Here is a 919,238-nt window from a genome sequence, read left to right on the forward strand (position 1 = left end):
AGGTCGCGCAGCAGGTGCACCGCGACCTCGACCACGCCGTCGCCGTGCACGCCGCGGAGGAGATGGGCATCGACCCCGACGACCTGCCGTCGCCGGTCGTCGCTGCGGCGTCGTCGTTCCTCGCCTTCACCGCGGGTGCCCTCGTGCCCCTGCTGCCGCTCGTGCTGGGCGCCACGACGTCGGCGCCGACGATCGTGCTGTCGCTGCTGGCGCTGTTCGCGTGCGGTGCCGTCGTCACGCGCGTCACCAGCAGGCCCTGGTGGTACGGCGGTCTGCGTCAGCTCGTGCTCGGCGGTGCGGCGGCCGGCGTCACCTACCTCATCGGCCACGCGGCCGGCACCAGCGTCGGCTGACCCCGCGGCACGCACGCCCGCTGCACAGGGTCGCCTTCCTCGTCGCACGGCGGCCGAGCCTGTACAGTGGGGACGCTGTCCTGGGCCAACGTCGTCCCAGGGTCGGACCACCTCCACGGTGGTCCAGCACCCATCATGATGACGCGAGAAGGGACTCTCGGTGAGCGCATCCACCCCTCCTGAGCTGCAGCGGACCTCCGGCCCGAAGTTCTCGGCCCTCCCGGCCGCGCAGGGCCTCTACGACCCGATGCACGAGCGCGACGCCTGTGGCGTGGCGTTCGTCGCGACCCTGTCGGGCGTGCCGAGCAACGAGATCGTCCAGCACGGTCTCACCGCGCTGCGCAACCTCGACCACCGCGGCGCCGTCGGTGCCGAGGAGAACACCGGCGACGGCGCCGGCATCCTGCTGCAGGTCCCCGACCGGTTCGTCCGCGGCGTGGCGCAGGAGCAGGGCTTCGACCTGCCCGAGACCGGCAGCTACGCGGTCGGCCTGGCGTTCCTGCCGGCCGAGCCCGACGCGGCGGCCGAGGCCAAGCAGCGCGTCGAGGCGATCGCCGCCGAGGAGTCGCTGACCGTCCTCGGCTGGCGCCCGGTGCCCGTCCAGCCCGACATCCTCGGCTCCATGGCGCGCGGTGCGATGCCGTCGTTCGAGCTGCTCTACGTCGAGTCGGCCGGCCAGCCCCGCTCGGGCCTCGAGCTCGACCGGCTCGCGTTCTGCCTGCGCAAGCGCGCGGAGCACGAGACGGGCGTGTACTTCCCGTCGCTGTCGGCGCGGACCCTCGTCTACAAGGGCATGCTCACGACCGAGCAGCTCGACGCGTTCTTCCCCGACCTGCTCGACGAGCGCATGGAGTCGGCCCTGGCCATCGTGCACAGCCGCTTCTCGACCAACACGTTCCCGAGCTGGCCGCTCGCGCACCCCTTCCGGTTCGTCGCGCACAACGGCGAGATCAACACCGCGCGCGGCAACCGCAACTGGATGCGCGCCCGCGAGGCGACCCTCGAGAGCGAGCTGATCCCCGGCGACCTCTCGCGCCTGTACCCCATCTGCGACCCCGAGGGCAGCGACACCGCCTCGCTCGACGAGGTGCTCGAGCTGCTGCACCTCGGCGGTCGCGAGCTGCCGCACGCCGTGATGATGATGATCCCCGAGGCGTGGGAGAACAACGACGTCATGGACCCCGCACGTCGGGCGTTCTACGAGTTCCACTCCTCGATCATGGAGCCCTGGGACGGGCCCGCCTGCGTGTGCTTCACCGACGGCACGCAGATCGGCGCGGTCCTCGACCGCAACGGCCTGCGCCCGGGCCGCTTCTGGATCACCGACGACGGTCTCGTGGTGCTCGCGTCCGAGGCCGGCGTGCTCGACCTCGACCCCGCCACCATCACCCGCAAGGGCCGTCTCGAGCCGGGCCGGATGTTCCTGCTCGACCTCGACGAGCACCGCGTCGTCGAGGACGAGGAGATCAAGTCCCGGCTCGCGAACGAGCACCCCTACGACGAGTGGCTCTACTCCGGTCTCGTCCGCTTCGAGGACCTGCCCGACCTGGAGCACATCATCCACACGCACGCGTCCGTGACGCGTCGCCAGCAGGTCTTCGGCTACAGCGAGGAGGACCTGCGGATCCTGCTCGCCCCGCTGGCCCGCACCGGCGCCGAGGCGATCGGCTCGATGGGCACCGACACGCCCATCGCCGCCATCTCCGAGCGCCCGCGCATGCTGTTCGACTACTTCAGCCAGCTGTTCGCGCAGGTCACCAACCCGCCGCTCGACGCCATCCGCGAGGAGGTCGTCACGTCCCTCGCGGGCACGATGGGTCCCGAGGCGAACCTGCTCGAGCCGAGCCCGGCCTCGTGCCGCATGCTGCAGCTGCCGTTCCCGGTGATCGACAACGACGAGCTCGCGAAGATCCGGCACATGAACAAGGACGGCGACATGCCGGGGTTCAGCGTGCACGTGGTCCGCGGCCTCTACGACGTCAACGGCGGCGGCGCGGCGCTCAAGGCCAAGCTCGACGAGATCTGCGCCGACGTCTCGCGCGCGGTCGCCGACGGCGCCCGCATCATCGTGCTCTCGGACCGGCACTCCGACTCCGAGCGCGCGCCGATCCCGTCGCTGCTGCTCACGGCCGCCGTGCACCACCACATGGTGCGCGAGAAGCTGCGCTCGCAGGCCGGTCTGCTCGTCGAGACCGGCGACGTCCGCGAGGTGCACCACGTCGCGCTGCTCATCGGCTACGGCGCGACGGCCGTCAACCCGTACCTGGCGCTGGAGTCGGCCGAGGACCTCGCCCGCGAGGCGAACTTCGTGCGCGACGTCAAGCCGGAGCAGGCCGTGCGCAACGTTGTCTACGGCCTCGGCAAGGGCGTCCTCAAGGTCATGAGCAAGATCGGCGTCTCGACGGTCGCGTCCTACACGGGTGCGCAGATCTTCGAGTGCGTCGGACTGTCGCACGAGGTCGTCGACGCCTACTTCACGGGCACGTCGAGCAAGCTCGGCGGCATCGGTCTCGACGTCATCGCCGACGAGGTGGCCTCGCGGCACGCCCGCGCGTACCCCACCCAGGGCATCGTCGGTCGTCGGCGCGTCCTCGAGGTGGGCGGTGAGTACCAGTGGCGTCGCGAGGGGCCGGAGCACCTCTTCGACCCCGAGACGGTGTTCCGCCTGCAGCACTCCACCCGCTCGGGCCGCTACGACATCTTCAAGAAGTACACCGAGCGCGTCGACGAGCAGTCCGAGCGGCTGATGACGCTGCGTGGCCTGTTCTCCTTCAAGGAGGGCGTGCGTCCGCCCGTGCCGATCGACGAGGTCGAGCCGGTCAGCGAGATCGTCAAGCGCTTCTCCACCGGCGCGATGAGCTATGGCTCGATCAGCCAGGAGGCGCACGAGACCCTCGCCATCGCGATGAACCGCCTCGGCGGCAAGTCCAACACCGGCGAGGGCGGCGAGGACCCCGAGCGGCTCTACGACCCGGAGCGTCGCTCGTCGATCAAGCAGGTCGCGTCGGGACGCTTCGGCGTCACCAGCGAGTACCTCAGCAACGCCGACGACATCCAGATCAAGATGGCGCAGGGCGCGAAGCCCGGCGAGGGCGGCCAGCTGCCCGGACCGAAGGTGTACCCGTGGGTGGCCAAGACGCGTCACTCGACGCCGGGCGTCGGCCTCATCTCGCCGCCGCCGCACCACGACATCTACTCGATCGAAGACCTCAAGCAGCTCATCCACGACCTGAAGAACGCCAACCCGTCGGCCCGCGTGCACGTCAAGCTGGTCTCCGAGGTCGGCGTCGGCACGGTCGCGGCAGGCGTCTCGAAGGCGAAGGCCGACGTCGTGCTGATCTCCGGCCACGACGGCGGGACGGGTGCGTCGCCGCTGACGTCGCTCAAGCACGCCGGCGGTCCGTGGGAGCTCGGTCTCGCCGAGACCCAGCAGACCCTGCTCGTCAACGGGCTGCGCGACCGCATCGTCGTGCAGTGCGACGGTCAGCTCAAGACCGGCCGCGACGTCGTCGTGGCGGCGCTGCTCGGGGCCGAGGAGTTCGGCTTCGCGACCGCACCCCTCGTCGTCAGCGGCTGTATCATGATGCGCGTCTGCCACCTCGACACCTGCCCGGTCGGCGTCGCGACGCAGAACCGCCAGCTGCGCGAGAAGTTCTCGGGCAAGGCGGAGTACGTCGTGAACTTCTTCGAGTTCCTCGCCCAGGAGGTGCGCGAGTACCTCGCGGAGCTCGGCTTCCGCTCGATCGACGAGGCCGTGGGCCACGCCGAGGTGCTCGACGTCCGCCAGGCCGTCGACCACTGGAAGGCCCAGCACCTCGACCTCTCGCCGATCCTGTACGTGCCCGAGCTGCCGGAGGGTGCGTCGCTGCGCAACACCAGCGGCCAGGAGCACGGGCTCGACGTGGCGCTCGACGCGGAGCTCATCCGCATCAGCGCGGACGCGCTCGAGCGGGGCGAGCCGGTGCGTGCGCAGCTGCCCATCCGCAACGTCAACCGCACGGTCGGCACCATGCTCGGCCACGAGCTGACGAAGCGGTACCGCGGCGAGGGCCTGCCGGAGAACACCATCGACCTGACCTTCCTCGGGTCGGCGGGCCAGTCCTTCGGCGCGTTCGTGCCGCGCGGCATCACGCTGCGGCTCGAGGGTGACGGCAACGACTACGTCGGCAAGGGTCTCTCCGGCGGACGGCTCGTCGTGCGGCCCCCGCGCGACGCGACGTTCGCGGCGGAGGCGCAGATCGTGGCCGGCAACGTCATCGGCTTCGGCGCGACCAGCGGCGAGATCTTCCTGCGCGGCAAGGTCGGCGAGCGGTTCTGCGTGCGCAACTCCGGTGCGTCGGCCGTCGTCGAGGGCGTGGGCGACCACGCGCTCGAGTACATGACCGGAGGCACCGTGGTCATCCTCGGACCGACCGGCCGCAACGTCGCGGCCGGCATGAGCGGCGGTCAGGCCTACGTCCTGGACCTCGACCACTCGCTCGTCAACCCCGAGATGGTCGCGCTGAACACCGTCGAGGCGGGGTCGGAGGCGGCCGAGGCGCTGCACGCCCTCGTGGTCAAGCACCACGAGGAGACCGGCTCCGCCGTGGCCGAGCAGCTGCTCGGCGCGTGGGAGCAGTCGCTCGCACGCTTCACCGAGGTCATGCCCGTCAACTACCGCAAGGTGCTCGACGCCAAGGCCGAGGCCGAGGCCGAGGGCCTGTCCGAGGACGACACGACCGCACGCATGATGGAGGTGGCCGCACGTGGCTGATCCCCGAGGTTTCATCACGACCCCCCGCCAGGTGGCCCCGCGCCGCCCCGTCGAGGAGCGGGTGAACGACTGGAACGAGGTCTACCCCGGTGGACCGGGCAAGGCGCTGCTCCCGATCATCACGGAGCAGGCCGGACGCTGCATGGACTGCGGCATCCCGTTCTGCCACCAGGGCTGCCCGCTGGGCAACCTGATCCCGGAGTGGAACGACCTGGTCTGGCGCGACGACTGGATCGAGGCGATCGACCGGCTGCACGCGACGAACAACTTCCCGGAGTTCACGGGTCGGCTCTGCCCGGCCCCGTGCGAGACGGCGTGCGTCGTCGGCATCAACCGCGAGCCGGTGACCATCAAGAACGTCGAGGTCTCGATCATCGACCGCGCGTGGGAGTGGCGGAACGTGCGCCCCGAGCCGCCGGAGTACCTCACGGGCAAGACCGTGGCCGTCGTCGGCTCGGGTCCGGCCGGTCTCGCCGTCGCGCAGCAGCTGACCCGCGCCGGTCACACCGTCGCGGTGTACGAGCGCGACGACAAGGCCGGCGGTCTGCTGCGGTACGGCATCCCGGAGTTCAAGATGGAGAAGGTGCACGTCGACCGTCGCGTCGAGCAGATGCAGCGCGAGGGCACCGTGTTCCGCACCGGCGTGCAGGTGGGCGACACGCTCACCGGCAGCCAGCTGCGCGACCGCTACGACGCCGTCGTGCTCGCCATCGGCTCGACGGTGCGCCGCGACCTCCCCGCCCCGGGGCGTGAGCTCGCCGGCATCCACCAGGCGATGGAGTTCCTGCCGCAGGCCAACCGCGTCGCGGTCGGCGAGGAGGTGCAGGACCAGATCCTGGCGACCGACAAGGACGTCGTCATCATCGGTGGCGGCGACACCGGTGCCGACTGCCTCGGCACGTCGATCCGCCAGGGCGCGCGCTCGGTGACCAGCCTGGAGATCATGCCGCAGCCCGGCGACGACCGGCCCGAGACGCAGCCGTGGCCGACCTACCCGATGGTCTACCGCGTCGCGTCGGCGCACGAGGAGGGCGGCGAGCGCAAGTACGCCGTCTCCACGAAGGAGTTCGTCGGCGACGACGACGGCAACGTCGCCGGCCTGCGCATCGTCGATGTCGAGATGAAGGACGGCCGGTTCGAGGAGGTGCCCGGCTCGGAGAAGGTGATCCCCGCGCAGCTCGTGCTGTTCGCGATGGGCTTCACCGGTCCCCAGCGCGAGGGCCTCGTCGAGCAGCTCGGCGTCGACCTCGACGAGCGCGGCAACATCGTCCGCGACCGCGACTTCATGTCGTCGGTGCCGGGCGTGTTCGTGGCCGGCGACGCCGGCCGCGGTCAGTCGCTCATCGTCTGGGCGATCGCCGAGGGACGCTCCGCGGCCGCCGGCGTCGACGCCTACCTGACCGGCGGACGCAGCCCGCTGCCGCGCCCGATCAAGCCGAACGACCGGCCGCTGATGGTCTGAGCGACACGGTGCGCAGGCGGCCCAGGTCGCCGTACGAAGGGGTCGGGAGCAGCAGCTCCCGGCCCCTTCGCCGTCCCGTCGGGGGCCTCGTCGACGGGCCCGGTGAACTCTCAGCGTCTTTTGTTGCGCGCGTCCACCAAGTGACTCGCCGGTACACCCCCGCTGTCGATAGGGTCGTGGAGTGCGTAGAGCCAAGATCGTCTGCACGCTCGGACCGGCCGTCGCGACCGCCGAGCGTATCCTCCAGCTGGCCGAGGCGGGCATGGACGTCGCCCGCCTCAACATGAGCCACGGCGACCATGCCGACCACGAGGCCAACCTCGGCCACGTCCGTGCCGCCGCCGAGCGCACCGGCAAGGCGATCGCCGTGCTCGCCGACCTCCAGGGTCCGAAGATCCGGCTCGGCCGCTTCGCCGACGGCCCCGTCGACCTCGCCGTCGGCGACCGGTTCACCATCACCACCGACGACGTGCCCGGCGACGCCGAGCGCGCCTCCACCACCTACTCGGGGCTGCCGGGCGACGTCTCGCCCGGCGACGAGATCCTGATCGACGACGGCCGCGTGCGGCTGCGGGCCCTGGAGGTCACCGGGCACGACGTCGTGACCATCTGCGAGACCGCGGGACGCCTCAGCAACAACAAGGGCATCAACCTGCCCGGTGTCGCCGTGAGCGTCCCCGCCATGAGCGACAAGGACGTCGAGGACCTGCGGTTCGCTCTGCGCCAGGGCGTCGACTTCGTCGCGCTGTCGTTCGTGCGCAACGCCCGCGACGCCGACGACGTCCGCCGCGTCATGCACGAGCTCGACATCCACCGTCCCGTCATCGCGAAGATCGAGAAGCCGCAGGCCGTCGACAACCTCGACGAGATCATGGACTCCTTCGACGGCTTCATGGTCGCGCGCGGCGACCTCGGCGTGGAGCTCCCGCTCGAGGACGTGCCGATCGTGCAGAAGCTGATCGTCGAGAAGGCGCGGCGCAACGCCAAGCCGGTCATCGTCGCCACCCAGATGCTGGAGTCGATGATCTCGGCCCCGCGCCCGACCCGCGCGGAGGCGTCCGACGTCGCCAACGCGGTGCTCGACGGCGCCGACGCGGTGATGCTGTCCGGCGAGACCAGCGTGGGGGAGTACCCGATCCAGACGGTGCGCACGATGGCGCGCATCATCGAGTCCACCGAGGACCACGGCCTGCCGCGCATGGCCGCCTACACCTGGCAGGCGAAGACCCGCACCGGCATCATCTGCCGTGGTGCCTCGCAGGTGGCCGAGGCCATCGACGCGCGCTACGTCGTCGCGTTCACGACGATCGGTGGGTCCGCCCGCCGCATGTCGCGCTACCGCTCGCACATCCCGGTCATCGCGTTCACGCCCGACCCCATGACCCGCAACCAGCTCGCGCTCACCTGGGGCGTCGAGACGTTCCTCGTGCCCGAGGTCAAGCACACCGACGAGATGGTGCTGCAGGTCGACAAGCGGCTGCTCGAGGTCGCGCGGTGCTCGCACGGCGACGAGGTCGTCATCGTCGCCGGCGCCCCGCCCGGCATCCCCGGCTCCACCAACGCGCTGCGCATCCACCGCATGGGCGATGCCATCAACCGCGTCGTGCCCGCGTACGAGCACCCCGCCGAGGAGAACTGAGCCCGGCGTCGACGCTCGACGCGCGGGTGTCGGCGGGGCGACGTACGGCGGGGACATGACTGAATCGAACACGTCGTCGAACACGTCCTCCGAGTCCACGGCGGACGCCGCGCCCGGGTCCGACGTCATCGGTGCGGACGCCGGCGGCACCACCGAGAAGGACCCGCAGGACTGGGTCACCGGCGACGAGCCGATGACCGGCGCGCAGCGCTCGTACCTCGACACGCTCGCCCGCGACGCCGGCGAGACGCTCTCGGCCGACCTCACGAAGGCGGAGGCCTCCGAGCACATCGAGCGGCTCCAGGAGCAGACGGGGCGCGGGTCGGACTGACGGTCCGCGGGCGCGCTGGTGCCGACTGCGGGACTCGAACCCGCACGCCCTCTCGGACAACGGTTTTTGAGACCGTCGCGTCTACCATTCCGCCAAGTCGGCGCGCCGCGCGTGCCCGCTAACCTTCTCACGTGACCAGCCGACCGACCGAGACGCCCCGCACCGACGAGACCCCTGTGACCGGTGAGCCCGTCGACCGTCCCCGTGTCGTCATCGCCGAGGACGAGGCACTCATCCGGCTCGACCTCGCCGAGATGCTCGCCGAGGAAGGCTACGACGTCGTCGGGCAGGCTGCGGACGGTGTCGAGGCCGTCGAGCTCGCCACGGCCCTGCGGCCCGACCTGGTCGTCATGGACGTCAAGATGCCGCGGCTCGACGGCATCGCGGCGGCACGTCGCATCGCGGGGGAGCGGATCGCGCCCGTCGTCATGCTGACTGCGTTCAGCCAGCGCGACCTCGTCGACCGTGCCCGCGAGTCCGGGGCGATGGCCTACCTGGTCAAGCCGTTCACGGCCTCCGACCTCGTCCCCGCCATCGAGATGGCCCGCAGCCGGTTCGCTGAGCTCGCGGCACTGGAGGCGGAGGTCGAGGACCTCACCGACCAGCTCGCCACCCGCAAGGTCGTCGAGCGCGCCAAGGCGCAGCTGCAGGCTGCCCTCGGGCTCAGCGAGCCGGAGGCGTTCGGGTGGATCCAGCGGACGGCCATGGACCTGCGCATGCCCATGCGCACGGTCGCCGAACGGGTCGTGGAGCACGGTGTGCCGGGTGCCGATCCCTCACCCGAGTGAGCGATCCGTATTACAAGTTGACTACGAAACAGGACTTTCACACGAGCCCGACCTGCGCGACCCCCTCGGCGACTAGTTTCGTCCTACGGCTCGACCCGTCGGGGGTCGGACCAGAGTTCCCGGAGGATCAATGAAGCGCAGTACCAGGACCATGCGGCTCGCCGCGGTCGCCGCGGCCGGCGCGCTCGTGCTCGCCGCCTGTGGTGGAGGCAGCGGCAGCGACGACGAGAGCAGCGACAGCGGCGACAAGGCCTCGGCCTCCAAGGCCGACGGCACGCTGACGATCGGTACCCTGCTCCCGCAGACCGGCAGCCTCGCGTTCCTCGGCCCGCCGGAGTTCGCGGGCGTCGACCTCGCGATCAAGGACATCAACGCCGACGGCGGCGTGCTGGGCAAGGACGTCAAGGGCGTCAAGGGCGACTCGGGCGACACCGACTCGGGCATCGCCCCGGCCGAGACCGACAAGCTGCTCGACGCCGGTTCCGACGTCATCGTCGGTGCCGCGTCCTCGGGCGTCTCGATGACGGTCATCGACAAGATCATGTCGGCCGGCACCGTGATGTTCTCGCCCGCCAACACGTCGACCGACTTCGACAAGGGCGACTACGCGAAGCCCGACCTGTACTTCCGCACCGCGCCCTCGGACATCCTCCAGGGTGCCGTGATGTCGAACCTGCTCGTCCAGGACGGTCGCCAGAACGTCGCGATCCTGGCCCGTCAGGACGCCTACGGCGAGACGCTGGCCTCGGAGATCAAGAAGGGCCTCGAGAACGCCGGCTCCAAGGTCGCCGCGACGGTCTTCTACGGCGAGAACGCGCAGTCCTACGACTCGCAGGTCCAGGAGATCGCCGACAGCAAGCCGGACGCGATCGTGCTCGTCGCCTTCGAGGAGACCACGACGATCATCCCGCAGCTGGTGCAGGCCGACGTCGGCCCGCAGAAGGTCCCGACGTACTTCGTCGACGGCAACACGGCCGACTACAGCGGCAAGCTGCCCGAGGGCACGCTCGAGGGCACGAAGGGCACCATCCCCGGCGCCGAGACGTCCGGTGACTTCAAGAAGCGCCTCCTCGAGGTCGACCCGAAGCTGAAGGACTACTCCTACGCAGCCGAGTCCTACGACGCGGTCGTCGTGTCGGCGCTCGCGGCCATCAAGGCCGACAGCGACGCGGGCGACAAGATCGCCAAGGAGATCCCGGGCATCACCGAGGGCGGCGAGAAGTGCACGACGTTCAAGGACTGCGCCGCGCTCCTGAAGGACGGCAAGGACATCGACTACGACGGTGTCTCCGGTCCGATCGAGCTGGGTGAGACGGGCAGCCCGACGGCCGCCTCCATCGGCATCTACGAGTACGGCGCCGACAACACCTACAAGGCGGTCGACTACATCAGCGGCACGATCTGAGCCACTGACGTCGAGCACGTCCCGCACGAGGCCCCCGGGTTCCACCCGGGGGCCTCGTCGCGTCTGGTGGTTTGCTGATTCCCATGACCTGAGGGGGACCAGCAACCCACCACGGTCTTCTTCCACTCACCTGCGGATGACACCGAGGGTGAGTGAGAGATTCCCAGGTCGACCTGGGAATCTCCGCGACGCGCGACGCGCGACGCTCGGACGGCTTCCAGGCGGCGCAGCGTGGGCACCGGGCACGATTTCCTCAGCCACGCACGGAAAGCTCTCCGTGCCTAGCTGAGAGAACCGTGCCTCGCGGGAGGAAACCGGGCAACGGGGAGAGAACCGTGCTCCGCGGGAGATTCCCAGGTCGAGCTGGGAATCTCATCGACGCAGGACAGTCGGCTGCCTCGTAGCGGCGCAGGGCAGTCGCCAGGCACGGTTTCCTCAGCCAGGCACGGAAAGCTCTCCGTGCGTGGCTGAGAGAACCGTGCCTCGTGGGAGAAAACCGGGCAGCCGGGAGGAAACCGTGCCTCCCGGGAGATTCCCAGGTCGACCTGGGAATCTCGCCTCCAGACGCACGAAGGCCCCCGACGCGCGCGTCGGGGGCCTTCGGGGTCGAGCCGGGGGGAGCGGTCAGCTCGCCTTCTTGCCCAGCGTGCCGAGGTAGAGCTCGATGACCTTCGGGTCGTTGCCGAGGGAGCGGCCGGTGCCCGAGTAGGCGGAGCGGCCCTGGTCGAGGACGTAGCCGCGGTCGCAGATCTGCAGGCAGCGCTTGGCGTTCTGCTCGACCATGATGACCGAGACGCCGGCCTTGTTGATGTTGCGCGTCTGCACGAACACCTCGTCCTGCAGGACGGGGGAGAGGCCGGCGGAGGGCTCGTCGAGCAGCAGCACCTGCGGGTCCATCATCAGGGCGCGACCCATGGCGACCATCTGACGCTCACCACCGGACAGCGACCCGGCGCGCTGCTTGCGGCGCTCGCCGAGACGCGGGAACAGGTCGGTGACGAACGCGAAGCGCTCCGTGAACGTCTTCGGCGCCTGGTAGCAGCCCATCTCGAGGTTCTCCTCGATCGTCAGGCTCGGGAACACGTTGTTCGTCTGGGGGACGAAACCGATGCCCTTGGTGACCAGCTGGTCCGCGCGCTGGTTGGTGATCTCCTCACCCTTCAGCGTCACGCTGCCCTCGTGGATCGTCACCAGGCCGAACAGCGACTTCAGGAGCGTCGACTTGCCGGCGCCGTTCGGGCCGATGATGCCGACGAGCTCGCCGGGCTGGCAGTACAGGTCGGCGCTGTTGAGGATGTTCACGCCGGGCAGGTAGCCGGCGATGAGGCCGTCGGCGCGCAGGATGGCCCCGTCGGCTCCCTTCTGGTGCTTCGCGCGCTCCTCGGCGAAGTTCGCGTCGCGTGCGGCCTCGCGTCCGGCGTCCTGGCCGGGCTCGTGGATCTCTGCCATGTCAGGCCTCCTGGTCGAGCTCGGCCTCGGTGGCCTGCTCAAGCTCGGTCTCGTCCAGCTCGGTGATGTCGGTGTCGTGGTGCGCGCCCAGGTAGGCGTCGATGACGGCCTGGTCGGACATCACCTGGTCGGGGGTGCCCTCGGCGACGATCTTGCCCTGCGCCATGACGATGACCCAGTCGGAGATGTCGCGCACCATGTCCATGTCGTGCTCGACGAACAGCACCGTGCGGCCCTCGTCGCGCAGCGACTTCACGTGGCCGAGCAGCGACTGCTTGAGGGCCGGGTTCACGCCGGCCATGGGCTCGTCGAGCATGATCAGCTCGGGGTCGACCATGAGCGAGCGGGCCATCTCCAGCAGCTTGCGCTGGCCACCCGAGAGGGAGCCGGCGAAGTCCTCGCGCTTGGCGTCGAGCTTGAACCGGGCGAGCAGCTCGTCGGCGCGTGTCGTGATCGAGTCCTCCTGGCCGGACCAGAGGGCACGGAAGGGGGCGGACCAGAAGCGCTCGCCGCGCTGGCCGGTGGCCCCGAGCCGCATGTTCTCGATGACGGTGAGGCGCGAGAGCACCTTCGTCAGCTGGAACGTGCGCACCATGCCACGACGGGCGACCTTGTAGGCCGGCACCTTCTGCAGCGACTGGCCGTTGAACGACCACTCGCCGGTGTCCGGTGCGTCGAAGCCGGTGAGCAGGTTGAACAGCGTCGTCTTGCCGGCACCGTTCGGGCCGATCAGCGCCGTGATGACGCCACGCTGGATCTCGACGTGCTCGACGTCGACGGCCTTCAGGCCGCCGAACTGCCGCGTGATGGAGGAGCCGACGAGGATCGCGTCGGGCTTCTTCACACCGGGCGTGTTCGCGACCCCGGCCAGCGGGTCGGTGGTGGGGGTGGTGTCAGCGGGCATCGATCGCCAGCTCCTTCCGGTCGCCGAAGATCCCCTGCGGTCGGTAGATCATCAGGAGCATGAGGCCCAGGCCGACGAGGATGAGTCGGACGAGGCTGGCCTGGATGTCGCTCATCGCCCAGTCGGGGATGAGCGGGTTCGAGCCGGACGTGGCCTGGCTGAAGAACGAGCCGATGCCGCCCATGAGGAGCCAGAAGATCATGGCGCCGATGACGGGACCGAGCACGCGGGCCGCGCCGCCGATGAGCAGGGCGGTGTAGGCGAAGAACGTCACGTTCGTGGAGTAGTCGCTCGGCACGACCGACGCCTGCTTCAGTGCGAGGAAGAGGCCGGCGAGACCACCGAAGACACCACCCAGCACGAGCGCCTGCATCTTGTAGGCGAACACGTTCTTGCCCAGCGAGCGGACGGCGTCCTCGTCCTCGCGGATCGAGCGCAGCACGCGTCCCCACGGGCTGCGCATGAGCAGCCAGACGAAGAGGCAGCCGAGCGCGCGACCAGGATCCAGCCGACCGTCAGCGACCACAGGTCGTCCTGGCGGAACCGGACGACGCCGAAGTCGACGCCGCCGGAGTAGGGGTTGAGGTCCTGGAACGTCTTGGCGAAGCCGGTGAGGCCGTTCGAGCCGCCGAAGACGTCCTTGGTCTCCACGGCACCGAACACCAGACGCAGGATCTCCGCCGTCGCGATGGTGGCGATGGCCAGGTAGTCCGCGCGCAGGCGCAGCGTCGGCACACCGAGGACGAGCGCCAGCACCACGGGGGCGAGGAGCGCGACGACGACGCCGAGCCAGAACGACTGGTCGTAGGTGACGACGGTGACGGCGAGGCCGTAGGCGCCGACCGCCATGAAGCCGGCCTGGCCGAAGTTCAGCAGGCCGGTGTAGCCGAAGTGGATGTTGAGGCCGATGGCCGCGAGGGCGAAGACGATCGCCTGCGGTCCGAGCGCCTGCGACAGAGCGGCGTTGAGGATGGTTCCGAAGTCCATGGGAGTCCCTTTCAGCCGATCCGCTCGGCGCGCCCCAGGATGCCCTGGGGCCTGATCAGCAGGATGAGGATGAGCACCACGAGGGCGCCGACCTCCTTGATGGACGACGGGACGCCGGGCCAGATGCCGATCTGCAGCGTGCCGACCTCCACCATGATGCCGATGATCATCGACCCGACCAGCGCGCCCCAGATGGTGCCGAGGCCGCCGAGGGTCACGGCCGCGAACACGAGCAGCAGCAGCTTGAAGCCCATGAGGAAGTTGACCTGGCTGTTGACCGCCAGCAGGCCGCCGGCCAGACCGGTCAGGGCGCACCCGAGGACCCAGACGGACCGCACGACGCCGTCGACGCGCAGGCCGGACGACGCCGACAACGCGGGGTTGTCGGCGACGGCGCGCATCGACTTGCCGAGGCGGGTCTTCATGAGGACCACGCAGGTGACCGTCAGCACGACGATCGAGACGAGGATGATCGCGATCTCCTTGTCGGCCAGCGCGAACGGGCCGTAGGACTTGCGCGTCTGGTTGACGTACTGCGAGAGCGACTCGCGCGAGCCGCCGAAGGTGTACTGGAAGACGTTGCGCAGCAGCAGACCGAAGCCGATCGAGACGATCATCATCGCGATGATGCCGATGCCCTTGCTGCGCAGCGGCTTCCACAGGAACTTGTCCTGGAGCCAGCCGAACGCCGCCGAGGCGAGGACCGCCACGACGATCGCGAGGATGACCGGCAGCCCGAAGGCGCGGTTGGCGACGTAGGTGGCGATCGCGCCGAACGTGATGATCTCGCCGTGCGCGAAGTTGGTGAGCTTCGTGGTGCCGAAGATCAGCGACAGGCCGAGGGCCGCGAGCGCGATGATGAGGCCGAACTTCACGCCGTTGACCATGGCGCCCGCGAAGCGCTCGCCGAGCGAGGGTCCGGCCTGCTCGACGACGCCGATCTGGAACTGGGCGAAGTTGCCGCCGTCCAGGAGCGCGTCGACCGTGCGCTTGTTGCTGCCGGCGAACTGGATCCCCGACGGCAGCGTGTCGGTGTCGAGGGTGACGACGTAGCTGCCCCGCTCCGGGATGGCGATGAAGGCGCGTCCGTTCGGGTCGGTCACCGCCTCGCCGACCTCGGTGCCGGAGGAGGAGGCGACGCTCAGCGTCGCTCCGGGGATCGGGGCCTTGTCGTCACCGCTGTTCTGCAGCGTGACGCCGATGTAGGCGCCGTCCGGCGGGGTGGCCGGCGCCGTGGGCGCCGTCGGGCTCGCGCTGGGCGTGGGCGTGCTGGTGGCCGAGGCGCCGAGTGGCACCAGGACGACCAGACACGCCAGGAACGCCGACACGAGGACCTTGGATGTCAGTCGCACGCAGGACTCCTGGAGTTCGGGCAGCGCTTGTGGCGCCGTCGTCCCGGGGACTATATCCCCGCCGGGGTCCGAGGTGGCCCCTTCGCGGAAGTCCACAGGTAACAGTTCTGTGAAGTCCGCTCAGGCCAGGGAGACGGCGAGCTGGGTCAGCAGCGGCGCCACGAGGAGCGCCGGCAGGAGGTCGGCGACCGGCAGGGCCTTCAGGTCGAGCAGGCGCAGCGCCACGCCCACGAGGACGAGTCCGCCCGTGGCGCCCAGCGCGTCGAGGTGGGCGGCCGGCAGCGCCTCGCCGAGTGCCAGCCCGACGAGCGTCAGCGACCCCTGCACGACCAGCACGGCCAGCGCGGAGGCCATCACCCCGACGCCCAGCGCGGCGGCGAAGGCGAGTGACGCGAAGCCGTCGAGCGCCGACTTCAGGAGCAGCTGCTCCGCCCCGCGTCCGAGCCCTTCGTTGATCGAGCCGAGGATGGTGAGGGGGCCGACGCAGAAGACGAGCGAGGCGACGACGAAGCCCTGGACGAAGCGGTCGCGGTCGCCGCCGTCGCCCCGTGCGAGGGCGCGCTGCAGGACCCCGCCGAAGGACTCGAGCCGGTCCTCCAGGCGCAGGAGCGAGCCGACGACGCCACCCACGAGCAGCGAGCCGAGGACGATCAGCGTCGGCGCGCCCCGTGGCGTCGCGTCGACGAGGGCGTCGCTGCGGACCGCGAGGGCGGCGTCGGCAGCGATGAGCAGGGTCACGAGACCGAGCGCGGAGGTGACGGTCGTGCGCACCCGTTCGGGCAGCCGATGGCCGACCAGCAGGCCGAGCCCGGACCCGACGAGCACGGTGGCCACGTTGGTGAGCGTGCCGCTACCCACGAACATGTAGGCTCCTCTCGCTCGTTGAAGATCGCACGACCCGACCGGGCCATGGTGACAGCCGTCCACCCGGGGTCGCGCCCGACACCCGCCGAGGACGTCATGGCCACTCGCTCGCCGATCGTGATGCGCGACGCGGTGCCCGAGGACGCGGCCGAGCTCGTGGCCCTCTGGGCCGAGTCGGCCGCGGTGAGCGACGAGGAGGGTGCGGAGGCGTTCTCCTACCAGTCGCTGTTCCGCGAGCCGAGCGCCACGGAGGCGGAGTCGGCGATCGAGCAGACCCTCGCCAAGCCCGGCAAGCGCATCATCGTTGCCCTCGTCGACGACGAGATCGTGGGTGCGACGGTGTGCGACCTGAGCACCCTGACGCCGATCACGCTCACCCCCATCCTCATCGTCACCGACATCCAGGTCTCGCCGCGTCACCGTCGGCGCAACGTCGCCGCGACACTGCTGTCGGCCGCTGCGACGTACGGCGAGGAGAACGCCTGCGAGATCGTCGTCGCGGCGATCCCGCTGATGGCTCGCGAGCCGCACCGCTACCTGACGAAGATCGGGTTCACCCAGGTCGCCGCCGTCCGCGCCATCCAGGCCAGCCGGCTGCGCTCCCGGCTCAGCTCGAAGGCCACCCACTCCCGCGACACCGGCAAGCTCATCGCCGTCCGCCGCACCCTGCGCCGCCGCCAGGACGATCGCCGCTCCGGCCGGGTCTGAGTTTCATTCGTCCTACGCGCGGGCGTGAGCGTGGTCGTGGTCGTGCGCTGCCTGCGGGGGTCGTGACCTTGCTGGTGCGGTGCCTGCGGGGTCGTGGCCCTGCTGGTGCAGTGCCGCAGGGGGTCTGACCTTGCCGCTGCGCTGCCTCGCCGTTCGCCGGGGCTGGTCTCCGAAAGGGCCTCGACCGGCAGCGGGCCTGGGGCTGGTTCCGGGTCTCGGGGCCTGGCCCGAGCTCGCCTTTGGACGCACGATCCTTCTCTTCTGCGTTCTGGGGCCAAGGTTCTGCGTTGGCGCGTCCTATCGGTGGATCTGCAACCGCAGAAACGCTTCTGCGGTTGCAGATCCACCGATGGCGGCCGGGGCGCGGTGGTGATTCTCCCTTCGCGTGGAACGGTTCACGAGAAGGGAGAATCTCGCGTCCCCCCAACGCAAAGGGCACCCACGATTCTTCATTCGCGCGCCTGAGGTCGAACGCTTCTGCGTTGGTGACGGGATCCCGTAGGAAACGCAGAAGCCTTGGAGTCCCACGCATGAACGCAGATCCTGGTGTTCGACGCGGGTCACAGCCCGAGACCCCAGACCAGCGCCGCCGCCAGCCGCCCGGTCGAGGCCCTTGCGGAGACCACCCCAGCGCCGGCCGAGGCAGCGCACCGGCAGGTCGAGACCCCCTGCGGCAGCGCACCACCGAGCACAGGACCCCTGCAGCAGCGCACCAGCAGGTCGAGGCCCCCGCTCCGCAGCGCACCACCACGACGACACCACCCCACGACGACGCTCACGAGGCACACGCCGCAGGCCACTGTCTGCCGGTGCGTCTAGAGTCGACGACGTGGATCGACTGCTGCTGATCGACGGTCACTCCGTCGCCTACCGAGCCTTCTTCGCCCTGCCCGTGGAGAACTTCTCCACGACCACCGGGCAGCACACCAACGCAGTGTTCGGCTTCACCTCGATGCTCATCAACGTGCTGCGCGACGAGCGCCCGACGCACGTCGGCGTGGCGTTCGACGTGTCGCGGCAGACCTTCCGCACGCAGGAGTACGCGGAGTACAAGGGCAACCGCAGCAAGAGCCCCGACGAGTTCAAGGGCCAGGTCGGGCTGATCAAGGATGTCGTCGCCGCGCTCGGCATCACCGCGTTCGAGAAGGACGGCTTCGAGGCCGACGACGTGATCGGCACGCTCACGACGCAGGCTCAGGAAGACGGCATGGAGGTGCTGATCTGCACCGGCGACCGCGACGCGCTCCAGCTGGTCACCGACACCACCACCGTGCTCTACCCGCGCAAGGGCGTCTCCGACCTCGCGCGGATGACACCGGCCGCGGTCGAGGAGAAGTACGGGGTCACCCCCGAGCACTATCCCGAGATCGCCGCGCTCGTCGGCGAGACGAGCGACAACCTCCCCGGCGTCCCCGGGGTCGGGCCGAAGACGGCAGCCAAGTGGATCAACCAGTACGGGTCGCTCGAGGCTCTCGTCGCCGACGTCGACGCCGTGAAGGGCAAGGCGGGGGAGTCGCTGCGGGCCCACCTCGACGACGTGCTCCGCAACCGGCGCATCAACGCGCTCGTGCGCGACCTCGACCTCCCGGCCAAGCCCACCGACCTCGCGTTCAGCACCGAGTGGAACCGCGACGCCATCCACGAGGTGTTCGACGCCCTGGAGTTCGCGGCGCTGCGCACCCGCCTGTTCGAGTACCTGGGCGGTGGCGACGAGTCGAGCAGCGACGAGGCGGCCGTCGAGGTCGTCGTCGACCGACCCGCCGCCGGAACGCTCGCGGCGTGGTTCGAGGAGCACACCGGAGCCGAGCCGGTCGGGGTCGAGGTCACGGGTGTGCTGCGCCCCGTCGGTGCACGGGTCGACATGCTCACCGTCGCCACGGCGGCGGGTCGTGCGGTGAGCCTCGCGCCGGAGTCGCTCGACCAGGCCGACGAGGAGGTGCTCGCCTCGTGGCTGGCCGACGCGGAGCGCCCCAAGGTCATGCACGACGCGAAGGGGCAGCGGCACGCGCTGGCGGCGCAGGGCTGGTCGCTGGGCGGTCTGGCGGCCGACACCGCGCTCGCCGCCTACCTGGTGCGTCCGGACCAGCGTTCCTACGACCTTGCCGACCTCGCGCTGCGCGCGCTGAAGCGCGACCTGAGCCCGGCCGACGACTCCGGCCAGCTCGCCTTCGACGACGACACCGCGGGCGTCGAGGGTGCCGCCCAGCGGGCCCGCGCCGCGCTCGACCTGTGGGGCGTGCTCGCCGAGGAGCTGGAGCAGCAGGAGGCGCTCACGCTGCTGCGCGACGTCGAGCTGCCCCTCGTGCACGTGCTCGCTGCCGCCGAGACCGCCGGCATCGCCGTCGACTCCGAGCACCTCGACGCGTTGCACGAGGAGTTCACCGGTCGCATGACGGCAGCGGCGGAGGAGGCCTACGAGGCGATCGGCCGCGAGGTGAACCTCGGGTCGCCCAAGCAGCTGCAGGAGGTGCTCTTCGACCAGCTGGACATGCCGAAGACCAAGCGCACGAAGACGGGCTACACCACCGACGCCGAGGCGCTGCAGCAGCTGTTCGTCAAGACCGGTCACCCGTTCCTGGAGCACCTGCTCGCGCACCGCGACGTGACGCGTCTGCGGCAGACCGTCGAGGGCCTGCAGAAGACCGTGCAGCCCGACGGCCGGATCCACACGACCTACTACCAGACCATCGCGGCGACCGGTCGGCTCAGCTCGGCCGACCCGAACCTGCAGAACATCCCCATCCGCACCGAGTCGGGTCGGCGGATCCGCGAGGCGTTCGTCGTCGGCGAGGGGTACGAGACCCTGCTGACCGCCGACTACAGCCAGATCGAGATGCGCATCATGGCCGACCTGTCCGAGGACGCCGACCTCATCGAGGCGTTCCGCTCCGGGCACGACTTCCACACCGTGATGGCGGCGAAGGTCTTCGAGCGCGAGCCCACCGACATCGACGGGGGACTGCGGGCCCGGATCAAGGCGATGAACTACGGGCTGGCGTACGGGTTGTCGGCCTACGGGCTGAGCCAGCAGCTGCAGATCTCGACGGGTGAGGCGCAGGGCCTCATGGACGACTACTTCGAGACCTTCGGTGGCGTGCGCACGTACCTGCACGGCGTGGTCGAGGAGGCCCGCCAGACCGGGTTCACCGCGACGATCCTCGGCCGTCGCCGCTACCTGCCGGACCTGCTGAGCGACAACCGTCAGCGACGCGAGATGGCCGAGCGGATGGCGCTCAACGCCCCCATCCAGGGCTCCGCCGCCGACATCATCAAGGTGGCGATGCTGGGCGTCGACGCAGCACTGCGTGACCAGGGACTGCGGTCGCGGCTGCTCCTGCAGGTCCACGACGAGCTCGTCCTCGAGGTCGCCGACGGCGAGCGCGACGTCCTCGAGACCCTCGTGCGCGAGCAGATGGCCTCAGCCGCGCAGCTCTCCGTGCCGCTCGACGTCTCCGTCGGCACCGGCCGCACCTGGCACGAGGCCGCCCACTGACCGGACGCCGCCGACGGTCCTGAGCGCGTCGCCCTTCGCTCGGGGGAGGCTGCGTCGATGCGGTTTCTCTCCTGGATGGGGCTGCGCTGGCGCGGCTTCGCGTCGTCCTGCGCTCCGCAAGGGCCTCGACCGGGCGGCTGGGCGGTGGGTGGTCCGGGATCTCGGGCTGCGGGTCGCGCCGGGGGGTGGACGCAGGATGCTGCGTTCCCGCCCCTGAGCGGTAGTTCTGCCACCGCATCGACGTCGGCGGTGGATCTGCCACCCTTCCCACCGCTTATGAGGTAGTAGGTCAACCGCTGAGGGGGCGGGGGTGGGCAGGGATTCTTCCTTCTCGTGGACCGTGCCACGAGAAGGGAGAAGCGCTGCCCACCCCACCCCCAAGGGCGCCCACGATTCTTCCTTCGTGCGCTGCAGCCCGAACGCTTCTGCGTCGATGACGGGATCCCGTAGCAAACGCAGCATCCTCGGCCCTCCAACGCACGAACGCAGAGTCTTGCGTCCAACCCGAGCCACAGCCCGAGAACCCGAGCCACCTCGCCACCCAGCCGCCCGGTCGAGGCCCTTGCGGAGACCACCCCCAGCGAAGGCCGATGCAGCGCACCAGCAAGCCCAGTCCCCCTGCGCCAGTGCACCACCAAGCCCAGACTTCCGCAGCCACCGCAGCCGCAGGTCCACGAAGGGCCGACCCGAGGACCGACCGTCAGCGCGGCGTGGTGGTGCGGCCCGGGACGAACCAGACGACGAGGGCGAGGGCGGCGGAGACGGTGGCGACGGTGGTGACGAGGCCGGTGAGGTGGACGTCGAAGCCGTAGGCGACGGCGACGACGAGGGCGGCGGCGACCCACACCAGGACGACGACGCCGTGGGCGTGGCGGGCGAGCGCGTCGAAGACGAGCAGGTGGACCACGGCGAGGCAGGAGCCGGCGAGAGCGAACAGCCAGAGGCGACCGGCGATCTCCTCGTACTGCGCGCCGCCGACGAGCACGAGGGCGAGGCGGGGGAGCAGGGCCGTGGCGGCGACGGCGACCGCGCCGAGCCCGGCGACCGCGAGCACCGCCTGCGCGCGGGCGCGGCGGGTCTCGTCGCGGGCGAGGTCGGGGAAGAGCACGACGCTGACGAACTGGGGCGCGAACAACGCGGCCTTCGACAGGATGAGCCCTGCCGCGTACAAGCCCGCCTCGTGCGCCTCGAACCGGTTGCGGGCCACGAGCGCGTCGAGGCTGCTCAGCACGAAGTAGGCGAGCAGGGCGTGGGAGCCGAGCACCGTCTCGCGGACGAGCGGCCGGCGGCTCACCCCCTGCGCCGGTCGCAGGTGTCCGCGCAGCAGGGGCAGGCCGACGAGCACGGGAGCCCACGCGCCCACGGCGATCCCGACCATCGCCGACGTCGCCGACGGGACGACGAGCACCGCGATCGTGCCGCACAGCAGCCGTCCGAAGCCGTTGGCGAGGTAGATGCCGGTGAGGGTGCGCCAGCGCTCCGAGCCCTGCGCGATGCCCGCCTGGGCGCCCATGACGGTCAGGGGGACGAGGGTCGCGCCCGCGAGGACGACGGGCCAGGCCGAGTCGAGGCGCAGCAGCGGTACCAGCGCCACCGACGCCAGGGCCACGACGGCACCCACGGCGAGCGCGGCGGCGGCCGTCACCCGCAGCACCACGCCGATCACGTCGGCGCTGTCCTGCGGCGCCACGGCGATCCGTCGCGCGGTGACCGCCTGGATGCCGAGCGAGACGACGTTGCCCATGAGCAGCACGCCGAGCAGGGCCACGAGAGCACCGAGCTCCGCCGGCACCATGGTCCGCGCGGCCGCCACGGTGAACCCGTAGATGGCGACGTTCATGCCGACCATGCCGAGCGCGACCGTCGAGCCGCTCGAGAGGCGGTGGCTGGTGCTCGTCACCGGGTCACCCTAGCCAGCCCCTGGTCCCGTCGCCCGACGGAAGCATCGGCGCGGGGCACCCTCGACCTCTAGGGTGAGGCTCGAACGAGGAGGACCATGAGCCGGTGGCGCGACGCGATCGTCCTGCAGTGGAGCGCTGTGCTGGCGGTGCTCGTCGGCCTGCCCTGGTTCCGCCCCGGCTACGTCCTCTCCTACGACATGGTCTGGGTGCCGCGCCTCGCGCTCGACCGCGACGACCTGTGGGGCCTCGGCAGCGCGCTGCCGCGCGCCGTCCCGTCCGACGCGGTGGCCGCGCTCCTCGGGGCCGCGGTCGACCCGCGGGTGGTGCAACGGCTCGTGCTGCTCGGCGCGCTCGTGCTGGCAGGCGTCGGCGGGGCGCGACTCGTCCCGACGCTCGGGACCGCTGGTCGGCTCGCCGCCGCGACCCTGGCCGTCTGGAACCCCTACGTGCTGGAGCGCCTCGCGATCGGGCAGTGGCCGATGCTGCTCGGCTACGCGGGGCTGCTGTGGCTCGTCGGCGAGCTGCGCCGCGACGACCCCCGCCCGCGCGTGGTGGTGCTCGCGCTCGCCGGCGCCGCCCTCACGCCGGCCGGGGGAGTGATGGGCCTGGTGGCGGGTCTGCTCGCCGGACGTCGGTTCGGCTACCTGCGGGTCGTCGTGCTGGCTGCGGTGCTCAACGCCCCGTGGGTGGTCACGTCGGTGCTGCGCGGTCCGGTCGACGCCGACCCGCTCGGCGTCACCGCGTTCGCCCTGCGGGCCGAGGGGGCCCTCGGGCACGTCGGGACGGCGCTGTCCCTCGGCGGCATCTGGAACGGCGACGTCGTGCCCGACGGCCGCGGGACAGGTCTCTCACTCGTGCTCACCGTGGTGCTCTGGGTGGTCGCCCTCGGAGGACTGGTCGTCCTCGCGCGGACCGACCGTCTGACGCTCGTCACGCTCGCGCCGGTCGCGGTCGTCGGTCTCGTGGTCGCCCTCCTCGGCTGGGCCGCGCCGGAGCTCGTCGAGGACCTGGTGCGACGCTCGGGCGCCGTGGCCCTGCTCCGCGACGGCTCGCGGTACCTCGCACTCGTCGCCCCGCTGCTCGTGGCGGCCTTCGCGGTCGGTGTCGACGCGCTCGTGCGGGTCGCCGCCCGACGTCGCCTCGCCGCGGTCCCGGCCGTCGTCGGGGTCCTGCTGCCGCTGGCGCTGCTGCCCGCCCTCGCGAACGGGATCGGCGGCCGCCTGGAGCCCGTCCGCTACCCGGCGTCGTGGGAGACGGCCCGGGAGCTCGTCGCCCGGTCGCAGGTACGGGGCGACCTCCTCGTGCTCCCGTTCACCGCCTACCGCGCGCCGGCGTGGAACGACGGACGTCCCGTCCTCGACCCGGCCGGCCGCTACTTCGACCGCACCACCCTCACCGACGACCGGCTCGTCGTCGGCGGGCGGACGGTGGCGGGGGAGGATCGCAAGGCGGCAGAGGTCCGTCAGGCCCTGCGGTCGCGCGACGTCCCGCGTGCGCTCGCGCGCCTGGGCGTCGGGCTCGTGGTGCTCGACACCACGGCGCCCGACGCCGACCGGGCGGCCCGGCAGGTGCGGGGTCTGCAGCGGGTCGGCGGCACCGACCTGCGTGTGCTGTCGGTCCCCGGCGCGCGCGTGCGTCAGGTCGACGACACCGACCGGGTCGCGACCACGGCCGCCTGGGGCATGTGGGGCGTTGCCGTGGTCGTGGCGCTCGCCGCCACGGTCGGCGCGGCCGTCGGTGCGGTGCGCACGCGCAGCCCCCGACCGCGGCGCTGAGCTCCGTGGCGCCGAGCCCGTGACGGCGACCCGACGAGACCTGTGCCACGTGTCCGGCCCCGTGTGGTCTCCCTGCCTGGTATCCTGACGTGGTCTCGAGGGAGGACAAACGTGGGAACTTCAATCGTGGGCGGCGTCGTCGCCTTCTTCGTCGGATGCGGACTTGCCGCGGCCACCGCCGTCGGCGTCGTGCAGTCGCAGCAGAGCGCGGGCACCGAGCCCGTCCAGACCAGCACGGTCAGCTACGGCAACTGACGCATCCAGCACAGCAACGACGAGGGGCCCGGTCTTCGGACCGGGCCCCTCGTCGTGTGTGCTGCGTCGCCGCTCTCAGTCCTCCAGCGCCGCCGCGAAGGCGGCCTGCGAGGCGCCCCACGTGAACGTGGCCGCCTTCGTGCGAGCGCCCTCGCCGAGGAACGCGCGCCACTCGTGGTCGGTCACCAGGTCGCACGTCGCCTGCACGAGCTCGTCACGGTCCTCGACCAGCAGGCCGGAGTCCTTGTGGTCGATGGACTCGGTCGTGCCGCCCGCCGAGGCGTAGGCGACCGTCGGCGTGCCGTGCGCACCGGCCTCGCCGACGACGATGCCCCAGCCCTCCTTCAGCGAGGGCAGCAGCATGACCCAGGCCTGCGCGAGCAGCGCGTGCTTGGTGGTGTCGTCGACGTGGCCGTGGAAGACGACCGCGTCGGACACGCCGGCCTCGCGCGCGTAGTCGTGCAGCTGCTCGTCCCACCAGCCCGACCCGACGACGTCGAGCACGGCGCCCGGGTGGGTGCGTCGCACGGCCACGAGGGCGTCGATCGCGTGCTCGACCTGCTTGTGGGGCACCAGGCGTCCGAGCACCACGAGGCGCGGCACGTCGGAGCGCTCGACGTCGGCGCGCGGCGCCGGGTCGTTGCCGTTGTGGACGATGCGGATGCGGTCGCGGTCGACGCCGAGCTCGACCAGCTCGGCCTTGCTGGCGGCGGAGACGGTCACGTAGCGGCTGCGGCGGTACAGGCGCGGGGCGAGGCGGCTCTCGATCCACCAGCCGACGCGGCCGACCAGGCCCGGGTAGACGACGGGCCACTGCTCACGGTGCACGTGGTGCACCAGCACCACGACACGGGCGCGGGTGGCCCACCGGGTGAAGAACGGCAGACCGTTCTGCACGTCGACGACGAGGTCGACGCGCCCGTAGCGGCGGGTCAGCAGGCGCAGGAACGTGAGGACGTAGATGTCGAGCTTGCTGCCGCGCCGCACGAAGCGGACGCCGTCGACGACCTCGTCGTCAGGTGCGCCGTCGTGGCGTGCGCAGGCGATCGTGACCTGGTGGCCGCGCTCGACGAGGCCGCGCGCCATGGTCTCGACGTAGTGCTCGGAGCCGCCGCCCTCGGGGTTGCGCGTGTCGCGCCAGTTGCAGAAAAGAATGTGCACGTGTGCCCCGGCGTGGTTAGCCGGTCCCTCCTCGTGCCGGCCGCGGCCGACGCTCCCTCGACGCCGGGGCGCCGTCCGTGTCCCTCAACACGGTGATCGCAGTCTACGTCAGGACTGGACCTCCGTGGGGGGTATCGTGCCCTGGTGCCTGCGCCGTTCCGTCCCACGCTGCGCCGCTCCTGGCGGCTCTTCCGGGCGTTCCAGGTGGAGCAGACCGACCCGGACCGCTTCTACGGTGCGCTGGCGGCCGACTCGGTCGCGCACGTCCAGCACTTCGCCGATCTCGACGGCGCGTGGGTGCTCGACGTCGGCGGCGGACCGGGCTACTTCGCGCGTGCCTTCCGTGGGGCGGGCGCCCGGTACACCCCGCTCGACGCCGACCTCGGCGAGCTGTCCGGTCTCGGGTCCCCCGAGCCCGGCACCGTGCTCGGCAGCGGCATGCAGCTCCCGTTCGCCGACGGCAGCTTCGACGTCACGTACTCCTCGAACGTCCTCGAGCACGTCCCGGACCCGTGGCTGATGGCCGACGAGATGCTCCGCGTGACCCGACCCGGCGGCCTGGTCTTCTGCTCCTACACCCTCTGGTGGGGACCGTGGGGCGGTCACGAGACGGCTCCCTGGCACTACCTCGGCGGCCACCGCGCCGCCCGACGCTACGCCCGGCGCGAGGGGCACCCCCCGAAGAACGTGTTCGGCACGTCGTTGTTCGCGGTCACGGCCGCAGCCGGCCTGCGCTGGGCACGGTCGCGTCCCGACGTGGAGGTGCTCGCGCTCGTGCCGCGCTACCTGCCGCGCTGGGCGTGGTGGGTGCTGCGCGTACCCGTCGTGCGTGAGGTGGTGACGTGGAACCTCGCGATCGTGCTGCGCAGACGCTGAGGGGGGACGGTCGCCGACGCACGCGCCTGGTCGCGTGGTCCGCGGTGCTCGTGGCGCTCGCGTTCGCCCAGGCCCCGGGTCGGGTCGTCACCGACACCAAGCTCGACCTCACGGTCGACCCGTGGGGGTTCCTGGGTCGGGCCCTGACGCTCTGGGACCCGTCGGGCGCGTTCGGCCAGGTGCAGAACCAGGCGTACGGGTACCTGTTCCCGATGGGCCCGTTCTTCGGGCTGGGTGACCTCGCGCAGCTGCCCCCGTGGGTCGTCCAGCGTGCGTGGTGGGCCGTGGTGCTGGTCGTCGCGTTCGTCGGGGTGGTGAAGCTGGCCGAGGCCCTCGGCATCGGCTCGGACGCCTCGCGGATCGTCGCGGCGCTCGCCTTCGCGCTGTCGCCGCGCATGCTGTCGGTGCTGGGGCCGTCGTCCATCGAGGTGTGGCCGTCGGCGGTGGCCCCGTGGGTGATCCTCCCGCTCGTCCTCGGCGCCCGGCGTGGCGACCCGCGCCGGTACGCGGCGCTCAGCGCCCTCGCCGTGGGCGCGGTCGGTGGCGTCAACGCGGTCGCCACCTTCGCGGTCGTCCCGCTCGCCGGCTGGTTCCTGCTCGTCGGGGCGAGCGGGCCGCGACGTCGCGCCCTGCTGCTGTGGTGGCCGCCGCTCGTGCTGGCCGTGACCTGCTGGTGGATCCTGCCGCTCCTGCTGCTGGGCCGCTACAGCCCGCCGTTCCTCGACTACATCGAGTCCGCACCGACCACGACGTTCGCGGCGACCGTGCTCGACGCGCTGCGCGGCACGACCAACTGGGTGCCCTACGTCGACCTCTGGTCCGACGCCGGACGCCTCCTCGTGACCGACCGGCTGCTCATCCTCAACGGCGTGCTCGTGCTGGCGCTCGGTCTCGTGGGACTCGCGCGGCGCGACGTGCCGCACCGTCGCTACCTGGTCACCGGGCTGGTGCTGGGGCTCGTCGCGGTCACCGCGGGCCACGTGGGCGCGACGCGGGGCCTCGGGGCGACCGACGTCCAGGCCCTGCTCGACGGCGTGCTGTCGCCCGTGCGCAACACCCACAAGTTCGACGTGCTGGTGCGGCTGCCGCTCGTGCTGGGACTCGCGCACCTGCTGGGCGTCCTCCTGGCGCGCGGGTCGGGCGCGGTGCGACGCACGAACGCCGTAGGTGTGGCCGTGCTGGCCTGCGCGGCGCTCGCCGGCGCGACGGCGCCGGCGTGGACCGGGCACGTCGCCCCGCGCGGCAGCTACGTCGACGTGCCGCAGTACTGGACCCAGACCGCCGACTGGCTCGCCGACAACGCACCCGGACGGGCCCTGCTGCTGCCGGCGACGACGTTCGGCGAGTACGCGTGGGGACGCACGAACGACGAGCCGCTGCAGCCGCTCGCCCGCTCGCCGTGGGCGGTCCGTAACGTCATCCCGCTCACGCCGGGCGGCACGATCGAGTGGATGGACGCGGTCTCTGCGGCGCTCGAGTCCGGACGCGGCGACGCCGGTCTCGCGGCGACCCTGCGACGCGCCGGTGTGCGCACGTTCGTGGTCCGGTTCGACGTCTCCCGCTCCGGCGACGTGCTGTCGCCGGAGACCGTGCGGTCGACGCTGCTCAGCACGCCGGGTGTGCGACGCGCCGCGGGCTTCGGCCCGGTCATCGGCGGCGGACCCCGGCTCGACGGCGCCGACGGGGCGGGACCGTTCGTCGACGCCGGGCTGCAGGCCCCGCGACAGGCCGTCGAGGTCTTCGTGCTCGACGGTGTCGACCCGTCGCGCACCGCCACGCCGACGTCGCGGACGGGCGTGCTGGTCGGCGACGCGCGGTCGCTGCTGCGTCTGGAGCAGCGCGGGGCCGCTCCGCCGACGACGGTGATGGCGCAGGACGTGGCCGGCGACGAGCTCGACGACGCACCGGTCGTGCTGACCGACGGCAACCGGCGCCGCGAGGCCGACTTCGCGGCCGTCCGCGACAACCGGTCGGCCTCGCTGACCCGGCAGGAGCCGTGGCGGGCCGACCGGCCCGTCCACCGGTACTCCCAGGACGCCGTCGAGCCGTGGTCGACGGTGCCGGTGCTGCGCGGTGCCAAGGCGCTCACGGCGTCGTCGTCGCGGTCCGACGCCGGGGCCTCGCCGTGGACCGACCCGTCGGCGAGCCCGTGGGCGGCGTTCGACCGCGACCCGACGACGGCGTGGACCGCAGATCCCGGCCGGTTCGACCGGAAGGCCTGGATCGACCTCGACCTCGGCCGCGAGGTCGACCTCGGCATCGTGCCGATCACCGCGGCCGGCCGCGACGGCGAGGAGCGCCGGGTGCGGGTGACGACGCAGGACGGACCGCGCGACGTCGTGCTCCGCGACGGTCGTGCCGTCCTCGTGGAGGTCGGCCAGGTCTCTCGGCTGCGGATCAGCGGAGCCACGAGCGCCGAGCGCCCCCTCGCCCTCCAGGAGGTGGGGATCCCGGACGCGGTGGGCCTCGCGCGACCCCTCCGTCTCCCGCTCCTGCCCCGAGGATGGGCGGCGCCGGCCACGGTGCTCCTGCAGGCCGACGTGGGCGCGGCCGACGGCTGCTCCGTCGTCGAGGGCGTGCAGAACTGCTCGGACCGTCACGTCCGCGAGGTCGAGGACGCCGGCGCGCTCGATCGGATCGTCCCCCTGCGCACCGCCGCGCGGTACCGGCCGTCGATGACCGTCACCGGCCGTGGCGGCCGGGCGCTCGACGCCCTCGTGCAGCGCGGTCGGCTCGCCACCGTGGAGGTCTCGTCGCAGCAGGGCACGTCGGGGCGGGGCGGGGCGCTCGCGCTCGCCGACGGCGACCGCTCGACCGGGTGGGTCGCCGCTGCCGACGACCCCGACCCGACCGTGACGCTGCGCTGGGCGCGTCCGGTCCGCCTCGACCGCGTCCGTCTGCAGACCTCCGTCGACCTGGCCGCCACGCCCGTCCGGTCGGTGCGGACGGTGCTCGCCGACGGCACCACCCGCACCGTCCAGGTCCGTGACGGAGTGCTGCGGCTGCCGCGCGTGCGCACGACGTCGGTCGAGCTGCACCTGTCGCCGCAGACGCCCCGCACCGACCTGGACTTCACGGGCACGGCACGCGCGCTCCCCGTGGGGCTCACCGAGCTGGCGACGCCCGGCGTCGCCGGACTCCCGGTGCGCCTGGACACGATCGACGTCACGGTGCGCTGCGCCGACGGGCCCACGGTCGTCGTCGACGGCACGGTGCGACGTACCCGTCTGGCCGTCGACGCCCGCACGCTGCTGTCGGGCCAGGCGGTCCCGGTGCAGCTCTGCTCCGACGACGACGTCACCCTCGCGTCGGGCGAGCACCGGGTGGTGGCGGCGGGCACCACCGCACTGCGCCCGGCCGACCTGCTGCTGCAGCGTCAGGTCGCGACGCCCGACTCGGGGACCATGGTGCTCGCCGAGCGATCGAACACCAACGCCGGCTGGGAGGCCACCGGTCCCGACGGGACGGCGCTGCGGCCCACGGTCGTCGACGGCTGGCGGCAGGCCTGGTTCGTGCCGGCGGGGGCCGCGGCCGAGGTGAGCACGAGGTTCGCGCCGCAGTCGCTCTACGCGACCGGCCTCGGGGTCGGTGTGCTCGCGTTCCTGGCCGTGGTGCTGCTCGCAGCGCTCCCGTCGCGCCCTGGCCCGCCCGCGCGGCGCCGCGTCGAGGGGGCGTCCGGCGAGACCGTCGTCCTGGGTGGCTGGGTGCTGGCGGCGGCGTGGCTGGCCGGTGTGCCGGGCGTGCTGACCGCGCTCGTGGCGGTCGGTGCCACGTGGGCGGTCCGGCGACGTGTCCCGGCCGCCGCGCTCGTCGGGCTGCTCGTCGCCGTGGCCGGCGGGATCGCGGTGCTGCGGCCGTGGGGACAGTTCAGCACGTGGTCGGGCGACCTCGCACTGCCTCAGCTCGCGGCGCTCGGCGCCGTGTCGGTCGTGGTGGCTGCCGGGGTGCGCCGGCCGAGGTTCTTGAGCCGCAGGAACGGGCGCTCGACCAGTCGGTAGAGCAGCTCCGAGACGGGCAGCGACACGGCGAGGACCAGCACGATCACGAGCGGGAACGACGCGTTGAAGAGCGTGAGGTCGAGCCGGTCGAACAGCACCCACAGCACGATCACGTGGCAGCAGAAGAGGCTGTAGGACACGTGGCCGAGGTGCCGCAGCCACGGGTGCGCCATCCAGCGGGCGTAGGGGGAGTGCGCGTCGCCGAACACGCTCGGAAGCACCACGAGCGCGGCGACGACCGCGTACGCCACGGCGCGCACGAGCGACTCCGACGACGTGCGCGCGAAGAGTCCCGCCGCCCCGCCGAGCGGGGTCGACGCGACGACGAGCACCGCCGCGGCCAGGAGCCAGCAGGCACCCGGGGCGGAGGCCACCGACTCCAGGCGGCGCGCGACGCGCGACGGGCGCCCGGGCAGGGGATGGCGCCGGTCGACGTCGACGACGGCGAACGCGATGCCGACCGCGAACCAGCCCAGGAACGCCGGGAGCGCCTGCGTCGTCCAAGGCCCCAGCGGCACGAGCGGGCCGCCGATCGAGGCCGCCCAGGTCCAGACGAGCGACAGCACGGCCAGCACGGAGAGCAGCGTCAGCACCCGCCTGCCGCGCAGTCCGTGGGTGCGTCGGCCGAGCAGCACGACGAGGATCAGGGGCAGCGCGGCGTAGAACGCCACCTCGGTCGCGAGGCTCCACATCTGCGAGAGGCCCTCGGGCAGTGCCGGCTCGCGGTAGAGGTCCACGAGCGCGAGGTTCTGCAGCCAGCGGTCCAGGCCGAGCTCGCGGTTCTGCCGCACGACCAGCAGCGCCAGCACGACGGTGACCCAGTAGACGGGCAGGACGCGCAGCGCGCGCTTCCAGGCGTACCGCGCCACCGAGTCGTGGTGCTCGCGGGTCCGGGCCGCGGTGAGCCAGGGATGCGCGAGCAGGAAGCCGGAGAGCACGAAGAAGACGGCGACACCGACCTCGAGGCGCTGCATCGCGGCTCCGAGCAGACCCTCGTCGTAGAACCCGGCCCAGAACGCGCAGTGGGTGAGCACGACCGCGAGGGAGGCGACCGCGCGCAGCGTGTCGAGGCCCGGGTACACGGGTGCGACGGCGCGTCCGCCGGACGTCCGGTCGGCGGGCGCGGCGGGGGACGCGGGGAAGCCGGGGACCGGCGCCGTCATCGCAGGGCCTCCAGCGTGCCCGCCGCGACGCGGTCGACGCAGACCGTCAGGCCGGGCGTCGTCACGTCGACCTCGAGCGTCGAGTAGGCGCCGTCGCCGTTGACGAGGTAGGTGTGCGGGCCGCTGAGGACCTGCATGCGCACGGGCTCGCGGCCGTCGAAGCGCAGCACGGCCTCGCCGTCGACCGACGCGGCGTAGTTGATCGTGGTCCACGGGAAGTCGGGCATCTCCGCCCGGTCGAGCGCGAGGCGCCCCGGCTCGCCCTGCACGACCTTCGTCCCGCAGCCAGCCACGGGTCCGGGAGCGCTCTCCGCGCCGCGCACGAGCGGCTGACGCGCCGTGCCGTCGGTGTCGAGCACCGCGAGGTCGTTGCCCTGCCTGCGTGCGTCCACGAGATCACCGTACGGCGCGAGCACGTGCGACGGCAGGTTCCGCGGGTAGTGCAGCCCGAGCTGCACGAGCTCCGGGACCTCGAGGTCGGCGACGGGGCGCGGGTCGGCGAGCAGCGACGCGCGCGCGTTCTCGACGTAGCGACGCGCGGGGAAGTCCTCGTGCCACGGTCGCGCGTAGACCGCCGCGTTCACCAGCGACGCCACGAGGACGGCGGCGAGTGCGGCCCCCAGGGCGGCGCGCGGCACCGAGGGAAGGCGGGGCAGCAGCGCACGCTCGCGGACGGACGGCGCGTCGGGCACGCGCACCGGCAGCACGGCCGCGGCCAGCGCCAGGGGCAGCACCGCGGCGAGGTCGGGCAGGTAGCGCGTGAACTGACCGGCGACGGCGCCGACCTGCAGCCCACGGCCGAGGGCGATCGCGACGTAGGTGCCGGCCACCTGCACGAGCACCACGATGACCGCACGCCACGTGGTGCTCGGGCGCCGACGCCACGCGACGGCGACGACCGCCAGGACGGCGACGACGGCGACCACGCGCACCGCGACCGTGGGGTCGGGGACCGACAGCGGGTCCGCTGCGACGTCCCAGCGCCAGGGTCCGCCGACCAGCCCGGGCAGCACGGACGACAGGAGCAGCCGGTCGGCCACGTCGATCCAGGGCGTGGCACCGGTGACCTGCACCGGCGGGGGCGTGGTGGCCCGGTAGAGGACGAGGTAGGCGGCGCCGAGCGCGGCGAGCGGTGCGACGAGGGGGCCGTGCCGACGCGCCACCCGGGCGAGCGTGCCGCGTCCGGTCCCGGAGCAGAACAGGACGACGAACGCGCCCACCGGCAGGGCCATGAGCAGCGCGCGAGGTCCGCTCGCCGCCCCGAGCAGGTAGGCCAGCACCACCAGCACGGCCCAGCGGGGACGTCGCTCACGGCTCCAGAGCACGAAGCCCGTGACCACGAGGAAGAACGCCACCTGGGCGGGGAGTGCGTTCAGCGCGACGGCCCACCAGGAGCTCGCGTCGGCGGCGAGGGGGAGGAAGCAGAAGAGCGCGAAGGGCACGAGGACGAACGGCCGCGGACCGAAGACCGTGCGCAGCATGAGCCAGCAGGCGGCCGTCGCGGCGGCCGACAGCACCAGTACCGACGTCGCGGCAGCCCACCACGCGTAGGGACCGGCGGCGGCGACCAGGGCGGCGACGACGCGCCCGAGCGGCATCAGCTGGCTGTCGTTCGGCTCCAGGAGCACCGTGTGCAGCGGCCGCGCCGCGTCCTCCAGGAGCAGCAGGTCGTCGGCGTAGAACCAGCCCGGGACGACGATCCAGGCGCGCCAGGCCAGCTGGGCCAGGAAGAGCACGAGAGCGGCGCCGGAGACGAGCTCCCGGGTGCCCACGCCCTCGTCGCGCAAGGTCCCGAGCAGCCGGCGCGTGACAGGTTCGACCACGACTCATCCTCACACACGTCGGGTGCGGCTCCGATGACCCTACGGGCTGGTAACGTGCGCCTGATCACAACAGCGGAGGGAGCCCGACTGTGGGTAAGAAGCTGGGACTGGTGGCGCTCGTGCTGGGCGCCTTCCTGGTTCTTCTGGCAGGACTGAGCAAGTTCTACATGTACGACCGTCTGGCCGTGGTGCCCGACAACAACGAGACCACGAGCATCTCGCAGACGGCGCCGGGAGAGGACGCTGAGTACCTCAACGTCGGCGCCGAGGGCGGACCCGCGGTCGAGACCGGACCCCTGAAGTCGACGCGCATCGTGCAGGGCAACGTCGAGCTGAGCGAGAAGGCCTCCAAGGAGCTCGACCGCGACGTGGCCGTGTGGGACACCTACACGTGCACCGACACGCCCGACTTCGACTGCGCGAGCGGCCAGACGCCGCTCAGCAGCACGAAGGACCGCGTGGCGTTCGACGCCCACACCGGCGAGACCGTCCCGTGGAGCGGCTCGACCACCGAGACCGGTGGCGAGGAGTCCGAGGGCGCCTTCAAGGGCCTGTACTTCAAGTTCCCGTTCGGGACCGAGAAGAAGACGTACGACTTCTGGGACGGCACCCTCAAGAAGGCCACCCCGGCCGTCTACAAGGGCGAGACCACCATCAAAGGTCTCGACGTCTACGAGTTCGAGCAGGTCATCGAGCCGACGAAGACCGGCACGATCGACGTGCCGGGCTCGCTCGTCGGCGAGGAGGCCTCCCAGGTCACGGCCGACCGGATCTACGCGAACACGCGGACCTTCCTGGTCGAGCCCGTCACCGGCGTCATCATCAAGGGCGGGGAGGCGCAGGACTCCTACCTGGAGGTCGACGGCGAGCGCAAGCTCACCACGACGAAGGCGACGCTCGGCTACACCGACGCCTACATCCAGGACACCGTCGACGAGTACAAGGGGAAGGCGACGCTGCTGAAGGCCGTGGACACCACGTTCCCGATCGTCGGCGGCATCGTCGGGCTCGTCCTGCTGGTCCTCGGCGTCGCGGGCCTGGCCCGTGGCCGCAAGGCCGCAGGTCGTCAGGACGGCGGCACGCACACCGCCTGAGCCGCAGGCACCTCGTCCGGCGCGTCACCCCCCCCGGGTGGCGCGCCGGACGTGCGTCCGCAGGTCGCTACGGTGGGGCCATGGGTGCTGCCGACGACCTCTGCCGCTTCGTGGACGCCTCGCCGTCCCCGTTCCACGCCGTCGCCACCGCGGCCGCCGCGCTGGAGTCGGCGGGGTGGTCGCGGGTCGACGAGCGCGCCCCCTGGCCCGGGCCGGGCGGTCGCGGCTACGTCGTGCGCGGCGGGTCGCTCGTGGCCTGGGACGACAGCGCGTCGTCCGCCGCCTCCGACCCGTTCAGGATCGTCGGTGCCCACACCGACAGCCCGACGCTGCGCCTGAAGCAGCACCACGACCGACGCTTCGAGGGCACCGACGTGCTCGCCCTGGAGCCGTACGGCGGCCCTCTGCTCACGACCTGGCTCGACCGCGACCTCGGCGTCGCCGGCCGCGTCGTGCTGCGTGACGGCCAGGAGCGGCTCGTGCACGTCGACGAGCCGGTGCTGCGGGTGCCGAACCTCGCGATCCACCTCGACCGCGACGCCGCCGGCGCGCCCGACCGCCAGCGTCACCTCGACGCGATCTGGGCGCAGCGCGGTACACCGTTCCTCGCGTGGCTGGGGGAGCGCGAGGGCTTCGGCGCCGACGAGGTGCTCGGGTTCGAGCTCATGACGGCCGACGTCGTGCCCAGCGCGCGCGTGGGCGTCGACGGCTGGCTGGTCGCGGCACCCCGGCTGGACAACCAGGCCACGTGCTTCGCCGGCCTGCAGGCGCTGCTCGACTCCGGCGCCGGCGGCAGGGCCCCGGTGGACGGCCAGCGGCCGGTGCTCGTGCTGTTCGACCACGAGGAGGTGGGCAGCTCCTCCGAGCGCGGCGCCGCCTCGGACCTGTTGCTCACGGTGCTCGAGCGCATCGTCCTGGCCGCCGGAGGCGACCGCGACGACCTGCACCGCGCGGTCGCGGGCTCGGTCTGCGCGTCCGGCGACATGGCGCACGCGACGCACCCCAACCACGCCGAGCGTCACGAGCCCCTGCACCACGTGCGGCTCGGCGCCGGACCGGTCCTCAAGGTCAACCAGAACCTGCGCTACGCCACCGACGCCGTCGGCGCCGCGGTGTTCGCGCGGGCCTGCGAGCACGCCGGGGTGCCGCTGCAGCGCTACGTCCACCGGGCCGACCTGCCGTGCGGCTCGACGATCGGACCGATCAGTGCGGCCCGCACCGGCATCACGACCGTCGACTTCGGTGCCCCGCAGCTGGCGATGCACTCCGCGCGCGAGACGATGGCGGCCGCCGACGTCGACCACTACGTGCGTGCGCTGACCGCGTTCTTCGCCCTGCCCGCCTGAGCGTCGTCCGTCCGTACCTCGCGACGCCCCCGGTGGTCCGGGAACGGCGGAGATCGCGTACCCTGAGAGGTGCGCTGGTGACCTGTGCGTTCCTCGGACCGAGCAGGAGCGCTCCTCGCGCGCCCTCACGGGGTGTCCGAGGCACGTCCGCCGGCCGCTATCCCTACATCATCCATCCATCGGAGTCCATCTACCTATGAGCATCGCACCCTCTGCGGCACCGCAGGTTGCGGTCAACGACATCGGCACCGAGGAAGACTTCCTCGCGGCCATCGACTCGACCATCAAGTACTTCAACGACGGCGACATCGTCGACGGCACCATCGTCAAGGTGGACCGCGACGAGGTCCTCCTCGACATCGGCTACAAGACCGAGGGCGTCATCCCCTCGCGCGAGCTGAGCATCAAGCACGACGTCGACCCGCACGAGGTCGTCGCCGTCGGTGACAGCGTCGAGGCCCTCGTCCTCCAGAAGGAGGACAAGGAAGGCCGTCTGATCCTGTCCAAGAAGCGCGCCCAGTACGAGCGCGCCTGGGGCGACATCGAGAAGATCAAGGCCGAGGACGGCGTCGTCGAGGGCACCGTCATCGAGGTCGTCAAGGGCGGCCTCATCATGGACATCGGACTCCGTGGCTTCCTGCCCGCGTCGCTGGTCGAGATGCGCCGCGTGCGCGACCTCGACCCGTACATCGGCCAGAAGCTCGAGGCGAAGATCATCGAGCTCGACAAGAACCGCAACAACGTGGTCCTGTCGCGCCGTGCGTGGCTCGAGCAGACCCAGTCGGCCGTCCGCCAGAAGTTCCTCGACGAGCTCAAGAAGGGGCAGGTCCGCAAGGGCGTCATCTCCTCGATCGTCAACTTCGGTGCGTTCGTCGACCTCGGTGGCGTCGACGGTCTCGTCCACGTCTCGGAGCTCTCCTGGAAGCACATCGACCACCCGAACGAGGTCGTCCAGGTCGGCGACGAGGTCACGGTCGAGGTGCTCGACGTCGATCTCGAGCGCGAGCGCGTGTCGCTGTCGCTCAAGGCGACGCAGGAGGATCCGTGGCAGCACTTCGCCCGGACCCACCAGATCGGCCAGATCGTGCCCGGCAAGGCCACCAAGCTCGTCCCGTTCGGTGCGTTCGTGCGCGTCGAGGAGGGCATCGAGGGCCTCGTGCACATCTCCGAGCTGGCCGAGCGTCACGTCGAGATCCCCGAGCAGGTCGTCCAGATCGGCGACTCGGTCATGGTCAAGATCATCGACATCGACCTCGAGCGTCGTCGCATCTCGCTGTCGCTCAAGCAGGCCAACGAGACGCAGGCTGCCGCGGCCGACGACTTCGACCCGACGCTCTACGGCATGACGTCCTCCTACGACGAGCAGGGCAACTACATCTACCCCGACGGCTTCGACCCGGAGACCGGCGAGTGGCAGGAGGGCTTCGAGGAGGCCCGCGCTGCCTGGGAGAAGCAGTACGCCGAGGCTCACGAGCGCTGGGAGGCGCACAAGAAGCAGATCGAGGAGGCCGAGAAGGCCAACATCGAGGCCGGCGAGGTCAGCAACTACTCCGCCGGCGGCGACGTCGAGACGGGCGAGGGTTCGCTCGCGTCCGACGAGGCGCTGCAGGCCCTGCGCGAGAAGCTGACGGGCGGCGAGTGATCCTCACCCGCTGAACGACCGCACGACGAGACCCCCGGCCGATGGTCGGGGGTCTCGTCATGTCGGAGCGACGGTCGGCGTCACCGGACGGGCAGGTCGTGGTCGTCGGGTCGCGACGGCTGGAACGGGTCGCGTGGACGGCTGCGGGGCCCGGGACGGCTGCCGTAGCCGTCGAGGGAGACGCAGATCGCGAGGGCGATGACGAGGGCGGACAGGGCCAGGAGGATCAGCAAGAGGAACATGGCAGAAAGTCTCGTCTCCGTCTGTTCCTGCCACCAGTGGCAGAAAAGTCATCCATCCTCGATAAACCGCCACATCTGTGGCAGGCTGGGACCATGAAGAAGGTCGCGGTCGTCGTGCAGGACGGGGTCGAGGCGTTCGGCCTCGGAGCCATCTGCGAGGTCTGGAACGAGCCCTACCACCCCGAGGACGACAACCCGGTCTTCGACTTCACGATCTGCACGCCGGAGCCCGGGCGGGTCCGCGGCTCGAGCGTCGACCTGCACGTGGAGGCCTCGCTCGACGCGACCGCCGACGCCGACCTCGTGTGCGTCGCGCCGAAGCGCGGCTACCGCCACCACCACCCGGCGGCCGTCGAGGCGGTCCGCGCGGCGGGGGAACGCGGTGCCTACGTCTCGGCGCACTGCACCGGTGCGTGGCTGCTGGGCGAGGCGGGGCTGCTCGACGGGCGCGAGTGCACGACGCACTGGCGCTACGGAAGCGAGCTGCAGGAGGCCTTCCCTGAGGCGGTCGTGCGCCCGGAGGTGCTGTACGTCCTCGACGGCAACGTGCTGACCGGGGCCGGCTCCGCGGCCGGCATCGACGCCTCGCTGCACCTCGTGCGGCGGGTGTTCGGGGCGCGGACGGCCGCGACCACCGCGCGACGCATCGTCATGCCACCGCACCGCACGGGCGGGCAGGCGCAGTTCGTGCGCACCCCGGTCGGCCAGGTCGAGGCCGAGACGTTGTCGCCGGTGCTCGAGTGGGCGCTCGAGCACGTCGACGAGCCGCTGCCCGTCGACCGGCTCGCGGCGGTCGCGCACATGTCGCCGCGCACCTTCGCCCGGCGCTTCCGCGACGAGACCGGCACCACGCCCCTGCAGTGGCTCACCAGCCAGCGCATCGCCCTCGCCGAGCAGCTGCTCGAGGGCTCGACGCTCTCGGTCGAGCAGGTGGCGTCCCGCGTCGGGTTCGGCAACGCCGCCACGCTGCGCCACCACTTCACCCAGGCGCTCGGCACCACGCCCCAGGAGTTCCGCCGCACCTTCGCCTGCGCCGACGCCGGCTGAGCAATGCGTCGCTCGTTGCTGATTCCCATCACCTGAGGGGAATCAGCAGCTCACCATCGTTCTCCCGCGCTCACCTGCGGATGCTTCCCGAGGTGAGCGGGGGAGAACCATGGGGAGCGGATCGGTCGCGTCCGCCCCTCGAGACGCGCCCGGGCGTATCGCGCCTGGCGGCACTCACCATCGTTCTTCCTCACCCACCGGCGAGATCAGTCGCAGGTGAGTGAGGATTCCCATCAAGTGATGGGAATCGAGGGACGGGTGGGGCGAGGAGCTCAGAGCTCGGTCCGACGCACCTTGCCGGTGGCCGTGCGGGGGAGGGCGTCGAGGCGCAGGTACTCCTTGGGCCGCTTCGGCGGCGCCAGGCGCTCGAGGGCACGCGCCCGAAGGGACTCCTCGTCCGCGTCGCCGACGTACGCCGCCACGACCCGCTGGCCCCACCGCTCGTCCGGGCGGCCGAACACGGCGACCTCGACCACGCCGGGCAGGTCCTCCAGCGCTGCCTCGACCTCGGCGGGATAGACGTTGACGCCGCCGCTGATGACGAGGTCGCTGCGACGGGCGTCGAGGTAGACCCAGCCGTCCTCCACCCGGCCCAGGTCGCCGACGGTGAAGGCCGGGCCGTCCGGGGTGTCGCGCCAGGCCCGCGCGGTCTTCTCGTCGTCGCGCCAGTAGGTGAAGCGTCCCCACGGCGGGACGACGCACCAGAGCTGGTCCTCGTCGTCGACCGTCACCACACGGCCGGGCCGGGCGCGACCGACGCTGCCGGGACGCTCGTGCCACGCATCACCGCGACAGGCCGTCCACTGTCCCTCCGTCGACCCGTAGAACTCCCACACGGTCCGCACGCCGAACTGCGCGTGCGCGCGGCGGCGGACGGGCTCGGGGCACGGAGCGCCGGCGTGCGCGACGAGCCGGAACGACGAGAGGTCCGGGTCCTCGCCCGTCTCGTCGAGGTGCTGCTGCAGGCGCTGCAGGTGCGCCGGCACGCAGAACATCGTCGTGGGACGTACCTGGGCGACGGCGTCGACGAAGGCGGCCGCGTCGAAGTGCGGCAGCACCGCGATGCTCCCGCCGGCCAGCAGCGTGCCCGTCGCGAAGCGGAGGGGAGCGGAGTGGTAGATCGGCGAGACCACGAGGTCGACGTCGTCGGCGCGGAAGCCCCAGAGCTCGCGCTCCTCGACCACGAGGTCGCGGGCGTCGTCCGGCTCGAGCAGGCCCGACCACACACCCTTGGGCCGACCGGTCGTGCCTGACGTGAAGTGCATCGGCCGGCACAGCGGGTCGGGCGCCAGGTCGACCGGGGGTCCGTCCAGCAGCGTCCGCAGGGCGGCCGGGTCGTCCACGACCAAGGCGGCGTCGAGGTCGTCGAGGACCCGCTCGCGCTCCCAGGTGGTCAGGCGCGGGTCCAGCGGCACCGGCACGACGCCCGAGCGTGCCGCGCCGAGCACGACGCTGGCGTAGGCCGGCTCCCCGGGGCACAGCAGCACGAGCCGGTCGCCCGTGCCGAGGCCCCGCGCCCGCAGCGCACCGGCCACGCGACGCTGGTCCCGCTCGCTGCGCTCCGCCGTCAGGACCTCCAGCCCCTGCGGGCCGTCCCCTGCGCGCGCGTCCACCCGCCCAGTATGCTGCAGGGGTTGGTCGGTCCTGTTCCCCACCACCTGAAGGTGATCGTCTGTGGCTTCCTCGCGCCACAAGCACGCCGTGCCGCGGCGTGCCGGACGCGGGTCGAGCGCACCGCGGACGCCGGGCGGGGCCCGACGCAGCAGCCGTCACGCGGCGCCGTCCTGGCAGCGTCGCGCCGTCACCGTCGTCCTCCCCGCCGTGAGCGTCGTGGCCGTGCTGGGCGCCGCTGTCGCCGTCGTGCAGGCCCAGGGCCCCGACGCTCCCACGACGGCACCTCGCGCAGCCGCCGCGCCCGTGCAGGACGACGTCATCGCCGAGGCCTTCGAGGAGGCTCCGGAGGTGAACCGCAGCGCCGAGCGTCCGGAGCTGCCCGTCGAGGGCACCGTGCAGGTGGTCGTCAAGGGCCAGCAGGTCGCGCTCGACGACGGCGTCGCCGTGCACGCCGACGCCGACTCCGCGTCGCCGGTGCTGAAGCGGCTCGAGCGCGGGCAGAAGATCGACGTCACGGGGCGGACCCGCGACGGCTGGACCGAGGTGGTCCTCGCCGACCTGCCCCGCTGGGTGCCGTCGCGGCAGGTCGCCGACGAGCTCCCGCTCGGGACCCAGCCCTGCCCCAAGATGTCGGAGGCCGGTCTGCAGCCCGACACCGTCAAGGTGTTCCGGGCCGTGTGCGAGCGCTTCCCCCAGGTCGGCGAGTACGGCGGCATCGCGGGACGTGGCGAGCACGCGACCGGGCAGGCGCTCGACATCATGGTGCGCGGCTCCCTCGGCGACGAGATCGCCGCCTTCCTGCAGGAGCACCGCAGCGAGCTCGGCATCGAGTACCTGATCTGGGAGCAGCGCATCTGGCGGCCCGCCACGTCGGCGAGCTGGCGGCCCATGAGCGACCGCGGTGGCGACACCGCCAACCACGTCGACCACGTGCACGTGACCACCTACGGCAACGCGGCGACGGGCTGACATGACCCTGCACGTCGGCCTGACGGGCGGCATCGGCTCCGGCAAGAGCACCGTCAGCGCACGGCTCGCCGAGCTCGGCGCGGTCGTCGTCGACTACGACCTGCTCGCGCGCGAGGCGGTCGAGCCTGGCACCCCTGGCCTCGCAGCGATCCGCGAACGGTTCGGGGACGCCGTGGTCGCCGCCGACGGGTCGCTGGACCGCCCCGCGCTCGGTGCCGTCGTCTTCGCCGACGAGGCCGCCCGCCGCGACCTGGAGGCCATCACCCATCCCGCGATCCGCGACCTCGCGGCCGCGAGGGTCGCTGCGGCACCCGACGACGCCGTCCTCGTGCACGACCACCCGCTGCTCGTGGAGATGGGCATGGCCGCCGCGTGCGACGTCGTCGTGGTGGTCGACCTGCCCCCCGAGCTGCAGGTGCGGCGGCTGGTCGAGCAGCGCGGCATGGCCGAGGACGACGCCCGCGCCCGCCTGGCCGCCCAGACGAGCCGTGAGCAGCGGCTCGCGGCGGCCGACGAGGTGCTCGACAACCAGGGCAGCCGCGAGGACCTGCTCGCGGCGGTCGACGCGCTCTGGGCGCGCCTCACGTCCGACCACTGAGCAGCCGGTCGGCCCAGGCACGACGAAGCCGCCCTGTCGGGGGTGGCAGGGCGGCTTCGGGCTGGCGGTCCGAGGGGGTGTCAGGCCGCCAGGTCGGGGTCGGCGATCTTGCGCAGCGTGACGAGCGCCTGGCGCTCGAGCTGGCGCACGCGCTCGGCGGAGATGCCGTGGCGCTTGCCGATGTCGGCGAGCTTCTGCTGGCGCCCGTCGAGCAGGCCGTAGCGCGCCCGCACGATGTCGGCCTCGCGAGGGCCCAGGTGGTCGATCAGCGAGCTGATCAGGTGCTTGGTCTCGTCGTCCAGGACCGCCAGGTCGGGGCCGGGCTGGGTCTCGCGGGCGATGAGGTCGCCGAGCGAGGTGTCGCCGTCCTCGTCGACCGGGGTGTCCAGGCTGACGTGGTCGCGACCCCAGGACAGCAGGTCGATGACGCGGTCGACGTCCATGCCGAGCTCGTCGGCGATCTCCTGCGGCTCGGGGTCGTAGCCGAGCGTGCGCTCGAGCGTCCGGCGTGCCGCCGTGACCTGGTTCAGCTCCTCCACCACGTGCACCGGCAGCCGCACGACCCGCGCCTGCTGCGCGATGCCGCGGGTGATCGCCTGACGCACCCACCAGGTGGCGTAGGTGGAGAACTTGAAGCCCTTCGCGTAGTCGAACTTCTCGACGGCGCGGATCAGGCCGGTGTTGCCCTCCTGCACCAGGTCGAGCATCGGCATCGCGGAGCGGCCGTACTTGCGCGCGATCGAGACGACCAGGCGCAGGTTGGCGTTGATGAACTCCTGCTGGGCGCGCTCGCCCTCGGCCGCGATGAACTCGAGCTCCTCGCGGGTGGCCCGCTTGGGTGCGCCGCCCTTCGCGCGGCCGATGCGTCCCTCGTCGAGCAGGTGCTGGGCGTAGAGGCCCGCCTCGATGCTGCGGCTGAGCTCGACCTCGCGGGCGGCGTCCAGCAGCGGCGTCCGGGCGATCTCGGCCAGGTACATGCCGACGCTGTCCTTGCCCTCGGCGCTCTCGTGCCTCGTTGACGTCATGTGAATACGCCTCCCATCGTGTCTGTACCAGTGCAACGCACTGGACGCACCGGGGATTCCACTCTCAGCCTCTTCTTGGCAGGTGTTCGCCGGGGTCTCAGGCCCGCCTCCGGGCTGCCCCGGGAGGGGTCCGGAGCACTCGCGGACGGGTGCGCACGGTCTCACACCGCGAGCCTGTTCCCCTCAAGTGGGACGAGGGACTAGGTTGTTCCCGTTCTTCATCCTTTTCTCAGCAACGGAAGGTTCCTCATGGCAGCCGACTTCAAGGCGCTCTCCAAGTTCGACCAGGGTGCCCTGGTCGCGGGCGCTGTCGCGATCCTGTTCTCGTTCTTCGACGCCTTCGTCACGGCCTCGGTCAAGGGCAGCGGCGACTTCGCCGTCAACACCTCGGCCGGCCGCAACGCCTGGTACAGCTTCGCGACGCTGGGCATCCTGCTCGTCATCGTCGCGGTCGTCGTGGTCGCGGTGAAGGCCTTCGCCGCGCAGAACCTCCCCGACGGTGTCCCGTGGCGCCTGGTGGCGCTCGCGACGGCCGCGCTCGGCACGATCCTGCTCGTCCTGCGTCCGCTCACCGAAGGCGGCGACGTCCCGTCCGGCATGGGCGTCGACGTGAGCGTGGGCCCGGGCTGGTCCGGCTACATCGTCTGGATCGCCGCGATCGCGCTGACCGTCTTCACGGCACTGTCGTTCAAGGACTCCGGCGAGAAGCTGCCCGAGGTCAACAAGAAGTCCGACCCGCCCGCCGCCTCCTGAGCGGACCGGTCAGGCGGTGAACGGCGGTCGGTCGTCGAGCGCGACCGACCGCCGTCCCGCCCACCTCCACAGGCGCGCGGTGACGTCGCGGTCCTCGTCGGTGACGAGGTTGCCCATCACCCGCAGCGCCACGGTCATGAGGGTCTGCGAGCGCATGCCGAGCGGTCCGAACGTCGGCAGCAGCCGCGGCACCGTGAGCAGCCCGGCCAGACGACGCGCGATCGAGAACGCCTCGCCGTAGTGGCCCGTCAGCAGCTGGGGCCACGCCTCGGCGACGTCGGTGCGTGAGGCGAGGAGCTCCGCGCCGACGCGCCCCGTCTCCAGGCCGTAGTCGATGCCCTCCCCGTTCAACGGGTTGACGCACCCCGCCGCGTCCCCGACGAGGATCCAGTTGGGTCCGGCGACACCCGACACCGCGCCACCCATCGGCAGCAGCGCCGACGTCGGCAGCCGCAGGTCGGGCCCGAGCTCCCACTCCTCGCGCCGCAGCTCGGCGTAGTACTCCATGAGCGGACGGATCTGCAGCGCCGCCGGTCGCTTGGCCGTGGCCAGCGCACCGACGCCGAGGTTGACCTCTCCGCCCTCGCCGGCCGTGCCGAGCGGGAAGATCCAGCCGTACCCGGGCAGCAACGCGCCCTTGTCGTTCGCCGCCCGTGGCCCGGCGCCCCCGCCGGGCTCCGCCCTCAGCTCCAGGTGGGAGGAGATCCACGGGTCGTCGAAGCGGCCGGACGTGACGTAGGAGCGGCCGGCGACCCCGTAGGCGGTGTCGCGGTGCCACTCCCGACCGAGCACCTTGCCCAGCGGCGACCGCACGCCGTCGGCGACCACGAGGCGTTCGCAGCGCACGACGTGCCGCTGCTTCTCGGGACCGACGACGAACACGACGGCACTCACCCGGCCGGAGCCGTCGCGCTCGACGTCGACGGCCCGCGCGCGGTCCAGCGGCTGCGCGCCGTCGGCGAGCGCGACGTCGCGGATGCGGGCGTCGAGCTGCGTGCGGGGCACCGCCGAGCCGTGGTCGGGCAGGGAGCCGCCGGGCCAGGGGAGCAGGAGCTCCTGGCCGAAGCCTGCGGCGCGCAGACCACGGTTCGTGCCGAACGAGCGGGTCCAGTCGCCGAGGCCCAGCCGGTCGAGCTCGGCGACGGCGCGAGGGGTCAGACCGTCGCCGCACGTCTTGTCGCGGGGGAACGCTGCTGCGTCGGCCAGCAGCACGTCCGCCCCCGCCCGGGCCGACCAGGCTGCCGCGGCAGCACCGGCGGGTCCGGCACCCACCACGAGGACGTCGGTGCGGTCGGGCAGGCTCATGGGGCGATCATCCCATCCCGTGCCAGGATGTCGCTCATGACCTCGTCGTCCTCCGCGCCCTCGCAGGCACCGGGCCAGGAGGTCCGGTTCGCGTCCTCGGGCTCGTCGGCCTACGCCGTCGTGCTCGCGCTGTTCGCCACCATCGTGGTCGTCTCCAACGTCGTGGCCACCAAGCCGATCGAGGTCGGCTCCGGGTCGTTGACGCTCGGACCCGTGCAGCTGTGGCCGCTCATCATCGACGGGGGAGCGGTGCTGTTCCCCCTCGCCTACGTGCTCGGCGACGTGATCTCGGAGGTCTACGGCTTCCGCGCGGCACGCCGGGCCGTGCTCACCGGCTTCGCCTGCGCGCTGCTGGCCGTCCTGACGTTCACCGTGGTCGCCCGCATCCCCGGGGCCTCGTTCTACGGCAACGACGAGGCGTTCTCGGTCGTCCTGGGCCCGGTGGCGCAGATCGTGCTGGCGAGCGTCGTCGGCTACGTGTGCGGGCAGCTGACCAACGCCTGGGTGCTCACCCGGATGAAGGCGCGGACGGCCGAGCGCGCGCTCGTGGCGCGGCTCGCCTCGTCGACCGGGCTCGGTGAGCTGGTCGACACGTTCCTGTTCTGCGCGATCGCCGCGAGCGCCATCGGCATCACGGGGGTGGGCGGGTTCCTCAACTACTTCGTGGTCGGGGTGCTGTTCAAGGTCGCGGTCGAGCTGCTCGTCATGCCGGTGACGGTGCTCGTGATCTCGCGGCTCAAGGCCGCCGAGCCCACCTACTGATCCCCACGTCGTGGTCCGGCGCCGGCGTCAGCGGGACGAGCCGATCCGGCCCATCGTCTCGGCGCGCAGCTCGTCGAACGTGCCGTCCTCGACGGCGGCGCGCATACGGTCGACGAGTCGAACCACGTAGCGCTCGTTGTGGATCGTGGTCAGGGTCGCGGCGAGGTACTCCTTGGCCTTGAACAGGTGGTGGAGGTAGGCGCGGGTGTAGTGCGCGCAGGTGTAGCAGTCGCAGTCGTCCTCGATCGGCTCGAAGCGGCGGCGCGAGCGTGCGACGAGCAGGTTCTCGCGTCCGTCGGCGGTGTAGACGCGCGACGAGCGCGCCACCCGCGACGGGCCGACGCAGTCGAACGTGTCGGCGCCCGCCTCGACCGCCGCGAACAGGTCGTCGGGCTCGCCGATGCCGAGCAGGTGACGCGGCTTGTCGTCGGGGAGCTCGTCGGTGACCCAGCCGACGATGGTCGACAGGTTCTCCTTCTCGATGGCGCCGCCGATGCCGAAGCCGTCGAAGCGGGTGCCGTCGACCTCGAGGTCGGCCAGGTGCCGCGCGGCGCGACGACGGAGGTCCTCGTGCTGGGCGCCCTGCACGACGCCGAAGAGGGCGGGGGTGCCGGGCCGACCGGCGCGTTCCGTCCCGAGCCGGCGGTGCTCGGCGAGGCAGCGGGCGGCCCACGCCTCGGTGCGGGCCAGCGACTCCTCCTGGTAGGCGCGGCTGTCCAGCAGGGTGGTCAGCTCGTCGAAGGCGAAGATGACGTCGGCACCCAGGCGGTGCTGGATGCCCATCGACACCTCGGGGGTGAATCGGTGGGTCGAGCCGTCGAGGTGGCTGCGGAAGGTGACGCCGTCGTCGTCGACGTGGGCGAGACGGTCCTTGTCGGTGGCGATGACGTCGGCGGCCTCGGACGAGGAGTCCATCGACAGCGTCTTGCGGAACCCCGCGCCGAGGCTCATGACCTGGAAGCCGCCGGAGTCGGTGAAGGTCGGGCCGGACCAGCCCATGAACCGGCCGAGCCCGCCGGCCTCCTCCACGACGTCGTCCCCGGGCTGGAGGTACAGGTGGTAGGCGTTGGCGAGCAGGGCCTGCGCACCGAGCTCGGCCATCGCCTCCGGCAGCACCGCCTTGACGGTGGCCTTGGTGCCGACGGGCACGAAGGCGGGCGTGCGGATCGTGCCGTGCGCGGTGGTGAGCGTGCCGGTGCGGCCGGCGCGGTCCCCGAGGCGGGCGCCGACCTCGAAGAACGGCGAGGTCGTGGTGGGGGAGTCGGTCACCGGCTCATCCAAGCAGGCGGCGGGACGTGCGTCAGCGCAGGGCGGTGAGGTCACGCAGCAGCGTCCAGGCGGGGACGAGGGCGCCGAGGGTGAGCAGCACGAAGCCCGCGTTCCACGCGACGGCGGGCAGGGGCGTGAGACGGGCGAGCACGTCGGCGTCGCTCGTGCGCGACCGCGACCTCCGCCGCGACGACCACAGCTCGACCGTGGTGCGCGGCCCGCCGACGAGGAGGAACGTGGAGAGCGCGACGGCGGCGAACCCCTGTGCCGACGGGTCGGTGCGCCACACCAGCAGCGCGACGCCCGCCCCGGCGAGTCCCACCACGACGAGACCGAACATGTTGCGGATGAACACGAGCATCCCGGCGACGACGGCGAGCGCGGTCCACAGGGCCCAGGCGGTGCGGTCGAGCGAGACGAGCGCGAGCAGCCCGAGGCCGAGCGCGCTCGGGGCGAGGTACCCCGCTGCGGCGGTGGCGACCATGCCGGGGCCGGTGGGCCGGCCGACCGAGGTGGTCAGTCCCGACGTGTCGCGGTGCAGGCGGACCCCGTTCAGACGTCGACCGGTCAGCACGGCGACCAGTGCGTGGCCCGCCTCGTGCACGAGGGTGACGACGTGCCGGCCGGCCCCCCATCCCCACGGCAGCAGCGCCAGGGCGGCGCCGACCGCCGCGGGGACGTAGGGGCTCATCGTGCGGCTCCGGCCGGACCGGGGCTCAGACGACCGGTCGGTCGACGAGCTGCACGCGCGACGCGTCGCGGGCCGACTCGCCCATCGCAGCCGCCAGGCGGTGCATGAGCGCACCCTCGCGGTGACGGCTCTGCCGGTCGAGCGTCAGGCCGAGCGCGGTGTGCGCCCAGCCGCTCGTGGGCTCCAGCTCGACGAGCCGACGGAACGCGTCCTCCGCAGGTCGCAGCTGGGCGGCCGCGAAGTGGGCGCGGGCGAGCAGCTCCCACGCCGACGCGTTGTCGGGGGAGTCCTCGACGACCCGACGCAGGACGCGCGCGGCGTCCCGGGGGTAGCGCGACTCCAGCAGCTCCTCGCCGAGGCGGAAGGCGTCGAAGACGTCCATCACCGCGATCTGGTCGTCGGAGATGTTCGGGGTCAGGTAGATGGTCATGGGGCTCCTCCTCCCGGGGCGTGCTGGTCGGGCTCGTCAACGGCGGCGTCGTCCGGTTCATTCCCGCGCTCACGGGGCCGGTGCGGGGTCCTGCTGGTCGCCGGTCGTGGCGCTCGGCGTGGGCGTCGGGGCGGGGTCGGCGCTCGACGTCGGGGTGGGTGTCGGCGTGGGATCGGGGGTGGCCTCGTCGTCGGGCGTGGGCGACGCGGTCGGGTCCGGCGTGGCGGTCTCGGTGGGCGTCGGCTGGTCGTCCCGCTGCCCGGAGCCGCCCCCGCCGGAGAAGTGGCCGATGCGGGGGTTGTCGGGGTTCGACCCGTAGGCCTTGCCGGTCACGAGCTCGTAGCTGCCCATGGCCAGGCCCGCGACGAGCAGGACGACCACGGTCGACAGGGCCACGGCCCTCCAGCGGATGGTGCGGCGGGGCGCGTCGACCACCTCGGCTCCGGTGACCTCCTCGTGCGTGGCACGGCGGACCGCGGCCAGGGCCTCGGCGGTGTGGCCGGGCTCGGCCTCGGTCTCGACGACCTGGCCGCCGTCGGTCTGCACGATGAGCGTGCGGCCCTTGTCGAGCGTGCTGGCGTAGAGCGAGGACGTGATGGTCACGACGAGGCTGCCGAGCGCGGCTCCGACGATGGTGCCGGCCACGCCGAGCGCGGAGGCGATCCACGCCGACGTCATGGCGGCGAGGGCGCCGGCCACCACCTGGAACCACGACAGGCCGCCCAGGACCGAGGATCGTTCTCGGGTGTCGGTGGAGTCAGGCATGGATTCCAGCCTAGGGGGGCCACGCCAGCCGTTCGAGCCGCGTGGAACGCGTTCCACGTCACGCATCGCCAGGGGTCCGGCACGCCTGCACGGTTCTGTCGGTCAGTCTTGCCAGACTCGGACGCATGGCTCCCACCCTCACCCTCCTGCTCGGTCTGCTCGTCGGTGTCGCGCTCGGCGTGGTGGTCGGCCTGCTGGTCGCCCGCCTGCGTCAGGTCGATGGCGCGGCGGACGTCGAGGATCCTGCGGTGGTCCAGGCGCGGCACGCCGCGGAGCTGGCCGAGGTGCGGCACGCAGCCCACGCGGAGCTCGCCGACGCGCGGCACGCGGCGGCGGCGGAGCGGGCGCAGGTCGAGCAGGCGCTGGCGGCGGAGCGCAGCCGCGTCGAGAGCGCGCTCGCCGCGGCCAAGGCCGACGTCGAGGCCCGGCTCGCGGCCACACGGGCCGAGGCCGACGCCCTGCGCGAGCAGGTCGAGGTCGCCCGGCGTCAGACGCGCGAGCTCGTGGCGCAGCACGACCGCGAGGCCAAGGAGCGCCAGGCCAAGGAGCACAGCGAGAGCCGCGTGCTGCAGAAGCTCGCCCCGGTCGCCACCCAGCTGCAGCAGATGCAGCGCAAGGTCGAGGAGATCGAGGAGAAGCGCGCCCGGCAGCACGGCCACCTCGCCGAGCAGATCCGCGCCACGCAGGAGTCGGCGGCGCGATCCCAGCAGGCGGCAGAGACGCTCTCCGGCGCGCTGCGCAACAACACGGTCCGCGGTGCCTACGGCGAGACCCAGCTGACGTCGCTCGTGGAGTCGGCCGGGCTGCTCAACCGCATCGACTTCTCCACCCAGGAGTCGATCACCGCCGACTCCGGCGCCCGACGTCCCGACATGGTCATCAAGCTGCCGGGACGCAAGCAGATGGCGGTCGACGCCAAGGTGCCCTACGCGGTCTTCATCGACGCGAACCGACCCGACCTCGACGACGCCGAGCGCAAGCGGATGTTCGTGCAGCACGCGAAGGCCGTGCGGGCGCACGTCGACGCCCTGGCCCAGAAGGAGTACTGGACCGGCCTGCCGACCAGCCCCGAGTTCACGGTGGCGTTCATCCCGAACGACGCGATCCTCAACGCGGCGCTCGACGCCGACCCGTCGCTCATGGAGCACGCGTTCGGCAAGGGCATCGTGCTCGCGACGCCGGTCAACCTGTGGGCGGTGCTCAAGACCGTGGCGTTCACCTGGCGCCAGGAGGACCTCGCCGAGAACGCGCAGGAGCTCGTCGACCTCGGCCGCGAGCTGTACAAGCGGCTCGGCACCCTGTCCTCGCACGTGTCCAAGCTCGGCCGCTCGCTCGAGCGGTCCGTCAAGGACTACAACACCTTCGTCGGCTCGCTCGAGCGTGGCGTGCTCGTCACGGCACGCAAGCTCGACCGCGTCGACGACACGGCGCTGCTGGGCGACGTGCAGGAGCTCGACGTCGACCCGCGCAGCCTCACCGCGAGCGAGCTGACCCAGCCGCCCGCCTCGCAGGAGTTCGCGCTGTTCGAGGACCTCGAGCGGCCCGAGATCGACCCGCTCCTCGTCGAGGGCGAGACCGTCGACGACGCGGAGGAGCAGGCGGGCTGAGCGGCCCACCTGCCCGTGGGTCCCTCGCGAGGCGAGCCACCCACGGGCGGCGGGTCAGCCGAGCGCCTGCTCCAGGTCGGCGAGCAGGTCGGCCGTGTCCTCGATGCCGACGCTGAGCCGCACGAGGTCGTCCGGGACCTCCAGCACCGAGCCCGCGGTCGACGCGTGCGTCATGGCCCCCGGGTGCTCGATGAGCGACTCGATGCCGCCGAGGCTCTCCGCGAGCGTGAAGATGTGGGTCCGCGCGCAGAGGTCGAGCGCCGCCTGGCGTCCTCCCGCCAGCCGCAGCGAGACCATGCCACCGAAGCGACGCATCTGCCGGGCGGCGACCTCGTGCCCGGGGTGCTCGGGCAGGCCGGGGTAGAGCACCGACGCCACGGCCGGGTGGCCGACGAGGAGGTCGACGATCGCCTCGGCGTTCGTGCAGTGCTGCTCCATCCGGACCGCGAGCGTCTTTGCGCCGCGGAACGTCAGGTAGGCGTCGAACGGACCCGGAACGCCGCCCGCGCCGTTCTGCAGGAACGCGAACCCGGCGTCGAGCTCGGCGTCGTCGGTCACGAGCGCGCCGCCCACCACGTCGGAGTGGCCACCGAGGTACTTGGTCGTGGAGTGCAGGACCACGTCGGCGCCGAGCGCGAGCGGCTGCTGCAGGTAGGGCGAGGCGAAGGTGTTGTCGACGACGAACCGCGCACCCGCGGCGTGCGCGACCTCGGCCACCCGCTCGACGTCGGCGACGTTGAGCAGCGGGTTGGTCGGGGTCTCGACCCACACGACCTTCGTCTCGGGCCGGATCGCGGCGCGGACGGCGTCGAGGTCGTTGACGGCGACGGGCGTGTAGGAGATGCCCCAGTGGGTGAACACCTTGTCGATGAGCCGGAAGGTGCCGCCGTAGGCGTCGTCGGGGATGACGAGGTGGTCCCCGGGCCGCAGGAGGGTGCGGAGGGCGGCGTCGGTGGCCGCCATGCCCGAGGAGAAGGCGCGACCGTGCGCCCCGTTCTCGAGCGCCGCGAGGTTCGCCTCGAGCGCCGCGCGGGTCGGGTTGCCGGTGCGGGCGTACTCGTAGCCGCCGCGCATGCCACCCACGCCGTCCTGGGCGAAGGTCGAGGACGCGTAGATCGGTACGTTCACCGCGCCGGTCTGCGGATCGGGCTCGAAGCCGGCGTGGATCGCGCGGGTCGCGAAGCCGAGCGCCTCGTCCCGGCCGTTGGTCTGGTCGCTCATACGTGCACCCCCAGGAGGTCGTGCCGGGTCAGGACGCCCAGCGGCTTGCCGTCCTCGATCACCATGACGGCGTCGCTGTCCTTGAGCGTCGCCAGGGCGGTGTCGAGGTCCTCGTGCGCGCCGAGCAGCGGCAGCGGCGGCTCCATGTGCTTGGAGACCGGGTCGGTGAGGGATGCCCGGCCCTCGAAGACGGCGCTGATGAGCGTGCGCTCGCTGACACTGCCGGCGACCTCGCCGATGACGACGGGCGGCTCGGCCCCGACGACCGGCATCTGGGAGACGTTGTACTCGCGCAGGATCTCGATCGCGTCGCGGATGGTCTCCGACGGGTGGGTGTGCACGAGCGCGGGCAGGTCGCCGGACTTGCGGCGCAGCACCGCGCCGACGCTCGGCCGGTCGGTGTGACCGTCGAGCGGCTCGCGGAGGAAGCCGTACGACGACATCCAGTCGTCGTTGAAGATCTTGGAGAGGTAGCCGCGTCCGCCGTCGGGCAGCAGCACCACGACGACGGCATCGGGGCCCTCGCGCTCGGCCACCTCGAGCGCCGCGACGACGGCCATGCCGCACGAGCCGCCGACCAGCAGCCCCTCCTCGCGGGCGAGCCGGCGGGTCATCTCGAACGCGTCGGCGTCGGAGACCGCGATGATCTCGTCGGCGATCTCGGGGTCGTAGGCGCTCGGCCAGAAGTCCTCGCCGACACCCTCCACCAGGTAGGGGCGGCCGGTGCCGCCGGAGTAGACCGAGCCCTCGGGATCGGCGCCGATGATCTTGACCCGACCGCCGGAGACCTCCTTGAGGTAGCGACCGGTGCCGGTGATGGTGCCACCGGTGCCGACGCCGGCCACGAAGTGCGTGACGGTGCCGTCGGTGTCGGCCCAGATCTCCGGACCCGTGGTCTCGTAGTGCGACGCCGGCCCGGCGGGGTTGGAGTACTGGTCGGGCTTCCAGGCGTTCGGGGTCTCGCGGACGAGCCGGTCGGAGACGTTGTAGTAGCTGTCGGGGTGCTCCGGTGGCACGGCGGTCGGGCAGACCACGACCTCGGCGCCGTAGGCACGCAGGGTGTTCCGCTTGTCCTCGCTGACCTTGTCGGGGCAGACGAAGATGCAGGAGTAGCCACGCTGCTGGGCCACCAGCGCGAGCCCGACCCCGGTGTTGCCGGAGGTGGGCTCGACGATGACGCCGCCGGGCTTGAGCGCCCCGGACGCCTCGGCCTCGTCGACCATCTTGACGGCGATCCGGTCCTTGGAGCTGCCGCCGGGGTTGAGGTACTCGATCTTGGCCGCCACCAGGGCAGATCCTGCCGGGACGACGCTGGACAACTTCACGAGCGGGGTGCCGCCCACGAGGTCGACCACGTGGTTCGCGATACGCATGACGTTCATCCTGCCACCCGGGTCGAGCGTGGAACCGCCGAGGCGTCGCCGACCCTCCCGTGCCGGGGAGGGGCCGACGACGCCCTCGGAGCCGAACCGTCAGACGACGGCGCCGTCGGTGTTCCGTCCGTCGTCGATCTGGGCGTACTTGTCGACGACCTTGGGCTTCTTGTCCGGGTCGTGCGGCCAGCGCTCCTCGAGCTTCACGGCGAGGGCGGACGCCGTGAAGATCGTCGACAGGATGCCGATCGAGAGCCCGAGCAGGAGGGCGATCGCGAAGTCGGTCAGCGAGTCGCCACCGAGGAACGCGAGCGCCGCGAGGATGAACATGGCGCCGAGACCGGTGTTCACCGTGCGCGGGATCGTCTGCAGGATCGCCTCGTTCACGACGTCGCGCAGCCGTCGCCCGCGGTTCTCGCCCGTGTGCTCGCGGATGCGGTCGAAGACGACGATCGTGTCGTTGACCGCGAGGCCGATGATCGACAGCACCGCGGCGAGGAACACGCCGTCGATCGGCTTGCCCCACCACGCGAAGATGCCGACCACGGTGAGCACGACCGACGCCATCGACAGCTGGGCCGACACCGCGTAGGTCCAGCGGAACCGCCAGGCGAGGTAGGCCATCTGCGCGGCGATGGCGATCGCGAACGCGATGAGCGCCTTGTCGCGCAGCTCCTTGCCGAGGCTCGGACCGATGAGCTCGTCGCGCTCCTTCGTGGCCTGCCCCGCGACCGACTCGACGGCCTCCTCGACCTCGACGGCCTCGTCGTTGGTGATGTCGTCGAGACGGACGCTGACGTTCTCGTTCTGCCCGTCGCCGGACGACTCCTGCACGACGGCGCGCGGGAAGCCGGCGTCGGACACCGCCTCCCGCACCTCCTGCACGTCCACGGCCTGGGCGGTGGAGAACTCGAGGATGCGCCCGCCCGTGAACTCGACGCCGAGGTTCAGGCCACGCAGCAGGATGCCGCTGACCGACACGCCCGCGACGACCAGGGTGAGGCCGATCCAGAGCCCGCTGCGGCGCATCAGGTTCGGGCCGCGCTCGGTGAGCCACTTGCGGACCGGTCCGGTCGAGGCCACGCCGGTGAGGCCGGGTCGCTTCTTCAGGAACGACCGCTTCACCGCGAACTCGGTGAGCACGCGCGCGACGACGAGCGCCGAGAACATCGACGCGATGGTGCCGATCGTCAGGGTGACGCCGAAGCCCTTGACCGGACCGGACGCCAGGAAGAACAGCAGCGCGGCGGCGAGCACGGTGGTGACGTTGGAGTCGAGGATCGCCGACCACGCCTTGTTGAAGCCGGTCGTGAGCGACGTGTGCAGGTTGCCGTTCTTCTCGTACTCCTCGCGGGCTCGCTCGAACACCAGCACGTTGGCGTCGATGGCCAGGCCGATGGCGAGCACGAAGCCCGCCAGGCCCGGCAGCGTCAGGGTCGCGCCGAGCCACACGAGCAGGCCGTAGGAGATCGCGGCGTAGGTGGCCAGCGCGAACGTGGCCATGAGCCCGACCACGCGGTACACGAGCACGATGAACAGGCCGGTCAGGATGATGCCGATGATGCCGGCCTCGATGGACGCGTCGATCGCCGCGTCGCCCAGCGTGGCGCCGACCGTGCGCTGCTCGATGACCTCGACGGGCACCGGGAGCGCGCCGCCCTTGATGAGGACGGCGAGGTCGTCGGCCTGGGTCTGGGTGAAGTTGCCGGTGATGCTGGTGCTGTTGCCGCCGCCGGAGCGGCACAGGTCGGGCTGGACGGCGGGGGAGGAGATGATGTCCTCGTCCAGCAGGATGGCGACCCGGTTGCCGCCCTCGGTGTTCGCGCAGGCGGCGGCGACGAGGTCGCGCCAGCCGGTGCGGCCCTCGCCGGCGAAGTTGACGTTGACGACCCACTGGCCCACGCCCTGCTGGGGCGTGGCGGCCTCGGCGTCGGAGACCCCCTCGCCGTCGACGAGCGTGGGGCCGAGCAGCAGCGGCTGGCCCTGCTCGTCGTTCGCGACGACCTGGCCGTCCTCGGGCTCCTGGCCCTCCTGCGCGGGGCGCAGGACCTCGTGGAAGGAGAGCTGGGCGGTCTGGCCGATGACCTCGGCGGCCTCCCGCGGGTCGGTCACGCCGGGGAGCTCGACGATGATCCGTCGGTCGCCGGACTGGGCGAGGGTCGGCTCGGCGACGCCGAGGGCGTCGACGCGGCCGCGGATGACCTCCAGGGCGCGGGAGGTCGACTCGGCGTCGGCCTTGACGCGGTCGGTGTCCTGCGTCTCGAGGACGATCTGCGTGCCGCCCTCGAGGTCGAGGCCGAGGTTGGCGGGCTTGAAGTAGGCGAAGGCGAGGGAGGCGGCGAGCACGGCGAACGCCGCGATCGCACGCCACAGAGGGGCGCGCTGGTGCATGGATGACTTTCGGGATGGACGACGGGACGGCTGACGAAGGTGCGTCAGGCCGTCGGCGGTCCGCGACCCGCGGCGGCGGGTGCCTCGGACTGCACCACGTCGACCCCCGCGTCGACGACCGTGTCGTCGGCGAAGGCCGGGGCGACCGGTGCGCTCTCGGGCGGGAGCGCCCAGAGGTCGAGGTGGTGCTGGTCGACGTGCTGGCCCGACGCCTTCACGTGCGCCGCCTGGTGGCTCGACGCGGCCGAGGTGTGCGTCGTCGTGGCCCGCTGGTGCGCCCCGGCGTGGGTGACGCCGATCCCGGCCACGAGGAACAGCCCGACGACGGCCGCGCTCAGGGCGGCGGCCAGCGTGCGGCGGGGTCCGGGCATGGGGTGCAGTCTAGGCGACGCGCGCGACGGGACCGTCGGCCTAGGCTCGGGGCATGAGCCACGACCTCCTCCACCGTCCCCTCGGCCACTCCGGCATCCAGGTGCCCGTCGTCGGCATCGGCTGCAACGCCTTCGGCACGCGCATCGACGCCGCGCAGGTGCAGGCCGTCGTCGACGCCGCGCTCGAGCGCGGCGTCACCTTCTTCGACACCGCCGACGTCTACGGCTTCGGCGCGAGCGAGGAGCTGCTCGGCGCGGCGCTCGGGTCACGTCGTGACGAGGTGGTCGTCGCCACGAAGTTCGGCATGGACATGCAGGGCCGCAACGGCGACGACGGGGGTCGACGGGGGAGCGCCGCCTACGTCCGCACCGCCGTCGAGGCCAGCCTGCGACGTCTGGGCACCGACCACCTCGACCTCTACCAGCTGCACACGCCGGACCCCGCCACCCCGCTCGACGAGACGCTCGAGGCGCTCGACGCCCTCGTGCAGGCCGGCACGGTGCGCGCCGTCGGCTGCTCGAACTTCCAGTCCTGGCAGCTGGTCGACGCCGACTGGCGCGCTCGGACCGCCGGACTCACCCGGTTCGCCACGGCGCAGAACGAGTACTCGCTGTACAACCGGACCGCGGAGGTCGAGCTGACGCCGGCCTGCGAGCACCTCGACGTCGGGATCCTGCCGTACTTCCCGCTCGCCTACGGTCTGCTGACCGGCAAGTACCGGTGCGGGGAGGACGCGCCCGAGGGGACCCGGCTCGCGACCCAGTCCGAGCGGCTGGCGACGGCCGACTGGGAGCGCATCGACGCGCTCCAGTCCTTCGCCGACGCGCGGGGCATCTCGCTGCTGGAGCTGGCCATGGGTGGTCTGGCCGCGCAGCCGGCCGTCAGCAGCGTCATCGCGGGCGTCTCGCGCCCGGAGCAGGTGGCGGCGAACGCCGACGCCGCCTCCTGGCAGCCGACCGAGGACGACCTGGCGGAGCTCGCGTCGATCGGCCGGCCCACGCAGTCCTACACGACCTTCGCCCCGGCCTGAGCCCGCGGCGGCCGTGCGGGAGATGGGGCGCCGGGCCGGGAAGCGCCTCACGGCGCGTGGCCGCTCGTAGCGGCTATTTTTGGGACCCGGGGCTTACCGCGGCCCGGCGCGACCACCAGCCTAACGGGCCCCTGGGCGCGCACAAGCGCTGTGGGCGTGAGACCTGCGACGCCGGCTCGAGCGGGCCGGGAGCGACGACCGGACGAGGCGCCGCGGGCGCCTCAGTGCAGCGAGCCGGACCGCTCGAGCGCCGCGGCGCGACGCAGGTGCAGGGCCATGTCGAGCAGGCGCGCGCCGCTGTGCGCGTCGGCGTCGTCGAGCTGCCCACGGCCGACGCCGACGATGTGGGCGAACGCCGCGGCGCGGTCGAGGACGACGTCGAGGTCGGTGACGACGATGCCGCGCACGACCGTGTCGACGAGGTCGACCACCTCGTCGGCCCCGGGCGGCTCGACCACGCCGGCGAGCATCTCGTGCACGGGCGCGAAGCCGCGACCGGCGGCGAACTCGGCGGCCGCCTGGCGGGGCTGGCGGTGGACCCACTCGCGCAGCAGGTAGAGCCGCCACAGGGCACCGGACAGGGTGTCGGGCGGGGCGTGCGACCACAGTTCGGCGATCACGCCGAGGCCCTCGGCGTCGGACAGGTGCAGCACGCGGTCGACGAGGTCGCGGTCGTCGCGGTCGATCGGCCCGCGGACGAGCAGGTGCGCGATCCGGTGGCCGGCGGCGGCCACCTCGGCCGGGTCGGTGTCGTGCGCGAGCGCCTCGAAGAGTCCCTGTCCGGGCAGGGACGGGCGATGGAAGTCGCTCATCCTGCGGACCGTCCGGGCATGGGCCCCACCGTATCCGGGGCCCGGTCGTCCGGCACCCAGATCGCGTGCGTCAGACGTGCGCGTCGGGTCGCGGGGCGGCGGGCGCCGCGGTCGCCTGGGGGCGCAGGTAGAGCCACAGCACGGGCACCACGTAGGCCATCCAGGCGATGGTCTGCAGCCAGGTGGGGTCGGGCTGGAAGTTCACGGTGCCCTTGAGGAGCGTGCCGTACCAGCTGTCGGGCGCGATGACGCCGGAGACGTCGAACGCGAGGTTCGTGATGCCGGGCAGGATGCCGGCCTCCTGCAGGTCGTGGACGCCATACGCGAGCACGCCGGCGGCGACCACGATGAGCAGGGCTCCCGTCACCTGGAAGAAGGTCGAGAGGTTGATGCGCAGCGCACCGCGGTAGATGAGGTAGCCGAGGAGCACCGCGACGAGGATGCCCGTGGTCGCGCCGACGAACGGCGAGGCGGTGTAGCTGCCGGAGATCGTGGCCCAGATGATCGCGGCGGTCTCCAGGCCCTCGCGCCCGACGGTGAGGAACGCGACCGTGGCGATGGCGACCGGGCCGAGCTCGACCGCGGTCGCGAGCTCGCCCTCGAGCTCGCGCTTGAGCCCGCGGGCGGTGCGACGCATCCAGAAGATCATCCACGTGACCAGGCCGGCGGCGAGGATCGAGAGCGTGCCTCCGACGGCCTCCTGCCACACGAAGGGCAGCTGCTCGAAGGCGAGGGTCACGGCCGTGAACACGAGCACGACGAGGGCCAGTGCGCCACCCACGCCGATCCAGATGTAGCGGACGTCGCGGCGGCGGTCCGTGCGCACGAGGTAGGCCAGCAGGATGCTGACGACGAGGCTGGCCTCCAGCCCCTCGCGCAGACCGATCAGGAAGTTGGCGAGCACACCGACATGCTACTCAGGTTCGCCTTGCCTCAGTGGGTGATCCCGCGCACGACCTCGGTCCGGGCGGTCAGGGGGTCAGGGCGGCGACGAGGTCGGCGGCGACGAGCTCGACCTGCCACGGACGGGCCCCGCCCTCCGCGAGCGCGTCGCCGACGTGGACGACGTCGACGACGGCCGGCGGGTCCCAGGCCAGACCGCGGACGAGGCCGGGGGAGATGAGGTTCTCCGGTGGCAGGTCGTGCTGCTCGGCGATGCGCGTGACCGCCTCGCGGGCCGCCGTGAGCCGCGCCGCGGCCTCGGGGTGCTTGTCGGCCCACGCGCGTGGCGGAGGTGGTCCGTCGCGGTGCTGGGTCGAGAGCGGCAGCGCGTCGTCGGGGAGCGCGAGGCCCTCCTCGACCGCGTCGAGCCACTGCTGCAGGAAGCGACGTGGCCCGCGTGAGCGCATGACCGGCAGGTTGCGCAGCGTCGAGGCGTCGCGCGGTGCCTCGCGGGCGATCTCGAGGATGGAGGCGTCGGGCAGGATCCGCCCGGGCGTCGTGTCGCGCTGCTCCGCGATCCGGTCGCGCGCCTCCCAGAGGGCGCGCACCAGCCCGAGCGTGCGTCGGCCACGGGCCCGGTGGATGCCCGAGGTGCGCCGCCAGCGCTCCTCCTTCGGCGGTGCACCTGTGAACGACAGGAGGGCCTCGAAGTCCTGCGCGGCCCACTCGCGCTTGCCGGCGCGCTCGAGGTCGGCCTCGATGAGGTTGCGCAGCTCGATGAGCACCTCGACGTCGAGGGCCGCGTACTCGAGCCAGGGCTCCGGAAGCGGTCGCGTCGACCAGTCGGCGGCCGAGTGCTCCTTCGCCAGGCTCAGCCCGAGGTAGTGCTCCACGAGAGCGAGGCCAGGCCCACGCGCGGCAGGTTGAGCAGCCGGCCGGCGAGCTCGGTGTCGAACAGCGCGGTCGGGTGCAGCCCGACCTCGGCGAGGCACGGCAGGTCCTGCGTGGCCGCGTGCAGGATCCACTCCGCGTCGCCGATGGCCTCGTCGAGGTCGACGAGGTCGTCGAAGGCGATCGGGTCGACCAGGCCGGTGCCGCTGCCGTCGCGGCGCACCTGCACGAGGTAGGCCCGCTGGGAGTAGCGGTAGCCCGACGCCCGCTCGGCGTCGAGGGCCACCGGGCCGTGACCGAGCGCGAGACGCGCGCAGTAGGCCACGTAGTCGTCGACCGTGTCGATGACGGGGGGCAGGGGGTCACGCAGCTGCAGACGTGGAAGAGGAGGAGCCTGCTCCTCCGGGCTCCCCGTCTCCTCGGGCACGGAGGTCAACGGCGACCTCGACGACGCTGCAGCGGGACGACGCCCGGTGCGAGCGGAGGCAGACCGGCCAGCGTGCAGAGCAGCTCGGTCCAGGCCGCGACGTGCGCTCCGGCCTCGGAGGTGGGCGTCCAGGACGCGCGGATCTCGACCTGGGCGGAGCCGGTGTCGCCGGCCATCTCGCCGAAGGTCTCGGTGCTCACGACCGTGACGCTGCCGCTGGCGGCGGTGTGGGTGCCGCCCTGCGCCTCGAGCGCGTCGACCAGCCAGCTCCACCCGACGGTCGCCAGGGCGGGGTCCTCGGCCATCTCGCGCTCGACCTCGGCGCGCGCGAACGTGACGCAGCGGAACGTGCCGTCCCACGCGTCGTTGCCGGCGGGGTCGTGCAGCAGGATGAAGCGACCGGTGGCCACGTCGTCGCCGCCGACCTCCAGGTCGCCGCTCAGGGCGTGCGCGAAGGGCGCGATCCGCTGAGGTGCGGGGATCTCGTCGACGACCACCTCGGGACGCACCGGTGCGGCCAGCAGCTGCTCCAGGGCAGCGGCGAACGCTGGAGGGGTGTGATCGAACTCGCTGCGGGCGCCCACAGGCCGATGGTAGGCACTCCGGGCGCCGACCGGGTCCCGACACGCAGGCGGTGATCCCACCCCTGAGAGAATCCCTCGGTGACCACCTCCCCCTCCGCCCGGCTCGCCGAGAGCGACTTCCTGCGCGCGTGCCGTGGCGAGCCCACGAGCCGTACCCCCGTCTGGTTCATGCGTCAGGCGGGTCGCCACCTGCCGGAGTACCTGAAGGTGCGCGAGGGCGTCGCGATGCTCGACTCGTGCTTCTCGACCGACCTCGTCGTCGAGATCACGATGCAGCCGGTGCGTCGCTACGGCGTCGACGCCGCGATCTTCTTCTCCGACATCGTCGTCCCGCTCAAGGCGATCGGGGTGGACCTCGACATCGTGCCGGGCACGGGACCGGTGATCGCCGACCCGATCCGTCGGCGCGGACAGCTCGACCAGCTGCGCCGGCTCGAGCCCGACGACGTGGAGAGCATCGCCGCGGCGGCGCGGGCGCTGGTGGGGGAGCTGGGCGGCACGCCGCTCATCGGCTTCGCCGGCGCGCCGTTCACGCTCGCGTCCTACCTCGTCGAGGGCGGGCCCTCGCGCGACCACCGGATCACGAAGCAGCTGATGTACTCCCAGACCGGCCTGTGGAACGACCTGCTCGAGCGGCTCTCGCACCTGGCGGCCGACTTCCTGCGGGTGCAGGTCGAGGCCGGCGCCTCCGCGGTGCAGCTGTTCGACTCCTGGGCGGGCGCGCTGTCGCCGTCGGACTACGAGACCTATGTGGCCCCCCACTCCCGACGCGTGCTCGAGTCGGTCGCCGACCTCGGCGTGCCGCGGATCCACTTCGGCGTCGGCACCGGCGAGCTGCTCGACCAGATGGGCGACGTCGGCGCCGACGTGGTCGGCGTCGACTGGCGGGTGCCGCTGGACCGCGCCATCGAGAAGGTCGGACCGCACCGCTCCGTGCAGGGCAACCTCGACCCGACGCTGCTGTTCGCCCCGGCCGACGTGCTGCACACCAAGGCGGCCGCCGCGATCGAGCGCGGTCGCGGTGCCAGGGGGCACGTCTTCAACCTCGGCCACGGCGTGCTGCCGCAGACCGATCCCGACGCGGTGAAGGGTCTCGTCGACTTCGTGCACGGCTACGAGCGCGTCTGATGCGCGTCGCCGTCGTCGGGGCCGGCATCGGCGGGCTGGTCGCCGCCCTCGACCTGCGTGAGGCAGGGTGCGACGTCGTCGTGCTGGAGGGCGCCGACCGGGTGGGCGGCAAGCTGCGCGTCGACGACGTCGGCGACCTGCGCGTCGACGTCGGCGCGGAGTCGATGCTGGCGCGTCGACCCGAGGCCGTCGACCTGGCCGCCCGGGTCGGGGCCGAGCTGACCCACCCGGCGACGACGTCGGCCGCGATCTGGACTCGGGGCGCGCTGCGTCCGCTGCCGCCGACGGTCATGGGTGTCCCTGCTGACCTGGACGCCCTCGAGGCGTCGGGGATCCTTGCCGAGCGTCCGGTGCCGCACGCCGAGCCCGTGCCCGACGACGACGTGTCGGTGGCGGCCTTCCTCGCGCCGCGGGTCGGTCGCGAGGTGGTCGACCGGCTCGTCGAGCCGCTGCTCGGCGGCGTCTACGCCGGTCACGCGGACCGCCTGTCGCTGCGCGCCGCGGCGCCGCAGGTGCTGGCGCTCGGTGCCGATCCCCTCGCGGGGGCTGCTGCGACCCGTGCCACGACGCGCACCCTCGCCACGCCGGTGTTCGCGGGCGTCGTCGGCGGCGTGGGCACGCTCCCCCAGCGCGTCGTCGAGCACGGTGACCTCGACGTGCGGCTCCGGTCGACGGTGCGCGCCGTGCGGGTGGACGACGGCGTCTGGACGGTCTCCGCAGGCCCGGTGTCGGCGATCGAGACGTACGAGGTCGACGCGGTCGTCGTCGCGACACCGGCACCGGCCACCGCGCGCCTGCTCGCCGAGGTGGCGCCGCCGGCGGCCTTCGCGCTGGCCGCCGTCGACTACGCCTCGATGGCCCTGGTGACGTTCGTGCTCGACGGGCCCGTCGACGTGGAGGGCTCGGGATTCCTCGTGCCGCCGGTCGACGGCACGGTCGTCAAGGGCTCGACGATCTCGTCGCAGAAGTGGGCGTGGCTGGGGGAGCGGGCGGGCGACCGTACGGTCGTGCGCGCCTCGATCGGCCGGGCCGGTGACACCGCCGTGCTCCACCGCGACGACGCCGAGGTGGCCGCGCTCGCGCTCGCCGACCTGACGTCCGCGTACGGAGCGCTGCCGTCGGTCGTGGCGACGCACGTGCAGCGCTGGGGCGGTGGCCTGCCCCAGTACGACGTCGGCCACCTCGACCGCGTGGCGACGGTCGAGGCGGCGGTCGCGCTCGTCGACGGTCTCGAGGTGTGCGGTGCCGCCTACCACGGGGTGGGCATCCCGGCGGTCGTCGCGTCGGCCCGGGCTGCCGCGGCCCGCCTCCTCGCACGCTGAGCCGCGGGGGGAGAATGGACCCATGAGCGTGCCGAACCAGGGAAAGCTGGCCAAGGAGATCAACGAGACCATCCGCTACACGATGTGGTCGGTCTTCAAGCTCGAGCGCGTGCTCGGTGACGCCGACCGAGCCGCGGAGGCCGCCGAGGTCGACCACCTGGTGAAGCGCCTGGCCGACGAGGACGTCGTGGTCCGGGGCTTCTACGACGTCAGCGGCATGCGCGCCGACGCCGACCTCATGGTCTGGTGGCACGCGTCGTCGGCCGACGCGCTGCAGGCCGCCTACAACGCGTTCCGGCGGACCGCGCTGGGCTCGCGGATGGCGCCGGTGTGGTCGCAGACCGCCCTGCACCGTCCCGCGGAGTTCAACAAGTCGCACGTGCCCGCGTTCATGGCCGACGAGACCGTGCGCGACTGGGTCTGCGTCTACCCCTTCGTCCGCTCCTACGAGTGGTACCTGCTGCCCGACGAGGAGCGCCGCGAGATGCTGCGCGAGCACGGCATGCAGGCCCGCCCCTACCCCGACGTCCGCGCCAACACGGTCGCGTCGTTCGCGCTCGGCGACTACGAGTGGATCCTGGCCTTCGAGGCCGACGAGCTGCACCGCATCGTCGACCTCATGCGCGACCTGCGCGCCAGCACCGCCCGCCGCCACGTGCGCGAGGAGATCCCGTTCTACACCGGCCGCCGCCACGACCCGAGCGACCTCACCGCGCTCTGGCCCTGATCGGGGATTCCCAGGTCGACCTGGGAATCTTCAGCGAGGCACGAGAATCTCAGCCACGCATGGAAAGCACGTCGTGCGTGGCTGTGAATCCCAGGTCGACTGGGAGAATCTTCAGCGGGGCACGGAAAACTCAGCCACGCACGGAAAGCACGCCGTGCGTGGCTGAGATTCCCAGGTCCACCTGGGAATCTCCCGTCGACCGCGGACGGGTCAGACGGGGACCTGGGTGAGGCTGATGCCGTTGATGCAGAACCGCTGGTCGGTGGGGGTGGGGAAGCCCTCGCCCTCGAACACGTGGCCCAGGTGGGAGCCGCAGGTGGCGCAGCGGACCTCGACGCGACGCATGCCCATCGAGCGGTCCCCGATGTACTCGACGCGGTCCTCCGCGAGCGGGGCGTAGAACGCCGGCCAGCCGCAGTGGGCGTCGAACTTCGTGTCGCTGCGGAACAGCTCGGAGCCGCACGCGCGGCAGGCGTAGACGGCCTCCGTGGGGTCGGTCTCGAACGGGGAGCTGAACGGTCGCTCGGTGCCCGCCTCGCGGAGCACGTGGTACTCGGCGGCGCTCAGCTCGGCGCGCCACTCCTCGTTGGACTTCTCGACGTCGTAGCTGGTCTTCCCCGCCTGGTCGCTCATGTCTCCAGCCTACGTTCAGGTGCAAGAGACCACCTGTTCACGCGGGTGTGGGAGGAACGTCCTCGTGGGAGTGACGAGGACGGTGGCGACGGGTCTGCTGGTGACCGCGACGGCGGGGGCGGCTGCGGCGTGGGGGGCGCGGGCGGTCCTGCAGCACCAGGCCGCGCTCGCTCGCGCGGCGATCGGCAAGCCGCTCGGCGAGGACGCACCCCTCGCCGACCGGGTCTACAAGAAGCGGCACGGCGGGACCATCGACCTGCTCGTCCTGGGCGACTCCATCGCCGCCGGGCTGGGTGCCGACGGACCGCGCGGAACGCTCGGTGCGCGGCTGGCGCGTCAGGTGTCCAAGCGCACCGAGCGTGCCGTGCGCCTCCGTACCGCCGCCGTGGTCGGGTCCGAGAGCAGCCGGCTGGCCGAGCAGCTCGCGTCGCTGCCGCCCGACTACGCGCCCGACGTCGCGGTCGTCGTCGTGGGTGGCAACGACGTGACGCACCGCGTGCCGGTGGTCGAGTCGGTGAGCCACCTGGAGGCGTGCGTCTCGGCGCTGCGCCGTCGTGGCACCGCCGTCGTCGTCGGCACGTGCCCCGACCTCGGCGCGCTCACCCCGGTCCCGCAGCCGCTGCGCGCGCTCGGCTCGCGGGCGTCGCGCCAGCTCGCGGCCGCCCAGCAGGAGGCGGCGCTGCGCCACGGCGCCTACGTCGTCTCGCTCGCCGACGTCGTCGGACCGTTCTTCATCACGAACCCCGACGAGATGTTCAGCCTCGACCGTTTCCACCCCAGCTCCCTCGGCTACAAGCGGACGGCGCAGGCGATGCTGCCGTCGGTGCTCGCGGCGCTGGGGGAGCACGACGAGGTGCCGTTCGGCCACCTCGCCCCCGACCTCACGGTCGTGCCGGACGACCGGGTCAGCGTCCCTGCCGCACCCAGCGCGTGAGCAGCGTGCCGTCGACGTCGACGGCGTGCGCCAGCCGCAGCGGCACCTCCGTCGACTCCCCGCCGGTCGAGATGCGCTGACCGTCGCCGGCCACCAGGACGGGGGAGACGGTCAGGCACAGCTCGTCGACCAGGTCGAGCGCCGTGAGACCGGCGAACAACGACGGGCCGCCCTCGCACAGCACCCGCTGCAGGCCGCGACGGCCGAGCTCGGCGAGGGCCTCCGGCCAGTCGACCTCGTCCTCGCCGGTGAGCAGCACCTCCACACCGGCACCCTCGAGCGCCACCACCTGCTCCTCGTCGGCGGCTCCTGGCGCGACGACGAGCACGCCCGGGACCTTCAGGCGGTCCGGTACGTCGAGGCTGCGGCTGACGAGGGCGAGCACGCCGTCGTCGATCGGTCCGTAGTCCTCCGACCGGGCGGTGCCGGCCGACACGAGCACGACGTCGCACAGCTCGCGCAGGAGCCCGAACACGGCCTGGTCGGCGTCGGTGCCGAGCGACCCCGACCGCCCGTCGGCCCCCTCCGCCGAGCCGTCGACGCTGCTGACGAAGTTGACCCGCACCCAGGCGCGGCCCTCCTCGAGGTCGGGGTACTCGTACAGTGCACGGTCGATCGTCGGCGTGGCCATGACGCCCACCCTAGGTACGGTGGCGCCATGTCGCAGAGCCTGAGCAGCACGCTGTCCGCCGTCAGCAGCCTCGCCGAGGTCGACTCGCGCTCGACCCCCGGCTTCGACGGCGACAAGGCGGCCGGCAAGGCCGCGCTCGCCGAGCTCGGCACCGAGCTGGCCGACCTGCAGGAGCGTCTGCACGCGCACGGCACGACGGGCGACCCGCGCTCCGTCCTGGTCGTGCTGCAGGGCATGGACACCTCGGGCAAGGGCGGCACGATCGAGAAGGTCGTCGGTCTGGTCAGCCCGCTCGGGGTCCGCATCGCCTCCTTCAAGAAGCCGACGCCCGAGGAGCTCGCCCACGACTTCCTGTGGCGGGTCGAGCGACGGTTGCCGTCGGCCGGCGAGCTCGGCGTCTTCGACCGCTCCCACTACGAGGACGTGCTCATCGGGCGCGTGCGCCGGCTGGCCGACGTCGACGAGGTCGAGCGACGCTACGACGCGATCAACGCCTTCGAGCGCCGGTACGTCGAGTCCGGCGGCACGGTCCTCAAGTGCCTGCTGCACATCAGTCCCGACGACCAGGCCGCTCGACTCCTCGCCCGGCTCGACGACCCGACGAAGCACTGGAAGTTCAACCCGGGCGACATCGACGAGCGCGAGCTGTGGGACGACTACCAGGAGGCGTACGACCTGGTGCTCCAGCGGACGTCGACCGATGTCGCCCCGTGGCACGTCGTGCCCAGCGGACGCAAGTGGTACCGCAACTGGGCGGTCGGCCGGCTGCTCCTGGAGCACCTGCGCGCGCTGGACCTGACCTGGCCCGAGGCCGACTACGACGTCGACGAGCAGCGCGCCCGGCTCGCTGCGTCGAGCTGACGTCAGCCCCGGCGCAGCAGCCGGGCGAGGGCCGGAGCCAGCAGCAGCACCAGCAGCAGCCGGAGCAGCTGGACGGCCGTCACGAAGGTGACGTTGCCGCCGGTGGAGGTCGACGTCGCGAGCACGGCGTAGAGGCCGCCGGGCGTCGTGGCCAGGTACGCGTCGAGGCGGCTCGTCCCGGTCGCCGCCGCGAGGGCGAGTCCCAGGCCCGCGCAGGTGACCATGGTGAGCGCGATGGAGACGGCGGCGGTCAGGAGCATCCGCGCGATCGACCGCAGGCTCTCCAGCGTGAACCGCAGCCCGACCTGGACGCCGATCGCGAGGTACCCGAGGCCCTCCACCCAGGTCGGCACGACCGCGTCGGTGAATCCCGGCACGGCGTGCAGCGCCGCCGCGGTGACCACGGGGCCGAGGATGGCCGGCGACGGGAGGTGCGCGACGCGACCCAGCAGCAGCCCCGAGCCGACGGCGAGGACGCAGTAGAGCAGGTCGCGGCCGCTGCCGAGGACGAACCCGCCGGCGGCTGCACCGCCGCGCTCGTGGAAGACCAGCCCGACCACGAGCGGCAGGCTGAACAGCACCACGAGCACGCGCAGGTACTGCAGCACGGTGACGACGCGGTCGTCGGCGCCGAGGTCGCGCGAGAGGGCCGTCATGCCCGACGCGCCGCCGGCGATCGAGGCGAAGGCCGCCGTCACCGGGGTCACCCCGCGGTGCACACGCAGCAGCTGCCCCGCCAGGACGCTCACGACGATCGTCGACGCCGACACCGCCACGACCACGGGCCACGACCAGCCGAGCGACGTGAACGTCCCCCAGTCGACCGAGGCCCCGACGATCGTGCCGACGACGCCCTGGCCCGTCAGCGAGACCCAGCGGGGTGCGTCGAGCGGTCGGGGCGCGAGCCGGCCCGGGGCCAGCAGCGCGTAGACCAGGGCACCGAGCAGCCCGCCGAACAGCAGCGCCGACGGCACCTGGGCGAGCACGAGCGCCGTCGACGCGACGACGACGACGATCCCGAGACGCAACCAGGCCCGCACCCGGGGAACGCTAGTCCTCGGGGTGCGGGCCCGGTGCGCCGGAGGGTCCGGCGGTGGGTCGTGCGGTGTCGTGTCGGTGCCAGGGACGCTCAGGCGAACAGCGCGTCGAGCGAGACGAGCTCGACGGCTCCGACCGCGTAGCGGGCCAGGATGACCTCGGCCACCTCGTCCGACACGCCCAGCGGCTCGGCGACGGCGACGGCGCCGGCCTCGTACGCCAGCTCCTTCACCCGGTCGGGGAGGAACCCCGGGGCGAGCATCAGCTGACCGACCGCGATGTTGCGGCGACCGTCGGCGCGGTGCGCCCGCACGGCCTCGCCCGCCGCGGGCGGCGCGCTCGAGGCGAACGCCGCGATCGTCGGCAGCTTGTGGTGCGCGCCCCAGGCCCGGGCGGCCCGGGCGATGGTGGCGTTCGCGACCGCGTCGGACGAGCCGGCGCCCGCGAGCACCAGGGCGTCGAGCTCGCGGACCCGCTTGTCGCGCAGCACCTCGCGCAGTCGACGGTCGAGCACGTGGAAGAACGCGTTCTCGATGCCGAGGACGTCGGTCACCTCGATCTGCAGACCGTCGTGACGGGAGCGGGCCGCCTTCGCGGCCTCCGGCACGTCGACCTTGGCGTGGTAGGCCTCGGTGAGCAGCAGGGGGACGAGGACGATCTCGCTGTGACCCTCGGCGACCAGACGGTCGACGACGGCGTCGAGGTCGGGCTCGGAGTGGTCGAGGAACGCGGTGGCCACCCGGAGGTCGGGACGCATGCACGCCACGCGCTCCGTCAGGGCAGTGATGGTCTCGGCGGACCGCGGGTCGCGGCTGCCGTGCGCCAGGGCGATCAACGCTGGTGCAGTCATGCTGTCCTCCTTCCAGAGGGGTCGGTGGTGCTGGTGTGGGTGGGGGAGAGGAGTCCGATGAAGCCGAGTCGGAAGGCGCGCAGACAGCTGCGACACTCCCACTCGCCGTGGGTCTCGCCGTGCGGACGCAGGTCCTCGTCGGCGCAGTACGGACAGTGGAACGGTGTCGCCCTCATCGCAGGACCTCCTCGTCGGCGCGGGCGACCCAGTGCGCGAACGACTCGTCGGCGTCGCGCTGCTCCAGGAACGTGCGCGACAGCTTCTCGACGTAGTCGGGCAGCTGCTCGCCGGTCACCTTGTGGGCGCGGAGCTTGCGGCCGAAGCCGGCGTCGAGCCCGAGGGCACCGCCGAGGTGCACCTGGAAGCCCTCCACCTGGTTGCCGTTCTCGTCGAGCACGAGCTGGCCCTTGAGGCCGATGTCGGCCGTCTGGATGCGGGCGCAGGAGTTCGGGCAGCCGTTCACGTTGACCGTGATCGGGGCGTCGAGCTCGGGAACGCGCTTCTCCAGCTCACCGATGAGGTCGGCCGCGCGGGCCTTCGTCTCGACGATGGCGAGCTTGCAGTACTCGATGCCGGTGCAGGCCATCGTGTTGCGACGCCACTGCGAGGGCCGCGCGTGCAGGCCCAGCTCGGCCAGCGCCTCGACGAGCGACTCGACGCGGTCCTCCTCGACGTCGAGCACGACGAGCTTCTGCATGGGCGTGGTGGCGACCCGGTCGGAACCGTGCGCCTCGACGACGTCGGCCACCTGGTTCAGCAGCGTGCCTGAGATGCGACCGACCGTCGCGGCGACGCCCACGTAGTAGCGGCCGTCCTTCTGGCGGTGCACGCCCACGTGGTCGACGGGCGTCGCCGGCACCTCGGGGGCGTCGAGGTCGACGAGGGTGCGCTCGAGGTACTCGTTCTCCAGCACCTCGCGGAACTTCTCGATGCCCCAGTCGGCCACGAGGAACTTCAGGCGGGCGCGGGAGCGGAGCCGGCGGTAGCCGTAGTCGCGGAAGATGCTGACGACGCCCTCCCACACCTCGGGCACCTCGTCGATCGGCACCCAGACCCCGACCCGCTGGGCGAGCATCGGGTTGGTGGACAGCCCGCCGCCGACCCACAGGTCGAAGCCGGGTCCGTGCTCGGGGTGCTCGGCGCCGATGAACGCGATGTCGTTGATCTGCGGGACCACGTCGTGCCCGGGGTGCCCGCTCATCGCCGACTTGAACTTGCGCGGCAGGTTCGAGAAGGCGCGGTCGCCGATGTAGCGGCTCTCGACGGCCTCGATGGCCGGGCGGGCGTCGATGATCTCGTCGGCGCTGATGCCCGCGACGGGGGAGCCGAGGATGACGCGCGGGCAGTCGCCGCACGCCTCCTGCGTCGACAGGCCGACACCCTCGAGCCGCTCCCAGATCGTGGGCATGTCGCGCACGTCGATCCAGTGGTACTGGACGTTCTGGCGGTCGGTGAGGTCGGCGCTGTCACGCGCGAACTCCACGGAGATGTCGGCGATGGTGCGCAGCTGCGCGAGGTCGAGCTGTCCGCCGTCGATCCGCACCCGCAGCATGAAGTAGCGGTCGTCGAGCTCCTCCGGCTCGAGCGTCGCGGTCTTGCCGCCGTCGATCCCGGCCTTGCGCTGGGTGTACAGGCCCCACCAGCGGAAGCGTCCACGCAGGTCGCCGGGGTCGATGCTGTCGAAGCCGCGGTGCGCGTAGATGTTCTCGATGCGGGCGCGCACGTTCAGCGGGTTGTCGTCCTTCTTGGACTGCTCGTTCGCGTTGAGCGGCTCGCGGTAGCCCAACGCCCACTGGCCCTCGCCGCGACGGCGGCGGGCCGGACGGGAGGGGGGCGTAGTGGTGCTCGACGTCATGGGAGTCCTCGGGGAGGACGCGCGACAGCCGGTCGGGGACGGACGGGCGTCGCGCGTCGCGGCAGGTGGGTGCGGGCGCGGTGGGTCAGCGACACGCCATGGTGCGCGCACGACCGAGGTCGACGTGGAGACGTCCCACGAGCCAGAGCGGGTGCGCGATCAGCATGCGGACAGTCTTGCCAGCCCGTGGACGCCTCACAACTGGAGATCTCACCATGTGGTCAGTGCGTCCACATGATGGGACAAGCATGCCGAAACCGGTGAGAGCACGGCGGATCGCGTGACCGGGGTCACTCGGCGTGCGGCGACACCCACGAGACGACGAAGGTGCCCAGCAGGGCACCCAGCAGAGCGCCGACGGCCACCACCAGCGCCAGCGGCCACGCCACGACGCCCGCGGTCGCGAGGCCCAGGACGGCGGCGGGCTGGGCCGCGGCGGCCAGGCCGACCCCGAGCAGACCGCCGGCGGAGACCGGGCCGACGGCCTGCCAGCCGGGACTCGCGGAGTCGCCGGCCAGCGTCGCCCACGCGGTGAGCAGGCCCACGACGGCGGCGAGGACGCCACCGGCGAGCAGCGTCGGATCGTCCCAGACCAGCGTCCCGCCGGGCAGGTCGACGGCGGTGACGGCCGCGCCGGCCGCGACCGCACCCACGACCTGGGCGGCGACCACGGGCAGGGCGCCCGCAGCGGATGCGCGTCCCACCAGGGCGAGTGCCGTCAGCTGTACGGGACCGGTGAGCGCGACCCCCGAATCGGTCGGCCCGTCGTGGAAGCGCGCGAGCCACGCCGTCGCGACTGCCACCGCGGCCACCGCGGCCACCGCCGTCGTCGCGTCGGTGGCCCGCAGCGCCCATGCCGCGACCGCCGTCGTCAGCGCCGAGGCCACCGCGGCGAGCGCGAGCGGCTTCACTCGGCCGCTCCCGTCGCGCGACGCACCGAGGTCGTGAGGCACCTCGTGCCTGCTTCCGCGTCGGGGGCGACGAGCAGGATCGCCCGGGTCGAGGGTGCGCGGCGGAAGGGATGCATGTCGATACCGTAGGGGCATGGCGGCTGAACGGGTAGGACGCCCGGCGGCCGTGGACCGGCTGGCGCGAGTCACGGCACGCACCGTCTCCCGCTGCATCCAGCACCGGGTCACCGGCCTCGCGGCCGAGGCGGCGTTCTTCGCGATCCTGTCGCTGCCGCCGCTCGTGTTCGGGCTCGCCGGCACCATCGGCTTCGTCGCCGAGCGCTACGACGTGGCCCAGGTCGACGTCCTGAAGGACCGGGTGCTCGAGCTCTCGTCCCAGGCGCTCACGCAGGGCACGGTCGACCAGGTCATCGCGCCCACGCTCGACGAGGTGCTGAGGTCCGGACGCATCGACGTCGTCTCCATCGGGTTCGTCCTCGCGCTGTGGTCGGGCTCGCGGGCCCTGAACGTCTTCCTCGACACCATCTCCATCCTCTACGGCCTGGGCGGCGTGCGCGGCATCGTCAAGACGAGGGCGCTGTCGTTCTCGTTGTACGTCGTCGCCCTCGCGATCGCGATCGTCGTCGTGCCGCTCGTGCTCGCCGGCCCGGAGGTGGCGGCGTCGGTCGTGCCCTCGCAGCTGGCCGTGCTGCAGCCGTTGTACTGGCCGGCGGTGCTGCTCGTCTCGGTCGGCTTCCTCGCCTCGCTCTACCACCTGGCCGTCCCGGTCAAGGTGTCCTGGAGGTCCGGTCTGCCCGGCGCGTTCTTCACTATGGGGCTGTGGATCGGCGGCAGCCTGCTCGTGCGGTGGGCGCTCGGCTTCTCCACGGGCGGCACCTCCATCTACGGTCCGCTCGCCGCGCCGATCGCCGTCCTGCTGTGGCTGTACGTCATCTCCATCGCGGTGCTGATCGGGGCTGCGATCAACGCCTCCTTCGACGAGGACCGCCACCCCCGTCCTGACCGCTAGAATCGTCGCCCGTGAAGAAGATGCGGAAGGTCGCGGCCCTCGTCGTGGTGCTGCTCGGGGTCGCAGCGCTGCTCTTCGCGCTGCGTTCGTGCAGCCCCGACGACGACGGCGGATCCGGCTCCAGTGCCGACCCGACGCCGTCGGCGTCGGCCAGCCCGTCGCTCGCGCCGACCAAGATGACGACCACGCGGATCGAGCAGTCGATCAAGACGCGCCTGGACCAGAACGCCGGTCAGCCGACGCGCGTCGAGTGCCCCGACCGGGTGCTGCAGAAGATCGGCACGGCCTTCGACTGCCAGGTGTTCTTCGCCAACCAGCCCAACACGGCGGCAGTCGCGGTCGCGGCGGTCAAGATCGACGGCCCCGACGGCCACTTCGCCTGGAACTCCAAGCCCGTCTCGCAGGGGGAGTGACGTGGGCGCGTCGAAGAAGGTCCTCGCCGCTCTCGTGCTGACCGTCCTCGTGCTCGCCGGCGGCGTGTTCGGGCTGCGCTCGTGGCTCGGGACCGACAGCACCGAGGGGGACGACCAGCGAGCCGCGGGGGAGCGGGTCGTGCCGACGCGTTCGCCGAGCGCCGAGCCGACCGCCTCCGCGTCGCCCTCGCCCTCGGCGAGCCCCTCTCCGTCCGCGAGCCCGTCGCCGACGGCCTCGCCGACCCCCACCGCGTCGCCCACCCCGTCCCGGTCGACGGCTCCCCGACCCGCCCGGCCCGCGCCCGCGGCGCCGCGGACGGTCCGGTCGACGGCCGCCGTGTCGGCGCAGGTGAAGGCCTCGCTCGACGCCCAGGGGCGTCCCACGGTGGTCTCCTGCCCCCGCTCCGTCCCGGCAGCGGTCGGCACGCAGTTCAGCTGCGCCGTCGCCTACGCGGCGCAGCCGTCCGTCGTCGTGGCCGACGCGATCGTGCGGATCACGTCGGCCGACGGCACCTTCACCTGGCGCTCCGTCTCGCGCACCTGACGTCGCTGCGGTTGCGGTCCTGGCAGACGCACCTAGATTGGGAGTACGCCGGGTCCGGCCGTCGGCTTGCGCAGCTCGACGGCCGCCCGGCGGTATCACGTCAGGACGGACCTGGGCCCCGAGCGGGACGCAGCAGCGACGCAGGCACCCAGTTCGCGACCAGCGCGCCCGTCGGCAGCAGCATGACCACGTACGCCCACCAGCCGTCGTCGCGGCGCTGCCAGGTGACGAGCAGACCGGGGTACGGTCGCAGGTCCACCTGACGCGCGGACGGCGCCACCCACACGTGACGCGCGCGCTCGACCGACGAGGGCTCCGGCGACGGCCTGGCGGCCGTGGAGCGCGGTGCGTGGTGGGGGTGGGCGCTCACCCGGACGATGCTAGTCGAACACGTGGTCGAATGCGCTGCGGAACGGCTCGTCCTCGAGATGCGGATGCAGCAGACCTGCGTACCGTCGAGCGCACCGGTTCGGTGAGTTTCCCGGACCGGGCCAGCCTCACACCAGCCCCGCATCTCGCATGTCGGTGTGACGACGAGCGGCCCCGCCAGCGGCGGGGCCGCTGTCGCGCGGGGCGCGGCGCCGAGGTCTCGTGCGTGCTGCCGCGACCGGGGTCGACCTATGCTCCCCGCATGAGGCGTCGTCTGGTCGCGGTCGCGGTGGTCCCCCTGCTCCTCCTGGGCGCGTGCGGCGGGTCCGACAGCGGTTCGGCGCCGACCGCGACCGAGCCGGGACCGGCGGAGTCGGCGTCGGGCGCGCAGGGTGAGGCGCTCGAGCAGGCCGTCGTCCGCGACGTCGACGCCTTCCACGGTGGCCGCGCCGACGACGCGTATGCGTTCCTGTCGGCGCGGTGCCGCCAGGAGCTGCCGTTCACCGAGTTCCGGCGGATGACGAGCCAGGCCACCGCGCTCGACGGCGACGACCCCCTGCGCGACGTGGAGGCGACGGCTGACGGCGCCCGCGGCACGGTGTCGTACGAGCTCGACGTCGAGTCCCTGTCCGAACGGGACCAGCCGTGGGTCCGTGAGGACGGCGGCTGGCGCAACGACGACTGCTGAGGCCTCACGCGGGGTCGGGACGGCCCGGGGCGCGACGGCTCCCCGCGTCACGCCCCGAGTCGGTCAGCGTCGCCCCTGGTCGACGCGCTCCCAGTCGACGTCTGGTGCGTCACAGGCGCACCGATCCACGTCGACGTCGCCTACTGAAGCAGAGGTCCTGCGGGGCCGCATCTCCATCGTCGGGACCCGTCGCGTCGGCGGAGGCCATCTCGCGGCGCGACCTCCCGGATGAACATTGTGCGGTTTCGTCCCGCAACAACCCGGGGACCTCTAGATTGATCGCCGGCCCGGTCCGCAGCGCATGGCGGCCGGACCTGGCGGTGGGCCCGATTCCCGAGGTCGAGCCCCCGTCTGATGCGGCCCGCGCGGCGTCCGGTGGTCCTCGTCGCCGCGCGGGCCCATCTCCTGTCGGCGCGTCATGGGCCTCTGCCCGCGGCACTCGCGTCGGAGCCTGCACGCTGGCGGCACGTCCCGGCTCGCAGTCGACCACTGCATGAACATCCGCCCAGCGGGAAGGTAGAGCGCAGCACCGTCGGGTTCAACCACGAGCCCCGAGTGCGAGCGGCTGGGGCGGCTTCGGCCGAGGCGCCCCGGCCGCGTTCGTCGCATCGCCTCGAGGCGCACGGTCGACGTGCCGGAGCGTAGGACGCGGAGCGCCGGGCACGAGGGTCGCCGGTGGCCCCGACGGGACCGTCTTGGCTGTCTGGTGAAGGAGACTTGTGGAGACGAGACGCTGTCGACGTCCTCGGGGGGATGAGAGTCGTCGACAGCGTCTCGCCGGCCCGGCTCGCGGTGGAGCGGGCGCGATGTCGTGGATCGTTTCCTTGGGAGAGAGGATCAGCGACGCGTCGAGGCTAGCGGGCGGTGCGCCGCCTTGACGGCGGATCGCGCCATGGTGAATCTCACGCTCGGGACGACCCATCCTCGCGGAGGTGCTGCGCCGAATCTCTCCTCGCGCCGACGCGGCAGGCCCGGTCCGTGCGCGCAACGAACGAGTCGCGTGTACCGTCGAGAAGTCGGCCTCCCGCCTCCGCGGGCACCGATGTGAGGGTGGGTCCCTCGACTGCGTCCAGGGGTTGCAGCGTCGGGGGGCCCGGTCGGGGAGCGGCCGCCGATCGTGGTCGACGATGTTCGCGACGTCTCGGGTGCTGAAGAGCGAGCCAGTCCGAGCATGACGACGCCGAATGCACGGCCGTGGCTCGGGCGAGGGGCGGCTCAGGTGCGCGGCGCTACAGTGGCACCACGACCGCGAGTGTCAGCTCATCCACGAACCTGACGCGGGCGGCAATCCCCACAGGTGGTGGCCCCGATGGCCCTCCGTGCCCGTACGTCCTTCGCACCGCTCGTCTCCGCTCGTCCGGCCCCAGAGCCTGACGGCGCCTGGTGGCCTCGAAGCCGCTCGCTCGCCCACGAGCTGGCCAGCTTCTTCGAGGCATGGCCTCCCGAGCGTGGACGGATCCAGCGGATCCTCTACTCCTCGCCCGACTGGGACGACCACCCCCACTCGGTGACGGTCCCGGGCCGACGCGTCAAGACGGGAACCTTTCCTCGCGAGGACACCCACGTGCTCACGGTCAGCATGGCGGACCGTTCCGACCACGTGATCACGGTTGTCGACCCGAGCGCCTCGACGACTGAAGCGCACCGTCTGATGTCCGGTTTCAGCGACACCGACGAGAGCGACATGGCGCTACCTCGCTGGAGCGGCGAGGGCGGCTCGCTCTGAGGGTCGATGCGCCGCTCATCGCATCGGCTTCGACACCGGGCTGAGCGTCGACGCCCCTCACGGTGTCATCGCGAGGGGCCGCCCAGGACTGAGCCTGAGGATGCGGTGGTGCCACGGACCCGCATGCGGAGACTCCCACCGCACGTACACCGCACCAGCCTTCCGAGCGCTCGTAGCCGCAACGAGAAAAGCCCCGAAATCCCTTGGGATTCCGGGGCCTTCCGGTGGTGGGCGATACTGGGTTTGAACCAGTGACCTCTTCCGTGTCAGGGAAGCGCGCTACCGCTGCGCCAATCGCCCGTGGGTGGTGCTGTTCTGTTGGGGGATCGAGGTGGGTACGGGATTTGAACCCGTGTACACGGATTTGCAGTCCGTTGCCTCGCCTCTCGGCCAACCCACCGCTGGATGGGTATGGGGACCCTCTCCGAGCGGACAACGAGATTCGAACTCGCGACCCTCACCTTGGCAAGGTGATGCTCTACCACTGAGCTATGTCCGCATTCGCACCGTTCCCGGCGCGAGATGAAACATTAGTACATGCCCCTGCGGCGGCCAAACAGGGGGGTCCGGGCGGGCGCGTTAGGGTGGAGCCATGCGTGCCTGGCTGAACGGAAAACTGCTGGAATCACCGGACGAACCGGCCCTCAGCGTGCTCGACCACGGGCTCGTCGTGGGCGACGGCGTGTTCGAGACCGTCGCCGTCGACGACGGGCAGCCGTTCGCCCTCACGCGCCACCTCGACCGGCTCGCGCGCTCCGCCGAGGGGCTCGGCATCGGCCGGCCCGACCTCGGCCTCCTGTGCGAGGGGATCGACGCGACCCTGGACGGCCAGGACCTCCCCTTCGGACGGGTGCGGATCACCGTCACGTCGGGTCGGGGTCCGCTCGGCTCGCCCCGTGGCGACCACGGGCTCACCCACGTCGTCGTCACCGAGCCGGCCCAGAAGCCGCCGTCGGTCGCCACGATCATCACGGTGCCGTGGCCCCGCAACGAACGAGGTGCGCTGTCCGGTCTCAAGACCACGTCGTACGCCGAGAACGCCAGGATGATCGAGGCGGCGCGCGCCGCAGGCGCGTCGGAGGCGGTCATGCCGAACACGCAGGGCCACCTGTGCGAGGGCACGGGCTCGAACATCATGTACGTCCTCGACGGCACCCTCGTCACCCCCACGCTCGCGTCGGGCTGCCTGGCCGGCATCACCCGGGCGCTGGCGCTCGAGTGGTTCGCCGACGAGCTCGACGTCGTGGAGCGCGACGCGCCGATCGAGGTGCTCGCCGACGCCGAGGAGGTCGTCCTCGTCGGCACGACGCGCGACATCCAGGCCATCTCGCACGTCGACGGACGGCCCGTCGCCGCGGCTCCCGGGCCCGTCACGCAGCGTGCGCAGGCCATCTGGGCGCGGGAGGCCGCGAAGACGTCGGACCCGTAGCTCGACCTCGGGACGGGGTGGAGTAAGGTTCTGACGTCCCCGGGCGATTGGCGCAGTGGTAGCGCGCTTCGTTCACACCGAAGAGGTCACTGGTTCGAACCCAGTATCGCCCACCGACACGCAGGCCCCCGGCTCTCGAGCCGGGGGCCTCGTCGTTCGCCCGGCGCTCCTACGATGGCCGGCATGTCGATCGAGAGCGCCCGCGCCCACCTCGCCCGCTTCGGACGCGACGTCGACGTCGTCGAGACGTCCGGGTCGAGCGCGACGGTCGAGCTGGCGGCTGCCGAGCTCGGTGTCGAGCCGGCGCGGATCGCGAAGACGCTCGGCTTCTACGGCCGAGAGCCGGGAACCAGCATCCTCGTCGTCGCCGCGGGCGACGCACGGGTCGACAACGCGGCCTTCAAGGCGACGTTCGGCCTGAAGGCGCGCATGCTCAAGCCCGACGACGTCGAGGCGCTCACGGGCCACCCTGCGGGCGGTGTGTGCCCGTTCGCCAACCCCGACGGAGCGGCCGTGCACCTCGACGAGTCGCTGCGACGGTTCCCGTCGGTCTACCCGGCCGTCGGCAACGCGGCGTCGGCCATCGAGCTCACGCCCGACGAGCTCGAGGTCGTCGCGGAGCCGGTCGGCTGGGTGAGCGTGACGAAGCGACCCACCTCGTCGTTTTGACGGGATCGCGACGGTTCTCGGCCCGAGAACAGTCGTGAAGTCCCCACGACGCGGGAAGGCGGGTGGGGGAGGAGATCAGGTGGTCTCTGAGGTGCCGAGCGGGTCGAGCCGCACCCACCCGCGGTCGGTGTGACGCTCGAGGCGCAGCCCGCGGCCCTCACCGGGGGTGGGGGCCTCGAACGGTCGGCTCGAGCGCCAGGCGACGGCGGCCTGGTCGTGCTCCAGCGTCTCCTCGGCGACGACGTCGCCGTCCTCCGTGGTCAGTCGGTACTCAGCCATGGGACCACCGTGCCGTGGAACGCGACGACGTGCGAGCCGACGTCAGCCGCGACCGAAGAGCAGCCGGAACCTCGACGCCCGCACCGACACGACCGGACGCCGCCCCGCGAGCAGCGACAACGGGCCCGAGAACGTCCACGACGTGCGCAGCAGCTGCGCGCGGAGTCGGCCGCGCACGGACGTGACGACAGAGCGCCCGCCCCGACGCTGCACCACGCGGAACGAGAGCGGCCAACGACCCGGCAGGCCCACCGTGCGCGCGACCTCGACGCTCGCGAGGCCGTCGCCGCGGTGCCGACGCCCCGGCTCGACGTCGAACCGGGCGAGGTCCTTCGGGATGGCCCACAGCGCGCGCCCACCGTCGCGCGAGGCCTCGCTGTCGACCCAGATCCACGGGATCCACACGCGCGGTCGCACGCCGCGGCGCACGAGCACGGTGGCCATGACCTCGTCGTAGACGAGCGGGCTCGGCTCCTCGTACCGGAAGAAGGCGGCGGTCACGACCGCCCGCCCCGCCACGGAGACGACACGGGTGCCGGGCGGCGGCGCCGGCAGCGACCGGACGGGCACGAGGAACACCGACGCGACCGCCTGGCCGTGCAGGTCCCACGGTTCCGGGGGATAGGTCACGCCCACGCGAAGTCCTCGACGTCGAGGGAGCGCACCCGGCGGTGGTACGGGTACGTCGAGCCGGGCCAGTTCGACGTGATGCGACCCGACGGGTGGCGGTACCAGCTGTCACAGCTGCCCCAGACGGACTTCTCCAGCCGCTCCTGCACCTGGCGGTCGTACGCCGCCTCGACCTCGGGCCGCACGTCGACCGTGGCGTGGGCTCCCTCACGCATCCGGTCGAGCACCAGGCGCATGTGCCGTGCCTGCGCCTCGAGCATGTAGATGATCGACCCGCCGCCGAGGTTCGTGTTCGGGCCGTAGGAGACGAACAGGTTCGGGAAGCCCGGCACGTACATGCCGAGGTGGGCGTGCGCGCCGTCGACCCAACGCTTGGCGAGGGCCTCGCCGTCCACGCCGCGCACGTCGATCGTGTCGAGGAAGTCCTGGGCGGCGAAGCCCGTCCCGTAGACGATGACGTCGGCAGGGTGCACGGTGCCGTCGGCGGTCTCCAGTCCCTCGGGGACCACCCGCACGATGCGCTCGGCGACGACGTCGACGTGGTCGCGCTCCAGCGTCGGGTAGAACGTGTTGGAGAACAGGATCCGCTTGCAGCCGATCGGGTAGTCGGGCGTGAGGACCTCGCGCAGGCGCGGGTCGCGCACCTGGCGGTGCAGGTGCGCGAGGGCCACGCGCTTCTCGATGGCGCCGACGACCGTCCCCTCGTCGAGACCTCGCGAGAACTGCTCGCCGAGCGTCCACCACAGCGGGCGCTCGAGCCGGATCCCCGGCCGCCACCAGCGGGGGAGCGGACCGTCGGGCTTGGGGAGGATGTAGTTCGGGGAGCGCTGGAACAAGGTGAGCTCGCCGGCGACGTCGGCCAGGTGCGGGACGTACTGGATGGCGCTCGCGCCGACGCCGACCGCGGCGACCCACTTCCCGCGCAGGTCGAGGTCGTGGTCCCAGCGCGCCGAGTGGAACGCGTCGCCCTCGAAGTCGTCGATGCCAGGGATGGCGGGCAGGCGTGGCTCCGACAGCTGTCCCACGGCGCTCACCAGCACCTGCACCCGCTCGAGTGACCCGTCGGCGAACCCGACCTCCCACTGCCGGTCCGTCTCGTGCCAGTGCGCCGAGACGACCTCGCGGCCCAGGTGCACGAGCGGCGTGATGCCGAGGTCGTCGGCGGTGCGCCGCAGGTAGGCGTGGATCTCCGGCTGCAGCGCGTACCGGCGCGACCAGTCGGTGTTCACGGCGAAGGAGAACGAGTACAGCGGCGAGGGGACGTCGCAGCCGGCGCCGGGGTAGGTGTTGTCGCGCCACACGCCCCCGACGTCGTCGCCACGCTCCCACAGCCGTACGTCGGTGTGCCCGTGCTGCAGGAGCTCGGCTGCCACGGCGATGCCGCCGAAGCCCGAGCCGATGATGCCGACGGACGTCATGAGCCCTCCAGGACGTGGACGAGGTGGGTGGTGAGCAGGTCGAGGACGTCGTCGCGCGTGAGCGTGCCCCGCTGGAGCCACTCCCGGCACAGCGCCTTCACGTACGCGGCCGAGGCCCGTAGCCGGGCCCGCAGCACAGGGGAGTCGGGCAGCCCGACGGCGTCGAGCACGAGGCGTGCGGCGCGGTCGTCGGCCTCGTCGACCACGACCTGCAGGTCGGACTCCCCGTGCAGCTCGGCGGCGCCGGACGCGGCGACCCAGGCCTGCCCGTACGTCTGCGCGGCGTCGAGGATCCAGTCCATCGTCACCCGCACCCGCTCCTCCATCGGCAGGTGCAGCAGGTCGGGCAGCTCGGTCTCTGGCATGAACGTCGAGTCGCGCATGACGGCGAGGAAGATCTCGCGCTTGGAGCCGAAGTAGTGGTGCAGCAGCCCCCGCGTGACGCCGGCCGCGCTCGCCAGCTCGGCCAGCGAGACGTCGTCGTAGGCGCGCTCGGCGTACAGCGTGCGGGCGGCCTCGAGGATCTGGCGACGGCGCGCGTCGGGCTCGAGGCGGTGGCGGGGCAGAGCGGTCACGCGACGAGTGAACAACGCTATTGGCAAAGTGTCAACAAGCGGGTACGGTGCGCGACATGAAGCACTACGACGTCCTGGTGGTCGGCTCCGGGTTCGGCGGCAGCGTGACCGCGCTCAGGCTCACCGAGAAGGGCTACGCGGTCGGTGTCATGGAGGCGGGCCGACGCTTCGCCGACGACGAGCTGCCCGAGACGTCGTGGCGTCTGCGCCGCTACCTGTGGGCCCCGTGGGCGCGCTGCTTCGGCATCATGCGCATCACGCCGCTCAAGGACGTCCTCATCGCGAGCGGCGCCGGCGTCGGTGGCGGCTCCCTGGTGTACGCGAACACGCTCTACCAGCCGCTCGACGGCTTCTACGACGACCCGCAGTGGGCCCACGTCACCGACTGGCGCGACGAGCTCGCCCCGCACTACGACCAGGCCCGCCGCATGCTCGGGGTCGCGACCTACCCGCGCACGACCCTGCCCGACCGGTTGATGGCGGAGGTCGCCGAGGGGCTCGGCGTCGGCGACACGGTCCACGCCGCCGACGTCGGCGTGCTGTTCGGCGACCGTCCCGGCGAGGAGGTCGACGACCCCTACTTCGGCGGCGCCGGGCCTGCACGCCGCACGTGCACCGACTGCGGTGCCTGCATGACCGGCTGCCGGCACAACGCGAAGAACACGCTCGTGAAGAACTACCTGCACCTGGCCGAGCGGGGCGGCGCCCAGGTGCACCCGCTGACCACGGTGACCGACGTGCGCCCGCGGCGCGGCGGTGGCTACGTGGTGCACACGCGACGCACCGGCAACCGGCTGCGGCGTCGTCGCTTCAGTGCCGACCAGGTGGTCTTCGCGGGCAACGCGCTCAACACGCAGGACCTGCTGCACCGGCTCCGCCGTCGCTCGCTGCCGGAGATCTCCGAGCGGCTGGGGGAGCTGAGCCGCACGAACTCCGAGGCGGTGCTCTCGGCCCGCGCGAGCGCGAAGGACGCCGACGTCACGCCCGGCGTCGCGATCACGTCGTCGTTCCACCCCGACCCGCAGACGCACGTCGAGCCCGTCCGCTACGGCCGGGGCTCGGGCGCGCTGAGCCTGATGAACATGGCGCTGGCCGACCACCGCGGCGGGGGCTCGCAGCTGCGCAAGGTGCTGCGCGGCTACCGCGGCCTCGGGCTGCGCGGCACGCTGCGCCTGCACGACCCGCGCCGCTGGGCCGAGCAGTCGGTCGTGGTGCTCGTCATGCAGTCGCTCGACAACTCCGTCACGACGTTCCTGAAGCGCGGTCCGTTCGGCCTCAGGATGAGCAGCCGGCAGGGCACGGGCGCGCCGAACCCGTCGCACATCCCCGTGGCCGACCACGTCGCCCGCGAGATCGCCGACAAGCTCGACGGCGTGCCGGGCGGCTCCGTCGGCGAGCTCGTCGGCATCCCGCTCACGGCCCACTTCATCGGGGGCTGCCCGATCGGCACCACGCCGCAGGAGGGCGTCATCGACCCCTACCAGCGGCTGTTCGGGCACGACGGCCTGCACGTCGCGGACGGCTCGGCCATCAGCGCGAACCTCGGGGTCAATCCGTCGCTGACGATCACGGCCCAGGCGGAGCGGGCGATGTCGTTCTGGCCCAACCGCGGCGAGCCCGACCCGCGTCCGCCGCTCGGGTCGGCGTACCGCCGGGTCGACGCCGTCGCCCCCCACCGGCCGGTCGTGCCCGAGGGCGCGCCGGGCGCGCTGCTCCTGCCCACGCCGCGCCTGCGCGTCGGGGCCTCGTGACGCCTCGCCGACGTCAGGTCAGTCGGGGACGCCCCAGGTGTACGTCTGCTTGACCAGCTTCAGGTAGGTGAACGTCTCGGTGCTGACGACGTCGTCCCGGGCGCGGATGTTCTCCGACAGCACCTGCAGCAGGTGCTCGTCGGTCTCGCACACGAGCTCGAGGATGATGTCGAACGAGCCCGCCGTGATGACCACGTAGTCGACCTCGGGGATCTCGGCGAGGCTCTCGGCGAGCGGCTCCAGCGGACCCCTGCCGCGGATGCCGATGAGCGCCTCCCGGGCGAAGCCGAGCTGCATCGGGTCGGTGACCGCGACGATGTTGATGACGCCGGAGTCCGTCAGCTTCTGCACGCGCTGGCGCACCGCGGCCTCCGAGAGCCCGACCTCCTTGCCGATGGCCGCGTACGACATGCGGCCGTCGACCTGCAGCAGCGCGATGATGCGCTTGGCGACCTCGTCGAGCACCGGCGCGCTCATGGCGTCGCCTCGGCGACGAAGGGGGACTGGCGAACGTTCATGCGGAGATCTTGGCCCACGCCTCCGTCAGCACGCCACGCAGCACCTGCTCGATCTCGTCGAACTGGGCCTGCTCGGCCACCAGGGGCGGCGCCAGCTGGACGACCGGGTCGCCCCGGTCGTCGGCGCGGCAGTAGAGGCCGGCGTCGAGCAGTGCGTGCGACATGAACCCGCGCAGGAGCCGGTCGCACTCCTCGGACGTGAAGGTCTCCTTCGTGTCCTTGTCCTTCACCAGCTCGATGCCGTAGAAGAAGCCGTCGCCGCGGACGTCGCCGACGATCGGCAGGTCGCCGAGCCGCTCCAGCGTGCTGCGGAACGCGCCCTCCGTCGACCGCACGTGCTGCAGCAGGCCCTCGCGCTCGAAGAGGTCGAGGTTGGCCAGGGCCACGGCGCAGGAGACCGGGTGCCCGCCGAACGTGTACCCGTGGGCGAACATCTCGCCGGTGCGCTGGAAGGGCTCGGCGACGCGGTCGCTGACGATCGTCGCGCCGAGGGGGGAGTAGCCCGACGTCAGGCCCTTCGCGCAGGTGATCATGTCGGGCACGTAGCCGTAGCGCTCGGCCCCGAACGTGGTGCCGAGACGTCCGAAGGCGCAGATCACCTCGTCGGAGACCAGCAGCACGTCGTGACGGTCGCAGATCTCGCGCACCCGCTGGAAGTAGCCGGGCGGCGGCGGGAAGCACCCGCCCGCGTTCTGCACCGGCTCCAGGAACACGGCGGCGACCGTCTCGGGACCCTCGGCCTCGATGGCCACCTCGATCTGGTCGGCCGCCCAGCGCCCGAACGCCTCGAGGTCGTCGGCGTGCTGCGGGGCGCGGTAGTGGTTGGTGTTGGGCACCCGGAACGTCGAGGGCACGAGCGGCTCGAACTGCTGCTTCAGCGTCGGGAGACCCGTGATCGAGAGCGCCCCGTGCGTGGTGCCGTGGTAGGCCACCGAACGGCTGATCACCTTGTGCTTCATCGGCTTGCCGACGAGCTTGAAGTAGTTCTTCGCCAGCTTCCACGCCGTCTCCACGGCCTCGCCGCCGCCGCTGGAGAAGAACACGCGGTTCAGGTCGCCGGGCGCGAGCGACGCGATCCGCTCCGCGAGGTCGATCGCCGTGGGGTGCGCGTACGACCAGAGTGGGAAGAACGCGAGGTCCTGCGCCTGACGGGCCGCCGCCTCGGCGAGCTCACGCCGACCATGGCCGGCCTGCACGACGAAGAGACCGGCGAGGCCGTCGAGGTAGCGCCGCCCCCGGTCGTCCCAGACGTAGCAGCCCTCGCCCCGGACGATCACGGGCACGTCGGCGGCGTCGGCGTCCTTCAGGGGCGCGAAGTGCATCCACAGGTGGTCGCGCGCGGCCTTCTGACGTCGCGCGAGCTGCTCGTCGATGCCGGGGGCGCGGTGTGGGTCGAGCGTTGGGTGGGTCATGGTTCCTCCGATCACTGCGAGTATTCGCGACGGAATGCGTCGAATGCAAGGGTCAAGGCGACTGAACACGTAACGATCATGTGACGACTCTTGTGGATTCCGTCGAGCGGGTGCAGAGTTCCTGCAACGAGTCGACGGGAGAGGAGCACCCATGGCGCAGGACGTGGGACCGGGAGCCGCCGACGTGGCTCCCACGGGCGGCAAGGGTCTGAAGGCCAACGCGATCGGCTTCTGGGAAGGCCTGTCGATCGGGCTCGACGCGACCGCGCCGGCCTACTCGATCGCCGCCGTGCTCGGCTCGATGGTGGTGGTGGCGGGCATCCACGCCCCGGCGGTGCTGTGGCTGTCGTTCGTGCCGATGTTCCTCATCGCCGGTGCGTTCCTCTACATGAACCGGGCCGACACCGACTGCGGCACCACGTTCTCGTGGGTCACCCGCGCGATGGGCCCCTGGATCGGCTGGATGGGCGGCTGGGCCGTCTTCACCACCGGCGTGCTCGTCATCGGCTCCCTCGCCGACGTCGCCGCGCGCTACCTCTTCGTCATGGTCGGCGCCGACTCGCTGGCCGCCAACCGCCCGGTCGTCGTGACGATCGCCGTGGCCATCGTCGTCGTCATGACGTGGCTGTGCGTCCGCGGCACCGAGGCGTCGGCGAGGTTCCAGGTCTGGCTGGTCTTCGCGCAGGTCGGCGCGCTGCTCCTCTTCGTCGGCGTCGCCGCCGTGCGGCTCGCGACCGGGTCGCTGCCCGCCGGCGCGACGACCCCGAGCTGGAGCTGGCTCAGCCCGGCCGGACTCGACTCCCACGAGCTGGTCAGCGGCCTGCTCATCGGCGTCTTCATCTACTGGGGCTGGGAGAGCGCGGTGAACCTGTCCGAGGAGTCGACCGACGGCGACACCACGCCCGGTCGCGCCGGCATCTGGAGCACGGTCATCCTCGTCGCGACCTACCTCGGCGTCGGGATCGTGACCATCGCCGCCGGAGGCGTCGACTTCGTCACCGGCTACGAGGACGACGACGCGCTGTTCGGTGCCGTCGGCGACCTCGTCATGGGGCCGTTCGCCTTCGTGCTGCTGCTCTCGATCATCACCTCGGGCATCGCCTCGACGCAGACGACCATCCTGCCCGCGTCCCGCGTGTCGCTCTCGATGGCGAGCGCCGGGGCGTTCCCGAAGATGTTCGCCCGCATCCACGAGCGGTACGGGACGCCGTCGTTCAGCACCTGGTTCATCGGCGCCGTGGCCATCGCCTGGTACGTCGGCGCGAGCGCGATCAGCGACAACTTCCTGTTCGACTCGATCTCGGCGTTGTCCCTGATGATCGCCTTCTACTACGGCCTGACCGGCCTGGCGTGCGCCATCTACTGGCGTCGACGGCTCTTCACGTCGGCCAAGGCGTTCCTGTTCATCGGGGTGGGTCCGCTCGTCGGCGCAGGCACCCTCTTCTACCTCCTGTACGAGTCCGTGCTCGACCTCTCCGACCCCGGCGCCTCGTACAGCGGCTCGTCGGTGCTCGGCGTCGGGCTGCCGCTCGCGATCGCCGTCGTCTTCCTGGTGCTCGGCCTGGTGCTCATGCTCGTCTGGCGGTTCACCGTCGGCGCCACGTTCTTCACGCGCAAGGGCTTCGAGACCGTCTCCGACGAGGTGGCGCTCGCGGCGCTCGGCCCGACGCGTCCCGGCGCGGCCCTGGACTGAGTCGTCGTCGCGCCCCGCCACCTGCTCACCACCCCGCCCCACCGTCCCGAGCCCGGGACACCTCCGAGGAGAGACATGAAGATCCTGCTGGTCGGCTCCGGCGGCGTCGGCGCCGCCTTCACGGCCATCGCCGCACGTCGCGACTTCTTCGAGCTCGTGGTCGTCGCCGACTACGACGAGGCGCGCGCCCGCGCCGCCGTCGACGCCCTCGACGACGAGCGCTTCGTGGCAGCCCGCGTCGACGCGTCGTCGGCCGACGACGTCGCGGCCCTGTGCCGCGAGCACGACGTCACCCACGTCATGAACGCCGTCGACCCGCGGTTCGTCATGTCGATCTTCGACGGTGCGTTCGCCGCGGGCGCCGACTACCTCGACATGGCGATGTCGCTGTCGACACGGCACCCCGAGGAGCCGTACGCCAAGGTCGGCAAGAAGCTCGGCGACGACCAGTTCGCCGTCGCCGACCAGTGGGAGTCGGCTGGTCGTCTCGCCCTCGTCGGCATGGGCGTGGAGCCGGGCCTCTCCGACGTGTTCGCCCGGTACGCGGCCGACCACCTGTTCAGCGAGATCCGTGACCTGGGCACCCGCGACGGCGCCAACCTGGCGGTGCACGACGAGCACGGCAACGAGGTGTTCGCGCCGTCGTTCTCGATCTGGACGACCATCGAGGAGTGCCTCAACCCGCCGGTGGTCTGGGAGAGGGCGCGCGCCGACGAGCCCGACGGCGGCTGGTTCGTGACACCCCCGTTCTCCGAACCCGAGGTGTTCGACTTCCCCGAGGGCATCGGGCCCGTCGAGTGCGTCAACGTCGAGCACGAGGAGGTGCTCCTCATGCCCCGCTGGGTCGACGCCGAGCGGGTCACGTTCAAGTACGGGCTGGGGGAGGACTTCATCACCGTGCTCAAGGCCCTGCACGACGTCGGGCTCGACAGCACGACCCCCGTCCGCGTGCCGTCGGCCGGCGGAGCGGTCGAGGTGTCCCCGCGCGACGTCGTCGCCGCCTGCCTGCCCGACCCCTCGACCATCGGCCCGCGCATGACCGGCAAGACCTGCGCCGGGCTCTGGATCACCGGCACCGGCAAGGACGGGCAGGAGCGCGAGACCTACCTGTACCACGTCGTCGACAACGAGTGGGCCATGCAGGAGTACGGGCACCAGTGCGTCGTGTGGCAGACCGCCGTGAACCCGGTGGTCGCGCTCGAGCTGCTCGCCGACGGCACCTGGAGCGGGGCGGGGGTGCTCGGCCCCGAGGCCTTCGACGCGGTGCCGTTCCTGGAGCTGCTCACCGCCTACGGCTCCCCGTGGGGCCAGCGGGACTCCTGATCCTGCGCAGGCCCTAGGGTGAGGGCAAGCAGAACGGCCCAGCCGTAGGGGTCGTCGGGACCAGAATGGAGCACCGCCATGTCCGTCACCGTGCACGTCGCCGCCGAGGCGGGGGCCGAGGCAGCACCCCAGACCGTCGACGAGGGGACGAAGGCGTGGCAGCTCTTCGCCGAGCAGCCCGACGTCGTCGCCGCGCGCATCGACGGCGACCTGCGTGACCTGTCGACGCTGCTCGCCGAGGGCCAGACCGTGGTCCCGGTGACGCTCGACAGCCCCGACGGCCTCGACATCCTGCGCCACTCCACCGCGCACGTCATGGCCCAGGCCGTGCAGGAGCTGTTCCCGGAGGCCAAGCTCGGCATCGGCCCGCCGATCACCGACGGCTTCTACTACGACTTCGACGTCGCCGAGCCGTTCAAGCCCGAGGACCTGCAGGCCATCGAGTCGCGCATGAAGAAGATCGTCAAGGAGGGCCAGCGCTTCGACCGTCGCGAGATCAGCGACGACGCCGCGCGCGAGGAGCTCGCCGACGAGCCGTACAAGCTCGAGCTCATCGGCCTGAAGTCGAGCGCCGGCTCCACGGAGGGCGCGAGCGTCGAGGTCGGCGAGGGCGGCCTCAGCATCTACGACAACGTCAAGCGCGACGGATCGCTGGCCTGGAAGGACCTCTGCCGCGGCCCGCACCTGCCCACGACCAAGCGCATCCCCGCCTTCCGGCTCATGCGCTCGGCCGCCGCGTACTGGCGCGGCGACGAGAAGAACAAGCAGCTGCAGCGCATCTACGGCACCGCCTGGCCCACCAAGGAGGCGCAGGAGGAGTACCTGCACCGCCTCGAGGAGGCGCAGCGTCGCGACCACCGCCGCCTCGGCACCGAGCTCGACCTGTTCTCCTTCCCCGACGAGATCGGCTCCGGCCTGCCCGTCTTCCACCCGCGCGGTGGCGTGATCAAGCGCGAGATGGAGGACTACGTCCGTCGTCGGCACATCGAGGAGGGCTTCGAGTACGTCGGCACCCCGCACATCGCCAAGGAGGGCCTGTTCCACACGTCGGGCCACCTGCCGTACTACGGCGAGGGGATGTTCCCGGCGCTCGACGTCGACGGTCAGGACTACCGCCTCAAGGCGATGAACTGCCCGATGCACAACATCATCTACCGCTCTCGGCAGCGCTCCTACCGCGAGCTGCCGCTGCGGTTCTTCGAGTTCGGGCACGTGTACCGCAACGAGAAGTCCGGCGTCATCCACGGCCTCACGCGCGTGCGCGGCTTCGCGCAGGACGACTCGCACTCCTACGTCACCCCCGAGCAGGCGCCCGACGAGGTGCGTCACCTGCTGAACTTCATGCTCAGCCTGCTGCGCGACTTCGGCCTCGACGACTTCTACCTCGAGCTGTCGACCCGCGACGCGTCGAAGGACAAGTTCATCGGGTCCGACGAGGACTGGGAGCTCGCCACCCAGGTGCTCGCCGACGTGGCCGCCGAGACCGGGATCGAGCTCGTGCCCGACCCGGGCGGCGCGGCCTACTACGGCCCGAAGATCTCGGTGCAGGCGCGCGACGCGATCGGTCGCACCTGGCAGATGGGCACGGTGCAGTACGACTTCAACCAGCCAGCGCCGGAGCGGTTCAACCTGGAGTACGTGGCCGCCGACGGCACGCGCAAGCAGCCGGTGATGATCCACTCCGCGAAGTTCGGCTCGATCGAGCGGTTCCTCGGCGTGCTCGTCGAGCACTACGCCGGCGCCTTCCCTCCGTGGCTCGCGCCCGTCCAGGCGGTCGGGATCCCCGTCGCCGAACGGCACTCGGACTATCTGCACACGCTCGGCCAGCGGCTCCGCGGTGCGGGCATCCGCTTCGAGGTCGACGACTCCGACGAGCGGATGCAGAAGAAGATCCGCACCGCCCAGACGCAGAAGGTGCCCTTCATGCTGCTCGTCGGCGACCGCGACATCGAGGCCGACGCCGTCTCGTTCCGCTACCGCAACGGCGAGCAGGAGAACGGGGTGCCCGTCGACGACGCGGTCCGGCGCATCCTCGAGGCCGTGGCGTCGCGCGAGCAGGTCTGAGCGGCGCCGGCCTGTCCGTACGGCTCTCGCCCTCGTTCCCGGTGATCCGGGGACGGGGGCGACGTCGTTGCCCTAGGGTCGCGCCGTGAGCAGACGCATCCTCGCAGCAGTCAACGGTCGCCCGCTCGTTCTTGGCCTCGCCCTCCTGCTCGCCGTCGGCCTTCTCGGGCCCGCGGCTGCACCTGCCGCCGCTGGGGATGCCTACATCGGCCCGATCGGGCCGCGGACCCGGTGCGTCGAGGGGACGGAGCCGTTGCAGCTACCCGTCGTGCGCTCTGTCGGGGCTGACGGGCCTCGCACCGGCCAGTTGATCCGCTGGGAGTACCGCACCACCTCGAACGGTCCGTACGTCTCCACGGACGCCGTTGCCGTGGGGGAGGACGGCCTCGCCGTCCCGCCGCCCGTGGAGGCATCGTTGGGTGAGACGGGGCGAGGCCACGTCCGGTTCCTCGTCCTGGTCAAAGACACGTGGCACTACCTCGACGCGTCCGTCTTCTACCACCCTTCCCGCGCCGCCCTGCTGCGTGAGGCCTCGGTACAGATCAGCGAACCAACGACCAAGAAGTGGTCTCACGGCGTCGACGTGCTGGGGCTCTCGCCGCTCTACGAGGTGGCCGACGAGTCCGGAGCCTGCGCCGAGGCGCCAGCGCGCGACGTGCAGCTGGAGGTCTGGGCAACTCACGGGATCACGGGTCAGCGCACGCTGCTCGGCCGGGTCGACGTGAATCGTCGCGTCTGGAGCCTCATGACCTATCCGCCGACCACCGGCCCCTTCTCCCTCACCGTCGAGCAGGTCCGAGCCGGGCAACGGCGCCAGGTCGCCGACACCGCGAACGTCACCCTCGTTCCCGACGACACGCGACTGGGCGTCACGGTGCCGGAAGCACGAGCCCACTCGCTGGGTCGTCGCCGCCAGGACGTGTGGTGGATGCCCCGCGGGACGCGCTTCACGCTCGTGGTGACGCAGCATCAGCAGTACTGGCGTCCGGTCGAGCTCGACGGCGCCTCGAGGATCGTCACCGCGCGCTTCAGGGCGTGGGGTGCGCGGGCGGCCACGACCCTGTCCGACATCGTGCTGACTCGTGGCACCGACTTCCGCATCGGGCGACAGGATCACGTCATGCGCGGAGGTGGCCACGTCGAGCTCGCCTCCGCCGTTACCGCGACCGAGTCGGCGGGTCGGGTCGGTGCGGACGTCCGACTGCTGCCCCGCCCGTCGTTTCCCTCACGCACCACGCGAGCGCGGGCCTACCATCCCGTCACCCGCACCGTGACAGTGAAGGACGGAGCGGGACTGAAGGCGTGGCTCGAGCTGAGGACCCGGGACGGCTGGTCGCCCGCCGGGCGGGAGCGCACGATCGGCAAGGACGGTCGGGTCCGCCTCCGCCTCGACAACGACACTCGACGCACGCGACAGTACCGACTCACCATCTGGGCTCCGTCCTATGACGGCGGACTGGAGCAGATCATGGTGGCGCGCGGTCGTTGGACCATCCAGAACCGGTGACATCGCACCACCGCGTCGGTCCCGGCAGGCGCAGCGAACCCCTCGTCTAGGGTGGTCGGGTGAGCCTCGACGACCGCCTGGAGCGTCTCTGGGTGCCGTACCGCATGTCCTACGTGCGCGGCGAGGAGCCCGAGCCCGACGACACCTGCCCCTTCTGCCGCATCGCGGCCGGGGGAGCGCAGTCCGAGCTCGTCGTGCACCGCGGTGCCACCTGCTTCGTCGTGCTCAACCTCTACCCGTACAACCCCGGGCACCTCATGGTCGTGCCGAACCGGCACGTCGCCGACTACACCGAGCTCACGGCCGACGAGACCGCCGAGGTCGCGGCCCTGACGCAGACGGCGCTGCGCACCATCCGCGCCGTGTCGGCACCGCAGGGGTTCAACGTCGGCCTGAACCTGGGCGGCGTGGCCGGCGGGTCGCTGTCGCAGCACCTGCACCAACACGTCGTGCCGCGCTGGTCCGGCGACGCCAACTTCATGACCGTGCTCGGCCGCACCAAGACGCTGCCGCAGCTGCTCGAGGACACCCGCGACCTGCTGGCCGAGGCCTGGCCCGCAGCCCCCACCACCACTTCGACCACCCTTGGGGACGTCTGATGCTCGAACGCTTCCGCCAGTTCTGGACCAACGTGTGGTCCCCGCTGGCCGACCTCCTGCTGCGCCTCGGCGTGAAGCCCGACCACGTGACCATCGTCGGCACGCTCGGCGTCAGCGCCGGCGCCCTGTGGTTCTTCCCGCGCGGGCAGTTCTTCGTCGGCGTCATGGTGGTCACGGCGTTCGTGTTCAGCGACCTCATGGACGGCTACATGGCCCGCAAGTCCGGGCAGTCGTCGAAGTGGGGGGCGTTCCTGGACTCCACGCTCGACCGGGTCGGCGACGCGGCCGTCTTCGGCGGCCTGCTGCTCTACTACACGCGCACCGACGCGGAGTCGACGCTCGGCCCGGCCGAGCTGTACCTCGGCCTCAGCCTCGCCTGCCTCGTGCTCGGCAGCCTCACGTCGTACGCACGCGCCCGCGCCGAGAGCCTCGGCATGCAGGCCAAGGGCGGCATCGCCGAGCGCGCCGACCGGCTCGTCGCCATCCTCGTCATGACCGGCTTCTCCGGCCTCCTCGACCTCCCCGTGCTGCGCGAGGTGACCCTGTGGGCTCTCGCCCTCGCCAGCCTCGTCACCGTCTTCCAGCGCATGGCGATCGTCCACCGCCAGGCCGTGCAGCAGCCGGGTCTGGACGTCTGACGTCGTCGGCGCGGCTTTCTGCTTGACCTGCGGCTGCGTCGGTGTGGGTCGGACTCCAGGTGGGGCTGCGTTGGCGCGGCCTCGACTCGACCTGCGTTCCGAAAGGGCCTCGACCGGGGCGGCTGGGAGCGGCGGCGGCTCGGGTTCTCGGGCTGTGGCTCGCGTTGGACGCAAGAGTCTGCGCTTGCGCTGGCCATCGGTGGATCTGCAACCTTCTGAGCGCTCTACAGGTGGCAGATCCACCGCCGACAGGGCTAGACGTGGTAATGATGCTTCCTTCTCGTGGACCGTGCCACGAGAAGGGAGAAGCGCTGCCCGCTCCACCCCAAAGTGCATCCAACCTTCTTCCTTCGTGCGCTTGAGGCTGGACGCTTCTGCGCTGGTGACGGGATCCCGTAGCAGACGCAGCATCCTTGGTGTTCAGCACACGAACGCAGCATCGTGCGTCCACCCGAGCGCGACCCGCGGCCCGAGAGCCCGACCCAGCGCTGTTTCCAGCCGTCCGGTCGAGGCCCTTTCGGAGACCACCCCCAGCGCCAGCCGAGGCAGCGCACCGGCAAGACGACGCCCCTGCGGCAGCGCACCAGCACGACGAGACCCCCTGCGGCAGCGCAGCAGCACGACGAGACCTCCACGTCAGCGGGACAGCAAGACATCCGATCACCATCACGAAGGTGCGCCGAGAAACCATGACACCATCAATGTGACATTGGTCTTGACACATAGCGACCGCCGTCACATACTCGCGGTATGACCCTCATGGACGAGCAGGATCTCGACCGCACCCAGGAGAGCCTGGCGTCGCTCGCGACGCCCGAGTACGAGGCGACGCTCCGGGCCCTGTCGCAGGCGTCCGTCGACCGGAACTTCGACGCGTTCGTCGACGTCCCGTGGGACGACCCCGACTTCCGCATCGACCCCAGCGACCGGCACTGGGTGCTCACCGAGGCCGACCCGCTCGGACGCCACCCCTGGTACCAGAACCTGCCGGTCGAGCGGCAGATCGAGATCGGGATGTGGCGCTACGCCAACATCTTCAAGGTGGGTCTGCAGTTCGAGAACCTGCTGATCCGCGGCATCATGCAGTACGTCTTCACCCGCCCGAACGGGTCGGCCGAGTTCCGCTACCTCACCCACGAGGCGACGGAGGAGTGCCACCACACGCAGATGTTCCAGGAGTGCGTCAACCGCATCGGCGCCGACGTCCCGGGCATGCCGCGCTGGATGCGGGCGCTGCACGGTGTCATCCCGCTGTTCGCGTCCCGCTACCCGCTCGGCTTCTTCATCGCGGTGCTGGCCGGCGAGGAGCCGATCGACCACACGCAGAAGCGGATGCTGCGCGAGGGCGCGAACCTGCCGCCGGTCATGCGTCGCATCATGCAGATCCACGTCGCGGAGGAGGCGCGCCACATCTCCTTCGCCCACGCCTACGTCATGCGCAGCGGCCCCCACCTCGGGAAGGTCGACCGCTGGATCATGTCGATGCTCTTCCCGATCATCATGCGCGTCGCGGGCGACCTCATCCTCGTCCCGCCGAAGGAGCTGCGCACGCAGATGGGCGTGCCGCAGGAGGTCATCGACGAGCTCTACTGGGACGCCCCCGAGTCCCGCGCGTTCCTCGCCGAGCTGTTCAGCGACGTGCGCATGCTGGCCGAGGAGTCGACGCTCATGACGCGCTCGTCGCGCCGGATGTGGCGGTGGCTGAAGATCGACGGTCGCCCGTCGCGCTACCGCAGCGAGCCGCCGGCGCGGCTGACCGACCCGTCCCCGGTCGGTCCGTCCTGACGTGCCGCACGTCGTCACCCAGGCGTGCTGCGGCGACGCCGCCTGTGCCTTCGCCTGTCCGGTCAACTGCATCCACCCGACGCCCGACGAGCCCGACTTCGCCACGTCGGACATGGTCTACATCGACCCGCAGGCCTGCGTCGACTGCGGCGCGTGCGTCCGGGCGTGCCCCGTGGGCGCGATCAAGCCGGCGTCGCGGCTCACCCCCGACGAGCAGGTCTTCGTCGAGCTGAACGCGCTGTTCCACGCCGGGTCCGACGTCGGCAACGGCCTGGAGTCGCCCACCCGTCCGGCGCAGGCGCCCGTGCCGCCCGTCGTCCGGCTGCCGCCGGAGCGCCGGCTCGACGTCGCTGTAGTCGGCGCGGGCCCGGCCGCGCTGTACGCCGCCGACGAGCTGCTCAAGCAGCGCGGCGTGCAGGTCACGGTCGTCGACCGGCTCCCCACGCCGCACGGCCTCGTGCGCGCCGGCGTCGCGCCCGACCACCAGCACACGAAGGCCATCACCGACCTCTTCGCGCGCATCGAGGCGCAGCCCGGCTTCTCCTACGCCCTCGGCCTCGAGGTGGGCGTCGACGTCACCCACGAGCAGCTCCTGCAGCGCCACGACGCGGTCGTCTACGCCACGGGTGCCTCCGCCGACCGCCGCCTCGGGATCCCGGGGGAGGACCTGCCGGGCAACACCACCGCCACGGCGGTGGTCGCCTGGTACAACGGCCATCCCGACCACGTGGCCACCCCGATCGACCTCGACGCCGAGCGCACCGTGGTCGTCGGCAACGGCAACGTCGCCCTCGACGTCGCGCGCGTGCTGCTCAGCGACCCCGCGGAGCTGGCCCGCACCGACATCGCCGACCACGCCCTCGAGGCCCTGCGGACCAGCCGGCTGCGCTGCGTCGAGCTGGTCGCGCGACGCGGGCCCGCCCAGGCGGCCTTCACCGTGCCCGAGCTCGTCGGGCTGTTGCACCACCCCGACGTCGACGTCGTCGTGCCGCAGCGCGACCTGCTCGACGGCGACGACGTGAAGATCCGCCTGCTGCGTGAGGGCACCACCGCCGAACCGGTCGAGGGACGTCGCCACGTGCTCCTGCGCTTCCTCGCCGCGCCGGTCGAGGTGCTGGGGGAGCGTGCGGTCACGGGGGTGCGCCTCACCCGCACCCGGCTGGAGACCGACGTCGACGGCACCGTCCGGGCCGTGCCCACGGGCGAGCTCGACGACGTCGCCACCACGTCGGTCCTGCGCTCGGTCGGCTACCGCTCGACGCCCGTGCCCGGGGTGCCGTTCGACCCGGTGGCGCACCGCATCCCGAACGTCGGCGGGCGCGTGCTCGAGGCCCCCGGCGGCGCGCTCCTGCCGCGCACGTACGTCGTCGGGTGGGCCAAGCGCGGCCCCACCGGCTTCATCGGCACCAACAAGTCGTGCTCGCTGGAGACCGTCAACCACCTCCTCGCCGACGTCGCGCTCGGCCGGCTCGACCCCGAGCCGAACTCCGGGGCTCCCGGGCGGTCCGGCCGCGTGCAGGACCTCGCGGGGCTCGACCTGGACGCCTGGCGACGCCTCGACGCGCACGAGCGCGCCGCCGGACGCGAGCAGGGCCGTCCGCGTCGCAAGGTCGTCGACCGGGCACGGATGCTGGACGTCGTGAACGGTGTCGCCAGCGCTCGATAGACTGGAGCCGTGAGCACCCCGCAGACCTCCCCGACCCCCGACGGCACCAGCACCCCCAGCGTCGGCACGGCCCGCGTCAAGCGCGGCATGGCCGAGATGCTGAAGGGCGGCGTCATCATGGACGTCGTCGACGCCGACCAGGCGCGCATCGCCGAGGACGCCGGCGCCGTGGCCGTCATGGCGCTCGAGCGCGTCCCGGCCGACATCCGTGCCCAGGGCGGCGTCGCGCGCATGAGCGACCCCGACCTCATCGACGGCATCATCGAGGCCGTCTCGATCCCGGTCATGGCGAAGGCGCGCATCGGCCACTTCGCCGAGGCGCAGGTGCTCCAGAGCCTCGGCGTCGACTACATCGACGAGTCCGAGGTCCTCACGCCGTCGGACTACGCCAACCACATCGACAAGTGGGCCTTCAACGTCCCGTTCGTCTGTGGTGCGACCAACCTCGGCGAGGCGCTGCGCCGGCTCACCGAGGGCGCGGCGTTCATCCGCTCCAAGGGCGAGGCCGGCACCGGTGACGTGTCCAACGCCGTCACGCACATCCGCAAGATCACCGGCGAGATCCGCCGCCTGCAGTCGCTGCGCGAGGACGAGCTGTACGTCGCGGCGAAGGAGCTGCAGGCGCCCTTCGAGCTGGTCAAGGAGGTCGCCGAGCTCGGCAAGCTGCCCGTCACCCTGTTCACCGCCGGCGGCATCGCCACGCCCGCCGACGCCGCGCTCGTCATGCAGCTCGGCTCCGAGGGCGTGTTCGTCGGCTCCGGCATCTTCAAGTCCGGCAACCCGCAGCAGCGCGCCGAGGCCATCGTCAAGGCCACGACGTTCTACGACGACCCCGACGTGGTCGCGAAGGTCTCCCGCGGTCTCGGCGAGGCGATGGTCGGCATCAACGTCGACGACATCCCCGAGCCGCACCGCCTCGCCGAGCGCGGCTGGTGACGACTCCCGCACGACCCTGACCGAGGACCCGGCGCTGGCGCCGGGTCCTCGCTCGTTCCCGGCCCCGGCGCTCGCGTGGCCCGGTCCGCACCGCCCCGGCGGGCGATGACCCGGGGCGCGCTAGGCTGACGTCGTCGCCCCGGGATGGAGTGCTCGGAGCGGCTTCAGGGACTGCGTCACCAGGCCGGTGCGTGCGGTCCCGACCCCAGACCCGATCGGGAGGGATGCCGTGAGGGAGCGGCGGGGGTGTGAGGCGCTCAGCGCCCGCCCCCGCCTGCTGGGTCCTCTCGGACGGCCCGCGACCGCGTCACTAGGCTGTCCCGGTGACCTCCCCGACCATCGGCGTCTTCGCCCTCCAGGGCGACGTCCGCGAGCACGTGCAGGCCCTCCAGGCGTTGGGGGCGGACGTCGTCGCCGTGCGTCGCGAGGAGGAGCTCGACCGGGTCGACGGCCTCGTGATCCCCGGGCGGTGAGTCGACCACGATGATCAAGCTGGCCGACGTGTTCGGCGTGGCCGACGCGTTCCGCCGCCGGATCGCCGAGGGGCTGCCGACGTTCGGCACGTGCGCGGGCATGATCATGCTCGCCGACCGCATCGTCGACGGCGCCGACGGCCAGACCACGTTCGGCGGGCTCGACGTCACCGTGCGCCGCAACGCGTTCGGCCGCCAGGTCGACTCCTTCGAGGCGCAGGTGCCGTTCACGACCTTCCCGGACCCCGTCCACGCCGTGTTCATCCGGGCACCGTGGGTGGAGCAGGTCGGCCCCGACGTCGAGGTGCTCGCCCGTGTCCCGGTCGTGCTGGACGCGGCGACGGGCGACGACGACGAGCGAGCCGATAGGATCGTCGCGGTCCGGCAGGGTGCCCTGCTCGCGACGTCGTTCCACCCGGAGGTGGGGGACGACCTCCGCCTGCACCGCCTGTTCCTGGACCTCGTGGACATGTAGGGATCCGCCACCTGCCGAGGTGGCGCGGAAAGGGGCACGGGATGTCAGGCCACTCCAAGTGGGCGACGACCAAGCACAAGAAGGCCGCCATCGACGCCAAGCGCGGCAAGATGTTCGCCAAGCTGATCAAGACCATCGAGGTGGCGGCGCGGACCGGCGGGCCCGACCCCGACGGCAACCCGACCCTGTACGACGCCATCCAGAAGGCGAAGAAGTCGTCGGTCCCGAACGACAACATCGACCGTGCGGTCAAGCGCGGCGGCGGCATCGGCGGCGACGCGGTCGACTACACCACGATCATGTACGAGGTGTACGGGCCGAGCGGCGTCGCGCTCCTGGTGGAGTGCCTCACCGACAACAAGAACCGGGCCGCGATGGAGGTGCGCACCGCCGTGTCGCGCAACGGCGGGACGCTCGCCGACCCCGGCTCCGTCGCCTACCTGTTCCACCGCAAGGGTGTCGTGCAGGTGCCCGCCCAGGACACCACCGAGGACGACATCCTGCTGGCCGTGCTCGACGCCGGCGCCGAGGAGGTCAAGGACCACGGCGAGAGCTTCGAGGTGATCAGCGAGGCGTCCGACCTCGTCGCCGTCCGCAGCGCCCTCCAGGAGGCCGGGCTCGACTACGACTCCGCCGAGGCCTCCTTCGTCCCCTCGGTCGAGGTGCCCGTCGACGTCGACGGCGCCAAGAAGGTCGTCAAGCTCGTCGACGCCCTCGAGGACCTCGACGACGTGCAAAACGTCTTCTCCAACGTCGACATCAGCGACGACGTGCTCGCGGAGCTCGACGAGGACTGATCTCGGGAGCCTTCTTGCGGGGGGCGTGGCTCGTTGCTGCGCTGCGTGCGCGGGGGTGTGACCTCGCTGGTGCGGTGCCTGCGGGGGTCCTGACCTGCTGCTGCGCTGCCTGCGCGGGCCTCGACCGGCTGGAGCGCTGCCTGCGGTCGTCGTGACCTTGCTGGTGCGCTGCCTCGGCCTTCGCTGGGGGTGGTCTCCGAAAGGGCCTCGACCGGCAGCGGGCCTGGGGGTGGTTTCGGGTCTCGGGGTCTGGCTCAGCCCGTCCTTGACGCACGATTCTTCGTTTCTGCGTCCTCGGCCCACGGTTCTGCGTTTGCGCGTCCTATCGGTGGATCTGCACCCGCAGGAGCGCTTCTGCGGTTGCAGATCCACCGATAGAGGGGGCCGCGTCGGAAAGATTCTGCTTTCGCGTGGACCGTTCCACGCGAAAGCAGAATCTTGCGTCCACCCCAGCACCGGCCCACAGCCCGAGACCCCAGACCAGCGCGGTCGCCGGCCACCCGGTCGAGGCCCTTTCGGAGACCAGACACAGCGAAGGCCCAGGCAGCGCAGCAGCACGCTTAGACCTCCTGCGGCAGCGCCGCAGCAGGTCGGGACCCCCGCCGGCAGCGCACCAGCAGGTCGAGCCCCCCTGCGGCAGCACCCCACCCGACCCCGGCGTGGCGTCCGGCGCGGCGTCGCGGCTGCGGGTTATCGTTCGAACATGCGTTCCCCCACGCGCGTGCTCGCGGTCGATCCCGGGCTGACGCGGCTCGGTCTCGGTGTCGTGCAGGGCTCCGTCGGTCGGCCGTTGGAGATGGTGCACGTCGACGTGCTGCGCACGCCGGCCGACCTCGACACCGCCCGGCGTCTGCACCGGCTGGAGCAGGGGCTCGAGGAGGCGGTGCGGCTGCACCGGCCGCACGTCGTGGCCGTCGAGCGGGTGTTCAGCCAGAGCAACGTCAGCACCGTCATGGGCACCGCGCAGGCGAGCGCGGTCGCGATGCTCGTGGCCGCCCGGCACGGGGTCGACGTCAAGCTGCACACGCCCAGCGAGGTCAAGGCGGCCGTCACGGGCAGCGGGCGCGCCGACAAGGCGCAGGTGGCGGCCATGGTGGTGCGGCTGCTGCGTCTCGCGGAGGCGCCCAAGCCGGTCGACGCCACCGACGCGCTCGCCCTGGCCATCTGCCAGATCTGGCGTGGCGGCGCGCAGAACCGTCTGCAGCAGGCCCACGCCGCTGCCCAGCGCAAGGAGTCCCTCCGGTGATCGCCCACGTCCGCGGCCAGGTGGCCGCCCTCTCGCTCGACTCCGCCGTCATCGACGTGGCCGGCCTCGGCCACCTCGTGCACTGCACGCCCGGCACCATCGCCCGGCTGCGGCTGGGGGAGCAGGCCCAGCTCGCCACCACGCTGGTCGTCCGCGAGGACTCCCTGACCCTCTACGGGTTCGCCGACGCCGACGAGCGCGACATGTTCCTGCTGGTGCAGACCGCCAGCGGCATCGGGCCCAAGGTCGCGCTCGCGATGCTCGCCGTCCTCGCCCCCGACCGGCTGCGTCGCGCCATCGCCGAGTCCGACCACGCGGTGCTCACGTCGGTGCCCGGCATCGGCCGCAAGGGCGCCGAGCGGATCGTCGTCGAGCTGAAGGACCGCGTCGGCCCGGCACCCGTCGCGACGTCCGGCGGCACCGGTGGAGGCGAACCGTGGCGGGCGCAGGTGCTCGAGGCGCTGCAGAGCCTCGGCTGGTCCTCGCGCGACGCCGAGCGCGCCATCGACGCCGTGGCCGACTCCGCGGGCGACGAGCCCGACGTCGGCCAGCTGCTGCGCCTCGCCCTGCGATCCCTGTCGAAGGCGTGAGCGGCGTGCACGACGAGTACCGCGACTCCTTCACCGACCTCGACGCCGTCCTCGCCGAGGCCACGCCCGACGACCGCGCCTTCGACGCCGCCCTGCGCCCGCGCACCCTCGAGGAGCTGGTCGGCCAGGAGCGGGTCCGCGAGCAGCTCTCGCTCGTGCTCGAGGCCGCGCAGCAGCGAGGCCGCACACCCGACCACGTCCTGCTCTCCGGTCCTCCCGGCCTGGGCAAGACCACGATCGCGATGATCATCGCCCACCAGCTCGGCGCGCACCTGCGCCTCACCAGCGGTCCCGCCATCCAGCACGCGGGCGACCTCGCCGCGATCCTGTCCGGTGTCGACGAGGGCGACGTCCTCTTCATCGACGAGATCCACCGCATGTCGCGGCCCGCCGAGGAGCTGCTGTACATGGCGATGGAGGACTTCCGGGTCGACGTCGTCGTCGGCAAGGGCCCGGGCGCGACGGCGATCCCGCTCGAGATCCCGCCGTTCACCGTCGTCGGCGCCACCACCCGCGCAGGGCTCCTGCCCGGGCCGCTGCGCGACCGGTTCGGCTTCACCGCCCAGCTCGACTACTACGAGGCCGCCGAGCTGCAACGCATCGTCGAACGCTCCGCCCGGCTGCTCGACCTCACCATCTCCGACGACGGCGCCCGCGAGATCGCCTCCCGCTCCCGCGGGACCCCGCGCATCGCCAACCGGCTGCTGCGTCGCGTCCGCGACTACGCGCAGGTGCGCGGCGACGGCACCGTCGGCCACCCCGAGGCGCGCAAGGCCCTCGCCCTGTACGAGGTCGACGACCTCGGGCTCGACCGGCTCGACCGTGCCGTGCTGCAGGCGCTCTGCGGCAGCTTCGGCGGGGGACCGGTCGGCATCAGCACGCTCGCCGTCGCCGTCGGTGAGGAGCGCGAGACCGTCGAGGAGCTCGCCGAGCCCTTCCTCGTCCGGCTCGGCTTCCTCGCGCGCACGCCGCGCGGTCGGATCGCGACCCCCGCCGCCTGGCGTCACCTCGGGCTCGCCGCACCGGCCGACCCGGCGCAGCTCCCGCTCGACGACGCCTAGCCGCGGCGCGCCCACGACGGGGCAGACGTCCGTCCCGACACGCCCTCGTGGAAGCATGAGAAGGGCCACGGTGCTTGGTTGCGTGTCTAAACTTCCTCCTGGCCCTGAGCCAGGTCCGCCCTGCGGACGACATCCCACCCTGACGGAGCATCTCCCGTGACCGACCTCTACAGCCTCCTGCCGATCGTCCTGCTGCTCGTGATCTTCTACCTGCTGGTCATGCGACCGGCGCGGGCGCGGCAGAAGGACTACCAGAACACCCAGGCCGCCCTCGAGCCCGGTCGTCGTGTCATGCTCGCCAGCGGCATCTACGGCGAGCTCGTCTCCCTCGGCGACGTCGAGGCCGAGCTGCGCATCGCCCCGGACACCGTGATCACCGTCAACCGCCAGGCCGTCGCGAAGGTCGCCGACCCGAGCCCGACCCCCGAACCCGAGAGCCCGAACGACTGATGGCCAGACCTGCGCCCCGACCCGGGACCCCGCGTCCTCGTCGCACCCTCCTGCTGTTCCTCGCGCTGGTCGTGGCGCTCTACGGCCTGCTCGTCGGCGTCGACCTGAAGCACGACGACGGTGCCGTCTGGAAGCCGCGCCTCGGCCTCGACCTCCAGGGCGGCACCCGCATCACCCTCCAGGCCGAGGCCTCGTCGGGCGACGTGACGCCGGAGAAGCTGCGCGAGGCGCGCGACATCATCGACCAGCGCGTCAACGCCACGGGCGTGTCGGAGGCCGAGGTCACCACCCAGGGCGGCAACCAGGTCATCATCGAGATCCCCGGCGAGCGCCGCGGCAACATCGTCGACCAGGTCGGCAAGACGGCCCAGCTGCGCTTCCGGCTCGTCTGGGCCCAGGCGCAGGGCGCCACGGGCCAGCCGCTCGACGACGCGGCGCGCGCGAAGGCCGAGAAGGCGGTGTCAGCGGTCGACTGGACCAAGCTGTCGCTCGACCAGATGATCGCCGCCGAGACCGACTCGCCGGCCACCCTGCCGAAGCAGTACTCCGACGGCGTCGCCGCGCTGCAGCAGCTGGCCGCCGGGTTCCAGTGCTCCCCGGACGGCAACCAGGTCGAGGACGTGCCCAGCCGGCCGCTCGTCACCTGCGACCCGACCAACGGGCAGGTCTTCGTCCTCAGCCCCTCCGTGATCGAGGGCTCGCAGGTCAAGAAGGCCGAGCAGGTCTACGACAGCCAGCGGTCGCAGTGGGTCGTCTCCATCGCGATGCGCGACGCCGGCTCCAAGGTGTTCGACGCCGTCACCACCGCGCTCACCCCGCAGCAGAAGAGCTTCGCGATCGTCCTCGACGGCGAGGTGCTCAGCGCGCCGACGTCGCAGGCGGTCATCCGCAACGGGCAGTCCCAGATCCAGGGCAGCTTCACGTCGACGTCGTCCAAGGCGCTCGCCAACCAGCTCACCTACGGTGCGCTGCCCCTGACCTTCAAGGTCAACGGCGTCTCCGTGGAGGGTCCGTCGCTCGCGGGCAGCCAGCTGCAGGCCGGTCTGCTCGCCGGCGGCGTGGGTCTCGTGCTCGTCATGGGCTACCTGCTGCTCTACTACCGGGGCCTCGGCCTCGTGGCCATCGGCTCGCTGCTCATGGCCGCCGCCGTCAGCTACGCCATGGTCCTGCTGCTCGGGCAGTCGCTCGGCTTCACGCTGACGCTGCCCGGCATCGCGGGCCTGATCGTCGCGATCGGCATCACCGCCGACTCCTTCATCGTCCTCTTCGAACGCATCCGCGACGAGGTGCGCGACGGCAAGTCGCTGCGCCTGGCGGTCGAGTCGGGGTGGGACCGCGCCCGGCGCACCATCCTGGCGGCCGACGGCGTCTCGCTGCTCGCCGCGGTGATCCTGTTCATCTTCGCGATCGGCGTGGTGCGCGGGTTCGCGTTCGCGCTCGGCCTGACGACGATCATCGACGTCATCGTCGTGTTCCTGTTCACCAAGCCGCTGATGTCGCTGCTCGCCAGCACGAGATTCTTCGGCAAGGGGCACAAGCTCTCCGGCTTCGACGCCGCCCACCTCGGCATCGGTGAACGTGCCGTCGACCAGTCCGGGCCCGCCCGGACCCGCACGGGAGGACGCGCCTGATGGGACGTCTCAGCAGCTTCGGCCAGCACCTCTACACCGGCCGTGTCTCGGTCGACTTCGTCGGCCGCCGCCGGCTCTGGTACACGATCTCCGTCGTGATCCTGCTGGCCTCCACGCTCGGCTTCGTCGTGCAGGGGTTCAACCTCGGCATCGAGTTCAAGGGCGGTGTCGAGCTCACCGCCAAGGTGCAGCAGGCCGACACCGCGACCGCCGACCGGCTCACGCGCGCCATCGACGAGGCCGGCGTCCCGGAGGCGGGCGACCCCATCGTCACCACCTCGGGACAGGACACGATCCGCATCGACGTCCGCGCCCTGACGCAGGACCAGACGGCCACGCTCGAGAAGGCGCTCACCGACGCCGGCGCGACCGAGGTCAGCCAGAACCTCATCGGCCCGTCGTGGGGCAAGCAGGTGGCCAGCAAGGCGCTCACCGGCCTGCTCGTGTTCCTCGTGGTGGTCGTCGTGTTCATCGCCGCCTACTTCCGCGACTGGCGGATGTCGCTCGCGGCCGTCGTCGCGCTCGCGCACGACGTGCTCATCACCGCCGGCGTGTACGCGTGGTCGGGCTTCGAGGTGACGCCCGCGACCGTCACGGGCTTCCTGACCATCCTCGGCTACTCGCTCTACGACACCGTCGTCGTCTACGACAAGGTGCGCGAGAACACCCACGGGGTGCTGGCCTCGAACCGTCGCACGTACGCCGAGCAGGCGAACCTGGCGGTCAACCAGACCCTCGTGCGGTCCATCAACACCTCGGTGACGGCACTGCTGCCGGTGCTCGCGCTGCTCGTCGTCGGTGTGGGCGTCCTCGGGTCGGGCCCGCTCAAGGACCTCGCGCTGGCCCTCTTCATCGGCATGGCGGCCGGCACCTACTCCTCGATCTGCATCGCGACGCCGCTCGCGGTCCAGCTGCGCGAGCGCGACCCCGCCGTCAAGGCGCACACGAAGCGGGTGCTTGCCCGGCGGGCGAAGGACGCCCAGGTCGCGGCCGAGCAGGCCGGTGCCGACGAGGCCCAGCCGGTGGCTGCGGGGGAGCAGGGCTCCGCCGTCCGCGGTCCCGGCGAGCGGCGCCAGCCGTCCCGTCCGCCGCGTTCGGCGCGCAAGGGCGGCAGCGGGTCGGGCGGACGGTGACGGCGTGGGGCCGTGGGCCGTCCGAGGGTCGGCATGACATGCTTGCGGGCATGAAGAAGCTTGCCCTCGCCGGCGCCCTGCTCGCCGCCACCACCACCCTGACCGCCTGCGGATCCGGCAGCAGCGCCTACTGCTCCGACCTGAAGTCCGCCACGAAGCAGTTCGACTCGCTCGAGAGCAACGACCTCGGCAAGATCGACGAGGCGTTCAAGACGTTCCACCAGCTCGCCGACGAGGCCCCCTCCGACATCAAGAGCGACTGGAAGGTGCTCGACGACGGCATCACCTCCGTCGAGAAGGCGCTCGACGACGCCGGCCTCAAGATGTCCGACCTCGCGAAGGTCCAGTCGGGCAACCTGCCCGAAGGCGTCGACATGACGAAGCTGCAGGGTCTGGCCTCGGAGTTCCAGAAGCTCGGCGACGAGAAGTTCACCAAGGCGTCCGACGCGATCGAGAAGCACGCCAAGGACGAGTGCGACGTCGACCTGAAGACGTCCTGACCTCCGTGGACGCCGCCACGGCGATCGACGCCTGCGTCCGGCCGGTCGAGGACTGGCCGGCGCCGGGCGTCACCTTCCGCGACGTCACGCCGCTGCTCGCCGACCCGGACGCGTTCGGCGCAGTGACGGCCGCGCTGGCCGACGCCGTCCGTGGGCTGCGCCCCGACGCCGTCGTCGGTGTCGAGGCGCGCGGGTTCATCTTCGGCGCGCCCCTGGCCCTGGAGCTGGGCGTCGGTTTCGTGCCCGTGCGCAAGGAGGGCAAGCTGCCTGCCGACACGCACCGCGCCACCTACGCGCTCGAGTACGGCGAGGCGACGGTGGAGATCCACACCGATGCGCTGGCGCCCGGCGCCCGCGTCGTCGTGGTCGACGACGTCCTGGCCACCGGCGGCACGCTGCGCGCGGCCGCCGAGCTGGTGCAGACCTGCGGGGCCGAGGTCGTGGGCAACGCCGTGGTCCTGGAGATCGGGGCGCTCGGAGGCCGCGAGCGGCTCGCGGACGTCCCGCTCGTGAGCCTGCGCCGCTACTGAGGACCGGAGACCGTGAACCCTCGACACACCCGCACCATCGCCCTCGTGCTCGTCGCCATCCTGGTGCTGACGGCGGCCGCCACCCTGCTGGACGTGCTCCTCTGACACGCCGCTTCGGTGGTGGCCGCCCCTGGCCTACGATGGAAGGCACGACAGGAGCAGTGAGTGGCTGATCGCATCGAGACACCGCAGGCCGGAGCCCCCGAGGTGGCGCCGGCGACCGAGCCTGCCCGCGTCGACCCCGCCCCGGCGGGCGCTCGGGTGCGCAGCCGGCTGGCCCGCATCGGCGGCCGCTCGACGCCGCAGAACCCGGTGCTCGACCCGCTGCTCGCGGTGTACCGCGAGAACCACCCGAAGGCCGACGTCGACGTCATCCGCAAGGCGTACGAGATCGCCGAGCGCATGCACGAGGGCCAGAAGCGCAAGAGCGGCGACCCCTACATCACCCACCCGCTCGCGGTCGCGACGATCCTCGCCGAGCTGGGCATGACCGGTCCGACGCTGTGCGCCGCGCTCCTGCACGACACCGTCGAGGACACGCCGTACACGCTCGACGCGGTCAGCACCGACTTCGGCGAGGAGGTGGCGCTGCTCGTCGACGGCGTCACCAAGCTCGACAAGGTCAAGTACGGCGACTCCGCGCAGTCGGAGACGATCCGCAAGATGGTCGTCGCGATGAGCCGCGACATCCGCGTGCTCGTCATCAAGCTCGCCGACCGGCTGCACAACATGCGCACGCTGCGCTACCTGCGCCAGGACAAGCAGGAACGCATCGCCCGCGAGACGGTCGAGATCTTCGCGCCGCTGGCGCACCGGCTCGGCATGAACACGATCAAGTGGGAGCTCGAGGACCTCGCGTTCTCCACGCTGCACCCGAAGGTCTACGACGAGATCGTCCGCCTCGTGGCCGACCGTGCGCCGTCGCGCGGCCAGTTCCTGGAGCGGGTCATCGGCGAGGTCGAGTCCGACCTGCGGCACGCGAAGATCAAGGCGACGGTCAGCGGCCGGCCCAAGCACTACTACTCGATCTACCAGAAGATGCTGGTCCGCGAGCGCGAGTTCACGGACATCTTCGACCTCGTCGGTGTGCGGATCCTGGTCGACTCCGTGGCCGACTGCTACGGCGTGCTGGGCGTGCTCCACGCGCGGTGGAACCCGATCCCCGGCCGGTTCAAGGACTACATCTCGGTCCCGAAGTTCAACATGTACCAGTCGCTGCACACGACCGTGATCGGCCCGCAGGGCAAGCCGGTCGAGCTGCAGATCCGTACGCACGCCATGCACCGTCGCGCCGAGTACGGTGTCGCGGCGCACTGGAAGTACAAGGAGAACGGCAGCGCGCGTCCGGCTACCGGCAAGAACGCCTCGCCGGGCAGCGACGACATGGCCTGGTTGCGCGAGCTGGTCCAGTGGCAGTCCGAGACGGAGGACTCCGTCGACTTCCTCGACAACCTGCGCTTCGAGATGAACAGCGCGGGCGTCTACGCCTACACCCCGCGCGGCGACGTCATCCAGCTGCCCGCCCAGGCCACCCCGGTCGACTTCGCCTACGCGGTGCACACCGAGGTGGGCCACGCCTGCATCGGCGCCCGGGTGAACGGACGGCTCGTCTCGCTGGAGTCGGAGCTGAAGACGGGCGACGTCGTCGAGGTCTTCACGTCCAAGTCGCCCGACGCCGGGCCCAGCCGCGACTGGCTGGAGTTCGTCAAGAGCCCCCGCGCCCGCAACAAGATCCGCCAGTGGTTCACCAAGGAGCGGCGCGAGGAGGCGATCGAGCACGGCCGCGACCTCATCGCGAAGCAGATGCGCAAGGAGAACCTGCCGCTGCACCGCATCTTCAAGCACGACACGCTCGATGCGATCGCCAAGGACCTCAACCTCCCCGACGTCTCGGCGCTGTACGCCGCCGTGGGTGAGAACAACGTCGGTGCGCAGAACGTCGTCGAGCGGGTCATCGCCCTGTCGGGCGGCCGCGACGGAGCCGAGGAGGACCTCGCCGAGGCCACCGTCATCCCGGGCAGCGGCTCGCGCCGTCCGCGCGGCGACGGCCAGGCGGGCGTGCTCGTCGTCGGGGTCTCCGGCGACCTCATGGTCAAGCTCGCCCGCTGCTGCACGCCGGTGCCGGGCGACGACATCGAGGGGTTCGTCACCCGAGGCTCGGGCGTCTCGGTGCACCGCAAGGACTGCGTGAACCTGCAGTCGCTGCGCTCGCAGCCCGAGCGCCTGGTGCCGGTGCAGTGGGCCCCCACGGCGCACAGCACCTTCCTCGTCGCCATCCAGGTCGAGGCGCTCGACCGGCCCCGCCTGCTCAGCGACATCACCCGGATCATCTCCGACCAGCACGTGAACATCCTGTCGGCGGCACTGACCACGGGGCGCGACCGCGTCGCGAAGAGCAAGTTCAGCTTCGAGATGGGCGACCCGAAGCACCTCGACCACGTGCTCGCCGCCGTGCGGCACATCGAGGGCGTGTTCGACGTCTACCGCGTCACCCAGTGACGGTGTCCTGACGACGGTGTCCTGACGGTCGGCCGCCATTCGCTGGCCCAGCCGTCAGGACACCGGCGTCCCGTCAGGTCGGGATGACCTTGAACAGGAAGCGCTGGCGCACCATCAGCCAGATCAGCCCCAGCTCGACGGTGTGCACGACGGCGCCCTGCCACGGGCTGCTGCGGTCGAGGCCGGGGATGTTGGCGACGGCCACGACGAAGAAGACGTGCACGATGAACACGTAGAGGCTGGCCGCGCCGATCGGCACGTAGAACCAGCCGAACAGGCGGTTCATCGGCTTCCACGCGGCCGTCAGCAGCGCGTAGGCGACGACCAGCACGAGCAGCAGGTCGAGGAGGCGTCCCGGCTGCAGGTAGATGCGCTGGTAGAGGTTCTCGTACAGCCAGTCGTAGCGCACGATGCCGAGGAACGGAGCCCCCTGCGTCGCCCACAGCGTCGCGAGCACGACCGCGTAGCCCACCACGAGCGTCGTGACCACCGCGACGCCGCGTCGGCTCGTCAGCGCCCGGGTGATCGGGCGGCGGTAGTAGCCGATCACGAGTCCGTGCAGGAAGGGCAGCTGCCAGCTGAGCAGCGGGAACACGGCGTCGAACTGCGAGGGCAGGACGGACGCCTTCGTCACGGCCTCGATGCCGTACAGGGTCCAGGAGATGACCAGGACGAGCCACCACAGCCGTCGACGCAGCAACCACATGAGGGCGGGCACCAGGGCCGAGAGCACGACGAACAGGCCCATGATGTTGAAGACCCAGGGGCCCATCTCCAGGAGCAGCAGCCCTCGCACGGCGTACCACGGGGGCGGGTAGGCGAGCAGCTGCGGGAAGTTCGCGTAGAGGTCGTACACCTGGCCCGCCGCCGCGCCACCGCCCGTGCCCGTGCCGCGGTCGGTGAACGTGGTGACGACCGTCGCGCTGATGCCCGGCACCAACCCGATGAGGTAGACGAGCACGACGACCCCGAGGGCCGTCAGGTACTGCTTGCGCACGCGGGCCCACGCCGCCGCCGACGCAGCCCGCTCGCCGAGCCGCTCGACGGTCCGTGGGTAGACCATGCCCAGCACGAGCCCGGACAGCAGCACGAACATCTCGGCCCCGGTGATGGCGCCGATCGCGTTGCGGCTGAGGAACGAGTAGGGACCTGCGAGCTCGGTGTGGATGACGACCACCGTGACCATCACCCAGCCGCGGAGGAAGTCGACCCGTCCGTCGCGCAGCCCGCCGTCGTCGGGGTAGCGCCACGACGGTGCGACGCGACGCACCAGGCCCGAGCCGACGAAGAGCACGGCGGCGAGCACGACGCACCCCACGATCCAGGCCATCGGGTCGCCGTCGGCCGGGTCGGCCTGGCGGTACTCGGCGGTCAACTCGTTCGCGACCTCCTGGTCGACCACCCGGGTGACGGCGCCGGTCGTCGCACCCGTGCGCAGGACCGCCTCGAACGGGCGGGCGAGCTCGGGACGCGACGTGACCCGCCAGTCGGTCTCGCGACCGTCGGCCTCGTCCTCACGGCGCCGTTGCTCGAGCCAGGTGACGAGGTCGAGGCGAGGGTAGGCGGACCGGACGGTGGGGGAGAAGACCTGGTCCCACCAGGCCGACTTCACGGCGAGCTCGTCGACGTCGCCGCGGTCGTACCAGGCTGCTGCGGTCTCCAGCGACATCGAGCGTCCGTCGCGGGCGAAGCGGTCGTAGAACGGACGACGTCGGGTGTCGTCGTCGTAGCCGTAGCGCTCCTGCAGACGAGCTACGAGCTCGTCGGAGGCCGGGACGGAGTCGGTGCCGAACGGCTGCGCCCGGCCGAACCGGAACATCACCAGCCCGACCCGGTCGACGACGTCGGCACCGGGCCAGTACGGACCGTACGGGTCGTCAGCCTCGGTGACCCGACCGTCGTCGTCGGTGTCGAGCTGGCCGAGGGGCCGGGGCGCGGAGCCCGGGATCGAGCCGTAGGCCCGACCGAAGGGGTAGCCGGCGCCGTACGCCGGGACCCAGGCCATCTCGACGGCGTCGGTCCGCGACGCGATCCCTCGGGCCGCCTCGCGGAACGCCGCCGTGTACGCCTCGGGCTGCTGCCCCCACGCCGTCCAGGTGCCGTTCATCTCCGGGGCGAACCGGACCACGAACTCGGTGTCGAGCTGCTCGTGGAGGGTCTCCAGCTGCTCACCGACGGCGCGGGCGTCGGCCGCCGTCAGGTCGTCCAGCGGGATCCGCGGCTCGAGGGTGAGCTGCGCGATCGCCCCGTGCGCGGCGGTCTGCTGCACGAACTGGCGCAGGAACACCCGGTCGTCGCGGTCGAGCGGGTAGCGCACCTTCTGGGCGTACACCGACGGGGAGACGCCGAGCCGGTCGGCGTAGTCGTCGGCGGAGTCGCGGGTCCAGTCGAGCATGGGCCCCACGTAGGGGCCGTCCGTCGGCGTCGGCACGACGTCGGCGGCCTGGGCGGGCGTTCCGCCCAGGAGGGGGAGGAGCCCGACGAGCGCCGTGAGGAGCAGACGCCGCAGGATCACCCGTTCCTCCGGCAGGTCACCGTCCAGCGGTTGATGTCGCCCTCGCGCTCGTAGGCGAGGGCGTCGACGGCGGCGATGGTCAGGGCGAGCCCGCGACCGTCCTCGGCGTCCGGCGGGGGCATCGTCACGTCGCTGAGGTCGAGCCCCACCGGACGGCCGTCGTCGGCGAACCGCGCCTCGACCAGTCCGGGGGACACGTCGAGCTGGATCGCGACCTGGCGCAACGGCGGGCCGGGGTGGTGGCGCACGCTGTGCTCCACGATGTTGGCGAAGATCTCGACGAGCGCCATCTCGAACCGCACCCGGTCCGTCGTCGAGACCGACGGGACGCTCTCCCAGAGCTGGGCGATCTCGTCCTGGAGCGTGTCGACCTGCTCGGGGACGGCCTCCAGCACCAGATGGACGCTGTGCACGTCGCCCATCAGAACGCCTCCGCGACCGAGGCGCGGGGTCGGAGCACGCGGTCGAGGTTGGTCAGGGACAGGACGGTCGTCACCTGCTCGGTCGGTCGGGCGAGCCGCAGGTCGCCGCCGGCCTGGCGGCACCGCTTCAGACCGGCGATGAGCGCGCCCAGGCCCGAGGAGTCGAGGAACGTGGTCTCGCCCAGGTCGACGACGACCTTCGACGTCCCGCCGTCGACGAGGCCGGTGATGGCCTCGGTCAGCTGGCGGGTGACGACCATGGTGAGCCGGCCGACCGGGGTGACGACCCCGATCCCGCGCTCGGTGTGGGCGACGTGGATGTCGGTCATGCGGGGGTCCTCTCCTCGACCGATGCGCTGCCGCGGTACCGCGCGGCCCGGATGATGATGCTCAGGATGACGAGGTCGAACACGACCCACACCACGTTCAGTGCCGTACCCAGCGGCTGGGCCTGTCCCACGCCGAGGCGGATGCCGCCGATCACGAGGGCCGCGACGAGCAGGCCCATGGCGACGAGCTGCGGCTTGATCAGGTCCCAGCGGGGCCGCCCCTCCGTGGCCGTCACGGTCTTCGGCGTCACGGCGAAGTCGAGGGCTCGGCCGCGGTACACGTTCCCGAAGGCCGACGTGAACGCCTTGATCCAGACCGGGAACAGCGCGAGCGAGTACTGCTGGCCGCGCCAGGTCTTCACCCCGCGCCCCACCACGAAGAACAACAGCTGGTTCACGACGAGGAACGGCACGAGCCGGATGAAGAAGTCGCTGCTGAGCGCCTGCACCGGGAGCACGCCGAGGATCAGGTAGACCACCGGCGCGCCGATGTAGACGATGGCGGCGAAGCCGGACAGGTAGCTCCACATCGTCGCGAAGTACATGAGGCGCTGCGGCCACGACAGCCCAGGCTGCACGAGCGGGTTCTCGCGGAACATCACCTGGACCGTGCCCTGGGCCCAGCGCAGGCGCTGCGTGAGCATCGAGGCCATGTCCTCCGGGGCGAGTCCGTGCGCGAGGACCTCGTGGTGGTAGGCCGTGCGCCAGCCCATGCCGTGCAGGCGCATCGCGGTGGCCATGTCCTCGGTGACCGAGATGGTCGCGAGGGGCATGACGGGCTGGGCCTCGTCGAGGCGCGACACGTCGACCGCGTCGACCAGTCGTCGCACGCTGCTGAGCGCCCCGGCTGCCGACCAGTCACGCTCCAACGTCGCGGCGAGCACCTCGACGTCGACCGCGTCGAGGCCGTCCGTCGACAACCCGTCCTCGAGGGCGGCGATGGCGGCGACGTCGTCGGCGAGCAGCCGGGCGTCGGAGCGGGCCACCTCGCGCTCGGCGTCGCGCAGGCGCAGGCCGAACCGGAACGTCACGTCGGCGACGGCCTCGCCACGGTCGAGCGCGCCCAGGGCGCGTCGGGCGTCGTAGTCGATGCTGTCGAGCAGGGTCCTGAGGGAGGCGTCGGACTCCTCGACGCCCGATCGCGCACGGTCGACGATCTTGCGGGCCGTCCGCAGGGCGGTGCGGACGCTGCGCTCGAGCTCGTCGGCGTAGCGCGAGACGCCGAGCTGCATGAGCGCCTCGCGGCGGATGACGGCGTTGGATCCGCAGAAGAAGGCGGCGTTCCAACCGTCCTTGCCCTGCTGGATGGGGCCGTAGAACAGGGGGGCCTGGCTGCCGAGCACATCGGCGTCGTCGACGTTGACGAAGTACTGCGGCGTCTGCACGAGCGCCATGCGGGGGTCGTCGAAGTAGCCGAGGACGCGGTCGAGGATGTCGGGGGTCGGTACCTGGTCGGCGTCGAGGATGAGGATGAACTCGCCCTCCGTGGCCATGAGCGCGTTGTTGATGTTCCCGGCCTTCGCGTGCCGGGGACGGTCGACCCAGTCGGCGGTGCGGTGCAGGCAGCCGATGCCGTGCTGCTCCGCCCAGGCCGCGAGCTCCGGACGGTTGCCGTCGTCCAGGATCCACGTCTGGTGCGGGTGGCGGATCTCGGCAGCCGCCAGGGCGGTGCGCTGCACGAGGTCGAGCGGCTCGTTGTAGGTGGTGATGAAGACGTCGACCGTGGCGTCGGGCGGCGCGTCAGGTGGGGCGGGACGTCGCTTCGAGCGCCACATGGTCATGCCGAACAGCAGCGAGTCGATGACGCTGTAGGTCTCGGCGATCACCAGCGGCACGGCGATCCACCAGGCCGGCCAGTTCACGGAGAAGAACCAGCGCCAGAGGACGTAGTTGACCCCGAGGACGGCGGTGAGGACCACCAGGAGCCGGACCTGCCAGAGCGGTGAGCTCACTCCGCCGCGTCCTTGCGCACCGCCAGCACGGTCACGTCGTCGCGGACGGGCACGGCGAGGGCGAGGCGCTCGACCTCGCGCACGAGCCGGTGGGGCGACCCCGTGGCGGCGACGAGACGGCTGACGGCGGCGGACGGCACCTCGATGTCGGGGACGACGTCGAGCAGACCGTCGCTGAAGCACACGAACGTGTCACTCGCGGCGAGCGCGACGCGCTGCTCGTGCCAGTCGGACGTGGCGTCGACGCCGAGCGGCAGGTCGTCGGAGCCGAGGGTCGTGGTGCTCCCGTCGTGGTGGACGACCACGGAGAGTCCGTGGCCGGCGTCGACGAACGACAGGACGCCGGTGTGCGGGTCGGCCCAGCCGAGGAAGATGGTGACGAACGCCTCGGCGGCCTCCAGGTCGTCCTGGACGACGTCGCGCGCGCGTTCGAGCACACCACCCAGGTGGCCGCGGGTGGCCGGGTCGGTCGCGGCGAAGCGGCGCATCTCCGCCCGGATGACGGTGCGGACCGCGGACATGAGGATGGCGGCGGCGGTGCCCTTGCCCATGACGTCGGCGACGAGCACGTAGTGCCCGCCCTCGAGCTCGCGGTGGTCGAAGGCGTCGCCTGCGACGAGGCCGGTGGCGACGCACGTGGCGGCGAACGTGTAGCCCGGGACGGGCGCGACACCGCGGGGGAGGAGGGCCTGCTGCACCGACGTGGCGTGCTCGCGGTCGGAGCTGAGGTGCACCTCGTCCTGCACGCAGGTGGCGAGCTGCTCGAGCATCGTGAGGTCGTGGTCGCCGAACTCGCGCGGGCTCGTGTCGTAGAGGCACAGCGTCCCGATGGTCGTGCCGTGCTGGTCGCGGATCGGGTGGCCGGCGTAGAAGCGGACCCCGAAGGCGGTGACGGTGGGCAGGGAGGCGAAGGCCGGGTCCTGCACCGCGTCGTTGATCACGAGGGGCGCGTCGTGCTCGCGCGTGGTCTCGCAGAACGTGTCGCTCGTCCTGATCTCGGTGACCCCGTCGATGCCGGCGGTCGACTTCAGGAAGGACCGCTCGTGGTCGAAGAGGTTGATGCTCGACATCGGCACGCCCCAGATGGTGCGAGCCAGCTGCGTGAACCGGTCGAACCTCTCCTCGCGGGGGGTGTCGAGCAGTCCGGTCGCCTCGACCGCGCGGTCGGGGTCGGTCGTCGTGGCGGGCGGCTCGCGGTGCGCGGTCACTGTCCGCGCCCCGCCCTCCCCGGGGGCTTCGTCCATACGTTTTATCTAACCGGACGATCGGGGACAGTGCCACCGAATCGGCCGCATGGCGGCAGGGCAAAAAAGCGACACCGTGTCCGGAGGGGGACGGACGAGCGGATTGTCGCTCGACCTGCGGGTGCGCGGCTGCGGCTTCTCGTTCGGGTGGGGCTGCGCTGGCGCGGCTTCGACTCGTCCTGCGCTCCGCAAGGGCCTCGACCGGGCGGCTGGCAGCGGCGGCGGCGCCGGTTCTCGGGCTGTGGCCTGCGTTGGACGCAAGAATCTGCGTCTGCGCGTGCCGTCGGTGGATCTGCAACCTTCTGAGCGCTCTACAGGTGGCAGATCCACCGCCGACGGGGCCAGACGTGGCAACGATGCTCCCTTCTCGTGGACCGTGCCACGAGAAGGGAGAAGCGCTGCCCACCCCACCCCCAAGTGCACCCAAGCTTCTTCCTTCGTGCGCTTGAGGCTGGACGCTTCTGCGTTGGTGACGGGATCCCGTAGCAGACGCAGAATCCTTGGCCTTCAGCACACGAACGCAGCATCGTGCGTCCACCCCGAGCGCAACCCGCAGCCCGAGACCCCAACCCAGCGCCCGCCCAGCCGCCCGGTCGAGGCCCTTTCGGAGACCACGCCCAGCGCCGGCCGAGGCAGCGCACCAGCAAGACGAGACCTCCTGCGGCAGCGCACCAGCGAGGGAAGACCCCCTGCGGCAGCGCACCAGCAAGACGAGACCCCCTGCGGCAGCGCACCAGCAAGACGAGACCCCCTGCGGCAGCGCACCAGCAAGACGAGACCCCCCGCGGCAGCGCACCAGCAAGACGTGCCCCCGCCGGCAGCGCACGAAAAAGCACAGCCCCCGCGCCAGCGCACCACCAGGCCACGACCCCCTCCGGCGCCACGTGCAGGTCACCGGGGCGACACCCGGCGGTCAGACGGATGGGGGAGGGTCGTGTCATGAGCTCGGGGGAGATCGATCGTCGAACCGTCGTCCGCGCGGCTGCGCTGGCTGCCGCCACCTCTGGCGGCGTGCTGCTGGGGAGTGGGCCGGCGGCTGCCCGCGGCGTGCCGTCCCTGGTGCGCCGGGGGAGGCCGGAGCTGACGCACGGGGTGCAGGCCGGTGACGTGCACGCTGGACAGGCGACGCTGTGGGGGCGGGCCGACCGGCCGGCGCGTCTCGTCGCGGAGATCTCCCGCGACCCGTCCTTCCGGCGTGCCGTGACCGTCCCCGGTCCGCGCGTCACGCCCGACACCGACCTCACCGGGCAGTGGGCGGTGCACGGGCTCCCGCCCGGCACCGACGTGCACTACCGGCTGCGCGCCGTCGACCTGCACGACCCGCGACGCTCGGGTCGTCCAGTCGCCGGCCGGCTCCGGACGCTCGGCGGACGGCGGCGCGACGTCCGCTTCCTGTGGTCCGGCGATGTCGCTGGGCAGGGCTGGGGCGTCAACCCCGACCTGGGCGGCTTCCGCATCGCCGACGCGATGGCCCGCCGCGACGCCGACTTCTTCCTCTGCAGCGGCGACACCGTCTACGCCGACGGTCCCGTCCAGGCGTCGGTGCCGCTCTCGGACGGCCGGACGTGGACGAACCTCGTCACGGAGGAGAAGTCGAAGGTCGCCGAGACACTCGCCGAGTACCGGGGCCAGTACCGCTACAACCTGGAGGCGGAGAACTGGCGTGCGTTCCTGGCGAGCACCGCGCAGGTGACGCAGTGGGACGACCACGAGGTCACCAACAACTGGTACCCGGGCGAGGTGCTGGACGACGCGCGGTACACCGAGCGCCGTGTCGACGTGCTCGCGGCGCGGGCGCGGCGCGCGTTCCACGACTACGTGCCCGTCGCCGAGATCTCGCCCGACCGGGTCGGACGGGTCTACCGCGTCCTGCACCAGGGACCGCTGCTCGACGTCTTCGTCCTCGACATGCGCACCCACAAGGACTCGAACACGGCCGGCGACGAGACCTCGGGCGACGGCGGGGTGCTCGGCGCGGAGCAGACCAGGTGGCTGCTGCGCGAGCTGCGCGCCTCCCGCGCCACGTGGAAGGTCATCGCGGCGGACCTGCCGATCGGGCTGGTCGTGCCCGACGGCAGCAGCCGGCAGGAGGGTCTGGCCCAGGGCGACGCCGGGGCTCCGCGCGGTCGGGAGATCGACATCGCGCAGGTGCTCACGGCGCTGCAGGACGCCGGCATCCGCAACCACGTGTGGCTCACGGCCGACGTGCACTACACGGCCGCGCACCACTACTCGCCCGACCGGGCCGCCTACCAGCGGTTCGACCCGTTCTGGGAGTTCGTGTCCGGCCCGTTGAACGCCGGTGCGTTCGGACCCAACCGGCTCGACTCGACGTTCGGTCCGCGCGCGGAGTTCGTCGCCGCCCCGCCCACGCCCAACACCGGCCCGGCGGACGGGTTCCAGTTCTTCGGCGAGGTCGAGATCGACGCCGCCACCGAGGCGCTGACCGTCACCCTGCGCGACGTCGACGGGCGGGCGCTCCACACCCGCACGCTCGAACCGCAGGCGCGCTAGTTGTGATGTCCAGGGACGTTGTTTCTCTGGATAGGTGAAGGCCTCCGGGGTGAGAGTGGAGCTGTCTAGGTTCCGTTCTCTTCCCAGGAGGCCTTCGTGGTCCACGCTAACGCTGCTCTGACTCCTCGTGCTCGGCTCCGGCTGGCTCGGTTGATCGTGGAGGACGGTTGGAGGCCCGCTGACGCGGCGAAGATGTTCATGGTCTCGACCGTCACGGCCCGCAAGTGGGCGAACAGGTTCCGCTGCGAGGGGCCGGCTGGGATGCTCGACCGGTCCAGTCGTCCGCGGACGTGTCCGCATCGCACATCCGAGCGGGTGAAGCGCCAGATCGTCTCCCTGCGGTGGCGACAGCGCCTCGGGCCGGTGCAGATCGGTGGCCGGCTCGGCCTCGCGCCCTCGACCGTCCACGCGGTCCTGGTGCGGTGTCGGATGAACCGGCTCAGTCACATCGACCGGGTCACCGGTGAGCCGATCCGCCGCTATGAGCACCCGCACCCGGGATCGCTGATCCATGTCGACGTCACCAAGTTCGGCAACATTCCCGACGGCGGCGGCTGGCGCTACGTCGGCAAGGCCCAGGGTGACCGCAACCGGGCGGCGACCGTGCTGCGCACCGGGGCACCACGCAGCAAAACCCACGAACCGCTCATCGGGACGGCGTTCCTGCACACCGTCATCGACGACCACTCCCGCGTCGCCTATGTCGAGGTCTGCACCGATGAGAAAGCCGTCACCGCGATCGGTGTCCTGCGCCGGGCCGTTGCCTGGTTCGCCGAGCGCGGTGTCACCGTCGAACGAGTGTTGTCCGACAACGGCAGCTGCTACCGCGCTCACGCCTGGACACAGGCCTGCACAGACCTCGGGATCACCCCGAAACGGACACGGCCCTACCGGCCCCAGACCAACGGCAAGATCGAGCGCTTCCACCGCACCCTGGCCGAGGGGTGGGCCTACGCCCGCTTCTACAGCTCAGAGACCGAACGCCGAGCCGCCCTGCCCGGCTGGATCCACTACTACAATCACCACCGGCCCCACTCAGCCATCGGAGCACTGCCACCCATCAGCAGGATCGCCAACAACCTGCCTGGACATCACAGCTAGTCGTCGACACCCCGGGCGCCGGGGCGTCTCGACGACCGTCGGGACTCAGCCGAAGTCGGCGGCGGCCTTCTGGGCCATCGCCAGGAACGACTCGTTCGACTCCAGCTTCGCGCTCAGGTCCTTGACCTTGCGTGCGTCGCCCGCCGCCTCGGCCTTCGCGAGGGCCTCACGGGTCTCGTCGATCGCGCGCTGCAGCTTGCCGATCATGTCGTCGGCGCGGGCGGACTTCTCGGGGTCCGAACGCTTCCACTCCTGCTCACCGGCAGCCCGGACGGCCTGCTCGACCGTGCGCAGACGTCCCTCGAGCTCCTTGACCCGGCCGCGCGGCACCTTGCCCGCGGCCTCCCAGCGGTCGGCGATGTCGTTGAGGGCGCGGCGTGCCTTGTCGAGGTCGGTGACGGGCAGGAGCGCCTCGGCCTCGACCAGGAGCTGCTCCTTCACGACGGCGTTGGCGGCGAACTCCTCGTCGAGCGCGGCGTTCGCGGCGTCACGGGCCTGGAAGAAGACGTCCTGAGCGGCGCGGAAGCGCTTCCAGAGCTTGTCCTCGACGTTGCGGGGCGCGGAGCCGGCAGCCTTCCAGCGGGTCATGAGGTCGCGGTAGGCGCCCGACGTCGGACCCCACTCGGTGGAGGAGGAGAGCGCCTCGGCCTCGGCGATCAGCTTCTCCTTGACCTTCTGCGCGGCCTCGCGCTGCGTGTTCTGCTCGGCGAAGTGGGCCTTGCGCTTGCGCGTGTACGCGGTGCGCGCGGCGCTGAAGCGGTGCCAGAGCTGGTCGTCGGCCGACTTGCTGAGCCGGGGGAGTGCCTTCCACTCCTCGAGCAGCTCGCGCAGCCGGTCGGCGCCGGCGCGCCAGTCCTGGCCGGCCGCGATCTTCTCGGCCTCCTCGACGATGCGCGTCTTCGCGACGGTCGCCTCGGCGACCTTGGCCTCACGCTCGGCGCGACGTTCCTCGCGCTGCTTCTCGATGGCCGGGGCCAGCGCGTCCAGACGCGCCTCCAGGGAGGCGAGGTCGCCGATCGCGGCGGCGTCCGTCACCTCCCCGCGCACCTTCGCGACGGCCTTGGCGGCCTCGTCGGGCGACAGCGCACCCGAGGCGAGACGCTTCTCGAGCAGGTCGACCTCGGTCTCGAGGCCCTCGAAGCGTCGGACGTAGAAGGCGAGCCCCTCGGCGGGGTCCCCGACCTTCCACTCGCCGATCTCTCGTTCGGAGTCACCGGTCTTGACGAAGACCGTCCCCTCGGCGTCGACGCGGCCCCACGGGTGCTCGGCGGTGGTCATGGCGACAGTCTAGGAGGACGCCACCCCGACTCCGCCACCCCGCCGCCCGTCGGGACGCCTCGACGGGGCGCCCGCCGTGGTCCGGGGGCCGCCGCGCCCCGCGTACCCTGTGGGGCGTGCTGCTCACGTCCTTCCCCGCCGGCCCCCTGCAGGCCAACTGCTACGTGCTCGCCCGCGAGGCGGGTGCCGGGTGCGTCGTCGTCGACCCCGGCATGGACGCCCTCGACGGGGTCCGCCAGGTCGTCGCCGAGCACGACCTGCGCGTCGAGGCCGTCCTCGTCACCCACGGCCACTTCGACCACCTCTGGAACGCACAGGACGTCGCACGGGAGTTCGACGCACCGGTGTGGATCCACCCCGCCGACCGGCACCTGCTGAGCGACCCGATGGCGGCGATCTCCGGACCGTCCGCCGCGATGCTGCGCGCGCAGTTCGGCCTGCACGACCTGCCCGAGTTCGTCGAGCCCTCCGACGTGCGCGACGCCGTCGACGGTGCCGTGATCGAGGTCGACGGCCTGAGCCTCAGCGTCGACCACGTCCCGGGCCACACGCCGGGCACCGTCTACTACCGGGTCGACTGGGACGGCAGCGGCGTCACCGAGGGCACGGTGTCGCAGGTGATGTTCTCCGGCGACTTCCTGTTCGCCGGCTCGATCGGTCGCACCGACCTGACCGGCGGCGACCACGACCAGATGCTGCAGAGCCTGCGCGAGAAGGTCCTGCCGCTGCGCGACGACGTCGTGGTCCTGCCCGGTCACGGCCCGCAGACGTCGATCGGGCGCGAGCGCGCCACCAACCCGTTCCTCGCCGAGCTGCAGGAGGGCTGACATGGCGAAGCTGAGTGGATTCCCCGAGCTGCTGCCGGCCGACCGTGCGGTGGAGGTGGCGGTCGTCGACGCCCTGCGCCGCGTGTTCGAGCTGCACGGCTTCGCCAACGTCGAGACCCGCGCCGTCGAGCCGGTCGAGACGCTGCTGCGCAAGGGCGAGATCGACAAGGAGGTCTACGTCGTGCGCCGCATCCACGACGACGCCTCCGGCGACTCCGGCTCCCGCTCCGACGCGCTCGCGCTGCACTTCGACCTCACCGTCCCCTTCGCGCGCTACGTCGTGGAGAACGCCGGCAAGCTCGCCTTCCCGTTCCGTCGCTACCAGGTCCAGAAGGTGTGGCGCGGGGAGCGTCCGCAGCAGGGACGCTTCCGCGAGTTCACGCAGGCCGACATCGACATCGTCGGCGACGGCACGCTGCCGTTCCACGCCGACGTCGAGGTCGCGCGGGTGATGGCCGAGGCGCTGGCCGCGGTGTCCGCCGTCCTTGGCGCCGGACCGGACGACCCGTCCTGGTTCACGTTGCAGGTGAGCAACCGCAAGGTGCTCGAGGGCTTCTACCGTGGCCTCGGCGTCGCGGAGCCCACTGCCGTCATGCAGGTCGTCGACAAGCTCGACAAGCTGCCGGGCGAGCGCATCCTCGAGCTGCTCGCGGAGACCGGTCTCGACGAGACGTCGGCCCGTGCCTGCCTGGCGCTCGCGGAGATCAGCACCGACGACACCTCCTTCGTCGAGCGGGTCCGCGAGCTGGGTGTCGAGCACCCGCTGCTCGACGAGGGCCTCGACGAGCTCGCGACCGTGGTCGCCGCCTGTGCCGACGTCGAGGGGGTCCGCGTCACCGCCGACCTGCGCATCGCGCGCGGCCTCGACTACTACACCGGGACCGTGTTCGAGACGCGCATGACCGGGCAGGAGCAGCTCGGCTCCGTCTGCTCCGGCGGGCGCTACGACCAGCTCGCGTCCGACGGCCGACGCACCTACCCGGGCGTGGGCATCTCGCTCGGCCTCTCGCGGCTGCTCGTCCCGCTCGTCGCGAACGGGCTGACCAGCAGCCGACCCGTGCCGTCGGCCGTGCTCGTCGCCGTGACCGACGAGGAGTCACGTCCGGCGAGCGACGCCCTCGCGCAGCGGCTGAGGCGGCGCGGCATCCCCACCGAGGTGTCGTCGGCGGCGCAGAAGTTCGGCAAGCAGATCCGCACCGCCGAGCGCCGTGGGATCCCGTACGTCCTCTTCCCGGGCGAACCGCCTAGGGTCGGCCCTAGTGTCAAGGACATCCGTACCGGCGACCAGGTCGACGTCGACCCCGACACCTGGACGCCCCCCGCCGCCGACCTGACGCCCACCGTCGCCGGGCTCGGCCCCCACTCGAAGGAGACCACGCCGTGATCCGCACCCACGCCGCCGGAAGCCTGACCGCCGCCCAGGTGGGCGAGCAGGTCACCCTCGCCGGATGGGTGGCGCGCCGGCGCGACCACGGCGGGGTCGCGTTCATCGACCTGCGCGAGGCCAGCGGCGTCGTGCAGGTGGTCGTCCGCGAGGAGGTCGCGCACCAGCTGCGCGCCGAGTACTGCCTGAAGATCGTCGGCACGGTCGAGAAGCGTCCCGAGGGCAACGAGAACCCGGCCATCCCGACCGGAGAGATCGAGGTCATCGCGAGCGACGTCGAGATCCTCAGCGCCTCGGCGCCCTTGCCCTTCCCCATCGACGACGCCGCGTCGTCGAGCGCGGGCACGGTCGGCGAGGAGGTGCGGCTGCGTCACCGCTACCTCGACCTGCGTCGCTCGGGTCCCGCGCACAACCTCCGTCTGCGCAGCAAGGTCAACGCCGTCGCGCGCGAGGTGCTCGGCCGCCACGAGTTCGTCGAGGTCGAGACGCCCACCCTCACCCGCTCGACCCCCGAGGGCGCCCGCGACTTCCTCGTGCCCGCGCGCCTGCGTCCCGGCAGCTGGTACGCGCTGCCGCAGAGCCCCCAGCTGTTCAAGCAGCTGCTCATGGTCGGCGGCCTGGAGCGGTACTACCAGATCGCACGCTGCTACCGCGACGAGGACTTCCGCGCCGACCGGCAGCCCGAGTTCACCCAGCTCGACGTCGAGATGAGCTTCGTCGACCAGGACGACGTGATCGCGCTCGCCGAGGAGATCTACGCCGAGCTGTGGCGGCTCATCGACGTCGAGCTGCCCCGGCCGTTCCCGCGGATCACGTACGCCGACGCGATGCGTCGCTACGGCTCGGACAAGCCCGACCTGCGCTTCGACCTCGAGCTCGTCGAGCTGACCGACTACTTCAAGGACACCCCCTTCCGCGTGTTCCAGGCGCCGTACGTCGGCGCGGTGGTGCACCCGGGCGGCGGCTCGCAGGCGCGTCGCACGCTCGACGGCTGGCAGGAGTGGGCCAAGCAGCGTGGCGCGCGGGGCCTGGCCTACGTGCTCGTCGGCGAGGACGGCACCCTGGGCGGTCCGGTCGCGAAGAACCTGTCCGAGGCCGAGCGCGAGGGACTCGCGGAGGCTGCCGGTGCGAAGCCGGGCGACGCGATCTACTTCGCTGCCGGCCCCACGAAGTCGATGCGTCAGCTCCTCGGTGCCGCGCGCATCGAGATCGCCCGTCGCGAGAACCTCATCGACGAGTCGGCGTGGGCGTTCTGCTTCGTCGTCGACTGGCCGATGTTCGAGGCCGTGAGCGAGCTCGACTCCGGCGACGTCGCGGTGGGTGGCGGCGAGTGGACCGCGGTGCACCACGCGTTCACGGCGCCGCAGGACCCGGCGACGCTCGCCGACCCGGGCAGCTCGATCGCCCAGGCCTACGACATCGTCTGCAACGGCAACGAGGTCGGCGGCGGCTCGATCCGTATCCACCGCCCTGACGTCCAGAAGCGCGTCTTCGAGATCATGGGCATCGGCGAGGAGGAGGCGCAGGAGAAGTTCGGCTTCCTGCTCGACGCGTTCGCGTACGGCGCCCCGCCGCACGGCGGCATCGCCTTCGGCTGGGACCGCACGGTCGGCCTGCTGGCGGGCACCGACTCGATCCGCGACGTCATCGCGTTCCCGAAGTCCGGCGGCGGGTACGACCCGCTGACCGCGGCCCCGGCCCCGATCACGCCGGAGCAGCGCGCCGAGGCCGGTGTCGACGCGGAGCCCGATGAGGAGGGGCCCGAGGACGCGGACGGCGCACCCGCGTCCTGACCTCGCGCGAGCAGGTCAGCCCCGCTCAGCGCGCGGTCGTCGGAGAGGGCCACCCGAGCTGCCGGGCCGCGTGGCAGAGGACGAACCAAGGGCCGACCAGCTCCACGACCTCGTCCGAGGGGAGCGTCAGCCGTGCCCGCCAAGGCGTGTGCGCCAGCCGGGAGCGGCGGACCCCGTAGCGCGGGCGCACCACGACCGCGACGGGGTCTGGCAGCACGACCGGCGTGCGGGAACCGGTCGTGACCGTCTCGAGGACCAGGCCGTCGACCGTGACCTCCAGGACCCACATGAATCCTCGCAGCCCCGGGGCCACGAACCGCTCGCCCTCGGCGACGTCGAGCGTCCCGACGTAGCCGTCGTGGCGGGCGCCCGGGAACAGGCTCCAGACGTGGAGGGTGCCCCCCGCGAAGGCGTCGAACAGATTCGTGACGGTGTTACTCAGCAGCCAGTACGTGACGGCGAACGGTCCCGGTCGCCGGACGTGCCAGGAGCCACGGTCGTCACGAGCAGGACGCAGCTGCACCGTGGCCCTCAGCCGAGGAGGTGGCGGACGCGGGTCCAGCCCGGGTCGCGCTCGTGGGTGGCGGACAGTCCGTGCGTCGACGCCCACCGCGCCACGTCGGCGCCGGCGTTCTGGTCCTCGCCGTCGGTGTAGACGTGCAGGGTCCGGGTGCCGTCGGTCGTCACCCGGGCGACGACCAGCCCGCGCGGCTCGATGGTCGCGGTGAGGGAGTCGTCGAGGGCCTGCAGTCGACCGAGCACCTCCGGTGACGGCATGCCCCGATCGTCGGGGTCGAACGTGGCGACGAGCGCGTGGTGCAGGTCGAGGGTCGGTGCGTCGACCCATCGCAGACCGGTGCGGGCGAGCGCGAACACCGGGCGACCCTCGGCGGTCTGTCCGGAGAGCGCCGACCACACGTCGGTGTCGCGCTCCTCGGCGCACACGGCCACCGCAGCCTGCAGGTCCGCCACGGTGCGTGCCGATGACGGGGCGTCGACCAGCGGCTCGACCCCGCCGACCCAGCGCGCGACGTCGTCCTCGCCCAGCGCCCAGTCGAGCACCATGAAGGTCAACGGGCCGTGCACCCGCTCGGGCAGCTCGGCGAAGGCGGGATGGTGCACGCCGACGTGCACGCGCAGCGCCTCCAGGTCGGTCTCGACGGCGAGCACGACCCGCGCGAGGTCGACGGCGGCCCCGTCGACCTCGAGCACGGCGTCGAACGCGGTGGGGTCGGTCTCGACGGCCGGTGCGTACTCCCACGTCGCGTCCGCCGGCGGAGCGGCGCGGAACCACCGCTCGGCGGCAGGACGGGCGTCGGCGAGGCCGCCGGCCGAGACCGTGAGCCGGTGCTGTGCGGTGCGCCCGGGACCGAGGTGCCAGGTCAGGTCGGGGTCGATCGCCGCCAGCAGCCCGTCGAGCGCGGCGTGGGCGGGCCCTGCCTGCGACGGGTCGAGGTGCCGGCCCTCCTCGGTCCACCAGTCCCAGAAGGCGCCGACCGGCGTGGGGGCGGGCCGTGCGGTCCCGGAGTCGCCGGCGTCGGCGTGCGGGTCGGACTCGGAGGAGGTACGGCGGGAGAACAGGCCCATGAGCCCAGCCTGGCCCATGCGCCGACCGCGGTACAGCGTCCGGGCGTGTCGGGGGCGGTGACTACGCTCGCAGGGTGAGCGACGACGGACTGTTCGACCTGCCGGGGGACGACGTGCGCCCCGTGGCGCGTCCGGACTCCTCGGGCTCGCTCGCCGGCAACGCCCACTCCTCGGCGCCGCTCGCGGTGCGCATGCGTCCGCGCACCCTCGACGAGCTCGTCGGCCAGGAGCACCTGCTCGTGCCGGGGTCGCCGCTGCGGCAGGTGATCGACGGCGACCAGCCCCTCACGATCCTCCTCTGGGGCCCTCCGGGCACGGGCAAGACGACCATCGCCTCGCTGATCAGCAACCACACCCACCGTCGCTTCGTCGAGGTCTCGGCGGTCTCCGCGGGCGTCAAGGAGGTCCGCGACGTCATCGCCGGAGCGCGGCGCGCGCTGCAGAACGGCGTCGAGACGGTGCTGTTCGTCGACGAGGTGCACCGCTTCTCCAAGGCGCAGCAGGACGCGCTGCTGCCGGGCGTGGAGAACCGCTGGGTCTCGCTCATCGCCGCCACCACCGAGAACCCCCACTTCAGCGTCATCTCGCCGCTGCTCAGCCGGTCGCTGCTCCTCACCCTGCAGTCCCTCGACGACGGCGACGTCGCCGTCATGATCGACCGGGCGGTCGAGGACGACCGTGGGCTCGGCGGGCGGGTCAACCTCACCGACGACGCCCGCGACCACCTCGTGCGGCTGGCCGGTGGCGACGGACGTCGTGTGCTCACCTACCTCGAGGCCGCCGCCGGCGCGACGCTCAGCCAGGGTCGCACCGAGGTCACCGTCGACGACGCGGCGCTGGCCGTCGACAAGGCGGCCGTGCGCTACGACCGGCAGGGCGACCAGCACTACGACGTCACGAGCGCCTTCATCAAGAGCATCCGCGGCTCCGACGTCGACGCCGCCCTGCACTACCTCGCGCGCATGGTCGAGGCGGGGGAGGACCCCCGGTTCATCGCGCGGCGCCTGATGATCCACGCGAGCGAGGACATCGGCATGGCCGACCCGACGGCGCTGCCCGTCGCCACAGCCACCGCGCAGGCCGTCGCGCTGATCGGGTTCCCCGAGGCGCGCATCCCGCTCGCCCAGGCCGTGATCCACCTCGCCACCGCGCCCAAGTCGAACGCCGTCGTGCGGGCGATCGACGCCGCGCAGGCCGACGTCCGCGCCGGCCGGGTCGGTGCCGTGCCCCCGGCGCTGCGCGACGCGCACTACTCCGGCGCCAAGAAGCTCGGCCACGGGCACGACTACCGCTACGCCCACGACGACCCCCGCGGGGTGGTCACCCAGCAGTACGCGCCCGACGACGTCGACGGCCGCGACTACTACGAGCCCGGCCGCCACGGTCACGAGGCCGCCGTGGCCGACCGGGTCGCGCGGATCCGCGCCATCCTGCGCGACCGCTGACCCCAGGACCTGCCGGTGCGCTGCACACGGTGGTCCTCGCCCTGCTGCTGCGCTGCCTCGGCTAACGCCGGGGGCGGTCTCCGAGAAGCCTCGACCGGGCGGCCGGGCGTCGGCCGGGCTGGGCTCCGGGGACGCGGGTGGGTCTCGCGGTGGGCCCCACGCTTCTCCCTTGCAGCGTCATCGGCCCACGATGAGCCGTTCCTGCGCGCCGGCGGTGGATCTGCCACCTTCTCAGCCCGTGTGAGGTGGAGAATCCACCGCCGCCCACCTACGCGCGGGCAGCGCTTCTCCCTTCGCGTGGCGCGGTCCACGAGAAGGAAGAACCTCTGACCCTCCTTGCCCGTCCAGCGCCTCCCGCTCCCGGCCGTGGTCGGTGCCCGTCTCCCACGCGGGAGCAGGGCCGCCGTTCCTAGTAACCTCGACACCATGCCCTCCGACGTCGTCGTCCTGGTCGCCACCGCGGTGCTCGCGGTCGTGACCGTGGTCGCTGCCGTCGTGGCGGTCCTCGCCGCCCGTCGGGTCGCCCGCGGTCCCGTGCCCGCCGTGCTCGCCGCGCCGCCGGCCCCGCCGCTCGAGCCCGTGCACGAGGACGTCGCCGGGTCCGTCGTCCCCGGCGAGCTCGTGCGCGTGGAGCGCCCCCGCGCGCCGCGGACGGACCTGCCCGCCTCGGAGCGGTCCGGCGCGCTCGCGCCCCGGGTCGTGGAGGGCCGCGTCGTCGTCCCGCCCACGCAGGACCAGGTCGTGGCCGCCACGCTGAGCCGACCGCAGGTACGGCTCGCCGTCGTCGCCGAAGGGTTTGCGCACGCGCTGCGTCCCGAGAGCCGTGACCGGATCAGCGCCCTCGTGCGGCGCGAGTACCGCGGACGTCGCCGCGAGCGGCTCCGTGCCGGACGTCGTGCCGCCCGTGCCGCGCACGCGTCGGCACTGCCGACCGCGCCTGCCGACCAGTGGCTGGGGGAGCGATGAACCCCCGACTGATCTGGTTCGTCGCCGGCTCCGCCGCCGGCGTCTACGCGAGCGTCAAGGCACGCCGCGCCGCCTACCGCATGTCGATGCCCGGACTCATCGACCAGGCCGCCGCGCTCGGCACGGGCGTGCGGGCCTTCGCCGACGAGGTCCGTGACGGCATGGCCACGGCCGAGCACCGGTTCGCCCGCGAGCTCGCCGCCGACGACCCCCATCCCGAGCCCCTCGGCCACGCCGCGAGCATCGCACCGCTCGACGCCGCACCGCTCGACGACGCAGCCCCCGACCTCCCCGACGAGAGAGACCACCCCTGATGCAGACCGCAGAGATCCGGCGCCGCTTCCTCGCCCACTTCGAGGCCGCCGGACACACCGTCGTGCCGTCGGCGCCGCTGCTGCTCGAGGACCCCAACCTGCTCTTCGTGAACGCGGGCATGGTGCCGTTCAAGCCGTACTTCCTCGGTCAGGAGACGCCGCCCTACGGCACCGCCACCAGCGTGCAGAAGTGTGTCCGCACCCTCGACATCGAGGAAGTCGGCAAGACCACGCGGCACGGCACGTTCTTCCAGATGAACGGCAACTTCAGCTTCGGCCAGTACTTCAAGGAAGGTGCCATCACGCACGCGTGGCGGCTCGTGACCGGTCACGTCGACGACGGCGGGCTCGGGTTCGACGCCGACTCGGTCTGGGTCACCGTCCTGGAGGGCGACCACGAGTCGCGCGAGCTGTGGCGCTCCGTCGCCGGCCTGCCCGACGAGCGGATCCAGGACCGCGACCTCAACGACAACTACTGGCACATGGGCGTCCCCGGCCCCGGCGGACCCTGCAGCGAGATCTACATCGACCGCGGACCGGAGTACGGCCCCGACGGCGGCCCCGTCGTCGACGAGGACCGCTTCCTCGAGATCTGGAACCTCGTGTTCATGCAGGAGGAGATCACCAACGTCCGCGCCAAGGACCAGTTCGACGTCGTCGGCCCGCTGCCCAGCCAGAACATCGACACCGGCATGGGCCTGGAGCGCGTCGCCTACCTGCTGCAGGGCAAGCAGAACCTCTACGAGATCGACGAGGTGTTCCCGGTCATCGAGCGGGCCTCGGAGCTCACCGGTCGTCGGTACGGCGCGAACCACGACGACGACGTGCGCTTCCGCGTGGTCGCCGACCACGTCCGCTCGGGCCTCATGCTCATGGGCGATGGCGTCACGCCCGGCAACGAGGCGCGCGGCTACGTGCTGCGTCGCCTGCTGCGTCGCGCCGTCCGCTCGATGCGGCTGCTGGGCTTCGAGGACCCGGCGCTGCCCGAGCTGCTGCCGGTCAGCAAGGAGCGCATGAAGGCCTCCTACCCCGAGCTCGAGGCCGACTTCGCGCGCATCGAGCAGGTCGCGTACGCCGAGGAGGACGCCTTCCGCTCCACCCTCGGCAAGGGCACGCAGATCTTCGACGTCGCGGCGCAGAAGGTGAAGGCCGACGGCGGCACGGGACTGTCCGGCGAGGCCGCGTTCACCCTGCACGACACCTACGGCTTCCCGATCGACCTCACGCTGGAGATGGCGCAGGAGCAGGGACTCAGCGTCGACGCCGACGGCTTCCGCGCCCTCATGGCCGAGCAGAAGGCGCGCGCCAAGGCCGACGCGAAGGCCAAGAAGGGCGTCCACGCCGACACCCACGCCTACCGGGCCGCGCTCGACGCGAACGGTCCGACGGACTGGCAGGCGTACACGACGCTCTCGACGGAGTCGAGGGTCCTGGCGCTGCTGAGCCAGGGCGAGGCCGTCCCCGCCCTCACGGCGGGCAGCATCGGCGAGGTCGTGCTCGACCGCACGCCGTTCTACGCCGAGTCCGGTGGTCAGAACGCCGACGCCGGCACCCTCACGTGGTCCGGCCACGGTGGCGGCACCGCCGAGGTGCTCGACGTCCAGCGCCCCATCAAGGGCCTGGTCGTGCACCAGGTGCGCGTGCTGGAGGGCGAGCTGGTCGTCGACGAGCAGCTCTCCGCCGATGTCGACCCCGAGTGGCGTCTCGGGGCGCGGCAGGCGCACTCCGGCACGCACGTCGTGCACGCGGCGCTGCGCGAGGTGCTCGGCCCCACGGCGCTCCAGTCGGGCTCGTACAACCGCCCCGGCTACCTGCGCCTCGACTTCGGCTGGAGCGGCGCGCTCTCGCCCGAGCAGCTGCACGACGTCGAGCACGTGTCGAACCGCGCGCTGCGCGAGGACCTGCCCGTCTCGGCGCAGTACATGACGCTGCCCGAGGCGCGGGAGTGGGGCGCGCTCGCACTCTTCGGCGAGACGTACGGCGAGGAGGTGCGCGTCGTCGAGATCGGCGGGCCCTGGTCGCGCGAGCTGTGCGGTGGCACCCACGTCGACCGGTCCAGCCAGATCGGCACCGTCGTCGTCACGTCGGACGGGTCCGTCGGCGCCGGCAACCGGCGCATCGAGGCGCTCACCGGCCTCGAGGGCTTCGCCTACCTCGCGAAGGAGCGCGACCTCGTGCTCCAGCTCACCGACGTGCTCAAGGCACGTCCCGACGAGGTCCCGACCCGGGTCAACGACCTCCTCACCCGGCTCAAGGCCACCGAGAAGGAGCTCGAGAAGCTCAAGGCGGCCCAGCTGCAGGGTGCGGCCGGCGACGTCGCCGGTGCGGCCGTCGACGTCGACGGCGTCGCGGTCGTGACCCACCGCGCCGAGGGCGTCGGCGGCGGCGACGTGCGCAGCCTCGCGCTCGACGTGCGGGGCCGGCTGCAGGACCGCGCTGCCGTCGTCGTCGTGGTCGGCACCGCGAACGACCGTCCCTCCGTGGTCGTGGCGGTCACGCCCGCCGCGCAGGAGCGCGGTCTCGCGGCCAACGCCCTCGTCGGCGTGGTCGGGGAGCGGATCGGCGGCAAGGGCGGCGGCAAGCCCGACGTCGCGCAGGGCGGCGGCACCGACGTCGGCGGCATCGACGCAGCCTTCGCCGCCGTGCACGACGCCGTCCGGGCGGCGGTCGGACGATGACGGCGGCTGCATGAGGACAGGTCGATGAGGCGGGGTCGATGAGGCGGGGTCGATGAGGCGGGGTCGTTGAGGCGGGGCCGCAGGCTCGGGGTCGACGTCGGCGACGTGCGCATCGGCGTCGCCGTGTGCGATCCCGACGGCCTGGTCGCGACGCCGCTCGAGACGGTGGCGGCCGGCCGCGACGCCGTCGCCCGCCTGGCGGCACTGGCGGAGGAGGTCGACGCGCTCGAGCTGGTCGTCGGCCTGCCCGTCTCGCTGAACGGTCGCGAGGGGCCCGCCGCGGTCAAGGTGCGGGGCTTCGCGAAGGGTCTGCGCGAGGCCGTGGATCCGCGGGTTGTCCGGCTGTTCGACGAGCGCATGTCTACGATGACTGCCGACAGCCTGCTCCGCGAGGGCGGGCGACCAGGACGGAAACGACGTCAGGTGATCGACCAGACCGCGGCCGCGGTGATCCTGCAGACCGCCCTGGACACCGAACGGACCCGTGGCAGCGCCCCGGGCGAGACGATCTGAGGTCTACGTGAGCGACAGCGGACTCGACATCCTCGGCAGCGAGGCGGACGACCGTCGCGCGACCCGCCCCGGAGGCCGACGCGCCCCCCGGCGAGGTCCGCGCTGGGGACGCATCATCCTCGTGCTCGCGCTCGTCGGCGGCATCGTCTTCGGCGGCAAGGTCGTCTGGGACAAGGCCGGCACCTACCTGAACGGTCCGCAGGACTACACGGGGCGGGGCAGCGGCGAGGTCGTCGTGGAGATCCCGTCGGGCGCGGACGGGCAGGCCATGGCCCGCATCCTGGCCAAGCAGGACGTCGTCAAGACCGCCGAGGCCTTCTACCAGCTCTCGCTCAACGACGACCGGTTCTCGACGATCCAGCCCGGCTTCTACCAGCTGCGCCGCAAGATGTCGGCCGCGGCTGCCCTCGACGGCCTGACCGACACGTCGAACCGCGTCGAGGGGCGCGTCGTCATCCCCGAGGGCTCCCGGGTCGGGCAGATCGTCAAGGCGATCGCCGCCGGGTCGCAGATCCGCGAGGCCGACGTGACGAAGGTCCTCGACGACCCGAGCGAGCTCGGGCTGCCGCCGGAGGCGAACGGCAACCCCGAGGGCTACCTCTACCCGGCGACCTACACGGTCGAGCCCGGGACCACGGCGCTGGAGCTGTTGCAGCAGATGGTCAAGAAGACCCTCGACGTCGAGAACGACCTCGACATCGACACCCGGGCGCGGGCGCTCGGGCTCTCCAAGGAGGACGTGCTGACGGTCGCGAGCATCCTCGAGTACGAGGCCGCCCGCGACGAGGACTACCCCAAGGTCGCGCGGGTGCTCTACAACCGCATCGCCGACGGCATGCCCTTGCAGCTCGACTCGACCGTGTCGTACGTGAGCAAGCGCGAGGGCGACGTCTGGACGACGCCCGAGGAGCGTGCCAACCCGTCGGAGTACAACACGTACCAGAACACCGGCCTCCCGCCCGGACCGATCGGCTCGCCCGGGGAGAAGACCATCGAGGCGGCGCTGAACCCCGCGCAGGGCGACTGGCTGTACTTCTTCGCCGACAAGCAGGGCGTCACCATCTTCAACACGAGCTTCGCGAAGCACACCGCCGACTGCCAGAAGGTGTACGGCGCCGGCTCCTGCGGTGGCTGACCACGGCTCCGGCCGCCGCTGTGCCGTCGTCGGCCACCCCGTGACGCACTCGTTGTCGCCGACGATGCACCGGGCCGCGTACGCGGTGCTCGGCCTCGACTGGACCTTCGAGGCCGTCGACGTCGCTCCTGGCGAGCTGCCGGCGCACGTCGACGCCCTCGACCCGTCGTGGCGGGCCCTGGCGGTCACCGCACCGCACAAGCGCGACGCGCTCGACCTCGCCGACAGCGTCACCGACGTCGCCCGTGCCGCCGGCGGGGCGAACACGCTGCTCATCGAGCAGGGACCGCGCGGCCGCCACGTGCGCGCCGACAACACCGACGTCCCGGGCGCGCGCGCCGCGCTGTCGGAGGCCGGCGTGGTCGACGTGCCGGTCGTCCGCGTCCTGGGCGCGGGCGCGACGGCCGCGTCGGTCGCGCACGCCGTGGCGGGTCTGGGAGCCGGTCTGGTCGAGCTCGTCGTGCGCGACGTGGGCCGCGCCGAGGAGACGGTGGCGGCGGTCCACGCCGCCGGCCTGGAGGCCCGCGTGCTCGACGCCTCGACGTCGCCGACCGGTCCGGTCGACCTGCTGGTCTCCCACCGTCCCGGAGTCCGTGGCGGGGGAGCGGGCCGACGCCTGGGCGGCCGACGCGGCGGCGGTCTTCGACGTCGTCTACGACCCCTGGCCGACGCGTCTGAGCGTCGCAGCCAGGGCGGCCGGCCGCCCGGTCGTCACCGGTCTGGACCTCCTCGCGCACCAGGCCGTCCTCCAGCTGCGCCTCATGACGGGTGCGTCGGTCGACGTCGACGTCGTGCGCAGGGCCGCGCTGGAGGCCCTGGCGAGCGCATAGTCTGCGGGCGTGGACATCGCGTACGTCGTGGCTGCCGCCCTGGCGGCCGGGATCCTGGGGGCCCTCGGCCCCGTCGCGATCGCCCGCCTGCCCGAGCCCGCCCCGCACCCCGAGGACGACCCGGACGAGCCGCCCAAGGTGCCGTACGTCGAGCTCGCCCGCCGTCCACACCTCGCAGCGGGGCTGGCGCTGACGTCGGTGCTGCTGCTCCTCGTGGTCGCGACCGGGCTGGACGAGCCGTGGCTGCTGCCGGCGTGGGCCGCGTTCGCCGGCGCAGGCAGCTGGTTGGCGTGGGTCGACCTGCGCACGCGCCTGCTGCCCTACCTCCTCACGCTGCCGCTGCACGCCGTGTGCATCCTGCTCGTCGCGTTCGCGGCCCTCCTGGCCGGTGACCTCGGCATCCTGCTGAAGGGACTCCTCGGCAACGTCGTCGTCTTCGCGGTGTTCCGCGCCGTGTACGCCCTGGGTCGCTGGGTCCGCCAGCCCTTCGGCTTCGGCGACGTCCGGCTCGCCGCCCTCGTCGGTCTGCTCCTCGGCGCGGTCGGTCCGAGCGCGACGCTCTACGGCACCTACGCGGGGTTCCTCGTCGGTGCCGTCGCGGGCGTCGTGCTGTACCGGACGGGCCGCATCGGACGCCGCGACCCGTTCGCCTTCGGCCCCTACCTCGTGCTCGGCGCGTTCCTCGGACCCCCGCTCGCGGTGCTGCTGCACGGCTGACCGCTCGCGCCGGGGACCGTCGGAGGTCGCGGTTCAGTGGGTCAGCTTGAGCCCGACGATCCCGCCGACGACCGCCAGCAGGCACAGCACCCGGGCGACGGACAACGGCTCCTCGCCCTGTGCCATCGCCCACGCAGCGGTGAGGGTCGCGCCGATGCCGACCCACACCGCGTAGGCGGTGCCGGTCGGCAGCTCGCGCATGGCCCACGCCAGGCCGACCATGCTGGTCACGAGGGCGACGGCGAACACGACGGTGGGCGCGAGCCGGCTGAGACCCTCCGAGCGGCCGAGGGCCGTGGCCCACACCGCCTCGAGGACGCCGGACCCCACGAGCACGATCCACGACATGACGGGCTCCTGACCTGCCGTCTTTGCGCTGGTCGGGTACGGCAGCCTCGTCCGAGCCCCCAGGGAGGGGGCGCCTCATCATGGCACGGCCCGGCCGGGCGTCCCGTCCGGGCGGGCGGCTCGGTCCCGGCACGACGGTTCCTGACACAATGACCCCCATGCTTCGATGGCTGACTGCCGGTGAGTCCCACGGACCTGCGCTCGTCGCGATCCTCGAGGGACTTCCTGCCGGTGTGCACGTGACCAGCAAGGACGTCCAGGACGCGCTGGCGCGTCGTCGCCTCGGCTACGGCCGCGGCGCCCGCATGAGCTTCGAGGCCGACGAGCTCGAGGTCATCGGCGGCCTGCGGCACGGGGTGTCGATGGGCAGCCCCGTCGCCCTGCGGATCGGCAACAGCGAGTGGCCCAAGTGGGAGCAGGTCATGGCTGCCGACCCGGTCGACCCCGAGGTGCTGGAGGGTCTGAAGCGCGGCGCCCCGCTCACGCGTCCGCGTCCGGGCCACGCCGATCTCGCCGGCATGCAGAAGTACGGCTTCGACGAGGCCCGACCCGTCCTCGAGCGGGCCAGCGCCCGTGAGACCGCCGCCCGCGTCGCGCTCGGCGAGGTGGCGGCCAAGTTCGTCGAGCAGACGACGGGCGCGACGGTCCTGTCGCACGTCGTCGAGCTCGGCACCGTGTCCGCGCCTGCCGGGCTCGTGCCCCGGTACTCCGACGTCGAGGCGCTCGACGCCGACCCGGTGCGCTGCTTCGACGCCGCCACGAGCGCGGCCATGGTGGCCGAGGTCGACGCCGCCCACAAGGACGGCGACACGCTCGGCGGCGTCGTCGAGGTCGTCGTCGAGGGCCTGCCGCCCGGGCTCGGCTCGTACACCCACTGGGACCGGCGTCTCGACGCGCGGCTCGCGGCGGCGCTCATGGGCATCCAGGCCATCAAGGGCGTCGAGGTCGGCGACGGCTTCGAGCTGGCCCGGACCCGCGGCTCGCTCGCGCACGACGAGATCGTCCCGACCGACGAGGGCATCCGCCGCGTCTCCGGCCGCTCCGGCGGCACCGAGGGCGGCATGACGACCGGCGAGCTGCTGCGTGTGCGCGCCGCGATGAAGCCCATCGCGACCGTCCCGCGCGCCCTGCGCACCGTCGACGTCAGCACCGGCGAGGAGACCCGCGCCCACCACCAGCGCTCCGACGTGTGCGCCGTGCCCGCGGCGGGCATCGTCGCCGAGGCGATGGTCGCGCTGGTCGTCGCCGACGCGATCACCGAGAAGTTCGGCGGCGACTCCGTCGAGGAGGTCCGGCGCAACGTCGAGGCGTACCGCGAGCACCTGAGGTACCGGTGACGCCGGTCGTCGTGCTCGTCGGTGCACCGGGCGCCGGCAAGACGACGGTGGCGCACCGCCTGGCCGACCGGCTCGGCACGACGGTGCGCGACACCGACGTCGACGTCGAGCGCACGACGGGCGCCAGCGTGCAGGACCTCTTCGTCGAGCACGGCGAGGCGCACTTCCGTGAGCTCGAGGCCGTCGCGGTCGCGACCGCGCTGCAGGAGCACGGCGGCGTGCTGGCACTGGGCGGCGGCGCGGTCCTCCACCGGGGCACCCAGCAGCTCCTGCGGGAGCAGCGCGTCGTCTTCCTCGACGTCAGCCTGTCCGCCGCGGCGCAGCGCGTCGGACTCGGCACGAACCGGGCCGCTGCTCCTCGGGAACGTCCGCGCGACGATGAAGGCGCTGCTGGACGCGCGCCGCCCGGTCTACGAGGACCTCGCCACGTACACCGTGGTCACCGACGACCTCAGCGCCGACGACGTCGCCGCCCGCATCCACCAGCTGATCCAGGAGAACGCCACCCCATGACCGTCCGCATCCGGGTCGAGACGTCCGCCCCGTACGACGTCCTCGTCGGCTCCGGCGTGAGCGACCAGCTCGCGTCGCTCGTCGGGGACGACGTGCGTCGGGTCGCGATCGTGCACCCGACGGTGCTGCGCGAGCGCGCCGCCCGGCTCCGGTCGACCCTGCTGCGCGAGCAGGCGACGCGCGCGCTCGACGTGCACCTGCTCGAGGTGCCCGACGGCGAGGCGGCGAAGAACGCCGAGGTCCTGCAGTACTGCTGGGACGTCCTCGGGCGCACCGGCTTCACCCGCTCCGACGTCGTGGTCGGGTTCGGCGGCGGGGCGACCACCGACCTGGCCGGCTTCGTGGCCGCGAGCTGGTTGCGTGGCGTCCGGTTCGTCAACGTCTCCACCACGGTGCTGGGCATGGTCGACGCGGCGGTCGGTGGGAAGACGGGCATCAACACCGCCTCCGGCAAGAACCTCGTCGGAGCGTTCCACGAGCCCGTCGGGGTCCTCTGCGACCTCGACCTGCTGGTCGACCTGCCGTCCGCGGAGCTGCGCAGCGGGCTCGCCGAGGTGGTCAAGTGCGGCTTCATCGCCGACCCGTCGATCCTGGAGCTGATCGAGGGTGTCGGCACGGGAGCCGTCCTCGACCCGACGTCGGCGATCCTCGCCGAGCTGGTGGCCAAGGGGATCCGGGTGAAGGCGCAGACCGTCGCCGGCGACCTGCGGGAGACCGGCGGGGGTGCCGGGCCCTGGGCGGCGAAAGGCGCCGGCGGGGGTGCCGGGGACGACGACTCGATCGGCCGCGAGGCGCTGAACTACGGGCACACGCTGGGTCACGCGATCGAGCGCGAGGAGCGGTACACGGTGCGCCACGGCGAGGCGATCAGCGTCGGCATGGTGTACGTGGCGGAGCTGGCGCACCGGCACGGGCTCATCGACGCCGACCTCGTGCAGCGTCACCGCGACGTCCTGTCGTCGCTGTCGCTGCCGACCACGTGGGCGGGCGCGTTCTCCCCGCTGCTCGCTGCGATGCGTCTGGACAAGAAGACGCGCGGCGACCAGCTGCGGTTCGTGGTGCTCGAGGACCTCGGACGCACGACGATCCTCGCCGGCCCCGACGAGGAGACGCTGCGCGACTCGTTCGCGGCCCTCGCCGCGCCCTCGTCGTCGCCGGACGCCGCCCGATGAGCACGACCCTGGCGCCGGACGCGCAGACGCTGCAGCGTCGCCGCGAGCGCGTGGGTGCGTCGCTCGCCGACGCCGGTCGGGCCGGCCTGGTCGTGACGACGCTGGTCAACGTCCGGTACCTCACCGGGTTCACGGGCTCCAACGGCGCCCTCGTGCTGCGCGCCGACGGCAGTGGCGTGTTCCTCACCGACGGCCGCTACCGCGACCAGGCCGTGGCGGAGGTGCCCGGGCTCGAGCACACCATCACGCGTGACCTCCTCGGCGTCGCGGGTCCGCGGCTCGCCGACGTCGGGGGAGCGTGGGCCGTCGAGACGCACACGCTGAGCGTCGACGCCCACGCGACGCTGCGTGACGCCGCGCCCGGGGTCGGGCTCGTCGCCGCCGACCGGGTGGTCGAGCGGGCGCGCGAGACGAAGGACGACGTGGAGGTGGCGGCGCTGCGTGAGGCCTGCCGGATCTCTGCGGCCGCGCTGGAGGCGCTCTGGGCTGGTCCGCTGGTGGGGCGGACCGAGCGCGACGTCGCCCGCGACCTCGAGTGGCGCATGCTCGAGCTCGGCGCCGAGGCCGTCGCCTTCGAGACCATCCTCGCCTCGGGCCCGAACGCCGCCGTGCCGCACCACCACCCGACCGACCGGGTGCTGGAGCCCGGCGACCTGCTCAAGACCGACTTCGGCGCCAGGGTCGCCGGCTACCACGCCGATTGCACGCGCACCGTCGTGCTCGGCGCGGCCGACGCCTGGCAGCGCGAGGTCCACGCCGCGGTGCGTGCGTCCCAGGCCGCCGGTGTCGACGCGTTGCGCGAGGGTCGTCCCGTGGCCGAGGCGGACGCCGTCGCGCGGGGCGTCCTCGACGAGGCCGGGTGGCTCGAGCACTTCACCACCGGCCTGGGCCACGGCGTCGGCCTGCAGATCCACGAGGACCCGTTCATCGCCGCGGCGCACGTCGGTACACTGGAGCGTCGCACCGTCCTCACCATGGAACCGGGCATCTACGTCCCGGGCCGCGGGGGAGTGCGCATCGAAGACACCGTCCTCGTCACGCCGGCCGCCACGGGCACCCCCGAGGTGCTGACCGACCTGACCACCGAGCTCCTGGAGATCGCCTGATGGCCACCACGAACGACCTGAAGAACGGCATGGTGCTGAACATCGACGGCCAGCTCTGGACCGTCATCGAGTTCCAGCACGTCAAGCCGGGCAAGGGTCCCGCCTTCGTGCGCACCAAGATGAAGAACGTCGAGTCGGGCAAGGTCGTCGACAAGACCTTCAACGCCGGAACCAAGGTCGAGACGGCCACCGTCGACAAGCGCGACATGCAGTACCTCTACAACGACGGCACGAACTACGTGTTCATGGACGTGCAGACGTACGACCAGCTCGAGATCGCGCCGGAGGCCATGGGCAGCGCGCCCGACTTCCTCCTGGAGAACCAGGAGGCCACCGTGGCCACCAACGAGGGCCGCGTGCTCTACGTCGAGCTGCCGCTCTCGGTCGAGCTGCTCATCGAGCACACCGACCCGGGCCTGCAGGGCGACCGCTCCAGCGGCGGCACCAAGCCCGCGCGCCTGGAGACCGGTCGCGAGATCCAGGTGCCGCTGTTCGTCACCACCGGCGAGAAGGTCAAGGTCGACACCCGCGACGGCAACTACCTCGGCCGCGTGAAGGCCTGATGGGCGCGCGCACCAAGTACCGCAAGCGCGCCCTCGACATCCTCTTCGAGTCCGAGCTCCAGGGGCTGCCCCTGGGCGGGACCCTCGCGGCGCGGCGCGAGACCAACGACCCGCCGGTCAACCCCTACACGGTGCGGCTGGTCGAGGGTGTCGTGGAGCACCAGCAGCACATCGACGGCCTCATCGCCGAGCACTCGCGCGGCTGGACGCTGGACCGCATGCCGGGTGTCGACCGCAACCTCCTGCGCGTCGCCGTCCTCGAGATCGTCTACGTCGACGACGTGCCCGGACCGGTCGCCGTCAGCGAGGCCGTCGAGCTCGCGGCAGAGCTCTCCACCGACGACAGCCCCAAGTTCGTCGGCGGCCTCCTCAGCCGCATCCTCGAGGTCGCCACCCCCGCCTGACCCGTCACGCGTCGCAGCGACGCCGTCACGCGCAGTTGCACCTTCGGCCAGGTTCGTTACCGTCGAGGCACCCGCGACGGTGGACGACGGCTCCTGCCTGCGTCACCGTCCTGACGAGAGGTGACGTGTGGGCTTCCTCGACTTCGTCCACGAACGATGGTCGGTCCTGTCGTTCCTGGCCTACCAGCACCTGAGCCTGGTCGTGCAGACGCTGGCCGCGGCCACGTTGCTCGCGATCGTGCTCGGCGTGCTGGCCTACCGGTCCCGCTGGGGCACCGCCGCGGCGCAGGCGCTGTCGTCCGTCGGCCTGACGCTCCCGTCGTACGCGCTGCTCGGCCTGCTGGTCGGTGTCGTCGGCATCGGGGTGCTGCCCTCGGTCATCGCCCTCGTCTTCTTCGGGTTCCTGCCGATCCTGCGCAACGTGATCGTCGGTCTCACCGGTGTCGACCAGGCGCTCGTGGAGTCGGCGCGCGGCATGGGCATGGGGCGGATGGCCACGCTCGTACGGCTGGAGCTGCCGCTCGCGTGGCCGGTCATCATGACCGGCGTCCGCGTCTCGGGCCAGATGCTCATGGGCATCGCCGCGATCGCGGCCTATGTGCTGGGGCCCGGCCTCGGCGGCTACATCTTCTCGGGGATCTCGCGCACCGGCGGCGCCAACGCCACGTACTCCATCGTCGCGGGCACGGTCGGGATCATCCTCCTCGCCGTGGTGCTCGACCTCGTCCTCAACCTGCTCACCCGAGCCACGACCTCCAGGGGCATCCGTGTCTGAGACCACCACGACCACCACTGCCTCCGGGCAGCAGTCGCACGGGCAGCGCATCCTGCTCGAGAACGTCACCAAGAAGTACTCGGGCCAGTCCGGCGCGGCGGTCGACGACGTCACGCTGGAGATCCCCGCCGGCGAGATCGTCATGCTCGTCGGCCCGTCGGGCTGCGGCAAGACCACGACGATGAAGATGATCAACCGGCTGATCGAGCCGACCAGCGGTCGCATCTACATCGGCGACGAGGACGTCACCGACCAGGACGCCGACCAGCTGCGCCGCCGCATCGGCTACGTCATCCAGGGTGCCGGGCTGTTCCCGCACTACACGGTCGCCGAGAACATCGCGATCGTGCCGCGGCTGCTCGGCTGGAAGAAGGACCGCGTCGCCGCGCGCGTCGACGAGCTGCTCGACCTCGTGAACCTCGACCCCGAGCAGTACCGCGACCGCTACCCCAGGGAGCTGTCCGGCGGCCAGCAGCAGCGGGTCGGTGTGGCCCGGGCCCTGGCGGCCGACCCGCCGGTCCTGCTGATGGACGAGCCGTTCGGCGCCGTCGACCCCATCACCCGCCAGCGGCTGCAGGACGAGCTGCTCCGCCTGCAGGAGGAGCTGCGCAAGACGATCGTGTTCGTCACGCACGACTTCGACGAGGCGGTGAAGCTCGGCGACCGGATCGCGATCCTCGACGTCGGCTCGCGGATCGTCCAGTACGACACGCCCGAGGCCATCCTGACGTCGCCCGCGAACGAGTTCGTCGAGGGCTTCGTCGGCCACGGCGCCGCCCTCAAGCAGCTGACGCTGACCCGCGTGCGTGACGTCGAGCTGCACGAGGCGGCCGTCGCGCACATCGGCGGCGACCCGGCCGCGGCGGCGCAGGACGCCCGCGCCAAGGGTCGCGACTGGGTGATCGTCCTCGATGCGCAGGAGCGACCGCAGCGGTGGGTCTCCGTCCGCGACCTCGAGCGGGGCGGTGCGCTGGACCGCGTGTCGCGCGACCTGGAGCTCGAGACCGTCAGCTCCGCCTCGACCCTCAACGACGCGCTCGACGAGATGCTCACGTCGTCGCACGGCGTCGTCGTGGTCACGGGTCGGCGCAACGTCTACCAGGGCGTCATCCGCGTCGAGACGATCATGCAGGCGATGCAGCAGCTCAGCAGCAGCGCCGCGGACGCCGACCCGGTGCAGCCGTGAGCGCCACCACCGCAGCCCCGGCGGGCGAGGCGGCGACCCCGACCGTCACCGTCGACCGTCCGGGCATCGGTCGCTGGATCGGCCAGCCGCTCGTCGTCGTGGCCGCGGTCGTCGGCTGCCTGGTCTACGTGAACACGGCGGACGTCACCGACGTCGAGCGCCGCTCGCTGACGGTCGGCAACCTGCTCGACCTCACCGGCCAGCACCTGTTCATCAGCGTCGTGGCGACGATCCTGACCTGCCTGGTCGCGATCCCGCTCGGCATCGCCCTGACGCGTGGTCCGATGCGACGCTTCTCCAAGCCGATCATCACCGTCGCCGGCTTCGGGCAGGCCGCCCCGGCGATCGGCCTCATCGCCCTCGGCGCCGTGTTCTTCGACGTGGGCGCCACGGGAGCGATCGTCGCCCTCGCGGTGTACGGCATCCTGCCGATCGTGGCCAACACGGTCACCGGTCTTGACGGCGTCGACCAGCGTCTGGTCGAGGCGTCGCGCGGGATGGGCGTCTCGGCGGGTGGCACCCTCGTGCGCGTCGAGCTGCCGCTGGCGCTGCGCGTCATCGTCGCCGGCGTCCGCACCGCCCTGGTGCTGATCGTCGGCACCGCGGCCCTGGCGTCGTTCACTGGTGGTGGCGGTCTCGGCGACCTCATCACCACCGGCATCAAGCTGCAGCAGGACGTCGTGCTCGTGGTCGGCGCGATCCTCGTCGCAGCCCTGGCCCTGTTCATCGACTGGCTGGCGCGTCTCGTGGAGATCGCCGCCGCCCCGAAGGGAGTGGGCTGACGTGCGAGGTCACCTGCGCAAGAAGCTCGTCACGTCCGTCGCCGCCCTGGCCTGCCTGGGGCTGGCCGGGTGCGGCCTGCAGTCGGCGTCGGGCGCGGTGCTGGGTGCCGAGCCCGGCACCATCAAGCCGGTGAAGTCGCTCGAGGGCGTCCCGGTCACCGTGGCGGCGAAGGACTTCACCGAGCAGCTCGTGCTCGGCAACATGATGTCGACGGTGCTGAGCGTGGCCGGTGCCGACGTCACGAACCTCAGCAACACGCCCGGCAGCTTCGGCGTCCGCCAGGCGCTGCTGGACGGCCGCGTCGACATCTCCCCGGAGTACACCGGCACCGGCTGGATCAACTACCTCGGCAACCAGAAGCCGGTGAAGGGCGAGGAGCAGCAGTACGAGGCCGTCTACGACGCCGACCTGAAGAACGGGCTGACCTGGCTGCCCTACGCCCCCATGAACAACACGTACGCGTTCGCGATCAACGAGAAGAAGGGCGAGGAGCTCGGCATCACCAAGCTCTCGCAGCTGAAGGACCTGCCGAAGGACCAGCGCACGTTCTGCGTCGAGAGCGAGTTCGCCAAGCGCGACGACGGCTTCGTCCCGATGCTGAAGACGTACGGGCTCACCGAGTCCGACCTCGGGAAGGTGACGAACCTCGACACAGGCGTCATCTACACGGCGACCGCGCGCGGCACCTGCAACTTCGGCGAGGTGTTCACGACCGACGGCCGCATTCCGGGCCTGAAGCTGCGGGTGCTCGAGGACGACAAGGAGTTCTTCCCGCTCTACAACCTCAGCTTCGTCGCCCGCACGGACTTCCTGGAGGAGCACCCGGAGGTGCAGGAGATCTTCGCCCCAGGTGCTCCCGAAGCTGACCAACGACGTCATGCTCGAGCTGAACGCCAAGGTCGACGTCGAGGGCCAGGACCCGGCCATCGTCGCGCGGGACTGGCTGAAGTCCGAGGGTCTGGTGCAGTAGCAGTCAGGTCAGGTCGAGGCGGATGAGCACGCGCGGGTGGCCGGCGAGCCTGGAGGTCGTGGTGGCGGCCTGGGTGAAGCCGGCGGCCTCGAACACTGCCTTGGTGCCGACGTAGGCCATGGTCTGGTCGACCCTGGCGCCTGCGTTGTCGACGGGGTAGCCCTCGACGGCGGGGGCTCCGGCTTCGCGGGCGAGGTCGACGGCTCCGGCGAGCAGCGCGTGGGAGATGCCTTGGCCGCGGTGGCCGGGGCGGACGCGGATGCACCAGATCGACCAGACGTCGAGGTCGTCGACGTGGGGGATGGTGCGGCTGCGGGCGAAGGACGTGTCGCGGCGGGGGTGGACGGCGGCCCAGCCGACGACCTCGTCGGCGTCGTAGGCGAGCACACCGGGTGGACCCTCGGCCATCAGGGCGCGGACGCGTTCGCCGCGGGCGGGGCCGACGAGCTCGCGGTTCTCCGTCGACGACGTGAGCCGGTAGCTCAGGCACCAGCAGACGTTCGCGTCGGGCCGCTTGGGTCCGACCATCGTGCGGACGTCGTCGAAGGAGGTGGCGGGTCGGGTGGTGACCGTCATGGGGACAGTGTGGGGCGGGGGTCCGACGTTCTTCAGGGCCTCAGCCGGCGCGGGTGCGGCGGCTGGCGTGTCGGGTGTGCAGGGTGCGGTGGGTCTGGTGGGTGTGGGGGTCGATGGTGAAGAACCCTTGATGCGCTGCTGCGTGCTCCCCCACCGCTACGCGCCTTGTGTGGGGGGACCCCCAGGCTCGGGCAGAGTCCGATGAGGTTGGCGAGGTCGGTGGCGCCGCCGTCGGACCAGTAGGTGATGTGGTGGACGTGGACCACGGGTCCTCTGCAGCCGGGGCCGGCGCAGGTGCCGCCTTGCCGGGTGACGATCGCCTTGCGCTGAGCCGGGGTGGCGAGGCGGTGGGTGCGGCCGACGTCGAGGACGGTGTGTCTGCCGGCGGTCAGGATGGGGGTGAGGTCGGCGTCGCAGAGCATCTGCTGCAGCTGGCCGGGGCCGATGGTCCCGAACCCGGCGAGCTCGCCGGTGGTTCGGTCGGGGTCCTGGGCGATCTGGGCGAGGTCGGCGGTCAGGTCCACGTGGGGGCGCACGCCTCTGTCCTGCGGCAGGCCCGAGGCGAGGATGCCGGACAGGAGCTGGTCGAGGGCGGTGACGCGGCGTTCGGCGACGGGTCGGTCGTCCTCGGCGCAGGTAGGTGCGGACAGCGACTGCAGGAGCGTCTTGAGCTTGGTGCCGGTGTCGAAGGGCAGGAACCCGGTCACGGCGACGCCGTCGCCGACGACGGAGACCTTGATGTCGTGGCGGTCCATGCCCTTGATCCAGGCCTCGTCGAGGTCGTCGGGGTGGGCGGTCGCACGCAGCTTCTTGACGGCCTTGCGGATCTGGACCGGCTCGGCCCGCTCGGCCAGACGCAGCATCCAGTCCATCGAGCGTTCGACGACCATCGGGTCGATGTGCCTGGCGGCGTAGCCGAACGCGTCCACATGGTCGAGCGAGACGGCGCCCTCGACGGCGAGTGACTCCAGGTCGGGCATGTCCCGCAGCGTCCGGCCGGAGCGGACCAGCTGGCCCGCCTGTCTGCCGTCGAGGTGGAGCTGGTCACGCAGCCAGTTCTTCAGGCTCGAGCAGCCCTCGGCCTCGAAGTCGCGATGCTCGTCCACCTCCGCGACCAGCGCCACCTTCTCCGCATCGATCGCGTTCGAGAGTCCCTGCAGGATCCGCAGCGCGTCGCTAGACGTCGGGTAGGCGCGCAGCTCGGCGGCGACGGCCTCGAGCCGGTCGGCGAGCTGAGTGCTGGACATGACTTCATGATACCGAAGAGATGTTCGAAAACAAAGTCACTGAGGTCACCTTCATCCTCGGATTACAGCAGATTCGACGCCCGGCGAAGGTCCTGAACTCGTGCACGGCCTCCGCGGCCCCCGGGCGTGCGACGCTTCCTCCATGACCGACGCGCAGTGGCTGGAGATCCTCGTCCGCATGGTCGCGGGAGAGGCGGCCGAGGAGCCGACCGAAGGCGTGCTCGCGGTCCGTCTCGACGAGGAGTCCGAGGAGCTCACGCGCTTCCGCGTCCGCAAGCACGCCCATCGGTGGCGTGTCGACGACGAGTCCGGCCGCCCGAGGAGCATCCAGGGTGACGAGGTGGGATATCTCTTCCACCACGACGAGGCCGACGACGGCGTGCCGCAGCAGGTTGGCCGGGGGCTCGGTGAGATGCACGCGCCGTTCGGTGCCGTGCTGGCGCGCCCTCGACCTGTCGACTGGCTCATCGCCGGGGACTGGAGGCACGGCCCCGCGGAGTTCGCGGCTCCGCTCCGACGCACGACGTACCTCGGTCGCGATGCCTGGGACGTCCGTCTCGTCCTCCCGGAAGGTGTCGGCGAGGTGCGGTACGTCGTCAACGGGAGCGACGGTCGCCTCCTGGCCTGTGAGGGTGCGTACGAGCTCAACTTCCGGTGGGAGGAGCTGGCGGTCGTGGACCCGCACCCGCCCGAGCTCTTTGCTTGGGAAGGCTCCTTCAGCACGGGTCCCGGCGGTCTGGGCTACGTGGACGCGACCGAGGACGTCGCGACCGTGGTGGCGCGGAACCGGGAGGCGACGGCGACGCTCGTGGCCGACCTCGGTCTGGATGCCCTCTCCGTGAGGAGCGTGGGCACTGCCGAGGCGTACGTCGTGGGCGACGGGGAGGTCGTCTCGCTGCACTGGAACGCATCGGCCTGGCTCTCGGTGCTGCGCGCCCCGCTGGAGGCGGAGGACGACGAGGATGCAGGGGAGGGCGACGAGGGACCCGCCGCGCGCGGAACCGTGACGACCGGCTGGACGGACGACCGCTGGCGCTGGACCGTGCAGGTCGGTGACGACCTCGAGCAGCCCGAGCGGGAGCGCCTCGTCGCCGACCTCCAGGCCCGCACCCGCGCCCTGTCCACCACCCCCGACCCCTGATCGGCTCGCGGTCCACCGCTGCTAGGCTCGAGCCGTTCCATCCGACGTCCTTTAACCACCGTCCCGTGAGGCGGAGAAGGAGGTCAGACATGGTCGTGCCCGACGGCACTCCCGGTCCTGACACGCGTGACCCGGCACCCGGCGCTTCCGCCGCAGACGAGGCCGGTCGCACGGTCCTCGACGAGACCGACATCTCGCGGGCGCTGACCCGCATCACCCACGAGATCCTCGAGCGCAACCGCGACGCCGACGGGCTCGTCATCCTCGGCATCCCCACCCGGGGCGTGCCGCTCGCGCGCCGGATCGCGGCCCGCATGAGCGAGGTCGAGGGCCGGACGATCACCGCCGGTGCGCTCGACATCACGATGTACCGCGACGACCTGCACAGCGGCCCGGTGCGGTCGCTGGAGCACACCGAGATCCCTGAGGACGTCGACGGACGCACCGTCGTGCTCGTCGACGACGTGCTGATGAGCGGTCGCACCATCCGTGCGGCGCTCGACGCCCTCGCCGACCTCGGCCGGCCGAAGGCCGTGCAGCTGGCGGTCCTCGTCGACCGCGGCCACCGGGAGCTGCCCATCCGCGCCGACTTCGTGGGCAAGAACCTGCCGACGTCGCTCGCGGAGAAGGTGCGCGTCCGGCTCGCCGAGGTCGACGACCAGGCCGACTCCGTGACGATCCGAGGAGGGGTCGCGTGAAGCACCTGCTGAGCGCCGGCGACCTGAGCCGCGACGAGGCCGTCCGCATCCTCGACACCGCCGAGGAGCTGCTCGGCGTGGCGCAGCGGCCCATCAAGAAGCTCCCGACGCTGCGCGGCCGGACGGTCGTCAACCTCTTCTTCGAGGACTCCACGCGCACCCGCATCAGCTTCGAGGCGGCGGCCAAGCGGCTCTCCGCCGACGTCATCAACTTCTCCGCCAAGGGCTCGAGCGCCTCCAAGGGCGAGGGCCTGAAGGACACCGCCCTGACGCTGCAGGCGATGGGCGCCGACGCGGTCGTCGTCCGCCACGGGGCGTCAGGTGCGCCGCACCGCCTGGCGCACGAGGCCTGGACGAAGGGAGCCGTGGTCAACGCCGGCGACGGCACGCACGAGCACCCCACCCAGGCCCTGCTCGACGCCTTCACCATGCGTCGCCACCTGGTTGGCGGGGGTGCCGGGGCGCGGGCGGCGGATGGTGCAGGCGCCGACACCGGTGCCGACCTCGCCGGCAAGCGGATCACCATCGTCGGCGACGTGCTGCACAGCCGTGTCGCCCGCTCCAACGCGCTCCTGCTGCACACGCTGGGCGCGCACGTCACGCTCGTCGCCCCGCCGACGCTGCTGCCGGTCGGCGTCCACACGTGGCCGGTCAGCACGTCCTACGACCTCGACGCCACGCTCGAGGGCACCGACGCGCTCATGATGCTGCGGGGTCCAGGGGGAGCGGATGAACGCCGCCTACTTCCCGAGCGCCCGCGAGTACAGCCGCCGCTACGGCCTCGACCGCGCGCGCATGAACCGGCTGCCCGACCACGCGGTGGTCATGCACCCCGGCCCGATGAACCGCGGCATGGAGATCAGTGCCGACGTCGCCGACTCCGACCGCTCCGTGATCGTCGAGCAGGTCACGAACGGCGTCGCGGTGCGGATGGCCGTGCTCTACCTGCTCCTCGGTGGCGCGCCCGCCGACGGCTCGAACGAAGGAACCGCATGACCGCCTACCTCCTCCGCAACGCGCGTCCGCTCGGCGGCGACCCCACCGACCTGCTGCTGCGCGACGGCGTGATCGTCGAGATCGGTGCAGGTCTCGAGGTCGACCAGGACGTCACGGTCGTCGACGCCGACGGCCTCGTCGCGCTGCCCGGTCTCGTCGACCTGCACACCCACCTGCGCGAGCCGGGCCGCGAGGACGCCGAGACGGTGCTCACCGGCACGCAGTCCGCCGCGCGCGGCGGGTTCACCTGCGTGCACGCGATGGCGAACACCTCGCCGGTCGCCGACACCGCGGGTGTCGTCGAGCAGGTCTGGCGGCTCGGCCGCGAGGGCGGCTTCTGCGACGTCCAGCCCGTCGGCGCCGTCACCGTCGGGCTGAAGGGCGAGCGCCTCGCCGAGCTGGGCGCCATGGCCGACTCCGCCGCGGGCGTGCGCGTCTTCTCCGACGACGGCATCTGCGTGTCCGACGCGGTGCTGATGCGCCGCGCGCTCGAGTACGTCAAGGCCTTCGACGGCGTCGTCGCGCAGCACGCGCAGGAGCCGCGGCTCACCGAGGGCGCCCAGATGAACGAGGGCGCCCTGTCGGGCGAGCTCGGCCTGGTCGGCTGGCCGGCGGTCGCCGAGGAGGCGATCATCGCCCGCGACGTGCTGCTCGCCGAGCACGTCGGCTCCCGCCTGCACGTCTGCCACCTGTCCACGCGCGGCTCCGTCGAGATCGTCCGCTGGGCGAAGAGCCGGGGCATCGACGTGACCGCGGAGGTCACGCCGCACCACCTGCTCCTCACCGACGAGCTGGTCCGCAGCTACGACCCGATCTACAAGGTCAACCCGCCGCTGCGCACCGCCGACGACGTCGCCGCGGTCCGCGAGGGCCTGGCCGACGGCACCATCGACATCGTCGCGACCGACCACGCGCCGCACCCCATGGAGGACAAGGAGTGCGAGTTCGCGGCCGCCGCCTTCGGGATGATCGGCCTCGAGACCGCGCTGTCGATCGTGCAGCAGACGATGGTCGACACCGGCGCCCTTACCTGGGAGCAGGTCGCCGAGGCGATGTCGGCGCGCCCGGCGCGCATCGGCCGGGTCGCCGAGCACGGCCGACCGCTGGCCGTCGGTGAGCCGGCGCACGTCGTCCTCTACGACCCGTCCGCCACGCGCGTCGTCACCCCCGGCGACACCGCGTCGCTGTCGCGCAACACCCCCTACGCCGGGCACGAGCTGCCCGGCCGGGTCGTCGCCACGTTCCTGCGTGGCGTCCCCACCGTCCTGTCCGGCGAGCTGACCGAAGGAGTCCACCCATGAGCCAGACCCACGAAGCCTTCTCCTCCCGCCGCCCGGAGCGCCGCGTCCCCGCCGTGCTCGTGCTCGAGGACGGTCGCGCGTTCCGCGGCGAGTCCTTCGGTGCGCAGGGCACGACGATCGCCGAGATCGTCTTCGCCACGGGCATGACCGGCTACCAGGAGACGCTGACCGACCCCTCCTACCGCGGCCAGATCGTCGTCATGACGGCGCCGCACATCGGCAACACCGGTGTCAACGACGAGGACTTCGAGTCCCGACGCGTGTGGGTCGACGGCTACGTCGTGCGCGACCCCTCGCGGGTGCGCAGCAGCTGGCGCTCGAACCGGTCGCTCGACGACCTGCTGACCGAGCAGGGCGTCGTCGGCATCAGCGCCGTCGACACCCGCGCGCTCACGCGTCACCTGCGCGAGCGTGGCTCGATGCGTGCCGCGATCAGCAGCGACCCGCAGCACGTCGGGGGCTCGCTCGACGCCCTCGTGGCGCTGGTGAACGAGGCACCCCCGATGGAGGGCTCCAGCTTCCTCGACGACGTCACGACGCCCGAGCCCTACGTGGTGCCCGCGGTGGGGGAGAGGCGGTTCACCGTGGCCGCCGTCGACCTCGGCATCAAGGGCATGACCCCGCGCCGGCTGGCCGAGCGCGGCATCGAGGTGCACGTGCTGCCCGCCTCCTCGACCATCGACGACGTGCTGGCGGTCGGTGCCGACCAGGGGGGGCCGAGCGGCGTGTTCATGTCCAACGGCCCCGGCGACCCGGCCACGGCCGACCACGTCGTCGGCGTGCTGCGCGAGGTGCTCGAGCGGCGCATCCCGTACTTCGGGATCTGCCTGGGCAACCAGATGCTCGGCCGCGCCCTGGGTCGAGGCACCTACAAGCTGAAGTACGGGCACCGCGGCATCAACCAGCCGGTGCAGGACCGCACGACGGGCAAGGTCGAGATCACGAGCCAGAACCACGGCTTCGCGGTCGACGCGCCGCTCGACGGCACGTTCGAGACGCCCTACGGCGACGCGCACGTGACCCACGTCGGCCTCAACGACCAGGTCGTCGAGGGCGTCGCGCTCGTCGACGGACCCGCGTTCAGCGTCCAGTACCACCCGGAGGCCGCCGCCGGCCCGCACGACGCGGCGTACCTGTTCGACCGGTTCGTCCAGCTGATGAACGACCACGCCCCCGACCACGCGAAGGTGAGCGACTGATGCCCAAGCGCACCGACATCTCCTCGATCCTCGTCATCGGCTCCGGCCCGATCGTCATCGGGCAGGCCTGCGAGTTCGACTACTCCGGCACCCAGGCGTGCCGCGTCCTCCGCGAGGAGGGCATCCGCGTGATCCTCGTGAACTCCAACCCCGCGACGATCATGACCGACCCCGAGTTCGCCGACGCCACGTACGTCGAGCCGATCACGCCCGAGTTCGTCGAGAAGGTGATCGCGAAGGAGCGTCCCGACGCCCTGCTCGCGACCCTCGGCGGCCAGACCGCGCTGAACGCGGCGATCGCGCTCGACAAGGCCGGGACGCTCGAGAAGTACGGCGTCGAGCTGATCGGCGCGTCGGTCGAGGCGATCGAGAAGGGCGAGAACCGCGAGATCTTCAAGCGGATCGTCGAGGGTCTGCCGAAGGAGTGGGGCGCGGAGGTGGCCCGCTCGGTCATCTGCCACACGATGGACGAGTGCCTCGCCGGCGTCGAGCAGCTCGGCGGCTACCCCGTCGTCGTGCGCCCGTCGTTCACGATGGGCGGGTCCGGCTCGGGCCTGGCCTACGACGAGGACGACCTGCACCGCATCGCCGGGTCCGGCCTGGCGCTGAGCCCCACCACCGAGGTGCTCCTGGAGGAGTCGATCCTCGGCTGGAAGGAGTACGAGCTCGAGGTCATGCGCGACACCGCCGACAACGTGGTGATCGTCTGCTCGATCGAGAACTTCGACCCGGTCGGCGTGCACACGGGCGACTCGATCACCGTGGCCCCGGCCCTGACCCTCACCGACGTCGAGTACCAGCGGCTGCGCGACATCTCCCTCGGCGTCATCCGCGAGGTCGGCGTCGACACCGGCGGCTGCAACATCCAGTTCGCGGTCAACCCGGAGAACGGCCGCATCGTCGTCATCGAGATGAACCCGCGCGTGTCGCGCTCGTCGGCGCTCGCGTCCAAGGCCACCGGCTTCCCGATCGCCAAGATCGCCGCCAAGGTGGCCATCGGCTACACGCTCGACGAGATCCCGAACGACATCACCCGCGAGACGCCCGCGTCGTTCGAGCCGACGCTCGACTACGTGGTGGTGAAGGTGCCGCGGTTCGCGTTCGAGAAGTTCCCGGCCGCCGACTCGACCCTGACGACGCACATGAAGTCCGTCGGCGAGGCGATGGCCATCGGCCGCAGCTTCACCGAGGCGCTGCAGAAGGCGCTGCGCTCGCTGGAGCGCCCGGGCGCGGAGTTCGACTGGAGCAAGGAGTGGGTCGAGCTCGACAAGACGAACCTGCTCGAGGAGATCGAGCGCCCGCACGACGGCCGCCTGAAGAAGGTCATGGACGCGATCCGCGCCGGCGCCACGCCCGACGAGATCTTCGCGGCCACGAGCATCGACCCGTGGTTCGTCGACCAGCTGGCCCTCATCAACGAGGTGGCCACGGAGCTGATCGAGGCGCCCGAGCTGTCGCCGGCGCTGCTGCGCCGGGCGAAGCGGCACGGCTTCTCCGACGCGCAGCTCGGCCGGATCCGCGGCATGTCGGCCGACGTCGTGCGCGGCGTGCGGCACGCGCTCGGCGTGCGCCCGGTCTACAAGACGGTCGACACGTGCGCGGCGGAGTTCGCGGCGCGCACGCCGTACCACTACTCCTCCTACGACGAGGAGACCGAGGTCGAGCCGCGCGAGAAGCCTGCCGTGCTGGTGCTGGGCAGCGGCCCGAACCGGATCGGCCAGGGCATCGAGTTCGACTACTCGTGCGTGCACGCGGTGCAGGCGCTCAGTGCGGTGGGCTACGAGACCGTCATGGTCAACTGCAACCCCGAGACGGTCTCGACCGACTACGACACCGCCGACCGGCTCTACTTCGAGCCGCTGACGCTCGAGGACGTGCTGGAGGTCGTGCACGCCGAGCAGCAGGCGGGCCCGGTGGCCGGCGTCGTCGTGCAGCTGGGCGGCCAGACGCCGCTCGGCCTGGCCGCGGGCCTGGAGGCCGCCGGCGTGCCCATCGTCGGCACGCAGCCGTCGGCGATCGACCTCGCGGAGGAGCGTGGCGCGTTCGGCCAGGTGCTCGACGCCGCCGGCCTCGTCGCGCCCAAGAGCGGCATGGCCACGACGTTCGAGCACGCCCGGCAGATCGCCGACGAGATCGGCTACCCGGTGCTGGTGCGTCCGTCGTACGTGCTCGGCGGGCGTGGCATGGAGATCGTGTACGACGAGCAGACGCTCGAGGAGTACATCTCGCGTGCCACGGAGATCACGCCCGAACGTCCGGTGCTCGTCGACCGGTTCCTCGACGACGCCATCGAGATCGACGTCGACGCGCTGTTCGACGGCGAGGAGCTGTTCCTGGGCGGGGTCATGGAGCACATCGAGGAGGCCGGGGTGCACTCCGGTGACTCGGCGTGCGCGCTCCCGCCGATCACGCTCGGCGGGCTCGAGGTCGACCGCATCCGCGAGGCCACCGAGGCCATCGCGCGGGGCGTCGGGGTGCGCGGGCTCGTGAACATCCAGTTCGCGCTGTCGTCGGACATCCTCTACGTCATCGAGGCCAACCCGCGGGCGAGCCGCACGGTGCCGTTCGTCTCCAAGGCCACGGCGACGCCGCTCGCGAAGGCCGCCGCCCGGATCATGCTGGGGGAGTCGATCGCCGACCTGCGCGCCGAGGGGCTGCTGCCCACGGGCCGCGACGGTGGCCTGCTGCCCGACGACGCGCCGATCGCGGTCAAGGAGGCCGTGATGCCCTTCAACCGGTTCCGCACGTACGAGGGCACCTACGTCGACACGCTGCTCGGCCCGGAGATGCGCTCGACCGGCGAGGTCATGGGCTTCGACACGACCTTCGGCACGGCGTTCGCCAAGAGCCAGGCCGGTGCCCAGAACGGCCTACCCACGTCGGGCAAGGTGTTCGTGTCGGTCGCCAACCGCGACAAGCGGCACATGATCTTCCCGATCAAGCGCCTCGCGGACCTCGGCTTCGAGATCCTCGCGACGAGCGGCACGGCCGTCGTGCTCGCACGCAACGGCGTGCAGGCCACGGTGATCCGCAAGCTGCACGAGACACCGCTGCCGGGGCAGGAGCCGTCGACGATCGTCGACAAGATCCGCGAGCAGGACGTCGACCTCATCATCAACACGCCGCACGGCATCTCCGCCGGCACGAACGCCCGCATGGACGGGTACGAGATCCGCACGGCCGCGGTGGCCGAGGGCATCCCGTGCATCACGACGGTCCAGGGCCTGGCGGCCGCCGTGCAGGGCATCGAGGCGCTGCAGGAGCAGCGTGTCGGGGTCCGCTCGCTGCAGGACTGGGCGGCGCGGGTGACGGCGTCGTGAGCTTCGGCTCGCGGGCCCGTGCCGCGATGGACGCGTACGGGCCGGTCTGCGTCGGCATCGACCCCCACGCCTCGCTGCTCGAGGCGTGGGGGGTCGGCGACACCCTCGACGGGCTCGACCGCTTCGCCGCAGCCTGCGTCGAGGCGTTCGCCGGCCAGGTCGCGTTCGTGAAGCCGCAGTCGGCGTTCTTCGAGCGGTTCGGGTCGCGCGGCGTCGCGATCCTGGAGCGCACGCTGCAGGACCTGCGCCACACCGGCACGCTGACCGTGCTCGACGTCAAGCGCGGCGACATCGGCTCGACCGCCGCCGCCTACGCCGAGGCCTACCTCGACGAGGACAGCCCGATGGCGGCCGACGCGGTGACCGTGAGCCCGTTCCTGGGGTTCGGGTCGCTCGCGCCGTTCCTGGAGGAGGCCGAGAAGAACGACGCCGGCGTCTTCGTCCTCGCGCTCACCTCCAACCCCGAGGGTCCGCAGGTGCAGCACGCGACCGCGGGCTCGGGGCGCACGGTCGCCGGCGACGTGCTCGCGGCGCTGCGCGAGGCGAACGCGGGCGCGACGCCGATGGGCTCCTACGGCGCCGTCGTGGGCGCCACGATCGGCTCGACCGACGAGGATCTCGACGTGAACGGGCCGCTGCTCGTCCCCGGGTTCGGCAGCCAGGGCGGCACCGTCGACGACCTGCGACGCATCTTCGACGGCGTCACCCGGCACGTGCTGCCGTCGACGTCGCGACAGGTGCTCCAGGCCGGACCCGACGTGGCCGCGCTGCGCGGCGCCGCCGTCGCCGTGAACGACTCCCTGCAGTTGTAGGCTCCCCTCGTGGCCGACGTCCGTCGGCCCTGGTCAGAGCATCCCGACCCCTCGAGGAGACCCGCATGACGCGACCCCGTGCGAAGCACGTCGCCACGGCTGCCGCGGCCGCGCTGTCGACCCTGCTGCTCACCGGGTGCGGTGGCCAGAGCCCGTACTGCTCGGCCATAGAGAAGAACGCGGACGCGCTCAACTCCTTCGGCAAGACCCGTACCGACGCCGGCTACGCGGCGTACGCGAAGGCCTTCCGGACCGTCTCGAAGGAGGCGCCGTCCTCCGTCCGCAAGGACTGGGCGGCGCTGGCCGACGTCACCGACGGCGTGCTCGCGGCGCAGAAGAAGGTCGGCCTCCCGCTGGAGGACATGAAGGACAAGGCCGTCGTGGCGAAGCTGGACGAGACCCAGCTCAGCACCCTCAACGACGCCTACGAGAAGTTCAACGACACGTCGGCGCAGCGGACCGCCGTCGTCAAGAACGCGAAGACCGAGTGCGAGATCACCCTCAAGTGACCGCTCCGCATCCCGCCCACGCCGGCCCGACGACGCGCCCGGCACGAGAGAGGACGACATCGTGGCCCTCCCACAGCTGACCCCCGAGCAGCGGCAGGCCGCCCTCGTCAAGGCCGCGCAGGCCCGGCAGGTGCGCGCCGAGGTGAAGAACCGCCTCAAGCACTCCGGCGCCAGCCTGGCCGACGTGATCAACGAGGCGCGGGTCGACGACGTCATCGCCAAGCTCAAGGTGAGCGACCTGCTGCAGTCGATGCCCGGCGTGGGCAAGGTCCGCGCCAAGGAGATCATGGACCGCATCGGCATCGCCGACAGCCGTCGGCTGCGGGGCCTCGGCGTCAACCAGGTGCAGGCGCTGCTGCGCGAGTTCGGCAGCCGTGAGCGCTGACCCGGCCACGTCCGAGTCACCCGTCCGCTCCCGGCTCGTCGTCCTCGCCGGCCCGACCGCGGTCGGCAAGGGGACGGTCGCGGCCTGCGTGCGCGAGGAGCGGCCGGACATCTGGATCTCCGTGTCGGCCACCACCCGCCCGCCCCGTCCCGGTGAGCAGGAGGGCGTGCACTACCACTTCGTCAGCGAGGCCGAGTTCGACCGGCTCGTCGAGACCGACGGGCTGCTCGAGTGGGCCGTCGTGCACGGTCGCCACCGCTACGGCACGCCGCGCGGTCCCGTCGAGGAGCGACTCGACGCGGGGGAGCCCGCCCTGCTCGAGCTCGACCTCCAGGGTGCGCGCCAGGTGCGCCAGGCGATGCCGGACGCCCTCATGTGCTTCCTCGCACCGCCGTCGTTCGAGGAGCTCGAGCGCCGACTCGTGGGGCGCGGCACCGAGGGGCCCGAGGAGCGCGAGCGCCGCCTGCGCACCGCCCGCGAGGAGCTCGCCGCCGAGGCCGAGTTCGATCTCACGATCGTCAACACCGACGTCCGGGCCGCGTGCCGGGAGTTGATAGACTTGTTCGACGGGCCCGCGCGGGCCTGACCCGAACTTTCCGCCATCCATTCTCTGCGAGGCACAGTGACCAGCACGCGTTCCGTGGCCGAGGGCATCACGAACCCGCCCATCGACGACCTGCTCGACAAGGCCGACTCCAAATACAAGCTGGTGCTCTACAGCGCCAAGCGCGCGCGTCAGATCAACGCGTACTACTCCCAGCTCGGCGAGGGCCTGCTGGAGTACGTCGGACCGCTGCTCGAGACCGAGGTCCAGGAGAAGCCGCTCTCCATCGCCCTGCGCGAGATCAACGCGGACCTGCTGACGGTCGAGGAGACCGACGGCAGCGAGGGCTACCAGAGCAACGGGGCTGCTGCGTCGTCCCAGGTCTGACCTGCCCCGCATGAGCGAACCCGTTCCGGGCGACGTCCTACGTCCCCGCGTCGTGCTGGGCGTCGGCGGGGGCATCGCCGCCTACAAGGTGGCGTCCCTGCTGCGTCTGTTCACCGAGTCGGGTCACGACGTCCGCGTCGTGCCCACCCGGTCCGCGCTGCAGTTCGTCGGCGCCCCCACCTGGGAGGCGCTGAGCGGCCAGCCCGTCGCCACCGACGTGTGGTCCGACGTGCACGAGGTGCCCCACGTGCGGCTCGGCCAGGAGGCCGACCTCGTCGTCGTCGCACCGGCGACCGCCGACCTGCTCGCCAAGGCCGCGCACGGCCTCGCCGACGACCTGCTCTCCAACACCCTGCTGACCGCGCGGTGCCCCGTGGTGCTCGCGCCGGCCATGCACACCGAGATGTGGGAGCACGCGGCCACGCAGGCCAACGTCGAGATGTTGCGCTCGCGGGGCGTGCTCGTGGTCGAGCCCGCCGCCGGCCGGCTCACCGGCAGCGACACCGGCAAGGGTCGGCTCCCGGAGCCCGACCAGCTGTTCGCCGTCTGCCAGGACGTGCTCGACGCCCACGACCAGGACCTCGCCGGGCAGCACGTCGTGGTCTCCGCGGGCGGCACGCGCGAGTTCCTCGACCCCGTGCGCTACCTCGGCAACCGCTCGTCGGGGCTGCAGGGCATCGCCATCGCGCAGGCCGCGGTCGCGCGCGGCGCCAGCGTCACGCTCGTCGCCGCCAACGTCGGTCTGCCCGCCCCGGCCGGCGTCGACGTCGTCGAGGTGGTCACCACCGCCGAGCTGCACGCCGCCGTCGTCGACGCCGCGGCCCGCGCCGACGTCGTCGTCATGGCTGCGGCACCTGCCGACTTCCGTCCGGCGGACGTCTCGGGCAGCAAGATCAAGAAGCGCGCCGACGGGCGCACGCCGGTCGTCGAGCTCGTCGAGAACCCCGACATCCTCGCCGGCCTCGTCCGCGACCGCGGCGCGGCGCGACGTCCGTTCATCGTCGGCTTCGCCGCCGAGACCGGCGACGAGAACGCCAGCGTCGCGGGCCACGGTCGCGCCAAGCTCGAGCGCAAGGGCTGCGAGCTGCTCGTCGTCAACGACGTCAGCGAGGGCAAGGTCTTCGGACGGGAGGACACCGAGGCGGTGATCCTGGCCGCCGACGGCAGCGAGGTGCCGGTGCCGCCCGGCTCCAAGTCCAGGCTCGCCCACACGCTGTGGGACGAGATCGTCCGACGCGCGGGACGGCAGAACCCTTCGCGCTGAGCGTCGTTACACTCCGGGGAGTCACCCCGCCCACCGCCCGACGCCGTCGGGCGCCAGCGCACCCAGCCAACAGGAGAGATCGAGTGAGCCGCTTCTTCACGTCCGAGTCGGTGACCGAGGGCCACCCCGACAAGATCGCCGACCAGATCAGCGACAGCGTCCTCGACGCGCTGCTGGCGGAGGACCCCAAGAGCCGTGTCGCGTGCGAGACGTACGTGACCACGGGCCTCGTGCTCGTCGGCGGCGAGGTGACCACCGAGGCGTACGCCGACATCGCGCGCATCGCCCGCGACCGCGTCCTGGAGATCGGCTACGACTCCTCCGTCAAGGGGTTCGACGGTGAGTCCTGCGCCGTGCAGATCACCCTCGACGCGCAGAGCCCCGACATCGCCCAGGGCGTCGACAGCGCGTTCGAGAACCGCGCCGACGGCTCCGTCGACCCGCTCGACCTGCAGGGTGCCGGCGACCAGGGCCTCATGTTCGGCTTCGCGATCGACGAGACCCCCGAGCTGATGCCGCTGCCGATCACCATCGCGCACCGTCTCGCCGAGCAGCTGACCGCGGTCCGCAAGGACGGCACGCTGCCGTACCTGCGCGCCGACGGCAAGACGCAGGTCACCATCGAGTACGGCGACGACGACAAGCCGAAGCGGGTCGAGGCCATCGTCGTGTCGACGCAGCACGAGGAGGGCATCGACCTCGACGCCCAGCTCCGTGGCGACATCAAGAAGCACGTCATCGACGTCGTGCTCGGCCAGTACGACATCGACTCCAGCGACTACAAGCTGCACGTCAACCCCACCGGCCGCTTCGTCATCGGCGGGCCCATGGGCGACGTCGGCCTGACCGGCCGCAAGATCATCGTCGACACCTATGGCGGCTACGCCCGCCACGGCGGCGGCGCGTTCTCGGGCAAGGACCCGAGCAAGGTCGACCGCTCCGCCGCGTACGCGATGCGCTGGGTCGCGAAGAACATCGTCGCCGCCGGCCTCGCCACCAAGGCCGAGGTCCAGGTCGCGTACGCGATCGGCGTCGCCAAGCCGGTCGGCTTCTACGTCGACACCTACGGCACCGAGACCGTCCCGGTCGACACGATCCGCGAGGCCGTCCTCGAGGTCTTCGACCTGCGACCCGGCGCCATCGTCCGCGACCTCGACCTGCTCCGCCCCATCTACGCGCAGACCGCCGCGTACGGCCACTTCGGCCGCCCCGGCCTGCCGTGGGAGGACACCGGCCGCGCCGAGGCCCTCAAGGCTGCCGCGCACGCCTGACCTGCAACGCCACCACCGCCCGCCATCCGCCCGGATGGCGGGCGGTGGTGCGTCAGGGCTTCGTCCTGCGGCTGCGGTGGTGTGGTCGGTCGTGGTCCCGCTCGCTGGTCGCCGGCGGGGCGGTAGGTAGCCCGCGTCATCGAGGCCCGGTAGCGCGTGTCAGCTACCGCCGACCCGCGTTCCGCGTCTCACCTACCGCCCGGGCGGGGGCTGCGGAAGAAATTCGTTTGTCCGCGACACGAAATTGTCTGAAGATGCTGGACGTGACCCCGATCACGCGATAGGTTCACGCAAACAACAATTGCGTCCGGGTGTCGATCAGATGTCGTCTCCGTGTCGCGCGAGATGAATCAAGGAGGCGGTTCGTGTGAAGCGGACGCGCAATCTGGTGCTGGCCGGGCTCATGGGTGCCACGCTCATGCTGAGCGCCTGCGGCAGCAGCGACTCGGGGAACGACGGCGGCGACAACAAGGGTGACGCGGGCAAGATCGGCGTCATCCTCCCCGACACCAAGTCCTCGGTGCGCTGGGAGTCGGCCGACCGTCCGGCGCTCGAGAAGGCCTTCAAGGAGGCCGGCGTCGAGTACGAGATCCAGAACGCCGAGGGCGACGCCGACAAGATGGCCACCATCGCGGACAGCATGATCGCCGACGGCGTCACCGTCCTCGCGATCGTCAACCTCGACTCCGACTCCGGTGCCTCCATCGAGGAGAAGGCCGCGCAGCAGGGCGTCAAGACGATCGACTACGACCGGCTCACGCTGGGCGGCTCGGCCGACTACTACGTCTCGTTCGACAACACCAAGGTCGGCGAGCTGCAGGGCCAGGGTCTCGAGCAGTGCCTCGGTGACAAGGACGCCAACGTCATCTACCTGAACGGCTCGCCCACCGACAACAACGCGACGCTGTTCTCCGAGGGTGCGCACAGCGTCCTCGACAAGAACAGCAAGTACAAGAACGTCGGCGAGCAGGCCGTCCCGGACTGGGACAACGAGCAGGCCGTCACGATCTTCGAGCAGCTGTACACGAAGGTCGACGGCGACGTCCAGGGCGTCTACGCGGCCAACGACGGTCTCGCCGGCTCGGTCATCTCGATCCTGCAGAAGAACGGCCAGGAGGGCAAGGTCCCGGTCACGGGCCAGGACGCCACGGTCGAGGGCCTGCAGAACATCCTCAAGGGCGACCAGTGCATGTCGGTGTACAAGTCGGCCACGCAGGAGGCCGGCGCGCTCGCCAAGGCGGCCATCGCGCTCGCCAAGGGCGACAAGGCCGAGACCAACGGCACCACCGAGGACTCCGAGGGCAAGCGTGAGGTTCCCTCGATCCTCCTCACCCCGCAGTCCATCACGAAGGACAACGTCAAGGACGTCGTCGACGACGGAGGCGTCAGCAAGGACGACCTCTGCGCCAACGACTTCGCGAAGCTCTGCGCGGACGCCGGCATCAGCTGACGTCCACCCCGACGTCCCGCGGGGGACGGTCCTGCCAGACCCTCCCCCGCGGGAGTCACGCTGGGCGCGACCGCGCCCGCACCGTCCGACCGCCCTCCTGCGACTCCCTGGAGACATCCCCATGACCACCAACCCGCTGCTGGAGCTGCGCGGCATCAACAAGAGCTTCGGCGCCGTCCACGTCCTGCACGACGTCGACTTCGCCGTCTACCCCGGCCAGGTCACGGCGCTCGTCGGCGACAACGGCGCCGGCAAGTCGACGCTCGTCAAGACGATCGCCGGCATCTACTCCGCCGACACCGGCCAGCGCTACTTCGAGGGCAAGCCCGTCGACATCCACGGCCCCCGCGACGCGGCCGACCTCGGCATCGAGGTCGTCTACCAGGACCTCGCCCTCTGCGACAACCTCGACATCGTCGAGAACATGTTCCTCGGCCGCGAGCTCATGAAGGGCCCGCAGCTCGACGAGGCCACCATGGAGGCCCGCGCCCGCGAGACCCTCGCGTCGCTGTCCGTGCGCACGGTCAAGTCGGTGCGCCAGAGCGTCGCCAGCCTGTCCGGCGGCCAGCGCCAGACCGTCGCCATCGCGAAGTCGGTCCTCTGGAACTCCAAGGTCGTGCTGCTCGACGAGCCCACGGCCGCCCTCGGCGTCGCCCAGACCCGGCAGGTGCTCGACCTCGTGCGCCGTCTCGCCGACCAGGGACTCGGCGTCGTGCTGATCTCCCACAACATGGTCGACGTCTTCGAGGTCGCCGACCGCATCACCACCCTGTACCTCGGCCGCGTGGCCGCCGACGTCGCGACGAAGGACGTCACCAACACCCAGGTCGTCGAGCTCATCACCGCGGGTCGCTCGGGCGACCTCGGGCTCGCATCCGTCTGAGAGGCACCATGACCACGTCATCCACGGGCACGCAGCCCGCCCAGAACGCCGGCAGCGGCCTCGCCGACTCCGACTTCGCGATCGACTCGCGCCAGACCACGACGCTCGGCGAGGCCTGGCAGGCCTACCTGAACCGCCTGCGCGGCGGCGACATGGGCGCCCTGCCCGCGACGCTCGGCCTCGTCGTCCTCTTCATCGTCTTCGGCTCGCTCAGCGACACCTTCCTCACCGCGCTGAACATCGCCAACCTCATCACCCAGGCCGGTGCGATCTGCGTGCTGGCCATGGCGCTCATCCCGGTGCTGCTGCTCGGCGACATCGACCTGTCCGCGGGTGTCGCGGGCGCGGTCGGGGCGGCGGTCGCGGCGCTGGCGATCGACGACCACGGGCTGCCCTGGTACGTGGCCGTCGTGGGCGCCCTCGTCGTCGGCATGGTGCTCGGTGGGTTCATCGGTGCGCTGGTCGCCAAGCTGGGCATCCCCAGCTTCGTCGTCACGCTGGCCTTCTTCCTGGCCCTGCAGGGCGTGCTGCTGAAGATGATCGGCCAGGGCGGCTCCGTCCGCGTGGCCGACCCGGTGCTGCGCGGCATCACCATCAAGAACGTGCCCGTCACCGTCGGCTGGATCGTCGCGGTCGTCGTCGTGGTCCTGTTCGCGGCCCTGACGCTGCTGCGCCACCGCACGCAGGTGAGCCGCGGTCTCGCGCACCAGCCGCTGAGCCTCATCCTCGTCAAGATCGCCGGCCTCGCGGTCGTCGTCCTGGGCCTCACGGCCCTGCTCAACGTCGACCGCAGCCGGAACCCGAACTTCCCGATCCAGGGCGTGCCGTACGTGCTGCTCGTGGTGGGCGCGCTGCTGGTGCTGTTCACGTTCCTGCTCAGCCGGACCCGCTACGGACGTCACGTGTACGCGGTGGGCGGCAACCGCGAGGCCGCTCGACGCGCCGGCATCAACGTCGACCGCATCCGCATCTCGGTGTTCGTCATCTGCACCTCGACGGCAGCCATCAGCGGCATCATCGCCGCGTCCTACGCCGGCAAGGTCTCGCCCTCCTCCGGAGGCGGCAACACGCTGCTGTACGCCGTCGGCGCGGCGGTCATCGGCGGCACGAGCCTCTTCGGCGGCAAGGGCAAGGCGCGCGACGGCGTCATCGGCGGTGTCGTGATCGCCACGATCGCCAACGGTCTCGGCCTGCTCAACCAGGCCAGCTGGATCAACTACGTCGTCACCGGAGGCGTGCTGCTGCTCGCCGCCAGCGTCGACGCCCTGTCGCGCCGTCGCCGGTCCGCGTCGGGCGTGAGCTGAGCCGACCATGCAGACGCGGGCCCGCGGGGGGGCGGGCACCAACCAGGAGGCCGTGAGGCGGCACAACCTGGGCACGCTGCTCGGCCAGGTGCACCTGAGGGGCCGCGTGTCCCGGGCCGACCTCACCACGCACATGGGCCTGAACCGCAGCACGATCGCGGGGCTGGTGACCGAGCTGGAGTCCATCGGCCTCGCCGAGCAGGTGCGGTCGGCCGCCGTGCGCAACGGCGCCGGCCGACCCTCGCCCGACGTGGTCCCGACGCCGGACGGGGCCCACGTCCTGGCCGTCGACGTGCGGGTCGACGGCCTGGCCGTGGCCCGCGTCGGGCTCGGCGGCACGGTGCTCGCCCGCGCCACCGGGCCCATCCCGGCCTCGCGCGACCCGCACGCGGTCGCCGACGCCATCCACGCGATGCTGCGCCTCGTGGTGCGCGACGCCGCCCCGAGCAGCGCGCTCGTCGGTGTCGGCATGGCCGTCCCCGGCGTGGTGCGCCGGTCCGACGGCATGGTGCGGCTCGCCCCGAACCTCGGCTGGGTCGACGTGCCGTTCAGCGCGATCCTGTCCGAGCGCCTCGGCCGGATCGCCCCGGTCGAGGTGGGCAACGACGCCGACCTCGGCGCGCTCTCGGAGCATCTACGCGGTGCGGGTGTCGACGTGGCTGATCTCGTGTACCTCTCGGGCGAGGTCGGCGTCGGAGCCGGAGTGATCGTGGGCGGGCACCGGCTCGTCGGCGCGGGCGGCTACGCAGGCGAGATCGGTCACCTGTCGCTCGACCCGCAGGGCCGTGAGTGCCACTGCGGCAACCGCGGCTGCTGGGAGACGCAGGTCGGCGCGCACGCCATCGCCGAGGCGATCGGCTGCCCGGCGGACCGGGTCGCGTCGCTCGACGAGGTGCTCGACGCGCTGACGAGCGCCGACGAGGACCTCCGCGAGGTCGGCCGGCTCCTGGGCCGCGGGCTCGCCAACGTCGTCAACCTGCTCAACCCGCAGGTCATCGTCCTCGGCGGGTTCCTCCGCTCGCTCTACCCCCTCGTCCGCGAGGAGGTCGACCGCACCCTGCACGCCGCCGCGCTCGTGGCGCCGCAGGAGCTGGTGCGGATCGCTCTGCCCGGTCTCGGGCCCGACGCGGTGCTGCTCGGTGCGGCCGAGACAGCCTTCGGCCGGCTGCTCGCCGACCCGGTCAGCTGCCTGGGCCAGGCCCAGCTCGACGTCGAGTCGGCGCTCGTCGTCGCCTGAGCGCCGGGCTGCTCAGAGCGCGGCGACGCCGCTGAGCACGTCGGCCAGCGCCTGCTCCGCGGCACCCAACGCGGCGGCCTCGATGCCCAGCTCGCCGACCCGCAACGTCGGTCGGTGCGCGTCCGCCGACGGCAGCCGGTCGGCCAGCGTGGCGTCCGCGTCGTCGAGGATCCAGGGGGCCAAGGGCTGGAAGTAGCCGCCCAGCACCACGGTCTCGGGGTCGAGCACCGTGCACAGGGCGGCCAGGCCGCGGCCGAGGTCGGTCGCCAGGGACCGGAGGACCTCGGCGGCGGTGGGGTCGGTCGACGCACGGTCCGCGACCTGGGCTGCGCGCTCCATGGGCGTGCCCTCGCCGGTCACGTCGACGGCCGCGAGCGTCGGCCGCAGACCGACCGTCGCCTCCCAGCACCCCAGCCGGCCGCAGGCACAGCGGCGGTCGGGCTGGCCGACGGGCATGTGGCCGACCTCGCCGGCGAAGCCGGACCCGCGCACGAGTCGACCGTCCTGCACGATCCCGCCGCCGATGCCGACGGTGCCGGTGATGTACAGCGACGACGCCGTGCCGCGGGCCGCGCCGTGGGTAGCCTCGGCCACGGCGGCGAGGTTGGCGTCGTTGTCGACCTGCACGGGCAGGCCCAGAGACGCCGTGAGCCGGTCGCCGGGCCGGGTGTCCGTCCAGCCCAGGTTCGGTGCGAGCCGGACGGTAGCGTGGTCGCGCTCGACCAGGCCGGGGACGGCGAGGTGGGCCCCGACGATGCGCCCGGGGGCCTCGCGCCGGACCTCCAGCGCGAGGCCCTCCAGCACGTCGAGGGCGTCGCCACCCTGCGGCACCTCGCGCGTCGTGGTGAGCACGCGCGACCCGGCGAGGTCGACGAGCGCCGCCGCCACGTAGTCGACGTTCACCTCGAGCCCGAGACCGAGCACGCTGCCGGCGACCAGCCCGACCGGGGTCGACGGTCGACCCCGGCCCTGCGAGGACGCCTCGCCCTCGACGACGACGGCGTGCTCGGCGAGCTCGCCCACGATCGCCCCCACCGTGGCCTTGGCCAGGCCGGTGCGACGCGCGAGGGTCGAGCGGCTCCCCGGGCCGTGGTCGCGCAAGGTGCGCAGCACCAGGGCCGTGTTGGCGCGTCGCAGCTGGTCCGGGGCGGCCGGGGGCATGCTCAGCGCACCCCGTACAGGTGCTCGAGCGCGAGCTGGTCGAGCCGCTCGAAGGCCATGCCGCGGGAGCCGAGGGTCTCGGGGTCCTCCTCCGGCGCGGCCTGCAGGTCCTGCCAGGTCTCGCCCTCGGCCAGGGTCGGCGTGGCCAGCTCGCCGACGCGCGACGCGGCGAGCGCCTCCTGCACGTCGGGGTCGGCGCGGAAGGCGAGCGCCTTCTCGCGCAGCACCAGGTAGTTGGTCATGCATGCGGCGGCGGCCGTCCACACCCCGTCCTCGTCCTCGGTGCGCGGCGTCTTGAAGTCGAAGTGCACCGGTCCGTCGTAGCCGCCCTGGAGCAGCGTGTCGACGACCCAGAACGCGCCCCGGGCATTGCCCGCGCCGAAGCGGAAGTCCTGGTCGTAGCGCGGGCCGGTCTGGCCGTTGAGGTCGATGTGGAAGAGCTTGTCGTGCCACAGCGCCTGCGCGTACCCGTGCGCGGCGTTCAGCCCGGCCATCTCCTCGTGCCCGATCTCGGGGTTCACGCCCACCAGCTCGGGGCGCTCGAGGCTGTCGATGAAGGCGAGGGCGTGGCCGATCGTCGGGAGCAGGATGTCTCCGCGGGGCTCGTTCGGCTTGGGCTCGATCGCGAAGCGCAGGTCGTAGCCCTGGTCCACGACGTACTGGCCCAGGAGGTCGAAGCCCTCCTTGTAGCGCGACAGCGCGGCCTGCACGTCCTTCGCCGCGCCGCTCTCGGCACCCTCACGCCCGCCCCAGCAGACGTAGACCTGCGCGCCGAGCTCGGCGGCGAGGTCGATGTTGCGCATGACCTTGCGCAGCGCGAAGCGGCGCACGGCACGGTCGTTCGACGTGAACCCGCCGTCCTTGAAGACGGGGTGGCCGAACAGGTTGGTCGTCGCGGTCGTCACGGCCAGGCCGGTGTCGGCGAGGCCCTGGCGGAAGCGGTCGAGGATGGCGTCGCGCTCGGACGTCGAGGAGCCGAAGGGCACGACGTCGTCGTCGTGGAAGTTCACGCCGTAGGCGCCGATCTCGGCGAGCTTCTCGAGCGCGTGGACCGGGTCCATCGGTGCGCGGGTCGGGTCGCCGAACGGGTCGCGGCCGGCGTACTGGACGGTCCAGATGCCGAAGGAGAACTTGTCGGCGGGGGTCGGGGTGGGGACGGACATGGTGCGCCTCTCGGTGGGTGGTGCGGTGGTCGGTGGTGGGTCGTCGGTGCGGGGTCAGGGCGTCAGGGCGGGCGTGCGGTCGCGCAGGCCTGCGTACGCGTGGCGGACGGCGGGCGTCGGCTCCGCCCGGAGCACCCGGGTGCCGGCGAGCGGCCAGGCCGGCGGCTCGGCCGAGCCGGTCAGGGTCCACGCCGCCTGGCGGGCGGCGCCGAGGGCGACGTACTCGGCGGAGGCCGGCAGCACGACGTCGCGTCCGAGCACGGCCGGTGCGAGCGCCTGCACAGCCGGGCTCTTGGCGCCGCCGCCGATGAGCAGCACGCGGTCGACCCCGGTGAGCCCCTGGGCCACGGCGTCGAGCGCGTCGGCCAGGGAGCACAGCAGCGCCTCGACGGCGGCCCGGGCGACGTCGGCGCGGCTGGTCGCCGTGGTGAGCCCGGCCCAGGTGCCGCTGGCGTCGGGCCGGTTCGGGGTGCGCTCGCCGTCGTAGTACGGGCTGACGGTGAGGCCGTGGGCGCCCGGCACGGAGTCGAGGGCGAGAGCGGCGAGCTCGTCGTGGTCGACGCCGAGGAGCCGTGCGTGCAGGTCGAGGATGCGTGCGGCGTTGAGCGTCGTGGCCATGGGCAGGTAGCGACCCGTCGCGTCGGCGAACCCGGTCACGACGCCGGTGCGGTCGACGACGGGGGAGTCGCTGACGGCGGCGGCGACACCGGACGTCCCGATCGACAGCGACACGTCGCCGGGCCCGAGCCCGAGCCCGAGGGCGGCCGCCATGTTGTCGCCCGTGCCGGGAGCCACGACGGCGCCGTGCTCGGTGGTGCCGACCTGCTCGTTCGGGCCGGCAACGCGGGGCAGTCCGGCGGCGTGGCCCAGGGCGCGCTCGAGGAGGTCCTCGCGGTAGGACCCGTCGGCCGCGGAGTAGTAGCCGGTGCCCGAGGCGTCGCCGCGGTCCGTGACGGGTGCGGAGCGACGACCTCCGGCGTGCCACGACAGGTAGTCGTGGGGGAGCAGGACGCGCGTCGTGCGTCGCGCGGCGTCGGGCTCGTGGTCGCGCAGCCAGCGCAGCTTCGTGATGGTGAACGAGGCGACGAGCACGCTGCCCACGGCCTCGGCGCAGGCGGCGGGTCCGCCGAGCTCCTCGACCAGCTCCGCGGCGGCAGCGGCCGAGCGGGTGTCGTTCCACAGGAGCGCGTCGTGGACGGGCTCGTCGTCGGCGTCGAGCGCCACCATGCCGTGCTGCTGCCCTCCGACGGCCACGGCGGCGGCGCGGGGGAGCAGGGGTCCGGCGGCGGCGTCGAACGCGTCGAGCCAGGCCCGCGGGTCGACGCTGGTGCCGTCGGGGTGGGGGGCCATGCGCGACGCGACGACCGTGCCGTCGTCGGCGTCGACGAGGACGGCCTTCGTGGACTGCGTCGAGGAGTCGACGCCGAGGACGAGGGGCATGCCCTCATATTCGTTCAGGGTCCGAACGAAGTCAAGCGTGCAGCGTGACGTGTCTCACGCGCGCGGGCGGCAGGGGCAGGGGCGTTCGGCGTGCGCTCCCGCGCGTGTCGCCGTGCGTTCATCCGCGACCGGTCGGCTGGGTCCATGACTGACACGCCCGCACCCACCACCCCACCCGCACCCGACCGCACGCGACGACGACTCGTCGTGGGCGGGGCCGTCGGCGCGGCCACGGTCGGCTCCGGCGGCGTCCTGGTCCCCGCGGCGGCCTCGGGGGCCGCCGCGGACCGACGCCGGCACGCCGACGCGCTGCGCCGCGACCCCTTCACGCTCGGTGTCGCGTCCGGCGACCCCGTGCCCGACGGCGTCGTGCTCTGGACCCGGCTCGCCCTCGACCCGACCGCGGCCGACGGGCGGGGCGGCATGCCCGACCGACCCGTCGCACTCACGTGGGAGGTGGCCAGCGACCCTCGCTTCCGCCGCGTCGTGCGGAGCGGTCGTGTGACCGCGCTCCCGCAGCACGCCCACAGCGTGCACGTCGAGGTCGAGGGACTGCGGCCGGGCCGGGAGTACTGGTACCGCTTCCGGGCCGGGCGTCACGTGTCGCGGGCCGCCCGCACCAGCACGTCACCGGCGCCGGGCACGCTGCCCGACTCCATGACGATGGCGTTCGCCTCCTGTGCCCAGCTCGAGCACGGCTACTTCAGCGCCTACCGCAACATCGCGGCCGACCGGCCCGACCTCGTCCTCCACCTCGGCGACTACCTCTACGAGTACACGGCGCGCGACTACGTGGCGCCCGGCGGGAACGTGCGCGACCACGAGGGTCCGGAGACCGTCGACCTCGCCTCCTACCGCCAGCGGCACGCCCAGTACAAGGCCGACGCTGACCTCCAGGCGGCCCACGCGGCCGCACCCTGGCTGGTGGTGTGGGACGACCACGAGGTCGACAACAACTGGGCGGGCGACACCCCCGAGAACATCGCGGAGAAGCCCGGGTTCGCCGCGCGCCGGGCGGCTGCGTTCCGTGCCTACTACGAGAACATGCCGCTGCGCCGCTCGTCGATCCCGCGCGGCGACCACCTGCAGCTCTTCCGTCGGCTGCACTGGGGTGCGCTCGCGTCGTTCCACATGCTCGACACGCGTCAGTTCCGCGACGACCAGGGCTGCGGCGACGGCTACAAGGCCGACTGCCCGGCGGCCGTCGACCCGAGCCGCAGCATCGTCGGACCCGCGCAGGAGCGCTGGCTGCTCGACGGGTTCCGCCGCTCGCGGGCCCGCTGGGACGTCATCGGCCAGCAGGTGTTCTTCGCGCAGCGCGACAGCACCGACGGTCCGGTGAAGACGGTGTCGATGGACGCGTGGGACGGCTACCAGGCGTCGCGGGACCGCATCACGCGCGGCTGGGTCGACGCGCAGGTCCGCAACCCCGTCGTGCTCACCGGTGACGTGCACGCCCACTGGGCCTCGGAGCTGAAGCTCGACTACGACGACCCGACGTCGCGCAGCGTCGGCACCGAGCTCGTGTGCTCGTCGGTCACGTCGGGCGGCAACGGCGCCGACAGCGCCGTGACGGCGCACCCGTGGCTGCGGTGGAACCCGCACCTGAAGCTGCAGAACAACCTGCGCGGCTACGTGCGGACCCGCATCACGCCCGACGACCTGACGGCCGAGTTCCGCTGCCTGCCCCAGGTGCGGACCCCGGGCGCGGAGGCGTTCACGCGGGCCACGTTCGTGGTGGAGGACCGCGTGCCGGCGCTGAACCTCGTCCAGGACCGTGGCGTCCCCGGGGCGCGGACGTTCGCAGGACGCTCGGCCGAGGAGGACACCCGCGCGACGATCGAGCACGAGACCGCGCGTCCGCGGTGACGGTCCTCGTGGACGCCCGCCGCGCTGCCGCGAGGTCCGGTGCTGCCTAGGCTGGCGGGGTGACGATCCACGACGAGCACCCGTTCGTGCCGCCCGAGGGGGAGCGCGACGTGCTCCGACGTCTGCGCGGCCGTCTGCCGGCGGCCGTGACGGTCTGGGCGGCCGGCGAGGAGCGGGGGAGGGTCGGGCTGACCGTCTCCTCGTTCCTGCTCGCCGCGGGCGAGCCGGCCCGGGTGCTGGCGCTGGTCGACGAGGAGTCCGACCTCTGGGACGCACGCCCCGAGCGCGTGAGCGTGAACGTGCTCGGGGCGGACCACGCGTACCTCGCCGACGCCTTCGCGGGGACGGCACCGGCGCCCGGCGGGCCGTTCACGCTGGGGTCGTGGAGCGACGGTCCCTGGGGACCGCGTCTCGACGACGCCGTCGCGTGGGTCGGCGTCAGCCTCGACGACGTCGAGCCCGGGCACGAGGGGTGGGGCCTGCTCCTGCGGGGCACCGTCGACGACGTCGACCTGCGCGACGGACCCGCCCTGACGCACCTGCGCGGTCGCTACCGCACCTGACGGTGGTGCCGGGCGTGCGTGAGGCCCGCTGGCTAGACTGACCGAATGGCGTTGCTCGACGAGATCACCGGCCCCGCGGACCTGCGGGCGATGTCCGACGCCGACCTCGAGACCCTCGCCCACGAGATCCGTGAGCGCACGATCGACGCCGTCGCCGCGCACGCGGGGCACCTGGGCCCGAACCTCGGCGTCGTCGAGCTGACGCTCGCGCTGCACCGGGTCTTCGACTCCCCGCGCGACCGCATCGTGTGGGACACCGGCCACCAGGCGTACGTGCACAAGATGGTCACCGGCCGCGCCCGCGACTTCGACACCCTGCGCCAGGAGGGTGGCCTGTCCGGCTACCCGAGCCGCGCGGAGTCCGAGCACGACTGGGTCGAGAACAGCCACGCGTCCACGAGCCTGTCCTACGCCGAGGGCATGGCGCGGGCCAACCAGGTGCTGGGCCGCGACGACCACGTCGTCGCGGTGATCGGCGACGGCGCCATGACGGGCGGCATGGCCTGGGAGGCCATCAACAACATCGCCGCCTCGCAGGACCGTCGCGTCGTCATCGTCGTCAACGACAACGGGCGCTCCTACCAGCCGACGGTCGGCGGACTCGCCAACCGGCTCACCGACATCCGCACCAACCCGCGCTACGAGCCGGCGCTCGGCGCGATCCGCGAGCGGCTGAACCGCGGCGGCTCCGTCGGGCCGGCCGCCTACGACGCCCTCCACGCCATCAAGAAGGGCCTCAAGGACGTCCTCGCGCCGCAGGGCATGTTCGAGGACCTCGGCCTGAAGTACGTCGGGCCGGTCGACGGGCACGACCGCAAGGCCGTCGAGTCCGCCCTCGCGCACGCCAAGCGCTTCGGCGGTCCCGTGCTCGTGCACGTGCTGACCACCAAGGGCCAGGGCTACGACATCGCCGTCGCGAACGAGAACGACCAGATGCACCAGGCCCCGCAGTTCGACCGGACGACGGGCGACGCCGTCTCGGTCGCGCCGGCCGGGTGGACGTCGGTGTTCCGCGACGAGGTCGTCCGGATCGCCGACGAGCGCCCCGACGTCGTCGGCATCACCGCGGCGATGCTCTACCCGGTCGGGCTCGACGCGTTCGCCGACAAGTTCCCCGACCGCGTCTTCGACGTCGGCATCGCCGAGCAGCACGCCGCGACGAGCGCCGCCGGCATGGCGATGGCCGGGCTCCACCCGGTGGTCGCGGTCTACGCCACGTTCCTCAACCGCGCGTTCGACCAGGTGCTGCTCGACGTCGCCCTCCACCGGTGCGGCGTCACGTTCGTGCTCGACCGTGCGGGTGTCACCGGCGACGACGGTGCTAGCCACAACGGCATGTGGGACATGTCGATGCTGCAGCTCGTGCCGCGGCTGCGCCTGGCCGCGCCGCGCGACGGGGCACGTCTGCGCGAGCTGCTGCGCGAGGCCGTCGACGTCGACGACGCGCCCACGGTCGTGCGCTTCGCGAAGGGTGCCGTGCCTGCCGACGTCGAGGCGATCGACACGGTCGGCACGTGCGACGTGCTCGCGCGTGGCGACCGACAGGACGTCCTCGTGCTCGCGGTCGGCTCGATGGTGCCCACCTGCCTCGCCGCGGCGGAGCAGCTGTCGGCGCAGGGCCTGGGGGTCACGGTCGTCGACCCGCGCTGGGTCAAGCCCTTCGACCCCGCCGTCGTCGGGCTCGCCGCCGAGCACCGCCTCGTCGTGACGGTCGAGGACAACGGCCGCGCCGGTGGTGTCGGGGCGGCGTTCACGCAGGCGCTGCGCGACGTCGAGAGCGAGGTGCCGGTCCGCGTGCACGGCGTGGCCCAGGAGTTCCTCGACCACGCGAAGCGTCCGGTCATCCTCGAGCGGCTCGGGCTGACGCCGGACGCCGTGGCCGCCGACACGCACGCCGCGTGGCTGCGGCTGACCGGGAACAACGCGGACGTCTGAGGGCTTGACGATGAAGTGGCCCTCACGACGTGACCGCGACGACGCGACCGACCCGACGCCCTCCGGCGACGGCCCGGTCCTCATCCATGCCCTCGACGGGTTCCTGACCGCGGGCGGTGCGCCGCGCATCGCGGCGCAGCACCTGCTCTCCGGCCGCGGCGAGGTGCTGCGCAGCTTCGACGTCGACGAGCTGTACGACTACCGCGCGCGGCGTCCGTTCATCACGTTCCGCCAGGACCACTACGTCGACTACGACGAGCCGCGGCTCGACGTCGTCCGTGAGCACGACCGGTCGGGCACGCCGTACCTGGTGCTGACCGGTCCGGAGCCGGACTTCCGGTGGGAGTCGTTCGTCGACGGCGTGCAGGAGGTCGTGGAGGACCTCGACGTGAGCCTGACCCTCGGCCTCGGGGCGGTGCCGATGGGGGTGCCGCACACGCGGCCCACGATGATCACGGCGCACGGGTCGCGCCCGGAGCTCGTCGACCGCACGAACCTGTGGCAGGCGGAGGTGCGCGTGCCGTCGTCGGCGCAGTCGCTCCTGGAGTACCGGCTGACCCAGCGTGGCCTCGACAGCGCCGGCTACGTCGCGCACGTGCCGCACTACCTGACCCAGGTCGACTACCCGCCGGCGGCGCTCGCGCTGCTCGAGGCGGTGCTCGACCGTACGGGCCTCGACCTCGACCTCGACCCGCTGCGCGCCGTGCAGGGCGCCACGGTGGCCGACATCGAGCGTCAGATCGAGGACCAGGGCGGTGCCGACGTCCTCGCGGGCCTCGAGCAGCAGTACGACGCCTTCACCCGCGGCGCCGCCGAGTCCCTGCTCGCCGAGGACGGCGACCTGCCGAGCGGCGACGAGCTGGCCGACCAGTTCGAGCAGTTCCTCGCCCGCCAGCGCAAGGACGACCAGGACTGACGCGGTCTCGCCCACCATCGGTGGATCTGCACCCTCAGGACCGCTCCTGCGGTTGAGGATCCACCGATGGCGGGCAGTGCGGCGGAAGGATCCTGCCTACGCGCGCGCCATGTCGAGCAATGTCGAACGATGATGCGTTCGCGCCGGGATCCCGTAGCCAACGCAAAATCCTTGGACCTTCCGCACACGAACGCAGAGTGCTGCGTCCAGCCCCAGCACCACCCGCAGCCCGCGACCCCGAATCAGCGCCGCCGCCAGCCGCTCGGTCGAGGCCTTTCGGAGACCGGACCCCGCGAAGGCCGAGGCAGCGCACCAGCAAGCACCAGCCCCCTGCGGCAGCGCGGCAGCACGACGAGACCCCTGCAGGCAGCGCAGCAGCACGACGAGGCCCCTGCAGGCAGCGCAGCAGCGAGCTCGCCACCCCGGTGTGAGCCCGCTCTCGACCCCCGCACGCCGGCGCGGAGCGGCCTCGCGGATCGGTAGGATCTGCGCGTGCCTGCATCCCTGGACGAGCTCGTGACCCTGCTGGACCTCGAACCGCTCGAGGTGGGCCTCTTCCGTGGCGGTCAGCCGGAGGGGTCCAGCCTGAAGCGGGTCTTCGGTGGCCAGGTGGCGGCGCAGGCGGTGACGGCGGCCCAGCTGACGGTGCCGGAGGACCGGCACATCCACTCGCTGCACGCCTACTTCCTGCTCGGCGGCGACCCGTCGATCCCGATCGTGTACGACGTGGAGAACGTGCGCGACGGTGGCTCGTTCACGACGCGGCGGATCGCGGCGCGTCAGCACGGCGAGAACATCTTCTACATGACCGCGTCGTTCCAGCGCACGGAGGACGGGTTCGACCACCAGGACGTCATGCCGCAGGTGCCGTCGCCGGCGGAGTCGGTGCCGCTGCTCGACGTGATCCGCCAGGTCCGCCCGCAGGAGGTGGAGTCGTGGAAGCGCGAGTGGTCGTCGTTCGACCTGCGCTACATCGGCGACAACCGTCCGGCTGACGACCCGACGCGGGCGACGGTGCCGGCGGTGCAGCGGCTGTGGTTCCGGGCCGACGGCACGCTGCCGGCGTCGCGGATCATCCACACGGCGGCGTTCGTGTACATCAGCGACTTCAGCCTGCTGGGCGTCGCGCTGCTGCCGCACGGCGAGCTGATCAGCTCGCCGCGGGTGCAGCCGGCGTCGCTGGACCACACGATCTGGTTCCACCGTCCGATCAGTGCCGACGAGTGGTTGCTGTACGACCAGACGTCGCCGTCGGCGTCGGGTGCGCGCGGGCTGAGCACGGCCCGGGTGTTCGCCGAGGACGGCACGCTCGTCGCGACCGTCGCGCAGGAGGGGCTGATCCGACGGGTCACGCCCCGCGACTGACCTCGCTGCGCTGCACCCGGCCGGCCTGCCCCCGATCGCCCTGGCCCGACGGCCCACCCGTCACGGCGTCCCGAAGGACAGCGACGACGGGTGCTGCGGTCCGGTGAGCACCGTCATCGGCACGAGCGACGGCAGGAGCGAGCCGAGGGTCGGCAGCAGGTGCGGCGCGTCGAAGCCCTGCACCGAGACGCGCAGCCGGTGTCCCTGGGGGATGCGCGCGCGGGTGGGGAAGACCTCGACGTCGATCGGCGCGACCTGGCCGGGGGCGAGCGGAGCCTGGGCCGCGCGCGTGAACGGGTGGTACGGCTGCACCAGGGTGCCGTCGACGTAGCGCGAGCGTGAGCGGTCGAGCGCGCGGTGCGAGAGCACCTGCCAGCCGCCGGTGAGCCGGGAGACCGTGCCGTCGGGCGCCACGTCGGAGACGGTGACCGCGAGCATGCCGTCGCCGGCGGGGGACGACGTGTAGAGGCGCGCGTTCAGCGGTCCCTGCACGACGACGTCGGCCTTCAGCGGGGCGGTCTCGAACACGGGGCCGAGGCTGTCGTTGAAGGAGTTGTTCGTGAAGCACGGCAGGTCCGGCAGCGCCTGGCGCAGGATGCCCGCGGTCCACTGGTTGGCCGAGCGCGTGCAGAGACCCTGCACGGGGACGGCCGGCACGGTCGTGCTGCCGCTGCGCGGCGTCCCGGCGGTGAGGCCACCCGGCGTGCCGGCCGTCGTGGCCGTGCCGCTGAGCCGGAACGTGCGCGGGGTGAGGCTGGACGGCATCCACGACGTCCCGCGCACCCAGCGGCCGCTGCCCTGCTCGTAGCTGCTCAGACCGGCGATCTCGTCGAGCCGCTGGTTGGGGAGGCCCTTGACGTAGTGGTCGAACCAGCGCAGCTGCAGCTGCTCGATGCTGCCGTACCCGGCGTCGCCGACCTCGGCGCCCGACGATCCCTGCAGGTGGTCCCAGGGGCCGACGATCATGCGGGTCGGGACGCCACGACGCTGCAGGTTCTCGTACAGGAGCGGTGTGCCGCGCTGGAAGAGGTCGTACTGGCCGGCGATGAAGAACGTGGGCACGGTGATCCGCGACGCGACCTGCAGGGGCGAGCGCTGCGTGTAGAAGGCGCCGTCGTAGGCGGGCTCGCCACCGGTGAAGGCGGACAGCAGGAGCTGGCTGCTGAACAGCCCGTTGCCGAGCAGGTGGGTCACGAGGGTGCCCAGGCCCGTGGCGGGGTCCGTCGCGGTGAGGGCCGGCGGGATGATCGACGTGCCGCTCACGAGGCCGAGCCAGAGCGGGATGAACCCGACGTCGAGCGCACCGCCGGAGGCCACCACGTCGCGGTAGACGTCGGCACCGGGCACCTGGGGGAAGATGGCTCGCAGGCCCTTCGGCCGGTCCGCCGCGGCGAAGAGCTGGGCGATGCCCATGTAGGAGGGACCGTTCATGGCCGTCCGTCCGTCGCTCCACGGCTGCTCGGCGGCCCAGGTCATGACCTCGCCGAAGTCGCGGTCCTCGCGCGAGCAGAACGCGCACCAGGTGCCGTCGGAGCTGCCGGTGCCGCGGGCGTCGACCGTGAGGTGCAGGTAGCCGCGCTTGACCAGGTAGCTCGGGTCGGTCCCGAGGAGGCCGCCGGCCTGGGACTGGACGTTCTTGTTGTAGGCCGTGATGGTGACGACGACCGGCAGCCGTCGGGTGACCGTCCGTCCGGAGGCGTCGACGGGGCGCATGAGGTTGCCGCGCAGCACGGTCTCGTCGGACGTGCGGATCGCGAGGTCCTGCTGGGTGACGGTGCTCGGGTACTGCTCGGGCCGCGGCTTCCACGCCGACGCCGCCGAGACGGCGCCCGTGACGGATGTCGCGGAGGCGGGCGGGACCGCCGTGGCCGCGCCCGCCGGGGCCGTCAGCGCGGCGCACGTCGCCGCTGCGGACACGGCGAGCACGAGGGTGCGGGTGAGCAGGTTCGTCATCGGTCCTCCTGGTGGTCCGGGAGGACCAACGACGAGACCTGCATCACGTCACGCCCGTGACGACGTCAGTGGCTGACCCGACCGACGAGGTGCGTCACGTCCTTCTTCTGCGCGCGGACGCCGAAGACGATGCCGTCGTCGGACGCGTCGGACCCGAAGACGACGGTCGTCGGCAGCAGCACCGGCTTCTTGAACTCGACGTCGACGGTGAACGCGTCGGGCAGCCGGTTCTGCAGCGCCGCCAGGCTGCGCGCCTTCGTCCACATCCCGTGCGCGATGTTGGTCGGGAAGCCGAACGCCTTCGCGGTGACGGGGTAGAGGTGGATGGGGTTGCGGTCGCCCGAGACCGCGCCGTAGCGACGTCCCAGGTTGCCCGCGAGCCGCCAGTGCACGACGCCGCGCGGCGCCTCCACGCCGTCCAGGACCGGGGTCGACGTCTCGGCGTCACCGCCGCGCCCCCGCGAGAACAGCGTCATGGTCTCGTCCCAGACGACCTCCTCGCCGACCGTGACGGTGGTGAGCACGTCGACGAGACGACCCTTCGGGTGCGGTCGCAGGTCGGCGGCGTGCACCGACACGTCGAACGCCTCGTCGAGGCCGATCGGGCGGTGCTGGGTGATGCGGTTGCGCAGGTGCACCAGACCCATGGGCGCGAACGGGAACGAGGTGTCGGTCATGAGCGCCATGTGCAGCCCGAAGGCGGCCATGTGCGGGTACGTGACCGGCAGGTGCTCGGCGCGCGGGAACGCGCAGACCTCCAGGTAGCGCTCCAGGTGTGCCGGGTCCGTGCGGACGCCGTGCCGCTCGAGCACCAGGTCGGGCACGGTGCCCGAGGCGTGCTTGACGCCGGGCAGCGAGCCGACGACCGGGAGGGCCGGCAGGGCCGCCTTGAGCATGAGCGGCAGCGTGGCCGGCGCCGCCTCGAACTGCCTGGTGGTCACGACGCCCCCAGCAGCATCTGGCCGTTGACGCCGAGCACGTTGCCGCTCACCGCGCCGGAGCCGGGGTTGGCGAACCAGGCGATGGCCTCGGCGACGTCGACGGGCTGGCCGCCCTGCGACATCGAGTTCATGCGGCGGCCGGCCTCGCGGATGCCGAGCGGGATGGTCTTGACCATCTCGGTCTCCATGAAGCCGGGGGCCACGACGTTGGCCGTGATGCCGTCGCCGGCCACGCGCTCGGCGAGCGCCTGGATCCAGCCGATGACCCCGGCCTTCGCGGAGGCGTAGTTGGTCTGGCCGTTGTTGCCCGCGATGCCGGCGATGGACGCGATGCCGATGACCGTGCCGCCCTCGTTGATGAGGCCCTGGGCGAGCAGCTCGTCGGTGATCCGCTGCGGGGCGCCGACGGAGATGTCGACCACGAGCTGCCAGTTCTCGGGCTTCATGTTGCGCAGGCGCTTGTCGCGCGTGATGCCGGCGTTGTGCACGACCACGTCGACGGAGCCGTAGTTCTCCTTGACGTACGCCGCGATCGTGGCGGGGGCGTCCTCGGCGGTGATGTCGCCGACGATGTAGCCGCCGCCGAGCTCGTCGGCGAGGGCCTTGAGGTCCGCCTCCAGGGGCGGGACGTCGAGGCCGATGACGGTGGCGCCGTCACGGGCGAGGGTGCGCATGTCGGCCTCGCCGAGACCGCGCGACGCGCCGGTGACGAGGGCGACCTTGCCGGCCAGCGGCTTCTCGAGGTCGACCGGGTCCGTGACCGACGTGATGCCCGTCGTGCCGATCCGCACGACCTGGCCGGAGACGTAGGCCGACTTGGGGGAGAGGAAGAAGCCGAGGGTCGACGCGAGCGACGTCTCGGCGCCGGGGGCGAGGTAGACGAGGTTCGCCGTGCTGCCGCCGCCGACCTCCTTGGCCAGCGAGCGGGTGAAGCCCTCGAGGGCGCGCTGCGCGACGCGGGCGCCCTCGCTGCCGGCCTGCTCGGGGACGGTCCCGACCACGACGACGCGGCCGCTGCCCTGGAGCTGGCGCAGCACGGGCGTGAAGAACTCCTGGAGCGCGACGAGGCCGGCCGCGTCCGCGATGCCGGTCGCGTCGAAGACGAGGCCCTTGTAGCGCTTGCCCTGGGCGGGCACGCCGGTCGCCTCGACCTTGAGCGCCTTCAGCGCGGCCGTGACGGCCTTCGCGACGTCGCCCTGCGTGGCGCTGCCCGTCAGCACGGAGCCCTGGACGAGCGGGCCGCCCTCGTAGCGCTCCAGGTACGGAGGGTTGGGCAGTCCGAGGTTCTTGACGAGGAACTTGCCGATCGGGTTGTGGGCCAGGTCCTGGTAACGATCGCTCATCGCCGGGTGTGTCCTATCTCTCGCATACCATTGGTATCTGGATTCGCAGCCAAACTGTAACTTGGAGTGACACCAACGTCCACCGAGGGTGGCGAGGCGCACACGGGCGTGCAGGCGACCGAGGACCGCGTCGCGTGGCACCATCGTCGCACCCACCCCGGTGGCTCGGCACCACCCGACCACCCCGTCCACCCCGAAGCGCAAGGAGCACCGCGCCATGGCGGAGAACACCCCCGCGAAGAAGACGGCCGCGAAGAAGGCCCCGGCCAAGAAGGCCTCGGCCGCGAAGGCCGAGGCCTCGTCCGGCCAGAGCATCCGCAAGGTCGTCGTCGTCGGCGGCAACCGGATCCCGTTCGCCCGGTCCAACACCGTCTACCAGAACGTCTCCAACCAGGAGATGCTCACCGCTGCGCTCGACGGCCTCGTCGCCCGCTACGGCCTCGAGGGCGAGCGCGTCGGCGAGTTCGTCGCCGGTGCCGTCCTCAAGCACAGCCGCGACTTCAACCTCGCCCGCGAGGTCGTGCTCGGCTCCGCGCTGTCGCCCGAGACGCCCGCCGAGGACATCCAGCAGGCCTGTGGCACGGGTCTGCAGGCCGCCTTCCAGGTCGCGGCCAAGATCCAGCTCGGCAAGATCGAGTCCGGCATCGCCGGCGGCACCGACACCACGTCGGACGCCCCGCTGGCCATCGGCGACAAGCTCCGCAAGATCCTCATCGAGGCCAACAACGCCAAGGACACCAAGGGCCGGCTCGCCGCCCTCGCCAAGGTGCGCCCGGCCTACCTCGCACCCGACCAGCCGCGCAACGCCGAGCCGCGCACGGGCCTGTCGATGGGTGACCACCAGGCCCTCACCACCCACGCCTGGGGCATCACGCGGGAGGCGCAGGACGAGCTCGCCGCGCTGTCGCACCAGAACCTCGCAAAGTCCTGGGACGAGGGCTGGCAGGACGACCTCGTCACCCCGTTCCACGGCGTCACGAAGGACAACCACCTGCGTCCCGACTCCACGGTCGAGAAGCTGGCGAAGCTGCGGCCGGTCTTCGGCAAGCAGCTCGGCGACGAGGCGACCATGACGGCCGGCAACTCCACCCCGCTGTCCGACGGCGCCTCGGTGGCGCTGCTCGCCTCGGAGGAGGAGGCGGAGCGCCGCGGCTGGACCAAGCGCGCCTACTTCGTCGACTACGAGACCGCCGCCGTCGACTACGTCAGCGGCGCCGAGGGCCTGCTCATGGCCCCGGCCTACGCCGTCCCGCGCATGCTCGCCCGCAACGGCCTGACGCTGCAGGACTTCGACTACTACGAGATCCACGAGGCGTTCGCCGGCCAGGTGCTGTCGACGCTGGCCGCGTGGGAGGACGCCGACTTCTGCCAGCAGAAGCTCGGCCTCGACGTGCCGCTGGGCTCGATCGACCGCAGCAAGCTCAACGTCAAGGGCTCCTCGCTCGCCGCGGCCCACCCGTTCGCCGCCACCGGAGCCCGCATCGTGGCCAACCTCGCGAAGCTGCTCCACGAGAAGGGCGCGGGCAGCCGCGGGCTCATCTCGATCTGCGCCGCCGGCGGCCAGGGCGTCGTCGCGATCCTCGAGGGCGCCTGACCCTCGGCGACCCGACGCCGACGACCCGCACGAGCGAAGGACCCCCACGGCGGTGCCGTGGGGGTCCTTCGCGTGCCGGGGGTGGGGCTCAGGCGCCGCGTGCCATGGCCAGCGCGCCGCGCAGCAGGTGGGCCAGCAGGTCGTCGGTGCCGACCGGGTCCACGACGGGCAGGCCCGAGATGTGCCGGCGCACCGACAGCTGCAGGTGGGCGAGGTTCAGCGCGCCGAGGCCCTGCGTGTAGAGCACGTTGGCGAGCAGGTGCGGGTCGGCCACGGCGAAGTCGCCCGTCCGCGTGCCGTCCTCCAGCACGCCGACGACGTGGCCGAGGCAGGCGCTCATGCCCGTGCCGAGACGGATCATGACGTCCTCGCTGACCTCCTCCATGAGCTCGGTGCCGCGGCGCCGCAGCAGCGTCTGCGCACAGTCCACGAAGGCCGGGTGCTCGAGGCCGTAGCCGAAGAACGCCCGCACGAGCAGCTCGAGCCGCTCGGCCGCGCCGAGGTCGGGGTCGTCACCGGGGGCGAGGGCGGCGTCGAGCTCGGTCAGGTAGCCGAGCAGCGTCACGGCGAACAGCTCCTCCTTGCTGGAGAAGTGCCGGTAGATGATGGCCCGGTTGATGCCGACGGCCCGTGCGATGTCCTCGATCTGCGCCTCGCGCACGCCCCGCTCGTCGAACAGGGCGCGGGTGGCGGCGACGATCTCGCGCGAGCGCTCGGCTCGCCGCTCGGCCGTCCGCGGACGCACCGCGGGGGGTGCTGGCGAGTCGGCCTCCGGCTCCGATACAGACATGGATCCATCCTAGGCTCGACGACGCGCGGCACGTCACTCCCGGGGCGTCGTGGCGGGTCGTCCGGCCGGACCTCGTCGAGCGCGCCACTGTCGGTGGCGGGTCGTACGGTGGAGCACATGAGGCCCTTGTCCGAGCTGCGCCGCCAGGTCGCCCCCTTCACCGTCGTCTCCGAGTACCAGCCCGCGGGCGACCAGCCCGCCGCCATCCAGGCGCTGCAGGAGAGGATCGAGGGCGGCGAGCAGGACGTCGTGCTCATGGGTGCGACCGGCACGGGCAAGACCGCCACCACGGCCTGGCTCGCCGAGCGGCTCCAGCGACCCATGCTGGTGATGCTGCCGAACAAGACGCTGGCCGCCCAGTTCGCGAACGAGCTGCGGGAGCTGCTCCCGAACAACGCCGTCGAGTACTTCGTGTCCTACTACGACTACTACCAGCCCGAGGCGTACGTCCCGCAGAGCGACACCTACATCGAGAAGGACTCCTCGATCAACGAGGAGGTCGAGCGGCTGCGCCACAGCGCCACGTGGTCGCTGCTCACCCGACGCGACGTGATCGTCGTCGCGACCGTCTCGTGCATCTACGGCCTCGGCTCGGCGCAGGAGTACATGGAGCGGATGATCCGCTTCAAGGTCGGCGACGAGAAGCCGCGCGAGGAGCTGCTGCGCACGCTCGTGCAGGCCCAGTACGTCCGCAACGACGTCGCGCCGACCCGCGGCACCTTCCGGGTGAAGGGCGACACGCTCGAGATCTTCCCCGTCTACCAGGAGATGGCCGTCCGCATCGAGTTCTTCGGCGACGAGATCGAGCGGCTCATGACGCTGCACCCGCTCACCGGCGAGGTGATCAGCGAGGACACCGAGCTCGCGGTCGGCGCGGCGACCCACTACGCCGTCGGGCCCGACATCATGACCCGGGCGATCGAGAGCATCGAGATCGAGCTCAAGGACCGGCTGGCCGAGCTCGAGGCGCAGGGCAGCCTGCTCGAGGCGCAGCGGCTGCGCATGCGCACCACCTACGACATCGAGATGATGCAGCAGGTCGGCACGTGCTCCGGCATCGAGAACTACTCGCGTCACATGGACGGTCGTGCGCCGGGCTCGGCGCCCAACTGCCTGCTCGACTACTTCCCGGAGGACTTCGTGCTCGTCCTCGACGAGTCGCACGTGACGGTGCCGCAGATCGGTGCCATGTACGAGGGCGACATGTCGCGCAAGCGCACGCTCGTCGAGCACGGCTTCCGGCTGCCCAGCGCCATGGACAACCGTCCGCTCACGTGGAGCGAGTTCCTCGAGCGCATCGGCCAGACCGTCTACCTCTCGGCCACGCCGGGCAACTACGAGATGGAGAAGACCGGTGGCGAGGTGGTCGAGCAGATCATCCGGCCCACCGGCCTGGTCGACCCCGAGGTGCTGGTCAAGCCGACGCGGGGCCAGATCGACGACCTCGTGGCGCAGATCCGCGACCGGGTCGAGAAAAACGAGCGCGTGCTCGTCACGACCCTCACCAAGAAGATGTCCGAGGACCTCACCGACTACCTGCTCGAGGCCGGAATCCGCACGCGCTACCTGCACAGCGAGGTCGACACGCTGCGTCGCGTCGAGCTGCTGCGCGAGCTGCGCATGGGCGAGTACGACGTGCTCGTCGGCATCAACCTGCTGCGCGAGGGCCTCGACCTGCCCGAGGTGAGCCTGGTGGCGATCCTCGACGCCGACAAGGAAGGCTTCCTGCGCTCCGGACGCTCGCTCATCCAGACGATCGGTCGCGCCGCCCGCAACGTGTCGGGCCAGGTGATCATGTACGCCGACCGGATCACGGACTCGATGGCGCTGGCCATCGACGAGACGAATCGCCGTCGCGAGCGTCAGGTCGCCTACAACACCGAGCGCGGCATCGACCCGCAGCCGCTGCGCAAGAAGATCGGCGACATCACCGACCTGCTCGCTCGCGAGGACGCCGACACGACCAAGCTGCTCGCCGCCACCGGTGACCACAAACGTCGCGGTGCGCCGGTGCCGCTCGGCCAGCACACGGCCGACCTCGCCGACCTGCCCTCGGCCGACCTCGCCGCGCTCATCGAGCAGCTGAGCGAGCAGATGCACACGGCTGCCGCCGACCTGCAGTTCGAGGTCGCGGCCCGGCTGCGCGACGAGATCGGGGAGCTGAAGAAGGAGCTGCGCGGCATGCTCGAGGCGCACGCGTGAGCGTCCGTGCCGCTGCGGGCGACCTCGCGATCGAGGTCGACCCGGCTCACGGGGCCCGGCTGGTGTCCTTCACCGTCGCGGGGGAGGAGCTGCTCTCGACGCAGGAGGTCCCCGGCGTACCGACGTCGATCTCGCGGGGCTGCTACCCGATGGTCCCCTGGGCGGGGCGGATCGGCGGCGGCACCGTCGAGCACGCCGGACAGCGTCACGCCCTGCCGCTCGACGGCGACGGCAACGCGTTGCACGGGCTCGGCCTCGACGCCGTGTGGCAGCAGGACGACGCGACCCACGACGGTGCGGCCTTCTCCGTCGAGCTGGGCGACCCGTGGCCGGTCCGCGGTCGTGCCACGCTGCGCTACGCGCTGACGCCGCGTCAGCTCGTCTGCACGCTCACCTGGGACGGCGCCGGTCCGGGCGCCTCGCTCGGCCTGCACCCGTGGTTCCGGCGCACGCTCTCCGACGGGACGAGCGCCGACGTCGACGTCGCGCCGCTCGAGATGGTCGAGCGTGACGGTGCTCTGCCCACCGGTCGCCTCGTCGCACCCCGCGAGGGTCCGTGGGACGACTGCTTCCGGCTCGCTCGCGACCCGGTCGTGCGCTGGGGCGACGCGCTCACGCTGCGGCTGTCCAGCGACGCACCCTGGTGGGTGGTCTACAGCGAGCCCGACCACGCGGTCTGCATCGAGCCGCAGACCGCCCCGCCCGACGCCTTCGCGCACCCGGACTGGCACCGCTGGCTGCAGGCGCGCTCGCTCACCTTCACGCTCGACGTCGAGACGCGGTAGGGCGGGCGTCGCCGACGGTAGTGCGATCGGCGACGTCGTCGGCGGAGCTGGGTCGGGCCCCGTAGCGTCGTCCCGAGGCGTCCCGCCAGGGACCAGGACCGAGAGCAGGCCCATGACACGGATCGACGAGGAGCCGACCACTCGCCCGACGTCGTCGTCGGCGACCGTGGGTCGTCGGATGCTGCTCGGCGGGGCCGTGGCCACGACGTTCGCGGTCGGCGGTCTTGCCCTGCTCGACCGGATGCCCTACGTCCGGGACCTGCCGATCCCGGGGCGTCGGCGGGTGCAGCTGACCTGGTTGGCCGACGAGCTCCGCAGCGCGGGGCTGCGCGTGGAGGGCGACGAGGGGTGGCTCGAGCGGGGCCGCCCGTGGGCGTTCGACCCGGTGGGCGTGCTGATGCACCACACGGCCTTCCGCGCCACGGGCGCAGATCCGCAGCCGGCGCTGGCCACGGTGCGCGACGGTCGCCCGGGGCTGCGGGGTCCGCTGTGCCACGTGCTCGTCGCCCGCGACGGCACCTGCCACGTGATCTCCGCCGGACGCGCCAACCACGCCGGCGAGGCGCGACCGAGCGGCCCGGTGGAGGGCGGCGACGGCAACGTCTCCTATGTCGGCATCGAGATCGACTACGCACCCCAGCAGCCGTTCTCCCAGCAGCCGACCACGGCGCAGCTCGACGCGTCCGTCGTGGCCGCTGCGGCCATCGTCGCGCGGCTGGGCAACGGCGCGGACCACGTGCGCTACCACTCCGAGACGAGCCTCGCGGGCAAGTGGGACCCGGGGAGCACGCTCGACGCCGACGCCTTCCGGGCGCGGGTGGCGGCCGAGCTCGACCGTCGGGCCTGAGCGCGCGCGACCTCGGCCCCGGCCGACCCCCGCGCCGTGCGCCAGGCCGGTGCCGGCTGCAACAATGTTCGGCGGAGGGGAGTATTCCTTCGCTGCAGCGTCGTCATCACGGGGGTCCGCCTGACCCTCCGGTGCTGCGGGCCCGCGGTCCGCGGGCGGAAGAGACCTCCGGTACACGTCTGTCGACCGGAGGAACCTGAGTGAACGTCTCGACCCTGGAGTGGTCCATCACCGTCGGGGTGACCATCGCCATCATCCTGTTCGACGTGTTCGTCGTGGCGCGCAAGCCGCACGAGCCGTCGATGAAGGAGTGCGCCACCTACCTCGCCATCTACGTCGGGCTGGCGGTGGCCTTCGGCATCTGGACCTTCAGCTACCACGGCTCGCAGTACGGCGTGGAGTTCTTCGCCGGGTGGCTGACGGAGTACAGCCTGTCGATCGACAACCTGTTCATCTTCATCATCATCATGGCGAGCTTCAAGGTGCCGCGGAAGTACCAGCAGGAGGCCCTGCTGGTCGGCATCATCATCGCGCTGGTGTTCCGCGGGATCTTCATCGCCGTCGGTGCCGTGGCGATCAACAACTTCTCGTGGATCTTCTACCTGTTCGGCGCCTTCCTCATCTACACGGCGATCAACCTGATCCGCGACACCGACCACGACGACGACGGCGAGAACGCGGTCGTCCGGTTCGCCCGGCGTCGCTTCAACCTCACCGAGCAGTGGGACGGCCTCAAGCTCGTCGTGAAGGAGAACGGTCGCCGCGCGCTGACCCCGATGGCGCTCGTCATCATCGCGCTGGGCACCACCGACCTGCTGTTCGCGCTCGACTCGATCCCGGCGATCTACGGCCTCACCAAGGAGCCGTACCTGGTCTTCACGGCCAACGTGTTCGCGCTCATGGGTCTGCGTCAGCTCTACTTCCTGCTCGGCGACCTGCTCAAGCGCCTGGTCTTCCTGTCGCAGGGTCTCGCGGTGCTGCTCGCGTTCATCGGCGTCAAGCTCCTGCTCCACGCGCTGCACGAGAACGAGCTGCCGTTCATCAACGGCGGCGAGCACGTGAAGGTCCCCGAGATCCCGACGCTCGCCAGCCTCGGCGCCATCGTCGTCATCCTCGGCACGACGACCGTCGTGAGCCTCTGGTACTCCCGCAGGCACCCCGAGAAGGTCGACGACGACCACGGCGCGCCCAAGGAGTAGCGGTCCCGCGGGGCGCGTCCCGCGCGCGTCGAGGAGGAGGGTGCGGCTCAGGCCGGGCCCTCCTCCTGCACGTGGTAGCGGCGGACGTCGGCGTCCAGCACGTCGGGAAGCTCGGCCGCCTCGTCGTCCGGCAGGGCACGGAAGGCGAGCAGCGCGACCTCGTCGCGCCAGTGTTCGTGCACCACGACGAGGCCGGGGTCGACGCTGTCGGCCGTCAGGGCGAAGGCGAGACAGCCGTCGGTGCCGCGTGCCAGCTCGACGACGGGACGGCACGCGGCCACGTAGGCGTCGCGGCGGGCGGGCTCCACCCGGAGCCAGCCGGCCACGACGACCGAGTGCGGGGAGTCAGTCACCGAGCTTCTCGACGTCCTCGAACTCGCTGTCCGCGCTGCCGGTGATCAGGTTGATCGCGTAGGTGATGGCCCAGAGCACGACGCCGATCAGCATGAGCACACCCGCGATGACGTACACCTGACCGTCCCGCTCGACCCAGGGACCGGCGAGGAACACGCACAGCACGGCCGCGACCGCAGGCAGGACGCCCGGGGACACGAAGTGGTTCGGCTTCGCGTCGCCCGGGTTGCGGCGCAGGATCAGGCACGCGACGTTCACGACGGCGAAGACGCACAGCAGCAGGAACGCGGTGACGTTCGACAGGTTGGCCACCACGTTGCTCTCGGCGTCGCGCGTGACGTAGAAGATCAGGCCGAGCGCGAGCAGCGTGCTGAACGCGACGGCCACCCACGGAGTGCGGCGTCCGGGCAGCACCGCTCCGAGCTGACGGGGGGAGCACGCCCTGCTTCGCCATCCCGTACAGCAGACGGCTCGCCATCAGCATGTTGATCAACGCGGTGTTGGCCACGGCGAAGACCGCGAGGAAGGGGAAGACGCGGTCGATCGGGAAGTCCGGGGCGCCCTTCGAGACGACCTCCAGCAGCGCTCGGCCCTCGGAGTCGGAGATGTCCTTGAGCTCGGGGGCGGTGAGCACGGTGACGACGGAGACGGCCACCAGCATGTAGAGCAGCACCGCGATGCCGAGGCCGGTCAGCATGGTCCGCGGGAAGATCTTGTTCGGCTCCTTGACCTCCTCCACCATGTTCACGGCGTCCTCGAACCCGACCATCGCGAAGAAGGCGATCGACGTCGCGGCGGTGACGGCCAGGAACAGGCCGCGGTCCTCGTAGTCGCGGAAGGTCACGACCTCCGACAGGTCGGCGCCGTTCCGCGTCATCGCGTAGAAGCCGACGCCGATCACGATGGACAGCGCCGCCAGCTCGACGATGGTCAGCACCACGTTGAACTTCACGCTCTCGCCGACACCGCGCAGGTTGATGATCGCCAGCAGGATCATGAAGGCCATCGCGATGGCGACGATCGTCCCGCTGCTGGCCGGGCCGTCGGTCCAGCCGTTGACGTCGAGGCCACCGGTGAAGTTGTCGGCGAGGGTCTTGGCCGACGTCGACGCGCTCGTGATGCCGGAGCACACCACCGCGAAGGCGATGAGGAACGTGACGAAGTGGATGCCGAAGGCCTTGTGCGCGTACAGCGCCGCACCGGCCGCCTGCGGGTACTTGGTGACGAGCTCGAGGTACGACAGCGCCGTCATCGAGGCCACGACGAACGCCAGGAGGAACGGCAGCCAGACCAGTCCGCCGACCTTGCCCGCCATCTGTCCCGTCACCGCGTAGATGCCGGCACCGAGGATGTCACCGACGATGAACAGGAGGAGGAGCTTCGGCCCCATGACCCTCCGGAGCTCCGTCGGCCCCTGGACTCCTGCGGTCTCGGTGGTCATGCGTCTCCCTCGCTCGTCGACGCACCGGGGCGTCCGCCCCGGCGCAGAGTTTGGGTGACACCTTGCTCCGCCTGCCTGTCAGATGCAACACCAGTAGTACCTTCGTTACGTGATCGACGTACGCGGACGGCTGACGTCCTGGGCCGGTTCGCTCGTCATGCGTCGGGTACGACGCAAGGGGATCGACCTCTCGCGCATCTCCTTCATCCCCGAGGCCACGAAGGTGCCGCTGCAGAGACACGGCACCGACCCGGTGCCGCGGCTGGCCGAGATCCGCGGCCAGGAGCGTCTGCACAAGCTCTCGCTGCCGTTCTCGTTCAACGCCTACCTGGTGTCCGGGTACGACGAGACCCGCACCGTCCTGACCGACCGCGACAGCTACTCCAACGACATCCGCCACCTCTTCCACGGTGACGGTCCGGCCACGTCCGACGACATCGGCGGGCTCGGGTTCACCGACCCTCCGCTGCACACGCGGCTGCGCAAGATCGTCACGCCCGAGTTCACGATGCGGCGGCTCGCGCGGCTCGGCCCGGCCGTCGAGCGGATCGTCGACGACGCCCTCGACGCGTTCGAGGCGTCGGGCTCGCCCACCGACCTGGCCAAGCACCTCGCGTTCCCGGTGCCGTTCCAGACGATCTGCGAGCTGCTCGGCCTCGACTACGACGACCGCGAGGCGTTCGCCGCCCTCGGCAGTGCGCGGTTCGACGCGACGAACGGGGCGGCGGCCGCGTTCGGTGCGGTGTCGGCCCAGCGCGAGTTCCTCTTCGACGCCGTCGCGCGACAGCGTCGCGACCCGGGGCCGGGCCTGATCGGGCAGATCATCCGCGCCGAGGGCGACGCCATCAGCGACGTCGACCTCGCCGGGCTCGCCGACGGCGTGTTCACGGGCGGCTTCGAGACCACCGCCGGCATGATCGCGCTCGGCACGATCGTCCTCATGCGCGAGGAGAAGCACGCCAACCTCGTGCGCAACGGCACGTCGCAGGACGTCGACCTCGTCGTCGAGGAGCTGCTGCGCTACCTCTCCGTCGTGCAGGTGGCGTTCCCGCGCTTCGCCAAGGAGGACATGACGCTGTTCGGCCAGCGCATCCGCAAGGGCGACGTGCTGCTCGCGTCGCTGAGCGGCGCCAATCGCGACGGGGCGGCCGCGGGGGAGAAGCCCGAGGACTTCGACCCCTTCCGGGTGCCGCGCAGCGGGCACCTCGCGTTCGGCCACGGCATCCACCGCTGCATCGGCGCCGAGCTCGCCCGGATGGAGCTGCGCACGGTGTTCCCGCGGCTGCTGCGTCGCTTCCCCGACCTCGCACTCGCGGTGCCGGAGTCGGAGCTGTCGTTCCGTCAGCTGTCGTTCGTCTACGGCGTCGACGAGCTGCCTGTCACCTTCTGACCAGCCCGGTCAGGTCTGCGACTCCTGGTCGGGGGAGTCCTCGGGCTGCGCGTCGCCGCACTGCCCGAGGGTCGTGGCCTGGTGCCGCTTGAAGTCCGGGGACGACTCGAACGCCCGGCGGTACTGGTCGGCGGGCAGTGCCGCGTAGTACTCGACGGCCTCGAGAAGCTCGTCGGCCCGCGGGTCGTCGGTCGCGTCGGCGAGGCGCCGCGCAGGGTCGAGCGCGGCCTGGAACCGCTCGATGGTCTCGGGGAAGTCGTTCTCGTTGAACGCGGCCACGCCCGAGCGCACCAGGCTGCACGTCTGGTCGAACGCTCGCTGCGCGGTCCCGTCATCGCCCCCGCCGCCGGTGCAGCCGGCCGTCAGTGCCAGGACGGCGGCTGCGACGGCGAACGATCTCACGCTCGCAGCGTAGGCAGGGTCGCGCGGTTCCGCAGGTCAGCGGCTGCCGCGAGCGCGGCCGTTCACCAGCCGCGCTCGCGCCACTCCGGCAGGTGGGGGCGCTCCGCGCCGAGCGTCGTGTCGTTGCCGTGGCCGGGGTAGACGTGCGTGTCGTCGGGGAAGCGGTCGAACAGCTTCGTCTCGACCTCGCCGATCAGGGTGGTGAAGTCCTCGGGCGTCCAGGTCTTGCCGACGCCGCCGGGGAAGAGGTCGTCGCCGACGAACAGGTGGACCACGCCGTCGGGGTCGTCGTAGGCGAGCACGATCGAGCCCGGCGTGTGGCCGACGACCTCGATGACCTCGAGCTCGCACGAGCCGACCCGCACGCGTGCGCCGGTCGCGACGGTGCGGTCCGACGCGACGTCGATGCCCTCCGCGTCACGTTCGCCGGCGACCGTCTCGGCGCCGGTGGCGTCCTTGACCGCGGCGAGGGCGCCCCAGTGGTCGTGGTGGCGGTGCGTGGTGACGATCCGCGCCAGGCCGGCGTCGCCGACGAGCTCGAGGAGCCGGTCGGGCTCGGCCGCGGCGTCGACGAGCACCTGCTCGCCCGTGAGCTCGCAGCGCAGCAGGTACGCGTTGTTGCTCATCTCGCCGACCGCCAGCTTCGTGATCCGCAGGTCGCCCGCGGACTGCACGTCGGCGGGACCGCCGACCTCGACCTCACCCGTGTACGTCATGATGCTGATCCTAGGCGGACGGGAGCGGCCCGGTCGGTGAGCAGGGGAGCGGACGATGAACGGTGCAGAGCTCGCAGGACGACTGATCGGTTTCGTCATCTTCCTGGCCGTGCCGATCGTGATGATCGTCGTCGGCCAGCGGCGCAAGCGCGAGTCCGGAGGGCAGCGGGGTGGGGTGCTGTTCGTCAGCGGCATCGTGCTCCTGGTGCTGGTGGTGCTCGGCATCCTCGGCTCCGCGGGCCAGATGAGCACCGCTCCCTGAGCCGGGCTCGCTCGATCGGCGCGTCGGGCCCGTGGGTGAGGTCACCGTCGCCCGACGTGTTTCTGTCGGCGGTCGCGACTAGGGTCGAGCACGTATGCATACTCCTGTCTTCGTAGCCCTGGAGGGACGCTCGTGACGTCGGACCGCATTGTCGTGCGCGGCGCCCGTGAGCACAACCTCAAGGACGTCTCCCTCGACCTCCCGCGCGACGCCCTCATCGTCTTCACCGGCCTGTCCGGCTCCGGCAAGTCGTCGCTCGCCTTCGACACGATCTTCGCCGAAGGACAGCGTCGCTACGTCGAGTCGCTCTCCGCGTACGCCCGCCAGTTCCTCGGGCAGATGGACAAGCCCGACGTCGACTTCATCGAGGGTCTCTCGCCAGCGGTCTCCATCGACCAGAAGTCCACGTCGCGCAACCCGCGCTCCACGGTCGGCACGATCACCGAGGTCTACGACTACCTGCGTCTGCTGTTCGCGCGCGCCGGTCGGGCCCACTGCCCCGAGTGCGGCGAGCCGATCTCGCGCCAGACGCCCCAGCAGATCGTCGACCGCATCCTCGCCATGCCCGAGGGTGCCCGGTTCCAGGTGCTCGCGCCCGTCATCCGCGGCCGCAAGGGCGAGTACCTCGAGCTGTTCAAGCAGCTCCAGCAGCAGGGCTTCAGCCGCACGATCGTCGACGGCCAGGTCCACAACCTCGCCGACGAGCCGCCGAAGCTCGCCAAGCAGAAGAAGCACACCATCGACGTCGTCGTCGACCGGCTCCAGGTCAAGGAGTCCATGCAGCAGCGGCTCACCGAGTCCGTCGAGACGGCGCTCGGCATCGCCGACGGGCTCGTGCTCGCCGACTTCGTCGACCTCGACGACGACGACCCGAACCGCGTGCGCCGCTTCTCCGAGAAGCTGGCCTGCCCGAACGACCACCCGCTGGCCGTCGACGAGCTGGAGCCCCGGTCGTTCTCGTTCAACGCCCCCTTCGGCGCCTGCCCGGAGTGCCACGGCCTCGGCACCCGCATGGAGGTCGACCCCGAGCTCGTCGTGCCCGACCCGACGAAGTCGATCAGCGACGGGGCCATTGCGCCGTGGAGCTACAACCAGGTCTCGGAGTACTTCCTGCGGATCACGCAGGCGCTCGCCGAGGAGATGGGCTTCTCCACCGACACCCCCTACGGGAAGCTGCCGAAGAAGGCTCAGGACGTGCTCATGCACGGCCACCCCGACAAGGTGCACGTCACCTACAAGAACCGCTACGGCCGGCAGCGGTCGTACTACACGGCGTTCGAGGGTGCGATCGCGTTCATCGAGCGTCGCTACGCCGAGACGGAGTCCGAGACCAACCGCGAGCGGCTCGAGGGCTTCATGCGCGAGGTGCCGTGCGGCGAGTGCGGCGGCAGCCGGCTCAAGCCCGTCATCCGCGCCGTCCTCATCAACCACCCCGAGCTCGGCCCCAAGAACATCGCCGAGGTCAGCAACCTCTCCATCGCCGAGGCGGCCGAGTACCTCAAGGGCCTCGAGATGACCGACCGCGAGCGCCAGATCGGCGAGCGCGTGCTCAAGGAGATCCACGAGCGGCTGCGGTTCCTGCTCGACGTCGGCCTCGACTACCTCAGCCTCGACCGCGCGGCGGGGTCGTTGTCCGGCGGCGAGGCGCAGCGCATCCGACTCGCCACCCAGATCGGTGCCGGTCTCGTCGGCGTCCTGTACGTCCTCGACGAGCCGTCGATCGGGCTGCACCAGCGCGACAACCACCGGCTCATCGAGACCCTCGTCCGGCTGCGCGACATGGGCAACACGCTCATCGTCGTCGAGCACGACGAGGACACCATCAAGGCAGCCGACTGGGCCGTCGACATCGGTCCCGGTGCCGGCGAGCACGGCGGACAGGTGATCGTGTCCGGGCCGGTCAAGCAGCTGCTCAAGAGCAAGGACTCCGTCACCGGCCAGTACCTCTCCGGACGGCAGTCGATCCCCGTGCCCGAGGTACGGCGTCCGCGCGAGAAGGGTCGTGAGATCACGATCCACGGTGCGCGCGAGAACAACCTGCGCGACATCGACGTCACGTTCCCGCTCGGCCAGCTCGTGGCGGTCACGGGCGTGTCGGGGTCGGGCAAGTCGACGCTCGTCAACGACATCCTCTACACGTCGCTCGCACGGCAGATCTACGGCGCGCGCACCATCCCCGGACGTCACCGGACCATCAGCGGTGCCGACAACGTCGACAAGATCATCCACGTCGACCAGTCGCCGATCGGTCGGACGCCGCGGTCGAACCCGGCCACCTACACGGGCGTGTTCGACCACGTCCGCAAGCTGTTCGCGCAGACGCCCGAGGCGAAGATGCGCGGCTACCAGCAGGGTCGCTTCTCGTTCAACGTCAAGGGCGGTCGCTGCGAGGCGTGCTCCGGCGACGGGACCATCAAGATCGAGATGAACTTCCTGCCCGACGTGTACGTGCCGTGCGAGGTCTGCCACGGTGCGCGCTACAACCGCGAGACGCTCGAGGTGCGTTACAAGGGTCGCACCATCGCCGAGGTGCTCGACATGCCGATCGAGGAGGCCGTCGAGTTCTTCGAGGCCATCCCCGCGATCGCCCGTCACCTGCGCACGCTGGTCGACGTCGGGCTCGGCTACGTCCGCCTCGGCCAGAGCGCCCCGACGCTCTCCGGCGGCGAGGCGCAGCGCGTGAAGCTCGCCTCGGAGCTGCAGAAGCGCTCGACCGGTCGGACCCTGTACGTGCTCGACGAGCCCACCACCGGCCTGCACTTCGAGGACATCCGCAAGCTGCTGCTCGTCCTCGGCCGCCTCGTCGACTCCGGCAACTCGGTCGTCGTCATCGAGCACAACCTCGACGTCATCAAGACCGCCGACTGGCTCATCGACATGGGCCCCGAGGGCGGATCCGGCGGCGGCACCCTCCTCGCCGAGGGCACCCCCGAGCACGTCGCGACCGTCGAGGCCTCCCACACCGGCCGCTTCCTCGCCCCCCTCCTCACCTGAGCTGCTGGTTCCCATCAGTTGATGGGAACCAGCAGCTCACCTCGGTGCTCCCTCGCTCACCCTTGGAAGCATCCAGAGGTGAGCGAGGGAGAATCGAGGTGAGTCGGATGCCATCACGTGAGGTAGGTGCGGTTCCGGGTGTAGAGCCGACGCGATTGCTCGAGCTCGCGACGGATGCGCTCGGCCGTCCTCGCGGCGTCTGACGGCTGAACCTCCTGCCACACGGCGCGACTGACGCCGTTCCTGAGCCGACGAATCCCGTCCTCGCGCATCTTCTCGCGCACGACGACATCGCTCGGGCTCTCGCCGCCCCGAAGGTCCCGGAGGTACTTCGTGATGCCGTCGAACTCGCCGTAGTGATGCCACAACTCCCATCCGAGGTCGGTCCGCGCGACGAAGCGCCCCTCCTCGTCGACGACGACCACCTGCGTCTCTGGCCTGGGAAGGCGGTGCTCCCAGCAGACGAACCGCATCAGCGTCTCGCCAGGGTTCTCGGCACCGGGGTCAGCAAGACGCGCCATCAGCCGTGCCACTCTGGACCGAGGCCAACGCTCGAACTTCCGACCCTGGCGCGCCAGGTCGTGGGCGGTGAACAGCCCGTGGTGGAGTGCGGAATCCATGACCACCAGCGCACCTCTACGGCTTGAGCTGCACGCTACCTCCCAGACAGCGCGTCCCGGTTCGACGACGAGACGGCCGCCGACTTCGACGATCTCGTCGTCGCTCGGCGTGACGTCATGGTGCACCACTCCCGACTCGATCCGACCGCATCCTCCGTCCAGTCGGACCACGTGCACGATGCGAAGTGCTGCGCCGTAGACGTCCAGGCCGTGCGCGACTGCAGCGCTGTGGTGCGAGAGCGCGACGGTGCCAGGAGCGAACTTGTCGATCACGGCACGCGCCAGCACCGCGTGCTTCTGCGCTGGGGTGAGGAGGTCGTGCTCGTCCGCAAAGACGTACGTGCCCACCCGGATGCGCCGGACCAGGCCTGACGCGACGGCTGTCCTGATCATCGCGTCACTCCCACCGAGGTCGAGGATGTCGTGTCGGTGGAGGTAACCGCCCTGGGCGGTCGCACGATCGCGGAAGAGGTCGTCCATGGCTCCGAGGCTGCCGCGACTGAACCTGGCTTGGTGGCTCGAGCGGGCGGGATGTGGACAGCACGAGGTGAGTGGTCGCGGACGCTGTGGACGGGCGGGCACTGACCCTGGTTTCCTGGCACTCATCTGCGGTTGCTTCCTATGGCGAGCATGTGAAAACCCAGGGGGCCTGCTGATTACCATCATGTGATGGGAATCAGCAGCCGAGGCTGACCGAGGGTGTCGGTGGGGGCTCGTAGGGTGGGGGAGTGGCGGATCCAGCGACCTATCGGCCGGCTCCGGGGGAGATCCCCGTCGAGCCTGGGGTGTACCGGTTCCGGGACGCGCAGGGGAGGGTCATCTACGTCGGGAAGGCGAAGTCCCTCCGCGCCCGGCTGAACTCCTACTTCCAGGACGTCGCGGGACTGCACGAGCGCACCGCGCGGATGGTCACCACGGCCGCGTCCGTCGACTGGACCGTGGTCACCACGGAGGTCGAGGCGCTGCAGCTCGAGTACACGTGGATCAAGGAGTTCGACCCGCGGTTCAACGTCAAGTACCGCGACGACAAGAGCTACCCGTGGCTCGCGGTCACGGTCGGCGAGGAGGTGCCGCGCGTGCAGGTCATGCGCGGCGCGCAGCGCAAGGGCGTGCGCTACTTCGGCCCCTACGGGCACGCCTGGGCCATCCGCGACACCGTCGACACCCTCCTGCGCGTGTTCCCGATGCGCTCCTGCTCGGCGGGCGTCTACCGACGCGCGCAGGGCATCGGTCGTCCCTGCCTGCTCGGCGACATCGGCAAGTGCGCCGCGCCGTGCGTCGGACGGGTCACGCCCGAGGAGCACCGCGACATCGTCGACGACTTCATGGCCTTCATGGGCGGGCAGACCTCCGGCTTCGTCAAGGGCATCGAGCAGAAGATGCGCCACGCCGCGGAGCAGCAGGAGTACGAGCTGGCCGCGAAGTACCGCGACGACCTCGGGGCGCTGCGGCGGGCGCTCGAGAAGCAGACGGTCGTGCTCGGCGACGGCACCGACGCCGACGTGCTCGGCTTCGTCGACGACCCGCTCGAGGTCGCCGTGCAGATCTTCTCCGTCCGGGGCGGACGGATCCGCGGCCAGCGCGGGTGGGTCGCCGACAAGGCCGACGAGGCCGACTTCCCCGAGCTCGTGCAGCGCGCCGTCATGACCCTCTACGAGAACACCGCCACCGAGGCCATCCCGCGCCAGGTGCTCGTGCCCGAGCTGCCCGCCGACGTCGACGCCGTCACCGAGCTGCTCACCGAGCTGCGCGGCGGGCCGGTGCGCATCCGGGTGCCCCAGCGGGGCGACAAGAAGCGTCTGCTCGAGACCGTCGAGCAGAACGCGCAGCAGGTCATGGCCCGGCACAAGCTCAAGCGCGCCGGCGACCTCACCGCCCGCAGCAAGGCGCTGGAGGAGATCCAGGAGTACCTCGACCTGCCCACCGCGCCCCTGCGCATCGAGTGCTACGACGTGTCCAACCTGCAGGGCACCGAGATCGTGGCCTCCATGGTCGTCTTCGAGGACGGCTTGCCGCGCAAGGGCGAGTACCGCCGCTTCACCATCCGCCACGAGGGCCAGAGCGACGTCGCCGCCATGCACGAGGTCATCACCCGACGCTTCCAGCGGCTGCTGAAGGCCCGCAAGGAGGGCGACGAGGTGCCCGGCATCGACCCCGAGACGGGACTGCCGCGCAAGTTCGCCTACGCGCCTGGGCTGGTGGTCGTCGACGGCGGCCCGCCGCAGGTCGCGGCGGCGCAGGCGGCCATGGACGAGCTCGGCATCACCGACGTCGCCCTGTGCGGGCTCGCGAAGCGGCTCGAGGAGGTCTGGGTGCCGCAGGAGGCCGACCCGGTCATCTTCCCGCGCACCAGCGAGGCGCTCTACCTCCTGCAGCGCGTGCGCGACGAGGCCCACCGCTTCGCGATCACCCACCACCGGCAGCGCCGTGCGAAGGCGATGACCGGCAGCGCGCTCGACGACGTCCCCGGACTCGGACCGAGCCGGCGCAAGGCCCTCATGGCCGCGTTCGGGTCGGTCCGCAAGATCCGCGCCGCGAGCGTCGAGGAGGTGGCGGCCGTGCCCGGCTTCGGCCGCGCTACGGCAGAATCCGTCGTGGCGGCACTCGCCGCCGACACGCCCGGGCCCACCGTCGACACCGCGACGGGGGAGATCGTGGAGGACCGATGACCCCGCTGACCACCTTCGTCGTCGTCACCGGCATGACCGGTGCGGGTCGCGGCACCGCCGCGAAGGCGCTCGAGAAGCTCGGCTACTACGTCATCGACAACCTGCCCGCCGCGATGATCGAGGAGGCCGTCGACGCCGTGCAGGGCGCCGACGTCCCGCGACTGGCCGTCGTCGTCGACTCCCGGTCCGGCGCGTTCTTCGGCGGCCTCACCGACGCGCTCGAGTCGCTGCGCGAGCGCGGCATCCGGGCGCGCGTGCTCTACCTCGAGGCTGCCGACGAGGTCCTCGTCCGGCGTCAGGAGGCCGCGCGCCGCCCGCACCCGCTCAGCATGGAGGGCCGGCTGCTCGACGGCTTCAACCGCGAGCGCGAGCTCCTGCGCACCGTCCGTGGGCGCGCCGACATCGTCATCGACACCACGCGGCTCAACATCCACCACCTCGCCCGGCGGGTCCAGGCCGCGTTCGAGGAGCCCGGCGCGCTGGGCCTGCGGGCGTCGGTGATGTCGTTCGGCTTCAAGTACGGCATCCCCATCGACGCCGACATGGTCGCCGACATGCGCTTCCTGCCCAACCCGTACTGGGTCGAGGAGCTGCGACCCATGAGCGGCCTCGACGCCCCGGTCAGCGAGTACGTGCTCAGCCAGCCGAAGGCCGAGGAGTTCCTCGACTCCTACGAGAACCTCGTCGACATGCTCACCGACGGGTTCCTGCACGAGGACAAGCGCTTCCTGACCATCGCGATCGGCTGCACCGGCGGACGTCACCGCAGCGTCGCCATGTCCGAGGCGTTCGCCGAGCGGCTGCGCGGCCACGGCGTGCGCACGCTCGTCGTCCACCGCGACCTGGGGCGCGAGTGACCACCCCGCCGACGGCACCGCCCGGCGGCGTCCGGGTCGTCGCCCTCGGCGGCGGGCACGGGCTCGCCGCCAGCCTGTCCGCGCTGCGCCTGCTCGACACCCAGCTCACCGGCATCGTCACCGTCGCCGACAACGGCGGCTCGTCCGGCCGGCTGCGCGAGGAGCTGGGGGTGCTGCCGCCCGGCGACCTGCGCATGGCGCTCGCCGCCCTGTGCGCCGACGACCAGTGGGGCCGGCAGTGGGCCACCGTCCTGCAGCACCGCTTCAGCAGCGACGGCCCGCTCGACCAGCACGCCGTCGGCAACCTGCTCATCGCGGCGATCTGGGGGATCCTCGACGACCACGTCGCCGGGCTCGACCTCGTCGGCGACCTGCTCGGCGCGCGGGGCCGGGTGCTCCCCATGGCCGCCGTCCCGCTGCACATCGAGGCCGACGTCCACCTGCACGCCGACCCGGACCGGCTCACCGTCGTGCGGGGGCAGGCCCAGGTCGCGTCCGTCGACGGGCAGGTGGTCAGCGTCCGGCTCGACCCGGAGGACCCGCCGGCCTGTCCCGAGGCCGTCGAGGCCGTGGAGGCGGCCGACTGGGTCGTCGTCGGCCCCGGCTCGTGGTTCACCTCGGTCATGCCGAACCTGCTGGTGCCGCAGCTGCGCGACGCGCTCGAGCGCACCTCGGCGCGCCGTGCGCTCGTGCTCAACCTGAGCGAGCAGGAGGGCGAGACCGAGGGGCTGTCGCCGACCGACCACCTCGAGGTGCTCGCCGCGCACGCCCCCGACCTGCGGCTCGACGTCGTCCTCGCCGACCACTCGCTGGTCGACGACGCGGGCGTGCTCGAGCGGGCCGCGCGGTCGCTCGGTGCACGCGTCGTGGCGGCCGACGTCGCGGTCGCCCGGGGCGCCGACCAGCACGACCCCGCCCGGCTGGCCCGGGCCTTCGAAGGGTTCTTGCGCGCGGGCATACAGTGAGGGTCTGACTGCACGCGACGACGTTGGAGGACGCCCGCATGGCCATGACGGCTCAGGTCAAGTCGGAGCTCGCGAGCACCACGGTGACGAAGGCGTGCTGCCGCAAGGCGGAGGTCGCGTCGATGCTGCGCTTCGCCGGCGGTCTGCACATCGTGGCGGGTCGCATCGTGGTGGAGGCCGAGCTCGACACCGGCGCCGTGGCGCGTCGTCTGCGCCGCGACATCCAGGAGGTCTACGGGCACGCGAGCGAGATCCTCGTCGTCCAGGGCACGAACCTGCGCAAGGGAACGCACTACGTGGTGCGGGTGGCGAAGGACGGCGAGGCCCTCGCCCGGCAGACCGGTCTCATCGACGCCAGCGGTCGCCCCGTCCGCGGGCTGCCGCCGCAGATCGTGTCCGGTGCGTCGTGCGACTCCGTCGCCGCCTGGCGCGGCACGTTCCTCGCGCACGGATCGCTCACCGAGCCCGGCCGCTCGTCGGCGCTGGAGGTGAGCTGCCCCGGCCCGGAGGCGGCGCTGGCGCTCGTGGGCGCCGCGCGCCGGCTCGGCATCAGTGCCAAGGCGCGTGAGGTGCGTGGTGGCGACCGCGTCGTCATCCGCGACGGCGAGGCCATCGGTGCGTTGCTGACCCGGCTCGGTGCCCACGAGACCCTGCTCGCCTGGGAGGAGCGCCGCATGCGCCGCGAGGTGCGTGCCACCGCCAACCGGCTCGCCAACTTCGACGACGCCAACCTGCGTCGTTCGGCCCGCGCGGCGGTCGCCGCGGGCGCCCGGGCGCAGCGCGCGCTGGAGATCCTCGGCGAGGACGTCCCCGACCACCTGCGCATGGCCGGCGACCTGCGGGTCGAGCACCGGCAGGCCAGCCTCGAGGAGCTCGGTGCCCTGCACGAGCCGCCGCTCACGAAGGACGCGATCGCGGGTCGCATCCGCCGCCTCCTGGCCATGGCCGACAAGCGCGCGTCCGACCTCGGCATCCCCGACACCGAGGCGAGCGTCAACGAGGATGCGCTCCCCGAGGCCTGACGCCGACGCCGTCGCGGCCCGTCTGCGCGCCGCCGGCTGCGTGTTCGCCGACGACGAGGCGCGGCTGCTGCTCGCCGAGCACGACGCGGGACGTCCGCTCGACGGCATGGTCGCCCGGCGGGTCGCCGGGGAGCCGCTCGAGCAGGTGCTCGGCTGGGCCGAGCTCGACGGCGTGCGCGTGCGGCTGCGGCCGGGCGTCTTCGTGCCGCGGCGTCGCTCCGTCGCCCTCGTCCGCGCGGCCCTCGAGGTCACCGACGGCGAGGCTCGTCCGGTGGTCGTCGACCTCTGCTGCGGGTCGGGGGCCCTGGGGCTCGCGGTCGCCCGGTCGGTGCCCGACCTCGAGCTGCACGCGGCCGACGTCGACCCGGTGGCCTGTGCGTGCGCCCGCGACAACCTCGACGGAGTCGGCGAGGTCCACCAGGGCGACCTCCTCGACGCCCTGCCCACCGCCCTCGTCGGGCGGGTCGACCTCCTGCTCGTGAACGCGCCGTACGTCCCGACGGCGGACCTCGTCACGCTGCCGCGCGAGGCCCGCGACCACGAGCCCACGACCGCGCTCGACGGGGGCGTCGACGGTGTCGCGCTGCACCGCCGCGTCGCAGCCGGTGCGGGGCCCTGGGTCCGCCGCGGAGGACGGGTGCTGGTCGAGACCTCCGGACGACAGGCGCCGCTCACCGTCGCCGGCTTCGCCCCGGCCGACTGGCACGTCGACGTGCTCACCGACGACGACCTCGGCGCGACCGTGGTGCGGGCGACTCGCCGGTAGCCGACGCGACTCGATAGGCTGGCGCCCACCACACCCCGACCCCAGTAGGAGCAGGTTTCACCGTGACCGTTCGCGTGGGCATCAACGGCTTCGGCCGCATCGGCCGCAACTTCTTCCGGGCGGCCCGTGCCGCCGGGACCGACATCGAGATCGTCGCCGTCAACGACCTGACGGACAACAAGACGCTCGCGACGCTCCTCAAGTACGACTCGATCCTCGGCCGCCTCGACGCCGACGTGTCCTACGACGACACGTCGATCACCGTCGGCGACCAGAAGATCGCCGCGTTCGCCGAGCGCGACCCCGCGAAGCTCGACTGGGCCTCGGTCGGCGTCGACATCGTCGTCGAGTCCACCGGCTTCTTCACCGACGCCACCAAGGCGAAGGCGCACGTCGACGGCGGCGCCAAGAAGGTCATCATCTCCGCCCCGGCGAAGAACGAGGACATCACCATCGTCATGGGCGTCAACCACGACCTCTACGACGGTGCGCAGCACACGGTCATCTCGAACGCCTCCTGCACCACCAACTGCCTCGCCCCGATGGCCAAGGCGCTCAACGACGCCCTCGGCATCGAGCAGGGCCTCATGACGACGATCCACGCGTACACGCAGGACCAGAACCTGCAGGACGCGCCGCACAGCGACCTGCGTCGCGCCCGCGCCGCCGCGCTCAACATCGTGCCCACCTCCACGGGTGCCGCGAAGGCCGTCAGCCTCGTGCTCCCCGAGCTCAAGGGCAAGCTCGACGGCTACGCGCTGCGCGTGCCCGTGCCCACCGGCTCGGCCACCGACCTCACCTTCACCGCGTCGCGCGAGACGTCGGTCGAGGAGGTCAACGAGATCCTCAAGACGGCCTCCGAGGGTGCGCTCAAGGGCTTCCTCACGTACACCGAGGACCCGATCGTCTCCTCCGACATCGTCACCGACCCGTCGTCGTGCATCTTCGACTCGGGCCTGACGAAGGTCATCGGCGACCAGGTCAAGGTCGTCGGCTGGTACGACAACGAGTGGGGCTACTCCAACCGCCTCGTCGACCTCGTCAAGCACGTCGGCGCGTCTCTCTGACGTGGCGGCCCAGACGATCGACGACCTGCTCGCGAGCCGCGGGGGAGACCTCAGCGGCACGCGGGTGCTGGTCCGCAGCGACCTGAACGTGCCGCTGGACGGCAGCACGATCACCGACGACGGCCGCGTGCGCGCCAGCGTCCCGACCATCCAGAAGCTCGCCGGTGCCGGTGCGCGCGTGCTCGTCACCGCACACCTCGGCCGGCCGAAGGGTGCGCCGGACCCGGCCTACTCGCTGGAGCCGGTCGCGGAGCGGCTCGCCGAGCTGCTCGGCACGCCCGTGCTCTTCGCCAACGACACGGTCGGCACCGAGGCGCAGCGGATCACCGCGGCGCTGCAGGACGGCCAGGTGGCCGTGCTCGAGAACGTCCGGTTCAACGAGGGCGAGACGAGCAAGGACGACGCCGTCCGCGGCGCGTTCGCCGACGAGCTCGCAGCGCTGGCCGACGTGTTCGTCTCCGACGGGTTCGGGGTCGTGCACCGCAAGCAGGCCAGCGTCTACGACGTCGCCACCCGGCTCCCGGCCGTGGTCGGCGGTCTCGTGCAGACCGAGGTGGAGGTGCTGGAGCGGCTCACCGAGTCGCCCGAGCGCCCCTACGTCGTCGTGCTGGGCGGGTCGAAGGTCTCCGACAAGCTGGGCGTCATCGACAACCTGATCGAGAAGGCCGACAGCCTGCTCATCGGCGGCGGCATGGTCTTCACGTTCCTCAAGGCGCAGGGCCACGACGTCGGCTCCTCGCTGCTCGAGGCCGACCAGCTCGACGTCGCCCGCGAGTACGTCGAGCGCGCTGCCGCGCAGGGCGTCGACCTCGTGCTCCCGACCGACGTCGTCGTCGCGCCGGAGTTCTCGGCCGACGCCCCCGCCACGGTCGTCGCCGCCGACGCGATCCCGGCCGACCAGATGGGCCTCGACATCGGCCCGGAGAGCGCGGAGCGCTTCGCCGAGGTCGTGCGCGGGGCGCGCACCGTGTTCTGGAACGGCCCCATGGGCGTGTTCGAGTTCGAGGCGTTCGCGGCCGGCACGAAGGCCGTCGCGCAGGCGCTCACCGAGGTGGACGGCCTGTCGGTCGTGGGTGGCGGCGACTCCGCCGCGGCGGTGCGTCAGCTCGGCTTCACCGACGACCAGTTCGGTCACATCTCCACCGGGGGCGGCGCGAGCCTCGAGTACCTCGAGGGCAAGACCCTGCCCGGCCTGCAGATCCTCGAGAAGGAGTCCTGATGGCACGCACCCCCCTCATGGCGGGCAACTGGAAGTCCAACCTCAACCACCAGGAGGCCGTCGTCCTGGTGCAGAAGCTGGCCTGGACGCTGCAGGACAAGAAGCACGACGCGGCCCGGTCCGAGGTCGTCGTCATCCCGCCCTTCACCGACATCCGCAGCGTGCAGACGCTCGTCGACGGCGACCGGCTGCCGATCCGCTACGGCGCGCAGGACGTGTCCGAGCACGACGGCGGGGCGTACACCGGCGAGGTCACGGCAGCGATGCTGGCCAAGCTCGGCTGCTCCTACGTCGTCGTCGGCCACTCCGAGCGCCGTGAGTACCACGGGGAGTCCGACGCGGTGGTGAACGCCAAGACCACCCGAGCGCTGGCTGCCGACATCACGCCCATCGTCTGCGTGGGCGAGGGTCTGGAGGTCCGTCAGGCGGGCGACCACGTCGCGTACACGCTCGCCCAGCTCGACGGCTCGCTCGCCGGGCTGACGCCCGAGCAGGTCGCGGGCCTCGTCGTCGCCTACGAGCCCGTCTGGGCCATCGGCACCGGCGAGGTGGCCACCCCCGAGGACGCGCAGGAGGTGTGCGCGGCCATCCGGTCCCGGATCGCCGAGACCTGCTCTTCCGAGGCGGCGCAGGCGGTGCGTATCCTGTACGGCGGATCGGTGAAGGCGGCCAACATCGCCGCGATCATGGCCAAGTCCGACGTGGACGGTGCCTTGGTCGGCGGTGCGAGCCTCCAGGCGGAGGAGTTCGCCGCCATCGCCCGGTTCTACGACATGCCGGCCCTGCCCTCCTGATGGAAGACCTGAACCTGTGATCATCCTGTTGTCGTCCGTGCTGACGATCTCGAGCCTGCTCATGATCGTCCTGATCCTCATGCACAAGGGACGCGGAGGCGGTCTGTCCGACATGTTCGGCGGCGGCATCTCCAGCTCCCTCGGTGGCTCGTCCGTGGCCGAGCGCAACCTCGACCGCATCACCGTCGGCATCGCCGTCGTGTGGACGATCTCGGTCATCCTGCTGGGCCTCCTGCTGAAGGTGAGCAACTGACATGGCGGCGGGAGCGATCCGCGGCAGCCGCATCGGCTCGGGGCCGATGGGCGAGGCCGAGCGTGGCGAGGCCGCACCGCGCAAGGCGGTCACCTACTTCTGCGCGAACGACCACCAGACGGCGCTGAACTTCGCGCTCGAGGCGGAGCCGCCGGAGTCGTGGGACTGCCCGCGCTGCGGCCTGCCGGCCAGCCACGACGCCGAGAACCGTCCGACGGCCCCGAAGACAGAGCCCTACAAGACGCACCTGGCCTACGTGAAGGAGCGCCGCAGCGAGGACGAGGCGCAGGTGATCCTCACCGAGGCGCTCGACTCGCTCCGGTCGCGTCGCAAGTCCGGCGAGATCATCTTCTGACCGTCCCCACGGTCCGGAACGCCATCGCCCTCCACGCCGAGCGTGGAGGGCGATGTGGTTCCCGCACCGGCGTGAGTGCTCGACGTCAGAGGCGGCCGGCGGCATCCTCGTCGAGGAACCAGAGCGTCTCGTCGCGCCCGTGCGCGCCGCGTGCCGGGGTCTCCTCCAGCGAGCCGTCGGCGGCGAGCGCTCGGCCCACCGCGTCGGCCTTGCCCTCGCCGGAGACGAGGAACCAGGTGGCGCGCGTGTGGTTCAACGCCGGGAAGGTCAGGCTCGTGCGCTCCGGCGGGGGCTTCGGGGAGTCGAAGACCTCCACGCAGCGGCGCTCCTGCTCGTGCAGCTGGGCGAAGCCGGGGAACAGCGACGCGACGTGCCCGTCGGGTCCGACGCCGAGCAGCACGACGTCGAAGGGCTCGTCGGGCAGCGAGGCGCCGTAGCCGTCGGCCGCCTCCGCCATCGACGTCGAGCAGCCGTGCGCCGGCATGCTGTGCACCTGCGACGCCGGGACCGAGAGGCGGTCGAGGAAACTGTCGTGCGCCTGCCGGTCGTTGCGGTCCTCGTGGCCCTCCGGCACGAAGCGCTCGTCGCCGAACCAGTAGACGACGTCGGACCAGTCGGCGGCCGCGGCGTCGAGCCGCTCGTAGATCGCGATCGCGATCGTGCCGCCGGTCAGCACCACGTGCGGCGTGCGTCCCTCGGCCTGGACCGCTGCGACGCGCTCGGCGAGCGCGGCGGCCACGGCCGCCGCGAGGGCGTCGGCGTCGGGATGGACGAGGGTGCGGGCCGCGGGGGCCGAGGCGTCGGACATCAGGACTCCAGGAGGTGGGTGAGGGTCTCGTGGTAGACGTCGTCGGCGTCGAGACGGCGCAGGTCCTCGGCGAGCAGCTCCGCCAGGGTGCGCGGGCCGAGGGGCACGTGCCGTGGCGCGGCACCCGGGATCGAGAACAGGCAGGTCTCGGCGTCGATGCGCTCGATGGTCACGTCGCCGGCGTCGGTCTCCAGCACGACGCGGGCGATCTGCTCGCCCTCGCTGCGCCGCTCGGTGACCGGCACCCGCAGCCGCGACTGCAGCCACGCGGTCAGCAGGCGGGCCGCCGGGTTGCCCGACCCCGCCTCGACGCTGCCGCGGTGCACGGTGCCTGTGGCCTGGTCGAGCGCGGCGGCCAGCAGGGCGCGCCACGGCGTCAGGCGTGTCCACGAGAGGTCCGTGTCGCCCGGGCTGTAGTGCCGCGCCGTCGTCTTCAGCGTGCGGACCGGGGAGTCCGACGCCTCGGCGTCGGTGAGCCGGCGCTGCGCGAGCCGGCCGATCGGGTCCTCGGAGGGGTTCGTCGGGGGCTTGCCCGGCCACCACACCACGACGGGGGAGTCGGGCAGGAGCAGGGGGAGCACGACCGACTCCGCGTGCTTGGTGAGTGGTCCGGAGAGCCGCAGCAGGATGGACTCGCCGGCCGCGTTCTCGCCCACCCGCACGGTGGCGTCGACGCGGGGGTGGCCGCGTCCGTCGCCGAGCACGATGCCGATGACGCGCGAAGGGTGCTCGCGCGAGAGCGCCGCAGCCGTGCGCAGCGACTCGCCGACCGTCTCGTCGTCGGTGACCACGAGCGCCGTGAGCACCATGTCCATGGCGGGACTGCCGGAGTCGACGCGGGCGCGGACGAGGGCGCGGGCGATCTGCGGCGACGTCGTGTTCTCGAGGTTGATCTGCATCAGGGACGCCTCCAGGTGCGGCCGTCGCGCTCCATCATGGCGTCGGCGGTGGGCGGACCCCACGTGCCCGACGTGTAGGTGTCGATGGTCTTCTCACGCTGCCAGTGGGCGATGACCGGGTCGAGGATCTTCCAGGAGAGCTCGACCTCCTCCTGCTGCGGGAAGAGTGGCGGGTCGCCCAGGAGCACGTCGAGGATGAGACGCTCGTACGCCTCCGGGCTGCTCTCGACGAAGGCTCCGCCGTAGGCGAAGTCCATGAGCACGTCGCGGATCTCCATCGTCGTGCCGGGGACCTTCGCGCCGAAGCGCAGCGTGACGCCCTCGTCGGGCTGGATCCGCATGACGAGCGCGTTGCGGCCCAGCTCCTCGATGTCGTTCTTGCTGAACGGCTGGTGCGGTGCCGCCTTGAAGACGACGGCCACCTCGGTCACGCGGCGACCCAGCCGCTTGCCGGTGCGCAGGTAGAACGGGACGCCGGCCCAGCGCCGTGTGGCGATGTCGATCTTGATGGCCGCGTACGTCTCCGTGCGCGAGCCCTCCGGGATGCCCTGCTCCTCCAGGTAGCCGACCACGTGCTCGCCGCCGGCCCAGCCGGCGGTGTACTGGGCCTGCGCCGTGTGCTGGGCCATCGGGGTGGCGGGTCGTGCGTTCGCGAGGATCTTCTGCTTCTCCAGCCGCAGGCTCTCGGCGTTGAAGGAGACGGGCTCCTCCATCGCGATGAGCGCCATCAGCTGCAGCAGGTGGTTCTGGATCACGTCGCGCGCCGCGCCGATGCCGTCGTAGTAGCCCGCCCGGGTGCCGATGCCGATGTCCTCGGCCATGGTGATCTGGACGTGGTCGACGTAGTGGCTGTTCCACAGCGGCTCGAACATGCCGTTGGCGAAGCGGAGCGCCAGGATGTTCTGGACCGTCTCCTTGCCGAGGTAGTGGTCGATGCGGAACACGCTCTCGCGCGGGAAGACCTCCGAGACGAGCGTGTTCAGCTCCCGAGCCGACGCGAGGTCGTGCCCGAAGGGCTTCTCGATGACGACGCGGCGCCAGCCACCGGACTGGTCGGCGAGCCCGTGCTCCTTGATCTTGCCGACGACCACGGGGAACAGGCCAGGCGGGATCGACAGGTAGAACGCGTGGTTGCCGCCCGTGCCCTGCTGCTCGTCGAGCTCGGCCATGGTCGCGGCCAGCTGCAGCCACGCGGCGTCGTCGTCGAAGGATCCCGGCACGAAGCGGATGCCCGCCTCGAGCTGGGTCCAGACGGTCTCGCGCCACGGCGTGCGGGCTCCCGCCTGCGCGGCGGCCTTGAGCATCTCCGAGAACGACTGGTCGCCGAAGTCCTGCCGGGCGAAGCCGACGAGGGCGAAGCCCGGCGGGAGCAGGCCGCGATTGGCGAGGTCGTAGATCGCCGGGATCAGCTTCTTGCGCGCCAGGTCGCCCGTGACGCCGAACATGACCACGCTGCACGGACCCGCGATGCGCGGCAGGCGCCGGTCGCGGACGTCGCGCAGCGGGTTGCTCTGCATCGCCACGGCTCAGCCCAGCAGGTCGCGCAGCGGGGCGGCCGCGGCCTGCGGGTCGGACAGGTGCAGGCGCAGGACCGGACGGCCGTGGTCGCGCAGGACCTGCGCGTCGCCGGCTGCCTGGGAGGCGATGAACTCCCCGAACGTGAAGTCGCGACCGGGGACCGCGAGGTCCTCGTGCGGGTCGCTCGTCAGCTGGAGGAACACGCCCGTCGCCGGACCGCCCTTGTGGTACTGGCCCGTGGAGTGCAGGAACCGCGGACCCCACCCGAACGTGACGGGTCGCCCGGTGCGGCGGGCCAGCTGCTCCCGCAGACCGGCGTAGGCGCTGAGGTCCCAGCGGTCCAGGTACGCCTGGACGGCGAGGTACCCGTGCTCGTCGTCGACCTGGGCGAGGAGGTGCTCCACGGCGTCGGCGAGGCTGGAGGCGTCGGTGCCGAACGCGGAGACCGGTCCGTCGACCAGGTCGGCGCCCGGCTCGTCGTCACCGCCGCCGCTGAGCTTGTCGCGGGCGGCCTGCTTGGCGCTCTCGACGTCGGGCTGGTCGAACGGGTTGATGCCGATGAGGGCGCCCGCGACGCTCACGGCCACCTCCCACAGCAGCATCTGCGCGCCGAGACCGCCCGTGACGCCGGCGGCCCAGCCGGACGTGCTCGTCGGCGCGTCCGAGGAGCCGGAGACGGCCAGGAAGGAGTCGGGCGTGCTCGGCTCGACGTTCACCGCGTGGCCGCTCTCGACCACGACGGGCAGGATGCCGTGGCCGATCTTGCCCGTCGACTCGGCGACGAGCTGCTCGATCCAGTCGCCGACGCCCCAGGCCTCGGCGGTGCCGGCGTCGTGGTCGAGGAGCACCAGCTTGTCGACGGAGGAGCGGTTGGCCACGCCGAGCGCGGCGCCGAGGCGCAGCGCCGGGTTGGCGACGTCGTCGGCGAACAGTGTTGCCGTGGCGTCGGCGGCCTCGTCGAGCAGACCGCCGATGTCGGCACCCGCGAGCCCGCTGGGCACCAGGCCGAACGCGGTGAGCGCGGAGTAGCGGCCACCGACCTCGGGGTCGGCGTGGAACACCCGGTACCCGGCCTCCGTCGCCTGCTCGTCGAGCGGCGAGCCGGGGTCGGTGACGACCACGAGGTGGTCGGCGGGGGAGAGCCCCGCCTCGGTGAAGGCGTGCTCGTACGCGCGCCGCTGGCTGTCGGTCTCGACGGTGCCGCCGGACTTGCTCGACACGACGACGACCGTGCGCTCGAGGCGGTCGGCGATCGCCGACCGCACCATGTCGGGCTGGGAGGAGTCGAGCACGGTCAGCTCGACACCGGCAGCGGCGCAGATGACCTCGGGAGCCAGCGACGAGCCGCCCATCCCGCAGAGGACGACGTGGTCGAGACCGCGCTCGTGCAGCTCGGCACGCAGCGCCTCGACCTCGGCGACGAGCGGTCGGGACGACTCCGCGAGCGTCGTCCAGGAGAGCCGCTTGGCCGCCTCGGACTCCGCGTCGGGACCCCACAGGGTGGCGTCGTGGGCGTGCAGCCGCGAGGCGAAGCGGTCGGCGACGAGCTCCGCGAGCGCGGCGTCGAGGGCGGCCTGGTCGGCGACGGTGAGCGTGACGTCCGGTGCCGCCATGGCTCAGGCCTTCTCGAGCTCGGAGCGGACGCTGTCGAGCAGCTCGGCCCAGGAGGCGTCGAACTTCTCGAGGCCCTCCTTCTCGAGCTTGGCCACGACCTCGTCGTAGCCGATGCCCTTCGCCTCGAGGTCGGCGATGACCTGGCGGGCCTCGTCGTAGCGACCGGTGACCCGGTCGCCCTCGACCTCGCCGTGGTCGGCGAACGCCTGCAGCGTCTTCTCGGGCATCGTGTTGACGGTGTCGGCGACCACGAGCTCGGTCACGTAGAGCGTGTCCGGGTAGGCGGGGTCCTTCACGCCGGTGGAGGCCCACAGCGGTCGCTGGGCGTGGGCGCCGCGCTCGCGCAGCGACGCGAAGCGCTCGGAGCCGAAGACCTCCTCGAAGGCCTCGTAGGCGAGCCGCGCGTTCGCGATGGCTGCCTTGCCGCGCAGCGGGTCACCCTCCTCGAGCCGCCCGTCGACCTCGCTGTCGACGCGGCTCACGAAGAACGACGCCACCGAGTGGATGGCCGAGAGGTCGCGACCGGCCTCGGCGGCGCGCTCGAGCCCCTCGACGTACGCGTCCATGACGGCGCGGTAGCGCTCGAGGGAGAAGATCAGCGTCACGTTGACGCTGATGCCCTCCGCGATCGCGTCGGCGATCGCCGGGAGGCCCTCGACCGTCGCGGGGATCTTGATGAGGAGGTTGGGCCGGTCGACCGTCTCCCACAGGCGCTTCGCGATGGTGGTGGTGCGGTCGGTGTCGCGGGCGGCGCCGGGGTCGACCTCGATCGAGACGCGGCCGTCGACGCCGTCGGTGCGGTCGTAGACCGGCCGCAGCACGTCGCACGCCTCGCGCACGTCGGTCGTGGTCAGGGCGAAGACCGTCTCGTCGACGTCGGCGCCGGCGGCCTTCAGTTCGGCCACCTGCGCGGCGTAGCGGTCGCCGTCGGACAGGGCCGAGGCGAAGATCGTGGGGTTGGTGGTGACGCCGACGACACCGCCCTCGGTGACGAGCTCGGCGAGGTTGCCGGACTCGATGCGCTCACGGGACAGGTCGTCCAGCCAGATGGAGACCCCGGCGTCGGCCAGGGCCTGCAGTCGCTCGTTCATGGTGCTCCTCCTGCCGCCGTCCGGCGGCGTGGTGGTCGGGGTGGGACCCGCGCCGGCGGCGCAGGCCCCGTTGCTGTGCGCGCTCAGTGCTGGTCGGGGAGGACCGGACCGCTCGGGCGTGCGTGGAACGGTGCCTCCGCGGCTCCGACCGCGTCGATCGAGGCGCGGGCGGCGTCGGCGACGGCGCCGGGCGTGATGCCGAACTCCTGGTAGAGCCGCTGGAAGTCCGCCGAGGCACCGAAGTGCTCGATCCCGACGACCTGGCCGGCGTCGCCGACCACGTCGCGCCAGCCGAAGGACACACCGGCCTCGACGACGACGCGGGCACGGACGGACGGCGGGATCACGCTGTCGCGGTACCCGCTGTCCTGCTGCTCGAACCACTCGCGCGACGGCATCGACACGACACGGGCGGCGATGCCGTCGGCGGCGAGCGCCTCACGGGCCTGGACCGCGATCTCCACCTCGCTGCCGGTGCCGACGAGGACGACGTCGGGGGAGACGTCCTGGCCGTCGCGACGGGCCTCGAGCAGCACGTAGGCGCCCTTAGCCGTGTCGGCCGCGTCGCCCCACGTCTCGCCGTCGACCTCGCCGCGCGGGTAGGTGCGCAGGTTCTGCCGGCTCAGGGCCAGCGCGACCGGACGGTCGTGGATGCCGAGCAGCGTCTGCCAGGCGGCGACCGTCTCGTTGGCGTCCGCGGGCCGCACGACGTCGAGGCCGGGGATGGCGCGCAGCGCCGCGAGGTGCTCGATCGGCTGGTGCGTCGGGCCGTCCTCGCCGAGGCCGATGGAGTCGTGGGTCCAGACGTAGGTGACCGGCAGCTGCTGCAGCGCGGCGAGGCGCACCGCGGGGCGCATGTAGTCGCTGAACACGAGGAACGTGCCGCCGTACGGCCGGGTCGGGCCGTGCAGCGCGATGCCGTTGAGGATCGCGCCCATGGCGTGCTCGCGGATGCCGAAGTGCAGCACACGGCCGTACCAGTCGCCCTGGAACTTCTTGGTCGACCACTCCGGCGGGATGAACGACGGCTCACCCTTGGGGGTCGTGTTGTTCGACCCGGCGAGGTCGGCGGAGCCGCCCCACAGCTCGGGCAGCACGGGGGCGAGCGCCGACAGCACCTCGCCGGAGGCGGCACGCGTCGCGACACCCTTGTCGCTGGCCTCGAAGGTCGGCAGGGCGTCGGTCCAGCCGTCGGGCAGCTCGTGCGCCTGCAGCCGGTCGAGGAGGGCAGCGCGCTCGGGCTGGGCGGTCCGCCAGGCGTCGTAGGTCTCCTGCCAGGCGGCGTGCGCCTCGGCGCCGCGCGCACGGGCCGCGTGCGTGTGCTCGATGACCTCCTCGGCGACCGCGAACGTCTGCTCGGGGTCGAAGCCGAGCAGCTCCTTGGTGGCGGCGATCTCGTCGGAGCCCAGCGCCGAGCCGTGCGAGGCGCCGGTGTTCTGCGCCGACGGCGCGGGCCAGGCGATGATCGAGCGCAGCACGATGAGGCTCGGCTTGTCGGTGACCTGCTCGGCGGCCTGGTAGGCGTCCCACAGCGCGGGGACGTCCTCGCGGTACTCGCCGCCGCCGTGCGTCCAGTCGACCGTCTGCACGTGCCAGCCGTACGCCTCGTAGCGGGCCGCGACGTCCTCGGTGAACGCGACGTCGGTGTTGTCCTCGATCGAGATCTTGTTGTCGTCGTAGAGGACCGTCAAGTTGCCGAGCTTCTGGTGGCCGGCGAGCGAGGACGCCTCGGCCGACACGCCCTCCTGCACGTCGCCGTCGGAGCAGATGACGTAGACGTGGTGGTCGAACGGGCTCTCGCCGGCGCCGGTCTCGGGGTCGAGGATGCCGCGCTCGCGGCGGGCGGCCATGGCCATGCCGACGCCGTTGGCGATGCCCTGGCCGAGGGGGCCGGTGGTGACCTCGACGCCGGGAGTGTGCCCGTGCTCCGGGTGGCCGGGCGTCTGGCTGCCCCACGTGCGCAGGCTCTTGAGGTCCTCGAGGGTCATCGGGTAGCCGGCGAGGTAGAGCTGCACGTACTGCGTGAGGCTCGAGTGGCCGCACGACAGGACGAACCGGTCGCGCCCGATCCACGACGGGTCGTTCGGGTCGTGACGCATGAGCTTCTGGTAGAGCAGGTAGGCCGCCGGCGCGAGGCTCATGGCGGTGCCGGGGTGGCCGTTGCCGACCTTCTCGACGGCGTCGGCAGCGAGCAGACGCGCGGTGTCGACCGCCTTGGCGTCGAGCTCGGTCCAGTCCAGGGATGCAGAGGTGCTGGTCACGGTGCTGGTCGCTCCTGGGTCGTGGGGGAAATTCTGGGGAGGGACGTGGTGGAGCCCTCGGTTCGACCCTATCGCCGAGCGTCTAGACTCTGCCAGGTGAGTGCACTTCGGTCGAGCAGCCGCAACGACCCCTCGTCGACCCCGGCCGACGGCGCTGGCGCGGACACCCGCGTGGTGACGTCCAGCCAGGTCCGTCGCAGCGGTCCGGTCGACGTGCTCAACGCGTACGTGGCGCTGATGAAGCCGCGCATCATCGAGCTGCTGCTCCTGACGACCGTGCCGGTCATGTTCCTCGCCGCACGCGACGTGCCCTCGTTCTGGCTGATCGTCGCGACCGTCGTCGGCGGGACGCTCTCCGCGGGCAGCGCCAACGCGCTCAACTGCGTGTTCGACGCCGACATCGACCAGAAGATGCGGCGCACGTCGCGCCGTCCGCTGCCGCGCCACGGTGTCTCCACCGCGGGCGCGCTCTGGTTCGGGCTGGCGCTCGCCGTCGTCTCGACCCTGTGGCTCGGCCTGCTGGTCAACTGGCTCTCGGCCGGGCTCGCGCTCGCCGCCAACGTCTTCTACGTCGTCGGCTACACGATGCTGCTGAAGCGCCGCACGCCGCAGAACATCGTGTGGGGCGGGGCTGCCGGCTGCTTCCCGGCGCTCATCGGCTGGACCGCCGTCACGAACGAGCTGGCCTGGCCGCCCGTCGTGCTGTTCCTCGTCGTCTTCTTCTGGACCCCGCCGCACTTCTGGTCCCTCGGCCTGCGCTACCGCGACGACTACTCGGCCGCCGGCGTGCCGATGCTACCGTCGGTGGCCAGCGCCGCCACGGTGTCGCGCCAGATCGTCGTCTACTCGTGGGTCATGGTCGCGACGTCGCTCGCACTCTGGCCGGTCGCCGGCATGGGCTGGTTCTACACGGGTGTCGCGATCCTGCTGGGCATCGTGTTCCTGGTCGAGGCGTACGACCTGCGCTCGCGCGCGAAGGACACCGAGGAGCTGTCGGTGATCAAGCCGATGCGGCTCTTCCACTTCTCCAACGCCTACCTCGCGCTGCTGTTCGTCGCCGCGGCGGTCGACCCGTTCCTGCGCTGAGCGTCGAGCGGCTCGGCCCGGACGACTGGCGGCGGTTCCGCACCGTCCGCCAGGCCGCGCTGCGCAGCGACCCTGACGCGTTCGCCGCGTCGGCGCACCGCTGGCTGAGCGACCTCGACGTCGAGGCGCGGTGGCGTGAGCGCCTCGAGGCGGTCGTCACCTACGTGGCCTGCCTCGACGGGACCGACGTCGGCACCGCGGGCGTGAGCGCGGACCACGAGCTGCTCGGCATGTGGGTGGCGCCCGCCGCACGAGGCACCGGCGTGGCGGACCGCCTCGTCGACGCCGTCGCCCGGCACGCCACTGCTGGCGCCCCGCTGCACCTGCGCGTCATGGCCGGCAACGACGTCGGCGTGCGCTTCTACACGCGCTGCGGCTTCGTCGTGACCCACCCGGAGCCCGACGTCGAGGGCTGCCTCAGCATGACCCGCCCCCGCTGACCGTGACCCCGCTGACCGTGAAGACGTGGCCCCTGATCGCTCCGGATCGGGGCCACGTCGTCACGGTCCGTGCTGCAGCTGGCGCTCGCGCACGCGGGTGCGGGTGAGCACCACGAGCCGGGTACCGACCGACACCAGCACCGCAGCACCGACGAGGTGCACCGCGACCAGCGCGATCGGCAGATCCGTGAAGTACTGCACGAAGCCGATGACGCCCTGCGCCAGCTCGGCGACCAGCAGCAGCGTGGCCGCTCGGACGGCGAGCGGGCTGGTGCCGCTGCGCCGCAGCACGAGGATGGTCACGATCGTCAGGGCGACGAGGACGTAGACGCCCCAGGCGTGCACGTGGCTCCAGAGGCGCGGGTCGAGCCCGTTGCGCGGTGCGTTCACGTCGCCGGCGTGCGGCCCGCTCCCGGTGACGACCGTGCCGAGGTAGACGACGACCCAGAGCGTCGCGTACGTGGCCAGCACGAGACGACGGGCGAGCACCGGCACGTCGTCGGCGACGTCGCCACGCACGCGCAGGAGCAGCCAGGTGGAGCCCGCCACCAGGAACAGCGAGAGCACGAGGTGCAGCGCGACGATCCAGGGGTTGAGGTCGGTCAGCACGGTGATGCCGCCGATGACGCCCTGGAACGGGATGCCGACGGCCAGCACGACCGCGAGACGACGCAGGCCACGACCCTCGGACCAGCGCCACACCGCGACGACCGTGCCGATCGCGATGGCGATGAGCACGTAGGTGAGCAGCCGGTTGCCGAACTCGATCAGGCCGTGCAGACCCAGGGCGCGGTGCGGCACGAACGACTCGTCGGTGCAGCGCGGCCACGTGGGGCACCCGAGTCCGGAGGCGGTGAGGCGGACCAGCCCGCCGGTCAGGATGATGACCGTGTTCGCGACCAGGCTGGCCCAGGCCCAGCGCTCGACGACGTCGCGGGTGGGGGTCCGAAGACCGAGCGTCATTCCCATCGGAACGTCCTTGCGGTCAGGGCGGTGCCGACGGCCGCCCAGGCCGCGAGCACCACGAGGGGGAGCAGGTCGACGGTGCCGGCGTCGAACGCCGTGCGCAGGCCCTCGCCGAGCGCGCCGGACGGCAGCAGCTGCAGCAGTCCTTGCGCGCCGTCGGGGTAGCGCGAGAGCGGCACGATGAGCCCGCCGCCGACCAGGAGGAGCACGTACACGAGGTTCGCGACGGCGAGCGTGGCCTCCGCGCGCAGCGTGCCCGCGATGAGCAGGCCGAGCGAGCCGAACGCGGCGGTGCCGAGGACGGCGAGCACCACGAGCCACAGCCACGGGGCCACCCCGCCGGCGGGCGACCAGCCGAGCGCGAGCGCCACCGACGCGAGCAGCACCAGCTGCACGACCTCGACCACGACCACCGCGGCGACCTTGCCGACGAGCAGGCCCCAGCGCGGCAGCGGCGACGCGCCCAGCCGCTTGAGCACCCCGTAGCGACGCTCGAAGCCGGTCGCGATCGCCAGCGACGTGAACGACGTGGAGAGCACGGCCAGCCCGAGCACGCCGGGCGTGATGATGTCGATCGGACGGCCCGCCCCGAGGTCGACGACCTTGCCCGAGCGGGTGCCGGCCACGAGGAGCAGCAGGGGGACGACGAGCGTGATGAGGAGCTGCTCGCCGTTGCGGGTGAGCAGGCGCAGCTCCATGCGGGCCTGCGCGGCGAGCATGGCGGGGGTGCGGGCCGCGCCAGGACGCGGCGAGAGGTCGAGGCTCATCGCAGGGCCCGTCCGGTGAGGTCGAGGAACCGGTCCTCGAGCGTCTGCTTCTCCACGAGCACCGACTCCGCGAGCACGCCCTGGCCGGCGAACCAGGCGGTCAGGGTGGCGAGGAGGCCGGGGTCGACCGTGCCGATGACGACGTACTGCCCGGCGGCCGTCTCCCGCACCTTGGTGTCGGCAGGCAGCGCGGTCATGAGCGCGTCGACGTCGAGCCCGGGTCGGGCCGCGAACCGGACGGTGTTCTCGGCGCCTGAGCGCACGAGGTGGGCGGGGGAGCCGCTGGCGATGACGCGTCCGGCGTCGACGATGTGCACGATGTCGCTGAGCGTCTCGGCCTCGTCCATGAAGTGCGTCGTGAGGACCACCGTGACGCCGTTCGCGCGCAGCTCGTCGAGCAGGTCCCACGTGGCGCGACGTGCCTGGGGGTCGAGACCGGCGGTCGGCTCGTCGAGGAAGACGAGCTCGGGCCGGCCGACGACGGCCATCGCCAGGCCGAGCCGCTGCTGCTGGCCGCCGGACAGGCGACGGTAGGCGGTGCGGCCGCACGACCCGAGCCCGAGGCGCTCGACGAGGGCGTCGACGTCGAGCGGGTGGGCGTGCAGCGACGCCACGTGGCGCAACATCTCGTGGGCCCGCACGCCCGACCACGCGCCACCGGCCTGCAGCATCACGCCCACGCGAGGCCGCAGCGCTGCCGCGTCGCGGACCGGGTCGAGGCCGAGCACGCGGACCGTGCCCGACGTCGCGCGCCGGAAGCCCTCGCAGGTCTCGACCGTGCTGGTCTTGCCGGCACCGTTCGGCCCGAGGACCGACGTGACCGTGCCGGTGCCGACCGAGAGCGTGAGCCCATCGACCGCGGTGACGTCGCCGTAGCGGACGACGAGGTCGTGGATCTCGACGGCGGCGCCGACGGAGCCGTCGACGGGAGGGTGCTTCACCCCGTCAGTCTAGAGATCGTCGCCCGGCGGGTGGTCCGGGGCACCGTAGCCTGGTGCGATGGACCTGCCCGTCATGCCGCCGCTGCAGCCCATGCTCGCCACGTCGGTCAAGGGGGTGCCCGCCGCCGACGCCGTCGACGGTGGCTACCTGTTCGAGCCGAAGTGGGACGGGTTCCGGGCCGTCGTCTTCCGCGACGGCGACGAGGTGGAGATCGCCAGCCGGTCCACCAAGGCCCTGACCCGCTACTTCCCCGACGTCGTCGCGGCGGTGCTGGCGCAGCTCCCCGAGCGTTGCGTCGTGGACGGCGAGATCGTGACGGTGGTCGGCGACCGGCTCGACTTCGACACGCTGTCGCAGCGCATCCACCCGGCGGCCTCGCGGGTGAGCCTGCTCGCCGAGGAGACGCCGGCGAGCCTCGTCGTCTTCGACCTGCTGGCGCTCGACGGCACCTCCTACCTCGACGCCCCGCTGCACGAGCGCCGGGCGGTGCTCGAGGCGGCCCTCTCCGACGTGGAGGCACCGGTCCACGTCACGCGCACGACGCGGGACAGTGCCGAGGCCGGACGCTGGTTCGAGCAGTTCGAGGGTGCGGGTCTCGACGGGGTCGTGGCGAAGCGGCTCGACGCCCCGTACACCCCGAACGGGCGCACCATGCTCAAGGTCAAGCACGCCCGCACGGCCGACGTCGTGGTCGCCGGGTACCGGCTGCACAAGACGTCGACGCCCGAGCAGCCGCTGCTCGGGTCGATGCTGCTGGGGCTGTACACCGACGACGGCCGCCTGCAGCACGTCGGCGTCTGCGCCTCGTTCACCGCGACGCGCCGGGCCGAGCTGGCAGCCGAGCTCGCGCCCCTCCAGGCGGAGCTGTCGGAGCACCCATGGGGTGCCTGGCAGACCGCGCAGGCGCACGAGGACGGCCGGCTGCCGGGCGGGCAGAGCCGCTGGACCGGCACGAAGGACCTCTCGTTCGTCCCCCTGCGTCCGGAGCGCGTGGTCGAGGTCGGCTACGAGCACATGGAGGGCCGCGGCGAGGAGGGCCGGTTCCGCCACACGGCGCAGTTCAAGCGCTGGCGTCCGGACCGGGAGCCGACGTCGTGCACGTACGCCCAGCTCGAGGAGGTCGTGTCCTACGACCTCGGTGACGTGCTCGCCTAGCGACCCGGTCGCTCGCCGAGTCGGCGCAGCTGCTCCAGCAGCGCCTCGGACGGCAGCAGCTCGTCGCCCGCGATGAGGTCGTCGCGCACCTCGGCGGGCAGCGTCTCGACGCCGTCCTCGCCGAGGTGGCGCACCTCGTCGTGCAGCGCCTCCATGCGGGCATCGAGGGCGTGCGCGGAGTCGGCGGCGTCGCAGAGGCGCTCGGCGAGGTCGTCAGGGACGGCGCCGCGGTACTTGTAGTGGATCTTGTGCTCGAGGCTGGCCCAGAAGTCCATGGCGATCGTGCGCAGCTGCACCTCGACCGTGACCGGGACGGGACCGTCCGACAGGTACACGGGCACCTCGAGCAGCAGGTGCAGGCTGCGGTAGCCGTTGGCCTTGGGCGAGGCGATGTAGTCGCGGACGTCGAGGACGGTCAGGTCGTCCTGCGACGTGAGCAGCTCGTGCACGCGGTAGACGTCGGAGACGAAGCTGCACGTGACGCGCACGCCCGCGATGTCGGTGATGGTCTCGCGGATCGACTCGAACGTCGGCAGCGTGCCCTTGCGGCCCATCTTCTCCGCGAGGCTGTCCGGCGACTTGAGCCGCGACGCGATGTGCTCGATGGGGTTCGTGTCGTGCATGAGCGCGAACTCGTCGCGCAGGATCGTCAGCTTGGTGACGACCTCCTCCATCGCGAACCGGTGCCGGAGCATGAAGCGGGTGAAGTCCTGCCGCAGCGCCTTGGGGTCGTCGAGGTGCAGGACCTCGTCGCCCTGCCCCAGCGCCTCCTTGCTCGTCAGCTCCACGCGGTCAGCCTACGACGGGCGGTCGACGCGTGACGCGTCCCGCGCGAGGCGGCCTGAGGTCGGCGCTGTGTCGGCGCGGGGTCCTACGGTGTCCTCGTGGGCGTGATGGACGAGGCGGAGCAGGTGGCTCCCGGGTCGCTGACGGCGTGGCACGAGTGGCTGCGGGAGCACCACGGCGACGCTCACGGCGTGTGGCTGGAGATGACGGCCCGCGTCGCCGAGGGTGACGACACTTTGTCGTACGAGAACGCGGTCTGCGAGGCCCTCTGCTGGGGATGGATCGACGGTCGGGTCCGCGGCGCCGTCGACGGGCGGGGCGCCGCGATCTGGATGTCGCCACGTCGGCGGGGGAGCGCGTGGGCCGCGTCGAACCGGGCCCGCGTGGCCCGGCTGGTCGAGGAGGGGCGGATGCGTCCGCCCGGCCAGGCCGTGGTCGACACCGCGCGGGCCGACGGCTCCTGGACCGTCCTCGTCGGACCCGAGCAGGGCGAGGAGCCGGACGCGCTGCGTGCCGGCCTCGACGCCGACCCCGCGGCCCGCGCCTTCTGGGACGCCCTGCCGCCGAGCGCCCGGCTCTTCGCACTCACCCAGCTCGCCACGGCCAAGCGGGAGTCGACCCGCCTCGCCCGCATCGAGAAGCTGCTCGCCCAGTGCCGCGCGGGCGAGCGGCCCGACCGCTGACGCTTCGATCGACGGTCGCCCCCGAGCGGTGGATCCTCCACGGAATGCGCGTCCGGACAGTGGAGCATCCACCGCTCAAGGCAGGCGGAGTCGGGCGGCGGATCCTCCACCTCGTCAGTGCCCAGACGGTGGAGAGCTCAACGCTCGAGGGGAGCTGGCGTCGGGCGGTGGATCGTCCACCGTCGCAGCGCGCCCGGACCTCAGCCCTGCTTGTTGCGCGTGTCCTTGCTGGGCTGCACGCGCTTCGGCTCGCCGGGCATCTTGGGGTACTCCGGGGGATAGGGCAGGTCGCCGAGGCCGCGCTCGAGGTCCGCGCGCCAGAGGTCGAGCAGCGGCTCGAGCGACTGGGGCTCGTCGTCGATGTCGGCCCAGGCGTCGCCGCCGCGCTCCGCGAGGAGGCCGGGGATCGTGCGCAGCGTGAAGGCCATCGGGTCGTCGATGTCGGTGAGCTCGTCCCACCGCAGGGGGAACGACGCGGGCGCTCCCTGCTTCGGGCGGAGGCTGTAGGCCGACGCGATGGTGCGGTCGCGGGCGTTCTGGTTGACGTCGACGAAGATCCGGTCGCCACGCTCCTCCTTCCACCAGGCGGTGGTCACGCGGTCGCTGCGTCGTTCGAGCTCACGGCCGAGGCCGATGGCGGCGTGCCGGACGTCGGTGAAGGTCCATCGTGGCTCGACCCGCACGTACACGTGCACGCCGTTCTTGCCGCTGGTCTTCACGTGGCCGCGCAGGCCGAGGTCGCCGAGGAGCTCCCTCACGGTGCCGGCCTCCCGGACGGCGTCGACGAACCCGGTGTCGCCGTGCGGGTCGAGGTCGATCCGCAGCTCGTCGGGCCGGTCCAGGTCCGCTCGCCGAGCCGGGCCGGGGTGGAAGGTGATGGTGCCCATCTGCGCGGCCCACGCCGCGACGGCGACGTGGTCGGGGCAGAGCTCCTCGGCGGTGCGTCCGGTGGGGAAGTGCACACGCACCGACCGCGCCCAGTCGGGCATGCCGCGCATGACCCGCTTCTGGTAGAACGCGTCGCCCTGCGGACCACGTCCGTGGGTGGCCTCACGGGCCGTGAGCGTCATGCCGGGCTGCACGCCCTTGGGCCACCGCTCCAGCGCGGTCGGGCGGTCGCGCAGGGCGCGGACGATGCCGTCGCCGACCGCGACGTAGTACTCGACGACCTCGAGCTTGGTGACCTCCGGTCCGTGCTCGGACGCCGGGTAGATCACCCGGTCGGCGCTGGAGACCCTCACCTCGCGTCCGTCCGCGTCGACGACGACCGCCGGTGACTTCGCTGCCATGACAGCACCCTAGGACCGCGACCCGTCCGGGGCGAGCGTGCCGAACGCGGGTGAGGGTTGCCTTCTTTGAACGGCCGGAATCAATAACGGCACACTGGTGTTGTGAAATACATGCGCGCCGAGGAGATCGAGTCGACCACCGTCGACGACGCCCCCACGCGCGAGCGCGTGGCGACGTCGATCCTGGAGCACGGTCCGTCGACCGCCGCCGACCTCGCCCAGCGGCTGGGCCTCACGCCCGCCGCCGTGCGACGTCACCTCGAGCAGCTGTTGGCCGACGGCGTCCTCGCCCAGCGCCAGCCGCGCTCGACGGCGCGTCGGGGTCGAGGCCGTCCCGCCAAGGTCTTCGTCATCACCGACGCCGGCCGCGACACCTTCGCGCACTCCTACGACGACCTCGCCGCCGACGCACTCCGCTTCCTGTCGGAGACCGCGGGCGACGAGGCGGTCGCCGCGTTCGCGGCCCGACGTCTGCGCGCCCTCACCGAGAAGTACCGCCCGCTCGTCGAGGCCGCGCCCGTCGAGGAGCGTCCTCGGGTGCTCGCCGACGCGCTGAGCGCCGACGGGTTCGCCGCGTCGGCCGGGACGACCCCGGCCGGTGCGCAGATCTGCCAGCACCACTGCCCGGTCGCGCACGTGGCGGCCGAGTTCCCCCAGCTGTGCGAGGCCGAGACGGCGATGTTCGCCGACCTGCTCGGCTCCCACGTCCAGCGCCTCGCGACGATCGCCCACGGCGACGGCGTGTGCACGACCCACCTGCCCCATCCCACGACCCAAGCCACAGGTCCCACCACAGAGAGGGTGTCGTCATGACGACCAACTCGATCGAAGAGCTCAACCCCGGGCTCAAGGACGTCGGCCGCTACGAGTTCGGCTGGTCCGACGCGAACGACGCGGGTGCCAACGCCCAGCGCGGCCTCAACGAGGAGATCGTGCGCGACATCTCCGCGAAGAAGAGCGAGCCGCAGTGGATGCTCGACCTGCGCCTGAAGGGTCTGCGGCTCTTCGACCGCAAGCCGCTGCCCACGTGGGGCGCGGGGCTCGAGGACATCGACTTCGACAACATCAAGTACTTCGTGCGCTCCTCGGAGAAGCAGGCCGCCTCGTGGGAGGACCTGCCCGAGGACATCAAGAACACCTACGACCGCCTCGGCATCCCCGAGGCCGAGAAGCAGCGGCTCGTCGCCGGCGTCGCCGCGCAGTACGAGTCCGAGGTCGTCTACCACTCGATCCGTGAGGACCTCGAGGAGAAGGGCGTCCTCTTCCTCGACACCGACACGGCGCTCAAGGAGCACCCGGAGATCTTCGAGGAGTACTTCGGCACCGTCATCCCCGTCGGTGACAACAAGTTCTCCGCACTGAACACGGCGGTGTGGTCCGGCGGCTCGTTCATCTACGTGCCCAAGGGTGTCCACGTCGACATCCCGCTCCAGGCCTACTTCCGCATCAACACCGAGAACATGGGCCAGTTCGAGCGGACGCTGATCATCGCCGACGAGGACTCCTACGTCCACTACGTCGAGGGCTGCACGGCGCCGATCTACTCCAGCGACTCGCTGCACTCCGCGGTCGTCGAGATCATCGTCAAGAAGAACGCCCGCGTCCGGTACACGACGATCCAGAACTGGTCGAACAACGTGTACAACCTGGTCACCAAGCGCGCGACGTGCGAGGCCGGCGCGACCATGGAGTGGGTCGACGGCAACATCGGCTCGAAGGTCACCATGAAGTACCCGGCCGTCTACCTGATGGGCGAGCACGCCCGCGGCGAGACGCTGTCGATCGCCTTCGCGGGCGAGGGCCAGCACCAGGACGCCGGCGCCAAGATGGTGCACGCGGCTCCCCACACGTCGAGCTCGATCCTGAGCAAGTCGGTGGCCCGCGGTGGCGGTCGCACCTCCTACCGCGGCCTGCTGCAGGTCATGGAGGGCGCGTACGGCTCGGCCAGCACGGTCAAGTGCGACGCGCTGCTCGTCGACCAGGTCAGCCGGTCCGACACGTACCCGTACGTCGACGTCCGCGAGGACGACGTGACCCTCGGCCACGAGGCCACGGTCTCCAAGGTGAGCGACGACCAGCTCTTCTACTTCATGCAGCGCGGCATGGAGGAGGACGAGGCCATGGCGATGATCGTCCGCGGGTTCGTCGAGCCCATCGCGCGCGAGCTCCCGATGGAGTACGCGCTCGAGCTGAACCGCCTCATCGAGCTGCAGATGGAAGGAGCCGTCGGCTGATGACCCTCGTCGACACCGACCGCACGGTCGAGAACATCGGTCAGGCCCTGGAGCTCGACCACGTCGAGTCCCACCTGCACCCCGAGCCGTCCTACGACGTCGCGGCGCACCCGGTGCCCACGGGCCTGGAGGAGATCTGGCGCTTCACGCCGCTGAAGCGGCTGCGTGGCCTGCTCGACGGCACCCCCTCCGACGCGCACCTGACGTGGGAGCAGCAGCTCCCCGAGGGCGTCACGCTCACCGAGATCAGCACGGCCGAGGCGCAGGCCCTGGCCGTCAACGCCCCCTTCGACCGGCTCGGCGCGCTCGCCGTCGCCAACGCCGGGGGAGCGGTGCTGCTCGACGTGCCCGCCGACACCGAGCTCACGGAGCCCGTGCGCCTCACGCTCACGGGTGACTCCGTCGACTCGACCGTCTGGGGCCACGTCGTGGTCCGCGTCGGCACGCACGCGAAGGCCACGGTGGTCGTCGACCACGCGGGCAGCGCGACGTACGACGCGTTCACCCAGGTCGTCGTCGGCGACGGCGCCTCGCTCGACCTCGTCACGGTCAACGACTGGGCCGACGACGCCGTGCACGCCGGCCAGTACAACGTGCGCGTCGGTCGCGACGCGTCGGTCCGCGCGTTCGAGGTCAGCCTCGGCGGCGACCTCGTGCGCACCAACGTGAACGTCGACTACGCGGGGCCCGGCGGCAGTGCCGAGCTCCTCGGCGTCTACTTCGCCGACGCCGGCCAGCACATCGAGCACCGCCAGTTCGTCGACCACACGGCGCCGCGCACCAAGAGCAACGTCGAGTACAAGGGCGCGCTGCAGGGCCAGGACGCGCACACCGTCTGGGTCGGCAACGTGCTCATCCGCAAGGTGGCCGAGGGCATCGAGACGTTCGAGCAGAACGACAACCTCGTGCTCACCGACGGCGCCAAGGCCGACTCCGTGCCGAACCTGGAGATCGAGACCGGCGACATCGCCGGTGCCGGTCACGCCAGCACCACCGGCCGCTTCGACGACAACCACCTGTTCTACCTGCAGAGCCGGGGCATCGAGGAGGCCGAGGCGCGTCGTCTCGTCGTGCACGGCTTCTTCAACGACATCATCCGACGCATCGGCGTGCCCGAGCTGCAGGAGCGGCTCGTGGAGGCGATCGAGTCCGAGCTGGCCGGTGCCGACCTGAGCAAGGTCGGCTGAGCGATGCCCGAGTCCGGACCCCAGTTCGCGGCACCCCTCGACGTCCTCGTCGAGGGGACCGCGACCGCGGTGACCGTCGACGGCGTCGACGTCGCGCTGGTGCGCGAGGGCGACGCGGTCTACGCGATCCGCGACGAGTGCTCGCACGCCGCCATCCCGCTGTCGGAGGGGGAGGTGGAGGGCTGCGAGATCGAGTGCTGGCTGCACGGGTCGCGCTTCGACGCCCGCACCGGCAAGCCCCTCAACCTGCCGGCCACCGAGGCCGTCCCCACCTACCCCACGACCATCACCGACGGACGCGTCCTGGTCGACGTGTCCGCCCCCACCAGGAGCTGAACCACATGAGCACCCTCGAGATCAAGAACCTGCACGTCTCGGTCAACACCGAGGACGGCGCGAAGGAGATCCTGCGCGGCGTCGACCTCACGGTCGACAGCGGCGAGGTCCACGCCATCATGGGCCCGAACGGCTCGGGCAAGTCGACGCTCGCGTACTCGATCGCCGGCCACCCGAAGTACACCGTCACCGACGGCGAGGTCCTGCTGGACGGCGAGAACATCCTCGAGCTCAGCGTCGACGAGCGCGCCCGCGCGGGCCTGTTCCTCGCGATGCAGTACCCCGTCGAGGTCCCCGGCGTGTCCGTCGCGAACTTCCTGCGCACCGCCAAGACCGCCATCGACGGCGAGGCCCCCAAGCTGCGCACCTGGGTCAAGGACGTCAACGCCGCCCTCGAGCGCGTCACCCTCGACCCGACGTTCGCGCAGCGCAGCGTCAACGAGGGCTTCTCCGGCGGTGAGAAGAAGCGTCACGAGATCGCCCAGCTCGAGCTGCTGAACCCCAAGTTCGCCGTGCTCGACGAGACCGACTCCGGCCTCGACATCGACGCCCTGCGCGTGGTGTCCGAGGGCGTCAACCCGCTACACCGACCAGGGTGACCGTGGCGTCCTGCTGATCACGCACTACACGCGGATCCTGCAGTACATCAAGCCCGACTTCGTGCACGTGTTCGTCGCGGGCAGGCTGGCCGAGTCCGGCGGTCGCGAGCTGGCCGACCAGCTCGAGGCGGAGGGCTACGACAAGTACGTGAAGGCCGCGGTCTGATCATGACCTCCTACGACGTCGAGGCGGTCCGCAAGGACTTCCCCATCCTCGAGCGCACGCTGGCGGGCGACCACCCGCTGGTGTACCTCGACAGCGCCAACACGTCCCACAAGCCGCGCCAGGTGGTCGAGGCGATCGAGCAGCACTACCTGCAGCACAACGCGAACGTGGCCCGGGCGATGCACCAGCTCGGTGCCGAGGCGAGCGAGGCGTTCGAGCTGGGTCGCACCAAGGTGGCCGGCTTCATCGGCGCCGGTCGGCGTGAGGAGGTCGTGTTCACCAAGAACGCGTCCGAGGCGCTGAACCTGGTGGCGCGCGTGCTGGGCGACGCGGGCACGGTGGGGGAGGGCGACGAGGTCGTCATCTCCGAGATGGAGCACCACTCCAACATCGTGCCGTGGCAGCTGCTCACGGAGCGCACCGGCGCGACGCTGCGCTGGTTCGGCGTGACCGACGAGGGGCGTCTCGACCTCGACGACCTCGACACGCTCGTCACCGAGCGCACCAAGGTCGTCTCCCTGACGTGGGTCTCGAACATGCTCGGCACGATCAACCCGGTCGAGCGGGTCATCGCCCGGGCCCACGAGGTCGGCGCGCTGGTCGTCATCGACGGGTCGCAGGCCGTGCCGCAGATCCCGGTCGACGTCAGCAGCCTCGGCGCCGACTTCGTCGCCTTCACCGGCCACAAGATGGTCGGCCCGACGGGCATCGGCGTCCTCTGGGGCCGCTACGACCTGCTCGCCTCGCTGCCTCCGTTCCTGGGTGGCGGCGAGATGATCGAGACCGTGACGATGGAGCGTTCGACGTTCGCTGCTCCGCCGCACCGGTTCGAGGCCGGCACCCCGCCGATCGCCCAGTCCGTCGGGCTGGGTGCCGCAGTGGACTACCTGACCGCGCTCGGCATGGAGAACGTGGCCGCGCACGAGCAGGCGATCACGGCCTACGCGCTGGAGCGCATGCAGGAGGTCGACGGCCTGACGGTCGTCGGACCGAGGGAGGCCGTGCAGCGTGGGGGAGCGATCAGCTTCACCCTCGACGACGTGCACCCGCACGACGTCGCCCAGCTGCTCGACTCCCGCGGCGTGGCGGTCCGCGCCGGGCACCACTGCGCCAAGCCGGCGCACCAGCGGTTCGGTGTGCAGTCCACCACGCGCGCGTCGTTCTACCTGTACACGACCGAGGCCGAGATCGACGCGCTCGTCGACGCGATCCGGCACACCCAGCAGTACTTCGGAGGGCGGTGACCATGGCCGACGCATCCCAGGTGGACGCGCTGTACCAGGAGATCATCCTCGACCACTACAAGCAGAAGCACCGGCTCGGGCCTGCGTGACCCGTTCGAGTCCGAGGTGCACCACGTCAACCCGACGTGCGGCGACGAGGTGACCCTGCGGGTCCACCTCGACGCCGGCACCGTCTCCGACGTCTCGTACGACGCCGTCGGCTGCTCGATCAGCCAGGCGTCGGCGTCGGTGCTCAACGACCTCGTGGTCGGCAAGCCCGTCGACGACGCCTTCGCGACGCTCGACGCCTTCCAGGCCCTCATGCAGGGCAAGGGCGAGGTCGAGCCCGACGAGGACGTGCTCGAGGACGGCATCGCGTTCGCCGGTGTCGCCCAGTTCCCGGCGCGCGTGAAGTGCGCGCTGCTCTCGTGGATGGCGTTCAAGGACGCCACCAGCCAGGCTCTCAGCACCCAGGAGGACGCATGAGCGACCCCACCAGCACCCCTGACCACTCCGACCTGCCTGAGGTCGACCTGAACGCCCCGCAGGAGTCCGCCGTGTCGACGGCGACGAAGGACGAGGACGTCTGGGAGGCGATGAAGGACGTCGTCGACCCCGAGCTCGGCATCAACGTCGTCGACCTCGGCCTCGTCTACGGCGTCGACGTCGACGACCACAGCAACACGGTCCTGTCGATGACCCTGACCTCCGCGGCCTGCCCGCTGACCGACGTCATCGAGGACCAGACCCGCGCCGCCCTCGACGGGATCGTCAACGACTTCCGGATCGAGTGGGTCTGGATGCCGCCGTGGGGCCCGGACAAGATCACCGACGACGGCCGCGAGATGCTGCGTGCCCTGGGGTTCAACGTCGGCTGAGTCCTGCCGCGACCTCCGACCCCGGCTCCCGCGCATCGCGGGTGTCGGGGTCGGCTGTGTCGGAGGGTCGAGGAGTCGAAGGCGGTGGCATGACCCACGTCTCCTCGCGAGGATGCGGAGGAGCGGGCGGTCGCCCCGTAGACTGCTCCGGTGAGCTACTACCAGCGGGAGTGACGACCGGACCACGTCCGGCGTTCTCGCACACCCCCTGACCACGAAAGCTCCCCCATGATCACCGTCAACGACGTGACGCTGCGCTTCGGCGCCCGCGTCCTGATGCAGAACGTCTCCTTCCGCGTCGACAAGGGCGACAAGATCGGCCTCGTCGGCCGCAACGGCGCCGGCAAGACCACGCTCACGCGGATGCTGTCCGGCGACGGCCAGCCCGCCGAGGGCAGCATCACGCTCAGCGGGAAGATCGGCTACCTCCCGCAGGACCCGAAGTCCGGCGACCTGTCGATCACCGCCCGCGACCGGATCCTCGGCGCCCGCGGGCTCGACGACGCGCTCGCGACGATGCGCAAGGCCGAGCTCGACATGGGCTCGGCCGACCCCGACGTCGCCGAGCGGGCGATGAAGGCCTACGGCCGCGCCCAGGACGTGTTCTCGGCCGGCGGCGGGTACGCCGCCGAGGCCGAGGCCGCGACCATCTCGAACGCGCTCGGCCTGCCCGACCGCGTGCTCGACCAGCAGCTGCAGACGCTCTCCGGTGGCCAGCGTCGCCGCATCGAGCTGGCCCGCATCCTGTTCAGCGACGCCGACACGATGCTGCTCGACGAGCCGACCAACCACCTCGACGCCGACTCGATCACCTGGCTCCGCGGCTTCCTCAAGACGTTCTCCGGTGGTCTCGTGATCATCAGCCACGACGTCGACCTGGTCGAGGAGACGGTCAACAAGGTCTTCTACCTCGACGCCAACCGCGCCACCATCGACATCTACAACACCGGCTGGAAGCACTACCTGCGCCAGCGCGAGGCCGACGAGGCGCGCCGCAAGCGCGAGCGCGAGATCACGACGAAGACCGCCGAGCGACTCGTCGCGCAGGGCAACAAGATGCGCGCGAAGGCCAGCAAGGCCAGCGCCGCGCAGCAGATGCTGCGGCGCGCCGAGCAGATGATGTCCGGCCTCGACGACGTCCGCCAGGCCGACAAGGTCGCCAAGATCGACTTCCCGAAGCCGGCCCCGTGCGGCAAGACCCCGCTCATGGCCCAGGGACTCTCCAAGTCCTACGGCGCGCTGGAGATCTTCGCGGGCGTCGACCTCGCGATCGACAAGGGCAGCCGCGTGGTCGTGCTCGGTCTGAACGGAGCGGGCAAGACCACCCTGCTGCGGATGCTCGCCGGCACCCTGCAGTCCGACACCGGCGAGATCCAGCCGGGTCACGGGCTGAAGATCGGCTACTTCGCCCAGGAGCACGAGACGCTCGACATGGACCGCACCGTGCTCGAGAACATGCAGCGCTCCGCGCCGGAGCTCACCGACACCCAGGCGCGCAGCGTCCTCGGCGCGTTCCTGTTCTCCGGCGACGACACCGCGAAGCCGGCCAAGGTGCTCTCGGGCGGTGAGCGGACGCGCCTCGCGCTGGCAGGGCTCATCGTCTCGAGCGCGAACGTGCTGCTGCTCGACGAGCCGACCAACAACCTCGACCCGGCCTCGCGCGAGGAGGTGCTCGACGCGATCCGTCGGTACGAGGGCGCGATCGTCCTCGTGTCCCACGACGAGGGCGCCGTGCGCGCACTCGACCCCGACCGCGTGCTGCTGCTGCCCGACGGCGACGAGGACCTGTGGAACGACGGCTACGCCGAGCTGGTCTCCCTGGCCTGATCGTCCTCGGAGGCGGCGCCCGCGCCGCGCCGGCGCTCGAGCCACTCGATGCGCGCGAACCAGACGAACCCGGCCAGCGCGAGCCCGGCGAAGAACCACCACTGCAGCCCGTAGAAGAAGTGTGGGCCGCCGCCGAGGTCGGGCCTCGGCTCGAGCTCGAGCCCGCCGGTGCCGCCGGTCTGCTCGCGCAGGTTGAGGTAGCCGGACCTCACGTCGTAGGGGAGCGAGCCGGCCAGCCCGGTGCTCGAGATCGAGCGGACCTGCCCCTCCACCGGCGTCGTCGCGTCGGCGCCGGCGCCGCTGTCGGGGCGCAGCCAGCCCTGCACGGTGACGGTCCCGCTCGGCGGTGCGGGGACGTCGCTGGGGGCGGCCGCCGTGTTCGACGTGGGCACCCACCCGCGGTCGACCAGCACGGCGCTGCCGTCGTCGAGGAGGAGCGGCGTGACCACCTCGGCGCCGGGGCGACCGTCGCGGGTGCTGAACTTCACCGTCACCTGGGAGGTCGGGTCGTAGCGCCCCTGCGCGACGACCCGAGTCCACTCGAGGTCCTTCGTGACCTTCAGGCCGACCGGTGCGACCTGGTCGAGGGGGACGGGGTCGGCGGCCAGGTGCTGCTCGACCCGCTCGTTCGACTCGTGCCGGACCTCGCGCTTGTGCCACTGCCAGTCGCCCATGAGCACGCACACGACCGCGAGCGCCACGACGGCGAGGAAGAACCCGATCCACCGGGCACTGAGCAGGAACCGCACCCCTCGAATCTAGCCGCCCGACACCAGCGCGCTCCGGCGAGGTTGGGTCCGCGCTCCTAGACTGGGGGGATGCAGCTCGGTGACAGACATGGACGTGTGGCCACCGACCTGCGGGTCTCGTTGACGGACCGGTGCAACCTGCGCTGCCAGTACTGCATGCCGGCCGAGGGGCTCGACTGGATGCCCACGGCCGAGGTGCTCACCGACGACGAGGTCGTCCGGCTGATCCACGTCGCGGTCACCCGCCTCGGCGTCGTCGACGTCCGGTTCACCGGCGGCGAGCCGCTGCTGCGTCGCGGGCTCGCCTCGATCGTCGCGGCCACCAAGGCGATGCCCGGGTCGCCCCGCACCGCCATCACCACGAACGCCCTCGGGCTGAGCCGCACGGCCCACGCGCTCGCCGCCGCCGGCCTCGACCGGGTCAACGTCAGCCTCGACACCACCGACCCGGAGACGTTCCACCGGATCACGTTGCGCGACCGCTTCCACGACGTCGTGGCAGGCCTCGAGGCCGCCGCCGCCGCAGGGCTGACGCCCGTCAAGATCAACGCGGTGCTGCTGCGCGGGCTCAACGAGGACGAGGGCCCCGCGCTGCTGCGCTGGTGCATGGAGCGAGGCTACGAGCTGCGCTTCATCGAGCAGATGCCGCTCGACGCTCAGCACGGCTGGGACCGCAGCCGCATGATCACGGCCGACGAGATCCTCGCGCGACTCTCCGAGCACGTGACCCTCACGCCCCTCGACGGGCGGGGGAGCGCCCCGGCCGAGAAGTTCCAGGTCGACGGGGGCCCGCACACCGTGGGGATCATCGGGTCGGTCACACGGCCGTTCTGCGCCGACTGCAACCGCGTCCGCCTGACCGCCGACGGCCAGGTGCGCACGTGCCTGTTCGCCCGCGAGGAGTCCGACCTGCGCGCTGCGCTGCGCGGCGGGGCCGACGACGACGAGCTGGCCCGCCGGTGGGTCGACGCGATGTGGGGCAAGGCGGCCGGGCACGGCATCGACGACCCCACGTTCCTGCAGCCGTCGCGACCGATGTCCTCGATCGGCGGCTGAGCGGCCCGTCAGCCCTCGAGCGGGAGCGTCTCCTTGTAGAACCCGCGCGCGTCGAGGAAGCGGCGCAGCGACTGCTCGTGCTCGTCGCACGCCAACCAGGTCTTGCGACGGTCCGGCGTGTGGATCTTGGGGTTGTTCCACTCGACGCGGTGCAGGGCCGCCGCCGTGCAGCCCTTGGCCGAGCAGACCAGCTCGTCAGTCACGCTCGGCACGACGCTCCTCGGCGGGACCGTCGCTGATCTGGCCGAACGGCTCGGGCTTCATGATGTCGGTGCCCTCACCCTTGGTGCGGACGCCGGCGTTGGCCAGGATCACCGAGGTGTACGGCAGGAACACGGCGCCCACCAGGAGCACGATCGCGAGCCACATGACGTGGTTCCAGGCGATCACGGCCCCGATGAAGCAGAGCGTGCGCACGCCCATGCTGAGGGCGTAGCGGAGCTCGCGGGACCCCAGCTCGTCGCTGTGCCCCTCGCTGGCCGAGGTGATCGAGTAGACCTGCTCGTCACGGCTGCCAGCGGAGCCGGTCGACGAGCCCTTCGGCGGTGTGTGCTTCACCTCTCCAGCGTACGTCGCGTCGGGCGGACCCGCCGGGCGCCGGGACGTGAGGAGCAGGACACCGGCATGATGCTGTCATGAGCAACCGCACCTACCGCGTCACCGAGATCGTCGGCACCTCTCCCGAGGGTGTCACCCAGGCCATCGAGAACGGCATCAAGCGCGCCGGCCAGACCCTGCGTCACCTCGACTGGTTCGAGGTCGAGGGCATCCGCGGCGCGATCACCGACACCGACGTGTCGCACTACCAGGTGACGATGAAGATCGGCTTCCGCCTCGAGGACGACGAGTAGTCACCCGCTGGTCACTCTCCGGGGCCGCGATGTCGCGGGGGCGGGTCACTCCTCCTCGGCCGCGTCGGCGGCCTCGACCTCCTCGCGCGTGATGCCGAGGAGGTACATGACCGAGTCGAGGTACGGCACGTTGACCGACGTCTGCGCCTGGTCGCGCACCATCGGCTTGGCGTTGAACGCGATGCCCAGCCCCGCAGCGGCCAGCATGTCGAGGTCGTTGGCCCCGTCGCCCACCGCCACCGTGTTCTTGAGCCCGATGCGCGCCTCGGCGGCGAAGCGCCGCAGCGCCTCCGCCTTGCCGGCCCGGTCGACCACGGCACCCACGACCCCGCCCGTGAGCCGGCCGTCGACGACCTCCAGCTCGTTGGCCGCCCAGTAGTCGATGCCCAGGTCGGCGGCGATGCGCTCGATGATCTGGGTGAAGCCACCACTGACGAGCGCGAACCGGTAGCCGAGCCGTTTGAGGCTGCGCACCATCGTCCGAGCACCGGGCGTGTACTCCAGCGCCGCGTAGACGTCGTCGAGCGCCGACGCCGGCACGCCCTCGAGCCGGGCCACGCGCTGGCGCAAGGACTCCTCGAAGTCGATCTCGCCCCGCATCGCCGACTCCGTGACCGCCGCGACCTCGTCCGCGCAGCCGGCGTGCTCCGCGAGCATCTCGATGACCTCGCCCTGGATCAGCGTCGAGTCGACGTCCATCACGACGAGCCGCTGGGCGTGGCGCAGGATGCCGCGCTCCTCGACGGCCACGTCGACGCCGTGCTCGAAGGCGGCCGCCGCGAGCTCGACCTGCAGGACGTCGGGGTCGGCTCCGGAGACCTCCAGCCGCAGCGCCGTCACGGGGTAGCGGGCGAGGCGCAGGATCCGGTCGATGTTGCCGCCCGCGGCCTTGATGCGGCTGGTCAGGGCGGTCATCGCCGCGGGACGCAGCGGGTGGCCGAGCAGCGTGACCTGGCTGCGACCCACCCGGCGGGGGCGGTTGTCGCCGACGCCGTGCTCGACCTCGACCTCCATGCCCAGCTCGGTCGCGGTCGCGCGCACCGCGGCCTCGAGGGCGTCGACGTCGTCCGGCAACGACACGAGCACGCTCAGCACGAGACGGCCGCGGACGACGAGCTGCTCGACGTCGACGACCTCGACCTCGAACGGCTCGAGCGACGCGAACAGCCTCGTCGAGACGCCGCTGCGGTCGGGTCCCGTCAGGGTCAGCAGCAGGGTGGGCGAGGTGAGGTGCACGGCCGGCACGTGGGCGCTCATCGGGACCGAGGCTATCGCCCGACCGCCCGTCGGCGACGCGGGACGCCACGATAGGTTGGACACAGCGCGCCAGCCTCGGTGCGAGCGCGCCGTCGTCCGGTCCGACCAGCAGCAGGAGACCCCGCATGGCCACCGCGTTCCAGCTCGACTCGGTGAGCGTGGTCAGGCCCGGCAAGCGCCTGCTCGACGACGTCTCCTGGACCGTGCACGACGACGAGCGCTGGGTCGTGCTCGGCCCCAACGGCGCCGGCAAGAGCACCCTGCTCCAGGTGGTCGGCGCGCACCTGCACCCGACGTCGGGCAGCGCGGAGATCCTCGGCGAGCGTCTCGGCGCCACCGACGTGTTCGACCTGCGCACCCGGATCGGCCACAGCGCGACCGTCGTCGCCGACCGGATCCCGCCGGTCGAGCGCGTCGAGGACGTCGTGCTCTCCGCCGCGCACGCGGTGACCGGCCGCTGGCGCGAGACCTACGACGAGGACGACGTGCAGCGCGCCCGCCAGATCATGGGCGAGCTCGGCATCACCGCCCTCGCCGACCGCACCTTCGGGACGCTCTCGGAGGGCGAGCGCAAGCGGTCGCTCATCGCCCGCGCGCTGATGACCGACCCCGAGCTGCTGCTGCTCGACGAGCCGGGCGCCGGGCTCGACCTCGGTGCCCGCGAGGACCTCCTGGCCAGCCTCGACGTGCTGTCCTCGACCCCTGGCGCGCCCGTGCTCGTGATGGTCTCCCACCACGTCGAGGAGATCCCGCCGGGCTTCACGCACGTGCTCCTGCTGCGCGACGGCGGCGTCGTCGCGCGGGGCCCGATCGCCGAGGTCCTGACCGCGGAGAATCTTGGCACCACGTTCGGGATGCGGCTCGAGCTCGACCACGTCGACGGTCGCTACGCGGCCCGGCGCGCGCAGTACGGCCGACGAGCGCTGCGCTGACGTCGTGCCTCACGTGGCTGGTAGCGTGACGCGCCCGACGCGTGTGCGCGACTGCGCCGTCACGAGAGGAGACCACCGATGATCGAGTGGATGACGGAGAACGCCTGGGTCACCTGGGTCGGCGTCGCCGTCCTGCTGGCGGTCGCCGAGCTGCTGAGCCTCGACCTCGTGCTGCTCATGTTCGCGATCGGCGCGCTGGCCGGGGCGGTCGCGAGCGCCGTGGGCGCGCCCTTCTGGGTGGCGATGCTCGCGTTCGGCGTCGTCGGCGTCGGGCTGCTGTTCTTCGCCCGACCACCCATGGTCGCCCGCCTGCACGCCGGACCGACGCTCACCACCGGCCACGACGCGCTCGTCGGCCGGACCGGCGTCGTGCTCGAGCCGGTCGGCCCGTTCGGCGGCCGCATCACGCTCGCGAGCGAGGTGTGGTCGGCCCGCACCGAGGGCGACGCCGAGGTGGCGCCCGGAGCCGAGGTCGTCGTGACCCGCATCGACGGCGCCACCGCCGTCATCACCCCGAAGGAGTCCTGAGCATGACCGCCTTGACCATCTTCCTGGTCCTGCTGGCGATCCTCGCCGTCGTCGTCGTGACGATGACGATCAAGATCGTCCCGCAGGCCCGCGCCGGTATCGTGGAGCGGTTCGGCAAGTACCGCACCACCCTCTCGGCCGGCCTGAACATCGTCGTCCCGTTCATCGACAAGGTGCGCTACATGATCGACCTGCGCGAGCAGGTCGTCTCGTTCCCGCCGCAGCCGGTGATCACCGAGGACAACCTCACGGTCTCCATCGACACGGTCATCTACTTCCAGGTGACCGACCCCGTGGCCGCGACGTACGAGATCGCCCACTACATCCAGGCCATCGAGCAGCTCACCATGACGACGCTGCGCAACATCATCGGTGGCATGAGCCTCGAGCACGCGCTCACGAGCCGCGACCAGATCAACTCCGGCCTGCGCGGCGAGCTCGACGGGGCCACCGGCAAGTGGGGCATCCGCGTCAACCGGGTCGAGCTCAAGGGCATCGACCCGCCGCCGTCGATCATCGACGCGATGGAGAAGCAGATGCGCGCCGAGCGCGACAAGCGCGCCGCGATCCTCACCGCCGAGGGCGACCGGCAGAGCGCCATCCTCACCGCCGAGGGCCAGAAGCAGGCCGCCATCCTGACCGCCGAGGGCGAGAAGCAGGCCGCGATCCTGTCGGCCGAGGGCGAGAAGCAGGCGGCCATCCTGACGGCGCAGGGCGAGGGCCGCGCCATCGAGACGGTCTTCCAGGCCATCCACGACGGCAACCCGGACCAGAAGCTGCTGTCCTACCAGTACCTGCAGACGCTGCCGAAGATCGCCAGCGGCGAGAACGCGTCGACCTGGATCATCCCGGCCGAGCTCACCAAGGCCCTCGGCACGCTCGGGAACCAGCTCGGCACGATCCCCGTCGACGGCGGCGGCAGCCGCAACCGGGTCGACCTCGACGAGCCCGTCGAGACGGGGGAGTCCTCGGCCGGCACGCAGGCCGCGGTCGAGGCGGCGCTCGAGGCCGCCAAGGCCGCCGAGAAGCCCGGGGTGGGGACTGGCGGGGGCACCGCAGACCCGGTCGCCCCGCCGACGCCCACCGACGGCGAGGAGCCGCCGGCCCCGCCGGCCTGAGCGATCCCCAGCCCACGGACGAGGGCCCCGGAGCAGCAGCTCCGGGGCCCTCGTGCGTCAGCGCCGTCGTCGCCGACGGCGCGACGCGTCAGTGCTGGTAGGTGCCGTGGACGATCGCGCGACCGAGCGTCTTGAACGCCAGGTTGAAGCCGACGACGGCGGGGCTCACGTCGCCGTCGACCCCGAGCTTCTCCTCGCCCACCGCGTGGACCACGAAGAAGTAGCGGTGCGGCTGGTCGCCCTCCGGCGGCGCGGCCCCCATGAAGTTCTTGCTGCCACCGTCGTTGCGGACGTGGAAGGCGCCCTCGGGCAGCGTGTCGTCGCTCGCGCCGGCGCCGGCGTCCAGCGAGGTGACGTCGGCGGGGATGTCGACGACCGTCCAGTGCCAGAAGCCGGACACGATCGGGGCGTCGGGGTCGTAGCAGGTGACGACGTAGGACCGCGTGCCCTCGGGGGCGCCGCTCCAGGACAGCTGCGGCGAGGTGTCGCCGTGCGCGTTGACCTGGTCGTCCTTGAGCGGGGCGCCGTCGGTGACGTCGTCGCTCGTGACCGAGAACGACGCCGCGGCCGGCAGCAGCGGATAGGGGTCGGGGGTGACGGGACGTTCGAGACTCATGACCCCACGCTAGCGACGCCCTCCTCCTCGCGCAGTCCGGACGCCGGCCGTCCCAGTGTCCTGTCCAGCGTCCTGACGAGCCCCGTCGAGCGCCCCGGCAGGGCCCCGGATGCGCCTCACCCGAGTGCTCGCCGACCATTCATCACCCGTTCACCGCAGACGCTCCGGACGCCGTCGCGCGCTGTCAGAGTTCTCGAGGCCCGTCCACCGACGCGCCGTCCTCCACCCCCAGGAGCACCAGGCGTGACCACCGTCCTGCGCAGCGAGCCTGCGCGCGTCGACGTCGACGAGCCCCGACCGCTCTCGACGGAGCTCAGCGGCTCCGACCGCACCTTCGTCCTCTCCACGCGGAGCATCGCCGTGACGGTGCTCGTCATCACCGGCGGGATCGGCCTGTTCCTCGCGTGGTCGGCGGTGCCGACGATGCAGCGGTACGGGCTCGGGTTCCTCACCGAGACGCAGTGGGAGCCGGAGTCGGACAAGCTCGGCATCGGCTCGGTGCTCATCGGCACCTTCACGGTCGCCTCCGTCGCCCTCGTCGTGGCGTTCCCGCTGTCTCTGCTCGCGGCGCTCTACATCGCCGAGTACGCGCCCCCGGGCCTGCGGGCACCGCTCACCTCGCTGGTCGACCTCATGGCCGCGGTGCCCAGCCTCGTGTACGGGCTGTGGGGCTTCTTCCTGCTGAAGCCGTACGTCGCCGACGTCGCCCACTGGTTGCACCAGCACCTCGGCTTCATCCCGATCTTCCGGGTCGACACCGATCCCGACGCCGCCGTCTGGGACCGCTCGGCCTACACCGCCTCGGCCTTCCTGGCCGGTCTCGCCGTGGCGATGATGGTCATCCCCATGGCGACCGCCGTGATGCGGCAGGTGTTCTCCCAGACCCCTCCCGGCGAGCGGGAGGCCGCCTTCGCCCTCGGCGCGACCCACTGGGGCGTCGTGCGCACCGTGGTGCTGCCCTTCGGCCGCGGCGGCATCATCGGCGGCACCATGCTCGGGCTGGGCCGCGCGCTCGGCGAGACGATCGCGGTCCTGCTGATCATCTCCCCGTCGTTCGACCTGAAGGTGCGCCCGCTGGAGATCGGCACCAACACCATCTCCGCCCTCATCGCCGGTCGCTTCGGCGAGGCCGCCGACACGCAGCTAGCGGCGCTGCTCGCCGCGGGCTTCGTGCTGTTCGTCATCACCCTCGTCATCAACTCGCTCGCCGCGATGGTCGTCGCGCGCAGCCGGTCCGGAGCAGGAGCCGACGCATGAGCGCGCCCACCCTCGACCCCGACCTCACCCGCACGACGGACCTCCCGGCCGTCACGGTGCCGCCCGCGACCCCGCAGGCAGCTCGGCCCGGTGCCACGGCCACCGCGGCGCGGGGGACGACGTCGGTGCGCACCGAGCCGTCCGTCCGCAAGAACGACGTCGACGGACCGCGCCGCCTGCTGCGCTCGACGACGGCCGAGCAGCGCTTCGTCCAGCTGGGCGCCTGGCTGGCCGCGGTCGCGCTGGCCTGGCTCGTGACCGACCGCCTGCTGCCCTGGGACGGCGCGGTCGCGTTCACGCTGACGACGTTCGTGCTGGGCCTGGTGATCGTCGGGCTGCTCACGGCCGTGGTCGGGACGGGCCCGGAGGTCGTCGACCGGGTCATGAGCGCCGTGGTGCACGCCGCGGTGGTCCTGCTGGGCCTGGCGCTGCTGAGCACCGTGCTGTTCATCTTCCTGCGCGGCCGCGAGGCGCTGTTCCACGTCAACTTCTTCACCCACGACATGGAGGGCGTCGGTCCGCGCGACCCGTTCACCCGGGGCGGCATCCTGCACGCGATCGTCGGCTCGCTGATCCAGGTCGGCATCGCCGTGGCCATCACCATCCCGCTCGGCATCGGCACCGCGATCTACATGACCGAGGTCGGCGGCCGGCTCGCACGGGTCGTGCGCACCGTCGTCGAGGCCATGACGGCCCTGCCGTCGATCGTCGCCGGTCTGTTCATCTACACCGTCGCGATCGTGACGCTCGGGCTGCCGAGCTCGGGCCTGGCCGCTGCTCTCGCTCTCGCCGTCATGATGCTGCCGATCATCGCCCGCGCCTCCGACGTCGTGCTCCGGGTCGTGCCCGGCAGCCTGCGGGAGGCGAGCCTGGCGCTCGGCGCCTCCCGCTGGCGCACCGTCTGGCACGTCGTGCTGCCGACGGCGCGGCCCGGCCTGGCGACCGCCGTCATCCTCGGCGTCGCGCGCGGCATCGGTGAGACGTCGCCGGTCCTGCTGACGTCGGGCTCGGCCACGTTCCTCGTGACCAACCCGACCGGTGGCGTCATGAACTCGCTGCCGCTCTACATCTACTCGACGGTCCGCTCCGGCGAGCCGCTCGAGATCGCCCGCGCCTTCGCAGCCGCCTCCGTGCTGCTGGGCCTCGTGCTGACGTTGTTCGTGGTCGCTCGCCTCCTGGCGCGACCGAGGAAGGGAACCCGGTGAACCAGAGTCTTCTCGCCCGCCCCGCTCGCGCGGGCGTCGGCGTCGTGCTGCTCGCGATCGCGGTGCTGATCGCGTCGTCGCGCCCCGCGGAGGCTGCCTACGCCCAGATCGAGGGGTCGGGCTCCACCTGGTCCCAGGTGATCGTCAACCAGTGGATCACCGACGTGTCGGCGAACGGCATCAAGGTGACCTACACCGGACGCGGCTCGTCGGCCGGACGCAAGGCGTTCGCGGCCGGCACCACCGACTTCGGCATCACCGAGGTGCCCTACCAGGGCAGCGGTGCGCAGGGAGGTGACGACCCGCCGCCGAAGAACCGGCCCTTCTCCTACGTGCCGATCGTCGCGGGCGGCACGGCCTTCACGTACCAGGTCCGGGTCGGCGGGAAGATGGTCCGCAACCTGCGCCTGTCGGGCGACACCATCGCGAAGATCTTCACGAACAAGATCACCAACTGGAACGACCCCGCGATCGCCAAGGACAACAACGGTACGAAGCTGCCGTCGCTGAAGATCCGACCAGTCGTGCGCTCGGACGGCTCGGGCACCACCGCCCAGTTCACGGCCTGGCTCGACTCGCAGCACGCGAGCGACTGGCGCCCGTTCTTCGGCCGCGCAGGCCTGACGTCGTACTTCCCGCGCAAGGGCAACGCGACCGGTGCGAACGGCTCGGACCAGGTGATGAACACCATCGCCGACGCGGCCGGCAACGGGACCATCGGCTACGTCGAGTACTCCTACCCGGTCAACAAGAACTTCCCGGTCGTGAAGGTGCTGAACCGGTCGGGCTACTACGTCGAGCCGACGCAGTACAACGTGGCCGTCGCCCTGACGAAGGCGCGGATCCGCAAGGACCTGACGCAGGACCTGCTCGGCGTCTACACGGCGCAGGACAAGCGGGCCTACCCCCTCTCGTCGTACAGCTACCTGCTGCTGCCGACCGGCGCGAAGGACCAGCGCATGACCACGTCCAAGCGGCAGTCGCTGGCGGACTTCATGTTCTACTCGCTCTGCGAGGGGCAGACGAAGGCCGGCAAGTACGGGTACTCGCCGCTGCCGCTCAACCTCGTGCAGGCGGGCTTCACCGAGCTGTCCAAGCTGCGGAAGGCCGACCCGAAGGTCAACCTCAACGACCGCTCGGTCACCAAGTGCAACAACCCCACGTTCGTGCCGGGCAACCTGTCGGCCAACAAGCTCGCGCAGATCGCGCCCATGCCGGCGAGCTGCGACCAGCAGGGCCAGGGCCCGTGCACCACGGGCACGGGCACCGCGCCCACGTCGGTGGAGCAGGCGAAGAAGGGCGGCGGTGCCGGCAGCGGCTCGGGCGGCACCGGCGGCGCTGCCGGAGGTGACGGCTCGGCAGGCGGCACGCCCGACGCGCCCGGCGCCGGTGGGGCGATCGACCCCGAGACCGGTCTCCCGGTCGGCTCCGCGTCCTCGGGCGGCGGCGCGGCGACGGTGGCGGTGCAGACCGAGCTGACCGCAGGCCGAGCCGGCGACGACGGGATCTTCGGCACGCTCGCGGCCGTCGAGCTCCTGGCCATCATCCTGGCGCCGGGGGTCGTCGCCGTGGCGCTACGGCGTCGCACGCGCAGCACGACGGGAGCCCGCTCGTGAGGTGGCGCAAGGTCCTCGCGACCGTCGCCGTGGCCGCCGTCGGCACCGGCCTCCTGACGTCGGCCGGCGTGCAGGCGCAGGGTGACGACGTCGGCGCGTTCCGCCAGACGAAGACGGTCGAGCGGACCTTCACCGAGAACGGCGACGAGGTCCGGGTGGACCGCCGCGACGTGACGGTCCAGGTCGACCACACGCGCAACCTGCGCGGGCGCGAGCGCGTCCACGTGACGTGGGACGGCGCACGCCCGAGCGGCGGTCGCTCCACGAGCCCGTTCGGCGAGAACGGCATGGACCAGGAGTACCCGGTGGTCGTGCTCCAGTGCCGTGGCCGTGACGATGCCAGCCTGCCGGCGGCGCAGCGCGTCCGCCCCGAGACGTGCTGGACCTCGACCGTCCAGCAGCGCTCGCAGCTGCAGGTGCCCGACGCCGCCGCCATCTGGCGCTCGGACCGCTACGCCGACGACGCGGCGCGCAGCGCCCTGTCCGGCGTCCGGAGCCTCCCGGCGAGCTGCGGCGGCGCCGCGGCGGGCACGTCGACGCACGTGACGCCGTTCGTGTCCGCCAAGGGCCAGACCTTCGCCTCCTGCTCCAGCGACACGCTGCCTCCCGAGGCGGCCGTCGACGCGTCGTTCCCGCCCGCCGAGCAGGCCGCGTTCACGACGGTCGACGGCAAGGGCGACATCCAGTTCGAGGTGCGCTCGAGCATCGAGAACGAGTCGCTCGGCTGCAACGACACGACCGCCTGCAGCATCGTCGTCATCCCCGTCATGGGCATCAGCTGCCTGCAGTCGGACTCGCGCCAGCTCAACGCCGCCTGCCGCAAGCAGGGCCGCTTCGAGCCCGGCTCGAGCAACTTCGACGGCCAGGGCGTCGACGAGAGCGTGTCGCCCCGCTACTGGTGGACCGCGTCGAACTGGCGCAACCGGATCAGCGTGCCGATCACCTTCGGCCCCGCGCCGAACGTCTGCTCCGTCCTCGACGACCGGCCGCCGGTCGGCTTCTACGGCTCGGAGCTGATGTCGCAGGCCACCGTGCAGTGGGCGCCTGCCTACTGCCTGCGCAAGGACCGCTTCCGCTTCCAGCACAACGTCCTGCCCGACCTCGCCTCGTTCCAGCTGATGCAGCAGGACGAGATCCCCGGCGCCTTCGTCTCGAGCCGCAAGACCGTCGAGGGCGAGGCGCCGACCGCCTACGCGCCGACGGCCGTGACCGGGTTCGCGATCTCCTACGTCATCGACGAGCCGAAGAACGCCGGTGAGCGCGGCACGCTGAACCTCAACGCCCGGCTCCTCGCCAAGCTGCTCACGCAGAGCTATCCCGGCTCGAGCCTCGGACGCCAGCACCCCGGACTGGAGAACAACCCGGGCTCGCTGAACGCCGACCCCGAGTTCCAGGCCCTGAACCCCGGTCTGTCGACGGGGGAGCAGGAGGCCGCGGCCGTGCTGGTGTCGCTCTCGGAGTCCTCGGACGTGATCAAGGCGATCTCGACCTACATCGACGACGACCCGGAGGCGCACGCCTTCGTCGAGGGTCGTCCCGACCCGTGGGGCATGCGCATCAACCCCGCCTACCAGGGCATCCGGCTCCCGGTCGACGAGTGGCCCCTGCTCGACACGTTCACCCCGACCGTCCAGCAGGAGTGCCTGAAGCAGAACAACGACACGCCCTACCTGACGCGCCTGGCCGCTCCGGTGACCTCCTTCGTGAAGATCGCCGACGCGCTGCTGGACGCCTGGCCCTACTCGCAGACCAAGTGCAGCGGCCTCGGTACCGACCAGTTCCCGTACGTGCTGGGCCGAGCCGACCGCCAGGGCGTCGGCGCACGGTTCCTGGTCGGTGTGACGACGCTCGGCGACGCCGAGCGGTACGGCCTGCACACCGCCGCGCTGCAGACGTCGGCCGTGTCCCCGCGGGCTCCGTTCACCACCCGTGGACGGCAGTTCGTGGCACCCACCGACGCGACGCTCGCGAAGGCGATCTCGACGGCCCGGCCGACGGGGCGGACGCAGCCGTTCGCGCTCGAGGACGGTGCGGTGCGCCAGGCGAACGGCTACCCCGGCACGCTCGTCGTCTACACCGCGGCGAAGACCTCGGGCCTGGACCGCAGCACGGCGCGCACCGTCGCGTCGTTCATCCGGACCGCCACCACGGAGGGCCAGCGTCGCGGGTCGGGCAACGGCTTCCTGCCCGACGGCTACCTGCCGATCACCCGGACGGGCACCACCGCCGCCCTCTTCGCGTCGGCCCAGCAGGCGGCCCAGGACGTGGAGGCGCAGACCGGCACGACGCCCGGCGGCTCGGGAGGCGCGGGCGGCGGCGGAGCCACCGACCCCGCCTCCGGGGCGCCAGGGACCGACGGTGTGCCGTCCGACGCCGCGGCAGCCGGAGACGACCCCGCGGCGGCGGGCGGCAAGCAGCCCGTCGACGCCGAGCTGAAGAGCCTCGGCAGCACGCAGGGCGTCCACTCGGCCCTCGGCGCCTGGTTCCTGCCCGCGCTGATCCTCCTGCTCCTCGGCTGCGCGATCGCCGGCCCGGTGATCAGGCTCCGCGCGGCCGGGAAGGAGGACTCATGACCGTCGCACCCCTCAACGGTCGCCTCACCGGGCAGCGCCGGGGGAGTGGCGCCCTGAAGGGCGGTCTCGCCGCCGCGCGCGACACCTCGCGCGTCCCCGAGCGCGACCTCGTCCTGAGCAGCGGACTCATGGTCGTGGCCCTGCTCGTCGCCTGGGTGCTGCTCCAGACCCTCGTGCTCGGTGGTCTCTCCTACTCCCGCGCGCAGGACCGGCTCTACGACGAGCTGCGCGCCGACCTGGCCGCGGGCACCGCGCCGACGGGCGGGGTCATCGCGCCCGGCCGCCCCGTCGCGCTCTTCTCGCTGCCGTCCCTCGACATCGACCAGGTCGTGGTCGAGGGCACGTCGGCCGGTCTCCTGCTCGACGGTCCCGGACACCGGCGCGACACCGTCCTGCCCGGCCAGGCCGGCGTCTCGCTCGTCTACGGACGGTCACGGACGTTCGGACGACCCTTCCACGTGATGATGCACGAGGCCGTGGGCACCCGGCTCGACGTCGTGACCGGGCAGGGGCGCTCCACCTACCGGATCGAGGGCGTCCGGCGTGCCGGCGACGACGTGCCCGCGCCCCCGGCGCAGGGACAGGGTCGGCTCACGCTCATCACCGCGGCCGGCGACGGCCGCCTCGGCGGGCTCCGACCGGACGAGCTGGTCTACGTCGACGCGTCCCTGCAGTCCAAGCCGTTCCCGGCCGGCGGCCAGCGGGTGAACACCCTCGGTCAGTCCGAGCTGGCGATGGCGAACGACACGTCGGTGCTGCCGCTGCTCGCCCTGACGCTCGGTGGCCTGCTCGTGGCCCTCGTGGGCATGCTGCTGCTGCGTCGACGGCTGCGCCCGGCCCTCGTCTGGACGGTGTTCGCACCGGTGTTCCTGGCCCTCGCGTGGTTCGCCGCGGACCTCTCCGTGCACCTCATCCCGAACCTCGTCTGAGTCGTGCACCGACCATTCACCGAGTCGCACCGAATGGACGTCTGCTGTTCACCGCAGACCGTCCGGACCCCCTCCATCGCCGCCTAGCGTGCTCGTCGGGACGTCGCCCGACGGCCCACCCCCCCTTCACGACAAGGAACTCCACGCGCATGATCTCCACGCGTACCCGGTTCGCCGCGGCCCTCGCCGTCGCTGCGACCTCGATGGCGACCCTCGGCGCCGTCGCACCGGCCCAGGCGGCCGACACCAACCCCGCCGACCCCACCTTCACGCCGAGCAGCACCGACCTGGTGGGCGTCGGGTCCGACACCTCCCAGCTCGCGCTGCACTACCTCGCGGAGGGCAAGGACGGCGTCGCCGCCGGCTACAACGCCTCCCGCACGGTCAAGATCGCCTCGTGGGCGGCCGACGGCTCGCCCTCCACGATCTCCCTGCGCAGCGGCGCCTCGGCGATCACCCGCCCGAACGGCTCGGGCGCCGGCAAGAAGCTGCTGTACGGCTCCAGCAACGACGCCAACGTCGACTTCGCGCGTTCGTCCTCGGCGATCTCCACGACCGAGCGCGACGCCGGCCTGAAGGCCTTCCCGTTCGCCGTCGACGGCCTCAAGCTCGGCACGCGCAAGGCCGGCACCGACGCCCCCGCGTCGCTGACCGAGGCGCAGGTGCTCGCCATCTACAAGGGCGACGTCACCAACTGGTCGCAGGTCGGCGGCAAGGACGCCACGATCCACCCCTACGTCCCGCAGTCGGGCTCGGGCACGCGCTCGTTCTTCGAGGCCCAGCTCGTCCGCATCAACGACGGCAAGCCCGTCTCCCTCGGTTCGAACGTCAAGGAGACGCAGGAGCACTCCGACGAGAAGATCAAGGACGACCCGGACGCGGTCGTGCCCTTCTCGACCGGTCGCGCCAAGTCGACGACCAGCATCGGCCTGCTGAACGGCTTCAGCGTCCGCCGCGCGCTCTACAACGTCGTCCGCGGCAACGACCTCACCGGCTCGAAGGCCGCCGACCTCAACGCCGCCTTCGGCGAGAGCGGGTTCGTCTGCTCCGACGCCGCCCGCCCGCTCATCGAGGCCGCCGGCTTCGACCAGCTGGCGCGCACGGCGCAGGGCGGCGTCTGCGGCCAGACCACCACGTCGGCGACGACCAACTTCCTCACGGCCGGTGGCCAGCAGAGCACCGTGGCCCTCACGGGCAAGGCGACGCCGAGCGGCAAGGTCACGCTGAAGGCCGCGGTCGGCCCGTCGACCGCCACCGGCACCGTCACGTTCACCGAGGGCGACGCCACCGTCGGCACCGCCACGGTCGACACGCTGGGCAACGCGACCCTCGCGCTGCAGGGCGTCGCCAAGGGCGCGCACAGCTACACGGCGACCTTCGCGCCCGACGACCCGCAGGCCTACTCCAAGGCCGCCGGCGCGGTCACCGTCACGGTCCCGGACGCGAAGTACTCCAAGGCCATCGAGGTCACCGCCCCCACGTCGGCCTACGGCGCGGCGCGCACCGTCACGGTGAACGTCGGCACCAGCGACCTGAAGGCCACCGGCAGCGTCACCTTCGTCTACGGCGACGCCGCCGAGCAGACGGCCGACCTGCAGGACGGCGCCGCGACCTTCACCGTCCCGGCCTCGCTCGACGCCGGCACCTACTGGGGCGCCGTCTCCTACTCCGGTGACAGCGACTTCGCCGAGGGCTACAAGCTCGTGAAGTTCGTCGTCACCAAGGCGACGACCCGCACCTCGGTCAAGCTGGCCGCGGCGAAGGTCAAGGTCCGCAAGGCCACGAAGGCGACCGTCACGGTCGGCATCACGGGCTCGACGCTGAAGGCGTCGGGCACGGTCACCCTGAAGATCGGCTCGAGCGTCGTCGGCACCGGCAAGGTCGTCAACGGCCAGGCCGTCGTCACGCTCAAGGCGCAGAGCACCAGGGGTGCCAAGCGCGTCGTCGCGACCTTCGCGCCGTCGAGCAGCAACTACGGCGGATCCACGTCCGCCGCGGCGACCTACACCGTCGTCAAGTGATCGACCGCCGTGGCCGGCTCCTGCGGGAGCCGGCCACGGCGCGTTCCACCCGCCCCCGAGGAGAGACCATGTCCCTGACCGACGAGACCACCACGATCCCGGTGCTCGACGACGCCACGCAGAGCATCCCCGCGGTGCTGCCGGACCGGGCGTCGCTGGCCACGCTGGAGGCGACCGACGTCTCGGCGTGGTTCGGCACCCACAAGGTGCTCGACCGGGTCTCCCTCACCATGCCCGCCGGCCGGATCACCGCGCTCATCGGACCGTCCGGCTGCGGCAAGTCGACCTTCCTGCGCATCCTCAACCGGATGCACGAGCTCGTGCCGGGCGCCTCGCTCGCCGGCCGCGTGGAGATCGACGGTGCCGACGTGTACGACCCCGACCGCAAGCTCACCGACGCGCGCCGCGCGATCGGCATGGTCTTCCAGAAGCCGAACCCGTTCCCGGCGATGTCGATCGAGGAGAACGTGCTCGCGGGCCTCAAGCTGACCGGGACCAAGGTCGCGTCGCGCGACCGTGACGGCCTCGTCGAGGAGTGCCTGACCAAGGGTGGGCTCTGGAAGGAGGTCAAGGACCGTCTCGACGCACCCGGTGGTGGACTCTCCGGCGGCCAGCAGCAGCGCCTCTGCATCGCCCGGTCGCTCGCCGTGAAGCCGCGCGTGCTGCTCATGGACGAGCCCTGCTCCGCGCTGGACCCCACCTCGACGCGGGTGATCGAGGAGACGATGCTCGAGCTCGCGCAGGAGGTGACGATCGTCATCGTCACGCACAACATGCAGCAGGCCGCTCGGGTGTCCGACCAGTGCGCGTTCTTCCTCGCCGCGTACGGCACCCCGGGCGTGATCATCGAGCACGGCGACACCGCGACCATGTTCGAGTCGCCGCAGGACCAGCGCACGTCGGACTACGTGAACGGCCGGTTCGGCTGAGGTGACCCGTCTGCTCTCGGTGCTCGGCGTCGTGGCGGCGGCGGGCGCGCTCGTCGTGACCGCCGTCCTGGCGAGTGCCGCGCCCTCGACCCCGCGCGACGTGCAGGACCTGCTCCCGGCCGCCGCGGCGGTGCAGCTGCCCGACGTCGGTGCCGCGACCGATCCCGCCGCGCCGTCGTCCGCCGCGGCGAGCGCGACGTCGCGCGAGCCCGACCCGGCATGGGTGACGAGCACCGCGACGGCCACCGGCGTCCCGGCACGGGCGCTGCAGGCGTACGCGTCGGCCACCCTGCGGGCCGGGGTCGAGCTGCCCGGCTGCCGGCTCGGGTGGACGACGCTCGCCGGCATCGGGCACGTCGAGTCGAGCCACGGCGGGAGCACGCTCGCGCCGGACGGTCGCACGAGCGTCGAGGGTCCCGCGCTCGACGGCACCTCCGGCTACGCGGCCATCAGCGAGGGCGGCACCTGGGACCGGGCGCGCGGCCCCCTGCAGTTCATCGCCTCGACGTGGCGGCAGTGGGGCTCCGACGGCGACGGCGACGGTGTCGCGGACGTCGACGACGTCGACGACGCCGCCTGGACCGCCGCGCGCTACCTCTGCGCCTCGGGCGCCGACCTCACCACCCCGGCCGGGTGGACGTCCGCCGTGCACTCCTACAACCACTCCGACGTCTACGTGCGCAGCGTCCTCGCCGCCGCCGACGCCTACGCCGCGCGCTCGGGCGGCTGATTCCCCTCAGGTGAGGGGAATCAGCAACTCACCGTGGTCTCTCCCTGCTCACCATGGAAAGCATCCTCGGGTGAGCAGGGGAAGACCATGTCCAGCGGGCCCGTCACGTTCGCGCCTCGAGACGGCTGAGCCGCGTGGTCGTCGACGGCACTGACCCTGGTGCTCCCTCGCTCACCTGCGGAAGCATCCGCCGGTGAGCGAGGGACTCCCCTCACCTGATGGGAAGCAGCGGCCACGGGCGGGTCGGTGCGGACGGGGTGGGGGAGGGCACCGAGGCGCCCGTAGGGTGGGCCGGTGGCCCGCATCGTGCACGTCGACGACCTCGACGACCCCCGTCTCGCCGACTACCTGCACCTGCGCGACGTGCAGATGCGGCTGGCGCACGAGAGCGAGCACGGGATCTACCTGGCCGAGGGGGAGAAGGTCGTGCGGCGGGCCCACGAGGCCGGGCACCAGGCCGCCTCGTTCCTCATGGCACCGCGCTGGCTCGACGGCCTGCGCGACGTCCTCGACGCGAGCGACGCGCCCTGCTTCGTCATGTCGGAGAAGGACGTCGAGCGCGTCACCGGGTTCCACGTGCACCGCGGGGCGCTCTCGGCCGTCCGCCGGCCCGCGCCGGCCGACGTCGACGACGTCCTGGCCGCCGCGCGACGCGTGGTCGTGCTGGAGGACCTGGTGGACCACACGAACGTCGGCGCGATCTTCCGGGTGGCGGCGGCCCTGGGCTTCGACGCCGTCCTGCTGTCGCCGCGCTGCGCCGACCCGTTCTACCGGCGCGCGGTCAAGGTCGCCATGGGCGCGGTGTTCTCGGTCCCGCACGCCCGCGTCGACGACTGGTACGGGACGCCCGCCCTGCTGTCCCGCCACGGGTTCACCACCTACGCGATGACGCTGGCCGACGACGCGGTGTCGCTCGAGGACGTGCGCGACGTGCCGGAGCGGCTCGCGCTCGTCGTCGGCTCCGAGGGGCCCGGGCTCACCGAGCACTGGCAGCGCAGCAGCGACGTGCGCGTGACGATCCCGATGGCGGCGGGCATCGACAGCCTCAACGTCGCCACCTCGGTCGCCGTCGCCTGCTGGCACCTGCGCTGACGCCCCAGGGTCGTCAATCCCTGGCCAGGCGGGCTCAGTCCTCGATCGCGGCCGGGGTGACCGGCCAGTCGCCGGGGTAGGCGTCGGCCAGCTCCTCGTGCTTCTTGTAGAGCTTCTTGCGGGCCTTCGCCGGCACGCGGTCGCCGAAGACGGTGCCGTGCAGGTGGTCGGTCTCGTGCTGCAGGCAGCGCGCGAGCAGGCCGGTGCCGTGGAACTCGACCGGCTGGCCCTTCTCGTCGACGCCGGTCACGCTGGCGACGTCGGGGCGCGAGCACTCGGTGAAGGCGCCGGGCAGCGAGAGGCAGCCCTCGTCGGCGGTGTCGAGGTTGCGCTCTGCCGCCTCGGGCAGCGTGAGCCGCGGGTTCACGACCACGCCGGTCACGCGGACGTCGTCGTCGTCCGGGCAGTCGAAGACGAACACCTTGAGGTCCACGCCCACCTGGTTGGCCGCCAGCCCCACGCCGTTCGCGGCGTACATCGTCGCGACCATGTCGCGGACGAGCGTCTCGAGCTCCTCGTCGAACGAGGTCACCTCGGTGAGCTCGTGGTGCATGACGGGGGTGCCCCACCGGGTGATGGGACGGACCGATCCGCCGTCGGGCAGGGGACGAGAGCTGGGGTGTGACGCCACCGGCCCAACGTATCGCGGGGCGAATCGCCCCGAGTCGTGGACTCCGCCCTGTGACGTCGGATACCATCGGTACGCGGCACTGCAACTCACAGTTACAGTGGAGTCGTGCACCCCAGCGGTGCCGGCGGGAACCCGTCCCGACCCCCATCACACCAACGTCCCTGCCAAGGAGACACCGTGGCGAACCGACCAGACCCCATGGGCATCGGGCTCGCGGTGCTGAACCGCATCGCGAGCTCGCAGGCCATCGACAAGCTCGGCCTGCGCAAGGCCACCGAGCGCGCCGTCTACCAGGGAGCCAAGTCCGGCTTCCAGCTCGCGGCCAACGCTAACCGCACCTTCAAGCGCGTCAAGGGCTCCGGCACGCCGCAGCGCCTCGGCGCGACGCAGGACAGCGGCCTGTTCGACCTCACCCCGACCGAGGACCAGCAGATGATGGTCGACGTCATCGGCGAGTTCGCCGACGAGGTGCTGCGCCCCGGCGCGGAGGCGGCCGAGAAGGCCGACGACACCCCCAAGGAGGTGCTCGACCAGACCAGCGAGTTCGGGCTCACGCTCCTGAACGTCCCCGAGTCGCTCGGTGGCCTCTCGGAGGAGCGCTCCGTGGTCACCGGCGTCCTGGTCAACGAGGCGCTCGCCTACGGCGACATGGGCCAGGCCGTCGCCTGCCTCGCCCCGGCGTCCGTCGCCACCGCCATCTCGCTGTGGGGCACCGACGAGCAGCAGCAGACCTACCTGCCGGCGTTCACCGGTGACGACGTGCCCGCCGCCGCGCTCGCCGTGGCCGAGTCGCGTCCGCTGTTCGACCCGTTCGAGCTGCAGACCACCGCCACCGCGACCGAGGGCGGCTACCGCCTCACCGGCGTCAAGTCCGCCGTCGTGCGCGGCACGGAGGCCGAGCTGTTCGTCGTCGCCGCGGCGCTCGACGGCACCCCGCGCCTCTTCGTCGTCGAGTCGAGCACGCCCGGCCTGACCCTCGCCGCCGACCCGTCCATGGGTCTGCGCGCGGCGGGCCTCACCAAGCTGAGCCTCGACGGCGCCGTGGTCCCGGAGACCGCCCTGCTGGGCACCGCCGACGACTACCGCGAGTGCGTGCGGCTGTCGCGCCTGGCGTGGTCGGCGCTCGCGGTCGGCACCGGTCGCGCCGTGCTCGACTACACCAAGGAGTACGTCAAGACCCGCGAGGCGTTCGGCGAGCCGATCGCGCACCGCCAGGCGGTCGCGTTCATGGTCGCCAACATCGCGATCGAGCTCGAGGGCATGCGCCTGGTCACCCTCAAGGCCGCGTCGCGGCACGAGCAGGGTCGCGACGCGTCCCGTGAGGTCGCCCTCGCCCGCAAGCTCGCGGCCGAGTACGGCATGAAGATCGGCACCGACGGCGTCCAGCTGCTCGGTGGTCACGGCTTCGTCAAGGAGCACCCGGTGGAACGGTGGTACCGCGACCTGCGGGCCGTCGGCGTCCTGGAAGGAGCAGTCCTCGTCTGAGGACGGACACGAACATGACGATCAACCTCGACACCCCCAAGAAGTTCCGCGGGTTCATCCAGCAGGCCCACGAGGTCGCTGACAACTTCCTGCGCGCGAACTCCCGCAAGTACGACCTCGCGGAGCACGCCTACCCCAAGGAGCTCGACCTCCTCGCCTCGCTGATCGACGGCATGGGCGACTCGGGCGCCGGACAGGGTGCCGGTGCTGCCGGCGTCCGCCGCAGCGAGGACGCCTCGGAGAAGGACAAGGGCAAGGTCAAGAACGGCACCAACCTGTCCTCCGTGCTCTCGATCATCGAGATGTGCTGGGGCGACGTCGGCCTGCTGCTCTCGATGCCGCGCCAGGGCCTGGGCAACTCCGCGATCGCGTCGGTGGCCACCGACGAGCAGCTGGAGAAGTTCAAGGGCACGTGGGCGGCCATGGCGATCACCGAGCCCGGCTGCGGCTCCGACTCCGCCGCGATCCGCACGACCGCCATCAAGGACGGCGACGAGTACGTGCTCAACGGCGAGAAGATCTACGTGACGTCCGGCGAGCGCGCCGACTCCGTCGTGGTCTGGGCGACGCTCGACCCGAAGCTCGGCCGTGCGGCCATCAAGAGCTTCGTGGTCCCGAAGTCGCTGCCCGGCATCCGGGTCGAGCGGCTCGAGCACAAGCTCGGCATCCGCGCGTCCGACACGGCCGTCATCGTGCTCGACAACTGCCGCGTGCCGGCGGAGAACATCCTCGGCAACGAGGAGATCGACACCAAGCAGGGCTTCGCCGGCGCCATGGCGACGTTCGACAACACCCGTCCGCTCGTCGCCGGCATGGCGGTGGGCTGCGCCCGCGCGGCGCTCGAGCTCACGCGCGAGCTGCTCGAGGACGCCGGCGTCGTCATCGACTACGACCGTCCCGCGACGTCGCAGTCGTACGCGGCGGCGACCTACCTGCAGATGGAGGCCGACTACGAGGCGGCGCTGCTGCTGACCCTCGAGGCGGCGTGGCTGGCGGACAACCGCAAGCCGAACTCCATGGAGGCGTCGATGTCGAAGGCGAAGGCGGGCCGGGCCGGCAACGACATCACCCTGCGGTGCGTCGAGCTGGCCGGCAGCCTCGGCTACAGCGAGGGCGAGCTGCTCGAGAAGTGGTCGCGCGACTCCAAGATCCTCGACATCTTCGAGGGCACCCAGCAGATCCAGCAGCTGATCGTCGCGCGTCGCCTGCTGAACCTGTCGTCGGCGCAGCTGCGCTGAGGACCGGAGAGCATCCGGCCGCGGCACCGTGCAGGCCCCGTCACCCCCAGGGTGGCGGGGCCTGCGCGCGTCGTCGGTGCGGTGTGGGGCGTACCCCTAGGATGTCGACATGACTGGGCAGCTGCCGCCGGACTTCGACGTCGACTACCAGCTGACGCGGCTCGTCCGCCAGGTCAGGGCTCGGTCGTTGCGCAACCTCGCGACCATCCACGACGAGCTCGACTACAGCACGTTCGTGCTGCTCCTCGCGATCGTCGACGCGACGACGTCGAGCGGTGGCGTGCGCGCGTCGGACCTCGCCGACTCCCTGCACGTCCACAAGTCGACCGTGAGCCGCGCGGTCCGCATGCTGGAGGACGCCGGGCTCGTCGACCGGACCCCGCACCCGGAGGACGGTCGCGCGCACGTGCTGCGGGCCAGCGCCGAGGCCGTGCGTCGCGTCGACGCCTACCGCGAGGACTCCCACGCCGCCCTCGCCCGCGTGATCGAGGACTGGGAGCCCACCGAGCTGCGCACGTTCGCGCAGCTGCTGGCGCGACTCAACGACGCCTTCGGCACTGTGTGAGCCCGGGACGAGCCGCGTACGTCAGGGCCGCAGGAGCACCTTGACCGCGCGCCGCTCGTCCATCGCGCGGTAGGCCTCGGCGACGTCGTCGAGGCCGAGCTGCAGGTCGAACACGTCGCCCGGGGTGATCGCCCCCGAGACGACGTCGGGCAGCAGCTCGTCGAGGTAGTGACGCACCGGCGCGACACCGCCGGCGAGGCCGGAGTTCGTGCCGAACATGACCGGCACGTTGAGCTCCACGCCGTGGGGGACGCCGACGTAGCCGACGGTGCCCCCGGGACGCAGGCTCTGGAACGCCTGCTTCATCGACTCCTTCGTGCCCACGCACTCCAGGACGCTGTCGGCGCCGATCCCGCCGAGGATCTCCTTGACCTCCGCGGCTCCCTCCTTGCCGCGGGTCGCGACGACGTGGTCGGCGCCGAAGCGCCGCGCCAGCTCCTGGCGGGGCTCGTGGCGCGACATCGCCACGACGGTCTCCGCTCCGAGACGCTTGGCGGCGAGCACCGCGCTCAGGCCGACGGCGCCGTCGCCCACGACCGCCACGGTCGAGCCCGGGCCCACGCGGGCGGAGACGGCGGCGTGGTGGCCGGTGGGGAACACGTCGCTGAGCGTCAGGAGGTGGGGGACGAGCGCGTCGTCGACCGGCTGGGGCACGCGCACCAGGGTGCCGTCGGCGAACGGCACGCGGACGAGCTCAGCCTGGGCGCCGTCGTAGCCGCCACCGTTGACGCACGACGTCTGCACACCCTTGCGGCAGACCGCGCACGTGTTGTCGCTGTACAGGAACGGGGCGATGACGAACTCGCCCACGGCCACGTCGGCCACCGCCGAGCCCACCTGCTCGACCACGCCGACGAACTCGTGGCCGATGCGCCGCGGCTCCGCCTGGTCGCCGTTGGCGCCGCGGTAGGGCCAGAGGTCGCTGCCGCACACGCAGGCGGCCACGACGCGCACGACCGCGTCGGTGTCGTCCTGCAGGACCGCGTCGGGCACGGTGTCGAGACGGATGTCGCCGGGGCTGTGGAGGACGGTCGCACGCATACCTCCTTCCTACCAGTGCGGGGGTGGGCGCGCTGCTGGCCGTCGTGCGTCGTGCGTCCTGCGGGTGCGTCGGTTTGGGCGGTCGTGACCTTGCTGGTGCGCTGCCGTAGGGGGCTTGCCCTGCTGGTGCGCTGCCGTAGGGGTCGTGACCTTGCTGGTGCGCTGCCGTAGGGGTCGTGACCTTGCTGGTGCGTTGCCTCGGCCTTCGCTGTGTCCGGTCTTTGAAAGGCCTCGACCGGGCGGCTGGCATCGGCGCCCGTCTGGGGTCTCGGGCTGTGGGTTGGTGCTGAAGGGGGACGCAAGACTCTGCGTTCGTGCGTCGTAGGGCCGAGGATGCTGCGTTTGCCACGGGATCCCGTCATCGACGCAGAAGCGTTCGTGCTCCAGCGCGCGAAGGAAGAATCGTGGGCGCCCTTGGGGGTGGGGTGGGCAGCGCTTCTCCCTTCTCGTGGCACGGTCCACGAGAAGGGAGCATCGTTGCCACGTCTGGCCCGCTCGGCGGTGGATCTTCCACCTGGAGAGCGCTCAGAACGTGGCAGATCCACCGCCCGTCCCGCGCGGGCGCAGGTGCCTGCGTCGGACGCGGGCCGAAGCCCCGACGACCCAGGTGTGGAAGGATCGGGACATGACCTCCAAGCCTGAAGTGGACTTCATCGAGGGCCCCGCGCCCACCGAGCTGCAGATCAAGGACATCATCGTCGGCGACGGCCCCGAGGCGGTGCCCGGTGGCGTCGTCGACGTGCACTACGTGGGCGTCGAGTTCGACACCGGCGAGCAGTTCGACGCCTCCTGGGACCGCGGCCAGTCCGCGCGCTTCCCGCTCCCGCAGCTGATCGGCGCCTGGCAGCAGGGCATCCCCGGCATGAAGGTCGGCGGACGTCGTCAGCTGGTGTGCCCGCCCGAGCTGGCCTACGGGCCCGCCGGCGGCGGACACCGTCTGTCGGGCAAGACCCTCGTCTTCATCATCGACCTGCTGGGCGTCGGCTGACCCGAGCGCCCCGAGCCACGACGCCCCCGGACCTTGAGTCCGGGGGCGTCGTCGTGCCCCTGGTTCACACGCGCAGGTCGTCCAGCAGACGGCGCAGCCGCTTGACCGAGACCGGCCGCGCCGTGCCGAGGTTCTGGGCCACCACGCTCACCCGGAGCTCCTCCAGGGCCCAGCGCACCTCCTGCACGTCGGCCGCGGCGCGACGCAGCGGGCTCAGGCCCCCGGTGCGCTCGTGGAACTCCGCCTCGAGCTCGTGCACGCGCACCAGCTGCTCGGTGAGCGGTGTCGTGAGCCGCCGCCGCGCGGTCTCGAGGTAGACGGGCAGGCGGCGCAGCTGCTCCACGCCCAGGTCGCGGACGAAGCCCGGCGCCACCAGCCAGCTCAGCTGGACGCGGACGTCCTCGGCCGGCTCGCCCGTGCCCTGCGGCTGGGCCTGGCCGAGCTTCTCCAGCGACCGCAGCACGTCGCGCAGCACGCCCGCCGTGACGTCGTGCACGTCGGCCCGCGCCCTCTCGCGCAGCGTCTGGAAGGCAGCCTCGTCCCACACCGGACCGCCGTGACGGACCACCAGGTGGTCGAGGGCAGCGAGCCGCGCGTCGTCGAGCACGGCTGCCGCGTCGCCGTAGGGCGAGGAGGCCAGCAGGAGCTTCTGGCGCAGGTCGAGCGTGCGGCCGAGGGAGGGCGTGGTGGTCGGGGTCGACAGGGCGAGCAGCCGACCTTGGCCGCGCACCATCGCGACCTGCTGCTCCTCGGGGGTGTCGAGCACGCGCAGCGCCACCGACGTCCCCTCGTCGACGAGCGCCGGGTACCCGACGACCTGCCCGGCCGGCACGGTCCGCTCGAGCGTGCCGACGTCCCACGTCGTGATCCCGGTCCGCGCGGCCTCCGCGGCGACCACCTCGAGGTCGCGGCGCACGACGTCCTGCAGCTCCGCACGCAGCGCGTCGAGGTCGCGACCCCGTGCCAGCTCGGTGCCGTCGTCGACCACCCGGAACGTCACCTTCAGGTGGTCGGGGACGGCCGACAGGTCGAAGTCGTCGGGCGAGACCAGGGTGCCGGTGCGCTGCCGGATGCCGCGTACCAGCTGGTCGAGCAGCGGACCGGCCGCGGGGTCGAGCTGCTCGACGAGCGCCGCCGCGTGGTCGGGCACCGGCACCAGCTCGCGACGCAGCCGCTTGGGCAGCGAGCGGACCAGCGCCACCACGAGCTCGTCGCGGTGACCGGGCACGTTCCACAGGAACTCGGCCGGGTCGAGGGAGAGGAGGTCGTCGACCGGCACGTCGACGACGACGCCGTCGCTCTCGGTACCGGGCTCGAACGTGTACGTCACGCGGTACTCGGCCGACTCCGACGTCCAGGTCGTCGGGTAGTCACGCTCGAGGTCGCCGACGTCGGCCAGCAGCATCGCCGGGTCGAGGTCGAGCAGGTCCGGTGTCTCGCGCGAGGCCTTCTTCCACCAGCTGTCGAAGTGGCGCACGGAGACGACGTCGGCGGGCACCCGTGCGTCGTAGAACGCGAACAGCGTCTCGTCGTCGACTCGCAGGCCCCGGCGTCGGACCCGGTCCTCGACGGCCTCCGCCTCGCGGATCCGCTGGGCGTTGCGCTGCACGAACGCGTGGCGTGTGCGCCACTCGCCCTGCACGAGGGCGTGCCGGACGAACAGCTCGCGGGCCAGGGCGGGGTCGTGGCGGCCGAGCGGCACGAGCCGGTCGACCACCAGCGGCACGCCGTACAGCGTCACCCGCTCCTTCGCCATGGCCGCTCCGCGCCGCGCCGACCAGTGCGGCTCCGCGTACTGGCGCTTCACCAGGTGCGCGGCGGCCTGCTCGACCCACTCGGGCTCGACCTTCGCGACGGTGCGTCCCCACAGCCGGCCCGTCTCGACGAGCTCGCCGGCCACGACCCACAGCGGCGGCTTGCGTGCGAGCGCGGACCCCGGGAACACCATGAACCGTGCGCCACGCGCGCCGAGGAACTCCTTGGAGTCGGCCTGCCGGACGCCCACGTGCGACAGCAGCCCGCTGAGCAGCGCCCGGTGCACGTCGGCCGGGTCGGCGCCCACCTTCCCCGGCTTCATGCCGAGGTCGCGCACGGTGCGGCGCAGCTGGGCGTGCACGTCCTGCCACTCGCGGATGCGCAGCCAGTGCAGCATCTCGTCGCGGCAGAGCCGGCGGAAGGCGCTGCTGCTCAGCTCGTCGCGCTTCTCCTGCACGTACTGCCAGAGCACGAGCCAGGACAGGAAGTCCGAGTCGGGACTGCGGAACCGCGCGTGCAGCTGGTCGGCGCGGGCCTGCTGCTCGGCCGGACGCTCGCGCGGGTCCTGGATCGACAGGCCCGCGACGATGACGAGCACGTCGGCCAGGCACCCCTGACGGTCCGCCGCGAGGAGCATGCGGGCCATGCGCGGGTCGACCGGCAGGCGCGACATCGTGCGACCCAGCCGCGTGAGCCGAGGTCGGCGGTCGCGGCCCTCCTGCAGCGCCCCGAGCTCGGTCAGCAGCGCCCGCCCGTCGCCCACGGCACGGCGGTCCGGTGCGTCGAGGAACGGGAAGTCCTCGACGTCGCCGAGGTCGAGCGAGGCCATCTGCAGCAGCACCGACGCGAGGTTCGTGCGCAGGATCTCCGGGTCGGTGAACTCGGGGCGACCGTCGTGGTCCTCCTCGGCGTAGAGCCGGATGCAGATGCCGTCGGCCACGCGACCGCACCGGCCCGCGCGCTGGGCTGCGCTCGCCCGCGAGACGGGCTCGATCGGCAGCCGCTGGACCTTGAGCCGCTGGCTGTAGCGCGAGATGCGGGCGTAGCCCGTGTCGACGACGTACCGGATGCCGGGCACGGTCAGCGACGTCTCGGCGACGTTCGTGGCGAGCACGATGCGCCGACCCGGGTGCGACGCGAAAATCTTGGCCTGGTCCTGCGCGGCGAGCCGCCCGTAGAGCGGCAGCACCTCCGTCTGGCGCCAGCGCAGGCCCTCGAGGTGGGCGGCGGCGTCGCGGATCTCCCGCTCGCCGGACAGGAAGACGAGCACGTCGCCCTCGCGCGGCAGCTCGCGGATCGCGGACTCGATGCCGTCGAGCATCCCGTCGTCCGGGTCGGTCAGCGGCCGGTAGCGCACCTCGACCGGGTAGGTGCGTCCGCTCACCTCGATGACGGGGGCGCCGTCGAACATCTCCGAGAAGCGCTCGACGTCGATGGTGGCCGACGTGACCACGACCTTGAGGTCGGGACGGCGGGGGAGGAGCTGCTTGAGGTACCCCAGCAGGAAGTCGATGGCGAGGCTGCGCTCGTGGGCCTCGTCGACGATCACGGTGTCGTAGCGCGACAGGTCGCGGTCGTGGTGGATCTCGCTGAGCAGCAGTCCGTCGGTGACCAGCCGGATCTGGGTGCTGTCGCTCGTGCGGTCGTCGAAGCGGACGGCGTAGCCGACCTCCCGCCCGAGCTCGACCTCGCACTCCTCGGCGATGCGGGCCGCGACCGACCGGGCGGCGATGCGTCGAGGCTGGGTGTGCACGATGCGCTCGCGGCCGAGCAGGCGTGCGATCTTCGGGAGCTGGGTGGTCTTGCCCGACCCGGTCTCGCCGGCGACCACCACGACCTGGTGGTCGCGCAGCGCCGCGGCGATGTCGTCGGCGCGGTCGGCGATGGGCAGGCCCGGCGCGACCTCCACCTTCATCGTCGACGTCGTCATCGCAGCCCCAGCCGGTCGCCGAGGAGGAGGACACCGACGAACGCGAACACGTCGAGCAGGGTATGGGCCACCACGAGGGGCGCGAGCCGCCGGGTGCGGTGGTACCAGTAGCCGAACACCAGCCCCATGAGCACGTTGCCGAGCGCCTGGCCGAAGCCCTGGTACAGGTGGTAGCTGCCCCGCAGCAGGGCGCTGGAGACGATGATCGTCGGGGTGCTCCACCCGATCTGACGCAGCCGGGTGAAGAGGTAGCCGATCATCACGACCTCCTCGAGCACGCCGTTCTGGAAGGCGGCGAGGACGAGGACGATCGCAGTCCACCAGTAGACCTGCTGGGGCACGGTGACGACGTCGGCGGTGACGCCGAGCGCGCGCCCGGCGAGGTAGACGCCGATGCCAGGGAGCCCGATGAGGGCGGTCAGGCCCACGCCCTCGAGGACGGTGCGCAGCCGTCCCGCGCCGGTGAGGCCCAGCCGGCGGAGGACGCCGGGACCGTCGCCGGCCAGCAGGAACAGGGCCAGGCCGACGGGGACGAGCGCGAAGCCGATGCCCAGCAGCTGGTAGGTGACGTCGAGCCACTCGCGATCGCTCCGCGAGGCGTTGAGGGTCGCGGTCGCGTCGCGCAGCGGTCCGCGGGTGAGCGCGGCGAGCAGGCTGAGCGCGGCGTAGACCGCCGACTGGCCGAGGGACAGGCCGAGGACGAGCCAGACCTCGAGGCGCAGGCGTCGGCCGTCCGGGGCCGCCGCGCCCGTGGCGGGGGTGCTCACAGGTCGTTCGTGGCGAACGTGTCGCACTGGTCGGCGCTGCCGCCGTCGTAGCCGGCGAGGAACCAGCGCTGGCGCTGCTCGCTCGAGCCGTGCGTCCAGGTGTCGGGGTCGACCGTGGCCCCGGCCGAGGCCTGGATGTGGTCGTCGCCGACCGCGGCCGCGGCCGAGAGGGCCGAGCGGACGTCGGACGGGGTCAGGGGCTCGAGCAACGTGGTCCCCTCGGCGTCCTCGGTCGTGGCGGCGTGGTGCGCCCAGACGCCGGCGAGGCAGTCAGCCATCAGCTCCACGCGCACGCCACCGCCGGTCGCGCCGCTGCCGGACTGCGCACGGTCGAGGATCCCGAGGATCTGCTGGACGTGGTGGCCGTACTCGTGCGCGACGACGTACTCCTGCGCGAGCGCGCCGCCGTCGGCCCCGTAGCGGCTCGAGAGCAGGTCGAAGAAACCGGTGTCGATGTAGATCCGCTCGTCCGACGGGCAGTAGAACGGGCCGGTGCTGCTGGAGGCGGTGCCGCAGGCCGACTGCGTCGCTCCGGAGAAGACGACCGTGCGGGCCTGCCGGTACTGGCGGCCGACGTCGGCGGGCAGCGCGTCGGTCCAGTAGTCCTGGACGCTGTTGACGGTGCCGACCACCCGGCAGACGTCGTCGCGGTTGGCGTCGGCGCCGGTGCGGCACTGGCTGAGGTCGACGGTGGAGTCCTCGCCCGCGGTCTGGACCTGGCTGGTGTCGAACGGGTTCTTGCCCCCGGTGAGCTCGCCCGGGTCGATGTCGAGAAAGAGGGCGACGAGCGTGACGATGAGTGCGCCGATGCCGCCGCCGACCACGGCACCGCCGCGCACGCGACCGCCGGTGACCTGGCTCGTGTCGAGGCGGGCGTCCTCGTTGAAGCTCATGCGCGGAGTCTACGCAGCGGACGTCACGTCGGCGCTGCGCAGCCGAGCCGCCCGGACTCACCTACGCTCGGGCCGTGAGCACCTCCGTGACCGAGCGCAGCGCCGCTGCCGGGCCCGCCCTGTCGTCCGACCCGGCCGCCGACGAGGCCCGTCGCCGTGGGCTGCGCCGCATGCGCGTCGTGGCCACGTCGCTGCTCGTCGTCGCGGCGATCGTCTTCCTCCTGACCCGCGAGCACGGTGGCGCGTGGGGCTACGTCAACGCTGCGGCCGAGGCCGCGATGGTCGGCGCGATCGCCGACTGGTTCGCCGTGACGGCGCTGTTCCGCCACCCGCTGGGGCTGCCGATCCCGCACACCGCGATCATCCCGCGCCGCAAGGCCTCGCTCGGCGCCAGCCTGCAGGAGTTCGTGACCGAGAACTTCCTGCGCCCGGAGGTCGTGAAGGAGCGCCTGGACTCCGCCGAGCTCACGCGGCGCGCGGGCGTCTGGCTCGCCGAGGGGGACCACGCCGAGCGGCTCGTGCGCGAGGGCTCGAAGATCACCGCGCACGCCCTCACCCGCGTGAAGCGCGACGACGTCGCCGCCCTCGTGCGCGACGCGATCGTGCCGCGGCTCGTGGAGGAGCCGCTCGCGCCGGTGGCCGGCAAGCTGCTCGGCGACGTGCTCGCCGAGCGGGCGCACGTCGGCATGGTCGACCTGGTGCTCGACGAGCTGCACGCGTGGCTGCTCGAGAACGAGGACGAGGTGATGGCGCTGGTGGGGGAGCGTGCCCCCTGGTGGACGCCGCAGTGGGTCGACGAGCGGGTCGGCTCCCGGCTGCACCTCGAGGCGGTCACCTGGGTGCAGGAGATCCGCGACCAGCCCGAGCACCGCGCCCGGCGGGCGCTCGACGGCTGGCTCGGTCGTCTCGTCGACGACCTGCAGTCCGACGAGGCCACGCAGGAGCGTTTCGAGCGGCTCAAGAGCCGGATGCTGAACCAGCCGCAGGTCACCACGACGGGCGTGGCGATCTGGGACGCCCTGCGCCACGCGCTGGTCGAGACCCTCCAGGACGAGGACGGCATGCTGCGCCGCCGCGCGCTCCAGGAGCTGCACGCGTTGGCCGACCGGCTCCAGCGCGACACGGACCTGCAGGCGCGTGGCGACCGGGTGGTCGCCGACGCCGGCGCCTACCTCGTCGAGCACTACGGCTCGGAGGTCGCCACGATCATCTCGGCGACCGTCGACCGCTGGGACGGCGTGGAGACCGCGCGCAAGGTCGAGCTGCACGTCGGGCGCGACCTGCAGTTCATCCGGATCAACGGCACCGTCGTCGGCGGGCTCGCCGGGCTGGTGATCCACACGCTCAGCCACCTCGTCTGAGCAGGGGGTGGGGTGCGTGGGTCGCGCAGCACCCCTGGTACAGTTCCTGACTGCACCACGGACCTCCACGAGGTCCACGTCCGGGTGGCGGAATAGGTAGACGCGCTAGCTTGAGGTGCTAGTGCCCGGTTACGGGCATGGGGGTTCAAGTCCCCCCTCGGACACGCTGAGGAGACCGGTCGAGAGGCCGGTCTCCTCGTTTTCGTGGGTGGGGTCGATCCTGGCCGATCAGCGGAGCGGCTCGGGGGTCACCCCGCAGTACGCCGCTCCCGCTCCGCCCGGGCGAGCATCGCCGTGGCGACGGACGCCGTGACCGAGCCGACCACGCCGATGCCGACGACCATGAGCACGACGGCGATGACGCGGCCCTGCGTCGTGACGGGGGAGTAGTCGCCGTAGCCGACGGTCGTGACGGTCACGCACGCCCACCAGAGCGCGTCGCCGAACGACGTGATGGTCGCGCCGGGCGCGTCGCGCTCGGCCTGGAGGACGGCGAGGGAGGCGAGGCCGACCGACGCGACGGCGGTCCCCGACACGTACACCAGCGTGCGCCCGGCGAGGCTGCCCGCGGCGGACCGGTCGAGGATGCGCAGCAGCGCGACGAGGCGCAGCAGCCGCAGCGGGCGGAGCATCGGCACCGCGATGAGCGCGACGTCGTACCAGTGGCGCACCGCGTAGTCCCGCCGGTCGTCGGCGAGTCCCAGCCGCACGACGAAGTCCAGGGCGAAGGCGGCCCAGACGGTCCAGGACACGGTCTCGAAGAACTCCCGCCACCCCCGGTCCAGGCGTGGGTCCAGGACCGGCCACGCGTAGGCGACCAGGAAGGCCACCGACAGCAGCAGGAGCGGGACCTCGGCACGACGTTCCCAGCGCTCGACTCGAGTCATGGCCCCCATCATCGGGCCCGCGCCGTCGAGCCTGCGACCGCACTGTCAGCCGGGTGCGCCCTCGGCCTCGGACGGGTCGACCGTCGACCGGCCGTGCGGGCTCCCCGGCGGCGTCTCCGTGACCTGCTCGGCCGCCCGACGCAGACGCTTGTCGCCGTACATGTCGAGGTCGGCGTGCCGCAGGGCCTCCGGCCCGCCCGGCGCGATCCCGATGCTCAACGTCACCTGCTCGCCGGCCGCCCAGCGCCGGCGTACCTCCTCGAGCCGCTGCCGCGCGCTCGACTCCTCCTCGTCGAGCACCACGACGAACTCGTCACCGCCCGTGCGGAACACGTCGCCCACGCCGGCCAGGCTCGTCGACAGCAGTCCGCCGAGCCTGCGCAGCAGGTCGTCGCCGGCCAGGTGGCCGTGGGTGTCGTTGAACCGCTTGAACCCGTCGACGTCGATCACGGACACCGTCGAGCGACCGGAGGACGTGTCCAGGCGACAGACGAGGTCGCGTCGGTTGAGCACGCCGGTGAGCGGGTCGGTGCGCGCGAGGCGTTCCAGCTCGGCCCGTTGCTCGTGGAGGTGCGTGATCAGCCGGGCGGGCAGCTCGGACACGATCACCCACATGACGGCGGTCGCCGCCGTCCGCTGCAGCACCGACCCCTCCAGCCCGCCCCACGCGACGACGAAGGCCGGCACGGCAGGGACCATGAGCCACAACGAGCGCCAGGGCGGCTGCGTGAGCCCTGCGAACACGAACGCCATGCTGATCAGCCCCGGCACGAGGCGCGCCGCGGCCGGCGCGTCGACCCCGACGAGGCCGTACACGACGCACACGGCCGCAGGCCACAGCAGGAGCGTCGAACGACGCCGCCAGCAGCCCGACCGGAGGCAGACCATCAGCACCAGCGCGGCGAGCAGGGGAGCGACGAGCAGGGCCACCGGTGTCGGGCTGCCGGACGGTGTGCTGGTCGCCGTCGTCACGGCCAGCACGACCGACTCGACGAACACCGCGACCGCGCCGCAGACGTGCCAGACCCGCAGATCCCAGGCGCCCGGGCGCCGCCACGGCGGTCGCTCCGCCGGTCCTCGTGCTGTCCCCGATCGTCCGTCGGGCGTCCTCACGGGTTCACGCGGTAGACCTTGACGCTGTCGACGACGTAGTCGAAGGCGTCCTTGGTGTGCTGCTGGTCGGGCATGCCCCAGTAGGACGAGCCCACCTGCATGTTGAGTCGGATGTTGAACGGGCTGTCGAACGCGGTGCGCGCCCACGGCACGTCGTCGACCGGGATCGTCGACAGCACCTGGTCGTCGTAGGTGAACTGCATGCAGTCCGGCGTCCAGTTGAAGCCGTAGGTGTGGAAGCCCTCGTACACGCCGGGCGTCCGCGTCGCCCAGTTCTGGTGCGCCCACGAGTACCACTCGCCGCGCTGCTTGCCCAGGTTCGTGTCCTCCCACAGCGTCGTCGTGTAGGAGCCGGCGGGGTTCCAGCGCTGCGTCGACTCGCCGCCGTACGCCTCCATGACGTCGATCTCGCCGTTGGTGCGGTCACCGCGCAGCCAGAAGGCCGGCCAGACGCCGCGGGTCATGGCGCGCGAGGTCGGTAGCTTGGCCCGCATCTCCCAGCGTCCGTACTTCTGGGAGAACGTCCCGACGGTGTCGAGGTAGCCCGTGTCGTACCACCGCTCCCTGACGCCGCTGGAGACGGACGCCGGGGTCGAGCGGCGCCGTCCCTCGATCGTCAGGGTCCCGTCGGACACGTCGACGGCGTCCTTCGTCACGTACGCCGCGTCGAAGGAGAGGTGCGTCCGGTCACGCACCCGCCACTTGGTGGTGTCGAGGCTCGTCCCGTCGAACTCGTCGGCGAAGCTCAGGGTGCGGCGCTGCGGCGAGTTCAGGTCGTCGCAGGTCCGGGTGGTGCTGCCCGGTGGCGTCGGCTCCGGCGTGGGGGTCGGGCTCGCCGTCGGCGTGGGTGTCGTGGGCTCGGGTGTCGGGCCGGGGTCGGTCGGGGTCGGTGGCGTGGGCGTCGGCTCGGACGGCGTCGGCTCGGGGGTCGGCGTCGACGGCGAGGTCACCGTCACGTCCGCACCGCGGAACCGCAGGGCGGCGCCCCGCGGGAGGTCCTCGCCGCGATAGACGACCCGGACACGGCTGCCCGACCGCTCGGTGCGCAGCTGCGCCCCCAGCCAGGCCCAGTCGGTGACGGCGTCGCGGGAGCCGCTGAACGACTGCACGACGTCGCCGTCGCGCCCCACCTCCTGCAGGGTCAGGCGCACGGGGCGCGCGCCGCCCACCGTCGACACCTGGCTCGCGACGTGCACGAGCGACCCGGCCTCCAGGCGGTCGCCCGAGCGTCGGGAGGTGGCCGTGACCGTCCCGCTCCTGCTGGCGCGCACCTGGCAGACCCGGTCGGGCGCGTCGACCCCGGAGACCTGGGCGTTCGACGACGTCGTCCAGCCCAGTCCGCCGGAGCGGCAGCTGCTGTTCGGCACCCACTCGCCGGCGCGGCCCGGCGGCAGCACGGCGCTCACACGCACCGGCCGCACGAAGAAGCGTGCGTGCCCGCGCGTGCGGGTGTGCACCGGACGGACGGCGATCCGGCTGCCCTCGTGCGCGATGGTCAGGGTGGTGGAGACGGTGCGGTACCTCCAGCTGCCGGGCACGGCGTGCCCCGTGACGATGCGGGTCGCGCCCGACGTGCGTCGTTCGGTGACCCGCAGGGCCAGCCGGCCTCCCCGCAGTCCCGACGCCATCGGTGCCGTGACCGTGACCCGGGTGCCCGCGGGGAAGGCCAGCAGGCTGGAGCTGCTCTGCGCCGCGACGTCACGGGTGCGGCGTGAGTGGTTCTTGACGACGAGCGCACGGCGCGACGAGCGCTGCTGGACCGCGAGACGGGCACGGTCGCCGGGGTGCCAGGACGCGCGGCCCGCGGAGAAGTCGTGGTTGCGCAGGACCTGCGCCGTCGTGGGGGAGGTCGTGGCCGAGGCGGACGTCGTCGTGGCCGGCCCCGGGTCGAGGGAGCGTGCGGCTCCGCCGCCGAGGGCGGCCGAGGCCGGAGCGGCCATCGCGCCGACCACGAGCACCCCCGACAGGAGGTGGATGCCGATACGCGGCACCCACCTCCCGGGGGCGATGGTGCGTTCTCCCATGACGTGCCACCTTGGTGTTCTTCTCCCTGGCGCAGCACGCGGTCTCCCGTCCGCGACGCTGCTCGTGGGACGAACTCAACCACAGGTCGGGACTTTGGTCCTGATTTAAATTGAGAATCTTTGGGACAACGTCCCGAGGCGGGCCGGGACCCGTGCTCGACGGCCTTCGGGACACCCGCTCAGGTCGGCAGCAGACGGCCCACGAACGCCTCGAGCTGGGCGATGGTGCTGCAGGCGTGCATGGGGACCACCTGGGCGTACTCGGGTGCCACGGAGTCACCGAGGCCCCACCGGGTCGGGTGCTCGGGGTTCAGCCAGAACGTGCGACGGGCCCGGTCCGCCACCGCGGCGAGGGCGGGCAGCCCGAGGGGCTGGTTGTTGTTGCGGGCGTCGCCCAGGACCAGCACGCTCGTGCGCGGCCCGACGGCGTCGAGGTGGTGCTCGGCGAAGTCCGCGAACGCCTCGCCGTAGTCGCTCGAGCCGTGCCAGGAGGTCACGCGCGCCTCCGCCGCGATGCGCTCCGCCAGGTCGCCCCCGTCCTTGACGATGTCGGTCACCTCCGCGGTGGCGTTCACGAAGGCGAACACGCGCACCTTGCTGAACTGGTCGCTCAGCGCACGGACGAGCAGCATCGTGAACGCCGAGAACCCTGCCACCGAGCCCGACACGTCGCACAGGAGCACGAGCTCCGGACGCCCCGGGTGCGGCCGGGCGTGGACGGGCACGATCGGGACGCCACCGGTCGACAACGCCTTGCGCATCGTCCGGCGGACGTCGATGCGTCCACGCTGCGACGCGCGTCGCCGGGCGGACAACCGCGTCGCGAGCCGACGTGACAGGGGCCCGACCGCCACCCGCAGCTCCTCGAGCTGCTGACGGTTCGCGCTCAGGAAGTCGACGTGCTCGCTCGTGCTCCGCACCGCGTGCCGCAGGATCGTGTCGCGCCCGCGCGACTCCGCCGTCCGACGCCGAGCCTCGGAGGCCACCATCTGGCGGAACGCCTCCACCAGCCGCCGGACCTCGTCACGCTCCAGACGGTCCGTGAACGGCGCGTCGGCGGCGTCCCCGCCGCCGGACTGCGCGGCAGGACCCTGCGGCCCGCCGGGTCCTCGACCCGACCCCGCCCCTGAGCCCCCCTGGCCCGACGCACCCTCGCCACCGGCGCCGCGCATGGCGAGGGCCCGGGCGATCGCCGTCTGCGGAGCCAGCCTGTCGAGGGTCTGGAACGCCGACCAGCCCGTGCTGCCGGTCCCGGGCGTCCCCACCGTGCCCAGCGCGTCGACGGCCAGCTCGGCGAGCTGCTCGAGCGTGCGCAGGTCACCCTCTGCGAGGGCCATGACCAGCAGGTCCCGCAGGTCCTCGGTGTCGAGCGGCCCGTCGTGCTCGGCGACGCTCGCCGACGCGCCCACGCCCGACGGGAAGAACAGGTCGAAGGTCATGTCGAAGACCTCTCGCTGACCACCGCGCCGCACCAGCGCGGCCGCCAGGCCCTCGCGCAGGAGCGCCCGGTCCTCGAGACCGAGCACGGTCGCCACCTGTCCGGCGTCGACGACCTCGCTGGTGCCCACCCGCATGCCCTTCGACCGCAGGGCGGTCGCGAACGCGACGAGCCGGCCGGCGAGGTCCTCGCCGACCGCAGCCGTCCCGCTGACGTCGTCCACGCGGCCGCTCAGACCTCGAGCGCGGCGCCGACGTCGAGCGTCTCGCGCGCCTTCTCGATGTCCTCGTGGTGCTTCAGCACGACACCGAGCGTCTGCTGCACGGCGTCGTCGTCGAGCCGGCCGCCGAGGGCGAGCAGCGTCTGCGCCCAGTCGATGGTCTCCGAGACGGAGGGCGTCTTGCGCAGCGGCATCGCGCGCAGGGCGTTCACCACCCGGACGAGCGACGCCGACACCGCGTCGTCGAGGCCCGGAGCCTTGAGCTCGACGATGCGCCGCTCCAGCTCGGGGTCGGGGAAGTCGACGTGCAGGAACAGGCAGCGTCGGCGCAGCGCCTCAGAGAGCTCGCGCGTGGCGTTCGAGGTGAGCACGACGAACGGGCGGCGGGTGGCGCGGATCGTGCCGAGCTCGGGCACCGTCACCTGGAAGTCGCCGAGCACCTCCAGCAGCAGCCCCTCGATCTCGACGTCGGCCTTGTCGGTCTCGTCGACGAGCAGCACGGTGGGCTCCGTCCGGCGGATCGCCGTCAGGAGCGGACGAGGGAGCAGGAACTCCTCGCTGAACACGTCGGTGCGGGCCTCGTCCCACGACTCGTCGCGGCCGGCGGTGATGCGCAGCAGCTGCTTCGCGTGGTTCCACTCGTACAGCGCCCGCGCCTCGTCGACACCCTCGTAGCACTGGAGCCGGACCAGCTCGGCGTCCTGCGAGGCCGCGACGGCACGGGCGAGGTCGGTCTTGCCCGTGCCCGCAGGCCCCTCGACGAGCAGCGGCTTGCCGAGCACCGAGGCCAGGTAGACGGTCGTGGCGATCGCGTCGGACGCGAGGTAGCCCTGCTGCGCCAGGCGGTCCTTGACGTCCTGCACCGAGCTGAAGTTGGTCGTGGCCATCGTGCCCCTTCCGGCGATCGTGCCTACCATCGTGCCGTGGGAGCTTTCGAGGTCGTCCGCGAGGTGCCGATGGAGCCCGCCGAGGTCTTCGCGCGGCTCACCGACTGGGAGCGTCACGGGGAGGCCGTGCCACTGACGCGGATCCGTCGGACGGAGTCCGGGTTCGTCGCCCGCACCGGCGTGGGGCCGCTCGGCTTCGACGACGTCATGGACGTCGTCGCCTGGGACCCGCCCCGCTCGTGCCGCATCGAGAAGCGCGGTCGGGTCGTGAAGGGTTGGGCCGAGGTGCACGTGGAGCCCACGCCGCACGGGTCGCGCGTGGTGTGGCGCGAGGTCGCGCACACGGTGGGCGTCCCACGCTTCGCGGCACGCCTGGAGGAGGCCGCAGGTCGCCGGCTGTTCGGCCGCGTGGTCGACCACCTGCTGCGCACCTAGACTGCCCGCATGGGCACCAGCGAGCAGTCGTACACCGCCGAGGCCGAGGCCCTGGAGATCTGCCGTGACCTGATCCGGCTCGACACCTCCAACTACGGCGACGGCAAGGGACCGGGCGAGCGCAAGGCGGCCGAGCACGTCGCGGCCCTGCTGGCCGAGGTCGGCATCGAGTCCGAGATCGTCGAGGCCGCTCCGGGTCGGGCGAGCGTCGTCGCCCGCTGGGGCGACCAGACCTCCAGCCGCGACGGCCTGCTCGTGCACGGCCACCTCGACGTCGTCCCGGCGCAGGCTGCGGACTGGACGGTCGACCCGTTCGCCGGCGAGGTCGCGGACGGGTACCTGTGGGGCCGCGGCGCGGTCGACATGAAGGACTTCGACGCCATGCTGCTGTCGGTCGTGCGCGCCCGTCAGCGGGCCGGCGCCGTGCCGGAGCGTCCCGTCACGCTCGTGTTCACCTCCGACGAGGAGGCCGGTGGGCGCGAGGGCGCCCACTGGCTCGTCGAGCACCGTCCCGACCTGTTCGAGGGCTGCACCGAGGCGATCGGCGAGGTCGGTGGCTTCTCCCTCGAGGTCGGGGGACAGCGGCTGTACCTGATCGAGTCCGGCGAGAAGGGCATCAGCTGGATGCGCCTGCGGGCACGTGGCACGGCCGGGCACGGCTCGATGCGACAGAGCGACAACGCGATCACGCACCTGGCGCAGGCGCTCGCGGCCATCGGCGAGCACACCTGGCCGGCGACGCCGGGACCGTCGATGCAGCTCCTGCTGGCGAAGATCGCCGAGCTCACCGGCGACGACGCGCAGGACCCCGACGCGCTCCTCGAGCACGTCGGCCCGGCGATCCGCATGCTCGGTGCCGGCCTGCGCAACTCGACCAACGCGACCATGCTCGAGGCGGGCTACAAGCACAACGTCGTGCCGGGGGAGGCGGTCGCCTACGTCGACGGCCGCTACCTGCCGGGACACACCGACTCCTTCCTGCCCGCCGTGCAGGAGATCGTCGGCGACCGCGTCGACGTGGAGCCCTACATCGTCGACCGGGCGCTGGAGTACCCGTTCCGCGGCGACCTCGTCGACGCGATGACGGTGGCCCTGCACGCCGAGGACCCGGACGCGCACGTCGCGCCCTACCTGATGTCCGGCGGGACGGACGCCAAGGCGTGGGACAAGCTCGGCATCACGTCCTACGGGTTCACGCCGCTGCGCCTGCCCGGCGACCTCGACTTCACGGCACTGTTCCACGGCGTCGACGAGCGCGTGCCGGTCGACGCCCTGGAGTTCGGGGCACGGGTCTTCGACCGGTTCCTCGACCTCGCCTGAGGCCGCGATCCCAGCGAAAGATCGTCTAGAGCGTCGCGCGGACGCGGATGATCTTTCGTCGCAGTCGGACGGTGCGGTGGCCCGAGCGGTCCTTGCGGAGCCGGTCGATCTCCCAGCCCTGGAACTCCGCCGCGTCGGTCAGGAGCCGGCAGACGGCGTTGCGCGACTGCGTCCGCGGGATCGAGAAGTCCCAGAACTCGTACTCCACGGCACCTCGTCGCATGCTCACCTCTCGTCCTCCCAGGCGTGGGGCGCGGACACGTCGTCCAGCGCCGCGATGATCTCCGTCGGCAGCTCGAGCGCGTCCGACCCCAGGGCGGTGCGCAGCTGCGCGGTGGTGCGCGCGCCGACCAGCGTGGAGGCCACGGTCGGTCGGTCGCGGACCCAGGCGAGCGCCACGTGGGCCGGTGCGGCGTCGAGTCCCTCCGCGGCCCGGACGACGGCGTCGACGACAGGCGCCAGGTCGGGGCCGAGGTACGGGGCGACGAAGCCGCTCCACTGGCTGGAGGCCGCCCGCGAGTCCGCGGGGGTGCCGGTGCGGTACTTCCCGGTCAGCACGCCGCGCGCGAGCGGGGACCACGCGAGGTGGCCGAGCCCCAGGTGCTCGGCCGCGGGGACGAGCTCCTCCTCGACGGTGCGGTTGAGCAGCGAGTACTCGACCTGGTGGGCGACGAGCAGCGGTCCGAGCGTGCGCGCCGCCGTCGCCGCCGCCAGGCCCACCTGCCAGCCGGCGAAGTTGGACAGGCCGACGTAGCGGACACGGCCGGTCGTCACGGCGTGCTCGAGGGCAGACAACGTCTCCTCCCATGGCGTCAGCGGGTCCCAGGCGTGGAGCTGCCAGAGGTCGAGGTGGTCGGTGCGCAGCGCGCGCAGCGACGCGTCGAGCTGGGCGAGCAGGTGGCCGCGGGAGGCGTCGGTGACCGCGTGGCCCCGCCGGAACCCGACGACGCCCTTGCCGGCCAGCACGACCTGGTCGCGGACCCCGCGCTTGGCGACCAGGTCGCCGACCAACGCCTCGGCCCGGCCCTCGCCGTAGACGGGAGCGGTGTCGATGAGCGTGCCGCCGGCGTCGAGGAACGCGTCGAGCTGCTCCTCGGCCTCGACCTCGTCGACCTGGGAGCCGAAGGTCATGGTGCCGAGCCCCAGCCGCGAGACCCGCAGCCCCGAGTGACCGACCTGACGCTCCTGCATGCCAGCACCCTAGACCGCAGGTCCACACCGGAGGTCTAGGCTCGCAGGGTGGATGTCCTGCGATCTGTCGTGCTCGGCCTCGTCCAGGGGCTGACGGAGTTCCTGCCCATCTCCAGCAGCGCGCACCTCGCGATCGTGCCGCGCTTCCTCGGGTGGGACGACCCGGGCGCGGCGTACACGGCCGTCGTCCAGATCGGCACCGAGCTGGCGGTGGTCCTGTACTTCTGGAAGGACATCTGGCGGATCGGCACCGGGTGGCTGCGAGGCCTCGTCTCGTCGGACGCCCGCGCGCTGCCCGAGTGGCGCATGGGCTGGTTCGTCATCGTCGGCTCGATGCCGATCGTGCTGCTCGGGCTCGCGCTGGAGAGCCTGATCGACCGGCAGTTCCGCAACCTATGGGTCATCGCCACGATGCTGATCGTGCTCGGCGTCGTGCTGGGCGTCGCGGAGCGTGTGGGACGGCGGACCCGACCGATCGAGCAGCTCACCTGGACCCACGCGGTGGCCCTGGGCCTCGCGCAGGCGGCCGCGGTGGTCCCGGGGGTCTCCCGGTCGGGCGCGACGATCAGCATGGGTCTGCTGCTGGGCTACGAGCGCGCAGCGGCCACCCGCTTCGCCTTCCTGCTCGCCATCCCCGCGGTGGTGGGAGCCGGTCTCTACAAGCTCAAGGACGTGCCGGGCGGCGAGAACGCCTACGGCTGGGGGCCGACGCTGATCGGCACCGTCGTCTCCTTCGTGGTGGGCCTCGCCGTCATCCACTGGCTCCTGCAGTACGTGAGCAAGCACTCGTACGCGCCGTTCGTCGTCTATCGCATCGCGCTCGGCACGCTGGTGCTCGCGCTCCTGGCGTTCGGGGTCATCGGCGCAGGCGTCTCGGCGTCGGTCTAGCGGCTGCGACCTCCCAGACGTCGTCCTAGGGTCGGGACATGGCCCGTCCCACCGCGCTCGTCACCGGAGCCACGCGAGGCATCGGCCGCGCCGTGGCCGAGGACCTCGCCCGCACGCACGACGTCGTCCTCGTCGGACGCGACGTCCAGGAGCTCGACGCGGTCGCGTCCGGTCTGGAGGGCTCCAGCGTCCTGGCGCTCGACGTCGCCGACGCCGCCGCGGTCGACGCGGCGTCGTTGCCGGAGCGCCTCGACGTGCTCGTGCACGCGGCCGGCGTGGCGGTGAACGGCACGGTCGGCGAGGTGACGCGCGACGACTGGCGCTCGGTGTTCGAGGTCAACGTCTTCGGCGTCGCCGACCTGACGTCTCGGCTGCTGCCCACGTTGCGCGACGGGGGAGCGACGGTCGTGCTCGTGAACTCGGGCGCCGGGTTGTTCTCGACGCCCGGCAACGCGGTGTACTCGGGCAGCAAGTTCGCGCTGCGCACCTTCGCCGACTGCCTGCGCGAGGAGGAGCGTGAGCACGGCGTGCGCGTCGTGTCGGTGCACCCGGGCATCGTCGACACGGCGATGGGCCGTCAGGTGCTGGAGCGCGGCGACGGTGGTCACCCGGAGCGGATGATCCAGCCGGCCACCATCGCCGCAGCGGTGCGCGTCGCCGTCGACGCCCCGCCCGAGGCGCAGTTCGAGACCATCTCCGTCCGCCCGACGCTGGACCCGAAGGGCGACTGAGGACGTGCACCTTCGATAGCGTGCGGCGCATGCGACGGCGACGCGACGAGTGGGCGGTCGAGACCGCCGGGCTCTCCGACGACGCGCGAGCCGATATCGTCAGGGCCGTCCTACGCGTCGTCCGGCCGATGGCCGACCGCTTCCAGACCGACGTCCCCTGGGACGTCGCACGCGGCTGGCCGGTCGCCGTACGGGACGCGGCCCAGGTGCTGTCGCCGGAGTCCCGCGGCTACGCCTGCACGGGGTGGCGGGACGCCAGGGACGCCGCCCAGTGGGAGGCCTACGAGCTCCTCGCGCCCTTCGCGTACTCCTCCGACGTCTGGGACGCGCGGAGCGTGCAGCTGGCCTCGGTGTGCGACGAGGGGACCTCCGTCACCGTCCGGGCGGCCGGCGACCTGCACGAGCAGCTGCTCGCCTCGCTGGGCCCCCTCACGCCTCCCGGGTCTCACGTCCTGCGGCCTCGGTGACGGTCCCTGCTGCGGGAGCCGGCGTCACGTCGTCACGATGCGCGCCCTGTCGGGGCCGCTCTACAGCCAGCCCGACCGCTTGAAGCGCCAGTAGATGTAGAGGCAGAGGCTGCCGATCACGGCCAGGCACAGCGGGTAGCCGAGGTGCCACGAGAGCTCCGGCATGTAGCGGAAGTTCATGCCGTAGATGCCGGCGATCGCGGTGGGGACCGCGAAGATCGTCGCGCCGGCGGTCAGCTTGCGCATGTCCTCGTTCTGCTGGACCGAGAGCTGGGCGAGGTGCGCGTTGAGGGCGTTGTCGAGGAGGTGGTCGATGGCGTCGATCGCCTCGGACGCCCGGGCGAGGTGGTCGGCGATGTCGCGGAAGTAGGGGCGCGCCTCCTCGGGGACCGCGACCGTTGCGAAGCGATGGACCGGCTCGCGCAGCGGCAGCACCGCGCGCCGGAACTCCAACGTCTCGCGCTTGAGCCGGTAGATGCGCGTCGAGTCGCTGGTGCGCTCGGTGGAGAAGACCGACGTCTCGACCTCCTCCACGTCCTGCTCCAGCTCGCGTGCGACGTCCTCGTAGTGGTCGACGATCGTGTCGATCACGGCGTGGAAGGCTGCCGTGGGCCCGTGCGACATCGCGCCGTCGACCGACTCGGCGCGTCGACGGGCCTCGCGCAGCGACTCGCCGCCGTGGCGGACCGTCAGCAGGAACCTCTCGCCCAGGAAGACGTTGACTTCGTGCGTGCGGATGTCGTCGTCGCTGTACGTCACGCTGCGCAGCGAGGCGAACAAGTGGTCGGAGTACCGCTCGACCTTCGGCCGCTGGTGCGCCTCCAGCGCGTCCTCGACCGCCAACGGGTGCAGCGAGAGTGCCGACGCGACCCGGGACAGCTCGTCGACGCGCGGGTTCGCCATGCCGATCCAGATGAACTCGTGGTCCTCCAGGGCGTCGAGCGCCTCGCGGAGCGACTGCTCGTCGTGGGCGGTGTCCTGGCGGACGCCGTCGCGGTAGGTGGCGCAGTCGACGATCACGCACACATTCTGGACCACCGGCGGTCCCCGCACGCGCGACGCGCCCCGCGGTGACCACCGCGGGGCGCATCGCGGTCCCGTCGTCCAGCGCCGTCGTCGGGTCAGCGCTGGTACTGCGGCGGCTCCTGGGGGCGTTGCCGGCCGATCTCGCCGCCCTGGCGCCCGCCGAACGGACGACCGTGGTCGGCGAACTCGTCGCGCACGTAGGTCAGGCGCCACGGTCCGACCTCGATCCGCGCCCCCGTGCGCAACGTCTGCACCGGGAGCTCGCGACCGTTGACGAACGTCGGCGTCGCTCGGCCCCGTGCGCCGATCACGTACTCGTCGTCGTCCGTGCGCGTGACGACGGCCTGCAGCTCGCTCGTGTCGTCGAGCACGAGGTCGCAGCCCTCGCCGGCGCCGATCGACGTCTCCCCGAGGGCCAGGTGGTGCACCCGCACCTCGCGCGCCATGGCGGGGACGCGCGTGTCGGAGAGGTAGAGGCGGGGGTGACCGCCGCCGTACGGGTCGTGGGTGGTCGTCACCCGACGTCGTGCCCACGGCGCGGTGGGCAGGTCCGGCCAGGCGACCGGCGGCGGCACGTCGAGCGCGTCGCCGCCGCTCGTCAGGGCGCGCGTCTTCAGCCGCGCGGCGGCACGCCAGCGCAGCACCTGCACGTAGCGCGAGCCGGTGGCCAGCCGGTGCCAGACGTGCGTCGGCACCGCACCCAGCCGCAGGATCGGCCCGTCGTCGTCGGCGACGTCGAGCGTCCACCCGTCGTCGGCCAGCCGGGCGGCGACCGTGCGCAGGTCACCGCCGCTGCGGCCAGCGACGAGCACGTCGAGGTCGCGGCTGTGCAGGACGACGCGGTGGCCGACGGACGTCACGCGCGCCGACGCCACGGTGCCGCTGTCGCGCAGCAGCTCCACGGTGACGTCCGCGGCGAGCCCGGGCATGTCAGCGGCGCGCCGGGTCGGCGCCCGGCAGGTCGTCGTCGCTCGTGGTCACGCGCACCGTGCCGTTGAAGCGCCACAGCGCGCGGGGGGCGTCGGGTCCGGTGTCCCGCGGCACCTCGACGTCGAGGTCGCGCAGCTCGTAGTTGACGGCGGCGCCACGTCCGGTGAGGTACTCCCACATCTCGCGACCGAGGTCGGTCCAGTCGGTCACCGGCTGCGGTCCGGCAGCCTGTCCGCTCAGGTCGCGGTCGTGCTGGGGGGTGGTGGTCATGTCGGATCCTCCTGTCAGGGGTGCCTCCAGCGTGACCAGCGCCCGAGGGTGCGGCAACTCGAACGGGACGGCCGTCGACTCGCCGCGCGACCCCTCGCGACCGGCGGATACGCTCGGACCCATGCGCGCCTGGACGGGACCCGAGGTCCCCACGATCGAGCTTCCCGGGGTCGACGTCCCGCCGCTGCGGATCCACGACACCCGCACGTCGGGACTCGTCGAGTCAGCCCCCGAGCAGGTGGCGCGGCTCTACGTCTGCGGCATCACGCCCTACGACGCGACGCACCTCGGGCACGCCTCCACCTACCTCACCTTCGACCTGCTGCAGCGTCAGTGGCTCGCGCGCGGACTCGACGTCTCCTACACCCAGAACGTCACCGACGTCGACGACCCGCTGCTCGAGCGCGCCACGGCGACGGGCGTCGACTGGCAGGAGCTCGCCGAGCGCGAGACCGAGCTGTTCCGCACCGACATGTCCGCCCTGCGCGTCCTGGCACCCCAGCACTACGTGGGTGCGGTGGAGTCGATCGACCTCGTCACCGCCCTGGTGGGGCGTCTGGGCGACGCCGTCTACCGGGTCGACGACGACCTCTACTTCGACGTGCACGCCGACGCCGCCTTCGGCTCGGTGTCGGGGCTGGACGACGACACGATGCGCCGCGTGTTCGGCGAGCGCGGCGGCGACCCCGACCGGCCCGGCAAGCGGCACCCGCTCGACTGCCTGGTCTGGCAGGCACCCCGCGAGGGCGAGCCCTCCTGGGAGTCGCCGCTCGGTCCCGGCCGTCCCGGCTGGCACGTGGAGTGCGCGGCGATCGCGCTCGAGCACCTCGGCACCGACTTCGACGTGCAGGGCGGCGGCTCCGACCTCGCGTTCCCGCACCACGAGATGTCCGCGTCGGAGGCGCGCGTCGCCACCGGCGAGGAGTTCGCCCGCGCCTTCGTGCACGCCGGCATGGTCGGCTTCGAGGGCGAGAAGATGTCGAAGAGCAAGGGCAACCTCGTCCTCGTGTCGCGGCTGCGCGACTCCGGGACCGACCCGATGGCCATCCGGCTCGCCCTGCTCGCCCACCACTACCGCAGCGACTGGGAGTGGTTCGACGCCGATCTGTCGGCCGCCGAGGAGCGTCTCGCGCGCTGGCGCACCGCCGTCGGGCGGCCGGCGACGGCGCCGGCCGACGACGTCGTGCGCGACGTGCTGGCGGCCCTCTCCGACGACCTCGACGCGCCGCGCGCCCTCGCGGCCGTCGACGCCTGGGCTGCGGCCGACGGGTCCGACGGGGACGCCCCGGCCAGCGTGCGGGCCGCGCTCGACCTCCTGCTCGGCGTGCTGCTCTGACTCGACCCGCCCTGGATCCCCCCGCGGTGCGTCAGGGCTGCAGCGACGTGCCGCGCCCCAGGTCGGCGCGCTCGCCGCTGGCGTAGCCGTCGGCGAGCCCGCCACCGCTGAGCCGGCGCCGCGGCGCGCGCCGCAGGTCGCCGTACCGGGCGTGCATGGCCGACTCGACCTCCGCGCTGCGGTCGGCCAGGACGAGCTCGACCGACGGCTTGTCCTCCGAGCGCTCCGCCTGGGCCTCGGCGCGGGCCTCGTCCTCGACGCTGCGCAGCCTGACGTAGACCGCCTGCGCGAAGCCCTGCCACCACGAGCGCCGGAACGCCGCCGTGTGCTCGCCGGGCGGCACGACGACCCGCGCGAGCTCGTGCGCGGCCTGCAGCAGCAGGCTCGTCACGAGGATCTCGGTGCCCCGCACGTCGGCCTCGAAGCCGAACACGTGCACCGTGGTCGTGCGCTCGCCACCGACGAGCACCGACTGGCAGCGCAGCGCGTGGGCGACGTGCACCGCGAGCGTCGCCTTGTCGCGCAGGTAGGGCGCGTCGAGCCGCAGGTAGGCGTCGACGACCCCGCTGGTGCGGTGCCCCTCGGCGGCGAGCAGCGCGGCGTCGATGCCGTAGCGCGCCATCAGCGCCTCGGCCTTGTCGCGGCACGCCTGCGCCTCGGCAGGGGTCGCTCCCGGGTCGTCGGCGAGCACGAGCAGCTGCCGGACCCGACGCAGGGTCGCGTCGTCGCTCACGGACCGCCGTCGACGTTGCGCCGGCGGAGGTAGCGCTCGAACTCGCGCGCGATCGCGTCGCCGCTGGCCTCGGGCAGCTCGTCGGTCGTGTGCTCCTCCTCGAGCTCCGACACGTACTCGGCGATCTCCGGGTCCTGCGCCATGAGGTCGTCGGCGCCGTGCTGCCAGGCCTGGGCCATCTCCTCGAGCGCGCCCTGGGGGAGCGGCACGCCGACAGCGTCCTCGAGCGAGCCGAGGAGGGCCAGCGTGGCCTTCGGGCACGGCGGCTCAGCCACGTAGTGCGGGACGGCGGCCCACAACGAGATCGCCGGCAGTCCGTCGGCCGACGCGACCTCGCCGAGCACCGCGTTGATGCCGACGGGTCCGACGTAGCTGGAGGGCCGCAGCGAGAGCCGCTCGGCCAGGGTCGGGTCGCTCGTGGAGCCGCTGACCGGCACGGGGCGGGTGTGCGGGGTGTCCGCGAGGAGCGCGCCGAGCGTGACCACCTCGGTCACCCCGGCGAGCCGCGCGAGCCCCAGCACCGTGGAGCAGAAGTGCTTCCAGCGGAAGTTCGGCTCGGGCGCCTTGAACAGCAGCACGTCGCGCTCGGACGAGCGCGGGCGCGCGTGCCACAGGGTCGGCGTGGGCCAGTGCAGCACCCGCGCACCGTCCTCGTCGGGGTGCACGATGGGTCGGGTCACCTGGAAGTCGTAGTAGTCCTCCGGGTCGAGCTCGGCGAGGACCTGCGCGTCCCACTCCTCGACGAGGTGGTCGACGACCGACGACGCAGCGTCGCCGGCGTCGTTCCAGCCCTCGAACGCGGCCACCATCCAGGGGTCGTTCAACGGGGGGATCGACTGCACGTCCACCAGCCTACGGGGGAGGGTGTGCAGTGCTGCTCCCTACTCGTCGTCAGGGCGGTACCCGAGGTTGGGGGAGAGCCAGCGCTCCGCCTCGGCGACGCTCCAGCCCTTCCGCTCGGCGTAGTCGGCGACCTGGTCGCGGCCGAGGCGGCCGACGACCATGTACTGCGACTTCGGGTGCGAGAAGTACCAACCGCTCACGGACGCGCCGGGCCACATCGCCATGCTCTCGGTGAGCTCGATGCCGGTGTGCTTCTCGACGTCGAGCAGCTCCCACAGCGTCTGCTTCTCGGTGTGCTCCGGGCACGCCGGGTAGCCGGGTGCCGGGCGGATGCCGACGTACTTCTCGGCGATGAGCTGCTCGTTGTCGAGCGACTCCTCCGGCTGGTAGCCCCAGATCTCGCGCCGGACGCGCTCGTGGAGCCGCTCGGCGAACGCCTCCGCGAGCCGGTCGGCGAGTGCCTCGAGCAGGATGGCGCTGTAGTCGTCGAGCTGCTCCTTGAACTCGGCGATGCGGTCGGCGCCGCCGAGGCCCGCGGTGACCGCGAACGCGCCCACGTGGTCGGGCAGCCCGGTCTCGAGCGGCGCGACGAAGTCGGCGAGGCTCTTGTGGGCGACGCCCTTGCGGTGCTCGGTCTGCTGGCGCAGGTGGTGCAGGACGGCCACGGACTCCTCGCGCGCCTCGTCGGCGAAGACGACGGTGTCGTCGCCGCGCCCGTTGGCGGGGAAGATGCCGACCACGCCCCGCGCCGTGAGCCAGCGCTCGGCGACGATGCGGTCGAGCATCTCCTGGGCGTCGGCGTACAGCTTGGAGGCCGCCTCGCCCGTGGCGGGGTTGTGCAGGATGTCGGGGAAGCGTCCCTTCATCTCCCAGGCGTTGAAGAACGGCTGCCAGTCGATGTACTGGCGCAGCTCGTCGAGGGGGTAGTCCTCCAGCACGTGCGGGACGCCCACCTCCCACTGCGGCTGCGGCGGGGCGTAGCCGTCCCAGTCGATCGGGGTCGCGTCGGCACGGGCCTCCTCGATGGGCAGCAGCTTGCGCGTGTCCTGCCGGGCGGCGTGCCGCTCGCGCAGCCCGTCGTAGTCGTCCTTGAGCGCCTCGAGGAACTGCGGCTTCTGCGCGTCGGACAGCAGCGACGCGACGACGGGGACCGAGCGCGACGCGTCCTTCACCCACACCACGGGACCGTGGTAGCGCTCGTCGACCTTCACGGCCGTGTGCGCCCGCGACGTCGTCGCACCACCGATGAGGAGCGGGACGTCGAAGCCCTGGCGCTCCATCTCGCCGGCGACGGTCACCATCTCGTCGAGCGAGGGCGTGATCAGGCCCGACAGGCCGATCACGTCGGCGCCGTGCTCCTTCGCCGCGTCGAGGATCTTCTGCGGCGGGACCATGACACCGAGGTCGATCACGTCGTAGTTGTTGCACTGCAGCACCACGCCGACGATGTTCTTGCCGATGTCGTGCACGTCGCCCTTGACCGTGGCCATGATGACGGTGCCGTTGCTGCGGCCCTTGTCGGACTCGTCCTTCGTGGCCTCGATGTACGGGATGAGGTAGGCGACGGCCTTCTTCATCACGCGTGCCGACTTCACGACCTGGGGGAGGAACATCTTGCCCGCGCCGAAGAGGTCGCCGACGACGTTCATGCCGTCCATCAGCGGCCCCTCGATGACCTCGATGGGCTTGCCGCCGCGCTGCTCGATGAGCGAGCGCAGCTCCTCCGTGTCGTCCTCGACGTGGGCGTCGATGCCCTTGACCAGCGCGTGCGTGATGCGCTCGCCGATCGGGAGGGAGCGCCACTCCTCGCTCGCGGCCTCGGCCTTCTCACCGGTGCCCGCGAACTCGGTCGCGATGTCGAGCAGCCGCTCCGTGGCGTCGGGGCGGCGGTTGAGGACCACGTCCTCGATGCGCTCGCGGAGCCGCTCGTCGACCTGGTCGTAGACCACGAGCGCGCCGGCGTTGACGATGCCCATGTCCATGCCCGCGCGGATGGCGTGGAACAGGAACACGGCGTGGATCGCCTCGCGCACCGGGTTGTTGCCGCGGAAGGAGAACGAGACGTTCGAGACGCCGCCCGAGACGAGCGCGTGCGGCAGGTTCTGCTTGATCCAGCGCGTGCCCTCGATGAAGTCGATGCCGTACTCGGCGTGCTCCTCGATGCCCGTGGCGACCGCGAACACGTTCGGGTCGAAGATGATGTCCTCGGCCGGGAAGCCGACCTCGTCGACGAGGATCCGGTAGGCGCGCTCGCAGATCTCCTTGCGCCGCTCCAAGGTGTCGGCCTGGCCGTCCTCGTCGAAGGCCATGACGACGACGGCGGCGCCGTACTTGCGGCACAGCCGCGCGTGCTCGACGAACGGCTCCTCGCCCTCCTTGAGGGAGATCGAGTTGACGATCGACTTGCCCTGCAGCACGCGCAGACCGGCCTCGATCACCTCCCACTTGGAGGAGTCGACCATGACCGGGACGCGGCAGATGTCGGGCTCGGCCGCGACGAGCTTGAGGAAGCGGTCCATCGCGGCGACGCCGTCGATCATGCCCTCGTCCATGTTGACGTCGATGACCTGCGCGCCGTTCTCGACCTGCTGGAGGGCCACGGCGAGGGCGGTGTCGTAGTCGCCGTCGCGGATGAGGTTGCGGAAGCGGGCCGAGCCGGTGATGTTGGTGCGCTCGCCGACGTTCACGAAGAGCGAGTCGGCGTCGACGACGAGCGGCTCCAGGCCCGAGAGGCGCAACGCCGGCTGGACGGTGGCGGGCACCCGCGGGGGGAGGCCCTCGACGACCTGGGCGATGTGCGCGATGTGGTCCGGGGTCGTGCCGCAGCAGCCGCCGACGAGGTTGTAGAGCCCCGCCTCGGCGAACTCGCGCAGCACCGCCGCCGTCTGGTCGGGCGCCTCGTCGTACTCGCCGAACGCGTTGGGCAGACCGGCGTTCGGGTAGCAGGACACGAAGCAGTCGGCCAGGCGCGACAGCTCCGCGACGTACGGACGCATCTCCTCGGCGCCGAGGGCGCAGTTCAGGCCCACGAGCAGCGGCTTCGCGTGGCGCACGGAGTACCAGAAGGCCTCCGTGGTCTGGCCCGAGAGCGTGCGCCCGGACGCGTCGGTGATGGTGCCGGAGATGACGATCGGCCAGCGCCGCCCGTACTCCTCGAACACCGTCTCGACGGCGAAGATCGCGGCGCGCGCGTTGAGCGTGTCGAAGATGGTCTCGATGAAGACGAGGTCGGCACCGCCGTCGAGGAGCGCCCGCGTGGCCTCGGCGTACGCGTCGACGAGCTCGGTGTAGGAGACGTTGCGCGCGCCCGGGTCGTTGACGTCGGGGGAGATCGAGGCGGTGCGGGTGGTCGGGCCGAGCGCGCCGGCGACGTAGCGCGGCCGGTCGGGGGTCCGGGCGGTCACCGCGTCGGCCTCGCGGCGCGCGAGGGCGGCCGCCTCGTAGTTCAGCTCGTAGGCCAGCTCGACCATGTCGTAGTCGCGCAGGGAGACCGCGTTCGCGTTGAACGTGTTGGTCTCGATGACGTCGGCGCCGGCCTCGAGGTACTCGCGGTGGATGCCCGCGATGATGTCGGGCTGGGTGAGAGTCAGCAGGTCGTTGTTGCCGACCACGTCGCTCGGCCAGTCCTTGAAGCGCTCGCCGCGGTAGCCGGCCTCGTCGGGCCGGTCGCGCTGGATCGCGGTGCCCATGGCGCCGTCGAGCACCATGATGCGCTCCGAGAGTCGGGCCGTCAGGTCCTCGGTGGCGTCGGGACGCCACGCCTGGGGTCGGGTCACACGCTGCTCCACTGTCGCCTCAGTCCTCCACGATCGACACGAACGGACGGCGTCCTCCGGCCTGGTGCACGGAGCGGTGACGTCCTGGTGATGGTGGGAACCCCCAGCCGGCGGCGGGCTCGCGTGGACCTTCGCGGAGATTCGTGCACCATCATCCCACGAGAACGCAAGGTGACGCGGGAGGTCACGCTCACAGGGGGTGCGCGGCCTCGTCGGCCGGCATCCGTGCCCAGACGACGGCGACGACCGCGGCGACCACCGGGACCACCGCGGCGACGAGGAACACCTCGCGGACACCGACCAGCTCGCCTGCCGGGCCGGCGAGGGCGACGGACGCCGGCACGAGCAGCAGCGAGACGAAGAAGTCGAGGCTCGACGCTCGGCCGAGCAGGTCCGGCGGCACCCGGCGCTGCAGCAGCGTGCCCCAGATCACCATCGGCGCGGAGAGCAGGACGCCGACGACGAACAGGGCCGCGGCGATGGCCGGCACCGACGACGTGAAGCCGACGACCACGAACGGCACGCAGCCGAGGCCCCACATGAGCACCATGACGGTGAGGTAGCGCCGCGGCATCCTCAGCATGCTCATGCCGAGCGACGCGAGCGCGCTGCCCGCGCCGTACGCGGCCAGGATCCACGCGTGGCCCGTCGCGTCGCCTCCGCCGTCCTTCACCACGAACGGGATGAGCACGTCCATCGGACCGACGACGAGCAGGAGCATGAGGCAGGCGAACAGCAGCGTCGCGAGGAACCAGGGTGTCCTGACCATGTAGCGCACCCCGCCGCGCAGGTCGGCGACGGCGCCGCGGAGGGGGTGGTCGCCGAGCGCCGCGGCATCGCGCCGCAGCGGCACCGGGTGCAGGAGCAGCAGGGTGAGCAGGCAGCCCAGCTGGCAGACCGCGACGAGCAGCAGCGCCCAGGCCGGGGAGGCCAGCGCCACGACGAGGCTGCCGAGGGCCGGCCCGCCGGCGTGCTGGAGCGTCGGTCGCAGGAAGCCCTCGATGCCGTTGGCGGCGAGGAGGTCGTCGGCCTCGACGACCGACGGCAGCAGTGCGCTGTAGGCCGGGAAGTAGAAGCCGACCGCCATGCCGAGCACGGCGCCACCGACCGTCAGGTGCCAGACCTCCAGCCCGCCGGCGAGTGCCAGCGCCGCGACCACGGCTAGGACGACCATGCGGGTGGTCGCCGTGGCCATGAGGATGCGCCGCTGGGGCACCCGGTCTGCGGCGACGCCCCCGACGAGCACCGTGACGACCATGCCGAGGGCGTAGCCCGTGACGGCCAGCGAGAGCGCTCCGGGACCACCGCCGAGCGCGATGACCTGCCACACGACTGCGATGACCCAGACGCCCTCGCCGAGCAGCTCGAACGCCGCCGCGCCGATCAGCGGACGGTACTGGCGGTGGCGGAACGGGCGCAGCGGTCCGCGGGCCCACCCCCGGACCGGCAGCGCGCCGCCGGAACGGGGCGTGAGCTCGGTCATGTCGGTCCCAACCTAGGCGTCGGCTCCGACAGGCCGTGTCCGAGGGCCGGGGTCGGATCTCCTAGGCTCGTGCGGTGACCACACCCGCCGCCGTCCTCTGGGACCTCGACGGCACCATCGTCGACACCGAGCCCCTCTGGATGGCCGCCGAGACCGCGCTCGCCGCGCAGCACGGCGCGACCTGGACCGAGGAGGACGGGCTCGGTCTCGTCGGCAACGACCTCATGGAGTCCGCGCGCATCATCGAGGCCCGGGTCGGCTCGGGGCTCACGCCGGAGCAGATCGTCGCCCACCTGGTCGACGAGATCGCCGTCGCGATGCGCCGCGACCTGCCGTGGCGCCCGGGCGCACGGGAGCTGGTGCACGCGCTGGCCGACGCCGGCGTGCCCCAGGCGCTGGTCACGATGTCGTACCGCGAGATCGCGCAGCCCGTGGTCGACCTCCTGCCGTTCGACGCCGTGGTCACGGGCGACAGCGTCACCCACGGCAAGCCCCACCCCGAGCCCTACCTCGCCGCCGCGCGCGCACTCGGGGTCGACGCCGCCTCCTGCCTCGCCATCGAGGACTCCGCCACCGGAGCAGCCTCGGCCGACGCCGCCGGCTGCGTCGTGCTGGCCGTGCCGCACATGGTGAGCGTGCCCGACGGACCTCGTCGGAGGCTGCGCACCACCTTGGCCGGCCTCGACCCCGCCGGTGTCGCCGCCCTGTGGTCGGGCGCCTGAGCACGCCGACGCGGCCCGCACCGCTAGGTTGGGAGGCGTGAGCGTCCCGTCGAACCCGCCGCCGCGTGGCACGATCCGCTTCGGCCGGCTGGGCGGCGCCGACCTGGTCGCCCGACCGTCGCTCCTGGTGATGGGCGTCGTCCTCGTGGTGCTGTTCGCGCCGCGCTTCCAGGCGGAGGCCCGGACGAGCGCGTACCTCCTGGCCGCGAGCTTCGTCCTCGCCCTCTACGTGTCGGTGCTCGTGCACGAGCTCGCGCACCTGGGCGTCGCCCGCGCCTTCGGCATGCGCGTCCCGTCGGTCACGTTGCACCTGCTCGGCGGCGAGACGGCCATCGAGGGGGAGAGCCGCACGCCCTGGCAGGAGCTGCTGACGTCGGTCGTGGGTCCCCTGGCCTCGCTCGGGATCGGGCTGCTCGCGCACGCCCTCGCCGACGGCAGCGACGGCGTCGCGCGCGACCTGTGGTGGTCGATCGGATGGGTCAACCTGCTCGTGGCGGCCTTCAACATGCTGCCCGGCCTCCCGCTCGACGGGGGCAGGGTGCTGCGTGCCCTCGTCTGGATGGCCACCCGGTCCGAGCGGCTCGGCGTCGTCGTGACCGCGTGGATCGGACGGGTCGCGGCCGTCGGCATCAGCGCGTTCGTGCTCTGGCGCGCCGCGCAGGGCGAGACCTGGAGCGCCCGCTGGTGGCTCGACGTCGTGCTCGTCGCGTTCGTCGCCTCGTTCCTCTGGGTCGGTGCCACCGGCGCCCTGCGCGGCGCCGACCGCGGCACCCGCATGAACGGCCTGCGCGCCGACGAGCTCGGCCGTCCGCTCACCGACGACGTCTCGCCCCACTGGCCCCGCCTCAGCGTCCGGACGCAGGGCACCGCCCTGCTGCGCGCGATGACCGCACGCCCGGCCGAGGTGTACCTGCTCGTCGACGACGAGGAGCGGCCGGTGGGCGTCCTCCTGGCGTCGGACGTCGACGCCGCCTACCGAAGGGAATCATGACCACCTGGATGCGCAGCGGACCGTTCGTCGAGGGCGAGTGGGTCCGACTCTCCGACGCCAAGGGGTCGCAAGCACAACATCCGGCTCGAGGCCGGGCGGGAGTTCTCGACGAAGAAGGGCCAGCTCCGCCACGACGACATCATCGGCGAGCCCGAGGGCATCATCGTGACCTCCACGCTCGAGGGTCGGTACCAGGTGTTCCGGCCGCTGCTGTCGGAGTACGTGGTCTCGATGCCGCGCGGCGCGGCGATCATCTACCCGAAGGACGCCGCGCACATCGTCACGATGGCCGACATCTACCCCGGCGCGCGCGTCGTGGAGGCCGGTGCGGGCTCGGGCAGCCTGACCGCCTACCTGCTCCGCGCGGTCGGCCCGGACGGCCACCTGGGGTCCTACGAGATCCGCGAGGAGTTCGCCGAGACGGCGCGCAGGAACGTGGAGCAGCTCGTCGGCACGGACCACCCGGAGTGGACGCTCACCGTGGGGGACGTGCGCGAGGTCATGGCGGAGCCGGAGATCGACCGGCTCGTCCTCGACATGGTCGACCCGTGGTCGTGCGTCCCGCTCGCGGCCGAGCGGCTCGTGCCCGGCGGCATCGTCTGCGCCTACGTCGCCACGACGACCCAGCTGTCGCGCTTCGTCGAGACGCTGCGCGCCGACGGCGGCTTCACCGAGCCGCACGCGTGGGAGACCATGCAGCGCTCGTGGCACCTCGAGGGCCTCGCCGTGCGTCCCGACCACAAGATGGTGGGCCACACGGCGTTCCTCGTCACCGCGCGGCGCATGGCACCGGGCCACCCGGCCCTGGAGAAGACCCGACGCCCCGCACCGGGCGCCTACGGCCCCGACTACACCGGGCCGCGGCCGGCCGGCACCGAGCTCTGACCCCGCCCGGCGGGGGTTCCGGGCCGTGGGCGGAGGACGGCCCGGCGGGGGTTCCGGGCCGTGGGTGGAGAGGAGCCCCGCAACACGATCGTCATCCGACGCGCGCTGAGACGACCTTTCGTGCAACCTGATCTCCGTTAGGGTCGAACTCGACGAGCAGGAGGTGGCGATCGTGAACGAGAACCCCCGTGGCGCCGACCACGAGCTGGCATATCTGCGCGCCGAGGTCGAGCACCTCAGGCGACGCCTGGGCTCGGAGGGGTCACTCGACTCCCGGCTCTCCGACCTCGAGGCGCGCCTGGCCTCCACGACGTCGCAGAACGAGCGGCTGAGCTCCACGCTGCGCGACGCGCGCGACCAGATCGTCGCCCTCAAGGAGGAGGTCGACCGTCTGGCGCAGCCGCCGACGGGCTTCGGCACGTTCCTGCAGCGCAACGACGACGACACGGTCGACGTGTTCACCGGCGGCCGCAAGCTGCGGGTCACCGTCAGCCCGGCGGTCGACCGCGACGAGCTGCGCCGCGGCCAGGAGGTCATCCTCAACGAGGCGATGAACGTCGTGGCCGCGCTGGAGTTCGAGACCACCGGCGAGGTGGTGATGCTCAAGGAGGTCCTGGCCGACGGCGAGCGTGCCCTCGTGCTGGGCAACACCGACGACGAGAAGGTCGTGAAGCTGGCCGACTCCCTCGTCGGGCTGAAGCTGCGTGCCGGCGACTCGCTGCTGCTCGACAGCCGCGCCGGCTGGGTCTACGAGCGCATCCCGAAGAGCGAGGTCGAGGAGCTCGTCCTGGAGGAGGTGCCCGACGTCGACTACGAGTCGATCGGTGGCCTGCGCGGACAGATCGACTCCATCAGGGACGCCGTCGAGCTGCCCTACCTGCACCCCGACGTGTTCGTCGAGCACGAGCTCAAGCCGCCGAAGGGCGTGCTGCTCTACGGCCCGCCCGGCTGCGGCAAGACGATGATCGCCAAGGCGGTCGCGGCGAGCCTGGCCAAGAAGGTCTCCGAGCGCACCGGCGAGGAGGGTCGCTCGTACTTCCTCAACATCAAGGGTCCCGAGCTGCTCAACAAGTACGTCGGCGAGACCGAGCGGCACATCCGGCTCGTGTTCCAGCGGGCGCGCGAGAAGGCCAGCGAGGGCACGCCGGTCATCGTGTTCTTCGACGAGATGGACTCACTGTTCCGCACCCGCGGGTCGGGCGTCTCCTCCGACGTGGAGAACACGATCGTGCCGCAGCTCCTGAGCGAGATCGACGGTGTCGAGGGTCTCGAGAACGTCCTCGTCATCGGTGCCTCCAACCGTGAGGACATGATCGACCCGGCCATCCTGCGTCCCGGTCGCCTCGACGTGAAGATCAAGATCGAGCGCCCCGACGCGGAGTCGGCGCGCGACATCTTCAGCAAGTACCTGACGCCGACGCTGCCGCTGCACCCCGACGACCTCGCCGAGTGGGGCGGCGACCGCGTCGCGACGACGCAGGGCATGATCCAGCGCACCGTCGAGGCGATGTACACCGAGTCCGAGGACAACCAGTTCCTCGAGGTCACGTACGCCAACGGCGACAAGGAGGTCCTGTACTTCAAGGACTTCAACTCCGGCGCGATGATCCAGAACATCGTCGACCGCGCCAAGAAGATGGCGATCAAGGACCTCCTGGAGACCGGGCAGAAGGGTCTGCGCGGGTCCAGCACATGCTGCAGGCGTGCCTCGACGAGTTCAAGGAGAACGAGGACCTCCCGAACACGACCAACCCGGACGACTGGGCGCGCATCTCGGGCAAGAAGGGTGAGCGGATCGTCTTCATCCGCACGCTCATCACCGGCAAGGGCGGCAACGAGCCCGGACGGTCGATCGACACGGTCGCGAACACGGGGCAGTACCTCTGAGCGGCGACCTCACCGCGAGCGCGTCGAGTGCGGCCGTCCCCTCGGGGCGGCCGCACCTGCGCGTCGCGCGCTACGACGACCCCGAGGTGGTCGCCATGACCGCGGAGGTGCAGGCCGAGTACGGCCGTCGCTACGGGGGAGAGGGTGACGTCTCGCCGATCGATGCGGAGCAGTTCGTGCCGCCGGCCGGTCTGTTCCTCGTGCTCGAGGTCGACGGCCGGGCTGCGGCGATGGGCGGCTGGCGTCGCGGTGGGCCGCAGGGTGCGTCCGACGCCGAGATCAAGCGGATGTTCGTCCGCGAGACGCACCGTCGGCGCGGTCTCGCGCGGATCGTGCTCGCGGAGCTCGAGCGCACCGCCGCGGAGGCCGGTGTCCGGCGCCTCGTGCTCGAGACGGGCGACCAGCAGCCCGAGGCCATCGCCCTCTACACCTCCAGCGGCTACGCCGACGAGCCTGCGTTCGGGTTCTACGCCGGCTACGACGACAGCGTCCACCTCGCGAAGAGCATCGCCGGGGAGGAGTGAGCGGGAGTCGACTGCCCCTCACCGGTGACCCTGCCGCGGCGACCTCGCCGCTCAGCCCTTGACCATGCGGCGCGTGGTCCAGTGCAGGAGGCCGATGTCCTGGGGGCCGACGCCCGCATGGCGCTCGATGGCCGTGGCGTAGTGGCCGACGAGCTGGGAGCACACGGCCTGCCAGCCGCGTCCGTCGACGGCCCGACGGGCGGCGCGGCCGAACGCCGCGCGCTTGGACTCGTCGCCGGTCAGGTCGCGCACGAAGCCGGCCATCGCGGCCAGGTCGCCCGCGGGGTACAGCCAGCCCGTGCGGCTGTGGTCGACGAGGTCGACGGGCCCGCCCACCCCGGCCGCCACGACGGGCACGCCGCTCGCGAGCCCCTCCTGGACGACCTGGCAGAACGTCTCCGTCTCGCTCGTGCTCACCAGGACGTCGAGGCTCGCCATGGCGGTCGCGAGCTCGGTGCCGTGCAGCATGCCGGTGAAGTGGGCACCGGGCAGCAGCCGCTCGAGCCGCGCCCGCTCCGGTCCGTCGCCCACGACGACGAGGCGGGTGCCCGGCACGCCGCCGAGGGCCGCGAGGTCCTGCACCTGCTTCTCCGGCGCGAGCCGGCCGACGTACCCGACGAGCCGCTCGCCGTCCGGCGCCACGGCGCGACGCCACGCGTCGTCACGGCGGGCGGGGGAGAAGCGCTCCGTGTCGACACCGCGGCGCCACAGGACCAGGCGCTCGACGCCCTGTGCCTGGAGCGTGTCCAGGGTGGCCGTGGAGGGGACGAGGTTGAGGTCGGCGCGGCCGTGCACGTCGCGCACCCGCTTCCACAGCAGGTTCTCGACGCCGCGGATGCCGTAGCGGCCCGCGTACGTGGGCACGTCGGTCTGGTAGACGGCCACCACCGGGATGTCGAGGGCGTTGGCCGCCAGTGCGGCGCGCCAGCCCAGCGCGAACGGCGACGCCAGGTGCACGACGTCGGGGTCGAAGTCGCGCAGGATGGCGGTGACGGGGGAGACCCGACCGGTCGCGACCCTGACGTCGGGGTAGCCGGGGAACGCCCAGGCGGGCAGGGTCACGACGCGTGCGCCGGCGACCTCCTGGGGCACCTCCGTCGCCGCGTCCGGCACGACGACCAGCACTTCGTCGCCTCGCGACGCGAGGTGGTCGAGGACCCTCAGCACCGAGTGCACGACACCGTTGGTCTGGGGGAGGAAGGACTCTGCGACGATCACGATCCTCATGCGTCGAGCGTCGTGGCCGCCGACGTCCGTCGGGCCACGCCCAGGTGACCTCGGGGCGAAGTCGGCGTGACGCTCCGGCACCCGTCCCGTCAGGACGCGGGCGGCCGACGTCGCGAGGACGACACCCCTACGCTGGGCCCATGACGGTGCGTCGGGTCCAGGGCAGCGAGGTCGAGTACGGGATCGCGGTGCAGGGGCAGCCCAGCGCGAACCCCATGGTCGCGTCGACGCACGTGGTGAACAGCTACGCCGCCGCGCACGGCCTGACGCGCCGAGCCCGGTGGGACTTCGAGGAGGAGAGCCCGCTGCGCGACGCACGCGGCTTCGACCTCAGCCGCGACCGCGCCGACCCGACGCAGCTCACCGACGAGGACCTCGGGCTCGCCAACATCATCCTCACGAACGGTGCCCGGCTCTACGTCGACCACGCGCACCCCGAGTACTCCTCCCCGGAGGTCACTTCGCCCCGCGACGTCGTCGTCTGGGAGAAGGCCGGCGAGCACGTCATGCGTCGTGGTGCCGAGCTCGCCGCGCAGGTGCCGGGCGCGGGCTCGATCGTGCTCTACAAGAACAACATCGACAACAAGGGTGCGTCGTACGGGTCGCACGAGAACTACCTCGTCGACCGAGCCGTCCCCTTCGACGCGATCGTCGCGCAGCTGACGCCGTTCTTCGTCTCCCGCCCCGTCGTCTGCGGCGCGGGCCGGGTCGGGCAGGAGCAGGACGGCAGCGTCCACGCCTTCCAGCTCTCGCAGCGCGCCGACTACATGGAGGTCGGCGTCGGGCTCGAGACCACGCTGAAGCGGCCGATCGTCAACACCCGCGACGAGCCGCACGCCGACCCGAAGAAGTACCGACGGCTGCACGTCATCGTCGGCGACGCCAACCTCGCCGAGACGTCCATCTACCTCAAGCACGGCACCACGTCGCTCGTGCTGGCCATGCTCGAGGCCGGGTTCCTGTCGCCCGCGCCGGCCCTCGCGCAGCCTGTCGTCGCCCTGCACGCCATCTCGCACGACCCGACGCTCACCGCGCTCGTCGAGCTGCAGGACGGCAGCACCGTGACGGGGCTGGACCTGCAGTGGCACTACCTCGAGCAGGCGCGCGCCTTCGTCGCACGCGAGGGGTCCGACCAGCAGACCGACGACGTCCTCGCCCGGTGGGAGAGCGTGCTGACCCGCCTCGGCCGCGACCCGATGGAGTGCGTGCGCGAGCTCGACTGGGTCGCGAAGCTGTCGCTGCTCGAGTCCTACCGCGACCGCGACGGGCTCGACTGGGACCACGCGAAGCTGCACCTCGTCGACCTGCAGTACCACGACGTGCGACCCGAGCGCGGGATCTACCACCGCCTCGTCCACTCCGGCCGCATCGAGCGGATCGTCGACGACGCGGAGGTGCTCCGCGCCATCGACGAGCCCCCGCACGACACGCGCGCCTACTTCCGCGGCCGCTGCCTCAGCACGTTCGCCTCCGAGGTCGCCGCCGCCTCCTGGGACTCCGTCATCCTCGACCTGCCCGGCTACGAGTCCCTGCAGCGCATCCCCACGATGGAGCCGCTGCGCGGGACCGCCGAGCACGTCGGCGCCCTGTTCGAGGACAGCGCCGACGCCACTGCCTTCTTCCGTACCATCACGGGGCGCTGACCTCTCTCCTCGTCGGGGCGGTGGTGCGCCGCCTGCGGTCGTCGTGAGCTTTCCGCTGCGCTGCCGCAGGGGATCTGTGCTTGCTGGTGCGCTGCCGTAGAGGGGTCTCGTCGTGCTGCTGCGCTGCGTCGGCGTTCGCTGTGTCTGGTCTCCGAAAGGGCCTCGACCGGGCGACTGGCATCCGCGCTGGTCCGGGGTCTCGGGCTGCGGGTTGCGCTCGGGGTGGACGTTCATTTCTGCGTTCGTGTGCGGGAGGGCCAGGGATTCTGCGTTCGCTACGGGATCCCGTCGCGAACGCAGAGACATCTGCGCCGGCAGCCCGCTATCGGTGGATCTTCAACCGCAGAACGGCTCCTGCGGTTGCAGATTCACCGATAGGACGCGCCGACGCAGAACGGTGGGTCAAGAACGCAGAAGCGAAGAATCGTGCGTCATCCAGAGGCCCAGACCAGACCCGGAGACCCGAAGCCAGCCCCGGGCCCGCTGCCGGTCGAGGCCCTTTCGGAGGCCGCCCCCAGCGCCAGCCGAGGCAGCGCACCAGCAAGGTCACGAGGCCCGCAGGCAGCGCACCAGCAAGGTCACGAGGCCCGCAGGCAGCGCACCGGCACGGTGACGACCACCGCCGCCCGCGCACCGGCAACCACACGACCACCGCAGGCAGCGCACCGACCATGCCCACGCCCCCGCGCACGACGCACCCGCACCACGTCGAAACCCGAGCGGCGCGTGGGCCTCAGGGGGCTAGGGTGAACCCATGGCCGAGCAGCAGCACAGGACGCCCCGCAGGTCCGACGACGAGCAGGCGGAGACCGCCGAGACCACCGCGCCCCAGGACACCGAGCGCAAGGAGAAGCTCGACGACGACGTCGACGCGATCCTCGGCGACATCGACGACGTCCTCGAGGAGAACGCCGAGGAGTTCGTCCGCAGCTTCGTGCAGAAGGGCGGCCAGTGAACGGCCCAGCGATGCTGCCCGACGGATACCGTTCGGTGGGTGGCTCGTCGTTCGCCGACCTGCTCGCCTCGCAGGCACCCGAGATGATGCCCGGTGCGGCCGGAGCCGTTTCCGGTGAGCTCGCGGGCGTCGCGCATGGCACCACCATCGTGGCCGCCACGTTCGCCGACGGCGTCGTCATGGCCGGCGACCGCCGTGCGACGATGGGCAACGTCATCGCGCAGCGCGACATCCAGAAGGTCTTCCCGACCGACGAGTACTCGTGCGTCGGCATCGCCGGCACGGCCGGCATCGCGATCGAGATGACCCGGCTCTTCCAGGTCGAGCTCGAGCACTACGAGAAGATCGAGGGCGCGACGCTGTCGACCGACGGCAAGGCCAATCGGCTCGCCACCCTCATCCGCGGCAACCTCGGCATGGCCATGCAGGGCCTCGCCGTCGTGCCGCTGTTCGCGGCCTACGACCTCGACCAGCAGTGCGGGCGCATCTTCGCCTTCGACGTCACCGGCAACAAGAACGAGGAGCGTACCTTCCACTCCGTCGGCTCCGGCTCGACGTTCGCGCGCGGCTCGCTCAAGAAGCTGTACGCCGAGGGCATGGACGAGCGCTCGGCCGTCACCGCCGTCATCCAGGCGCTCTACGACGCGGCCGACGACGACACCGCCACCGGTGGCCCGGACCTCACGCGGCGGATCTTCCCGCTGGTCAGCGTCATCACCGCCGACGGCTACCGGGCGTGGGACGAGGCGGAGACCGCCGCCGTCGCCGACGCCGTGATCGGCGGCCGCATGACCCGTCCCGACGGGCCCTCGGCCCCCCTCACCTGAGGAGACCCAGCATGACCGCACCGTTCTACGTCTCGCCCGAGCAGCTCATGAAGGACCGGGCCGACTTCGCGCGCAAGGGCATCGCCCGTGGCCGCAGCGTCGTCGTGGTCCAGTACGTCGACGGCATCCTGCTCGTCGCCGAGAACCCCTCGCAGGCGCTGCACAAGATCAGCGAGATCTACGACCGCATCGGCTTCGCGGCGGTCGGTCGCTACAACGAGTTCGAGAACCTGCGCATCGCCGGCGTCCGGCTCGCCGACATGCGTGGCTACGCCTACGACCGGCGCGACGTCACCGGTCGTGGGCTGGCCAACGCCTACGCGCAGACGCTCGGCACGATCTTCTCCTCCGGCGGCGAGAAGCCGTACGAGGTCGAGATCTTCGTGGCCGAGGTGGGCGACGACGCTGCCGCCGACCAGGTGTACCGCCTCACCTACGACGGCTCGGTCGCCGACGTCCGTGGTCACGGCGTGATGGGCGGACAGAGCGAGCAGGTCGACGCGCACCTCACCGAGCACTACACGGAGGGCCTCGGGCTGGAGGAGGCGTTGCGGCTCGCCGCTGCTGCGCTCGGCGAGGACAGCACCCCCGCCCGGGAGATCGTCGCCTCCGACCTCGAGGTCGCCGTGCTCGACCGCACGCGCAGCCAGCCCCGCAAGTTCAAGCGGCTCACCGACGCGGCCGTCGCCGACGCCCTCGCCGGCTGACCTCGCTGCGGGGGCAGGACACGCTGTCCCGCCCCCGGAGGCGGTCACCAGCGCGGGTGCACGGACTCCCGCAGGTGCTCGTCGTAGATCCGCCGCACGCCCTCGAGCACGGACGCGTCGAGGGTGACGTCGGCGGCCGCCGCGTTGCCCCGTGCCTGCTCGGGGTTCCGGGCGCCGGGGATGACGGTGCTCACGCCGTCCTGCGCGACGACCCAGGCCAGCGCGGCCTGCGCCGGCGTCACGCCGTCGGGCAGCAGCGCGGCGAACTCCTGGGCGGCCCGCACGCCGACCTCGAAGTCGACGCCGGAGAAGGTCTCGCCCACGTCGAACGCCTCGCCGTTGCGGTTGTAGGTCCGGTGGTCGTCGGACGCGAACGTCGTGTCACGCGTGTAGCGGCCGCTCAGCAGCCCGCTCGCGAGCGGGACGCGCGCGATGATGCCGACGCCGGCCTCGTGGGCGGCCGGGAGCACCGCGTCGAGCGGCTTGAGCCGGAACGCGTTGAGGATGATCTGGACCGACGCGACGTTCGGGCGGGCGATCGCCGCGAGGGCCTGGTCGCACGTCTCGACGCTGACGCCGTACGCGGCGAGCAGGCCCTCCTCGACCAGCGTGTCGAGCGCGTCGTAGACCTCGTCGTCCTCCACGACGGCGGTCGGCGGGCAGTGCAGCTGCACGAGGTCGAGGGTGTCGACGTCCAGGTTGCGGCGGGAGCGGTCCGTCCAGGCGCGGAAGTTCTCCATCACGTAGTTCTCGGGCACCTGGTCCAGACGGCGCCCCATCTTCGTGGCCACCGTGAGGTCCAGGTCGGGGTGGGCGCGCCGGAACGCGGCGATCGCCTGCTCGCTGCGACCGTCGCCGTACACGTCGGCCGTGTCGAGGAAGGTCACGCCCGACTCGACGGCCGCCTCCAGGACGGCGGCGGCGTCGTCGCTGCTCACCTCGCCCCAGTCCGCTCCGAGCTGCCACGTGCCGAGACCGACGACCGACACGTCGCGGCCGGTCCTTCCGAGAGTCCTGTGCTCCATGGCGACGACCCTACGGCCGCCTCGAGCACGCGGCGCTTCGAACCCCATCGGCTGGGACTCAGGACTACGCTGACGACATGGACCGGCGGATCTTCGGGATCGAGAACGAGTACGGCGTCACCTGCTCGTTCAAGGGACAGCGTCGTCTGTCGCCCGACGAGGTCGCGCGGTACCTCTTCCGTCGCGTCGTGTCATGGGGGCGCAGCAGCAACGTCTTCCTGCGCAACGGCGCCCGGCTCTACCTCGACGTCGGCAGCCACCCCGAGTACGCGACGCCCGAGTGCGACGACCTCGTCGACCTCGTCACCCACGACCGCGCGGGGGAGCGGATCCTCGAGGGCCTCATGCTCGACGCGCAGCAGCGGCTCGCCGATGACGGCGTCGACGGCGACATCTACCTCTTCAAGAACAACACCGACTCCGCCGGCAACTCCTACGGCTGCCACGAGAACTACCTGGTCGGCCGCGGTGGCGAGTTCAACCGGATCGCCGACGTGCTCATCCCGTTCCTCGTGTCGCGGCAGATCATCTGCGGAGCCGGCAAGGTCCAGCAGACGCCGCGCGGCACGATCTTCTCGGTGAGCCAGCGGGCCGAGCACATCTGGGAGGGCGTCTCGAGCGCCACGACCCGCTCGCGTCCCATCATCAACACGCGCGACGAGCCGCACGCCGACGCCGAGCGCTTCCGCCGTCTGCACGTCATCGTCGGCGACTCGAACATGAGCGAGACGACGACGCTGCTCAAGGTCGCCACGACCGACCTCGTGCTGCGGATGATCGAGGCCGGCGTGGTCATGCGCGACATGACCCTCGAGAACCCGATCCGCGCGATCCGCGAGATCTCCCACGACATGACCGGGCGTCGCACGGTCCAGCTGGCCAACGGCCGCGAGCTGTCGGCGCTGGAGATCCAGGCCGAGTACTTCGCGAAGGCGGCGGAGTTCGTCGACCGGCACGGTCTGCACACGCCCACCATCGACCGGACGATGGACCTCTGGGAGCGGACGCTCAAGGCCGTGGAGTCCGAGGACCTCACGCTCGTGGAGCGCGAGATCGACTGGGTCATCAAGTTCCGCATGCTCGACCGCTACCGCACGGCGCACGGTCTCAGCTGGGCCGACCCCCGCATCGCACAGCTCGACCTCGCGTACCACGACATCCGCCGCGACCGCGGCATCTTCTACCTGCTGCAGAACCGCGGCGCCGTCGCCCGGGTGACGAACGACCGCGACGTCTTCGCGGCCAAGTCGGTCCCGCCGCAGACCACCCGCGCGAAGCTGCGTGGCGACTTCATCAAGCGCGCGCAGGAGCGTCGACGCGACTTCACCGTCGACTGGGTGCACCTCAAGCTCAACGACCAGGCGCAGCGGACGGTGCTCTGCAAGGACCCGTTCCGCGCCGCCGACGACCGGGTCCAGAGGCTCATCGACGGCATGTGAGCACGGGACCCGCCCGACGTCCGCAGCGTGTTCTGGGCGGTCGTTCAGGCTGCTCTTGGTCGGTGCCGATAGCGTGACGGAGGCCATCACCTCGACGAAAGTGATTCCGTGCGTCGCCAACTCGCCCTCGCCCTGACCTCTGTCCTCGCGCTCGTGCTCGCCGGCTGCGGCGCCGGGTCCGACGGACTCGACGACGTGAAGGTCAGCTCGGCCAAGAGCCCCTCCGTCACGGTCCCCGACGACTTCACCGCGTCGGCCACCGAGACGCGCGTGGTCAAGGAGGGCAGCGGCGCCGAGGTGAAGGACGGTGACACCGTCAAGCTGAACTACGTCGCGGTCAACGGGCGCACCGGCAAGCAGTTCGACAACTCCTTCAAGGCCGAGCGTCCGCTCACCACGAAGCTGTCGACCGAGAGCGTGCTGGCGGGCTTCGTCAAGGGACTCACCGGCCAGAAGGTCGGCAGCCGCGTGCTCGTGGCGATCCCGCCGAAGGACGGCTTCAAGGACGGCCAGGCCCAGTCGCAGGCCGAGCAGACCCTCGGCGTGAAGAAGGACGACACGATGGTCTTCCTCTTCGACATCGTCGGCAAGGTCGGCACCGAGGCCAAGGGCACGGCCCAGAAGCTGCCCAGCAGCGTGCCGTCCATCGTGCTGAAGGACGGCCAGCCGAGCGGCTTCAAGGACGGCAAGAGCGTCATGAAGGACCCCAAGCGGCCCGCCGCGTACGTCGCGATCAAGGGCGACGGCGAGAAGGTCAAGAAGGGTGCGGAGATCACCGCGCAGTACGTCGGCCAGGTCTACCCCGACGGCAAGGTCTTCGACAGCAGCTGGGGCCGCGGCGCGCCGGCGTCGTTCTCCCTCGACCAGGTCATCGCGTGCTGGAAGGACGAGCTCCCGGGGCAGACCATCGGCAGCCGCGTCGTGCTCGTCTGCCCCGCCGACAGCGCCTACGGCGACAAGCCGCCGGCCGGCAGCGACATCAAGGCGGGCGACACCCTGGCCTTCGCGATCGACATCCTGGACGCGTCCTGACCGTCTGACATGCTGGGGGCGTGGCCGACCGCAAGACCGAGAGGTTGATGAACCTCATCTTCACCCTCCTCGTCACCCGTCAGTACCTGTCGAAGGACCAGATCCGCCAGGCGATCGCCGACTACCGCGAGTCCAACCAGGTCGCGTTCGAGCGCAAGTTCGAGCGGGACAAGGAAGAGCTGCGCGAGCTGGGCATCGCCGTGGAGACCGGCACCAACGACAAGTACTTCGACGACGAGCCCGGCTACCGCATCCGCCGTGACACCGCCGAGCTGCCCGACCTCGACCTGACCCGCGAGGAGGCTGCGGTGCTGGGCCTCGCCGCCCAGGTGTGGGAGCACGCCGGACTCGCCTCGAGCTCCACGTCGGCGCTCGTGAAGCTGAAGGCGGCCGGCGTCGACGTCGACACCGACGTGCTCCGCATGGCCGAGCCGAAGCTGTCGGCCCACGAGCCCGCCTTCGAGGTCGCGCTCGACGCGGCCGCCCGCAGCGTGCCCGTGCGCTTCGCCTACCGGCGCCCTGGGGCCGACGAGCCGACGCAGCGGCACGTGGAGCCGTGGCGGATCCTCTCGTGGCGCGGACGCTGGTACCTGGTGGGCCACGACGTCGACCGCGACGCGCCGCGGATGTTCCGGCTCTCGCGCGTCGTGGGCGACCTCGAGCTGCACGGCGAGCCCGGCGCGTTCCGCCGTCCGCCGGAGGAGGTCGTCTCGGCCGCCGCCACCGCGCTCTTCCCGCGTCCGGCCGACCGCACCGCCCGGCTGAGCGTGGCCGAGCGGCGCGCCAACGCGCTGCGTCGGACCGCCACGCACGTGGAGACCGGCGACGACGGCCGCGACGTGCTCGTCGTCCCGTTCTCGACCGGGTGGGACCTCGCGGCCGAGATCGCGTCGTACGGGCCCGACGTCGTCGTGCTCGACCCGCCCGACCTGCGCGACCAGGTCGTCGCCCGGCTGCGCGCGGTTCTGGCCGACACCGGACCGTCGAGCTCGGCGGTGGGCGCGTGACGCGGCCCGCGAACCGTTCCGCGCAGCAGGTCGTGCGGATGCTGGCGCTCGTGCCGTACCTGCAGGGCAACGACGGCGTGCCCGTGCGCGAGGTGGCCCGCGAGTTCGGGGTGACGCCCAAGCAGATCCGCGACGACCTGCGCCTGCTCATGTTCACGGGCGTGGGGGAGTACGCCGGCGAGCTGATCGACGTCGACCTCGCGGCGCTGGAGATCGACGACGTCATCCACATCCGCGACGCGGAGTTCCTCAGTCGGCCCCTGCGGCTCACGGCCGACGAGGGCGTTGCGCTCGTGGCTGCCCTGCGCACCCTGCGGGCGTCGGCGTCGGGGTCGCAGCTGCCCATCGTCGACGCGGCGCTCGCGAAGCTCGAGACGGCGGTGGCCGCCGAGGGCGCCGTCGAGGCGGTCGACGTGCACGTCGCCGACGTCGACCCGGCCGTGCGCGACACCGTGGCCGCGGCGCTCGCCGACGGGCACCGCCTCGAGATCGACTACGCCACCGACTCCCGCGACGACGTCACCACGCGCGAGGTTGACCCGCAGCGGCTCTTCACGCGACAGGGCCACACCTACCTCGAGGCGTACTGCCTGCGCGCCGACGACGTGCGCTTCTTCCGCCTCGACCGCGTCGTGCGTGCCGCCGACACCGGCCGGCTCGCCCAGCGGCACGACACGACGTCGCGCGACCTGGGCGACGACCTCTTCGAGGTCGGCGAGCAGACCCCCTCCGCCGTCCTCGACCTCGACCCCGCCGCGCACTGGCTCACCGAGTACTACACCGTCGAGGAGCTGGGCGACGTCGACGGCCGACGTCGCGTCCGGTTGTACGGTGGCGACGAGGCGTGGCTGCGTCGACTCGTGCTGCGCAACGGTGGCACCGTCCACGTGGTCGAGCCCGCCACACTCCGCGTACAGGTCCTGGACACCGCCCGTTCAGCCCTCGCGGCGTACGATGGTTGAGACCGCACCCGACGAAAGAGGCACCATGTTCAGGCAGATCGGCCCCACGGAGATCCTCCTCATCCTCGGCGTGGTCCTGCTGCTGTTCGGAGGCCGCAAGCTCCCCGAGCTCGCCCGCGGCTCCGGACGCGCGCTGCGCATCTTCAAGTCCGAGGTCAAGGAGCTCAAGGACGACGACAAGCCGTCCCACGACCTCGACGGCGAGGTCGTCGACGAGGACGGCGCCCGTACCGAGGCGACCGCCCGCTCCGAGCAGCTGCGCCGCGACGGCACGTCCGAGCAGGCGTAGGTCTTGGCGTCGCTGAGCGGCGCGCCGTCCGGGGCCGCGGGCGGCACCATGCCGCTCGTGGAGCACCTGCGGGAGCTCCGCTCCCGACTCACGCGCGCGGTCATCGCGATCGCCGTCTTCACGATCCTCGGGCTCGTCTTCTACGCCCCGATCCTGAACTTCCTCACGCACCCGTACAACGAGATGCGTCCGCTGCTGGAGCGCGAGGGCATCGACACCCAGCTGATCATCACCGGCGTCGGCGGCGCGTTCCAGTACCAGCTGAAGATCTCGCTCGTGTTCGGGCTGCTGGCCTCGAGCCCGTTCTGGCTCTGGCAGATCTGGGCCTTCGTGCTGCCGGCCCTGCACCGGCACGAGAAGCGGTGGGCGCTCCTGCTCGCAGGCACCGGAGCGCCCCTGTTCATCGGCGGCGCGGCGCTCGCCTACGTGGTGCTGCCGAAGGCGATGGAGATCCTCATCGGCTTCGTGCCCGACGGGTTCGGGTCGCTGGTCACGGGCGCCGAGTACTTCGACTTCATCGTCAAGATGATGCTGGTGTTCGGCGTCGCCGCCGAGATCCCTCTGGTCGTCGTGCTGCTCAACCGACTGGGACTGGTCTCGGCCAAGCAGCTCGCGTCGGCCCGGCCGTGGACGATCATCGGCATCTTCGTGTTCGCCGCGATCGCCACGCCCACCACCGACCCGCTGACCATGCTGTTCCTCGCGGTGCCGATGACGATCCTGTACCTCATCTCCGAGGTCATCGCGAAGCTCACCGACCGCAGGCGCGGACGCGAACGGGTCGACGAGACGGCGGACGACGACGCGTCGCCGCTGGACGGGCCGTCCGAGCTCGAGGGTCCGTCGTCGGTCGACGACTGAGCGACGGACGGCGGACCCCCTAGGCTGTCCGCCATGCTCGTGACACTGGTGGTGAACCCGGTCTCCGGCCGCCGCCAGGGCGAGCGGATCGCTGTAGCCGCCACGGCGCGACTCACCGGTGCGGGGCACCGGGTGGCCCGGATCCACAGCAGCGACGGCGCACAGGCACGGGAGGCCGTCGCGCGCGAGGTGGCGGCCGGCGCCGAGCTGGTGCTCGTCGTCGGGGGTGACGGGCTGCTGCACGACGTGCTGCCCGCCGTGGCGGAGCGCGACGTCACGGTCGGTCTGCTGCCCGCGGGGACGGGCAACGACACCGCCCGCGCGCTGGGTCTGCCGGTCGGCGACCCGGACGCGGCGCTCGACGTCGTGCTGCGCGGACGCACCCGTGCCGTCGACCTCGCGAGCACCGACCGCGGACACGTCGTCACCGTGGTGGCGTCCGGGTTCGACTCGAAGGTCAACGAGCGCGCCAACGCCATGAGGTGGCCGCGCGGGAACCAGCGCTACAACCTCGCGATCCTCGCCGAGCTGAGGACGTTCCAGCCGCTGCCGTTCAGCCTCGACCTCGACGGGACGCGGCTCGACACCGAGGCGATGCTGGTGGCCGTCGGCAACGGCCCGTCGTTCGGCGGCGGCCTGCGCATCGCCGAGGGGGCCGTCATGGACGACGGGCTGCTCGACGTGTGCGTCATCCGGCCGGTGAGCAAGGCGAGGCTCGTGCGGGTGTTCCCGCAGCTGTACCGCGGCACGCACGTGGACCTGCCGGAGTTCGAGCGGCACCGAGTGCGGCGTGTGCACCTCGCCTGCCCCGACGTCGTCGCGTACGGCGACGGCGAGCGTCTGGGCCCGCTGCCGCTCACCGTGACGGTCCTCGAGCGCGCGTTGCGCGTGCTCGTGCCCTGAGGGTCCGTAGGCTGGGGGCATGACGAGCCCGGCCGAGAAGTTCGCCCAGGCCTCGGCCACGAGACGTCACCCCCACCTCGCGGAGTTCCGCGGGCTGCACGGGTTCACGCTCGACCCTTTCCAGGTGCAGGCGTGCCAGGAGGTCGAGGCGGGCCGCGGCGTGCTCGTGGCGGCGCCCACGGGGTCGGGCAAGACGATCGTGGGCGAGTTCGCCGTGCACCTCGCGCTCGCGACCGGGCGCAAGTGCTTCTACACGACGCCCATCAAGGCACTCTCCAACCAGAAGTTCCACGACCTCGTCGAGCGCTACGGCGCCGACCGGGTGGGGCTCCTGACGGGAGACAGCACCGTCAACGGCGAGGCGCCGGTCGTCGTCATGACGACCGAGGTGCTGCGCAACATGCTCTACGCGGGCTCGCGGACCCTCGACGGGCTCGGCTACGTGGTCATGGACGAGGTGCACTACCTCGCCGACCGCTTCCGCGGCGCCGTGTGGGAGGAGGTCATCATCGGCCTGCCCGAGTCGGTCAGCGTCGTCTCCCTGTCGGCGACGGTCTCCAACGCCGAGGAGTTCGGCGACTGGCTGAGTGAGGTGCGCGGGTCGACCACGACGATCGTCGAGGAGCGCAGGCCCGTGCCCCTGCACCAGCACGTGCTCGTGGGGCGCAAGATGTTCCCGCTCTTCGAGGACGATGCGGCGGAGTCGGCACCCGGGTCCGGGAACGAGGCCGTGCGCGTGAACCGTCAGCTCGAGAGCATGGCCCGTCAGGACTGGCAGCTCGACCGAGCCCGCAAGGGCGGTGGCCGGGGTCGGCCGCCGAAGGGTCACCGGCGACCGCAGAGCAGGCACCGCACGCCGAGCCGCGTCGAGGTGGTGGAGAAGCTCGAGGCCGAGGGTCTGCTGCCCGCCATCGTGTTCGTGTTCAGCCGCGCGGGCTGCGCAGCCGCCGTCCAGCAGCTGCTCGACGCCCGGGTCATGCTGACCACTCCCGACGAGCGACGCGAGATCGAGGACCGCGTCGACGAGGCGTGCGCGCACCTGCCCGACGAGGACCTGCACGTCCTCGGCTTCCACGAGCTGCGCGAGGGGCTGGGTCGCGGTGTCGCCGCCCACCACGCCGGCATGTTGCCCGCGTTCAAGGAGGTCGTCGAGCAGCTGTTCAGCGACGGCCTCGTCAAGGTCGTGTTCGCCACCGAGACGCTGGCGCTCGGCATCAACATGCCCGCCCGGTCGGTCGTCATCGAGCGGCTCACCAAGTGGAACGGCGAGGCGCACGTGAACGTGACGCCGGGGGAGTACACCCAGCTCACCGGCCGTGCGGGACGTCGCGGCATCGACGTCGAGGGTCACGGCGTGGTGCTGTGGCAGCCGCAGCTCGACCCCAAGCAGGTCGCGGGTCTCGCGTCGACGCGGACGTACCCGCTCAACTCCTCGTTCCGCCCGTCGTACAACATGGCGGTCAACCTCGTCGACCAGATGGGACGCCAGCCCGCGCGCGAGCTGCTGGAGCAGTCGTTCGCGCAGTTCCAGGCCGACCGTGCCGTCGTCGGGATGGTGCGCCAGATCCGCAAGGCCGACGACGCGCTCGAGGGGTACCGTGAGGCGGCGCAGTGCCACCTCGGCGACTTTCTCGAGTACGCGCGCCTGCGCCGCGAGCTGGGCGAGATCGAGTCGTCGGGCGCACGTCAGCGCAAGGCCGACCGACGCCAGGACGCGGTCGCGTCGATGGCGAGGCTGCGCGCGGGTGACGTCATCAACGTGCCCGGCGGCAAGTTCGCGGGGCTCGCCGTCGTCCTCGACCCCGGTGTCGTCGGCGCGGACGAGGCTCCACGGCCGCTCGTGCTCACCGCCAGCCGCCACTCGCGTCGTCTGGGTCCGGTCGACTTCCCGGTGCCGGTCGAGCCGATCACGCGCATGCGGATCCCGAAGTCGTTCAACGCGCGCAACGCGCAGGCCCGGCGCGACCTCGCGTCGTCCCTGCGCAACCGCGCCGAGGGGCTGCGCTGGCAGACCGACACGCCCTACCGTCCCGACCGGCCGACGGAGCGGGTCACGGACGAGCGCACCGATCCGCGCGTGGCCGAGCTGCGTGCCGCGCTCAAGGCGCACCCCTGCCACGCCTGCCCCGACCGCGAGGCGCACGCCCGGTGGGCCGAGCGGTACACGAAGCTCGAGCGCGACACCGAGCAGCAGCGTCGACGCATCGAGCAGCGCACGAACACCGTCGCCCGTCAGTTCGACCGTGTCTGCGACGTGCTCGACGAGCTCGGCTACCTCGACGGCGACACCGTCACGCCGGACGGTCGCCGCCTGCAGCGCCTCTACAGCGAGCTCGACCTGCTGGTCAGCGAGTGCCTGCGGCGCGGGGTCTGGGACGGGCTCGACCCGGCCCAGCTCGCGGCCGTCCTGTCGGGCCTGACGTTCGAGAGCCGCAAGGACGACCCGCCGGCGCCGCGCTTCCCGGATCGCACGACGCTCGACGTCTCCGAGGAGATGGCGCTGCTCTGCACCGACCTGCAGGCGCTCGAGCGCCAGCACCGTGTGAAGTTCCTGAGCACGCCCGACTTCGGGTTCGCGGAGACGGCGGCCGCCTGGGTCGGGGGAGCGTCGCTCGACGACGTGCTGCGGACCACGGGCATGGCGGCCGGTGACTTCGTGCGGGCCATGAAGCAGCTCATCGACCTCGTCGCCCAGGTGGCCGACGCCGCCGGCCCCGGCCCGCTGCGGACCACCGCCCGCCAGAGCCTCGACGGGCTGCGACGCGGCGTCGTGTCGTACTCCTCGCTCAGCGGCTGAGCGCGCTCGTGAGGCGCTCGACGACACCGCCGAGGCCCCACGTGGTGCCGAAGGCCTCGAGCGCGTCGCGCTGCTCGGGCGAGAGGGGCGCGAGCGCACGGACGACGTCGGTGCCGCACACGTCGCCGCGCACCCGCACGACCTGGCGCATGACGCCGACGAGCTCCTCGTTCTCGACGAGCGAGGCCCGCACCCGCGGCTTCACGGCGGAGTCGGGGTCGTGCGCGGCCGCGAGGATGCCGTCGAGGTCGCCGTAGGCGTCGAGCAGCAGGGCGGCGGTCTTCTCGCCGATCCCCGGCACGCCGGGGATGCCGTCGGAGGTGTCGCCGCGCATGGTCGCGAAGTCGGCGTACTGCTGCGGCTCGACGCCGTACTTGGCGCGGATCCAGGCAGCGTCGACCACGTCGGCCGACGACACCCCGCGCGCCGTGTAGAGGACCCTGACGCCGGCGTCGTCGTCGACGAGCTGGAAGAGGTCGCGGTCGCCGGTGACGACGTCGACAGGCCCGTCCCACGCCTGCGCGAGGCTGCCGATGACGTCGTCGGCCTCCGCGCCCTCGCGGCCGACGACCGGGATCCCGAGGATGCCGAGCGCCTCGGCGATGAGCGGCACCTGCGGCGTGAGCAGCTCGGGCGACTCCTCGGCCGCGCCGGTGCCGCCCGCGCCGTCGCTGCTCGCCTCGCCCAGGCCGTCCTCGCTGGCCTGCGCGACGCGGTGCGTCTTGTACGACGGCAGCAGGTCGACCCGCCACTGCGGACGCCAGTCGTCGTCCCAGCACGCGACGACCGCGTCGGGACCGTGCTGGTCGACCAGCGTCGAGACGAAGTCGAGCAGACCACGCAGCGCGTTGACGACCGTCCCGTCCGGCGCCTTGAACGAGTCGGGCACGCCGTAGAAGGCACGGAAGTACAGACTGGCGGAGTCGAGCAGGAGCAGGCGTCCGGTGGTCACGCGCTCAGCCTAGGCCGTCGCCGGGACACCGGATGGACGCAGAGCTCGTCGCCGTCGGTCAGGACGACCCACGGGACCTCGCCCTGCTCCACGTCCAGGGCAGGCGCGCCGAGCTGGAGGAGTCGTCCGCTGGCGGACGCGAGGTCGTCTGCCGAGGCAGCGACGTCGATACGAGGACGGTTGACACGGAATTCTCAGCGGTGCACGGAAAGCAAGCCGTGCACGCCTCAGATTCCCGTGCGCGGTGGAGATTCCCAGGTCGACCTGGGAATCTCCACGACCGGGAACACCATCGCCCGTTCGGGCGAGCCGAACGGGCGATGGTGCTCCGGAACGTGGTGAAGGGCCGTCAGCGCTGGGCGGCGGGGCCCTCCGTGACCTTCGGGGCCTTCTTGACGGTGGCGTTCGTCCGCACCTTCGTGCGGGCGCCGTCGCCGTAGAGGCCCTTCTTCGACAGGCCCAGCGTGGCGACGGCGTGGGCCGCGCCGTCGGTGAGCTGACCGAGCACCGTGGTGTTCACGCGGGTGATGTCGTCCTGCGGCGTGTGGTAGTTCGGGTCGAGGATCTCGCCCGCCGTCCCACCGTAGATGCTCGCCTGACGCTCGGTCTTCACGTCGTCGGCACCGCTGAACAGACCGCCGGCCGGGATGCCGTACTGGATGAACGGACCGTAGTCGGAGCGACCGTCGAACTCGGTCGGGTCGGTCGCGAGCCGGGCCCGGCCGAAGTAGTCGGTGAAGACCTTCTCGATCTGGCCCGAGCCGGCGGGACCGGCGGTGCCGAACGACGAGCCGTCCCCGTCGTAGACCAGGCGCACGTAGTTCGGCGAGCCGAGCATGTCGAAGTTCAGGTTCGCATAGATCTTCGAGCGCGCACCGTCGGACAGCGAGTCGACGTAGTGCTGCGAGCCCAGCAGGCCGAGCTCCTCAGCGCCCCAGAACGCGAACCGCACCGGACGCTGCAGCTTCTTCGTGTAGCCGGTCCTCGCGAGCTGCTTCGCGATCTCCAGCGTGCCGGCCACACCGGTGCCGTTGTCGTTGATCCCGGGGCCCTCGGGCACCGAGTCCAGGTGCGCGCCGACCACGACGACCTGGTCGTCGTGCTTCGTGCGACGCGGCCAGTCGGCGATGAGGTTGTGCGTCTCACGCTCCAGGTCGGTGACGGTGTCGGTGGTGACCGAGGCGGTGGCGCCACCCGCTCTCACGTCGTCGACGAGCGCCACGGCGTCGTCGTACGACAGGCCCACGACCGGGAGGTCGACCGGCGAGCCGAGCGTCCCGGTGGTCAGCTCGGTGCGGTCCGGGTTGCCCTCGTTGAAGATGATGACGGCGTCGTAGCCGGCGGCCTTGGCGTTCGACGCCTTCAGGCCGAAGTCGCAGGTGCCGCGCTGCACGAGCGCGACCGAGGGCTCCGCCGGAGCCGGCTCGAAGTCGGCCGCCTCGCAGCCCGACGTGCTGCTGGGCGTGGGCGAGGCCGGGATGACGACGTCCTTGGTGGGGACGACGGGCCCGGTGACCGTGCCGGAGCCGGAGTAGGTGAAGACGCCGGTCTCGAGCGTCTTCTCCTCCGGCGTGCGCTGCACCAGCGTCGCCGGGCTGTTCTCGGCGAAGAACGGGAAGGTGAAGGTCTGCTCGCGGACCCGGTAGCCGGCCGCACGCAGCGTCTTGGCGACGTAGTCAGACGACGCCTCGTAGCCGGGCAGCCCCGACGCGCGGTTGCCGCCGTTGCGGTTCGCGATGGTCTGCAGCTGACGCAGGTGCTGCAGCACCCCGTTGACCTGGACGGCCTGCGTCAACCTCTTCGTGTCGACCTCCGGCTTCGAGCCACCGGCGACGGCCGGCGACGCGGAGACGAGGCCTGCGGACAGGACGACCGCTGCGGTGGCAGCGACGATCTTGCGCATGGGGATCCCCCGATCCACTCGTGATGTGATCCGTACACCCTAGGGGAGACGCGCCGCCACGGCACCTGTCGACGGCCGTGGCAGTCCCCACGACGTAGGCTCGACGCGTGACCTCCCGTTGGACCCGTGCCCAAGACCTCGCCCGCAGCCGGTCCGTCGGGGCCCTGCTCATCACCCCGGGCGCCGACCTGCGCTACCTGACCGGCTACCACGCCAAGCCGCTCGAGCGTCTGACCTGCCTCGTCGTGCCTGCCGACGGCGACCCGGTGCTCGTCGCGCCCGCCCTCGAGCGCGCTGCGGCGGAGGCGTCGGGCGTGGAGGTCGAGATCGCGACCTTCGGCGAGACCGACGACCCGTACGCCCTCGTCGGGTCCCTGCTGCCCGCGGACTCCGTCGTCGCGGTCGACAACCAGATGTGGGCCGAGCGGGTGCTGGCCTTCCAGCGACGCTTCGCCGACGTCCGCCTGGCCGGCCCGCTGCTCGCCGAGCTGCGGATGCGCAAGGACCCGCAGGAGGTCGCGGCCCTGCGTGACGCTGGTGCCGCGATCGACCGCGTGCACCAGCGCATGGGGGAGTGGCTGCGACCCGGCCGCACCGAGCGCGAGGTCGGCGCCGACATCGGACGCGCCATCCTCGAGGAGGGTCACGAGCAGGTCGACTTCGTCATCGTCGGCTCCGGCCCCAACGGCGCCTCCCCGCACCACGAGGTCTCGGACCGCGTGATCCAGGAGGGCGACCCCGTCGTCGTCGACATCGGCGGCACGAACGCGGCCGGCTACTGCTCGGACTGCACCCGCAACTACCTGGCCGGCGGCACCGCCCCTCGTGAGTACCTCGACGCCTACGCGGTGCTGGAGGAGGCGCAGCAGGTGCAGCGCGAGCACGCCCGCCCGGGCGTCACCGCCGAGTCGGTCGACGCGGTCGGACGTCAGGTGATCGCCGACGCCGGCCTCGGACATCTCTTCATCCACCGCACGGGCCACGGCATCGGCACCGAGACGCACGAGGAGCCGTACATCGTGGAGGGCAACGACCTCGTCCTCGAGCCCGGCATGGCCTTCTCGATCGAGCCCGGCGTGTACCTCGAGGGCCGGTACGGCGCGCGGATCGAGGACATCGCCGTGTGTACCGACGACGGGCTCGAGGTGCTGAACACCACGCCTCGCTCGCTGACGGTCCTGTGACCCGGCCGCGGCCGTGAGGTGGTGGCTGGCGGCACCGTGCGCCGCGGTCGCGGGACTGCTCAGCGCGGCCGCGTTCGACCCGTGGTCGGTGCCCTACGCGATGATCGTCGGCGTCGCGCTGCTCGTGTGGGTGCTGCGTCGTCAACGTGACGCGCGGGTCGCGGCGGTGCTCCTCTCCGGTGCGCTGTACGGCGCGGCCTTCATGGGTCCGCTCATCTGGTGGATGAACGCCGTGAGCAGCGGCGCCTACGTCGCCCTCGTCGCGGCGCAGGTCGTGATGCTCGCCATCATCGCGGTGCCGCTGCGCGCGGCCCTGCGGCTGCCGGGCTGGCCGCTCTGGGGAGCTGCGGCGTGGGTGCTGGGGGAGCAGGTGCGCAGCGGCTTCCCGTTCAGCGGCTTCCCGTGGGGCCGGCTCGCCCACACGGCGATCGACACCCCGCTGGCCCCCTACGCCCGCCTGGTCGGCATGCCGGGCACGTCGGCGCTGCTGTTCCTGCTCGCGGCGATGCTCGTGGTGCTCGCCGGCGCCGGGATCGCCCGGCGCTCGCTCGCCGTCGGCGTCGTCGTCGCGGTGGTCGTCGCGGGTCTGTTCCTGCCGTCCGGGCTCGCCGGTGCGGGACCGGAGCGCCGGATCGCGGCCGTCCAGGGCAACACGCCCGGCGCGTTCCTCACCTGGCCACGCGGCGAGATCGGCGCCCTGCACCTCGCCGAGACGCAGCGCTACGCCGACGCCGTGTCCGCCGGCACCGAGCGTGCTCCGGACCTCGTCGTCTGGCCCGAGAACGCGCTCGACGTCGACCCGTTCGCCGACCCCGTGCTGGCCGGTCGCATCCAGGCCCTCGTGCAGCAGCTCGGCGCACCCATCCTCGTCGGCGCGATCCTCGACGGACTCTCCGACCGCACCGCCTACAACGCGGGCATCGTCTGGGACGGTGACGGCCCCGGCGAGGTCTACGTGAAGCGCAAGCTGGTGCCCTACGGCGAGTACGTCCCGTTCCGACGCGAGCTGGGCGAGCTCGTGCCGCGCATCGACCGCGACATCCCGCGCGACATGCTGCCCGGTCGGCGGGCCGGCGACCTGCGCGCGGGCTCGGTCGTCGTGGGCGACACGATCTGCTGGGACATCGCCTACGACGGCGTCGTGGAGCAGGCCGTGCGTGGCGGCGCCGAGGTGCTCGTGGTCCAGACCAGCAACGCCAGCTTCACCGGGACGTCGCAGCCCGACCAGCAGTTCAAGATCTCCCGGCTGCGCGCCATCGAGACCGGACGCTGGGTGGTCGTGCCGTCCACCAACGGCATCAGCGGCATCATCGACGCCAGCGGGCGCGTCGTGGCCGAGGCGCCGCGCGAGCAGCCGGCGACGCTGGTCGCCGACGTGGGCACCGCGACCGGCCAGACCCCCGCGACGCGCGCCGGCCGCTGGCCGGCCGTCGCGCTGATGACCCTCGGGCTCCTAGGCTGGGTCCTCGGAGCACGCGACCTGCGCCGGTCGCGGCGGAGGGAGCACGCGTGAGGGTCCTGGTCGTCATGCCCACCTACGAGGAGGCGGACAGCCTCCCGGGCGTGCTGCAGCGTCTGCGCACGTCGGAGCCCGACGTCGACGTGCTCGTCGTCGACGACGCGTCGCCCGACGGCACGGGCGAGCTCGCGGAGCAGGTCGCGGCGACGGATCCCGGCGTGCACGTGATGCACCGCAGCGGCAAGGCGGGGCTCGGCGTGGCCTACCGGGCCGGTTTCGCCTGGGGCCTCGAGCGCGGCTACGACGTGCTCGTCGAGATGGACGCCGACGGCTCGCACCTGCCCGAGGAGCTGGGCTCGCTGGTCGAGGCCGCCCGGACGGCCGACCTCGTCATCGGGTCACGCTGGGTCGCCGGCGGCTCGGTCGTGAACTGGCCGTGGTACCGCCGGCTGATCTCGCGCGGGGGCACCCTCTACGCGCGGATCGCGCTCGGGCTGCCCGTCCACGACGCGACGGCCGGCTTCCGCGCGTTCCGCGCCGACACGCTGCGTCGCATCGACGTGGCCGGCGTGGCGTCGCAGGGCTACTGCTTCCAGATCGACATGACCCGTCGGGTGCACGAGGCGGGGCTGCAGGTCGTCGAGGTGCCGGTGACGTTCGTCGAGCGCGAGCTCGGCACGTCGAAGATGAGCTCGTCGATCGTGCGGGAGGCGCTCTGGCGCGTCACGGTGTGGGGACTGGCACGGCTTGTCCCCGGACACCGCCGCCGCGCCCAACGGATCACCCCCGGACACGGCGAGACCCCGGCGCCGGGCCGGGGTCTCGGGTCGTCGTCCGACGCGGGGCGCGAGCCCCGCTGAGTCAGGCGGACTTCTTCTTGCGACGGTGCAGGTGGGGCGGTCCGATCTCGCCGGAGCGCAGCAGCTCCAGGCGCTCGGTGAGGATCTCCTCCAGCTCGGTCTCCGAGCGGCGCTCCAGCAGCATGTCCCAGTGGGTACGTGCCGCCTTCTCCTCCTTCTTCTCCGGCGCGGTGCCGTCGCGAAGTCGGCCGATGCGACCCGTCTTCGGGTCCTCCCACTCGTAGGGGATCTCGGCCTCGTCGGACATCACGACCAGGAAGCTGTGTCCGTCGTCGCAGACGTACTCGATCTCCTGACGAGGGGCCATCTCGACCCCGCGCTCGTCCTCGAAGCTCTGGGCGCCCAGCCGGGCCCCCCGCAGTGCTCGTTCAGCCATGGGTCACTCCTCTCGTAGGTGACAACGTAGGTCACCCCCTTGAGATTCCCCTGAGGAGCGGGTCAGCGCATCTCGAGTGCCTTGTCGCGGACCTGCGCCGGGACGAGCAGCAGGGCGACCAGGCCCAGGCCGAGCACCAGGATGAGCCCGAGGATGCCCCACCGGTCGTCGCCGCCGACGAAGGCGAACAGGCCGAAGAACGTCGGGGCGAGGAACGACGCCGCCCGCCCGGTCATCGCGTAGAGGCCGAAGTTCTGGCCTTCCTTGCCCGGGGCCGTGAGGCGTGCGAGGTACGTTCGCGACGCCGACTGCGCCGGACCGACGAACAGGCACAGCAGCAGGCCGAAGACCCAGAACCCGGCCGTGCCGTGCACGAAGACGAGGACCACGCCGACGACGATGAGGGACACCAGCGAGAAGACGATGACGCGGCGCGGACCGAGGCGGTCGTCGAGCCGTCCCGCGACGATGGCACCGCCGGCGGCGGCGACGTTGGCGGCGATCGCGAAGTAGATGACCGTGTCGCTGGTGAACCCGTAGACCGACACCGCGATCACGCCGCCGAAGGTGAACACGCCCGCGAGGCCGTCGCGGAACAGGGCGCTCGCGAGGAGGAACTGCAGCGTCACGCGGTCGTCGCGCCACATGCCGCGCAGCTCGGCGAACAGCACGCGGTAGGACTCCACGAAGCCGGCCCGGGGGAGCGGGCTGGCCTCCGCCGGCAGCTCGGGCACGGCGAGCAGCACGGGGAGTGCGAAGACGAGGAACCAGGCGGCCGAGACGACCGCGACGACGCGGATGTTGAGCCCCTCGTCGGTCGACACGCCCAGCAGGCCGCCGTCGCCGCTGATGAACCCGAGGAACACGACGAGCAGCAGCACGATGCCACCGAGGTAGCCGAACCCCCAGCCGATGCCGGAGACCCGGCCCACCGTTGCCGGCGTGGACACCTGGCGCAGCATCGCGAAGTAGGGCACCTGGGCGAGCTCGAAGAGCACCGTGCCGACCGCCAGGAGCAGCAGGCCCAGCCACAGGTGGTGGTAGTCGTCCTTGACGAAGAACATCAGCGCCATGCAGGTGACGACCGCGCCCGTGAGGAGGGCGAGGGAGCGCTTGCGCCGGCCGCCGCCGTCGGAGCGCTGGCCGAGGACCGGCGCCAGCACGGCGATGACGAGCGACGCGGCAGCGATGGACCACGCGAGCCACGTGCTCGGCGAGACGGGACCGGGCAGCCCCTTGCCGACGCTGTCGGTGAGGTAGACCGAGAAGACGAACGTGACGATCACGGCGTTGAAGGCCGCGGACCCCCAGTCCCATAGCGACCAGGCGACGACCTGGCCGGTGCGGGTGCGCGCGGCGACGGCGTCGCCCGTCTCAGTGCGGCTCATCGGGCCAGCTCCCTCGTTCGTCCAGGACGTCGCGCAGGACGTCGGGCCGGTCGGTGACGATCCCGTCGACGCCGATCTCGAGCAACGTTCTCATCTCGTCGGGGTCATCGACGGTCCACACGTGCACCTGCAGGCCGGTCTCGTGCGCGCGGCGGACGAAGCGCGGGGTGACGACCGTGACCGGACCTCGCCGCACGGGCACCTGCACGCAGTGCACACCGCGACGTGCCGCGAGCCGGCGCACCCAGCGCGTCGGACCGAGCTTGAGCGCGGCGATCTCCAGCGGTCCGCCGGAGCGGGCCGCTCCGGGGCACAGCGCGCGGAGCCGACCGAGGCGGGCGCCGGAGAACGACGCCAGGCAGACACGGTCCTCGGCGCGCGCCTCCTGCACGACCTTGACGGTCGCCTCGACGGCGCCGTCGGCCTTGACGTCGATGTTGAAGCGGGCGTCGGGCAGGGTCGCGAGGAGGTCGGCGAGGCGGGGGACCGGCTCGCGCCCGGCCACCGGCACGCGGTCGATCTCGGCCGACGTCAGCGCGGCGATCGGCGTCTCGACACCCGTCATCCGGCCGAGGTGCTCGTCGTGGAAGGCGTACACGACACCGTCGACCGAGACGTGGACGTCGGTCTCGAGGAAGACGTAGCCGAGGGCCACGGCGTTGCGGAACGCCGTCAGGGTGTTCTCGATGCCGTCGTTCGCCGGGAGTCCGGCTCCCCCGCGGTGCGCGAGCGCGAGGGGAAGGGGCGCGTCGAGGTACGGGTGCGGGGACACGTCGACCACGCTAGCCCGACTCGGGTCCAGTGGGGGCGCGCCGCGCGCCCCTCACGCCGTACGTCAGATGTCGCGGAAGGTCTCGATCTGCGCGCCCAGGGCGTTGAGGCGCTCGGCGAGGTCCTCGTAGCCGCGGTTGATCACGTAGACGCTGCGCAGGACCGACGTGCCCTTCGCGGCCAGCATGGCGAGCAGGATGACGACGGCGGGCCGCAGCGCCGGCGGGCACACGATCTCGGTGCCGCTCCAGTGCGTGGGACCGTCCACGAGCACGCGGTGCGGGTCGAGCAGCTTGACGCGTGCGCCGAGCTTGTTCAGCTCGGTCAGGTAGATGGCGCGGTTCTCGTAGACCCAGTCGTGCAGGAGGGTCTGGCCCTGCGCGGTCGCCGCGATGACGGCGAAGAACGGCAGGTTGTCGATGTTGAGGCCCGGGAAGGGCATCGGGTGCACCTTGTCGATCGGCGCGCGCAGGTCCGACGGATAGGTGGTGATGTCGACCAGCCGGGTCTGTCCGTTCTCGGCGGCGTACTCGGCGCTGCGGTCGTAGCGGAAGCCCATCTCCTCCAGCAGCGCGAGCTCGATCTCCATGAACTCGATCGGCACGCGGCGCACGGTGATGCTCGACTGCGTGACGATGGCCGCCGCGATGAGGCTCATCGCCTCGATCGGGTCCTCGCTCGGGGCGTAGTCGACGTCGGTGTTGATGCGCGGCTTGCCGGTCACGCGCAGCGTCGTCGTGCCGATGCCCTCGATGCCGACGCCGAGCTTCTCGAGGAAGAAGCAGAGGTCCTGCACCATGTAGTTCGGGCTGGCGTTGCGGATGACCGTGACGCCGTCGTAGCGGGCCGCCGCCAGCAGCGCGTTCTCGGTGACGGTGTCGCCGCGCTCGGTGAGCACGATCGGCCGCTCCGGGCCGACGCCCCGGGCGGCGTCGACGTGGTAGCTGCCCTCGGTCGCGACCACCTTCAGGCCGAAGGGGCGCAGGGCCGTCATGTGCGGCTCGACGGTGCGGGTGCCGAGGTCGCAGCCGCCCGCGTACGGCAGCTCGAACTGGTCGACGCGGTGCATGAGCGGGCCGAGGAACATGATGATGCTGCGGGTGCGTCGGGCTGCGGCCTCGTCCATCGCCGCGAGGTCGAGCTGCGCGGGCACGACGAGCTCGAGGTCGCCCTCGTCGCCGAGCCACCGGGTGCGGACGCCGATCGACGACAGCACCTCGAGCAGACGGTTCACCTCCTCGATCCGCGCGACCTTGCGCAGGATCGTGGTGCCCTCGTTCAGCAGCGAGGCGCAGAGCAGGGCCACACCGGCGTTCTTGCTCGACTTCACGTCGATCGCACCCGACAGCTGGGTGCCGCCCTTGACCCGCAGGTGGCTCGGGCCGGACGTGCCGACGCTCACGATCTCGGAGTCGAGCGCGGTGCCGATCCGGGCGATCATCTCCAGCGTCAGGTTCTGCTGGCCCTTCTCGATCCGGTTCACCGCACTCTGGCTGGTGCGCAGCTCCGTCGCGAGCTCCGACTGCGTCAGCCCACTGTGCTGACGTGCGTCGCGGATGAGGGTGCCGATGCGGGCCAGGTAGTCGTCGCGTGCGCTCACCCGACCAGGCTATCTCACAAGTGAGATAGGACAAGCACTCAGGGGCGGCGCCGTGTCGCGAGCGCGACGACCACGCCGACCACCGCCAGCAGGCCGCCCAGAAGACCCAGCCAGGACACGTCGACCGAGGGGTCCAGCACCTCGATCACCTCGGCGGCGACCACCTGGCCGGCGATCGAGCAGAGCCCGAGGACCAGCACGCCGTGGATCTGCACGGCCACGGCGGAGATGGCGATGAACCCGATGCCGAGCACGCCTCCGACGTAGTACCACCACTGCGAGGGGAACCCGTCGACGTGCCCCGGCGCGAGGAGGCTGACGACCAGCAGGACCAGCAGCGCCGACGTGCCGACCAGGAAGTTGTTCCAGGTGGTGACAAGCGGCCCGCCGACCGCGGAGATCTTCCCGTTGAAGGCTTGTTGCACCGCCTGCAGGCAGCCGGCGACGAGGGCGAGCGAGGCGAGCAGCAGCGACAGGCCGAGGTGGCTGCCGTCGAGGTCGCCGAGGACCTTCACGGTCACGGCGGCCACGGCGAACAGCGCGGCCACGGCCCGCGGACGCGAGACGGGCTCGTGCCCGCCCGGCCCGAGGCCCACGTGGTCGACCACGAGCGAGGCCACCGACTGTCCCGCCGTGAACGCGACGATGAACAGGGCGACGCCGATGACGCCGACGGCGATGCCCTGGGAGGCTACGAAGAACGCTCCGCCCAGCCCGCCGAGCAGGTGCACCGGGCGCAGCCGTGGGCGGTCCCCACCGGCGTCAGGATCGCGCAGCGCGTCGAGGACCCGGCGCAGGCCGGCGCGCCGGCGCGGGTGCGACAGCACGACGGCGCTCAGCAGGAGCAGGCCGCTGCCGAAGCTGACGACCGCGGCCAGGGCACCCGCCCGGAGGCCGTCGCCGAGCTGACCGGCGAGCGACGCGTTGACCCGCGACTGCAGGGTGATGAGAGCGCCGACCAGCAGCATGAGCGGGACCGTCGCGGCCCGCAGGACGGGGTGCTCCACCTCAGACGTCGAGGCTCTGGCCCGGCGTCAGCCGGTGGGCGCGGTCGGCGTCGACGCCACCGAAGGTCACGACGTGGTTCCAGTACACGCCGTAGGCGACCTCGGAGATCGTCGCGTCGTGGATCGGCAGCAGGCTCGACGGCGAGACCGTCTGGAGGAACTCGACCGTGTCGGCGATGCGGGCCCACGGCGCGCTGAGCGGGAGGGCGAGGACGTCGACCCCCTCCGGGATCGACGCGTAGGAGTCACCCGGGTGGAACAGACGCACGCGGTCCCCGTCGGCCGACGGCCCCTCCACGAGCAGACCGACGTTCGCGACGACCGGCAGCGCGGGGAGGATGACGGCGTGCCGCTCGCCCACACCGGTGAGGGTGAGGTCGCCGATCTCGGTCACGTGGCCGGCGCGGTGGCCCTGCCACGGCTCGCCCTGCTGCTCCGCGGTCTCGGGGTCGGCCAGGAAGAGCGCCTGCGGGTTCGTCTCGACCAGCTCGCGCGCCCGGTCCGGGTGCAGGTGGTCGGGGTGCTGGTGCGTGACGACGACGGCGTCGAGGTCGCGTGCGGTGAACGCGTCGTCGAGGCTGAAGGCGCCGGGGTCGACGAGCACACGTGCGTGATCGGTCTCCAGGAGCAGGGCGGCGTGCCCGAGTCGCGTGATCCTCACCCCACCATCATGCCCGCGTCGCTCACGACCCGCCCATCCGTCCACCACCTGGCCACGAACGAGGGTCATGGGCCTCTACGCCGACGCGACCGCGCTCCTGATGAACCTCACCGCACCGCTGACGGTGCGCTACGGCGACGCGCTGCAGCTCGTGCGCGACGAGGTCGACGACCCGAGCACCTGGCGGGTGCCGACGCGGCACGGCCAGGTGCGCTGCTTCGTCTACCGACCGCGCCCGGGCCGCCGCGCGGCGCCGGTGACCCCGGGTGCGTACGTGCACCTGCACGGCGGCGCGTTCCTCATGCGGCACGCGGCGATGGACGACTTCTTCGCCCGCTGGGTGGTCGCCACGACCGGCGCTGTCGTCGTGAACGTCGACTACGACGTGGCCCCGAGGTACCGGTACCCGGTGGCGCAGGAGCAGGCGCACGACGTGCTGCGGTGGGTCCAGGACTACGGCCACGAGCGTGACGTCGACGGCACGCGCGTCGTCGTCGGCGGGTTCAGCGCCGGCGGCAACCTGGCTGCGTCGGCCTGCCTCCAGGCCCGCGACTCCGGGCGGTCGCCCGTGAGGCTGCAGCTGCTCGGCGTCCCGTCGCTCGACGTCTCGACGACGGTCAAGCCCGCGACGATCCCGCGGCCGATGATCGACGAGCGCATCGTCGGGCTGGTCCGTGCCACCTACTTCAAGGATGCAGCGCGACGCACGGAGCCGTACGCGTCGCCGCTCCTCGCCGACGACGTCTCCGGCCTCCCGCCGGCCCTCGTCCTGACCGCGCAGCACGACGCCCTGCGCGCCGAGGGCGACGCGTACGCCCAGCGCCTGTCCGACGCCGGCGTCGCCGTCGAGCACCACGTCGTGCCCGGCCAGGACCACTACTTCCTCGACCCCGGCGACCTCGACCAGGCACGTCACTGGATGCAGGTGATGTCCGAGGCGATCCTGCGCGCGCTGGACTGACCCGGTCGGGTCACGTGGGCGCGCGGTCCTAGGCTGGGCGCGTGAGCGACGCCATCTACGCCCGTGAGGTGGGGGAGAGCGGCGAGCGCGTCGCGTTCCTGCACGGCCTCTTCGGCCAGGGCCGCAACTTCACGCAGGCGGCGAAGGCGTTGCAGCCCGAGCTGCGCTCCCTGCTGGTCGACCTGCCGAACCACGGTCACTCGCGCTGGACCGACACCGTCGACTACGTCGACGTCGCCGACCGGGTGGCGGCGTTCCTGCGGGAGCGCTGGGTCGAGGCCGGCCGGACGCACCTGGTCGGACACTCCATGGGCGGCAAGGTCGCGATGGTGCTCGCGCTGCGTCACCCGGACCTCGTCGACCGGCTCGTCGTGGTCGACATCGCTCCCGACCGGAGCGAGGGTGCCGACGAGTTCGTCCACCTGCTCGACAGCCTCGCGTCGCTCGACTTCGCCACTCTCGTGCGCCGCGGCGACGCCGACGAGCAGCTCCGCGCCCGCATCGACAACGACACGGTCCGCGGGTTCCTCCTGCAGAACCTGCGCAGCGTCCCGGCCGAGGAGGGGGGCGGCTTCCGGTGGCAGGCGAACCTCGACCTCCTGCGCCGCGACCTCGAGGTGATCGGCGGCTTTCCCGAGGTCGACGCGACCTTCGACCGTCCGGTGCTCTGGCTCGCGGGGGAGCGGTCCGCCTACGTGGGTCCGCAGCACGCCGAGCACATGCGGCGGCTGTTCCCCCGGACGCGGCTGGTCACGGTGAGGGGCGCCGGCCACTGGGTGCACTCGGAGCGGCCCGAGGCCTTCGTGTCGGCACTGCGGACGTTCCTGCTCGCCTGACGTCGGCGACCGACCGCACGGTCAGGATCAGTGCCGGTCCTCGAGCCCGACCGCCTCACGCAGCCGCGTGACCGACTCGGCCAGGTGCTCGTCGTCGCGCGCCCGCGACTCCATGAGGTCGGCGATCGCCTCGGCGAGCACGTTGAGCTTCTCCTGCGACGCCTCCTCGGTCCGACGTCCGGCGTTCTCGAGCAGCGCGAGCAGGAACAGCGACTGCACGCTCGCCACGGTGTGGATGGCCACCTGCCACGACTTCAGGTCGGGCCAGAACGGCACGCTCACGAGCCACGCGACCACGATGCCGGCGCACAGCAGGAAGAACGGTCCCCTGGAGACGAAGCCCTGCGTCGCCTCCACGAACCGGTCGAACACGGAACGGTCGTCCTGGCCGCGTGCGGCCTCCTCGGTACCCATGACCGGAGGCTAGGCCCGGCGCGCCTCTCGCGCAGCAGGGACGACGAGGGCCGACGGCACGAGCAGCACCGCTACGACGAGCAGCGCGTCGAGGGTGCCGACGTGGTCGGCCACGAAGCCGATGAGCGGCGGACCGGCGAGGAACGCCGTGTAGCCGATCGTCGACACGACGCTCACGCGAGCGGCGGCGCGGCGCGGGTCGTCGGCGGCGGCGCTCATGCCGACCGGGAAGCCGAGCGAGGCGCCGAGCCCCCAGAGCGCCACGCCGACCATCGCGACGACGACGTTGCCGGCGAGCACCGTGAGCAGCACGCCGACGCCGGCGAGCGTCATCGTCGACCACAGGACGGCGACGCGTCCGTACCGGTCGAGCACCGAGGTGCCGACGACGCGTCCCGCCGTCATGGCCGTGACGAACAGCCCGAAGCCGAGCGCGCCCGCCCAGTCGGGCAGGTCGTAGCCGTCGACGAGCGCCACGGTGAGCCAGTCGTTCGCCGTCCCCTCCGTCAGCGCGAGCGCCAGGACCATGAGGCCCACCAGCAGCGTGCGCGGCTCCAGCCACGCGGAGCCGGCCGCGGGGGCGTCGTCGTCCTCGCCGGTCTCCTCGCCGGGCAGGAAGGCGCGGACCGCCCAGGCGACGACCACGACGGCGGGCACCGCGACGAGACCCAGGTGCACCCAGAGCGCCAGGTCGGCGGCGGCCGCGGCGGCCCCTGCACCCGCACCCAGGACCGTGCCGAGGCTGAAGGCGGCGTGGAAGCGCGGCATGATCGTCCGGCCGAGGTCGTGCTCGACGCGGGCGCCGTGCAGGTTCATCGCGACGTCCCACGTGCCCACGCCGAAGCCGAAGACCACGAGCGCCGGCGCCACGGCGAGCGCGGTGGCGTGCTCGACGGCGAGCGCACCGCACACCTGGGCCGCTGCGACGGCGACGACGCCCGCCGTCACGACGGCGCGCGCGCCGAAGCGCTCGGCGAGCCGTCCCGCCACGGGGAGACCGGTCAGCGAGCCCAGCGAGAGCGCCAGCAGCAGGAGCCCCAGACGCCCGGGGGTGAGCCCGAGCTCGTCGCGCACGAGCGGCAGCCGCGACATCCACGACGCGACCATGAAGCCGTTCACCGCGAAGACGACGGCGACGGCGGTGCGGGCCCGCACGAGGGGTGTCGTCGTCATGCCCGTCCCTCCGCGGCACGCTGCCGAGGCCAGGCCCCGGTGCTCCACAGCGCCCACAGGACGAGCAGGGGCTGGAAGGACAGCCGCGTGAGTCGCGAACCGTCGGAGTCGAGCCCGAACGCGTCGACCCCCTCCACGTACTGCGCGACGTTGCCCGGGAAGACCGCCACGAAGAGCCCGGCGACGAGCCAGCCCATCAACGGACGTCGGGCGCGCGGCGCGAGCAGCACCGCCGCGCCCAGCGCCAGCTCGACGGCACCCGACGCGAGCACCGTCACGTCCGCGTCGACCGGGAACCACGACGGCACCTGGGCATGGAACTCCTCCCTCGCCACCACGTGCGCCACCCCCGCCACCACGAGGAACGCGCCGAGCAGCAGACGACCGACGAGGCGGGGGAGGGAGGCAGGCGCTGTCACCGGACGAGGATGTCAGGTGGGTGGGGCTGGACGTGCGCGGGTGGTCGGGTCCGTGGGCTTGCTGGTGCGCTGGCTGCGGTCGTCGTGACCTTGCTGGTGCGCTGCCTCAGACTTCGCTGGGGGTGGTCTCCGAGAGGGCCTCGACCGGCAGCGGTCCTGGGGTGTCTTCGGGTCTCGGGGTCTGGCTTGGGCTCGTGGGTGACGCACGATTCTTCTTTTCCGCGTTCTTGGGCCACCGATCTGCGTTCGCGCGTTCTACCGGTGGACCTGCAACCGCAGGAGCGCTTCTGCGGTTGAGAATCCACCGATGGTGGGCGTCGCGCCGGAAGGATTCTGCTTTCGCGTGGACCGTTCCACCCGAAAGCAGAATCGTTCGTCACCCCACCGCAAAGTGCACCCACGATTCTTCACTCACGCCTGCGAAGCCGAATGCTTCTGCGTTCGCGACGGGATCCCGTAGGAGACGCAGAAACCTCAGCCTTCAACGCATGAACGCAGCATCGTGCGTCCACCCCAGCACCAACCCACAGCCCGAGACCCCAGACGAGCGACGCCGCCAGCTGCCCGGTCAAGGGCTTTTCGGAGACCACACCCAGCGAAGGCCGAGGCAGCGCAGCAGCAGGACCAGACCCCGCAGGCAACAGCGCACCACCACCCAGACCACCCGTGGCAGCGCACCAGCAACACCCCCCGGCACACCCCGAAGCACGTGACCACCCACCACCGCCGTCGCTAGCCTGAGCGACATGGCTCACACCGCCGACCGCCACGACGTCATCCGGGTGCAGGGTGCCCGGGAGAACAACCTGAGGGACGTGAGCGTCGACCTGCCGAAGCGGCGGCTGACGGTGTTCACCGGGGTCTCGGGGTCGGGGAAGAGCTCGCTGGTGTTCGGGACGGTCGCGGCCGAGTCGCAGCGGCTCGTGAACGAGACGTACAGCGCCTTCCTGCAGGGGTTCATGCCATCGCTGTCGCGTCCCGACGTCGACCACCTGGACGGGCTGACGACGGCGATCATCGTCGACCAGGAGCGGTTGGGGGCGAACCCGCGGTCGACGGTCGGCACCGCGACCGACGCGAGCACCATGCTGCGGATCCTGTTCAGCCGGATCGGCGAGCCGTACGTCGGTCCGCCCACGGCGTTCTCGTTCAACGTGCCCACGCGCACGGCGAGCGGCGTCATGACGACGGAGCGGGGCGGACGCACGGAGAGGCGCGTCGCGCGCAAGGAGGTCTACCTCGGCGGCATGTGCCCGCGCTGCGAGGGGATGGGCGCCGTCAGCGACTTCGACCTCACCGCGATCTACGACGCCGAGAAGTCGCTCGCCGACGGGGCGCTGCTGGTCCCGGGCTACAGCATGGACGGGTGGTACGGACGCATCTTCTCCGGCGCCGGTCTGCCGATGGACGTGCCCGTCGGCCGGTTCACCGACGCCCAGCGCGAGAAGCTGCTGCGCGGGGAGCCGGAGAAGATCCGCGTCGACGGGGTCAACCTCACCTACGAGGGCGTGCTCACGAAGGTGCAGAAGTCGATGCTCAGCAAGGACGTCGAGGCGCTGCAGCCGCACGTCCGGCGCTTCGTCGAACGTGCCGTCACCTTCACCACCTGCCCCGACTGCGACGGCACCCGCCTCACCGCCGGGGCGCTGTCGTCACGCATCCGGGGCAGGAACATCGCCGACCTCTGCGCGATGCAGGTCAGCGACCTCGCCGTCTGGCTGCGTGACCTCGACGAGCCGTCGGTCGCGCCTCTCGTCGCCGGGCTGCAGCACGTCCTCGACGCGTTCACCGAGATCGGTCTCGGCTACCTGTCCCTCGACCGTCCCGCCGGCACGCTGTCGGGGGGAGAGGCGCAACGCACCAAGATGATCCGGCACCTCGGGTCGTCGCTCACCGACGTCACCTACGTCTTCGACGAGCCGACGGTCGGCCTCCACCCGCACGACGTCGAGCGGATGAACCAGCTGCTCCTGCAGCTGCGCGACAAGGGCAACACGGTGCTCGTCGTCGAGCACGAGCCGGAGACGATCCGCGTCGCCGACCACGTCGTCGACCTCGGGCCAGGAGCCGGGTCCGCGGGCGGCACGCTCTGCTACGAGGGCGAGGTGGCCGGACTGCTCGCCAGCGGCACCGTCACCGGGCGCCACCTCGACGACCGCGTGCCCCTGAAGGACGAGGTCCGCACCCCCGTCGGACGACTCGAGGTCCGCGGGGCCTCCAGCCACAACCTGCGCGACGTCGACGTCGACGTGCCGCTCGGCGTGCTGTGCGCGGTCACGGGCGTGGCCGGCTCGGGCAAGAGCTCCCTGGTGCACGGGTCGATCGCGGCGCACGAGGGCGTCGTGGTCGTCGACCAGTCGCCCGTCAAGGGCTCGCGTCGCAGCAACCCGGCCACGTGGACAGGACTGCTCGAACCGGTCCGCAAGGCCTTCGCGAAGGCCAACGGGGTCAAGCCCGCCCTGTTCAGCTCGAACTCCGAGGGAGCGTGCACCACCTGCGGCGGCGTGGGTGTCGTCATCACCGAGCTCGGCGTCATGGCGACCGTCGAGTCGCCCTGCGAGGAGTGCGAGGGACGCCGCTTCCAGCCGTCGGTGCTCGTGCACACCCTCGGCGGCAGGAACATCGCCGAGGTGCTCGAGCTGTCCGCGGCCGAGGCCGCCACGTTCTTCGCCGAGGGTGAGTCGCGCGTTCCGGCGGCGCAGAGGATCGTCGACCGGCTCGTCGACGTCGGGCTCGGCTACCTGACCCTCGGACAGCCGCTGTCGTCGCTGTCGGGCGGCGAGCGTCAGCGGCTCCGGCTGGCGGCCCAGCTCTCGGAGTCGGCGGAGGTGCTCGTCCTCGACGAGCCGACCACCGGGCTGCACCTCGCCGACGTCGAGAACCTGCTGGCCCTGCTCGACCGCATCGTCGACGAGGGACGCTCGGTGGTCGTCGTGGAGCACCACCAGGCGGTGATGGCGCATGCCGACTGGGTGATCGACCTCGGCCCCGGCGCCGGTCACGACGGGGGGCGCATCGTCTTCGAGGGGACGCCCGCGCAGCTCGTCGGCTCCGACACCGGCCCGACCGCCCGGCACCTCGCCGTCTACGTCGGGGCTACAGCGGACGCTTGAAGCCGACGTGGCTCGGCTCGTAGCCGAGCCGCTCGTAGAACCGGTGGGCAGCGTCGCGCGAGGTGTCGCTGGTGAGCTGGGAGAGCCGTGCGCCGCGGGCGCGACCGTGCTCGTGCGCCCACGCCATGAAGGCGCCGCCCAGCCCACGGCTGCGCCAGCGGGGCGCCACGCGGACCCCCTCCACCTGCATGCGGGTCGTGCCGCCGCGCGAGAGGCCGGGCAGGATGGTCAGCTGGGCCGTCGCGACGACCTCGACGCCGTCGCGCACCACCACCACGAGCTGCGACGGGTCGCGCACCAGGGAGTCGAACGCCTCCTGGTAGATCGACGCCGTGCCGTGCTCGCGGGAGGCGCCGATCGGGTCGTCGGCCAGCAGAGCCACGATGGCGGGCACGTCGGTCCGCTCCGCCCGCTCGACGCGCAGCCGCTCGCCGTCGACCTCGAGGGTGGTCCCGGCGTCGCGAGCGGCTCGACGGACCCCGTCGACCACGGCGTCGAGCCACCCGCCGACGGACGCCCGTGCCTCGGCGGTGTCGGGGTAGCGGCAGCGCAGGTGCACGCCGCCCTCGTCGAGGACGAACCACACCATGACCCCGTCGGTGCGCCCTGCGGCGCTCACGTACTGCGCCTCGAGGCCGACGTGGTCGACGTGGACCGGCAGCCGGCGGAGGTCGAGCCAGGAGAACGCGAACATGCCGGGGGACTGGGGCATGCCGCCGTACGGGGCGAACACGTCGGCGAGCGGCCACGACCCCAGCCGGATGGCCTCCTTCACGGCGGCCGCGCAGGCGGTGGGACCAGGGTCGGGAGAGTCGATCACCGCGTTCGTGATGAACCAGCCGACCGCGTCGTGCCAGATCTCCTCGTAGCGGCTGTGGACCGGGAACACGGCGCGGAACGGGGCATCGGCGAGCGACCGTGTCACCCGCGTCATCACCGACGTCACCAGCGCCAGCGTCGAGACGCCCTGGGCGCGCGCCGCGCGCTCGAGCCAGGCCATCGCGTCGACGTCGAGCACGTCGCGCACCTCGACCCGTTCGAGCACCGGGGTCGTGACGTCGCCGAGGGGGAGGGGGAAGCGGGGCATGGTGTCGCCGCAGGCGCCGAGCACCTCGGCCCACCGGTCGCGGACGTCCTGAGGGGGTCGCTCGCGACCGAGCAGCGACTCCGTGTGGCTGGAGAAGGCGCGGGGGAGCACGTCCGAGGCGGTGTGCCCGAGCTCGCGCAGGAGGTCGCGCACGACCACGAGCAGCGACCACATGTCGACGTGCGCGTGGTCGGACCCGATGACGACGGTGGGGCGGTCGTGCGACTGCACGACGCACAGCCGGTGCGACGGCCTCGACAGGGGCCGGCAGTGCTCGTCGAGCACCCCGCGGATCGCGTCGCTCAGACGGGTGCCGGGCGCCATCGGGTGCTCGCGCCAGGACCCCGGCCCGACCTCGACCTCGTGCAGCTCGACGTCGCCGTCGTCGTCGAGGGAGAAGACGGTGTGCAGGGTGCCGTGCCGCCTCACGACGGCGAGCCAGGCCTCGGCGAGCCGGTCGAGGTCGACGGCGGGCAGCCGGACCGTGATCGCCATCCACGAGCCGGGACGGTCGCCCTGGCCGACGTGACGTTCCTGGTCGAAGGAGACCGGGAGGCGCTCGCCCGTGGCGCCGACAGTGAGGTCGTACCCCATCACGCGACCGAACGGCAGTCGCAGGTGGGCCACGTGGGTGAGCCGCATGGTCGTCACTCTAGGGCCGGCCCGGGCCTCACGCGTCCCGTCGCCGCTGCGTGTCTCGTCGCTCACAGCGGGCGCTCGGACGGCTTCCAGGGGCTCCCGCCGTCGTAGTCTGGGAGGTCCCGAGACCGAGGAGTCGCCCGCCATGTCGTCCGTGTCCGTGCCTGGAGCCGTCCTCGACGTCGACGTGCAGGGCGACGACGGTCCGGCGGTGGTCGTGCTCCACGGCCTGACGTCGAGCCGGAGCCGTGACGCGGTGCTCGGTCTCGACGTTGCCGCCCGCGTGCCGGGAGTCCGGCTGCTGCGCTACGACGCGCGGGGCCACGGGCGTTCCACCGGCCGGAAGGTCGTCGAGGACTACACCTGGCACCGGCTCGCCGAGGACCTCGAACAGGTGATCGATAGATTCTTCCCGGGGGAGCAGGTGCACGGGCTCGGCGGGTCCATGGGGACCGCCACGCTGCTGCACGCCGCCCTCGGGGACCCGAGCCGGTTCGCGTCGCTCACGCTGATGATCCCGCCGACGGCGTGGGCGTCCCGCCGCGCCAAGGCTGCCGAGTACGAGGCGTCGGGGCGGCTGGTCGAGACGTCGGGCGTCGACGCGTTCGTCGCGCTGTCTGCCGACGCCGTCCCGCCGCCGGCCACGCGCGGCCGTCCTGACACGGTGCCCGACGTCGACGAGGCGCTGCTGCCCACCGTCCTGCGTGGCGCTGCACGTTCGGACCTGCCGTCGGTGGCGGCGCTGGCGACGCTCGACGTCCCGACGCAGCTGCTGGCCTGGACCGACGACCCTGCGCACCCGCTGAGCACCGCGGAGACGTTGCACGGCCTGTGGCCGTCGAGCTCGCTCGTCGTCGCGACGACGCCCGACGACGTCCGCGCCTGGAGCGCGCTGCTGGAGCAGCACGTGCATCGTCACGACGCCGCCGTGCGCACCGGTTCCTGAGCCCCTTCCGTCCCTGTCGGGATCGATCCGATAATGCACATTATGTCAACTTAGATGTGTCTGGGAGTGGCTCTGCAGGCCGGGACGGTCCCCCGCGAGGGCGAGACCTCCGCAGAACCTCTCCGCTCGACGCTCGTCGGGCCGACCGCGTCCTCCTCTGCGAACCTCGAGGTGCGGGTGCGGAGGAGCCGCCGCGCAGACCGGGTTGCCAGGGCGACGGATGGGGCGTGTGCGATGTCGGTGCTGGAGCTGCTGGGGGTCACCGTGATGCTGGCCGGCATGATCGGGTTCGTGGGGCCGGCGACCCGGCTCGCCCTGACGGGCGGCGTCGCATGGGTGACGTCGCAGAAGGTGCTCGTCGCCGTGTCGTTCGCGCTCATGCTGACCGGAGCGGTCTTCATGGCGCACTCCTGAGCACCTCAGGGACGCGGCACGACGCGGGCCTCCTCGAGGTGGTCGAACAGGTCGAGGAACGCCTGCAGCGTCGACCGGTAGCCCGTGAAGCCGAGGACCCGACTCCGGGTCATGTCGGCCAGGCACTCCACGTCGCGTCCGAGGTCGCCGTCCGTGTGCCACCAGGAGGCCACCCGGTCGACGTCGCTCTCCACGAGCCCCTCACGCTCGGCGATGCGCGACCACGCTGCCGAGGCGTCGACCATCTGGTCCTCCAGCGGGCGCGGCTCGTCCGCGAAGCCCTCCGGCTCGACCCCGAGGCGGGCCGCCAGGCGAGGCCACAGCCAGCGCCAGCGGAAGACGTCGCCGTCGACGACGTTGAACGCCGTGTCCGCGGCCGAGGCCGTCGTCGACGCCCACACGAGGTGCTCGGCCAGGAGGCCGGCGTCGGTCATGTCGGTCAGTCCGTCCCACTGGGTCCGCGACCCAGGGAAGACCATCGGTCTCCCCTGGTCCCGACAGATCGCCGCCTGGACCGCGAGCGTCTGCCCCATGTTCATCGCGTTGCCCACGGCGGCACCGATCACGGTGTGGGCCCGGTGCACCGACCACGTGAAGCCCGCCTGCTCCGCGGCGGCGAACAGCTCGTCCTCCTGCGCGTAGTAGAAGTTCGGGTACGGCAGGCGTTCCTCGTCCTCGTGGAAGGGCGTGTCGGGCAGGTCGCCCTGCCCGTACGCCTCGAAGGGGCCGAGGTAGTGCTTCAGGCCCGTCACGAGCGCGACGTGCTGCACCGTGCCTGCGGGCGAGACGGCGGCCAGGAGGTCGCGCACCATCCGTCCGTTGACGCGGATGTTCGCCTCCTCGTCCTCCTGGCGCATCCACGCCGTCACGAAGACATGGGTCGGCGCGTGGGACGCGAGCGCCTCGCGCAGCGACGTCTCGTCGGTCAGGTCGGCCGCCACGCCCAGCACGCCGTCCATCGGGGCCCGACCGCTGCGTGACAGCCCCAGGACCTCCCAGCCCTGCCCGACCAGCTCCCGGCACAGTGCCGAGCCTGCGATGCCCGTGGCACCTGCCACGAGCGCGGTCCGCGTCGTCTCTCCCATGTCCTCGACCCTAGGCAGGTCTCGCGCAGGCCGCTCGGCGCGCTCCGGTCGCCGTGGCCGGCGCGGGAGGACGACTCTCGTGCTCCTCTCCCCTACGGCACCGGCACGGGCGACGGATCCTTCGTCACGCCGAACGCGAACGTCGTCTCGATCGACGCGAGCGACGGGATGTCGCGGATCCTGTCGCGCAGCAGCTGCTCGTAGCCCGCGAACGACTCGGCGACCACCTTCAGCAGGTAGTCGTGGTCGCCCGCCAGCACGTACGCCTCCACCACCTCGGGCAGGCTCCGCAGCTCCGCCTCGACCGCCTCCACGGTGTGGGTCGCGTGCGACGAGAGCCGCAGCCGGACGAAGGCGGTGATGCTCAGGCCCACCTCCTGCTGGGCGACGACCGCGCGGTACCCGCTGATCACCCCTGCTGACTCCAGGGCCCGCACCCGACGCAGGCAGGGCGACGGCGACAGGCCCACCCGGTCGGCGAGCTCCTGGTTGGTGAGCCGACCGTCCAGCTGCAGCTCGCGCAGGATCGATCGGTCGATGGCGTCGAAGCGGGTCATGTGGCAGATCCTGCCACGAATCAAAGAGGTGCTGGCAGGATTGGCAATCGCGTGCCGGGGTGATCTCCCTACCGTTGCGGCATGACTTGGACCGCTCCGACCGTGCGCGCCGCCACGGGCCCCGCCGCGCTGCTGGCCACCGTCCTGCTGTGGTCGTCCTTCGCGCTCACCACGCGGGCGCTCGGGACGTCGGGACTCACGACCCTCGACCTGGCCCTGCTCCGCTTCGCCACTCCCCTGGTCCTGCTGGCGCCGTGGGTCCCCGGGGCGCTGCGTCGTGCACGGCGGGAACGGACGAGCACGCTCGCCCTGCTGCTGGTCGGCGGAGTCCCCCACTTCATGGTCTTCGCGGTGGGCGCTCACCTCACCAGCGCCGGGCTCACCGGCCTGCTCGTCCCTGGCACCGTGCCGCTGTTCGTCACGCTCCTCCTGCTGCGTCGGCGCAGGGTCCCGCGAGGACGGGTGGTGGCCCTCGCGCTGATAACGGGCGGGGTCGCCGTGAGTGCCAGCACGATGACCTCGACCCACGGCTCGATCGGCGTGGTCGCGCTCCTCGCGGCCGGTCTGCTGTGGGCCGTCTACACGCTCGCCCTGGCTCGGACGACCCTCGGGCTGCTCGACGTGGTCGCCCTGGTGAGCCTCGGCTCGACAATCGGCGTGGTGGTCGCCGTGGCGCTCGGGCTGGGGACGTCGGCGATGCTCGACGGGACGGCTGTCGGTTCGGAGGTGCTGACAACGGTGCTGCTGCTCGGCGTCGGCACCGGGATCGCGTCGACGCTCTGCTATGCCCTGGCGATCCGGCAGCTCGGCAGCGGCGCAGGTGCCGTGGCGGGCGCGTCGAGCCCCGTGCTCACGGCCACCCTCGCCGCTCCCCTGCTGGGCGAGCCGCTCGGCCCCGTCCTCGCCGTCGGCCTCGTCCTCGTGGTGGTGGGCCTCGTGCTCTTCCACACCTCTGGCCGCGCTCCCTCTCCCGCCAGGCTGCCGGTCGACCGACGACCGCTGCTGGTCGAGTAGCGGCTCCGCGTGGGTCAGCTCCCAGCGACGGCTTGGGGTGGTCTCGATACGTCTCCGCCTGCTCCTTCGGCCCCAGCAAGCGGGAGGTGCCCCCAGCGGCGTCGACTACTCGACCAGCGGTAGGTTCCGCTGGTCGAGTAGTCCGAGCGAGCTCGCGAGGCTCGGACGTATCGAGACCACCCGGCAACGGCTCAGCGCGGGCCAGCTCCCAGCGACAGCGTGGAGTGGTCTCGATACGTCGGCTCCAGGCTCGTACCTCGCCAGGCCCGACTACTCGACCAGCGAATCGTTCCGCTGGTCGAGTAGCGGCCGCGCGCTGGGGGCACCTCCCGCTTGCGGGGGCGGAACGAGCGCCGTGGCTGCGTATCGAGACCACCCGGCAACGGCTCAGCGCGGACCGACCCCCAGCGACGGCTTGGAGTGGTCTCGATACGTCGGCCCCAGGCTCGTACCTCGCCAGGCCCGACTACTCGACCAGCGAATCGTTCCGCTGGTCGAGTAGCGGCCGCGCGCGAGGAACGAGCGCCGTGGCTGCGTATCGAGACCACCCGGCAACGGATCAGCGCGGACCGACCCCCAGCGACAGCTTGGAGTGGTCTCGATACGTCGGCCCCAGGCTCGTACCTCGCCAGGCCCGACTACTCGACCAGCGAATCGATCCGCTGGTCGAGTAGTCCGAGCGAGCTTGCGAGGCTCGGACGTATCGAGACCACCCGGCAACGGCTCAGCGCGGGCCAGCTCCCAGCGACAGCTTGGAGTGGTCTCGATACGTCGGCCCCAGGCTCGTACCTCGCCAGGCCCGACTACTCGACCAGCGGTTGTCTCGCTGGTCGAGTAGCGGCCGGGCGCGAGGGACGAGCCTCGCGGCTGCGTATCGAGACCACCCGGCAACGGCCCAGCGCGAACCAGCCGAAACTCCACTGTCCACAGGGGTTTTCCGGGCTGGAGGGGGGTGTCGGTGGGGGTGCCTAGGTTGGAACTATGAGCCCCACCGACACCCTCCTGGCTGACGCGGCGACCGCGTCGGCGCGGGTGTGGGCGGGTGAGGCGGAGCAGGCGCGGGCGGTGCTGCGGTTCGTGGAGACCCGCCGCACCGACGCCCTCACCCAAGGGTTGAGTGCCCGTCAGGTCGAGGACGCCCGGCAGGTCGCGATCCTGGAGGCCGCCCTCGAGCTGCATCTCGCGCAGGGGTTCGTGGCGAACCTGGTCTCGGCCACCCGCACCCTCGTGGTGGACCTCCCCGTCGTGTGGGCTGGCCACCTGCGCGGTGAGGTCGACCGGGCCAAGGCCCGCGAGATCGCCTCCACCGCCTGGAAGCTCCACCACCCCGAGAACATCACCCGGCTGGACGAGACCGTCCTCGCCTACGCCACCACCCACACCCTCGGCCAGCTGAAGGGATGGCTGCGTCGGTTCCTCATCCGGGTCGAGCCCGACCACGCGATCGAGCGCCGCCAGGCGGCACACGCGGACCGCACCGTCACCATCACCACCCTGGATGACGGGATGAGCCTGCTGCAGGCCCTCATCCCCACCACCGACGTCCTCCTCATCGACCGGGACCTCACCCTCGCAGCGAAGGCCTCCCGCCACGCCACCACCGACGATGAGCGGACCCTGGCCCAGGCCCGCGCCGACGCCCTCGTCGACACCCTCCTGCGCAAGGACAACACCGCGACCACGTCAGGGCGTGGCCGGTTCCACGTCGGCGTCACCGTCTCCCTGGCCACCCTGCTCGGCCTCTCCAGCGAGCCGGGCGTCTCTGCGGATGGGCAGCACGTCCTCGACCCCGCCCTGCTCGCCGAGCTCGCCGCCGCCGAAGGCACGTTGTTCTCGCGGTTGTTGACCGATGAGAACGGCGGCATCCTCGACGTGACCGAGCTGGGCCGCTTCCCCACCCAACCCCTACGCAGGGCGTTGAACCTCATCGACGGGACCTGCGACGTGCCCGGCTGCACCCGCCCCGCCACCGGCTGCGACGTCGACCACCAGATCCCCTACGACCCCGACCCACCACCAGGCGGACGACCACCAGGCCAGCAGCGCGGACCCACCGCAGCGGGGAACCTGCACCACCGGTGCCCACCCCACCACGGCCTCAAGACCCGAGGAGCCCTCACCGTCACCCACGACGAGGACGGCAACGCCCGCTGGCACCTACCCACCCGCACCATCGAAGCCGAGACCGCGTTCACCCGCGCCTGGACCCGACGACCCCGCACCATCCAGTTCGTCGAGATCCACCACCTCGATCCGCGCTGCATCGCGGACCACCGGCGTCGGGGCGGACCAGGAAGGCACGCCACAGAGGCGCCGTAGGCTGCTCCCATGATCACGCTCACCGATCCGCCCACCTTGGTGGCGCCGACGGCGGCCGTGCGTGCCACCTATCTGGTCGGCGAGATGGCCGACATGAAGGACCGTGGCGCCAGCACCGAGTGGCTTGCCGTCGCCAGCCGCGACTTCGACGCCTTCGTCGCGGAACGCGTCGGCGTGCGCGAACGATGGGGCGTGCCCTCGGAGGTCTTCTGGTTCGTCTCCGGCGAGTTCTACCTGGGCAGCCTCGTGATCCGGCACCGGCTCATCGCCGACCAGGGTGGCGGCCACATCGGCTACCACGTGGTCAGCCCATGGCAGCGCCAGGGACACGCCACCGAGATGCTTCGCCAGGCACTCGTCAAGGCCGGAGCCCTCGGCATCTCCCCCGCACTCCTCACCGTCTCCCCCGTCAACCACGCCTCCCGACGCGTCGTGGAGAAGAACGGCGGCGTCCCCGACGGCATCAACCACGAGGGCGAGCAACGTTTCTGGGTCCCCACCTCGGCCTCCTCCTCGGTGCCCTCACCCGCCGTCGCCGTGTGACCACCGTCACGCTAGCCTGACGACGGGTCCGACGCTCGGCCTTCCAGGGACGTCCGCACCGGGCGGGCGACGGGCGACGAGCCGGGCCCGGGGGGAAACATGCTGACCGGGATCTTCCTGCCCGAGCTGCTGGGCACGGCCACCCTGCTGCTGCTCGGCTGCGGCGTCGTCGCCAACGTGGTCCTCGCCCGGACCAACGGGCACGGCGGTGGACCACTCATGATCACCATCGGCTGGGGACTCGCCGTGTTCGCCGGCGTGTACGTGGCCTACCAGTCCGGCGCCCACCTCAACCCCGCCGTCACGCTCGGCCTCGTCGCCTCCGGTGACGACCTCGGTGGCGACACCGCCGTCAAGGTGCTGGTCTATCTCGCGGCCCAGCTCGTCGGGGCCATCCTCGGAGCCACGCTCTGCTGGCTCGCCTACCGCGACCAATTCAACGCCGAGGAGAGCGACCCCGACGACAAGCTCGGCGTCTTCTGCACCGCGCCGCAGATTCCGCGCACCAGCTCGAACCTGCTCACCGAGGTGATCGGCACCTTCGTGCTCGTGTTCGTCATCATCGCCTTCGGCAAGACGCCCAGCGGCCTCGGTCCGCTCGCCGTGGCCCTGCTCGTGGTCGCCATCGGTGCGAGCCTCGGCGGCCCCACCGGCTACGCCATCAACCCGGCGCGCGACCTCGGACCCCGCATCGCCCACACGCTGCTGCCCATCCGACGCAAGCGCGACAGCAACTGGTCCTACGCCTGGATCCCTGTCGTCGGACCGGTCGTCGGTGGCATCCTCGCAGGACTGCTCGCCGCCGCCGCGAACTACGCCTGACCTGACCGAACCCCACCCGACCGCACCACAGAAACGAGAACCGAGCATGGCCGACAACACGTACGTCCTCGCGATCGACCAGGGCACGACCTCCACCCGCGCGATGATCTTCGACCGCAGCGGCTCCGTCGTCGCGGTCGACCAGGTCGAGCACGAGCAGATCTTCCCCCGGGCCGGATGGGTCGAGCACGACGCGCTGGAGATCTGGGAGAACACCCGACGGGTCATCGGCGGCGCGCTCGCCAAGGCGAACTTCAACAGCCGCAACATCTCCGCCGTCGGCATCACCAACCAGCGCGAGACCGCCGTCGTCTGGGACCGCAGCACCGGCCAGCCCGTCTACAACGCGATCGTCTGGCAGGACACCCGCACCCAGAAGATCGTCGACCGCCTCGGCGGCGACGCCGGCCCCGACCGCTACAAGGAGACCGTCGGCCTGCCCCTCGCCACCTACTTCGCCGGACCCAAGGTCACGTGGATCCTCGAGAACGTCGACGGCGTCAAGGAGCGTGCCGAGGCCGGCGAGCTGCTGTTCGGGACGATGGACACCTGGGTCCTGTGGAACCTCACCGGTGGTGCGGAGAACGACGGCGTGCACGTCACCGACGTCACCAACGCCTCGCGCACCATGCTGATGAACCTCGAGACCCTCGAGTGGGACGAGCAGATCGCCGCCGACATGGGCATCCCGCTGTCGATGCTGCCCGAGATCCGCTCCAGCTCGGAGGTCTACGGCGAGTGCAAGCCGGGCATCCTGCGCGGCACGCCGGTCGCCGGCATCCTCGGCGACCAGCAGGCCGCGACGTTCGGCCAGGCGTGCCTGGCGAAGGGCGAGGCCAAGAACACCTACGGCACCGGCAACTTCATGCTGCTGAACACCGGGACCGAGGTCGTCCCGTCGGAGAACGGGCTGCTCACCACGGTCTGCTACAAGATCGGCGACCAGCCGACCGTCTACGCGCTCGAGGGCTCCATCGCCGTCACGGGCTCGCTCGTGCAGTGGGTCCGCGACAACCTCGGTCTCATCTCCAGCGCCCCCGAGATCGAGGAGCTGGCGCGGAAGGTCGACGACAACGGCGGCGCCTACTTCGTGCCCGCCTTCTCGGGCCTGTTCGCCCCGCACTGGCGGCCCGACGCACGCGGCGCTCTCGTGGGCCTGACCCGCTACGTGAACAAGAACCACATCGCCCGCGCCGTGCTCGAGTCCACCGCGTACCAGACCCGCGAGGTGCTCGACGCGATGAACGCCGACTCCGGCGTCCCCCTCGCCGAGCTGCGCGTCGACGGCGGCATGGTCGTCAACGAGACCCTCATGCAGTTCCAGGCCGACATCCTCGGCGTCGACGTCGTGCGCCCCAAGGTCGCCGAGACCACCGCGCTCGGCGCCGCGTACGCCGCCGGGCTCGCCGTCGACTACTGGCAGAACGAGGACGACCTGCGCGCCAACTGGGGCGAGGACAAGCGGTGGACGCCGCAGATGTCGGAGGACCAGCGCGAGAAGTACTACCGCAGCTGGAAGAAGGCGGTCACCAAGACCCTCGACTGGGTCGACGACGACGTCGACTGAGGGGGTCGCCCGACCCCGCGCTGGCACGCGGCTGTCGTTCCTCCTGGCTACGGTGGAGCCAGGAGGAACGATGGCCGACGACCCCCGCCGCCGGGCGGCGCACTACCGGCTCGGCGACGACCCCGCGCCCGAGGAGGCGTCGTCGCGCCCCGAGCGCGGACGCCGCCCCGAGGACCAGACCCTCTACGTCGACGGCCAGATCCGGGCCGCGATGGCCCGGGGCGAGTTCGACGACCTGCCGCTGGCGGGCAAGCCGCTCCCGGCGCGGGTCTACCGCCACGACCCCGACTGGTGGCTCAAGCAGCTGATGGAGCGTGAGAACGTCTCCGGTGTCCTGCCGCCGGCGCTCGCGCTGCGACGCGAGGACGCCGAGCTCGACGACCTGCTCGACACCTCAGGCTCGGAGACCCACGTGCGCGACCTCCTGACCGACTTCAACCGCCGGGTCGTCGAGGCCCGACGTCAGCTCCAGGGCGGGCCTCCCGTCATCACGCCCCTGCGCGACGTGGAGGAGGAGGTCGCCGCGTGGCGCGAGCGTCTGCGCGTCCGTGCCGCCGCGCGCCCCTCTCCCCCGCCGACTCGACGACGCTGGTGGCAGCGGCGGACGCCCCGTGCCTGATCCAGGAGTGAAGGGGCCGGACGCCCAGCGCACGCACGACGACGGCGCGCCGCTCGACCTGCGTCGCACGCTGTCGACCCTGCGTCGCGGCCCCGCCGACCCGGCGTACCGCCGCATCGGCGACGACCACTGGCGCGTCGTGCGGACCCCCGACGGTCCCGCGACCACGCTGCTGCGCCAGGTCGGACCTTCGGCCGTCCGCCTGCAGGCGTGGGGCCCGGGTGCCGAGCACCAGGCGGAGACGCTGCCCCGGCTCGTCGGCCTGCCCGTCGACGACCTGCCGCTCGCCCACCCGGTCGTGGCCGACGCGCGACGACGCTTCCCGGGGCTGCGGGTGCCGTCCACCGGCGACGTCGTGGGTGCGCTGGTCCCCGCGATCATCGAGCAGAAGGTCCTCGGCGCCGACGCCTTCCTGTCCTGGCGCCAGCTCTTGCACCGGCACGGGGAGCCCGCCCCGGGGCCGGCGCCCGCAGGCATGCGCGTCCCGCTCACGGGCGCCGCCTGGGCGGCGCTGCCCTCGTGGTCGTGGCACCACTGCGGCGTCGACCCGAAGCGCTACCGCACGGCGCAGGTCGCGACCCGGATGGCCGACGCGCTCGAGCGCCTCGGACCGCACGACCTGCTCGGCGCCTACCGCGGACTGCGCAGCATCCCCGGCATCGGCGTCTGGACGGCCGCCGAGGTCGGCTCGCGCGCGTTCGGCGACACCGACGCCGTCCCCTTCGGCGACTACCACCTGGCCAGCACCGTCGGCACGGCGCTGCTCGGACGCCGGCTCGAGCACGACGACGAGGTCGCCTTCGTGCTCGAGCCGTTCCGTCCGCACCGCTTCGTCGCGCTGCGCCTCATGCAGCTCAGCCCGCACGTGCAGGTCGAGCGGCGAGGGGCGCGCATGTCACGCGTCGACCACCGCGGGCGGTAGGGATCGCCCGCTCCTACAGTGGGCGCGTGCTGCCTCCCGGACCCGTCCAGCGTGCCTCCCGGTCGTGGCCGGCGCCGGCACTCTCCCTCTTCGCCGTCGGCTGGGGCGCCAACCAGTTCGCGGCGCTCCTGCCCGTCTACCGCGTCGAGGACGGCGCGACCGCCGCGGAGGTCACGCTGCTGTTCGGGGCGTACGCCGTCGGTCTCATCCCGACGCTGCTGCTCGTCGCGCCCGTCTCGGACCGGCTCGGCCGACGCCGTGTGATGCGCCCGGTGCTCGTGCTCTCGTTCGTCGCCACCGTGGTGCTGCTGGTCGGCGGCCACAGCCTCCTGCTGCTCCTGCTGGGTCGCCTGCTCGCCGGCGTCGCCTCGGGTGCGGCGTTCGCGCCCGGGACCGCCTGGGTCAAGGAGCTCTCGACCGGGCCGGCCGGCACCGGCGCACGGCGGGCGGCGATCGCCCTGTCGGCCGGGTTCGGCACGGGTCCGCTCGTCACGGGGCTGATGGCGCAGTGGCTTCCGCACCCCCTGGTGCTGCCCTACGTCCCGCACCTCGTCCTCACGGTGCTCGTCGCCGTCTTCGCCTGGAACGCACCCGAGCCGGTGCGCGCGCACCACGACCCGCTCGACGCCGAGAGGGGTCGGGTCGTGCACGCGCTGCGCTCCCCCGCGTTCGTGCGACGGACGCTGCTCACCGCACCCTGGGTGTTCGGGTGCGCGACGCTGGCGTTCGCGACGGTGCCGCAGGTCGCGCCCGTCCCCGGCCCCAACGTCGCCGTGGGCGGCGCGCTCGTGGCGCTGACGCTCTGGACCGGCGTCCTCGTCCAGCCCCTCGGTCGCCGACGCTCCCCGCGCACCACGGTCCTCCTGGGCGTGGGTGCCGGCGTCGTCGGCTTCCTCGTCGCCACGCTCGCGTCGCTGACGGGGTGGGGCGGGCTCACCGTCCTGGCGGCCGTGGGGCTCGGAGCGGCGTACGGCTGGATCCTGGTCGCCGGGCTGGCGACGGTCGAGGAGGTCGCGCAGCCGGCCGACCTGGCCACGGTGACCGCCGTCTTCTACAGCCTGACCTACCTCGGCTTCGCCGCCCCCTACCTCGGGACGCTGCTGCTCACCTGGCTGCCCGGGACCCCAGCCATGCTCCTGCTCGCAGCGCTCCTGGCCTCGACGGCGCCGCTCGTCCTCAGCTCGGCGCGGCGACGCTGAGGCAGTCCACCAGCGCGTCCACGAGCTCCCGCGGACGCGTCAGGGCGTTCAGGTGCCCGCCCGGCACCGATGTCGCCTCGAGGCCGAGTCGCTCGCGCGCCACCTGCCCCTGCAGGGGCGGCGGGAAGAGCCGGTCGTCGTCGGCGACGAGCACGTGGGTCGGCACGTCGGGCCAGTGCTCGCCAGGCCACGGGGATCCGAAGGCGAGGTCGGTCTGCTCACGCTCGTGCGTCGCGGCCTCCGCCAGCACGTCGTCGGGTGCGTCGTGGAAGAACACCTCGAGCACGTCGAACGGGCGCGACGGGTCGCGTCCGGCAGCCGACTCGGCCTCGCGCCGGGCCGCGGCCTGCCCGACGGCACGCCACCACTGCACGCCCGACTCACCCGGCCGCGGGACCATCGCGTTCAGCAGCACGAGCCGGTCGACGGGCTCGACGAGAGCCGCTGCCGACGCACTGAAGCCGCCGAAGGACTGACCGACCAGCACGACCGGACCCTCGTCGCGCGCGGTGCGGACGGCCTCCGCCACCCGGTCGACGTACCCCTGCAGGTCGACGTCGGGGTCGTCCCCCGGGAGGTCCACCGCGACGGCCCGGTGTCCAGCCGCCTCGAGGAGGGGCACCACCCGGCTCCAGAACCAGGGCGATCCCCCGGCTCCGGGGACCAGGACGAACGTGGCCTGCCGGTCGGCGGAGTCGCTCACCGGAAGCGGTCCGGGTCGCCCGCGCCCTCACGCACGACCTCCGGTACGCCGTCGACGAAGTCCACGACGGTGGTCGGCTCGGCCACGACGTCGCCGGACTCGACGACGGCGTCCACGAGATGGTCGAGCTCCTCCTTGACCAGCCAGCCCTCCGTCATCGGCTCGGTCTCCCCCGGCAGGATCAGGGTGCTCGACAGGATCGGCTCGCCGAGCGAGTCGAGCAGCGCCCGGACCACGACGTGGTCGGGGATGCGGACGCCGACGGTCTTCTTCTTGGGGTGCAGCAGCCGACGCGGGACCTCGCGCGTGCCGGGCAGGATGAAGGTGTACGGGCCCGGCGTGGCGTTCTTGACCGCGCGGAAGATGGCGTTGTCGAGGTGCACGAGCTGCCCGAGCTGGGCGAAGTCCTTGCACACGAGGGTGAAGTGGTGCTTGTCGTCGAGCCGGCGGATGCTCCGGATCCGGTCGAGGGCCTCCTGGTTGCCCGGGGCGGCGCCGAGCGCGTAGCCGGAGTCCGTCGGATAGGCGACGAGGCCACCGTCGCGCAGGATCGACGTCGCCTGCTCGACGGCGCGGCTCTGCGGGTTCTGCGGGTGGATCTCGAGGTAGCGGGCCATGTCCCGACCCTACGCCCCCGACGTCGACCACGACATTGCCAAGAGATCTTTGCAAAGAAGCCTTTGCGATCTACGCTGACCGGGTGACCGCCGAGCACGTGACCCCGTCCCCCACCGCCCTCCGTGCGCTGAGCCACCCGCTGCGACTGCGGCTGCTCGGGTTGCTGCGCGTCGACGGTCCGGCCACCGCGACCGACCTCGCCGTCCGGACCGGTACGTCCTCCGGCGCCACGTCGTACCACCTGCGCCAGCTCGCCGTCCACGGGTTCGTGGCCGACGCGGGCGACGACACCGACGCCCGCACCCGACGCTGGCGTGCGGTGCACCGCAGCACCTCCACCGGCAGCCCGGACGACATGGAGGGGCGTGCGGCGGTCGACGCGTTCGCCCAGGCCGTCGCCGTCGTGCACGCGGAGGGGATGCAGCGCGCGGTCGAGGAGCACCCGCTGCTGCCGGAGGCGTGGCGCGCGGCGTCGACGCTCAGCGACTACGTGCGGCGGCTGCGGCCAGAGACCCTGCAGCGACTCGTGGAGCGGCTGGAGGCCGAGCTCGAGGACGTCGACGACGAGGACCATCCCGACGCGCGTCCGGTGGTCGTGCGGCTGCACGCGCACCCCTGGCCCGGGAGCGTGACCGACGCGTGACGCAGACCGCGCGCACCCCCGCCCCCAGCTCCGCGTCCGCGCCCGCCGGCCGGCGCGCGCTGCTCGCCTGGCTGGTCGCCGACGCGATGGCCCTCACCGGCACCCGGCTCGCCGCGGTCGCGCTGCCGTGGCTGGCGCTGACCACCACCGGGTCCCCCACGGCGGCCGGCCTGGTGGCGTTCGCGGAGCTCACCCCTCTGGTGGTGGCCAAGGTGCTGTCGGGCCCGCTCATCGACCGGCTCGGCGCGCGGCGGGTGGCGGTGGCCTGCGACGCGGCGAGCGTCCTCCCGGTGCTCGCCATCCCCGCCCTGCACCACCTCGACGCGCTCGCCCTGCCCACGCTCCTCGCGCTCGTCGCCGTCGTCGGGCTGCTGCGAGGACCTGCCGACGCCGCGCGGGACAGCCTGGTCCCGGCCCTCGCCGAGGCGACCGGACAGCCGCTCGAACGGATCACCGGGCTCTCGTCGACGATCGAGCGGACGTCGAGCCTGGTCGGGGCGGCTGTCGCCGCCGGGCTCGTGGCCCTCGTCGGCGCGGCCGACGCCCTCGTGGTGAACGCCGCCGGGTTCGCGCTCGCCGCGCTCGTCCTGGGCGTCGGCCTGCGCACGGTCGGCCACGGCTCGACCGACACCGACGACGTGTCCTACCTGCTCCGCCTGCGCGCGGGCTGGCGGTTCCTGCGCGGCGAGCCCGTCGTGCTGGCGCTGACGGTCATGATCGCCTGCACCAACCTCCTCGACGTGGCCTTCACCGCCGTGCTGCTGCCCGTCTGGGCGGTCGAGACCGGGGCGGGGGTCGGTGCCGTGGGCCTGCTGCTCGCGGTCATGTCCGGCACGTCGGTCGTCGGATCGCTCGTCGCGGCGGCCTGGGCCGCACGGATGCCGCGCTTCACGGTCTACGTCGTCGCCTTCCTCGTGTGCGGACTCCCCCGGTTCCTGGTGCTCGCGTGGTCGCAGGACCTCACCCTGCCGGTGGTCGTCATGGCCGTGGCCGGCCTGGCCTCGGGCTTCCTGAACCCGGTCGTCGGTGCGGTGTTCTTCGAACGCATCCCGACCCCGCTCGTCGGACGGGTGTCGGCCATGTCGACCGCGGTGGCGTGGGCGCTGATGCCCCTCGGCGGGCTGGTCGGCAGCGGGCTGCTCGCCGTCCTCGACGTCGGGGCCGCGCTGACGTCGGCGGGCGTGCTCTACCTGGTGATCACGCTCGCCCCGCTCGTCGACCGCCGCTTCCGGGCGATGGGCCGCCCAGCCGGCGAGGTGTCCTAGCCCACCCGTCCACGATGCGTCGTGCGTTCTCACGCCTCGGGACGGCGGACTACGCTTCAGACATGTCCGAGTCCACCCCGTCAGCCGGTCCGACGCTCGCGGAGCGTCGTGCGCGCCAGCTCGCCCACGACGCTGCCCGCGAGGAGCACCACCGCACCCGCGACACCGTCCTCGGTCCCCGTCGCGACGCCGACACGCTGCGTGCCGTGGCCGAGGAGGCGGCGGAGCGCTTCGCCGCGCTCGACCCGTCGACGACCGGCACCGACGAGGTCCTCGCCTGGGTCGCCGAGGAGTTCGGCTACCGCACCGCCGTCGCCTGCTCGATGGCCGACGCGGTGCTGCCGCACGTCGTGGCCCGCCACCTCCCGTGGGTCGACACTCTGTTCCTCGAGACCGGCTACCACTTCGCCGAGACCATCGGCACGCGCGACGCCGTCGAGTCGTCGATGGAGCTCACCATCGTCGACGTGCTGCCGCGCAAGACCGTCGCCGAGCAGGACGCGGAGCACGGCAAGGACCTGTTCGCCCGCGACCCGGGCCTGTGCTGCCACCTGCGCAAGGTCGAGCCCCTCACGCGCACGCTCGGTGAGTACGAGGTCTGGATCACCGGCGTGCGCCGCGACGAGGGACCCACCCGCGCGGAGACGCCGCTCGTCACCTGGGACGAGAAGAACGGCCTCGTGAAGGTCAACCCGCTCGCCGCCTGGACCTTCGACGACCTGCTCGCCTACGCCGACGAGCACGACGTGATCGTCAACCCGCTGGTCAACGACGGCTACCCGTCGATCGGCTGCGCCCCGTGCACCCGCCGCGTCGCACCCGGTGAGGACCCGCGCGCCGGCCGCTGGGCCGGCCTCGACAAGACCGAGTGCGGCCTGCACACCTGACCTGCACCACCGCGACCGCCCGAACCCGAAGGAACGCATGACCGTCGTCGACGAGACGCCCGGCACCGCCGGACGTCCGACCTACCGCCTCGACCAGCTCGCCTGGCTCGAGTCCGAGGCGATCCACATCATCCGCGAGGTCGCGGCCGAGTTCGAGCGTCCGGTGCTCCTGTTCTCCGGCGGCAAGGACTCGGTGGTGATGCTGCACCTGGCGACGAAGGCCTTCTGGCCCGCGCCGGTGCCCTTCCCCGTCATGCACGTCGACACCGGGCACAACTTCCCGGAGGTGCTCGCGTTCCGCGACGCGACGGTCGAGCGCCTCGGGCTGCGGCTCGTCGTCGCCTCCGTCCAGGACTACCTCGACGACGGCCGCCTGCGCGAGCGCAGCGACGGCACCCGCAACCAGCTGCAGACGCAGCCGCTGCTCGATGGCATCACCGACCACAAGTTCGACGCCGTCTTCGGCGGCGGTCGCCGTGACGAGGAGAAGGCGCGCGCCAAGGAGCGCGTGTTCAGCCTGCGCGACGAGTTCGGCCAGTGGGACCCCCGCAACCAGCGCCCCGAGCTGTGGAACCTGTACAACGGTCGGCACCGCCCGGGCGAGCACGTGCGGGTCTTCCCGCTGAGCAACTGGACCGAGCTCGACGTCTGGCAGTACATCGCCGCCGAGGGCATCGAGCTCCCCGAGCTGTACTACGCGCACGAGCGCGACGTGTTCGAGCGCGACGGCATGCTCGTCGCCGTCACCGAGGTCTCCCAGCCGCGACCCGGCGAGTCCGTCGAGCGACGTCTGGTCCGCTACCGCACCGTGGGCGACATGTCGTGCACCGGCGCGGTCGAGAGCGACGCCGCGACCGTCGAGGACGTCGTCGTCGAGGTGGCCGCCACGCGGTTGACCGAGCGCGGCGCCACCCGTGCCGACGACCGGGCGTCCGAGGCAGCCATGGAGGACCGGAAGAAGGAGGGCTACTTCTGATGGCCGCCACCACCTCGCCCACCAAGACCGTCCTCCGGCTGGCGACCGCCGGATCGGTCGACGACGGCAAGTCCACCCTCGTCGGTCGGCTGCTCTACGACTCCAAGTCGGTGCTGGCCGACCAGTTCGACGCGGTCGAGCGGGTCAGCCGCGACCGGGGGCTCGCCTCGGCCGACCTCGCGCTGCTGACCGACGGGCTGCGGTCCGAGCGTGAGCAGGGCATCACGATCGACGTCGCCTACCGCTACTTCGCGACCGCCGAGCGGTCGTTCATCCTCGCCGACTGCCCCGGTCACGTGCAGTACACGCGCAACACCGTCACCGGCGCCAGCACGGCCGACGTCATCGTGCTGCTCGTCGACGCCCGCAAGGGCGTGCAGGAGCAGACCCGCCGCCACCTGGCGGTCGCCTCGCTCCTGCGGGTCCCGCACGTCGTCGTCGTGGTCAACAAGATCGACCTCGTCGACTTCGACGAGGCCACGTACGACCGGGTCGCGTCCGAGGTGCTCGACGTCGCCACGTCGCTCGGGCTGACCGACGTGACCACGATCCCCGTGTCCGCCCTCGACGGCGACAACGTCGTCGACAGCTCCGCTCGCACGCCCTGGTACGACGGGCCGAGCGTGCTCACGTTCCTGGAGACGCTCGAGCCGGCCGGCGAGCCGCACTCCGAGCCGCTGCGCTTCCCCGTGCAGCTCGTCATCCGTCCGCAGGCCGCGGGCGGCGACGAGCACCGCGACTACCGCGGCTACGCGGGCCAGGTCGCGTCGGGCCTCGTGCGCCCGGGCGACCCCGTCACGGTCCTGCCGAGCGGGCGCACCAGCACCGTCGCCGGCATCGACACCGCCGACGGCGAGCTCGACGTCGCGTTCGCACCCCAGTCGGTCACGCTGCGCCTGACCGACGACGTGGACGTCTCGCGCGGCGACCTCATCGTCACCTCCCGCAGCGTCCCGGCCGTCACGCAGGACGTCGAGGGCACGGTGGCCTGGCTCGCCGACCACCGGCTGGCCGGCCGCACGAAGGTGCTGCTGAAGCACGGCACCCGCACCGTGCAGGCCATGGTCACCGAGATCAAGGGCCGTCTCGACCTCGACGCGGCGACGCTCGAGCCGGCGGACTCCCTCGAGCTCAACGACATCGGGCACGTGACGCTGCGCCTGGCGTCCCCCATCGCGGCCGAGGAGTACCTGCACGCCCGGGCGGGCGGGTCGTTCCTCCTCGTCGACGCGCAGGACGGCACGACCCTGGCCGCGGGCATGGTCGGCGACGCGCTGCTCGCGACCGCTACGGTCTGAGCGTGCCTCTCCCCCTCACCCTGCGTCCGGAGGGCCGCCGCGTCGTGGTGGTCGGTGGCGGCACGGTGGCCTCGCGCCGCGTCCACGCCCTGCTGGGCGCCGACGCCGACGTCGTGGTCGTCGCGCCCGAGGTCAGCGCCCGCATCCGCGAGCTCGCCGACCTCGGCCGCCTGACCTGGGTCGAGCGCGGGTACCGCACCGGCGACCTCGACGGTGCCTGGCTGGTGCAGACCGCCACCGACAGCCCCGTCGACGACCAGGTGGCGGCCGACGCCGAGCAGGCCAGGGTGTGGTGCCTCAAGGGCGGCGACCCCGACCACGCGACCGCGTGGATGCCGGCGGTGGCCTCCGTCGACGACGTGCACGTCGCCGTGAGCGGTGGTGGTGACGCGCGCCGGGCGTCGGTGCTGCGCGACGCCGTCGCGACGGCGCTGCAGTCCGGGGACCTGCCGTTGCGGCACCGGACCCACCACCCGGAGGGCTCGGTCGCCCTCGTGGGCGGCGGGCCGGGCGACGCCGACCTGCTCACCACGCGTGGTCGACGACTGCTGGCCGAGGCCGACGTGGTCGTCGTCGACCGGCTCGCACCGCTCGACGCGCTCGACGAGCTCGCCCCGGACGTCGAGGTGGTCGACGTCGGCAAGCTGCCCGACCACCACCCGGTCCCGCAGGACGAGATCAACCGGATCCTGGTCGACCGCGCCCTCGCCGGCAAGCTCGTCGTCCGGCTCAAGGGCGGCGACCCGTACGTGCTCGGCCGCGGTGGCGAGGAGCGTCAGGCGTGCGAGGCGGCGGGGGTGCCGGTGGAGGTCGTCCCCGGGGTCACGAGCGCCATCGCGGTCCCGGCGGCGGCCGGCATCCCCGTGACCCACCGGGGCGTCGCGACGGGCTTCAGCGTCGTCACCGCGCACGACGCCGTCGGCGAGCTGCCGACCTCCCCCGGGCACACCATCGTGCTCCTCATGGGCGTGCGACGCCTGGCCACGACCGCCGAGGAGCTGGTCGCGGCCGGCCACCGACCCACGACCCCCGTCGCGGTCGTGGAGCGCGGCTGCTCGCCCGACCAGCGGGTCACCGTGGGCACCCTGGCGACGATCGCCCAGCGCTGCGTCGAGGTCGGGGTGGGCTCGCCCGCCGTCACCGTGGTGGGCGAGGTCGTGCGCCTCTCCCCCGCCTGGCGCTGACGGCTCAGGCCCGGCGGCGGGTGCGGCGCAGCCACCACAGCCCGACGAACGGCAGCACGAGCGGCACGTAGCCGTACCCGGCGCCGAAGTCGGACCACACGGTGGCGTCCGGGAACAGCTCGCCGTCGAGGAGCGTCAGCAGGCCGACGCCCAGCACGCCGACCAGCTCGAACAGGACGGCACCCACGGCGAGCCGGTGGCGGTCCGTCGCGAGGGCGAACGTGGCGAGCACGTACACCACCCCCGCGAGTGCCGACAGGGCGTAGGCGACGGGAGCCTCGTCGGCCTTGACGACCAGCTGGTAGACCGAGCGGGCCGTCGCCGCGATCGCGAAGACGGCGTAGACGGCCACGAGCGCCCGGCCCGGGCCGGTCGAGGTCCGGCCGGCGCGGCTCTCGTCCGAGGTCGCGTGGTCGGGAGAGACGTGCTCAGACATAGGTGCCCTTCCAGATCCCCAGCAGCCGCACCATCAGCGCGGCCACGGTGAGCAGTGCGACGACGACGACGCCGGTGCCCCACCGGCTCTTCTCGGCGATCCCCCACAGCACCGCGGCCGGCGGGAGGACCACCACCGTGAGCCAGTACGACACGTACAGCCCGCCCGACACGTCGCGGTCGGTCTGCGCGAGCGCCACGAAGCCGCCGACCATGGCGACGACCAGCACCAGCTCCAGGACCGACACCGCGTAGAACAACGGGTTGCCGAACGGCGCGTCCCGCACGGTGTGCGTCGCCGCGAACACGGCCACCAGCAGCGCCAGCAGGGCGACGCCGTAGGCGATCGTGTCGGTCACGTCAGGCTGGTCCTCTGGTCGGCTCGTCGGTGTCGCGGGACTCCCGGGCGTCGGCGCCCAGGATCCGCAGGGTCGAGTCTTCCACGAAGCCGTTCCACGTCGACACCTGGCGCAGCATGTAGTGCCCCGCACCCGGGAGCGCCGTCCACGTCGCCTCGGTCGCGATCGGGCGGCATCGCTCGACGAAGGTCCGGCTCAGGGCGGCGGACGTCCACCGGTCCCGGGGCCCGTGCAGCACGTGCAGCGCCCGGCCTGCCAGTACGCGGTGCGGCTCGCCGGCCGGCAGCCACGGCGCGAGGCCGACGACGCCGACGACGGAGCGGTCGTCCGCCGTGCGGCACGCGGTGCGTCCGCCCATCGAGTGGCCCACGAGCACGACCGGCAGGTCGCCGTGCTGCTCACGCAGCCGGTCCAGCGCCCATCGTGCGTCGCGCACGGGAGACGGGTCGCGGTCGTCGTTCCAGCCCCGCACGCGGTGCTGCAGCAGGTGCACCGCCAGGTGCTCGCGGCGTGCCGTCGGGCGCAGCGCCTTGGCGACGAGCAGCATCCGCCACCAGCTCGCGTTGCGGTTGCGTACCGGCTGGGTGCTGCGCTGCTGACCACCGTGCAGCACCAGCACGACGGCCCGGGGCCGTTCCGGCACGTGGATCGCGTCCAGCCGCGGCTCACGCGGTTCCTCGCTCATCGGACCACCGTGGCACAGGGGCCCTGAGGCTGCAGCCGGAGCGTGGGAGGGCCTCCCTAGGATGTGATCGAGAACTCTTCCCCGCTCGACCCATCCACCCCGGAGGCAGCCGCGAATGGCCCGTAGAAGCTTGTTCGGGAAGGAGTCGCGCATGAGCCAGTCAGCAGCCGATCGCCTGGCCGCGGTTCCGGAGACCGCGCAGACGGTCGACCCCGACGACCTGCTCGTCCGTGTCGCCCGGGGCGACGAGGCCGCGTTCGCCGCTCTCTACGACGTCCTCGGTGCGACCGTGTTCGGCATGGCCCGTCGCGTCATCCGCGACCCCGCCCGGGCCGAGGAGGTCGCCCAGGAGGTGTTCCTCCAGGTCTGGCAGACCGCGGCGAGGTTCGACCCGGCGCGCGGCACCGCCAAGAGCTGGGTGCTCACGCTCGCCCACCGTCGCGCGGTCGACGCGGTCCGTCACGACCAGGCCGCCACCAACCGCGAGAACAGCTACGACTGGTCGCCCGGCGTCGACCACGACCAGGTGCTGGAGACCGTGACCGTCCGACTCGAGCACGAGCAGGTACGCCGCTGCCTCGAGGGCCTGACCGAGCTGCAGCGCGAGGCCGTCAACCTCGCCTACTACCAGGGGTACACCTACGCCGAGGTCGCGCAGGTGCTCGGCGCCAACCCCGCCACCGTCAAGACGCGCATGCGCGACGGACTCGTCCGGCTGCGTGACTGCATGGGAGTGGAGGTCTCATGACGCACGATCTGCACACCCTCGCCGCCCCCTACGCGCTCGACGCGCTCGACCCGCACGAGCGGGCCCGGTTCGAGGGCCACCTCGACCAGTGCGCGGAGTGCCGCCAGGAGCTGCGCGGCTTCCACCTCACGGCTCTCCGCCTCGCCGAGGCCGAGGCCGACACGCCTCCGCCTGCGCTCCGCGCGCGTCTGCTGGCCGAGGTCAGCGCGACTGCGCAGGAGCGTCCGGTCGTCACGACGCTCGCGCAGCGCGGCCGCATCCGCCGTGCCGGCCCGCGCCTGCTGGTCGCCGCCTCCGTCCTCGTGGCCGCCGGCGCGGTCGGCGGCTACGTCTCCGAGCACCAGCGCGCCGACAGCCTGCAGGCCGACAGCGCGCGGATCAGCTCGGTGATGGTCGCGGGCGACGCCACCATGCTCGACGGGAAGGTCCGCACGGGCGGCACGATGCGCGTCGTCGCCTCGCCCTCCCACGACGCCGCCGTCGTGATGGGCTCCGACCTCAAGCCGCTCGACGACGGTCACGTCTACCAGGTGTGGGCGATGCACGACGGTGTGCCGCGCTCCCTGGGCGTGCTCGGCAGCGGTGCCGGCATGCTCTACGCGCAGGACATCGCGGGCAGCGACGCCTTCGCGGTCACGGTCGAGCCCGACGGCGGCTCGCCGGCTCCGACGACCGACCCGGTCGCCGCGATGCCGGTCTGACCCCTCCACCACCCGACGACACGGCTGCGGGACCATGGTCGACGTGAACCCGCACGTGCTCGTGTCCCCCGCGATGGCGGTGCCGTCGCGCTTCTACCGTCCGCTCGTCACGGCGTTCGAGGACGTCGGCTGGTCGGCGCAGGCGCTGGGCCGGCGCGGCTTCGAGCCCGGCGCCCCGCCCGCCTCGCGCGCGAGCGACTGGTCGTACGCCGACGAGATCGACGACCTCGCCGACGCCGTCCGGTCCGCGCGCAGCGCCGAGCCGGGGCGTCCGGTGCTCCTGCTCGGCCACAGCCTCGGCGCGCAGCTGGCGGTCGGGCTCCAGCAGCGCGACGACGCCGCGGTGCTTGCCGACGGGCTCGTGATGGTGGGCGCCTCCACCCCGCACCACCGCTTCTACCCCTATGGCGGCCTGCCCATGCTGGCGTTCGCGTCGGCGATCCCGCTGCTGACGCAGGGGCTCGGTCACCTGCCGAAGCCCGCCTTCGGCGCACCCGGTGCGCGGACGCTCATGCGCGAGTGGGCACGCTTCGTCCGTACCGGTCGCCCGCCCTTCGACGTCGGCGGACTGGTCACCACGCCGACGCTCGTGGTGCACCTGCAGGGTGACGCCTACGCCGTCTCCGCCGCCAACAAGCGCTTCGTCGAGCAGTTCCTGGACCCCGCCTCCGTGACCCGCTGGGTCTACACGCGCGACGCCGTCCCCGACGGGGGGACCACGGACCACGTGCGCTGGGTCAAGCACCCGGGCGTGGTCGTGGACCGGGTCGTGTCGTGGTGGCAGACCGCCTCGGTGCCGACGGCGTCCTAGGATCGGGCCCATGAGCCGGAGCCGAGCATGACGCCCGCCATGGACCTCCTCCTGCAGGCCGTCCGGGACGCGGTGGAGGACACGCCGTACGTCGTCGACGTCGTCGACGACGGCTTCGACCTGCGCCTCGACCTCGCCGACCGTCGCTGGCGGACGGTCCTCGGGGCGGCCGGCATCGAGCGGACGGTGATCCACGAGGTGCGCCCCCGGGGCGACGGCGTCGCCGTCACCGACGTCGTGCGCCGCGTCGACTGGGTCGCGGGAGCGCCGGCACTGGCCGGCTCCGCGTCGGTGGAACGGGGACGCACGATCGCGCTCGGCGTCGAGAAGGTCTGGGGGCTCGACGAGCACGGGATGCCCGTCAAGGTCGCCGACCTGCGCTTCGCGCCCCAGGAGGGACGCGAGCTCGTCACCCTCGCGGCACGGCAGGTGGGTCTGCGGGTCGTGCGCGGCGGTGCCGAGCTGGTCGGTCTGGTCTTCGCCGGCATCGCGGTCGGCGGACTCGTCATCGGCGGGCTGGTGGTCCTGGTGCTCTGGCTGACCGGCGTGCTCCCGCCCGGCTGACGCGCCGGCCTCGAGCGCTCAGGCGCCCTCGGGACGCGCCGACGCCACGAACGACTGCAGCTGCGGGCCGAGGGTGCCGAGCTGCTCCGCGAGACAGGTGAGCGTGAAGACGACCACCGCGCGACGGTCGCCGTCCCGCGTGGGAGCCGTCGCCACGACCTGCGCCTGGCGCACCTCGCGCTGGCGACCCTGCAGCGGGGTCCGGCCGGCGAGCACCTGGGAGACCCCGGGCGCGGTCGGCGTCCCCGACGTCACGCGGTCGACGACCTCGGCGTCCGCGACCTGCTCGGCGAACACGGCGAGGGACTCGTCGGCCACCACGGCCACGTCCTCGCCTGCGTCGCGCAGACCGCCCGAGACGGTCAGCAGGGGCGCGAACACGCCGCCCGGCTCGGGCCGGGTCGCCGCGAACGCCGCCCCGGGGAGACCGAGCTCGGCGGGGTCGGCCACGATCCACGCGGGGTCGGGCAGCCTCAGCGTCAGGTCGATGGGCAGCTGGGCCACGGCCGGTCCTCTCCTCGGGCGGTCACGGGGGCGGTCGTGCAGGACGTCATGGGAGCAGGTCCGTCAGGGCGGTGACGCCGCTGTCGAGCGACTCCACCAGCTCGGGCACGTCGACCTCGAGGTCGAGCCCGAGCTTGCCGCCCAGTCCCCAGGCCGCTCCCCCGGAGCCGCTCAGGCGGAAGACGCCGTCATCGTAGCCGAGCACGCCGTCGGCACCGGCGCCCGCGCCGGCCCAGCCCTCGGCCGTGCCGCGGGCGGTGATGCCGAAGAGCCCGCCCTCGAGGTCCCCCGCGATCCGTGCGCCGGCGAACACCTCGCCGCCGACGTGCACACCGGTCGCGCCGACGTCGGCGTGCCCCTCGGCCGACGCCTCGACGGAGCCCTCGGCCGACGCGCCGTAGTGGCCGTGCTCCCAGGCGTGCTCGAACTCGCCGGACGCGCCGAGCAGCGTGAGCGTGCCGTCAGCGTTGAGGCGGAGGCCCTCGGGGGTCAGGCTGCCGCCGGCAGAACCGTCCGCGGTGAGGAAGCGGAACTCGCCGTCGGCGGTGGCACGTCCCCCGGCGATGTAGTCCTCCCAGCCTCCCTGCGCGCGGTAGACCCAGGCGTCGCCGCTGATACTGCCGAAGCTGAGGCCCGCGTCGCTGTGCTCGGCGTCGCGGTAGTCGCCGGTGCGGCGGTCGCCGAACGCCTGGGAGAAGGCGTCCCAGGTGAACGTGGGGCCGGAGACCTCGTGCTCGACGCCGAACCAGCTGGCGTTGCCCTCGGTGCGCGACCCCGGCAGTCCGCCGAGCGCGCGCACGGCGTCGGTGCCCGCCGCGTCGAGGGTGTCGCGCGCGTCGGAGAGGATCTCCTCGGCCTCGTCGCGCAGGTCCTGGCCGGGGTCGACGAACGTGCCCGGGTGCGGCGGGAGGGGGCCACCGCTGCGGATCGCCTCGTTGTAGGCGTCGACGTCGCGGTTGAACGCCTGCGTCGCGGTCTCGGTGGCCTGCTCCCCGCGGTCCCAGGTCTCGATCGCCTCGCGGGCGCGGTCCTGTGCGGTCCGCAGGGCGCCGGCGTAGCCGGTGAACGCGGTCGCCGCGGTCTCGAGCACCTCCACGAGCCGGGTGAAGCGGGTCAGCTCCTCGCCCATCCGGGTCTCCCAGGCGTCGGCCGCGACACCGGTCCACGAGGCGGCACGGACGCGCGACAGCGCGGTGCGGCGGGCGTCGACGTCGCTCGCGGTGTCGGAGAACCGGGTGGCGATGCTCTCGACGGTCTCGACGCTGCCGACGACGAGCGCCGTGGGGTCGTCGGTGCTGCCGAGGGACGCACCGGCGACGAGGGTCACGGCTGTCCTCCCGTGCCCGAGCCCTGCAACGGCACCGCCGGGCCGATCCGCGGCGGCCCGGGGTCGAACCCCTCGGGCAGGCCCAGGGCCGTGATCGGGTCCTGGGCGAAGCACTGCGCGACCTGGTCGTCGGTGCTCTCGTAGCGCGACGCGACGTAGTCGAGGGCGCCCGCGATGCCCACCATGGCCTCGCGCAGCTGCGCGGCGGCGTCGTCGACCTGCCCGGCGATCGTCGTCATCCAGGTGTCGAGCTCGACGTGCCCGAGCGCGGTGTCGGCGTAGCAGACCTGCAGCACGGTGAACCCGGCGAACGGGTCGACCTCGGTGCGCAGCGTCTCGGCCGCCGCGCGCAGCTCGGTCGGAACCACCTCGAAGGACATGAGCCCACCCCCTCTGGACGAACATGTCAGACACTAGTCCAGGTCCTGGGTGCAGGTCACGTCCTCCCGCGTGTGGCGTGGGTATCGTGGGGCCGCACCCGACCCTGGAGGAGCGTCATGCGTCGTCGCGCCACAGCCGTGCTCGTGCTGGTCGGTCTGCTCGTCGCCGCGGCCTGCAGCGTCGAGGTGAGGGCGGGCCGCGTCGGCAGCATGCCGGAGCGGCAGGTCGAGCAGCAGGTGATGGACAGCCTGCGCGAGAAGTACGGCCGTGCGCCCGACCGCATCGACTGTCCCGGCCGGCTCGTGGGCGAGGTCGACCGCACGATGCGCTGCACGCTCGTCGACGGCGACACCCGGTTCGGCCTGACGCTCACGGTCACGTCCGTGAGCGGCAAGCGGGTCAGGTTCGACATCCAGGTCGACGACACGCCGCTGCCCGGCGCCACGGCCTGAGCCGCGCCGCCGGGCCACGGCTCAGGCGAAGGCCTCGACGGGCGGGCAGGAGCAGGTCAGGTTGCGGTCGCCGTAGGCCTGGTCGATGCGGCCCACCGGCGGGAAGTACTTGTCCTGGGTGCTGCCCGTGGGGAACACGCCCGTGGCGACCGGGTAGGCGTGCTGCCAGTCGAGCAGCTCGCGGGCCGCGTGCGGAGCCTGCGCCAGGGGGTTGTCGCCCTCGGGCCACTCCCCCGCCGCGACCTGGTCGATCTCCGCGCGGATGGCGAGCATCGCGTCGCAGAAGCGGTCGAGCTCGGCGAGGTCCTCGGACTCGGTGGGCTCGACCATGAGCGTGCCCGCGACCGGGAAGCTCATGGTGGGCGCGTGGAACCCGTAGTCGACGAGACGCTTCGCGACGTCGTCGACGGTGACACCGGTCTCCTTGGTGATGCCGCGGACGTCGAGGATGCACTCGTGCGCGACCAGACCGGACCGTCCGGTGTAGAGCACCGGGAAGGCGTCCTTCAGCCGGGCGGCGACGTAGTTGGCCGAGAGGACGGCCACCGACGTGGCGTCGGTGAGTCCCTGCGCGCCCATCATCGACACGTAGGCGAACGGGATCGGCAGGATGCCCGCCGAGCCGTACGGTGCCGCGCTGATCGCGCCGATGCCGTCGCGCTTCGCGACGACCGGGTGCAGCGGGTGGCTCGGCAGGAACGGCACCAGGTGCTCGGCCACCGCGACCGGGCCCACGCCGGGACCGCCGCCACCGTGCGGGATGCAGAACGTCTTGTGCAGGTTCAGGTGCGAGACGTCGCCGCCGAAGGTGCCGGGCTCGGCGTGGCCGAGGAGCGCGTTGAGGTTGGCGCCGTCGACGTAGACCTGGCCGCCGGCGGCGTGCACGACGTCGCACAGCTCGGTGATGCCGTCCTCGTAGACGCCGTGCGTCGACGGGTAGGTCACCATGATCGCCGCGAGGTCGTCGGCGTGCTCGGCGCAGACCGCGCGCAGGTCGTCGAGGTCGACCTCCCCGATCTCGGTGGCCTTGACGATCACGACCCGCATGCCGGCCATCACGGCCGAGGCGGCGTTGGTGCCGTGCGCCGAGCTCGGGATCAGGCAGACGTCGCGACGCTCGGCGCCGTTGCTGCGGTGCCACGCGCGGATGGCGAGCAGACCGGCCAGCTCGCCCTGCGAGCCGGCGTTCGGCTGCACGGAGACGGCTGCGTAGCCGGTGACCGCGGCGAGCCAGGACTCGAGCGTCTCGACGAGCTCGATCATGCCCGCGGCGTCCTCGGCCGGCACGAAGGGGTGCAGGTCGGCGAAGCCGGGCCAGCTGATCGGCTCCATCTCGGCGGTCGCGTTCAGCTTCATGGTGCACGAGCCCAGCGGGATCATCCCGCGGTCCAGCGCGTAGTCGCGGTCGCTCAGCGTGCGCAGGTAGCGCAGCAGCTGGGTCTCGCTGCGGTGCTCGGAGAACACCGGGTGGGTGAGGATCGCGTCGTCGCGGACGAGGGCCTCGGGCAGCGCGTCGGCGGCGGGACCCTGGTGGGAGCCGGCCACCCCGAACGCCCGCCACACGGCCTGCAGGTGCGGCACGGTGGTGACCTCCGAGGTCGAGACCGCCACGTGGTCGGCGTCGACCCTGCGCAGGTGGATCCCCTCGGCGCGCGCCCGGCCGACGACCGCGTCGGCCTCGCCGGGCACCCGGGCGACCACGGTGTCGAAGTACGTCTCGTGCAGCACCTCGATGCCTCCGGCCACGAGGCCTGCCGCGAACGACGTCGCGGCGGTGTGGACGTGCTGCGCGATCCGGCGCAGTCCCTCGGCGCCGTGGTACACGGCGTACATCGACGCCGTCACGGCCAGCAGCACCTGCGCCGTGCAGATGTTCGAGGTCGCCTTCTCGCGGCGGATGTGCTGCTCGCGGGTCTGCAGCGCCAGGCGGTACGCCGGACGTCCGTCCTTGTCGACCGAGACGCCGACGAGGCGCCCGGGCAGGTGCCGCTCGAGCCCGTCGCGCACGGCCATGAACCCGGCGTGCGGTCCGCCGTAGAACATGGGGACGCCGAAGCGCTGGGACGAGCCGACGACGACGTCGGCGCCCAGCGAGCCGGGCGAGCGCAGCAGCACCAGGGCGAGCGGGTCGGCGACGACGACGGCCAGGCCACCCGCCGCGTGGACCGCCTCGATGGCACGGGACGGGTCGGTGACGGCTCCGTCGGCCGCGGGGTAGGCGATGATCGCGCCTGCGACGTCCGCGGGCACGTCGTCGGTGCCGAGGTCGACGTCGAGGAGCTCGATGCCCAGCGCCTCGGCCCGGGTGCGCACGACGGCGAGCGTCTGCGGCAGGAGCCGGGTGTCGAGCACGAGGGGGCGCAGGTCCTTGCCACGCGCGGCGCGGCGCACGAGGGTCATCGCCTCGGCGGCCGCGGTGCCCTCGTCGAGCAGGGAGGCGTTCGCGGTGGTCAGGCCGGTCAGGTCGGCGACCATCGTCTGGTAGTTCAGCAGCGCCTCGAGCCGGCCCTGGGAGATCTCGGGCTGGTACGGCGTGTAGGCCGTGTACCAGGCGGGGTCCTCCAGCACGTTGCGGCGGATGACGGCCGGCGTCACGGTGGGGTGGTAGCCGAGGCCGATCATCGAGACGCCCGGGTTGTTGCGGGAGGCCAGCGCCTTCAGCGTGCCGAGCGCGGCCTGCTCGCTGAGCGCCGCAGGGAGCGCCGGCGCCGACGTCGCGCGGATCGACTCCGGGACGGCGGCCTGCATGAGCGAGTCGAGGGACGGGTGGCCGATGCGCTCCAGCATGGCCTGCTGGTCGCTGGCACGCGGGCCGATGTGGCGGTCGACGAAGACGTCGGTGGGCGCCGTCAGCGGGCTGGTCGTCGAGGGGGCGTCAGAGGACATGCAGGGACTCCAGGGATCGAGGTCTGGTTTCCCTCCCCTCCTGTCACGTCCGCACGGTGACGTGCGCTCCAGGGTGGCCTCGTCCGCATGGTCCGTGGTGCCTGAGAGGTTCCGGGGAGGAATTGCCCCTTCGGCGCCGCCTGGGCGATCTCTCCCACGCGTGGTCGACAGCGGTCCTACGGTACCAGCGTGGCGCCCGTCAGCTGGTCAGACGGGCACGACGACGCGCCGACAGCTCGTCGTCGGCGGTCTCGGGGGCGACCGAGCGCTCGCTCGGCAGCTCGTGCAGCGACCCCTCGATCTCCTTCCAGACACCGCCGATGGCGATGCCGAAGACGCCCTGTCCGCCCTGGAGCAGGTCGATGACCTCGTCGGCGGAGCGGCACTCGTAGACGCTGGCGCCGTCGCTCATGAGCGTCACCTGGGTGAGGTCGTCGGTGCCGCGCTCGCGCAGGTGCTCGACGGCGGTGCGGATCTGCTGCAGCGAGACGCCGGCGTCGAGAAGTCGCTTGATGATCTTGAGCAGCAGGATGTCCTTGAAGGAGTACAGGCGCTGCGTGCCCGACCCCGTCGCCGAGCGGACGGTCGGCTCGACCAGCTTCGTCCGGGCCCAGTAGTCGAGCTGGCGGTAGGTGATGCCGGCCGCGCTGCAGGCGGTCGGACCGCGGAAGCCCGTGTCGCGCGGGAGCGGCTCGACGTCGTCGGTGAACAGCAGGCCTTGGTCGCCGGCCTGCGCCGCGGCCTCGGCGGCCTCCAGGGCCGTCGTGTCGTCGTCGCGTCGCTCGATCATCGGGTCTCGCCTTCCAGACAAGGGTGAGGGGGAAGACCACCTCGGCGAAACTACAACGGTGTTCGCGTGCGGCAGTGCTCTCACGGTAGGCCCGGGGCGGACTCCGGTCAATCACTGCGACGGCGTGTCGCAACCCTTGCGTGAGGGTTGAGGGTTCAGGCGCTGACCCCGGGTCAGGCGAAGTCCTCGGGCTCCACGTGGTCGAGGAACGTGCGGAACCGCTCCACCTGCTCGTCCTCCTCGCGCGTCGACGCGATGCCGGCCTCGTCGAGCACGTCCTCCGTGCACAGGATCCGGGCCCCGCAGCGCAGCGCGAGCGCGATGGCGTCGGACGGACGGGCGTCGACCGTCGCGCCCGAGGCGAACACCAGGGTGGCGAAGAACACGCCGTCCTCGACGTCGACGATGTGGATCTCGACGAGCTCGTCGCCGAGCGCCTCCACGACCCGCTGCATGAGGACGTGGGTCAGCGGACGCGGCGTCGCCTCGTCCTGCTGGGCGAAGGCGATGGCCGACGCCTCGACCGCACCGATCCAGATGGGGAGGTAGCGCGCACCCTCGCTCTCACGCAGGAGCACGAGTGGCTGCTTGGTGGGCATCTCCACCCGGACGCCGAGGACGTCGAGCTCGCGCATGGTCAGTCCCGGAGCCGGTGCCGCAGGAGCACCGTGTGCAGACGCATCAGGAGGGCGGCCAGCTCCCCCAGCTGCTCAGCCGCCGCTGCCTTGTCCTCACGACGACGACGCTCCGGGACCGCGCGGCCCAGCAGGTCGGACTCACGCTCCGCCGCCGTGCGCACCGCGCGCAGGTGACGCGGCTCCACGCCGAGCGCGGACAGCCGCACGACCGCGTCGACCACGACGAGGTCGTCGCCGTCGTACGCGTGCTGGCCGGGCCGGCGCTCGAGCAGACCGTGCTCCTCGACCTGGGCGAGCAGCTCCTCGCTCGCGCCCGTGCTCTCCAGCACCTCCTCGCGGCTCAGCCGCATCCGGCTGCGCCCCTCCAGGAAGGCACCCGGCGTCGGGAGTCCGTCGGCGTCGCTCGAGACCTCCGGCACGCGGACGTTGCCGTCGAGGTCGGTCTGCGGCACGAGGCCGCGGTCCATCTCGTCGAGCGCCTGACGGATCGCGCTCAACGGCCAGTAGCGCTTCTGCTGGCGCAGCACGAACCGGAGCCGCTCGACGTCGTCGAAGGAGAACTTGCGGTACCCCGAGGGTGTCCGCTCCGGCTCGAGCAGACCCTCCCGCTCGAGGTAGCGGATCTTGCTGATGGTCAGCGACGGGAACTCCTCGCGGAGCTCCCCCAGGACCTTGCCGATCCCGAGCCGAGCCGTCTCCGGCAGCGGCTGGGTCACGCCTGGCCCCGCTGCGCGCCCGCGAAGTAGATGAGCCGGTACTTGCCGATCTGGACCTCGTCGCCGCCACCGAGCGCGATGTCGCCGTCGATGCGGTCGCGGTTGACGTAGGTGCCGTTCAGGCTGCCCAGGTCGCTGACGACGTAGCCCCGGCCGGACCGGCTGAACACCGCGTGGCGACGCGAGACGCTGATGTCGTCGAGGAAGATGTCGCTGTCGGGGTGGCGCCCGACCGACACCGAGTCGGTGTCGAGCAGGAAGCGCGCCCCCGCGCCAGGACCGCGCTGCACCAGCAGCATCGCGCTGCCCGCCGGCAGGTTCTCCACCGCGTCGACGTCAGCCGACGTCATCTCCTCGGTGTCGGCGTCGATGAGCGGGATGTGCGTGGTCTCGTCCGGGATGTTGCCGTGCTCGGGACCGGGCGAGGTCATCGGATCACTCCTGGCTGTGCTCGAAGGGTGGTGGGCTCGAAGGGTGGTGTGCTCGAAGGGTGGGGCTGGGCCGTGAAGCGGGTCTGCGAGGTCTCACCCCGGGGTCGAGGGTCGACGTGACCAACCTAGCACCCGCGCCAGGTCGGGCCGGGTGGTCCGGCCCGACCTCAGGACGAGACGAGAGCCGTGTACTGCTCGGGGCCGAGCAGCGCGCCGGTGGCGTCGTCCTCGGAGGCCCGCACCTTGAACAGCCAGCCCTCGCCGTAGGGGTCGGAGTTGATGACCTCGGAGGCACCGTCGAGGCTCTCGTTGCGGGCCACGACCTCGCCGCTGACCGGGCTGAAGACGTCGCTGACCGACTTGGTCGACTCCAGCTCCCCCACGACCGAGCCGGCCTGGACCTCGTCGCCGACGTCGGGCAGGTCGACGTAGACGATGTCGCCGAGCTGGTCCTGCGCGAAGTCGGTGATGCCGACGACGAGGACGTCGCCCTCCACGCGCACCCACTCGTGCTCTTCGCTGTAGTACAGGTCCTCAGGGATCACGCGGCGCTCCTGCTCGGTGGGTGGTGGTGCTGGGTCGGTGGTGGTCGGCCGCTCAGGGCGCGCCGACGTCGGGACGAGCGTACTCGGGGGTGCGCACGTCAGCCAGGGCCGTGATGGTGATCGTCGAGCGGCGGGCGACCGCGGCCTGCGCGCCGCGGGCCTGCAGGAGGTCGCGCACGCCGCCGCGGAACGTGATCGACTCCTCCAGCGTGGTGGGGTCGCCGATCACGTCGAACACGTAGGGGCTGCTGACCTGACGTCCGCCGATGCGCAGACCCTGCTCGTCGTCGAGCACGTACGTCTGCGCGACGACCCGTGCGGTGTCGTTGACGACGATCGCCTCCGCTCCCGCCTCCCGGAGCTCCTGCAGGACGTCGAGCACCAGACCGGCGTCGACGAGTCCGTCGGGGTCGGAGACGGTGAGCCGCACGCCGGGCCCCGTCGCGCCGACCGAGCCGGCGAGCACGGCGAGCTCCTCGGCGCGCTGGCGGGCGACGTCCTCGGCCTCGGCGGCGTCGCCGCGGGAGGCGCGCAGCCGGTCGCGGGTCGCGGTGAGCTCGTCGATCTGTCCGGCGAGCCGCTCGTTGGCGACGTCGACGGACTTCAGCAGCTCGACCAGCTCGACGCCGCGCAGCGAGCCGTAGTCGGTCGCGTCGTCCTGGCGGACCTGCACGGTCATGGCGAACGCCAGCCCGCCGACGAGCAGCGCGACGAGCACCTGCGATCCGGCGCGCCGGTGCGGCGCCGCCCGGTGCGGCCGTTCCGTGTCAGGCATGGAAGATCCTGCGGCGGATGGCGGCGGCGTTGGCGAAGATGCGGATGCCGAGGACGACGACCACACCGGTCGACAGCTGCGACCCGACGCCGAGCTGGTCGCCGAGGAAGACCATGAACCCGGCGATGGTCACGTTGGAGATGAACGAGACGACGAACACGCGGTCGTCGAAGCGACGTTCGCCGAGCGCTCGCAACGCCCCGACGACGGCGTCGAGCGCGGCGACGATCGCGATCGGCAGGTACGGCTGCAGCCAGAGCGGGACGTCGGGCTGGAGGAAGAGGCCGAGGCCGACGCCGACGACGAGTCCGATCACCGGGATCACGGTCTGCCCTCCCCTCGTGGACCGTCCGCTGCCGGGAGAGGCTCCGCGCGGCGCAGCGTGGTCCGTTGCTCGGGCGCCGACGGCACCACCTCGTCGTCCGATGGTGCCATGCCCACGGAGATGCCGGCGTCCTCGGCACGCTCCTGGAGGTAGCGACCCGCGAGGTTGGACTGCAGGCGGGACCGCAGCACCGCACCGTCACCGAGGGCCACGATCCGCACCGGCACCTCGATGCGGCGGAAGTTCACCGTGATCGCGCCGTCGAGGGAGGAGATCGCCGAGGTCTCGGCGAGCCGCTGACCACCGACCGACACGGCCTCGGCCCCCGCGTACCAGAGCCCGTTGACCACCGCGACGACGTCCTGGGCGGTGACGCGGCCCGCGCGTGAACCGTCGGGGCTGCCCGCCATCGTGACGACCAGCGCCGTCCCGCGCAGGGACCGGGCTCCGGCCAGGACGGTGTCGGCGGCGACGTCGGTCGAGGTCTCCGCGGTCGAGCCACCCCTCAGCGAGGCGACCTGCTGGCGCAGCGCGCCGACGGCCTCCTGCCGCGCGGCCAGGACGTCGCGACGGTCGGCGACGTCGGCGACGAGCGTGCGTCGCTCCAGCTCCGAGCCCGGTCGATCGGTCTGGGTCTGGACCGCGGTGACCGTGAGCATCGCCGCGAGCACCGCGACCACGACGCCCACGGCCGGGGTCGCGACGGCGCGCTGGCCGTACCGCTCCCCCGCCCTCACGACGTAGTAGTCGTCGTCGAGCGCGTTCTCCGCGACCTGCTCCAGCAGGCTCTCCGCAGGACGGACGACAGCCACGGCCGACCTCAGCGAGCGAGGGGCTCGGTCGTGGCGAGGAGGCGTCGCACCTGGAAGGCGTAGAGGACACCGCCCCACCAGTAGAGACCGACGCCCCAGATCGCGAAGGCCCAGCCGAAGACCTCGGCGAGGTCGGCGACCGTGCCCGACCCGTCACCGAGCAGCAGCAGCGGGAAGGCGTAGAGCAGCCCCGCGGTGGCGGCCTTGCCGAGGAAGTGCACCGGCAGCGAGCTGTACCCACGGGTGCGCAGGAACGGCACGAGGCTGAACAGGAACACGTCGCGCAGCGGGAGCAGGACCGCGAGCCACCACGGGATGATGTCGCGCAACGCCAGGCCGACGACGACGGCGAGGATGTACAGCCGGTCGGCGACGGGGTCGAGGATCGCGCCGATCTTCGACGTCTGGTTCAGCCGGCGGGCCAGCTTGCCGTCGAGGTAGTCGGTGACGCCGGAGACGACGAGCACGAGGAGCGCCAGCACGTCCTCCTCGGGCCCGAGGACGAGCCACAGGAACACCGGCAGCAGCACGATCCGGACCACGCTGAGCAGGTTGGGGATCGTGACGAGCCTGTCCTCACCCACGTCGACCCTCTCGCAGCTCCTTCATCGCGCGCTCAGCCTAGGGCATCGTCGGCGGGGCGGGTGACTGCCGGGGCCGTCCGCATCGCGGGCCGGTCTTGCGTGGGCGTGAGCGACTGACAGACTGAGGGAGCACGATCCGTAACGACATCCGCGGGCACCGCGAGTGCCCCGACCTAGGAGGACGCGTGGCCGACTACACCCTGCCCGACCTGCCCTACGACTACGGTGCGCTGGATCCGCACATCTCCGGCAAGATCATGGAGCTGCACCACAGCAAGCACCACCAGAACTACGTCAACGGCCTGAACACGGCCCTCGAGAAGCTCGAGGCGTCCCGCGCCGACGGTTCGTACGACACGATCAACCTGCTCGAGAAGAACCTCGCGTTCAACCTCGGCGGCCACATCAACCACTCCATCTTCTGGAAGAACCTGTCCCCGGACGGTGGCGACAAGCCGACCGGCGAGCTGGCCGCGGCGATCGAGGACAACTTCGGCTCCTTCGACGCCTACCGCGCGCAGTTCGAGGCGACGGCGCTCGGGATCCAGGGCTCCGGCTGGGCGATCACCGCCTGGGACACGCTGGGTCAGAAGCTGGTCATCGTCCAGCTGTACGACCAGCAGTCCAACATCCCGGCGACGCTGATCCCGATCTCCCAGCTCGACATGTGGGAGCACGCGTTCTACCTCGACTACCTCAACGTCAAGGGCGACTACGTGAAGGCGTTCTGGAACATCGCGAACTGGGCCGACGCCCAGGAGCGGTTCACCGCGGCCACGAGCGGCGGCCAGGTCCTCTTCTGAGACCCGGCAGCCCGCCACGCACGAGGGCCCCGCACCGAGGTCGGTGCGGGGCCCTCGTGCGTCCGGCGTCGGGGCTCAGGCGTCGGGGTCGCGGCGCTTGCCGTGCTCGGCGAGGTCCTTGAGCCGGGCGTTGTAGGCGGCGAGGGCGGCGTCGCCGTCGCGGTCCGCGGCGCGGTCGATCCGGCGCGCCTCACGCTGGTCGGAGCGGAACCACTGGAAGAGCAGCGCGATCATGACGAGCACGAGGGGCACCTCGCCGAGGGCCCAGGAGATGCTGCCCCCGAGGTACTGGTCGGCGAGCAGGTCGGTCCGGTACGGCCGGTCGATCGTGGCCCAGTACGGCTCCGCCAGGACACGCGCCGACGACATGATCGCGATCGAGAAGAACGCGTGGAACGGCAGCGTGACGAGCATGATCCCGAACCGGGCCAGCGGCGGGAGCCGCCGCGGCGACGGGTCGACGCCGATGATGACGTAGTAGAACAGCGACCCGACCAGCAGGAAGTGCAGCTCCATCGCGGTGTGGCCCCAGTGCTCGCGCATCAGGAACCCGAACAGGGGCGTGAAGTACAGCGCGTAGAGGCTGCCGACGAACAGCACCGGCGGCACGACCGGGTGCGTCAGGACGTGCAGGAAGCGGGACGCGAGGAACGACGTCAGCAGGGTCCGCGGCGACACGTCGCCCGGCTGGCGCGGCCCGGGCAGGGTGCGCAGCGCGAGGGTCACGGGTGCGCCGAGCACGAGGAAGATCGGTGCGACCATCGACAGCAGCATGTGCGAGACCATGTGCGCGCTGAACAGCACGTGCGAGTAGACCCCGAGCCCGCCGATCGTGGACCACGCCACCACGAGGAGGCCGACGAACCAGGCGACGGTCCGGCCCACGGGCCAGGCGTCGCCGCGGCGGCGCAGCACGAGGAGCCCGCGGACGTAGAGCGCGGCGCCGAGCACGACGATCGTGAGCCCCAGCCCGTTGGGCGTGAAGCCGAGGGCCATGCGCAGGACGTCGGGCGCGGGCGGTACGGGCCCGCCGAGCAGCTCCTGCGCGGGGGTGGTGAGGATGTCCCCCACCGGGGTGGGCGTGCGCGACAGCGCGACCGCCAGGCCGATCGTCGCGGACATGAGGAGCACCTCCGACGTCGCCACCGGCAGGAAACCGGCGTCGCGGTCGGCGAGCCGGCGGCGCTGGACCCAGCCGAACCAGCCGAGCGCGACGAGCGCGACGACCTTGGCGAGGACGAGCTGTCCGTACCCGGTGCCGACGACGTCGGTGACGCTGCGCAGCCGCACGGCGGCGTTGACGGTGCCCGAGACCCCGACCACCACGAACGCCCAGAGCGCGAGCACCGAGTAGCGGCGCAGGGCGGGGGCGAGCCGCTTGCTGCCGCGCCAGGCCACCCAGGTGAGGGCGACGAGCCCGCCGACCCACAGGCAGACGCCCACGAGGTGCAGCAGCAGGCTCAGCGCGGCGAGGTCGTGCGAGCCCGACGAGGCGGAGTGGCCGGCGAAGGCGACTGGGACGAGGGAGGCGAGCACGACGCCGAGCACGACCGCGAGGCGTCGGACGGCGATGGTCCACCGGAGCACCGCCCACGCCAGCGCACCGACGACGACCTGCAGCAGCACGACCCCGCCCGTGGCGGTGGTCGCGAGCTCGGAGAGCAGCGGGAACGTCAGCGAGCCGATCGGCCGGGCGAACACGTCGGCGACGGTGAGGACGTAGAGCACGATGCTGAGCAGCGACCACGCCGCCGCGACGCGTGCGGCGCCACGGACCGCGTCGACCGACAGGCCCTGCACGTCGTCGGCGGACGTCGGCAGCAGCGCGACGACCGCGAGGAGCAGGCCCACGAGCACCACGAGCAGACCGTCGGAGACGACCGATGCGAGCGGGAGCGACCAGCCCACGAGCGGACCGGGGTCCGGGAGCCCCGCGGGGACCTGCTGGGGTGCTCCCCCGCCCAGGCTGAGCGCAGCCACGCAGGCCGCGGACGCGACCAGGAAGCTGGCGACGGTGGTGCGCAGGACGCTCACGCGTGCTCCTCGGTCCGGCGGCGCAGGAGCGGCCAGACGATCAGGGCGACGGCCACGAGGCCACCGCCGACGGCCCACCACAGGTGCTCTGCGTGGCGGTGGATGAACGACTCCGACGTTTCGTCCTGACGGGGAGCCTGCTCGACGGCGCGACCGGCCGTGGTGCGGAACGTCGACTCCCCCGCGATCGGGTGGCCGTCGGCCGAGACGACGCGGTACGCGATCGTGTAGGTGCCCCGCTGTCCGTCGGCGGTGCCGTCGCGCAGCCGTCCGGTGACCTCGCGGTCCCGGGCCGTCACGGCGAGCGGCACGCGGCTCCCGTCGGGCGCGGTGAGCACGACCTCCGAGCGGGTCACCGGCTCGTTGAACTCGAGCGTGACCGCGGCCGGCACGTCCTCGACGACGGCATCGTCGCCGGGGTCGGTCCCGACGAGGGCGGCGTGCGCCGACGCCGGACCGGCGGTCAGGGCCGGCCCCAGGACGACGGGCAGGAGCAGCAGGAGTACCAGGGCTCTACGCACGGCGTCGATCCTGCCTCAGGACACCCAGGAGCGCCGCCAGCGCGACCACGAGGGCCGCTCCGCCGAGGACGCGGCCCACGACGTCGCTGCCGGAGTCGTCGGTGTCCGCCGAGGCCACGGCAGCGTCGCCCGTCGCGGAGCCGCCGTGCGCGTGGCCGCCCTCGCCGGCGGGCAGCAGGTCGAGCGTCGGGGCGGGCTTGTCGGGCTCGGTGTCCCCCTGCTGGACCTGGTCCCAGTCGACGACCTCGCCGTCGGAGTAGGTCTGCTCGGCCTCGAACCGGATGCTGTCGGCGTCGGGGAAGGGACCGCCCGAGAGCGCGAACTCGTCGAACTCGCCCGGCGGGATGCCGTCACCCTCGGCGGTCCAGGTGACCGTCCGGACGGCGCGGGTGATCTCGGTGCCGTCGACCTCGACGGGCTCCGGCAGACGGCCCTCGCGCGTCGTGACCGTCCAGCCGGGCTTGGTCTGGGCGGTGAGGTGCAGGAAGGGGGCGTCCGCGGGCAGCGTCACGACGAGCTTCGTCGTGTCGGCCGTGTCGGACTCGGTGGGCACGCGGAAGACGATCTTCCCGTAGCCGTCGCGTGCGGCGTCGGGTGAGGAGACGCCGACGTGGGCGACGGCGGGGGCGGCGACGGCGACCGTGGCGAGGGTGAGGGCCGCAGCGGCGGCGAGACGGGTCGGACGGGTGGAGGGCATGACGGGACCTTCGGGTGCGAGGGACTGGTGGACGGGCTCACGCCGTCAGCGGCGGAGCCCGGCCCGAGGGCCGGGAGCCCGCGTCGCTCCCGTCGTGCACCAGCACGCCCAGCACGACGCGTGTCCTGCGACGTGGCGGCACCACGAGGCCGGGCACGCGCACGAGCCCGAGCACGGTGTCGGCGGCGCGCCACCACAGGTCCTCGGCGTGACGCAGCGCGAGCAGGCTCACCAGCGTCGCGAGCGCGTGCGCCCCGAGCATCCTCGTGTCGTGGGACCCCGACGGCGTGGCGAGCAGGTGCGCGGCGACCTGGCCGAGCACCAGCAGTCCCAGCAGCTGCGCCGACGTGAGCCTCCGCGCGCCGACCAGCCGGGTCACCAGCGCCGAGCCGCCGGCCACGAGCACGACGGCCGCGAGGGGCACCTCGCCGCCGGCCAGGACGTGGGCGGACGTCGCGCAGGCCGCCACCGCCACGCCCACGAGGACAGGCCGGACGAGCCGCGGGCCCAGCCCGCGTGCCGCCGTCCCGCTGCGCGTCGTCACCCCACGAGGGTAGTCGGGACGGACCACGGACCTGGCGGCGGCCGTTACGGTGGGAGCCATGTCCGACATGCAGCAGACCGCCGGCATCATCGCGCTCGACGAGCAGTGGGGTGCCCACAACTACCACCCGCTCCCCGTGGTGATCTCCGAGGCGGAGGGGGCGTGGGTCACCGACGTCGACGGTCGGCGCTACCTCGACTTCCTCTCCGGGTACTCCGCGCTCAACTTCGGGCACCGCCACCCCGACCTGGTCCGCGCCGCGCACGAGCAGATCGACCGGCTCACCCTGACCTCGCGCGCCTTCCACAACGACCAGTTCGGCGCCTTCTGCGCGGAGCTGGCCGAGCTCACCGGCACCGAGATGGTGCTGACGATGAACACCGGTGCCGAGGCCGTCGAGTCCGCCATCAAGGTCGCCCGCAAGTGGGCCTACGAGGTCAAGGGCGTCGCGTTCGACGCGGCCGAGATCATCGTGGCCACGCACAACTTCCACGGCCGCACGACCACCATCGTCTCCTTCTCCGACGACCCCGTCGCCCACGACAACTACGGGCCCTTCACGCCGGGCTTCGTCACCGTCCCCTACGGCGACGCGCAGGCCGTGCGCGACGCCATCGGCCCGAACACGGCTGCCGTCCTGATGGAGCCCATCCAGGGCGAGGCCGGCGTGGTCGTGCCGCCCGCCGGCTTCTGGGCCGACGTGCGGGACGCCTGCACCGAGAACGACGTGCTGCTGATCGCCGACGAGATCCAGTCCGGCCTCGCCCGCACCGGCCGCCTGTTCGCCCTCGACCACGAGGGCGTGCGCGCCGACCTGTACACCCTCGGCAAGGCGCTCGGCGGCGGCATCATCCCGGTCTCGGCCGTCGTCGGACGGGCCGACGTCCTCGGGGTCCTCCGGCCGGGGTCCCACGGCTCGACGTTCGGCGGGTACCCGGTCGCGTGCGCGGTCGGGCGCGCGGTCGTCGGCCTGCTGGCCACCGGCGAGTTCCAGGAGCGGTCGGCCGACCTGGGCCGGCACCTGCACGACCGGCTCGAGGCTCTCCTCGGGCAGGGCGTCGCCGCGGTGCGCGGACGGGGCCTGTGGGCCGGCGTCGACCTCGACCCGCTGGGTCGCACGGGGCGCGAGGTGTCGATGGCGCTGCGCGACGAGGGTGTGCTGTGCAAGGAGACCCACGAGCGGACGCTGCGCATCGCCCCGCCGCTCGTCATCACGCGGGACGAGATCGACCAGGCGGTCGACGCGCTCGAGCGTGCGCTGAAGGTCTGAGGCGGTGGGCACGCTGCTCGCCCTGCTCGCCCTCGTCGCGGGGCTGGTGCTGCTGCTCGTCGTGGCGGGTCTCGTCCGGCTCGCGCTGGTGCGACGTGCTCATCGACGTCGGGTGGCCGGCTACGCACCCGAGGTGGTCGAGCAGGCCGGGCTCTTCGCGGTCGCCTCAGACCGGCAGACCCAGGTGCGGGGCATCGGCTCGCTGCTCCTGGGCCGCGAGCACCTCGCGTTCGTCCCTCTGGTCGCCGGTCGCGACGTCGAGGTGCCCCGGGAGGCGATCACGTCGGCGACCCTCTCGCGGACCTTCATGGGCCGGTCGACGGGTGCCGACCTGCTGGTCGTCACGTGGTCGCGGGACGGCCTGGCCGACGCTGCCGCCTTCCAGGTGTCCGACCCGGCCGGCTGGCGCGACCGACTCGCCTGAGGCTCAGCCGAAGAAGGTGGCACCACCGGGCGGGGCGGGTGACGCCTCGGTCCGCGCGTCCGTGAAGGCAGTCCCCCCGGCCAGCCGGTCGCGCACCTGGGCGGCGTCGAGCACGCGGTAGGGGAACATCGACCCCGCGGCGCGTCGGGCCAGTGGGGCGGGGTCGACCGGCGCGCGGGAGGCGACGACGAGCACGTTGCCGTGGCGCCGACCCTTGAGCGTCGCCGGCTCCGCGCTGACGACGACGTGCGGCAGGGCGGTCTCGACGGCTCGCAGCGCGTCCCGGACGAACGGGAACGGTGCCCGGTCGGCGAGGTTCAGGAGGACCAGCCCCTGCGGTCCGGCCACGCGGGCGACGTCGGCGTACCACTCGCACGTCACGAGGTCGGCCGGGACGCGCGCCCCCGCGAACGCGTCGACCACGACGAGGTCGTAGGCGGCGTCCCGCAGGCTCGCGACGCCGGTGCGTCCGTCCTCGGCGCGCACGCGGATGCCGCTCCGCTCGGGCAGCGGCAGCTCCGCCCGGACGAGCGCCGTCAGCTCGGCGTCGGGCTCGAGCACGAGCTGGCGGGAGCGCGGGCGCGTGGCGGCCACGTAGCGCGCCAGCGTCATGCCCGCCCCGCCGACGTGCAGCGTGCGGACCTGGACACCCGGCGCCCAGGCCGTGTCGACGACGTCGGCCATGCGGCGCACGTAGTCGAACTCGAGGTGGGTCGGGTCGTCGAGGTCGACGTGCGACTGCTCGGTGCCGTCGACCCGCACCGTCGCCGCGCGCGGGCGGTCCCGGTCGGGGACCACCTGCACCACCCGGGTCACCAGGGAACGTCGACGTCGTCACCGGTGACGACGCGCAGCACGCGCGCACCGCCGGGCAGGGCCACCGTGACGACGGCACCGTCGCCGAGCTGGCGGCCGCGACGGGTCTCGACCTCGCCGTCGACCTGCACGTCGCCCGAGGTGACGAGCGCACCGGCCTGGGCGCCCGACTCGGCGACGTCCGCGAACTTGAGGAGCTGACCCAGCCGGATCATGTCGCTCGTGATCGTGATGGTCTCCACGTCGTCCGGTCGCGTCATGACGTCCAGCCTAGGCCGGGCGCGCCTAGGGTGGACGGGTGGAACCGAGCAGCGTGCGCGCCGACGTGTGGGTGTGGTCGGTGCGCCTGTTCGCGTCGCGCTCCGCGGCGAGCGCCGCGTGCAAGGGCGGGCAGGTGCACGTGAACGGCCGCCGCGCCAAGCCCTCGCAGCCGGTGCACGTCGGCGACCGTGTCGAGGCGACCACGCCCGGAGGTCCCCGAGTCGTCGAGGTGCGGCGGGTGCTGTCCAAGCGGGTGGGCGCGTCCGTGGCGGTCGAGTGCTACACCGACCACACACCACCGCCCCCGCCGCGGGAGGAACGACTCGCCATGCCCCGTCGTGACCGCGGTGCCGGACGGCCGACCAAGCGCGAGCGTCGCGAGATGGATCGCTTCCGCGGTCGCTGAGCCGTGGTCAGCGGCCGGTGAGCAGCGGCAGCAGGTGCTCGGCCGCGAGCGGTGCCAGGGCGACGTCGGGGGTGTGCGGGTCGACCCAGCGGGCCTCCTCGATCTCCGCCGCCACCCGGTGGGCCGGGTCGTCGAGCCGCAGGGCGAAGCAGTGCGCGACGAGGTCGTGTCCCGCCTCGTTCGCGGCCACCGTGCGGATGGTGCCGAGTGGTTCGAGCCGGGCCGGGTCGACGACCAGACCGAGCTCCTCGGCCAGCTCGCGGACCAAGGCCTCGACGTGGGACTCCCCCGCCTCGGGCTTCCCGCCCGGGTTCATGAAGAGGACGGTCCCGCGCTTGCGCACGAGGAGCGTGCGACCGTCCGCTCGTGTGGCGAGCGCCGCGACGACCTCGATGACCGGACGCGCGGTCACGGTCGGCTCACGGGGTCGGCGACGGCAGCGTGCCGCCCCACTTGTCGGTCCACGTCGGCGCCGACGCGAGCACGTCGAGGAGCGTGTCGAGGTCGGGGTCGATGGTGACGATGTGCTGCTGCTCCTCGCGTACGAACCCGTCCGCGACCATCCGGTCGAGCATGGCCCGCATCGGTGACCAGAAGCCCTCCACGTCGAGGAACCCGGACCGCTTCGCGTGGATGGTGAGCTGCGCCCAGGTCCACTGCTCGGCGACCTCCTCGAGGGTGCCGGCACCGCCCGGGAGGGCGAGGAACGCGTCGGCGAGGTCGGCCATGAGCGCCTTCCGCTCGTGCATGGTGTCGACGACGTGCAGCTCGGTGCAGCCGGTGTGCGCGAGCTCGCGGTCGTGCAGCGACCGCGGGATCACGCCCACCACGGTGCCGCCTGCGGCGAGCGCGGCGTCGGCCACGGTCCCCATGAGCCCGACGCGTCCGCCGCCGTAGACGACGGTGGTGCCCCGCTCGGCGAGCGTCCGTCCGACGTGCTCGGCCGCCGCCGCGTACGCCGGGCTCGTACCGTGGCTGGAGCCGCAGAACACGGCGACCGCGCCGAGGGCGCCGCTCACGCGTCGTCCTCGAGCGCCTCGCGCAGCGCGGCGACGGCCTGCGGACCACCGGCGAGCGACCAGCGCAGCCCGGCGACGTCGACCTGCTCGGCGGCGCCTCCTGCGCCGCGCACGAGCGCCGCGCCGGGCAGCCAGTCCCAGGCCGGGGTGCTGTGCTGGAACCAGGCGCCGAGCCGTCCGGTGACGACGCCCACGAGGTCCATCGAGCCCGACCCGTGCATGCGCAGCGTCGCCGGCAGTGCGGCGGCCCGCAGGAACGGCTCGCGCACGTGCGCGTCGGAGACGTTCCCGGGGTGCAGGTAGGTGGCGGCACCCACGGTGGTCACGTCGACGTCGCGCACGGGCTCCACGGCGACACCGTTCCACGTCGTTGGCAGGTCGGGCCCGCCCACCAGCACGCCGTCGCGGGCGTGGGCCACCGCGCCCAGCACGAGCGCGTCGCCGTCGAGCAGGGCCACGGCGGAGCACCAGTAGTCGGAGCCGCTCGCGAAGTTGTAGGTGCCGTCGACCGGGTCGATCACCCAGCGGCGGCCCGAGGAGCCCGGCTCGTCAGTCCCCTCCTCGCCCAGCAGGCCGTCCTCGGGACGCAGACGTCGCAACGTGTCGACGACGAGCGCCTCCGCGGCATGGTCGGCGGCGGTGACGACGTCGGAGACCGACGTCTTGCTGCGCACGTCGAGGTCGGATCCCTCGCGCATGCGGGCGGCCAGCGCCACGGCCTCGGTGACCAGGCGCACCGCGAGGTCGGCGTCGGACAGGACGGACGGGTCGGCGGCGAGGTCGCTCACGCGTCCATCCTGCCGTGCCGGTCGCGACGGCGGCAGTGCGGGTCGGGGCGGGTGGGGCGGGCGCCGGAGGTCGGGCTCGGTCAGTCGACGGGCGCGGCGGCCAGCCGGTCGCGGACCGTGCCGATGAGGCGGCGCAGGGTGGCCAGGTCGGCCTCGTCCATCTCGAGGACGTCGGCCGCGTGCTCGTAGAGCCGGTCGGCCAGAGGTCGCAGCGCGGCACCGGCCGGCGTCAGGGTGACGAGCGTCGAGCGCTCGTCCTGCGGGTTCCGCGCCCGCGTGACCCGCCCGTGCGCCTCCAGCCGCTTCACCAGCGGCGACAGGGTGCCGTAGTCGAGCCGCAGCCGCGCCGCGAGCTCCTTCACGCTCTGCCCGTCCTGCTCCCACAGCGCCAGCAGCACCAGGTACTGCGGGTACGTCAGGTCGTGCTCGTCCAGCAGCGGCCGGTACGCCGCCGTCATCTGGCGCGACGTCGAGTACAGGTCGAAGCAGAGCAGGTCGGACACCGTGGGAGTGCTCATCCTCCGATGCTACATCGTGCACGATGGATCGGGAGTGCGTTCGGCGTGGTCGCGCGGGGGTCGTGACCGTGCTGGTGCGCTGCCTCGGCTCACGCTGGGTCTGGCCTCCGAGAGGGCCTCGACCGGCAGCGGCTCTGGGGGTGGGTTGGGGTCTGGGGGTCTGGCCTGGATCCGCCCTCGGCGCACGATTCTTCGTTTGCGTGTTCAGGGGGCAAGACTCGGAGTTTTCGCGTGCGGGCGGTGGATCCTCCACCTTCTGAGCCTGTGTTCGGTGGTGGATCCACCGCTGGCGGGGGCGAGCGCGGAAGGATTCTCCCTTCTCGTGGACCGGTCCACGAGAAGGGAGAATCGTGCGACTCCCCGAGGCAAACCGCGGCCACGATTCTTCCTTCGCGTGCACGAGCCCGAACGCTTCTGCGTTCTCGACGGGATCCCGCAGGAGACGCAGAACCGTTGCACCCTCGGCGCACGAACGCAGCATCCTGCGTCCACCCCGAGCACCAACCCGCAGCCCGCGACCCGAGACCAGCACTGATGCAAGCCGCCGGTCGAGGCCCTTTCGGAGACCACCCCCAGCGCAGGCCGAGGCAGCGCACCAGCGCGACGAGACCCCCTACGGCAGCGCACCACCACGACGAGACCCCCTACGGCAGCGCACCAGCAAGCCGCGACCTCCCGAGGCAGCGCACCACCACGACGAGACCCCCTGCGGCAGCGCTCCAGCAAGCCGCGACCTCCCGAGGCAGCGCACCAGCAGCCGAAGACCCCTACCCCCGCGGAGCGCGTGGCGACCGCCGGTAGGCCGAGACGGTGGGGTCGCCGGCGATCCAGAACCGCCAGGGGACGTCGGCGGCCTGGGCGACGCCGACCCGGGGGCCGCTGGCGACGTCGGGCTCGTCGGTCGGTGCGGGCCCGAGGTGGACGCCGGTGGGGTCGAGCAGGTCGGTGCCGAGGTCGGTCACGGTGATGCCGAGGGCCTGCGCGAGGTTGCCCGGACCCCGGGCGAGGCGGGTGTCGGCGACGTCGCCGCGACGCTCGCGGGCGAGCTCGAGCCCGTCGACGACGCGTCCGGCCCGCACCAGCACGGCCGCCGCCTGCTCGGTCGGGCCGGTCACGACGTTGGCGCACCAGTGGATCCCGTAGGAGCGGTACACGTAGAGCCGCCAGGGCGGCCCGTACATGATCTCCGAGCGCGGCGTCCGCGTGGAGGCGTGCGAGGCCGGGTCGAGGATCCCGCCGTACGCCTCGACCTCGGTGATCCGCACGGTCACGCCGTGCCCGCGCAGCTCCCGACCGAGCAGCGCCACGGCCCGTGCCGCGACGTCGTCGTCGGTCGTCACGGCAGGTCCGGCACCGCGGTGGCCCTCACCCACTGGTCGAAGAGGTCGGTCTGCTCCCCCGCGACGTCCGCGACGACGCGCTCCAGGTCGGCCGTGTCCGCGTTGGCGTGACGGAACCGGTCCGTCCAGGTCCGCAGCACCGTGAAGAAGGCGTCGTCGCCGACCCGGCGGCGCAGCGCGTGCAGCGTGAGGGCGCCCCGCTTGTACACCCGGTCGTCGAACATGAGGTCGGGTCCGGGGTCGGCGAGCAGGAGGTCCTGGTCCTTCGCCTGCAGCTTGGCGTGGTGGTGGCGCGCGCGCTCGTCGGCGCTCTCCCGCCCCGACTCCTCCGACCACAGCCACTCGGCGTAGCAGGCGAAGCCCTCGTGCAGCCAGATGTCGTTCCAGTGCCGCAGCGTCACGCTGTTGCCGAACCACTGGTGCGCCAGCTCGTGGGCGATCAACCGCTGGGCGTCCCACCCGTCGTGGAGCAGGTTCGGCCCGAAGATCGAGAGCCCCTGCGCCTCGAGCGGGATCTCGAGGTCGTCGGGCGTCACGACGGCGAGGTACCGCTGGAACGGGTACGGGCCGAAGACGCGGTCGAAGAAGGCGACCATGGCGGGCTGGTCGGCCAGGGCGTCCTGCGCCTGCTCCCGCAGACCACCGGGTGCGACGAAGCCGACCGGCACTGGCGACGTCGCCTGCTGCTCCTCGACGAAGTCGCCCACGTGCACGGTCGCGAGGTACGTGGCCATCGGCTCGGGCTGGTCGAAGACCTGCACGACCCGTCCTGCGGTGCGTCGACGCTCGCCGGGCAGGCCGTTGCCGATCACGGTGAACGCCTGCGGCACCGAGAGCTCGAGCCGGAACGGTGCCTTCGCCGACGGCAGGTCGTTGCAGGGGAACCACGACGGTGCGCCGTGCGGCTGCGAGGCGACGATCGCGCCCTCCTCGAGCTCCTCCCACCCTGCGTCGCCGTCGGGTCCGCGCATCGGGTGCGGCCGGCCGCCGTAGGCGACCATGATCTCGGCCTCCTCGCCCTCGGCCAGCTCCCGGCCCAGCTCGACGCTCACCGACGCCCGCTGCTGCCGGTACTTCGCGCGCGCGCCGTCGACGAGGAGCTTCTGCACGCGCAGGTCGTTCAGGTCCAGCCGGACCTTCCGCAGCGGCTCGAGCGCACGCACGCCGAGCGTCGCGGTGCCCGTGAGCCGGTTGGACTCGGGGACGTAGTCGACGACGAGGTCGTAGCGGGTGACGGCGTACGACGGGTCGCCGTGGTGCGGCACGTAGCGCTCGTCGACGGACGCGGTGCGGCTCACGCGGGCGCCGTCGCGTCGGTCCACGGCCCGATGGGGTTGCCGACCCAGCTGGTCCCGTCGGGCACGTGCTCGCCGCGCATCACGAGCGAGCCGGGGCCGACCCGCGCGTGCCGACCGATGCGTGCGGCGGGCAGCACGACGCCGTGCGGGCCGAGCGTCGCCCCCGCGTCCAGCCTGACCTCGTCCATGCTGAGTATCCGATCATGGAAGAGGTGCGTCTGCACCACGCACCCCCGGTTGACGGTGGCGCCGTCGCCGACCGTCACGAGGTCGGGCTCGGGCCACCAGTAGGTCTCGCACCAGACGCCCCGCCCCACGCGTGCCCCGAGGCTGCGCAGCCACAGCGGCAGGAGCGGCGTGCCCAGCGCCCAGCGGCAGAACCAGGGGGCGGCGACCACCTCGACGAAGGTGTCGGCGAGCTCGTTGCGCCACACGAAGCTGCTCCAGAGCGGGTGCTCCTCGGCCCCGACCCGACCCACGAGGACCCACTTGGCCGCGGTCGCGACGAGCGCCCCCAGGACCCCGGCGGCGAGCAGGACCGGGCCGGCGACGAGCGCCGCCACCCACCACCCCGCACGTTCGGCGACCGTGACGACGCTGCCGGCGACGCCGAGGACGAGGAGGGCGGCGACGCCCACCGCGAGCACGCGGCAGGCCTCGAGCGCGGCGCGCGCGACCCTGAGTCGTCGTCCCGGCTCGTAGGTGCGGGCCTCGTCGACCTCGCCGGCGGCGCGTCGCAGCCTGGTGGGCGGGCTCCCCAGCCACGACGACCCCTTGGTCGCCTTCGCGCGGCGAGGTGCCGCCGACAGCACCGCGACCAGCCCGCGGGCCGGCACCTTGCGGCCGGGCGCTGCCATGCCCGAGTTGCCGACGAATGCCCGACGGCCGACCTTCACGCGCTCGACCCGCAGCCACCCACCGCCGAGCTCGTACATGCCGAGCATCGTGTCGTCGGCGAGGAAGGCGCCGTCGCCGACCGACGTGAGGCTCGGCAGCAGGAGCACGGTCGACGCCTCCACGTCGGCCCCGACGTCGGCGCCGAGCGCGCGGAGCCACGCCGGCGTGAGGCTGCTGGAGTACAGCGGGAACAGCCACTCGCGGGCGCTGTCGAGGACGCGCAGCACCGTCCAGGCCGACCATGCCGCGCGGCCGTGCACGGGGTGCACCCCGGCCGCCACACCGGTGGAGGCTCCGCGGACCACCGCCCACACCAGACCGGCCAGCAGCAGCAGCGACCCGACCACGAGGACGGGCAGGAGCGCGAGCAGCAGCAGCGCGAGGTCGGCGGGTGACTCGGGGTCGACACCCGCCGCGAGTGCCACGCCGACCGACGCTGCGGACACGAGCCCCACCGCGAGCGCCGGGAGCGCCGACAGCACGACGCCCGTCACCGCGTAGACCGTGGGCCAGCCACGACGGCGCGGTGCCGGCTCGAGCTCGGCCGGCCCGCGGGCCTCACCGACGCGAGCCGCGGGGGCGCCGGCGGCGAAGCTGTCGTCGGCCACGTCGCCCAGCAGCGTCGAGCCGGCGCCGACCTCGGCTCGACGGCCGACCACGACTCCCGGGCCGAGGGTGCTGCGGACGCCGACGCGGGCCTCGGCCCGGACCCGGACGGGTCCCACGACCAGACGGTCGCCGTCGACCCACCAGCCCGAGAGGTCCGCCTCGGGCTCGACCGTGGACCCCCGTCCGAGGGTCAGCATGCCGGTGAGCGAGGGCAGCGCGTGGAGGTCGACCCCTGGGCCCACCTTCGCGCCGAGCATCCGCGCGAAGACGGTCAGCACCCCGACGCTGGCGAGCGTGCCCACGCGCAGCTCCTCGACCAGGCGCTCGGCCGTCCACAGCCGCAGGTGGGTCGACCCACCGCGCGGGTAGGTGCCGGGCGTGAGCCGGCGCAGGAGCAGCCGTACGCCACCCGCGGCCGCGGCAGCCCGGACGGGCGGGAGGAGCAGCACCGCCGCCACCGCGGTCGCCGTCCATCCCGGTGCCGGGAGCCACGACCAGTCCGTGACGCCGGCCAGCGCCTGGACCGCGAGCATCGTCCAGGCCACCCAGACCAGGCCGCCGACCGCCCGCAGCGGGACGAGCAGGAGCAGCTGGACGAGGCCCGAGCTGCGGGGCACCGGCCGCACCTCGCGGACGTCGACGACGGCCGGGGTGGTGAGCGTGTCGAGGCGGGCCGCGAGCCCACCGACCGTGGGCGCCTCGTAGACGTCGGCGACCGTCACCTCGGGGTGGGTCTCCCGGAGCCGGGCCACGAGCTGCGCGGCGGTGAGGCTCGAGCCGCCGGCCTCGAAGAAGTCGTCACCCGGGCCGCCGACGGCCGAGCCCAGGATGCGCGCCCACGCGTCGGCGACCAGCGCGGCGGTGCCGTCCAGCGACACCTCCGTGCCGGTCTCGAGCGGCCAGGGCAGCGCGTCGCGGTCGACCTTGCCCGACGTGCGGACCGGGATGGTCTCGACGACGGCGATGCGCGGCACCGCCGCCGCGGGCAGACGCTCGCGCAGCGTCGCGCGGGCGCTCCTCGTGTCGAGCGTCCCGTCGGTCACGACGTAGCCGACCAGGACGCTGTTGCCCGCCTCGGACCGACGCACGGCCGCGGCTGCCGCCTCGACGCCGGGCAGGGCGAGCAGCGCGCTGTCGACCTCGCCGAGCTCGATCCGTCGACCCCCGATCTTCACCTGGTCGTCGGCACGCCCGGCGAACACCAGACCCGCCTCGTCGAGCACGACCCGGTCACCGCTGCGGTAGGCGCGGTCCCAGCCGAGCGACGGCATCGGGGCATAGGTCGCGGCGTCCTTCTCGGCGTCCAGGTAGCGGGCGAGCCCGACCCCGCCGATCACCAGCTGGCCGGTCTCCCCCGGCCCGACGGGGCGCTCGTCGTCGTCGACCACCGCGAGGTCCCAGCCCTCGAGCGGGAGGCCGATGCGGACCGGCTCGCCCGGCCTCAGCTGGGCACCGCAGGCGACGACGGTGGCCTCGGTGGGTCCGTACGTGTTCCACACCTCGCGGTCGGCGGTGGCGAACCGGTCGCCGATCTCCGGCGGACAGGCCTCGCCGCCGAGGATCAGCAGCCGCACCGCGTCGAGCGCCTGCGCGGGCCACAGCGACACCAGCGTCGGCACGGTCGAGACGACCGTGACGTCGTTGGCGACGAGCCACGGCGCGAGGTCCGCGCCGCTGCGCACGAGCGACCGCGGCGCGGGCACGAGGCAGGCGCCGTGCCGCCACGCCAGCCACATCTCCTCGCAGGACGCGTCGAAGGCCACGCTGAGCCCGGCCATCACCCGGTCACCGGGGCCGAGAGGTGCGTCCTGGCAGAAGAGGGCGGCCTCGGCGTCGACGAACGCCGCTGCGGAGCGATGGGTGACGGCCACGCCCTTGGGCGTCCCGGTGGAGCCCGACGTGAAGATGATCCAGGCGTCGTCGTCGAGCGTCGGCGGCTCGACGGTGCCCGAGCCGCGCACGTCGTCGCGCAGGCGTCGCACGACCAGGCCGTCGGTCACGACCGCGTCGGCCTGCGCCTCGCGCAGCACGGTCGCCGCGCGCTCCTGCGGGTCGTCGACGTCGATGGGGACGTAGGCGGCCCCCGCGAGCAGGACGCCGAGGATGGCGACGTGCAGGTCGGTGCTGCCCGAGGAGACCCGGACCCCGACCCGGGCGCCACGACCGACGCCGACGGCCCCGAGCTCGTCGGCCAGCGCGGACGCGGTCTCGAGGAGGGTGTCGTAGGTCAGGACGACGTCGCCGCACGCGAGGGCCGGCTCCTCGGCGTGCTGCCGGGCCGTGGCCTCCAGCACGTCGACGAGGGTGCGCGCGGGTGCGGCGCGGTCCGAACGCAGGAACGTGGCAGGGACGTCGACGTTCTCGAGCACCCGCGCATGATGCCAAGACCGCGTGAACGAGCCGTGAACACGCCGCCGTCCGGTGCCGAGGTGTCCGTCACGCTCCAGGGGTGGGCGGGCCCCCTGCACGCCTCACGAGCTCGTCGAGGTAGGTGTCGACGTCGCCCATGTCGTAGCCCGCCCCGAAGTGCACCGTCGCGAACCGTGCCTGCACGATCCGCTCGGCCAGGGCCGGGTCGGGACGGTCGGTCAGACGCGGCAGCACGTCCGCGAGGAAGTCGTCGACCTCGTCGACCCGGTAGCCGGTGCGCCAGCGGGTCGTGCGGAACACGGGGCCGCTCACGACGCCGCCCGGGCCCGCACCTCGGCGAGCTGCTCGGCCACCCGGACCTGCGCGGTGCCGCCGCGACCGTCGCGCGAGGCGATGGAGCCCTCGACCGACAGCACGCTGCGCACGTCGGGCGTGAGGTGCGGCGAGATGGCCGCGAAGTCGTCGTCGGAGAGGTCCCACAGCTCGATGCCGCGCTGCTCGCAGACCTGCACGCACGCGCCGGAGACCTCGTGCGCCACGCGGAAGGGCACGCCCTGGCGCACGAGCCACTCGGCCACGTCGGTCGCGAGCGCGAAGCCCTGCGGCGCCAGTGCGGCCATCCGCTCGGTGTGGAAGGTGAGGGTGCGCACCATGCCGGTGAACGCCGGCAGCAGGACCTCGAGCGTGTCGACGGAGTCGAAGACCGGCTCCTTGTCCTCCTGCAGGTCGCGGTTGTAGGCCAGCGGGAGCGCCTTCAACGTGGCCAGCAGCCCGGAGAGGTTGCCGATCAGCCGACCGGCCTTGCCGCGGGCCAGCTCGGCGATGTCGGGGTTCTTCTTCTGCGGCATGATGCTCGACCCCGTGGAGTAGCCGTCGTCGAGCGTGACGAAGTCGAACTCCTTGGTGTTCCAGAGGATGATCTCCTCCGCGAGGCGCGACACGTCGACCCCGACCTGGGCGAGCACGAACGCCAGCTCGGCCACGAAGTCGCGCGACGCGGTGCCGTCGATCGAGTTCGGCGTCGAGCCCGTGAAGCCGAGCGACGCGGCGACCTTCTCCGGGTCGAGACCGAGCGAGGAGCCGGCCAGCGCGCCCGAGCCGTACGGCGAGCCTCCGGCGACGCGCGCGTCCCAGTCGGCGAGCCGGTCGAGGTCGCGCACGAGCGGCCAGGCGTGCGCCAGCAGGTGGTGCGACAGGAGCACCGGCTGGGCGTGCTGCAGGTGCGTGCGACCGGGCATGGGCGCGCCGAGGTGACGCTCCGCCTGGTCGGCGAGGGCACCGACGAGCGCGCGCAGCAGCTCGCCGATGCGTGCGGCGTGCTCGCGCAGGTACATCGTGAACAGCGTGGCGACCTGGTCGTTGCGCGACCGGCCCGCGCGCAGGCGACCGCCGAGGTCGGGGCCGAGACGTTCCATCAGGCCTCGCTCGAGCGCCGAGTGCACGTCCTCGTCGCCCGGCTGCGCCGTGAAGGCACCCGAGGCGACGTCGGCGTCGAGCACGTCGATGCCCTGGAGCATCGCGCCGAGGTCGTCGTCGGTGAGCAGACCGGCGGCGTGCAGCACCTGGGCGTGGGCCCGCGAGCCCTGCAGGTCGTAGGACGCGAGGCGCCAGTCGAAGTGGGTCGAGCGCGACAGCTCCGTCAGCTCCGGCGACGGGCCGCCCGCGAACCGACCGCCCCAGAGACGGGAGTCGCCCGGGGCGTCGTTCTGGGCGCCCGACGGGGCGTCGGACGGGCTCTGCTCGGTCATGCGGGTCCCTCGCTGGTGGATCGGGTGTCGGTGGGGAGCTCGGCGAGCTCGGTCAGACGGGCGGCGACGGTCGCGCCGCCCTCGGGGTCACGACAGATCATCATGACGGTGTCGTCGCCCGCGATGGTGCCCAGGACCTCGACGGCGCCCGTGTGGTCGATGGCCGAGGCCAGGAACTGGGCGGCTCCTGGCGGCGTGCGTAGCACGACGAGGTTGGCCGACGACTCGGCCGAGACCAGCAGCTCGCGCAGCAGCCGGGTCAGTCGCTGCTGCGAGGCGGCGCTGTCCTGGGCCGCGCGGGGCGTGCGGTCGCCGCCCTCGCCGGGCACGGCGTAGACCAGCGCACCGTCGGGGTTGCGGACGCGCACGGCGTCGAGCTCCACGAGGTCGCGCGAGACCGTCGAGGCGGTCGCGGTGACGCCCTGCTCCTGCAGCAGCGCCGCCAGCTCGCCCTGCGAGCGGACCGGTGTACGGCCCAGCAGCTCGATGATGAGCCGCTGGCGCGCGCGCTTGGTGTCGGGGATGCTCACGAGCGCTCCAGCAGGAACGCGAGCAGGGCCTTCTGGGCGTGCAGGCGGTTCTCCGCCTCGTCCCAGACGACGCTGCGCGGTCCCTCGAGCACGTCCTCGGCGATCTCCAGCCCACGGTAGGCGGGCAGGCAGTGCAGCACGATCGCGTCCTCCGCGGCGTGCTGCAGCAGGGCACCGGTCACGGCGTACGGGCCGAAGGTGGCGATCCGCTCGGCCTTCTCGGCCTCCTGGCCCATCGAGACCCAGGTGTCGGTGATGACGACGTCGGCGCCGCGCACCGCCTCGACCGGGTCGTCGGTGACGGTCACGGACCCACCGGTGCCCGCGGCGACCTTCTCGGCGTCGGCGACCACGTGGCCGGCCGGGGCGTAGCCCTCCGGCGCTCCGACCCGCACGTGCATCCCCGCGACCGCGCCCCCGAGGACGTAGGAGTGCGCCATGTTGTTGGCGCCGTCGCCCACGAAGGCGACGCTCAGGCCGGCCAGCGTGCCCTTGTGCTCGCGCACCGTCAGCCAGTCGGCCAGCAGCTGGCAGGGGTGGAAGTCGTCGCTCAGCGCGTTCACGACGGGCACGCCGGCGTGCCGCGCCATCTCCTCGAGGTCGGCCTGTGCGTAGGTGCGCCAGACGACGGCGTCGACCATGCGGCCGAGCACCCGGGCCGTGTCGGCCACCGGCTCGCCGCGGCCGGCCTGGGTCGTCGCGGCGTCGAGGATGACGCAGTGCCCGCCGAGCTGGGCGACGCCGACGGAGAACGACACCCGCGTGCGGGTGGAGGACTTGTCGAAGACGACCGCCACGGAGCGCGGGCCCTCGAGCGGGCGGAAGGCGAACGGCTCGGCCTTCATCCGCAGCGCGAGGTCCAGCACCTCGGCCTGCTCGGCGGGGCTGAGGTCGTCGTCGCGCAGCAGGTGCCGCACGGTCCCGGTGGCGCTCATGCGAGCACCTCCCCGATCACGGCGGACAGCGTGGTGGTCGCGTGGGCCGCCTCGGCCTCGGTGAGCACGAGCGGAGGGACGATGCGCAGGCGGTCGGGCGTGGGTGCGTTGAGGACGAGCCCGGCGTCGAGCGCGGCCTTCTGCACGTCGGCCGCGCGGGGCTCCGTGAGCACGACACCGAGCATGAGGCCGCGCCCGGTGACCTCGGCCACCCGCGGGTGCGCGGCGAGCGCGGACGCGAGCTGGTCGCCGCGGGTCGTGGCGTGCGCGAGCAGGTCGTCGGCCTCGATCGTGTCGAGCACCGCGAGCGCCGCCGCGCAGGCGACGGGGTTGCCGCCGAAGGTCGTGCCGTGGTTGCCGGGACCCAGGAGCGTCGCGGCGTCGCCGAGACCGATGCACGCGCCGATGGGGAACCCGCCACCGAGACCCTTGGCCAGCGTCACGAGGTCGGGCACGATCCCCGACTCCTGGAACGCGAACCAGGCGCCGGTGCGACCGACCCCGGTCTGGACCTCGTCGATCCAGAGCAGTGCGCCGTGCTCGTGGGTGATGGCGCGGGCTCGGGCCAGGTACCCGTCCGGCGGCACGACCACGCCCGCCTCGCCCTGGATGGGCTCGAGCAGCACCGCCGCGACGGTGTCGTCGACGGCCGCCGCCAGCGCGTCGGCGTCGCCGTAGGGCACCCAGCGCACGTCGCCGGGCAGCGGCTCGAACGGCTCGCGGTACGCGGCCTTCGACGTCAGGGCGAGCGCGCCCATCGAGCGTCCGTGGAAGCTGCCCTCGGCGACGACGACGGTCGTGCGACCCGTGCGCCGGGTCGCCTTGAACGCCGCCTCGTTGGCCTCGGTGCCGGAGTTCGCGAAGAAGGTGCGCACCGGCACGTCGCCCACGTCGAGCAGGGCGGCGAGCCGCTCGGCCAGCCGGACCTGCGGCTCGGTGGTGAAGAAGTTCGACACGTGCCCGAGGGTCCCGAGCTGCTCGGTGACCGCCCGCACGACGGCCGGGTGCGCGTGACCCAGCGCGTTGACCGCGATCCCGGCCAGGAGGTCGAGGTAGTGGTTGCCGTCGACGTCCCAGACCGTGCTCCCCTCGCCGCGCACCAGCACGCGCTGCGGGTCGCCGAAGGTGTTCATGACCGCGCCGCGGTAGCGCTCGGTCCACTGCTCGCCGCTCTCGGGGCGACCCTGCGCGGCGTAGGGCAGGCTGGCGCGGGTGGGCTGGTCGGACGTGGTCACGACGTCTCCTTCGGTGCACTCGTGGCGTACAGCGCGGTACGGATGCGGGTCTCGACGCCGGGCAGCACCTGCGTGCCGACGCCCTCGTCGGTGAAGATCTCCAGCAGCACGGCGTGCGGCTCGCGACCGTCCACGACGGTCGCGCCACGCACGCCGCCCTCGACCGCCTCCAGGCAGGCCTGCATCTTCGGGATCATCCCCGACGCGAGCGTCGGGAGGATCTCGCGCAGCGCCTCAGGGGCGATCTCGCCGATCACGTCGGTGCTGTCGGGCCAGTCGCGGTAGAGCCCCTCGACGTCGGTCAGCACCAGCAGCTTCTCCGCGCCGAGGGCCACGGCCAGCGCCGACGCCGCCGTGTCGGCGTTCACGTTGTGCACCTGCCCGGACGCGTCGGGCGCGATCGTCGAGACGACCGGGATGCGGCCGGCGTCGATGAGGTCCCGGACGGCCTCGGGGCGTACCTGCGTGACCTCGCCGACGAGGCCGATGTCGGTCTCGACGCCCTCGATGACGGGTCGCGTCGTGGTCGCCGTGAACAGGCCGGCGTCCTCGCCCGACAGTCCGACGGCCAGGGCTCCGTGCCGGTTCAGCAGGCCGACCAGCTCACGGCCCACCTGTCCGGTGAGCACCATGCGAACGACGTCGACGGCCTCGGGCGTCGTGACCCGCAGCCCGCCACGGAACTCCGACTCGATGCCGAGCCGGTCGAGCATCGCGCTGATCTGGGGTCCGCCACCGTGCACCACGACCGGCTTGAAGCCCGCCAGGCGCAGGAAGACGATGTCCTCGGCGAAGGCCTGCTTGAGCGACTCGTCGGTCATGGCGTTGCCGCCGTACTTCACCACCACGATCTTGTCGTGGTAGCGCTTGAGCCACGGGAGGGCGCCGGCCAGCGTCGCTGCCTTCTCGGTGTGCTCGGCCCACTGCTCGCGGGTGTGGCCCGGGTCGGGGGTGCCGAAGGTGTCGTCGTCCGTCATCGGGGGTCCTCAGGAGGAGTAGGCGGAGTTCTCGTGAACGTAGGCGTGGGTCAGGTCGTTCGTCCAGACGGTCGCCGTCTCCGGCCCCGACTTCAGGTCGATGGTCACGGTGACCGCGCGGTCCTCGAGCGAGACGCTCGTCGCGGGCTCCCCAGGACCGCTGTCGCGGCACACCCACACGCCGTTGAGCGCGACGTCGAGGTCGGCGGGGTCGAACGTCGCCGACGTCGTGCCGACCGAGGCGAGCACACGACCCCAGTTCGGGTCCTTGCCGAACACGGCGGCCTTGAACAGGTTGCTCCGTGCCACCGAGCGGGCGACCTCGACCGCGTCGTCCTCGCTCGCCGCGCCGCGGACCTCGATCGAGATCTCGTGGTCGGCGCCCTCGGCGTCGGCGAGCAGCTGCAGCGCGAGGTCGTGGCAGACCGTCGTCAGGTGCTCGGCGAGCTCGTCGACCGACGGCGTGGCGCCGGACGCCCCGCTCGCCATGAGCAGCACCGTGTCGTTGGTCGACTGGCAGCCGTCGGAGTCGAGCCGGTCGAACGTGACGCGGGTCGCCCGACGCAGCGCGGCGTCGAGCGTGGCCGCGTCGACGTCGGCGTCGGTGGTGACGACGACGAGCATCGTGGCCAGGGCCGGCGCCAGCATGCCGGCACCCTTCGCCATGCCGCCGACGGTGAACGCCCGACCGGCGGCGTCGGTGCCCTCGGCGACGGACTGCTTCGGGACGGTGTCGGTCGTCATGATGGCCGCCGCGGCCGCCGCTCCCCCGTCGTCGGAGAGCTCCGCATGCGCGGCCCGCACGCCGGCGAGCAGGTCGTCGCGGTCGTTCAGCAGACCGATCAGACCGGTCGAGCAGACCTGGACGTCGATCGCGCCGACCTGGTTCTTTGCCCGCGGCCCGGAACCCCCGCCGGGCTCATCTTCCGCCCGCGGCCCGGAACCCCCGCCGGGGCCCGAGAGCAGCTCGCCCACGAGCTCGGCGGTGGCATGGGTCAGCTGGAAGCCCTCGGCGCCCGTGTAGCAGTTGGCGCCGCCGGAGTTCAGCACGACCGCCCGCGCCGAGCCGGTCTTGATCGCCTCGGCGCTCCAGAGGACGGGGTTGGCCCGGCACCGGTTGCTGGTGAAGACCGCGGCCGCCGCCGACGACGGACCGTCGTTGACGACGAGCGCGACGTCGGGCGCGCCGGTCGACTTCAGGCCGGCGGCGACACCGGCGGCGCGGAAGCCCTGTGCTGCGGTGACCGTCATGGCGCCACTCCCGTGGTCGTCAGGCCCGTGGTCTCGGGGAGGCCGAGGGCGAGGTTCATGGACTGGATCGCGCCACCGGCGGTGCCCTTGACCAGGTTGTCGATCACCGTGGTGACCACGAGCCGTCCCGCGGCCGAGTCGACGGCGACCTGCAGCTGGGCCGTGTTGGCGCCGAGCGTCGCGGCCGTCGTCGGCCACTGACCCTCGGGCAGCAGGTGGACGAACGGCTCGCCCTGGCCGGGTCCCCCGTACGCCTGCTCGTAGACGGCGCGCACGCGCGCGGCGTCGACGCCCTCGGCGAGGCGTGCGGTGGCGGTCGCCAGAATGCCCCGGGCCATGGGCACGAGCGTGGGCGTGAAGGAGATGGTGACGCCCTCTCCCCCGGCCTTGGTGAGGTTCTGGATGATCTCGGGCACGTGGCGGTGCACGCCGCCGACGCCGTACGGCGAGGCGGCACCGAGGCCCTCGGACGCGAGCAGGTGCGTCTTCGGCGCCTTGCCGGCTCCGGAGAACCCGTTGGCGAGCACGGCGACGAGGTCGTCGGCGGCGACGATGCCGGCCGCGACCGCCGGCTGCAGGCCGAGCGTCACGGCCGTGACGTTGCAGCCCGGGACTGCGATCCGCTTGACCCCGGCGAGGGCGTCGCGCTGACGGGCCTCGCCCACGAACAGCTCGGGGAGCCCGTAGGGCCAGGTGCCGGCGTGCTCGCTGCCGTAGAACGTCGTCCAGTCCTCGGCGCTCTCGAGCCGGTGGTCGGCACCGCAGTCGATGACGAGCACGTCGTCGCCGAGCTCGGCGGCGACGCGTCCGGACTCGCCGTGGGGCAGGCCGAGGAACACGACGTCGTGACCGGCGAGGGTCGAGGCGTCGGTCGGCTGGATCACGCGGTCGGCGAGGTCCACGAGGTGCGGCTGGTGCTCGCCCAGGCGCGAGCCCGCGGAGGACGCCGCGGTGACGGCGCCGATCGTCACGTCGGGGTGCGCGCCGAGCAGCCTCAGCACCTCGCCCCCGGCGTAGCCGCTCGCGCCGGCGACGGCTGCGGTGTAGGTCGTCATCGGTCCACCTTGTCAGGTCGGGGCGGGAAGGGGTGGGAGGTCGGCGCTCAGTCGGTGCCGAGCTCCATCGCGGCGGCGTCGAGCGCCTGCTCCGTCTCGGTCGAGGCGGCGGGGTTGGCCTCGATGCGCAGGGCACCGCCGGCGGGCAGCTCACCGAAGAGCGTGCCGTTCTCGACGAGGACCTGGCCCTGGTCGAGCGGCTGACCGGCGTACATCTCCAGCTTGGCGCGCGAGTCGGCGATGTCGAGGTTGCGCATCGTCAGCTGGCCGATCCGGTCGGTCGGGCCGAACACGGCGTTGTCGGTGCGCTCCATCGACAGCTTGTCGGGGTGGTAGGAGAAGTTCTCGCCCTGCGTGTCGAGGATCGAGTAGTCCTCGCCGCGCCGCAGCCGGAGCGTGACGCTGCCGGTGACGAGCGAGGCGATCCAGCGCTCGACGGACTCGCGCAGCATCATCGCCTGCGGGTCGAGCCAGCGGCCCTCGTACATGAGCCGGCCGAGCCGACGTCCGTGGGCGTGGAAGTTGGCGATCGTGTCCTCGTTGTGGACGGCGTTCACGAGCCGCTCGTAGGCGATGTGCAGCAGGGCCATGCCGGGCGCCTCGTAGATACCGCGGCTCTTGGCCTCGATGATGCGGTTCTCGATCTGGTCGGACATGCCGAGACCGTGGCGTCCGCCGATCGTGTTGGCGGCGTGCACGAGCGCGACGGGGTCGTCGAAGCGCGTGCCGTCGATCGCGACCGGCCGTCCGGCCTCGAACGTGATCGTGACGTCCTCGGTGTCGATGTCGACGGACGGGTCCCAGAACTTCACGCCCATGATCGGCTCGACGGTCTCGAGGGAGACGTCGAGGTGCTCGAGCGTCTTGGCCTCGTGGGTGGCGCCCCAGATGTTGGCGTCGGTGGAGTACGCCTTCTCCTGGCTGTCGCGGTAGGGCAGGTCGCGCTCGGTGAGCCACTGGCTCATCTCGGTCCGCCCGCCGAGCTCGCTGACGAAGTCGGCGTCGAGCCACGGCTTGTAGATCCGCAGCGCCGGGTTGGCGAGCAGCCCGTAGCGGTAGAACCGCTCGATGTCGTTGCCCTTGAACGTGGAGCCGTCGCCCCAGATGTCGACGCCGTCCTCGTGCATCGCCCGCACGAGCAGCGTGCCCGTCACGGCCCGCCCGAGCGGCGTCGTGTTGAAGTAGGTGCGCCCGGCGGACCTGATGTGGAAGGCGCCGCACGCGAGGGCGGCCAGCCCCTCCTCCACCAGCGGGGCCTTGATGTCGATCGCCCGCGCCAGCTCGGCGCCGTACTGCATCGCCCGCCCCGGGATGCCGGAGATGTCCGGCTCGTCGTACTGACCGATGTCGGCCGTGTACGTGCACGGGACCGCGCCCTTGTCGCGCATCCACGCGACGGCCACGGACGTGTCGAGCCCTCCGGAGAAGGCGATGCCGACGCGCTCGCCGACGGGCAGGGAGGTGAGGACCTTGGACATGCTCACAGTCTTGCACACACCTGCAAGGTCTTGCAGAGCGGGGGGCTTGGCCTGCTGCTGCGAGTGGTCTCCGAAAAGGCCTCGACCGGGCGGCTGGCATCCGCGCTGGTCTGGGGTCTCGGGCTGGGGGTTGGTGCTGGGGTGGACGCACGATGCTGCGTTCGTGCGTTGAAGGCTGAGGTTTCTGCGTCTCCTACGGGATCCCGTCGCGAACGCAGAGGCATTCGGCTTCGCACGCGTGAATGAAGAATCGTGGGTGCACTTTGCGGTGGGGTGACGAACGATTCTGCTTTCGGGTGGAACGGTCCACGCGAAAGCAGCATCCTTCCGACGCGACGCCCACCATCGGTGGATTCTCAACCGCAGAAGCGCTCCTGCGGTTGCAGATCCACCGATAGAACGCGCGAACGCAGATCGGTGGCCCAAGAACGCGAAAAAGAAGAATCGTGCGTCACCCACGAGCCCAAGCCAGACCGCGCGACCCGAAACCGGCCCTTGGCTCGCTGCCGGTCGAGGCCCTCTCGGAGACCACCCCCAGCGCCAGCCGAGGCAGCGCACCAGCAAGCCCAGACCCCCTGCGGCAGCGCACCAGCAGGACGACGCCCCCTGCGGCAGCGCACCAGCAGGACGACGCCCCCTGCGGCAGCGCACCAGCAAGGTCAGGACCCCCCGGCTCAGCGCAGCACGCCCCCCAGCGCCTCACCGGCGGCGACGAGGGCGGCGCGCGCCTCGGCGATCTCGGTGTCCTTGAGGGTGCGGTCGGGAGCGCGCAGGCGGACGGCGAAGGCGAGCGACTTCTGGCCGTCCGGCACGGGAGCGCCCGTGTAGACGTCGAAGAGGCGCACCGACTCGACCGCGGTGTGGGCCGACGCGAGTGCCGAGCGCAGCGACTCGGCGGTGACGGAGGTGTCGACGAGGAACGCGAGGTCCTCCTTCGCGACCGGATAGGTCGAGAAGTCGGGCCGGGGGCCGATCGCGGGCGAGGCGGCGAGCAGTGCGTCGAGGTCGATCTCGCCGGCCACCGAGCGCGGCGGGAGGCCATGCTCCTTCAGCACGGTGGGGTGCAGCTCGCCCGCGTGCCCGACGACGGTGCCGTCCAGCACGAGCGCGGCGCACCGACCCTGGTGGAACGGGGCGGTGGCGGCCTGCTCGACGGTCAGCTCGACGTGCAGGACGTCGGCCAGCCGGCGCGCGATCGCGACGGCGTCGGACCAGGCCACCGGGCGACCGGCACCGTCCCAGCCGGACCGCTCGCGCTCCCCCACGAGCACCCAGCCCGCGTGGAAGGGCTGGTGCGGCAGGGCGGCGTCGAGCGCCGCGAGCTCCTCGGGCGTCGGACGGCGGTCGGTGCCGTAGATCGGCGCCTCCGGCGACCCCTCGCGGGCGCGGAAGACCCGCCCGACCTCGCTGACCTGGACCGTTTCGTGGCCGCGGCCGACGTTCAGCGACGCGGCCCGCAGCAGCCCCACGAGCAAGGTCGTCGTGAGGCCCGGCTCCTCGGTCGACAACGGGTTGGCCAGCAGCACCTGCCGACGGCGGACGTCCTCGGCGTCGATGCCGAGCCGGTCGAGGTCGGCCGGTCCCGCGAAGGGCAGCGTCGTGACCTCGACGAGACCGGCACCCGCGAGCACGTGCCCGACCCGACGCCGCAGCTCCTGGTGGCGGGTCAGGCCCCGGCCCCCCGTGGGCGTCGGCAGCACCGACGGCACCTGGTCGTAGCCGGCCGTGCGCAGCGCCTCCTCGACGAAGTCGTAGGGGTCGTTCAGGTCGAAGCGCCAGCTCGGCGGCGTGACGACGAAGACGTCACCGTCGCGCTCCACCGAGCAGCCGTTGCGCTCGAACGTGCGCTGTGCCTCCTCGGGGGCGATCGGCACACCGCTGATCCGCGCGGGCAGGTCGACGGGCACGCGCACCGCGGCGCGGGCCGGCGCCTCGCCCACCACGGTCGCGCCCGGCTCGAGCGTGCCCCCGCCCAGCTCGACCAGCAGCTCGGCCACCCGGGCCGCGCCGACCAGGGCCAGCTCGGGGTCGACACCGCGCTCGTAGCGCTTCGCCGCCTCCGACGGCAGCCGGTGACGCTTGACGGCGCGGAAGATCGTGACCGGGTCCCAGAACGCGGCCTCGACGACGACCGAGGTGCTCGTGTCGCTGATCTCGGTCGACGCGCCACCCATCACGCCGGCCAGGCCGATCGGTCCGGAGTCGTCGGCGATGACGAGGTCGTCGGGCGTGAGGGCCCGGTCGACGTCGTCGAGGGTCGTGAGCCGCTCCCCCGCCCGCGCCCGGCGGACGACGACGTCACCCTGCAGGCGGTCGCGGTCGTAGCAGTGGTTCGGCTGCCCGAGCTCGAGCATGACGTAGTTGGAGACGTCGACGGTGAGCGAGATCGACCGCATGCCCGCGTCGGTGATCCGTCGGGCCATCCAGGCGGGCGTGGGGGCGGTGGGGTCGACGCCCGAGACGACGAGGGCCGTGAACACCGGGCACCCCTCGGGATCCTCGACGCGCACCGGGTAGGCGGGCGTGTCGGCCGACGGGACAGGCCGGTCCGCGGGGTCGGTGAAGGGGACGTCGAACGCGAGGGCGGCGTCGCGCCCGACACCGCGCAGGCTGAGTGCGTAGGCGCGGTCGGGGTTGACCTCGAGGTCGAGCGTCTGGTCGCCCAGGCCCAGGACCGCGACCGCGTCGTCGCCCGGCTCCGCGGACCCCGGCTCGAGCACGAGGATCCCCTCGGCACTGGTCTCGTCGTCGGGAAGGCCGAGCTCGCGGGTGGAGCAGATCATGCCGTCGGACACGTGGCCGTACGTCTTGCGCGAGCCGATCTCGAAGCCCAGCTCGGGCAGGTAGGTGCCGGGCAGCGACACGACCACGAGGTCGCCGACGCCGAAGTTGTGCGCACCGCAGACGATGCCGCGCGAGGGCAGGTCGTCACCCGGTGCGTCGGGCACCGACGGCTCGTTGCGCTCCGGGCCGACGTCGACGCGGCACCAGTTGATGGTCTTGCCGTTCTTCTGCTCCTCCGGCTGCACAGCCAGCACGCGGCCGACCGTGAGCGGGCCGGTGATACCGCCGCCGACGATCTCCTCGAGCTTGAGGTCGTACATCGTCAGCCGGTCGGCGATCTCCTCGGTGGTCGCCTCGGCCGGCAGCTCCACGACGGAGCGCAGCCACTCCACGGGTACGCGCATGTCTACAGACCAACTCCGAACGGCTCGGTGAAGCGGATGTCGCCGTCCCACAGGTCGCGCAGGTCCGCGATGTCGTAGCGGCTGGTGATGGTGCGGTCCAGGCCCATGCCGAAGGCGAAGCCCGAGTACTCCTCGGGGTCGACGCCGCAGGCGACGAGGACGCGCGGGTTCACGACGCCGCAGCCACCCCACTCGATCCAGCCCTCGCCGCGGCACGTGCCGCAATCGGCGACGGCCCCGGGCTCGTTGTGGCAGACGTAGCAGAGCAGGTCGACCTCGGCGCTCGGCTCCGTGAACGGGAAGTACGACGGACGGAAGCGCGTCGTGACCTCGGGCCCGTAGACGGCGGCGGCGAAGTGGTCGAGCGTGCCCTTGAGGTGCGCCATGGAGAGACCACGATCGATGGCGAGCCCCTCGACCTGGTGGAACACCGGCATGTGCGTGGCGTCGGCCTCGTCGGTCCGGTACACGCGGCCGGGGCACACGACGTAGATGGGCGGCGTCCGGGTCAGCATGCTGCGGGCCTGCACCGGCGACGTGTGCGTGCGCAGCACGAGCGCGGCCCGCTCCGGCGAGACCCAGAAGGTGTCCTGCATCGTGCGCGCCGGGTGGTTCGGTCCCAGGTTGAGCGCGTCGAAGTTGAGCCACTCGGCCTCGACCTCGGGGCCCTCGGCGACCTCCCAGCCCATGGCCACGAAGAGGTCGGCCACGTGCTCCTGGATGGTGGTGATGGGGTGCCGGGCACCGACGGGCTCGCGGTCGGTCGGCAGCGTGACGTCGACCGTCTCCTCGACGAGACGACGCTCCTCCTCGAGCGCCTCCAGCGCGGCGCCGCGTGCGGCGAGCGCCTGGTTGACGGCGCCGCGGGCCTGACCGATCCGCTTCCCGGCGTCCTTGCGCGCCTGCGGGGGCAGCGCGCCGATCTCCCGGTTGGCGAGCGCGAGCGGCGAGCGGTCGCCGGTGTGGGCGATGCGCACGGCCTTCAGCGCGTCGAGCGAGTCGGTGGCCTCGATGGCGGCGAGGGCGGCGTCGCGCGCCTGCGCGACCTCGTCCTCGCCCAGCGCGGCGACCTGCTTGGGGTCGTAGTCGGAGTTCGGGGCGGACACCCGTGCAGTCTAGTGAGCGGCGCGGACGCCCCGGCACCGGTCGGTCCCGCGGCGGCGGCGGTGCTCAGTCGGTGAGCGCGTCGGGCTCGTTGACGGGCACCCAGATCCGCAGCAGCGCGCCACCCTCCTCGGCGTCGTCGATGTCGATCCGGCCGCCGTGCTGCTCCACGATCCCCCGGACGATGTACATCCCGAGGCCGCTGCCGGCTCCGGGGCCGGCGCGCCAGAAGCGACTGAACACCCGCTGGCGCATCTCCTCGGGGATGCCGGGTCCCTGGTCGTGGATCTCCAGGACGGCTCCCCCGGCGTCGGGCAGGTGCTCGACGACGACACGGCGCAGACCGTGCCCGTGCCGCAGCGCGTTCTCGACGAGGTTGGTGACCACCTGCGTCATGCGGTCGGCGTCGCCCCAGACGAGGTAGGGCTCGCCGCGCGACTCGAGGGCGAAGGGGTCGCCGCCGGCGGAGACGCTGCGCAGGACGGAGCGCGCGACCTCGTCGAGCTTGACCGGCCCTCGCCGCAGGGTCAGTCGTCCGGCGTCGATGCGAGCCGCGTCGAGCAGCTCGGTGATCAGGCGGCTGAGCCGGTCGGCGTCGGAGTCGACGGTCTCGAGCATGAACTGGCGCTGCTCCTCGGAGAAGCGGTCCCACTTCGACAGCAGGGTCGAGGTGAACCCCTTGATGCCCGTGAGCGGCGAGCGCAGCTCGTGGGCCACGGTGGCGACGAGGTCGGAGCGCTCGCGGTCGCGCTGGTTGCGCACCTTCGCGTTGCGCACGCTCGCGACGACGCGCACGACGGCGCCACCGGGACGGTCCCGCACCAGGCGGGCGGTCACGAGGTACTCGCTCCCCCGCGGCGAGTACCAGGACTGCTCCGACAGGCGGTTGCGGATGTTGAGACCCTCGTACGGGCGGGTCGAGTCGTACCAGCTGTTGCCGTTCAGGTCGTCGAAGGGCATCGCGTCGGACAGGTGCATGCCGAGCATCTCCCCGGGCGCCGCACGCGCCATGCGCTCGATGCGTTCGTTGACGTACTCGACGACGCCGTCGGCCCCGGCGATGACCACGCCGTCGGGGAAGTCGTCGAGGTCCATGGCGAGGAATCTAGTACCAAAGGACTAGACGCGACGAGCACCCCGGCCCACCGCGATCCGCACGAGATCGGCGTTGTCGTCGACGGCTCCTCCGTCGGGTCCCTCGACGACGTCCTCGAGGCCGATGCGCGTCGACACGCCGTGGGCCACCGCCAGCTCGAGCATGGGCCACGTCGAGCGGCCCTCGCCGTGCAGCAGCACGGGGAGACCGGTGGGGCGGACGAGCTCGAGCAGACGTTCTGCCGTCTCCTCCTGGTCGGGTGCGTCGGCGAGCTCGAGCAGGACGAGCGCGGTCCGCTCGGGCCACGACGAGTCGAGCCACGCCTGCGCGGCGTCCTCGGTCCACAGCCCGGCGTTCACGGCCACCCCACGCTCGTGCAGGGCCGTCGCGAGGTCGGTGGCGCCGCGCTCGTGCCAGTTCACCGACGCGTGGTCGGGCAGCGTCGTCCAGGCGCCGACCGCGCGGATCGGCGTGCCGCCACCGGTCCAGGCCCACGCCCCGGTGGTGACGCCGACCGGGACGTCGACGGCCTCGCGGACCGCCTCCACCCAGCGCGCCACGTCGGCCGGTGCGAGGCTGTCGCGCCCGTCGTCGGTGCGCGGGTGCACGTGGAGGTCCTGAGCCCCGGCCTCGACCGCGGCGCGGGCGTCCTCGGCGCACGCGGACGCCGTCACCGGGACGGCGGGGTGCTCGTCGACGTCGCGCGAGCCGTTGAGGCACGCCTGGAGGATCACCTGCTGCACGCTGCTCATCGTGCCCCCTGCGCCCGGGCGCTGGCGTAGAGACACACCGCGGCCGCGGTGGCGAGGTTGAGGCTCTCCGCCTGTCCGAGGATCGGCACCGCCACGGCGAGGTCCGCCGCGTCGCGCACCTGCGGCGACAGCCCCTGTGCCTCGTTGCCCATGACCCACGCGGTCGGTGCGGCGAGGTCGACGGGCGACGTCACGCGCTCGGCGTCGAAGAGGTCGAGGTCGGCCTCGCCGTCGGTCGCGAGCACCTGCAGGCCGCGCTCACGGAGCGCGGCGAGGACCAGGTCGTGGTCGCGCTCGACGACCACCGGCAGGTGGAACAGGCTGCCGGCGCTGGCCCGGACCGCCTTCGGGTTCGTGGGGTCGACGCTGTCGGCCGACAGCACGACGGCGTCGGCGCCCGCGGCGTCGGCGCAGCGCAGCACCGCACCGGCGTTGCCGGGGTCGCGCATGTCGTGGCAGACCACGACGAGCCGGGGCGCGGAGGGCAGCGCGTCGAGACCACGCACGACGGTGTCGCAGACGGCGACGACGCCCTGCGGGGTGGTCGCGTCGGCGATCTCGGCGAGGACGTCGTCGTCGACGACGCTCCACGGCACCTCGCCGTCGAGGGCAGCGTCGTGCAGGGCGGCGTGACGATCGGTCGCTGCAGCGGTGGCGAAGACCTCGTGCGTGACGCCCGCCAGGGCGAGCGCCTCGCGGACGGCCTGCGGCCCCTCGGCGAGGAACTGGCCGGTCTCGGCCCGGAAACGCCGCGTGGCGAGCCGTCGAGCACGTCTGACCCGCCCGGTACGGGTGGTCAGGGTCGGCTCGGGGCTCGCCACGGGCGTGGAGGCGAAGGCGGTCAGGCCGTCGCGTCTTCCTTGGGCGCGTTCACGTCGGCCGGAAGGTTGTCCTTCGCGACCTGGACGAGCGCGCTGAACGCGGCGGGCTCGTTGACGGCCAGCTCGGCCAGCATCTTGCGGTCGACCTCGACACCCGCGGCCTTGAGGCCCTGGATGAAGCGGTTGTACGTGATGCCCTCGGCGCGGACCGCAGCGTTGATGCGCTGGATCCAGAGACGACGGAAGTCGCCCTTCTTGGCCTTGCGGTCACGGTAGTTGTAGACCAGGGAGTGAGTGACCTGCTCCTTGGCCTTGCGGTACAGACGCGAGCGCTGGCCACGGTAGCCGGACGCCCGCTCGAGGGTCTCGCGGCGCTTCTTCTGCGCGTTGACGGAACGCTTGACGCGTGCCATGTCGGTTCTCCTTCGGGTGGGGTGCGGTCAGAGACCGAGCAGCTTCTTGACCTTCTTGGTGTCCGCCTTCGACACGTCGGTCGTGCCGGCGAGGCGACGGGTCCGCGTGCTGGACTTGTACTCCAAGAGGTGACGGCGGTTGGTCTGCTCGCGGCGGAGCTTGCCCTTGCCAGTGATCTTGACGCGCTTCTTCATGCCCGAGTGGGGCTTGAACTTCGGCATCTCATGCCTCCATGTCTGGGTCGAGGTTCTCGGAGCGACGCCGGGCCTTCTTGGGCGTCGCGGTCTTCTGCTGGGCCTCGCGGCGCGCCTTCTCGGCGGCTGCCTCGGCCTCGCGCTCCGCGGTCCGCTCGGCCGTGGTCTTCGCCTTCTCGGCGGCGACCTCGGCCTGGGCCTCGGACTTCTTCTTCAGCGGTGCGAGCACCATCGTCATGTTGCGGCCGTCCTGGCGCGGGTGCGCCTCGACGACTCCCAGGTCCGACACGTCCTCACCCAGCTTCTGGAGCAGCCGGTACCCGAGCTCGGGACGGTGCTGCTCACGACCGCGGAACATGATCGTGATCTTGACCTTGTCCCCCGCCTTCAGGAACCGCACGACGTGACCCTTCTTGGTGTCGTAGTCGTGCTGGTCGATCTTGGGGCGGAGCTTCATCTCCTTGATGATGGTGTTCGTCTGGTTGCGTCGTGACTCGCGTGCCTTCTGGGCGGCCTCGTACTTGAACTTGCCGTAGTCCATGAGGCGGCACACCGGGGGGCGGGCCGTCGGGGCGACCTCGACGAGGTCGAGGTCGGACTCGGCGGCGAGGCGCAGGGCGTCCTCGATGCGCACGATGCCGACCTGCTCGCCTCCGGGTCCGACGAGACGGACCTCGGGTACGCGGATGCGGTCGTTGACGCGCAGCTCTGTGCTGATGGATCCTCCTGTGGTCTGTGTCCAGGAGGCCCACGACAATGGCCCCCGTCCCTCAGGACGGAGGCCACCGATGCACGCCGCCGGCGCGTACCGGACGGCGTCGCTCGACCGGGCGTACCGGCCGAGGTACCCCTCGATCCGCGGACCGAGCAGGTGGGAGGTGGGCCTCCACTTCGTCACCAGGATAGCAGGCGAGGCCCGCGGAACGAAAACGGCGCGCTGAGTCGCGCCACCATCCGGTGTCATCCCCGCGAAACACGGCGGACCCGGACGAGCAACAGCGCACCGCCATCCTGGCACCAGGAGGTGCGGACATGAGGTGGAGGGTGCGGGCGACGTTCCCGGACAGGCCGGGGCTGCTCGGTCGGGTGGCGCAGGCCTGCGGCGACGCGGACGTGAACATCGTCGCGATGCAGGTGTTCTCGACCCGGCCGACGGTGACCGACGAGTTCGTCGTCGAGGGCGACGACGGCTGGACCGAGCTGGCGCTCGCGGGGCTGTTCACCGAGGCGGGTGGCTCCGAGGTGTCGGTGACGCGCGCCGACGGCGACGCGCACCTCGACGCGCCGACGCGCTACCTCGACGCCGTCCACGAGGTGCTGGAGGGAGGCCGCGACGTCGAGGAGGTGCTGGGCGAGCTGCTCGCCATCGCCCCGCCCGACGTCGCCGACTACGCCGGGCACGACGTGCTCGACCTGCGACGGCGCAACGGCACGACGCTCAGGGTCAGCCGCGCGGTGCCCTTCACGGCGGTCGAGCGCGCGCGGGCGCAAGCCCTGCTGTCGCTCGTCAGCGACGCGGGCGTCGACGTCCCGCTCATCGCGCCGTCGCCGCGTCACCCGGTCCCGCTGGTGCGGGTGGCCGGGCTCGCCGACATCGAGGCCGTGTCGGCCCTGCACGAGAGGTGCAGCGTCGACACCCTCTACACGCGCTACCAGGTCCCCCTGCGGATGCCGATGACGACCCGCATGGCGCGCCGCCTCGTGACGCCGGAGCACGGGATCGCCCTGGTCGTGCAGGTCGGCCTCGACCTCGTGGGCCACGGTGTCCTCGAGAGGGGCGTGCTGGAGGGCCGTCCCGACGACCACGTCTTCCAGCTGCTCGTCGAGGACGCGTGGCAGGGTCGCGGCTTCGGCACCCTGCTCGTCAAGCAGGCCGCCCGGCACGCGAAGTCCGACGGCGCCGAGCGACTCACGTTCGTCTCCGCGGGCTCCAACGACACCCTGCTCCGGGCCGTCGGCGCCGCTGGGTTCGTCGCCCGCGTCGAGCGTCACGACGCCGCCGTGCACGTGACCGTCCCCCTCGCCGGGGTGCGGGCGGCCGAGACCGCCTGAGGTCCGGCCCGCCGAGGCAGGCCGCCCGTCAGCTCCCTGTGACCCAGGCGTGGCCGGCGTCGGTGGCGACGAGCCGGTCGCCGGCCGCGACGTGGCGCAGGTCGTCGGTCTCGACCACCTGGAAGTGCGGCGACCCGAGGTCGAGCAGGATGGCTGCGGCGCCCTCGGAGAGGGCGGCCACGGCGGCCGCCTGCCCCCACACGGGCACCGGACGAGCCTGCGGGTTCCACCGCGCCATCGCGTCGAGGCTGGTGAAGGTGAGCAGCGCCTGGCGTCCGTCGCGACCGGTCATGAGCACCGCCGCCATGTCGGCGTCCTTGTCGCCCGACACGAGCGCCTCCGGCCCGGCGGCGCGGCTCGCCTCGCCGAGGGTCGCCACGATCGGGACGAAGACCCGCACCTGGCCGAGCAGCGAGAGGACCGCCGTGGTGTCGCCGAGCACCGCACCGAGGCGAGGGTCGAGCCGGCCGTCGTCGTCGGGGAACGCCGGCTCTGCGAGCGAACGGCCCGTCACGGGACGCGCCGCACGAGGTCGTCGACGGCGTCCCGCACCCGACCGTGACCGCTGGAACCCTGCAGCGCGAACAGCATGAGCCGCTCGTCGTCGACGGTCACCAGCGTCGGCCACGGTGCGCCCTCGCCGAACGCGAAGCCTCGGACCCGCGACCACGGCACGTGGTGGGTGCGGAAGCCGTTGACGACCTCGAGCTCGTCGTCGCCCACCGTCACCCGGCTGCGTCCGATGCCGTGCAGGATCACGAGGAACACGGCGATCGAGCCGTACAGCGTGAGCGCCTGCGACAGCGTCACCTGCGCGCGGATGTCCTGCGGCAGGGCCAGGGTCACGGCCACGCTCATCGCCACGAGCGCCCCGCACGACCCGTACGCGACGTACCGGGTGCCGCCCGGGCGGTAGGTCGTCCTCACACCCGGCACGCGAGGATGTCCGTGACGAGGATGCCGCGGGCGCCGAGGCCGTACAGGCTGTCCATGATCTTCTGGGCGGCGTCGCGCGGCACCATCGAGCGCACGGCGACCCACCCCTCGCGATGAAGTGGCGACACCGTCGGCGACTCGATGCCCGGGGTCAGCTCGACGGCGCGCTCCACGTGCTCGACGCGGATGTCGTAGTCCATCATCACGTACGTGCGCGCGACGAGGACGCTGTCGAGGCGACGCTTGAACACCTCGTAGCCGGCGGGCTCCTCGGCCCCGGCACGGGTGATCAGCACGGCCTCCGACGACAGGATCGGGTCGCCGAACACGGCGAGGTCGGCCTGGCGCAGGGTGCTGCCCGTCTCGACGACGTCGGCGATGGCGTCGGCGACGCCGAGCCGGATCGACGACTCGACCGCACCGTCCAGGCGCACGACCGAGGCGCTCACGCCGCGTCCGCGCAGGTAGTCCTGGACGATCACGGGGTAGGACGTGGCGATGCGCTTGCCCTCGAGCTCGTCGATGGTCCGCATCGTGCCCGTGGGGGCGGCGAAGCGGAAGGTCGACCGGCCGAAGCCGAGCCCGACCTGCTCCGCCGCCGAGGCGGCGGAGTCGAGCAGCAGGTCGCGGCCGGTGATGCCGACGTCGAGCGTCCCCTCCCCCACGTACACGGCGATGTCGCGCGGGCGGAGGTAGAAGAACTCGACGTCGTTCTCGGCGTCGACGAGGACGAGGTCCTTCGCGTTGCGCCGCTGCCGGTACCCGGCCTCGGCGAGGATCTGGCTGGCGGCCTCGGACAGGGCGCCCTTGTTGGGCACGGCCACTCTCAGCATGGTGGGGTCCTTCTGACGATGGGGTGCGGGCCCGGCAGTCGGCTGCCGTCGACGACAGCGGCGCGGCCCAGGAGGTCAGGCTCCGCTGTCGTCACAGATGCGCGTAGACGTCGTCGAGCGTGATGCCGGCGGCGATCATCATCACCTGCGCGTGGTACAGCAGCTGGCTGAGCTCCTCGGCGGTCCGCTCGCGGCCCTCGTGCTCGGCGGCCATCCACGACTCGGCGGCCTCCTCGACGAGCTTCTTGCCGATGGCGTGCACGCCGGCGTCGAGCTCGGCCACGGTGCGCGAGCCCTCGGGCCGGGCCTGCGCCTTGGCGGCGAGCTCGGCGAACAGGTCCTCGAAGGTCTTCATGGTGACCTCAGTCTAGGGACGCGAGACCGCGGAGGGTCGCCCAGGTCGACAGAGCGGCCTCGGCGGCCTCCCGCCCCTTGTCCTCGGCGCTTCCCTCGAGACCGGCACGGTCGAGCGCCTGCTCCTCGGTGTCGCACGTCAGCAGCCCGAACCCCACGGGCACGCCGGTGTCGAGCGCGACCCGCGCGAGGCCGTCGGTAGCCGCGGCCGACACGTACTCGAAGTGCGGCGTCCCGCCACGGATGATGACGCCCAGCGCGACCACGGCGTCGAAGCCGGCTGCCGCGCAGCCCTGCGACACGAGGGGCAGCTCGAAGGACCCGGCCGCACGCAGCAGCGTCACGTCGGTGACGCCGGCGTCGGCGAGGGCGCGCTGGGCGCCCGCGACCAGACCGTCCATGACCTGGTCGTGCCAGCTCGACGCGACGATCGCGACGCGCGCGCCCGCGGCCTCGACCTTCAGGGTGGGTGCTCCGTGTCCGCTCATGACTCGTCCTCCGTGGTGTCGCCGAGGCCGAGGTCGGGCAGGTCGTGGCCCATGCGCTCGGCCTTCGTGCGCAGGTACTGGATGTTCTCGGGCGTCGGCTCGATCTGGATCGGCACCCGCTCGGCGACCTTGACGCCGTAGGCCTCGAGCTGCGTGGCCTTGTCGGGGTTGTTGGTCAGCAGCCGCACCGAGCGCAGGCCGAGGTCGCGCAGCATCTGCGCCCCCGCGGCGTAGTCGCGCTCGTCCTCGCCGAAGCCGAGGGCGAGGTTGGCGTCGACCGTGTCGCTGCCGGCGTCCTGCAGCGCGTACGCCTGCAGCTTGTGCAGCAGGCCGATCCCCCGGCCCTCGTGCCCGCGCAGGTAGACGACGACACCGGCGCCCTCGGCCTTGATCTTGGCCATCGACGCCTGCAGCTGCGGGCCGCAGTCGCAGCGTCGCGAGCCGAAGACGTCACCGGTCAGGCACTCCGAGTGCAGCCGTACCAGCACCCCCTGGCCGTCGGCGGAGGCCGCGTCGACGTCGCCGTGCACGAGCGCGACGTGCTCCGCACCGTCGATGCGGTCGCGGTAGCCGAGCGCCCGGAACGCGCCGAACTCGGTCGGCAGCGAGGTCTCCGCGAGCCGCTCGACCTGCGACTCGTGCAGGCGCAGGTGCACCTGCAGGTCCTCGATCGAGACGAGGGCGAGGTCGTGCTCGTCGGCGAACGCCCGCAGCGCAGGGGCGCGCATCAGCTCGCCGTCGTCGTGCACCACCTCGCCGATGACGCCGACCGGCGTGAGACCCGCCAGGCGGGTGAGGTCGACGGCAGCCTCCGTGTGCCCGGCACGGGCCAGCACGCCGCCGTCCTTCGCGCGCAGCGGCAGCACGTGACCCGGCATGACGAGCTCGAAGGACTCGGTCGCCGAGTCCGCCAGGACCCGGACGGTCCGTGCCCGGTCGGCGGCCGAGATGCCGGTCGTGATGCCGTCGCGCGCGTCGACGGAGATCGTGTAGGCCGTGCGCATGAGCTCGCGGTTGTGCGGCGTCATGAGCGGGATGCCGAGCCGGTCCAGGACCGCGCCCGGCGCCGGCGCGCACACGTAGCCGCTGGAGTGCCGGATGAGGAAGCCCATCAGCTCCGGTGTCGCCTTGCTCGCGGCGAAGATGATGTCGCCCTCGTTCTCGCGGCCCGGGTCGTCGACCACGACGACGGCCTTGCCGTCGCGGATGTCGGCGATCGCGCGCTCGATGCTGTCGAGCCGGACGGTGTCGCCGTCGGCGTCGGCGTAGGTGCTCATGCGGGGTTCTCCTTCGGGAGGCGGGCGGCGAGCAGCCGCTCCACGTACTTGGCGAGGACGTCGACCTCGAGGTTCACCCGGTCGCCGGGGGCGAGGGTGCCGAGGGTCGTGTCCGCGAGGGTGGTGGGGATGAGGGACACCGAGAACCAGGGAGCGGGGTCCTGGGGGTCGGTGACCTCGACGACCGTGAGCGAGACGCCCTGGACCGTGATCGATCCCTTGGGCACGAGGTAGCGCGCGAGGTCGGCGGGCAGCGAGAAGCGCAGCACCTCCCAGTGCTCGCTCGGGGTGCGGTCGATCAGCGCGCCCGTGCCGTCGACGTGCCCCTGCACGACGTGGCCGCCCATGCGACCGCCCGCCGCCATCGCGCGCTCGAGGTTGACCTCGGCCCCGGGCGCGAGGTCGCCGAGCGACGTCTTGTCGAGCGACTCGGCCATGACGTCGGCGCTGAAGACGTCGCCGTCCTGCGCCGCCAGGTCCGTGACGGTCAGGCAGCAGCCGTTGACCGAGATCGACGCTCCATGGGTCGCGTCGCTCGTGACGAGCGGTCCGCGCACGGAGAGCCGTACCGCGTCGTCGAGCGTCTCGACCGCGGTCACGACGCCCTTCTCCTCCACGAGTCCGGTGAACATCAGGGCATCTCCTCCCGCGGGGCACGCCCGGGCGTGCCGATGATGCGGATGTCGGGTCCGATCCGCGCGACGTCGTCGAGGTCGATCGGCCGCAGGTCGGCGAGCGTCGCGGCCTCGCCCTCCAGCGCGGCCCGTCCCGAGCCCAGCATCGCCGGGGCGATGTAGCCGATGACGCGGTCGACCAGCCCGGCGTTCCAGAAGCCGCCGGCCAGCCGGGGGCCGCCCTCCAGCCACACGTGGTGCACGCCGTTCTCGACCATCTTCGCGAGCACCTCCTGCGGCTCGCGGGTCTGCACCAGCAGCGTCGGCGCGACCCGGTCGAAGACGCGGTAGTAGGAGGGGATGCGCGACTCCCCCACCACCACGCGCAGCGGCTGCTGCGCGTACGGCAGGGGCAGGTCGTCGGCGTCGCGCACCGTCAGGCGTGGGTCGTCGGCCAGCACCGCGCCGGTGCCGGCCATGATCGCGTCGGCCTCCGCCCGGAAGCGCTGGACGTCACGACGGGCCTCGGCCGACGTGATCCACTTGCTCGAGCCGTCCGGTGCCGCGCTGAGACCGTCCATCGTGGCCGCGTACTTCCAGGTCACGAACGGACGTCCGTGCGTGACGGCGAAGGTCCACTCGACGTTGAGCGCCGCGGCCTCCTCCTCCAGGACCCCGCCCTCGACGTCGACACCGGCCGCGCGCAGCCGCTCGGCGCCGCCCGCGGCCTCCGGGTTCGGGTCGGACTGGCCGTGCACCACGCGAGCGACCCCTGCCGCCAGCAGCGCGTCGACGCAGGGGCCGGTGCGACCGGTGTGGGCGCAGGGCTCCAGGGTGACGACGGCCGTGGCACCGCGGGCCGCGTCGCCGGCCTGCTGCAGGGCGTCGACCTCGGCGTGGGCGGTCCCGGCACCGCGGTGCGCACCCACGGCGAGGACCTCGCCCGACGGGGCGAGGAGCACACAGCCCACACGGGGGTTCGGGAGCGTCCGCGCGGTGGACCGGGCGGCCTCGAGGGCCGTGCGCATCGCCTGCAGCTCGGTGTCGCTCGCCATCTCGTCCTCCGGTCGGGCTCGCCGCACCGGGGTCGACGGGTCCGACGCCAGGGTCCAGGACGGACCTCGGCCCCAGACCCCGCGTGTTTCCTCTCATCCGGACTTTCACCGTCGGTACCGGAGTTCCACCGGTTCAACCTCACCCCGAGAGGTGCGGGTCGCGGACTGTCACCGCCGGTTCGGACTTGCACCGACCCCGGAACACGCGAGCTGTTGCTCGTTCGGCGACAGTCTAGCCGGGCGTGTCGCACCCGCTGCGACGTCCCACGCTACGGACGCGTCGAGCCGTCCGTCCGGGCCGCGGTCGTACCGCTCAGTGCGCGCAAGCGCTGGTGGCGAGGTCCCGCAGGGTCTCCACCATGGCGCCCGGGTCGTCCGCGCCGAAGACCGCCGAGCCGGCGACGAAGGTGTCGGCGCCGGCCTCGGCGCACCGTTCGATGGTCTCGACGGAGACCCCGCCGTCCACCTGCAGCCACACCTCTCCCCCACTGGCCTCGATGAGCTCGCGGGTGCGCCGGATCTTCGGCAGGCAGAGGTCGAGGAACTTCTGGCCGCCGAACCCGGGCTCCACCGTCATCACGAGGACCATGTCGAGCTCGGGCAGCAGCTCGGCGTAGGGCTCGATCGGCGTCGCCGGCTTGAGCGCCATGGAGGCCCGCGCACCCTGGGCGCGGATCTCGCGGGCCAGCCGCACCGGCGCCGCCGCAGCCTCGACGTGGAAGGTGATGCTCCCGGCTCCGGCCTCGGCGAACGCGGGGGCCCAGCGGTCGGGGTCGGCGATCATCAGGTGGGCGTCGATCGGCTGCTGCGCCGCCTTGCTCAGCGCCTCGATGACGGGGGCACCGAGCGTCAGGTTCGGCACGAAGTGGTTGTCCATGACGTCCATGTGCAGCCAGTCCGCCGTCGGGATGCGAGCGGCCTCCCCCGCGAGGTTCGCGAAGTCGGCGTTCAGCAGGCTCGGCGTGATCTGGATGGCCATGGCCGACAGCGTAGTGGCGGGTCCGACGCCCTCGGCGCGTGGTCGGGGCTCAGGTCAGCGACGGCGCAGGAGGGCGAGGAACATGGCGTCGGTGCCGTCGCGGTGCGGCCACCACCGGTGGACGCCGACGAGCTGGGCGACACCGGGGCCGACCGACTCGACGACCTCGATCGTCTCGTCGACGAGCGGGGAGCAGGTCGCGTAGCCCACGAGCCCGCCCGGACGCGACAGCTCGACCGCGCGGCGCAGCAGCGCGCGCTGCAGCGGCACGAGCGAGGCGAGGTCCTCCGGCGTCCGACGCCAGCGCGACTCCGGCCGCCGGCGCAGCGCACCGAGCCCCGTGCAGGGCGCGTCGACGAGGACACGGTCGAAGGAGCCGGGCTCCCACGGCCCCTCGCGTCCGTCGTGGACGGTGACCTCGACGTCGGGGAGGGCCCGCAGCCCGCGTCGGACGAGCTCCGCGCGGTGCGGCTGCACCTCGTTGGCGACGAGATGGGCGCCGCGCTGCGCGGCCAGTGCACCCAGGAGCGCGGCCTTGCCGCCCGGGCCGGCGCACAGGTCGAGCCAGCGAGCGTCGGACCCCTCGAGCGCAGCCTCGGCCAAGGTGAGGGCCACCATCTGCGATCCCTCGTCCTGCACGCCCGCGCGACCGTCGCGGACGGCGGGGACGTCGCCGGGGTCACCGGCGTCGAGGACGCGCGCGTAGGGCGACACCTGGCCGGGCGTGCCCGGCAGGTCGGACGCGTCGACGAGCCCGGGGCGGGCCACGAGCGTCACCTTCGGCGGACGGTTGTCGGCCTCGAGCAGGGCGTCGAGCTCGTCGGCGGCGTCGACCGCGCGCAGAGCGGACCGCAGCGCCCGGACGACCCAGACCGGGTGCGACCGGCGGACCGCGAGGGCGTCGTCCGGCTCGAGGCCCTCGGTGAGCCGCTCGACCCAGGTGTCGAGGTCGTCGGCCGCGACCTTGCGCAGCACCGCGTTCACGAGTCCGGCCGGCTTGTGGCCGACCACGCGGCGGACGAGGCTCACGCTGGTCGACACTGCCGCGTGCGACGGCACGCGCATGGACAGCGCCTGGTGCGCACCGAGGCGGAGCACGTCGCGCACCTCGGGGTCGAGCGGCCGGCCCACGAGGGAGTCGAGCACCGCGTCGTACGTGCCGCGCAGGCGCAGCGTCCCGTGCACGAGCTCGGTGGCGAACGCGGCGTCGCGTCCGACGATGCCTCGTTCGCGCAGGAGCTGCGGCAGGAGCAGGTTGACGTAGGCGTCCCGCTCGTCGGCCGCGCGCAGCACGTCGTAGGCGACGCCGCGCGACGGGTCGCTCATACGAGCACCGTGCCCGGCTCGATCGTCGTGCCGCGCGCCCAGTCGGCCGCCGCCATCGGCTTCTTGCCCGTCGGCTGCACCGTGCCGAGCACGACGTCGGTCGTGGCGGTGCCCACGCGGACCTCGCGCCGGCCGGCCTGGACCTCGCCCGGGCGCAGCGTGTCGTCGGTCGTCGGGGTGACGGGTCCGAGCTTCACGCGTTGCCCGTCGAGCAGCGTCCAGGCACCGGGTGCGGGCGTGCACCCGCGGACCTGGCGGTCCACTGCGAAGGCCGGACGGCTCCAGTCGACGTGCGCGTCGTCGGTCGTGAGCTTCGGGGCGTACGTGACGCCGTCCTCGGGCTGGGCCACGGCGCCGATGTCGCCGTCCTCGACGTGGTCGAGGGCGTCGACGAGGAGCCGCGCGCCCTCGTGGGCGAGCCGCTCGAGGAGCGTGCCGGCGGTGTCGTCGTCGCGGATCCGCTCGGTGATCGTGCCCAGCACCGGTCCGGCGTCGAGCGCCTCGACCAGGCTGAAGACCGTGGCGCCCGTGACCTCGTCGCCGGCCATGATCGACCGCTGGACCGGCGCGGCGCCGCGCCAGGCGGGCAGGGCCGAGAAGTGCAGGTTGAGCCAGCCGTACTCCGGCACGTCGAGCGCCTCGCGCTTCAGCAGGGCGCCGTACGCGACGATCGGGCAGCAGGCGGGACCGATCTCGCGGAGCCGGTCGAGGAACGCCGGGTCGTCGGCACGCGCGGGCTTGAGCACCTCGATGCCGAGCTCCGCGGCTCGGGCCGCGACCGGGGAGGGGTGCAGGGTGCGACCGCGACCCTGGCGCGCGTCGGGGCGGGTCACGACCGCGGCGACGTCGTGCCGGCTCCCGAGCAGCGCCTCCAGGGACGGCAGGGCGGTCTCGGGGGTACCTGCGAACACGATCCTCACGTCGGCCGAGTCTAGGTGCTCGCCACGACCCGGCCTGCCCCGCGTGGTGGTGCCGTGTGGTGGTGCCGTGTGGTCGTGCCGTGTGATGGTGCGGGGACTCAGAAGGCGTGCGGGTCGACGCGCACGCGCAGCGGCGGCTGCTTGGCCGCCGAGCGGGCCGCCTGCACGTCCTTCAGCGCGGCAGCCAGGGCCGGGCCCTCGCGACGTGGCGCCCGCAGCACCAGACGCTCGTGGACCGGCTCGCCCGGGCGCGTGGACGTGGGCACCGGCCCGAGCACCTCGGTGGAGGGCGTCCACCGTGCGTCGACGAGCGGCGCGACGTCGGCGACCGGACCTTCGAGCACGGCCACCCGGGCGACGGGAGGCAGGTGGGCCTCCGAGCGCTCGGCGAGCTCGCGCTCGGCGAGCCCGGCGGGGTCCGCGCGCACGAGTCCTTGCAGGAGCGCCGGGTCGCCCACCGCCACGGCGTCGGCGCGCTCCCGCGCCAGAGCGAGGGCGTTGAACCAGCGGCGGTGCGCCTCCTCGAGCACCCGGAGGTCGTCGCGGCCCAGGGCGAGCCAGGTGTCCATGAGCACGACGAGCGCGTAGCCCCCGGCCACCCGAGGCTCCGCGCCGGGCGTGGCGAGCACCAGCACGTCGCCCTCGGGCGCGACAGCCAGCACGTCGGCGCCGCCGGAGGTGACCACCTCCCGGCCCGGGAACGCGGCGGCGTACTCCTCGGCGGTCCGCAGCTGGCCGACGACGGGTGCGCGGAGCCGGTGCGACCCGCAGGTGCGGCAGGACCAGTGCGGAGCAGCGGCCCCGCACCAACGGCACGTGGGCTGGGCGTCGCGACCGGACTGGGCGAGCGGTCCCTCGCACGTCGTGCACCGGGCCGGGGTCCGGCAGTCCTGGCAGGCGAGGGAGGTGCGGTAGCCCCGGCGCGGCACCTGCACGAGCACCGGTCCGTCGGCGCGCCGGACCGCGGCGAACACCTCGTGCGGCAGCCGGGCGGGAGCACCACCGGCGACGCTGCCGTCGGTGACGGCGAGCCGTGGCCAGGCGCGACGCCGGGTGACCGCCTCGGCCCGGACCGACCGTGCCCAGCCCGACGCGACCAACGACTGGCCCTCCGCCGTGCGCGCGTAGCCCGCCAGGAGCAGCGCCGTGTCCTCCCGGACGGCGCGGGTGAGCAGCACCTCGCGGGTGTGCAGGTACGGGGCGCGGGGCTCGACGTACAGGTCGTCGCCGTCGTCCCAGAGCGCCACGAGGCCCAGCTGCCGGACGGGCGCGAAGGCGGCGGCGCGGGTGCCCAGCACCACCGACACCTCGCCCCTCGCGACGGCCAGGAACGCCCGGTAGCGCTCGGCGGGCTTCTGCGCGGACGACAGGACCACGTGACGTCCGTCGCCGAGGACGGAGCCGAGCACGGTGTCCCAGTGGTCGAGGTCGCGGGCGTCGGGGACGCAGACCACGCTGCCGCGACCGGAGCGCAGCGTGGCCAGGACCGCCTCCGCGACGGCGACCGCGGGGTCGCGCAGCGGGAGAGCCTCCCACACGACGCGCGGCGCTCCGCCGGACTCCAGCGAGGTGAGGAGGGTGGGGCCGTCCGGCCACAGGTGCCAGGCCTCGTCGTCGACGTCGGGCAGGGGACCCTCGGGCGCGGGGGTCGACGGACGTGCCTCGACCCGTGCCTGACGGGGCGGGACGGCCAGGCGCAGCACGTCGGACAGCGTGCCCGCCCAGCGGTCGGCGACCTCGCGAGCCAGTCCGAGCACCTCCGGGCTCAGCACCGGTTCGGCCGACACGACCTTGGCCAGTGGCGCGAGCCGGCCCTGGTGCGACGACCCGCCGCCGACACCGACCACGAACCCGTCGGTGAGTCGCCCGGCGAAGCGCACCTTGACCCGGCATCCGGGCACGGGCTGCGGATCGAGCTCGGGGGGCACCGCGTAGTCGAAGAGCCGGTCGAGGTGCGGCAGCGGCGTGTCGACCGCCACCCGCGCGACCAGCACGGGCTCGGCGTCAGGACCAGGCTGGTCGGCCGCCTCCGGGCCCGCTGCCGCCTGGGTCGTCGGTGGGGGCTGGGTCGTCGGTGGGGGCGAGGGCGGCAGCGCGAGGAGCTCGAGCTGGTCGCTGGTGGTCACGCGGACTGTCTACCAGTCGGCTCCGACGGCGCGACCGCCCCACCATGGCCCCACCCACGGGCCCGTCACGGTCCCACCCACGACGGACGAGACGCCGCCCCGGGCCGGGGACGGCGTCTCGTGCGGTGCGGCGGCCCGGAGGCCGGGCGCTCAGTCCAGCAGGCTGCGCAGGACGTACGGCATGATGCCGCCGTTGCGGTAGTAGTTCGCCTCGCCGGGGGTGTCGATGCGCACGACCGCGTCGAACTCGACGGTGTCGCCGCCCTCCTTCGTCGCGACGACCTTGACCGTGCGCGGCGTGGTGCCCTCGTTGAGCTCCGTGACGCCGGTGACCGAGAAGGTCTCCTCGCCCGTGAGGCCCAGCGACTCGGCGTTCTCGCCCTGCGGGAACTGCAGCGGGAGGACGCCCATGCCGATGAGGTTCGAGCGGTGGATGCGCTCGTAGGACTCCGCGATGACGACCTTCACGCCCAACAGGGCCGTGCCCTTGGCCGCCCAGTCGCGCGACGAGCCCGAGCCGTACTCCTTGCCCGACAGCACGACCAGCGGGACGCCGGCGGCCTGGTAGTTCTGCGACGCGTCGAAGACGGTCGTGACCTCTCCCCCGGCCGTGAAGTCGCGCGTGAAGCCGCCCTCGGTGCCCGGGGCGATCTGGTTGCGCAGGCGGATGTTCGCGAACGTGCCGCGGATCATGACCTCGTGGTTGCCGCGGCGCGAGCCGAGGGAGTTGAAGTCACGCGGCTCGACGCCCTTCTCCATCAGGTACTTGCCCGCGGGGCTGTCCTTCTTGATGGCACCGGCCGGGCTGATGTGGTCGGTCGTCACCGAGTCGCCGAGCTTGAGGAGCACGCGGGCGCCGTCGATGTCGGTGACCGGCTCCGGCTCCAGGCCCATGCCGTCGAAGTACGGCGCCTTGCGGGCGTACGTGGAGTCCTCGTCCCAGGCGAACGTGTCGCCCTCGGGCGTCGGCAGGTTCTGCCAGCGCTCGTCGCCCGCGAAGACGTCGGCGTACTCCTTGCCGAACGTGTCGCTCGTGATCGAGGAGGCGATGACGTCCTCGACCTCGGCCGGGGACGGCCAGATGTCCTTGAGGTACACCGGGTTGCCGTCGGTGTCCTCGCCGAGCGGCTCCGTCGTGATGTCGACGTCCATCGAGCCGGCGATGGCGTAGGCGACCACCAGCGGCGGGGACGCCAGGTAGTTCATCTTGATGTCCGGGTTGATGCGGCCCTCGAAGTTGCGGTTGCCCGACAGCACCGAGACGACGGCGAGGTCGTTCTCGTTGACGGCGGCGCTCACCTCGGGGATCAGCGGACCGGAGTTGCCGATGCAGGTCGTGCAGCCGTAGCCGACGAGGTTGAAGCCCAGCTTGTCGAGGTAGGGCGTCAGGCCGGAGCGGTCGTAGTAGTCCGAGACGACCTTCGACCCGGGGGCCAGCGTCGTCTTGACCCACGGCTTGCGCGACAGGCCCTTCTCGACGGCCTTCTTCGCCAGGAGCGCCGCGCCGATCATGACCGACGGGTTCGACGTGTTGGTGCACGACGTGATCGCGGCGATGGTGACGGCGCCGTGGTCGAGCGTGAACGTCTGGCCGTCGAGCGTGACCTCGATCGGGTTGCTCGGGCGACCGCCGTCGGCGGGGACGCACGACAGGTAGTCGCGCGAGGGCGTGGTGCCCTCGGAGTCCGACGCCGGCGGGTCGGACGCCGGGAAGGACTCCTCGAGCGCCTCGTCGTACTTGCCGGTCGTCGTGTCGGCCTCCTCCTCCACGTAGGCGGCGAGCGCGCCACGGAAGCCCTGCTTGGCCGACGTCAGCTCGACCCGGTCCTGGGGACGCTTCGGGCCGGCGATCGACGGCACGATCGTCGACAGGTCGAGCTCGAGGTACTCGGAGTAGCGCGGCTCGTGGTCCGGGTCGTGCCACAGGCCCTGGGCCTTGGCGTAGGCCTCGACGAGCGCGACCTGCTCGGCGCTGCGGCCGGTCAGCTCGAGGTACTTCGTGGTCTCCTCGTCGATCGGGAAGACCGCGATGGTGGAGCCGTACTCGGGGCTCATGTTGCCGATCGTGGCGCGGTTGGCCAGCGGGACGGCGCCGACGCCGGAGCCGTAGAACTCGACGAACTTGCCGACGACGCCGTGGTCGCGCAGCATCTCGGTGATCGTGAGCACGAGGTCGGTCGCCGTGGCGCCCTCGGGCAGCTCGCCGTGCAGCTTGAAGCCGACGACGCGCGGGATGAGCATGCTGATCGGCTGGCCGAGCATCGCGGCCTCGGCCTCGATGCCCCCCACGCCCCAGCCGACGACGCCGAGGCCGTTGACCATGGTGGTGTGGGAGTCGGTGCCGACGCAGGAGTCGGGGTAGACCGTGCCGTCCTTGTCGAACACGACGCGCGCGAGGTGCTCGATGTTGACCTGGTGCACGATGCCGGTTCCAGGCGGGACGACCTTGAAGTTGTCGAAGGCGCCCTGGCCCCAGCGCAGGAACTTGTAGCGCTCGCCGTTGCGCTCGTACTCGATCTCGACGTTGCGCTCGAACGCCTCGGGCGTGCCGAAGACGTCGGCGATCACGGAGTGGTCGATGACCATCTCGGCGGGAGCGAGCGGGTTGATCTTCGACGGGTCGCCGCCGAGGTCGACCATGGCCTCGCGCATGGTGGCGAGGTCGACGACGCAGGGGACGCCGGTGAAGTCCTGCATGATCACGCGTGCGGGCGTGAACTGGATCTCCTGGTCGGGCTCGCTCGACGGGTCCCAGGCGGCGATCGCCTTGATGTCGTCGGCCGTGATGTCGGCCCCGTCCTCGGTGCGCAGCAGCGCCTCGAGCAGGACCTTCAGGCTGAACGGGAGCGTGGCGACGTCGAGGCCGTCACCCTGCACCGCGTCGAGCTTGAAGTACGTGTAGCTGGTGCCGTCCACCTCGAGCGTCTGCTCGGCGTTGAAGCTGTCGACCATGGGCTGTCTCCTTCGCGTCGGGTTCCATCCTGCCGACCGGACCGCCGGGCTGCCAGGTCAGGTGCGCCTTACCTGACGCCCTCCTGACTGCCGCGGCACGAGCACCGTGGGGGTGTCCGGCCGAGAAAGTCTCTTGATGTCAAGATACACGATGTCAAGAGGAATGTCCGACGCAGCGGGAGCCGACGCGTCAGAAGAGCCCGGGCCAGCGCCAGAGGAGCGGCCACATGAACGCCAGCTGCGCCGCGCACACCGCCAGGACGCCCACCACCCCGACCGCGTCGAGGACGACGAGCGCGCGACGCCGCGGCACCGAGGTGGCCGCGTCGTCGCCGTGCGCCCGGACGACCTCGGTGCCGGCGACGCGGTCGAGCACGCCGCGGTGCATGCCGAGGAGCAGCGGCACGAGCAGCGCCAGGAGGCCAAGGTAGGCCGCGAACCCCAGGTGCCACGCGTCCGGCGTGGCCGAGCGCAGGACCGTGGGCAGGCCGATGGGCACGGCCGCCACCGCAAGGTCGATGAGCACCGCGGCGGCGAGCCCGCGCAGCAGCCCACGCGCGGCCCCGGTCGGGCCCCCGTCGCCGGCGCGGACGACACGCAGGCTCTCGCGGTGCTTGCCGATGCTGTGCCCGCGCACGCCTTGGCGCAGGCCGTTGTTCCACAGGACGAAGAGCTCACCGGCGACGAGTCCGCCCAGCAGCAGGCCGTCGGAGCGACCCAGGGTCCAGACGTCGCCGGTCGTCGCGCTGCCCAGGATCCGCGCGACGAGCACGACCAGGGCGCCTGCGGTGAAGGCGACGCAGAACAGCAGCACGTCCTGGGCGAGCGCCGAGCGTCGCAGGTCGCCGACGGTGCGCTCCTCCTCCCCGAGGGTGCGTTCCTCCCCGCCGACGTCGGACGCGGGCGTGAGGTCCTGGGCGTCGTTCATCGCATCGCTCCGATCCAGCGGGCGGCCGCGCGGCCGTCGCGCACCCGACTCTCCCACGTCATGCCCACCGCGAGCATCGACACACCGGCGACGGCGATGAGGATCCAGCGCGGGAGCGCGACGGCGACGGGACCGAGCTGGACGAGGAGCAGCAGCCCCACCAGGACGGCCCCTGCCGCGAAGGGCGCGAGCCAGCGCAGCCGGACGCCGAGCGCCAGCACGGCGAGCGACACGAGCCCCAGCGCGAGCCCGCGCGGACTCGTCGGGGCCAGGAGCGCCTGCGGCAGGCTCGGCAGGAGCCCGAGCACGAGCCCCGGCCCGAGCGCGACCACCGTGCTGCGCGGCGGCTCGGTCCGCAGCAGCACCCACGCCCCGGCAGCGAGCAGCACGAGCGCGAACGGGACGGTGTAGGCCTCGACCACCCCGACGTCGCTGGCCACCAGCCGCAGCACGTAGGCGATGCCGAGCGGCACGGGCGCCACCCATCGCAGGGCGGCCCGGTCGGGGACGAGGAGCGAGACGAGCACGAGCGTCGCGCCGAGCAGCGTGAGCAGCAGCGCCAGCCAGCCCAGAGACGTCGTCCCGGCCGCCCAGAGCACGGTGACGATGAGCACGGTCACGGCGGCCAGCTCGACCCCACGACGTCCTCGACGGTCGGCGAGGAGTGCCGACGCGCCCGCCCCGACCACGAGGGCCGTCAGCAGGACGACGAGCGAGGCGACGGTCGCGGGCGCGTCGACCAGCGCCAGGACCGGGACCGTCGAGACGATCGTGGTCCCTGCCGCCGCCGACGTGGCGACGTCGCGCCAGGGCTGCCCGTCGTCCGGCAGCGCGCAGACGCCGAGCAGGACGGCGGCCAGGGGCCAGGCGACCACGGCCGTGCCCCAGTCGCCGATGCACACGACGACGGCGGCTGCCGCGAGCACACCGCCGACCGCCCGCAGGACGGCGCGGTCGGCGACCAGCAGCGAGACCAGGACGGCCGCCGCAGCCGGGAGCAGGAGGGTGGCGGCGAGCCACACGACGTCGAGGTCGACCACGGCCGCGGCGACGAGCACCCCGCCCACCGCCAGCAGACCCGAGCCGCCCTCGACACCGACACGACCGCTGCGGTCGCGCAGCCCGGTGCCGGAGACCAGCAGTGCGAGCGCGGCCGCCCCGGAGAGGACGACTCCCGCCGCGCCCGTCGCCAGGTCGGCCAGCAGGACGGGCGGCACGAGGGCGAGCCCGACGAGCACGGTCCCGACCGCAGCCAGCACCTCCTGCGCCGGCGCAGGTCGTGCGGCCCGCGCGGCGACCACGGCGACGAGCGCGGCCGCACCCCACACCCACCACGCCGTGGACCAGTCCCCCGCGACCAGGAGGTCCGCGACCACCACCGCCGTCGCCGCGAGAGCGGGATGGACGACGCGTCGACCGTGCGGCGCGGCCGCGACGAGCGCCAGGGTCGCCCCGACCGACAGCGCGGCGATCGCTCCCGCTCCCGGGGTGACCTCCGCCGCACTGGTCGCGACCGTCACGAGGAGCGCGGCGGCGACGCCGGTCTCGACCCCGGTGCGCCGCGCGTCGTCGTCGACGAGGAGCACACCGACGACGAACGTGAGCACGACCGCGGCGACCAGCGTGGCCAGTCGGACCTGCGCGTCGCCGTCGAGCGCCACCACCAGCGCGCCTGCCGTGCCGGGACCCCAGGCAGCGGCGAGGCCGAGCGCGACGGCACTCCGCAGGCGTGGCGCCCGCACGAGCGCGACGACGACCAGGCCGAGGGTCGAGGCAGCCCACACGACGACGCACGCCCATGGCGCGTCGAGGGCGAGCGCGGGTGCGACGCCGAGCGTCGCGACCGACACCCACGCCCATGGCGCGGGCCCTTCGGCGGGCGTCCCGAAGGTCGTCACGGCCCAGAGCACGAGGGCACCGGCGACGACGCTGCCGGCCAGCAGCACCGCGGACGGGCCGGCGTCGGCGAGCACCGACCAGGCGGTGACGACGGCGACGCTGGTGGCCCCGCCGAGCGACCAGGGGCGCAGGTGCCTCAGGACGCGCCAGCGTGCAGCCCCGAGGACGACGAGGGTCGCTGCGGCACCGAGGGTCCACGCGAGCCAGGGGCGGTCGGTGCCGGGCACGTCGAAGGTCGTGAGGGGGTGGTCGATGCGCTGGCCGCCGGTGGTGGACAGCGCCTCACCCACCACGGCCAGCAGCTGTGCTCCCCAGGGGAAGAGCGCGAGGGCCACCAGGAGCGACGGCGCGATGCCTGCCGCACGCGCGCCTCGTGCCCACGGTCCTCGTCCGGGGACCCAGACGGCCGGCACCGCGACCGCGGCGAGCACGAGCAGGGCGCCGTACTGCGGAGCGGCCGACCACGCGGGCAGGGCGGCCAGGAGCGTGAGCGTCGAGAGCGCGGCGCCCGCCGAGATCGTGCGGGCCGTGGCGGGCAGCCGGCCGAGCGACGCGGCCCCGGCGGCGACGCCGGCGACGATCGCGAGGGGGACACCGTGGGCGCCCGCCGAGCAGGTCCCTCAGGGCAGGGTGTGCGACGGCGTCCGCGAGGGCCAGGACGACCGCGACCAGCGCGGCGACCCCGCCCGCGGCGAGAGCGAACCACGCCCCGCCCCGTGCGGTCGCCCGGTGGAGCGCGGCCCCGACGAGCACGGCGACGACGAGCGCCGCGGTCGCCGACCAGAAGGGACGCGCTCCGCCGTCGTCGAGCAGGACCGCCACCCGCACCCCGGCCACCGCACCGGCGAGGCCGCCGAGCACCGACACGACGACCAGCTCGCGGGCGTCGTCGAGGGTGCGTCGTCCGAACCTGACGATCCCCGCGGTCGCGAGCACCACCAGGGCGGACCACAGCAGGTCCCACGGCGCGCTGGGCAGCGTGTCGAGCCCGAGCAGCCCCTGGTCGCGCGCGGCGAACCAGTCGAGCGTGAACAGCCCCAGGAAGACGGTCCACAGGGCCTCGGCCGACGCCCGCAGGCGCTGGCGCGTGACGACGGTGGCGACACCACCCGCGACGAGGGTCGCGGCGAGCAGCACGAGGGCGCGGCCGAGGATGCCCATCGGGCCCCAGTAGACCGTGATGAAGATGGCGCCGGCCACGAGCAGGGCGAGGGCACCCAGCGCCAGGAGGACGGTGCCCACCGAGACGGGGGCGCGAGGCGTCGTCGCGGCGACGGAGTCGACCGTGGGGACGGACTCGACCGTGGGACGGCTGGGGGCGGGGCCCGACGGGGTGACGCCGGCGGCTGCCGGCGCGGGTGCCGCTGCTGGGGCCGTGACTGGCGCCGTGGCTGGCGCCTGGACCGGCGCGACGGGCGGCGGCGGCACGGACGGCACCGTCACGGTCGGCGCGGGCACGGGCGCCTGGACCGTCGCCGGCCGACTGGCGTGGCGGGCCCGCTCGAGGTCGCGGTCGACCCGCATGAGCTGGTTCCACAGCCGCCCCGCCTCGGCGGTGCGCAGGTCGAGACCGCAGCGGGCACAGACCCGCGCACCGGCGAGTCGCGCCCGGCAGTCGGGGCACACGGTCGGGTCGGCGTAGGCCATGGCGACACCCTGCCCGTCCAGGTGGTCCTCGGACAACCTCGTCGGCCGCCGTTGAGGTCAGTCCACGCGGTCGAGGACGGCCACGCACTCCACGTGGTGCGTCATCGGGAACAGCGCGAACGCCCGCAGCGGACCGAGGCGGTACCCGTGCTCGGCGAACGTGGCGACGTCGCGGGCGAGCGCCGCCGGGTCGCAGGCCACGTAGACGACGCGGCGGGCACCGAGCGCCGCGACGCCCGGCACGGCCTTGCGCGCGCCGGTGCGGGGCGGGTCGAGGACGACGACGTCGACGCCCTCGGCGAGCGCGGGGTCGCGACGCAACGCCCCCTCGGTCGAGTCGGCCACGAGACGCACCTCGCTGCGACCGTGCAGCGACCTCCGGGCGTCGCGGGCACCCTGGCGGTCCGCCTCGACGCTGACCACGAGGCCGTCCGGTCCGACGGCGTCGGCGAGGAAGGCGGTGAAGAGGCCCACCCCGGCGTACAGGTCGGCGACGCGGTCGCCGGGGCGCGCCTCGGCGGCATCGAGGACCGCGTCGACGAGGGTCCGTGCCGCCTCCGGGTGCACCTGCCAGAAGCCCGAGCCGGTGACGGTGAAGTCGTGCGGTGCGACGTGCTCGGTGAGCCGGGTGCCTCCGGCGCGGCGGTGACCGTCGGTGCCGGCCACGCCGTCGACGTCGAGCTCGGCGGGCACGGCGGCGTCGGTGACGACGAGGCGCTGCCCGGTCGACGACACGATGGCCTCGACCGGGCCGCTGTCCCACCGGTGCGCGGTGACGTCGGGCAGGTCGGGGTGGGCGATCGGGCAGTGGTCGACGGGCACGACCTCGTGCGAGCGGTGCTTGCGCAGCCCGGGCCGCCCGTCGGGGGTGGTCGACCACGTGACGCGGGTGCGCCAGCCGAGGGTGGGTCGGACCTCCTCGACGACGACGTCGCGCTCGATGCCGGCGAGTCGGCTCAGCTGCTCGGCGACGACGTCGGCGAGCAGTCGGCGCTGCGCGGCGGGGTCGACGTGCTGGAAGTCGCAGCCACCGCAGGTGCCCGCGAGGGCGCAGGGCGGCTCGACGCGGTCGGGCGAGGCCTCCAGGACCTCGACGGCGTCGGCTCGCAGGAACCGCTTGCTGGTGTCGGTGACGCGGATGCGGACCCGCTCCCCCGGGAGGCTGTGCCGGACGAACACGACCTGCCCGTCCAACCGCGCCACACAGCTTCCGCCGTGGGCGACGGGCCCCACCTCGACCACCGGCAGACTCGACTCGTTCACACCCGACCACCCCGCACGGGCCCACGAGCCCACCGAGGGCACAGGGCGACGGGCCCCACCTCGACCACGGGCAGATCGGAGTCGCTCACGGGCGCGTGTCCGGACTGTCGTCGTGGGGCTGCTCGGGGCGGGGCTGGTCGCCGAGACCGCGGCGGACGTCGCCGGGCGCGGGCCCGATGACGCTGCGCGGGTTGACCTTGGCGGCGGAGCTGAGCTGGTAGGGCACGCTCGTGACCATGACGCCGGGCATGAACAGCAGGCGCCCCTTGAGACGGAGCGCGGTCTGGTTGTGCAGGAGCTGCTCCCACCAGCGTCCGACGACGTACTCGGGGATGTAGACGCTGACGATGTCGCGGGGGCTCTCGCGGCGCTTCTCCTTGACGTACTTGACGACGGGGCGCACGAGCTCGCGGTACGGCGAGGAGACGACGGTGAGCGGGACGGGGATGGCGAGCTCGTCCCACCGCTCGCGGAGGGCGGTGGTGTCCTGCGGGTCGAGCTCGACGTAGAGCGCCTCGAGCGTGGACGGCCGGGCGACGCGGGCGTAGGCGAGGGCGCGGAGGGCGGGCTTGTGGAGGCGTCCGATGAGCACGACCGCGTGCACCCGGGACGGGAGCGCGACGTCGGTGTCGTCGATGGCGAGCTCGTCGCTGACCCGCTGGTAGTGACGGTTGATGCCGAGCATCAGGAAGAAGACGAACGTCATGGCCAGGATGGCGATCCAGGCGCCGGCGAGGAACTTGGTGATGAGGACGATGACGAGCACGGTCGCGGTCATCGCGAGGCCGAAGCTGTTGACGACGCGCGAGCGCTTCATGCGACGCCGTTCGGCGGGGTCGGTCTCGGTCGCGAGGTGGCGGGTCCAGTGCCGGATCATGCCGAGCTGGCTGAGGTTGAAGGAGACGAACACGCCCACGATGTAGAGCTGGATCAGCTTGGTGACCTCGGCGTCGAACGCGAGGATCAGGACGATGGCGGCGACGGCGAGCAGGACGATGCCGTTGCTGAACGCCAGACGGTCGCCGCGGGTGTCGAGCTGGCGGGGCAGGTGGCCGTCGCGGGCCAGGATCGAGCCGAGGACGGGGAAGCCGTTGAAGGCGGTGTTCGCGGCGAGGACCAGGATCACGCCCGTGCAGGCGATGGTGAAGTAGAACAGCGGCTGGGCGTCGCTGTAGAGGGCCTTCGCGAGCTGGGCGATGACGGTCGGCTGGTCGTAGCCCTCGCCGACGGGCTGGCCGTCGAGCAGCAGCTGGTGGGCGGGGTCCTCGACGTAGCGGACGTGCATGGCGTCGGCGAGCAGGATGATGCTCATCAGCATCGTGATGGAGATGGTGCCGAGGAGCAGGAGCGTCGTGGCGGCGTTCTGGCTCTTCGGCTTGCGGAAGGCGGGCACGCCGTTGCTGATCGCCTCGACGCCGGTGAGGGCGGCGCAGCCGGACGAGAAGGCACGCGCCAGCAGGAACGCCATCGCCAGTCCGGTGAGCGCCGAGTCGTAGGGCGCCTCGGCGGCGATGTCGTACGGCGCGCTCTCCGCCTGCGGCAGGTCGCCGAGGAGGTACCGGACGAGCCCCCAGGCGGCCATGAGGCCGATCGCGAGCATGAACAGGTAGGTCGGGACGGCGAAGGCGGTGCCGGACTCCTTCGTGCCGCGCAGGTTCAGCGCCATGAGCAGCAGGACGAGGACCGACGCGGCGAGCGCCTCGTGGCCGACGAGCCACGGGATGGCCGAGGTGGCGTTCTGCACGCCCGAGGAGATCGACACGGCGACCGTGAGGACGTAGTCGACCAGCAGGGCGCTCGCCACCGTCACGCCGGCCTTCGGCCCGAGGTTCGTCGTGGCGACCTCGTAGTCGCCGCCGCCGCTCGGGTAGGCGTGGACGTTCTGGCGGTAGGAGGCGACGACCGTGAGCATGACCAGGACGACGGCGATGCCGATCTTCCAGTTGAAGGCGTAGGCGGTGATGCCGCCCATGGAGAGCGTCAGGAAGATCTCGTCAGGGGCGTAGGCGACGGACGACAGCGCGTCGCTCGCGAACACGGGCAGGGCGATGCGCTTCGGCAGCAGCGTCTCCCCCAGCTGGGTACTGCGCAGCTTCCGTCCGACGATGGTCCGCTTGACGGACTCGACCATGCCCACGAGCGACGATGGTAGCCGCGGGGTCGTCCGCCCGCCGGGGCGCGGGCGCACGGCGCGGCACCGGTGCGCCGGACCGTCCCACGACGTCCTCGCGTCCGTGTAGCGTCGCCTCCGTGCACATCGTGATCATGGGCTGCGGCCGCGTCGGCTCGACGCTCTCGCGCAGCCTCGAGGAGCGCGGCCACACGACGGCCGTGATCGACTCCAACCCTGACGCGTTCCGTCGCCTGGGCCCCGGCTTCACGGGGACGACGGTCACCGGCATGGGCTTCGACCGCGAGGTGCTGCGCGCGGCCGGGATCGAGCAGGCCGACGGCTTCGCGGCGGTCTCCAGCGGCGACAACTCCAACATCATCTCCGCGCGCGTCGCTCGCGAGCAGTTCGGCGTCGGCAACGTCGTCGCGCGCATCTACGATCCGGGTCGCGCCGAGGTGTACGAGCGGTTGGGCGTGCCCACGGTCGCCACCGTCCCGTGGGCCGCCGACCAGGTGCTGCGACGTCTGCTGCCGGCCGGGTCCGAGCCGGCCTGGCGCGACCCGTCCGGCCAGCTGCGCCTCGACACCGTGTACGCACCGTTCCCCTGGATCGGCCGTCACGTCTCCGACCTCGAGGACGCCGCCGGCGTGCGCGTCGCGTACCTCACCCGGCTCGGCTCCGGGGTCGTCGCGACGGCCCGCACCGTGATGCAGGAGGGCGACGTGCTCGCCGTGTTCATGCGAGACGAGGACGCCGAGCGTGCCCACGCGGTGCTCGAGTCCGGACCTGAGGAGGCCTGATGCGCGTCGCCATCGCCGGTGCCGGTGCGGTCGGCCGTTCCGTCGCCCTCGAGCTGACCGAGAACGGTCACCAGGTGCTGCTCATCGACAAGTCGCCGGGGTCCATCCGCTCCGACGTCGTGCCCGACGCCCAGTGGCTGCTCGCCGACGCGTGCGAGATGTCGTCGCTGGCCGAGGCAGGCCTGCACACGTGCGACGTCGTCATCGCGGCGACCGGTGACGACAAGGTGAACCTCGTCGTCTCGCTGCTCGCGAAGACCGAGTTCTCGGTGCCGCGCACGGTCGGCCGCGTGAACCACCCCAGCAACGAGTGGCTGTTCGGCGAGTCGTGGGGGGTCGACGTGGCCGTCTCCACCCCGCGTCTCATGTCGGCGCTCGTGGAGGAGGCGGTCTCGGTCGGCGACCTCGTCCGCCTGTTCACCTTCCGCCAGAGCAACACGAGCCTGGTCGAGCTGACCATGCCCGCCGACTCCCCCTACACGGGCCGCCTCGTGCGCGACGTGCCCTGGCCGCGTGACGTCGTGCTCGTCGCCATCCTGCGCGACAACGCCATCGAGACCCCCGACCCCGAACGCTCCCTCGAGGCCGGCGACGAGCTGCTGTTCGTCACCGCCGAGGACGCCGAGGTCGAGATCGGCTCGCTGCTCTCCCCCAAGTCCTGACGTCGCGTCGCCCTCTTTCTGGGGTGGCGCTACTCCTCGCTCGGGTGGGGTGCGCTGGCGCGGCTTCTCGCTCGGGTGGGGGTGCGCCGGCGCGGCTCCGACTCGTCCTGCGCTCCGCAAGGGCCTCGACCGGGCGGATGGGAACGGCGGCGGCTCGAGTCTCGGGCCGTGGCTCGCGTGGGACGCAAGAATCTGCGTTTGCGCGTCCCATCGGTGGATCTGCAACCGCAGGAGCGCCTGTGCGGTTGAAAATCCACCGCCGGCGGGCCAGACGCGGCAACGATGCTCCCTTCTCGTGGACCGTGCCACGCGAAGGGAGAAGCACTGCCCACCCCACCCCCAAGGGCACCCAAGATTCTTCATTCGCGCGTCTGAGGCCGGACGCTTCTGCGTTGGTGACGGGATCCCGTAGCAAACGCAGAAGCCTTGACCTTCAACTCACCAACGCAGATCCTTGCGTCCCACGCGAGCCACAACCCGAGACCCCAGACCAGCGCCTCGCCCAGCCGCCCGGTCGAGGCCTTTTCGAAGGCCACCCCCAGCGAAACCCGAGCCTACGCACCAGCAACCCCAGACCCCCGGCGCCAGCGCACCAGCAGGTCCAGTCGCTGCCTCAGCGCGTGCTCGCGCCCGGCTCGAGAGGGGTGGCATTGCGCGACAGGACCCACGCCATGGCGGCGAAGGCGGCGACCTGGAGGGGCCAGCCGAGCACGACCTTGGAGGTGCCGAGGAGGGCGACGTGGTCGCCGGCCCACAGCGGGTACTGGACGAGGACGCGCACGATGCAGGGGGCGGCGAAGAGCCAGGTGAGCAGCGAGCACAGCCGGACGAGCTGGCGGTCCTCGTGCCACTCGGTGGGCTCGCCGGTCAGGCTGCCGATGAGGAAGCCGACGAGCGGCCAGCCGACCAGGATCGACACGACGAACACCGCAGCGTAGGCGCCGTTGTAGAGGATGCCGGGCAGGAACACGTCGCGCGCCTCGCCGCTGCGCGACGCGAACACCGCGGCGATCGCGATGCCGACGAGGGCGTTGAGCACGAACTGGACCGTGGAGCGCTGCACGAGCCGCACGGCGAGCAGCACGACCGCGCTGCCGACGCTCGCGACCAACGACGTGCGGAGGTCCTTCGTGACGATCCAGCAGACGGTGAAGACGATCGTCGGGACGGCGCTCTCGACGATGCCGCGGCCGCCGCCCAGCGCCTCGGCGAGCTTGGAGCGGACGAGCTCCTCGACGGTGGCGTAGCGACGTGCCCCGTCGCCCGGACCGTCGTGTCGTGCGGGCTCGGCGGAGGCGTCAGGCATCGAGCTCGTAGCGCGGGTTGTAGAGCACGCAGCTGTCGCCGCGCCGGCCGATGCGGCCGTGGACCGTCAGTCGACGTCCGGGCTCGATGCCCTTGATCTCGCGCCGACCCAGCCACACGAGCGTCACCTGGCCGGACCCGTCGTACAGCTGCGCCTCGAGCGCGCTGACCCCGTCGGAGACCGGCCGCGTGGTCACCGAGCGCAGCTCGCCGTGCAGCGAGCAGACGGCACGGTCGGACTGCGACGCCAGGAGGCGGCAGCCGGCCTGGTCGGCGCTGCGCTGCAGCTCGTCGTCCTCGATCTGCTCGAGGGTCGGCCGGCGCCAGGCACGGCTCAGTCGCGAAGGCATGCGTCCATCCTAGGTCGGTTCGCCGTCAGGACCGAGGGTCATGGGCTCCGCGTCCGGGGGGAGCTCGATCAGGAGCGGCTCGCGGACGGGACGCGGGTCGTCGCCGCGCACGACCACGACCTCGCGGAACGCCTGCTCGAGGAGACCGTCGTCGTCGGGCTCGAGGGCCGCCGAGCCGAGGAACGTCGCGCGCAGCATCCACCGAGGACCCTCGACGGCGACGATGCGCGACGGCTGGAACCCGTCCTGGCCGTCGGGCAGGGTGACGGGGATCTGCACGCGCAGCTCCGGCCCGTACGGCCCGTCGACCTCCTCGACCTGGCCGTCGAGCCGCTGCACCTCCGCGACCAGCTCCTGGCGCACCTCGTCCCACAGGCCGCCGCTGCGCGGTGCGGCGAAGGCGCGCAGCTCCAGGCCCGCCTCCTCGGTCACCAGCACCACCGAACCGGCGCCGCCGCCGTCGTCCTGCGGCACCTGCAGCTGGAAGCCGACCCGGCCGCGGATGCGCAGCGGGCCGAGGTCGACGTAGCCCGGCTCGTCCGCGGACGCCTCCGTGGAGTCACGCGGTCGGGTCGGCGTGCTTGCCGCCTCGGTCGGCTCGCTGGCGGTCTGCTCGTCGGGTGCGGTCTGCTCGCGCTCGCGGCGACGTCGGATCATCGGTGCTCTCCCACGGATCGGTGGCCGCCGGTCGAGCCGTAGCCCCCGGCGCCTCGGCTGGTGTCCTCGAGTGACTCGACCTCGCGGAAGGTCACGTGCTCGACGCGCTGGACGACGAGCTGCGCGATGCGGTCGCCCCGCGCCACCTCGACGGTCTCCTGCAGGTCGTGGTTGACCAGCAGCACCTTGATCTCGCCGCGGTAGCCCGCGTCGACGGTGCCGGGAGTGTTCACGACCGACAGTCCGTGCCGCAGCGCCAGTCCGGACCGGGGGTGCACGAAGGCGGCGTAGCCGTCGGGCAGGGCGATGGCGATGCCGGTCGGCACGAGCACCCGCTCGCCCGGGGCCAGCGTGGCCGGTGCTGCGGCGTGCAGGTCGACGCCCGCGTCCCCCGGGTGCGCGTACGCGGGGACCGGGAGCTGCGGGTCGAGGCGTCGCACCGCGATCTCGAGCATGCTCGCGACCCTACTCGGGTGGACCTGGCCTGGATGCGGCAGGCTTGCAGGGTGCAGAACCGTCGTGAGCGCCTGGTGGCTCCCGTGTCGTGGTGGGTCGGCGTGCTCGCCTTCGCCCTCGCCTGGGCCTGGCTGCTGCTGGTCGTCGCCGGCACCGGCGCCGCCGTGGTGACGTTCGTCGGCGTGGCTGTGCTGACAGGCGCCGTCGTGTGGGCCTACGGACGCACCGTGGTCGACGCCGGCCCCGACGGCCTGCGCGTCGGACGTGCCTTCCTGACGGCGGAGCACGTGGGTGCCGTCACCCCGCTCGACCGCGTCGCGACCCGCGAGGCCCTCGGACCCCGCGCCGACGCCCGCGCCTGGCTGCACGTGCGCCCCTACGTCGACACCGCCGTGCGCGTCGACGTCGACGACCCGGCCGACCCGGCCCCCTACTGGCTGGTCTCCACCCGCCACCCGGAGGCGGTCGCCGCCGCGCTCGGCGCGCGTCCCGCTCCGTCCGACGCTCCCGACCAGCCCACTCCAGACCCGAGGTGACGACCATGGCCCGCAGGTCCCGCAAGGCCCGCACGACCCCCAGCCTGGAGACGGCGACCCCGCCGCGGAAGGCCTCGCGCTCCAGCCGTACCAGCTGGAAGCTGCTGGACCGCTCGACGACGATCGCCGCCGGTCTGCTCGCCCGCCAGGCCTCGACGTTCACCTGGCGCCTCGCGACGGGTCGCAAGCCCCCGACCGCGGGACGGCACCCGGACGTCGAGACCAAGGAGGCCGTGGCGTGGGCGGTCGTCGGGGGCGCCCTCGTCGAGGTGGTCCGCCTGCTCGTGCGTCGTGGCGCCGCCGGCTACTGGGTGCGGTCCACGGGCGACCTCCCGCCCGGGATGAAGCCGCTCAAGGGTGCCTCGGTCGGGGCACGCGTGGCCGCAGCCGCAGGAACGACAGAGCCGGCTCCCTCGCGGAAGCCGGCTCGGCGTCGTCGGCGCTCGCGCTGAGCGAGCCCGGGCTGGTGGGAGGTCCCACCGGTGCGTGCTGCGTCAGTAGGCGCAGTCCCGGCAGATGAGCCGGTCGCCCTTCTCCTCGGCGAGCTGGGACCGGTGGTGCACCAGGAAGCACGACGAGCACGTGAACTCGTCGGACTTGCGCGGCACCACCTGGACGGCCAGCTCCTCGTGAGAGAGGTCGGCACCAGGCAGCTCGAAGGACTCGGCCGCCTCGACCTCGTCCTCGTCCACCTTGCCCGAGTTCTTCTCGTGGCGACGCGCCTTGAGCTCCTCGATGCTGTCCTCGGACTGCTCTTCCTCAGTCTTGCGAGGCGCGTCGTAGTCGGTAGCCATGTACCCCTCCGTCGTGTGCGTTCAACCGACGGGATTGTTCCACACCGGCACAAGCCGTCGTCGGTCAGAACCCACAAGCCCGCACGACGTCGAAGTATTCCCCTGCGAGGGCAGGGTGGGCGGCCATCACGAGCCGTCCGTCGGGCGCTCCGTCGAGTCCCTCGACGCGCACACCCGCCTCGCGCGCCACGAGTGCGCCGGCAGCCCTGTCCCACGGCTGCAGACCCTGCTCGACGTACGCGTCGAGCGTGCCGTCGGCGAGTGCGCACAGGTCGAGCGCGGCCGCGCCCATGCGACGAACGTCACGTACCTGGGGCAGCAGCTGCGCGACGGCGAGGCCCTGCTCGCGGCGTCGCTCCGGCAGGTAGCCGAAGCCGGTGCCGACGAGTGCCTCGGCCAGCGGCGGGGGCTCGGGGGCGTGCAGCGGCCGCCGCTCGTCATCGCTCCAGCGCCAGGCGCCGGCGCCGAGGACGGCTGCCCACTCCTCGCCGGTCGCGATGTTCACGATGTACCCGGCCACCTCGGTCGCGCCGTCCGGGCCGTCGAGGCGCGCCGCGATGGAGACCGCGTAGGCCGGGATGCCGTAGACGAAGTTGACGGTGCCGTCGATCGGGTCGACCACCCACTCGACACCGCTGGTGCCGCGGACCCCGCCGCCCTCCTCGCCGAGGAACCCGTCGTCGGGCCGGGCGGCGAGCAGACGCTCCCGGATCAGCTCCTCGCTGGCGCGGTCCACCTCCGTGACCACGTCGACGCGGCTCGACTTCGTGTCGGCGACGCCCACCCGACCCTCCGGACGGCGCGCGCGCACGAGCGCCGCGGCCTCGAGCCCGACCTCCCGGGCCAGCTCGACGAGTGCGTGGGGGTCGACGGCGACGCTCATGCGTGTGCCGGGCGGTCGCCGCGCAGGTTCGCGCAGCAGTTCGGCACGCACACCCACGGGTTCGCCCCGCAGGTGCCGATCGTGGCGGGCGTCGGGTCCTCGCCACGATCGGCCGCCGCGCGCTCCTGCAGGAGGTCGGTGATCATCGCGACGAAGGCCGGGTGGGAACCGGGTGTCGGGACGCGGACGAAGCGCAGGCCCAGCTCCTCCGCCGTCGCCTTGGCCTCGGTGTCGAGGTCGTAGACGACCTCCATGTGGTCGGAGACGAAACCGATCGGCACGACCACGACCGACGTGACACCGTCGGCGGCGAGCTTCTCGAGGTGGTCGTTGACGTCGGGCTCCAGCCACGGCGTGCGCGGCGAGCCGGACCGCGAGCAGTAGACGAGCTCCCACGGCAGGCCCTGGTGCTGGGTCTCGAGCCCGGCCATCACGAGGCGCGCGGTCTCGAGGTGCTGGTCGCGGTAGGCGCCGACGCCCGGGCCACCGCTCGCGTCGTTCATCGCGTCGGGGATCGAGTGGGTCACGAACACGAGGTGGGTGTCGTCGGGCGCGTCGGCAAGGGCGGCCCGCGTGTGCTCCACGAACGGCGCCACGAACCCGGGGTGGTTGAAGGGCAGCCGCAGTCGACTGAGCTCGATGTCGAGGCCCTGGGTCGCGTCGGCGAGGTTCTCGCGGTACTGACGGCAGCCCGAGTAGGAGGAGTAGGCGCTCGTGAGGAAGTACGCGGCGTGGCGGACGCCGTCGGCCACCATCTGCTCGAGCGCGTCACGCAGGTACGGGTCCCAGTTCCGGTTGCCCCAGTAGACCGGAAGGTCGACGTCGCGCGACGCGAGCTCACCCTCGAGCGCTGCGATGACCTGTCGGTTGAGGTCGTTGATCGGGCTGCGCCCACCGAACAGGAAGTAGTGCTCCCCCACCTCCTCCAGCCGCTCGCGCGGGATGCCCTTGCCGACGGTCACGTTCTCCAGGAACGGGACCACGTCGTCGGGCTTCTCGGGACCACCGAAGGAGACGTAGAGGAGTGCATCGAAGGGGCGGACGTCCATGCCGTCATCGTCCCACGCACCGCCTCCACGCGCGGCGCGGCAGGGGGAGGTGGGCGGTGCTGGTGCGCTGCAGCGGATGGTCGTGACCTCGCGCTGCTGCGCTGCCTGCGGAGGTCTTGCCCTGCTGCTGCGCTGCCTGCGGGGGTCTCGACCTGCTGCTGCGCTGCCGCGGGCGGTATCGACCTTGCTGGTGCGCTGCCTCGGCTGGCGCTGGGGGTGGTCTCCGAAAGGCCTCGACCGGGCGGCTGGCATCCGCGCTGGTCTGGGGTCTCGGGCTGCGGGTTGGTGCTGGGGTGGACGCAAGATTCTGCGTTGGCGACGGGATCCCGTCGTGAACGCAGAAGCGTTCGGCCTCGCACGCTCGAATGCAGAATCCTGGTTGCCCTTGGGGGTGGGGTGGGCAGCGCTTCTCCCTTCTCGTGGCACGGTCCACGAGAATGGAGAACCTCTGCCACGTCTGCCCCCGCCATCGGTGGATCTGCAACCGCAGAACCGCTCCTGCGGTTGCAGATCCACCGATAGGACGCTCAAACGCAGAACCATGGCCTGACAACGCAGAAACGAAGAATCTTGAGTCAACCGCGGGCCCAGGCCAGACCCCGAGACCCGGAACCACCCCCGGGCTCGCTGCCGGTCGAGGCCCTTTCGGAGCCCACCCCCAGCGAACGCCGAGGCAGCGCACCAGCAAGGTCACGACGACCGCAGGCAGCGCACCAGCAACGTCACGACCCCCGCAGGCAACGCACCCGCAGGACGAGACCCCCGCAGGCAGCGCACCAGCAAGCCCACGACCACACGAAGTCCCCGCCCCTCCACCGACCCCACCACCCACCAGGCCCGCGGGTAGTCTGCGGTCGCGCAGCCGCGCAGCGAGGGAGGGGGCAGGGTGCGATCGACGTACGGGCGGGTCCTGGCGCTGCCGGGTGCCGCGCTGTTCAGCCTGACGGGGCTCGTGTCGCGGCTGCCGCTGTCGATGGCGTCGCTCGGTCTCGTGCTGCTGGTGCGGGAGCACGGCGGCGGGTACGGGGCCGCGGGCCTGGTCGCCGCCGCCTACGTGGCGGCCGCTGCCGTCGTCGCACCGGTGCACGGTCGACTGAGCGACCGGTGGGGGCAGCGCGTGGTGCTGCTGCTCGCCGGGGCGGGGTACGCGATCGGCGTGGCCGCGGTGGTGCTGGCCGTCACGCGCGACGCCGCCGCTCCCCTGCCGCATCTCGCGGCCGCCGTGGCCGGGGTGTTCACGCCACAGACCGGGTCGCTGGTGCGGGCCCGCTGGACCCACCTGCTGCGCGACGACCGGCCGCTCCTGACCACGGCGTTCGCCATCGAGGCGGTCATCGACGAGGCCGTGTTCATCGTCGGGCCGGTGCTCGTCACGTTCCTGACCCTCCAGGTGGCCGACGTCGCGGGCCTCGCGACCGCTGCCGCCGCCGCGACGCTCGGCAGCTGGGCGCTCGCCGCGCAGACCGCCACCGAGCCGCCCGCCGGCGGCCACCGCACCGGCCCGCGCGTCGCGATGGGCTGGCCGGTGCTCGGCCCCGTCCTCGTGGCCGCGGTCGGCATCGGCGTCCTCTTCGGCTCGACCGAGGTGCTGGTCGTCGCCTTCACGGAGGCCGAGGGCGAGCGCGGGGCCGCGGGGCTCGTGCTGGCCGTCTGGGCTGCCGGGAGCCTGCTCGCCGGCGTCGTCGTCGGGGCGCTGCCCGCGCCCGCCGACGCCGTCGTGCGGCTGCGGTGGACGGTCCTCGTCCTGGGCCTGCTGTTCGCGCCGCTGCTCCTCGCGCCCACCACCGCGTGGCTCACGGCCGGGCTCTTCCTGGCGGGCGTGATGATCTCCCCGACGATGATCGCCGCGACGAGCGTCGTCGAGGAGTACGTCCCGCCCGCCCGGCTCACCGAGGCGCTCACCTGGACGAGCACCGGTCTGGCCGTCGGGGTCGCTCCCGGGGCCGCCGTCGCGGGCGCCGTCGTGGACCGGTTCGGTGCCTCCGCGGGGTTCGCCGTGCCCCTCGTCGCGGGGCTCGCGGCGGCGGTCGTCGCCTGGTGGTTCCGACCGCCGCCCCGACCCGACCGCGCCCTCGTGCCCGGTGCCGTCGCGGACTAGGCTGTCCCGGGAGATGAGCACCTCCGCCGCACCACCCCCCGACGCCCTGCTCGACGACGCCCCGCTGGACGAGCGAGCCGTCGCGCTCGTGCGACGGTGGGTCTCCACCGCCGGTCGGCGGCGCAGCGACCCTGCCGCTCGACGCCTGGCGACGCTGCTGAAGGACCCGGCCGGTCTGGACTTCACGATCGGCTTCGTCGACCGCGTCGTCCGCCCGGAGGACGTCGACGTCGCGGCGCGCAACCTGCGCGACCTGGCGCGCTCCCTGCCGACATTCCTGCCCTGGACCCAGCGGTACCTGCTGCGCCTCGGCGCCGTCGTGTCGGTGGTCATGCCGGGCCTGGTGGTCAGGACGGCGCGGGCCACGCTGCGCCGCATGGTCGGCCACCTCGTGGTCGACGCACGTCCCGAGAAGCTCGGACGCACGATCGCCACGCTGCGCCGACGCGACGACCGGCTCAACCTCAACCTGCTCGGCGAGGCCGTGCTGGGCGAGGCGGAGGCGGTACGCCGCCGCGACCGCACCCTCGAGCTGCTGCGCCGCGACGACGTCGACTACGTGTCGGTCAAGGTCTCGGCGGTGGCCAGCCAGCTGTCGATGTGGGCCTTCGACGAGACCGTCGACCGGGTCGTCGAGCGGCTGGAGCCGTTGTACGAGGTGGCCGCCGAGCGTGGCTCGTTCATCAACCTCGACATGGAGGAGTACCGCGACCTCGACCTCACCGTGGCGGTGTTCACCCGGGTGCTGGAGGCGCACCCGCAGCTGGAGGCGGGGATCGTGCTGCAGGCGTACCTGCCCGACGCGCTCTCCGCGATGCAGCGTCTGCAGGGCTGGGCCCGGGCCCGACGCGAGGCCGGTGGCGCCGCCATCAAGGTCCGCGTCGTCAAGGGCGCCAACCTCGCCATGGAGCGCGTCGACGCGGCCGTCCACGGCTGGCCGTTGGCCACCTGGGGCACCAAGCAGGAGACCGACACCCACTACAAGCGGGTGCTGCGCTGGGCGCTGACGCCCGAGCGGGTCGATGCGGTCCGCATCGGCGTCGCCGGCCAGAACCTGTTCGACGTCGCGTACGCCTGGCTGCTGGCCGGCGACCGCGGCGTGCGCGACGCGGTCGACGTCGAGATGCTGCTCGGCATGGACGCCGGCCCGGTCGCCGCGGTCCGCGACGACGTCGGCGCGCTGCTGCTGTACACGCCCGTCGTGCACCCCGACGAGTTCGACGTCGCGATCTCCTACCTGGTGCGCAGGCTCGAGGAGAACGCCAGCCCCGAGAACTTCATGTCGGCCGCCTTCGACCTCGCCGACGACCCCGAGGCCTTCGAGCGGGAGGCGAGCCGGTTCCTCGACTCCGTCAAGGCCCTCGACGACGTCGTGCCCCCGCCGCACCGCGTGCAGGACCGCCGTACCGACGCGACCGACCACCACGTGCACGCGCACACCGACGGCTTCTCCAACACCCCCGACACCGACCCGTCCACCGCGGGCAACCGCGTGTGGGGACGCCAGGCGCTCTCGCGCTCCACCTACACGCAGGTCGGGCTGTCGACCATCGAGACCAACCGGGTGCACGGTCCGGCCTCGCTCGAGACCCTCGTGGTCGGTGCCCGCGAGGCCGGTCGCGACTGGGCTGCTCGGGGCGCCGAGGTGCGCGCCTGGATCCTGCACCAGGCGGCAGCGGCGCTCGAGACCCGACGCGGCGACCTGGTCGCCGTCATGGCCGCGGAGACCGGCAAGACGATCGCCGAGGCCGACGTCGAGGTGAGCGAGGCGATCGACTTCGCCCACTACTACGCCGAGTCGGCGCGTCGGCTCGAGGTGGTCGACGGGGCACGGTTCGAGCCGGTCGCCCTCACCGTCGTCACCCCACCGTGGAACTTCCCGGTCGCCATCCCCTGCGGCTCGGTCGTCTCGGCGCTCGCCGCCGGCAGCGCCGTCGTCATCAAGCCCGCGCCGCAGAGCCCCCGCTGCGCGGCCGTGATGGTCGAGGCGCTCTGGCAGGGAGGCGTGCCGCGCGACGTGCTGCGCTACGTCACGCTGGAGGAGGGCGAGCTCAGCAAGGCGCTGGTGTCCCACCGGTCGGTCGACCGGGTCATCCTCACCGGCTCGTGGGAGACCGCCGCCCTGTTCCGGTCCTGGCGGCCCGACCTGCCGCTCATGGCCGAGACGAGCGGGAAGAACGCGCTCGTCGTGACGCCCAGCGCCGACCTCGACCTCGCGGTCGCCGACCTCGTGAAGAGCGCCTTCGGGCACGCCGGGCAGAAGTGCTCCGCCGCCAGCCTCGGCATCCTGGTGGGCTCCGTCGCCACGTCCGAGCGGTTCCGTCGCCAGCTCGTCGACGCGGTCACGTCGCTGAAGGTGGGCTGGCCGGACGACCCCGACGTCTCGGTCGGACCCGTCGTCGAGGCGCCGTCGGGCAAGCTGCTCGACGCGCTCACCGTGCTCGGCGAGGGCGAGGAGTGGCTCGTCGAGCCGCGTCGCCTCGACGAGACCGGACGGCTCTGGTCGCCCGGCGTCAAGGTCGGCGTCCAGCCGGGCAGCACCTACCACCGCACCGAGTACTTCGGCCCGGTGCTCGGGCTCATGCACGCCGCCGACCTCGACGAGGCGATCTCCTGGCAGAACGCCACCGACTTCGGCCTCACCGCGGGCATCCACTCCCTCGATCCCGACGAGGTCAACCGCTGGCTCGAGACCGTGGAGGCCGGGAACCTGTACGTGAACCGCGGCATCACCGGCGCGATCGTGCAGCGTCAGCCGTTCGGCGGCTGGAAGCGGTCGAAGGTCGGCGCGACGAGCAAGGCCGGCGGGCCCAACTACCTCTGCCACCTCGGCACCTGGCACCGTCGCCCCCTGCGCCACGTGCCCGACGACGTGACGCTCGCGCCCGAGGTCGGTGCGCTCCTCGACGCAGTCGCGCCGCACGTGCTCCAGGACCCGCTGGCCCAGCTGCGTGCCGCGGCCGGCTCCGACGAGGTGGCCTGGCAGCGGGAGTTCGGCCGCGAGAAGGACGTCACCGGTCTGGGTGTCGAGCGCAACGTGTTCCGGTACCGCCCCGGCAGCGTCCACGTGCGGCTGGGCGACGACCTCGTCCTGGCTGCCCGCGTGCTGCTCGCCGCCCGACGCTCGGGCGCGACCGTCACGGTCTCCTCCCCCGTGCCGCTGCCCGACGGCCTCGCCGACGACCACGTCGTCGAGGACGCGCAGGCCTGGCTGCGTCGGATGGCCGGCGAGAGGCCGGGCGTGGTGCGCCTGCTCGACCCGTCCCTCGCCCGACCGCTCGCGGAGTCCGTCGAGGGCGACCCCGACGTCGCCGTGCACGCCGACGAGGTCACGTGGTCCGGGCGGGTGGAGCTGCTGCCGTTCGTGCGCGAGCAGGCCGTCACGATCACGGCGCACCGCTTCGGCAACCACGACCCCGCGTTCGACCGCGTGCTGCCCCGCTCCTGACCTCTCAGCCCTGCTGCAGGCCCGGCGGCAGGGGTGCTCGCCAGCCCCGCCAGAGGGCCAGGAGGCGCCAGCCGACGCACAGCGCCCCGGCGCCGACGTACGCCCACCAGCCGAGTCCGGCTCCGTGCGCGAGGACGGCGAGCAGCGCACCCGCGAACGCCGGGGTCGCGTACAGCTCCTCGCGGAAGATCACCGGCACCCGGCCGGCGAGCACGTCGCGCAAGATGCCGCCGCCGATCGCGGTGACCATGCCCAGCAGGGCCGCGGGCAGGACCCCGAGGCCGTACTCGGCGGCCTTGACCCCGCCGGCGACGCAGAACACCGCCGCTCCCACCGCGTCGAGCACGGTGATCTGCGACTCGCGGCGTCCGAACGTCGGGTGGAAGACGAAGACCACCACCGACGCGACGGCCGGCACGATCAGGTAGCGCCAGTCCAGCAGGGCCGCCGGCGGCACCGCGCCGATGAGCACGTCGCGCAGCACCCCGCCGCCGAGGCCCGTCACGAGTCCCAGCACCGCGGCGCCGAAGACGTCGAGCTCCTTGCGGACGGCCACGATCGCGCCTGTGCACGCGAACACCGCGATCCCGACCAGGTCGAGCGTCACGATCCACACCTCGGGCACACCGAGAGCCTAGGACGTCGCCCTGGCGGCGGGCGAGCGTGTCGCCGCAGCAGGGCCTCGACGGCCGCCTACGATGGCGGTGCAACCAGTGGGAGGACGCTCGATGCGCGAACTCGGCCCCGATCGGCTCAGCGACGACGGACGGTACCTCGTCCTGCGCGAGCCCGGTCGACCGGAGCTGTTCCGCGTCCCCGTCGACCGGCGGCTCGCCGCCCTCGTCGAGGCCTCCCCCCGTGCCCGGGGCCGTGCCCACGGCCAGATGGAGATCACGATGGAGAGCAGCCTCACCCCGCGCGAGATCCAGACCCGGATCCGTCGCGGCGAGTCCCCCGACCAGGTCGCCGAGTCCGCCGGCGTGCCCACCGAGCAGATCGAGGGCTTCGCGACCCCGGTGCTCGCCGAGCGTGCCTACATGGCCGAGCAGGCCCGCACCACGACCATCCGTCGTCGTCACGCCGCCGGACCGGGCGTCCTGCTCGGTACCGCTGTCGACGAGAGCGTCGCGGCCCAGGGCGGCGTGCCCGAGGAGGCCGCGTGGGACGCGTGGCGTCGCGAGGACGGTCGCTGGACCGTGCAGGTCTTCGCGCCCGACGCGCTCGAGCCGGCCCGCTTCTGCTTCGACGCCAAGAGCCGCTACGTCCTGCCCGACGACGAGGCCGCGCGCCTCCTCGTGGGCGACGTCGCCGCACCGGAGGCGACCGACATGGCCATCGCCGACGCGCTGCGTGCCGACGAGGAGCGGGTCGAGGAGCCGACCACCCCCGAGGCGGAGCCGGAGGAGCAGCTGCTCGTGCACCTGCCCGACGAGGCACCCCACGCCCTCGTGCACTCGCTCAAGGAGGCCCGCGACCGTCGGGCCATGGAGCAGCTCTCCCTCACCGACGAGCCGACGCCGGAGCCCGCGCGCCCTGCCCAGCGTCGTGACGAGACCCCGCGACGTGACGAGCCCGCGACCGAGGCGTCCGAGCCGGAGGTCGCGCAGGCCGAGGACGACGTCGAGGAGCACGTCGCCGTCCCCGACACCGTTGCCCCGCGGGGCAAGAAGCGTCCTGAGCGTCGGCGGGTGCCGAGCTGGGACGAGATCATGTTCGGCGGCCGCCCGGAGTAGCCGCCCGTCCCTCAGGGGAACGGCAGGACGTCGGGCGAGAGCGCCGCGGCCTTCGCCGTCGCCGCGGTCATGCGCCGGCGGTGGTGCCGTCGGCACAGCACCTCGTAGCCGACCGACGGGGTCGGCCGGTCCGGGTCGTCGACGTCGCCGACGACGATGACCTCGCCCTCGGTGACCATCACGCCGTCCTCCGTGCGGGCGTTGTGCGTGGCGCGCTCCCCGCACCAGCACAGCGCCTCGACCTGCAGCGGCAGGACCCGGTCGGCGAGCTCGACCAGTCGGGCGGCGCCAGGGAAGAGCCGCGTGCGGAAGTCGGTGAGGATGCCGAAGCAGAACACGTCGATGTCGAGCTCGTCGGCGATCTTGGCGAGCTGCTCGACCTGCTCGGGCGTGTAGAACTGCGCCTCGTCGCACACCAGGTAGTCGATGCGTCCGCCGCGGGTCAGCTCGTCGACGACGTGCTCCCAGAAGTGCAGGTGCTCCTCGACCTCCGTGGCAGGCACCGACAGGCCGAGGCGGCTGGAGAGCGTCGCCTCGCCGGCGCGGTCGTGCGAGGCGAAGACGCGTCCGACCCGACCGCGTGCGCGGTGGTTGTGGTCGAGCTGCAGGGCGAGGGTGCTCTTGCCGCAGTCCATCGTGCCGGAGTAGAAGATCAGGTCGGCCACTGGCTCATCCTCCCAGCCGGGTCAGGTCGCGAGCAGCACGGGGATCCGCAGCTCGGCCTCCGTGACCGACCCGTGGAAGCCCTTCATGCGCATCTCGAGCGGGAAGTCGTCGGTGCTGAAGACGCCGAAGTCGCCGAGCGACGCGACGACGACGTCGCCGACCCGTCCGGCGACCTCCGGAGCCAGGGGGCCGAACCAGTCGTCGAGCTCGTCGCGGGTGCGCACCACCGCCCGGTCGCCGCAGGCCGCCCGCCAGCGCTCGGCGACGGCCTCGCGCTCCTGACGGGCCGTGTACAGGTGCCGGAACCGCGCCTCCCCGGCGAGGAGGTCGACCCCGTCGAGCAGGTCGGGACGGTCGGCGACGTCGAACCGACCCTCGGCCGGGAGGTCGACCATGCCGTGGTCGGCGGTCACGAGCAGCACGGTGTCGTCGGGCAGGAGGTCGCGCAGCTGCGCCGTCTCGCGGTCGACCGTGACCAGCACGTCGCGCCACTCCTGCGACGTCGAGCCGTGCGCGTGGCCTGCGTGGTCGAGTCGCGACTCGTAGGCGTAGACCAACGAGCGGTCAGCGTCCTCGGCGACGTCTGCGACGACGTCGAGGCGCTCCCACACCGAGCCGACCCCGTGGAACGGCGCGCCACGCTGGCTGCAGAGCGTGAGCCCCGAGCCCTCGAAGCGCGACTCGTTGACACTGGCGGCATTCAGTCCCGCCTCGTGGAGACGCTGCAGGACGGTGGGGTGGCGCTGCCACTGGAGGGCGTCGACCGGCTGGTCCCAGGCGAGGGCGTTGAACCGGCGGCCGGTCTCGGGCACCCGCGAGGTGTAGCCGACGACGCCGTGCGCGCCCGCGCGCAACCCGGTGCCGAGCGACGTGAGGCTCGTGACGGTCGTCGACGGCACGCCGCAGACGACGTCGGGGACCGACGGCAGGGACGAGAGGAACGGCGCGAGGTGCGCGTGCTCGCGCAGCAGCTGCTCCCCCATCCCGTCGACGAGGAGCACGACGTAGCGACGTGCGTCGGGAAGGCCGAGCGTGTCGTGGAAGCCGAGGTCGGGTCCGGCGACGACGGCCGCTGCGGACGTCATGACCTCGTGCAGGCCGTGACGGCCCGCGGGTCCGGGTCGACTCATGCGGTGCCGCTCGTGGCGGCCGAGAGCCGCCGCGCGAACTCGAGCAGACGCTCCACCGCGGCGCCACCGTCGGCCGCAGAGCTGAGCCGCAGCGAGAAGTCGTCGCCCGTCAGGTTGCCGGTGTAGCCATGGTCGGCGTCGCAGTCGGGGTCGCTGCACTGCGCGGGCTCGAGGTCGAGGTGCGACACCGCGCCCCACCCGATCGTGACCACGGCCTCCTCGAGCTTGCCCGACGTCGCGACCATGCGGGTGACGACGACCGACCGGATGCGGTGGATCGACACCGCCTCGCTCGTGGTCGACGTGTAGGGCTTCGGGAGCAGGTCGTCCGGCGGGTGCTCGTCGGTGTGCACGAGGACGACACGCGACGGCGTCATCACGAGGACGGTCATGTGACGGCGGATCTCGTCGCGCTCGAACGTCGGCTCGTGGTGCACGACGTGCGCGAGGACGTCCTCGCCGGCGAGGGCGTCACGGAGACCGGCGGTGACGATGTCGGGGTAGTAGCCGCTGCGGGCGATCTCGGTGAAGACGTCCGAGCTCGGGCCGGCGGGGCGCTCGCGTCGCATCAGGCCAGCGTATCCCTGCTCGGGGTGCTGAGTCGCCGCACGTACCGCTCCTCGCGCCGGTCGGTGGCGGGCACGATCTTGGCGCGCGCGCTGAGGGCCGTCAGCCCGCCCTCGTGGACCAGCACGGGCTCGAGGTCGAGCTCGGCCACCTCGGGGAGGTCGTCCTTGAGGGCCGCCAGGCGCAGGATGACGTCCTGGATGGCGGCGGTGTCGACCGGTTCCGACCCGCGGTACCCGTACAGCAGGGGTGCCGACCGCAGGTCCTGGATCATCGACTCCGCGTCGACGTCGGTGAGCGGCGGGATGCCGTAGGCGCGGTCGCCGAGCAGCTCGCTCGACGCGCCGGCCAGGCCGAACGACACGAGCGGGCCGAAGAGGGCGTCCTCGGTGACCGTGAACGACAGCGGGATGCCCGCGGGCGCCGACCGCTGCACGAAGAACCGCGTGTCGGCGCGCATGCCGGGCCAGGAGGTCAGCTGGTCCCACGCCTCGGTCATGTCCTGGCGGTCCTGGATGTTGCGCCAGACGTGCGCGAGGTCGGGGCGCGCCCGCAGGTGCTCGCTGCCGGCCTTGAGGACGACGTCCCAGCCCAGCTGCTCGGCCGCGGCGATGGCCTCCTCCGGGTCGTGCACGTTGATCCACGTCCAGAGGTCGATGCCGTAGCAGGCGAGCAGCGCATGCACCTGCTCCGTCGACAGGATCGCGCCCCGCGGTGCGTGCGAGAGGACGTCGCGCACGAGCGCACGGGCGTCGCCCGTGCGGATGTCGGTGTGCGCCCGGAACTCGCCGTGGTCACGGGCGGCCCACTCGGCGTACGTGACCACGCGGGCCAGGGCGCGGACCGCCGACTCCGGGGCCGGGTACGACGGGACCGAGCCGCGTCCGGCCGAGCCGCCCTGCACGTCGGGGACGCGCAGCAGCTCGGGGATGCCCTCGGTGCCGAGGAACGTCGACACGATCGGCTTGTCGGACTGCTCCCCGATCGACGCCAGCACGTTCGCGACCTCCTCGCCGGAGGTGTTGAGCGGCGGGATGTAGACCACCATGAGTGCGTCGATGTCGTCGGACGCGAGCGCCGTCTCGATGGCGACCTCGAAGTCGTCCGCGCCGGCGTCGGCACCGAGCGGGACGGAGTCGGCGACCTGCAGGCCGGTGGCGGTGGCCGCGTCGGCGACCAGCAGCCCCATGGCGTCGGAGTTGCCGACGACGCAGATCCGGTTGCCACGCGGCAGCGGCTGGTGCGCGACGAGCTGCCCGACGTCGAACATCTCCTCGAGCGTGTCGACCTGCACGACGCCCGCCTGGCGGAACATGGCGTCGACGGCCGCCTGCGGCGCGGTGCTGCGCTTGACGGCGTGGCCGACCGGGACGCCCTGCGTCGAGCGACCCGACTTCACGGCGACGACCGGCTTGGACTCCGAGACGCGGCGCGCGATGCGCGAGAACTTGCGCGGGTTGCCGATGGACTCGAGGTAGAGCAGCACGACCTCGGTGTCGTCGTCCTCCTGCCAGTACTGGAGGAGGTCGTTGCCGGAGACGTCGGCGCGGTTACCGGCGGAGACGAAGGTCGAGAGACCGAGGCCGCGGCGCGACACCGACTCCAGGATCGCCGTGCCCAGCGCACCGGACTGGCAGAAGAAGCCGACGCGACCCTGCGGGGGCATGGCGGTGGAGAGCGAGGCGTTCAGCTGGACCGCCGGCGCGGTGTTGATGACGCCGAGGCAGTTGGGGCCGACGAGGCGCAGGCCGTACGAGCGGGACAGGTCGAGCAGGGTGCGCTGGCGCTGGCGGCCCTCCGGGCCCTCCTCGGCGAAGCCGGCCGAGATGACGACGAGCCCGTGCACGCCCTTGGCGGCGCAGTCGAGCACGACGTCGTTGACCGACTCGGCCGGCACGGCCACGATCGCGAGGTCGACCTCGTGCGGGATGTCCTTGACGCTCTTGAACGCCGGCAGCCCCGACACGGCCTCGGCCTGGCTGTTCACGGCGTACACGCTGCCCTGGTAGTCCCCCAGCACGAGGTTGCGCACGATGGTCTGGCCGATCGAGCGCTGGCGGCGGCTCGCGCCGACCACGGCGATGCTGCGCGCGGCGAAGATGCGCTCGATCGAGGCCGCCTCGGCGCGCTGCTCGCGCGAGCGCATCACGCCCACGGCGGAGTCGGTGGGGTCGATGCGGAACGAGAGCTGCTGCACGCCGTCCTCGACGACGCCCTCGACGGAGTAGCCCATCTCGCGGAAGACCTGCAGCATGCGGTTGTTGCTCGGCAGCACGTCGGCCGTGAACCGCTTGATGCCGCGCTCGCGGCCTGCCTGGGCGAGGTGCTCGAGGAGCAGCTGCCCGACCCCGCGGCCCTGGTGCGCGTCCTCCACCAGGAACGCGACCTCGGCCTCGTCGTCGCTGGTGGCGTCGTAGCGTCCGACCCCGATGATGTCGTCGTGCAGCGTGAGCACGAACGCGACGCGACGGTCGAGGTCGACGTGGGTGAACCGCTCGACGTCGCGCGCGGACAGCGTCGGGTACGGCGCGAAGAAGCGGTAGTACTTGGACTCGTCGGAGACCCGGGAGTAGAACGCGACGAACGCGTCGGTGTCCTCGGGCGTGATCGGCCGCAGCTGCGCGACCCGACCGTCCTTCAGGAGCACGTCCGCCTCCCACACCCGGGCGCGCTCGGCGGGCGGATTCGGGGCCTCGGACGTCACGGCCCCAACCTACCGCCCTCGCGGACGCCCGGTGGCGAGGGAGCGGCGTGGGCGGGGCCACGGGCACCCTGGCGGCGTGGCGCCTGCGCCCGCGACGCGGCGACCGGGAGAATCAGGAGGTCACGCCCAGCCGCCCACCATCGGCGACCCCCGTGAGCCAAGAGAGGATCCATGGCCCGCAGCAGCACCCCGAGCCCCCCTGAGGAGTTCGACGAGCACATCATCGACACCGACATCACGGACGAGATGAATGCCAGCTACATCGAGTACGCGTACTCGGTGATCTACTCGCGGGCCATCCCCGACGCCCGCGACGGCCTCAAGCCCGTGCAGCGCCGCACGCTCTTCACGATGGACGACATGGGCCTGCGCAGCGACCGCGGCCACGTCAAGAGCGCCCGCGTCGTCGGCGAGGTCATGGGTCGGCTCCACCCGCACGGCGACGGCGCGATCTACGACGCCCTCGTGCGGCTCGTGCAGTCGTGGTCGATGCGGTTGCCCCTCGTCGACGGGCACGGCAACTTCGGCTCGCCGGACGACCCGCCGGCCGCGATGCGCTACACCGAGTGCCGCATGGACGCCGCGGCGGAGGCCATGACCGCGTCGATCGACGAGGACACCGTCGACTTCCGCCCCAACTACGACGGCCGCGAGCTCGAGCCGAGCGTCCTGCCGGCGTCACTGCCGAACCTGCTCGTCAACGGAGCGTCCGGGATCGCCGTCGGCATGGCCACCAACATCGCGCCGCACAACCTCGTCGAGGTCGTGCAGGCCCTGCGCCACCTGATCGAGCACCCGGAGGCCGACCTCGACGACCTGATGCGGTTCGTACCCGGGCCCGACCTGCCCACCGGCGGCAAGATCGTCGGCCTCGACGGCATCCGCGACGCCTACGCGACCGGCAACGGCTCGTTCCGCATGCGCGCGACCACCCGGATCGAGAACATCACGCCGCGCCGCAAGGGCATCGTCGTCACCGAGCTGCCCTACAACGTCGGCACGGAGAAGGTCGTCGAGGCGATCAAGAAGCTCGTGCAGGCCAAGAAGCTGCAGGGCATCTCCGACATCAAGAACCTGACCGACCGCCACAAGGGCCTGCACCTCGTCATCGAGGTGAAGAACGGCATCGTGCCCGAGGCCCTGCTCGAGCAGCTCTTCAAGCAGACGCCGATGGAGTCCTCGTTCTCGATCAACGCAGTGGCCCTCGTCGACGGGCAGCCCCGCACCCTGGGCCTCAAGCAGATGCTCGAGGTCTACCTCGGCCACCGGTCCCAGGTCGTGCGCCGGCGCAGCGAGTTCCGCCGGGCGAAGGCGGCCGACCGGCTGCACCTCGTCGAGGGCCTGCTCGTGGCGATCGTCGACATCGACGAGGTCATCCAGCTCGTCCGCAGCAGCGACAACCGCGGTGAGGCCCGTACCCGCCTGATGGGCGTGTTCGACCTCAGCGAGGCGCAGGCCGACTTCATCCTCGACCGGACGCTCGGCAGCCTCACCCGCTTCTCCCGCCTGGAGCTGGAGAAGGAGGCCGACGAGCTGCGCGCCACCATCGAGCAGCTCGAGGAGATCCTCGGCGACGACACCGTCCTGCGCGGCGTCGTCTCCGACGAGCTCGCCGAGGTCGCCCAGAGCTTCGGCACGCCGCGTCGCACCGTCCTCCTGGAGTCCGCGGGCCAGACCGTCACCGCCACGGCGTCGCTCGAGGTCGCCGACGACCCGTGCTTCGTGCTGCTGTCGGCGACCGGGCTGCTGGCCCGCACCACCGACGCGACACCCTTCGGCGACGTCGGGAACCGCGCGAAGCACGACGTGATCGTCTCCGCGGTCGCCACGACGGCGCGCGGGCAGGTCGGCCTCGTGACGCAGGACGGCGTGGTCCACCGGCTCGACGTCCTCGACATCCCCGCGCTGCCGCCGACCGCGTCGGCCCCGCACGTGCAGGGCGGGATCCCGCTCCGCGAGCTGCTGTCCACCCCTGCCGCGCCGGTCACCCTGATGTCGCTGTCCGACGACGGCCCGGGGATCGCCCTGGGCACCCGCGCGGGCGTCGTCAAGCGCGTCAAGCCCGACCACGTGCTCAGCCGCGACGCGTGGGAGGTCGTCAGCCTCGCCGACGGCGACGTCGTGGTCGGGGCCGCGCCGCTCGCGACGGGCGAGGAGCAGCTGGTCTTCGTCACGTCCGACGCGCAGCTCCTGCGCTTCGACGCCGGGCTGGTGCGGCCCCAGGGACGCGGCGGCGGTGGCGTCGCGGGCGTCAAGGTCGCGCCCGGACAACGCGTGGTCGGCTTCGGCGTCGTCAGCGACGTCGACGGCGCGCACGTCCTCACCATCGCCGGCTCCGGCGACGCCCTGCCCGGGACCCAGACGGGCGCGGCCAAGGTCACCCCCCTCTCGGCCTTCCCGGCGAAGGGGCGCGCGACCGGAGGGGTGCGCTGCCAGCGTCTCCTCAAGGGCGAGGACGGGCTGATCCTGGCCTGGGTCGGCGACGGACTCCCGCTCGCATGCGCCACCAGCGGATCGCCCGTCGACCTGCCGGCGGTGGACCCGCGCCGTGACGGGTCCGGCGTGCCCGTGGCCCAGCCCGTGCTGGCCGCCGCGTCGCCCGCGGCACACCTGCCGGGACTCCAGGTCGTGCGAGACTGACGGGGTGCGCCCTCTCACCCGAACCGCGTCCACGTCCCCGCTTCGGGCCGCCCTGCTGCCCGTCGCGCTCGTCCTCGCCGTGCTGCTCGCCGGCTGCACGGGCGGCGGTGACGACGGCGGCTCCACCGACACCGCTGCCGTGCAGAAGCGGCTCGACGCGGCCAAGAAGACCATCGACGACGCCGAGACGGTCGACGTCTCGCTGACCACGTCGTCGGTTCCGGACGGCGTGTCGGGTCTGCTCTCCGCGAAGGGGAAGGGCAACCACTCCCCCGCCTTCGAGGGCGACGTGAAGGTCTCCTCCGGCGGTGCCACACTCACCGCGAAGGTGATCGCGGTGGACGGAACCGTCTACGCCGACACGGGTCTCACCCCGGGCTACCTCACGATCGACCCGGCGTCGCTCAAGGCACCCGACCCGGCGGGCCTCCTCGACCCCGACTCCGGCCTCACGAGCATCCTCGCCTCCACCGAGGACCTCACAACGGGCGACCAGTCGCGCGACGGCCGCGACGTGCTCACCTCCGTCACCGGCACGCTGCCCGGCTCGGTGGTGGCCGACATCATCCCGTCCGCCTCGCGGCAGGGGACGTTCGCGGTGACGTACCGGCTGACCGACGACGACGAGCTGCGTGACGCGAAGATGACCGGCCCGTTCTACGGCGAGGGCTCGAAGGTCACCTACACGGTCAGGCTCGCCACGTCGGACGAGCCGGTCGAGATCACGGCCCCTGCCGCGACCGGCGGCCGCTGACCCGTGGCGGAGCCCGGCGACACCGGCACCGTGCGGCTGGCCTCACGCACCCTGCTCGGCCTCGCCGCGGTGGCCATCGCGTTCGCGGCGGCCGACACCTACGTCGTCGTGCTCGCGCTGCCCGACATGATGTCGGCGAGCGGCCTCGACGTCGACGAGCTCCAGCGCGCGGCCCCGATCGTCTCGGGCTTCCTGCTCGGCTACGTCGGGGTGCTGCCGCTCATCGGACGGATCTCCGACCTGCGCGGTCGGGTGCCGGTGCTGCTGGGGTCGCTGGTCGTCTTCGCCGTCGGGTCGCTGGTGACCGCCGCGGCGTACGACCTCGAGACCATCGTCGCGGGACGTCTGCTGCAGGGTGTCGGGGGCGGCGGGCTGATCCCCCCGACCCTCGCCCTGGTCGCCGACCTGTGGCCCCCGAAGCGGCGCGGTCTTCCTCTGGGGGTCGTGGGTGCCGTGCAGGAGCTGGGCAGCGTCCTCGGCCCGCTGTACGGCGCGGTGGTGCTGGCGTTCGGGTCGTGGCGCGACATCTTCTGGCTGAACGCCGCCGTCGGCCTGCTGCTCGCCGCGGTGATGCTGCGACTGCGCGACGCGGCCCCGGCCTCGGAGGATGGCGCGGCAGCCGACCGTGGCCGGCCCGACCTGCTCGGCGCCGGCCTCCTCGCCCTCTCCCTGCTCGGCCTGTCGCTCGTGATGCTGGAGCCCCAGCGGCTCGTCACCGGCGTCACCTCGGGCCTGGCCTTCCTGCCGGTCACCGGCGACTCGCGCTGGCTGACACCGGTCGCCCTGGTCACCTACGCGCTCGCGGCGCTCCTGCTGCTGCGACAGGCCACGGCCCGACGTCCACTCGTGCAGTGGCGCACCTGGGGCGAGGTCGCGCGCAGCACCGACCTGGTGGGCGCGGGTCTCCTCACGCTGGCACTCGCCGCCGTCATCGTCACCTTCGCCTCGGCCGAGCCCGAGTCCGGCGCGATCTCGCCCGCTGCTCCCTGGCTGCTGCCGGTGGCCGCGGTGGCCGCGGCGGGCTTCGCCTACCGGCAGCGGACCGCCGCCACGCCGCTCGTGCCGCGCGGAGCCCTGGCGGCCCGCCCCGCCTGGGGTGCCCTGGTGGTCTCGTTCGTGATCGGCGCCTCCCTCATCGCGGCGCTCGTCGACATCCCGTTCTTCGCACGCCTCACCGTCTACCGCGACTCCCAGCTCGACGCCGCGCTCGTGCTCGTCCGGTTCCTCGTGGCCCTGCCGGTCGGGGCCGTGCTGGGTGGCTGGCTGCTGCGTCGGGTGCCCGCCGCCTGGATCACCGCCGCGGCGATGCTCATGAGCGCGCTGGCCTTCCTGCACATGGCCACGTGGGACGCGCAGTCGCTCGCGAGCGGGTGGGAGACCCTCTCCCTGGTCGCGGCAGGTCTCGGGTTCGGCCTGGCGATCGCCCCGGTGAACGCGGTGCTGCTCGAGCACACCGGCGACGCGGTGCACGGGGTCGCGAGCGCCCTGCTCATCGTGGCGCGCATGGTGGGCATGCTGATCGGCATCTCCGCACTCACGACGGTCGGCCTGCGCGCCTTCTACGCGGCCTCGGAGAAGATCCCCCCGGCGTCCGAGGTCTGCTCGGGCGCCGTCCAGCTGTGCCGGGCCTACCGCGACGAGGTGCGCGACGCCGGGATCGCCCAGCTGCACGCGGTGTTCGTCGGGGCAGCCGTGTGCGCTGCGGTCGCAGCGATCCTCGCGCTGTGGTTGTTGCGTGAGGCACCTAACAGGCGGGCACGAAACACCGGCGGTAGGATGCCGGTGTGACGGACTTCGACGACCTTCTCGCAGCCAACCGGACCTTCGCCGACTCCTTCTCGCTCACCGGCTTCGACGGCATCGCACGTGCCGGCGTCGCCATGGTGACGTGCATGGACTCGCGCATCGACCCTCTCGGCATGATCGGTCTCCAGCCCGGAGACGCCAAGATCCTGCGCAACCCCGGCGGTCGCGTCAACGACCAGGAACTCGTGGCTCTGGTCCTCGGCTCGCACCTGCTGCAGGTGAAGCGCGTGCTCGTCGTCGAGCACACGCGCTGCGCGATGGCCTCCTCCACCGAGGAGCAGATCCACCAGAGGGTCTCCGACAGCACCGGCACCGACGCCACCTGGATGTCGATCGGGCCCATCTCGGACCAGAAGCGCCAGATCCGCGCCGACGTGCATCGCGTGACGTCGCACCCGCTCATCCCCGAGAGCGTCGAGGTCGGCGGCTTCATCTACGACGTCGACACCGGCCTGCTCGAGCAGGTCGTCTGACGCGACCGCTGCCCTCGCGCCCGACGGCACGGTGTCCGCGGCCGTGGTCAGTCGAGCCGGGTGCCGTCGAGGGTGAAGACGCCGCGCGTGGTCGTGGAGCCGTCGGTGACGTCGACGACCAGTCTCGGGTCGGCACCGCTCGTGACGACGTGCACCTGCACGTCCGGCGACGCGTCGGGTCCCACCTCGAGCAGCGTGGCCTCCACGACGTCCTGGACCACGGTCGGAGCCACGTCGGCCAGGTCGACGGGCGACGTCGCCGGGTCGAGCCTGGTCGGCTCGCCCAGCGGCTCCCACTCGACCCCTCTGAAGACCCACTGACGGGCGGTCGTGCCGTCGACGACCGTGGCGACGCCGCCGCCGTCGCGCACGTCGTACGTCGTGACGGTCGCCGTCCCGGCGTCGTCGTCGAGGTCCGCGACCTGCAGGTCCCACCACGTGGCGGCATCAGGCACCGTCACGCCGTCCTTCACGGTGTAGCCGTCGTCCGCGAGCCCGACGTCGTCGGAGGAGCCGGAGTCGAAGCCGCCGTCGAAGGACCGGGCGACCCCGAGGAACACGACGAGCGCGACGACGAGCGGGACGAGGAAGATCGCGATGACCGCGATGACGCCGCAGCCGATCTTGCGCTCCGTCGTCCACCCGCCGCCGGCCCGCGGGCCGGACGCGCTTCCCGACACCGAGCCGCCGTAGGAGGGCGGCGCCCAGGTCGGCCCACCTCCGGTCGAGGCGGGCGGGGTCGTCTCGGCCGGCGGGGCCGCCCCGGGTGGCGGCGACGACGGTGTCGAGGGAGCCTGCCGGTTGCGCGGTGCGACCGGGTCCAGGTCCGTGACCGGGGGCGGCATCCCGAAGGGCGGCGCGGCCAGGTCCGGTGAGGTCGTCGTCGACGGGCGGCTCTCGAGGTCGCGCAGGACCATCGCGAGGTCGCCCTTGGTGGACGCGGCGTCGATCTGCTCGAGGCGCAGGGTCCGGTCGGCTGCCGTGATCCGACCCTCCGCGTACGCCTCGTCCACCATCCGGCGTGCCCGCCGACGGTCGCCGCGGCCGGCGCCGCTCGGGTCGCTGATGTCGCTCACGGCGGCAGCGTAGCGGGACGGACGTCCGGTTCCGGTCAGGCGTCGATCAGGTCGGAGTCGACGTCGTAGGCGCTCTGGACGATGAACTCCTTGCGCGGCGCGACCTCGTTGCCCATGAGCAGCTCGAAGACCGCGGCGGCCTGCTCGGCGTCGTCGACGGTGAGCCGGCGCAGGGTGCGGTGGCGGGGGTCCATCGTGGTCTCCGCCAGCTGGTCGGCGTCCATCTCGCCGAGACCCTTGTAGCGCTGGATGGGGTCCTTCCAGCGGACGTTGCGCCGCTTCAGGTCCGCCAGGGTGCGCTGGAGCTCCGCGTCGGAGTAGGTGTACTGGTACTTGTCCTGCCCCTTCTTCGGGTTCGTCAGCTCGATGCGGTGCAGCGGCGGCACGGCCGAGAACACCCGGCCCTGCTCGACGAGCGGGCGCATGTAGCGGAAGAAGAGGGTGGCCAACAGGCAACGGATGTGGGCGCCGTCGGAGTCGGCGTCGGCCATGAAGATGATCCGGCCGTAGCGGGCCTGGTCGAGGTCGAACGTGCGTCCGGACCCCGCACCCACGACCTGGATGATCGAGGAGCACTCGACGTTCTTGAGCATGTCGCCGACGCTGGCCTTCTGGACGTTCAGGATCTTGCCGCGGATCGGCAGCAGCGCCTGGAACTCCGAGTCGCGCGCCGACTTCGCCGTGCCGAGCGCCGAGTCGCCCTCGACGATGAACAGCTCGGTGCGCTCGGCGTCGCCCGCGCGGCAGTCGGCCAGCTTGGCCGGCAGGGCGCTGGACTCCAGCGCGTTCTTGCGACGCTGGTTGTCGCGCTGCTGGCGTGCCATGAGACGGGTCCGCGACGCCGCGACCACCTTCTCCATGACCTGCCGTGCCTTGGCCTTCTCGGCCGCCTTGGTCGACGTCAGGAACGCCTTGAGCTCGCGTGAGACGACCTGGTTGACGATGCGCGTGACGGCGGGGGTCCCGAGCACCTCCTTGGTCTGTCCCTCGAACTGCGGCTCGGCGAGCCGCACGGTCACGACGGCGGTGATGCCCTCGAGCACGTCGTCCTTGACGATGTCCGCGTCGCCCGACTTCAGCAGCCGCGTGTTCCGCAGGGTGTCGTTGAACGTCTTGGTGACGCCGCGTTCGAAGCCCTGGACGTGGGTGCCGCCCTTCGGGGTCGCGATGATGTTGACGAACGAGCGCAGCTCGGTCTCGTAGCCGGTGCCCCAGCGCAGGGCGACGTCCACGCCCAGCTCACGCTCGACCTCCTGCGGCGTCATGTGACCCTTGCTGTCGAGCACGGGCACGGTCTCGGTGAACGAGCCCTCGCCCTGCAGGCGGAGCACCTCGCTGACCGGCTCGTCGGACGCCAGGAAGTCGCAGTACTCGGTGATGCCGCCGTCGTGCTTGAACGACTCCTCGACCGGCTCCTCGCCCCGCTCGTCACGCAGCACGATCTGCAGGCCGGGCACCAGGAACGAGGTCTGACGCGCGCGGTTGACGAGCTCGTCGTAGGCGAACGTCGCGCTCTTGATGAAGATCTGCGGGTCGGCCCAGTAGCGGACCCGGGTGCCCGTGACGGTCTTCTTCACCCGGCCGCCCTTGCGCAAGGTGTTGTCGGGCGTGAAGTCCGCGGCGGGGCCGTCGCCGGCGAAGACCCCGGGCTCGCCCCGCCGGAACGACATCGACCACGTGGCTCCGGACTTGTCGACCTCGACGTCCAGGCGCGAGGAGAGCGCGTTGACGACCGAGGCGCCGACACCGTGCAGGCCACCGGTCGCGTTGTAGGAGCCACCGCCGAACTTCCCGCCGGCGTGGAGCTTGGTGTAGACCACCTCGACGCCGGTGAGGCCGGTCTTCGGCTCGATGTCGACCGGCACGCCGCGACCGTTGTCGCGCACCTCGACGGAGCCGTCGGCGTGCAGGACGACGTCGATGCGGTCGCAGTGCCCCGCGAGGGCCTCGTCGACGGAGTTGTCGATGATCTCCCACAGGCAGTGCATGAGACCGCGCGTGTCGGTGGAGCCGATGTACATGCCCGGACGCTTGCGCACGGCCTCGAGCCCCTCGAGGACGAGCAGGTTGCGAGCGTCGTAGGTCGACACGTCCAGGACCTCCAGGAGACGTAGGGGGGGTTCATGAGACGTCCGCGCCACCCGCGTGACGGGCAGGGAACGTCCCGCTGCCAGCCTAGTCAGCGCCTCGTCGGTGACCCGTCTGACACGCGGCACGCCGACGTGCGTCCGGGTGTTTGACCCTGCTGGGCAGTATCTATGTCGTATGTCACCTGGACCTGTGCGGAACAGGCCGCCGTGGTTGGATGTTGTGACAGACGTACCCCCGACGCCGCTGAGGAAGAGAGAACATCATGGCTGCAGTCGCCGAGCTTCCCGGTCTGAACGCGACCGACCGTTGTGACCGGTGTGGAGCACAGGCGTACGTCCGCGTCGAGCTCGCCGGCGGAACCGAGCTGCTCTTCTGCGCGCACCACGCCCGAGAGCACGAGGACAAGCTGCGTGAGATCGCCGTGTCGATCCACGACGAGACGGGCCGCCTCGCCGGCGTCCCCGCCTCGGCCCCCGACACCGAGGTCTGAGACCACGGTCGGACGCCGAGGCCCGAGACAGGCTTCGTCCGAGAGCCCCTCGCCGCACTGCGGCGAGGGGCTCTCGTCGTCTGGACGTGCGGGACGAGTCGACGCGTGCCACGCTCGCCGCACCAGGTCGGCACCGCGTCGACCACTGTCCGAGGAGTCCTCATGCAGATCGGTACCTCGCTCTTCCTGCTGGCGGTCGGCGCGATCCTGTCCTTCGCCGTCCAGGACCGCATCAGCGGCGTCGACCTGACGATGGTCGGCTACATCCTCATCGCGGTCGGCGCGCTCGGTCTTGTGCTGTCGCTGATCCTCGGCACGCGCACGCGTCGCGACGTGCCCCCGCCCCGCTGACTGGCCCGCTGAACGCGACGCTCGTCGCGACGGGGTGGTCAGCAACACGAACACGTTGCTAACGTCATCGACATGAGTGTCGGGGAGGGGCCGGTGGCCCAGGATCCTTTCTGGGGTGTCGTGCGTCGGCGTCATCCCGACGTCGACCTGGTGCTCCTGACCGGCCGCTCCCCGCTCGACCTTCCCGCGGCGGAGCCGGACGACGCGATCAGCCTCGACGAGGCGCGCAAGATCGAGCGGGGCGTCGACGACGCGTACGGGGCGATCCGTCACCTGCTGCCGCCGGACACGCCTGCTCCGACCCGTCTCTGGCGCGCGGCCGACGGGGGTCACGCCTACCTCAACGAGAAGGCGCTGCGTAACCTGGCCGGCCCCCGGGCCGTGGTCACGCTCCGCGCCCTCGCCCGCGCGCTGCAGGATCGCGGGTGGGAGGTCGCGGCGAGCGGTGACGAGGCGCGGCCGCACCTCATGGCCACGAACGGTTGGATCGACCTCGACGTCCGTAGCGGCGCTGCAGCGACGCAGCTCCTCCTGGCCGGCCCCGTCGTGCCGGTGCGCGCCGACGACCTCGCGACCCTCAAGGCCGAGCGATGAGCAGCGTCGAGGCGGACTGGAACGCCATCACCGCCGCGGCCAGGGTCTGGGACGGCGCGGCCGACGGGTTGGACGGTGCGTGGCGACGCCTGCACGGCACGACCGGGTCCCCCATGGCGCCCGACGTCGCAGCCGCCTTCGAGACGTTCCGCGAGGCGTGGGTCGACGAGGTCAAGGACGTCGCGACGACCGCGCAGGCTCATGCGGAGTCCCTCGACGACGCCGCCGCGACCTACTCGTCGGTCGACGACGCCGCGTACCAGCGCATCAGGTCGCTGATGCCGTGGTCCTACCGCGACAGCACGATCGACCCCGACGGTGGTCCGCCGCCGATGCCGACCCCGTCCCCCGGCCCGAGTCCGTCGCCCCCTCCGCCGAGCGACTCGACCCCCGCCACGCCTCAGCCCTCCCCTGGCCCGTCGCCGACGCCGTCGCCGAGCCCCACGGGAGGTGACTGACGTGGCGCTCGTCCGAGTCAGCCAGCCCGACCCCCTGCGCACCACGTCGGCGGCCGCCGCCTCGGCCACCAGCGGGGTCCGCGCCACCGGCGAGAGCGTGAGTGACGCACAGGAGTCGATGGCGTCGCAGGGGACGCCCGCCTCGTGGACCGGCGACGCCTCGCAGGCCGCCGCGAACGAGTTCACGGCGTTGTCCGCTCGCCTGGATGCCGCGTCCGCGGCGTTCGTGCGGGCGGTCACCGTGCTCGACGCGTTCGACGACACCCTGCAGACGCTCAGCTCACGGCGCATCGACCTGGTCGAGAGGGTCTCGGAGCTCAACGGCCGCATCGACACCTACGACGCCGACGTCGCCGCGTCGGACAAGGACGATGCGACCGCTCAGGAGGCGCTCGTCCAGAGGTCGGCCAACCTCGAGCGCGAGGCCACGGCCCTCCAGGCCGACGTCGACGCGTGGAACCGGGACCAGGAGTCGGCCGAGCAGACCGTGATCGCCGGCCTGCAAGGTGTCGACACCGTCGCCGAGGGTCAGTCGGCAGCGTCGGCCCCGAACCGCGCCGATGCCGCCGCGCTGGCGGACCAGCTGCAGCAGAAGGTCGACAGCGGCGACCCCGAGGCTGTCGCCGACTGGTGGAGTGGTCTGAGCCCCGAGCAGGTCGCTGCTCTCGTGATGCACTCGCCCCAGCTCGTCGGGAATGCCGGTGGGGTGCCCAGCGAGGTGCGCGACGAGGCGAACCGCACCTCGATGCTCAGCGACATCGACTACCTCACCCAGCGCCGCGACGACGGCCAGCTGACCGACCTCGAGCGCCAGCAGCTGATGAACGCCGAGGACGCCCGCGACACCCTCGACGACTACCAGGACCGGATCGACCCCGAGACCGGCGAGAACCAGGCGTTCCTGCTCGTCTACCGGCCCGACGCCTTCAACGGCGACGGTGGCGTCGCCATGAGCCTCGGCAACCCCGACACCGCGGACGACGTGACGTCCTTCGTCCCGGGCCTGACCAGCGAGGCGACGTCGCTGAGCGGCAACGTCGAGTCGATGGACCGGCTCATGCAGCTGGCCGACGAGAAGAACGGCGACCGGTCGGTCGCCGCGATCACGTGGATCGACTACGACGCCCCGAGCAGCGGCGAAGGCCTCACCGACGACCCGTGGGACTTCCTGCAGGTCGCCGGACAGGGCAAGGCCACGGACGGCGGGGAGCGCTTCGCCGACTTCGTGGACGGCATGCGAGCGAGCGACCAGGGTCCCGACGCCCATTTCACGGCGATCGGCCACAGCTACGGGTCGACGACCGTCTCGCACGCCGCCACCGACAACGACCTGCAGGTCGACGACATGGTGCTCATCGGCAGCCCCGGCACCGGATCGGCCGACACCGCGACCGACCTGATGCCGGAGGGTCACCTGTTCGTCGGCTCGGCCGACTACGACCCCGTCACGCTGCTGGGCTCCCCCGCGATCGGCGCTCTCGGTCACGACCCGGCCCAGGCCGACTTCGGCGCGCACCGCTTCGAGGTCGATCCGGGCTCCTACCGGGTCCAGGACCTCTTCGAGAACCACTCGTCGTACTTCAACGAGGGCTCGACGTCGTTGGACGCGATGGCCGACGTGGTGGCCGGCCAGACCCCTGATGAGGTCGACGGACGCACGCTCGGCAGCTACCAGACCCTCGACACCCTCGTCGTCGGCAGCTCCGTCGTGTCCGGGGGCGAGCAGATCTGGAACGGCGTCGAGTGGACGGGCGGGCAGGTCGCCGACGCGGCAGGCTGGACCTGGGACCGGGCGAAGGACGCCGGCAGCTGGCTGAACCCCTTCGACTGAGAGGTCAGGATGAGACGTTCGAGGATCGTGGTGGGAGTCGTGATGATGGCCAGCCTGTTCGGGTGCGGAGGCGAGGGGGCCGGCGACGACGCGCCAGACGCCCAGCGCACCGCGGAGAAGACCCGCACCGCCGCGTCCACGACGTTCGAGGCGATCGGGCAGGGTGTGGAGGCTCTGGGGTACACCAGCACGGGCGCGGGTCGGTGGGCGATCTGCGGTCAGGAACCGAGCCCGAACGGAGCCCAGTACGTCGCGGAGATCGCCGTCACCCAGAGCAACGTGCCCCCCTCGAAGTACGGCGCCGTCGTCCGCGAGCAGGCCGAGGCCCAGGGCTGGAGCGTCGAGGAGGCCGGCGCCGACACGCTCGAGGGCCGCAAGGACGGGCTGACGCTGCGCGCCCAGTATGGCGCGGCCGGGATGAACCTGTCGGTGCGCAGCCGGTGCCTCGACGTGCCGAAGGACGAGATCCGCCGACTGACCGACCAGCCGAAGGACGACCTCGGCGTCGCTCCCCCGTCGTGACGAGGTGGGCCAGGACCGTCGCGGGCGTCGCGGCGCTGGCTGTGCTGTCCGGGTGCGGTGGGGCCGACGGCGGGGGCGTCCCGCGCGGGCAGGCCTCGCAGCGCGCCGAGGAGATCCGGACGGAGGCGGCGGCTCTCTTCCCGAAGCTGGCCGCGAGCATGTCGGCGGTCAGCTTCACGGGCAGCGGCACGGCCCGGTGGAAGATCTGCGGGATGCCGCCCCACCCGAACGGCGCCGAGTACGTGGCCGAGGTGACCGTCGACCAGGCGGACACAAGCGTCTCTGGGCGTCTCGCCGCAGTCGAGGAGCTTCTCGACGGACAAAGGTGGACCCTCGTGGAGGACACGTCCGGGACGGTCACCTCCTCGAAGCAGGGCACGACGCTCACCGCTCGTGTCGCGGGCGGCGGTGCCTCCCTGGACCTCTCGAGCGGGTGCCTCGACCTGTCCGGGGACCTGATCGACGAGCTCACCGATCCCGGCCGTCGCGACGACCTCGGCCTGACTCCCCCCTCCTGACTCGCTCCTCGCACAGCAACGACGACGGCCCGCCCCGAGGATGCTCGGGGCGGGCCGTCGTCGTGCGTCGCGCTGGGCGTCAGTCCAGGTAGTCGCGCAGCACCTGCGAGCGGGACGGGTGACGCAGCTTGCTCATCGTCTTGGACTCGATCTGGCGGATGCGCTCACGCGTGACGCCGTAGACCTTGCCGATCTCGTCGAGGGTCTTCGGCTGGCCGTCGGTCAGGCCGAAGCGCATCGAGACGACGCCGGACTCGCGCTCGCTGAGCGTGTCGAGCACCGCGTGCAGCTGCTCCTGCAGGAGCGTGAACGACACGGCGTCGGCCGGGACGATCGCCTCGGAGTCCTCGATGAGGTCGCCGAACTCGCTGTCGCCGTCCTCGCCGAGGGGCGTGTGCAGCGAGATCGGCTCGCGACCGTACTTCTGGACCTCGACGACCTTCTCCGGCGTCATGTCCAGCTCGAGCGCCAGCTCCTCCGGGGTGGGCTCGCGGCCCAGGTCCTGCAGCATCTGGCGCTGCACACGGGCCAGCTTGTTGATGACCTCGACCATGTGCACCGGGATGCGGATGGTGCGGGCCTGGTCGGCCATGGCGCGGGTGATCGCCTGGCGGATCCACCAGGTCGCGTACGTGGAGAACTTGAAGCCCTTGGTGTAGTCGAACTTCTCGACCGCACGGATCAGGCCCAGGTTGCCCTCCTGGATCAGGTCGAGGAAGAGCATGCCGCGGCCGGTGTAGCGCTTCGCGAGCGACACGACCAGACGCAGGTTGGCCTCGAGCAGGTGGTTCTTCGCCCGACGACCGTCGACGACGATCCAGTCGAGCTCCTCGCGCGTCTTCTCGGAGATGCGGCCGCCCTTGCCGAGCTTCTCCTCGGCGAACAGGCCGGCCTCGATCCGCTTGGCGAGCTCGACCTCCTCACCGGCGGTGAGCAGGGAGACCTTGCCGATCTGCTTGAGGTAGTCCTTGACCGGGTCGGCCGTGGCGCCGGCGACGAGCACCTGCTGCACCGGCTCGTCGGACTCGTCGGCCGCGGACAGCGTGAAGCTGGACTCCTCGTCCTCCTTCAGCGTCGGGTCGTTCTTGAGGTCCTTGACGAACTCCTCGTCGGAGATGTCGGGCAGGACCTTCTTGCCCTGGGCGTCGACCTTCGCGGCCTGACCACCCTCCGGCACGTCGAGCGCGTCGGCGATGTCGACGGGGGCGTCGGCAGTCTTCTTCGCCGCGGCCTTCTTGGCCGGCGCCTTCTTGGCGGCCGTCTTCTTGACCGGCGCCTTCTTCGCGGGAGCGGGGGCGGCGGTCTTCTTGGAAGTCTTCGTCACGGGCTCTTCTGATCTCGCGGGTGGGCTGGACGATCGTGCTGCGCGCTACCCCGGACGGCCTCGGCGAGGAGGTCGACGACGGTTCCGGCGTGGCGGGACGGCAGGATCTGACACCTGCGTCCGAGGACGGAACTCACCGAGGACTCACCTCCCTGACCTGTCTGAGGGCGCAACAAAGAGGCCTGCGGTCAACCTCTGCGTGATCCAGTGTGCCACGGGGACACAACCGGCGTGGTCGGACCCCCTGGATGGTCCGCGCGCCCTGCGACCTCAGTCGAGCGGCCAGGTGTGCACCGGCTCGTTGGTGTGCATGAGCTCCGCGTAGCGCCGGGTGACGGCACGCAGCGCCGCAGTGCGGTCACCCGTCCGCCCCAGCTCCTGCTCGACGGCCGAGACCAGCCAGGTCGCGCCGTTGGCGCCGCGGATGCACCGCTGCTCCACGACGTCGAGCAGCCGGTCGGAGACCGCGGTGTCGACGCCCATCTGGCCGAGTCCCTCGTGGGCGAGCGGCAGGAGGTGACGCAGCACCAGCTCGCGGACGGACACGGTGCCGACCGAGGGCCAGTACTGGTCGGCCTCGATGCCCACCCGCGCCGCCTGGTGGAAGTTCTCCTCGGCCGCCCGGAACGAGAGCTGCGACCAGACCGGACGCTCGCTCTGGCGCATCACCTGGACGAGGCCGTAGAACAGCGCCGCGTTGGCGACCGTGTCGACCACCGTCGGCCCGGCGGGGAGCAGCCGGTTCTCCACCCGCAGGTGCGGACGTCCGTCGCTCACGTCGTAGATCGGGCGGTTCCACCGGTAGACGGTCCCGTTGTGCAGCAGCAGCTCGGCGAGCGCGGGGACGCGTCCCGCCTCGAGCTCGGCCACCGGGTCCTCGTCCTCCACGATCGGCAGCAGCGCCGGGAAGTACCGGACGTTCTCCTCGAACAGGTCGAAGACCGAGGTGATCCACCGCTCCCCGAAGAAGACGCGCGGCCGGACGCCCTGCGCCTTCAGCTCCTCGCTGCGCGTGTCGGTCGCCTGCTCGAACAACGGGATCCGCGTCTCGTGCCAGAGCTGTCGGCCGAGGAGGAACGGCGAGTTCGCGCCCACGGCCACCTGCACGCCGGCGATGGCCTGGGCGGCGTTCCACGTGGCCGCGAAGTCGTCGGGCTCGACCTGCAGGTGCAGCTGCGTGCTCGTGCAGGCCGCCTCGGGCACGATCGTGTCGGCCGTCGTCTCCAGCCGGTCGACCCCGTCGATGACGATCGCGATGTCCTCGCCACGCGCCGAGAGGATCTGGTCCGACAACAGGTGGTAGCGCGGGTTCGGCGAGAGCGACTCCTGACGCAGGTGCTCCGAGCGCAGGGTCGGCAGCACCCCCACCATCAGCAGACCGGCCTCGGCGCGCGCGGCCTTCTCCTGCGCCTCGTTGAGGTCGCGGCGGACTGTCTGCTCCAGGACGGCGAAGCCGTCACCGCTCGCCGGCTGCGGCGGGACGTTGATCTCGATGTTGAACAGCCCGAGCTCGGTCTGGAACGCCTCGTCGGCGATGGCCTCCAGCGCCTCGGCGTTCCGCATCGCGGGGTCGCCCAGGTCGTCGACGAGGTTCAGCTCGATCTCGACGCCGATCTGCGGCTCGCCCACGGAGAAGTCGTGCTCGGAGAGCATCCGGGCGAACACGTCGAGGCAGCGTCGTACCTTCTCCCGGTACCGCGTCCGGTCCTCGCGCGTGAAGGTCCTGTCGTCGACGTCCTGACCCATGCGCTCACCCTAGGGGCGACGCCGGCCCAGTGCGCGTCATCGCAGGGTGCCCGCGTCCGCGAACGCCGCGCGCACGATCTCCCGCAGCCTCCGCGGGTGCGTGCCGAACCGGAGGGCGTCACCGAGGGTCGCTGCCATCGTGTAGCCCGGGTCCGCGGCCCTGGCCCGGTCGAAGCCGAGGGCGGCCTGCGCGCCGTCGCCCCGCAGGTACGCGAGGTAGCCGGCCACCGTGTACGGCACGGCGGCGTAGACCCCGGGCGACCGCCGGGCCAGCTCGCGCCACGTGGCGAGCCGCTCGGGACCAGCGTCGTCGAGGGTCGGCCAGAGCCCGTCACGGACCGCTCCCAGCGTCAGCCAGACGCCCAGCCGCAGCAACGACCGGGCGTCCACCGCGTCGACGCCGGAGCGCTCGACGGTCCGCACGACGTCCTGCACCTCCTGGAGCCCCGTGACGGCGAGGTCGGTCGGCGCGCGCCACGACTGCTCCACCAGCTCCCGCTCGACCTGGACCACCTGCGTCAGGAGCCACCTCGAGCCCGGTCCGTCGCACGGGCGCCAGCGGTCCTCCAGGGCCGTGCGGTCGGGCAGCACCTCCTGGCCCGCGAGGACGGCCTCCAGCACCGCCGGGTGGTGCGGGCTCAGGTCGAGGGGCGTCCCGGTCGGGTCGTCGTCCGAGGCGGTCCAGTAGCGGCTGGTGTCGGTCCAGGCGACGACGACCGGTCGGATCGCGCCGAGCGCGCCCTCGACCGCACGCGCTGCCTGCGCGGCTCGCTCGACCCGGGTCGAGACGACGAGCACGATGGCGCCGTCGGCGCCCTGGGCGCGCAGGTGTCCGGCCACGAAGCGGCCCACGTGCTCCACGTGGTCGTCCTGGTCGGGCAGGTCCACGCGCATCGTGAAGCCGAGACGGTGCCGCGGGCCGCTCGTCGCGATCGCGCAGATCGACTCGTGCGGGGCGAAGCCGAGCGCGGTGGGCAGGAGGTTGAAGAGGTCGGCCACGTCGTGGGCCGTGTACACGGGTTGGGAGGTCATGGACCCAACCTGCTGCGCGCGGACGGCGTGCGGCGGTGCGCGTTCCCCGCCTGTGGACGGACGTCAGGCCAGGGCGCGCCCGGCGACCGAGGGTGTGGACGCAGCGACCGTCGGCGGTCCGCAGCAGAATGGGACCATGCGGTCCACGGCGTCGGTGCTCCACCTCGACCTCGACGCCTTCTTCGCCTCGGTGGAGCAGCGCGACAAACCGTCGCTGCGCGGCCGACCGGTGATCGTCGGCGGCATCGGACAGCGTGGCGTGGTCTCCACCTGCTCCTACGAGGCGCGCGTCCACGGCGTCCGCTCGGCGATGCGCATGGCTGAGGCCCGGGCGCGGTGCCCGCACGCGGCGTTCCTCTCGGGCCGCTTCGACGCCTACCGCGAGGCGAGCACCCTCGTCATGCGGCGCCTGCGCGAGGAGTCGCCGCTCGTCGAGCCGCTCTCACTCGACGAGGCCTACGTCGACCTCGCGGCCGGTTCTGACGACGACCTCTCCCCCGATGCCGTGCTCGAGCGCGTCGAGACGCTGCGCCGCGACATCACCGAGATCACCGAGGGCCTCACGGCCTCGGTCGGCGTCGCGTCCTCGAAGCTCATGGCGAAGATCGCCAGCGAGCTGCGCAAGCCCGACGGCATGTTCGTCGTCGCCCCCGGCACCGAGCTCGCGCTCCTGGAGCCCATGCAGGTGCGGGCGATCCCGGGCGTCGGGCCCGCGACGGCCGAGCGGCTGCGCCGGATCGGGGTCGGCACGGTCGGCGAGCTGCGCGAGCGCGACGAGGACGAGCTGGTCCGGCTTCTGGGCTCCGCGTCGGGGCGGTCCCTCGCCCGCCTCGCCCGTGCCGACGACGACCGACCCGTCGTCGCCGAGCGCGAGGCGAAGTCGATCAGCGTCGAGGACACCTTCCCCGACGACGTCACCGACCGGGCCCGGCTCGAGGGCGTCGTCGACACGATGGCGCGGCGCGTCGGTGGACGGCTGCGCAGCGCCGGTCTCTCCGGCCGCACCGTCACCCTGAAGATCCGCTACCACGACTTCGAGACCCACACCCGCTCCACGACCCTCGCGGGCCCCACCGACTCGCCCACGTTGCTCGCCGCGAGCGCGCAGGGCCTGCTGGCCGCCACGGACCTGTCGGGCGGTCTGCGCCTGGTCGGCGTCGGGGTCAGCGGGCTCGCGGACTGGGTGCAGGACGACCTGTTCGCCGAGCCCGAGCCCGACCCCGACGCGGGGACCACGGACGAGCCGCCCACCGGTCCCGAGCCCGTCGCCGAGCCCGCTCCCCGCTCCCCCGACCCCGGCCCGGTCTGGAGCCCCGGCGCCGACGTCCACCACCGCCACCACGGCGACGGCTGGGTGTGGGGCGCCGGCCTCGGCCGGGTGACGGTCCGCTTCGAGACGCGACTCACGGGCCCCGGGCCCGTGCACACCTTCGCGGCCGGCGACGACGCCCTCACGCCCGGTCACACGGGCCCCACACGCCCGCGCCGACCCGACGAGCTGACCGCGCCGAGCGCCGCGGAGCGGTCGAGCGACGAGGGCCTGGGTGCCGGGCGATAGCGTCACCGCATGACGTCGACGCACGAACCGCCCGTCGCCCCTCAGCACCCGGTCGTCCGCCGCCACCACGGCGACGAGGTCGAGGACCCGTACGAGTGGCTCCGCGACAAGGACGACCCTCGCACCCTGGCCCACCTCGAGGCCGAGAACGCGTACGCGGAGGCCCGCACGGCCCACCTCGCCGACCTGCGCGGTCGGCTGTTCGAGGAGATCCGCTCACGGACCCTCGAGACCGACCTCTCCGTGCCCGTGCGGCACGGCGGCTGGTGGTACTACTCGCGCACCGTCGAGGGCAGCCAGTACGCCATCCGCTGCCGCACGGCGGTCTCGTCCCCCGACGACTGGGAGCCGCCGCCCCTCGTGCCGGGCGAGCCCGTGCCCGGCGAGGAGGTCCTGCTCGACTCCAACCTCGAGGCCGAGGGGCACGACTTCTTCTCCCTCGGCGGGTTCTCGCTGAGCGACGACGGCAGCCTGCTCGCGTGGTCGACCGACGTCGTCGGCGACGAGCGCTACACGATCCGCGTGAAGGACCTGCGCACCGGCGAGCTGCTCGCCGACGAGATCGCCGGCACGAGCGGCGGCGTCACCTGGTCCGCCGACGGGAGCCACCTCTTCTACACGACCGTCGACGACGCGTGGCGTCCCCACCGCGTCTGGCGACACCGACTGGGCTCCGACGCCGACGACGTGCTCGTCCACGAGGAGACCGACGAGCGGTTCTTCACCGGTGTCGGGCGCACCCAGTCCGAGCGCTACCTCGTGATCGGCGCGTCGTCGAAGATCACGAGCGAGGTGCTCGTCCTCGAGGCCGACGACCCGACCGGCGACTTCAGGGTCGTGGTGCCGCGCCGCGACGGCGTCGAGTACTCGCTCGAGCACGCAGTGGTCGCCGGACGCGACCTGTTCCTGGTGCTGCACAACGACGGCGCGGAGGACTTCGAGCTCGGCGCCCTGCCCGTCGACGCCGCGCCGGTGGATCGACCCCTGCGCGAGGCGCTCGAGACGGTCGTGCCGCACCGCGCAGGCACGCGCCTGGAGGGCATCGACGTCTTCGCCCGGTCGCTCCTGCTCTCCTACCGTCGCGAGGCGCTCACCCGCGTCGCCATCGCGAGCATCGACGACGGCGGTCTCGGCGAGCCGCGCGAGATCGACTTCGGCGAGGAGCTGTTCACCGCCGGGGTGGGCGCGAACGCCGAGTGGGACCAGCCCGTGATCCGCCTCGGGATGGGATCGCTCGTCACGCCCAGCACCGTGCTCGACCTCGTCGTCGAGACGGGCGAGCTGGTCGTGCGCAAGCAGCAGACGGTGCTCGGCGGGTACGACCCCGCCGACTACGTGCAGCACCGCACGTGGGCGACCGCCGACGACGGCACGCTCGTCCCGGTCTCGCTCGTCGCCCGCGCCGACACCCCGCGCGACGGCTCCGCACCCGCCCTGCTCTACGGGTACGGCTCCTACGAGATCAGCATCGACCCCGGCATGTCCGTCCCACGCCTGTCGCTGCTCGACCGCGGCTTCGTGTTCGCCATCGCCCACGTCCGCGGCGGCGGCGAGCTCGGTCGCGCCTGGTACGACCAGGGCAAGCTGACCCACAAGAAGAACACCTTCTCCGACTTCGTCGCCGCGGCACGCCACCTCGTGGCAGAGGGCTGGACCTCGCCCGAGCGGCTCGTCGCGGAGGGCGGCAGCGCCGGCGGCCTGCTCGTCGGCGCGGCCCTGAACCTGGCGCCCGACGCGTTCGGCGCCGTCGTGGCGGAGGTCCCGTTCGTCGACGCCCTGACGACGATCCTCGACCCGAGCCTGCCGCTGACCGTCATCGAGTGGGACGAGTGGGGCGACCCGCTGCACGACCCCGACGTCTACGCCTACATGAAGTCCTACACGCCCTACGAGAACGTCGCCGAGGTCGCGTACCCGCCGGTGCTCGCGGTGACGAGCCTCAACGACACGCGGGTGCTCTACGTGGAGCCTGCCAAGTGGGTCGCGCGGCTGCGCGAACGGTCGACCGGCCAGGTCCCTGCCCTCCTCAAGACCGAGATGAACGCCGGCCACGGCGGCGTGAGCGGACGCTACGCGGCCTGGCACGAGCGGGCCTGGGAGCTGGCCTGGATCATCGACGTCGTCGGGGCGCCCCACGAGCCCCGACCGGTTGCCGCCGATGTCGGCGCCGGCTCGTAGGCTGCTCGCGTGCTCCGTATCGCCACGGTCAACGTCAACGGCATCCGCGCCGCCCTCCGACGCGGCATGGGTCCCTGGCTCGAGGCCGCCGACGCCGACGTCGTCACCCTGCAGGAGGTCCGAGCGCCCGACGCGCTCGTGCACGAGCTGATGGCCGGGACCGGCTACCACGTCGTGCACACCGAGGCCGCCGCCAAGGGTCGCGCGGGCGTCGCGGTGCTCAGCCGCACCGAGCCCAAGGCGCACCGCGTCGGGCACGGCGATCCGTTCTTCGACGACGCCGGCCGCTGGGTCGAGTCCGACATCGTGCTGCCCGACGGCAGCCTCCTCACGGCGGTGTCGGCCTACGTCCACTCCGGCGGCGTCGGCACGCCCAGCCAGGACGAGAAGTATCGCTTCCTCGACCAGCTGCTGGTGCGCCTCGCTGAGCTGCGCGACCACGCCGACCACGCGGTCGTGACCGGCGACTTCAACGTCGGCCACACCGAGCTCGACATCAAGAACTGGAAGGGCAACCTGAAGAAGGCCGGGTTCCTCCCGGAGGAGCGCGCGTACCTCGACCGCGTGCGCGACGAGCTCGGCTGGGTCGACGTCGCGCGGATGCACGCCGGCGAGGTCGACGGTCCCTACACCTGGTGGTCGTGGCGGGGTCAGGCGTTCGACAACGACACCGGGTGGCGGATCGACTACCAGCTCGCCACGCCCGAGCTGGCCGCCACGGTCAGTGCCGCCCGCGTCGACCGAGCCGCGACCTACGCCGAGCGGTTCTCCGACCACGCACCGCTCGTCGTCGACTACGCCCTCTGACCGTGGCGCTCGCCCGCGTCCTCGGACCCGTCCGAGCGACCGGCCTCGGCGCCGGGTCGATGCTGGGGGCCGGCGTGTTCGTCGCGCTCGGTCCGGCGGTCGGGCGCACCGGCGTCTTCGTCGTGTGGGCGGTGCTGCTCGCTGCGCTCGTGGCCGGGCTCAACGCCCTGGCGTCGGCCCGCCTCGCCAGCCGGTACCCGGCCGCGGGCGGCACCTACGTGTTCGCGCGGGAGCGGCTCGGGCCCGCCTGGGGGCACCTCGCGGGCTGGGTGTTCGTGGTCGGGAAGACCGCGTCCTGCGCGGCGATGGCGCTGGCGGTCGGGGCCCACCTGGCGCCTGGTCACGCGACGACGCTCGCGGTCGTCGCGGTCGCCGTGCTGACGGCCGTCGACCTCGCCGGCGCCCGCCGCTCGGCCGACGCGCTCACCGTGTCGGCGGTGCTGGTCGTGCTCGTCGTCGGGACGTCGTCGCTCCTCGTCCTCGGCGAGGCGCCGCGAGACGACGGGACCGGCTACGCCTTCGACCTGCAGGCCGTCCCGCAGGCCGCGGCGCTGCTGTTCTTCGCGTTCGCCGGCTACGCGCGGCTCGCGACCCTCGGTGAGGAGGTACGCGACCCCGAGCGCACCATCCCGCGCGCCGTCGCGGTGTCGTTCGCGGTCGTCACCGTCCTCTACGTGGTCGCCGCCGCAGCCGTCGCCCACGCGCTGCCGCCCGACGTCGCCGACGCCAGCGGCCGCGCCGTCGCCGACGCGGTCGAGACGCTGGGACACCCCGCGCTCACCACCGCGGTGGCCGTCACGGCCGTGGTCGCGGCGGGCGGCGCGCTGCTGTCCCTGCTCGGCGGGGTCAGCCGCACCACGCTGGCCATGAGCCGCGACCGTCACCTGCCGAGGGCGCTCGCCCACGAGTCGTCGCGCGGCGTGCCCGCGGCCGCCCAGGTCGCGGTGGCGCTCGTCGTCGTGGCCGCCCTCCCGTTCGTCGACGCGGTCGAGGCCGTCGCGGCGTCGAGCGGCTGCGTGCTGGTCTACTACGCCCTCACGAACGCCGCGGCCGTCACCCTCGGCGGCACCGTCCTGCGGGTGCTCGCGTTCGCGGGTCTCGTCGGGTGCGTCCTGCTGGTGCTGTCGCTGCCGCTCGCGGGCGTGCTCTGGACCGGCGCGGTGGTCCTCGTGGGCCTCGTCGCTGGCCGCCTCACCCTGGCCCGTACCGCGGCCTGATCCCTCTCCGCGTTCTGTGGACTTCGTGACGATCTGTCGACCGAGAACCGTCACGAAGTCCACACGACGCGGGAGGGAGGGGCGCGCGGCGCGATACATCAGGTGCTGATATAGTTAGTTGCATGCAGCAACCTGACGTCGCGCGCCTGTCCCAGGCCCTGCGCGAGCTGGTCGCGGTCGTCTCCCGCGACTCGGCCACGCGAGGCCTGAGCCGCACGGCCGCAGGGACGCTGTCCGCGCTCGACCGGCACGGTCCGTGCCGCGTCTCGGACCTGACCCGGCTCGAGGCCGTCGGGCAGCCCGCGATGACCGGACTCGTCCAGCGGCTCGAGGCCACCGGCCTCGTCAGCCGCACGAGCGACCCCAGCGACCGCCGAGCGACCCTCGTCGCGATCACCGACGCCGGACGCTCCGCCCTCGCGGAACGACGCCGGAGCCAGGACGCCCTGATCGCCGCCCGACTCGGCCGCCTCTCACCCGACCGACTCGACGCCCTCGGCCACGCCGTCGACGCGCTCGTCGAGCTGACCCAGGAGGACCATGACCAGCCCCACTGACCAGACACCCGACACCGGCGGCCACGGCTCCGCCCGAGCAAGCCTGCTCGGACAGCCGAAGGCCGTCTACGCGGTCGCCTTCGCCTGCGTGATCTCCTTCATGGGGATCGGTCTCGTCGACCCCATCCTGCCCGCCCTGAAGGAGCAGCTCGACGCCACCGAGAGCGAGGTGACGCTGCTCTTCACCAGCTACCTCGTGGTCACCGCGGTCGCCATGCTCGTGACCAACGCGGTCTCCAGCCGCTTCGGCGCCAAGCGCACGCTCGTGGTCGGTCTGGCCATCATCGTGGTCTTCTCGGCGCTCGCGGGGTCGAGCGGCAGCATCGAGGGCATCGTCGCCTTCCGCGCCGGCTGGGGACTGGGCAACGCCCTGTTCATCGCCACCTCGCTCGCCGCTATCGTCTCGAGCGCGCGGGGCGGGTTCGCCGGGGCGATCATCCTCTACGAGGCGGCGCTCGGCCTCGGCATCGCAGCCGGCCCCCTGGTCGGCGGCACCCTGGGCAACATCAGCTGGCGCGGCCCGTTCTACGGCGTCGCCGTCCTCATGTCGATCGCGCTCGTCGCGACGGTGCTCCTGCTGCCGTCCACGGCGAAGCCCACGCACGCGACGCCGATCAGCGCCCCGCTCAAGGCGCTGCGCCACCGCGGCCTGGCGACGATGAGCGTGGCCGCCCTGCTCTACAACTGGGGCTTCTTCACGATGCTCGGGTACGCCCCGTTCCCGATGGCGCTGTCCATCACCCAGCTCGGCTGGGTCTTCTTCGCCTGGGGCGTCCTGGTCGCGTTCTTCTCGGTGGTCGCCGCCCCGTGGCTGCAGCAGCGCTTCGGCACGTCGGTGTCGCTCTACGCGGCCTTCACCCTCTTCGCGGTCGACCTCGCGCTGATGGCCACCGACCCCACCGACCAGCGACTCATGGTCGGCTGCGTCATCGCGGCGGGCATCTTCATCGGCATCAACAACACGCTGATGACGCAGGCCGTCATGACGATCTCGCCGGTGGAGCGTCCCGTGGCGTCCGCCGCGTACGGCTTCGTCCGCTTCATCGGCGGCGGTCTCGCGCCGTTCGCCGCCGGCCGGATGGTGCAGGCATGGTCGGTGCACGTGCCCTTCGCCATCGCGGCGGTGGCCGTGCTGGGCGCCGCGGTCGTCCTGTCCACCGCCCACCGGGCCCTGCGCGACGCTGATGCCGGGCTCGACGAGGACGGTCACGTCGTCACCGACCAGGACGACGTCGCGGGCGAGGTCGCCGACGAGTTCGGTGGCGCACCCGGTGCCATCGACGAGGCGTTGCACGCCCGCTGAACCGGTCCACGACGACGGGGCGCGCACCTTCTCGGTGCGCGCCCCGTCTGGTCGGGACCCCGTCCGGTCGAGCCGGTCAGCTCAGTTGAACCGGACCTTCAGCGACGTGCCCTTCTCCGACAGCACCCGGACCTTGACCCCGGCACCGGGCAGCTTCACGCCGTGCTGCGGCGCCTCCGCGTAGAAGTACTTCTTCGTGTCGTCGAAGAGCGGGGCGGCGGCCTGTCCACGGACGTACGTGGGCTTGCCGTCGGTGTGCAGCGTCATCGAGTCGGCCTTCCGCGTCGAGAACGGCGCGTCGTAGACCTGGACGCGGGCACGGAACGGCTTGCCCGTCGTCCTGTCGATGATCGGTCGCGGCCGGGCGTCGATCGGCAGGTTCCGACCCTCACCTGGGTGGGTGATGGTGTTGTTGTCGGCCTGCGACGTGTCCCAGTAGGAGATCAGCAGACCCTGCTGGTAGGCGTAGTGCTCGACCCAGTCCGGGCGGGTGCTTGCGAAGCCGAAGTTGTACGGCCCCGTCCGCAGGTACCGGTCGTAGGAGACGTACGAGCGGTGGCCCATGACGTAGAAGTTGTCGTAGGCGTCGGTGGTCGACGAGCCCACGACGCTGAACCCGTCGAGCGTCCAGGCGCCCGCACCGTCCTCCGCGCCGTCGGACGTCAGCGTCGAGCCGCCCGCGGTCACCGCGACGTCGTCGACGAACAGGCCGGGCAGCGCGAGACCACCGTCGGTCTTGTACAGGAACCGGAGCTGGACGCTCTGGCCCGCATAGGCGTCGAGCGGGACCGACAGGTCGGTCCAGGTCTCCTGCTCGCCGTCGATGCCCGGGCGACCCGACGTGTCGTCGCCGATCGGCGTGCCGCCGACGGTGCCGTCGAGCGCGGTCCACGTCGTGCCGCCGTCGGTCGAGGCCTGGACGTACGCGTAGTCGTAGCCCTCCTCGATCTCGTACCGGACCTGCGCCGTCAGCTCGGCGTCGGTCGCGCCCGACGGGATGCTGACCTGTGTCGTCATGGTGGTCGCGAGGTCGTCACCGGAGCCGGAGTGGAACTGCTTCGAGCCCGCCGCCGGCGCTCCGAGGTCGCGGGTGACCTCCTTCTTCGGGAGCACCACGACGGCACCCTGCGCCTTGGCGGTGTTGTACTCCTGGGGCCCGAGCTCGAGGGTCCGCCTCTCCTTGGCCCCGACGACCTCGTAGTCGAGCCAGCCGAGCTGCAGCTTCTCCCACGCACCCAGGTCGCCCGCGCGCTCGCCGAGGGCCTCGCCCTTGGCGTTCAGCCGCGACTGCGCCATGAGCGTCCAGTACTCGTTGCTGTTGTCGCCACCCGCCGTGCTGTAGGCGTCGGGCAGGCCGAGGTCGTGACCGTACTCGTGGACGAAGACGGAGAGACCGCCGTTCTCCGGCTGCACGGTGTAGTCGCCGATCCAGAGCCCGGTGTCGCCGATCTGCGTGCCGCCGAGACGGTTCTGCGACGGCCCCGTGACGCCCTGGTCGGTGAGGAAGGCGTACCAGCGGTGCGACCAGATGGCGTCCTCCCCGTAGGTCGCGTCGCCGTCCTCCTCGCCGTGACCGGCGTGGACGATCTGGAAGTGGTCGATGTAGCCGTCGGGCTCGTTGAAGTCGCCGTCGCCGTCGTAGTCGTAGCGGTCGTAGACGTCGTACTCCGCGAGCTGCTGCTTGATCTGCGCGTCGGTGCGGCCGGCCTTGCGCTGGTCGGCCACCCACTGCGTCGTGGCGTCCTGGATCAGGTTCCACGTCGAGGCGTCGTCGCGGCCGTAGCGCGCGGTGTTGTACTTCACCTTCACCCAGTCCGAGACGGTCCCGTCGACCGTGTAGCGACCGGACGACTGCGTCTCGTAGTACGTCTTGACCGACTCGACGTCGCGGCCCGTCTTGAAGTACAGGTCCTGGTAGTGCTGACGGTCGTAGTCGGGCTGCCAGACGGTCGAGTTGTCCTTCGACCGGTCCGGCTCCTCGATCTGGTTGTGCTGGGGGCCGTCGAACGTCTCCGGTCCCGGCGTGGCGGGATCGGTGTCGGCGTCCGGGTAGTCGGGGTGCCGCTCGTCGCCGAACTCCGCGAGGATGACGAAGATCTTGTCGGCGCGCTCCTGCGACAGCTCGACGTACTGGTCCTTGCGCTTGCCCTTCGCCGCGCGCTCCTTGGCGCCGCGCGACGCCTTCGGGCTCGCGAGCGTCGCGGCGTCGGCCGGAGCCGCGGCCTCGCCGACCTTGACGACGGTGCTGCCGTTGCGGGTGACGGGCTTCGCCTCGCCGCTCACGACGGACGCGACGGCCTGCTCCCGCAGCTCCCGACGCTTGTCCTCGAGCGGGTTCGGCAGGTCGTGGTCCTTCTGGACGCGGTCGACCCCCTGCTGCGGCGGCGCCTCGGCCGCCGTGGTCGGTGCTGCGAACGTGAGTCCGAGCGATGACGCGAGCCCGATCCCGAGCACGCATGACGTGACACGCTTCACGTGGTCCCCCCTAGGAACAACTGATGTCTCGGGGGCCGGTCGGCCCCCTGTCGCGTCGGCGGGCCGGTGGGCTCGTCCGACACGAGGCTCGGGCCAACCTAAACGTTTGCTGAGGACGACGACAGTCTTGACTTCACCGGTGACTAGTACTAAAGAACTAGTTCTCCGGTCGATCTCTGGTCAGGACCTAGTGCCCGGGACCCAAAGGTGTGAGACTGACCAGGTTCGGTCCCCGTCACCAGGAGCAGCATGCGTACCACCATCGCCGTCGTCCTCACCGCGCTCCTCGTGAGCCTCACGGGAGGCTCCGCCCACGCCGTGGTGCGGGTCAGCGTCTACTCCCAGCAGATCCTCGAGCAGACCAACGGGGTCCGGGCGAAGTTCGACCGCCCCAAGCTCGCGCTCAACAGCTGCATGGACCGCTACGCCGACTCCTGGGCCAAGCACCTCGCGACGCAGGAGAAGGCGCTCGTCCACCGTTCGTCTTCGTCGCTGAAGACGATCATGAAGGAGTGCGGCCTGCGCAGCATCGGCGAGAACCTGGCCTTCGGCTACCCGGACGGTCGCAGCGTCGTCGGCCGCTCCACCGACAAGGTGTGCTCGTCCTCGTGCTCCAAGATCAACTGGATGACCTCCGGCGGCCACCGCGCCAACCAGATGAACGCCGCGTTCCGCCGCATCGGCGTGGGCGCGTGGCGCGACAGCAACGACCGCTACTACTCCGTCGCGCTGTACGGCCAGCCCGGCTGACCGGAGCCGCCGGCGCCGGCGACCGACGCGCCGAGACGGCGTTCGGCCCGGGCCGCGACCGTGTCCTAGGCTGGTGTCGTTGCCGTTGGATTTAACCGTGCCGGCAGCTCGGGGACCGCACACCGGGCGCTCTGCTCAGCGGGTGAAACGACGGACGACGCGTCCACGACGGTCGTGGACGCACCCGAAGGAGTAGTAGGAAAGATGGCAACCGGAACGGTCAAGTGGTTCAACGCCGACAAGGGCTTCGGCTTCATCGCGCCCGACGACGGCAGCGAGGACGTCTTCGCCCACTTCAGCGCGATCCAGACGAGCGGCTACCGCTCGCTCAACGAGAACCAGAAGGTCGAGTTCGACGTCGAGCAGGGCCAGAAGGGCCTGCAGGCGGCGAACATCCGTCCGCTGGACTGACCTCAGCACCGACGACACGGCCCCGCGAAGCGCATGCTTCGCGGGGCCGTGTCACGTCACCGGCGCGTGAGGGACACGCGGTGACCGCAGCGGGTCCGGTCTCAGAGGTGACCGGACTCGTCCCAGGCGTGCTGGGCGAAGTCGGTGCCGCGCTCGCGGACCGCCAGGGTCGCGTCGGCAGCGACCGGCCGGTCCAGGACGCCCAGTGGACGCCCCGGGAACCGGGCGGACGCAGCAGCGACGTCGGAGGGGCGGAAGTCGAAGGTCAGATCGTCCATGTTCATGAGGCTAGTCTCATGTTCGACGGTCCGACACCCCTACCGAATGGTAGTCTTGCGCGCCGCGTCAGCGGATGGCACGACGCAGCTCGCCGAGGCGTCGACGCACCTCGCCGGCACGGAGGTGGTCGACGTTCAGGGGCGGCTCGAGCTGCTCGACGACGTGCTGGGCGAGCTCGCGGATCGCCTCGCGGTCGTGCATCGGCCAGGTGACGACCCGCAGGTGCTGCTGCATCCAGTCGGTGACGACCGGGTCGTCCAGGCCGTCCGCTCGCAGCGGCTCCTGCAGGATCGTGGCCAGCGCGGCACGGAACGTCGAGGAGCGGGAGCGTCCGTGCAGCTGGACGGTCTGCACGAGGTGGCGCACCGTCGTGACGACGTCGTCGGTCCGGCCCACGGCTCCCGCGTGCCCCACGTGCAGCACGCCGGCGCCGACGGGCAGCATCAGGCTGCGGTTGAGCACCCGGGCGCCCTCGGCGTCGACGTGCCAGGCGAAGACCCCCGCGACCTCCTGGATGGCGTCGAGGTCCTGCGGCCTCACGGCGTGCTCGGTGCCGGCAAGGTGCTCGATCGCCGCCAGCACCGCGTCGCCGGGACCGTCGTGCACCGGACCTGCCTGCACCGCAGGTGCCGCTGTCACACCGGGGCCGAGGGTCACCGGCTCCTCCCCGGCCTCGCCCTCGACCGCAGCCGTGGACTGCTCCACGGCGACCCGCGGCTCGCTGACGACCGGCACGGGACGCGACTCGTCACCGCCGACCGTGACCTCCGCTCCGGCGTCCTGGAGCACCGCGGCGAGAGGTCCCACGTAGGCCTCGGGCGCGACCAGGTGCACCCGTCGCCCCGCCACCGGACCGTCGAGGGACTCCAGGCGCACCAGCACCCACTGGGCCCAGACGCCGCGGTAGACGGGGTCGAGGTCGGCGAGGTCGCGCGAGTCGGGCGAGACCCACTCCCCCGGCTCGAGGAGCCCGTGCTCGGCCGACAGCACGAACCACGTGGCACCGCGCGCCTGCGCACGGAGCCGGGCGGCCTGGAAGCGGTCCGCGCGGTAGACCTCGCGGGCCGGGGCCGGCACGAGCACGCGCTCGCCCGCACCGGCGAGCAGCAGCACGTCGGCGGACTCGGCGGTCGGGTCGCGGACCTCCAGCCGAGGCCCGGCGAGCCCGGCTCGCTCGACGATGTCCTCGAAGGTCGCCAGCCGCGCCGAGGGTCCCGGACCGTCGTGCCGCGCCTCGACGTCGGGTTCGGGCCGGGCCTGGACGACGGTCGCCTCCGTGAAGGCCGACGTCGCGAAGCTCGCCTCACGTCGGGCCCGGTCGACGGGCGCAGCGGGAGGTGGCGGGTCGTCAGGCGCCTCGGGCAGGTCGGGGTCGAGCTTGCGCTCCTCGGGCGGGATCACCTCGTACAGGCCACGGGCGACGCGCCGGAACAGGGACGACCTGACCGCGAACTGCGGCTGCTTGGGCCGACCGCCCTCGCACAGGCCCACCAGGTGCGCGCGGATGGTGGCCTGGCTCACCTCGGGATAGCGTCGGGCGAACCAGCGGTGGACGTGCTCGTAGCCGAAGGGGTCGGGCATCGCGTCGGCGCACTCGTACATCAGCTGCCAGACTGGCTTGTCGTACTTCACCGCACCTCCCGATCCCGTGTCATGCCGCTCCTCGACAGGTACGCAGAGACCACGACCCGCGATCCATGACGCGACGGGACGTGGATCACAGGGAATGCGCGAGAGCGACGTGTCGTTCACGCTGGGGTACGACCCACGACGTCTCCGGAAGGACTCTCATGTCGACCATCGACCTCACCGCCCAGAGCTTCGAGGAAGCCGTCACCGGCGAGGGCATCACCCTCGTGGACTGGTGGGCGTCCTGGTGCGGTCCGTGCCGGCAGTTCGCGCCCGTCTACGACGCCGCGAGCGAGCAGAACCCCGACGTGACCTTCGGCAAGATCGACACCGAGGCCGAGCAGGAGCTCGCCGGAGCCGCCGGCATCACGTCGATCCCGACGCTCATGGCGTTCCGCGACGGCGTGCTCGTCTTCAGCCAGCCCGGTGCGCTGCCCGCGCCGGCTCTCGACCAGGTGATCCAGGCGGTCCGCGACCTCGACATGGACGACGTCCAGCGTCAGGTGGCCGAGGCGCGCGCCGCCGAGCAGCCGGGCACGCCCGACGCGGACGCCTGAGTCCGAGCCCCCCACTGGCCCACCGCCCCCACCTCGGGCGGCGGCCCGTCGCGCCGAGGGGCGCGACACCACCACCGGAAGGGACCCCCATGATCCTGATCAACGTCAAGTTCTCCGTGCGCCCCGAGGCCGTCGAGCAGTGGCCCGAGGCCGTCCGCCCGTTCACCGAGGCCACGCGCGCCGAGGAGGGCAACCTGTTCTTCGAGTGGTCGCGCAGCCTGGAGGAGGAGAACACGTTCGTCCTCGTCGAGGGCTTCCAGGACGACGCCGCCGAGGCGCACGTCTCGAGCCAGCACTTCGCCGACGGCCTGGAGGCGATGCGTCCGCTGCTCACGTCCACGCCGCAGATCATCAGCCACACGATCCCCGTCGACGGCTGGGGCCGCATGGGCGAGCTCCAGGTCGACTGAGCGCCCAGGCCCCTGCCCCGTCGCCGGACCGCGTGAGGGACACTAGAGGGATGCCCACGACGACCGACCTGCGCGTGCTGCTGCGCCACCCGGTCGACTTCGTGGTCGCCGACGACCCCGCCGCCTCGCGGTTCGTCTTCACCGCGCCCGACGGGGAGCACGAGGTGACGGCGAGCGACGCCATCGGTCCGCTCAGCCAGGGCATCCGGACGATGAACGCGGACCCGTCGGTCCGGGCGTGGGCCACGCCCGCGATCCTCGCGCTGCGACTCATGGCCACCGGACGGCTCGCCGCGCCCGACTCCTCCTCCGCGTCGCAGCTGCAGGACGCGGCGCGCTCGGTCGGTGCCGACGCGGCGTCGGGACAGGCGAAGGTCCGGGGCTTCCTCGCGGCGCTCGCGGTGGACGCACCCGCCGTCGCCACGCAGCCTCAGGACGACGCGGTGCCGGACCCGCAGGGCATGCGTCGCCGGAGCCGCCCTAGCGGCGCAGCGCCACCACCGCTCGTCGAGCAGGCGCCCGTCCGGCCGCGCGCGTTCAGCGGGCAGCTCGTGGTCACCTTCCGACAGTCGGCCGACGCCGAGGGCCACGTGGCCGACGTGCGCCTGAAGGTCAAGCCGCTCGACGCGTCGTGGTCGGCCGTCGACGTCGCCGACCTGTGGCGTCGCGACGACCACCACTTCGGCGCAGGCGCACGACCCGGGGTCCGGACCCTGGTCAGCACGGCTGCCGCCGCCTGGCCGACCCTCACGCGCATGCTCGGGCGGCTCGACCAGGGCTCGGTGCCGCTCACGGCCGAGGAGGTCGGCGAGCTCGGACGCACCCGCGTCGCCAGCCTGCTGCGCTCGTACCGGGTCGAGGTGCTGTGGCCCGACGGCCTGGTCCGCTCCCTCGACTCGCGCCCGACCGTCCGCCGGGTCGGCGACGCGATGCCGCACGACCGGCCGCGCGCGTTCGGCCGCTCGCAGGTGTTCCGCTTCGACTGGAACCTCGCCCTCGGCGACGAGACGCTCACCGCCGAGGAGCTCGACGTGCTGGCCGAGGCCCAGCACGGTCTGGTGCGCCTGCGCGAGCGCTGGGTGCTGGTCGACCCGGCCCGCACGCAGGCCCTGCTGGAGCGGCGCACGCACGAGCTCACCGCGATCGAGGCCCTGCGCGCCGCCGTGTCCGGCGAGATCGAGATCGACGACGTGCGCACCGACGTGTCGACCGAGGGCTGGCTCGACGACGTGCGCCGCCGGCTCGCCGAGCACGGGTCGCGCGACCCCGTCGAGCCGTCGCCGCGGCTGCACGGGACCCTGCGCGAGTACCAGCGCGACGGTCTGCGCTGGATGGCCCAGCTCGTCGACCTCGGGCTGGGCGGCATCCTCGCCGACGACATGGGCCTGGGCAAGACCGTCATGCTCATCGCGCTGCACCTGCACCTGGAGGACCAGGCGCGCGCGGCCGGACAGCCCGTGGCCCCGACGCTCGTCGTCTGTCCCGCGTCCGTCGTAGGCAACTGGGTCCGCGAGATCGAGCGGTTCGCGCCGGGCGTCCCGGTCCGACGCCACCACGGCACCGGGCGCAGCCTGGTCGGTGTGACCGAGGGCTTCGTCGTCACGACCTACGCCACGCTGCGCCGCGACGCGGTCGACCTCGCCGACGTCGAGACCGGGTGGGGCGTCGTCGTCGCCGACGAGGCGCAGTACGTCAAGAACGTCCGGTCCGCAGCCGCCAAGGCCCTGCGATCCATCCCGACGCCGGTCCGCCTCGCCCTGACGGGCACGCCCGTGGAGAACGGCCTGACGGAGCTGTGGTCGATCCTGGACTGGACCACCCCGGGGTTGCTCGGCGGGCTCGAGGAGTTCCGGCGCCGGTGGTCGCGACCCATCGAGCGCGGTCAGGACCGCGACCGCGCCGGCGAGCTGTCGCGCCTCGTCCGCCCGTTCCTGCTCCGGCGCCGCAAGAGCGACCCGGGCATCGCGCCCGAGCTGCCACCGAAGACCGAGACCGACTACCGGGTGCACCTGACGCGGGAGCAGGTCGGCCTCTACGAGGCCGTCGTGCGCGAGACGATGGCAGAGATCGAGTCCAGCGAGGGCATGCAGCGTCGCGGGCTCGTCGTCCGGCTGCTCACGCAGCTGAAGCAGGTCTGCAACCACCCGGCGCAGCTCCTGCGCGAGCCGCGGGCCACGCTGACGGGCCGGTCCGGGAAGCTCGACATGCTGGACGAGCTGCTCGACGAGATCGTCGCCGCCGACGGCGCCGCCCTCGTCTTCACGCAGTACGCGCAGATGGGGCACCTGCTCACCCGGCACCTGACCGAACGACGCATCCCCGTGCAGTTCCTCCACGGCGGCGTCCCCGTGCCGACCCGCGAGCAGATGGTCACGCGCTTCCAGGCGGGCGAGGTCCCGGTGTTCGTGCTGTCGCTGAAGGCCGGAGGCACCGGACTCACGCTGACCCGCGCGGACCACGTGATCCACTACGACCGCTGGTGGAACCCGGCCGTCGAGGACCAGGCCACCGACCGGGCCCACCGCATCGGCCAGACCAAGCCGGTGCAGGTCCACCGCATCATCGCGGAGGGCACGATCGAGGAGTCCGTGGCCGAGCTGATCGCCTCGAAGCGGGCACTGGCCGACGCCGTCGTGAACGCGGGCGAGAGCGCGCTGACGGAGCTGACCGACGCCGAGCTGGTCGAGCTGGTGCGACTGCGCCGCTGACCCGGCCGAGCTGGCCGGCGGACGGCCACCCCGACTTGCCTTGGTACTACCTTTCGTGGCACGCTCACGTGACCTGCCTCACGTCCCGCGTCGCCCGCCGGGTGACCCTCGTCCCCTCACGTCCGGAGTCCCCGTGGATCCCATCGACCCCGTGCACGGGACCGGCGTCCTGCTGGCCATCGCGCTGGCCGCCGTCGTCCTGCTGCTCGTCCTCATCATCCGCGTCAAGCTGCACGCCTTCGTCGCGCTCGTCCTGGTCAGCCTGCTCACGGCCGTCGCCACGGGCATCCCGCTCGTCGACGTGCCCACCGCGCTCACCTCGGGGTTCGGCTCGACGTTGGCGTCGGTGGCCCTGCTGGTCGGCTTCGGCGTGATGATCGGCCGCCTCCTCGAGGCCTCCGGTGGGGCCCAGGTGCTCGCCGACACCCTCGTGTCGCGCTTCGGCGAGCGCCGCGCCCCGCTCGCCCTCGGTGTCGCAGCCTTCCTCTTCGGGCTGCCGATCTTCTTCGACGCGGGCCTCGTGGTCTTCCTGCCCATCGTGCTCACCGTGGCCCGCCGCTTCGGTGGGTCGGTGCTGGTCTACGCGCTGCCCGCCGCCGGCGCCTTCGCCGCGACTCACGCGCTCCTGCCGCCGCACCCCGGACCCGTCGCCGCCGGCACGGTCATGGGCGGCGACCTCGGCGTCGTCCTGCTCGTGAACCTGCCCATCGCGGTCGTCAGCTGGTACGTCGGCGTGTACCTGTTCTCGCGGTGGGTCGGCTCTCGCGTGCACGTCGACGTCCCGACGCTCCTGCTGGGCGAGGAGCAGGACGGCGGAGACGACTCGACCCCTCCGCCGGTCGCCCTCGTGCTGTCCATCCTGCTGGTCCCGCTCGTCCTCATCGGGCTCAACACGGTGCTGACCACCCTCGTGGCCGGAGGCACCCTCGCCGAGGGCCACGCCTGGGTCGACGCCCTCGTGCTCGTCGGGACGACGCCCGTGGCCCTGCTGCTCACGCTGCTGCTGGCCATCGGGACCCTCGGACGACGCGGCCGTTCCCTCGCGGAGACGGGTGCCCTGCTCGACGCGTCGCTCGGGCCGGTCTGCTCGGTCATCCTCATCACGGGAGCGGGCGGCATGCTCGGCGGCGTCCTGCGCACGAGCGGCGTCGGCGCGGCACTCACGGAATCCCTCGGCGGGCTGGGTGTCCCGCTGCTGCTGCAGGCGTTCCTGCTCGCTGCGGCACTGCGCGTGGCGCAGGGCTCGGCGACGGTGGCCCTCACCACCGCGTCCGGCCTCGTCGCCGCGCAGACCGCCGACCTCTCCGACGTGCAGGTCGCGCTGCTCGTCACGGCGGTCGCCGCCGGCGCGACGGTGCTCTCCCACGTCAACGACTCCGGCTTCTGGCTCGTCAGCCGGTTCTTCGGCCTCGACGTCCGCACGACGCTGAGGACCTGGACCGTCATGGAGACCACGCTGGGACTCAGCGCCCTGGCGCTCGCCGCCGTCGCCTACCCTCTGGTCGCATGAGTCAGCACCGCCGTCCGGGACCGTACGCGCACCCGACGGGCGACTCAGTCCGGTCGGAGCTGACCGACGACCTCGACGCAGATCGCGTGCATCGCGGCACGCGCCGCCTCGGCCTCCCCCGCGGCGACCGCGCGAGCGACCTCCGCGTGCAGACGTCGGGCCTCGGGCGCGGGCTCCGACGGCATGAGGTCGTGGTCGGTGCGACCGCGCAGCACCTCCTCCACGACGTCACCGAGAGCCCGGAACATCGGGTTGCCGGTGCCGTCCAGGAGGAGCCGGTGGAAGGTCACGTCGAGCTCCAGGAAGGCCTGCAGGTCGCCGCCGGCCCCGGTGCGCTCGAGCTCGTCGGCGAGGCGCAGGAGTCGACGCCGCGTCTCGGGCGTCGCGTGGACGGCCGACAGCGCCGCGCTCGTCGGCTCGACGGCCGCGCGCAGCTGCGCCAGCTGGTGCAGCAGGCGTCCGCGACCAGGCCCCGCGAGGCGCCAGCGGATGACGGACGGCGCGTAGTGGTCCCACCGCTCCTCGGGCAGGACGGTCACGCCCGTGCGACGACGGCTCTCGACCAGCCCCATGGAGGCGAGCACCTGCACGACCTCGCGCGCGACGGTGCGCGAGACCTCGTAGTCGGCGCGGATCGCGTCGAGCGTCAGCGCGTCGCCCGGGGCGAGCAGACCGTCCACGATGCGTGGACCGAGGTCGGCCAGGACCTCCTCGTGCGCCGTCGGCATGAGGAGGACTCTAGGGCGTGCGGGGGCCGACCATGAGCGGCACGCTCCAGGTCGTCGTGATGGGCGTCTCGGGCACCGGGAAGTCGGCCGTCGGGTCGCGCGTCGCCGAGCGGCTGGGCGTCCCGTACGTCGAGGGCGACGAGCACCACCCGGCGGCGAACATCGCGAAGATGGCCGCGGGGACGCCCCTGACCGACGACGACCGCCGACCCTGGCTCGAGGAGCTCGCCGACCTGCTCGCGAGCAGGCAGCGTGCGGGCACCTCGGCGCTGCTGGGGTGCTCGGCGCTGCGCCGCACCTACCGCGACCTGCTCCGCGGCGGGCTGCCCGCAGGGACCATCGGCTTCCTGCACCTGGTGGCCGAGCCCGACGTGCTGCACCGACGCATGGAGGAGCGCGAGCACTTCATGCCCCCGAGCCTGCTGCGCAGCCAGCTCGCCACGCTCGAGCCGCTCGAGCCCGACGAGCTCGGCACGGCGATCGACGTCGACGCCCCGCTCGACGTGGTCGTCGAGCGGGGCGTCGAGGCCGTGCGCGCCCTCGCGGCGCGCGGCGCCGTGCTGCGCTAGAAGGTGCCGCAGGTGGAGACGAACGGCGCTCCGGCCACCCGGCCCTCTAGGAACGCGAACGCGCTCGGGAACCCGGCGACGAACCCACCGACGTGCGTCGGCGTCACGAGGGTCTGGAAGCGGACCTTGGCACCCTGCGAGCACCAGGACCGCGCCATGTCGCGTCCCTGCTGGTAGTCGACGACGTCGTCGAGCCCGGAGTGACTCACCAGGCTGGGGACGGACGGCGCGGTGGCCCCGAGGCGTCGCTCGGCGAGGGCGGCGGCGATGTCAGGTCGGCTCAGGTAGTCGGCGATCGGTCGGCCCTCGTTCGTCAAGGTGGAGGTGCGGACGAACGCGTTCGGCACGATGCCGTCCACGAGGCAGGTGTCCAGGACACGATCGAGGAACTGCTTGCCCTGGGCGTTGAGCAGGTCCCTGATGCGCAGCTGGGGCTCCGCGTCGTCGAGAGCCGCGACGGCGTACCCGAGGAAGAGCGAGTAGGGCGAGCCGTCGAGCTTCGGAGCGACGCGCGAGAGGTCGGCAGGCACGGCACCTGCGTAGCCGCCCTTGAGCCTCAGCTCCGGGGCGTACGACGCAGCCAGCTCGAGCGCACCGGCGGCGGCGTTGCCGCCCTCGGAGTAGCCCGACACGAGGACGGGTGCGGTGCTCGTGACGATGCCGAGACGCTGCGCGGCGCGCACCGAGTCGAGGACGTTGCGTCCCAGGGCGCGCGCGTCGACGTAGGGGTGCACACCGGGGGTGCCGAGACCCTCGTAGTCGGTGACGGCCACGGTGTAGCCCCGGGCGAGGAGGCCCTTGATGAAGGCGCCCTCGTACTCCGTGCCGGCGGCCAGCTGCCGCGACGGAGCACACCGGTCGGCCATGCCCTGCGTGCCCACGGCGTACGCGACGACCGGACGCTCCCCCGCGCCCACCCAGGCCCCGCGGGGCTTGAGGATCGTGCCCGTCACGACGGTCGGACCCGAGGCGTTGGCACTCGTGTACATGACGCGGGTGACGTCGGCCGGCGCCCTCAGCACCTTCAGCGGGTCGAGGTAGAACACCGACGGCTCGCTGCGCAGGACCGTGCCGGGCGCTCCCGACGTGTCCGCGGGCGGTGTGTAGAAGTCGTCGGCCGACGCCGGCGGCGCGGCGACGAGGCCCGCGCCGAGCGTGGCGGCAAGGGCGAGCAGGAGACGACGCCCTCGGGACGGTCGTCGTCGGGACAGGACGGACTGAGACATGGTGGGACCCCCTCTGCGCGACACCCTCGGCCGCGCCCGCTCAGTGTGTCGGTGAGTTACATCACAGGTCAACGTCGGGGTGGGTGGGACGAGGCGGACGCCCGAACTCGCGAGAGGCGGGGGCCGGGTGCGGGGCTGATTTGCGCACGTCTCCCAGAACCGATTGGGTCGAAGGACCGACCGACCCCAGGAGGATCCGTTGACCACCCTGTTCATCGACGGCCGGTGGCGCGACGCGTCGGACGGCGAGAGCCGCACGATCCGCTGTCCCGCCGACGGCCGCACCGTGACCACCGTCGCCGAGGCGACCTCCGCCGACGCGGCCGACGCCGTCCGCGCCGCCCGACGTGCCTTCGACGACGGCCCCTGGCCTCGGACGCCCGCACCGGAGCGCGCCGCGCTGCTGCACCGCCTCGCCGACCGGCTCGAGGCGGAGAAGGAGGACGTCGCACGGCTGGAGGCCCTCGACACCGGCAAGCGCATGGTGGAGGCACGCATCGACGTGGACGACGTCGTGGGCGTGTTCCGGCACTTCGCCGGACTGGCGCAGGCCGACGCCGGCCGCGTGGTCGACACGGGACAGCCGCACGTGGCGAGCCGGGTCGTGCACGAGCCGGTCGGCGTCTGCACCCTCATCACGCCGTGGAACTTCCCCCTGCTGCAGACGTCGTGGAAGGTCGCGCCCGCCCTTGCGACGGGCTGCACCTTCGTGCTCAAGCCGAGCGAGCTGACCCCGTCGACGGCGATCTGGCTGGTCCGGACCCTCGCCGACCTCGGCCTGCCCGACGGCGTCGCCAACCTCGTCCTCGGCGCCGGGGACCGCGTGGGCCCGACCCTCACCGAGGCCCCCGAGGTCGACCTCGTGTCGTTCACCGGCGGCCTGGTGACCGGCCGACGGATCATGGCCGCGGCCGCCCCGACCGTCAAGAAGGTCGCCCTCGAGCTCGGCGGCAAGAACCCGAACGTCGTCTTCGCGGACGCCGACTGGGAGGCGGCGGTCGACAACGCGCTCACGGCGGTCTTCCTCGACTCCGGCCAGGTCTGCTCGGCCGGCACACGCCTCGTCGTCGAGGACTCGATCCACGACCGGTTCGTCGACGAGCTGGTCGCCCGTGCTGCACGGATCCGGCTCGGCGGACCCGACGACGAGCACGCCGAGACCGGCCCGCTGATCAGCGCCGCCCACCGCGAGAAGGTCGAGGCGTACGTCGCTGCAGGGGTCGCGGAGGGGGCCGTGCTGCGCGTGGGCGGGGCCCGGCCCGACGACCCGGACCTCGCGGACGGCTTCTACTACCTGCCGACCATCCTCGACGAGTGCTCGGCCGACATGTCCTGCGTGCAGGAGGAGAGCTTCGGGCCGGTCCTGACCGTCGAGCGGTTCACGGGCGACGACCCCGACGCCCTGGAGGACGCGGCCGTCTCGATCGCCAACGACACGATCTACGGGCTCGCCGGCGCCGTCTGGACGCAGGACGCCGGTCGCGCCGAGCGCGTCGCGTCGCGGCTGCGTCACGGCACGGTCTGGATCAACGACTACCACCCCTACGTGCCGCAGGCCGAGTGGGGCGGCTTCAAGCAGAGCGGCGTCGGCCGCGAGCTGGGCCTCGCCGGGCTCGAGGAGTACCGCGAGTCCAAGCACGTCTGGCACAACACCCGACCTGCGCCGAGCGGCTGGTTCGGCGCCGACCCCGCCCCGCGGGCCTGACGGAGGTTCCCATGCAGAGCTACGACTACGTGATCGTCGGCGGCGGGTCCGCCGGCTCCGCCCTCGCCAACCGGCTGAGCGCCGACCCGGGCACGAGCGTCCTGGTGCTCGAGGCGGGTCGCCCGGACACCAAGCTCGACCCGTTCATCCACATGCCCGCCGCGCTGCCCTACCCGATCGGCAGCCGCTTCTACGACTGGCGCTACGAGTCCGAGCCCGAGCCGCACATGGGCGGGCGCCGGGTCTTCCACGCCCGCGGCAAGGTGCTCGGCGGCTCCTCGTCCATCAACGGCATGATCTTCCAGCGCGGCAACCCGCTCGACTACGAGCGGTGGGCGCGCGACCCCGGGCTCGAGCAGTGGGACTACGCGCACTGCCTTCCCTACTTCAAGCGCATGGAGACCTGCCTCGCAGGCGCCGACGCCTGGCGTGGCGGCTCGGGACCGCTGGTGCTGGAGCGTGGACCCGCCACGTCGCCGCTGTTCGGCGCCTTCTTCGAGGCCGTCCAGCAGGCCGGCTACCCGCTCACCGACGACGTGAACGGCTACCGCCAGGAGGGCTTCGCGAAGTTCGACCGCAACGTGCACCGGGGTCGACGGCTGAGCGCCAGCCAGGCCTACCTGGCGCCCGTCCGGCACCGTCGGAACCTGACGGTGCACACCCTGTCGCTGGTCACCGGCCTGCGCATGCAGGGCACGCGGGTCGTCGGCGTCGACTACCTGCGTGGTGGCCGCCTCGAGCGCTCGGTGGGCGCGGGCGAGGTGATCCTGTGCGGCGGTGCCTTCAACTCCCCGCAGCTCCTGCAGCTGTCAGGCATCGGCAACGCCGAGGAGCTGCGGGCGCTGGGCATCGACCCGGTCGTGGACCTGCCCGGTGTCGGCGAGAACATGCAGGACCACCTCGAGGTGTACATCCAGCACGCGTCGAAGCAGCCGGTCTCGATCGCTCCCTGGCTCAAGCACCGGCACAAGCCGCGCATCGGCGCCGAGTGGATGTTCCTGCGGCGCGGCGTCGGCGCGTCGAACCACTTCGAGGCCGGTGGCTTCGTCCGCAGCAACGACCAGGTCGACTACCCGAACCTCATGTTCCACTTCCTGCCCATCGCCATCCGCTACGACGGCTCGAAGCCGGCAGGCGGGGAGGAGAACGGTGGTCACGGGTACCAGGTGCACATCGGTCCGATGTACTCCGACGTGCGCGGATCGTTGAAGATCCGCAGCCGGGACCCACGCGAGCACCCGGCGCTGCGCTTCAACTACCTGTCGACCGAGAACGACCGACGCGAGTGGATCGAGATGGTCCGCGCGGCGCGTGACATCCTCGAGCAGCCGGCGTTCAGCGCCTTCAGCGCGGGCGAGATCTCCCCCGGCCCGGGCGTGCAGACCGACCAGGAGATCCTCGACTGGGTGGCGCAGGACGCCGAGACCGCGCTGCACCCGTCGTGCACCGCCAAGATGGGCACGGACGAGGCGAGCGTCGTCGACCCCGCCAGCATGCGCGTCCACGGCACGCAGGGGCTGCGCGTCGTCGACGCGTCGGTGTTCCCGTACGTGACCAACGGCAACATCTACGCGCCGGTGATGATGGTGGCCGAGAAGGCCGCCGACCTGATCGCCGGCAACACGCCGCTCGCCCCGCTCGACGTGCCCTTCTACCGCCACGGCACGGGCATGCCGCTGTGGCCGGAGGGCGACCCCCGCAACGCCGCGCCGGTGCCGGGCACCGTCCGGGCTGACGCGGGAGCGACCTCGTGACCGACGTCGTCGACGACGGGTCCGCCGTCGCGACGTCGCCGGAGCCCGCGTCGCGGGTGAATCTGCCCGTGCTGGTCGGCGCCTCGGTGGTGATCCTCGGGATCACCGCGTGGGGCCTGCTCGCACCCCGCAGCGCCGAGGCGGGCCTCGGCACGCTGGTCGGCTGGGCCACCGACTGGTTCGGCTGGTTCTACGTGCTCCTCGCCACCGTGATCCTCGTGTTCGTCGTCTTCCTCGCCACGTCGCGGTTCGGTCGGACGAAGCTCGGACCGGAGCACGCGCAGCCGGAGTTCAGCACCTTCGCGTGGGCCTCGATGCTGTTCGCGGCCGGGATCGGCACCGACCTGATGTTCTTCGCGGTGGCCGAGCCGGTCACGCAGTACCTGGCACCACCGACGGGCGAGCCCGAGACGGTCGACGCCGCCCGCGAGGCCACCGTCTGGACCCTCTTCCACTACGGCATCAGCGGCTGGGGCATGTACGCGCTCATGGGCGTCGCCCTCGGCTACTTCGCCTACCGGATGAACCTGCCGCTCGCGGTCCGGTCGGCCCTGCACCCGCTCATCGGGCGACGCACCGAGGGCTGGATGGGCGACGGGGTCGACCTCGCCGCCGTGCTCGGCACGATCTTCGGCGTCGCCACCACCCTCGGGATCGCCGTCGTCCAGCTCAACGTCGGGCTGAACATGCTCTTCGACGTGGCCCTGGGCCTCACGGCGCAGGTCACGCTCATCGTCGTCGGCGTCGCCATGGCCACGCTCTCGGCCGTGTCGGGCGTCGACAAGGGCATCAAGTGGCTCTCGCAGGCCAACGTCCTGCTGGCCGTCGTCCTGGCGGTCTGGATCCTCGTCACTGGACGCACGACCTACCTGCTCGACGCGCTCGTGCTCAACGTCGGCGACTTCGTGCGCCTCTTCCCGGAGATGTCGCTGCAGACGTTCGCCCACGAGGACACCGGCTCCTGGATGTCGGACTGGACGCTGTTCTTCTGGGCGTGGTGGATCGCGTGGGCGTCCTTCGTCGGCCTGTTCCTGGCCCGGATCTCCCGGGGCCGCACCATCCGCCAGTTCGTGCTCGGCACGCTGCTGATCCCGTTCCTGTACATCCTCATGTGGATCTCGATCTTCGGGAACGCGTCGATCGACCTCGTCCGCCAGGGCAACCAGTCGTTCGGACAGCTGACGCTCGAGGCACCCGAGCAGGGCTTCTACACGATGCTCGCGCAATACCCGGGCTTCACCTTCCTCGCGTCGATCGCGACGTTCACGGGTCTGCTGTTCTACGTGACGTCCGCCGACTCCGGCGCACTGATCATGGCGAACCTCTCCTCCCGCATGCGCGACGTGCACGCGGACGCGGGAGCGGCCCTGCGCATCTTCTGGGCGGTCGCGACGGGTGCTCTCACGATCGCGCTGCTGTCGGTCGGGGGCATCGCGACGCTGCAGTCGGCCACGATCATCATGGGCATCCCGTTCGCCCTGGTCATGGTCGCGGTGATGGTGGGCCTGCACCGCGCGCTGAGGGCCGAGGCGTGGATCGTCGACTCGCGCGACGGCGCCCTGCACGGCGTCCTGTCGAGCCGGAGCGCGCCCGAGCGCGGCGGCCCGGGCCAGTGGCGCTCGCGCCTGAGGCGGGTCATGTCCTTCCCGAGCCGCGCCAGGGCCGAGGAGTTCCTCGACCGCGTCGTGGCGCCCGCGTTGCAGGAGGTGGCGGGTGAGCTCGCCACGACCTGTGCCGCCGCGGACGCCCGCCGCTGCACCGACGAGGACGGCAGACCCGGGGTCGAGCTCACTGCGGAGGTCGCGGACGGGTCGACCCCGTTCTGCTACCGCGTCGCGCTGCGGGAGGTCCCCATCCCGGTCTACAGCTCCTCGCTGGTGCCCCGGGGCGACGACTACTACGCCCGCCTCGAGGTCCACCTGCGCCACGGCGGACAGGGGTACGACGTCATGGGCTACACCCACGGCCAGCTCATCGACGACGTGCTCGACGCGTACGAGAGCCACCTGGAGTTCCTGCGCCTCGCGGACGGCACGTCGATCTAGCGAGAGGCGGCAGGACCGGCCCAGGGGAAGCGACCCGGCCCCGCCGCCCGTCCCGAGAGAAGGTCATCCTCCCTCGCCCGCGCCGGTGAGGAGGGCGTCGGACGGCTCTTCCATGAGAACCGACCGTCAACGTCAGGTCAAGGGTCTGGGCGTCACCGGTCGGCAGGCCAGCGGTTCTCCGCGACCAGGTCCGCGAGCGGGCGGGGGCTGGTCCAGTGCTCCTCCTCGAGCATCGGGCGCTCGTAGAAGGCCTCGACCGGCCCGAGGCACAGGAGCGCGACCGGCTCCGCACCGTCGGGCATGGCGAGCTCGCGCGCCACGACGACGGGGTCGAACATCGACACCCAGCCCATGCCGTAGCCCTCGGCGCGGGCGGCCAGCCAGAGGTTCTGGATCGCGCAGGACGCGGAGGCGAGGTCCATGTGGGGCATGGTGCGTCGGCCGAACACGTGCTCGCCGCGTCCGTCGGGCAGCGCGACCACCAGCAGCTCGGCGCAGTCGAGGACACCCTCCACCTTCAGGCGCATGAACTCCTCGGCGCGCTCCCCCATCGCCTCCGCGGTCAGCCGACGCTCGGCGTCGACGTGTGCGTGGAGACGGCGCCGGAGCGCGGCGTCGGTGACCCGGACGAAGCGCCACGGCTGCATGAGGCCCACGCTCGGTGCTCGGTGGGCGGCCTCCAGCAGCCGCGCCAGCACGTCGGCCGGGACCTCGCCACCGGCGAAGTGCCGCATGTCGCGACGTTCCGCGATGACCCGGTGGACGACCTCGCGCTCGTGCGCGGCGTACGCGTGCTGGCTCACCCGGCGACGCTAGCAACCGGCGTCGGGGATCGACGCGTCGGCCGGTCGCCGACTGTTCACCTCCAGGACAGGGACCTCTGCCAAGGTGCGTCGTTGAGATGACCGTGACCTTCTTCCGCCACGGGGTGGCCTCCGGCGACCCCCTGCCCACCGCCGTCGTCCTCTGGACGCGGGTGACCCCCACCGCGAGCGCCACGCCCGGCTCCGGGCGCGGGCCGCGTGCCGACGTCTCGTGGGTCGTCGCCCTCGACCGTGCGTTCCGGCGCGTGGTGCGTCGAGGCAGCGTGACGACGAGCGCCGCCCAGGACCACACCGTCAAGGTCGACGTGACCGGCCTCGCCCCCGGCACGACGTACTACTACCGCTTCACGTACCAGCGGACGCGCTCGACGACCGGCCGTACCCGCACGGCGCCGGCGACGGACGCCGCGCCCGCGCGGATGCGCTTCGGGGTCGTGTCCTGCGCCAACTACGAGGCGGGCTACTTCAGCGCCTACCGCCACCTCGCGCAGCAGCAGGTCGACGTCGTCCTGCACCTCGGCGACTACATCTACGAGTACGGCACGGGCGAGTACGCCATGGGCCAGAAGAACGTCGTCGTGCGCCAGGCCGACCCGACGCACGAGATCGTGTCGCTCTCGGACTACCGCCGTCGGCACGCGCTCTACAAGACCGACCCCGACCTGCAGACGCTGCACCGCTCCGTCCCCTTCATCTGCACGTGGGACGACCACGAGTCGGCCAACGACGCCTGGCTCCAGGGCGCGGAGAACCACGACCCCGCCACGGAGGGTTCCTGGGCGGCCCGACGCGCTGCGGCCTACCGCGCCTACGACGAGTGGATGCCGGTCCGGCTGAGCGGCACGGCCCGGCTCGGCGACGGCACGCAGATCTACCGCCGGTTCACGTTCGGCCGGCTCGCCGAGCTCTCGATGCTCGACCTGCGCAGCTACCGCACCGCCCCGGGGGGTGCGTTCACCCAGGTGCCGTCGCGCGACGACGCCGGTCGCAAGATCGCCGGCGACGACCAGATCGCCTGGCTGAAGCGCGGGCTCAGCACGACCGCCTCGCAGTGGAAGCTCGTGGGCAACCCGGTGATGATCTCCCCCGTGCTCGTCCCTCCCCTGCCGAACCGGGTGCGCGACGGCCTGGAGGACTCCGTGGGACTGCTGCCCGCCGAGGGCGTGCAGTACAACACCGACCAGTGGGACGGGTACACGGTCGAGCGTCGGCAGGTGCTCGAGCACCTCGCCGACCAGAACATCACCGACACCGTCTTCCTGACCGGCGACATCCACTCCGCGTGGGCGTGCGACCTGCCGACGAACCCCGGCACCTACCCGCTCAGCACGACCGTCGGCACCGAGCTCGTCTGCACGTCGGTGACCAGCAACAACCTCAAGGACATCCTCGGGGCTCCGCCGCGCACCGCGTCGGTGGGCGTCGAGGAGGCGATCAAGACGGCGAACCGTCACGTCAAGCACCTCGACTTCGACAACCACGGGTTCTCGGTGCTGGACGTGACACCGGCGCGCGTGCAGATGGACTGGTACGTCATCAGCAGCCGCGCCGACCGAGCCGCGACCGCCGCCTGGTCGACGTCCTACGAGGTCCCCGCATCGGCCCAGAAGGTCCGCAAGGTCAACCAGCCCACGACAGGAGCTTCCGCATGAGCGCCCCCCAGCTCGATCGACGGACCGTGCTGCGCGCGGCCGCCGCCACCGGTGGAGCCGTCGTCCTCTCGGGCGCTGCCGGAGCGCCGTGGGCCTCGGCAGCGCCCGTCTCGTCCCAGCGCGTGTACGTGCTCGTGATCGACGGCTGCCGACCCGACGAGATCACGCGCGAGTCGACCCCGAACCTGCATGCGCTGCGCTCCGCCGGGCGGTGGTTCCCGCAGGCCCGCTCGATGCCGATCGCGGAGACCATCCCCAACCACGTGATGATGATGACCGGTGTGCGTCCGGACCGCAGCGGCGTCCCGGCGAACTCCATCTACGACCGTGCGCAGCAGAAGGTGCGCACGTGCGGCGAGCCGACCGACATCGTCTTCCCCACCATGCTCGAGCGCCTGCGCGAGCGCGGGCTGACCACCGGCTCGGTGCTCAGCAAGGACTACCTCTACAGCGTCTTCGGCACGCGAGCCACCTACCGGTGGGAGCCGTTCCCGCTGCTGCCGGTGACCAACCACGCGTTGGACGTGTTCACCATGAGCGCGCTGCGCACGATGATCTCCGAGGCCGACCCGCACCTCGTGTTCGCGAACTTCGGCGACATCGACCGCTTCGGGCACAGCGACCTCACGGGATCCAACCTGCAGGTGCTGCGCCGCACCGCGCTCACCTCCACCGACGCGCAGATCGGCTCGTTCGTCTCCTGGCTGCGCACCCGCAGCACCTGGTCGTCCACGACCGTGGTCGTGCTGGCGGACCACTCCATGGACTGGAGCGACCCCGACCGTCTCATCAGCCTGACGCGCGCCTTCAAGGGCAACGCCCTGCTCGACGGCAAGGTCGCGATCGCCGACAACGGCGGTGCCGACGTGATCAGCTACCTCGGCCGCAGCGCCGACCGGTCCCGTGCGCTGGCCGAGGCCACGCGGGTGGCTCTCGCGACGCCGGGCGTGCTCAGCGTCCGCACCACGGCACAGCTGCGCCTCGGCGCCAAGGCGGGCGACCTCGTCGTCTACTGCAAGTCGGGCTACCGCTTCTCCGACCCCGACCTGTACTCCAACCCGATCCCCGGCAACCACGGGCACCCCGCGACGGAGGCCATCCCGTTCTTCCTCGCAGGCGGCGCCGTCCGCCCGGCGGTGCTCAGCGAGCGCGCCGCGACGATCGACGTCGCTCCGACGATCGCGAAGATCTTCGGCTTGGGCGCTCCGCAAGGCGGTTTCGACGGCGTCGCGCGTGTCTGAGCCGGCCGAACCGGGCAGAAGCCCGGCGCGGGAGCGCCGACGCGCCTAGGATCAGGGACGTGGTCGGGGCCTTTCGTCGTGTCGGGACGCCGGCGTCGATGCTGACGCTGGTGTGCCTCGTGCTGTCCGTGCTCGCTGCCGCCGGCCCGGCCACCGCAGCGAAGGACCCGCGCCTGACCCGCGCGGTCTACGTCGACCCCACGACGGCGTCGGCGCGCGCGGCGGTGAAGGACAAGCGCTACGCACCCATCGGGTCGCGCGCGCAGGCCTTCTGGCTGACCGAGGGGTACCCGGCCTCGAAGGTGGCGTCCGTCGCCGCCGAGTACGCCGACCGCGCCCGTCGCGCGAAGCGCACCCCGCTGCTCGCGGTCTACGCGATCACCGGACGCGACTGTGGCCAGCACTCCGCGGGTGGTCTCAGCCCGACGCAGTACAAGGCCTGGGTCGACCAGGTCGCCAAGGGTCTGCGAGGCCGCTACGCGATGGTCGTGCTGGAGCCTGACGCCCTGGCGCTGCTCGGCGCGTGCTCCGGCCAGGGCGATCGCACCGCACTGCTGCGGTACGCGACGCGCAGCCTGGCACGGGCGGGCGTCTGGGTCTACATCGACGCCGGGCACAGCCGGTGGATCACGCCGCAGGACATGGCCAAGCGCCTGGTGTCCGCGGGCGTCCGGGACGCGCGTGGCCTGGCCACCAACACCTCCAACTTCCGCCCGACCAGCGAGGAGCGCACCTACGGCGCCGCCGTCGTGGCCGAGCTCGCGAAGCTCGGCGTGAAGGGCAAGCGGTACGTCGTGGACACCTCGCGCAACGGCGCGGCCAAGCCGGTGACCCCCGGCGTCTGGTGCAACCCGCCGGCGGCGCGCCTCGGGCACACGCCGATGATCGTCGACCGCAACGGCCTCGACGCCTACCTGTGGGTCAAGCGGCCGGGCGAGTCCGACGGACAGTGCGAGGGCGGCCCGAACGCCGGCACCTGGTGGCCCACCGGCGCCCGGCGCCTGCTGGCGCGCTGACTGTGCATCAGAGGACGTAGGGCCCCGCGAGCAGGAAGAACGCCGCCGCTGCCCCGGCAGCCACGAGGAGCAGGAACGAGAGCGCCAGGGCACCGAGCCGCGGACGCATGCCGAGGATGCCGCGGAGCCCGAGCACGAGCGCGACGAGAGGCGCCAGCACCCAGGCCGTCGTCCAGGCGTCCGCGAACGGGTCGCTCGGCGCGGGTGCCCCGGCGGCCGTGAGCCCGGCGAGCAGACCGAGGACGTACCACGGCACCAGCAGCGGCAGCGTGCCGACGAAAGCCGCCAGGAGCGCCATGCGCACGCCACGACCGACGCTCGGCGCGAGCGGCCCGTCGGGCAGCGGGCTCCCGGCCTCCGGACCCGCCAGGTGGTGGAAGAAGCGACGGCGACGCACGAGCAGGAGCACGAGGGCCAGGCCGACCGAGAGCATCCACCACGCGTCGGCGGACATCTGGTCCATCGTCGCCGGTCGCACCCGGGGCGGCGCGAGCTCGAGGCTCGCCCACGCCAGCATCGGCACGACGGTGAGCACCACGGCACAGATCCCGAGGCCCAGCAGCAACGAGACGAGCCGTGTCCAGCGCGTGACGGCGGGGCCGGTCGCAGCGAGGGCAGGCTCGGGCGTGTGGTCCGGGGTCGCGGCACGGGCGTCGGGACGGTCGCCGAGGTCGGCGGGACGGCTCAACGGTCGGACGAGAGGGGCGCCCACGGGTGCCGGCGGCGCGAGCACGACCGGTGGCGTCGCCGCGGGTCGTGCTGGCCGCTCTGCCGTCGGTGCGACGACGGCAGCGGTCGACGGATCGCCGACGTCGTCCGCGGCCGACCTCAGGGCGCGCGCCATCGCCTCCACACCGCTGTACCGCTCGTCGGGGTCGACGGCCATCGCGGTCTGCACGACGGCCGCCAGGCGCGGACCCACCCACGGCGCCGAGGCTCGCGGGTCCGGACGCGGCTGGGTGCGGTGGGCCATCAGCTGGGCGGCCATCGTCCCCTCGAACGGGGCCCGACCGGTGAGGGTCTCGAAGAGCAGGCACCCGACGGAGTACACGTCGCTGCGCTCGTCGGCGCGCCCGTCGTACTGCTCGGGGGCCATGTAGTGCGGCGTGCCGGCCACCGTCGCGGTGGCGTCGGAGGCCGCCCGGGCGATGCCGAAGTCGACGATCTTGATGCCGCCGGTGTCGGTCACGAGCACGTTGGCCGGCTTGATGTCGAGGTGCAGGATGCCGGCGCGGTGGCACGCCGCGAGCCCGTCGAGCACACCGGCGACGACGAGGACCGAGCGTGGGCTGGGACCGCGCAGCGCGAGCAGGTCGCGCAGCGACGTGCCCTCGACGAGCTCCATCACGAGATGTGGGGTCACCTCGCCGTCACCGTCCGGCATCCGCACGAGGTCGTGCACCGTCACGACGTTGGGGTGCGAGACCCGGGCGAGGGTCTCGACCTCGCGCGTGATGCGCCGCATCGCCCGCGGGTCGTCGGCCAGGAAGTGCGAGAACCGCTTGATGGCGACCTGACGGCCCAGATGACGGTCGAGAGCGCGGAACACCACCCCGTGGTTGCCGGCACCGATCCGACCCTGCAGCTCGAAGCGTGACGCGTCGACCTGCGGCTCGACCGTGTCGCGGCCGTCGGACCCGCCGACCGGCACCGTGCCGGCCGCCGGCACCAGCGGGACGGGTGCGGTCGACGCGCCGTCGGGTCGTGGCGTCGTGGCAGCGCCGGGCGTCGACGTCGTGCGACGCCTCCTCCACCGTCGGGAGCGACGGTCACGCTCATCGGCCATGGGCACCATTGTCACGGCCGACGCGAAACACCCGACACGGCCACCGTGCCGTGCGTGTCGGAGCCGACGGCGACCTTGACCCCCGCGAGCGCCAGGACGGCACCGTCGCGCACCGTCACCCAGGTGTCGCCGATGCGCTCGCCGTCGACCGACGTGCCGTTGGTGCTGCCGGCGTCACGCACCTGCCACGAGCCGGCGAGCAGCCGCAGCTCGGCGTGACGGTAGGAGATCTCCGGCTCCTCCAGCGGCAGCGGGCTCTCGGGCAGCCGTCCGAGGACGGTGACGCCGTCGCGCGGCACGCGGACGCTGTGGGCACCGCGGTGCAGGAACAGGTCGCGTGCGCCGGCGACGGTCGGGGCGGCGTCGGCCGGCACGAGGACGGGGAAGGCCATGGTCTCCTGCGCGGCCGGCACGTCGGTCCGCACGGGCAGCGGCGTCGGCGCAGCCGGCGCCGTCGACGCGGTGGGCGTGAGGTCGGCGACGACGTCCCAGTCGGGGACGACGGGCTGCCGCCCGGGTCGAGCGGACGACTCGAGCGGACGTCGCACGGAGGCGCCCGTGCGACTCCCGCGGGCCGGGGGCACCCAGCCGGGTCGCAGTGCCGGGTCGACCTCGACCTCCACGCGCACCTCCTCCGGCGTGCTCCAACCCTCACGCTCGGCGTGGGTCAGGTAGAGCCTCGCCGCGTCCTCACCCAGCCGGTCGACGTCGCCGTCGGGGTCGAGGCGCTCGAGGTCCTCGGGCGAGACCCGCACGACGAGCTCGCTGAACGCGACGCGGTCCCCGCTCGGCATGACCACGTGCTGGCCGGTGAGCGCCTTGACGAAGCGGCGGCGGAGCACCGCGGCCGAGCCGGTCGGGTAGGCGACGAGGCGCGCCGCGGCCTCGGTGGCGGCTGCCTTCTTCGAGCCGGTGCCGAAGATGCTCTGGGCGACGCGGAGTCCCACGAGGACCACACCGACGAAGGCGACGAGGATCAACAGGTTCGTGGCGAGGGAGGTGAGCGTGGTCATGCTGCCATCGTCGGACGGCAGGCCAGGAACAGGCGAGCCGCGGTGGAACATGTTCCACCGCGGCTCCTCCCAGGGCACGACACGCCCCGGCCAGGACGTGACGTGCAAGTCTCTCAGTCGTCGACGACGACGATCTGCACGTCGATGTTGCCGCGCGTGGCGTTCGAGTACGGGCACACCTCGTGCGCCTTGTCGGCCAGCGCCTGCGCCTCGTCGTGCGGCAGGGTCGGGACGGTGACCTCGAGCGTGACGGCGAGGTCGAAGCCGCCCTGGCCGTTGGAGCCGATGTCGACCTTCGCGCCGACGCTCGAGTCGCTCACGTCGGCCTTGGCCTGACGGGCGACGAGCTGGAAGGCGCCGTGGAAGCAGGCGGCGTAGCCCGACGCGAAGAGCTGCTCGGGGTTCGTGCCCTCGCCGTTGCCGCCCATGCTGGTCGGCAGGGCCGTGTGCAGGTCGAGGCGGCCGTCGCTCGTGACGACGTGCCCGCCGTCGCGGCCGCCGCCCGTCGCGAGTGCCTCGGCGGTGTAGATCGCGTCCATGGTTCCTCCTGGAAGTCGGGGATCGGGGCGGCTCGTGCCGCGCCCGACGGCACTATCATTGCACACGATTACATCGTGTGCAATGCAATGGCTGCACAGGGCCGACCGTTCGGTGCTGGCATGATCGTCGTCGTCGAGACAGGAGGGAAGGAAGCGTGCTGCGCATCGCCTGGTCGGTCGGGCCCGAGTCGTCGGGTCGCACCGTCGTGGACCCCGGCGGAAAGCTGGTGCTCGCCCGACGGATGACGCTGCCCGAGCAGAGGTCCGTGGCCGTCGAGGAGATCGCCGGCTCGACGTACGTGTTCGTCCGTCTCCCCTACCTCAGCGACCCCGCGGTGGTCGTGCAGGCCGGTGCCGGGCATCCCGTGCTCCACCGCGGGCAGCGGGCGAACGGTGTGGTCGTGGAGGTGGTGACGCCGGAGGGCGACGCCTCGACACCCGTCCCGGGGCAGCGGATGTCGCTCACGGCACCGGGCACGCGCGTGAGCCTGCGCTTCCCGGACCTCAGCATCGACCTGGTGGTCGACTTCGACCCGCCGACGCTGGCGCCGGCGGGAACCGGCACCGTCCAGCTCGACGTCGACGCGCTGCAGCACGACGACGCCTGGCTCGTGGCGGCGATCGCGGTCGCCCTGTCGCCGGAGCACGGCGTCGTCGGGCACGCCCAGCTCAAGGAGGCGTTCGCGCGCTGGCGCGAGGAGCCCGAGCGCAGCGACGGCGCGTTCGACCGCAACGTCCTGCGACCGGCTCTCGAGTCACGTGGCGTGGAGCTGCCGGGCCCTCGACTCAACAAGATCCTCTACCTCGTGGAGCGCTGTCGCCGCACCCACGAGTTCCCGCCCCGGGTGCTCGACCAGGTGCGCGCGCGGCTCGGTCGCCCGCCGGCCTGACTCGGCGACGCCACGTGCGAAGGCCCCGCGCGGACCTCGGTCCGTGCGGGGCCTTCTTCGCTGACGATCAGCGCTGGTCGTCAGGACCCGAGGTGTGGACGATCTCGTCCTCCACCTCGGGGATGTGCGCGTCGGGGTCCTCGAGCGCGGCGGGCGTGCCGGTCTCGTCGGCCGCGCCCTGGGCCTTCTGCGCCACGCGCTCGACGGCCTCGGCCGACTCGTCGCGCACGTGCTTGGCTCCCTGCTGCGCCGACCCGACGGCGTCGGCGATCGCGTCCTCGTCGCTGGAGCGCGGCGCGGCCTCGGCCACCTTCTCGTGCACCTCTCCGGCTCTGTCGGCCGCCTCGTCCTTGACGTCCTTCGCGGCGTCCTTGGCCGTGTCGACGGCCTCGGACAGCCCGCCCTCGTCAGCGGCGTCCTTCACGTCCTCGGCCTTGGAGACGGCCTCGTCCTTGAGGTCCTTGGCGGTGTCCTTGACGCTCTCGACCGTGTCGGACAGGTCTCCGTCCGTGGTGTCCTCGACGGTCTCCTTGACCGCGGCGGCCGCGCCGGTGGCCTGGGCGCGGACGGTGCCGACGGTCTCCTTCAACGAGTCGACGACCTCGTGCCGCTTGTCCTCGTCGCGGACGGCCTGGACGGCGTCCTCCGCGAGCTCCTCGGCCTTGTGCACCGCGTCCTGCACGCGCGGATCGGACTGGAAGCGCTCCGCCGCGTCACGCAGCTGCTCGTACCGCTCGCGGCCGGCTCGGGCGCCGAGCACGTAGCCGATGCCGAACGCCAGCGCGTAGACGATCTTCTTCATGGGGTTCCTCCCGACTCGTGGTCCGTGACGACCAGCCTGTCAGGGCTCGCTGCGACCTGCATCCCAGGACGCGGCGTGGCGTGGCGTGTCGGACGTGACCTCACGAACCGCTGGCGGCCTTCGCGCGGAGCTCCGCCCGCCGCTGCTCGTCGAAACCTCGGATCCGTTCGATGAGCTCGCGGGCGAACTGTCGGTCCATCGGCGTGCCGTCGAGGTCCGCGATCCACCGCCCGAGGTCTCGGCCCGGCAGGAAGAGCACACCGTCGACGACTGGATGCCCCAGCACGATCTGCTGCGCCGGTCCCCAGACCACGACGACCGGCACGAGCGGCACATCGTGCCCGGACTCGCGCCGCCGTCCGCGTCCCCTCTCGGTGACCGAGTGGACGAGGCCACGCGTTCGTTGCGCGGAGCGTTGCGCCGAACGCACGAGCGGCGCCGGGTCGTCGATTCCGCTGCGCCACTTCGAGTCCATCACCACGAGCCCGCCGTGTCGCGTCGCGACGACGTGGTCGATGTCGCCGCCGTCCACCGCGACACCGTCGACCCAGGCCCAGACGCGGCGTCGGCGGCGCGCCGACCGCAGCACGTCCGTCGTGTTGTCCTCACCCCACGCGCCGCGGAGCTGATGGATCGCGTCCCTGCGCTGGACGAGGAAGCAGACATGCAGGAACCAGAGCAGTCCGCATCCGATGGCAGCGTGCACGAAGCCGAGGAGGTAGGGGCGGGCACCTGACGGCGCGAGCGTCATGAGGACAGCCGTCTGCACGAGCAAGAGCACGACGCCACCGGTCAGGATCGAGGCCAGGACACGACGATTGGCGCGCGACCACTCGCGCAGTAGCTGCCTGTACTGCTCCCTTGGGTACGACGTCCTGCGGTTCATCGGCTTCTCCCTCGTCCGGACTCCCGATGCTGAGGGTGCCGCAGGATGAGCGGCTGCGGAGCGGAACGTGCAGATCGTCTAGCTCTGTTGGACGATCGCGGCGAGGCGTCGGGCGACGCCGCTGGCGCGAGCGGTGCGGCGTTCGACGGCACGTCGGATGACCTCGGGGGTGGCGACGATCGTCAGGCTGATGCGTGCGCGGGTGATCGCGGTGTACAGCAGCTCGCGAGTGAGGACGAGCGAGTCCTCCTCGGGCAGCAGGAGGGTGACGTGGTCGAACTCGCTGCCCTGGCTGCGGTGGACGGTGCTGGCGTAGGCACTCTGCACCGACGAGAGTCGCGTCGAGGAGACCGTCGTCGTGGAGTCCAGGTGCACGACGAGCCGGTGGCCGTCGTCGAGGGTGACGCCGACGTCGCCATTGTTGACCCGGAGCGAGGCGTCGTTGCGGGTGACGAGGACGGGGCGGCCGACGAACCAGGGACGGGCTGGGTCAGGGAAGGTGCGCACCTCCCGCTCCAGCCGCTCGTTCCAGTGGCTCACGCCGTACGGGCCGTCGCGGTGCGCGCACAGCAGCCGGTGCTCTCCGAGCGCCGCGAGGGCCCCGGGCACGTCACCCTCGACCGCAGCGCGCGCCACGGCACGGGCTTGCTGCGCTGGGCGTCCGGACACGACGTCCTCGACCTCGTCGGGGTGGCGCAAGGTCACCCCGTCGATCCCGTCGGCCAGGAGGTCGAGCACGCGGTCCGCGTCGCCGTCGACCACCGCCGAGGCGAGGGCTCCGATGCCACCGTCGAAGCGGTGGGACTGCTGCAGGTGGGTGACCACGGGGCTGTCGTCGCCCCCGAGACCTTCCACCACGTCGCGCAGCACCGCGCCGGCCTCGACGGAGGCGAGCTGCTCGGCGTCACCGACGAGCACCAGGCGACACCCGGACGGCACGGCCTGCACCAGCCGCTCCATGAGGAGCAGCGAGACCATCGACGTCTCGTCGACGACCACCACGTCGTACGGCAGCTTCTGCCCGGCGTGGTGACGGAAGGCCGTCCGGTGGTCGGGCCGCGACCCCAGCAGCCGGTGCACCGTGCCGGCGGGCAGCGTGCGCAGCCAGTCGCGCTCCGCCGGCGTGAACACCGGATCGGTCGACGCGGCGGCGACGGCCTCACGCATCCGGGCCGCGGCCTTGCCGGTCGGTGCTGCCAGTCCGACGGCCAGGGGTCGACCATGCCCGGTCGCGGCGTGCTGGCGCGCGAGCGCCGCCAGGAGTCGCGCGATGGTGGTGGTCTTGCCCGAACCCGGGCCACCCGTGAGCACCGTCGTCCACGCGTGCGCGGCGCGGGCCGCAGCCGCGCGCTGCTCGGCGAACCCGGGGTCGTCGAACAGACGTCGGAGGTCGGCGTCGAGGGCCGCCCTGTCGACGGGAGGGGGTCGCAGGGCGAGCCGCTCCCCCAGTCGCCGGCACAACGACACCTCCAGAGCGTGGTAACGCACCAGGTGCAGCAGCGGACGCTCGGCGACGAGCACACGGTCGCGTCCGGACGCCAGCGGGCTGGCGTCGACGCGCGCCCACCACCCATCGAGGTCGTCGACGAACGACGGCCACTCGACGTCGGGCGCCTCCAGGCGTAGGTCGTCGAGCACGCTGCCGAGGTCGACGCACGACGATCCGAGCCGGACCCCGCGAACGGCCAGGGCGAGGGCGAGCAGCACCGCCTCGTCGTCCTCGCCGGCGAGCCCCGCGACGGTGCGGGTGACGTGCACGTCGGCGGCTGCCAGGACACCGGTGTGGTTGAGCACGGCCAGGATCGGGTCGCTCTCGACATCGAGACCCTGGACGACCTGACGGTCGAACGGATCCTCCGGCGCTGCCTCGACCGCGCGGGACGCCGACGTGTCGCTCATCGCGGGCCTCCGTCGGTCGGGCTGCCGTCGAGCAGCGCACTGAGGTCGAGCACCAGCGCCGACGGGGGCCGCCACGCGAACACGCCGAACGGGCTGCCGTCGGCACCGCGTGGGCCGTCGGGGCCGGTCATGCCCCGCACGAACAGGTACAGCACTCCGGCCAGGTGCACGTCGGGGTCGTAGCCACGCAGCCGCCACCGCAGGAACCGATGCTGCGCCACGGCGTACAGCAGGGCCTGCAGCGGGTAGGTCGTGTGCAGCATGGCGTCGGCCAGGCGCTCGGGTGCGTACGCCTCCAGGCCGCCGCCGGCCTCGACGAGCGCACCGCTCTCGAGGCGGTTGGTCTTGTGGTCGACGACGAGCGTCCGGTCGCCGTCGAGCCTCAGGAGCAGGTCGATCGAGCCGGTGAGGTAGCCCCGCAGGGTGCGCCCGCGCAGGCTGGCGTCGCGCAGCTCCGCTGCGAAGGGTCGCAGCGCGTCGCCCGACGACAGGTGCGCCTCCATGAGGTCGGCGACGTCGGCGAGCGTCCCCGTGCGACCGGCGGCCCGGACCGTGTCGCCGCCAGCCAGCGGCAGCTCGAAGTCCATCTCGCGGAACGGGCGCCGGCCGAGCGCCTCGGCCAGCGTGAGGTGGTCGGCGAGCGGCCCGAGCGGCGTGCTGAGGGCCCCGACGAGCGCCGGTGCGAGCACGTCGACGTCTACGGCGAGCGGACGCGACGCCAGCTCCTCCTCCACTCGTCGGCGGACCTCCGCGTCGAGGTCGTCGGCGTCGATGTCGATGTGCTCGAGCACACCGTGCACGAGCGTGCCGAGCGCCGCCCCGCCGGCGAGCTCGGCCCACGGCGACGGACCGAGGACCGGGCTGGCGTCGACGTCGGCGACCACCTCGACCTCGTCGTCCGCGGCGGTCGGCTCCGGTTCGCTCGAGACGCTGGGTCCTTCGTCGCGCCGCACGAGCGAGGTGTACGAGGTGCGGGTCCAGACGGTGTCGACGTCGCGACGCAGGTGACGGACCTCGAGTCGTTCCGCCTCCCCGGGCGCGGGGGTCAGCTCGTCGTCGCCCGTGACCATCTGCTCGACGACGGGACCGCCACGCTCCTGCCAGGCACGCAGACGCGCCACGGCGTCGTGGTCCGACGGCACGGCCTGCACGTCCGGCACCTCGGGCTGCGACGGGTCGGGCCGGAACAACAGGCGGTGCAGAGCACCGTGCCGCGCGTTGAAGGTGGGCGACCAGTGCACGACCAGCCGCGACTGGGCGCGGGTGAGCGCGACGTACAGCAGCCGCAACGACTCCCCCGCGCGCTCGACGTCGGAGCGACGGGCGTGCGCGGACCACGAGGGTCCTGCCCCGCCGACGTCGAGACAGCGCCGGCCGTCGTCGTCGTGGAGTCGGACGATGCTGGGCTCCGGGACCCATCGGTCGAACAGGAACGGGACGTAGACGACGGGGTACTGCAGACCCTTGCTGACGAACGTGGTGACGATCTGCACGGCGTCGGCGTCGGTGTCGAGACGGTGGGTGCGGTCGGCTGCCGGAGAGGTCTCGCTGCGCCGGTCGAGCAGCCAGCGTCGCAGCCCGGACAGGCCGAGTCCGTGCTCGCGCGCGGCGATCGCGAGCACCTGGCCGACGTGCTCGAGGTCCGTGAGTCGACGACGACCGCCCTGGTGGCGCAGCAGCCGCTCGACCACGGAGGCGTCGGCGGTGAGGGCCTCGACCATCCCGGCGGTACCGCGCTCGCGCTGCAGGTCGGTGAGGTCGCGCAGCCGTGAGGAGACGCGGTCGGTGAGGGCGTCGCCGTCGTCGGCGGCCAGGTCGGCGGCCGTGCAGCCGAGGAACGGTCCGAGCGCGGCAGCGCGGGTGTAGCCGCTGCGGTGCGGCGACTCCATGGCGGTCAGCAGCGTGACCCAGTCCTGACCCGCCTGGCTCTGCAGCACGTCCGAGCCACCGGTGCGCACGGCGGGCACGCCGCGCCGCTCCAGCTCGGCGTGCAGCAGCTCGGCGTCACCGTGCCGCTCGACGAGCACCGCGATGTCGCCGGCCGTCAGCGGCACCGGTCCGGCGCCGTGGTCGTAGGTGGCACCGCTGCCCAGGAGCGCGGCGACGTCGGCTGCGACGTCGCGGGCGACCCGCGGCCTGACGTCGCCGATGCGCAGGGCGTCGCCGTCGGACCCGGCGTCGCTGCGCAGGTGGGCCCGGAGCCGGAAGGAGGCGTCGCCGCGCGGGTCGTGCAGCCGTGACCCGTCGAGCGCAGCGCTCGCCGGACGGACGACGATCGCAGGGTCGCCGAGCGCGGCACCCCGCAGCACGGCGTCGACGGCGCTCACCAGGGGTGCGTCGCTGCGATGGTTGACGGTGAGGGTGCGTCGCGTGTCGGCCTGCGCGGCGGCGCGCAGGTAGGTGTCGACGTCGCCGCCGCGGAAGCCGTAGATGGCCTGCTTCGGGTCGCCGACCAGCACCATGGTCGCGTGGCCGACGAAGGCGCGCTCCAGGATGCGCCACTGGACGGGGTCGGTGTCCTGAAACTCGTCGACGAGCACGACTCGCCAGCGGTCGCGCATGACCGTGCGGGCGGGCGAGTCGTCTGGCTCGAGCGCCTCGGCGAGACGCTGCAGCAGGTCGTCGTAGGAGAGGGTGCGGGCCGCCAAGCGGCGTCGCGCCGACTCGTCGCGGACGGCCGACGCGAATCGTCGACGCAGGTCGGGCGCGGACCCGGGGTCTGCGTCGGTGGGCAGCAGGTGTGCCGAGGGGTCCTCGACCGCTCGCCGACCGAGCACGGCCGCCTCCTCGTGGTCGAACGGAGGGGTCTGACCTCGACCGACCGCTCGCAGGTAGAGGTCGGAGACCACCTGGTCGACGATGTCGGTGTCGTCCTCCACCAGGACCGACCCGGGCTCGACGTCGCCGGTGGTGCCGAGGCTGCGCAGCACCGCTTGGCAGAAGCCGTGGGTCGTGGTGATGGTGGCCTCGTCGAACCGCGCGACGGCGGCACGCAGGCGCTGACGGCGAGCCGTGCGCTCGGTGTCGTCGACGTCGAGCAGGAGCCGCTGCAGGGGGTCGCGCTCGTCGCCGTGGCCGGCAGCGAGGACGGCGTCAGCCTGTACCAGCCGCTCCGCGCACACGATCCTTCAGCTCGGCACTGGCTGCCCGCCCGAAGGTGACGACGAGCAGCTCGTCGAGCGTGGCGACGCCCTCGGCCACGAGTCGGGTGACGAGTGCCGCGATCGCCCACGTCTTGCCGGTGCCGGCGCTGGCCTCGAGGAGCGTGGTGCCGGTGGGCAGCGGGTCGGCGATGTCGAACTCGGCGACCGGTCCGTCGGCGCTCATGCGTCGACCTCCATCCGGTCGAGGAGCGGGAACCAGAGCGTGGCCGCGTGCTGCTCGAAGCCGCGCTCGACCAGGTCGGCGATCGGCGCGTCGGGGCCGAGGACGAGGCGGTGGTACGGGTCGGCGACCTCGCCGGGCACGTCGCGGCTGCCGATCCACTCGCGCTCGGCCTTCGCGAGGGCGATCTCGGGGCGGGTCCGCCGCGCGAGGTCGGCGTAGGCCTGCGAAGTCTTCACCGGCAACGGCAGGAACGTGGTGCGGCCGAACGCATGGAGGTCGAGCAGGTCGGCGAGGACGGACCGTGCCTCGTCCTGCGACGGCCCGGCCAGGGTGACGACGCCCGGCGCCTTCCGATAGCCGCTCGGCACGCGGCCGACGAGGTGCGCAGGCCGCCCGTGGCCCGCCGCGGCGAGGGCGAGCACGTCGACCCAGGCTTCGAGGAGCTGACGTCCTTGGACGGTCGACGCGGTGACGCGCAGGGCATGGTGCGGGTGGACGCCGGCGACGGTGCCGATCACGCGGCGGCCGTCGCCGAGCTCGACGTCGACGTCGACGCTGCGGGCCGTGTCGGTGCGCAGGGGTGCGGCGAGGGCGAAGAGGGTGCTGACCTCCGGGCGCACCCGCGCGAGCTCGGCGTCGCCGAGCGGACCGGGAGGCAGGAGGCCGCGGCGGCGTTCGTCGGCCTCGGCGTCGTGACCGGGCACGCCGGCCAACACGGCGGCGAGCACGCGGTCCTTGACCTTCCACCGTTCGAGATGGTCGAGCCCGAGCGGGACGCTGTCGTCGATGGGCTCGTCCTCGTAGGGCAGACGCACGTCGAGTCGGCTCGTGACGAAGGAGCGCACGGGGTGGCGGACCAGGTCGCGCAGGGCGTCGAGGGTGGTGATCGGGTCGACGTCGCTGGGGAGCGCGGCTGGGAGGAACGGCGGCCCGGGGACCTGCGGTCGGACGGTGGCACGGGCACCGGCGTAGGCGGCGGCGTCGAAGCTGAAGGCGGAGCCGGGTACCAGGGCGCCGGGGATGAACGAGCGGGCGTCGAACGCCTGCAGCGGGTGCTGCACCAGCACGTGGCTGCGCACGTCGGCGGTCGGGACGGTGCGGGCGAGCTGGTCGAGCAGCTCCCCGACCGGGGTGGCCGGCGGGAGCGGTCGTCCCGTGTGCTCGCTGGCGCCGGTGTAGGTGATGACGAGGTGCTCGGTGGCGGACAGGACGGCGTCGAGGAACAGCTGGCGGTCCTCGCCTGCCGCGTCCCTCTCGCCGACGAGCGGCGTGCGTGCGAGGACGTCGTCGCCGAGCGGGGTGGGCGTGCGGGGGAAGGCGCCGGAGTCGAGACCGAGGAGGCAGACGACCCGGTGCGGCACGGAGCGCATCGGCACCATCGTGCAGACGGTGAGGGAGCCGGTGCGGAAGCTGGTGCGGGTCGGGCGCGGGGCGAACGCGTCGGTGAGGAACGCCGCGACCTCGACGACGGTGAGGGTGCCGCGGGCGGCGGGCGCGGTGTCGGCGCGGGTGAGGTCGGCGAGGACGCGGAGGACCTGCTCGCGCTGCCAGGCGTCGCGGGTGGGCACGTCGGTGAGCGTGTGGACGGCGGTGGTGAGCAGCTGGACCCAGTCGTCGACGGGTTGCGGGCGGGACGCGTCGAGCACCGCGGCGAGTCGTTCGACGGCCTCGGTGAACCGGCCGACGAGGTCGACGCCGGTGCTGCCGAGGTCGTCGAGCGGGAGCACCCCGCCGAGTCGGTTGCCGGTGGGGGTGTCGTCCTGGGCGTCGGGGCCGTCATGACCGTCGGTGACGACGCCGAGGGCGAGGCGCTGCAGTCCGGTGCGCCAGGTGTTCTGGGCGAGCCCGCCGAGCTGCCATGCCGCGCGTGCGTCGGCGTCGACGCCCCAGCGGATGGCGGTCTGCACGGTCCACTCGTCGACCTGCTCGAGGTCGTCGTCGGTGAGCGCGAAGCGTCGTCGGACGGGTGCGAGGCTGAGGAGGTCGCGGACCTCGGTGGCGGTGGTGCGACGTGCGGCCGCGATGGCGACGACCTTCTGCAGGACGTCGGCGACGGGGTTGATGGCGCTGGTCGCACGGTCGGCGAGGCGCACACGGAGTCGGTGGCCGGGGTGGTCGACGTCGGGCACGTCGTCGAGCCCGAACGCGGCCTCGACGAGCGGCGCGAAGGTCTCGACGTCGGGGCACATGACGAGCACGTCGCGCGGCTCGAGCGTGGGGTCGTCGGCGAGGAGGCCCACGACGACCTCGCGCAGCACGTCGACCTGACGGGCGGGACCGTGGCAGGCGTGCACCTGCACGGACCGATCGAGCGGGTCGAGGGTGCGGATGTCGTCGACCGGGCCGTCGCGGTCGGCGGCGAGGTCGTCCTGCAGCTGACCGAGCAGGGTCGGGGGGCGCTCCGGAGCGGGCAGATGGACCGTGGTCGCCTCGCCGGGCAACGCGAGGAGGCTGCGTTCGAGCTCGGTGACGTCTCGTGCGCACGCGGCGAGGAGGGTGTTGCCGGTGTCGGGGGCGTCGACGGTGTCGCGACGGGCCGGCTGTCGCGGGGCGTCGGTGGTGGTGGCGGCCACGTCGTCCCATCGGCTGCGTGAGGGGTGGGGCAGCCAGAGGTGCACGTCGCGGGTGTGGGCGAGCGCGCCGACGACGTCGAGCTCGGCGTGCGGCATGCGGGTGTGCCCGAAGAAGGAGAGTCGTTGGGGCAGGTCGGGGTCGAGGGTGCGCTGACGGAGGGCCGCGGCGGTGTCGGCGAGGCGGAGGTCGGGCGAGGGGTGGCCGTCGAGGAGGGTGTGGACGCGTCGCCAGATCTCGGCCTGCCAGCGGACCTCGTGGACGAGGGGCGAGCCGACTCCGTCGACGTCGTCGCCGGCCGTCCAGGCCCGCACCATCCAGGGTCGCTGGACGGCGTAGCCGTGCAGGAGGGCGGCGATGCGCTTGGCGGTCGGGTAGCGCCGACTGCGCCGCAGGGCCTCCTCCCCCGGCTCGAGGCCGTGCCCGACGTGCCGGGCGACGATCGCGAGCCAGGGCTCGTCGAGGTGCTGCTCGATGACGTCGAGCACGACCCAGGCGAGACGCCGCGGCGCCCAGGGGTCGTCGCGCTCCTTCTCGGTGAGCTCGGTGAGCAGGTGGAGGGGCCGCACGAAGGAGACGCCGGCGCAGATGCCGTCGTCGTGTCCGGGCGCGGTGCCGAGCCGGTGGCTGAGCGTCTGCGCGAGCCACCGCTCCACCCCGGCTGCCGCGACCACGACGAGGTCGCGCTCGAAGGGGTCCTCGGGCGGCTCGGCCAGCAGCCCCGCGAGCCCCTCCGCGAGCACGTCGGCCCGCTCCGCCCGATGGATCGTCAACGCCACATGACGAACCTAGCCGTAGGGGCGGACACGAGTCGCGACCCCGTCCACAGCACCCTGCCGCTCCACCCGATCGGTCGGCGCGAGGGCGGACGGCCCCGCGGCGCTCGTAGGGGTGGGCAAAGCAAGGATCGGACCGGCGGGAGGTAGGCAAGGCGCGCATCGGGTCGGCGGGAGGTAGGTGAGGCGCGCATCGGGTCGGCGGGAGGTAGGTGAGGCGCGCATCGGGTCGGCGGGAGGTAGGTGAGGCGCGTCAAGGACGGCTCTTTTCGCGTGCTGCCTACCTCTCACCTGGGTTGTGCTCGCCAGTTCAGCTCGGAGTCGTCGAGAGCGATCGCTCACGTATGCGCTTTCGGACGGACATCCGAGCGTTGTGGATCGAGACTTCACCGGGCGACGGGTTTTCGCTACTTTCTGACACGTCAGATCGGGGGATCCAGGATGCGGAAGCTAGCGACGGTGATCGCCATAACGGCGCTTGTCCTTGCGGGATGCAAGGACGGGACGGAAATCATCGAGCCCCCGCAACGCTCGAGTACCGAAACGTCGCACAAGAGTACGGCACCTCCATCGGCTCCGACCTTCTCGCCTCAGTCAAAGCAAAAGAGCCCGGAAGGCGCGGTTGCGTTCACTCAGGGGTGGGTCGCCGCGCTGAACCATGCGACGCAAACGGGCGACGTAAAGTTGCTCAGGTCCACCTCCAGCACAGACTGCGGGGGATGTCAGGCATACATCCGGCGAGTATCCGACGTCTATCGCGACGGAGGCCGATACTACGGCGGCCGGTGGCGCATCTCTGAGATTGAAGTGGAGTTCAAAGCGGCGCAAGCATTTGTGTACTTCAAGGCGGCGTGGTCCGGCTCGAAAGTGCGCAAGTCGCGAGCGAGTGAGGCCGAGGACATTCGAGCCGGAAGCGACGATCTTGTTCTTGAAGTGCGGTTCAACGACGGGAAGTGGACCGCACAGTCATTCGCGAGGTTGAAGACGTGACAATCCCTGTTGTTTTGATCGCCGCCCTAGCCAATCCAGGCAGCTTGGTTTCAGATACCTCCGTCGAGCCAAATGGGTCCTTTGCACCCTCGGTGGTCATCGAGCAGAGCGAGAGGACTCGGCCCTCTGAAAGGCGATCGATTCAAGTTCCGAGGCGGGAAACGTCCAAGCTGGCTGCTCCCGTGATCTCGGGTCCACGGGAGTCGAGTGGCTGGGTGGTGGCTAACTGCGTCATCACGCCGACCACGGTGGACTGCCCCGAGACAGCACCGGCCCCGCCCCGTCCTCAGCTCACACGCGGCGAGGTGCGGCGGGCGGTCAGCGAGATCCCCATGCCGGCGCTGCGGGTCACCGTCCAGCCGGGCGGGCGGACTCTCGTGAACGTGCCGACGATCCTGCACACCGACCCGCGGCCGGTGCGCGAGAGCATCACCCTGCTCGGGCACGACATCGACGTCGAGGCGACGCCCACCGGCTACACCTGGCACCACGGGGACGGGACGAGCCGGACCACCACGCGACCCGGTCGGCCCTACCCGGCGAAGGACGTCACGCACACCTACCAGCGCACCGCCGAGCGGGTCAGCATCCGCGTCGACACCACCTACACCGTCCGGTACCGAGTCGACGGCGGAGCGTGGACACCGCTCGGCCAGCCACTCACGGCCACCGGTGCAGCGACCCCGCTCCAGGTCACCGAGGCAGCCCCGGTCCTCGTCTCACCACGACGCTGACCGAGAGACGACGAGGCCCCGGGACCCACCAGGGGTGTCCCAGGACCTCGCCGGTCCGGCTCAGCGCAGGGCCGACACCGCAGCCACCACGTCGACCAGACCGTGACCCTTGTCGAAGGACGAGCCGTCGACGTAGGCGCTGCCGTCGGTGTACTTGTACGCCGTCGACGTCAACGCCGCCTCCACCTCGGCCGGCGTCGCCGTCGGGTCAGCCTGGAACAGCTGCGCGACGATGCCCGCCACGTGCGGTGCGGCCATCGACGTGCCGCTGATCGTGTTGAACGTGCCCACGTCCAGCGGACCGGGCCCGTCCTTCGGGTCCAGACCCGTCGCGCAGATCACCAGGTACGGACGGCACGAGGACGTGATGTCCTCCCCCGGCGCCGACACGTCCGGCCACGTGGACCGGTCCGCCGCCGCACCGCGGCTGGAGAACGACGAGACCCGGCCGTCGCGCGTGCCGGTGTCGAGGTCGTAGTACGACGCGACGGAGATGATGCCGCCCGTCGGGTCCTGACCGGGCGGGTTCGTCAGGCTCTCGCTGCCGTCACCACCGTCGTTGCCGGCCGCCCACACCGTCACGACACCCTCCGCAGCCAGCGCACGCTGAAGCTTCACGGTCGCCGACTCCGGGTCGAAAGCTCCACCACCCGACGGCCCGTAGGAGTTGTTCGTGACCTTGATCGGCGGGCACTCGGCCGCCGACACCCCGTCGCCGCACGGCTTCGCGTGGTTCTCCAGGACCCAGTTCAGCGACGCGTCCGCGCCGAGGATGAGGATCCCCGCGCCCGTCGACAGCGACACCAGGCTCGCGCCCGGCGCCGCGCCCTGCAGCTTCTCCCCGCTCGTCAACGTCGTGGGCCGACCGACCGCGATGCCCGCGACGTGCGTCCCGTGGCCGCCGAGCGACGTCGTGTCCGTGTCGAGCGCGTTGGGCACCCGCAGGACCTGGCAGCCGGTCTCGTCGAGCGGCGAGCACACCGACTTCAGGTTCGCGACCGTCGCGCCCTTCAGGTACGGGTGCGTCGGATCGACGCCGGAGTCGATCACGGCGACGCTGACGCCGCGACCCGTCAGGGCCGTGCCGTCCGCTCCCGTGAGCGTCGCGGCGGCCTCGGCACCACGCGTGGCGATGTTCGAGGTCTCCTGGTGGTACTCGATGGGCTGGTCGCCCTCGAGATAGGTGACGCCCTCGGCCGATCGGGCAGCCCCGATCTCGCTGCGCGTCCCGCTGGCGATCACCACGCCGATCTTGTCGAAGCTGCCGGCGCGCTCCAGACCGGAGTCGCGCACCGCCCGCTCGGCGTCGGCCAAGGTACGGCCGTGGACCAGCACGGTCGTCGCGGCGCCGCCCTTCAAGGTCGACAGCTGGTCGGCCAGGAACGGCTGCAGACGCGCCTGGTCGTCGGCGCCGGCCTGTGCCGGGACGGTGAGAGCAGCCAACGCCAAAGCGGCTGCTCCGATGGATGTGGACATGATGCGTCGACGCATGTCTATCGTTCCCCCGAACGTGCGCTCCGTCGGAACCGGAGCGCGTGTAGCACTGCCAACGACGTGCACGCGGCGTGGTTACTGCTCTCCTAGGAACTGTTGTCGACTTGGCGGTCACACCACCGCGCCCACCGGCACACCGAAGGGGACGAACGGCGTCCACGCGGCCTGGATGGCGGTGCGCTCCGACGCGGTGACGACGTCGTCGAGCGCAGCCACCAGCAGGCACGACTCGATGGCGTCGTGGACCAGCCGCGCAAGGTGCTGCTCGACGCAGCACCCGTACGGCAGGTCCGGTCGTCGACGCGCCACCGCCACGGCCGTCCGGTACCCGCGACGTTGGCTGATCGCGCGCACGACCCGTCCGGTCAGCCGCTCGACCGGCTCGAGCACCTGCACCCGACCGACCGTGCGCGAGCGTTCGCGCAGCTGGGTTCGCAGCTCGGGGTCGCGCTGCGCGACCACGTCGTCGACCAGGCTCGACACGATCGCACCGGCGGGCGCCGACGCCAGGGCCTGCGCGACCGCGTGCACCCAGGGGGCCAGCGGACCGAGCGCGTCATCCCTCGCGGGGAACGCGCTGGGGTCGGGATCTTCGAAGCCGTGCACCCGCGGTGTCCGGGCCACGAGATCTCCCACGCGACGTCGCCAGCCGCCGACCTCCTCGGGCGGCACGCCCGGGTCGGCGCCGACCGGGCACCGCACGAGCGCCCACGGCAGCGGGACGACGGCGTCCGACGACGCTCGCAGTGCCTCCACCCAGCCGGCGGGCACGGGCGCACCGACCTCGAGGTACGCGGTTCTGAGGCCGGCGTCGAGCTGCACGTCGACGTCGTCGCCGAGGCTGAGCGCATCGGCGGCCATCGCTGCCGCGACGTCGCCGAGCACACGCGCCATCGCGCGATGCCCCAGGACGTAGTCGGCGCCGGGATCGCAGCCCAGACTGGGTCGAGACGACACATGCAGGTCGTGCAGGCCGTAGCGCGCCAGCCCGACGGTGTAGCCGAACGACGGCACGCCGGGCGGGTCGCTGATCGTCTGGATGCGCCACGCGGGCTGGTTGTGCTGGTCGTCGAAGATGGTCATGCGTCCTCCCCTGGATCGATGTTTCGACACTATGTTCGACGTCGGACAAGGGGTCTCGGCCCGGCTGCGTCGCGCGGGATCGTCGAGTTGGCCCGAGACTGGAGACATGTCCCCCGAGCCGAAGGTCTGCGCGTCGTGCGGACGTCGGATCGAGTGGCGCAAGAAGTGGGAGCGCGACTGGGAGCAGGTGCGTTACTGCTCGCAGGCCTGCCGCAAGCGCGGCGTGACGCGCACCGACCAGGAGCTGGAGGCGGCCATCGTGGACCTCCTCGACGGCCGGGCCGGCGGCGCCACGATCTGTCCCTCGGAGGCGGCCAGGCGCGTCGACCCCGACGGCTGGCGCGACCTGATGGAGCCCGCGAGACGGGCAGCACGACGGCTCGTGGCCGACGGAACCGTGGAGATCACCCAGAGCGGCCGGGTCGTCGACCCGTCGACGGCGAAGGGACCCATCCGCGTCCGGCGCGCGCTCTGACCAGTCCACCGAGACGACCCCGTGGACCGGTCGTCTAACGTTGTGAGACGTGGCCAAGCTCCTCCCCCAGTTCGCCCGGTGGACCCCCGCAGCACTCGACATCCTCCGCGAGACCGCGAGCCGCTACGGCGCCGTGATCACCGTCAGCGACCTGGCCGACCAGGTCCTCGTCCGCACGCGCGTGGAGAGCCCGACGTCGCGCCGCACCTGGCTGGGCGACTTCATGGAGATCACCGCCCTGGCCGCGGCACGCGCCGGCGATCCGCCACTCACGTCGCTCGCGGTCCAGCGCGACGGCACGGTCGGCGACGTCTACGCGCGGGCTGTCCTGGCGACGACCGGAGACGTCGTGCGCGACGTCGAGACGCGCGCGGCCGAGGACCGCCTGCTCTGCTACCGCGCTCTCGCGACGGACCTGCCCGCCGACGGTGGCACGCCGCGGCCCGCCAAGGTGCGCCGCGCGAGCTCGAGCACGACGTCGACCCGCCCCAGCAGGGCGCGGGCCGCCGTCGAGACGAAGCCGGTGAAGGTCTGCCCGACCTGCTTCACGGCGCTCCCTGCCACGGGTCTCTGCGACTACTGCGACTGACCTCCTCAGCGACCCAGCACCAGGTGCGACCGCTCCCCGAGGTCGATCACCCGCGTGCGCACCCGGTACACGTCGGCGACGGACTGGGCCTCGAGCACGTCCCGCGTCGGTCCGTCGGCGACGACCGACCCTCCGTCCAGCATGACGACCCGGTCGCAGTAGGCAGCAGCGAGATTCAGGTCGTGGAGGACGACGACCGTCGTCGCGCCGCGGGAGACGAGGGTCTCCATCACGTGGTGCTGGTAGCGGACGTCGAGGTGGTTGGTGGGCTCGTCCAGCAGGATCACCGACGTCTGCTGGGCGAGCGCGCGGGCGATGAGGACCCGCTGGCGCTCGCCCCCCGACATCCGGTCGAGCGTCCGACGTGCCAGGTGGGCGAGGTCGAGGTCGGCGAGGAGGTCGTCGACGACCGCACGGTCGTCACCGTCGAATCCCTCCCAGTCGCGGTGCCGGCTCGAGCGGCCGAGGAGCAGCACCTCGCGGGCGGTGAACGGCATCTCGCTGTGCTCGTCCTGACCGACGTACGCCAGGACCCGCGCCCGGGTCCGTGCGTCGACCGACGTGAGCGGTCGACCGTCGAGCAGCACCTCGCCCGACGTCGGTGCGGCGATGCCTCCGAGCGCCCGCAACAGGCTGGTCTTCCCGCTGCCGTTGGGTCCGACGAGACCGACCACCTCACCGTCGTGCACGCGCAGGTCGACATCGGCCAGGGCCGTCACATCTGCGTGACGAACCCCGACCGACGTCGCGCGCAGACGCTCAGCGGCCATCGGCGAGCGCGTCGACGACGGCCCGCAGGCCCTTCACCGACTGCTGCGACGCCTCGGAGGAGGTGCCGGGGACGAGGATGAGGCGCCCCTCCTTCACGGCCGTGAGGTCATTCGCGCCGGGCTCGGCGAGCAGCTGCTTGCGTGCGTCGGCCTCGGACTCCCCGTACAGGCCGTAGCTCAGCACGAGCCACGTCGGGTCGTCCTCGAGCAGCGACTCCATCGAGACCTTCACGTACGACTCCTGCTGCGTGCCGAACACGTTCTCGAGGTCGGCCGCGTCCAGCACCGCGTTGGCCATCGACGTCGCGCCGTACGCCGAGAGCGACTCGCTGGAGGAGAAGTAGTAGAGCCATGCAGCCGAGGCGCCGTCGCCGGTCGACTCCGCCGAGAGCTTCTTCACCGTCGCGTCGAGCGCGTCGGCGTTCTCGTCCGCGACGTCAGAGGTGCCGAACACCCGGCCGAGGCGACGCACGTCGTCACTGACCGTGCTGAAGTCGATGCCGGCGGCCTTGCCGGTGCTGGCGTCGTGGCCGCACTCCCCTGCGACGGTCAGCATCGGGATCCCGGCCTGCTCCAGGGCCTCCGGCTTGGCACTGAACAGCCCGTAGCCGTAGACGACGTCCGGCGCCGCACCGATGATGCTCTCGGCGGTGGGGTCGGACGGATCGACCACCTCGGCGTCCGACGGCGGCGTGTCGAGGTCGTCCGGGAGCGGGGCACCGAACTCGCCCGCCCTCGCCGTGATCTGCCCGCTGGCACCTGCGGCGTCGAGCAGGGAGATCGCGGCCGTGCCGATGGTCATGACGCTCTCGGGCTTCTGCTCGAAGGTCTTCTCCCCCGCGCAGTCGTCGACGGTCACCGGATAACCGGTGTCGGTCGCCGCGTCGGCGGCCGAGGTGTCGGTGGAGGTGCCGCAGGCGCTGAGCAGCAGAGCGGCACCGAGACCGAGCGTGGCGGCCGTGCGTCGTCGACGGAAGGACAGGGTGGTGGTCATCGTTCTCCTTGGGGGTGTGCTCGCGGGATCACGAGCCGGTTTCGGTCCGTGCCAGCTGGCGCCGGACCAGCACCATCAGCAGGGGGGTGCCGATCAGTGCGGTGAGGATGCCCAGCGGGATCTCCCGAGGGGCGAGGGCGGTGCGGGCGAGGGCGTCGGCCCACACCAGCACCGACGCGCCGAGCAGTGCGCTGGTGGCGACCACGAGACGGTGGGTGGCACCCACGAGCCGACGCGCGAGGTGAGGCACGACGAGCCCGACGAAGCCGATGCTGCCGCTCACCGCGACGGCTGATGCCACTCCGAGCGAGGCCATGACGGCCACCTGGGTGCGGAGGCGGACCGGGTCGGTCCCGAGGCTGCGGGCCACGTCGTCGCCGAGTGAGACGGCGTCGAGTCGGCGCGACCAGAGCAGCAGCACGGCGACGGTGACGAGGCTCGTCGCCACCAGCACGGGCACGGTGGACCAGGACGACTGACCGAGGGAGCCGAGCATCCAGAAGGTCACGGCCCGGACGGCGTCACGGCTGTCGGCGAAGACCACGACGAGGTTCGTGACGGCGCCCAGGAAGTAGGAGACCGTGACACCGGCGAGGACGAGCCTCGTGCTCGCCATGCGTCCGCCGGTACGGACGAGGGTCAGGACCAGCACGAGCGCGAGCAGTGCTCCGACGAAGGCTCCGGCGGCGAGCGTCACGGCCCCGACCAACGACCCGAGGCCGAGGGTGATGACGAGGGCCGCGCCCAGCGACGCGCCGGAGGAGACCCCGAGGAGGTAGGGGTCGGCCAGGACGTTGCGGACGACCGCCTGCAGGGCCGCGCCGCAGGCGGCCAGGACAGCCCCGACCATGGCCCCGGTGACGATGCGGGGCACGCGGAGCTGCCAGACGACCGTGTCGGCGGCCCTCGTGACGTCGCTCGGCAGCGCGGCGCCCGTCAGGCGCGACCAGAGCACGTGCGCGACGTCGGACGTGGGCACGGGGAAGGCCCCGAGGCCGAGCGAGACGACGCAGGAGGTCAGGAGCAGGACCGTCAGCCCCAGCACGGTGACCGTGGACCGTCCCGCCCAGGGCTCTCGTCCTGGCACGACGACGGGCGGCGCAGTACGGGGCAGGGCGTCGTTGACGGCCGGACGCCCAGGGGTTAGGGTCACGACCCGAATGATAATCATTCTCATTTAGAAAGGTCCAGCGTGACCCACGTCCGCCTCTCCCGCCTTCTTGGCGCCCAGCGTCGGATGCTCGTCCCCCTGGCCGTCGTCGGCCTCGCGGTCTCCGCCACCTACGTGGCCCAGGCCCTCGTGACGGCCCACGTCTTCGGCACCGTCGTGGCCGACGGTCCGGGGCGCGACCTGCTGGCCGACCTCACCGCGCCGCTCCTGGCGCTCGCCGGTGTGCTGCTCGCCCGCCCGCTCGTGGTGCTGCTGCGCGAGCTGCTGGTCGTGCGGGTGATGACCACCGTGAAGACCCGCCTCCGCGACCAGGTCGGCGTGCAGCTGATGCGTGAGAGCGTGCACGACGCAGGGTCTGGACGGACCGGGCGCGACAACGCCACCGTGGTCGACGGCATCGAGAACCTCGACGCCTACCTCGCCCGGTACCTGCCGTCGCTCCTGCTGTCGGGCGTCGTGACGGCGGTCGTCGCGGTGATCCTCGTCCTGATCGACCCGGTCGTCGGTGCCGTGGTGGTGGTAGCGGCAGCAGCCGTCCCGCTGCTCCCCCGACTCTGGGACAAGGCCCTGGCCCGGCGTGGTTCCGACCACTGGGACGCCTACCAGGAGCTGCACGCCGAGTTCGTCGACTCGATGCAGGGCATGTCCACGCTCGTGCTCTTCGGCGCCGCGGAGCGACGCCAGCGCGAGCTGGCCGCCGCCTCGGACCGCCTGCTCGCCCGGACCCTCGCGCAGCTCAAGCTGTCCTTGATCGAGTCCGGGCTCAACGCCTTCGCCCTGAGCGCGGTGCCGCTGGTCGCCCTGATCATGCTGTTCGTCCGGCAGGACAGCCTCGGTGCCGCCGAGACGTTCGCCGTCGTGCTGCTCTCCGTCGAGCTCGTCCGGCCGCTGCGCGACCTCGCGTCGCAGTGGCACGCCGGGTACCTCGGCACGTTCTCGGGCGAGCAGATCAGTGCGGTCCTCGCCCGCCGACCGGACGACGCCGACACGACGCCGCCGGCCGTCGACCGGGCGGCCGTCGTGCGCCTCGACGACGTCACCTTCGCCTACCCGGGCGCCGACGCAGCGCGTCCGCCCGCGCTCGACGGCGTCAGCCTGCACGCCGGCCCCGGCCTGACCGCGATGGTCGGCGCGAGCGGGTCGGGCAAGTCGACGGTCGCCTCCCTCGTGGCCGGGCTCGCGGAGCCGACCTCGGGGCGCGTGGCCGTCGGGGCCGCGACGTCGGCGCGTGAGCGGCTCGCGCACGTGGCCCTCGTGCCCCAGGACCCGACCCTGTTCCCCGGCGACGTGCGCTCCAACATCACCCTGGGGCTCGACCCCGACGGGCCGGTGCCGTGCACGGTCGAGGCGGCCGCCCGGCTCGCCGGCATCGGCACCGACGACCCGACCCTGATGCTCGAGTCCCCCGTCGGCGAACGCGGCGGCCTGGTGTCCGGCGGACAGCGGCAGCGGATCGCGATCGCGCGCGGTCTCGTCCAGGGTCGGCCGGTGCTCGTGCTCGACGAGGCGACCTCGGCGCTCGACGTCGACAGCGAGACCGCCCTCGTGCGGCGCCTGATGTCGGCCCGCCCCGGGCTGCCGCTGCTCGTCGTCGCCCACCGGCTCGACGCCGTCCGCGACGCGCGGACGATCGTCGTGATGGCCGACGGGCGGGTCGTCGACCACGGCGACCACGACACCCTGATGCGCCGGTGCGACCGCTACGTCGAGCTCGTGCGTGCGGGCGCGACGGCAGGGGCCGGCCGATGAGCGCCGGGAGGACCGACCTCGGCAGGAGCGCCTTCACGCAGACGCTCGCGCCGCTGCGCGCCATGGGCGCCCACCTGTCCCGTCACCGCGCGCTGTTCCGGCGCGTCGTGGTGGTGGCCTACCTGCAGATGCTCGCGGGGGCGGGCGCGATCGTGCTGAGCGTCGCCACCGCGTCGGCCCTGCTCGACGACGGCGACGCCGGCGCGTGGCTCGCCGCGCTCACCGCAGCGGTGCTCGCGGTCGGCGCGCTCGCGTGGAGCGACTCGTGGCTCTCGCACGTGCTCGCGTACCGGGTGATCGACACCATCCGCCTCGCCGTGCACGAGGCGCTTGCCCGGCTCGCGCCGTCGGGGTTGGGACGACGCCGTTCGGGAGAGACCGCCGCCGCCGCCATGTCCGATGCTGAGCAGCTGGAGTGGTTCTTCGCGCACACCGTCGCGCAGGTGCTCGCGGGATTCGCTGCCGCGGCGACGATCGCCGCGGGTGCGGTCGCCTGGCTGGGCCCGCCCGGCCTGCTCGTCGTGGCCGGCCAGCTCGGCGTGCTGCTGGTGCCGCTCGCCGGCCTGGGCACGGCCCGCCGGCAGGGCGCCGACCTCCGCGAGCGGGTGTCCGACCTCTCGGGCACGAGCGTCGAGGTGCGCCAGTCTGCGCGCGACCTGGTGCTGCTCGGCCGGGTCGACGACGCACGCGCGTCGCTGGCGTCCGCCACGTCGGCGGTGCAGGACGTGCGTCGACGCGTCGCGGTGCGCACCGGCATCGAGCAGGCCGCCCTCGACCTCGTCGTCGCCGCCACGTCGTTCACGATGCTGCTGGCCGTCGGCGCCCGGGTCGCCTCCGGCGACATCGGAGCCGCGACGCTGCCCGTCGCCGTGGTGCTCGCCGGCGTCGCGCTCGTGCCCGTGCTCACCGTGGTCGCCTCGCTGCAGCGGGTCGCGGAGATGTCTGCCGCGGCCGCGCGCATCGACGAGGTGATCGCAGCGGGGCACGCCGCCCACCGACCCCCCACCCACGACGGCACCCCGTCGGAACCCGACGGCAGCGGGTCGGTCGACGTCCGGGGACTCTGCGTCACCTACCCCGGGGCCGACCGACCCGTCCTCCACGGCCTCGACCTGCACCTCGACGGTGGGGAGCACGTGGCCGTCGTCGGTGCCAGCGGCGCGGGCAAGACGACGCTGGTGCACGCGCTCGTGCGTCTGGTGGAGCCGACGGCGGGCTCGATCGGCGTCAGCGGCGCCGACGTCGCCGCGGAGCCCGTCGAGCGCACCCGCACGCGGGTGAGCCTGGTCGACCAGCACCCGCACGTGTTCAGGGCGACCGTGCGCGACAACCTCCTCGTCGCCCGACCCGACGCCGACGACGACGCCCTGTGGCGCGCGCTCGAGGACGTCGGTCTCGCGGCCCACGTGCGCAGCCTGCCCGACGGCATCGACACGCTGCTCGCCGAGCACGGACGTACCTGGTCGGGCGGCCAGCGCCAGCTTCTCGGGCTGGCGCGCGGCGTGCTGCGCGACCCGGAGGTGCTCGTGCTCGACGAGCCGACCGCCAACCTCGACCAGGAGGCCGAGGAGGCGTTCATGCGGCGCGCGCTCGCGCTGCGTCGTGGTCGCACGACGATCGTGGTGAGCCACCGTGCGTCGACGATCGCGCACCTGCCTCGTGTGCTGCTGGTGGAGGACGGACGCCTCGCGGCCGACGCCGACCACGCCCGGCTCACCGCCACCCACCCCCGGTACCGCTCGGTGCTCCAGACCGAGCCGCAGACCTCAGCACCGACCGAGGAGAGGAGGTGAACAGCATGAAGAAGCCCGTCATCGACATCGTCGAGGTCGAGGTCGAGCGCGCGGACGAGGCCGTCCTGGCGCCGAACTCGAACCACCACGGCCACGTGGCCACCGCGTTCTCCTGGAGCTGATCCGGACGACGTGGGCGAGCCCCGGTCAGTCACAGTGGCCGGGGCCCGCCACCCCAGTCTGCCGCGCCGTGTCCCGTCGGCGCGCCGAAACGAGGAGCGACCCATGACCACCGGCCTGGCCGACGCCCCGCACCGACCGTCCGACTCTGCCCTGGAGGCCCGCACCGAGGTCCGCGTGCTCGACCCGGTCACCACCGTCGTCACCACGCCCGACGGCGTGCACCGCACGGTCGGGCTCGGCGCGTCCGACGTGCTGCGGCTGCTCGACCACTGGACCCGGCCCGGAGCCGGAACCGTGGACGAGGCGCTCGTCGAGGCGGCCGACCCGCTGCGTCGGATCCTGCTCGACCGCGGCGGTCTGGTGCAGATCGCTCCGACGTCGGCACCGCCGACTGTCGCCCTGCCGGTCGACGAGGGTGCGCGAGGACAGCTGCTCCTGACCGGCGACGACGCCCTCGTGCGTGCGCTGGTACGGCGTGCCGGCGCGGCCGACGTCGGCGTCTCGACGGCACCGTGGGACCCGCGCGCCGTCGTGAACCGTGCCTACCGCACCGGGGAGCTGCTGGTCGTGTGCGTGCACGGAGCACGCGACAGCGACCTGGTCGACCTCGACCGCACCTGCCACGACATGCGGGTGCCGTGGGTGGCGCTGGAGCTGACCCGTGGCGAGGCGTGGGTCGGGCCGTTCGTCACGCCCGGGGTCGGGGCGTCGTTCGAGGACGCGGTGCAGCGTCGGGCGGCGGCCGCGTTCGACCGTCGGGTCCACCGGGTGGTGCGCACCCCGTCGCTGACCGGCGACGCCGGTCCGGCTCCGCACGAGGCCGACGCGGTGCTGTCCGCCGCCCTCGCCGTGCTCGGCGGCGACCGCGCGGGCGACGTGCTGCACCGGTTGCGGCTCGGCGATCCTGCCGAGGACGACGCCGTGGCGTCGACGCACCCGGTGCTGCCGATGCCGGGCTCGCCCACGACGCACCGCCCGCACGACGTCGACGACCTGGTCGACCCGGTGTCGGGGCTGGTGCTGCGCACGCGCGACATCACGCACGACGCGAGCGTCCCCGCGTCGCTCGTGACCAAGCAGTGCGACGTCGCCGACGTCCGCGCGGTGTCGCCGTGGGCGAACAACGTGCTCTGCCAGGGCAGCAGCTTCGGCGACCCTGACGGTGCGGCCAAGGCTGCGCTCGGCGAGTCCGTGGAGCGGTACTGCGGCAACATCCTCGACACGCTGCCCGTCACCTACGGCAGCCACGACGAGCTGCGTCGTCGGGGCGTGCCGGTGCTCGACCCGCGTGAGCTCGTCCTGTACTCCGACGCGCAGTACGCGGCGCCGGGGTTCCCGTTCGTGCCGTTGACCCGCGAGACGCGCGTGCACTGGGTGCCGGGCCGTTCGCTCACGCGCGACGCGGAGGTGCTCGTGCCGGCGTCGCTCGTGTACGTGAACTGGTACGCGGCGGGGTACTCGAGCGCACCGATCACCAACTTCTGCGCGTTCGCGGGCATCGCCGCCGGGCCCGACCTCGACTTCGCGGTGATGAGCGGCCTCGAGGAGGTGGTCGAGCGGCACGCGACCATGGTGTGGTGGCTCAACGGCCACCCGCTCCCCCGGGTGCCGGTGCCTGCGGCGCTGCAGCGGCTGTGGGACGGCACCGACGTCACCCACCAGCGGTCGTCGCTGATCGCTCTCGACGACGAGTTCGCGATCCCGGTGGCCGCCGCGGTGGTGCACGACGACACCGACCGGATCGTCAACGTCGGCTTCTCCGCCCGCCCGACCTTCGAGGCGGCGGCGGCGAAGGCGTGGACGGAGGCACTGACCCTGCAGGAGGGGTCGCGCGACCTGCTGCGGATGGACGGTCTGCACTGGGCGGTCATGGCGAGCGGGGAGCTGAACGGGCGCGCGTTCAAGCTGTGGCGCGAGGACCGTCGCTACCTCGACGACTTCCGCGCCGACATGCGCGACTGCGACGACCTGATGGTGCAGCAGCAGGTGTACCTCGACCCGCGCGCCGCGGAGCGGATGGCGCACCTGCTGGAGCCGGCGGGTGAGCGTCCGCTCGCGTCGCTGCCGACGGTGCCCGAGCGGTCGGCGTCGGCGTACCGGGCGGCGGTGGAGGCGGCCGGTCGCGAGGTGATCGTCGTCGACCTGACCACGCCCGACGTCGCGAGCACCGGCATGGCCGTCGTGCGCGTGCTGGTGCCCGGCACGGTCGGCAACGCCCCAGCGGCGTTCCCGTTCCTCGGTGGCCGACGTGTGCAGGACCTCGCGGTGGAGCTGGGCTGGCGCGAGACGGCGCTGGAGGAGGACGAGCTCAACTACTTCCCGATGCCGCATGCCTGAGGCGGCCGTCGACGTCGGGCTGTTCGACGCACCGCTGCGCGTGGTGCGTCGGCCGGTGCTCGATGGGTTCCCGTCGGGGTTCGTGCACCAGCAGGTGACGATGCCTGCGCGTCCGGGCGTGGACGGGCTCGCGGCGGCGGTGCAGCTGGTCGAGCCCGGGGCGTCGGCGGACGGCGACGTCGCGGTGGCGTCGGCGGTGCGGCACTGGTGCGGGGAGGACCTCGGCCAGCTGGAGGTGCGTTCGGCGTCGGCGGCCGAGCTGCTGGCGGAGGGCGAGCCGGTGCTGCGGCTCACGGACCTGGCGCTGCACGACCCCGCGGTGCTCGACGAGCCGGGCTGCCCGCTCGTGCGGGTCGACGACCGGACCCGCCTGCTGTGGACGCGCGGTGTCCGCCGGCGTCGCGGGTCGGTGTCGGCTGAGGGGCCGTCGGAGGGCTGGGTGCCGTACGGGCAGGCGGTCGTGCGCTGGCTCGAACGCGATTCCTCGCAACCGCTCGCGCACACGATGAACATGGCCGGGCTCGGCGCTGCGACGACGTTCGAGGCGGCGGTGGACCAGGCGCGCGCCGACCTCGTCGCGCAGGACGCGGTGACGCGGTGGTGGTCCTCCGGACCCGCGGACCCCCTGCCGGCGCTTGGCGCACCGTCCTGGTGGGACGGCCCGCTGGAGCTGCGTCTGCGTCGGCTGCCGTCGCGGTTCGACGTCGAGGTGGTGCTGGCCGTCGTGCGCGACCACGAGCACGACCTCGCGACGCTCTGCCCCGCCACCGGGCCGGACGCTGCACGTCGGGCCGCCGCGGGTGCGCTGTGGCAGCTGGGCGTGGCCCGCGACGTGACCTCGCCGACGTCGGGCCTCCTGGCGTCGGGGATGCCCGGCCTCCTCCCCCACGCACCCGATCGTCGTTACCTGGCTCGCGGCGTGCGCGGAGCAGTCGACCCGATGTCGGCGGTGCAGCTGGGCCTCGACCCTGCTGTCGTGGCCGAGGTCGACCGGCGCACGTCGCCCAGCCGTCACGCCGCGACGCTGACGGGTGACGCGCCGCCCGAGGTGTGGGTCGTCGATCTCACGACCCCCGACGTCGCCGCGGCCGGCTGGCACTGCGTCCGGGCGCTCGCACCTGGACTGGCCCGCATCCCGGTGCCGGCGTTCGCCCAGCGCCAGGGTCTGCCCTACCCGGGCTGGTGAGCGTCGGTCAGCGCCGCTGCAGGGTGAGGTGCACGACGCCGGTCGGCGACGCGACGGTCTCGACGTCGTAGTCGTCCTCGATGCCGTCGAGTCCGTTCCAGAGCCGCGCGCCGCGTCCGAGCACGATGGGCACCTGCACGAGGTGCGCGGTGTCGACGAGCCGTGCGGCGAGGAACTGCCGGGCCACGTCGGCGCCTCCGCCGACGCGCACGTCGAGCCCGCCCGCCAGCTCGCGGGCGGCCTCGAGCGCGACGGCGGGTGAGGCGTCGAGGAAGTGGAAGGTCGTGTCGCCCACGACCAGCGGCTCGCGGGGCCGGTGGGTGAGCACGACGACCGGCGTGTGGAACGGCGGCTCCTCGCCCCACCAGCCGCGCCAGTCGGCGTCGTCCTGCCACCCGGGCGGCCCGAACTTCCCAGCACCCATGATCTCGACGCCGATCCCGTCGGCGAAACGCTGGGCGTACGCCTGGTCTATGCCGTGACTGCCGCCCTCGCGGCCCACCATCGCGGCTCCGGAGGCGGTGTCGAACATCCAGCGGTGCAACCGTTGCCCAGCGTGACCCATCGGCGTCTCGAGCGCCTGCGGCTCCCCCGCCGCGAATCCGTCGAGCGAGATCGAGATGTTGTGCATGCGGACGCGACTCATGCGTCCGTTCTACTCCGTCCCTTTGACGGCGTCACCGCTTCTCGCAGGCGATGCCGTCCTTATCGCGGTCGGACTTCGTGTTGGCGTTGTAGACCGCCTTGTTCTTCGTGAAGTTCGTGACCGGCTTCGTCTTGCCGCGCACCTTGTCGCGCGCGCCCGGCAGGCCGACGCCGTGCTTGTAGACCTTATTCAGCTCGGTGCAGTTCTTGTAGGTCGTGGCGGCCTCGGCGGGGGCCGCCACGGCACCCAACGTCCCGACCGAGAGGGCCGCGGCGAGGATCAGGGCGTGTGCGCGTCGCTTCATCGTGTTCTCCTTCGTCGATCCTCGACGCTAGGTCGGATCGCGGCGTGCGTCGGACAATCCTGGGAAGATGACCCGGACGAACTAGGCGACGTCAGACGTCCGTCCCACCGCGCACAGCGATGGCGGCGTCGCACCACGGGAGGCGAGATGGATCAGGTACAGCGCGACCGCGCCTCGGGCGTCCTCCTGGGGCAGGCCTGCGGCGACGCGTTGGGGGTGCCGCACGAGGGCGCGCTCAGGAGGGAGTTCGTCTACGGCACAAACCTCACATCCCGAAGCTGGCACGTTGAAACCATCGAAAGCTGATCTAGGACGACAGGCCCGAATCTGAAGCGACATTCTCGGATCCGACACCCCGTCCGACGAGGACCTTTAGTCTCAGGGCAGCCAAGATCGGGAGAAACTTCATGACCCTGTCCATCACCGTCCAGGCGAACGAGTGGGCCAGCTACGCGCTCGTCTACAACCGGATCCCCTTCGTGCACACCGTCCAGGTGGACGACATCGGGCACGACGCGCCGGCGGTCCTGCACGTCCGGCTCGAGGACCGCGGCGTGGCACTGACGCATCCGTTCGCCACCGAGCTCGAGCCGGACGCCGACGGCAGCGCGACGGTCGACCCCGTGCAGCTGCAGGTCGACGTGGCAGCGATGAGCCAGGTCGCCGAGGACGTCACGGCGCAGCTGGTGGTGGAGGTCCATCAGCAGCACATCGTGACCAGCCACCGGCAGGACGTGCTGCTCGGGTCGGCGCGGACCTGGAGGACCATCTTCTCGCAGGCCGCGGACGGTCGTGCCGTGCTGAACCCTCTCGCGACGGAGACCCTGGCCGCCTTCGTGCAGCCGAACGACCCCAGCGTCGGAGCCTTCCTCGACGCCGTGCGAGCACGACTCGAGGGGACCACCGGCTCGGGCTCCACGCAGGGATACCAGGCCGGGCCCGAACGCGTCGACGCGATCGTGCGCGCGATCTGGGACGAGGCCCGCGAGCGGGGCATCACCTACAGCAACCCTCCGGCCAGCTGGTCCGCAGGCCAGAAGGTCCGCACTCCCGAGGAGGTCCTGGACGGCAGGGTCGGCACCTGCCTCGACACCTCGGTCGTGCTGGCGGCCGCCATCGAGCACGCAGGCCTCCACCCCGTGCTGTTCATCGTCGAGGGTCACGCCTTCCTCGGCTACTGGCGCACGGAGGAGTTGGGCTTCGCGTCCGTCGAGGCGCTCGAGAGCGCGGTGAATGCCGTCGACAGCGGTCGCCTGCGCATCCTCGAGACCACCAGCGTCACCGGCGGCCCCGACTCCTGCGATTTCGATGACGACGTCCACCAGGTGACGCGCGGCCGCTACCTCTCGGGCGACCTCTCCCGCTTCGAGGGGGTCGTGGACGTGCGGGTCGTGCGCGCCCAGAGCCAGGTGCTCCCCCTCCCCGCCCACCGGGTCGAGAGCTCCGGCGCCGCCACTCTGGTCGAGTACGTCCCGACCGAGCACTCGGGGCACCACGTGGTGTCGACGACACCGCAGGTGGACGAGCGCACGGGGGCGGTCGTCGCATCCGTCCCACCTCGGGTCCAGTCGTGGAAGAACGCGCTGCTCGACCTCAGCCTGCGGAACAAGCTGATCAACTTTACCGAGCGGTCGGCGATCCAGCTCGCCGTCGCGCCGGGCAGCATCGGCCACGTCGAGGACCTCCTGAGTGCAGGACAGGCGGTGACCCTGCTCCCCGGCGACGCGGTTCCCGCGACGAGCGAGGCGCAGGGGGTGCGCTTCGGCGCCGACCTTCCCGCGTCGCAGCTCAAGGAGTACCTCGACACGAAGCGTCTCTTCACCGACGTCCGCACGGGCCAGACCCTCGACACGTACCTCCGCAGGATGCGCAACCTGGCCTACAAGGCGCGAACCATCGAGGAGGAGACCGGGGCGAACAACCTGTACCTCGCGCTCGGGTCGCTGCACTGGCAGCTCGACGACCGTCCGCTCAAGTCGCCGCTCATCCTGCTGCCGGTGCTACTCGTGCCCGGGTCCCGCCGCGGTCTGTACCGTCTCCAGCTCGACGAGTCCGGTGCCAGCACGCCCAACTACTGCCTCATCGAGAAGCTGCGCCAGGTGGACGGCATCCGGATCCCGGGACTGGAGAACCCACCGGAGGACGAGCACGGCATCGACCTCGCCGCGACCTTCGAGGCCGTCCGGGAGGTGATCATCGAGAAGGACCTGCCCTACCGTGTCGAGGAGTCGGCGGACGTTGCCATCCTCCAGTTCGCCAAGTTCCGCTTGTGGAAGGACCTCGACGACGACTGGGAAGGGTTGATGGACGCTCCGCTCGTCCGCCACCTCGTCGAGAACCCGACGGGTGAGTTCGAGGACCCGCACGGCGAGGCGTCGATGGCCGACCTCGACGAGCTCGACGCCAGCTGCCCCATCCCCGCCGACGCCTCACAGCTCGAGGCGGTCGCCGCCGCGGTCGCGGGCCACACCTTCGTGCTTGAGGGACCGCCCGGGACCGGCAAGTCCCAGACGATCACCAACCTGCTGGCCCGCGCCATCGCCTCCGGCAAGCGGGTCCTGTTCGTGGCCGAGAAGCGGGCTGCTCTCGACGTCGTGTCCTCGCGCCTCGAGTCCGTGGGCATGGGCCCGTTCTCGCTCGACCTGCACGACAAGTCGAGCAAGCCCGCCGTCGTCCGAGACCAGATCAAGCAGGCACTCGACCTGCACCTCGAGCTCGACCGGCAGGGACTCACGGCCGAGCAGGAGTCGGTGAGCAGCTCCAGGCGTGCCCTCCAGCGGTACGCGACGCGACTGCACGAGAGGAACACGGCCGGCCTCTCCTACTACTCGGCACGCACGCAGCTCCTGGCCTACCCCGATGACCTGCCGGCGCTGCCGATCACCCCCGAGGAGCTCACGAGCCTCGAGGCCGAGTCGTTGTCGCGACTACGCGGCTCGCTCCGGCACCTCGAGGACACCGCGGACCTCGCTCGGCCGCAACAGCACCACCCCTGGGGCTTCGTGCGCCGTGCCGTCGACGATCGCCGCGGCGTCCTGGCCGCTGCCGCCGACCTCGACCGTGCCGTGGCAGAGCTCCCACCCGCCGGACCGCTTCGGGATGCTGTCGACCAGGCGCGGACCCTCCAGGACCTGTCGGGACTCGTCAGCCTCGTGCACGGACCCGCGGTCACTGCGGCCGAGCTCGACGAGGTCCGTACGCGTTCCTGGGTCGAGCGTCGCGACGCCTATGTCAGCACGCTCAGCGCGCTGGCCGGCACCAACCCGCCGGCGCTGGAACGAGTCGCACCCGCGGCACTGGACCTGCCGGTCGACGACGTTCGAGATGCCGTGGTCGCAGCGGCCGCGAGCGGCTTCTTCGGTCGCAAGAAGCGGGTGCTCGCTGCCCTCGCCCCGCTCGACCAGCACCTGAAGTCCCCCGTGAAGCCCAAGGAGGCCCCTGCCCTGCTCGAGCAGCTCGTCGGCATCAGGGCCGGCGCGGACGCCGTCGCCCCCGAGCGGTCCGGAGTCACCGGCACCCGCCCCGTCGTCGGGTGGAACCCCTTCCAGGACGCGTCGCTCGACGCGGTGGAGCACCAGCTGCAGTGGTTGCAGGTGCAGGCGGCCTTCATCGCCCCTGGCCCGGACGGAGCGATCACCCCGTTCGGGGAGACACTGCGTGCACTTCTCGACGCGGACCTCGTGCTGAGCGAGAAGGAGAGCAGCGCCCTGCGTGCTCTCGAGACCGCGGCGCGCGACCTGTGGTCGGCCTCCGGCTCGAGCGACCGCGACGTGCAGGACTGGCTGGACGACGCTGCCTTCGTCCCGGTCTGGACCACGGGCGTCACGACGCGTTCTAACCCGACCCAGGCCGAGAGGTCGCTGGACCGGTGGCTGGCCTTCGTCTCGGCGGCTGCCGTGCTGCGCGAGCTGCACCTCGACCAGGCCTTCGACGCCGTGCTCGAGGGCCGCGTCGGCAGCACGTCCGCCGTGGCGTCCCTGGAGAAGGGTCTGGCGCTGGCCTCGACCCAGGAGCGCATGCTGGCCTCCGGTCTCGACGGCTTCGACGCCGAGGCGCACGGCACGTCGGTGCGCCGCTTCGCGACCTCGATGGTGGACCTGCGAGCCCACCTGCAGCAGTCCGTCGCGGCAGACGTCCTCGCGGCTCGACCGTTCCGGTCCGGTTCGGAGAAGGGCCAGGTCGGTGAGCTGCGTCGCCAGCTGGAGCGACGCCGGGGAGGCATGAAGGTGCGCGAGCTGCTCGCCACGTACGGAGACCTGGTCACCCAGGTGATGCCGTGCGTGCTGGTCAGCCCGGACTCCATCGCGCGCTTCTTCCCCGTCGGGTCGATCACGTTCGACCTCGTGGTGTTCGACGAGGCGTCGCAGATCCGCGTGGCGGACGCGGTGGGCGCCATGGGACGAGCCACCTCTGCCGTCGTGGTCGGCGACAGCAAGCAGATGCCGCCCACCTCCTTCGCGGAGCCCGGCACGGATGACGCGGCCACCGTCGACGACCTCCTGGTGCAGCCCGACGAGGAGAGCATCCTCACCGAGGTCGCCCAGGCGGGGGTCGGTCGCCGCGCCCTCACCTGGCACTACCGGAGCAAGGACGAGTCCCTCATCGCCTTCAGCAACGAGCACTACTACGAGAGCCGGCTCTCCTCGTTTCCTGCGCCCGACCCGGGCCTGGATGACGAGGGCCACCCCGTGGCGGGCGTCAGCCTGGTGAAGCTCGACGGCACCTTCGTGCGCACGCCCGGTCGGGACAAGGGCACGAACCGGGCCGAGGCCGAGGCGATCGTCACGGAGATCCGTCGTCGCTTCGCGGCCTCGCCCGGTCGGATCCCGTCGGTCGGCGTCGTGACCTTCAACATGCCGCAGCGGACCCTCGTGGAGTCGATGCTCCGCGACCTCGACGACGCCCGCATCCTCGAGGCGATGGACGGCACCAACGGCGAAGGCCTCTTCGTGAAGAACCTGGAGAACGTCCAGGGCGACGAGCGGGACGTGATCCTGTTCTCCACGGCCTTCAGCCGCAACGACAAGGGCGTGCTGCCCCTGAACTTCGGTCCTCTGACGAACCGGGGCGGCGAGCGTCGGCTGAACGTCGCCATCACGCGCGCACGCACCCAGGTGGTCATCTTCACCTCGTTCGACCCGAGCGAGCTGCGTGTCGACGCGACGGGCTCGATCGGCATCAAGCACCTCGCCGCGTACATGCACGCTGCCGCTGCCAGGACCTCGGGAGCCGACCAGACGTCCCATCGCGCCGTGGTCGATCGCCACCGCGACGAGATCGCCGAGGCGTGCCGTGAGGCCGGGTTGGTCGTGACGACGGACCTCGGTCTCTCCGACTTCAAGATCGACCTCGCGCTGGCGCACCCGGCAGCGCCCGACTCGCCCCTGGTCGCGGTGCTTCTCGACGGGGAAGGGTGGGCTGCGCGCCGCACCGTCGGTGACCGCGACGGTCTGCCCGTGTCGGTCCTCGAGAACCTCATGGGCTGGCGGTCGGTGCAGCGGGTCTGGATGCCCGAGTGGCTGGAGGACCGGGGGTCGGTGGTGCGCAGGCTCGTCGACGAGGTCGACACGGCGCGCACCGCCCCCCGGCCCGTCCCCGATGTCTCGCAGCCCGTGCCATCGATGTCTGCCGACGTCGAGCGGGACGATCCGCAGCAGGGCGTCCCGGAGCGGCCTCAGCCTGCATCATCGGTAGCCGCGAACGTCGTGACAGATCCGAGTCCGGCGTCGCACACGTTCGCCTCGGTGACTCAGCCGAGCTCCCTGGCCGAACAGCAGCTGACCGGCGCCGAGCCCTTCCGTCCCTGGGCGCCGCGCAAGGCCGGCCCCAGGTCCACGCTCGACGCACTCCCTGGGCACGAGGCCGCGCAGAAGGTCGCACAGGTGCTCCGCGGGATCGCCGAGCAGGAAGGGCCAGTGTCGGACGAGCGAGCGGCTCGCCTGACTGCGGGAGCCTTCGACCTGACACGGCTCAACGCGGCGAGGATCGAGTCCATCGTGCGCTGCATCCCGCGAGCGATGCGCGACGACGAGGGCTTCGCGTGGCCGATGGGCGTCGACCGTGCGACGTGGACCACCTTCCGGACGGCGACGCTCGACGACCCGCGACCCGTCGCCGACATCCACCCCATCGAGATCGGCAACGCCATCGTCGCCCTGTGCAGAGATGCTCACGGCATGACCCAGGACGAGCTCCTCAAGGAGACGCTGCTGCTCTTCGGATGGCGGCGGCGCACCGACGCCCTTACGACGCCCGTGCTCGCAGCGCTCCGCCGTGCGCAGGACGCAGGACGCGTCGTCCTCGGTGCGGACGAGATCGTCCGCGCGGTCGTCTGAGGGGTCGGCCGGCAGCCACCGGCGTCGTGACGTCGGGAATGGCACGACGCCTGCTGGTGCGCTGCGATGGGACCGACCCGGCAGGCGCGTCGAGACTCTTAGACTTCGATGTCGAGGGTCACAGGCTCTCTGCGCCGCAGGCGGTAACCGCCCCCACTCGACGCCCGCGGGCTCGTCGAACTTCGCTGCAATCCTTCTCGTCAGGTGTTTGATCGTGACGTCCCCTGCTGGGGCAACCCTTCGATCTCGGCGCGCATCGCAGCCGACTGCGTCGAAGCGGACGCCCTTGCCTCGGCGAGGGCCAGGGCTACTGCGTTCTCCTTGTCCTGTTCCGCCAGGTCGAGCGGTCGCGGACGGCCTTCCCGGAGGCGTCGTCCCTGACCTGGCTGAGCAGTTCCGCATGGTCTGCCTCATCGACGCTGAACTTCTTCCGCATCCGGACGCGTGATCTCGCGCGCTCCCGAACCATCCTCTTGATCGTCACGGCTACGAAGCCCTCGCGATCGACACGTTGTCACCTTCCGAACGCCGGTAACGGACCGTTCAGCTTCGTACTGCTTCCTTCGTTTTTTCGATGCATACCGTGGTGACTCGACGGATGGTTTCGTAGCACCATTCAGGCGTCGTGTCTGGCTCCGCGCCGGGTGGGTGCCTGCAGGGAGTCAGAGGGCTCGCGCTCACAGTCAGTCGAGAGGTTCCCGTCGGCGTCGCGCACGTGCTCCGTGATGTCTTCGAGCAGCTGCTCGGCCTCGTGTCGCCCCACCGGTAGCCACGCTGGTAGACGGGGACGACGAAGCGTCTCAGGAGGTCTCCGACCAGCACCGCCTGGAGCCGCGCCTCACGCGCTCCGTCGATCGTCTCCACCGTCATGAGTTCTCCTTCGTGAGGTCTTCGTCGGCGTGGATCGTGGGCGCCGCTGCGACGAGGCCAAATCTCCGAGCCGTTGCTGAGTTTCCGCGGTACGTCGTCCCGCCATCGCGTAGAACTGCCGCGACCGAGGACGCGCGTTCAGGACAGTGGATCGCCTCGAGACGCTCCTCCCTCGTCCTGCTCCTTCCTGTGGCGCTTCGAGTCGATCCGCCTTGCCGCCTGACTGCGGACCGACCGGGCAGCCGCTCGTGACACGTCGGCACCGACGCCTCTTGCCTCCTTGGCCCGGGCTCTGACCTCGGCCCTCGCCTCGGGCAGACCCGGTCGTGTGGCTGAGCGCTCGGTCAGCTGCGGGAGGGGCGTGCGGGACCGTTCCGCGAACGTCTCGACGGAGTCGCGCGCCTCGACCATCGCCCGGTCCAGGCGCCTGATGCTCAGACGGTGATGGATCTCAAGCGGTCTGACATCACCAAGCTCGGTGATCCGATCCAGCACGAGTGCGACCAGCTGTTCGTCGAGCTCGCGGTGCTGCTCGAGGACGCCACGCGCCGTCTCCACCGCTTCGAGGAGTTCGTCCGGATCGGTCGTGCGGATCCGTTCGACGTAGATGTAGTACCAGAGGTGGAGCGCGTGCTCGGCCACGGCGATCAGCTGCAGCGAGCCCGCCACCGACTGCGCCGACGCGATCTGCTCGACAGCCTTGACGCGGTCCGACAAGTCATCATCCGGGGAGGTCGCACGGACCGTGCTCGTGACGTAGGTGCGCAGCTTCTCCAAGGCTGCGGCCAGGTCGCGACGTACCGAGTCGACACTGTCCCAGTCAGCACCGAGCAGTCGACCACGCTTTTGGGTCTGTTCGACGATGCGCTCGAGTTCGCGGTACAGCGCGACGACTTCGCCGATCTCCACGGCGCGCGCCCGTCGCTGCAGGTCCTCAATCTTCCCGTCGACCTCTGCCACCGCCTTCTCGACCTCGGCGATGGCCGAGCGCAGGGCGATCGCCACGGCAGCGGTCTGCAGCGCAACGGCCTGATTAGCACCGAGAACCGCCTTATCGAAGGACAGGTGTCCTGCAATCGAGCTCCGATCGTTTCTCACGACCCCGGACAGGCTGCCGGCGGCGTTCTCGGCCCACCCGAACGACTCGATCAGCTCCTTCGCCTGAGGTGTGAGCTCGTACAGCTCACGCGACGTGGCAGCCAGCGTCGCTGCCGTCGCCCCTGCCGCGACGACCGCCCCGGCCTCCGTCTTCCCCACCGCCACTCCCTTGCGGGCTGCGCGGCGATCGAGGGAGAGGTCCTCGAGCACGCGGTCGATGTCGGCGCGGTTCCCGTCGAGAAGGAGGTCCTTGCCGTCAAGGAAGAGCTTGACCCCGCCGACAGGCTCGTCGCTCATGCGTCGTCACCGCCCGGCAGGATCGGGCTCGGCTTGCCGCTCCACACGACGGCAAGCTCGTCGCGTGCGCGAGTCGCGGAGACGTACAGGAGCGAACGCTCTCGCTGCATGAAGTCGGCCTGGTCGGCCTCGGCCAGGTTCTTCATCAGCCAGGAGGCAGGCATGTCGTCCTGGCCGACGCCGGCGATGAGCACGCACTCGAACTCCATGCCCTTCGAGCGCGTCATCGTCATCACCTGCACCTGTCCCTTGGCCGAGCCGCCGTGGCCGGTGACCTGGCGAGCCGGGACACCGCGCTCGTCGAGGGCGCCGGCGATGCGCTTCATCTCCTTGTTGGTGCGCACGAGGATGCCGATCGACTCGGGCGCGCGCTCGTCCTGGATCCACCCGCGGACGATCTCGGCGACGTCGTCCAGCTCTACACCGGCCGACTCGGCCTGGACGACCAGCGGCGCGGGACCCGAGCGGGACGAGCGGTAGTGGTCGGACGTGTCCTGCTCACCCTCGCCGTCGACGTACGTCTCACCCGTCAGCACGCCCAGCGCGTAGCCGAGGTTCTGGGCGGTGGTGCGGTAGTTGAGCGTGAGCGAGCGGGACCGGCCGACGATCTTGATGCCCAGCCGTCCGAGCACCACGCGTTGGCCGAAGATCCGCTGGTGCGAGTCCTCCGCGATGAACAGGTCGTCGGAACCCGGCGCGGCAGCGGCGCGCAGCATCTGCCACTTGCTCGGCGTGAGGTCCTGCCCCTCGTCGACCAGGAGGTGGTCGGCCACGGCTCCGGTGCGCTCGAGCACCTCCGCAGCAACCGCGGCGCGCTCGTTGAAGTCGAGCCACCGGCCGACGGCACCGGCCGCACGGTATGCCTCGACGAGGTCCCAGACCTGTGCCCGCCGACCGCGGTCGAGAGCGACGCCACGCCCGGGTCGCCGCGCCTTGAAGTACTGCTCGCGCGTCGTGATCCGCTGCGGCAGGACGACCATGGCGTACTCGGCCTCGAGGAAGCTCGGCGCCAGCAGCTCGGGTGCGACGTCGGCGGACGCACCGGCGGCGACCTGCTGCCAGGCGTCGTTGGGAGCGATCGTGCCCGGGTCCACCGCGCGGGCCCCCACGGTCGCCTCGATGGCGGCGGCCCGGTCGGCTCCCGACCCCGCCCGCTTCATGGCGGCCACGGACAGCTGGTCGACGCCGACGACGTGGACCCCTGGATCCCCGAGGTTGGGCGCCATGGTCAAGGACGAGTCCAGCAGTCGTAGGTTCTGCACGAGCGACTCGGCGAGTGTCCGCGAGTACGTCGTGAGGACGACACGAGCCTGCGGGTCCTTGAGGTGCAGCTGCCGCGCACGGTGGAGCAGCACGACGGTCTTGCCCGTGCCGGCACCGCCGGAGAGGCGGAACGGACCGTTCGTCGACATCTCGGCGTAGCGCCGCTGCTCCGGGTGCAGGAACGTGCGCCATGCGGCGAAGTCGCCCTCCTCGACGACGCGGCGCAGGTCCTCGTCGTCCTCGATCCACGCGAACTGCAGCTTGGCGGCCGGGTGGTCAAGAGCCTTCACGATCTCCTCGTCCGTCGGCTCCTCCGCGGACCTCGACGGCTCCTGGACGTCGAGCCCGAGGATCTCGCGCACGGAGTCGATCGACTTCCCGGACGCCAGCTCCAGCAGCGCGACGCCCTGCCACTGGACGGCGCCTGCCGCGACCTCGAGGAGGTCGTCCTCGCTGGGCGCCTTCAATGCCCGGCGCGCGACGTCCTCGGCAATGCCGAGACCCTCGGTGAGGTCCTGCAGGACGAAGCCGACACTCTCGAAGTAGCCGAGGGCCGCCTTGTCATCGCCATGCTTCGGAGCGTGAGCGACCGGCACGGCGGACACCGTCGCCTCGCTGACCTCCGCGACGCCGTTGACCGGATTCACGGTCAGCCTGCTCTTCTTCGCCTTCTCGATGGCGTCGTCGTGCGGCCAGATGCCATGGAGCACGTAGGTGGTGTCGCCGTCGTGCACGAGCTTGAACAGCACCGCCCGGAAGTTCTGGTTCACGCGGCCCGTGCGGACGCGTTCGTCCACGACACCGTTGATCGGCTCGATGTGGAGCCCCGGCGAGGCGTCGTTCTCGCTGAGCTTCTCGAAAAAGCTCCAGGCGGCCTGCTTGAGCCCACCGTCGAGCTTCGGCATGCCCTGCGAGTAGATGATGTGCGGCACGTCAGTCCCTCCGGTCCAGTGCGGCCATGATGTCGGCGACCTCCGACGAGATCCGCCATCCCGCCGCGGTCAGCTCCTCCACGTCCTCCGGCGCCATGTCGACCGCGAGAGCCACGCGGTCGTCGGGCCACGCGATGTCGATCGCGATGCCGTCGAGCACCTCAGCGCCCAGCACAGGGCGGGGCGCCCCGGCCTCGGCGAGCGCCCGCCAGCAGCCTCCGCTCGTTCTCCGTGGCCTGGGAGTGCAGCTCGCGCCATGCGGCGGGGAGGTCGGCGACGTCGGCGTCACCGCCGGTGGGTGCCAGGCTGCCCACGAGTGACCGACAGGTGATCGTCGTCGGACGCGACCGCAGGTTCAGCAGATTGGAGAGCCGCAGCCACTCACGCCACTGCTTCCGGTGGGCCGGCCCGAGCACGGTGTCGTCGTCGACGACGAGGGCGAGCGTCACGTCGGTCATCGAGGCGGCGCGCGCCAGCGCGACCGTCGCCCCGTCGCGCCAGGCCCACGCCCCCAGCCCGTCCGCTGGGAGTGCTCCGCCGTCGAGCACCTCGAGAGCGACCGATGCCGGGTCTACGTCGGCCGGAACCTTGCCCTGCGTCGCGCGGCCGAAGAGGAACATCGGCATCCAGTCGGCGAGTCGCTGCCGCTGGTCGGGGTCCGGCGCGTCGATCCACGCGACGAGCTGGTCGATGGCGCTGCCGGACACGAGGCCGACGGTCTTCTTGTCGAGGTCGGCCTGCGGGTTGACCTTGAGCAGATCCGCGACGCCGGGGTCGAACCACGCCGGCGGCGCCACCTCGGCCTCGAGGTCCTCCCAGGTGACGGCCATGACCATGTGGCCGGCATCGCGCAGGTCCCGGCGCTTCTGGGCGTCGTCGGCGATCCGGTTGTGCGCGGGCGACGCGTGGAAGGCCCAGCCGTCGCAGAAGATCGCCACCTTCGGGAGCGGCTGGTCGCACTGCAGGAGGAAGTCGGGCTTGGCGCCGAGCAGGTGCTGCTGAGGCTCGAGGCTCCACGTGCGCTTGTGCCGCTTCACGAGAAGCCGGTTGCCGTTCGGCCCGGGCTTCTCGCTCACGTGGGCGCCGAGAGCGACGAGACGCTCGGTGAGCACCGCGCGGAACTTCTTCTCGATCACGGTCTCGGGGTCGAACGACTCGACGGGCTCCTCGACGAGCGACCAGGCACCGCCGTCCAGGAGCAGCGACCGGAGGTGCTGCTCGGCGGCCGAGCGCGACACCAGGTCGGTCCGCCCGGGTGGCGCGAACGGCAGCAGGCAGCGGTGGCACGCGAGCCGTTCCTCGTCGGTGCACGGACAAGCCTCGAGCACGTCGAGCGCCCGCTGAAGCACGTCGCGGAAGGTCTCGGGGTCGGCGAGGTCGGCCAGGTAGCCCGTGCCGCCGGGGACGACGTCGTGCAGCAGCAGCGCGTCGTGGTTGGTGTCGTCACCGGGCGCGGGGTCGACGGCCGTCTCGACGGCGATGTGGTCGGGCGCGCCGCCGATCAGCTCCCGCAGCCCGAGCAGCAGCGCGGCCGAGAGGCTGGGCACGGCGAACGAGTCGCCGAGGGCGATCATCGAGGGCAGTCGCACCACGAGGCCTTCGGTGCGCAGCTCGCGGTACAGGGCGAGCTCCTTCGTCGACTCCTCGGCCTTGCGCCGGTTGGGGCACCAGGGACGGTGCTCGGACGCGCTGTTCCTCGACGACTGCTTGTCGAGCTGACCGCAGGAGGAGCAGACCCGGAACAGGGTCGCTGCCGTCTCCTGCTCGCTGAGCGTCAGAGGACGTCCCTGCGCGACGGTACGGCCGACGTTGAGCCACCGGATGGTCATGTCGCGCAGGTGCTTGACACCGAACCCGTTCTCGCTGACGTACCACTGCTTCACGAGCTTGGCGGGGTCGACGTCGGCGAGCGGCACGATCGTGAAGCGTTCGCGGTCGCGCTCGTCGCGCGCGTCGTCGATCAGCGACTCCTCGCGTCGCATCGCCGAGGAGACCTTGGTGAGTTCGACGACGTCGACCCGTTGCTTGACGTCGGCGATAGCAGGGGTGCTGCACCGTGGGCACTCGGTGGGCACGGCGTCGTCGGTGACGTCGTGGGTGAAGCCGCAGCCCGGGCAGAGCACCCACGTGCGGACCGACTCGGCCTGGTGCCCGAGGTCGACGGCGTCGACCTCGATGCGGTGGCCGCGGCCGTAGTACTTGGCGCCGGGCGCGAAGTCGCGCAGCGCGAGCGAGGCCGCGCGGCGGAAGGTCTGCGGCTCGGACTGGTAGTCACCGGTCTCGGGGTCGATCCAGCTGAGCGCGACGTCGAGGTCGACGGAGTCGTCGAGCAGCGTGTAGTTCGGCAGCACGCCGTGCTCCTCGAGCACGCCGATCCAGTAGTCGCCGCGCAGCCGGGCGATGGTGGCCTTGTTGATCTTCACCGCCGCCAGTGCGGTGCGGTAGGCGGCCTTGTCGTCCTCGGTGGCCGCCGGGCCCTGAGCCTTCTGCTGCAGCTCGTCGAGCGAGGCCTGCACCTCGTCGATGCGGTGCCCGAGCGTCTCGATCTCCTGCGCCCAGCGGTGGGACGCCGCGAAGAGCCGTGCGGCCAGCGGGCTGGAGTGTTCTCCCGTCGCCGGGGTGGCCCACTCGCGCAGGCCGCGCACGGACTCCTTCGACAGGCTCGGGAAGCCCCTGAGGAACGACTCGAGGTTGGCCTCGGCGTCGGACTCCGCGAGGTCGATGAGGGCGCGGAGGTACCCGCCCGACTCGGCGTTCATGGCCTCGGTGGCGCGGCGGGGGTGGATCGCGTTCACGTCGCGCGCCATGCGGTCGGCCACGGACGCGACGTACTGGCGGCGCAGGATCTCCTCGGCGTCGAGGTAGGTGGCCGGCGGCCGCACCTCCCCGTTGATGACCGAGAGCGGGTCGCCGAGGCGCGGGAGCTGGTCGCCCCGACCGGTGACGAACGCGAGGTCGAGGGCGTTGCCCGTGAGGCGCCCCGCGCGCCCAACTCGTTGCAGGTAGGAGGCGACGCTGCGGGGCAGTGACGCGAGCACGACGGTCGAGAGGTCGCCGATGTCGATGCCCATCTCGAGCGTCGGCGTGGCCACGAGCACGTTCGGCGAGTCGGGTTCGGCGTGGCTCGCCTTGAAGCCCTCCTCGTACTCGAGGCGGGTGGCGTCGTCCAGCTGGCTGGTGTGCTCGCGGGCGACGACGCGGTGGACGTCGCTCGAGGCGTACATGCGCCGGTAGAAGTTGTCGTCCACCCCCTTGGCTTCGAGACGCCCGGCGCAGCGGACGACCATGCAGGGTGCGCCGTCGAGCTGCTCCCGTACCTCCTGGGCGACGGGGACCTGCGTGTGGCAGGTGCTGCACTCCAGGCGGTGGTCGCCGCGCTGCAGCGCGACGGTGTCGATCGGCTCGACGACGATCGTCTCGGGTCGCAGCTGGTAGACCCGGGCGTCGCTGCCGGAGCGGACGACGTCGACCACACCGCGGTCGGCGAGCCGATCGAGCAGCAGCCTGGCGAGCAGCCCTCCCTCCATCGGCGCGAGGCCGAGACACCGGGCGGTCCACTGGGCGTACCAGCTCTGGGCTCCGGTGACCGGGTCGAGGTCGGAGTCCTTGCTCGCGGTTCCGGACCCCACGCGCGGATAGCCGGGTGCAGCGCGGCCTCGGGGGAAGGCGGGCATGCCCTCGTGCCGGGGGCGTCCGCCCCAGATGGAGTACCGCTTGCCGTCGTCGTGCTGGTAGCGGGCGAACCACTCGTGGGCCAGGGCACCACGCTCGCGCATGCGCTCGAGCACGCCCCGCACCCAGGCAATGAGCTCCGCGTCGGTCGGTGGGTCGTCGAGCGTCTGCTGCGCGGCCTCGTCGAGGGTCCACCGGCCGGCGGCGCGCAGCGTCTCGGCCGACTGGTCGACCCGCGCAGCCGCGGTGCCGGTCATCTCGAGCGTGCGGCCGATGCGCGACTGCAGGCCGAGCTCGAGCGACACGTCGAGCAGGAGCCGGCGCCGGACTCGGGCCCGCGCCTTGGGCGAGACCGTGTCGGCATGCCAGAAGTCGACGAAGTCGTCGCGGTCGGCGAGGTCCGGGGGCAGGAGGCGGTACCGCTCGGATGGCGTGCCGGCCCGGTCGAGCACCCGTTCCACGAGGACGTCGAGGGCGACAGGCCCCCCGCTCATCGCGTCCCGCAGCACCGATCGCAGGGTGAGCGCGTGGGAGCGGCTCTGCACGAAGCCGGCCCGGTGGGCGGCGTCCTGCACGCTGTCGGTGAAGACCAGCGCCTTCTTCTCCCTCGGGTCGAGCCCCCGCGTGCCGAAGAGCGTGGAGAGCGACACCGAGAGCATGGTGGCCACGGCGGAGCCGAGGAACCGGATGCCATCGACGCGCTGGCACGAGGGGCACCAGTCGTCGCGGCTGCGCTTGTCCCGGTCATCTTCGCGGTGGGTGAGGACGGGCAGGGTGCGCCCCTCGAGCCAGTCGACGTCGTCCGCCTCGGGTGCGGCGACGGTGAGGGTGCGTGCCGTGGTGGACAGCCAGACCAAACCGTCGACCTGTCCACCGGCCAGCACGGCGTCCCCCTCGGCGGGGGCGTAGACGAGCGGCTGCACCTTCCCGTCGCCGGCGGCCTTGCGGGCACGGATCCGGTCGTCGCTGACGTCGAGGTCCCAACCGGTCGGCGCGAGCGCGGCGGCCCAGCCGGAGCGTCCGCAGTGCCGGCAGTAGATCGCGGGCAGGACGGTGTCGTCGCTCGCGCGGGCGCCGTCGTCGGACCAGCTGAAGGCAGGCGCGGAGGACGCGGCGCGGTCGATGCGGGTCAGCTCGCGCACCCACAGGTGCAGGTCGACCGAAAGCGCCTCGCGTCCGACCGTGGCGCGGACGTGGCTGAGCGCTGCGACGTAGGCCAGGAGGAACGTCTCCGCCTCCTCGGCGTCATCCGTGGGGACGAGCTCGAGGAGGTCGCTCAGGTGCACGGCGTCGGAGCAACGGGAGACGAGCTCGTGCGTGAGGTGCTGGACCTTGAGCACGGTCAGCATCGCTCCCTCGTCCTGCGGGTCCTTCGAGGGGGAAATGCCGTTCAGGACGGCCCGGGCGACGGCCTCACCGTCACCGGGGTCGACGGACCTGAGCAGCTCGAGCACGGCGGTGACGTGCTCCCCCGTGATCCGGTCGGCGGGACCGCCGCCGTGCCACTCCTCCGGGGAGAGCCGCGACTCGGTGATCACGGCGCGCTCGTCGAGCTCGTCGTCGCCGAACACGGTGCGCGCGAACTCGAGCATCGTGGTCGGGTCGCCCTTGTCGCCGAGGGTGGCCGACGTCGCGACCGGAGTGACGTCGCCCAGCGGGCGAGTCCACTCCTCGTCGGACCGGTGGCTGTGCAGGACGAGCCCGAGGCGGCGTAGGAGCATCGAGACGTCGGTGCCCTGGGCGCCGTCGTAGGTGTGGAACTCGTCGAGCACCAGGTACTGCAGGCTGTGGGCGCTCTGCTCCCAGATGCGCGCGTCGGCGTCGCGCAGGAGCATCTGGTCGAGCATCTTGTAGTTGGTGAGGACGATGTCGGGCGCGTCCTTGCGGATGATCGTCCGGTCGGTGATGAGACCGTCTGCCGTCACCTTGGTGCGCTGCTTCTGCTCCTCGCCCGTGTAGAGCGCGGCGGTGACGCCGGACAGCTCGGTGCTTCCGGCGATGAGCCGCGCGAGCCGGCCCGCCTGGTCGTTGGCGAGCGCGTTCATCGGGTAGAGGATGAGTGCCTTGGTGCCGGTGACGCCCTCGCGCCGCGCGCGGAGCACGTGGTCGAGGATCGGGACGAGGAACGCCTCGGTCTTTCCCGACCCGGTGCCCGTGGTGACGAGCGTGGGCAACGGCCGCGGTCGCTCCCCGTTCAGTCGCGCGCTGGAGAGCCGCTCGAACGACGCTGCCTGGTGACCATACGGCGTCGGCCCCTCGTACCAGTCGAGGTGGTCGCGCCACCCCTCGTCAGCGGCCTGGAACGGCAACCGCAGCCGCAGGAAGGGACCCTTGAAGATGCCGTCCTTGCGGTCGGTGAGGAACTCCTGCAGCCGGGCGCCGGCGTCGTCGTCGGCCAAAGCAAAGGTGGTGCGCAGGTACTCCGCCAGTCCCTCGCGGATCGTGGTGAGCTGGTGACTTGGAAGCAACTCGTGGCCGGTCACGACTCGTCCCTCAGACGTTCCTCGAAGTGCGCGTAGGCCCGCCGCATGTCGGCCTCCCGGTCGAGCGTGACGAACGGCAGCTCGTAGGTGTAGGTGGTGCCCGCTGGATGCGTCGCCGTGCGCTCCTCCTCGCTGATCCGGTCACCCTTCTTCCGCCAACTTGTGAGCACACTGTTCGGTACGATTCGTCCAATTGCGTCGTAGTGGTGGACTTTTCGGTCGTAGTCGAAAAGGACTGGAAACTGGGTCCGGTAGATCGCGCAGAGTTCGTCGGCAGTCAGTTCCAAGGCCAGCGCGGATAGCGCGTCGATTTCAAGTTGCGCCTGTCGCCGTTGTCGCGGATTCCGCAATGGCGCCTCGGGCGTCCATCTCTGATCCGTGGCGGCGGCCCACAATTCGCCGTATGCATCGGTAAGACACACGAGCCGTGCTACACGAGACCGAACCTCACTGGCCAGTTCAAATGCAGGATTGAACGGTAGCCTCGCGGCGGTTCCGGACCTGATCGTAGATTTCGGTGCGACCCGAACTGCAAAATCCACTATAAGGGAGGACATATAGCCCTGGATCTCAAGGAGTTGAGATAATTCAAGTCGTTCGCCCCCCATAGAGAAAATTCCATCGACATGTGCAGCCCCGGGTGGGATGACCGCTGAGATCAGGGTGCGCTCTCCGTTGTTTGCCGCCATATTGCGCCAAGCGATGCGGAAGTAGTTTTGAGCGGAATCTCCATCCTTTCCCCATTTGGTATACCCAGCGTAGTACCGGGCGCGGTCACCGACGGGCTTGTATGAGGTGATAGGCAAAGCATCCGAGGGAATACTTTCGAGGTCCACGATCGACCAGTCCTGTTGATGCAACATCGTCCGATTGGGTGACTTGAAGAAGGGTAGTGAGACGAATAGATGGGGTCCTTGCAAAATGACATCGTCCCACGTGGCAGCTCGCCCCCATTGAGCATCAAAGTATCCCTTCGTACGATCGTTCTTCTCGTGCCAGCCTGCCGAGAATTCCAGGCCAAGTTCACTTAAGCGAGGCGCTCGAGCAAGTTTGGCGAGGACATCCGAAGTCGACCTGTTTACCGTGTACACCATCCGAGTGTGTCGGACCGGAACATCTGCGTTCTCAAGAGCCGCTCGCCAGGTTGAAAGTACTTCGTCAGTGACTTCGACTAAACGATCGGCATGCGGGCGAAGGTCCCAATTGCCTGTAGCGTCACGAATCCCTGGTTCATCACCCGATCCATCGTGACCGAGCGACCGCTCCACGGTGTCGGGGTGGTACAGCGAGGTAGCCATCATGAATGCTGGTTCTCCCGCTGCCCCGTACACATGTACGCCATACACCATGAGGTGGTGGACCTCGAAGAGTTGCAACTCGTTGACGAATTGCCAGTGCCGTCGCAAGCGTTCGTAGGTGGCCTGACGCAGCGGACCCGCTTTCTCGTCGGTGAAGTGCGTCTCCGGGTGGATCAACGCGACGGCACCGCGGTCCGACTGGTTCCGCCACGTGCGCTCCATGAAGCAGCGGTAGAGGTCGGGCTGTAGGCCCGCCAGGAACGGGTACGCCACGGGCGACCCGACGTAGGCGGCCAGGGAGGCCACGTCGGTGGTGCCGTCGACGAGCAACTCCGCCATGCCCGGGATCTCGAGCGTCGCCTCCCGGCGCGCTGCGACCGCTTGCTGCGTCGCCTTGGCCTTGAGCTGCCACCAGGGATCACCCTCGGCGAGCAGCGCCTCGACGTCCGACCGCGGTCGCACCCATGGCGGGTTACCGACCTGGAGGTCGAAGCCGCCCCGCCTGAACACGGAGGAGAAGTCGAGCTCCCAGTGGAAGAAGCCGTGCTGCTCGGCCAGCTTCTGCGCGACAACGAGCCACGGGTGCTGAGCCTCGAGCGACTCGACGCGGCGGACACCGGCGAACTCGAGGTCGCGGGCCTCGGCCTCGCCGAGGGCGTCCCAATCGCTTACGTCGGTGAACGCCAGCTGGTTGCCTGGCTGGACGCGGCCGGCACTGCCGACCAGACCCTGGAGTGCGTCGATCCAGTCCTCTAGCGAGGGCGGCGCGACGATCTCGCCAGCCACGGTAGTGAGCGTCTCAGTGAGAGGCCAGAACCAGAGTGCGCACCAGGCGTCCATGACGAGCTTGAGCCGCCGGTAGGCGCTGCCCGCGTCTTCGAGGCTCTGCTCGATCTGCTCACGCGTGACCGTGCCGCCGCCGGGCAGGTCGTCGGCGCTCCACACGTCGATGGAGCGCCGAATCTGCTGCTCGGCGACCTCGAGTCGACGGGCGGCGATGCTCCACAGCACCTCGACGCGCCGCGCGATGTCGAGCAGTGCCTTCTCCTGCGCCTTGGTCGGCGTCTTCAGCACCGATTTGCGCCAGGCCTTGAGACGGGCGACCGCCTCGGGGGCGAGCTCCTTGCCCTCCTTGGCGTCGACGGCCGCACCCCACCCGTCGGCTGGCAGGAGGAAGTGGTGGATCGTCCCCTCGGTCGAGGCCTCCGGGTCGTGCAGGGGCTTGTCGATCGGGACGGTCTTGAGCCACGCCTTCCCCTTGAGGTGGTCGGTCCGGTAGACGGACCGTCGCGCGCCAACCAGGGAGTTGCCGCGCCGCAGGTGAAGGCCGAACCAGGGCGCCTCGAGGCCCTCGACCATGGTGTCGAGCCAGAGCGAGATCTCGGCGAGCTCGACGGCTGTGGCGTTGAGGTCGACTCCGTGCACCTGGTGCAGGGCCAGGTAGGCCTTCACCTTTTGCAGCTCGCGCGGGTAGTCGTCGGGGTCGATCGTCTCGCCGGTCTCCGCCTGTCGGCGGGTCAGGTACTCGGCGGCCAGCTGCCGCACGGCCTCGATGGCGAACGCGCCCGACCCGAGAGCCGGCTCGCAGACGGTGAGGTCGAGGATCTCGCGCGCCGAGGTGGTGCCGTCCTGGTCCAGCAGCTCCTCGAGCGCCTGGGAGACGACGAACTTCGTGAGCACCTCGGGGGTGTAGTAGGAGGCCGACTGCTGCCGCTCGCGGCCCGCGAGGCGGTAGACGAACGACCCACGCTCGTGGACGACGGGCCGCTTCTCCCCCGTGTGCTCGTCGGTCTCCATGACGAAGTCGGACGCTGCGATGCCGTCCGAGCGGTGCGTCGGCACCACCCACGAACCCTTCGACGCGTCACCGCCCTTGGCCACCTCGTGCAGGTCCTCGGTGGCGAAGAAGCCGGTGTAGGACATGAGACCCTCGTACACCGCGCCCAGCTGGTTGATGCCGAGCTCGGCGTAGGAGATGAAGCCGCGGTCGTTGCCCTTCTTCTCCTTGCTGAGCAGCAGGTGCTGCAGCACGCGCTGCAGGGCGGCGTTGCCGAGCCGGACCTCGCTGATGAGGCCGACGGCCTCGGGCAGGAAGAGGTCTGCCTTCAGGCTGCGGAACGTCAGACCCTCCGTGCCCGCGTCGGGTGCCGCCGCCTTCGGAGCGTGCCCCTGGTCGACGAGCCGGAAGAGCACGTCGAGGGAGTCGTGCAGGTGGGTGCCCTGCTCGGCCGCGGGCGTGGCGAGCTGCACGAGGGTGAGGTCGCGGAGGCGGTCGAGGCTGTAGCCGCGCTCGTACTCGGGAGCGCCGACCGGCAGCACGCCGAGCTCGGGCGAGGCCTCGGCATAGAGCAGGAACAGGATCCGGTAGAGGAACCGCAGCGACTGGCGCGCGAGGGGCTGCGCCTGGTCCGCCGGCAGCGGATCGAGGCCCTGCTGCGCGCGCCGGGCCACGACCTCGTTGGCGATGATCTCGATGGAGAGGCGGACGCCCTCGCGCAGGTCGGACGAGACACCGACGGTGTGCCGGACTGACTCCTCGAGCGGCTGCCGCCACCAGACGTTGCCGTCGGCGTCGGGGGCGAGCGACTCGGCGTCGAGGCAGGCGAGTGCGCGGTCGACCTCGCCGTACTTCTTGTCCTCGTTGCGCTCGCAGACCAGCTGCAGGTCGACGAGCAGGTAGCGGCCCTCGGCCCAGCGCTCGCGCTCGGCCACCAGGGCGAATCCGCCGGCCAGCACGAGGACGAAGTCCGGGTGCTCCGCGGCGGTGAAGAGGCGCGAGACCATGCGGGCCGCCGACGTCTCGGCGTCGCCCTCGTCCGGCTCCCATGTGCCGAGCAGCGTCTGTGCGTCCTTGGCGAGGAGGTCCTCGACGGACTCGCACGGTCGGGCGTGGACGATCGCGAGCGGGGCGGCGCCGGTGAGCCCTGCTGCGTGCACGTGCACGACCGGCCCGTGGTGGTCGAGCTTCAGGCCCACCCGGTGGTAGCCGAGCACCTTCTCGACGGTCTCGTAGAGCCCGGGGAGTCGGTCGTCGTCCTCGGCGAGGGTGGCGAGGACGGACAGCAGCTCGGCCCGCGCGGCGGAGAACCGCGACCGGGTGGTCGGCCCCTCCTTGTCGACGTCCCACGCCTTGCGGCGCTCGACGACCTTCGCCTGGAACGACTCCTTGGTGGCGTCGGTCGTGAAGTAGTGCTCGCTGATCCATCCCTCGCCTACGACGAGCGCGTCGCTGACCGGCATCAGTGGTCCTCCCCCACGACGACGAGCAAGGGCCTGACGAGGTGCTGCTCGGGGAGCATCTCCTCGGCGATGCGTCGCTCGTCGTCGACGGCGGCGCGACGGTCGCGCACCTCGTGGCGCTGCACGAGCGCGTCGGCGTCGTGCTCCCAGGCACGCACCCGCTCCTGCCAGGCGGCGACACGCTCCCGCACCGACCGCTCGGCCGCGTCGGTGACGCCGCGCATCGTCCGCCTCGTCGAGGCGACGGAGGCGGCGACGATCCCGCCGAGGCCGGTGCCGTCGACGCCCCCCTTGTTGATCGTCGAGACACCGAGGCGGTCCCACGCCTCGCCGACGTCGCTCACCGGCTCGGCCGGCGCGAAGCTCGGGTTGGCCGGGTTCGGCACCTCCACCAGCACGAACGACGACACCACGACCTGACCCTTTCTGTTGGTGAGCACGGCGTGCGTGAGCACCGTGGGCACGTCGACGGCCCCGCGGACGACGAACACCTCGTTGCGGTTCAGCTCGGCGAGCGCGCGGTCGCCGATCCAGTCGAGCACGGGATGCAGCGGGCCGAGGTAGTGCGCCTCCGGCCAGGTGGAGGTGGACTCCTGGCTGCGCGCGGCCGCCAGCTCGGCATCGCCCTTGGCCGTCGAGGTGGCGAGCACCAGGCGGCGGGTGACGTCGCGCTCCTTGAGGTACGTCTGGGGAAGCACGGCGAGGCGTGCGGCGAGGTCGGGCGGGGGCGCGAGCACGACGAGGGCGTGGTCGGGGCGGCGCTGCCAGCCGATACCGTTCGGCAGGTCCTTCTCCGGCGTGGGGAAGACCTCGTGCACGGCGTCGTCGAGGAACTCCAGGTGGGATCCGTAGATGCCGGTGCGCGCTGGGGTCGGCGCGGCGCTCGCCTTGCCGGCCGCGGCTCCGAGCTGGGCGAGGAGGGCGTCGAGCGAGTCGCCCGCGGTCACGTCGCTGACCTCGGCCACCTCGTCCTCGAGCGCCTTCTGGCCCGCCAGCACCTTGCGGATGGCCTTCTCCTCCGCCTCGACGGAGTACTCCCCCATCAGGGAGGCGACGTCGCCGAGCGCGCGGTGCGCCTCGTGCTCCTTCTCCACCAGCTTGGTGAGCACCCGGACGTCGCCGGCGAACTCCCCCGCCGACGGCTCGAGCAGGAGCGTGGTGATCTGCGGTGAGTGACGCTGCCCGTAGCGGTCGATGCGGCCGTTGCGCTGCTCGATGCGGATCAGGCTCCACGGGATGTCGAAGTGGACGAGGTGGTGGCACTGCAGGTGCAGGTTGACGCCCTCGGAGGCGACGTCGCCGGTGACGAGCACGCGGATGGGTGATGACGCCTGCTTGAAGGACTCGACGATCTGCTGCTGCACCTCGTCGGTCAGCTGGCCGTGCATGACGACGACGGCGTCGTCGCCGAGCCTCAGGTCCTTCATCAGTCGGTCGCGGAGCCAGCCGAGGGTGGCGACCCGCTCGGAGAAGACGACGGCTCGCGTGTCCTGGCCCTTGCCGACGCCGATGGAGCGCAGGTGCTCTACCAGGGCGTCGTACTTGGCCGACGTGCCGGCGAGGACGTCGGCGTTGAGGTCGGCAAGCCGATCGAGCGCGTCGATCTCCTGCTTGCCCGCGACGGTGTCGGGGTCGGCCTTGCGACGGCGCTCCTTGAGGGTGTCGCGGAGCGCGGCGGGGCTGGAGAGGAACGCCTTGGCCAGGGTCCAGGGGAACAGTGAGGCGTTGTCGCCGGAGTACGGGCTCGAGCCACCGGCGGGGTGCAGCCAGGTCTCGTCGAGCTCACGCGCCACGGCGTCCTCGACGTCGGACGCGGGCACCATCACGTTGTTCGGGGGCAGCCGCGTCGCCCACTCGTTGCCGACCTCGGCCTCGACGTCGGGGCTGTGGCGGTGGCGGCGGATGACCAGCCGCTTCAGCTGCTCGGGGTCGAGCTCGCCGTCGGGCGAGACGGCGCTCGGCTCGAGCATGCGGACGAGCTCGGCGAACGACTCCTTCTTGCCGTTGTGAGGCGTGGCCGACGCGAGGATCAGCGCGTCGCACCTGCGCGCCAGCAGTCGGGCGAGGCGGTTGTTCTGGGCGGTGGCGTTGGTGACGTTGTGCGACTCGTCGATGACGACCGCGTCCCAGTACTGCTTCTCCAGGTGCGCCAGGTACCGGTCGCTCTTGAGCGTGTCGATCGAGACGATGACGCGCTTGTAGTAGGCGAACGGGTTGCGGCTGGCGGGCAGCTTCTGGCGGATGCGCTGGATGCCGACGGAGTCCAGCCGGACGAACGGGAGCGCGAACCGCGTCCACATCTCGTGCTGCGCCTGCTCGAGCACGTGCCGCGGCGTGACCACGAGGATGCGCTCGCCCCGGCCGCGTCGGACCAGCTCGGACAGGATCATCCCGATCTCGAGCGTCTTGCCGAGGCCGACGGCGTCGGCCAAGAGGATGCGAGGGCGCAGGTTGTCGGGGTCCAGCGCCTGCCGCACCGCCGCCTGCTGGTAGCCGAGCGTGTCCGCCAGGGCGCCGGTGGCCGCGGGGATCGCAGGGTCGCCCATCGGTGCTGCGGTCTTCCGCAGCGTCGCCTCCAGCCAGAGCCTGGCGCGTCGGTACCCGGGCGAGGTGTCGGCCACCAACGTCGCGGCGGCCGGGTCGAGCGGCTGCACCTCGTCGATCGCTGTGGAGAAGATCGCGTCGGTCTCGCGCACCAGCTCCGACAGCCCCTGAACGTGCACGAAGTGCCCGTCGTTCGCCGGCTCCACGTTCGTGACCAGCCACTCCTCGTCGCGGACGACGACGATCGAGCCGGGTGCGAGGTTCGTCGCGGTCGACGCCTCGTCATTCGTGATGGTCACATGCGCCCCAGGATCTCTTGCTGCTTGGCCGTGTACATCTCCTGCGTGATCAGGCCTTGGTCGAGCATGTCCTTCAGCTGTCGGAGCACCACCACCGGGTCGGCCTGCGCGGGCTGCTCCGGCTGCGTCATGCCACCCATCGCGGCACCCATGGCACCGGTGCCCCAGGCGACACCGACGAGGCCGTCGACGCCGCCGCCGCTCTGCCCCGCCGCGAACGCCGCATCGGCCACGGTCGTCTGGGTGTAGGCGTTCCCGATCGAGCCGCCCAGCATCGCTCCCTTGTTGTACTTGTCCATCAGCTCGCGGGACGCCGTGTCGTAGTCGACGGCGGACACCGCGACCGAGACGATCTCGAGGCCGAACCGCTCGAGCCAGGACCCACCCGGGCCGGCGGCCGACGTCATCGCCGCAGCGAGCTCAGGACCGTGCATCGCCAGTGACGCGATGTCGGTGGTGCGGGAGAGCGTCTGGAGCGCGGCCTGGAAAGCCGTCAGGAACTCCTGCGTCAGCTGTCGCACGGTCTCGCTGTCCGCGAGGTCGTAGCTGCGCTGGTTCGCCGGCAGGAAAGTCTTGAAGAATCTGATCGGGTCGACCACCCGGACGGAGTAGACGCCACGCGCCTTGAGTCTCAGCACAGGCGCTTGAGTGGATCCGGGAGGGACGAGCGAGAAGTCCTTGTAAGGCATCGGACTCGGCGTGCCGAACCCGAGCCCGCGGATCTCGCGCAGGTTGACGAAGGACGCCAACTGCTGTCGGCCCGGCAGGCCGCCGAACCTGAACCGGTTCCACGACTGCTCGATCAGCGACCGGCCGATCCCTCCACCGGCGAAGACGCTCGGCTGCCCGTCGTTGCGGTAGACGAAGTAGCCCGGCTGCACCGAGGCGTCCGTGATCTCGCCGCCGTCGGTGACAACCAATGCCGTGTTCTCGGGAACAGCGATGCGCGACCCGTCGGAGATGATGTTCTCCCCGGAACGCCTGTTGACCCCCCGACCCCAACGCTTCCCCTGGAAGTCGGCGGGAGCGATGACGGTCTTCTCGTCGAACTCGGGCGCGGTGAAGAACTCGACCCACTGGTCGGCCAGCGTCCCGCCGATGGCGTCGCCGGCGGCTCCGATCAGTCCCATGCGTTCCCTGCCTTCGTCTCTTGCATCAAACCCGCCTCTGCCTGGTCGAAGCCGTTCAGGTGTCGTTGGAGAAGCGCAGGGCCACTGGCTCCCCGCACGACTTGCACGACTTCGGGATGCCGATGATCACCTCGTTGCGGGTACCGCAGCCAGGACATTCGACCACAGCTTTCTGAGACCGCTCCGGCACGTAGCTCTTGTTCACAATCGTTCCGGAACCGTTGTCAATGTAGAACTCGTCGACGGTGCCGGAACTGATCAGGGTGCGGAGATCGCGGTATGCGGTGGACACCCGAACACCAGCGATATCAGCAACACGCTGCACCGGCATCGATTCGACGCCCTTGAGAATCGGAGGGTACTTCCGAAGACGGCCCGCCTGTGTCGAGATCCGGAGAGCCCAGTATCCGCACGCCGCGGCGATGCCCAGGAAGATGAGCGCTGCAAGAAACCACCCGAACCGCTCCGATCCGGCGTCGGCGTTCGCCGTGGTCTCCTTCCACCACAGATGACCGGAGGTCTCCGTGCTCTCGACCGTCGTGCTCGCAAGGATGCACATGAGCCCGAGGAATCCGGAGCAGAGTGCGATGTATGTCAGAATGCTGGCGCCGATCCTGCTTCGAGTCAGCTCGATACCGAGAACCGTCACGTCCGAGAACCTCTCTGCCCCACCGTCACGAACACTCGCCCACCCTAGACGTGAACTGGTGCACCCATCTCGAATTCCGGGCGGTCGAGAGGGCTGCGCCGTAGAGCTTCATGAATACTGCGCCTGCACCGTCATCCACCCAGACCGGCCTCGGCGTCGTCGAGATGGCGTCGGAGCAGAGGGAGCCTCAGTCCTTCGAACGGTCGTGAGTACGCCAGGACAACCGGCCGACTTCCGGGCTCGATCGTCGAGCCCGCCGACGGGCGCTGCGCTCGCACGACCCATTTCGAATCGTCCCAAATGCCCCGCGGCCCATCGAACTGGACGGCGTCCATCAGCAGGGGTTCGCCGTGGCCCTCCACCTCGCAGTACTGCTTGGCCGCACGGACGGTCCAGTCGGAGAAGTCGGGCAGTGGATCCGTCGAGCCTTCCGGCGCGGGACCTTCGGCGTTAAGCCCGGCGTACGCGCTGCGAAGCATGCGCAGTTGCCTCTCCGAGAACCTGGTACTCCCGCCGCTCGCGTCCGGACGTGCCTTCGCCCTGATGTCTTGGACAATCGCCCGGTGAATCTCGGGGCGAGTCTCGCTCACGGTCAGGGCCGTCATGCACTGCATCGCGAGCTCAAGGATCCAGGCGTCTGCCTGACGAGCCTGTCCATTCACCCACTCCGATGCCTTCCCCAATAGGCCTGCCCCCGCACCGAAGGTGAACCAGCCGACCGCAGCTCCGGCCAGGACATTCCCTGCCAGGAACAGGCCTTCCTCCGTGCCGCTGAGTTTGCCGTCGGCGATTTCCTGGGCCAGAGCCGCATAGCTGCCTTGGACGTCGACGACCGAAGCCTCAAGCCTTGTGATCTCGAGCATCGTGTCGAGGAGAGTCGCCATCGGCCCTGAGCTCAGATTGATCTCGTCGAACCAAGGATTCCTCAGGCACCAGTGCAGAGAGACGAAGTCCCGCCAGCCCTCGTCGTCGTGAACCAGCTCGCCGAAGAGCGGAATCCATTCGATCGACCGCGATCGGACAGCCTCGAGCAGGTCGAGGATCTTCTGTTGCTCCTGCTCGGTGAAGTGGGGGAACGCGCGGATGGAGCGATCGATGGCGCCACGCTCCATACCGACCGAGTCGAGATCCTCGTCGTCGAGTCGGCCGAGAAGCACGGTCTCGCCGGCGTGGAGACTCAGCAGCGCTTCCCTCGGAGCATCGACGAGGTCGAAAAGGGTCGGCGTCCTGAAGATCGACATCAGATGGTTCCTCCCTGGAATCGAGTCGGAGGCAGCTCATGCAGCCGCTGCCGCAACGCCTTGACTGCGACTACCGCTGCTCGAGCGGACCGGCGGCGCGCGATGGTCCAGCGAGTTCCGAGGGCGGCGACCACGCGGACACCCGTCAGGCGCGGTCATCAACTCGGCGGCAAGGCCCGCTGCATTCGCGGCGCCGGTTGAGGCGATCTCCGACTTCACCCACACGGCCACGTCGGCCGGATCCTGACCAGTCCTGATGCGCATGACGGCTGAAAGCGCGACCGAGGCGAAGGCCAGCTCCGGGAGGAACTCGTCAACGGAGTGCCCGAGCCCGAGGTTGTCGACGGACGAGGCCACCCGTTCGGTGAGTTCCGTCCCACTGATGCCGGTGTCGATCACCGAGGCCCCGAAGCCCGCCTCCCGTGCTCGTGCCGCGGTCTCGCTCGTCACCGCCACCGCAATGCCCTGATCGGTGTACTCGGACAATCGCGGCGCGATGGACTCCCACGATCCGGCCTTGACCTGGATCCGCTCGATCACTTCACCGGCGGAGTTCACGATCTCCACGTCGTGCCCGGATTGGGTCAACGATGTCGAGAGGTGCGCGTCGGACGGGAGGCCCTCGAGGCCCGGGAACTCCCCGGACTGCGCCCTCTCCCGCACCCTGATCTCCATCGCGGTGCCCTTGACCGAGTTCGTCAGTCCGAGCAATTGATCCTCGCTCAGCGGATCGAAGACCCTGGAGAGGCCGTATACACCAGCTTCGGCGCCCGTCCCGTACTTCGCCTCGTGCCCCAGTCTCGCCCACGCCTCGAGGACCTCCGAACTCCAGGTGTCCGAAGCGGAGTCGGTGACGGTGTCCGTCAACAACGCCGCGTCGACCAGGCCCGGCGAGCGGCCACCGAAGCGACGGAGGATCTGCTCCGGTCCACGGCAGCACGCCAGGCCGCACCCCTCGTGTGCGAGTCGAGCGTGCTCCGTTCGATCTCGGCGAGTACGGACCGGTGCTCCGCGCTGATCACGACTCGCCCTCCGGCGGTCGGCCGACGCGACGCACGAGCTCGTCGATCACGGCCTGCTGAGCGACCACGACATCGATGATCTCCTCAAGAGTCCTCGTGACCTCGGCGAAAGCCTCCTCCTGCGTGACCGTGCGCCGGGCCGCGCCGAGGCCGTCCATGGCCTTGTTCGCCCCGACCCGCGTCTGATCCATCACCTTCCTCGCGCGAGGGTCGTCGGAGACGTTGTCGGCGAGCTCCTTCGCCTGTTCGACGAACTTCTTCCACTGCGACACGTCACCCCTCCAGCAGGGAAGCGAAGAACCCGGCACCGGGAGCGTCAGGAGTTCCGACGACGAGACCTCGATCGAGCAAAGTGTTCGCGCGCTCACAACTGGTCTCGGGAAGGAGGAGGCACGCGTGGCACGCCGCCATGTTCAACGCGTCCTTACCGCCCGCCCGCGTCTCGATGCACACGGGGTCGGTCGAGCACCAGGCCGCCCGCTCCACCGCGGACTTGAGCACGCCCCACAGACGTTCACCGTCGGCCTGCGCGGACAGACCCCCGAGACTGCCGGCCGAGTCCGCGGACGCCGTGTAGATCAGAACGCCCGCCTGCTTCTTCTCCACATAGAGCCGTTCGCGGAGCGACGCAGCCGGATACCCGGCATCGAGCGACAATTCGTTGATCAGGAGATGCGCGGTGGAGTGCAACAACACCTCCTTCGCCGTCAGGGTGTCGGCGCCGACGCCTCGCAGCGCGGCGCGCGTGTCGAGCGCATCCTGCATGATCGCGATGCGACCGGTTGCGAAGTCCTCCTCCGCCCACGCGCTGATCGCGGCCTCGTCGAAGTTGATGAAAATGCCCTCGCCGAGAACCTCGATCGCCGGCAACCAGAATTTCTTCTCCCGCGAGAGCGCGGCGGAATGGCCCGCCTGGGCGTCGTCGCTGTCGGGTGACACCACGCGGGTGAAACCGTGAAGTGCGCGGACCTCGCGGAGACGACTCACTTCGCAGAGACGTTCGATGTGGACGGCCGCCTCGTCCGGGACGTCGCGGACGTGGGCGACGAACTGGTCCTGGGGCGACTCCTCCGGATGGCCGGCGTACAGCGCCTTGAACTCGTCCTCACGCAGCTCGAGCTCGCCGATGGCCTCGGTCCCCTCGAGCATTCCCTTGCGTTCGAGCACCGCATTCACGAACTCGTCGATCGAGGCGTTCGGGAGCGCACCCTTGACAAGGTTGCCGACGCTCGCGCGAATGGCGTCCGCGGGAATGGCCTCCAAGAGCAGCCAGTGCTTCGCGACGAGCTTCTGGACCTTGTCGGACCACGGTGGGATGGAGATCGCAGAACGCACCGAGGGGAACCACACGCTCGAGGACCCACGCTGCATGGTACGCGGCACCTGATCGCAATCCTCGTTCTCCGCTCCGCGGAGCCAGGGGCGACGTCCGAAACACTTCGTGACTCCTGCCAGGGAGTTCGCGCCGAAGGAACCCGCAAGGGACTTGGATGGGGTACCGCACGAGCACGAGATGATCAGGTCCTTCAGGGAAGAACTCTGGCCTCTGGTGGTCAAGCGCAGGTCGTGTCGACCTTCCAGCGACTTCGGTCCGTGCAACCACCGGGAGTAAGGGAACTCGTCGATATGGCCATTGGCACAACTGACCACGAACCGAGACGGGACCAGGGTCCGAAGGTCCTGCTCGCACCGATTCTCGCCCCACTGACAGAGTTTCTGGTGGTAATCCAATCGATGACAAACCGGGCAATGATGCAGCTCGGGGAAGCGGATGACCGGGATGTCCTGTCGCTTCTTCGATCCCGACGGAGGGAGTCGGAAGGTCTGAACGCCGAGCGAACGGGCAAGCCGCGGCTCAGGAATCTCGCGGTGCTTCTTGTCTTCCCAATCGTCCAAACCGAGGATCATGAAGCTCTGATCCTGCGCGGGAAACAGGGCTCCGACTCCATACGTAGAAATGAGCTGCGATCGACGGGATTCTGCTACGTGATCAGACACTTCCCACTCCCTTCGGAGATTGGAATCGACTACGAACGACGTAGAGGTGCGACGTGGCGTCCACGTCACGAAGACTCGTCATCGTCGGCCACGGCGGCGAGTCGACCGGGTAGTCGAACTCTTCGTCGTCGACCACATCGCTCGTATCTTGGAGGAGGGCATTCGGCTTGGTCGCGGTGTTCCAGCCCGCGTAGTGGTCGACAGCTCCGACGGCAGACGCAGCCTTCCAGGACGAAACAAGATCACGAAGATGCTGCTCCACCTTTTCGACAGTCTCCGCGTCGCCGTTCGTGACCGTGCTGGCGCGGGCCACGATGGTCCGGATGACTCCCTCGAGCTCGGCTCCCCAGGCATCGATGTCACGCGCCTTCTTCTCGTCGTTCGCGCCAAGAATCGCCTGACGAACGAGCGAGACGAACATGCCGTGCAGTCCCCTGTCCCTGGCGCGGGCAGCGAACGGGGTGGCCCCGGTGGCCTCAACCTGGCGGTACAGAGCCTGGTGATAGGAACGAAACATCTCGTAATGCGAGATGTCTCTCGAGCGAGCGCTGTTGTAGATGACGACGACGAGTCCCGGGTAGCGACGACCCACACGGCTGGTGGCCTGGATGTACTCGGCGGTCGCCTGCGGTTGCCCCATGACCGCCATCAGACCGAGCCGATCGACGTCCACGCCGACCGAGATCATGTTGGTCGCCAGGACGACGTCCGCGGTCTCTGCCTCAGGGAGGCCCTTCGCGAGCCGATCGAGAGCGTCCGGCACCTTCGTCGAGTCGATGCGAGAGGTCAGCTCGAGGGTGTCGTCGTCCAGCTCCCGGGGCTCGTGGCCGAGGCGAGTCGCGATGACCTTGAGGCGATCCGGAACGTCGTCCTGGACCTGCATGAAAGCGCCACCCAGGACTCGCAGACTGTTGAAATAGCCCAGCAGCGTCCAGTAGGCGTCGCGCACCTTCTCGGCGGCGGGAAGGTTCTTGCCCGCGTCGAGCAGCGCACCGTAGACACGGACCATGAGCGTCGTGTGGCTGACACCCGGTGCCATGACACCGACGTACAGGCGGTCACCCTTGAGCGCCGGCGGCGCCTCCACGGCGAAGAAGGAGTCGTTCGCGTCGATGCCCGACGGCGGGAACTGCGCCGAGTCGCGATCGAAGACCGCTCTCACCTGGTCCTTGGCACGACGGATCGTCGCCGTCGAGGCCAACACCTTCGGGCGCGATCCCTGTCTACTGCAGGCCGCATCGACCGCGGTCTCGTAGAGGCCGACCATGGTGCCCAAAGGACCGCTTATGAGGTGCAACTCGTCCTGGACGATGAGGTCCGGAGGCGATCCGGTTAGCCCACCGAAGAGATTCCGCGTCTCCGCCCTCCACGCCATCATGGCGAACTTGTCGACGGTGCCAATGACCAGCGACGGTGTGTACCGGTAGACGTCCTCGTCGATGAGATGAACCGGCAGACCGTCGGCGAAGTCGCAATCCCGGCCGGGGCACCTGACCACGAGTCGATCCGGCCCTGCGACCACCGAGTAGTCGTGGGGCAGGAGATCCGAACCACAGGCTGGGCACCGGACGAGCTGACGAGGATTGCCGACGTCGCTGAACTCCCCCGCGGAGATGAGCTTGAGCGCCTTCTTCGCGTCCTTCGCCTTGTTCGGCGTCGCGCCCTGCCCGACCCAGAGGCCGAGTGAGATCGGTTCGGCCGTCGGCAGCTTCTCGCGCCTGAGCGATTCCATCGCACAGATGAGGCCGGCAGCGCGCTCGAACTGCTGGATCGTGAGCAACCGCAGCGTGTAGCGCATCAGCACCGACACTCCTCCGTCGTGCGGATCACGCAGTCGTCGCAGGAAGATGGAGAAGGCGATCAGACCGAGGTACGCCTCGGTCTTGCCGCCGCCGGTCGGGAACCAGAGGAGGTCTGCCTGGTCCCGGCCCTTCGAGGACGGATCGGACACGTCCTCCAGATTCATGAGGATGAAGGCCATCTGGAAGGGCCTCCACTCCTGCTGAGCCGCTTCCGCGGCGCGCTTGCCGTCCCGGATGAGCACCTGTCGGTACCGCTGCAGAGTCATGGCCGAGTTCATGAGCCGAAAGGCCTCGCCGACGTCGTCGGACTCTCGAACCAGAGTGAGTCCACGACGCATCCGAGCCGCAGCCTTCTCGGCTTCGGCGAGGTGCTTTCTGGCCGTCTCCTGCAGTGCAAGGTCGAGGTCGGGGACGACATCCCGTCGAGATCCGATCCAGCTCTCGTAGTCGTCGACCATCACGTCGAGGCGATCGAGGCCGGACCCGTTCGCCAGATCCGCCATGGACAAGGGCGCGTCTGCGCGTCCGCCGGCCGAATCCGCCAGAGGCAGCGCGAAGTCCGGGATCGACGTGGTCCTCAGCGCGGTGACGTCAGAACCGGCGTCCCACGTGACAGCGCAGCCGTGGCCCGTCGCCAGGTCGCGTGCATCCCGGTACAGAAGGGCGTAGGAAGCGGATTCATCGTCGCCGGAGTGGATCCGTGTCGCGTTGCGATCGACGAAGTGGCCCCCCACCGCGTCGACGTCGATGCCGACCTGAAACCAGCAGTAGGCGTCGCGCCGCCCCTTCTCCGGAGCTTCGACGGTGCTCACCAGAGCAGCGGTGATGGATGAGACGCCGGCTACCGGCGCTCGCACCACGACCTGGAGCTCCAGACCTTCGGCAAGAGGATGCCTGCTTCGACGCACGTCATCGGTCGTGACGCGCACCTCTGCGAGCTCGGGCTGTTCGCGGCGCCAGCCGTCGTCGGTCTCGACGAACCGCGCTGCCCTGGCGCGCACGACAAGTTCTGCGGTCTCCGCGGGCACGACGGCGAAGGACATACCCATCGATGACGGGTACTGACGGTGGCTCTGCGCGACTGCCGGGTCCACCACGGCGTCGCTCGATGCGCCGGCAGCCGACTCGGGAAGGTCGGGAACGTCGTCGAGATCGTCGGAGCTGCGCGGATACAGGATTCCCATGACGAATCGATCGAGCGGCTCCTCCTCGAGGGTCTCCTCGTCGGGACTGCCGATCAGGTCGTCGGAGAGCGCGTCCACCACGAGCTGTCGCAAGTGGTACCAGGGGTCCAGTGAACTCATCGTTTCCTCACCACTCGATCGTCGACATGCCGGAGACCACAGGAGCGCGCCACAGATCGGCCGCCCCGCTGACACTGAATTCGGGAGGGCAACCACGTGACTCGAAACCTCCGACCCGAAGGCCCGAGAGAAACGGCGGGTTGTCCCCGTGGAATCGACGACGCAGGATCTGTCCGAATCTCTCATTCGTCCGGCCGATGAGTTCCCCGTCGTGTTCCAGCCGATACCTCGGCATGTCTTTCGGTGCGAGCGGATCGAGCCGCAGGTCGACCGGATCGCCCGCACGGACCGCGACGACCAGATCCTGGACGGACTTTGATCGGGCCGGGTCGGTGGGTTCCCGAAGATCCGCAGGCTGAATCTCGAGTCCGAATGTCTGCCATTTCTTGTGGCCGGCCCGGATCCATCGGTCCATGGCGCCGTCGCGTCGAAGCCTGCGATCGACGCTCATCGGGACGGACAGCAGCCTCCGGCGCGCACGGGACAGGGCCACGTACGCCACGGAAGCCTGACTGTCATCTGCGTCGGCCGGCAACCAGCCCGAGGAGTTCACCATCACGACCGTGTCGAATTCCAAACCCTTGCTGCGGTGGACCGTCGACACGACCACACCCTCGTGGGCTGCCTCGAGCAGCTCCGCCGCCACGTCACGAAGGGCCACGGCCGCGGCGAGGCGGGAGACGTCGAGCGATGACGGGGTGTTGAAGCCGCGCTCGCTGCGCTTCAGGAGTCGCCACGCGTCGGCCGCGGAGTAGCCTGTCTCGTAGGGATCCCAACCGTCCTCGAAGTCGGAGCGCTTCACTTTGCGACCACCGAAGGGGACCGCAGCGGCTACCCAGGATGCGACTCCCCGTTGTTCGGCCGAAGCCTGCAGCGTCGCTTCCACTTCGAGGTCGCGAAGTGCCGCGTGGGCGAGCATCGCCTGGCCGTTGTCGGCGCAGAGTACGGCGACGTTGCCGTCGAACGTCGGAAGCAGGTCGGCCAGCTCGGTGAGGTCCTCGAGCTTGAGGACGTCGGCGACCACTCGTCGAATCTGCGAAGTCCGCCCCGCGCCCCCAGGTGGCGGAAGCGTCTGTGACATCTCGACCACCCGTCGTGCATCGTCTCCGATCGATCGGTACTCGCCGCGGAGTTGGACAAGTCGGGGGGCGAAGCCCGTGTCGACAGACCTGAGAAACGCGGGCGAGTTCATGTCCCTCGCATCTGCAAGCTGAAAGTCGTAGATCGCCTGCTGGGGGTCGCCCAACAGAGTGAAACCGGCGTGACTCCTGATCGCGTGAAGGATCGCCAGGACGAGCCGGGCACGATCGCCGACCACGTCCTGAATCTCGTCGACGACGACGTGTGCCACCGCCTCCAGTTCGTCGGGGACTTCCCCCTCCCCGAGCAATCGGGTCGCCTGGCGGATCCGACCGTCGAATGACGGCGCCGGCTCCTCGGCCGACTCCGCGGACCCGATGATGCGAGCTGCTATGCCATCCAGCGTCCGCACGCTGACACCTCTGAGGTCACGGTCGGCGAATCTTCGCCGCACCGCAGTCACGGCGGCTCGGGAGAAGCTCAGCACCAGAACGTCGTGAGCGGAATGGAGCTGGGACTCGACCAGCTCGCCGACGAGCGCGGCCACCGTCTCCGTCTTTCCACTGCCGGCCGCGGCGAGAACGACCTGGCAGGCGCTCGCGTCGACACGGGCGACCTGCGCCTGCTCGGCATCCAGCGAGACCAGGGCGCTCACCCGTCCTTCTTCCAGACGTGGTCGAAGCCCGTGAAGGCCAGAGCTTCGCCGTACTGGGTGACGTTGTCCTCGACGTTGACGATCAACACTTCGTCGGAGCCGCCGTTCTTGGGCCCGCGCAGGCCTCGTCCGATCATCTGCTGGTACAGGTTCGCGCTGAAGGTCGGACGGGTCACGTAGACAGCCCTCACCGCCGGGGCATCGAAGCCCTGGGCCAGCACGCCGTAGTTGGTGATGACGCGGATCCTGCTGGCCTTGAACTCCTCGATGTAGTGACGACGAGCCGCAGCGTCGGTATTGGCTTCGATCGACACAGCTGAGATACCCCGGAAGGAGAGCAACGCCGCAAGCACTCGAGCGTTGTCGACCGAGGTCGCGAACACCAGAACTGTCCAGTCGTCGGGGAGTTCGGCGATCGACTGCACGATCGTCTCATTGCGGTTGACATTGGTGCCCAGCCGGGTGAGCGCGGTTCGCGGCAGGTCCTTGAACTTCTCGACGTCCGCGAGCTCGCTGGCCGTCAGCACCACGTCCGCTCCGTCCAGAACCCGCTGGTGAGCACGGGCGAGGATGCGACGTTCTTGCAGGTAGACGTGTGGGTCGCCCATGAAGGCCCCCTCATCGAGTCTGTTGTGGTCGTAGCGCGCCGCCAACTGCCGCGTCTCCGCCTCGTTCGTGTTGCGGAACGGGGTGGCGGTCAGCCCGATCAACGGCTTCATGTTCTTGCGCGACCGACCCAGCCCGAGCCATTCGAGAACTTGGGTGTACATCGTGGAGACCGAGGTGTGGGCTTCGTCGACGACGACGACGGAGCACCCCGTGAGCCATTCGTAGTTCTCCTTGCCCTTGCAGACAAGCAGCTTCTGTGGCGTCGCCACGACCAGTTGGATCTCGGTGCCCTTCTCGTCCGCTTCGTTACCTGACCAGAGTCGGGACACGTGCAGGCCGCGGGCGCTACCCCGCGATCGCCAGATGTACGACCAGGTCTCGACGGCCTGCTCGCAGAGCTCGTCGGACTGGGCGATCCACACGATCGGTCCGCCGAGGTTGCCTTCGGCGATCTCCTCGACCAGAGCTTGTACAGCGACGCGTGTCTTGCCGGCACCCGTCGGCAGTGAGACGAGACCGCGCTTGGCCTCAGTGCTGCCTCGCAGCATCGCCTTGATCTTGCTGGTCACGATCTGCTGGTAGTCGTGGAGATCCGGCAGTGGTGCCGGTCCGTCGATGACGTGCATCGCGGGCTTCGGAGTGGTCACGAATCCTGCGTATTCAGGTGGGAACCCCAGGTCGGACACGAACCGTCGGGTCGCCGAGCCACCGACCCACTGGCTCGGCGGGTTCATACCCTTGTCCTCGAGGACGGAGGAGAACGCGTGGAGGACCCGCACACCATGGACCGCCAAGACCAGTCGAGCGAGCTCCGTAGCCGTGGGCTCCCTGTCCAGATCAGCTCGGACCGCTTCCAACGCCGGAAGCGGGACCTTGCTCGTCATTGCCTCGGTCCCGAGGAGCAGGGCCAGCTTCTTCTCGACATCGGGTACCGATCGGACCTCGGCAATGGCCTTTTCGAGTTCCTGGCTCCTCAGGTGTTCGATCACGCCGTCGATCTGCTCTGTGGACAGCCCCAGCTGCAACGCGTCCGAGGCCTGCCGCAGCATCCGCCGTGGCTCATCGGTCGTCGTGAGGAGAACGTCCTCGTTGAGGTAACTGTCGATGGGGCGGCTGATGGTGCCCTTGTTCGTTTCGGTCACGAGCTCGATCGAGTCGCAGTACTGGATCTTGATTGAACTCGGTACATCGAAGAGCCTCAGTCGCGGGTAGGCGTCGGTGAGGACCTGCGGCTCACCGGTCGGGTCGAAAGCCAGCTCCTGCTCGAGGAGAGCTCGACCGTCCTCGAGACCCCAGTTCTCGATGAGCTGCTTGACGTCCTCGTCGCTCTCCACGAGAAGCGTGGGGGTTCTCTGGTCGGAGAGTGACCGGAAGTCCTCCGCGGACTGGGTCACGGCCACTTCCGCCGGCGGGTACGCCCGTACGTTTCCCGCCACCCGAACAACGAGCGACTCCGGCGCGTCGAGGTAGTAGGACGCCCAGGCGTAGAGGTGGGTGCGCCGACTCTCGTCCCACACGCGAGCACGTTCGAAGAGCAGATCCCAGGTCTTTTCCGGCATGTCCTCGAGGGACGTCGGGAGGCCGAGGATGGATACGACATCCGACGACACGTCCGCGACAGGGAAGACGTCCTCTCGGGCCTCATTGCTCACGTTCGCGACACACCATCGAAGCGGGAACGGTCCGACGCCGGTGCTCGCGACGCCGTGCTGGTGCAGCCACCACAGCGTCGGGTCCTTGTACGGTCTCGTGGGATGCGTGGCGTTGGTCGCGTGCCGAACCGTCCAGGAGCGGGCCGGCATCAGATCGAGGGCGGTGGCCGTCAGGTGCGCCGCTGCCTCACCTTTGAGCTGCGGGAGCATCTGTAACGGCCACGGGGGAGCTTCGCCGTTCACCACAAGTCGGTCGGCCCGCGGCTTGGCGCCGGTCGAGTCAGCGATGTACTTCTCGACGATCGCCTCCTCGTACTGCGCGAGCCATCGTTCCTTCGGCGTGCCAGCTCTCCGTACGGGCTGAGCGACGGCACCGAGGCGATCCAGCAGCTCGACATCGTCCCTGTGCCAATCGGTGTCGATCATCCATCGGCTGTGGCCGCGATCGTGTGGGGACACCACCCCGCCGGGAAGGAAGCACTCGGACATCGGGACGAACCGCCCGTCGCGGTTGCGCACCTTCACCGCGCTCTCGACGGGGGTGCCCACCTCCTCCTTGATCGCATCGTGAACCTGGTCGGGATCGCACTGGCGGGACAAGGACCACGCGGCACGCCAATCGATCCTTTCGTTCGGCAAGGAGAGCGCGGCACGCAGCTCGCCCAGTCGGTCCACGAGCCGGATGCCGAGCCCGGCCAGGATGTCGAGCACGGACTGGTCCGCGGCGAGCGTTGGGTGCAGGAATCGGTCGTTGACCTCCGCGGCGGACGACCGGATGAACACCCGACCGGGCCTCGCCTCCGCCACCGAGCCGTCTTCCAGCAGCACCGAAGGGACCTTGCGCACGGCATCGAAGCTCGAATGATTCCGGAGGGTGGCAATCACCCGGAGCGCCGCAGCGCTTCCCTCGGCGGTGCGCGTTTCGACGAGGGCTGCCACCCAAGTGGCTGCGTCTGGAGGTCCGTCCGCGTTGAGAAGACGCTCGGCCCGAGCTCGACGATCGGTCCCGCCGCTGTCGACGCTGTGGTGAACCCAGCCGGACGGAGACGGCTCGAGCGACCTCCAGGCTTCCAGTGCAGCGCTGGGGAGATCCGAGGGGTGAAGCCGCATCGTCTCAGGCGAACGAAGTGCACCGGTCATGTCGGGAAGGCTGGGTGCACGGCTCAACCGGTCCATGACGGGCCCATTGAGCTTGTCGTCTGCCCAGCTCCTGGATTCCCGCCCTCGACCGGGAAGCAATTCAAGGTAGGAGCATGGATCCGCCGAATCGACCAGGCCGCGAAGCTCCTCCTCGACCAGTGAAGGAAGCACTGTCTCGAGGATCTCGAGGTTGAACGGCCCTTCAAGAAGGTTCCGTCGATCGTCGCCGAGCTTCCAGGGCGCGTTCACGATGCCGGACAAGGTCGTACGGTCCGCGGTCGGGAAGAACGCCCATAGTCTGCCGAGAGCGGAACGATTCTGCAGCGGAGCAGCCCACTGGACGGCGATTGCTTCGCGATGGGCCGCAGCGCCCGCGTCGGCGAGGGCGAGAGAGCTCGGATGATGCTGACGGCGGCCGATACGCCAGCGCGCGATCGCGGCTCCGTCCTTGATGGAGAGGACTCCGTCCTCCCCGGCCGAAACGCTCAGTTCACGCTGAACCTTGTCGGAACGAAGAGTCAAACGCTCCGCATGAGGAGAGAACAGCAAGAACTCGGCGGGGAAGTCGCTAATATCGAGCTTCAGATCCGCGGCACCTCGATCGACAGGCACTCGGATGACGGTGGTGGCCCAGGCCATGAGATCGTCGAGAACATCGTCTGCGCTTCTCCGCTCGTGAGGATCGAGGGCTCGCGCCAGTCGCATCGTTGGCGTGTCGGGCGCGTCGGGAACGACGGCCCTGATCCGCTTTTCGGCGTCGGCGCGATCAAAAGCGAACGATCCCGTGCGGCTGTACACCTCAGGGCGGTCCGACAGTGCGACGACCGACTTGAAGCCGAGACCGAAACGACCGATCTCGTCACCACGCTTCCGCGAGAGGTGGGACGCCATCAGCGCGTGCACCCCGTCGATGGTGATCGGACGCCCTTCGTTCGCTACGTAGAGACACGAATCGGTGAGAACGACCTCGATACGACCAGGCGCCCCGAGCATGGCGTCGGCGCCGTTCTGCACGAGCTCGTAGACCTGCTTGCGCCCGTAGCCACCCTCGGCGATGCTCCGTTCGATGGTCGCGTCCTGCTCCACTCTCTTCGGATCGCCCGCGTAGGTCTGCAGACACGTTTCGGACTGACGGGTGACCTCTACACCGACCTCGCCGCCGGATCCCTGCCATTCACCGTGCGCCACATCCGCCCCCTCAGAACCGAAAGCACTTGTCTATCAGCGAGCGAGGGTCAGACATGAAGGTTTTGTACAACTTCAGAAAAGCTAGTCCTCTCGAGCCATGCCGGCGGACTCCAGCAAAGCGTCGGCGATGGACTCGGCGAGAGGCGGTGGTACGGCGTTGCCGATCTGGCGAGCGATCGAGATCTTGCTCCCGCACCACATGAAGTCCTCGTCGAAGCCTTGAATGGCCGCTGCTTCGGCATGGGTGATAGGTCGATTCTCCGTCGGATGCAGGTACCGACCCTTCTCCGGCTTGAAGAACTCGGTGCGGATCGTGACGGAGGGCTTGTCGAGAGAGAGCCGGCCCATGACGTCGGCCGATCCCCGGGTGTGCCGTCGCCAACACGGGGCCTTGAGCTCGTCCGGAAGGTCACGGCGATCGCCTCCTGGTGGGATCGCTCGGTAACGAGCCATGGAGAGGTCCGTCGGGACACGGGTGAAGTGGAGATCGCGCAGCTTGAACGCTCCCTGCACTGTTCCGCCGTTGACCTCCACGAAGGATTGAGGCAGATCGATCGTGTCGACCTTCGTAGGCAGGTCGACCCACGCTTCCCGCACGGTCGACGGTCGGGACGCCGCCCGGAACAGCACGGGGCCGGTGTCCTTCAATGAACCGATCACGACTGCCCGACGTCGGCGTTGAGACGTTCCGTAGAGCGAGGCATCGAGGATGTAAGGGTCCAGTCGGTACCGAGAGAGCCTCCCCCGCGCACCGAACTGACGGCTGAACTCCTCGAACTGGGGAGACTTCAGGAACTGCGGGACGTTCTCCATGACGAAGTACGTCGGCCGAATCGCTTCGAGCGCGGTCACGTAATGGCCCCACATGCCGCTGCGCACGTCGAGCGGGTCCTGCTTGCCGAGCTGTGAGAAGCCCTGGCACGGAGGTCCTCCGACGACGACGTCCGCCGAGGGCAGCGAACCCGAGACCCAGCCCGCGATGTCACCCACGTGAATGTGCTCGCCGAAGTTCTGCGCGTAGGTCGCCGCGGCCTCGCGGTCCATTTCGACGGCACCGATGGGCCGGAACTGACCGGTCCGCATGAATCCGGACGTGATGCCGCCGCAGCCCGCGAAGAGATCCACCATGGTCAGTGCGGTCGTCGCTGCGATTTTCACACTCACGTCCTGTCCTGCAGGTGTCGCTCGATCTCGGCGACCACCGAGTCGGTGGGCTCATGCTCCCAGAACCGGAGGACAACCCAGTTGTTCTCCTCGAGTACGAGATCCGTGTCGCGATCTCGTACCTCGTTCGCAGCCAGTTTCGTATCCCACCACTCGCCGTTGGCGGCCGGCGACGTCGCGTGCAAGGGGCAGCGGTGCCAGAAACATCCGTCGATGAACACAGCGACCTTCTGTCGCGGAAAAGCGATGTCGATGGTTCGGCGAGCACGTCCGGGCACTCGTATCTGCACCCGGAAGCGGCGCCCCGCCGCGTGCAGAGCCCTTCGGACCACCATCTCGGGCCGTGTGTCACGACGAGCTTGACGCGCCATCCGCCGGCTGACGTCGGCGGACGACGCACCCGGGATGCGGCGCTCAGGAACGGGCGATGGTCCATACGCCACTGCGGTCACCGTCGACCTTCTCGAGTATGCCCGTGTTGCGGAGCTTCTGAGCGGCCCAGCGGAGGTCGTACTGCCAGGTGTAGAAGAGGTCACCCGAGGAACGCAGATCGTCCTCGTGACGAGCCCAGACGACCTTGCTGACGTCGAGGACGGTGCCACGACCTCCCAGGACATCAAGAGCTTCGATGACGTACTGAGGCAGGTCTGCTCGGGTGGCCATGATCAGTTCTTTCGATGAGAGCGTCGTTCGGCCCGGCATCGTGATGCCGGGCCGAACGACGCTGCACGGATCAGCTGCAGCCGCTGGTGCTGCCGCAGCCCTCGCAGACGTGGCAGGAGCCGGCGGGGCGCATCTTGGTGCCGCAGGTCATGCAGAGGGGCGAGTCGACTGCGGAGCCGGTGATGACCTCGAGGAGCTCGGCCGACGTGTGGGCCGTCTGCGGGGCGGGCTTGGCCGTGTCGGCCTGGGCCTGCTCCGCGGTGACGTCCGCGGCGGGGGTGGCGGCGGCCTCGGCCGTCGCAGCCTGCTTCAGGGTCTCCGGCTCGGTCTCGACCAGCTCAGCGGCCGTCGAGCCCTTGCTGATCGGCTGGTGGCTGCCCGTGTCGAGGTAGCGCTGACGCTCCTCGGCCGAGTGGATGCCGAGCGCCGAGCGGGTCTCGTAGTCGAGGTAGTCCAGCGCCAGGCGGCGGAAGACGTAGTCCATGATCGACTTGCTCATCCGGACGTCGGAGTCGTCCGTCAGGCCCGACGGCTCGAACTGCAGGTTCGTGAACTTCGAGACGTACGTCTCGAGGGGCACGCCGTACTGCAGGCCGATCGACACGGCGATCGAGAAGGCGTCCATCACGCCCGACAGGGTCGAGCCCTGCTTGCCGAGCTTCAGGAAGATCTCGCCCAGGTCGCCGTTCTCGTGCGCACCCGAGGTCATGTAGCCCTCGGCGCCACCCACGCTGAACGACGTCGTGATCGACGTGCGCGACTTCGGCAGACGACGACGGATCGGCTTCTCCACGACGACCGTCTTGACCTCCGGCGCAGCCTCGGTGGCCGACGCCGACGTCTTGTCGTCCTGGCTCTTCTGCGAGGACAGCGGCTGGCCGACCTTGCAGTTGTCGCGGTAGACGGCGAGCGCCTTCAGGCCGAGCTTCCAGCCCTGGAAGTAGACGTCGGCGATCTCCTCGACCGTGGACGTCTCCGGCATGTTGACCGTCTTGGAGATCGCGCCGGACAGGAACGGCTGGGCCGCCGCCATCATGCGCACGTGGCCCATGGGCTTGATGGCGCGGTCACCGACGGCGCAGTCGAAGACCTCGTAGTGCTCGGTCTTCAGGCCGGGAGCGTCGACGACATGACCCTTCTCGGCGATGTACTCCATGATCGCCTCGATGGTCTCGCCCGTGTAGCCGAGCTTCTTCAGCGCGACCGGGACGGTCTGGTTGACGACCTGCATCGAGCCGCCGCCGACGAGCTTCTTGAACTTGACCAGCGAGAAGTCGGGCTCGATGCCCGTCGTGTCGCAGTCCATCATGAAGCCGATGGTGCCGGTCGGGGCGAGCACCGACGCCTGGGCGTTGCGCCAGCCGTTCTTCTCGCCGATCTTCAGGTTGTCCGCCCACTGCTTCGTGGCCTCGCGCTGCACGGCGATGTCCATCGAGTGCATCGTGCGGATGTCGTCGTTCGCCGCGAGGTGCTTGCGCATGACGCGCGTGTGCGGCGCCGCGTTCTGCTGGTAGCCGTCGTACGGACCGACGACACCGGCCAGCTCGGCCGAGCGACGGTAGGACACACCGGTCATCAGCGACGTGATCGACGCGGCGAGCGCACGGCCGCCGTCGGAGTCGTAGGCCAGGCCCGAGGCCATGAGCATCGCGCCGAGGTTGGCGTAGCCGATGCCGAGCTGACGGTAGGCCTTCGTGGTCTCGCCGATCGCCTCGGTCGGGAAGTCGGCGAAGCAGATCGAGATGTCCATCGCCGTGATGATCAGCTCGACGCTCTTGACGAACCGCTCGACGTCGAACGTCGTGCCGTCCTCGGAGAGGAACTTGAGCAGGTTCAGGCTGGCGAGGTTGCAGCTGGAGTTGTCGAGGTGCATGTACTCCGAGCACGGGTTCGAGGCGGTGATGCGCCCCGTCTCCGGCGTGGTGTGCCAGTCGTTGATCGTGGAGTCGTACTGGATGCCCGGGTCGGCGCAGGCCCACGCGGCCTTCGCGACCTTGCCCCACAGCTCCTTCGCGTCGATCTCCTCGATGACCTCGCCGCTCGTGCGGGCGCGCAGGCCGTAGGAGGTGCCCTCCTCGACGGCGCGCATGAACGCGTCGTCGACGCGGATCGAGTTGTTGGCGTTCTGGTACTGGACGCTGGTGATGTCCTCGCCACCGAGGTCCATGTCGAAGCCCGCGTCGCGGAGCACGCGGATCTTCTCCTCCTCGCGCTCCTTGGTCTCGACGAACTCGACGATGTCCGGGTGGTCGACGTCGAGGACGACCATCTTGGCCGCACGGCGCGTCGCACCGCCGGACTTGATGGTGCCGGCGGACGCGTCGGCGCCGCGCATGAAGGAGACCGGACCGGACGCGGTGCCGCCGGAGGAGCGGAGCAGCTCCTTCGACGAACGGATGCGCGAGAGGTTGAGGCCGGCGCCCGACCCACCCTTGAAGATCAGACCCTCCTCGCGGTACCAGTTGAGGATCGAGTCCATCGAGTCGTCGACGGCGAGGATGAAGCAGGCGCTGACCTGCTGCGGGCTCGACGTGCCGACGTTGAACCAGACGGGGCTGTTGAAGCTGAACACCTGGTGCAGGAGCATGTGGGTCAGCTCGTGCTCGAAGACCTCGGCGTCGGCGTCGGTGGCGAAGTAGCCGTGCTCCTTGCCCGCCTTCGTGTAGGTGAGCACGACGCGGTCGAGCAGCTGGCGCAGGCTCTGCTCACGCTCGGGCGAGCCCACGGCGCCACGAAAGTACTTCGTGGTGACGATGGTGGACGCGTTGACGCTCCAGAAGTCGGGGAACTCCACGCCGCGCTGCTCGAAGACGGTCTCGCCGGTCTTCCAGTTGGTCTGAACGACGTCGCGACGCTCCCACGTCACCGCGTCGTAGGGGTGCACGCCCTCGGTGGTGTACACGCGCTCGATGCTGAGGGCCTTGCCCTTGCGTGCACGCGCGCGTCCGGACTGTGCCCGGCTCGTCGATCCGTCGACCGTCTCCGTCATGAGATTGCTCCTGTGGTCTCGCTGAGGGTGTGTAAAAGGGTGGGCCCGAGGCTCAGGCCGTGCTGCTGTCGTACGTCCGCTCGTCCCGCGGGACGAGCAGCGGTTCAGGGGTGCTGCGTGGTGCTGTCGTGCTCGCGGGGGTCGTCGCGGTGGGCCGTGTGCTCGGCGAGCTCCCCGTCGGCCGCCCGAGCCATGAGCTCGGCGATCTCGGCGGCGAAGTCGTCGACGGAGTCGAACGCCTTGTACACGCTCGCGAACCGCAGGTACGCGACCTCGTCGAGGCACTTGAGCGGCTCGAGGATGGCCAGCCCCACCTCGTCGGCGGCGATCTCCGCCGCCCCGCTCTCGCGCAGTGCGTCCTCGACCTGCTGGCCGAGACGTGCGAGGTCGTCGTCGGAGACGGGGCGACCCTTGCACGCCTTGCGGACGCCCGCGACGGCCTTCTCGCGGTTGAACGGCTCGGTGGCGCCGGAGCGCTTGAGCACGGTGAGCTGCATCTGCTCGATGGTCGTGAACCGCTTCTGGCAGTGCCCGCAGACGCGACGTCGCCGGATGGCGCCGCCATCGTCGGCCACGCGCGAGTCGAGCACGCGGGTGTCGCCGTCCTTGCAGAAGGGGCAGTTCATCGTGCTCTCCTCTCCGTGGGCTGATGGGGTCGGTCGGGACTGGCCGACCTGGGGACGGAACTGGGGATTCCCGGTGGATTCCCCGCCATTCCTGTGGGTAACTCGGCGTTCTCTGTGGGACTAGATGTGGAGAACTACATCGATGTAATCACTAGATGTAGTGGCTACGGTACGCCTCGGCACAAGGTCGTGCAAGCCAGTCAACACATCTGCCCCGACAAATCCGTGCGGGTCGCGTTTGCGCAGGTCAGGGCGCTGTGACACGACCAGCACGGCCACCGGGAGGGCGTGTCGCGGGGCCGCTCGTCACCGGATCCGGCCGTTCTGTTCCATCTCGGAACAAGAGCGAGCAGGATGGTGCGATGACCATCCGCCTGAACCCGTACCTCAACTTCCGCGACCAGTCGCGCGCGGCGCTGGAGTTCTATCACTCCGTCCTCGGAGGCGAGCTGACGATCGCCACCTTCGGCGACTACGGCATGAGCGACGACCCCTCCCGCGCCGACCTGGTCATGCACGGCCACCTCGTGTCCGACGCCGGGCTGGACATCATGGCCTCCGACACGCCTCCCGGTGGCGACGACCCCGCGATGGGCACCGCCATCAACATCGCGCTCACGGGCGACGACGAGCGCCTGCGCGACTACTTCACCGGGCTCAGCGAGGGCGCCGAGGTCGTGGTGCCGCTGGCTCCCGCGCCGTGGGGTGACGAGTTCGGCCTGCTGAACGACACGTTCGGCGTGGCCTGGCTGTTCAACGTCGCGACCTCCTGACTCGGAGGCCTAGATGGTCCGCACGCGCAGGTAGGCGAGAGCGGCGTCGACGAGGTCGTGCGCGGCCCGGCGACTCCGCACGGCGTTGGCGAGCGCCTGACGCTTCAGCTCGCTCGGGGACGAGCCCTCCGCGCGGACGAGGGCGGCGTCCTCGTCGACCCAGCGGGCGAACGTCGCAGTCGTGACCTCGGGGTGGAACTGCCAGGCGATGACCCGTCCGCCGAAGGCCTCGTCGACGAAGCACTGCGGCCCGAACCAGGAGTGGCCGAGGACCGTCGAGGTCGGCGGTGGCGCCAGCACGTCCTGGTGGAACTGCGCCCAGGGGCCTTCCGGGCAGAGCACCTCGTCGATCGTGTCGATCCGCTTCCAGCCCGCTTCGGCCCCGTCGCCGCGATACGACGTGCCTCCGAGGGCTCGTGCCGCGAGCTGCGCGCCGTAGCAGATCGCCATCACCGGCGTGCCAGTGCCGACGGCGACGCGGACCATGTCGGACTCCCGCTCGACGACCGCCTCCCACCGCGGGTCGTGCGCGGAGCGCTCCGAACCGAGCAAGAGCAGCAGGTCGACGCCGTCGGCGTCCCAGTGCGGCGGGAGGTCGTCGCGGTCGAGCCAGTCGATCTCGGCGCCGAGCTCCTCGAGCCGCTCCAGCACGTGCCCGCCGTCGCGGTCGGTCGCGTCGGCGACGACGTGGACGACCAGGGGGTGCGCGTCAGGTCCGGGAGCCATGCCCCCATGGTGCCCGACGCGCGGTGCCGGACGGCCAGGTCACTGGTAGACCGGGACCGCCAGGTCGGAGCCCAGCTGCAGGTCACCGGCACTGGGCAGGGAGTTCATGCGCATGATGTCGTCGACCGTGTCGCGCACGTCGCCCTCGGGGTTGGCCTCGGCGGCGATCTGCCAGAGGGTCTGCCCCTCCTGCACGGTGACGACGCGCGTGGCGGGCACGGCGCCGGCCTCGTCGGTGGCGACCGTCGAGGAGCCGAGCACGACCGCGCCCACGGCGAGGGCGGCGATCACCGCGAGCACCAGCACCAGGCGACCACGGCGGGTCAGCCGGACGGGAGCGGCAACGGCGGGACGACGCAGGGTGCGACGGTCGTACGTGGTGATCGAGATGGTGCTCATGGGGGCCTCCGGGGAAGGAAGAGGATCGTGCGAGGTCTGGTGTGTCGATCGAACGCCTGCCGATGTCATTCGAACGTCGGTCCTCCGCGGGCGGTTGCTCAGCGAATCCGGCGAACAGATGTTCGATCGAACACGTGTACGACTGTAGGGGAAGGTGCCGACAAAAGCAGCCCCCTGTCGAACACGATGTCGATCTCTGCTCGATCATCACTGCTATTCCAGGCAGAAGTCATGCGAAGAAATGTTCGAACGTGACCGACCGCACCCAGCTCGCACCCCATCCTCCACGGCGCGCGGCCACGTCGAAGACCCCGTAGGACGCCCTGTTCGAACAGCGACACGCTGTCGAACATGTGTTTGTAAACGTCCTCCCAGAGGTCTAGCGTGGTCCCCATGAGCGACGACACCCCAGCCGACGACGCTGTCGACCCGTCCAGCGAGGGCCCGCGCCGCGGTCGCCCGAAGGGTTCACGCAACTCCGTGCGCGAGCTCCCCGACGGCCCGGTCGACGAGATGACCGGTCTCACCGGACGTCAGCAGAAGATTCTTCACTTCATGCGCGACCAGATCGAGCAGCGCGGCTACCCGCCGAGCATGCGCGAGATCGGCGGCGCCGTCGGGCTGGCCAGCACGTCGTCCGTGGCGCACCAGCTACGGGTGCTGGAGCGCCTCGGCTACGTCAAGCGCGACCCCAACCGTCCCCGCGCGATCGAGATCTTCCTGCCCGAGGTCGTCAAGGCCCGACGGACGCTCAGCTCGGCCGACGACTCCGTCGTGGACGAGACGGGCTTCGGCGACCAGCGCCCCGAGGCCACCTACGTTCCCATGGTCGGGCGGATCGCTGCCGGCGGCCCGATCCTCGCCGAGGAGCAGGTCGAGGAGATCTTCCCCCTCCCCCGCACCCTCGTCGGCGACGGCACGCTGTTCCTCCTCGAGGTCCGGGGCGACTCGATGGTCGACGCCGCGATCTGCGACGGCGACTACGTGGTCGTCCGTCAGCAGCCGGTCGCCGAGAACGGCGAGATCGTCGCCGCCATGCTCGACGGCGAGGCCACCGTCAAGACCTTCCAGCGCAAGGACGGCCAGGTCTGGCTGCTCCCGCACAACGACGACTACTCCCCCATTGACGGCACCCACGCCACGATCCTGGGCAAGGTCACGACGGTCCTGCGCCGTCTCTGAGTGCTCCTGGTCGTCCTCTCACGCACACAGGCCCCGTCCCCCACCGAGGGACGGGGCCTGTATGCGTTCCAGGCTCAGTCGTCGAGGCGGCGCAGCGCGCCGAGCACCGCGTCGCGGTCGGTCGTACGCCACAGCGGCGGCAGCGACGCCGCCAGGAAGCTGCCGTACCGCGCCGTGACGATGCGGGGGTCGAGGATCGCAACCACCCCACGGTCGTCGGTGCGCCGGATCAGCCGCCCCGCCCCCTGGGCCAGGAGCAGCGCGGCGTGCGCCGCGGCGACGCTCATGAATCCGTTGCCGCCCCGCTTCTCGACCAGTCGCTGACGGGCGCTCATCAGCGGGTCGTCGGGGCGAGGGAAGGGCACCCGGTCGATGACCACCAGCCGGCAGGTGTCGCCCGGCAGGTCGATGCCCTGCCAGAGCGACAGCGTGCCGAACAGGCTGGTCTCCTCCTCGGCGGCGAACCGGCGCGTGAGCTCCGACAGGTGCGCGTCGCCCTGGCAGAGGATCTCCCGGCCCGGCAGCCGCGTGCGGACGCCCTCGGCCGCGGCCTCCGCAGCGCGACGTGAGGAGAACAGCCCGAGGGTGCGACCGCCGGCGGCCTCGAGCAGGTCGGCGATCTCGTCGAGCTGCGCGTCGGTGATGCCGTCGCGTCCCGGCGGAGGCAGGTGCTTGGCGACGTAGAGGATGCCCTGCCGCCGGTAGTCGAACGGCGAGCCGACGTCGAGGCCGGTCCACCGGTCCGCATCGTCGCGCCACAGGCCCACGGAGGCGGCCACCGGCTCGAAGCCGCCACCGACGGTCAGCGTGGCGCTGGTGAGGACGACGGTCTTCTCCTCGAACAGCTTGTCGCGCAGGCTTCCCGAGACGTCGATCGGTGCGACGTGCAGCACCGGGCCGCGAGCATCCGACATCCACAGCACCTCGGTCTCCCGCAGCGAGGCCATCCGGTCGGCGACCAGCCGGATCTCCTCCAGTCCGGCCTTGGCCTGCTGCCGTGCGGCGTCACCCTCGACCTCCACCTTCTCGCGGGGGAACGCAGAGAGGCAGGCGCGTGCAGCGTCGCGCACGCGCGCCAGCGCCTCGTGCAGCTCGTCGACGACGTGGTCGATCCGTCCCGGCTGGACGCCGGCCAGAGCGGCTGCGAGCGCGTCGCCAGCGTCGCTGAGGTCGTCGGTCTCCCCGTCGGTGTAGGGCCGCCCGCGCCGTGCGGCCCGTTCGACGATGGCCGGGTCGAGGTCGGCGGTCGCCGCCTGGGTGACCCGGGCGGCCAGCTCGTGCGCCTCGTCGACGACGACCGCGTCGTACTCGGGCAGCATGGGCACGCCGTCGATGGCGTCGATGGCCAGGAGTGCATGGTTGGTGACGACGACGTCCGCGGTCGACGCCGCCTCGCGCGCGAGCTCGACGAAGCACTCGGCGGCGTGCGGGCACCGCGTGGCACCGAGGCACTCGCGGTGCGTGACGCTGACCTGCCGCCAGGCACGGTCGGTGTGCGAGGGCGCGGACTCGCGGTCGCCGTGCGACCCGTCGCCGCTCCCCCGCTGGGTGGCGAGCTCCTCGGCCCACTCGCGCAGCTCGAGCACCTCGGCACCGAGCGTCCCCTCCGGGACGTCCACGAGCGCGCCCTGGTCGTCGGGAACCCCCTCCCGCACGCGGTGCAGGCACGCGTAGTTCGAGCGTCCCTTGACGACGGCGTAGCTGGGTGTGGTGCCCAGCACCTCGTGCGCACCCTTCACCAGGGCGGGCAGGTCGCGCTGGACGAGCTGGTGCTGCAGGCCCAACGTGGCCGTGGAGACCACGACACGCTTGCGGTGCAGCAGCGACGGCACGAGGTAGCCCAGCGACTTGCCGGTGCCGGTGCCGGCCTGCACGAGGAGGTGGCGCCCGGACTCCAGCGAGTCCGCGACCGCCTCCGCCATCGCCACCTGGCCGGGTCGTTCGGTGCCGCCGACCGCCCCGACCGCGGCGTGGAGGACGTCGCGGACGCTGGGGCTGTCGGGCATGCCAGCGAGCCTAGACGGACCCCTCCCCACCGTCGGCCGGGTGTCCACAGGACGTCACCCGGCCGACGGTGCGCCAGCGGAGATCCAGCGAGACTCCCGCTGGTCGAGTAGCGGGGACGAGCTTGCGAAGTCCCTGCGTATCGAGACCACCCGGCAACAGATCCGTGCAAGCCGGCCCCCAGCGTCGGCCCAGAATGGTCTCGATACACCTCCCCTCGCTGGCGCTCGTGGAGGCACTCGACCAGCGGTCGATCCCGCTGGTCGAGTAGCGGGGACGAGCTTGCGAAGTCCCTGCGTATCGAGACCACCCGGCAACAGATCCGTGCAAGCCGGCCCCCAGCGTCGGCCCAGAATGGTCTCGATACACCTCCCCTCGCTGGCGCTCGTGGAGGCACTCGACCAGCGGTCGATCCCGCTGGTCGAGTAGCGGGGACGAGCTTGCGAAGTCCCTGCGTATCGAGACCACCCGGCAACAGATCCGTGCAAGCCGGCCCCCAGCGTCGGCCCAGAATGGTCTCGATACACCTCCCCTCGCTGGCGCTCGTGGAGGCACTCGACCAGCGGTCGATCCCGCTGGTCGAGTAGCGGGGACGAGCTTGCGAAGTCCCTGCGTATCGAGACCACCCGGCAACAGATCCGTGCAAGCCGGCCCCCAGCGTCGGCCCAGAATGGTCTCGATACACCTCCCCTCGCTGGAGCTCGTGGAGGCACTCGACCAGCGGTCGATCCCGCTGGTCGAGTAGCGGGGACGAGCTTGCGAAGTCCCTGCGTATCGAGACCACCCGGCAACAGATCCGTGCAAGCCGGCCCCCAGCGTCGGCCCAGAATGGTCTCGATACACCTCCCCTCGCTAACGCTCGTGGAGGTACTCGACCAGCGGTGGATTCCGCTGGTCGAGTAGCGGCAGGCGCGAGGAACGAGCGTCGTGCTGCGTATCGAGACCACCCGGCAACGGATCAGCGCGGACCGACCCCCAGCGGCAACGTGGAGTGGTCTCGATACGCCTCCGCCTGCTCCTTCGGCCCCCGCAAGCGGGAGGTGCCCCCAGCGGCGTCGACTACTCGACCAACGAGATCTCCCGTCGACCAGCGGAGGCACCGCTGGGTGAGGGGTCAGAGGGCGTTGAGCTGGTGGGCGAGGTCGTCGGAGACGCGGGCGACGAGGTGGGTGCCGTCGGACTCGTGCGCCAGCTCCTCGATCTCGCCCGTCTCGTGCACCTGGTTGAGGAGGTCGCCGCGCTCGTAGGGCACCACGACCTCCACGCGTACCGCGGGGCGGGGCAGGTCGGCCTCGATCGCGGCGAGCAGCTCGTCGACGCCCTCGCCGGTACGGGCGCTGACGACGACGGCGTGCGGCTCGCGGGCGAGCAGCTGCTTGACCTCGAGCGGGTCTGCGGCGTCGGCCTTGTTGAGGACGATGATCTCCGGCACGTGCAGCGCCTCGATCTCCGCGAACACCTCGCGCACGGCCGCGATCTGGCCGGCGGGGTCGGGGTGCGACGCGTCGACGACGTGGAGCACGAGGTCGGCCTCGGCCACCTCCTCCAGCGTGGAGCGGAACGCCTCGACCAGCTGGTGCGGCAGGTGGCGCACGAAGCCGACGGTGTCGGACATCGTGAACACGCGTCCGTCGCTCGTCTGGGTCTTGCGCGTCGTGGGGTCGAGGGTCGCGAACAGCGCGTCCTCCACCAGCACGCCCGCGCCGGTCAGCCGGTTGAGCAGGCTCGACTTGCCCGCGTTGGTGTAGCCGGCGATGACGACGGCCGGGACCTCGTTGCGCCGGCGTCGCGCCTTCTTGATGTCGCGGGTGGTGCGCAGCGCCGTGAGCTCCCGACGCAGCTTGGCCATGCGGGACTGGATGCGACGACGGTCGGTCTCGAGCTTCGTCTCACCGGGACCACGACCGCCGATGCCCTCACCGCCGGCAGCGCGTCCACCGGCCTGGCGCGACAGGTTGCCGCCCCATCCGCGCAGGCGCTGGGTCTGGTACTGCAGCTGGGCGAGCTCGACCTGCGCCTTGCCCTCCGCCGACTTCGCGTGCTGCGCGAAGATGTCGAGGATCAGGGCGGTCCGGTCGACGACCTTGACCTTGGTGCGGTCCTCGAGGTTGCGCAGCTGGCTGGGCGCCAGCTCGCCGTCGCAGATGATGGTGTCGGCGCCGGTGGCCTGCACGGCGGCGGTGAGCTCCTCGACCTTGCCGCTGCCGATGAAGGTGGCGGGGTCGGGACGCTGACGACGCTGGAGCAGCGCGTCGAGGACGTCGGAGCCCGCGGTCTCGGCGAGCAGCTTCAGCTCGGCGAGGGAGTTCTCGGCGTCCTCCGCACTGCCCTCGGTCCAGACACCGACCAGCACGACCCGCTCGAGCCGCAGCTGGCGGTACTCGACCTCGGTGATGTCCTCGAGCTCGGTGCGCAGCCCGGCGACGCGCCGCAGAGACTGACGCTCGGCGAGCTCGAGTCCGTCGTGCGCGCCCTCCAGGTCGCGGTCGACCACGGGGTCGATGCCCAGCCTGCTGGCGACGTTCGTGTCGGACTCGCTCACGCGATCCACTCCATCTCTCCGGTGGCGACGATGCGGGCCGGTCCCGCGAGGACGACCCGGGTGGGCTCGACCGTGATGTTCAGGGTGCCGCCGGGGACGTCGACACGGTACGTCGTGGAGCCGGTGGCGTCGAGGGCGTGGTCGGCGAGCGCGGTGGCGATCCCGACGGCGCACGCGCCGGTGCCGCACGAGCGGGTCTCGCCGGAGCCGCGCTCGTGGACGCGCATGGCGACGTGGTGGTCGGCGACGCGCTCGACGAACTCGACGTTGACGCCCTCGGGGTAGGTCGCGGTGTCGTAGGTGGGCGCCTGCAGCAGGGTGCCCGCGTCGGCGAGGGTGTCGACGAAGGTGACGGCGTGGGGGTTGCCCGTGCGCACGTCCTGCGCCTCCCACACACGTCCGTCGACCTCGACCTTCGACGTGCCGCGCACGTCGTAGGCGCCCATGTCGACGCTGAGCTGGTCGCCGTCGACGGTGACGACCTTGTCGCCGTCGCGGGTGCCGACGACCACGGGCGCGTCGGCCGGCACGAGGCCGGCGTCGACGAGGTGGCGGGCGAACACGCGGACGCCGTTGCCGCACATCTCGCTGACGGAGCCGTCGGCGTTGCGGTAGTCCATGAACCACTCGCCGGCGCTGGCAGCCGCCTCAGGCACGTCGAGCGCTGCCGAGCGCACCACGCGGAGCACGCCGTCGGCGCCGAGGCCCGTACGTCGGGCGCAGAGCGCCGCCACGAACGCAGGGTCGAGGTCGCCGTGCACCGTGCCGTCGTGGTCGGGGAGCAGGACGAAGTCGTTCTCGGTGCCGTGCCCCTTGAGCCAGGGGAAAGTCATACGTCCCAGTCTACGTCCGGGGGCCCGACGGAACCGGCTCGTCGCCGCGCACCGCGCGGAGCGCCCGCTCGAGGACGTCGTCAGCGTCGTGCGGCAGCCACACGACCCGGGGGTCCTGGTGGAACATGCGGTCCTGCCGCCGGGCGAACGCGCGGGTGCCGCGGACGGTCTCGGCGCGGGCCTCGGCGTCGCTCAGGTCGCCGTCGAGCATCGCGAGCACCTGCTGGTAGCCGATGGAGCGCGACGCGGTCGGCGAGTCGGCCAGTCCGTGGTCGAGCAGCCCCCGCACCTCCTCGACCAGGCCCGCGTCCCACATGGCGTCGACCCTGGAGACGATCCGTTCGTCGAGCACGGGACGGGGGACGTCGAGGCCGAGCAGCACCACGTCGGGGTAGATCGACCGGTGCGGCGGAAGGGTGGCGACGAACGGCTCCCCCGTGATCTCCGTGACCTCCAGGGCCCTGACGAGGCGCCGGCCGTTGGTGGGCAGCACGTGCTCGGCGGCGTCCGGCGCGACCCGTCGCAGCTCCGCGTGCATGGCCTCCGGCCCCTCCGTCTCGAGCCGACGCTGGTACTTCTCGCGCACCTGGGGCACGGTTCCCGGGAACACGAAGTCGTCGACGACGGCCCGCACGTAGAGCGACGAACCGCCGACGAGGATCGGCGTGACGCCGCGCCGCAGGCAGTCCTCGACGGCGGCGCGGGCGTCGCGCTGGAAGGCGGCCACCGACGTGGCCTGGTCGACGTCGAGCACGTCGAGCAGGTGGTGCGGCACGCCGCGCCGTTCCTCGGGCGTGACCTTCGCGCTGCCGATGTCCATCCCGCGGAACAGCTGCACGGCGTCGGCGTTGACGACCTCCCCGCCCAGCTCGAGGGCGAGGTCGACGGCGAGCGCCGACTTGCCCGACGCGGTCGGGCCGACGACGACCACGAGGCGTTCGACACTGCTCACCTGGGGAGTCTCTCGTACGCTCGAGGCACACACGACCGCTCCCCCGCGACCGAGGAGAGATCCGATGGGCTTCCTGGACAAGCTGAAGAAGAACGCACCCGAGCTCAAGGCGAAGGCCTCCGAGCTGGCGCGCACGCAGAACGCGAAGATCGACCAGGGCATCGACAAGGCTGCAGGGCTGGCCGACAAGGCCACCAAGGGCAAGTACACGCAGAAGATCGACGGTGCCGCCGGCAAGGCGAAGGACGCCGCCGACAAGCTGGCCGAGGACGACCGACGCGGCCCGGGCGGCACCGCGGGTCCTGCGCGCCCCTGACCCGGGTAGCGGTGGGGCTCAGCCCAGCTGCCAGGACGCCACGAACCAGCCGACGCCGAACGGCGCCTCGTCGAGCGACAACCGTGCGGTGACGCGTGCGTCGTCGCGGTGCACCCGCGCGGCGACGGCGTCGCCCGCGACCCGCAGGGTCGTCGCACCCTGGCACCAGAGGTCGGCGGCGAGGTCGAGGTCGATGCCGCCGAGCGCGTCCGGGTCACCGTCGGCGAGGGCCGAGGCGATCGCGGCGTCGAACGCGTCCGCGCGTCCGTCGAGGTGGCCGGGCGCCTTCTCGGTGCGGGTGGCGCTGCCGTCGGCCATGACGAGCACGGCGACGTCGTCGTCGAGCTCTGCCGCGTCGAGAGTCGCCGCGTAGCGTCGCGGTCCGTCCCAGCCGACGCTGTCGAGCAGCCACGCGCCGACGGTGTGGGCGAGCCCCAGCGCGGCGGCTCCGGCTGCACCGGCGGAGAGGGCGATGCCGTGCGGCTCGAGCGAGCCGCCGGCCGTCTCGCCCGCCGGCAGGTCGTCGCCGTCGGGGCCGAGCACGACGACGACGCTGGGAGCACCCGCCACGAGGTCGCGCACCGCGTCGAGCGAGGCGTCGCGCAACGATCCCGCCTCCTCGACGTCGCCGACGAGGGATCCGGCCGGCAGCAGCGGCGGGTGGGGGCAGAAAGCCAGACGCGTCACGGGGCGAGCGTAGGCGGGACCTCGCGGGCCCGCTGGTCGAGCCCTTCGGCGCTCGGCGAGGACTGACGCCACGGCCCTCGCTCGAGCCGCCGCGCCGGTCGTCGCGTGGCACGATGACGAGGTGCCTTCCTACCTCCCCGACGAGGACGTCTGGCGCTACGCACCGGCGCCCGTGGCGCGGGGGTGGCGGCGTCTGGCCGTCGTCGGTCCGCTCGTGGCCGTGCTCGTCGCGGCCGGCGCGGTGGCGGTGGCGCTGCAGGCGCGGTCCCAGGACACGCGCGGCACGTTGGACGACCCGCGCGTGACGCGCATGGTCGCGCAGGCCTGCGGCATCATGACGTCGGCCGTGGCGCAGGTACGGGTCGACGGTCCGGCGCGGCTGCGCGGCGCCCAGCTGGCCGACCAGAACCTCGAGGTGCGGCGGATGATCGACCGCGTGCGCACGCTGTCGCCGGCCGTGCGCCGAGCCGACCGTCCGCTGGAGGCCTGGCTCACCGACTGGGAGACGCTCCTCGCCGCCCGCGAGCAGTACGCCCGTCAGGTCTCGGGCGGCTTCCGCGGCGACTTCCGACCGCCGACCGCGGCCGACGGCAGCGAGCTGGAGCAGCGCATGGACCGCGCGGCCCAGGGCACCTGCCAGGTACCGGCGACGCTCGTCGACCCGTTCGCCTACCAGGACGTCAGCGTCTGACGCGCCCGACGTGCGTCAGGACCGACCGGACTCGGCCTTGGCCTTGGCCTTCGCCGCCTTCTTGAAGTCGCGGACCTTCCTGAGCGAGTCGGCGTCGACGACGTCGGCGACCGACCGGTAGCCCTTCTTGCTGTAGTCGCCGGAGACGGTGGTCCAGCCGCGTGGCTTCACGTCGAGCTGCTTGGCCAGCAGCGCGACGAAGATCTTCGCCTTCTGCTCGCCATACCCGGGCAGTGCGGTGAGCCGCGCGAACAGCGCCTCTCCGGACTTCGCGTCCGTCCAGATGCGGGAGGCGTCGCCGTCGTACTCCTCGACCACGACCTGCGCGAGGGCCTGCACCCGTCCGGCCATGGACCGTCCGTACCGGTGGATCGCCGGCGGGGTCGCGCAGAGGTCGGCGAAGGCGTCGGGCTCGGCGGTCGCGATCGCGGCCGGGTCGAGCGTGCCGAACCGGTCGAGGATCTTCGCCGGGCCACGGAACGCGTGCTCCATCGGGTACTGCTGGTCGAGCAGCATGCCCACGAGGAGGGCGAACGGGTCGGCGCTGAGCACCTGGTCGGCGGCGGGGTCCTGGGCGATCTGGATGGCCATGGAACCATCCTGCCGCACCCGCGTGCGGTGGAGGCGTCGAGCGCGCCAGCGGCCTCAGGCGGGCTCGGTGAAGGAGAGCAGCATCCGCGGCAGGGCGACGCGCATGGCCTCGACGTCGACGGGACGGCCGTCGACGAGGGACCCGAGGACCAGGGCGTCCCACGTCCCCATGAGGATCGTGCACACCTCACGGACGTCGAGGGTGAGCCGCAGGTCGAACGCGGCGAGAGCGGACGTGAGCACCTCGCCGATGCCGTCGAGCACGGCATTCCACCACCCGACGAACACGTCGCCCCCCACGTCGCCGCGCAAGCCCCTCAGCTGCATCTCGAGGTGGAGCTGGAAGTCGTCACGGTCCGGCGGCTGCAGCAGCAGGAACCGTTCGAGGATCACGCCGGCGGCCTCCTCCGCCCCGAGCCCGTCGAGGGTCGTGAGGTCGGCCGCCTCCTTCAGCATGGCCAGGACGCGCTCGCGCTCACGCTCGGTCAGGGCCACCACGAGCTCGTCCTTCGACGTGAAGTTGGAGTAGAACGCGCCACGTGTGTAGCCAGCCTCCTCGCACAGCCGCTCGACCGACACGCCCTGCAGCCCCTCGCGCACCAGCAGGGAGCGGGCCGCGTCGAGCAGGCGCTCGCGGGTGGCGGCTCGGCGGCGCGAGACCGCGTCGACGGATGCGGACTCGTCGGGGCGACCGGCGACGGCGTCAGGCGTGGTGGACACGACACCAGGATACATTGATGTATTCAATACAGAACCGTATCGTGACAGACATGTCGTCCTCCCTGTACGAGCTCGGACGCCGGTGCTTCCTGCGCCCCGGTCGCGTCCTCCTCGCCTGGTTCCTGGTCGCGCTGATCGGTGCCGGCGCCGCACTCGCGCTGGGCGACGGGACGCGCGACGAGTTCGACGTCCCCGGCACCGAGGCCAACGACGCCTTCGTCGACCTCGGCCGCACCTTCCCCGAGCTGTCCGGCCTGACCGCCTATGCCGTGGTGGTCGCCCCCGACGGCACGTCGATCGAGTCGCCCACGTCGAAGGCGCTCGTCGGCCGCACGGTCGCCGCCCTGGAGCGGGTCGACGGCGTCACCTCCGTGACCTCCCCCTACGACGAGCTGGCACGCGCCGCCTCGATCTCGCGCGACGACCGGGCCGCCCAGATCCAGGTCTCCCTCGCCGGCGACCTCGGTGGGGTGACCGACCGTCTGAAGAGCGACCTCCAGCGGACCGGCACCAGCCTCGACGACGCCGGCTACACGGTCGCGTTCGGCGGCGACGCCTTCTCCAACACCGGACCGAAGCTCTCGATCATCGAGGTGATCGGCGTCGTCGTGGCGCTCGTCGTGCTCTACCGGATGTTCCGGTCGTGGCGCGCGGCCTTCCTGCCGATCGTCACCGCGCTCGTCGGCGTGGCGGTGACGATGGAGCTGCTGTGGACCGCCACCGGCTTCCTGACGATCAGCTCGACCGCCCCGCTCCTGGCCCTCATGATCGGGCTGGCCGTGGGGATCGACTACGCCCTGTTCATCGTCTCGAGGCACCGCGAGCTCATGGCCGACGGCATCCCGGCCGACGAGGCCGTCGGGCGTGCCGTCGCGACGGCCGGGTCCGCCGTGGTCTTCGCCGGCGTCACGGTGATGATCGCGCTCGTCGGCCTGTTCGTCGCCGGCATCCCCTTCCTGACGGTCATGGGCATGAGCGGCGCCGTCTCGGTCGCCGTCGCCGTCGCCGTGGCGCTGACCCTGCTGCCCGCCCTGCTCGGCCGCGCTGGCGACCGCCTGCAGCCCACGGCGAAGGAGAAGCCCGCGGGCGGCTTCTCGCGACGCTGGGTGCGCCTGACCACCCGCTTCCCGGCGGTCGCGATGGTCGTCGTGGTCGGCGTGCTCGCCGTCGGGACACTGCCGGTGAAGGACCTGCAGCTCGCCCTCCCCGACAACGGCAGCGCGCCGAGCGGCAGCACCCAGCGCGAGGCCTACGACCTCGTCGACCAGCACCTCGGACCCGGCTACAACGGACCGCTGCTCGTCAAGCTCGACGTGATCACCTCCAACGACCCGCTCGGCGTCGTCGACGACGTCGAGCGCGACCTGCGGGCGACGAAGGGCGTGGAGACCATCGGTCTCGCGACCCCGAACCGCTCCGCCGACACCGCCGTGATCCAGGTGATCCCCACGACCGGTCCCGCGTCGCCCCAGACCGCCGACCTCGTGCAGCGGATCCGTGCCGAGGCGCCCCGTTGGGAGCAGGAGCACGGCGTGGACGTGTCGGTCACGGGGCTGACCGCCGTCGGCATCGACGTGTCGGAGCGGCTCCAGGACGCCCTCCTCCCCTTCGGCCTGCTCGTCGTCGGCCTCTCGGTGCTGCTGCTCATGGTGGTCTTCCGCTCCCTGCTCATCCCCCTCAAGGCGACGCTCGGGTTCCTGCTCTCGACAGGTGCGGCGTTCGGCGCCGTCGTCGCGGTGTTCCAGTGGGGCTGGCTCGCCGACCTCGTGCACCTGCAGGACACCGGACCGCTGATCTCCTTCCTGCCGATCCTGCTCATGGCCGTGCTGTTCGGCCTGTCGATGGACTACGAGGTGTTCCTGGTCTCACGCATGAAGGAGGAGTACGTGCGCACCGGCGACCCCGACGAGGCGATCGTCGAGGGCTTCGTCGGCAGCTCGCGGGTGGTCACCGCGGCAGCGGTGATCATGCTCGCGGTCTTCGCGGCGTTCGTCCCCGAGGGCGACGAGAACATCAAGCCGATCGCCTTCGCGCTCGCCGTCGGTGTGTTCGCCGACGCGTTCCTCGTGCGGATGCTGTTCGTGCCGTCGGTCATGCGGTTCGCCGGCCACCGCTCGTGGTGGCTCCCCCGCTGGCTGGCGACGCGCCTGCCCCACGTCGACGTCGAGGGCGAGGCGCTGCACCGGCGGGTCGAGCTCGAGACCTGGCCGCGCCCGCACTCGACCGCCGCCGTCTCCGCGGCCGGGCTCACGCTCGCGACGCCGGAGGGCATCGTCTACAACGACGTCACCGTGGAGCTCCCGGCCGGCGAGTGGCTCGTGGTCCACGGGCCGAGCGGCAGCGGCAAGACCGCGCTGCTGCTCACGTTCGCCGGACGCATGGCCTTCGACGAGGGACGGCTGCGCGTGGCCGGCCACCTCCTCCCGCAGGAGTCGCGCGACGTGCGCCGCGGGGTCTCGCTCGCGGAGTTCCGCGACGTCAACGACCTCGACCCGAACCTCACCGTCGACCAGCACGTCGCCGAGCGGCTGTCGATCCGCACCCTCGGCCTGTGGGTCTCGCGGTCGAAGGTCTCGCCGGTGCGCGACCTGATGAACCGGGCCCTCGAGGCGGCCCACGTCGAGCACGGCCTGCCGTTCACCGACGTCGACGGTTCGACACTCGTCTCGGACCTCTCACGCCTGGAGCGCAAGACCTTGGGCATCGTCCTCGCCCTGCTGGCCCGGCCGGAGGTGCTCGTCGTCGACGACGCCGACGACCTGCGCGCCACCGAGCACGTCGACCTGCTGTGGTCGACCCTCGCGCACCTGCTGGAGGACCGGCCGACCGCGCTCGTCGCGAGCGTGCAGTCGGCCACCTCCGCCCCCGCCCCGTCCCCGCGACTCCACCTGCTGGAGCTCGACACCCGACGCACCCTCGACGAGCTGATGATCTGATGCTGCCCACCCCCTCCCTCCCCTGGTTCGAGCTCGCGCGGTTCCGTCGCAGCCGGCTCACCCGCCTGGCCGTGCTCGCGGTCGCGATCGTGCCGCTGTTCTACGGCGCGCTGTACATCTGGGCCAACATCGACCCGACGGGCCGGCTCGACCACGTGAAGGCCGCCGTCGTCAACGAGGACCAGATGGTCGAGGTCGCCGGCCGCGGCGGCGAGAAGCAGCCCGTGGCCGTCGGCCGTCAGCTCGCCGCGAACCTCGTCGGCAACGACGACCGCAACAACTACGACTGGGTCCTCACCGACCCGTCCGACGCCCGCAGCGGTCTCGCCGACGGTCGCTACAAGGCGGTCCTCACGATCCCGCGCGACCTGTCGAAGGCGGCGACGTCGACGAGCGGCGACCCCGACGCGGCGGTGCAGGGTCGACTCGACCTGAAGACGAACGACGCCGTCAACTTCGTCAACGGCCAGATCGCCGACCGCATCCTTGAGGCCGCGAAGTCGTCGCTGAACGCCCAGGTCACGCGCACCTACCTCGACAACCTCTACCTCGGCTTCACCGACATCAAGAGCTCCCTGGAGGAGGCGGCCGACGGCGCGGGCACGCTCGCGGACGGCGCGGGCCGACTCGGCACCGGGGCCGACCAGCTGGCCGACGGCACCCGTCAGCTGAGCAGCGGTGCCGCGACGCTCGCCGACGGGAACCGGCAGCTCGCGGGCGGTGCGGAGCGGCTCGACGCCGGCGCCGGACAGCTCGCCAACGGACTGAACCAGCTGCAGGAACGGACCGCTCCCCTCCCCGGACAGACCCGCCAGCTCGCCGACGGAGCGGAGCAGGTCGCGGGAGGCGTGGCGCAGTTCGACGCCGTCGTCCAGCGGGTGGTCGGCGGCATCAACGGCAGCACCGGCCAGGTCCGGGAGCAGCTGGAGACCCTGGAGACGTCGCTGCGCGACGCCGCGCAGCAGTGCCGCGCCGACGGCGTGCCCGCGGCCACGTGCGCGAACCTCGACGCCGGCGCCGACGCCGCGGCGGCAGCCCGCACGCAGGTCGGCACCGTGACCGGACGCGCCGACGAGATCGGGCGGCAGTCGGCGCGCCTGAACGACGACGCACAGCGCGTCGCGGCCGGCAACCGTCGACTCGCCGACAACGTCCCGGCCCTCGTCGGGGCGATCGGCCAGGCCTCCGACGGCGCCGACCAGCTGCAGTCGGGCACGTCGCAGCTGGCCACCGGCGCCCGTGCGGCGGCCGGTGGCGCAGATCGGCTCGCGAGCGGGGCCAGCCGTCTGACCGACGGTGCCGACCAGCTCAGCGACGGTGCAGGCGCGCTGCGTGACGGCGCGCTGCGACTGCAGGACGGTCTGGCCGACGGCAGCGAGCAGGTGCCCGACTACACGAAGGACCAGCGGGAGAAGCTCGCCACGACCGCGGCCACTCCGGTCACCGACGCCGCCGACCGGCTCAACGCCGTCGCGTCCTACGGCGAGGGCCTCGCGCCGTACTTCATGGCGCTCGCCCTGTGGGTGGGTGCCATGTCGATCTACCTCCTGCTGCGGCCGGTCTCCGCGCGCGCGATCGCCTCGACGACGGGCGCGGTGCGTACCGCGCTCGCGGGCTTCGTGCCTGGTGCCGCACTGTCGGTCGTGCAGGCCGTGCTGCTGGTCGGCGTGCTGCTCGGGATCGTCGGCGTCGACGCCTCGCAGCCGGGCCTGCTGCTCGGTCTGGCGCTGCTCACCGGGCTCGTCTTCACGGCCATCAACCAGACCTTCATCGCCTGGTTCGGCGGGGCCGGACGCTTCCTGGCGATCGTGTTCGTCTGCCTGCAGCTGACCGCTTCCGGCGGGACCTACCCGATCGAGACCTCACCGTCCTTCTTCGGCTTCCTCCACGCGCTGCTGCCCATGACGTACGCCGTGCACGGGCTCCGCGCGGCGACGGCGGGTGGCACCACGGGTGTCGCGTTCGACGTCTTCGTGCTGGTCGTGTTCGCCGTGGGTGCCCTCGCCCTCACCGCGCTGGCGGCGAAGCGTCGTGAGCGCGTGACGATGACCGCCCTGCACCCGACGCTCCAGGTCTGACGGGGCGCCGGACCCGATCGCCCCAGCCTCCACGCGACGGGCCGTACTCATGGTCCTCTCACGAGATCCTCACGAAATATTGATGCTCTCCTGTGGCGTACTGAACAGCGTTCACCTCGGTGCGAGCGCACCCTGGAGGAGCAGCCCCATCGGGGGGCCATGACCGTGGAGGAATGCCATGTGGACCACTGCGCAGCGCCGTCGCCTGACCGAGACCCCGTATGCGGACGCCCTCGACCGACATGCCGGGGCCGGCATCGCCTCGTTCCACGCGCTGCCGATCGGCTCGCTCGCCCATGCGCCTGACGGCGACGACTCCCCGCTCGCCGAACGTACGCGCCGGCTCTTCGGCAGCTACCTGGCGACCGAGCTGACCCTCGGCTCACCCGAGCTCGACTCCTTCTTCCGCGCGCACCGTCAGCTGGCACGGTCGCGACGCCTGACCGCCGAGGCCTTCGACGCCGACGACACCCAGTACGTCACCACGGGCACGACGGGCGCCAACCAGGTGGCGCTGGAGGCGCTGCGTGTGGCCGGCGGCCGGGTGCTCGTCGACCGCTCGGTGCACCAGTCCATCCACTTCGCCCTGGACCGTCTCGGCGCCGACGTCCTGTACGCGCCGACGTCGCCGACGGACACCGAGCACGGCGTCATCACCGCGCTGCGCGAGGCGAAGGCCGCCGGTGTGGAGGTCGACGTCGTGGTCGTCGGGGTGTCCGCCTACGACGGGTCCCTGGTGCAGATGCGTCGCTTCCTGGGCGCGCTGCAGGAGCTGACCGCCGAGTCGGGCTGCCGGGTGCTCGTCGACGAGGCCTGGACGGCGATCCATGCCTTCCACCCGTGGTTGCGGCGGCTCACCGCCATCCACGCGATCCGCGAGACGCTCGCGGAGCACCCCGACTGGCCGGCGTCGTTCCTCGTCACGCACTCGACCCACAAGTCGATGCTGGCGCTGAGGCAGGGGTCGTACCTGCACGTCATCGGGCCGGACACGCTCAAGGCCACCGTGCGCGCGGCGCTGTACCGCGTCCACACCACGAGCCCGTCGCTGCCGGTGCTCGCGAGCCTCGACATCGCGCGCGCCCACGCCGTGGCCGAGGGGACCGCCCTCGTCGAGCGGGCGCTCGCGCAGGCCGACCGGCTCCGGGAGGTCGCCCGCCGGGTCCCCTGGCTGGCCGAGCACCGGCCGGTCACCACCACGGGCGCCTACCTCGCGGACCCGATGAAGGTGCACCTCGACCTCGGGACCCCCGAGCGAGCGCAGGAGGTGCGCGCGGCCCTGTTCGACGAGTACGGCATCTTCGTCTCGCGGCAGGACGGCTCGACGCTGCTGTTCACGATGCACGTCGGCGTGACGCCCGAGCAGGTCGACCTGCTGCTCGAGGCGCTGGAGAGCGTGTGCTGCCTCGACGCCCCGGAGTGCTCGTGCGGCGACGAGCGCTACATCATCGCCTACCCGCCGGGGATCCCCTTGCAGGTGCCGGGCGAGCAGCTGTCCGCGCCACCGTCGCGTCGGGCGGGCGAGGAGCTGTACTCGACCTTCTGAGCTGCCGGCCCTGCCGCCCGCGGCCCCGCCGGGCTCAGCGGGCGCAGGCGGGGGCGTCGACGACCGGCAGCGGGGCCGGGACGCCGAGCGACGGCATGCCGAGGGAGACCGCGGGGCGCACCTCGGTACGACCCTGCCGCGCCTCCCACGCGTCGCCGGCCCGTGTGCGGCGGTAGGAGACGACGTCGGCGTCGCTGACGAGGTGGTGCGGTGCGGCGTGCGTGACGGTGACCTCGACGAGGTCGCCGGGGCGCACGTCGTGCCCACCGGGCGTGAAGTGCACGAGCCGGTTGTCGCGCGCGCGACCGGTGAGGCGCTGGGTCTCGTGGTCCTTGCGGCCGCCGGCGGCACTGTGGTCGGAGACGAGCAGCTCGACCGTGCGGCCCTCGAGCCGCTGGTTCTCGGCCCAGGCGGTCTCCTCGACGACGGCCGCGAGGCGCATGTAGCGCTCCTGCACGACCTCCTTGGGCAGCTCGGGCAGGTCGGCGGCAGGCGTGCCCGGCCGGCGCGAGTACTGGAAGGTGAACGCGCTCGCGAAGCGCGCCTGGCGGACGACGTCGAGCGTCTCGGCGAAGTCCTCCTCGGTCTCGCCGGGGAACCCGACGATGATGTCGGTGGTGATCGCGGCGTCGGGCATCGCCTGGCGCACGCGGTCCAGGATGCCGAGGTACTTCTCCTGGCGGTAGGAGCGCCGCATCGCCTTCAGGACGCGGTCGGAGCCGGACTGCAACGGCATGTGCAGCTGTGGCATGACGTTGGGCGTCTCGGCCATCGCGGCGATGACGTCGTCGGTGAAGTCCTTCGGGTGCGGGCTCGTGAAGCGCACCCGCTCCAGGCCCTCGATCTCCCCGCACGCGCGCAGGAGCTTGCCGAACGCGAACCGGTCGCCCAGCTCCACGCCGTAGGCGTTGACGTTCTGGCCGAGCAGGGTCACCTCGACGACGCCGTCGGCGACGAGCGCCTCGACCTCGGCGAGCACGTCGCCCGGTCGGCGGTCCTTCTCCTTGCCGCGCAGGGCAGGGACGATGCAGAAGGTGCACGTGTTGTTGCAGCCGACGCTGATGGAGACCCAGGCGGCGAACACGGAGTCGCGCTTGGTGGGCAGGGTGGACGGGAACACCTCGAGCGACTCGAGGATCTCCACCTGCGACTCCTCCTGCACCCGCGCCCGCTCGAGCAGCACCGGCAGCGAGCCGATGTTGTGCGTGCCGAACACGACGTCGACCCAGGGCGCACGCTGCGTGATGGTGTCGCGGTCCTTCTGCGCGAGGCAGCCTCCGACGGCCACCTGCATCCCGGGGTGCTTCGCCTTGAGGCTCGCGACGTGCCCGAGGTTCCCGTACAGCTTGTTGTCCGCGTTCTCCCGCACCGCGCACGTGTTGAACACGACGAGGTCGGGGATCGCGGCGCCGCCGTCGGCGTCCGACGTGTGCTTGGCGTACCCCGCGGTCTCCAGGAGCCCCGACAGCCGCTCGCTGTCGTGGACGTTCATCTGGCACCCGTAGGTGCGCACCTCGTAGGTCTTCGCCGTCGGCGTCGTTGCAGCAGTCATGACCGCCCCATCGTACGTGCCGTGGACGGCCTGGACGACGACGGCGGACGCCGACGCACGGCGACCCTGGGGTCGCTGCGCGCCGACGCCCGCCGACGGTCGTGGCGTCAGGGACGGATGGCGTCCCGCTGCATCTGCTGGCGCAGCTCGCTCGGCGCCGGGGTGGCGCTCTGCGTGCGGGCGGTCGCCTGCTCGGGCACCGGCTGCGGCAGCGGCTGGCACACGACGTCGGCACGGTTGCCCGAGACGCGTCGCGGCAGCGCGCCGGTGAGCAGGTAGTCGGCGATGCGGTTGTCGGTGCACGCGTTGCCGCCCAGCGAGCCCGAGTGCGTCGTGCCGCGGGAGACCGCCACCAGACGCGCCCCGGGGTAGCGCTTGCGGACCTCGATGCTGCCCGCGTACGGCGTGGCGGCGTCGTACGTCTCGTTGATCATCAGCACGCTCGTCGACTTCGCGCCCTTCACCCGGACGGGCTTGTGCGCCTTGGCCGGCCAGTGGCGGCACGGCTCGTTGAACCAGGCGTTCGCCCACGTCTCGAAGGGGGCGATCGCGTCGAGCGCCCAGTTGTCGCGTGCCCACTTGTCCCAGCTCGTCGGCCAGGCCGCGTCGGTGCACTGGACGCCCAGGTAGACGGCGTACCCGTTGTCGTCGCCGTAGCCGCTCGCGTCGAGGTAGGCGGCGTTCAGCGACGCGACATCGCCCTGGTTGACGAAGTCGGAGAAGACCTGCGCCAGGTCGGTCCAGGTCGACTGGTAGTAGCCGGCGTACAGGAACGAGTCGTTCCACTCGCTGCCACCCAGGCGGTTGCCGTCGGCGTCCGCGACCGGCTCGTCGTAGAGCTTCTCCTGCGTGTCGTAGAAGAGGTTGCGGACGGCCCGGGTGGTCGTGCCGAGGTGGTAGACGTCGTCGTACTTGGCGATCCACGCGAACCAGCGGTTCACGTTCTTGTCGAACGGCTCGTTCTGGTTCAGGTTGCCCTGGTACCAGACGTCGCGCGGGTCGACGGTGCCGTCGAAGATCATGCGACGCACGTGCGACGGGAACAGCGAGGAGTACACCTGGCCGAGGTAGGTGCCGTAGGAGAAGCCGTAGTAGTTGATCCGCTTCTGGCCGAGCGCGATGCGGATCTGGTCGAGGTCCTTCGCCACGTCACGGGTCGTGAGGTGGTCGAGGATCGGTCCGTTCTTCTCCGCGCAGGCCGTCGTGTAGGCGTTCGTGCGCGCGAACCACGCGTCGCGGATCTCGGTCGTGCTCGGCTCGTAGCGAGGACGGTCGTACCCGCCGTAGCTCGGGTCGCACGAGACCGCCGGAGCGCTCTGGCCGACGCCTCGCGGGTCGAAGCCGATCCAGTCGTAGGCCGCGCCGGCGTTCTTCGGGATCGCGCCGCCCAGGCGCGACAGGCCGAGGCCGGAGCCGCCCGGTCCGCCGGGGTTCACGAGCACGACGCCCTGGTACTTGCTGCGGGCCACCGTGTGCTTCACGCGCGAGATCGCGATGGTGATCTTCGTGCCGCGCGGCTTCGCGTAGTCGAGCGGCACCTTGACGCGGGCGCACTGGGCACCGGCGCGCACGAGGCCCGGGCCGCTGTCACCGAACGAGGCGCACGAGCCCCAGCTGACCGTCGGCGCCTTTGCCGCCGCGCTGGGCGGTGCTGCCTGCGCCGTCGCAGGCACCGCGAGCGTGAGCGCGCCGACCGAGACGATCGCGAGCGCACCGGACATCCACTTCTTCATCCGACATCCTCCACCGTGAGAGGTTCCTCCCCGATGGAGGACCGTCGGACACCGTCACACGCGGTGGATGCGAGGCGCAACCATCCGGAGGTCACGATCGTGAAAACTTCACGACCGCCCCCGGCCCGGTCAGGACGTCGGAGCGGCGATCTCCAGCGCGATGCCGTCGGGGTCGCGGAACTCCAGGATCGCCTGCCCGCCGACGTCCTTCACGTCCTCGTGCAGGATGCCGAGGTCGTCCAGCACCGCGACCGCGTGGTCGAGCGCGGCCCGGTCGGCGACGGCGAGGCTGAGGTGGTCCAGACCGATCCGGTCCTCGTCGAAGGAGTCGTCACCGGGAGCGACCGGACGCAGGCCGAGCAGTCCTCCGGGGAACCGGTAGATCACGCCACCGAACAGGAAGGAGAGCTGCTCCCGCGTCTGCTCGTCCGGGTCCTCCGGCAGCTCGAACGCGACGTCGAAGCCGAACACGTCGTCGTAGAAGCGGCGCGAGACGTCGATGTCGCGGACGGTGAGGCGCACGTGGGCGAAGTCGGTGGCGGCGATGGGCACGAAGGCTCCTTGGGGTGGGCGGGACGTGCCTCCACGCTCACACGGGTCGGGCCCGACCGCGACGCGAACCCCGACCTCAGAGCTCGGCGAGCAGCTGACGCATGCGGTCGATCTCGGCCGTCTGGTCCGCCGCGATGCTGGTCGCCAGCTCGTTGACTTGCAGGTCCGCACCCTCGCGCACCACGGTGTCGACCATCTCGATGGCGCCCTGGTGGTGCATGATCATCAGCTCCAGGAACAGCCGGTCGAAGTCCTTCCCACGCGAGGACTCGAGCTCCTCGAGCTGCGCCTCGCTCGCCATGCCGGCCATGTCGTGGACGTCGCCGCCGTGCGAGCCGTGGCCTCCGTGGCGGCCCATGGGAATGTTGCCGCCCTCGATCTGCTCCTTCGTGGGCGCGTCGAGACCCTGGTCGGTGAGCCATCCGGCCATGAAGACGATCTCGGGGCGCTGGGCCCCGTCGATGCGGTCGGCCATGGTGCGCACGGCCTTGCTCCCCCGCGCGTCGGGGGCGAGCTGCGCCATCTGCAACGCCTGCGCGTGGTGCGGGATCATCATCTGCACGAACTCGACGTCTGCGTCGTTCGCCCGCGCCCGCTCGATCTCCGGCGCCTCGTCGAGCACCTCGGCCTTCTCCCCCGGCTTGCCCGGCTGGATCACGGCACCGTCGACCTGCCGTGACCGGTCGTCGCCCGAGCAGCCCGAGAGCAGCACCGCCGACGCGGCCAGTGCCACCATGACGCCTCGCAGAGGTCGTCGCATCCGAGTCCCCTTCCCCCGAAGTGGAGCCGTCATCAGATCGTCATCGACGGACCCGCGCGGGCCCTTGTCGCCGTGACGGCTTTCGGGTGAGGATAGCCGGACATCGGGGGAAGGACACACCACATGCGTCATGCACGCAGACGGGCCACGACGGCCCTGCTCGGAGCCGCCGCCACCGGCGCGCTCACCACCGCACTGCTCTCGCCCTTGGCCGCCGTGGCCGAGGAGAGGACCGAGGAACGGGTCGAGACCCGCCCCTCGAAGGAGTGCAAGGGCGAGCGCACGTTGTCGGAGGCCGACCGCCTCGCCGGCAACTGCCTGCCCGGCAACGACACGGCACGGATGAACGCCAGCGGCGTCGACCTCGCACCCGGCGAGGAGGCCAGCAGCGCGAACGTCACCCGCCTCGCCACCATCGCCAAGCAGGGCGCGTTCGCGTCGGAGGACGCCTTGAACAGCGACCTCGCGTTCCAGGGCAGGTACGCCTTCGCGGGCAACTACAACGGCTTCACGGTGTACGACATCTCCAAGCCGGCGAAGCCGAAGACGGTCGCGCAGGTCGTGTGCGCCGGGGCCCAGAACGACGTCTCCGTGTACGACGACGTGCTCATCCTCAGCACCGACTCCTCGCGCAGCGACTCCTCGTGCGAGAGCACCGCGCAGTCGGCGACGATCAAGGACTCGTGGGAGGGCATCAAGGTCTTCGACATCTCCGACCCGCGCCGTCCTGAGTACGTGGCCGCGGTCGAGACGCCGTGCGGCTCGCACACCCACACGCTCGCGCCCGGCAAGGGCAAGGGCGCGAAGGGCAAGGGCAAGGTCGACGACCTGTACGTCTACGTGTCCTCGTACGCGCCCAACGCGGCGTTCCCGGACTGCCAGCCGCCGCTGGACTCCATCAGCATCGTCAAGGTGCCGCTGAAGAAGCCGTCCACGGCGCGCATGATCTCCCAGCCCGTGCTGTTCCCCGACGGCGGCAACCCGGCCGGCGGCTACTCACGGGAGACGAGCGGCTGCCACGACCTCACGGCGTACCCGAGCAAGGACATCATGGCGGGCGCCTGCATGGGCGACGGCATCCTGCTCGACATCAAGGACCGGGAGAAGCCGAAGGTCACCGAGAACGTCCGCGACACCGAGAACTTCGCGTTCTGGCACTCGGCGACGTTCAATAACGACGGCACGAAGGTCGTGTTCACCGACGAGCTGGGCGGCGGTGGCGCGCCCACCTGCAACCCGACGGTCGGTGACACCAAGGGCGCCAACGGGATCTACGACATCACCCGGTCCGGCGACCTGGAGTTCAAGAGCTACTACAAGATCCCGCGGACCCAGGCCAACACCGAGAACTGCGTCGCCCACAACGGCTCGCTGGTCCCGGTGAAGGGCAAGGACATCATGGTCCAGGCCTGGTACCAGGGTGGCTGGTCGATGTACGACTTCACCGACTCGGCCAACCCGAAGGAGATCGCGTGGCACGACCGCGGCCCGAACGACGCCGAGCGTCTCGTGGTCGGCGGTCCGTGGTCGACGTACTACTACAACGGCCACATCTACTCCAACGAGATCCAGCGAGGCTTCGAGGTGTTCCGCGTCGACGACCGTCGCATCAAGGGAGCCGAGCGGGTGAGGTTCAAGGAGCTCAACCCGCAGAGCCAGCCGCGCTACCGCGAGTAGGTCTCCCACCCTCGCGGTCCTGAGACGTCGGCCGCCGTGCGCAGCTCCCCTGCGGCGGCGGCCGACGTGTCTCAGCGCTTCTTCGGCGTGACCCAGAGGTGGATGGTCCCGGAGACGGTGACCGTGCCGTCCTTCAGGGCGGCCGTGACGCGGACCGGGACGTCGGGGCCGTCGGCCCAGGCCTCGGGGTCGGACTCGGCGGTGCAGACGAGGTCACCGGCCGACTTCGCGAGGTACTGCACGTCCATGCCCTTGGGCAGCCAGCGCGAGTCCGGCGGGCAGGTGGCCTCCGCGAGCAGCCCCATGGCGGCCTCGAGCCCGTTGCAGGCCGCGATCGCGTGCACGGTGCCGATGTGGTTCTGCACGCTGCGCCGCTTGGGGATGGTGATCTGCGCGAAGTGCGGCTTCATCTCCTCCACGCGGAGGTGGATCGAGGCGAAGTAGGGCGCCTTCTGTCCGTAGAAGATCGAGAACAGGCGCTTGCCCTGCGGGAGCGCTGACATCTTCTGGTACACGTCGAGGGTGCTGGGCATGCGCGCGAGTCTAGGACGCTGACAGCGACGCTGTCTGCGTCGCCGGGCCGAGTGTGGCGAACCGCTCAGTAGGGTGAGGCCGTGAACCTGTCGATGACGTCGTACGCGCTGCTCAGTCTGCTCGCGTTCGACGACATGTCGCAGACGACGGGTCTGACGGGCTACGAGCTGAAGCAGCGCGCGGACCGCACGCTCAGGTTCTACTGGACGTCGCCGGCGATGAGCCAGATCTACACCGAGCTCGACAAGCTGCTGGAGCGTGACCTCGTGCACGCGGTGGAGCACGTGGAGGGCCGCCGCACGACCCGCCGGTTCCGGATCAGCGACGAGGGTCGCAGCCAGGTCGAGCGCTGGTTGTCAGCGCCCGTCGACGACCCGTTCCCGGTGCTCAAGCACCCGGTGGCGTTGCGCCTGCTGATGGGCCATCTGACGTCGGCCGAGCACGTGCAGGAGATGCTCGAGGACTACCTGGTGCGGCTCGCGGACCGGCGGCGTGAGCTCGAGGCCGTCCGTGAGCTGCTGGGCGACGTCGAGGAGGTGCGGTACGCCGCGCGCGTCGCCGAGTGGGGGTTGTCGTACTACGACAGCGAGCGCGAGATCGTCGAGCGGATCCGGCGTGACGTCGAGGAGCGCGGCTGATCCGCGCTCCTCGACGGGTCGCTCAGGTGGAGACCAGCGGGTCCCACGTGACGCCGGAGTCGTCGGCGTCGAGCTCCTCGCGGACGACGTCGAAGGCGACCTGCGGCGAGTAGCCCTTGCGGGCGAGCATGCCGGTGAGCCTGCGGATGCGGGTGGTGTCGTCGAGGCCGCGCAGGGAGCGCAGCTTCTTCTGCACCAGCCGGTGGGCCGCCTGACGTTCGGCGTCGGGGTCGACGTCGGCGAGCACGTCGCGGGCGAGGTCGTCGGCGATGCCCTTGCGCCGCAGCTCGAGGGCGAGCACCTTGGTGGCGAGCCCCTTGCTGCGCGAACGTGACTCGACCCAGGCGCGCGCGAACGCGGCGTCGTCGACGAGGCCGACCTCCTCGAACCGGTCGAGCAGGCGGGTGGCGACGTCGTCGGGCACGTGCTTGCGGGCCAGTGCCTCGGCGAGCTCGGCGCGGCTGCGCGGTGAGTCGGTCAGCTTGTTCAGCAGGATGGTCCGGGCGACCGACTCGACGTCGGCGTCCGGGTCCTGCTGGACGTCACGTGGCGCGTCGGTCGGCGCCGGCGGCTCGTGTCCCCCGGCCACGCTCAGAACTCCGTGGCCGGCAGGTCGACGTCGTCGACCTCCTCGTCGAGCTGCGCGCCGACACCGAGGTGCTCCTTGACGCGCTTCTCGAGCTCCTCGGCGAGGTCGGGGTTGTCCTTGAGGAACTGGCGGGCGTTCTCCTTGCCCTGGCCGAGCTGGTCGCCCTCGTACGTGTACCAGGCGCCGGCCTTGCGGACCATGCCCGTCTCGACGCCGACGTCGATCAGGCTGCCCTCGCGGCTGATGCCCTGGCCGTACATGATGTCGAACTCGGCCTGCTTGAACGGCGGCGCGAGCTTGTTCTTGACGACCTTGACGCGGGTGCGGTTGCCGACCATGTCGGTGCCGTCCTTGAGCGTCTCGATGCGGCGGACGTCGAGACGGACCGAGGCGTAGAACTTGAGCGCCTTGCCGCCCGTGGTGGTCTCCGGCGAGCCGAACATGACGCCGATCTTCTCGCGCAGCTGGTTGATGAAGATGGCGGTGGTGCCGGAGCCGTTGATGGCACCGGTCATCTTGCGCAGCGCCTGGCTCATGAGACGGGCCTGCAGACCGACGTGGCTGTCACCCATCTCGCCGTCGATCTCGGCCCGGGGCACGAGGGCGGCGACGGAGTCGATGACGATGATGTCGAGCGCGCCGGAGCGGATGAGCATGTCGGCGATCTCGAGCGCCTGCTCACCGGAGTCGGGCTGGGAGACCAGCAGCGCGTCGGTGTCGACGCCCAGCTTGCGGGCGTAGTCGGGGTCGAGCGCGTGCTCGGCGTCGATGAAGGCCGCGACGCCGCCGGCCTTCTGGGCGTTGGCCACGGCGTGCAGCGCGACCGTCGTCTTGCCGGAGGACTCCGGACCGTAGATCTCGACGATGCGGCCCCGCGGCAGACCGCCGATGCCGAGCGCGATGTCGAGGGCGGTGGCGCCGGTCGGGATGACGCTGACCGGGACACGACCCTTCTCGCCGAGGCGCATGACGGCGCCCTTGCCGTAGTTGCGGTCGATCTGGGCGATCGCGTTGTCGATCGCCTTCTCGCGCTGGTCGCTCGTCACGGCGGTGACGGGCGCGAGGGGGGACTTGGGAGGCATGCGCTGGTCCGTTCTGCTCGGTGGGTGGCCGGTCGTCTACGACGCTAGAGGCCGCCTCAGACATCTGGAGCCTCGTCGACCCCGCCTGTGGACAGCGACACCCTTCACGTCAACCGTGTGCACAACCGTAGTGCGAACACCTGTTCGAGTGGGTGCGACACGCCGGGGAGTCTCCACGCTGCCGGGCGCGTGCACTGCCGCAGGGGGCCTCGTCGTGCTGCTGCGCTGCCTCGGCTGGCGCTGTGCCTGGTCTCCGAAAGGGCCTCGACCGGGTGGCTGGCCGTGGCGCTGGTCTGGGGACTCGGGCCGCGGGCGGGTGCTGGGACGGACGCAAGAATCTGCGTTCGCGCGCTGAGGGTCCGAGGATTCTGCGTTGGCTACGGGATCTCGTCGTGAACGCAGCATCGTCTCGGCTCACGCGCGTGGACGAAGAGTCTCTCCGCTGCGACGCCCGCTATCGGTGGATCCGCAACCTCAGGAGGGCTCTCGAGGGTGCGGATCCACCGATGGGGCCGGCAGACGGCCGTAGCGGGTGCAGAGATCCGAGGTCGGGTGCCGGGCAGCGGAGGATGCGCGACAGGGGATCCTCCTAGACGAAGGACCCGGACGTGGACGCTCCGTCCTGGGTGGTGCTGCCCGTGCTGCCGGAGGGGTCCTGGCCGAGGCCGTCGGTCCCCGTGCCGTCCTGCGACGGAGGTGCGAGCTGACCGTCGGGCGGGGTGGGGAGCTGGCCGTCCTGGCCCGTCGGACCGCCGGCCCCGCCCGGACCGCCCTGTCCCGTCGGACCACCCTGGGAGGTCGTGCCTGGCGAGGTCGTCGCCCCCTGGTCGGCGAGGGCATGGCCGGTGGCGAAGCCGCCGCCGAACAGGGCGGCGGCGAGCACGACCGCGACGGCCGCGACGGCACCGGTCCGGCGCGGACGCGCGGACCTCGGCTCGACCTGCTCGTCGTCGTGCCGCGCGAGCACGACCGTCTGCGGCGCGGTCGGGTGCTCGACGGTGTCGTCGACGTCGTGGGTGCGGATGGTGTCCGTGGTGCTCATCGTGGCTCCTTCGTCGGACCGGTCGGCCCGTCGACCTCCACGATGGCCGGGCAGCTTCGGCGCCCGCCGTGCCCTTCCTGTGCGTCGCCCATGAGGGCGCGGCCCCTCAGCGCTCGCGCGCGGGGAGCTCGAGGCTGGCGTGGACGGCGCGCCACACGACCTTGGGGTCGACGCCGGCCTCGAGGGCCTCGCTGGCCGTCCGGCCGTCGAGCTCGGCCATGACCTGCGTGGCGGCCCAGACCCGCGCGTACCCCGGGCCGAGGTGGAGGGTCATCCGCTCCCAGAACTCGCTGTGCCTCATCGCGGCCAGCATGCCACGCGGCACCCGGCGTCAGCGGGCCGGCCGGCAGCCCGACCCCGCCAACCCCAGCCCCCTCAACCCAGTGCGACGATCTCGACGAGCAGCGGGCGGTCGAGCGGACGGTCGGCGTGGATGATCCGGGCGGGGCCGTCGGCCCACGGCTCGACGTGGACGCGCTCGAGACCGGCCTGCTCGCTCACCCGGCCCGACGCCGGGTTCGTCTCCATCGACCGCGCCACGACGGGCCAGTCGGGCTGCGTGCGGTGCGCGGCCCCGACGGCGACGCTCGCGACCCAGGTGCCGAGGCCGTGGCCCCAGACGCTCGGGCGCGAGCCGGAAGCCCAGGTTCCACCAGCCGCCGCGGGGCGACACCCCACCGGTCCCGACGACGTCGCCACGCACGGTGACGGCCCACTCCCCCAGGCCGCTCTCGCGCCAGTCGCGCTCGGCCCGCTCCGCCAAGGCGACGCTGCGCTCGCGCTCGACGAACACGCCCTCGGGGAAGTGTCGCCAGGTCTCGGGATCGGCGTACACGACGTGCACGGCGTCGACGTCGTCGAGCACGAGTGGGCGCAGACCCCAGTCCGACGGGTTCACCGCGACACCACCGCCGGACCTGTCGTCCCCGTCACCATGGCGCCCCCTGACCGTCGTGGTTTCTGGCGCCAGCATGGCAGGCGTGCTCGGTTCGAGGGATGCCAGGCTTGACCCTCACGCGAGGTGAGGCCGCAAGGTGGTCGACGAACCCATCCCGACGACGAGGGGGAAAACGATGGAGGACGGCCTGTACACGGTCGGCCGACTGGCGGAACTTGCCGGCGTGACGGTGCGCACGCTGCACCACTACGGCGAGATCGGACTGCTCGAGCCGAGCGACCGGAGTCCGGCGGGCTACCGCCTGTACGACGCCGACGCCGTGGACCGCCTCACTCGCATCCTCTACTACCGCGACCTCGGGTTCGGGCTCGACGACGTCGCCGCCCTCCTGGACGGCGACACCGACCCGGTCGACCATCTCCGTCACCAGCACCGGCTGCTCAGCGAGCAGCTCACCCGCATGCAGGGACTCGTGGCGGCCATCGAACGAGAGCTGGAGGCACACATGTCAGGCATCAGGTTGACACCCGAGGAGCAGCTGGAGGTCTTCGGAGAGTCCTGGGACCCCGCATACCAGGAGGAGGCGCACGAGCGCTGGGGCGACACCACGGCCTGGGCGCAGAGCCACGAGCGCACGCGCTCCTGGACGAAGGAGGACTGGCAGGAGGTGAAGCGGAGGACGGATGCGCTGAACGCACGGCTCGCCGACGCCTTCGCCGACGGGGTCCGACCCGGGTCCCCCCGAGCGGACGAGCTCGCCGAGGAGCACCGTGCAGAGCTGAACCGCTTCTACGACGCCGACCACGCGCTGCACCGCGGCGTGGTCGCCTTCACGACCGGCGACGAGCGCTTCCGCGCGCAGCTGGAGGATCTGGCGCCCGGTCTCTCCGACTGGTGGCGGGCCGTCGTGGACTCCAACGCCGACCGGCAGGGCTGACGTCGCGGCCCGGCGGGGTGGTCAGGCCGCGGAGGCCGAGACCTCGCCGGGCGTGATCGTCGAGACGCTCGCGAGGTCGGTGGCCTCCTCGATGGCCAGCAGCGTGCTGACGTCGAGCAGGACCTTGCTGAGCGGGACGTCGAGCGCTGCGGCGAGCGCAGCGAGCAGCTCCGAGCTCGGCTCCTTCTGCCCTCGCTCGACCTCGGAGATGTAGCCGAGCGACACCCGGGCCTTGGCGGACACGTCGCGGAGCGTGAGTCCCTGGGCGACCCGGCGGGCGCGCAGCACCTCACCGACCAGCTGCCTCATGGCGGTCATGGTCCACCTCCTCCGCGTGGGTCACGTCGGGATCAACGTCGCTCGACCGGAGGTGATTCCCCGGCTCCGTGACAGGTCCTACTCACAGAGCGTAGCGACCAGGGACGACAGCGCAGCACCGACCGTCCCCCGACGGACGGCGTCGCGATCGCCGTCGAGGTGCAGCGGCTCGGACCGCAGGCGGTGGCCGGGTCCGTCGAGGCCGAGGAAGACGGTGCCGGCCGGCTTGCCCTCGTTCGGGCCCGGACCGGCCACGCCCGTCGTCGCGATGCCCCAGTCCGCCTCGAGCAGCCGTCGCACGCCGTCGGCCATCTGCGCAGCCGTGCCGGGGTCGACGGCGCCTCGCTGCGCCAGGTGCTCGCCGTCGACGCCGAGCACCGAGTGCTTGACCCGCGTCGCGTACGACACGACGCCGCCCACGACGACGTCGGACGCGCCAGGCACGTCGACGAGCGCCGCGCACAGCAGGCCGCCCGTGAGGGACTCCGCGCACGCGATCGTCTCGCCCCGCTCCCGCAGGAGACGGACGGCCTCGACCGCGGCCGGCAGCGGCGTCACGCCGCGCTCTTCGCGTCCCGTCGCAGGACGATCGCGTCACGGACGTACTGGACGGCCGTGACCACCGTGATGACGAGGGCCGCGGCCATGAGCACGTGGGTGACCCAACGCAGCACGTCGCTCGTGGTGTTGTCCCACAGCTCGAACGGCAGGACGTAGCCGCCGATCGCGAGGGCCTGCAGCGTCGTCTTGATCTTGCCGCCCTGGCTCGCGGGCATGACGCCGTACTTCTTCACGACGAAGCGCATGAGGGTGATGCCCCACTCGCGCACGAGCAGCACGATCGTGACCCACCACCACAGCACGCCGATGATCGACAGCCCGACGAACGCCATGCCGGTGAGCGCCTTGTCGGCGATCGGGTCGGCCAGCTTGCCGAAGTTGGTGACCAGGTTGTGCTTGCGGGCGAGGTCGCCGTCGATCCGGTCGGTGACCATGAGCAGGGCGAACGCGACCCAGGCCCACACGCGGGTCGAGACGTCCTGGCCGTCCTGGGTGAGCAGCAGCCAGCCGAACAGCGGCACGCCGAGGATGCGCACGACCGTGAGGGCGTTGGCGATGTTCAGGTTGCTCGGGACGTGCTGGGGGTCCTGCTGGTGGCTGGCGTGGGCCGGCTCCATGGGTGCCTCTCGCTCGCGGGACGGACGGTTCAGTATGCCCCACCGCGTCGACGGGCGATCTCCTCGCGAGCCTCCTCGACCGACACGGTGGTCCCGAGGCCGAGGGGCGCGGTGTGGATACGGCGTCCGTCCGGGCTGATCACCTTCACCCGCGGGTCGAGCAGGCCGTCGCGCGGCTCGACCCGGATGTCGGCCATCTCGCTCCAGAGCAGACCCACCCACCCGTCGCCGTCGCGCATGCGCACGCCGTGCGCGTCGGCCACGAACAGGGGCGTTCGGGCGTCACGCACGCCCTGCAGGACGGTCAGCGCGAGGAACAGCAGGACGCCGCCCGGCACCCAGAGCGCGGTGTCGTCGCGCTCCCAGGCGAGGAAGCCGAACCCGGCGCCGACGGCCAGCGCGGCGAGCCCGACGACGAGGTAGAGCAGCGCTCGGCGGCGGATCTCGAACGGCTGGTCGTCGACGACGTCGTCCTGCAGCGACTCGAGACGCTCGGTGCTCACGGCCATCACCTCATCCTGCGCTGATCGACGCGAGGACGTCGTCGAGGTCGTCGGGCTTCACGAGCACGTCGCGCGCCTTGGAGCCCTCGCTGGGCCCGACGACGCCGCGGCTCTCCATGATGTCCATGAGGCGTCCGGCCTTCGCGAAGCCGACGCGCAGCTTGCGCTGCAGCATCGACGTCGAGCCGAACTGCGTCGTGACGACGAGCTCGACGGCCTGGAGCACGAGGTCGAGGTCGTCGCCGATGTCGTCGTCGAGGTCGCGCGCGGCCTGGGCCGGGGCGGTGACGTCCTCGCGGTAGCTGGGCTGCAGCTGCTCCTTGCAGTGCTTGACCACCTCCGCGATCTCCGCCTCGGTGATCCAGGCACCCTGCATGCGCATGGCCTTGTTCGCGCCCATCGGCAGGAAGAGCCCGTCACCCTGGCCGACCAGCTTCTCCGCGCCCGGCTGGTCGAGGATGACGCGGCTGTCGGCGAGCGAGCTCGTGGCGAACGCCAGGCGGCTCGGCACGTTGGCCTTGATGAGGCCGGTGACGACGTCGACGCTGGGTCGCTGCGTGGCGAGCACCAGGTGGATGCCCGCCGCACGGGCGAGCTGCGTGATGCGCACGACCGAGTCCTCGACGTCGCGCGGGGCGACCATCATGAGGTCGGCGAGCTCGTCGACGACGACCAACAGGTACGGGTAGGGCGTGAGGACCCGCTCGCTGCCGGGCGGCGCCTGCAGCGAGCCCGCCCGGACCGCCTTGTTGAAGTCGTCGACGTGCCGGAAGCCGAAGTTGGCGAGGTCGTCGTAGCGCATGTCCATCTCGCGCACGACCCACTGCAGCGCCTCGGCCGCCTTCTTGGGGTTCGTGATGATCGGCGTGATGAGGTGCGGGATGCCCTCGTAGGCGGTCAGCTCGACGCGCTTGGGGTCGACCATGATCATCCGCACCTCGTCGGGCGTTGAGCGCATGAGCAGCGACGCGATCATGGAGTTCACGAAGCTCGACTTGCCCGATCCGGTGGCGCCGGCGACCAGCAGGTGGGGCATCTTCGCCAGGTTCGCGACGACGAAGCCACCCTCGACGTCCTTGCCCAGCCCGATGACCATCGGGTGGTGGTCGCCGCGGGCCTTGCCGGAGCGCAGCACGTCGCCGAGGGAGACCATCTCCTTGTCGACGTTCGGGATCTCGACGCCGATCGCCGACTTGCCGGGGATCGGGCTGAGGATGCGCACCTCGTTGGACGCGACGGCGTAGGAGATGTTCTTGCTGAGCGCGGTGACCTTCTCGACCTTGACGGCCGGGCCGAGCTCGACCTCGTAGCGCGTGACCGTCGGGCCGCGGGTGTAGCCCGTGACCTGCGCGTCGATCTGGAACTGCTCGAGCACCTCGGTGAGCCGCTCGACGACCTCGTCGGAGGCGGCCGACCGGGCCTTGTGCGGGCTGCCCTCCCGCAGGACGGTGGAGTCGGGCAGCGCGTACACGACGTCGCCGGACAGCGAGAGCTGCTCGGCGCGGGCCGGGAGCGGCTCCAGCGGCGGGAGGACGACGTCGGCCGGGTCGTCGACCTCGGCGGCCGGCGGCTCGGGCGCCGACGCGGCGGCGGCTGCGGCTGCTTCGGCCTCCGCAGCCTTCTCGGCCTTGCGTCGCTGACGCGCCGAGACCTGACGGTCCTCGTCGGGCCCGTCGACGAGCGGGTTCTCGTAGGGCTCGTCCGGCACCGTGCGCGGGTGGCGCTTGCGAGGGGTGTCGACCGGCTCCTGCGGCTCGGCCGAGCGGCCGAGGGCCTTGTCGCGGGCCTCGCGGAACCGGGTCGGCACCGCGTGCAGCGGGGTGGCCGTCACCACGAGCAGCCCGAAGACGACCAGGAGCACCAGGATGGGCGCGACCGCGAACGGCGAGCGCAGGAGGTCGACGGGGATGGCGGAGAAGAGGAAGCCGACCGCTCCCCCGGCGTCGCGCACGGCGGGCATGTCGTCGGGGCGGGGCACACCGTGCGCCAGGTGCACCAGGCCGAGCACACCGCCGCTCATGGCGGACCAGCCGATGACCTGGCGCCCGACGGGACCGTTGCGGTCGGGGTGGCGCAGCGTGCGCCACGCGATGACGGCGAGCACGATGGGCACCGCCCAGGCGAGCAGGCCGACCGAGCCGGTGGTGGCGGCACGGACGCCGTCGGCGACGGCGCCGGGCACCTGCCACCAGACCGACGCGGCCACGACGATGGCCAGGGCGACGATGCCGAACCCGACGCCGTCACGGCGCTGCTCGGGCTCGAGCTCGGCCGCGGAGTGCCCGATGCTGCGGGCCACCGCACCGACCGCGCCCGCGATACCGAGCCAGATCGCCGTCAGGGCGCGCGCGACGCCCCCGACGACGACCGCGACCGGACCGGGGCCCGTGCGCGGGGCAGGCTTGCGTGCCGCGGGCTTGCGCTTCGCGGTGCTGGAGGCAGGCTTCTTGCGGGCCTGGCTGCCGGACGGCCGCTTGCGCGGCGGGGAAGACGTGCGGGTCGCCATGGCGAGAGCCTAAACCACAGGTCGAGGGTCGGGCGGTTCCCACGCCGTGGGCGCGGGTTTCCGCCTCCGCTGCGCGGTGCGGGGCTCAGAGGGCCGGGACGCCCAGGCCGAGGGCCTGGTGGAACCGCGTGAGGACGAGGTCGACGACGCGACGGTCCGGGATGCCGCCGTCGAGCACGGGGGCCGTCACCAGGTCGGCGCCACTCTGGCGCAGCTGGTCGGCGTCGCGCCCGGGGGTCAGCACGTAGGAGGCCACCACGACCCGGCGTCCGTAGGCGCGGGCGATGTCGACGGCGTCCGAGAGCGGCGTGTCCTTGCCGCCGATCGAGCCGACGTGCACCGGACCGCCCCAGACCGCGCTCACGAGACGCGCCATCCGCGAGTAGCCGCTGATCGCCCCGTCGTTCTCCGAGCCGGAGACGCCCAGCACGATCGTGTCGTCCTTGCGGGCGCCCGCCTCGATGAGTCGCTGCACGGCCAGCTCGGCCAGCGTCCAGTCCGGGCCGAGCGCCGGGGCGACGACCAGGTCCGGGTCGTGACCGCGAGCCACCTCCAGCGCCATGGCCACCTCGCTGTGCGGCACGAGGGTCAGCGGCACGGCGACGCGCACGGGCGGGTAGGTCTCGTCGTGGCTCATGATCTCGACGGGCGTGTCACGCACGTCCACCGACGGGGCGTCGCGACGCACGGCGCTGATGAGCGCCTGCAGCGCCGCTCGCTCGGCGACTCCCGCGTGGCCGGAGGAACAGGCCAGGAGCGCCTCGTCGGAACGTCGGATCACCACGGGCGACTCCCCCTCACTGCCGGAACCGGTGCACGGCCGGCAGCGACGTGCGTAACGTCGCCGCCGGCCGCAACCGGTGTCCCACCACGGTTCGGCCCCGCGCCGAACTCTTGACCACGACGTTAGGCAGCCTGTGTTTCGCGGCCAGCGCCCTCGCGTTTCGGGCGCGTAACAGTCCGAGGGACCTTGGTCACGCCTCGAGGACGATGGGGATGATCATCGGACGACGCCGCAGCTTGCGGCCCGCGAACGAGCCGAGCACGCGTCGCACGACCTGCTGGAGCTGCTTGGTGTCGTGGGTGCCGTCGCGCAACGACTGCTCGATGGCGTCGACGATGCGCGGCGTGACCTCGTCGAAGACCGACGGGTCCTCCGCGAGTCCACGGGCCTGGATCTCCGGTCCGCTGACGATCTTGCCGTTGGTCGAGTCGACCACGACGACGACGGAGATGAAGCCCTCGTCGCGCAGGATCCGCCGGTCCTTCAGCTCGCTGTCGGTGATCTCCCCGACCGAGGAGCCGTCGACGTAGACGTACCCGCACTCGACGGCGCCGACGATCGACGCGTGCCCGTCGACGAGGTCGATCACGTAGCCGTCCTCGGCGAGGAGGACGTTCGGCACGCCGGTCTGCGTGGCCAGGGCGCCGTTGGCGTGCAGGTGACGGATCTCGCCGTGCACCGGCAGCACGTTCGACGGCTTGACGATGTTGTAGCAGTAGAGCAGCTCGCCGGCCGACGCGTGGCCCGAGACGTGCACGAGGGCGTTGCCCTTGTGCACGACGCGCGCACCCAGCTTCGTGAGGCCGTCGATCACGCGGTAGACCGCGTTCTCGTTGCCGGGGATCAGCGACGACGCCAGCAGCACGGTGTCGCCCGGCTCCAGGCTCACCTGCTGGTGGCTGCGGTTGGCGATCCGCGACAGTGCCGCCATCGGCTCGCCCTGCGAGCCGGTGGACATGAGGACCATCTTCTCCGGCGGTGCGGCGTCGATCTTGTCGACGACGACGCCGTCGGGCACGTGCAGGTACCCGAGGTCGCGTGCGATCTGCATGTTGCGCACCATCGAGCGGCCCACGTACGCGACCTTGCGGCCGTGCTTGGCCGCGGCGTCGAGCACCTGCTGCACGCGGTGCACGTGCGAGGCGAACGAGGCGACGATGATCCGCTGGCTGCTCGACGCGAACACCGCGTCGATCGCCGGGGTGATGTTGCGCTCCGCGACCGTGAACCCGGGCACGTCGGCGTTCGTGGAGTCGGTGAGGAACAGGTCGACACCCGCCTCGCCGAGGCGGGCGAAGGCCCGCAGGTCGGTGATGCGGCCGTCGAGCGGCAGCTGGTCCATCTTGAAGTCGCCCGTGTGCAGCGCGACGCCGGCGGGCGTCTTGACCGCCACGGCGAGCGCGTCGGGGATGGAGTGGTTGACCGCGACGAACTCCAGCTCGAACGGGCCCAGGTTCAGGACGTCGTTCTCGGCCACCACGTGCTGCGGGACGTCGCGCAGGCGGTGCTCGCGCAGCTTCGGCTCGACCAGGGCGAGGGTCAGCTTGGAGCCGACGACCGGGATGTTGCCGCGCTCGCGCAGCAGGTACGGCACACCGCCGATGTGGTCCTCGTGCCCGTGCGTCAGCACCACGGCCACGACGTCGTCGAGCCGGTCACGGATGGGACCGAAGTCGGGCAGGATCAGGTCGACGCCCGGGTGGTGCTCCTCGGGGAACAGCACCCCGCAGTCGACGACCAGGAGCTTGCCGCCGAACTCGAAGACGGTCATGTTGCGACCGATCTCTCCGAGGCCGCCCAGAGGGATGACGCGCAGGGTGTTCGTGCCGAGTGCCGGGGGCGTCCCCAGCTCCGTGTGCATGTGGCTCAAGGAGTGTCCGTTCAGTCGAGGAGGCCGACACCTACGAGGGCGTCGCGCACCAGCGCGACCTCGTCCTCGGTGGCGTCGACCAGTGGTGCACGGGTCGTGCGGTTGTCGAGGACGCCGAGCAGCTGCAGGGCAGCCTTCGCGGCGATGACGCCTTGCGTCAGGGTCATGATCGCGCGGACGAGCGGGATCATGCGGTCGTTGATGCGCCTGGCCTCGACGAGGTCGCCCGCGTCGAGCGCCGCGATCATGTCGGCCCAGGGCTCGGCCGTGATGTTGCCGCACGTGCTCACGACGCCGCTGGCTCCGTAGGCCATCCAACCCAGGGTCAGCGCGTCGTCGCCCGAGTAGAGGCGGATACCGGTCTCGCGCATGAGGTAGGCGCCGCGCTCGAGGTCACCGACCGCGTCCTTGACCGCGACCACGAGCGGGTTGCGGCGCAGCTCGAGGTAGGTGGACTCGGCGATCGTCGTGCCGGAACGGCCCGGGTGGTCGTAGAACATCACCGGCACGTCACCGCCCGCGGCGGCGACCTCGTGCACGTGCCTGACGATGCCGGCCTGGGGAGGCTTGCTGTAGTACGGCGTCACGACGAGCAGGCCGTGCGCGCCGGTCTTCGCGGCACTCTGGGCCAGCTCGACGCTGTGCCGCGTGTCGTTCGTGCCGACCCCCGCCACGATCGTGGCGCGGTCGCCGACCGCCTCGAGGACGGCCGCCAGCAGGCGCGCGTCCTCCTCCCCCGTCGTCGTCGGGGACTCACCGGTCGTGCCACTCACCACGATGCCGTCGTTGCCGTGGTCGACCAGGTGCGTCGCGAGCTTCTGCGCCGCGTCGACGTCGAGGGCCCCCTCAGGGGTGAACGGCGTGACCATGGCGGTCAGGACGCGGCCGAACGGTGCGGCCTCGCTGGCGAGCGGGGAGGTCATGGACCGAGGTTACCGCTGACCGCCGTCAGCATCCCCGCCGCACCTGTGCCGTCCTGCCGTCCACGGCCCGGCACCCCCGCTGCGCCCTCTGCCGCCCACGGCCCGGCACCCCCGCCGCGCCCTCTGCCGCCCACGACCCGGCACCCCCGCCGTGCCCTCTGCCGGGGCCGCTACCGTCGGCGCATGACGTCGTACGAGCTCGACCGTGCCGTCGCCTCCACCCCGGGCGACGACGGGCGCCGCCACCTGACCCTCACTGCGGACTGGAACACGCCCAACGGCACGGCCAACGGCGGCTACGTGCTCGCGATCCTGGCCCGTGCGGTGCTCGACGAGGCCCGCACCAGCGCACCGGACCACCCGGACCTGCTCACCGTGTCGGTCAGCTACTTCAAGCCGCCGACCCCCGGACCGGCGTCGGTCGAGGTCACCACCCTGCGCGTCGGTCGGCGCGTCTCGGTGCACCAGGCCGCCCTGCAGCAGGGTGGCCGCACCGTCGCGCACGCCGTGATCTCCCTGCACGACTGGGACACGGCCGGCACCGTCGAGCACCTCCCGCACGCCGCGCCCGCAGTCCCCGGGCCCGACGAGAGCACCGACCTGTCGCCGTTCATCCCGACCGGTGCCGTCCCCATCGTCGAGCGCTACGCGTCGCGATCGCCCGAGGTGCCGGGCTGGCTGCGCGGCGAGCCGTCGGGCTCCCCCGAGGCGACCGTGTGGGTCCGACCCAAGGACGGCCGCCGGGTCGACGCCCTCGCGGCAGCCGCCATCGTCGACGGGTACCCGCCGGTCACGGCCGAGCTCGGCCACCTCGCGTCCGCCACGGTCCAGCTCACGGTCCACCTGCGTCGACGTCCCGACAGCGCCTGGGCGCTGCTCCACGTCACGACCCGGCACGTCCAGCAGGGCTACCACGACGAGGACGTCGAGCTGTGGGACGAGCAGGGTCGCCTCGTGGCCCAGAGCCGTCAGCTGGCCGTGCTGTCCTGAGGGCGCGCGCGGCCGACCGCGACGTCGAGCGCGCGACCGGCGCCCACCACCGCGACGGCGGTGAGCAGCACGAGCGCACCGGCGACGACGGCCGCGACCGGGTCGTCGAGGACCAGCTGCGGGATCGCCCGCTGCGGCACGAGCGACGCCGCGGCGCCCGCGCCCACCAGGCCGATCCAGTTGCCGGTCATCGCGGCGCGGTGCTCGGGGATCCGGCCCTGTCGGGCCCTGACCACCCCCAGCGGCACGGTGACGAGCGTGACGACCGACAGGGCGTGCAGCGCGCTGAAGTGACCCGGCCGGATCTCCTGGATCCAGAACGACGTGACGGCGACGTAGAGGATCGCCACCACCCACGCCCGCCCCGCCAGGCGATGGCCCCGCGTGCCGCGCGGTCCCACGAAGAGCTGCCAGAAGCCGACGACCAGCGCGACGAGAGCCGCGAAGGCGTGCGTCGCGATCAGCGGCGTCATGGCGTCTCCGGTCGCAGCACCTGGAGCAGGGGGTCGGTCACGGCGCGGACCTGGTCGGCCGTGACGTCGCCGGCCTCCAGGAGACGTCCGAACGCGTCCTCGAGCAACGCCCCACCGTCGGCGACGAGCCGCTCCCCCGCCGAGGTCAGCGTCAGCGCGCTGCGGTTGCCCGTGCCCGGCGTGCGTGCGGCGGTCAGCAGCCCGGCCTCGGAGAGCGTGCGGACCATGCGGCTCGCGGCGGGGGCCGAGACGTCCTGCGCGGCGGCCAGCTCGGCCTGGGTCGGCGTGCCCAGCGCCTGCACCGTGACGAGGGTGAGGAAGCGCGCATAGCTCGTGCCATGGGCTGCGCGCAGCATCTCGTCGGCGGCCGCGTCGAGCGCGGCGACGAGCGTGTGCAGGCGGTAGGCCGGCTGCCGGGGGTCGTAGGTCACCCCGCCATCATGCAGCGGTTAACTTAACCGTGTCAAGATACCGGGGTGTAGGTGACGATCTCGAACGGCACCCGCTCGGGATCCGGTCCCACGTGCGGCACGCTGCCGACCTCGTGCCAGGCCTCCCAGTCGACCCGCGGGAAGAAGGCGTCGCCGTCCGGCGCAGCCGCCACGCGGGTCACGACCATGACGTCGACGAGGCCCTGCTCCAGCGCCTGCGCGTACACCTGCGCGCCACCGACGAGGAAGACGTCGTCGTCGAGCTCGCGGGCCGTGGCGAGCGCCTCCTCGAGCGACGCGGCGACGAGCACGCCGTCGCCCCGAGGCCCCGACGACCAGTCCGGGTCGCGGGTCAGGACGATCGTGGTGCGACCCGGGAGCGGCCGACCGATGGAGTCGTAGGTGGCCCGCCCCATGACCAGCGGGTGGCCGAGGGTGAGGCGCTTGAAGTGGGCGAGGTCCTCGGGCAGGCGCCACGGCAGTGCCCCGTCGACCCCGATCACCCGGTTCGCGCCCATCGCGACGACGAGCGTGACGCTCATACGGCGATCGGCGCCTTGATGCCCGGGTGCGGGTCGTAGCCGGTGACCTTGATGGCGTCGAAGTCGAAGCCGTCGATGCTGGTGACCGTCGGGTCGAGCCAGAGCTCCGGCAGCGGACGCGGCTCGCGCTGCAGCTGCAGGCGCGCCTGGTCGAGGTGGTTGAGGTAGAGGTGCGCGTCGCCGAACGTGTGCACGAAGTCGCCCACCCGCAGGCCGGCGACCTGCGCCACCATGTGCGTCAGCAGTGCGTAGGAGGCGATGTTGAACGGCACGCCGAGGAAGACGTCGGCCGAGCGCTGGTACAGCTGGCACGACAGCCGGCCAGGTCCGCCGTCGTCGGCGGGAGCCACGTAGAACTGGAAGAACGCGTGGCAGGGCGCGAGCGCCATGGCCGGCAGGTCGGCGACGTTCCAGGCGCTGACGATGTGGCGCCGGGAGTCGGGGTCGGCCTTCAGCGCCTCGACGACCTGGGCGAGCTGGTCGACCGTCTCGCCGGACGGCGTCGGCCAGCTGCGCCACTGGTGCCCGTAGACCGGGCCGAGCTCGCCGTCGTCGTCGGCCCACTCGTCCCAGATGGTGATGCCGTGCTCACGCAGCCACGTGGTGTTGGTGTCGCCGCGGACGAACCAGAGCAGCTCCCCGACGACCGACCTGAGGTGGATCTTCTTGGTGGTGACGAGCGGGAACCCCTCGGAGAGGTCGAAGCGCATCTGGTGCCCGAACACGCTGAGCGTGCCGGTGCCGGTGCGGTCGCCCTTCTCGACCCCCTCGTCGAGGACGCGGCGGACGAGATCGAGGTAGGCCTGCATGACTCGCAGGATACTCGCCCCCACGACCGTCCCGGTCGTGCGAGACTCTGGGCGTGCCCCTCGCCGAGTACGAGGCCTCGCCCCAGGAGGTCCGCCGTTTCGCCCTCCTGCAGATCGTCCTGACTGCCGCCTTCATGACGCTGATCTTCCTGGCGCTGGGCGGCACCGACGCCGACCTCCCGCCGTGGTGGCTGCTCGGCGTGCTCGGGCTCGGGCTCGTGGCTGCCGCGGTGCTCTCCGAGCGCGTGTGGCTGCAGTCGTCGCCGCTCGACCCGGAGGCCGACCCCGCCGAGAACCAGCGGCGTGCCGTCGGCATCTTCGCCGCCCAGACGGTCCGCAAGCTCGTGTTCTGCGAGGCCGTCGTATTGGTCTCGATCCTGGTCGCCTTCGTCGGCTCCTGGGGCGGGTGGACGATCCTGCTCGTCGGCGTGCCCGGTCTCTTCCTCCTCGGCTGGGAGACCTGGCCGGGGCTGCGGAACCTGTCGATGACGGCGGCGATGCTGGACGCCCAGGGCGCCGACTCCCGACTGGTCGAGAGCTTCCGGTCCTGGTGAAAGGGCTTGGAGCCCGCGCGACGACCGGTCCATACTGGGTGCCGAGCGGGATCAGTGGCCCGGCGGTCGTCACCGCCCCGGTCCCACGTGTCGTACCTCGCTCACGTCCCTCCACAGGACACTCTGGGTGATCCCGCCACGGCGGGTGGGGTTCAACTCCCCTCGTCGGCGCGGGCCGGCAGCCTCGGGACCTCCCGGGGCACCTGGACGCGAGGCCCTGCAGGACTCCGGGTCCTCCGCCTCCCGCACGGGGCCGTCCCGCGCCGATCCACCATCCGACGACCACCCGAGAGGACCATCGTGAAGATCACCGTCCAGCCCCACGAGCGCGTGCTGGTGCACCGCGACGGTGCCCTCGTCGACGTCCTCGGACCGGGCCGTCACCGGCTGCGCCGCCGGCGGACCGTGCGGGCACGTCGTCGACGTGCGTGAACGTCTGCTCGGCCTCGCGACCCAGGAGGTGCCGACCTCCGACGGCCTGCGGGTCAAGGTCGGTGCCACGCTGACCTGGCGGGTCGTCGACCCCGTCGCCTGGCACGCCGTGGCGCTCGACCCGAAGGCCGTGGTCTACGAGGCAGCGCGACGCGCGGTGCGCGACGTGGTGGCCGCGTCCGACCTGGCCGGTCTCGCGTCGGGCGTGCCCGAGGACGACGTCCCCGCCGCCCTCGCCGCTGCCATCGGCACCGTCGGGGCGGAGGCCACGTCGCTGCGCGTCACCGACGTGCTCCCGCCGGCGGAGGTGCGCCGGGCGGTCGAGGCCGCCGAGGTGGCCCGGCACCGTGCGGTCGCGGCACTGGAGGAGGCGCGGGGGCAGAGCGCGGCCGTGCGCCACCTCGCCAACGTCGCCGGCGTGCTCGACGACCACCCCGCCCTCGCCGCGCTGCGGCTGGCGGAGGTGGCTGCGGCCGGCGGCGGCAGTGTCGTCGTCGAACGCCCGAGCGGCGCCGTCCGGTGAGCGGCGCCGACGTGAGCGTCCGGCTGGCCTGGCCGGACGACGCCCCCGCCATCGCCGAGGTGCAGCGCTCCGCGTGGGGCGCTGCCCTCGGCGAGGTCCCCGACGTCGACCTGGCGCCGGCGTGGGCGCGCCTGCTGGGCTCCCCGCCCGACGCGAGGGCCCGCGTGCTCGTGGCACTCGAGCAGGCGACGGTGCGCGGCGTGGCCTTCGTGCACCCGTGCCACGACCCCGACGCCGACCGGGTGGCCGACGGCGAGGTCGGCGAGCTGCTCGTCGATCCCCGGCACCGCGGCACGGGACACGGCTCGCGGCTGCTCCAGGCCGCCGTGGACACGCTGCGCGCCGACCACTTCGTCCGCGCGCGCTGGTGGGTGTCGACCACCGACGACCGGCTGCGTGCCTTCGTCGTCGGCACCGGCTGGACGGCCGACGGGGCCCATCGCGAACTCGCCGACGAGGCCGGCGGCCGGACGGTCAAGCAGGTCCGGCTCGTCACGTCGCTCGTCGAGGCATGAGCGGCGTCGCCGGCCCGGACCGCGCCGCCCGACGTCGCGTGGTCGCGGACTCCCTGGGGGTCGGCGCCGCGACCGGCGCCTACGGCGTCTCCTTCGGTGCCCTCGGCACCACCTCGGGACTCGACGTCCTGCAGACCTGCGTGCTCTCCCTGCTCGCGTTCACGGGTGCGTCGCAGTTCGCGTTCGTCGGCGTGGTCGCGGCCGGAGGGGCGCCCGTCACCGGCGCGGTGACGTCGGTCCTGCTCGGGTCGCGCAACCTGTTCTACGGTCTGAGCATCGCGTCGGTGCTGCGGCTGCACGGGGTGCGCCGTGTGCTCGGCGCGCACCTCGTGATCGACGAGTCGACCGCCGTCGCCCTCGCCCAGCGCCACCCGGCCCTCGGGCGACTGGGGTTCTGGTGGACGGGCGCATCGGTGCTCGTGCTCTGGAACCTGTCGACCCTGCTGGGCGCGCTGGCCGGGACGGCGATCGGCGACCCCCGCACCTACGGCCTCGATGCCGCCGTCGGCGCCGCGTTCCTGGGCCTGCTGTGGCCGCGTCTGGACGGACCGCTCCCCCGCCTCGTCGCCCTCTGCGGCGCCGCCGTGGCGGCCGGCCTCGTGCCGTCCACCCCGGCCGGGCTGCCCATCATCGCCGGCGGAGCCATGGCGGTGGCGCTGGGCCTGGTCCTCGGTCGCGCCCGGCGCGACGCGCGAGGCGGTGCGCCGACGTGAGCGCCCTCTGGGTCGGCATCGTGCTGACGTGCGCCGGCTGCTACGCGCTGAAGCTCGCGGGCCTGTCCGTGCCCGAGCGCGTCCTCGAGCACGCGACGACGCAGCGCGCGGTCGGTCTCATCCCGGTGGCGCTGCTGGGCGCCCTGGTCGCCGTGCAGGTCCTGGCCGACGGGCAGCGGCTCACCGTCGACGCGCGTCTGGCGGGCCTGGGCGTCGCCGCAGTGCTGCTGGCGCTGCGGGTGCCGTTCCTGCCGATGGTCGTCGCGGCCGCCCTCACGGCGGCACTGCTCCGTGCGGTCGGCTAGGTCGTCCGCGTACCGAGCCCCTGCTCGGGCCGCAGCCGCAGGAAGAGGGCGTCGCCCTCGGCACAGACGACGTCGCCGTGCCGGACCTCCCCACGGACCGTGAGCTTGCGACCCTCGACGCGCTCGATCCAGGCCTCGACCTCGAGCTCGACGTCGATCGGGGTGAGCGCGCGGTAGTCGGTGCGCAGGAACGCCGTGCGCGTGATGGCCTGGGCCTGCGCGGCGGCGAGCATGCCGAGCACCTCGTCGAAGACCAGGGAGACGACACCGCCGTGCACGGCCATGCCGCCGCCCATCGACCAGCGTCCGAAGGTCACGTTCCCGGCCACCCGCGAGGCGTCGCGTGTGTGCATCCGGATCTCGGGCAGCATCGCGTGCCCGCGGACGGGCAGCTGCGGGACGCGTCCGTTGACCTGCTCGAGCTCCTCGCCCGCGAGCGGGGCGAGCCGCTCACGCCACGCCCGCAGGTCGTCGGCCAGCCGCGAGGCCACGTCGGCGTCGAACCGCGCGGCCGCCAGGGCGTCCTGGAAGGCACGCAGCTCCGACGCCATCTCTCCCCAGGCCGTCGCCTCGTCGTCGGTGAGCCCCGCGCTGAAGATCGACTCCCAGCTCACGCGTCGAGCCCGAGCACCACGTCGAGCCCCACGGTGACGCCCGGTCGGTCCACCACGTGCCGCACGGCCGTGACCACGCCCGGCATGAAGGACTCACGGGTCGAGGAGTCGTGCCTCAGGGAGAGGATCTCCCCCTCACCGCCGAGGAGCACCTCCTGCGACGCGACGAAGCCGCGCGAGCGCACGGCGTGCACGGTGATGCCGTCGACCTTCGCGCCGCGGGCGCCGTCGGGGTCGGTGGTCGTGGCGTCGGGCACCGGGTCCGAGCCGGCCTCGGCACGGGCCGCGGCCACGAGCTCGGCGGTGCGCACGGCCGTCCCCGACGGGGCGTCGACCTTCGCCGGGTGGTGCATCTCGATGATCTCGACCGACTCGAAGAACGGGGCGGCCGTCGCGGCGAAGCGCATGAGGAGCACGGCGCCGATGGAGAAGTTCGGCACCACGAGCACGCTCACGTCGGTGCGCTGCCCGACCGCGTCGCGGACCGCGCGCAGCCGGTCGCCGTCGAAGCCGGAGGTGCCGACGACGACGTGCACGCCCTGCTCCACGCACCACAGCACCTGATCGAGCGCGACGTCGGGGGTCGTGAAGACCAGCGCGACGTCGGCCCCGTGCTCCGTGACCCGCTCCAGCGGATCGCCGACGTCGACCTGGGCGACCACCTCGAGCCCCTCGGCCGCCTCCAGCGCCGTCACCGACGTCGATCCCATGCGCCCCTGGGCGCCCAGCACGGCTACGCGAGTCGTCATGCGTCCACCCTAGTGAGCGAGCTCCTCGGCCAGCACCGAGAGCCCGGCGTGCAGCTCGGCGAAGGAGGTCGTGAGCGGCGCGAGGCCCAGCCGCAGGAGGTCGGGCTCGCGGAAGTCGGGGACGACGCCACGCTCGGTGAGCCGCGCCGTGAGCGCCCGTGCGTCGGGCACCCGGACGGTGACGTGGCTCCCCCGCCGGTCGGGCTCGCGCGGCGTGACCAGCTGCAGCGCGATCCCGCGCTCGCCCAGCGAGTCGAGGGCGTCGACCGTGAAGGCGGTGAGCAGCTCGGACTTCGTCCGGGCGGCCTCGACCCCGGCCTCGGCGACCATCGCCACGCCCTCGCGGACGGCGACGAGTCCCGCCACGTTGGGGGTCCCGGAGAGCAGCCGGCGCGCGTCGGTGGCCGGGCGGTACTCCTCGGCCATCGCGAACAGGTCGTCGGCGCTCCACCAGCCGGGCAGCGGCTGCTCGAGGTGCGGCAGGTGTCGCGCCGCGGCGTACAGGAACGCCGGCGCCCCGGGGCCACCGTTGAGGTACTTGTAGGTGCAACCGACGGCGAGGTCGACCTCGGCGGCGTCGAGCGACGTCGGGACGACGCCGGCCGAGTGGCAGAGGTCCCACACCACGAGCGCGCCCGCTGCGTGCACCTGCGCCGTGAGCGACGGGAGGTCGAGCAGCACGCCCGTGCGGTAGTCGACGTGGCTCAGCAGCACGACGGCCGTGCGCTCGTCGAGCACGTCGGCCAGCGACGCGGCGACGTCGCCCTCCGCGTCGCGATGCACGACGACGAGCTCGAGCCCGCGCTGGCGGGCGACCTGCTCGGCGAGGTAGCGGTCGGTCGGGAAGTCGCCCGCGTCGACGACGAGCCGGGTGCGTCCGGGAGCCAGCGAGGCTGCGGCGTGCAACGCCTTGGCGATGCCGATCGACGTCGAGTCGCCGACCACCGTCTGGCCCGCAGCGGCGCCGAGCAGCGCGCCGACCTCGTCGCCGACGAGGACCGGGAGCTCGACCCACCCCTCCGACCAGCCGCGGATCAGGCGGGCGCCCCACTCCTCGCGCACGAACGTCGCGAGCCGCTCGCGGGTGCGCAGCGGCAGACGTCCGAGCGAGTTGCCGTCGAGGTAGGCGACGACGTCGGCGTCGAGCTGGAACTGCTGCCGCCAGGCGGCGAGCGGGTCGGCGGCGTCGAGGGCCGCGGCACGTTCACGGAAGTCGCTCACCTTCGGGATCGTCTCACGGGCGCCCGGACCCCGGACGCGACGAGGCCCCCACCCCGAGGGGCGAGGGCCTCGTCGACCGTGCGTGGATCAGGCGTCGGCGCCGGCCTCGGCGGCCTCGGGGGCCTCCTCGGCGGCCGCGTCGGCCACGACCGGGATCAGCGAGATCTTGCCGCGGTCGCCGAGCTCGGCGATCTCGACCTGGACCTTCTGGCCGACCGTCAGCACGTCGTCGACGCTGCTGACCCGCTGGCCGCCGTTGAGGTCGCGCAGCTTGCTGATGTGCAGCAGGCCGTCCTTGCCGGGCGACAGGGCCACGAAGGCGCCGAAGTCGACCGTCTTGACCACGGTGCCGAGGTAGCGCTCGCCGACCTCGGGCATCGTCGGGTTCGCGATCGCGTTGATCGCGTCGCGCGCAGCGTCGGCCGAGCCGCCACCCTCGCCCGCGATGTACACCGTGCCGTCGTCCTCGATCGAGATCTTGGCGCCGGTGTCGGCCTGGATCTGGTTGATCATCTTGCCCTTGGGGCCGATGACCTCGCCGATCTTGTCGACCGGGACCTTCACCGTGATGATCCGCGGCGCGAACTGGCTCATCTCGTCGGGCGTGTCGATGGCCTCGGACATGACGTCGAGGATCGTCAGACGCGCACCCTTGGCCTGCGTGAGGGCACCGGCCAGCACGTCGGCGGGGATGCCGTCGAGCTTGGTGTCCAGCTGCAGGGCCGTGATGAAGTCCGGCGTGCCCGCGACCTTGAAGTCCATGTCGCCGTAGGCGTCCTCCGCACCGAGGATGTCGGTGAGGGTGACGTACTGCGTGGTGCCGTCGACCTCGCCGGAGATGAGGCCCATCGCGATGCCGGCGACCGGGGCGCGCAGCGGCACACCGGCGTTCAGCAGGCCGAGCGTCGAGGCGCAGACCGAGCCCATCGACGTCGAGCCGTTGGAGCTCAGCGCCTCCGAGACCTGGCGGATCGCGTACGGGAACTCCTCGGTGGTCGGGAGCACCGGCAGCAGAGCACGGCCGGCGAGCGCGCCGTGACCGATCTCGCGACGCTTCGGCGAGCCGACGCGGCCCGTCTCGCCCGTCGAGAACGGCGGGAAGTTGTAGTTGTGCATGTAGCGACGCGTGGTCTCGGGGCTCAGCGTGTCGAGCTTCTGGACCAGGTCGAGCATGTTCAGCGTCGTGATGCCCAGGATCTGGGTCTCGCCACGCTGGAACAGGGCCGAGCCGTGCACGCGCGGCACGACGCCGACCTCGGCCGACAGCTCGCGGATGTCGGCGAGGCCACGGCCGTCGATGCGCACCTTGTCGCGCAGCACGCGCTGGCGCACGAGGCTCTTGGTGACGGCGCGCAGCGCGGCGCCGACCTCCTTCTCGCGGCCCGCGAACTGCTCGCCGAGCTGGTCGAGCACGTCGGCCTTGATCGCGCTCTCGCGCTCCTCGCGGTCGGCCTTGGAGACGATCGTGAGGGCCTCGGACAGCGGGCCGGACGCGACCGCGGCGACGGCGTCGTAGACGTCGTCCTGGAAGTCGAGGAAGACCGGGAAGTCCTGGACGGGCTTCGCGGCGGCCTCGGCGAGCTGCTGCTGGGCCTCGCAGAGCTGGCGGATGAAGCTCTTCGACGCCTCGAGGCCGCCGGCGACGACCTCCTCGGTCGGCGCCTGGACACCGGACTGCACGAGGTCCCAGGTGGACTCGGTGGACTCCGCCTCGACCATCATGATCGCGACGTCGGTCGAGCCGTCGGCCTGCGTGGCGATGCGGCCCGCGACGACCATGTCGAACACGGCGTCCTCGAGCTGGCTGTGCGTCGGGAACGCGACCCACTGGCCGTCGATGAGAGCGACGCGCGTGGCACCGATGGGGCCGGAGAACGGCAGGCCGGAGATCTGCGTCGACGCCGAGGCGGCGTTGATGGCCAGGACGTCGTACGGGGTGTCGGGGTTGAGGGCCAGGACCGTGATGACGACCTGGACCTCGTTGCGCAGGCCCTTCTTGAACGTCGGGCGCAGGGGACGGTCGATGAGGCGACAGGTGAGGATGGCGTCCTCGCCCGGGCGGCCCTCGCGACGGAAGAACGAGCCGGGGATGCGGCCCGCGGCGTACATGCGCTCCTCGACGTCGACCGTGAGCGGGAAGAAGTCGAAGTGGTCCTTGGGCTGCTTGCCGGCGGTGGTGGCCGAGAGCAGCATCGTGTCGTCGTCGAGGAACGCGGACACGGAGCCGGCGGCCTGGCGGGCGAGCTGGCCCGTCTCGAAGCGGATGGTGCGGGTGCCGTAGCGACCGTTGTCGATGACGGTCTCGATGGCGTGGATGGTGTCGGACATGGGAGTCCCTTCTCGCGACGCGTGTCGCGCGGTGGGACGAGACCCGGACCTGCCGTGATGGTGGTCGGTCTTCGATCGAGGCCCGCGGCCCGGCGTACGCCGTCCCGAGGGCCACTACCGAGGACCGGACCCGACGTGGCGGCTCTCGTCCGTGGATGTGTCGTGTTCAGTTGTCGGGGCGCAGGGCCCCTGATGCAGTTCAGGCGGCCACCCGGAGGGTGACCGCCTGAACGAGGTCAGCGACGCAGACCGAGACGCTCGATCAGCGAGCGGTAGCGCTCGATGTCGGTGTTCTGCAGGTAGTTCAGCAGACGACGACGGCGACCGACGAGCAGCAGCAGGCCACGACGGCTGTGGTGGTCGTGCTTGTGCTCCTTGAGGTGGTCCGTCAGGTGCGAGATGCGCTGCGTGAGCAGCGCGACCTGGACCTCCGGGGAGCCGGTGTCGCCCTCGCTGCGGGCGTACTGGCTGATGATCTCGTCACGCGGGGTACCGGCGACGGTGGGGGCAGCGGTCTTCTTCGACATTCTTCTCCTGGGAGGTCGTTGCACGGCGCTCCCGGGCATGTCCACCGGGGCTCTACGGACCGTGGGCGTTCACACGCCGTCGTCCAGGTTATCAGCGCGCCGGTCGTTCCGACGAATCGCCTCGCCGTCGCGGACCGGGCGACGTCAGGAGAGAGCCGCGCGCGCCTGCTCGACGTCGGCGTGCATCTGCTCCACGAGCGCGTCGACGCCTCGGTACGCGACCATCGGGCGCAGGTGCGAGACGAGCTGCACCCGCACGGACCGGCCGTAGAGGTCGAGGTCGTGGCCGTGGTCCATGACGTAGGACTCCACGCGACGCTCCGTCCCCGCGAAGGTGGGGTTCGTGCCCACGGAGATCGCCGCGGGGTAGTCGGCGTCGCCGGTGAGCAGCCGTCCGGCGTAGACGCCGTCGGGCGGCACGCAGTAGTCGGCCTGCACGGGGACGTTCGCGGTGGGGAACCCGAGGTCGCGCCCGCGCTGGTCGCCGGGGGTGACGACACCGTCGACCTCGTGCGGACGCCCGAGCAGCTCGGCGGCCTCCTCCAGCCGGGCCTCGGCCACGAGGGCGCGGACCCGCGTGGACGACCACGGCTGGCCGTCGGCCCCGTGGCCGTCGCCGACGAGCGTGAAGGCGCTGGCGTCGCAGTCGTGTCGCGCGCACAGCTCGCGGAGGGTCTCGGTCGTGCCCGACGCCCGCGACCCGAACGTGAAGTTCTCGCCGACGACGACGTGACGCCCCTGCAGCTCCTCGACGACGACGCGCTCCACGAACTCCTCGGGCGACCAGCCCGCCATCGTGCGGTCGAAGTCGAGCACGCGCACGTGGTCGGCGCCCCGCACGCCGGGCGCGGGCTCGTGCAGCAGCTCGATCCGGCGCTGCAGCGACGTCAGACGCGGCGGGACGCGATCGGGCGCGAAGACCGCCACCGGGTGCGGGTCGAACGTGACGGCGACGACGGGCAGGTCCCCCGCGACCTCGCGGGTGCGTCGCAGCAGGGCCTGGTGGCCTCGGTGGACCCCGTCGAAGGTGCCGATGGTGACCGCCGTCGCGGTGCCCAGCGGGGCCGTCGAGGCGCCGCCGCGGTCTGTCCAGGTGCCCACCCCTGAACTGTGCCACACGCCGGCAGCACTGCCCTGCGACCGGGTACACCGCCCGCACCGGCCGGTGCGACGACCCGACGGATGAGAGTTCTCTCATCGACGTCTCATCGTGGCGTGCGCGAGCGTGCGGCACAGTGTCGCCATGACGCGAACCCGCTCCCTCGTGCCGATCGTCGTGGCCGTCGGCCTCGTGCTGCTCGGCGTCGTCGCGGCGCGGGTGGTGGCGCAGGAGGACGCACCGCAGGTCGACTACTCCCCGGTGACCGTGCCGACGTCGACCGGGACGCCCCGGCCCACGCTCTCGCCGACCCCCTCCCCGTCGGACGACCGCGACGACGACGAAGACGATGACCGGGACGACGATGACGACGACTACGAGCGCGTCCCGCAGACGCCGCGACCCATCGACGCCAGTGACGACGACCGGGAGGACGACCGGGACGACGATGACGACGACTGACCCGCGCGCAGACGGTCCACCGCGCTTCTCCGTCCGCCAGCGTCTGACCGCCGCCGTCGCCCTGCTGACGGCGGCGGCGCTCGTCGCGGTCGGGGCGACGCTGTTCGTCCTGGAGTCCCAGCGCATCGACCGGGTGATCGACGCGAGTCTCGGCCAGGAGGTCGGCGAGCTGCGACGCCTCCAGGCGGAGGGCGTCGACCCCGAGACGGGCCGGCCGTTCACCAGCCCCGACCGCCTGATCGCGTTCTTCCTGTCGCGCAACGTCCCCGACGCGGACGAGAACCTGTGGCACTTCCCCGTGTCCGGCACCCCGACGTTCGTCGGTGAGGGCCAGCGCGTGCTGCGGACGTCGCCGAGGTTCCCCGCCCTGGTGGAGCGCCTCACGCGTCGCGGTGGGGTCGCCGACCTCGACGTCGGCGGCCGGACCTTCCGCGTCGCGGTGCAGCCCGTGCAGCAGGGCGACGAGCGGGCTGCCTTCGTCGTCACCCACGACGTCGACGGCTCGCGCGCCCAGCTCCGCGAGCTGATGGTCACGTACGCGCTGCTCAGCGCGCTCTCCGTCATCCTCATCTCCGCCGTCGCGTCGTGGCTCGCCGGACGGCTGCTCTCCCCCGTGCGACGACTGCGCGAGACCGCCCGGGGCATCACCGAGGGCGACCTCGGCGGACGTCTCGAGGTGACCGGCAACGACGACCTCACCGAGCTGCAGCGCACCTTCAACGACATGCTCGACCGGCTCGAGGAGGCGTTCGCGAGCCAGCGTCGCCTGCTCGACGACGCCGCCCACGAGCTGCGCACCCCACTCACCGTGCTGCAGGGGCACCTGGAGGTGCTCGACCCGACCGACCCCGACGACGTCCGCACCACGCGCACGCTGCTGCTCGACGAGATCGACCGGATGACCCGCCTCGTCCACGACCTCCTGCTGCTCGCGAAGGCGGAGCGTCCAGACTTCGTCCGCCTCGAGCGCACCGACGTGGAGGCCCTCACGCTCGGGGCCCTCGAGCGCGCACGGGGACTCGCCGACCGCAGCTGGGTGCTCGACGCGGTGGCCCGCACCCACGTCGACGTCGACCCGCAGCGGCTGACGCAGGCGCTGCTCCAGCTCGCCGACAACGCCGTCCGGCACACCCGGCCGGGCGCCGAGGTCGGCATCGGGTCGCGGGTGCTTGACGGACACGTCGAGCTGTGGGTGCGCGACACGGGCGCCGGGGTCCCGTCGGCGCTGCGTGGGACGATCTTCGAGCGCTTCACCCAGGGCGACGGTGAGCAGGCCGGCTTCGGTCTGGGCCTGTCGATCGTCGCCGCGATCATGGAGGCGCACGAGGGTCGGGTGGTGCTCGACCCGCCCGGGGCGACGTCAGGTGCGACGTTCCGGCTCGTCATCCCGGCAGGAGGACTGTGGTGAACCGGATTCTCGTGGTCGAGGACGAGGAGCGGATCGCCTCGTTCGTCGCGAAGGGGCTGAAGGCCGAGGGGTTCACGCCGACGGTCGTCACCGACGGCGTGAGCGGTCTCGACTACGCGCTGACTGGTCCGTTCGACCTCATGGTGCTCGACATCGGACTGCCCGGGCTCGACGGCTTCACGATCCTCGAGCGCGTGCAGGCGGAACGACCCGAGCTGCCCGTCATCGTGCTGACGGCCCGTGACTCGGTGACCGACACGGTCCAGGCGCTCGAGGGAGGTGCGGCCGACTACATGAGCAAGCCCTTCCGCTTCGCCGAGCTGCTGGCCCGCGTCCGCCTGCGGCTGCGCGCCCCCGCCACCCCCGCCCCCGACGACGAGCTGGTCGCTGGCGACGTCCGCCTCGACCTGCGCCGACGTCGCGCGTACGTCGGCGAGCGCGAGGTCGAGCTGTCGGCCCGCGAGCTGTCGCTCGCCGAGGTGCTGATGTCGCACCGCGGGCAGGTGCTCTCGCGCGAGCAGCTGCTCTCCCACGTGTGGGGCTACGACTTCGACCCCGGCTCGAACGTCGTCGACGTGTACGTCGGCTACCTCCGCAGGAAGCTCGGCGCCGGACTCGTCACCACCGTGCGCGGGCTGGGGTACCGGGTGGACTGAGGCTCAGCGCCGCAGCGTGAAGCCCGACAGCCGCGCGGACGGCAGACCGGCGATCATCGGCTCCAGCTCGAGGGCGATCTGGCGCGGCGTGGGGCGCTGCGCCGGGTCGGGGTCGAGGCAGCGCCTGATGAGATCGGCGGCACCCCGATGGACGAAGCCGGGCAGCGGCTTCGGCTCGTCGTGCAGCTGCGCCCATCGGGGCTCACGGTCGAAGGCACGAAAGCCCGCGGCGGCCCGGAAGAGGGTGGCGCCGAGACCCCACACGTCGGCGGCGGGTCCGACGGTGCCGCGCTCCCCCGGCGCGCACTGCTCGGGCGCCATGTACTCGTCGCTGCCGACCGGATGGTCGAGGGCCGCGGCCTCGTCGACGTCGAGCGCGACGGAGAGGTCGACGAGCTGCGCGGGCGCACCCATGATCACGTTGCTGGGCTTCACGTCGAGGTGCACGACGCCCTCGCCGTGCAGGTAGTGCAGCACCGACGCGAGCTCGAGCGCGAGGGGCAGCAGCTGGTGCTCCGGCACCGCGCCGTGCCGCGAGATCAGCCGCGACAGGTTCGGGCCCTCGACGTGCTCGAGGACGAAGTAGGGACGGGCGCCCTCGTCGTCGTAGGAGAAGACGCGCGTGAGGCCGGGGTGCGCCAGACGTGCGAGCAGCGCGACCTCGCGCTCGAGTCCCGCGCGCGAGACGGGGTCGGCGACGTGCCCCGGCCGCAGCGCCTTCACGACGACCGGGGCGTGCAGCCGGTCGTCGAAGGCCAGCCACGCCTCGTACACGGTGCCGCCGCCGAGGTCCTTCACGGCCGTGAGGCCGGGGGCGATCTCGTCGCCCCCGGCCAGGCCCCACGCGTCGTCGGACATCAGCGGTCGGTGCCGGTCGTCGGCGCGGTGTTCTTCGTCGGCGCGGTGTTCTTCGTCGGCGCAGTGTTCTTCGTCGGCGCGGTGTTCTTGGTGGGAGCGGTGTTCCTCGTCGGGGCCGACTGGACCGTCTTCGCGGTGTTCGCGGTCGGGGCGGTGCCGCGGGTCTGGGCGGTGTTCGCCGTCTGCCGGGTGACGGTGGTGCTCAGGTCGTCGTCACGGTCGTCGTCATCGTCGTCGTCCGCGGTGACGACCCACGACGAGGTCGAGTCGTCGCGCTTGAGCACGGGGTCGCGGTCGCCGTCGGCGTGGGCGCTGGAGAGCGCGAAGCCGGCGGTGCCGAGCGCAAGGGTGCCGGCGACGGCGGCGATGGCGGTACGGGCGGTGGTCTTCATGGGTCCTCCTGGGGTCGATGCGATGACCCCAGGCTCCCGGTGCGTGGTGAGCCCTCCGTGAGACGTCGATGAGAGGCCTCTCATCGACGTCGAGCGCCTACAGCAGGGGGCGCAGCGGGGTCAGCAGCAGCTCGCAGGCGCGGGCGACGATCGGTCGGGACTGCCAGTGCTCGAGGGTCAGCTCGCGACAGTTCGCCAGGTCGGTCTCGAACACCGTCTCGAGGTGCTCGGCGAGGGCCGGGTCGACGACCTCGAGGTTGATCTCGTAGTTGCCGGTCAGGCTGAGCCGGTCGATGTTGGCGGTGCCGACGGTCGACCACTGGCCGTCGATGGTCGCGGTCTTCGCGTGCACCATCGCGTCCTGGTAGAGCTGGATCCGCACGCCGTGGCGCAGCAGCTCGCCGTAGAAGCCGCGGGACAGCCAGTCGGCGACGACGTGGTTGCTGACCTCGGGGACGATGATCGTCACCTCCACGCCGCGTGACCGGGCGTCCTTGAGGGCCTGCAGGATGTCGTGGTCGGGGATGAAGTAGGCGGCCGTGATGTGGATGTGGTGCCGGGCGCGGTCGATGGCCTCGAGGTACATGCCGCGGATCGGGAACACGAGCTGGCGCGGCACGTTGCGGTGGGCCCGCACGCTCGGCTCCCAGCTGGCCTCCCCCAGCGGCTCGATGGGCACCGGGTGCAGGTCGTTCCAGAAGTCGATGAAGGCGTTGTCGAGGTCCCAGACGGCCGACCCCTCGACCCGCAGGTGCGTGTCGCGCCACTGCGTGGCGTACAGGGAGCCCACGTTGTACCCGCCCACGAACCCGACCGTGTCGTCGACGACGAGGATCTTGCGGTGGTCGCGGCCCCAGCGTCGGGGGTTGAAGGGCTGCAGGCCCGTCTTCAGCACCGGGTAGCGCAGCACGTGGACGCTCGGCGGGAAGGTCAGGAACGAGCGCGGGACGACGAGGTTCGCGAACCCGTCGTAGATCACCCGCACGTCGACCCCGCGGTCGGCGGCGGCGACGAGCTCGCGCTTGAACGCCTCGCCCATCTCGTCGCCCTTGAGGATGAAGGTCTCGAAGAGGATGCGGGTGGTGGCGCCGCGGATCGCCGCGAGCATGTCGTCGTACAGGTCCTCGCCGTAGGTGTACGTCGTGGCGCTGTTCTCGCTGCCGACCGGCACGGTCCGCGGCGGCACGGTCGGGAAGCTCGTCTCGCTCGCGCCGCGGAGGATCTTGCGGACCTTGGTCGTGACCATCAGACCCGCCACGATGCCCACGACGGAGAGGAACCAGGTCTGCAGGGGACGCCAGATCAGGCGCTCGGTCGAGAGTCGGGCCACGTCGTCACCCTAGGGCACGGCGACGCGGGTCCCGGTCGACGTCAGACGAAGACAGCGACGGCGCGGGCGGACCCGCCGCGCTGCTCGTAGAGCGCCAGGAAGGTGCCGTCGGGCGCGAACAGGGCCACGGGACCCGTCGCACCGAGGTCGACGTCGGCGAGCGCTCGCCCGAAGCGCACCTCAGCAGCTGCCGCGTCGTCGAGGTCGAGCGACGGGAACGCCGCGCGGGCGGCGTCGTCGAGCGCGACGTGCTGCCACGACCGCTCGAGCTCCTCGAGCGTGCGGGCGACGTCGAGGTCGAAGCCCCCGACGCGGGTCCGGCGCAGCATCGTCAGGTGGCCACCGACGCCCAGGGCGGCCCCGAGGTCGCGGGCGAGGGCACGCACGTAGGTCCCGCTGCTGCACACCACGCGGGCGTCGACGTCGACCACGGCGAGACCGTCGACCTCGAGGTGCCGGACGTCGGTGACCTCGAACGTCGACACCGTGACGGGCCGGGCGGGGAGCTGCACGTCCTCCCCCGCGCGGACGCGGGCGTACGAGCGCCTCCCGTCGACCTTGATCGCCGACACGGCCGTCGGCACCTGCTCGATGTCGCCGGTGAGCGGGAGCACCGCGGCACGGACGGCGTCGTCCGTCACGCCGGAGGCGTCGGCCCGCTCCAGCAGGTCGCCCTCGGCGTCGTCGGTGACCGTGGTCTGGCCGAGCCGCATCGTCGCGAGGTACTCCTTGTCGGCCAGCTGCAGGTGGCCGAGCAGACGGGTGGCCCGTCCGACGCCGAGCAGCAGCACCCCTGTCGCCATCGGGTCGAGGGTGCCGGCGTGGCCGACCTTGCGGGTGCCGGCCAGGCGACGGGTGCGGGCGACGACGTCGTGCGACGTCCACCCGGCGGGCTTGTCGACCACGACGAGCCCGACGGGGGTCTCGCTCATGCCTGCTCGTCGTCCTCGTCGTCGTCCTCGGCCGCGCGCGGCTGCTTGTACGGGTCGGGGTCGCCCGCGTAGGTCTTGCCCTCGGCGGCCGCGGCGACGCGCTCGTCGCTCTCGCGCGCCTTGGCGAGCAGGTCCTCGATCTGGCGGGCCGACTCCGGGACCGCGTCGAGGAAGAACTCCAACGACGGGGTGTGCCGGGTGCCGAGCTGCTTGCCGACCTCGGTGCGCAGCAGCCCGGTGGCGCTGCGCAGGGCGGCCGCCGTGTCGGCTGCGGCGCGCTCGTCGCCCATGACGGTGTAGAAGACCGACGCGTTCTGGTGGTCGCCCGTGAGTCGCACGTCGGTGATCGTCACGAAGCCCAGGCGCGGGTCCTTGACCCGACGCTCGAGCATCTGGGCGATGATCACCTTGATGCGGTCGGCGAGCTGCTGGGTGCGCTGTCCGGCCATGGTTCCTCCTGCTGGGTCGCCGCCGCGGACCCAGGATCGCTCCCGGGCCCGCGGCGGACTGCTGACTCAGCTACGCGGCTTCTCGCGCAGCTCGAACATCTCGACGACGTCGCCGATCTTGATGTCGCCGTACCCCTTGAGGACGAGACCGCACTCGAAGCCCTCGCGGACCTCGGACACGTCGTCCTTCTCGCGGCGCAGGCTCGCGAGCTCGAGGTTGTCGGCCGCGACCGAGCCGTCGCGGAGCAGACGCGCCTTGGCGTTGCGCCGCAGCGTGCCGCTCGTGACCATGCAGCCGGCGATGTTGCCGATCTTCGACGAGCGGAAGATGTCGCGGATCTCCGCCGTGCCGAGCTGGTGCTCCTCGAACTCCGGCTTGAGCATGCCCTTGAGGGCCGCCTCGATCTCGTCGATCGCCTGGTAGATGACCGAGTAGTACTTGATCTCGACACCCTCGCGGTCGGCCAGCTCCGTCGCCTTGCCCTGCGGGCGGACGTTGAAGCCGATGATGACCGCGTTGGAGGCCGCCGCCAGGTTGACGTCGGTCTCGGTGATCGCACCCACGCCACGGTCGATGACCCGCAGGTTGACCTCCTCGCCCACGTCGATCTGGGCCAGCGAGTCCTCGAGCGCCTCGACCGAGCCGGAGCCGTCACCCTTGAGGATGAGCAGCAGCTCGTCGGTCTCGCCCTTCTCCATCGAGGACATGAAGTCCTCGAGGGTCCGGCGACCCGTGCGCTTGGCCAGCGCGGCGTTGCGCTCGCGAGCCTCACGCTTCTCGGCGATCTGGCGCGCGATCCGGTCGTCGTCGACGACCATGAAGTTGTCGCCGGCGCCGGGCACGGCCGTCAGGCCGAGCACCAGGGCGGGACGCGACGGCGGCGCCTCGCTGATGTTCTCGCCGTACTCGTCGAGCATGGCGCGCACGCGGCCGAAGGCCGAGCCCGCCACGAGCGTGTCGCCCACCCGCAGCGTGCCGCGCTGGACCAGCACCGTGGCGACCGGGCCGCGACCGCGGTCCAGGTGCGCCTCGATGGCGAGGCCCTCGGCGTTCTGCTCCGGGTTGGCGCGCAGGTCCAGCGACGCGTCGGCCGTCAGGATGACCGCCTCGAGGAGGTCGTCCAGACCGGTGCCCGCCTTGGCGGAGACGTCGACGAACATCGAGTCGCCGCCGTACTCCTCGGGGACGAGGCCGTACTCGGTGAGCTGGCCACGTGCCTTGGTCGGGTCGGCGTCGGGCTTGTCGACCTTGTTGACCGCGACGACGATCGGCACGCCGGCCGCCTTCGCGTGGTTGAGCGCCTCGACCGTCTGCGGCATGACGCCGTCGTCGGCCGCGACCACGAGGATCGCGATGTCGGTCGCCTGCGCACCACGGGCACGCATGGCGGTGAACGCCTCGTGGCCCGGGGTGTCGATGAAGGTGATGGCCCGCTCGTTGCCGTCGACCTCCGTCGTCACCTGGTAGGCGCCGATGGTCTGCGTGATGCCACCGGCCTCCTTGGCGACCACGTTGCTGTTGCGCAGCGCGTCGAGCAGCTTCGTCTTTCCGTGGTCGACGTGACCCATGACGGTCACGACCGGCGGACGTGCCGCGAGGTCGGAGTCGTCGCCGGTGTCCTCGCCGAACTCCAGGGAGAACGACTCGAGCAGCTCACGGTCCTCGTCCTCGGGCGAGACGACCTGGACGTCGTAGTTCAGCTCCTCGCCGAGCAGCTGCAGCGTCTCGTCGTTGACGGACTGCGTGGCGGTGACCATCTCGCCCAGGTGGAACAGCACCTGCACGAGCGACGCCGCGTCGACGCCGATCTTCTCGGCGAAGTCGGTCAGCGAGGCACCGCGTGCCAGACGGACGGTCTGGCCGTCGCCCTTGCGGACGCGGACGCCGCCGATGGCGGGCGCCTGCATCTGGTCGAACTCCTGCCGCTTCGCGCGCTTGCTCTTGCGACCGCGACGGGCGGGACCGCCGGGGCGACCGAAGGCGCCCTGCGTGCCACCACGACCGCCGGGACGGTTGCCGCCGGGACGGCCACCGGGGCCGCCGAAGCCGCCTCCGCCGCCCGGGGCGCCGCCACCGGGACGACCGGCGAAGCCGCCGCCACCGCCGGGACGTCCGCCGCCGGCGCCACCGCCGGGACGAGCACCGCCGGGACGGCCACCGGGACCACCACGGCCGGGTCCGGGACGCGCGTTGGCGAGGCCGGACTGCTTGGGCATCATCGCCGGGTTGGGACGCGGCATGCCGGGACGGCCGCCGGGCGCGGGGGCCGCGGTACCGGCGCCGCCCGCGCCACCCTCACGGGCGGCCGGCGGACGCGGAGCGCGCTCCTGCTGCATCCCCTGGCGCGAGGAGTACGGGTTGTTGCCGGGGCGCGCGCCACCGGGGCGCGGACCCGGACGGGGGCCGGGAGCCGGCTTGGGTCCGGGCGGGGCGGCCGGGGCGGACGCCGCGGCGGCCGGCGCCTCGGGCTCGGCCGGACGACGCGGGCCGGGACGCGGACCGGGGGTCGGCGTGGCCTTGGGCGCGGCGGGGCCGGGCTTCGGGGCCGTGGACGCGGGGGTGGGTGCGCTGGGCGCCTGCGGCGCGGCGGGGGCCTGCGGCGCAGCCGGGGCGGGTGCCTCGGCGGCCGGTGCCTTGGGGGCAGGCGCGGGGGCGGCCTTCTTGGCACCCTTCTTCGCACCCTTGGCGAGCAGCGCGTCGCCGTGCTCCTCCTTGAGGCGGCGGACGACCGGCGCCTCGACGGTGGACGACGCGGACTTCACGTACTCACCCATGTCCTTCAACGTGGACAGGATGTCCTTGCTCTGGACTCCGAGCTCTCGTGCGAGCTCGTGGACTCTGACAGCCACTGTTCTCCTTCGTGGGGGCCCGCACCCCGAAGGAGGTGAGGACCCTAGTTGACGTGCAGGCTCATCGGAACGTTCTCATCGAGAGCTCATGAGCGGTTGCTCCGTTTTCGGGTCGTGGGGCCCGTGGCCCCGTGGATGGGTTGGTGCGCGCTGGTCAGTCCCGCGGACCGGCCACGCCGTCGAGCAGGGTCAGGTCGAGCGGTCCCTCCACGCGGAGGGCCCGGCCGAACGCCCGTCGACGTCGTGCCAGCTCCAGGCACCGAGGGTCGGGGTGCAGGTGCGCCCCTCGCCCCGGCATCGTCCGCCGCGGGTCGGGGGTCACGGTGGTACCCGCCTCCCCCGGCGTCGCGACGAGCCGGACCAGAGCGGTCACGTCGTCGCGCGACCGGCATCCGATGCACGTGCGAGTGACCGTGGTCGAGTCTACCCCGTCCGTGGTCACGACCTGCGCTCGGGCCGCGCGCCGTCGCCGTCCTGCGGCACCTCGGTGTCGGAGCGGATGTCGATGCGCCAGCCGGTGAGCTTGGCGGCCAGGCGGGCGTTCTGCCCCTCCTTGCCGATGGCGAGCGAGAGCTGGAAGTCGGGCACGACCACGCGAGCCGCGCGGGTCTGCTCGTCGACCATCGTCACCTTCTTGACCCGCGAGGGCGAGAGCGCGTGCCCGATGAACTCCAGCGGGTCGTCGCTGTGGTCGACGATGTCGATCTTCTCGCCGTGCAGCTCGTGCATCACGTTGCGCACGCGCTGGCCCATCGGCCCGATGCAGGCGCCCTTGGCGTTGACGCCGGGCTTCGTGGCACGCACGGCGATCTTGGTGCGGTGGCCGGCCTCCCGCGCCACGGCCATGATCTCGACCGAGCCGTCGGCGATCTCCGGGACCTCGAGGGCGAAGAGCAGCCGCACGAGGTTGGGGTGGGTGCGCGAGACCTTGACCCGCGGGCCACGCATGCCCTTCTCGACCTCGTACACGTAGGCCTTGATGCGCTCGCCGTGCGCGTACTTCTCCTCGGCGACCCGCTCGGCCGACGGCAGCAGCGCCTCGACGCGACCCAGGTCGATCATGACGTCGCCGGGACGGCTGCCCTGCTGGATGACGCCGGAGACGATGTCGCCGACCTTGCCGGAGAACTCGCCGAACTTCTGCTCGTCCTCCGCCTGGCGCAGGCGCTGCATGATCAGCTGGCGCGCGACGGTGGCGGCGAAGCGGCCGAAGTCCTCCGGCGTGTCGTCGAACTCCTCCGAGAACCGCGGCGCCGGCGGCGCGGCGGGCGGCTGCGCCTCGTCGGTCGCCTCGTCGGTCTCGGTCTCGGTCTCGTTCTCGTCCGGCTCGGCGGGAGCGACCGGCTCCGGGGCGAGCCGCTCCTTGGCCCAGACCGTCACGCGTCCGGTCTGGCGGTCCAGCACGACCCGCGCGTGCGGGTGGGAGTACGGCGTCTTCTGGTAGGCCGACAGCAGCGCTGTCTCGATGGCCTCCACGACGACGTCGAGGGAGATGTCCTTCTCCCGCTCGAGGGCGCGCAGCGCGCTCATGTCGATGTCCATCAGGCGTCCTTCTCACGGTGGTGGTCGGGGCGGTCGGCGCGCGGTGCGGAGCCGCGGCCCTTGGCCGACGGCTTCTGCTGCTTGGGCCGCCCGGTGGTGGGCGCCTTGGGGGCGCCGAGCTCGGGGGTGACGAGGGCGCGCGCGACGTCGGCGTAGGCCAGCCGTCGCTGCTGACCCTTCACGGTGACCTCGACGCCGGTGTCGTCGCTGCCGACGACCCGGCCGGTGACGGCCGGACCGTCGTGCAGCGTCACGGCGACGAGCCGGCCGACGTTGCGCCGCCAGTGCCGGGGCTCGGTCAGCGGACGGTCGAGCCCGCGGGACGTGACCTCGAGCGTGTAGGGCTGCTCCCCCATGGCCGTGCCGTCGTCGAGCGCGGCGGAGACGACGCGGGTGGCCTCGGTGATCAGGTCGAGCGGGACGCCGCCGTCGGCGTCGACCGCGATCCTCAGGAAGCGCCGGGTACCGGAGCGGGAGAGCTCGACCGCCTCGAGGTCGAGTCCGAGGGCGGCGAGGGGTCCGGCGACCTCGTCCCTCACGGTGTCGGCCTGCGGGTCCGCCATGTCGTGCAGCCTCCTGTGTTCTGTTGTCGGCACGTCCGGTGCGCGGTGCCGCTGGGCGACCACGCGACCCTCACTCTAGCGGGCACCCATTAGCCTGACGGGATGGTCAGCCGTCGCGTCGTCGTGGGAGGCGGGGTCGCCGTCGTGGCGGCCGGCGCGGGCCTGCACGTCGCGGGCCGCGACGACGACGTGCTGCGTGCGCTCGGGGCGCGACCGCGCCCGATGCCGGACCCCGCGGACACCCGTCTGCTGGAGCGCGCCGCGGCCGACCAGGTCGCGCTCGCCGCGTCGGTCGGCCGCCTCGAGGGTGTCCGCACCGACGACCTCGTCACGGTGCTGAGGACCCAGCTCGACGGGCTCGGCGGCGCGGCGGACGTCGACGCCTCGCCCTCGACGACGTCGTCCGACGTCGCCACCGTCGTGGCCGACCTCAACCGGACCGCCAGCCGACGCCAGGCCGACGCGCTCGCAGCGGTCTCGCCCGACCTGGCCAGGGTGCTGGCGTCGCTCGCGGCCGGGCAGGCGCAGGTCGCCCGCACGCTGGGCCGCCGGGCGGGAGGTGCGTGACGTGGGTGACCCGTCCCCCGTCGGCCCCCTGCAGCGCCGCCTCGCGCTCGAGCACGAGGCCGTCTGGCTGACCTCGCTCAGCGCGGGCAGGTTCCCCGCGCTCGACGACGCCGCGCGCGCGGCACTCCGTCGCCACGAGCGTGCACGCGACGTGCTCGTCGCGCGGGTGGCGGCAGCCGGGGCGACGCCCGTGGGCCCGCAGGCGGCGTACGGCGTGCCTCCCCGCTCCGTCGACCAGGCCCGTCAGCGGCTCGCCGACGTGGCCGAGCGGATGTGCCGCGCCATCGTGCCGCTCGTGGCGCTCGGGAGCGCCGACGACCGTCGCGAGGCCGTCCGGTCGCTGCGGGCCTCGGCGCTGGAGGCGACGAGCTGGGGCGCCGGCCCCAGCGCCTTCCCCGGACTCGACCGAGGCTGAGCCCCAGGGTCAGCGGCAGGGTGGTCAGCGGCAGACGCCGCGGACCTCGGTGATGACGTCGGCGAGGGGCACGTCACGTCGCGTGCCGCTGGCGCGGTCCTTGACCTCCAGCAGCCCGTCGGCCAGCCCCTTGCCCACGACGACGGTCGTCGGCATGCCGAGCAGCTCCGCGTCCTTGAACTTGACGCCGGGCGACACCTTCGGACGGTCGTCGTAGAGCACGTCGAGGCCGGCGGCCTCGAGCTCGGCGACGAGCCGGTCGGCCGCCTCGAACAGCTCGGGCTGCTTCCCGGCGACCACGACGTGGACGTCGAAGGGCGCGAGCTCGCGCGGCCAGACGATGCCGAGCTCGTCGTGCGAGCTCTCGACGACGGCGGCCACGGCACGCGAGATGCCGACGCCGTAGGAGCCCATCGTGACGGTGACGAGCTTGCCGTTCTCGTCGAGCACCTTGAGGTCGAGCGCCTCGGCGTACTTGCGGCCGAGCTGGAAGATGTGCCCCATCTCGATGCCGCGGGCGAGCTCGAGCGGACCCGATCCGTCGGGCGCGGGGTCGCCCGCACGCACCTCGGCCGCCTCGATCGTGCCGTCGGCGGTGAAGTCGCGGCCGGCCACCAGGTCGATCACGTGCGAGCCGGCCACGTTCGCCCCGGTGACCCAGCGCGTGCCCTCGACGACGCGGGGGTCGACGAGGTAGCGGATGCCGGTCTCGGACTCCTCCCCCAGCACGCCGGGGCCGATGTAGCCCTTCTTGAGGGCCGGGTGGGCGGCGAAGTCCTCCTCCGTGAAGGGCTCGACGTCGGCCGGCGCGACCTGCGTCTCGAGCCGCTTGGGGTCGACCTCGCGGTCGCCGGGCACGCCGATCGCGAGCGGCTCGCGGGAGCCGTCGGGGTGGCGCAGCACGACGAGGACGTTCTTCAGCGTGTCGGCCCCGGTCCAGGGACGGTCCTCGCGCGGGAACCGCTCGTTGAGGTGCGCGACGAGCGTGTCGATCGTCGGGGTGTCGGGCGTCTGCTCGGCGTGCGCGGCCGGCAGCCCGTCGTAGGGCTGGGGGTCGGGCGCCACCGTGACCACGGCCTCGACGTTGGCCGCGTAGCCGCCGGGCGAGCGGACGAAGGTGTCCTCGCCGATCTCGGCGACGGCGAGGAACTCCTCGCTGGCCGAGCCGCCCATGGCGCCGGAGTCGGCCTGCACGACGACGTAGTCGAGACCGAGCCGGTCGAAGATGCGCACGTAGGCCTCGCGGTGCGCCTGGTAGCTGCGCTCGAGGCCCTCGTCGGTCACGTCGAAGGAGTAGGAGTCCTTCATGACGAACTCGCGGCCGCGCAGGATGCCGGCGCGGGGCCGCGCCTCGTCGCGGTACTTCGTCTGGATCTGGTACAGGTTCAGCGGCAGGTCCTTGTAGGAGCCGTAGAGGTCCTTCACCAGGAGCGCGAACATCTCCTCGTGCGTGGGGCCGAGCAGCATGTCGTTGCCGCGACGGTCGTGCAGGCGGAACAGGTTGGGGCCGTACTCGGTCCAGCGGTTCGTCGCCTCGTAGGGCTCGCGCGGCAGCAGCGCGGGGAAGCGCACCTCCTGCGACCCGATCCCGTCCATCTCCTCGCGGACGATCTCCTCGACCTTGGCCAGCACCTTGAGCCCGAGCGGAAGCCAGGAGTAGATGCCCGGCGCGACGCGCCGCACGTAGCCGGCCCGGACGAGCAGCTTGTGGCTCGGGACCTCCGCGTCCGCCGGGTCGTCGCGGAGGGTTCGCAGGAACAGCTGGGACATGCGCATGCGCCGACCCTATCGAGCGCCGCGCGAGGCCTTGAGGGCCGTGCGCACCAGCGGCACCTGCAGCGGCAGCCGGCCGACGACCCCGGCCTTCAGCACGGGCGAGGCGCGACGGCTGCGCAGCACGTCGGCCGTCATCTGCAGGTTGGCCGGGAAGACCCCGACGAGGAGTCCGGCGGCGGCCAGCCCCCCGGCGCGTCGCGTGCGGGGGTGCGCGAGCAGCGCCGCGCAGGCCACCTCCACGACCCCCGAGGCGTGCACGAGCTCGCGCCGACGCGGGAGGGCACGCGGCACCATCTGCTCGAAGGGCTCGGGCTTCACGAAGTGCGCGACCCCGGCGACGGCGAGCAGGGCGGCCAGGGCCTTCACGTCACGATCCATGTCCGCACCCTAGGTGACCGCGGTGGTGGCACGATGGGACGTCTCGATCCCGCACCTTCGCGGGCAACCTCGGCGTCGGGTCCTCACCGACGTCGAGGACCCGACGCACGTGACGGCGTTCGAGCGCTGGGAGAGCCTCGAGCACGACGCCGCCTACCGCACCTGGCGGGCCGGCGACGGCAGGCGACCCGCCCTGGCGGCACTGCTGGCCGCTCCCCCCGTGCTCACGCACTGGGACACCCCGGGCGACTGACGACGCGGGCGGGCTACAGCAGGATCGACGCGAACGTGTCGACCTGGCGCAGGCCGACACGGGCGTAGGTGGCCCGGGCGGCCGTGTTGAAGTCGTTGACGTAGAGCGTGACGTCGGACGCGACGTCACGCTGCACCAGCCGCACGACGCCGGCGAGTGCTGGTGCCGCGATGCCTCGACCACGGTGGTCGGGGTGCACCCAGACGCCCTGCAGCTGGCAGACGCCGTCGGCGGCGGCGCCGACCTCCGTCTTGAAGAGCACCTCGCCGTCCTCGATGATCGCGAACGCCCAGCCCCGGGCGACGAGCTGCGCCACCCGGGCCCGGTAGCCCGCGCCGCCTCCCGCCTCGGGGTCGATGCCGACCTCCTCGCGGAACATCGCCACGGACGCCGGGTACAGCACGTCGACCTCGTCGATCATGACGCGGCGCAGCCGCGGGTCCGGCGCGACCGCCGGCTCGTCGTCGATGGCGAGGAACGGCTGGTCGGCCCGTACCGACCGCGCGGGACCCCAGTCCTGCTCGAGCCTCGACCACAGCCGCATGACGGCGGCCTGGCGGCCGACCAGCGACGCGCTGCGTCGCATGCCGGGAGCGACACCGGTGAGGAGCAGCTGGCGCGCGAAGCCGTCCACGGCGTCGGCGTCGGCCTCCACGGGCACCAGGTTGGCGCCGCAGTGGCAGGCGGCGACGAGCCGGCCGTCGCGGAAGCAGCCGAGCATCGTGCCGCCGAGCATGAGGCTGCGCAGACCGGTCTCGGCGACGCGGTGGCGCACGAAGAGGTTCGCGCGCTCGTCGCGGGCCATCAGCGCCTCGAGCTCGACGCGGTCGTCGGGTCCGAGCAGCCGGATCTGCTGGTCACGGCGCCCGGTGGCGTCGGACGCGACCGGCACCAGCTCGATCATCGTGTGCTCCTCGCTCCGCAGGCCGCTCGCCCGGCTGCGGACAGCCTAGGCCAGCGGGCCGGCCATCGCCCCTCGACGAGCGCGACCTGGGACGGACGGCGGACGTTCAGCCCGAGACCGTCACCGAGGCGGTCGCGCCGTCCTCGGGCTCCATGTCCTGGGCGATGCGCAGGGCCTCCTCGATCAGCGTCTCGACGATCTTGCTCTCGGGCACGGTCTTGATGACCTCGCCCTTGACGAAGATCTGGCCCTTGCCGTTGCCCGACGCGACGCCGAGGTCGGCCTCCCGTGCCTCGCCGGGACCGTTGACGACGCAGCCCATGACGGCGACGCGCAGCGGCACCTCGAGACCGTCGAGACCGGCGGTCACCTGCTCGGCGAGCGTGTAGACGTCGACCTGGGCGCGCCCGCACGACGGGCAGGACACGATCTCGAGCTTGCGCGGTCGCAGGTTGAGCGACTGGAGGATCTGGATGCCCACCTTGACCTCCTCGACCGGCGGGGCGGACAGCGAGACGCGGATGGTGTCGCCGATGCCCTTGCCGAGGAGGTAGCCGAACGCCGTGGCGCTCTTGATGGTGCCCTGGAACGCCGGTCCGGCCTCGGTGACGCCGAGGTGGAGCGGCCAGTCGCCGCGCTCGGCGAGCATCTCGTAGGCCTGGGCCATGATGACGGGGTCGTTGTGCTTGACCGAGATCTTGAAGTCGTGGAAGTCGTGCTCCTCGAACAGCGACGCCTCCCACACGGCCGACTCGACGAGCGCCTCCGGCGTGGCCTTGCCGTACTTCTCGAGCAGGCGCTTGTCGAGCGAGCCCGCGTTGACGCCGATGCGCAGCGAGACGCCGGCGTCCTTCGCGGCCCGGGCGATCGCACCGACCTGGTCGTCGAACTTGCGGATGTTGCCCGGGTTCACGCGCACGGCCGCGCAGCCGGCGTCGATCGCGGCGAACACGTACTTCGGCTGGAAGTGGATGTCGGCGATGACGGGGATCTGGCTCTTGCGGGCGATGTCGGGCAGCGCGTCGGCGTCGTCCTGGCTGGGGCACGCGACGCGCACGATGTCGCAGCCGGCCGCGGTGAGCTCGGCGATCTGCTGGAGCGTGGTGTTCACGTCGGACGTCAGCGTCGTGGTCATGGACTGCACCGAGACGGGCGCGTCGCCACCCACGTCGACCGTGCCGACCTTGATCTTGCGGCTCGTGCGTCGCGGGCTGAGGACCGGCGGCGGCGCCTCGGGCATCCCGAGCGAGACCGGGACGGACCCGGCGCTCACGAGATGCTCACCGGGTTCACGATGTCGGCGTAGATCAGGATGACGCTCATGACCATCAGGATGCCACCCACCACGTAGGCGACGGGCAGCATCCTCGCCACGTCGACGTATCCGGGGTCCGGGCGACGGCGCAGACGCGCCCATCCCCGACGCACGGCCTCCCACAGCGCTCCGGCGATGTGGCCCCCGTCGAGGGGCAGCAGCGGGATGAAGTTGAACAGCGCGAGGAACAGGTTCAGCGAGGCGAGCAGGGCCAGCAGCCGCTGGGCGCGCTCCGCCCAGCTGGGCTCGTCGACCGTGACGAGCTCGCCGGCGACCCGGCTGGCGCCGACCACGCTGATCGGGCCGTCGGCGGGTCGCTCCGCGCCGAACGCCGCCTTGGTGACCTCGACCATGCGCACCGGCAGGTGGGCGATGGCGCTGGCGGTGGCCGCGACCTGCTCACCCATGACGTCGACGACGGCGCCCGGTCCCTGGCGCTGCATGGTCTCAGTCGGCGTGACGCCGAGGAAGCCGACCTTCTCGGTGCGCTGCGGGTCGTCGAGCGAGGTGCGCGCGAGCACGGCGGTCGGGACGTCGGCGGACACCTCGCGACCGTCGCGGTCGACGACGAGGCGGGCCTCGCGGTCGCCGTTGGCGCGGATCAGGCCCGACAGCTGCTCCCACGACGTGATCCGCTCGCCGTTGAACGACACGAACCGGTCGCCCGGCTGCAGGCCGGCCTGCTTGGCCGGGGTCACGGGGTCGGCGTCGGTGCAGGCGCGACCCGCCTCCGCGTCGGTGATGGCGCAGTCGGAGACCGCCTGGACGGTCGTCGTCGGGGTGAGTGCGCCGAAGCCCATGAGGACGACCGCGAACAGCACGACGGCGATGGCGACGTTGACGAGCGGGCCGCCGGCCATCACGATCAGCTTCTGCCACCAGGGCTTGCGGTAGAAGAGGCGGTCGAGGTCGTCGTCCTCGATCAGCTCGTGCTCCGCGTGGCGCGCGTCGCTCACGAGCTGGGTGAAGAGACCGGTGCTGGTCGCGCGGACCTCGTGCGGGTCGGCCGCGACGCCGTCGCGCCGCTCGGGCGGCAGCATCCCGACGAGCTTGACGTAGCCGCCGAGCGGGATCGACTTGATGCCGTACTCGGTCTCGCCCCTCTTGACCGACCAGATCGTGGTGCCGAAGCCGACGAAGTACTGGGTGACCTTGATGCCGAACCTCTTCGCCGGGACCATGTGGCCGAGCTCGTGCAGGGCGATCGACGCGATGACGCCCAGCACGAAGACGACGACGCCGAGCGTGTAGATCAGCGCGGTCACGCGCGGGCTCCGCCGGTTGCACCCATGGACGCTTCCTCCACCAGGGCCCTCGCCCGCTCGCGGGCCAGGGTGTCGGCCTCGAGCACGCGCTCGAGGGTCAGGTCGGCGTGGGCGGCGTCCGGGTCGCGCAGGTGCTCGTCGAGGACCGCGCCCACCGTGTCCACGATGCCAAGGAACCCCAAGTCGCCGCTGACGAACGCGTCGACGCACACCTCGTTGGCCGCGTTGAGGACGGCTGGGGCCGTGCGGCCGAACGACCCGGCGCGCCGGGCCAGAGACACGGCGGGGAACGCGGTCTCGTCGAGCGGGAAGAACTCCCAGGAGGTCGGCGTGGTCCAGTCGCAGCCGCGCGCCGAGCCCGGCACGCGCTCGGGCCACGCGAGGCCCAGCGCGATCGGCAGCCGCATGTCCGGGGGCGAGGCCTGCACCATCGTCGAGCCGTCGACGTACTCGACCATGGAGTGGACGACCGACGACGGGTGCACGACCACGTCGATGCGGTCGAAGTCGATGCCGAACAGCAGGTGCGCCTCGATCACCTCCAGGCCCTTGTTGACGAGCGTCGCGGAGTTGATGGTGATCACCGGACCCATGTCCCACGTCGGGTGCGCCATCGCCTGCTCGGGCGTCACGTCGGCGAGCTCGGCGCGGCTGCGTCCGCGGAACGGGCCGCCGCTGGCGGTCACGAGGAGCCGCTGCACGTCCTCGACGCGCTCGCCGCGCAGCGCCTGGGCGATCGCGGAGTGCTCGGAGTCGACGGGCACGAGCTGGCCGGGGCGCACCCGCGACGTGACGAGCTCGCCGCCGATGATCAGCGACTCCTTGTTCGCCAGGGCGAGGGTCGTGCCGGTGTCGAGCGCCGCGAGCGTCGACTCGAGGCCGACCGCACCGGTCATGCCGTTGAGCACGACGTCGACGTCGGTGCGTGCGACCTCGGTGGCGGCGTCGGGACCGGCGAGCAGGCGGGGTACTCGATGGTCACCCTCGGACCAGCCACGCCGCTTCGCCTCGGCGTAGAGGGCGAGCTGCACGTCCTGCGCCGACGTGGCGCGCGCGACGGCGACCACCTCGACCTCGTGCCGGATGGCCTGGGCGGCGAGCAGGGCCGGGTCGGACCCGCCGGCCGCGAGCGCGACGACGTCGAACCGCTCGGGCGCGGCCTCGACCACCTCCAGGGCCTGGGTGCCGATGGAGCCGGTGGAACCGAGAATGGCGACACGCTTGCGCATGTCGCCATTCTCCCTCACCGGCACCGGGTGTCCCGCCCGGGCGCCGGAGGTCTCACCGCTCCGGGGTCACTTCACCTCGGAGCGCAGCAGCCGGTAGATGCCGAAGCCGAGCGGCAGCACCAGCCAGATCGTGCCGGCGGTCGCGATGCGCGCCCACTCCTCGCCGGTCGGGTCGAAGTCGCCGGTGAACAGCGGCACGAGGGCCGTGTTCAGCTCGATCCACGGGGCGAGGTCGCCGAACCACTCGACGAGCCCGCCCACGATGCCGACGACGATCGGCAGCACCAGGGTGTAGACGAAGTAGCCGACGATGGCGGCCGCCGTGTTCATCAGCAGCATGGCGATGGCGAACCCGATGAGCACGCCGATCAGGTTGCTCACCGCGAAGTTGAACACCTCGTGGCCGGTGATCGACCACGACACGTCGACGCCGCGGACGCTCGACGCGAGGAACGTGCCGACCGCCGCGAGCACGGCCGACAGCAGCATCACGCCGACGGAGATGATGAGTCCGGCCAGGAGCTTCGCGGCCACCACGCGGGGGCGGCGAGGCTCGAGCGTGAACGTGACGAGCCCGGTGCGCTGGCCCCACTCGGAGGTGACCAGCATGATCGCGATGATGGGCAGGAAGTACCCGAGCGTGCCGCCCATGGCCTGGATGAAGAACGGGAAGTCCTGGAACTCGCCCCCGTCGGTGACGAGGAACGCGATGACGAGCATGACCACGGCGCAGAGGCCGAGGATCGAGATGCTCAGCCACCGGCCGGCGCGCGTGTCGAAGGCCTTGCGGACCTCCACGCCCACGAGACGGGTGAGAGGGATGCCCGGACGGTCGGTGTCGATGCTGACCGCGGGTGCGGTGGTGGTGCTCATGCCTGGGCTCCTTCGGTGGGGACGGCGTCGCGCTGGGTGGTGGCGGTGAGCTGGAGGAACATCTCCTCCAGGCCGGCGCCGTCGGCCTGGCGCAGCTCGACGAGGACGACGCCCGCGGCGGCAGCGGCCTTGCCGACGACCTCGGGGGCGGCCTCGGTGGTGAGGCCCTCGCCGCTCGGCGTGACGGTGATGCCGGCGCCGGTGAGCGCCTGCTCGAGGGCGCGGGGCTCGAGGCCGCGCACGTAGGTGCCGGCCGCCTGCAGCAGCTCCTCCTTCGTGCCCTGGGCGACGATCTTCCCGTTGCCGATGACGATCAGCTCGTCGGCGATGATCTGCACCTCGTGCAGCAGGTGCGACGACAGGAGCACCGTGCCGCCGCGGTCGGCGTACTCACGGAGCAGGCCCCGCATCCAGTGGATGCCCGCCGGGTCGAGACCGTTGGCGGGCTCGTCGAGCATGAGGATCTTCGGGTCGCCGAGGAGTGCGTGCGCGATGCCGAGCCGCTGACGCATGCCGAGCGAATAGTTCCGGACGCGGCGGCGCGACTCCTTGTCGGACAGGCTGACGAGCGCGAGCATCTCGTCCACGCGGCTCGCGGGCAGCCCCATGGTGCGCGCGCCGATCGTGAGGATCTCGCGGCCCGTGCGGCCGGCGTGCTGGGCCGAGGCGTCGAGGAGGACGCCGACCTGCGTGCCAGGGTTGGGGATGTCGCGGTAGTCCACGCCGCCGACGGTGGCCGCACCCTTCGAGGGGGGCGTCAGTCCGGCGATGATGCGCATCGTCGTCGACTTGCCGGCACCGTTCGGCCCGAGGAAGCCGGTCACCGCGCCCGGACGGCAGGTGAAGCTGACGTCGTCGACGGCCGTGAAGCCGGCGTACGCCTTCGTGAGGTTCTGGACCTGGATCATGGTCCCACTCTCGCGGACGACGCCCCGGGGACGCATCCGTCGCGCAGCCATGATCGTCGCGCCGAAAGTATGAGACGTCCCGGTCCGTCGGTCGTGGTCCGGCGCCCACCGCGCTGGGTAGCGTGTCGTCGGTGACCGGCACCGCTCCCCCGCTGACCTGGTGGGGACACACGTGGCGGTTGCTGCTCGTCCTCGCCGTCACCGCGCTCACATGGGTGCCGCTCGGGCTCTGGCAGCTGCGGCACGCGCCGCTGTGGTTCGCCCTCGACCTGGCGACGGGTGTGGCGTGCACCGTGGTCGCGATGGTCTGGCGTCGCCGGTTCCCCGTCACGGTCGCGCTGGTGACGAACGTCGTGAGCATCGGGTCGTTCAGCTCCGGCGGCGCAGCCTGCCTGGCGCTGGTCTCCCTCGCCACGCGCCGACGCTGGCGCGAGCTCGTGCCGGTGACCCTCGTGTGCCTGCTGACCATCCCGTTCGTGGTCGTCGTCAACCCGCTGCCCGGTGAGGACCCCCGCGTCGACGCCGCGGTCGTGGTCGTGGTCATCGGCCTCCTGGTCGCGGTGGGCCTCTACGTGGGGTCACGCCGTGAGCTCCTCGCGACCCTGCGCTCACGGGCGGAGAGCGCGGAGGCCGAGCAGGCGGCCAAGGTCGCGCAGGCCCGCAGCGCGGAGCGCACCCGCATCGCCCGCGAGATGCACGACGTGCTCGCCCACCGGATCTCCCTTGTCACCATGCATGCGGGCGCCCTCGCCTACCGGCAGGACCTCGGGCGGGAGCAGGTGCACGAGACCGCGCTCACCATCCAGGAGACCGCTCACCAGGCGATGACCGAGCTGCGCGGCGTGCTCGGCGTGCTGCGCGAGGGCCCGGGTGACGCCGTGCCGGAGCTGCCGCAGCCGGCGGCGCGCGACGTCGTCGAGCTGGTCGAGGAGTCGCGGGCGGCCGGGATGCGTGTGGAGCTGCAGCTGCGGGGCGACCTCGACGACGTCTCGGGGACCGCCGGACGCACCGTCTACCGGGTCGTGCAGGAGGGACTGACCAACGCGCGCAAGCACGCGGCCGGCACGCCGGTGGAGGTGGCGGTCGACGTCGGCGCGCAGACCGTCGAGGTGCGGGTCACGAACCCCCTCCCGCTCGGCACGCCGACCGCCCCGCTGCCCGGGTCGGGCCTGGGGCTCGTCGGGCTGCGGGAGCGGGTCGAGCTGGCGCGGGGCAGCTTGTCGCACCGCGTGTCGGCCGACCGGCGCTACGTCCTGGAGGCGCGGATACCGTGGGCCGCGTGACATCCGGCCGCCCCACCCGCCTCCTCCTCGTCGACGACGACGCGCTGGTGCGGGCCGGGCTCTCGCTGATGCTGGGCGGCGCCGACGACCTCGAGGTCGTGGCCGAGGCGTCCGACGGGCGCGAGGCGCTCGCCGCCGTGCGCTCCCACGACGTCGACGTGGTGCTGATGGACCTGCGCATGCCGGTCATGGACGGCATCGAGGCGACGGCCGCCATCACCGCGCTGCCGTCGCCACCGCACGTCCTCGTGCTGACCACCTTCGACGCCGACGACTACGTCGTGCGGGCGCTCGCCGCGGGCGCCCACGGGTTCCTGCTCAAGGACACCCCGCCCGCGCAGATCGTGGAGGCCATCAGCACCGTCCTGAGCGGTGAGCCGGCGCTCTCCCCGGCCATCACCCGCCGGCTCATCGCCCAGGTGACCGACGGCTCGGGCGGCAGCCGCGAGGCCGACGCGGCACGGCGCGTGGCGTCGTTGACCGACCGCGAGCGCGACGTGGCCCTCGCCATCGGGCGCGGCGCCTCGAACGCGGAGATCGCCGCCGAGCTGCACCTGAGCCTCGCGACGGTCAAGGCCCACATCTCGCACCTGTTCACGAAGCTGGACGCGGTCAACCGCGTGCAGGTGGCCATCACGATGCACGAGGCCGGGCTCCTGTAGCGGACGCCACCGCCGCTCGACGTGCCCGCGGCCACGCGGCTGCCTAGCGTGGGGTGCATGCCCTCGACGTTCGCGAACCTCGCCGACACCGTCCTCGACAAGACGGTCCTGCCCGGCTACTCCAGCATCGGACCGGCGCTGCGACGACGCTGGTGGCCCGCCGACCCGGAGCCGGACGCCCTCCGCGGGCGGCACGTCGTGGTGACGGGTGCGAGCGGTGGCCTGGGCGCTGCGGCGGCCACCGGCATCGCCGCCCTGGGCGCGACGGTGCACCTCGTGGGTCGCAAGGCCGACCGGCTGGCCGACGCGGCCCGCGAGATCCGGGGCAGCGTGCCGGCCGCGGACCTGCGCGAGGAGGTCTGCGACGTCAGCGACCTGGACGACGTCCGGCGCTACGCGCAGTGGCTCGCATCGGACCTCGGAGCGCTGCACGCGATCGTCCACGACGCGGGCGTGATGCCGAAGGAGCGCACGGAGTCGGCGCAGGGCCACGAGCTGACGCTGGCCACCCACGTGCTGGGCCCGCTGCTGCTGACCGAGCTGCTCCGCCCGCTGCTGGAGGCGGCGGACGACGGCCGCGTCGTGTGGGTGTCGTCCGGGGGCATGTACACGGCACCGCTCACGGCGGCGCTCGTCGACGACCTGCAGTACCGCGACGGCGACTACGACGGCGTCCGCGCCTACGCGCGCACGAAGCGGCTGCAGGTGGTGATGGCCGAGCTGCTCGCCGAGCGCCACCCGCACCTGGCGAGCCACGCGATGCACCCGGGCTGGGCGGAGACCCCGGGGATCACCGACTCGTTGCCGGGCTTCGCGAAGGTCGTCGCACCAGTGCTGCGCACGGCCGAGCAGGGTGCGGACACCATGGTGTGGCTCGTGGCCACGCCGACGTCGGTGACCGGACCCGACGGATTCTGGTGCGACCGGCGTCGCCGCTCGCCCCGCTACCTGCCCTGGTCGAAGGACGACCCCGCCCTGCGCCGCCGCGCGTGGGACCGCGTGGCGGCGTGGGCCGGTCTGGAGCCTGAGGGCTCCTAGCCGACGGGTCGGCGCGCGAGCAGCGGCTCGACGACGTCGGCCGCGTGCGCCAGCACGGCGTCGCGGAAGCCGTCGGCGTCGCCCGCGAGCGCGGTGGCAGCGTCGCCGGAGCCGGCCTGGCGGACGAGGTCGAGCGGGTGGACACCCTCGGCGGAGCGCACCTCGGGGCCGTCGTCGCCGTCGACCACGACGACCGTGCCGTCGGGCGCCGGGACGGCACCGATGCGGATGCACGCGCACACCGCGACGACCCTGTCGTCGCCGGCGACCTGCACGCCAACCTCGTCGCCGGGCTGCACGCCGAGCATCCGCAGGCCGGAGCCGAGGAACGACGAGCGCTCCAGCAGCCGCGCGAACGTGAGCGTCGACGTGGCCGGGTCGTCCGCGCCCCCGCCGATGACGTGCCGGTCGAGCAGGTCGAACCCGAGGCTCGCCATCAACGCCCCCGGAAGACGGGCTTGCGCTTCTCGGTCCGCGCGGTGGCCGCCTCGCGCACGTCCTCGCTGGCCCAGACGTCGCGGAATCCCTGCTCGATGGTGGCGTCGTCGTCGAGGCCGTTGAGGACGCGCTTGTTGTAGGCGAGGGTGAGCGGCGCGAGCGTGGCGATCTCGTGGGCCCAGGCGAGGGCGTCGTCGAGCGTGCCCGCCTTGTCGACGAGTCCGTGGCCGAGCGCCTCGTCGCGGTCCACGAGCTCTCCGGCCAGCATCATGCGCCGGGCGGGCCCGGTGCCGGACAGCGCGGCGAGCGTGCGGATGGTCCACGCGTCGACGGCCATGCCGTTGCGGGCGGTGGGCACGCCGAACTTCGCCCGCTCGTCGGCGACCCGCAGGTCGCAGGCGATGGCCAGCTGGGTGCCGGCGCCGATGGCGGGGCCGTTCACGGCGGCGACGATCGGGACGGGCAGCCGAGTGAGGCCGTGCAGCATACCGTACAGCGCCTCGAGGAACTCGTCCCCGTAGACGCCGCCGAGGTCGGCCCCGGAGCAGAACGCGGTCCCCTGGCCCGTGATGACGATGGCCCGCGCTCCCCCGTTCGCGGGCCCGTCGCCGACCGCGTCGCGCGCGGCCTCGTCGATCGCGCGGCACAGGTCGAGGTTGAGGGCGTTGCGGCGCTCCTCGCGCTGCAGCTCCAGGACGACGACGTCGCCGTCGCGGCTCACTCCGAGCATGGGTCTCCTCCGTCGGGTCGGACGCGGGTCAGCGTACTGGGGGCTCTCCGCGGTCGACGAGCAGCCGGGCGATGCGGTGCTCGACGTCGGACCCGACGTCGGGCGACGGGCCGTGGGTGGCGGGTTCGGCGTCGACGGTGCGGCCGGAGGGCAGGATCCAGCGCAGGGTGCGGTGGCTCTTCATGGCGTGGTGTCGGCGGTGCAGTGCCCAGAGGTTGGAGCCTCGGGTGGGTCCGCGAGGGTGCGGGACCTGATGGTCGAGGTCGCAGTCGCGGGCGGGTCTCAGGCAGCCGGGGGCCTGGCAGACGCCGTCGCGGAAGCTGATGGCCGTGGCGAGGACGTCGGGCGCGAACCGGCCCACGTACTCGTGGGCGAGGACGTCGCGGGTGATGGGGTCGACGAGGAGGCGGTGAAAGAACGTGTCGTCGGGGTCGAGGTGCTCGAGCACCCACTCGGCGGGCACCGTCCAGGTGCCGTCGTCGGAGACGGCGGGTCCGGGCTCGGCGCCGGCGAGGACGTCGGCGTCGATGACGACGCCGATGTCGGTGCGGGCGCGGCCGGTGGTGGGGGTGTCCTCGGCGAGGAGGAGGTCGACGAAGGCGTCGGCGCGGACCTGGCCGCGGGTGCGGTCGTCGCCGTCGGGGCGTGGGGTGCGGCGCAGGCGGGCGTCGATGGCGGCGGCCTGGTGGGAGGGGATGAAGGCGTTGACCCAGGCCATGGCGTCGTCGACGTGGGTGACCTGCACGTCGCGCTGGCGGCGGGCGGCCTCGGCGCGCTGGGCGGCCTCCTCGGCCTCGACGCGGGCGACGAACCGCTTCAGCCAGGCCCGCAGCTCGGCCACCGTGTGGGTCGCCGCGTACCCGACGACCGACTCGTCGAGGCGTCGGTGGGACGACTCGTGCACCAGCAGCAGAGCCGCCGACGACACCTCGCGGGCTCGCGCCCAGTCGAGACGACCGTCGCGGAAGGCCAGCCAGGTGTACGGCGTGCGTTCGCGGAGCCGGTCGGCCGCCGCGAGCCGGGTGGTGACCTGTCCCTCGGACAGCCCGACGGCCTGGCCGATCTCCAGCGCGATCGCCGACCGCTCGACGAGCCGCACCATCGGCGACTCGATGCCGGCAGTGCGGACCAGCTCGGCGTCACGGAACCGGAGCATGTCGACGATCTCGGACGCCTCGGCACGCGCGCGCTCCCGCGCGCGGGCGGTCAGCGCGTCGAGCGCCTCCGCGTTGCCGTTGCCGTTCCCGTCCATGGTTCCAACCTAGGGGCGGCCTCCGACACCGCCCTCCTCCCCGGGAACGGGTCCGGTCAGGGCGCGGTCAGCCGCTCCAGCACCTGCGCGACGCCGTCGTCGTCGTTCGACCCGATGACCTCGTCGGCCGCGGCAAGGACGTCGGGATGGGCATTGGCCACGGCGAGCGCACGACCGGCCCAGGCGAGCATCGGCAGGTCGTTGGGCATGTCGCCGCAGGCCCACACGTCGCGGGCCGCGATGCCGCGCTCGGTGCACCACGACTCCAGCCCCGACGCCTTGGTGACACCGCGCGGCGTCAGCTCGGCCAGGCCCACGGCGCCGGAGAAGCCCAGCTCGGCGCGGTCACCCACCACCTCGGACACCCGCGCCAGGAACGCCTCCTGCTCGACGTCGGGGGCACGAGCCAGCAGCTTGCCGGCACCGACGGCCTCGAGGTCGTGGCCGACGGCGTCGTCGCGGTGCGCGTCGAGGAAGTGCTCGTCGCGGCGCATGCCGTCCGCGCACTCGACGGCGAAGCCGATACCCGGCACGGCCGCCCGCAGGTCGGCCAGCAGGACCCGCAGGTCGGCCGGCGCGAACGGGTGCGACTCCACGACCTCGCGACGCGCGACGTCGAGCACGAAGGCACCGTTGCCGCAGAGCGCCACGCCGTGACCCCCGACCGCGTCGGCGAGCTCGTCGAGCCACCGCGGAGGCCTGGCGGTCACGAACACGACCTCGATCCCTGCGTCCTCCGCCGCGGCGACGGCGGCACGCGTGCGGTCCGACAGGGTGCCGTCGCTGCGCAGGAGGGTGCCGTCGAGGTCGGTCGCGAGCAGCGCGGGTCGGCTCACGCGTCGGACGCGGCGAGCTGGCCGCAGGCGGCGTCGATCTCGTCGCCGCGGGTGTCCCGGATCGTCGTGCTGATGCCGCGCGAGACGAGACGGCGGACGAACTCGTCCATGTCCTCGTCGCGGGAGCGGGTGAAGCGCGAGCCGGGGACCTCGTTGAGCGGGATGAGGTTCACGTGCACCCAGCCGCGACCCTCGCCGTGCGCGAGCAGCAGCTCGGCCAGCAGGTCGGCGCGCCAGGCCTGGTCGTTGATGTCGCGCATCATCGCGTACTCGATCGAGACCCGACGGCCGGTGACGTCGAAGAAGTGCTTCGCCGCCGAGACGGCCTCCTCGACGCTGTGCCGCGTGTTGATGGGGACCAGCTCGTCGCGCAGCTCGTCGTCGGGGGCGTGCAGCGACAGCGCGAGCGTGACCGGCACGCCCTCGTCGGCCAGCTGACGCATGCGCGGCGCGAGCCCCACCGTGCTGACCGTGATGTTGCGCGCCGACATGCCGAGTCCGTCGGGCGCGGGCGAGGTCATGCGACGCACGGCGCCCACGACCGCCTTGTAGTTGGCCAGCGGCTCGCCCATGCCCATGAACACGACGTTGGAGAGTCGGCCCGGGCCACCGGCGACCCGTCCGTGCGCCATCGCGGCGGCCGCGTCGACGACCTGGTCGACGATCTCGGCCGTGCTCATGTTGCGCTGCAGGCCGCCCTGGCCGGTCGCGCAGAACGGGCAGGCCATGCCGCAGCCGGCCTGGCTCGACACGCACACCGTCGCGCGCTCGGAGTAGCGCATCAGCACCGACTCCACGAGGGCGCCGTCGAACAGGCGCCACAGCGTCTTCAGGGTCGTCCCCTGGTCGGCCTCCTGGACCTTGACGGTCGACAGCAGAGGCGGGAGCAGGGCCTGGGCGATGGCGTCGCGCTGCGCCGCCGGGAGGTCGGTCATGGCCTCCGGGTCGCGCTGCAGGCGCGCGAAGTAGTGGTGCGCGACCTGCTTCACCCGGAAGGCGGGCAGGCCGAGCTCCTCGGCCGCGGCCTTGCGCTCGTCGGCGGAGAAGTCCGCGAGGTGACGCGGAGGCTTCCCGCGACCGCGCGGGGGCTCGAGGACGAGCGGCAGGGTCTTGATGGGCTCGCTCACCGCACCATCCTCCCAGCCCGACCCCAGCGCTGTCGAAACGCGCGGGCCGGGCCGGGTCGGCTCACGCCGGGACGGGGTGCGGGTCTCGCGCCAGGGCGGCGACGAAGTCGAGCTTGTCGAGCACCGGCGGCGGGATGACGAACGGGTAGAGGTCGTCTGCGCCCATCGCCCGGTTGATCTGGTTGAGCGCCGTGGACAGCGGGATCCAGACGCCCGTGACGAGGTCGCTGAACAGGGTGAAGGCACTCGGGTCGACCGTGGTCAGGCCGTAGGCTCGCGCGGTCTCGACGGTGTCGCTGATGTGCATCCAGTGCGCGAAGGTCTCCGCGAAGTCCTCGAACGGGTGCATCGTCGCGTAGGTGCTGATGTAGGACTCCTGCCAGTCCTCCGGCGGGCCCTCGCTGTAGTGCCGGTCGATCTCGGCCTGGTAGTCCTTCGACTCGTCGCCGAAGAGCTCCCGGCACGCGTCCATCCGCTCCTCGCCGCGCACGAGCACGGACTCGAAGTAGTGGCCGACCTCGTGGCGCAGGTGGCCCAGCATCGTGCGGTAGGGCTCGTCGAGCTCGGACTGCACCTTCACGCGGTGCGCGTCGTCGCCCTCGGCGAGGTCGATCGTGATGACACCGTCCGCGTGGCCGATGACGACGTTCTCCTCCACGCTCGACAGCATGTCGAAGCACAGGCCCTGCTCGGGGTCCTCGTCGCGCGTCGTGATCGGCAGGCCGCGCGCGTCGAGCTCGACGACGAGGCGACGCTTCGCCGCCTCGGCCACCGGGTACTGCGAGAGGCCCTCGAGGTCGTCGTCGGCCGGACGCGTGCGCGTCAGGTCGCAGCTGAAGCACTGGCCCCCCTCGACGGTGGCCAGCCACGTGCAGCCGGAGAGGTTGAGGTTCGCGCACACGTGCCAGACCAGACCCTCCCGGTCGACGTAGCGACCGTCCTCGTCGACGGGCACGATCTCGTTCTCGTTGCGGGAGTACCCGAGCGCCGTCCCGCAGGAGACACACAGGGAGTTCTCGAAGTACAGGGCGTTGCCGCACACGCGGCAGGAGAAGGCCTTCACGTGCCCATCCTTCCCCCGCTACGGCGGGGGCGCATCCCCATCCGGGAGGGACGTCTCAGACCGGCACGACGTCGACCGCGACGGCGAGCGTCGACGTCTTCGCCTCGGTGAAGATCACACCCTTCAAGGGAGGCACGTCGGAGTACTCACGACCCCATGCGACCGTCACGTACCGCTCGTTCGCCGGCTGGTCGTTGGTCGGGTCGAGGGCGAGCCAGCCACCTCCCGGGACCCAGACGGCCGCCCACGCGTGGGTCGCGTCGGCACCGACGACGCGCTCCTTGCCGGGTGGCGGCTCGGTGGCGAGGTAGCCGCTGACGTACCGGACGGCGAGCCCGTGCGAGCGCAGGCAGGAGAGCGTGAGCTGGGCGAAGTCCTGGCACACCCCGGCACGCGCCTCGAGGACGTCGGCGATCGTCGACGTCACCGTCGTCGCGCCCTGCTCGTAGGCGAAGTCGGCGTGAACCCGGTGCATCACCTCCAGCACCGCCTCGCCCAGCGGTCGACCCGGCGTCAACGACGTCGCCGCGTAGGCGTGCGCAGCCGCTGGCTGGTCGACCGACGGGGAGGCGAGGGCGAGGTCGAGCGCGCTCCAGGCGTCGGGCACGTCGGGCCGGACCGAGGGACGCGCCTGCTCCCAGGGCACGCCCAGCGCGACCGGGTCGAGCACGGGCTCGTCGACCTCCACCACGCTGTGCGCGACGACGTCGAGCGTGCGGTGCGGCGTGTCGAGCTGGAAGTACGTGGCGGTGTTGCCGTAGTGGTCGACGTCGGTCGAGCGGTCGAGCGGCTCGGGGTCGACGTCGACCTGGTGGGCCACGACTCGCTGCCACGGCAGGTCGCGCGGTGTCAGGTACGCGATGCCGTAGCTGCCGGTCACGTCGTCGTCGTAGGTGTAGGTGGTGCGGTGGGTGACGTCCAGCCTCATCGGGTCCCCCGTCCGGAGAGGCCGAACGCCCGGGGCGCGGGGGCCGTGGCCAGGTGCGTTCCCGCGAACGCCTCGGCGACCCGCAGGAGGTGGATGGTCAGGCTGTCCAGGTGCCGCTCGAGGTTGGGTCGCGACTCGCCCTCGATCGGCACGAGCTCGGCGACGTGGGTGCGGTCGACCTCGTCGACGAGATCGTCCAGGAGCCGCTCGGGCCGGCTGGCGCCCGTCGACGCAGGCAGGGCGGCGACGTGGCGTCGCAGCGTCTCGAGGTTGAAGCGCAGCGAGCGCGGGTTGGCCGGGTCGGCGAGGAGCAGCTCGACGAGGCTGGTGACGCGGACGAACCCGCGGTACCGGCGTCGGTGGGTGATGGCGCTCTCGGTGGCGGTCAGCACGCCCTGGTGCAGGTGCCGGTCGACGTCGATGCCGCGTCGGACCGTCACCGTGCGGCGCAGGAGGGCGACGACCTGCAGGCAGCGCTCGAGCGCGCGTCCGGCCTCGAGCGTCTCCCACCCCTCGTCGTGCACCATGCTGGCCGTCGCACCGTGCAGCGCGAGGAGCCCGGTGAGCATGCGCTCGGCGCTCTCCGTGACCTGGAGGCTGTGGTCGTTGGCGTCGAGCAGCGCGGCCGCGCGCTCCGTGGCCCCGAACGCGCGGAACACGTCGACCGACAGCTGGTCGCGCACGCCCTCGGCCGCTCCCCGCAGCGCGGCGAAGGAGTGGGCCACCGAGGCCGACCGCTCGACGTCGAGCAGGACGGAGCGCAGGTCGGCGTCGACGCTCTCCCCGTCGCCGGCGTCGTACGGTCCGGGCACCTGGTGCAGCAGTGCGCCGCGCAGCACCCGCAGGGCCACGCCGCCGGGGCTGTAGGGACGCGCCCGGAAGTCCTCCGCGAGGGCGTGGGCGACGAGCACGAGACGCAGCGTGTCCTCCGCGCGCTCGGCGTAGCGGCCGAACCAGAAGAGGTCCTCGAGCACGCGCGGCACCAGCGGCGTGACGCTGCTCGACGACGTCACCGCGAGCACCTCGGCCAGTCCCTGGTCGGGCTGGTCGGGCGCGTCCTTCAGCACCCACACGTCCTTGCTCGACACCGACCGCGCACCGTCGAGCACCGACGCGAGCCCGCCCAGCATCGGCCGGTAGGACGACCCGTAGCGCAGCGTGAACGTCCGCAGCGCCACCGACTGGGGACGCACGGCACCACCCGCGAGGCGCGGCGCCTGCGACCATGCCGGCAGCTCCTGGGCGGCGAAGCGGTGCGGCTCGGCCTGCACACGGGCGAGCAGCTCCGCCGGACCGAGGCGGTCGACGTCGACCGATCGGTCGATCGACCGGACGGCGAGCTCGTCCCACCGCTCGCGGGCGAGGGCGAGGGCGTCGGGGTCGCCGAGCCAGGAGGTCGGGACCGACGGCAGCCGCAGCGGCTCGTCGAGGAGGTGCTCGCACAGGCGGGCCATGTACGGGAGCAGCGCGGGGTTCTCGAGCACGCCGGAACCCAGGCCGTTCACGATCCGCACGCTCCCGCGACGGACCGCCTCGAGCAGGCCCGGGACGCCGAGCTGGGAGTCGCCGCGCAGCTCCAGCGGGTCGCACCACGGCGCGTCGACGCGCCGCAGGATCACGTCGACACGCTCCAGACGGCCGAAGACCCGCATCCACACCGCGCCCGAGCGCACCACGAGGTCGCTGCCCTGCACGAGCGGGAAGCCCAGGCTCGACGCGAGGTGCGCCTGGTCGAACGCGGTCTCCGACGCCGACCCGGGGGTCAGCACGACGACGCGTGGGTCGTCGACGTGCTCGGGCGCGGCCTGCATGAGGGTCGACCGCACGGCCTGCAGGAACGGCCCCACCTGGTGCAGGCCGGCGTCGCGGTACATCTGGGGCAGCACGCGCGAGATCACGTGCCGGTTCTCCATGGCGTACCCGAGCCCGGACGGCGCCTGCGTCCGGTCGGCGACGACGACCCAGTCGCCGGCGGGCGTGCGGGCGACGTCGGTGGCGGTGAGCAGCAGCGGGCGGTCGTCGACCGTGCCCGGGCGCGCCGCCACGCGCAGGAAGCCCTGGTGGGCGTAGACCACGGCCGGCGGCACGACGCCCTGTGCGAGGACGCTGCGCGGTCCGTGCAGGTCGGCGAGCAACGCGTTCAGCAGCTCGGCGCGCTGCGCGAGGCCGACCTCGAGGGGCGCCCAGTCCTGGGCGCTGAGCACGAGCGGCAACGGGTCGAGCCGCCAGCGCGACCCCGGCTCCCCGGGACGTCGGTACGTGACGCCGTCGTCGCCCAGGAAGCGTCCGATGTCACGCTGCACGCGACGCAGCTGCACGTCGGTGATCTCCAGCGCGCTGGCGGCGAGCGTCCGCCAGGCCGGCCGCAGCGAGCCGTCGGCGTCGACCACCTCGTCGTAGCGGGCGGGTGCGGCGTCTGGGGGTCCCTCCCGCTCGCGGGGGCGGGTCGGCTGACCGACCTCCGACGCGTAGTCGCGCAGGACGGTCATGGCGCGGCGGGCCGCCCGGTCGGAGGTACCCGTCGCAGGTCGAGCGTGTGGGGGTAGTCGGTGCTGTGCGCGCGGCGGCCGGCCTCGACCAGCGCGCCGACGTCGACCGGTCCGGTCGACGCGGGGTGCGGCACGAAGCGGCTCGAGCGACGCGCCTCCGCCTCCTGCGCGTTGACCGGCGGGTGGTCGTAGGCCCGACCGCCCGGGTGCACGACGTGGTAGGTGCAGCCGCCGAGCGCCTGGGCCACGACGGTGTCGACGACCTCGACGTGCAGCGGGGAGTGCACCGGGATCGACGGGTGCAGCGCCGACCACGGCTGCCAGGCGCGGTAGCGCACGCCGGCGTAGTACTCGCCGGGCACGCCGGTCGGGGTGAGGGGCACGGGAACACCCTGGCACGTGACGAGGTGCCGCGAGGGCGAGACGCCACGGACGGTCACCTGGAGCCGCTCGATCGAGGAGTCGACGTAGCGCGACGTCCCCGAGCCAGTCGCCTCCTCCCCCAGGACGTGCCACGGCTCGATCGCGCTGCGCAGCTCGAGCTCGACGGGGCCCGTCGGGGTGCTCACCTGCGTCACGCCGATGCGGGGGAAGCGGAACTCCACGAACGGGTCGAGCCACGTGCGCTCGAAGTCGATCCCGTGGTCCTGCAGATCGGCGACGACCGCGTCCACGTCGCGGACCGCGCCCTGCGGCAGCAGGAAGTCCTCGTGCAGCGCGGTGCCCCACCGCTCGAGCGGTCCGGTGGCGGGATCGTCCCAGAACCGGGCCACGAGGGCGCGCACGAGCAGCGCCTGCACCAGCGCCATCTGCGGGTGCGGCGGCATCTCGAAGCCGCGCAGCTCGAGCAGCCCGAGGCGTCCGCGCGAGGAGTCGGGGCTGTAGAGCTTGTCGATGCAGAACTCGGCGCGGTGCGTGTTGCCCGTGAGGTCGGTCAGCAGGTGCCGCAGGGCTCGGTCGACGAGCCAGGGCCGGAAGGTCTCGCCCTGCTCCTCGGCCTCGGCGACGAGCCGGTGGACCTCGGCGATCGCGATCTCCATCTCGTAGACCGACTCGGGGCGGCCCTCGTCGAAGCGCGGCGCCTGGCTCGTCGGGCCGATGAAGCGTCCGGAGAACAGGTACGACAGCGACGGATGGCGCTGCCAGTGCGACAGCAGGCTCACCAGCAGGTCCGGTCGGCGCAGCAGCGGCGACGCGGCGGGCGTGCGGCCCCCGAGCGTCAGGTGGTTGCCGCCACCCGTGCCGGTGTGCAGACCGTCGAGGTCGAACTTCTCGGTGCCCAGCCGGGTGCGGCGCGCCGCGTCGTACAGCGTCTCGGTGAGCGACACCAGCTCCGACCACGACGACGTCGGCTGCACGTTCACCTCGATGACGCCGGGGTCGGGCGTGACGCTGAGCTGGGTCAGGCGCGGGTCCGGCGGCGGGCCGTAGCCCTCGACGACCACCGGCGTGCCGACCGCCGCGACGGCCCGCTCCACGACGTGCAGGAGGTCGGCGTAGTCCTCGAGGCGCTCGGTCGGCGGCAGGAAGACGTGCAGCACGGGCGGCGCGTCGGGTCCGCCCGGCCGCACCTCGAAGGCCAGGGCGGTCGTCGGCGCACCCTCGGGGTCGCAGACCTCGACGTCGGGCACGCCGGGGACCAGGGTCGGCCCTGACTCGAGGTAGGACGGGTCGCCCGTGGCCTCGGGGTCGGACCACGCGATCGCGTCGAGCGGCAGCCGCAGGCCGACGGCGGAGTCGCCGGGCGCGAGCACGAGCCGGCCGCGCCGGAACCGCCACGCGGGGCTGCGCCACTGCTCGCCCGTCGCGAGCGGCAGCACCCAGCCGGTCGGCCTCTCCTCGGCCTGGTCCAGCTGGGCGACCTGGTCGACGTCGGGCCGGTCGACGTCGGGCCGTTCCCCCTCGGGCCGGCCGACCTCGCGCGCCACGACGGCGAAGGGGTCTTCCCACGCGGGGAGCACGAGCTCGTCGGGCAGGCCGAGCACGCGTGCCACCTCGTGCGCCAGCCGCTCGGCGGTGTCGTGCTGCACCGGCGTCGGGTCGGACCACGGGTCGCAGAGCAGCGACGCGTCGTGCCACAGCGGCTCGCCGTCGGTGCGCCACTGCAGCGAGACCTGCCAGCGCGGGAGCGGCTCGCCGGGGTACCACTTGCCCTGCCCCCGGTGGACGACGCCACCCTCGGCGTAGACCTGGCGGAGCCGCTCGGCGAGCTCCGTCGCCAGCAGACGCTTCTCGGGCCCGTCGGCCGCCGTGCTCCACTGCTCCGACGTCGAGTCGTCGACGCTGACGAACGTCGGCTCCCCGCCCATGGTCAGGCCGACCTCGCCCGCGTCGAGCCGCGCGTCGACGGTCTGCCCGAGCGCGTCGACGCGGTCCCACTGCTCCTGCGTGTACGGCAGGGTGACCCGGGGGTCCTCGTGCACGCGGGTGACCTCGTTCAGGAAGGAGAACTCGACCTCGGCCGGCTCCAGCGCCCCGGTGATGGGGGCGGCCGACGACGGGTGCGGCGTCGCGGACAGCGGGATGTGCCCCTCCCCCGCGAACAGCGACGACGTCGGGTCGAGTCCCACCCAGCCCGCCCCCGGCACGTACACCTCCGCCCAGGCGTGCAGGTCGGTGAAGTCCTCGGACGCACCGGCGGGCCCGTCGAGCGCCTGCGCGGCCACCAGCGGGTCGGGCGCGAGCTGCACCAGGTAGCCCGACACGAACCGGGGCGGCGAGACCGTGCTGGCGCAGCAGCGAGACCAGGAGCCACGCGCTGTCGCGGCACGAGCCGATCGCCCGGGTCAGCGTCTCGTCGGGGCTCTGGACGCCCGGCTCCATGCGGACCGTGTAGGCGACGTCGCGGTGCACGGCGGCGTTCAGGTCGGCGAGGAACTGCACGAGCGGCACCCCGTCGTCGGCCGGCTCGGGCAGGGCGTCGCGCCAGGCCCGGACGACCGGCCCCGGACCCTGGCCGTCGCCCTCGTCGACGGGCCGCAGGTACGGGGCGAGGTCGGCCGCCAGCTGCGGCTCGTAGGCGAACGGGTAGGTCTCGGCGTACTCCTCGACGAAGAAGTCGAACGGGTTGACGACCATGAGGTCGGCCACGAGCGTGACGTCGACGTCGAGCTCGCTGACCTTCTCCGGGAACACCAGGCGCGCCTGCCAGTTGCCGAACGGGTCCTGCTGCCAGTTCACGAAGTGCTCGGCCGGCGAGACACGCAGCGCGTAGGAGTCGATCGGCGTCCGGCTGTGCGGCGCGGGCCGCAGCCGCACGACGTGCGGGCCGAGGGCGACGGGACGGTCGAACCGGTAGGTCGTGCGATGGCGGAGCGACACCTTGATCGACATGGGCCAAGCCTGCCGCATCCCTGTTTCGGCTCGATGTCCGCGTCGCCCGACGCCTCCGCGCTCAGGCGGGGGTGACGAGGTAGTGCAGGATCAGCCAGGCGACGGGCGCGACCGCGATGAGCGAGTCGAGCCGGTCCATGATGCCGCCGTGGCCGGGCAGGAGGTCGCCCATGTCCTTGATGCCGAGGTCGCGCTTGATGAGCGACTCCGAGAGGTCGCCGAGCGTCGCCATCACGACACCGGCGACGCCGAGCAGGACGCCGACCCACCAGTCGCCGTCGAGGGCGAGGGTCACGGTGGCGATGCCGGCGGCGATCCCGAAGACGAGGGACCCGCTGAAGCCCTCCCAGGACTTCTTGGGGCTGATGGTCGGGGCCATGGGGTGCTTGCCGAGGAAGACGCCCGCGGTGTAGCCGCCGACGTCGGAGGCGACCGTCGCGACGATGAAGGCCACGATCCGCCAGGGACCGTCCGTCTCGACCAGCATGAGCATGACGAAGACGCCCATGAGGTGCAGGTAGGACAGGCAGAACACCCCGGCGCTCGCGTCACGGACGAATCCGTCGGCGCCGTCGGAGAGTCGCCACACGAGCGTGCCGATGACGGTCAGCGCCATGGCGACCGCGGCCGTCTCCATGCCGCCGTAGTAGGCGCCGAGGAGCATCAGCGTGCCACCGGTGAGCACCGGCAGGAACGGCACCTTGATGCCGGCGGTCCCGAGCGCCCGGGCCAGCTCCCACAGGCCGACGCCGAGCGCGAGCACGACGACCGCCACGAACACGTCCTTGAACAGGAACAGCGAGACGACCACCATCGCGCCGAGACCGGCGCCGACGCCGATCGCGGCGGGCAGGTTGCGGCCCGCGCGACTCTTGCGCTGGGCGACGGCCGGGTCGGTCTCCCCCAGGGGTCCGTCGGTGGGCGCGGCCTCCTCAGACCTCAAGGAGCTCCGCTTCCTTGTTCTTGAGCAGCTCGTCGATCTGGTCGACGTGCTGCTTCGTCAGGGCGTCGAGGCGCTTCTCGGCGCCCACGTTGTCGTCCTGGCTGATCTCGGAGTCCTTCTCGGCCTTGTCGAGGGACTGCTTCGCGTTGCGTCGCACGCCGCGGACGGCGACGCGTCCCTCCTCGGCCTTGGAGCGGGCGAGCTTGATGTACTCGCGGCGGCGCTCCTCGGTGAGCTCGGGCAGCGTCACGCGCAGCACCTTGCCGTCGTCGGAAGGGTTCACGCCGAGGTCGGAGTCGCGGATGGCCCGCTCGATCGCACCCTTCGCACCCTGGTCGTACGGGCTGATGATGACGGTGCGCGGCTCGGGTACCTGGAAGCCGGCCAGCTGCTGCAGGGGCGTCGGCGTCCCGTAGTAGTCGGCCGTGATCTGGGAGAACATCGCCGGGTGGGCGCGACCGGTCCGGATGGCCGCGAACTCCTCCTGGGTGTGCTCGACGGCCTTGTCCATCTTGGTGCCGGCCTCGCGCAGGGTCTGGTCGATCACGGTGCGTCTCCTGTCGTCGTCCCGATGTGTGGTCCTGCGTCGCCGTGGACCAGCGTCCCGATCCTCTCACCCTGGAGCACCCGGGCGATGTTGCCCTCACCCTCCATGCCGAAGACGATCATCGGCAGGTTGTTCTCCATGCAGAGCGCGAACGCGGCGGCGTCGACGACCTTCAGGCCGAGGCGCAGGGCCTCCGCGAAGGTGAGGTCGTCGAACCGGCGCGCGGAGGCGTCGGTACGCGGGTCGGCGGAGTACACCCCGTCGACGCCGCTCTTGCTCATGAGCACCGCGTCGGCCTTGATCTCCAGGGCGCGCTGGGCGGCCACGGTGTCGGTGCTGAAGTAGGGCATGCCCGCACCCGCGCCGAAGATGACGACGCGCCCCTTCTCGAGGTGGCGCATCGCCCGGCGCGGGATGTAGGGCTCCGCGACCTGGCCCATGGTGATGGCCGACTGCACGCGGGTGTCGATGCCCTGCTTCTCGATGAAGTCCTGCAGGGCGAGGCTGTTCATGACGGTGCCGAGCATGCCGATGTAGTCGGCCCGCGAGCGCTCCATGCCCCGCTGGCTCAGCTCGGCGCCGCGGAAGAAGTTGCCGCCGCCGACGACGATCGCCACCTGCGCGCCCTCGCGGACCGCCTCGGCGACCTGGCGGGCGATGCCGTTGACGACGTCGGGGTCGATGCCGATCTTGCCGCCGCCGAACACCTCGCCGGACAGCTTGAGCAGCACGCGGCGGACGCCGGGGCCTGGGGCCCCGGCGTCCGCGGTGCTGAGGTCGGCCGGGTCACCGTGCGTCGGGTGGTGGGTCACGATGCTCCGGTCCTTCCTGTCGTGGTGCTGGTCGGCTCCGTGGATCAGGCGCCGATCTCGATGTGGGCGAAGCGCTTGACGTCCACGCCGGCGCCGTCGAGGACGGCCTTGACCGACTTCTTGTTGTCGGTGACCGACGGCTGGTCGAGCAGGACGACGTCCTTGAAGAAGCCGTTCACGCGACCCTCGGTGATCTTCGCGATCGCCTGCTCGGGCTTGCCCTCCTCGCGCGCCGTCGCCTCGGCGATCTCGCGCTCCTTGGCGACGATGTCGGCGGGGACGTCCTCGCGGGTGAGGTAGCGCGGGCGCATGGCGGCGATCTGCATGGCGGCGCCGCGGGCGGCGTCGAGGTCGTCACCGGTGTACTCGACGAGCACGCCGACGGCGGGCGGCAGGTCGCTGGCGCGACGGTGCAGGTAGACGGCGACCTGGCCGTCGAACGCGGCCACGCGGCCGAGCTGGATCTTCTCGCCGATGACGGCGGCGAGGGCGCTGATGGTCTCCTCGACGGTCTTGCCGTCGTCGAGCGTGGTCTTCGCGAACGCCTCGGCGTCGGCGGGCTTCGTGGCGTCGGCCGCGGCGGCGAGCCGCTCGGCGAGCGCGATGAACTGCTCGTTCTTCGCGACGAAGTCGGTCTCGGAGTTCAGCTCGACGATCGCGTTGCCGGAGCTGGCCACGAGGCCGGCGGAGGCCTCGCGCTCGGCGCCGCGCTTCGCGGCCTTCGCAGCCCCCGAGATGCGCAGGATCTCGACGGCCTTGTCGAAGTCGCCGTCGGCCTCGGTGAGGGCCTTCTTGGCGTCCATCATGCCCGCGCCGGTGGCGTCGCGGAGCTTCTTCACGTCTGCGGCAGCAATGGCCATGTGAGGGTCTCTTCCCTGGGTCGTGGTGGTGGAAGGGGGGTGGTCGGGTGCCGGAGGTCGTCCGGCACCCGACCGGGTGTCACGGGGTCGACGTCACTTCTCGGCGGCGGCCGGCTCGGTCGCCTCGGCAGCCGGAGCCTCGGCCGCGGGGGTCGCCTCGGCGGCGGGCGCGTCGGCCGCGGGGGCCTCGGCGGGGGCGTCGTCCTTCTTCTCCAGGAGCTCACGCTCCCACTCGGCGAGCGGCTCGCCGCCACCGAGCTCGGAGCCGGCCTCCTCGGCGCCCGTCTTGGCGCCGCCACGCTGCAGCAGGCCCTCGGCGACGGCGTCGGCGACGACGCGCGTCAGGACGCTGACGGAGCGGATGGCGTCGTCGTTGCCCGGGATCGGGTAGGTGACGTCGTCGGGGTCGCAGTTCGTGTCGAGGATCGCGACGATCGGGATGTTCAGCTTCTTGGCCTCGTCGACGGCGAGGTGCTCCTTCTTGGTGTCGACGATCCACACCGCGGACGGCGTGCGGCCCATGTCGCGCACACCACCGAGGGTGCGGTTGAGCTTGTCGTACTCGCGACGCATCTGGAGGAGCTCCTTCTTCGTGCGGCCGGAGCCGGCCACGTCGTCGAAGTCGATCTCCTCGAGCTCCTTCATGCGCTGGAGGCGCTGGTGCATCGTCTGGAAGTTGGTGAGCATGCCGCCCAGCCAGCGCTGGTTCACGTAGGGCATGCCGACGCGCTTGGCCTGCTCCTCGATCGGCTCCTGCGCCTGGCGCTTGGTGCCGACGAAGAGGATCGTGCCGCCGCGGGCGACGGTGTTCTTGACGAACTCGTAGCCGGCGTCGATGTAGGCCAGCGACTGCTGCAGGTCGATGATGTAGATGCCGTTGCGCTCGGTGAAGATGAAGCGCTTCATCTTCGGGTTCCAGCGACGGGTCTGGTGCCCGAAGTGGACGCCGCTCTCGAGCAGCTCTCGCATGGTGACGACCGCCATGGTCGATCCTTCCTGTGGACGCACCGGCCCGAGGGCGGGTGGTCCGGTTCCTGGTTGACGCACCACCGGTCGGTGGTGCCCTGACTCCCGCGCCGCGCGAGCCGACCTGCGAGCAGGACCAGGGTCGCGCCCGAGGTTCGACCGGCTGGCGGTGTCACGACGGAGGCGGGCGTGCGAATTTCACGTCCGAGGACGTGATGGGGTCAGTCTAGGACACGGGGTCCGAGATCGAGAAATCCACCGGTGCGCGACGACCGCGCGCCGCGGGTCGGCGGCGTCCACAGCTCGGTGTCGTCCCCTGGAGCGGGGGTACCGGCGACGGTTGGCTCGGGACATGCGCCACCCGTCCTCGAGTGTCCTGCTCCTGCTGGTCCCGCTCCTCACGCTGCTGACGCTCCTCCAGCCCGGTCCGGCCGGCGCCGACGGGGCACCCGCCGACGGCCCGCCGTGGCGGTGGCCCCTCGGCTCGCGTCAGGTGACGGCGGAGTTCGACCTGCCCGACGGGCCGTACCGGGCGGGTCACCGCGGGGTCGACCTCCCCGGCCGGGCCGGCGAGCCGGTCCGCTCCGTGGCGGTCGGGCGGGTCCTGTTCTCGGGCACCGTCGCGGGCGTGGGCGTGGTGACGGTCGAGCACGGGGCGGAGCGGTCCACCTACCAGCCGGTGGTCCGTCGTGTCGTCCGCGCCGGCGACGCGGTGGAGGCCGGTGACGTCCTCGGTCGGCTCGACGTCGCGGGCTCGCACTGCGCGGGACCCTGTCTGCACCTCGGCCGGCTCGCCGGCGAGCGCTACCTCGACCCGCGGGGTCGGCTGACGGGTGCGTCGCGGTTCGTGCTCGTCGACCCGCAGGGCCCGCTCCCCCGCCCGCCCGCGGGCACGTTCGGCGGGGCGGCGGGAGGGAGGGGCGGGTGGTCGCGGCCGGTGGGAGGCCCGGTCACGTCGGCGTACGGGATGCGGGTGCACCCGGTCACCGGGGTGCGCAAGCTGCACGACGGGGTCGACCTCGGCGCCGCGTGCGGCACGCCCGTCCGGGCAGCACGCACCGGCACCGTGCGCAGCGTGGGTCACGACGGTCCGTACGGCCTGCGGGTCGTGGTCGAGCACGGCCCAGGGCTCGAGACCGGGTACGCGCACCTCTCCGCCACGTCGGTGGCACCCGGCGCACGGGTGACGTCGCGCACGGTGCTCGGTGCGGTCGGCTCGACCGGCCTGTCCACGGGCTGCCACCTGCACTTCATGGTGACCCGACGGGGTGAGCCGGTCGACCCGCTCCGGTGAGCGCGAGCGGACTGGTGCACGGCCCGGAGGCCAGGGTGGCGACCCGGTCCCGCCAGCGCTCGAGCAGGCTCGCGACGACCCGGGCCGCCGTCAGCGTGGCCGGTGTGCGGACGCGCACACCGAGACCCTCGGGCGTACGGGAGACCCACACCTGGAGGTCGTCGGCCACGGTCGGTGCCGACACGTGGTGGGCTCGGCGCCTCAGCAGCTCCTGGTGCCCGGGCAGGCGCCGGTAGTCGAGGTAGGAGGCCATGAAGACGTCAGACCGTTCGCGCACCAGCGGCCGCGACGCGGTCCCGAGCACCTGGTCGAGGGGCACGGCCGCCATCGCACGGGCGGCCTCGACGGCTCCGGCGGCGTGCGCGAGCGTCGCGCACGGGTCGGGGTGCGTCGCCAGCTCGACGGGGACCGTGGTCGTGAGCCACCCGACCGTCCGTCGCTCCGCGGGCGTCGACCTGAGGTGGACGGGCATGAGGAGCGGCAGCACGGCCGGCCCGCCCAGGTCGGCGACCGCGGACGCGAGCGTGGCGAGCGCAGCCGTCGCCGTGGACCCGCCGTGCAGGCGGGCGTGGTCGCCGAGCCGGTCCGCGACGCCGGCGTCGCCCAGCACCGACACCTCGGTGCGTTGCGCGGCGCGCTCGCCGGGCTCGACGCCCAACGACAGCGGGAAGGTCGGCAGGCGGTGGTCCTGGCGCGCGAGGAAGTCGTGCCAGGACCGCAGTCGCGCGTCGTCGGGGGCCACGCGCGGCGGTGGGTCGGCCAGCCCTGCGACGAAGCACGACGTCTCGGGCAGGTCGGGCGCCCGTCCGTCGTGCGCGAGGCCGGTGTAGACGGTGTGGAGGTCGTCGACCAGCACGGCGAGGGAGTAGGCGTCGACGTGGAGGTGGTCGAGCCCGAGGACGACCGTCGAGCGGCCCGGGCGCGAGATCGCGGCGGGCCAGAAGGCCGGGTACGACAGCGGCCAGCACGCGGCGTCGAGCTGGCGACGCACGTGGTCGCGGGTCTCGTCCACGGTCGACGTGCGCACGTCGGCACGTCGGGTCCAGCGCAGGTCGGCTGCGTCGTGCTGCCTGCCGTGCACGGCACCGTCGACCACCTCCGCGCCGACCCGGAGAGCACTGTGCCGTGCGACGACCGCCCGGTAGGCCCCCTCGAGCGCGGCCACGTCGACAGGACCCTCGACGTCGAACCCCGCCGCCATCCACACCGACGGCTCCCCTGCCACCGCCCCGGCGAGGTGGTTGCGCTGGTTGAGGGAGAGGTCGACGCGACGTCGTGGGGGGACCCCGGGCTCGACGTCCCAGGAGACGACCGTGCCCGGCGCGGGCGTCCAGAGGTCAGCCGACGTGACCAGCACGGCTGGTCTCCACCTCGGGCAGCGACGTCGACCCCTCGGCCAGCGTCCCGGCCACGCGAGCCAGCACCGCGGAGTACCGCGAGACGGCCTCGTGCGCCTCGGGGGTGTCGGGGTGCTGCAGCCCGACGTAGAGACGCTCCGCGTCGCGGTTGACCCACATCGAGGCGTTGGCCGTGCGGCCCTCGCCCGTGAAGTGCACCCCGCGCTCGTGCGCGGGCCGGCCCGCCCCGGGGAAGCGACGGACGTCGAGGTAGGAGACCAGCTGCGGCGACCCCACGCCGTCGGGTCCGAGCACGCCCGTCCGCAGCATCTCGGCCAGCGCGACGTGCGCCGGCATGCGCGACGTGCGACGGCCGGCCTCGAAACCGGCGTGCGCGGCGACCAGCAGGGCGTCGAGGTCGTCGGCGTGCGGCGCGACCTCGAACAGCACGGGCGCGAAGGTGCAGAACCAGCCGTGCGACCGCAGGTACGGTCCGGTGTCGCGGGCGCCCAGCACCGTCACACCGGCGTAGGTCGCGCGGTCCGCGAGCAGGTGGTCGGTCGCCGCGAGCGCCGCGAACACCGCGGAGACCGTCCGCACGCCGAGCGCGCGGCACCGGGCGTCCAGACGCGAGGCGGCCTCGGCGTCGAGCAGGTCGTAGGACGCGATGTGCACAGGCGCCGTCGCACCGGGCTCGAGACCGAGGTCGAGCGGGAAGGACGGCAGACGTCCGCCTTGGGACTCGACCAGGTCGGTCCAGGCACGCACCTCGGGCGAGGACGGGTCGTAGGTGGCGGCGCGGGCGCGTTCCTCGGCCGCGAAGACGCCGAACGGACCCGACTCCTCCGGGGTCGGCAGTGCCCCCTCGACCACGGCAGGACCACCGGCCTCGGCCACCTCGGCCGCGTAGAGGTCGGCGAGCTCGGAGGCGACCATGAGCTGCGACGCGCCGTCGGTGAAGGCGTGGTCGCAGCCCCAGAAGAGACCGAACCCGTCGGCGTGCTCGACCGCGCCGAGGACGAACCCCGGCCAGGCGTCGGGTCGGCAGGCGGCGTCGAAGGTCCGGACCAGGTGCGCCTGGAGCGCCTCGTCCCACGAGCCGTCCTCGACCTCCAGATCCTGCACGTCGACGACCGCGTGCTCGACGTCGGCGACCGGCACCACGTGACGGACGGGCACCTCCCCGCTCAGGTCGAACCAGGACCGCAGGCCCTCGTGCGTCGTCACCAGCCGCGTGAGGGCACGGGCGAGGGCGTCGCGGTCGAGCGGGCCGTCGAGCTCGGTCGCCACGCCGGTCCAGGCGCGGTGCACGCCGCCTGCGCGCCGACGGGCGGCGTAGGCCCGCAGGTGGTCGGCCTGCAGGAACGACGGCGGCGCGCTGTCGACGGGCGCCCCGGCCGCGGCCGCGAGGCTCGCGGGCGTCGGACCGAGGGTCAGCACCGTGCCGGGCGCCGTGCGCCACCGCGCCATCTCCGCGAGGATCATCGGTCCGCCGCCGTCGCGAGCAGGCTCGCCCGCTCGTGCTCGACCATGTCGGCCAGGACGGCCCGCAGGTGCGCCGCGAGGCCGCGGACGGCCGCGTCCACAGCCCAGGCACCCGGGTAGCGGACCGAGAGGTTCAGCCCGCCCTGGTGGCGGATGAGCCACAGGTAGAGCTCGTCCGGGGCGAACACCGGGGACCTCAGCGCGCGAGCCTGCTGGGCCGGCCAGCGCTCGGCGCCCGGCACGTGCCGGACGTCGACGTAGGACACCACGAAGTGCGGTGTATCGCCGACGCCCAGGAGCTCGGCGACCCGGGGGAACGGGTGCCGCGCCAGGTCCTTGACCTCCCGCGTCGCGGCGTCGGCGCGGGCGACCGCCTCGGCGAACGTGTCCGTCCCCGACAGGTCCAGGTCGACGGGGCACAGGCCGACGTACCAGCCCACGGACTCGCGGTGCCGGGGGTCGTGGCGGGTGTGCATCGGCATCACGAACCGCAGCCGCTCGACGCCGGAGCGTCGCCGCGACGCGATCCCCAGCGCCGCGAGGCCGGCCGCCTGCATCCCGACACCGTGCTCACGCAGCCGTCGGCCGAGCTCGTCGGTCTCGGGCCCGCCCAGCACCCAGGTCGAGAGGCTGCGCTGGCGTCGAGGACGGTCGTCGACGCCGGCCGCCGCGACGTCGGGGTGGTGCGGGAAGGCGGGCACGTCGCGCGGCTCGCCGTTCTCGTCGAGCGACGTGAAAGCGCGCCAGCGCAGCACCGCCGGGTGCTCCGCCGACAGCTCCTCCCCCGCCCGACGGTCGACGGCCGAGAAGTCGACGTGGCTGCCCACGTCGAGCACGGCGAGGGCGTCGTCGTCGACGCCGGCGAGGGCCTGGCGGTACAGGTCCTCCATCTCGGCGAACCACAGGACCTGCGAGTACGCGTCCATCACGCTGTGGTCGGCCGCGAAGACCAGGACGAAGCCCTCGGCGTGCGCGCCGCGCACGGTCGCGAACACGCAGTGCGGCCAGGTGACGGGCGACAGCCTCGCGAGGAACTGCGCCACCTCGACCCGCGCCGCGTCGCTGGACCGGTGCCCGAGCACCTCCGGGCGGACGTCGACCTGGGCCTGGCCGACCGTCCGTCGCTGCCACGCGCAGGTCGACGCGGGGTCGGCGGTCCGGCGGACGGTCGTGCGCAGCACCTCGTGACGCGCGATCCAGGCCCGCAGGGCCCGACGCAGGGCGTCGGCGTCGAACGGCAGCGGCACCCGCATCGCCGAGCCGATCCACGATCCGTCGGGATCTCGTGCCAGGTGCGCGGCGTGGTCGTAGGACAGCCCGCGCGGGTCGTCCTCCCACGCCTCCGACGACGTCGTCGGCGTCCACGTCGTCACGATCCCTGCCGGGATCGGGTAGTCGTCGAGCTCGGTGTACTCCATGGCAGTGCTCCCCCCGTCCGGTGCGCCACCGGTCTCTTCGGTGACGCGATCCATCCGCCACGTCCGCGCACTCCCCGCGGCCGTTGCTCGCCAGTCTGCGCGCCCCCGCGGAGTGCGCGCGACGTGATGATGCTCACGCGCCCCTCCCCCTGGACACGGTCTGCAGCGGCCCGCTTGACTCGGCAGAACCTGGGGGGGTGTTCATGATGACGATCGACCACGCGACGGTTCGTCTGACGTTCGGGGACGACCTGTTCCTGAGACGTCACCGCGGCGTGGGGACGCCGATCGTCAACCAGTTCGTCTGGCGTCTCGACGACGTCGTGCCGACCGCGGCGCTGGTCCGGCTGCGCGACGAGCTGGCCCGCGGGGCGCTCTCGCGGAGAGCCGACCGCCCCCGCGTGCCCGGCGCACGAGGCCGCTGGTCGCGGGCGCCCCACGCGCCGCCGATCGACGTCGAGCCGACCGTGCTCCCGGACTGCGACGTCGTCGACTGGCTCCGGGCCAACCACACCGCACCGCTGCACCCCGGCCGCGGCGAGTCGTGGCGGCTGGCGAGCGCACGGCTCTCCGACGGCGGCTCGTTGCTGTCGCTGATCGTCGACCACGCCGTGGCCGACGGCGGCGCGATGGTCGACGCCGTCGAGCGGGCGACCTCCGGTCGTGCGCCACTGACCCTCCCCGACCGCGACGGCACCTGGGGGACGCTGCGTGGCGACCTGGAGGACGCGACGCGCCAGCTCCGGGCCGTCGTGCGGTGGGGCGCCGCGAGCGCGCTGCGACGGGGTGGCGGCGCGACGACCTCCGCGGGGGCGTCGCCGCCGCCGACCACCGACGGGCCGACCGCGCCCGAGGGCTGGGTCGTCCCCACCGTCGTGGCGGAGTGCCGCACGGCCGACGTCGAGGCTGCAGCGGCCAAGCACGGCGGCACCCTCAACACCTGGTTCGTCGCCCTGGGCGCGTCGCTGGTCGTGTCGGCCGGGATCACGGACGAGGACGAGCCCGTGCTGGTGGCGCTGCCCGTCACGGCGCGTGGCACCGACGATCCTCGGGCCAACGCCACGCGGATCGCCCGCGTCGCCGTCGACCCGGGCGACCTGCGGCGCCACGACCTCGCGCCGCTGCGGGCGGGGTGCCGTGAGGCCTACGCCCGGCTCGGCACGCGCGACACGTCGGCCGGGGACGACGACGCCGGCTCGCTCCTCACGCTCGTGCAGATGCTGCCCGACGCGGTCGTGCGGCGGCTGCCGGTGCCGACCGGCCCTCGCGTCCTGGCCTCGAACCTGGGGACGATGTCTCCGGCGTTCAGCGCGCCGACCGGGACGCCGGCCCGCAGCATCGCCGCGCTGGCCGGCCACCGGGTCGTGGACGACGCCGAGATCCGGGCGCTCGGCGGCGGTCTGACCGCCTGGGCGTGCACCTCCGGCGGGCGCACCACGGTGACGGTCGCCGCCCTGGACCCGGCGCGGGTGCCCGACGACGAGACCTTGCGTGACCTGGTGCGGTCGGGCCTGGCGGCGTGGCACGTCGAGGCACGGCTGTGGTGAGCGTCGGGCGCTGGGCGCCGCGACCGGACGAGGGGGGACGATGATGACCGAGTGGGCCATCCGGGCCGAGGGACTGGTCAAGACGTACGGGGAGCAGCGGGCGCTCGACGGCCTCGACCTGTCCGTGCGTGCCGGCACGGTGCACGCCGTGCTCGGGCCGAACGGCGCCGGGAAGACGACCGCGGTGCGCGCCCTCGCGACGCTGGTCCGCCTCGACGGCGGGCGGGCGGAGGTCTTCGGGCAGGACGTGATGCGCTCACCCACGCAGGTGCGCTCCCTCGTCGGCCTCACCGGCCAGTACGCCGCGCTCGACGAGCTGCTGACGGCGCACGAGAACCTCTACCTCTTCGCCCGGCTGGTCGGCTGGCGACGGGCGGAGGCCCGCTCCCGGGCGGCCGACCTGCTCGAGCGGTTCGGCCTGACCCACGTGGCGCACCGCGCCGTCTCGACGTTCTCCGGAGGCATGCGGCGACGTCTCGACATCGCGGCCAGCCTCCTCGGGGACCCGCCGCTGCTGTTCCTCGACGAGCCCACGACGGGCCTCGACCCGCGCACGCGCGCCGACATGTGGGCGACGGTGCGCGAGCTCGTCGCCCAGGGAACGACGGTGCTGCTCACCACCCAGTACCTGGAGGAGGCGGACCAGCTCGCCGACCGGATCGCGGTGATCGACCGCGGACGCGTCGTCGCCGACGGCACGCCCGCCGAGCTCAAGGAGTCCGTCGGCGGCCTCACGCTCCACCTGGTCGTGGCGGACCCGGCTCGTCGTGTCGAGGCGGCCCGCGTCCTGCACGAGGTGACCGGGCAGGTGCCGCAGGACGACGGCGTGCTCCTCGCCGCGCCGGTCCGGTCGGGCGCCGTGACGTCCGACGTCGTGCTGGCGCTCACCGCTCGGGGGATCGAGATCGGCGAGCTCAGCGCGGCCCGCCCGAGCCTCGACGAGGTCTTCTTCGCGCTCACCGGAGCCCTCGACGCGCCCGGCCCCCAGCGACAGGACGCGGCATGAGCGCCGCGATCGGGACGCCGGCGCGACCGGTGCCGCGCGGCGGCGTGGGCCCGTTGTCCGCACTGGCCCAGGTGCTCACGTTCGGCCACCGGGGACTCCTGCGGGTCCGCCACGACCCGCAGCGCCTCTTCGACGTCATCGTGCTGCCGGTCGTCGGCACCATCCTGTTCGCGAACGTCTTCGGCGGTGCCGTCGCGGGTGGCGTCGACGCCTACCTCCCCCAGCTCGTGCCCGGTGTGCTCGTCCAGATCGCCGTCACCGCCTCGGTCGTCACGGGCGTGCAGCTGCGCGACGACATCGACCGCGGTGTGTTCGACCGCTTCCGGTCGCTGCCCGTGGCGCGCACGGCACCGCTCGCGGGGGCCCTGCTCGCCGACGTCGTCCGCTACGTCGTGGCGGTGACGATGACGGTGCTCGTCGGCGTGACGATGGGCTACCGGCCGGAGTCGTGGGCCGGGCTCGTCGCCGGCTGCGCGCTCGTCGTGCTGAGCGGCTTCACCATGAGCTGGGTGTTCGCGCTGATGGGCGTCATGATGCGCAGCGCCGCCGCCGTGCAGGGCGTGTCGATGCTCGTCCTGACGCCGCTGTCGTTCATGTCGAACGCGCTGGTGCCCACCGAGACGATGCCGGCGTGGATGCGGGCGATCGCGGAGGTCAACCCGGTCACCCACCTGGTCTCGGCGGTGCGCGACCTCGCCGGGGGCGATCCTGCTGCCGGGTCGGTGCTCACCGCGCTGCTCGGCTCCTTCGCCGTGCTCGCGATCTTCGCGCCGCTCACGGTGCGGGCGTACGTCCGACGCGACTGACCACCAGGGCTGGAGGAACCGTGAACCTGCAGAGCACCCAGGTCGCGCGAGCGACCGTCACCGAGGGCAACCGGTTGACCCTCGACGACGACCTCTTCGTGCGGGCGCACCGCGTCCTCGGGATCCCCGTGGTCAACCAGACCGTGTGGCGCTTCGACCGCCCCCTCGACCCGACCGGGGTGGAACGGCTGGACCTCGGGCTCCGCGAGGGACCTCTCGCCCGCTCGATCAGACGCTCACGCATCCCCGGTGCCCGCGACAGCTGGGTCGCGTCGTCGGCGGGTGGCCCGGTCGACGTGGCGACGTCGCCGCTGCAGCCGGGTGACGTCCTCGCGTGGGCGGAGGAGCGGGCGGCCGAGCCGCTCGACCCGTGGTCGGGCCCCACGTGGAGCCTCGCGACCGCCAGCACGACCGACGGCGGCTCGGTGCTCTCCTACCTGACGCCGCACGTCGTCTGCGACGGTGGCGCGCACGTCGCCGCCCTCGTCGCGGCGGTCGAGGGCGGCGGCCTGCGTCGACTGCCCTCGGAAGGGCCCGCGCCGACGGTCCGCGACGACCTGCGCGACGCGGTACGGCAGGTGGGGCTCGCGCTGCGCGGTGGTGCCACGGCCGCGCGTGACGCGCTCACGTCGTCGCGACCTCCGCGCACCGACGTGCAGACGTCGCGCGACGGGCTCCTCGGCCCCGACCGGGCGGGCGACGACGCGCCGCGCGTGCCGGCCACCGTCGTCGTCGACCTCGACGCCCGCGCCTGGGACGAGGCGGCCGCGCGGCACGGCGGGACGTCGAACAGCCTGCTGGTGGCCGTGGCCGTGGAGGTGCTGCTGGCCTCGGGGCGGGTCGAGGCGGGGCGCCCCGTGCGGGTCTCGTTGCCCGTGAGCCTGCGCGGCCCGGACGACCTGCGCTCGAACGCGACCTCGGGCGTCTCGATCGACGTCGACACCGAGGTCGCGGACGGTGTCGGCCGCGTCGTCGACCTCGCGGCCGTGCGGTCACAGGCCCGTGGCGCGTACGCGACCCTGGCGGCCGGGAGGCGCGACCCCCTCGGCCCCCTCACGCAGCTGCTGCCGGACCCGGCGGTCGCGGTCCTGGCCCGCGGCGTCGCGGCGCCGCTGTGCCTGTGCTCCAACCTGGGACGGCTGCCGGCCACGTTCGCCGCACCGCTGGGCCGTCCGGCGACGTCGGTGCTGATGCGGTCGGTGACGCAGGGGGTCACGCCCTCGATGCTGCGGCGCACGAGAGGTGGGCTCACGGTCTGGTGGGCCCGTCACGGCGACACCGCGACGCTCGCGGTGCTGGGGGTGGACCCCGACCACCTCGGCGACCGCGAGGCCCTGGCGCGTCTCGTCGTGGCGACGACGTCCCGCTGGGGCGTGCCGAGCACCCCCTGGTGACCGCCGTGCCGCGCCGTCGTCAGGCCCGGGGGTGCGCGAGGCGGTAGGCGGTGCGCAGACGTTCGTTGCTGACGTGCGTGTAGATCTGGGTGGTGCCGAGCGACGCGTGGCCCAGCACCTCCTGCACGCTGCGCAGGTCCGCGCCACCCTCCAGCAGGTGGGTCGCTGCGGTGTGGCGCAGCCCGTGCGGGCCGAGGTCGGGCGCCCCGTCGACGGCGGCGAGGCGGTCGTGCACCACCTTGCGGGCCGTGCGCGGGTCGAGCCGTCCCCCACGGAGCCCGAGCAGCAGTGCCGGGCCGCTGTCCGACGTCGCGAGCGCCGGGCGGCCGCTGGTCAGCCAGGCGTCCAGCGCGTGCGCCGCCGGGAGGCCGTACGGGACGGACCGTTCCTTGCGGCCCTTGCCGAGCACGCGCACGAGCCGTCGCCCGGGGTCGACGTCGTCCACGTCGAGTCCGCACAGCTCCCCGACGCGGACGCCCGTGGCGTACAGCAGCTCGAGGACGAGCAGGTCGCGCAGCCCGACGGGTCCGTCGTCGGCGACCGCATCGGCCGTCGTGTCGAGCAGGGCCCGCACCTCGTTCTCGCTCAGGACGGCCGGCAGCTCGCGCCGCGCCTTCGGGCTGGCCAGCAGCGCGCCGGGATCCGACGGCGCCCGTCCGGTGCGGACGCACCAGGCCGTGAACGTGCGCGCCGACGTGGCACGCCGGGCGATGGTCGCCCGGGCGCGGCCCAGTGTCTGCTGGTTGGCGAGCCAGCTGCGCAGCGCGCGGGTCGTGAGGTCGGCGGGCCCGTCGAGACCCAAAGCCTGTGCATGCTCGGCGAGCAGGGAGAGATCGGTGCGGTAGCCGCGGACCGAGTGCTCCGACAGGTTCCGCTCGTGGCGCAGGTGCTCGGCGAACGCCTCGACCGCGTCGTCCCAGGCTGCACCCATGCCCCCAGGGTGACGGCTCAGCGCCGGGTCGTCGAGGCACCACGCGGGAGCACGAGCCAGCGGTCGCCGACGTGGACGCAGAGCCCCTGGCGCTCGAGGGCCGTCAGCAGCTCGGCGACCTCGGCGCGACTCCCCCGCGCGGACGCGGCGACGTCGGCACCTGTCCGGGCCTGCTCGAAGGACAACGCGTCGAGCACCCGGCGCGCCAGGCGACCCAGCCGGTCGCGCTCGGTGTCGTCGGCCCGCGCGGGCTCGGCGACGTCGGCGGTGACCCCGGCGACGGCGTCGAGCACCTCGCGGCCCGTCGTGACCAGCACGGCACGCCCGTCGCGGACCGCCTGGTGCACGCCGGCGGACTGCTGCGACGTGACCGGCCCGGGGACGCCCATCGTCACGCGGCCCAGGGCGTCGGCCCAGTACAGCGTGTTGAGCGAGCCGCTGCGGCGTGCCGCCTCGACCACGACCGTCCCGACCGCGAGCGCGGCGATGATCCGGTTGCGCGACAGGAAGCGTGAACGCATCGGCACCTGGCCGGGGGCCTGCTCCGAGACGACGAGACCGTCCTGGCCGATCCGGCGCAGGAGCGACGCGTGGGTGCGCGGGTACTCGACGTCGGCCCCGCACGCGAGCACCGCCACGGTCGGCCGGTGCTGCACGAGGGCGCCGCGGTGCGCGGCGGCGTCGATGCCGAACGCCGCGCCGCTGACGACGGTGCCGCCCTGGTCGGCCACGTCGGCGGCGATCTCGGCGGCGCAGTCGCTCCCGTAGGCGGTGCACGAGCGGGCGCCGACGACGGCCACCGCCTGCTCCGCGAGCCCGCCGAGGTCGGCGGGACCGCGGACCCAGAGCCCCAACGGCGCCCCGGTGGTGCCTCCGTGCGGCTCCACGTGGTCGAGGTCGTCGAGACCGACCGGCCACTCGCGGTCGCCCGGCACCACCCAGCGCAGGCCCTGCTCGTCGGCGCGGGAGCGGGCGGCGACGACGTCGCGCTCCAGACGCGGTGCCGCGTCGCGCCAGGCGTCCGGCAGGTGCGACGCGAGCGGAGCCCCACCGTCGCGGATCGCCGACACGACGGCGCCGGCTCCGTGCTCGTCGAGCAGCGGGACCAGGCGGGGGTCGCCGGGCTCGACGACGAGGCTCAGGGCGAGCCGTGCCTCGGCGTCGCGCAGCGCGTCTCCCCGACGGAACTGGTCGGTCCGTCCGCTCACGACGTCACCAGGTCGCGCAGCAGCGGCCCGAGGGGCGTGCCCCGGCGGAGCGCGAGGGCGAGCTCGACGTCGTCGACGTCGGGCTGCCCGCCGTCCCGGAGGTCGCACACGGTCCAGGACACCCGCAGGACCCGGTCGGCCGAGCGCGCCGAGAGCCGTTGGCCGCGCAGGTGGGAGTCGACGAGACGTCGGGCGGCGTCGGTGGCCGGCCAGTGCTTGCGCAGGTCGACGCCCGGCACGTCGGCGTTGGCCTGCCAGGGCGTCCCGGCGAGCCGGACGGCCTGATGCTCCCGGGCTCGACGCACGGCCGGCGCGAGCTGGGCGGTGGAGCGGGCGCCCGTCGTGTCATGGACCAGCTCGGGGCGGCTGGGTGCGACGAGCGTGCGGTGGATGTCGATGCGGTCGCGCACCGGCCCGGAGATCCGGTCGCGGTAGCGGCGCTGCATGAGCGGTGTGCACTCGCAGGGGTCGCTCACCGAGCCGCCCTGCCCGCACGGGCAGGGGTTCGCGGCGAGCACCAGCTGGAACCGGGCGGGGAACGTGGCGGTCTGCGCCGCGCGCGAGACGACGACGTGACCGGACTCCAGCGGCTGGCGCAGCGCGTCGAGCACGTTCGACGCGAACTCCGGCGCCTCGTCGAGGAAGAGGACGCCGCGGTGGGCGAGGCTGAGCGCGCCCGGTCGGATCCCCCGCTGGCCGCCGCCGACGATGGCCACGGCGCTGGCGGTGTGGTGGGGGTCGACGAACGGGGGACGCTCCACGAGCGGCACGTCCGCCGGCAGCACACCGGCCAGGGAGTGCACCGCGCTGACCTCCAGGGCCTGCTCGCGGGTCAGGTCGGGCAGGAGGCCGGGGAGCCGCTGCGCCAGCATCGTCTTGCCGATGCCGGGCGGACCGGTCATGAGCACGTGGTGGCCCCCGGCAGCAGCCACGACGACGGCGGTCCGGGTGTCTTCCTGCCCGGCCACGTCGGCGAGGTCGAGCCCGGCCACCCGGTCGACGTAGGCGTGCCCGAGCCCGACGCCCTCCTCGAGCGGCGGCACGGGCGGGTCGTCGGGCTCCTCCTCCCCCGTGAGCAGCGCGACCACCTGGCGCAGGGACCGCACGCCGACGACCTGCACCCCGCTCACGAGCTCGGCCTCTCCCACGTTCGACTCCGGCACGAAGACCCGTCCGAACCCTGCCTCGGCGGCGGCGACCGTCGCCGGGAGCACCCCGCGGACCGCACGGAGGCGACCGTCGAGGGCGAGCTCGCCGATGAAGACGGTGCCCGCCGTGGCCTCGACCGGCACCAGCGTCTTCTCGACGAACATCGCCACCCCGATCGCGAGGTCGTAGTGCGACCCGGTCTTCGGCAGCGTCGACGGCGCGAGGTTGATGGTCACCCGCTGGTCGGGCCACGACGTACCGGAGTTGACGACCGCCGCGCGCACCCGGTCGCGTGCCTCGTTGACGATCGTGTCGGCCAGGCCCACCACGATCGTCTTGGGCAGCCCGGAGGCGATGTCGACCTCCACCTCGATCGCCCGACCGGTCAGCCCGTCGAGGGTCACCGAGTGCGTCGCCGCCATCAGGCCACCCCACCCATGCGCTCGACCACCGGGCCACCCCGCCGCGGGATCCGTACCGACACCACGTCGATCCGCACCGCCGCCGGCTCCACCTCCTGCACCTGCAGCCACGCGGATGCCGCGCGCCGCAGCCGGGCCGCCTTGCGCGCCGAGACCGACTCGAACCCCGTCCCGTGGCGTGAGCTCGTCCGCGTCTTGACCTCGCAGAACACGATCGTGTCGCCGTCCCTTGCCACCAGGTCGAGCTCACCCCAGCGGCACGTCCACCGCCGCTCCAGGATCGTCATCCCCAGCGACTCCAGGTGCCGCGCCGCCACCTGCTCCCCGTACCGCCCCAGCGCGTCGTTGCGTGCCTGACTCATGCCCCCAGCCTCGCCACACCACGACGCCCCCGACAGACCCCTCGCGCGGGCTGTGGACGACCGGGACCAGCCCGGCGAAGGGCCTGTGGACTGCTCAGGAGCGGGTCGGCGCGACCTGCTCGACGTACTCGACGACGTTGCCGTCACCGTGGCGGGCGACGAGCCTGCGGCCGTTCGGCCCAGGCATCGGACCGTCCAGGAGGTCTCCCCCACCGTCGAGCACGGCGTCGACGACGACGTCGAGGTCGCGGACGATGATCGTCGCGGCGCGGGAACGGGCGGCCTCGTCGGCGCCCTCGAGCAGGAGGAAGGGGCCGACCCACGCCAGCCGCACCGGCCCGAACGTGAACGCGTGCACGTCCGAGGTGCCCGCCAGGCGCTCGTACAGCGGCAGCGCGGCGTCTATGCTCTCCACCGGGATGCGCGCCAGGACGGCCACGACGTTCGCCGGCGTCTCGTCCACGAGGCGCCTCAGGCGGAGGGGATCTTCACGTCGGAGTCGGCGAGCTCCTCGACGTTCACGTCCTTGAAGGTGAGCACCTTGACGTTCTTGGCGAAGCGGGCCGGACGGTAGATGTCCCACACCCAGGCGTCGTTCATGGACACCTCGAAGTAGGCGTCGCCGGTCTCGGAGCGGACCTTCACGTCGACCGCGTTGCACAGGTAGAAGCGACGGTCGGTCTCCACGACGTACTTGAAGATCTTCACGACGTCGCGGTACTCGCGGTACAGCGCGAGCTCGGCCTCGGTCTCGTACTTCTCGAGGTCCTCTGCGCTCATCTGCCCTCCACGGCCTGCTCGATCGTGCTCGTCGTGTCGCTCCCCGGAACACTACCGGCCGGGACCGCGCAGCCGGGCAGGCTCCACGAACGACGGTGGTGGTCGCTCGGACCGTGCCGGCGCAGTGCCTCGACGTGCGCGGACGACGCGTAGCCCTTGTTCTCGTGCCAGCCGTACTGCGGGTGCTCCCGCGCGAGCTCGACCATGAGCGCGTCGCGCGACGTCTTCGCCAGGATGCTCGCGGCGGCGACCGCGGCGCAGCGCAGGTCGGCCTTCACCGCGGTGACCACGGGCGGGAAGCTCGGCCCGGGTGCGTCGAGGAGCGACGGCTGCACGGGCGCGCTCAGGTAGTCGTGGTTGCCGTCGAGCAGCACGAGGTCGGGCGCGGGGTCGAGGTCGACGAGCGCGCGGTGCGCGGCGAGCCGCATCGCGGCCATGATGCCGACCGCGTCGATCTCCGCGGGCGACGCGTGACCGACCCCGTAGCCCGCGCCGTGGGTGGTGGCCCACCGGCGGATGCGTGGCGCGAGCCGGGCGCGTGCCTCGGGCGAGAGCAGCTTGCTGTCGCGCACGCCCTGCGGTGCCGTGCGGGTCCGCTCGGTGACGGCGACGACGCCGACGCTGACCGGACCGCTCAGCGCACCGCGGCCGACCTCGTCGGCGCAGGCGAGCACGGTGCAGCGCTCGCGCAGGAGGCTGCGCTCGAACCGGAGGCTCGGACGTCCTGTCACTGCTGCTGCGTCACTCGCGCTTCGCGGGTGGGTCGTCGGGCACCTCGGCGAACGCGTCGGTGCCGCGGATGAAGCCCATGCGCTTCCACGGCCACACCCGGACCCACGCCTTGCCGACGACGGCGTCGACGGGGATGAAGCCGCCGCCCGGGTCGCCCTGGTGGACGCGTGAGTCGGCGGAGTTGCCGCGGTTGTCGCCCTCGACCCACAGGTGGTCCTTGGGGACGATCACGTCGAAGAGGGTCTCGCTGTTGGCGGCGGGGTCGCGCAGGTACGGCTCGTCGATGGACGTGCCGTTGACCGTGAGCCGGCCCTGCTCGTCGCAGCAGGCGACGCGGTCACCGCCGACGCCGACGACGCGCTTGATGAGGTGACCGCCGGTCGGGAAGAGACCGACGACCTCCAGCGCCTTCTGGACCGGGTTGCTGGCCTTCGCGTCCTCGCTGGCGTCGAGCCATCCCCCGGGGTCGTCGAACACGACGATGTCGCCACGCTGGGGATCGCCGGTCCAGTAGGAGACCTTCTGGACGAGGATCTTGTCGTTGACGAGCATCGTCGGTTCCATCGACTCCGACGGGATGTAGAACGCTTGCAGGAAGAAGGCCTTGACCACCACGGCCATCACCATCGCGATGACGACGAGGAGGATCGACTCCTGCCAGACGGGCAGCTGGCGCTTCTTCACGGTCTCACTCACGACGTGAGCCTAGACGCAGGAGCCACAGCGAGCAGGTGGGCACGCGGGAGGACCTCAGTCCTCGCGCTTCTCCTTGATCTTCGCGGCCTTGCCGCGCAGCGAGCGGAGGTAGTAGAGCTTCGCGCGACGCACGTCGCCGCGGGTCGCGACCTCGATCTTCTCGATGACGGGCGTGTGCAGCGGGAAGGTGCGCTCGACGCCGACGCCGAAGCTGACCTTGCGCACCGTGAAGGTGCGGCCGATGCCCGAGCCCTGCAGCTTGATGCAGACGCCCTGGAACACCTGGACGCGGGAGCGGTTGCCCTCGACGACCTTGACGTGGACCTTGAGGGTGTCGCCGGCGCGGAACGCGGGGACGTCGTCGCGACGGGACTCGGCTGCGACCTGGTCGACCAGGTTGGTCATGATCTACTCCTCGCCGGTGCCACAGGTCACCCACGGAAAACGATGGTGGAAGAGAAAGGGTCGTGCGGCGTCGGTCAGCGGCTCCCCTGTGGCAGAACTGCGATGCGCCAGCAGCCAAGTATTCCACACGGGTCGAGGGTTCCCGAAACCGGCACCGGCGCCCGGCGGGGGTGCCGGGCCGTGGGCGGCGAAGGGCACAGCGGGGGTGCCGGGCCGTGGGCGGCGAAGGGCACAGCGGGGTGTCGGGCCGTGGGCGGCACAGGGCCCGGCGGGGGTGCCGGGCCGTGGGCGGCAGACGACACAGAACGCCACGAGGGCACCTGCCCGAGCAGGTGCCCTCGTGGGGTCTGGGGTGCGAGGCGTGCTCAGTCGAGCGCGTAGCCCTCGCTGCCGTGGAGGACGCTGTCGATGCCGGCGACCTCCTCCTCCTCGGTGACGCGGAAGCCGATCGTGGCGTCGATGATCTTGGCGATCACGAACGCGACGACGAAGCTGTAGAGCGCCACGGCGACGGCGGGGATCAGCTGGACGATGAACTGCTCCAGGTTGCCGCCGCCGGTGAACAGGCCCGTGTCGATGGCGAAGAAGCCGAGGTACAGCGTGCCGAGGACACCGGCGACCAGGTGCAGGCCGACCACGTCGAGCGAGTCGTCGAAGCCGAGCTTGTACTTGAGGTCGATGGCGACCGCACAGACGGCACCGGCGACGAGGCCGAGCACGATGGACCAGAACGGCGTCAGGTTGGCGCACGAGGGCGTGATGGCGACCAGACCGGCGACGACACCGGAGGCGGCGCCGACAGCCGTGGCCTTGCCGTTGCGGAAGTGCTCGATGACGATGAAGCCGAGCGCAGCCGCGGCCGGGCAGACGATCGTGTTGACGATGATCAGCGCGGCGGAGCCGTTGGTGCCGGCCGTGCCGGTGGCGAGGGTGGCGCCGGCGTTGAAGCCGAACCAGCCGAACCACAGGACCGCGGCACCGATGAGGACGAGCGGCACGTTGTGCGGGACCGCGGTCTCCTTGCTGAAGACCTTGCGCTTGCCAAGGACGAGCGCGAGGGCCAGGGCGGCCGCACCGGCGTTGATGTGCACCGCGGTGCCGCCGGCGTAGTCGATCGTGCCGGTGTCGAAGCCGAGCGCCGAGCCGAGGTTGCCGATCCAGCCCGTGAAGGTGGGGACGCCCTGGTCGTCGGTGGTGAAGGAGAAGACCCACGAGGCGACCGGGAAGTAGGCCAGGACGGCGAACAGACCGGCGAACAGCAGCCACGGGAAGAAGCGGGCGCGGTCGGCGATGGCGCCCGAGATCAGCGCGACCGTGATGATCGCGAACGTCGACCCGAAGGCCGCGTTGGCGAGCACGAAGCTCGCGGCGCCGTCACCCCCGAACGCGGCGTTGGCGGCGTCGTTGAGGGCGAAGTCCGAGAACGGGTTGCCGAGCACACGCGGGATCCAGTCAGCGCTGGAGCCGTCGACGAAGGCCATGTTGAATCCGAACAGCATCCAGAGGACGCCGACGAGTCCGATCGTGCCGAAGCTGAGCATCATCATCGAGACGACGCTCTTGGCCTTCACGAGTCCGCCGTAGAAGAAGGCGACGCCTGGCGTCATGAAGAGCACCAGAGCGGCCGCGATCAGCAGCCAGTACGTGGGAAAATCCATCGAGTTTCTCTCTCCTGGGAGTGAACAGGACCGCAGAGGTCCCGCAGGGGCGGCACACAGCTCCGTTGCTGCGTGTATCCGCCGCCAGTGTCACGACCTGAGGTTTTCTCAGGCTTGCCTGAGAATCACGGGAGGGTTACGGCAGGAGAGCCACTGTTAACTCGATGTTTCGGACGCGTCACCGAGCAGGTCCGGACGTCGCTCGCGGGTGCGCTGCAGGGCCTGCTCGTGCCGCCAGGCGGCGATCGCGCCGTGGTGGCCGGACAGCAGGACGTCGGGCACCGTGTGACCGCGCCACGTGGCCGGCTTGGTGTACACGGGGTACTCCAGGAGGCCGTCCTCACCGTGCGACTCCTCGGCGAGCGAGGCGGGGTTGCCCATGAAGCCGGGGACGAGGCGCACGACGGCCTCGATCACGGCGAGCGCGGCCACCTCTCCCCCGTTGAGGACGAAGTCGCCGAGGGAGACCTCCTCGACCCGCCAGCGCTGGCGGGCGTGGTCGATGACGCGCTGGTCGATGCCTTCGTAGCGTCCGCACGCGAACACCAGGTGCCGCTCGCGGCTGAGGTCGTGCGCGAGGGACTGCCGGAACGGGGTGCCCGACGGCGTCGGCACCACGACCACGCTGTCGTCGGTGGTGACCGTGTCGAGCGCCTCGCCCCACGGCTCGGGCTTCATGACCATGCCGGCGCCGCCGCCGTAGGGCGTGTCGTCGACGGTGCGGTGCCGGTCGTGGGTGAAGTCGCGCAGGTCGTGCGTCGCGATCTGCAGCAGGCCCTTCTCGCGGGCCCGGCCGGCGAGGGACAGGTCGAGCGCGTCGAGGTACGCCGGGAAGATGGAGACGACGTCGATGCGCAGGGTCGGGGTGTCGGGCTCGCTCATGCGTCGGCACCGCCGGCGGCCCGCTCGGGCTCGGCGACGGTCTGGGCCTCGGGGTCGAGCAGACCGGGCACGTCGGCGAGCGTCACGTGTCCCGCACCCAGGTCGACGTCGGGGACGAGCGCGACCACGAACGGCACGAGGACGCCGCGCGTGCCCGCGTCGAGGTCGAGCGACAGCAGGTCCTGCTCGGGCAGGTGCAGCACGTCGGAGACGACCCCGACGTCGGTGCCCGCGTGGTCGTGCACGCGCAGGCCGACGAGCTGGTGGTCGTAGTAGGCGTCGTCCTCCTCGGGCACGTCGTCGGGGTCGACGTCGACCTCGAGGACGCGCCCGTGCAGGGCCTCGGCCGCGGTGCGGTCGCCGACGCCCTCCAGACGCAGCAGCAGCCGCCCGGAGTGGTTCCGGGCGGCTGCCACGACGACGGTGCGGTCGCCGGCGACGAGGGTCGTGCCAGGAGCGAAGCGACGCTCCGGCTCGTCGGTGCGGACCTGGACGGCGAGCTCGCCCTTGATGCCGTGGGCCCGGCCGATGCGGCCGACGACGACGCGCACGTCAGGTCCTCAGCGCTGGCGGTCGACGTCCACGAAGTCGATGCGGGCACCCTTGGTGCCGGCGATCGCTCCGGTGACGGTGCGGATCGCCGACGCGGTACGACCGGAGCGGCCGATCACCTTGCCGAGGTCGGCAGGGTTGACCCGCACCTCGAAGAGGTCGCCCCGGCGGGTCGACGCGGCGCGCACGTCGACCTCGTCGGGGTGGTCGACGATGGCCGACACGAGGTGCTCGATGACCTCCTGCGTGCGACCGGCCACGATCAGGACTCGGTGCTCTCGGCCTCGGCGGGCGCCTCGGCAGCGGTGTCCTCGGCCTTCGGCTCCTCGGCGGGCGCCTCGTCAGCCTTCTTCGCGGCCTTCTTCTTGGTGGTCGCGTCGGTCTTGGGCTCCGAGTGCAGCTCCTTGAGGGCGGCGTCGAACAGCGCGGCCTTGTCGGCCTTCGGCTCGGGCTGCTTGAGCGTGCTGGTGCCACCGATGTCGCCGGTGATCTTGAGCAGCGCGGCGACGGCCTCGGTGGGCTGGGCGCCGACGCCGAGCCAGTACTGGGCGCGCTCGGAGACGACGTGGATCGTCGACGGCTCGGTCTTCGGGTTGTACGTGCCGATCTCCTCGATCACGCGACCGTCGCGCTTGGTGCGCGAGTCGGCGACGACGATGCGGTAGTACGGGGTGCGGATCTTGCCCATCCGCTTCAGGCGAATCTTGACGGCCACGGGTGTGGTGTCTCCTCAGGTCTCTGTGGTGGGGTGACGTGGCGAGCCGGGTGGGGTCACGACTCGGTCACGAAGCTGGTGGGCCCAGCGGTCGGGGTGAGAGGGTCCCGGCCGCGGCGGACACAAGGCGACATTCTGCCAGACGACGTCCACCAGGACCACATCGCCTCGCGCGTCCCGTTCAGCGGTCCGGGCCACCGTCGTCGAAGCGACCGTGCCGGCCGGCCCCGGCCACGAAGCGCGCCGCACCCGCGACGGCCTCCGCGGCGACGACGGGCAGCCCGCCGGCACCCTCGGCGCGCAGCGCGTCGGCCAGCGGGAGGTCCCACTGCCCCAGCACCGACGCCCGGTCCGCGCGGAGGCAGGCCTGCGGGAAGGCCGCGAGCTGCTCGGCCAGCTCGTGGGCGACGTCGAGCGCACGTCCAGGGGCGACGACACGGTTGACGAGGCCCATCTGCAGCGCCTCGTGCGCCTCCACGGGGCGCCCGGTGAGGACGAGGTCCATCGCCCGGCCGTGCCCGACGACGCGCGGCAGCCGCACCGTGCCACCGTCGATGAGCGGGACGCCCCAACGACGGCAGAACACCCCGAGCACGGCGTCCTCCGCGGCCACCCGGAGGTCGGCGAGCAGCGCGAGCTCGAGACCGCCGGCCACGGCGTGGCCCTCGATGGCGGCGACGAGGGGCTTCGTCAGCGCCATCCGGGTCGGGCCCATCGGGCCCTGGCCGTCGGGATCCAGCACGTGGCCGCGCTCGGGGTCGGCGACGGCCGACAGGTCGGCGCCCGCGCAGAAGGTCCCTCCCTCGCCGTGCAGCACGGCGACGGAGACGTCGTCGTCGGCCTCGAAGCGTTCGAAGGCGGCCAGGAGGGCCGCGGCGGTCGGACCGTCGACGGCGTTGCGGACGTCGGGTCGGTGCAGGGTGATCGTGCAGACGGCGTCGTCGACGTCGTAGCGGACGGATTCGCTCACGAGACCCACGCTAGCCGTCGGTCCGCGTGGCTACGCTGACCTCATGGCCGACGTCACCGTCCTGCACCACCCGGGCTGCTCCACCTCGCGGCACGCGCTCGAGTCCGCCGCCCGGGCGGGGGTCGAGGTCGAGGAGGTGCGCTACCTGAAGCAGCCGCTCGACCGCGCCACGCTGCTCGCGCTGCTGGAGCGGCTCGAGGACGAGCCCGCCGACCTCGTGCGCAAGGACGCCTTCTTCAAGGACCAGGGTCTGGACGCCGCCGACTACACGACGCCCGAGCAGGTCGCCGACCTCCTGGTCGAGCACCCACGTCTGCTCCAGCGGCCCGTGCTGGTGCGCGGCACGCTGGACGGACCCGGACGGGCGATCATCGGCCGGCCGAAGGACCGCGCCGACGCCTTCCTGCGCGAGGGCTGACCCGCTCCCCCGCACCGCTCACGTGGCGGTGCCGGCGAACTGCGCCGCGTAGAGCCGCGCGTACGCGCCGCCCGCCGCCAGGAGCGTGTCGTGGTCGCCCTGCTCGACGATGCGCCCCGCCTCCATGACCACGATGGTGTCGGCCTCGCGGATGGTCGACAGGCGGTGGGCGACCACGAACGACGTGCGGTCGCGGCGCAGCCGGCCCATGGCCTCCTGCACGAGCGCCTCCGTGCGCGTGTCGACGGAGCTCGTCGCCTCGTCGAGCACGAGCACGGGCGGGTCGGCGTGGAACGCGCGGGCGATGGTGAGCAGCTGGCGCTGGCCGGCGCTGAGGCTTCCGCCACCCTCGTCGACGACGGTGTCGTAGCCGTCGGGCAGCGTCCGGACGAGGTGGTCGACCGACGCCGCCTCCGCTGCACGCACGACGGCGGCGTCGTCGACGTCGCCCACGCGGCCGTAGGCGATGTTCTCGCGGATGGTGCCCTTGAACAGCCAGGCGTCCTGCAGCACGACACCGAAGCATCGGCGCAGTGCCTGGCGGTCCATCGTGGCGACGTCGACGCCGTCGAGCGTGATGCGCCCGGCGTCGAGCTCGTAGAAGCGCAGCAGCAGGTTGACGAGGGTCGTCTTGCCCGCGCCCGTCGGTCCGACGATCGCGACGGTCGCGCCCGGCTCGGCGACGAGGTCGAGCCCCTCGATGAGCGGCGCGTCGGTGTAGGAGAACGCCACGTCCTCCAGGACCACGCGACCCCGCACGGGCTGCGTCGGCACGAGCGGCGCCGCGCCACCGGCTCCCACGTCGGGGCGCTCGGGCTCGGTGTCGAGCAGGGCCAGCACGCGCTCGGCGGAGGCCATGCCGGACTGCAGGAGGTTGACCATCGACGCGATCTGGGTGAGCGGCTGCGTGAACTGTCGCGAGTACTGGATGAACGCCTGGACGTCGCCCACCGTGAGGCTGCCGGTCGAGACCCTGACCGCGCCGATCACCGCGACGAGCACGTAGTTGAGGTTGGAGACGAACATCATCAGCGGCTGGATGACGCCCGAGATGAACTGGGCGCGGAAGGCCGACGTGAACAGGGCGTCGTTGCGGCGCTCGAACTCCTCCCGGACGTCGCGCTGCCGGCCGAAGACCTTGACCACCTCGTGGCCGGTGAAGACCTCCTCGACGTGGCCGTTCACCTTCCCGGTCGCGGCCCACTGGGCGACGAACTGCGGCTGCGAGCGCCGCATCACCGCCTGCGTCAGCCACACGGCGAGCGGGATCGTGGCCAGGGCCACGAGGGCCAGCAGCGGCGAGATCCAGACCATCATGACGAGCGTGCCGACCACCGTGAGCACCGAGGTCAGCAGCTGGCTGATGGTCTGCTGCAGCGACTGGCCGATGTTGTCGATGTCGTTGGTCGTGCGCGACATCAGCTCCCCACGCTCCGTGCCGTCGACGAACGAGAGCGGCAGCCGGTGCAGCGTGGCCTCCACGTCGTCGCGCAGGCCGCCGACCATCCGCTGCACGACGGCGGTGGTGAGCCGGCCCTGCCACCACATGAAGCCCGACGCCAGGACGTAGAGCACGATCGCGCCCGCGAGCACCCAGCCGAGCTCCGTGAAGTCGATGCCCTGCCCGGGGCGCACGTCGGCACCCAGCAGCACGTCCGCGAGACGGTCCTGGCCGTCGGCTCGCAGCCGCTCCACCACCTCGGCCTGGCTCGCGCCGGCCGGCAACCGGGTCGACAGGTAGCCGCTGAAGACGAGGTCGGTCGCGTGCCCGAGGATCCGCGGGCCGAGCACGGACAGGGTCGTGCCGATGACACCCAGCGCGGCGATCGCCGTGACCGTGGCGCGGTCCTGGAGCAGCCGTCGCCCGATGCGTCGCGCAGTGCCCCGGAAGTCCGACGCTCGCTGAGGTGCCATGGCCCCGGCCGCCATGGGTCCGCGTGGTCCGCCGCTCACCGGGCCTCCGCCTCGCTGAGCTGGGACAGGACGATCTCGCGGTAGACCGCGCACGTGTCCATCAGCTCGCCGTGCGTGCCCGTGCCGACGACCGTGCCCTCGTCGAGGACGACGATCCGGTCGGCGTCGCGGATGGTCGAGACGCGCTGGGCGACGGTCACGACCGCGGCGTCGCGGGTCAGCGGCCTGAGGGCCGCCCGGAGGGCCGCGTCGGTCGCGTAGTCGAGCGCGGAGAAGGAGTCGTCGAACAGGTAGACCAGCGGACGCTTCACCAGCGCACGCGCGATCGCGAGCCGCTGGCGCTGACCACCGGAGAAGTTGGTGCCGCCCTGCGAGACGGGCGCCTGGAGCCGCTCCGGCAACGCCTCGACGACGTCGCGCGCCTGGGCCACCTCGAGCGCCGCCCACAGCTCGGCGTCGCTCGCGTCGGGGCGGCCGTAGCGCAGGTTCGACGCGACCGTGCCGGAGAACAGGAACGCGCGCTGGGGCACGAGCCCGATGGCCGCCCAGACCGCCTCGGGCGTCATCGTCCGTACGTCCCGCCCGTCGAGCAGCACCTGCCCCGCGGTCACGTCGAAGAGGCGTGGCACGAGGTTGACCAGCGTCGACTTCCCGCTGCCGGTCGACCCGACGACCGCGGTGGTCTCCCCCGGCCTGGCGACGAGGGAGACGCCGTGCAGCACGTCCTGCTCGGCTCCCGGGTAGGCGAAGGAGGCGTCGCGCACCTCCAGCGCGCCGCGGGCCACCGGGGTGTCGTCGGCGTCCGGCGCGGCGACGATGCTCGGCTCGGTCTCCAGGACCTCGGTGATCCGTTCCGCCGACACCTCCGCGCGCGGCCAGAGCATCAGCATGAAGGTCGCCATCATGACGGCCATGAGGATCTGCACGAGGTAGTTCTGGAAGGCGGTCAGCGTGCCGACCTGCAGGTCGCCCGACGCGATGCGGTAGCCGCCGAACCAGGTGGCAGCCACGACCGAGACGTTCATGACGAGCATGACCGTCGGGAACATCAACGCCATCACGCGCCCCGCCGCCACCGCCACGTCGACGTACGCCTGGTTGGCCCGCGCGAAGCGCTCGGCCTCGCGCTCCTCGGTCGCGAAGGCGCGCACGACGCGGATGCCCTGGATCTGCTCGCGCATGACGTCGTTGAGGCCGTCGATCCGCTCCTGCATCTGGCGGAACAGCGGACGCATCGTGCGGATGATGAGACCGACGGCCACCACCAGGACGGGGATGACCACGACGAGCAGGCCGGACAGCTCGACGTCCTGGCGCAGGGCCATCGCGACACCTCCGACCGCCATGATCGGGGCCGACACCAGGAGCGTCAGCGCCATGAACACGAGCAGCTGCACCTGCTGCACGTCGTTCGTGGCTCGGGTGACCAGCGTCGGCGCGCCGAAGTGGGCGAGCTCGCGCGCAGCGAACCCCTCGACCGCGTCGAACACCCCGGCGCGCAGGTCGCGGCCGAGGGCCATCGCCACCCGCGCCCCCACGTAGACGGCGACGACCGTGCAGGCCACCTGCAGCACGGTGACGAGCAGCATCACCCCGCCCGTGGTCCAGATGCGTCCCACGTCGCCGCGCACGACGCCGTCGTCGATGATCTCGGCGTTGAGTCCCGGCAGGTAGAGGTTGGCGATCGTCTGCGCCAGCTGGAACAGCACGACCACGGCGATCGGTCCGCGGTAGGGCCGCAGGTGGCGGCGCAGGAGCGGGATCAGCACGACGTCAGACTACGTTGCTCCGAGCAACGGTCTGCCGGACGAGCCGCTCAGAGCAAGTCCCTGAGCTCCTTCGGCAGCTCGAAGTCCTGGGCACCCTGCTGGCCGCCGAAGCCGAACGCCTCGGCGCCGTCCTTCGTGGCGGGCTTCTGCTGGGCCGCCTGGGCCCGCTTGGCCGGGTTGCCGGAGACGCGCTTGCCCTTCTTCTTCTGGTTCTGCGGCTTCTGCCGGGCACCGGCCCGCTTGCCGACACCGGGCATGCCGGGGACGCCGCCCATGCCGGGCATGCCTCCGCCCTTGGCCATCTGCTGCATCATCTTGCGCGCCTCGAAGAAGCGGGTGACCAGCTGGTTGACGTCCTGCACCGTGGTGCCCGAGCCCTTGGAGATCCGGGCGCGGCGCGAGCCGTCGATGATCTTGGGGTCGTCACGTTCCTTCGGCGTCATCGACAGGATGATCGCCTTGACCTTGTCGAGCTCGCGGTCGTCGAAGTTCGCGATCTGGTCCTTGAACTGGCCCATGCCCGGGAGCAGGCCCATGAGCTTGCTCATGGACCCCATCTTCGAGAGGGTCTCCATCTGCTTGAGGAAGTCCTGGAGCGTGAAGGTGCCACCGAGCATGCGCTCGGCGTCCTTCTCGGCCTGCTCGGCGTCGTAGACCTTCTCGGCCTGCTCGATGAGCGACAGCATGTCGCCCATGTCGAGGATCCGGCCCGCCATGCGGTCGGGGTGGAAGACGTCGAAGTCGGTGAGCTTCTCGCCCGTGGAGGCGAACATGATGGGCCGGCCGGTGACCTCGCGGACCGACAGCGCGGCACCGCCCCGGGCGTCGCCGTCGAGCTTGGTGAGCACCACGCCGGTGAAGTCGACGCCCTCGGCGAACGCCTCGGCCGTCTGCACGGCGTCTTGGCCGATCATCGCGTCGATGACGAACAGGACCTCGTCGGGGTTCACCGCGTCGCGGATGTCGCGCGCCTGCTGCATGAGGTCGGCGTCGATGCCGAGACGTCCGGCGGTGTCGACCACGACGACGTCGTGCAGGGTGCGGCGGGCCTCGGCGATCGCGTCGCGGGCGACCTGCACGGGGTCGCCGACGGAGCGGGTGCCCTCGGCCCCGCCGTCGCCGCCGCCGGTGTTGCCGGCCTCGGGGGCGAACACGGTGACGCCGGCCTGCTGACCGACGACCTGCAGCTGGGTGACCGCGTTGGGGCGCTGCAGGTCGCAGGCCACGAGCATCGGGCTGTTGCCCTGCTCCTTCAGCCAGCGGCCGAGCTTGCCCGCGAGCGTGGTCTTGCCCGCTCCCTGGAGGCCGGCGAGCATGATGACGGTCGGCGGGTTCTTCGCGAACCGGACGCGGCGCGTCTCGCCGCCGAGGATCGTGACGAGCTCCTCGTTGACGATCTTGACGACCTGCTGCGCCGGGTTGAGCGCCTTGGAGACCTCGACGCCGAGCGCACGCTCCTTGACCCGCGCGGTGAACGCGCGGACCACCGGGACGGCGACGTCGGCATCGAGCAGGGCGAGACGGATCTCGCGCGCGGTGGCGTCGATGTCGGCCTCGCTGAGCCGTCCCTTGCCGCGCAGGTTCTTGAACGCGGACTGGAGGCGGTCTTGCAGGGAGTCGAACATGGGCTCCAGCCTACCGAGCGGGCCCGGCGACGCCGACGACCCCGCCCAGACCAGCCTGCCCAGACCGGCCTCCTCAGACCAGTGCCGCGTCGACCGCCTCGTGCAGCCGACGGGTGGCCGCCTCGTCGAGCGGCTCGCCGTCGGCGTCGACGACGTAGAAGACGTCGCGAGCCTCGTCGCCGTAGGTCGACAGGTGCGCCGAGCGGATCGAGCAGTCGACGGCGGAGATCGCGGCGCAGACGGTCCACACGAGTCCGCGCCGGTCCGCGGCCCGGACCTCCAGGAGGGTGGCCGACTCCGACAGGCCCGGCAGCACCCTGACGCGTGCAGGAAGTCCCTCGACCGGGGTGAGCGTCATGCGTCGCTCGAGCGGCACCTCGCCGGCGAGGACGGGCAGCAGACGCTCGCGCACCGCGCTGGCCAGGAGGCCGGGTCGAGCCACCTCCCACAGCGAGACGGCCGCGTCGTCCTGGGTGACCACGCGCACCGAGCGCACGGCGAGGCCCTGGAGCGCCAGTCCACCGGCGATGAGGGCCATCACCCCGGGCCGGTCGGCGGTGACGACGGTGACGAGCGACCCGCCGTGGTGGTCGACGACGTCGAGCCCGACCTCGCCCCCACGCGCACGTGCCAGGGCGTCGGCGGACGGGAAGGGCAGCTCGGCGGGCCAGCCCTCGTAGGCGTCGGACGTGGTCGCGGGCGCGGCGCCCGCGAGGTGCTGGTGGGTCTTGGCGACCAGGCCCTCGATCAGGCCGCGCCGCCACGAGGTCCAGGCCGTGGGGCCGGTGGAGCGTGCGTCGGCCTGGGTGAGGCTGGACAGCAGGTCGAGGAAGGCGGCGTCGCCGACGATCTCGGCCACGTTGGCCGCCGTGGCCGGGTCCTCGATGTCGCGACGGGTCGCGACCGTGCCGAGGAGCAGGTGCCAGCGCACCAGCCTGCCCACGACGGTGGCGTCGGCCTGCGGGAAGCCCCACCGCAGCGCGACGGCCTCCGCCATCGGCGCACCGACCTTGCTGTGGTCGCCGGGCCTGCCCTTGCCGATGTCGTGCAGCAGCGCGGCGACGGCGAGGAGGTCGGGGCGCGCGACGTCGCGGCGCAGCGTCGAGGCCACCACGCACGTCTCGACGCTGTGCCGGTCCACCGTGAACCGGTGCACCGGCGAGCTCGACCCGCGCAGCCGCACGTCGGCCCACTCGGGAAGCCAGTGGTCGACGACGCCCGCGATGTCGAGCTCGTCCCACACCTCGACGAGACCGTGGCCCGCGGTGAGCAGGTCGACGAGGGAGCGGCGGGCCGCGGCCGGCCACGGCTCCTCCAGCCGACCCAGGTCGCGCGCGAGGCGCTGGGCGGTCCCGGCCGCGAACGGGAGTCCGGCCCGGGCTGCGACGGCGGCGGCCCTCAGCGCGACGGCGGGGTCGCGGCGCGGGTCGGCGTCGGCGGTGAGCACGACCTCGTCGCCGAGCCAGCCGACGCCGGCGTCGACCTGCACCACCGCAGGGCCGCTGCGCCGCAGGCCGGGCCGGGGCCGCGGGCTGGCCCGGGGCGCGAGGACGGCGTCGAGCCGTCGCCAGGTGACGTCGGCGACGTGCGCGATGCGTCGTCCGAGGTGGCGCACGTGCAGGTCGAGGGCCTGCGGCTCCATCCCGACGGCCTCGGCGACCGCCGGCACGTCCTCCATCGCGAGCCGGTCGGTGCGCCGTCCGGTGCTGGAGTGGAGGGCGTCGCGCACGTCGAGGAGTGCGGAGCGCAGCTCCTCGACCTCCGCGTGGGGCACGTCGACGAGCCACGTCGCGACGAGGGCGCGCAGGTCGACGCCGTCGCGCAGCCCTCCCCCGGACTCCTTGAGGTCGGGCACCGCGGCGTAGGCCAGCCAGCCCGAGCGCTCGAGCCGCTGGCGACGCCCGGCCCGCAGGTCCTCGACCCGGGTGCGCGCCTCGCGGCGCCAGTCGGCCAGCACGTGCGAGCGCAGCGCGAGCACGAGACCCGCGTCGCCGGCCACCGCACGGGCGTCGAGCATGCCCATGGCGGCGCGGTGGTCCTCCGCTGCCGTCGCGCGCATCTGCACGGCGTCGCGGACGGAGTGGTCGAGCGGGATGCGCGCGTCCCAGAGCGGGTACCAGAGCGCCTCGGCCACCTCGCGGACCCGCTCCTCGGGGACGGCGGGGTCGTGCAGCAGCACGACGTCGAGGTCGCTGGACGGCGAGAGCTCGCGTCGCCCGTAGCCGCCGACGGCGACGGCGACCAGGCCTGTGGGGTCGGGCCCGACCGCGGCCGTGAACGCGTCGGCGACCAGGCGGTCGGCGTCGTCGGCCCGGCGGCGTCGGTCGGCGGCGGTGCTCGGCGGGTGGTTCACGGCACCAGCCTGCCGCACCGGACCAGCCAGGACGCACCGCAGCCCACGACCGGTGCGGTCGTGGGCTGCGGCGGGGTCGGGCGAGGGGTCAGAGGGCGGCCTCGTCGGTCTCGCCGGTGCGCACGCGCACCACCGAGTCGACGGGGACGACCCACACCTTGCCGTCGCCGATCTTGCCGGTCTGGGCGGCTGCCGTGATGGTGCTGACGACCGTCTCGACGTCGGCGGCGTCGACGACGACCTCCAGACGGATCTTCGGCACGAGGGTGACGTCGTACTCCGCCCCGCGGTAGACCTCCGTGTGGCCCTTCTGCTGGCCGTAGCCGCTGGCCTCGGTGACGGTCATGCCGGCGACGCCGGCGGACGCGAGGGCCTCGCGGACCTCTTCCCACTTGTGCGGCTTGATGACCGCGGTCACGAGCTTCATCATCAGACTCCCGTCTTGAAGGGCGAACCACCGGAACCGCCGGTGTAGTCGTACGCGGACTCGAGGTGCTCGACCTGGTCGATGCCGGAGACCTCGTCCTCCGGGTCGATGCGGAAGCCGATCGTCATGTCGATCAACTTACCGATGATGTACGTGAGCACGAACGAGAAGACCATGACGACGACGGCGGCCAGCACCTGCTTGCCGAGCAGCTCGGCGTTGCCACCGTAGAAGAGGCCGTCGACGGGCGCACCGCCACCGGGCGCCGTCGTGGCGAGGAAGCCGATGAGGATGGTGCCGATGAGGCCTCCGACGAGGTGCACGCCGACGACGTCGAGCGAGTCGTCGAAGCCGAGCTTCCACTTGAGGCCGACCGCTGCCGCGCACACGACGCCGGCGACGAGGCCCAGGATGACCGACCCGAACGGCGACAGCGCACCGGCGGCGGGCGTGATGGCGACGAGGCCGGCGACGGCACCCGACGCGGCGCCGAGGCTGGTGCCCTTCTTCTCCTTGAGGAACTCGTAGGCGAGCCAGCCGACGATCGCACCGGCGGTGGCCACCGCGGTGTTGACGAAGGCGAGACCGGCCAGGCCGTTCGCGCCGACCGCGGAGCCGGCGTTGAAGCCGAACCAGCCGAACCAGAGGAGACCGGCACCCAGCAGGACGAACGGCAGGTTGTGCGGCCGCATCGGGTCGCGCTTCCAGCCGGTGCGCTTGCCGAGCACGAGGGCGAGGGCCAGACCGGCCGCACCGGCGTTGATGTGCACCGCGGTGCCACCGGCGAAGTCGACGGCCTCGAGCTTGGTGGCGATCCAGCCGCCGTTGTCGCCGAAGTCGAAGACCCAGTGCGCGACGGGGAAGTAGACGACGCTGACCCACACGACCACGAAGACGATCCAGCCGGCGAACTTCGCACGGTCGGCGATCGCGCCGCTGATGAGGGCGACGGTGATGATGGCGAACATCAGCTGGAACCCGGCGAACACGAACTCGGGGATCGTGCCGTAGGCGGTGTTCACGCCGATGTTGAGGAACCCGAGCCGCTCGACGCCGCCGATGAGGCTGTTGCCGCCGGGGCTGAACGCGAACGAGTAGCCGTAGAGCACCCACAGCACCGGCACGATGGCCAGCGCGGCGAAGCTCATCATCATCATGTTGAGCACGCTCTTCGCGCGCGTCATGCCCCCGTAGAAGAACGCGAGCCCGGGCGTCATGAGCAGCACCAGTGCGGCGCTGGCCAAGATCCAGGCGGTGTCGCCGGTATCCATGGAACCTCCGTGAGACGTGATGGGACGGCGCGCCTCCCGGCAGCGCCACGTCACACGATGGACGTCGGGGATTACCTCTGCGGCAGCGTCGCGTTTCGCTCAGGTCACGAGTTCGGCCGCTGCGTTACGGGCGTGTTACGTCCTCACGCCAGCAGGGCGTCGACGAACTCCTCGGCGTCGAACGGCGCGAGGTCGTCGGCCCCCTCGCCGAGACCGACGAACTTGACCGGGACGCCGAGCTCGCGCTGGACGGCCACGACGATGCCGCCCTTGGCCGTGCCGTCGAGCTTGGTGAGCACCACGCCGGTGACCTCCACGACCTCGCCGAAGACCTGCGCCTGGCGCAGCCCGTTCTGGCCGGTGGTCGCGTCGATGACGAGCAGGACCTCGGTCACGGGTGCCTGCTTCTCGGCCACGCGCTTGACCTTGCCCAGCTCGTCCATCAGGCCCGCCTTCGTGTGCAGGCGACCCGCCGTGTCGATGACGACGACGTCGGCGCCGGTCTCGAGGCCCTGCTTGACGGTGTCGAAGCCGACGCTGGCGGGGTCGCCGCCCTCGGGACCGCGCACGACGTCGACGCCGACGCGCTGGCCCCACGTGCTGAGCTGGTCCGCCGCGGCGGCGCGGAACGTGTCGGCCGCACCGAGCACGACGCTGCGGTCCTCGGCGACGAGCACGCGCGCGAGCCGGCCGACCGTCGTGGTCTTGCCGGTGCCGTTGACCCCCACGACGAGCACGACGCCGGGCGTGCCCTCGGGACCCTGCAGCGCGAGCGAGCGATCGAGGGTGGGGTCGACGAGGGCCACGAGCTCCTCGCGCAACGCCCGACGTGCGGCCTCGGGGTCGGTGATGCCCTCGACGCGCACCCGCGTGCGAAGCCGGTCGACGAGCTCGGTCGTGGGACCGACGCCCACGTCGGCGGCGAGGAGCGTGTCCTCGAGCTCCTCCCAGGCGGCGTCGTCGAGGTCGGCCCGGCCGAGCACCGCGAGGAGGCCGCGGCCGAGCGAGGAGTTGGAGCGGGCCAGCCTGGCGCGCAGGCGCACCAGACGCCCCTGCGCCGGCTCGGGGCGCTCGACCGTGGTCGTCGGGGCGGCTGGGGCCGCCGGCTGGTCCTTCTCGTCGGCAGGGACCTCCTCGAACGGCGGCTCCTCGTCCTCCGACGGGAGGTGGGGCTCCGGGTGCTCGGGGTGCTCGATGTACTCCTCGGTGATCGCGTCGAGGTCGCGCGGGGGCGGGAGCTCGCCCCGACCACGGCGCACGAGGAGGGCGGCTCCACCACCGAGGACGACGACGGCGACGGCGATGAGGGCGACGAGCAGCTCGGTGTTGGTCACCGGACCACCCTAGGACGTCGGTGCGGCGAGGGCTGCAGGTCGACCCGCTGCGGGTACCGCGCGACGACCTCCGGGGCGTGCGACACGACGACGACGGTGTGCTCGGGCGCCAGGGCGTCGACGTCGTCGAGCAGGGCGCGGGCGGTCTCGCCGTCGAGGTGCTCGGTCGGCTCGTCCAGCACGAGGACGCGGTGTCCGGCCAGCAGCATGCGGGCGAGGCCGAGCCGCTGCCGTTCCCCGCCGGAGACGCGCGAGCCACCCTCGCCGAGCACGGTGTCGAGCCCGTCGGGCCACGAGGCGACCGTGTCGGCGAGCCGCACGCGGCCGAGCGCACGCCAGAGCGTGGCGTCGTCGGCGCGGGGGTCCGCGACGCGCAGGTTCTCGCGCACGGTCGTGTCGAACAGGACGGTGTCCTGCTGCATCCAGCCGACCACGGCGCGCACCTGCTCGCGGTCGAGGTCGAGCACGTCGACGCCCCCCAGCCGCACCGTCCCGCTCCGGGCCGCGACCAACCGGGACAACGTGGCCGCGAGCGTGCTCTTGCCCGAGCCGCTGGGGCCGGTGACGACCACCCGCGCGCCCTCGGGCACGTGCACGGTCAGGTCGCGGACGAGGTCGCCGTCCCAGCCGAGCGTGACGTCCTGCAGGTCCAGGGCGAAGCCGTCGGGCCGGGACGCACCGTCGACCGGGGCCGGCATCGGGTCGCTGCCCTCCTCCAGCAGGACGAGCCTGCGGCGTGCGGCCTGCACGCGCGGTCGCAGCCGCTCGGCCTCCGCCACGGCGTCCAGCACGTCGACCAGCCCGACCGGCGCGAGGAGCAGCACGCCGACGAGCGGACCGGTGAGACCCGCGTCGGCCGTGAGCAGCGCGGTGGCGAGCACGCAGGCCGCACAGGAGACGAGCACCACGAGCGAGCCCAGACCTCCGGCCCAGGCTCGTCGCCGGTCCTGGCGGGCGATCGCGTCGACGGCGGCGTGCGCGCGGACGTCACGGCCCCGCGCCGACCCGTAGGCGACCAGGTCGGGCGCCGCCAGCACGAGCTCGGTCACGTCGGGCGAGAGCGCCGCCGGGGCGTTGCCCTCGGCGCCGGCGAGCCTCGGGACGACCACGCGCGCCGCCAGCAGGGCCGTCCCGACGAACGCGGCGAGCGCCGCGGCCGCCATCGGCAGGACCAGCGCGACGACGGCGACCGTGACCGCGCACGTCACGAGGGCCGAGACCCACGGCAGCCGCAGACGCAGCAGACCGTCCTGCAGCGCCTCCACGTCGGCGACGACGGTGTGGACGACGTCGCCACGACGCGTCGCGCCGGCCGTGGGCATCACGCGGGCGAGTCCCTCGTAGGAGCGCACGCGGTGGTCGATCCCGCGGGCGAGGGCGGCGTCGTGGGTGAGCAGCCGCTCGGCGTAGCGCAGCGCGGCGCGCGCGACCCCGAACATCCGCACCGAGGTGACGGCGACGATGAGGTAGAGCACCGGCGGTTGCTCCGCCGCGCGGACGACCAGCCATCCCGACGTGAGCAGCAGCCCGAGCGAGCTCAGCTGGGCCAGCACGCCGAGCGTGCCGCCAGCGGCGAGCCGGGCGCGTGACGAGGCGAGCAGGCGCGACCGGCGGCTCACGGCGTCGCCTCCGTCGCCGGTACAGGCTCGACGACCTCGACCGGACGGTCCACGCGGAGCTCCCGCGACGCCGCCGCCACCGTCTCGGCGCGGTGGGCCACGACGAGGACCGTCACGTCGCCCGACTCCTGCAGGCGGCAGAGCGTCCCCAGCACGGTGCTCTCCCGATCCGCGTCGAGACCGGCGGTCGGCTCGTCCATCAGCACGAGCCAGGCTCCGCCGTCGCGCACCCGCAGGAGGGCCCGGGCGACCGCGACGCGGCGCCGCTCCCCCGCCGACAGCGCCTGTCCCTGCTCGCCGACCTCGCGTCCGGGAGCGAGGTCGGCGGCTCCTGCGTCCGCCAGTGCCGCCAGCACCGCCTGGTCGGAGGCCGCAGGGTGGCCGAGCCGGACGTTGTCCGAGACGGTGCCGGCGAGCAGGTGCGGATCCTGCGGGACCCAGGCCACCTGGCGCCGCCAGGCGTCCGGGTCGAGCTCGACCACGGGCAGGCCGCCGACCCGCACGGAGCCGCTCGTCGGCAGCGCGAAGCCGAGCAGCGCGGCGAGCAAGGTCGACTTGCCGGCACCGGACGGCCCCGTCACGGCGACGAACTCCCCCGGCCGCAGCGTGAGGTCGGGCAGCTCGAGGGCGGGCCGCTCGCGCCCAGGGTGGACGACGACCAGGTCGTGCACGTCCACCGGCGCGGGACCGTCGACCAGGAGGTGGCCCGTCCGCTGCTCGCCGTCGAGGAGCGTGAGGGCCTCGTCGGCCGCCGCCAGGCCCTGGGTGCTGTCGTGGAAGAGCGTGCCGAGCCGACGCAGCGGGAGGTACGCCTCCGGGGCCAGCACGATGACGAGCAGCCCGGTCGCGAGGTCGAGGTCGCCGGTCACGAGCCGCAGGCCGGCGGCGACCGCCACCAGGGCGACGGACAGCGTCGAGAAGAGCTCGAGCACGAACGACGACAGGAACGCGGTGCGCAGCGAGGTCATGGTCGCGCGACGGTGCCGCTCCCCCACCTCACGGAGCCCGCGGCCGGAGTCGCGCCCGAAGCCGGTCAGCACGGTCAGCCCGGCGAGCACGTCGGAGAAGTGGCGACCCAGCCGTTGCAGCTCGGTCCAGCGACCGTCGAGACGGTCGCGGGTGACCATGCCGACCAGCACGAGGAAGGTCACCACGAGCGGCAGCGTGAGCACGACGATCAGCGCCGACAGCGGGTCGACGGCGAGCAGCGTGAGGACCACGGCCCCCGGGACCAGGGCCGTCAGCACCACCTGCGGCAGGAAGCGGGCCACGTAGCCGTCGAGGGCGTCGAGCCCGGTGTCGAGCAGCGTGGCGACGCGTGCGCTCGACGGCGCGGGGCCGGTGCGTCGCTGGTCGAGCACGGCCTCGACGAGGTCGTGACGCAGCCCGGCCTTGACCGCCGCCGCGGCGCGGGTGCCGGTGGTCGCCTGCGCCCACGCGAGCACGCCGCGCGCTACCAAGACGCCTGCGAGCGCCGCGGCCACGGACGTCGGCGTTGCGCCGTCGACGAGGGCGACGACGGTGGCCGAGAGCAGCCAGGCCTGGGCGACGACGGCGACCGCGGCCACCAGGCCGAGCAGCACGGTGGCGACGAGGAAGCGCCGCACGGGTCGGGACCGGCGCAGCAGCCGGGGGTCGAGGGGTCTCATGTCCGCAGCATCCGGTGGTCGAGGGCGCTCAGGAGGTGGGGGCCAGGACGTCGTCGGGGATGTGGTGCGTCCCGATCCGGCGCCGGAACACCCAGTACGACCACGCCTGGTAGCCGACGACCAGGGGCGTGAAGGCCGCCGCGACCCAGGTCATGATCGTCAGCGTGTAGGGCGTCGACGCCGCGTTCGTCGTCGTCAGGCTCCAGGCCGGGTCGAGGGAGGAGACCATGACGTCGGGGAACAGGGCCGTGAAGAGCATCACCACGACCGCGGCGATCGACAGCGCCGTGCCGACGAACGCCCAGCCCTCACGCCGGGCCGACGCGGCCGCGAGAGCGGCGGCGAAGCACGCCACGGCCACGGCACCGGCCGCCCAGACGACGGCGTCGCCGTCCCGGCCGGCTGTCCACCCGACGAACACCGTGGCCAGCACCGCCGCGACGACCCCGACGCGCAGGGCCAGGGCACGCGCCCGCTCGCGGATGTCGCCGACCGTCTTCAGGCCGACGAACACGGCGCCGTGCACGAGGAAGACGGTGAGGGTGACGAGGCCGCCGAGCAGCGCGTACGGGTTCAGCAGGTCGACGACGGAGCCGACGAACTCCTTGTCGGCGTCGATCGGCACGCCGCGCACCAGGTTGGCCAGGGCGACGCCCCAGAGGACCGCGGGCACCACCGAGCCGATCAGGATGCCGACGTCGCAGCGTCGCTTCCAGACCATGGCAGGACGTTTGCTGCGGTACTCCAGCGCGACGATGCGCAGGATGAGCGCGACCAGGATGACGAAGAGCGGCAGGTAGAAGCCGCTGAACAACGTGGCATACCACTCGGGGAACGCTGCGAACGTGGCGCCGCCGGCGACGATGAGCCACACCTCGTTGCCGTCCCACACCGGGCCGATGGTGTTGAGCAGCACGCGCCGCTCCTTCTCGTCGCGGGCCAGCACGGCGGTGAGCATCCCGACGCCGAAGTCGAACCCCTCGAGCACGAGGTAGCCGATCCACAGCACGGCGATGAGCACGAACCAGACGGTGGTGAGCTCCATGACGGTCTCCTGGGGCAGGGGGTGGGCGGTCAGTAGGCGAACGCGAGCGGGGCGTCCGGGTCGTCGACGAGCTCGGGCGGGTCGGCGTCGGGCAGGCCCTTGCGGATGTACGTGAGCAGGAGGCGGAACTCGACGACGGCGAGCGCCGCGTAGAGCGCGGTGAAGCCGACGAGCGTCGTGAGCGCCTCGCCCGCGCTCACGCCCGGCGACACCCCGGCCGAGGTCTCCATGAGCCCGAACACGACCCAGGGCTGGCGGCCCATCTCGGTGAAGATCCACCCGAACGAGCTCGCCACGAGCGGCAGGAACGGCAGGACGACGGCGGTGCGCAGCAGCCAGCGTCCCTCCCACGTGGCGAGCGACGGCAGGCGCCGCCGTCGGGTGGCCCAGAGCAGCCAGGCGCCACCGACCATCGCGAGTCCGCCCGCGGTGATCATCGCTCGGAACGTCCAGTAGGTGACCGGGATGTTCGGCGCGTAGTCGCCGGGTCCGAACCGCTGCTCGTACTCCTCCTGGAGCGAGTCGATGCCGCGGACCTCGCCGTCCCAGGTGCCGGTGCCCAGGAAGGACAGCAGGCGCGGGATCTTGACCTCGAACAGCGGCTCGCTGCCGTCGAGCGTGCCGACGGTGAGCAGGGAGAACGACGCGGGCGCCTCGTCCTCGTACAGCCCCTCCGCCGCCGCCATCTTCATCGGCTGCACCTCGGTCATGACCTTGCCCTGGAAGTCTCCGGAGACCATCGTCCCGGCGCCGGCGACGAGGAGCACGACGGCGCCGAGGCGCACGGCGGTCCGGAAGGCCTCGCGCTCCTCCTCGTCGTCGCGACGCGGACCGCGCAGCATCTGCCAGAGCCCGACGCCGGCGACCACGGCACCGCCCACCATGAAGCACGCGAAGATCGTGTGCGGGAAGGTGACGAGCACGACCTTGTTGGTCATGACCGCCCAGAAGTCCGTGAGCTCGGCCCGGCCGGACTCCTCGTCCATGCGGTAGCCGACCGGGTTCTGCATGAACGAGTTGGCGGCAAGGATGAAGTAGGCCGAGAGCACGGTGCCGATCGCCGCGAGCCAGATGCACGCCAGGTGGACCGCAGGCCTGAGCCGGTCCCAGCCGAAGATCCAGAGCCCGAGGAAGGTCGACTCCAGGAAGAACGCCAGGAGTCCCTCGATCGCCAGCGGCGCCCCGAAGACGTCGCCGACGAAGCGCGAGTAGTCGCTCCAGTTCATGCCGAACTGGAACTCCTGGACGATGCCCGTCGCGATGCCGAGAGCGAAGTTGATCAGGAAGAGCTTGCCGTAGAAGCGCGTGAGCCGGAGGTACTTCTCGTTCCCCGTGCGGTGCCACGCGGTCTGGAGCATGGCGACGAGGAAGACCAGCCCGATCGTGACCGGGACGAAGAAGAAGTGGTAGACGGTCGTGATGCCGAACTGCCACCGGGCGATGTCGAGCGCTTCCATGCGACGCCTCCGCTGCGTGAACTACTACATGCCGTAGTAACTACTACCGAGCGTAGGACTCGCTACGGCGTCCCGGCAAGCCAAACTCCTACATCACGTAGTAGATTAGGTCACATGCCCCCGTCCTCCCGCTCCCTCGGCTCCCTCGAGCGCTCCGTCATGGACGTCCTGTGGCGCGCCACCAGCGCGTTGACCGTCCGCGAGGTGCAGGAGCGGCTCGAGGCCGGCGGGTCCGCCGACCTCGCCTACACGACCGTCATGACGGTGCTCGACCGGCTCGGCGCCAAGGAGATGGTCAGCCGGGAGCGTGACGGGCGGGCGTTCCGGTACACCGCGGCGCTCTCGCGCGAGGCAGCCACGGCCGAGCTCCTGAACGCCACGCTCGACAGCTCGGGCGACCGCACCGCCGCGCTCGTGCACTTCGCGCGCACGGTCGACCCGGCCGAGGCCGCGGCCCTGCGCGCGGCGCTGGAGGAGATCGAGGCGCCGGGCACGCCATGACGCCCCTGCTGCTCGGCGCGATCGGCCTCGCGCTGGCCCTCCCGGTCCCCGCGCTGCTGTCGCGCGCGGCGTGGCCCCGGCTCGCACCGGCCGCGGGCATCGTGCTCTGGCAGTCGCTCGCGCTCGCGGCCGTGCTCGCGATCTCCGGCGCGGCGCTGTCCACCGCGCTCTGGCTCGTGACCGACCCCGACCCCGCGCCGTGGCGGGTGGTGCTGCACGTCCTGATCATGGGGATCGGCGTCCTGGTCTGGGCACGCTTCTGGTGGGCCGCCTGGCAGGTGTGGCGGGAGACCTCGCAGCGCCGGGCGCGGCACCGCGAGCTCGTCGACCTGCTGGGCGAGCCGCACGGCGCCCTGCCGGCCGTGCGCGTGCTGGCCGAGCAGACGCCGGTGGCCTACTGCATCCCCCGGCTGCGCGACCCCCGCGTCGTCATCTCCAGCGGCGCGGTGGCCTCGCTCGACGACGAGGCGCTGCAGGCGGTGCTCGAGCACGAGCGCTCGCACGTGCGCACGCGGCACGACCTCGTGCTCGAGGCGTTCGGCGTCCTGCACCGCGCCTTCCCCCGCGTCCTGCGCACCGACGCCCCGCTGCGCCAGAGCCAGGTGATGGTCGAGCTCATGGCCGACGACGCCGCACGCCGGGTCACGGGCGACCGTCCGCTCGCGCGCGCCATCGTCGCGCTCGCCGGGGGCTCCACGCCGGCCGGCGCGCTCGGCGCGGGCAGCGACGCGCTCGTGCGCCTCGAGCGGCTGCGCGACCCCGCCTCGCGGCGTGCGCGGCGTGCCTCGGCGGTCGCGTCCGGCGTCGTGTCGGCCGTCGTCCTCGTGGTGCCGACGGTCCTCGTCGCGGTGCCGTGGCTCTACCACGCCGTCGAGGTGCTGCTCGCGCGCTGAGGTGCGCTCAGCGACGGAACAGCCGCCGCAGGAGGCCTACGGTCGCCGGCGCCGACTCCTCGGGGGACGCTGGCGGCACGGGCTCGTCCTCCTGCACGTCGACGACGTCGAGGTCGACGTGCACGCCCAGGAGCGAGCCGTCGGCGGCGAGCGTCCGCCACACGCGGTAGACGCCGTCGCCCCAGCCCGCGCTCGAGAGCACGACGTTCTCCCCCGCGGTCGCCCGGGGCAGCACGACGTCGATGCCGTCGCGGTGGACGCCGTCGTCGGGGTAGTGCAGCAGCTCGATCCAGCCGTCGAAGACCTCGTCGTACCAGGTCGAGCGGTCCTCGGGCATGCCCCGCTCGACGCTCTCGGCGTCGACGAACCCCACCACGCCCGCGTCGACGGGCACGTCGCGCGCGGCGGCGCGCTCCACGACGGCGGGCTCGCCCTCCGCCAGGACCAGCGACAGGTACGCCACCCGCACGTGCGAGCCGTCCTGCGCGTCGGAGACGTCGGCCAGGGTCATCGCCACCGGGTGGTCGCCCCCGGGCACGTCGACCAGCACGCCCTCCCCCAGGTTCACGAGCGAGTCGCTCACCTCGAGCCGCCCGCTCGGGAGCCGCAGCACCCCGAGCGGCTGCACGGTCAGGGTCCGCGGCCCCTCGTCGGTCTCGACGACGCCGGAGCGCAGGGCGTGGAAGTGCTGCAGATCCATGTCGTCCAGCCTGCCAGCCGGCCCGGACGTCGCGCCAGGGTCAGGTGAGCGGGGCCAGGGCGGCACGCACGACGTCAGGCACGGGGGTGACCGTCCGGTCGGTGCCCGAGACGTACACGTGCACGAACCGCCCGACCGCCGCGGGCGTGTCGGACTCGCCCTGGAACAGACCGATCTCGTACACGACGCTCGACGTGCCGAGCCGCGTCACGCGCAGACCCGCCTCGACGTCGGCGGGGAAGCGCAGCTCCCGCAGGAAGCGACAGCCCGTCTCCGCGACGACGCCGTAGGCGCCGAGGGTGCGGGGGTCGACGCCGTCCAGCTCGTGGGCCCGCTCGATGAGGTAGCCGTTCACCGCCGTGTCGAAGTAGGAGTAGTAGACGACGTTGTTGACGTGCCCGTACACGTCCTCGTCGGCCCACCGCGTCGTGATGCGGCGCAGCACCGGGAAGTCGGCCCGTCGGGGCTCGGTCCGCTCCTGCCCGCTCACGCGGTCTCCTCCTCACGCAGCCGCTGGCTGATGACGGTCGTGACGCCGTCGCCACGCATCGAGACGCCGTAGAGCGCGTCGCCGACCTCCATCGTCCGCTTCTGGTGGGTGATGACGATGAGCTGGGAATTGGCGCGCAGCTCCTCGTAGATCTCGAGCAGGCGACCCAGGTTGGTGTCGTCGAGCGCGGCCTCGACCTCGTCGAGGATGTAGAACGGGCTCGGGCGGGCCTTGAACAGAGCCACCAGGAAGGCGACGGCGACGAGCGAGCGCTCACCGCCGGACAGCAGCGACAGCCGCTTGACCTTCTTGCCCGGCGGTCGCGCCTCGACGTCGATGCCGGTCGTCAGCATGTCGTCGGGGTCGGTGAGCAGCAGCCGGCCCTCGCCTCCCGGGAACAGGCGCGAGAACACGTCCTCGAAGGCCGCGGACACGTCGACCCAGGCCTCGCTGAACACCTGCTGCACGCGCTCGTCGACGTCGGCGACGATGTCGAGCAGGTCCTGCCGGGTGCGCTTGAGGTCGTCGAGCTGCTCGGACAGGAACTGGTGGCGCTCCTCGAGCGCCGAGAACTCCTCCAGCGCGAGCGGGTTGACCTTGCCGAGCATGGCCATGGCCCGCTCCGCAGCGCGCAGCCGCTTGGTCTGCTCGGCCCGGTCGTACGGACGACCCTGCGGCGCCTCGTCGGTCTCTGGGGTGTCGTCGGTGTCGCTGGACTCGCCCTGCACCTCCTCGGAGGTCGGGGGCACCGGCTGGTCCGGACCGTACTCCGCGACGAGCGCCTCGACCTCGATGCCGAGCTCCTCGAGCGCGCGCGCCTCCAACGCCTCCAGCCGCAGCCGCTGCTCGGCCCGCGCCATCTCGTCGCGGTGCACCGACGTCGTGAGCCCCTGCAGCTCCTCGGACAGGCTGCGCAACCGGGCGCGCACCTCGCGCAGCTCGCTCTCGCGACCCGTCCGCGACTGCTCGATGCTCGAGCGCAGTGCCGCCGCCTCGGCGAGCGTCGTCTCGAGGCGGGCCAGCGCGACGTCGCCGACCGCGAGGACCGCGCGCGCCGTCTCGGCCTCGCGCAGCTGCTGCTCGCGGCGCAGCCGAGCCTGGATGCGCGCCTCACGCTCCGCCGCGGCCGACGCCACGAGCGCAGTCGCCTGGCCCTCGAGCGCCCGGGCCCGCTCCTCGTTGGTGCGCAGGGCGAGCCGCGCGTCGGTCTCGGCGCGGCGGGCCGTCGACGCACGCTCGGCCAGGGCCTCGAGCGCCGACGTGTCGGGCTCCTCGTCGGGCGCCTCCTCCGCCTGCGCCAGCCGCACCTCCAGGTCGGCCAGGCCGCCCAGGTCGCGCTCGTGGGCCTCCTGGGCGGCGGCGATCGCGGCCGTGAGCCGCTCCGCCTCGCCCTTGGCCGCGCGGGCCGTGGAGCCGAGCTGTCCGAGGGACTCCGCGACCGCCGACATCTCGGCGTCGGACTCGTGCAGCCGCTCCAGCGCCGCGTCGACCCGCTCCTGGGCCGCGGTCCGCTCCTGCGCCACGCGCTGGGCGTCGAAGCGCAGCGTCTCCAGCGTGCGCTCGGCCGCCTCGAGCTCCTCGCGGGCCTGGTCGATCGCCGCCTGCACCTCGAGCAGGCTCTGCTGCGACGTCGACCCGCCGGAGGCGAAGTGCGCCCCCAGCACGTCACCGTCGCGGGTCACCGCGGTCACGTCGGACGCCTGCGCGACCAGCGCACGAGCCGCGGCGAGGTCCTCGACGACGGCCACCTTGAAGAGCAGCCGGCGCAGCGCGGCGACGAGCGTGGCGGGCGGCTCGACGACGTCGACCGCGTAGGTCGCGCCGTCGGGCAGACCGGGCCAGTCGCGGTCGTCGACGTCGGCCTCGCCGCCGAGCAGCAGACCGGCACGGCCGAGGTCCTCGGACTTCAGCAGCTCCATCGCGGTGACGGCGGTGTCGACGTGGTCGACGGCCACCGCGTCGGCGGCGGACCCGAGGGCCGAGGCGATGGCGGCCTCGAAGCCGGGGCGCACGGTGAGCAGGGCCGCGACGGACCCGAGCAGCCCGCTGATCTCGTCGGAGGCGGCGAGCAGAGCGCCGGCGCCGTCCTTGCGCGCGAGGCCCGTCTCCAGCGCCTCGACGCGGGCCGCGAGCGCCGCCTGACGGCGGGACGCGTCCTGCTCGGCCACCTGCAGCTCCCGGGCGCGACCCTCGACGTCGGCCAGCACCGCCTCGGCGGCCTCCAGCTCCTCGTCGAGCCCGGACTCGCCCTGGCTCAGGCCGGCGATCTCGCCCTCGCGGGCGGCGAACGCCTTCTGCGCCTCGTCGGCGCGGCGCAGCGCCTCGTCGCGGGCGGCACCGAGCCGCTCGACCTCGGCGTCGGCGGCCTCGGCGCGGCTCTTGAGCGCGTTGACCTGGCCACGCAGCCTCGCCAGCCCCTCACGCCGGTCCGCAGCCGCGCGCAGCAGACCGGCGACGCGACGCTCCTCCTCGCCGTAGGTGGCCTCGGCCTCGGTGCGCTCGGCGACGACCGCCTCGAGGGCGGCGCGGGCCTCCTCCACCGACGTCGTCATGGCGCGGTGCTGCTCCTCGACGCGACGCGCCTCGGCCTCCAGCTCCTCGGGGTCGCGACCGGTCGGCCGGTCGTCGGACTCCACGGCCGCCAGGCGCACCCGCTCGGTGGCGAGGCCGGACGTGCCGCGCAGCCGCTCCCGCAGCCCCGACAGCGCGTACCAGGTCTCCTGCGCGGCCGACAGCGCCGGCGAGTCCTCGCGCAGCCGGTCCTCGAGCTCGGTCTCCTGCTGGCGCGCCGCGGCCACGGCGTGCTCGACGGCGGCCCGACGCTCCTTGAGCGCCGCCTCGTCGGCCATCTCCTCGGCGATCGTCGTGCGGGCCGTGACGATGTCGTCGGCCAGCAGCCGGGCGCGGGCGTCGCGCACGTCGGCCTGGATGGTGACCGCACGGCGGGCCACCTCGGCCTGGCGGCCGAGCGGCTTGAGCTGGCGGCGCAGCTCGGTCAGCACGTCCTGCAGCCGCGTGAGGTTGCCCTGCGTCGCGTCGAGCTTGCGCAGCGCCTTCTCCTTGCGCTTGCGGTGCTTCAGGACGCCGGCCGCCTCCTCGACGAAGCCGCGCCGGTCCTCGGGCGTCGCGCGCAGCACGGAGTCGAGCTGACCCTGCCCCACGATCACGTGCATCTCGCGGCCGATGCCGGAGTCGCTCAGCAGCTCCTGCACGTCGAGCAGACGGCAGCTGGTGCCGTTGATCGCGTACTCCGAGCCGCCGTTGCGGAACATCGTGCGCGAGATCGTGACCTCGCTGTACTCGATGGGCAGCGCCCCGTCGGTGTTGTCGATGGTCAGGACGACCTCGGCCCGACCCAGCGGCGGGCGCCCCGACGTGCCCGCGAAGATGACGTCCTCCATCTTGCCGCCACGCAGCGACTTCGCGCCCTGCTCGCCCATGACCCAGGCGAGGGCGTCGACGACGTTGGACTTGCCGGAGCCGTTCGGCCCGACGACGCACGTGATGCCGGGCTCCAGCTCGAGCGTGGTGCTGGACGCGAACGACTTGAAGCCGCGCAGCGTGAGGCTCTTCAGGTACACGCGATCACCCTAGTGCGTCGGCGCGGCGTGACCGCCGACGCGCGGCGGCGTCCCCTCCCGGGGACTCAGTGCGAGAGCGGCTCGAGCAGGTCGCCGGCGGTGACCTCGTCGACGCGCTCGGCGAGGGTGCGCAGCAGACCGTCGTTCTCGACGTTGAGGCGCAGCACCTCGGCCTCGAGGTCCGCGACCCGACGTCGGAGTCGGGCGGTCTCGTGCAGCTGGTCGACGGTGGGTCCACCGACGAATCCGACGAGGGCCTTGGCCATGGGTGTTCCTCCGCAGGAGATCGCGGCTCCGGCGCGGGTGCCGGGCGGCGGGACGGGTGTACAGCGGCGGCTGCGTCTCACAGTGTCCCACCGTCCCCCGACCCGGGTCAAACACGTCGGGACGGGCGACGGCCTAGGCTGCCGGACGTGGACGCGTCCCTCTTCCGACCGGTCTCCGAGCCCTGGACGCCGGTCTCCCCCGCCCTCGCCACGCGACGTCGCCTCGTGCTCGCCGCGCCGCTCGCCGTCCTCGGCGTGGTGGCCGCCACCGCGGCTGCGCTCGGCCCCGCCGCAGGCGTCCCGCGCGGCTGGGTCGTGCTGCTCGTCGCGGCCGCCGTGGTGCTCCTCGGGGCCGCCGCCGGGCTGTGGTGGTGGGCCGAGCGGAACCGCCGTTCGTGGGGCTGGGCGGAGTCGGAGGACGACCTGCTGGTGACGTCGGGCGTCATGTTCCGCCGGCTCGTCGTCGTGCCCTACGGACGCGTGCAGTTCGTCGACGTCGAGGCCGGTCCCGTCGAGCGTCGTCTGGGCATCACCCGCGTGACCCTGCACACCGCGAGCACGGAGACCGCCGCCCAGGTGCCAGGCGTCCCTGCCGACGAGGCCCGCCGCCTGCGCGACCGGCTCACCGACCTCGGACGGACGCACGATGCCGGCGTCTGAGCCCGGCGGGGCTCCGGCCGCCTCGGCCGAGCTGCGCGCCGGTCGCCGTACCCACCCGCTGACCGGCGTGGTGCAGGGCGGTCTGTGGGCGGGCGCGGCCGTGGGGGGCCTCGGCGCCTCGTTCCTCCAGGGCGACCGCTGGGAGGGTGTGCCCTGGTGGGTCGCGGTGCTGGCGGTCGTCGGAGGCGGGCTCGTGGTCGGCGAGCTCGCCGGCCTCGTGTCGTGGTGGTTCACGCGGTTCGTCGTCGACGACGAGGAGCTGCGCATCGACAGCGGCGTGCTCACGCGCCGCTCGCGCCGGGCCGCGTTCGAGCGCATCCAGTCCGTCGACGTCGCAGAGCCGTTGCTCGCGCGGGTGGTCGGGCTGGCCGAGGTGCGGGTCGACCTCGCGGGGGGCGACGAGTCGCGCCTCGTCGTGCGCTTCCTGCCGCTCGCCGAGGCGCGCGAGGTGCGTCGTCTGCTGCTGCGGCGTGCGCACGGGGCGCAGGGCGACGGGACCGAGGAGGCCCTGCCCGACCACGACGGTGGCGAGCTCATCACGCGGGTGCCGCCGGAACGCACCCTGCTGGGCGCGCTGCTCAGCCTCGACCTGCTGGCGGCGGTGGCCGCCCTCGTCGCGATCCTGCTCGCCGCGCTCGGGTTCGGAGCACCGCTCGTCGTGCTCGGTGGCGTGCTGCCGGCGCTGTCCTGGGCGGCGCAGGTGGTCGCGCGGCGGGTGGTCGCCGAGTGGGGCTTCGTCCTCTGGCGCACCCCGCACGGGCTGCGCATCGAACGAGGGCTGCTCTCGCTGACCGCACAGACCATCCCCTACGCGAGGGTCCAGGGCGTGGCCGTCGTGGAGCCCGTCCTCTGGCGCCGTCTGGGATGGTGCCGGCTCGAGGTCGACGTGGCCGGACGGGCGGGCTCCGACGACGGCGACCTCGACACCACGCTGCTGCCGATCGCCGACCGGGCGCTCGCCGCCGCCCTCGTGGCCGAGCTCGTGCAGGACGGCGGCCCGGACGACGAGCCCGTCACCGTGCGGGCGAGCCGACGCTCCTGGCCGTTCGCACCCGTCGGTTGGAGGTTCCGCTCGCTGTCCCTCGGCCGCCGTCGCGCCAGCTCGACCACGGGCTGGCTGCACCGACGGACGAGTCACGCACCGCACGCGAAGGTGCAGTCGTTCGCCCTGCGGCAGGGGCCGCTCCAGCGGCTGCGCGACCTCGCCACGGTCGAGCTGCACACGCCCGACGGCCCGGTCGACGTCGACGTGCACCACGTCGACGCGGCACGGGCGCGCGAGGTCGTGCTCCATGCCGTCGACGCCGCGCGGGACGAGCGCGCGCAGACGGTGGTCGGGGCGTCAGCCCCCGCTGGAGGCGTCCTCGGCGGCGGCGTCGACGGCACCGGCGAGCTCCCGTGAGCTGAGCCAGCCGTCCGGGAGGGCCACCGTGCGGGGGCTGCCCTGTCGGCCCCGGGGCGTACCGAGCTCGGCCACGGGGTACGGCTCGTCGGGGTCGAGGTCGGCCAGCAGCGCGTCGAGCGCCGCGTAGGAGGAGACGCCGCCGAGCTCGCTGCGCACGCGCGAGCCCGCGGGGAAGCCCTTGAGGTACCAGGCGACGTGCTTGCGGAACTCCACGCAGCCCCGCTCCTCCCCCAGCCAGTCACCCAGGAGCTCCGCGTGACGTCGCATGACGGCGGTGACCTCGCCGAGGGTGGGGAGCACGGGGCCCGACCGGTCGGGCGACGGGCCGAGCGCCGCCGCGAGGTCGCGGAAGAGCCACGGGCGGCCCAGGCAGCCTCGACCGACGACGACCCCGTCGCACCCGGTGCTCCGCATCATGCGGACGGCGTCGTCGGCCTCCCAGACGTCGCCGTTGCCGAGGACCGGGATCGAGACGGCGGCCTTCAGCTCGCCGATGGTCTCCCAGCGCGCCTGGCCGGAGTAGTGCTGGGCGGCGGTGCGCGCGTGCAGGGCGATCGCGGCGCAGCCGGTGTCCTCGGCGATGTGCCCCGCGTCGAGGTAGGTCAGGTGGTCCTCGTCGATGCCGAGGCGGGTCTTCATGGTCACCGGCACCCCGTACGGCTGCGCGGCGGCCACCGTCGACTCCAGGATGCGACCGAGCAGGTTCGCCTTCCACGGCAGCGCCGCTCCCCCGCCCTTGCGGGTGATCTTCGGCACCGGGCAGCCGAAGTTGAGGTCGACGTGCTCGACGCCGTGGTCGGCGCAGAGCACCTCGACCGCACGGCCCATCACGTCGGGGTCGACGCCGTAGAGCTGCACCGAGCGCACGGACTCGTTGTCGGCGAAGGTCAGCATCGACAGGCTCGTCGCGTCGCCCTCGACCAGCCCGCGCGACGTGATCATCTCGCAGACGTACAGCCCGGCGCCCTGCTCGGCGCAGAGACGACGGAAGGCGACGTTGGTGACACCGGCCATCGGGGCGAGCACGACCGGCACCTCGACCTCGAGGTCGCCGAGACGCAACGGACGCGCACGGAGGACGTCGGTCGAGTCCTGCGAGCCCAGTGCGGTGGTCGTGGCGGTGGTCATCGTCGACCAGTGTCCCAGACGCACGCAGGGCCGGCGCCGACCGTCGGTGGGCGCCGGCCCTGGTGCGCTCCCCACGACCGGCGCGACCCGAGCGGGAGAGGCTCGGTCCGGCCTGGTCGGGCGACGTCCGGCCGGACGCATGGGAGAGACGTCCGGCGCCGCCTCGACCGGGTCGCCGTGGGGAGGCTGCCCCGCACAGCACGGGGCCGCGTCCATCCTCTCCCGACGTAGCGGCGTGGCGGAACCTCAGCGCAGAAAGAACATTGCCGGACGAGAAAGAACATCGCGCCGGCCGGCGTAGGTCAGCCCTTCGGGCGCCACCGGACGGCCGACGCGGCGTCGCCCGGCTGGAGGTCGACGGAGCGCAGCGACGTCCCCCGCGGCAGCAGGTAGATGAAGCAGAGGTCGGCGCTGGCGCCGGCGAGGAAACGCTTCGGCAGCGCCGACGACGGGCACGGCCGGAACCGACCCACCAGCTCGCTCGCCGGGTAGACGACGTCGTCGTCCGCGTGCGCGAGCAGGGGCAGCGAGGAGCCACCCAGGCCGGCAGGACCGTCGTTGCGCACGGTCGCGTTGACGTAGTACGGCGTCGCGTCACGACTCTTCTCGTCGAGGGTGAAGAACCGGAAGTCCTTGATCGAGCCGCGCCGCACCTTCTCGACCGTGACGGTCACGGCGCTCGCCGCACCGTCGCCGAGGTCGAGGACGACGGTGCCCTCGTCGCCGACGTCGAGCGTGCTGCCCGGGTCGGTGAGCGTGACGCCGTCCGGGACGTCGAAGCCCGACGGCGACGGCGCCGCCTCCGCCTCGTCCTCGGAGCGCGAGCACCCGGAGAGGACGAGCCCGACGCCCAGCGCGCCCAGCACCGCGACCCGCACGACGGCCCGAGGGGACGTGCAGCGGGAGCGGGGTGCCGGACGCGGACTCACGCCCCGATTGTGTCCCGCGAGCGGTTCAGCAGCCGGGCAGACGCGCCGCGAGCCACTCGCGCACCTGCGTCAGGCCCACCCGCTCCTGCTGCATGGTGTCGCGGTCGCGGATCGTGACGGCCTGGTCGTCGAGGGTGTCGAAGTCGACCGTGATGCAGAACGGCGTACCGATCTCGTCCTGGCGGCGGTACCGCTTGCCGATCGCGGCGGCGTCGTCGAACTCCACGTTCCAGTAGCCGCGCAGCTCCTGCGCCAGGCCCTTGGCCGTCGGCGAGAGCTGCTCGTTGCGCGACAGCGGCAGCACGGCCGCCTTGGCCGGCGCGAGCCGCGGGTCGAGCCGCAGCACGGTGCGCTTGTCGACGCCGCCCTTGGTGTTCGGCGCCTCGTCCTCGGCGTACGCGTCGACCAGGAAGGCCATCATCGAGCGGTTCACACCGGCAGCAGGCTCGATGACGTAGGGCGTGTACCGCTCGCCCGTGGCCTGGTCGAAGTACGACAGGTCCTTGCCGGAGTGCTTCGCGTGGGTGCTGAGGTCGTAGTCGGTGCGGTTGGCGATGCCCTCGAGCTCGCCCCACTCCGAGCCCTGGAACTGGAAGCGGTACTCGATGTCGACCGTGCGCTTGGAGTAGTGCGACAGCTTCTCCTGCGCGTGCTCGTAGAAGCGCAGGTTCTCGGGGTCGACGCCGAGGTCGGTGTACCAGGCCATGCGGGTGGCCAGCCACTCCTCGTGCCACTGCTCGTCGGTGCCGGGCTGGACGAAGAACTCCATCTCCATCTGCTCGAACTCGCGCGTGCGGAAGATGAAGTTGCCCGGCGTGATCTCGTTGCGGAAGCTCTTGCCGATCTGCGCGATGCCGAACGGCGGCTTCTTGCGCGACGTGGTCAGCACCTGGGCGAAGTTCACGAAGATGCCCTGCGCGGTCTCGGGACGGAGGTAGTGCAGGCCCTCCTCGCTGTCGACCGGGCCCAGGTAGGTCTTCATGAGACCGGAGAACGCGCGCGGCTCGGTCCAGTGGCCGCGCTCGCCGGTGTCGGGGTCGGGAACCTCGTCCCAGCTCTCAGGCTCCCGGCCGTGCTTGGCCTCGAACGCCTCCCACAGGTGGTCGGCGCGGTAGCGCTTGTGGGTCTTGGTCGACTCCACCAGGGGGTCCGTGAACACGTCGACGTGCCCCGAGGCCTCCCAGACCGCCCGCGGCAGGATCACGGAGGAGTCGAGCCCGACGACGTCGTCGCGGCTCTGCACCATGGAGCGCCACCACTGACGCTTGATGTTCTCCTTCAGCTCGACGCCGAGCGGTCCGTAGTCCCACGCCGAGCGCGTGCCGCCGTAGATCTCGCCGCACTGGTAGACGAATCCCCGTCGCTTGCACAGGGAGATGACGGTGTCGATCAGGCTCGTGGCCATGGTGAGGCGCTCCGTTTCCGGCTGGGTGTCGGCGGGTCCTGCGCACGTCCGTGGCCGTGCGCTCCCGATGGACGTCCAGCGTATCGATCGTGCGCGAGCCGTCCGACGGCGGTGCGACGTGAGTGTGACGCGTCCGTCAGCGGAGCGATTTGACAACCGTTCCCGGTCGTCTTGACAATCGTTCTCATGGCTCTTCGTCGCACCCGCTCCGCCGTCCTGCTCGCCTCCTGCGCCCTGGTCCTCGCGGCCTGCGGCAGCGGCGGCTCCGCCGACGGCGGCTCGGACGGCAGGCTCTCGGTCGTCACGTCCTTCTACCCGCTGCAGTACGTGACCGAGCGCGTCGCCGGCGACCACGCCGACGTCACGAACCTGACGAAGCCCGGCGGCGAGCCGCACGACCTCGAGCTCAGCCCGAAGCAGGTCGCGTCGGTGCAGGACGCGGACCTGGTCGTCTACCAGGACGAGTTCCAGACCGCCGTCGACGAGGCCGTGAAGGAGGCCGACCGCGAGCCCGGCACCACGGTCGACGCCGCCGACGGCGTCGACCGCATCGAGGAGTCCGAGGAGGCGCACGCCGAGGGCGAGGAGGAGGGTCACGACGACCACGCGCACGGCGACGAGGAGCACGCCGACGAGGAGGGCCACGCCGAGGAGGAGGGTCACGACCACGGGCACGACCACGGTGGCGTCGACCCGCACCTCTGGCTCGCCCCGACGAACCTCGAGCCGCTCACCGAGCACGTGCGCGACGCCCTCGTGAAGCTCGACCCCGACCACGCCGACGAGTACGAGGCGAACGCCGCGGCCCTCGTCGCCGACCTCCAGAAGCTCGACGGCGAGTACCGGGCCGGGCTCAAGACCTGCAAGGTCCGCGACATCGTCACGAGCCACGCCGCCTTCGCCTACCTCGCCCGCGCCTACGACCTCGTGCAGATCCCGATCGCCGGCATCGACCCCAGCACCGAGCCGTCGGCCGCCCAGCTCGCCGAGATCTCCGACCTCGTGAAGCGCGACGGCATCACGACCGTCTTCACCGAGACCCTCGTGAGCCCCGCCGTCGCCCGCACGGTGGCGCGCGAGGCCGGGGTGCAGACGGCTACGCTCGACCCGATCGAGGGACTCACCAAGGACACGTCCGACCAGGACTACCTCTCGATCATGCGCTCCAACCTCGCCGAGCTCCAGAAGGCCAACAGCTGCTCATGACGCACCCCCCACTCGTCCTGCGTGACGTCGAGGTCACGCTGGGCGGTGACCCGGTGCTGCGCGGCGTCGACCTCACGGTCGAGCAGGGTGAGTTCGTCACCCTGCTCGGCTCCAACGGATCCGGGAAGTCGACGCTGGTGCGCGCGGCCGTGGGCCTCGTGCCCTCGACCGGCACGGTCGAGCTCTTCGGCGAGCCGCTCGCACGGTTCCGCAGCTGGCGACGCGTCGGCTACGTGCCGCAGCGGTCGGCCGCCTCGACGGGCGTCCCCGCCACGGTGCGCGAGGTGGTCTCCAGCGGACGGCTGTCGTTGCGTCCACGCGTGGGCCTGCCCCGCCGGTCCGACCGCGAGGCGGTCGTCACCGCGCTGGAGAGCGTCGGCCTCGCCCACCGCGCGTCGTCGCCGCTCGTGGAGCTCTCGGGCGGCCAGCAGCAGCGCGTCGCCATCGCGCGGGCGCTCGCCGGCGAGCCGGAGCTGCTCATCATGGACGAGCCCACCGCCGGCGTCGACGCGCACCACACCGAGGACCTCGCCGACCTGCTCAGCCAGCTCGCGACGGAGGGCATGACCGTCCTGCTCGTGGCGCACGAGCTCGGTCCGATGCTGTCGCTCGTGGACCGTGCCGTCGTGCTCGACCAGGGTCGCGTGGTGCACGACGGCCCGGTCGACGATCACGTCGCCGACGCCCACCAGCAGCACCACGGCGACGCCCACCCGCACACGGCCGACCCCGACCGCGTGCGTCCCCTGCCCGAGGAGGGGGTCTGGTGAGTCTCGACCTGCTCGACTACGAGTTCATGCGGCTCGCCCTCGTGGCCGCGTTCTTCACCGGTCTGGCCGCCCCGGCGATCGGGACGTACATGGTCCAGCGGCGGCTCGCGCTGCTCGGCGACGGCCTCGGGCACGTCGCCCTCACCGGTGTCGCCCTGGGGCTGCTCACGGGGACGGCGCCGGTGCTCACCGCCCTCGTGGTCGCCGTGCTCGGCGCCGTCGTCATCGAGGTGCTGCGCACGTACACGCGCACCAGCGGCGACGTCGCGCTCGCGATGCTGTTCTACGGCGGCATCGCGGCAGGTGTGCTGCTGATCGGCCTGGCCGGCGAGAGCGGCGCGACCCTCAACCGCTACCTCTTCGGATCCATCACGACCGTCACCGACACCGACGTGGTCGTCGTGAGCGTGCTCGGCGTCGTCGTGGTGGGCCTGTGCCTGCTGCTCTCGCCACAGCTGTTCGCCGTCTGCCAGGACGAGGAGCACGCCAAGGTCAGCGGCGTGCCGACACGCCTGTACGGCCTGCTCATCGCCGTCATGGCGGCAGCGACCATCACGGTCGCGATGCGCACGGTCGGGCTGCTGCTGGTGTCCGCGCTCATGGTGGTGCCGGTGGCGGCCGCGCAGCAGGTCGCGCGCAGCTTCCGGCTCACGCACCTGCTGGCGATGGCGATCGGGCTGCTCACCGCCGTGCTCGGCGTCGTCACCAGCTTCGAGGCCAACACGGCACCGGGACCCACGATCGTCATGCTCGCGCTGGGCGCGTTCGTGCTGACCACGCTGCTGCGCGGCGTCACCGTGAGCCTGCGTCGCAGACGGTCGGTACGCTCCTCCTGAGGAGGACCATGGTTGACATCCGCAACACCCGACAGCGTCGCGCCGTGAGCGCGGTGCTCGACGAGCTCGAGGGCTTCGCCAGCGCCCAGCAGATCCATGGCGTGCTGGGCCAGCGGGGCGAGAAGGTCGGTCTGTCGACCGTCTACCGCAACCTGCAGGCGCTCGTCGACGCCGAGCAGGTCGACGCACTGCGCGGCAACGACGGCGAGGTCCTGTACCGGCGCTGCGAGGCCGGCGAGCACCACCACCACCTCGTCTGCCGCTCCTGCGGGCGGGCCGTCGAGGTCGCGGGCCCGGCGGTCGAGTCGTGGGCCACGAAGGTCGCCAGCGAGAACGGCTTCACGGACGTCGAGCACACCCTCGAGATCTTCGGCACCTGCGCCGACTGCTCCAGCTCCGCCTAGTCACGCCGTGGTCGAGCTCCCGGACCTCGCGACCCGTCCGCACACCGTGCTGGAGCCGTCGCGGTGGCGGCCCCGCGCCGCCGCCCACCGCGAGCGCGCCCGCACCTGGACCGCGCCGCACCTGGCCCGCCGGGAGCGGCACGAGCCGCACCCCGTCGTCGACTTCCTCTTCGAGTACTACAACCTCTCCCCCGGCCAGCTGGAGCGCTGGCACCCCGGCCTCGACGTCGGGCTCGCCGACGCACCGGAGCACGCCGCCCTCGGCGCCTACGTGACGCGCGACGGCGTGAGCACGGTCGACGCCGGGCGGCTCGCCTCCCGCGTGCGCGGCCTGCGCTGGACCCGTTCGCTGCTCGCCGCGACCCTCGACCGACCCGCGCGCTACGGCTGCTTCGGCCTGCACGAGTGGGCCATGGTCTACCGCTCCGATCAGCCCCGCCACGACCTCGCCGCTCCGGCTCGGCCGCTCCGGCACCGACGCCGTGGTGGAGGCCCACCCGCTCACCTGCACGCACGTCGACGCGTTCCGCTTCTTCACCCCGGCGGCCGAGCCGCGCAACGCCTGGCAGCTCGGCCGCGAGCACCAGCTGGCTCACGAGCAGCCCGGCTGCCTGCACGCCAACATGGACCTCTACCGGATCGCCTTCCGGCTGCTGCCGTTCGTCGAGTCGACCGTCGTGCTCGACGCCTTCGAGCTCGCGCTCGAGATCCGCACCGTCGACATGCAGGCCTCGCCCTACGACGTCGGCGCCTACGGCCTCGAGCCGATCCCGGTGGAGGCTCCCGACGGGCGGGCCGAGTACGTGCGCCGTCAGCGCGACCTCGCGGCCCGGGCGGAGCCGTTGCGACGCGCCCTGCTGGACGAGGTCGACCGCCTGCTCGCCCACCCGGCCGCCCTCGCGCCCGAGCAGCCTGACGCTCGAGGCGGCCAGTAGATTGACCGGCGTGGACGACGACCTGCACGTGCGTTCCGGCGACGAGCTCACCGCCGCCGAGGTGTACGACATCTGGCGGATCCGCGACGTCGTCTTCGCCGTGGAGCAGCAGTGCGACGAGCCCGACGTCGACGGCATCGACCTCCTGCCGACCTGCCACCACCTGTGGTTCGCCGACGCCGACGGACCGACCAGCTACCTGCGCACCTTCACCACCGGGACCGGCGTGCGCAAGGTCGGGCGGGTCGCCACGCGCAAGGACCAGCGCGGCCGCGGGCTGTCGAGCCGGCTCCTGGAGGCCGTGCTCGAACGCTGGGGCGACGGCGAGATCCGGTTGGGCGCGCAGGCCTACCTGCACGACTGGTACGCCGGGTTCGGCTTCGAGCGGTGCGGCGAGAACTTCTGGGAGGCCGGCATCGAGCACGTGCCGATGCGGCGCCTCCCCCGCGTCTGACGCTGGCGCCGGACCAGCGCACCCGCGTCAGCGGACCAGGATCAGCGTGCGACCCCGTCGCCGGCCAGCACGTTGTCGAGCGCCTCGCGCAGGTCGGCGCGGGTGCGCTCCTCGTACTGCGTCACCGCCGTGCGCGCGGCGGTGTACTCCTCGGCGTACTGGAAGCTGCCGCTCTGGCCGGCGTCGAGTCGCGCCGCCAGTGCCTCGGCCTCGGTGATCACGTGGGTGAGGGCGCGCCGCACCGCGTCGCGCACCGCGGCGGCGTCGCGGGGTGCCTCGACGGACTCGAAGCTCGCCAGGGCGGTGCGCATGGGTGGCAGCAGCTGGGCCCGCAGGGGCGCGCCGCTCGTGACGAAGGTGCCGGGCGCGAGCGCGTTCGGGTCGACCTCGAGCGCCCGACGCGCCGCGGCCAGGTAGCGCTGCGCGGCCCGGGTGTCGACGACGACGTCGTCGAGACGGTCCATGGCCTCGGTGACCACGGACTGCTCCTGTCGGGCGGCGCCGTAGTCCGGGGAGGCTGCCGCACCGCGCTGCGACGTCGCGCCGAGCGTCGGCACGTCGTCGCGGTGCCGTGCCAGCACCCGGGCCACGGCGTCGGGGTCGGTCGCGTCGGCGGCCTCGAGCTCGCGCACGACCACCTCGCGGTAGTGCGAGAGGCGTTCTTCGTAGCGCAGCGCCACGGCGTCGGCGCGGTCGACGTCGACCTGTCGCGCGCGGGCGTCGACGACCAGCGCCGCGCCGAGCCCGAGGCCCAGGAGCAGGGTGGGCGCGAGGACCAGCGCCAGGAGTCGACGTCGGGTCACGCGGTGCCGACCGGGACCCCGTGCCGCCGTAGCCCGTAGGTGAGGGCGTCGACGAGCGCCTCCCACGAGGCCTCGATGATGTTCGCGCCCACCCCGACCGTGACCCACGCGTCCTGGCCGTCGGAGGTCTCGATCAGGACCCGCGTGACGGCGTCGGTGCCGTGGCCCTGGTCGAGGATGCGCACCCGGAAGTCGATGAGGTGGAACCGCGCCACGTCGGGGTACAGCTGCTCGATCGCCTGGCGGAGGGCGTGGTCGAGGGCGTTGACGGGGCCGTTGCCCTCGCCGATGACCGCGAGCCGCTGACCGGCGGCGCGCAACTTGACGGTCGCCTCCGTGCCGCGCGAGGACTCGGCCAGCACGCGCCACGACTCGACGTCGAAGTACGAGGGTCGGGCACCCTCCATCTCCTCGGCGAGCAGCAGCTCGAACGACGCGTCGGCCGCCTCGAAGGTGTAGCCCTGCTGCTCCATGGCCTTCACGCGCTCGGTGATCCGCCCGAGCCGCTCGGCGTCGCCCGCCACGTCGTAGCCGAGCTCGCGCCCCTTCAGCTCGATGGTGGCGCGACCGGCCATCTCCGAGACGAGCAGGCGCATGTCGTTGCCCACGAGCGCGGGGTCGATGTGCTGGTACAGGTCGGGGTCGACGCGGATCGCGCTGGCGTGCAGACCTGCCTTGTGCGCGAACGACGAGACGCCGGTGTACGGCTGGCGCGCCGAGGGCGGGTAGTTGGTGATCTCCGAGACGGCGTGCGCGATCCGCGTGGCCTCCGCCAGCGCACCCGCCGGCAGCACCTGCATCCCGAGCTTGAGCTCGAGGTTGGCGACGGAGGTGACGAGGTCGGCGTTGCCCGTGCGCTCGCCGTAGCCGTTGAGGCAGCCCTGCAGGTGCGTGGCCCCGGCGCGGACGGCGGCCATCGAGTTCGCGACGGCGCAGCCCGTGTCGTTGTGCGCGTGGATGCCCAGCCGGGCCCCGACGGACAGCGTGTCGGCCACGACCTCCTCGACCTGGTGCGGCAGCATGCCGCCGTTGGTGTCGCACAGGACGACGACGTCGGCACCCGCCTCGGCGGCGGTCCGCACGACCTCCAGCGCGTACGCGCGGTTCGCGACGTAGCCGTCGAAGAAGTGCTCGCAGTCGACGAAGACCCGCTGCCCCTCCGCCCGCAGGTGCTCGACGGTGTCGCGCACCATCGCGAGGTTCTCCTCGAGCGTGGTGCGCAGGGCGAGCTCGACGTGCCGGTCGTGGCTCTTCGCGACGAGCGTGACCACGGGCGCGCCGGACTCGCGCAGCGCCGCCACGAGCGGGTCGTCGGCGGCCCGCAGCCCGGCTCGACGGGTCGCCCCGAAGGCGGCCAGGGTCGCGTTGCGGAGCTCGAGCTCCTTGGCGGCCAGCGCGAAGAACTCGGTGTCCTTCGGGTTCGATCCCGGCCAGCCGCCCTCGATGAACCCGACGCCGAGGTCGTCGAGGTGGCGCGCCACGTGCAGCTTGTCCTGCACGGAGAGGTTGAGTCCCTCCTGCTGGGCACCGTCGCGCATCGTGGTGTCGTAGACGTGGAAGGCGTCGCTGGTCACGCGCGCCAGTCTACGCAGCGGCCCGCCTAGGATGGGCCCACATGAGCACCCGACCCGTCCCGGTCCCCGCCACATGCGAGTCGCTGTACGCCGTGATGACGGCCGAGCCCCTCGACCACGAGGACCACGTGCCGCTGCCGCACGCCGCGCTCCTGCGCGCGCACGGCACGTCGCCGCAGGGCCTGGAGCGCCTGGAGGCCCGGCCCCACCAGCTGGTGCTGCAGAGCCAGGCTCCCGTGGCCGAGGCGGCCGCGGCGGCACGCGACACCCGCGTGCAGGCGCTGGAGCTGGCCGCGCTCCACGACGGGGTCGTCCTCGAGCTGCTCACCCCCCGGGTGCTGGAGCTGACGAGCGAGGACGTCTCGCTCGCGCACGCCGCCCAGTGGTACGTGCTCGACCACGCGGCGCTGCTCGACGGCGACCTGGTGACCGACGGGCTCGCCCAGTTCGGCCTCCCCGACGTGCGGGTACGGGCTGTCGGGTCCGACGACGTCGTGCGGGCCATGAGCAGCGCCGTGCTCGCCGGCGTCGTGCACCGCCTGATCGCGGAGTGGCCCGAGCACGACCCCGTCGGCGAGGCCACCGTGACCCTGCGCGACATCGCCTACGGTCTCGGCGACGCGCAGGCCTCCGTCACCCCGCACGACCGCGGGGTGCGGATCTCGATCGACTACGTCGCCGACGACCACGTGCTGGCGGTCGAGCTGCTCGACGACCCCGCGACGACGCTGTTCGCCTGAGGCTCGGCCGCGGGGCGCGGCGTCAGGTTCGCGAGCACCTCGGGCTGCAGGATCGCGCGCAGCTGCTCGGGCGGCAGCAGCTGCTTCTCGAGCACGAGCTCGGCCACCCCGCGTCCGGTCGCCAGGGCCTCCATCGCGACCTCGGTCGCCGCCGTGTAGCCGATGAACGGGTTGAGTGCGGTGACCAGACCGATCGAGTTCTCGACCTCCTGGCGCAGCAGCGCCTCGTTGGCGGTGATGCCGTCGACGCAGCGGCGCGCGAGCACGAGCATCGCCTCGCGCAGCCGGTAGAGGCCGGCGGACAACGAGTAGCAGATGACCGGCTCGAAGGCGTTGAGCTGCAGCTGACCGCCCTCGGCGGCCATCGTGACCGTGACGTCCATGCCGATCACCTGGAACGCGACCTGGTTGACCACCTCCGGGATGACCGGGTTGACCTTGCCGGGCATGATGCTCGACCCGGCCTGCACCGCGGGCAGGTTGATCTCGTTCAGGCCCGCGCGTGGGCCCGACGACAGCAGACGCAGGTCGTTGCAGATCTTGCTGGTCTTGGTCGCGACCCGCTTGAGCGTGCCCGAGAGCTGCACGAAGGCGCCGCAGTCCTGCGTGGCCTCGATGAGGTCGACGGCGCTGACCAGCGGCAGCCCGGTGAGCCGGGCCAGGTGCTGCGCCGCGGCGGGGACGTAGCCGGCCGGTGCGTTCAGCTGCGTGCCGATGGCGGTCGCGCCGAGGTTGATCTCGTGCAGCATCGCGACGGCCTCGGTCAGCCTGCTGTGGTCCTCCCCCAGCATGACGGCGTACGTGCCGAACTCCTGCCCGAGCGTCATGGGGACGGCGTCCTGCAGCTGCGTGCGACCCATCTTGAGGACGTCGCGGAACTCCTCGGCCTTGCGCGCGAACGAGTCCTGCAGCACCTCCATCGCCTCGAGGAGTGCGTGGGTCGCCAGGATGACCGCGATCTTGACCGCCGTCGGGTAGACGTCGTTGGTCGACTGGCTGAGGTTGACGTGCTCGTTCGGGTGCAGGAAGCCGTAGTCGCCGCGGGGGCGGCCGAGGATCTCCAGGGCCCGGTTGGCGATCACCTCGTTGGCGTTCATGTTCGTCGACGTGCCCGCCCCGCCCTGCATGACGTCGACGACGAACTCGCTGCGCAGGGCACCGGCCCGGATCTCCTCGCAGGCCTGCTCGATGGCTCGGAACCGCTGCGTGTCGAGCAGCCCGAGCTCGTGGTTCGTGGTCGCCGCCGCCTGCTTGACCGCGGCGAGCGCCTCCACCAGGAAGGGGCTCTGCCCGATCGGGATGCCGGTGATCGGGAAGTTCTCGGTGGCCCGCAGCGTGTGGACCCCCCAGTACGCGTCGGCCGGGACGTCGCGGTCGCCGATGAGGTCGTGCTCGCGTCGCGTCGCGGTGGTCGGTCCGGGGGTGCCGGTCGAGGGGGTCATGGCGTCCTTCCGTCACGCGCGGGCCGGTGGTGGGGCCCGTCGTCGTTCCTGGGTGGGGTGGTCGGCGCGCGGGATCACCGGGCACGTGACCGTGGTCACAGCTATCTCACCACATCGCGGCGTGCCGGTGAGGCGCGGTCAGGCGCGCGTCCCGACGGTGCTCCTGGCGGCGTACACGTCGCGTCGCAGGAGCGTCAGGACGAGGGCGACGGCGCACGCCACCGCCGACACGACCGGCAGCACCCCGACGTCGATCCCGACGAGCAGCGCACCGAGTCCCGACCCGGTGGCGATCCCCACCTGGAAGCACGTCACGTAGACCGCCGACGCGGTGTCGACGTGCTCGCCGGCGAGGCGCATCACGCCGGCCTGGTAGCAGGGGCCGATGGCGGCGAAGGCCGCTCCCCAGACCGCCACCGACGCGAAGAGCACGAGCCCCACCAGCAGCGACGAGTCCGCACCACCGAGCGACAGCGCGGCGGCCAGGCCCGCGGTCCCGACCAGCATGGCGGCGACCGCGGTGACGGTGCTCCCCACCGGCCGGGCGTCGAGCACCCGGCCGACCACGAGGGTCGCCACCGCCCCGGCCACGCCGAAGCCGGCGAGCAGGAGGGGCACGTCGACCCCGTCCAGCGCCCGGCGGGCGATCGGCGCGACGTAGGTGAAGGACGTGAAGTGGGCCGACACCACCACCACGGCCAGCGCGTAGAGGACCAGCAACGATCCGGCGGCCGGCCCGAGCAGCCGGTGCAGCCCGTCCCCGCGACCCGCCGAGTCCAGCAGGTGCGCTCCCTCGGACGACTGCGGCGTCGACGGCTCCGCCGGCAGGGTCACAACGAGCCCCACGAGCGTCAGCGCCACCAGGGCGGCGAGCCCGCCGGCCGCGACGCGCCAGTCCGTCGCCTCCCCCACGAAGGTGGCCAGCGGCGACCCGACCACCGACGCCGCCGTCGCGCCGCCGAACACCGCGGCCGTCGCCATGCCCGCACGCTCGCGCGGCACGAGCGAGGCCGCCGCCGGGGCCACGAGCGACCAGAGGATGCCGTGGGTCAGCGCCGCGAGCACCCGACTCAGCACCATCGCCGGGTAGCTCGTCGCGACGGTCGCCACGACCGCGGCGACGAGGAGCACGGCCAGGGCGCCCTGGACCGCCCGGGCACGTGGCCACCTCGCCACCAGACGGACACCCGGGATGGTGCAGAGCCCCGCCACGACTGCGTACCCGCTGACGAGCAGCCCGACCCGCCCCTGGGAGACGTCGAGGTCCTCCGCGATGTCGCCGATCAGGCCCACGGGGAGCAGCTCGAAGGTGACGTAGACGAACGTCGCCACGCCGAGCAGGCCGAGCCGCAGCGCGGTCACCGCGTGAGGTCCTCGACGGCCTCCAGGACCTCGGCCAGCTCCGTGAAGCCCTCGTCGGCGAGGAAGTGACCGCCGCCCGGGACCTCGCGGGTGCGCGCGCCGAGCTGCGCGGCCAACGCCTTCGACGCCGCCGGCGGCACGATCGAGTCGTCGTCGGAGTAGATGCCGACGCGCGCGTCGATCGCCCCGGACACCCGCTCCAGGTCCGCGGGGTCGAGCGGCTCGGCGAGGTAGTCGTCGAGCTCCGGAACGGCGGCGATGGGTCCCTGGAACCCGGAGACGGCGACGAGGCCCCGCAGGCGCCATGGCGCAGGGCGGGCGGCGAGCCAGCGCAGCACCGTGACCGTGCCGAGGCTGTGCGTCACGACCAGGGTGTCCTCGTCGACGTCGCCGACGTGCTCGTCGAGCGTGCGCTCCCACGCGTCGCGGGACGGGTTCGTGGAGTCGGGCATCGGCACCACCTCCACGACGTGGCCCTCCGCGCGCAGCTTCTCGGCGAGCCAGGGGAACCAGTGGTCGTGCGGGGCGGCGGAGTAGCCGTGGACGACGTAGATCTTCATGGGTCCTCCTCAGGACGGTTCGGTGGTGGGGTGGGACAGGAAGTCGAGCAGCACCTTCGGACGCACCCGCAGGGGGTCGGCCAGGCGCTCGTAGGCGGACCGGACGTCCTCGAGCGGGACCACGCGGTCGACCATCGCGTCGAGGTCGACGTGCCCGGCGACCACGAGGTCGACCAGCTCCTCCCAGTGCCCGACGCCGGAGAGGACGCCGACGACGCTCAGGTCGCGGACGACGAGGTCGGCCACGGGGACGCCGTCGACCGCGTGGTGCGGGGTGCCGAGCTGGGCCACCCGGCCACCCGAGGCGGCCAGACCGATGGCCGACACCAGGCCCACGGTGGACCCGGAGGCCTCGACGACGACGTCGAAGGACTCGCCGTGCGTCGCGCCGGGGCGCTCGACGGCGACGAGCCCGAGGCTCGCCGCGAGGTCGCGCGCCTCCTTCCTCGGCTCGACGACCAGGACGTCGGCTCCCCGGGCGCGGGCGGCCTGCGCGGCCACGAGGCCCAACGTGCCGGCACCGACGACGGCCACGCGGTCCCCCGCGCTGACGTCGACCCGGTGCATCGCGTGGACGGCGGCCGACGCCGGTTCCAGCAGCGCGGCCGACGTGTCCGACAACGCGTCCGGCACGGCCACCACGGTCGAGACCGGCACGACGACGAGGTCCGCCGCGGCCCCGGGGCCGTCACCGAGCACGCCGATCTCGCGACGGTCGGGGCAGTGGGTGATCCGTCGTGCGGCGCAGTGCTCGCACCGCCCGCACGCCCGGATGTTGTGCCCGGCGACGCGACGTCCGACCCAGGTGTCCTCCACCCCCGCTCCGACGGCCACGACCTCGCCCGTCCACTCGTGCCCCGGCACGAAGGGGTAGGCGGCGAGACCGTCGTGCAGGTAGGAGCTGCTGCCGTCGTAGAAGCCCAGGTCCGTGCCGCACAGACCGAGCAGGCGCACCCGCACCAGCAGGTCCCCCGGCCCCGGGACCGGGGCGGGCCGCTCCACGACCGCCACCTCGCGCGGTCCCGGCAGCAGGACGCTGCGGACGGACGTGGGTCCGATCGGCTCCGTCGACGTCCTCGCGGCCCGCGGCTCGACCCTGCGGCGAGGTCGCAGGCCGCGCACGGTGCGTCCGCCGTAGGCGCGGACCAGGGGCATCTCGACCCAGCGGTAGAGCGCCCCCGCGCCCAGGACCGTGAGCACGACGGCACCGAGCAGGTACGCCACCGCCGCCGGGACGGAGTCGGTCGGGCCGTGCAGGACGTGCGTGTCGAGCGCGTCGAGCACGATGAAGTGCAGCAGGTAGAAGGCGAAGGAGATCTCGCCGAGCCAGCGCAGCGGCCCGGCACGCCACACCGACGGCCGACCGGCCAGGTCGCGCTGGGCGGCCGCGGCGATCACGAGCGCGCACGGCACGACCAGCACGGCGCGCTGCGCGAGCAGGACCGGCGCGGACAGCGCGAGCACGTAGGCCCCGGCCAGGGCGGCGAAGGACCAGCGCAGGGACAGCCGAGGGAGCGCGTCGGCGCGCACGAGCACCGCGAGCGCCATGCCCACGCCGAAGTCGGGGAGCCGGGTCAGGGGCAGCACGTAGGCGAACCAGTACTGCAGGCCCGAGACGTCGGGCTCGTTCGAGAGCCGCTGGCTCCCCTCGGGCAGGAGGGTCGCGAGGAGCGGCACGGCCACCACGGCGAGCACCGACACGACGAGCACGGTCGCGGCGCGTCGGGTCCCCCGGCCGACCACCAGGCCCACGAGGAGGGGGAAGGTCAGGTAGAAGAACGCCTCCGTCGCGAGCGACCAGCCCGGCGCCAGCACGGAGAAGTTGAGCGGGTAGTCGGGGGGCCAGACCTGCGTCATGGTCAGGTAGGCGGCGAGGTCGCGCCACGGCACCGACCCGGCGTGCATCACCAGCACGGCGAGCAGCGCGGTGATGTAGTACAACGGCAGGATCTTGACGAACCGTCGGCGGTAGAAGGACGCCGGGCGGTCACCGGCGCTCGCCGACCAGGTCAGGACGAACCCGCTCAGCAGGAAGAAGAAGGTCACGCCGAGGCCGCCGGCCTGGGAGAGCCAGTGGTAGTAGCCCTGCTGGACCCCGGGGTCGGCGAAGAGCGGCAGCTCGGGGAGCGCGCTGTGGAACAGGAGCACCGCGAGCGCCGCGGGGAAGCGCAGTCCCGTCAGCGAGTCCAGACGGACCCCTGGGCGCGGACGCTGCTGGGCGGCTCGCTCGTCGAGCAGGGCGGTGGCGGTCATCGGGACGCTCCTTCGGTCGGGCGGGTGCGCGGGAGGGTCGAGCGGTGGTGGTCCAGGGATCGGGCGACGGGGGCACCCAGGTCGGGGCCGCGGGGGCCTGGGCCGTGGGGATCTGGGCCGCGGGGGTCTGCGCCACCGGGGTCTGGGGCCGGCCAGCGCGCGGTGTCGCGTCCGCGGGCGGCTGCGACGTCGGCGGCCAGCAGGTCGGCCCGGCCGCGGTAGTCGTTCTCGAGCAGCACGTGCCCGCCGACCTGCGCGAGGATCGTGCGGGTCCGGGTGGCGACGTCGCCGGGCTCGACGCCGGCCGGCACCTTGACGTGGATCGCGGGCGCCAGCACCCCGTGGTCGCGACAGGTGGCCACGAAGGTGGCCGGGTCGTGACCGGCGTCGACCAGGTTGCCCGTGTCGGCGACCACGCGGACGGTCGGCGCCCCCGCGGACGACACCAGGGCGACGGCGTCGTCGGCGCCGAGCGTCGACTCGGTCAGCACGAGCAGGTCGGGCCCGCCCTCGTCCGCGCAGCGCGCCAGGACCTGTGCCGTCGCGGTGAACGACGCGGCATCGATGATCGCGCTCGCCCGGAAGCTCGGGACGTGGACGGCCGGGACACCGTGCCGGCGGGCGAGCCCGATGGTCGCGAGCAGCAGGTCGAGGCACTCCGACGACGGACGTCCGTCGCGGTGCAGGCCGAGGTCGTTGGCGCGGTTCACCGCGAGGGCGTCGACCACCGCACCCCGACGGCGCAGCTCCGTGAGCACGGCGTCGTCGAGGGTCGGGCCGCGACCGGGTCCGCCGACGTCGAGCTGGACGCGACGGGTCCCCGCGGCCAACGCGCCGGCCACGGCGTCGCGGTGCTCGGGCGCGATGCGCCACTGGGCCACGGCCACGTCGCCCGCGCTCATCGCGAGATCCTGACGGCGAGCTTGAGGACGGGACGCCCGTCGACGCGGCGTTCGCCGTCGACGATGGCGCGGATCGCACGCGCGGCGTCGTCGAGCGTCACGTGGTGCGTCACCAGGTCGGACCACGCCGTCGGGTCGCCGGAGACGACATGGGCCGCCCGCTGGAGGGTGGCGGGGGCGACGCCGCGGTGGCCGACGAACGTCACCGGCGCCGCTCCTCGGCGCGTGACGGTGCGGGCGACCGGCTCGGCGGGTCGGCCGGCACGGTTCTGCGACCGCAGCGCGGCGAGGTCGACGGCGTCCTCGACGCCGTGCCAGCGCACCGGACCGGCGGGCAGACCGGCGTGCAGGTCGATCGTCAACGAGGCACGGCAGAGCCCGACGAGGGCGGCGACCGCCCCGAGCGACGCCGTGCGTGGCGTGGCGACGACGGCGGTGACGGGTCCGGTGAGCCCGACGAGGACCTCGGTGAGGTCGCGGTCGTCCGCCGGGAGCGCGAGCGTGCCCGGCTCCGGCAGCAGCGGCGGCTCACCGGGACGGTGCACCTGCAGCACCCGCAGGCCGGGGTGCCGGTGCCGCCACCAGCGCACGGCGAGCCGACCGATCACCCCGCCGCCCCAGACGACGAGCGTCGACGGTGTGCCGACGGACGCGTCGGTCGCGGCGGTCGCGACGCGGTGTCCCTCCAGGACCGAGGACAACGGCTCGGCGAGGGCGGCCACGACCGCCGCGTCGTGGTCGGGACCGGCCGGCGTGGCGGGCCCGGGGTCGGGTGCTCGCACCACCAGCCCGTCGCGCACGGCCGAGGCCGGGACGAGCACCCGCTCCGCCCAGAGGCCTGCGACGTTGTGGCCGAGCAGGAACGTGTCGTCGCCCGGGTGCGTCGGGTCGACGAGGACGCGCTCCCCGACGCGCGGCGTCGCGGCGTCGGACGTCGGTCCGACGGCGACGACGCGAGCGACCCCTTCGTGCCCGAGCACCGCGGCCGGGTCGGCACGCAGCCCCCGCAGGATCTGCAGGTCGGTGCCGCACACCCCGGCGACCTCCGGGGCCAGGAGCAGCTCGCCCGGTCCCGGCGTGGGTGTCGGGACGCTGCGCAGCTGCAGGCCCCCGGGCGTGCGGACGAGGGCGCGGTGGTGCCCGACGCTCACCAGCGCGCTGGGGCGTCCCGACGTGAGGGCTCCCTGAGTCATCGGACCGCCTCCGCCGCCCCGGCCACGGCTGCGGCCGCACCGGCCAGGAGGTCGACCTCGCCGGGTGCGCAGCACCGCAGGTGCTCGTCGAGCCAGGCGTCGTCGCGCGGACGGTCCGCGTACGACGCGGGCACGGTCAGGAGCTCACGGAGCGTGCGCTCGTACGCGGCGCCGAGCCCCTCGACCACGCCACCGCCGACCGCCAGCAGGTCGAGGTGCGGGTCGAGGGCCCCACAGGGTCCGGACGAGGGCCGCGACGGGGGCCACGGCGGAGCGGAGGACCCCCTGGGCCCAGCCCTCCCCCGCACCGAGGCCCGCGCGCAGCCTGGCGACCGGGTCCGACGTGGCACCCGCACGCTGCACGACCAGCCGGGCGATGCCCGGGCCGGAGGAGATCGCGGCGAGGTGGGCCGCTCCCCCGCACTCGCAGCGCAGGCGCAGCAGGTCGGCGTCCTCGGCGTCGACCTGGGCCACGAGGTGGCCGACCTCGCCCTGCAGCCCGCGCTCGTCGACCTCGATCCGTGCGCGCGGGACGTCGAGGCACCGGTAGGCGATGCCGCTGCTGACGGTCAGGTAGCCGACGTGCCGCGCCCCGACGGGCGCGTGACGCACGGCCAGGTCGGTCACGGCGGCCGTGACGTCGTTGACGAGGTGCCACCCGACATCGGGACGGCGTCGGGCGAGTGCGGCGCCCAGGTCGACGGGGTCGGCGGCCGCCCCCCACAGCGGCGCCGAGCCGTGCACGATCCCGGTGCGCTCGTCGAGGGCGGCACCGAGCGAGACCGCCACGCACGCACCCGGCGGTGCGAGGCCGGCGAGCAGCGCGACGAGGTCGTCGCGCAGCACCGCGACGGGCACCCCCGGGCACCGCAGGACGCTCGGCGTCGGGACCCGCTCGGTGGGTGCGCCGTCCTCCAGGGGCCGGCTCCTCGTCCAGGTGCCGCCCACGTCGACCGCGAAGGTCGCGGTCGGACGCGCGTCCGTCACGCGGAGGCGCGTGTCGAGCGCCGTCACGACCGGACCCCCGTGGTCGTGGCGACGCCGGGGACGTCGGGTCCGCGCAGGTCGAGGACGCGCTGCAGGGCCCCGTCGTGCGACGACAACGTGCCGACCACGACCGTGCGGGCTCCGCTCGCGACTGCGGCCCGGACCCCCGCCTCCGAGTCCTCGAAGGCGACGCACGCGTCGACGGGGACGCCGAGGAGCCGAGCAGCCAGCAGGTAGCCCTCCGGGTCGGGCTTGGGCCGTGCCACGTCGTCGGCCGTCACGAGGACGGCAGGACGCGGGACGCCGGCGGCATCCAGGCGCCGCTCGGCGAGACGTCGTCCGGCGGAGGTGACGACGGCCCACCGGTCCTCGGGCAGCCCGGCGACGAGGGCCGCCGCGCCCGGGACCTCGACGATGCCGTCGACGGTCTCCTCCTCCAGGGCGGCCAGCCGGGTCGCCTCGTCGGCAGCCACGTCGGCGTCCTCGAGGAAGTGGGCGGTCGTGCTGGCCGTCGGACGACCGTGCGCGTAGGCCAGCACCTCCTCCACGTCGAGGCCGTGCCGCCGGCTGAAGTCGGCCCAGGTCCGCTCGACCACCGACGTGGAGTCCACGAGCGTGCCGTCCATGTCGAACAGGTACGCGTCCGCCTCCGCGTGCCGCACGCTCATGCCGACACCCCCGCCGGTCGGCTCTGCGACGTCGGCAGCGTGTCGCCGAGCGGGCGGAAGGCACCTCCGTGGTCGACCACGAGCACCTCGCCGGCCAGGTCGGCGGCACGTCGCTCCACGAGGTCTCGGGCGAGCGGGCCGAAGTCGTCGCCCGTCATGTAGTCGGCGTAGTCGAAGTCGTCCGGGCGGCGTGCCCGGATGCCGGGCGAGTCCACCATCTGCGCCGGCAGGGCCTGGACGACGCGCACGACGTCGGGGTCCTCCTCCTGCGCGAGCGACTCGACCAGACCACGGGCCGCGGCCTTCGTGGCCGCGTACCCGGCCCGCATCGGGCCCGCGTTGTAGACGACCTCCGAGGAGATGCTGAGCACGACCGAGGGCGCCGCACGGCGCAGGGCCGGCAGCAGGGTGTGCAGCGCCAGCCAGAGGCCGTGCACGTTGATGCGCCACTGCGCCTCCCAGTCGCGCTCGGTCGTCTCGGCGAGTGGGGCACGCCCGGCGGTGAAGTAGACGGCCGAGTAGCAGAGCAGGTCGATCTCGTCGGGCAGCGAGCGCAGGACGACGCGCGCGGCGTCGGGCTCGGCCAGGTCGACCTCGACGTGCTCCAGCAGCTCGGCTCCGGGGCCGACCGGACGGGACCGGTTGAGTGTCAGCACCCGGCAGCCGGCGGCGGCCCAGGCGTCGGCGACCCCGCGACCGACGCCCGTCGAGCCGCCGACGACCACGGCCGTCGTCATCGCGTCTCCCCGGCCGCGTGGTGGTGGCTGCGCGAGCGCAGGAGCTCGAGCGCCCTCTGCAGCTCGGCATCGGTGACGTCGTTGACGAAGCGGTGACCCCCGATCCCGACGGGGAGGGGGAGCCGTTGCTGCCCGTCGCGGTGGCGCACGGTGTCGCGCAGGGCGGTCGCCAGCAGTCCGGGCTCGCCCAGCACGTCGTCCCAGGTGGGCAGGCCGAGTCGCCGCATGACGGCCAGGACCCGCGCCGACTGCTCGATCGAGACGTAGCCGCGCAGCTCGCCGATCACGGTGGTCAGCGCCATGTCGACGGCGACGGCCTCGCCGTGGAGCAGGGAGGGCAGCGCGCGCATCTCGATGACGGGGCTGAAGGTGTGCCCGTAGTCGACGCACCGCTCGAGCGTGGACTCCCAGAGGTTGGGCTGCAGCTCCTCCAGCATCAGGTGGATCGACTCGGCCACGACCGTCGCGGCCGCCGCGTCCAGCTCGGGCGTGCTGCCGAGCAGCCGGTCCTCGAGCAGGTCGCGGCCCGAGCGCTCGAGCAGCTCGAACAGCTCCGCCGACTTCATCAGGGCGACCTTGAGCACCTCGGCGAGGCCGTTGGACACGTGCCGCGGGTCGAGGGTGCTGAGCCAGGTGCGGTCCAGGAACGTCGCCTTGGCCGCCGCGTAGGTGCCGACCCGGTTCTTGCCGGCCGCGTAGTTCACACCCGTCTTGACCCCGACACCGGCGTCCACGAGACCGATCAGCGTGGTCGGGATGCGCAGGTACGGCGTGCCGCGCCGGTACAGGCTGGCCGCGAAACCGACCACGTCGGTCAGCACGCCGCCGCCGACCGCGAGCACCGGCTCACGGCGCCGGTCGATCCCGAAGGCGTTCATGGCGTCGATCACCGCCGAGACGGAGTCCCACTGCTTGACCTCCTCGTCCGCGCGGAGGGCGACGATCGTCGCGGCGACGTCGTGGGCGTCGAACCAGGTGCGGATCCGGTCGCCGTGCAGGGCGTCGACCGCGCTGTCGACGACCACGAGTCGGCGCTCCCCCGCGGCCATGGGCGCGTCGGCGCAGCCGTCGAGCAGCGTCGTGTTGTCGACGTCGAACAGACCCTGGGACCGCACGACGTGGTAGCGGACCTGCTGCACCGCCTCGACCGTCCACGACGCGTCGGCTCCGAGCCGTGGCGTGCGGGTCGGGTCGGGGACGGCGGTCGAGGGCGACGGGAGGTCGCCCCGCGTGCGGTGGACGTGGTGGTGGAGCCCCTGGGTGAGGGCCGTGGCGCTGCGCATCGGTGCTCCTGCTCCGGCCCGCGGAGGGCCCGTCGTCGTGGCGTCGATGGTCGTGGTCGGTACCGCTCGCCGGATGTCGCCGTGCTGCTGGATGACACCGTGCTTCTCCGTGGCACCCTGCTGACCGATCACTTCATCGTCGTGTACGCCACTATAGTGGCACACAGCAGTTGTGGATGGCGAGTGTGATACTGTCAACACAGGAACGCCACTCCGTGTCGGTCCTCCACGGTGGTCCCGCCACCGCTGTCCCCGCCGCTGTCCTCGCAGCCGTTCCCCCGGCTGACCTCTCACCCCGGGAGTGACCATGTCGACCCTCGCCGAACGCCTGAACGCCTGGTTCGCCGACGCCGCCACGCGCGATCCCGTCGGCCGCATGCGCGAGCCCTCCACCGCCGAGGTCGCCCAGGCCATCAGCGAGAACCCCGAGCACGACGTCACCATCTCGCGCAGCTACCTCGCGGCGCTGCGCAGCGGCGCGCAGACCAACCCCACGGTCTCCGTCCTCTCCGCGCTCGTGCACTACTTCAAGCCGCGCGCGGCGTCGCTGCCCATCTCGATGGCCGCCCTCACCGGCGAGGAGGAGGACGACGCCGGCTGGGCGCAGGCGCTGGCGGACCGTCAGGTGCGCTCGATCGCCATGCGCGCCGGCGAGCTCACGCCGGAGGCACGCAGCCAGCTCCTCACCATCATGGACGCGCTCGACGCGTCGCGACGCGAGACCGGTCAGCCGTGAGGGCCGTGGGCTTCCACGCCCCCGGCGGCCCCGAGGTCGTCGAGGTGCTCGACGTCCCCGAGCCCGACCGGGACGACCTGCTGCTCGTCGAGGTCGCCGGCGCGGCGGTCAACCCGGTCGACCTCGCCACCCGCTCGGGCCAGATCCCGACGGAGGGCACCACGCTGCTGGGCTGGGACCTCGCCGGCACCGTGCTCCGCGCGCCGCACGGGTCGGGGTTCGCGGCCGGCGACCGCGTGGCCGCGATGACCGCACCCCTGGGCACCGGGATCGCCTCGATGGCCGAGCGTGTCGCGCTCGACCCCGCCTTCGCCGTCGCGGTGCCGGCGTCGCTCGACCTTTTGGTCGCCGCCGCGCTCCCGCTCGCCGGTGTGACCGCCGTCCAGACGCTGCGCCTCGCCGACCTGGGCGCGGAGGACCGCGTCCTGCTCGTGGGTGCCCAGGGCGGCGTCGGCTCCCACGTGGCTGGTCGGCTCCTCGCACGGCAGGGACCCACCGACCTCCTGGTCCGACCGGGCGACGCGGACGCGTGGGCGGTGCGCCTCGAGGAGTCCGAGGCCGCGGGCACCGTGCACACGAGCCCGGACGCGATCGGTCCCGGCACCTACGACGTCGTGATCGACACCGCGGGCGTCCCGACGCTGGTGGACGCAGTACGCGATGGCGGTCGCTTCGTGACCATCACGCCGTTCAGCGCCCCCACGCCCGAGGACCACCCCAGCGTCGACGTGCGGCTCACGAGCGTCGAGATCTCGCGCGAGGACCTCCAGGATGTCGTCGCCCGCGCGGCGAGCGGCGAGGGCGTGCTCCCCGACGTCGAGACTCTCCCGCTCGAGGCGGCCGGTCAGGCACACGCGCGACTCGAGGCAGGCGGCGTCCGCGGCAAGCTCGTGCTCGTGCCCTGACCCCCCGGGTCACCGGGCCAGGGCCGGCGCCCGGCTCCGCAGCGAGCGCAGGGCGCTCGAGAGACGCACGAGGGCATCGACGTCGTCCTCGTACCTCTCGTGCACGCCCCAGACCACCGGCTCCCCCACGGGAGCCCCTCGCAGGACGGCGTCGAGCGCCTGGGCAGCCTCGGCCGGTCCTGCCGAGTCCTCCGGCGCCCCTGGCACCAGCGCCCCCACGCGGACCAGCCCGTCACGGCACTCGACGTAGCGCCGGTAGGTCGCGAGGGCGTACCCCGTCGCGACCGCCGGGCCGCGGTAGGTGAGCCCGTCGAGGACGAGGTCGGGATGGATCTCGACCAGACGGGTCCAGAGCTCGCGCAACCCCCGGCACCGGCGACGGTGCCCGCGCACCTCCGCCAGCATCGCCAGCACGCTGCGCACGGCCGGGAGACTCATCCCGACGCACACCACGATCGTGGCGACGAGGGCGAACGCGAGGACGTCCTGGTCGTCGAAGAGCTCCTCGCCCGGTCGGGTCGCGACGACGTCGACCCACACGAGCCGGGCGACACAGCTCAGCGCGAGGCCGGCGAGACCGACGGCGATCGTCGCCAGGGCCGCGCGGAGGACGCCCACGGAGCGCCAGGTCTGCCGCCAGGCGAGCACGGCGCAGGCCGCGTAGCCGGCCAGGAGGTAGGTGTTGCCGACGTTGTAGAAGGCGCGAACGTGCTCGTCCTGCAGGGAGGACGCCGCGAGGGTGTGGTTGCGCAGCGACGGGTCGATGCCCGCCGTGACGAGGACCAGGCCGCCCACGCAGGCGAGGCACAGCAGGACCTCCCAGCGTCGCAGGGCACGCACCCCGACGAGCGGTCGCTCGCGCAGGAAGGCGATCATCAGGCACAACCCGACCAGGATCAGCACGTTGTAGGTGAGCTTGGTGGCACCCACGGTGGTCCGGGCGTCGACGGCCGCGATCACGGGCGGCCGCGACAGCAGGTTGCCCAGCCCGAGCAGGAGCATCGAGGTGAACAGGGTCAGCCGCATCGGGTCCCGGAAGCTCTGTCGCGCGAGCGCGGGCAACGTCCAGGCCGCGCCCACCAGCAGCGTCACGACGGCGACCCACCCGAGGTCGTTCACGTCCAGCCGTCCCACAGCACGAGGCTGCTCTGCACAGAACGCCCACCGACCTGCGCGACGTGGTCCAGGCGGCGCGTCATCGACAGCGCGCGGTGCATGATCGTCGAGGCGATGATCTCGGCGTCGCGCTCGTCACGCGCCGTGTACGAGGTCCTCAGCAGCGGTGGGGGCAGGGCCACCCCGTCGAGGTCCTGAGCCACGATGTGGCCGACCTCGTGCAGGATGATGTGGGCCTGGTGGGCGCGCGACGTGCGCGACTGGAAGACGATGACGTCCTCGTCGACGCGCGAGACGAGCATGCCCGAGGGCCCGGTCGGCTCCAGCTCCCACTCCAGGAGGGCGATGGGCGTCCCCCGGAGCTGGCCGAGCCGCTCGCACAGCAGCCCCACCTCGAGGGGCAGCGGGAGGTCGAGGCGGCGCAGGAGGCCCCGCAGGTGGCGACGCAGGCGGGCGTCGCGCAGCCGCGAGCGCACCGCGCGGAGCACACGTGTCGACTCGCCCTTCACCCTCGTCCCCCAGACGTCTCGTGGACGTTCCCCCGCCAGCGCAGGGATGTCGCGACTATAGGACCGGTCACGCGGTCGCAGCGGCACGAGTGCAGAAGGTCACACCTCGACCGGAGGATCGTCCACCCGCGCCAGGAAGGCCTCGACGTCGCGTGCCCAGACGACACCCTCCTCGGGGGTGAACACGTGCCCTGCCGCCGGGTACTCCACCAGCTCGGCCCCGGGGATCCCCGCCGCGAGCTCGCGCGTCGTGGCGGGGAGCACGACCCGGTCGGCGCCGGCCACGACCACGAGAGTCGGCACCCGCAGCTGCCCCAGACGGTCCTGCAGGTCGACCTGAGCAGCCGCGCGCAGGTGTGCGAGCCCGGCCGGGTTGACCCCTCGCCCCGCGTCGAGGGCGTCGGCCGCGAAGGTGCCTGCGCGGTCGTGCCGCGCCAGACCGTCGGGCGATCCGAGCTGGGACAGCAGGAACGCACCGAGCCGCTCCGGGGGTCCGCCCGCCAGGCCCTCCCAGGTGCCGAGCATCTGGCGCAGCTGGACGTCGGGCCTGGCGAACCCGACGGTGAGGACGAGTGCCGACACGCGGTCCGGGTGGCGCAGCGCCGTCTCGATCGCGACCGAGCAGCCGAAGGACACCCCCGCCACCGGGACGCGCTGGTGGCCCTCGGCGTCGAGGGCCTCGACCAGACGGTCGGCGAGCACCTCAGGACGCAGGACCGACGGCAGGTCGTGGACGGGGCCGGAGCCTCCGGTGCCCGGATACCTCGACCCGACGAAGGACCATCGCTCCCCCAGCGCCTCCAGCAGCGGCGAGAAGTTCGCGTCGACGTCGCCGGACGCGCCGTGCGCGAGACCCACCGGCCGACCGCGTCCGGCGCAGACGTACTCGGCGTCCCCGAGCCGCTCGACGCGCAGCGCGACGGCCGTCACCGGGCCACCGCCGCCGCTGCCACGCGGGCCTGGCGCCGCGTCCCGAGACGACGCATCGCCGGCTCCTCGACCAGGCGGTGCAGGACGGTCGCGAAGCCCAGCGTGAGCGCGAAGATGAGCAGCCAGTCCGCGATCGCGAGCGGCACCGGGTACGTGGCCCCGTGCTGCAAGGTGATGCGGACCGTGTACATGACGATCTGCTGCGCCATGTAGAAGCCGAACGACACCTCGCCGAGCCAGACCATGGGCCGCGAGGAGACCCAGGTGCCGCGACCCCCGAGGTCGCGCTGGACCGTGGCGACGACGAGCATCATCAGCGGCACGAGCATGACGGCCACGAAGCCGAGCACGAAGGGTCCCAGCGACGCCACGACGTAGCCCACGAGCACGACGGTCCATGCCACCCACGGGGGGATGGTCGGCACCCGACGCTCCGCGACCAGGCGCGCGAGGAACATCCCCGCCACGAACTCGAGCAGCCGGGGCAGCGGGAGGTTGTAGCCGAACCAGAACTGCAGGTTCGTCACCGGCATGCCGTCGACCCCCGGTCCGTCGGGCAGCGACATCGTGACGAGCGCGACGACGACGGTGCCGGCGACGCACGCCGCCAGGCCGAGCGCGAGCCGGTCGGCACGGACCCGTCGGACGAGAGGGACGAGCGCAGGGAACGACAGGTAGAACAGCAGCTCGCTGCAGAGCGACCAGCTGGGCAGGTTGACCGACAGGTAGACGTCGTGGACGGGGATCCAGGAGCTGACGAGCGCGAGGTTGGGCAGGTACTGCCACGGCGACTCCGCGAGCGCGAACGCGTACAGGACCATCGCGACGGCCCAGGTGACGACGTGCAGCGGGAAGATCTTCACCAGGCGCTTGCGCACGAAGGCCGCAGTGCCACGACTCTCCGAGTGCCGCCAGGTGAGCAGGAACCCGCTGAGCACGAAGAAGAACGACACCCCCGTCCATCCGCCCTGCCCGAGCAGCGCGGCGTACGTGCGTGCCCAGCCGCCGTCCGCGAACGGGTTCAGCCCGAAGTCGACGAGGGAGAGGTGGAAGGCGAACACCGGGAGCGCCGCGAGCCAGCGCAGCCCGGTCAGGCCCGGCAGCGGACTGCGACGGTCGACGGGCGCGCGCCCCGGCTGCTGGAGCACGGGACGTGCAGCGCCCGTGCGTCGCGGACTCATGACAGGACGTCTCGTGCTTCGATCATCGCTCACGCCGATATAGTAGCGTCCAGGCCGATAGGTAAGCCAGGGTGACCATGGCCACCCTGGCACCCAGGTCGTCGGGGCCGTCAGTCGACGATGCGGCGCATCCAGCCGTGGCGGTCCTCGGCCCGCCCGTACTGCAGGTCGACGAGCGCCGAGCGGACGTCCATCGTGACCTTCCCGGCCTCGCCGTCGCCGGCCACGGCCTCGCCGCCGTCCCACTTGAGCACGCCGACGGGGGTGACCACGGCAGCGGTGCCGCAGGCGAAGACCTCGGTGATGGTCCCGTCGGCGGTGCCCTCACGCCACTCGTCGATGCTGACCCGGCGCTCGACGACGTCGTGCCCGAGGTCGCGGGCGATCGTCAGGATCGACTCGCGGGTGATGCCCTCGAGGATCGACCCCGACAGCTCCGGGGTGACGATCGAGCCGTCGGACTGCACGAAGTACAGGTTCATGCCGCCGAGCTCCTCGATCCAGCGCTGCTCCGTGGAGTCGAGGAAGGCGACCTGCTGGCAGCCGTGCTGCGCGGCCTCCTGCTGCGGGAGCAGGCTCGCGGCGTAGTTGCCGCCGCACTTGGCCGCGCCCGTGCCGCCCGCGCCCGCCCGCGAGTACTGCGTCGACAGCCAGATCGAGACGGGCTTGACGCCACCGGGGAAGTAGGCACCGGCCGGCGAGGCGATCACGCAGTACGTGACGTGCTGGCTGGGGCGCACGCCGAGGAAGGCCTCGGAGGCGAACATGAACGGGCGCAGGTACAGGCTGGTCTCCCCTCCCTCGGGGACCCACGCGCGGTCGGCGCCCACGAGGGCCTCGATCGAGCCGAGGAACCACTCCTGCGGCAGCTCGGGCAGCGCGAGCCGGCGCGCCGAGCGCTGCAGACGCGCCGCGTTCTCCTCCGCCCGGAACACACGGACCGAGCCGTCGGCCCAGGCGTAGGCCTTGAGCCCCTCGAAGATCTCCTGGGCGTAGTGCAGGACGGCCGTGGCGGGGTCGAGCTGCAGCGGACCGTAGGGCACGACGCGAGCGTCGTGCCAGCCCTGCTCGGGCGTCCACTCGGCCAGGAACATGTGGTCGGTGAAGTGGTTGCCGAACCCCGGAGAGGCGAGGATCGCCTGCCGTTCGGCGTCCGTCCGCGCAGCCGGGTTGGTCTCGACGGTGGGGGCGAACGGTGCGGAGGTCATGCTGGACACGGTAGTCCTTTCGAGGTGGTGGAGGCGGGAGGTCAGACCGCCGCTACGCCCTCGGCCGCGGCCGCGCTGGCGCGCGCGGCGATGGCCTCCCCCACCTCCTCGGTGCTGCGGGGCTGGGCACCGGCGGCCGTGCCGCGCTCGGCGACGTCAGCCTCCACGGCCGTGCTGATCTGGGCAGCCGCCTCGGGGTGGCCGAGGTGCTCCAGGAGCAGCGCGCCGGACAGGATCGCGGCCGTCGGGTCGGCCTTCGACTGGCCCGCGATGTCGGGCGCCGAGCCGTGCACCGGCTCGAACATGCTCGGGGCGGTGCGGTCGGGGTTCACGTTGCCGCTCGCTGCCAGTCCGATGCCGCCGGTGACGGCCGCCGCGAGGTCGGTGAGGATGTCGCCGAATAGGTTGTCGGTGACGATCACGTCGAAGCGGCCCGGGTCGGTGACGAGGAAGATCGTCGCCGCGTCGACGTGCAGGTAGTCGACGCTGACCTCGGGGAACTCCTCGCCGACGGCCGCGACGGTGCGCGTCCAGAGGTGTCCGGCGTGCACCAGCACGTTGTTCTTGTGCACGAGCGTCAGCTTGCGGCGCGGCCGCGCCTGGGCCCGGCTGAACGCGTCGCGCACGACGCGCTCGACGCCGTACGCCGTGTTGACGCTGACCTCGGTGGCCAGCTCGTGCGGCGTGCCCACGCGGATCGCGCCGCCGTTGCCGACGTACGGACCCTCGGTGCCCTCGCGCACGACCACGAAGTCGATCGGGCCGCGCTCCGTCACGTGGGACCCGAGCGGCGTCGGCACGCCGGGGTAGAGCGTGCTCGGTCGCAGGTTGACGTAGTGGTCGAGCTCGAAGCGCAGCTTGAGCAGCAGACCGCGCTCGAGCACGCCCGACGGCACGCTCGGGTCGCCGACGGCTCCGAGCAGGATGGCGTCCTGCGCACGGATCTCCTGCAGGACGCTGTCCGGCAGGGTCTCCCCCGTCGCGTGGTAGCGCCGGGCACCCAGGTCGTAGTCGACCGTGTCGAAGGACAGGTCGTGCTGCGCGGCGACGGTGTTCAGCACCGTCAGGGCCTGGGTCGTGACTTCGGGGCCGATGCCGTCGCCGGGGACGACGGCCAGCGTGTAGGAGCGCGTCATGAGGGTCATCCTAGGAGGCGCGGTCTCAGGATCTGAAACCGCGGTCTCACTCGATGGACGCTCTCAGTTGTCGTCCGGGCGCTCGGCCGGCTCCACGGCTGGCGTCACGGCGTCGTCGCGCAGGTGGGCGGGTCCCCACTCGATCGGGTAGGTGTTCATGGTCTCTCCTGAGGTGGTGCGTGGTTCGGTCCGTCGGGTGACGGACGCCGGACGGTGCGGGCACAGCACCGACCCGACGGCTCCACGGAGGTCGTGTCACCCGGTGATGACCGGATGGTTCAGGAGAGGGGACCAGGTCGTGGTCCCGACGAGAGATGAAGCTGACCTGCTGCGGAACGGTCGGGCCAACGCCTGGACTCCGCGGCAGGGTGTGGCCCTAGGAGGCCCCGCCGCGGCAAGCGATGACTACGAGCTGCTTCCGCATGATGGCGACCACCCTACCTGCCGTCCGTCGCCGCGCCGGGAGGGCCGCGCGGTGTGTCTCGGTCGGTGAGACGCCGCCGCCGGCGCGACGTGACGGCGGTGACACACTGACCGGGTGAGTGCGCCTGCGGAGATCCCCGACCTCGTCGCCCGGTCCCTGGACCTCGCGCGCCAGCGGGGGTTCATCACCTCGACGCGGCACGAGACCGGCCGCCTCCTGGCCGCGCTCGCCGCCTCGCGGGCCGGCACGCTGGCCGAGCTCGGCACCGGCACGGGCGTGGGCTCCGCCTGGCTCTCGAGCGGCGCGCGCAAGGAGGCGCGCATCGTGAGCGCCGAGCTCGACCCCTCGCTCGCCGGCGACGTGCAGCAGATCTTCGCCGACGTCGACAACGTCGAGATCGTGGCGGGCGACTGGTCGGCGCTCGAGGAGCACGCCCCGTTCTCCCTGCTGTTCGTCGACGTCCGCGAGGTCATGGAGCAGATCGACGTCCTCGCGAACCTGCTGGAGCCGGGTGGCATCGCGGTGCTCGACGACTTCGTCCCGTCGGTCCACTGGCCGCCGATCGTCGACGGCCAGGTCGACGTGGTGCGCGAGCAGTGGCTCACCGACGAGCGCTTCGCCGCGGTGGAGCTGCTCATCGACGAGGGTGCGTCCCTCGTCATCGCGACGCGACGCTGAGTCCGCGGGGCTCGCGGACGCGGCGCACCTGCACCAGCGGCAGGAACAGCTGCACGACGGGCCCGATCACGAGGGCGTACACCACGGTGCCGATCCCGACGGTCCCACCGAGCGCGAACCCCACGAGGAGCACGGTCAGCTCGAGTGCCGTGCGCACCAGCCGCACGCTGCGGCGCGTGCGCCGCACGAGCCCGGTCCAGAGACCGTCGCGGGGCCCGGTGCCGAGGTCGGCCCCGATGTAGAGCGCGCCGGCCAGCCCGTTCCCCACGACACCGAGCATCAGGAAGGTGACCTGCACGGCGAGGTGGTCGGGCGTCGGCAGCCACGCGAGCGTGACGTCGACCGCGACGCCGATGAGCAGCACGTTGAGCACGGTGCCGATGCCGGGGCGCTGGCGCAGGGGCACCCAGAGCAGCAGCACGACGGCGCCGACCAGGATCACCACCTGGCCGAAGGTCAGCGGCAGGTGGTGGGTGAGTCCCTCGTGGAACACGTCCCAGGGGTCGAGGCCGAGCCCGGACTCCACCATCAGGCCCATCGTGGCGCCGTAGAGCCACAGGCCGAGCACGAGCTGGGCGAGGCGGCGGGTCATCGGGGCCATGTCCGCGCCCCCTCCTGGTCGTGGCGCGAGACCGGGGGCGGACGCATGCCGTAGCCGTCGCGGGCCACGGCGCGCAGGCCGAGCCCCGACGGCACGCACGCCAGGAGCAGCAGGAGGACGAGGAGCATGTCACCAGGTTCGACCCCGGGTGGCCTCGTGGGACAGAGCCACTGGGCGACGGGTGGTTGCAGCCACTTCGGTCGAAGTGGCCCTTTCGCCCGGGTCCATTGGCGCGGCATGCTGGGCGTGTGGACCCCCGTACCTCCGCCTTCCGGCTCGCGGCGCTGATCGGCGCGCTCCCCGACGGTCCCGCGTACCGCACGCTCGCCGACAGCATCCGCCTGCTCGTCGTCGACGGTCGCCTGCTCGACGGCACGCGGCTGCCGAGCGAGCGCGCCCTGGCGCAGGCGATGGGCCTGAGCCGCACCACCACGACGCGGGCGTACGACGAGCTGCGCCGTCGCGGGGTCCTGCACTCGCGCCAGGGCAGCGGCAGCGTGCTGCGTGTGCCCACCACGTCGGCCACCGCGAGCAGCCTGATCGTCGACCCCGACGACCCCGACACGATCGCGATGACGTTCTCTGCACCGACGGGGCCCTCCGGGCTGACCCGCGCCTTCCAGGCCGCGGCGGAGCAGCTGCCGTCGCTGCTGACGACCAGCGGCTACCTGCCCGACGGACTTCCCGTCCTGCGCGAGCTGGTGGCCGCCGAGTACACCCAGGCCGGCATCCCGACCGACCCGGACCAGGTGATCGTCACCAACGGCGCCCAGGGGGCGATCTCCCTGGTGGGCCGCACGTTCGGTCGACCCGGCGCCGGGCTCCTCGTCGAGGGCACCTCGTACCCGCACGGGGTCGAGTCGCTGACCGGGTTCGGCTACCGCACCGCTCCCCTGCCGATCGGCGACGACCCGTGGGACCTGGAGGCGGCGAGCACGAAGGCGCCGCACGTCGACGCCGCGTACCTGATCCCCGACTTCCACAACCCGACCGGCGCGGTCATGCCGGAGGGCACCCGGCTGCGGCTCGCCCGGACGCTGCGGCGGCACGACGTGCTGACCGTCGTGGACGAGTCGATGCGTCGCCTGGACCTCTCCGGCGACGGGCTGCCGACGTCGTACGCCGCCCACGACCCCGACGCGATCGTCGTCGACTCCCTGTCGAAGGTGCTGTGGGGCGGCCTGCGGATCGGCTGGATCCGCGCACCACGGCGCCACGTCACGGCGCTGCTGCAGTCGCGCATGCGCCACGACCTCGGGACCGCCGCGTTCGACCAGCTGGTGGCCGCCGAGGTCCTGCGGCACCACACGCACCTCTTCGACGAGACCGTCACCCGGTTGCGGGGCCAGCGAGCGGCCCTGGTGGCCGCGCTGGCCGAGCGGCTGCCCGACTGGGAGGTCCCCGTGCCCGCCGGCGGGCCCAACCTGTGGGTCGGCCTGCCGAGCCGCTCGTCCAGCCTGCTCGTCGCCGCGGCGGCTCAGGAGGGGCTGCACCTGACGCCGGGCCCGCGGTTCACGCTGGGCGCACCGAGCGCCGGCGAACGTCGCCTGCGGCTGCCGTGCACCGCGCCCGAGCACGTCGGCGTCGAGGCCGTCGAACGGCTCGCACGCGCCTGGTCCGTCGTCGTGTCGGGGCGACGCTGCGACACCGCCGGACCGGCCGTCGACCTCATCGCCTAGTCAGGTGGTCGCGCGCCAGGAGGCGTCCCAGAAGTGCCACTCGCGGTCGGTGGCGTCGGCGTAGGCCTCGAGCATCTCCTCGACGTGCCCGCTGCCGGCGGCGAGGCGGTCGGCCGTCGCCTCCGCCCGGGCGACGGACGCCTCGAAGGCGGGGTCGTCGTAGGTCGCGATCCACGCGCCGTAGGGATGGGCGGCCAGGTCGCCGGCGGTCGACGCGAGGTGCCGCCCCACCTCGGCGTACACGCGGAAGCACGGCAGGACCGCCGCCACCGCGACCTCGACCGGCGACGCGTCGGCATGGCGGGCGAGCGCGTCGACGTAGTCGCGGCACGCGCTCGTCGGCGCGTGCGTCGCCGGGTCGATCCCGCGCCGGGCGAGCTCCCCCACGTGCAGCGCTCGCTCGGCCTCGACGGCGCCGGCGGCGAAGCCGGCCCACGCACCGACGTCGTCGACGTCGGGCAGGCGCGACGCGATGCGCGCGAGCGTCCGGGCGTAGCCGGCGAGGTAGTGCGCGTCGTCGGCCAGGTAGTGGCCGAACACGGCGTCGGGCAGCGTCCCGCCGGCCAGGCCGGTGACGAACGGGTGGCGACGGACGTCGGCGTAGCGGTCGGCCACGTGCGCCCAGGCCCGTGCGGAGAACGCGGTCGTCATGCCGTGGTCCCCCGGAGTCGGACGAGGTGGTCGACGGGGCCGCGGCCCTCGCCGATGCGCCGCTCAGCACCGGACGCGAGCGCCTCGCCGAGGTAGGCCTTGGCGGCACCGACGGCGTCGGCCAGCGGGTCGCCGAGCGCCAGCCGCGTCGCCACTGCGGCCGAGAGCGTGCACCCCGTGCCGTGGGTGTGGGGCGTGTCGATCCGCGGCGCCCGGAACCACGTGCTGCCGCGACCGTCGACGAGCAGGTCGTCGCTCGCCGGACCGTCTCCGTGACCGCCCTTGAGCAGGACGGCACCCGGCCCCAGCGCGAGCAGGGCCTGGCCCAGCTCGCCGGGGTCGGTCTGCGCAGCGAGGCCCGTGAGCACCGAGGCCTCCGGCAGGTTCGGGGTCACCAGGGTCGCGCGCGGCACGAGGAGGTCGCGCACGGCTGCCTCGGCGTCCTCCGGGAGCAGCCGGTGGCCTGACGTCGAAACCATCACCGGGTCCACGACGAGCGCGGGCTGGTCGGCGAGGAGCTCGGCGACCAGCCCGACCAGCGCCGGGGAGCCCAGCATGCCGACCTTGACCGCCCGGACGTCGAGGTCCCCAAGCACGGCCTCGAGCTGACCGCGGACGACGTCGAGCGGCACCTCGTGCACGGCGCGGACCCCGGTGGTGTCCTGCACGGTGACGGCGGTGACGACGGACGCCGCGTACACGCCGAGCGCCGTGGCGGTCTTGAGGTCGGCCTGGATCCCGGCTCCACCCGACGGGTCGGAGCCCGCGACCGTGAGCACCACCGGCTCGCGGCCCGTCATGCCGACACGTCCTCGCGCCGGGCGGCCAGCGCGGCGTCGACGACCCGACGCAGCCGGGCAGCGGCAGCGCGCGGGTCAGGGTCGGAGCCCACCGCACGCACCACGGCCACGCCGTCGAGGCCCGCCCGCACGGCTGGGCCGGCCGTCGTCTCGTCGAGGCCACCGATGCCGACGAGCGGCAGCCGTCCGCCGACCCGTTCCGCCACCGAGGCGACGCCGGCCAGGCCGAGTGCTGGTGCCGTGTCGTGCTTGGTCGGGGTGTCGTGGACGGGGCTCACGGCCAGGTACGTGCACGCGGCGAGGGCCGCCGCGTCGTCGAGCTGCCCGAGCGTCTCGACCGACCAGCCGACGACGGCGTCGGGACCGGCGGCAGCCCGCAGCACGGTGGGGTGCGCGTCCGCGAGCCCGCCGTGCACCCCGTCGGCCGCCGGGAGGACGTGGTCGTTCGCGACCACGGGCACCCCCGAGCCGACGAGTGCCTCGCGCAGCAGCCTGACCTGGGCCTCGACCTCGGCCGGCGTGGCCTGCTTGTCACGGACCTGCACGCAGGTGACGCCGCCCTCGACCGCGGGGACGACCACGCGGCGCAGGTCGGCACCGAAGGACGGGTCGGTCACGAGGTAGAGGCGCAGGTCGGGGACGTCGCTCATGCCGGCACCGGACGGACGCGCCCGACGAGCTCGAGCCCGTCGGGGTCGGCCAGCCGGTCGACGAGCGCGACCCGCAGGCTGGCCGGACCCTGCGCGACCGTGGCTGCCGACGTGCCCGCGGCCGCCAGCAGCCCCATGGCTCCCGCAGCGGCCTCGAGCGGGTCCTCGACGACGGCGCAGGCCGCCGCGACGAGGGCGCTCGACGAGCAGCCGAGCGCGGTGATCATGGGCATCCACGGGTGCCCGCCGACCACGTGGAGCGTGCGGTCGCCGTCGGTCACGACGTCGACCTCCCCGCTCACGACGACGACGCACCTGTGCTCGCGGGCGACCAGCACGGCTGCGTCGTGCGCGTCGTGCGACGCGGCGAGGCTGTCGACGCCCCGCGAGCCACCGACGGCGCCGGCGAGGGCGAGCACCTCCCCCGCGTTGCCGCGCACCACGGTGGGCCGCAGCTGCAGGAGGTCGGCGACGAGCTCGCGGCGGTAGGCCGTCGCGCCGACGGCGACGGGGTCGAGCACCCAGGGCGTGGCGTCGGCCTGCGCCCGCCCGGCGGCCAGCCGCATGCCGTCGGCCCACGACGGCGACGGGGTGCCGATGTTGACGCAGACGGCGTCGGCGAGCGCTGCCATGTCGGCGGACTCGTGGGGGTCGTGGACCATCGCGGGCGACGCGCCCGCGGCGGACAGCACGTTGGCTGCCAGGTCCATCGAGACGTAGTTGGTGAGGCACTGCACGAGCGGGCTGCGCTCGCGCAGGGCCGTCGTGACGGCAGGCGTCGGATCCATGTGTCTCCCTCGCGCCGGTGCTAACCGGATCAGGTTCGGCGGGTGTCATCTCAGCCCCTGCGGGGCACCCCGGACACGTCGACCATAGCGAAGGCCCCCGTCCGGTGGACGGGGGCCTTCACAGGGTGGGCGTCAGCGAGCGGCCCCGACGCGGAGCGTCATCGAGCGGCCCCGACGCGGAGCGTCATCGAGCTGCCCCGACGCGGAGCGTCATCGAGCGGCCCCGACGCGGAGCGTCATCGAGCGGCCCCGACGCGGAGCGTCATCGAGCGGCAGAGCCCTCGACGTAGTCGGCGTCCTGCTGCTTCCACGAGAAGTGGGAGCGCAGCACCTTGCCGGTGGCCTCGATCGGGTGCTGGGCCTCCTGCTCGCGCAGGGCGAGGAACTCGGCGGCGCCGTTGTCCTGGTCGTCGATGAACCGCTTGGCGAAGGTGCCGTCCTGGATGTCGGCGAGGACGGCCTGCATGCGCTCCTTGACGGAGGCGTCGACGACGCGGGGGCCGGAGACGTAGTCACCGTACTCGGCCGTGTCGGAGATGCTCCAGCGCTGCTTGGCGATGCCGCGCCCTCCCACATGAGGTCGACGATGAGCTTGAGCTCGTGCAGCACCTCGAAGTACGCGATCTCCGGCTGGTAGCCGGCCTCGGTCAGGGTCTCGAACCCGGCCTGCACGAGGTGCGACATGCCACCGCAGAGCACGGCCTGCTCGCCGAAGAGGTCGGTCTCGGTCTCCTCGGTGAAGGTCGTCTTGATGACGCCGGCGCGGGTGCCGCCGATGGCCTTGGCGTAGGAGAGGGCGAGGTCCCAGGCGCCCTGGGTGGCGTCCTGCTCGACCGCGATGATGTCGGGGATGCCGCGCCCGGCGACGAACTCGCGGCGGACGGTGTGGCCGGGTGCCTTCGGGGCGACGAGGAGCACGTCGACGCCGGCCGGGGGCTTGACGTAGCCGTAGCGGATGTTGAAGCCGTGGCCGAAGACGAGGGCGTCTCCGTCGACGAGGTTGGGCTCGATCGACTCGGCGTACACGTGACGCTGGACCTGGTCGGGGGTCAGCACGACGATGACGTCGGCCTCCTCCACGGCGTCGGCGACGTCGAGGACGCGCAGGCCCTCGGCCTCGGCCTTCTCGCGGCTCTTGGAGCCCGGGGCGAGGCCGATGCGGACGTCGACGCCCGAGTCGCGCAGGTTGAGGGCGTGCGCGTGCCCCTGGCTGCCGTAGCCGATGACGGCCACCTGCTTGCCCTGGATGATGCTGAGGTCTGCGTCGTCGTCGTAGAACAGCTCGGCCACTGGTTTCTCCTGGTGTCGTGGTGTGGGTCGGGGGGTCAGGCGCTGTGGTGCCCCGGCACCGTCCGCAGCGTGCGGTCGGTGATGGAGCGGGCGCCTCGTCCGATCGCGACGCGACCGGACTGGGCGATCTCGCGGATGCCGAACGGCTCGAGCACGTTGAGCATGGCCGTGAGCTTGCCGGAGTCGCCGGTGGCCTCGATGGTGACGGCGTCCGTGGACACGTCGACCACCTTGGCGCGGAACAGCTGGACGGTCTCGAGCACCTGTCCGCGGGTCTGCGCGTCGGTGCGGACCTTGATGAGCATCAGCTCGCGCTCCACGGCGGAGGACGAGTCGAGCTCGACGATCTTGAGGACGTTGACGAGCTTGTTGAGCTGCTTGGTGACCTGCTCGAGGGGCAGCTCGTCGACGTTCACGACGATCGTCATGCGGGAGATCTCGGGGATCTCCGTGGGGCCGACGGCGAGGGAGTCGATGTTGAACCCGCGCCGCATGAACAGGCTCGAGACGCGCGCGAGGACGCCGGGCGTGTTCTCGACCAGGACGCTGAGGGTGTGCTGGGTGGTCATGCCGTGTGCCCTGCCTCTCGGTGCCGGTCGCTCACAGGTCCTCGTCCTCCCACTCGGGCGCGAGGTCGCGCGCGATCTTGATGTCGTCGTTGCTGGTGCCGGCGGCCACCATCGGCCAGACCATGGCGTCGCGCTCGACCACGAAGTCGATGACGACGGGTCGGTCGGTGATGGCCATGGCCTGCTCGATGGTGGCGTCGAGCTGGTCGGGGCTGTCGCAGCGCAGGCCGACGCAGCCGTAGGCGTCGGCGAGCTTGACGAAGTCGGGGATGCGGCGCGCACCGATGGACTCCGGGCCGGTGTTCAGGTCGGTGTTGGAGTAGCGGCCCTCGTAGAAGAGGGTCTGCCACTGGCGCACCATGCCGAGCGAGGAGTTGTTGATGACGGCGACCTTGATCGGGATGCCCTCGAGCGCGCAGGTGGCGAGCTCCTGGTTGGTCATCTGGAAGCAGCCGTCGCCGTCGATGGCCCACACGACGGATCCGGGCAGGCCGACCTGCGCACCCATCGCGGCGGGCACCGAGTAGCCCATGGTGCCGGCGCCACCGGAGTTGAGCCACTGGCGGGGACGCTCGAAGTCGATGAAGTGCGTGGCCCACATCTGGTGCTGGCCGACGCCGGCCACGTAGGTGGCCTCGGGGCCGGCGATGGCGCTGATCCGCTCGATGACGGTCTGCGGGGCGAGACCCTCGCCGGGCGTGTCGTACGCGACCGGGAACTTGTCCTTGACGGCGAGCATCTGCTGGCGCCAGGCGGTGTAGTCGCCCTTCGTGCCGGTCTCGTCGGCCTGCTTGCGCAGCGTGACGACGAGGTCGGCGATGACCTCGCGGCAGTCGCCGACGATCGGCACGTCGACCTCGCGGTTCTTGCCGATCTCGGCCGGGTCGATGTCGGCGTGGATGACCTTGGCGCCGGGCGCGAAGGTCTCCAGCTGTCCGGTGACGCGGTCGTCGAAGCGGGCGCCGAGCGAGATCAGCAGGTCCGACTTCTGCAGGGCGGCGACGGCGGCGACCGTGCCGTGCATGCCGGGCATGCCGAGGTGCAGCTCGTGGCTGTCGGGGAACGCGCCGCGCGCCATCAGCGTGGTGACGACCGGGATGCCGGTGAGCTCGACCAGCATGGCCAGCTCGGCTGCGGCGTCGGCCTTGATCACGCCGCCGCCCACGTACAGGACGGGTCGCTCCGCGGCGGCGATGAGGCGCGCGGCCTCGCGCACCTGCTTGCCGTGGGGACGCGTGGTCGGCCGGTAGCCCGGCAGCGCGAGCTCGTTCGGCCAGTGGAAGGTGGTCGTGGCCTGCAGCGCGTCCTTCGCGACGTCGACGAGCACCGGGCCGGGGCGGCCGGTGCTGGCGATGTGGAACGCCTCGGCGACGACGGTCGGGATGTCGGCGGGGTCGGTCACGAGGTAGCTGTGCTTGGTGATCGGCATCGTGATGCCGCGGATGTCAGCCTCCTGGAAGCCGTCGGTGCCGATGAGGCTCGACGAGACCTGGCCGGTGATCGCGACGATCGGCACGGAGTCCATGTAGGCGTCGGCGATGGCGGTGACGAGGTTCGTCGCGCCCGGCCCGGAGGTGGCCATGCACACGCCGACGCGTCCCGTGACCATCGCGTAGCCCTGCGCCGCGTGGCCCGCCCCCTGCTCGTGACGCACCAGCACGTGGCGGATGCTCGAGTCGAAGAGCGGGTCGTAGGCGGGCAGGATCGCGCCGCCGGGGATGCCGAAGATGACCTCGACACCAGCGTGCTCGAGCGACCGGACGAGGCTCTGGGCGCCCGTCAGCGTGTCGCTGCTCGGCCTCGTGACCACTTCCGTCATCGCTTCGTCCTCATCTCGTCTGGTCGTGCCCGGTGGGTGTGCTGCGTGCTCGTCGGCCCCGGCGTGGCGCCGGCCGGCGTCCTGTCCCCTCGCATGAAAAAACCCCCCGGCCAATGATGGCGCACGGAGGGTGACGCGAGACGGCGGGTCGTCGCGTCAGTCGTCTACGACAAGGCGGGTGAACGGCACCTCGACAGTCTCGCCCTCCCGCGCGGCGTGGTCAAGTTCTGAGACAGGACGTACCAGCATCCGGACGGGCTGCCGTCTGGCAGGGTCGATCGTGACCTGGTGAGTGCGCTGTCGGCGGGGACGGGGACCTTGCTGGTGCGCGGCCTGCGGGGCTCTTGTCGTACTGGTGCGCTGCCTGCGGGGATCCTGTCCTGCTGGTGCGCTGCCTGCGCGGGTCCTGTCGTGCTGGTGCGCTGCCTCGGCCGGCGCTGGGGGTGGTCTCCGCAAGGGCCTCGACCGGGCGACTGGGCGGGCCCGTGGGCTTGGTTCTCGGGCTGTGGCTCGGGTTGGACGCAAGAGTCTGCGTTCGTGCGTGGGAGGGCCGAGGATGCTGCGTTTGCTACGGGATCCCGTCGTCAACGCAGAAGCGTTCGACCGCCAGCGCACGAAGGAAGAATCGTGGGCGCCCCTGGGGGTGGGGTGGGCAGCGCTTCTCCCTTCTCGTGGCACGGTCCACGAGAAGGGAGAAGCACTGCCACCCCTGACCCGCTCATCGGTGGATCCGCAACCGGACAAGCGCTCCTGCGGTTGCAGATCCACCGATGGGACGCGCAAACGAAGAATCGTGCGTCCACCCCGAGCGCGACCCGCAGCCCGAGGCCCCGGACCAGCACGGTCGCCAAACGCCCGGTCGAGGCCCTTGCGGAGACCACCTCCACGACCCGCCGCACCGGCGCAGCCCCACCCGACCGAGGAGCCGCACCAGCGCAGCCCCACCCGAACGAAACCCACACCAGCGCAGCCGGACGTCGAGCGAGAAGCCACACCGACGCAGCCGCAGGTCAGACGAACGCCGACCCCGAGGTCACCAGGGCGAGACGGCGTAGTCCTTGAGGAACACGCCGTGCACGTCCTCGCCGGCCTCGCCGCGGACGATCGGGTCGTACACGCGGGCGGCGCCGTCGACGAGGTCGAGGGGGGCCTTGAAGCCCTCCTCGGCGAGCCGGACCTTGGTGGTGTGGGGACGTTCGTCGGTGATCCAGCCGGTGTCGACGGCCGTCATGAGGATGCCGTCGGTCTCGAGCATCTCCCCCGCGCTCGTGCGGGTCAGCATGTTCAGCGCCGCCTTGCTCATGTTCGTGTGCGGGTGGCCGGGTCCCTTGTAGCGGCGGGAGAACTGGCCCTCCATCGCCGAGACGTTGACGACGTAGGTCCGTCGCGCGGGCGAGGCGGCGAGCGAGGGGCGCAGCCGGCTGATGAGGATGAACGGGGCCGTCTGGTTGCAGAGCTGGACCTCGAGGAGCTCGAGCGCGTCGACCTCGGAAACCGTCTGCACCCAGCTGTTCGTGTCGACGACGTCGGGCACGAGCCCGCCCGCGTCGATGCGGTCCAGGTCGGCCGACCCCGCCGTCATCGCCTGCTCGAGCCGCTCGGAGAGTCGGTCGGCGGTGGCTGCGTCGGCTGCCAGCACGGGGTGCGACTCGACCGAGCCGACCAGGGCGGCCGGGTGCAGGTCGCTCGTATGACCGAACGTGACGAGCTCCGGTCCCCCGGTCTCCTGGCTCAGCCCGGGCGGCAGCGGCACGCCCTCGGACTCGGCCAGCGGGCCGTAGGCGCCCGGCGACCGCCGGACCGTCTGCGCCGCATTGTTGATGATGATGTCGAGGTGCCCGCGCGCCGCGAGGTCGTCGGCGAGCCCGACCACCTGCGCGGGGTCGCGCAGGTCGATGCCGACGACCCGCAGTCGGTGCATCCAGTCGGCGCTGTCGGGCAGGCTCGCGAACCGACGCACGGCGTCGCGCGGGAACCGGGTGGTGATGGTGGTCTCGGCGCCGTCGCGCAGCAGCCGCAGCGCGATGTACATGCCGATCTTGGCCCGTCCGCCGGTGAGCAGCGCTCGACGCCCGGTGAGGTCGGTGCGCGCGTCGCGCTTGGCGTGGCTCATGGCCGCGCAGTCGGGGCACAGCTGGTGGTAGAACGCGTCGACGAGGGTGAACTTGCGCTTGCAGATGTAGCACCCGCGGGGCACCTGCAGCACGCCCGCCGTCGCCCCGCGCGCGGTCGACGTCAGCGCGATGCCCGCCGTCTCGTCGTCGATGCGCTGCGCGGAGCCGGTCGCGGTGCGCTCGACGACCTCGCGGTCGGCGGCGGCGGTCGCTGCCCGCGCGGCCCGGCGCCGCTGCTTCTTGACGTCCTTGTAGAACGCGCCGCAGGCACGACGCAGCGCCACGTACGCCTCGTCGTCCTCCCCCAGGAACTGCGCCTCCCCGAGGACCTTCAGGGCGGTCGCGAGCTCCTCGTCGGTGAAGTCGGGCACTACCCGGTGACGGCGCCGTGCGCCGCGGAGCTGACGAGCTTGCGGTACTTGGCGAGCACGCCGGACGTGTACTTGGGCGCCGCCGGCTCCCAGCCGACCTTGCGCCGCTCGAGCTCGTCGTCGTCGATCTCGACCTCGAGGGTGCGGTTGGCGACGTCGAGCGTGATCGGGTCGCCGTCGCGCACGAACGCGATGGGGCCGCCGTCGACGGCCTCGGGGGCGACGTGGCCGACGCACAGCCCGGTGGTGCCGCCGGAGAAGCGGCCGTCCGTGAGCAGCAGGACGTCCTTGCCGAGACCCGCGCCCTTGATGGCCCCGGTGATGGCGAGCATCTCGCGCATGCCCGGTCCGCCCTTGGGTCCCTCGTTGCGGATGACCACGACGTCGCCGGCCGTGATCGTGCCGTCCTCGAGGGCGTCCATCGCGGCGCGCTCGCCGTCGAAGACGCGCGCGGTGCCGCGGAACACGTCGGAGTCGAAGCCGGCGCTCTTCACGACGGCACCCTCGGGCGCGAGCGACCCGCGCAGGATCGTGAGCCCACCGGTCTTGTGGATGGGCGCGTCGAGGGGGCGGATGATGTCGCCGTCGAGGCCGAGGTCGATGTCGGCGAGGTTCTCGGCCATCGTGCGACCCGTGACCGTCATGACGTCGCCGTGCATGAGCCCGGCGTCGAGCAGCGCCTTCATGATGACCGGGATGCCGCCGACCTTGTCGACGTCGTTCATGACGTAGCGGCCGAACGGCTTGAGGTCGCCGAGGTGCGGGACCTTGTCGCCGACGCGGTTGAAGTCGTCGAGGGTGAGCGGCACGCCCGCCTCGCGGGCGATGGCCAGCAGGTGCAGCACGGCGTTGGTGGAGCCGCCGAGCGCCATCACGACCGTGATCGCGTTCTCGAAGGCCTCGAGCGTCATGATGTCGCGGGCGGTGATGCCCCGGCGCAGCAGCTCGACGACGGCCTCGCCCGACTTGGCGGCGTAGTCGTCACGACGACGGTCCGGGGCGGGCGGCGCGGCCGAGCCGGGCAGGCTCATGCCGAGCGCCTCGGCGGCGGACGCCATCGTGTTCGCGGTGTACATGCCGCCGCAGGCGCCCTCGCCGGGACAGATCGCCCGCTCGATGCGGTCGACCTCCTCGCGCGTGATGAGCCCCTTGATGCAGGCACCGACGGCCTCGAAGGCGTCGATGATCGTGACGTCCTTGCCGTCGACGTTGCCGGGCATGATCGAGCCGGCGTAGAGGAACACGCTGGACAGGTCGAGGCGTGCGGCCGCCATCAGCATGCCGGGCAGGCTCTTGTCGCAGCCGGCCAGCAGCACCGAGCCGTCGAGCCGCTCGGCCATCATCACGGTCTCGACGGAGTCGGCGATGATCTCGCGGCTGACGAGCGAGAAGTGCATGCCCTCGTGGCCCATGCTGATGCCGTCGGAGACGCTGATGGTGCCGAACTCCAGCGGGTAGCCGCCTGCGGCGTGCACACCCGTCTTGACCGCCTTGGCGAGCCGGTCGAGCGAGAGGTTGCAGGGGGTGATCTCGTTCCAGCTGGACGCGACGCCGACCTGCGGCTTCGGCCAGTCCTCGTCGCCCATGCCCACCGCGCGCAGCATGCCGCGCGCGGCGGTCTTCTCGAGACCGTCGGTGACGTCGCGACTGCGGGGCTTGATGTCGACGCCGGGCTCGGGCGTCGGGGCGGGGCGGCGTTCGGGGGTCTCGCTGGGCATGGGCTGATCCTACGACCGGGCGGCTCGGCGGCGTCCGCTGGTCATGTCGCCGCCTCGTCGGCCCGGACGAGCAGCCGCACGGCGAGGCGACGCAGCCGCTGCTCGTCGTCGCGACGCGCGACCTGGAGCCTCGCGCTCATGGCCTGCGGCGTGATCCCGAGCTCCTGCGCAGCGGCCCGCTGCGTCGCATGCCGTTCGAGCACGTCGACCGCCTGCTGCCCGTCCGCCGACCGGTCGGCGACGAGCCGGGCCAGCACCTGGAGCACCGTCTCGGCGTCGACGCCGGCCTCCTCCTCGCGCCCCGCCCCGACGTCGAGCGCGACGCCTGCAGGACACCGCGCCGCGCGCTCGACCGCCGTCCGCGCCGCGTACAGGGCAGGACCTCGCGCGGCCCGCACCGACGTCGGCAGGGGGGTCTCGACGTCACCGACGCCGACCCCGACCCACCAGCGCTGCGTCCGCGCGACCAGCGCCACGACGTCGACGGCGACCACGGGATCGTCCACGAGCGCCTGCACCTCGTCGCCGACGGTGCGCTCGAAGCCTCGCACCGTCGGCGTCGCGTCCACCATGCGCAGGAGGTCGGGCACCGCGTCGGCGGCCTGACGGCTCCGGCGCTGGTCGAGGGTGAGGGCGAACATGCCTGCACCATATCAATGCTCGAGGCTTGATTCATGTGAATCAAGCATGAGGGCTTGATGTGTCGTCGCGTCGCGCCAGGACGTCCGAGGCTCGTGGCACGATGACGGCGGAGAGGAGCACCATGACCGACCGGCCCGCCGACCCCTCGGCTGACGCCCCGTCCGAGGCCACACCGTCCACCGCGGCCGCGGACGCTCCTGTCGAGGCGATCGAGGTCGAGCTGAGCATCCTCGCGGAGGCCCGCAACGAGGTGGGCGCGGCCGACCACAAGGCCTCGATGGTGCTCGCGGTGCTGGGCATCGGCTTCGGCGCCCTCCTCGCCGGACTCATCGCGCGGGACTGGAGCCCCGCCGAGCTCGACGTCGCCGGACGGACGGTCTGGTACGTCGGCGCCCTGCTCGCCGCCGGCTCCGTCGGTGCGGCGGCGCTCGCCGTGTGGCCGCGGTTCACCGTGCCCCCGCCGTCCCCCCAGGTCTACTACTGGGGCCACGTCGCCGCGTTCGACTCCCGTGAGGCGCTCGACGCCTCGCTCGACGCCCAGCCGCCGACCCTGCCGGCGCGGACCCGGCACCAGCTCTACGAGCTGTCGCGGATCGTGGCGCGCAAGTACCACTGGGTCCGCCTCGCGATGCGTCTGGCCGGGGCGTCCGTGCCGTTCTTCGTCCTCGCGGCACTGGTGGGCTACTGACCCGGCGCGGGGGGCGTGAGCACGGTGCCGTGCCGCAGCAGGTCGTGCGCGTGCAGGACGGCGTAGGCACCGCTGCGGCGCAGGTTCTGCGAGACCGCGGAGGCGCTGATGCCCTCCTCGTCGGCGAGGTCAGCCTGGGTCCGACCGTCGAGCACGCCGCGGAGCAGCCGCCGCGACCGCGGCAGCATGCCGCTGACGATCTCGTCGCGCAGCAGCAGGAAGGCGTCGACGTGGGCCGGGTCCGGGTGCTCGCCGCCCTGCGGCACACCGTCGGCGACGACGTACCAGGTCCGCAGCGTGCGGTCGCGGCCCGTCTCCCGCGCCTTCGCCTCGTTGATGGCGTCCCGGGCGGCCCACCAGCCCGGGCCGTCCTGGAGCAGGCCGACGGCCCCGTGCCCGAGGTGCTGCACCGGGCCCACGCCGATGCCGGTGCGGGCGTCGAGCTGATCCGGCAGCTCGAGGCGCAGCAGCAACGACGACCTCAGCGCCTCCTCGACCGTCGCGTACCGAGCCTGCGCCTCGTCGCCGACCGTGGGCTCGAGCGGCTGCTCGGCGGGCACGGTCCCGTTGACGGCGGCCAAGGCGTCCGTGAACGCCCGGTGCACCCAGGCGCGGTCGGCGTGCCGGCGCGAGCCGACGAGGTCGACGATCATTGTCACCCGCGTCGACAGCTCCGTCATGAAGATAAGTCTATGCCTTCAGGTAAGACAGAAAGTGTCCCTGACATCATGGCCTCATGCGCATCGCCTGGGCCGTCGGCGAAGACTTCCGACACCTCGATCCCGACCTTCCCCTGCTCACCGCGGCCGTGACCGCCCGCGGGATCGACGCGCACACCGTCGTCTGGGACGACGCCGACGTCGACTGGGACGGCTACGACCTCGTCGTCGTCCGCTCCTGCTGGGACTACGTGCCGCGGCGCGCTGAGTTCCTCGCCTGGGCCGACGCGGTGCCGCGGCTCGCCAACCCCGCCGCCGTGCTGCGGTGGAACACCGACAAGACCTACCTGCGGACCCTCGACGAGGCGGGCGTGGCAGTCGTGCCCACGGCCTGGTCGGTGCGGTCCGTCGACGACCTGCCGGCGGCCGACGAGTGGGTGGTGAAGCCGACCGTCTCGGCCGGCGCGGCCGACACCGCCCGCTGGAGCGACCCGGAGCTGGCCGTCGCGCACAGCCGTCGCCTGCTCGACTCCGGTCGCGCCACGATGGTGCAGCCCTACGTCGACGCCGTCGACACCGAGGGCGAGACGGGCATCCTCCTCTTCGGCGGCACCGTGTCGCACGCCTTCCGCAAGGGTGCCCTCCTCGCCCGTGGCGACGACCCGCGCAGCATCCCGGAGCTGAAGGAGGACATCGGGCCGCGTGAGCCGTCCGCCGACCAGGTGGCCTTCGCCCAGCACGCGGTGCGCGTGGCACGGGAGCTCACCGGCCAGGAGCTGCTGTACGCCCGGGTCGACGTCGTGACCGGGCCCGACGGTCGTCCGCGCCTCATGGAGCTCGAGCTGACGGAGCCGTCGTTCTTCCTGCCGCACACCGCGACGGGCGCCACGACCTTCGCCGACGCCCTCGAGTCGCGGCTGTCCGGGTAGCACCACGCGGTCGAGTTCCGTCGAACGCGTTGCGGACGGCCCCGCGAGCGGGCAGGATCGTCGCCCGTGAGCCAGACCCCCGGCCTCGTGCGCTTCCACGACGTCATCAGCGCCGACGGCACGCGGTTGCGCGCCTGGACCAACGACGCCGACGGACCGACCGTGCTGCTGTGCAACGGGCTCGGCACCAACCCCTACGCCTGGCCGACCCTGCTCAACCCGGACTGCGGCGTGCGGGTCGTCTCCTGGAACCACCGCGGCGTCGGCGGCTCGGCCCGTCCCGCGGACGGTCGTGTCGACCTCGACTCCTTCGTCGAGGACGCCCTGGCCGTGATGGACGACGCGGGCCTGGAGTCGGCGCCCGTGCTGAGCTGGTCGACCGGCGTGACGGTGGCCTTCGAGCTCGCCGGGCGTCACCCGGAGCGGGTCGAGGGCATCCTGGCCGTCGCCGGCGTCCCGGGCAACACGTTCGGGACGATGCTCGCTCCCCTGCACGTCCCGCCGTTCCTCGCTCGGCAGCTGATGGTCGGTCTGGCCCGGGTGACCACGGTGACGGGTCACGGTCTCGCACCGGTGACCCGCAGGCTGCCCTGGACCCGTTCGACGACGGACCTGCTGCGCCACGCACGGCTCATCGACCCCGCCGCCGACACCGCCGACCTGCAGGCCATGGTGAAGGAGTTCTTCACCACGCACCCCGCCTGGTACGCCCGGCTCGCCCTGGGCGTGTCCAAGCACGCGCGGGTGCGTCTGTCCGCCATCGACGTGCCGACCACGTTCGTCGCGGGACGCTGGGACGTGCTCACCGGGGCGCGCGACATGTACACCGCCTCGCAGAACGTCCGCAGGTCCCGCTTCCGCGAGCTCGACGCGACCCACTTCATCCCCGTCGAGCACCCCGACGTCGTGCTCGAGGAGCTGCAGCTCCTCCTGGAGCGGATCGAGGCGCTGCGCGGGACGTGAGACCGGCCGTCGTCAGGCGGGGTCGTCGGCCCACGACGTGCGACCGTCGCCGGTGATCGGGATCGCCGGGCCCGGCGTCACCCGCGGGCGGAACGTCGCCTCGCCGAGTCCCCGCACGCGGGCGAGCCACTCCCGTGCGCGCCGGCCGCCCTCGCTGACGACGTAGCCCTGCACGTCGAGCCCGGCCGCCACGCCGAGGTCGACGGTACGGGCGGCGTAGACGCCCTGGGTGACGACGATCGCGGTGTCGGCCTCGAAGACGTCGCGGGCGCGCCGCATGGTGTGCCACGTGCTGAAGCCGGCGTAGTCCGTGAACACGTCGGCGGCCGGCACGCCGGCCTCGAGGACGGCGTCGCGCATGGCGTCGGGCTCGTTGTAGCTCGGGGTGCCGTTGTCGCCCGAGACCAGGATCTTCTCGACCAGCCCCCGGTCGTAGAGCTCGAGGGCAGCACGCACGCGCTGCTCGACGGGGCGCCCCAGCGAGCCGTCGGGGTACACGCCGGCCCCCGGCACGATCGCGACCTGCGCCGGGTCGAGGTCGTCGACCTGACGCGTGAGCCGCTCGGAGGTGCGACCCACGACCAGGAGGTTCGCGACCACGACCAGCGCGACGCCGACGACGCCGAGAGCGAGGGCCGAGACGACCAGCAGCCGCGACCACGGCCTCGGTCGGCGGCCGACGTCCTCGCCCTCGTGCGTCGTCACGGGCGCTCAGGCGAGCTTCTCGAGGATCAGCTCACGCACACGTCCGGCGTCGGCCTGGCCGCGCATCTCCTTCATCACGGCACCGATGAGCGCGCCGGCGGCCTGCACCTTGCCGTCGCGGATCTTCTGCGCGACGTCGGGGTTCGCGGCGATCGCGGCGTCGACGGCCGCTCCGAGGGCACCGTCGTCGGAGACGACCTCGAGCCCGCGGGCGGTCACGACCTCCTCGGGCGAGCCCTCCCCCGCCAGCACGCCCTCGAGGACCTGCCGCGCCAGCTTGTCGTTGACCCGACCCTCGTCGATGAGCGCCTGGACGCCCGCGACCTGCTCGGGCGTGACGCCCAGCTCGTCCAGACCCACGCCCGCCTCGTTGGCGCGTCGGGCCAGCTCGCCCAGCCACCACTTCTTCGCCGCGGCCGGCGTGGCGCCTGCGGCCACCGTCGCGACGACCAGCTCCAGCGCCCCCGCGCCGACGGTGTCGCGCATGTCGAGGTCGGAGAAGCCCCACTCGGCCTGCAGCCGCTTGCGCCGCTCCGCCGGAGGCTCTGGCAGGGTTCCGCGCAGCTGCTCGACCCAGTCCCGCGAGGGCGAGACCGGCGCGAGGTCGGGCTCGGGGAAGTAGCGGTAGTCGTCGGCATCGGACTTCGGACGTCCCGGCGAGGTCGAGCCGTCGGCCTCGTGGAAGTGCCGGGTCTCCTGCAGGATGCTCTGGCCGGCGTCGAGCACGCCCGCGTGCCGCGAGACCTCGTAGCGCACCGCCCGCTCCACCGAGCGGAAGGAGTTGACGTTCTTCGTCTCGCTGCGCGTGCCCAGCGTCGTGGAGCCCTTCGGCTTGAGCGAGAGGTTGACGTCGGCGCGCAGGGAGCCCTGGTCCATCCGGGCGTCGGAGACGTCGAGCGCCACCATGAGGTCGCGCAGGTGCTGGACGTAGGCGCGTGCGACGGCCGGGGCCTTCTCGGCAGGCACCTCGATCGTGCGCGTGACGATCTCGATGAGCGGGATCCCGGCGCGGTTGTAGTCGAGCAGCGAGTGGTCGGCCCCGTGGATACGACCCGTCGCACCGCCGACGTGCAGCGACTTGCCGGTGTCCTCCTCCATGTGGGCGCGCTCGACCTCGATGCGGAAGGTCTCACCCTCGACGTCGAGGTCGACGTAGCCGTCGAACGCGATCGGCTCGTCGTACTGCGACGTCTGGAAGTTCTTCGGCATGTCGGGGTAGAAGTAGTTCTTCCGCGCGAACCGGCACCACTCGGCGATCTCGCAGTTGAGCGCGAGCCCGATGCGGATGGCCGACTCGACGGCCTTCGCGTTGACGACCGGCAGCGCACCCGGGAGGCCGAGGCACACCGGGCAGACCTGCGTGTTCGGCTCGGCGCCGAACGTCGTGGCGCACCCGCAGAACATCTTCGTGGCGGTGCTCAGCTCGACGTGCACCTCGAGCCCGAGCACGGGGTCGTAGCGCTCGATCGCCCGGTCGAAGGGGACCAGTGCGGGAGTGGTCTGCGTGCTCATCGGGCGGCTCCCGCGTCGATGTCGGACAGGGCGGGTGCGTCGACGAGCCGCTCGAGGGCGGCGCCGACGTTGTACAACCGGTCGTCGGCCTGGGCCGGGGCGAGCACCTGCACGCCCACGGGCAGGCCGGTGTCGCCGGCGAGCCCGACGGGCAGGCTGAGGCCCGGCACGCCGGCCAGGTTGGCCGGGATCGTCGCGACGTCCTCGAGGTACATCGCGAGCGGGTCGTCGCTCTTCTCGCCCAGCCGCCACGCCGTCGTGGGCGCCGTGGGCGAGACGAGCACGTCGACCTGCTCGAAGGCTGCCGCGAAGTCGCGCGCCACCAGGGTGCGCACCTTCTGGGCCGAGCCGTAGTAGGCGTCGTAGTAGCCGCTCGACAGCGCGTAGGTGCCGAGGATGATGCGGCGCTTGACCTCGTCGCCGAAGCCGGCGTCGCGGCTGGCCGCCATGACCTGCTCGGCACTCGCGAGCTGGCCGTCGGGCGTGACCCGCAGGCCGTACCGCATGGCGTCGAAGCGGGCCAGGTTGCTCGAGACCTCGCTCGGCATGACCAGGTAGTAGGCGGCGATGCCGTGCTCGAAGCTCGGGCACGAGACCTCCACGACCTCCGCCCCGGCCTGCGCGAGCAGCTCGACGGTCTCGTCGAAGCGCTGCTGGACCCCGGGCTGGAAACCCTCGCCACCGAGCTCCTTGACGACGCCGACCCGCAGGCCCGCGACGTCGCCGCGGCGTGCGGCGTCGACGACCGAGGGCACGGGGGCGTCGAGGCTGGTGGAGTCGAGCGGGTCGTGGCCGGCGAGCACCTCGTGCAGCAGGGCGGCGTCGAGCACGGAACGGGCCATCGGACCGACCTGGTCGAGGCTGCTGGCCATGGCGATGACGCCGTACCGCGAGACCCCGCCGTACGTCGGCTTGACGCCCACGATGCCGGTCATGGCGCCGGGCTGGCGGATCGAGCCGCCGGTGTCGGTGCCCAGCGCGAGCGGTGCCTCGTAGCCGGCGACGGCGGCGGCCGACCCGCCGCTGGAGCCGCCGGGGATGCGTTCGGTGTCCCAGGGGTTGCGGGCAGGCTTGTAGGCGGAGTGCTCGTTGGACGAGCCCATCGCGAACTCGTCGAGGTTCGTCTTGCCGAGGATCGGCAGCCCGGCGGCGCGCAGACGCGAGACGACGGTGGCGTCGTACGGCGGCACCCAGCCCTCGAGGATCCGCGAGCCGGCCGTGGTGGGCTGGCCGACCGTGTTGATGAGGTCCTTCACGGCCACCGGCACGCCGGCCAGCGTCGGCAGCGTCTCGCCCGCGGCACGGCGCGCGTCGACGTCGGCCGCGGTGGCCAGCGCCCCCTCGGCGTCGACGTGCAGGAACGCGCCGAGCCGGTCGTCGACGTCGGCGATCCGGTCGAGGTGGGCCTGCGTGACGTCGACGGACGTCAGGCTGCCGTCGGCGAGCGCGTCGGCGATCTCGGCGGCCTTGAGGCGGATGGGGTCGCTCATGTCAGTCCTCCCCCAGGATCTGCGGCACGAGGAAGCGCTGCTCCTCGCTGGCGGGCGCGCCCGCGAGGGCCTCGTCGGGCGTGAGACCGGGGCGGACGACGTCGTCGCGGAAGACGTTGTCGATCGGCACGGGGTGGCTCATGGCGGGCACGTCGGCGCTCGCGGCCTCCTGGACCGCGGCGACGTGGTCAAGGATGGCGGGCAGCTCGGCGCCCAGCCGATCGAGCTCGTCCTCGCTGAGCGAGATGCGCGCGAGGTTCGCCAGGTGGGCGACGTCCTCACGCGAGATGGCCGACGACATGCGTCTCCCTTGCGGCTGGGGTGCGGGTACCGACCCATCGTAGTGAGGAGTCACCTCACGTTCACCGGCCTCCCCTACGCTGCGCGTCGTGCTCGAGACCCTCAGCCCGGTACAGCTGTCCGCCTTCTCCGTCGACGACTCCGACGACGACGATCCCGTCCTCCTCGACGCCGGCGGCCTGGCCGTCGACACGTGGCGCGAGGGCTACCCGTACACCGAGCGTCTGGACCGGGACACGTACGAGCTGGAGAAGCGTCTGCTGCAGATCGAGCTGATCAAGCTGCAGAGCTGGGTCAAGGAGTCCGGGCAGCGTCTCGTCCTGCTGTTCGAGGGCCGCGACGCGGCCGGCAAGGGCGGCACCATCAAGCGCTTCACCGAGCACCTGAACCCCCGCGGCGCCCGGGTCGTCGCGCTGGTCAAGCCGACCGACCGCGAGCAGGGCCAGTGGTACTTCCAGCGCTACGTCTACCACCTGCCGACGTCGGGCGAGATCACGTTCTTCGACCGCTCCTGGTACAACCGGGCCGGCGTCGAGCGGGTGATGGGCTTCTGCACGCCCGAGCAGTACACGGAGTTCCTCAAGCAGGCGCCCGCGTTCGAGAAGATGCTCGTCAACGACGGCATCCACGTCGTGAAGTTCTGGTTCTCCGTCTCGCGGGCCGAGCAGCTCACCCGGTTCACGATCCGCCAGATCGACCCGGTCCGTCAGTGGAAGCTCTCCCCCATGGACCTCGCCTCCCTGGACAAGTGGGACGCCTACACCGACGCGAAGGAGGCCATGTTCCGCCGGACGGACACCAAGCACTCCCCCTGGACCGTCGTGAAGAGCAACGACAAGAAGCGCGCCCGCCTCGAGGCCATGCGCCACGTGCTGCACCGCTTCGACTACCCCGGCAAGGACCACGACGTCGTCCGCACCCCCGACCCCCTCGTCGTCGGCGCCGCCGCGGACCTCTTCGACCCCGACTCCGCCGACGTGGACTGAGCGCGCCCGGGGGCGGTGCGCTGCCTGCGGTCGGTCTCGTCGTGCTGCTGCGCTGTCGCAGGGGTGTCGACGTGCTGGTGGGCTGCCTGCAGTCGGTCTCGTCCTGCTGGTGCGCTGCCTCGGCCCTCGCTGGGGGTGGTCTCCGAAAAGGCCTCGACCGGGCGGCTGGCGGCGGCGCTGGTCTGGGTCTCGGGCTGCGGGTTGGTGCTCGGGGTGGACGCGGGATGCTGCGTTCGTGCGCTAAGAGTCCAAGGATTCTGCGTCTCCTACGGGATCCCGTCGCCAGCGCAGAAGCGTTCGGACTTCTGCACCTAAAGGAAGAATCGTGGGTGCGGTTTGCCTCGGGAAGTCGCACGATTCTCCCTTCTCGTGGACCGGTCCACGAGAAGGGAGAATCCCTACCGCGCCCCGCCCCCGATCGGTGCATCGGCAACCGCAGAAGCGCTCCTGCGGTTGCAGATCCACCGATAGGACGCACCAACGCAGAGTGTTGGCCCCAGAGCGCAGAAACGAAGAATCGTGCGTCACCCACAGGCCCAGACCAGTCCCCGAGACCCGAGACCACCCCCAGACCCGCTGCCGGTCGAGGCCCTTTCCGAGGCCACCCCCAGCGAAGGCCGAGGCAGCGCACCAGCAGGACGAGACCCCCTGCGGCAGCGCACCAGCAAGCCCGAAACGGCGAGCTCAGTCTCCGGCAGGCGCCTCGTCGGTGGTCGCCTCGTCGGTGGTCGGCTCGTCCTCCGCCTCGGCGTCCGGTTCCTCGCGCGGCGGGCCCTCGGCGAGCAGCGTCTTGAAGGCCGCCTCGTCGAGGATGGGCACGCCGAGCTGCTCGGCCTTGTCGGCCTTGGAGCCGGGGTTGTCGCCGACGACGACGTAGTCGGTCTTCTTGCTCACCGACCCGGCGGCCTTGCCCCCGTGCGCGAGGATCGCCTCCTTGACGGAGTCGCGCGTGAAGTCCTCGAGCGAGCCGGTGACGACGATGGTGAGCCCGTCGAGGGTGCCGCCGCCGGTGGACGCCGCACCGGGACCGGGGTGGTCGGGGATCGCGAACCGGACGCCGGCCGCGCCCCAGCGGTCGAGGATCTCCTGGTGCCAGTCGACGGCGAGCCACTCCAGCAGCGAGTCGGCGATGATCGGGCCGACGCCGTCGACCTGCGCGAGCGTGTCGCGGTCGGCCTCGCGGATCGCCTCGAGTGAGCCGAAGTACTGCGCCAGCGCCCGTGCCGCGACCGGGCCGACGTGGCGGATCGACAGTGCCACGAGCTGACGCCAGAAGTCCTTCGTCTTGGCCTTCTCGAGCTCGTCGACCAGCGTGAGTGCCTGCGCCGACGGGTGCAGGACGCGGTGGTCCTTGCGGACACCCGCCGCCCGACGCTCCGCGGGCGACGCGTCCTCGTACCCGGGCGGGTAGGTGACCTCGACCCGCTGGAACGGGGCACGGCGCACCGGCTCGCCCGTGCGCTCGTCGATGCGTGGCTCGCCGGTCTCGGCGTCGCGCACGACCACCTCGATCGGCACGAGCGTGTCGAGGTCGAGGTCGAACAGCCCCGCCTCGCTGCGCAGCGGCGGCTCCTCCGGCACCGTCGGCTGCGTGAGCGCGGCGGCCGTGACCTCGCCCAGCGCCTCGATGTCGAGCGCACCCCGCGACCCGACGTGCTCCACCCGGCCCCGCACCTGCGCCGGGCAGGTCTGCGCGTTCGGGCAGCGCAGGTCGACGTCGCCCTCCTTCATGGGCCGCAGCGGCGTGCCGCACACGGGGCAGTCGTCGGGCATGACGAACTCGACCTCGCTGCCGTCGCGCAGCTCCACGACCGGGCCCAGCACCTCGGGGATGACGTCGCCGGCCTTGCGCAGGACGACCGTGTCGCCGATGAGCACGCCCTTCTGCCGGACGACGTCCTTGTTGTGCAGGGTGGCCTGCCGCACGACGCTGCCCGCGACCTGCGCCGGCTCCATCACGGCGAACGGCGTGGCCCGACCGGTGCGGCCGACGGAGACGACGATGTCGAGCAGGCGGGTGTGCACCTCCTCGGGCGGGAACTTGTAGGCGATCGCCCAGCGGGGCGCGCGACTCGTCTCACCGAGCTCGGGGTGCAGCGCGAGCTCGTCGACCTTGACGACGACGCCGTCGATCTCGTGCTCGATCGCGTGCCGGTCCTGGCCGAGCTCGGCGACGCGCGCGAGGAGGTCGTCGACGGAGTCGTAGACCCGCGAGTGCGGGCTGGTGGGCAGGCCCCACGACGCGAGCAGGTCGTAGACCTCGCTCTGCGCGGCGACCGGCGGGCGCTCCCAGGCGCCGATGCCGTGCACGTAGAGCGACAGCGCCGCGATCCGCGCCTCCCCCGCCTCACGCTCGAGCCCGTCCTTCTTGCCCAGCAGCTGACGCAGGCCGCCACTGGCCGCGTTGCGAGGGTTGGCGAAGGCCGGGAAGCGTCGGGCGGCGGCAGCCTCGGCCCGGTCCTGCTCGACGCCACGCGCGGTCATCTCGGCCACGACCCGCTCGCGCAGGTCGGCCTGGAGCGCGTTGAGCCGCTCGAACGCGGCCACCGCGATGAAGACCTCTCCACGGACCTCGACGAGCGGTGGGTGTCCCTCGCCGTCGAGCCGTCGTGGGACGCCGGGCAGTCGTACCGCGTTGGTCGTGACGTCCTCGCCGACCCGGCCGTCGCCCCGGGTCGCTGCGCTGACGAGGCGGCCGTGCTCGTAGCGCAGGGAGAGGGCCAGCCCGTCGATCTTGACCTCGGTGAGCCACCGGACGTCGCGCCCGGCCGAGGCGCGGGTCTTCTCGCACCACGCGGTGAGCTCCTCGGGCGAGAAGACGTTGTCGAGGCTGAGCATGCGCTCGGCGTGCTCGACCGGCGCGAGCTCGGAGCTGCGGGCGGCGCCGACCGACAGGGTCGGCGAGTCCTGACCCTGGATCTCGGGGTGCAGCCGCTCGAGCTCCTCGAGCCGGCGCATCCAGCCGTCGTAGGTCTGGTCGTCGACCCGGGAGTCGTCGTCGCCGTAGTACGCGTCACGGGCCTCGTTGATGCGCTCGACGAGCTGCTCGGCCTCGGCACGCGCCTGGTCGAGGGTCAGGTCCAACGGGTTCTGCGGGGCCTCGGTCACGTCGTTCATCCTAGGACCGACCTCCGACGTCCACCCCTCGTCGACGAGCCGACGGACGCGCCGCGGGTGCGACGTCGGCAGCGCCCTGACACGGTGGACGCATGAGCCCCCGACGCCTCGTCCCGATCGTCCTCGGAGCCCTGCTCGTCGTGGCGGGGCTCGTCGGGTTCTTCGTCCTCGACGGGCTCGCCGCCGACCTCGCGTGCGGGGTCGCCGTGGTGGTCGGCATCGCCGTGGTGCGTCTCGGGTCGCGGCCCGACCCTGACGAGATCGTCTAGCGCACCTCAGCGCGCCAGTCCCACGGCCTCCGCGAGCACGCGGCGGGCGAAGGCGGGCGACGCGCCCGCGAGACCGCAGGCGGGCGTGACCACGACGCGGTCGTGCCAGGCGTCCTCGCCGAACCCGAGCCGTCCGGTCCAGTCCTCGATCCGACGTCGGGACGCGGCCGGGTCGAACGCGACGTCGGTCGACGGCAGCGCCCCGACCCAGAGGTCCGTCCCTGCCTCGAAGGCCTCGGCCCAGGCATCCGCACCCCCGCCGGTGGCCGCCTCGACCAGGCCGAGGTCGAACGCGATCGCGTCGAAGCCGACGCCGTGCAGGAGGGAGACGGGGACCGCGGGCGCACAGCAGTGCACCACGGGTGTGGCTCCGGCGTCGCGGACGGCGTCGACGACGAGCCGCAGCAGGGCGTCGGCCTCGGGCAGGTCGACGGTGCGGTAGCGGCCGAAGCCCGACGACGTCGGTACCTGCGCCGCCAGCACCGCCGGCAGGGCCGGCTCGTCGACCTGCAGCACGAGCGGCGAGCGCGGGAAGCGTCGACGCAGCGACGCCACGTGGTCGGCCACCCCCGACGCGAGCGCGTGCGCGAGGTCGCGTCGTGCCCCGTGGTCGGACAGGACCTTCTCGCCCCGCTGGAGCTCGACGGTCGCCGCCAACGTCCACGGTCCGGCGACCTGCTGCTTCACGGTGCCCTCCCGGTCCTGGGCGACCTCCTCGAGGACGTCGAGGTCCTGCGCGAGCAGGGAGCGGGCTCGGCGGTGGTCGACGCCCGAGGCGTCGAGCAGACGCCATCCGGCGGGCTGGAGGTCGGCGCCCAGGCCGTCGAGCACGGCGAGCGACCTGCCGACCATCTGGGCGGCGACGCCACGCGCCGGCAGCTCGGGCACGAAGACGAGGTCGTCGAGCGTGCCAAGCACCATCGCGGCGCTCTCGGCGTAGTCCTCACCGGGCAGGGAGCCGATGCCGGTGGCCCTCACCTGCCGTCCCCGACGCCGACCTCGACGCGCGACGTGGCCGTGATGGTGGCGGAGCCGACCACGCGGGTGCCGACGTACACGACGACGGCCTGGCCGGGGGCGATGCCCTCGGCGGGGTCGTGCAGCCGCACCCGGACGAGGTCGCCGTCGACCTCGACGACCGCCCGGTGCTCGGCGCCGTGGGCGCGCAGCTGCACGGTGCACTCGAGCGGACCGTCCGGGGCCGGACCGCACCACAGGGGCCGGTCGGCCTCCAGCACGTCGACGAGGAGGCGCTCGCGCGGGCCCACCGTCACCGTGCCCGACACCGGCTCGATGTCGAGCACGAAGCGCGGCTTGCCGTCGTCGGCCGGGACGCCCAGCCGCAGGCCCCGGCGCTGGCCGATCGTGTAGGCGTAGGCGCCGTCGTGCTCGCGCAGGACGGTGCCGTCCTCGTCGACGATGGTCCCGGGGCGGGGGCCGAGCCGCTCGGCGAGCCACCCGGCGTTGTCGCCGTCGGCGACGAAGCAGATGTCGTGGCTGTCGGGCTTGGTGGCCACCTGCAGGTCGCGGCGGGCGGCCTCGGCGCGCACGTCGGTCTTGACCGAGCCGCCGAGCGGGAAGTGCGAGTGCCGGAGCTGCTCCTGCGTGAGCACGCCCAGCACGTAGCTCTGGTCCTTGCCCGCGTCCTGGGCCCGGTGGAGCTCGACGTCACCGCCCGCCCCGGTCTCGAGGAGGGCGTAGTGGCCGGTGACGACGCCGTCGAAGCCCAGGGCGAGCGCGCGGTCGAGCACGGCGGCGAACTTGATCTTCTCGTTGCAGCGCAGGCACGGGTTCGGGGTGCGGCCGGCCGCGTACTCCGCGACGAAGTCGTCGACCACCTCGTCGGCGAACTCGGTGCTCATGTCCCAGACGTAGAACGGGATGCCGAGCACGTCGGCGGCGCGACGGGCGTCGCCGGCGTCCTCGATGGAGCAGCAGCCCCGCGCGCCGGAGCGGTACGACCGCGGGTTGCGGCTGAGGGCGAGGTGCACGCCGGTGACGTCGTGCCCGGCCTCGACCGCCCGGGCCGCGGCGACGGCGGAGTCGACACCGCCCGACATGGCGGCGACGAGCCGTGCCATCAGCGTCCCCTGACGAGGGAGGCCGTGACGGCGCGCTCGCGCACCTGCGGGAGGGCGGCGAGCAGCCGGTCGACGTCGGCCTCGGTGCTGGTGTGGCCCAGGCTCAGTCGCAGCGACCCGCGGGCGGCGGCGTCGTCGTAGCCCATGGCGAGGAGCACGTGGCTGGGCTGCGGCACGCCCGCCTGGCAGGCCGAGCCCGTGGACACCTCGATGCCCTGGGCGTCGAGCAGCATGAGCATGGCGTCGCCCTCGCAGCCCGGGAACGTCACGTGGGCGATGTTCGGGAGCCGGTGCTGCGGACCGGGCTCGGGGTCGCCGTTGACGACGGCGTCGGGGACGGCCCGCAGCAGACCGGTGACCAGCCGCTGCCGGAGACGCTCGATCCGCGCGGAGACCTGGGCCTGCCGCTCGACGGTGATCTCGAGCGCCCGCGCGAACGCGGCGATCAGCGCCACCCCGACGGTCCCGGAGCGCAGGTCGCGCTCCTGCCCGCCGCCGTGGACGAGCGGCACGGGAGCCACCTCGCGGCGCACCAGCAGCGCGCCCACCCCGACGGGCCCGCCCAGCTTGTGCGCGGTGACCGTCATCGCGTCGAGCCCGGAGGCCGCGAAGTCGAGCGGGAGGTAGCCGGCGGCCTGCACGGCGTCGCTGTGCACCGGGATCGCGTGCTCCCTCGCCAGCGCGACGACGTCGTCGACCGGCTGCACGGTCCCCATCTCGTTGTTGGCCCACATCGTGGTGACCACCGCCACCGACGCCGGGTCGGCCTCGATCTGCTCGCGCAGCCGCTCCACGACGACGCGTCCCTGCCGGTCGACGGGGGTCGTGTCGATGCGGGCACCCTCGTGGGCCGCCAGCCACGTGACGGGGTCGAGCAGGGCGTGGTGCTCGATGGAGCTGAACAGCACGCGGTCGCGGGCGGGGTCGGCGTCACGCCGGGCCCAGTACAGGCCCTTGATCGCCAGGTTGTTCGCCTCCGTGCCCCCGGAGGTGAACACGACCTCCGACGGGCGGGCGCCGAGGCACTCCGCGATCACCTCGCGCGACTCCTCCACCACCCGCCGCGCAGCGCGGCCCGAGGCGTGCAGGCTCGAGGCGTTGCCCGTGCGCGCCAGCTGCTCGGTGAGCACCTGGGCCGCCTCGGGGTGCATCGGCGTGGTGGCTGCGTGGTCGAGGTAGACCACGGGAGCCGGCGCGCTGTTCTCGGACGTCATGACGTCACCAGGGTAGACCGGCGCACCACCGCGTCGTCGCGCGCTGGCCGAGGCGTCGCGCTCACCGGCCGCAGACGTCGGCCAGCGCCTGAGCCGCGTCGGCGAGCTGCTCGTCGGTCACCGAGCGCCCGAAGGTGAAACGCACCGCCGTCTGCGCCACCTCTCCCGGCACTCCCATCGCCACGAGGACGTGGCTCGGCTCGTCGCTGCCGGCGTGGCAGGCAGACCCGCTGGAGCAGACGACGCCGCGGCGCTCGAGGTCGAGCAGCACCGACTCCCCCGACCGTCCGGGGAGCACGAAGGACGCGTGCCCCGGGAGACGACGCACGGGGTGACCCGTCAGTGCGGCGCCCGGGACCGACTCCAGCACCGCCGCGACGAAGCGGTCACGCCGCGCCGCCACCTCCGCCGCCGACGTGCCGGCCGAGCGCGTGAGCCGCAACGCAGCCGCGAGACCGACCGCACCCGCGACGTCCTCGGTGCCGGAGCGTCGGCCGCCCTGCTGGCCGCCGCCGTGCACGAGCGGCTCGACGCGCACCCCTCGACGCACCCACAGCAGGCCGACGCCCTTGGGTCCGCCGAGCTTGTGCGCGGACAGGCTGAGCGCCTGAATGCCCAGCGCTCCGACGTCGAGCGTCAGTCCGTCGTGGTCGGGCCAGGCCGCCGACTGGACCGCGTCGGTGTGGAACGGCACCTCGTGCCGCGCCGCCACCTCCGCCAGCGCGGCGACCGGCTGGACGGTGCCCACCTCGTTGCTGGCGTGCTGCACGCTCACCACGGTCGTGTCGTCACGCAGGACCGCAGCCAGGTCGTCCGGGTCGACGAGCCCGTCGCCGTCGACTGCCAGCTCGGTGACGTCGTACCCGATGCGGCCGAGCCAGCGAGCCGACTCCAGGACCGCCGGGTGCTCGACGGCGCTCACGACGACGTGGCGCCCCCGCGGCTGGGCGAGCGCGATGCCCTTGAGGGCCGTGTTGGCCGCCTCGGTGCCCCCGGAGGTGAACGTGACCTCGCCAGGGCGCGCACCGAGAGCCTCCGCGACGTCGGCCCGCGCCTGCTCGAGCCCGGCGCGGGCGGCGTCGCCGATCTCGTGGTGGCTCGACGGGTTCCCGAACGCCGGCCCCAGGTAGGGACCCATGGCGGCGAGCACGTCGCGGCGCAACGGCGTGGTCGCCGCCTCGTCGAGGTAGATCACTCGGCCGGTCCCGTCGCCCCTGCGTCGGCACCTCCGGCCCCGCCGACCTCGACGTCGAGCCCGAGGTCGAGCGCGCGGACGGAGTGGGTCAGGGCGCCGATGCTGATCACGTCGACGCCGGTGCGCGCCACGTCGCCGACGGTCTCGAGCGTGATGCCACCGCTCGCCTCGACGATCGCGCGGCCCGCGACGAGCGCGACCCCCGTCCGCAGGTCGTCGGGCGTGAAGTTGTCGAGCATGATCGTGTCGACGCCGCCGGCCAGCACGGCCTCCACCTGGTCGAGCCGGTCGACCTCGACCTCGACGTGGGTGGTGTGGGGCAGCTGATCGCGCGCCTGACGGATCGCGGCGGTCACGTCGTCGACGAGCGCCAGGTGGTTGTCCTTCGCCATCACGGCGTCGGAGAGCGAGAAGCGGTGGTTGCGTCCGCCGCCGCACCGGACGGCGTGCCGCTCCAGCGCCCTCAGCCCGGGCGTCGTCTTGCGGGTGTCGACGATCCGTACGCCCGTGCCCTCGACCGCCTCGACGTACCGGGCCGTCAGGGTCGCGATCCCGCACAGCCGCTGGACGAGGTTGAGGGCCACGCGCTCGCCGCGCAGCACGGCCCGCGCCGGGCCCTCGACGGTGGCGAGGACGTCGCCCGCGGCGAACGGTTCCGCGTCGGCGCGCAGGACCTCGACCACGACCGCCGGGTCGACCGCGGCGAACGTCTCGACGACCACGTCACCACCGGCCATGACGCCGGCCTCGCGCGCCACGACCGAGGCTCGCGCGACGGCGGTCTCCGGCACGAACACCTCGGACGTGAGGTCGCCGGACGGTGCGTCCTCGTCGAGGGCGAGGTCGACGACGCGGCGCACCTCGCGCCGGGTCAGCACGAGGCACCCGCCGTCGCTGCGACCCGACGCGGAAGGGCGGTCCGGGACAGGACCACGGCGCTGTGCCGGGCCACCGGCCCGGGGGTGGGAGCGTCGGTGCGGAAGTGGCCACCGCGTGACTCCCGACGCTCCAGCGCCGAGACGACCAGCGCCCGCGCGACGGTGCGCAGGTTGGCGTCCTCGACCGCCTTCACGTCACTCCCCGCGGGCACGCTCGTGTCGACCCGCTGCAGGGTCTCGACCGCGTGCCGCAGCCCGACCTCGTCACGTCGCAGCCCCGCCGTGTCCCACAGCAGCCGCTGGAGGTCGGTCCGGGTGAGCGGCAACGGGTCGTCGGTGTCCGCGGGAGGCACGAGGACGGGTGCCGCCCAGCTCTCGTCGACGTCGTCGGCCGCACGCGGCGCGGCCACCGCGGCCTCGACCACCCGCCGTCCGTACACCGCTCCCTCGAGCAGCGAGTTGGACGCGAGCCGGTTGGCTCCGTGCAGACCGTTGCAGGCGACCTCGCCGACGGCCAGCAGCCCCGGCAGCGACGTGCGTCCCCACAGGTCGGTGCGGATCCCGCCCATGAAGTAGTGCGCCGCCGGGGCGACCGGGACCGGCTCGCGCCCCCAGTCGAGCCGGAACGAGCGCACCGACGCGTCGATGGTCGGGAAGCGGCGGGCGAGGAAGTCGGCCCCGAGCGCGGTCGCGTCGAGCAGGACGGGGGCGCCGCCTTGACGAGCCATCTGCTCCGCGATGCCCCGCGCCACGACGTCGCGAGGGGCGAGCTCGGCGTCGGGGTGGACGTCGAGCATGAACCGGTGGCCGTCCGCGGCGCGCAGCACGGCACCCTCGCCCCGCACGGCCTCGGACACGAGCGGGCTCCCCGGCACCGCGAGGGCGGTGGGGTGGAACTGGTAGAGCTCGAGGTCGGCGGCGACCGCCCCCGCCCGCAGTGCCATCGCCAGGCCGTCGCCCGTGGCCACGGCGGGGTTGGTCGTGTACGGGTAGAGCTGGCCCGCTCCCCCGGTGGCGAGCACCACCTGGTCGCCGTGCAGCACCGTGCCGTCGAGGAGGACGACGCCCCGGACCACGCCGTCGTGGACCACGAGGTCGACCGCCATCGTCCGCTCGCGCACCTCGACGTCGCTCGCGCGCACCCGCTCGACCAGGGCGTCGGAGATGGCGGCGCCCGTCGCGTCGCCACCGGCGTGCAGGATGCGCCCGTGGGAGTGGGCGGCCTCCAGTCCTCGGGCCAGCTCGCCGTGGTGCACGTCGAAGCGCACCCCACGCCGCACGAGGGCGGCGACCGCGTCGGGACCCGCGGAGCAGAGCACCTGCACGGCGTCCTCGTCCGAGAGCCCCGCGCCGGCGGCCACCGTGTCGGCGACGTGCGACGCGACGCTGTCAGCGGGGTCGGTGACCACCGCCACGCCTCCCTGCGCCCAGCTGGTGTTGCTGGTGACGAGGTCGGCCTTCGTGAGCAGCGTGACCCGTACCCCGGGTCGGGCTGCCGCCTCCAGCGCCGCGGTGAGTCCGGCGACGCCGCTGCCGACGACGACCACGTGCCTCACCTCAGGCACCCCTCCCGGAGACGGCGACCGGGGAGGCGTCCTTCGGTCGCGCGGCGAGCATCCGCTCCAGGGCGACCTTCGCGTCACGCGCGACGTCGTCGGGCACGACGATCTCGTTGCGGACCTCGCCCTCCAGCAGGCCGTCGAGCACCCAGGCGAGGTAGCCCGGGTGGATCCGGTACATCGTCGAGCAGGGGCACACGACGGGGTCGAGGCAGAAGATCGTGCGGTCGGGGTGCTCGGCCGCGAGCCGGTTCACCAGGTTGACCTCGGTGCCGATGGCGATGACGTCGCCCGGCTGGCTGGCCGCCACGTACGTGCGGATGAGGTCGGTCGACCCGGCGGCGTCGGCGGCGTCCACGACCGGCATCGGGCACTCGGGGTGCACGACCACCTTGACGCCGGGGTGCTCCGCGCGCGCCTGCTCGATCTGCGCGACGGTGAACCGCTTGTGCACCGAGCAGAAGCCGTGCCACAGCAGCACCTGCGCGTCCTGCAGCTGCTCCTCGGTGTTGCCGCCGAGCGGCTTGCGCGGGTTCCACATCGGCATGCGGTCCAGCGGCACGCCCAGGGCCTTGGCCGTGTTGCGACCGAGGTGCTGGTCGGGGAAGAAGAGCACCCGGTGTGCCCGCTCGAACGCCCACTCCAGCACCGTGGCGGCGTTGGACGACGTGCAGACGATGCCGCCGTGGCGACCGCAGAACGCCTTGAGGGCGGCCGAGGAGTTCATGTAGGTGACCGGCAGGACGGGCACCTTGCCACCGGCGTCGGGACCCATGCCCGTGACGGGGTCGGCGTAGACGCGCTCGAGCTCCTCCCACGCGGTCTCCACCGACTCCTCGTCGGCCATGTCGGCCATGGAGCAGCCCGCGGCCAGGTTGGGCAGGATCACGTGCTGCTCCGGCCGCGCGAGGATGTCGGCGGTCTCGGCCATGAAGTGCACGCCGCAGAAGACGATGGTCTCGGCGTCGGGACGGGTGAGCGCCGCGTTGGCGAGCTGGAAGGAGTCGCCCACGAAGTCGGCGTGCTGCACGACCTCGTCGCGCTGGTAGAAGTGCCCGAGCACGACGAGCCGGTCGCCGAGCGCCTCCTTCGCCGCGCGGATCCGCTCGTGCAGGTCGGCGTCGTCCATCCGCTGGTAGGCGACGGGCAGCTGGCCGGGACGTACCACCGGCTCGGGGACGACGTCGTCCTCGGACGCCCCGGGTCCGTAGCCGGGCACGAGGTCGAAGAGCCAGGGGCCCTCGGCCAGCTCGGCGTCGCACGTGTCGCCGGGCCGTGCGGTGACGACGTCGTGGACGGACCCGGTGGGGACGGGACCGGTGGACAGGGTGCTGGTCATCGGATCTCCTCGGGGAGAGCCGCGCGCCGGTACAGCGCGGGCGGACGGTGGCTCGTGCCGGTGAGGTAGGAGCCGGTGGGGGTGACGGTCCCGCTCGCCAGGACCTGGCGGCGGAAGTTGGCGGGGTCGAGCGAGCGGTCGAGCACGGCCTCGTGCACGGCGCGCAGGTCGGCCAGCGTGAACTCGGGCGTGACGAAGGCGAAGGCGATCGGCGAGTACGTGATCTTGGCCCGCAGTCGCGCGAGGGCGTAGTGGAGGATCGCGTCGTGGTCGAAGGCGAGCCCGCGGACGTCGTCGGCGACGAACCACTCGACGTTCTCGCCGTCGGTGGCACGGGCGTCCTCGTCAGGTCGGACCAGCGCCCAGTAGACGATCGAGACCACCCGGTCCTCGGGCGAGCGGTCGACCGCGCCGAAGGAGTACAGCTGCTCGAGGTGTCGCGGCGCGAGGCCGGTGGTGCGCTCGAGCGTGTGGCGTGCCGAGGCCGCGAGGTCCTCGTCGGGGCGCAGCGGCCCGCCCGGGAGGGCCCAACGCCCCTCGTACGGCTCGCGGATGCGGCGCACGAGCGGCAGCCACAGGGTCGTACGGCCCGTCGTGGGGTGCGGGCGCAGCGCGAAGATGACCGTGGACACCGCCAGGCTGACCTGGCCGGTGTCGGTCTCGACGTCGGTGCGCATCGCTGCTCCCTTCGGGTTGACCTGACCTTAACCCCACCTTCTGGTCGGCTCAACTCGAAGTGCGGCGCATCTCACTCCTCGGGCACCGGCCAGGATGGGGGCCATGCAGATCCGCCGCCTGACCGAGGCCGACGAGGACGTCATGCGACGCCAGTTCACCGAGGCGTTCGGCGCCTTCGACCCGCCGGAGCCCCCCGTCCCCCTGATCGTCGACGGCAAGCGCTGGTGGGGTGCGGAGGTCGGCGGGCGCATCGTCGCGACGGCGCTGGACCGCGAGTATGCGTCGTGGTTCGGCGGCGTCCGCGTACCGACCGCGGGGATCGGCGGGGTCACGGTCGCGCCCGAGCACCGCGGAGCCGGTCTGCTCCGTCCGCTGTTCACGGCCATGCTGGCCGAGGCCCGGGAACGTGGCGCGCTCGTCTCGACGCTGTACGCCACCGCGCCGGCGCTCTACCGGCGGTTCGGGTTCGAGACCGTCTCCTCGCTCGACGACGTGCGGCTGCCGACCCACGCGCTCGCCGTGGGCGGCAGCACCCCCGTGCGGCGGGCCACCTCGGCCGACGACGACGCGATCCGCGCCGTCCACGACCGCGCGGCAGCCCGCGAGAACGGACCGCTCGCCCGCACCGGACCACTCTTCACGGAGTCGCCGACCCTGCGCGTCAGCGGCGTGAGCGTCGCCGAGCGCGAGGGCGAGGTCGTCGGCTACGTGTCGTGGGACCGCGGTCGCGGGTACGGCGCCGAGGGCGAGCTGGTGGTCGGGCAGCTGATGGCCGACGACGCCGACGCTTTGCGCTCCCTGCTGAGCCTGCTGTCGACGTTCGCGTCGGTCACGCCGACCGTCCGGATCCGCACCAGCGGCGTGCCGCCGTGGCAGCACCTGCTGCGCACGGCGCACCCGGAGACGGTCTCGTCGGCCCCCTACGCGCTGGCGGTGCTCGACCCGGCCGCCCTGGCCCTGCCGCGCGTGCACCCCGGCATCGACACCCGCCTCCCGTTCTCGGTCGACGGGCGCTCCCTCACCCTTGCGGTCGCCGACGGCTCGGGGCACGTCGAGCCCACGGGCACGACGACCGGCTGCCGCACGTTCACCCGCGGCGGCCTGGCGCTCACGTTCGCGGGCGCCGCGACGTCGGCCACGCTGAGGTCCCTCGGGCACGTCGAGGGCGACACCGCCGACGACGTCACCTGGGACCTGCTGTTCACCCGCGGCCCGGTGACGGTGCACGACTACTTCTGACGCTCACCGGAAGTCGCGCGAGCGGTGCCTGCCGATCGCCGCCGCCGTCTCGGGGTACAGCGACTCGATCCGCTCGATCCGCTCCGCGCGCAGGTTCGTCGCACCCTCGACGTTCTCGACGACCCCGCGCACGACCACGCCGGCCGCATTCTGCAGCACCCGACGGTGCTGCGCCCAGACATCGGCGAACACGACCACGTTGAGCATGCCCGTCTCGTCCTCCAGGTTGAGGAACGTGACGCCCGACGCCGTGTACGGACGCTGCTTGTGGGTGATGAGCCCGGCCACCCGGATCCGCCGACCCGTGCCGAGCGACGCGCACTCCTGCACCGCGCGGACGTCCTCGCGCACCAGCAGGGGACGCAGGTGCACGAACGGGTGGTCGGTGGGTGAGATGCGCGTGGCCCACAGGTCGGCCGTGGTCAGCTCGACGTCGCTCATGCCCGGCAGCATCGGCGGCGGCGCCTGCACGGCCGTGCCCTCCAGCAGGTCGGGCGCGTCGGTGTAGCCCGCGTTCCACAGCGCCTGGCGTCGGCTGAGGCCGAACACGTCGAACGCCCCTGCCGTGGCCAGGGCCTCCATCTGCGCCACCGACAACCGCGTGCGGCGCACCACGTCGGCCATGTCGGTGAACGCACGCTCCGCCCGGGCCGCCACGACCCGCTCGGCGTCGGCCTGCCCGATGCCCTGCACCTCCGTGAGCCCCAGCCGCACCGCGTGGTGGCCGTCGCGCCGGTGCTCGGCCAGCCGGGCCTGCAGCACGTCACGGGCCTGCGTGTCGTCGAAGTCGCCCGTCGGGGGCTGCTCACGGTGGGTGCAGGTGTCGAGCCCGGTCGGGGTGCCGGCCCCTTGACCCGGGACGAGGAGCTCCAGGTCGGCGTGGACCTGGGAGCGGGCGATGCAGGGTCGACGGACCTCCACCCCGTGCCGGCGGGCGTCGGCGGTGAGCGACTGCGGGGAGTAGAAGCCCATCGGCTGCGAGCGCAGCAGCGCCGCCAGGAACGCGGCCGGGGCGTGCAGCTTCAGCCAGCTGCTCGCGTACACCAGCAGCCCGAAGCTGAGCGCGTGGCTCTCGGCGAACCCGAAGTTCGCGAACGCCTGGATCCGCTCGTAGATCCCGTCGGCGGTCTCCCCCGTGATGCCGTGACGCTGCATGCCGGCGTACAGGGTCTCGCGCAGGCGCTCGATCCGCTCCGTCCCCCGCTTGGAGCCCATCGCCCGCCGCAGCAGGTCGGCGTCGTCACCCGTGCAGTCGCCCACCGTCATCGCGATCTGCATGAGCTGCTCCTGGAACAGCGGTACGCCCATCGTGCGCTCCAGCACCGGCTTCAGCAGCGGGTGGATGTGGTCGACCGGCTCCTTGCCCAGCCGGCGACGGATGTACGGGTGCACCGCCCCGCCCTGGATGGGACCCGGGCGGATGAGGGCGATCTCGATGACGAGGTCGTAGTACGAGCGCGGCCGCAGACGCGGCAGGGTGCCGATCTGGGCCCGGCTCTCGACCTGGAACACGCCCACCGAGTCCGCCAGGCACAGCATGTCGAAGACTCCGCCCTCCTCCTTCGGGATCGACGCGAGGTCCCACCGCTCCCCCGTGTGCTCGGCCAGCAGGTCGAACGTGTGCTGGATCGCCCCGAGCATCCCGAGGCCGAGCAGGTCGAACTTGACCAGGCCCATCCACGCGCAGTCGTCCTTGTCCCACTGCAGCACCGTGCGCCTCTCCATGCGGGCACGCTCGATCGGCACCACCTCACCGACTGGTCGCTCGGTGAGCACCATGCCACCGGAGTGGATGCCCAGGTGGCGAGGCGTCTTCAGCAGCTGCTCGGCGAGCTCGCGCACCAGCGGCGGCAACGGGTGGTCCTCGGCCGTCTCGACGGCCCGCCACGACTCGATGCCCTTGCTCCACGCGTCCTGCTGACCCACCGAGTAGCCCAGCGCCTTGGCGACGTCGCGGACGGCCGAGCGGGGCTGGTAGCTGATGACGTTCGCCACCTGGGCGGCGTTGCGCCGGCCGAACTGGTCGTAGACCCACTGGATGATCTCCTCCCGACGGTCGGCGTCGAAGTCGACGTCGATGTCGGGCTCCTCGTCGCGGGTGGCGGCCAGGAAGCGCTCGAACGGCAGGTCGTAGAGCATCGAGTCGACCGCCGTGATGCGCAGGGCGTAGCAGACCGCGGAGTTCGCGGCCGATCCGCGACCCTGGCACAGGATCCCGCGACGCCGCGCCTCGGCGACGATGTCGTGGACGATGAGGAAGTAGCCGCAGAAGCCCTTCGCCTCGATGACGGCCAGCTCACGCTGCAGCCGCTCCTCGGCGCGGTCGCGGTCGTGCGCGTAGAGGTCGTCGGCACCCTGGCGCACCAGCTCGCGCAGGTACTCCATCGGCGTGTACCCGGCGGGCACCTTGGTCTGGGGCAGCCGCGGCGCCGCCCGACGCAGGTCGAACGCCGCGGCCCGGGCGACGTCGACCGAGCGCGCCACCGCACCGGGGTACCGGCCGAAGCGCGCCTGCATCTCCGCACCCGAGCGCAGGTAGGCCTGGCCCGACGCCGCCAGCCAGCCGTCCATGTCGGTCAGGCTGCGTCGGGCGCGGACGGCTGCCATCGCCTGGGCCAGGCGGGTGCGTCCGGGGGTCGCCGCGTGCACGTTGCCGGTGGCCACCACGGGCAGGTGGTGCTGGGCGGCCAGCGCCGCCAGGGCGTCGTTCACGGTGGAGTCGGTCGGACCGCCGTGGTGGGTGAGCTCGACGTCGACTGCGTCGGCACCGAACAGGTCGACCAGGCGGCGCAGCGCGCGGGACGCGTCGGCCGGTCCGCCGGTGGCGAGCGCCTGGCGCACGAAGCCCTTGCGGCAGCCGGTGAGCACGTGCCAGTGCCCGCGACCCTGCTCGGCGAGCCGCTCGAGGTCGTAGACCGGTCGCCCCTTCTCGTCGCCGGCCAGCTGCGCCTCGGTGATGGCGGAGGCCAGTCGGTGGTAGCCCTCCACGCCACGGGCGAGCACGAGCAGGTGGCTGCCCTCGGGGTCGGGCACCCCTTGCTGCGGCGCCGTGAGACCGAGCGACAGCTCCGCGCCGAACACCGTGGGCAGGCCCAGCTCCTGCGCCGCCTCGGCGAAGCGGGCCACGCCGTAGAAGCCGTCGTGGTCGGTCAGGGCCAACGCCTCCAGCCCGAGGTCAACGGCCTGCTCGACCAGGACCTCGGGTGCGCTGGCACCGTCGAGGAAGCTGAAGTCGCTGTGGCAGTGCAGCTCGGCGTACGGGACGGTCGGCGCGCTCGTCGACGCACCGGGCTCGTCGGTGGGACGTGCGTAGCGCGGTCGCTTGCGACTGAACGCCGGCCCGTCGCCCCCGTCGGGCAACCGACCATCGGCAGAGCCGGGCAACCGACCATCGGCAGAGCCGGGCAACCGACCGTCGACGGGATCGGGCGGCAGGGTCGTCCCGCCGTCGCGGTCGGCACGCCGGTCCTGCGGGAGTGCGTGCGCCGGACGTCCGGAGAGCCGCGCCTCCAGCTCGCGCCAGGTGACGTCGGGGTTGTTCCAGCCCATCAGCGCCTCCCCCTCCCCCGCTGAGCGTGACGTTTGCGGGGTGCGGACGCGCTCGCGGCCCCGCGAACGTCACGCTCAGCGGGGAGGGTGGGCGTGAGGCGGTCAGTCATAGCGGGCCTCGGTCCACCAGGTGCCGTTCTCGACGACCATGAGCCAGGCGGTCCCGTCGACGCCGACCACCTGGAAGCGGGCCACCCGACGCGCCGCGGCCTCGTCCCACCAGAGCTCGTCGACGGGCCAGGGACCGGCCCACGACGCGACGGGACGCCACTGCTCGTCGCCCGTGGCGCGGAACCGCACCGGCTCGCAGCTGATCCCTCCGCGGCCGTCGACGCCGACCACCCGGTCGCCCGGTCCGACGACCTGGGCCGGTCGCGGGGCGGCGTACACGGTGGCCGGTGCGGGCGGCGGCACCGACCCGGGCCACGGGGCACCGACCGCCCGGGCCGGCTGCGCCTGCTCGCCCCACGTCGTCAGCAGACGGCGGGCGGCCGGCGCCCGACCGCCCTGCACCTGGGCCGCGAGCACACCGTCGTGCCCGACCAGACCCTGCACCCGGGCGATCCCCCGCTCGACGCGCTCGTCGTCGGCAGCCCGGGTGCCGGCCCCGAACAGCACCGGCGCGTGCTCGCCCACCGGCGCGACCGTCTCGGGCACCAGCCGCACTCCCCCGACCGGTCCGGGCAGCACCGTGCCCTGCAGCTGCCAGCGCACCCGGTCGACGACGTCGACGGCACCGAACCAGCGCGGGTGCGCCCAGCGGCGGGTGGAGGCGACGACGCCGTCGACCTCGACCTCGATCCCGAGGGCGGTGCACACGACACCGCGCTCGGCCAGGCGGGCGACGAACCGCTCGGCGACCGAGCGCAGGCTGAACGCGACGGTCTCGGCCCGGGAGACCGGCGGCTCGAGCGTGAGGACGCCGCTCAGCTCGGGCGGCACCTCGCGGCGGGCGAGCAGCCGAGGGTCCTGCCCCGAGGCGAGCCGGTGCAGCAGGGCGCCGTGCGCCCCGAACCGGGTGTGGACGTCGGAGGGGCGCAGCGCCGCCAGGTGCGCGAGGGTGGTCAGGCCCATGCGGCGCAGCAGGCTGACCACGTCGGGCGACTCGAGCACCTCGACGGGGAGCGGGGCCAGGAAGGCGGCGTCGGTACCGGGCTCGACGACGTGGACGTCCTGCGGCGCGGCCCGGCGGGCGGCCTGCTCCGCGGCGAACAGGGTGTCGGCGACGCCGAGCCGCACGTCCCACACCGCGAGCGAGACGACCCGCTCCGCGACGACGGCGGCCGCCTGCTCCTCCCCGCCGTAGAAGCGAGCCGGCACGGGCAGCGCACACAGCCCGGGACGCAACGGCGTGACCGCGGGGCTGAGCTCCTCGACGCCGAGCAGCACCTCCTCGAACGAGCGCGCCTCGACGTCGGGACGGTGGTCGGCCAGGTGCAGCTCGGGGCACCGCGCCTGGGCGTCGCGACGACGCATGCCCCGACGCACGCCCTCGACCCGTGCAGCGTGGTTGCACGCCAGCACCTGACCGCCCTCGAGCACGGCACCGGGCTCGTCGCGCGGCAGGTCGGGCAGGGCGGCCCGCACCGGCCAGTCGGGACACCACACCACGAGGGTCCTCATCCGGCGCTCCGCACGATCGCGGGCTCGCGCCGACGCGCGGGTGCGGCGTCGGGACGGGCCCGCTGCACGGTGAGGTCGGCCGCGGGCAGCAGGAGGTCCCGGGCGCGGCTCGGCGCCGTGCCGCGGCGGACCGCGACCGTGACCTCCCGCGAGCGCAGGTGTCCGTCGCCGGCGCCTGGACCCGCCCAGCGGGCGGCCTCGAGGGTGAGCCGGGCGTCGCAGCGCGGCCAGTCGCCCCACGGGACGAGCACGCAGCCCTGCTTGCGCAGCCGGGCCCCGAGGCGGGCGGCGTCGCCCTCGCCGACCGCCGTGGGCGGGCGGACGACCACGAGGCCCACGACGTCGACGAGCGCGGCCGTGACCTCCAGCCAGCGGTCCTGCGGGTCGGGCACCAGCACCGTGCGGTGCGGGTCGACGCCCATCGCGACCGCGGCCTCGACCCCCAGGTCGGGTGCGCCGACCACGGCGCACCACGTGCCGGCCGCGGACGGACCGGCCATGAGCAGCAGGGCCAGGCTGGCCGAGTCGACGCCGTACACGCCTCCGGTCTCCAGGCTCAGCAGACCCTCGAGGGCCGCGTGCGTGGGCACCGACTGGCGGGCGGGAGCGCCCTGCATCCGCTCGACCTCGCGCCGCAGCTCGGCGACGACCTCGAGGGCGGGACGGGCGGTGGACACCCCACCATGATCGAACAGATGTTCGAACGAGTCAACCGGATCGACGCACCCCGCGCCCGGTCGCCCGGGCGCGGGACGTGCCGTCAGACGTCGTCGCCGGCCTCCACCACGCCGAGCGGGATCGACCCGCCCGGGATGGCGTCGAGGAGCATGCGCGTGTAGTCCTCGCGGGGGTTCTCGAACACCTCGGACACGGTGGACTGCTCGACGACCTTGCCGTTCTGCATCACCAGCACGTTGTCGGCGATCTGCCGCACGACCGCGAGGTCGTGGGTGATGAACAGGTAGGACAGGCCCAGCTCGCTCTGCAGCTCGTTCAGCAGCGTCAGGATCTGCGCCTGCACCAGCACGTCGAGCGCCGAGACGGCCTCGTCGCAGATGACGACCTCCGGGTCGAGCGCGAGGGCGCGGGCGATCGCCACGCGCTGGCGCTGGCCGCCCGAGAGCTCGTTCGGGTAGCGCGTCATGACCGAGGCCGGCAGCGACACCTTGTCGAGCAGGTCGCGGATCTTGGCCTCACGCTCCTTGGCCGTGCCGACGCCGTGCAGCCGCAGCGGCTCCTCGATGGAGCGGTAGATGGAGTACATCGGGTCCAGCGAGGCGTACGGGTTCTGGAACACCGGCTGCATCTGGCGCCGCAGCGCGAGCTGCTGCTCCTTCTTGCGCAGGGTGGTGATGTCGACGCCGTCGAACTCGACGCTGCCGCTGGTCGCGTCGAGCAGACCGAGGACCATGCGGGCCACGGTCGACTTGCCCGACCCCGACTCGCCGACGATCGCGGTGGTCGTGCCGCGCTCGAGCTGGAAGGAGACCTGGTCGACCGCCGTGAAGTCGGTCGACTGCCCCGGCCGGCTGCCGCGGATCTTGAAGACCTTGGTGAGGTCCTTGGCCTCGATGATCGTGCCGCGGCCCTCCCCCAGCTCGTCGTCGTGCGTCGCGACCTCGGCCGCGATCTCGGCCGCCGTCTGCACGGCCTGCTCACGGACCTCGGCGCGGGCCTGCACCGACGAGAGCCGCTGCGAGGCGAGCGACGGTGCCGAGCTGACGAGCCGCTTGCTGTACGGGTGCTGGGGGTCCTGCAGGATCTCCAGCGCCGGCCCGGACTCCACGACCTGCCCGCGGTACATGACCACGAGGTGGTCGGCCCGCTCGGCCGCCAGGCCGAGGTCGTGGGTGATGAGCAGGACCGCGAAGCCCAGCTCGTCGGTGAGCCGGTCGAGGTGGTCGAGGATCTGCTTCTGGACCGTCACGTCGAGCGCCGACGTGGGCTCGTCGGCGATGAGCAGCTTCGGCCGTGCGGCCAGGCCCATCGCGATGAGCGCACGCTGGCGCATGCCGCCGGAGAACTCGTGCGGGTACTGCTGGGCCCGACGGGCCGCGTCGGGCAGTCCGGCCTCCTCGAGCAGCTCGACGACGCGGGCGTCGGCGGCCTTGCCCTTGGCGACGCCGTTGGCCTCGAGCGACTCCTTGATCTGCGTGCCCACACGCCACAGCGGGTTGAGGTTCGACATCGGGTCCTGCGGCACGAGGCCGATGGACGAGCCGCGCAGGGCGACGATGTCGGACTTCTTCGCGTGCGCGATGTCCTGGCCCTCGAAGAGGATCTGGCCACCGGTGATCCGTCCGGTGCCGGGCAGCAGGTCGATGATGGCGTGCGCCGTCGTGGACTTGCCCGAGCCGGACTCGCCCACGATCGCGACGGTCTGGCCGGGGTAGACGGTCAGGTTCGCGCCGATGACGGCGGGCACCACGGTCTTCTTGTCGGCCGCGAAGCCCACGTGGAGGTCCTTGACCTCCAGCAGCGGCTGGTCGGGGTTGAGGTCGCGGCTCATCGCTTCTTGGCCTTCGGGTCGAGGGCGTCGCGCACGGCGTCGCCGAGGAGGATGAAGCTGAACACGGTGAGCGCCAGCGCGCCGGCAGGCCAGAACATGGTGCCCAGCCGCTGCCCGGCACGCACCTGGTTCTGGGCGGCGGAGATGTCGTTGCCCCAGGACACGATGCTGGTCGGGAGCCCGAGGCCGAGGAACGACAGCGTCGCCTCGGCCACGATGAAGATGCCCAGCGACACGGTCGCCGTGACGATCACCGGGGCCAGCGAGTTCGGCACGACGTGACGGAGCAGGTTGCGCCGCGGCGTGGCACCGAGCGCACGTGCGGCGTCGACGAACTCCTGCTGCTTGGTCTCGATGACGGCACCGCGGGCGATACGCGCCACCTGGGGCCAGCCGAAGAGCGCCAGTGCGAGCACGATCGCCAGGACAGAGGCCCAGAACCCTCGGTCCGGGAACCACGAGTTGAGCGCCGAGAGCAGAACGATGGAAGCCAGCAGCAGCGGGATCGCATAGAAGATGTCCGCGACCCGCGAGAGCAACGAGTCGATCCACCGGCCGTAGAAGCCTGCCACTGCGCCGACGACCAGACCCAGCGCCGTGGCGATGAGAGTCGTCAGAAGGCCTACGGTGACTGAGGCCCGCGCGCCGTAGATCATGCGCGAGTAGACGTCACAGCCCTGACGATCGAACCCCAGAGGGTAGCCGGGTTCCGCGGGTCGGAGGCTCTTGCCTGTCCGGCAGAAGGTCGGGTCGTTGCTCGTGAACAGACCAGGGAATGCGATGACCACAGCCAGGAACAGGATCAGCGCAGCGGAGATGAGGAACAGCGGGTTCTTGCGCAGCTGCTTCCACGCCTCCTTCCACTGGCTCTCCGGCGGGGCCGTCGTGTCGAGGGCGCCGACGTCGTGCAGCGGGGTGTCCTCCAGGCGGGCGACGTAGCGCTCCTGCCCGGGACGGGTCTTCGACGGACGGCCGTCAGGCATAGCGGATCCTCGGGTCGAGCCAGGCGTAGAGCAGGTCCACGGCGAGGCTGGTGAGCACGTAGACGAGCACCATGATGGTGACCACCGAGACGATGGTCGGGGTCTCGCCGCGTCGGATGGCGTCGAAGGCCAGGTTGCCGACGCCGGGGACGTTGAAGATGCCCTCGGTCACGACCGCGCCGGCCATCAGGCCGCCCAGGTCGGCGCCGAGGAACGTCACGACGGGGATGAGGGAGTTGCGCAGCACGTGGCGGCGGTTGACCTGCCCGTCGGGCAGACCCTTCGCCCGGGCCGTGCGCACGTGGTCGGCGGTGAGGTTCTCGATCACCGACGTGCGCGTCAGGCGCAGCACGTAGGCGAACGACACGAGCCCGAGCACGATGGCCGGCAGCAGCAGCTCGCGGAACGTTGCCTGCGAGCTGACGAGCGCCGGCAGCGCCCCGAGCTTGATCCCGACGATCAGCTGGAGCACGAAGCCGAAGACGAAGATCGGCACGGCGATGACGAGCAGCGACACCACGAGCATCGTGGAGTCGAACAGCTTGCCGCGGCGCATGCCCGCGTAGAAGCCGGCAGCCACGCCGAGCACGGCCTCGATGACGAGGGCCATCAGCGCCAGCTTGATGGTGACGGGGAACGCGCGCTGGACGAGGTCGATCACCGGCTGGCCGCTGAACGACGTGCCGAAGTCGAGGGTCACCGCGCCCTTGAGGAACAGCAGCCACTGGACGATCTTGGGCTGGTCGAAGTGGTACTGCTCGCGCAGCGCCTGGTAGGTGCCCTCGGGCACGGGCTTGTCGCCGAACAGCGCGACGATGGGATCGCCTGGTCGCAGGAACACCATCATGTAGATGAGGAACGTCGCTCCGAGGATCACCGGGATCGCTTGGAGGAGACGCTTACCGACGTACCACCACATGGGCAGGACTCCTTGTCTGAAGGGGGCGGCGGTGCCGCGACCCGCCCCGACGATACGCCGGGGCACGAGGCACCACCGAGGGACCCGGACGCACCTGTGGGGCAACACCTGAGGTGTTGCCCCACGGGTGGTCGTGCGGGCGCCGGAGCTACTTCTTGGTGATGAGGTGCAGCTCGGGCTGGTTCTGCCAGTTGAACTCGACGTTCTCGACGTTCTTCGAGGCGGCGGCGGCCACGTTCGAGTACCACAGCGGGATGGCCGGCAGGTCCTTGAAGAGGACCTCCTGGGCCTGCGACTGCAGCTCGTATCGCTTGTCCTCGTCGGGCTCGCCGGCGATCTTCGTCATGAGGTCGTCGAACTCCTTGGAGGAGTAGTCGCCGTCGTTGGACCCGGCCTTGGTCTGGTACAGCGGGGCCAGGTAGTTGAAGATCGACGGGTAGTCAGGCTGCCAACCGGTGCGGAAGGCCGTCTTGATCGTGCGGTTCGTGACGTCGGAACGCAGCTCGTCGAACGTGGCGTAGGCCTGACCCTTGGCGTCGATGCCGAGGTTGTTCTTGAGCTGGTTGGCGATCGCGTCGACCCACTCCTTGTTGCCGGCGCCGTCGCCGTTGTAGGCGATGACGAACGAGCCCTTGAACGGGGCGATGTCGTCAGCCTGGGCCCACAGCTTCTTGGCCTCGTCGGCGTCGAAGGTCAGCACGTCGCTGCCCGGGATGTCCTTGTCGAAGCCCGGCATGACGGGCGCGGAGAAGTCCACGGCCGGCGTGCGGGTGTCGTCGAAGATGTTCTTGGTGATCTCGGGGCGGTTGATGGCCTTGGAGATCGCCTGACGACGCAGACGGCCCTCGTCGTTGGTGCCGAAGCCGGGCAGACGCTCGGGGATGGTGACCGAGCCGAAGACCGAGCCGGGCTCGGAGATGGCCTGGACCGAGCTGTCGGACTGGAACGTCGAGAGCGCGCTCGGCGGCACGGCGTCGAGGACGTCGAGGTCACCGGTCTGGACGGCGGTGTACGCCGTGTCCGGGTTGGTGAAGAACTTCAGCGTGACGCCGCCGTTCTTGGGCTTGCGGACGCCGTCGTACTCCTCGTTCGGGACGAGCTTGATCTGGACGTCGTGCTCCCAGGCACCCTTGCCGTCCATCTTGTACGGGCCGTTGCCGATCGGGTCCTCGCCGTAGGCCTTGATGTCCTCGAACGCGGACTCGGGCAGCGGGTAGAACGCCGAGTAGCCCAGACGCGCCGGGAAGTCGGCCTCGGCCTGGTTGAGCTCGATCGTGAAGGTCTTGTCGTCGACGACCTTGAGGCCCTCGAGCGTCTTGGCCGTCGGCTTCTCGGCCTGGACGGCGTCGAAGCCCTTGATCGGGTAGAAGAAGTAGCTGTTGAGCTGCTTGTTGGTGCTGAGCGCGCCGTAGTTCCACGCGTCGACGAACGACTTCGCGGTGACCGGCGTGCCGTCGGAGAACTTCCAGTCCTTCAGCTTCACGGTCCAGGTGACGTTGTCGTCGGACTCGATCGACTCCGCGACCTCGTTCACGCTCGAGCCGTCCTTCTGGTACGAGACCAGACCGGCGAAGAGCAGGTCGACGGCGCGGCCGCCGCCGGTCTCGTTCGTCGACGTGGGGACGAGCGGGTTCTGGGGCTCGGTGCTGAAGTTGGTGATCACCGAGTCGGTGGACCCGGAGTCGTCACCGCCTCCGCCGCAGGCCGCCAGGACGAGGCTGCCCGCGGCGAGCAGGGCTACGCCCGCGACGCGAGTACGTCGGGAGAGACGCATGGATTCCTCCTGTGAAGATGGGTGCACGCAGTCGCGTGCGCCCCTATTGCTATCACCGGCGGACGGGCCTTCGACAGGCCTCGGCGGGGACTTCACCAACTTGCAACCTGATCAGGATGGGCCATGATGCGTGGCCCTCACGGGCCATGGACGCGCACGAGGGGCCCCGGACCGTGTGGTCCGGGGCCCCTCGTGGTGGAGCGGGTGGTGATCAGCCCTTGCGCGACTTCGCGGCCTCGGTGGCCTGCGGCAGGACCGTCTTGAGGTCGCCGACGACGCCGAAGTCGACGAGCTCGAAGATCGGCGCCTCCTCGTCCTTGTTGACGGCGACGATCGTCTTCGACGTCTGCATGCCGGCGCGGTGCTGGATGGCACCGGAGATGCCGTTGGCGACGTACAGCTGCGGCGAGACCGTCTTGCCGGTCTGGCCGACCTGGAAGCTGTGCGGGTACCAGCCGGAGTCGACGGCGGCGCGCGAGGCGCCCACGGCCGCGCCGAGGGTGTCGGCGAAGGCCTCGACCTCGGAGAAGTCGCCGCCGGTACCACGGCCGCCGGAGACGACGATGGCGGCCTCGGTCAGCTCGGGACGACCCGAGGCGGCCTTCTCCTTGGTGGAGACGATCTTGGCGCCCTTGGCGGCGTCCGACACGTCGACGCTCACGGCCTCGACGGTGCCTGCGCCCGAGGCGGCCTCGGGGGCCACGGAGTTGGGCTTGACGGCGATGACCGGGATGCCCTTCGTGACCTGGGCGTCGACCGTGAAGTTGCCGGCGAAGACCGACTGCGTCGTGGTCACGGTGTCACCGTCGACCGTCACGTCGACGGCGTCGGTGATGAGGCCCGACTCGGTCTTGAGCGCGACACGGGCCGCGATCTCCTTGCCCTCCGTGGTGGAGGGCACGAGCACCGCGGCGGCGGAGGCGTCGGTGACGATCTTGGTGAGCGCCTCGGCCTTGGGGCCGACGAGGTACTCGCCGTAGACGGCGTCGTCGAGCTGGTAGACCTTCTCCGCGCCGTGCTCGGCCAGCGAGGCCGGGACGTCGGCGCCGAAGACGACGGCCGACGGCTCGCCGATCTTGCGGGCGATCGTGAGGAGCTCGAGGCTGGGCTTGGTGGCGTTGCCGTCGACGACGTCGACGAGCACGATGACTTCGGACATCTCTCTACTCCTGCTCAGACGAACTTCTTGGAGGCGAGGAACTCGACGAGCTTCGTGCCGCCGTCGCCCTCGTCGGTGATGATCTCGCCGGCCGTGCGCGGGGGACGCGGCTCGGTGGTGACGACCTTGGTCCAGGCGGCGTCGAGGCCGACCTCGGACGCGTCGACGCCGAGGTCGGACAGGTCCCACTCCTCGACCGGCTTCTTCTTGGCGGCCATGATGCCCTTGAAGGACGGGTAGCGGGCCTCGCCGGTCTGGTCGGTCACGCTCACGACGAGCTTGCCGGAGCCCTGGACCTCCTGCGTGGCGACGTCGCCGTCACGCTTGATCGTGACGCTGTCGCCGTCGACGCTGATCTCGCCGCCGAGGGTGACCGCGGGCAGGCCGAGGCGCTCGGCGACCAGGGTCGGGACGACGCCCATGCCGCCGTCGGTCGAGGCCATGCCGAAGAACACGAAGTCGTACTCGAGCTTCTCGAGCGCCTTCGCCAGCACGAGCGAGGTCGCGAAGGCGTCGGAGCCGGCGATCGCGTCGTCGTTCACGTGCACGCCCTTGTCCGCGCCCATCTGCAGGGCCTTGCGGACGGCGTCGGCGGCGTCGTCGGGGCCGACGGTCAGGACGGTGACCTCGCCGTCACCCTCCTCGACGACCTTGAGCGCCTGCTCGACGGCGTACTCGTCGAGCTCGGAGAGCAGTCCGTCGACGTTCTCACGGTCGACGGTGTTGTCGGACGAGTCGAAGGTGCGGTCGGCCGTGGCATCCGGCACGTACTTCACCGCGACGACGATGTTGGTCACGAGGACCCTCCTGTGGTCGGGGACGCGGCGTTCTACGCCGCGCTGTCGGGGACGTCCACCTTCCCACGTGGTGCTCCACGAGGTGAGGGCAGCCTTGCACGCAAGGTTACCGGCGAGTTACATACCGGGGCCAGGCGCGTCACCCATGGTATAGGTCACACGTCCGGGACACCTGTCGTCGCAGGCCTCGCGGGTCAGGATCGAGCGGGCCGGTGCAGGAGCGACGGGGCGAGCACGCCGACCGCCAGGTAGACGACCGATCCCCCGCCGTAGGCCACGAACGACTCCTTCGCGGCGGCATTCTCGCCGCTGAAGGAGACGAGCCCGCGCAGGGGCTGCGTGAGCGGGTCGGCGACGGTCGCGACCGACTGCAGCACGCCCGTCGACGGGTCGAACCCGAACGCCACGAGCAGCGCCGCGAGCGCGAGCGTGACCGACGCGACCAGGCCGAGGACGCCCAGCACCACGCCGACCAGTCCGACGAGGCGGCGAGCCGTCGACGGACCCTCCTGCGGGACCGCGGGCGGCTCGGGCACGTCGTCAGTGCCGGCGTCGTCGCGGCGCGCGACGGCCGCAGCGGCCTTCGCGCGGCGACGCTCGACGCGGTCGGCGCGGCGTGCGCGCGACGGCCGCTCCGTCGGCGTCGCCTCGACGGGCTCGCCGTCGGTCACGGACTCGGGGCCGGCCGACGTGTCGGTGTCGGTGTGACGTGCCTGCGGACGACCCGTCCCGGCGGACGCCGGAGCGTCGGCTGCGACGTCGACCGCGGGCACGACCTGCGTCGCGACCAGGTCGGCGGGCTCCTCCGCCGGAGCCTCGGGCTCCTCTGTGGGGACGGCTCCCACCGCTTCGAGCAGCGCGGTGTCCTCCTGCGACGCCGAGGGCTCGGAGGAGGCGCTCGTCGGACCGTCAGGCGCGGGCTCGTCGACGGGCGGCTCGGCACGGTGGATGCCGGGCGGGGTGGCCAGCGCGGCCCTCGCAGCCGCCTTGCTCTCCGCGCGACGACGCGCCTTCGCCTGGGCGGCCTCCTCGGCGAGCCGCTTGCTCTCGGCGCGCTCCTGCTCGCGCTCCTCGGCCTCGGCCGCCGACTGCTCGGCCTCCAGCTGCTTGACCTCCTCGGCCCACACCCGCTCACGCTCCCGCTCCGCGGCAGCCTCCTCACGGGCGCGTGCCCGCTCCTCACGGGCGCGCTGCTTCTCGGCCTTCGCCTCCGCACGTCGCTGTGCCCGCTCGCGCCTCGCCGCGTCGCGGCGGGCCGCCTTGGCCTCCCGCGAGCCGGGCGCGGGCTCGGTCTCGGGTCGGCGCTCGGGCGTGTCGAGGGCTGCCTCGGCCCTCGCCAGCGGGTCCGGGCGCGGACCGCCGTGGGTCGCCGCGATCCACGCGAGCGAGCCAGGCACGAGGTCCTCGTAGGAGCGCGTGACGCCGGGCGTCTGCACCGGCGCGGCAGCCGGGTCCGACCCGGACGCGTCTGCCGGCACCGAAGCGTCGGACGACGGGTCACCGTCGCCGTCCGCCTGCGCGGACGGCGCATCCAGCCCGGCGACGATGGCGCCGGCCGTCAGGTACTCAGGATCGCCGGATGACCCTTTTTTTGGTCGGGGGGACGGCTGCCCCGGGTCCGTCGCTCACCTCCGACGAGGCGTCGGGACCGACCTGGCTGGGCGGCTCGCCGGCCGTCGACCTCTCCTCGACGAACTCCGCCACGGCGGGTGGCTCGAGCTCCGCGAAGCTCGGCACCTGCTTGGCCGACTGGTTCGCCGCGACGATGTGCGCCTGGGCGACGCGCTCGGCCTCCGCCTCCGCCGCCGCCACCCACTGCATCGCGGTGGCCTCGGCCTCGGCCAGCTTCTCCTCGGCCGCGGAGCGTGCTGCGGCGACGGCCTGCGTCAGACGTTCCTGCGCGTCCAGCTTGGCGCGCTGCACGACGCGGTCGGCCTCGGCGCGGGCCTCCTCGATGCGGCGCTCGGCGTCCTGCTCGGCCCGTTCGCCCACGGCTCGCGCCTCGGTCTCGGCCTGGGCGATCCGGGCCGCCGCCTGCTGCTCGGCCTCGGCCAGCCTCCGCTCCGCCTCGACCCGGGCCTGCTCTGCCTCCTCCGCCTGACGGCGAGCGGCCTCCTCACGCGCGGCGGCTGACGCCCGTGCCGCGTCGGCGGCCTCGGCGGCGACGCGCTCGGCCTCGGCCTGCGCCGTGCGCACGCGCTCCTCCGACACCCGCTCGGCCTCGGCCAGCTTGGCCGACGCCTGGTTGCGCTCGTCCTCGGCCTGACGGGCGAGCTCAGCCGCCTCCGCGGTGACCCGCTCGACGTGCGCACGTGCCTCGTCGCGCTCGCGCGCCAGCTCGGCGGCAGCCTGCTCGTGGCGCTCGGCGGCCTCGGACGCCAAGCGCTCCGCCTCGGCCTTGGCCGCAGCGAGCTGCTCGTCGGCGGCGCGCTCCGCGTCGGAGAGCCGCACCGCGATGGCGACACGCTCCGCAGCGACCTCCTGCGCGTACTTCTCGGCCTCGGCCTTGGCGACGGCCACGTGCTGGGCGGACGTGCGCTCGGCATCGGCGACGACCTTCTCGGCCTCCAGACGCACCTGCTCGAGCTTCGCCTCCGCCTCGGCCCGCTCCTTCTCCAGCTGCTGCAGGGCCGCCTCACGGTCCTGGCGAGCGGCCTCGGCCAGCTTCTGGGCCTCGGCGCGCGCCTCGCTGATCCGGCGCTCCGCGTCCTGCTCGGCCGCGGCCAGGCGCCGTTGCGCGGCGTCCTCGGCATCGCGCTCACCCTGGGCGAGACGCTCGGCGGCGGTGCGCGCCGCCTCCTCCTCGGCCTCGGCGATGCGGCGCTCGGCCTCCGCCTTCGCCTCGTCGAGACGCTCCTGCGCGGCGCGCTCGGCCTCCGCGCGGGCCGCCTCGACCCGGGCGTCGGCCTCCTGCTGCAGCTGCTCGATCTTGGCGGCGGCAGCCTGCCGCTCGCGCTCGATCTCGACCGTGACGCGCTCGGCCTCGGCACGTGCGGCGCGCACCCGCTCCTCCGCGGCCTGCTCGGCCGCTCGGAGCCGGCCCTGCAGCACCTCGCGCTGCTCGGCCTCGTCGGCGCGGATCCGCGCGGCCACCTCGGCGCGCTCGCGCGCGGCCTCCTCCATGAGACGAGCGGCCTCGGCGCGGGCGGCGCTGACGCGCTGCTGCGCGGCGGCACTGGCGGCCGCGAGCTTCTCGGCGAACGTGCTGGGCGCGGGAGCCTGTGCGGCCTGGTCGTCCTCGGCGGGCTGCTCCGGCGTCACGGGGGTCTCCTCGGCCTGCACGGCCTCGTCGTCCGACGGGACCGAGGCGGCCTCCGTCGTCTCCTGCTCGAACGTCTCGTCCTGGACCGCAGACTGTTCGGCAGTGGTCTGCTCGGCCTCGGCCTGCTCGGCAGCGGCACGCTCAGCCTCCGCCTGCTCAGCGGCAGCACGCTCAGCCTCCGCCTGCTCAGCCGCAGCACGCTCAGCCTCCGCCTGCTCAGCCGCAGCACGCTCAGCCTCCGCCTGCTCAGCCGCAGCACGCTCAGCCTCCGCCTGCTCAGCCGCAGCACGCTCAGCCTCCGCCTGCTCAGCCGCAGCACGCTCCGCCTCAGCCTGCTCAGCCGCAGCACGCTCAGCCTCCGCCTGCTCAGCCGCAGCACGCTCCGCCTCAGCCTGCTCAGCCGCAGCACGCTCCGCCTCAGCCTGCTCAGCGGCAGCACGCTCGGCGTCCGCGTCCGCGTCGGCGTCCGCGGTGGACGCGGTCTCGGGCTCCGCGAGGGAGGCGGCCGTCGGGGGCGCCCAGCGGCGCGTGCCCGCGGAGACGGCGACCTCGCGCGGCTCGTCGTCGGCGTCCTCGACCGCCGGCAACGTCTGCGTCGCGTCGGACAGCGCCGCGTCGATGTGCTCGTCGTCGGCCGACGGCGCGGCCGTCGCCTCGACGGCCGGCTGCTCTGCCGTGGCGGAGACCTCCGCCGCCGACGTGGTCGTCTCGGGCGTGCTCACCTCGGGCGTGGCCATCTCGGGCGTGGCCGTCTCCTGCGGCGCGACGGGCTGCGGCTCGGGCTCGCTCGCCTGCGCGGCCGCACGCTCCTGGGCCTCGATGGCCTCCTCGGCCGCCTTGAGGGCGGGCTCCGGCTCGTCGCCGTCGCGGCGACCTCGGCGAGAGGCGTTGAACGCGCGGGCGGCGTTGCGCTCGGCGCGTCGCTTCTCGGCAGCCATCTGCCGCGCGGCACGCTGGGCCGCGCGCTTGGCCCGTCGGTCGTCCGGCGCGCCGCGTCGCACGTCGTCCGCGGCAGCCTCGGTGTCGCCGCCGGACTGCTCCAACATCTCGGCAGCCACCTTCAACGGATCGGCGCGTCGACGCTCCTGCGGCTGGTTCGAACCTGAGTCGGTCATGACTACCCTTCTCGCGAGCACGGCGGCACGTCGCAGCACAGTATGCCCCATGCGTCCCTGGTGCCACAGGTGTTCCGTGGCGATGTCGAGGCGTGAGACCTCAGACCCGTAGCGGCGTCCTCCCCGCGTCGGTAGTCCGCCCTCTCACGACCCACTGAACGTGGCCTTCCCGGGCCCGTTCTCGACGAAGGAGTCCATGCCGGCGCGGCGGTCGTCGGTGGCGAACAGTCCCGTGAACTCGATCCGCTCGATCTCCAGCCCGGTCTGCAGGTCCGTCTCGAGCCCGCGGTCGACCGCACTCTTGGCCGCCCGCAGCGCGAGGGCCGGTCCCCCGACGAAGCCCCGTGCCCACGCGACGGCTGCGTCGAGCACCTCGTCCGCCGGGAGGACGCGGTCGACGAGACCGATCCTCAGCGCCTCCTGCGCGTCGACGAAGCGTCCGGTGAAGATGAGGTCCTTCGCGACCGACGGCCCCACGAGCCGCGCGAGCCTCTGGGTGCCCCCCGCGCCGGGGATGATGCCGAGCAGGATCTCCGGCTGCCCGAGCTTCGCGTTCTCCGCCGCGAACCGCACGTCGGTGGAGAGGGCGAGCTCGCAGCCCCCGCCGAGGGCGAAGCCGGTGATCACGGAGACCGTCGGCTTGCCGATGGCGGCGACCGCGCGCGTGAACTCCTGCAGGAGATGACCGTGGCGCACCATCTCCTGGTACGACATCGCGGCCATCTCCTTGACGTCGGCCCCGGCCGCGAACACCTTCGGTCCGCCGTGCAGCACGACCGCCGCGACGTCGTCGCGCGTGTCCACCTCCCGCGCCACCTCGACCAGCTCGCGCTGGACCTGCGCGTCGAGCGCGTTCATGGGCGGGCGGACGAGCTGGACGAGGGCGACGCCGTCGGTCACCTCGAGCTGGACGAGCTGGGTCACGCTGGTTCCTTCCGTCGGGCCGGCGTCGTGACACCGGCCACCAAGCCGTGGCCGTGAGCATAGGAGGAGCGCCACCTGCTCCGACGCGCGGGTGAACAGGGTGCGGACCGCCTCCGAGCCACTAGCGTGTCCCCATGGTCGCTCGGGTCCCGGTGCTGGAAGTCCGTCCGTGCCTCGACCGCGGACGGTTCCCGGCCAAGGTGGTCCCCGGCGAACCGCTGACCGTCGAGGCGCTCGTGCTGCCCGACACGGTCGACGTCGGCGCAGCGGTGGTGCTCACCGCACCCGACGGCAAGCGACGCGACCCCGTGCCCATGCAGCACCACGGCGACCACGTCTGGTCCGCCACGGTGACGGCCGACGAGGTGGGCGCGTGGACCTACCACGTGGAGAGCTGGCAGGAGTCCCTGCGCACGTGGGCGGCCCGGGTCGTGGGCGACATCGACCACGGGGCCGACCCGGAGACGGTGCTCGCCCAAGGCAGTGCCCTCGTGCTCGCGCTCGGCAGCGAGGACCCAGCGGCACTGGAGGTGGGCGACGACCTCCTCGACACCGCCACGCCCGCCCACGAGCGGCTCGCCGAGGGCCTGGCGTACGTGGCGTCCCTCCCCGACCACCTGGGTCGGGCCGACGTCGGCTCGACCGAGCCGCTCCCCCTGCGCGTCGACCCCGAGCGGGCCCTCGTCGGGGCCTGGTACCGCCTGACGCCGTCCACGCCCGACGGCACGCTCGCCGACGCCGCCGCACGCCTGGACCACGTCGCCGCCCTGGGCTTCGACGTCGTCCGCCTCCCTCCGGTGCACCCCACGCGCGGGCGTCCGTGGCACGCCGCCCCCGTCGTCGGGCCGCACCTCGACGTCGACCCGCGCCTCGGCACCGTCGCCGACCTCGACGCCCTCGTGCAGCGGGCCCACCAGGTCGGGCTCGAGGTGGCCCTGGAGCTCACGTGGACGGTCGCCTCCGGTCACCCGTGGCTCGAGCAGCACGCAGGCTGGTTCGTGCCGACCGGGGACGACACCTGGCGGCTGGATCCCGATGCCGAGCCGGCCGGCGTGCTCGGTCTGGTGCTCGAGACGCTCGTCGGCTGGGCCGACCGTGGCGTCGGCGCCTTCGTGGTCCGGGACGCGCACCACTGGCCGCTCGGGCTGTGGGAGCACGTGCTGCGCGAGCTGGCCGCGGCAGCACCCGACGTGCTCCTGCTGTCGGAGGGCGACGCGAGCCCCGCGCAGGCTCACGCCCTGGCGCTCGTCGGGTTCCACCAGACGACGCCCGCGCTGCACGACGCCCTCGGCCTCGCCGACGTGGAGGACGTCCTGGCCGGCGTGGGGCGCGGGTCGGTCACGCGGACGCACCTCGTCGCCGCGCCCGCCGGCGGGCGCGCCTCCACCCTGGACGACGGTGGCGCCGCCACGCGGTGCGCGTGGGCGGCGGTCGCCGCGCTGGGCAGCCCGGCCTGGGAGACGAGCAGCACCCTGGAGGAGGTCGACGGCCCCAGCTCGGAGCCGGAGCCCGACGTGGCGACCCTCCTCGGTCGCCTCAACGAGCTGCGTCGTGCGCACCCAGCCCTGCGTCGCCGACGCGGCCTCGTGCTGCACCGCGTCCACCACGCCGGTGTGCTCGCGTTCAGCCGGAGCGACGGCGAGGACACGCTGCTCGTCGTCGTCGACCTGTTCCCCGCCTTCCCCAAGTCCGTCGGCGTGCCGGACGCGCTCGGCGCGCCGGGAGAACGGCTGCAGGACGAGCTGGACGGCACCTGGCACACCCTCGACGCACTCACGCTCGACCCTGCGCACCCCGTCCGCGTGCTGACGGCACGCCGTTGAGCACGCACGTCCACGCGCCGGACCCCGCTGCGTGCCGGTGACCGGCCGCGTACGGTGACGACGTGACCGCCATCCTGCGTGACGACGACCTCCACCTCGAGCCGACGAGCGGCGCGGACGGCCTGCGCGGCTGGTCCGTGGTCGTCGGCGGGGAGCGCCGCGGCACGATCGCCCTGCTCGACGAGGGCCGCGGCACCGGCTCGGTGCGCTGGAACACCGGCACCGGCGAGCAGTCGCTGGGCCTGGCCGTGCGCGCCCTGCGTCTCGTGCTCGCCTACGCGTTCGACGACCTCGCGCTGCAGAGGATCGAGGCACGTGTCCCGGTCGAGCGCACCGGCGACGTCCGCGCGGCGTCGATCAGCGGGTTGCGTCGCGAGGGCATCGCGAGGGGTGCCGGCGACTCCCCCGACCGCGCCCTGCTCGCGCGGCTGCGCGACGACCCGCCGGCCGACAGCCGCGACGGCTTCATCGCGCTGCTGAACGCCGGCCTGCCGACGAAGCGGGTCATCTCGCAGGGTGTCCTTCGTGACGGCGAGGGCCGGGTGCTGCTCTGCCAGCTCACCTACAAGCAGGAGTGGGACCTGCCCGGCGGTGTCGTGGAGGTCGGCGAGTCGCCGTCGGAGGGGCTCGTCCGCGAGCTGGAGGAGGAGCTCGGGCTCACCCTGACCGTCCACGGCCTGCTGACCGTGAACTGGCTCCCGGCGTGGCGCGGGTGGGACGACGCCTGCGTCTTCGTGTTCGACCTGGGCGTGGCCGACGCCTCCGTCGTCGACACCATGGCACTGCAGCCGACGGAGATCGCCGGGGTGCACTGGTGCGACGCCGACACGGTCCGCAGTCGCGCGACCGCTGCCGCGACCGAGCTGCTCGAGGCGCTCGCCGAGGGGGACGTCCCGCCCTACCGCGAGGCGCCGCTCGCCCCCGAGCCGCCGGTGGTCTGAGCCTTCGGGGCCGCCCTCAGGGCCCCTCGGCCTCCACCACGCCGCCGTACTGGCCGATGACGCGTGGGCGTCCCGACCCGCCGGGGATCTCGACCAGCACCTGGTGCAGGTAGCGCAGACGCCCGGACGAGGACACCCCCGACTCGAGCAGCGCCTTCTGCGGCGAGTCGTCCGGCCAGGTCACCTGGATGCCGTCGCGCACGCGGTAGGAGTCGACCCGCTCGAGGGTGGCGAAGACGAGTGCTCCGCCGTCAGCGGTCCGCAGTGCGTGCGTGACCTTCTCGGCCTTCCACGTCTGCCCGAACCGGACGCCGTCGAGGGAGGCGTTGCGTCGCGCCGCGGTGCGCATCTGCGCGCGGAAGTCGTCGTTCTCGATCGTGCGCGCCGCAGCCGCCGACGGGTCCTCGAGAGCGGCGGCGTAGCGGTCGGCGGCCTGCTGGGGCGACATGCTCATGCCCGTGGCGCTGCGGGGGTCGACCGTCAGCGCCGCGCCGTCGCGCTCCCGCAGGTCGGGAAGACGCGTGCTCAGCACCGTCTCGGGACTCGCGACGAGGAACCAGGGGTCGACGGCCGACCCGCGCTCGAAGACCTGCACGCGGTTGACCTTCGCAGCCTGGTCGCGCACCTCCACGACGAACCAGAGCGGGTAGGCGGTGAACCGGGGCACTGCGAGCCGCTCGACCTGGTCGGACGTGCCGTCGGACCCCACGCCGCGCGAGAGGCGCTGCGCGACGTCGAAGGAGCCGGTGTCGATCGCGAGCACCGCCCCGCTCTCGACCGTCGACAGCGGCTTGGGGTCGAGCAGCTTCGCGGCCGCCTCCCCGACCTGGTCGTAGCGGCTCAGCACCTGCTCCACCCCGGCGCGGTCGATCGGGACCGTCGAGGCGGGGCGGTCGTCGCGAGGGCGCGGCACGGTGCAGGACGTCAGGGCCAGCACGCAGGCCAGCAGCAGCACCACCGGAGCGGACCGTCGGCTCATCGGTCCCGCCTCCCGTCGTCCGCCGGCGCGTCGTCGACGTGCTCGTCGTCGGCGAGCTCGTAGTCGGCCAGCTCCTCCTCGGACACCTCGTGCTCCACACCGTCCTCGTCGACGAACACGTAGACGACCGCCGGAGGCGGCACCTCGCCGGCCCCGGTCCCTGTCCCCGTCTCCGTCTCCGTCGCGATGGTGACGGAGGTGTCCGGGTCAGGGTCGGTCAGTTCAGGACTGGGCGGGTCGGGCCTGGTCGGGTCGGGGCTGGTCGGGTCGGGGCTGGTCGGGTCGGGCGCGTCGGCGGCCAGACGCTCCTGGAGGCGCGCCGCCTCCTCGGCCGTGATCTCGTGCTCGACCCCGTGCTCGTCGACGAACACGTAGACCTCCTCCCTCCACGACCTCGACCTCCTCCCCCAGCTCCTGCGCCCCGGCGTCGCGCTCGCGCCACGGACGTCGAGGACCCGCGGTCGCCACCGACGGGCCGCGCCGCAGGAGCAGGCCCGACCAGGCGAGTCCCAGTCCGACGAGCAGTGCGCCGAGACCGAGGCCGAAGCCGCCCCTCACGCCGTACGCGAACGTGACCCGCAGCCCCGAGAGGTCCGAGGCGCCGACGGCGAGGATCGCGAGCGAGACCGGCGTGTCGGGCAGGGTCGTGCTGATCGACGCACCCCCCAGGCCCGCCGAGTCGGCGATCCACCAGTCCAGGGCCGTGGGTGCGCCGGGAAGCGCTGGTCGACCCCGACGCTCCGCCGTGCGCACCGTCCACGGCGCGCGGAACGAGGTGACCTCGAGCCGTCGTGTGCCGGCCAGGTAGTCCTGCACGTCGACGGTGTTGCCGAGACCGACGAACACCGGCTTGTTCACGGGGACCTCCACCAGGACGTCGACCTGCAGTCCGCGGTAGGTGATGACGTCGGGCGCCGTGACCACGGCGACGCCGTCGGTCCGGACCGCGTGCGGTCCCGTCGTGAACCGGCTGTCGGGGCCGAGCACGACCATGACGGCTGCTCCGGCGAGGGCGATGAGAAGACCGACGACGACGAGCGGCCAGGCCAGACGTCGCGCCATCACCCCTCCTCGCCGTGGCTGCTCCCACGGCTGCCGTCGCCGCACCCTAACGCGCGGGCGAGGCCCTCGCCGTCAGAAGAGCGCCGACGCCAGGGCGCGTCGCGCGTCGGCGACGCGGGGGTCGGTGGTGCCCACGACCGTGAACAGCTCCAGGAGCCGCTCGCGGATCCGGTCGCGGTCCTCACCGCGAGCGGTGCGGACCAGTCCCACCAGGCGGGCGAACGCGTCCTCGACGTGGCCGCCGCTCACGTCGAGGTCGGCGACGAGCAGCTGGGCGTCGACGTCGTCCGGGGCGTCCGCGGCGGCCTTGCGGGCCTGCTGGAGGTCTGCGTCCTTCGTGCGGGCGAACAGCTTCACGCCGGCGAGACGCTCGGCGACCTCCGCGTCGCCGGGGTGCTGCAGGGCGAGCCGCTCGTACTCGGCCACGGCCGTGTCGGTGTCACCGGCGGCGAACGCCGCGTCCGCAGCAGCGAAGCGCGGGTCGTCCGCGGGCTCCTCCGGCTCGGCGGACTCGCCGCCGGCCGGGGTCGCACGTCCGGTCAGCCCGTTCTGCACCGCGAGCGCCACCAGCTGCTCGAGGTACTGGCGCACCTCGGTCTCCTCCGCGAGGCCCTGGAAGAGCGGCACCGGCTGGCCCTTCACGAGCCCGACGACGACGGGGACGCCCTGCGCCTGGAGCGCCTGGGCGATCGCCGGGTTGGCGTCGATGTCGACCGCAGCGAGCAGGATCCGTCCCTCGAGCGTGTCGACGACCCGTCCGAGCAGGTCGACGAAGTCACGGCTCTGGGGTGCGCGGGGCGACCAGAGCGCGAGCACCACGACGTGCTGCATGGACGCCTCGAGCGCGACGGTCTGGAAGGTCTGCTCCGAGACGTCGACCGTGTAGCCACCGCCGGGACCCGACGGACCGGCCGGCGGAGCGGACGGCTTGGCCAGGGCGGAGAGGTCGATGGCACCAGGGCGCGAGAAGCTCATGGCCCCATCCTAGGAACTCGCCCCCGGCGGCGGCTCCCCCTGCCGCCTGCGAGGTCCGAGGGTCCGGTGCGTCAGCGTCCGTCGGGGAGGGGCCGCGGACCGTCCGGGCGCGGCCCGCGCAGCCCGGCGCGCTGCACGACCCGCTGGATCGTCAGGTCGCGCTCGTCGGGATCGCCGATGTAGCGGATGTCGCGCAGCCCCTGCGCCTGCGCGGCCGACTCGAACACGAAGTGCCCGTAGCCCAGCAGGCGCCCCACGAACGGCTTCTCGACCGTGATGTCGAGGATGCGGGTGATCGGCATCGTCGCGATGCGGACCGAGAAGACGCCGGAGGCGCGGAAGACGCGCATGTTGGTGATCACGAAGACGTCCCGGTGCTCGCGGGCGACGGCGAAGAGCGCGTACCCGAGCCCGCCGGCCGCCAGCAGCAGGAAGAACCAGCCCAGCTGGATGGGGCCGACGAACGCGAGCACGCCGACGAGCAGCGCGGCCAGTGCGACCGCCGCGGGGCGCAGGTACACGACGCCGTGCTTGCGCACGAGGTCGATGACGTGCTCGCCCTCCTCGGCGAGGAGGTGACCCTCGACGTCCTGGTCCGGGATCCGCGCCAGCAGGGCGGCCAGCGCGGAGCTGCCCAGCACGGGACTACCGGGTGAGCTCGTCGACGAAGATGAAGACCTGCCCGAAGGCGTCGATGACCGCGTTGACCGCACCGCTGACCGCGTCGGCAGCGCCGGCGGGCGCGGTCAGCAGGTAGTAGACCACGAACGCGGCGACGAGGAGCACGAGGACCTTCTTCAGCACGGCACCATTCCTACCCCAGGCGGGCCTCGCGACCCGGCAGGCGCGCCCGGCGTGGCCCGTCCCACGTCACCGGGTCGTCGGCGGCGGACTACTGGACGACGTCGAGCAGCACGTCGGCGGCGGCGAACGGGTCCTGGTCGCCGGCCAGCACGTCCGCGGCGAGGTCGTCGAGCCTCGCGTCGGCGCCGACGTGCCCGAACCGCTCCCGCAGCTCGTGCACGGCGACCGCCTCGATCTCGCGTCGGGTGCGGGCGAGCCGACGACGACGCAGGTCGCCGGAGGCCTCCTGGTGGGCCCGGTGACGGTCGATCTCGGTGACGACGTCGTCGATCCCCTCGTCCCGTGACGCGACGGTGAGCAGGATCGGCGGCTTCCAGGCACCCTCGGGCCGTTCGGCCATCGCGACCATGGAGCGCAGCTCGCGGCGGGTGGACTGGGCACCGTCGCGGTCGGCCTTGTTGACGACGAACACGTCGCCGACCTCGAGGATGCCGGCCTTCGCCGCCTGGATGCCGTCGCCCATGCCGGGCGCGAGCAGGACGAGCGTGGTGTCGGCGAGCCCGGCCACCTCCACCTCCGACTGTCCGACGCCCACCGTCTCGACGAGCACGACGTCGCAGCCGGCCGCGTCGAGCACCCTCAGGGCGTGCGGCGCGGCCCACGACAGCCCGCCGAGGTGCCCGCGGCTGGCCATCGAGCGGATGTACACGCCGTCGTCCGTGGCGTGGTCGCCCATGCGGATGCGGTCGCCGAGCAGCGCACCCCCCGTGAACGGCGACGTCGGGTCGACGGCCAGGACGCCCACGCGCTTGCCGCGCGCCCGCAGCGCCGTGACCAGGGCGGCGGTCGACGTCGACTTGCCGACGCCGGGTGAGCCGGTGAGGCCGACCACGTGCGCCCGGCCCACGAGCGGCGCCAGGGCTGCACTGACCTCGCGCAGCACGGGTGACTCGTCCTCCACGAGGGAGATGAGACGGGCGACCGCCCGGGGCTGCCCCTCCCGCAGTCGCGCGACGAGGTCGGCGACGTCGGGTGCGCGCAGGCGCGAGGCAGCCACGGGCGGTCGGTGGGGGTTCGTCGGCGTCAGGCGGACGGCACGGTGATCAGCAGGGCGTCGCCCTGGCCGCCGCCACCGCACAGCGCGGCCGCGCCGAGGCCACCGCCACGACGCTTGAGCTCCAGCGCCAGGTGCAGCACGATGCGCGCGCCGCTCATGCCGATGGGGTGACCGAGGGAGATCGCACCGCCGTTGACGTTGACGATGTCCTCGGAGATGCCGAGCTTGCGCGTGGAGGCGATGCCCACCGCGGCGAACGCCTCGTTCAGCTCCACCAGGTCGAGGTCGGCAGCGGTCTTGCCCTGCTTGGCGAGCGCCTTCTCGATCGCGTTCGCGGGCTGCTCCTGGAGCGTGGAGTCGGGGCCGGACACGTTGCCGTGCGCGCCGATCTCGGCGATCCAGCTGAGGCCCAGCTCCTCGGCCTTGGCCTTGCTCATCACCACGACGGCTGCGGCGCCGTCGGAGATCTGGCTGGCCGTGCCGGCGGTGATGGTGCCGTCCTTGGAGAACGCCGGACGCAGCCGGCCGAGCGACTCGGCGGTGGTGTCGCCGCGGACGCCCTCGTCGGCGGCGACGACGACCGGGTCGCCCTTGCGCTGAGGGATCTCGACGGGGACGATCTCCTCGTCGAAGACGCCGTTCTTCTGCGCGGTGGCCGCGAGCTGGTGGGACCGGGCGCCGAAGGCGTCCTGCTCCTCCCGGGTGAACGCGTCGAGGTCGGCGTTGCGCTGCTCGGTGAGCGCGCCCATCGCCTGGTCGGTCAGCGCGTCCCACAGGCCGTCGTACTCCATGTGGTCGAGCAGCGTGGTCTTGCCGTACTTGGTGCCCTCGCGGGAGCCCTGGAGCAGGTGCGGCGCCTGCGTCATCGACTCCTGGCCGCCGGCCACGACGACGTCGTACTCGCCCGCGCGGATCAGCTGGTCGGCCAGCGCGATCGCGTTGATGCCGGAGAGGCAGACCTTGTTGATGGTCAGCGCGGGGACGTCGAGCGGGATGCCGCCCTTGAACGCGGCCTGACGGGCGGGGACCTGGCCGGCGCCGGCGCCGAGGACCTGGCCCATGATCACGTAGTCGACCTGGTCGCCGGTGATGCCGGCCTTCTCGAGGGCACCCTTGATGGCGATGCCACCGAGGTCGGTGCCGGACAGCGTCTTGAGGCCGCCGAGGAGGCGACCGATCGGCGTGCGGGCGCCGGCGACGATCACGGACTGGGTCATGGGGTTGCTCCCTTGCATGGACACAGGTGGTGGGGTGCCGGTCACTCTACTCGCGAGTCACATGCGTGGTCCCGGGGTGTGCGTCACGTCACGACGTCGCGTGCGCGGCACCGCCCCCGCCGTCGCGCCTCACCCGTCCTCGGGGCCTACCGGGAACGTCCTCGTGCCGAACCCACGGTCGGAGGAGGCGTCGCCGATGTGCTCGAGCTCGCGCGCCGCGGCCAGCATGAGGCGGGCCAGGGGGACGGCGCGTCGCCCGGCCTCGGTGAGCACGACCCGCGATCCCCGCCGATGGACCAGGCGCGTGCCGCACCCCTTCTCGAGCGCCTGCACCTGGGCGCTCACGGCCGGCGTGGAGAACCGCAGGACCCGGGCGGCGTCGGTGAAGGAGCCGATCTGGTCGACCGCCACGAGGGCGCGCAGCATCCGCAGGTCGAGATGCACGGCGACTCCCCCTCCCCTGGCTCCGCGGCGGCCGTCCCGGCCTGATCCGTGCGCGCCGGTACGGAGCAGGGCGGGTCCCGACGATCGGGCGGCCTGCTCGACCGCGCAGCATCGAGCCAAGAGCAGCGGGCCCCCGGAGGACAACGAGATTCACGATCTCTAGCACTGCTCTTGAGAAGTCCCTCGCTTCCTGGTAGTGGCCGTCGGACCGTTGCTCCCCGCGGCGTCGTGACGTGCCGTCGCGCGGACGTCGCCGGCCGGACGTCGACCCTGTGGTCCGGGCACGGCCGGCCCGGACTGCGCCGACGCCTCCAGGCGCTGGAGCTCCTGCGCGGCGACCAGGATGAGCCGCGCGATCGGCACGGCTCGCCGACCCGCGGACGTGAGCCGCGTCCCCGCGCCCGTGCGCTCGACCAGACGCGTCCCGCACGCCTTCTCCAGGGCGCGCAGATGGGCACTGACGGCAGCCGGGGAGAACGCCAGCGCCTGCGCCGCGCCCCCGACGGATCCGTGCGCCTCGACCATCACCAGCGCCCGCAGCATGCGCATCTCGACGTGCATCCGACCTCCGCCCTCCGTGGACTATCGACACTACGTTCGATCTCGGACGACCGGCCCGCGCCCGGCTGCACGCTCCTCTACGCTGCCTCCCATGACCTCCTCCTCCGTCGTCCCCGACCACCTGCTCGTCGCGATCGACCACGTCGGCATCGCCGTCCCCGACCTCGACGAGGCACTCGCCTTCTACTCCTCGGTCTTCGGCCTGGAGTCGATCCACGAGGAGGTGAACGAGGAGCAGGGCGTCCGCGAGGCGATGCTGGCGGTCGGCGACTCGGGCTCGTGCATCCAGCTGCTCGCGCCGCTGGACGACAGCTCGACGATCGCGAAGTTCCTCGACCGCAACGGCCAGGGCGTCCAGCAGCTCGCCTACCGGGTGACCGACATCGACGCGGTGTCCGCGATCATGCGCGACCGGGGCGTCCGCCTGCTGTACGACCAGCCGAAGCGCGGCACGTCCGACAGCCGCGTCAACTTCGTGCACCCGAAGGACGCCGGCGGCGTGCTCGTCGAGCTGGTCCAGCCCGCGGCCACCGGCCACTGACGTCGCCGCGGCGCTCCGCGCCGCTCTCGCGCCGGGCCTCGACCGCGGCGTGACCTGATCCACATGCGCGAGACGGGACGCAGAAGGCTACGTCTCGGTAACATCGCCGAAACCCGTGCCGGACCGAGCGCCGGAACACCCACCACTGGAGGCCCCGTGCAGCACATCCTCGACGCGATCCTCGCCGGAGACACGGCGGGCGAGGACTTCGCCAACCTGGAGATCCCCGACCACTACACCGCCGCCACCGTCCACAAGGACGAGGTGGACATGTTCGAGGGCGTCGCCAGCCGCGACAAGGACCCGCGCAAGTCGATCCACGTCGAGGACGTGGCCCTGCCCGAGCTGGGCCCGGGCGAGGCGCTCGTCGCCGTGATGGCCAGCGCCATCAACTACAACACCGTCTGGACGTCGATCTTCGAGCCTGTCTCGACCTTCGGCTTCCTCGAGCGCTACGGCAAGCTGTCGCCGCTCACCAAGCGCCACGACCTGCCCTACCACGTGGTCGGCTCCGACCTCGCCGGCGTCGTGCTGCGCACGGGGCCCGGCGTCACGCAGTGGAAGCCGGGCGCCGAGGTCGTGGCGCACTGTCTGTCGGTCGAGCTCGAGGACCCGGCCGGTCACGACGACACGATGATGGACCCGCAGCAGCGCATCTGGGGCTTCGAGACGAACTTCGGCGGACTCGCCCACATCGCCCTCGTGAAGTCCAACCAGCTCCTGCCGAAGCCCGACCACCTCACGTGGGAGGAGGCCGCGTCCCCCGGCCTCGTCAACGCGACGGCCTACCGCCAGCTCGTGTCCAAGAACGGCGGCAACATGAAGCAGGGCGACAACGTCCTGATCTGGGGTGCCTCCGGCGGACTCGGCGGCTTCGCCACGCAGTACGCGCTCAACGGTGGTGCCAACCCGATCTGCGTCGTCTCCAACGAGGAGAAGGCCAAGATCGTGCGCAGCATGGGCGCCGAGCACGTCATCAACCGTTCCGAGGAGAACTGGAAGTTCTGGAACGAGGACGGCACCCAGCAGAACCCCAAGGAGTGGCAGCGCCTGGGCAAGAAGATCCGTGAGCTGACCGGCGGCGAGGACATCGACATCGTCTTCGAGCACCCCGGTCGCGAGACCTTCGGCGCGTCGGTCTACGTCACCCGCAAGGGCGGGACGATCACGACCTGCGCGTCGACCACGGGCTTCATGCACGAGTACGACAACCGCTACCTCTGGATGAACCTCAAGCGGATCGTCTCCAGCCACTTCGCCAACTACCGCGAGGCCTTCGAGGCCAACCGGCTCATCGCGCAGGGCAAGATCCACCCGACCGTGTCGAAGACGTACAAGCTCGAGGACGTGGGCCAGGCGTCCCTCGACGTGCACCACAACCTCCACCAGGGCAAGGTCGGCGTGCTCGCGCTGGCCCCCGAGGAGGGTCTGGGCGTGCGCAACGAGGAGTTCCGCGCCCAGCACCTCGACGCGATCAACCGCTTCCGCGGCATCTGACCCGCGCAGGCACGCAGCCCGTCGAGGGCCCGGACGCACCGCGTCCGGGCCCTCGTCGCGTCCGGGCGTCGACGCGGCAGCACGGACGTCCGGCACACGCCCGCGTCGTCGCTGCGTCGTCGTCCCGCCTGGGTATGGTGGACGACGTCGCACACCGCGGCCGGCGCAGCGGCGCACGCCGCGCCACCGGCGTCCCAGCACGACCTCCAGCACACCCCCCCGAACCGACAGGGAGCACAGCGGCATGGCCGAAGAGCAGTCCGGTTTGTCCATCTTCGACGCGGCGCGCAAGTCCGCCGAGGCTGCGTTCCCCCTCGCCCGTCGCGGCGGCTACGACAGCGACGCGGTCGACGCCTGGGTCCGCACGCAGACCGCCGAGCTGCAGAAGGCCGCGGCCGCGGTCCAGGCGCTGCAGGAGGAGAACGACGAGCTGCACGACATCGTCGAGCAGCTGCGCGAGCGGGTCGAGTCGATCGAGCGGCCCTCCTACGCGGGCCTGGGCGGTCACGCCGCCCAGCTGCTCCAGCTCGCCGAGCAGGAGGCCGAGGAGATCCGCAGCCGCGCCCGCCGCGAGGCCGAGGAGACGCTGAAGATCGCCGAGGAGGAGGCCACCCTCGTCCGGACGGTCGCCGCGAAGGAGGCCGAGGAGACCCGCGGCCGGGCCGTCGTGGAGATCGAGGAGAAGCGTCGCGAGGTCCTCACCGAGGCAGAGGCCGGCCGCGCCGAGGCCGCGGCGCACGCCGACGACGTGCGCGCGCAGGCCGACCGCGAGGCCGCACAGATCCGTCTCGCCGCCGAGCAGGACGCCCAGAACATGCGGCTCGGTGCGACGCGCGAGGTCGAGCAGGCCCGCGCCGCGGCCGACCGCGAGGTCACGGAGGCACGCCGCGTCCTGGCCGTGGAGAAGGAGCGGCTCGCCCGCGAGGCCTCCGAGAACCACGCCGCCGCCACCGAGCAGACCGCCAAGCTGGTCACCGACGCCGAGACCCGTGCCGCCGCTGCCGACGAGCGGGCGCGTGGGCTCATGGCCAAGGCGAACGCCGCCAAGGAGTCGGCCGCTGCCGAGGCGGCCGGCATCATCGAGAACGCCCGCAAGGAGGCGGCGTCGCTGGTCGCCAACGCGCGGGCGGACGCCGAGCACCAGCGGGCGGCCGCCACGACCGACGTCGAGCGCGAGACGCGCGCCCTGCGCGCCGAGGTGGATGAGCTGCAGCGCCGCCGCGAGGGCATCCTCGCCCAGATGGGTCAGCTGCGTGACATCGTCGCCTCGTTCGCCGGCGACGCCGTCGCCGCCGCGCCGGCACCTGCTGCAGCGTCCGACGCCGCCGCGGACGACGCGACGGGGGACGCGACCGACGACGGGCCCCGCACCCCGGCAGCCGGCTGAGCCGCCACGGGGCCTCGCGGCATCGCACGCCCGCTGCGACCGCGCGCTAGGGCTGCCGCGTCCAGCACGCGGTGTGCCAGTGCCGACGCTCGTCGACGGCGTCCGCACTGAGCAGCGCCTTCTGCACGGGCCACACCACCACGTGCGGCGTCGCGGGAGGGATGGGTCGGTGGCAGGCGGGACACGTGTAGGTGCTCCGCGCGCTCGAACCGGTCAGTCGACGGACGTGCCAGTCACCGTCGCGCTTGCTCTCCACCGGCGGCGCCGCGGCTGGCGCAGGCCCGCGGGGACGGCGGGGCGGACGTCGACGGGACACCCGCGCGAGACTACCGGCCGGCGCCGGGCACGCAGTACGAGCGCAGCCAGCCCCGTCGGTGAGCTGCGACCTCGAGCGCCTCGTCGAACGGCAGCACGGCCGCCTCCCCACCCAGCCACTCCACGACCACGGTGTCCGTCAGACGGGGGCGCACGGTGCACCGCAGTCCCTGCCCCACGAGGTGGTCGACCATGGCGGCGGCGGCCGCCGACGGTCGGTCGGCGTCGCAGGGATCGTGGTCGCAGAGCACGACCTGCTGGTGGTCGGGTTCCGACGGCGGGCCCACCATCTTCTCCGCGACGATCACGGCAGGCACGAAGGAGATGACGAACGACAGCACCGAGCTGCGCACGAGGTGGCTGCCGCTCCTCGCCAGGTCGATCGTCGTCACGGGTGCTCCCGTCGTTCGTCCGCGCCGGCCCGATGACCAGCACGGGAGCATCAACGACCGGCGTCGAGCGGAGTTACCCGGCGGTCCGCGCGCTGGACCTCCCCGGACACGAGCAGGGGCGCCCGGGAGACCCGGACGCCCCTGCTCACGAGGTGGTGCTCAGTAGGTGTGGAAGCCCTCGCCGGTCTTGCGACCGAGCTTGCCCTCGGCGACGAGACGCTCGAGGGTGGGTGCGGGCGCCCATCCGTCGTGACCGAAGGTGCTCACCAGCGTCTGCTCGATGGCCAGCGACACGTCGTTGCCGACGACGTCGAGCAGCTCGAACGGACCCATGGGCAGCTTGGTCTCCTTGAGGGCCGTGTCGATCTCCTCGAGGCTGCCACCGCCGGCCTCGTGGAGCTTGACGGCGTCGTTCAGGTAGGGGAACAGCAGGGCGTTCACGATGAACCCCGCGCGGTCGCCGCAGGACACCGGGTGCTTGGCGACGTCGAGGCACAGGGCCTTCACCGTCTCCGCGACCTCGGGCGACGTGCTGTCGGCCGAGACGACCTCGACGAGCTTCATAACGGGCGCCGGGTTGAAGAAGTGCATGCCGACGACGTCCTGCGGGCGCGACGTGGCCTCGGCGCACGTCCCGATCGACAGCGACGACGTCGTCGTGGCGAGGATGGCGCCCGGCTTGGTGATCCGGTCGAGGTCGCGGAAGAGCTCGAGCTTCACGTCGATGTCCTCGGCGATCGCCTCGACGACGATGTCGACGTCGTCGAGCGCGTGCCGGTCGGTCGCGGCGGTGAGGCGACCGATCACGTCGGACTTCTCGTCCTCGGTGAGCCGACCCTTGGCGATGGCGCGGTCGAGGTTCTTCTCGATCCGGGCCTGGACCGCCGCGACCTTGTCGTCGGTGCGGCCGACGAAGACGACCTCGTGACCGGCCTTGGCGAAGACCTCGACGATGCCGGAGGCCATGGTGCCGGTGCCGACGACGCCGACCTTGCCGACCGGGTGGTGCTTCTGCGGGGCCGGGGTGGCTCCGCCGTCCGCGGCGGCGGACTCGAAGGTCGAACCGGCCTCGGCGAGCTTGACGAGGACCGGCGCGGGATCGTGCAGCGGGTCGCCGGTGGAGGCGTGCTGCTCGCGCAGGCCCTCCACGAGGGTGGCAGCACCGAGCGCGTCGACGAGCGCCAGGGGCCCGACCGGGTAGCCGCACCCGAACCGCATCGAGGCGTCGATGTCGTCCTTCGTCGCGTAGCCGCTCTCGTACATCGAGGCGGCGTGGTTGAGGTACGGGTACACCAGTGTCCGGGCGATCTGCGCGCCACGGTCGTCGGCCGTCAGACGGTCCACGATCTCCTGCATGCCTACTCCTAGGTAACTACGGGGTCGTGACACACTAGCGTCCGATCAGGATCTACGGGAGGACTGTCCTATGAATCGACGTATGAGCCGCGCCACGGGGGTCGCCGCCCTCGTCCTCGTGACCGTCGCAGCCTGCGGGACGGACGACGGCCCGGGCACGCCGGAGGGCTCCTCGCCCTCCCCCAGCGCATCCTCATCCGCGCCCTCGGCGTCGCCCTCGTCGGCCGCGCCGACCGAGAACCCGGCCACCGCGGCCGACCTGGCGGGCACCTGGCGCGACGACGCGAAGGACTGGACCGTCACCTTCACGGCCGACGGCACGTTCACCGAGGACTTCCAGGGCGTGCCGAAGTTCCGCACCGGCGACTACGAGGTCTCCGACGGTGTCGTGCAGCTGATGGGCGCCGACGGCAACACCGACCGCGGCACCGTGAAGGACGGGACCCTCGTGTTCCGTCTGGGCACGCTGGTCCGGCAGCAGTAGTGCGTCTCCTCGTCGCGCGCTGCCAGGTCGACTACGCCGGGCGGCTCACGGCCCACCTGCCCATGGCCACCCGAGTGATCATGGTGAAGGCTGACGGCTCGGTGCTCGTGCACTCCGACGGCGGGTCGTACAAGCCGCTGAACTGGATGAGCCCGCCGTGCACCCTGAAGGAAGGCACGGCCGAGGACGGCCGGGTCGAGTGGACCGTGCAGGCGGGCAAGACCGACGACACGCTGCGCATCCTCGTCGACGAGGTGCTGCACGACTCCCAGCACGACCTCGGCGTCGACCCGGGGTTGCGCAAGGACGGTGTCGAGAAGCACCTGCAGGAGCTGCTGGCCGAGCACACCACCACGCTCGGCGTCGGCATGACGCTCGTGCGCCGCGAGTACATGACGGCGATCGGTCCGGTCGACCTGCTGTGCCGCGACGACGCCGGCGCCTCGGTCGCCGTGGAGATCAAGCGGCGCGGCGAGATCGACGGCGTCGAGCAGCTGACGCGCTACCTGGAGCTCATGAACCGCGACCCCCAGCTGCGGCCCGTGCGCGGCATCTTCGCCGCCCAGGAGATCAAGCCGCAGGCTCGCACGCTCGCGGAGGACCGCGGCATCCAGTGCGTCGTCGTCGACTACGACGCGCTGCGCGGCATCGACGACCCCTCGCTGCGCCTCTTCTAGGCTCGACGCCATGAAACCCCTCGCCACGGTCGACATCACTCGCCCATGGCACTGGGGTATCGCGATCCTGTCCGACCCTGATCTCGGTGGAGAGATACCCGAGGTCGATCCAAGCGGTGGGGTGTCGGCGAACGAGAACGGCATCATCGTGCCCGTCCGCCACGCCCAGGACATCGAGTCCTTCGAAGGGGACTTCGAGTGGGCCGAGGCGACAGTGACCGTTCGACGGTGGTCGGATCCGCCGGAGCTCGAGGAGGGACGCGAGGTGGCCTTCGAGGGGAGGCTCGCCACCCCTCGTGGGCAACTGTGGATCGGCGATGCGGACGAGAACTCGGTCGCAGAGGGGTTCCCCACGTCGACCAGGATCCGAGTAGTGCTGCTGTCACACGACCTCGACTCACCCGACCAGGTGTGGGTCGACGCATGGGAAGCGTGATGCTCGACGCTGCGGTCGACGTCTGGACCTGAGGCGTCGAGCACCGCCTCGCACCCACGGACGACACTCGAGCGCCCGCTCGGCCCGTCCTAGCATGGGCGTGTGGTGGGCATGCTGAGCGCGGACCGGACGGCGAGGCTTGCGGCCCTCCGCCTCTCCTATCCCGAGGTGGGTGCGACCGCTGCGACGCTCCCGCGCGGCTATGTGCACCTGGTCCGTCATGTCACCCACGACGCGGACGCGTTCGCCTCGATGGTCGAACGTCTGATGACCTGGCAGGTCCACCAGGACGCGGGTCTGGGCGTCGTGGCGTCCGCCGGTCGCGTGCAGGCCGATGCCGTCGTCGAGCTGCGGATCGGGCCCCCTCCCCTGCAGGTGCGCGCACCCTGCCGCGTCGTCAACGTCGTCGACGAGCCGGACCGCGTCGGATTCGCCTACGGCACGCTCGACGGTCATCCTGAGCGCGGCGAGGAGAGCTTCTTCGTCGACCGCGTCGCCGGCGAAGCGCGGTTCACGATCGTCGCCTTCTCACGTCCGGCTACCGCGCTCGCCCGGGTCGGTGGTCCGCTCACGCGTCTGGTGCAGGACCGGGTCACCGAGCGCTACCTGCGTGCGATCCATCCACGGTGAGTCGAGCACTCGAGCGCCTCGCGGCACCGATCGAGCGCCACCTCGCTCCTCGACGCGCGTTCCGGCGGTAGCGGTCCTACGGTGAGGCATGCGCCGGTTCCTGGTGATCCTCCTCACGACCGTCCTCGTCACGCCCACTGCGGCGGCTCGGGCCAGCACGGCGGCCGAGCCGTCACCGTCCCCGACCGTCACGACGTCCAGCGAGCCGTCCCCTGACCCGACTCCGGAACCGACCGCCGAGCCCGATCCCGTCGAGCCGGCGCCGACCGATCCACCACCGTCGACGCCGAGCCCGACCGTCACGCTCGACGTGACCTCCGTGCGGGTCTGGGCCCGCACCACCGCGTCGCTGGCCGGTCGGGTCGACGGCGCGAGCCCGACCAGCGCCCTCCAGGTCACGCGACGCTCGGGCGACCGCTGGACCGCACTCGGGGGGACCAGCGTCGTCGTCGGGAGCGATGGCAGGTTCACCGCGAAGGTGCCCGCGGCGGCGGGACGCACCACGGTGCGCGTGGAGCTCGTCGACGCCGGTGCGGTCGTGGCCGCGTCCGCGCCGGCCGACGTCGTCGGAGCCGCGGCACCCAGCACCGCGCGGATCGCGATGCCGAAGGCGGTCACCGACTACAAGAAGGCGAAAGTGGCTGCCTCGTGGCGCACGGTCGACGGGCGTGCGGTGAGCGCGCGCCTCGCCGTGGAGTTCCGCCGCTCCGGCACGCGCACGTGGGTCCGGTCCGGCACCGTGACCTTGCGCGCCGGCAAGGGGTCCACCTACGTCAAGCCGCGCTACGACGGTCGCTGGCGGGTCCGGTCGTTCGGCACCAGCACGGTGCTTCCGACCCACTCGAGCTCCGTCTACGTCGACAACCGTCCCCCAGGATCGGTCGTCAGGCTGCCGAAGGGCACGCCCGGACCTCGCATCCGCCTGGCCGCCCAGCCGCGTGCAGCACGGGTGAGCGCCGACGCCACCGTCTCGCGCATCCCGACGGCGATGTGGCGCTCGATGCGCGGGCGCAGCTGGCACGCCGGCTGCCCCGTCGGCCGCGACCACGCTGCGGGTCGTCCGCGTCAGCTACTGGGCCTTCGACGGCTACGTCCGGCGCGGTGAGATCGTCGTGCACGCGCAGCACGCTCGTGCCACGGCTGCCGTGTTCACCGACCTGTTCCGCATGCGGGCACCCATCCGGTCGATGTACCGCGTCGACCGGTTCGGGTGGAGCAGCGCCCTGCGTGGCGCCGACGACTACGCCTCGATGCGCGCCGACAACACCTCCGGCTTCAACTGCCGCCAGGTGGTGGGTCGACCCGGCACCCGGAGCCCCCACGCCTACGGGAACTCGATCGACATCAACCCGTGGGAGAACCCGTTCGCCTCGGGCTACGGGTGGACGCCCAACAGCACGTGGCAGCGGCGCACCACACCCGCCGCCATCACCTACCGCGGCGCGAACGACCCGGTCGTCGCCGTGCTGCGCCGCCACGGCTTCCGCTGGCTCGGGTTCGCCGACCTGCACCACTTCCAGCGTTGACCGCACCGCCTGGGTCGCGACGTCGCGACCCGGGCGGGGCGAGGGCCGCGGCGCTAGGATCTGCTCGTGTCGAAGCTCCCGAAGAAGAAGTGCTGCGTCAGCAAGACGCGGTGCAAGCGCTGCCCCCTGCGCATGCTGAAGGAAGGCACCCTGCCCGACGGCTACGGCGTCAAGCGTCGTCGCCTCGTGCGCATCGACGACGACGGCACCGTCCTGCCGCTGGAGAAGAAGGACAAGAAGTCCTCCAAGAAGGCAGCGAAGAAGAAGGCCAAGAAGAAGGCGAAGAAGAAAGCCCTCAAGAAGGCCCGGAAGAAGGCCGAGAAGAAGGGCAAGAAGTCGTCCCGCTCCAGCCTGCGCGCCGCCTGACGTCCAGCTCCCGGGACTCGGCTGGTGGGACCCGCTCCCCTGTCCTAGCGTCGGGGCCATGGACCTCTCGACCCGTGCCCAGACCCTGCTCGACCTGCACACCGCTCCGGAGCTGCTCACCGTCGTCAACGTGTGGGACGCCATCACCGCCCGCGTCGTGACCGAGGTCGAGGGCACCCGTGCCCTCGCCACCGCGAGCCACTCGATCGCGGCCTCGCACGGCTACGAGGACGGGGAGAACATCCCCGTCGACGAGATGATCGCCGCGATCGGGCTGATCGTCGCGAACACCCACCTCCCGGTCAGCGCCGACCTCGAGGCGGGCTACGGCGATCCTGGCGAGACCGCTCGGAAGGCGATCGGCGTCGGGGCGGTCGGCGCCAACCTCGAGGACCAGCAGAAGCCGCTGGCCGAGGCCGTCGCCGCGGTCCAGGCCGTCGTGCGGGCCGGCGAGGCCGAGGGCGTCCCGTTCGTGCTCAACGCCCGCACCGACGTCGTCGCGCAGGCGGGCGACCGGCCGCACGACGAGGTCATCGCCGACGCCGTCCAGCGAGGGAAGGCCTTCATCGAGGCGGGGGCGCCCGTCGTCTTCGTGCCTGGTCCGCTCTCCGAGGACGACATCAGCACGCTGGTCGACGCGTGGGGACCGCAGCGCCTCACCACCATCGGCTACCCCGGCTCGGTGCCGCTCGCCCGGCAGCAGGAGCTCGGCGTGGCCCGGGTCTCCTACGGACCGTTCACCCAGTCAGTCGCCCTCATGGCCCTGCAGGACCTCGCGCGCGACGTCGAGGCCGGCGGCGGGCTGCCCGACGACTTCCGCGTCCTCAACTGACGACGGCACGAGGCCCCGCACCGCGCACGGTGCGGGGCCTCGTCACGCCCAGGTCTCAGACCTCGAGCCCGTGGGCCTTGCGGACCTCGTCGACGATACGGCTCATGATGTCGGTCATGCCGAAGTCCTTCGGCGTGAAGACCGCGGCGATGCCGTCGGCCTCGAGGCGGCGGCCGTCGGAGTCCGGGATGATCCCGCCGACGATGAGGGGCACGTCGTCCATGCCGGCGTCGAGGAGTCGACGCTGGACGTCGGGCACGAGCTCCATGTGCGAGCCCGACAGGATCGACAGGCCCACCACGTGCACGTCCTCGGCGACCGCGGCCGACACGATCTGCTCGGGCGTGAGCCGGATGCCCTGGTAGACGACCTCGAAGCCGACGTCGCGAGCACGGACGGCGATCTGCTCAGCACCGTTGGAGTGACCGTCGAGTCCCGGCTTGCCGACGAGGAAGCGCAGCCGGGTGCCCAGCTCCTCCCCCGTCCGTGCCACGCGCTCGCGCACGGCCGTGAGCTCGGCGCCGGCCTCGGCCACACCGACCGCTCCGGACACGCCCGTGGGCGCCCGGTACTCGCCGAAGACCTCGCGCAGGGCACCCGCCCACTCACCGACGGTGGCGCCGGCGCGTACGGCCGCCAGCGTGGCCTCCATGAGGTTGGTGTCGGTCTTGGCCTCGGACTGCAGCCGCTCCAGTGCCTGGTCGACCGCAGCCTGGTCGCGCTGGTCGCGCCACGCCTGGACGTCGGCGATCGCGTTCGCCTCGGCCTGGGGGTCGGCGACCATGATGGCCGCGTCGAGGTCGGACGTCAGCGGCGACGGCTCGGTCTCGGTGTAGCTGTTGACGCCGACGACCTTGAGCTCGCCGGCCTCGATCTGCGCACGCCGCGCGGCGTGGGAGGCGACGAGCTCGGACTTCATGTAGCCCGACTCGACCGCCGCGACCGCTCCGCCCATGGCCTGCACCCGGTCGATCTCGGCCTTCGCACCCTCGATGATCTCCGCGACCTTGGCCTCGATGACGTGCGAGCCCTCGAAGATGTCGTCGTACTCCAGCAGGTCGGACTCGTAGGCGAGCACCTGCTGCAGTCGCAGCGACCACTGCTGGTCCCACGGGCGCGGGAGTCCGAGAGCCTCGTTCCAGGCGGGCAGCTGCACCGCCCGCGCACGGGCGTTCTTGCTGAGCGTCACGCCGAGCATCTCCAGCACGATGCGCTGGACGTTGTTCTCGGGCTGCGCCTCGGTCAGGCCGAGGGAGTTGACCTGCACGCCGTAGCGGAAGCGCCGCATCTTCGGGTCGGTGACGCCGTAGCGGTCTCGCGTGATCTCGTCCCACAGCTGGCCGAAGGCCCGCATCTTGCAGGTCTCCTCGATGAAGCGCACCCCGGCGTTGACGAAGAAGGAGATCCGCCCGACCGTCTTCTCGAAGTCGGCGTCGTCGACCTGCCCGGAGTCCTTCACGGCGTCGAGGACGGCGATGGCCGTGCTGAGCGCGTAGGCGATCTCCTGCGTCGGCGTGGCCCCCGCCTCCTGCAGGTGATAGCTGCAGATGTTGAGCGGGTTCCACTTGGGGATCGTGTTGACCGTGTAGGCGATCATGTCGGTCGTCAGCCGCAGCGAGGGCGCCGGGCCGAAGACGTACGTGCCGCGCGACAGGTACTCCTTGATGATGTCGTTCTGCGTGGTGCCCGCGAGCTGCGCGGGCTCGACGCCCTGCTCCTCGGCGGCCACCTGGTACATCGCCAGCAGCCACATGGCCGTGGCGTTGATCGTCATCGAGGTGTTCATCTCGCCGAGCGGGATGTCCTGGAACAGCCGGCGCATGGTCCCGAGGTGCGGGATCGGCACGCCCACCTTGCCGACCTCGCCGCGCGACAGCACGTGGTCCGGGTCGTACCCGGTCTGGGTGGGCAGGTCGAACGCGACGGAGAGCCCGGTCTGCCCCTTCGCGAGGTTCTTGCGGTACAGCGCGTTGGACTCCGCTGCGGAGCTGTGACCGGCGTACGTGCGCATCACCCAGGGGCGGTCGGGCGCAGACTTGTCAGGCATGCCCGTCAGGTTACCGCGCCGTAACGTGACGTGGCAGACTCTGTGAGCCACGCGACCCACCTCACACGCTCCGGCGACGTCGCTCTCGCGTCCAGCCGGTCCCGGCGCCACGCCCTAGGGTGAGGCCATGGTCAACCTGACGCGCATCTACACCCGCACCGGCGACGACGGCACGACGAACCTCGTCGACTTCAGCCGTACGTCGAAGAACGACCTGCGACTGGTCGCCTACGCCGACGTCGACGAGGCGAACAGCCAGCTGGGCCTCGCGCTGTCGTTCGACGAGCTCGAGGACGACGTCGTGCGGATCGTGCGTCACGTGCAGAACGACCTGTTCGACGTCGGCGCCGATCTCGGCGCCCCCGTCGTGGAGAACCCGGAGCACCCCCCGCTGCGGGTCGAGCCGGAGTACGTCGACCGGCTGGAGGGCTGGTGCGACGACTACAACGAGCGGCTCGAGAAGCTGCGCTCGTTCATCCTCCCGGGCGGCACGCGCTCGGCGTCGGCGCTGCACGTGGCGCGCACCGTGACCCGACGGGCCGAACGGTCCGCGTGGGCCGCCATCGAGGTGCACGGTCCGACGATGAACCCGCTCACCGCGCGCTACCTCAACCGGCTCAGCGACCTGCTGTTCATCCTCGGTCGCTACGCCAACCGCGAGGTCGGCGACGTGCTGTGGGTGCCTGGCGGCGAGCGCTGAGCCGACCGCTCGCACACCGGCCCGGACGCACCGTCGCCCACGTCCCTGGGGAAGGGACGTGGGCGACGGTCAGGTCAGCGAGGTGCTGGGGTCACTCCCAGTCGATCGCGCGCTGGGTGGTCGCGCCGCCGGTGCTGTCGCCCTTGACGACCTTGCTGGCGGCCGGCTTGGTACCGGTGTCGGCCTGCGCGGGCATCGAGAGCGGGAGGACGGCGACCGCCGAGGCGAAGGTCGCGACGACGAGGCGCTTGAAGGTGCGGTTCATGGTGGCTACCTGTTCCATCGGGGGAACCCGGGACGTCCGGGCATGGCTCGTGTGAGTCATCGTCGCCTAGTCCTCGACCGACGTCAACCTCCTCGGCGACGTGGCGGGCCGATCGTCCAGCCTGTCCGGCCTCGCGCCGTCAGACGACCGTGCTGACGCTACGACCCGGGGGCGAGGCCTCGAGCCACGCGAGCAGACCGGTGAGCGCCGCAGGCGTGAGCGCCAGCTGACGCACGGCGGTCCCGTTGTCGGTCGCGACGACCACGTGGCCGTCGTGGATCGCGTGCACCTCTCCCCCGACAGGCTCGCGCCGACCGTCGACGAGCATCGCGTCCCGCGTGAAGCGGTAGGCGGGGCGCATCCGCAGCGAGAACGTGCGGTACCACTCCAGCGTGCTGCCGCGGTACACGGCGAGGCCCAGGGTCCAGCCCTGGGCCGACGCCGCGTCCCGCTTGTTGATGCTCAGGTCGAACGCGCCGAGCCGCCGCGCCAGGTACCGGCGTCGAAGCACCAGCACCGCCAGCAGGAGCACGCTGAGGGCGATCGCGGCCAGGACGAGGTCCACGGCCCACAACCACAGGGGCACCCGGCCCCTCCCTCCTCCGGCAGTCGTCCGGTGCTAGGCGAGCTCGATGCCCCGCAGCTTGGCCTCGGCGCGCAGCACCGCGTCGGTGTCGTCCGCGGAACGCGCCTGCTCGAGCTCGGCCTGCACCTGCTCACGGTCGAGCTCGGAGACGAGGGACGTGTCCTCGCTGAGGATGGACACGCGGTCGTCGGCGACGGACAGGAACCCGTCCTCGACGACGGCCACCACGGTCTCCGTGCCCGCCTTGATCTTCACCACGCCGGGCACGAGGACCGACAGCAGCGGGGCGTGCCCGACGAGGACGCCGAGGTCACCCTCGACGGTGCGTGCGACGACCTCGTCGGCCTGGCCCGACCACACGACGCGGTCGGCTGCGACCAGCTCGACCTGGAGCGACGTGTCGGCCATCAGGAGTTCTTCTGGATCTCGGCCCACTTCGCGTCGACGTCGTCCAGACCGCCGCACATGAAGAAGGCCTGCTCGGCCACGTGGTCGTACTCGCCGTCGCAGATCTTCGTGAAGGCGTCGATGGTCTCGTCGAGCGGGACCGTCGAGCCCTCGATGCCGGTGAACTGCTTGGCCACGTAGGTGTTCTGGCTGAGGAAGCGCTGGATGCGACGAGCGCGCGAGACGATCGTCTTGTCCTCCTCGCTGAGCTCGTCGACACCGAGGATCGCGATGATGTCCTGGAGCTCCTTGTTGCGCTGCAGGATCCCCTTGACGCGGTTCGCCGTCTGGTAGTGGTCGTCGGCGATGTAGCGCGGGTCGAGGATGCGCGACGTCGACGTCAGCGGGTCCACGGCCGGGTAGATGCCGAGCGACGCGATCTCGCGGGAGAGCTCGGTCGTGGCGTCCAGGTGCGCGAACGTGGTGGCCGGTGCCGGGTCGGTGTAGTCGTCGGCGGGCACGTAGATCGCCTGCAGCGAGGTGATCGAGTGGCCGCGCGTCGAGGTGATCCGCTCCTGGAGCACGCCCATCTCGTCGGCGAGGGTCGGCTGGTAGCCCACCGCGGACGGCATGCGGCCGAGCAGCGTCGAGACCTCCGAGCCGGCCTGCGTGAACCGGAAGATGTTGTCGATGAAGAGGAGCACGTCCTGCTTCTGCACGTCGCGGAAGTACTCCGCCATCGTCAGCGCGGACAGGGCCACGCGCAGACGCGCTCCCGGCGGCTCGTCCATCTGGCCGAAGACCAGCGCCACCTTGTCGAGGACGCCCGCCTCCTCCATCTCGGCGATGAGGTCGTTGCCCTCACGGGTGCGCTCGCCGACACCGGCGAACACCGACACACCGTCGTGGTCCTTGGCGACACGGGCGATCATCTCCTGGATGAGCACCGTCTTGCCGACGCCGGCGCCGCCGAACAGGCCGATCTTTCCGCCGAGCACGTAGGGCGTCAGCAGGTCGATGACCTTGATGCCGGTCTGGAACATCTGCGTCTTGGACTCGAGCTGGTCGAACGCGGGCGCCTTGCGGTGGATGCCCCAGCGCTCGTTGACCTCGAAGGTCTCGCCCTCCTCGAGGTTCATGACCTGGCCGGTGGTGTTGAACACCTTGCCCAGCGTCTGGTCGCCGACGGGCACCGAGATCGGCGCACCCGTGTCGGTGACGACGCTGCCGCGGACGATGCCGTCGGTCGGACGCAGCGAGATGGCGCGGACGAGGCCGTCACCGATGTGCTGCGCGACCTCGAGGGTCAGCGTCTCCTCGCGGCCCTCGATCTGGGTGTCGACCGTGAGCGCGTTGTAGATCTCCGGCATCGCGTCCGAGGGGAACTCGATGTCGAGCACCGGTCCGATGACCCGCGCGACGCGACCGGTGGTGGTGGTCTTCTCTTCGGCAGTGGCAGTCATAGCTCTCTCACTCCTGACCAGCCGTGGCGTCGGCGAGCGCGTTCGCGCCGCCCACGATCTCGCTGATCTCCTGGGTAATGCCGGCCTGGCGGGCCTGGTTGGCGATGCGGGTGTACTTCTCGATGAGGTCCTGCGCGTTGTCGGTCGCGGACTTCATGGCCTTCTGGCGGGCGGCGAGCTCGGAGGCCGCCGCCTGCAGCTGGCAGTAGTAGATGCGGCTGTTCACGTACTTCGGCAGCAGCGCGTCGAGCACCTCGTGCGCCGACGGCTCGAACTCGTACAGCGGGAGCAGCTCGGACTCGTCCGGCGTCTCCGTGCCCTCGACGACCTCGAGCGGGAGCAGGCGGATGACGTCCGGCTCCTGCGTGAGCATCGACTTGAAGCGCGTGAACACGATGTGCAGCTCGTCCACGGCGCGCGCGGGGTCGATCGCCTCCTCGGAGGTCTCGTCCTCGGCGAACAGCGAGGTCAGCGCGTCGCCGATCTCGCGGGCGTTGGCGAACTCGGGCTTGTCGGAGTAGCCCGTCCAGGACTGGACGAACTCGCGCTGACGGAACGTGAAGTACGTGACCGCCTTGCGTCCGGAGAGGTAGAAGTCGACCTCCTTGCCCTCGGAGCGCAGCTTCTCGGTGAGTCGCTCCGCCTCCTTGAGGACGCTGGAGGAGTACGACCCCGCGAGCCCGCGGTCGCTCGTGATCACGAGCACCGCAGCGCGCGTCGGGTTCTCCTTCTCGGTGGTGAGCGGGTGGTCGACGTTGGAGAACGTCGCCACCGCGGACACCGCCCGGGTCAGCTCACGCGCGTACGGGGCTGCCGCCGCCGCGTGCTGCTGCGCCTTGATGATGCGCGAGGCGGCGATGAGCTCCATGGCGCGCGTGATCTTCTTGGTCGCCTGGGTCGACCTGATCTTCGCGCGTAGCTCTCGTACCGACGCTGCCATAGTGGGTCAGCTCCGCTTCTGCTTGACGATCTGCTCCTGCTCGACGTCCTCGTCGTCAAGAGCCTCGAACTCCTCGCGACCGACCGAGATGCGCTCGCCCTCGCTGGTCTCGAACTGCTCGAGGAACGCCTCGTAGGCCGACTCGAGCGACGACGCGGTGTCGTCGTCGAACTTCCCGGTCTCGCGGACCGCCGAGAAGATGCCCTCGTGCGAGCGCTTGACGTAGTCGAGGAACTCCTCCTCGAAGCGGCTGATGTCCTCGACGGGAACCGGGTCGAGCTTGCCCTGGGTACCGGCCCACAGCGAGACGACCTGCTGCTCCATCGGGAACGGCGCGTACTGACCCTGCTTGAACAGCTCCATGAGGCGCTGACCACGGGCGAGCTGCGCCTTCGACGCGGCGTCGAGGTCGGAGGCGAACATGGCGAAGGCCTCCATGGCGCGGAACTGCGCGAGGTCGACCTTGAGCGAACCGGTGACCGCCTTCATCGCCTTCGTCATCGCCGCGCCACCGACGCGCGACACCGAGATGCCGACGTCGACCGCGGGACGCTGGTTGGCGTTGAAGAGGTCCGACTGCAGGAAGATCTGGCCGTCGGTGATCGAGATGACGTTGGTCGGGATGTAGGCCGACACGTCGTTCGCCTTCGTCTCGATGATCGGCAGACCGGTCATCGAGCCCGCGCCGAGGTCGTCGCTGAGCTTGGCGCAGCGCTCGAGCAGCCGGCTGTGGAGGTAGAAGACGTCACCGGGGTAGGCCTCGCGGCCCGGCGGACGACGCAGCAGCAGCGAGACGGCGCGGTAGGCCTCGGCCTGCTTCGAGAGGTCGTCGAAGATGATCAGGACGTGCTTGCCCTGGTACATCCAGTGCTGGCCGATGGCCGAGCCCGTGTAGGGCGCGAGGTACTTGAAGCCTGCGGAGTCGGAGGCGGGAGCGGCCACGATGGTCGTGTACTCCAGCGCGCCGGCGTCCTCGAGGGCGCCGCGCACGCCGGCGATGGTCGAGCCCTTCTGGCCGATGCCGACGTAGATGCAGCGGACCTGCTTGGTCGGGTCGCCGCTCTCCCAGAACTCCTTCTGGTTGATGATCGTGTCGATCGCGATGGCGGTCTTGCCGGTCTGGCGGTCGCCGATGATCAGCTGGCGCTGACCGCGGCCGATCGGCGTCAGCGAGTCGATCGCCTTGATGCCGGTCATGAGCGGCTCGTGCACCGACTTGCGCTGCACGACGGTGGGCGCCTGGAGCTCCAGGGCGCGACGACCGTCGGTGGCGATCTCGCCGAGACCGTCGATCGGCTCGCCCAGCGGGTCCACGACGCGGCCGAGGTAGCCGTCGCCCACGGGGACCGACAGCACCTCGCCGGTGCGCTTGACCTTCTGACCCTCCTCGATGCCGGCGAAGTCACCCAGGATGACGACACCGATCTCGCGGACGTCGAGGTTCAGCGCGAGGCCGAGCGTGCCGTCCTCGAACTCGAGGAGCTCGTTGGCCATGGCCGAGGGCAGACCCTCGACGCGCGCGATGCCGTCCGCCGCCTCGGCGACGATGCCGACCTCTTCGGTCTTGCTGGCGCTCGGGGAGTACTCGGAGACGAACTGCTGCAGCGCGTCGCGGATCTCCTCGGGACGGATGGAGAGTTCCGTCATGTTTCTGCCTGCCTTCTGTGGGTCTGGTGGCTGGGTGGAGCCGGAAGTGGTGGGGTGGGTCAGCCCGCGAGCCGCCGACGGGCGGCCTCGAGCCGGCTGGACATGGTGCCGTCGACGACCTCGCCGCCGAGGGAGACGGCGATGCCTCCGACGACGCTCGGGTCGACGACGACGTTGAGGTGCACGTCGCGTCCGTACTTGGCGGCCAGGGCCGAGGCGAGTCGGGTGCGCTCGTCGTCGGAGAGGTCGTAGGCGACCCGCACGACGGCCACGGCGCGGTCGCGACGCTGCGCGGCCACCTCGCCGAAGGCGGTGAGCACCTTCTCGAAGGAGCCGGTACGTGCCACCACGGCCTGCTGAGCGAGCTCGAGCGCCTCGGTGGAGACCTTCGAGCCGAACAGGGTCGCGAGCAGCGTCGCCTTCGCCTGGGCCGGGTAGGACCGGTCGGCGACGACACCGCGGAGCTCGACGTCGGCGGCCACGGCGCGTCCGATCTCGAACAGCTCGGTCTCGAGCTGCTCCAGCGAGCCGGCGGCGTCGGCCCGCGCGACCACGGCGCTGGCGCCGGCGGTCTCGAGGGCGTCGGCGAGGTCACGACCGGCGTTCCACCGCGCGGCGGCGGCGGCACGGACGACGTCGACCGTGCCCGGACCGACCTGCGAGCCGAGCACACGGGACGCGAGACCCGCCTTGGCGTCGGGCTCGGTCGACGGGTCGGTGAGCACCCGGCGCAGCGCCGGGTTGGCGTCCAGCAGGGACACGACGCCGAACAGCTGCGTGCCGAGGTCCGCCGAGTCCTGTGCCGACTCGACGGCGGACAGGACCTCCTCGAGGGACCGCGCGGAGATGCCTCGCATCAGTTGGCCGACCCCTCCAGCTCCGTGATGAAGCGCTCGACGGTGCGACGCTGACGCGCCTCGTCCTCGAGCGACTCACCGACGATGCGCCCCGCGAGGTCCGTGGCGAGCGAGCCCACCTCGGACTTGAGCTGGGCGAGGGCCTGCGAGCGCTCCGCCTCGACCTGCGCGTGCGCGGTCGCGGTGATGCGGGCAGCCTCCTCCTGGGCCTGGGCCCGGAGCTCGGCGATGATCTGCGCGCCCTGCTCCTTGGCCTCCTCGCGGATGCGAGCGGCCTCGTGGCGGGCGTCGGCGAGCTGCGCCGTGTACTGCTCGAGCGCGGCCTGGGCCTCCTGCTGCGCCGACTTGGCCTCCTCGATCCCACCCTCGATCGCGGCCGTGCGCTCGGCGAAGGCCTTCTCGAAGTTGGGCACGACGAACTTGCGGATCAGGAGGAAGAGGATCCCCAGGACCACCAGGCCCAGGACGATCTCCGGCAGCTCCGGGATCAGGGGGTTGTGCTCCTCCCCCTCAGCTGCTGCGACCAGGATCGCGCTCATGGTGAATCTCCCTTAGCAGAGGATCAGTTGTAGCCGAAGACGAAGGCGAGGGCCAGCGCGATGATGAAGAACTGCTCCGCGAGGACGAAGCCGAAGATCGCGATGCCCTGGAGACGGCCCTGCGCCTCGGGCTGACGGGCGACGCCCGTGACGTAGGCGGCGAAGATCAGACCGACGGCGATGGCCGGGCCGATGGCAGCGAGGCCGAGGCCGACGGTGGCGATGGAACCATTCATGACGGTTCTTTCCTTTCGTGACGACGCGGACGCGTCTGGTGCGGGTCGAGAAGTGGTCGGATGGAGCCGGCCGAGCTCAGTGCTCGTCGGCGATCGCGCTGCCGATGTACATCGCGGTCAGCAGCGTGAAGACGTAGGCCTGCAGGAACATGATCAGCATGTCGAGGAAGCTGACCCCGATGCCGAGCACGAAGGAGAGCACGCCGGCCGGGACGCCGATGGCGGCGTTGGCGTAGCCCGTGACCAGGTAGGCGGCTCCCAGGGAGAACAGCAGGATCAGCAGGTGGCCGGCGAACATCGTCGCGAAGAGACGCAGCGCCAGCGTGAAGGGGCGCACGATGATGTTGGAGAGGAACTCCAGCGGCACCAGGGCGATGAGGATCGGACCCTTGGCGCCGGCCGGCACCGTCTGGTGCTTGAGGTAGCCGAAGAAGCCGTGACGACCGATGCCGGCGACGTTGTAGATCAACCACGTGACCAGCGCCAGTGCGACTGGGAAGCCGAACTTCGACATCGACGGGAACTGGATCACCGGGATGACGCCGTAGAAGTTGTTGACCAGCACGAAGAGGAAGACCGTGAAGAGGTACGGGACGTACTTCATGTAGTCGGCGCTGCCGATGTTGTCGCGCGCGATGGAGTTGCGGATGAACCCGTAGACGAGCTCACCGGCGAACTGCAGGCGCCCGGGCACGACCTGGGCCTTGCGGCTCGTGGCGTAGGCGAAGGCGAAGACGATCACCAGCGACAGCACGAGGAACAGCTCGGGCTTGTTGACCTCCCACCCGCCGATCGTGAACGTCGGCGGGAGCAGGAAGCTCCCGGGGCCGGGCTGCGGCGGGCCGTCAGCGGCAGCCACCAGGGCGGTCGAGGCGAGGGTCACTCGGTCACCTTTGTCTCATGGCGCGGTCGATTCCGACGAAGGTCGGCGATCCGGCAGTACGGCCAGCGTCATCGTTCACGTCGAGCCCGGTCGCTGTGCGGTTCCGGTCCGGCGCATGAGTGAGGCTACCAGGGGGTCACGACGGGGTGTCGCCCAGGTCATAGGTGAGGACCCGGCGGCGCCGGAACGACCACAGCGCCAGGGCGGTCCAGGCGAGGCTGCACACCACCGCGGCGAGGCCGAAGACGCGACGGTCGACGTGCCCGGCCACTCCCCCGACGTCGAAGAGCAGGAACAGCACGGCCATGGCCGCGAACGCCTTGACGAGGAAGAAGAGCACCGCCGCAGGGAGCGAGAGCACCGGGCTCGAGCGCGCCACCGGGTTCAGGACGACGGGCGTCGAGCCGAGGAACACGGCGACGACGACGCCCGCGAGCAGGGCGCCCAGCAGCCCGGCGGTCCCCCGCGCGGCCAGCCCCGTCACGGCGGTGAGGGCCACGACGGCCCCGTACGCGACGGCCTGCGTGCGGAGGGCCGACCGGTCCGGGGACCTCACGAGCCGTCCCAGACGCGCTGCTCGAGCCGCGGCAGCACGAACACGGCCGCGGCCGTGAGCACGCTCAGCACGCCGAACCCGACGATCGACTGCCAGCCGCTGAACAGGCTCACCACGACGCTGCCGAAGGCGACCAGACCGGCGGCGGCGTACATGAGCAGCACGGCGCGACGGTGCGAGTGCCCGATCTCGAGCAGCCGGTGGTGGATGTGCATCTTGTCCGGGCTGAACGGCGACCGTCCCGCGCGGGTGCGTCGCACGACCGCGAGGCCCAGGTCGACGAACGGCACGATGAGGATCGCGAACGGCAGGAAGAGCGGCAGCAGGGCGGGCAGGAAGCTTGCCGCCCCGCCGCCCACGCCCTCGGACAGGCTGGTGGCCGGGAACTGCCCCGTGAGGCTGATCGAGGAGCACGCGAGGACGAAGCCGATCAGCATCGACCCGGAGTCGCCGATGAACATGCGAGCCGGGAAGAAGTTGTGCGGCAGGATGCCGAGGCAGGCGCCCGCCAGGGCGGCCGTCAGCAGGGCGGCGCCGATGGCGCGTGCCTCGCCGTTGACGACCGCGAGGGAGAAGGCGTACGAGAAGAAGGCCACCGCGCCGATCGCGACCATGCCGGCCGCCAGCCCGTCGAGGCCGTCGACGAAGTTCACCGCGTTCGCGGTGGTGACGATCAGCAGCACCGTGAAGATGATCGACTGCGCGTTGTCGAGCCCGAGGTAGTTGTTGTACAGCGGCAGGTAGAGGAACTGCAGGCCCATCGCGACGACGACGACGCCGGCCATGACCTGGCCGGCGAACTTGCTGAGCGCGTCGAGCTCGAAGAGGTCGTCGATCACGCCGACGAGGCAGATGACGGCACCGCCGACGATGACCGCGCGGGCGTCGCCGAACACGGCGTCCTCGTTGCGCGACAGGAACGGCAGGTGGGTCGCCACCAAGTAGGCCGAGACGAGCCCGCCCAGCATGGCGGGGCCACCGAAGTACGGGGTGGGGATCGCGTGCACGTCGCGGTCGCGCACCTTGGCGACGGCACCGAAGCGCATCGCGAGCGTCCTGGCGATCGAGGCGAGGAGGTAGGTCACCCCCAGGGCGACGCCGAAGACGACGAGGTACTCACGCACCGAGCGGCTCCACCGTGTTGTTGAACCGGTGGAGCACGTCGAGCCAGATCGGACCCTCGCGCAGGATGCGCGGCGTCGCGCCGGTGACGTCGAGGATGGTGGACGCCGTGCCTCCGGGGCTCTGCCCCGCGTCGAGGTAGACGCTGACGGAGGTGCCCAGCATGCGCTCGGCGTCCTCGATCGTGGTGGCGGCGGGCTCGCCGGTGAGGTTCGCGCTGCTCACGGCGAGCGGGCCGGTCTGCTTGAGCAGACCGAGCGCGACCGGGTGGTCGGGCATGCGCACCGCGACGGTGTGGTGGGTCTCCCCCAGGTCCCACGTGAGCGACGGCTGCTGCCGGCACACCACGGTGAGCGGTCCGGGCCACAGCTCAGTCGTCATGGACCGGAGCCACCCCGGCACCTCGGTGACCAGTGCCTCGAGCGTCGTCGGCGCCCCGACCAGGACCGGTGGCGGCTTCTGGCGCGTGCGCCCCTTGGCGTCCAGCAGGCGCTGGACGGCCTCGGGCGAGAACGCGTCGGCGGCCAGGCCGTACACGGTGTCGGTGGGCAGCACGGCGAGCTCGCCGGCCTCCAGCGCCGCCTGGGCGGCGTCGACGCCGGTGCGGCGCATCTCCTCGTCGGCGCAGTCGTACCTCACCGGACCACCCTAGCGGGCGCGGGTGGGCCCGCCGCTCACCACAGGTCGTGCACGGCGTCCAGCAGGTCGAGCCCGTGGACGAGGAAGGCGAGGGCCAGGAACTGCGCCGTCCGACCGACGAAGACCATCGTGAGGAACACCCAGAGACGCTGGCGTGACAGCGGCGCCAGGATCGTCACCACCGCGAGCGGCGGCACGGCCAGGAGGGACGACAGGAGCACGGTGGCCGCGCCGAGCACCGGGCGGTCGAGCCAGGTCAGGAGCAGGTCGCCGACCCGCCGCAGCCACGCCGTGAACCGGTAGCGGGGCTCCGAGCGTCGCGCCTCCCGACGGAAGCGCTGCGACCCACCGCGGATCAGCACGAACACGAGCGCCTTGCCCGCGACCGTGCCGACGCTGAGCGCCATGACGCCCCAGAACAGCATCCAGTCCTGCATCGTCGCGCCCATGGCGACGACGTAGACCTCGGCGTTGAGGAACACCGGGAGGATCGCCGATCCCACCCCGAAGGCGAAGGCGGCCCCGTGGATCAGGAGCTCGGCGACCATGCCGCGACCCTACCGATCCCGCTCGGCGCCACGCCGGAGGTCCGGGCCCGTGCGCGGCGAGCCGCTCACGGACGACGCGCGGTGACGTACCGCGGCCGGTCCGCGAGGTCGGCGTGGTCGCGCACGTCGGCCCACCGGCCGGCGAACACGGCCGGAGCCGACTCCCCCTGCGCGTCGGCGTGCTCGGCCCCGACGACACCGCCGGGCCGCAGCAGGCGCCAGGCCGTGCGCTCCAGACGGCGCATGGCGTCGAGCCCGTCGTCCCCCGACCAGAGCGCCAGGGAGGGGTCGTGGTCGCGGGCCTCGGGCGCCACGCTCTCCCACGCGTCGAGCGGGATGTACGGCGGGTTGCACACCACGACGTCGACGGTGCCGTCGAGGTCGGCGAAGGCCTCGAAGGCGTCGCCGAGGCGCAGGTCGGTGCCCGTGTCGCCCAGGTTGCGCTCCGCCCACGCGAACGCCTGCTCGTCGAGCTCGACGGCGTGCACCTGGGCGCGCGGCACCTCGTGCACGACGGACAGCGCGATCGCGCCGGACCCGGTGCAGAGGTCGACGACCACGGGCGGCGTCGAGCGACCCGAGGACAGCACCGCCGACGCCTGCTCGACCGCCCAGCCCGCCAGCAGCTCGGTCTCCGGACGCGGGACGAACACGCCGGGACCGACCTCGAGGTCGACGTAGCGGAACCCGGCGGAGCCCGTGAGGTGCTGCAGAGGCACGCGCCGGGCGCGCGCCGCGACCATGTCGCGGTAGACCTGCAGCTGCGGACCCTGGAGGCGTGCGCCGAGCAGCATGCCGCGCGGGGTCCCGGTGACGTGGGCGAGGAGCAGCTCCGCGTCGACCCGTGGCGAGCTGACCCCGGCCTCCGTCAGCGTGGTCGTGGCCTCCTCCAGCAGACGCTCGGCCTGGCTGCGGACCCGGCTCATGCGCGGGACCCGTCGGCGGTCTCGAGCCGCTCGGCGAGGTCGGCGTCGACGAGCGAGCCGATGACGTCGTCGAGCGCGCCGTCCATGACGGCGTCGAGGTTGTAGGCCTTGAACCCGGTGCGGTGGTCGGAGACGCGGTTCTCGGGGAAGTTGTAGGTGCGCACGCGCTCGGACCGGTCGACCGTGCGGATCTGCGAGCGCCGCGCGTCGGACGCCTCGGCGTCGGCCGCGGCCTGCGCCGCCTCGAGCAGGCGCGAGCGCAGGATGCGCAGCGCCTGCTCCTTGTTCTGGAGCTGGCTCTTCTCGTTCTGGCAGCTCACCACGAGGCCGGTCGGGAGGTGCGTGATGCGCACGGCCGAGTCGGTGGTGTTGACGCTCTGGCCTCCGGGCCCGGAGGAGCGGAACACGTCGATGCGCAGGTCGGCGTCGTTGACCTGCACGTCGACGTCCTCGGCCTCGGGGAGCACGAGGACCCCGGCCGCCGACGTGTGGATGCGGCCCTGGGACTCGGTGACCGGGACGCGCTGCACCCGGTGGACGCCGCCCTCGAACTTCAGCAGCGCGTAGGGCGCCTGCCCGGGCTCGGGCGTGCCCTTCGCCGCGACCGAGGCCGTGACCGACTTGTAGCCGCCGAGCGCGGACTCGGTGGCGTCGATGATCTCGACGCGCCAGCCCTTCGTCTCGGCGAAGCGCGTGTACATGCGCAGCAGGTCTCCGGCGAACAGTGCCGACTCCTCGCCGCCCTCGCCGCCCTTCACCTCGAGGATGACGTCCTTGTCGTCGGCCGGGTCGCGAGGCACCAGCAGGCGCTGCAGCCGCTCCTCCAGCTCCGTGCGCTGGGCGGACAGCTCGGCCGCGTCCTCGACCAGCTCGAGCTCACGGGCGGCCTCGAGGTCGTCGCCGGCCTGCTGCCAGGCACGGTAGGTGCGCACGACCGCACCGAGCTCGGCGTAGCGGCGCCCGACCTTCTTGGCCCGTGCCGGATCGGCGTGCGTGGCAGGGTCCGACATCTGTCGCTCGAGCTCGGCGTGCTCGGACAGCAGCGCCTCGACGGCCTCGAACATGCTGAACCCCTCTCCTGGCTCGTGCGGACGAGCTCCTCGGCGCACCGCGCCCGGACGGACGACGACGCCGACCCGTCCGCTGGGGATCGGGTCGGCGTCGGAGAGGAGCTACTTCTTGCCGTAGCGCTTCTCGAACCGGGCCACGCGGCCGCCGGTGTCGAGGATCTTCTGCTTGCCCGTGTAGAACGGGTGGCAGGCCGAGCACACGTCGGCGCGGAGGGTGCCCTCCGTGGCGGTGCTGCGGGTGGTGAACGAGTTGCCACAGGTGCAGGTGACCTGGGTCTCGACGTACTCGGGGTGGATGTCGCGCTTCATGGTGTCCTCTCGTGGTGCTGGGTCGGGCCGCGGGTGCGGACCGTGAACCAGGACCGGGGATCGATTGTGCCAGGGGCTCCTCGTACAACCGCCACCGCCCCTCGGTTGTTCCCCGGGCGGCGGCGGTGCGTGCGAGGTCAGGCCGGCAGCAGCGCCTCGATGTCGTCGGCGATCTTCTCGGGCTTCGTCGTCGAGCCGTAGCGCTTCACGACGTTGCCCTCGGCGTCGACCAGGAACTTCGTGAAGTTCCACTTGATCTTGCTGCCGAGCACCCCGCCCTTCTCCGAGCGCAGCCAGCGGTACAGCGGGTGCGCGTCGTCGCCGTTGACGTCGACCTGGGAGAACATCGGGAAGCTCACGCCGTAGTTCTTCTGGCAGAAGGCGGCCGTGTCCTCGTCGGAGTCGGGGTTCTGGTGGCCAAACTGGTCGCACGGGAAGCCGAGAACCACGAGGCCGCGTTCGGCGTACCGGCTGTACAGCTCCTCCAGGCCCGTCAGCTGCGGGGTGAAGCCGCACTGCGTGGCGGTGTTCACGACGAGCAGGACCTTCCCCCGGTAGTCGGAGAGGTCTCGCGGAGCGCCGTCGATGGTCGTGGCGGTGAAGTCGTAGGCAGTGGTCACGTCGCCATCCTAGGGACGCGATCCACCCGCCGCAGACCAGCGCGGGGCGCCCGCAGCACGCACGACGGGCCCGCCGACCGTGGTCGGCGGGCCCGTCACGGCGGGGTCAGGCCAGGGGGCTGCGCTGGAGCGCGAGGAGCAGCTCGGCGTTGCTGCCGGTCTTCTCCAGCCGCCCGACGACCGTGTCGAGGACCTGCTGCGGGCTGCGCCCGACCAGGGCCCGACGGGCGGCGACGAGGATGTCGAGCTCCTGCTCGTCGAGCAGCAGCTCCTCGTGGTTGGTGCGCGAGCCGGCGATGTCGACGGCCGGGAAGACCTGCTGGTTCTCGTCGACCAGGAGGCGCAGCACGCTGTTGGCAGCGCCGTCGATCTCCTCGAGCACGGCCTCGTCGACCACGGAGGACGTGCCGGCCAGTGCCGTCGCGAGGATCGTCAGGGAGCCGCCGTCCTCGGCGTTGCGCGCCGCACCGAAGAACGTCTTGACCGGGTGCAGGGCGGCCGCGTCGACCGCGCCGGCCATCCGGCTCGACGCCGTCGAGGCCTGGTGGTAGGCCCGGCCGAGCCGCGTGAGCGAGTCGAGCAGGACGACGACGTCGTGCCCCAGCTCGACGAGACGCTTCGCACGCTCGATGGCCAGCTCGGCGACCGTCGTGTGGTCGGCGGCCGGTCGGTCGAAGGTCGAGGCGATGACCTCGCCCTTGACCGAGCGCTGCAGCTCGGTGACCTCCTCCGGACGCTCGTCGATGAGGACGACCATGAGGTGGCACTCGGGGTTGTTGGCCGTGAGGGCGTCGGCGACGGTACGCACGAGGGCCGAGCGTCCACCCCGCTGCTCCGAGACGACCAGCTGACGCTGTCCCTTGCCCACGGGCGCGAACAGGTCGATCAGGCGGGTGGTCACGACCGTCGGGTCGGTCTCCAGGACCAGACGCTCCTCCGGGTGCACGGGCGTCATCGAGGAGAACTCGATGCGACCGCGTGCCTCCTCCAGCGGCGTCCCGTTGACGGTGTCGACCCGCACCATCGGGTTGAACTTCTCCTTGCGCTCGCCCTCGCGCGGCTGGCGCACCTGGCCGGTGACCGCGTCGCCCTTGCGCAGACCCCACTTGCGGACCATGGAGAGCGAGACGTAGACGTCGTTCTCGCTCGGCAGGTAGCCGGTGGTGCGCACGAACGCGTAGTTGTCGAGGATGTCGAGGATGCCCGCCGCGGGGACCAGCACGTCGTCCTCGGTGTAGGTGGGCTCGCCGTCGGCGCCGCGGCCGCCGCGGTTGCGACCGCGACGGTTGCGACGACGCCCGCCGGCCTCGTCGTCGTCGGCCGCCTGCGGGTCGACGCCACGCTGGGCGTTCTTCGGCGAGCCGTCCTGGCCGCCCTGGTCGCCCTTGCGCTGCTGGTCGGTGCGGCGCTGGTCGTCGTTCTTCTGGCCCTCGCCGTTCTTCTGGCCGTCCTGGTTCTTCTGGCCGTCGGCGCGCTGTCCGTCGTTCTTGGCGCGCTGGTTGCCGTTCTTCGGGCTCTGGCCCTTGCCCTGGCCGCGGTTCTGCTCGTCCTTGCCCTGGGCGTCCTGGGGCTGGCCGTCCTGCGCGGGGGCACCCTGGGCGCGACGTCCGCGGCCACGCGGCGTCTCGCGCGCCTGCTCCTCAGCAGCCGGCGCGCCCTGGGGCTTGCCGTTCTTCTCGTCCTGGGGCTTCGCGTCCTGGGCCTTCTGGGGCGCGGTCGGCTCGTCCTGCTGGGGTGCCTGCTGGGCCGGGGCGGCCTGGACGGCGCTCGGGGCGCTCTCGCCACGGGCGGCCTTGATGGCGTCGATCAGCTCGCCCTTGCGCAGCTTGCCGGCGTCGCTGATGCCGAGGCCGGACGCGATCTCGCGCAGCTCGGCGAGGACCTTGCCGCCGAGCGCACCGCCGGAGCGACGGGCGGGCTTGACGGGGGCGGCGGAGGCCGGCTCCGCCGACGGGGACGCAGACTGGTCAGTGGGGGTGTCGGTCACGAGGATGCTTCCTGGGTGGGTGGGGGCGCCACAGGCCCTCCGGCGAAGACCGGGGCACCGTGGCCACCCGCCGACGGCGGGCGGACGTACACGTGTCGGGGAACGGGATCCACACCGACGTCCGTCACTCTAGCAGTGCCCTCGGCCGCCGGACGGGCCCCCGACGGGCGGGGTCCGGAGGCACCGGTCAGGGCGTCGAGACGACGTGGGCACCGCGGTCGGCGACGTCGACCTCGAGCACCCGCCAGCCGTCGGGGACGGCGTCCGTGACGCCACGGGCGAAGGCCAGCACGGTGGGCCCGGCACCCGAGATGACCGCGGGCACGCCGTCGACGCGCAGGCTGCGGACGAGGCGGTAGGAGGCCGGCATCGCGCTGGCGCGGTACTGCTGGTGCAGCAGGTCCTCCGTGGCCGACGCGAGACGCTCGGGCGCCTGGGTCAGCGCCGCCACGAGCAGCGCGGCCCGGCCGGCGTTCGTCGCGGCGTCGGCGTGGCTGACCACGTCGGGGAGCAGGCCGCGCGCGGCCTCGGTCGAGACGGGTTCCGGCGGCACGAAGAGGGTCAGCGGCACGCTGACGTCGAGGCGGACCGCCTCGGCGGCGAAACCGTCGATCCACGCGATCGTCAGTCCGCCGAGGAGGGCCGCGGCGACGTTGTCGGGGTGACCCTCGATGTCCTGGGCGAGCTGCAGCGTCGCGCGGTCGTCGAGCGGCTCCACGCCGTCGACGAGCGCCTTCGCGAGCACGATGCCGCCGACGATCGCGGCCGACGAGGAGCCCATCCCCCGCCCGTGCGGCACCACGTTGCGGCACGTGAGCCGCAGACCCGGACGTCGCACGCCCATCAGGTCGAGGGCGGCGTCGAGGGACCGGACCACGAGGTGGCGCTCGTCGCGCGGCACCTCGTCGGCGGCCTCCCCCTCCACGACGATCTCGAGACCGTCGCCGGGGACGAACTCGGCCGTGAGCTCGTCGTGCACGTCGAGCGCGAGCCCGAGGGCGTCGAACCCCGGACCGAGGTTGGCGCTGCTGGCAGGGGTGCGGACCGTCACGGGCCCACGGCGGAACGGCTGGTCGAACACGACGGCGCCGCTCAGGCCAGACCGGCGGCGGCCGCGGCGTCGTGCACGTCGGCGTCGATGACGGAGTCGACCACGGACTCCACCCCCGACAGCGCCGTCTCGACGTCCTTGAGGCCGTGGCCCGTCACGGTCACCGCGATGCGCAGCCCCGGGTCGACCTCCCCCGCCTCGGCAGCAGCCAGGAGACCCGCGACGCCCGCCGCGGACCCCGGCTCGACGAACACGCCGTCATGGGCGCCCAGGCGACGCTGCGCGTCGAGGATCTGCTCGTCGGTGACGGCGTCGATGCGTCCGCCCGACGTGTCGCGCGCCTCGATGGCCAGCTGCCACGACGCCGGGTTGCCGATGCGGATCGCCGTGGCGACCGTCTCGGGACGCGCCACGGCCTCGCCGTGGACGAGCGGCGCGGCGCCGGCGGCCTGGAAGCCCCACATCCGCGGACGGTGCGTGGCGAGGCCGGCGTCGGCGTACTCGCGGTAGCCCATCCAGTAGGCGGAGATGTTGCCGGCGTTGCCCACGGGGAGCACGTGCACGTCGGGGGCGTCGCCGAGGACGTCGACGATCTCGAACGCGGCGGTCTTCTGGCCCTGCAGCCGCACCGGGTTGACCGAGTTGACGAGCGCGACCGGGTACTCGTCGGCCAGGGCACGCGACAGCTGGAGGCACTCGTCGAAGCCGCCCCGCACCTGGATGACCTCCGCGCCGTGCATGACGGCCTGGGCCATCTTGCCGGTCGCGATCTTGCCGTGCGGGACCAGCACGATCGGGGTGAGGCCCGCCCGCGCCGCGTACGCGGTCATCGACGCCGACGTGTTGCCCGTCGACGCGCACACCACGGCCTTCGCACCCTCGCCGAAGGCCACGGAGATCGCCGCCGTCATGCCTCGGTCCTTGAAGGAGCCGGTCGGGTTGTCGCCCTCGACCTTGAGCCAGACGTCGCCCTGGACGACCGAGGACAGCCAGGCCGAGTGGACGAGCGGCGTGCCGCCCTCGCCCAGCGAGATCACCGGGGTGTCCTCGTCGACCGGGAGCCACTCGCGGTACTCCTCGAGCACACCACGCCACGGCTGCGCCATCAGTGGAACTCCTTCATCAGTTGAGGCCTTCGACCCGCATGACCGACGACACGTCGCGCACCATGTCGAGCGCGCGCACCACCTCGACGGTCGCGGCGAGCGCGGCGTCGTCGGCCTCGTGCGTCACGATGACGAGCTGGGCGTCGGAGCCGTGGCCCTCCTGGCGGACCGTCTTGATCGACACGTCGTACTGCGCGAAGGCGTCGGCGACCGACGCGAGCACGCCCGCGCGGTCGTCGACGTCGATCGACACGTGGTAGCGGGTACGGGCGCGGCCGACGTCGAGCACCTCGAGGTCGGCGTGGGCGGTGTCGCCGGGTCCGTGCACGTCCTGGCGGCGGGTTGCGCGCGACCGAGACGAGGTCGCCCAGCACGGCGCTCGCCGTGGGCGCTCCCCCGGCGCCCGGACCGTAGAACATGAGCTGACCGGCCGACTCGCTCTCCACGAACACGGCGTTGAACGCGCCGCGGACGCTCGCGAGCGGGTGGCTCTTCGCGATCATGGCGGGGTGCACGCGGGCCGAGACGGCGTCGCCGTCGGGGGTGCTGATCTTCTCGCAGATCGCGAGCAGCTTGACGACGCAGCCCATCTCGTCGGCCGAGCGGACGTCGGCGGCGGTGACGTCGGTGATGCCCTCGCGGTGCACGTCGCCGATGGTCACGCGGGTGTGGAACGCGAGCGAGGCGATGATCGCGGCCTTGGCGGCGGCGTCGAAGCCCTCGACGTCGGCGGTGGGGTCAGCCTCGGCGTAGCCGAGACGCTGCGCCTCGTCGAGCGCGTCGGAGAAGCCGGCGCCCGTCGTGGTCATCGCGTCGAGGATGAAGTTGGTGGTGCCGTTGACGATGCCGAGCACCCGCTGCACGGCGTCGCCCGCGAGCGACTCCTGGAGCGGTCGGATGATCGGGATGGCGCCGGCCACCGCCGCCTCGAACGCGATGTCGCGCTCGGCCTTCTCGGCGGCCTCGAACAGCCGCGCACCGTCCTCGGCCAGGAGGGCCTTGTTGGCGGTGACGACGGACGCACCGTGCTCCAGGGCGGCGAGGATGAGCTCGCGCGCCGGCTCGATGCCGCCGATGACCTCCACGACGACGTCGAGGTCGCCGCGGGTGACCAGCGCCTGCGCGTCGGTGGTGAACAGGTCGGCCGGGAGGTCGAGGTCGCGCGCGCGGCCGAGGCGTCGCACCGCGATGCCGACCAGCTCGATCGGGGCGCCGATCCGACGCGCCAGCTCGTCCCCGTCGCGGGTCAGCAGCCGGGCCACCTCCGACCCCACGACGCCGCAGCCCAGCAGGGCGACCTTGAGGGGTCGGGCGGTCGAGGGAGCGGTGTTCACGCGCGACAGCCTATCGGCGTCCCTCCTCGGTCCGGCCCCCAGTCCTCGCGGCGAGACCGCGACCGCCGCGCGGGGCTCACCGCTCGTAGCCGCGCCCCAGCACGAGCAGCCCGGCGACCACGCACGCCGTCGGCACCGCGAACGCCGCGAGCACGCCGACGCCCAGGCCGTGCACGACCGCGGCGGCGAACACGGTGCCACCGAGGGCGAGCGCGACCGACTCCGCGACCGAGTCGCTGGTCTGCAGGGCAGCGCTGTGACCCGCCTCCTGCCCCGGACCGGACCGTCGCAGCACCTCCGTCACCGAGGTCGACGACAGCACGCCCATCCCGAAGCCGCCCACGACCCACACCGTCGCGACGACGACCACCGGGACGGCGGCGGCGAGCGAGAGCGGCACGGCGAGGAGTCCCAGCAGGATCGCGCCGGCGCCCAGCAGCGCCCGCCGCCGGGGCGTGCCGATCGGCGCAGGCAGCCGCTCCGGCCGTGACACGAAGGCCGCACCGGCGTACCAGGTGAACGCCGTGCCCGAGATCGCCGCACCCGCCAGCCCGACGGAGAGTCCCCGCTGGTCGACCAGCACCAGCGGCACGTAGACCTCCGCCGCGAAGTAGGACGCCATGAAGAAGGCCCGCGACCCGATCAGCGACGGGAGGCCACGTCCACCGCTCCAGGTACGCCGGGGCACCAGTCGACGGACGGAGAGCGCGAGCCCGACCAGGCCCAGGACGAGCCAGGCGGGCCACGCCGGCAGCGTCCGCTGGCCGGCCACGGACACCAGGAGCACCGCCGCTGCCGCGACGGCGGCGGCAGCCAGACCACCCGCGGCCTGACCACGTGGGGGTCCGGCCTCGGTCGAGGGCGAGCCGGTGAGCGACCGGACCGCCGGCCAGGCGACCGCGAGGCTCGCAGCCGCCAGCACAGGTCCCAGCAGGAACACGACACGCCACCCGAAGGCGTGCGTCAGGCCGCCGGCCACGACCGGACCGACGATCGCCGGCACGGTCCAGGCGCTCGTCATGACGGCGAGCGCGCGCGGTCGCAGCCGGTCCGGATAGGCCTGCGCGACGACGACCCACAGGGCGACGCCGATCGGGCCCGCCCCGAGCCCCTGCACCGCACGGCCGAGGAGGAAGCCGGACATCGACGTGGCGGTGCCGCACACCACCAGCCCGGCGGCGAAGACGGCCACCCCCCAGCCGAGCGCCGGCGCGGGGCCCGCCCGCTCGATCCACGAGGCGCTCGCGGTGCGCGAGAAGATGCTGACCGCGACCGGAGCGGCGAACGCGACCGCGTAGAGCGCGAGCCCGTCGAGCGCCCGCGCCACCTCCGGCATGACGCTCACCACCGCGAGCGACTCGAACGCGACGAGGAAGGCCAGCGAGAACAGGCCGAGCGACGTGCGCCCGAGCCGACCGCGCCAGATGGAGTCGCCGTCGCCGTCGCCGTCGCCGTCGCCTGGGCTGGTCGTCGGGGCGTCGAGGGCGTGCGGCGTCGTCATGGGATGATCAGACAACCTCGACCAAGGTTGAGGTCAACACCGTGACAGGAGGCGTCCACGATGGACACGACGGACCGGCTCACCCCTCAGCAAGTCGCCGAGCGCTCGGGCGTCGCGGTCTCCGCCCTGCACTTCTACGAGTCGCGCGGTCTGATCACCGCCACGCGGACGACGGGCAACCAGCGGCGCTACGGACGCGACGTGCTGCGACGGCTCGCGTTCGTCCAGTTCTCCCAACGACTGGGGATCCCCCTCGCCGAGATCGGCGAGGCGCTCGCGACGCTCCCCGACGACCGCGTGCCGACCAAGCGGGACTGGACGCGCCTCGCCTCCCGCTGGCGCGCCGACCTCGACGCCCGCATCGCCCGGCTGCAGGCGCTGCGCGACGACCTCGACGGCTGCATCGGCTGCGGGTGCCTCTCCCTGCGCAGCTGCTCGGTCTACAACCACGACGACGAGCTGGGCCGCCGCGGCCCCGGCCCGCACCGGGGGCTCACGTGAGGCGGATCGGCCACGGCGCCGGTCCCGCGTCACCTACCCTGGTCCGGTGAGCACGCGCCCGAGCAGCCTGTCGTCGAGCCTGCGGCAGCTGGGGCCCGTCAAGGTGGTCGGATTGGTCACCATCGTCGTGGTCACGGTCGTGCTCGTGTGGGCCGTCCTCGACGTGCGCTCCCTCCTCGCGCAGGCACCGGCCGCGCAGGTCGCAGCCGGACCGGACGCGTCGGCCGGGGCCCGTGGCAGCACGACCGAGCGACAGGTCGCGGTCACCGTCACGTTCTCCGGCACCGGCCCGTTCAACGCCACCGTCGTCGACGCCTCCAAGCGCGAGCGCACGTTCCGCTCGGGCGGCGAGGACGTGAAGGTGACACGCGTCTACGAGGGTGCCGGGCCGTACGTGCTGGCGAGCGTCCAGACCACCGGCAACGCCACGGTCCGCTGCCGCGTCGCCGTCGACGGGAGGCAGACGTCGTCGACCGAGCAGTCGGGCCTCTACGCCCAGACCGTCTGCGCCGGCTGAGGTGGGCGCCGACGACCGCGCCTCCTTCCGGGAGGGGCTGAGGCTCGGGCTGCCGTTCGCGGTGGCCTCCTTCCTGCTGTCGATGTCGTTCGGCGTCGTCGCCCGCGAGACGGGATTCAGCGTGCTCGCCGCCGTCGCGATGTCCGTGCTGGTGTTCGCCGGCTCGGCGCAGTTCGCGGCGGTGGCGGTGCTCGCCGCCGGTGGAGGCGCGGGCGCGGCCGTCGCCGCGGGAACGCTCATGAACTCGCGCTTCCTCCCGATGGGCATCGCGCTCGCACCGTCGCTGCCGGGGCGGGCCTGGTGGCGAGGGCTGCAGGGTCTCGCCGTCGTCGACTCGTCGTGGGCGCTCGCGGCGCGCGGCGACGGCACGTTCGACCGCTGGCGCCTGTTCGGCACCACCGCACCCCAGCTCGTCGCGTGGTACCTCGGCACCGTCGTCGGCGCGTTCGGTGGCGAGCTCATCGGCGACCTCGACCGCTTCGGGCTCGACGCCGTCTACCCTGCGTTCTTCCTCGCGGTCCTGCTGCCCGAGCTGCGCGACCGCGACCGGCGGGGCGTGGCCGTCGTCGGCGGGCTGCTGGCGCTCGCGCTCGTGCCCGTCGCTCCCCCGGGCGTGCCCGTGCTGGCGGCGGGGCTCGCAGCCCTGTGGGGCCTGCGTCGGCGGGAGGCCTCGTGAGCACCATCTGGGTCGCCATCCTCGGCCTCACCGTCGCGACGGCCGCCGTCAAGGCCGTCGGACCGGTGCTGCTCGGCGGTCGCGACCTGCCGGAACGGTTCACCGGCGTGATCGCCCTCATGGCTCCGGCGCTGCTGACCGCGCTGGTGGTGACCAGCGTGCTCGCGGACGGTGACCGGTGGCACGCCGGTGCCGACACGGTCGGCGTCGCCGCAGCCGGCGTGGTCGCCTGGCGCGGCGCCTCCGTGGTGACGACGTTGGCCGTCGCGGTGGTCGTGACGGCCCTGCTGCGCCTCGCGGGCCTGCCGTAGCGGCAGGCCGCGTCGTCAGCCGACGTCGAGCGCGAAGAGGTCGTCCTCCGTCTCGCGGCGCAGGATCAGCCGTGCCTCGCCGTCGCGCACTGCGACCACCGCCGCACGCGGCACGTGGTTGTAGGTGCTCGCGAGCGAGCGGCAGTACGCGCCGGTGCCGGGGACGGCGAGCAGGTCGCCCGCTGCGACGTCGCCGGGGAGGTACTCGTCCTTCACGACGATGTCACCGCTCTCGCAGTGCTTGCCGACCACGCGGCTCAGCACCGCCGGCGCCTCGGAGCGGCGCGACGCGAGGGTGCAGGAGTAGTCGGCGCTGTAGAGCGCAGGTCGCACGTTGTCGCTCATGCCGCCGTCGACCGCGACGTAGCGACGCGACGCTCCCCCGTCGAGACCGACCGACTTGACCGTGCCGACCTCGTAGAGCGTGAAGGTCGTCGGGCCGACGATCGCGCGCCCGGGCTCGATCGACAGGTGCGGCACGGCGACGTCGAGCGCCCGGCACTCCGCGTGCACGATGCCGAGCAGGCTGTCGGCCAGCTCGGCCGGCGAGCGGGGGTCGTCCTGCGTCGTGTACGCGATGCCGAAGCCGCCGCCGAGGTCCATCTCGGGCGGGACGACGCCGAGCTCCTCGATGATCCGCGCGTGCAGGCGCAGCACGCGCCGCGCGGCCACCTCGAAGCCGTCGGCCACGAAGATCTGCGAGCCGATGTGCGAGTGCAGGCCGAGGAACCGCAGGCCGCCTCCGTCGGGCCGCTGGGCGGCGACGATGCGGCTGACGGCGTCGAACGCGGCACCGTCGGCGATGGAGAAGCCGAACTTCTGGTCCTCGTGCGACGTGGAGATGTACTCGTGGGTGTGCGCCTCGACGCCCGCCGTCACGCGGACCATGACGGCCGCCTCGCGACCGGTCTCGGCCGTGAGGGCGACGAGCCGGTCGATCTCCTCGAGGGAGTCGACGATGATGCGTCCGACGCCGGCCTCGAGCGCGCGCCGCAGCTCGGCCACCGACTTGTTGTTGCCGTGCAGCGCGAGCCGTTCGGGCGGGAACCCGGCGCGCAGCGCGACGGCGAGCTCGCCGCCCGTGCACACGTCGAGGCTCAGCCCCTCCTCCTCGACCCAGCGTGCCGTGGCGACGCAGAGGAAGGACTTGCCGGCGTAGTAGACCTCGCACCCCTCGAAGGCGTCGCGGAAGGCTCGCGCGCGGGTGCGGAAGTCGTCCTCGTCGAGCACGTAGAGCGGCGTGCCGAACTCCTCGGCCAGGTCGGTGACCGACTCGCCGGCGACGGTCACGACGCCGTCGACCTTGGAGACGTTGCGGGCCCACAGCTGCGGCACGAGCGCGTCGACGTCGTCGGGGCGACGCAGCCACGCCGGTCCGCGGTCGCCGGCCTGCCCGTGCAGGGCGCCCGCCTCGTGCGCCCGCATCACATGCGCTCCGGGGCCGAGACGCCGAGCAGGCCGAGACCGTTGGCGACGACCTGCCGGGTCGCGTCGACCAGCACCAGACGCGCGCGGTGGACGTCGGTGGCCTCCTCGTCGCCCTGCGGGAGCACGCGGCAGACGGCGTAGAAGGCGTGGAAGGCGGCGGCGGTGCGCTCGAGGTAGCGGGCCACCCGGTGCGGCTCGCGCAGCTCCGCCGCGCGTGACGCCACCTCGGGGAAGCTCGCGAGGGCGCGCAGCAGCTCGCCCTCCTTCTCGTGCTCGAGCAGGCCCGGGTCGAAGCGGTCGAGGCCGTGGTCGACGCCGAGGTCGGCGGCGTTGCGCAGGATGCTCGACAGCCGCGCGTGCGCGTACTGGACGTAGTAGACGGGGTTGTCGTTCGTCGTGCTCGCCCAGAGGTCGAGGTCGAGGTCGATCGGCGAGTCCGTCGAGTACCGCGCCAGGGCGTACCGGGCCGCGTCGACGCCGATGGCGCCCACGAGGTCCTCGAGGGAGATGACGGTGCCGTTGCGCTTGCTCATCCTCAGCGGCTGGCCGTCGCGCAGGAGGTTGACCATCTGGCCGATCAGCAGCTCGAGGTTGACGCCCGGCTCGTCGCCGAACGCGGCACACATCGCCATCATCCGCGAGACGTACCCGTGGTGGTCTGCGCCGAGCATGATGAGGCATCGGTCGAAGCCCCGCTCGCGCTTGTCGAGGTAGTAGGCGAGGTCGCCGGAGATGTACGCGGGCTGCCCGTCGGACTTCACGACGACCCGGTCCTTGTCGTCGCCGTAGTCGGAGGTGCGCAGCCAGCGGGCACCGTCCTTCTCGTACATCTTGCCGAGCTCGTCGAGCCGCGCGATCGCCCGCTCGACGGCGCCGGACTCGTGCAGGTCGTTCTCGTGGAAGTACACGTCGAAGTCGACGCCGAAGTCGTGCAGCGACGCCTTGATCTCCGCGAACATGAGCTCCACGCCCTCGGCGCGCAGCACCTCGGTGGCCTCGGCGTCGGGCAGCGACGCGACGTCGGGGTGCTTCGCCACCACGTCAGCGGCGATCTCGTGGATGTACTGGCCGCCGTAGCCGTCCTCGGGCGCGTCCTGGCCCCGCGCGGACGCGAGCAGCGACCGCGCGAAGCGGTCGATCTGGGCGCCGTGGTCGTTGAAGTAGTACTCGCGGGTCACGTCGGCGCCGGCGAACGTCAGGAGCCGGCCGAGCGAGTCGCCCACGGCGGCCCAGCGCACGCCGCCGATGTGGATCGGACCCGTCGGGTTGGCGCTGACGAACTCGAGGTTGACCTTCTGGCCGGCATAGAGCTCGCTGCGGCCGTACGCGGTTCCGGCCTCGAGCACGTGCGCGGCGACCTGGCCCTGCGCGTCGGCAGCCACCCGCAGGTTGAGGAAGCCCGGGCCCGCGACCTCGGCCGTGCTCACGCCGTCGTGCTCGGCGAGCACCGCCGCGAGATCGGTGGCGAGGTCTCGCGGGTTCAGGCCCGCCTTCTTGGCGAGCTGCAGCGCGATGTTCGTGGCGTAGTCGCCGTGCTCCTTGACCTTGGGTCGCTCCACGCGCACCTGGGCGGGCACGCCGTCGGGGAGGCTGAGCCGTCCCTCGTCGACGAGCCGCTGGAGGGCGGACACGATCACGTCGCTGAGCTGCTCGGGAGTCACCGCACCAGCCTATCGAGCGGCGCACCGCTCCCCGCCCGCGGGAAGCCCCGACGCGACCTGCGCGTCAGGCCTGCGAGCGGCGCTGGATGACGTCGTTCACCGTCGACACCAGGTGGTCGGGGTCGAACGGCTTCGTCACGTAGGCGTCGACGCCTGCGTCGAGTCCTCGCTGGATGTCGCCAGGCAGGTTCTGGGTGCTCACCATGACGATGCCGAGGTGCCGCAGCCGCTCGTCGGCGCGGATCGTGTGCACGGTGCTCACGCCGTCCTGACGCGGCATCATGACGTCGACGGTGACGACGTCGGGGAGGTCGTCCGCGTCGGCCGAGGCCCGCAGTCGCTCGACGCAGTCGAGCCCGTCGACCGCCTCCCGCACGTCGAACCCCGCCAGCTCGAGGTTCGTGCGGATGAGGAACCGGATCGACGCGGTGTCGTCAGCGATCAGGACCGTGGGCACGCGCACCACGGTAGCGGGCGTGGGGTAGGGTCGTACCGCACTCGGCCAGACCGGTCACCGCACCCGCGGAACCGTGCACCGGCCCCCGTAGCTCAGGGGATAGAGCACCGCCCTCCGGAGGCGGGAGCGCAGGTTCGAATCCTGCCGGGGGTACCCATCGCAGCGCACCGCGCCCGTCGCCACGTGCGACGGGCGGCTGCTGACCTCTCGGTCCCCTCGCCCCGAGGCGGGCCGGAGTGCCCACGCACCTTGCATGTAAACGCGTGTCACATTTTTCTTCCATCCAGGCAGCGCGGAGGTGCTGGACGTCGTAGGCTCGGGCCTGCGCCGGACCGCCCACCCCTGGATGCGGACGGTGCAGCGCCCCTGCTCTCGGACACGGAGAGCAGGGGCGCCTCGCTCCCGCGTGCGGGAGCACGGGGAACGATACGCTCGTCCGGATCCTGGCCCGTCGGGCCGAGCGTCGGCTCGGGCTGCTGATCAGTCGCAGGCGCCGCGCACGACGTGCGTCACGCCCAGCTCGTCCATCCACGGCAGCTCGGCGTCCGAGACGCCGAGGGCCACGCAGTCGGCGTCGATCTGCGCAGCCAGCGTCGCGATCGACTCCACGAGCACCCGACGGCGGACGTCGTCGGCGAGGCCCTGCACCAGCTCGGGGTCGATGCGGAGCACGTCGGGCGAGAGCAGCAGGATGTGGCGCAGCTCGGCCGCACCGTCGCCCACGCGGTCGACCGCGACGCGCGCCCCCAGCCGCCGCAGGGGCTGCAGCAGCGACGTGAGCTCCTCGTAGTCCTCGATCGTCTCGTCGACGTCGAAGCGCAGCATCAGGCGCGACGGCGGCATGGAGGCGATCAGCGCCTGGAAGGCGGGGTCGCGCAGCGCCTCCGCCGACAGGCTGACGCTCACGACGGGCACCGACGTCTCCTCGACGGCCTTCAGCGTGCGCGACAGCACCGACAGCTCGAGCTCGACACCACGGCCCACCTCGCGCGCCTCACCCAGCCGTCGGCGGAACGGACGGCCGTCCGCGAAGCGGGCCACGGCCTCGTGGCCGACGACGGCACCGGTGCCCACCTCCGAGACGGGCAGGAGCTCGATCGTCGCGTCCTCCAGGGCGCCGTCGATGGTCTCCGCGAGGTCGGCCAGGTCGGTGAGCCGACCATCGACCTGCTCCTCCATCTCGATGAGACGCATGATGAGCACCGCCGTCGCCCGCAGCACCTCGGCCTCGGCCGGCGACAGGTCCGGGTGCGGGTCGCGCGAGAAGGCGCACAGCGTGCCGAACAGCTCCCCGCTGCTGCGCGTCATCGGGACGCCCACGTACGCGCCGATGCCGAGGTAGGACGTGTGGAACGCGTCGACCGTGAGCGGCTCGCTGGCCGTGTCGGGGACCACCTCGCCCAGCTGGCCGCTCGTGATCATCTGGCAGTAGGTGCCCTCGTAGGGCTCGCTGAAGCCGACCTGGATCGGCAGGTCGACGTCGGAGACCAGCGCACGGAACGACCGACGGTCGCCCTCGATCTCGCTGATGAAGGCGACGTTGAGGCCGAGCTCGCGACGCACCAGGTCGACCATGGCCGTCGCTGCCGTGCGTGCGTCCGTCCTGAGCCTGCTCACGCGCCTTGCCTCTCGGAACCCCGAACCGTCGTCTCGGAGGTGATCCTAGGGTCTTCCTCCCAGATCCGCACAGCGACGCGACCCTCCCACTCCACCTCTCCGACCGACGTCACGGCGGCGCGGTCGAGCGGACCGAGGACGTGCGGGAAGAGGACGTCGTCGCCCACGCCGGGCGGCGGGACCGGTGACGCCGCCTCGTGCACCACCTCCGCCTGCAGCCGCGTGACGTCGAGGCGCAGGACCAGCAACGGGCGCGGCGCGTCGGCGTAGAACGCCGTGGCCACCGCGAGCGTCGTCGCCTCGTCGGGCGAGCAGTGCACGAAACCCTCGGTGCCGAGCGACGCGGGCGCGTACGGGCGGTCGGGGTCGGCGGCCCAGTCGGACGCCGGCACGAGGTGCAGGATCGTGGTCGGCCTGGCCGGTCGAGGAAGGTCGCCGTCGGGGGTCACGGGGACATGGGACCACGAACACCCTGAGGACGGGAATGCGCCACCCTCGTGTTGCCTTGACGCAGACATGAAGAACATCGGGTTCCTGTCGTTCGGGCACTGGTCGGACTCGCCGCACTCGGCGACCCGCAGCGCCTCGGACGTGCTGCACCAGTCGATCGAGCTCGCCGAGGCGGTGGAGGACCTCGGCGGTGACGGCGCGTACTACCGCGTGCACCACTTCGCGCAGCAGCTCGCGTCGCCGTTCCCGCTGCTGGCCGCGGTCGGCGCCCGGACCAGCCGCATCGAGATCGGCACGGGCGTGATCGACATGAGGTACGAGAACCCCCTTTACATGGCCGAGGACGCCGGCGCCGCCGACCTCATCAGCGACGGACGGCTGCAGCTCGGCATCAGCCGCGGATCACCGGAGCAGGTGATCGACGGCTACCGCTACTTCGGGTACGCCCCGAGCGAGGGCCAGAGCGACGCCGACCTCGCCCGCCAGCACACCCAGGTGCTCCTCGAGGTGCTGAAGGGTCAAGGGTTCGCGGAGCCGAACCCGCGACCGATGTTCCCGAACCCGCCGGGCAGGCTGCGCCTCGAGCCGCACTCCCCCGGGCTGCGTGACCGCATCTGGTGGGGCGCCGGCACCCGCGCCACCGCGGAGTGGACCGCGGAGCAGGGCATGAACCTCATGAGCTCCACCCTGCTCACCGAGGACACCGGCGTCCCGTTCCACGAGCTCCAGGCCGAGCAGATCCAGCGCTTCCGCGACGCGTGGAAGGCCGCCGGCCACGAGCGCGAGCCGCGCGTGTCCGTCAGCCGCAGCATCTTCGCCCTCGTCGACGACCGCGACCGCGCCTACTTCGGCGGCTCGGGCGGCGACGACCAGGTCGGCTTCCTCGAGGGCGGCCGCGCCCGCTTCGGCCGCACCTACGCGGCCGAGCCCGACCAGCTCGTCGAGCAGCTGCGCGAGGACACCGCCGTCGCGGCCGCCGACACCCTCCTCCTCACCGTCCCCAACCAGCTCGGTGTCGAGTACAACGCCCACGTCGTCGAGAGCATCCTGAAGCACGTCGCGCCGGAGCTGGGCTGGCGCTGAGCGGGATCGTCGTGGCGGTCGCGTCCTCCCGGTGACGGGCCTCGTGGGGCGTGGGTGGGGTGGCGTGTGGTGCCGGTGCGCTGCCTGCGGGAGTTCTGATCTTGCCGCTGCGCTGCCGCAGGGGGTCTGGGTTCGGTGGTGCGCTGCCGCAGGGGGTCTCCACCTGCTGGTGCGCTGCCTCGGCTGGCGTTGGGGTGGCCTCCGAAAGGGCCTCGACCGGGCGGCTGGCGACGGCGCTGGTCTGGGGTCTCGGGCTGTGGCTTGGGCACGGAGTGGGCCCAAGATTCTGCGTCCGCGACGGGATCCCCTCGTGAACGCAGAAGCGCTCGAGCTCGGGTACGCGAACGCAGAGACTTACACGCCGGCAGCCCGCTATCGGTGGATCTGCAGCCGCAGAACGGTTCCTGCGGTTGCAGATCCACCGATAGGACGCGCGAACGCAGAGCGGTGGATCAAGAACGCAGAAACGAAGAATCGTGCGTCGCCCCGAGGCCGAAGCCAGACCCCGCGACCCCAAGCCGCCCACAGGCCCGTTGCCGGTCGAGGCCCCTTTCGGAGACCACCCCCAGCGAAGGCCGAGGCAGCGCACCAGCAACCACAAGTCTCCTGCGGCGACGCACCAGCAACGCGAGAACCCCGCAGGCACCGCACCAGCGGGACGAGAGCCCCGCAGGCACCGCACCAGCACGACCAGCGCCCCGCAGCCACCCCACCAGCAGCCCAAGACCCCCACCTCCACCAGGGCCGACGCGCGCGAGACGGCGGAGGTGGGAGACTCGTGACCCGATGAGCCCAGCAGACGAGACCGCCCCGACCGAGATCGACGTCCCCGACCTGCCCGGCCCCTGGACCGCGCGCGTCCCTACCTACGGTGACGTCGACGCCCTCGTGCGCCTGCGCCACCTCGACGAGCTGCAGGGCACGGGCGAGGCGCACGTCGACCCCGCCGGCATCGAGAACGAGGTGGCTGGGCAGGCGTCGTGGACGCGACGTCAGCTCGTGGCCGTCGGCGACGACGACGTGCCCGTCGCCTGGATCACCGTCCACGACCGCGCGGCGGGACGGGCCCTCGTGTGGGGCTACTTCGACCGCGACGTCGCCGAGGTCGACGAGATCGCCCGCGTGCTCTACGCGTGGGCGGAGGAGGTGGCGGTCCTCATGGCGCGCATCCGCGGCATCGACGCGACCCGCCTCGACGAGAGCCCCTTCGCCGACGACACCCGCCAGGCCGGCTGGCTCGAGCACGCCGGCTACGCCAAGCGGCGCACGTGGCTGCACATGGAGCGGCCCGTGAGCGACGGCGACGCCGACCTCGAGCCCCGCGAGGGCGTGCTCGTACGCACGGTCGAGAAGCACGAGAACGGGTTCCCGGTCGCGTCGGACCTGCAGACGGTGCACCACATGCTCGAGACGTCCTTCGAGGACCACTTCAACAACTACCGCGAGTCCTTCCCCGAGTTCGTGCAGCGCATGCGCGAGGAGCCCGGGCACCGCTGGGACCAGTGGTGGCTGGCGTACGTCACCGACGACAGCGCCGAAGGAGGGGGCGAGCAGGTGCCGGCGGGCACCGTCGTGTGCTCCGTGCTGCCCGGCAAGCACGGCGGACCGGAGGGCACCTACGTCGAGTACATCGGCGTCAACCGGCACGCCCGCGGACGAGGTGTCGCGAAGTCCCTCCTCGCCGCGGTCATCAGCGACGCCGCCCGACGCGGCCGCAACCGCGTCGGCCTGGAGGTCGACGCCGACTCCCCCACGTCGGCCGACCAGCTCTACCTGTCGATGGGCTGGGAGACCGACTACGTGACCGACTCCTGGTTCAAGGACCTCACGCTCGACTGACGTGGCCCCGCTGCACGAATCAGGTTGCGGGACCTCCTCACGCTCGTAGCGTCGGTGGTACACATCCCACCCACCGGCAGGAGACACCATGCCCACTCGCACTGCTCGCACCGCCTGGGACGGCGGCTTCGAGGACGGAACCGGTCAGGTCGAGCTCACCAGCTCCGGTCTCGGCACGTTCGAGATGTCCTTCCCCAAGCGCTCGTCCGAGGACGGCGGTGGCGTCACCAACCCCGAGGAGCTCCTCGGCGCGGCACACTCCGCCTGCTACACGATGCAGCTGACCGCCGTCCTCGAGAAGAACGGCGGCACGGTCCGCTCCATCGAGACGAAGGCCGACGTCTCGCTCGGCAAGGACGACGCCGACGGCGGCTTCAAGATCCACACGATCGCGCTGACCGTGCGCGGCGAGGTCGAGGGCGTCGACGACGCCACCTTCCAGCAGGCTGCCGAGGAGGCGAAGACCGGCTGCCCGCTCAGCAAGGCGCTCGCCTCGGTCGACCAGATCACCCTCGACGCGACGCTGGAGAGCTGAGCCCGCTCACTCCCCCACGGCGGCGGCTGCGTCCTCGAACACCTCGGGGACGTAGCCGTCGCCCGCGTCGGGCCCCTGCCCGTCGCCGCCGAGCACCGCGGACGGGTCGACGAGACGCACGTCGTGCCCGTCGAGGTGCAGCCGGCGCACTCCCTCCAGCAGCATGCGCCGCGCGACGTCGTTGACCCGGTGCACCCGCTCGAGGTCGAGCACCACGGGCTCCTCTCCCTCCGGCTCCTCCTCGAGGCTGCGCAGCACGCGCTCGGCCTCGACGAAGCGCAGGTCGCCGGCGACCTCGTGCACCGCCACGTGCGACGCTCCGCGCTCGACCCGCCGCACCACCGAGCGCGCGACGTCCGAGACCTCCATCAGGTGCAGCCCCATGTCGCGCGACAACCGCTCGAAGACGCGCACGCCCCGCGCGCTGTTGCCGTGCCGGTCGAGGCGCGGGGAGAAGACAGCGATGCCGACCTGGCCCGGCAGGACGCCGATCAGCCCGCCGGCCACGCCGCTCTTGGCCGGGATGCCGACCGTCGTGAGCCAGTCGCCGGCGGCGTCGTACATGCCGCAGGTGGCCATGACGCTCAGCACCTGGCGCGCCACCTGCGGCTCGAGCAGCTGCTCCCCGTCGGGCGCGCGGCCCTGCCCCGCGAGCACCGCGGCCATGCGTGCGAGGTCGCGGACGGTGACCGACACGGCGCACTGGCGCGTGTAGCCACGCACGACGTCCGGCGGGTCCCCCTCGAGCGTGCCGACGGTGCGCAGCATGTAGGCGATCGCCATGTTGCGGTCGGCGGTGCCGAGCTCGGACTCGAACACCGCCTCGTCGACGTCGAGCTCGCGCCCGGCGAGCCGGGAGTAGAAGGAGCGCACCCGCTCGAAGCGCTCGTCGGAGCCAGGACCCTCCACCAGGGCGTACGCCGCGATCGCGCCCGCGTTGATCATCGGGTTGCGGGGACGCCCCGAGCCACGCTCCAGCGAGATCTCGTTGAACGCGTCGCCCGACGGCTCGACGTCGATCTTCTCGACGACGGCGTCCAGGCCCTGGTCGGCGATGGCCAACGCGTACGTGAACGGCTTGGAGATCGACTGGATGGAGAACGCGACGTCGGCGTCGCCGGCCGTGGCCACCACGCCGTCGAGCGTGGCCACGGCGATCGCCAGCCGGTCGGGGTCGGCCCGCGCGAGCTCGGCGATGTAGTCGGCGACCTCGCCGTCGTCGCCACCGCACTCGTCGAGCACCTGGGCGAGGTAGTCCGGGATCGGGGTGCGCATGCGCCGATGCTGCCACGCAGCGGGCGGGTCGCTGGCGTCGGACGGGCCGCTCGGCCTAGCGTCGGTGGCGGGCGGGGAGCGGCCTCGTCGTCGACCAGGAGGGGATCCCGTGCACGCACCGCGCAGCACCACCGTCACGACCACGCAGGACGCCGAGCGGACGTTCGCCGCCCTCACGGCGCTTGCGTCCGCGCCGCCCTTCACCGAGGTCGCCCGCGACGACGCGTCGCGCACCGTCGGCTTCACCAGCGGCAAGACGGCGTTCTCGTGGGGCCACGAGTACGTCGCGACGGTGACCTCCACCGACGCCGGGGCGTCCGTCGAGATCACCGCCGGAGGCTTCGACGACAAGCCCAAGGCCCTCCTCGACGGCCGCAAGAACGTCAAGGCCGCGGGAAAGGTGGCGCAGACGCTGCAGGACGCGCTCGGTTCCTGAGACTGCGGTCGCCGGCGAGGCACCCTGCACGGACGAGCGGTCCTGTCCGTGCAGGGTGGGAGCATCATCAGGTGCACCAGTCACTCGCGCCGTACCGGCTGCGGTCCCAGCGTCTCGCAGGCACGCCGCTCGCCGACGCCACGGCGGTGGTCCGCCACCTCGGGGCGGTGCAGTCCCAGGAGCACACCACGGTGCCGTGGAGCATCGCCCGCCGCTGCGGCACCCCTCCCCTCGCCGGCGTCCTCGACGCGCTCCGCGCCGGCGGGGTCGTCCGGACGCACGTCCTGCGCACCACCTGGCACCACGTGTACGTCGACGACCTCCCTCGTGTGGTCGCCGCGACCAGCGACCGCGTCATGGGCCAGCTGCTGCCCCACGTCCGGCGCCAAGGCCTCGAGGAGTCGGCTCTGGCCAAGGCCAGCGAGGTGGTCGTGGAGGCGGTCCGCGACGCTCCGGGGTGCACCCGCGACGACGTCGCCGCCCGCCTGGACGACGCAGGAACGCCGTTCGGCGGCGACCTCCTGGCCCACGTCGTCATGGCCGCCGAGCTCCGCGGCGAGGTGGCCGGAGGCCGTGACCCCGGCGGTCCGCACCGCTACCAGCCCCTCCGGCTCGCGCCCAGCACGGCGGGCGTCGACGCCGACCGGGCGTGGCTCGCCTCCACCTACGACCGCGGGCACGGCCCCTTCACACCGGCCGACCTCGCGTGGTGGTCGAGCCTCACCCTCACCCAGGCTCGTCGAGCGATCGCCGACGCCGGGCTGCACGAGGTCGAGCTCGAGGGCCGACGGCTCTGGTCGCAGCACCCGCTGGACGAGCTGCGCGACTCCCGCGCCGACGTGCCCGCCGTGCTGCTGCTCTCGCAGTTCGACGAGCTCGTCTCCTACGCGCGCGACGCCGAGCTCCGCGCGGAGGTCGGCGCGCGGTACACCGCGACGATGTCCGGGGCGGGTCTCCTGGTGCTCGACGGACGACTCGCCGGCCACTGGAGCCGCTCCGTGCGCGCCGGCACCCTCACCGTCGTCGTGCACACCGACGCCGCCCTCTCCCGCCGCCACCGGTCCTCGCTCGACCACGAGGGCGCGGCGCTCGCCGCCTTCCACGGCCTGTCGGACGTCGTCGTCACCGTCGCGTGAGGCTGCCGCGCCCCCACTTCACCGCGCACGCTCGACCACCCCGATCGACGCGATCGCGGTGCGACGAGGATCACCCCGTGGGACGGTGGGAGACACGGCTCCAGGCAGGGCGAACCGGACGTCGAGCGTCCGGGTCAGCGCGCTAGTCTTGAGTCGCACCGTGTCCAAGTGCGCAGGGAACCAACCGGAAGAGGCGATCGAGGCCGTGGCCGAGTCCTCACATGACCCGTCAACCCCCGACTTCGGGACGAACCAGTGGCTCGTCGAGGAGATGTACGACCAGTACAAGGCGGACCCCGCCTCCCTCGACCCGACCTGGGTGACGTTCTTCGAGGAGGGTGACGGCGCGGCGCTCCTGCGGGGCAACGGCACCGCCCCCTCCACGAACGGGGCTGCGCGCAACGGCACGTCCACGAACGGCACGTCCACGAACGGCACTGGGCCGGCAGCCGCCAAGGTCGCCGAGAAGCCCGAGGCCGCCCCCGCGAAGACCCCGGAGAAGAAGCCGGAGCCTGCCGCACCGGCACCTGCTGCCAAGGCGGCCCCCGCGCAGCAGGCCGCGCCGAAGAAGGCCGAGCCCGCGCCCGCGAAGCCCGCGCAGAGCAAGGCCCCGGAGAAGAAGCCGCAGGCGGCTCGTCCCGCGACGCGCTCCACCGACCCGAAGTCGACGTCGGCCGCGCCCCAGCCCTCGGGTCCGGGCGAGGTCGAGCGCGTGCCGCTCAAGGGCGCCCCCGCGCGCACCGCTGCCAACATGGACGCCAGCCTCGAGGTCCCCACCGCCACGAGCGTGCGCTCGGTGCCGGTCAAGCTGCTGTTCGACAACCGCATCGTCATCAACAACCACCTCGCCCGCGCTCGCGGCGGCAAGGTGTCGTTCACCCACCTCATCGGCTACGCCGTCGTGAAGGCCCTCACGGCGATGCCGGAGATGAACACCGGCTACGACACCGACGAGAAGGGCAAGCCGGTCCAGCTGAAGCCCGAGCACGTCAACTTCGGCCTCGCGATCGACACGAAGAACGCCAAGGGCGAGCGCCAGCTCCTCGTGCCGTCCATCAAGGCCGCCGAGACCATGAACTTCGCCCAGTTCTGGCAGGCGTACGAGGCGATGGTCAAGAAGGCCCGCGACGGCAAGCTCGAGGTCTCCGACTTCCAGGGCACCACCGCCAGCCTCACCAACCCCGGAGGCATCGGCACCAACCACTCCGTCCCGCGGCTCATGAAGGGCCAGGGCGTCATCGTCGGCGTCGGCTCCATGGAGTACCCGCCGGAGTTCCAGGGCGCGTCCGAGCACACCATCGCCCACCTCGCCGTCAGCAAGATGATGACGCTGACCTCGACCTACGACCACCGCGTCATCCAGGGTGCGCAGTCGGGCGAGTTCCTGCGTCGGATCCACCAGCTGCTCCTCGGCGAGGAGGGCTTCTACGACGAGATCTTCCAGGCGCTGCGGATCCCCTACGAGCCGATCCGCTGGGCCCAGGACATCGCCGTCAGCCACGACGACGAGGTGCACCGCCAGGCGCGCGTGCTCGAGCTGATCCACGCCTTCCGCGTGCGCGGCCACCTCATGGCCGACACCAACCCGCTCGAGTACCGCCAGCGCAGCCACCCCGACCTCGACACCGCGTCGCACGGCCTGACCCTCTGGGACCTCGACCGCGAGTTCGCCACCGGCTCGTTCGCGAGCGGCACGGGCAAGCGCTTCATGAAGCTGCGCGAGATCCTCGGCGTCCTGCGCGACTCCTACTGCCGCTCCATCGGCCTGGAGTACATGCACATCCAGGACCCGGGCGAGCGTCAGTGGCTGCAGGACCGCATTGAGGTGGGCCACACGAAGCCCCCGCGCGAGGAGCAGCTGCGCATCCTGCTCAAGCTGAACCAGGCCGAGGCGTTCGAGACCTTCCTGCAGACGAAGTTCGTCGGCCAGAAGCGCTTCAGCCTCGAGGGCGGCGAGACGACCATCCCGCTGCTCGACGAGATCTGCGAGGAGGCAGCCGCCGACGGCCTCGAGGAGGTCTGCATCGGCATGGCCCACCGCGGCCGCCTCAACGTCCTCGTCAACATCGCGGGCAAGAGCGCCGGCACGGTGTTCCGCGAGTTCGAGGGCAACATCGACCCCCGCACGGTGCAGGGCTCCGGCGACGTCAAGTACCACCTGGGCGTCGAGGGCGAGTTCCGCTCCGAGCACGGCGACACGATCAAGGTGTCGGTGGCCGCCAACCCGTCGCACCTCGAGGTCGTCGACCCGGTGCTGGAGGGCATCACCCGCGCGAAGCAGGACCGTCTCAACCGCGGCGCCGAGTTCCCGGTGCTGCCGGTCCTCGTGCACGGCGACGCCGCGTTCGCCGGCCAGGGTGTCGTCGCGGAGACGCTCAACCTGTCGCAGCTGCGCGGCTACCGCACGGGCGGCACGATCCACGTGATCGTCAACAACCAGGTCGGTTTCACGACGAGCCCGTCGTCGTCGCGCTCCTCGACCTACTGCACCGACGTCGCCCGCATGGTCCAGGCGCCGATCCTGCACGTGAACGGTGACGACCCGGAGGCGTGCATCCGCGTCGCCGACCTCGCCTACGAGTACCGCAAGACGTTCAACAAGGACGTCGTGATCGACCTGGTCTGCTACCGCCGCCGCGGCCACAACGAGGGCGACGACCCGTCGTTCACGCAGCCGCTGATGTACGACACGATCAACGCGAAGAAGTCGGTGCGCAAGCTCTACACCGAGGCCCTCGTGGGTCGTGGCGACATCACCATCGAGGAGGCCGAGGCCGCCCTCGCGGACTACCAGTCCCAGCTCGAGCGCAACTTCGCCGACGTCAAGGAGGCCACCTCCTCCGACGCCGACTACACGCGCACCCCGGACTACCCCGAGAAGCCCGAGCAGGAGGGCGCGCTCGAGACGGCCGTGTCCCCCGAGGTCATGAAGGCCGTGTCGTCGGCCTACACGTCCGTGCCGGACGGCTTCACGGTCCACCCGAAGGTGCTCCCCCAGCTGCAGCGTCGCGCCCAGTCCATCGAGACGGGCCCGATCGACTGGGGCACGGGCGAGATCATCGCGTTCGGGTCGCTGCTGCTCGAGGGTCGCCCCGTGCGCCTCGCCGGCCAGGACTCGCGGCGTGGCACGTTCTCCTCGCGCTTCGCGACGATCATCGACCGCAACAACGGCAGCGAGTGGACCCCGCTGTCGCACGTCGGCGACGAGCAGGCGACGTTCTACATCTACGACTCGCTGCTCAGCGAGTACGCCGCGCTCGGCTTCGAGTACGGCTACTCGGTGGCGCGTCCCGAGGCGCTCACCCTGTGGGAGGCGCAGTTCGGCGACTTCGTCAACGGCGCCCAGTCGGTCATCGACGAGTACATCTCCTCCGGTGAGACGAAGTGGGGCCAGAAGTCCGGCGTCGTGCTGCTCCTGCCCCACGGCTACGAGGGCCAGGGGCCGGACCACTCGTCGGCGCGCATCGAGCGGTTCCTGCAGCTCGCCGCGAACGACGAGATGACGATCGCCCAGCCGTCGACGTCGGCGTCGTACTTCCACCTGCTGCGTCGGCACACGCTGGAGGGCCAGCACCGTCCGCTCATCGTGTTCACGCCCAAGCAGCTGCTGCGTCGCAAGAGCGCGGCGTCGCAGCCGGACGAGTTCACGTCGGGCCAGTGGCGTCCGGTGATCGGCGACGACTCCGTCGACGCCGAGAAGGTCGACACGGTGCTGCTGTGCTCGGGCCGGATCGCGCACGACCTGTTCGACGAGCGCGCGAAGCGTGAGGGCGACGACCCGACGACGGCGATCGTCCGCCTCGAGCAGCTGTACCCGCGCCCGGTCGAGCAGATCAAGACCGAGCTCGCCCGCTTCAGCGGCGTGAAGAACGTCCGCTGGGTGCAGGACGAGCCCGCGAACCAGGGTCCGTGGCCCGACGCCGCGCTGCACTACCCCGACGCCGTGGCGTCCGGTGCGCTGACGCTCGTGTCGCGCCCGGCGTCGTCGACGACGGCGGTGGGCTCGAAGTCGCGGCACGACGCCGAGCAGCGCGAGCTGATGGACGCGGCGTTCGCCTGAGCCGTGTACTTCACCGACCGAGGCATCGAGGAGCTGGCGGCCCGCCGCGGCGAGGAGGAGATCTCCTTCGCGTGGCTGGCCGACCGGCTCGTCGAGTTCGTCGACCTGCACCCCGACTTCGAGGTGCCGGTCGAACGGCTGGCCACCTGGCTCGCCCGCCTCGACGACGATGATGACGATCTCTGAGCGAGCTTTGCGAGCGAACGAGATCGGCAGGTCGAGTAGTGCACGCCGAAGGCGTCGGTCTGTATCGAGACCTGGCGAGCGTCCAGACCTCATCACCCCTGAGTAGGAACCGCTGAGCCGCTGCCGAGTGGTCTCGCTCCATCGCGGCTACGCCCCTGCTGCGATGGCTCCACAGCCCGCACACGCTCGTCCCTCACGGCTCCGCACTACTCGACCACCGGAGGCGGCAGGCGTGCCGCTGCTCCTGTCCTCCCCCACTGCCACACTGTCCCGGTGAGGTTCGACCAGCCGCCCGTCGTCCGGGTGATCCCGGAGCGTGCGGACGGTCTCGACCCCTGGCTCGCCGACGTCCCCGCCGTCCAGCAGGTGCTGCGCGACGGCCTCGACCTTGCGCCCGGGGTCACGTTCCTCGTCGGTGAGAACGGGGCCGGGAAGTCGACGATCGTCGAGGCGGTGGCGATCGCCTACGGGTTGTCGCCGGAAGGAGGCAGCCCGCACGGGCAGCACAGCTCACGCCCGAGCGAGTCCGCCCTGCACACGGCGCTGACCCTCCAGCGGGGCGTCGGGAGCGGGCGGTGGGGCTTCTTCCTGCGCGCCGAGACGATGCACGGCTGGTACACGTACCAGGAGGGCGTCGGCGGGCCCGACCTGCACGCGATGAGCCACGGCGAGTCCTTCCTGGAGGTGCTGCGCCGTCGCTTCGACTCCCCTGGCTTCTACTGCCTCGACGAGCCGGAGGCGGCGCTGTCGTTCTCGTCCAGCCTGGCGCTGCTGCGCACCCTTCACGACATCGCGGCCACGGGGGGTCAGGTGCTGTGCGCGACCCACTCCCCCGTCGTCGCGTCGTTGCCCGGTGCCCGGATCCTGGAGGTCGGTCCGTGGGGGCTGCGAGAGACGAGCTGGGAGTCGCTGGACCTCGTCACCCACTGGCGCGCCTACCTCGAGGCACCGGGACGCTACCTGCGGCACGTGCTCGCCGACGACCGGGACGACGATGCCTGAGCGCGGGGTCGCGGCGCGGGTCCGGCACCTGCTGACGGCCAACCCCTTCCTCACCGCGACGGCCGTCGCGGCCGCCTTGACCTGCCTGCTCGTGCCGCCCAGCGCGGAGTACCTGCACTATCCGGAGTACCGCACGCTCGTGGGGCTGTGGTGCTTCCTGACGGTCATCAGCGCGCTCGACCGGACGCACCTCGTCACCGCCGCGGCGGAGGGTGTCGTCGGGGTCCTGCGTGGTCGACGGACGCTGGTCGTCGGGCTCGTCCTGCTGACCGCGCTCGGGTCGATGCTCATCACCAACGACATGGCGCTGCTGACCTTCCTCCCGCTGTCCGCGCTGGCCCTGCGCGCGACGGGCGACGAGCAGCACCTCGCGTACGTCTTCGTGCTGCAGACCGTCGCGGCGAACCTCGGCGGCATGATCACGCCGTTCGGCAGCCCGCAGAACCTGTTCCTCTACCAGTACTTCCACCTGTCCGTGGGTCAGCTCGTCGCCGTCATGGCGATCCCGTTCGCGCTGTCGATCGCGCTGCTCGTGCTCGCGTGCCAGCGCGTCCCAGGCGGCGCCATCCGACCGGTGACCTCCCGCACGCCCGTGCGCTGGCGACCGGCGGCCGTCCATCTGGTCCTGTTCGCCGTGGCCGTCGCGCTCGTCGTGCGCGCGCTACCGGTCTGGGCGGGCCTGGTGGTCGTCGCGGTGGTGGCCGTCGTCGACCTGCAGGCGCTGCGGTCGGTCGACTACGGGCTGCTCGCGACGTTCGTGCTGTTCTTCGTCTTCGCCGGCAACCTCGAGCGCGTGCCGCAGGCCAGCGGCTTCCTGCAGCACCTGCTGCAGGAGCACGTCCTGCTGTGGAGCGTGGCCGGGAGCCAGCTGATCTCGAACGTGCCGACCGCGCTGATCTACGCGCCCTTCACCGACGACTGGCGCGCGCTCCTGCTGGGCGTCAACGTCGGCGGGGTCGGCACGGTGGTGGCGTCGCTCGCGAGCCTGATCACCCTGCGCCGCTACCAGCTGCTGCGACCCGGCGGCACCCGCGCGTTCCTCGGCCTGTTCACCGTGGTGAACGTGCTGTTCCTGGTGGTGCTGCTGGGCGCCACGAGCGCCCTGCTGGCCGCCGGCGTCCTCTGACGTCGGCGGCCGGGCGCCGGGTCAGAGGGTGAGGACGATCTTGCCGAAGACGTCGCCGTCGACGACGCGCTGCAGGCCCTGGGCGGCGTCGGCCATGGGGATCTCGCTGTCGATGAGCGGGCGCGTCCCGGTGACGTCCATGAACTGCGCGAGCGCGTGGAGCTCGTCGCGCGTGCCCATGGTGGAGCCGTGCACGCGCATCTGCTGGAAGAAGATGCGGGTCAGCTCGGCCGCCTTCGGCGCGTCGCCCGACGTCGCGCCGGAGATGACGATCGTGCCGCCCGGACGCATCGACTTGACCGAGTGCGACCAGGTGGCGGCGCCGACCGTCTCCATGACGGCGTCGACCTTCACCGGCAGGCGCGCCCCGGACTCGAAGACCTCGTGCGCACCGATCTCGAGGGCCTTGGCGCGCTTGTCCTCGTCGCGGCTCGTGGCTAGCACCCGGAAGCCGGCCGCGCGGGCCAACGTGATGACGGCGGTGGCGACACCGCCGCCGGCGCCCTGCACGAGGACGGTGTCGCCCTGCTTGAGCCCCGACTGCGTGAACAGCATCCGGTAGGCGGTCAGCCAGGCCGTGGGCAGGCACGCCGCCTCGCTGAACGACAGACCTGCCGGCTTCGGCACGACGTTGCGCGTGGGCACCGCGACCTTCTCGGCGAACGTGCCCTGGTGGCGCTCCGACAGCAGCGAGCGCCTGGGGTCGAGCGTCTCGTCACCGCGCCACGACGGGTCGCTGACGACGGCGTGCACGAGCACCTCGTTGCCGTCCTCGTCGTAGCCCGCCGCGTCGCAGCCGAGGATCATCGGCAGCGACTCCTCGCGCAGCCCCACGCCGCGCAGGCTCCACACGTCGTGGTGGTTGATCGACGCCGCCTTGACGGTCACCGTGGTCCAGCCGTCCGGCACCTCGGGGTCGGGACGGTCCCCGACCACCAGCCCCTCGAGCGGGTTCTCGGGGTTGATCTGACCGGCGTAGACGGCGAACATGCGACTCCTTCGAGCAGGGCGACGGCCAGGCGGAGCCCGGCCCCGGATGAGGTACCGCGTCCAGTATCGAGCGGATCAGTACGGACGGCGCGCGAGGCCCTCGCGGCGGGCGGTCTCCGTGACGGCCCGGCTGACGACGTCGGCCACCCGCGGGTCGAACGGCGACGGGATGACGTAGGACTCGCTCAGGTCGTCGCCGACGAGCTCGGCGATCGCGTGCGCGGCCGCCAGCTTCATGCCCTCGGAGATCGCCGTGGCACGCACCGCGAGAGCGCCGCGGAAGATGCCCGGGAACACCAGGACGTTGTTGATCTGGTTCGGGAAGTCCGAGCGCCCCGTGGCCACGACCCGCGCGTAGCGGTGCGCGACGTCGGGGTGCACCTCGGGGTGGGGGTTCGCCATCGCGAAGATGATCGCGTCGGGCGCCATGCGCGCGACGTCCTCCTCGGGGATGGTGCCGCCGGAGACGCCGATGAACACGTCGGCCTTCTCCAGCGCGTCGCCCACGGTGCCGGGACGCGCCCAGTCGGCGGTCTGGTCGGCGAGCCACTGCTTGACGCTGTTGAGGTCGTCGCGCCCGGGGTGGATGACGCCCTGGCGGTCGACGACGCTGATGCGGTGCACGCCGGCCGACTGCAGGATCTTCGCGATGGCCACACCGGCCGCACCGGCGCCGGAGATGACGACCTTGAGGTCCTGCATGTCGCGGTCGGTCAGGCGGACGGCGTTGATGAGCGCGGCCAGCGTGACGACGGCCGTGCCGTGCTGGTCGTCGTGGAAGACCGGGATGTCGAGCCGCTCGATGAGCCGCTGCTCGATCTCGAAGCACCGCGGGCTCGAGATGTCCTCGAGGTTCACGCCGCCGAACGTCGGCGCCATGCGCACGATCGTCTCGACGATCTCGTCGACGTCGGTCGTCGCCAGCGCGACCGGGATGGCGTCGACGCCGCCGAACTGCTTGAACAGGACGGCCTTGCCCTCCATCACCGGCATCGAGGCGGCCGGGCCGATGTCGCCGAGACCGAGCACCGCGGTGCCGTCGGTGATGACCGCCACCGTGTTGGACACCCAGGTGTAGTCGTGCGACAGGTCCGGGTCGGCGGCGATCGCCTCGCACACCCGCGCGACGCCCGGCGTGTACGACATCGACAGGTCGTCGGCGTCACGCAGCGGTACCGTCGCGGCGACCTGCATCTTCCCGCCGCGGTGCAGCGCGAACACGGGGTCGGTGGGGTCGAACGCGTCGAACGTCGAGGTGGTGGAGTCGGTGGCGACCATGGGGCGGCAGCTTCTCTCTCGCTGAGGGCGGGGGCTCACGGGGCGGACCCGGAGCAGGACGGCGTCGACGCGGCCCGCGACCGGTAGGTGCACGGCGGGCCCGCGGACACGGGAGCGCGGCAGGTGATGCCGTCGCCCATTCTCACACGGGATCGTGGCGTCCGAGCGCCTGGGTGACCGGAGGTGACAGGAGGCACACCAGCGCGACGGCCGCGCCGCCCGCCAGGGTCGGGGTGATCCACGAGGCGTCGCCGCGGAAGTTGAACGACAGCGCCAGGCACAGGAGCTGGGAGAAGACGAGGAAGCCGCGCGGCCAGGCTCGACCCCGCAACACCTGGACGACGGCCACCAGCAGCAGCACGCCGAGCGCTCCGAGGAAGACTGCGGTGCTGACGCCCAGACCCACTCGGTCGGCCTCCACCGACGCCAGCTCGAGCACCGTGATCGCCAGCAGACCAGCCGCCTGCAGCGCCACGACGACGCCGGCCACGAGCAGCAGCGTCCGGGCGCGCCCCCGGGGCGCGACAGGGTCGTCGCCGCCCTGGTCGGAGGGGGTCGGGTCGCTGGTCTCGCTCACCCCGCCAGCCTAGGACCACGCCCCGACGCCACCCGGCCCAGGACCGCGATCTCCCCTTTGGTATGACCTGTGTGACTCAACAGACATCGACCCACCGTGCTATCCCTTGTGCGACGCGCCTTTTGTTGAAACGATGAACGCGGCGCGTTGGTCTTCCCCTGGGCGGACATCCCTGCGCGCCTGCACACACAAGGGAAGGAGCTGTCGTCATGGACTGGCGCCACCACAGCGCATGTCTCGATGAGGACCCCGAGCTCTTCTTCCCCATCGGCAACACCGGCCCCGCGATCATGCAGATCGAGGAGGCGAAGGTCGTGTGTCGCCGCTGCGACGTCCGTGAGCAGTGCCTGCAGTGGGCACTCGAGTCCGGTCAGGACCATGGCGTCTGGGGAGGCATGAGCGAGGACGAGCGTCGTGCCCTCAAGCGTCGCAACGCCCGGGCGCGTATTCGCACCGCCTGAGACGTTCCACGCCGCACGCGTCCGAACCCCGTACCCGAGCCCGGGTACGGGGTTCTCGACGTCCGGGGCCCTGCGCCACCCGACTCTGTCGAGGACGAGGTCGACGTCGAGGTCTCAGAGCGTCAGCGTGATGGCGACCGTCGCGCCGCGCCCGGCGCGCGACTCGAACCCGAGCTCGCCCCCCAGCTCGCTCTCGACCAGCGTGGAGACGATCGAGAGGCCCAGGCTGCGCGTCGGGTCGAAGTCGGCCGGCAGCCCCACCCCGTCGTCGCTCACCCGCATGCGCAGCCGGTCGCGGATGCGGTTCACCGCCACCGTCACCCGACCGGCGCCGTCGGGGAACGCGTGCTCGGCGGCGTTCTGCACGAGCTCCGTCAGCACCATCGCCAACGGCGTCGCCACCTCCGCCGGCAGCAGGCCGAACGCCCCGATCCGTTCCGCCCGCACCTGAGGACCCCCGACGTCGAGCACCGACCGCAGGAGCCGGTCGGCGATGTCGTCGAACGCGACGCTCTCGTCGAACCCCTGGCTCAGCGTCTCGTGGACCAGCGCGATCGAGCCGACGCGCCGCACGGCCTCCTCGAGCGCCGCCCGCGCCTCCGGCACGTCCATGCGCCGCGCCTGCAGCCGCAGCAGCGCGGCCACCGTCTGCAGGTTGTTCTTGACCCGGTGGTGGATCTCCCGGATCGTCGCCTCCTTCGACAGCAGCTGCTTCTCCCGCAGCCGCAGGTCGGTCACGTCGCGCAGCAGCACCACGGCACCGTCGCGCTCGCCGCGACCCCGCGCGCCCTCGCGGGTCACGGGGATCACCCGCAGCAGCAGCGTCGCCTCCGCTCCGACCACCTCGGCCTCCGCCGGCGCCATGCCCCCCAACGCCGCCGCCGTGCTCAGGTCGGTCGGCGTGCGGCCGACGCACGCGGCCGTCACCTCGGCGAGGTCGACGTCCTGCAGGTCGCCGTGCAGGCCCAGACGACGGTAGGCCGAGAGGGCGTTCGGGCTCGCGTACTCGACCGTGCCGTCGGCGCGCGTCCGGATGAACCCGTCGCCGACCCGCAGCGAGTCGGCCAGGTCGGAGCGGCTGCCCGGTGTCGGGAACTCGCCACGCGCGACCATGGCGACCAGGGCCTCCGCGCACGCCCGGTACGTCACCTCGAGGTGGCTCGTGGCCCGCGCGTCGCGGCCGCTGCGCACCGCCAGCACCGCGATCGTGTCCGGGCCCCGCCGCACCGGCACCAGCCGCACCCGCAGCCCGTCGCCGACCGCCGGGTCGTCGTCGTCCTGCGCCCCCGCGCCCGCCAGCACCCGGCCCGCCGCCGGGGAGCGCTCCGCGGGCACGAACGTGCCCGTCACGTCCTCCAGCAGCGTCGTCGCGCCCGTCGTCGGACGGATCTGCGCCACCGCCCACAGCCCCTTCGACTCCGCGTCGGGGACCCACAGCACCAGGTCGCCGAACGACAGGTCGGCCAGGATCTGCCAGTCCGCGACGAGCGCGTGCACCCACCCGACGTCGGCGGGCGCGAGAGCCGTCTGCGACCGGATGATGTCGTCGGGCGTCGGCACGCGCCCACCCTAGCCGCGCTACCGCCCACCAGGACCCCTCTGGCACGATGGACGAGATGTCCGAGGCGTACTGGCAGGCCGTGGTGCGGACCGGTCGACAGGTCCCGCTCGACCGCTCCCTCGACGAGTCCACCGCGGAGCTCGTCGAGATGCTCGGCCACCCGAACCCCCGGCTGCGCGAGGACCTCGCCTACCCGCTGCTCACCACGTGGATCTCCACCGGCGTGTACGACGACCTCCTCGGCGGGCTCGGCGACGGCGTCGCGCCCGGCCTGCGGTACGGGCTCGGCCACGACGGCGACGTCTCGGTCGTCCGACGCTCCTACAGCGCCCTCCTGCTCGCCGACATCGTGGGCCGCGACAACACCCTGCACGTCCTGCCGTCCTCCACCGTGCTGGGCTGGGGCGACCGCGCCACCAGCTGGTACGTGCGCGAGCTCGACCACCGCGGCTGGGTGCCCGAGCAGGGGTGGGCGCACGCCATCGCCCACGGCGCCGACCTGCTCGCCGCCCTCGCCCGCTCACGCCACTTCGACCGGCTCGAGCTGACCGTGCTGCTCGACGTGATCGCCGACCGCGTGCTCACCCCCACCTCCTACGTCTGGCGCCACGGGGAGGACGACCGCCTCGCCTACGCGGTCATGACCGCGCTGCACCGCAACGCGCTCGACCCGAGCATCGTCGAGCCATGGCTCGCCCGCCTCGGTGCCGGCGTGCGCGCACCCCGCACCCGCGGCCACCTCGACGACGAGTGGCCCTCCCCGACCGCCAAGAACACCTCGTCGTTCCTGCGCGCCCTGCACCTGCAGCTCGCCCTCGGCGTGCAAGGTCGCGCCGACCTGCGCGGCGACGCCGAGCTGTTCGCGGAGCAGCCCGCCCACCGCGCCGACCTCCTCCTCGCCGTCCTCGACCAGATCCGCGGCGAGAGCCCCTGGCTGTACCGGCAGACCACCCGCGCCCGCCCCCTCGACGCCCCCGACGGCCCACCGGACAACGACACCGCCGTGCAGTAGCGTGCGAGCCATGTCACAGACCGACGAGTCCGCGGCCACCCCTGACACCGACGGCGAGAGCTCCGCCCCCACCGCCCACAGCGCAGATCAGGTGCGCTCCGCGCACGGTGCAGACGATGTGCGCTCCGCGCACGGTGCAGACGATGTGCGCTCCGCGCACGGGGGAGTCCACGCGCTCGAGGTGGCCCGCGCCCACGGCGTGCAGGCCATGTTCACGCTCTCGGGCGCCCACGTGTTCCCCATGTACGACGCCGCCGTCACCGCGGCCGATCCGATGCCCATCATCGACGTGCGGCACGAGCCCACCGCCGTGTTCGCCGCCGAGGCCGTCGGCAAGCTGACCCGCACCCCGGGCCTCGCCGTGCTCACGGCCGGTCCGGGCGTCACGAACGGCGTCAGCCCGGTCGCGCAGGCCCACTTCGCCGGGTCGCCGCTCGTGGTCGTCGGCGGCCGCGCGCCGGCCGCCCGCTGGGGCATGGGCACCCTGCAGGAGCTCGACCACCCGCCGATCTTCGAGACCGTCTCGACGTGGGCGGCCACCGCGCACACCCTCGCCGACATCGCCCCCACCGTCCACGAGGCGTTCAACCGCGCCGGGTCCTCGCACCGCGGACCGACCTTCGTCGACGTCCCGATGGACGAGTTCTTCAACGCCGGGCCCCTCGGCTCCGCCACGGGTCCCGACCGGGCTCCCCTGCAGCCCGACGCCGACGACCTCACCCGCGTCGCGCGACTCCTGCAGGACGCTCGCCACCCCGTGCTCGTCCTCGGCACCGACGTCTGGGCCGACGGGGCCGAGGACGCCGCGTCGCGCTTCGCCGCCGAGACCGGCATCCCCGTCATCGCCAACGGCATGGGTCGCGGACTCCTGCCGGGCGGCCACCCCCAGCTCGTCACCAAGGCGCGCTCCGCGGCGTTCTCGGGGGCCGATCTCGTGGTCGTCGCCGGCACGCCGCTCGACTTCCGTCTCGGCTACGGCGTGTTCGGCGGCAAGGACGGCGCCACGCCTGCGCGGGTCGTCCACCTCGCCGACTCCCCCGGCCAGCTCTCGACCCACGCCGACCTCGCCGGCTCGGCCGCCGGCGACCTGACGCTCGTGCTCGACGGCATCCTCGCCGCACTGCAGTCGGCGTCCGGCTCCCGGCCGGACTGGTCGTCCTGGCTCGGCCAGCTGCAGGACCTCGTCTCCGCCGCGGCCGCGCGCGACGTCGACCTGCTCGCGTCGGCCAGCGACCCCATCCACCCGGCACGGATCTACGGCGAGCTGCTCCCCCGCCTCGCCGACGACGCCGTCGTCATCGGCGACGGCGGCGACTTCGTGTCCTTCGCCGGCAAGTTCGTCGAGCCGCAGCGACCCGGTGGCTGGCTGGACCCCGGACCCTACGGCTGCCTCGGCGCCGGCATGGGCGCCGCCATGGCGGCCCGGATCACGCGACCCTCGAGCCAGGTCGTCGTGCTGTTCGGCGACGGCGCCGCCGGCATGTCGCTCATGGACGTCGACACCCTCGTGCGCCACGACCTGCCCGTAGTCATGGTCGTCGGCAACAACTCCGCGTGGGGGCTGGAGAAGAGCCCCATGCAGATGCTCTACGGCTACGACGTCGCCGCCGACCTCGCGCCGAACACGCGCTACGACCAGGTCGTCACCGCGCTCGGCGGCGGTGGCGAGATGGTGACCGACCCGGCCCAGATCGGGCCGGCGCTCGACCGCGCGTTCGCGTCGGGCGTGCCCTACCTCGTGAACGTCATGACCGACGTGTCCGCGGAGTACCCGCGCACCACGCACGGCGTGTGAGCCACGGCCCGTCGTCGTCGCGACCGCCGGTCGGGACGACGACGGGTTAGGCTAACCTCACTCGCATGGGACGAGGCGGGCGCGGCACCAGCACGACGTCGCCCGACGCGCCGACCACCGCGCCGGCCACCGCCGGTGCCCTGCTCCGCCGGGCGCTGCGCCGCAACGGACGCGACCTCGGCCGCGGCTATCCCCTGCTGACGCTCTGGCAGCTCAGCGAGACCCTCGTGCCCGTCGTCATCGGGCTCGTCGTCGACCAGGCCGTGGACGGCGGCAGTCTCGGCGACCTCGCCTGGACGCTCGGCGTGCTCGTCGCTCTCTTCGTGGTGCTCAGCAACGGCTACCGGTTCGGTGCGCGCTACATCAAGCAGGGCATCGAGCGCGAGGCGCACGCGCTGCGCGTCGAGGTCGCGGGGCACGTGCTGCACCCGCGGGGGGCGCGGACCGACCGGCTCGCCGGCGAGACGCTGTCGATCGCGACCTCCGACGCCGACCTCGTGCCGATGGCCCTGCACCAGCTCGGCTACGCGATCGCGTCCCTCGTCGCGGTGCTCGTGACGGCCGCGTACGTGCTCCGCGTCGACGTCGTGCTGGGACTGCTCATCCTGCTCGGGGTCCCCGCCGTGCTCGTTGCGATCCAGGCGCTCGCCCCGCTGGTGGCGCGTCGCACCGCCCGGCAGCAGGAGAGCACGGCCGCCGCCTCGGGACTGGCGGCCGACCTGCTGGAGGGTCTGCGCCCGCTCAAGGGCATCGGTGGCGAGGACGTCGCCCTGCGTCGCTACCGTGCCGCGAGCACGCGGGCGAGCGACGACACCGTCGCCGTCGCCCGCTCCTGGGGCTACCTCGACGGCTTCACCACCGCGCTCAGCGGACTGCTGCTCGCCGCGGTCGCGCTGCTCGCCGGGCGTCGCGCCCTCGACGGCGACATCAGCCTCGGCGAGCTGATCGCGCTGGTCGGTCTCACGCAGTTCCTCGCCGAGCCGCTGCGCGGCCTCGGCGACGTGAGCGCGCAGTTCGCGGCGTCGCGCGCGTCGGCCGCGCGCATCGTCGACTTCCTCGCCACGCCGCGCGTCCTCGCACCCGGAGGTCGCGCGCCCAGCCAGGACCGACCCGAGCTCGTGCTCGACGACGTCGCGGCAGGTCCGCTCGACGGGCTCAGCCTGCACCTGCGCCACGACGAGCTGGTCGCCGTCGCGGTCGACGACCCTGCGGTCTCCGACGCCCTGGTGGCGCTGCTCTCGGGCGACCTCGACCTCGACTCCGGACGCGCGCGTCTCGGCGACGTCGATCTCGCCGAGCTGTCCGTGGCCGGACGTCGCCGGCACCTGCTCGTCGTCTCGCACCACGGCGGGATCACGGAGGGCACGCTGCGCACCACCGTCGACCCAGGAGGGCAGCACGACGACGACGCGCTCGCCCCGGCCCTCGCCGCCTCGGCCGCCGACGACGTGGTCCGCCTGCACCCCGACGGGCTCGACCGCCCGGTCCGCGCCGGCGGCAGCAGCCTCTCCGGCGGCCAGCGGCAGCGGCTCGCGCTGGCGCGCGCCCTGGCCACCGACCGGCCCGTCGTCGTCCTGCAGGACCCGACGAGCGCCGTCGACGCCGTGACCGAGCAGGCCGTGGCCGACGGGGTGCGACGGCTGCGCACCGGACGGACCACGCTCGTGCTGACCTCCAGCCCGGCTCTCCTGCGCGCCGCCGACCGCGTGCTCGTCGTGCGCGGCGGCCGTGTGGTCGCCGAGGGCACGCACGCCGACCTGCTCCGCGACGCGGACTACCGCGAGGCGGTCGACCGATGAGCCAGACCCAGCCTGCCCACCGGCTCCTGCCCGTCGCCGACGGTCGCAGCACGACGCGCGTCGCGTGGCGTCTGCTGCGCGCGCGTCGTGGGAGCCTGGCGCTGACCGTGGCCGCCTTCCTCGTGACCGGCTTCGCCGGGATCGTGCCGGTGCTCATGATCGGACGCGTCGTCGACGTCGTGCGTGACGACGGCAGCTTCTCCGACGTGCTCGTGCCGGTCGCCGTCATGCTGGGCGCCGCAGTCGTCGCGGCGGTGTCGACCACCGTCTCGACCGCAGCGCTCGCCAGGACGGTCGCCCCCGCCCTGGCGGAGCTGCGCGAGGAGGTGCTCGACCGAGCCCTCCATCTCGACTCCCAGCAGCTCGAGGCCGCCGGCGTCGGCGACGTGCTGGGGCGCGTCGGTGACGACGTCCGGCGCGTCACCGAGTCGCTCGACGAGGCCATCCCGATGCTCCTCACGTCGGTCTCGGCGATCGCCTTCACCGTCGGCGGGCTGTTCACGCTCGACTGGCGGCTGGGCCTGGCAGGCCTCGCTGCCGCGCCCGGCTACGTGCTCGGCATGCGCTGGTACCTGCCGCGCTCGATCCCGTACTACCGCGCCGAGCGCACGGCGGAGGGCGCGCGCGCCGAGGTGCTCGTGACCGGCGTGCGTGACGCGTCGACGCTGCGCGCGTTCGGCGTCGAGGACACCGCCCTCGAGCGGGTGGAGCGACGCTCCAGCGACGCCGTCGCGATCACGCTGGACGTCTTCCGCCTCTACACCCGACTCGGCGCCCGCATGAACGCGTCGGAGTGCGTCGGGCTCGTCGTCGTCCTGGCGACCGGCTACGCCCTCGTCAGCACCGGCTCGGCCAGCGTCGGTGACGCGACGGCCGCGGCACTCTTCTTCCACCGGCTGTTCAACCCGATCGGCGCGGTGCTCTACGTCTTCGACGCCGCGCAGGCCAGCGGTGCCGCCCTGGCGCGACTGGCCGGGGTCGCGCTCATCCCGCCGCGCGACGTCGCGCCGGTCGACGCCGGCCCCGAGCCGGTGCTCACGCTGCAGGGCGTGCACCACGCGTACGAGAGCGGCCGGCCCGTGCTCGCCCCCGTCGACCTCACGATCCAGCCCGGCGAGCACGTCGCCGTCGTCGGTGCGACGGGCGCCGGCAAGTCGACGCTCGGCGGCATCGCGGCCGGGACGCTGCGGCCGACCGGAGGCCACGTCCGGCTCGGTGCCCTCGACGTGACCACGGCCCCGGAGCCCGTCGTGCGTCGGCACGTGGCCCTCGTGTCGCAGGAGGTGCACGTCTTCGCCGGCAGCCTGCGCGACAACCTGCTGCTCGCCCGGGCCGACGCCGACGACGACGCGCTGTGGAGCGCCCTCTCGACCACCGACGCCGCCGGCTGGGCCCGCACGCTCCCCCACGGTCTGGACACCGTGGTCGGCGACCTCGGGCACCCCCTCACCCCGGCCCAGACGCAGCAGCTCGCCCTCAGCCGCGTCGCCCTGCTCGACCCGCTGGTGGTCGTGCTCGACGAGGCGACGGCGGAGGCCGGCTCGTCGGGTGCCCGCGAGCTCGAGCAGGCGGCCGCCGCGGTCACGCAGGGTCGGGCGGCGCTGGTGATCGCGCACCGGCTCACCCAGGCCCGGACCGCCGACCGCGTCCTCGTGATGGAGGACGGTGCTGTCGTCGAGGAGGGCTCGCACGAGACGCTCCTGCGCGCCGGTGGACGCTACGCGCAGCTGTGGGCGGCGTGGTCCGACACCGGCGAGCAGCCCGTCGGGCAGTCTTGACCCGACCCGTCCGCTGACCCAGGAGGACCCATGTCCCGCACCGCGACCGTGACCCACGTGGTCGGCGACGCCGACACCGCCGCCGCCCTCGGCAGCGGGGACCTCGCCGTGCTCGCCACCCCGCGGCTGCTGGCCTGGCTCGAGGAGGCCACCTGCGCAGCACTCGACCTGGACGAGCACCGCACGAGCGTCGGCACCCGCGTCGAGGTCGAGCACGTGGCGGCCAGCCCCGTCGGCGCGACGGTCACCGCGACCGCCGACGTCACCTATGAGGACGGCCGGCTCCTGCGGTTCAGGGTCGCCGCGCACGACGCCCACGGCACGATCGTCGCCCATGGCGAGGTGCGGCGCGTCGTCGTCGACCGTGAGCGCTTCCTGTCGCGCCTGCCCACTCCGTGAGCGTCCCGGACCGCGACGCGCCAGGGCGTGTGCCGCGCCGGAGGCCCCGTGTGGGACCATGGACGCTGGACGTCTGAGGAGGACCATCATGGGTAAGACCGGCCGCAAGCGCCGCGCGCGTCGCAAGAAGGGCGCCAACCACGGCAAGCGCCCCAACGCGTGACCTGACGCTCCCCGCGAGCGCAGACGTTCGAAGCCCCCACCGGCCCACGCCGGCGGGGGCTTCGACGCGTCGGGGGGTGCGCTTGGGGGTCTGGGGCTTGCTGGTGCGCTGCCTGCCGGCGTCGTGACCTTGCTGGTGCGCTGGCGCGGGGGCTCTGGGCCCGCCAGTGCGCTGCCTCGGCTCTCGTCGGACGTGGTCTCCGAAAAAGCCTCGACCGGACGGCTGGCGGGCGCAGTGGCCTGAGTTCTGGGGCTGTGGGTCGCGTGGGACGCAAGGATCTGCGTTCGTGTGCCGGTTTTTCAAGGATGCTGCGTTTGCTACGGATTCCCGTCGTGAACGCAGAAGCGTTCGACATCGAACGCACGAAGGAAGAATGTTGGGTGCCCTTGAGGGTGGGGGTGGGCAGCGCTTCTCCCTTCTCGTGGCACGGTCCACGAGAAGGGAGAAGCACTGCCCCCGCTGACCCCCTCAGCGGTTGATCCACCACCCTTCGAGCGCTGGGAAGGGCGGCAGACCCACCGCCCAGGGCGCTGAGGTGGCAGAACTACCGCTCGGGGGGCGCACACGCAGAATCGTGCGGCCGACGCACGCCACAGCCCGGGAACCGGAGCCGCCGTCGCTCCCAGCCGCCCGGTCGAGGCCCTTTCGGAGCGCAGGACGAGTCGAAGCCGCGCCGGCGCAGCCCCACCCGAACGAGGAGCGGCGCCAGCGCAGCCCCACCCCACCCAGAAGCCTGACCCACCCAGACACGCCACCGCTCCTCCCCGTGCTCGGGGAGGGGCGGTGCTGGGTGGGTCAGGAGGTGCGGTACTCGGTGATCTGGACCTGCACGGCCCGGATCGAGAGGAGCACCTTGTCGCGCAGCGGCTCGGGGGCGACCTCGCTGCAGGAGCGGTGGACCAGCGCCTTCACCAGACGCTCGAGGTCGTACTCGGTCAGGCACTGGCTGCAGTCGTCGATGTGCGCCTGGATCTCCTCGCAGCTCGCGCTGTCGATCTCGGAGTCGAGGAACAGGTAGAGGTTCTCGAGTGCCTTGGAGCAGTCCGGGCCGTCGCAGCCTCCGGTGGCGGTGGGTTCGGCGCTCACTGGTCGCTCACCCCGCTCGCCACGGCCATGCCGCGGTCACGGGCGTAGTCGGCGAGCAGCTCGCGCAGCTGGCGTCGACCACGGTGCAGACGGGACATCACGGTGCCGATGGGCGTACCCATGATCTCCGCGATCTCCTTGTACGGGAAGCCCTCGACGTCGGCCAGGTAGACCGCGTAGCGGAAGTCCTCGGGCAGCGCCTGCAGCGCGTCCTTCACGTCGCTGTCGGGCAGCCGCTCGAGCGCCTCCATCTCCGCGGACTTCAGGCCCGACGACGAGTGCGCCTCGGCCGCCGCGATCTGCCAGTCCTCGATCTCGTCGGTGACCTGCTGCGGCTGACGCTGCTTCTTGCGGTAGGAGTTGATGTAGGTGTTCGTGAGGATCCGGTACAGCCATGCCTTGAGGTTCGTGCCCGGCTTGTACTGGTGGAACGCGCTGAACGCCTTCGCGTACGTCTCCTGCACGAGGTCCTCGGCGTCCTGCGGGCTGCGCGTCATGCGCAGACCGGCCGAGTAGAGCTGGTTCAGGAACGGGAGCGCCTCGGCCTCGAACCGGGCCTGACGCTGCTCCGGCGTCTCGGTCGCGACGTCGACATCGCTGTAGTCGACCACGTCGGCGAGCAGGTCGACGGACGGGTCGGACGCGGCGCCCCCTGAGGGGCTGGCCTCCGCGGTCTGGGCGGAACGTTCTGGGGTGTCGGTCATCGTGCTCCAGCCTACTCCCGCGGTCCGACGGTCGCCTCGGGCGACGACGTCGACGGACGGTGCGGTGGGGCTGGTGGTGGTGCGCTCAGGGCACGCGAGCATGTCGGCCTCCTTACACGCATCACAACGGTGCCCACCGTCGCCCTATTCCGAAGGCCCCCGGGCGGGCACGCCTCACTCGGCCGGCAACGGCTCCACGAGCTCCCGGCCGTTGTGGCGCACGTTGTTGACCTGGGTGCTGACGGGCCACGCCTCGAGCCGGCCCGGGGTGGCCGGGACCAGCAGGTCGAGCAGCTCGTCGGCAGGCCGGGCGACCGGAGCCAGCCACGCGTCGCGGACCTCGGGCCGCACGAGCAGCGGGGCGCGGTCGTGCAGCAGGCCGTCGGCTCCCTCCGCGCTGGTCGTGAGGATGGTGAAGGTGAGCAGCCACGGCTCGTCGCGCGACGGGCGCCAGAACTCGTACAGCCCCGCCAGGCCGAGCACGTCACGGGCGTCGCCGTCGCCGGCCGCCGTGATGTAGAACGGCTGCTTCGGCGCCTTCGGCCCCTCCCCCGCGTACCACTCGTAGTAGCCGTCGGCGGGGACGATCGCCCGACGCCGCGCGAACGCCGAGCGGAAGGCCGGCTTCTCGGCGACCGTCTCCGACCGCGCGTTGATCATCCGGTTGCCGATCGAGCGGTCCTTGGCCCAGCTCGGCACGAGTCCCCACGTGGCGGCGTGCAGCTCACGCCGGGGCGGGGCCGCCTCGTCGGCGTCGTCGCGCCGGCGCCCCACGACGAGCGGAGCCTGCTTGGTGGGCGCCACGTTCCAGTCGGGCGCGGGCAGCTCGACACCGTCGCCGAGCCCGGCCGCGAACGCGTCGTCGAGCTCGGCGGACGTCCGTGTGGTCGCGTACCTGCCGCACATGGCACGAGCCTCCCACACCGCACCGACAGCAGCGCCGCACCGACGCGACGCCCTCCCGCCGATCAGGACGACAGCGCGTGGAGCAGGCCCGGCAGGTCCTCGGCCGTGGGTGGAAGCTCCTCCACCCACAGCCGAGGCGCCGTGCCACCCACCGGCGTGCGCCCGAGAAGCACACCGACGAGTGCGAGGGTCGTGGCGTCGGCGCGCTCCCTCGCCGACACCACCACGAAGCGCCCCGGTCCCACCCGGGCGACCGTCTCGCCACCCGGGTACACCGACCTGAGCACCTGGCCCACCTCGATGGCCCGCACCGACGTCTCGAGCGACGACCTCGCCCGTCCGACGCCGACGTCGACCACCACGAGCACGTGCCCGTCGCCTGCGCGCTGCTCCTCGACAGCGGCGGCGCGGTACACGTCGCCCAACCTGCTGTGCAGGTGCGGGACCGTCGACAACGACGTCAACGGGTCCTCGCAGCCTGCCTCGTGCACCCGTGCCACGGCACGTTCGGCCCACCCGAGGCACGCCGCCCGCACGGCCACGTGCCGTGGAGCGCCGTCGAAGGCCTCCTCGACGAGGTCGATCACCTCGTCGAGGGGGGACCCGTCGAGCGCTGCACTCGCTCCCACCACGTGTGCAACGTCCTCGACGTCGGTCCGACCGCCACGGACGGCGTCGGCGAGCAGCGCTGCCGCGCGTCGCGTGTCCTCCATGTCGGTCCCCCTCTCGTGTCGGTCGTAGGAGGAACGGGCGGGCCGACGTTCCATGACGCGGTACCGACGACTTTTTTTCGGAGGCGTCTTCCCGGTCGTGACGTCGAGGCCGCTCGCTCGTTGGACACCACGGGAGCTTGGACGAGGGAGACGAACGTGCGGGACGCGCAGGCCACGACGCTGGACAGCAGCGACGCGGAGCTCATCCGCGCCGTGCGCGCCGGCGACACGAGCGCCTACGCCGTCCTCTTCCAGCGCCACGTGCAGGCGGCCACGCGCCTCGCCCGCCAGCTCCTCACGACCGGGGAGGCCGACGACCTCGTCTCCGAGGCCTTCCTCAAGGTCCTCGCGGTGCTGCAGGACGGCCGCGGCCCCGACGAGGCGTTCCGTGCCTACCTGCTGACGTCGGTGCGGCGCCTGCACCTCGACCGGGTCCGTGCGACCGCGCGCACCCGGCCGACCGACGACGACGCCGTGCTCGACCGCGGCGTGCCCTTCGAGGACGCGGTGAGCATCGCGTTCGAGAACGACGCCGCGGCCCGCGCCTTCGCGTCGCTGCCCGAGCGGTGGCAGCTCGTCCTCTGGCACGTCGAGGTCGAGGGCCAGAAGCCCGCCGCCGTCGCCCCGCTGCTCGGCATGAGCCCCAACGCCGTCTCCGCCCTCGCCTACCGCGCCCGCGAGGGCCTGCGCGCCGCCTACCTGGAGAGCCATGCGGCCACGGCGACCGACGACGCCTGTCGTCGAGTCACCCCCCTGCTCGGCGGCTACGTCCGTCAGACGCTGTCACCGCGCGACACGGCGAAGGTCGACGAGCACCTCGACGGCTGCCGGCGGTGCACCGGGGTCCACCTCGAGCTCGTCGAGGTCAACCAGAACCTGCGCGGACTCCTCGCCCCCGCCGTCCTGGGTCCGGCTGCCGCCGGCTACCTGGGCGCGACGGGCATGGCGGCCACCGCCATCGCTGGCGCCGGCAGCCTGGCGGCCGGCAGCGCGATGGCCTCGGCCGGCTCCGCGGCGGCGAGCGGCACGGCGGCCAGCAGCGTGGCGGCGGGCGGCGGGTTCGTCGCCGCCGGCGGGTACGCAGGCGCGTCCATGCTCACGTCGGCGGTCGTCGCCCAGGTCGCGCGCGTGGCCCTGGTGCCCGCGCAGGCCGCCGCCGCGACCGCGGCCACCGTCGGCACGCCCGCGGTCGTCGCCACGACGGTGGTCACGGGAGCGCTCACCACGGGGGTCGTGGTCGGGGGCACCGACCTCGTGCGACCCGACCAGCCCTCGGTCGTGGCGTCGGCCTCACCCACCCCGACGCCCTCGCCCGAGCCCGGCACCGCCCCGCCGGTCGTCGCCACCCCGGCACCGGAGCCGTCACAGGAGCCGGCAGGGTCCTCCGACCCTGCGCCGGTCGAGGAGCCGACCACCGCACCCACCACGGCACCCACCACGGGGACCGACGAGGTCGAGCCGACGCCCGGCCCCGAGCCGACGGCCGGCACCGCCCCGGCACCCGGCGAGTCGGCCGGCCCCGAGCCGTCGCCCACCCCCACCGCCGAGCCGACCCCCACCCCGCCGCCGGTCACGCCCACCGACTTCGGCCTCGGGACGCCCTCGATCACCAACGACAGCACCTACCTGCAGCGGCGGATCATCGTGCCGATCACCGCCGACGGCGGCAGCAACCCGGTGGCGCGCACCGTCACGATCTCCATCGCCTTCGACCGCTCCGCGACCTTCCGGGGCGTGCCGGGCGGCGGCTGGACGTGCGACGCGTCGCGCAACGACCGCATCACCGCCCTCAGCTGCAGCAGGCTGATGCCGGCCGGACAAGGCGGCACCTTCCCCTTCAAGGTGGCGGGCGCGGCCCCGGCCGGCACGATCCGCATCACCGCCCCCGAGGACCCGCACGCGGACAACGACACCGTGCGCTTCAGCTCGGGCAGCTGGATCCTCCCCCTCTGACCCGCGTCCCCGCGCAGCGACGGTCCTGCGGTCCGCTGGCGTTGTGGAACCTGGCGACGTTGGCATGATGGGTCCATGACCGTCCTGCGCACCCTCGCCCGTCCCCTGCTCGCGTCGATGTTCGTGTACGGGGGTGTGAACGCCCTGCGCCACGCGTCGGCCATGGGGCCCAAGGCGGAGCCCGTCGCCGACGCGCTCGGACGCACCGCGCCGCAGCTCCAGACGTCGCCGACGAACCTCGTCCGCGTGAACGGTGCCGTGCACGTCGTCGCAGGTGCGGCGCTGGCCACCGGCCACTTCCCGCGCCTCTCGGCGGCCGTGCTCGCCGGCACCCTCGTCCCCACCACCGCGGTGGGACACCCGTTCTGGAACGAGTCCGACCCGGCGTCGCGGCAGAACCAGACGATCCACTTCCTCAAGAACGTCTCGCTCATCGGGGGTCTGCTCATGAGCACCCTCGACCCCGACCCGCACAAGAAGTTCATCGGCACCCGCGCCAAGAACAAGGTCGTCGACGCAGCCGACGCCGTCGCGGAGCGCATCGACGACCTGCGTCCGTGAGCGCGACGGCCGTGGTCGCCGCGCGCTGCGGCGACACGGCTCGTCCCCACTAGAGTGACGCGTGATGAACGCCCCGCTGCCCTGGCTCGCCCCCACTCGTGACACACCCGTCGACGCGCAGGTCCTCGTGCCCGGCTCGAAGTCGCTGACCAACCGCGCCCTCGTGCTGGCGGCGCTCGCCGACGGCCCGTCGACGCTGTCACGACCGCTCGGATCCCGCGACACGCAGCTCATGGCAGCGGCCCTGACGTCGCTCGGCGCGCAGGTCGAGAAGGACGGCATGACCTGGCGGGTCACCCCGGTCGACCGCACCAGCACCGCGCCCGTCAGCGTCGACTGCGGGCTGGCCGGCACGGTCATGCGCTTCGTCCCGCCGCTCGCCGCGCTGCGGTCCGCGCCCGCGACCTTCGACGGCGACCCGCACGCCCGCCGCCGGCCCATGGGGCAGACGATCGCCACCCTCCGCGCCCTGGGCGTCGACGTCGACGACGAGGGTCGGGGTGCGCTGCCGTTCGTCGTCCGCGGCACCGGCGTGGTGGAGGGCGGCCCGCTGGAGGTCGACGCGTCGGCCTCCAGCCAGTTCGTGTCGGCGCTCCTGCTCGCCGCGCCCGCCTTCGCGCGCGGGCTCGACCTGCGCCACGTCGGCGCGACCCTCCCCTCGCTCCCGCACGTCGAGATGACCGTGCACGAGCTGCGTCGCCGCGGCGTCGAGGTCGACGACTCCACCCCCGACCGGTGGGTCGTCGCGCCCGGGCCGATCCACGCCCTCGACGTCGAGATCGAGCCCGACCTCTCCAACGCCGGCGTCTTCGTCGCCGCCGCCGTGGCCACCGGCGGTCGGATGCGGGTCCGTGGCTGGCCCGAGCGGACGCAGCAGGCCGGCGACGCGTGGCGCGGTCTCGTCGAGGCGTTCGGCGGCAGCGTCGAGCGCGACGGGGCCGACCTCGTCTTCCAGGGCGGCTCCAGCATCCAGGGCGTCGACCTCGACCTGCACGACGTCGGCGAGCTCACGCCGGTGGTGGCGGCCCTCGCGGCGCTCGCCGACGGCCCGTCGCGGCTGCGGGGCGTGGCCCACCTGCGGGGCCACGAGACCGACCGTCTCGCCGCCCTCGCGACCGAGCTGAACCGGCTGGGCGGCGACGTCACCGAGACCGAGGACGGCCTCGAGATCCGACCGCGTCCCCTGCACGGGGCGATCTTCGAGACCTACGACGACCACCGCATGGCGCACGCGGCCGTCGTCCTCGCGCTGCGCGTGCCGGAGCTGTTCGTCGAGAACGTCTCGACCACGGTGAAGACGTACCCGAACTTCGCGCCGGTGTGGGAGCGGCTGGTCGCGTGAGGCAGGACGACGAGCACGCCGGGTTCGACCGACCGCGTCGTCGCACGCGTCCGCGCACCAAGGACCGCCCGTCCTACGACGACGCGCCGGTGGCACGGGTCGTCACGATCGACCGCGGCCGCTACACGCTGCGTCTGCTCGACACCCCCCCGGAGGAGCCGCTCGTCACCGCCATGAAGTCGCGGCCGCTGGGGCGCCAGGGCGTCGTGGTCGGCGACGAGGTGCGGGTCGTGGGCGACGTCAGCGGCGACACCGGCACCCTGGCCCGCATCGTGGAGGTGCTCCCCCGCCGCACCGTGCTGCGGCGCACGGCCGACGACGACGACCCGATCGAGCGCGTCGTCGTCGCCAACGCCGACCAGCTCGTCGTCGTGACGGCGCTGGCCGACCCGCCCCCGCGGCCCGGGCTCATCGACCGCTGCCTCGTCGCCGCGTTCGAGGCCGGCATGGAGCCGCTCGTCTGCCTCACGAAGTCCGACCTCGGGCCCGCCGACCCCATCCTCGACCTGCTCCGTCCCCTCGACGTCCGCGCCGTCGTCACCCGACGCGGCGCGGACGGGCTCGAGAACCTCGACGAGCTGCGCGAGGCGATCGCCGGCCGCGTCAGCGTCTTCATCGGGCACAGCGGCGTCGGCAAGTCGACGCTGGTCAACGCCCTGGTCCCCGGGACGGGCCGCGCGGTGAGCCACGTGAACGAGGTGACCGGCCGCGGCCGCCACACGTCGACGTCGGCACTCGCGATCGAGCTCGACGACGCCACGACCGGAGGGCGCGGTGGGTGGATCATCGACACGCCCGGCTTCCGCTCGTTCGGCCTGGCGCACGTCGAGGTCGACGACGTGCTGCGGGCGTTCCCCGACCTCGACGACGCGAGCCGCGACTGCCCGCGCGGGTGCACGCACGCCGCCACCGAGCCGGAGTGCGCGCTGGACCTCGCCGTGGCCGCAGGCACCGTGCCGGCGGCCCGGGTGGAGTCGTTCCGCCGCATCGTCGCGGCGAAGGACACCACCAGCTGGTGAGCCGGCGTCGGCCCGGCTCACCCCACCAGCACGACGAGCACCGGGACGAGCACCGCCGTCGCGGCGAGCAGGACGACACCCGACACCCCTGGCCAGGTCGGGCGCGTCGGGCGTCGCCGCTACCCTGCGAGCATGACGCACTCCTGGAACGACGACGTGCGGCTCGCGCACGTGCTGGCCGACACCGCCGACAACCTGTCGATGGACCGGTTCGGCGCGATCGACCTCGAGGTGTCCACGAAGCCCGACATGAGCTACGTGACCGAGTCCGACCAGGCGGTGGAGGCGGCCATCCGCCGCGTCCTCAAGTCGGCCCGCACGCGCGACGTGGTCCTCGGGGAGGAGCAGGGCGAGGAGCTCGGCTCCACCGGCTCCCACGAGCGCCGGTGGATCATCGACCCGATCGACGGCACGTCGAACTTCGTGCGCGGCGTCCCGGTGTGGGCCACGCTCGTGGCGCTCGAGGAGGACGGCGAGATCGTCGCCGGGCTCGTCTCCGCCCCGGCCCTGGGTCGGCGGTGGTGGGCCTCGAAGGGCGCGGGCGCCTACACCGGCAAGTCGTTCATGCACGCCCGGCAGATCCGCTGCTCGCAGGTCTCCGACCTCTCGGCCGCGTCGCTGTCGTTCAGCTCGGCACCGTCCTGGGAGCAGATCGACAAGGCCGACGCCTTCTGGGCGCTCGCGCGACGCTGCTGGCGCACCCGGGCGTACGGGGACTTCTGGTCCTACATGCTGGTCGCCGAGGGAGCCGTCGACATCGCCGCGGAGCCCGAGCTCAAGCTCTGGGACATGGCCGCCCTCGACGTCATCGTCCGCGAGGCGGGTGGCCGGTTCACCGCCCTCGACGGCACCGACGGACCGTGGGGCGTGAACGCCGTCGCCACGAACGGGCGTCTGCACGACGCGGCGATGGCCTACCTCGGGCACTTCCCCGACGAGGCGGCCGACGACGACGCCGAGGGTGACGACACCGCGCCAGGCTCGGGCGAGGGTCGCGGCACGGTGAGCCGGATCGACTTCTCCCGCTCCCGCGGCGGCTCCGATGCGACCTGAGCCCGCCGGGTGCGACGGCCGTGGCTGACGACCGTCTCCGCATCCCCGACGACGAGCTGACCTGGAGGTTCAGCCGGTCGTCGGGTCCCGGCGGTCAGCACGTGAACACCAGCGACACCCGCGTCGAGGTGACGTGGGACCTCCGTCGCTCGACGGTGCTCTCGGACGCGCAGCGCGCGCTCGCCGAGGAACGGCTGCGGACCCGTCTGGTCGACGGGACCCTCACCCTCGCCTCGTCGCAGTACCGCTCGCAGCACCGCAACCGGGAGGCCGTCCGCGTCCGTCTCGAGCAGCTCGTGGCCGCCGCCGTGGTGCCCCCGCGACCCCGGCGTGCCACCCGTCCGACCCGTGCCTCGCAGCGTCGTCGCGTGGACGCGAAGAAGCGCCGGGGCGACGTCAAGCGGACGCGTCGGCGGCCCGGGCCGGGCGACACCGGCTGATCCCTGGGTCAGTCGGGGCGGTCGTGGTCGCCCGGCTCGTCGCCCCCGGCGCCGGGCGCCGTCTGCGTCTCGTCGTCCGCCGGGGCCGGCTCGGTCTCGCCGCGATGGGGGTCGGCCCCGTCGACCTCGCTCGTGCCCTCGGGCTGCTCCGCCAGCGGAGGGGCGGGGACGTCGGGCGAGAGGCTCGGGCCCGCGTCCTGCGGCACGTCGGGCCCGGGCGGGTCGTTCGGCACGCCAGGATCGTCGGCCTCGACCTCCTGGCCGGGCTGGTGGGCCTGCTCGCTCATGCTGTCCTCCGTCGGATCGGCCATCCGTCCATCCTGGCCCTGCCTGCTCCCGGGCGCGACCCGGTCCGCGTCAGCCGTCGCGCAGCCGGCTGACGGCGACGATGCGCTGGTCGAGGTCGGCCAGCTCGTCGAGGATGTCGCGGGCCGCCCACACCCGGTCCTCCCACCGTCCGCGGCGACGGTCGCCGAGGCCGCGCGGTGCCGGCTCCAGGATCTGCACGGCGTGCAGGGCGTCCACGGCCGCGCCGACCTCGTCGCGCTCGAGGCCCAGCGACTCCGCGAGCCCGGAGACCGTCACCGTGGGATGCTCCGGCAGCGCGATCAGCACCCGGTGCACCGGCGAGCCACGGCGGACGGGACCCAGCCGGGCGTCCCAGTCGGTGCGAATCTCGTGCAGGTGCGTGGCGGTGCGCCGGCTCTCGTGGGTCGCCACGATGACGGCGGCGGTGAGCATGGCGACGATCGGGCGCGCCAGGCCCTCGCGGTAGTCGCCGAGCGCGTCGAAGTAGCTCTCGCGGTGGGCGACGAGCGCCGACGCGAGCGGGACCGTCAGGTGCCGGGTCACGCGACGACGACGCAGCACCGCGTGCACGAGCGTCCGCCCGATCCGACCGTTCCCGTCGACGAACGGGTGGATCGACTCGAACTGGGCGTGCACCACGGCAGCCTGCACCAGCACCGGCACGTCGTCGCGGTTGGCGAAGGCGACGAGGTCCTCCAGCAACCCGGGCACGAGGTCGGGCGGTGGCGGCACGTACAGGGCGTTGCGCGGCGTGTAGTCCGATCCCCCGATCCAGTTCTGGACGGTCCGGAAGCGACCGGCGTGGTGCTGCTGGTCGACGCTGCGCCGGAACAGCACGGCGTGCGCGTCGCGCAAGGACGTCAGCCCGATGACTCCGCTGACGTCGGCCTGGGTCACGACGTCGGCCAGGGCGTCGGTGGCGGCTGCCATCGAGACCGCCGACGCGCTGGAGCGCGCGCCCAGGACGGCGCGTCCGTAGTCGACGAGGCTGGCCTCGACGTCCTCGATCTTCGACGACGCGACGGACTCGGTGCGCAGCAGCAGCTGGTTCAGCGAGCGCAGACGCCGCCCGTGGCTGCCGTCGAGCTGACGCAGCCCGGCCAGGGCGTTCGCCATCGACGCGGCGAGCGGACGATCGGCGACGTGCTCGGCCTCCGCGACGCGCGGGGGGACCCGCACCTCGATGCTGCGCAGCAGCCGGTCGGCGCGCGGACCACGTTCGACCTGCTGCCGCCAGGGCACCTCGACGCGGGCGTGCGGCGCCCAGTCCCGCTCCGCGTCGTCCACGGGCTCATTCTCCCGGTCGCCCCGCGCGCGTCCGCCCGCGGGTCGGCGCGCGGCACGAGTGAACCAGTTCACGGAGAAGTTGTTCAGCTCGACGCGCTCATGAACAACTTGTGCACTATCTTGGGAGTTACCCCCACACACCCCCTGCGCGACAGGAGCCGGACATGTCGACCTTCCCCACCCCCACCGTCACGTTCCACGCCGTGCGCGACGCCGCCACGGTGCGCGCCGTCGTCGAGGCCATCGGCGCCCTCGGTCGTCCGGGACTCCGTGCCCTGGGCACGAGCACGGGCCACGGCGACGTGGTGGCCATCGAGGCCGACAACGTGGGCGACTCGTTCCGCGGCAGTGGCATCGTCCGACTCATCGACCCCCGCTCGCGCCGACTCGACCACGCGCAGCCCGAGCGTCAGCGCGGCGCCCTCGCGCAGCAGGACCGCGTCGCGGGCTGAGCTCCACGCGGGCACCACAGCGCCGCCACGGCCTTCGGGCCGCGGCGGCGCTGTCGTGTGGTCCCGACTTGGTCAGGCGGGAGCAGGAGCCAGGCTGAGCTCGCGGCGACCGTCCCAGATCGGCGCGGCGAGGGCCTCGTCGTACTCGGCACGCAGCTGCGCGACGAGCTCGGCCACCGACCGACGCTGGTCGATCGCGCCGACCCCCTGGCCGGAGCCCCAGATGTCGCGCCAGGCCTTCGCCTTCGGCTGGTCGTCGTCGCCCCCGGTGCCGAAGTCCATGGCCGTGGGGTCGGACTCCGGCAGCGCGTCGGGGTCGAGGCCGGCGGCGACGATGCTGCCGCGCAGGTAGTTGCCGTGCACGCCGGTGAAGAGGTTGCTGTAGACGATGTCTGCGGCCGACGACGACACGATCATGTCCTTGTACTCCTCCGCGGCGTTCGCCTCGTGCGTCGAGAGGAACGCGCTGCCGACGTAGGCGAGGTCGGCTCCGGCCACCTGGGCGGCCAGGACCGAACGCCCGTGCGCGATGGCGCCCGAGAGCAGCACCGGACCGTCGAACCAGCGACGGATCTCCCGCACCAGGGCGAACGGCGACTGCGTTCCGGCGTGGCCACCGGCTCCCGCAGCCACCGCGATCAGCCCGTCGGCGCCCTTCTCGATCGCCTTGTGCGCGAACCGGTCGTTGATCACGTCGTGCAGGACGATGCCGCCGTAGGAGTGGACGGCCTCGTTCACGTCCTCCCGGGCACCGAGGGAGGTGATGACGATCGGCACCTGGTGGTCGACGCAGAGCTGGAGGTCGTGCTCGAGCCGGTCGTTCGACCGGTGGACGATCTGGTTCACGGCGAACGGCGCGACCGGGCGGTCGGGGTTCGCGGCGGCGAAGGAGGCGTTCTGCTCGGTGATCTGGCTGAGCCAGTCGGTGAGCAGCGAGGCCGGGCGCGCATTGAGCGCGGGGAACGAGCCGATGATGCCGGACGTGCACTGCGCCACGACCATCTCGGGCCCGGAGACGATGAACATCGGCGACGCGACGACGGGCAGGCTGAGCGGACGGCGCAGGATCTCGGGCAGGGCCACGGGGGTCTCCTCGGGACTCGGCGGGTGGGCACGACGTCCCGGCCCGCTGGCGAACTATGCAACTGATTGCATACAGTGAGACCACCCTAGCGGGGGCTGCAGCCCGCGGCACCCTCGCGTGACGCAGCCCACACCCGAGCCACCAGAGGAGCACGATGAGCCCGTCCCCCGTCCGTCCCGCCGCCGTCGACGCCTGGCACGAGGTCGTGCGCACCGGCGACCTCGAGCGGCTCGAGGCCCTGCTCGCCGACGCCGTCGTCTTCCGCTCACCGGCCGTCCACACGCCCCAGGAGGGTCGGGCCACGACGACGCTGTACCTGCGCGCCGCGCTCGAGGTCCTCGGGCCGCACCTGACCTACCACCGGCAGCTGTGGGACGAGGAGTCCGCGGTGCTGGAGTTCACCACGGAGGTGGGCGGCAAGCAGGTGCACGGTGTCGACATGGTGCGCTGGGGCCCCGACGACCGGCTCGTCGAGTTCACGGTCATGGTGCGCCCCCTCCAGGGCCTGACCGCGCTCGTCGACGCGATGGGCGCGGCCCTGCGTCGGCTGGCCTGACACCGGCACGATCGGCCCACCCGCGGATAGTTGACCAGCCGGGGACCAGCAGGTCGCCTACGGTGACGCCATGGGACTGCGCGAGATCAACGCGGCGCGCACCCGACAGCTGCTCGCCACGACCGCCATGCAGATGTTCTTCGAGCAGGGCTACGAGGCGACGACCCTGGAGGACGTGGCCCAGCGTGCCGGCGTCGGCATCTCGACCCTGTACCGCTACTTCCCGACGAAGGAGCAGCTCGGGACGGCGTTCCTCGGCGACCCCGGCCTCATGGCCGACGAGCTGACCGGCCGGCCTGCCGACGAGGACACCGAGACGGCCCTGGGGCACGCGCTCCTGGCCCTGCTCGAGCACACGCGAGGCGCGAACCCCTACGCCGACCGGTTCCGCGAGCTCACTGACGCCAACGCGCGGCTGCACGGTCGCCTCCTGGAGTGGCTCTCCGAGGCCTACGACCGGCTGTGCGTCGCCCTGGCCGCCCGGCGCGGAGTCGCGGCCGACGACGTGGGCGTCGCCGCGACGGCCTGGATGGCCGTCTTCGTGCTGAAGCAGGTCGACGACCGGCGCGGCGAGGAGGATGGTCCGGCGCTCGCCCGCCGCGTCATGGCCAGCCTGTCAGCAGCGCCCCTGCTCACCCCGCAGTCGCCCACGGACCCGGCGTGACCCCTCGTTTGGCACGATCGACCCCATGAGACCAGGGGACCTCGGCGGCGCGCGCGGTCGCGCCGCGGCCGTCGACGCGACCCTGGACGAGGCGACCGCGCTGGTGCTGCAGCACTGCGACCGCCAGGCACAGGGCCGCGAGACGGACGCCACCGTCGTCGCCGCCGTCGTGGGCATCGAGCGCGTGGCCGGCATCCTCGGCACCACGGACGCCGACACGCTGCGCCTGGCCGTGCTGGAGGCGCTCGAGCACGACGCCGACGACGCGCCGGGCGAGGTCGCCCGCGTCGTCGTCGAGCTCGTGCGGACGATCGGCCTGGCCCTCCCCCGCCGCTCGAGCGCGTGGCCGGCCGACGCGACGGTGCTCAACCCCGAGACGGGCGGGCACGCGATCGCCACCGACCTGTCGATGCTCCGCGCGGCGATCCGCGCGGCGCGGACGTCGTACGAGGGCCTGCCGTACTACCGCGACCGCTACGGCGATCGCGGGGCGCGCTTCTCGGTGTCGGACTCGAGCTGGATCGTGCACCTCGTCGCCGCGCCCGAGGCCGTCGCGGTGCAGCAGGTGTTCTGGCTGGCCGACATGCTCGCGACCCGCGGCATGCCGACCTGGCTGATGGAGCTGCACCTCGACACGATGGCCGAGGAGCTGACGTCGAGCGACCTGCCGACCGGTGCACTGCCGCACGCGGTGGCCGCGCTGGCGGCCCGGCGCCGACCACACGTGCCCGACGTCGCGCTCGAGCGCGCCGAGGCGCTCGTCGCCGAGCGCGTGGACGCACCGCCCACGACACCAGTCGGTCGGCTCCTGGCCGCGGCCGCCGCCGACGTCCGCTCGGGCGCGGCGCGCAGCAGCGCCCCGCTCGTCGACTGGGTCGCCGACCCCGTCCGCACCAGTGCGGAGGACGCCGCTGTGCTGCGGGGCCTGCACGACCACCTCTCCCGGCACGGCACGACCCGGTAGGGCTCTCGCCGACCCGTACAGGCTGGTCCGCACGGCCTGGCCCGTCGTGCGGCAGGATCGCCGGGTGGACATCCGACCCGACCTGCTCGAGCTCCTCGCCAGACGCGCGCTCACCGAGGACGCCGCCCGACCCGAGGCCGTGGCGCGCCTGCACCGTCGCGGGGGCCGCACGGCGCGCGAGAACGTCGCCGCGCTGGTCGACCCGGGCAGCCTGGTCGAGTACGGCCGGTTCGTGACCGCGGCACAGACCGACCGGCGCAGCGACGACGACCTGCTCGACCGCACGGTGGCCGACGGGATCGTCGGCGGCCTCGCGACGATCGACGGCCGCGCCTGCGCCGTCCTGTCGTACGACTACCTCGTGATGGCCGGCACGCAGGGCATGCGGGGGCACGCCAAGACCGACCGGCTGCTCGACGTCGTGGCCCGTCTCGGCCTGCCGACGGTGTTCTTCACCGCGGGCGGCGGAGGACGCCCGGGCGACACCGACATCCCGCTGGCGTCGGCGCTCGACGTGCCGACGTTCGCGGCGTGGGCGCGCCTGTCGGGGCGGGTCCCGCGCGTGGCGGTCGTGGACGACAACTGCTTCGCCGGCAACGCGGTCGTGGCCGGGACGGCCGACCTGGTGGTCGCGACGTCGCGGGCGTCGCTCGGCATGGGCGGGCCGGCGATGATCGCGGGCGGCGGCCTGGGCGACGTCGAGGCCGCGGACGTCGGCCCGATCGACGTGATGACGGCCAACGGCGTGGTCGACGTGGTGGCCGACGACGACGAGGCACCGCAGGTGGCGCGGGAGCTGATCGGCTACTTCCTGGGCCGACGCGACGACTGGACCGCCGGCGACCAGACCGTGCTGCGGGACGTGGTCCCGGCCGGCGAGCGTCGCGCGTACGACCCCCTGCCGGTGCTGGAGACGGTGTTCGACGAGGACAGCGTGCTGCCCCTGCGCCCCACGTTCGCGCCGGAGCTGGTGACGGCGCTGGCTCGTCTGGAGGGGCGGACGGTCGGCGTGCTCGCGAACGACTCCCGGCACGTGGCCGGCGCGATCACCGCCGACGCGGGCGACAAGGCGGCCCGGTTCCTGCAGCTCTGCGACGCGCACGGCTTCCCCGTCGTCTCCTTCGTGGACACCCCGGGGATGATGGTCGGCCCCGAGGCCGAGCGCACCGCGATGGTCCGGCACTGCGCGCGGCTGCTGGTGGCGGGCGCCTCGCTGCAGGTGCCGATGATCGGCGTCGTGCTGCGCCGGGCCTACGGACTCGGCGCGCAGGCGATGCTCGGGGGCAGCCTGCACGAGCCGCTGATGACGGTGGCGTGGCCCGGTGCTCACCTCGGCGCGATGGGCCTGGAGGGGGCAGTGCGGCTGTCGATGCGCAAGGAGCTCGAGGCGATCGCGGACGTGGAGGAGCGCGAGCGCACGGTGCGCGAGCTGACCGCGCTGGCGCAGGCCCACGCGTCGGCGCTGAACGTCGCCCGGCACGGCGAGATCGACGACGTCGTCGACCCTGCCGAGACCCGAGGTCTGCTCGCCCGGCTGGTGGAGGCCGCCGACCGCGACGGCCGGCTCGTCGGCTCGGGGCGCACCGTCGACACCTGGTGAGCGGGGCGGCAGACAGCCCGGCGGGGGTGCCGAGCCCTGGGCGGCAGACAGCCCGGCGGGGGTGCCGGGCCCTGGGCGGCGAAAGAGCACAGCCTCGACACCGGGGCCGGTCGGTCCTGCGCCGACCGGCCCCACCTCTTCCCCGTCCGTCAGCCCACCGGGTCAGCCCTTGACGCAGAGCAGGGTGGTGAGCCGCGCCTCGACCGACACGAGGTCGGTCTGCGCCGCGATGACGGACTCGAGGTCCTTGTACGCCGCCGGGATCTCGTCGACCACGCCGACGTCCTTGCGGCACTCGACGCCCGCAGTCTGGGCGACCAGGTCGTCCGCCGTGAACGTCTTGCGGGCCCGGGTGCGCGACATCCTGCGTCCCGCACCGTGCGACGCCGAGCAGTAGGACTGCTCGTTGCCGAGCCCGCGCACGACGTACGACCCGGTGCCCATCGATCCCGGGATCAGGCCGTAGTCGCCCGTGCCTGCGCGGATGGCGCCCTTGCGGGTGACCACCAGGTCCACGTCGTCGTACCGCTCCTGCGCCACGTAGTTGTGGTGGCAGGAGATCGCGCGGTCGTACGCCACGTCGCGACCCCGGGCTCCGAAGTACGTCGTGACGACCTCGCGGACGAGGGCCATCATGACCGCACGGTTGCGCGCGGCGTAGTCCTGCGCCCAGTACAGGTCGCGCAGGTACGCCTCCATCGGTGCGGTGCCGGCGAGGAAGACGGCGAGGTCGCGGTCGGGCAGGTCCAGGTTGTGGTCCAGGCCCTTCGCCGCCGCGATGTGCCGCTCCGCCAGCTCCTTGCCGATGTTGCGCGATCCCGAGTGCAGCATGAGCCACACGCGTCCGCCGTCGTCGGACGTCACCTCGATGAAGTGGTTGCCGCCGCCGAGGGAGCCCATCTGCTTCATGGCCTTCGACTCGCGGTCGCGGACCTTCTCGTGCAGGTCGCGGAACCCGCCCCAGAACGTGTCCCAGCCGGCCCCGGCGCCGCCGAGGCCGAGCCGGTCGACGTCGGGTGCGACGTCGTGCGCGTGGAAGCCCACGGGCACGGCGCGCTCGATCTGGTGGCGCAGGCCCCGCAGGTCCTCCGGGAGGTCCTCGGTGGTCAGGTCGGTGCGGACCGCGGTCATGCCGCAGCCGATGTCGACACCGACGGCAGCCGGCGACACCGCGTCGCGCATGGCGACGACGGAGCCGACGGTCGCGCCCTTGCCCAGGTGCACGTCGGGCATGACGCGCAGGCCGTGGACCCACGGCAGGCGCGAGATGGTGCGCAGCTGGGACAGGGCAGCGTCCTCGACGTCGGCCGGGTCGGCCCACATGAGCGTGTCCGCGACGGCACCGGGCAGGCGAGTCGGGAACGCCGTGGCGTCGGGCGGGATGGTCGTGGTGGTCATGGTGGGTCGCCTCCTCGGGCGGTGGGTGTGGATGTGGTGGTGGGCGTGCCGGGTCTCCCCGGGAGGGCTCGAACCTCCGACCTCCCGGCTCGCGACCGGGGGCTCTGTCCAGCTGAGCTACGGAGAGGGGGCTGCCCGACGGCGTGGTGCGGACGCCGTCAGGCAGCGGTCTGGGGCGTGGCCCGCGAGCGGCTCCCCCTCGGCCTCCCCCTGGTGGGGACGGAGGCCAGCGGAGTGCCGTCGGCGAGCAGCACCCCGCCCCAGACACCGCTCTCGGACCTCGCGGTCGCGAGCGCGAGGCAGGTGTCGCGGAAGGTGCACGTCCCGCAGACCGCCTGGGCGGCGAGCAGCTGGCCGTCGTCGCTCGGGAAGAACAGCTCGGGGTCCTGGCCCGCGCACGCCCAGTCGTCGGCGAGGGCGCGTGGCGTCGGGTGGGCGAAGGCCGCGACCACGCCGTGCGTGGTCAGGACCGACGCGACCGTGCTCTCGGTGCGCGCCACGGTCCTGGCGCGGGTCCTGCCGTTCGTCGTCTCCATCGTGGTCACCTCCCGGGTGGGTCGTCGGTGCGTGCTGAGGGTCGTGGGTGGGTGGGTCGGGTCCGGACATGCGAAGGGGCCGCCCCCTCGAGTCGTCTGACTCGCTGGAGCGGCCCCGGGCCGGTGCAGGGTGCACCTAGGTCATGGGTCGCTCCGTCGCGGGCAGCTTCTCGCCTCGCGGGTCCTGGTTCTCCTCGAGGGAGACGTGCTGCGAGACCACGAAGGCAGCGTGCAGCGCGCGCCCGGCCCAGGGGCCGGTCGCTTCGAGGCTGCTGCGATACGTGGTCACGGGTGGTCTCCTGCTGCGAGGGTGAGGGGTGGCCGGGTGGCGCACCGGGGACCACCGTAGGGGGCGCGGGGCGTGGTCGCCAAGCGATTAACCGAGCCGGCGCCTGGAGCAGGCCCGACGCACCACACCCGGCGCGGTGTGCGGGGCGGCCCTAGGCTCGTCGACATGGCCACTCTCGTCCTGCTGCGGCATGGCCGCACCACCGCCAACGCCTCCGGCGTGCTCGCCGGGCGGACGCCCGGGGTGCTGCTCGACGACCACGGGCGCGACCAGGTCGCGCGCGCGGGAGAGCGGCTCACGGACGTGCCGCTGGCAGCCGTGTACTCGAGCCCGATGGAGCGCTGCCGCGAGACGAGCGCAGCCCTCCTGGCGCACCAGGACCCCTCGATCGTGCTGCGGGTCGAGGAGGCCATCAGCGAGTGCGACTACGGGTCCTGGCAGGGACGACCGTTGAAGGAGCTGGCGCAGGAGCCGCTGTGGAAGGTCGTGCAGTCGCAGCCGTCGGCCGCCGTCTTCCCCGACGGTGAGTCGATGACGACGATGCAGGCGCGCGCGGTCGAGGCCGTCCGGCGGATCGACGCCGAGGTGGAGGCCCAGCACGGCGCCTCCGCGGTCTGGGTGGCGGTCAGCCACGGCGACATCATCAAGGCGGTGCTGGCCGACGCGCTCGGCATGCACCTCGACCTCTTCCAGCGCATCCAGGTCGACCCGGCGTCGATCTCGATCGTCCGCTACACCGAGGCCCGCCCCTACGTCCTGGCCCAGAACACCCACGCCGGCGACCTCGGCTGGCTGCGCCCGGCCGCCGACGCCGCGGCCACCACCGACGCGGTGCCTGGCGGGGGTGCCGGGCCCCGGGCGGCAGATGGTCCTGGCGGAGGTGCCGGGCCCGAGGACCAGCAGAGCGCGGCGGACGGTCCCCGCGGGGGTGTCGGACCCGGTGACCAGCAGGGCCCGGAGACGACGCTGGAGGCCTTGGAGGACGGTCCGGCGGAGCTGGCAGGGCCAGGCCGCTCCTGACGTCGCCGCGCGGCGGAGCGTGGCGACGGACCCTAGAGTGGAGGCATGGCCACCATCGTCCACGGATTCGACTGGCCCGACCGCTTCGTCGTCGGCACGGTCGGCTCACCCGGCGCACGCACGTTCTACCTGCAGGCGAAGGCGGGTCGTGAGCTCGTGAGCGTGGCGGTCGAGAAGGAGCAGTCGGCGGTCCTCGCCGACCGGCTCGACGAGGTGCTCGACGAGCTGATGGCCGAGGACGGCAACCCGTTCAGCATCCCGGCGAGCGCCCCGGACGGCTTGGCCGACCACGAGCCGCTCGACCAGCCGGTGGAGGAGCAGTTCCGCGTCGGTGCGATGGGCCTGGGGTGGGACCCCTCGACCGCGCAGATCGTGATCGAGGCGTTCCCGGTGCTCGACGTGGAGGCGGAGGCCGACGCCGAGGGCGTCGTCGAGGTCGACCCGCCGGAGGCTCTCGTCGTCCGCATCCCGGTCGGCAGCGCCCGCGCGTTCGCGCAGCGCACCCGCGAGGTGGTCTCGGCGGGTCGTCCGGCGTGCCCGATCTGCGAGGTACCCATGGACTCCCCCGACGACCACGTCTGCGAGCTGCCCGACGAGTTCCGGTGAACGAGCTCCCCCTGTCCGCCGACGTCGAGCCGGCGCTGCTGGAGGACGAGCTGGTCCTGACGGGCCGGGTGGTCTCGGCCTCGAACGCGACGTTCGTCGCGACGATCGGCGACGTCCAGGTGGTCTACAAGCCGGTCGCCGGTGAGCAGCCGCTGTGGGACTTCCCCGACGGGCTGCTCGCGCACCGCGAGCTCGCGGCGTACCAGGTCTCGAGGGCCACGGGCTGGGAGGTCGTCCCGCCCACCTGGCTGCGCGACGGGCCGCACGGACCGGGCATGGTGCAGCGCTGGCAGACGAGCGACCCCGAGCAGGAGGCCGTGACCATCGTCCGCGCCCGCCGCGTCCCCGACGGCATGCTGCACGTGTTCGACGGCGTCGACGAGCGGGACCGACCGGTCTCGCTCGTGCACGAGGACACCCCGGCGCTGCGGCGGATGGCCGTGCTCGACGTCGTGCTCAACAACGCCGACCGCAAGGGCGGCCACGTGCTGGAGATGCCCGACGGTCACCGCTACGGCGTCGACCACGGTCTGACGTTCCATGCGGAGCACAAGCTGCGGACGGTGCTGTGGGGCTGGCTCGGCCAGCCGCTCACCGAGGAGGAGCTCGACGGCGTGCGCCGGCTGCGCGCCTCGCTCGACGACGCGGCCGGACTCGGTGGCGTGCTGCCCGACCTCGTCACGGCCGCGGAGGTGCAGGCGTTCGGCGACCGGTGCGACGCCCTGCTGTCCGCCGGTACCTTCCCCGCACCGCGCGGACCCATGCCGGCCGTGCCGTGGCCCCCGTTCTAGGAGGAACCATGACGTCCCCGGACACCCTGCTCGTCGGTTGCGGTCGGCTCGGGGCCGACGTGGGCCTGCGCCTCGCCGCGCTCGGCCACCAGGTGGTCGGCATCCGCAGGCAGGCCGACCAGGTGCCGGCCCCGCTCGTCGGGCTCTCCGCCGACCTGTCCCGGGAGGAGCCGACGTTGCCGGACCTCGACCTCGACCTGCTCGCCGTCGTGCTGACGGCGCGACCGCGCAGCGAGGAGTCCTACCGCGCCACGTACGTCGACGGCATGCTGCGTGCGCTCGACGCCCTCGACCGCCGGGGCGCGCGCCCGCGTCGCGCCGTGCTCGTGTCCTCGACCGCCGTGAACGGCGACGGCGACGACGTGATCACCGAGCAGACACCCCCGGCACCCGCCGACGCTCCCGCTGCCGTGCTGCTGGAGGCCGAGCAGGCGTTCCTCGACCGTGTGCCGACCGGCAGCGTGCTGCGCCTGTCCGGCCTCTACGAGGGCACCCCTCGCCTCGCCGACGAGGTGCGCGCGGGCGAGGTGAGCGACCCGCACCGGTGGACGAACCGGATCCACCGCGTCGACGCGGCGCGAGCCGCGGTGCACCTGCTGACCCAGGTCGAGGAGCCGGCGCGCGTCTACCTCGGGACCGACGACGAGCCGGCCCTGCGCGGCGACGTCGCTGCGTTCCTGGCCGAGCGGCTCGGGCTGGCACCCCTGCCTCCCGCGGACCCGGCGCAGGGTCACGGAAAGCGGATCTCCAACGCACTGCTGCGCTCGAGCGGCTGGACGCCGGACTACCCGACGTACCGCGAGGGACTCGCCGGCGTCGGCGCTGCGCACTGATCGCTCGACCCGCCGCCGAGGATCCGCGGCGCCCGCTCCGTTCGGGCTGCCGGATCCGTCGACCGCGGTTAGCGTCGAAGAGCATCCCACCCGATCCCAGGAGGACCCCGTGACCACCATCGCCATCGTCGGAGCCGGCCGAGGACTCGGAGCGGCGGTCGCCCGTCGCTTCGGCAAGGAGGGCTTCGCCGTGGCCCTGCTGGCCCGCAACCAGGAGCGCGTCGACGCGCTGGCCGCCGACCTGCAGGCCGAGGGCATCGACGCCCGGGGCTGGACCACCGACGTCCGCGACCCCGACTCCCTCGCGCGGACCCTCGAGCAGGCCAACGAGACGCAGGGTCCGATCGAGGTCCTGCAGTACAGCCCGCTCCCCCAGAAGTCGTTCCTGCGGCCGCTGCTGGAGACCACCGTCGACGACACGAAGGGCGCCATCGAGTTCTCCGTCTACGGCCCGATCGCCGCCGTCCACGCCGTGCTGCAGAACATGCGCTTCGTCGGCCAGGGCACGGTCCTGTTCGTCAACGGCGGCACCGCGGTGCGCCCCGCGCCGAAGTTCGCCGGCACCTCCCTGTCGTTCGCCGCGCAGTCGGCCTACGCGCAGATGCTGCACCACACGCTCGCCGACGAGGACATCCACGTCGCGCAGCTGGTCATCCCCGGGTCGATCGAGGAGGGGCACCCGCAGAAGGACCCGACGGTCCTCGCCGAGACGCTGTGGTCGATGCACACGGGGCGCGACGAGTTCCGCGTGTTCGCGACCGACATGGACGACGAGGTCTCCGAGACCTCCGACTGACGTCCGCGCACGACGCCGGGCCGGGGCTCAGTGGCAGGAGCCCGGCCCGGTGTGGCAGGCGGACGTCGGCTGGGGCTCGACGTCGAGCGACGGGTTGCGGTCGAAGAACCCGACGGGCTTGAGCCAGAACGACACGATGTCGGCCGGCATCACCGGCCAGTCCTCGGGCCGCGTGATGTGGTGGATGCCGAAGGTGTACCAGAGCACGACGTCGGTGTCGGCCGTCGAGCGTCCCTGCTGCACCCACTCCGGGAGGCCGTGGTCGACCCGGCTCTGGTTCACGAACTCCCCCGCGGGCCAGCGCTCCTCGGAGTCGTGCGGGGTGACCCACACGGTGTGACCGATCACCTGCGCGCGCTGCAGCACCGGCGACGCCGGGTCGAAGAACGACGGGATCGCCCCGCCCGGCACGAGCTTGTAGGAGACGGGCGTCCCCAGCCCGTTCAGCGACCGCTCGTTGACCACCTTCCACGCGCGCTGGCTCTCCCAGCGGAAGTCGTCGTGGCCCTCGACGGTGATCGGGGTGCTCACCTGCCGGATGCCGAGACCGAGCGGGTTCTCCGGCCCCATGGGGTCGACGACCGTCTCGCTGCGCACGACCGTGTTCGTCCGCCCGTCGGGCTCGAGGTCGAGCCGGGCGACCAGGAAGTGCTGGTGGTAGGGGGCGTACGTGCGCTCGTCGACGAGCGTGCCGTGCGGGTGCGGCTGCCCCTCCTCGACGTGGGTGACGACCATGATGCCGGTCGCGCGCACCTCGCACTCGATGTTGCCGTCCTCGTAGAAGCGCCAGTAGGTGATGTACTCGTAGTTGGCGACCGTGACGTGGAACGACACCACGAACCGGCGCTGCCGCCGCACCTCGGCGCTGGGCCCGTGCGCACCGTGGTCGACGTGCTTCCAGCCGACGGCGCTGTCCTCCTCGTGCAGGCAGATCGCGTTCGCGATCGTGTACGGCTCGCCGGAGCTGTCGTGCAGGACGGCGTCGAGGTAGCGGATCTCGCCCAGGCAGTCGCAGCCCAGCTCGAGGGACTGCGTCATGAAGCCCAGGCCCCACTCGCCGATGTCGAAGGCGGTGCGCCGGTAGTGGTCGATGCTCGGGTCGCGGTACGGGACGACCATCTCGGCGAAGCTCAGCTGGTGCGCGACCTTGCGCGTGCGTCCCGCGTCGTCGTAGGTGACGGCGTGCAGCGTCATCCCCTCGCGGTGGTTGAAGCCCACGCGCATGGTCCAGTTCTGCCAGCGCAGCTCGTGGCCGTCGACCTCGAACCCGATGCCCTCGGGCTGGACGATCTCCAGCGGCCTGCGCGGCGGGCGATGACTCTTCAGCCGGTCGGGCACGTGCCGCGGGACGTACTCGCCCATCACGTCGGGGCGCGGCACGCTGTGGGTGTCCTCCACGCGCAGCAGCTCCATGCTGTTGAGGTCGATGACGCAGTGCAGGCCGTTGACCGGCCCGGCGTAGGGGTTGGCGCCCTCGGCCGCGCGGACCCACGTGTCGGACCAGCCGATCCGGCGGTCCCGCCACTCCTCGGGCATGACGGCGTCGCCGTAGGTCCACGTGTCCATGAAGACCAGCGAGAGGTCGGTGATGCCGCGCTTCTCCAGCGCGGCCACGACGTCGGGGTGCTCGCGCAGCACGGCGTCGGCCTCCTCCCACTCGTCGACCGTGACGTTCGCCTGCACGTCGGGCACGTGCGCGAAGTGGGTGACGGCGTCGGCGGAGAGGTCGACGCGCGCCCGGAAGGTGCGGTTGGTGGCGCGCTCCAGGCAGATCGCCTCGACCACGCGCGGCGGCACCGTGCCGTCTGCCGCGAAGGCGTCGAGCGCCTGCTTCGACGGCTGGAGGCCCTCGATCGAGCAGTACCGCCAGCCCTCACCCACGCCGTGCTCGGCGGAGAGCAGGGCCGTGGTCGCGCGGAACTCGTCGGACGTCAGCGGGTCAAGCGGATGGCTCACCTGCCGATCATGCCTGTCAGCACGGTCCGACGGCGAGGAAAACGTCGCGATGTCACCGGAACGTCACGGAATCGGTACCACTGATCGCGTTCCGCGTCGTCGTCAGCTGGTGGTGGTGTCGTCGGCGGCCCGCAGTCGACCACTGCCACCGCGGTCCTGCGGCCGGGAGCGCCACTGGATCGCGCCGATCGACAGCATCCGCAGCTGCGTGGCGGTGGACCGCGCCACCTCCCGCTCGAACGCCGGCGTGCCGGGCCCCTGCAGCAGACGCTCGGCCGCCGCGACCATGGCGATCACGATGAGGTTCGCCGACGTGCGGAGGTCGTCGGTGGACCAGTGCACGGCGCCGGGAAGGCGGGCGAAGTCGGTCGCGATCTCGGCCTCGAAGAGGTCCAGCTCGTGGCGGATCGCCGCTCGCACCCCCGGGAGGCCGCCCACCCGCTCGCGGCTGATGAAGCCGAAGTGCTCGGGGTCCGCGCGGACCCGCTCGACGAGGACCTCGACCGACGGACCGATGACGCCGCCGACCGACGGCTGCGCCGCGCGCACGTCGCGCAGCGTGCGCCGCAGGCTCGAGAACGACTCGTCGACGAGCGCCAGACCGAGGTCCTCCGCCGACGCGAAGTGCCGGTAGAACGCGGTCGGCGCGATGCCCACCTCGCGGGCCACATGACGCAGCGACAGGGCCGACAACGAGCTCTGCTCGGTCAACGTGAGGGCGGCGTCGAGGATGGCGCGACGGGTGCGCTCCTTGCGCTCGGTGCGCGTCGGGAGCGCGACGGGCTGGTCGTCCATGACCCAGATCATACGCATCGGTGGACACGTGACCACCGACGCGACGCTGCGACCTGCGCAAACACCGGACGTGCCCGCAGTCACAGCGACAGGACGTTGACATCCGGGATGTCACATACCGACAGTTGGTGGACAGGTGTCCACCAACACCATCCATCCCGACCCGTGAAGGACACAGCCCGATGACCTCCACCGCCGCGCTCCCCCCGCTCGCCCAGCGCGTGCTCGGCTCCCGCCTGCTCGCGTCGCTCACCTCCCCGCACGGCGTCGACCACTACCTGCGCCAGATCAACCCGATGTGGGCCGCCACCGACGTCCGCGCCCGCGTCGTCGACGTGACCCGCGAGACCGACGGCGAGCACCCCGTCGCCACCCTGACCCTCGAGCCGACGAGCACGTGGCGCGGACACCGGTCCGGCCAGTACGTGCAGGTCGGGCTCGAGGTCGCGGGCCGTCGCACCACCCGCTGCTTCTCGATCTCCTCCGCCGCGTCGCTGCCCGGCGAGCGCTTCACCATCACGGTGCGCGCGCACGAGGAGGGCATCGTCTCCAAGTACCTCGTCCGCGAGGCCCAGCCCGGCCTGATCCTCCACCTGAGCCAGGCGGAGGGCGCGTTCACGGTGCACGAGAGCGCGGCGACGCCGACGAACAACCACCTCGTCATGATCTCCGGCGGGTCCGGCATCACGCCCGTCATGTCGCACATCCGCACCTTCCTGCGCGACGGCTACGACGGCCACGCCCAGCGCAAGATCACCTTCGTCCACTACGCCCGCTCGCCCGAGGACCAGATCTTCGCCGACGAGCTGCGCGAGATCGCCGCCGCCGACAACGGCATCACGGTGCACCTGCGCTACGGACCCCACCTGTTCGACGCCGACGAGCTGCGTCTCATGGTCGGCGGCGACTACACCGACATGGACACCTGGGTGTGCGGCCCCGCCGGGCTGGTCGAGCTCGTGCAGGAGGCGTACGGCGACTCGCCCCGGTTGCGCGTCGAGTTCTTCAAGCCGCCGGCGTTCGCGAAGGACGACGACGCCGAGGGCACCCTCGCCTTCAACCTCGCCGGGTCCACGGCCTCGAACGACGGGTCGAGCATCCTCGAGCAGGCCGAGGCCGCCGGCCTGACGCCCGAGTTCGGCTGCCGCATGGGCATCTGCTTCTCCTGCACGTCACGCAAGACCGAGGGCACCGTCCGCAACATCCTCACCGGCGAGACGTCGTCGCTGCCCGACGAGGACGTGCGCATCTGCGTCTCCGCCCCCGTCGGCAGCTGCGCCGTCGACCTCTGACCACCCGACCTCACGACCTCCCCCTCCCGGAAGGACACGACATGACCACGATCCCGTTCGTCCCTCGCGCCAAGAAGACCAAGACCCGCGCCTCCGACCCGAAGGTGCCCAACCTGACGCCCGAGCAGCTCGAGGCGTTCGGCAACGAGATGGACGCGCTGCGCCAGCGCATCCTCGCCGACCTCGGCGAGGAGGACGTGAAGTACATCCGCGGCGTCGTCAAGCGCCAGCAGCAGCTCGAGGTCGCCGGCCGCGCCCTCTTCTACGTGCCCCCGGCCTGGCCGCTGGCCGTCGCCGCGCTCAGCCTCTCCAAGATCCTCGAGAACATGGAGATCGGCCACAACGTCATGCACGGCCAGTACGACTGGATGGGCGACCCGAACCTCAGCTCGCGCATCTACGACTGGGACAACGTGTGCCCGGGCGAGCAGTGGAAGTACAGCCACAACTACATCCACCACACGTTCACGAACATCCTCGGCAAGGACCGTGACATCGGCTACGGCATCCTGCGGATGGACGCCGACCAGAAGTGGCACCCCTACTACCTGGGCAACCCGCTGTACGCGTTCCTGCTGATGGTCTTCTTCGAGTGGGGCGTGGCGATGCACGACCTCGAGGTCGAGAACATCGTGAAGGGCAAGCGCAAGATCGAGGAGAACGCGCACATGCACTCCGCGATCATGAAGAAGGTGAAGAAGCAGGCCCTGAAGGACTACGTCGTCTTCCCCGCCCTCACCGGACCGCTCTTCCCGCTGACCCTCGCCGGCAACGCCGCCGCGAACCTCGTCCGCAACGTGTGGGCGTTCAACATCATCTTCTGCGGCCACTTCCCCGCGGGCGTCGCGACGTTCACCGAGGAGGAGTGCGAGGACGAGTCGCGCGGCCACTGGTACTACCGCCAGCTGCTCGGCTCGGCGAACATCAGCGGCGGCGAGCTGCTGCACCTGATGTCGGGCAACCTGTCGCACCAGATCGAGCACCACCTGTTCCCCGACATCCCGGCCCGCCGCTACCGGGCCATCTCCGTCGAGGTCCAGGAGATCTGCGAGCGCTACGGCATCGAGTACAACACCGGCCCGCTGCACAAGCAGCTGTTCAGCGTCGCCAAGAAGATCTGCCGCTTCGCCCTCCCCGACCGCAAGCCGCGCCAGGCCGCCCCGGCTCCCGCCGAGGCCACCCCCGCCGCCGCCTGACCGACCAACCCCACGCCGCCCCCACCCGTCCGGGTGGGGGCGGTGTCGGTTTTTCTCGGGTGCGGTCCTCGTCGACATGCAGCTGCGGTCGTCGTGACCTTGCTGGTGCGCTTGGCACAGGGGGTCGTGACCTTGCTGGTGCGCTGCCTCGGCTGGTGCTGGTCGTGGTCTCCGAAAGGGCCTCGACCGGGCGGCTGGGCGGCGCACTGGGTTGGGCACTCGGGCTGTGGCCTTCGTTGGACGCACGATTCTTCGTTCGTGCGCGGGAGGGCCAAAGCTTCTGCGTTCGCTATGGGATCCCGTCACCAACGCAGAAGCGTTCGGTCTTCAGCGCGCGAAGGAAGCATCGTGGGTGCCCTGGGGGGTGGGGTGGGCAGCGCTTCTCCCTTCTTGTGGCACGGTCCACGAGAAGGGAGAAGCACTGCCCCATCCGACCCCGCCGGCGGTGGATCCACCACCTGTAGAGCGCTCAGAAGGTTGCGGATCCACCGATGGAACGCGCAAACGGAGCATGGTGCGACCACCGCGGGTCACAGCCCGAGAACCCAAGCCGCCACCGCTCCCAGCCGCCCGGTCGAGGCCCTTTCGGAGCGCAGGACGAGTCGAAGCCGCACCAGCGCAGCCCCGCCCGAACGAGAAGCCGCGCCAGCGCACCCCCACCCGAACGAGAAGCCGCGCCGACGCAGCCACGGGCCGACGCCCCCTGTGGACGAGCGCTGGGCGTCCCGGAGTCGGGTGGGGAGGCTGAGGGGATGAGTCCTCTCGACTGCTCGCTCTCCTCCACGGCCGCGCTGACCGCCGCATGGCGGTTCGTCGACGGCGGCTTCGGGTACTCGGCGCCGCAGCTGTTCGTGCTCGTGCTGGACCGGCGGGCGCGGGTCGCGGGTCCGGTGATCCAGCTGTACGACGAGCACCAGGCGGCGGCGCCCGAGGACGAGCTGCTCGGGCTGCTCGTCGAACGGCTCGCGGAGACCCTCAAGGAGCAGGCGCCAGGCGGCGGGGTGGCGTTGATGAAGGCCCGACCCGGGCACTCGTCCGTCCTGACGGCGGCCGATCTGCGGTGGTGCCGCGCCCTGCACCGTCACCTGCAGGCCGCACCCTTCTCGAGCCGGCCCCTGTTCTTCGCCAGTGACGCAGGACCCCGCATCGTCGCGCCCGACGAGCTGATCGGCTAGGCGCGGGCGGCGAGCACCTCGCGGCCGCGCTCGGACTCCGGGAAGCGCGCGACCATCGCGCGCAGCTCGTCGGCGCCCACGTTCGCGCCGAACGGCTCCGTCCCCGGCTCGAGCCGCACGCCGTCGGCGAGCGACCCCACGACCACGGGGTCGAAGCCGAGCTCGTCGACGAGCCGCGACACCGCGGCCACGGCGTCGGTCTCGTCGCCCGCGACCGCGATCGCCCGACGGTCCGCCGAGCCCGACGGCTGCGCACCGTCCTCGAGGTCGTGGTAGCCCATGTGGTTGAACGCCTTCACGACGCGCGCGTCGGGCAGGAACGCCTGCACGACCTCGCTGGTCGACGTGCGCGGGTCGGTCAGGTCGTCACGGACGCCGTCGACCTCCCACCAGTAGTTCATGGCGTCGACGACGACCTTGCCCGCCAGCGCCTCGACCGGGACGGTGCGGTGCTTGCCGAGCGGCAGCGCCAGCACGACGACGTCGGCGCGACGGGCAGCGTCGTCGGCCACGGTCGACGTCGCGCCCGGAGCGAGCACGTCGACGGTCAGCTCGATGTCCTCCGCCGGCCCCGACCCCGCCACCAGCACCTCGTGGCCCGCCGCCACGGCGAGCCGGGCGAGGACCGTGCCGACCTTGCCCGCCCCGAGGATGCCGACGGTGGTCATGCCTGCGCCGCCGCCGTCGGGACCGTCGCGTCGGCCGCCAGCAGCTCGCGCACCCGCGGGATCACCTCCGTGCCGTACAGCTCGACCGACCGCAGACGGTCGGCGGCGGGCGTGGACCCGGTCGTGTAGATCATGTCGAAGCGTCCGACGCCGAGCGTGCGGATGGCCGCAGCCATCTTCTGCGCGACCGTCTCGGGCGATCCGAGGTAGAGCGAGCCGTGGGCGATCTCGCGCTCGTAGTCGCGCGGCGTGACCGGCGGCCAGCCACGGTCACGGCCGATGCGGTCGCGCGACGCCTTGAAGTGCGGCCAGGCGATGCGCGCAGCGGCCTCGTCGGTGTCGGCGACGAACCCGGGCGAGTGCATGCCGACCGGGTGCGCGGTCGTGCCGAACTTCTCCGCGGCCCGGCCGTACAGCTCCAGGTAGGGCGCGAACCGGTCGGGCGACCCGCCGATGATCGCGATCATGAGCGGCAGGCCGTAGTGCGCCGCGCGGACGACCGACTGCGGCGAGCCACCGACCCCGACCCAGGTGTCGAGGTGCCCGGAGTCCGTCTTCGGGAAGACGTCGGCACCCTCGAGCGGCGCACGGGTGGTGCCCGACCAGGTCACCGGCTGCTCCTTCAGCAGCTCGGTGAACAGCTGGATCTTCTCCTCGAAGAGCACGTCGTAGTCGGCGAGGTCGAAGCCGAAGAGCGGGAACGACTCGGTGAACGAGCCACGGCCGAGGATCACCTGCGCCCGGCCGTTCGACAGCGCGTCGAGCGTCGCGAAGCGCTGGAACACGCGCACCGGGTCGTCGGACGACAGCACGGTCACGCCCGACGCCAGCCGGATCCGCTCCGTGCGCGACGCGATGCCGGCCAGCACCGTCTCAGGGCTGGAGATGGCGAAGTCGTCGCGGTGGTGCTCCCCGAGCGCCATGACGTCGACACCCACCTGGTCGGCGAGCACGGCCTCCTCGACGACCTGGCGGATCGCGTCCGCGTGCGACAGCAGCTCCCCGTCGGGTCCGAGGGGGATGTCGCCGAACGTGTCGAGCCCGAACTGCACGGCGGGCGTCGTCGTGGTGTCGTCGGTCTGCGTGGTCATGCTGGTCACCTTCCGCTGTCGTCTCTCGACCAAAGTAGTTCAAGATTCATCTACTTCAAGCACCGGCCCTCCCCCCACTATTCCGCCTGCCCCTCGTAGCGGCCGGCATTCCCTGCGGGACCGCGCCGGAACGCGTACGGTTCTGCCACCGACGGTGGTGGACGGCGAGGGGATCTGACGGTGACGGTGCACGAGGTGGAGCGACCCGCGTACGGGCGCCACCGGGCGGAGACCTCGGGAGGCGAGCGTCGCGTCGTGCTGCGACGACCCGGCACGTGCAGCCTGTGCTCCCGCGCGCTGCCCTCGCGCGCCACCGCGATCGCCGACCGCGACCGCGGCACCGTCCGGTGCGTCGAGTGCGAGGGAGGCGCCGCCCTCGCGGCATCGGCGCGCCACCGCCAGGTCGAGCTCGACGACACCCGCCCGACCGAGCCTCCGGTCGCACCCGCCGACCTGAGGCACCGGCTCGACCAGCTGCGCGACCACGACGTGCGGCTGCTCCACGGCCGTCGCGTGCCCGGCTCGTCCGCCACCCTCGACCACGTCGTCGTCACGTCCGGCGGCGTCTGGGTGGTCGCCGAGTCCGACCTCCAGGGGGAGCTGCGGGTCGTCGTCGAGGGCGGCCGGCTGCGCCCCCGCAGCGAGCGCCTCGTCGTGGGTCGACGCACCACGACACGACTGGTCGACATGGTCCTCAAGCAGGCGGAGGCAGTGCGCGACGTCGTCGGCGCCGAGGTCCCGGTGCACCCCGTCCTCTGCGTCGCCGACGACGGCCCGTCGGCCGACGGCGTGACCACCCGCGGGGTCGCGGTGGTGCGTCCGGCGGAGCTGGAGAGGCTGCTCCTGCGCTCCGGCGACGCCGGTGTCGACGTGCCCGCGGTCCGCCAGCGCCTCGCCGTCGTGTTCCGCGTCGTGTGATCCGCACCCGTCCCGCGCCGCACCGCGACGCACCTCTTGGAGTTTCCTCAGTCACGGAGCCCCCGATCCGACCTGCGGACGGTCACACGCCGGGTGAGGCTTGATGCATGATCACCTCGCGCCTCCCGAGGTCAGCATCCGTCTGGCGACCGCTGCTCGTGCCGATGGTCATGCTGCTGACCTGGGACGTCGGGGTGACCGTCGCCTTCCAGCTGAACTGGTTCGAGTTCCCGGGCATCACGATCCAGTACACGCTCTACGGCACGGCCATCGCCCTGTTCCTCGGCTTCATGGTCAACGCCGGGTACGCGCGGTGGTGGGAGGCACGCACCCTCTGGGGCAGCATCGTCAACCACTCCCGGAACGTGGCGCGCGAGGCGACCACCCTGCTCGACCCGACCGTCCCGAACGCGCGCCGCGAGCTCGGGCCCGACATGGTGCGCGCCCAGATCGCCTACGTGCACAGCCTGCGGACGTCGCTGCGCCAGCAGGACCCGCCGCCGGAGATCGACCGCTACCTCTCCCGTGACGCCGCCGTCCGCGTCAAGAACGCGAGCAGCGGACCGACGGCGACCCTGACCCACCTCGGCCGACTCCTGGCCGAGGCACGTCGTCGCGGCATGATCGACGACTTCGCCCGCGTGCAGGTGGAGTCGACGCTCAGCGTCCTGACCGACGCGCAGGGCGGCCTGGAGCGGATCAAGAAGACCCCGCTGCCCGTGCAGTACCGGCTGCTGCCGTCGTTCTTCGCCCGCACGTTCTGCATCATCCTGCCGTTCGCGGTCTACCAGGACCTGCAGTGGTGGACGCCGATCGGCTCGGGCCTGGTCGGCATGATGTTCCTGCTCGCGGTCCAGGTCGGCAAGGACCTCGCGGACCCGTTCTCCGACGACGTGCACGACGTCCCGATGACGGCGATCAGCCGCACGATCGAGATCGACCTGCTCGAGATGATCGGCGCGGACGCTCCGGGCCCGGTGACGCCGGTCGGGCAGGTGCTGTGGTGACGCGACGTCGGCCCGTCCGGCGCTGAGCACGGCCATCCATCATGCCCCGTCCAGGAGACACCGCGCAGCCGTTCGCGGAAGGTGCGCGAAACTTGTCCATTCGCCTGACATGGCATCGGGCGCGGTCCTAGGGTGCACCGAGTCCTAGCGATCGGAAGTCCCCCGTGATCCCACGCCCCGTCCCCCTGCAGCGCGCCGTCCTCGCCGTCGTCGCCGCCTCCGCCCTCCTGCTCGGCCTCCTGGCCGGCACCGCACCCGCCCAGGCCGCGACCACGGTCGTCACCGGCACCATCACCTCCTTCGACGGCCGCCCGGTGTCCACCGGCGTCGAGCTCTACGTCAACATCGCGGAGCCCGACCAGGCCCCGCTGTGGAGCTCGACCCAGCAGGTCTTCAGCGACGAGAACGGCGTCTACCGCTTCGACGAGGGACTGGACGCCACCCAGTACCGCATCGGCGTCGCGCCGCAGTCGCTGTCGAGCTACGACGAGGAGACGGGCGAGACGACCTTCACGAACCTCGCACCCGTCTTCCACCCCGCCGCCCGCACGGTCGAGTCCGCCACGACCGTGAAGGTCCCCGCCGGACGCACCACCACCGTCGACATCACCTCCCCCGAGGGCGGGGTCGTCTCCGGCACCGTCACGGGTCAGCCCGACCTGCGCCACGACAACCTCGCTGTCATCGCCCAGTACCGCGACCCGGCGACGGGCACCTGGGGAACGGCCGGCTTCGCACCGGTCTTCGAGGAGGATCACGCCTACGACCTCGTCCTGCAGCCCGGCAGCTACAAGCTGCGCTTCTACGACGGCAACGGCTACCACTACACGGAGTACTGGAACGACGCCGCCACCCGCGACGCCGGCCAGGACGTGACGGTCACCGCCGGCGGCACCCTCCCCGGCGTCGACGCCGAGCTGGCCCGTGCGGGCCGCATCGAGGGTCGTCTGACCCTGGCCAGCGGCGCCCCGGTCGACACCGACAACTCCTTCACGACGATCGAGCGACGCGACCCGGCCACCGGCACGTGGTCGCAGGTCGACGACGTCGACGGTGGCTACCTCGACGCGGAGGGGCGGTTCGGCTTCGGACCCCTCGTGGCCGGCACCTACCGCGTGAAGGCCGTCTCGAACGAGTACCCCGACACCTACTACGGCGGAGGCACCGAAGGCACCCCGATCACGGTCGAGACCAGCCAGGTCGTCACCGGCATCGACCTCAGCCTCACCAAGCCCGGCTCGGTCTCCGGTGCCGTGCAGCTGCCGACCGGCAAGGCCGCTCCCGGCGCGACCGTCGTCGTCTACGCGAAGGCGGAGTCCGGCACCTGGACCCAGGTCGACGAGTCGTCGACCGACAGCCGCGGCGGCTACGTCATCGGCGACGTCCCGGCCGGCACGTACGCCGTGCAGGTCTTCCCGGGCAACCCGGCGTACGCGCCCCAGGTCTACCTCGGCAAGACCTCGCTGGACGCGGGCACGCCAGTCACCGTCAAGGACGGCACGCGCACCCGCCTGTCGACCGTGAAGCTCGCCGCCGGCGCCACCGTGTCGGGCACCATCACGCTGCCGAAGGGCGTCAGCGACCGGGTCGCGCGCACCGTCGACGTCATCGACCCGGCGTCCGGTGACCTCGTCTCGAGCGTGGTCGCGTCGAAGCGGGGTTCCGGCACCAGCTGGACGTACGCCGTGCCGGGTCTGGCCGCTGGCTCCTACCAGGTACAGTTCGCACGCTCGAGCGGTTCGTCGCTCGCCACCGGGCAGTTCTTCAAGAACGTCCCGGAGACGCAGGGACGCGCGAGCGCCACGGCGGTCAAGGTGACGGCGGGCAAGACGACGCCGTCGGTCAACGCGACGCTGCGCACCGGTGCCACGATCACGGGCCGTGTGCTCGACACGCGGGGCGAGCCGCTGCGCTGCTCGGTCCTGGCCGTGTCGGCCGACGGCACGCTGACCACGCGGTCCGCGGTGTCGTCCTCCTCGACGGGCACCTTCACCATCTCCGGGCTCAGCGCCGGGCAGTACAAGGTCCTCGTCCAGGGCGACGAGTCGGCGTGCGTCGCCGACCCTCAGTCGAACGACGAGACCTCGGGCTACTACTTCGACGGCGACGACACCGCAGGTCGCACGACCTGGGACCCCGCGCAGGCGAACCTGGTGACGGTCGAGGGCACGGGCACGAGCGCCCTGGCCGACCAGTACTACGGCCCGGTCGAGGGTGACACGTTCGACAGTGCACCCGCCCCGACCGTCACGGGCAAGGCCGCCGTCGGCTCGCGCCTGGCGTCGGACACGGCCGGTGACGCCACCCCCGGCCAGGACGGCATCGCCTACCAGTGGCTCCGCAACGGCAAGCCCATCAGCGGCGCCACCGAGACGGGCTACACGGTCGTCGCGGCCGACGCCGGCACGGTCCTGACCGTCCGGTACACCTGGCGCAAGGAGGGCTACGTCGATGTCGTCACGGCCTCCCGCGACGTCAAGATCGGCGCGTCCAACCTGGCCAAGCCGACGATCTCGGGCACGCCTGCGGTCGGCAGGACGCTGAAGGCCGCCCGCGGCACGTGGGCCGGCACGGGCTGGACCTACGGCTACCAGTGGTACCGCGGAGACGCGGCCATCAAGGGCGCCACGGCGTCGACCTACACGCCCACGCGGAGCGACCGCTCCAAGACGCTGACCGTGCGGGTCACCGCTCGCAAGACCGGGTTCGCGAGTGCCACCGCCGCGAGCGCGGGCACGAAGGTCCGCTGACCGCAGCAGGCACGTCGAGGCCGTCCGTCCCCTCGTGGTCGGGCGGCCTCGCCGCGTCGGGCTGGACCGGTGTCAGGCGCGGCGCCGCGCGAGGAGCGCGGCTGCCGTCAGGACGATCGCGACCCCAGCCACGGCGGAGGCGGCGAGCACCGAGGTCGTGCCGTCGGCACGGCCCGTGACTGCGATGCCGAGCATCGCCCACGCCCCGGCAGCGGCGTACGCCACGTTCCCGCCCGTGCGGACCAGCACCGCGAGCAGCGTCACCGCCGCCACCGCGAGCACGCCCAGCTGCCAGCCGACCGACTGCGCCGACACGACCTCGAGGTCGACGAGCGCGGTCGAGAGGTTGAGGAAGAACGCGGCAGTGACCCAGCCTGCGAAGAGGCCGACCGCCGCGCGCGTCAGCACCGCGAACCAGCCGGGCTCGGACGAGGAGCCCCTCGTCGTCAGCCCCACGGTGAGCACGGCGTCGACCGCAGCGACCAGCATGAGGAGCAGCGCGAGCGCGGTCGCGATGCTGCTGTCGAGGGCGGCCAGCAGGATCCACAGCGCCCCGCCCAGGTAGAGGACGACGAGGTCGACCTGCAGACGTCGCGGCACCGCACCGGGGCCGCGGACCAGCGTGGCCACGGCCTGGACGATCGCCAACGTGTAGATGACGCCCCAGATCGAGAACGCCCAGCCGACGGGCGTGATCAGCAGCTCCGGCCCCGAGCCCTGGGCGGGCGACGCACCCGGACCACTGATCGTGACGACGGGCGCCACTACCTCGAGCACCGACGCGACGAGCACCGCCCACGCGAGTCCCTGGGTGCCGGTCCGGGCCGCTGCGTGCGTGCTGCGCGTCGTCGTCGCCATGCCTCGAACGTACCGACGATCTGCGGGTCCGGCCCGCCGAGACGGCACGCGGGCGCGGGTCAGGCCGTGGCTCCCTCCGGCGCGCGGTCCGGGCGCGGGTCAGGCCGTGGCTCCCTCCGGCGCGCGGTCCGGGCGCGAGCCCACCTTCTCCAGCCGCACCACCACGTCCTTGTAGGTCGGCTGGTTGCTCGTCTCGGCGACGCTGTCGAGCGGGACGAGCACGTTGGTCTCGGGGTAGTAGGCCGCGGCTCCTCCGCGCGGTGTCGGGTAGGCCACCACCGTGAACCCCGACGCGCGACGGTCCACGCCGTCGTCCCAGACCCCCACGACGTCGACGGTGTCGCCGTCGGACAGGCCGAGGTCGAGCAGGTCGTCGCGGTTCACCATCACCACCTGGCGGCTGCCGTGGATGCCGCGGTAGCGGTCGTCGTCGGTGTAGGGGACGGTGTTCCACTGGTCGTGCGAGCGCAGGGTCTGGAGCACCAGGTGGCCGGCGGGCGGGCGCGTCGCGCGACCGCGGTTGGTGGTGAACCGTGCCGCGCCCGTCTCCGTCGGGAAGACACCCTCGTTCACCGGGTTCGGCAGGGTGAAGCCACCCGGGCGCGTCACGCGCCGGTCGTAGTCGTGGAAGCCGGGGACGATGCGGGAGATGCGGTCGCGCACGTGCCCGTAGTCGGCCTCGAAGTCGGTCCACGGGATCGCCTGGGAGCCGTCGAGCGTGGCCCGCGCGAGGCGGCACACGATGGCGACCTCGCTCAGCAGGTGCGGCGACGCGGGCGTGAGCCGTCCTCTCGTGGTGTGGACCTGGCTCATCGAGTCCTCGACGGTCAGGAACTGGGGACCGCTGTCCTGGACGTCGAGCTCGGTGCGGCCGAGAGCCGGCAGGATGAGCGCGGTCTCCCCGCACACGGCGTGGGAGCGGTTGAGCTTCGTCGAGACCTGCACGGTCAGCCGGCACCGGCGCAGGGCGGCCTCGGTGGCCTCGCTGTCGGGCGCCGCGCGGACGAAGTTGCCGGCCAGGCCGAAGAAGACGCTCACCTCGCCGTCGCGCATCGCGCGGATCGTCCCCACCGCGTCCACCCCGTGCTCGCGCGGCGGCTCGAAGCCGAACTCGTCGCGCAGGGAGTCGAGGAACGCGTCGGGCATCTGCTCCCAGATGCCCATCGTGCGGTCGCCCTGCACGTTGCTGTGCCCCCGGACCGGGCAGGGGCCCGTCCCCGGACGGCCCACGTTTCCGCGCAGGAGCAGGAAGTTCACGATCTCGCGGATCGTCGGGACGGCGTGCCGCTGCTGGGTCAGCCCCATGGCCCAGCAGACCACGACGCGGTCGCTCTGCAGCACGTCCTCGTGCACGGCACCGATCTCGTCCAGCGTCAGGCCGGTCTCCTCGAGCACCTCCGCCAGGTCGACGCCCCGCACGTGCTCGGCGAACGTGTCGAAGCCGTCGGTGCTGGACTCGATGAAGTCACGGTCCAGCACCGTGCCCGGCGCCCGGTCCTCGGCCTCCAGCAGCATCCGGTTCAGCGCCTGGAACAGCGCGAGGTCGCCACCGGGACGCACCTGCAGGAGCCGGTCGGCGATCTCGGTCCCCCGACCCACCACGCCGCGCGGCTTCTGCGGGTTCTTGAACCGGCGCAGCCCGGCCTCGGGCAGCGGGTTGACGGCGACGATCCGTGCACCGTTGAGCTTGGCGGTCTCCAGGGCGGACAGCTGTCGCGGGTGGTTCGACCCCGGGTTCTGGCCGACGAGGAGGATCAGGTCGGCGTTCTCGAGGTCGAGGAGGCTGACCGACCCCTTGCCCGTCCCGAGCGTCTCGTGCAGCGCGAAGCCGCTCGACTCGTGGCACATGTTGCTGCAGTCGGGCAGGTTGTTCGTGCCGTACGCGCGCGCGAACAGCTGGAAGAGGAACGCGGCCTCGTTGCTCACACGTCCCGACGTGTAGAAGGAGGCCTGGTCGGGCGAGTCGAGCGACCTCAGCTCGTCGGCCACGAGGGCGAACGCCTCGTTCCAGCCGATCGGCTCGTAGTGGTCGGAGCCCGGACGCTTGACCATGGGCTCGGTCAGCCGGCCCTGCTGGTTGAGCCAGCGGTCCGATCGTGACGCGAGGTCGTCGACCGGGTGCGCGCGGAAGAACCCGGGCGTCACCCGACGCCGCGTGGCCTCGTCGTTGATGTGCTTCGCACCGTTCTCGCAGTACTCGTTGCGCGAGCGGTGCCCGACCTCCGGGTCGGGCCAGGCGCATCCCGGACAGTCGATGCCGTCGACCTGGTTCATGGTGAGCAGGGTGCGGGCCGTGCGGGGCACGGTGGTCTGCTCCAGCGAGTACTCCAGCGCATGCCTGACCGCCGGCACGCCGGCTGCCCAGGTGCTGGGCTCCTCGACCGTCAGGCCCGTGGTCTCGTCGTCGTGCGGTGCGTCGTCCATGGTGTTCCTCTCGACGTGCTGGTCGGGCGGCTCGGGCTCAGCCGTGCACCCACCCCGGGTGGGCCGGCGGCTCCTTCTCGACGTGCTCGACCCGACCGCGGTGGATGGTGCCGCGCCAGGCCTCGCCGACGTCGCCCACGGTCTCCACGAACGTCGCGAAGCGGTCCAGCTCGGCGCTGACGAGCGGTCGGAGCAGCGCCTCGGCCGCTCGTCGCGGCACGACGGGCGGGCACGGCACGCGGAGGGTCAGGCCGACGACGCAGGTGTCGGGTCCGGTGGCACGGAACGTCACCTCGCCCTCGTGGACGACGCGGCTCCCGAGGGTGTGCCAGGCCACGAGCGTGTCGGGATGCTGCTCCACCACCTCGGCGTGGAACTCGTGGCGGAGCGGTCCGAGGCGGACGAACCAGCGCGTCACGGCCGGACGGACCTGCTCGACCCGGTGCACGTGGCGCGCGAAGCGCGGGAAGCTCTCGTACTGCGTCCACCGGTCGTAGGCGGTGCGCACCGGCACGCGCAGGTGTCGCTCCTCGTCCACGGTCCCCGGGCCGCGGTGGCCCCACGGCCTAGGCGCGCGCACGACGCCCTCCTCGTCCCCTCGGGGCTCGGGTGCAGAGCATGGCGTCCTCCGGTCGGGTCGGCGTCGACACCTCGGGCGTACCCGCAGCGTCGGCGTCCATGCGCCCAGCACCGCTCAGTCCCGGTCGAGCGGTCGCTCCTGTCCGTGGAACATGCCGACCGCGACGCGGAGGGCGACGGTGACGCCCGCGAACCCGAGCAGCCCGCCGAGCAGGTCGACGAGCGAGAGCCGCGGGGTGAGCTCGGGCCCTCCACCGACGAGCACCAGGACGACGGCCAGCACGCTGGCGGCGACGCCGAAGGCGGCGACGAACACCCCGTTCAGCTGGTCGCGCAGCCAGGTGCGGTCCTGAGGATGACCCAGCGTCCTCGTCCGGACGGTGAAGGTACCGTCGCCCAGCGCCCGACTCACGTGCTCGACCCGACCCGGGAGACGGCGCGCCACGGCCGCCAGGACACCAGCCTGGCCCGCTGCCTGCGACGCGACGCGGCGCGGCGACGTCAGTCGGCGCACGAGGGACGGCAGCTGTTCGCGGGCGGACGCGAGCAGGCTGCGCCCCGGGTCGAGCAGCGTGACGACCCGCTCCGCCGACGTCAGGGTCCGGAACGCACCGGCGACGTCGCCCGGCACACCGATGCCGTGTCGACGCATGACGCCGAACAGCCGGGTGAACGCCTCGGCGTCGAGCGCCGTCCGCAGCTGCAGCGCGGCGATCTCCCGACCGAGCTCGCGCCGCAACGTCAGGACGTCGGTGTCGGTCGGGACGTCGAACGCCAGCACGAGCGCGTCGGTGGCCGTGACTGCGTCGTCACCGAGGACGCCCAGCAGGAGCAGGGCGAGCAGGTGCCGGGTCTCGCTGTCCAGCAAGCCCACGGCACCGAAGTCGAGCACCCCCAGGCGGCCGTCGTCGGTGAGCAGCACGTTTCCCGGGTGCAGGTCGGCGTGGAAGACGCCAGTGACGAAGATCGTGTCGAGCAGCGCCGCGACGAGCGTGTCGGCCAGCTGCTCCCGTCGTCGCTCGGACAGCCCTGCGACGACCTCCGCACCGCCCGACAACGGCCGCCCGACCAGTCGCTCCATGACGAGCAGGCGGCGGGTGCTCAGGGTCGTGTCCACCGCCGGGACCACCAGGTCGGGCCACGCCGAGAGCGCCGCGCCCCCGGCCACGGTGTTCGCGGCCTCCACGCGGTAGTCGAGCTCCTCCCGCAGCGACCGCCCGAGGCCGTCGGCGAGCCCCACGACCGACATCTCGCGAGCCCACGGCCACTGCCGCTCCGCCCGGCGAGCCAGCCGTCCGAGGATGTCGACGTCGACCAGTACCTGTCGCTGCGCGTCGTGCCGTTGCACCTTGACCACCACGTCCCGCCCGTCGGCGGTCGTCGCCGCATGGACCTGCGCGAGCGACGCGGCCGCGAGGGGCGTCGTCTCGAAGGTGGCGAAGACCGTCTCGGGCGGCGCCCCGAGCTCAGCGACGACCGTCGCCCGGAGGTCCTGCGCCGACTCCGGCTGGGCGTCCGACTGCAGCGTCGCCAGGGCGCGTGTGGTCTCCTCGGGCAGGAGGTCCTCCCGGGTGGCGAGGATCTGTCCGACCTTGACGAACGTGACGCCGGATCGCTGCAGAAGCGTCGTCAGCGCCGGAGCGAAGGGACCGGACCCCGGCCCCCGACGCAGCGCGACGAGCGCCCCCGACGTCGTGGTGACCGTGCCGAGCTGGACGTACCGTCGCCCTCGCCGCACTGCATCGCGCAGCGCCACACCTGCGCGTCGCGGACCGGGCACGGACCCGGTGGGGACCAGCACCTCGAGGACGAGCACGACGGCGAGGCAGGCAGCGAAGACCCACAGCGCCGCGACGCAGAAGAAGACGAGACCGACGGCCACGGGCGCGGTCAGCCCCTCCTCGGCGGACCCGAGGTCGGCGCGTTCGGCGAGCGCCGAGGTGACCGGTACCCCGACGACGAGCGCCGTGACGGACACGAGGACGGTGCGCAGGGTGCCGACGCGCGCACCGAGCACACGGCGGATCACCATGGCCAGCCCGACCGCGAGCAGGACCAGGGCGATGCTCGAGACCACCCACCCCAGCACCGCCATGCCGGCACCCTAGCGCAGCGTCGACCCCGCGCGGCCCGCCGCGAGCACGGGTCGGCCGGACGTCCCGGCGACCCTCCGGTCCGGCTCCGCGGTGGCCCGGTGGATCGGCCCGTCGGTGTCGCCCAGCCCGCGCCCGGTGCCGCCACGACGGACGGCGACGACCTCGGCGAGGATGCTGATGGCCGTCTCCTCCGGCGTGCGCGCGCCCAGGTCGAGGCCGAGCGGTGAGTGCAGGCGGTCGAGCTCCTCGCCCGTGAGGCCCGCGGCACGCAGCTGCTCGAGCCTCTCCCGGTGGGTGCGCCGCGAGCCCATCGCCCCGACGTAGGCGACGGGGAGGCGCAGCGCTCGGGTCAGCGTCGGCACGTCGAAGCGGGCGTCGTGGGTGAGCACGCACACCACCGTCCGGGCGTCGATGCGACCGGCGGCGACCTCGGCGTCCAGGTAGCGGTGCGGCCAGTCGACGACCACCCGATGGGCGTCGGGGAACCGGTCGCCGGTCGTGAACGCGGGCCGGGCGTCGCAGACGGTGACGTCGTAGCCGAGGAAGCGTCCCGCGCCCGCCAGGGCGCGGGCGAAGTCGACGGCGCCGAGGACCACGAGACGCGGCGGCGGGGTCCACGTCTGGACGAACGCGCGCACGCCGGAGGCGAGCGGCGAGCCGTCGGGTCCGCAGTGCACGACGCCGCTGGCACCGCTCGCCAGCATGGCCTGGGCACGCTGCTGCAGCGCGCGACGCAGACCGGTCGCGCCGCTCGCCGGCGGCGCGTCGTCAGGACGGACCGCCTCGGCAGGAGCCGCCCCGACGGTCGCGCCGTCGGCGACCAGCCGCTCCCCCACGCGTCGCGGGTCCGGGTGCTCCAGCACCGTCACGACCGCGACGGCGTCGCCGGCCGCGACCCGCGCCGCCACGTCGCCCAACCCGTCGTCGAGCCCGACGCGCTGCACGAGCACCTCGATGCGTCCACCACAGGTGAGACCGACGTCGAACAGGTCGTCCGCCGCGAAGCCGAACGTGCGCAGCGTCGGCTCGCCCGACGTCAGCGTCGCCTCGGCGAGGTCGACGACCGCCGCCTCCACGCACCCGCCCGACACCGACCCGGCGATGCGCCCGTCGGCCGCGACCACCATCGCCGCGCCGGGCTGGCGCGGCGCGGAGCCCGACGTCCCGACGACCGTGGCCAGCGCGACGGGCGAGTCCTGCACCCAGCGAGCGGCGCTCGCGAGGGCGTCGTCGGCGACCGTCACCGGCGCATCAGCCTCTCACCCGTCCGGACCGCCTCGCGGATCCTCGTGTAGGTGCCGCAGCGGCACACGTTGCGGATCGCGTCGAGGTCGGCGTCGGTGATGGCCCGACCCTCCCGCTGGACCCGCTTGACGAGAGCCACCGCGGTCATGATCTGGCCGGGCTGGCAGTAGCCGCACTGCGCGACGTCGTGCTCGAGCCAGGCCTCCTGCATCGGGTGCAGGTCGTCGCCGGGCACCGTGTCCGCCAGGCCCTCGATCGTGGTGACCTTGTCGGTGGGCCGGATCTTCTCGACCGGCACCGCGCACGGGTTGAACGCCTTGCCGTTGAGGTGCGACGTGCACGCCTTGCAGACGTTGATGCCGCACCCGTACTTCGGGCCGGTGACGCCGAGGACGTCGCGCAGCACCCACAGCAGGCGCACCCCCTTCTCGACGTCGACGGTGACCTTCTCGCCGTTGAGCTGGAAGCTGTACTTGGGCATGTCGGGCTCCTCAGGAGACGAAGGTCAGGCCGTTGGTCGGCGAGGCCGGCACGGGCGGGACGAAGGACTTGGGCGTGAAGTGCAGGGGCTGGCGGAAGTTGACGGGGAACTCGGTCGGCATGGTGCCGGTGGCACGCGCGTAGGCGCAGGCCACGGCAGCGGCCGACGCGGCCACGCCGGCCTCTCCGATGCCTCCCGGCTCGGTGCTCTCGGACTCCATCACCTCGCACCGGAACTCCAGCGGCGTGTTCCACTGCCGGGTGTACGCCGAGTTGTCCCAGCTCGCCTCGAGGAAGTGACCGTCGACCAGGTGGTTGCTGTAGGTCAGGACCTGCGCCATCCCGTCGCTGAAGCCGCCCATCATCTGCGCCTCGATGCCGAGCGGGTTGATGGCGAGGCCGCAGTCGACGACCATCGTGGCCCGGAGCACGCGCGGCCCGGTCACGGCGTCGCGGACCTTGCGGTTCACCGTGGCCGGACGGCAGTCGAGCTCGACGACCACCGCGGTCGCTCCCTTGTACTCCTTGTGGATGGCGATGCCCTGGGCGACGCCCTTCGGCAGCCTCCTCCCCCACTCGCCCAGCTCGGCGGCACGGTCGAGCACGCGACGGACGACGCCGCTCTTGGTGAACGTCCTGCGGAACTCGACCGGGTCGGTCCTGAAGCGGGCGGCGAGCTGGTCGACGATCAGCTCGTTCGCCACGCGCACGTCGGGTGAGTAGATGTTGCGCACCGAGCTGGTGTTGAACCTGCTCTGGTCGTAGTTCGACTCGTTGAGCAGCTGCGTCACGACGCCGAAGTTGTACGGCAGCTCCTGCGTCAGCAGGAACACGGTCTCGGAGAAGCCGAGGTTGCCCAGGCCCGACGGCAGCGACGCGACCTCGGCGGTGATGCGCTCGCCCAGGCCGTGGGTGAAGTCGCAGGAGACCGACGTGTGCCGCTGCTCGAAGGTCGCGACGGTGTCGCCGACGACCGTGGCGCGGATCCGCGACGTCGCCATCGGGTGCACGCGACCCTGGCGCGGCTCGTCGGCCCGGTGCCACATGAGCTTGACCGGGACCCCGAAGGCCTTCGAGACCTGCGCGGCCTCGATGGCGCCGTCGCTGAAGAGCTTGCGACCGAACGACCCGCCGCCGGTGACCACGTTCACCTCGACCTTCGTCTGCGGCAGGCCGAGCAGCTTGGCGATCTTCGACTGGGCGTCGATCGGCGACTTCAGACCGCTCCAGATCCGCGCGGAGTCCTTGCGCACGTCGGCGACCGCGCAGTTCGGCTCGAGGGCCGACCCGCTGCGGAAGTGGAAGGTGAACGAGCCCTCGACGGTGGTCGCGCCGAGCGCCGGCACGGCCAGCGGCAGCTCGGCCGCCCTCAGCTCGCGGGTGACGTCGTCGGCCTTCTTGCCGGGCACGGTCCCCTCCGACCACTGGACGTCGAGCGCGCGGACCGCGTCGATGCACTGGCCGAACGTGCGGGCGCGGACGGCGACGCCGGTGGGCACGACGCCCACGTGCGTCACGCCCGGCATCGCCCTGACCTTGGCGGCGTTGCGGACCTTGACGGGCTTGCCGTTCAGTGCCGGCGCGCGGCACACCATGGTCGGGAGCGCGTTCTTGACCTTGAGGTCCATGGCGAACGTCTTGCGGCCCGTCACCGCGTCGAGCGCGTCGATCCGGCGCTGCGGCGTGCCCACGACCTTGCGCTCGCGCGACTCGTCGAGGGTCACCTTCACCTCTCGCGTGCGCGAGGTGTCGACCTTCTGCGCGGCCTGCCCGTAGGTGACCGACGAGCCGAGCGAGTCGAGGATCGTGCCGCCCTTCGTCGTCAGGCTGGTCACCTGGGCGCCGAGCATGATCGCCGCGGCCTCGAGCAGCGACTGCCGTGCGACGGCGGCGGCCACGCGGATCGGGGTGTAGGTGGAGATCGTGGTGTTCGAGCCACCGGTGAGCTGGTTGAACAGCAGCTCCGGTCGCGCCGGCGCGAGCGTCACGTGCACACGGTCCAGCGGGAGGTCGAGCTCCTCGGCGAGGATCATGGCCGTCGACGTCGTGATGCCCTGCCCCACCTCCATGCGTGGGAGCGCGAAGTGGGCGTCGCCCCGACGGTCGATGCGCACGGCGACGAGGTTCGACGTCGGGAGCGCGCACTGCGTCAGGAAGTCGTTGAGGTCGTAGGCCTCCGGGATCTGCGGGACCGACGGCAGCACGACGGCGGCCGACGCGGGCGAGGCGCCGAGGCCGAGGTCGGCGGCGACGAGCAGACCGGCGCCGCCGATCACGTAGCCGAGGAACGTCCGGCGCGTGGGAGCAGGGGCGGGCAGGGCGGAGTCAGGTGGGATGGGCACTGCGGCACACTTTCGTCGGGGATGAGGGGATGGACGAAGTGGGGGATGCGCAGCACTGTGTCACGGGTCACGTCGTAGTGCAGACGAACTAGTCCAGTCGGACCATCCTCAGGTGCCCTCGAGCGAGGTGTCGCGGTCCTCTCCGGACGCGAGGTCGTCGCACGCGACTGCGGTCGCGGACGCGCCGGTCAGGTACGCATGTGCGCCCCGGTCACCGGTCAACGTCGCCGCACATGCGGACCAGTGGTCGCGCCCCATCAGCACGGGGTGACCGGGGCGCGAAGAAAATTCTGCGCGTGCGAGCGCGTCGGGCCCCGAGCCGCGTGCCGCCACCCGCGCGACGACGTCGGCGCCGACGTCGGGCAGGTCGACGAGGTGGATCATCACCGCGTCGGCCGACGTCGCGGCGACGGCACGCAGCCCGGCGCGCAGCGACGCCGACATCCCCTCGGCCCAGTCGTCCGCGACGACCACCCGCGCCTCGGCCGGCACGAGCGCGCGTGCCGTGTCGGCCTCCGCGCCCAGGACGACGTGCACGGCCTCGCACCCGCCCTCGCGCAGCACCCGGACGGCACGCGCGACCCACGGCTCGCCGTGCGCGTCGACCACCGTGGCCTTCGGTCGCCCGAGCCGTCGACCGGCCCCGGCCGCCAGCACCAGTCCGTGCAGCTCACCCACGCGCACCACCTCCCCTCCCCCTGAGTGTGACGTTCGCGGGGCGAGGACGCTGCTCCCGGCCCGCGAACGTCACGCTCAGCGGGGACTGGAGGCGTCGCGCTGGGCGTCCTCGGGGTGCGGTCCGGGCTGGGGGTGGGAGCGCTCGAGCGCGGCACCCTCGACGTCCATGTCGGGCAGGATGCGGTCGAGCCAGCGCGGCATCCACCAGGCCGACTCGCCCAGCAGGTGCATGACGGCCGGGACGAGCAGGATCCGCACGACGAACGCGTCGACCAGGACGCCGAAGGCCAGGCCGAAGCCGACCGACTTGATCATCCCGGAGTCGGCGAAGATGAAGCCCGCGAAGACGGACACCATGATGAGCGCCGCCGCGATGACGACCGAGCGGCCCGCGTGGAACCCCCGCTGCACCGCCACCCGCGCCGGCGCACCGTGCGCGTGCGCCTCGCGCATCCCCGACACGAGGAACAGCTGGTAGTCCATCGCCAGCCCGAACAGCACGCCGATGAGGATGACCGGCAGGAAGCTCAGCACCGGGCCGGGGTCGTGCACGCCGAAGACCGACCCGATCCAGCCCCACTGGAAGATCGCGGTGAGTCCGCCGAACGTCGCGAGCAGCGACAGCACGAAGCCCAGCGTCGCGGTGAGCGGCACCAGGATGGAGCGGAACACCAGCACGAGGATCAGCAACGAGAGCCCCACCACGACCGCGAGGTAGACCGGCAGGGCGTCGGAGAGCTGCGCGCTCACGTCGATGTTCCCCGACGTCGCTCCGGCGACCCCGAACGACGCCACGCCGTCCGCGCGCAGGTCGCGGACGTCGCGGACGAGCTGCTCGGTCGCCTCGTCGGACGGTCCGGTCTTCGGCACCACCTGGAACGCGAGCAGCATCTTGTCCTCGGACGCGCCCACCGGTGCCACGGCGGTGACGTCGCCCTGGTCGCGCAGCAGCTCGCCGAGGCGCAGCTGCTCCGACGTCAGCGTCGCGTCGGTGACCGGCTCGTCGAGCGTCGCGACGACGAGCAGCGGGCCGTTGGCGCCGGGGCCGAACGCCCGCTCGACCGTGCTGTACGACTGGTAGACGACCGAGTCCTCGGGCTCCGACGTGGCCGAGTTGAGGCCGAGGCGCATCGAGAGCGCCGGGATCGCCACGACGAGCAGCACGACGACGGTCCCGACCACGGTCAGCCACGCCCGGACGGTGCTCATCGGGCGGTCGGCGGGCAGGTGCGCACCCTCCGGCTCCGGCGCCTGACCGCGCTCCTTGCGGGTCAGGGCCCGGCGACCGAGCAGACCGAGCATCGCGGGCGTCAGCGTGATGGCGACGAGGATCGCGACGAAGACGCAGATCGCGCCGACCGTGCCCATGACGCCGAGGAACCCGATCCCGACGACGTTGAGCGCGAGCAGGGCGATCAGCACGGTGCTGCCGGCGAACACGACCGCGTTGCCCGACGTGCCGTTGGCGAGGCCGATCGACTCGTGCACGTCCATGCCACGCGCGAGCTGCTTGCGGTGGCGGTTGATGATGAAGAGCGAGTAGTCGATGCCGACCGCCAGGCCGAGCATCACGCCCAGGGCCGGGCTGACCGACAGCATCTCGACGACGCCGGACAGCGACAGGCTCGCCAGCACGCCGACCCCGACGCCGAGCAGCGCGTTCAGCAGCGGCAGGCCCGCCGTCACGAACGTCCCGAGCATCACGACGAGGACGATCGCGGCCACGACGAGGCCGACCGCCTCGCCCGGGCCGAACACGTTCGGGATCTCCTGGGAGATCTCCGCCGACGGCAGCACCTCGACGCCGTCGACCGGGTCGTCGGTGAGCGCGGCCAGCACGTCCTCACGGACCTCCGGCGTCACCTCGACCAGCTCGTCCGTGAACTGCACCTGCGCGAGGGCGGTGGTCCCGTCCTCCGACACCTGCCGCAGACCCTCGCTGAGCTTCAGCAGCGCCGCGCCGTCGTCGAGCGTGCGACCCTGGGCCTCGAGCTCCTTGCGACCCTGCGCGAGCTCCTCCTCCTGGGCGGCGAGCTGCTCGCGCTGCGCCTGCGGCGCCGAGGGCGCGGCCTCGAGCTGCTGTCGCGCCGCGGCGAGCTGCCGCTCTCCCGCCTTCAGGCGCTCGCGTCCCTGCTCGAGCTGACGTCGACCGTCCTCCAGCTTCTGGACCTGCGCGCCGACCTGCTGCTCGACCGCGAACGGGTCGACCGTGCCGGAGACGCCGTCGACGCGGTCGACCTTCTTCAGCACGGCTGCGATCCCGGACCGCTGGGCGTCGGTGAGCGCCTTGCCGTCCTCGCTGCGGAAGATGACCGTGGCACTGCCGCCGCTCGCGTCGGGGAAGCGCTCCGCCAGCTGGTCGGCCACGCGCTGCGTGGGCGTGTTCGGGGATGGTGACGGTCGACGTCAGCGCGCCGCCGAAGAGGGCGAAGGCGCCGGCGGCGAGGGCGAGGACCGCCACCCAGGCGGCCAGCACGGTCCAGGCGCGGCGGGCCGCGAAGCGACCGAGTCGGTAGAGCAACGATGCCATGGTGGTCTCTCTCGGGTCTCGAGCGGACAGGGTCAGGCTCCGGCGTGGCGGTAGCCACGGCCGAGCTGGTCGGTCATGCGGACGACGAGCGACGTCCACAGCGCACGGGAGTCGTCGTCGACGACGCCGCGGGTCTCCTCGCACCACCGCTGCGCGACGAAGGCGGTGCCGTTCATGAGCGAGGTGACGAGCAGCTCGCGGCCGAAGGTGTCCGTGGTGTCCCCCGGCTCGCGAGCGGTGGCGAGGAGGAGGTCGCGCAGACGGTGGAAGGCGTCGTCGATGACGTGGCCGTAGCGCCGCGGCAGCGTGTCGTCGACACTGAGCACCGACCACAGGAACGACATCTGCGGCGTCAGGTCGGTCTGCTCGAAGACCGCGGACATGCGGGCGAAGGTGCCGTCGAGCGTGTCGTCGCCCTCGACGCGACGAGCAGCGGACTCGAGCGCGTCGACGGCCTCGCCGATGCTGCGGGCGAGCACCTCGGTGACGACCTCGTCGAGCGTCGCGAAGTGGTTGAAGACGGTGCGGCGCGACACGCCCGCGCGCTGCGCCAGGACCTCCGTGCTGAGCTGCACGGAGCCCGTCTCGGCGACGAGGTCGGCAGCAGCCGCGAGGATCGCCTCACGGTGCTGCTCGCCGCGCTGCTGGCGTCGGTCGACGGACTCGGTCACTCTTCCAGACTAGGCAGGTGCTTGCACTGAGTGCATCTTCTGTGGATGTGGCCGTCGCCACACCGGCGACGGTGGCCGAGGTCGCCGTCGGCTACGCAGCCTCGGCAGACGCGGCAGGCTCCGAGGTCCCAGCGGGCTCCGAGGGTCCCGGCGCCTGCACGGCGCGCGCCCGCGAGCGTCGCATGCGCAGCAGCTCGATGCCGAGCGGGACCACGGAGAGACCGGCGAAGCCGATGGTGATGACCTCGACGTGGTGGGCGACCAGCGGGATGCCGCCGAACAGCGCGCCGAGCGCCACCATCCCGCTCCCCCAGAGCACGGCGCCGACGACGTTGTAGGCCGTGAACCGACCACGGGGCATGCGGGCCACGCCGGCCACCGTGGGCGTGAAGGTGCGGATGATCGGGATGAAGCGTCCGATGATGACCGCTGCGTTGCCCCGACGCTCGAAGAAGTCGTGCGCACGGTCGACGTACTCGGGCCGCAGGAACCGTGAGGTCTCCCGCCGGAAGACGGCCGGCCCGTACCGACGACCGATGAGGTACCCGAGCTGGTCGCCCGCGGCGGCAGCCAGCACGACCCCGATCATCACCAGCCAGATCGGCACCCCGATGACGTGCGACGTCGCGAGCGCGCCGGACAGGAACAGCAGGGAGTCCCCCGGCAGGACGAAGCCGAGCAACAGCCCCGTCTCGGCGAAGACGACGAGCATGACGACGAGCACCGCGGCCGGCCCGAGGGTCAGCAGGAGAGGGGTGAAGACGGCGGTCATGAGGCGATCGTCCCCGGCTCCACCTGACGGCCACCTGACTGCCGGCGCGGGTCGCCCGCGCCCACGGCTGCCGGCCCGGCGTCCTCCCGGAACACCAGCAGCCGGTAGGTCCAGAACCTGAACACGGTCCCGAGCAGCAGGCCGACGCCGTTCGCGCTCACGTTGTCGGCCAGCCGCGACGTCAGGTGCAGGAGGTCGTGCGAGACCAGCAGGCACACCACCGAGAAGCCGAGCCCGACGACGTTCAGCAGCACGAACCACGCGACCTCGCGCCGCCCCCACCGTCGTCCCGACCATGTCAGGGCGGCGTTGCCGGCGAACGTCACGACCATCGCGACGCCGACGGCGAGCACCCGGGCGACGCTCGGGTCCCACGACCGGAACGGGGGCAGCACGAGCAGCTCGTTGAACGCGACGACGTCGACGACGTACCCGGAGCCGCCGACCACGAGGAAGGTCAGCACCTCGCGCGTCAGCAGCCGTCGCAGCAGCGTCATGCGGCGCCGACCTCGACCGGACGTCGAGGGGCCAGGGCGCGACGCAGCTCCTCGCGGCGCCACACGAGAGGCAGCCGCAGCGCCTCGAGCGCGATGGTCGTCGACATCTTCGACGCCCCGGCAGTGCGCTCGGTGAAGACGATGGGCAGCTCGCGGACCCGCAGGCCGGCTCGCTGCGCCCGCCACGTGTTCTCCACCTGGAAGCTGTAGCCCTCCGACCGCGAGGTCAGCGCCCCGACGGCGACGAGCGCCTCGGCCCGGAAGGCCTTGAACCCGGCCGTGCAGTCGTGCACGTGCAGGCCGAGCACGGCGCGCACGTAGACGTTGCCCGCCCGCGACAGCAGGCGTCGCCGCCAGGGCCACCCGCGCGACCCGCCTCCCGGCACGTACCGGGAGCCGACGGCCACGTCGACGTCGCGCAGGGCGTCGAGCAGCGCCGGGACGCGCTCCGGCGGGTGCGACAGGTCGGCGTCCATCTGGACGATGCCCTCGTAGCCGTGCTGCAGCGCCCACTGGAAGCCGGCGCGGTACGCGGCGCCGAGACCGTCCTTGCCCGCGCGCTCCAGCAGGTGCACGTGCGGTCCGAAGCGCGGGTGGGCCCGCACGACGTCGGCCGTGCCGTCGGGGCTGGCGTCGTCGACGACCAGCACGTCGGCGTCCGGCGCGGTCGCGGCCAGGGCGTCGAGGACCACGACGATGCTGTCGCGCTCCTCGTAGGTCGGGACGATGACGATGTTCCTCATGGGTCCTCCTCGGGTCAGCCGCAGTCGGCGGCAGGGACGGGACGGGCCAGCCCGTCGCGCAGGTAGACGCTGGAGCCGCACACGTCGGCGACGCGGTGGTAGCGGCGGTGCAGCACGGCGGTGGCATCGTGGGTGCGCAGGCCCCAGGAGCGCAGGCTGCGTCCGGTGACGACCCAGGTCGGCGCGCGCGGACCGGCGAGCACCGCGGTGAAGCCGGTCAGGTCGGGGTCGAGGGTCTTCGTGGGCAGGCTCCACAGCGACGGGTACGGCGAGGTCAGCCCGCTGCCCTGCACGACCCCGGGGTGGCCCCAGGCGACGACGAGGGAGTCGGCCCCGACCGAGGCGGCACCGATGGCGTGACCCACTCTCTGGTCGCGCGTGAGGTCGTCGGCGCGTGCGGACATGACCGTCGCGCTCAGCACCGCCGGCACGAGGCAGCTCGCCGCGGCGACCGTCGCGAGCCGGGGCCGGGCCGTGGAGAGCAGCCCGACGCCCACGGCGAGGGGCAGGGCCAGCTGCACGAGGTAGTGCGTCCAGAAGTTGCCGCCGATGGCGATCGAGACCGCCGCCCACGCCGTCCAGGCCAGCGTGACGACGGCGACGAGTCGCACGTCGCGACGCATCCGCCGCACGCCGAGGAGCAGGAACGCCAGGGCGGGCACGACGCCGCCGACCACCGCGGCGGCCAGCAGGTGCAGACCTCGCGCGTGCGCGGCGACACCTCGCGACGACGCCAGCGCAGCGCCGGCGGCCACGCGGAACGGGTACATGGCGTACCAGACCCCACCCGGCGACGTGCCGTGCAGCACGGCCCACCCGAGCACCACCCCCGCCACGGCGACGCCACCGGCAGCCGCCCCCACGAGGGCGACCAGCAGGGTGCGAAGACGCAGGGTCCGGGTGAGCGCGCCGAGCGCGACCACACCCGACGCCACGACGAGCACGTCGACCATGTTCTGCTTCACCATCAGCGCGGCCAAGAGCCCTGCCCCGGCCAGCACGCCACCGAGCAGGTGGTCGCGCCGACGGGGGCCGCGCCACACGAGCACGACGCCGAGCACGCCGAGCGCGGTGAAGGGCGCTGCCAAGAGCTCCCCGTCCACCTCGTACGCGCCCGCGGCGGGCGAGGCGAGCAGCGCTGCGGCGACGACGGCCGTCCAGGCGGCCGCGGTCGCCGAGCCGGTCGCACGGCGCACGACGGCACCGATGACGACCACGGCGACGACGACGGCCAGCGCACCGACGACGCGGAGCCCGACGGCACCGCCGAGCCCGTCGGCCAGCCGGTACAGGGTGATCAGCAGCGGTGGCCGATCGACCCAGTAGTGGCCGTAGAGCGACGTCCCGGGACCCCACTGTCCCGCGACCGTCAGGAACCCTGCCTCGTCGGACCCGAGACCGCGGTCGGCCCAGGTCATGCGCAGCAGCGCCGCCAGCACCCCGGCTGCGCACGGCACCCACACGACCCTGGGCAGGCTCGTCGCCACGCCACGCACACGGGTCGTGCCGGTGATGCTGGTCATGCCGCCACGCTAGGAGCGGCCACCTGTACGCCACCTGAACGTCGCTGCCCGATCACGCCGCGCTCACCCGCACGTCGGGCAGGATGAGCCCGTGGCCAGGATCGGCGTGTGCGAGGACGACGCGTCGGTGCGGCGCGTCCTCGTCGAGGGACTGCGGCTCTCGTCGCACGACGTCGTGCTGGCCCGCACGGGACGCGAGGCGATGGAGCTCTTCGGCACCGACACGGAGCTCGACGCGCTCGTCCTCGACATCGGCCTGCCCGACGCCGATGGGCGCGACGTCTGCCAGGCGCTGCGGGCCGGCGGCCAGCACGCGCCCGTGCTGTTCCTGACGGCGCTCGACGCCGTGCACGACCGCGTCTCGGGCTTCCACGCGGGAGGCGACGACTACGTGCCGAAGCCGTTCTCGATCAGCGAGGTGCTCGTGCGCCTCGACGCCCTGATGCGCCGTTCGCGCAGCGCGCCGGCCGAGGCCACGGGGCTCGTCCTCGACCCGGAGCGGTTCTCCGTCCGCTCCCCCGACGGCGAGCAACGGTTGACGCCGACCGAGTTCAGGATGCTGGCCGCCATCGCCGCCCGACCGGGCGAGGTCGTGCGGCGACGCGCCGTGGTCGCGGCCGGCTGGCCCGACGGCGCGATCGTGCACGAGAACACCATCGACACCTACGTGCGCCGCCTGCGCGTGAAGCTCGAGGCCATCGACGCCCCGGTGACCCTCGAGACCGTGCGCGGGGTCGGGTTCGTGCTGCGATGAGCCGCTCGCCAGGGGTGCGTGGGCGGCTCGTGCTCACGACGGCACTCATCACGACGGGTGCGATGGCGCTCATGCTCGTGGTGGTGCTGCTCGCCGCGAACCAGCTCATGGCGTCGCAGGTGCAGACGGCGCTCGACGACCGCATCGACACCGTGGCCGCGTCGCTCGCCGCCCGCCAGGGACGGGTCGAGGTTCCCGACGTGGGGGCCGACACCGTCCTCGACGGCGTCTGGGTCTTCGACGCCTCCGGCGTGGAGGTGTCGGGCCCCGACGCCAGCGCCCGGACGACGGAGGTGGTCGACGGGCTTGCCGACGTACGGCAGGCGACGACGCTCAAGCGCGGCGAGCGGCTGTTCCGGGCCCGACCGGTCGCCGTCCCCGGACGCGACGACCTGACCGCCGTCGTCGTCGCCACCGAGTCGCTCGACGTCTACGAGGCGAGCCGCGACATCCTGCTCGGCGCGCTCGGCGTGGCGGCGCTGCTCGTGGTCGCGGGGACCGCCGCCACGACGGCCTGGACCGTGTCGCGCACGCTGCGCCGCGTCGGCGAGATGACCGAGTCCGCCGACGAGTGGAGCGCGCACGACCTCGAGGCCCGCTTCGACCTCACGGGCGACGACGAGCTGGCCCGGCTCGGTCGGACGCTGGACCGCCTGCTCGACCGCGTGGCGCAGGCGATCCGCGCCGAGCAGCGCCTGACCGGTGAGCTGGCGCACGAGCTGCGCACGCCCCTGACCGCGCTGCGTGGCGAGGCCGAGCTCGCCCTGCTCGGATCACCGCCCCCCGACGTCCGCGAGCGGTTCGTCCGCGTGCTCGAGCAGGTGGACCGGCTGAACGGCACGATCACGGCGCTGCTGGAGGTGGCGCGCCACGCCACCGGGTCGCCGCGGCAGGCTGACGTCGGCGAGGTGGTCGCCGCTCTCGTCGCGGCGCGACCTCCCGCGGACGTCCGGACCGACGTCGCCGCAGCGGCCGGTCTGCACGTGGCGGCCGCCGCCGAGCTCGTCGAGCGGATCGTCGGACCCGTGGTCGACAACGCCGTGCGGCATGCCCGCACGCGGGTCGAGGTCGTCGTGCGCCGCCGCGCAGGCCGGGTCGTCGTGGAGGTGAGCGACGACGGGGCCGGCCTCGATCCCGCTCACGGCGAGGACGTGTTCCGCGCCGGGTTCCGACGCAGCGACGACGCGGAGGGCGCCGGCCTCGGCCTCCCCCTCGCGCGGCGGGTCGCGGCGACCGTGGGTGGCACGGTGAGCGTGACGTCGACGCACGACCCGACGACGTTCACCATCGACCTCCCCCCTGCATGACCACGTTGGACGGGCGCACCGGTTCGCCCTTCGCTACCGTGCTCGCGTGGACGACGACAGGAAGCGCTCCGCCATCGTGGGCGTCGGGGCCGTGGCGCTGGCCGTGACCGCGATCGTGGCCATCTCGAACGACGGCGGCGCCGACAATCGCGCCGTCTGCGTGGACCGGTCGACCGACACCCGCGTGACCGACGAGCGCTGCGACGACGACTCCTCGGTCGACGGCGGCTCGTCCGACAGCGGCGGCGGCTCGTCCGGCGGTGGCGGCTACGGCTGGTACTACATCCCGGCGGGCCGCACGGCGCCCGGCGTCGGCGAGAAGACCTCGGGCCAGGGCTCGTACACCCCGCCTCCGTCGTCGGTGAAGCGCGGAGGCGTGGCCTACGACGGCGGCGAGGTGACCCGCGGCGGGTTCTTCTCCGGCAAGAGCTCGTTCGGCGGCTGACGTGCGACGACTCGCGTCAGAGCCACGGCCCGACTGGCTCGCGAAGGTCGAGGGCGAGGGACTCACGTACGCCGTGGACCGCGCCGAGGACGGCGAGCACCTGCCGTACTGGGACGAGTCGGCCTGCTACGTGCTGAGCGAGGCCGAGGTCGACCACCTCGAGCGCGTCACCGACGATCTGCACGCGATGGCGGTGGAGGCCGCCGGTCGGATGGTCGCCGACCCGAGCGTCGTCGAGCGGCTCGGCCTGCCGCCCGGGTCGGGCGAGCTGCTGGCCCGGTCCTTGGACGACCCCGACGAGATCTCGCTCTACGGCCGCTTCGACCTTGCATGGGACGGCACGGGCGAGCCCCGCCTGCTGGAGTACAACGCCGACACGCCTGCCGGGCTCGTCGAGGCGGCGGTCTGCCAGTGGACGTGGCTGGAGGAGACGCACCCCGACCGCGACCAGTGGAACATGCTGCACGAGCACCTGGTGAAGCGCTGGGGCGACCTGCGCTCGCAGGGCGTCGATGTCGTGCACTTCGCCGTCGGGCAGGAGGAGCCGACCGAGGACTGGGTGACGGTCGCGTACCTGCGCGACACCGCGCAGGAGGCGGGCGTGCAGACCCTCGGCGTGACGGTCGAGGACATCGGCTGGCACCACGATCGCGAGGTCTTCCTCGACCCCGAGGACGTCGAGATGCGCTACTGCTTCGCCATGTACCCGACGGAGTGGATGCTCGACTCGATCTTCGGGCAGCACCTGATCGCCGGGCGGGGCACGACGCGCTGGATCGAGCCGCCGTGGAAGCTGCTGCTGGGCTCGAAGGCGTTGCTGCCGGTGCTGTGGGACATGTTCCCCGGCCACCCGAACCTGCTCCCCTCCTACTTCGACGCGCCCTACGCCATGCGGCGCTACGTCACGAAGCCGTTGTTCGGGTGGGAGGGCGACGGCGTGGAGATCCACGGCGAGGCGATCGCCGAGTCGGTCCCCCGCTCGCACACCGAGGGCCAGCAGGTGGTCTACCAGCAGTACGTCGACCTGCCCGACTTCGACGGCCACCACCCCGTGCTCGGGACGTGGGTGATCGGGGGCCGTGCCGCGGGCCTCGGCATCCGCGAGTCACGCGAGCGGATCACCACCACCCGGGCCCGCTTCGTCCCGCACCTGATGGACACACCCCGCTCGTCGCCCGACCAGGTCGCGTCCTGGCTCGCCGACACCGACCACCGCTGACCGCAGCCCCCACCACCCCTCCGAGGAGACCTCCATGGACCTGCTGACCTCCGTCGGCTACGCGCTCGCCTACGCCGTCGTCGG

Annotated in this window: 835 protein-coding genes, 8 tRNA genes, 11 pseudogenes and 4 riboswitches (2 of these 858 only partly in view); of the genes and pseudogenes, 372 read left to right on the forward strand and 482 right to left on the reverse strand. The window is 72.3% G+C overall.

Annotated elements, in window-relative coordinates:
* The 5 genes from QE370_RS12235 to QE370_RS12255 form a co-directional block, all read left to right on the forward strand.
* On the forward strand, positions 1–353 hold the end of the coding sequence (locus QE370_RS12235) for a VIT1/CCC1 transporter family protein (RefSeq protein WP_309634518.1). 370 nt of this gene lie to the left of the window's left edge; the window shows 353 of its 723 coding nt (coding positions 371–723); its start codon lies beyond the left edge, outside the window; its stop codon occupies positions 351–353.
* A 184-nt stretch (positions 354–537) separates the two neighbouring features.
* Positions 538–5,106 (forward strand): glutamate synthase large subunit, encoded by a 4,569-nt coding sequence (gene gltB / locus QE370_RS12240; RefSeq protein ID WP_256475073.1) that lies wholly within the window; start codon positions 538–540, stop codon positions 5,104–5,106.
* Positions 5,099–6,568: a glutamate synthase subunit beta gene (locus QE370_RS12245; RefSeq protein WP_253023674.1), complete on the forward strand. Its 1,470-nt coding sequence runs from the start codon at positions 5,099–5,101 to the stop codon at positions 6,566–6,568. Before gltB ends, QE370_RS12245 begins: the two co-directional genes overlap by 8 nt.
* 181 nt (positions 6,569–6,749) lie before the next feature.
* A complete protein-coding gene (pyk, locus tag QE370_RS12250; protein ID WP_253023675.1) occupies positions 6,750–8,207 on the forward strand; it encodes a pyruvate kinase in 1,458 nt (485 codons plus the stop codon).
* 55 nt (positions 8,208–8,262) lie between these two features.
* Entirely contained in the window at positions 8,263–8,538 is a 276-nt protein-coding gene (locus tag QE370_RS12255) for a DUF3072 domain-containing protein (RefSeq protein WP_253023676.1), read from the forward strand.
* Positions 8,539–8,554: 16 nt separating this feature from the next.
* Here the strand turns inward: QE370_RS12255 and QE370_RS12260 are convergent.
* Positions 8,555–8,640: transfer RNA gene (locus tag QE370_RS12260), tRNA-Leu, on the reverse strand.
* 74 nt (positions 8,641–8,714) lie between these two features.
* On the opposite strand from QE370_RS12260, the gene QE370_RS12265 reads away from it, so the two are divergent.
* Entirely contained in the window at positions 8,715–9,326 is a 612-nt protein-coding gene (locus QE370_RS12265) for an ANTAR domain-containing response regulator (protein WP_253023692.1), read from the forward strand.
* A gap of 130 nt (positions 9,327–9,456) precedes the next feature.
* Positions 9,457–10,731, forward strand: coding sequence for an ABC transporter substrate-binding protein (locus QE370_RS12270; protein ID WP_309634519.1), 1,275 nt, complete (start codon positions 9,457–9,459; stop codon positions 10,729–10,731).
* Between the two features lie 624 nt (positions 10,732–11,355).
* Here the strand turns inward: QE370_RS12270 and QE370_RS12275 are convergent.
* The 6 genes from QE370_RS12275 to QE370_RS12300 all read right to left on the reverse strand — a co-directional run bounded on the left by QE370_RS12275 (position 11,356) and on the right by QE370_RS12300 (position 16,287).
* Entirely contained in the window at positions 11,356–12,180 is an 825-nt protein-coding gene (locus tag QE370_RS12275) for an ABC transporter ATP-binding protein (RefSeq protein WP_083516390.1), read from the reverse strand.
* 1 nt (position 12,181) lies between these two features.
* Positions 12,182–13,084, reverse strand: a complete 903-nt coding sequence (locus QE370_RS12280; RefSeq protein ID WP_286690061.1) for an ABC transporter ATP-binding protein — start codon at positions 13,082–13,084, stop codon at positions 12,182–12,184.
* Positions 13,074–13,472 carry an ABC transporter permease subunit gene (locus QE370_RS12285; RefSeq protein ID WP_396127821.1) on the reverse strand — a complete coding sequence of 133 codons (399 nt, stop codon included), beginning with the start codon at positions 13,470–13,472 and terminating at the stop codon, positions 13,074–13,076. Before QE370_RS12285 ends, QE370_RS12280 begins: the two co-directional genes overlap by 11 nt.
* Positions 13,397–14,071, reverse strand: a complete 675-nt coding sequence (locus QE370_RS12290; RefSeq protein ID WP_309634520.1) for a branched-chain amino acid ABC transporter permease — start codon at positions 14,069–14,071, stop codon at positions 13,397–13,399. The genes QE370_RS12285 and QE370_RS12290 overlap by 76 nt, the downstream gene beginning before the upstream one ends.
* Before the next feature lie 11 nt (positions 14,072–14,082).
* Complete coding sequence (locus tag QE370_RS12295) at positions 14,083–15,423, reverse strand: branched-chain amino acid ABC transporter permease (RefSeq protein WP_144433749.1); 1,341 nt, start codon at positions 15,421–15,423, stop codon at positions 14,083–14,085.
* 120 nt (positions 15,424–15,543) lie between these two features.
* Complete coding sequence (locus tag QE370_RS12300) at positions 15,544–16,287, reverse strand: DUF554 domain-containing protein (RefSeq protein WP_253023681.1); 744 nt, start codon at positions 16,285–16,287, stop codon at positions 15,544–15,546.
* Positions 16,288–16,305: 18 nt separating this feature from the next.
* On the opposite strand from QE370_RS12300, the gene QE370_RS12305 reads away from it, so the two are divergent.
* Positions 16,306–16,995, forward strand: coding sequence for a GNAT family N-acetyltransferase (locus QE370_RS12305; protein ID WP_309634521.1), 690 nt, complete (start codon positions 16,306–16,308; stop codon positions 16,993–16,995).
* A gap of 829 nt (positions 16,996–17,824) precedes the next feature.
* Positions 17,825–20,488 (forward strand): DNA polymerase I, encoded by a 2,664-nt coding sequence (polA, locus tag QE370_RS12310; protein WP_309634522.1) that lies wholly within the window; start codon positions 17,825–17,827, stop codon positions 20,486–20,488.
* Between the two features lie 700 nt (positions 20,489–21,188).
* Here polA and QE370_RS12315 read toward each other — a convergent pair.
* Positions 21,189–22,388: a polysaccharide biosynthesis protein gene (locus tag QE370_RS12315; protein ID WP_253023687.1), complete on the reverse strand. Its 1,200-nt coding sequence runs from the start codon at positions 22,386–22,388 to the stop codon at positions 21,189–21,191.
* Between the two features lie 96 nt (positions 22,389–22,484).
* Here QE370_RS12315 and QE370_RS12320 point away from each other — a divergent pair, with 96 nt between their 5' ends.
* Positions 22,485–24,164, forward strand: a complete 1,680-nt coding sequence (locus QE370_RS12320; RefSeq protein ID WP_309634523.1) for a hypothetical protein — start codon at positions 22,485–22,487, stop codon at positions 24,162–24,164.
* A 111-nt stretch (positions 24,165–24,275) separates the two neighbouring features.
* Complete coding sequence (locus QE370_RS12325) at positions 24,276–24,419, forward strand: hypothetical protein (protein ID WP_158509204.1); 144 nt, start codon at positions 24,276–24,278, stop codon at positions 24,417–24,419.
* Between the two features lie 75 nt (positions 24,420–24,494).
* Here QE370_RS12325 and QE370_RS12330 read toward each other — a convergent pair whose 3' ends face one another.
* Entirely contained in the window at positions 24,495–25,580 is a 1,086-nt protein-coding gene (locus tag QE370_RS12330) for a glycosyltransferase family 4 protein (RefSeq protein ID WP_309634524.1), read from the reverse strand.
* Between the two features lie 144 nt (positions 25,581–25,724).
* Here QE370_RS12330 and QE370_RS12335 point away from each other — a divergent pair, with 144 nt between their 5' ends.
* Together QE370_RS12335 and QE370_RS12340 are read left to right on the forward strand one after the other, a co-directional pair.
* Positions 25,725–26,456, forward strand: coding sequence for a class I SAM-dependent methyltransferase (locus QE370_RS12335; protein ID WP_309634525.1), 732 nt, complete (start codon positions 25,725–25,727; stop codon positions 26,454–26,456).
* On the forward strand, positions 26,423–30,454 hold the full coding sequence (locus QE370_RS12340) for an alpha-(1->3)-arabinofuranosyltransferase family protein (protein ID WP_309634526.1): 4,032 nt from the start codon (positions 26,423–26,425) through the stop codon (positions 30,452–30,454). Before QE370_RS12335 ends, QE370_RS12340 begins: the two co-directional genes overlap by 34 nt.
* Here the strand turns inward: QE370_RS12340 and QE370_RS12345 are convergent.
* Together QE370_RS12345 and QE370_RS12350 are read right to left on the reverse strand one after the other, a co-directional pair.
* On the reverse strand, positions 30,355–31,617 hold the full coding sequence (locus QE370_RS12345) for an acyltransferase (RefSeq protein WP_309634527.1): 1,263 nt from the start codon (positions 31,615–31,617) through the stop codon (positions 30,355–30,357). The two genes, QE370_RS12340 and QE370_RS12345, sit on opposite strands and share 100 nt — an antisense overlap.
* Entirely contained in the window at positions 31,614–33,440 is a 1,827-nt protein-coding gene (locus QE370_RS12350) for a hypothetical protein (RefSeq protein ID WP_309634528.1), read from the reverse strand. Before QE370_RS12350 ends, QE370_RS12345 begins: the two co-directional genes overlap by 4 nt.
* A gap of 89 nt (positions 33,441–33,529) precedes the next feature.
* Here QE370_RS12350 and QE370_RS12355 point away from each other — a divergent pair, with 89 nt between their 5' ends.
* The 3 genes from QE370_RS12355 (at position 33,530) to rpsA (ending at position 37,522) form a co-directional block, all read left to right on the forward strand.
* A complete protein-coding gene (locus tag QE370_RS12355) occupies positions 33,530–34,534 on the forward strand; it encodes a DUF3068 domain-containing protein (RefSeq protein ID WP_309634529.1) in 1,005 nt (334 codons plus the stop codon).
* 80 nt (positions 34,535–34,614) lie between these two features.
* Positions 34,615–35,880 (forward strand): M18 family aminopeptidase, encoded by a 1,266-nt coding sequence (locus tag QE370_RS12360; RefSeq protein WP_309634530.1) that lies wholly within the window; start codon positions 34,615–34,617, stop codon positions 35,878–35,880.
* 196 nt (positions 35,881–36,076) lie between these two features.
* A complete protein-coding gene (rpsA, locus tag QE370_RS12365) occupies positions 36,077–37,522 on the forward strand; it encodes a 30S ribosomal protein S1 (RefSeq protein ID WP_067858104.1) in 1,446 nt (481 codons plus the stop codon).
* Between the two features lie 80 nt (positions 37,523–37,602).
* Here rpsA and QE370_RS12370 read toward each other — a convergent pair whose 3' ends face one another.
* Positions 37,603–37,764, reverse strand: a complete 162-nt coding sequence (locus QE370_RS12370; protein WP_253026844.1) for a hypothetical protein — start codon at positions 37,762–37,764, stop codon at positions 37,603–37,605.
* A 93-nt stretch (positions 37,765–37,857) separates the two neighbouring features.
* On the opposite strand from QE370_RS12370, the gene QE370_RS12375 reads away from it, so the two are divergent.
* Complete coding sequence (locus QE370_RS12375) at positions 37,858–38,811, forward strand: GlxA family transcriptional regulator (protein ID WP_253026846.1); 954 nt, start codon at positions 37,858–37,860, stop codon at positions 38,809–38,811.
* 272 nt (positions 38,812–39,083) lie between these two features.
* Here the strand turns inward: QE370_RS12375 and QE370_RS12380 are convergent, their stop codons facing one another.
* Positions 39,084–40,424, reverse strand: a complete 1,341-nt coding sequence (locus QE370_RS12380; RefSeq protein ID WP_309634531.1) for a class I adenylate-forming enzyme family protein — start codon at positions 40,422–40,424, stop codon at positions 39,084–39,086.
* Positions 40,425–40,485: 61 nt separating this feature from the next.
* Between QE370_RS12380 and QE370_RS12385 the strand changes: the two genes are divergently transcribed.
* A complete protein-coding gene (locus tag QE370_RS12385) occupies positions 40,486–41,394 on the forward strand; it encodes an SH3 domain-containing protein (protein ID WP_309634532.1) in 909 nt (302 codons plus the stop codon).
* Position 41,395: 1 nt separating this feature from the next.
* Positions 41,396–41,992: a dephospho-CoA kinase gene (coaE, locus tag QE370_RS12390; RefSeq protein WP_253027286.1), complete on the forward strand. Its 597-nt coding sequence runs from the start codon at positions 41,396–41,398 to the stop codon at positions 41,990–41,992.
* Positions 41,993–42,072: 80 nt separating this feature from the next.
* Here the strand turns inward: coaE and QE370_RS12395 are convergent, their stop codons facing one another.
* Positions 42,073–43,017, reverse strand: coding sequence for an RNA polymerase sigma factor RpoD/SigA (locus QE370_RS12395; RefSeq protein WP_253027285.1), 945 nt, complete (start codon positions 43,015–43,017; stop codon positions 42,073–42,075).
* A gap of 249 nt (positions 43,018–43,266) precedes the next feature.
* Between QE370_RS12395 and QE370_RS12400 the strand changes: the two genes are divergently transcribed.
* Positions 43,267–43,770: a hypothetical protein gene (locus QE370_RS12400; protein WP_253027284.1), complete on the forward strand. Its 504-nt coding sequence runs from the start codon at positions 43,267–43,269 to the stop codon at positions 43,768–43,770.
* A gap of 9 nt (positions 43,771–43,779) precedes the next feature.
* On the opposite strand, the gene QE370_RS12405 is transcribed toward QE370_RS12400, so the two are convergent.
* Positions 43,780–45,075 (reverse strand): geranylgeranyl reductase family protein, encoded by a 1,296-nt coding sequence (locus QE370_RS12405; RefSeq protein ID WP_309634533.1) that lies wholly within the window; start codon positions 45,073–45,075, stop codon positions 43,780–43,782.
* A 36-nt stretch (positions 45,076–45,111) separates the two neighbouring features.
* Between QE370_RS12405 and QE370_RS12410 the strand changes: the two genes are divergently transcribed.
* Positions 45,112–45,837, forward strand: coding sequence for a queuosine precursor transporter (locus QE370_RS12410; RefSeq protein ID WP_253027251.1), 726 nt, complete (start codon positions 45,112–45,114; stop codon positions 45,835–45,837).
* Positions 45,838–45,864: 27 nt separating this feature from the next.
* Here the strand turns inward: QE370_RS12410 and tgt are convergent, their stop codons facing one another.
* The 4 genes from tgt to QE370_RS12430 form a co-directional block, all read right to left on the reverse strand.
* On the reverse strand, positions 45,865–47,106 hold the full coding sequence (gene tgt / locus QE370_RS12415; RefSeq protein WP_309634534.1) for a tRNA guanosine(34) transglycosylase Tgt: 1,242 nt from the start codon (positions 47,104–47,106) through the stop codon (positions 45,865–45,867).
* Positions 47,107–47,137: 31 nt separating this feature from the next.
* Entirely contained in the window at positions 47,138–47,797 is a 660-nt protein-coding gene (locus tag QE370_RS12420; protein ID WP_309634535.1) for a M50 family metallopeptidase, read from the reverse strand.
* Positions 47,798–47,822: 25 nt separating this feature from the next.
* Positions 47,823–48,227 (reverse strand): tetratricopeptide repeat protein, encoded by a 405-nt coding sequence (locus tag QE370_RS12425; protein WP_253027248.1) that lies wholly within the window; start codon positions 48,225–48,227, stop codon positions 47,823–47,825.
* A gap of 69 nt (positions 48,228–48,296) precedes the next feature.
* Positions 48,297–48,992 (reverse strand): hypothetical protein, encoded by a 696-nt coding sequence (locus QE370_RS12430; protein WP_309634536.1) that lies wholly within the window; start codon positions 48,990–48,992, stop codon positions 48,297–48,299.
* A gap of 125 nt (positions 48,993–49,117) precedes the next feature.
* Between QE370_RS12430 and rmuC the strand changes: the two genes are divergently transcribed.
* Positions 49,118–50,599, forward strand: a complete 1,482-nt coding sequence (gene rmuC, locus QE370_RS12435) for a DNA recombination protein RmuC (protein WP_309634537.1) — start codon at positions 49,118–49,120, stop codon at positions 50,597–50,599.
* 54 nt (positions 50,600–50,653) lie between these two features.
* Here rmuC and QE370_RS12440 read toward each other — a convergent pair whose 3' ends face one another.
* From QE370_RS12440 to QE370_RS12455, 4 genes are all read right to left on the reverse strand, one after another.
* On the reverse strand, positions 50,654–51,820 hold the full coding sequence (locus QE370_RS12440) for a cystathionine gamma-synthase (RefSeq protein ID WP_309634538.1): 1,167 nt from the start codon (positions 51,818–51,820) through the stop codon (positions 50,654–50,656).
* Complete coding sequence (locus QE370_RS12445; protein ID WP_253025340.1) at positions 51,817–53,193, reverse strand: cystathionine beta-synthase; 1,377 nt, start codon at positions 53,191–53,193, stop codon at positions 51,817–51,819. The genes QE370_RS12440 and QE370_RS12445 overlap by 4 nt, the downstream gene beginning before the upstream one ends.
* A 99-nt stretch (positions 53,194–53,292) precedes the next feature.
* Complete coding sequence (gene secD / locus QE370_RS12450; RefSeq protein WP_309634539.1) at positions 53,293–55,584, reverse strand: protein translocase subunit SecD; 2,292 nt, start codon at positions 55,582–55,584, stop codon at positions 53,293–53,295.
* A gap of 44 nt (positions 55,585–55,628) precedes the next feature.
* Positions 55,629–55,955 carry a hypothetical protein gene (locus QE370_RS12455; RefSeq protein ID WP_309634540.1) on the reverse strand — a complete coding sequence of 109 codons (327 nt, stop codon included), beginning with the start codon at positions 55,953–55,955 and terminating at the stop codon, positions 55,629–55,631.
* Positions 55,956–56,008: 53 nt separating this feature from the next.
* Between QE370_RS12455 and QE370_RS12460 the strand changes: the two genes are divergently transcribed.
* A complete protein-coding gene (locus tag QE370_RS12460) occupies positions 56,009–56,986 on the forward strand; it encodes an aldo/keto reductase (protein ID WP_309634541.1) in 978 nt (325 codons plus the stop codon).
* A gap of 221 nt (positions 56,987–57,207) precedes the next feature.
* Here the strand turns inward: QE370_RS12460 and QE370_RS12465 are convergent, their stop codons facing one another.
* The 5 genes from QE370_RS12465 to QE370_RS12485 all read right to left on the reverse strand — a co-directional run bounded on the left by QE370_RS12465 (position 57,208) and on the right by QE370_RS12485 (position 60,582).
* The gene (locus QE370_RS12465; RefSeq protein WP_067858053.1) at positions 57,208–57,798 is read right to left on the reverse strand and encodes a hypothetical protein; all 591 of its coding nucleotides are present in this window, start codon (positions 57,796–57,798) and stop codon (positions 57,208–57,210) included.
* Between the two features lie 70 nt (positions 57,799–57,868).
* Positions 57,869–58,702 carry an iron uptake transporter permease EfeU gene (gene efeU / locus QE370_RS12470; RefSeq protein WP_309634542.1) on the reverse strand — a complete coding sequence of 278 codons (834 nt, stop codon included), beginning with the start codon at positions 58,700–58,702 and terminating at the stop codon, positions 57,869–57,871.
* A gap of 67 nt (positions 58,703–58,769) precedes the next feature.
* Positions 58,770–59,573: an HRDC domain-containing protein gene (locus QE370_RS12475; protein WP_309634543.1), complete on the reverse strand. Its 804-nt coding sequence runs from the start codon at positions 59,571–59,573 to the stop codon at positions 58,770–58,772.
* Positions 59,552–59,998: a hypothetical protein gene (locus tag QE370_RS12480; protein ID WP_309635262.1), complete on the reverse strand. Its 447-nt coding sequence runs from the start codon at positions 59,996–59,998 to the stop codon at positions 59,552–59,554. The genes QE370_RS12475 and QE370_RS12480 overlap by 22 nt, the downstream gene beginning before the upstream one ends.
* Positions 59,999–60,003: 5 nt before the next feature.
* Positions 60,004–60,582, reverse strand: a complete 579-nt coding sequence (locus tag QE370_RS12485; RefSeq protein WP_067858047.1) for a DUF3000 domain-containing protein — start codon at positions 60,580–60,582, stop codon at positions 60,004–60,006.
* 78 nt (positions 60,583–60,660) lie between these two features.
* On the opposite strand from QE370_RS12485, the gene hemE reads away from it, so the two are divergent.
* From hemE to hemQ, 3 genes are read left to right on the forward strand one after another with little or no spacing between them, the layout of a single operon-like run.
* Positions 60,661–61,710: a uroporphyrinogen decarboxylase gene (gene hemE, locus QE370_RS12490; protein WP_253025327.1), complete on the forward strand. Its 1,050-nt coding sequence runs from the start codon at positions 60,661–60,663 to the stop codon at positions 61,708–61,710.
* Entirely contained in the window at positions 61,710–63,032 is a 1,323-nt protein-coding gene (gene hemG / locus QE370_RS12495) for a protoporphyrinogen oxidase (protein ID WP_309634544.1), read from the forward strand. The genes hemE and hemG overlap by 1 nt, the downstream gene beginning before the upstream one ends.
* A gap of 22 nt (positions 63,033–63,054) precedes the next feature.
* Positions 63,055–63,759 carry a hydrogen peroxide-dependent heme synthase gene (hemQ, locus tag QE370_RS12500; protein ID WP_309634545.1) on the forward strand — a complete coding sequence of 235 codons (705 nt, stop codon included), beginning with the start codon at positions 63,055–63,057 and terminating at the stop codon, positions 63,757–63,759.
* A 210-nt stretch (positions 63,760–63,969) separates the two neighbouring features.
* On the opposite strand, the gene msrB is transcribed toward hemQ, so the two are convergent.
* Complete coding sequence (msrB, locus tag QE370_RS12505; protein WP_309634546.1) at positions 63,970–64,392, reverse strand: peptide-methionine (R)-S-oxide reductase MsrB; 423 nt, start codon at positions 64,390–64,392, stop codon at positions 63,970–63,972.
* Positions 64,393–64,456: 64 nt separating this feature from the next.
* On the opposite strand from msrB, the gene QE370_RS12510 reads away from it, so the two are divergent.
* The gene (locus QE370_RS12510) at positions 64,457–65,326 is read left to right on the forward strand and encodes an SGNH/GDSL hydrolase family protein (protein WP_309634547.1); all 870 of its coding nucleotides are present in this window, start codon (positions 64,457–64,459) and stop codon (positions 65,324–65,326) included.
* Here the strand turns inward: QE370_RS12510 and QE370_RS12515 are convergent.
* Positions 65,298–65,957: a dihydrofolate reductase family protein gene (locus QE370_RS12515; protein ID WP_309634548.1), complete on the reverse strand. Its 660-nt coding sequence runs from the start codon at positions 65,955–65,957 to the stop codon at positions 65,298–65,300. The genes QE370_RS12510 and QE370_RS12515 overlap by 29 nt on opposite strands.
* Before the next feature lie 27 nt (positions 65,958–65,984).
* Between QE370_RS12515 and QE370_RS12520 the strand changes: the two genes are divergently transcribed.
* Entirely contained in the window at positions 65,985–66,818 is an 834-nt protein-coding gene (locus QE370_RS12520; protein WP_253025323.1) for a PPK2 family polyphosphate kinase, read from the forward strand.
* 2 nt (positions 66,819–66,820) lie between these two features.
* Here the strand turns inward: QE370_RS12520 and QE370_RS12525 are convergent, their stop codons facing one another.
* The 5 genes from QE370_RS12525 to QE370_RS12545 form a co-directional block, all read right to left on the reverse strand.
* Complete coding sequence (locus tag QE370_RS12525; protein ID WP_309634549.1) at positions 66,821–67,858, reverse strand: AbrB family transcriptional regulator; 1,038 nt, start codon at positions 67,856–67,858, stop codon at positions 66,821–66,823.
* A gap of 89 nt (positions 67,859–67,947) precedes the next feature.
* Complete coding sequence (locus QE370_RS12530) at positions 67,948–68,706, reverse strand: CbiX/SirB N-terminal domain-containing protein (protein WP_309634550.1); 759 nt, start codon at positions 68,704–68,706, stop codon at positions 67,948–67,950.
* Positions 68,703–68,882 carry a hypothetical protein gene (locus QE370_RS12535; protein ID WP_253025321.1) on the reverse strand — a complete coding sequence of 60 codons (180 nt, stop codon included), beginning with the start codon at positions 68,880–68,882 and terminating at the stop codon, positions 68,703–68,705. Before QE370_RS12535 ends, QE370_RS12530 begins: the two co-directional genes overlap by 4 nt.
* Complete coding sequence (locus QE370_RS12540; protein ID WP_309634551.1) at positions 68,879–70,561, reverse strand: nitrite/sulfite reductase; 1,683 nt, start codon at positions 70,559–70,561, stop codon at positions 68,879–68,881. Before QE370_RS12540 ends, QE370_RS12535 begins: the two co-directional genes overlap by 4 nt.
* Positions 70,562–70,851: 290 nt before the next feature.
* Positions 70,852–71,514, reverse strand: a complete 663-nt coding sequence (locus QE370_RS12545) for a hypothetical protein (RefSeq protein WP_309634552.1) — start codon at positions 71,512–71,514, stop codon at positions 70,852–70,854.
* Between the two features lie 91 nt (positions 71,515–71,605).
* On the opposite strand from QE370_RS12545, the gene QE370_RS12550 reads away from it, so the two are divergent.
* The 3 genes from QE370_RS12550 to QE370_RS12560 are packed head-to-tail and all read left to right on the forward strand — an operon-like array spanning position 71,606 to position 73,438.
* Positions 71,606–72,481, forward strand: coding sequence for a YihY/virulence factor BrkB family protein (locus tag QE370_RS12550; RefSeq protein ID WP_067858014.1), 876 nt, complete (start codon positions 71,606–71,608; stop codon positions 72,479–72,481).
* A gap of 20 nt (positions 72,482–72,501) precedes the next feature.
* Positions 72,502–72,894 carry a DUF4333 domain-containing protein gene (locus QE370_RS12555; RefSeq protein WP_253023027.1) on the forward strand — a complete coding sequence of 131 codons (393 nt, stop codon included), beginning with the start codon at positions 72,502–72,504 and terminating at the stop codon, positions 72,892–72,894.
* 1 nt (position 72,895) lies between these two features.
* Positions 72,896–73,438 carry a DUF4333 domain-containing protein gene (locus QE370_RS12560; protein ID WP_309634553.1) on the forward strand — a complete coding sequence of 181 codons (543 nt, stop codon included), beginning with the start codon at positions 72,896–72,898 and terminating at the stop codon, positions 73,436–73,438.
* A 100-nt stretch (positions 73,439–73,538) separates the two neighbouring features.
* Here QE370_RS12560 and QE370_RS12565 read toward each other — a convergent pair whose 3' ends face one another.
* Positions 73,539–73,808 carry a hypothetical protein gene (locus tag QE370_RS12565; RefSeq protein WP_253022961.1) on the reverse strand — a complete coding sequence of 90 codons (270 nt, stop codon included), beginning with the start codon at positions 73,806–73,808 and terminating at the stop codon, positions 73,539–73,541.
* A 261-nt stretch (positions 73,809–74,069) separates the two neighbouring features.
* Between QE370_RS12565 and QE370_RS12570 the strand changes: the two genes are divergently transcribed.
* Together QE370_RS12570 and QE370_RS12575 are read left to right on the forward strand one after the other, a co-directional pair.
* Positions 74,070–74,495: a hypothetical protein gene (locus tag QE370_RS12570; protein WP_309634554.1), complete on the forward strand. Its 426-nt coding sequence runs from the start codon at positions 74,070–74,072 to the stop codon at positions 74,493–74,495.
* A gap of 1,309 nt (positions 74,496–75,804) precedes the next feature.
* Positions 75,805–76,221 (forward strand): DUF5994 family protein, encoded by a 417-nt coding sequence (locus QE370_RS12575; protein WP_309634555.1) that lies wholly within the window; start codon positions 75,805–75,807, stop codon positions 76,219–76,221.
* 225 nt (positions 76,222–76,446) lie between these two features.
* On the opposite strand, the gene QE370_RS12580 is transcribed toward QE370_RS12575, so the two are convergent.
* From QE370_RS12580 to QE370_RS12590, 3 genes are all read right to left on the reverse strand, one after another.
* A tRNA-Val gene (locus QE370_RS12580) sits at positions 76,447–76,521 on the reverse strand.
* Positions 76,522–76,550: 29 nt separating this feature from the next.
* Positions 76,551–76,621 (reverse strand) — tRNA-Cys (locus QE370_RS12585).
* 27 nt (positions 76,622–76,648) lie between these two features.
* Positions 76,649–76,720, reverse strand: a tRNA-Gly gene (locus QE370_RS12590).
* Between the two features lie 93 nt (positions 76,721–76,813).
* On the opposite strand from QE370_RS12590, the gene QE370_RS12595 reads away from it, so the two are divergent.
* From QE370_RS12595 to QE370_RS12605, 3 genes are all read left to right on the forward strand, one after another.
* Entirely contained in the window at positions 76,814–77,650 is an 837-nt protein-coding gene (locus tag QE370_RS12595) for an aminotransferase class IV (protein ID WP_309634556.1), read from the forward strand.
* A gap of 41 nt (positions 77,651–77,691) precedes the next feature.
* A tRNA-Val gene (locus QE370_RS12600) sits at positions 77,692–77,763 on the forward strand.
* Between the two features lie 70 nt (positions 77,764–77,833).
* On the forward strand, positions 77,834–78,319 hold the full coding sequence (locus tag QE370_RS12605; protein WP_309634557.1) for a YbaK/EbsC family protein: 486 nt from the start codon (positions 77,834–77,836) through the stop codon (positions 78,317–78,319).
* Positions 78,320–78,394: 75 nt separating this feature from the next.
* Here QE370_RS12605 and QE370_RS12610 read toward each other — a convergent pair whose 3' ends face one another.
* From QE370_RS12610 to QE370_RS12625, 4 genes are read right to left on the reverse strand one after another with little or no spacing between them, the layout of a single operon-like run.
* Positions 78,395–78,598 (reverse strand): hypothetical protein, encoded by a 204-nt coding sequence (locus tag QE370_RS12610; RefSeq protein WP_309634558.1) that lies wholly within the window; start codon positions 78,596–78,598, stop codon positions 78,395–78,397.
* Positions 78,599–78,640: 42 nt separating this feature from the next.
* On the reverse strand, positions 78,641–79,228 hold the full coding sequence (locus tag QE370_RS12615; RefSeq protein WP_309634559.1) for an acetoacetate decarboxylase family protein: 588 nt from the start codon (positions 79,226–79,228) through the stop codon (positions 78,641–78,643).
* Positions 79,225–80,646, reverse strand: coding sequence for an NAD(P)/FAD-dependent oxidoreductase (locus QE370_RS12620; protein ID WP_309634560.1), 1,422 nt, complete (start codon positions 80,644–80,646; stop codon positions 79,225–79,227). Before QE370_RS12620 ends, QE370_RS12615 begins: the two co-directional genes overlap by 4 nt.
* Entirely contained in the window at positions 80,643–81,221 is a 579-nt protein-coding gene (locus QE370_RS12625; RefSeq protein ID WP_253022977.1) for a TetR/AcrR family transcriptional regulator, read from the reverse strand. Before QE370_RS12625 ends, QE370_RS12620 begins: the two co-directional genes overlap by 4 nt.
* Before the next feature lie 56 nt (positions 81,222–81,277).
* Between QE370_RS12625 and QE370_RS12630 the strand changes: the two genes are divergently transcribed.
* Entirely contained in the window at positions 81,278–82,972 is a 1,695-nt protein-coding gene (locus QE370_RS12630) for a GMC family oxidoreductase (protein WP_309634561.1), read from the forward strand.
* Positions 82,973–82,990: 18 nt separating this feature from the next.
* Here the strand turns inward: QE370_RS12630 and QE370_RS12635 are convergent, their stop codons facing one another.
* Both QE370_RS12635 and QE370_RS12640 read right to left on the reverse strand, forming a co-directional pair.
* Positions 82,991–83,449, reverse strand: a complete 459-nt coding sequence (locus QE370_RS12635; protein ID WP_253022981.1) for an Lrp/AsnC family transcriptional regulator — start codon at positions 83,447–83,449, stop codon at positions 82,991–82,993.
* A gap of 37 nt (positions 83,450–83,486) precedes the next feature.
* Positions 83,487–84,812, reverse strand: a complete 1,326-nt coding sequence (locus QE370_RS12640) for an aspartate aminotransferase family protein (RefSeq protein ID WP_374208204.1) — start codon at positions 84,810–84,812, stop codon at positions 83,487–83,489.
* Positions 84,813–85,053: 241 nt separating this feature from the next.
* On the opposite strand from QE370_RS12640, the gene QE370_RS12645 reads away from it, so the two are divergent.
* From QE370_RS12645 to QE370_RS12745, 21 genes are all read left to right on the forward strand, one after another.
* The gene (locus tag QE370_RS12645) at positions 85,054–86,595 is read left to right on the forward strand and encodes an APC family permease (RefSeq protein WP_253022985.1); all 1,542 of its coding nucleotides are present in this window, start codon (positions 85,054–85,056) and stop codon (positions 86,593–86,595) included.
* Between the two features lie 75 nt (positions 86,596–86,670).
* On the forward strand, positions 86,671–87,918 hold the full coding sequence (locus QE370_RS12650; protein WP_253022987.1) for a saccharopine dehydrogenase family protein: 1,248 nt from the start codon (positions 86,671–86,673) through the stop codon (positions 87,916–87,918).
* Positions 87,919–87,996: 78 nt separating this feature from the next.
* Positions 87,997–89,982 (forward strand): threonine--tRNA ligase, encoded by a 1,986-nt coding sequence (gene thrS / locus QE370_RS12655; RefSeq protein WP_253022989.1) that lies wholly within the window; start codon positions 87,997–87,999, stop codon positions 89,980–89,982.
* Positions 89,983–90,067: 85 nt separating this feature from the next.
* Positions 90,068–91,489 (forward strand): hypothetical protein, encoded by a 1,422-nt coding sequence (locus QE370_RS12660; protein ID WP_309634562.1) that lies wholly within the window; start codon positions 90,068–90,070, stop codon positions 91,487–91,489.
* A gap of 104 nt (positions 91,490–91,593) precedes the next feature.
* Positions 91,594–92,088: an HIT domain-containing protein gene (locus QE370_RS12665; protein WP_253023030.1), complete on the forward strand. Its 495-nt coding sequence runs from the start codon at positions 91,594–91,596 to the stop codon at positions 92,086–92,088.
* The gene (gene pgsA / locus QE370_RS12670; protein ID WP_309634563.1) at positions 92,088–92,726 is read left to right on the forward strand and encodes a phosphatidylinositol phosphate synthase; all 639 of its coding nucleotides are present in this window, start codon (positions 92,088–92,090) and stop codon (positions 92,724–92,726) included. The genes QE370_RS12665 and pgsA (QE370_RS12670) overlap by 1 nt, the downstream gene beginning before the upstream one ends.
* 750 nt (positions 92,727–93,476) lie before the next feature.
* Complete coding sequence (locus tag QE370_RS12675) at positions 93,477–94,511, forward strand: diiron oxygenase (protein WP_309634564.1); 1,035 nt, start codon at positions 93,477–93,479, stop codon at positions 94,509–94,511.
* Position 94,512: 1 nt separating this feature from the next.
* Positions 94,513–96,177, forward strand: a complete 1,665-nt coding sequence (locus tag QE370_RS12680; protein WP_309634565.1) for an FAD-dependent oxidoreductase — start codon at positions 94,513–94,515, stop codon at positions 96,175–96,177.
* A 9-nt stretch (positions 96,178–96,186) separates the two neighbouring features.
* Positions 96,187–97,113 carry a pyridoxal 5'-phosphate synthase lyase subunit PdxS gene (gene pdxS / locus QE370_RS12685; RefSeq protein WP_067857939.1) on the forward strand — a complete coding sequence of 309 codons (927 nt, stop codon included), beginning with the start codon at positions 96,187–96,189 and terminating at the stop codon, positions 97,111–97,113.
* 323 nt (positions 97,114–97,436) lie between these two features.
* Complete coding sequence (locus tag QE370_RS12690) at positions 97,437–97,586, forward strand: hypothetical protein (RefSeq protein ID WP_309634566.1); 150 nt, start codon at positions 97,437–97,439, stop codon at positions 97,584–97,586.
* A gap of 10 nt (positions 97,587–97,596) precedes the next feature.
* Positions 97,597–98,061: a pyridoxal 5'-phosphate synthase glutaminase subunit PdxT gene (gene pdxT, locus QE370_RS12695; protein ID WP_309634567.1), complete on the forward strand. Its 465-nt coding sequence runs from the start codon at positions 97,597–97,599 to the stop codon at positions 98,059–98,061.
* Positions 98,062–98,102: 41 nt separating this feature from the next.
* Positions 98,103–98,858 carry a YebC/PmpR family DNA-binding transcriptional regulator gene (locus tag QE370_RS12700; protein ID WP_253022998.1) on the forward strand — a complete coding sequence of 252 codons (756 nt, stop codon included), beginning with the start codon at positions 98,103–98,105 and terminating at the stop codon, positions 98,856–98,858.
* A 703-nt stretch (positions 98,859–99,561) separates the two neighbouring features.
* Complete coding sequence (locus QE370_RS12705; RefSeq protein ID WP_253022999.1) at positions 99,562–100,104, forward strand: crossover junction endodeoxyribonuclease RuvC; 543 nt, start codon at positions 99,562–99,564, stop codon at positions 100,102–100,104.
* Positions 100,101–100,694, forward strand: coding sequence for a Holliday junction branch migration protein RuvA (gene ruvA, locus QE370_RS12710; RefSeq protein WP_253023000.1), 594 nt, complete (start codon positions 100,101–100,103; stop codon positions 100,692–100,694). Before QE370_RS12705 ends, ruvA begins: the two co-directional genes overlap by 4 nt.
* Positions 100,695–100,699: 5 nt before the next feature.
* Positions 100,700–101,755, forward strand: a complete 1,056-nt coding sequence (ruvB, locus tag QE370_RS12715; RefSeq protein ID WP_067861586.1) for a Holliday junction branch migration DNA helicase RuvB — start codon at positions 100,700–100,702, stop codon at positions 101,753–101,755.
* 156 nt (positions 101,756–101,911) lie between these two features.
* Positions 101,912–102,205, forward strand: a complete 294-nt coding sequence (gene yajC, locus QE370_RS12720; RefSeq protein WP_067857924.1) for a preprotein translocase subunit YajC — start codon at positions 101,912–101,914, stop codon at positions 102,203–102,205.
* The gene (secD, locus tag QE370_RS12725) at positions 102,205–103,836 is read left to right on the forward strand and encodes a protein translocase subunit SecD (RefSeq protein ID WP_253023001.1); all 1,632 of its coding nucleotides are present in this window, start codon (positions 102,205–102,207) and stop codon (positions 103,834–103,836) included. Before yajC ends, secD (QE370_RS12725) begins: the two co-directional genes overlap by 1 nt.
* Entirely contained in the window at positions 103,836–104,969 is a 1,134-nt protein-coding gene (gene secF / locus QE370_RS12730; RefSeq protein WP_253023002.1) for a protein translocase subunit SecF, read from the forward strand. The genes secD (QE370_RS12725) and secF overlap by 1 nt, the downstream gene beginning before the upstream one ends.
* Positions 104,970–105,019: 50 nt before the next feature.
* Positions 105,020–105,469, forward strand: coding sequence for a hypothetical protein (locus QE370_RS12735; protein WP_253023003.1), 450 nt, complete (start codon positions 105,020–105,022; stop codon positions 105,467–105,469).
* A 5-nt stretch (positions 105,470–105,474) separates the two neighbouring features.
* On the forward strand, positions 105,475–105,999 hold the full coding sequence (locus QE370_RS12740; protein WP_253023005.1) for an adenine phosphoribosyltransferase: 525 nt from the start codon (positions 105,475–105,477) through the stop codon (positions 105,997–105,999).
* A gap of 165 nt (positions 106,000–106,164) precedes the next feature.
* Positions 106,165–108,498 (forward strand): bifunctional (p)ppGpp synthetase/guanosine-3',5'-bis(diphosphate) 3'-pyrophosphohydrolase, encoded by a 2,334-nt coding sequence (locus tag QE370_RS12745; RefSeq protein WP_083516382.1) that lies wholly within the window; start codon positions 106,165–106,167, stop codon positions 108,496–108,498.
* A 73-nt stretch (positions 108,499–108,571) separates the two neighbouring features.
* Here the strand turns inward: QE370_RS12745 and opgC are convergent, their stop codons facing one another.
* From opgC to QE370_RS12770, 5 genes are read right to left on the reverse strand one after another with little or no spacing between them, the layout of a single operon-like run.
* Positions 108,572–111,013 carry an OpgC domain-containing protein gene (gene opgC / locus QE370_RS12750; protein ID WP_309634568.1) on the reverse strand — a complete coding sequence of 814 codons (2,442 nt, stop codon included), beginning with the start codon at positions 111,011–111,013 and terminating at the stop codon, positions 108,572–108,574.
* Entirely contained in the window at positions 111,010–111,435 is a 426-nt protein-coding gene (locus QE370_RS12755; RefSeq protein WP_253023009.1) for an ATP-binding protein, read from the reverse strand. Before QE370_RS12755 ends, opgC begins: the two co-directional genes overlap by 4 nt.
* Positions 111,435–111,764, reverse strand: a complete 330-nt coding sequence (locus tag QE370_RS12760; RefSeq protein ID WP_067857905.1) for an STAS domain-containing protein — start codon at positions 111,762–111,764, stop codon at positions 111,435–111,437. Before QE370_RS12760 ends, QE370_RS12755 begins: the two co-directional genes overlap by 1 nt.
* Positions 111,761–113,716 carry a glycosyltransferase gene (locus QE370_RS12765; RefSeq protein ID WP_309634569.1) on the reverse strand — a complete coding sequence of 652 codons (1,956 nt, stop codon included), beginning with the start codon at positions 113,714–113,716 and terminating at the stop codon, positions 111,761–111,763. The genes QE370_RS12760 and QE370_RS12765 overlap by 4 nt, the downstream gene beginning before the upstream one ends.
* Complete coding sequence (locus QE370_RS12770) at positions 113,713–114,960, reverse strand: SpoIIE family protein phosphatase (RefSeq protein WP_309634570.1); 1,248 nt, start codon at positions 114,958–114,960, stop codon at positions 113,713–113,715. The genes QE370_RS12765 and QE370_RS12770 overlap by 4 nt, the downstream gene beginning before the upstream one ends.
* A 939-nt stretch (positions 114,961–115,899) precedes the next feature.
* Between QE370_RS12770 and QE370_RS12775 the strand changes: the two genes are divergently transcribed.
* Together QE370_RS12775 and QE370_RS12780 are read left to right on the forward strand one after the other, a co-directional pair.
* The gene (locus QE370_RS12775) at positions 115,900–117,474 is read left to right on the forward strand and encodes an alkaline phosphatase D family protein (RefSeq protein WP_309634571.1); all 1,575 of its coding nucleotides are present in this window, start codon (positions 115,900–115,902) and stop codon (positions 117,472–117,474) included.
* A 96-nt stretch (positions 117,475–117,570) separates the two neighbouring features.
* Entirely contained in the window at positions 117,571–118,575 is a 1,005-nt protein-coding gene (locus QE370_RS12780) for an IS481 family transposase (protein ID WP_309634077.1), read from the forward strand.
* A gap of 45 nt (positions 118,576–118,620) precedes the next feature.
* Here QE370_RS12780 and QE370_RS12785 read toward each other — a convergent pair whose 3' ends face one another.
* Positions 118,621–119,853, reverse strand: a complete 1,233-nt coding sequence (locus QE370_RS12785; RefSeq protein ID WP_067857890.1) for a DUF349 domain-containing protein — start codon at positions 119,851–119,853, stop codon at positions 118,621–118,623.
* A 116-nt stretch (positions 119,854–119,969) separates the two neighbouring features.
* Between QE370_RS12785 and QE370_RS12790 the strand changes: the two genes are divergently transcribed.
* From QE370_RS12790 to aspS, 3 genes are read left to right on the forward strand one after another with little or no spacing between them, the layout of a single operon-like run.
* A complete protein-coding gene (locus QE370_RS12790) occupies positions 119,970–120,680 on the forward strand; it encodes an MBL fold metallo-hydrolase (RefSeq protein WP_253023017.1) in 711 nt (236 codons plus the stop codon).
* A gap of 1 nt (position 120,681) precedes the next feature.
* Entirely contained in the window at positions 120,682–122,064 is a 1,383-nt protein-coding gene (gene hisS, locus QE370_RS12795; RefSeq protein WP_309634572.1) for a histidine--tRNA ligase, read from the forward strand.
* On the forward strand, positions 122,061–123,857 hold the full coding sequence (gene aspS / locus QE370_RS12800) for an aspartate--tRNA ligase (protein WP_309634573.1): 1,797 nt from the start codon (positions 122,061–122,063) through the stop codon (positions 123,855–123,857). The genes hisS and aspS overlap by 4 nt, the downstream gene beginning before the upstream one ends.
* A 25-nt stretch (positions 123,858–123,882) precedes the next feature.
* Here the strand turns inward: aspS and QE370_RS12805 are convergent, their stop codons facing one another.
* Complete coding sequence (locus tag QE370_RS12805; RefSeq protein WP_309634574.1) at positions 123,883–124,380, reverse strand: hypothetical protein; 498 nt, start codon at positions 124,378–124,380, stop codon at positions 123,883–123,885.
* Positions 124,381–124,388: 8 nt separating this feature from the next.
* Positions 124,389–125,444, reverse strand: a complete 1,056-nt coding sequence (locus QE370_RS12810) for a DUF695 domain-containing protein (protein WP_309634575.1) — start codon at positions 125,442–125,444, stop codon at positions 124,389–124,391.
* Between the two features lie 74 nt (positions 125,445–125,518).
* Here QE370_RS12810 and QE370_RS12815 point away from each other — a divergent pair, with 74 nt between their 5' ends.
* The 9 genes and pseudogenes from QE370_RS12815 (at position 125,519) to QE370_RS12855 (ending at position 134,042) form a co-directional block, all read left to right on the forward strand.
* Positions 125,519–126,889, forward strand: coding sequence for a replication-associated recombination protein A (locus tag QE370_RS12815; protein ID WP_374208203.1), 1,371 nt, complete (start codon positions 125,519–125,521; stop codon positions 126,887–126,889).
* Between the two features lie 426 nt (positions 126,890–127,315).
* Positions 127,316–127,855, forward strand: a complete 540-nt coding sequence (locus QE370_RS12820; protein WP_309634576.1) for a hypothetical protein — start codon at positions 127,316–127,318, stop codon at positions 127,853–127,855.
* On the forward strand, positions 127,852–128,169 hold the full coding sequence (locus tag QE370_RS12825) for a DUF6167 family protein (protein WP_253027202.1): 318 nt from the start codon (positions 127,852–127,854) through the stop codon (positions 128,167–128,169). The genes QE370_RS12820 and QE370_RS12825 overlap by 4 nt, the downstream gene beginning before the upstream one ends.
* Positions 128,169–130,847: an alanine--tRNA ligase gene (gene alaS, locus QE370_RS12830; protein ID WP_309634577.1), complete on the forward strand. Its 2,679-nt coding sequence runs from the start codon at positions 128,169–128,171 to the stop codon at positions 130,845–130,847. Before QE370_RS12825 ends, alaS begins: the two co-directional genes overlap by 1 nt.
* Before the next feature lie 66 nt (positions 130,848–130,913).
* Positions 130,914–131,360 carry a Holliday junction resolvase RuvX gene (gene ruvX / locus QE370_RS12835; RefSeq protein WP_253027204.1) on the forward strand — a complete coding sequence of 149 codons (447 nt, stop codon included), beginning with the start codon at positions 130,914–130,916 and terminating at the stop codon, positions 131,358–131,360.
* Between the two features lie 7 nt (positions 131,361–131,367).
* Positions 131,368–132,495 carry an endolytic transglycosylase MltG gene (gene mltG / locus QE370_RS12840; RefSeq protein WP_309634578.1) on the forward strand — a complete coding sequence of 376 codons (1,128 nt, stop codon included), beginning with the start codon at positions 131,368–131,370 and terminating at the stop codon, positions 132,493–132,495.
* 64 nt (positions 132,496–132,559) lie between these two features.
* Positions 132,560–132,706, forward strand: a pseudogene (locus QE370_RS12845) (shikimate dehydrogenase); the annotation flags it as partial.
* Between the two features lie 382 nt (positions 132,707–133,088).
* Positions 133,089–133,325 (forward strand): hypothetical protein, encoded by a 237-nt coding sequence (locus QE370_RS12850; protein WP_309634579.1) that lies wholly within the window; start codon positions 133,089–133,091, stop codon positions 133,323–133,325.
* Positions 133,326–133,334: 9 nt separating this feature from the next.
* Complete coding sequence (locus QE370_RS12855; protein ID WP_309634580.1) at positions 133,335–134,042, forward strand: prepilin peptidase; 708 nt, start codon at positions 133,335–133,337, stop codon at positions 134,040–134,042.
* Between the two features lie 33 nt (positions 134,043–134,075).
* On the opposite strand, the gene QE370_RS12860 is transcribed toward QE370_RS12855, so the two are convergent.
* Positions 134,076–134,390, reverse strand: a complete 315-nt coding sequence (locus QE370_RS12860) for an SMR family transporter (protein ID WP_309634581.1) — start codon at positions 134,388–134,390, stop codon at positions 134,076–134,078.
* Positions 134,391–134,401: 11 nt separating this feature from the next.
* Positions 134,402–134,466: riboswitch (guanidine-III (ykkC-III) riboswitch) on the reverse strand.
* 82 nt (positions 134,467–134,548) lie between these two features.
* Between QE370_RS12860 and aroC the strand changes: the two genes are divergently transcribed.
* The 10 genes and pseudogenes from aroC to QE370_RS18220 all read left to right on the forward strand — a co-directional run bounded on the left by aroC (position 134,549) and on the right by QE370_RS18220 (position 143,199).
* Positions 134,549–135,727, forward strand: a complete 1,179-nt coding sequence (aroC, locus tag QE370_RS12865; protein WP_309634582.1) for a chorismate synthase — start codon at positions 134,549–134,551, stop codon at positions 135,725–135,727.
* Complete coding sequence (locus tag QE370_RS12870; protein WP_309634583.1) at positions 135,724–137,412, forward strand: bifunctional shikimate kinase/3-dehydroquinate synthase; 1,689 nt, start codon at positions 135,724–135,726, stop codon at positions 137,410–137,412. Before aroC ends, QE370_RS12870 begins: the two co-directional genes overlap by 4 nt.
* Positions 137,409–138,518, forward strand: coding sequence for a Xaa-Pro peptidase family protein (locus tag QE370_RS12875; protein WP_309634584.1), 1,110 nt, complete (start codon positions 137,409–137,411; stop codon positions 138,516–138,518). Before QE370_RS12870 ends, QE370_RS12875 begins: the two co-directional genes overlap by 4 nt.
* Positions 138,518–139,081, forward strand: a complete 564-nt coding sequence (gene efp, locus QE370_RS12880) for an elongation factor P (RefSeq protein ID WP_067857844.1) — start codon at positions 138,518–138,520, stop codon at positions 139,079–139,081. The genes QE370_RS12875 and efp overlap by 1 nt, the downstream gene beginning before the upstream one ends.
* A complete protein-coding gene (nusB, locus tag QE370_RS12885; RefSeq protein WP_309634585.1) occupies positions 139,081–139,485 on the forward strand; it encodes a transcription antitermination factor NusB in 405 nt (134 codons plus the stop codon). The genes efp and nusB overlap by 1 nt, the downstream gene beginning before the upstream one ends.
* A gap of 127 nt (positions 139,486–139,612) precedes the next feature.
* Entirely contained in the window at positions 139,613–140,260 is a 648-nt protein-coding gene (locus QE370_RS12890; protein ID WP_309634586.1) for an ABC transporter permease, read from the forward strand.
* Positions 140,253–141,446, forward strand: a complete 1,194-nt coding sequence (locus tag QE370_RS12895; RefSeq protein ID WP_309634587.1) for a betaine/proline/choline family ABC transporter ATP-binding protein — start codon at positions 140,253–140,255, stop codon at positions 141,444–141,446. The genes QE370_RS12890 and QE370_RS12895 overlap by 8 nt, the downstream gene beginning before the upstream one ends.
* Entirely contained in the window at positions 141,443–142,228 is a 786-nt protein-coding gene (locus tag QE370_RS12900) for an ABC transporter permease (protein ID WP_309634588.1), read from the forward strand. Before QE370_RS12895 ends, QE370_RS12900 begins: the two co-directional genes overlap by 4 nt.
* Positions 142,229–142,433: 205 nt before the next feature.
* Positions 142,434–143,018, forward strand: a pseudogene (locus QE370_RS18215) (glycine betaine ABC transporter substrate-binding protein); the annotation flags it as partial.
* An 88-nt stretch (positions 143,019–143,106) separates the two neighbouring features.
* Positions 143,107–143,199 carry a glycine betaine ABC transporter substrate-binding protein gene (locus tag QE370_RS18220; RefSeq protein ID WP_396127834.1) on the forward strand — a complete coding sequence of 31 codons (93 nt, stop codon included), beginning with the start codon at positions 143,107–143,109 and terminating at the stop codon, positions 143,197–143,199.
* A gap of 3 nt (positions 143,200–143,202) precedes the next feature.
* Here the strand turns inward: QE370_RS18220 and QE370_RS12910 are convergent, their stop codons facing one another.
* Both QE370_RS12910 and QE370_RS12915 read right to left on the reverse strand, forming a co-directional pair.
* A complete protein-coding gene (locus QE370_RS12910) occupies positions 143,203–143,775 on the reverse strand; it encodes a GNAT family N-acetyltransferase (protein WP_309634590.1) in 573 nt (190 codons plus the stop codon).
* Between the two features lie 32 nt (positions 143,776–143,807).
* A complete protein-coding gene (locus QE370_RS12915; RefSeq protein ID WP_309634591.1) occupies positions 143,808–145,022 on the reverse strand; it encodes a DUF222 domain-containing protein in 1,215 nt (404 codons plus the stop codon).
* Between the two features lie 142 nt (positions 145,023–145,164).
* Between QE370_RS12915 and QE370_RS12920 the strand changes: the two genes are divergently transcribed.
* The 17 genes and pseudogenes from QE370_RS12920 to QE370_RS13000 all read left to right on the forward strand — a co-directional run bounded on the left by QE370_RS12920 (position 145,165) and on the right by QE370_RS13000 (position 163,723).
* Entirely contained in the window at positions 145,165–146,163 is a 999-nt protein-coding gene (locus tag QE370_RS12920) for a hypothetical protein (RefSeq protein WP_309634592.1), read from the forward strand.
* Positions 146,164–146,252: 89 nt separating this feature from the next.
* On the forward strand, positions 146,253–146,861 hold the full coding sequence (pyrR, locus tag QE370_RS12925) for a bifunctional pyr operon transcriptional regulator/uracil phosphoribosyltransferase PyrR (protein WP_253025747.1): 609 nt from the start codon (positions 146,253–146,255) through the stop codon (positions 146,859–146,861).
* Positions 146,858–147,857 (forward strand): annotated as a pseudogene (locus QE370_RS12930) (aspartate carbamoyltransferase catalytic subunit). Before pyrR ends, QE370_RS12930 begins: the two are co-directional and overlap by 4 nt.
* Positions 147,854–149,158 carry a dihydroorotase gene (locus QE370_RS12935; protein ID WP_309634593.1) on the forward strand — a complete coding sequence of 435 codons (1,305 nt, stop codon included), beginning with the start codon at positions 147,854–147,856 and terminating at the stop codon, positions 149,156–149,158. Before QE370_RS12930 ends, QE370_RS12935 begins: the two are co-directional and overlap by 4 nt.
* Positions 149,155–150,357 (forward strand): glutamine-hydrolyzing carbamoyl-phosphate synthase small subunit, encoded by a 1,203-nt coding sequence (gene carA, locus QE370_RS12940; protein WP_309634594.1) that lies wholly within the window; start codon positions 149,155–149,157, stop codon positions 150,355–150,357. Before QE370_RS12935 ends, carA begins: the two co-directional genes overlap by 4 nt.
* Entirely contained in the window at positions 150,357–153,677 is a 3,321-nt protein-coding gene (carB, locus tag QE370_RS12945; RefSeq protein WP_309634595.1) for a carbamoyl-phosphate synthase large subunit, read from the forward strand. The genes carA and carB overlap by 1 nt, the downstream gene beginning before the upstream one ends.
* Positions 153,674–154,489, forward strand: a complete 816-nt coding sequence (gene pyrF, locus QE370_RS12950) for an orotidine-5'-phosphate decarboxylase (RefSeq protein WP_309634596.1) — start codon at positions 153,674–153,676, stop codon at positions 154,487–154,489. Before carB ends, pyrF begins: the two co-directional genes overlap by 4 nt.
* 65 nt (positions 154,490–154,554) lie before the next feature.
* Positions 154,555–154,998: a hypothetical protein gene (locus QE370_RS12955; RefSeq protein WP_253025759.1), complete on the forward strand. Its 444-nt coding sequence runs from the start codon at positions 154,555–154,557 to the stop codon at positions 154,996–154,998.
* 61 nt (positions 154,999–155,059) lie between these two features.
* Positions 155,060–155,383, forward strand: a complete 324-nt coding sequence (gene mihF / locus QE370_RS12960; protein ID WP_309634597.1) for an integration host factor, actinobacterial type — start codon at positions 155,060–155,062, stop codon at positions 155,381–155,383.
* Positions 155,373–155,969 carry a guanylate kinase gene (gene gmk, locus QE370_RS12965; protein WP_309634598.1) on the forward strand — a complete coding sequence of 199 codons (597 nt, stop codon included), beginning with the start codon at positions 155,373–155,375 and terminating at the stop codon, positions 155,967–155,969. The genes mihF and gmk overlap by 11 nt, the downstream gene beginning before the upstream one ends.
* 36 nt (positions 155,970–156,005) lie before the next feature.
* Positions 156,006–156,314, forward strand: a complete 309-nt coding sequence (gene rpoZ, locus QE370_RS12970; protein WP_083516376.1) for a DNA-directed RNA polymerase subunit omega — start codon at positions 156,006–156,008, stop codon at positions 156,312–156,314.
* Positions 156,315–156,324: 10 nt separating this feature from the next.
* Positions 156,325–157,578 (forward strand): bifunctional phosphopantothenoylcysteine decarboxylase/phosphopantothenate--cysteine ligase CoaBC, encoded by a 1,254-nt coding sequence (coaBC, locus tag QE370_RS12975; protein ID WP_309634599.1) that lies wholly within the window; start codon positions 156,325–156,327, stop codon positions 157,576–157,578.
* Positions 157,579–157,661: 83 nt separating this feature from the next.
* The gene (gene metK, locus QE370_RS12980) at positions 157,662–158,849 is read left to right on the forward strand and encodes a methionine adenosyltransferase (protein ID WP_253025765.1); all 1,188 of its coding nucleotides are present in this window, start codon (positions 157,662–157,664) and stop codon (positions 158,847–158,849) included.
* Positions 158,850–159,216: 367 nt separating this feature from the next.
* Positions 159,217–160,299 carry a sugar ABC transporter substrate-binding protein gene (locus QE370_RS12985; RefSeq protein ID WP_253025767.1) on the forward strand — a complete coding sequence of 361 codons (1,083 nt, stop codon included), beginning with the start codon at positions 159,217–159,219 and terminating at the stop codon, positions 160,297–160,299.
* A 121-nt stretch (positions 160,300–160,420) separates the two neighbouring features.
* Entirely contained in the window at positions 160,421–161,182 is a 762-nt protein-coding gene (locus QE370_RS12990; RefSeq protein WP_253025769.1) for an ATP-binding cassette domain-containing protein, read from the forward strand.
* An 8-nt stretch (positions 161,183–161,190) separates the two neighbouring features.
* Complete coding sequence (locus QE370_RS12995; protein WP_253025770.1) at positions 161,191–162,486, forward strand: sugar ABC transporter permease; 1,296 nt, start codon at positions 161,191–161,193, stop codon at positions 162,484–162,486.
* A gap of 52 nt (positions 162,487–162,538) precedes the next feature.
* Positions 162,539–163,723 carry an ROK family protein gene (locus tag QE370_RS13000; RefSeq protein WP_309634600.1) on the forward strand — a complete coding sequence of 395 codons (1,185 nt, stop codon included), beginning with the start codon at positions 162,539–162,541 and terminating at the stop codon, positions 163,721–163,723.
* Between the two features lie 12 nt (positions 163,724–163,735).
* On the opposite strand, the gene QE370_RS13005 is transcribed toward QE370_RS13000, so the two are convergent.
* Genes QE370_RS13005 through xylB form a run of 3 tightly spaced genes read right to left on the reverse strand, consistent with a single transcriptional unit; the run spans position 163,736 to position 167,487 of the window.
* Entirely contained in the window at positions 163,736–164,884 is a 1,149-nt protein-coding gene (locus QE370_RS13005; RefSeq protein WP_309634601.1) for an ROK family transcriptional regulator, read from the reverse strand.
* Between the two features lie 2 nt (positions 164,885–164,886).
* On the reverse strand, positions 164,887–166,047 hold the full coding sequence (gene xylA / locus QE370_RS13010) for a xylose isomerase (protein WP_309634602.1): 1,161 nt from the start codon (positions 166,045–166,047) through the stop codon (positions 164,887–164,889).
* A 54-nt stretch (positions 166,048–166,101) separates the two neighbouring features.
* On the reverse strand, positions 166,102–167,487 hold the full coding sequence (gene xylB / locus QE370_RS13015; protein WP_309634603.1) for a xylulokinase: 1,386 nt from the start codon (positions 167,485–167,487) through the stop codon (positions 166,102–166,104).
* A gap of 144 nt (positions 167,488–167,631) precedes the next feature.
* Between xylB and QE370_RS13020 the strand changes: the two genes are divergently transcribed.
* From QE370_RS13020 to QE370_RS13040, 5 genes are all read left to right on the forward strand, one after another.
* A complete protein-coding gene (locus QE370_RS13020) occupies positions 167,632–169,356 on the forward strand; it encodes an alkaline phosphatase D family protein (protein WP_309634604.1) in 1,725 nt (574 codons plus the stop codon).
* A gap of 59 nt (positions 169,357–169,415) precedes the next feature.
* Positions 169,416–169,919 (forward strand): flavin reductase family protein, encoded by a 504-nt coding sequence (locus QE370_RS13025; RefSeq protein WP_309634605.1) that lies wholly within the window; start codon positions 169,416–169,418, stop codon positions 169,917–169,919.
* Between the two features lie 45 nt (positions 169,920–169,964).
* Positions 169,965–171,854, forward strand: coding sequence for a 1-deoxy-D-xylulose-5-phosphate synthase (gene dxs, locus QE370_RS13030; RefSeq protein ID WP_309634606.1), 1,890 nt, complete (start codon positions 169,965–169,967; stop codon positions 171,852–171,854).
* Positions 171,855–171,864: 10 nt separating this feature from the next.
* Positions 171,865–172,770 carry a PAC2 family protein gene (locus QE370_RS13035; RefSeq protein ID WP_309634607.1) on the forward strand — a complete coding sequence of 302 codons (906 nt, stop codon included), beginning with the start codon at positions 171,865–171,867 and terminating at the stop codon, positions 172,768–172,770.
* Between the two features lie 492 nt (positions 172,771–173,262).
* Positions 173,263–174,135 carry an acyl-CoA thioesterase II gene (locus QE370_RS13040; protein WP_309634608.1) on the forward strand — a complete coding sequence of 291 codons (873 nt, stop codon included), beginning with the start codon at positions 173,263–173,265 and terminating at the stop codon, positions 174,133–174,135.
* Positions 174,136–174,195: 60 nt separating this feature from the next.
* On the opposite strand, the gene QE370_RS13045 is transcribed toward QE370_RS13040, so the two are convergent.
* The 3 genes from QE370_RS13045 to QE370_RS13055 form a co-directional block, all read right to left on the reverse strand.
* Positions 174,196–176,088 carry a CocE/NonD family hydrolase gene (locus QE370_RS13045; RefSeq protein WP_309634609.1) on the reverse strand — a complete coding sequence of 631 codons (1,893 nt, stop codon included), beginning with the start codon at positions 176,086–176,088 and terminating at the stop codon, positions 174,196–174,198.
* A 65-nt stretch (positions 176,089–176,153) separates the two neighbouring features.
* Positions 176,154–177,029, reverse strand: coding sequence for a MaoC/PaaZ C-terminal domain-containing protein (locus QE370_RS13050; RefSeq protein ID WP_309634610.1), 876 nt, complete (start codon positions 177,027–177,029; stop codon positions 176,154–176,156).
* Positions 177,026–178,372, reverse strand: a complete 1,347-nt coding sequence (locus QE370_RS13055) for a 3-oxoacyl-ACP reductase (RefSeq protein ID WP_253022021.1) — start codon at positions 178,370–178,372, stop codon at positions 177,026–177,028. Before QE370_RS13055 ends, QE370_RS13050 begins: the two co-directional genes overlap by 4 nt.
* A 217-nt stretch (positions 178,373–178,589) precedes the next feature.
* Here QE370_RS13055 and QE370_RS13060 point away from each other — a divergent pair, with 217 nt between their 5' ends.
* Entirely contained in the window at positions 178,590–179,966 is a 1,377-nt protein-coding gene (locus tag QE370_RS13060) for an acetyl-CoA C-acetyltransferase (RefSeq protein WP_309634611.1), read from the forward strand.
* A gap of 88 nt (positions 179,967–180,054) precedes the next feature.
* Here QE370_RS13060 and QE370_RS13065 read toward each other — a convergent pair whose 3' ends face one another.
* Positions 180,055–180,756 (reverse strand): TetR/AcrR family transcriptional regulator, encoded by a 702-nt coding sequence (locus QE370_RS13065; RefSeq protein ID WP_067857753.1) that lies wholly within the window; start codon positions 180,754–180,756, stop codon positions 180,055–180,057.
* A 117-nt stretch (positions 180,757–180,873) separates the two neighbouring features.
* Between QE370_RS13065 and uvrB the strand changes: the two genes are divergently transcribed.
* The 4 genes from uvrB to QE370_RS13085 all read left to right on the forward strand — a co-directional run bounded on the left by uvrB (position 180,874) and on the right by QE370_RS13085 (position 185,789).
* A complete protein-coding gene (gene uvrB / locus QE370_RS13070; RefSeq protein WP_067857749.1) occupies positions 180,874–182,958 on the forward strand; it encodes an excinuclease ABC subunit UvrB in 2,085 nt (694 codons plus the stop codon).
* Complete coding sequence (locus tag QE370_RS13075) at positions 182,955–183,743, forward strand: hypothetical protein (RefSeq protein ID WP_309634612.1); 789 nt, start codon at positions 182,955–182,957, stop codon at positions 183,741–183,743. Before uvrB ends, QE370_RS13075 begins: the two co-directional genes overlap by 4 nt.
* Positions 183,744–183,855: 112 nt before the next feature.
* On the forward strand, positions 183,856–184,590 hold the full coding sequence (locus tag QE370_RS13080) for an N-acetylmuramoyl-L-alanine amidase (RefSeq protein WP_309634613.1): 735 nt from the start codon (positions 183,856–183,858) through the stop codon (positions 184,588–184,590).
* A 200-nt stretch (positions 184,591–184,790) separates the two neighbouring features.
* Positions 184,791–185,789 carry a TerC family protein gene (locus QE370_RS13085; protein WP_067857741.1) on the forward strand — a complete coding sequence of 333 codons (999 nt, stop codon included), beginning with the start codon at positions 184,791–184,793 and terminating at the stop codon, positions 185,787–185,789.
* A gap of 47 nt (positions 185,790–185,836) precedes the next feature.
* Here QE370_RS13085 and QE370_RS13090 read toward each other — a convergent pair whose 3' ends face one another.
* Together QE370_RS13090 and QE370_RS13095 are read right to left on the reverse strand one after the other, a co-directional pair.
* Entirely contained in the window at positions 185,837–186,142 is a 306-nt protein-coding gene (locus tag QE370_RS13090; RefSeq protein ID WP_253022029.1) for a putative quinol monooxygenase, read from the reverse strand.
* Complete coding sequence (locus QE370_RS13095) at positions 186,139–187,584, reverse strand: APC family permease (protein ID WP_309634614.1); 1,446 nt, start codon at positions 187,582–187,584, stop codon at positions 186,139–186,141. The genes QE370_RS13090 and QE370_RS13095 overlap by 4 nt, the downstream gene beginning before the upstream one ends.
* 109 nt (positions 187,585–187,693) lie before the next feature.
* On the opposite strand from QE370_RS13095, the gene QE370_RS13100 reads away from it, so the two are divergent.
* On the forward strand, positions 187,694–188,974 hold the full coding sequence (locus QE370_RS13100; RefSeq protein ID WP_253022033.1) for a cytochrome P450: 1,281 nt from the start codon (positions 187,694–187,696) through the stop codon (positions 188,972–188,974).
* Positions 188,975–188,983: 9 nt separating this feature from the next.
* On the opposite strand, the gene QE370_RS13105 is transcribed toward QE370_RS13100, so the two are convergent.
* Together QE370_RS13105 and QE370_RS13110 are read right to left on the reverse strand one after the other, a co-directional pair.
* The gene (locus QE370_RS13105) at positions 188,984–189,376 is read right to left on the reverse strand and encodes a hypothetical protein (protein WP_309634615.1); all 393 of its coding nucleotides are present in this window, start codon (positions 189,374–189,376) and stop codon (positions 188,984–188,986) included.
* Positions 189,377–189,438: 62 nt separating this feature from the next.
* Complete coding sequence (locus QE370_RS13110) at positions 189,439–190,092, reverse strand: MBL fold metallo-hydrolase (RefSeq protein ID WP_309634616.1); 654 nt, start codon at positions 190,090–190,092, stop codon at positions 189,439–189,441.
* 55 nt (positions 190,093–190,147) lie between these two features.
* Between QE370_RS13110 and QE370_RS13115 the strand changes: the two genes are divergently transcribed.
* Positions 190,148–190,354: a hypothetical protein gene (locus QE370_RS13115; RefSeq protein WP_253022039.1), complete on the forward strand. Its 207-nt coding sequence runs from the start codon at positions 190,148–190,150 to the stop codon at positions 190,352–190,354.
* A gap of 132 nt (positions 190,355–190,486) precedes the next feature.
* Positions 190,487–193,348: an excinuclease ABC subunit UvrA gene (uvrA, locus tag QE370_RS13120; protein WP_309634617.1), complete on the forward strand. Its 2,862-nt coding sequence runs from the start codon at positions 190,487–190,489 to the stop codon at positions 193,346–193,348.
* Positions 193,349–193,461: 113 nt separating this feature from the next.
* On the opposite strand, the gene QE370_RS13125 is transcribed toward uvrA, so the two are convergent.
* Positions 193,462–194,448, reverse strand: a complete 987-nt coding sequence (locus tag QE370_RS13125) for a hypothetical protein (RefSeq protein ID WP_309634618.1) — start codon at positions 194,446–194,448, stop codon at positions 193,462–193,464.
* A gap of 248 nt (positions 194,449–194,696) precedes the next feature.
* On the opposite strand from QE370_RS13125, the gene uvrC reads away from it, so the two are divergent.
* The 10 genes from uvrC to QE370_RS13175 all read left to right on the forward strand — a co-directional run bounded on the left by uvrC (position 194,697) and on the right by QE370_RS13175 (position 203,935).
* A complete protein-coding gene (gene uvrC, locus QE370_RS13130) occupies positions 194,697–196,637 on the forward strand; it encodes an excinuclease ABC subunit UvrC (RefSeq protein WP_309634619.1) in 1,941 nt (646 codons plus the stop codon).
* Positions 196,634–197,494, forward strand: a complete 861-nt coding sequence (gene rapZ, locus QE370_RS13135; protein WP_067857711.1) for an RNase adapter RapZ — start codon at positions 196,634–196,636, stop codon at positions 197,492–197,494. Before uvrC ends, rapZ begins: the two co-directional genes overlap by 4 nt.
* Positions 197,491–198,459 carry a uridine diphosphate-N-acetylglucosamine-binding protein YvcK gene (yvcK, locus tag QE370_RS13140; protein WP_253022048.1) on the forward strand — a complete coding sequence of 323 codons (969 nt, stop codon included), beginning with the start codon at positions 197,491–197,493 and terminating at the stop codon, positions 198,457–198,459. The genes rapZ and yvcK overlap by 4 nt, the downstream gene beginning before the upstream one ends.
* Before the next feature lie 38 nt (positions 198,460–198,497).
* Positions 198,498–199,481, forward strand: coding sequence for a DNA-binding protein WhiA (whiA, locus tag QE370_RS13145; RefSeq protein ID WP_067857702.1), 984 nt, complete (start codon positions 198,498–198,500; stop codon positions 199,479–199,481).
* The gene (locus QE370_RS13150; RefSeq protein WP_309634620.1) at positions 199,462–200,247 is read left to right on the forward strand and encodes a putative protein N(5)-glutamine methyltransferase; all 786 of its coding nucleotides are present in this window, start codon (positions 199,462–199,464) and stop codon (positions 200,245–200,247) included. The genes whiA and QE370_RS13150 overlap by 20 nt, the downstream gene beginning before the upstream one ends.
* Before the next feature lie 62 nt (positions 200,248–200,309).
* Positions 200,310–201,314: a type I glyceraldehyde-3-phosphate dehydrogenase gene (gap, locus tag QE370_RS13155; protein ID WP_067857696.1), complete on the forward strand. Its 1,005-nt coding sequence runs from the start codon at positions 200,310–200,312 to the stop codon at positions 201,312–201,314.
* A gap of 1 nt (position 201,315) precedes the next feature.
* Complete coding sequence (locus tag QE370_RS13160; protein WP_253022052.1) at positions 201,316–202,533, forward strand: phosphoglycerate kinase; 1,218 nt, start codon at positions 201,316–201,318, stop codon at positions 202,531–202,533.
* On the forward strand, positions 202,533–203,327 hold the full coding sequence (gene tpiA, locus QE370_RS13165; RefSeq protein WP_309634621.1) for a triose-phosphate isomerase: 795 nt from the start codon (positions 202,533–202,535) through the stop codon (positions 203,325–203,327). Before QE370_RS13160 ends, tpiA begins: the two co-directional genes overlap by 1 nt.
* A 16-nt stretch (positions 203,328–203,343) precedes the next feature.
* A complete protein-coding gene (secG, locus tag QE370_RS13170; protein ID WP_253022056.1) occupies positions 203,344–203,580 on the forward strand; it encodes a preprotein translocase subunit SecG in 237 nt (78 codons plus the stop codon).
* 1 nt (position 203,581) lies between these two features.
* Positions 203,582–203,935: an RNA polymerase-binding protein RbpA gene (locus QE370_RS13175; RefSeq protein ID WP_067857684.1), complete on the forward strand. Its 354-nt coding sequence runs from the start codon at positions 203,582–203,584 to the stop codon at positions 203,933–203,935.
* 85 nt (positions 203,936–204,020) lie between these two features.
* Here QE370_RS13175 and pgl read toward each other — a convergent pair whose 3' ends face one another.
* The 6 genes from pgl to tkt all read right to left on the reverse strand — a co-directional run bounded on the left by pgl (position 204,021) and on the right by tkt (position 212,126).
* On the reverse strand, positions 204,021–204,743 hold the full coding sequence (gene pgl / locus QE370_RS13180; RefSeq protein WP_309634622.1) for a 6-phosphogluconolactonase: 723 nt from the start codon (positions 204,741–204,743) through the stop codon (positions 204,021–204,023).
* Complete coding sequence (locus QE370_RS13185) at positions 204,743–205,642, reverse strand: glucose-6-phosphate dehydrogenase assembly protein OpcA (RefSeq protein WP_309634623.1); 900 nt, start codon at positions 205,640–205,642, stop codon at positions 204,743–204,745. The genes pgl and QE370_RS13185 overlap by 1 nt, the downstream gene beginning before the upstream one ends.
* A complete protein-coding gene (gene zwf / locus QE370_RS13190; protein WP_253022110.1) occupies positions 205,642–207,159 on the reverse strand; it encodes a glucose-6-phosphate dehydrogenase in 1,518 nt (505 codons plus the stop codon). The genes QE370_RS13185 and zwf overlap by 1 nt, the downstream gene beginning before the upstream one ends.
* Before the next feature lie 9 nt (positions 207,160–207,168).
* On the reverse strand, positions 207,169–208,773 hold the full coding sequence (locus QE370_RS13195) for a glucose-6-phosphate isomerase (RefSeq protein WP_253022062.1): 1,605 nt from the start codon (positions 208,771–208,773) through the stop codon (positions 207,169–207,171).
* A 3-nt stretch (positions 208,774–208,776) separates the two neighbouring features.
* A complete protein-coding gene (tal, locus tag QE370_RS13200; protein WP_253022064.1) occupies positions 208,777–209,865 on the reverse strand; it encodes a transaldolase in 1,089 nt (362 codons plus the stop codon).
* Between the two features lie 83 nt (positions 209,866–209,948).
* On the reverse strand, positions 209,949–212,126 hold the full coding sequence (tkt, locus tag QE370_RS13205; protein WP_309634624.1) for a transketolase: 2,178 nt from the start codon (positions 212,124–212,126) through the stop codon (positions 209,949–209,951).
* Positions 212,127–212,222: 96 nt separating this feature from the next.
* Between tkt and QE370_RS13210 the strand changes: the two genes are divergently transcribed.
* A complete protein-coding gene (locus QE370_RS13210; protein ID WP_396127822.1) occupies positions 212,223–213,212 on the forward strand; it encodes a heme o synthase in 990 nt (329 codons plus the stop codon).
* A 104-nt stretch (positions 213,213–213,316) separates the two neighbouring features.
* Positions 213,317–213,652 (forward strand): GNAT family N-acetyltransferase, encoded by a 336-nt coding sequence (locus QE370_RS13215; RefSeq protein ID WP_309635263.1) that lies wholly within the window; start codon positions 213,317–213,319, stop codon positions 213,650–213,652.
* A gap of 60 nt (positions 213,653–213,712) precedes the next feature.
* On the opposite strand, the gene QE370_RS13220 is transcribed toward QE370_RS13215, so the two are convergent.
* From QE370_RS13220 to QE370_RS13230, 3 genes are read right to left on the reverse strand one after another with little or no spacing between them, the layout of a single operon-like run.
* A complete protein-coding gene (locus QE370_RS13220) occupies positions 213,713–214,621 on the reverse strand; it encodes a COX15/CtaA family protein (RefSeq protein WP_309634625.1) in 909 nt (302 codons plus the stop codon).
* Complete coding sequence (locus tag QE370_RS13225) at positions 214,612–215,385, reverse strand: ABC transporter permease (RefSeq protein ID WP_309634626.1); 774 nt, start codon at positions 215,383–215,385, stop codon at positions 214,612–214,614. Before QE370_RS13225 ends, QE370_RS13220 begins: the two co-directional genes overlap by 10 nt.
* Entirely contained in the window at positions 215,382–216,326 is a 945-nt protein-coding gene (locus QE370_RS13230; protein ID WP_309634627.1) for an ABC transporter ATP-binding protein, read from the reverse strand. Before QE370_RS13230 ends, QE370_RS13225 begins: the two co-directional genes overlap by 4 nt.
* Before the next feature lie 58 nt (positions 216,327–216,384).
* Between QE370_RS13230 and QE370_RS13235 the strand changes: the two genes are divergently transcribed.
* Positions 216,385–217,482, forward strand: coding sequence for an ATP-dependent DNA ligase (locus QE370_RS13235; protein WP_309634628.1), 1,098 nt, complete (start codon positions 216,385–216,387; stop codon positions 217,480–217,482).
* On the opposite strand, the gene QE370_RS13240 is transcribed toward QE370_RS13235, so the two are convergent.
* A complete protein-coding gene (locus QE370_RS13240) occupies positions 217,479–218,270 on the reverse strand; it encodes a GTP pyrophosphokinase family protein (protein WP_253022080.1) in 792 nt (263 codons plus the stop codon). The two genes, QE370_RS13235 and QE370_RS13240, sit on opposite strands and share 4 nt — an antisense overlap.
* A 105-nt stretch (positions 218,271–218,375) precedes the next feature.
* On the opposite strand from QE370_RS13240, the gene QE370_RS13245 reads away from it, so the two are divergent.
* Positions 218,376–218,951 carry a YdeI/OmpD-associated family protein gene (locus QE370_RS13245; RefSeq protein ID WP_309635264.1) on the forward strand — a complete coding sequence of 192 codons (576 nt, stop codon included), beginning with the start codon at positions 218,376–218,378 and terminating at the stop codon, positions 218,949–218,951.
* 200 nt (positions 218,952–219,151) lie between these two features.
* Here QE370_RS13245 and QE370_RS13250 read toward each other — a convergent pair whose 3' ends face one another.
* Positions 219,152–220,240, reverse strand: coding sequence for a DNA primase small subunit domain-containing protein (locus QE370_RS13250; protein ID WP_309634629.1), 1,089 nt, complete (start codon positions 220,238–220,240; stop codon positions 219,152–219,154).
* A 111-nt stretch (positions 220,241–220,351) separates the two neighbouring features.
* On the opposite strand from QE370_RS13250, the gene QE370_RS13255 reads away from it, so the two are divergent.
* The 9 genes and pseudogenes from QE370_RS13255 to QE370_RS13295 all read left to right on the forward strand — a co-directional run bounded on the left by QE370_RS13255 (position 220,352) and on the right by QE370_RS13295 (position 228,690).
* Positions 220,352–221,053 (forward strand): metalloregulator ArsR/SmtB family transcription factor, encoded by a 702-nt coding sequence (locus QE370_RS13255; protein WP_309635265.1) that lies wholly within the window; start codon positions 220,352–220,354, stop codon positions 221,051–221,053.
* Positions 221,050–222,474, forward strand: coding sequence for a Fe-S cluster assembly protein SufB (sufB, locus tag QE370_RS13260; protein ID WP_067857641.1), 1,425 nt, complete (start codon positions 221,050–221,052; stop codon positions 222,472–222,474). Before QE370_RS13255 ends, sufB begins: the two co-directional genes overlap by 4 nt.
* On the forward strand, positions 222,474–223,661 hold the full coding sequence (sufD, locus tag QE370_RS13265; protein WP_309634630.1) for a Fe-S cluster assembly protein SufD: 1,188 nt from the start codon (positions 222,474–222,476) through the stop codon (positions 223,659–223,661). Before sufB ends, sufD begins: the two co-directional genes overlap by 1 nt.
* A 3-nt stretch (positions 223,662–223,664) precedes the next feature.
* Entirely contained in the window at positions 223,665–223,997 is a 333-nt protein-coding gene (locus QE370_RS13270) for a non-heme iron oxygenase ferredoxin subunit (RefSeq protein WP_253022086.1), read from the forward strand.
* Positions 223,998–224,002: 5 nt separating this feature from the next.
* A pseudogene (gene sufC / locus QE370_RS13275) lies at positions 224,003–224,762 on the forward strand (Fe-S cluster assembly ATPase SufC).
* 2 nt (positions 224,763–224,764) lie between these two features.
* Positions 224,765–226,006, forward strand: coding sequence for a cysteine desulfurase (locus QE370_RS13280; RefSeq protein ID WP_309634631.1), 1,242 nt, complete (start codon positions 224,765–224,767; stop codon positions 226,004–226,006).
* 2 nt (positions 226,007–226,008) lie between these two features.
* Positions 226,009–226,471: pseudogene (sufU, locus tag QE370_RS13285) on the forward strand (Fe-S cluster assembly sulfur transfer protein SufU).
* Positions 226,468–226,863, forward strand: a complete 396-nt coding sequence (locus tag QE370_RS13290; RefSeq protein WP_256474858.1) for a metal-sulfur cluster assembly factor — start codon at positions 226,468–226,470, stop codon at positions 226,861–226,863. The pseudogene sufU and the gene QE370_RS13290 overlap by 4 nt, the downstream one beginning before the upstream one ends.
* A 228-nt stretch (positions 226,864–227,091) precedes the next feature.
* Positions 227,092–228,690: an ABC-F family ATP-binding cassette domain-containing protein gene (locus QE370_RS13295; RefSeq protein WP_309634632.1), complete on the forward strand. Its 1,599-nt coding sequence runs from the start codon at positions 227,092–227,094 to the stop codon at positions 228,688–228,690.
* On the opposite strand, the gene QE370_RS13300 is transcribed toward QE370_RS13295, so the two are convergent.
* Positions 228,663–229,439 carry an SURF1 family protein gene (locus QE370_RS13300; protein WP_309634633.1) on the reverse strand — a complete coding sequence of 259 codons (777 nt, stop codon included), beginning with the start codon at positions 229,437–229,439 and terminating at the stop codon, positions 228,663–228,665. The genes QE370_RS13295 and QE370_RS13300 overlap by 28 nt on opposite strands.
* Before the next feature lie 69 nt (positions 229,440–229,508).
* Between QE370_RS13300 and moaA the strand changes: the two genes are divergently transcribed.
* The gene (moaA, locus tag QE370_RS13305; RefSeq protein ID WP_309634634.1) at positions 229,509–230,495 is read left to right on the forward strand and encodes a GTP 3',8-cyclase MoaA; all 987 of its coding nucleotides are present in this window, start codon (positions 229,509–229,511) and stop codon (positions 230,493–230,495) included.
* A gap of 8 nt (positions 230,496–230,503) precedes the next feature.
* On the opposite strand, the gene QE370_RS13310 is transcribed toward moaA, so the two are convergent.
* On the reverse strand, positions 230,504–230,698 hold the full coding sequence (locus QE370_RS13310) for an acetone carboxylase (protein ID WP_253022096.1): 195 nt from the start codon (positions 230,696–230,698) through the stop codon (positions 230,504–230,506).
* Entirely contained in the window at positions 230,691–231,053 is a 363-nt protein-coding gene (locus QE370_RS13315; protein ID WP_253022098.1) for a DUF3099 domain-containing protein, read from the reverse strand. The genes QE370_RS13310 and QE370_RS13315 overlap by 8 nt, the downstream gene beginning before the upstream one ends.
* Before the next feature lie 77 nt (positions 231,054–231,130).
* Between QE370_RS13315 and QE370_RS13320 the strand changes: the two genes are divergently transcribed.
* Positions 231,131–231,346, forward strand: a complete 216-nt coding sequence (locus tag QE370_RS13320; protein WP_253022100.1) for a dodecin — start codon at positions 231,131–231,133, stop codon at positions 231,344–231,346.
* A gap of 45 nt (positions 231,347–231,391) precedes the next feature.
* Here QE370_RS13320 and serB read toward each other — a convergent pair whose 3' ends face one another.
* Positions 231,392–232,603 carry a phosphoserine phosphatase SerB gene (gene serB / locus QE370_RS13325; protein WP_253022102.1) on the reverse strand — a complete coding sequence of 404 codons (1,212 nt, stop codon included), beginning with the start codon at positions 232,601–232,603 and terminating at the stop codon, positions 231,392–231,394.
* A 125-nt stretch (positions 232,604–232,728) separates the two neighbouring features.
* On the opposite strand from serB, the gene QE370_RS13330 reads away from it, so the two are divergent.
* The 3 genes from QE370_RS13330 to QE370_RS13340 all read left to right on the forward strand — a co-directional run bounded on the left by QE370_RS13330 (position 232,729) and on the right by QE370_RS13340 (position 235,181).
* Entirely contained in the window at positions 232,729–233,535 is an 807-nt protein-coding gene (locus QE370_RS13330) for an ABC transporter ATP-binding protein (protein WP_253022104.1), read from the forward strand.
* A gap of 78 nt (positions 233,536–233,613) precedes the next feature.
* The gene (locus QE370_RS13335; protein ID WP_253022106.1) at positions 233,614–234,063 is read left to right on the forward strand and encodes an NfeD family protein; all 450 of its coding nucleotides are present in this window, start codon (positions 233,614–233,616) and stop codon (positions 234,061–234,063) included.
* Between the two features lie 2 nt (positions 234,064–234,065).
* Positions 234,066–235,181, forward strand: a complete 1,116-nt coding sequence (locus QE370_RS13340; protein ID WP_309634635.1) for an SPFH domain-containing protein — start codon at positions 234,066–234,068, stop codon at positions 235,179–235,181.
* An 88-nt stretch (positions 235,182–235,269) separates the two neighbouring features.
* Here the strand turns inward: QE370_RS13340 and QE370_RS13345 are convergent, their stop codons facing one another.
* A complete protein-coding gene (locus tag QE370_RS13345; protein WP_309634636.1) occupies positions 235,270–235,797 on the reverse strand; it encodes a YbhB/YbcL family Raf kinase inhibitor-like protein in 528 nt (175 codons plus the stop codon).
* 243 nt (positions 235,798–236,040) lie between these two features.
* On the opposite strand from QE370_RS13345, the gene pstC reads away from it, so the two are divergent.
* The 9 genes from pstC to QE370_RS13390 all read left to right on the forward strand — a co-directional run bounded on the left by pstC (position 236,041) and on the right by QE370_RS13390 (position 248,149).
* Positions 236,041–237,054, forward strand: coding sequence for a phosphate ABC transporter permease subunit PstC (pstC, locus tag QE370_RS13350; RefSeq protein WP_253027255.1), 1,014 nt, complete (start codon positions 236,041–236,043; stop codon positions 237,052–237,054).
* Positions 237,051–238,259 (forward strand): phosphate ABC transporter permease PstA, encoded by a 1,209-nt coding sequence (gene pstA / locus QE370_RS13355; RefSeq protein WP_253027256.1) that lies wholly within the window; start codon positions 237,051–237,053, stop codon positions 238,257–238,259. Before pstC ends, pstA begins: the two co-directional genes overlap by 4 nt.
* The gene (locus QE370_RS13360; protein WP_309634637.1) at positions 238,256–239,875 is read left to right on the forward strand and encodes a substrate-binding domain-containing protein; all 1,620 of its coding nucleotides are present in this window, start codon (positions 238,256–238,258) and stop codon (positions 239,873–239,875) included. Before pstA ends, QE370_RS13360 begins: the two co-directional genes overlap by 4 nt.
* Positions 239,872–242,448 (forward strand): hypothetical protein, encoded by a 2,577-nt coding sequence (locus QE370_RS13365; RefSeq protein ID WP_309634638.1) that lies wholly within the window; start codon positions 239,872–239,874, stop codon positions 242,446–242,448. The genes QE370_RS13360 and QE370_RS13365 overlap by 4 nt, the downstream gene beginning before the upstream one ends.
* Positions 242,445–243,377, forward strand: coding sequence for a sortase domain-bontaining protein (locus tag QE370_RS13370; protein ID WP_309634639.1), 933 nt, complete (start codon positions 242,445–242,447; stop codon positions 243,375–243,377). The genes QE370_RS13365 and QE370_RS13370 overlap by 4 nt, the downstream gene beginning before the upstream one ends.
* A 149-nt stretch (positions 243,378–243,526) precedes the next feature.
* The gene (locus QE370_RS13375; protein WP_309634640.1) at positions 243,527–245,398 is read left to right on the forward strand and encodes an Ig-like domain repeat protein; all 1,872 of its coding nucleotides are present in this window, start codon (positions 243,527–243,529) and stop codon (positions 245,396–245,398) included.
* A 68-nt stretch (positions 245,399–245,466) separates the two neighbouring features.
* Positions 245,467–246,327 carry a phosphate ABC transporter ATP-binding protein gene (locus tag QE370_RS13380; RefSeq protein WP_309634641.1) on the forward strand — a complete coding sequence of 287 codons (861 nt, stop codon included), beginning with the start codon at positions 245,467–245,469 and terminating at the stop codon, positions 246,325–246,327.
* A gap of 1 nt (position 246,328) precedes the next feature.
* On the forward strand, positions 246,329–247,057 hold the full coding sequence (locus tag QE370_RS13385; RefSeq protein WP_309634642.1) for a lytic murein transglycosylase: 729 nt from the start codon (positions 246,329–246,331) through the stop codon (positions 247,055–247,057).
* A gap of 294 nt (positions 247,058–247,351) precedes the next feature.
* Entirely contained in the window at positions 247,352–248,149 is a 798-nt protein-coding gene (locus tag QE370_RS13390; RefSeq protein ID WP_309634643.1) for an RNA methyltransferase, read from the forward strand.
* Positions 248,150–248,183: 34 nt separating this feature from the next.
* Here the strand turns inward: QE370_RS13390 and def are convergent, their stop codons facing one another.
* Complete coding sequence (gene def, locus QE370_RS13395; protein ID WP_309634644.1) at positions 248,184–248,780, reverse strand: peptide deformylase; 597 nt, start codon at positions 248,778–248,780, stop codon at positions 248,184–248,186.
* 177 nt (positions 248,781–248,957) lie between these two features.
* Between def and QE370_RS13400 the strand changes: the two genes are divergently transcribed.
* The 3 genes from QE370_RS13400 to QE370_RS13410 all read left to right on the forward strand — a co-directional run bounded on the left by QE370_RS13400 (position 248,958) and on the right by QE370_RS13410 (position 252,068).
* Positions 248,958–250,265, forward strand: coding sequence for an acyl-CoA dehydrogenase family protein (locus tag QE370_RS13400; RefSeq protein WP_309634645.1), 1,308 nt, complete (start codon positions 248,958–248,960; stop codon positions 250,263–250,265).
* A 14-nt stretch (positions 250,266–250,279) separates the two neighbouring features.
* A complete protein-coding gene (locus tag QE370_RS13405) occupies positions 250,280–251,503 on the forward strand; it encodes an acyl-CoA dehydrogenase family protein (RefSeq protein ID WP_067857562.1) in 1,224 nt (407 codons plus the stop codon).
* Between the two features lie 109 nt (positions 251,504–251,612).
* The gene (locus QE370_RS13410) at positions 251,613–252,068 is read left to right on the forward strand and encodes a MarR family winged helix-turn-helix transcriptional regulator (RefSeq protein ID WP_253024727.1); all 456 of its coding nucleotides are present in this window, start codon (positions 251,613–251,615) and stop codon (positions 252,066–252,068) included.
* Positions 252,069–252,089: 21 nt separating this feature from the next.
* Here the strand turns inward: QE370_RS13410 and QE370_RS13415 are convergent, their stop codons facing one another.
* Positions 252,090–253,109 carry a zinc-dependent alcohol dehydrogenase family protein gene (locus QE370_RS13415; RefSeq protein WP_253024725.1) on the reverse strand — a complete coding sequence of 340 codons (1,020 nt, stop codon included), beginning with the start codon at positions 253,107–253,109 and terminating at the stop codon, positions 252,090–252,092.
* Positions 253,110–253,734: 625 nt separating this feature from the next.
* On the opposite strand from QE370_RS13415, the gene QE370_RS13420 reads away from it, so the two are divergent.
* Complete coding sequence (locus QE370_RS13420; RefSeq protein ID WP_067857553.1) at positions 253,735–254,097, forward strand: FKBP-type peptidyl-prolyl cis-trans isomerase; 363 nt, start codon at positions 253,735–253,737, stop codon at positions 254,095–254,097.
* Positions 254,098–254,161: 64 nt separating this feature from the next.
* On the opposite strand, the gene hrpA is transcribed toward QE370_RS13420, so the two are convergent.
* From hrpA to QE370_RS13435, 3 genes are read right to left on the reverse strand one after another with little or no spacing between them, the layout of a single operon-like run.
* Positions 254,162–257,782, reverse strand: coding sequence for an ATP-dependent RNA helicase HrpA (gene hrpA / locus QE370_RS13425; RefSeq protein ID WP_309634646.1), 3,621 nt, complete (start codon positions 257,780–257,782; stop codon positions 254,162–254,164).
* Positions 257,779–258,549: a CPBP family intramembrane glutamic endopeptidase gene (locus tag QE370_RS13430; RefSeq protein ID WP_309634647.1), complete on the reverse strand. Its 771-nt coding sequence runs from the start codon at positions 258,547–258,549 to the stop codon at positions 257,779–257,781. The genes hrpA and QE370_RS13430 overlap by 4 nt, the downstream gene beginning before the upstream one ends.
* A complete protein-coding gene (locus QE370_RS13435; protein WP_309634648.1) occupies positions 258,546–259,442 on the reverse strand; it encodes a neutral zinc metallopeptidase in 897 nt (298 codons plus the stop codon). Before QE370_RS13435 ends, QE370_RS13430 begins: the two co-directional genes overlap by 4 nt.
* A gap of 74 nt (positions 259,443–259,516) precedes the next feature.
* On the opposite strand from QE370_RS13435, the gene QE370_RS13440 reads away from it, so the two are divergent.
* A complete protein-coding gene (locus QE370_RS13440) occupies positions 259,517–260,803 on the forward strand; it encodes a DUF445 domain-containing protein (RefSeq protein ID WP_309634649.1) in 1,287 nt (428 codons plus the stop codon).
* Between the two features lie 78 nt (positions 260,804–260,881).
* Positions 260,882–260,967 (forward strand) — tRNA-Leu (locus QE370_RS13445).
* An 84-nt stretch (positions 260,968–261,051) separates the two neighbouring features.
* On the opposite strand, the gene QE370_RS13450 is transcribed toward QE370_RS13445, so the two are convergent.
* From QE370_RS13450 to QE370_RS13470, 5 genes are all read right to left on the reverse strand, one after another.
* Complete coding sequence (locus tag QE370_RS13450) at positions 261,052–261,690, reverse strand: potassium channel family protein (protein ID WP_253024717.1); 639 nt, start codon at positions 261,688–261,690, stop codon at positions 261,052–261,054.
* A gap of 45 nt (positions 261,691–261,735) precedes the next feature.
* Complete coding sequence (locus QE370_RS13455) at positions 261,736–262,689, reverse strand: GGDEF domain-containing protein (protein ID WP_309634650.1); 954 nt, start codon at positions 262,687–262,689, stop codon at positions 261,736–261,738.
* Between the two features lie 110 nt (positions 262,690–262,799).
* Positions 262,800–264,827, reverse strand: coding sequence for a family 16 glycosylhydrolase (locus tag QE370_RS13460; protein ID WP_253024713.1), 2,028 nt, complete (start codon positions 264,825–264,827; stop codon positions 262,800–262,802).
* A gap of 179 nt (positions 264,828–265,006) precedes the next feature.
* A complete protein-coding gene (locus tag QE370_RS13465; protein ID WP_253024711.1) occupies positions 265,007–266,488 on the reverse strand; it encodes a VWA domain-containing protein in 1,482 nt (493 codons plus the stop codon).
* An 8-nt stretch (positions 266,489–266,496) separates the two neighbouring features.
* Complete coding sequence (locus QE370_RS13470) at positions 266,497–267,372, reverse strand: MoxR family ATPase (RefSeq protein ID WP_067857533.1); 876 nt, start codon at positions 267,370–267,372, stop codon at positions 266,497–266,499.
* A 36-nt stretch (positions 267,373–267,408) separates the two neighbouring features.
* Between QE370_RS13470 and QE370_RS13475 the strand changes: the two genes are divergently transcribed.
* Positions 267,409–267,807, forward strand: coding sequence for an SRPBCC family protein (locus QE370_RS13475; protein WP_144433738.1), 399 nt, complete (start codon positions 267,409–267,411; stop codon positions 267,805–267,807).
* A gap of 9 nt (positions 267,808–267,816) precedes the next feature.
* Entirely contained in the window at positions 267,817–269,127 is a 1,311-nt protein-coding gene (locus QE370_RS13480) for a M20/M25/M40 family metallo-hydrolase (protein ID WP_253024709.1), read from the forward strand.
* 25 nt (positions 269,128–269,152) lie between these two features.
* Here QE370_RS13480 and QE370_RS13485 read toward each other — a convergent pair whose 3' ends face one another.
* Both QE370_RS13485 and QE370_RS13490 read right to left on the reverse strand, forming a co-directional pair.
* Complete coding sequence (locus tag QE370_RS13485) at positions 269,153–269,350, reverse strand: DUF5703 family protein (protein ID WP_253024734.1); 198 nt, start codon at positions 269,348–269,350, stop codon at positions 269,153–269,155.
* A gap of 2 nt (positions 269,351–269,352) precedes the next feature.
* Positions 269,353–270,318 carry an aldo/keto reductase gene (locus QE370_RS13490; protein WP_253024707.1) on the reverse strand — a complete coding sequence of 322 codons (966 nt, stop codon included), beginning with the start codon at positions 270,316–270,318 and terminating at the stop codon, positions 269,353–269,355.
* A 48-nt stretch (positions 270,319–270,366) separates the two neighbouring features.
* Between QE370_RS13490 and QE370_RS13495 the strand changes: the two genes are divergently transcribed.
* The 3 genes from QE370_RS13495 to QE370_RS13505 are packed head-to-tail and all read left to right on the forward strand — an operon-like array spanning position 270,367 to position 272,404.
* Entirely contained in the window at positions 270,367–271,206 is an 840-nt protein-coding gene (locus tag QE370_RS13495; protein ID WP_253024705.1) for an undecaprenyl-diphosphate phosphatase, read from the forward strand.
* Between the two features lie 38 nt (positions 271,207–271,244).
* A complete protein-coding gene (locus QE370_RS13500; RefSeq protein ID WP_253024703.1) occupies positions 271,245–271,937 on the forward strand; it encodes an SDR family oxidoreductase in 693 nt (230 codons plus the stop codon).
* A gap of 29 nt (positions 271,938–271,966) precedes the next feature.
* Positions 271,967–272,404 carry a hypothetical protein gene (locus QE370_RS13505; RefSeq protein WP_309634651.1) on the forward strand — a complete coding sequence of 146 codons (438 nt, stop codon included), beginning with the start codon at positions 271,967–271,969 and terminating at the stop codon, positions 272,402–272,404.
* Positions 272,405–272,464: 60 nt separating this feature from the next.
* On the opposite strand, the gene corA is transcribed toward QE370_RS13505, so the two are convergent.
* From corA to QE370_RS13520, 3 genes are all read right to left on the reverse strand, one after another.
* A complete protein-coding gene (gene corA, locus QE370_RS13510) occupies positions 272,465–273,424 on the reverse strand; it encodes a magnesium/cobalt transporter CorA (protein ID WP_309634652.1) in 960 nt (319 codons plus the stop codon).
* Positions 273,425–273,525: 101 nt separating this feature from the next.
* A complete protein-coding gene (locus QE370_RS13515) occupies positions 273,526–274,359 on the reverse strand; it encodes an FHA domain-containing protein (protein ID WP_309634653.1) in 834 nt (277 codons plus the stop codon).
* A 1-nt stretch (position 274,360) separates the two neighbouring features.
* A complete protein-coding gene (locus tag QE370_RS13520; protein WP_253027412.1) occupies positions 274,361–274,630 on the reverse strand; it encodes a hypothetical protein in 270 nt (89 codons plus the stop codon).
* A 121-nt stretch (positions 274,631–274,751) separates the two neighbouring features.
* Here QE370_RS13520 and mshC point away from each other — a divergent pair, with 121 nt between their 5' ends.
* Complete coding sequence (gene mshC / locus QE370_RS13525; protein ID WP_309634654.1) at positions 274,752–275,966, forward strand: cysteine--1-D-myo-inosityl 2-amino-2-deoxy-alpha-D-glucopyranoside ligase; 1,215 nt, start codon at positions 274,752–274,754, stop codon at positions 275,964–275,966.
* 31 nt (positions 275,967–275,997) lie between these two features.
* On the opposite strand, the gene QE370_RS13530 is transcribed toward mshC, so the two are convergent.
* The 4 genes from QE370_RS13530 to QE370_RS13545 form a co-directional block, all read right to left on the reverse strand.
* Positions 275,998–276,699, reverse strand: a complete 702-nt coding sequence (locus QE370_RS13530; RefSeq protein WP_309634655.1) for a DUF2786 domain-containing protein — start codon at positions 276,697–276,699, stop codon at positions 275,998–276,000.
* Positions 276,696–277,541 (reverse strand): PAC2 family protein, encoded by an 846-nt coding sequence (locus QE370_RS13535; RefSeq protein WP_308207064.1) that lies wholly within the window; start codon positions 277,539–277,541, stop codon positions 276,696–276,698. Before QE370_RS13535 ends, QE370_RS13530 begins: the two co-directional genes overlap by 4 nt.
* A 39-nt stretch (positions 277,542–277,580) precedes the next feature.
* Complete coding sequence (metH, locus tag QE370_RS13540; protein WP_396127835.1) at positions 277,581–281,249, reverse strand: methionine synthase; 3,669 nt, start codon at positions 281,247–281,249, stop codon at positions 277,581–277,583.
* A 259-nt stretch (positions 281,250–281,508) separates the two neighbouring features.
* Positions 281,509–282,801, reverse strand: a complete 1,293-nt coding sequence (locus QE370_RS13545; protein ID WP_309634657.1) for an MFS transporter — start codon at positions 282,799–282,801, stop codon at positions 281,509–281,511.
* 74 nt (positions 282,802–282,875) lie between these two features.
* On the opposite strand from QE370_RS13545, the gene QE370_RS13550 reads away from it, so the two are divergent.
* The 5 genes and pseudogenes from QE370_RS13550 (at position 282,876) to QE370_RS13570 (ending at position 287,810) form a co-directional block, all read left to right on the forward strand.
* Positions 282,876–283,523: an HAD family phosphatase gene (locus tag QE370_RS13550; RefSeq protein ID WP_309634658.1), complete on the forward strand. Its 648-nt coding sequence runs from the start codon at positions 282,876–282,878 to the stop codon at positions 283,521–283,523.
* A gap of 37 nt (positions 283,524–283,560) precedes the next feature.
* Positions 283,561–284,514: a site-2 protease family protein gene (locus tag QE370_RS13555; RefSeq protein WP_309634659.1), complete on the forward strand. Its 954-nt coding sequence runs from the start codon at positions 283,561–283,563 to the stop codon at positions 284,512–284,514.
* A pseudogene (locus QE370_RS13560) lies at positions 284,511–285,399 on the forward strand (tRNA (adenine-N1)-methyltransferase). The gene QE370_RS13555 and the pseudogene QE370_RS13560 overlap by 4 nt, the downstream one beginning before the upstream one ends.
* Before the next feature lie 163 nt (positions 285,400–285,562).
* Positions 285,563–287,286, forward strand: a pseudogene (gene arc / locus QE370_RS13565) (proteasome ATPase).
* 95 nt (positions 287,287–287,381) lie between these two features.
* Entirely contained in the window at positions 287,382–287,810 is a 429-nt protein-coding gene (locus tag QE370_RS13570; RefSeq protein ID WP_253025358.1) for a GNAT family N-acetyltransferase, read from the forward strand.
* A gap of 51 nt (positions 287,811–287,861) precedes the next feature.
* Here QE370_RS13570 and QE370_RS13575 read toward each other — a convergent pair whose 3' ends face one another.
* Positions 287,862–289,037, reverse strand: a complete 1,176-nt coding sequence (locus QE370_RS13575; protein ID WP_309634660.1) for a glycosyltransferase family 1 protein — start codon at positions 289,035–289,037, stop codon at positions 287,862–287,864.
* A 140-nt stretch (positions 289,038–289,177) separates the two neighbouring features.
* Between QE370_RS13575 and dop the strand changes: the two genes are divergently transcribed.
* The 4 genes from dop (at position 289,178) to prcA (ending at position 293,169) form a co-directional block, all read left to right on the forward strand.
* A complete protein-coding gene (gene dop, locus QE370_RS13580; protein ID WP_309634661.1) occupies positions 289,178–290,680 on the forward strand; it encodes a depupylase/deamidase Dop in 1,503 nt (500 codons plus the stop codon).
* A gap of 754 nt (positions 290,681–291,434) precedes the next feature.
* Entirely contained in the window at positions 291,435–291,635 is a 201-nt protein-coding gene (locus QE370_RS13585) for a ubiquitin-like protein Pup (RefSeq protein ID WP_067857466.1), read from the forward strand.
* A gap of 11 nt (positions 291,636–291,646) precedes the next feature.
* A complete protein-coding gene (gene prcB, locus QE370_RS13590) occupies positions 291,647–292,462 on the forward strand; it encodes a proteasome subunit beta (RefSeq protein WP_309634662.1) in 816 nt (271 codons plus the stop codon).
* Between the two features lie 11 nt (positions 292,463–292,473).
* The gene (prcA, locus tag QE370_RS13595) at positions 292,474–293,169 is read left to right on the forward strand and encodes a proteasome subunit alpha (RefSeq protein WP_253025364.1); all 696 of its coding nucleotides are present in this window, start codon (positions 292,474–292,476) and stop codon (positions 293,167–293,169) included.
* Positions 293,170–293,213: 44 nt separating this feature from the next.
* Here the strand turns inward: prcA and QE370_RS13600 are convergent, their stop codons facing one another.
* On the reverse strand, positions 293,214–294,194 hold the full coding sequence (locus QE370_RS13600) for an aldo/keto reductase (protein ID WP_309634663.1): 981 nt from the start codon (positions 294,192–294,194) through the stop codon (positions 293,214–293,216).
* 77 nt (positions 294,195–294,271) lie between these two features.
* Between QE370_RS13600 and pafA the strand changes: the two genes are divergently transcribed.
* The 8 genes from pafA (at position 294,272) to QE370_RS13640 (ending at position 303,484) form a co-directional block, all read left to right on the forward strand.
* Positions 294,272–295,633 carry a Pup--protein ligase gene (pafA, locus tag QE370_RS13605; protein ID WP_253025368.1) on the forward strand — a complete coding sequence of 454 codons (1,362 nt, stop codon included), beginning with the start codon at positions 294,272–294,274 and terminating at the stop codon, positions 295,631–295,633.
* A 108-nt stretch (positions 295,634–295,741) separates the two neighbouring features.
* Positions 295,742–296,665 (forward strand): FKBP-type peptidyl-prolyl cis-trans isomerase, encoded by a 924-nt coding sequence (locus tag QE370_RS13610; protein WP_309634664.1) that lies wholly within the window; start codon positions 295,742–295,744, stop codon positions 296,663–296,665.
* A 20-nt stretch (positions 296,666–296,685) separates the two neighbouring features.
* Positions 296,686–297,672, forward strand: coding sequence for a WYL domain-containing protein (locus QE370_RS13615; protein WP_309634665.1), 987 nt, complete (start codon positions 296,686–296,688; stop codon positions 297,670–297,672).
* Positions 297,669–298,634: a WYL domain-containing protein gene (locus QE370_RS13620; RefSeq protein WP_309634666.1), complete on the forward strand. Its 966-nt coding sequence runs from the start codon at positions 297,669–297,671 to the stop codon at positions 298,632–298,634. The genes QE370_RS13615 and QE370_RS13620 overlap by 4 nt, the downstream gene beginning before the upstream one ends.
* A 25-nt stretch (positions 298,635–298,659) precedes the next feature.
* The gene (gene tatA, locus QE370_RS18225) at positions 298,660–298,923 is read left to right on the forward strand and encodes a twin-arginine translocase TatA/TatE family subunit (RefSeq protein WP_305883270.1); all 264 of its coding nucleotides are present in this window, start codon (positions 298,660–298,662) and stop codon (positions 298,921–298,923) included.
* A 3-nt stretch (positions 298,924–298,926) separates the two neighbouring features.
* Positions 298,927–299,784 (forward strand): twin-arginine translocase subunit TatC, encoded by an 858-nt coding sequence (gene tatC, locus QE370_RS13630; RefSeq protein WP_253023463.1) that lies wholly within the window; start codon positions 298,927–298,929, stop codon positions 299,782–299,784.
* A gap of 33 nt (positions 299,785–299,817) precedes the next feature.
* Positions 299,818–300,687 (forward strand): YegS/Rv2252/BmrU family lipid kinase, encoded by an 870-nt coding sequence (locus tag QE370_RS13635; RefSeq protein WP_309634667.1) that lies wholly within the window; start codon positions 299,818–299,820, stop codon positions 300,685–300,687.
* A gap of 19 nt (positions 300,688–300,706) precedes the next feature.
* Positions 300,707–303,484 (forward strand): DEAD/DEAH box helicase, encoded by a 2,778-nt coding sequence (locus QE370_RS13640; RefSeq protein WP_309634668.1) that lies wholly within the window; start codon positions 300,707–300,709, stop codon positions 303,482–303,484.
* Here QE370_RS13640 and QE370_RS13645 read toward each other — a convergent pair.
* Together QE370_RS13645 and QE370_RS13650 are read right to left on the reverse strand one after the other, a co-directional pair.
* Positions 303,474–304,436 (reverse strand): 5'-3' exonuclease, encoded by a 963-nt coding sequence (locus tag QE370_RS13645; RefSeq protein WP_309634669.1) that lies wholly within the window; start codon positions 304,434–304,436, stop codon positions 303,474–303,476. The two genes, QE370_RS13640 and QE370_RS13645, sit on opposite strands and share 11 nt — an antisense overlap.
* Before the next feature lie 349 nt (positions 304,437–304,785).
* Positions 304,786–306,339, reverse strand: a complete 1,554-nt coding sequence (locus QE370_RS13650; RefSeq protein ID WP_309634670.1) for a M20/M25/M40 family metallo-hydrolase — start codon at positions 306,337–306,339, stop codon at positions 304,786–304,788.
* 107 nt (positions 306,340–306,446) lie between these two features.
* On the opposite strand from QE370_RS13650, the gene QE370_RS13655 reads away from it, so the two are divergent.
* From QE370_RS13655 to QE370_RS13665, 3 genes are read left to right on the forward strand one after another with little or no spacing between them, the layout of a single operon-like run.
* Positions 306,447–307,523, forward strand: a complete 1,077-nt coding sequence (locus QE370_RS13655) for a Xaa-Pro peptidase family protein (protein ID WP_253023453.1) — start codon at positions 306,447–306,449, stop codon at positions 307,521–307,523.
* A 13-nt stretch (positions 307,524–307,536) separates the two neighbouring features.
* Complete coding sequence (lnt, locus tag QE370_RS13660; protein ID WP_309634671.1) at positions 307,537–309,036, forward strand: apolipoprotein N-acyltransferase; 1,500 nt, start codon at positions 307,537–307,539, stop codon at positions 309,034–309,036.
* Positions 309,037–309,050: 14 nt separating this feature from the next.
* Positions 309,051–309,842: a polyprenol monophosphomannose synthase gene (locus QE370_RS13665; protein WP_396127836.1), complete on the forward strand. Its 792-nt coding sequence runs from the start codon at positions 309,051–309,053 to the stop codon at positions 309,840–309,842.
* A 1-nt stretch (position 309,843) separates the two neighbouring features.
* Here QE370_RS13665 and QE370_RS13670 read toward each other — a convergent pair whose 3' ends face one another.
* From QE370_RS13670 to QE370_RS13695, 6 genes are all read right to left on the reverse strand, one after another.
* Complete coding sequence (locus QE370_RS13670; RefSeq protein WP_067857424.1) at positions 309,844–310,218, reverse strand: RNA polymerase-binding protein RbpA; 375 nt, start codon at positions 310,216–310,218, stop codon at positions 309,844–309,846.
* A 62-nt stretch (positions 310,219–310,280) separates the two neighbouring features.
* Positions 310,281–311,606, reverse strand: a complete 1,326-nt coding sequence (locus tag QE370_RS13675) for an MFS transporter (RefSeq protein ID WP_253023449.1) — start codon at positions 311,604–311,606, stop codon at positions 310,281–310,283.
* Positions 311,593–312,378, reverse strand: coding sequence for a glycerophosphodiester phosphodiesterase (locus QE370_RS13680; RefSeq protein WP_309634673.1), 786 nt, complete (start codon positions 312,376–312,378; stop codon positions 311,593–311,595). The genes QE370_RS13675 and QE370_RS13680 overlap by 14 nt, the downstream gene beginning before the upstream one ends.
* 63 nt (positions 312,379–312,441) lie before the next feature.
* Entirely contained in the window at positions 312,442–313,977 is a 1,536-nt protein-coding gene (locus QE370_RS13685) for a UDP-N-acetylglucosamine 1-carboxyvinyltransferase (protein ID WP_067857415.1), read from the reverse strand.
* Positions 313,978–314,015: 38 nt separating this feature from the next.
* Positions 314,016–314,984, reverse strand: a complete 969-nt coding sequence (locus QE370_RS13690) for a DMT family transporter (RefSeq protein ID WP_309634674.1) — start codon at positions 314,982–314,984, stop codon at positions 314,016–314,018.
* Position 314,985: 1 nt separating this feature from the next.
* The gene (locus tag QE370_RS13695) at positions 314,986–315,645 is read right to left on the reverse strand and encodes an MBL fold metallo-hydrolase (RefSeq protein ID WP_309634675.1); all 660 of its coding nucleotides are present in this window, start codon (positions 315,643–315,645) and stop codon (positions 314,986–314,988) included.
* 67 nt (positions 315,646–315,712) lie between these two features.
* On the opposite strand from QE370_RS13695, the gene QE370_RS13700 reads away from it, so the two are divergent.
* Positions 315,713–316,606: an alpha/beta hydrolase gene (locus tag QE370_RS13700; RefSeq protein ID WP_309634676.1), complete on the forward strand. Its 894-nt coding sequence runs from the start codon at positions 315,713–315,715 to the stop codon at positions 316,604–316,606.
* Between the two features lie 41 nt (positions 316,607–316,647).
* On the forward strand, positions 316,648–317,442 hold the full coding sequence (locus QE370_RS13705) for an alpha/beta fold hydrolase (RefSeq protein ID WP_309634677.1): 795 nt from the start codon (positions 316,648–316,650) through the stop codon (positions 317,440–317,442).
* Positions 317,443–317,469: 27 nt separating this feature from the next.
* Here QE370_RS13705 and QE370_RS13710 read toward each other — a convergent pair whose 3' ends face one another.
* From QE370_RS13710 to QE370_RS13720, 3 genes are read right to left on the reverse strand one after another with little or no spacing between them, the layout of a single operon-like run.
* Positions 317,470–317,856, reverse strand: coding sequence for a low affinity iron permease family protein (locus tag QE370_RS13710; protein WP_253023437.1), 387 nt, complete (start codon positions 317,854–317,856; stop codon positions 317,470–317,472).
* 9 nt (positions 317,857–317,865) lie between these two features.
* Positions 317,866–319,029: an MFS transporter gene (locus tag QE370_RS13715; RefSeq protein WP_309634678.1), complete on the reverse strand. Its 1,164-nt coding sequence runs from the start codon at positions 319,027–319,029 to the stop codon at positions 317,866–317,868.
* Positions 319,026–319,448, reverse strand: a complete 423-nt coding sequence (locus QE370_RS13720; RefSeq protein ID WP_309634679.1) for a hypothetical protein — start codon at positions 319,446–319,448, stop codon at positions 319,026–319,028. The genes QE370_RS13715 and QE370_RS13720 overlap by 4 nt, the downstream gene beginning before the upstream one ends.
* Before the next feature lie 746 nt (positions 319,449–320,194).
* Between QE370_RS13720 and QE370_RS13725 the strand changes: the two genes are divergently transcribed.
* On the forward strand, positions 320,195–322,561 hold the full coding sequence (locus QE370_RS13725) for an excinuclease ABC subunit UvrA (RefSeq protein WP_309634680.1): 2,367 nt from the start codon (positions 320,195–320,197) through the stop codon (positions 322,559–322,561).
* On the opposite strand, the gene QE370_RS13730 is transcribed toward QE370_RS13725, so the two are convergent.
* Positions 322,545–324,290 carry a GNAT family N-acetyltransferase gene (locus QE370_RS13730; protein ID WP_309634681.1) on the reverse strand — a complete coding sequence of 582 codons (1,746 nt, stop codon included), beginning with the start codon at positions 324,288–324,290 and terminating at the stop codon, positions 322,545–322,547. The two genes, QE370_RS13725 and QE370_RS13730, sit on opposite strands and share 17 nt — an antisense overlap.
* A 142-nt stretch (positions 324,291–324,432) precedes the next feature.
* Between QE370_RS13730 and QE370_RS13735 the strand changes: the two genes are divergently transcribed.
* Both QE370_RS13735 and QE370_RS13740 read left to right on the forward strand, forming a co-directional pair.
* Positions 324,433–325,233, forward strand: a complete 801-nt coding sequence (locus QE370_RS13735; protein ID WP_309634682.1) for an alpha/beta fold hydrolase — start codon at positions 324,433–324,435, stop codon at positions 325,231–325,233.
* Between the two features lie 234 nt (positions 325,234–325,467).
* On the forward strand, positions 325,468–325,647 hold the full coding sequence (locus tag QE370_RS13740; protein ID WP_253023430.1) for a hypothetical protein: 180 nt from the start codon (positions 325,468–325,470) through the stop codon (positions 325,645–325,647).
* A gap of 5 nt (positions 325,648–325,652) precedes the next feature.
* On the opposite strand, the gene QE370_RS13745 is transcribed toward QE370_RS13740, so the two are convergent.
* Positions 325,653–326,732 carry an SDR family oxidoreductase gene (locus QE370_RS13745; RefSeq protein WP_309634683.1) on the reverse strand — a complete coding sequence of 360 codons (1,080 nt, stop codon included), beginning with the start codon at positions 326,730–326,732 and terminating at the stop codon, positions 325,653–325,655.
* A gap of 92 nt (positions 326,733–326,824) precedes the next feature.
* Positions 326,825–327,289: an Lrp/AsnC family transcriptional regulator gene (locus tag QE370_RS13750; protein WP_253023426.1), complete on the reverse strand. Its 465-nt coding sequence runs from the start codon at positions 327,287–327,289 to the stop codon at positions 326,825–326,827.
* Between the two features lie 81 nt (positions 327,290–327,370).
* Here QE370_RS13750 and QE370_RS13755 point away from each other — a divergent pair, with 81 nt between their 5' ends.
* From QE370_RS13755 to QE370_RS13790, 8 genes are all read left to right on the forward strand, one after another.
* On the forward strand, positions 327,371–328,303 hold the full coding sequence (locus QE370_RS13755; RefSeq protein ID WP_309634684.1) for an EamA family transporter: 933 nt from the start codon (positions 327,371–327,373) through the stop codon (positions 328,301–328,303).
* Positions 328,304–329,284: 981 nt separating this feature from the next.
* On the forward strand, positions 329,285–330,622 hold the full coding sequence (locus tag QE370_RS13760) for a DUF222 domain-containing protein (protein ID WP_309634685.1): 1,338 nt from the start codon (positions 329,285–329,287) through the stop codon (positions 330,620–330,622).
* Between the two features lie 9 nt (positions 330,623–330,631).
* Positions 330,632–331,165, forward strand: a complete 534-nt coding sequence (locus QE370_RS13765; RefSeq protein WP_253023420.1) for a GNAT family N-acetyltransferase — start codon at positions 330,632–330,634, stop codon at positions 331,163–331,165.
* A gap of 99 nt (positions 331,166–331,264) precedes the next feature.
* Entirely contained in the window at positions 331,265–331,987 is a 723-nt protein-coding gene (locus QE370_RS13770; RefSeq protein ID WP_309634686.1) for an MIP/aquaporin family protein, read from the forward strand.
* Positions 331,988–332,033: 46 nt separating this feature from the next.
* Positions 332,034–333,554, forward strand: a complete 1,521-nt coding sequence (gene glpK / locus QE370_RS13775; RefSeq protein ID WP_309634687.1) for a glycerol kinase GlpK — start codon at positions 332,034–332,036, stop codon at positions 333,552–333,554.
* Positions 333,555–333,624: 70 nt separating this feature from the next.
* Positions 333,625–334,173 (forward strand): DUF1992 domain-containing protein, encoded by a 549-nt coding sequence (locus QE370_RS13780; RefSeq protein WP_253023414.1) that lies wholly within the window; start codon positions 333,625–333,627, stop codon positions 334,171–334,173.
* Between the two features lie 7 nt (positions 334,174–334,180).
* Positions 334,181–335,095 (forward strand): DNA-3-methyladenine glycosylase 2 family protein, encoded by a 915-nt coding sequence (locus tag QE370_RS13785; RefSeq protein WP_309634688.1) that lies wholly within the window; start codon positions 334,181–334,183, stop codon positions 335,093–335,095.
* Positions 335,096–335,121: 26 nt separating this feature from the next.
* Complete coding sequence (locus QE370_RS13790; protein WP_309634689.1) at positions 335,122–336,294, forward strand: MFS transporter; 1,173 nt, start codon at positions 335,122–335,124, stop codon at positions 336,292–336,294.
* Here the strand turns inward: QE370_RS13790 and QE370_RS13795 are convergent.
* Both QE370_RS13795 and QE370_RS13800 read right to left on the reverse strand, forming a co-directional pair.
* The gene (locus QE370_RS13795) at positions 336,272–336,997 is read right to left on the reverse strand and encodes an alpha/beta fold hydrolase (RefSeq protein WP_309634690.1); all 726 of its coding nucleotides are present in this window, start codon (positions 336,995–336,997) and stop codon (positions 336,272–336,274) included. The genes QE370_RS13790 and QE370_RS13795 overlap by 23 nt on opposite strands.
* Positions 336,994–337,614, reverse strand: a complete 621-nt coding sequence (locus QE370_RS13800) for an L-threonylcarbamoyladenylate synthase (RefSeq protein ID WP_067857346.1) — start codon at positions 337,612–337,614, stop codon at positions 336,994–336,996. Before QE370_RS13800 ends, QE370_RS13795 begins: the two co-directional genes overlap by 4 nt.
* 83 nt (positions 337,615–337,697) lie before the next feature.
* Here QE370_RS13800 and QE370_RS13805 point away from each other — a divergent pair, with 83 nt between their 5' ends.
* The 6 genes from QE370_RS13805 to cobA all read left to right on the forward strand — a co-directional run bounded on the left by QE370_RS13805 (position 337,698) and on the right by cobA (position 343,868).
* Entirely contained in the window at positions 337,698–338,258 is a 561-nt protein-coding gene (locus tag QE370_RS13805) for a helix-turn-helix domain-containing protein (protein ID WP_309634691.1), read from the forward strand.
* Positions 338,255–339,523, forward strand: a complete 1,269-nt coding sequence (locus QE370_RS13810; protein WP_309634692.1) for an MFS transporter — start codon at positions 338,255–338,257, stop codon at positions 339,521–339,523. Before QE370_RS13805 ends, QE370_RS13810 begins: the two co-directional genes overlap by 4 nt.
* Before the next feature lie 62 nt (positions 339,524–339,585).
* Complete coding sequence (locus tag QE370_RS13815) at positions 339,586–340,410, forward strand: phosphoadenylyl-sulfate reductase (protein WP_309634693.1); 825 nt, start codon at positions 339,586–339,588, stop codon at positions 340,408–340,410.
* Positions 340,411–340,447: 37 nt separating this feature from the next.
* Positions 340,448–341,386: a sulfate adenylyltransferase subunit CysD gene (gene cysD / locus QE370_RS13820; protein ID WP_253024946.1), complete on the forward strand. Its 939-nt coding sequence runs from the start codon at positions 340,448–340,450 to the stop codon at positions 341,384–341,386.
* Positions 341,386–342,684, forward strand: coding sequence for a GTP-binding protein (locus tag QE370_RS13825; RefSeq protein WP_309634694.1), 1,299 nt, complete (start codon positions 341,386–341,388; stop codon positions 342,682–342,684). Before cysD ends, QE370_RS13825 begins: the two co-directional genes overlap by 1 nt.
* A 2-nt stretch (positions 342,685–342,686) precedes the next feature.
* Positions 342,687–343,868, forward strand: a complete 1,182-nt coding sequence (gene cobA, locus QE370_RS13830) for a uroporphyrinogen-III C-methyltransferase (RefSeq protein ID WP_309634695.1) — start codon at positions 342,687–342,689, stop codon at positions 343,866–343,868.
* Positions 343,869–343,872: 4 nt separating this feature from the next.
* Here cobA and QE370_RS13835 read toward each other — a convergent pair whose 3' ends face one another.
* From QE370_RS13835 to QE370_RS13845, 3 genes are read right to left on the reverse strand one after another with little or no spacing between them, the layout of a single operon-like run.
* Positions 343,873–344,304, reverse strand: a complete 432-nt coding sequence (locus QE370_RS13835; RefSeq protein WP_253024949.1) for a hypothetical protein — start codon at positions 344,302–344,304, stop codon at positions 343,873–343,875.
* On the reverse strand, positions 344,297–344,662 hold the full coding sequence (locus QE370_RS13840; RefSeq protein ID WP_253024950.1) for a hypothetical protein: 366 nt from the start codon (positions 344,660–344,662) through the stop codon (positions 344,297–344,299). The genes QE370_RS13835 and QE370_RS13840 overlap by 8 nt, the downstream gene beginning before the upstream one ends.
* Position 344,663: 1 nt before the next feature.
* A complete protein-coding gene (locus QE370_RS13845; RefSeq protein ID WP_309634696.1) occupies positions 344,664–345,347 on the reverse strand; it encodes an alpha/beta fold hydrolase in 684 nt (227 codons plus the stop codon).
* Between the two features lie 151 nt (positions 345,348–345,498).
* Between QE370_RS13845 and sigK the strand changes: the two genes are divergently transcribed.
* The 4 genes from sigK to QE370_RS13865 are packed head-to-tail and all read left to right on the forward strand — an operon-like array spanning position 345,499 to position 348,171.
* Positions 345,499–346,095 carry an ECF RNA polymerase sigma factor SigK gene (sigK, locus tag QE370_RS13850; protein WP_253024952.1) on the forward strand — a complete coding sequence of 199 codons (597 nt, stop codon included), beginning with the start codon at positions 345,499–345,501 and terminating at the stop codon, positions 346,093–346,095.
* Complete coding sequence (locus QE370_RS13855) at positions 346,092–346,796, forward strand: anti-sigma factor domain-containing protein (RefSeq protein WP_253024953.1); 705 nt, start codon at positions 346,092–346,094, stop codon at positions 346,794–346,796. The genes sigK and QE370_RS13855 overlap by 4 nt, the downstream gene beginning before the upstream one ends.
* Positions 346,797–346,839: 43 nt before the next feature.
* A complete protein-coding gene (locus QE370_RS13860; protein ID WP_253024955.1) occupies positions 346,840–347,607 on the forward strand; it encodes an alpha/beta fold hydrolase in 768 nt (255 codons plus the stop codon).
* 27 nt (positions 347,608–347,634) lie between these two features.
* Positions 347,635–348,171 (forward strand): hypothetical protein, encoded by a 537-nt coding sequence (locus QE370_RS13865; protein WP_309634697.1) that lies wholly within the window; start codon positions 347,635–347,637, stop codon positions 348,169–348,171.
* 18 nt (positions 348,172–348,189) lie between these two features.
* On the opposite strand, the gene QE370_RS13870 is transcribed toward QE370_RS13865, so the two are convergent.
* The 3 genes from QE370_RS13870 to QE370_RS13880 are packed head-to-tail and all read right to left on the reverse strand — an operon-like array spanning position 348,190 to position 350,382.
* Positions 348,190–348,675, reverse strand: a complete 486-nt coding sequence (locus QE370_RS13870) for a hypothetical protein (RefSeq protein ID WP_309634698.1) — start codon at positions 348,673–348,675, stop codon at positions 348,190–348,192.
* A gap of 46 nt (positions 348,676–348,721) precedes the next feature.
* The gene (locus QE370_RS13875) at positions 348,722–350,002 is read right to left on the reverse strand and encodes a WXG100 family type VII secretion target (RefSeq protein WP_253024961.1); all 1,281 of its coding nucleotides are present in this window, start codon (positions 350,000–350,002) and stop codon (positions 348,722–348,724) included.
* Positions 349,999–350,382 carry a hypothetical protein gene (locus QE370_RS13880; RefSeq protein ID WP_067857311.1) on the reverse strand — a complete coding sequence of 128 codons (384 nt, stop codon included), beginning with the start codon at positions 350,380–350,382 and terminating at the stop codon, positions 349,999–350,001. The genes QE370_RS13875 and QE370_RS13880 overlap by 4 nt, the downstream gene beginning before the upstream one ends.
* A gap of 117 nt (positions 350,383–350,499) precedes the next feature.
* Here QE370_RS13880 and QE370_RS13885 point away from each other — a divergent pair, with 117 nt between their 5' ends.
* The gene (locus QE370_RS13885; RefSeq protein WP_253024964.1) at positions 350,500–350,835 is read left to right on the forward strand and encodes a DUF4333 domain-containing protein; all 336 of its coding nucleotides are present in this window, start codon (positions 350,500–350,502) and stop codon (positions 350,833–350,835) included.
* A 21-nt stretch (positions 350,836–350,856) separates the two neighbouring features.
* Here the strand turns inward: QE370_RS13885 and gcvP are convergent, their stop codons facing one another.
* From gcvP to QE370_RS13935, 10 genes are all read right to left on the reverse strand, one after another.
* Complete coding sequence (gene gcvP, locus QE370_RS13890; protein WP_253024966.1) at positions 350,857–353,721, reverse strand: aminomethyl-transferring glycine dehydrogenase; 2,865 nt, start codon at positions 353,719–353,721, stop codon at positions 350,857–350,859.
* Positions 353,722–353,799: 78 nt separating this feature from the next.
* A riboswitch (glycine riboswitch) is annotated at positions 353,800–353,888 on the reverse strand.
* 32 nt (positions 353,889–353,920) lie between these two features.
* Positions 353,921–354,511, reverse strand: coding sequence for a MerR family transcriptional regulator (locus QE370_RS13895; RefSeq protein WP_253024968.1), 591 nt, complete (start codon positions 354,509–354,511; stop codon positions 353,921–353,923).
* A 173-nt stretch (positions 354,512–354,684) separates the two neighbouring features.
* A complete protein-coding gene (locus tag QE370_RS13900; protein WP_253024970.1) occupies positions 354,685–355,146 on the reverse strand; it encodes a bifunctional nuclease family protein in 462 nt (153 codons plus the stop codon).
* A 2-nt stretch (positions 355,147–355,148) separates the two neighbouring features.
* Entirely contained in the window at positions 355,149–355,865 is a 717-nt protein-coding gene (locus QE370_RS13905; RefSeq protein ID WP_253024972.1) for a MerR family transcriptional regulator, read from the reverse strand.
* Positions 355,862–356,296: an FHA domain-containing protein gene (locus QE370_RS13910; RefSeq protein WP_253024973.1), complete on the reverse strand. Its 435-nt coding sequence runs from the start codon at positions 356,294–356,296 to the stop codon at positions 355,862–355,864. Before QE370_RS13910 ends, QE370_RS13905 begins: the two co-directional genes overlap by 4 nt.
* A gap of 167 nt (positions 356,297–356,463) precedes the next feature.
* Entirely contained in the window at positions 356,464–356,841 is a 378-nt protein-coding gene (gene gcvH, locus QE370_RS13915; protein WP_253024975.1) for a glycine cleavage system protein GcvH, read from the reverse strand.
* A gap of 52 nt (positions 356,842–356,893) precedes the next feature.
* The gene (locus QE370_RS13920) at positions 356,894–357,616 is read right to left on the reverse strand and encodes a DUF881 domain-containing protein (RefSeq protein WP_253024977.1); all 723 of its coding nucleotides are present in this window, start codon (positions 357,614–357,616) and stop codon (positions 356,894–356,896) included.
* Positions 357,609–357,941 carry a small basic family protein gene (locus tag QE370_RS13925; protein ID WP_067857287.1) on the reverse strand — a complete coding sequence of 111 codons (333 nt, stop codon included), beginning with the start codon at positions 357,939–357,941 and terminating at the stop codon, positions 357,609–357,611. The genes QE370_RS13920 and QE370_RS13925 overlap by 8 nt, the downstream gene beginning before the upstream one ends.
* The gene (locus QE370_RS13930; RefSeq protein ID WP_253024979.1) at positions 357,938–358,753 is read right to left on the reverse strand and encodes a DUF881 domain-containing protein; all 816 of its coding nucleotides are present in this window, start codon (positions 358,751–358,753) and stop codon (positions 357,938–357,940) included. Before QE370_RS13930 ends, QE370_RS13925 begins: the two co-directional genes overlap by 4 nt.
* Positions 358,754–358,761: 8 nt before the next feature.
* Positions 358,762–359,337 (reverse strand): CDP-alcohol phosphatidyltransferase family protein, encoded by a 576-nt coding sequence (locus tag QE370_RS13935; protein ID WP_067857280.1) that lies wholly within the window; start codon positions 359,335–359,337, stop codon positions 358,762–358,764.
* A gap of 185 nt (positions 359,338–359,522) precedes the next feature.
* On the opposite strand from QE370_RS13935, the gene QE370_RS13940 reads away from it, so the two are divergent.
* Positions 359,523–360,140 carry a superoxide dismutase gene (locus QE370_RS13940; RefSeq protein WP_067857277.1) on the forward strand — a complete coding sequence of 206 codons (618 nt, stop codon included), beginning with the start codon at positions 359,523–359,525 and terminating at the stop codon, positions 360,138–360,140.
* A 75-nt stretch (positions 360,141–360,215) separates the two neighbouring features.
* Here the strand turns inward: QE370_RS13940 and QE370_RS13945 are convergent, their stop codons facing one another.
* Genes QE370_RS13945 through QE370_RS13960 form a run of 4 tightly spaced genes read right to left on the reverse strand, consistent with a single transcriptional unit; the run spans position 360,216 to position 363,936 of the window.
* Positions 360,216–362,174, reverse strand: a complete 1,959-nt coding sequence (locus QE370_RS13945) for a cytochrome c oxidase assembly protein (RefSeq protein WP_309634699.1) — start codon at positions 362,172–362,174, stop codon at positions 360,216–360,218.
* On the reverse strand, positions 362,171–362,695 hold the full coding sequence (locus QE370_RS13950) for a copper resistance protein CopC (protein ID WP_309634700.1): 525 nt from the start codon (positions 362,693–362,695) through the stop codon (positions 362,171–362,173). The genes QE370_RS13945 and QE370_RS13950 overlap by 4 nt, the downstream gene beginning before the upstream one ends.
* The gene (locus QE370_RS13955; protein WP_309634701.1) at positions 362,688–363,392 is read right to left on the reverse strand and encodes a YcnI family protein; all 705 of its coding nucleotides are present in this window, start codon (positions 363,390–363,392) and stop codon (positions 362,688–362,690) included. Before QE370_RS13955 ends, QE370_RS13950 begins: the two co-directional genes overlap by 8 nt.
* 37 nt (positions 363,393–363,429) lie before the next feature.
* Positions 363,430–363,936 carry a hypothetical protein gene (locus QE370_RS13960; RefSeq protein ID WP_309634702.1) on the reverse strand — a complete coding sequence of 169 codons (507 nt, stop codon included), beginning with the start codon at positions 363,934–363,936 and terminating at the stop codon, positions 363,430–363,432.
* 58 nt (positions 363,937–363,994) lie between these two features.
* On the opposite strand from QE370_RS13960, the gene rocD reads away from it, so the two are divergent.
* Together rocD and QE370_RS13970 are read left to right on the forward strand one after the other, a co-directional pair.
* Entirely contained in the window at positions 363,995–365,206 is a 1,212-nt protein-coding gene (gene rocD, locus QE370_RS13965) for an ornithine--oxo-acid transaminase (protein WP_253027385.1), read from the forward strand.
* 4 nt (positions 365,207–365,210) lie between these two features.
* Positions 365,211–365,630, forward strand: coding sequence for a hypothetical protein (locus tag QE370_RS13970; RefSeq protein WP_309634703.1), 420 nt, complete (start codon positions 365,211–365,213; stop codon positions 365,628–365,630).
* Positions 365,631–365,633: 3 nt separating this feature from the next.
* Here the strand turns inward: QE370_RS13970 and QE370_RS13975 are convergent, their stop codons facing one another.
* A complete protein-coding gene (locus tag QE370_RS13975; protein WP_309635266.1) occupies positions 365,634–366,437 on the reverse strand; it encodes a fused MFS/spermidine synthase in 804 nt (267 codons plus the stop codon).
* 5 nt (positions 366,438–366,442) lie between these two features.
* A complete protein-coding gene (locus QE370_RS13980) occupies positions 366,443–366,706 on the reverse strand; it encodes an RNA-binding S4 domain-containing protein (RefSeq protein ID WP_256475813.1) in 264 nt (87 codons plus the stop codon).
* Between the two features lie 38 nt (positions 366,707–366,744).
* On the opposite strand from QE370_RS13980, the gene QE370_RS13985 reads away from it, so the two are divergent.
* Positions 366,745–367,113: an RNA-binding S4 domain-containing protein gene (locus QE370_RS13985; RefSeq protein WP_253027357.1), complete on the forward strand. Its 369-nt coding sequence runs from the start codon at positions 366,745–366,747 to the stop codon at positions 367,111–367,113.
* A gap of 7 nt (positions 367,114–367,120) precedes the next feature.
* On the opposite strand, the gene QE370_RS13990 is transcribed toward QE370_RS13985, so the two are convergent.
* The 24 genes from QE370_RS13990 to infC form a co-directional block, all read right to left on the reverse strand.
* On the reverse strand, positions 367,121–367,525 hold the full coding sequence (locus tag QE370_RS13990) for an NUDIX domain-containing protein (RefSeq protein ID WP_253027358.1): 405 nt from the start codon (positions 367,523–367,525) through the stop codon (positions 367,121–367,123).
* A 7-nt stretch (positions 367,526–367,532) separates the two neighbouring features.
* Positions 367,533–368,132: a TIGR00730 family Rossman fold protein gene (locus tag QE370_RS13995; RefSeq protein ID WP_309634704.1), complete on the reverse strand. Its 600-nt coding sequence runs from the start codon at positions 368,130–368,132 to the stop codon at positions 367,533–367,535.
* Positions 368,129–368,920, reverse strand: a complete 792-nt coding sequence (locus QE370_RS14000; RefSeq protein WP_309634705.1) for an inositol monophosphatase — start codon at positions 368,918–368,920, stop codon at positions 368,129–368,131. Before QE370_RS14000 ends, QE370_RS13995 begins: the two co-directional genes overlap by 4 nt.
* Before the next feature lie 80 nt (positions 368,921–369,000).
* A complete protein-coding gene (locus QE370_RS14005; RefSeq protein ID WP_253027269.1) occupies positions 369,001–369,438 on the reverse strand; it encodes a MarR family winged helix-turn-helix transcriptional regulator in 438 nt (145 codons plus the stop codon).
* A 767-nt stretch (positions 369,439–370,205) separates the two neighbouring features.
* On the reverse strand, positions 370,206–370,778 hold the full coding sequence (locus tag QE370_RS14010; RefSeq protein WP_309634706.1) for a DNA-3-methyladenine glycosylase: 573 nt from the start codon (positions 370,776–370,778) through the stop codon (positions 370,206–370,208).
* Complete coding sequence (locus QE370_RS14015) at positions 370,775–372,100, reverse strand: M1 family metallopeptidase (protein ID WP_309634707.1); 1,326 nt, start codon at positions 372,098–372,100, stop codon at positions 370,775–370,777. Before QE370_RS14015 ends, QE370_RS14010 begins: the two co-directional genes overlap by 4 nt.
* Complete coding sequence (locus tag QE370_RS14020; protein WP_309634708.1) at positions 372,073–375,951, reverse strand: Pls/PosA family non-ribosomal peptide synthetase; 3,879 nt, start codon at positions 375,949–375,951, stop codon at positions 372,073–372,075. The genes QE370_RS14015 and QE370_RS14020 overlap by 28 nt, the downstream gene beginning before the upstream one ends.
* 67 nt (positions 375,952–376,018) lie before the next feature.
* Positions 376,019–376,264: a DivIVA domain-containing protein gene (locus tag QE370_RS14025; RefSeq protein ID WP_309634709.1), complete on the reverse strand. Its 246-nt coding sequence runs from the start codon at positions 376,262–376,264 to the stop codon at positions 376,019–376,021.
* On the reverse strand, positions 376,261–377,700 hold the full coding sequence (gene argH / locus QE370_RS14030) for an argininosuccinate lyase (protein WP_309634710.1): 1,440 nt from the start codon (positions 377,698–377,700) through the stop codon (positions 376,261–376,263). Before argH ends, QE370_RS14025 begins: the two co-directional genes overlap by 4 nt.
* The gene (locus QE370_RS14035; RefSeq protein ID WP_309635267.1) at positions 377,697–378,224 is read right to left on the reverse strand and encodes an arginine repressor; all 528 of its coding nucleotides are present in this window, start codon (positions 378,222–378,224) and stop codon (positions 377,697–377,699) included. Before QE370_RS14035 ends, argH begins: the two co-directional genes overlap by 4 nt.
* A 2-nt stretch (positions 378,225–378,226) precedes the next feature.
* A complete protein-coding gene (gene argF / locus QE370_RS14040) occupies positions 378,227–379,165 on the reverse strand; it encodes an ornithine carbamoyltransferase (protein ID WP_309634711.1) in 939 nt (312 codons plus the stop codon).
* Positions 379,162–380,367, reverse strand: coding sequence for an acetylornithine transaminase (locus tag QE370_RS14045; protein ID WP_309635268.1), 1,206 nt, complete (start codon positions 380,365–380,367; stop codon positions 379,162–379,164). The genes argF and QE370_RS14045 overlap by 4 nt, the downstream gene beginning before the upstream one ends.
* Before the next feature lie 29 nt (positions 380,368–380,396).
* Complete coding sequence (argB, locus tag QE370_RS14050) at positions 380,397–381,377, reverse strand: acetylglutamate kinase (RefSeq protein ID WP_309634712.1); 981 nt, start codon at positions 381,375–381,377, stop codon at positions 380,397–380,399.
* 9 nt (positions 381,378–381,386) lie between these two features.
* A complete protein-coding gene (gene argJ, locus QE370_RS14055) occupies positions 381,387–382,628 on the reverse strand; it encodes a bifunctional glutamate N-acetyltransferase/amino-acid acetyltransferase ArgJ (protein ID WP_309634713.1) in 1,242 nt (413 codons plus the stop codon).
* Positions 382,625–383,683, reverse strand: coding sequence for an N-acetyl-gamma-glutamyl-phosphate reductase (gene argC, locus QE370_RS14060; RefSeq protein ID WP_309634714.1), 1,059 nt, complete (start codon positions 383,681–383,683; stop codon positions 382,625–382,627). Before argC ends, argJ begins: the two co-directional genes overlap by 4 nt.
* Before the next feature lie 47 nt (positions 383,684–383,730).
* Positions 383,731–385,161, reverse strand: coding sequence for an argininosuccinate synthase (gene argG, locus QE370_RS14065; RefSeq protein WP_309634715.1), 1,431 nt, complete (start codon positions 385,159–385,161; stop codon positions 383,731–383,733).
* 674 nt (positions 385,162–385,835) lie between these two features.
* Positions 385,836–388,349: a phenylalanine--tRNA ligase subunit beta gene (pheT, locus tag QE370_RS14070; protein ID WP_309634716.1), complete on the reverse strand. Its 2,514-nt coding sequence runs from the start codon at positions 388,347–388,349 to the stop codon at positions 385,836–385,838.
* A gap of 2 nt (positions 388,350–388,351) precedes the next feature.
* Entirely contained in the window at positions 388,352–389,455 is a 1,104-nt protein-coding gene (gene pheS, locus QE370_RS14075) for a phenylalanine--tRNA ligase subunit alpha (RefSeq protein ID WP_253024655.1), read from the reverse strand.
* 64 nt (positions 389,456–389,519) lie between these two features.
* Entirely contained in the window at positions 389,520–390,548 is a 1,029-nt protein-coding gene (locus tag QE370_RS14080) for an ATP-binding protein (protein WP_253024656.1), read from the reverse strand.
* Positions 390,549–390,572: 24 nt separating this feature from the next.
* Positions 390,573–391,301: a 3-keto-5-aminohexanoate cleavage protein gene (locus tag QE370_RS14085; protein ID WP_309634717.1), complete on the reverse strand. Its 729-nt coding sequence runs from the start codon at positions 391,299–391,301 to the stop codon at positions 390,573–390,575.
* A complete protein-coding gene (locus QE370_RS14090) occupies positions 391,298–392,122 on the reverse strand; it encodes an RNA methyltransferase (protein ID WP_309634718.1) in 825 nt (274 codons plus the stop codon). The genes QE370_RS14085 and QE370_RS14090 overlap by 4 nt, the downstream gene beginning before the upstream one ends.
* 20 nt (positions 392,123–392,142) lie before the next feature.
* The gene (gene rplT / locus QE370_RS14095; protein ID WP_253024662.1) at positions 392,143–392,535 is read right to left on the reverse strand and encodes a 50S ribosomal protein L20; all 393 of its coding nucleotides are present in this window, start codon (positions 392,533–392,535) and stop codon (positions 392,143–392,145) included.
* Positions 392,536–392,562: 27 nt separating this feature from the next.
* Positions 392,563–392,757: a 50S ribosomal protein L35 gene (rpmI, locus tag QE370_RS14100; RefSeq protein ID WP_253024664.1), complete on the reverse strand. Its 195-nt coding sequence runs from the start codon at positions 392,755–392,757 to the stop codon at positions 392,563–392,565.
* Position 392,758: 1 nt separating this feature from the next.
* Positions 392,759–393,628 (reverse strand): translation initiation factor IF-3, encoded by an 870-nt coding sequence (gene infC / locus QE370_RS14105; RefSeq protein WP_308207054.1) that lies wholly within the window; start codon positions 393,626–393,628, stop codon positions 392,759–392,761.
* A gap of 134 nt (positions 393,629–393,762) precedes the next feature.
* Here infC and QE370_RS14110 point away from each other — a divergent pair, with 134 nt between their 5' ends.
* The gene (locus tag QE370_RS14110; RefSeq protein WP_253024666.1) at positions 393,763–394,782 is read left to right on the forward strand and encodes a GNAT family N-acetyltransferase; all 1,020 of its coding nucleotides are present in this window, start codon (positions 393,763–393,765) and stop codon (positions 394,780–394,782) included.
* 28 nt (positions 394,783–394,810) lie between these two features.
* Here the strand turns inward: QE370_RS14110 and QE370_RS14115 are convergent, their stop codons facing one another.
* The 18 genes from QE370_RS14115 to QE370_RS14200 all read right to left on the reverse strand — a co-directional run bounded on the left by QE370_RS14115 (position 394,811) and on the right by QE370_RS14200 (position 416,510).
* Positions 394,811–395,296: an SseB family protein gene (locus QE370_RS14115; RefSeq protein ID WP_253024668.1), complete on the reverse strand. Its 486-nt coding sequence runs from the start codon at positions 395,294–395,296 to the stop codon at positions 394,811–394,813.
* Positions 395,293–395,709, reverse strand: a complete 417-nt coding sequence (locus tag QE370_RS14120; RefSeq protein WP_309634719.1) for a PH domain-containing protein — start codon at positions 395,707–395,709, stop codon at positions 395,293–395,295. The genes QE370_RS14115 and QE370_RS14120 overlap by 4 nt, the downstream gene beginning before the upstream one ends.
* On the reverse strand, positions 395,706–396,551 hold the full coding sequence (gene hisG, locus QE370_RS14125) for an ATP phosphoribosyltransferase (RefSeq protein WP_286690515.1): 846 nt from the start codon (positions 396,549–396,551) through the stop codon (positions 395,706–395,708). Before hisG ends, QE370_RS14120 begins: the two co-directional genes overlap by 4 nt.
* Positions 396,552–396,642: 91 nt before the next feature.
* Entirely contained in the window at positions 396,643–396,906 is a 264-nt protein-coding gene (locus QE370_RS14130) for a phosphoribosyl-ATP diphosphatase (protein WP_067857173.1), read from the reverse strand.
* A 7-nt stretch (positions 396,907–396,913) separates the two neighbouring features.
* Positions 396,914–397,393, reverse strand: a complete 480-nt coding sequence (gene ribH / locus QE370_RS14135) for a 6,7-dimethyl-8-ribityllumazine synthase (RefSeq protein ID WP_309634720.1) — start codon at positions 397,391–397,393, stop codon at positions 396,914–396,916.
* Positions 397,390–398,670, reverse strand: coding sequence for a bifunctional 3,4-dihydroxy-2-butanone-4-phosphate synthase/GTP cyclohydrolase II (locus QE370_RS14140; RefSeq protein WP_253024676.1), 1,281 nt, complete (start codon positions 398,668–398,670; stop codon positions 397,390–397,392). The genes ribH and QE370_RS14140 overlap by 4 nt, the downstream gene beginning before the upstream one ends.
* Entirely contained in the window at positions 398,667–399,302 is a 636-nt protein-coding gene (locus QE370_RS14145; RefSeq protein WP_253024678.1) for a riboflavin synthase, read from the reverse strand. Before QE370_RS14145 ends, QE370_RS14140 begins: the two co-directional genes overlap by 4 nt.
* Positions 399,302–400,339: a bifunctional diaminohydroxyphosphoribosylaminopyrimidine deaminase/5-amino-6-(5-phosphoribosylamino)uracil reductase RibD gene (gene ribD, locus QE370_RS14150; RefSeq protein ID WP_309634721.1), complete on the reverse strand. Its 1,038-nt coding sequence runs from the start codon at positions 400,337–400,339 to the stop codon at positions 399,302–399,304. Before ribD ends, QE370_RS14145 begins: the two co-directional genes overlap by 1 nt.
* Positions 400,340–400,420: 81 nt before the next feature.
* A riboswitch (FMN riboswitch) is annotated at positions 400,421–400,548 on the reverse strand.
* A gap of 104 nt (positions 400,549–400,652) precedes the next feature.
* A complete protein-coding gene (gene rpe / locus QE370_RS14155; protein WP_309634722.1) occupies positions 400,653–401,318 on the reverse strand; it encodes a ribulose-phosphate 3-epimerase in 666 nt (221 codons plus the stop codon).
* A gap of 54 nt (positions 401,319–401,372) precedes the next feature.
* Positions 401,373–402,644 carry a transcription antitermination factor NusB gene (locus QE370_RS14160; protein ID WP_309634723.1) on the reverse strand — a complete coding sequence of 424 codons (1,272 nt, stop codon included), beginning with the start codon at positions 402,642–402,644 and terminating at the stop codon, positions 401,373–401,375.
* Positions 402,641–403,564, reverse strand: coding sequence for a methionyl-tRNA formyltransferase (gene fmt, locus QE370_RS14165; RefSeq protein WP_309634724.1), 924 nt, complete (start codon positions 403,562–403,564; stop codon positions 402,641–402,643). Before fmt ends, QE370_RS14160 begins: the two co-directional genes overlap by 4 nt.
* A 98-nt stretch (positions 403,565–403,662) precedes the next feature.
* Positions 403,663–405,690 carry a primosome assembly protein PriA gene (locus QE370_RS14170; RefSeq protein WP_309634725.1) on the reverse strand — a complete coding sequence of 676 codons (2,028 nt, stop codon included), beginning with the start codon at positions 405,688–405,690 and terminating at the stop codon, positions 403,663–403,665.
* Positions 405,691–405,840: 150 nt separating this feature from the next.
* The gene (locus tag QE370_RS14175; RefSeq protein ID WP_309634726.1) at positions 405,841–408,642 is read right to left on the reverse strand and encodes an aconitate hydratase; all 2,802 of its coding nucleotides are present in this window, start codon (positions 408,640–408,642) and stop codon (positions 405,841–405,843) included.
* Positions 408,643–408,832: 190 nt separating this feature from the next.
* A complete protein-coding gene (locus tag QE370_RS14180) occupies positions 408,833–409,570 on the reverse strand; it encodes a hypothetical protein (protein WP_253027185.1) in 738 nt (245 codons plus the stop codon).
* On the reverse strand, positions 409,567–411,804 hold the full coding sequence (locus QE370_RS14185) for an SCO7613 C-terminal domain-containing membrane protein (RefSeq protein WP_309634727.1): 2,238 nt from the start codon (positions 411,802–411,804) through the stop codon (positions 409,567–409,569). Before QE370_RS14185 ends, QE370_RS14180 begins: the two co-directional genes overlap by 4 nt.
* Positions 411,752–413,116 carry a hypothetical protein gene (locus QE370_RS14190; protein WP_309634728.1) on the reverse strand — a complete coding sequence of 455 codons (1,365 nt, stop codon included), beginning with the start codon at positions 413,114–413,116 and terminating at the stop codon, positions 411,752–411,754. The genes QE370_RS14185 and QE370_RS14190 overlap by 53 nt, the downstream gene beginning before the upstream one ends.
* A gap of 57 nt (positions 413,117–413,173) precedes the next feature.
* Entirely contained in the window at positions 413,174–414,421 is a 1,248-nt protein-coding gene (locus tag QE370_RS14195; RefSeq protein WP_309634729.1) for a TRAM domain-containing protein, read from the reverse strand.
* Positions 414,422–414,464: 43 nt separating this feature from the next.
* Positions 414,465–416,510: an APC family permease gene (locus QE370_RS14200; protein ID WP_309634730.1), complete on the reverse strand. Its 2,046-nt coding sequence runs from the start codon at positions 416,508–416,510 to the stop codon at positions 414,465–414,467.
* A gap of 119 nt (positions 416,511–416,629) precedes the next feature.
* Here QE370_RS14200 and QE370_RS14205 point away from each other — a divergent pair, with 119 nt between their 5' ends.
* Both QE370_RS14205 and QE370_RS14210 read left to right on the forward strand, forming a co-directional pair.
* Positions 416,630–417,292: an NAD-binding protein gene (locus tag QE370_RS14205; protein WP_253026588.1), complete on the forward strand. Its 663-nt coding sequence runs from the start codon at positions 416,630–416,632 to the stop codon at positions 417,290–417,292.
* A complete protein-coding gene (locus tag QE370_RS14210) occupies positions 417,292–417,954 on the forward strand; it encodes a TrkA family potassium uptake protein (RefSeq protein WP_067857134.1) in 663 nt (220 codons plus the stop codon). The genes QE370_RS14205 and QE370_RS14210 overlap by 1 nt, the downstream gene beginning before the upstream one ends.
* Positions 417,955–418,567: 613 nt before the next feature.
* Here QE370_RS14210 and QE370_RS14215 read toward each other — a convergent pair.
* From QE370_RS14215 to dut, 4 genes are read right to left on the reverse strand one after another with little or no spacing between them, the layout of a single operon-like run.
* Positions 418,568–419,260, reverse strand: a complete 693-nt coding sequence (locus QE370_RS14215) for a DUF3159 domain-containing protein (RefSeq protein WP_309634731.1) — start codon at positions 419,258–419,260, stop codon at positions 418,568–418,570.
* Positions 419,253–419,609 (reverse strand): OB-fold nucleic acid binding domain-containing protein, encoded by a 357-nt coding sequence (locus tag QE370_RS14220; protein WP_067857126.1) that lies wholly within the window; start codon positions 419,607–419,609, stop codon positions 419,253–419,255. Before QE370_RS14220 ends, QE370_RS14215 begins: the two co-directional genes overlap by 8 nt.
* A gap of 9 nt (positions 419,610–419,618) precedes the next feature.
* Complete coding sequence (locus QE370_RS14225; RefSeq protein WP_309634732.1) at positions 419,619–420,266, reverse strand: DUF3710 domain-containing protein; 648 nt, start codon at positions 420,264–420,266, stop codon at positions 419,619–419,621.
* Positions 420,263–420,721 (reverse strand): dUTP diphosphatase, encoded by a 459-nt coding sequence (gene dut, locus QE370_RS14230; RefSeq protein ID WP_253026583.1) that lies wholly within the window; start codon positions 420,719–420,721, stop codon positions 420,263–420,265. Before dut ends, QE370_RS14225 begins: the two co-directional genes overlap by 4 nt.
* 51 nt (positions 420,722–420,772) lie before the next feature.
* Between dut and QE370_RS14235 the strand changes: the two genes are divergently transcribed.
* Positions 420,773–421,258, forward strand: a complete 486-nt coding sequence (locus tag QE370_RS14235) for a DUF3093 domain-containing protein (RefSeq protein ID WP_309634733.1) — start codon at positions 420,773–420,775, stop codon at positions 421,256–421,258.
* Between the two features lie 5 nt (positions 421,259–421,263).
* Positions 421,264–421,710, forward strand: a complete 447-nt coding sequence (locus QE370_RS14240) for a DUF4235 domain-containing protein (RefSeq protein WP_253026579.1) — start codon at positions 421,264–421,266, stop codon at positions 421,708–421,710.
* Between the two features lie 42 nt (positions 421,711–421,752).
* Here the strand turns inward: QE370_RS14240 and QE370_RS14245 are convergent, their stop codons facing one another.
* From QE370_RS14245 to QE370_RS14255, 3 genes are all read right to left on the reverse strand, one after another.
* Entirely contained in the window at positions 421,753–422,052 is a 300-nt protein-coding gene (locus QE370_RS14245; protein WP_067857109.1) for a DUF4193 domain-containing protein, read from the reverse strand.
* Positions 422,053–422,116: 64 nt separating this feature from the next.
* Positions 422,117–422,935 (reverse strand): inositol monophosphatase family protein, encoded by an 819-nt coding sequence (locus QE370_RS14250; RefSeq protein ID WP_309634734.1) that lies wholly within the window; start codon positions 422,933–422,935, stop codon positions 422,117–422,119.
* A complete protein-coding gene (locus tag QE370_RS14255) occupies positions 422,932–423,984 on the reverse strand; it encodes a ferrochelatase (protein WP_309634735.1) in 1,053 nt (350 codons plus the stop codon). Before QE370_RS14255 ends, QE370_RS14250 begins: the two co-directional genes overlap by 4 nt.
* A gap of 886 nt (positions 423,985–424,870) precedes the next feature.
* Here QE370_RS14255 and QE370_RS14260 point away from each other — a divergent pair.
* Both QE370_RS14260 and QE370_RS14265 read left to right on the forward strand, forming a co-directional pair.
* On the forward strand, positions 424,871–426,082 hold the full coding sequence (locus QE370_RS14260; RefSeq protein ID WP_309634736.1) for an MFS transporter: 1,212 nt from the start codon (positions 424,871–424,873) through the stop codon (positions 426,080–426,082).
* A 1-nt stretch (position 426,083) separates the two neighbouring features.
* Positions 426,084–429,530 (forward strand): bifunctional proline dehydrogenase/L-glutamate gamma-semialdehyde dehydrogenase, encoded by a 3,447-nt coding sequence (locus QE370_RS14265; protein ID WP_396127837.1) that lies wholly within the window; start codon positions 426,084–426,086, stop codon positions 429,528–429,530.
* A 4-nt stretch (positions 429,531–429,534) separates the two neighbouring features.
* Here QE370_RS14265 and QE370_RS14270 read toward each other — a convergent pair whose 3' ends face one another.
* Positions 429,535–430,155, reverse strand: a complete 621-nt coding sequence (locus tag QE370_RS14270; RefSeq protein ID WP_309634738.1) for a TRIC cation channel family protein — start codon at positions 430,153–430,155, stop codon at positions 429,535–429,537.
* A gap of 103 nt (positions 430,156–430,258) precedes the next feature.
* Between QE370_RS14270 and sepH the strand changes: the two genes are divergently transcribed.
* Entirely contained in the window at positions 430,259–431,263 is a 1,005-nt protein-coding gene (sepH, locus tag QE370_RS14275; RefSeq protein WP_309634739.1) for a septation protein SepH, read from the forward strand.
* Between the two features lie 11 nt (positions 431,264–431,274).
* On the opposite strand, the gene QE370_RS14280 is transcribed toward sepH, so the two are convergent.
* The 4 genes from QE370_RS14280 to QE370_RS14295 are packed head-to-tail and all read right to left on the reverse strand — an operon-like array spanning position 431,275 to position 436,330.
* Entirely contained in the window at positions 431,275–431,928 is a 654-nt protein-coding gene (locus tag QE370_RS14280) for a thymidine kinase (RefSeq protein ID WP_253023713.1), read from the reverse strand.
* Between the two features lie 21 nt (positions 431,929–431,949).
* A complete protein-coding gene (locus tag QE370_RS14285; RefSeq protein ID WP_309634740.1) occupies positions 431,950–433,059 on the reverse strand; it encodes an alkaline phosphatase family protein in 1,110 nt (369 codons plus the stop codon).
* Positions 433,056–433,628 carry a DUF5998 family protein gene (locus QE370_RS14290; RefSeq protein WP_067857083.1) on the reverse strand — a complete coding sequence of 191 codons (573 nt, stop codon included), beginning with the start codon at positions 433,626–433,628 and terminating at the stop codon, positions 433,056–433,058. The genes QE370_RS14285 and QE370_RS14290 overlap by 4 nt, the downstream gene beginning before the upstream one ends.
* A complete protein-coding gene (locus tag QE370_RS14295) occupies positions 433,628–436,330 on the reverse strand; it encodes a bifunctional GNAT family N-acetyltransferase/acetate--CoA ligase family protein (RefSeq protein ID WP_253023719.1) in 2,703 nt (900 codons plus the stop codon). Before QE370_RS14295 ends, QE370_RS14290 begins: the two co-directional genes overlap by 1 nt.
* Positions 436,331–436,501: 171 nt before the next feature.
* Here QE370_RS14295 and QE370_RS14300 point away from each other — a divergent pair, with 171 nt between their 5' ends.
* From QE370_RS14300 to QE370_RS14315, 4 genes are read left to right on the forward strand one after another with little or no spacing between them, the layout of a single operon-like run.
* Positions 436,502–438,970, forward strand: coding sequence for a DNA topoisomerase IV subunit A (locus QE370_RS14300; RefSeq protein ID WP_309634741.1), 2,469 nt, complete (start codon positions 436,502–436,504; stop codon positions 438,968–438,970).
* A gap of 4 nt (positions 438,971–438,974) precedes the next feature.
* Positions 438,975–439,724, forward strand: a complete 750-nt coding sequence (locus tag QE370_RS14305) for an LppX_LprAFG lipoprotein (protein ID WP_309634742.1) — start codon at positions 438,975–438,977, stop codon at positions 439,722–439,724.
* A gap of 3 nt (positions 439,725–439,727) precedes the next feature.
* Positions 439,728–441,512: an MFS transporter gene (locus tag QE370_RS14310; protein WP_253023725.1), complete on the forward strand. Its 1,785-nt coding sequence runs from the start codon at positions 439,728–439,730 to the stop codon at positions 441,510–441,512.
* Complete coding sequence (locus tag QE370_RS14315) at positions 441,509–442,003, forward strand: carbonic anhydrase (RefSeq protein ID WP_253023727.1); 495 nt, start codon at positions 441,509–441,511, stop codon at positions 442,001–442,003. The genes QE370_RS14310 and QE370_RS14315 overlap by 4 nt, the downstream gene beginning before the upstream one ends.
* 47 nt (positions 442,004–442,050) lie before the next feature.
* Here the strand turns inward: QE370_RS14315 and QE370_RS14320 are convergent, their stop codons facing one another.
* Both QE370_RS14320 and QE370_RS14325 read right to left on the reverse strand, forming a co-directional pair.
* On the reverse strand, positions 442,051–443,079 hold the full coding sequence (locus QE370_RS14320; protein WP_253023729.1) for a DUF1707 domain-containing protein: 1,029 nt from the start codon (positions 443,077–443,079) through the stop codon (positions 442,051–442,053).
* Between the two features lie 35 nt (positions 443,080–443,114).
* Positions 443,115–445,220 (reverse strand): type IIA DNA topoisomerase subunit B, encoded by a 2,106-nt coding sequence (locus tag QE370_RS14325; RefSeq protein WP_396127838.1) that lies wholly within the window; start codon positions 445,218–445,220, stop codon positions 443,115–443,117.
* A 212-nt stretch (positions 445,221–445,432) separates the two neighbouring features.
* On the opposite strand from QE370_RS14325, the gene QE370_RS14330 reads away from it, so the two are divergent.
* From QE370_RS14330 to QE370_RS14360, 7 genes are all read left to right on the forward strand, one after another.
* Positions 445,433–445,660 (forward strand): hypothetical protein, encoded by a 228-nt coding sequence (locus QE370_RS14330; protein ID WP_067857058.1) that lies wholly within the window; start codon positions 445,433–445,435, stop codon positions 445,658–445,660.
* 162 nt (positions 445,661–445,822) lie between these two features.
* A complete protein-coding gene (locus QE370_RS14335; RefSeq protein WP_253023739.1) occupies positions 445,823–446,011 on the forward strand; it encodes a DUF6458 family protein in 189 nt (62 codons plus the stop codon).
* Positions 446,012–446,083: 72 nt separating this feature from the next.
* Positions 446,084–446,605 carry a hypothetical protein gene (locus tag QE370_RS14340; protein WP_309634743.1) on the forward strand — a complete coding sequence of 174 codons (522 nt, stop codon included), beginning with the start codon at positions 446,084–446,086 and terminating at the stop codon, positions 446,603–446,605.
* Positions 446,602–447,063, forward strand: a complete 462-nt coding sequence (locus tag QE370_RS14345) for a hypothetical protein (RefSeq protein WP_309634744.1) — start codon at positions 446,602–446,604, stop codon at positions 447,061–447,063. The genes QE370_RS14340 and QE370_RS14345 overlap by 4 nt, the downstream gene beginning before the upstream one ends.
* Before the next feature lies 1 nt (position 447,064).
* Positions 447,065–448,894: an alpha/beta hydrolase gene (locus QE370_RS14350; protein ID WP_309634745.1), complete on the forward strand. Its 1,830-nt coding sequence runs from the start codon at positions 447,065–447,067 to the stop codon at positions 448,892–448,894.
* Between the two features lie 9 nt (positions 448,895–448,903).
* Positions 448,904–449,416: a hypothetical protein gene (locus QE370_RS14355; RefSeq protein WP_309634746.1), complete on the forward strand. Its 513-nt coding sequence runs from the start codon at positions 448,904–448,906 to the stop codon at positions 449,414–449,416.
* A complete protein-coding gene (locus QE370_RS14360; RefSeq protein WP_309634747.1) occupies positions 449,413–449,934 on the forward strand; it encodes a hypothetical protein in 522 nt (173 codons plus the stop codon). The genes QE370_RS14355 and QE370_RS14360 overlap by 4 nt, the downstream gene beginning before the upstream one ends.
* A gap of 79 nt (positions 449,935–450,013) precedes the next feature.
* Here QE370_RS14360 and QE370_RS14365 read toward each other — a convergent pair whose 3' ends face one another.
* The 3 genes from QE370_RS14365 to QE370_RS14375 all read right to left on the reverse strand — a co-directional run bounded on the left by QE370_RS14365 (position 450,014) and on the right by QE370_RS14375 (position 454,036).
* Positions 450,014–451,258, reverse strand: a complete 1,245-nt coding sequence (locus QE370_RS14365) for an RNA polymerase sigma factor (protein ID WP_083516350.1) — start codon at positions 451,256–451,258, stop codon at positions 450,014–450,016.
* A gap of 270 nt (positions 451,259–451,528) precedes the next feature.
* Positions 451,529–453,004: a glutamate--cysteine ligase gene (locus QE370_RS14370; protein WP_253023759.1), complete on the reverse strand. Its 1,476-nt coding sequence runs from the start codon at positions 453,002–453,004 to the stop codon at positions 451,529–451,531.
* Between the two features lie 36 nt (positions 453,005–453,040).
* Entirely contained in the window at positions 453,041–454,036 is a 996-nt protein-coding gene (locus tag QE370_RS14375; RefSeq protein WP_253023761.1) for a DUF4192 domain-containing protein, read from the reverse strand.
* Between the two features lie 136 nt (positions 454,037–454,172).
* Between QE370_RS14375 and QE370_RS14380 the strand changes: the two genes are divergently transcribed.
* The 6 genes from QE370_RS14380 (at position 454,173) to QE370_RS14405 (ending at position 461,656) form a co-directional block, all read left to right on the forward strand.
* Positions 454,173–455,594 (forward strand): DNA polymerase IV, encoded by a 1,422-nt coding sequence (locus QE370_RS14380; protein WP_309634748.1) that lies wholly within the window; start codon positions 454,173–454,175, stop codon positions 455,592–455,594.
* Between the two features lie 9 nt (positions 455,595–455,603).
* Positions 455,604–457,772: a S9 family peptidase gene (locus QE370_RS14385; protein WP_309634749.1), complete on the forward strand. Its 2,169-nt coding sequence runs from the start codon at positions 455,604–455,606 to the stop codon at positions 457,770–457,772.
* Between the two features lie 9 nt (positions 457,773–457,781).
* Positions 457,782–458,579 carry an exodeoxyribonuclease III gene (locus QE370_RS14390; RefSeq protein ID WP_309634750.1) on the forward strand — a complete coding sequence of 266 codons (798 nt, stop codon included), beginning with the start codon at positions 457,782–457,784 and terminating at the stop codon, positions 458,577–458,579.
* A 2-nt stretch (positions 458,580–458,581) separates the two neighbouring features.
* Positions 458,582–459,796 (forward strand): APC family permease, encoded by a 1,215-nt coding sequence (locus QE370_RS14395; RefSeq protein ID WP_309634751.1) that lies wholly within the window; start codon positions 458,582–458,584, stop codon positions 459,794–459,796.
* A 122-nt stretch (positions 459,797–459,918) separates the two neighbouring features.
* On the forward strand, positions 459,919–460,353 hold the full coding sequence (locus QE370_RS14400; protein WP_253021724.1) for a MarR family winged helix-turn-helix transcriptional regulator: 435 nt from the start codon (positions 459,919–459,921) through the stop codon (positions 460,351–460,353).
* The gene (locus QE370_RS14405; protein WP_309634752.1) at positions 460,337–461,656 is read left to right on the forward strand and encodes an MFS transporter; all 1,320 of its coding nucleotides are present in this window, start codon (positions 460,337–460,339) and stop codon (positions 461,654–461,656) included. The genes QE370_RS14400 and QE370_RS14405 overlap by 17 nt, the downstream gene beginning before the upstream one ends.
* A gap of 81 nt (positions 461,657–461,737) precedes the next feature.
* Here QE370_RS14405 and QE370_RS14410 read toward each other — a convergent pair whose 3' ends face one another.
* Positions 461,738–464,131, reverse strand: coding sequence for an immune inhibitor A domain-containing protein (locus QE370_RS14410; protein ID WP_309634753.1), 2,394 nt, complete (start codon positions 464,129–464,131; stop codon positions 461,738–461,740).
* Between the two features lie 249 nt (positions 464,132–464,380).
* Here QE370_RS14410 and QE370_RS14415 point away from each other — a divergent pair, with 249 nt between their 5' ends.
* Complete coding sequence (locus QE370_RS14415; protein ID WP_253021730.1) at positions 464,381–464,881, forward strand: CAP domain-containing protein; 501 nt, start codon at positions 464,381–464,383, stop codon at positions 464,879–464,881.
* Between the two features lie 204 nt (positions 464,882–465,085).
* Positions 465,086–465,292: a cold-shock protein gene (locus QE370_RS14420; protein ID WP_055967782.1), complete on the forward strand. Its 207-nt coding sequence runs from the start codon at positions 465,086–465,088 to the stop codon at positions 465,290–465,292.
* Positions 465,293–465,393: 101 nt separating this feature from the next.
* On the opposite strand, the gene QE370_RS14425 is transcribed toward QE370_RS14420, so the two are convergent.
* Positions 465,394–465,570, reverse strand: a complete 177-nt coding sequence (locus QE370_RS14425) for a hypothetical protein (protein ID WP_253021732.1) — start codon at positions 465,568–465,570, stop codon at positions 465,394–465,396.
* Positions 465,571–465,637: 67 nt separating this feature from the next.
* The gene (locus QE370_RS14430) at positions 465,638–467,203 is read right to left on the reverse strand and encodes a DUF6884 domain-containing protein (protein WP_309634754.1); all 1,566 of its coding nucleotides are present in this window, start codon (positions 467,201–467,203) and stop codon (positions 465,638–465,640) included.
* Positions 467,204–467,361: 158 nt separating this feature from the next.
* Between QE370_RS14430 and QE370_RS14435 the strand changes: the two genes are divergently transcribed.
* From QE370_RS14435 to QE370_RS14450, 4 genes are all read left to right on the forward strand, one after another.
* Positions 467,362–467,757, forward strand: coding sequence for a co-chaperone YbbN (locus QE370_RS14435; RefSeq protein ID WP_253021736.1), 396 nt, complete (start codon positions 467,362–467,364; stop codon positions 467,755–467,757).
* Between the two features lie 89 nt (positions 467,758–467,846).
* Complete coding sequence (locus QE370_RS14440; RefSeq protein WP_253021738.1) at positions 467,847–468,167, forward strand: putative quinol monooxygenase; 321 nt, start codon at positions 467,847–467,849, stop codon at positions 468,165–468,167.
* Between the two features lie 50 nt (positions 468,168–468,217).
* Entirely contained in the window at positions 468,218–470,875 is a 2,658-nt protein-coding gene (locus tag QE370_RS14445) for an SNF2-related protein (protein WP_309634755.1), read from the forward strand.
* Positions 470,876–471,008: 133 nt separating this feature from the next.
* The gene (locus QE370_RS14450; protein ID WP_309634756.1) at positions 471,009–472,385 is read left to right on the forward strand and encodes a GntP family permease; all 1,377 of its coding nucleotides are present in this window, start codon (positions 471,009–471,011) and stop codon (positions 472,383–472,385) included.
* 44 nt (positions 472,386–472,429) lie between these two features.
* Here QE370_RS14450 and QE370_RS14455 read toward each other — a convergent pair whose 3' ends face one another.
* Positions 472,430–473,113 carry an FCD domain-containing protein gene (locus tag QE370_RS14455; protein ID WP_309634757.1) on the reverse strand — a complete coding sequence of 228 codons (684 nt, stop codon included), beginning with the start codon at positions 473,111–473,113 and terminating at the stop codon, positions 472,430–472,432.
* 32 nt (positions 473,114–473,145) lie between these two features.
* Between QE370_RS14455 and QE370_RS14460 the strand changes: the two genes are divergently transcribed.
* Positions 473,146–473,682: a gluconokinase gene (locus tag QE370_RS14460; RefSeq protein WP_309634758.1), complete on the forward strand. Its 537-nt coding sequence runs from the start codon at positions 473,146–473,148 to the stop codon at positions 473,680–473,682.
* Here the strand turns inward: QE370_RS14460 and QE370_RS14465 are convergent.
* Positions 473,679–474,908 (reverse strand): lipase family protein, encoded by a 1,230-nt coding sequence (locus QE370_RS14465; RefSeq protein WP_309634759.1) that lies wholly within the window; start codon positions 474,906–474,908, stop codon positions 473,679–473,681. The two genes, QE370_RS14460 and QE370_RS14465, sit on opposite strands and share 4 nt — an antisense overlap.
* A 199-nt stretch (positions 474,909–475,107) precedes the next feature.
* Between QE370_RS14465 and QE370_RS14470 the strand changes: the two genes are divergently transcribed.
* From QE370_RS14470 to betT, 3 genes are read left to right on the forward strand one after another with little or no spacing between them, the layout of a single operon-like run.
* Positions 475,108–476,613 (forward strand): aldehyde dehydrogenase family protein, encoded by a 1,506-nt coding sequence (locus QE370_RS14470; protein ID WP_309634760.1) that lies wholly within the window; start codon positions 475,108–475,110, stop codon positions 476,611–476,613.
* A gap of 11 nt (positions 476,614–476,624) precedes the next feature.
* The gene (gene betA, locus QE370_RS14475; RefSeq protein WP_253021753.1) at positions 476,625–478,367 is read left to right on the forward strand and encodes a choline dehydrogenase; all 1,743 of its coding nucleotides are present in this window, start codon (positions 476,625–476,627) and stop codon (positions 478,365–478,367) included.
* A complete protein-coding gene (gene betT / locus QE370_RS14480; RefSeq protein WP_309634761.1) occupies positions 478,364–480,412 on the forward strand; it encodes a choline BCCT transporter BetT in 2,049 nt (682 codons plus the stop codon). The genes betA and betT overlap by 4 nt, the downstream gene beginning before the upstream one ends.
* A gap of 152 nt (positions 480,413–480,564) precedes the next feature.
* Here the strand turns inward: betT and bluB are convergent, their stop codons facing one another.
* On the reverse strand, positions 480,565–481,215 hold the full coding sequence (gene bluB, locus QE370_RS14485) for a 5,6-dimethylbenzimidazole synthase (RefSeq protein WP_309634762.1): 651 nt from the start codon (positions 481,213–481,215) through the stop codon (positions 480,565–480,567).
* Positions 481,216–481,313: 98 nt separating this feature from the next.
* Here bluB and QE370_RS14490 point away from each other — a divergent pair, with 98 nt between their 5' ends.
* The 3 genes from QE370_RS14490 to QE370_RS14500 are packed head-to-tail and all read left to right on the forward strand — an operon-like array spanning position 481,314 to position 485,145.
* Positions 481,314–482,888 (forward strand): alkaline phosphatase D family protein, encoded by a 1,575-nt coding sequence (locus QE370_RS14490; protein ID WP_309634763.1) that lies wholly within the window; start codon positions 481,314–481,316, stop codon positions 482,886–482,888.
* Complete coding sequence (locus QE370_RS14495) at positions 482,885–484,129, forward strand: alkaline phosphatase family protein (RefSeq protein WP_309634764.1); 1,245 nt, start codon at positions 482,885–482,887, stop codon at positions 484,127–484,129. The genes QE370_RS14490 and QE370_RS14495 overlap by 4 nt, the downstream gene beginning before the upstream one ends.
* A 59-nt stretch (positions 484,130–484,188) precedes the next feature.
* A complete protein-coding gene (locus QE370_RS14500) occupies positions 484,189–485,145 on the forward strand; it encodes a glycoside hydrolase family 6 protein (RefSeq protein ID WP_309634765.1) in 957 nt (318 codons plus the stop codon).
* 7 nt (positions 485,146–485,152) lie between these two features.
* On the opposite strand, the gene QE370_RS14505 is transcribed toward QE370_RS14500, so the two are convergent.
* The 3 genes from QE370_RS14505 to QE370_RS14515 all read right to left on the reverse strand — a co-directional run bounded on the left by QE370_RS14505 (position 485,153) and on the right by QE370_RS14515 (position 488,483).
* Positions 485,153–486,931 (reverse strand): serine/threonine-protein kinase, encoded by a 1,779-nt coding sequence (locus tag QE370_RS14505; RefSeq protein WP_309634766.1) that lies wholly within the window; start codon positions 486,929–486,931, stop codon positions 485,153–485,155.
* A gap of 11 nt (positions 486,932–486,942) precedes the next feature.
* A complete protein-coding gene (locus QE370_RS14510) occupies positions 486,943–487,944 on the reverse strand; it encodes an FhaA domain-containing protein (RefSeq protein WP_253021768.1) in 1,002 nt (333 codons plus the stop codon).
* Positions 487,945–488,057: 113 nt separating this feature from the next.
* Positions 488,058–488,483 (reverse strand): organic hydroperoxide resistance protein, encoded by a 426-nt coding sequence (locus QE370_RS14515; RefSeq protein ID WP_253021770.1) that lies wholly within the window; start codon positions 488,481–488,483, stop codon positions 488,058–488,060.
* 155 nt (positions 488,484–488,638) lie between these two features.
* On the opposite strand from QE370_RS14515, the gene QE370_RS14520 reads away from it, so the two are divergent.
* Positions 488,639–489,373 carry a hypothetical protein gene (locus tag QE370_RS14520; protein ID WP_309634767.1) on the forward strand — a complete coding sequence of 245 codons (735 nt, stop codon included), beginning with the start codon at positions 488,639–488,641 and terminating at the stop codon, positions 489,371–489,373.
* A gap of 67 nt (positions 489,374–489,440) precedes the next feature.
* Here QE370_RS14520 and QE370_RS14525 read toward each other — a convergent pair whose 3' ends face one another.
* The 6 genes from QE370_RS14525 to recC all read right to left on the reverse strand — a co-directional run bounded on the left by QE370_RS14525 (position 489,441) and on the right by recC (position 499,637).
* Positions 489,441–490,175 carry a hypothetical protein gene (locus QE370_RS14525; protein ID WP_309634768.1) on the reverse strand — a complete coding sequence of 245 codons (735 nt, stop codon included), beginning with the start codon at positions 490,173–490,175 and terminating at the stop codon, positions 489,441–489,443.
* A 100-nt stretch (positions 490,176–490,275) separates the two neighbouring features.
* Positions 490,276–491,061: a hypothetical protein gene (locus QE370_RS14530; protein WP_309634769.1), complete on the reverse strand. Its 786-nt coding sequence runs from the start codon at positions 491,059–491,061 to the stop codon at positions 490,276–490,278.
* A gap of 78 nt (positions 491,062–491,139) precedes the next feature.
* The gene (gene recD, locus QE370_RS14535; RefSeq protein ID WP_309634770.1) at positions 491,140–492,960 is read right to left on the reverse strand and encodes an exodeoxyribonuclease V subunit alpha; all 1,821 of its coding nucleotides are present in this window, start codon (positions 492,958–492,960) and stop codon (positions 491,140–491,142) included.
* Complete coding sequence (locus tag QE370_RS14540; protein WP_309634771.1) at positions 492,957–496,082, reverse strand: UvrD-helicase domain-containing protein; 3,126 nt, start codon at positions 496,080–496,082, stop codon at positions 492,957–492,959. Before QE370_RS14540 ends, recD begins: the two co-directional genes overlap by 4 nt.
* Positions 496,054–496,287: a UvrD-helicase domain-containing protein gene (locus QE370_RS14545; protein ID WP_309634772.1), complete on the reverse strand. Its 234-nt coding sequence runs from the start codon at positions 496,285–496,287 to the stop codon at positions 496,054–496,056. Before QE370_RS14545 ends, QE370_RS14540 begins: the two co-directional genes overlap by 29 nt.
* On the reverse strand, positions 496,284–499,637 hold the full coding sequence (recC, locus tag QE370_RS14550; protein ID WP_309634773.1) for an exodeoxyribonuclease V subunit gamma: 3,354 nt from the start codon (positions 499,635–499,637) through the stop codon (positions 496,284–496,286). Before recC ends, QE370_RS14545 begins: the two co-directional genes overlap by 4 nt.
* Before the next feature lie 456 nt (positions 499,638–500,093).
* Here recC and QE370_RS14555 point away from each other — a divergent pair, with 456 nt between their 5' ends.
* Both QE370_RS14555 and QE370_RS14560 read left to right on the forward strand, forming a co-directional pair.
* A complete protein-coding gene (locus QE370_RS14555) occupies positions 500,094–500,624 on the forward strand; it encodes a DUF6318 family protein (RefSeq protein ID WP_309634774.1) in 531 nt (176 codons plus the stop codon).
* Between the two features lie 332 nt (positions 500,625–500,956).
* Positions 500,957–501,358 carry a hypothetical protein gene (locus QE370_RS14560; protein ID WP_309634775.1) on the forward strand — a complete coding sequence of 134 codons (402 nt, stop codon included), beginning with the start codon at positions 500,957–500,959 and terminating at the stop codon, positions 501,356–501,358.
* A 60-nt stretch (positions 501,359–501,418) separates the two neighbouring features.
* Here QE370_RS14560 and QE370_RS14565 read toward each other — a convergent pair whose 3' ends face one another.
* Together QE370_RS14565 and QE370_RS14570 are read right to left on the reverse strand one after the other, a co-directional pair.
* A complete protein-coding gene (locus QE370_RS14565; RefSeq protein WP_309634776.1) occupies positions 501,419–502,834 on the reverse strand; it encodes a S8 family serine peptidase in 1,416 nt (471 codons plus the stop codon).
* A 129-nt stretch (positions 502,835–502,963) separates the two neighbouring features.
* Positions 502,964–503,935, reverse strand: a complete 972-nt coding sequence (locus tag QE370_RS14570) for a hypothetical protein (protein WP_309634777.1) — start codon at positions 503,933–503,935, stop codon at positions 502,964–502,966.
* Positions 503,936–504,041: 106 nt separating this feature from the next.
* Here QE370_RS14570 and QE370_RS14575 point away from each other — a divergent pair, with 106 nt between their 5' ends.
* Together QE370_RS14575 and QE370_RS14580 are read left to right on the forward strand one after the other, a co-directional pair.
* Positions 504,042–504,410, forward strand: coding sequence for a DUF2256 and DUF3253 domain-containing protein (locus QE370_RS14575; RefSeq protein ID WP_309634778.1), 369 nt, complete (start codon positions 504,042–504,044; stop codon positions 504,408–504,410).
* Between the two features lie 49 nt (positions 504,411–504,459).
* Positions 504,460–504,999, forward strand: coding sequence for a hypothetical protein (locus QE370_RS14580; RefSeq protein ID WP_309634779.1), 540 nt, complete (start codon positions 504,460–504,462; stop codon positions 504,997–504,999).
* A gap of 5 nt (positions 505,000–505,004) precedes the next feature.
* Here the strand turns inward: QE370_RS14580 and QE370_RS14585 are convergent, their stop codons facing one another.
* Genes QE370_RS14585 through QE370_RS14595 form a run of 3 tightly spaced genes read right to left on the reverse strand, consistent with a single transcriptional unit; the run spans position 505,005 to position 507,916 of the window.
* On the reverse strand, positions 505,005–505,769 hold the full coding sequence (locus tag QE370_RS14585) for an ABC transporter ATP-binding protein (RefSeq protein ID WP_309634780.1): 765 nt from the start codon (positions 505,767–505,769) through the stop codon (positions 505,005–505,007).
* Positions 505,759–506,763: an ABC transporter substrate-binding protein gene (locus QE370_RS14590; RefSeq protein WP_253021792.1), complete on the reverse strand. Its 1,005-nt coding sequence runs from the start codon at positions 506,761–506,763 to the stop codon at positions 505,759–505,761. Before QE370_RS14590 ends, QE370_RS14585 begins: the two co-directional genes overlap by 11 nt.
* 28 nt (positions 506,764–506,791) lie before the next feature.
* Complete coding sequence (locus QE370_RS14595; RefSeq protein ID WP_309634781.1) at positions 506,792–507,916, reverse strand: iron ABC transporter permease; 1,125 nt, start codon at positions 507,914–507,916, stop codon at positions 506,792–506,794.
* A gap of 39 nt (positions 507,917–507,955) precedes the next feature.
* Here QE370_RS14595 and QE370_RS14600 point away from each other — a divergent pair, with 39 nt between their 5' ends.
* The 4 genes from QE370_RS14600 to QE370_RS14615 all read left to right on the forward strand — a co-directional run bounded on the left by QE370_RS14600 (position 507,956) and on the right by QE370_RS14615 (position 515,122).
* Entirely contained in the window at positions 507,956–509,683 is a 1,728-nt protein-coding gene (locus tag QE370_RS14600; RefSeq protein WP_309634782.1) for an ATP-binding cassette domain-containing protein, read from the forward strand.
* The gene (locus QE370_RS14605) at positions 509,680–511,476 is read left to right on the forward strand and encodes an ABC transporter ATP-binding protein (RefSeq protein WP_309634783.1); all 1,797 of its coding nucleotides are present in this window, start codon (positions 509,680–509,682) and stop codon (positions 511,474–511,476) included. Before QE370_RS14600 ends, QE370_RS14605 begins: the two co-directional genes overlap by 4 nt.
* 225 nt (positions 511,477–511,701) lie before the next feature.
* Complete coding sequence (locus tag QE370_RS14610) at positions 511,702–513,936, forward strand: YcaO-like family protein (RefSeq protein ID WP_309634784.1); 2,235 nt, start codon at positions 511,702–511,704, stop codon at positions 513,934–513,936.
* On the forward strand, positions 513,929–515,122 hold the full coding sequence (locus tag QE370_RS14615) for a YcaO-like family protein (RefSeq protein ID WP_309634785.1): 1,194 nt from the start codon (positions 513,929–513,931) through the stop codon (positions 515,120–515,122). Before QE370_RS14610 ends, QE370_RS14615 begins: the two co-directional genes overlap by 8 nt.
* Before the next feature lie 7 nt (positions 515,123–515,129).
* Here QE370_RS14615 and QE370_RS14620 read toward each other — a convergent pair whose 3' ends face one another.
* Together QE370_RS14620 and QE370_RS14625 are read right to left on the reverse strand one after the other, a co-directional pair.
* Positions 515,130–515,768, reverse strand: coding sequence for a dihydrofolate reductase family protein (locus tag QE370_RS14620; protein ID WP_309634786.1), 639 nt, complete (start codon positions 515,766–515,768; stop codon positions 515,130–515,132).
* A 31-nt stretch (positions 515,769–515,799) separates the two neighbouring features.
* Positions 515,800–516,072, reverse strand: coding sequence for an excalibur calcium-binding domain-containing protein (locus tag QE370_RS14625; protein ID WP_309634787.1), 273 nt, complete (start codon positions 516,070–516,072; stop codon positions 515,800–515,802).
* Between the two features lie 407 nt (positions 516,073–516,479).
* Between QE370_RS14625 and QE370_RS14630 the strand changes: the two genes are divergently transcribed.
* Complete coding sequence (locus QE370_RS14630) at positions 516,480–522,407, forward strand: DUF4011 domain-containing protein (protein ID WP_309634788.1); 5,928 nt, start codon at positions 516,480–516,482, stop codon at positions 522,405–522,407.
* A gap of 1,008 nt (positions 522,408–523,415) precedes the next feature.
* Here the strand turns inward: QE370_RS14630 and QE370_RS14635 are convergent.
* The 20 genes from QE370_RS14635 to nrdR all read right to left on the reverse strand — a co-directional run bounded on the left by QE370_RS14635 (position 523,416) and on the right by nrdR (position 561,315).
* Positions 523,416–524,672, reverse strand: coding sequence for a hypothetical protein (locus tag QE370_RS14635; protein ID WP_309634789.1), 1,257 nt, complete (start codon positions 524,670–524,672; stop codon positions 523,416–523,418).
* Positions 524,669–526,867, reverse strand: coding sequence for a 3'-5' exonuclease (locus QE370_RS14640; protein ID WP_309634790.1), 2,199 nt, complete (start codon positions 526,865–526,867; stop codon positions 524,669–524,671). The genes QE370_RS14635 and QE370_RS14640 overlap by 4 nt, the downstream gene beginning before the upstream one ends.
* Position 526,868: 1 nt before the next feature.
* Complete coding sequence (locus QE370_RS14645; protein WP_309634791.1) at positions 526,869–527,027, reverse strand: hypothetical protein; 159 nt, start codon at positions 527,025–527,027, stop codon at positions 526,869–526,871.
* A 1-nt stretch (position 527,028) separates the two neighbouring features.
* On the reverse strand, positions 527,029–533,022 hold the full coding sequence (locus QE370_RS14650) for a DEAD/DEAH box helicase (RefSeq protein WP_309634792.1): 5,994 nt from the start codon (positions 533,020–533,022) through the stop codon (positions 527,029–527,031).
* Positions 533,019–537,560: an Eco57I restriction-modification methylase domain-containing protein gene (locus tag QE370_RS14655; RefSeq protein ID WP_309634793.1), complete on the reverse strand. Its 4,542-nt coding sequence runs from the start codon at positions 537,558–537,560 to the stop codon at positions 533,019–533,021. Before QE370_RS14655 ends, QE370_RS14650 begins: the two co-directional genes overlap by 4 nt.
* Positions 537,560–540,403, reverse strand: a complete 2,844-nt coding sequence (locus QE370_RS14660) for a helicase-related protein (protein ID WP_309634794.1) — start codon at positions 540,401–540,403, stop codon at positions 537,560–537,562. The genes QE370_RS14655 and QE370_RS14660 overlap by 1 nt, the downstream gene beginning before the upstream one ends.
* On the reverse strand, positions 540,400–541,533 hold the full coding sequence (locus QE370_RS14665) for an SPFH domain-containing protein (protein WP_309634795.1): 1,134 nt from the start codon (positions 541,531–541,533) through the stop codon (positions 540,400–540,402). The genes QE370_RS14660 and QE370_RS14665 overlap by 4 nt, the downstream gene beginning before the upstream one ends.
* 55 nt (positions 541,534–541,588) lie before the next feature.
* Complete coding sequence (locus tag QE370_RS14670; protein ID WP_309634796.1) at positions 541,589–542,182, reverse strand: hypothetical protein; 594 nt, start codon at positions 542,180–542,182, stop codon at positions 541,589–541,591.
* Between the two features lie 131 nt (positions 542,183–542,313).
* Positions 542,314–543,423 carry a hypothetical protein gene (locus QE370_RS14675; protein WP_309634797.1) on the reverse strand — a complete coding sequence of 370 codons (1,110 nt, stop codon included), beginning with the start codon at positions 543,421–543,423 and terminating at the stop codon, positions 542,314–542,316.
* Between the two features lie 36 nt (positions 543,424–543,459).
* Positions 543,460–544,290 carry a hypothetical protein gene (locus QE370_RS14680; protein ID WP_309634798.1) on the reverse strand — a complete coding sequence of 277 codons (831 nt, stop codon included), beginning with the start codon at positions 544,288–544,290 and terminating at the stop codon, positions 543,460–543,462.
* A gap of 151 nt (positions 544,291–544,441) precedes the next feature.
* Positions 544,442–544,717: a hypothetical protein gene (locus QE370_RS14685; RefSeq protein WP_309634799.1), complete on the reverse strand. Its 276-nt coding sequence runs from the start codon at positions 544,715–544,717 to the stop codon at positions 544,442–544,444.
* 1 nt (position 544,718) lies between these two features.
* Positions 544,719–546,512, reverse strand: a complete 1,794-nt coding sequence (locus QE370_RS14690; protein WP_309634800.1) for a DUF1998 domain-containing protein — start codon at positions 546,510–546,512, stop codon at positions 544,719–544,721.
* Positions 546,436–549,549 (reverse strand): helicase-related protein, encoded by a 3,114-nt coding sequence (locus tag QE370_RS14695; RefSeq protein WP_309634801.1) that lies wholly within the window; start codon positions 549,547–549,549, stop codon positions 546,436–546,438. The genes QE370_RS14690 and QE370_RS14695 overlap by 77 nt, the downstream gene beginning before the upstream one ends.
* A gap of 7 nt (positions 549,550–549,556) precedes the next feature.
* Positions 549,557–551,284 (reverse strand): UvrD-helicase domain-containing protein, encoded by a 1,728-nt coding sequence (locus QE370_RS14700; RefSeq protein WP_309634802.1) that lies wholly within the window; start codon positions 551,282–551,284, stop codon positions 549,557–549,559.
* The gene (locus QE370_RS14705) at positions 551,281–555,873 is read right to left on the reverse strand and encodes a DEAD/DEAH box helicase family protein (protein ID WP_309634803.1); all 4,593 of its coding nucleotides are present in this window, start codon (positions 555,871–555,873) and stop codon (positions 551,281–551,283) included. The genes QE370_RS14700 and QE370_RS14705 overlap by 4 nt, the downstream gene beginning before the upstream one ends.
* A gap of 81 nt (positions 555,874–555,954) precedes the next feature.
* Complete coding sequence (locus QE370_RS14710; protein ID WP_309634804.1) at positions 555,955–557,031, reverse strand: DNA cytosine methyltransferase; 1,077 nt, start codon at positions 557,029–557,031, stop codon at positions 555,955–555,957.
* A 2-nt stretch (positions 557,032–557,033) separates the two neighbouring features.
* Positions 557,034–557,489: a very short patch repair endonuclease gene (locus tag QE370_RS14715; protein ID WP_309634805.1), complete on the reverse strand. Its 456-nt coding sequence runs from the start codon at positions 557,487–557,489 to the stop codon at positions 557,034–557,036.
* Positions 557,452–557,700, reverse strand: coding sequence for a hypothetical protein (locus QE370_RS14720; protein ID WP_309634806.1), 249 nt, complete (start codon positions 557,698–557,700; stop codon positions 557,452–557,454). Before QE370_RS14720 ends, QE370_RS14715 begins: the two co-directional genes overlap by 38 nt.
* Positions 557,701–557,770: 70 nt before the next feature.
* Entirely contained in the window at positions 557,771–560,689 is a 2,919-nt protein-coding gene (locus QE370_RS14725) for a vitamin B12-dependent ribonucleotide reductase (RefSeq protein WP_309634807.1), read from the reverse strand.
* A gap of 104 nt (positions 560,690–560,793) precedes the next feature.
* Entirely contained in the window at positions 560,794–561,315 is a 522-nt protein-coding gene (gene nrdR / locus QE370_RS14730; protein ID WP_309634808.1) for a transcriptional regulator NrdR, read from the reverse strand.
* Positions 561,316–561,677: 362 nt separating this feature from the next.
* On the opposite strand from nrdR, the gene QE370_RS14735 reads away from it, so the two are divergent.
* Positions 561,678–562,088, forward strand: a complete 411-nt coding sequence (locus QE370_RS14735; protein ID WP_309634809.1) for a VOC family protein — start codon at positions 561,678–561,680, stop codon at positions 562,086–562,088.
* 9 nt (positions 562,089–562,097) lie between these two features.
* Here the strand turns inward: QE370_RS14735 and QE370_RS14740 are convergent, their stop codons facing one another.
* Together QE370_RS14740 and QE370_RS14745 are read right to left on the reverse strand one after the other, a co-directional pair.
* A complete protein-coding gene (locus QE370_RS14740; protein WP_309634810.1) occupies positions 562,098–562,814 on the reverse strand; it encodes a glutamine amidotransferase-related protein in 717 nt (238 codons plus the stop codon).
* 39 nt (positions 562,815–562,853) lie between these two features.
* Positions 562,854–563,213, reverse strand: a complete 360-nt coding sequence (locus QE370_RS14745; protein WP_309634811.1) for a LysM domain-containing protein — start codon at positions 563,211–563,213, stop codon at positions 562,854–562,856.
* A gap of 393 nt (positions 563,214–563,606) precedes the next feature.
* Between QE370_RS14745 and lexA the strand changes: the two genes are divergently transcribed.
* Entirely contained in the window at positions 563,607–564,395 is a 789-nt protein-coding gene (lexA, locus tag QE370_RS14750; RefSeq protein WP_309634812.1) for a transcriptional repressor LexA, read from the forward strand.
* Between the two features lie 74 nt (positions 564,396–564,469).
* Here lexA and QE370_RS14755 read toward each other — a convergent pair whose 3' ends face one another.
* The 4 genes from QE370_RS14755 to miaA form a co-directional block, all read right to left on the reverse strand.
* Positions 564,470–566,401, reverse strand: coding sequence for an ATP-dependent DNA helicase (locus tag QE370_RS14755; RefSeq protein ID WP_309634813.1), 1,932 nt, complete (start codon positions 566,399–566,401; stop codon positions 564,470–564,472).
* A 1,112-nt stretch (positions 566,402–567,513) separates the two neighbouring features.
* On the reverse strand, positions 567,514–568,908 hold the full coding sequence (gene hflX, locus QE370_RS14760) for a GTPase HflX (RefSeq protein WP_253021861.1): 1,395 nt from the start codon (positions 568,906–568,908) through the stop codon (positions 567,514–567,516).
* A 29-nt stretch (positions 568,909–568,937) separates the two neighbouring features.
* On the reverse strand, positions 568,938–569,774 hold the full coding sequence (gene dapF, locus QE370_RS14765) for a diaminopimelate epimerase (RefSeq protein WP_253021853.1): 837 nt from the start codon (positions 569,772–569,774) through the stop codon (positions 568,938–568,940).
* Positions 569,775–569,784: 10 nt separating this feature from the next.
* Positions 569,785–570,726: a tRNA (adenosine(37)-N6)-dimethylallyltransferase MiaA gene (miaA, locus tag QE370_RS14770; protein WP_309634814.1), complete on the reverse strand. Its 942-nt coding sequence runs from the start codon at positions 570,724–570,726 to the stop codon at positions 569,785–569,787.
* A gap of 64 nt (positions 570,727–570,790) precedes the next feature.
* Here miaA and QE370_RS14775 point away from each other — a divergent pair, with 64 nt between their 5' ends.
* A complete protein-coding gene (locus QE370_RS14775; protein WP_067856891.1) occupies positions 570,791–571,042 on the forward strand; it encodes an antitoxin in 252 nt (83 codons plus the stop codon).
* A gap of 18 nt (positions 571,043–571,060) precedes the next feature.
* Here QE370_RS14775 and QE370_RS14780 read toward each other — a convergent pair whose 3' ends face one another.
* A complete protein-coding gene (locus tag QE370_RS14780) occupies positions 571,061–571,729 on the reverse strand; it encodes a hypothetical protein (protein WP_309634815.1) in 669 nt (222 codons plus the stop codon).
* 121 nt (positions 571,730–571,850) lie between these two features.
* Between QE370_RS14780 and QE370_RS14785 the strand changes: the two genes are divergently transcribed.
* Positions 571,851–572,420 carry a hypothetical protein gene (locus QE370_RS14785; protein ID WP_309634816.1) on the forward strand — a complete coding sequence of 190 codons (570 nt, stop codon included), beginning with the start codon at positions 571,851–571,853 and terminating at the stop codon, positions 572,418–572,420.
* A 15-nt stretch (positions 572,421–572,435) separates the two neighbouring features.
* On the opposite strand, the gene QE370_RS14790 is transcribed toward QE370_RS14785, so the two are convergent.
* Complete coding sequence (locus QE370_RS14790; RefSeq protein WP_309634817.1) at positions 572,436–573,011, reverse strand: HhH-GPD-type base excision DNA repair protein; 576 nt, start codon at positions 573,009–573,011, stop codon at positions 572,436–572,438.
* 54 nt (positions 573,012–573,065) lie between these two features.
* A complete protein-coding gene (locus QE370_RS14795; protein ID WP_309634818.1) occupies positions 573,066–573,731 on the reverse strand; it encodes a TetR/AcrR family transcriptional regulator in 666 nt (221 codons plus the stop codon).
* Positions 573,732–573,781: 50 nt separating this feature from the next.
* Here QE370_RS14795 and QE370_RS14800 point away from each other — a divergent pair, with 50 nt between their 5' ends.
* From QE370_RS14800 to QE370_RS14810, 3 genes are all read left to right on the forward strand, one after another.
* Entirely contained in the window at positions 573,782–576,667 is a 2,886-nt protein-coding gene (locus QE370_RS14800; RefSeq protein WP_309634819.1) for an MMPL family transporter, read from the forward strand.
* Positions 576,667–578,745, forward strand: a complete 2,079-nt coding sequence (locus tag QE370_RS14805) for a YhgE/Pip domain-containing protein (RefSeq protein ID WP_309634820.1) — start codon at positions 576,667–576,669, stop codon at positions 578,743–578,745. Before QE370_RS14800 ends, QE370_RS14805 begins: the two co-directional genes overlap by 1 nt.
* 178 nt (positions 578,746–578,923) lie before the next feature.
* Positions 578,924–580,291 carry an aminotransferase class I/II-fold pyridoxal phosphate-dependent enzyme gene (locus QE370_RS14810; RefSeq protein WP_309634821.1) on the forward strand — a complete coding sequence of 456 codons (1,368 nt, stop codon included), beginning with the start codon at positions 578,924–578,926 and terminating at the stop codon, positions 580,289–580,291.
* A 34-nt stretch (positions 580,292–580,325) separates the two neighbouring features.
* Here the strand turns inward: QE370_RS14810 and miaB are convergent, their stop codons facing one another.
* From miaB to QE370_RS14830, 4 genes are all read right to left on the reverse strand, one after another.
* Positions 580,326–581,843: a tRNA (N6-isopentenyl adenosine(37)-C2)-methylthiotransferase MiaB gene (miaB, locus tag QE370_RS14815; RefSeq protein WP_309634822.1), complete on the reverse strand. Its 1,518-nt coding sequence runs from the start codon at positions 581,841–581,843 to the stop codon at positions 580,326–580,328.
* A gap of 107 nt (positions 581,844–581,950) precedes the next feature.
* Entirely contained in the window at positions 581,951–583,576 is a 1,626-nt protein-coding gene (locus QE370_RS14820) for an alpha/beta hydrolase (protein WP_309634823.1), read from the reverse strand.
* A 129-nt stretch (positions 583,577–583,705) separates the two neighbouring features.
* Complete coding sequence (locus QE370_RS14825) at positions 583,706–584,128, reverse strand: VOC family protein (protein WP_067856871.1); 423 nt, start codon at positions 584,126–584,128, stop codon at positions 583,706–583,708.
* Positions 584,129–584,204: 76 nt separating this feature from the next.
* A complete protein-coding gene (locus tag QE370_RS14830) occupies positions 584,205–584,888 on the reverse strand; it encodes a DUF305 domain-containing protein (protein ID WP_309634824.1) in 684 nt (227 codons plus the stop codon).
* A gap of 123 nt (positions 584,889–585,011) precedes the next feature.
* On the opposite strand from QE370_RS14830, the gene QE370_RS14835 reads away from it, so the two are divergent.
* Positions 585,012–586,565 (forward strand): hypothetical protein, encoded by a 1,554-nt coding sequence (locus tag QE370_RS14835; RefSeq protein WP_309634825.1) that lies wholly within the window; start codon positions 585,012–585,014, stop codon positions 586,563–586,565.
* 71 nt (positions 586,566–586,636) lie between these two features.
* Here QE370_RS14835 and QE370_RS14840 read toward each other — a convergent pair whose 3' ends face one another.
* Positions 586,637–587,098, reverse strand: a complete 462-nt coding sequence (locus tag QE370_RS14840; RefSeq protein ID WP_253024770.1) for a hotdog fold domain-containing protein — start codon at positions 587,096–587,098, stop codon at positions 586,637–586,639.
* A gap of 81 nt (positions 587,099–587,179) precedes the next feature.
* Between QE370_RS14840 and QE370_RS14845 the strand changes: the two genes are divergently transcribed.
* Entirely contained in the window at positions 587,180–587,737 is a 558-nt protein-coding gene (locus tag QE370_RS14845; protein ID WP_309634826.1) for a PadR family transcriptional regulator, read from the forward strand.
* A 22-nt stretch (positions 587,738–587,759) separates the two neighbouring features.
* On the opposite strand, the gene QE370_RS14850 is transcribed toward QE370_RS14845, so the two are convergent.
* The 6 genes and pseudogenes from QE370_RS14850 to QE370_RS18230 all read right to left on the reverse strand — a co-directional run.
* Positions 587,760–588,326, reverse strand: coding sequence for a regulatory protein RecX (locus tag QE370_RS14850; RefSeq protein ID WP_253024766.1), 567 nt, complete (start codon positions 588,324–588,326; stop codon positions 587,760–587,762).
* Between the two features lie 2 nt (positions 588,327–588,328).
* On the reverse strand, positions 588,329–589,408 hold the full coding sequence (gene recA, locus QE370_RS14855; RefSeq protein WP_067856842.1) for a recombinase RecA: 1,080 nt from the start codon (positions 589,406–589,408) through the stop codon (positions 588,329–588,331).
* A 589-nt stretch (positions 589,409–589,997) separates the two neighbouring features.
* Positions 589,998–590,450 (reverse strand): hypothetical protein, encoded by a 453-nt coding sequence (locus QE370_RS14860; protein ID WP_309634827.1) that lies wholly within the window; start codon positions 590,448–590,450, stop codon positions 589,998–590,000.
* A 106-nt stretch (positions 590,451–590,556) separates the two neighbouring features.
* Positions 590,557–590,751, reverse strand: a complete 195-nt coding sequence (locus QE370_RS14865; protein ID WP_067861477.1) for a DUF3046 domain-containing protein — start codon at positions 590,749–590,751, stop codon at positions 590,557–590,559.
* A 74-nt stretch (positions 590,752–590,825) separates the two neighbouring features.
* On the reverse strand, positions 590,826–590,978 hold the full coding sequence (locus QE370_RS14870; RefSeq protein ID WP_309634828.1) for a hypothetical protein: 153 nt from the start codon (positions 590,976–590,978) through the stop codon (positions 590,826–590,828).
* 103 nt (positions 590,979–591,081) lie between these two features.
* Positions 591,082–591,423, reverse strand: a pseudogene (locus QE370_RS18230) (GNAT family N-acetyltransferase); the annotation flags it as partial.
* Positions 591,424–591,523: 100 nt separating this feature from the next.
* Between QE370_RS18230 and QE370_RS14875 the strand changes: the two are divergent.
* The gene (locus QE370_RS14875; RefSeq protein WP_309634829.1) at positions 591,524–592,285 is read left to right on the forward strand and encodes a MerR family transcriptional regulator; all 762 of its coding nucleotides are present in this window, start codon (positions 591,524–591,526) and stop codon (positions 592,283–592,285) included.
* A gap of 21 nt (positions 592,286–592,306) precedes the next feature.
* On the opposite strand, the gene QE370_RS14880 is transcribed toward QE370_RS14875, so the two are convergent.
* The 8 genes from QE370_RS14880 to dapA form a co-directional block, all read right to left on the reverse strand.
* A complete protein-coding gene (locus QE370_RS14880) occupies positions 592,307–592,603 on the reverse strand; it encodes a helix-turn-helix domain-containing protein (RefSeq protein WP_067856833.1) in 297 nt (98 codons plus the stop codon).
* Positions 592,604–592,681: 78 nt separating this feature from the next.
* A complete protein-coding gene (locus QE370_RS14885) occupies positions 592,682–593,161 on the reverse strand; it encodes a nicotinamide-nucleotide amidohydrolase family protein (protein WP_309634830.1) in 480 nt (159 codons plus the stop codon).
* Entirely contained in the window at positions 593,158–593,781 is a 624-nt protein-coding gene (gene pgsA / locus QE370_RS14890) for a CDP-diacylglycerol--glycerol-3-phosphate 3-phosphatidyltransferase (protein ID WP_309634831.1), read from the reverse strand. Before pgsA (QE370_RS14890) ends, QE370_RS14885 begins: the two co-directional genes overlap by 4 nt.
* 29 nt (positions 593,782–593,810) lie before the next feature.
* Positions 593,811–594,290 (reverse strand): hypothetical protein, encoded by a 480-nt coding sequence (locus QE370_RS14895; protein ID WP_253024752.1) that lies wholly within the window; start codon positions 594,288–594,290, stop codon positions 593,811–593,813.
* Positions 594,291–594,294: 4 nt separating this feature from the next.
* On the reverse strand, positions 594,295–596,790 hold the full coding sequence (locus tag QE370_RS14900; RefSeq protein ID WP_309634832.1) for a DNA translocase FtsK 4TM domain-containing protein: 2,496 nt from the start codon (positions 596,788–596,790) through the stop codon (positions 594,295–594,297).
* A gap of 85 nt (positions 596,791–596,875) precedes the next feature.
* Positions 596,876–597,574 (reverse strand): hypothetical protein, encoded by a 699-nt coding sequence (locus tag QE370_RS14905; RefSeq protein WP_309634833.1) that lies wholly within the window; start codon positions 597,572–597,574, stop codon positions 596,876–596,878.
* Positions 597,575–597,764: 190 nt separating this feature from the next.
* Positions 597,765–599,444, reverse strand: coding sequence for a ribonuclease J (locus QE370_RS14910; RefSeq protein ID WP_396127823.1), 1,680 nt, complete (start codon positions 599,442–599,444; stop codon positions 597,765–597,767).
* Between the two features lie 11 nt (positions 599,445–599,455).
* Positions 599,456–600,367, reverse strand: a complete 912-nt coding sequence (gene dapA, locus QE370_RS14915; protein WP_253024744.1) for a 4-hydroxy-tetrahydrodipicolinate synthase — start codon at positions 600,365–600,367, stop codon at positions 599,456–599,458.
* Positions 600,368–600,550: 183 nt separating this feature from the next.
* Between dapA and QE370_RS14920 the strand changes: the two genes are divergently transcribed.
* On the forward strand, positions 600,551–601,357 hold the full coding sequence (locus QE370_RS14920) for a thioesterase family protein (RefSeq protein ID WP_309634835.1): 807 nt from the start codon (positions 600,551–600,553) through the stop codon (positions 601,355–601,357).
* Here QE370_RS14920 and QE370_RS14925 read toward each other — a convergent pair.
* From QE370_RS14925 to QE370_RS14940, 4 genes are read right to left on the reverse strand one after another with little or no spacing between them, the layout of a single operon-like run.
* Entirely contained in the window at positions 601,336–601,830 is a 495-nt protein-coding gene (locus QE370_RS14925; RefSeq protein ID WP_253024742.1) for a DUF2306 domain-containing protein, read from the reverse strand. The genes QE370_RS14920 and QE370_RS14925 overlap by 22 nt on opposite strands.
* Positions 601,827–602,261, reverse strand: a complete 435-nt coding sequence (locus QE370_RS14930; protein ID WP_253024741.1) for a MarR family winged helix-turn-helix transcriptional regulator — start codon at positions 602,259–602,261, stop codon at positions 601,827–601,829. The genes QE370_RS14925 and QE370_RS14930 overlap by 4 nt, the downstream gene beginning before the upstream one ends.
* 32 nt (positions 602,262–602,293) lie before the next feature.
* Positions 602,294–602,803, reverse strand: a complete 510-nt coding sequence (locus QE370_RS14935) for a dihydrofolate reductase (RefSeq protein ID WP_309634836.1) — start codon at positions 602,801–602,803, stop codon at positions 602,294–602,296.
* A complete protein-coding gene (locus QE370_RS14940) occupies positions 602,800–603,612 on the reverse strand; it encodes a thymidylate synthase (RefSeq protein ID WP_253024739.1) in 813 nt (270 codons plus the stop codon). The genes QE370_RS14935 and QE370_RS14940 overlap by 4 nt, the downstream gene beginning before the upstream one ends.
* Positions 603,613–603,665: 53 nt before the next feature.
* Between QE370_RS14940 and QE370_RS14945 the strand changes: the two genes are divergently transcribed.
* From QE370_RS14945 to QE370_RS14970, 6 genes are all read left to right on the forward strand, one after another.
* A complete protein-coding gene (locus QE370_RS14945; RefSeq protein WP_067856800.1) occupies positions 603,666–604,166 on the forward strand; it encodes a hypothetical protein in 501 nt (166 codons plus the stop codon).
* Positions 604,167–604,466: 300 nt separating this feature from the next.
* Positions 604,467–604,598, forward strand: coding sequence for a hypothetical protein (locus QE370_RS14950; protein ID WP_309634837.1), 132 nt, complete (start codon positions 604,467–604,469; stop codon positions 604,596–604,598).
* Entirely contained in the window at positions 604,591–605,121 is a 531-nt protein-coding gene (locus QE370_RS14955; protein ID WP_309634838.1) for an SPFH domain-containing protein, read from the forward strand. Before QE370_RS14950 ends, QE370_RS14955 begins: the two co-directional genes overlap by 8 nt.
* 11 nt (positions 605,122–605,132) lie before the next feature.
* Entirely contained in the window at positions 605,133–605,636 is a 504-nt protein-coding gene (locus QE370_RS14960) for a GNAT family N-acetyltransferase (RefSeq protein WP_309634839.1), read from the forward strand.
* On the forward strand, positions 605,633–606,349 hold the full coding sequence (locus QE370_RS14965; protein WP_309634840.1) for an AzlC family ABC transporter permease: 717 nt from the start codon (positions 605,633–605,635) through the stop codon (positions 606,347–606,349). Before QE370_RS14960 ends, QE370_RS14965 begins: the two co-directional genes overlap by 4 nt.
* Positions 606,346–606,654, forward strand: a complete 309-nt coding sequence (locus QE370_RS14970) for an AzlD domain-containing protein (protein WP_309634841.1) — start codon at positions 606,346–606,348, stop codon at positions 606,652–606,654. The genes QE370_RS14965 and QE370_RS14970 overlap by 4 nt, the downstream gene beginning before the upstream one ends.
* On the opposite strand, the gene QE370_RS14975 is transcribed toward QE370_RS14970, so the two are convergent.
* The 6 genes from QE370_RS14975 to QE370_RS15000 form a co-directional block, all read right to left on the reverse strand.
* A complete protein-coding gene (locus tag QE370_RS14975; protein WP_309634842.1) occupies positions 606,651–607,268 on the reverse strand; it encodes a PaaI family thioesterase in 618 nt (205 codons plus the stop codon). The two genes, QE370_RS14970 and QE370_RS14975, sit on opposite strands and share 4 nt — an antisense overlap.
* Positions 607,265–608,017: a 4-hydroxy-tetrahydrodipicolinate reductase gene (gene dapB / locus QE370_RS14980; protein ID WP_309634843.1), complete on the reverse strand. Its 753-nt coding sequence runs from the start codon at positions 608,015–608,017 to the stop codon at positions 607,265–607,267. Before dapB ends, QE370_RS14975 begins: the two co-directional genes overlap by 4 nt.
* Positions 608,018–608,026: 9 nt before the next feature.
* Complete coding sequence (locus tag QE370_RS14985; protein ID WP_309634844.1) at positions 608,027–609,238, reverse strand: aminotransferase class V-fold PLP-dependent enzyme; 1,212 nt, start codon at positions 609,236–609,238, stop codon at positions 608,027–608,029.
* Positions 609,239–609,325: 87 nt separating this feature from the next.
* Positions 609,326–611,566, reverse strand: a complete 2,241-nt coding sequence (locus QE370_RS14990) for a polyribonucleotide nucleotidyltransferase (protein WP_253026180.1) — start codon at positions 611,564–611,566, stop codon at positions 609,326–609,328.
* Positions 611,567–611,802: 236 nt separating this feature from the next.
* Positions 611,803–612,093 carry a 30S ribosomal protein S15 gene (gene rpsO, locus QE370_RS14995; protein ID WP_067856746.1) on the reverse strand — a complete coding sequence of 97 codons (291 nt, stop codon included), beginning with the start codon at positions 612,091–612,093 and terminating at the stop codon, positions 611,803–611,805.
* A gap of 144 nt (positions 612,094–612,237) precedes the next feature.
* Entirely contained in the window at positions 612,238–613,194 is a 957-nt protein-coding gene (locus QE370_RS15000) for a bifunctional riboflavin kinase/FAD synthetase (RefSeq protein ID WP_309634845.1), read from the reverse strand.
* Positions 613,195–613,336: 142 nt separating this feature from the next.
* Between QE370_RS15000 and QE370_RS15005 the strand changes: the two genes are divergently transcribed.
* Genes QE370_RS15005 through QE370_RS15015 form a run of 3 tightly spaced genes read left to right on the forward strand, consistent with a single transcriptional unit; the run spans position 613,337 to position 615,718 of the window.
* Positions 613,337–613,654 (forward strand): hypothetical protein, encoded by a 318-nt coding sequence (locus QE370_RS15005; RefSeq protein WP_253026176.1) that lies wholly within the window; start codon positions 613,337–613,339, stop codon positions 613,652–613,654.
* The gene (locus tag QE370_RS15010) at positions 613,641–615,062 is read left to right on the forward strand and encodes a HAMP domain-containing sensor histidine kinase (RefSeq protein ID WP_309634846.1); all 1,422 of its coding nucleotides are present in this window, start codon (positions 613,641–613,643) and stop codon (positions 615,060–615,062) included. The genes QE370_RS15005 and QE370_RS15010 overlap by 14 nt, the downstream gene beginning before the upstream one ends.
* Complete coding sequence (locus tag QE370_RS15015; RefSeq protein ID WP_253026172.1) at positions 615,059–615,718, forward strand: response regulator transcription factor; 660 nt, start codon at positions 615,059–615,061, stop codon at positions 615,716–615,718. Before QE370_RS15010 ends, QE370_RS15015 begins: the two co-directional genes overlap by 4 nt.
* Positions 615,719–615,721: 3 nt before the next feature.
* On the opposite strand, the gene QE370_RS15020 is transcribed toward QE370_RS15015, so the two are convergent.
* The 9 genes from QE370_RS15020 to rimP form a co-directional block, all read right to left on the reverse strand.
* Positions 615,722–616,576, reverse strand: coding sequence for a serine/threonine-protein kinase (locus QE370_RS15020; protein WP_309634847.1), 855 nt, complete (start codon positions 616,574–616,576; stop codon positions 615,722–615,724).
* Entirely contained in the window at positions 616,576–616,968 is a 393-nt protein-coding gene (locus QE370_RS15025) for a hypothetical protein (protein ID WP_309634848.1), read from the reverse strand. Before QE370_RS15025 ends, QE370_RS15020 begins: the two co-directional genes overlap by 1 nt.
* A 97-nt stretch (positions 616,969–617,065) precedes the next feature.
* On the reverse strand, positions 617,066–618,298 hold the full coding sequence (locus QE370_RS15030; RefSeq protein ID WP_253026166.1) for a phospholipase D-like domain-containing protein: 1,233 nt from the start codon (positions 618,296–618,298) through the stop codon (positions 617,066–617,068).
* Between the two features lie 41 nt (positions 618,299–618,339).
* Positions 618,340–619,230, reverse strand: coding sequence for a tRNA pseudouridine(55) synthase TruB (truB, locus tag QE370_RS15035; protein ID WP_309634849.1), 891 nt, complete (start codon positions 619,228–619,230; stop codon positions 618,340–618,342).
* The gene (gene rbfA / locus QE370_RS15040; protein WP_253026162.1) at positions 619,227–619,679 is read right to left on the reverse strand and encodes a 30S ribosome-binding factor RbfA; all 453 of its coding nucleotides are present in this window, start codon (positions 619,677–619,679) and stop codon (positions 619,227–619,229) included. The genes truB and rbfA overlap by 4 nt, the downstream gene beginning before the upstream one ends.
* Before the next feature lie 66 nt (positions 619,680–619,745).
* The gene (infB, locus tag QE370_RS15045; RefSeq protein ID WP_309634850.1) at positions 619,746–622,529 is read right to left on the reverse strand and encodes a translation initiation factor IF-2; all 2,784 of its coding nucleotides are present in this window, start codon (positions 622,527–622,529) and stop codon (positions 619,746–619,748) included.
* A gap of 154 nt (positions 622,530–622,683) precedes the next feature.
* A complete protein-coding gene (locus QE370_RS15050; RefSeq protein ID WP_309634851.1) occupies positions 622,684–622,971 on the reverse strand; it encodes a YlxR family protein in 288 nt (95 codons plus the stop codon).
* Positions 622,968–624,071 carry a transcription termination factor NusA gene (gene nusA, locus QE370_RS15055; protein ID WP_309634852.1) on the reverse strand — a complete coding sequence of 368 codons (1,104 nt, stop codon included), beginning with the start codon at positions 624,069–624,071 and terminating at the stop codon, positions 622,968–622,970. The genes QE370_RS15050 and nusA overlap by 4 nt, the downstream gene beginning before the upstream one ends.
* Entirely contained in the window at positions 624,071–624,634 is a 564-nt protein-coding gene (gene rimP, locus QE370_RS15060; RefSeq protein WP_253024824.1) for a ribosome maturation factor RimP, read from the reverse strand. The genes nusA and rimP overlap by 1 nt, the downstream gene beginning before the upstream one ends.
* Before the next feature lie 102 nt (positions 624,635–624,736).
* On the opposite strand from rimP, the gene QE370_RS15065 reads away from it, so the two are divergent.
* Entirely contained in the window at positions 624,737–625,201 is a 465-nt protein-coding gene (locus QE370_RS15065; RefSeq protein WP_309634853.1) for a hypothetical protein, read from the forward strand.
* Position 625,202: 1 nt separating this feature from the next.
* On the forward strand, positions 625,203–625,616 hold the full coding sequence (locus QE370_RS15070) for a DUF4439 domain-containing protein (RefSeq protein WP_253024828.1): 414 nt from the start codon (positions 625,203–625,205) through the stop codon (positions 625,614–625,616).
* A 24-nt stretch (positions 625,617–625,640) separates the two neighbouring features.
* On the opposite strand, the gene QE370_RS15075 is transcribed toward QE370_RS15070, so the two are convergent.
* Both QE370_RS15075 and QE370_RS15080 read right to left on the reverse strand, forming a co-directional pair.
* Entirely contained in the window at positions 625,641–627,386 is a 1,746-nt protein-coding gene (locus tag QE370_RS15075; protein WP_253024873.1) for a proline--tRNA ligase, read from the reverse strand.
* A gap of 15 nt (positions 627,387–627,401) precedes the next feature.
* Entirely contained in the window at positions 627,402–627,770 is a 369-nt protein-coding gene (locus QE370_RS15080) for a DoxX family protein (protein WP_253024830.1), read from the reverse strand.
* 22 nt (positions 627,771–627,792) lie between these two features.
* Between QE370_RS15080 and QE370_RS15085 the strand changes: the two genes are divergently transcribed.
* Complete coding sequence (locus QE370_RS15085; protein WP_309634854.1) at positions 627,793–628,023, forward strand: hypothetical protein; 231 nt, start codon at positions 627,793–627,795, stop codon at positions 628,021–628,023.
* Positions 628,024–628,036: 13 nt separating this feature from the next.
* Here the strand turns inward: QE370_RS15085 and QE370_RS15090 are convergent, their stop codons facing one another.
* The 6 genes from QE370_RS15090 to QE370_RS15115 all read right to left on the reverse strand — a co-directional run bounded on the left by QE370_RS15090 (position 628,037) and on the right by QE370_RS15115 (position 634,517).
* Positions 628,037–628,927, reverse strand: coding sequence for a GNAT family N-acetyltransferase (locus QE370_RS15090; RefSeq protein ID WP_253024834.1), 891 nt, complete (start codon positions 628,925–628,927; stop codon positions 628,037–628,039).
* 106 nt (positions 628,928–629,033) lie between these two features.
* A complete protein-coding gene (gene ispG, locus QE370_RS15095; protein WP_309635269.1) occupies positions 629,034–630,167 on the reverse strand; it encodes a flavodoxin-dependent (E)-4-hydroxy-3-methylbut-2-enyl-diphosphate synthase in 1,134 nt (377 codons plus the stop codon).
* A gap of 29 nt (positions 630,168–630,196) precedes the next feature.
* Positions 630,197–631,507, reverse strand: coding sequence for a site-2 protease family protein (locus QE370_RS15100; RefSeq protein WP_253024836.1), 1,311 nt, complete (start codon positions 631,505–631,507; stop codon positions 630,197–630,199).
* Positions 631,504–632,736 carry a 1-deoxy-D-xylulose-5-phosphate reductoisomerase gene (gene dxr / locus QE370_RS15105; RefSeq protein WP_309634855.1) on the reverse strand — a complete coding sequence of 411 codons (1,233 nt, stop codon included), beginning with the start codon at positions 632,734–632,736 and terminating at the stop codon, positions 631,504–631,506. Before dxr ends, QE370_RS15100 begins: the two co-directional genes overlap by 4 nt.
* 66 nt (positions 632,737–632,802) lie before the next feature.
* Positions 632,803–633,609: an ABC transporter permease gene (locus tag QE370_RS15110; protein WP_253024840.1), complete on the reverse strand. Its 807-nt coding sequence runs from the start codon at positions 633,607–633,609 to the stop codon at positions 632,803–632,805.
* Entirely contained in the window at positions 633,606–634,517 is a 912-nt protein-coding gene (locus tag QE370_RS15115) for an ABC transporter ATP-binding protein (protein WP_253024842.1), read from the reverse strand. Before QE370_RS15115 ends, QE370_RS15110 begins: the two co-directional genes overlap by 4 nt.
* A 131-nt stretch (positions 634,518–634,648) precedes the next feature.
* On the opposite strand from QE370_RS15115, the gene QE370_RS15120 reads away from it, so the two are divergent.
* The 3 genes from QE370_RS15120 to QE370_RS15130 are packed head-to-tail and all read left to right on the forward strand — an operon-like array spanning position 634,649 to position 637,500.
* The gene (locus QE370_RS15120) at positions 634,649–635,800 is read left to right on the forward strand and encodes a sensor histidine kinase (protein WP_253024843.1); all 1,152 of its coding nucleotides are present in this window, start codon (positions 634,649–634,651) and stop codon (positions 635,798–635,800) included.
* Positions 635,797–636,462, forward strand: coding sequence for a response regulator transcription factor (locus QE370_RS15125; RefSeq protein ID WP_253024845.1), 666 nt, complete (start codon positions 635,797–635,799; stop codon positions 636,460–636,462). Before QE370_RS15120 ends, QE370_RS15125 begins: the two co-directional genes overlap by 4 nt.
* A gap of 57 nt (positions 636,463–636,519) precedes the next feature.
* Positions 636,520–637,500 (forward strand): SDR family NAD(P)-dependent oxidoreductase, encoded by a 981-nt coding sequence (locus QE370_RS15130; RefSeq protein ID WP_309634856.1) that lies wholly within the window; start codon positions 636,520–636,522, stop codon positions 637,498–637,500.
* On the opposite strand, the gene QE370_RS15135 is transcribed toward QE370_RS15130, so the two are convergent.
* From QE370_RS15135 to rpsB, 15 genes and pseudogenes are all read right to left on the reverse strand, one after another.
* Positions 637,497–637,937 carry an AMP-binding protein gene (locus QE370_RS15135; RefSeq protein WP_253024849.1) on the reverse strand — a complete coding sequence of 147 codons (441 nt, stop codon included), beginning with the start codon at positions 637,935–637,937 and terminating at the stop codon, positions 637,497–637,499. The two genes, QE370_RS15130 and QE370_RS15135, sit on opposite strands and share 4 nt — an antisense overlap.
* Positions 637,937–638,668, reverse strand: a complete 732-nt coding sequence (locus tag QE370_RS15140; protein ID WP_309634857.1) for an enoyl-CoA hydratase — start codon at positions 638,666–638,668, stop codon at positions 637,937–637,939. Before QE370_RS15140 ends, QE370_RS15135 begins: the two co-directional genes overlap by 1 nt.
* Positions 638,669–638,696: 28 nt before the next feature.
* Positions 638,697–639,920, reverse strand: a complete 1,224-nt coding sequence (locus QE370_RS15145; protein ID WP_309634858.1) for a DUF222 domain-containing protein — start codon at positions 639,918–639,920, stop codon at positions 638,697–638,699.
* A gap of 56 nt (positions 639,921–639,976) precedes the next feature.
* Positions 639,977–640,756 (reverse strand): HAD family hydrolase, encoded by a 780-nt coding sequence (locus tag QE370_RS15150; RefSeq protein WP_309634859.1) that lies wholly within the window; start codon positions 640,754–640,756, stop codon positions 639,977–639,979.
* On the reverse strand, positions 640,753–641,883 hold the full coding sequence (rlmN, locus tag QE370_RS15155) for a 23S rRNA (adenine(2503)-C(2))-methyltransferase RlmN (protein ID WP_067856672.1): 1,131 nt from the start codon (positions 641,881–641,883) through the stop codon (positions 640,753–640,755). Before rlmN ends, QE370_RS15150 begins: the two co-directional genes overlap by 4 nt.
* Positions 641,884–641,944: 61 nt before the next feature.
* Positions 641,945–642,946, reverse strand: coding sequence for a putative zinc-binding metallopeptidase (locus tag QE370_RS15160; protein ID WP_309634860.1), 1,002 nt, complete (start codon positions 642,944–642,946; stop codon positions 641,945–641,947).
* A 55-nt stretch (positions 642,947–643,001) separates the two neighbouring features.
* Complete coding sequence (locus tag QE370_RS15165; RefSeq protein WP_309634861.1) at positions 643,002–643,874, reverse strand: transglutaminase family protein; 873 nt, start codon at positions 643,872–643,874, stop codon at positions 643,002–643,004.
* Positions 643,871–646,363 (reverse strand): circularly permuted type 2 ATP-grasp protein, encoded by a 2,493-nt coding sequence (locus QE370_RS15170; RefSeq protein ID WP_309635270.1) that lies wholly within the window; start codon positions 646,361–646,363, stop codon positions 643,871–643,873. The genes QE370_RS15165 and QE370_RS15170 overlap by 4 nt, the downstream gene beginning before the upstream one ends.
* Complete coding sequence (locus tag QE370_RS15175) at positions 646,360–649,068, reverse strand: transglutaminase family protein (protein WP_309634862.1); 2,709 nt, start codon at positions 649,066–649,068, stop codon at positions 646,360–646,362. Before QE370_RS15175 ends, QE370_RS15170 begins: the two co-directional genes overlap by 4 nt.
* A 439-nt stretch (positions 649,069–649,507) precedes the next feature.
* Positions 649,508–649,714: pseudogene (locus QE370_RS15180) on the reverse strand (transglutaminase N-terminal domain-containing protein); the annotation flags it as partial.
* Between the two features lie 43 nt (positions 649,715–649,757).
* Positions 649,758–650,639, reverse strand: coding sequence for a phosphatidate cytidylyltransferase (locus QE370_RS15185; protein WP_253027106.1), 882 nt, complete (start codon positions 650,637–650,639; stop codon positions 649,758–649,760).
* Positions 650,629–651,183: a ribosome recycling factor gene (gene frr / locus QE370_RS15190; RefSeq protein ID WP_253027109.1), complete on the reverse strand. Its 555-nt coding sequence runs from the start codon at positions 651,181–651,183 to the stop codon at positions 650,629–650,631. Before frr ends, QE370_RS15185 begins: the two co-directional genes overlap by 11 nt.
* Positions 651,183–651,917, reverse strand: a complete 735-nt coding sequence (gene pyrH, locus QE370_RS15195; protein ID WP_253027110.1) for a UMP kinase — start codon at positions 651,915–651,917, stop codon at positions 651,183–651,185. The genes frr and pyrH overlap by 1 nt, the downstream gene beginning before the upstream one ends.
* A 125-nt stretch (positions 651,918–652,042) precedes the next feature.
* Positions 652,043–652,858 carry a translation elongation factor Ts gene (gene tsf / locus QE370_RS15200; protein WP_253027107.1) on the reverse strand — a complete coding sequence of 272 codons (816 nt, stop codon included), beginning with the start codon at positions 652,856–652,858 and terminating at the stop codon, positions 652,043–652,045.
* A 93-nt stretch (positions 652,859–652,951) separates the two neighbouring features.
* On the reverse strand, positions 652,952–653,842 hold the full coding sequence (gene rpsB / locus QE370_RS15205) for a 30S ribosomal protein S2 (RefSeq protein WP_253027108.1): 891 nt from the start codon (positions 653,840–653,842) through the stop codon (positions 652,952–652,954).
* A 334-nt stretch (positions 653,843–654,176) separates the two neighbouring features.
* On the opposite strand from rpsB, the gene QE370_RS15210 reads away from it, so the two are divergent.
* Positions 654,177–655,118, forward strand: a complete 942-nt coding sequence (locus tag QE370_RS15210; RefSeq protein WP_309634863.1) for a peptidoglycan DD-metalloendopeptidase family protein — start codon at positions 654,177–654,179, stop codon at positions 655,116–655,118.
* Here QE370_RS15210 and QE370_RS15215 read toward each other — a convergent pair.
* The 3 genes from QE370_RS15215 to QE370_RS15225 are packed head-to-tail and all read right to left on the reverse strand — an operon-like array spanning position 655,075 to position 659,358.
* Positions 655,075–656,475 carry a condensation domain-containing protein gene (locus tag QE370_RS15215; RefSeq protein WP_309634864.1) on the reverse strand — a complete coding sequence of 467 codons (1,401 nt, stop codon included), beginning with the start codon at positions 656,473–656,475 and terminating at the stop codon, positions 655,075–655,077. The two genes, QE370_RS15210 and QE370_RS15215, sit on opposite strands and share 44 nt — an antisense overlap.
* Positions 656,456–657,940 carry a condensation domain-containing protein gene (locus tag QE370_RS15220; RefSeq protein ID WP_309634865.1) on the reverse strand — a complete coding sequence of 495 codons (1,485 nt, stop codon included), beginning with the start codon at positions 657,938–657,940 and terminating at the stop codon, positions 656,456–656,458. The genes QE370_RS15215 and QE370_RS15220 overlap by 20 nt, the downstream gene beginning before the upstream one ends.
* On the reverse strand, positions 657,937–659,358 hold the full coding sequence (locus QE370_RS15225) for a condensation domain-containing protein (RefSeq protein ID WP_253027370.1): 1,422 nt from the start codon (positions 659,356–659,358) through the stop codon (positions 657,937–657,939). Before QE370_RS15225 ends, QE370_RS15220 begins: the two co-directional genes overlap by 4 nt.
* 203 nt (positions 659,359–659,561) lie before the next feature.
* On the opposite strand from QE370_RS15225, the gene QE370_RS15230 reads away from it, so the two are divergent.
* Genes QE370_RS15230 through QE370_RS15245 form a run of 4 tightly spaced genes read left to right on the forward strand, consistent with a single transcriptional unit; the run spans position 659,562 to position 664,111 of the window.
* The gene (locus QE370_RS15230; protein WP_309634866.1) at positions 659,562–660,905 is read left to right on the forward strand and encodes a hypothetical protein; all 1,344 of its coding nucleotides are present in this window, start codon (positions 659,562–659,564) and stop codon (positions 660,903–660,905) included.
* Positions 660,906–660,945: 40 nt separating this feature from the next.
* Complete coding sequence (locus QE370_RS15235) at positions 660,946–661,911, forward strand: ATP-binding cassette domain-containing protein (protein WP_309634867.1); 966 nt, start codon at positions 660,946–660,948, stop codon at positions 661,909–661,911.
* Positions 661,908–662,717, forward strand: a complete 810-nt coding sequence (locus tag QE370_RS15240) for an ABC transporter permease (RefSeq protein ID WP_309634868.1) — start codon at positions 661,908–661,910, stop codon at positions 662,715–662,717. Before QE370_RS15235 ends, QE370_RS15240 begins: the two co-directional genes overlap by 4 nt.
* Before the next feature lie 20 nt (positions 662,718–662,737).
* The gene (locus tag QE370_RS15245) at positions 662,738–664,111 is read left to right on the forward strand and encodes a hypothetical protein (RefSeq protein WP_309634869.1); all 1,374 of its coding nucleotides are present in this window, start codon (positions 662,738–662,740) and stop codon (positions 664,109–664,111) included.
* Between the two features lie 19 nt (positions 664,112–664,130).
* On the opposite strand, the gene QE370_RS15250 is transcribed toward QE370_RS15245, so the two are convergent.
* The 15 genes from QE370_RS15250 to QE370_RS15320 all read right to left on the reverse strand — a co-directional run bounded on the left by QE370_RS15250 (position 664,131) and on the right by QE370_RS15320 (position 675,573).
* Complete coding sequence (locus QE370_RS15250) at positions 664,131–665,042, reverse strand: tyrosine-type recombinase/integrase (protein WP_309634870.1); 912 nt, start codon at positions 665,040–665,042, stop codon at positions 664,131–664,133.
* 17 nt (positions 665,043–665,059) lie between these two features.
* Entirely contained in the window at positions 665,060–666,250 is a 1,191-nt protein-coding gene (locus tag QE370_RS15255; protein WP_309634871.1) for a DNA-processing protein DprA, read from the reverse strand.
* On the reverse strand, positions 666,247–667,821 hold the full coding sequence (locus QE370_RS15260) for a YifB family Mg chelatase-like AAA ATPase (RefSeq protein ID WP_309634872.1): 1,575 nt from the start codon (positions 667,819–667,821) through the stop codon (positions 666,247–666,249). Before QE370_RS15260 ends, QE370_RS15255 begins: the two co-directional genes overlap by 4 nt.
* On the reverse strand, positions 667,821–668,183 hold the full coding sequence (locus QE370_RS15265) for a YraN family protein (RefSeq protein ID WP_309634873.1): 363 nt from the start codon (positions 668,181–668,183) through the stop codon (positions 667,821–667,823). Before QE370_RS15265 ends, QE370_RS15260 begins: the two co-directional genes overlap by 1 nt.
* A gap of 94 nt (positions 668,184–668,277) precedes the next feature.
* On the reverse strand, positions 668,278–668,646 hold the full coding sequence (locus QE370_RS15270; RefSeq protein ID WP_309634874.1) for a hypothetical protein: 369 nt from the start codon (positions 668,644–668,646) through the stop codon (positions 668,278–668,280).
* A gap of 8 nt (positions 668,647–668,654) precedes the next feature.
* Entirely contained in the window at positions 668,655–668,963 is a 309-nt protein-coding gene (locus tag QE370_RS15275; protein WP_067856607.1) for a DUF2469 domain-containing protein, read from the reverse strand.
* A complete protein-coding gene (locus tag QE370_RS15280; RefSeq protein WP_309634875.1) occupies positions 668,960–669,694 on the reverse strand; it encodes a ribonuclease HII in 735 nt (244 codons plus the stop codon). Before QE370_RS15280 ends, QE370_RS15275 begins: the two co-directional genes overlap by 4 nt.
* Positions 669,695–669,704: 10 nt before the next feature.
* On the reverse strand, positions 669,705–670,391 hold the full coding sequence (gene lepB / locus QE370_RS15285; RefSeq protein ID WP_309634876.1) for a signal peptidase I: 687 nt from the start codon (positions 670,389–670,391) through the stop codon (positions 669,705–669,707).
* Between the two features lie 54 nt (positions 670,392–670,445).
* Entirely contained in the window at positions 670,446–670,796 is a 351-nt protein-coding gene (rplS, locus tag QE370_RS15290; RefSeq protein ID WP_067856601.1) for a 50S ribosomal protein L19, read from the reverse strand.
* Between the two features lie 365 nt (positions 670,797–671,161).
* Positions 671,162–672,454: an ammonium transporter gene (locus QE370_RS15295; protein WP_253026973.1), complete on the reverse strand. Its 1,293-nt coding sequence runs from the start codon at positions 672,452–672,454 to the stop codon at positions 671,162–671,164.
* Positions 672,455–672,610: 156 nt separating this feature from the next.
* Positions 672,611–673,312: a tRNA (guanosine(37)-N1)-methyltransferase TrmD gene (trmD, locus tag QE370_RS15300; protein ID WP_309635271.1), complete on the reverse strand. Its 702-nt coding sequence runs from the start codon at positions 673,310–673,312 to the stop codon at positions 672,611–672,613.
* Positions 673,313–673,332: 20 nt separating this feature from the next.
* Complete coding sequence (gene rimM / locus QE370_RS15305) at positions 673,333–673,887, reverse strand: ribosome maturation factor RimM (RefSeq protein WP_253026974.1); 555 nt, start codon at positions 673,885–673,887, stop codon at positions 673,333–673,335.
* Between the two features lie 9 nt (positions 673,888–673,896).
* Complete coding sequence (locus QE370_RS15310) at positions 673,897–674,148, reverse strand: RNA-binding protein (protein ID WP_067856593.1); 252 nt, start codon at positions 674,146–674,148, stop codon at positions 673,897–673,899.
* Positions 674,149–674,150: 2 nt separating this feature from the next.
* Positions 674,151–674,603, reverse strand: a complete 453-nt coding sequence (gene rpsP / locus QE370_RS15315) for a 30S ribosomal protein S16 (RefSeq protein WP_253026975.1) — start codon at positions 674,601–674,603, stop codon at positions 674,151–674,153.
* Between the two features lie 181 nt (positions 674,604–674,784).
* Positions 674,785–675,573: a crotonase/enoyl-CoA hydratase family protein gene (locus tag QE370_RS15320; RefSeq protein ID WP_309634877.1), complete on the reverse strand. Its 789-nt coding sequence runs from the start codon at positions 675,571–675,573 to the stop codon at positions 674,785–674,787.
* 43 nt (positions 675,574–675,616) lie between these two features.
* Between QE370_RS15320 and QE370_RS15325 the strand changes: the two genes are divergently transcribed.
* On the forward strand, positions 675,617–675,991 hold the full coding sequence (locus QE370_RS15325; RefSeq protein ID WP_253027079.1) for an arsenate reductase family protein: 375 nt from the start codon (positions 675,617–675,619) through the stop codon (positions 675,989–675,991).
* An 18-nt stretch (positions 675,992–676,009) separates the two neighbouring features.
* On the opposite strand, the gene QE370_RS15330 is transcribed toward QE370_RS15325, so the two are convergent.
* The 11 genes from QE370_RS15330 to QE370_RS15380 form a co-directional block, all read right to left on the reverse strand.
* Positions 676,010–677,944, reverse strand: coding sequence for an ABC transporter ATP-binding protein (locus tag QE370_RS15330; protein WP_309634878.1), 1,935 nt, complete (start codon positions 677,942–677,944; stop codon positions 676,010–676,012).
* Positions 677,941–679,674 (reverse strand): ABC transporter ATP-binding protein, encoded by a 1,734-nt coding sequence (locus QE370_RS15335; RefSeq protein ID WP_309634879.1) that lies wholly within the window; start codon positions 679,672–679,674, stop codon positions 677,941–677,943. Before QE370_RS15335 ends, QE370_RS15330 begins: the two co-directional genes overlap by 4 nt.
* Before the next feature lie 47 nt (positions 679,675–679,721).
* Positions 679,722–681,299, reverse strand: a complete 1,578-nt coding sequence (ffh, locus tag QE370_RS15340) for a signal recognition particle protein (protein WP_253027082.1) — start codon at positions 681,297–681,299, stop codon at positions 679,722–679,724.
* Positions 681,300–681,372: 73 nt separating this feature from the next.
* Positions 681,373–683,652: a [protein-PII] uridylyltransferase gene (locus tag QE370_RS15345; RefSeq protein ID WP_309634880.1), complete on the reverse strand. Its 2,280-nt coding sequence runs from the start codon at positions 683,650–683,652 to the stop codon at positions 681,373–681,375.
* Between the two features lie 88 nt (positions 683,653–683,740).
* On the reverse strand, positions 683,741–684,079 hold the full coding sequence (locus QE370_RS15350) for a P-II family nitrogen regulator (protein ID WP_067856575.1): 339 nt from the start codon (positions 684,077–684,079) through the stop codon (positions 683,741–683,743).
* A gap of 2 nt (positions 684,080–684,081) precedes the next feature.
* Positions 684,082–685,350, reverse strand: coding sequence for an ammonium transporter (locus tag QE370_RS15355; protein WP_253027292.1), 1,269 nt, complete (start codon positions 685,348–685,350; stop codon positions 684,082–684,084).
* 143 nt (positions 685,351–685,493) lie between these two features.
* Complete coding sequence (ftsY, locus tag QE370_RS15360) at positions 685,494–686,684, reverse strand: signal recognition particle-docking protein FtsY (protein WP_309634881.1); 1,191 nt, start codon at positions 686,682–686,684, stop codon at positions 685,494–685,496.
* Positions 686,681–688,303, reverse strand: coding sequence for a thiol reductant ABC exporter subunit CydC (cydC, locus tag QE370_RS15365; RefSeq protein WP_309634882.1), 1,623 nt, complete (start codon positions 688,301–688,303; stop codon positions 686,681–686,683). Before cydC ends, ftsY begins: the two co-directional genes overlap by 4 nt.
* The gene (gene cydD, locus QE370_RS15370; RefSeq protein WP_309634883.1) at positions 688,300–689,952 is read right to left on the reverse strand and encodes a thiol reductant ABC exporter subunit CydD; all 1,653 of its coding nucleotides are present in this window, start codon (positions 689,950–689,952) and stop codon (positions 688,300–688,302) included. Before cydD ends, cydC begins: the two co-directional genes overlap by 4 nt.
* A gap of 28 nt (positions 689,953–689,980) precedes the next feature.
* Positions 689,981–690,997 carry a cytochrome d ubiquinol oxidase subunit II gene (gene cydB / locus QE370_RS15375; protein ID WP_253027190.1) on the reverse strand — a complete coding sequence of 339 codons (1,017 nt, stop codon included), beginning with the start codon at positions 690,995–690,997 and terminating at the stop codon, positions 689,981–689,983.
* 29 nt (positions 690,998–691,026) lie between these two features.
* Positions 691,027–692,454 carry a cytochrome ubiquinol oxidase subunit I gene (locus QE370_RS15380; RefSeq protein WP_309634884.1) on the reverse strand — a complete coding sequence of 476 codons (1,428 nt, stop codon included), beginning with the start codon at positions 692,452–692,454 and terminating at the stop codon, positions 691,027–691,029.
* Positions 692,455–692,568: 114 nt separating this feature from the next.
* On the opposite strand from QE370_RS15380, the gene QE370_RS15385 reads away from it, so the two are divergent.
* Together QE370_RS15385 and QE370_RS15390 are read left to right on the forward strand one after the other, a co-directional pair.
* Positions 692,569–692,955, forward strand: a complete 387-nt coding sequence (locus tag QE370_RS15385; protein ID WP_253027188.1) for a BlaI/MecI/CopY family transcriptional regulator — start codon at positions 692,569–692,571, stop codon at positions 692,953–692,955.
* Positions 692,952–693,848: a M56 family metallopeptidase gene (locus tag QE370_RS15390; RefSeq protein WP_309634885.1), complete on the forward strand. Its 897-nt coding sequence runs from the start codon at positions 692,952–692,954 to the stop codon at positions 693,846–693,848. The genes QE370_RS15385 and QE370_RS15390 overlap by 4 nt, the downstream gene beginning before the upstream one ends.
* 7 nt (positions 693,849–693,855) lie before the next feature.
* On the opposite strand, the gene QE370_RS15395 is transcribed toward QE370_RS15390, so the two are convergent.
* The 4 genes from QE370_RS15395 to QE370_RS15410 all read right to left on the reverse strand — a co-directional run bounded on the left by QE370_RS15395 (position 693,856) and on the right by QE370_RS15410 (position 698,885).
* Positions 693,856–694,548: a DUF4241 domain-containing protein gene (locus tag QE370_RS15395; protein ID WP_253027355.1), complete on the reverse strand. Its 693-nt coding sequence runs from the start codon at positions 694,546–694,548 to the stop codon at positions 693,856–693,858.
* A 40-nt stretch (positions 694,549–694,588) separates the two neighbouring features.
* Complete coding sequence (locus QE370_RS15400; protein WP_309634886.1) at positions 694,589–695,038, reverse strand: thioesterase family protein; 450 nt, start codon at positions 695,036–695,038, stop codon at positions 694,589–694,591.
* A complete protein-coding gene (gene smc, locus QE370_RS15405) occupies positions 695,035–698,619 on the reverse strand; it encodes a chromosome segregation protein SMC (protein WP_309634887.1) in 3,585 nt (1,194 codons plus the stop codon). The genes QE370_RS15400 and smc overlap by 4 nt, the downstream gene beginning before the upstream one ends.
* Before the next feature lie 65 nt (positions 698,620–698,684).
* On the reverse strand, positions 698,685–698,885 hold the full coding sequence (locus tag QE370_RS15410; protein ID WP_067856552.1) for a hypothetical protein: 201 nt from the start codon (positions 698,883–698,885) through the stop codon (positions 698,685–698,687).
* Between the two features lie 147 nt (positions 698,886–699,032).
* On the opposite strand from QE370_RS15410, the gene QE370_RS15415 reads away from it, so the two are divergent.
* Positions 699,033–699,545, forward strand: coding sequence for a PH domain-containing protein (locus QE370_RS15415; protein WP_253024786.1), 513 nt, complete (start codon positions 699,033–699,035; stop codon positions 699,543–699,545).
* Positions 699,532–700,947, forward strand: coding sequence for a PH domain-containing protein (locus tag QE370_RS15420; protein WP_309634888.1), 1,416 nt, complete (start codon positions 699,532–699,534; stop codon positions 700,945–700,947). Before QE370_RS15415 ends, QE370_RS15420 begins: the two co-directional genes overlap by 14 nt.
* Here QE370_RS15420 and dusB read toward each other — a convergent pair.
* The 3 genes from dusB to QE370_RS15435 form a co-directional block, all read right to left on the reverse strand.
* Complete coding sequence (gene dusB / locus QE370_RS15425) at positions 700,888–702,078, reverse strand: tRNA dihydrouridine synthase DusB (RefSeq protein ID WP_309634889.1); 1,191 nt, start codon at positions 702,076–702,078, stop codon at positions 700,888–700,890. The genes QE370_RS15420 and dusB overlap by 60 nt on opposite strands.
* A gap of 302 nt (positions 702,079–702,380) precedes the next feature.
* Positions 702,381–703,007 (reverse strand): hypothetical protein, encoded by a 627-nt coding sequence (locus tag QE370_RS15430; RefSeq protein WP_309634890.1) that lies wholly within the window; start codon positions 703,005–703,007, stop codon positions 702,381–702,383.
* A 25-nt stretch (positions 703,008–703,032) separates the two neighbouring features.
* The gene (locus tag QE370_RS15435; RefSeq protein ID WP_253024792.1) at positions 703,033–704,412 is read right to left on the reverse strand and encodes a glycine--tRNA ligase; all 1,380 of its coding nucleotides are present in this window, start codon (positions 704,410–704,412) and stop codon (positions 703,033–703,035) included.
* 186 nt (positions 704,413–704,598) lie between these two features.
* Here QE370_RS15435 and QE370_RS15440 point away from each other — a divergent pair, with 186 nt between their 5' ends.
* The 6 genes from QE370_RS15440 to QE370_RS15465 all read left to right on the forward strand — a co-directional run bounded on the left by QE370_RS15440 (position 704,599) and on the right by QE370_RS15465 (position 709,017).
* On the forward strand, positions 704,599–705,618 hold the full coding sequence (locus QE370_RS15440) for a metal ABC transporter solute-binding protein, Zn/Mn family (protein WP_253024793.1): 1,020 nt from the start codon (positions 704,599–704,601) through the stop codon (positions 705,616–705,618).
* Positions 705,615–706,388, forward strand: a complete 774-nt coding sequence (locus QE370_RS15445; protein WP_309634891.1) for a metal ABC transporter ATP-binding protein — start codon at positions 705,615–705,617, stop codon at positions 706,386–706,388. The genes QE370_RS15440 and QE370_RS15445 overlap by 4 nt, the downstream gene beginning before the upstream one ends.
* Positions 706,385–707,224, forward strand: coding sequence for a metal ABC transporter permease (locus tag QE370_RS15450; protein WP_253024795.1), 840 nt, complete (start codon positions 706,385–706,387; stop codon positions 707,222–707,224). Before QE370_RS15445 ends, QE370_RS15450 begins: the two co-directional genes overlap by 4 nt.
* 8 nt (positions 707,225–707,232) lie before the next feature.
* Complete coding sequence (locus QE370_RS15455; protein ID WP_253024796.1) at positions 707,233–707,628, forward strand: Fur family transcriptional regulator; 396 nt, start codon at positions 707,233–707,235, stop codon at positions 707,626–707,628.
* 485 nt (positions 707,629–708,113) lie between these two features.
* On the forward strand, positions 708,114–708,563 hold the full coding sequence (locus QE370_RS15460; RefSeq protein WP_309634892.1) for a hypothetical protein: 450 nt from the start codon (positions 708,114–708,116) through the stop codon (positions 708,561–708,563).
* A gap of 10 nt (positions 708,564–708,573) precedes the next feature.
* Entirely contained in the window at positions 708,574–709,017 is a 444-nt protein-coding gene (locus QE370_RS15465; RefSeq protein WP_309634893.1) for a GNAT family N-acetyltransferase, read from the forward strand.
* 41 nt (positions 709,018–709,058) lie between these two features.
* On the opposite strand, the gene QE370_RS15470 is transcribed toward QE370_RS15465, so the two are convergent.
* Together QE370_RS15470 and cimA are read right to left on the reverse strand one after the other, a co-directional pair.
* The gene (locus tag QE370_RS15470; RefSeq protein ID WP_253024802.1) at positions 709,059–709,820 is read right to left on the reverse strand and encodes a hypothetical protein; all 762 of its coding nucleotides are present in this window, start codon (positions 709,818–709,820) and stop codon (positions 709,059–709,061) included.
* Entirely contained in the window at positions 709,817–711,394 is a 1,578-nt protein-coding gene (gene cimA / locus QE370_RS15475; RefSeq protein WP_309634894.1) for a citramalate synthase, read from the reverse strand. Before cimA ends, QE370_RS15470 begins: the two co-directional genes overlap by 4 nt.
* Before the next feature lie 41 nt (positions 711,395–711,435).
* Here cimA and QE370_RS15480 point away from each other — a divergent pair, with 41 nt between their 5' ends.
* Positions 711,436–712,134 (forward strand): hypothetical protein, encoded by a 699-nt coding sequence (locus tag QE370_RS15480; protein ID WP_309634895.1) that lies wholly within the window; start codon positions 711,436–711,438, stop codon positions 712,132–712,134.
* Here QE370_RS15480 and QE370_RS15485 read toward each other — a convergent pair.
* From QE370_RS15485 to QE370_RS15535, 11 genes are all read right to left on the reverse strand, one after another.
* Positions 712,065–713,576, reverse strand: coding sequence for an aspartate ammonia-lyase (locus QE370_RS15485; protein WP_309634896.1), 1,512 nt, complete (start codon positions 713,574–713,576; stop codon positions 712,065–712,067). The genes QE370_RS15480 and QE370_RS15485 overlap by 70 nt on opposite strands.
* A gap of 138 nt (positions 713,577–713,714) precedes the next feature.
* Positions 713,715–714,938 (reverse strand): MFS transporter, encoded by a 1,224-nt coding sequence (locus tag QE370_RS15490; protein ID WP_309634897.1) that lies wholly within the window; start codon positions 714,936–714,938, stop codon positions 713,715–713,717.
* Positions 714,935–715,498 (reverse strand): alpha/beta hydrolase, encoded by a 564-nt coding sequence (locus QE370_RS15495; RefSeq protein ID WP_253024809.1) that lies wholly within the window; start codon positions 715,496–715,498, stop codon positions 714,935–714,937. Before QE370_RS15495 ends, QE370_RS15490 begins: the two co-directional genes overlap by 4 nt.
* A 9-nt stretch (positions 715,499–715,507) precedes the next feature.
* On the reverse strand, positions 715,508–717,751 hold the full coding sequence (locus QE370_RS15500; protein WP_309634898.1) for an acyltransferase family protein: 2,244 nt from the start codon (positions 717,749–717,751) through the stop codon (positions 715,508–715,510).
* On the reverse strand, positions 717,748–718,653 hold the full coding sequence (locus QE370_RS15505) for a hypothetical protein (protein ID WP_309634899.1): 906 nt from the start codon (positions 718,651–718,653) through the stop codon (positions 717,748–717,750). Before QE370_RS15505 ends, QE370_RS15500 begins: the two co-directional genes overlap by 4 nt.
* Positions 718,650–719,846: an alcohol dehydrogenase catalytic domain-containing protein gene (locus QE370_RS15510; protein ID WP_309634900.1), complete on the reverse strand. Its 1,197-nt coding sequence runs from the start codon at positions 719,844–719,846 to the stop codon at positions 718,650–718,652. The genes QE370_RS15505 and QE370_RS15510 overlap by 4 nt, the downstream gene beginning before the upstream one ends.
* Positions 719,843–719,980, reverse strand: a complete 138-nt coding sequence (locus QE370_RS15515; protein WP_309634901.1) for a hypothetical protein — start codon at positions 719,978–719,980, stop codon at positions 719,843–719,845. Before QE370_RS15515 ends, QE370_RS15510 begins: the two co-directional genes overlap by 4 nt.
* Positions 719,981–719,990: 10 nt before the next feature.
* A complete protein-coding gene (locus tag QE370_RS15520; RefSeq protein WP_309634902.1) occupies positions 719,991–720,860 on the reverse strand; it encodes a hypothetical protein in 870 nt (289 codons plus the stop codon).
* A complete protein-coding gene (locus QE370_RS15525) occupies positions 720,857–721,501 on the reverse strand; it encodes an HAD-IA family hydrolase (RefSeq protein ID WP_309634903.1) in 645 nt (214 codons plus the stop codon). The genes QE370_RS15520 and QE370_RS15525 overlap by 4 nt, the downstream gene beginning before the upstream one ends.
* Positions 721,498–722,238 (reverse strand): SDR family NAD(P)-dependent oxidoreductase, encoded by a 741-nt coding sequence (locus QE370_RS15530; protein ID WP_309634904.1) that lies wholly within the window; start codon positions 722,236–722,238, stop codon positions 721,498–721,500. The genes QE370_RS15525 and QE370_RS15530 overlap by 4 nt, the downstream gene beginning before the upstream one ends.
* The gene (locus QE370_RS15535) at positions 722,235–723,521 is read right to left on the reverse strand and encodes a sedoheptulose 7-phosphate cyclase (RefSeq protein ID WP_253026124.1); all 1,287 of its coding nucleotides are present in this window, start codon (positions 723,519–723,521) and stop codon (positions 722,235–722,237) included. Before QE370_RS15535 ends, QE370_RS15530 begins: the two co-directional genes overlap by 4 nt.
* 307 nt (positions 723,522–723,828) lie before the next feature.
* On the opposite strand from QE370_RS15535, the gene QE370_RS15540 reads away from it, so the two are divergent.
* Positions 723,829–724,257: a hypothetical protein gene (locus tag QE370_RS15540; RefSeq protein ID WP_309634905.1), complete on the forward strand. Its 429-nt coding sequence runs from the start codon at positions 723,829–723,831 to the stop codon at positions 724,255–724,257.
* A complete protein-coding gene (locus tag QE370_RS15545; protein ID WP_309634906.1) occupies positions 724,254–725,162 on the forward strand; it encodes a zinc-binding dehydrogenase in 909 nt (302 codons plus the stop codon). Before QE370_RS15540 ends, QE370_RS15545 begins: the two co-directional genes overlap by 4 nt.
* Positions 725,163–725,171: 9 nt before the next feature.
* Here the strand turns inward: QE370_RS15545 and QE370_RS15550 are convergent, their stop codons facing one another.
* The 6 genes from QE370_RS15550 to QE370_RS15575 all read right to left on the reverse strand — a co-directional run bounded on the left by QE370_RS15550 (position 725,172) and on the right by QE370_RS15575 (position 731,242).
* On the reverse strand, positions 725,172–726,296 hold the full coding sequence (locus QE370_RS15550) for an MAB_1171c family putative transporter (protein ID WP_253026138.1): 1,125 nt from the start codon (positions 726,294–726,296) through the stop codon (positions 725,172–725,174).
* A complete protein-coding gene (locus tag QE370_RS15555) occupies positions 726,278–726,787 on the reverse strand; it encodes a hypothetical protein (RefSeq protein ID WP_253026140.1) in 510 nt (169 codons plus the stop codon). The genes QE370_RS15550 and QE370_RS15555 overlap by 19 nt, the downstream gene beginning before the upstream one ends.
* 99 nt (positions 726,788–726,886) lie before the next feature.
* The gene (locus tag QE370_RS15560) at positions 726,887–727,717 is read right to left on the reverse strand and encodes an alpha/beta fold hydrolase (protein ID WP_253026142.1); all 831 of its coding nucleotides are present in this window, start codon (positions 727,715–727,717) and stop codon (positions 726,887–726,889) included.
* Positions 727,714–728,898: an acyltransferase gene (locus tag QE370_RS15565; RefSeq protein WP_253026144.1), complete on the reverse strand. Its 1,185-nt coding sequence runs from the start codon at positions 728,896–728,898 to the stop codon at positions 727,714–727,716. Before QE370_RS15565 ends, QE370_RS15560 begins: the two co-directional genes overlap by 4 nt.
* 110 nt (positions 728,899–729,008) lie before the next feature.
* A complete protein-coding gene (locus QE370_RS15570) occupies positions 729,009–730,106 on the reverse strand; it encodes a branched-chain amino acid aminotransferase (protein WP_253026146.1) in 1,098 nt (365 codons plus the stop codon).
* Positions 730,107–730,147: 41 nt separating this feature from the next.
* The gene (locus QE370_RS15575) at positions 730,148–731,242 is read right to left on the reverse strand and encodes a 3-isopropylmalate dehydrogenase (protein WP_253026148.1); all 1,095 of its coding nucleotides are present in this window, start codon (positions 731,240–731,242) and stop codon (positions 730,148–730,150) included.
* 538 nt (positions 731,243–731,780) lie between these two features.
* Between QE370_RS15575 and QE370_RS15580 the strand changes: the two genes are divergently transcribed.
* Positions 731,781–732,344, forward strand: a complete 564-nt coding sequence (locus QE370_RS15580) for an O-methyltransferase (protein ID WP_067856479.1) — start codon at positions 731,781–731,783, stop codon at positions 732,342–732,344.
* Here the strand turns inward: QE370_RS15580 and QE370_RS15585 are convergent.
* Complete coding sequence (locus QE370_RS15585; protein WP_309634907.1) at positions 732,325–732,945, reverse strand: hypothetical protein; 621 nt, start codon at positions 732,943–732,945, stop codon at positions 732,325–732,327. The two genes, QE370_RS15580 and QE370_RS15585, sit on opposite strands and share 20 nt — an antisense overlap.
* Positions 732,933–733,073: a hypothetical protein gene (locus QE370_RS15590; RefSeq protein WP_253026152.1), complete on the reverse strand. Its 141-nt coding sequence runs from the start codon at positions 733,071–733,073 to the stop codon at positions 732,933–732,935. Before QE370_RS15590 ends, QE370_RS15585 begins: the two co-directional genes overlap by 13 nt.
* A gap of 120 nt (positions 733,074–733,193) precedes the next feature.
* Between QE370_RS15590 and QE370_RS15595 the strand changes: the two genes are divergently transcribed.
* Positions 733,194–734,624 (forward strand): PLP-dependent aminotransferase family protein, encoded by a 1,431-nt coding sequence (locus tag QE370_RS15595; RefSeq protein WP_309634908.1) that lies wholly within the window; start codon positions 733,194–733,196, stop codon positions 734,622–734,624.
* Here QE370_RS15595 and QE370_RS15600 read toward each other — a convergent pair whose 3' ends face one another.
* The 10 genes and pseudogenes from QE370_RS15600 to QE370_RS15645 form a co-directional block, all read right to left on the reverse strand.
* Positions 734,625–735,275: a TenA family protein gene (locus QE370_RS15600; RefSeq protein WP_309634909.1), complete on the reverse strand. Its 651-nt coding sequence runs from the start codon at positions 735,273–735,275 to the stop codon at positions 734,625–734,627.
* Entirely contained in the window at positions 735,272–736,075 is an 804-nt protein-coding gene (gene thiD / locus QE370_RS15605; protein ID WP_309634910.1) for a bifunctional hydroxymethylpyrimidine kinase/phosphomethylpyrimidine kinase, read from the reverse strand. Before thiD ends, QE370_RS15600 begins: the two co-directional genes overlap by 4 nt.
* Complete coding sequence (locus QE370_RS15610) at positions 736,072–736,725, reverse strand: thiamine phosphate synthase (protein ID WP_309634911.1); 654 nt, start codon at positions 736,723–736,725, stop codon at positions 736,072–736,074. The genes thiD and QE370_RS15610 overlap by 4 nt, the downstream gene beginning before the upstream one ends.
* A complete protein-coding gene (thiM, locus tag QE370_RS15615; protein ID WP_309634912.1) occupies positions 736,722–737,513 on the reverse strand; it encodes a hydroxyethylthiazole kinase in 792 nt (263 codons plus the stop codon). Before thiM ends, QE370_RS15610 begins: the two co-directional genes overlap by 4 nt.
* A riboswitch (TPP riboswitch) is annotated at positions 737,502–737,595 on the reverse strand. (Overlaps the previous gene by 12 nt.)
* A 180-nt stretch (positions 737,596–737,775) precedes the next feature.
* Positions 737,776–738,803, reverse strand: a pseudogene (ilvC, locus tag QE370_RS15620) (ketol-acid reductoisomerase).
* 35 nt (positions 738,804–738,838) lie between these two features.
* The gene (gene ilvN, locus QE370_RS15625; protein ID WP_067856456.1) at positions 738,839–739,372 is read right to left on the reverse strand and encodes an acetolactate synthase small subunit; all 534 of its coding nucleotides are present in this window, start codon (positions 739,370–739,372) and stop codon (positions 738,839–738,841) included.
* Positions 739,373–739,403: 31 nt separating this feature from the next.
* Entirely contained in the window at positions 739,404–741,191 is a 1,788-nt protein-coding gene (locus tag QE370_RS15630) for an acetolactate synthase large subunit (protein ID WP_067856453.1), read from the reverse strand.
* 1,033 nt (positions 741,192–742,224) lie between these two features.
* Positions 742,225–743,676 (reverse strand): SDR family NAD(P)-dependent oxidoreductase, encoded by a 1,452-nt coding sequence (locus QE370_RS15635; RefSeq protein WP_253026996.1) that lies wholly within the window; start codon positions 743,674–743,676, stop codon positions 742,225–742,227.
* Positions 743,676–745,394: a dihydroxy-acid dehydratase gene (ilvD, locus tag QE370_RS15640; RefSeq protein WP_253026995.1), complete on the reverse strand. Its 1,719-nt coding sequence runs from the start codon at positions 745,392–745,394 to the stop codon at positions 743,676–743,678. The genes QE370_RS15635 and ilvD overlap by 1 nt, the downstream gene beginning before the upstream one ends.
* A 41-nt stretch (positions 745,395–745,435) precedes the next feature.
* Positions 745,436–746,035 carry a hypothetical protein gene (locus tag QE370_RS15645; protein ID WP_309634913.1) on the reverse strand — a complete coding sequence of 200 codons (600 nt, stop codon included), beginning with the start codon at positions 746,033–746,035 and terminating at the stop codon, positions 745,436–745,438.
* Between the two features lie 122 nt (positions 746,036–746,157).
* Between QE370_RS15645 and QE370_RS15650 the strand changes: the two genes are divergently transcribed.
* Positions 746,158–746,724, forward strand: a complete 567-nt coding sequence (locus tag QE370_RS15650; RefSeq protein ID WP_309634914.1) for a Pycsar system effector family protein — start codon at positions 746,158–746,160, stop codon at positions 746,722–746,724.
* Here QE370_RS15650 and QE370_RS15655 read toward each other — a convergent pair.
* Positions 746,718–747,404, reverse strand: a complete 687-nt coding sequence (locus QE370_RS15655; protein ID WP_309634915.1) for a hypothetical protein — start codon at positions 747,402–747,404, stop codon at positions 746,718–746,720. The two genes, QE370_RS15650 and QE370_RS15655, sit on opposite strands and share 7 nt — an antisense overlap.
* Positions 747,405–747,460: 56 nt before the next feature.
* Between QE370_RS15655 and QE370_RS15660 the strand changes: the two genes are divergently transcribed.
* Together QE370_RS15660 and QE370_RS15665 are read left to right on the forward strand one after the other, a co-directional pair.
* Positions 747,461–748,312, forward strand: coding sequence for a hypothetical protein (locus QE370_RS15660; RefSeq protein WP_309634916.1), 852 nt, complete (start codon positions 747,461–747,463; stop codon positions 748,310–748,312).
* Positions 748,313–748,378: 66 nt separating this feature from the next.
* Positions 748,379–749,275, forward strand: coding sequence for an alpha/beta fold hydrolase (locus QE370_RS15665; RefSeq protein ID WP_253024907.1), 897 nt, complete (start codon positions 748,379–748,381; stop codon positions 749,273–749,275).
* Positions 749,276–749,287: 12 nt separating this feature from the next.
* Here the strand turns inward: QE370_RS15665 and QE370_RS15670 are convergent, their stop codons facing one another.
* Genes QE370_RS15670 through gatC form a run of 4 tightly spaced genes read right to left on the reverse strand, consistent with a single transcriptional unit; the run spans position 749,288 to position 753,283 of the window.
* Entirely contained in the window at positions 749,288–749,980 is a 693-nt protein-coding gene (locus QE370_RS15670) for a vancomycin high temperature exclusion protein (protein WP_253024905.1), read from the reverse strand.
* Between the two features lie 6 nt (positions 749,981–749,986).
* Positions 749,987–751,492, reverse strand: a complete 1,506-nt coding sequence (gatB, locus tag QE370_RS15675) for an Asp-tRNA(Asn)/Glu-tRNA(Gln) amidotransferase subunit GatB (protein WP_253024903.1) — start codon at positions 751,490–751,492, stop codon at positions 749,987–749,989.
* Complete coding sequence (gene gatA / locus QE370_RS15680) at positions 751,489–752,982, reverse strand: Asp-tRNA(Asn)/Glu-tRNA(Gln) amidotransferase subunit GatA (RefSeq protein WP_253024887.1); 1,494 nt, start codon at positions 752,980–752,982, stop codon at positions 751,489–751,491. Before gatA ends, gatB begins: the two co-directional genes overlap by 4 nt.
* A 1-nt stretch (position 752,983) precedes the next feature.
* On the reverse strand, positions 752,984–753,283 hold the full coding sequence (gatC, locus tag QE370_RS15685; protein ID WP_067856425.1) for an Asp-tRNA(Asn)/Glu-tRNA(Gln) amidotransferase subunit GatC: 300 nt from the start codon (positions 753,281–753,283) through the stop codon (positions 752,984–752,986).
* 88 nt (positions 753,284–753,371) lie between these two features.
* Here gatC and ppk2 point away from each other — a divergent pair, with 88 nt between their 5' ends.
* Positions 753,372–754,268 carry a polyphosphate kinase 2 gene (ppk2, locus tag QE370_RS15690; RefSeq protein ID WP_253024886.1) on the forward strand — a complete coding sequence of 299 codons (897 nt, stop codon included), beginning with the start codon at positions 753,372–753,374 and terminating at the stop codon, positions 754,266–754,268.
* A 684-nt stretch (positions 754,269–754,952) separates the two neighbouring features.
* Here the strand turns inward: ppk2 and ligA are convergent.
* Positions 754,953–757,385: an NAD-dependent DNA ligase LigA gene (gene ligA, locus QE370_RS15695; protein WP_396127824.1), complete on the reverse strand. Its 2,433-nt coding sequence runs from the start codon at positions 757,383–757,385 to the stop codon at positions 754,953–754,955.
* 92 nt (positions 757,386–757,477) lie between these two features.
* Here ligA and QE370_RS15700 point away from each other — a divergent pair, with 92 nt between their 5' ends.
* Complete coding sequence (locus QE370_RS15700) at positions 757,478–757,654, forward strand: hypothetical protein (RefSeq protein WP_158509191.1); 177 nt, start codon at positions 757,478–757,480, stop codon at positions 757,652–757,654.
* Between the two features lie 6 nt (positions 757,655–757,660).
* Here the strand turns inward: QE370_RS15700 and QE370_RS15705 are convergent, their stop codons facing one another.
* The 8 genes from QE370_RS15705 to QE370_RS15740 all read right to left on the reverse strand — a co-directional run bounded on the left by QE370_RS15705 (position 757,661) and on the right by QE370_RS15740 (position 766,597).
* Positions 757,661–758,632, reverse strand: coding sequence for a methionine synthase (locus QE370_RS15705; RefSeq protein WP_253024884.1), 972 nt, complete (start codon positions 758,630–758,632; stop codon positions 757,661–757,663).
* Positions 758,629–759,735, reverse strand: a complete 1,107-nt coding sequence (mnmA, locus tag QE370_RS15710; protein WP_253024883.1) for a tRNA 2-thiouridine(34) synthase MnmA — start codon at positions 759,733–759,735, stop codon at positions 758,629–758,631. Before mnmA ends, QE370_RS15705 begins: the two co-directional genes overlap by 4 nt.
* Positions 759,735–760,949: a cysteine desulfurase family protein gene (locus tag QE370_RS15715; protein ID WP_309634918.1), complete on the reverse strand. Its 1,215-nt coding sequence runs from the start codon at positions 760,947–760,949 to the stop codon at positions 759,735–759,737. Before QE370_RS15715 ends, mnmA begins: the two co-directional genes overlap by 1 nt.
* A 61-nt stretch (positions 760,950–761,010) precedes the next feature.
* Positions 761,011–762,144 (reverse strand): cysteine desulfurase family protein, encoded by a 1,134-nt coding sequence (locus tag QE370_RS15720; RefSeq protein ID WP_309634919.1) that lies wholly within the window; start codon positions 762,142–762,144, stop codon positions 761,011–761,013.
* Positions 762,141–763,022, reverse strand: a complete 882-nt coding sequence (nadC, locus tag QE370_RS15725) for a carboxylating nicotinate-nucleotide diphosphorylase (RefSeq protein WP_309634920.1) — start codon at positions 763,020–763,022, stop codon at positions 762,141–762,143. Before nadC ends, QE370_RS15720 begins: the two co-directional genes overlap by 4 nt.
* On the reverse strand, positions 763,016–764,578 hold the full coding sequence (gene nadB, locus QE370_RS15730) for an L-aspartate oxidase (RefSeq protein ID WP_309634921.1): 1,563 nt from the start codon (positions 764,576–764,578) through the stop codon (positions 763,016–763,018). Before nadB ends, nadC begins: the two co-directional genes overlap by 7 nt.
* Before the next feature lies 1 nt (position 764,579).
* Entirely contained in the window at positions 764,580–765,920 is a 1,341-nt protein-coding gene (gene nadA, locus QE370_RS15735; RefSeq protein ID WP_309634922.1) for a quinolinate synthase NadA, read from the reverse strand.
* Complete coding sequence (locus QE370_RS15740; RefSeq protein WP_253024877.1) at positions 765,917–766,597, reverse strand: NrtR DNA-binding winged helix domain-containing protein; 681 nt, start codon at positions 766,595–766,597, stop codon at positions 765,917–765,919. The genes nadA and QE370_RS15740 overlap by 4 nt, the downstream gene beginning before the upstream one ends.
* 103 nt (positions 766,598–766,700) lie before the next feature.
* Between QE370_RS15740 and eis the strand changes: the two genes are divergently transcribed.
* Positions 766,701–767,837, forward strand: coding sequence for a GNAT family N-acetyltransferase (gene eis / locus QE370_RS15745; RefSeq protein WP_309634923.1), 1,137 nt, complete (start codon positions 766,701–766,703; stop codon positions 767,835–767,837).
* A 3-nt stretch (positions 767,838–767,840) separates the two neighbouring features.
* Here the strand turns inward: eis and QE370_RS15750 are convergent, their stop codons facing one another.
* The 12 genes from QE370_RS15750 to QE370_RS15805 all read right to left on the reverse strand — a co-directional run bounded on the left by QE370_RS15750 (position 767,841) and on the right by QE370_RS15805 (position 786,451).
* On the reverse strand, positions 767,841–771,386 hold the full coding sequence (locus tag QE370_RS15750) for an error-prone DNA polymerase (RefSeq protein WP_309634924.1): 3,546 nt from the start codon (positions 771,384–771,386) through the stop codon (positions 767,841–767,843).
* Between the two features lie 102 nt (positions 771,387–771,488).
* Complete coding sequence (locus tag QE370_RS15755; RefSeq protein ID WP_309634925.1) at positions 771,489–773,009, reverse strand: DNA polymerase Y family protein; 1,521 nt, start codon at positions 773,007–773,009, stop codon at positions 771,489–771,491.
* The gene (locus tag QE370_RS15760; RefSeq protein WP_309634926.1) at positions 773,006–773,686 is read right to left on the reverse strand and encodes a hypothetical protein; all 681 of its coding nucleotides are present in this window, start codon (positions 773,684–773,686) and stop codon (positions 773,006–773,008) included. The genes QE370_RS15755 and QE370_RS15760 overlap by 4 nt, the downstream gene beginning before the upstream one ends.
* A gap of 83 nt (positions 773,687–773,769) precedes the next feature.
* The gene (locus tag QE370_RS15765; RefSeq protein WP_309634927.1) at positions 773,770–775,518 is read right to left on the reverse strand and encodes an ABC transporter ATP-binding protein; all 1,749 of its coding nucleotides are present in this window, start codon (positions 775,516–775,518) and stop codon (positions 773,770–773,772) included.
* Positions 775,515–776,501 carry an ABC transporter permease gene (locus QE370_RS15770; protein WP_253027027.1) on the reverse strand — a complete coding sequence of 329 codons (987 nt, stop codon included), beginning with the start codon at positions 776,499–776,501 and terminating at the stop codon, positions 775,515–775,517. Before QE370_RS15770 ends, QE370_RS15765 begins: the two co-directional genes overlap by 4 nt.
* Positions 776,494–777,420, reverse strand: coding sequence for an ABC transporter permease (locus tag QE370_RS15775; RefSeq protein WP_253027028.1), 927 nt, complete (start codon positions 777,418–777,420; stop codon positions 776,494–776,496). Before QE370_RS15775 ends, QE370_RS15770 begins: the two co-directional genes overlap by 8 nt.
* Positions 777,421–777,568: 148 nt before the next feature.
* Positions 777,569–779,194 (reverse strand): ABC transporter substrate-binding protein, encoded by a 1,626-nt coding sequence (locus tag QE370_RS15780; RefSeq protein WP_253027029.1) that lies wholly within the window; start codon positions 779,192–779,194, stop codon positions 777,569–777,571.
* A 211-nt stretch (positions 779,195–779,405) separates the two neighbouring features.
* A complete protein-coding gene (locus QE370_RS15785) occupies positions 779,406–780,353 on the reverse strand; it encodes an electron transfer flavoprotein subunit alpha/FixB family protein (protein ID WP_253027030.1) in 948 nt (315 codons plus the stop codon).
* A 14-nt stretch (positions 780,354–780,367) separates the two neighbouring features.
* Positions 780,368–781,150 (reverse strand): electron transfer flavoprotein subunit beta/FixA family protein, encoded by a 783-nt coding sequence (locus QE370_RS15790; RefSeq protein WP_253027031.1) that lies wholly within the window; start codon positions 781,148–781,150, stop codon positions 780,368–780,370.
* A gap of 194 nt (positions 781,151–781,344) precedes the next feature.
* Complete coding sequence (locus QE370_RS15795) at positions 781,345–782,628, reverse strand: hypothetical protein (RefSeq protein ID WP_309634928.1); 1,284 nt, start codon at positions 782,626–782,628, stop codon at positions 781,345–781,347.
* A gap of 88 nt (positions 782,629–782,716) precedes the next feature.
* On the reverse strand, positions 782,717–785,527 hold the full coding sequence (locus QE370_RS15800; protein WP_309634929.1) for a hypothetical protein: 2,811 nt from the start codon (positions 785,525–785,527) through the stop codon (positions 782,717–782,719).
* A 144-nt stretch (positions 785,528–785,671) separates the two neighbouring features.
* The gene (locus QE370_RS15805) at positions 785,672–786,451 is read right to left on the reverse strand and encodes an enoyl-CoA hydratase-related protein (RefSeq protein ID WP_309634930.1); all 780 of its coding nucleotides are present in this window, start codon (positions 786,449–786,451) and stop codon (positions 785,672–785,674) included.
* A 134-nt stretch (positions 786,452–786,585) separates the two neighbouring features.
* Here QE370_RS15805 and QE370_RS15810 point away from each other — a divergent pair, with 134 nt between their 5' ends.
* Entirely contained in the window at positions 786,586–788,274 is a 1,689-nt protein-coding gene (locus tag QE370_RS15810; RefSeq protein ID WP_309634931.1) for a maltotransferase domain-containing protein, read from the forward strand.
* A 62-nt stretch (positions 788,275–788,336) separates the two neighbouring features.
* Positions 788,337–789,215, forward strand: coding sequence for an NUDIX hydrolase (locus QE370_RS15815; protein WP_309634932.1), 879 nt, complete (start codon positions 788,337–788,339; stop codon positions 789,213–789,215).
* A gap of 16 nt (positions 789,216–789,231) precedes the next feature.
* Here QE370_RS15815 and QE370_RS15820 read toward each other — a convergent pair whose 3' ends face one another.
* The 10 genes from QE370_RS15820 to QE370_RS15865 form a co-directional block, all read right to left on the reverse strand.
* Positions 789,232–790,194 carry a hypothetical protein gene (locus QE370_RS15820; protein WP_309634933.1) on the reverse strand — a complete coding sequence of 321 codons (963 nt, stop codon included), beginning with the start codon at positions 790,192–790,194 and terminating at the stop codon, positions 789,232–789,234.
* Positions 790,191–790,337, reverse strand: a complete 147-nt coding sequence (locus tag QE370_RS15825; RefSeq protein WP_309634934.1) for a hypothetical protein — start codon at positions 790,335–790,337, stop codon at positions 790,191–790,193. The genes QE370_RS15820 and QE370_RS15825 overlap by 4 nt, the downstream gene beginning before the upstream one ends.
* A gap of 79 nt (positions 790,338–790,416) precedes the next feature.
* The gene (locus QE370_RS15830; protein WP_309634935.1) at positions 790,417–791,256 is read right to left on the reverse strand and encodes a hypothetical protein; all 840 of its coding nucleotides are present in this window, start codon (positions 791,254–791,256) and stop codon (positions 790,417–790,419) included.
* Positions 791,257–791,328: 72 nt separating this feature from the next.
* Positions 791,329–792,231: a tetratricopeptide repeat protein gene (locus QE370_RS15835; RefSeq protein WP_309634936.1), complete on the reverse strand. Its 903-nt coding sequence runs from the start codon at positions 792,229–792,231 to the stop codon at positions 791,329–791,331.
* Between the two features lie 71 nt (positions 792,232–792,302).
* Entirely contained in the window at positions 792,303–792,872 is a 570-nt protein-coding gene (locus QE370_RS15840) for a PH domain-containing protein (protein ID WP_309634937.1), read from the reverse strand.
* 4 nt (positions 792,873–792,876) lie between these two features.
* Positions 792,877–793,035, reverse strand: a complete 159-nt coding sequence (locus QE370_RS15845; protein ID WP_169795969.1) for a hypothetical protein — start codon at positions 793,033–793,035, stop codon at positions 792,877–792,879.
* 88 nt (positions 793,036–793,123) lie between these two features.
* A complete protein-coding gene (gene meaB, locus QE370_RS15850; RefSeq protein WP_253022230.1) occupies positions 793,124–794,092 on the reverse strand; it encodes a methylmalonyl Co-A mutase-associated GTPase MeaB in 969 nt (322 codons plus the stop codon).
* 26 nt (positions 794,093–794,118) lie between these two features.
* Positions 794,119–795,309, reverse strand: a complete 1,191-nt coding sequence (locus tag QE370_RS15855) for an acetyl-CoA C-acetyltransferase (RefSeq protein WP_309634938.1) — start codon at positions 795,307–795,309, stop codon at positions 794,119–794,121.
* Between the two features lie 129 nt (positions 795,310–795,438).
* The gene (locus QE370_RS15860) at positions 795,439–795,753 is read right to left on the reverse strand and encodes a LysR family transcriptional regulator (protein ID WP_309634939.1); all 315 of its coding nucleotides are present in this window, start codon (positions 795,751–795,753) and stop codon (positions 795,439–795,441) included.
* A 159-nt stretch (positions 795,754–795,912) separates the two neighbouring features.
* Positions 795,913–796,314: a LysR family transcriptional regulator gene (locus QE370_RS15865; RefSeq protein ID WP_309634940.1), complete on the reverse strand. Its 402-nt coding sequence runs from the start codon at positions 796,312–796,314 to the stop codon at positions 795,913–795,915.
* A 91-nt stretch (positions 796,315–796,405) separates the two neighbouring features.
* Between QE370_RS15865 and mce the strand changes: the two genes are divergently transcribed.
* From mce to QE370_RS15880, 3 genes are all read left to right on the forward strand, one after another.
* Positions 796,406–796,855 (forward strand): methylmalonyl-CoA epimerase, encoded by a 450-nt coding sequence (gene mce, locus QE370_RS15870; protein WP_309634941.1) that lies wholly within the window; start codon positions 796,406–796,408, stop codon positions 796,853–796,855.
* Positions 796,856–797,011: 156 nt separating this feature from the next.
* On the forward strand, positions 797,012–798,352 hold the full coding sequence (ccrA, locus tag QE370_RS15875) for a crotonyl-CoA carboxylase/reductase (RefSeq protein ID WP_253022222.1): 1,341 nt from the start codon (positions 797,012–797,014) through the stop codon (positions 798,350–798,352).
* A gap of 244 nt (positions 798,353–798,596) precedes the next feature.
* Positions 798,597–799,739, forward strand: a complete 1,143-nt coding sequence (locus tag QE370_RS15880) for a hypothetical protein (RefSeq protein WP_309634942.1) — start codon at positions 798,597–798,599, stop codon at positions 799,737–799,739.
* A gap of 326 nt (positions 799,740–800,065) precedes the next feature.
* On the opposite strand, the gene QE370_RS15885 is transcribed toward QE370_RS15880, so the two are convergent.
* Together QE370_RS15885 and QE370_RS15890 are read right to left on the reverse strand one after the other, a co-directional pair.
* Positions 800,066–800,446 (reverse strand): hypothetical protein, encoded by a 381-nt coding sequence (locus QE370_RS15885; protein WP_309634943.1) that lies wholly within the window; start codon positions 800,444–800,446, stop codon positions 800,066–800,068.
* 159 nt (positions 800,447–800,605) lie between these two features.
* Positions 800,606–801,802: a 3-hydroxyacyl-CoA dehydrogenase NAD-binding domain-containing protein gene (locus tag QE370_RS15890; RefSeq protein WP_309634944.1), complete on the reverse strand. Its 1,197-nt coding sequence runs from the start codon at positions 801,800–801,802 to the stop codon at positions 800,606–800,608.
* An 82-nt stretch (positions 801,803–801,884) separates the two neighbouring features.
* Here QE370_RS15890 and QE370_RS15895 point away from each other — a divergent pair, with 82 nt between their 5' ends.
* From QE370_RS15895 to QE370_RS15930, 8 genes are all read left to right on the forward strand, one after another.
* Positions 801,885–802,286: a lipocalin family protein gene (locus tag QE370_RS15895; protein ID WP_253022214.1), complete on the forward strand. Its 402-nt coding sequence runs from the start codon at positions 801,885–801,887 to the stop codon at positions 802,284–802,286.
* Positions 802,286–802,963, forward strand: a complete 678-nt coding sequence (gene nucS, locus QE370_RS15900) for an endonuclease NucS (protein WP_067856320.1) — start codon at positions 802,286–802,288, stop codon at positions 802,961–802,963. The genes QE370_RS15895 and nucS overlap by 1 nt, the downstream gene beginning before the upstream one ends.
* Positions 802,964–802,973: 10 nt before the next feature.
* On the forward strand, positions 802,974–803,399 hold the full coding sequence (locus tag QE370_RS15905; RefSeq protein ID WP_309634945.1) for a hypothetical protein: 426 nt from the start codon (positions 802,974–802,976) through the stop codon (positions 803,397–803,399).
* Between the two features lie 111 nt (positions 803,400–803,510).
* Positions 803,511–804,029, forward strand: a complete 519-nt coding sequence (locus QE370_RS15910; protein WP_309635272.1) for a DUF1990 domain-containing protein — start codon at positions 803,511–803,513, stop codon at positions 804,027–804,029.
* Between the two features lie 88 nt (positions 804,030–804,117).
* Positions 804,118–805,134, forward strand: a complete 1,017-nt coding sequence (locus QE370_RS15915; protein ID WP_309634946.1) for a hypothetical protein — start codon at positions 804,118–804,120, stop codon at positions 805,132–805,134.
* A 7-nt stretch (positions 805,135–805,141) separates the two neighbouring features.
* Positions 805,142–805,555, forward strand: coding sequence for a M15 family metallopeptidase (locus QE370_RS15920; protein WP_309634947.1), 414 nt, complete (start codon positions 805,142–805,144; stop codon positions 805,553–805,555).
* A gap of 66 nt (positions 805,556–805,621) precedes the next feature.
* Positions 805,622–805,921, forward strand: coding sequence for a hypothetical protein (locus tag QE370_RS15925; protein ID WP_309634948.1), 300 nt, complete (start codon positions 805,622–805,624; stop codon positions 805,919–805,921).
* A gap of 58 nt (positions 805,922–805,979) precedes the next feature.
* A complete protein-coding gene (locus tag QE370_RS15930) occupies positions 805,980–806,753 on the forward strand; it encodes an isocitrate lyase/phosphoenolpyruvate mutase family protein (protein WP_253022202.1) in 774 nt (257 codons plus the stop codon).
* Positions 806,754–806,808: 55 nt separating this feature from the next.
* On the opposite strand, the gene QE370_RS15935 is transcribed toward QE370_RS15930, so the two are convergent.
* The gene (locus QE370_RS15935; protein ID WP_253022200.1) at positions 806,809–808,800 is read right to left on the reverse strand and encodes a protein meaA; all 1,992 of its coding nucleotides are present in this window, start codon (positions 808,798–808,800) and stop codon (positions 806,809–806,811) included.
* Positions 808,801–808,927: 127 nt separating this feature from the next.
* Here QE370_RS15935 and QE370_RS15940 point away from each other — a divergent pair, with 127 nt between their 5' ends.
* On the forward strand, positions 808,928–809,500 hold the full coding sequence (locus QE370_RS15940) for a cob(I)yrinic acid a,c-diamide adenosyltransferase (RefSeq protein WP_309634949.1): 573 nt from the start codon (positions 808,928–808,930) through the stop codon (positions 809,498–809,500).
* Positions 809,501–809,591: 91 nt separating this feature from the next.
* On the opposite strand, the gene QE370_RS15945 is transcribed toward QE370_RS15940, so the two are convergent.
* From QE370_RS15945 to QE370_RS16055, 23 genes and pseudogenes are all read right to left on the reverse strand, one after another.
* Entirely contained in the window at positions 809,592–809,765 is a 174-nt protein-coding gene (locus tag QE370_RS15945) for a hypothetical protein (protein WP_309634950.1), read from the reverse strand.
* Positions 809,766–809,904: 139 nt separating this feature from the next.
* Positions 809,905–810,351 carry a DUF2550 domain-containing protein gene (locus QE370_RS15950; protein WP_083516315.1) on the reverse strand — a complete coding sequence of 149 codons (447 nt, stop codon included), beginning with the start codon at positions 810,349–810,351 and terminating at the stop codon, positions 809,905–809,907.
* Between the two features lie 33 nt (positions 810,352–810,384).
* Positions 810,385–810,759, reverse strand: a complete 375-nt coding sequence (locus tag QE370_RS15955) for a F0F1 ATP synthase subunit epsilon (RefSeq protein WP_067856295.1) — start codon at positions 810,757–810,759, stop codon at positions 810,385–810,387.
* On the reverse strand, positions 810,759–812,201 hold the full coding sequence (gene atpD, locus QE370_RS15960) for a F0F1 ATP synthase subunit beta (RefSeq protein ID WP_253022194.1): 1,443 nt from the start codon (positions 812,199–812,201) through the stop codon (positions 810,759–810,761). The genes QE370_RS15955 and atpD overlap by 1 nt, the downstream gene beginning before the upstream one ends.
* Before the next feature lie 7 nt (positions 812,202–812,208).
* The gene (locus QE370_RS15965) at positions 812,209–813,141 is read right to left on the reverse strand and encodes a F0F1 ATP synthase subunit gamma (RefSeq protein ID WP_067856289.1); all 933 of its coding nucleotides are present in this window, start codon (positions 813,139–813,141) and stop codon (positions 812,209–812,211) included.
* A gap of 6 nt (positions 813,142–813,147) precedes the next feature.
* Positions 813,148–814,788 carry a F0F1 ATP synthase subunit alpha gene (gene atpA, locus QE370_RS15970; RefSeq protein ID WP_253022192.1) on the reverse strand — a complete coding sequence of 547 codons (1,641 nt, stop codon included), beginning with the start codon at positions 814,786–814,788 and terminating at the stop codon, positions 813,148–813,150.
* A gap of 59 nt (positions 814,789–814,847) precedes the next feature.
* Positions 814,848–815,645, reverse strand: coding sequence for a F0F1 ATP synthase subunit delta (locus QE370_RS15975; RefSeq protein WP_309634951.1), 798 nt, complete (start codon positions 815,643–815,645; stop codon positions 814,848–814,850).
* A complete protein-coding gene (locus QE370_RS15980; protein ID WP_067856282.1) occupies positions 815,645–816,184 on the reverse strand; it encodes a F0F1 ATP synthase subunit B in 540 nt (179 codons plus the stop codon). The genes QE370_RS15975 and QE370_RS15980 overlap by 1 nt, the downstream gene beginning before the upstream one ends.
* A gap of 23 nt (positions 816,185–816,207) precedes the next feature.
* Positions 816,208–816,420 (reverse strand): ATP synthase F0 subunit C, encoded by a 213-nt coding sequence (locus QE370_RS15985; RefSeq protein ID WP_067856280.1) that lies wholly within the window; start codon positions 816,418–816,420, stop codon positions 816,208–816,210.
* Between the two features lie 76 nt (positions 816,421–816,496).
* On the reverse strand, positions 816,497–817,303 hold the full coding sequence (atpB, locus tag QE370_RS15990) for a F0F1 ATP synthase subunit A (protein WP_253022188.1): 807 nt from the start codon (positions 817,301–817,303) through the stop codon (positions 816,497–816,499).
* A 136-nt stretch (positions 817,304–817,439) separates the two neighbouring features.
* On the reverse strand, positions 817,440–817,859 hold the full coding sequence (locus QE370_RS15995; RefSeq protein ID WP_253022186.1) for a hypothetical protein: 420 nt from the start codon (positions 817,857–817,859) through the stop codon (positions 817,440–817,442).
* Positions 817,856–818,983, reverse strand: a complete 1,128-nt coding sequence (locus QE370_RS16000) for a glycosyltransferase family 4 protein (protein WP_067856274.1) — start codon at positions 818,981–818,983, stop codon at positions 817,856–817,858. Before QE370_RS16000 ends, QE370_RS15995 begins: the two co-directional genes overlap by 4 nt.
* The gene (locus QE370_RS16005; RefSeq protein ID WP_309634952.1) at positions 818,976–819,620 is read right to left on the reverse strand and encodes an L-threonylcarbamoyladenylate synthase; all 645 of its coding nucleotides are present in this window, start codon (positions 819,618–819,620) and stop codon (positions 818,976–818,978) included. The genes QE370_RS16000 and QE370_RS16005 overlap by 8 nt, the downstream gene beginning before the upstream one ends.
* Positions 819,621–819,655: 35 nt before the next feature.
* On the reverse strand, positions 819,656–820,168 hold the full coding sequence (locus tag QE370_RS16010) for a VTT domain-containing protein (protein WP_253022184.1): 513 nt from the start codon (positions 820,166–820,168) through the stop codon (positions 819,656–819,658).
* Positions 820,169–820,233: 65 nt separating this feature from the next.
* A complete protein-coding gene (prmC, locus tag QE370_RS16015) occupies positions 820,234–821,094 on the reverse strand; it encodes a peptide chain release factor N(5)-glutamine methyltransferase (protein WP_253022182.1) in 861 nt (286 codons plus the stop codon).
* Entirely contained in the window at positions 821,091–822,158 is a 1,068-nt protein-coding gene (prfA, locus tag QE370_RS16020; RefSeq protein ID WP_253022180.1) for a peptide chain release factor 1, read from the reverse strand. Before prfA ends, prmC begins: the two co-directional genes overlap by 4 nt.
* Positions 822,159–822,266: 108 nt before the next feature.
* Complete coding sequence (gene rpmE / locus QE370_RS16025) at positions 822,267–822,473, reverse strand: 50S ribosomal protein L31 (RefSeq protein WP_067856259.1); 207 nt, start codon at positions 822,471–822,473, stop codon at positions 822,267–822,269.
* A gap of 137 nt (positions 822,474–822,610) precedes the next feature.
* Complete coding sequence (locus QE370_RS16030; RefSeq protein WP_253022177.1) at positions 822,611–823,093, reverse strand: glutathione peroxidase; 483 nt, start codon at positions 823,091–823,093, stop codon at positions 822,611–822,613.
* Positions 823,094–823,199: 106 nt separating this feature from the next.
* Positions 823,200–825,080, reverse strand: a complete 1,881-nt coding sequence (rho, locus tag QE370_RS16035; RefSeq protein WP_309634953.1) for a transcription termination factor Rho — start codon at positions 825,078–825,080, stop codon at positions 823,200–823,202.
* Positions 825,081–825,267: 187 nt separating this feature from the next.
* A complete protein-coding gene (gene thrB, locus QE370_RS16040) occupies positions 825,268–826,161 on the reverse strand; it encodes a homoserine kinase (RefSeq protein WP_309634954.1) in 894 nt (297 codons plus the stop codon).
* An 11-nt stretch (positions 826,162–826,172) separates the two neighbouring features.
* On the reverse strand, positions 826,173–827,237 hold the full coding sequence (gene thrC, locus QE370_RS16045; RefSeq protein WP_253022171.1) for a threonine synthase: 1,065 nt from the start codon (positions 827,235–827,237) through the stop codon (positions 826,173–826,175).
* 16 nt (positions 827,238–827,253) lie between these two features.
* A pseudogene (locus tag QE370_RS16050) lies at positions 827,254–828,580 on the reverse strand (homoserine dehydrogenase).
* A gap of 67 nt (positions 828,581–828,647) precedes the next feature.
* Positions 828,648–830,072 (reverse strand): MFS transporter, encoded by a 1,425-nt coding sequence (locus QE370_RS16055; protein ID WP_309634955.1) that lies wholly within the window; start codon positions 830,070–830,072, stop codon positions 828,648–828,650.
* 60 nt (positions 830,073–830,132) lie between these two features.
* Between QE370_RS16055 and soxR the strand changes: the two genes are divergently transcribed.
* Genes soxR through QE370_RS16075 form a run of 4 tightly spaced genes read left to right on the forward strand, consistent with a single transcriptional unit; the run spans position 830,133 to position 832,077 of the window.
* Positions 830,133–830,573 carry a redox-sensitive transcriptional activator SoxR gene (gene soxR, locus QE370_RS16060; RefSeq protein WP_309634956.1) on the forward strand — a complete coding sequence of 147 codons (441 nt, stop codon included), beginning with the start codon at positions 830,133–830,135 and terminating at the stop codon, positions 830,571–830,573.
* A gap of 46 nt (positions 830,574–830,619) precedes the next feature.
* Positions 830,620–831,090: a hypothetical protein gene (locus tag QE370_RS16065; RefSeq protein ID WP_067856237.1), complete on the forward strand. Its 471-nt coding sequence runs from the start codon at positions 830,620–830,622 to the stop codon at positions 831,088–831,090.
* 1 nt (position 831,091) lies between these two features.
* Positions 831,092–831,766 carry an AzlC family ABC transporter permease gene (locus tag QE370_RS16070; protein ID WP_253022163.1) on the forward strand — a complete coding sequence of 225 codons (675 nt, stop codon included), beginning with the start codon at positions 831,092–831,094 and terminating at the stop codon, positions 831,764–831,766.
* Positions 831,763–832,077 carry an AzlD domain-containing protein gene (locus tag QE370_RS16075; RefSeq protein ID WP_253022161.1) on the forward strand — a complete coding sequence of 105 codons (315 nt, stop codon included), beginning with the start codon at positions 831,763–831,765 and terminating at the stop codon, positions 832,075–832,077. Before QE370_RS16070 ends, QE370_RS16075 begins: the two co-directional genes overlap by 4 nt.
* Positions 832,078–832,092: 15 nt before the next feature.
* Here QE370_RS16075 and lysA read toward each other — a convergent pair whose 3' ends face one another.
* The 3 genes from lysA to QE370_RS16090 form a co-directional block, all read right to left on the reverse strand.
* On the reverse strand, positions 832,093–833,505 hold the full coding sequence (gene lysA, locus QE370_RS16080; protein WP_396127825.1) for a diaminopimelate decarboxylase: 1,413 nt from the start codon (positions 833,503–833,505) through the stop codon (positions 832,093–832,095).
* Positions 833,502–835,166 carry an arginine--tRNA ligase gene (gene argS / locus QE370_RS16085; RefSeq protein WP_309634957.1) on the reverse strand — a complete coding sequence of 555 codons (1,665 nt, stop codon included), beginning with the start codon at positions 835,164–835,166 and terminating at the stop codon, positions 833,502–833,504. Before argS ends, lysA begins: the two co-directional genes overlap by 4 nt.
* A 64-nt stretch (positions 835,167–835,230) precedes the next feature.
* Positions 835,231–835,623 (reverse strand): response regulator, encoded by a 393-nt coding sequence (locus QE370_RS16090; protein ID WP_253022155.1) that lies wholly within the window; start codon positions 835,621–835,623, stop codon positions 835,231–835,233.
* Positions 835,624–835,704: 81 nt separating this feature from the next.
* Between QE370_RS16090 and QE370_RS16095 the strand changes: the two genes are divergently transcribed.
* Positions 835,705–835,776, forward strand: a tRNA-Arg gene (locus QE370_RS16095).
* Positions 835,777–836,103: 327 nt separating this feature from the next.
* Here the strand turns inward: QE370_RS16095 and QE370_RS16100 are convergent.
* Both QE370_RS16100 and QE370_RS16105 read right to left on the reverse strand, forming a co-directional pair.
* Positions 836,104–837,240, reverse strand: coding sequence for an EAL domain-containing protein (locus tag QE370_RS16100; protein WP_253022153.1), 1,137 nt, complete (start codon positions 837,238–837,240; stop codon positions 836,104–836,106).
* Entirely contained in the window at positions 837,237–837,689 is a 453-nt protein-coding gene (locus tag QE370_RS16105; protein ID WP_309634958.1) for a DUF952 domain-containing protein, read from the reverse strand. Before QE370_RS16105 ends, QE370_RS16100 begins: the two co-directional genes overlap by 4 nt.
* A 67-nt stretch (positions 837,690–837,756) precedes the next feature.
* On the opposite strand from QE370_RS16105, the gene QE370_RS16110 reads away from it, so the two are divergent.
* From QE370_RS16110 to QE370_RS16120, 3 genes are all read left to right on the forward strand, one after another.
* Entirely contained in the window at positions 837,757–838,773 is a 1,017-nt protein-coding gene (locus tag QE370_RS16110; RefSeq protein ID WP_067856219.1) for an LLM class flavin-dependent oxidoreductase, read from the forward strand.
* Between the two features lie 786 nt (positions 838,774–839,559).
* Positions 839,560–840,612 carry an N-acetyltransferase gene (locus QE370_RS16115; RefSeq protein ID WP_253022147.1) on the forward strand — a complete coding sequence of 351 codons (1,053 nt, stop codon included), beginning with the start codon at positions 839,560–839,562 and terminating at the stop codon, positions 840,610–840,612.
* Between the two features lie 88 nt (positions 840,613–840,700).
* Complete coding sequence (locus tag QE370_RS16120) at positions 840,701–841,147, forward strand: OsmC family peroxiredoxin (protein ID WP_253022145.1); 447 nt, start codon at positions 840,701–840,703, stop codon at positions 841,145–841,147.
* A gap of 6 nt (positions 841,148–841,153) precedes the next feature.
* Here QE370_RS16120 and QE370_RS16125 read toward each other — a convergent pair whose 3' ends face one another.
* A complete protein-coding gene (locus QE370_RS16125) occupies positions 841,154–842,422 on the reverse strand; it encodes a glutaminase (protein ID WP_309634959.1) in 1,269 nt (422 codons plus the stop codon).
* Between the two features lie 109 nt (positions 842,423–842,531).
* Here QE370_RS16125 and QE370_RS16130 point away from each other — a divergent pair, with 109 nt between their 5' ends.
* From QE370_RS16130 to QE370_RS16155, 6 genes are all read left to right on the forward strand, one after another.
* The gene (locus QE370_RS16130) at positions 842,532–842,858 is read left to right on the forward strand and encodes a hypothetical protein (protein ID WP_253022140.1); all 327 of its coding nucleotides are present in this window, start codon (positions 842,532–842,534) and stop codon (positions 842,856–842,858) included.
* Positions 842,859–842,929: 71 nt separating this feature from the next.
* Positions 842,930–843,994, forward strand: a complete 1,065-nt coding sequence (locus QE370_RS16135) for a winged helix DNA-binding domain-containing protein (protein WP_309634960.1) — start codon at positions 842,930–842,932, stop codon at positions 843,992–843,994.
* Positions 843,995–844,199: 205 nt separating this feature from the next.
* On the forward strand, positions 844,200–848,054 hold the full coding sequence (locus QE370_RS16140; protein WP_309634961.1) for a multifunctional oxoglutarate decarboxylase/oxoglutarate dehydrogenase thiamine pyrophosphate-binding subunit/dihydrolipoyllysine-residue succinyltransferase subunit: 3,855 nt from the start codon (positions 844,200–844,202) through the stop codon (positions 848,052–848,054).
* A 3-nt stretch (positions 848,055–848,057) separates the two neighbouring features.
* On the forward strand, positions 848,058–848,240 hold the full coding sequence (locus QE370_RS16145) for a DUF6104 family protein (protein ID WP_067856197.1): 183 nt from the start codon (positions 848,058–848,060) through the stop codon (positions 848,238–848,240).
* 273 nt (positions 848,241–848,513) lie between these two features.
* A complete protein-coding gene (locus QE370_RS16150) occupies positions 848,514–849,242 on the forward strand; it encodes an AAA family ATPase (protein ID WP_309634962.1) in 729 nt (242 codons plus the stop codon).
* Positions 849,235–850,368, forward strand: a complete 1,134-nt coding sequence (locus QE370_RS16155; RefSeq protein ID WP_309634963.1) for an SLC13 family permease — start codon at positions 849,235–849,237, stop codon at positions 850,366–850,368. The genes QE370_RS16150 and QE370_RS16155 overlap by 8 nt, the downstream gene beginning before the upstream one ends.
* Before the next feature lie 21 nt (positions 850,369–850,389).
* Here the strand turns inward: QE370_RS16155 and QE370_RS16160 are convergent, their stop codons facing one another.
* The 3 genes from QE370_RS16160 to QE370_RS16170 form a co-directional block, all read right to left on the reverse strand.
* The gene (locus QE370_RS16160) at positions 850,390–851,358 is read right to left on the reverse strand and encodes a zinc-binding dehydrogenase (protein WP_253022127.1); all 969 of its coding nucleotides are present in this window, start codon (positions 851,356–851,358) and stop codon (positions 850,390–850,392) included.
* A 75-nt stretch (positions 851,359–851,433) separates the two neighbouring features.
* Positions 851,434–852,636 (reverse strand): NADP-dependent malic enzyme, encoded by a 1,203-nt coding sequence (locus QE370_RS16165; protein ID WP_253022125.1) that lies wholly within the window; start codon positions 852,634–852,636, stop codon positions 851,434–851,436.
* 142 nt (positions 852,637–852,778) lie between these two features.
* The gene (locus tag QE370_RS16170; protein ID WP_253022124.1) at positions 852,779–853,213 is read right to left on the reverse strand and encodes a hypothetical protein; all 435 of its coding nucleotides are present in this window, start codon (positions 853,211–853,213) and stop codon (positions 852,779–852,781) included.
* Between the two features lie 209 nt (positions 853,214–853,422).
* On the opposite strand from QE370_RS16170, the gene QE370_RS16175 reads away from it, so the two are divergent.
* Positions 853,423–853,674, forward strand: a complete 252-nt coding sequence (locus tag QE370_RS16175; protein ID WP_067856180.1) for a WhiB family transcriptional regulator — start codon at positions 853,423–853,425, stop codon at positions 853,672–853,674.
* 114 nt (positions 853,675–853,788) lie between these two features.
* On the opposite strand, the gene QE370_RS16180 is transcribed toward QE370_RS16175, so the two are convergent.
* The gene (locus QE370_RS16180) at positions 853,789–855,234 is read right to left on the reverse strand and encodes a sensor histidine kinase (RefSeq protein ID WP_309634964.1); all 1,446 of its coding nucleotides are present in this window, start codon (positions 855,232–855,234) and stop codon (positions 853,789–853,791) included.
* A 56-nt stretch (positions 855,235–855,290) separates the two neighbouring features.
* Here QE370_RS16180 and QE370_RS16185 point away from each other — a divergent pair, with 56 nt between their 5' ends.
* The 6 genes from QE370_RS16185 (at position 855,291) to QE370_RS18235 (ending at position 862,181) form a co-directional block, all read left to right on the forward strand.
* The gene (locus tag QE370_RS16185) at positions 855,291–856,247 is read left to right on the forward strand and encodes a DUF2785 domain-containing protein (RefSeq protein WP_083516588.1); all 957 of its coding nucleotides are present in this window, start codon (positions 855,291–855,293) and stop codon (positions 856,245–856,247) included.
* A gap of 10 nt (positions 856,248–856,257) precedes the next feature.
* Entirely contained in the window at positions 856,258–858,042 is a 1,785-nt protein-coding gene (locus QE370_RS16190; RefSeq protein WP_309634965.1) for an acetolactate synthase, read from the forward strand.
* Between the two features lie 65 nt (positions 858,043–858,107).
* On the forward strand, positions 858,108–859,841 hold the full coding sequence (locus QE370_RS16195; RefSeq protein ID WP_309634966.1) for an ABC transporter ATP-binding protein: 1,734 nt from the start codon (positions 858,108–858,110) through the stop codon (positions 859,839–859,841).
* Positions 859,838–861,619, forward strand: coding sequence for an ABC transporter ATP-binding protein (locus tag QE370_RS16200; protein WP_309634967.1), 1,782 nt, complete (start codon positions 859,838–859,840; stop codon positions 861,617–861,619). The genes QE370_RS16195 and QE370_RS16200 overlap by 4 nt, the downstream gene beginning before the upstream one ends.
* 30 nt (positions 861,620–861,649) lie before the next feature.
* Complete coding sequence (locus QE370_RS16205; protein WP_253027144.1) at positions 861,650–862,018, forward strand: thioesterase family protein; 369 nt, start codon at positions 861,650–861,652, stop codon at positions 862,016–862,018.
* Positions 862,019–862,106: 88 nt separating this feature from the next.
* Entirely contained in the window at positions 862,107–862,181 is a 75-nt protein-coding gene (locus QE370_RS18235; RefSeq protein WP_369797015.1) for a 50S ribosomal protein bL37, read from the forward strand.
* Positions 862,182–862,976: 795 nt separating this feature from the next.
* On the opposite strand, the gene rsrA is transcribed toward QE370_RS18235, so the two are convergent.
* The 4 genes from rsrA to QE370_RS16225 all read right to left on the reverse strand — a co-directional run bounded on the left by rsrA (position 862,977) and on the right by QE370_RS16225 (position 865,590).
* Positions 862,977–863,267 carry a mycothiol system anti-sigma-R factor gene (gene rsrA, locus QE370_RS16210; protein ID WP_253027143.1) on the reverse strand — a complete coding sequence of 97 codons (291 nt, stop codon included), beginning with the start codon at positions 863,265–863,267 and terminating at the stop codon, positions 862,977–862,979.
* The gene (locus QE370_RS16215; RefSeq protein ID WP_374208347.1) at positions 863,264–864,073 is read right to left on the reverse strand and encodes a sigma-70 family RNA polymerase sigma factor; all 810 of its coding nucleotides are present in this window, start codon (positions 864,071–864,073) and stop codon (positions 863,264–863,266) included. The genes rsrA and QE370_RS16215 overlap by 4 nt, the downstream gene beginning before the upstream one ends.
* 72 nt (positions 864,074–864,145) lie before the next feature.
* On the reverse strand, positions 864,146–864,877 hold the full coding sequence (locus tag QE370_RS16220) for an SOS response-associated peptidase (RefSeq protein ID WP_309634968.1): 732 nt from the start codon (positions 864,875–864,877) through the stop codon (positions 864,146–864,148).
* A gap of 62 nt (positions 864,878–864,939) precedes the next feature.
* Entirely contained in the window at positions 864,940–865,590 is a 651-nt protein-coding gene (locus tag QE370_RS16225) for a hypothetical protein (RefSeq protein ID WP_253027140.1), read from the reverse strand.
* A gap of 156 nt (positions 865,591–865,746) precedes the next feature.
* Between QE370_RS16225 and QE370_RS16230 the strand changes: the two genes are divergently transcribed.
* The 6 genes from QE370_RS16230 (at position 865,747) to arfB (ending at position 871,958) form a co-directional block, all read left to right on the forward strand.
* On the forward strand, positions 865,747–867,543 hold the full coding sequence (locus QE370_RS16230) for a sigma-70 family RNA polymerase sigma factor (protein ID WP_309634969.1): 1,797 nt from the start codon (positions 865,747–865,749) through the stop codon (positions 867,541–867,543).
* Positions 867,544–867,618: 75 nt separating this feature from the next.
* Entirely contained in the window at positions 867,619–868,104 is a 486-nt protein-coding gene (locus QE370_RS16235; protein ID WP_067856151.1) for a DoxX family protein, read from the forward strand.
* A gap of 64 nt (positions 868,105–868,168) precedes the next feature.
* Positions 868,169–869,446 (forward strand): 3-phosphoshikimate 1-carboxyvinyltransferase, encoded by a 1,278-nt coding sequence (gene aroA / locus QE370_RS16240; protein ID WP_309634970.1) that lies wholly within the window; start codon positions 868,169–868,171, stop codon positions 869,444–869,446.
* Positions 869,443–870,465 carry a ribosome small subunit-dependent GTPase A gene (gene rsgA / locus QE370_RS16245; protein WP_309634971.1) on the forward strand — a complete coding sequence of 341 codons (1,023 nt, stop codon included), beginning with the start codon at positions 869,443–869,445 and terminating at the stop codon, positions 870,463–870,465. Before aroA ends, rsgA begins: the two co-directional genes overlap by 4 nt.
* A gap of 132 nt (positions 870,466–870,597) precedes the next feature.
* Entirely contained in the window at positions 870,598–871,518 is a 921-nt protein-coding gene (locus QE370_RS16250; protein ID WP_309634972.1) for an inositol monophosphatase family protein, read from the forward strand.
* A gap of 20 nt (positions 871,519–871,538) precedes the next feature.
* Positions 871,539–871,958: an alternative ribosome rescue aminoacyl-tRNA hydrolase ArfB gene (arfB, locus tag QE370_RS16255; protein WP_309634973.1), complete on the forward strand. Its 420-nt coding sequence runs from the start codon at positions 871,539–871,541 to the stop codon at positions 871,956–871,958.
* A gap of 8 nt (positions 871,959–871,966) precedes the next feature.
* Here arfB and QE370_RS16260 read toward each other — a convergent pair whose 3' ends face one another.
* Together QE370_RS16260 and QE370_RS16265 are read right to left on the reverse strand one after the other, a co-directional pair.
* On the reverse strand, positions 871,967–872,269 hold the full coding sequence (locus QE370_RS16260) for a hypothetical protein (protein WP_309634974.1): 303 nt from the start codon (positions 872,267–872,269) through the stop codon (positions 871,967–871,969).
* Between the two features lie 46 nt (positions 872,270–872,315).
* Positions 872,316–873,554 (reverse strand): Fic family protein, encoded by a 1,239-nt coding sequence (locus QE370_RS16265; RefSeq protein ID WP_309634975.1) that lies wholly within the window; start codon positions 873,552–873,554, stop codon positions 872,316–872,318.
* Positions 873,555–873,718: 164 nt separating this feature from the next.
* On the opposite strand from QE370_RS16265, the gene QE370_RS16270 reads away from it, so the two are divergent.
* A complete protein-coding gene (locus QE370_RS16270) occupies positions 873,719–874,006 on the forward strand; it encodes a hypothetical protein (RefSeq protein WP_309634976.1) in 288 nt (95 codons plus the stop codon).
* 72 nt (positions 874,007–874,078) lie between these two features.
* On the opposite strand, the gene QE370_RS16275 is transcribed toward QE370_RS16270, so the two are convergent.
* Complete coding sequence (locus tag QE370_RS16275; protein ID WP_309634977.1) at positions 874,079–875,089, reverse strand: nitronate monooxygenase family protein; 1,011 nt, start codon at positions 875,087–875,089, stop codon at positions 874,079–874,081.
* A gap of 155 nt (positions 875,090–875,244) precedes the next feature.
* On the opposite strand from QE370_RS16275, the gene QE370_RS16280 reads away from it, so the two are divergent.
* The 4 genes from QE370_RS16280 (at position 875,245) to QE370_RS16295 (ending at position 878,874) form a co-directional block, all read left to right on the forward strand.
* Positions 875,245–875,646: a nuclear transport factor 2 family protein gene (locus QE370_RS16280; RefSeq protein WP_309634978.1), complete on the forward strand. Its 402-nt coding sequence runs from the start codon at positions 875,245–875,247 to the stop codon at positions 875,644–875,646.
* A 70-nt stretch (positions 875,647–875,716) separates the two neighbouring features.
* Positions 875,717–876,310 carry a helix-turn-helix domain-containing protein gene (locus QE370_RS16285; RefSeq protein ID WP_309634979.1) on the forward strand — a complete coding sequence of 198 codons (594 nt, stop codon included), beginning with the start codon at positions 875,717–875,719 and terminating at the stop codon, positions 876,308–876,310.
* A 25-nt stretch (positions 876,311–876,335) separates the two neighbouring features.
* On the forward strand, positions 876,336–877,274 hold the full coding sequence (locus QE370_RS16290) for a hypothetical protein (RefSeq protein ID WP_253026748.1): 939 nt from the start codon (positions 876,336–876,338) through the stop codon (positions 877,272–877,274).
* A 64-nt stretch (positions 877,275–877,338) separates the two neighbouring features.
* Positions 877,339–878,874: a carboxyl transferase domain-containing protein gene (locus tag QE370_RS16295; protein WP_309634980.1), complete on the forward strand. Its 1,536-nt coding sequence runs from the start codon at positions 877,339–877,341 to the stop codon at positions 878,872–878,874.
* A gap of 162 nt (positions 878,875–879,036) precedes the next feature.
* Here the strand turns inward: QE370_RS16295 and QE370_RS16300 are convergent, their stop codons facing one another.
* From QE370_RS16300 to QE370_RS16315, 4 genes are all read right to left on the reverse strand, one after another.
* Positions 879,037–880,272 (reverse strand): RtcB family protein, encoded by a 1,236-nt coding sequence (locus QE370_RS16300; RefSeq protein ID WP_396127826.1) that lies wholly within the window; start codon positions 880,270–880,272, stop codon positions 879,037–879,039.
* 53 nt (positions 880,273–880,325) lie between these two features.
* Positions 880,326–880,399: transfer RNA gene (locus QE370_RS16305), tRNA-Arg, on the reverse strand.
* A 31-nt stretch (positions 880,400–880,430) separates the two neighbouring features.
* Positions 880,431–880,808 carry a WhiB family transcriptional regulator gene (locus tag QE370_RS16310; RefSeq protein WP_309634981.1) on the reverse strand — a complete coding sequence of 126 codons (378 nt, stop codon included), beginning with the start codon at positions 880,806–880,808 and terminating at the stop codon, positions 880,431–880,433.
* A gap of 136 nt (positions 880,809–880,944) precedes the next feature.
* Positions 880,945–881,097 carry a hypothetical protein gene (locus QE370_RS16315; RefSeq protein WP_309634982.1) on the reverse strand — a complete coding sequence of 51 codons (153 nt, stop codon included), beginning with the start codon at positions 881,095–881,097 and terminating at the stop codon, positions 880,945–880,947.
* Positions 881,098–881,262: 165 nt separating this feature from the next.
* On the opposite strand from QE370_RS16315, the gene QE370_RS16320 reads away from it, so the two are divergent.
* The 5 genes from QE370_RS16320 to QE370_RS16340 all read left to right on the forward strand — a co-directional run bounded on the left by QE370_RS16320 (position 881,263) and on the right by QE370_RS16340 (position 885,143).
* Entirely contained in the window at positions 881,263–882,117 is an 855-nt protein-coding gene (locus QE370_RS16320; protein ID WP_309634983.1) for a histidine phosphatase family protein, read from the forward strand.
* A 45-nt stretch (positions 882,118–882,162) separates the two neighbouring features.
* Positions 882,163–882,723 carry a DUF3090 family protein gene (locus QE370_RS16325; RefSeq protein ID WP_253025651.1) on the forward strand — a complete coding sequence of 187 codons (561 nt, stop codon included), beginning with the start codon at positions 882,163–882,165 and terminating at the stop codon, positions 882,721–882,723.
* Positions 882,720–883,514: an SCO1664 family protein gene (locus tag QE370_RS16330; RefSeq protein WP_309634984.1), complete on the forward strand. Its 795-nt coding sequence runs from the start codon at positions 882,720–882,722 to the stop codon at positions 883,512–883,514. The genes QE370_RS16325 and QE370_RS16330 overlap by 4 nt, the downstream gene beginning before the upstream one ends.
* Before the next feature lie 8 nt (positions 883,515–883,522).
* On the forward strand, positions 883,523–884,347 hold the full coding sequence (locus QE370_RS16335; protein WP_309634985.1) for a hypothetical protein: 825 nt from the start codon (positions 883,523–883,525) through the stop codon (positions 884,345–884,347).
* A gap of 109 nt (positions 884,348–884,456) precedes the next feature.
* Positions 884,457–885,143, forward strand: coding sequence for an SDR family NAD(P)-dependent oxidoreductase (locus QE370_RS16340; protein ID WP_309634986.1), 687 nt, complete (start codon positions 884,457–884,459; stop codon positions 885,141–885,143).
* 27 nt (positions 885,144–885,170) lie between these two features.
* Here the strand turns inward: QE370_RS16340 and QE370_RS16345 are convergent, their stop codons facing one another.
* Together QE370_RS16345 and QE370_RS16350 are read right to left on the reverse strand one after the other, a co-directional pair.
* A complete protein-coding gene (locus QE370_RS16345; protein ID WP_309635274.1) occupies positions 885,171–887,150 on the reverse strand; it encodes a primary-amine oxidase in 1,980 nt (659 codons plus the stop codon).
* 51 nt (positions 887,151–887,201) lie between these two features.
* Positions 887,202–887,894: a TetR family transcriptional regulator gene (locus tag QE370_RS16350; protein ID WP_253025656.1), complete on the reverse strand. Its 693-nt coding sequence runs from the start codon at positions 887,892–887,894 to the stop codon at positions 887,202–887,204.
* 182 nt (positions 887,895–888,076) lie between these two features.
* On the opposite strand from QE370_RS16350, the gene QE370_RS16355 reads away from it, so the two are divergent.
* From QE370_RS16355 to QE370_RS16365, 3 genes are all read left to right on the forward strand, one after another.
* Positions 888,077–889,186 carry a ferredoxin reductase gene (locus tag QE370_RS16355; RefSeq protein WP_253025657.1) on the forward strand — a complete coding sequence of 370 codons (1,110 nt, stop codon included), beginning with the start codon at positions 888,077–888,079 and terminating at the stop codon, positions 889,184–889,186.
* A 41-nt stretch (positions 889,187–889,227) separates the two neighbouring features.
* On the forward strand, positions 889,228–890,382 hold the full coding sequence (locus tag QE370_RS16360; RefSeq protein WP_083516304.1) for an acyl-CoA desaturase: 1,155 nt from the start codon (positions 889,228–889,230) through the stop codon (positions 890,380–890,382).
* Between the two features lie 752 nt (positions 890,383–891,134).
* Entirely contained in the window at positions 891,135–891,557 is a 423-nt protein-coding gene (locus QE370_RS16365; RefSeq protein ID WP_309634987.1) for a hypothetical protein, read from the forward strand.
* Here the strand turns inward: QE370_RS16365 and QE370_RS16370 are convergent.
* Together QE370_RS16370 and QE370_RS16375 are read right to left on the reverse strand one after the other, a co-directional pair.
* The gene (locus QE370_RS16370) at positions 891,554–892,225 is read right to left on the reverse strand and encodes an NADPH-dependent F420 reductase (RefSeq protein ID WP_309634988.1); all 672 of its coding nucleotides are present in this window, start codon (positions 892,223–892,225) and stop codon (positions 891,554–891,556) included. The two genes, QE370_RS16365 and QE370_RS16370, sit on opposite strands and share 4 nt — an antisense overlap.
* Complete coding sequence (locus tag QE370_RS16375; RefSeq protein WP_253025661.1) at positions 892,222–893,316, reverse strand: LLM class flavin-dependent oxidoreductase; 1,095 nt, start codon at positions 893,314–893,316, stop codon at positions 892,222–892,224. The genes QE370_RS16370 and QE370_RS16375 overlap by 4 nt, the downstream gene beginning before the upstream one ends.
* Positions 893,317–893,496: 180 nt before the next feature.
* Between QE370_RS16375 and QE370_RS16380 the strand changes: the two genes are divergently transcribed.
* The 3 genes from QE370_RS16380 to QE370_RS16390 all read left to right on the forward strand — a co-directional run bounded on the left by QE370_RS16380 (position 893,497) and on the right by QE370_RS16390 (position 897,991).
* On the forward strand, positions 893,497–894,234 hold the full coding sequence (locus tag QE370_RS16380) for a nuclease-related domain-containing protein (RefSeq protein WP_309634989.1): 738 nt from the start codon (positions 893,497–893,499) through the stop codon (positions 894,232–894,234).
* Positions 894,235–894,341: 107 nt separating this feature from the next.
* Entirely contained in the window at positions 894,342–895,241 is a 900-nt protein-coding gene (locus QE370_RS16385) for a bestrophin family ion channel (protein WP_309634990.1), read from the forward strand.
* Positions 895,242–895,405: 164 nt separating this feature from the next.
* Positions 895,406–897,991: a carboxypeptidase regulatory-like domain-containing protein gene (locus tag QE370_RS16390; RefSeq protein ID WP_309634991.1), complete on the forward strand. Its 2,586-nt coding sequence runs from the start codon at positions 895,406–895,408 to the stop codon at positions 897,989–897,991.
* A gap of 72 nt (positions 897,992–898,063) precedes the next feature.
* On the opposite strand, the gene QE370_RS16395 is transcribed toward QE370_RS16390, so the two are convergent.
* The 14 genes from QE370_RS16395 to QE370_RS16460 all read right to left on the reverse strand — a co-directional run bounded on the left by QE370_RS16395 (position 898,064) and on the right by QE370_RS16460 (position 915,429).
* Positions 898,064–898,849: a hypothetical protein gene (locus QE370_RS16395; protein WP_309634992.1), complete on the reverse strand. Its 786-nt coding sequence runs from the start codon at positions 898,847–898,849 to the stop codon at positions 898,064–898,066.
* A 99-nt stretch (positions 898,850–898,948) separates the two neighbouring features.
* Positions 898,949–901,273 carry an FdhF/YdeP family oxidoreductase gene (locus tag QE370_RS16400; protein ID WP_309634993.1) on the reverse strand — a complete coding sequence of 775 codons (2,325 nt, stop codon included), beginning with the start codon at positions 901,271–901,273 and terminating at the stop codon, positions 898,949–898,951.
* 37 nt (positions 901,274–901,310) lie between these two features.
* Positions 901,311–901,853, reverse strand: a complete 543-nt coding sequence (locus QE370_RS16405; RefSeq protein ID WP_253027170.1) for an SRPBCC family protein — start codon at positions 901,851–901,853, stop codon at positions 901,311–901,313.
* Positions 901,854–901,967: 114 nt separating this feature from the next.
* Complete coding sequence (locus QE370_RS16410; RefSeq protein ID WP_309634994.1) at positions 901,968–903,947, reverse strand: AarF/UbiB family protein; 1,980 nt, start codon at positions 903,945–903,947, stop codon at positions 901,968–901,970.
* Between the two features lie 9 nt (positions 903,948–903,956).
* Complete coding sequence (locus QE370_RS16415) at positions 903,957–905,192, reverse strand: XdhC family protein (RefSeq protein WP_309634995.1); 1,236 nt, start codon at positions 905,190–905,192, stop codon at positions 903,957–903,959.
* Positions 905,189–905,674, reverse strand: coding sequence for a (2Fe-2S)-binding protein (locus QE370_RS16420; RefSeq protein ID WP_067856070.1), 486 nt, complete (start codon positions 905,672–905,674; stop codon positions 905,189–905,191). Before QE370_RS16420 ends, QE370_RS16415 begins: the two co-directional genes overlap by 4 nt.
* A 10-nt stretch (positions 905,675–905,684) precedes the next feature.
* Entirely contained in the window at positions 905,685–908,015 is a 2,331-nt protein-coding gene (locus QE370_RS16425) for a molybdopterin cofactor-binding domain-containing protein (protein ID WP_309634996.1), read from the reverse strand.
* Between the two features lie 108 nt (positions 908,016–908,123).
* Positions 908,124–908,693 (reverse strand): nucleotidyltransferase family protein, encoded by a 570-nt coding sequence (locus QE370_RS16430; protein ID WP_309634997.1) that lies wholly within the window; start codon positions 908,691–908,693, stop codon positions 908,124–908,126.
* Positions 908,694–908,768: 75 nt separating this feature from the next.
* On the reverse strand, positions 908,769–911,060 hold the full coding sequence (locus QE370_RS16435; RefSeq protein WP_309634998.1) for an MMPL family transporter: 2,292 nt from the start codon (positions 911,058–911,060) through the stop codon (positions 908,769–908,771).
* A gap of 195 nt (positions 911,061–911,255) precedes the next feature.
* Entirely contained in the window at positions 911,256–911,894 is a 639-nt protein-coding gene (locus QE370_RS16440; protein WP_309634999.1) for a TetR/AcrR family transcriptional regulator, read from the reverse strand.
* A gap of 91 nt (positions 911,895–911,985) precedes the next feature.
* Positions 911,986–912,666: a DedA family protein gene (locus QE370_RS16445; RefSeq protein WP_309635000.1), complete on the reverse strand. Its 681-nt coding sequence runs from the start codon at positions 912,664–912,666 to the stop codon at positions 911,986–911,988.
* Complete coding sequence (locus QE370_RS16450) at positions 912,663–913,163, reverse strand: GtrA family protein (protein WP_253027073.1); 501 nt, start codon at positions 913,161–913,163, stop codon at positions 912,663–912,665. Before QE370_RS16450 ends, QE370_RS16445 begins: the two co-directional genes overlap by 4 nt.
* Positions 913,160–913,906 (reverse strand): polyprenol monophosphomannose synthase, encoded by a 747-nt coding sequence (locus QE370_RS16455; protein ID WP_309635001.1) that lies wholly within the window; start codon positions 913,904–913,906, stop codon positions 913,160–913,162. Before QE370_RS16455 ends, QE370_RS16450 begins: the two co-directional genes overlap by 4 nt.
* Before the next feature lie 14 nt (positions 913,907–913,920).
* Positions 913,921–915,429, reverse strand: coding sequence for a hypothetical protein (locus tag QE370_RS16460; RefSeq protein ID WP_309635002.1), 1,509 nt, complete (start codon positions 915,427–915,429; stop codon positions 913,921–913,923).
* A gap of 91 nt (positions 915,430–915,520) precedes the next feature.
* Here QE370_RS16460 and QE370_RS16465 point away from each other — a divergent pair, with 91 nt between their 5' ends.
* The 5 genes in view from QE370_RS16465 to QE370_RS16485 are tightly spaced (at most 46 nt apart) and all read left to right on the forward strand, a layout consistent with a single transcriptional unit that may run on beyond the window.
* Positions 915,521–916,183 carry a response regulator transcription factor gene (locus tag QE370_RS16465; RefSeq protein ID WP_309635003.1) on the forward strand — a complete coding sequence of 221 codons (663 nt, stop codon included), beginning with the start codon at positions 915,521–915,523 and terminating at the stop codon, positions 916,181–916,183.
* The gene (locus tag QE370_RS16470) at positions 916,180–917,490 is read left to right on the forward strand and encodes a HAMP domain-containing sensor histidine kinase (protein WP_309635004.1); all 1,311 of its coding nucleotides are present in this window, start codon (positions 916,180–916,182) and stop codon (positions 917,488–917,490) included. The genes QE370_RS16465 and QE370_RS16470 overlap by 4 nt, the downstream gene beginning before the upstream one ends.
* A gap of 46 nt (positions 917,491–917,536) precedes the next feature.
* Positions 917,537–917,935: a hypothetical protein gene (locus QE370_RS16475; protein ID WP_309635005.1), complete on the forward strand. Its 399-nt coding sequence runs from the start codon at positions 917,537–917,539 to the stop codon at positions 917,933–917,935.
* Position 917,936: 1 nt separating this feature from the next.
* Positions 917,937–919,154, forward strand: coding sequence for a glutathionylspermidine synthase family protein (locus QE370_RS16480; RefSeq protein ID WP_309635006.1), 1,218 nt, complete (start codon positions 917,937–917,939; stop codon positions 919,152–919,154).
* 34 nt (positions 919,155–919,188) lie between these two features.
* On the forward strand, positions 919,189–919,238 hold the 5' end (the start) of the coding sequence (locus QE370_RS16485) for a DUF350 domain-containing protein (RefSeq protein ID WP_067856032.1). It continues 370 nt past the right edge of the window; 50 of the gene's 420 nt are visible here — the first part of the coding sequence; it begins with the start codon at positions 919,189–919,191; its stop codon lies off the right edge, out of view.

The organism is Aeromicrobium sp. SORGH_AS_0981 (genome assembly GCF_031453195.1).
Classification (GTDB): domain Bacteria; phylum Actinomycetota; class Actinomycetes; order Propionibacteriales; family Nocardioidaceae; genus Aeromicrobium.

What these genes read in the sequence shown, in the direction of transcription:
- QE370_RS12255 (WP_253023676.1), top strand. Translation starts at nt 8,263, where the DNA reads ATGACTGAATCGAACACGTCGTCGAACACGTCCTCCGAGTCCACGGCG.
- QE370_RS12270 (WP_309634519.1), top strand. Translation starts at nt 9,457, where the DNA reads ATGAAGCGCAGTACCAGGACCATGCGGCTCGCCGCGGTCGCCGCGGCC.
- QE370_RS12275 (WP_083516390.1), bottom strand. Translation starts at nt 12,180, where the DNA reads ATGGCAGAGATCCACGAGCCCGGCCAGGACGCCGGACGCGAGGCCGCA.
- QE370_RS12280 (WP_286690061.1), bottom strand. Translation starts at nt 13,084, where the DNA reads ATGCCCGCTGACACCACCCCCACCACCGACCCGCTGGCCGGGGTCGCG.
- QE370_RS12290 (WP_309634520.1), bottom strand. Translation starts at nt 14,071, where the DNA reads ATGGACTTCGGAACCATCCTCAACGCCGCTCTGTCGCAGGCGCTCGGA.
- QE370_RS12300 (WP_253023681.1), bottom strand. Translation starts at nt 16,287, where the DNA reads ATGTTCGTGGGTAGCGGCACGCTCACCAACGTGGCCACCGTGCTCGTC.
- QE370_RS12320 (WP_309634523.1), top strand. Translation starts at nt 22,485, where the DNA reads ATGAGCCGGTGGCGCGACGCGATCGTCCTGCAGTGGAGCGCTGTGCTG.
- QE370_RS12345 (WP_309634527.1), bottom strand. Translation starts at nt 31,617, where the DNA reads ATGACGGCGCCGGTCCCCGGCTTCCCCGCGTCCCCCGCCGCGCCCGCC.
- QE370_RS12360 (WP_309634530.1), top strand. Translation starts at nt 34,615, where the DNA reads ATGGGTGCTGCCGACGACCTCTGCCGCTTCGTGGACGCCTCGCCGTCC.
- rpsA (WP_067858104.1), top strand. Translation starts at nt 36,077, where the DNA reads ATGAGCATCGCACCCTCTGCGGCACCGCAGGTTGCGGTCAACGACATC.
- QE370_RS12370 (WP_253026844.1), bottom strand. Translation starts at nt 37,764, where the DNA reads ATGTTCCTCTTGCTGATCCTCCTGGCCCTGTCCGCCCTCGTCATCGCC.
- QE370_RS12375 (WP_253026846.1), top strand. Translation starts at nt 37,858, where the DNA reads ATGAAGAAGGTCGCGGTCGTCGTGCAGGACGGGGTCGAGGCGTTCGGC.
- coaE (WP_253027286.1), top strand. Translation starts at nt 41,396, where the DNA reads ATGACCCTGCACGTCGGCCTGACGGGCGGCATCGGCTCCGGCAAGAGC.
- QE370_RS12395 (WP_253027285.1), bottom strand. Translation starts at nt 43,017, where the DNA reads ATGACGTCAACGAGGCACGAGAGCGCCGAGGGCAAGGACAGCGTCGGC.
- QE370_RS12400 (WP_253027284.1), top strand. Translation starts at nt 43,267, where the DNA reads ATGGCAGCCGACTTCAAGGCGCTCTCCAAGTTCGACCAGGGTGCCCTG.
- QE370_RS12405 (WP_309634533.1), bottom strand. Translation starts at nt 45,075, where the DNA reads ATGAGCCTGCCCGACCGCACCGACGTCCTCGTGGTGGGTGCCGGACCC.
- QE370_RS12410 (WP_253027251.1), top strand. Translation starts at nt 45,112, where the DNA reads ATGACCTCGTCGTCCTCCGCGCCCTCGCAGGCACCGGGCCAGGAGGTC.
- QE370_RS12420 (WP_309634535.1), bottom strand. Translation starts at nt 47,797, where the DNA reads ATGAGCCCCTACGTCCCCGCGGCGGTCGGCGCCGCCCTGGCGCTGCTG.
- QE370_RS12425 (WP_253027248.1), bottom strand. Translation starts at nt 48,227, where the DNA reads ATGACCATCTACCTGACCCCGAACATCTCCGACGACCAGATCGCGGTG.
- QE370_RS12430 (WP_309634536.1), bottom strand. Translation starts at nt 48,992, where the DNA reads ATGCCTGACTCCACCGACACCCGAGAACGATCCTCGGTCCTGGGCGGC.
- rmuC (WP_309634537.1), top strand. Translation starts at nt 49,118, where the DNA reads ATGGCTCCCACCCTCACCCTCCTGCTCGGTCTGCTCGTCGGTGTCGCG.
- QE370_RS12440 (WP_309634538.1), bottom strand. Translation starts at nt 51,820, where the DNA reads ATGAGCGACCAGACCAACGGCCGGGACGAGGCGCTCGGCTTCGCGACC.
- QE370_RS12445 (WP_253025340.1), bottom strand. Translation starts at nt 53,193, where the DNA reads ATGCGTATCGCGAACCACGTGGTCGACCTCGTGGGCGGCACCCCGCTC.
- secD (WP_309634539.1), bottom strand. Translation starts at nt 55,584, where the DNA reads ATGCACCAGCGCGCCCCTCTGTGGCGTGCGATCGCGGCGTTCGCCGTG.
- QE370_RS12455 (WP_309634540.1), bottom strand. Translation starts at nt 55,955, where the DNA reads ATGCCCGGACCCCGCCGCACGCTGGCCGCCGCCCTGAGCGCGGCCGTC.
- QE370_RS12460 (WP_309634541.1), top strand. Translation starts at nt 56,009, where the DNA reads ATGAGCCACGACCTCCTCCACCGTCCCCTCGGCCACTCCGGCATCCAG.
- QE370_RS12465 (WP_067858053.1), bottom strand. Translation starts at nt 57,798, where the DNA reads ATGAGCGACTTCCATCGCCCGTCCCTGCCCGGACAGGGACTCTTCGAG.
- hemG (WP_309634544.1), top strand. Translation starts at nt 61,710, where the DNA reads ATGCGCGTCGCCGTCGTCGGGGCCGGCATCGGCGGGCTGGTCGCCGCC.
- hemQ (WP_309634545.1), top strand. Translation starts at nt 63,055, where the DNA reads ATGAGCGTGCCGAACCAGGGAAAGCTGGCCAAGGAGATCAACGAGACC.
- msrB (WP_309634546.1), bottom strand. Translation starts at nt 64,392, where the DNA reads ATGAGCGACCAGGCGGGGAAGACCAGCTACGACGTCGAGAAGTCCAAC.
- QE370_RS12515 (WP_309634548.1), bottom strand. Translation starts at nt 65,957, where the DNA reads ATGGCCACGCCGACGATCGACCGTGCACTGTACGAGTACCCCGACCTC.
- QE370_RS12520 (WP_253025323.1), top strand. Translation starts at nt 65,985, where the DNA reads ATGTCGCAGAGCCTGAGCAGCACGCTGTCCGCCGTCAGCAGCCTCGCC.
- QE370_RS12530 (WP_309634550.1), bottom strand. Translation starts at nt 68,706, where the DNA reads ATGACTGCACCAGCGTTGATCGCCCTGGCGCACGGCAGCCGCGACCCG.
- QE370_RS12535 (WP_253025321.1), bottom strand. Translation starts at nt 68,882, where the DNA reads ATGAGGGCGACACCGTTCCACTGTCCGTACTGCGCCGACGAGGACCTG.
- QE370_RS12540 (WP_309634551.1), bottom strand. Translation starts at nt 70,561, where the DNA reads ATGACGTCGAGCACCACTACGCCCCCCTCCCGTCCGGCCCGCCGCCGT.
- QE370_RS12550 (WP_067858014.1), top strand. Translation starts at nt 71,606, where the DNA reads ATGGCGGCTGAACGGGTAGGACGCCCGGCGGCCGTGGACCGGCTGGCG.
- QE370_RS12555 (WP_253023027.1), top strand. Translation starts at nt 72,502, where the DNA reads ATGCGGAAGGTCGCGGCCCTCGTCGTGGTGCTGCTCGGGGTCGCAGCG.
- QE370_RS12570 (WP_309634554.1), top strand. Translation starts at nt 74,070, where the DNA reads ATGAGGCGTCGTCTGGTCGCGGTCGCGGTGGTCCCCCTGCTCCTCCTG.
- QE370_RS12575 (WP_309634555.1), top strand. Translation starts at nt 75,805, where the DNA reads ATGGCCCTCCGTGCCCGTACGTCCTTCGCACCGCTCGTCTCCGCTCGT.
- QE370_RS12595 (WP_309634556.1), top strand. Translation starts at nt 76,814, where the DNA reads ATGCGTGCCTGGCTGAACGGAAAACTGCTGGAATCACCGGACGAACCG.
- QE370_RS12605 (WP_309634557.1), top strand. Translation starts at nt 77,834, where the DNA reads ATGTCGATCGAGAGCGCCCGCGCCCACCTCGCCCGCTTCGGACGCGAC.
- QE370_RS12610 (WP_309634558.1), bottom strand. Translation starts at nt 78,598, where the DNA reads ATGGCTGAGTACCGACTGACCACGGAGGACGGCGACGTCGTCGCCGAG.
- QE370_RS12620 (WP_309634560.1), bottom strand. Translation starts at nt 80,646, where the DNA reads ATGACGTCCGTCGGCATCATCGGCTCGGGCTTCGGCGGCATCGCCGTG.
- QE370_RS12630 (WP_309634561.1), top strand. Translation starts at nt 81,278, where the DNA reads ATGAAGCACTACGACGTCCTGGTGGTCGGCTCCGGGTTCGGCGGCAGC.
- QE370_RS12635 (WP_253022981.1), bottom strand. Translation starts at nt 83,449, where the DNA reads ATGAGCGCGCCGGTGCTCGACGAGGTCGCCAAGCGCATCATCGCGCTG.
- QE370_RS12640 (WP_374208204.1), bottom strand. Translation starts at nt 84,812, where the DNA reads ATGCACTTCGCGCCCCTGAAGGACGCCGACGCCGCCGACGTGCCCGTG.
- QE370_RS12645 (WP_253022985.1), top strand. Translation starts at nt 85,054, where the DNA reads ATGGCGCAGGACGTGGGACCGGGAGCCGCCGACGTGGCTCCCACGGGC.
- QE370_RS12650 (WP_253022987.1), top strand. Translation starts at nt 86,671, where the DNA reads ATGAAGATCCTGCTGGTCGGCTCCGGCGGCGTCGGCGCCGCCTTCACG.
- thrS (WP_253022989.1), top strand. Translation starts at nt 87,997, where the DNA reads ATGTCCGTCACCGTGCACGTCGCCGCCGAGGCGGGGGCCGAGGCAGCA.
- QE370_RS12665 (WP_253023030.1), top strand. Translation starts at nt 91,594, where the DNA reads ATGTCCTACGTGCGCGGCGAGGAGCCCGAGCCCGACGACACCTGCCCC.
- pgsA (WP_309634563.1), top strand. Translation starts at nt 92,088, where the DNA reads ATGCTCGAACGCTTCCGCCAGTTCTGGACCAACGTGTGGTCCCCGCTG.
- QE370_RS12675 (WP_309634564.1), top strand. Translation starts at nt 93,477, where the DNA reads ATGACCCTCATGGACGAGCAGGATCTCGACCGCACCCAGGAGAGCCTG.
- pdxT (WP_309634567.1), top strand. Translation starts at nt 97,597, where the DNA reads ATGATCAAGCTGGCCGACGTGTTCGGCGTGGCCGACGCGTTCCGCCGC.
- QE370_RS12700 (WP_253022998.1), top strand. Translation starts at nt 98,103, where the DNA reads ATGTCAGGCCACTCCAAGTGGGCGACGACCAAGCACAAGAAGGCCGCC.
- QE370_RS12705 (WP_253022999.1), top strand. Translation starts at nt 99,562, where the DNA reads ATGCGTTCCCCCACGCGCGTGCTCGCGGTCGATCCCGGGCTGACGCGG.
- secD (WP_253023001.1), top strand. Translation starts at nt 102,205, where the DNA reads ATGGCCAGACCTGCGCCCCGACCCGGGACCCCGCGTCCTCGTCGCACC.
- secF (WP_253023002.1), top strand. Translation starts at nt 103,836, where the DNA reads ATGGGACGTCTCAGCAGCTTCGGCCAGCACCTCTACACCGGCCGTGTC.
- QE370_RS12735 (WP_253023003.1), top strand. Translation starts at nt 105,020, where the DNA reads ATGAAGAAGCTTGCCCTCGCCGGCGCCCTGCTCGCCGCCACCACCACC.
- QE370_RS12755 (WP_253023009.1), bottom strand. Translation starts at nt 111,435, where the DNA reads ATGGGCGACGTGCACAGCGTCCATCTGGTGCTGGAGGCCGTCCCCGAG.
- QE370_RS12760 (WP_067857905.1), bottom strand. Translation starts at nt 111,764, where the DNA reads ATGACCGACATCCACGTCGCCCACACCGAGCGCGGGATCGGGGTCGTC.
- QE370_RS12770 (WP_309634570.1), bottom strand. Translation starts at nt 114,960, where the DNA reads ATGGACGAAGCCCCCGGGGAGGGCGGGGCGCGGACAGTGACCGCGCAC.
- QE370_RS12775 (WP_309634571.1), top strand. Translation starts at nt 115,900, where the DNA reads ATGAGCTCGGGGGAGATCGATCGTCGAACCGTCGTCCGCGCGGCTGCG.
- QE370_RS12785 (WP_067857890.1), bottom strand. Translation starts at nt 119,853, where the DNA reads ATGACCACCGCCGAGCACCCGTGGGGCCGCGTCGACGCCGAGGGGACG.
- hisS (WP_309634572.1), top strand. Translation starts at nt 120,682, where the DNA reads ATGGCGAAGCTGAGTGGATTCCCCGAGCTGCTGCCGGCCGACCGTGCG.
- QE370_RS12810 (WP_309634575.1), bottom strand. Translation starts at nt 125,444, where the DNA reads ATGGGCCTGTTCTCCCGCCGTACCTCCTCCGAGTCCGACCCGCACGCC.
- QE370_RS12820 (WP_309634576.1), top strand. Translation starts at nt 127,316, where the DNA reads ATGCCCTCCGACGTCGTCGTCCTGGTCGCCACCGCGGTGCTCGCGGTC.
- QE370_RS12825 (WP_253027202.1), top strand. Translation starts at nt 127,852, where the DNA reads ATGAACCCCCGACTGATCTGGTTCGTCGCCGGCTCCGCCGCCGGCGTC.
- alaS (WP_309634577.1), top strand. Translation starts at nt 128,169, where the DNA reads ATGCAGACCGCAGAGATCCGGCGCCGCTTCCTCGCCCACTTCGAGGCC.
- QE370_RS12860 (WP_309634581.1), bottom strand. Translation starts at nt 134,390, where the DNA reads ATGTCGTGGATCGTGCTCGTGGGGTCCGGCGTCCTCGAGGCGGTGTGG.
- aroC (WP_309634582.1), top strand. Translation starts at nt 134,549, where the DNA reads ATGCTTCGATGGCTGACTGCCGGTGAGTCCCACGGACCTGCGCTCGTC.
- QE370_RS12875 (WP_309634584.1), top strand. Translation starts at nt 137,409, where the DNA reads ATGAGCACGACCCTGGCGCCGGACGCGCAGACGCTGCAGCGTCGCCGC.
- efp (WP_067857844.1), top strand. Translation starts at nt 138,518, where the DNA reads ATGGCCACCACGAACGACCTGAAGAACGGCATGGTGCTGAACATCGAC.
- nusB (WP_309634585.1), top strand. Translation starts at nt 139,081, where the DNA reads ATGGGCGCGCGCACCAAGTACCGCAAGCGCGCCCTCGACATCCTCTTC.
- QE370_RS18220 (WP_396127834.1), top strand. Translation starts at nt 143,107, where the DNA reads ATGCTCGAGCTGAACGCCAAGGTCGACGTCGAGGGCCAGGACCCGGCC.
- QE370_RS12910 (WP_309634590.1), bottom strand. Translation starts at nt 143,775, where the DNA reads ATGACGGTCACCACCCGACCCGCCACCTCCTTCGACGACGTCCGCACG.
- QE370_RS12915 (WP_309634591.1), bottom strand. Translation starts at nt 145,022, where the DNA reads ATGTCCAGCACTCAGCTCGCCGACCGGCTCGAGGCCGTCGCCGCCGAG.
- QE370_RS12920 (WP_309634592.1), top strand. Translation starts at nt 145,165, where the DNA reads ATGACCGACGCGCAGTGGCTGGAGATCCTCGTCCGCATGGTCGCGGGA.
- pyrR (WP_253025747.1), top strand. Translation starts at nt 146,253, where the DNA reads ATGGTCGTGCCCGACGGCACTCCCGGTCCTGACACGCGTGACCCGGCA.
- QE370_RS12935 (WP_309634593.1), top strand. Translation starts at nt 147,854, where the DNA reads ATGACCGCCTACCTCCTCCGCAACGCGCGTCCGCTCGGCGGCGACCCC.
- carA (WP_309634594.1), top strand. Translation starts at nt 149,155, where the DNA reads ATGAGCCAGACCCACGAAGCCTTCTCCTCCCGCCGCCCGGAGCGCCGC.
- carB (WP_309634595.1), top strand. Translation starts at nt 150,357, where the DNA reads ATGCCCAAGCGCACCGACATCTCCTCGATCCTCGTCATCGGCTCCGGC.
- QE370_RS12955 (WP_253025759.1), top strand. Translation starts at nt 154,555, where the DNA reads ATGACGCGACCCCGTGCGAAGCACGTCGCCACGGCTGCCGCGGCCGCG.
- coaBC (WP_309634599.1), top strand. Translation starts at nt 156,325, where the DNA reads ATGAGCGAACCCGTTCCGGGCGACGTCCTACGTCCCCGCGTCGTGCTG.
- QE370_RS12990 (WP_253025769.1), top strand. Translation starts at nt 160,421, where the DNA reads ATGACCACCAACCCGCTGCTGGAGCTGCGCGGCATCAACAAGAGCTTC.
- QE370_RS12995 (WP_253025770.1), top strand. Translation starts at nt 161,191, where the DNA reads ATGACCACGTCATCCACGGGCACGCAGCCCGCCCAGAACGCCGGCAGC.
- QE370_RS13005 (WP_309634601.1), bottom strand. Translation starts at nt 164,884, where the DNA reads ATGCCCCCGGCCGCCCCGGACCAGCTGCGACGCGCCAACACGGCCCTG.
- xylA (WP_309634602.1), bottom strand. Translation starts at nt 166,047, where the DNA reads ATGTCCGTCCCCACCCCGACCCCCGCCGACAAGTTCTCCTTCGGCATC.
- xylB (WP_309634603.1), bottom strand. Translation starts at nt 167,487, where the DNA reads ATGCCCCTCGTCCTCGGCGTCGACTCCTCGACGCAGTCCACGAAGGCC.
- QE370_RS13020 (WP_309634604.1), top strand. Translation starts at nt 167,632, where the DNA reads ATGACTGACACGCCCGCACCCACCACCCCACCCGCACCCGACCGCACG.
- dxs (WP_309634606.1), top strand. Translation starts at nt 169,965, where the DNA reads ATGGCGTTGCTCGACGAGATCACCGGCCCCGCGGACCTGCGGGCGATG.
- QE370_RS13035 (WP_309634607.1), top strand. Translation starts at nt 171,865, where the DNA reads ATGAAGTGGCCCTCACGACGTGACCGCGACGACGCGACCGACCCGACG.
- QE370_RS13045 (WP_309634609.1), bottom strand. Translation starts at nt 176,088, where the DNA reads ATGACGAACCTGCTCACCCGCACCCTCGTGCTCGCCGTGTCCGCAGCG.
- QE370_RS13055 (WP_253022021.1), bottom strand. Translation starts at nt 178,372, where the DNA reads ATGAGCGATCGTTACCAGGACCTGGCCCACAACCCGATCGGCAAGTTC.
- QE370_RS13060 (WP_309634611.1), top strand. Translation starts at nt 178,590, where the DNA reads ATGGCGGAGAACACCCCCGCGAAGAAGACGGCCGCGAAGAAGGCCCCG.
- QE370_RS13065 (WP_067857753.1), bottom strand. Translation starts at nt 180,756, where the DNA reads ATGTCTGTATCGGAGCCGGAGGCCGACTCGCCAGCACCCCCCGCGGTG.
- uvrB (WP_067857749.1), top strand. Translation starts at nt 180,874, where the DNA reads ATGAGGCCCTTGTCCGAGCTGCGCCGCCAGGTCGCCCCCTTCACCGTC.
- QE370_RS13080 (WP_309634613.1), top strand. Translation starts at nt 183,856, where the DNA reads ATGACACGGATCGACGAGGAGCCGACCACTCGCCCGACGTCGTCGTCG.
- QE370_RS13095 (WP_309634614.1), bottom strand. Translation starts at nt 187,584, where the DNA reads ATGACCACCGAGACCGCAGGAGTCCAGGGGCCGACGGAGCTCCGGAGG.
- QE370_RS13110 (WP_309634616.1), bottom strand. Translation starts at nt 190,092, where the DNA reads ATGACGTACACGGGTGAGGTCGAGGTCGGCGGTCCCGCCGACGTGCAG.
- QE370_RS13115 (WP_253022039.1), top strand. Translation starts at nt 190,148, where the DNA reads ATGAACGGTGCAGAGCTCGCAGGACGACTGATCGGTTTCGTCATCTTC.
- QE370_RS13125 (WP_309634618.1), bottom strand. Translation starts at nt 194,448, where the DNA reads ATGGACGACCTCTTCCGCGATCGTGCGACCGCCCAGGGCGGTTACCTC.
- rapZ (WP_067857711.1), top strand. Translation starts at nt 196,634, where the DNA reads ATGACCCCGCTGACCACCTTCGTCGTCGTCACCGGCATGACCGGTGCG.
- whiA (WP_067857702.1), top strand. Translation starts at nt 198,498, where the DNA reads ATGGCCATGACGGCTCAGGTCAAGTCGGAGCTCGCGAGCACCACGGTG.
- QE370_RS13150 (WP_309634620.1), top strand. Translation starts at nt 199,462, where the DNA reads ATGCGCTCCCCGAGGCCTGACGCCGACGCCGTCGCGGCCCGTCTGCGC.
- tpiA (WP_309634621.1), top strand. Translation starts at nt 202,533, where the DNA reads ATGGCACGCACCCCCCTCATGGCGGGCAACTGGAAGTCCAACCTCAAC.
- QE370_RS13175 (WP_067857684.1), top strand. Translation starts at nt 203,582, where the DNA reads ATGGCGGCGGGAGCGATCCGCGGCAGCCGCATCGGCTCGGGGCCGATG.
- pgl (WP_309634622.1), bottom strand. Translation starts at nt 204,743, where the DNA reads ATGTCCGACGCCTCGGCCCCCGCGGCCCGCACCCTCGTCCATCCCGAC.
- QE370_RS13185 (WP_309634623.1), bottom strand. Translation starts at nt 205,642, where the DNA reads ATGCAGATCAACCTCGAGAACACGACGTCGCCGCAGATCGCCCGCGCC.
- zwf (WP_253022110.1), bottom strand. Translation starts at nt 207,159, where the DNA reads ATGCAGAGCAACCCGCTGCGCGACGTCCGCGACCGGCGCCTGCCGCGC.
- QE370_RS13195 (WP_253022062.1), bottom strand. Translation starts at nt 208,773, where the DNA reads ATGGCGGCACCGGACGTCACGCTCACCGTCGCCGACCAGGCCGCCCTC.
- tal (WP_253022064.1), bottom strand. Translation starts at nt 209,865, where the DNA reads ATGAACGAGCGACTGCAGGCCCTGGCCGACGCCGGGGTCTCCATCTGG.
- QE370_RS13220 (WP_309634625.1), bottom strand. Translation starts at nt 214,621, where the DNA reads ATGGGAATGACGCTCGGTCTTCGGACCCCCACCCGCGACGTCGTCGAG.
- QE370_RS13225 (WP_309634626.1), bottom strand. Translation starts at nt 215,385, where the DNA reads ATGAGCCTCGACCTCTCGCCGCGTCCTGGCGCGGCCCGCACCCCCGCC.
- QE370_RS13235 (WP_309634628.1), top strand. Translation starts at nt 216,385, where the DNA reads ATGGACCTGCCCGTCATGCCGCCGCTGCAGCCCATGCTCGCCACGTCG.
- QE370_RS13245 (WP_309635264.1), top strand. Translation starts at nt 218,376, where the DNA reads ATGGACGAGGCGGAGCAGGTGGCTCCCGGGTCGCTGACGGCGTGGCAC.
- QE370_RS13250 (WP_309634629.1), bottom strand. Translation starts at nt 220,240, where the DNA reads ATGGCAGCGAAGTCACCGGCGGTCGTCGTCGACGCGGACGGACGCGAG.
- QE370_RS13255 (WP_309635265.1), top strand. Translation starts at nt 220,352, where the DNA reads ATGCGCGCCGAGGAGATCGAGTCGACCACCGTCGACGACGCCCCCACG.
- sufB (WP_067857641.1), top strand. Translation starts at nt 221,050, where the DNA reads ATGACGACCAACTCGATCGAAGAGCTCAACCCCGGGCTCAAGGACGTC.
- sufD (WP_309634630.1), top strand. Translation starts at nt 222,474, where the DNA reads ATGACCCTCGTCGACACCGACCGCACGGTCGAGAACATCGGTCAGGCC.
- QE370_RS13270 (WP_253022086.1), top strand. Translation starts at nt 223,665, where the DNA reads ATGCCCGAGTCCGGACCCCAGTTCGCGGCACCCCTCGACGTCCTCGTC.
- QE370_RS13280 (WP_309634631.1), top strand. Translation starts at nt 224,765, where the DNA reads ATGACCTCCTACGACGTCGAGGCGGTCCGCAAGGACTTCCCCATCCTC.
- QE370_RS13290 (WP_256474858.1), top strand. Translation starts at nt 226,468, where the DNA reads ATGAGCGACCCCACCAGCACCCCTGACCACTCCGACCTGCCTGAGGTC.
- QE370_RS13295 (WP_309634632.1), top strand. Translation starts at nt 227,092, where the DNA reads ATGATCACCGTCAACGACGTGACGCTGCGCTTCGGCGCCCGCGTCCTG.
- moaA (WP_309634634.1), top strand. Translation starts at nt 229,509, where the DNA reads ATGCAGCTCGGTGACAGACATGGACGTGTGGCCACCGACCTGCGGGTC.
- QE370_RS13320 (WP_253022100.1), top strand. Translation starts at nt 231,131, where the DNA reads ATGAGCAACCGCACCTACCGCGTCACCGAGATCGTCGGCACCTCTCCC.
- serB (WP_253022102.1), bottom strand. Translation starts at nt 232,603, where the DNA reads ATGAGCGCCCACGTGCCGGCCGTGCACCTCACCTCGCCCACCCTGCTG.
- QE370_RS13330 (WP_253022104.1), top strand. Translation starts at nt 232,729, where the DNA reads ATGGCCACCGCGTTCCAGCTCGACTCGGTGAGCGTGGTCAGGCCCGGC.
- QE370_RS13335 (WP_253022106.1), top strand. Translation starts at nt 233,614, where the DNA reads ATGATCGAGTGGATGACGGAGAACGCCTGGGTCACCTGGGTCGGCGTC.
- QE370_RS13340 (WP_309634635.1), top strand. Translation starts at nt 234,066, where the DNA reads ATGACCGCCTTGACCATCTTCCTGGTCCTGCTGGCGATCCTCGCCGTC.
- QE370_RS13345 (WP_309634636.1), bottom strand. Translation starts at nt 235,797, where the DNA reads ATGAGTCTCGAACGTCCCGTCACCCCCGACCCCTATCCGCTGCTGCCG.
- pstA (WP_253027256.1), top strand. Translation starts at nt 237,051, where the DNA reads ATGAGCGCGCCCACCCTCGACCCCGACCTCACCCGCACGACGGACCTC.
- QE370_RS13370 (WP_309634639.1), top strand. Translation starts at nt 242,445, where the DNA reads ATGACCGTCGCACCCCTCAACGGTCGCCTCACCGGGCAGCGCCGGGGG.
- QE370_RS13375 (WP_309634640.1), top strand. Translation starts at nt 243,527, where the DNA reads ATGATCTCCACGCGTACCCGGTTCGCCGCGGCCCTCGCCGTCGCTGCG.
- QE370_RS13380 (WP_309634641.1), top strand. Translation starts at nt 245,467, where the DNA reads ATGTCCCTGACCGACGAGACCACCACGATCCCGGTGCTCGACGACGCC.
- QE370_RS13405 (WP_067857562.1), top strand. Translation starts at nt 250,280, where the DNA reads ATGACGATCAACCTCGACACCCCCAAGAAGTTCCGCGGGTTCATCCAG.
- QE370_RS13410 (WP_253024727.1), top strand. Translation starts at nt 251,613, where the DNA reads ATGACTGGGCAGCTGCCGCCGGACTTCGACGTCGACTACCAGCTGACG.
- QE370_RS13415 (WP_253024725.1), bottom strand. Translation starts at nt 253,109, where the DNA reads ATGCGTGCGACCGTCCTCCACAGCCCCGGCGACATCCGTCTCGACACC.
- QE370_RS13420 (WP_067857553.1), top strand. Translation starts at nt 253,735, where the DNA reads ATGACCTCCAAGCCTGAAGTGGACTTCATCGAGGGCCCCGCGCCCACC.
- hrpA (WP_309634646.1), bottom strand. Translation starts at nt 257,782, where the DNA reads ATGACGACGTCGACGATGAAGGTGGAGGTCGCGCCGGGCCTGCCCATC.
- QE370_RS13435 (WP_309634648.1), bottom strand. Translation starts at nt 259,442, where the DNA reads ATGAGCTTCAACGAGGACGCCCGCCTCGACACGAGCCAGGTCACCGGC.
- QE370_RS13450 (WP_253024717.1), bottom strand. Translation starts at nt 261,690, where the DNA reads ATGACTCGAGTCGAGCGCTGGGAACGTCGTGCCGAGGTCCCGCTCCTG.
- QE370_RS13460 (WP_253024713.1), bottom strand. Translation starts at nt 264,827, where the DNA reads ATGGGAGAACGCACCATCGCCCCCGGGAGGTGGGTGCCGCGTATCGGC.
- QE370_RS13470 (WP_067857533.1), bottom strand. Translation starts at nt 267,372, where the DNA reads ATGGCCACGACCAACTTCAGCTCGGTGCAGGACGTCAAGGACCGCCTG.
- QE370_RS13480 (WP_253024709.1), top strand. Translation starts at nt 267,817, where the DNA reads ATGGGCACCAGCGAGCAGTCGTACACCGCCGAGGCCGAGGCCCTGGAG.
- QE370_RS13485 (WP_253024734.1), bottom strand. Translation starts at nt 269,350, where the DNA reads ATGCGACGAGGTGCCGTGGAGTACGAGTTCTGGGACTTCTCGATCCCG.
- QE370_RS13490 (WP_253024707.1), bottom strand. Translation starts at nt 270,318, where the DNA reads ATGCAGGAGCGTCAGGTCGGTCACTCGGGGCTGCGGGTCTCGCGGCTG.
- QE370_RS13500 (WP_253024703.1), top strand. Translation starts at nt 271,245, where the DNA reads ATGGCCCGTCCCACCGCGCTCGTCACCGGAGCCACGCGAGGCATCGGC.
- QE370_RS13505 (WP_309634651.1), top strand. Translation starts at nt 271,967, where the DNA reads ATGCGACGGCGACGCGACGAGTGGGCGGTCGAGACCGCCGGGCTCTCC.
- QE370_RS13515 (WP_309634653.1), bottom strand. Translation starts at nt 274,359, where the DNA reads ATGCCCGGGCTCGCCGCGGACGTCACCGTGGAGCTGCTGCGCGACAGC.
- QE370_RS13520 (WP_253027412.1), bottom strand. Translation starts at nt 274,630, where the DNA reads ATGACCACCACCCCCCAGCACGACCGCGACCTGAGCGGACAGGCTGCC.
- mshC (WP_309634654.1), top strand. Translation starts at nt 274,752, where the DNA reads ATGCGCGCCTGGACGGGACCCGAGGTCCCCACGATCGAGCTTCCCGGG.
- metH (WP_396127835.1), bottom strand. Translation starts at nt 281,249, where the DNA reads ATGGTGCTCGACGGCGCCATGGGCACCGCGATCCAGCGCGACCGGCCC.
- QE370_RS13545 (WP_309634657.1), bottom strand. Translation starts at nt 282,801, where the DNA reads ATGACCGAGCTCACGCCCCGTTCCGGCGGCGCGCTGCCGGTCCGGGGG.
- QE370_RS13570 (WP_253025358.1), top strand. Translation starts at nt 287,382, where the DNA reads ATGACCGCGGAGGTGCAGGCCGAGTACGGCCGTCGCTACGGGGGAGAG.
- QE370_RS13575 (WP_309634660.1), bottom strand. Translation starts at nt 289,037, where the DNA reads ATGAGGATCGTGATCGTCGCAGAGTCCTTCCTCCCCCAGACCAACGGT.
- dop (WP_309634661.1), top strand. Translation starts at nt 289,178, where the DNA reads ATGACGGTGCGTCGGGTCCAGGGCAGCGAGGTCGAGTACGGGATCGCG.
- QE370_RS13585 (WP_067857466.1), top strand. Translation starts at nt 291,435, where the DNA reads ATGGCCGAGCAGCAGCACAGGACGCCCCGCAGGTCCGACGACGAGCAG.
- prcB (WP_309634662.1), top strand. Translation starts at nt 291,647, where the DNA reads ATGCTGCCCGACGGATACCGTTCGGTGGGTGGCTCGTCGTTCGCCGAC.
- prcA (WP_253025364.1), top strand. Translation starts at nt 292,474, where the DNA reads ATGACCGCACCGTTCTACGTCTCGCCCGAGCAGCTCATGAAGGACCGG.
- QE370_RS13600 (WP_309634663.1), bottom strand. Translation starts at nt 294,194, where the DNA reads ATGGAGCACAGGACTCTCGGAAGGACCGGCCGCGACGTGTCGGTCGTC.
- pafA (WP_253025368.1), top strand. Translation starts at nt 294,272, where the DNA reads ATGGACCGGCGGATCTTCGGGATCGAGAACGAGTACGGCGTCACCTGC.
- tatA (WP_305883270.1), top strand. Translation starts at nt 298,660, where the DNA reads ATGTTCAGGCAGATCGGCCCCACGGAGATCCTCCTCATCCTCGGCGTG.
- QE370_RS13635 (WP_309634667.1), top strand. Translation starts at nt 299,818, where the DNA reads ATGCTCGTGACACTGGTGGTGAACCCGGTCTCCGGCCGCCGCCAGGGC.
- QE370_RS13640 (WP_309634668.1), top strand. Translation starts at nt 300,707, where the DNA reads ATGACGAGCCCGGCCGAGAAGTTCGCCCAGGCCTCGGCCACGAGACGT.
- QE370_RS13650 (WP_309634670.1), bottom strand. Translation starts at nt 306,339, where the DNA reads ATGCGCAAGATCGTCGCTGCCACCGCAGCGGTCGTCCTGTCCGCAGGC.
- QE370_RS13665 (WP_396127836.1), top strand. Translation starts at nt 309,051, where the DNA reads ATGCCCACCTACGAGGAGGCGGACAGCCTCCCGGGCGTGCTGCAGCGT.
- QE370_RS13670 (WP_067857424.1), bottom strand. Translation starts at nt 310,218, where the DNA reads ATGGCTGAACGAGCACTGCGGGGGGCCCGGCTGGGCGCCCAGAGCTTC.
- QE370_RS13675 (WP_253023449.1), bottom strand. Translation starts at nt 311,606, where the DNA reads ATGAGCCGCACTGAGACGGGCGACGCCGTCGCCGCGCGCACCCGCACC.
- QE370_RS13700 (WP_309634676.1), top strand. Translation starts at nt 315,713, where the DNA reads ATGGGCCTCTACGCCGACGCGACCGCGCTCCTGATGAACCTCACCGCA.
- QE370_RS13710 (WP_253023437.1), bottom strand. Translation starts at nt 317,856, where the DNA reads ATGGGTACCGAGGAGGCCGCACGCGGCCAGGACGACCGTTCCGTGTTC.
- QE370_RS13715 (WP_309634678.1), bottom strand. Translation starts at nt 319,029, where the DNA reads ATGACGACGACACCCCTCGTGCGGGCCCGCACCGCCGTCGCCGTCGTC.
- QE370_RS13725 (WP_309634680.1), top strand. Translation starts at nt 320,195, where the DNA reads ATGGCTCACACCGCCGACCGCCACGACGTCATCCGGGTGCAGGGTGCC.
- QE370_RS13730 (WP_309634681.1), bottom strand. Translation starts at nt 324,290, where the DNA reads ATGCGGCTCACCCACGTGGCCCACCTGCGACTGCCGTTCGGTCGCGTG.
- QE370_RS13735 (WP_309634682.1), top strand. Translation starts at nt 324,433, where the DNA reads ATGTCGTCCGTGTCCGTGCCTGGAGCCGTCCTCGACGTCGACGTGCAG.
- QE370_RS13740 (WP_253023430.1), top strand. Translation starts at nt 325,468, where the DNA reads ATGTCGGTGCTGGAGCTGCTGGGGGTCACCGTGATGCTGGCCGGCATG.
- QE370_RS13745 (WP_309634683.1), bottom strand. Translation starts at nt 326,732, where the DNA reads ATGGGAGAGACGACGCGGACCGCGCTCGTGGCAGGTGCCACGGGCATC.
- QE370_RS13750 (WP_253023426.1), bottom strand. Translation starts at nt 327,289, where the DNA reads ATGACCCGCTTCGACGCCATCGACCGATCGATCCTGCGCGAGCTGCAG.
- QE370_RS13755 (WP_309634684.1), top strand. Translation starts at nt 327,371, where the DNA reads ATGACTTGGACCGCTCCGACCGTGCGCGCCGCCACGGGCCCCGCCGCG.
- QE370_RS13760 (WP_309634685.1), top strand. Translation starts at nt 329,285, where the DNA reads ATGAGCCCCACCGACACCCTCCTGGCTGACGCGGCGACCGCGTCGGCG.
- QE370_RS13765 (WP_253023420.1), top strand. Translation starts at nt 330,632, where the DNA reads ATGATCACGCTCACCGATCCGCCCACCTTGGTGGCGCCGACGGCGGCC.
- QE370_RS13770 (WP_309634686.1), top strand. Translation starts at nt 331,265, where the DNA reads ATGCTGACCGGGATCTTCCTGCCCGAGCTGCTGGGCACGGCCACCCTG.
- glpK (WP_309634687.1), top strand. Translation starts at nt 332,034, where the DNA reads ATGGCCGACAACACGTACGTCCTCGCGATCGACCAGGGCACGACCTCC.
- QE370_RS13780 (WP_253023414.1), top strand. Translation starts at nt 333,625, where the DNA reads ATGGCCGACGACCCCCGCCGCCGGGCGGCGCACTACCGGCTCGGCGAC.
- QE370_RS13800 (WP_067857346.1), bottom strand. Translation starts at nt 337,614, where the DNA reads ATGGCCCGCTACCTCGAGATCCACCCGCAGAACCCGCAGAGCCGCGCC.
- QE370_RS13815 (WP_309634693.1), top strand. Translation starts at nt 339,586, where the DNA reads ATGTCCGAGTCCACCCCGTCAGCCGGTCCGACGCTCGCGGAGCGTCGT.
- cysD (WP_253024946.1), top strand. Translation starts at nt 340,448, where the DNA reads ATGACCGTCGTCGACGAGACGCCCGGCACCGCCGGACGTCCGACCTAC.
- QE370_RS13825 (WP_309634694.1), top strand. Translation starts at nt 341,386, where the DNA reads ATGGCCGCCACCACCTCGCCCACCAAGACCGTCCTCCGGCTGGCGACC.
- QE370_RS13835 (WP_253024949.1), bottom strand. Translation starts at nt 344,304, where the DNA reads ATGTCTGAGCACGTCTCTCCCGACCACGCGACCTCGGACGAGAGCCGC.
- QE370_RS13845 (WP_309634696.1), bottom strand. Translation starts at nt 345,347, where the DNA reads ATGAGCGAGGAACCGCGTGAGCCGCGGCTGGACGCGATCCACGTGCCG.
- sigK (WP_253024952.1), top strand. Translation starts at nt 345,499, where the DNA reads ATGAGCCAGTCAGCAGCCGATCGCCTGGCCGCGGTTCCGGAGACCGCG.
- QE370_RS13855 (WP_253024953.1), top strand. Translation starts at nt 346,092, where the DNA reads ATGACGCACGATCTGCACACCCTCGCCGCCCCCTACGCGCTCGACGCG.
- QE370_RS13865 (WP_309634697.1), top strand. Translation starts at nt 347,635, where the DNA reads ATGACGCCCGCCATGGACCTCCTCCTGCAGGCCGTCCGGGACGCGGTG.
- QE370_RS13880 (WP_067857311.1), bottom strand. Translation starts at nt 350,382, where the DNA reads ATGTCCTTCGAGGTGGTTCCGACCGAGCTGCGCGCGGCGGCCGAGACG.
- QE370_RS13885 (WP_253024964.1), top strand. Translation starts at nt 350,500, where the DNA reads ATGCGTCGTCGCGCCACAGCCGTGCTCGTGCTGGTCGGTCTGCTCGTC.
- gcvP (WP_253024966.1), bottom strand. Translation starts at nt 353,721, where the DNA reads ATGTCCTCTGACGCCCCCTCGACGACCAGCCCGCTGACGGCGCCCACC.
- QE370_RS13895 (WP_253024968.1), bottom strand. Translation starts at nt 354,511, where the DNA reads ATGATCGAGCGACGCGACGACGACACGACGGCCCTGGAGGCCGCCGAG.
- QE370_RS13900 (WP_253024970.1), bottom strand. Translation starts at nt 355,146, where the DNA reads ATGCGCGAGCTCGACGTCCTCGGCGTCCGGGTGGAGATGCCCACCAAG.
- QE370_RS13910 (WP_253024973.1), bottom strand. Translation starts at nt 356,296, where the DNA reads ATGACCTCGCCCGGTCCCGAGCACGGCAACATCCCGGACGAGACCACG.
- QE370_RS13920 (WP_253024977.1), bottom strand. Translation starts at nt 357,616, where the DNA reads ATGCCTGACACGGAACGGCCGCACCGGGCGGCGCCGCACCGGCGCGCC.
- QE370_RS13955 (WP_309634701.1), bottom strand. Translation starts at nt 363,392, where the DNA reads ATGCCCTCCACCCGTCCGACCCGTCTCGCCGCCGCTGCGGCCCTCACC.
- rocD (WP_253027385.1), top strand. Translation starts at nt 363,995, where the DNA reads ATGTCCGACATGCAGCAGACCGCCGGCATCATCGCGCTCGACGAGCAG.
- QE370_RS13980 (WP_256475813.1), bottom strand. Translation starts at nt 366,706, where the DNA reads ATGACGCGACCGGACGACGTGGAGACCATCACGATCACGAGCGACATG.
- QE370_RS14005 (WP_253027269.1), bottom strand. Translation starts at nt 369,438, where the DNA reads ATGAGCACTCCCACGGTGTCCGACCTGCTCTGCTTCGACCTGTACTCG.
- argH (WP_309634710.1), bottom strand. Translation starts at nt 377,700, where the DNA reads ATGACCGAGCAGAGCCCGTCCGACGCCCCGTCGGGCGCCCAGAACGAC.
- argF (WP_309634711.1), bottom strand. Translation starts at nt 379,165, where the DNA reads ATGAGCGCCACCGGGACCGTGCGGCACCTGCTGCGCGACGACGACCTC.
- argB (WP_309634712.1), bottom strand. Translation starts at nt 381,377, where the DNA reads ATGACGGACGACGACACCTTCGGCACCCCCGACCCGGGCCACACCCGC.
- argJ (WP_309634713.1), bottom strand. Translation starts at nt 382,628, where the DNA reads ATGACGGTCACCGCAGCACAGGGCTTCCGCGCCGCCGGTGTCGCCGCC.
- argC (WP_309634714.1), bottom strand. Translation starts at nt 383,683, where the DNA reads ATGACGACCTACACCGCAGCCGTCGCCGGCGCGAGCGGCTACGCCGGG.
- argG (WP_309634715.1), bottom strand. Translation starts at nt 385,161, where the DNA reads ATGTCCAAGGTCCTCACCTCCCTGCCCGTCGGCGAGCGCGTCGGCATC.
- pheT (WP_309634716.1), bottom strand. Translation starts at nt 388,349, where the DNA reads ATGCGCGTACCCGTGGAGTGGCTGCGCTCCGTCGTGGAGCTGCCGGCC.
- QE370_RS14080 (WP_253024656.1), bottom strand. Translation starts at nt 390,548, where the DNA reads ATGGACCTCGACGACTTCCCCGACGGCGTGGTCATCGCCGGGGCCGAC.
- QE370_RS14085 (WP_309634717.1), bottom strand. Translation starts at nt 391,301, where the DNA reads ATGAGCAGCGTGCAGCAGGTGATCCTCCAGGCGTGCCTCAACGGCTCG.
- rplT (WP_253024662.1), bottom strand. Translation starts at nt 392,535, where the DNA reads ATGGCACGCGTCAAGCGTTCCGTCAACGCGCAGAAGAAGCGCCGCGAG.
- rpmI (WP_253024664.1), bottom strand. Translation starts at nt 392,757, where the DNA reads ATGCCGAAGTTCAAGCCCCACTCGGGCATGAAGAAGCGCGTCAAGATC.
- QE370_RS14110 (WP_253024666.1), top strand. Translation starts at nt 393,763, where the DNA reads ATGAGGTGGAGGGTGCGGGCGACGTTCCCGGACAGGCCGGGGCTGCTC.
- hisG (WP_286690515.1), bottom strand. Translation starts at nt 396,551, where the DNA reads ATGCTGAGAGTGGCCGTGCCCAACAAGGGCGCCCTGTCCGAGGCCGCC.
- QE370_RS14130 (WP_067857173.1), bottom strand. Translation starts at nt 396,906, where the DNA reads ATGAAGACCTTCGAGGACCTGTTCGCCGAGCTCGCCGCCAAGGCGCAG.
- ribH (WP_309634720.1), bottom strand. Translation starts at nt 397,393, where the DNA reads ATGAGCGGACACGGAGCACCCACCCTGAAGGTCGAGGCCGCGGGCGCG.
- QE370_RS14140 (WP_253024676.1), bottom strand. Translation starts at nt 398,670, where the DNA reads ATGAGCACCTACGCCGACGCCGACGGCGACACCGTCCGGCTCGACAGC.
- QE370_RS14145 (WP_253024678.1), bottom strand. Translation starts at nt 399,302, where the DNA reads ATGTTCACCGGACTCGTGGAGGAGAAGGGCGTCGTGACCGCGGTCGAG.
- ribD (WP_309634721.1), bottom strand. Translation starts at nt 400,339, where the DNA reads ATGGCGAGCGACACCGAGCTGCAGGCGATGCGCACGGCCCTCGAGGCC.
- rpe (WP_309634722.1), bottom strand. Translation starts at nt 401,318, where the DNA reads ATGGCCATCCAGATCACGCCGAGCCTGCTGAACGCCGACTTCGCGAAC.
- QE370_RS14160 (WP_309634723.1), bottom strand. Translation starts at nt 402,644, where the DNA reads ATGAGCGACCCGTCGCGCGGCGTCGCCTACGACGTGCTGCGCGCGGCC.
- QE370_RS14175 (WP_309634726.1), bottom strand. Translation starts at nt 408,642, where the DNA reads ATGGTCGACAGCTTCAACGCCGAGCAGACGCTCGAGGTGGACGGCACC.
- QE370_RS14180 (WP_253027185.1), bottom strand. Translation starts at nt 409,570, where the DNA reads ATGAACGACGCCCAGGACCTCACGCCCGCGTCCGACGTCGGCGGGGAG.
- QE370_RS14190 (WP_309634728.1), bottom strand. Translation starts at nt 413,116, where the DNA reads ATGGCCTACGCCGACCCGACCGTGTGCCCCGACTGCCGGGCGCGACTC.
- QE370_RS14200 (WP_309634730.1), bottom strand. Translation starts at nt 416,510, where the DNA reads ATGGTCGAGTCCGTCAAGCGGACCATCGTCGGACGGAAGCTGCGCAGT.
- QE370_RS14210 (WP_067857134.1), top strand. Translation starts at nt 417,292, where the DNA reads ATGCGCGTCGCCATCGCCGGTGCCGGTGCGGTCGGCCGTTCCGTCGCC.
- QE370_RS14215 (WP_309634731.1), bottom strand. Translation starts at nt 419,260, where the DNA reads ATGCCTGACGCCTCCGCCGAGCCCGCACGACACGACGGTCCGGGCGAC.
- QE370_RS14220 (WP_067857126.1), bottom strand. Translation starts at nt 419,609, where the DNA reads ATGCCTTCGCGACTGAGCCGTGCCTGGCGCCGGCCGACCCTCGAGCAG.
- QE370_RS14225 (WP_309634732.1), bottom strand. Translation starts at nt 420,266, where the DNA reads ATGATCCGACGTCGCCGCGAGCGCGAGCAGACCGCACCCGACGAGCAG.
- dut (WP_253026583.1), bottom strand. Translation starts at nt 420,721, where the DNA reads ATGCTCGAGATCGCGGTGCGACGCCTCGACCCGCAGCTCCCGGTCCCC.
- QE370_RS14240 (WP_253026579.1), top strand. Translation starts at nt 421,264, where the DNA reads ATGGCCCGCAGGTCCCGCAAGGCCCGCACGACCCCCAGCCTGGAGACG.
- QE370_RS14245 (WP_067857109.1), bottom strand. Translation starts at nt 422,052, where the DNA reads ATGGCTACCGACTACGACGCGCCTCGCAAGACTGAGGAAGAGCAGTCC.
- QE370_RS14250 (WP_309634734.1), bottom strand. Translation starts at nt 422,935, where the DNA reads ATGAGCGTCGCCGTCGACCCCCACGCACTCGTCGAGCTGGCCCGGGAG.
- QE370_RS14255 (WP_309634735.1), bottom strand. Translation starts at nt 423,984, where the DNA reads ATGGACGTCCGCCCCTTCGATGCACTCCTCTACGTCTCCTTCGGTGGT.
- sepH (WP_309634739.1), top strand. Translation starts at nt 430,259, where the DNA reads ATGCGCGAACTCGGCCCCGATCGGCTCAGCGACGACGGACGGTACCTC.
- QE370_RS14285 (WP_309634740.1), bottom strand. Translation starts at nt 433,059, where the DNA reads ATGAGTCGACCCGGACCCGCGGGCCGTCACGGCCTGCACGAGGTCATG.
- QE370_RS14290 (WP_067857083.1), bottom strand. Translation starts at nt 433,628, where the DNA reads ATGCGACGCGAGCGCCCCGCCGGCCCGAGCTCGGACGTCTTCACCGAG.
- QE370_RS14300 (WP_309634741.1), top strand. Translation starts at nt 436,502, where the DNA reads ATGGCCCGCAGCAGCACCCCGAGCCCCCCTGAGGAGTTCGACGAGCAC.
- QE370_RS14330 (WP_067857058.1), top strand. Translation starts at nt 445,433, where the DNA reads ATGGCTGCAGTCGCCGAGCTTCCCGGTCTGAACGCGACCGACCGTTGT.
- QE370_RS14335 (WP_253023739.1), top strand. Translation starts at nt 445,823, where the DNA reads ATGCAGATCGGTACCTCGCTCTTCCTGCTGGCGGTCGGCGCGATCCTG.
- QE370_RS14340 (WP_309634743.1), top strand. Translation starts at nt 446,084, where the DNA reads ATGAGTGTCGGGGAGGGGCCGGTGGCCCAGGATCCTTTCTGGGGTGTC.
- QE370_RS14345 (WP_309634744.1), top strand. Translation starts at nt 446,602, where the DNA reads ATGAGCAGCGTCGAGGCGGACTGGAACGCCATCACCGCCGCGGCCAGG.
- QE370_RS14355 (WP_309634746.1), top strand. Translation starts at nt 448,904, where the DNA reads ATGAGACGTTCGAGGATCGTGGTGGGAGTCGTGATGATGGCCAGCCTG.
- QE370_RS14370 (WP_253023759.1), bottom strand. Translation starts at nt 453,004, where the DNA reads ATGGGTCAGGACGTCGACGACAGGACCTTCACGCGCGAGGACCGGACG.
- QE370_RS14375 (WP_253023761.1), bottom strand. Translation starts at nt 454,036, where the DNA reads ATGACCTCCCAACCCGTGTACACGGCCCACGACGTGGCCGACCTCTTC.
- QE370_RS14380 (WP_309634748.1), top strand. Translation starts at nt 454,173, where the DNA reads ATGCGGTCCACGGCGTCGGTGCTCCACCTCGACCTCGACGCCTTCTTC.
- QE370_RS14385 (WP_309634749.1), top strand. Translation starts at nt 455,604, where the DNA reads ATGACGTCGACGCACGAACCGCCCGTCGCCCCTCAGCACCCGGTCGTC.
- QE370_RS14400 (WP_253021724.1), top strand. Translation starts at nt 459,919, where the DNA reads ATGCAGCAACCTGACGTCGCGCGCCTGTCCCAGGCCCTGCGCGAGCTG.
- QE370_RS14405 (WP_309634752.1), top strand. Translation starts at nt 460,337, where the DNA reads ATGACCAGCCCCACTGACCAGACACCCGACACCGGCGGCCACGGCTCC.
- QE370_RS14415 (WP_253021730.1), top strand. Translation starts at nt 464,381, where the DNA reads ATGCGTACCACCATCGCCGTCGTCCTCACCGCGCTCCTCGTGAGCCTC.
- QE370_RS14420 (WP_055967782.1), top strand. Translation starts at nt 465,086, where the DNA reads ATGGCAACCGGAACGGTCAAGTGGTTCAACGCCGACAAGGGCTTCGGC.
- QE370_RS14425 (WP_253021732.1), bottom strand. Translation starts at nt 465,570, where the DNA reads ATGGACGATCTGACCTTCGACTTCCGCCCCTCCGACGTCGCTGCTGCG.
- QE370_RS14435 (WP_253021736.1), top strand. Translation starts at nt 467,362, where the DNA reads ATGTCGACCATCGACCTCACCGCCCAGAGCTTCGAGGAAGCCGTCACC.
- QE370_RS14440 (WP_253021738.1), top strand. Translation starts at nt 467,847, where the DNA reads ATGATCCTGATCAACGTCAAGTTCTCCGTGCGCCCCGAGGCCGTCGAG.
- QE370_RS14445 (WP_309634755.1), top strand. Translation starts at nt 468,218, where the DNA reads ATGCCCACGACGACCGACCTGCGCGTGCTGCTGCGCCACCCGGTCGAC.
- QE370_RS14455 (WP_309634757.1), bottom strand. Translation starts at nt 473,113, where the DNA reads ATGCCGACGGCGCACGAGGAGGTCCTGGCCGACCTCGGTCCACGCATC.
- QE370_RS14460 (WP_309634758.1), top strand. Translation starts at nt 473,146, where the DNA reads ATGAGCGGCACGCTCCAGGTCGTCGTGATGGGCGTCTCGGGCACCGGG.
- QE370_RS14465 (WP_309634759.1), bottom strand. Translation starts at nt 474,908, where the DNA reads ATGTCTCAGTCCGTCCTGTCCCGACGACGACCGTCCCGAGGGCGTCGT.
- betA (WP_253021753.1), top strand. Translation starts at nt 476,625, where the DNA reads ATGCAGAGCTACGACTACGTGATCGTCGGCGGCGGGTCCGCCGGCTCC.
- QE370_RS14490 (WP_309634763.1), top strand. Translation starts at nt 481,314, where the DNA reads ATGACCGTGACCTTCTTCCGCCACGGGGTGGCCTCCGGCGACCCCCTG.
- QE370_RS14495 (WP_309634764.1), top strand. Translation starts at nt 482,885, where the DNA reads ATGAGCGCCCCCCAGCTCGATCGACGGACCGTGCTGCGCGCGGCCGCC.
- QE370_RS14505 (WP_309634766.1), bottom strand. Translation starts at nt 486,931, where the DNA reads ATGGCCGATGAGCGTGACCGTCGCTCCCGACGGTGGAGGAGGCGTCGC.
- QE370_RS14510 (WP_253021768.1), bottom strand. Translation starts at nt 487,944, where the DNA reads ATGACCACGCTCACCTCCCTCGCCACGAACCTGTTGATCCTCGTCGCC.
- QE370_RS14515 (WP_253021770.1), bottom strand. Translation starts at nt 488,483, where the DNA reads ATGGACGCGATCTACACCGCCGAGGCACTCGCGACGGGCGGCGGCCGC.
- QE370_RS14525 (WP_309634768.1), bottom strand. Translation starts at nt 490,175, where the DNA reads ATGAAGAAGATCGTCTACGCGCTGGCGTTCGGCATCGGCTACGTGCTC.
- QE370_RS14530 (WP_309634769.1), bottom strand. Translation starts at nt 491,061, where the DNA reads ATGAACCGCAGGACGTCGTACCCAAGGGAGCAGTACAGGCAGCTACTG.
- recD (WP_309634770.1), bottom strand. Translation starts at nt 492,960, where the DNA reads ATGAGCGACACGTCGGCGTCCCGCGCGGTCGAGGCAGCGCCGGAGGAT.
- QE370_RS14545 (WP_309634772.1), bottom strand. Translation starts at nt 496,287, where the DNA reads ATGAGCGCCGACGGACCGGTCGCCGAGTTCGACATCGCCGACCCGCTG.
- QE370_RS14560 (WP_309634775.1), top strand. Translation starts at nt 500,957, where the DNA reads ATGCCGGCGCTGCGGGTCACCGTCCAGCCGGGCGGGCGGACTCTCGTG.
- QE370_RS14565 (WP_309634776.1), bottom strand. Translation starts at nt 502,834, where the DNA reads ATGTCCACATCCATCGGAGCAGCCGCTTTGGCGTTGGCTGCTCTCACC.
- QE370_RS14570 (WP_309634777.1), bottom strand. Translation starts at nt 503,935, where the DNA reads ATGACCATCTTCGACGACCAGCACAACCAGCCCGCGTGGCGCATCCAG.
- QE370_RS14575 (WP_309634778.1), top strand. Translation starts at nt 504,042, where the DNA reads ATGTCCCCCGAGCCGAAGGTCTGCGCGTCGTGCGGACGTCGGATCGAG.
- QE370_RS14585 (WP_309634780.1), bottom strand. Translation starts at nt 505,769, where the DNA reads ATGGCCGCTGAGCGTCTGCGCGCGACGTCGGTCGGGGTTCGTCACGCA.
- QE370_RS14590 (WP_253021792.1), bottom strand. Translation starts at nt 506,763, where the DNA reads ATGACCACCACCCTGTCCTTCCGTCGACGACGCACGGCCGCCACGCTC.
- QE370_RS14605 (WP_309634783.1), top strand. Translation starts at nt 509,680, where the DNA reads ATGAGCGCCGGGAGGACCGACCTCGGCAGGAGCGCCTTCACGCAGACG.
- QE370_RS14610 (WP_309634784.1), top strand. Translation starts at nt 511,702, where the DNA reads ATGACCACCGGCCTGGCCGACGCCCCGCACCGACCGTCCGACTCTGCC.
- QE370_RS14615 (WP_309634785.1), top strand. Translation starts at nt 513,929, where the DNA reads ATGCCTGAGGCGGCCGTCGACGTCGGGCTGTTCGACGCACCGCTGCGC.
- QE370_RS14620 (WP_309634786.1), bottom strand. Translation starts at nt 515,768, where the DNA reads ATGAGTCGCGTCCGCATGCACAACATCTCGATCTCGCTCGACGGATTC.
- QE370_RS14625 (WP_309634787.1), bottom strand. Translation starts at nt 516,072, where the DNA reads ATGAAGCGACGCGCACACGCCCTGATCCTCGCCGCGGCCCTCTCGGTC.
- QE370_RS14630 (WP_309634788.1), top strand. Translation starts at nt 516,480, where the DNA reads ATGACCCTGTCCATCACCGTCCAGGCGAACGAGTGGGCCAGCTACGCG.
- QE370_RS14635 (WP_309634789.1), bottom strand. Translation starts at nt 524,672, where the DNA reads ATGAGCGACGAGCCTGTCGGCGGGGTCAAGCTCTTCCTTGACGGCAAG.
- QE370_RS14655 (WP_309634793.1), bottom strand. Translation starts at nt 537,560, where the DNA reads ATGCCGGTCAGCGACGCGCTCGTCGTAGGCGAGGGATGGATCAGCGAG.
- QE370_RS14665 (WP_309634795.1), bottom strand. Translation starts at nt 541,533, where the DNA reads ATGGGACTGATCGGAGCCGCCGGCGACGCCATCGGCGGGACGCTGGCC.
- QE370_RS14675 (WP_309634797.1), bottom strand. Translation starts at nt 543,423, where the DNA reads ATGTCGATCTTCAGGACGCCGACCCTTTTCGACCTCGTCGATGCTCCG.
- QE370_RS14695 (WP_309634801.1), bottom strand. Translation starts at nt 549,549, where the DNA reads ATGAGTTCACTGGACCCCTGGTACCACTTGCGACAGCTCGTGGTGGAC.
- QE370_RS14720 (WP_309634806.1), bottom strand. Translation starts at nt 557,700, where the DNA reads ATGGCCACCCGAGCAGACCTGCCTCAGTACGTCATCGAAGCTCTTGAT.
- QE370_RS14725 (WP_309634807.1), bottom strand. Translation starts at nt 560,689, where the DNA reads ATGACGGAGACGGTCGACGGATCGACGAGCCGGGCACAGTCCGGACGC.
- nrdR (WP_309634808.1), bottom strand. Translation starts at nt 561,315, where the DNA reads ATGAACTGCCCCTTCTGCAAGGACGGCGACACCCGCGTGCTCGACTCG.
- QE370_RS14735 (WP_309634809.1), top strand. Translation starts at nt 561,678, where the DNA reads ATGACCATCCGCCTGAACCCGTACCTCAACTTCCGCGACCAGTCGCGC.
- QE370_RS14740 (WP_309634810.1), bottom strand. Translation starts at nt 562,814, where the DNA reads ATGGCTCCCGGACCTGACGCGCACCCCCTGGTCGTCCACGTCGTCGCC.
- QE370_RS14745 (WP_309634811.1), bottom strand. Translation starts at nt 563,213, where the DNA reads ATGAGCACCATCTCGATCACCACGTACGACCGTCGCACCCTGCGTCGT.
- lexA (WP_309634812.1), top strand. Translation starts at nt 563,607, where the DNA reads ATGAGCGACGACACCCCAGCCGACGACGCTGTCGACCCGTCCAGCGAG.
- QE370_RS14755 (WP_309634813.1), bottom strand. Translation starts at nt 566,401, where the DNA reads ATGCCCGACAGCCCCAGCGTCCGCGACGTCCTCCACGCCGCGGTCGGG.
- dapF (WP_253021853.1), bottom strand. Translation starts at nt 569,774, where the DNA reads ATGACTTTCCCCTGGCTCAAGGGGCACGGCACCGAGAACGACTTCGTC.
- QE370_RS14775 (WP_067856891.1), top strand. Translation starts at nt 570,791, where the DNA reads ATGGGCTTCCTGGACAAGCTGAAGAAGAACGCACCCGAGCTCAAGGCG.
- QE370_RS14790 (WP_309634817.1), bottom strand. Translation starts at nt 573,011, where the DNA reads ATGGCCATCCAGATCGCCCAGGACCCCGCCGCCGACCAGGTGCTCAGC.
- QE370_RS14800 (WP_309634819.1), top strand. Translation starts at nt 573,782, where the DNA reads ATGTCGTCCTCCCTGTACGAGCTCGGACGCCGGTGCTTCCTGCGCCCC.
- QE370_RS14805 (WP_309634820.1), top strand. Translation starts at nt 576,667, where the DNA reads ATGCTGCCCACCCCCTCCCTCCCCTGGTTCGAGCTCGCGCGGTTCCGT.
- QE370_RS14810 (WP_309634821.1), top strand. Translation starts at nt 578,924, where the DNA reads ATGTGGACCACTGCGCAGCGCCGTCGCCTGACCGAGACCCCGTATGCG.
- miaB (WP_309634822.1), bottom strand. Translation starts at nt 581,843, where the DNA reads ATGACTGCTGCAACGACGCCGACGGCGAAGACCTACGAGGTGCGCACC.
- QE370_RS14820 (WP_309634823.1), bottom strand. Translation starts at nt 583,576, where the DNA reads ATGAAGAAGTGGATGTCCGGTGCGCTCGCGATCGTCTCGGTCGGCGCG.
- QE370_RS14830 (WP_309634824.1), bottom strand. Translation starts at nt 584,888, where the DNA reads ATGCGACGACCTCTGCGAGGCGTCATGGTGGCACTGGCCGCGTCGGCG.
- QE370_RS14835 (WP_309634825.1), top strand. Translation starts at nt 585,012, where the DNA reads ATGCGTCATGCACGCAGACGGGCCACGACGGCCCTGCTCGGAGCCGCC.
- QE370_RS14840 (WP_253024770.1), bottom strand. Translation starts at nt 587,098, where the DNA reads ATGCCCAGCACCCTCGACGTGTACCAGAAGATGTCAGCGCTCCCGCAG.
- recA (WP_067856842.1), bottom strand. Translation starts at nt 589,408, where the DNA reads ATGCCTCCCAAGTCCCCCCTCGCGCCCGTCACCGCCGTGACGAGCGAC.
- QE370_RS14860 (WP_309634827.1), bottom strand. Translation starts at nt 590,450, where the DNA reads ATGAGCACCACGGACACCATCCGCACCCACGACGTCGACGACACCGTC.
- QE370_RS14865 (WP_067861477.1), bottom strand. Translation starts at nt 590,751, where the DNA reads ATGAGGCACAGCGAGTTCTGGGAGCGGATGACCCTCCACCTCGGCCCG.
- QE370_RS14870 (WP_309634828.1), bottom strand. Translation starts at nt 590,978, where the DNA reads ATGGAGACGAACCCGGCGTCGGGCCGGGTGAGCGAGCAGGCCGGTCTC.
- QE370_RS14875 (WP_309634829.1), top strand. Translation starts at nt 591,524, where the DNA reads ATGGAGGACGGCCTGTACACGGTCGGCCGACTGGCGGAACTTGCCGGC.
- QE370_RS14880 (WP_067856833.1), bottom strand. Translation starts at nt 592,603, where the DNA reads ATGACCGCCATGAGGCAGCTGGTCGGTGAGGTGCTGCGCGCCCGCCGG.
- pgsA (WP_309634831.1), bottom strand. Translation starts at nt 593,781, where the DNA reads ATGGAGCCGGCCCACGCCAGCCACCAGCAGGACCCCCAGCACGTCCCG.
- QE370_RS14895 (WP_253024752.1), bottom strand. Translation starts at nt 594,290, where the DNA reads ATGGCCGTGAGCACCGAGCGTCTCGAGTCGCTGCAGGACGACGTCGTC.
- QE370_RS14900 (WP_309634832.1), bottom strand. Translation starts at nt 596,790, where the DNA reads ATGGCGACCCGCACGTCTTCCCCGCCGCGCAAGCGGCCGTCCGGCAGC.
- dapA (WP_253024744.1), bottom strand. Translation starts at nt 600,367, where the DNA reads ATGACCTCCCCGCTCGCCAGCGAGGCCGCACCGTTCGGCCGCGTCCTG.
- QE370_RS14920 (WP_309634835.1), top strand. Translation starts at nt 600,551, where the DNA reads ATGACGTCGTACGAGCTCGACCGTGCCGTCGCCTCCACCCCGGGCGAC.
- QE370_RS14925 (WP_253024742.1), bottom strand. Translation starts at nt 601,830, where the DNA reads ATGACGCCGCTGATCGCGACGCACGCCTTCGCGGCTCTCGTCGCGCTG.
- QE370_RS14935 (WP_309634836.1), bottom strand. Translation starts at nt 602,803, where the DNA reads ATGAGCGTCACGCTCGTCGTCGCGATGGGCGCGAACCGGGTGATCGGG.
- QE370_RS14940 (WP_253024739.1), bottom strand. Translation starts at nt 603,612, where the DNA reads ATGCAGGCCTACCTCGATCTCGTCCGCCGCGTCCTCGACGAGGGGGTC.
- QE370_RS14965 (WP_309634840.1), top strand. Translation starts at nt 605,633, where the DNA reads ATGAGCGGCGTCGCCGGCCCGGACCGCGCCGCCCGACGTCGCGTGGTC.
- dapB (WP_309634843.1), bottom strand. Translation starts at nt 608,017, where the DNA reads ATGACGACTCGCGTAGCCGTGCTGGGCGCCCAGGGGCGCATGGGATCG.
- QE370_RS14990 (WP_253026180.1), bottom strand. Translation starts at nt 611,566, where the DNA reads ATGTCCGACACCATCCACGCCATCGAGACCGTCATCGACAACGGTCGC.
- rpsO (WP_067856746.1), bottom strand. Translation starts at nt 612,093, where the DNA reads ATGTCGAAGAAGACCGCTGCCCCCACCGTCGCCGGTACCCCGCGTGAC.
- QE370_RS15005 (WP_253026176.1), top strand. Translation starts at nt 613,337, where the DNA reads ATGACGCGAACCCGCTCCCTCGTGCCGATCGTCGTGGCCGTCGGCCTC.
- QE370_RS15010 (WP_309634846.1), top strand. Translation starts at nt 613,641, where the DNA reads ATGACGACGACTGACCCGCGCGCAGACGGTCCACCGCGCTTCTCCGTC.
- QE370_RS15020 (WP_309634847.1), bottom strand. Translation starts at nt 616,576, where the DNA reads ATGTCCGACGACGCGTGGGGCCTGGCCGGGGGCGACGAGATCGCCCCC.
- QE370_RS15025 (WP_309634848.1), bottom strand. Translation starts at nt 616,968, where the DNA reads ATGAAGACCACCGCCCGTACCGCCATCGCCGCCGTCGCCGGCACCCTT.
- truB (WP_309634849.1), bottom strand. Translation starts at nt 619,230, where the DNA reads ATGAGCGAGACCCCCGTCGGGCTCGTCGTGGTCGACAAGCCCGCCGGG.
- rbfA (WP_253026162.1), bottom strand. Translation starts at nt 619,679, where the DNA reads ATGGCCGGACAGCGCACCCAGCAGCTCGCCGACCGCATCAAGGTGATC.
- nusA (WP_309634852.1), bottom strand. Translation starts at nt 624,071, where the DNA reads ATGGACATCGACATGAGCGCGCTGCGCGCCCTCGAGCGGGAGAAGGAC.
- rimP (WP_253024824.1), bottom strand. Translation starts at nt 624,634, where the DNA reads ATGGCGGACCCGCAGGCCGACACCGTGAGGGACGAGGTCGCCGGACCC.
- QE370_RS15065 (WP_309634853.1), top strand. Translation starts at nt 624,737, where the DNA reads ATGGTCAGCCGTCGCGTCGTCGTGGGAGGCGGGGTCGCCGTCGTGGCG.
- QE370_RS15075 (WP_253024873.1), bottom strand. Translation starts at nt 627,386, where the DNA reads ATGTCCCAGCTGTTCCTGCGAACCCTCCGCGACGACCCGGCGGACGCG.
- QE370_RS15080 (WP_253024830.1), bottom strand. Translation starts at nt 627,770, where the DNA reads ATGGATCGTGACGTGAAGGCCCTGGCCGCCCTGCTCGCCGTCGCCGGG.
- QE370_RS15090 (WP_253024834.1), bottom strand. Translation starts at nt 628,927, where the DNA reads ATGATCGAGCTGGTGCCGGTCGCGTCCGACGCCACCGGGCGCCGTGAC.
- ispG (WP_309635269.1), bottom strand. Translation starts at nt 630,167, where the DNA reads ATGCCCGAGGCGCCGCCGCCGGTCCTCAGCCCGCGACGCACGAGCCGC.
- dxr (WP_309634855.1), bottom strand. Translation starts at nt 632,736, where the DNA reads ATGCGCAAGCGTGTCGCCATTCTCGGTTCCACCGGCTCCATCGGCACC.
- QE370_RS15110 (WP_253024840.1), bottom strand. Translation starts at nt 633,609, where the DNA reads ATGAGCACCACCACCGCACCCGCGGTCAGCATCGACACCGACCGTCCG.
- QE370_RS15115 (WP_253024842.1), bottom strand. Translation starts at nt 634,517, where the DNA reads ATGATCCAGGTCCAGAACCTCACGAAGGCGTACGCCGGCTTCACGGCC.
- QE370_RS15130 (WP_309634856.1), top strand. Translation starts at nt 636,520, where the DNA reads ATGCCCTCGACGTTCGCGAACCTCGCCGACACCGTCCTCGACAAGACG.
- QE370_RS15135 (WP_253024849.1), bottom strand. Translation starts at nt 637,937, where the DNA reads ATGGCGAGCCTCGGGTTCGACCTGCTCGACCGGCACGTCATCGGCGGG.
- QE370_RS15140 (WP_309634857.1), bottom strand. Translation starts at nt 638,668, where the DNA reads ATGCTCGGAGTGAGCCGCGACGGCGACGTCGTCGTCCTGGAGCTGCAG.
- QE370_RS15145 (WP_309634858.1), bottom strand. Translation starts at nt 639,920, where the DNA reads ATGGACGGGAACGGCAACGGCAACGCGGAGGCGCTCGACGCGCTGACC.
- QE370_RS15165 (WP_309634861.1), bottom strand. Translation starts at nt 643,874, where the DNA reads ATGAGGCTGGACGTCACCCACCGCACCACCTACACCTACGACGACGAC.
- QE370_RS15170 (WP_309635270.1), bottom strand. Translation starts at nt 646,363, where the DNA reads ATGACCGTCCTGCGCGACTACGCGTCGGAGGTCGGTCAGCCGACCCGC.
- tsf (WP_253027107.1), bottom strand. Translation starts at nt 652,858, where the DNA reads ATGGCCATTGCTGCCGCAGACGTGAAGAAGCTCCGCGACGCCACCGGC.
- rpsB (WP_253027108.1), bottom strand. Translation starts at nt 653,842, where the DNA reads ATGGCGGTCGTCACCATGCGAGAGCTGCTCGAGAGCGGCGTCCACTTC.
- QE370_RS15210 (WP_309634863.1), top strand. Translation starts at nt 654,177, where the DNA reads ATGCGCCACCCGTCCTCGAGTGTCCTGCTCCTGCTGGTCCCGCTCCTC.
- QE370_RS15220 (WP_309634865.1), bottom strand. Translation starts at nt 657,940, where the DNA reads ATGATCCTCGCGGAGATGGCGCGGTGGCGCACGGCGCCCGGCACGGTG.
- QE370_RS15225 (WP_253027370.1), bottom strand. Translation starts at nt 659,358, where the DNA reads ATGGAGTACACCGAGCTCGACGACTACCCGATCCCGGCAGGGATCGTG.
- QE370_RS15230 (WP_309634866.1), top strand. Translation starts at nt 659,562, where the DNA reads ATGATGACGATCGACCACGCGACGGTTCGTCTGACGTTCGGGGACGAC.
- QE370_RS15235 (WP_309634867.1), top strand. Translation starts at nt 660,946, where the DNA reads ATGATGACCGAGTGGGCCATCCGGGCCGAGGGACTGGTCAAGACGTAC.
- QE370_RS15240 (WP_309634868.1), top strand. Translation starts at nt 661,908, where the DNA reads ATGAGCGCCGCGATCGGGACGCCGGCGCGACCGGTGCCGCGCGGCGGC.
- QE370_RS15250 (WP_309634870.1), bottom strand. Translation starts at nt 665,042, where the DNA reads ATGGGTGCAGCCTGGGACGACGCGGTCGAGGCGTTCGCCGAGCACCTG.
- QE370_RS15260 (WP_309634872.1), bottom strand. Translation starts at nt 667,821, where the DNA reads ATGGCGGCGACGCACTCGGTGACCCTCGACGGGCTGACCGGTCGGGCG.
- QE370_RS15265 (WP_309634873.1), bottom strand. Translation starts at nt 668,183, where the DNA reads ATGAGTCAGGCACGCAACGACGCGCTGGGGCGGTACGGGGAGCAGGTG.
- QE370_RS15275 (WP_067856607.1), bottom strand. Translation starts at nt 668,963, where the DNA reads ATGAGCGCAGAGGACCTCGAGAAGTACGAGACCGAGGCCGAGCTCGCG.
- rplS (WP_067856601.1), bottom strand. Translation starts at nt 670,796, where the DNA reads ATGACCAACCTGGTCGACCAGGTCGCAGCCGAGTCCCGTCGCGACGAC.
- QE370_RS15295 (WP_253026973.1), bottom strand. Translation starts at nt 672,454, where the DNA reads ATGGATTTTCCCACGTACTGGCTGCTGATCGCGGCCGCTCTGGTGCTC.
- QE370_RS15325 (WP_253027079.1), top strand. Translation starts at nt 675,617, where the DNA reads ATGGCCGACGTCACCGTCCTGCACCACCCGGGCTGCTCCACCTCGCGG.
- ffh (WP_253027082.1), bottom strand. Translation starts at nt 681,299, where the DNA reads ATGTTCGACTCCCTGCAAGACCGCCTCCAGTCCGCGTTCAAGAACCTG.
- QE370_RS15350 (WP_067856575.1), bottom strand. Translation starts at nt 684,079, where the DNA reads ATGAAGCTCGTGACCGCGGTCATCAAGCCGCACAAGTGGGAAGAGGTC.
- QE370_RS15355 (WP_253027292.1), bottom strand. Translation starts at nt 685,350, where the DNA reads ATGGATACCGGCGACACCGCCTGGATCTTGGCCAGCGCCGCACTGGTG.
- cydD (WP_309634883.1), bottom strand. Translation starts at nt 689,952, where the DNA reads ATGAGACCCCTCGACCCCCGGCTGCTGCGCCGGTCCCGACCCGTGCGG.
- cydB (WP_253027190.1), bottom strand. Translation starts at nt 690,997, where the DNA reads ATGGAGCTCACCACCGTCTGGTTCGTGCTCATCGCCGTGCTGTGGATC.
- QE370_RS15380 (WP_309634884.1), bottom strand. Translation starts at nt 692,454, where the DNA reads ATGGAAGCGCTCGACATCGCCCGGTGGCAGTTCGGCATCACGACCGTC.
- QE370_RS15385 (WP_253027188.1), top strand. Translation starts at nt 692,569, where the DNA reads ATGCCCCCGTCCTCCCGCTCCCTCGGCTCCCTCGAGCGCTCCGTCATG.
- QE370_RS15390 (WP_309634885.1), top strand. Translation starts at nt 692,952, where the DNA reads ATGACGCCCCTGCTGCTCGGCGCGATCGGCCTCGCGCTGGCCCTCCCG.
- QE370_RS15395 (WP_253027355.1), bottom strand. Translation starts at nt 694,548, where the DNA reads ATGGATCTGCAGCACTTCCACGCCCTGCGCTCCGGCGTCGTCGAGACC.
- QE370_RS15410 (WP_067856552.1), bottom strand. Translation starts at nt 698,885, where the DNA reads ATGGCCAAGGCCCTCGTCGGATTCGTCGGTGGACCCACCGTCGACCAG.
- QE370_RS15420 (WP_309634888.1), top strand. Translation starts at nt 699,532, where the DNA reads ATGCCGGCGTCTGAGCCCGGCGGGGCTCCGGCCGCCTCGGCCGAGCTG.
- dusB (WP_309634889.1), bottom strand. Translation starts at nt 702,078, where the DNA reads ATGACCACCGCCACGACCACCGCACTGGGCTCGCAGGACTCGACCGAC.
- QE370_RS15435 (WP_253024792.1), bottom strand. Translation starts at nt 704,412, where the DNA reads ATGGCCACGAGCCTGATCGACACCGTCATCTCCCTGTGCAAGCGACGG.
- QE370_RS15440 (WP_253024793.1), top strand. Translation starts at nt 704,599, where the DNA reads ATGGCTCTTCGTCGCACCCGCTCCGCCGTCCTGCTCGCCTCCTGCGCC.
- QE370_RS15445 (WP_309634891.1), top strand. Translation starts at nt 705,615, where the DNA reads ATGACGCACCCCCCACTCGTCCTGCGTGACGTCGAGGTCACGCTGGGC.
- QE370_RS15455 (WP_253024796.1), top strand. Translation starts at nt 707,233, where the DNA reads ATGGTTGACATCCGCAACACCCGACAGCGTCGCGCCGTGAGCGCGGTG.
- QE370_RS15480 (WP_309634895.1), top strand. Translation starts at nt 711,436, where the DNA reads ATGAGCACCCGACCCGTCCCGGTCCCCGCCACATGCGAGTCGCTGTAC.
- QE370_RS15485 (WP_309634896.1), bottom strand. Translation starts at nt 713,576, where the DNA reads ATGACCCCCTCGACCGGCACCCCCGGACCGACCACCGCGACGCGACGC.
- QE370_RS15495 (WP_253024809.1), bottom strand. Translation starts at nt 715,498, where the DNA reads ATGAAGATCTACGTCGTCCACGGCTACTCCGCCGCCCCGCACGACCAC.
- QE370_RS15500 (WP_309634898.1), bottom strand. Translation starts at nt 717,751, where the DNA reads ATGACCGCCACCGCCCTGCTCGACGAGCGAGCCGCCCAGCAGCGTCCG.
- QE370_RS15505 (WP_309634899.1), bottom strand. Translation starts at nt 718,653, where the DNA reads ATGAGCGCGGGCGACGTGGCCGTGGCCCAGTGGCGCATCGCGCCCGAG.
- QE370_RS15510 (WP_309634900.1), bottom strand. Translation starts at nt 719,846, where the DNA reads ATGACTCAGGGAGCCCTCACGTCGGGACGCCCCAGCGCGCTGGTGAGC.
- QE370_RS15525 (WP_309634903.1), bottom strand. Translation starts at nt 721,501, where the DNA reads ATGAGCGTGCGGCACGCGGAGGCGGACGCGTACCTGTTCGACATGGAC.
- QE370_RS15530 (WP_309634904.1), bottom strand. Translation starts at nt 722,238, where the DNA reads ATGACGACGGCCGTGGTCGTCGGCGGCTCGACGGGCGTCGGTCGCGGG.
- QE370_RS15535 (WP_253026124.1), bottom strand. Translation starts at nt 723,521, where the DNA reads ATGCGCAGCGCCACGGCCCTCACCCAGGGGCTCCACCACCACGTCCAC.
- QE370_RS15540 (WP_309634905.1), top strand. Translation starts at nt 723,829, where the DNA reads ATGTCGACCCTCGCCGAACGCCTGAACGCCTGGTTCGCCGACGCCGCC.
- QE370_RS15565 (WP_253026144.1), bottom strand. Translation starts at nt 728,898, where the DNA reads ATGAGTCCGCGACGCACGGGCGCTGCACGTCCCGTGCTCCAGCAGCCG.
- QE370_RS15570 (WP_253026146.1), bottom strand. Translation starts at nt 730,106, where the DNA reads ATGACCTCCGCACCGTTCGCCCCCACCGTCGAGACCAACCCGGCTGCG.
- QE370_RS15575 (WP_253026148.1), bottom strand. Translation starts at nt 731,242, where the DNA reads ATGACGCGCTCCTACACGCTGGCCGTCGTCCCCGGCGACGGCATCGGC.
- QE370_RS15585 (WP_309634907.1), bottom strand. Translation starts at nt 732,945, where the DNA reads ATGGCCCCGATGACCCGCCGCCTCGCCCAGCTCGTGCTCGGCCTGTGG.
- QE370_RS15590 (WP_253026152.1), bottom strand. Translation starts at nt 733,073, where the DNA reads ATGCTCCTCGTCCTCCTGCTGCTCCTGGCGTGCGTGCCGTCGGGGCTC.
- QE370_RS15600 (WP_309634909.1), bottom strand. Translation starts at nt 735,275, where the DNA reads ATGACGACCGCGTTCTCCGCACGGGCCTGGGCGCACGTGGCCGACCGC.
- thiD (WP_309634910.1), bottom strand. Translation starts at nt 736,075, where the DNA reads ATGACGGGCCGCGAGCCGGTGGTGCTCACGGTCGCGGGCTCCGACCCG.
- QE370_RS15610 (WP_309634911.1), bottom strand. Translation starts at nt 736,725, where the DNA reads ATGAGCGACGTCCCCGACCTGCGCCTCTACCTCGTGACCGACCCGTCC.
- thiM (WP_309634912.1), bottom strand. Translation starts at nt 737,513, where the DNA reads ATGGATCCGACGCCTGCCGTCACGACGGCCCTGCGCGAGCGCAGCCCG.
- ilvN (WP_067856456.1), bottom strand. Translation starts at nt 739,372, where the DNA reads ATGACCACCCAGCACACCCTCAGCGTCCTGGTCGAGAACACGCCCGGC.
- QE370_RS15630 (WP_067856453.1), bottom strand. Translation starts at nt 741,191, where the DNA reads ATGACGGAAGTGGTCACGAGGCCGAGCAGCGACACGCTGACGGGCGCC.
- ilvD (WP_253026995.1), bottom strand. Translation starts at nt 745,394, where the DNA reads ATGCCCAGCGAGACCCCCGAACGCCGCCCCGCCCCGACGCCCGAGCCC.
- QE370_RS15645 (WP_309634913.1), bottom strand. Translation starts at nt 746,035, where the DNA reads ATGTTCGCCCTCACCCTCGACCAGCGCCGGAGCCGTCAGGCCGCCGAC.
- QE370_RS15650 (WP_309634914.1), top strand. Translation starts at nt 746,158, where the DNA reads ATGACCGACCGGCCCGCCGACCCCTCGGCTGACGCCCCGTCCGAGGCC.
- QE370_RS15655 (WP_309634915.1), bottom strand. Translation starts at nt 747,404, where the DNA reads ATGACGGAGCTGTCGACGCGGGTGACAATGATCGTCGACCTCGTCGGC.
- QE370_RS15660 (WP_309634916.1), top strand. Translation starts at nt 747,461, where the DNA reads ATGCGCATCGCCTGGGCCGTCGGCGAAGACTTCCGACACCTCGATCCC.
- gatB (WP_253024903.1), bottom strand. Translation starts at nt 751,492, where the DNA reads ATGAGCACGCAGACCACTCCCGCACTGGTCCCCTTCGACCGGGCGATC.
- gatA (WP_253024887.1), bottom strand. Translation starts at nt 752,982, where the DNA reads ATGAGCGACCCCATCCGCCTCAAGGCCGCCGAGATCGCCGACGCGCTC.
- gatC (WP_067856425.1), bottom strand. Translation starts at nt 753,283, where the DNA reads ATGTCGTCGGCCATCTCGCGTGAGGACGTCGCCCACCTGGCGAACCTC.
- ligA (WP_396127824.1), bottom strand. Translation starts at nt 757,385, where the DNA reads ATGAACGACGTGACCGAGGCCCCGCAGAACCCGTTGGACCTGACCCTC.
- QE370_RS15700 (WP_158509191.1), top strand. Translation starts at nt 757,478, where the DNA reads ATGAGCCCCCGACGCCTCGTCCCGATCGTCCTCGGAGCCCTGCTCGTC.
- mnmA (WP_253024883.1), bottom strand. Translation starts at nt 759,735, where the DNA reads ATGGCACGGCTCGTCGCCGCCATGTCGGGCGGTGTCGACTCCGCCGTC.
- QE370_RS15715 (WP_309634918.1), bottom strand. Translation starts at nt 760,949, where the DNA reads ATGACGTCCGAGAACAGCGCGCCGGCTCCCGTGGTCTACCTCGACCAC.
- nadA (WP_309634922.1), bottom strand. Translation starts at nt 765,920, where the DNA reads ATGACCAGCACCCTGTCCACCGGTCCCGTCCCCACCGGGTCCGTCCAC.
- QE370_RS15740 (WP_253024877.1), bottom strand. Translation starts at nt 766,597, where the DNA reads ATGCGCACCGACGTCGAGACCGACACCGGCCAGGTCAGCCTGGCGGTG.
- eis (WP_309634923.1), top strand. Translation starts at nt 766,701, where the DNA reads ATGCAGATCCGCCGCCTGACCGAGGCCGACGAGGACGTCATGCGACGC.
- QE370_RS15750 (WP_309634924.1), bottom strand. Translation starts at nt 771,386, where the DNA reads ATGGGCTGGAACAACCCCGACGTCACCTGGCGCGAGCTGGAGGCGCGG.
- QE370_RS15755 (WP_309634925.1), bottom strand. Translation starts at nt 773,009, where the DNA reads ATGAGGACCCTCGTGGTGTGGTGTCCCGACTGGCCGGTGCGGGCCGCC.
- QE370_RS15765 (WP_309634927.1), bottom strand. Translation starts at nt 775,518, where the DNA reads ATGAGCCGCGACCTCAACCCCGACCAGCCGCTGCTGGAGGTCAAGGAC.
- QE370_RS15770 (WP_253027027.1), bottom strand. Translation starts at nt 776,501, where the DNA reads ATGCCTGACGGCCGTCCGTCGAAGACCCGTCCCGGGCAGGAGCGCTAC.
- QE370_RS15775 (WP_253027028.1), bottom strand. Translation starts at nt 777,420, where the DNA reads ATGTGGTGGTACGTCGGTAAGCGTCTCCTCCAAGCGATCCCGGTGATC.
- QE370_RS15780 (WP_253027029.1), bottom strand. Translation starts at nt 779,194, where the DNA reads ATGCGTCTCTCCCGACGTACTCGCGTCGCGGGCGTAGCCCTGCTCGCC.
- QE370_RS15785 (WP_253027030.1), bottom strand. Translation starts at nt 780,353, where the DNA reads ATGTCCGAAGTCATCGTGCTCGTCGACGTCGTCGACGGCAACGCCACC.
- QE370_RS15800 (WP_309634929.1), bottom strand. Translation starts at nt 785,527, where the DNA reads ATGACCGACTCAGGTTCGAACCAGCCGCAGGAGCGTCGACGCGCCGAT.
- QE370_RS15810 (WP_309634931.1), top strand. Translation starts at nt 786,586, where the DNA reads ATGGTCGCTCGGGTCCCGGTGCTGGAAGTCCGTCCGTGCCTCGACCGC.
- QE370_RS15820 (WP_309634933.1), bottom strand. Translation starts at nt 790,194, where the DNA reads ATGAGCCGACGGTCCGCTCCGGTGGTGCTGCTGCTGGCCTGCGTGCTG.
- QE370_RS15830 (WP_309634935.1), bottom strand. Translation starts at nt 791,256, where the DNA reads ATGGCGCGACGTCTGGCCTGGCCGCTCGTCGTCGTCGGTCTTCTCATC.
- QE370_RS15835 (WP_309634936.1), bottom strand. Translation starts at nt 792,231, where the DNA reads ATGAGCTTCTCGCGCCCTGGTGCCATCGACCTCTCCGCCCTGGCCAAG.
- QE370_RS15855 (WP_309634938.1), bottom strand. Translation starts at nt 795,309, where the DNA reads ATGACCCAGTCCGTGATCGTCGCCGGCGCCCGCACGCCGATCGGTCGC.
- QE370_RS15865 (WP_309634940.1), bottom strand. Translation starts at nt 796,314, where the DNA reads ATGCACGTCGAGATGCGCATGCTGCGGGCGCTGGTGATGGTCGAGGCG.
- mce (WP_309634941.1), top strand. Translation starts at nt 796,406, where the DNA reads ATGACCTCCTCCTCCGTCGTCCCCGACCACCTGCTCGTCGCGATCGAC.
- QE370_RS15880 (WP_309634942.1), top strand. Translation starts at nt 798,597, where the DNA reads ATGGCCGAAGAGCAGTCCGGTTTGTCCATCTTCGACGCGGCGCGCAAG.
- QE370_RS15890 (WP_309634944.1), bottom strand. Translation starts at nt 801,802, where the DNA reads ATGCAGGAGATCGTGGACCGTCTGACGGCCGACGACCGTGGCGCGCAG.
- QE370_RS15895 (WP_253022214.1), top strand. Translation starts at nt 801,885, where the DNA reads ATGAGCCGCGCCACGGGGGTCGCCGCCCTCGTCCTCGTGACCGTCGCA.
- QE370_RS15905 (WP_309634945.1), top strand. Translation starts at nt 802,974, where the DNA reads ATGAAACCCCTCGCCACGGTCGACATCACTCGCCCATGGCACTGGGGT.
- QE370_RS15910 (WP_309635272.1), top strand. Translation starts at nt 803,511, where the DNA reads ATGCTGAGCGCGGACCGGACGGCGAGGCTTGCGGCCCTCCGCCTCTCC.
- QE370_RS15915 (WP_309634946.1), top strand. Translation starts at nt 804,118, where the DNA reads ATGCGCCGGTTCCTGGTGATCCTCCTCACGACCGTCCTCGTCACGCCC.
- QE370_RS15930 (WP_253022202.1), top strand. Translation starts at nt 805,980, where the DNA reads ATGGACCTCTCGACCCGTGCCCAGACCCTGCTCGACCTGCACACCGCT.
- QE370_RS15935 (WP_253022200.1), bottom strand. Translation starts at nt 808,800, where the DNA reads ATGCCTGACAAGTCTGCGCCCGACCGCCCCTGGGTGATGCGCACGTAC.
- QE370_RS15940 (WP_309634949.1), top strand. Translation starts at nt 808,928, where the DNA reads ATGGTCAACCTGACGCGCATCTACACCCGCACCGGCGACGACGGCACG.
- QE370_RS15945 (WP_309634950.1), bottom strand. Translation starts at nt 809,765, where the DNA reads ATGAACCGCACCTTCAAGCGCCTCGTCGTCGCGACCTTCGCCTCGGCG.
- QE370_RS15955 (WP_067856295.1), bottom strand. Translation starts at nt 810,759, where the DNA reads ATGGCCGACACGTCGCTCCAGGTCGAGCTGGTCGCAGCCGACCGCGTC.
- atpD (WP_253022194.1), bottom strand. Translation starts at nt 812,201, where the DNA reads ATGACTGCCACTGCCGAAGAGAAGACCACCACCACCGGTCGCGTCGCG.
- QE370_RS15965 (WP_067856289.1), bottom strand. Translation starts at nt 813,141, where the DNA reads ATGGCAGCGTCGGTACGAGAGCTACGCGCGAAGATCAGGTCGACCCAG.
- atpA (WP_253022192.1), bottom strand. Translation starts at nt 814,788, where the DNA reads ATGACGGAACTCTCCATCCGTCCCGAGGAGATCCGCGACGCGCTGCAG.
- QE370_RS15975 (WP_309634951.1), bottom strand. Translation starts at nt 815,645, where the DNA reads ATGCGAGGCATCTCCGCGCGGTCCCTCGAGGAGGTCCTGTCCGCCGTC.
- QE370_RS15980 (WP_067856282.1), bottom strand. Translation starts at nt 816,184, where the DNA reads ATGAGCGCGATCCTGGTCGCAGCAGCTGAGGGGGAGGAGCACAACCCC.
- QE370_RS15985 (WP_067856280.1), bottom strand. Translation starts at nt 816,420, where the DNA reads ATGAATGGTTCCATCGCCACCGTCGGCCTCGGCCTCGCTGCCATCGGC.
- QE370_RS16010 (WP_253022184.1), bottom strand. Translation starts at nt 820,168, where the DNA reads ATGGTCGCCGAGCTCCTGATCCACGGGGCCGCCTTCGCCTTCGGGGTG.
- prmC (WP_253022182.1), bottom strand. Translation starts at nt 821,094, where the DNA reads ATGAGCCGGGTCCGCAGCCAGGCCGAGCGTCTGCTGGAGGAGGCCACG.
- prfA (WP_253022180.1), bottom strand. Translation starts at nt 822,158, where the DNA reads ATGTTCGAGGCCGTCGAGGCGCTGCTGTCCGAGCACGCCGAGCTCGAG.
- rpmE (WP_067856259.1), bottom strand. Translation starts at nt 822,473, where the DNA reads ATGAAGCGCGACATCCACCCCGAGTACGTCGAGACCCAGGTCACCTGC.
- thrC (WP_253022171.1), bottom strand. Translation starts at nt 827,237, where the DNA reads ATGGCGCAGCCGTGGCGTGGTGTGCTCGAGGAGTACCGCGAGTGGCTC.
- QE370_RS16055 (WP_309634955.1), bottom strand. Translation starts at nt 830,072, where the DNA reads ATGACGACGCCGCACGCCCTCGACGCCCCGACGACCAGCCCAGGCGAC.
- soxR (WP_309634956.1), top strand. Translation starts at nt 830,133, where the DNA reads ATGGACACGACGGACCGGCTCACCCCTCAGCAAGTCGCCGAGCGCTCG.
- QE370_RS16110 (WP_067856219.1), top strand. Translation starts at nt 837,757, where the DNA reads ATGAAGAACATCGGGTTCCTGTCGTTCGGGCACTGGTCGGACTCGCCG.
- QE370_RS16115 (WP_253022147.1), top strand. Translation starts at nt 839,560, where the DNA reads ATGAGCCCAGCAGACGAGACCGCCCCGACCGAGATCGACGTCCCCGAC.
- QE370_RS16120 (WP_253022145.1), top strand. Translation starts at nt 840,701, where the DNA reads ATGCCCACTCGCACTGCTCGCACCGCCTGGGACGGCGGCTTCGAGGAC.
- QE370_RS16125 (WP_309634959.1), bottom strand. Translation starts at nt 842,422, where the DNA reads ATGCGCACCCCGATCCCGGACTACCTCGCCCAGGTGCTCGACGAGTGC.
- QE370_RS16155 (WP_309634963.1), top strand. Translation starts at nt 849,235, where the DNA reads ATGCCTGAGCGCGGGGTCGCGGCGCGGGTCCGGCACCTGCTGACGGCC.
- QE370_RS16160 (WP_253022127.1), bottom strand. Translation starts at nt 851,358, where the DNA reads ATGTTCGCCGTCTACGCCGGTCAGATCAACCCCGAGAACCCGCTCGAG.
- QE370_RS16165 (WP_253022125.1), bottom strand. Translation starts at nt 852,636, where the DNA reads ATGGTCGCCACCGACTCCACCACCTCGACGTTCGACGCGTTCGACCCC.
- QE370_RS16175 (WP_067856180.1), top strand. Translation starts at nt 853,423, where the DNA reads ATGGACTGGCGCCACCACAGCGCATGTCTCGATGAGGACCCCGAGCTC.
- QE370_RS16185 (WP_083516588.1), top strand. Translation starts at nt 855,291, where the DNA reads ATGTCCGAGGCGTACTGGCAGGCCGTGGTGCGGACCGGTCGACAGGTC.
- QE370_RS16190 (WP_309634965.1), top strand. Translation starts at nt 856,258, where the DNA reads ATGTCACAGACCGACGAGTCCGCGGCCACCCCTGACACCGACGGCGAG.
- QE370_RS16195 (WP_309634966.1), top strand. Translation starts at nt 858,108, where the DNA reads ATGGGACGAGGCGGGCGCGGCACCAGCACGACGTCGCCCGACGCGCCG.
- QE370_RS16200 (WP_309634967.1), top strand. Translation starts at nt 859,838, where the DNA reads ATGAGCCAGACCCAGCCTGCCCACCGGCTCCTGCCCGTCGCCGACGGT.
- QE370_RS16205 (WP_253027144.1), top strand. Translation starts at nt 861,650, where the DNA reads ATGTCCCGCACCGCGACCGTGACCCACGTGGTCGGCGACGCCGACACC.
- QE370_RS16215 (WP_374208347.1), bottom strand. Translation starts at nt 864,073, where the DNA reads ATGCTCGCGTGCCCTGAGCGCACCACCACCAGCCCCACCGCACCGTCC.
- QE370_RS16220 (WP_309634968.1), bottom strand. Translation starts at nt 864,877, where the DNA reads ATGTGCGGCAGGTACGCGACCACACGGACGTCCGCCGAGCTCGACGAC.
- QE370_RS16225 (WP_253027140.1), bottom strand. Translation starts at nt 865,590, where the DNA reads ATGGAGGACACGCGACGCGCGGCAGCGCTGCTCGCCGACGCCGTCCGT.
- QE370_RS16235 (WP_067856151.1), top strand. Translation starts at nt 867,619, where the DNA reads ATGACCGTCCTGCGCACCCTCGCCCGTCCCCTGCTCGCGTCGATGTTC.
- aroA (WP_309634970.1), top strand. Translation starts at nt 868,169, where the DNA reads ATGAACGCCCCGCTGCCCTGGCTCGCCCCCACTCGTGACACACCCGTC.
- QE370_RS16250 (WP_309634972.1), top strand. Translation starts at nt 870,598, where the DNA reads ATGACGCACTCCTGGAACGACGACGTGCGGCTCGCGCACGTGCTGGCC.
- QE370_RS16260 (WP_309634974.1), bottom strand. Translation starts at nt 872,269, where the DNA reads ATGGCCGATCCGACGGAGGACAGCATGAGCGAGCAGGCCCACCAGCCC.
- QE370_RS16270 (WP_309634976.1), top strand. Translation starts at nt 873,719, where the DNA reads ATGTCGACCTTCCCCACCCCCACCGTCACGTTCCACGCCGTGCGCGAC.
- QE370_RS16280 (WP_309634978.1), top strand. Translation starts at nt 875,245, where the DNA reads ATGAGCCCGTCCCCCGTCCGTCCCGCCGCCGTCGACGCCTGGCACGAG.
- QE370_RS16285 (WP_309634979.1), top strand. Translation starts at nt 875,717, where the DNA reads ATGGGACTGCGCGAGATCAACGCGGCGCGCACCCGACAGCTGCTCGCC.
- QE370_RS16290 (WP_253026748.1), top strand. Translation starts at nt 876,336, where the DNA reads ATGAGACCAGGGGACCTCGGCGGCGCGCGCGGTCGCGCCGCGGCCGTC.
- QE370_RS16300 (WP_396127826.1), bottom strand. Translation starts at nt 880,272, where the DNA reads ATGACCACCACGACCATCCCGCCCGACGCCACGGCGTTCCCGACTCGC.
- QE370_RS16310 (WP_309634981.1), bottom strand. Translation starts at nt 880,808, where the DNA reads ATGGAGACGACGAACGGCAGGACCCGCGCCAGGACCGTGGCGCGCACC.
- QE370_RS16320 (WP_309634983.1), top strand. Translation starts at nt 881,263, where the DNA reads ATGGCCACTCTCGTCCTGCTGCGGCATGGCCGCACCACCGCCAACGCC.
- QE370_RS16325 (WP_253025651.1), top strand. Translation starts at nt 882,163, where the DNA reads ATGGCCACCATCGTCCACGGATTCGACTGGCCCGACCGCTTCGTCGTC.
- QE370_RS16335 (WP_309634985.1), top strand. Translation starts at nt 883,523, where the DNA reads ATGACGTCCCCGGACACCCTGCTCGTCGGTTGCGGTCGGCTCGGGGCC.
- QE370_RS16350 (WP_253025656.1), bottom strand. Translation starts at nt 887,894, where the DNA reads ATGGACGACCAGCCCGTCGCGCTCCCGACGCGCACCGAGCGCAAGGAG.
- QE370_RS16355 (WP_253025657.1), top strand. Translation starts at nt 888,077, where the DNA reads ATGACCTCCACCGCCGCGCTCCCCCCGCTCGCCCAGCGCGTGCTCGGC.
- QE370_RS16360 (WP_083516304.1), top strand. Translation starts at nt 889,228, where the DNA reads ATGACCACGATCCCGTTCGTCCCTCGCGCCAAGAAGACCAAGACCCGC.
- QE370_RS16365 (WP_309634987.1), top strand. Translation starts at nt 891,135, where the DNA reads ATGAGTCCTCTCGACTGCTCGCTCTCCTCCACGGCCGCGCTGACCGCC.
- QE370_RS16370 (WP_309634988.1), bottom strand. Translation starts at nt 892,225, where the DNA reads ATGACCACCGTCGGCATCCTCGGGGCGGGCAAGGTCGGCACGGTCCTC.
- QE370_RS16375 (WP_253025661.1), bottom strand. Translation starts at nt 893,316, where the DNA reads ATGACCACGCAGACCGACGACACCACGACGACGCCCGCCGTGCAGTTC.
- QE370_RS16385 (WP_309634990.1), top strand. Translation starts at nt 894,342, where the DNA reads ATGATCACCTCGCGCCTCCCGAGGTCAGCATCCGTCTGGCGACCGCTG.
- QE370_RS16395 (WP_309634992.1), bottom strand. Translation starts at nt 898,849, where the DNA reads ATGGCGACGACGACGCGCAGCACGCACGCAGCGGCCCGGACCGGCACC.
- QE370_RS16400 (WP_309634993.1), bottom strand. Translation starts at nt 901,273, where the DNA reads ATGGACGACGCACCGCACGACGACGAGACCACGGGCCTGACGGTCGAG.
- QE370_RS16410 (WP_309634994.1), bottom strand. Translation starts at nt 903,947, where the DNA reads ATGGCGGTGCTGGGGTGGGTGGTCTCGAGCATCGCCCTGGTCCTGCTC.
- QE370_RS16420 (WP_067856070.1), bottom strand. Translation starts at nt 905,674, where the DNA reads ATGCCCAAGTACAGCTTCCAGCTCAACGGCGAGAAGGTCACCGTCGAC.
- QE370_RS16445 (WP_309635000.1), bottom strand. Translation starts at nt 912,666, where the DNA reads ATGACCGCCGTCTTCACCCCTCTCCTGCTGACCCTCGGGCCGGCCGCG.
- QE370_RS16450 (WP_253027073.1), bottom strand. Translation starts at nt 913,163, where the DNA reads ATGACGCTGCTGCGACGGCTGCTGACGCGCGAGGTGCTGACCTTCCTC.
- QE370_RS16455 (WP_309635001.1), bottom strand. Translation starts at nt 913,906, where the DNA reads ATGAGGAACATCGTCATCGTCCCGACCTACGAGGAGCGCGACAGCATC.
- QE370_RS16460 (WP_309635002.1), bottom strand. Translation starts at nt 915,429, where the DNA reads ATGACCAGCATCACCGGCACGACCCGTGTGCGTGGCGTGGCGACGAGC.
- QE370_RS16470 (WP_309635004.1), top strand. Translation starts at nt 916,180, where the DNA reads ATGAGCCGCTCGCCAGGGGTGCGTGGGCGGCTCGTGCTCACGACGGCA.